At 68.6% G+C, this 910,345-nt stretch carries 861 protein-coding genes, 5 tRNA genes, 19 pseudogenes and 4 riboswitches (2 of these 889 only partly in view); of the genes and pseudogenes, 367 read left to right on the forward strand and 518 right to left on the reverse strand.

What is annotated here, in order from left to right; all coding sequences use genetic code 11:
* A protein-coding gene (guaA, locus tag AC0KTM_RS20250; protein ID WP_238956783.1) for a glutamine-hydrolyzing GMP synthase crosses the window boundary here: on the reverse strand, positions 1–445 show its beginning. The gene continues 1,160 nt to the left of window position 1, outside the view; 445 of the gene's 1,605 nt are visible here — the first part of the coding sequence; it begins with the start codon at positions 443–445; its stop codon lies off the left edge, out of view.
* A gap of 252 nt (positions 446–697) precedes the next feature.
* Between guaA and AC0KTM_RS20255 the strand changes: the two genes are divergently transcribed.
* The 3 genes and pseudogenes from AC0KTM_RS20255 (at position 698) to AC0KTM_RS20265 (ending at position 5,485) form a co-directional block, all read left to right on the forward strand.
* Complete coding sequence (locus AC0KTM_RS20255) at positions 698–2,287, forward strand: PPE family protein (RefSeq protein WP_238956784.1); 1,590 nt, start codon at positions 698–700, stop codon at positions 2,285–2,287.
* Between the two features lie 12 nt (positions 2,288–2,299).
* A pseudogene (locus tag AC0KTM_RS20260) lies at positions 2,300–3,122 on the forward strand (beta-phosphoglucomutase family hydrolase).
* Positions 3,119–5,485 (forward strand): glycoside hydrolase family 65 protein, encoded by a 2,367-nt coding sequence (locus tag AC0KTM_RS20265; RefSeq protein WP_238956785.1) that lies wholly within the window; start codon positions 3,119–3,121, stop codon positions 5,483–5,485. Before AC0KTM_RS20260 ends, AC0KTM_RS20265 begins: the two are co-directional and overlap by 4 nt.
* Here AC0KTM_RS20265 and AC0KTM_RS20270 read toward each other — a convergent pair.
* Complete coding sequence (locus AC0KTM_RS20270) at positions 5,479–6,054, reverse strand: TetR/AcrR family transcriptional regulator (protein WP_238956786.1); 576 nt, start codon at positions 6,052–6,054, stop codon at positions 5,479–5,481. The genes AC0KTM_RS20265 and AC0KTM_RS20270 overlap by 7 nt on opposite strands.
* A 61-nt stretch (positions 6,055–6,115) precedes the next feature.
* On the opposite strand from AC0KTM_RS20270, the gene AC0KTM_RS20275 reads away from it, so the two are divergent.
* Positions 6,116–7,018, forward strand: a complete 903-nt coding sequence (locus AC0KTM_RS20275) for a TauD/TfdA dioxygenase family protein (protein WP_472416504.1) — start codon at positions 6,116–6,118, stop codon at positions 7,016–7,018.
* On the opposite strand, the gene AC0KTM_RS20280 is transcribed toward AC0KTM_RS20275, so the two are convergent.
* Genes AC0KTM_RS20280 through guaB form a run of 3 tightly spaced genes read right to left on the reverse strand, consistent with a single transcriptional unit; the run spans position 7,015 to position 11,536 of the window.
* Positions 7,015–8,751, reverse strand: coding sequence for a GMC family oxidoreductase N-terminal domain-containing protein (locus AC0KTM_RS20280; RefSeq protein WP_238956788.1), 1,737 nt, complete (start codon positions 8,749–8,751; stop codon positions 7,015–7,017). The genes AC0KTM_RS20275 and AC0KTM_RS20280 overlap by 4 nt on opposite strands.
* A gap of 54 nt (positions 8,752–8,805) precedes the next feature.
* A complete protein-coding gene (locus AC0KTM_RS20285) occupies positions 8,806–9,933 on the reverse strand; it encodes a GuaB3 family IMP dehydrogenase-related protein (RefSeq protein WP_225330466.1) in 1,128 nt (375 codons plus the stop codon).
* A 7-nt stretch (positions 9,934–9,940) separates the two neighbouring features.
* Complete coding sequence (gene guaB, locus AC0KTM_RS20290) at positions 9,941–11,536, reverse strand: IMP dehydrogenase (protein WP_238956789.1); 1,596 nt, start codon at positions 11,534–11,536, stop codon at positions 9,941–9,943.
* Between the two features lie 218 nt (positions 11,537–11,754).
* Here guaB and AC0KTM_RS20295 point away from each other — a divergent pair, with 218 nt between their 5' ends.
* On the forward strand, positions 11,755–12,168 hold the full coding sequence (locus AC0KTM_RS20295; protein WP_007773416.1) for a DUF5319 domain-containing protein: 414 nt from the start codon (positions 11,755–11,757) through the stop codon (positions 12,166–12,168).
* Positions 12,169–12,182: 14 nt separating this feature from the next.
* On the opposite strand, the pseudogene AC0KTM_RS20300 reads toward AC0KTM_RS20295, so the two are convergent.
* The 3 genes and pseudogenes from AC0KTM_RS20300 to AC0KTM_RS20310 all read right to left on the reverse strand — a co-directional run.
* Positions 12,183–12,803: pseudogene (locus tag AC0KTM_RS20300) on the reverse strand (anti-sigma-D factor RsdA); the annotation flags it as partial.
* Positions 12,790–13,368: a sigma-70 family RNA polymerase sigma factor gene (locus AC0KTM_RS20305; RefSeq protein ID WP_472416506.1), complete on the reverse strand. Its 579-nt coding sequence runs from the start codon at positions 13,366–13,368 to the stop codon at positions 12,790–12,792. The pseudogene AC0KTM_RS20300 and the gene AC0KTM_RS20305, both read right to left, overlap by 14 nt.
* Before the next feature lie 90 nt (positions 13,369–13,458).
* Complete coding sequence (locus AC0KTM_RS20310; RefSeq protein WP_238956790.1) at positions 13,459–14,289, reverse strand: hypothetical protein; 831 nt, start codon at positions 14,287–14,289, stop codon at positions 13,459–13,461.
* A 363-nt stretch (positions 14,290–14,652) separates the two neighbouring features.
* Between AC0KTM_RS20310 and AC0KTM_RS20315 the strand changes: the two genes are divergently transcribed.
* Positions 14,653–14,955 (forward strand): WhiB family transcriptional regulator, encoded by a 303-nt coding sequence (locus AC0KTM_RS20315; protein ID WP_020823504.1) that lies wholly within the window; start codon positions 14,653–14,655, stop codon positions 14,953–14,955.
* 101 nt (positions 14,956–15,056) lie between these two features.
* Here AC0KTM_RS20315 and AC0KTM_RS20320 read toward each other — a convergent pair.
* A pseudogene (locus AC0KTM_RS20320) lies at positions 15,057–15,551 on the reverse strand (GreA/GreB family elongation factor); the annotation flags it as partial.
* Positions 15,552–16,051: 500 nt separating this feature from the next.
* On the opposite strand from AC0KTM_RS20320, the gene AC0KTM_RS20325 reads away from it, so the two are divergent.
* The 3 genes from AC0KTM_RS20325 to AC0KTM_RS20335 are packed head-to-tail and all read left to right on the forward strand — an operon-like array spanning position 16,052 to position 17,952.
* Entirely contained in the window at positions 16,052–16,780 is a 729-nt protein-coding gene (locus tag AC0KTM_RS20325) for a superoxide dismutase family protein (RefSeq protein ID WP_225330443.1), read from the forward strand.
* Positions 16,781–16,833: 53 nt separating this feature from the next.
* The gene (locus AC0KTM_RS20330; protein WP_225330442.1) at positions 16,834–17,247 is read left to right on the forward strand and encodes a hydrogenase; all 414 of its coding nucleotides are present in this window, start codon (positions 16,834–16,836) and stop codon (positions 17,245–17,247) included.
* Between the two features lie 54 nt (positions 17,248–17,301).
* The gene (locus AC0KTM_RS20335; protein ID WP_225330441.1) at positions 17,302–17,952 is read left to right on the forward strand and encodes a DUF1345 domain-containing protein; all 651 of its coding nucleotides are present in this window, start codon (positions 17,302–17,304) and stop codon (positions 17,950–17,952) included.
* A gap of 132 nt (positions 17,953–18,084) precedes the next feature.
* Here the strand turns inward: AC0KTM_RS20335 and AC0KTM_RS20340 are convergent, their stop codons facing one another.
* The 14 genes from AC0KTM_RS20340 to glmS all read right to left on the reverse strand — a co-directional run bounded on the left by AC0KTM_RS20340 (position 18,085) and on the right by glmS (position 32,596).
* Positions 18,085–18,657 carry a carboxymuconolactone decarboxylase family protein gene (locus AC0KTM_RS20340; RefSeq protein WP_238956791.1) on the reverse strand — a complete coding sequence of 191 codons (573 nt, stop codon included), beginning with the start codon at positions 18,655–18,657 and terminating at the stop codon, positions 18,085–18,087.
* Between the two features lie 88 nt (positions 18,658–18,745).
* The gene (gene groL / locus AC0KTM_RS20345; protein WP_238956792.1) at positions 18,746–20,362 is read right to left on the reverse strand and encodes a chaperonin GroEL; all 1,617 of its coding nucleotides are present in this window, start codon (positions 20,360–20,362) and stop codon (positions 18,746–18,748) included.
* A gap of 139 nt (positions 20,363–20,501) precedes the next feature.
* Positions 20,502–20,804, reverse strand: a complete 303-nt coding sequence (gene groES / locus AC0KTM_RS20350; RefSeq protein WP_007167930.1) for a co-chaperone GroES — start codon at positions 20,802–20,804, stop codon at positions 20,502–20,504.
* Positions 20,805–21,042: 238 nt separating this feature from the next.
* Complete coding sequence (tsaD, locus tag AC0KTM_RS20355; RefSeq protein WP_225330438.1) at positions 21,043–22,068, reverse strand: tRNA (adenosine(37)-N6)-threonylcarbamoyltransferase complex transferase subunit TsaD; 1,026 nt, start codon at positions 22,066–22,068, stop codon at positions 21,043–21,045.
* A complete protein-coding gene (rimI, locus tag AC0KTM_RS20360) occupies positions 22,065–22,532 on the reverse strand; it encodes a ribosomal protein S18-alanine N-acetyltransferase (protein WP_238956793.1) in 468 nt (155 codons plus the stop codon). The genes tsaD and rimI overlap by 4 nt, the downstream gene beginning before the upstream one ends.
* On the reverse strand, positions 22,529–23,155 hold the full coding sequence (gene tsaB, locus AC0KTM_RS20365; protein WP_225330436.1) for a tRNA (adenosine(37)-N6)-threonylcarbamoyltransferase complex dimerization subunit type 1 TsaB: 627 nt from the start codon (positions 23,153–23,155) through the stop codon (positions 22,529–22,531). The genes rimI and tsaB overlap by 4 nt, the downstream gene beginning before the upstream one ends.
* Positions 23,152–23,664, reverse strand: coding sequence for a tRNA (adenosine(37)-N6)-threonylcarbamoyltransferase complex ATPase subunit type 1 TsaE (gene tsaE / locus AC0KTM_RS20370; RefSeq protein WP_238956794.1), 513 nt, complete (start codon positions 23,662–23,664; stop codon positions 23,152–23,154). The genes tsaB and tsaE overlap by 4 nt, the downstream gene beginning before the upstream one ends.
* Positions 23,651–24,706 carry an alpha/beta fold hydrolase gene (locus AC0KTM_RS20375; RefSeq protein WP_225330444.1) on the reverse strand — a complete coding sequence of 352 codons (1,056 nt, stop codon included), beginning with the start codon at positions 24,704–24,706 and terminating at the stop codon, positions 23,651–23,653. Before AC0KTM_RS20375 ends, tsaE begins: the two co-directional genes overlap by 14 nt.
* A 52-nt stretch (positions 24,707–24,758) precedes the next feature.
* A complete protein-coding gene (alr, locus tag AC0KTM_RS20380; RefSeq protein WP_225330434.1) occupies positions 24,759–25,934 on the reverse strand; it encodes an alanine racemase in 1,176 nt (391 codons plus the stop codon).
* 103 nt (positions 25,935–26,037) lie between these two features.
* Positions 26,038–27,420, reverse strand: a complete 1,383-nt coding sequence (locus AC0KTM_RS20385) for a glutamate decarboxylase (RefSeq protein WP_225330433.1) — start codon at positions 27,418–27,420, stop codon at positions 26,038–26,040.
* A gap of 21 nt (positions 27,421–27,441) precedes the next feature.
* Positions 27,442–28,863: an NAD(P)H-hydrate dehydratase gene (locus tag AC0KTM_RS20390; RefSeq protein WP_225341276.1), complete on the reverse strand. Its 1,422-nt coding sequence runs from the start codon at positions 28,861–28,863 to the stop codon at positions 27,442–27,444.
* 66 nt (positions 28,864–28,929) lie between these two features.
* Positions 28,930–29,649 (reverse strand): rhomboid-like protein, encoded by a 720-nt coding sequence (locus AC0KTM_RS20395; protein ID WP_225330430.1) that lies wholly within the window; start codon positions 29,647–29,649, stop codon positions 28,930–28,932.
* A 65-nt stretch (positions 29,650–29,714) separates the two neighbouring features.
* Entirely contained in the window at positions 29,715–30,608 is an 894-nt protein-coding gene (locus AC0KTM_RS20400) for a DUF4436 domain-containing protein (protein ID WP_225330429.1), read from the reverse strand.
* 113 nt (positions 30,609–30,721) lie between these two features.
* The gene (gene glmS, locus AC0KTM_RS20405) at positions 30,722–32,596 is read right to left on the reverse strand and encodes a glutamine--fructose-6-phosphate transaminase (isomerizing) (RefSeq protein WP_238956797.1); all 1,875 of its coding nucleotides are present in this window, start codon (positions 32,594–32,596) and stop codon (positions 30,722–30,724) included.
* 443 nt (positions 32,597–33,039) lie between these two features.
* Between glmS and AC0KTM_RS20410 the strand changes: the two genes are divergently transcribed.
* Genes AC0KTM_RS20410 through AC0KTM_RS20425 form a run of 4 tightly spaced genes read left to right on the forward strand, consistent with a single transcriptional unit; the run spans position 33,040 to position 35,335 of the window.
* Positions 33,040–33,237 (forward strand): Rv1535 family protein, encoded by a 198-nt coding sequence (locus AC0KTM_RS20410; protein ID WP_225330427.1) that lies wholly within the window; start codon positions 33,040–33,042, stop codon positions 33,235–33,237.
* 43 nt (positions 33,238–33,280) lie between these two features.
* Positions 33,281–34,120 carry a dienelactone hydrolase family protein gene (locus AC0KTM_RS20415; RefSeq protein WP_225330426.1) on the forward strand — a complete coding sequence of 280 codons (840 nt, stop codon included), beginning with the start codon at positions 33,281–33,283 and terminating at the stop codon, positions 34,118–34,120.
* Positions 34,121–34,130: 10 nt separating this feature from the next.
* Positions 34,131–34,256: a hypothetical protein gene (locus AC0KTM_RS20420; protein WP_275254635.1), complete on the forward strand. Its 126-nt coding sequence runs from the start codon at positions 34,131–34,133 to the stop codon at positions 34,254–34,256.
* A gap of 38 nt (positions 34,257–34,294) precedes the next feature.
* Positions 34,295–35,335, forward strand: coding sequence for an LLM class F420-dependent oxidoreductase (locus AC0KTM_RS20425; RefSeq protein ID WP_225330425.1), 1,041 nt, complete (start codon positions 34,295–34,297; stop codon positions 35,333–35,335).
* A gap of 4 nt (positions 35,336–35,339) precedes the next feature.
* On the opposite strand, the gene AC0KTM_RS20430 is transcribed toward AC0KTM_RS20425, so the two are convergent.
* The 9 genes from AC0KTM_RS20430 to eccCa (AC0KTM_RS20470) all read right to left on the reverse strand — a co-directional run bounded on the left by AC0KTM_RS20430 (position 35,340) and on the right by eccCa (AC0KTM_RS20470) (position 45,444).
* The gene (locus AC0KTM_RS20430) at positions 35,340–36,734 is read right to left on the reverse strand and encodes a hypothetical protein (protein ID WP_225330424.1); all 1,395 of its coding nucleotides are present in this window, start codon (positions 36,732–36,734) and stop codon (positions 35,340–35,342) included.
* Positions 36,735–36,737: 3 nt separating this feature from the next.
* A complete protein-coding gene (locus AC0KTM_RS20435; protein WP_238956798.1) occupies positions 36,738–37,064 on the reverse strand; it encodes a type VII secretion target in 327 nt (108 codons plus the stop codon).
* 48 nt (positions 37,065–37,112) lie between these two features.
* Positions 37,113–38,447 (reverse strand): phosphoglucosamine mutase, encoded by a 1,335-nt coding sequence (gene glmM / locus AC0KTM_RS20440; protein WP_225330422.1) that lies wholly within the window; start codon positions 38,445–38,447, stop codon positions 37,113–37,115.
* A gap of 149 nt (positions 38,448–38,596) precedes the next feature.
* Entirely contained in the window at positions 38,597–39,052 is a 456-nt protein-coding gene (rpsI, locus tag AC0KTM_RS20445) for a 30S ribosomal protein S9 (RefSeq protein ID WP_225330432.1), read from the reverse strand.
* A gap of 80 nt (positions 39,053–39,132) precedes the next feature.
* Complete coding sequence (gene rplM / locus AC0KTM_RS20450; protein WP_008260230.1) at positions 39,133–39,576, reverse strand: 50S ribosomal protein L13; 444 nt, start codon at positions 39,574–39,576, stop codon at positions 39,133–39,135.
* Between the two features lie 262 nt (positions 39,577–39,838).
* The gene (locus AC0KTM_RS20455; protein WP_238957379.1) at positions 39,839–40,141 is read right to left on the reverse strand and encodes a WXG100 family type VII secretion target; all 303 of its coding nucleotides are present in this window, start codon (positions 40,139–40,141) and stop codon (positions 39,839–39,841) included.
* A gap of 9 nt (positions 40,142–40,150) precedes the next feature.
* Positions 40,151–40,468 (reverse strand): WXG100 family type VII secretion target, encoded by a 318-nt coding sequence (locus tag AC0KTM_RS20460; RefSeq protein ID WP_225330420.1) that lies wholly within the window; start codon positions 40,466–40,468, stop codon positions 40,151–40,153.
* A gap of 45 nt (positions 40,469–40,513) precedes the next feature.
* Positions 40,514–41,755 carry a type VII secretion-associated protein gene (locus AC0KTM_RS20465; protein ID WP_472416508.1) on the reverse strand — a complete coding sequence of 414 codons (1,242 nt, stop codon included), beginning with the start codon at positions 41,753–41,755 and terminating at the stop codon, positions 40,514–40,516.
* Positions 41,752–45,444: a type VII secretion protein EccCa gene (gene eccCa / locus AC0KTM_RS20470; RefSeq protein WP_472416510.1), complete on the reverse strand. Its 3,693-nt coding sequence runs from the start codon at positions 45,442–45,444 to the stop codon at positions 41,752–41,754. The genes AC0KTM_RS20465 and eccCa (AC0KTM_RS20470) overlap by 4 nt, the downstream gene beginning before the upstream one ends.
* 94 nt (positions 45,445–45,538) lie before the next feature.
* Between eccCa (AC0KTM_RS20470) and eccD (AC0KTM_RS20475) the strand changes: the two genes are divergently transcribed.
* Both eccD (AC0KTM_RS20475) and mycP (AC0KTM_RS20480) read left to right on the forward strand, forming a co-directional pair.
* Positions 45,539–46,942, forward strand: coding sequence for a type VII secretion integral membrane protein EccD (gene eccD, locus AC0KTM_RS20475; RefSeq protein ID WP_275254201.1), 1,404 nt, complete (start codon positions 45,539–45,541; stop codon positions 46,940–46,942).
* Positions 46,939–48,249, forward strand: coding sequence for a type VII secretion-associated serine protease mycosin (gene mycP / locus AC0KTM_RS20480; RefSeq protein WP_425326332.1), 1,311 nt, complete (start codon positions 46,939–46,941; stop codon positions 48,247–48,249). Before eccD (AC0KTM_RS20475) ends, mycP (AC0KTM_RS20480) begins: the two co-directional genes overlap by 4 nt.
* Here mycP (AC0KTM_RS20480) and eccB (AC0KTM_RS20485) read toward each other — a convergent pair.
* Positions 48,217–49,587, reverse strand: a complete 1,371-nt coding sequence (gene eccB / locus AC0KTM_RS20485; RefSeq protein WP_238956802.1) for a type VII secretion protein EccB — start codon at positions 49,585–49,587, stop codon at positions 48,217–48,219. The genes mycP (AC0KTM_RS20480) and eccB (AC0KTM_RS20485) overlap by 33 nt on opposite strands.
* Positions 49,588–49,707: 120 nt before the next feature.
* Here eccB (AC0KTM_RS20485) and AC0KTM_RS20490 point away from each other — a divergent pair, with 120 nt between their 5' ends.
* Positions 49,708–50,586 carry a cutinase family protein gene (locus AC0KTM_RS20490; RefSeq protein ID WP_225328705.1) on the forward strand — a complete coding sequence of 293 codons (879 nt, stop codon included), beginning with the start codon at positions 49,708–49,710 and terminating at the stop codon, positions 50,584–50,586.
* A 42-nt stretch (positions 50,587–50,628) separates the two neighbouring features.
* On the forward strand, positions 50,629–51,264 hold the full coding sequence (locus AC0KTM_RS20495; RefSeq protein ID WP_308193071.1) for a cutinase family protein: 636 nt from the start codon (positions 50,629–50,631) through the stop codon (positions 51,262–51,264).
* Here the strand turns inward: AC0KTM_RS20495 and truA are convergent.
* From truA to infA, 8 genes are all read right to left on the reverse strand, one after another.
* The gene (gene truA / locus AC0KTM_RS20500; RefSeq protein ID WP_238957382.1) at positions 51,261–52,112 is read right to left on the reverse strand and encodes a tRNA pseudouridine(38-40) synthase TruA; all 852 of its coding nucleotides are present in this window, start codon (positions 52,110–52,112) and stop codon (positions 51,261–51,263) included. The genes AC0KTM_RS20495 and truA overlap by 4 nt on opposite strands.
* The gene (gene rplQ, locus AC0KTM_RS20505; RefSeq protein WP_225328704.1) at positions 52,099–52,743 is read right to left on the reverse strand and encodes a 50S ribosomal protein L17; all 645 of its coding nucleotides are present in this window, start codon (positions 52,741–52,743) and stop codon (positions 52,099–52,101) included. The genes truA and rplQ overlap by 14 nt, the downstream gene beginning before the upstream one ends.
* Before the next feature lie 115 nt (positions 52,744–52,858).
* Positions 52,859–53,902 (reverse strand): DNA-directed RNA polymerase subunit alpha, encoded by a 1,044-nt coding sequence (locus tag AC0KTM_RS20510; RefSeq protein ID WP_008260253.1) that lies wholly within the window; start codon positions 53,900–53,902, stop codon positions 52,859–52,861.
* 75 nt (positions 53,903–53,977) lie between these two features.
* Positions 53,978–54,583 carry a 30S ribosomal protein S4 gene (gene rpsD / locus AC0KTM_RS20515; protein WP_067171969.1) on the reverse strand — a complete coding sequence of 202 codons (606 nt, stop codon included), beginning with the start codon at positions 54,581–54,583 and terminating at the stop codon, positions 53,978–53,980.
* A 9-nt stretch (positions 54,584–54,592) separates the two neighbouring features.
* Positions 54,593–55,009 carry a 30S ribosomal protein S11 gene (rpsK, locus tag AC0KTM_RS20520; protein ID WP_225328703.1) on the reverse strand — a complete coding sequence of 139 codons (417 nt, stop codon included), beginning with the start codon at positions 55,007–55,009 and terminating at the stop codon, positions 54,593–54,595.
* A 6-nt stretch (positions 55,010–55,015) separates the two neighbouring features.
* Positions 55,016–55,390: a 30S ribosomal protein S13 gene (gene rpsM / locus AC0KTM_RS20525; protein WP_066880444.1), complete on the reverse strand. Its 375-nt coding sequence runs from the start codon at positions 55,388–55,390 to the stop codon at positions 55,016–55,018.
* A 174-nt stretch (positions 55,391–55,564) separates the two neighbouring features.
* Positions 55,565–55,678 carry a 50S ribosomal protein L36 gene (rpmJ, locus tag AC0KTM_RS20530; protein ID WP_003879483.1) on the reverse strand — a complete coding sequence of 38 codons (114 nt, stop codon included), beginning with the start codon at positions 55,676–55,678 and terminating at the stop codon, positions 55,565–55,567.
* A gap of 50 nt (positions 55,679–55,728) precedes the next feature.
* On the reverse strand, positions 55,729–55,950 hold the full coding sequence (gene infA / locus AC0KTM_RS20535) for a translation initiation factor IF-1 (protein ID WP_003418601.1): 222 nt from the start codon (positions 55,948–55,950) through the stop codon (positions 55,729–55,731).
* A 305-nt stretch (positions 55,951–56,255) separates the two neighbouring features.
* Between infA and AC0KTM_RS20540 the strand changes: the two genes are divergently transcribed.
* From AC0KTM_RS20540 to AC0KTM_RS20580, 9 genes and pseudogenes are all read left to right on the forward strand, one after another.
* Positions 56,256–57,887: an NAD(P)/FAD-dependent oxidoreductase gene (locus AC0KTM_RS20540; RefSeq protein ID WP_225328711.1), complete on the forward strand. Its 1,632-nt coding sequence runs from the start codon at positions 56,256–56,258 to the stop codon at positions 57,885–57,887.
* Positions 57,888–57,895: 8 nt separating this feature from the next.
* Entirely contained in the window at positions 57,896–59,419 is a 1,524-nt protein-coding gene (locus tag AC0KTM_RS20545; RefSeq protein ID WP_472416512.1) for an ATP-binding protein, read from the forward strand.
* 36 nt (positions 59,420–59,455) lie between these two features.
* Positions 59,456–60,304: an LLM class F420-dependent oxidoreductase gene (locus AC0KTM_RS20550; RefSeq protein WP_472416514.1), complete on the forward strand. Its 849-nt coding sequence runs from the start codon at positions 59,456–59,458 to the stop codon at positions 60,302–60,304.
* 19 nt (positions 60,305–60,323) lie between these two features.
* Complete coding sequence (locus AC0KTM_RS20555) at positions 60,324–61,190, forward strand: LLM class F420-dependent oxidoreductase (protein ID WP_472416516.1); 867 nt, start codon at positions 60,324–60,326, stop codon at positions 61,188–61,190.
* Between the two features lie 27 nt (positions 61,191–61,217).
* Positions 61,218–62,213 carry a dTDP-glucose 4,6-dehydratase gene (gene rfbB, locus AC0KTM_RS20560; protein ID WP_472416518.1) on the forward strand — a complete coding sequence of 332 codons (996 nt, stop codon included), beginning with the start codon at positions 61,218–61,220 and terminating at the stop codon, positions 62,211–62,213.
* 1 nt (position 62,214) lies between these two features.
* Positions 62,215–62,832, forward strand: coding sequence for a dTDP-4-dehydrorhamnose 3,5-epimerase (gene rfbC, locus AC0KTM_RS20565; protein ID WP_472416520.1), 618 nt, complete (start codon positions 62,215–62,217; stop codon positions 62,830–62,832).
* A 240-nt stretch (positions 62,833–63,072) separates the two neighbouring features.
* On the forward strand, positions 63,073–64,194 hold the full coding sequence (locus AC0KTM_RS20570) for an acyltransferase family protein (RefSeq protein WP_472416522.1): 1,122 nt from the start codon (positions 63,073–63,075) through the stop codon (positions 64,192–64,194).
* A gap of 125 nt (positions 64,195–64,319) precedes the next feature.
* Positions 64,320–65,456 carry an acyltransferase family protein gene (locus AC0KTM_RS20575; RefSeq protein ID WP_225328697.1) on the forward strand — a complete coding sequence of 379 codons (1,137 nt, stop codon included), beginning with the start codon at positions 64,320–64,322 and terminating at the stop codon, positions 65,454–65,456.
* 58 nt (positions 65,457–65,514) lie between these two features.
* Positions 65,515–66,305: pseudogene (locus AC0KTM_RS20580) on the forward strand (acyltransferase family protein).
* Here the strand turns inward: AC0KTM_RS20580 and AC0KTM_RS20585 are convergent.
* The 6 genes from AC0KTM_RS20585 to AC0KTM_RS20610 are packed head-to-tail and all read right to left on the reverse strand — an operon-like array spanning position 66,226 to position 70,685.
* Complete coding sequence (locus tag AC0KTM_RS20585; protein WP_472416524.1) at positions 66,226–66,624, reverse strand: hypothetical protein; 399 nt, start codon at positions 66,622–66,624, stop codon at positions 66,226–66,228. The pseudogene AC0KTM_RS20580 and the gene AC0KTM_RS20585 overlap by 80 nt on opposite strands.
* A complete protein-coding gene (locus tag AC0KTM_RS20590; RefSeq protein WP_472416526.1) occupies positions 66,621–67,547 on the reverse strand; it encodes a metallophosphoesterase family protein in 927 nt (308 codons plus the stop codon). The genes AC0KTM_RS20585 and AC0KTM_RS20590 overlap by 4 nt, the downstream gene beginning before the upstream one ends.
* The gene (locus AC0KTM_RS20595; protein ID WP_472416528.1) at positions 67,544–67,948 is read right to left on the reverse strand and encodes a cupredoxin domain-containing protein; all 405 of its coding nucleotides are present in this window, start codon (positions 67,946–67,948) and stop codon (positions 67,544–67,546) included. Before AC0KTM_RS20595 ends, AC0KTM_RS20590 begins: the two co-directional genes overlap by 4 nt.
* Positions 67,949–67,971: 23 nt before the next feature.
* On the reverse strand, positions 67,972–68,670 hold the full coding sequence (locus AC0KTM_RS20600; protein ID WP_472416530.1) for a Rieske (2Fe-2S) protein: 699 nt from the start codon (positions 68,668–68,670) through the stop codon (positions 67,972–67,974).
* The gene (locus AC0KTM_RS20605) at positions 68,667–69,218 is read right to left on the reverse strand and encodes an RNA polymerase sigma factor (RefSeq protein ID WP_472416531.1); all 552 of its coding nucleotides are present in this window, start codon (positions 69,216–69,218) and stop codon (positions 68,667–68,669) included. Before AC0KTM_RS20605 ends, AC0KTM_RS20600 begins: the two co-directional genes overlap by 4 nt.
* Before the next feature lie 42 nt (positions 69,219–69,260).
* Positions 69,261–70,685, reverse strand: a complete 1,425-nt coding sequence (locus AC0KTM_RS20610; protein ID WP_472416533.1) for an NAD(P)/FAD-dependent oxidoreductase — start codon at positions 70,683–70,685, stop codon at positions 69,261–69,263.
* A 103-nt stretch (positions 70,686–70,788) separates the two neighbouring features.
* Between AC0KTM_RS20610 and AC0KTM_RS20615 the strand changes: the two genes are divergently transcribed.
* Genes AC0KTM_RS20615 through mmsB form a run of 3 tightly spaced genes read left to right on the forward strand, consistent with a single transcriptional unit; the run spans position 70,789 to position 74,378 of the window.
* Positions 70,789–72,309, forward strand: a complete 1,521-nt coding sequence (locus AC0KTM_RS20615) for a CoA-acylating methylmalonate-semialdehyde dehydrogenase (protein ID WP_472416535.1) — start codon at positions 70,789–70,791, stop codon at positions 72,307–72,309.
* A gap of 8 nt (positions 72,310–72,317) precedes the next feature.
* Positions 72,318–73,487: an acyl-CoA dehydrogenase family protein gene (locus tag AC0KTM_RS20620; protein WP_472416537.1), complete on the forward strand. Its 1,170-nt coding sequence runs from the start codon at positions 72,318–72,320 to the stop codon at positions 73,485–73,487.
* A 12-nt stretch (positions 73,488–73,499) separates the two neighbouring features.
* Positions 73,500–74,378, forward strand: coding sequence for a 3-hydroxyisobutyrate dehydrogenase (gene mmsB, locus AC0KTM_RS20625; protein ID WP_225328689.1), 879 nt, complete (start codon positions 73,500–73,502; stop codon positions 74,376–74,378).
* An 82-nt stretch (positions 74,379–74,460) separates the two neighbouring features.
* On the opposite strand, the gene AC0KTM_RS20630 is transcribed toward mmsB, so the two are convergent.
* From AC0KTM_RS20630 to AC0KTM_RS20650, 5 genes are read right to left on the reverse strand one after another with little or no spacing between them, the layout of a single operon-like run.
* Positions 74,461–74,967: a MarR family transcriptional regulator gene (locus tag AC0KTM_RS20630; RefSeq protein WP_064942621.1), complete on the reverse strand. Its 507-nt coding sequence runs from the start codon at positions 74,965–74,967 to the stop codon at positions 74,461–74,463.
* Positions 74,968–74,975: 8 nt separating this feature from the next.
* Positions 74,976–76,040, reverse strand: a complete 1,065-nt coding sequence (locus AC0KTM_RS20635) for a pyridoxal phosphate-dependent aminotransferase (RefSeq protein WP_472416539.1) — start codon at positions 76,038–76,040, stop codon at positions 74,976–74,978.
* A complete protein-coding gene (locus AC0KTM_RS20640) occupies positions 76,040–77,059 on the reverse strand; it encodes a 3-oxoacyl-ACP synthase III family protein (RefSeq protein WP_472416541.1) in 1,020 nt (339 codons plus the stop codon). The genes AC0KTM_RS20635 and AC0KTM_RS20640 overlap by 1 nt, the downstream gene beginning before the upstream one ends.
* A 7-nt stretch (positions 77,060–77,066) precedes the next feature.
* On the reverse strand, positions 77,067–77,714 hold the full coding sequence (locus AC0KTM_RS20645; protein WP_472416543.1) for an SRPBCC family protein: 648 nt from the start codon (positions 77,712–77,714) through the stop codon (positions 77,067–77,069).
* On the reverse strand, positions 77,695–79,473 hold the full coding sequence (locus AC0KTM_RS20650; protein WP_472416545.1) for a thiamine pyrophosphate-binding protein: 1,779 nt from the start codon (positions 79,471–79,473) through the stop codon (positions 77,695–77,697). Before AC0KTM_RS20650 ends, AC0KTM_RS20645 begins: the two co-directional genes overlap by 20 nt.
* 54 nt (positions 79,474–79,527) lie before the next feature.
* Here AC0KTM_RS20650 and AC0KTM_RS20655 point away from each other — a divergent pair.
* Both AC0KTM_RS20655 and AC0KTM_RS20660 read left to right on the forward strand, forming a co-directional pair.
* Positions 79,528–80,222, forward strand: a pseudogene (locus tag AC0KTM_RS20655) (ABC transporter ATP-binding protein).
* Positions 80,219–82,734, forward strand: a pseudogene (locus AC0KTM_RS20660) (FtsX-like permease family protein). Before AC0KTM_RS20655 ends, AC0KTM_RS20660 begins: the two co-directional pseudogenes overlap by 4 nt.
* Here AC0KTM_RS20660 and AC0KTM_RS20665 read toward each other — a convergent pair.
* The 8 genes from AC0KTM_RS20665 to secY all read right to left on the reverse strand — a co-directional run bounded on the left by AC0KTM_RS20665 (position 82,721) and on the right by secY (position 89,337).
* Positions 82,721–83,347, reverse strand: a complete 627-nt coding sequence (locus AC0KTM_RS20665) for a class I SAM-dependent methyltransferase (protein WP_472416547.1) — start codon at positions 83,345–83,347, stop codon at positions 82,721–82,723. The pseudogene AC0KTM_RS20660 and the gene AC0KTM_RS20665 overlap by 14 nt on opposite strands.
* Complete coding sequence (locus AC0KTM_RS20670; RefSeq protein WP_238957385.1) at positions 83,344–83,910, reverse strand: DUF4389 domain-containing protein; 567 nt, start codon at positions 83,908–83,910, stop codon at positions 83,344–83,346. Before AC0KTM_RS20670 ends, AC0KTM_RS20665 begins: the two co-directional genes overlap by 4 nt.
* Positions 83,911–83,933: 23 nt before the next feature.
* Positions 83,934–85,142, reverse strand: coding sequence for an FAD-dependent oxidoreductase (locus AC0KTM_RS20675; RefSeq protein ID WP_472416549.1), 1,209 nt, complete (start codon positions 85,140–85,142; stop codon positions 83,934–83,936).
* A gap of 14 nt (positions 85,143–85,156) precedes the next feature.
* Entirely contained in the window at positions 85,157–85,876 is a 720-nt protein-coding gene (locus AC0KTM_RS20680) for an anti-sigma factor family protein (protein WP_472416551.1), read from the reverse strand.
* A gap of 30 nt (positions 85,877–85,906) precedes the next feature.
* On the reverse strand, positions 85,907–86,452 hold the full coding sequence (locus tag AC0KTM_RS20685; RefSeq protein WP_225328679.1) for a sigma-70 family RNA polymerase sigma factor: 546 nt from the start codon (positions 86,450–86,452) through the stop codon (positions 85,907–85,909).
* A 211-nt stretch (positions 86,453–86,663) separates the two neighbouring features.
* Entirely contained in the window at positions 86,664–87,467 is an 804-nt protein-coding gene (gene map / locus AC0KTM_RS20690; protein ID WP_472416553.1) for a type I methionyl aminopeptidase, read from the reverse strand.
* Positions 87,468–87,469: 2 nt separating this feature from the next.
* The gene (locus tag AC0KTM_RS20695) at positions 87,470–88,015 is read right to left on the reverse strand and encodes an adenylate kinase (protein ID WP_225328677.1); all 546 of its coding nucleotides are present in this window, start codon (positions 88,013–88,015) and stop codon (positions 87,470–87,472) included.
* Positions 88,012–89,337 (reverse strand): preprotein translocase subunit SecY, encoded by a 1,326-nt coding sequence (gene secY, locus AC0KTM_RS20700; RefSeq protein WP_163712281.1) that lies wholly within the window; start codon positions 89,335–89,337, stop codon positions 88,012–88,014. The genes AC0KTM_RS20695 and secY overlap by 4 nt, the downstream gene beginning before the upstream one ends.
* 269 nt (positions 89,338–89,606) lie before the next feature.
* On the opposite strand from secY, the gene AC0KTM_RS20705 reads away from it, so the two are divergent.
* Positions 89,607–90,530 (forward strand): class I SAM-dependent methyltransferase, encoded by a 924-nt coding sequence (locus AC0KTM_RS20705; RefSeq protein WP_472416555.1) that lies wholly within the window; start codon positions 89,607–89,609, stop codon positions 90,528–90,530.
* Positions 90,531–90,544: 14 nt separating this feature from the next.
* Here the strand turns inward: AC0KTM_RS20705 and AC0KTM_RS20710 are convergent, their stop codons facing one another.
* A complete protein-coding gene (locus tag AC0KTM_RS20710; RefSeq protein WP_225328675.1) occupies positions 90,545–91,219 on the reverse strand; it encodes a GNAT family N-acetyltransferase in 675 nt (224 codons plus the stop codon).
* 110 nt (positions 91,220–91,329) lie between these two features.
* On the opposite strand from AC0KTM_RS20710, the gene AC0KTM_RS20715 reads away from it, so the two are divergent.
* Positions 91,330–92,412 carry an IS110 family RNA-guided transposase gene (locus AC0KTM_RS20715; RefSeq protein WP_238956818.1) on the forward strand — a complete coding sequence of 361 codons (1,083 nt, stop codon included), beginning with the start codon at positions 91,330–91,332 and terminating at the stop codon, positions 92,410–92,412.
* Positions 92,413–92,701: 289 nt separating this feature from the next.
* Here AC0KTM_RS20715 and AC0KTM_RS20720 read toward each other — a convergent pair whose 3' ends face one another.
* Entirely contained in the window at positions 92,702–94,072 is a 1,371-nt protein-coding gene (locus tag AC0KTM_RS20720; RefSeq protein ID WP_472416557.1) for a xylulokinase, read from the reverse strand.
* Positions 94,073–94,102: 30 nt separating this feature from the next.
* On the opposite strand from AC0KTM_RS20720, the gene AC0KTM_RS20725 reads away from it, so the two are divergent.
* Positions 94,103–95,083, forward strand: a complete 981-nt coding sequence (locus AC0KTM_RS20725; protein WP_472416559.1) for an NAD(P)-dependent oxidoreductase — start codon at positions 94,103–94,105, stop codon at positions 95,081–95,083.
* Positions 95,080–95,742 (forward strand): L-fuculose-phosphate aldolase, encoded by a 663-nt coding sequence (locus AC0KTM_RS20730; protein WP_225328671.1) that lies wholly within the window; start codon positions 95,080–95,082, stop codon positions 95,740–95,742. Before AC0KTM_RS20725 ends, AC0KTM_RS20730 begins: the two co-directional genes overlap by 4 nt.
* On the opposite strand, the gene AC0KTM_RS20735 is transcribed toward AC0KTM_RS20730, so the two are convergent.
* Complete coding sequence (locus AC0KTM_RS20735) at positions 95,739–96,971, reverse strand: zinc-dependent alcohol dehydrogenase (RefSeq protein WP_472416561.1); 1,233 nt, start codon at positions 96,969–96,971, stop codon at positions 95,739–95,741. The two genes, AC0KTM_RS20730 and AC0KTM_RS20735, sit on opposite strands and share 4 nt — an antisense overlap.
* Positions 96,968–97,744 carry an SDR family NAD(P)-dependent oxidoreductase gene (locus AC0KTM_RS20740; protein ID WP_472416563.1) on the reverse strand — a complete coding sequence of 259 codons (777 nt, stop codon included), beginning with the start codon at positions 97,742–97,744 and terminating at the stop codon, positions 96,968–96,970. The genes AC0KTM_RS20735 and AC0KTM_RS20740 overlap by 4 nt, the downstream gene beginning before the upstream one ends.
* A 97-nt stretch (positions 97,745–97,841) precedes the next feature.
* On the opposite strand from AC0KTM_RS20740, the gene AC0KTM_RS20745 reads away from it, so the two are divergent.
* From AC0KTM_RS20745 to AC0KTM_RS20755, 3 genes are read left to right on the forward strand one after another with little or no spacing between them, the layout of a single operon-like run.
* Positions 97,842–98,786 (forward strand): class I SAM-dependent methyltransferase, encoded by a 945-nt coding sequence (locus AC0KTM_RS20745; protein ID WP_225328668.1) that lies wholly within the window; start codon positions 97,842–97,844, stop codon positions 98,784–98,786.
* Positions 98,779–99,687 (forward strand): class I SAM-dependent methyltransferase, encoded by a 909-nt coding sequence (locus tag AC0KTM_RS20750; RefSeq protein ID WP_472416565.1) that lies wholly within the window; start codon positions 98,779–98,781, stop codon positions 99,685–99,687. The genes AC0KTM_RS20745 and AC0KTM_RS20750 overlap by 8 nt, the downstream gene beginning before the upstream one ends.
* A gap of 10 nt (positions 99,688–99,697) precedes the next feature.
* Positions 99,698–100,612 carry a class I SAM-dependent methyltransferase gene (locus tag AC0KTM_RS20755; protein WP_472416567.1) on the forward strand — a complete coding sequence of 305 codons (915 nt, stop codon included), beginning with the start codon at positions 99,698–99,700 and terminating at the stop codon, positions 100,610–100,612.
* 8 nt (positions 100,613–100,620) lie between these two features.
* On the opposite strand, the gene sppA is transcribed toward AC0KTM_RS20755, so the two are convergent.
* On the reverse strand, positions 100,621–102,420 hold the full coding sequence (sppA, locus tag AC0KTM_RS20760) for a signal peptide peptidase SppA (RefSeq protein ID WP_472416569.1): 1,800 nt from the start codon (positions 102,418–102,420) through the stop codon (positions 100,621–100,623).
* A gap of 38 nt (positions 102,421–102,458) precedes the next feature.
* Between sppA and AC0KTM_RS20765 the strand changes: the two genes are divergently transcribed.
* A complete protein-coding gene (locus AC0KTM_RS20765) occupies positions 102,459–103,397 on the forward strand; it encodes an LLM class flavin-dependent oxidoreductase (protein WP_472416571.1) in 939 nt (312 codons plus the stop codon).
* A gap of 11 nt (positions 103,398–103,408) precedes the next feature.
* On the opposite strand, the gene rplO is transcribed toward AC0KTM_RS20765, so the two are convergent.
* From rplO to mftA, 32 genes are all read right to left on the reverse strand, one after another.
* A complete protein-coding gene (gene rplO / locus AC0KTM_RS20770; protein ID WP_225328663.1) occupies positions 103,409–103,849 on the reverse strand; it encodes a 50S ribosomal protein L15 in 441 nt (146 codons plus the stop codon).
* Positions 103,846–104,064, reverse strand: a complete 219-nt coding sequence (gene rpmD / locus AC0KTM_RS20775) for a 50S ribosomal protein L30 (protein ID WP_225328662.1) — start codon at positions 104,062–104,064, stop codon at positions 103,846–103,848. The genes rplO and rpmD overlap by 4 nt, the downstream gene beginning before the upstream one ends.
* A complete protein-coding gene (rpsE, locus tag AC0KTM_RS20780; protein WP_225328661.1) occupies positions 104,061–104,741 on the reverse strand; it encodes a 30S ribosomal protein S5 in 681 nt (226 codons plus the stop codon). Before rpsE ends, rpmD begins: the two co-directional genes overlap by 4 nt.
* 37 nt (positions 104,742–104,778) lie before the next feature.
* Entirely contained in the window at positions 104,779–105,147 is a 369-nt protein-coding gene (rplR, locus tag AC0KTM_RS20785; RefSeq protein WP_008260609.1) for a 50S ribosomal protein L18, read from the reverse strand.
* Positions 105,148–105,188: 41 nt separating this feature from the next.
* Positions 105,189–105,728, reverse strand: coding sequence for a 50S ribosomal protein L6 (rplF, locus tag AC0KTM_RS20790; protein ID WP_008260611.1), 540 nt, complete (start codon positions 105,726–105,728; stop codon positions 105,189–105,191).
* 11 nt (positions 105,729–105,739) lie between these two features.
* On the reverse strand, positions 105,740–106,138 hold the full coding sequence (rpsH, locus tag AC0KTM_RS20795) for a 30S ribosomal protein S8 (RefSeq protein ID WP_008260619.1): 399 nt from the start codon (positions 106,136–106,138) through the stop codon (positions 105,740–105,742).
* A gap of 191 nt (positions 106,139–106,329) precedes the next feature.
* A complete protein-coding gene (locus tag AC0KTM_RS20800) occupies positions 106,330–106,515 on the reverse strand; it encodes a type Z 30S ribosomal protein S14 (RefSeq protein ID WP_003873499.1) in 186 nt (61 codons plus the stop codon).
* Between the two features lie 3 nt (positions 106,516–106,518).
* On the reverse strand, positions 106,519–107,082 hold the full coding sequence (gene rplE / locus AC0KTM_RS20805) for a 50S ribosomal protein L5 (protein WP_064937345.1): 564 nt from the start codon (positions 107,080–107,082) through the stop codon (positions 106,519–106,521).
* Positions 107,082–107,399 (reverse strand): 50S ribosomal protein L24, encoded by a 318-nt coding sequence (gene rplX, locus AC0KTM_RS20810; protein WP_008260626.1) that lies wholly within the window; start codon positions 107,397–107,399, stop codon positions 107,082–107,084. Before rplX ends, rplE begins: the two co-directional genes overlap by 1 nt.
* On the reverse strand, positions 107,400–107,768 hold the full coding sequence (gene rplN, locus AC0KTM_RS20815; RefSeq protein ID WP_003403649.1) for a 50S ribosomal protein L14: 369 nt from the start codon (positions 107,766–107,768) through the stop codon (positions 107,400–107,402).
* A gap of 229 nt (positions 107,769–107,997) precedes the next feature.
* Complete coding sequence (locus AC0KTM_RS20820; RefSeq protein WP_472416573.1) at positions 107,998–109,500, reverse strand: HNH endonuclease signature motif containing protein; 1,503 nt, start codon at positions 109,498–109,500, stop codon at positions 107,998–108,000.
* A 40-nt stretch (positions 109,501–109,540) separates the two neighbouring features.
* Positions 109,541–110,431, reverse strand: a complete 891-nt coding sequence (locus AC0KTM_RS20825) for a formylglycine-generating enzyme family protein (RefSeq protein WP_225330084.1) — start codon at positions 110,429–110,431, stop codon at positions 109,541–109,543.
* Positions 110,432–110,501: 70 nt separating this feature from the next.
* A complete protein-coding gene (locus AC0KTM_RS20830) occupies positions 110,502–112,862 on the reverse strand; it encodes an arylsulfatase (RefSeq protein ID WP_472416575.1) in 2,361 nt (786 codons plus the stop codon).
* A gap of 115 nt (positions 112,863–112,977) precedes the next feature.
* A complete protein-coding gene (rpsQ, locus tag AC0KTM_RS20835) occupies positions 112,978–113,325 on the reverse strand; it encodes a 30S ribosomal protein S17 (protein ID WP_225330082.1) in 348 nt (115 codons plus the stop codon).
* A complete protein-coding gene (rpmC, locus tag AC0KTM_RS20840) occupies positions 113,325–113,558 on the reverse strand; it encodes a 50S ribosomal protein L29 (RefSeq protein WP_008260802.1) in 234 nt (77 codons plus the stop codon). The genes rpsQ and rpmC overlap by 1 nt, the downstream gene beginning before the upstream one ends.
* On the reverse strand, positions 113,558–113,974 hold the full coding sequence (rplP, locus tag AC0KTM_RS20845) for a 50S ribosomal protein L16 (RefSeq protein ID WP_068073415.1): 417 nt from the start codon (positions 113,972–113,974) through the stop codon (positions 113,558–113,560). The genes rpmC and rplP overlap by 1 nt, the downstream gene beginning before the upstream one ends.
* A gap of 3 nt (positions 113,975–113,977) precedes the next feature.
* Complete coding sequence (gene rpsC, locus AC0KTM_RS20850; protein WP_225330081.1) at positions 113,978–114,811, reverse strand: 30S ribosomal protein S3; 834 nt, start codon at positions 114,809–114,811, stop codon at positions 113,978–113,980.
* Entirely contained in the window at positions 114,811–115,353 is a 543-nt protein-coding gene (rplV, locus tag AC0KTM_RS20855) for a 50S ribosomal protein L22 (RefSeq protein ID WP_225330080.1), read from the reverse strand. The genes rpsC and rplV overlap by 1 nt, the downstream gene beginning before the upstream one ends.
* A complete protein-coding gene (gene rpsS / locus AC0KTM_RS20860; RefSeq protein WP_009957090.1) occupies positions 115,350–115,631 on the reverse strand; it encodes a 30S ribosomal protein S19 in 282 nt (93 codons plus the stop codon). The genes rplV and rpsS overlap by 4 nt, the downstream gene beginning before the upstream one ends.
* 29 nt (positions 115,632–115,660) lie before the next feature.
* Positions 115,661–116,503 carry a 50S ribosomal protein L2 gene (gene rplB / locus AC0KTM_RS20865; protein WP_008260807.1) on the reverse strand — a complete coding sequence of 281 codons (843 nt, stop codon included), beginning with the start codon at positions 116,501–116,503 and terminating at the stop codon, positions 115,661–115,663.
* A gap of 28 nt (positions 116,504–116,531) precedes the next feature.
* The gene (rplW, locus tag AC0KTM_RS20870) at positions 116,532–116,834 is read right to left on the reverse strand and encodes a 50S ribosomal protein L23 (RefSeq protein WP_003873516.1); all 303 of its coding nucleotides are present in this window, start codon (positions 116,832–116,834) and stop codon (positions 116,532–116,534) included.
* Positions 116,834–117,505 (reverse strand): 50S ribosomal protein L4, encoded by a 672-nt coding sequence (gene rplD, locus AC0KTM_RS20875; RefSeq protein ID WP_225330079.1) that lies wholly within the window; start codon positions 117,503–117,505, stop codon positions 116,834–116,836. Before rplD ends, rplW begins: the two co-directional genes overlap by 1 nt.
* A complete protein-coding gene (gene rplC, locus AC0KTM_RS20880) occupies positions 117,505–118,158 on the reverse strand; it encodes a 50S ribosomal protein L3 (RefSeq protein ID WP_225330078.1) in 654 nt (217 codons plus the stop codon). The genes rplD and rplC overlap by 1 nt, the downstream gene beginning before the upstream one ends.
* 14 nt (positions 118,159–118,172) lie before the next feature.
* Positions 118,173–118,478 (reverse strand): 30S ribosomal protein S10, encoded by a 306-nt coding sequence (gene rpsJ / locus AC0KTM_RS20885; protein ID WP_003873519.1) that lies wholly within the window; start codon positions 118,476–118,478, stop codon positions 118,173–118,175.
* Positions 118,479–118,966: 488 nt separating this feature from the next.
* Positions 118,967–119,566, reverse strand: coding sequence for a TetR/AcrR family transcriptional regulator (locus AC0KTM_RS20890; protein ID WP_225330086.1), 600 nt, complete (start codon positions 119,564–119,566; stop codon positions 118,967–118,969).
* Positions 119,567–119,700: 134 nt separating this feature from the next.
* Positions 119,701–121,140 (reverse strand): mycofactocin dehydrogenase MftG, encoded by a 1,440-nt coding sequence (gene mftG, locus AC0KTM_RS20895; RefSeq protein WP_238956829.1) that lies wholly within the window; start codon positions 121,138–121,140, stop codon positions 119,701–119,703.
* A gap of 8 nt (positions 121,141–121,148) precedes the next feature.
* Positions 121,149–122,567 (reverse strand): mycofactocin biosynthesis glycosyltransferase MftF, encoded by a 1,419-nt coding sequence (mftF, locus tag AC0KTM_RS20900; RefSeq protein ID WP_238956830.1) that lies wholly within the window; start codon positions 122,565–122,567, stop codon positions 121,149–121,151.
* Entirely contained in the window at positions 122,564–123,295 is a 732-nt protein-coding gene (gene mftE / locus AC0KTM_RS20905) for a mycofactocin biosynthesis peptidyl-dipeptidase MftE (protein ID WP_472416577.1), read from the reverse strand. Before mftE ends, mftF begins: the two co-directional genes overlap by 4 nt.
* Positions 123,296–123,456: 161 nt before the next feature.
* Positions 123,457–124,644 carry a pre-mycofactocin synthase MftD gene (mftD, locus tag AC0KTM_RS20910; RefSeq protein ID WP_238957388.1) on the reverse strand — a complete coding sequence of 396 codons (1,188 nt, stop codon included), beginning with the start codon at positions 124,642–124,644 and terminating at the stop codon, positions 123,457–123,459.
* A gap of 2 nt (positions 124,645–124,646) precedes the next feature.
* A complete protein-coding gene (gene mftC, locus AC0KTM_RS20915; protein WP_238956832.1) occupies positions 124,647–125,858 on the reverse strand; it encodes a mycofactocin radical SAM maturase in 1,212 nt (403 codons plus the stop codon).
* Positions 125,855–126,196: a mycofactocin biosynthesis chaperone MftB gene (mftB, locus tag AC0KTM_RS20920; protein WP_238956833.1), complete on the reverse strand. Its 342-nt coding sequence runs from the start codon at positions 126,194–126,196 to the stop codon at positions 125,855–125,857. Before mftB ends, mftC begins: the two co-directional genes overlap by 4 nt.
* Complete coding sequence (mftA, locus tag AC0KTM_RS20925; RefSeq protein ID WP_007773607.1) at positions 126,181–126,270, reverse strand: mycofactocin precursor MftA; 90 nt, start codon at positions 126,268–126,270, stop codon at positions 126,181–126,183. The genes mftB and mftA overlap by 16 nt, the downstream gene beginning before the upstream one ends.
* Positions 126,271–126,372: 102 nt before the next feature.
* On the opposite strand from mftA, the gene mftR reads away from it, so the two are divergent.
* Together mftR and AC0KTM_RS20935 are read left to right on the forward strand one after the other, a co-directional pair.
* Entirely contained in the window at positions 126,373–126,966 is a 594-nt protein-coding gene (gene mftR / locus AC0KTM_RS20930; RefSeq protein WP_225330085.1) for a mycofactocin system transcriptional regulator, read from the forward strand.
* Positions 126,963–128,009 (forward strand): DUF2332 domain-containing protein, encoded by a 1,047-nt coding sequence (locus tag AC0KTM_RS20935; protein WP_238956834.1) that lies wholly within the window; start codon positions 126,963–126,965, stop codon positions 128,007–128,009. Before mftR ends, AC0KTM_RS20935 begins: the two co-directional genes overlap by 4 nt.
* Here the strand turns inward: AC0KTM_RS20935 and AC0KTM_RS20940 are convergent.
* Positions 128,006–128,866 carry an aldo/keto reductase gene (locus AC0KTM_RS20940; RefSeq protein WP_225330070.1) on the reverse strand — a complete coding sequence of 287 codons (861 nt, stop codon included), beginning with the start codon at positions 128,864–128,866 and terminating at the stop codon, positions 128,006–128,008. The genes AC0KTM_RS20935 and AC0KTM_RS20940 overlap by 4 nt on opposite strands.
* Before the next feature lie 538 nt (positions 128,867–129,404).
* Between AC0KTM_RS20940 and AC0KTM_RS20945 the strand changes: the two genes are divergently transcribed.
* On the forward strand, positions 129,405–130,232 hold the full coding sequence (locus AC0KTM_RS20945; protein WP_472416579.1) for an inositol monophosphatase family protein: 828 nt from the start codon (positions 129,405–129,407) through the stop codon (positions 130,230–130,232).
* 14 nt (positions 130,233–130,246) lie between these two features.
* Here the strand turns inward: AC0KTM_RS20945 and AC0KTM_RS20950 are convergent, their stop codons facing one another.
* From AC0KTM_RS20950 to AC0KTM_RS20990, 9 genes are all read right to left on the reverse strand, one after another.
* Positions 130,247–131,434, reverse strand: coding sequence for an FAD-dependent oxidoreductase (locus AC0KTM_RS20950; RefSeq protein ID WP_238956836.1), 1,188 nt, complete (start codon positions 131,432–131,434; stop codon positions 130,247–130,249).
* Positions 131,435–131,459: 25 nt separating this feature from the next.
* The gene (locus AC0KTM_RS20955; RefSeq protein WP_472416581.1) at positions 131,460–132,287 is read right to left on the reverse strand and encodes a mycofactocin-coupled SDR family oxidoreductase; all 828 of its coding nucleotides are present in this window, start codon (positions 132,285–132,287) and stop codon (positions 131,460–131,462) included.
* A gap of 91 nt (positions 132,288–132,378) precedes the next feature.
* Positions 132,379–133,209 (reverse strand): SHOCT domain-containing protein, encoded by an 831-nt coding sequence (locus tag AC0KTM_RS20960; RefSeq protein ID WP_238956838.1) that lies wholly within the window; start codon positions 133,207–133,209, stop codon positions 132,379–132,381.
* A 110-nt stretch (positions 133,210–133,319) separates the two neighbouring features.
* Entirely contained in the window at positions 133,320–134,078 is a 759-nt protein-coding gene (locus AC0KTM_RS20965) for a PE family protein (protein WP_275254205.1), read from the reverse strand.
* A 182-nt stretch (positions 134,079–134,260) separates the two neighbouring features.
* Positions 134,261–135,451 carry an elongation factor Tu gene (gene tuf, locus AC0KTM_RS20970; protein WP_083065829.1) on the reverse strand — a complete coding sequence of 397 codons (1,191 nt, stop codon included), beginning with the start codon at positions 135,449–135,451 and terminating at the stop codon, positions 134,261–134,263.
* 111 nt (positions 135,452–135,562) lie between these two features.
* A complete protein-coding gene (fusA, locus tag AC0KTM_RS20975) occupies positions 135,563–137,668 on the reverse strand; it encodes an elongation factor G (RefSeq protein ID WP_238956839.1) in 2,106 nt (701 codons plus the stop codon).
* 81 nt (positions 137,669–137,749) lie between these two features.
* Positions 137,750–138,220, reverse strand: coding sequence for a 30S ribosomal protein S7 (gene rpsG / locus AC0KTM_RS20980; RefSeq protein WP_008260850.1), 471 nt, complete (start codon positions 138,218–138,220; stop codon positions 137,750–137,752).
* Complete coding sequence (gene rpsL / locus AC0KTM_RS20985; RefSeq protein WP_007767794.1) at positions 138,220–138,594, reverse strand: 30S ribosomal protein S12; 375 nt, start codon at positions 138,592–138,594, stop codon at positions 138,220–138,222. The genes rpsG and rpsL overlap by 1 nt, the downstream gene beginning before the upstream one ends.
* Before the next feature lie 270 nt (positions 138,595–138,864).
* Positions 138,865–139,509, reverse strand: coding sequence for a TetR/AcrR family transcriptional regulator (locus tag AC0KTM_RS20990; protein ID WP_225328301.1), 645 nt, complete (start codon positions 139,507–139,509; stop codon positions 138,865–138,867).
* Positions 139,510–139,704: 195 nt separating this feature from the next.
* On the opposite strand from AC0KTM_RS20990, the gene AC0KTM_RS20995 reads away from it, so the two are divergent.
* Positions 139,705–140,082: a DUF3060 domain-containing protein gene (locus AC0KTM_RS20995; RefSeq protein ID WP_225328302.1), complete on the forward strand. Its 378-nt coding sequence runs from the start codon at positions 139,705–139,707 to the stop codon at positions 140,080–140,082.
* Between the two features lie 47 nt (positions 140,083–140,129).
* Entirely contained in the window at positions 140,130–140,618 is a 489-nt protein-coding gene (locus AC0KTM_RS21000; RefSeq protein ID WP_238956840.1) for a DUF3060 domain-containing protein, read from the forward strand.
* Positions 140,619–140,633: 15 nt separating this feature from the next.
* Here the strand turns inward: AC0KTM_RS21000 and AC0KTM_RS21005 are convergent, their stop codons facing one another.
* The 10 genes from AC0KTM_RS21005 to AC0KTM_RS21050 form a co-directional block, all read right to left on the reverse strand.
* On the reverse strand, positions 140,634–141,401 hold the full coding sequence (locus tag AC0KTM_RS21005; protein WP_238956841.1) for a crotonase/enoyl-CoA hydratase family protein: 768 nt from the start codon (positions 141,399–141,401) through the stop codon (positions 140,634–140,636).
* A complete protein-coding gene (locus AC0KTM_RS21010; RefSeq protein WP_238956842.1) occupies positions 141,398–142,117 on the reverse strand; it encodes a PaaX family transcriptional regulator C-terminal domain-containing protein in 720 nt (239 codons plus the stop codon). The genes AC0KTM_RS21005 and AC0KTM_RS21010 overlap by 4 nt, the downstream gene beginning before the upstream one ends.
* Positions 142,118–142,119: 2 nt before the next feature.
* Positions 142,120–143,058: a crotonase/enoyl-CoA hydratase family protein gene (locus AC0KTM_RS21015; RefSeq protein ID WP_238956843.1), complete on the reverse strand. Its 939-nt coding sequence runs from the start codon at positions 143,056–143,058 to the stop codon at positions 142,120–142,122.
* On the reverse strand, positions 143,055–144,683 hold the full coding sequence (locus AC0KTM_RS21020) for an acyl-CoA dehydrogenase family protein (protein ID WP_238956844.1): 1,629 nt from the start codon (positions 144,681–144,683) through the stop codon (positions 143,055–143,057). The genes AC0KTM_RS21015 and AC0KTM_RS21020 overlap by 4 nt, the downstream gene beginning before the upstream one ends.
* 47 nt (positions 144,684–144,730) lie before the next feature.
* Complete coding sequence (locus AC0KTM_RS21025) at positions 144,731–145,570, reverse strand: CE1 family esterase (protein ID WP_238956845.1); 840 nt, start codon at positions 145,568–145,570, stop codon at positions 144,731–144,733.
* Positions 145,571–145,597: 27 nt separating this feature from the next.
* Positions 145,598–146,353 carry a deoxyribonuclease IV gene (locus AC0KTM_RS21030; RefSeq protein WP_238956846.1) on the reverse strand — a complete coding sequence of 252 codons (756 nt, stop codon included), beginning with the start codon at positions 146,351–146,353 and terminating at the stop codon, positions 145,598–145,600.
* 138 nt (positions 146,354–146,491) lie between these two features.
* Entirely contained in the window at positions 146,492–150,442 is a 3,951-nt protein-coding gene (locus AC0KTM_RS21035) for a DNA-directed RNA polymerase subunit beta' (protein ID WP_225328310.1), read from the reverse strand.
* Positions 150,443–150,486: 44 nt separating this feature from the next.
* Positions 150,487–154,005: a DNA-directed RNA polymerase subunit beta gene (gene rpoB / locus AC0KTM_RS21040; RefSeq protein WP_238956848.1), complete on the reverse strand. Its 3,519-nt coding sequence runs from the start codon at positions 154,003–154,005 to the stop codon at positions 150,487–150,489.
* 405 nt (positions 154,006–154,410) lie between these two features.
* A complete protein-coding gene (locus tag AC0KTM_RS21045; protein WP_225328312.1) occupies positions 154,411–155,421 on the reverse strand; it encodes an ABC transporter ATP-binding protein in 1,011 nt (336 codons plus the stop codon).
* A gap of 171 nt (positions 155,422–155,592) precedes the next feature.
* Positions 155,593–157,095, reverse strand: coding sequence for a carotenoid oxygenase family protein (locus tag AC0KTM_RS21050; protein WP_472416583.1), 1,503 nt, complete (start codon positions 157,093–157,095; stop codon positions 155,593–155,595).
* Positions 157,096–157,157: 62 nt separating this feature from the next.
* On the opposite strand from AC0KTM_RS21050, the gene AC0KTM_RS21055 reads away from it, so the two are divergent.
* A complete protein-coding gene (locus AC0KTM_RS21055; protein ID WP_238956850.1) occupies positions 157,158–157,844 on the forward strand; it encodes a TetR/AcrR family transcriptional regulator in 687 nt (228 codons plus the stop codon).
* A 50-nt stretch (positions 157,845–157,894) separates the two neighbouring features.
* Here AC0KTM_RS21055 and rplL read toward each other — a convergent pair whose 3' ends face one another.
* From rplL to AC0KTM_RS21085, 6 genes are all read right to left on the reverse strand, one after another.
* Entirely contained in the window at positions 157,895–158,287 is a 393-nt protein-coding gene (gene rplL, locus AC0KTM_RS21060) for a 50S ribosomal protein L7/L12 (protein ID WP_008260886.1), read from the reverse strand.
* A gap of 44 nt (positions 158,288–158,331) precedes the next feature.
* Positions 158,332–158,949 carry a 50S ribosomal protein L10 gene (gene rplJ / locus AC0KTM_RS21065; protein ID WP_472416585.1) on the reverse strand — a complete coding sequence of 206 codons (618 nt, stop codon included), beginning with the start codon at positions 158,947–158,949 and terminating at the stop codon, positions 158,332–158,334.
* A 245-nt stretch (positions 158,950–159,194) separates the two neighbouring features.
* On the reverse strand, positions 159,195–159,647 hold the full coding sequence (locus tag AC0KTM_RS21070; protein WP_225328316.1) for an anthrone oxygenase family protein: 453 nt from the start codon (positions 159,645–159,647) through the stop codon (positions 159,195–159,197).
* 37 nt (positions 159,648–159,684) lie between these two features.
* Positions 159,685–160,605 (reverse strand): ROK family protein, encoded by a 921-nt coding sequence (locus AC0KTM_RS21075; RefSeq protein WP_225328317.1) that lies wholly within the window; start codon positions 160,603–160,605, stop codon positions 159,685–159,687.
* Between the two features lie 5 nt (positions 160,606–160,610).
* Positions 160,611–161,228, reverse strand: a complete 618-nt coding sequence (locus AC0KTM_RS21080; RefSeq protein WP_225328318.1) for a DUF7158 domain-containing protein — start codon at positions 161,226–161,228, stop codon at positions 160,611–160,613.
* Entirely contained in the window at positions 161,225–165,418 is a 4,194-nt protein-coding gene (locus AC0KTM_RS21085) for a glycoside hydrolase family 38 N-terminal domain-containing protein (RefSeq protein ID WP_472416587.1), read from the reverse strand. The genes AC0KTM_RS21080 and AC0KTM_RS21085 overlap by 4 nt, the downstream gene beginning before the upstream one ends.
* An 83-nt stretch (positions 165,419–165,501) precedes the next feature.
* Between AC0KTM_RS21085 and AC0KTM_RS21090 the strand changes: the two genes are divergently transcribed.
* From AC0KTM_RS21090 to AC0KTM_RS21125, 8 genes are all read left to right on the forward strand, one after another.
* A complete protein-coding gene (locus AC0KTM_RS21090) occupies positions 165,502–166,023 on the forward strand; it encodes a DinB family protein (RefSeq protein WP_225328320.1) in 522 nt (173 codons plus the stop codon).
* A 23-nt stretch (positions 166,024–166,046) separates the two neighbouring features.
* Entirely contained in the window at positions 166,047–166,631 is a 585-nt protein-coding gene (locus tag AC0KTM_RS21095) for a DinB family protein (RefSeq protein ID WP_225328359.1), read from the forward strand.
* Positions 166,632–166,671: 40 nt separating this feature from the next.
* Positions 166,672–168,018 (forward strand): ABC1 kinase family protein, encoded by a 1,347-nt coding sequence (locus AC0KTM_RS21100; protein ID WP_238956853.1) that lies wholly within the window; start codon positions 166,672–166,674, stop codon positions 168,016–168,018.
* Between the two features lie 67 nt (positions 168,019–168,085).
* A complete protein-coding gene (locus AC0KTM_RS21105; protein WP_255641914.1) occupies positions 168,086–168,934 on the forward strand; it encodes an alpha/beta fold hydrolase in 849 nt (282 codons plus the stop codon).
* Between the two features lie 88 nt (positions 168,935–169,022).
* Positions 169,023–169,883: a cyclopropane mycolic acid synthase family methyltransferase gene (locus AC0KTM_RS21110; RefSeq protein WP_225328323.1), complete on the forward strand. Its 861-nt coding sequence runs from the start codon at positions 169,023–169,025 to the stop codon at positions 169,881–169,883.
* A 163-nt stretch (positions 169,884–170,046) separates the two neighbouring features.
* On the forward strand, positions 170,047–170,943 hold the full coding sequence (gene mmaA4 / locus AC0KTM_RS21115) for a hydroxymycolate synthase MmaA4 (RefSeq protein ID WP_225328324.1): 897 nt from the start codon (positions 170,047–170,049) through the stop codon (positions 170,941–170,943).
* Positions 170,944–171,037: 94 nt separating this feature from the next.
* On the forward strand, positions 171,038–171,736 hold the full coding sequence (locus AC0KTM_RS21120; RefSeq protein ID WP_225328325.1) for a YciI family protein: 699 nt from the start codon (positions 171,038–171,040) through the stop codon (positions 171,734–171,736).
* A gap of 4 nt (positions 171,737–171,740) precedes the next feature.
* The gene (locus AC0KTM_RS21125) at positions 171,741–172,958 is read left to right on the forward strand and encodes an RNA polymerase sigma factor (RefSeq protein ID WP_238956854.1); all 1,218 of its coding nucleotides are present in this window, start codon (positions 171,741–171,743) and stop codon (positions 172,956–172,958) included.
* Between the two features lie 78 nt (positions 172,959–173,036).
* Here AC0KTM_RS21125 and rplA read toward each other — a convergent pair whose 3' ends face one another.
* The 12 genes from rplA to AC0KTM_RS21185 all read right to left on the reverse strand — a co-directional run bounded on the left by rplA (position 173,037) and on the right by AC0KTM_RS21185 (position 178,177).
* Complete coding sequence (rplA, locus tag AC0KTM_RS21130) at positions 173,037–173,744, reverse strand: 50S ribosomal protein L1 (RefSeq protein ID WP_472416589.1); 708 nt, start codon at positions 173,742–173,744, stop codon at positions 173,037–173,039.
* 73 nt (positions 173,745–173,817) lie between these two features.
* Positions 173,818–174,246, reverse strand: coding sequence for a 50S ribosomal protein L11 (rplK, locus tag AC0KTM_RS21135; RefSeq protein WP_007767860.1), 429 nt, complete (start codon positions 174,244–174,246; stop codon positions 173,818–173,820).
* 48 nt (positions 174,247–174,294) lie between these two features.
* Positions 174,295–175,119, reverse strand: a complete 825-nt coding sequence (gene nusG / locus AC0KTM_RS21140) for a transcription termination/antitermination protein NusG (RefSeq protein ID WP_225328328.1) — start codon at positions 175,117–175,119, stop codon at positions 174,295–174,297.
* A 60-nt stretch (positions 175,120–175,179) separates the two neighbouring features.
* Complete coding sequence (secE, locus tag AC0KTM_RS21145) at positions 175,180–175,647, reverse strand: preprotein translocase subunit SecE (RefSeq protein WP_225328329.1); 468 nt, start codon at positions 175,645–175,647, stop codon at positions 175,180–175,182.
* 160 nt (positions 175,648–175,807) lie between these two features.
* Positions 175,808–175,880: transfer RNA gene (locus tag AC0KTM_RS21150), tRNA-Trp, on the reverse strand.
* Positions 175,881–176,024: 144 nt separating this feature from the next.
* Positions 176,025–176,525, reverse strand: coding sequence for a (3R)-hydroxyacyl-ACP dehydratase subunit HadC (hadC, locus tag AC0KTM_RS21155; protein ID WP_238956857.1), 501 nt, complete (start codon positions 176,523–176,525; stop codon positions 176,025–176,027).
* A gap of 4 nt (positions 176,526–176,529) precedes the next feature.
* Positions 176,530–176,958 carry a (3R)-hydroxyacyl-ACP dehydratase subunit HadB gene (gene hadB, locus AC0KTM_RS21160; RefSeq protein ID WP_067170032.1) on the reverse strand — a complete coding sequence of 143 codons (429 nt, stop codon included), beginning with the start codon at positions 176,956–176,958 and terminating at the stop codon, positions 176,530–176,532.
* On the reverse strand, positions 176,945–177,424 hold the full coding sequence (gene hadA / locus AC0KTM_RS21165; RefSeq protein WP_472416591.1) for a (3R)-hydroxyacyl-ACP dehydratase subunit HadA: 480 nt from the start codon (positions 177,422–177,424) through the stop codon (positions 176,945–176,947). Before hadA ends, hadB begins: the two co-directional genes overlap by 14 nt.
* A gap of 48 nt (positions 177,425–177,472) precedes the next feature.
* Positions 177,473–177,640, reverse strand: a complete 168-nt coding sequence (gene rpmG / locus AC0KTM_RS21170; RefSeq protein ID WP_003898538.1) for a 50S ribosomal protein L33 — start codon at positions 177,638–177,640, stop codon at positions 177,473–177,475.
* 46 nt (positions 177,641–177,686) lie between these two features.
* Positions 177,687–177,760: transfer RNA gene (locus tag AC0KTM_RS21175), tRNA-Met, on the reverse strand.
* 53 nt (positions 177,761–177,813) lie between these two features.
* Positions 177,814–177,886: transfer RNA gene (locus AC0KTM_RS21180), tRNA-Thr, on the reverse strand.
* Positions 177,887–177,970: 84 nt separating this feature from the next.
* Positions 177,971–178,177, reverse strand: a complete 207-nt coding sequence (locus tag AC0KTM_RS21185; protein WP_225328332.1) for a type II toxin-antitoxin system VapB family antitoxin — start codon at positions 178,175–178,177, stop codon at positions 177,971–177,973.
* 134 nt (positions 178,178–178,311) lie between these two features.
* On the opposite strand from AC0KTM_RS21185, the gene AC0KTM_RS21190 reads away from it, so the two are divergent.
* The 5 genes and pseudogenes from AC0KTM_RS21190 to AC0KTM_RS21210 all read left to right on the forward strand — a co-directional run bounded on the left by AC0KTM_RS21190 (position 178,312) and on the right by AC0KTM_RS21210 (position 183,564).
* Positions 178,312–179,025: an MBL fold metallo-hydrolase gene (locus AC0KTM_RS21190; RefSeq protein WP_238956858.1), complete on the forward strand. Its 714-nt coding sequence runs from the start codon at positions 178,312–178,314 to the stop codon at positions 179,023–179,025.
* A gap of 58 nt (positions 179,026–179,083) precedes the next feature.
* Positions 179,084–179,922 (forward strand): annotated as a pseudogene (locus tag AC0KTM_RS21195) (hypothetical protein); the annotation flags it as partial.
* Between the two features lie 13 nt (positions 179,923–179,935).
* On the forward strand, positions 179,936–180,631 hold the full coding sequence (locus tag AC0KTM_RS21200) for a crotonase/enoyl-CoA hydratase family protein (RefSeq protein ID WP_238956859.1): 696 nt from the start codon (positions 179,936–179,938) through the stop codon (positions 180,629–180,631).
* Positions 180,632–180,691: 60 nt separating this feature from the next.
* On the forward strand, positions 180,692–183,088 hold the full coding sequence (locus tag AC0KTM_RS21205; RefSeq protein WP_472416593.1) for a molybdopterin oxidoreductase family protein: 2,397 nt from the start codon (positions 180,692–180,694) through the stop codon (positions 183,086–183,088).
* Entirely contained in the window at positions 183,085–183,564 is a 480-nt protein-coding gene (locus AC0KTM_RS21210; protein WP_225328336.1) for a hypothetical protein, read from the forward strand. Before AC0KTM_RS21205 ends, AC0KTM_RS21210 begins: the two co-directional genes overlap by 4 nt.
* Positions 183,565–183,654: 90 nt before the next feature.
* Here the strand turns inward: AC0KTM_RS21210 and AC0KTM_RS21215 are convergent, their stop codons facing one another.
* The 4 genes from AC0KTM_RS21215 to AC0KTM_RS21230 are packed head-to-tail and all read right to left on the reverse strand — an operon-like array spanning position 183,655 to position 186,472.
* The gene (locus AC0KTM_RS21215) at positions 183,655–184,680 is read right to left on the reverse strand and encodes a patatin-like phospholipase family protein (protein ID WP_238956861.1); all 1,026 of its coding nucleotides are present in this window, start codon (positions 184,678–184,680) and stop codon (positions 183,655–183,657) included.
* On the reverse strand, positions 184,681–185,136 hold the full coding sequence (cynS, locus tag AC0KTM_RS21220; RefSeq protein ID WP_472408530.1) for a cyanase: 456 nt from the start codon (positions 185,134–185,136) through the stop codon (positions 184,681–184,683).
* Between the two features lie 23 nt (positions 185,137–185,159).
* On the reverse strand, positions 185,160–185,909 hold the full coding sequence (locus AC0KTM_RS21225; protein ID WP_472416595.1) for a class I SAM-dependent methyltransferase: 750 nt from the start codon (positions 185,907–185,909) through the stop codon (positions 185,160–185,162).
* 47 nt (positions 185,910–185,956) lie between these two features.
* A complete protein-coding gene (locus AC0KTM_RS21230) occupies positions 185,957–186,472 on the reverse strand; it encodes a nitroreductase family protein (protein ID WP_225328340.1) in 516 nt (171 codons plus the stop codon).
* Positions 186,473–186,623: 151 nt separating this feature from the next.
* Here AC0KTM_RS21230 and AC0KTM_RS21235 point away from each other — a divergent pair, with 151 nt between their 5' ends.
* From AC0KTM_RS21235 to AC0KTM_RS21255, 5 genes are read left to right on the forward strand one after another with little or no spacing between them, the layout of a single operon-like run.
* The gene (locus tag AC0KTM_RS21235; protein WP_225328341.1) at positions 186,624–187,490 is read left to right on the forward strand and encodes a cyclopropane mycolic acid synthase family methyltransferase; all 867 of its coding nucleotides are present in this window, start codon (positions 186,624–186,626) and stop codon (positions 187,488–187,490) included.
* 40 nt (positions 187,491–187,530) lie between these two features.
* On the forward strand, positions 187,531–190,839 hold the full coding sequence (recC, locus tag AC0KTM_RS21240; RefSeq protein ID WP_472416597.1) for an exodeoxyribonuclease V subunit gamma: 3,309 nt from the start codon (positions 187,531–187,533) through the stop codon (positions 190,837–190,839).
* Positions 190,839–194,141, forward strand: coding sequence for an exodeoxyribonuclease V subunit beta (gene recB / locus AC0KTM_RS21245; RefSeq protein WP_472416599.1), 3,303 nt, complete (start codon positions 190,839–190,841; stop codon positions 194,139–194,141). Before recC ends, recB begins: the two co-directional genes overlap by 1 nt.
* On the forward strand, positions 194,138–195,859 hold the full coding sequence (recD, locus tag AC0KTM_RS21250) for an exodeoxyribonuclease V subunit alpha (protein WP_374109709.1): 1,722 nt from the start codon (positions 194,138–194,140) through the stop codon (positions 195,857–195,859). The genes recB and recD overlap by 4 nt, the downstream gene beginning before the upstream one ends.
* Positions 195,856–196,596: a TVP38/TMEM64 family protein gene (locus tag AC0KTM_RS21255; protein WP_225328344.1), complete on the forward strand. Its 741-nt coding sequence runs from the start codon at positions 195,856–195,858 to the stop codon at positions 196,594–196,596. The genes recD and AC0KTM_RS21255 overlap by 4 nt, the downstream gene beginning before the upstream one ends.
* Before the next feature lie 23 nt (positions 196,597–196,619).
* On the opposite strand, the gene AC0KTM_RS21260 is transcribed toward AC0KTM_RS21255, so the two are convergent.
* The 10 genes from AC0KTM_RS21260 to AC0KTM_RS21305 form a co-directional block, all read right to left on the reverse strand.
* The gene (locus AC0KTM_RS21260) at positions 196,620–198,170 is read right to left on the reverse strand and encodes an MCE family protein (RefSeq protein ID WP_472416601.1); all 1,551 of its coding nucleotides are present in this window, start codon (positions 198,168–198,170) and stop codon (positions 196,620–196,622) included.
* Between the two features lie 3 nt (positions 198,171–198,173).
* Positions 198,174–199,304 (reverse strand): virulence factor Mce family protein, encoded by a 1,131-nt coding sequence (locus tag AC0KTM_RS21265; protein WP_225328346.1) that lies wholly within the window; start codon positions 199,302–199,304, stop codon positions 198,174–198,176.
* Positions 199,305–199,345: 41 nt separating this feature from the next.
* Complete coding sequence (locus AC0KTM_RS21270) at positions 199,346–200,848, reverse strand: virulence factor Mce family protein (RefSeq protein ID WP_472416603.1); 1,503 nt, start codon at positions 200,846–200,848, stop codon at positions 199,346–199,348.
* On the reverse strand, positions 200,845–202,308 hold the full coding sequence (locus AC0KTM_RS21275) for a virulence factor Mce family protein (RefSeq protein WP_472416605.1): 1,464 nt from the start codon (positions 202,306–202,308) through the stop codon (positions 200,845–200,847). The genes AC0KTM_RS21270 and AC0KTM_RS21275 overlap by 4 nt, the downstream gene beginning before the upstream one ends.
* The gene (locus tag AC0KTM_RS21280; protein ID WP_472416607.1) at positions 202,305–203,336 is read right to left on the reverse strand and encodes an MCE family protein; all 1,032 of its coding nucleotides are present in this window, start codon (positions 203,334–203,336) and stop codon (positions 202,305–202,307) included. Before AC0KTM_RS21280 ends, AC0KTM_RS21275 begins: the two co-directional genes overlap by 4 nt.
* On the reverse strand, positions 203,333–204,556 hold the full coding sequence (locus AC0KTM_RS21285; RefSeq protein WP_472416609.1) for an MCE family protein: 1,224 nt from the start codon (positions 204,554–204,556) through the stop codon (positions 203,333–203,335). Before AC0KTM_RS21285 ends, AC0KTM_RS21280 begins: the two co-directional genes overlap by 4 nt.
* Before the next feature lie 5 nt (positions 204,557–204,561).
* Positions 204,562–205,431, reverse strand: a complete 870-nt coding sequence (locus tag AC0KTM_RS21290; RefSeq protein WP_225328351.1) for an ABC transporter permease — start codon at positions 205,429–205,431, stop codon at positions 204,562–204,564.
* Positions 205,431–206,228 (reverse strand): MlaE family ABC transporter permease, encoded by a 798-nt coding sequence (locus AC0KTM_RS21295; protein WP_238956872.1) that lies wholly within the window; start codon positions 206,226–206,228, stop codon positions 205,431–205,433. The genes AC0KTM_RS21290 and AC0KTM_RS21295 overlap by 1 nt, the downstream gene beginning before the upstream one ends.
* The gene (locus AC0KTM_RS21300; protein ID WP_238956873.1) at positions 206,225–206,947 is read right to left on the reverse strand and encodes a FadR/GntR family transcriptional regulator; all 723 of its coding nucleotides are present in this window, start codon (positions 206,945–206,947) and stop codon (positions 206,225–206,227) included. The genes AC0KTM_RS21295 and AC0KTM_RS21300 overlap by 4 nt, the downstream gene beginning before the upstream one ends.
* 82 nt (positions 206,948–207,029) lie before the next feature.
* The gene (locus AC0KTM_RS21305) at positions 207,030–207,986 is read right to left on the reverse strand and encodes a class I SAM-dependent methyltransferase (protein ID WP_472416611.1); all 957 of its coding nucleotides are present in this window, start codon (positions 207,984–207,986) and stop codon (positions 207,030–207,032) included.
* A gap of 143 nt (positions 207,987–208,129) precedes the next feature.
* On the opposite strand from AC0KTM_RS21305, the gene AC0KTM_RS21310 reads away from it, so the two are divergent.
* Positions 208,130–210,505, forward strand: coding sequence for a lysylphosphatidylglycerol synthase transmembrane domain-containing protein (locus tag AC0KTM_RS21310; protein ID WP_238956875.1), 2,376 nt, complete (start codon positions 208,130–208,132; stop codon positions 210,503–210,505).
* An 11-nt stretch (positions 210,506–210,516) separates the two neighbouring features.
* On the opposite strand, the gene AC0KTM_RS21315 is transcribed toward AC0KTM_RS21310, so the two are convergent.
* On the reverse strand, positions 210,517–213,162 hold the full coding sequence (locus AC0KTM_RS21315) for a GH92 family glycosyl hydrolase (protein ID WP_238956876.1): 2,646 nt from the start codon (positions 213,160–213,162) through the stop codon (positions 210,517–210,519).
* A 200-nt stretch (positions 213,163–213,362) separates the two neighbouring features.
* On the opposite strand from AC0KTM_RS21315, the gene lpqN reads away from it, so the two are divergent.
* On the forward strand, positions 213,363–214,031 hold the full coding sequence (lpqN, locus tag AC0KTM_RS21320; RefSeq protein WP_472416613.1) for an envelope biogenesis lipoprotein LpqN: 669 nt from the start codon (positions 213,363–213,365) through the stop codon (positions 214,029–214,031).
* A gap of 39 nt (positions 214,032–214,070) precedes the next feature.
* Positions 214,071–214,556 (forward strand): hypothetical protein, encoded by a 486-nt coding sequence (locus AC0KTM_RS21325; RefSeq protein WP_238956878.1) that lies wholly within the window; start codon positions 214,071–214,073, stop codon positions 214,554–214,556.
* Between the two features lie 4 nt (positions 214,557–214,560).
* Here the strand turns inward: AC0KTM_RS21325 and AC0KTM_RS21330 are convergent, their stop codons facing one another.
* The 3 genes from AC0KTM_RS21330 to galT form a co-directional block, all read right to left on the reverse strand.
* Positions 214,561–215,262 carry a PAS and ANTAR domain-containing protein gene (locus tag AC0KTM_RS21330; protein ID WP_225329406.1) on the reverse strand — a complete coding sequence of 234 codons (702 nt, stop codon included), beginning with the start codon at positions 215,260–215,262 and terminating at the stop codon, positions 214,561–214,563.
* 198 nt (positions 215,263–215,460) lie between these two features.
* Positions 215,461–216,552 carry a galactokinase gene (locus AC0KTM_RS21335; RefSeq protein WP_225329407.1) on the reverse strand — a complete coding sequence of 364 codons (1,092 nt, stop codon included), beginning with the start codon at positions 216,550–216,552 and terminating at the stop codon, positions 215,461–215,463.
* Positions 216,549–217,634: a galactose-1-phosphate uridylyltransferase gene (gene galT / locus AC0KTM_RS21340; protein WP_225329408.1), complete on the reverse strand. Its 1,086-nt coding sequence runs from the start codon at positions 217,632–217,634 to the stop codon at positions 216,549–216,551. Before galT ends, AC0KTM_RS21335 begins: the two co-directional genes overlap by 4 nt.
* 148 nt (positions 217,635–217,782) lie before the next feature.
* Here galT and AC0KTM_RS21345 point away from each other — a divergent pair, with 148 nt between their 5' ends.
* The 3 genes and pseudogenes from AC0KTM_RS21345 to AC0KTM_RS21355 all read left to right on the forward strand — a co-directional run bounded on the left by AC0KTM_RS21345 (position 217,783) and on the right by AC0KTM_RS21355 (position 222,509).
* Positions 217,783–220,008 carry an FUSC family protein gene (locus AC0KTM_RS21345; RefSeq protein ID WP_225329447.1) on the forward strand — a complete coding sequence of 742 codons (2,226 nt, stop codon included), beginning with the start codon at positions 217,783–217,785 and terminating at the stop codon, positions 220,006–220,008.
* Positions 220,009–220,091: 83 nt separating this feature from the next.
* Positions 220,092–221,342, forward strand: coding sequence for a cytochrome P450 (locus tag AC0KTM_RS21350; RefSeq protein WP_225329409.1), 1,251 nt, complete (start codon positions 220,092–220,094; stop codon positions 221,340–221,342).
* Positions 221,339–222,509, forward strand: a pseudogene (locus AC0KTM_RS21355) (FAD-binding domain). Before AC0KTM_RS21350 ends, AC0KTM_RS21355 begins: the two are co-directional and overlap by 4 nt.
* 7 nt (positions 222,510–222,516) lie before the next feature.
* On the opposite strand, the gene AC0KTM_RS21360 reads toward AC0KTM_RS21355, so the two are convergent.
* The gene (locus AC0KTM_RS21360) at positions 222,517–223,380 is read right to left on the reverse strand and encodes an alpha/beta fold hydrolase (RefSeq protein WP_225329410.1); all 864 of its coding nucleotides are present in this window, start codon (positions 223,378–223,380) and stop codon (positions 222,517–222,519) included.
* A 109-nt stretch (positions 223,381–223,489) separates the two neighbouring features.
* On the opposite strand from AC0KTM_RS21360, the gene AC0KTM_RS21365 reads away from it, so the two are divergent.
* A complete protein-coding gene (locus tag AC0KTM_RS21365) occupies positions 223,490–224,377 on the forward strand; it encodes an NYN domain-containing protein (protein WP_225329411.1) in 888 nt (295 codons plus the stop codon).
* 255 nt (positions 224,378–224,632) lie between these two features.
* Positions 224,633–225,952, forward strand: a complete 1,320-nt coding sequence (locus tag AC0KTM_RS21370) for a hypothetical protein (protein ID WP_472416616.1) — start codon at positions 224,633–224,635, stop codon at positions 225,950–225,952.
* Positions 225,953–225,963: 11 nt separating this feature from the next.
* On the opposite strand, the gene AC0KTM_RS21375 is transcribed toward AC0KTM_RS21370, so the two are convergent.
* On the reverse strand, positions 225,964–227,181 hold the full coding sequence (locus tag AC0KTM_RS21375) for an NRAMP family divalent metal transporter (protein ID WP_472416618.1): 1,218 nt from the start codon (positions 227,179–227,181) through the stop codon (positions 225,964–225,966).
* Positions 227,182–227,310: 129 nt separating this feature from the next.
* Between AC0KTM_RS21375 and AC0KTM_RS21380 the strand changes: the two genes are divergently transcribed.
* The gene (locus tag AC0KTM_RS21380) at positions 227,311–229,296 is read left to right on the forward strand and encodes a molybdopterin-containing oxidoreductase family protein (RefSeq protein ID WP_472416620.1); all 1,986 of its coding nucleotides are present in this window, start codon (positions 227,311–227,313) and stop codon (positions 229,294–229,296) included.
* Between the two features lie 91 nt (positions 229,297–229,387).
* Here AC0KTM_RS21380 and AC0KTM_RS21385 read toward each other — a convergent pair whose 3' ends face one another.
* Positions 229,388–229,594: a hypothetical protein gene (locus tag AC0KTM_RS21385; protein ID WP_225329415.1), complete on the reverse strand. Its 207-nt coding sequence runs from the start codon at positions 229,592–229,594 to the stop codon at positions 229,388–229,390.
* A 204-nt stretch (positions 229,595–229,798) separates the two neighbouring features.
* A tRNA-Tyr gene (locus AC0KTM_RS21390) sits at positions 229,799–229,882 on the reverse strand.
* Positions 229,883–229,951: 69 nt separating this feature from the next.
* Here AC0KTM_RS21390 and AC0KTM_RS21395 point away from each other — a divergent pair.
* The 4 genes from AC0KTM_RS21395 (at position 229,952) to AC0KTM_RS21410 (ending at position 234,965) form a co-directional block, all read left to right on the forward strand.
* Positions 229,952–230,443: a YajQ family cyclic di-GMP-binding protein gene (locus tag AC0KTM_RS21395; protein ID WP_472416622.1), complete on the forward strand. Its 492-nt coding sequence runs from the start codon at positions 229,952–229,954 to the stop codon at positions 230,441–230,443.
* A gap of 141 nt (positions 230,444–230,584) precedes the next feature.
* Positions 230,585–232,096, forward strand: coding sequence for a flavin-containing monooxygenase (locus AC0KTM_RS21400; protein WP_472416624.1), 1,512 nt, complete (start codon positions 230,585–230,587; stop codon positions 232,094–232,096).
* A 59-nt stretch (positions 232,097–232,155) separates the two neighbouring features.
* Positions 232,156–233,181: an NAD(P)H-dependent glycerol-3-phosphate dehydrogenase gene (locus tag AC0KTM_RS21405; RefSeq protein ID WP_225329418.1), complete on the forward strand. Its 1,026-nt coding sequence runs from the start codon at positions 232,156–232,158 to the stop codon at positions 233,179–233,181.
* 245 nt (positions 233,182–233,426) lie between these two features.
* The gene (locus tag AC0KTM_RS21410) at positions 233,427–234,965 is read left to right on the forward strand and encodes a SulP family inorganic anion transporter (RefSeq protein ID WP_225329419.1); all 1,539 of its coding nucleotides are present in this window, start codon (positions 233,427–233,429) and stop codon (positions 234,963–234,965) included.
* Positions 234,966–234,995: 30 nt separating this feature from the next.
* Here the strand turns inward: AC0KTM_RS21410 and AC0KTM_RS21415 are convergent, their stop codons facing one another.
* The 3 genes from AC0KTM_RS21415 to grcC1 all read right to left on the reverse strand — a co-directional run bounded on the left by AC0KTM_RS21415 (position 234,996) and on the right by grcC1 (position 237,303).
* The gene (locus AC0KTM_RS21415) at positions 234,996–235,256 is read right to left on the reverse strand and encodes a helix-turn-helix transcriptional regulator (protein ID WP_225329420.1); all 261 of its coding nucleotides are present in this window, start codon (positions 235,254–235,256) and stop codon (positions 234,996–234,998) included.
* A gap of 82 nt (positions 235,257–235,338) precedes the next feature.
* Positions 235,339–236,202, reverse strand: coding sequence for a zinc metalloprotease HtpX (gene htpX / locus AC0KTM_RS21420; protein WP_225329421.1), 864 nt, complete (start codon positions 236,200–236,202; stop codon positions 235,339–235,341).
* Positions 236,203–236,286: 84 nt separating this feature from the next.
* The gene (gene grcC1 / locus AC0KTM_RS21425) at positions 236,287–237,303 is read right to left on the reverse strand and encodes a nonaprenyl/(2E,6E)-farnesyl/geranylgeranyl diphosphat synthase (protein WP_225329422.1); all 1,017 of its coding nucleotides are present in this window, start codon (positions 237,301–237,303) and stop codon (positions 236,287–236,289) included.
* 22 nt (positions 237,304–237,325) lie between these two features.
* Here grcC1 and menJ point away from each other — a divergent pair, with 22 nt between their 5' ends.
* Both menJ and AC0KTM_RS21435 read left to right on the forward strand, forming a co-directional pair.
* Entirely contained in the window at positions 237,326–238,573 is a 1,248-nt protein-coding gene (menJ, locus tag AC0KTM_RS21430; protein ID WP_238956886.1) for a menaquinone reductase, read from the forward strand.
* 110 nt (positions 238,574–238,683) lie between these two features.
* Positions 238,684–239,097, forward strand: coding sequence for a DUF732 domain-containing protein (locus tag AC0KTM_RS21435; protein ID WP_225329423.1), 414 nt, complete (start codon positions 238,684–238,686; stop codon positions 239,095–239,097).
* 8 nt (positions 239,098–239,105) lie between these two features.
* Here AC0KTM_RS21435 and AC0KTM_RS21440 read toward each other — a convergent pair whose 3' ends face one another.
* Complete coding sequence (locus AC0KTM_RS21440; protein WP_225329424.1) at positions 239,106–239,798, reverse strand: demethylmenaquinone methyltransferase; 693 nt, start codon at positions 239,796–239,798, stop codon at positions 239,106–239,108.
* 55 nt (positions 239,799–239,853) lie between these two features.
* On the opposite strand from AC0KTM_RS21440, the gene AC0KTM_RS21445 reads away from it, so the two are divergent.
* Positions 239,854–240,678 (forward strand): SDR family oxidoreductase, encoded by an 825-nt coding sequence (locus AC0KTM_RS21445; RefSeq protein WP_238956887.1) that lies wholly within the window; start codon positions 239,854–239,856, stop codon positions 240,676–240,678.
* Between the two features lie 9 nt (positions 240,679–240,687).
* Here AC0KTM_RS21445 and AC0KTM_RS21450 read toward each other — a convergent pair whose 3' ends face one another.
* From AC0KTM_RS21450 to AC0KTM_RS21475, 6 genes are all read right to left on the reverse strand, one after another.
* Entirely contained in the window at positions 240,688–241,842 is a 1,155-nt protein-coding gene (locus tag AC0KTM_RS21450) for a glycosyltransferase family 4 protein (RefSeq protein ID WP_225329426.1), read from the reverse strand.
* Positions 241,843–241,893: 51 nt separating this feature from the next.
* Positions 241,894–242,418: a DUF3592 domain-containing protein gene (locus AC0KTM_RS21455; RefSeq protein WP_225329427.1), complete on the reverse strand. Its 525-nt coding sequence runs from the start codon at positions 242,416–242,418 to the stop codon at positions 241,894–241,896.
* Between the two features lie 11 nt (positions 242,419–242,429).
* Positions 242,430–244,079 carry a 2-succinyl-5-enolpyruvyl-6-hydroxy-3-cyclohexene-1-carboxylic-acid synthase gene (menD, locus tag AC0KTM_RS21460; RefSeq protein WP_238956888.1) on the reverse strand — a complete coding sequence of 550 codons (1,650 nt, stop codon included), beginning with the start codon at positions 244,077–244,079 and terminating at the stop codon, positions 242,430–242,432.
* 95 nt (positions 244,080–244,174) lie between these two features.
* Positions 244,175–244,960, reverse strand: coding sequence for an alpha/beta fold hydrolase (locus AC0KTM_RS21465; RefSeq protein ID WP_225329429.1), 786 nt, complete (start codon positions 244,958–244,960; stop codon positions 244,175–244,177).
* Positions 244,957–245,874 carry an o-succinylbenzoate synthase gene (locus AC0KTM_RS21470; protein WP_425326359.1) on the reverse strand — a complete coding sequence of 306 codons (918 nt, stop codon included), beginning with the start codon at positions 245,872–245,874 and terminating at the stop codon, positions 244,957–244,959. The genes AC0KTM_RS21465 and AC0KTM_RS21470 overlap by 4 nt, the downstream gene beginning before the upstream one ends.
* A 50-nt stretch (positions 245,875–245,924) precedes the next feature.
* Positions 245,925–247,529 carry an amidohydrolase gene (locus AC0KTM_RS21475; protein ID WP_238956890.1) on the reverse strand — a complete coding sequence of 535 codons (1,605 nt, stop codon included), beginning with the start codon at positions 247,527–247,529 and terminating at the stop codon, positions 245,925–245,927.
* Positions 247,530–247,811: 282 nt separating this feature from the next.
* Here AC0KTM_RS21475 and fadD8 point away from each other — a divergent pair, with 282 nt between their 5' ends.
* A complete protein-coding gene (fadD8, locus tag AC0KTM_RS21480) occupies positions 247,812–249,431 on the forward strand; it encodes a fatty-acid--CoA ligase FadD8 (RefSeq protein WP_374109685.1) in 1,620 nt (539 codons plus the stop codon).
* Between the two features lie 80 nt (positions 249,432–249,511).
* On the opposite strand, the gene AC0KTM_RS21485 is transcribed toward fadD8, so the two are convergent.
* Entirely contained in the window at positions 249,512–250,051 is a 540-nt protein-coding gene (locus tag AC0KTM_RS21485) for a TetR/AcrR family transcriptional regulator (protein ID WP_225329433.1), read from the reverse strand.
* Positions 250,052–250,135: 84 nt separating this feature from the next.
* On the opposite strand from AC0KTM_RS21485, the gene AC0KTM_RS21490 reads away from it, so the two are divergent.
* The 10 genes and pseudogenes from AC0KTM_RS21490 (at position 250,136) to AC0KTM_RS21535 (ending at position 258,362) form a co-directional block, all read left to right on the forward strand.
* A complete protein-coding gene (locus AC0KTM_RS21490; RefSeq protein WP_238956892.1) occupies positions 250,136–251,056 on the forward strand; it encodes an aldo/keto reductase in 921 nt (306 codons plus the stop codon).
* 11 nt (positions 251,057–251,067) lie between these two features.
* On the forward strand, positions 251,068–251,523 hold the full coding sequence (locus tag AC0KTM_RS21495) for a nitroreductase family deazaflavin-dependent oxidoreductase (protein WP_472416626.1): 456 nt from the start codon (positions 251,068–251,070) through the stop codon (positions 251,521–251,523).
* 13 nt (positions 251,524–251,536) lie between these two features.
* On the forward strand, positions 251,537–252,439 hold the full coding sequence (locus AC0KTM_RS21500; protein WP_225329436.1) for a 1,4-dihydroxy-2-naphthoyl-CoA synthase: 903 nt from the start codon (positions 251,537–251,539) through the stop codon (positions 252,437–252,439).
* Positions 252,440–252,468: 29 nt separating this feature from the next.
* Positions 252,469–253,365, forward strand: a complete 897-nt coding sequence (locus tag AC0KTM_RS21505; protein ID WP_225329437.1) for an SDR family oxidoreductase — start codon at positions 252,469–252,471, stop codon at positions 253,363–253,365.
* Between the two features lie 41 nt (positions 253,366–253,406).
* Positions 253,407–253,814 carry a VOC family protein gene (locus AC0KTM_RS21510; protein ID WP_238956894.1) on the forward strand — a complete coding sequence of 136 codons (408 nt, stop codon included), beginning with the start codon at positions 253,407–253,409 and terminating at the stop codon, positions 253,812–253,814.
* Between the two features lie 97 nt (positions 253,815–253,911).
* A pseudogene (locus tag AC0KTM_RS21515) lies at positions 253,912–255,136 on the forward strand (inorganic phosphate transporter).
* 13 nt (positions 255,137–255,149) lie between these two features.
* A complete protein-coding gene (locus tag AC0KTM_RS21520) occupies positions 255,150–255,461 on the forward strand; it encodes a hypothetical protein (RefSeq protein ID WP_225329440.1) in 312 nt (103 codons plus the stop codon).
* 68 nt (positions 255,462–255,529) lie between these two features.
* On the forward strand, positions 255,530–255,832 hold the full coding sequence (locus tag AC0KTM_RS21525; RefSeq protein WP_225329441.1) for a DUF3349 domain-containing protein: 303 nt from the start codon (positions 255,530–255,532) through the stop codon (positions 255,830–255,832).
* Positions 255,833–255,900: 68 nt separating this feature from the next.
* Positions 255,901–256,986 carry an o-succinylbenzoate--CoA ligase gene (menE, locus tag AC0KTM_RS21530; protein ID WP_238956895.1) on the forward strand — a complete coding sequence of 362 codons (1,086 nt, stop codon included), beginning with the start codon at positions 255,901–255,903 and terminating at the stop codon, positions 256,984–256,986.
* 11 nt (positions 256,987–256,997) lie between these two features.
* Positions 256,998–258,362, forward strand: coding sequence for a hypothetical protein (locus AC0KTM_RS21535; protein WP_425326336.1), 1,365 nt, complete (start codon positions 256,998–257,000; stop codon positions 258,360–258,362).
* Positions 258,363–258,368: 6 nt separating this feature from the next.
* Here the strand turns inward: AC0KTM_RS21535 and AC0KTM_RS21540 are convergent, their stop codons facing one another.
* The 3 genes from AC0KTM_RS21540 to AC0KTM_RS21550 are packed head-to-tail and all read right to left on the reverse strand — an operon-like array spanning position 258,369 to position 261,439.
* Positions 258,369–259,034, reverse strand: a complete 666-nt coding sequence (locus tag AC0KTM_RS21540; RefSeq protein WP_238956896.1) for a TIGR04282 family arsenosugar biosynthesis glycosyltransferase — start codon at positions 259,032–259,034, stop codon at positions 258,369–258,371.
* Complete coding sequence (locus AC0KTM_RS21545; RefSeq protein ID WP_225329444.1) at positions 259,031–259,693, reverse strand: glycosyltransferase family 2 protein; 663 nt, start codon at positions 259,691–259,693, stop codon at positions 259,031–259,033. Before AC0KTM_RS21545 ends, AC0KTM_RS21540 begins: the two co-directional genes overlap by 4 nt.
* 3 nt (positions 259,694–259,696) lie before the next feature.
* A complete protein-coding gene (locus AC0KTM_RS21550; protein WP_238956897.1) occupies positions 259,697–261,439 on the reverse strand; it encodes a DUF7159 family protein in 1,743 nt (580 codons plus the stop codon).
* Positions 261,440–261,747: 308 nt separating this feature from the next.
* Between AC0KTM_RS21550 and AC0KTM_RS21555 the strand changes: the two genes are divergently transcribed.
* Positions 261,748–263,433 carry a DUF7937 domain-containing protein gene (locus AC0KTM_RS21555; RefSeq protein WP_238956898.1) on the forward strand — a complete coding sequence of 562 codons (1,686 nt, stop codon included), beginning with the start codon at positions 261,748–261,750 and terminating at the stop codon, positions 263,431–263,433.
* 4 nt (positions 263,434–263,437) lie between these two features.
* On the opposite strand, the gene AC0KTM_RS21560 is transcribed toward AC0KTM_RS21555, so the two are convergent.
* Positions 263,438–264,466 carry an NAD-dependent epimerase/dehydratase family protein gene (locus AC0KTM_RS21560; RefSeq protein ID WP_238956899.1) on the reverse strand — a complete coding sequence of 343 codons (1,029 nt, stop codon included), beginning with the start codon at positions 264,464–264,466 and terminating at the stop codon, positions 263,438–263,440.
* Positions 264,463–265,239: an S-methyl-5'-thioadenosine phosphorylase gene (locus AC0KTM_RS21565; RefSeq protein ID WP_238956900.1), complete on the reverse strand. Its 777-nt coding sequence runs from the start codon at positions 265,237–265,239 to the stop codon at positions 264,463–264,465. The genes AC0KTM_RS21560 and AC0KTM_RS21565 overlap by 4 nt, the downstream gene beginning before the upstream one ends.
* Positions 265,240–265,323: 84 nt before the next feature.
* On the opposite strand from AC0KTM_RS21565, the gene AC0KTM_RS21570 reads away from it, so the two are divergent.
* Together AC0KTM_RS21570 and AC0KTM_RS21575 are read left to right on the forward strand one after the other, a co-directional pair.
* Entirely contained in the window at positions 265,324–266,196 is an 873-nt protein-coding gene (locus tag AC0KTM_RS21570; protein ID WP_238957394.1) for a 1,4-dihydroxy-2-naphthoate polyprenyltransferase, read from the forward strand.
* 82 nt (positions 266,197–266,278) lie between these two features.
* Positions 266,279–267,286 carry a beta-ketoacyl-ACP synthase III gene (locus tag AC0KTM_RS21575; protein WP_008261082.1) on the forward strand — a complete coding sequence of 336 codons (1,008 nt, stop codon included), beginning with the start codon at positions 266,279–266,281 and terminating at the stop codon, positions 267,284–267,286.
* A gap of 4 nt (positions 267,287–267,290) precedes the next feature.
* Here AC0KTM_RS21575 and AC0KTM_RS21580 read toward each other — a convergent pair whose 3' ends face one another.
* The gene (locus AC0KTM_RS21580) at positions 267,291–267,662 is read right to left on the reverse strand and encodes a DUF4229 domain-containing protein (RefSeq protein WP_225328818.1); all 372 of its coding nucleotides are present in this window, start codon (positions 267,660–267,662) and stop codon (positions 267,291–267,293) included.
* 46 nt (positions 267,663–267,708) lie between these two features.
* On the opposite strand from AC0KTM_RS21580, the gene AC0KTM_RS21585 reads away from it, so the two are divergent.
* The gene (locus AC0KTM_RS21585; RefSeq protein ID WP_225328817.1) at positions 267,709–267,870 is read left to right on the forward strand and encodes a hypothetical protein; all 162 of its coding nucleotides are present in this window, start codon (positions 267,709–267,711) and stop codon (positions 267,868–267,870) included.
* A gap of 19 nt (positions 267,871–267,889) precedes the next feature.
* On the opposite strand, the gene AC0KTM_RS21590 is transcribed toward AC0KTM_RS21585, so the two are convergent.
* The 7 genes from AC0KTM_RS21590 to hemL form a co-directional block, all read right to left on the reverse strand.
* Entirely contained in the window at positions 267,890–269,209 is a 1,320-nt protein-coding gene (locus tag AC0KTM_RS21590) for a MinD/ParA family ATP-binding protein (protein ID WP_238956901.1), read from the reverse strand.
* An 82-nt stretch (positions 269,210–269,291) separates the two neighbouring features.
* The gene (gene ccsB / locus AC0KTM_RS21595) at positions 269,292–270,269 is read right to left on the reverse strand and encodes a c-type cytochrome biogenesis protein CcsB (RefSeq protein WP_225328815.1); all 978 of its coding nucleotides are present in this window, start codon (positions 270,267–270,269) and stop codon (positions 269,292–269,294) included.
* Complete coding sequence (locus AC0KTM_RS21600; RefSeq protein WP_472417525.1) at positions 270,266–271,858, reverse strand: cytochrome c biogenesis protein ResB; 1,593 nt, start codon at positions 271,856–271,858, stop codon at positions 270,266–270,268. Before AC0KTM_RS21600 ends, ccsB begins: the two co-directional genes overlap by 4 nt.
* A gap of 59 nt (positions 271,859–271,917) precedes the next feature.
* A complete protein-coding gene (locus AC0KTM_RS21605) occupies positions 271,918–272,697 on the reverse strand; it encodes a cytochrome c biogenesis CcdA family protein (RefSeq protein WP_225328814.1) in 780 nt (259 codons plus the stop codon).
* Positions 272,694–273,278 (reverse strand): TlpA disulfide reductase family protein, encoded by a 585-nt coding sequence (locus AC0KTM_RS21610; RefSeq protein WP_472416628.1) that lies wholly within the window; start codon positions 273,276–273,278, stop codon positions 272,694–272,696. Before AC0KTM_RS21610 ends, AC0KTM_RS21605 begins: the two co-directional genes overlap by 4 nt.
* A 17-nt stretch (positions 273,279–273,295) precedes the next feature.
* Positions 273,296–273,904: a histidine phosphatase family protein gene (locus AC0KTM_RS21615; protein ID WP_225328812.1), complete on the reverse strand. Its 609-nt coding sequence runs from the start codon at positions 273,902–273,904 to the stop codon at positions 273,296–273,298.
* Positions 273,904–275,253, reverse strand: coding sequence for a glutamate-1-semialdehyde 2,1-aminomutase (gene hemL, locus AC0KTM_RS21620; protein WP_472416630.1), 1,350 nt, complete (start codon positions 275,251–275,253; stop codon positions 273,904–273,906). Before hemL ends, AC0KTM_RS21615 begins: the two co-directional genes overlap by 1 nt.
* A 104-nt stretch (positions 275,254–275,357) precedes the next feature.
* Here hemL and AC0KTM_RS21625 point away from each other — a divergent pair, with 104 nt between their 5' ends.
* From AC0KTM_RS21625 to car (AC0KTM_RS21640), 4 genes are all read left to right on the forward strand, one after another.
* Complete coding sequence (locus AC0KTM_RS21625) at positions 275,358–275,753, forward strand: nitroreductase family deazaflavin-dependent oxidoreductase (protein ID WP_472416632.1); 396 nt, start codon at positions 275,358–275,360, stop codon at positions 275,751–275,753.
* Positions 275,754–275,763: 10 nt separating this feature from the next.
* Positions 275,764–276,945: an enolase C-terminal domain-like protein gene (locus tag AC0KTM_RS21630; RefSeq protein ID WP_472416634.1), complete on the forward strand. Its 1,182-nt coding sequence runs from the start codon at positions 275,764–275,766 to the stop codon at positions 276,943–276,945.
* Positions 276,942–277,859: a ketopantoate reductase family protein gene (locus tag AC0KTM_RS21635; protein WP_472416636.1), complete on the forward strand. Its 918-nt coding sequence runs from the start codon at positions 276,942–276,944 to the stop codon at positions 277,857–277,859. Before AC0KTM_RS21630 ends, AC0KTM_RS21635 begins: the two co-directional genes overlap by 4 nt.
* Positions 277,860–277,930: 71 nt before the next feature.
* A complete protein-coding gene (gene car / locus AC0KTM_RS21640) occupies positions 277,931–281,497 on the forward strand; it encodes a carboxylic acid reductase (protein ID WP_472416638.1) in 3,567 nt (1,188 codons plus the stop codon).
* Positions 281,498–281,519: 22 nt separating this feature from the next.
* Here the strand turns inward: car (AC0KTM_RS21640) and AC0KTM_RS21645 are convergent, their stop codons facing one another.
* Together AC0KTM_RS21645 and AC0KTM_RS21650 are read right to left on the reverse strand one after the other, a co-directional pair.
* Positions 281,520–282,878 carry an amino acid permease gene (locus AC0KTM_RS21645; RefSeq protein ID WP_472416640.1) on the reverse strand — a complete coding sequence of 453 codons (1,359 nt, stop codon included), beginning with the start codon at positions 282,876–282,878 and terminating at the stop codon, positions 281,520–281,522.
* Positions 282,879–282,959: 81 nt separating this feature from the next.
* On the reverse strand, positions 282,960–283,556 hold the full coding sequence (locus AC0KTM_RS21650) for a TetR/AcrR family transcriptional regulator (RefSeq protein WP_472416642.1): 597 nt from the start codon (positions 283,554–283,556) through the stop codon (positions 282,960–282,962).
* Between the two features lie 74 nt (positions 283,557–283,630).
* Here AC0KTM_RS21650 and AC0KTM_RS21655 point away from each other — a divergent pair, with 74 nt between their 5' ends.
* Both AC0KTM_RS21655 and AC0KTM_RS21660 read left to right on the forward strand, forming a co-directional pair.
* Positions 283,631–285,043: an ABC1 kinase family protein gene (locus AC0KTM_RS21655; protein ID WP_472416644.1), complete on the forward strand. Its 1,413-nt coding sequence runs from the start codon at positions 283,631–283,633 to the stop codon at positions 285,041–285,043.
* 220 nt (positions 285,044–285,263) lie between these two features.
* On the forward strand, positions 285,264–286,217 hold the full coding sequence (locus AC0KTM_RS21660; RefSeq protein WP_472417527.1) for a cytochrome P450: 954 nt from the start codon (positions 285,264–285,266) through the stop codon (positions 286,215–286,217).
* Here AC0KTM_RS21660 and AC0KTM_RS21665 read toward each other — a convergent pair.
* Positions 286,214–287,566 carry an MFS transporter gene (locus tag AC0KTM_RS21665; protein WP_472416646.1) on the reverse strand — a complete coding sequence of 451 codons (1,353 nt, stop codon included), beginning with the start codon at positions 287,564–287,566 and terminating at the stop codon, positions 286,214–286,216. The genes AC0KTM_RS21660 and AC0KTM_RS21665 overlap by 4 nt on opposite strands.
* Positions 287,567–287,571: 5 nt before the next feature.
* On the reverse strand, positions 287,572–288,717 hold the full coding sequence (locus tag AC0KTM_RS21670; RefSeq protein WP_225328804.1) for an LLM class flavin-dependent oxidoreductase: 1,146 nt from the start codon (positions 288,715–288,717) through the stop codon (positions 287,572–287,574).
* 347 nt (positions 288,718–289,064) lie between these two features.
* Between AC0KTM_RS21670 and AC0KTM_RS21675 the strand changes: the two genes are divergently transcribed.
* From AC0KTM_RS21675 to AC0KTM_RS21685, 3 genes are all read left to right on the forward strand, one after another.
* The gene (locus tag AC0KTM_RS21675; RefSeq protein ID WP_255641572.1) at positions 289,065–289,928 is read left to right on the forward strand and encodes an alpha/beta hydrolase; all 864 of its coding nucleotides are present in this window, start codon (positions 289,065–289,067) and stop codon (positions 289,926–289,928) included.
* Positions 289,929–289,977: 49 nt separating this feature from the next.
* Positions 289,978–292,101, forward strand: a complete 2,124-nt coding sequence (locus AC0KTM_RS21680; protein WP_472417529.1) for an acyltransferase family protein — start codon at positions 289,978–289,980, stop codon at positions 292,099–292,101.
* 277 nt (positions 292,102–292,378) lie between these two features.
* Positions 292,379–295,699 carry a helix-turn-helix transcriptional regulator gene (locus AC0KTM_RS21685; protein ID WP_472417531.1) on the forward strand — a complete coding sequence of 1,107 codons (3,321 nt, stop codon included), beginning with the start codon at positions 292,379–292,381 and terminating at the stop codon, positions 295,697–295,699.
* Here AC0KTM_RS21685 and AC0KTM_RS21690 read toward each other — a convergent pair.
* On the reverse strand, positions 295,684–296,370 hold the full coding sequence (locus AC0KTM_RS21690; RefSeq protein WP_238956916.1) for an Rv0518 family GDSL lipase: 687 nt from the start codon (positions 296,368–296,370) through the stop codon (positions 295,684–295,686). The genes AC0KTM_RS21685 and AC0KTM_RS21690 overlap by 16 nt on opposite strands.
* 90 nt (positions 296,371–296,460) lie before the next feature.
* Positions 296,461–297,699 (reverse strand): acyltransferase family protein, encoded by a 1,239-nt coding sequence (locus AC0KTM_RS21695; protein WP_225328801.1) that lies wholly within the window; start codon positions 297,697–297,699, stop codon positions 296,461–296,463.
* Positions 297,700–298,055: 356 nt separating this feature from the next.
* On the opposite strand from AC0KTM_RS21695, the gene AC0KTM_RS21700 reads away from it, so the two are divergent.
* Positions 298,056–298,496 (forward strand): STAS domain-containing protein, encoded by a 441-nt coding sequence (locus AC0KTM_RS21700; protein ID WP_472416647.1) that lies wholly within the window; start codon positions 298,056–298,058, stop codon positions 298,494–298,496.
* Here AC0KTM_RS21700 and AC0KTM_RS21705 read toward each other — a convergent pair.
* From AC0KTM_RS21705 to AC0KTM_RS21735, 7 genes are all read right to left on the reverse strand, one after another.
* Complete coding sequence (locus AC0KTM_RS21705) at positions 298,480–298,740, reverse strand: hypothetical protein (protein WP_472416649.1); 261 nt, start codon at positions 298,738–298,740, stop codon at positions 298,480–298,482. The genes AC0KTM_RS21700 and AC0KTM_RS21705 overlap by 17 nt on opposite strands.
* Entirely contained in the window at positions 298,737–299,267 is a 531-nt protein-coding gene (locus tag AC0KTM_RS21710) for a DUF3093 domain-containing protein (RefSeq protein ID WP_472417533.1), read from the reverse strand. Before AC0KTM_RS21710 ends, AC0KTM_RS21705 begins: the two co-directional genes overlap by 4 nt.
* Before the next feature lie 55 nt (positions 299,268–299,322).
* Positions 299,323–300,303: a porphobilinogen synthase gene (hemB, locus tag AC0KTM_RS21715; protein ID WP_472416651.1), complete on the reverse strand. Its 981-nt coding sequence runs from the start codon at positions 300,301–300,303 to the stop codon at positions 299,323–299,325.
* Positions 300,303–301,961, reverse strand: a complete 1,659-nt coding sequence (locus AC0KTM_RS21720) for a bifunctional uroporphyrinogen-III C-methyltransferase/uroporphyrinogen-III synthase (RefSeq protein ID WP_225328797.1) — start codon at positions 301,959–301,961, stop codon at positions 300,303–300,305. Before AC0KTM_RS21720 ends, hemB begins: the two co-directional genes overlap by 1 nt.
* Positions 301,962–301,984: 23 nt before the next feature.
* Positions 301,985–302,932 (reverse strand): hydroxymethylbilane synthase, encoded by a 948-nt coding sequence (hemC, locus tag AC0KTM_RS21725; RefSeq protein WP_225328821.1) that lies wholly within the window; start codon positions 302,930–302,932, stop codon positions 301,985–301,987.
* Positions 302,933–302,945: 13 nt separating this feature from the next.
* Positions 302,946–304,316 carry a glutamyl-tRNA reductase gene (locus AC0KTM_RS21730; RefSeq protein WP_238956919.1) on the reverse strand — a complete coding sequence of 457 codons (1,371 nt, stop codon included), beginning with the start codon at positions 304,314–304,316 and terminating at the stop codon, positions 302,946–302,948.
* A gap of 115 nt (positions 304,317–304,431) precedes the next feature.
* On the reverse strand, positions 304,432–304,701 hold the full coding sequence (locus AC0KTM_RS21735; protein WP_225328795.1) for a glutaredoxin family protein: 270 nt from the start codon (positions 304,699–304,701) through the stop codon (positions 304,432–304,434).
* Positions 304,702–304,760: 59 nt separating this feature from the next.
* On the opposite strand from AC0KTM_RS21735, the gene AC0KTM_RS21740 reads away from it, so the two are divergent.
* The 8 genes from AC0KTM_RS21740 (at position 304,761) to AC0KTM_RS21775 (ending at position 312,241) form a co-directional block, all read left to right on the forward strand.
* Positions 304,761–305,069, forward strand: a complete 309-nt coding sequence (locus tag AC0KTM_RS21740; protein ID WP_472416653.1) for a WXG100 family type VII secretion target — start codon at positions 304,761–304,763, stop codon at positions 305,067–305,069.
* Complete coding sequence (locus AC0KTM_RS21745) at positions 305,062–305,352, forward strand: WXG100 family type VII secretion target (protein ID WP_225328793.1); 291 nt, start codon at positions 305,062–305,064, stop codon at positions 305,350–305,352. The genes AC0KTM_RS21740 and AC0KTM_RS21745 overlap by 8 nt, the downstream gene beginning before the upstream one ends.
* Before the next feature lie 4 nt (positions 305,353–305,356).
* Positions 305,357–307,939, forward strand: coding sequence for a TNT domain-containing protein (locus AC0KTM_RS21750; protein ID WP_472416655.1), 2,583 nt, complete (start codon positions 305,357–305,359; stop codon positions 307,937–307,939).
* Between the two features lie 108 nt (positions 307,940–308,047).
* Positions 308,048–308,578, forward strand: coding sequence for a hypothetical protein (locus AC0KTM_RS21755; protein ID WP_472416657.1), 531 nt, complete (start codon positions 308,048–308,050; stop codon positions 308,576–308,578).
* Positions 308,579–309,346: 768 nt separating this feature from the next.
* A complete protein-coding gene (locus AC0KTM_RS21760) occupies positions 309,347–309,562 on the forward strand; it encodes a hypothetical protein (protein ID WP_225328790.1) in 216 nt (71 codons plus the stop codon).
* Positions 309,563–309,839: 277 nt separating this feature from the next.
* Positions 309,840–310,748, forward strand: coding sequence for an HAD family hydrolase (locus AC0KTM_RS21765; protein WP_225328789.1), 909 nt, complete (start codon positions 309,840–309,842; stop codon positions 310,746–310,748).
* A 44-nt stretch (positions 310,749–310,792) separates the two neighbouring features.
* The gene (locus tag AC0KTM_RS21770) at positions 310,793–311,314 is read left to right on the forward strand and encodes an FAS1-like dehydratase domain-containing protein (protein WP_225328788.1); all 522 of its coding nucleotides are present in this window, start codon (positions 310,793–310,795) and stop codon (positions 311,312–311,314) included.
* Positions 311,315–312,241: a cyclopropane mycolic acid synthase family methyltransferase gene (locus tag AC0KTM_RS21775; RefSeq protein WP_225328787.1), complete on the forward strand. Its 927-nt coding sequence runs from the start codon at positions 311,315–311,317 to the stop codon at positions 312,239–312,241.
* Between the two features lie 82 nt (positions 312,242–312,323).
* On the opposite strand, the gene AC0KTM_RS21780 is transcribed toward AC0KTM_RS21775, so the two are convergent.
* The 9 genes from AC0KTM_RS21780 to AC0KTM_RS21820 form a co-directional block, all read right to left on the reverse strand.
* Positions 312,324–313,412, reverse strand: coding sequence for a lysophospholipid acyltransferase family protein (locus tag AC0KTM_RS21780; protein ID WP_225328786.1), 1,089 nt, complete (start codon positions 313,410–313,412; stop codon positions 312,324–312,326).
* On the reverse strand, positions 313,394–314,521 hold the full coding sequence (locus tag AC0KTM_RS21785; protein WP_225328785.1) for an SDR family oxidoreductase: 1,128 nt from the start codon (positions 314,519–314,521) through the stop codon (positions 313,394–313,396). The genes AC0KTM_RS21780 and AC0KTM_RS21785 overlap by 19 nt, the downstream gene beginning before the upstream one ends.
* A 107-nt stretch (positions 314,522–314,628) precedes the next feature.
* Complete coding sequence (locus AC0KTM_RS21790) at positions 314,629–314,730, reverse strand: 30S ribosomal protein bS22 (protein ID WP_003402602.1); 102 nt, start codon at positions 314,728–314,730, stop codon at positions 314,629–314,631.
* A 147-nt stretch (positions 314,731–314,877) separates the two neighbouring features.
* Entirely contained in the window at positions 314,878–315,135 is a 258-nt protein-coding gene (locus AC0KTM_RS21795; protein ID WP_067164836.1) for a cell division/environmental response transcriptional regulator, read from the reverse strand.
* A 139-nt stretch (positions 315,136–315,274) separates the two neighbouring features.
* The gene (gene proC / locus AC0KTM_RS21800) at positions 315,275–316,150 is read right to left on the reverse strand and encodes a pyrroline-5-carboxylate reductase (protein ID WP_225328784.1); all 876 of its coding nucleotides are present in this window, start codon (positions 316,148–316,150) and stop codon (positions 315,275–315,277) included.
* A gap of 27 nt (positions 316,151–316,177) precedes the next feature.
* Complete coding sequence (locus tag AC0KTM_RS21805; RefSeq protein ID WP_225328783.1) at positions 316,178–317,014, reverse strand: thioesterase family protein; 837 nt, start codon at positions 317,012–317,014, stop codon at positions 316,178–316,180.
* Between the two features lie 25 nt (positions 317,015–317,039).
* Complete coding sequence (locus tag AC0KTM_RS21810; protein WP_238956921.1) at positions 317,040–317,882, reverse strand: sugar phosphate isomerase/epimerase family protein; 843 nt, start codon at positions 317,880–317,882, stop codon at positions 317,040–317,042.
* 15 nt (positions 317,883–317,897) lie between these two features.
* Positions 317,898–318,860 carry a hypothetical protein gene (locus AC0KTM_RS21815; RefSeq protein WP_225328781.1) on the reverse strand — a complete coding sequence of 321 codons (963 nt, stop codon included), beginning with the start codon at positions 318,858–318,860 and terminating at the stop codon, positions 317,898–317,900.
* Positions 318,857–319,873, reverse strand: a complete 1,017-nt coding sequence (locus tag AC0KTM_RS21820; RefSeq protein ID WP_225328780.1) for a Ppx/GppA family phosphatase — start codon at positions 319,871–319,873, stop codon at positions 318,857–318,859. The genes AC0KTM_RS21815 and AC0KTM_RS21820 overlap by 4 nt, the downstream gene beginning before the upstream one ends.
* Before the next feature lie 119 nt (positions 319,874–319,992).
* Between AC0KTM_RS21820 and AC0KTM_RS21825 the strand changes: the two genes are divergently transcribed.
* Positions 319,993–320,796, forward strand: coding sequence for a DUF3109 family protein (locus AC0KTM_RS21825; protein ID WP_225328779.1), 804 nt, complete (start codon positions 319,993–319,995; stop codon positions 320,794–320,796).
* A gap of 3 nt (positions 320,797–320,799) precedes the next feature.
* Here AC0KTM_RS21825 and regX read toward each other — a convergent pair whose 3' ends face one another.
* The 6 genes from regX to AC0KTM_RS21855 all read right to left on the reverse strand — a co-directional run bounded on the left by regX (position 320,800) and on the right by AC0KTM_RS21855 (position 326,884).
* The gene (gene regX, locus AC0KTM_RS21830) at positions 320,800–321,483 is read right to left on the reverse strand and encodes a two-component sensory transduction protein RegX (protein ID WP_225328778.1); all 684 of its coding nucleotides are present in this window, start codon (positions 321,481–321,483) and stop codon (positions 320,800–320,802) included.
* An 87-nt stretch (positions 321,484–321,570) separates the two neighbouring features.
* On the reverse strand, positions 321,571–322,800 hold the full coding sequence (locus AC0KTM_RS21835; RefSeq protein ID WP_225328777.1) for a sensor histidine kinase: 1,230 nt from the start codon (positions 322,798–322,800) through the stop codon (positions 321,571–321,573).
* A 154-nt stretch (positions 322,801–322,954) separates the two neighbouring features.
* On the reverse strand, positions 322,955–323,704 hold the full coding sequence (locus tag AC0KTM_RS21840) for a phosphoglyceromutase (RefSeq protein WP_225328776.1): 750 nt from the start codon (positions 323,702–323,704) through the stop codon (positions 322,955–322,957).
* Positions 323,705–323,747: 43 nt separating this feature from the next.
* Positions 323,748–324,272, reverse strand: a complete 525-nt coding sequence (locus AC0KTM_RS21845) for a type III secretion system chaperone family protein (protein WP_225328775.1) — start codon at positions 324,270–324,272, stop codon at positions 323,748–323,750.
* The gene (gene mshA, locus AC0KTM_RS21850; RefSeq protein WP_238956922.1) at positions 324,269–325,543 is read right to left on the reverse strand and encodes a D-inositol-3-phosphate glycosyltransferase; all 1,275 of its coding nucleotides are present in this window, start codon (positions 325,541–325,543) and stop codon (positions 324,269–324,271) included. The genes AC0KTM_RS21845 and mshA overlap by 4 nt, the downstream gene beginning before the upstream one ends.
* Positions 325,544–325,597: 54 nt before the next feature.
* Entirely contained in the window at positions 325,598–326,884 is a 1,287-nt protein-coding gene (locus tag AC0KTM_RS21855) for an ROK family protein (RefSeq protein ID WP_225328428.1), read from the reverse strand.
* Between the two features lie 223 nt (positions 326,885–327,107).
* Between AC0KTM_RS21855 and AC0KTM_RS21860 the strand changes: the two genes are divergently transcribed.
* Positions 327,108–327,857 carry an SDR family oxidoreductase gene (locus tag AC0KTM_RS21860; RefSeq protein ID WP_238956923.1) on the forward strand — a complete coding sequence of 250 codons (750 nt, stop codon included), beginning with the start codon at positions 327,108–327,110 and terminating at the stop codon, positions 327,855–327,857.
* Here AC0KTM_RS21860 and AC0KTM_RS21865 read toward each other — a convergent pair.
* Positions 327,841–329,190 (reverse strand): L,D-transpeptidase, encoded by a 1,350-nt coding sequence (locus AC0KTM_RS21865; protein ID WP_425326361.1) that lies wholly within the window; start codon positions 329,188–329,190, stop codon positions 327,841–327,843. The genes AC0KTM_RS21860 and AC0KTM_RS21865 overlap by 17 nt on opposite strands.
* A gap of 56 nt (positions 329,191–329,246) precedes the next feature.
* Complete coding sequence (locus AC0KTM_RS21870) at positions 329,247–330,365, reverse strand: UDP-N-acetylmuramate dehydrogenase (protein ID WP_472416659.1); 1,119 nt, start codon at positions 330,363–330,365, stop codon at positions 329,247–329,249.
* A gap of 26 nt (positions 330,366–330,391) precedes the next feature.
* Here AC0KTM_RS21870 and AC0KTM_RS21875 point away from each other — a divergent pair, with 26 nt between their 5' ends.
* From AC0KTM_RS21875 to AC0KTM_RS21885, 3 genes are read left to right on the forward strand one after another with little or no spacing between them, the layout of a single operon-like run.
* Entirely contained in the window at positions 330,392–330,916 is a 525-nt protein-coding gene (locus tag AC0KTM_RS21875; RefSeq protein WP_472416661.1) for a DUF2505 domain-containing protein, read from the forward strand.
* 33 nt (positions 330,917–330,949) lie between these two features.
* Positions 330,950–331,777 (forward strand): carbon-nitrogen hydrolase family protein, encoded by an 828-nt coding sequence (locus tag AC0KTM_RS21880; RefSeq protein ID WP_225328365.1) that lies wholly within the window; start codon positions 330,950–330,952, stop codon positions 331,775–331,777.
* Entirely contained in the window at positions 331,774–332,829 is a 1,056-nt protein-coding gene (locus AC0KTM_RS21885; RefSeq protein ID WP_472416663.1) for an LmeA family phospholipid-binding protein, read from the forward strand. The genes AC0KTM_RS21880 and AC0KTM_RS21885 overlap by 4 nt, the downstream gene beginning before the upstream one ends.
* Positions 332,830–332,833: 4 nt before the next feature.
* On the opposite strand, the gene deoC is transcribed toward AC0KTM_RS21885, so the two are convergent.
* The 6 genes from deoC to AC0KTM_RS21915 form a co-directional block, all read right to left on the reverse strand.
* Positions 332,834–333,520, reverse strand: coding sequence for a deoxyribose-phosphate aldolase (gene deoC, locus AC0KTM_RS21890; protein ID WP_225328367.1), 687 nt, complete (start codon positions 333,518–333,520; stop codon positions 332,834–332,836).
* On the reverse strand, positions 333,517–333,966 hold the full coding sequence (locus AC0KTM_RS21895) for a DUF2599 domain-containing protein (protein WP_238956925.1): 450 nt from the start codon (positions 333,964–333,966) through the stop codon (positions 333,517–333,519). The genes deoC and AC0KTM_RS21895 overlap by 4 nt, the downstream gene beginning before the upstream one ends.
* Before the next feature lie 4 nt (positions 333,967–333,970).
* On the reverse strand, positions 333,971–334,258 hold the full coding sequence (locus AC0KTM_RS21900; RefSeq protein ID WP_008261234.1) for a DUF2516 family protein: 288 nt from the start codon (positions 334,256–334,258) through the stop codon (positions 333,971–333,973).
* A gap of 88 nt (positions 334,259–334,346) precedes the next feature.
* Positions 334,347–334,964 (reverse strand): heparin-binding hemagglutinin HbhA, encoded by a 618-nt coding sequence (gene hbhA, locus AC0KTM_RS21905; RefSeq protein ID WP_225328369.1) that lies wholly within the window; start codon positions 334,962–334,964, stop codon positions 334,347–334,349.
* 204 nt (positions 334,965–335,168) lie between these two features.
* Positions 335,169–335,585 carry a helix-turn-helix domain-containing protein gene (locus tag AC0KTM_RS21910; protein ID WP_225328370.1) on the reverse strand — a complete coding sequence of 139 codons (417 nt, stop codon included), beginning with the start codon at positions 335,583–335,585 and terminating at the stop codon, positions 335,169–335,171.
* Between the two features lie 82 nt (positions 335,586–335,667).
* Positions 335,668–337,050 carry a DUF445 domain-containing protein gene (locus AC0KTM_RS21915; protein ID WP_374109687.1) on the reverse strand — a complete coding sequence of 461 codons (1,383 nt, stop codon included), beginning with the start codon at positions 337,048–337,050 and terminating at the stop codon, positions 335,668–335,670.
* Between the two features lie 178 nt (positions 337,051–337,228).
* On the opposite strand from AC0KTM_RS21915, the gene AC0KTM_RS21920 reads away from it, so the two are divergent.
* Together AC0KTM_RS21920 and pcaA are read left to right on the forward strand one after the other, a co-directional pair.
* Positions 337,229–337,924 carry a TetR/AcrR family transcriptional regulator gene (locus AC0KTM_RS21920; RefSeq protein WP_238957399.1) on the forward strand — a complete coding sequence of 232 codons (696 nt, stop codon included), beginning with the start codon at positions 337,229–337,231 and terminating at the stop codon, positions 337,922–337,924.
* Positions 337,925–338,108: 184 nt separating this feature from the next.
* Positions 338,109–338,972 carry a cyclopropane mycolic acid synthase PcaA gene (gene pcaA, locus AC0KTM_RS21925; RefSeq protein WP_225328371.1) on the forward strand — a complete coding sequence of 288 codons (864 nt, stop codon included), beginning with the start codon at positions 338,109–338,111 and terminating at the stop codon, positions 338,970–338,972.
* Positions 338,973–339,032: 60 nt separating this feature from the next.
* On the opposite strand, the gene AC0KTM_RS21930 is transcribed toward pcaA, so the two are convergent.
* From AC0KTM_RS21930 to AC0KTM_RS21945, 4 genes are all read right to left on the reverse strand, one after another.
* Positions 339,033–339,893: a cyclopropane mycolic acid synthase family methyltransferase gene (locus AC0KTM_RS21930; RefSeq protein WP_225328372.1), complete on the reverse strand. Its 861-nt coding sequence runs from the start codon at positions 339,891–339,893 to the stop codon at positions 339,033–339,035.
* Positions 339,894–339,990: 97 nt separating this feature from the next.
* Entirely contained in the window at positions 339,991–340,854 is an 864-nt protein-coding gene (locus tag AC0KTM_RS21935; RefSeq protein WP_225328373.1) for a 3-hydroxybutyryl-CoA dehydrogenase, read from the reverse strand.
* A 241-nt stretch (positions 340,855–341,095) separates the two neighbouring features.
* Positions 341,096–342,382: an isocitrate lyase gene (aceA, locus tag AC0KTM_RS21940; RefSeq protein WP_202376737.1), complete on the reverse strand. Its 1,287-nt coding sequence runs from the start codon at positions 342,380–342,382 to the stop codon at positions 341,096–341,098.
* Between the two features lie 269 nt (positions 342,383–342,651).
* On the reverse strand, positions 342,652–343,449 hold the full coding sequence (locus AC0KTM_RS21945) for an acyl-[acyl-carrier-protein] thioesterase (protein ID WP_238956926.1): 798 nt from the start codon (positions 343,447–343,449) through the stop codon (positions 342,652–342,654).
* Positions 343,450–343,619: 170 nt separating this feature from the next.
* Between AC0KTM_RS21945 and ramB the strand changes: the two genes are divergently transcribed.
* Positions 343,620–345,035: an acetate metabolism transcriptional regulator RamB gene (gene ramB / locus AC0KTM_RS21950; protein WP_225328375.1), complete on the forward strand. Its 1,416-nt coding sequence runs from the start codon at positions 343,620–343,622 to the stop codon at positions 345,033–345,035.
* Positions 345,032–345,601: a carboxymuconolactone decarboxylase family protein gene (locus tag AC0KTM_RS21955; protein ID WP_225328376.1), complete on the forward strand. Its 570-nt coding sequence runs from the start codon at positions 345,032–345,034 to the stop codon at positions 345,599–345,601. Before ramB ends, AC0KTM_RS21955 begins: the two co-directional genes overlap by 4 nt.
* Here the strand turns inward: AC0KTM_RS21955 and AC0KTM_RS21960 are convergent.
* The 6 genes from AC0KTM_RS21960 to exaC are packed head-to-tail and all read right to left on the reverse strand — an operon-like array spanning position 345,596 to position 350,259.
* Complete coding sequence (locus tag AC0KTM_RS21960) at positions 345,596–345,877, reverse strand: hypothetical protein (protein ID WP_225328377.1); 282 nt, start codon at positions 345,875–345,877, stop codon at positions 345,596–345,598. The genes AC0KTM_RS21955 and AC0KTM_RS21960 overlap by 6 nt on opposite strands.
* Positions 345,878–345,884: 7 nt before the next feature.
* Positions 345,885–347,282, reverse strand: a complete 1,398-nt coding sequence (gene lpdA / locus AC0KTM_RS21965) for a dihydrolipoyl dehydrogenase (RefSeq protein ID WP_225328378.1) — start codon at positions 347,280–347,282, stop codon at positions 345,885–345,887.
* Positions 347,283–347,331: 49 nt separating this feature from the next.
* Positions 347,332–347,910 (reverse strand): hypothetical protein, encoded by a 579-nt coding sequence (locus AC0KTM_RS21970; protein WP_238956927.1) that lies wholly within the window; start codon positions 347,908–347,910, stop codon positions 347,332–347,334.
* The gene (locus tag AC0KTM_RS21975; protein WP_225328380.1) at positions 347,903–348,181 is read right to left on the reverse strand and encodes a putative holin; all 279 of its coding nucleotides are present in this window, start codon (positions 348,179–348,181) and stop codon (positions 347,903–347,905) included. Before AC0KTM_RS21975 ends, AC0KTM_RS21970 begins: the two co-directional genes overlap by 8 nt.
* A 19-nt stretch (positions 348,182–348,200) precedes the next feature.
* The gene (locus tag AC0KTM_RS21980) at positions 348,201–348,707 is read right to left on the reverse strand and encodes a DUF779 domain-containing protein (RefSeq protein WP_238956928.1); all 507 of its coding nucleotides are present in this window, start codon (positions 348,705–348,707) and stop codon (positions 348,201–348,203) included.
* A 28-nt stretch (positions 348,708–348,735) separates the two neighbouring features.
* Positions 348,736–350,259, reverse strand: a complete 1,524-nt coding sequence (exaC, locus tag AC0KTM_RS21985) for an acetaldehyde dehydrogenase ExaC (RefSeq protein WP_238956929.1) — start codon at positions 350,257–350,259, stop codon at positions 348,736–348,738.
* A gap of 66 nt (positions 350,260–350,325) precedes the next feature.
* Between exaC and AC0KTM_RS21990 the strand changes: the two genes are divergently transcribed.
* The 4 genes from AC0KTM_RS21990 (at position 350,326) to AC0KTM_RS22005 (ending at position 354,205) form a co-directional block, all read left to right on the forward strand.
* The gene (locus AC0KTM_RS21990) at positions 350,326–352,428 is read left to right on the forward strand and encodes a prolyl oligopeptidase family serine peptidase (RefSeq protein ID WP_238956930.1); all 2,103 of its coding nucleotides are present in this window, start codon (positions 350,326–350,328) and stop codon (positions 352,426–352,428) included.
* A gap of 10 nt (positions 352,429–352,438) precedes the next feature.
* On the forward strand, positions 352,439–352,765 hold the full coding sequence (locus AC0KTM_RS21995; RefSeq protein WP_225328384.1) for a macro domain-containing protein: 327 nt from the start codon (positions 352,439–352,441) through the stop codon (positions 352,763–352,765).
* Positions 352,766–352,767: 2 nt separating this feature from the next.
* Positions 352,768–353,673 (forward strand): crotonase/enoyl-CoA hydratase family protein, encoded by a 906-nt coding sequence (locus AC0KTM_RS22000; RefSeq protein ID WP_238956931.1) that lies wholly within the window; start codon positions 352,768–352,770, stop codon positions 353,671–353,673.
* A 79-nt stretch (positions 353,674–353,752) separates the two neighbouring features.
* A complete protein-coding gene (locus AC0KTM_RS22005) occupies positions 353,753–354,205 on the forward strand; it encodes a DUF5078 domain-containing protein (RefSeq protein ID WP_225328386.1) in 453 nt (150 codons plus the stop codon).
* Between the two features lie 105 nt (positions 354,206–354,310).
* Here AC0KTM_RS22005 and AC0KTM_RS22010 read toward each other — a convergent pair whose 3' ends face one another.
* From AC0KTM_RS22010 to AC0KTM_RS22020, 3 genes are all read right to left on the reverse strand, one after another.
* Entirely contained in the window at positions 354,311–357,241 is a 2,931-nt protein-coding gene (locus AC0KTM_RS22010) for an MMPL/RND family transporter (protein ID WP_225328387.1), read from the reverse strand.
* Positions 357,238–357,786 carry an MmpS family transport accessory protein gene (locus tag AC0KTM_RS22015; RefSeq protein ID WP_225328388.1) on the reverse strand — a complete coding sequence of 183 codons (549 nt, stop codon included), beginning with the start codon at positions 357,784–357,786 and terminating at the stop codon, positions 357,238–357,240. The genes AC0KTM_RS22010 and AC0KTM_RS22015 overlap by 4 nt, the downstream gene beginning before the upstream one ends.
* A gap of 76 nt (positions 357,787–357,862) precedes the next feature.
* Positions 357,863–358,549, reverse strand: a complete 687-nt coding sequence (locus AC0KTM_RS22020) for a TetR/AcrR family transcriptional regulator (protein WP_225328389.1) — start codon at positions 358,547–358,549, stop codon at positions 357,863–357,865.
* Between the two features lie 124 nt (positions 358,550–358,673).
* On the opposite strand from AC0KTM_RS22020, the gene AC0KTM_RS22025 reads away from it, so the two are divergent.
* A complete protein-coding gene (locus tag AC0KTM_RS22025) occupies positions 358,674–360,428 on the forward strand; it encodes a cytochrome c biogenesis protein CcdA (protein ID WP_238956932.1) in 1,755 nt (584 codons plus the stop codon).
* Between the two features lie 9 nt (positions 360,429–360,437).
* On the opposite strand, the gene AC0KTM_RS22030 is transcribed toward AC0KTM_RS22025, so the two are convergent.
* Genes AC0KTM_RS22030 through AC0KTM_RS22040 form a run of 3 tightly spaced genes read right to left on the reverse strand, consistent with a single transcriptional unit; the run spans position 360,438 to position 362,203 of the window.
* On the reverse strand, positions 360,438–361,292 hold the full coding sequence (locus AC0KTM_RS22030) for a hypothetical protein (RefSeq protein WP_238956933.1): 855 nt from the start codon (positions 361,290–361,292) through the stop codon (positions 360,438–360,440).
* Between the two features lie 10 nt (positions 361,293–361,302).
* Entirely contained in the window at positions 361,303–361,821 is a 519-nt protein-coding gene (locus AC0KTM_RS22035; RefSeq protein ID WP_225328392.1) for a mycothiol transferase, read from the reverse strand.
* Positions 361,822–361,831: 10 nt separating this feature from the next.
* Positions 361,832–362,203: a VOC family protein gene (locus tag AC0KTM_RS22040; protein WP_225328393.1), complete on the reverse strand. Its 372-nt coding sequence runs from the start codon at positions 362,201–362,203 to the stop codon at positions 361,832–361,834.
* Positions 362,204–362,250: 47 nt separating this feature from the next.
* On the opposite strand from AC0KTM_RS22040, the gene AC0KTM_RS22045 reads away from it, so the two are divergent.
* The 4 genes from AC0KTM_RS22045 to AC0KTM_RS22060 are packed head-to-tail and all read left to right on the forward strand — an operon-like array spanning position 362,251 to position 365,687.
* Positions 362,251–363,981, forward strand: coding sequence for an N-acyl-D-amino-acid deacylase family protein (locus AC0KTM_RS22045; protein WP_238956934.1), 1,731 nt, complete (start codon positions 362,251–362,253; stop codon positions 363,979–363,981).
* A gap of 39 nt (positions 363,982–364,020) precedes the next feature.
* Positions 364,021–364,665, forward strand: coding sequence for a PPE family protein (locus AC0KTM_RS22050; RefSeq protein ID WP_472408531.1), 645 nt, complete (start codon positions 364,021–364,023; stop codon positions 364,663–364,665).
* Between the two features lie 38 nt (positions 364,666–364,703).
* Positions 364,704–365,108: an FtsZ/tubulin family protein gene (locus tag AC0KTM_RS22055; protein WP_225328395.1), complete on the forward strand. Its 405-nt coding sequence runs from the start codon at positions 364,704–364,706 to the stop codon at positions 365,106–365,108.
* 18 nt (positions 365,109–365,126) lie between these two features.
* Complete coding sequence (locus AC0KTM_RS22060; RefSeq protein ID WP_238956935.1) at positions 365,127–365,687, forward strand: carboxymuconolactone decarboxylase family protein; 561 nt, start codon at positions 365,127–365,129, stop codon at positions 365,685–365,687.
* Here the strand turns inward: AC0KTM_RS22060 and AC0KTM_RS22065 are convergent.
* From AC0KTM_RS22065 to AC0KTM_RS22075, 3 genes are all read right to left on the reverse strand, one after another.
* Positions 365,676–366,500: an SDR family NAD(P)-dependent oxidoreductase gene (locus AC0KTM_RS22065; protein ID WP_238956936.1), complete on the reverse strand. Its 825-nt coding sequence runs from the start codon at positions 366,498–366,500 to the stop codon at positions 365,676–365,678. The genes AC0KTM_RS22060 and AC0KTM_RS22065 overlap by 12 nt on opposite strands.
* 147 nt (positions 366,501–366,647) lie before the next feature.
* Positions 366,648–368,273 (reverse strand): chaperonin GroEL, encoded by a 1,626-nt coding sequence (gene groL / locus AC0KTM_RS22070; protein WP_225328398.1) that lies wholly within the window; start codon positions 368,271–368,273, stop codon positions 366,648–366,650.
* Positions 368,274–368,506: 233 nt separating this feature from the next.
* A complete protein-coding gene (locus AC0KTM_RS22075; RefSeq protein WP_472416665.1) occupies positions 368,507–369,199 on the reverse strand; it encodes a M24 family metallopeptidase in 693 nt (230 codons plus the stop codon).
* A gap of 29 nt (positions 369,200–369,228) precedes the next feature.
* Here AC0KTM_RS22075 and AC0KTM_RS22080 point away from each other — a divergent pair, with 29 nt between their 5' ends.
* The 3 genes from AC0KTM_RS22080 to moeA are packed head-to-tail and all read left to right on the forward strand — an operon-like array spanning position 369,229 to position 371,917.
* Positions 369,229–369,720: a cupin domain-containing protein gene (locus AC0KTM_RS22080; RefSeq protein WP_472416667.1), complete on the forward strand. Its 492-nt coding sequence runs from the start codon at positions 369,229–369,231 to the stop codon at positions 369,718–369,720.
* 21 nt (positions 369,721–369,741) lie between these two features.
* A complete protein-coding gene (locus AC0KTM_RS22085; protein ID WP_472416668.1) occupies positions 369,742–370,692 on the forward strand; it encodes an SDR family NAD(P)-dependent oxidoreductase in 951 nt (316 codons plus the stop codon).
* A 19-nt stretch (positions 370,693–370,711) separates the two neighbouring features.
* Complete coding sequence (gene moeA / locus AC0KTM_RS22090; protein ID WP_472416670.1) at positions 370,712–371,917, forward strand: molybdopterin molybdotransferase MoeA; 1,206 nt, start codon at positions 370,712–370,714, stop codon at positions 371,915–371,917.
* Here moeA and AC0KTM_RS22095 read toward each other — a convergent pair.
* Positions 371,914–373,128 (reverse strand): MFS transporter, encoded by a 1,215-nt coding sequence (locus AC0KTM_RS22095; protein WP_472416672.1) that lies wholly within the window; start codon positions 373,126–373,128, stop codon positions 371,914–371,916. The two genes, moeA and AC0KTM_RS22095, sit on opposite strands and share 4 nt — an antisense overlap.
* Positions 373,129–373,193: 65 nt before the next feature.
* Between AC0KTM_RS22095 and AC0KTM_RS22100 the strand changes: the two genes are divergently transcribed.
* The 3 genes from AC0KTM_RS22100 to AC0KTM_RS22110 are packed head-to-tail and all read left to right on the forward strand — an operon-like array spanning position 373,194 to position 377,001.
* Positions 373,194–373,916, forward strand: coding sequence for a phosphatidylserine decarboxylase (locus tag AC0KTM_RS22100; protein ID WP_472416674.1), 723 nt, complete (start codon positions 373,194–373,196; stop codon positions 373,914–373,916).
* On the forward strand, positions 373,913–374,773 hold the full coding sequence (pssA, locus tag AC0KTM_RS22105; RefSeq protein ID WP_225328405.1) for a CDP-diacylglycerol--serine O-phosphatidyltransferase: 861 nt from the start codon (positions 373,913–373,915) through the stop codon (positions 374,771–374,773). Before AC0KTM_RS22100 ends, pssA begins: the two co-directional genes overlap by 4 nt.
* A gap of 56 nt (positions 374,774–374,829) precedes the next feature.
* The gene (locus AC0KTM_RS22110; protein ID WP_238957401.1) at positions 374,830–377,001 is read left to right on the forward strand and encodes an AAA family ATPase; all 2,172 of its coding nucleotides are present in this window, start codon (positions 374,830–374,832) and stop codon (positions 376,999–377,001) included.
* Here the strand turns inward: AC0KTM_RS22110 and AC0KTM_RS22115 are convergent.
* Positions 376,975–377,571: a TetR/AcrR family transcriptional regulator gene (locus AC0KTM_RS22115; RefSeq protein WP_238956942.1), complete on the reverse strand. Its 597-nt coding sequence runs from the start codon at positions 377,569–377,571 to the stop codon at positions 376,975–376,977. The two genes, AC0KTM_RS22110 and AC0KTM_RS22115, sit on opposite strands and share 27 nt — an antisense overlap.
* A gap of 21 nt (positions 377,572–377,592) precedes the next feature.
* On the opposite strand from AC0KTM_RS22115, the gene AC0KTM_RS22120 reads away from it, so the two are divergent.
* Positions 377,593–377,982 (forward strand): hypothetical protein, encoded by a 390-nt coding sequence (locus tag AC0KTM_RS22120; RefSeq protein WP_238956943.1) that lies wholly within the window; start codon positions 377,593–377,595, stop codon positions 377,980–377,982.
* A complete protein-coding gene (locus AC0KTM_RS22125; protein ID WP_238956944.1) occupies positions 377,979–378,542 on the forward strand; it encodes a hypothetical protein in 564 nt (187 codons plus the stop codon). Before AC0KTM_RS22120 ends, AC0KTM_RS22125 begins: the two co-directional genes overlap by 4 nt.
* On the opposite strand, the gene AC0KTM_RS22130 is transcribed toward AC0KTM_RS22125, so the two are convergent.
* Positions 378,484–379,860 carry a tetratricopeptide repeat protein gene (locus AC0KTM_RS22130; protein WP_238956945.1) on the reverse strand — a complete coding sequence of 459 codons (1,377 nt, stop codon included), beginning with the start codon at positions 379,858–379,860 and terminating at the stop codon, positions 378,484–378,486. The genes AC0KTM_RS22125 and AC0KTM_RS22130 overlap by 59 nt on opposite strands.
* A gap of 109 nt (positions 379,861–379,969) precedes the next feature.
* Here AC0KTM_RS22130 and AC0KTM_RS22135 point away from each other — a divergent pair, with 109 nt between their 5' ends.
* Positions 379,970–380,890: an SDR family NAD(P)-dependent oxidoreductase gene (locus AC0KTM_RS22135; RefSeq protein ID WP_238956946.1), complete on the forward strand. Its 921-nt coding sequence runs from the start codon at positions 379,970–379,972 to the stop codon at positions 380,888–380,890.
* Between the two features lie 5 nt (positions 380,891–380,895).
* Here AC0KTM_RS22135 and AC0KTM_RS22140 read toward each other — a convergent pair whose 3' ends face one another.
* The 7 genes from AC0KTM_RS22140 to AC0KTM_RS22170 all read right to left on the reverse strand — a co-directional run bounded on the left by AC0KTM_RS22140 (position 380,896) and on the right by AC0KTM_RS22170 (position 386,076).
* Positions 380,896–381,714: an enoyl-CoA hydratase-related protein gene (locus AC0KTM_RS22140; protein WP_238956947.1), complete on the reverse strand. Its 819-nt coding sequence runs from the start codon at positions 381,712–381,714 to the stop codon at positions 380,896–380,898.
* On the reverse strand, positions 381,711–382,733 hold the full coding sequence (locus AC0KTM_RS22145; protein WP_238956948.1) for a TIGR03617 family F420-dependent LLM class oxidoreductase: 1,023 nt from the start codon (positions 382,731–382,733) through the stop codon (positions 381,711–381,713). The genes AC0KTM_RS22140 and AC0KTM_RS22145 overlap by 4 nt, the downstream gene beginning before the upstream one ends.
* A gap of 22 nt (positions 382,734–382,755) precedes the next feature.
* Entirely contained in the window at positions 382,756–383,394 is a 639-nt protein-coding gene (locus AC0KTM_RS22150; protein WP_238956949.1) for an LON peptidase substrate-binding domain-containing protein, read from the reverse strand.
* A complete protein-coding gene (locus tag AC0KTM_RS22155; protein WP_238956950.1) occupies positions 383,394–384,524 on the reverse strand; it encodes a glutamate--cysteine ligase in 1,131 nt (376 codons plus the stop codon). Before AC0KTM_RS22155 ends, AC0KTM_RS22150 begins: the two co-directional genes overlap by 1 nt.
* Positions 384,514–385,197 carry a superoxide dismutase[Cu-Zn] gene (sodC, locus tag AC0KTM_RS22160; RefSeq protein WP_238956951.1) on the reverse strand — a complete coding sequence of 228 codons (684 nt, stop codon included), beginning with the start codon at positions 385,195–385,197 and terminating at the stop codon, positions 384,514–384,516. Before sodC ends, AC0KTM_RS22155 begins: the two co-directional genes overlap by 11 nt.
* 77 nt (positions 385,198–385,274) lie before the next feature.
* Positions 385,275–385,748, reverse strand: a complete 474-nt coding sequence (locus AC0KTM_RS22165; protein ID WP_238956952.1) for a LytR C-terminal domain-containing protein — start codon at positions 385,746–385,748, stop codon at positions 385,275–385,277.
* A gap of 19 nt (positions 385,749–385,767) precedes the next feature.
* A complete protein-coding gene (locus AC0KTM_RS22170) occupies positions 385,768–386,076 on the reverse strand; it encodes a DUF3263 domain-containing protein (RefSeq protein WP_007768412.1) in 309 nt (102 codons plus the stop codon).
* A 203-nt stretch (positions 386,077–386,279) separates the two neighbouring features.
* On the opposite strand from AC0KTM_RS22170, the gene AC0KTM_RS22175 reads away from it, so the two are divergent.
* The 5 genes from AC0KTM_RS22175 (at position 386,280) to AC0KTM_RS22195 (ending at position 393,741) form a co-directional block, all read left to right on the forward strand.
* Positions 386,280–386,873, forward strand: a complete 594-nt coding sequence (locus AC0KTM_RS22175; RefSeq protein WP_238956953.1) for a peptide deformylase — start codon at positions 386,280–386,282, stop codon at positions 386,871–386,873.
* The gene (locus AC0KTM_RS22180) at positions 386,873–387,769 is read left to right on the forward strand and encodes an N-acetylglutamate synthase, CG3035 family (RefSeq protein WP_238956954.1); all 897 of its coding nucleotides are present in this window, start codon (positions 386,873–386,875) and stop codon (positions 387,767–387,769) included. The genes AC0KTM_RS22175 and AC0KTM_RS22180 overlap by 1 nt, the downstream gene beginning before the upstream one ends.
* 100 nt (positions 387,770–387,869) lie before the next feature.
* Positions 387,870–388,676: an exodeoxyribonuclease III gene (locus AC0KTM_RS22185; RefSeq protein WP_225328433.1), complete on the forward strand. Its 807-nt coding sequence runs from the start codon at positions 387,870–387,872 to the stop codon at positions 388,674–388,676.
* A gap of 127 nt (positions 388,677–388,803) precedes the next feature.
* A complete protein-coding gene (locus AC0KTM_RS22190) occupies positions 388,804–389,277 on the forward strand; it encodes a hypothetical protein (RefSeq protein WP_225328434.1) in 474 nt (157 codons plus the stop codon).
* Positions 389,278–389,310: 33 nt separating this feature from the next.
* On the forward strand, positions 389,311–393,741 hold the full coding sequence (locus AC0KTM_RS22195; protein ID WP_238956955.1) for a cation-translocating P-type ATPase: 4,431 nt from the start codon (positions 389,311–389,313) through the stop codon (positions 393,739–393,741).
* Here the strand turns inward: AC0KTM_RS22195 and AC0KTM_RS22200 are convergent.
* Positions 393,722–393,799, reverse strand: a pseudogene (locus AC0KTM_RS22200) (hypothetical protein); the annotation flags it as partial. The gene AC0KTM_RS22195 and the pseudogene AC0KTM_RS22200 sit on opposite strands and share 20 nt — an antisense overlap.
* Positions 393,800–393,862: 63 nt before the next feature.
* Between AC0KTM_RS22200 and AC0KTM_RS22205 the strand changes: the two are divergent.
* Positions 393,863–394,138, forward strand: coding sequence for a hypothetical protein (locus AC0KTM_RS22205; protein WP_225328419.1), 276 nt, complete (start codon positions 393,863–393,865; stop codon positions 394,136–394,138).
* 48 nt (positions 394,139–394,186) lie between these two features.
* Here the strand turns inward: AC0KTM_RS22205 and AC0KTM_RS22210 are convergent, their stop codons facing one another.
* Positions 394,187–394,870 carry a PAS and ANTAR domain-containing protein gene (locus AC0KTM_RS22210; RefSeq protein WP_238956956.1) on the reverse strand — a complete coding sequence of 228 codons (684 nt, stop codon included), beginning with the start codon at positions 394,868–394,870 and terminating at the stop codon, positions 394,187–394,189.
* A 103-nt stretch (positions 394,871–394,973) separates the two neighbouring features.
* A riboswitch (TPP riboswitch) is annotated at positions 394,974–395,084 on the forward strand.
* Here AC0KTM_RS22210 and thiC point away from each other — a divergent pair.
* The 5 genes from thiC (at position 395,076) to AC0KTM_RS22235 (ending at position 399,744) form a co-directional block, all read left to right on the forward strand.
* Entirely contained in the window at positions 395,076–396,716 is a 1,641-nt protein-coding gene (gene thiC, locus AC0KTM_RS22215) for a phosphomethylpyrimidine synthase ThiC (protein WP_238956957.1), read from the forward strand. Its footprint overlaps the riboswitch before it by 9 nt.
* Before the next feature lie 190 nt (positions 396,717–396,906).
* Positions 396,907–397,734 (forward strand): bifunctional hydroxymethylpyrimidine kinase/phosphomethylpyrimidine kinase, encoded by an 828-nt coding sequence (gene thiD / locus AC0KTM_RS22220; RefSeq protein WP_238956958.1) that lies wholly within the window; start codon positions 396,907–396,909, stop codon positions 397,732–397,734.
* Positions 397,734–398,369 (forward strand): alpha/beta hydrolase family protein, encoded by a 636-nt coding sequence (locus tag AC0KTM_RS22225; protein ID WP_238956959.1) that lies wholly within the window; start codon positions 397,734–397,736, stop codon positions 398,367–398,369. The genes thiD and AC0KTM_RS22225 overlap by 1 nt, the downstream gene beginning before the upstream one ends.
* 46 nt (positions 398,370–398,415) lie before the next feature.
* Positions 398,416–398,850, forward strand: coding sequence for a MarR family winged helix-turn-helix transcriptional regulator (locus tag AC0KTM_RS22230; RefSeq protein ID WP_238956960.1), 435 nt, complete (start codon positions 398,416–398,418; stop codon positions 398,848–398,850).
* An 18-nt stretch (positions 398,851–398,868) separates the two neighbouring features.
* Complete coding sequence (locus AC0KTM_RS22235; RefSeq protein WP_238956961.1) at positions 398,869–399,744, forward strand: LLM class F420-dependent oxidoreductase; 876 nt, start codon at positions 398,869–398,871, stop codon at positions 399,742–399,744.
* Positions 399,745–399,760: 16 nt separating this feature from the next.
* Here AC0KTM_RS22235 and AC0KTM_RS22240 read toward each other — a convergent pair whose 3' ends face one another.
* The gene (locus AC0KTM_RS22240; protein WP_238956962.1) at positions 399,761–401,209 is read right to left on the reverse strand and encodes a neutral zinc metallopeptidase; all 1,449 of its coding nucleotides are present in this window, start codon (positions 401,207–401,209) and stop codon (positions 399,761–399,763) included.
* 216 nt (positions 401,210–401,425) lie between these two features.
* Here AC0KTM_RS22240 and AC0KTM_RS22245 point away from each other — a divergent pair, with 216 nt between their 5' ends.
* Entirely contained in the window at positions 401,426–402,715 is a 1,290-nt protein-coding gene (locus tag AC0KTM_RS22245; RefSeq protein ID WP_472416677.1) for an HNH endonuclease signature motif containing protein, read from the forward strand.
* A 105-nt stretch (positions 402,716–402,820) separates the two neighbouring features.
* On the opposite strand, the gene AC0KTM_RS22250 is transcribed toward AC0KTM_RS22245, so the two are convergent.
* The 4 genes from AC0KTM_RS22250 to AC0KTM_RS22265 are packed head-to-tail and all read right to left on the reverse strand — an operon-like array spanning position 402,821 to position 406,598.
* Complete coding sequence (locus AC0KTM_RS22250) at positions 402,821–404,293, reverse strand: M28 family peptidase (protein ID WP_238956964.1); 1,473 nt, start codon at positions 404,291–404,293, stop codon at positions 402,821–402,823.
* Positions 404,290–405,774 (reverse strand): M28 family metallopeptidase, encoded by a 1,485-nt coding sequence (locus AC0KTM_RS22255; RefSeq protein WP_472416679.1) that lies wholly within the window; start codon positions 405,772–405,774, stop codon positions 404,290–404,292. The genes AC0KTM_RS22250 and AC0KTM_RS22255 overlap by 4 nt, the downstream gene beginning before the upstream one ends.
* Before the next feature lie 53 nt (positions 405,775–405,827).
* Positions 405,828–406,253 (reverse strand): DUF2752 domain-containing protein, encoded by a 426-nt coding sequence (locus AC0KTM_RS22260; RefSeq protein WP_472416681.1) that lies wholly within the window; start codon positions 406,251–406,253, stop codon positions 405,828–405,830.
* Positions 406,254–406,268: 15 nt separating this feature from the next.
* Complete coding sequence (locus tag AC0KTM_RS22265; RefSeq protein ID WP_225328223.1) at positions 406,269–406,598, reverse strand: CD225/dispanin family protein; 330 nt, start codon at positions 406,596–406,598, stop codon at positions 406,269–406,271.
* A 337-nt stretch (positions 406,599–406,935) separates the two neighbouring features.
* Between AC0KTM_RS22265 and AC0KTM_RS22270 the strand changes: the two genes are divergently transcribed.
* The gene (locus tag AC0KTM_RS22270) at positions 406,936–407,466 is read left to right on the forward strand and encodes a serine/threonine protein kinase (RefSeq protein WP_225328224.1); all 531 of its coding nucleotides are present in this window, start codon (positions 406,936–406,938) and stop codon (positions 407,464–407,466) included.
* 60 nt (positions 407,467–407,526) lie between these two features.
* Positions 407,527–408,048, forward strand: a complete 522-nt coding sequence (locus AC0KTM_RS22275; protein WP_225328225.1) for a serine/threonine protein kinase — start codon at positions 407,527–407,529, stop codon at positions 408,046–408,048.
* Between the two features lie 3 nt (positions 408,049–408,051).
* Here AC0KTM_RS22275 and AC0KTM_RS22280 read toward each other — a convergent pair whose 3' ends face one another.
* Genes AC0KTM_RS22280 through thiO form a run of 4 tightly spaced genes read right to left on the reverse strand, consistent with a single transcriptional unit; the run spans position 408,052 to position 410,896 of the window.
* Positions 408,052–408,819 (reverse strand): SGNH/GDSL hydrolase family protein, encoded by a 768-nt coding sequence (locus tag AC0KTM_RS22280; RefSeq protein WP_238956967.1) that lies wholly within the window; start codon positions 408,817–408,819, stop codon positions 408,052–408,054.
* Positions 408,820–408,829: 10 nt separating this feature from the next.
* Positions 408,830–409,621, reverse strand: a complete 792-nt coding sequence (gene thiG / locus AC0KTM_RS22285) for a thiazole synthase (RefSeq protein ID WP_472416683.1) — start codon at positions 409,619–409,621, stop codon at positions 408,830–408,832.
* The gene (thiS, locus tag AC0KTM_RS22290) at positions 409,614–409,823 is read right to left on the reverse strand and encodes a sulfur carrier protein ThiS (RefSeq protein WP_225328228.1); all 210 of its coding nucleotides are present in this window, start codon (positions 409,821–409,823) and stop codon (positions 409,614–409,616) included. Before thiS ends, thiG begins: the two co-directional genes overlap by 8 nt.
* A 50-nt stretch (positions 409,824–409,873) precedes the next feature.
* The gene (gene thiO, locus AC0KTM_RS22295) at positions 409,874–410,896 is read right to left on the reverse strand and encodes a glycine oxidase ThiO (RefSeq protein ID WP_238957402.1); all 1,023 of its coding nucleotides are present in this window, start codon (positions 410,894–410,896) and stop codon (positions 409,874–409,876) included.
* 1 nt (position 410,897) lies between these two features.
* Positions 410,898–411,016: riboswitch (TPP riboswitch) on the reverse strand.
* Positions 411,017–411,064: 48 nt separating this feature from the next.
* Between thiO and thiE the strand changes: the two genes are divergently transcribed.
* Positions 411,065–411,736, forward strand: a complete 672-nt coding sequence (gene thiE / locus AC0KTM_RS22300; protein WP_425326362.1) for a thiamine phosphate synthase — start codon at positions 411,065–411,067, stop codon at positions 411,734–411,736.
* On the opposite strand, the gene AC0KTM_RS22305 is transcribed toward thiE, so the two are convergent.
* Positions 411,708–412,340, reverse strand: coding sequence for an NUDIX hydrolase (locus tag AC0KTM_RS22305; RefSeq protein WP_472416685.1), 633 nt, complete (start codon positions 412,338–412,340; stop codon positions 411,708–411,710). The genes thiE and AC0KTM_RS22305 overlap by 29 nt on opposite strands.
* A 153-nt stretch (positions 412,341–412,493) precedes the next feature.
* Between AC0KTM_RS22305 and glnX the strand changes: the two genes are divergently transcribed.
* Genes glnX through AC0KTM_RS22320 form a run of 3 tightly spaced genes read left to right on the forward strand, consistent with a single transcriptional unit; the run spans position 412,494 to position 417,087 of the window.
* Entirely contained in the window at positions 412,494–413,813 is a 1,320-nt protein-coding gene (gene glnX, locus AC0KTM_RS22310; protein WP_225328231.1) for a protein kinase G-activating protein GlnX, read from the forward strand.
* Complete coding sequence (locus AC0KTM_RS22315; RefSeq protein WP_225328232.1) at positions 413,813–414,799, forward strand: glutamate ABC transporter substrate-binding protein; 987 nt, start codon at positions 413,813–413,815, stop codon at positions 414,797–414,799. Before glnX ends, AC0KTM_RS22315 begins: the two co-directional genes overlap by 1 nt.
* Positions 414,799–417,087, forward strand: coding sequence for a serine/threonine-protein kinase PknG (locus AC0KTM_RS22320; RefSeq protein WP_238956971.1), 2,289 nt, complete (start codon positions 414,799–414,801; stop codon positions 417,085–417,087). The genes AC0KTM_RS22315 and AC0KTM_RS22320 overlap by 1 nt, the downstream gene beginning before the upstream one ends.
* A 110-nt stretch (positions 417,088–417,197) precedes the next feature.
* Here AC0KTM_RS22320 and AC0KTM_RS22325 read toward each other — a convergent pair.
* A pseudogene (locus tag AC0KTM_RS22325) lies at positions 417,198–417,338 on the reverse strand (hypothetical protein); the annotation flags it as partial.
* Between the two features lie 104 nt (positions 417,339–417,442).
* Between AC0KTM_RS22325 and AC0KTM_RS22330 the strand changes: the two are divergent.
* Together AC0KTM_RS22330 and AC0KTM_RS22335 are read left to right on the forward strand one after the other, a co-directional pair.
* Positions 417,443–418,759 carry a DUF1800 domain-containing protein gene (locus AC0KTM_RS22330; RefSeq protein ID WP_238956972.1) on the forward strand — a complete coding sequence of 439 codons (1,317 nt, stop codon included), beginning with the start codon at positions 417,443–417,445 and terminating at the stop codon, positions 418,757–418,759.
* Positions 418,760–418,772: 13 nt separating this feature from the next.
* Positions 418,773–419,957, forward strand: a complete 1,185-nt coding sequence (locus AC0KTM_RS22335; RefSeq protein WP_238956973.1) for a DUF1501 domain-containing protein — start codon at positions 418,773–418,775, stop codon at positions 419,955–419,957.
* On the opposite strand, the gene AC0KTM_RS22340 is transcribed toward AC0KTM_RS22335, so the two are convergent.
* Genes AC0KTM_RS22340 through fgd form a run of 3 tightly spaced genes read right to left on the reverse strand, consistent with a single transcriptional unit; the run spans position 419,946 to position 424,277 of the window.
* The gene (locus AC0KTM_RS22340; protein ID WP_472416687.1) at positions 419,946–421,106 is read right to left on the reverse strand and encodes an acetate kinase; all 1,161 of its coding nucleotides are present in this window, start codon (positions 421,104–421,106) and stop codon (positions 419,946–419,948) included. The two genes, AC0KTM_RS22335 and AC0KTM_RS22340, sit on opposite strands and share 12 nt — an antisense overlap.
* A complete protein-coding gene (gene pta, locus AC0KTM_RS22345; RefSeq protein ID WP_225328238.1) occupies positions 421,096–423,255 on the reverse strand; it encodes a phosphate acetyltransferase in 2,160 nt (719 codons plus the stop codon). The genes AC0KTM_RS22340 and pta overlap by 11 nt, the downstream gene beginning before the upstream one ends.
* 11 nt (positions 423,256–423,266) lie before the next feature.
* Positions 423,267–424,277 carry a glucose-6-phosphate dehydrogenase (coenzyme-F420) gene (gene fgd, locus AC0KTM_RS22350; RefSeq protein ID WP_225328239.1) on the reverse strand — a complete coding sequence of 337 codons (1,011 nt, stop codon included), beginning with the start codon at positions 424,275–424,277 and terminating at the stop codon, positions 423,267–423,269.
* 153 nt (positions 424,278–424,430) lie between these two features.
* Here fgd and AC0KTM_RS22355 point away from each other — a divergent pair, with 153 nt between their 5' ends.
* Positions 424,431–425,180 (forward strand): MBL fold metallo-hydrolase, encoded by a 750-nt coding sequence (locus tag AC0KTM_RS22355; protein WP_472416689.1) that lies wholly within the window; start codon positions 424,431–424,433, stop codon positions 425,178–425,180.
* Between the two features lie 178 nt (positions 425,181–425,358).
* Here the strand turns inward: AC0KTM_RS22355 and AC0KTM_RS22360 are convergent, their stop codons facing one another.
* From AC0KTM_RS22360 to AC0KTM_RS22370, 3 genes are read right to left on the reverse strand one after another with little or no spacing between them, the layout of a single operon-like run.
* Complete coding sequence (locus tag AC0KTM_RS22360) at positions 425,359–425,862, reverse strand: GNAT family N-acetyltransferase (RefSeq protein ID WP_472416691.1); 504 nt, start codon at positions 425,860–425,862, stop codon at positions 425,359–425,361.
* Positions 425,863–425,869: 7 nt separating this feature from the next.
* On the reverse strand, positions 425,870–426,751 hold the full coding sequence (locus tag AC0KTM_RS22365; RefSeq protein ID WP_472416693.1) for an SAM-dependent methyltransferase: 882 nt from the start codon (positions 426,749–426,751) through the stop codon (positions 425,870–425,872).
* A gap of 7 nt (positions 426,752–426,758) precedes the next feature.
* On the reverse strand, positions 426,759–427,130 hold the full coding sequence (locus AC0KTM_RS22370; RefSeq protein WP_225328243.1) for a DUF3054 domain-containing protein: 372 nt from the start codon (positions 427,128–427,130) through the stop codon (positions 426,759–426,761).
* 70 nt (positions 427,131–427,200) lie between these two features.
* Here AC0KTM_RS22370 and AC0KTM_RS22375 point away from each other — a divergent pair, with 70 nt between their 5' ends.
* The 6 genes from AC0KTM_RS22375 to AC0KTM_RS22400 all read left to right on the forward strand — a co-directional run bounded on the left by AC0KTM_RS22375 (position 427,201) and on the right by AC0KTM_RS22400 (position 433,817).
* Positions 427,201–427,944 (forward strand): SDR family NAD(P)-dependent oxidoreductase, encoded by a 744-nt coding sequence (locus AC0KTM_RS22375; protein WP_472416695.1) that lies wholly within the window; start codon positions 427,201–427,203, stop codon positions 427,942–427,944.
* Positions 427,945–427,960: 16 nt separating this feature from the next.
* Entirely contained in the window at positions 427,961–429,145 is a 1,185-nt protein-coding gene (locus tag AC0KTM_RS22380) for an acyl-CoA dehydrogenase (protein ID WP_225328245.1), read from the forward strand.
* The gene (locus tag AC0KTM_RS22385; protein WP_238956977.1) at positions 429,145–430,290 is read left to right on the forward strand and encodes an acyl-CoA dehydrogenase family protein; all 1,146 of its coding nucleotides are present in this window, start codon (positions 429,145–429,147) and stop codon (positions 430,288–430,290) included. Before AC0KTM_RS22380 ends, AC0KTM_RS22385 begins: the two co-directional genes overlap by 1 nt.
* Before the next feature lie 9 nt (positions 430,291–430,299).
* Positions 430,300–430,971, forward strand: coding sequence for a TetR/AcrR family transcriptional regulator (locus AC0KTM_RS22390; protein ID WP_225328247.1), 672 nt, complete (start codon positions 430,300–430,302; stop codon positions 430,969–430,971).
* A gap of 5 nt (positions 430,972–430,976) precedes the next feature.
* Positions 430,977–431,615 (forward strand): hypothetical protein, encoded by a 639-nt coding sequence (locus AC0KTM_RS22395; protein WP_225328248.1) that lies wholly within the window; start codon positions 430,977–430,979, stop codon positions 431,613–431,615.
* An 807-nt stretch (positions 431,616–432,422) separates the two neighbouring features.
* Positions 432,423–433,817: an NAD(P)/FAD-dependent oxidoreductase gene (locus AC0KTM_RS22400; RefSeq protein WP_225328249.1), complete on the forward strand. Its 1,395-nt coding sequence runs from the start codon at positions 432,423–432,425 to the stop codon at positions 433,815–433,817.
* Here AC0KTM_RS22400 and AC0KTM_RS22405 read toward each other — a convergent pair.
* The 6 genes from AC0KTM_RS22405 to AC0KTM_RS22430 all read right to left on the reverse strand — a co-directional run bounded on the left by AC0KTM_RS22405 (position 433,814) and on the right by AC0KTM_RS22430 (position 439,959).
* Entirely contained in the window at positions 433,814–435,040 is a 1,227-nt protein-coding gene (locus tag AC0KTM_RS22405) for an O-succinylhomoserine sulfhydrylase (protein ID WP_225328250.1), read from the reverse strand. The genes AC0KTM_RS22400 and AC0KTM_RS22405 overlap by 4 nt on opposite strands.
* Before the next feature lie 7 nt (positions 435,041–435,047).
* Entirely contained in the window at positions 435,048–435,485 is a 438-nt protein-coding gene (locus AC0KTM_RS22410) for a rhodanese-like domain-containing protein (RefSeq protein ID WP_225328251.1), read from the reverse strand.
* A gap of 118 nt (positions 435,486–435,603) precedes the next feature.
* Positions 435,604–436,809, reverse strand: coding sequence for a formate-dependent phosphoribosylglycinamide formyltransferase (purT, locus tag AC0KTM_RS22415; RefSeq protein ID WP_225328252.1), 1,206 nt, complete (start codon positions 436,807–436,809; stop codon positions 435,604–435,606).
* A gap of 61 nt (positions 436,810–436,870) precedes the next feature.
* Complete coding sequence (locus tag AC0KTM_RS22420) at positions 436,871–437,518, reverse strand: PaaI family thioesterase (protein WP_225328253.1); 648 nt, start codon at positions 437,516–437,518, stop codon at positions 436,871–436,873.
* Entirely contained in the window at positions 437,515–438,813 is a 1,299-nt protein-coding gene (locus tag AC0KTM_RS22425) for an adenylosuccinate synthase (protein WP_238956979.1), read from the reverse strand. The genes AC0KTM_RS22420 and AC0KTM_RS22425 overlap by 4 nt, the downstream gene beginning before the upstream one ends.
* Positions 438,814–439,044: 231 nt before the next feature.
* Complete coding sequence (locus AC0KTM_RS22430; protein WP_225328255.1) at positions 439,045–439,959, reverse strand: histidine phosphatase family protein; 915 nt, start codon at positions 439,957–439,959, stop codon at positions 439,045–439,047.
* Positions 439,960–440,244: 285 nt separating this feature from the next.
* Here AC0KTM_RS22430 and AC0KTM_RS22435 point away from each other — a divergent pair, with 285 nt between their 5' ends.
* Genes AC0KTM_RS22435 through AC0KTM_RS22445 form a run of 3 tightly spaced genes read left to right on the forward strand, consistent with a single transcriptional unit; the run spans position 440,245 to position 442,621 of the window.
* Positions 440,245–440,892, forward strand: a complete 648-nt coding sequence (locus AC0KTM_RS22435) for a peptidase M50 (protein ID WP_374109712.1) — start codon at positions 440,245–440,247, stop codon at positions 440,890–440,892.
* 9 nt (positions 440,893–440,901) lie between these two features.
* On the forward strand, positions 440,902–441,684 hold the full coding sequence (locus tag AC0KTM_RS22440; RefSeq protein ID WP_225328256.1) for a site-2 protease family protein: 783 nt from the start codon (positions 440,902–440,904) through the stop codon (positions 441,682–441,684).
* A gap of 40 nt (positions 441,685–441,724) precedes the next feature.
* A complete protein-coding gene (locus tag AC0KTM_RS22445) occupies positions 441,725–442,621 on the forward strand; it encodes a cation diffusion facilitator family transporter (protein ID WP_225328257.1) in 897 nt (298 codons plus the stop codon).
* A 4-nt stretch (positions 442,622–442,625) separates the two neighbouring features.
* Here the strand turns inward: AC0KTM_RS22445 and AC0KTM_RS22450 are convergent, their stop codons facing one another.
* Complete coding sequence (locus AC0KTM_RS22450) at positions 442,626–443,039, reverse strand: DUF3151 domain-containing protein (RefSeq protein WP_225328258.1); 414 nt, start codon at positions 443,037–443,039, stop codon at positions 442,626–442,628.
* A gap of 123 nt (positions 443,040–443,162) precedes the next feature.
* Here AC0KTM_RS22450 and AC0KTM_RS22455 point away from each other — a divergent pair, with 123 nt between their 5' ends.
* A complete protein-coding gene (locus AC0KTM_RS22455; RefSeq protein ID WP_225328259.1) occupies positions 443,163–444,056 on the forward strand; it encodes an Rv0361 family membrane protein in 894 nt (297 codons plus the stop codon).
* Positions 444,057–444,138: 82 nt separating this feature from the next.
* Here the strand turns inward: AC0KTM_RS22455 and fbaA are convergent, their stop codons facing one another.
* Positions 444,139–445,170 (reverse strand): class II fructose-bisphosphate aldolase, encoded by a 1,032-nt coding sequence (gene fbaA, locus AC0KTM_RS22460; RefSeq protein ID WP_238956984.1) that lies wholly within the window; start codon positions 445,168–445,170, stop codon positions 444,139–444,141.
* Positions 445,171–445,250: 80 nt separating this feature from the next.
* On the opposite strand from fbaA, the gene AC0KTM_RS22465 reads away from it, so the two are divergent.
* Complete coding sequence (locus tag AC0KTM_RS22465) at positions 445,251–445,943, forward strand: DedA family protein (RefSeq protein ID WP_225328261.1); 693 nt, start codon at positions 445,251–445,253, stop codon at positions 445,941–445,943.
* A 15-nt stretch (positions 445,944–445,958) separates the two neighbouring features.
* Here AC0KTM_RS22465 and AC0KTM_RS22470 read toward each other — a convergent pair whose 3' ends face one another.
* The 8 genes from AC0KTM_RS22470 to clpB all read right to left on the reverse strand — a co-directional run bounded on the left by AC0KTM_RS22470 (position 445,959) and on the right by clpB (position 455,213).
* Positions 445,959–447,308 (reverse strand): 3-oxoacid CoA-transferase, encoded by a 1,350-nt coding sequence (locus AC0KTM_RS22470; RefSeq protein WP_472416698.1) that lies wholly within the window; start codon positions 447,306–447,308, stop codon positions 445,959–445,961.
* A complete protein-coding gene (locus AC0KTM_RS22475) occupies positions 447,305–448,444 on the reverse strand; it encodes a glycoside hydrolase family 76 protein (RefSeq protein ID WP_225328262.1) in 1,140 nt (379 codons plus the stop codon). Before AC0KTM_RS22475 ends, AC0KTM_RS22470 begins: the two co-directional genes overlap by 4 nt.
* Before the next feature lie 160 nt (positions 448,445–448,604).
* Positions 448,605–449,252, reverse strand: a complete 648-nt coding sequence (locus AC0KTM_RS22480; protein ID WP_238956985.1) for a TrmH family RNA methyltransferase — start codon at positions 449,250–449,252, stop codon at positions 448,605–448,607.
* Positions 449,249–450,163, reverse strand: a complete 915-nt coding sequence (locus AC0KTM_RS22485) for a hypothetical protein (RefSeq protein ID WP_238956986.1) — start codon at positions 450,161–450,163, stop codon at positions 449,249–449,251. Before AC0KTM_RS22485 ends, AC0KTM_RS22480 begins: the two co-directional genes overlap by 4 nt.
* A 90-nt stretch (positions 450,164–450,253) precedes the next feature.
* On the reverse strand, positions 450,254–450,793 hold the full coding sequence (gene pyrE / locus AC0KTM_RS22490; protein WP_225328265.1) for an orotate phosphoribosyltransferase: 540 nt from the start codon (positions 450,791–450,793) through the stop codon (positions 450,254–450,256).
* A complete protein-coding gene (locus AC0KTM_RS22495) occupies positions 450,780–451,553 on the reverse strand; it encodes an SDR family NAD(P)-dependent oxidoreductase (RefSeq protein ID WP_225328266.1) in 774 nt (257 codons plus the stop codon). The genes pyrE and AC0KTM_RS22495 overlap by 14 nt, the downstream gene beginning before the upstream one ends.
* A 57-nt stretch (positions 451,554–451,610) precedes the next feature.
* A complete protein-coding gene (gene ttfA / locus AC0KTM_RS22500; RefSeq protein ID WP_472416700.1) occupies positions 451,611–452,489 on the reverse strand; it encodes a trehalose monomycolate transport factor TtfA in 879 nt (292 codons plus the stop codon).
* A gap of 177 nt (positions 452,490–452,666) precedes the next feature.
* Positions 452,667–455,213, reverse strand: coding sequence for an ATP-dependent chaperone ClpB (gene clpB / locus AC0KTM_RS22505; RefSeq protein WP_472416702.1), 2,547 nt, complete (start codon positions 455,211–455,213; stop codon positions 452,667–452,669).
* Between the two features lie 145 nt (positions 455,214–455,358).
* On the opposite strand from clpB, the pseudogene AC0KTM_RS22510 reads away from it, so the two are divergent.
* The 3 genes and pseudogenes from AC0KTM_RS22510 (at position 455,359) to AC0KTM_RS22520 (ending at position 457,946) form a co-directional block, all read left to right on the forward strand.
* Positions 455,359–455,809: pseudogene (locus AC0KTM_RS22510) on the forward strand (DUF3060 domain-containing protein).
* A gap of 32 nt (positions 455,810–455,841) precedes the next feature.
* Positions 455,842–457,032: an FAD-binding oxidoreductase gene (locus AC0KTM_RS22515; protein WP_472416704.1), complete on the forward strand. Its 1,191-nt coding sequence runs from the start codon at positions 455,842–455,844 to the stop codon at positions 457,030–457,032.
* A gap of 2 nt (positions 457,033–457,034) precedes the next feature.
* Positions 457,035–457,946: an aldose 1-epimerase gene (locus AC0KTM_RS22520; RefSeq protein WP_472416706.1), complete on the forward strand. Its 912-nt coding sequence runs from the start codon at positions 457,035–457,037 to the stop codon at positions 457,944–457,946.
* Positions 457,947–458,076: 130 nt separating this feature from the next.
* Here AC0KTM_RS22520 and AC0KTM_RS22525 read toward each other — a convergent pair whose 3' ends face one another.
* The 4 genes from AC0KTM_RS22525 to dnaK are packed head-to-tail and all read right to left on the reverse strand — an operon-like array spanning position 458,077 to position 462,197.
* A complete protein-coding gene (locus AC0KTM_RS22525; RefSeq protein ID WP_225328272.1) occupies positions 458,077–458,472 on the reverse strand; it encodes a heat shock protein transcriptional repressor HspR in 396 nt (131 codons plus the stop codon).
* The gene (dnaJ, locus tag AC0KTM_RS22530) at positions 458,472–459,650 is read right to left on the reverse strand and encodes a molecular chaperone DnaJ (protein ID WP_225328273.1); all 1,179 of its coding nucleotides are present in this window, start codon (positions 459,648–459,650) and stop codon (positions 458,472–458,474) included. Before dnaJ ends, AC0KTM_RS22525 begins: the two co-directional genes overlap by 1 nt.
* Before the next feature lie 43 nt (positions 459,651–459,693).
* Positions 459,694–460,335 (reverse strand): nucleotide exchange factor GrpE, encoded by a 642-nt coding sequence (gene grpE / locus AC0KTM_RS22535; protein ID WP_472416708.1) that lies wholly within the window; start codon positions 460,333–460,335, stop codon positions 459,694–459,696.
* Entirely contained in the window at positions 460,332–462,197 is a 1,866-nt protein-coding gene (dnaK, locus tag AC0KTM_RS22540; RefSeq protein WP_225328275.1) for a molecular chaperone DnaK, read from the reverse strand. The genes grpE and dnaK overlap by 4 nt, the downstream gene beginning before the upstream one ends.
* Positions 462,198–462,516: 319 nt before the next feature.
* Here dnaK and AC0KTM_RS22545 point away from each other — a divergent pair, with 319 nt between their 5' ends.
* The 5 genes from AC0KTM_RS22545 (at position 462,517) to AC0KTM_RS22565 (ending at position 466,605) form a co-directional block, all read left to right on the forward strand.
* Positions 462,517–463,104: a hypothetical protein gene (locus AC0KTM_RS22545; RefSeq protein WP_472416710.1), complete on the forward strand. Its 588-nt coding sequence runs from the start codon at positions 462,517–462,519 to the stop codon at positions 463,102–463,104.
* Positions 463,105–463,218: 114 nt separating this feature from the next.
* Positions 463,219–464,412, forward strand: coding sequence for a putative alpha/beta hydrolase (locus AC0KTM_RS22550; RefSeq protein WP_472416712.1), 1,194 nt, complete (start codon positions 463,219–463,221; stop codon positions 464,410–464,412).
* Positions 464,413–464,422: 10 nt separating this feature from the next.
* Entirely contained in the window at positions 464,423–464,965 is a 543-nt protein-coding gene (locus AC0KTM_RS22555; RefSeq protein WP_472416714.1) for an LpqN/LpqT family lipoprotein, read from the forward strand.
* Positions 464,965–465,696, forward strand: a complete 732-nt coding sequence (locus tag AC0KTM_RS22560) for a hypothetical protein (protein WP_472416716.1) — start codon at positions 464,965–464,967, stop codon at positions 465,694–465,696. Before AC0KTM_RS22555 ends, AC0KTM_RS22560 begins: the two co-directional genes overlap by 1 nt.
* A 180-nt stretch (positions 465,697–465,876) precedes the next feature.
* A complete protein-coding gene (locus AC0KTM_RS22565) occupies positions 465,877–466,605 on the forward strand; it encodes a hypothetical protein (RefSeq protein ID WP_472416718.1) in 729 nt (242 codons plus the stop codon).
* Positions 466,606–466,651: 46 nt separating this feature from the next.
* On the opposite strand, the gene AC0KTM_RS22570 is transcribed toward AC0KTM_RS22565, so the two are convergent.
* Positions 466,652–468,001, reverse strand: coding sequence for a sugar porter family MFS transporter (locus AC0KTM_RS22570; protein ID WP_472416720.1), 1,350 nt, complete (start codon positions 467,999–468,001; stop codon positions 466,652–466,654).
* Between the two features lie 740 nt (positions 468,002–468,741).
* On the opposite strand from AC0KTM_RS22570, the gene AC0KTM_RS22575 reads away from it, so the two are divergent.
* From AC0KTM_RS22575 to AC0KTM_RS22595, 5 genes are all read left to right on the forward strand, one after another.
* Positions 468,742–469,278 carry a hypothetical protein gene (locus AC0KTM_RS22575; RefSeq protein WP_225328282.1) on the forward strand — a complete coding sequence of 179 codons (537 nt, stop codon included), beginning with the start codon at positions 468,742–468,744 and terminating at the stop codon, positions 469,276–469,278.
* Between the two features lie 96 nt (positions 469,279–469,374).
* Entirely contained in the window at positions 469,375–471,069 is a 1,695-nt protein-coding gene (locus tag AC0KTM_RS22580; protein ID WP_472416722.1) for an Hsp70 family protein, read from the forward strand.
* 251 nt (positions 471,070–471,320) lie between these two features.
* Positions 471,321–474,338: a (Fe-S)-binding protein gene (locus AC0KTM_RS22585; protein WP_225328284.1), complete on the forward strand. Its 3,018-nt coding sequence runs from the start codon at positions 471,321–471,323 to the stop codon at positions 474,336–474,338.
* Between the two features lie 32 nt (positions 474,339–474,370).
* On the forward strand, positions 474,371–475,675 hold the full coding sequence (locus tag AC0KTM_RS22590; RefSeq protein ID WP_238957001.1) for a pyridoxal phosphate-dependent aminotransferase: 1,305 nt from the start codon (positions 474,371–474,373) through the stop codon (positions 475,673–475,675).
* Between the two features lie 32 nt (positions 475,676–475,707).
* Positions 475,708–476,973: a YibE/F family protein gene (locus AC0KTM_RS22595; RefSeq protein ID WP_472416724.1), complete on the forward strand. Its 1,266-nt coding sequence runs from the start codon at positions 475,708–475,710 to the stop codon at positions 476,971–476,973.
* Here the strand turns inward: AC0KTM_RS22595 and rfbA are convergent.
* The 9 genes from rfbA to AC0KTM_RS22640 all read right to left on the reverse strand — a co-directional run bounded on the left by rfbA (position 476,915) and on the right by AC0KTM_RS22640 (position 485,076).
* Positions 476,915–477,790, reverse strand: coding sequence for a glucose-1-phosphate thymidylyltransferase RfbA (gene rfbA, locus AC0KTM_RS22600; protein ID WP_225328287.1), 876 nt, complete (start codon positions 477,788–477,790; stop codon positions 476,915–476,917). The two genes, AC0KTM_RS22595 and rfbA, sit on opposite strands and share 59 nt — an antisense overlap.
* 16 nt (positions 477,791–477,806) lie before the next feature.
* Positions 477,807–478,181: a nuclear transport factor 2 family protein gene (locus AC0KTM_RS22605; RefSeq protein WP_225328288.1), complete on the reverse strand. Its 375-nt coding sequence runs from the start codon at positions 478,179–478,181 to the stop codon at positions 477,807–477,809.
* Positions 478,182–478,210: 29 nt separating this feature from the next.
* Positions 478,211–478,966 (reverse strand): maleylpyruvate isomerase family mycothiol-dependent enzyme, encoded by a 756-nt coding sequence (locus AC0KTM_RS22610; protein ID WP_225328289.1) that lies wholly within the window; start codon positions 478,964–478,966, stop codon positions 478,211–478,213.
* A 100-nt stretch (positions 478,967–479,066) separates the two neighbouring features.
* Positions 479,067–480,197, reverse strand: a complete 1,131-nt coding sequence (locus AC0KTM_RS22615; RefSeq protein ID WP_472417535.1) for a cytochrome P450 — start codon at positions 480,195–480,197, stop codon at positions 479,067–479,069.
* A gap of 118 nt (positions 480,198–480,315) precedes the next feature.
* Positions 480,316–481,152 carry an acyl-CoA thioesterase gene (locus AC0KTM_RS22620; RefSeq protein ID WP_238957405.1) on the reverse strand — a complete coding sequence of 279 codons (837 nt, stop codon included), beginning with the start codon at positions 481,150–481,152 and terminating at the stop codon, positions 480,316–480,318.
* 47 nt (positions 481,153–481,199) lie between these two features.
* The gene (locus AC0KTM_RS22625; RefSeq protein ID WP_238957005.1) at positions 481,200–482,570 is read right to left on the reverse strand and encodes a cytochrome P450; all 1,371 of its coding nucleotides are present in this window, start codon (positions 482,568–482,570) and stop codon (positions 481,200–481,202) included.
* A complete protein-coding gene (locus AC0KTM_RS22630; RefSeq protein ID WP_238957006.1) occupies positions 482,557–483,081 on the reverse strand; it encodes a VOC family protein in 525 nt (174 codons plus the stop codon). Before AC0KTM_RS22630 ends, AC0KTM_RS22625 begins: the two co-directional genes overlap by 14 nt.
* 50 nt (positions 483,082–483,131) lie before the next feature.
* Entirely contained in the window at positions 483,132–483,929 is a 798-nt protein-coding gene (locus AC0KTM_RS22635; protein ID WP_238957007.1) for an enoyl-CoA hydratase, read from the reverse strand.
* A gap of 40 nt (positions 483,930–483,969) precedes the next feature.
* Entirely contained in the window at positions 483,970–485,076 is a 1,107-nt protein-coding gene (locus AC0KTM_RS22640) for a Rieske 2Fe-2S domain-containing protein (protein WP_238957406.1), read from the reverse strand.
* A gap of 123 nt (positions 485,077–485,199) precedes the next feature.
* Here AC0KTM_RS22640 and AC0KTM_RS22645 point away from each other — a divergent pair, with 123 nt between their 5' ends.
* From AC0KTM_RS22645 to AC0KTM_RS22665, 5 genes are all read left to right on the forward strand, one after another.
* Complete coding sequence (locus AC0KTM_RS22645) at positions 485,200–486,192, forward strand: LysR family transcriptional regulator (protein ID WP_238957008.1); 993 nt, start codon at positions 485,200–485,202, stop codon at positions 486,190–486,192.
* 209 nt (positions 486,193–486,401) lie between these two features.
* Complete coding sequence (locus AC0KTM_RS22650; protein WP_238957009.1) at positions 486,402–487,589, forward strand: acyl-CoA dehydrogenase family protein; 1,188 nt, start codon at positions 486,402–486,404, stop codon at positions 487,587–487,589.
* A 51-nt stretch (positions 487,590–487,640) separates the two neighbouring features.
* Complete coding sequence (locus tag AC0KTM_RS22655) at positions 487,641–488,717, forward strand: acyl-CoA dehydrogenase family protein (RefSeq protein WP_472416727.1); 1,077 nt, start codon at positions 487,641–487,643, stop codon at positions 488,715–488,717.
* A gap of 256 nt (positions 488,718–488,973) precedes the next feature.
* Complete coding sequence (locus tag AC0KTM_RS22660) at positions 488,974–489,912, forward strand: hypothetical protein (RefSeq protein WP_238957011.1); 939 nt, start codon at positions 488,974–488,976, stop codon at positions 489,910–489,912.
* A 346-nt stretch (positions 489,913–490,258) separates the two neighbouring features.
* Complete coding sequence (locus AC0KTM_RS22665; protein WP_472416729.1) at positions 490,259–491,581, forward strand: MFS transporter; 1,323 nt, start codon at positions 490,259–490,261, stop codon at positions 491,579–491,581.
* A 17-nt stretch (positions 491,582–491,598) separates the two neighbouring features.
* Here the strand turns inward: AC0KTM_RS22665 and AC0KTM_RS22670 are convergent, their stop codons facing one another.
* The 7 genes from AC0KTM_RS22670 to AC0KTM_RS22700 all read right to left on the reverse strand — a co-directional run bounded on the left by AC0KTM_RS22670 (position 491,599) and on the right by AC0KTM_RS22700 (position 500,397).
* The gene (locus AC0KTM_RS22670) at positions 491,599–492,558 is read right to left on the reverse strand and encodes a TauD/TfdA dioxygenase family protein (protein WP_225328292.1); all 960 of its coding nucleotides are present in this window, start codon (positions 492,556–492,558) and stop codon (positions 491,599–491,601) included.
* Between the two features lie 120 nt (positions 492,559–492,678).
* Positions 492,679–494,004, reverse strand: coding sequence for a UDP-glucose dehydrogenase family protein (locus tag AC0KTM_RS22675; protein WP_238957014.1), 1,326 nt, complete (start codon positions 494,002–494,004; stop codon positions 492,679–492,681).
* 93 nt (positions 494,005–494,097) lie between these two features.
* Positions 494,098–495,561 carry a DUF7159 family protein gene (locus AC0KTM_RS22680; RefSeq protein ID WP_425326340.1) on the reverse strand — a complete coding sequence of 488 codons (1,464 nt, stop codon included), beginning with the start codon at positions 495,559–495,561 and terminating at the stop codon, positions 494,098–494,100.
* Positions 495,562–495,725: 164 nt separating this feature from the next.
* The gene (locus tag AC0KTM_RS22685) at positions 495,726–496,820 is read right to left on the reverse strand and encodes a DUF7159 family protein (RefSeq protein WP_225330003.1); all 1,095 of its coding nucleotides are present in this window, start codon (positions 496,818–496,820) and stop codon (positions 495,726–495,728) included.
* A gap of 170 nt (positions 496,821–496,990) precedes the next feature.
* Positions 496,991–499,111 (reverse strand): DUF7159 family protein, encoded by a 2,121-nt coding sequence (locus tag AC0KTM_RS22690; RefSeq protein WP_472416731.1) that lies wholly within the window; start codon positions 499,109–499,111, stop codon positions 496,991–496,993.
* A 48-nt stretch (positions 499,112–499,159) separates the two neighbouring features.
* Positions 499,160–499,732: a dCTP deaminase gene (gene dcd / locus AC0KTM_RS22695; protein WP_225330005.1), complete on the reverse strand. Its 573-nt coding sequence runs from the start codon at positions 499,730–499,732 to the stop codon at positions 499,160–499,162.
* Positions 499,733–499,761: 29 nt separating this feature from the next.
* A complete protein-coding gene (locus tag AC0KTM_RS22700; protein ID WP_238957016.1) occupies positions 499,762–500,397 on the reverse strand; it encodes a VldE C-terminal domain-containing protein in 636 nt (211 codons plus the stop codon).
* Positions 500,398–500,565: 168 nt separating this feature from the next.
* Here AC0KTM_RS22700 and AC0KTM_RS22705 point away from each other — a divergent pair.
* The 4 genes from AC0KTM_RS22705 (at position 500,566) to AC0KTM_RS22720 (ending at position 502,049) form a co-directional block, all read left to right on the forward strand.
* Positions 500,566–500,639 (forward strand) — tRNA-Gly (locus AC0KTM_RS22705).
* Positions 500,640–500,958: 319 nt separating this feature from the next.
* A complete protein-coding gene (locus AC0KTM_RS22710; protein WP_238957017.1) occupies positions 500,959–501,102 on the forward strand; it encodes a hypothetical protein in 144 nt (47 codons plus the stop codon).
* 101 nt (positions 501,103–501,203) lie between these two features.
* Positions 501,204–501,494 carry a hypothetical protein gene (locus tag AC0KTM_RS22715; protein ID WP_238957018.1) on the forward strand — a complete coding sequence of 97 codons (291 nt, stop codon included), beginning with the start codon at positions 501,204–501,206 and terminating at the stop codon, positions 501,492–501,494.
* 195 nt (positions 501,495–501,689) lie between these two features.
* Entirely contained in the window at positions 501,690–502,049 is a 360-nt protein-coding gene (locus AC0KTM_RS22720) for a hypothetical protein (protein ID WP_472416733.1), read from the forward strand.
* A gap of 254 nt (positions 502,050–502,303) precedes the next feature.
* Here the strand turns inward: AC0KTM_RS22720 and AC0KTM_RS22725 are convergent, their stop codons facing one another.
* The gene (locus AC0KTM_RS22725; protein WP_238957020.1) at positions 502,304–503,152 is read right to left on the reverse strand and encodes a hypothetical protein; all 849 of its coding nucleotides are present in this window, start codon (positions 503,150–503,152) and stop codon (positions 502,304–502,306) included.
* Complete coding sequence (locus tag AC0KTM_RS22730) at positions 503,149–504,207, reverse strand: hypothetical protein (RefSeq protein WP_238957021.1); 1,059 nt, start codon at positions 504,205–504,207, stop codon at positions 503,149–503,151. The genes AC0KTM_RS22725 and AC0KTM_RS22730 overlap by 4 nt, the downstream gene beginning before the upstream one ends.
* A gap of 438 nt (positions 504,208–504,645) precedes the next feature.
* On the opposite strand from AC0KTM_RS22730, the gene AC0KTM_RS22735 reads away from it, so the two are divergent.
* A complete protein-coding gene (locus AC0KTM_RS22735) occupies positions 504,646–504,963 on the forward strand; it encodes a WXG100 family type VII secretion target (RefSeq protein ID WP_238957022.1) in 318 nt (105 codons plus the stop codon).
* Positions 504,960–505,250: a WXG100 family type VII secretion target gene (locus tag AC0KTM_RS22740; protein ID WP_472416735.1), complete on the forward strand. Its 291-nt coding sequence runs from the start codon at positions 504,960–504,962 to the stop codon at positions 505,248–505,250. The genes AC0KTM_RS22735 and AC0KTM_RS22740 overlap by 4 nt, the downstream gene beginning before the upstream one ends.
* Before the next feature lie 92 nt (positions 505,251–505,342).
* Here AC0KTM_RS22740 and AC0KTM_RS22745 read toward each other — a convergent pair whose 3' ends face one another.
* The 3 genes from AC0KTM_RS22745 to AC0KTM_RS22755 are packed head-to-tail and all read right to left on the reverse strand — an operon-like array spanning position 505,343 to position 506,942.
* Positions 505,343–505,573, reverse strand: a complete 231-nt coding sequence (locus AC0KTM_RS22745) for a DUF4926 domain-containing protein (protein WP_238957024.1) — start codon at positions 505,571–505,573, stop codon at positions 505,343–505,345.
* A 14-nt stretch (positions 505,574–505,587) separates the two neighbouring features.
* Positions 505,588–506,001, reverse strand: coding sequence for a DUF6883 domain-containing protein (locus tag AC0KTM_RS22750; protein WP_238957025.1), 414 nt, complete (start codon positions 505,999–506,001; stop codon positions 505,588–505,590).
* A gap of 5 nt (positions 506,002–506,006) precedes the next feature.
* On the reverse strand, positions 506,007–506,942 hold the full coding sequence (locus AC0KTM_RS22755) for a WXG100-like domain-containing protein (RefSeq protein WP_472416737.1): 936 nt from the start codon (positions 506,940–506,942) through the stop codon (positions 506,007–506,009).
* A 562-nt stretch (positions 506,943–507,504) separates the two neighbouring features.
* Between AC0KTM_RS22755 and AC0KTM_RS22760 the strand changes: the two genes are divergently transcribed.
* Positions 507,505–508,311, forward strand: a complete 807-nt coding sequence (locus AC0KTM_RS22760; RefSeq protein WP_238957027.1) for a L,D-transpeptidase — start codon at positions 507,505–507,507, stop codon at positions 508,309–508,311.
* A 243-nt stretch (positions 508,312–508,554) separates the two neighbouring features.
* Here AC0KTM_RS22760 and AC0KTM_RS22765 read toward each other — a convergent pair whose 3' ends face one another.
* Entirely contained in the window at positions 508,555–509,052 is a 498-nt protein-coding gene (locus AC0KTM_RS22765) for a hypothetical protein (RefSeq protein ID WP_225330027.1), read from the reverse strand.
* Between the two features lie 392 nt (positions 509,053–509,444).
* On the opposite strand from AC0KTM_RS22765, the gene AC0KTM_RS22770 reads away from it, so the two are divergent.
* The 4 genes from AC0KTM_RS22770 (at position 509,445) to AC0KTM_RS22785 (ending at position 513,164) form a co-directional block, all read left to right on the forward strand.
* Positions 509,445–509,783, forward strand: a complete 339-nt coding sequence (locus AC0KTM_RS22770; protein WP_225330013.1) for a DUF732 domain-containing protein — start codon at positions 509,445–509,447, stop codon at positions 509,781–509,783.
* 152 nt (positions 509,784–509,935) lie between these two features.
* The gene (locus AC0KTM_RS22775; protein ID WP_225330014.1) at positions 509,936–510,280 is read left to right on the forward strand and encodes a DUF732 domain-containing protein; all 345 of its coding nucleotides are present in this window, start codon (positions 509,936–509,938) and stop codon (positions 510,278–510,280) included.
* A 44-nt stretch (positions 510,281–510,324) separates the two neighbouring features.
* Positions 510,325–511,728: a mannitol dehydrogenase family protein gene (locus tag AC0KTM_RS22780; protein WP_238957028.1), complete on the forward strand. Its 1,404-nt coding sequence runs from the start codon at positions 510,325–510,327 to the stop codon at positions 511,726–511,728.
* Positions 511,725–513,164: an FGGY family carbohydrate kinase gene (locus AC0KTM_RS22785; RefSeq protein ID WP_238957029.1), complete on the forward strand. Its 1,440-nt coding sequence runs from the start codon at positions 511,725–511,727 to the stop codon at positions 513,162–513,164. Before AC0KTM_RS22780 ends, AC0KTM_RS22785 begins: the two co-directional genes overlap by 4 nt.
* Here the strand turns inward: AC0KTM_RS22785 and AC0KTM_RS22790 are convergent.
* Positions 513,100–514,608: a bifunctional phosphatase PAP2/diacylglycerol kinase family protein gene (locus tag AC0KTM_RS22790; RefSeq protein ID WP_238957030.1), complete on the reverse strand. Its 1,509-nt coding sequence runs from the start codon at positions 514,606–514,608 to the stop codon at positions 513,100–513,102. The two genes, AC0KTM_RS22785 and AC0KTM_RS22790, sit on opposite strands and share 65 nt — an antisense overlap.
* Before the next feature lie 41 nt (positions 514,609–514,649).
* Here AC0KTM_RS22790 and AC0KTM_RS22795 point away from each other — a divergent pair, with 41 nt between their 5' ends.
* Positions 514,650–515,429: a hypothetical protein gene (locus AC0KTM_RS22795; protein ID WP_472416739.1), complete on the forward strand. Its 780-nt coding sequence runs from the start codon at positions 514,650–514,652 to the stop codon at positions 515,427–515,429.
* Here AC0KTM_RS22795 and AC0KTM_RS22800 read toward each other — a convergent pair.
* From AC0KTM_RS22800 to AC0KTM_RS22810, 3 genes are all read right to left on the reverse strand, one after another.
* Positions 515,417–516,088: a GAP family protein gene (locus tag AC0KTM_RS22800; RefSeq protein WP_472416741.1), complete on the reverse strand. Its 672-nt coding sequence runs from the start codon at positions 516,086–516,088 to the stop codon at positions 515,417–515,419. The two genes, AC0KTM_RS22795 and AC0KTM_RS22800, sit on opposite strands and share 13 nt — an antisense overlap.
* A 67-nt stretch (positions 516,089–516,155) precedes the next feature.
* Positions 516,156–516,830, reverse strand: a complete 675-nt coding sequence (locus AC0KTM_RS22805; RefSeq protein WP_225330019.1) for a GAP family protein — start codon at positions 516,828–516,830, stop codon at positions 516,156–516,158.
* Between the two features lie 30 nt (positions 516,831–516,860).
* Entirely contained in the window at positions 516,861–517,166 is a 306-nt protein-coding gene (locus tag AC0KTM_RS22810) for a hypothetical protein (RefSeq protein ID WP_225330020.1), read from the reverse strand.
* A gap of 73 nt (positions 517,167–517,239) precedes the next feature.
* Between AC0KTM_RS22810 and AC0KTM_RS22815 the strand changes: the two genes are divergently transcribed.
* Positions 517,240–518,775 (forward strand): glycosyltransferase family 39 protein, encoded by a 1,536-nt coding sequence (locus tag AC0KTM_RS22815; protein WP_472416743.1) that lies wholly within the window; start codon positions 517,240–517,242, stop codon positions 518,773–518,775.
* Between the two features lie 3 nt (positions 518,776–518,778).
* Here AC0KTM_RS22815 and AC0KTM_RS22820 read toward each other — a convergent pair whose 3' ends face one another.
* Both AC0KTM_RS22820 and AC0KTM_RS22825 read right to left on the reverse strand, forming a co-directional pair.
* Positions 518,779–519,606 (reverse strand): glycoside hydrolase family 16 protein, encoded by an 828-nt coding sequence (locus tag AC0KTM_RS22820; RefSeq protein ID WP_225330022.1) that lies wholly within the window; start codon positions 519,604–519,606, stop codon positions 518,779–518,781.
* 116 nt (positions 519,607–519,722) lie between these two features.
* Positions 519,723–520,742: an NADP-dependent oxidoreductase gene (locus AC0KTM_RS22825; RefSeq protein WP_225330023.1), complete on the reverse strand. Its 1,020-nt coding sequence runs from the start codon at positions 520,740–520,742 to the stop codon at positions 519,723–519,725.
* A 57-nt stretch (positions 520,743–520,799) separates the two neighbouring features.
* Between AC0KTM_RS22825 and AC0KTM_RS22830 the strand changes: the two genes are divergently transcribed.
* On the forward strand, positions 520,800–521,450 hold the full coding sequence (locus AC0KTM_RS22830; RefSeq protein ID WP_225330024.1) for a DUF3060 domain-containing protein: 651 nt from the start codon (positions 520,800–520,802) through the stop codon (positions 521,448–521,450).
* A gap of 14 nt (positions 521,451–521,464) precedes the next feature.
* Here the strand turns inward: AC0KTM_RS22830 and AC0KTM_RS22835 are convergent, their stop codons facing one another.
* From AC0KTM_RS22835 to AC0KTM_RS22850, 4 genes are all read right to left on the reverse strand, one after another.
* Entirely contained in the window at positions 521,465–521,851 is a 387-nt protein-coding gene (locus tag AC0KTM_RS22835; RefSeq protein WP_225330025.1) for a hypothetical protein, read from the reverse strand.
* 66 nt (positions 521,852–521,917) lie between these two features.
* Complete coding sequence (locus tag AC0KTM_RS22840; protein WP_225341304.1) at positions 521,918–523,306, reverse strand: DUF7159 family protein; 1,389 nt, start codon at positions 523,304–523,306, stop codon at positions 521,918–521,920.
* A 131-nt stretch (positions 523,307–523,437) separates the two neighbouring features.
* Entirely contained in the window at positions 523,438–525,423 is a 1,986-nt protein-coding gene (locus tag AC0KTM_RS22845) for an Hsp70 family protein (protein ID WP_225341305.1), read from the reverse strand.
* Between the two features lie 154 nt (positions 525,424–525,577).
* Positions 525,578–526,807, reverse strand: a complete 1,230-nt coding sequence (locus tag AC0KTM_RS22850; protein ID WP_225330324.1) for a hypothetical protein — start codon at positions 526,805–526,807, stop codon at positions 525,578–525,580.
* A gap of 38 nt (positions 526,808–526,845) precedes the next feature.
* Here AC0KTM_RS22850 and AC0KTM_RS22855 point away from each other — a divergent pair, with 38 nt between their 5' ends.
* Together AC0KTM_RS22855 and AC0KTM_RS22860 are read left to right on the forward strand one after the other, a co-directional pair.
* Entirely contained in the window at positions 526,846–527,478 is a 633-nt protein-coding gene (locus AC0KTM_RS22855) for a TetR/AcrR family transcriptional regulator (RefSeq protein WP_225330325.1), read from the forward strand.
* 40 nt (positions 527,479–527,518) lie between these two features.
* Entirely contained in the window at positions 527,519–528,013 is a 495-nt protein-coding gene (locus tag AC0KTM_RS22860) for a nuclear transport factor 2 family protein (protein WP_225330326.1), read from the forward strand.
* Between the two features lie 4 nt (positions 528,014–528,017).
* Here the strand turns inward: AC0KTM_RS22860 and AC0KTM_RS22865 are convergent, their stop codons facing one another.
* Both AC0KTM_RS22865 and AC0KTM_RS22870 read right to left on the reverse strand, forming a co-directional pair.
* Positions 528,018–528,677 carry a L,D-transpeptidase family protein gene (locus tag AC0KTM_RS22865; protein ID WP_225330327.1) on the reverse strand — a complete coding sequence of 220 codons (660 nt, stop codon included), beginning with the start codon at positions 528,675–528,677 and terminating at the stop codon, positions 528,018–528,020.
* A 98-nt stretch (positions 528,678–528,775) separates the two neighbouring features.
* The gene (locus tag AC0KTM_RS22870) at positions 528,776–529,420 is read right to left on the reverse strand and encodes a phosphatase PAP2 family protein (protein ID WP_472416745.1); all 645 of its coding nucleotides are present in this window, start codon (positions 529,418–529,420) and stop codon (positions 528,776–528,778) included.
* Positions 529,421–529,499: 79 nt separating this feature from the next.
* On the opposite strand from AC0KTM_RS22870, the gene AC0KTM_RS22875 reads away from it, so the two are divergent.
* Complete coding sequence (locus AC0KTM_RS22875; RefSeq protein WP_225330329.1) at positions 529,500–529,982, forward strand: hypothetical protein; 483 nt, start codon at positions 529,500–529,502, stop codon at positions 529,980–529,982.
* On the opposite strand, the gene AC0KTM_RS22880 is transcribed toward AC0KTM_RS22875, so the two are convergent.
* Positions 529,966–530,250: a hypothetical protein gene (locus AC0KTM_RS22880; RefSeq protein ID WP_225330330.1), complete on the reverse strand. Its 285-nt coding sequence runs from the start codon at positions 530,248–530,250 to the stop codon at positions 529,966–529,968. The two genes, AC0KTM_RS22875 and AC0KTM_RS22880, sit on opposite strands and share 17 nt — an antisense overlap.
* A gap of 49 nt (positions 530,251–530,299) precedes the next feature.
* On the opposite strand from AC0KTM_RS22880, the gene bluB reads away from it, so the two are divergent.
* Complete coding sequence (gene bluB / locus AC0KTM_RS22885; protein WP_225330331.1) at positions 530,300–530,968, forward strand: 5,6-dimethylbenzimidazole synthase; 669 nt, start codon at positions 530,300–530,302, stop codon at positions 530,966–530,968.
* 69 nt (positions 530,969–531,037) lie between these two features.
* The gene (locus AC0KTM_RS22890) at positions 531,038–532,468 is read left to right on the forward strand and encodes a sulfatase family protein (RefSeq protein ID WP_225330332.1); all 1,431 of its coding nucleotides are present in this window, start codon (positions 531,038–531,040) and stop codon (positions 532,466–532,468) included.
* Positions 532,469–532,496: 28 nt separating this feature from the next.
* On the opposite strand, the gene AC0KTM_RS22895 is transcribed toward AC0KTM_RS22890, so the two are convergent.
* The gene (locus tag AC0KTM_RS22895; RefSeq protein ID WP_472416747.1) at positions 532,497–533,276 is read right to left on the reverse strand and encodes a trans-aconitate 2-methyltransferase; all 780 of its coding nucleotides are present in this window, start codon (positions 533,274–533,276) and stop codon (positions 532,497–532,499) included.
* A 176-nt stretch (positions 533,277–533,452) separates the two neighbouring features.
* Here AC0KTM_RS22895 and AC0KTM_RS22900 point away from each other — a divergent pair, with 176 nt between their 5' ends.
* Positions 533,453–534,640 (forward strand): alpha/beta hydrolase family protein, encoded by a 1,188-nt coding sequence (locus AC0KTM_RS22900; protein ID WP_472417537.1) that lies wholly within the window; start codon positions 533,453–533,455, stop codon positions 534,638–534,640.
* On the opposite strand, the gene eccE is transcribed toward AC0KTM_RS22900, so the two are convergent.
* From eccE to mrf, 13 genes are all read right to left on the reverse strand, one after another.
* Complete coding sequence (gene eccE, locus AC0KTM_RS22905; protein WP_472416749.1) at positions 534,630–535,655, reverse strand: type VII secretion protein EccE; 1,026 nt, start codon at positions 535,653–535,655, stop codon at positions 534,630–534,632. The two genes, AC0KTM_RS22900 and eccE, sit on opposite strands and share 11 nt — an antisense overlap.
* Positions 535,652–537,070, reverse strand: coding sequence for a type VII secretion-associated serine protease mycosin (gene mycP / locus AC0KTM_RS22910; protein WP_472416751.1), 1,419 nt, complete (start codon positions 537,068–537,070; stop codon positions 535,652–535,654). The genes eccE and mycP (AC0KTM_RS22910) overlap by 4 nt, the downstream gene beginning before the upstream one ends.
* Entirely contained in the window at positions 537,067–538,491 is a 1,425-nt protein-coding gene (gene eccD, locus AC0KTM_RS22915) for a type VII secretion integral membrane protein EccD (RefSeq protein ID WP_225330338.1), read from the reverse strand. Before eccD (AC0KTM_RS22915) ends, mycP (AC0KTM_RS22910) begins: the two co-directional genes overlap by 4 nt.
* A 78-nt stretch (positions 538,492–538,569) precedes the next feature.
* Complete coding sequence (locus AC0KTM_RS22920; RefSeq protein ID WP_472416753.1) at positions 538,570–539,514, reverse strand: ESX secretion-associated protein EspG; 945 nt, start codon at positions 539,512–539,514, stop codon at positions 538,570–538,572.
* A gap of 20 nt (positions 539,515–539,534) precedes the next feature.
* On the reverse strand, positions 539,535–539,825 hold the full coding sequence (locus AC0KTM_RS22925; RefSeq protein WP_008261663.1) for a WXG100 family type VII secretion target: 291 nt from the start codon (positions 539,823–539,825) through the stop codon (positions 539,535–539,537).
* Between the two features lie 43 nt (positions 539,826–539,868).
* Positions 539,869–540,162: a type VII secretion system protein EsxG gene (gene esxG / locus AC0KTM_RS22930; protein WP_008261664.1), complete on the reverse strand. Its 294-nt coding sequence runs from the start codon at positions 540,160–540,162 to the stop codon at positions 539,869–539,871.
* Between the two features lie 64 nt (positions 540,163–540,226).
* Positions 540,227–541,717, reverse strand: a complete 1,491-nt coding sequence (locus AC0KTM_RS22935) for a PPE domain-containing protein (protein WP_472416755.1) — start codon at positions 541,715–541,717, stop codon at positions 540,227–540,229.
* A 2-nt stretch (positions 541,718–541,719) separates the two neighbouring features.
* Positions 541,720–542,028, reverse strand: a complete 309-nt coding sequence (locus AC0KTM_RS22940) for a PE family protein (protein ID WP_067165003.1) — start codon at positions 542,026–542,028, stop codon at positions 541,720–541,722.
* Between the two features lie 2 nt (positions 542,029–542,030).
* On the reverse strand, positions 542,031–546,008 hold the full coding sequence (gene eccCa / locus AC0KTM_RS22945) for a type VII secretion protein EccCa (RefSeq protein ID WP_472416757.1): 3,978 nt from the start codon (positions 546,006–546,008) through the stop codon (positions 542,031–542,033).
* Positions 546,005–547,624, reverse strand: coding sequence for a type VII secretion protein EccB (gene eccB, locus AC0KTM_RS22950; RefSeq protein WP_225330451.1), 1,620 nt, complete (start codon positions 547,622–547,624; stop codon positions 546,005–546,007). The genes eccCa (AC0KTM_RS22945) and eccB (AC0KTM_RS22950) overlap by 4 nt, the downstream gene beginning before the upstream one ends.
* Complete coding sequence (gene eccA3 / locus AC0KTM_RS22955; RefSeq protein ID WP_472416759.1) at positions 547,621–549,474, reverse strand: type VII secretion system ESX-3 AAA family ATPase EccA3; 1,854 nt, start codon at positions 549,472–549,474, stop codon at positions 547,621–547,623. Before eccA3 ends, eccB (AC0KTM_RS22950) begins: the two co-directional genes overlap by 4 nt.
* 522 nt (positions 549,475–549,996) lie before the next feature.
* Positions 549,997–550,902 (reverse strand): class I SAM-dependent methyltransferase, encoded by a 906-nt coding sequence (locus AC0KTM_RS22960; protein ID WP_225330449.1) that lies wholly within the window; start codon positions 550,900–550,902, stop codon positions 549,997–549,999.
* A gap of 209 nt (positions 550,903–551,111) precedes the next feature.
* Positions 551,112–552,311 carry a ribosome hibernation factor-recruiting GTPase MRF gene (gene mrf, locus AC0KTM_RS22965; RefSeq protein WP_238957039.1) on the reverse strand — a complete coding sequence of 400 codons (1,200 nt, stop codon included), beginning with the start codon at positions 552,309–552,311 and terminating at the stop codon, positions 551,112–551,114.
* Positions 552,312–552,416: 105 nt separating this feature from the next.
* On the opposite strand from mrf, the gene rpmB reads away from it, so the two are divergent.
* From rpmB to AC0KTM_RS22985, 4 genes are all read left to right on the forward strand, one after another.
* On the forward strand, positions 552,417–552,653 hold the full coding sequence (gene rpmB, locus AC0KTM_RS22970; protein WP_225330448.1) for a 50S ribosomal protein L28: 237 nt from the start codon (positions 552,417–552,419) through the stop codon (positions 552,651–552,653).
* Complete coding sequence (gene rpmG, locus AC0KTM_RS22975) at positions 552,653–552,817, forward strand: 50S ribosomal protein L33 (protein ID WP_225330447.1); 165 nt, start codon at positions 552,653–552,655, stop codon at positions 552,815–552,817. The genes rpmB and rpmG (AC0KTM_RS22975) overlap by 1 nt, the downstream gene beginning before the upstream one ends.
* 2 nt (positions 552,818–552,819) lie before the next feature.
* Complete coding sequence (gene rpsR, locus AC0KTM_RS22980) at positions 552,820–553,077, forward strand: 30S ribosomal protein S18 (RefSeq protein ID WP_225330446.1); 258 nt, start codon at positions 552,820–552,822, stop codon at positions 553,075–553,077.
* Positions 553,078–553,268: 191 nt separating this feature from the next.
* Positions 553,269–553,463: a hypothetical protein gene (locus tag AC0KTM_RS22985; RefSeq protein ID WP_225330445.1), complete on the forward strand. Its 195-nt coding sequence runs from the start codon at positions 553,269–553,271 to the stop codon at positions 553,461–553,463.
* A 23-nt stretch (positions 553,464–553,486) separates the two neighbouring features.
* Here the strand turns inward: AC0KTM_RS22985 and AC0KTM_RS22990 are convergent, their stop codons facing one another.
* Positions 553,487–555,079, reverse strand: a complete 1,593-nt coding sequence (locus tag AC0KTM_RS22990; RefSeq protein ID WP_472416761.1) for a PPE domain-containing protein — start codon at positions 555,077–555,079, stop codon at positions 553,487–553,489.
* A gap of 95 nt (positions 555,080–555,174) precedes the next feature.
* On the reverse strand, positions 555,175–556,083 hold the full coding sequence (locus AC0KTM_RS22995) for an oxygenase MpaB family protein (protein WP_225329381.1): 909 nt from the start codon (positions 556,081–556,083) through the stop codon (positions 555,175–555,177).
* A gap of 83 nt (positions 556,084–556,166) precedes the next feature.
* Between AC0KTM_RS22995 and AC0KTM_RS23000 the strand changes: the two genes are divergently transcribed.
* Positions 556,167–556,829: a TetR/AcrR family transcriptional regulator gene (locus tag AC0KTM_RS23000; protein ID WP_472416763.1), complete on the forward strand. Its 663-nt coding sequence runs from the start codon at positions 556,167–556,169 to the stop codon at positions 556,827–556,829.
* Between the two features lie 4 nt (positions 556,830–556,833).
* Here the strand turns inward: AC0KTM_RS23000 and AC0KTM_RS23005 are convergent, their stop codons facing one another.
* From AC0KTM_RS23005 to AC0KTM_RS23020, 4 genes are all read right to left on the reverse strand, one after another.
* Positions 556,834–558,189 (reverse strand): hypothetical protein, encoded by a 1,356-nt coding sequence (locus AC0KTM_RS23005; protein WP_472416765.1) that lies wholly within the window; start codon positions 558,187–558,189, stop codon positions 556,834–556,836.
* 2 nt (positions 558,190–558,191) lie between these two features.
* Positions 558,192–559,667 (reverse strand): condensation domain-containing protein, encoded by a 1,476-nt coding sequence (locus tag AC0KTM_RS23010; protein ID WP_472416767.1) that lies wholly within the window; start codon positions 559,665–559,667, stop codon positions 558,192–558,194.
* Between the two features lie 391 nt (positions 559,668–560,058).
* Complete coding sequence (locus tag AC0KTM_RS23015; RefSeq protein ID WP_225329377.1) at positions 560,059–560,607, reverse strand: hypothetical protein; 549 nt, start codon at positions 560,605–560,607, stop codon at positions 560,059–560,061.
* A gap of 35 nt (positions 560,608–560,642) precedes the next feature.
* Positions 560,643–561,224, reverse strand: coding sequence for a VOC family protein (locus tag AC0KTM_RS23020; protein WP_225329385.1), 582 nt, complete (start codon positions 561,222–561,224; stop codon positions 560,643–560,645).
* 96 nt (positions 561,225–561,320) lie between these two features.
* Between AC0KTM_RS23020 and AC0KTM_RS23025 the strand changes: the two genes are divergently transcribed.
* From AC0KTM_RS23025 to AC0KTM_RS23035, 3 genes are all read left to right on the forward strand, one after another.
* Positions 561,321–561,971 carry a TetR/AcrR family transcriptional regulator gene (locus AC0KTM_RS23025; protein WP_238957043.1) on the forward strand — a complete coding sequence of 217 codons (651 nt, stop codon included), beginning with the start codon at positions 561,321–561,323 and terminating at the stop codon, positions 561,969–561,971.
* A gap of 1 nt (position 561,972) precedes the next feature.
* A complete protein-coding gene (locus AC0KTM_RS23030) occupies positions 561,973–563,103 on the forward strand; it encodes an alpha/beta hydrolase (RefSeq protein WP_238957044.1) in 1,131 nt (376 codons plus the stop codon).
* A 92-nt stretch (positions 563,104–563,195) separates the two neighbouring features.
* Positions 563,196–565,406 carry an acyl-CoA dehydrogenase gene (locus tag AC0KTM_RS23035; protein WP_472416769.1) on the forward strand — a complete coding sequence of 737 codons (2,211 nt, stop codon included), beginning with the start codon at positions 563,196–563,198 and terminating at the stop codon, positions 565,404–565,406.
* A 125-nt stretch (positions 565,407–565,531) separates the two neighbouring features.
* On the opposite strand, the gene AC0KTM_RS23040 is transcribed toward AC0KTM_RS23035, so the two are convergent.
* Positions 565,532–565,840, reverse strand: coding sequence for a hypothetical protein (locus AC0KTM_RS23040; protein WP_238957046.1), 309 nt, complete (start codon positions 565,838–565,840; stop codon positions 565,532–565,534).
* A gap of 557 nt (positions 565,841–566,397) precedes the next feature.
* Here AC0KTM_RS23040 and AC0KTM_RS23045 point away from each other — a divergent pair.
* Positions 566,398–566,760 (forward strand): ATPase, encoded by a 363-nt coding sequence (locus AC0KTM_RS23045; protein ID WP_225329372.1) that lies wholly within the window; start codon positions 566,398–566,400, stop codon positions 566,758–566,760.
* 3 nt (positions 566,761–566,763) lie between these two features.
* On the opposite strand, the gene fadD2 is transcribed toward AC0KTM_RS23045, so the two are convergent.
* Positions 566,764–568,452: a long-chain-fatty-acid--CoA ligase FadD2 gene (gene fadD2, locus AC0KTM_RS23050; protein WP_225329371.1), complete on the reverse strand. Its 1,689-nt coding sequence runs from the start codon at positions 568,450–568,452 to the stop codon at positions 566,764–566,766.
* Positions 568,453–568,510: 58 nt separating this feature from the next.
* Here fadD2 and AC0KTM_RS23055 point away from each other — a divergent pair, with 58 nt between their 5' ends.
* Entirely contained in the window at positions 568,511–569,779 is a 1,269-nt protein-coding gene (locus tag AC0KTM_RS23055) for a DNA polymerase domain-containing protein (RefSeq protein ID WP_225329370.1), read from the forward strand.
* 2 nt (positions 569,780–569,781) lie between these two features.
* Here the strand turns inward: AC0KTM_RS23055 and AC0KTM_RS23060 are convergent, their stop codons facing one another.
* Entirely contained in the window at positions 569,782–571,173 is a 1,392-nt protein-coding gene (locus AC0KTM_RS23060) for an MFS transporter (protein ID WP_225329369.1), read from the reverse strand.
* Between the two features lie 227 nt (positions 571,174–571,400).
* On the opposite strand from AC0KTM_RS23060, the gene AC0KTM_RS23065 reads away from it, so the two are divergent.
* The 7 genes from AC0KTM_RS23065 (at position 571,401) to AC0KTM_RS23095 (ending at position 578,391) form a co-directional block, all read left to right on the forward strand.
* Positions 571,401–572,408, forward strand: a complete 1,008-nt coding sequence (locus AC0KTM_RS23065; RefSeq protein WP_225329368.1) for an ABC transporter substrate-binding protein — start codon at positions 571,401–571,403, stop codon at positions 572,406–572,408.
* A 105-nt stretch (positions 572,409–572,513) separates the two neighbouring features.
* Positions 572,514–573,188 (forward strand): 5-oxoprolinase subunit B family protein, encoded by a 675-nt coding sequence (locus AC0KTM_RS23070; RefSeq protein WP_225329367.1) that lies wholly within the window; start codon positions 572,514–572,516, stop codon positions 573,186–573,188.
* Positions 573,189–573,228: 40 nt separating this feature from the next.
* On the forward strand, positions 573,229–574,146 hold the full coding sequence (locus AC0KTM_RS23075; RefSeq protein ID WP_225329366.1) for a 5-oxoprolinase/urea amidolyase family protein: 918 nt from the start codon (positions 573,229–573,231) through the stop codon (positions 574,144–574,146).
* Positions 574,147–574,456: 310 nt separating this feature from the next.
* Positions 574,457–575,902 carry a nitrate/nitrite transporter gene (locus tag AC0KTM_RS23080; RefSeq protein WP_225329365.1) on the forward strand — a complete coding sequence of 482 codons (1,446 nt, stop codon included), beginning with the start codon at positions 574,457–574,459 and terminating at the stop codon, positions 575,900–575,902.
* An 89-nt stretch (positions 575,903–575,991) separates the two neighbouring features.
* Positions 575,992–577,143: a uroporphyrinogen-III synthase gene (locus tag AC0KTM_RS23085; protein WP_225329384.1), complete on the forward strand. Its 1,152-nt coding sequence runs from the start codon at positions 575,992–575,994 to the stop codon at positions 577,141–577,143.
* Positions 577,134–577,907, forward strand: a complete 774-nt coding sequence (locus AC0KTM_RS23090) for a sirohydrochlorin chelatase (protein WP_472416772.1) — start codon at positions 577,134–577,136, stop codon at positions 577,905–577,907. The genes AC0KTM_RS23085 and AC0KTM_RS23090 overlap by 10 nt, the downstream gene beginning before the upstream one ends.
* Positions 577,908–577,938: 31 nt before the next feature.
* On the forward strand, positions 577,939–578,391 hold the full coding sequence (locus AC0KTM_RS23095) for a TetR/AcrR family transcriptional regulator (protein WP_225329363.1): 453 nt from the start codon (positions 577,939–577,941) through the stop codon (positions 578,389–578,391).
* 12 nt (positions 578,392–578,403) lie between these two features.
* Here the strand turns inward: AC0KTM_RS23095 and nirD are convergent, their stop codons facing one another.
* Both nirD and nirB read right to left on the reverse strand, forming a co-directional pair.
* Positions 578,404–578,772, reverse strand: coding sequence for a nitrite reductase small subunit NirD (gene nirD, locus AC0KTM_RS23100; RefSeq protein ID WP_201407423.1), 369 nt, complete (start codon positions 578,770–578,772; stop codon positions 578,404–578,406).
* Positions 578,769–581,363, reverse strand: coding sequence for a nitrite reductase large subunit NirB (gene nirB / locus AC0KTM_RS23105; protein WP_472416774.1), 2,595 nt, complete (start codon positions 581,361–581,363; stop codon positions 578,769–578,771). Before nirB ends, nirD begins: the two co-directional genes overlap by 4 nt.
* Positions 581,364–581,590: 227 nt before the next feature.
* Here nirB and AC0KTM_RS23110 point away from each other — a divergent pair, with 227 nt between their 5' ends.
* Entirely contained in the window at positions 581,591–582,031 is a 441-nt protein-coding gene (locus tag AC0KTM_RS23110; RefSeq protein WP_238957056.1) for an Hsp20/alpha crystallin family protein, read from the forward strand.
* 66 nt (positions 582,032–582,097) lie between these two features.
* Here the strand turns inward: AC0KTM_RS23110 and AC0KTM_RS23115 are convergent, their stop codons facing one another.
* The gene (locus AC0KTM_RS23115; protein WP_238957057.1) at positions 582,098–582,859 is read right to left on the reverse strand and encodes an isocitrate lyase/PEP mutase family protein; all 762 of its coding nucleotides are present in this window, start codon (positions 582,857–582,859) and stop codon (positions 582,098–582,100) included.
* A 105-nt stretch (positions 582,860–582,964) separates the two neighbouring features.
* Here AC0KTM_RS23115 and AC0KTM_RS23120 point away from each other — a divergent pair, with 105 nt between their 5' ends.
* From AC0KTM_RS23120 to AC0KTM_RS23140, 5 genes are all read left to right on the forward strand, one after another.
* Entirely contained in the window at positions 582,965–583,279 is a 315-nt protein-coding gene (locus tag AC0KTM_RS23120) for a hypothetical protein (protein WP_225329359.1), read from the forward strand.
* Between the two features lie 94 nt (positions 583,280–583,373).
* Positions 583,374–584,201 (forward strand): hypothetical protein, encoded by an 828-nt coding sequence (locus tag AC0KTM_RS23125; protein ID WP_225329358.1) that lies wholly within the window; start codon positions 583,374–583,376, stop codon positions 584,199–584,201.
* Between the two features lie 47 nt (positions 584,202–584,248).
* Complete coding sequence (locus tag AC0KTM_RS23130) at positions 584,249–586,177, forward strand: fumarate reductase/succinate dehydrogenase flavoprotein subunit (RefSeq protein ID WP_472416776.1); 1,929 nt, start codon at positions 584,249–584,251, stop codon at positions 586,175–586,177.
* Positions 586,178–586,924 carry a succinate dehydrogenase/fumarate reductase iron-sulfur subunit gene (locus tag AC0KTM_RS23135; RefSeq protein WP_225329356.1) on the forward strand — a complete coding sequence of 249 codons (747 nt, stop codon included), beginning with the start codon at positions 586,178–586,180 and terminating at the stop codon, positions 586,922–586,924. It abuts the gene before it with no gap.
* 121 nt (positions 586,925–587,045) lie between these two features.
* Positions 587,046–587,210, forward strand: coding sequence for a hypothetical protein (locus AC0KTM_RS23140; protein ID WP_008261761.1), 165 nt, complete (start codon positions 587,046–587,048; stop codon positions 587,208–587,210).
* Positions 587,211–587,229: 19 nt separating this feature from the next.
* Here the strand turns inward: AC0KTM_RS23140 and AC0KTM_RS23145 are convergent, their stop codons facing one another.
* Positions 587,230–587,718 (reverse strand): flavin reductase family protein, encoded by a 489-nt coding sequence (locus AC0KTM_RS23145; RefSeq protein WP_225329355.1) that lies wholly within the window; start codon positions 587,716–587,718, stop codon positions 587,230–587,232.
* Between the two features lie 81 nt (positions 587,719–587,799).
* Positions 587,800–588,861, reverse strand: a complete 1,062-nt coding sequence (locus AC0KTM_RS23150; protein ID WP_472416778.1) for an isopenicillin N synthase family dioxygenase — start codon at positions 588,859–588,861, stop codon at positions 587,800–587,802.
* 160 nt (positions 588,862–589,021) lie between these two features.
* Here AC0KTM_RS23150 and AC0KTM_RS23155 point away from each other — a divergent pair, with 160 nt between their 5' ends.
* Entirely contained in the window at positions 589,022–590,857 is a 1,836-nt protein-coding gene (locus tag AC0KTM_RS23155) for an acyl-CoA dehydrogenase (protein ID WP_472416779.1), read from the forward strand.
* Positions 590,858–590,928: 71 nt separating this feature from the next.
* Here the strand turns inward: AC0KTM_RS23155 and AC0KTM_RS23160 are convergent, their stop codons facing one another.
* The gene (locus AC0KTM_RS23160; RefSeq protein ID WP_225329352.1) at positions 590,929–591,399 is read right to left on the reverse strand and encodes a MarR family winged helix-turn-helix transcriptional regulator; all 471 of its coding nucleotides are present in this window, start codon (positions 591,397–591,399) and stop codon (positions 590,929–590,931) included.
* Between the two features lie 61 nt (positions 591,400–591,460).
* Here AC0KTM_RS23160 and AC0KTM_RS23165 point away from each other — a divergent pair, with 61 nt between their 5' ends.
* Positions 591,461–591,829 (forward strand): VOC family protein, encoded by a 369-nt coding sequence (locus AC0KTM_RS23165; RefSeq protein WP_472416781.1) that lies wholly within the window; start codon positions 591,461–591,463, stop codon positions 591,827–591,829.
* Positions 591,830–592,115: 286 nt separating this feature from the next.
* On the opposite strand, the gene AC0KTM_RS23170 is transcribed toward AC0KTM_RS23165, so the two are convergent.
* Positions 592,116–593,462 carry an acetyl-CoA C-acetyltransferase gene (locus AC0KTM_RS23170; protein WP_472416783.1) on the reverse strand — a complete coding sequence of 449 codons (1,347 nt, stop codon included), beginning with the start codon at positions 593,460–593,462 and terminating at the stop codon, positions 592,116–592,118.
* 151 nt (positions 593,463–593,613) lie between these two features.
* Between AC0KTM_RS23170 and AC0KTM_RS23175 the strand changes: the two genes are divergently transcribed.
* Both AC0KTM_RS23175 and AC0KTM_RS23180 read left to right on the forward strand, forming a co-directional pair.
* A complete protein-coding gene (locus AC0KTM_RS23175) occupies positions 593,614–594,978 on the forward strand; it encodes a 3-oxoacyl-ACP reductase (protein WP_225329349.1) in 1,365 nt (454 codons plus the stop codon).
* A 16-nt stretch (positions 594,979–594,994) separates the two neighbouring features.
* Positions 594,995–595,837 carry a MaoC/PaaZ C-terminal domain-containing protein gene (locus AC0KTM_RS23180; RefSeq protein ID WP_225329348.1) on the forward strand — a complete coding sequence of 281 codons (843 nt, stop codon included), beginning with the start codon at positions 594,995–594,997 and terminating at the stop codon, positions 595,835–595,837.
* An 11-nt stretch (positions 595,838–595,848) separates the two neighbouring features.
* Here the strand turns inward: AC0KTM_RS23180 and AC0KTM_RS23185 are convergent, their stop codons facing one another.
* The 3 genes from AC0KTM_RS23185 to AC0KTM_RS23195 form a co-directional block, all read right to left on the reverse strand.
* Positions 595,849–597,102 (reverse strand): chloride channel protein, encoded by a 1,254-nt coding sequence (locus tag AC0KTM_RS23185; protein ID WP_472416784.1) that lies wholly within the window; start codon positions 597,100–597,102, stop codon positions 595,849–595,851.
* A 26-nt stretch (positions 597,103–597,128) separates the two neighbouring features.
* The gene (locus AC0KTM_RS23190) at positions 597,129–597,764 is read right to left on the reverse strand and encodes a TetR/AcrR family transcriptional regulator (protein ID WP_225329347.1); all 636 of its coding nucleotides are present in this window, start codon (positions 597,762–597,764) and stop codon (positions 597,129–597,131) included.
* A gap of 86 nt (positions 597,765–597,850) precedes the next feature.
* Positions 597,851–599,005, reverse strand: a complete 1,155-nt coding sequence (locus AC0KTM_RS23195; RefSeq protein WP_225329346.1) for a glycoside hydrolase family 3 N-terminal domain-containing protein — start codon at positions 599,003–599,005, stop codon at positions 597,851–597,853.
* A gap of 113 nt (positions 599,006–599,118) precedes the next feature.
* On the opposite strand from AC0KTM_RS23195, the gene AC0KTM_RS23200 reads away from it, so the two are divergent.
* From AC0KTM_RS23200 to AC0KTM_RS23235, 8 genes are all read left to right on the forward strand, one after another.
* Entirely contained in the window at positions 599,119–599,313 is a 195-nt protein-coding gene (locus tag AC0KTM_RS23200) for a DUF2613 domain-containing protein (protein WP_225329345.1), read from the forward strand.
* A gap of 89 nt (positions 599,314–599,402) precedes the next feature.
* Positions 599,403–599,576: a DUF2613 domain-containing protein gene (locus tag AC0KTM_RS23205; protein ID WP_007769006.1), complete on the forward strand. Its 174-nt coding sequence runs from the start codon at positions 599,403–599,405 to the stop codon at positions 599,574–599,576.
* Positions 599,577–599,628: 52 nt separating this feature from the next.
* Complete coding sequence (locus AC0KTM_RS23210; RefSeq protein ID WP_225341294.1) at positions 599,629–603,837, forward strand: alpha-(1->3)-arabinofuranosyltransferase; 4,209 nt, start codon at positions 599,629–599,631, stop codon at positions 603,835–603,837.
* A gap of 98 nt (positions 603,838–603,935) precedes the next feature.
* Positions 603,936–605,387 (forward strand): lipase maturation factor family protein, encoded by a 1,452-nt coding sequence (locus AC0KTM_RS23215; RefSeq protein ID WP_472416786.1) that lies wholly within the window; start codon positions 603,936–603,938, stop codon positions 605,385–605,387.
* Positions 605,388–605,587: 200 nt separating this feature from the next.
* The gene (locus tag AC0KTM_RS23220) at positions 605,588–606,592 is read left to right on the forward strand and encodes an ABC transporter substrate-binding protein (protein ID WP_225329806.1); all 1,005 of its coding nucleotides are present in this window, start codon (positions 605,588–605,590) and stop codon (positions 606,590–606,592) included.
* Between the two features lie 601 nt (positions 606,593–607,193).
* Positions 607,194–608,435, forward strand: coding sequence for a PPE family protein (locus tag AC0KTM_RS23225; protein ID WP_472416788.1), 1,242 nt, complete (start codon positions 607,194–607,196; stop codon positions 608,433–608,435).
* A gap of 14 nt (positions 608,436–608,449) precedes the next feature.
* A complete protein-coding gene (locus tag AC0KTM_RS23230; RefSeq protein WP_472416789.1) occupies positions 608,450–609,817 on the forward strand; it encodes a PPE family protein in 1,368 nt (455 codons plus the stop codon).
* Between the two features lie 32 nt (positions 609,818–609,849).
* Complete coding sequence (locus AC0KTM_RS23235; RefSeq protein ID WP_225329809.1) at positions 609,850–610,200, forward strand: DUF732 domain-containing protein; 351 nt, start codon at positions 609,850–609,852, stop codon at positions 610,198–610,200.
* Positions 610,201–610,223: 23 nt separating this feature from the next.
* Here the strand turns inward: AC0KTM_RS23235 and AC0KTM_RS23240 are convergent, their stop codons facing one another.
* Both AC0KTM_RS23240 and AC0KTM_RS23245 read right to left on the reverse strand, forming a co-directional pair.
* On the reverse strand, positions 610,224–611,378 hold the full coding sequence (locus tag AC0KTM_RS23240; protein ID WP_472416791.1) for an NAD-dependent formate dehydrogenase: 1,155 nt from the start codon (positions 611,376–611,378) through the stop codon (positions 610,224–610,226).
* Between the two features lie 109 nt (positions 611,379–611,487).
* On the reverse strand, positions 611,488–612,399 hold the full coding sequence (locus AC0KTM_RS23245; RefSeq protein WP_238957068.1) for a LysR family transcriptional regulator: 912 nt from the start codon (positions 612,397–612,399) through the stop codon (positions 611,488–611,490).
* Between the two features lie 88 nt (positions 612,400–612,487).
* Between AC0KTM_RS23245 and AC0KTM_RS23250 the strand changes: the two genes are divergently transcribed.
* Positions 612,488–612,700, forward strand: coding sequence for a hypervirulence associated TUDOR domain-containing protein (locus AC0KTM_RS23250; protein WP_238957069.1), 213 nt, complete (start codon positions 612,488–612,490; stop codon positions 612,698–612,700).
* A gap of 18 nt (positions 612,701–612,718) precedes the next feature.
* Positions 612,719–613,276: a DUF488 domain-containing protein gene (locus AC0KTM_RS23255; RefSeq protein ID WP_238957070.1), complete on the forward strand. Its 558-nt coding sequence runs from the start codon at positions 612,719–612,721 to the stop codon at positions 613,274–613,276.
* Positions 613,277–613,321: 45 nt separating this feature from the next.
* Here AC0KTM_RS23255 and AC0KTM_RS23260 read toward each other — a convergent pair whose 3' ends face one another.
* Positions 613,322–614,026: a helix-turn-helix transcriptional regulator gene (locus tag AC0KTM_RS23260; protein ID WP_238957071.1), complete on the reverse strand. Its 705-nt coding sequence runs from the start codon at positions 614,024–614,026 to the stop codon at positions 613,322–613,324.
* A 200-nt stretch (positions 614,027–614,226) separates the two neighbouring features.
* On the opposite strand from AC0KTM_RS23260, the gene AC0KTM_RS23265 reads away from it, so the two are divergent.
* A complete protein-coding gene (locus tag AC0KTM_RS23265) occupies positions 614,227–614,631 on the forward strand; it encodes a hypothetical protein (RefSeq protein WP_472416793.1) in 405 nt (134 codons plus the stop codon).
* Between the two features lie 16 nt (positions 614,632–614,647).
* Entirely contained in the window at positions 614,648–614,923 is a 276-nt protein-coding gene (locus tag AC0KTM_RS23270; protein WP_472416795.1) for a UsfY protein, read from the forward strand.
* A 48-nt stretch (positions 614,924–614,971) separates the two neighbouring features.
* Here the strand turns inward: AC0KTM_RS23270 and AC0KTM_RS23275 are convergent, their stop codons facing one another.
* Both AC0KTM_RS23275 and AC0KTM_RS23280 read right to left on the reverse strand, forming a co-directional pair.
* Complete coding sequence (locus AC0KTM_RS23275) at positions 614,972–615,445, reverse strand: DUF309 domain-containing protein (RefSeq protein WP_472416797.1); 474 nt, start codon at positions 615,443–615,445, stop codon at positions 614,972–614,974.
* A gap of 53 nt (positions 615,446–615,498) precedes the next feature.
* Positions 615,499–617,145 carry an acetolactate synthase large subunit gene (locus tag AC0KTM_RS23280; protein WP_238957075.1) on the reverse strand — a complete coding sequence of 549 codons (1,647 nt, stop codon included), beginning with the start codon at positions 617,143–617,145 and terminating at the stop codon, positions 615,499–615,501.
* A gap of 81 nt (positions 617,146–617,226) precedes the next feature.
* On the opposite strand from AC0KTM_RS23280, the gene AC0KTM_RS23285 reads away from it, so the two are divergent.
* The gene (locus AC0KTM_RS23285) at positions 617,227–618,603 is read left to right on the forward strand and encodes an NADP-dependent succinic semialdehyde dehydrogenase (protein WP_225329819.1); all 1,377 of its coding nucleotides are present in this window, start codon (positions 617,227–617,229) and stop codon (positions 618,601–618,603) included.
* Between the two features lie 96 nt (positions 618,604–618,699).
* On the opposite strand, the gene AC0KTM_RS23290 is transcribed toward AC0KTM_RS23285, so the two are convergent.
* The 5 genes from AC0KTM_RS23290 to AC0KTM_RS23310 form a co-directional block, all read right to left on the reverse strand.
* The gene (locus AC0KTM_RS23290; RefSeq protein WP_225329820.1) at positions 618,700–619,635 is read right to left on the reverse strand and encodes a R2-like ligand-binding oxidase; all 936 of its coding nucleotides are present in this window, start codon (positions 619,633–619,635) and stop codon (positions 618,700–618,702) included.
* A complete protein-coding gene (locus AC0KTM_RS23295) occupies positions 619,632–620,327 on the reverse strand; it encodes a TetR/AcrR family transcriptional regulator (protein ID WP_472417539.1) in 696 nt (231 codons plus the stop codon). The genes AC0KTM_RS23290 and AC0KTM_RS23295 overlap by 4 nt, the downstream gene beginning before the upstream one ends.
* Before the next feature lie 65 nt (positions 620,328–620,392).
* Positions 620,393–622,102 (reverse strand): acyl-CoA dehydrogenase, encoded by a 1,710-nt coding sequence (locus AC0KTM_RS23300; protein WP_472416799.1) that lies wholly within the window; start codon positions 622,100–622,102, stop codon positions 620,393–620,395.
* A 104-nt stretch (positions 622,103–622,206) separates the two neighbouring features.
* Entirely contained in the window at positions 622,207–624,066 is a 1,860-nt protein-coding gene (locus AC0KTM_RS23305; RefSeq protein ID WP_472416801.1) for a glycoside hydrolase family 15 protein, read from the reverse strand.
* The gene (locus AC0KTM_RS23310; RefSeq protein WP_472416802.1) at positions 624,063–624,998 is read right to left on the reverse strand and encodes a DUF5996 family protein; all 936 of its coding nucleotides are present in this window, start codon (positions 624,996–624,998) and stop codon (positions 624,063–624,065) included. The genes AC0KTM_RS23305 and AC0KTM_RS23310 overlap by 4 nt, the downstream gene beginning before the upstream one ends.
* A gap of 170 nt (positions 624,999–625,168) precedes the next feature.
* Between AC0KTM_RS23310 and AC0KTM_RS23315 the strand changes: the two genes are divergently transcribed.
* The 3 genes from AC0KTM_RS23315 to AC0KTM_RS23325 are packed head-to-tail and all read left to right on the forward strand — an operon-like array spanning position 625,169 to position 628,156.
* Positions 625,169–626,149 (forward strand): phosphotriesterase-related protein, encoded by a 981-nt coding sequence (locus AC0KTM_RS23315; RefSeq protein ID WP_225329824.1) that lies wholly within the window; start codon positions 625,169–625,171, stop codon positions 626,147–626,149.
* A complete protein-coding gene (locus AC0KTM_RS23320; protein WP_472416804.1) occupies positions 626,142–627,623 on the forward strand; it encodes an AMP-binding protein in 1,482 nt (493 codons plus the stop codon). The genes AC0KTM_RS23315 and AC0KTM_RS23320 overlap by 8 nt, the downstream gene beginning before the upstream one ends.
* Positions 627,624–627,679: 56 nt before the next feature.
* Positions 627,680–628,156 (forward strand): type III secretion system chaperone family protein, encoded by a 477-nt coding sequence (locus AC0KTM_RS23325; RefSeq protein WP_472416806.1) that lies wholly within the window; start codon positions 627,680–627,682, stop codon positions 628,154–628,156.
* A 199-nt stretch (positions 628,157–628,355) separates the two neighbouring features.
* Here the strand turns inward: AC0KTM_RS23325 and AC0KTM_RS23330 are convergent, their stop codons facing one another.
* The 3 genes and pseudogenes from AC0KTM_RS23330 to AC0KTM_RS23340 all read right to left on the reverse strand — a co-directional run.
* Positions 628,356–629,216, reverse strand: coding sequence for an LLM class flavin-dependent oxidoreductase (locus AC0KTM_RS23330; RefSeq protein WP_225329827.1), 861 nt, complete (start codon positions 629,214–629,216; stop codon positions 628,356–628,358).
* A gap of 13 nt (positions 629,217–629,229) precedes the next feature.
* Positions 629,230–629,778 carry an SDR family NAD(P)-dependent oxidoreductase gene (locus AC0KTM_RS23335; RefSeq protein WP_472416808.1) on the reverse strand — a complete coding sequence of 183 codons (549 nt, stop codon included), beginning with the start codon at positions 629,776–629,778 and terminating at the stop codon, positions 629,230–629,232.
* A gap of 113 nt (positions 629,779–629,891) precedes the next feature.
* A pseudogene (locus tag AC0KTM_RS23340) lies at positions 629,892–629,975 on the reverse strand (oxidoreductase); the annotation flags it as partial.
* Between the two features lie 99 nt (positions 629,976–630,074).
* Here AC0KTM_RS23340 and AC0KTM_RS23345 point away from each other — a divergent pair.
* Together AC0KTM_RS23345 and AC0KTM_RS23350 are read left to right on the forward strand one after the other, a co-directional pair.
* Positions 630,075–631,085 carry an Lrp/AsnC family transcriptional regulator gene (locus AC0KTM_RS23345; RefSeq protein WP_425326363.1) on the forward strand — a complete coding sequence of 337 codons (1,011 nt, stop codon included), beginning with the start codon at positions 630,075–630,077 and terminating at the stop codon, positions 631,083–631,085.
* A 334-nt stretch (positions 631,086–631,419) separates the two neighbouring features.
* Positions 631,420–632,442: a methyltransferase gene (locus tag AC0KTM_RS23350; protein ID WP_472416810.1), complete on the forward strand. Its 1,023-nt coding sequence runs from the start codon at positions 631,420–631,422 to the stop codon at positions 632,440–632,442.
* Between the two features lie 111 nt (positions 632,443–632,553).
* Here the strand turns inward: AC0KTM_RS23350 and AC0KTM_RS23355 are convergent, their stop codons facing one another.
* Positions 632,554–632,997: a hypothetical protein gene (locus tag AC0KTM_RS23355; RefSeq protein WP_238957085.1), complete on the reverse strand. Its 444-nt coding sequence runs from the start codon at positions 632,995–632,997 to the stop codon at positions 632,554–632,556.
* A 110-nt stretch (positions 632,998–633,107) separates the two neighbouring features.
* On the reverse strand, positions 633,108–634,280 hold the full coding sequence (locus tag AC0KTM_RS23360; RefSeq protein WP_238957086.1) for an acyltransferase family protein: 1,173 nt from the start codon (positions 634,278–634,280) through the stop codon (positions 633,108–633,110).
* A gap of 181 nt (positions 634,281–634,461) precedes the next feature.
* Here AC0KTM_RS23360 and pgfA point away from each other — a divergent pair, with 181 nt between their 5' ends.
* Positions 634,462–635,769, forward strand: a complete 1,308-nt coding sequence (pgfA, locus tag AC0KTM_RS23365; protein WP_225330644.1) for a cell envelope lipid trafficking protein PgfA — start codon at positions 634,462–634,464, stop codon at positions 635,767–635,769.
* 21 nt (positions 635,770–635,790) lie between these two features.
* Entirely contained in the window at positions 635,791–637,500 is a 1,710-nt protein-coding gene (locus AC0KTM_RS23370) for an MmpA family trehalose lipid delivery protein (protein WP_225341141.1), read from the forward strand.
* Here AC0KTM_RS23370 and AC0KTM_RS23375 read toward each other — a convergent pair.
* Genes AC0KTM_RS23375 through AC0KTM_RS23385 form a run of 3 tightly spaced genes read right to left on the reverse strand, consistent with a single transcriptional unit; the run spans position 637,480 to position 640,576 of the window.
* Positions 637,480–638,646: a glycosyltransferase family 4 protein gene (locus AC0KTM_RS23375; RefSeq protein WP_225330267.1), complete on the reverse strand. Its 1,167-nt coding sequence runs from the start codon at positions 638,644–638,646 to the stop codon at positions 637,480–637,482. The two genes, AC0KTM_RS23370 and AC0KTM_RS23375, sit on opposite strands and share 21 nt — an antisense overlap.
* Before the next feature lie 47 nt (positions 638,647–638,693).
* Positions 638,694–639,305 (reverse strand): DedA family protein, encoded by a 612-nt coding sequence (locus AC0KTM_RS23380; RefSeq protein WP_225330266.1) that lies wholly within the window; start codon positions 639,303–639,305, stop codon positions 638,694–638,696.
* 41 nt (positions 639,306–639,346) lie between these two features.
* Entirely contained in the window at positions 639,347–640,576 is a 1,230-nt protein-coding gene (locus tag AC0KTM_RS23385) for a TerC family protein (RefSeq protein ID WP_225330265.1), read from the reverse strand.
* A 115-nt stretch (positions 640,577–640,691) separates the two neighbouring features.
* Between AC0KTM_RS23385 and AC0KTM_RS23390 the strand changes: the two genes are divergently transcribed.
* From AC0KTM_RS23390 to AC0KTM_RS23400, 3 genes are all read left to right on the forward strand, one after another.
* The gene (locus AC0KTM_RS23390; protein ID WP_225330264.1) at positions 640,692–641,456 is read left to right on the forward strand and encodes a class I SAM-dependent methyltransferase; all 765 of its coding nucleotides are present in this window, start codon (positions 640,692–640,694) and stop codon (positions 641,454–641,456) included.
* Positions 641,457–641,562: 106 nt separating this feature from the next.
* Positions 641,563–643,032: an aldehyde dehydrogenase gene (locus tag AC0KTM_RS23395; RefSeq protein ID WP_225330263.1), complete on the forward strand. Its 1,470-nt coding sequence runs from the start codon at positions 641,563–641,565 to the stop codon at positions 643,030–643,032.
* A 421-nt stretch (positions 643,033–643,453) separates the two neighbouring features.
* On the forward strand, positions 643,454–644,134 hold the full coding sequence (locus AC0KTM_RS23400) for a TetR/AcrR family transcriptional regulator (RefSeq protein WP_472408533.1): 681 nt from the start codon (positions 643,454–643,456) through the stop codon (positions 644,132–644,134).
* Positions 644,135–644,137: 3 nt separating this feature from the next.
* Here the strand turns inward: AC0KTM_RS23400 and AC0KTM_RS23405 are convergent, their stop codons facing one another.
* The 3 genes from AC0KTM_RS23405 to AC0KTM_RS23415 form a co-directional block, all read right to left on the reverse strand.
* Positions 644,138–644,434: a hypothetical protein gene (locus AC0KTM_RS23405; protein ID WP_008261847.1), complete on the reverse strand. Its 297-nt coding sequence runs from the start codon at positions 644,432–644,434 to the stop codon at positions 644,138–644,140.
* Positions 644,435–644,454: 20 nt separating this feature from the next.
* Entirely contained in the window at positions 644,455–645,969 is a 1,515-nt protein-coding gene (locus AC0KTM_RS23410; protein WP_472416813.1) for a class I adenylate-forming enzyme family protein, read from the reverse strand.
* A gap of 210 nt (positions 645,970–646,179) precedes the next feature.
* Entirely contained in the window at positions 646,180–646,722 is a 543-nt protein-coding gene (locus AC0KTM_RS23415; protein WP_472416815.1) for a methyltransferase family protein, read from the reverse strand.
* A 98-nt stretch (positions 646,723–646,820) separates the two neighbouring features.
* Between AC0KTM_RS23415 and AC0KTM_RS23420 the strand changes: the two genes are divergently transcribed.
* Entirely contained in the window at positions 646,821–647,411 is a 591-nt protein-coding gene (locus AC0KTM_RS23420; protein WP_238957095.1) for a TetR/AcrR family transcriptional regulator, read from the forward strand.
* On the opposite strand, the gene AC0KTM_RS23425 is transcribed toward AC0KTM_RS23420, so the two are convergent.
* The 5 genes from AC0KTM_RS23425 to AC0KTM_RS23445 all read right to left on the reverse strand — a co-directional run bounded on the left by AC0KTM_RS23425 (position 647,408) and on the right by AC0KTM_RS23445 (position 652,756).
* Entirely contained in the window at positions 647,408–648,226 is an 819-nt protein-coding gene (locus AC0KTM_RS23425; protein ID WP_225330269.1) for a crotonase/enoyl-CoA hydratase family protein, read from the reverse strand. The two genes, AC0KTM_RS23420 and AC0KTM_RS23425, sit on opposite strands and share 4 nt — an antisense overlap.
* 83 nt (positions 648,227–648,309) lie before the next feature.
* Positions 648,310–649,719 (reverse strand): WS/DGAT/MGAT family O-acyltransferase, encoded by a 1,410-nt coding sequence (locus AC0KTM_RS23430; protein WP_225330258.1) that lies wholly within the window; start codon positions 649,717–649,719, stop codon positions 648,310–648,312.
* A gap of 44 nt (positions 649,720–649,763) precedes the next feature.
* Positions 649,764–650,969: an alpha/beta hydrolase gene (locus AC0KTM_RS23435; protein WP_225330257.1), complete on the reverse strand. Its 1,206-nt coding sequence runs from the start codon at positions 650,967–650,969 to the stop codon at positions 649,764–649,766.
* Between the two features lie 168 nt (positions 650,970–651,137).
* A complete protein-coding gene (locus tag AC0KTM_RS23440; RefSeq protein ID WP_225330256.1) occupies positions 651,138–651,800 on the reverse strand; it encodes a class I SAM-dependent methyltransferase in 663 nt (220 codons plus the stop codon).
* A 227-nt stretch (positions 651,801–652,027) separates the two neighbouring features.
* Positions 652,028–652,756, reverse strand: a complete 729-nt coding sequence (locus AC0KTM_RS23445; RefSeq protein WP_472417541.1) for an alpha/beta fold hydrolase — start codon at positions 652,754–652,756, stop codon at positions 652,028–652,030.
* Positions 652,757–652,909: 153 nt separating this feature from the next.
* Here AC0KTM_RS23445 and AC0KTM_RS23450 point away from each other — a divergent pair, with 153 nt between their 5' ends.
* A complete protein-coding gene (locus AC0KTM_RS23450; RefSeq protein WP_472416817.1) occupies positions 652,910–653,809 on the forward strand; it encodes an alpha/beta hydrolase in 900 nt (299 codons plus the stop codon).
* Positions 653,810–653,816: 7 nt separating this feature from the next.
* On the opposite strand, the gene AC0KTM_RS23455 is transcribed toward AC0KTM_RS23450, so the two are convergent.
* Genes AC0KTM_RS23455 through AC0KTM_RS23465 form a run of 3 tightly spaced genes read right to left on the reverse strand, consistent with a single transcriptional unit; the run spans position 653,817 to position 657,354 of the window.
* On the reverse strand, positions 653,817–655,130 hold the full coding sequence (locus AC0KTM_RS23455; protein ID WP_472416819.1) for an amidohydrolase family protein: 1,314 nt from the start codon (positions 655,128–655,130) through the stop codon (positions 653,817–653,819).
* Positions 655,124–656,314: a CoA transferase gene (locus tag AC0KTM_RS23460; protein WP_472416821.1), complete on the reverse strand. Its 1,191-nt coding sequence runs from the start codon at positions 656,312–656,314 to the stop codon at positions 655,124–655,126. The genes AC0KTM_RS23455 and AC0KTM_RS23460 overlap by 7 nt, the downstream gene beginning before the upstream one ends.
* Positions 656,315–656,337: 23 nt before the next feature.
* Positions 656,338–657,354: a MaoC family dehydratase gene (locus AC0KTM_RS23465; RefSeq protein WP_472416823.1), complete on the reverse strand. Its 1,017-nt coding sequence runs from the start codon at positions 657,352–657,354 to the stop codon at positions 656,338–656,340.
* Between the two features lie 132 nt (positions 657,355–657,486).
* Here AC0KTM_RS23465 and AC0KTM_RS23470 point away from each other — a divergent pair, with 132 nt between their 5' ends.
* On the forward strand, positions 657,487–658,632 hold the full coding sequence (locus AC0KTM_RS23470; protein ID WP_225330343.1) for an acyl-CoA dehydrogenase family protein: 1,146 nt from the start codon (positions 657,487–657,489) through the stop codon (positions 658,630–658,632).
* An 83-nt stretch (positions 658,633–658,715) separates the two neighbouring features.
* Positions 658,716–659,207 carry a CD225/dispanin family protein gene (locus AC0KTM_RS23475; RefSeq protein WP_472416825.1) on the forward strand — a complete coding sequence of 164 codons (492 nt, stop codon included), beginning with the start codon at positions 658,716–658,718 and terminating at the stop codon, positions 659,205–659,207.
* A gap of 25 nt (positions 659,208–659,232) precedes the next feature.
* On the opposite strand, the gene AC0KTM_RS23480 is transcribed toward AC0KTM_RS23475, so the two are convergent.
* Positions 659,233–660,174 carry an enoyl-CoA hydratase/isomerase family protein gene (locus AC0KTM_RS23480; RefSeq protein ID WP_238957102.1) on the reverse strand — a complete coding sequence of 314 codons (942 nt, stop codon included), beginning with the start codon at positions 660,172–660,174 and terminating at the stop codon, positions 659,233–659,235.
* 3 nt (positions 660,175–660,177) lie between these two features.
* On the reverse strand, positions 660,178–661,707 hold the full coding sequence (fadD4, locus tag AC0KTM_RS23485) for a fatty-acid--CoA ligase FadD4 (RefSeq protein ID WP_238957103.1): 1,530 nt from the start codon (positions 661,705–661,707) through the stop codon (positions 660,178–660,180).
* Between the two features lie 188 nt (positions 661,708–661,895).
* Between fadD4 and AC0KTM_RS23490 the strand changes: the two genes are divergently transcribed.
* Complete coding sequence (locus AC0KTM_RS23490; RefSeq protein WP_225330347.1) at positions 661,896–662,981, forward strand: GGDEF domain-containing protein; 1,086 nt, start codon at positions 661,896–661,898, stop codon at positions 662,979–662,981.
* Here the strand turns inward: AC0KTM_RS23490 and AC0KTM_RS23495 are convergent, their stop codons facing one another.
* From AC0KTM_RS23495 to AC0KTM_RS23505, 3 genes are all read right to left on the reverse strand, one after another.
* A complete protein-coding gene (locus tag AC0KTM_RS23495) occupies positions 662,982–664,808 on the reverse strand; it encodes a phosphoenolpyruvate carboxykinase (GTP) (RefSeq protein WP_472416827.1) in 1,827 nt (608 codons plus the stop codon).
* Positions 664,809–664,947: 139 nt separating this feature from the next.
* The gene (locus tag AC0KTM_RS23500; RefSeq protein ID WP_472417543.1) at positions 664,948–666,513 is read right to left on the reverse strand and encodes a hypothetical protein; all 1,566 of its coding nucleotides are present in this window, start codon (positions 666,511–666,513) and stop codon (positions 664,948–664,950) included.
* Positions 666,507–667,607 (reverse strand): hypothetical protein, encoded by a 1,101-nt coding sequence (locus AC0KTM_RS23505; protein WP_472416829.1) that lies wholly within the window; start codon positions 667,605–667,607, stop codon positions 666,507–666,509. Before AC0KTM_RS23505 ends, AC0KTM_RS23500 begins: the two co-directional genes overlap by 7 nt.
* Before the next feature lie 193 nt (positions 667,608–667,800).
* Here AC0KTM_RS23505 and trmB point away from each other — a divergent pair, with 193 nt between their 5' ends.
* Genes trmB through mmpL3 form a run of 3 tightly spaced genes read left to right on the forward strand, consistent with a single transcriptional unit; the run spans position 667,801 to position 672,234 of the window.
* Complete coding sequence (gene trmB, locus AC0KTM_RS23510) at positions 667,801–668,583, forward strand: tRNA (guanosine(46)-N7)-methyltransferase TrmB (RefSeq protein WP_225330353.1); 783 nt, start codon at positions 667,801–667,803, stop codon at positions 668,581–668,583.
* A 14-nt stretch (positions 668,584–668,597) separates the two neighbouring features.
* Complete coding sequence (locus AC0KTM_RS23515) at positions 668,598–669,320, forward strand: NYN domain-containing protein (RefSeq protein WP_472416831.1); 723 nt, start codon at positions 668,598–668,600, stop codon at positions 669,318–669,320.
* A gap of 58 nt (positions 669,321–669,378) precedes the next feature.
* Positions 669,379–672,234 (forward strand): trehalose monomycolate exporter MmpL3, encoded by a 2,856-nt coding sequence (gene mmpL3, locus AC0KTM_RS23520; protein ID WP_238957105.1) that lies wholly within the window; start codon positions 669,379–669,381, stop codon positions 672,232–672,234.
* 32 nt (positions 672,235–672,266) lie between these two features.
* Here mmpL3 and AC0KTM_RS23525 read toward each other — a convergent pair whose 3' ends face one another.
* Complete coding sequence (locus tag AC0KTM_RS23525) at positions 672,267–673,403, reverse strand: AI-2E family transporter (protein ID WP_472416833.1); 1,137 nt, start codon at positions 673,401–673,403, stop codon at positions 672,267–672,269.
* Positions 673,404–673,560: 157 nt separating this feature from the next.
* Here AC0KTM_RS23525 and AC0KTM_RS23530 point away from each other — a divergent pair, with 157 nt between their 5' ends.
* Positions 673,561–674,739 carry a lysylphosphatidylglycerol synthase transmembrane domain-containing protein gene (locus AC0KTM_RS23530; protein WP_472416834.1) on the forward strand — a complete coding sequence of 393 codons (1,179 nt, stop codon included), beginning with the start codon at positions 673,561–673,563 and terminating at the stop codon, positions 674,737–674,739.
* On the opposite strand, the gene AC0KTM_RS23535 is transcribed toward AC0KTM_RS23530, so the two are convergent.
* Entirely contained in the window at positions 674,736–675,284 is a 549-nt protein-coding gene (locus AC0KTM_RS23535; protein WP_225330402.1) for a hemophore, read from the reverse strand. The genes AC0KTM_RS23530 and AC0KTM_RS23535 overlap by 4 nt on opposite strands.
* Before the next feature lie 341 nt (positions 675,285–675,625).
* On the opposite strand from AC0KTM_RS23535, the gene AC0KTM_RS23540 reads away from it, so the two are divergent.
* Positions 675,626–678,691, forward strand: a complete 3,066-nt coding sequence (locus tag AC0KTM_RS23540; protein WP_225330401.1) for an MMPL family transporter — start codon at positions 675,626–675,628, stop codon at positions 678,689–678,691.
* Entirely contained in the window at positions 678,688–679,236 is a 549-nt protein-coding gene (locus AC0KTM_RS23545; protein WP_225330400.1) for a helix-turn-helix domain-containing protein, read from the forward strand. The genes AC0KTM_RS23540 and AC0KTM_RS23545 overlap by 4 nt, the downstream gene beginning before the upstream one ends.
* 1 nt (position 679,237) lies before the next feature.
* Here AC0KTM_RS23545 and AC0KTM_RS23550 read toward each other — a convergent pair whose 3' ends face one another.
* Both AC0KTM_RS23550 and AC0KTM_RS23555 read right to left on the reverse strand, forming a co-directional pair.
* On the reverse strand, positions 679,238–679,921 hold the full coding sequence (locus tag AC0KTM_RS23550; RefSeq protein WP_225330399.1) for a hypothetical protein: 684 nt from the start codon (positions 679,919–679,921) through the stop codon (positions 679,238–679,240).
* On the reverse strand, positions 679,918–680,556 hold the full coding sequence (locus tag AC0KTM_RS23555) for a hypothetical protein (protein ID WP_238957109.1): 639 nt from the start codon (positions 680,554–680,556) through the stop codon (positions 679,918–679,920). The genes AC0KTM_RS23550 and AC0KTM_RS23555 overlap by 4 nt, the downstream gene beginning before the upstream one ends.
* A gap of 41 nt (positions 680,557–680,597) precedes the next feature.
* Between AC0KTM_RS23555 and AC0KTM_RS23560 the strand changes: the two genes are divergently transcribed.
* The 3 genes from AC0KTM_RS23560 (at position 680,598) to AC0KTM_RS23570 (ending at position 683,912) form a co-directional block, all read left to right on the forward strand.
* Positions 680,598–682,583 carry a M13 family metallopeptidase gene (locus tag AC0KTM_RS23560; protein ID WP_238957110.1) on the forward strand — a complete coding sequence of 662 codons (1,986 nt, stop codon included), beginning with the start codon at positions 680,598–680,600 and terminating at the stop codon, positions 682,581–682,583.
* A gap of 146 nt (positions 682,584–682,729) precedes the next feature.
* Entirely contained in the window at positions 682,730–683,521 is a 792-nt protein-coding gene (locus tag AC0KTM_RS23565; RefSeq protein WP_238957111.1) for a DUF433 domain-containing protein, read from the forward strand.
* The gene (locus AC0KTM_RS23570; RefSeq protein ID WP_425326364.1) at positions 683,478–683,912 is read left to right on the forward strand and encodes a PIN-like domain-containing protein; all 435 of its coding nucleotides are present in this window, start codon (positions 683,478–683,480) and stop codon (positions 683,910–683,912) included. Before AC0KTM_RS23565 ends, AC0KTM_RS23570 begins: the two co-directional genes overlap by 44 nt.
* Here AC0KTM_RS23570 and AC0KTM_RS23575 read toward each other — a convergent pair.
* From AC0KTM_RS23575 to ricR, 5 genes are all read right to left on the reverse strand, one after another.
* On the reverse strand, positions 683,907–686,171 hold the full coding sequence (locus tag AC0KTM_RS23575) for a molybdopterin-dependent oxidoreductase (protein WP_238957112.1): 2,265 nt from the start codon (positions 686,169–686,171) through the stop codon (positions 683,907–683,909). The two genes, AC0KTM_RS23570 and AC0KTM_RS23575, sit on opposite strands and share 6 nt — an antisense overlap.
* Before the next feature lie 27 nt (positions 686,172–686,198).
* On the reverse strand, positions 686,199–686,771 hold the full coding sequence (locus tag AC0KTM_RS23580) for a TetR/AcrR family transcriptional regulator (RefSeq protein ID WP_238957113.1): 573 nt from the start codon (positions 686,769–686,771) through the stop codon (positions 686,199–686,201).
* A 144-nt stretch (positions 686,772–686,915) separates the two neighbouring features.
* Positions 686,916–687,947, reverse strand: coding sequence for a L,D-transpeptidase (locus AC0KTM_RS23585; RefSeq protein WP_238957114.1), 1,032 nt, complete (start codon positions 687,945–687,947; stop codon positions 686,916–686,918).
* 117 nt (positions 687,948–688,064) lie between these two features.
* Complete coding sequence (locus AC0KTM_RS23590; protein WP_225327304.1) at positions 688,065–689,309, reverse strand: MFS transporter; 1,245 nt, start codon at positions 689,307–689,309, stop codon at positions 688,065–688,067.
* Between the two features lie 118 nt (positions 689,310–689,427).
* On the reverse strand, positions 689,428–689,718 hold the full coding sequence (gene ricR, locus AC0KTM_RS23595) for a copper-sensing transcriptional repressor RicR (RefSeq protein ID WP_225327177.1): 291 nt from the start codon (positions 689,716–689,718) through the stop codon (positions 689,428–689,430).
* 111 nt (positions 689,719–689,829) lie between these two features.
* Here ricR and ilvD point away from each other — a divergent pair.
* A pseudogene (gene ilvD / locus AC0KTM_RS23600) lies at positions 689,830–691,661 on the forward strand (dihydroxy-acid dehydratase).
* Between the two features lie 64 nt (positions 691,662–691,725).
* On the opposite strand, the gene AC0KTM_RS23605 reads toward ilvD, so the two are convergent.
* Positions 691,726–692,166: an SPW repeat protein gene (locus AC0KTM_RS23605; RefSeq protein ID WP_225327179.1), complete on the reverse strand. Its 441-nt coding sequence runs from the start codon at positions 692,164–692,166 to the stop codon at positions 691,726–691,728.
* Between the two features lie 116 nt (positions 692,167–692,282).
* Between AC0KTM_RS23605 and AC0KTM_RS23610 the strand changes: the two genes are divergently transcribed.
* A complete protein-coding gene (locus AC0KTM_RS23610; protein WP_472416836.1) occupies positions 692,283–693,266 on the forward strand; it encodes a nitronate monooxygenase in 984 nt (327 codons plus the stop codon).
* Between the two features lie 2 nt (positions 693,267–693,268).
* Here AC0KTM_RS23610 and AC0KTM_RS23615 read toward each other — a convergent pair whose 3' ends face one another.
* Positions 693,269–693,925, reverse strand: a complete 657-nt coding sequence (locus AC0KTM_RS23615; RefSeq protein WP_472416838.1) for an O-methyltransferase — start codon at positions 693,923–693,925, stop codon at positions 693,269–693,271.
* A 156-nt stretch (positions 693,926–694,081) separates the two neighbouring features.
* On the opposite strand from AC0KTM_RS23615, the gene mymT reads away from it, so the two are divergent.
* Positions 694,082–694,228 (forward strand): copper-binding metallothionein MymT, encoded by a 147-nt coding sequence (mymT, locus tag AC0KTM_RS23620; RefSeq protein WP_472416840.1) that lies wholly within the window; start codon positions 694,082–694,084, stop codon positions 694,226–694,228.
* Positions 694,229–694,270: 42 nt separating this feature from the next.
* Here the strand turns inward: mymT and AC0KTM_RS23625 are convergent, their stop codons facing one another.
* From AC0KTM_RS23625 to AC0KTM_RS23640, 4 genes are all read right to left on the reverse strand, one after another.
* A complete protein-coding gene (locus AC0KTM_RS23625; RefSeq protein WP_472416842.1) occupies positions 694,271–696,388 on the reverse strand; it encodes a glycoside hydrolase family 3 protein in 2,118 nt (705 codons plus the stop codon).
* Positions 696,385–696,897: a TIGR04338 family metallohydrolase gene (locus AC0KTM_RS23630; protein WP_225327183.1), complete on the reverse strand. Its 513-nt coding sequence runs from the start codon at positions 696,895–696,897 to the stop codon at positions 696,385–696,387. The genes AC0KTM_RS23625 and AC0KTM_RS23630 overlap by 4 nt, the downstream gene beginning before the upstream one ends.
* Positions 696,894–697,643 carry a DUF2786 domain-containing protein gene (locus tag AC0KTM_RS23635; RefSeq protein ID WP_225327184.1) on the reverse strand — a complete coding sequence of 250 codons (750 nt, stop codon included), beginning with the start codon at positions 697,641–697,643 and terminating at the stop codon, positions 696,894–696,896. Before AC0KTM_RS23635 ends, AC0KTM_RS23630 begins: the two co-directional genes overlap by 4 nt.
* A 196-nt stretch (positions 697,644–697,839) precedes the next feature.
* Complete coding sequence (locus tag AC0KTM_RS23640; protein ID WP_472416845.1) at positions 697,840–698,673, reverse strand: alpha/beta hydrolase; 834 nt, start codon at positions 698,671–698,673, stop codon at positions 697,840–697,842.
* A 35-nt stretch (positions 698,674–698,708) separates the two neighbouring features.
* On the opposite strand from AC0KTM_RS23640, the gene AC0KTM_RS23645 reads away from it, so the two are divergent.
* Both AC0KTM_RS23645 and AC0KTM_RS23650 read left to right on the forward strand, forming a co-directional pair.
* On the forward strand, positions 698,709–699,761 hold the full coding sequence (locus tag AC0KTM_RS23645; protein ID WP_425326365.1) for a sigma-70 family RNA polymerase sigma factor: 1,053 nt from the start codon (positions 698,709–698,711) through the stop codon (positions 699,759–699,761).
* A gap of 10 nt (positions 699,762–699,771) precedes the next feature.
* Entirely contained in the window at positions 699,772–701,184 is a 1,413-nt protein-coding gene (locus tag AC0KTM_RS23650; RefSeq protein WP_225327186.1) for an alpha/beta hydrolase domain-containing protein, read from the forward strand.
* Positions 701,185–701,203: 19 nt separating this feature from the next.
* Here the strand turns inward: AC0KTM_RS23650 and AC0KTM_RS23655 are convergent, their stop codons facing one another.
* Positions 701,204–702,337 (reverse strand): NAD(P)H-dependent amine dehydrogenase family protein, encoded by a 1,134-nt coding sequence (locus tag AC0KTM_RS23655; RefSeq protein WP_472416847.1) that lies wholly within the window; start codon positions 702,335–702,337, stop codon positions 701,204–701,206.
* A gap of 74 nt (positions 702,338–702,411) precedes the next feature.
* Between AC0KTM_RS23655 and AC0KTM_RS23660 the strand changes: the two genes are divergently transcribed.
* From AC0KTM_RS23660 to AC0KTM_RS23675, 4 genes are all read left to right on the forward strand, one after another.
* On the forward strand, positions 702,412–703,290 hold the full coding sequence (locus AC0KTM_RS23660; protein ID WP_238957121.1) for a MarR family transcriptional regulator: 879 nt from the start codon (positions 702,412–702,414) through the stop codon (positions 703,288–703,290).
* Positions 703,291–703,314: 24 nt separating this feature from the next.
* Entirely contained in the window at positions 703,315–704,040 is a 726-nt protein-coding gene (locus tag AC0KTM_RS23665) for a pirin family protein (RefSeq protein WP_238957122.1), read from the forward strand.
* A gap of 57 nt (positions 704,041–704,097) precedes the next feature.
* Complete coding sequence (locus AC0KTM_RS23670; protein ID WP_238957123.1) at positions 704,098–705,543, forward strand: YhgE/Pip domain-containing protein; 1,446 nt, start codon at positions 704,098–704,100, stop codon at positions 705,541–705,543.
* Between the two features lie 79 nt (positions 705,544–705,622).
* Positions 705,623–706,732, forward strand: a complete 1,110-nt coding sequence (locus AC0KTM_RS23675) for a phosphodiester glycosidase family protein (protein WP_225327305.1) — start codon at positions 705,623–705,625, stop codon at positions 706,730–706,732.
* On the opposite strand, the gene AC0KTM_RS23680 is transcribed toward AC0KTM_RS23675, so the two are convergent.
* From AC0KTM_RS23680 to fadD5, 14 genes are all read right to left on the reverse strand, one after another.
* Positions 706,725–707,390, reverse strand: coding sequence for a YoaK family protein (locus tag AC0KTM_RS23680; RefSeq protein ID WP_225327306.1), 666 nt, complete (start codon positions 707,388–707,390; stop codon positions 706,725–706,727). The genes AC0KTM_RS23675 and AC0KTM_RS23680 overlap by 8 nt on opposite strands.
* Positions 707,391–707,462: 72 nt before the next feature.
* Entirely contained in the window at positions 707,463–708,170 is a 708-nt protein-coding gene (locus AC0KTM_RS23685) for a mammalian cell entry protein (protein WP_225327191.1), read from the reverse strand.
* On the reverse strand, positions 708,137–708,691 hold the full coding sequence (locus AC0KTM_RS23690) for a mammalian cell entry protein (protein ID WP_225327192.1): 555 nt from the start codon (positions 708,689–708,691) through the stop codon (positions 708,137–708,139). Before AC0KTM_RS23690 ends, AC0KTM_RS23685 begins: the two co-directional genes overlap by 34 nt.
* Positions 708,688–709,659 carry an RDD family protein gene (locus AC0KTM_RS23695; RefSeq protein ID WP_225327193.1) on the reverse strand — a complete coding sequence of 324 codons (972 nt, stop codon included), beginning with the start codon at positions 709,657–709,659 and terminating at the stop codon, positions 708,688–708,690. The genes AC0KTM_RS23690 and AC0KTM_RS23695 overlap by 4 nt, the downstream gene beginning before the upstream one ends.
* Positions 709,656–710,345, reverse strand: coding sequence for an Mce protein (locus AC0KTM_RS23700; protein WP_225327194.1), 690 nt, complete (start codon positions 710,343–710,345; stop codon positions 709,656–709,658). Before AC0KTM_RS23700 ends, AC0KTM_RS23695 begins: the two co-directional genes overlap by 4 nt.
* On the reverse strand, positions 710,315–711,865 hold the full coding sequence (locus tag AC0KTM_RS23705) for a virulence factor Mce family protein (RefSeq protein ID WP_225327195.1): 1,551 nt from the start codon (positions 711,863–711,865) through the stop codon (positions 710,315–710,317). The genes AC0KTM_RS23700 and AC0KTM_RS23705 overlap by 31 nt, the downstream gene beginning before the upstream one ends.
* Entirely contained in the window at positions 711,859–713,022 is a 1,164-nt protein-coding gene (locus tag AC0KTM_RS23710) for a virulence factor Mce family protein (protein WP_472417545.1), read from the reverse strand. Before AC0KTM_RS23710 ends, AC0KTM_RS23705 begins: the two co-directional genes overlap by 7 nt.
* Positions 713,023–713,039: 17 nt before the next feature.
* Entirely contained in the window at positions 713,040–714,656 is a 1,617-nt protein-coding gene (locus AC0KTM_RS23715; protein WP_225327196.1) for a virulence factor Mce family protein, read from the reverse strand.
* Positions 714,653–716,218, reverse strand: coding sequence for a virulence factor Mce family protein (locus tag AC0KTM_RS23720; protein WP_225327197.1), 1,566 nt, complete (start codon positions 716,216–716,218; stop codon positions 714,653–714,655). Before AC0KTM_RS23720 ends, AC0KTM_RS23715 begins: the two co-directional genes overlap by 4 nt.
* On the reverse strand, positions 716,215–717,255 hold the full coding sequence (locus AC0KTM_RS23725; RefSeq protein WP_225327198.1) for a virulence factor Mce family protein: 1,041 nt from the start codon (positions 717,253–717,255) through the stop codon (positions 716,215–716,217). The genes AC0KTM_RS23720 and AC0KTM_RS23725 overlap by 4 nt, the downstream gene beginning before the upstream one ends.
* On the reverse strand, positions 717,252–718,559 hold the full coding sequence (locus AC0KTM_RS23730; RefSeq protein WP_225327199.1) for an MCE family protein: 1,308 nt from the start codon (positions 718,557–718,559) through the stop codon (positions 717,252–717,254). The genes AC0KTM_RS23725 and AC0KTM_RS23730 overlap by 4 nt, the downstream gene beginning before the upstream one ends.
* A 5-nt stretch (positions 718,560–718,564) precedes the next feature.
* Positions 718,565–719,434: an MlaE family ABC transporter permease gene (locus AC0KTM_RS23735; protein WP_064938742.1), complete on the reverse strand. Its 870-nt coding sequence runs from the start codon at positions 719,432–719,434 to the stop codon at positions 718,565–718,567.
* A gap of 1 nt (position 719,435) precedes the next feature.
* Positions 719,436–720,251: an MlaE family ABC transporter permease gene (locus tag AC0KTM_RS23740; RefSeq protein ID WP_225327200.1), complete on the reverse strand. Its 816-nt coding sequence runs from the start codon at positions 720,249–720,251 to the stop codon at positions 719,436–719,438.
* A gap of 260 nt (positions 720,252–720,511) precedes the next feature.
* Positions 720,512–722,098 (reverse strand): fatty-acid--CoA ligase FadD5, encoded by a 1,587-nt coding sequence (gene fadD5 / locus AC0KTM_RS23745; protein WP_472416849.1) that lies wholly within the window; start codon positions 722,096–722,098, stop codon positions 720,512–720,514.
* Between the two features lie 184 nt (positions 722,099–722,282).
* Here fadD5 and AC0KTM_RS23750 point away from each other — a divergent pair, with 184 nt between their 5' ends.
* On the forward strand, positions 722,283–722,960 hold the full coding sequence (locus AC0KTM_RS23750; protein WP_225327308.1) for a GntR family transcriptional regulator: 678 nt from the start codon (positions 722,283–722,285) through the stop codon (positions 722,958–722,960).
* Between the two features lie 4 nt (positions 722,961–722,964).
* Here AC0KTM_RS23750 and AC0KTM_RS23755 read toward each other — a convergent pair whose 3' ends face one another.
* A complete protein-coding gene (locus AC0KTM_RS23755) occupies positions 722,965–723,405 on the reverse strand; it encodes an SRPBCC family protein (RefSeq protein ID WP_225327202.1) in 441 nt (146 codons plus the stop codon).
* A 58-nt stretch (positions 723,406–723,463) separates the two neighbouring features.
* Positions 723,464–723,940, reverse strand: coding sequence for an acyl-CoA thioesterase (locus tag AC0KTM_RS23760; RefSeq protein WP_472416851.1), 477 nt, complete (start codon positions 723,938–723,940; stop codon positions 723,464–723,466).
* Positions 723,941–723,954: 14 nt separating this feature from the next.
* On the opposite strand from AC0KTM_RS23760, the gene AC0KTM_RS23765 reads away from it, so the two are divergent.
* Positions 723,955–725,067, forward strand: a complete 1,113-nt coding sequence (locus tag AC0KTM_RS23765) for an alcohol dehydrogenase catalytic domain-containing protein (RefSeq protein WP_225327204.1) — start codon at positions 723,955–723,957, stop codon at positions 725,065–725,067.
* Here the strand turns inward: AC0KTM_RS23765 and AC0KTM_RS23770 are convergent.
* From AC0KTM_RS23770 to AC0KTM_RS23815, 10 genes and pseudogenes are all read right to left on the reverse strand, one after another.
* A complete protein-coding gene (locus tag AC0KTM_RS23770; protein WP_472416853.1) occupies positions 725,064–725,987 on the reverse strand; it encodes an alpha/beta hydrolase in 924 nt (307 codons plus the stop codon). The genes AC0KTM_RS23765 and AC0KTM_RS23770 overlap by 4 nt on opposite strands.
* Positions 725,984–727,504: a flavin-containing monooxygenase gene (locus AC0KTM_RS23775; protein WP_472416855.1), complete on the reverse strand. Its 1,521-nt coding sequence runs from the start codon at positions 727,502–727,504 to the stop codon at positions 725,984–725,986. Before AC0KTM_RS23775 ends, AC0KTM_RS23770 begins: the two co-directional genes overlap by 4 nt.
* Entirely contained in the window at positions 727,486–728,214 is a 729-nt protein-coding gene (locus tag AC0KTM_RS23780; RefSeq protein ID WP_472416857.1) for an SDR family NAD(P)-dependent oxidoreductase, read from the reverse strand. Before AC0KTM_RS23780 ends, AC0KTM_RS23775 begins: the two co-directional genes overlap by 19 nt.
* Positions 728,211–728,621 carry a nuclear transport factor 2 family protein gene (locus AC0KTM_RS23785; RefSeq protein ID WP_238957132.1) on the reverse strand — a complete coding sequence of 137 codons (411 nt, stop codon included), beginning with the start codon at positions 728,619–728,621 and terminating at the stop codon, positions 728,211–728,213. The genes AC0KTM_RS23780 and AC0KTM_RS23785 overlap by 4 nt, the downstream gene beginning before the upstream one ends.
* Positions 728,618–729,379 (reverse strand): HpcH/HpaI aldolase family protein, encoded by a 762-nt coding sequence (locus AC0KTM_RS23790; protein WP_238957133.1) that lies wholly within the window; start codon positions 729,377–729,379, stop codon positions 728,618–728,620. Before AC0KTM_RS23790 ends, AC0KTM_RS23785 begins: the two co-directional genes overlap by 4 nt.
* Positions 729,380–729,389: 10 nt before the next feature.
* Positions 729,390–730,358, reverse strand: coding sequence for a zinc-binding dehydrogenase (locus AC0KTM_RS23795; protein WP_472416859.1), 969 nt, complete (start codon positions 730,356–730,358; stop codon positions 729,390–729,392).
* Position 730,359: 1 nt separating this feature from the next.
* A pseudogene (locus AC0KTM_RS23800) lies at positions 730,360–731,580 on the reverse strand (cytochrome P450).
* A 17-nt stretch (positions 731,581–731,597) separates the two neighbouring features.
* Positions 731,598–732,302, reverse strand: coding sequence for an NIPSNAP family protein (locus AC0KTM_RS23805; RefSeq protein ID WP_225327212.1), 705 nt, complete (start codon positions 732,300–732,302; stop codon positions 731,598–731,600).
* A 4-nt stretch (positions 732,303–732,306) separates the two neighbouring features.
* Entirely contained in the window at positions 732,307–732,870 is a 564-nt protein-coding gene (locus tag AC0KTM_RS23810; protein WP_225327213.1) for a hypothetical protein, read from the reverse strand.
* A 158-nt stretch (positions 732,871–733,028) separates the two neighbouring features.
* On the reverse strand, positions 733,029–734,198 hold the full coding sequence (locus AC0KTM_RS23815) for a CaiB/BaiF CoA transferase family protein (RefSeq protein WP_225327214.1): 1,170 nt from the start codon (positions 734,196–734,198) through the stop codon (positions 733,029–733,031).
* Positions 734,199–734,274: 76 nt separating this feature from the next.
* Here AC0KTM_RS23815 and AC0KTM_RS23820 point away from each other — a divergent pair.
* The 3 genes and pseudogenes from AC0KTM_RS23820 to AC0KTM_RS23830 all read left to right on the forward strand — a co-directional run.
* Positions 734,275–734,589: pseudogene (locus tag AC0KTM_RS23820) on the forward strand (SDR family NAD(P)-dependent oxidoreductase); the annotation flags it as partial.
* 88 nt (positions 734,590–734,677) lie between these two features.
* Complete coding sequence (locus AC0KTM_RS23825) at positions 734,678–735,115, forward strand: SDR family NAD(P)-dependent oxidoreductase (protein WP_472416861.1); 438 nt, start codon at positions 734,678–734,680, stop codon at positions 735,113–735,115.
* Positions 735,116–735,234: 119 nt separating this feature from the next.
* The gene (locus tag AC0KTM_RS23830; RefSeq protein ID WP_225327216.1) at positions 735,235–735,918 is read left to right on the forward strand and encodes a DUF427 domain-containing protein; all 684 of its coding nucleotides are present in this window, start codon (positions 735,235–735,237) and stop codon (positions 735,916–735,918) included.
* 79 nt (positions 735,919–735,997) lie between these two features.
* On the opposite strand, the gene AC0KTM_RS23835 is transcribed toward AC0KTM_RS23830, so the two are convergent.
* From AC0KTM_RS23835 to AC0KTM_RS23845, 3 genes are read right to left on the reverse strand one after another with little or no spacing between them, the layout of a single operon-like run.
* Positions 735,998–737,173 (reverse strand): acyl-CoA dehydrogenase family protein, encoded by a 1,176-nt coding sequence (locus AC0KTM_RS23835; RefSeq protein ID WP_225327217.1) that lies wholly within the window; start codon positions 737,171–737,173, stop codon positions 735,998–736,000.
* Positions 737,174–738,094: an LLM class F420-dependent oxidoreductase gene (locus tag AC0KTM_RS23840; protein ID WP_225327218.1), complete on the reverse strand. Its 921-nt coding sequence runs from the start codon at positions 738,092–738,094 to the stop codon at positions 737,174–737,176.
* Between the two features lie 15 nt (positions 738,095–738,109).
* Entirely contained in the window at positions 738,110–739,000 is an 891-nt protein-coding gene (locus AC0KTM_RS23845; protein ID WP_225327219.1) for an acyl-CoA thioesterase, read from the reverse strand.
* 132 nt (positions 739,001–739,132) lie between these two features.
* Between AC0KTM_RS23845 and AC0KTM_RS23850 the strand changes: the two genes are divergently transcribed.
* From AC0KTM_RS23850 to AC0KTM_RS23865, 4 genes are all read left to right on the forward strand, one after another.
* The gene (locus tag AC0KTM_RS23850) at positions 739,133–739,609 is read left to right on the forward strand and encodes an SRPBCC family protein (protein ID WP_225327220.1); all 477 of its coding nucleotides are present in this window, start codon (positions 739,133–739,135) and stop codon (positions 739,607–739,609) included.
* Positions 739,610–739,681: 72 nt separating this feature from the next.
* Positions 739,682–740,509: an SMP-30/gluconolactonase/LRE family protein gene (locus AC0KTM_RS23855; protein WP_225327221.1), complete on the forward strand. Its 828-nt coding sequence runs from the start codon at positions 739,682–739,684 to the stop codon at positions 740,507–740,509.
* Positions 740,510–740,528: 19 nt separating this feature from the next.
* Positions 740,529–741,350, forward strand: a complete 822-nt coding sequence (locus AC0KTM_RS23860) for a thioesterase family protein (protein WP_225327222.1) — start codon at positions 740,529–740,531, stop codon at positions 741,348–741,350.
* A 15-nt stretch (positions 741,351–741,365) separates the two neighbouring features.
* The gene (locus AC0KTM_RS23865) at positions 741,366–741,914 is read left to right on the forward strand and encodes a TetR/AcrR family transcriptional regulator (protein WP_225327223.1); all 549 of its coding nucleotides are present in this window, start codon (positions 741,366–741,368) and stop codon (positions 741,912–741,914) included.
* Positions 741,915–741,988: 74 nt separating this feature from the next.
* Here the strand turns inward: AC0KTM_RS23865 and AC0KTM_RS23870 are convergent, their stop codons facing one another.
* Genes AC0KTM_RS23870 through AC0KTM_RS23880 form a run of 3 tightly spaced genes read right to left on the reverse strand, consistent with a single transcriptional unit; the run spans position 741,989 to position 745,209 of the window.
* Complete coding sequence (locus tag AC0KTM_RS23870) at positions 741,989–743,329, reverse strand: FAD-binding oxidoreductase (RefSeq protein ID WP_472416863.1); 1,341 nt, start codon at positions 743,327–743,329, stop codon at positions 741,989–741,991.
* 22 nt (positions 743,330–743,351) lie between these two features.
* Complete coding sequence (locus tag AC0KTM_RS23875) at positions 743,352–744,092, reverse strand: glucose 1-dehydrogenase (RefSeq protein ID WP_238957137.1); 741 nt, start codon at positions 744,090–744,092, stop codon at positions 743,352–743,354.
* A 16-nt stretch (positions 744,093–744,108) separates the two neighbouring features.
* Entirely contained in the window at positions 744,109–745,209 is a 1,101-nt protein-coding gene (locus AC0KTM_RS23880) for an NAD(P)H-dependent amine dehydrogenase family protein (RefSeq protein ID WP_225327226.1), read from the reverse strand.
* A 110-nt stretch (positions 745,210–745,319) separates the two neighbouring features.
* Between AC0KTM_RS23880 and AC0KTM_RS23885 the strand changes: the two genes are divergently transcribed.
* On the forward strand, positions 745,320–746,219 hold the full coding sequence (locus AC0KTM_RS23885; RefSeq protein WP_225327227.1) for an alpha/beta hydrolase: 900 nt from the start codon (positions 745,320–745,322) through the stop codon (positions 746,217–746,219).
* Here AC0KTM_RS23885 and AC0KTM_RS23890 read toward each other — a convergent pair.
* Positions 746,216–746,851 carry a TetR/AcrR family transcriptional regulator gene (locus tag AC0KTM_RS23890; protein WP_008262031.1) on the reverse strand — a complete coding sequence of 212 codons (636 nt, stop codon included), beginning with the start codon at positions 746,849–746,851 and terminating at the stop codon, positions 746,216–746,218. The two genes, AC0KTM_RS23885 and AC0KTM_RS23890, sit on opposite strands and share 4 nt — an antisense overlap.
* Positions 746,852–747,007: 156 nt before the next feature.
* Here AC0KTM_RS23890 and AC0KTM_RS23895 point away from each other — a divergent pair, with 156 nt between their 5' ends.
* On the forward strand, positions 747,008–747,133 hold the full coding sequence (locus tag AC0KTM_RS23895; protein WP_003874194.1) for a hypothetical protein: 126 nt from the start codon (positions 747,008–747,010) through the stop codon (positions 747,131–747,133).
* Between the two features lie 27 nt (positions 747,134–747,160).
* Here the strand turns inward: AC0KTM_RS23895 and AC0KTM_RS23900 are convergent, their stop codons facing one another.
* The 4 genes from AC0KTM_RS23900 to AC0KTM_RS23915 all read right to left on the reverse strand — a co-directional run bounded on the left by AC0KTM_RS23900 (position 747,161) and on the right by AC0KTM_RS23915 (position 750,729).
* On the reverse strand, positions 747,161–748,585 hold the full coding sequence (locus AC0KTM_RS23900) for an NAD(P)(+) transhydrogenase (Re/Si-specific) subunit beta (protein WP_238957140.1): 1,425 nt from the start codon (positions 748,583–748,585) through the stop codon (positions 747,161–747,163).
* Positions 748,582–748,911, reverse strand: coding sequence for an NAD(P) transhydrogenase subunit alpha part 2 (locus tag AC0KTM_RS23905; RefSeq protein WP_225327229.1), 330 nt, complete (start codon positions 748,909–748,911; stop codon positions 748,582–748,584). Before AC0KTM_RS23905 ends, AC0KTM_RS23900 begins: the two co-directional genes overlap by 4 nt.
* Positions 748,912–748,920: 9 nt before the next feature.
* Entirely contained in the window at positions 748,921–750,003 is a 1,083-nt protein-coding gene (locus AC0KTM_RS23910; RefSeq protein WP_238957141.1) for a Re/Si-specific NAD(P)(+) transhydrogenase subunit alpha, read from the reverse strand.
* Positions 750,004–750,267: 264 nt separating this feature from the next.
* The gene (locus tag AC0KTM_RS23915) at positions 750,268–750,729 is read right to left on the reverse strand and encodes a nuclear transport factor 2 family protein (RefSeq protein ID WP_225327231.1); all 462 of its coding nucleotides are present in this window, start codon (positions 750,727–750,729) and stop codon (positions 750,268–750,270) included.
* 134 nt (positions 750,730–750,863) lie between these two features.
* On the opposite strand from AC0KTM_RS23915, the gene AC0KTM_RS23920 reads away from it, so the two are divergent.
* Entirely contained in the window at positions 750,864–752,084 is a 1,221-nt protein-coding gene (locus tag AC0KTM_RS23920; RefSeq protein ID WP_472417547.1) for an acyl-CoA dehydrogenase family protein, read from the forward strand.
* Positions 752,077–752,907: a tyrosine-protein phosphatase gene (locus AC0KTM_RS23925; RefSeq protein ID WP_238957142.1), complete on the forward strand. Its 831-nt coding sequence runs from the start codon at positions 752,077–752,079 to the stop codon at positions 752,905–752,907. The genes AC0KTM_RS23920 and AC0KTM_RS23925 overlap by 8 nt, the downstream gene beginning before the upstream one ends.
* Positions 752,908–752,934: 27 nt before the next feature.
* On the opposite strand, the gene AC0KTM_RS23930 is transcribed toward AC0KTM_RS23925, so the two are convergent.
* The 9 genes from AC0KTM_RS23930 to AC0KTM_RS23970 all read right to left on the reverse strand — a co-directional run bounded on the left by AC0KTM_RS23930 (position 752,935) and on the right by AC0KTM_RS23970 (position 762,327).
* Entirely contained in the window at positions 752,935–753,798 is an 864-nt protein-coding gene (locus AC0KTM_RS23930; protein ID WP_225327233.1) for an SDR family oxidoreductase, read from the reverse strand.
* A gap of 57 nt (positions 753,799–753,855) precedes the next feature.
* Complete coding sequence (locus AC0KTM_RS23935; RefSeq protein WP_472416865.1) at positions 753,856–755,298, reverse strand: aldehyde dehydrogenase family protein; 1,443 nt, start codon at positions 755,296–755,298, stop codon at positions 753,856–753,858.
* Between the two features lie 108 nt (positions 755,299–755,406).
* Complete coding sequence (locus tag AC0KTM_RS23940) at positions 755,407–756,981, reverse strand: LCP family protein (protein ID WP_472416867.1); 1,575 nt, start codon at positions 756,979–756,981, stop codon at positions 755,407–755,409.
* 69 nt (positions 756,982–757,050) lie between these two features.
* Complete coding sequence (locus tag AC0KTM_RS23945; protein ID WP_225327236.1) at positions 757,051–758,001, reverse strand: class I SAM-dependent methyltransferase; 951 nt, start codon at positions 757,999–758,001, stop codon at positions 757,051–757,053.
* A 33-nt stretch (positions 758,002–758,034) separates the two neighbouring features.
* Positions 758,035–758,976, reverse strand: coding sequence for a class I SAM-dependent methyltransferase (locus AC0KTM_RS23950; protein WP_472416869.1), 942 nt, complete (start codon positions 758,974–758,976; stop codon positions 758,035–758,037).
* 75 nt (positions 758,977–759,051) lie between these two features.
* The gene (locus tag AC0KTM_RS23955; RefSeq protein WP_225327238.1) at positions 759,052–759,687 is read right to left on the reverse strand and encodes a TetR/AcrR family transcriptional regulator; all 636 of its coding nucleotides are present in this window, start codon (positions 759,685–759,687) and stop codon (positions 759,052–759,054) included.
* Between the two features lie 2 nt (positions 759,688–759,689).
* Entirely contained in the window at positions 759,690–760,673 is a 984-nt protein-coding gene (locus AC0KTM_RS23960) for a pirin family protein (protein WP_472416871.1), read from the reverse strand.
* 104 nt (positions 760,674–760,777) lie between these two features.
* The gene (locus AC0KTM_RS23965) at positions 760,778–761,326 is read right to left on the reverse strand and encodes a Dps family protein (protein ID WP_225327240.1); all 549 of its coding nucleotides are present in this window, start codon (positions 761,324–761,326) and stop codon (positions 760,778–760,780) included.
* Positions 761,327–761,415: 89 nt separating this feature from the next.
* Positions 761,416–762,327 carry a DNA-3-methyladenine glycosylase family protein gene (locus AC0KTM_RS23970; RefSeq protein ID WP_472416873.1) on the reverse strand — a complete coding sequence of 304 codons (912 nt, stop codon included), beginning with the start codon at positions 762,325–762,327 and terminating at the stop codon, positions 761,416–761,418.
* A 62-nt stretch (positions 762,328–762,389) separates the two neighbouring features.
* Here AC0KTM_RS23970 and AC0KTM_RS23975 point away from each other — a divergent pair, with 62 nt between their 5' ends.
* On the forward strand, positions 762,390–762,788 hold the full coding sequence (locus AC0KTM_RS23975) for a nuclear transport factor 2 family protein (RefSeq protein WP_472416875.1): 399 nt from the start codon (positions 762,390–762,392) through the stop codon (positions 762,786–762,788).
* Here the strand turns inward: AC0KTM_RS23975 and AC0KTM_RS23980 are convergent.
* The 4 genes from AC0KTM_RS23980 to AC0KTM_RS23995 all read right to left on the reverse strand — a co-directional run bounded on the left by AC0KTM_RS23980 (position 762,782) and on the right by AC0KTM_RS23995 (position 765,641).
* Positions 762,782–763,162, reverse strand: coding sequence for a DUF427 domain-containing protein (locus tag AC0KTM_RS23980; RefSeq protein ID WP_472416877.1), 381 nt, complete (start codon positions 763,160–763,162; stop codon positions 762,782–762,784). The genes AC0KTM_RS23975 and AC0KTM_RS23980 overlap by 7 nt on opposite strands.
* A 50-nt stretch (positions 763,163–763,212) precedes the next feature.
* Positions 763,213–764,040 carry a class I SAM-dependent methyltransferase gene (locus AC0KTM_RS23985; RefSeq protein WP_472417549.1) on the reverse strand — a complete coding sequence of 276 codons (828 nt, stop codon included), beginning with the start codon at positions 764,038–764,040 and terminating at the stop codon, positions 763,213–763,215.
* Positions 764,041–764,118: 78 nt separating this feature from the next.
* Positions 764,119–765,138 (reverse strand): NAD-dependent epimerase/dehydratase family protein, encoded by a 1,020-nt coding sequence (locus AC0KTM_RS23990; protein WP_225327243.1) that lies wholly within the window; start codon positions 765,136–765,138, stop codon positions 764,119–764,121.
* Positions 765,135–765,641 (reverse strand): nuclear transport factor 2 family protein, encoded by a 507-nt coding sequence (locus tag AC0KTM_RS23995; RefSeq protein ID WP_472416879.1) that lies wholly within the window; start codon positions 765,639–765,641, stop codon positions 765,135–765,137. Before AC0KTM_RS23995 ends, AC0KTM_RS23990 begins: the two co-directional genes overlap by 4 nt.
* A gap of 131 nt (positions 765,642–765,772) precedes the next feature.
* Here AC0KTM_RS23995 and msrA point away from each other — a divergent pair, with 131 nt between their 5' ends.
* Positions 765,773–766,288 (forward strand): peptide-methionine (S)-S-oxide reductase MsrA, encoded by a 516-nt coding sequence (gene msrA, locus AC0KTM_RS24000; protein ID WP_225327245.1) that lies wholly within the window; start codon positions 765,773–765,775, stop codon positions 766,286–766,288.
* A gap of 5 nt (positions 766,289–766,293) precedes the next feature.
* Here the strand turns inward: msrA and AC0KTM_RS24005 are convergent, their stop codons facing one another.
* Entirely contained in the window at positions 766,294–767,619 is a 1,326-nt protein-coding gene (locus tag AC0KTM_RS24005) for a cytochrome P450 (RefSeq protein ID WP_472416881.1), read from the reverse strand.
* Between the two features lie 141 nt (positions 767,620–767,760).
* Between AC0KTM_RS24005 and AC0KTM_RS24010 the strand changes: the two genes are divergently transcribed.
* Together AC0KTM_RS24010 and AC0KTM_RS24015 are read left to right on the forward strand one after the other, a co-directional pair.
* Positions 767,761–768,366, forward strand: coding sequence for a TetR/AcrR family transcriptional regulator (locus AC0KTM_RS24010; RefSeq protein ID WP_225327247.1), 606 nt, complete (start codon positions 767,761–767,763; stop codon positions 768,364–768,366).
* Between the two features lie 106 nt (positions 768,367–768,472).
* Positions 768,473–768,685: a TOBE domain-containing protein gene (locus tag AC0KTM_RS24015; protein WP_225327248.1), complete on the forward strand. Its 213-nt coding sequence runs from the start codon at positions 768,473–768,475 to the stop codon at positions 768,683–768,685.
* 25 nt (positions 768,686–768,710) lie between these two features.
* On the opposite strand, the gene AC0KTM_RS24020 is transcribed toward AC0KTM_RS24015, so the two are convergent.
* Positions 768,711–769,598, reverse strand: coding sequence for an alpha/beta fold hydrolase (locus AC0KTM_RS24020; protein ID WP_472416883.1), 888 nt, complete (start codon positions 769,596–769,598; stop codon positions 768,711–768,713).
* Between the two features lie 29 nt (positions 769,599–769,627).
* Positions 769,628–770,872, reverse strand: a complete 1,245-nt coding sequence (locus AC0KTM_RS24025) for a sulfotransferase family protein (protein WP_472416885.1) — start codon at positions 770,870–770,872, stop codon at positions 769,628–769,630.
* A gap of 28 nt (positions 770,873–770,900) precedes the next feature.
* Between AC0KTM_RS24025 and AC0KTM_RS24030 the strand changes: the two genes are divergently transcribed.
* Together AC0KTM_RS24030 and AC0KTM_RS24035 are read left to right on the forward strand one after the other, a co-directional pair.
* Positions 770,901–771,476, forward strand: a complete 576-nt coding sequence (locus AC0KTM_RS24030; protein WP_472416887.1) for a TetR/AcrR family transcriptional regulator — start codon at positions 770,901–770,903, stop codon at positions 771,474–771,476.
* Positions 771,473–772,585, forward strand: coding sequence for a DUF1214 domain-containing protein (locus AC0KTM_RS24035; protein ID WP_472416888.1), 1,113 nt, complete (start codon positions 771,473–771,475; stop codon positions 772,583–772,585). The genes AC0KTM_RS24030 and AC0KTM_RS24035 overlap by 4 nt, the downstream gene beginning before the upstream one ends.
* 68 nt (positions 772,586–772,653) lie before the next feature.
* Here the strand turns inward: AC0KTM_RS24035 and AC0KTM_RS24040 are convergent, their stop codons facing one another.
* From AC0KTM_RS24040 to AC0KTM_RS24055, 4 genes are all read right to left on the reverse strand, one after another.
* Positions 772,654–773,712, reverse strand: coding sequence for an LLM class flavin-dependent oxidoreductase (locus tag AC0KTM_RS24040; protein ID WP_238957156.1), 1,059 nt, complete (start codon positions 773,710–773,712; stop codon positions 772,654–772,656).
* A complete protein-coding gene (locus AC0KTM_RS24045) occupies positions 773,712–774,236 on the reverse strand; it encodes an SRPBCC family protein (RefSeq protein WP_238957157.1) in 525 nt (174 codons plus the stop codon). The genes AC0KTM_RS24040 and AC0KTM_RS24045 overlap by 1 nt, the downstream gene beginning before the upstream one ends.
* Positions 774,237–774,280: 44 nt before the next feature.
* On the reverse strand, positions 774,281–775,387 hold the full coding sequence (locus tag AC0KTM_RS24050; RefSeq protein WP_472416890.1) for a fatty acid desaturase family protein: 1,107 nt from the start codon (positions 775,385–775,387) through the stop codon (positions 774,281–774,283).
* Positions 775,388–775,481: 94 nt separating this feature from the next.
* Positions 775,482–776,576, reverse strand: coding sequence for a ferredoxin reductase (locus tag AC0KTM_RS24055; RefSeq protein ID WP_472416892.1), 1,095 nt, complete (start codon positions 776,574–776,576; stop codon positions 775,482–775,484).
* A gap of 70 nt (positions 776,577–776,646) precedes the next feature.
* Between AC0KTM_RS24055 and AC0KTM_RS24060 the strand changes: the two are divergent.
* Positions 776,647–777,368 (forward strand): annotated as a pseudogene (locus AC0KTM_RS24060) (TetR family transcriptional regulator).
* Positions 777,369–777,402: 34 nt separating this feature from the next.
* Here the strand turns inward: AC0KTM_RS24060 and AC0KTM_RS24065 are convergent.
* On the reverse strand, positions 777,403–777,756 hold the full coding sequence (locus AC0KTM_RS24065) for a hypothetical protein (protein ID WP_238957160.1): 354 nt from the start codon (positions 777,754–777,756) through the stop codon (positions 777,403–777,405).
* A gap of 29 nt (positions 777,757–777,785) precedes the next feature.
* The gene (locus tag AC0KTM_RS24070) at positions 777,786–778,400 is read right to left on the reverse strand and encodes a GNAT family N-acetyltransferase (RefSeq protein WP_472416894.1); all 615 of its coding nucleotides are present in this window, start codon (positions 778,398–778,400) and stop codon (positions 777,786–777,788) included.
* A gap of 54 nt (positions 778,401–778,454) precedes the next feature.
* Between AC0KTM_RS24070 and AC0KTM_RS24075 the strand changes: the two genes are divergently transcribed.
* Together AC0KTM_RS24075 and AC0KTM_RS24080 are read left to right on the forward strand one after the other, a co-directional pair.
* A complete protein-coding gene (locus AC0KTM_RS24075) occupies positions 778,455–779,552 on the forward strand; it encodes a F420-dependent hydroxymycolic acid dehydrogenase (RefSeq protein WP_472416896.1) in 1,098 nt (365 codons plus the stop codon).
* Positions 779,553–779,650: 98 nt separating this feature from the next.
* On the forward strand, positions 779,651–780,229 hold the full coding sequence (locus tag AC0KTM_RS24080) for a hemerythrin domain-containing protein (protein WP_225327261.1): 579 nt from the start codon (positions 779,651–779,653) through the stop codon (positions 780,227–780,229).
* A 20-nt stretch (positions 780,230–780,249) separates the two neighbouring features.
* On the opposite strand, the gene AC0KTM_RS24085 is transcribed toward AC0KTM_RS24080, so the two are convergent.
* The gene (locus tag AC0KTM_RS24085) at positions 780,250–781,146 is read right to left on the reverse strand and encodes a manganese catalase family protein (protein WP_225327262.1); all 897 of its coding nucleotides are present in this window, start codon (positions 781,144–781,146) and stop codon (positions 780,250–780,252) included.
* 164 nt (positions 781,147–781,310) lie between these two features.
* On the opposite strand from AC0KTM_RS24085, the gene AC0KTM_RS24090 reads away from it, so the two are divergent.
* Positions 781,311–782,009, forward strand: a complete 699-nt coding sequence (locus tag AC0KTM_RS24090; RefSeq protein ID WP_225327263.1) for a GAF and ANTAR domain-containing protein — start codon at positions 781,311–781,313, stop codon at positions 782,007–782,009.
* 80 nt (positions 782,010–782,089) lie between these two features.
* Positions 782,090–783,388 carry an acyl-CoA dehydrogenase family protein gene (locus AC0KTM_RS24095; protein ID WP_472417551.1) on the forward strand — a complete coding sequence of 433 codons (1,299 nt, stop codon included), beginning with the start codon at positions 782,090–782,092 and terminating at the stop codon, positions 783,386–783,388.
* 68 nt (positions 783,389–783,456) lie between these two features.
* Here the strand turns inward: AC0KTM_RS24095 and AC0KTM_RS24100 are convergent, their stop codons facing one another.
* Entirely contained in the window at positions 783,457–783,912 is a 456-nt protein-coding gene (locus AC0KTM_RS24100; RefSeq protein WP_238957163.1) for a MaoC family dehydratase, read from the reverse strand.
* A gap of 172 nt (positions 783,913–784,084) precedes the next feature.
* Between AC0KTM_RS24100 and AC0KTM_RS24105 the strand changes: the two genes are divergently transcribed.
* Entirely contained in the window at positions 784,085–784,258 is a 174-nt protein-coding gene (locus AC0KTM_RS24105; RefSeq protein WP_225327265.1) for a hypothetical protein, read from the forward strand.
* 11 nt (positions 784,259–784,269) lie between these two features.
* On the opposite strand, the gene AC0KTM_RS24110 is transcribed toward AC0KTM_RS24105, so the two are convergent.
* Complete coding sequence (locus AC0KTM_RS24110) at positions 784,270–784,671, reverse strand: DUF302 domain-containing protein (protein ID WP_225327266.1); 402 nt, start codon at positions 784,669–784,671, stop codon at positions 784,270–784,272.
* Positions 784,672–784,726: 55 nt separating this feature from the next.
* On the opposite strand from AC0KTM_RS24110, the gene AC0KTM_RS24115 reads away from it, so the two are divergent.
* From AC0KTM_RS24115 to ag85C, 5 genes are all read left to right on the forward strand, one after another.
* Complete coding sequence (locus tag AC0KTM_RS24115) at positions 784,727–785,224, forward strand: metallophosphoesterase family protein (RefSeq protein ID WP_225327267.1); 498 nt, start codon at positions 784,727–784,729, stop codon at positions 785,222–785,224.
* A gap of 57 nt (positions 785,225–785,281) precedes the next feature.
* On the forward strand, positions 785,282–785,743 hold the full coding sequence (locus AC0KTM_RS24120) for a MarR family winged helix-turn-helix transcriptional regulator (RefSeq protein WP_472416898.1): 462 nt from the start codon (positions 785,282–785,284) through the stop codon (positions 785,741–785,743).
* A complete protein-coding gene (locus AC0KTM_RS24125; RefSeq protein WP_238957165.1) occupies positions 785,740–786,573 on the forward strand; it encodes an ATP-binding cassette domain-containing protein in 834 nt (277 codons plus the stop codon). Before AC0KTM_RS24120 ends, AC0KTM_RS24125 begins: the two co-directional genes overlap by 4 nt.
* Entirely contained in the window at positions 786,563–787,381 is an 819-nt protein-coding gene (locus AC0KTM_RS24130) for an ABC transporter permease (RefSeq protein ID WP_225327270.1), read from the forward strand. The genes AC0KTM_RS24125 and AC0KTM_RS24130 overlap by 11 nt, the downstream gene beginning before the upstream one ends.
* Positions 787,382–787,616: 235 nt before the next feature.
* On the forward strand, positions 787,617–788,657 hold the full coding sequence (gene ag85C, locus AC0KTM_RS24135; protein ID WP_225327271.1) for a diacylglycerol acyltransferase/mycolyltransferase Ag85C: 1,041 nt from the start codon (positions 787,617–787,619) through the stop codon (positions 788,655–788,657).
* Between the two features lie 41 nt (positions 788,658–788,698).
* On the opposite strand, the gene AC0KTM_RS24140 is transcribed toward ag85C, so the two are convergent.
* The 4 genes from AC0KTM_RS24140 to AC0KTM_RS24155 all read right to left on the reverse strand — a co-directional run bounded on the left by AC0KTM_RS24140 (position 788,699) and on the right by AC0KTM_RS24155 (position 793,906).
* Complete coding sequence (locus tag AC0KTM_RS24140) at positions 788,699–789,403, reverse strand: YoaK family protein (RefSeq protein ID WP_225327272.1); 705 nt, start codon at positions 789,401–789,403, stop codon at positions 788,699–788,701.
* 148 nt (positions 789,404–789,551) lie between these two features.
* Positions 789,552–790,892, reverse strand: a complete 1,341-nt coding sequence (locus AC0KTM_RS24145; RefSeq protein ID WP_225327273.1) for a maltokinase N-terminal cap-like domain-containing protein — start codon at positions 790,890–790,892, stop codon at positions 789,552–789,554.
* Between the two features lie 49 nt (positions 790,893–790,941).
* The gene (gene treS, locus AC0KTM_RS24150; RefSeq protein ID WP_225327274.1) at positions 790,942–792,723 is read right to left on the reverse strand and encodes a maltose alpha-D-glucosyltransferase; all 1,782 of its coding nucleotides are present in this window, start codon (positions 792,721–792,723) and stop codon (positions 790,942–790,944) included.
* A 121-nt stretch (positions 792,724–792,844) separates the two neighbouring features.
* Positions 792,845–793,906 (reverse strand): S1C family serine protease, encoded by a 1,062-nt coding sequence (locus tag AC0KTM_RS24155; RefSeq protein WP_238957167.1) that lies wholly within the window; start codon positions 793,904–793,906, stop codon positions 792,845–792,847.
* A gap of 164 nt (positions 793,907–794,070) precedes the next feature.
* Between AC0KTM_RS24155 and AC0KTM_RS24160 the strand changes: the two genes are divergently transcribed.
* On the forward strand, positions 794,071–794,496 hold the full coding sequence (locus tag AC0KTM_RS24160; RefSeq protein ID WP_238957168.1) for a TIGR03668 family PPOX class F420-dependent oxidoreductase: 426 nt from the start codon (positions 794,071–794,073) through the stop codon (positions 794,494–794,496).
* A gap of 120 nt (positions 794,497–794,616) precedes the next feature.
* Complete coding sequence (locus tag AC0KTM_RS24165; RefSeq protein ID WP_238957169.1) at positions 794,617–796,788, forward strand: elongation factor G-like protein EF-G2; 2,172 nt, start codon at positions 794,617–794,619, stop codon at positions 796,786–796,788.
* A 5-nt stretch (positions 796,789–796,793) separates the two neighbouring features.
* Here the strand turns inward: AC0KTM_RS24165 and AC0KTM_RS24170 are convergent, their stop codons facing one another.
* Positions 796,794–798,380 carry a FadD7 family fatty acid--CoA ligase gene (locus tag AC0KTM_RS24170; RefSeq protein WP_238957170.1) on the reverse strand — a complete coding sequence of 529 codons (1,587 nt, stop codon included), beginning with the start codon at positions 798,378–798,380 and terminating at the stop codon, positions 796,794–796,796.
* A 254-nt stretch (positions 798,381–798,634) separates the two neighbouring features.
* Between AC0KTM_RS24170 and oxc the strand changes: the two genes are divergently transcribed.
* Positions 798,635–800,383, forward strand: a complete 1,749-nt coding sequence (gene oxc, locus AC0KTM_RS24175) for an oxalyl-CoA decarboxylase (protein ID WP_238957171.1) — start codon at positions 798,635–798,637, stop codon at positions 800,381–800,383.
* Here oxc and AC0KTM_RS24180 read toward each other — a convergent pair.
* The gene (locus tag AC0KTM_RS24180) at positions 800,367–801,299 is read right to left on the reverse strand and encodes a LysR family transcriptional regulator (protein ID WP_238957172.1); all 933 of its coding nucleotides are present in this window, start codon (positions 801,297–801,299) and stop codon (positions 800,367–800,369) included. The two genes, oxc and AC0KTM_RS24180, sit on opposite strands and share 17 nt — an antisense overlap.
* 417 nt (positions 801,300–801,716) lie before the next feature.
* Between AC0KTM_RS24180 and AC0KTM_RS24185 the strand changes: the two genes are divergently transcribed.
* Positions 801,717–802,472 (forward strand): L,D-transpeptidase, encoded by a 756-nt coding sequence (locus AC0KTM_RS24185; protein ID WP_225327281.1) that lies wholly within the window; start codon positions 801,717–801,719, stop codon positions 802,470–802,472.
* A gap of 109 nt (positions 802,473–802,581) precedes the next feature.
* Positions 802,582–806,166: a carboxylic acid reductase gene (car, locus tag AC0KTM_RS24190; protein WP_472416901.1), complete on the forward strand. Its 3,585-nt coding sequence runs from the start codon at positions 802,582–802,584 to the stop codon at positions 806,164–806,166.
* Between the two features lie 13 nt (positions 806,167–806,179).
* Here the strand turns inward: car (AC0KTM_RS24190) and AC0KTM_RS24195 are convergent, their stop codons facing one another.
* Positions 806,180–806,821 (reverse strand): hypothetical protein, encoded by a 642-nt coding sequence (locus AC0KTM_RS24195; RefSeq protein ID WP_425326342.1) that lies wholly within the window; start codon positions 806,819–806,821, stop codon positions 806,180–806,182.
* A 128-nt stretch (positions 806,822–806,949) separates the two neighbouring features.
* On the opposite strand from AC0KTM_RS24195, the gene AC0KTM_RS24200 reads away from it, so the two are divergent.
* Complete coding sequence (locus AC0KTM_RS24200) at positions 806,950–807,894, forward strand: NADP-dependent oxidoreductase (protein WP_238957174.1); 945 nt, start codon at positions 806,950–806,952, stop codon at positions 807,892–807,894.
* On the opposite strand, the gene AC0KTM_RS24205 is transcribed toward AC0KTM_RS24200, so the two are convergent.
* Both AC0KTM_RS24205 and AC0KTM_RS24210 read right to left on the reverse strand, forming a co-directional pair.
* Complete coding sequence (locus AC0KTM_RS24205; protein WP_225327284.1) at positions 807,886–809,688, reverse strand: NRAMP family divalent metal transporter; 1,803 nt, start codon at positions 809,686–809,688, stop codon at positions 807,886–807,888. The genes AC0KTM_RS24200 and AC0KTM_RS24205 overlap by 9 nt on opposite strands.
* A 71-nt stretch (positions 809,689–809,759) precedes the next feature.
* Complete coding sequence (locus AC0KTM_RS24210) at positions 809,760–809,975, reverse strand: hypothetical protein (RefSeq protein ID WP_225327318.1); 216 nt, start codon at positions 809,973–809,975, stop codon at positions 809,760–809,762.
* Positions 809,976–810,224: 249 nt separating this feature from the next.
* Positions 810,225–810,408: riboswitch (M-box (ykoK) riboswitch) on the reverse strand.
* Positions 810,409–810,684: 276 nt separating this feature from the next.
* On the opposite strand from AC0KTM_RS24210, the gene AC0KTM_RS24215 reads away from it, so the two are divergent.
* Positions 810,685–811,344, forward strand: coding sequence for an O-methyltransferase (locus tag AC0KTM_RS24215; protein ID WP_238957175.1), 660 nt, complete (start codon positions 810,685–810,687; stop codon positions 811,342–811,344).
* A gap of 19 nt (positions 811,345–811,363) precedes the next feature.
* Here the strand turns inward: AC0KTM_RS24215 and AC0KTM_RS24220 are convergent, their stop codons facing one another.
* The 8 genes from AC0KTM_RS24220 to AC0KTM_RS24255 all read right to left on the reverse strand — a co-directional run bounded on the left by AC0KTM_RS24220 (position 811,364) and on the right by AC0KTM_RS24255 (position 823,015).
* Positions 811,364–813,358 carry an acyltransferase family protein gene (locus AC0KTM_RS24220; RefSeq protein ID WP_225327286.1) on the reverse strand — a complete coding sequence of 665 codons (1,995 nt, stop codon included), beginning with the start codon at positions 813,356–813,358 and terminating at the stop codon, positions 811,364–811,366.
* Between the two features lie 233 nt (positions 813,359–813,591).
* Complete coding sequence (locus AC0KTM_RS24225; RefSeq protein ID WP_238957176.1) at positions 813,592–815,028, reverse strand: aldehyde dehydrogenase family protein; 1,437 nt, start codon at positions 815,026–815,028, stop codon at positions 813,592–813,594.
* A gap of 28 nt (positions 815,029–815,056) precedes the next feature.
* On the reverse strand, positions 815,057–816,769 hold the full coding sequence (locus AC0KTM_RS24230; protein WP_225327288.1) for a thiamine pyrophosphate-binding protein: 1,713 nt from the start codon (positions 816,767–816,769) through the stop codon (positions 815,057–815,059).
* Positions 816,766–817,965, reverse strand: coding sequence for a CaiB/BaiF CoA transferase family protein (locus tag AC0KTM_RS24235; RefSeq protein ID WP_238957419.1), 1,200 nt, complete (start codon positions 817,963–817,965; stop codon positions 816,766–816,768). Before AC0KTM_RS24235 ends, AC0KTM_RS24230 begins: the two co-directional genes overlap by 4 nt.
* 13 nt (positions 817,966–817,978) lie before the next feature.
* Positions 817,979–818,929, reverse strand: a complete 951-nt coding sequence (locus AC0KTM_RS24240) for an SDR family NAD(P)-dependent oxidoreductase (protein WP_238957177.1) — start codon at positions 818,927–818,929, stop codon at positions 817,979–817,981.
* A complete protein-coding gene (locus tag AC0KTM_RS24245) occupies positions 818,926–820,773 on the reverse strand; it encodes a flavin-containing monooxygenase (RefSeq protein ID WP_238957178.1) in 1,848 nt (615 codons plus the stop codon). Before AC0KTM_RS24245 ends, AC0KTM_RS24240 begins: the two co-directional genes overlap by 4 nt.
* Positions 820,770–822,170: an aromatic ring-hydroxylating oxygenase subunit alpha gene (locus tag AC0KTM_RS24250; protein ID WP_225327291.1), complete on the reverse strand. Its 1,401-nt coding sequence runs from the start codon at positions 822,168–822,170 to the stop codon at positions 820,770–820,772. The genes AC0KTM_RS24245 and AC0KTM_RS24250 overlap by 4 nt, the downstream gene beginning before the upstream one ends.
* Positions 822,170–823,015 (reverse strand): SDR family NAD(P)-dependent oxidoreductase, encoded by an 846-nt coding sequence (locus AC0KTM_RS24255; protein WP_225327292.1) that lies wholly within the window; start codon positions 823,013–823,015, stop codon positions 822,170–822,172. Before AC0KTM_RS24255 ends, AC0KTM_RS24250 begins: the two co-directional genes overlap by 1 nt.
* A gap of 195 nt (positions 823,016–823,210) precedes the next feature.
* Between AC0KTM_RS24255 and AC0KTM_RS24260 the strand changes: the two genes are divergently transcribed.
* The 6 genes from AC0KTM_RS24260 to AC0KTM_RS24285 are packed head-to-tail and all read left to right on the forward strand — an operon-like array spanning position 823,211 to position 830,650.
* On the forward strand, positions 823,211–824,827 hold the full coding sequence (locus AC0KTM_RS24260) for a Vgb family protein (RefSeq protein ID WP_225327293.1): 1,617 nt from the start codon (positions 823,211–823,213) through the stop codon (positions 824,825–824,827).
* Entirely contained in the window at positions 824,827–825,576 is a 750-nt protein-coding gene (locus AC0KTM_RS24265) for a GntR family transcriptional regulator (RefSeq protein ID WP_225327294.1), read from the forward strand. Before AC0KTM_RS24260 ends, AC0KTM_RS24265 begins: the two co-directional genes overlap by 1 nt.
* Positions 825,577–825,589: 13 nt before the next feature.
* Positions 825,590–827,197: an AMP-binding protein gene (locus tag AC0KTM_RS24270; RefSeq protein WP_238957420.1), complete on the forward strand. Its 1,608-nt coding sequence runs from the start codon at positions 825,590–825,592 to the stop codon at positions 827,195–827,197.
* Between the two features lie 2 nt (positions 827,198–827,199).
* A complete protein-coding gene (locus tag AC0KTM_RS24275; protein WP_238957180.1) occupies positions 827,200–827,982 on the forward strand; it encodes an SDR family NAD(P)-dependent oxidoreductase in 783 nt (260 codons plus the stop codon).
* Positions 827,979–829,496, forward strand: coding sequence for an acyl-CoA synthetase (locus AC0KTM_RS24280; RefSeq protein WP_472416903.1), 1,518 nt, complete (start codon positions 827,979–827,981; stop codon positions 829,494–829,496). The genes AC0KTM_RS24275 and AC0KTM_RS24280 overlap by 4 nt, the downstream gene beginning before the upstream one ends.
* Positions 829,497–829,510: 14 nt before the next feature.
* A complete protein-coding gene (locus tag AC0KTM_RS24285) occupies positions 829,511–830,650 on the forward strand; it encodes an NDMA-dependent alcohol dehydrogenase (RefSeq protein WP_225327316.1) in 1,140 nt (379 codons plus the stop codon).
* Here AC0KTM_RS24285 and AC0KTM_RS24290 read toward each other — a convergent pair.
* A complete protein-coding gene (locus AC0KTM_RS24290; RefSeq protein WP_472416905.1) occupies positions 830,631–831,125 on the reverse strand; it encodes an SRPBCC family protein in 495 nt (164 codons plus the stop codon). The two genes, AC0KTM_RS24285 and AC0KTM_RS24290, sit on opposite strands and share 20 nt — an antisense overlap.
* A gap of 66 nt (positions 831,126–831,191) precedes the next feature.
* On the opposite strand from AC0KTM_RS24290, the gene AC0KTM_RS24295 reads away from it, so the two are divergent.
* Positions 831,192–831,572 (forward strand): nuclear transport factor 2 family protein, encoded by a 381-nt coding sequence (locus tag AC0KTM_RS24295; protein ID WP_472417553.1) that lies wholly within the window; start codon positions 831,192–831,194, stop codon positions 831,570–831,572.
* A gap of 43 nt (positions 831,573–831,615) precedes the next feature.
* Positions 831,616–831,837, forward strand: a complete 222-nt coding sequence (locus AC0KTM_RS24300; protein ID WP_009957137.1) for a hypothetical protein — start codon at positions 831,616–831,618, stop codon at positions 831,835–831,837.
* A 95-nt stretch (positions 831,838–831,932) separates the two neighbouring features.
* Here the strand turns inward: AC0KTM_RS24300 and AC0KTM_RS24305 are convergent, their stop codons facing one another.
* Positions 831,933–832,667 (reverse strand): DUF899 domain-containing protein, encoded by a 735-nt coding sequence (locus tag AC0KTM_RS24305; RefSeq protein ID WP_472416907.1) that lies wholly within the window; start codon positions 832,665–832,667, stop codon positions 831,933–831,935.
* A gap of 29 nt (positions 832,668–832,696) precedes the next feature.
* Positions 832,697–833,464 carry an SDR family oxidoreductase gene (locus AC0KTM_RS24310; protein ID WP_225327299.1) on the reverse strand — a complete coding sequence of 256 codons (768 nt, stop codon included), beginning with the start codon at positions 833,462–833,464 and terminating at the stop codon, positions 832,697–832,699.
* 155 nt (positions 833,465–833,619) lie between these two features.
* Here AC0KTM_RS24310 and AC0KTM_RS24315 point away from each other — a divergent pair, with 155 nt between their 5' ends.
* Both AC0KTM_RS24315 and AC0KTM_RS24320 read left to right on the forward strand, forming a co-directional pair.
* Positions 833,620–834,576 (forward strand): sigma-70 family RNA polymerase sigma factor, encoded by a 957-nt coding sequence (locus tag AC0KTM_RS24315; RefSeq protein ID WP_238957182.1) that lies wholly within the window; start codon positions 833,620–833,622, stop codon positions 834,574–834,576.
* 161 nt (positions 834,577–834,737) lie between these two features.
* Positions 834,738–839,570, forward strand: coding sequence for a cation-translocating P-type ATPase (locus AC0KTM_RS24320; protein WP_225327301.1), 4,833 nt, complete (start codon positions 834,738–834,740; stop codon positions 839,568–839,570).
* Positions 839,571–839,632: 62 nt separating this feature from the next.
* Here the strand turns inward: AC0KTM_RS24320 and AC0KTM_RS24325 are convergent, their stop codons facing one another.
* The gene (locus AC0KTM_RS24325; RefSeq protein ID WP_472416909.1) at positions 839,633–841,204 is read right to left on the reverse strand and encodes an AMP-binding protein; all 1,572 of its coding nucleotides are present in this window, start codon (positions 841,202–841,204) and stop codon (positions 839,633–839,635) included.
* A complete protein-coding gene (locus AC0KTM_RS24330; protein WP_472416911.1) occupies positions 841,194–842,099 on the reverse strand; it encodes an SDR family NAD(P)-dependent oxidoreductase in 906 nt (301 codons plus the stop codon). Before AC0KTM_RS24330 ends, AC0KTM_RS24325 begins: the two co-directional genes overlap by 11 nt.
* A 268-nt stretch (positions 842,100–842,367) precedes the next feature.
* Here AC0KTM_RS24330 and AC0KTM_RS24335 point away from each other — a divergent pair, with 268 nt between their 5' ends.
* A complete protein-coding gene (locus AC0KTM_RS24335; protein ID WP_472416913.1) occupies positions 842,368–843,111 on the forward strand; it encodes a cutinase family protein in 744 nt (247 codons plus the stop codon).
* Between the two features lie 82 nt (positions 843,112–843,193).
* Here AC0KTM_RS24335 and AC0KTM_RS24340 read toward each other — a convergent pair whose 3' ends face one another.
* Both AC0KTM_RS24340 and AC0KTM_RS24345 read right to left on the reverse strand, forming a co-directional pair.
* Positions 843,194–843,958: an SDR family oxidoreductase gene (locus AC0KTM_RS24340; RefSeq protein WP_225327912.1), complete on the reverse strand. Its 765-nt coding sequence runs from the start codon at positions 843,956–843,958 to the stop codon at positions 843,194–843,196.
* 143 nt (positions 843,959–844,101) lie between these two features.
* A complete protein-coding gene (locus AC0KTM_RS24345; protein ID WP_238957186.1) occupies positions 844,102–845,076 on the reverse strand; it encodes an oxygenase MpaB family protein in 975 nt (324 codons plus the stop codon).
* Between the two features lie 196 nt (positions 845,077–845,272).
* Between AC0KTM_RS24345 and AC0KTM_RS24350 the strand changes: the two genes are divergently transcribed.
* Both AC0KTM_RS24350 and AC0KTM_RS24355 read left to right on the forward strand, forming a co-directional pair.
* Positions 845,273–845,866 carry a TetR/AcrR family transcriptional regulator gene (locus tag AC0KTM_RS24350; protein WP_238957187.1) on the forward strand — a complete coding sequence of 198 codons (594 nt, stop codon included), beginning with the start codon at positions 845,273–845,275 and terminating at the stop codon, positions 845,864–845,866.
* A gap of 118 nt (positions 845,867–845,984) precedes the next feature.
* Entirely contained in the window at positions 845,985–846,731 is a 747-nt protein-coding gene (locus AC0KTM_RS24355) for a class I SAM-dependent methyltransferase (protein WP_238957188.1), read from the forward strand.
* Between the two features lie 4 nt (positions 846,732–846,735).
* Here AC0KTM_RS24355 and AC0KTM_RS24360 read toward each other — a convergent pair whose 3' ends face one another.
* Together AC0KTM_RS24360 and AC0KTM_RS24365 are read right to left on the reverse strand one after the other, a co-directional pair.
* Positions 846,736–847,194 carry an SRPBCC family protein gene (locus AC0KTM_RS24360; protein ID WP_238957189.1) on the reverse strand — a complete coding sequence of 153 codons (459 nt, stop codon included), beginning with the start codon at positions 847,192–847,194 and terminating at the stop codon, positions 846,736–846,738.
* Positions 847,195–847,286: 92 nt separating this feature from the next.
* A pseudogene (locus tag AC0KTM_RS24365) lies at positions 847,287–847,983 on the reverse strand (SDR family oxidoreductase).
* Between the two features lie 85 nt (positions 847,984–848,068).
* Here AC0KTM_RS24365 and AC0KTM_RS24370 point away from each other — a divergent pair.
* A complete protein-coding gene (locus AC0KTM_RS24370) occupies positions 848,069–848,677 on the forward strand; it encodes a CGNR zinc finger domain-containing protein (protein ID WP_238957190.1) in 609 nt (202 codons plus the stop codon).
* Here the strand turns inward: AC0KTM_RS24370 and AC0KTM_RS24375 are convergent.
* From AC0KTM_RS24375 to AC0KTM_RS24385, 3 genes are all read right to left on the reverse strand, one after another.
* On the reverse strand, positions 848,657–849,268 hold the full coding sequence (locus AC0KTM_RS24375) for a class I SAM-dependent methyltransferase (protein ID WP_225327919.1): 612 nt from the start codon (positions 849,266–849,268) through the stop codon (positions 848,657–848,659). The two genes, AC0KTM_RS24370 and AC0KTM_RS24375, sit on opposite strands and share 21 nt — an antisense overlap.
* Positions 849,269–849,295: 27 nt before the next feature.
* Positions 849,296–849,460 (reverse strand): hypothetical protein, encoded by a 165-nt coding sequence (locus AC0KTM_RS24380; protein ID WP_225327920.1) that lies wholly within the window; start codon positions 849,458–849,460, stop codon positions 849,296–849,298.
* Positions 849,461–849,612: 152 nt separating this feature from the next.
* Positions 849,613–850,458 carry an SDR family oxidoreductase gene (locus AC0KTM_RS24385; RefSeq protein ID WP_225327921.1) on the reverse strand — a complete coding sequence of 282 codons (846 nt, stop codon included), beginning with the start codon at positions 850,456–850,458 and terminating at the stop codon, positions 849,613–849,615.
* 91 nt (positions 850,459–850,549) lie between these two features.
* Between AC0KTM_RS24385 and AC0KTM_RS24390 the strand changes: the two genes are divergently transcribed.
* Positions 850,550–851,164, forward strand: coding sequence for a PaaI family thioesterase (locus tag AC0KTM_RS24390; protein WP_238957191.1), 615 nt, complete (start codon positions 850,550–850,552; stop codon positions 851,162–851,164).
* 17 nt (positions 851,165–851,181) lie between these two features.
* Here AC0KTM_RS24390 and AC0KTM_RS24395 read toward each other — a convergent pair whose 3' ends face one another.
* Together AC0KTM_RS24395 and AC0KTM_RS24400 are read right to left on the reverse strand one after the other, a co-directional pair.
* Positions 851,182–851,946 carry a DUF2127 domain-containing protein gene (locus AC0KTM_RS24395; protein WP_238957192.1) on the reverse strand — a complete coding sequence of 255 codons (765 nt, stop codon included), beginning with the start codon at positions 851,944–851,946 and terminating at the stop codon, positions 851,182–851,184.
* Positions 851,947–852,048: 102 nt separating this feature from the next.
* Positions 852,049–852,897 (reverse strand): helix-turn-helix domain-containing protein, encoded by an 849-nt coding sequence (locus tag AC0KTM_RS24400; RefSeq protein WP_238957193.1) that lies wholly within the window; start codon positions 852,895–852,897, stop codon positions 852,049–852,051.
* 124 nt (positions 852,898–853,021) lie between these two features.
* On the opposite strand from AC0KTM_RS24400, the gene AC0KTM_RS24405 reads away from it, so the two are divergent.
* From AC0KTM_RS24405 to AC0KTM_RS24425, 5 genes are all read left to right on the forward strand, one after another.
* Positions 853,022–854,065 carry a zinc-binding dehydrogenase gene (locus AC0KTM_RS24405; protein ID WP_238957194.1) on the forward strand — a complete coding sequence of 348 codons (1,044 nt, stop codon included), beginning with the start codon at positions 853,022–853,024 and terminating at the stop codon, positions 854,063–854,065.
* Complete coding sequence (locus tag AC0KTM_RS24410) at positions 854,062–854,475, forward strand: nuclear transport factor 2 family protein (protein WP_472416915.1); 414 nt, start codon at positions 854,062–854,064, stop codon at positions 854,473–854,475. Before AC0KTM_RS24405 ends, AC0KTM_RS24410 begins: the two co-directional genes overlap by 4 nt.
* Complete coding sequence (locus tag AC0KTM_RS24415) at positions 854,476–855,294, forward strand: SDR family NAD(P)-dependent oxidoreductase (protein WP_238957196.1); 819 nt, start codon at positions 854,476–854,478, stop codon at positions 855,292–855,294. It begins immediately after the preceding gene.
* 244 nt (positions 855,295–855,538) lie between these two features.
* Positions 855,539–856,831 (forward strand): sodium/calcium exchanger protein, encoded by a 1,293-nt coding sequence (locus AC0KTM_RS24420; RefSeq protein WP_238957197.1) that lies wholly within the window; start codon positions 855,539–855,541, stop codon positions 856,829–856,831.
* 34 nt (positions 856,832–856,865) lie between these two features.
* Positions 856,866–857,717, forward strand: a complete 852-nt coding sequence (locus tag AC0KTM_RS24425; RefSeq protein WP_275254230.1) for an SDR family oxidoreductase — start codon at positions 856,866–856,868, stop codon at positions 857,715–857,717.
* A gap of 141 nt (positions 857,718–857,858) precedes the next feature.
* Here the strand turns inward: AC0KTM_RS24425 and AC0KTM_RS24430 are convergent, their stop codons facing one another.
* Positions 857,859–858,335 (reverse strand): YkgB family protein, encoded by a 477-nt coding sequence (locus AC0KTM_RS24430; RefSeq protein WP_238957198.1) that lies wholly within the window; start codon positions 858,333–858,335, stop codon positions 857,859–857,861.
* Between the two features lie 68 nt (positions 858,336–858,403).
* Entirely contained in the window at positions 858,404–859,009 is a 606-nt protein-coding gene (locus tag AC0KTM_RS24435; protein ID WP_238957422.1) for a TetR/AcrR family transcriptional regulator, read from the reverse strand.
* A 122-nt stretch (positions 859,010–859,131) separates the two neighbouring features.
* Between AC0KTM_RS24435 and AC0KTM_RS24440 the strand changes: the two genes are divergently transcribed.
* The gene (locus tag AC0KTM_RS24440) at positions 859,132–859,692 is read left to right on the forward strand and encodes a pyridoxamine 5'-phosphate oxidase family protein (protein WP_472416917.1); all 561 of its coding nucleotides are present in this window, start codon (positions 859,132–859,134) and stop codon (positions 859,690–859,692) included.
* Here AC0KTM_RS24440 and AC0KTM_RS24445 read toward each other — a convergent pair whose 3' ends face one another.
* Complete coding sequence (locus AC0KTM_RS24445; RefSeq protein ID WP_238957200.1) at positions 859,693–860,163, reverse strand: SRPBCC family protein; 471 nt, start codon at positions 860,161–860,163, stop codon at positions 859,693–859,695.
* 39 nt (positions 860,164–860,202) lie between these two features.
* Entirely contained in the window at positions 860,203–861,168 is a 966-nt protein-coding gene (locus AC0KTM_RS24450) for a LysR family transcriptional regulator (protein ID WP_238957201.1), read from the reverse strand.
* Positions 861,169–861,305: 137 nt separating this feature from the next.
* On the opposite strand from AC0KTM_RS24450, the gene AC0KTM_RS24455 reads away from it, so the two are divergent.
* The 11 genes from AC0KTM_RS24455 to AC0KTM_RS24505 all read left to right on the forward strand — a co-directional run bounded on the left by AC0KTM_RS24455 (position 861,306) and on the right by AC0KTM_RS24505 (position 873,197).
* Complete coding sequence (locus AC0KTM_RS24455; protein ID WP_238957423.1) at positions 861,306–862,181, forward strand: SDR family NAD(P)-dependent oxidoreductase; 876 nt, start codon at positions 861,306–861,308, stop codon at positions 862,179–862,181.
* Positions 862,182–862,225: 44 nt separating this feature from the next.
* The gene (locus AC0KTM_RS24460; RefSeq protein WP_238957424.1) at positions 862,226–863,386 is read left to right on the forward strand and encodes a sulfotransferase family protein; all 1,161 of its coding nucleotides are present in this window, start codon (positions 862,226–862,228) and stop codon (positions 863,384–863,386) included.
* Positions 863,376–864,440 (forward strand): hypothetical protein, encoded by a 1,065-nt coding sequence (locus AC0KTM_RS24465; protein WP_472416919.1) that lies wholly within the window; start codon positions 863,376–863,378, stop codon positions 864,438–864,440. Before AC0KTM_RS24460 ends, AC0KTM_RS24465 begins: the two co-directional genes overlap by 11 nt.
* Before the next feature lie 18 nt (positions 864,441–864,458).
* The gene (locus AC0KTM_RS24470) at positions 864,459–865,280 is read left to right on the forward strand and encodes a mycofactocin-coupled SDR family oxidoreductase (protein WP_472416920.1); all 822 of its coding nucleotides are present in this window, start codon (positions 864,459–864,461) and stop codon (positions 865,278–865,280) included.
* Positions 865,280–866,050, forward strand: a complete 771-nt coding sequence (locus tag AC0KTM_RS24475; RefSeq protein WP_472416922.1) for an SDR family NAD(P)-dependent oxidoreductase — start codon at positions 865,280–865,282, stop codon at positions 866,048–866,050. The genes AC0KTM_RS24470 and AC0KTM_RS24475 overlap by 1 nt, the downstream gene beginning before the upstream one ends.
* A gap of 65 nt (positions 866,051–866,115) precedes the next feature.
* Positions 866,116–866,328, forward strand: coding sequence for a heavy-metal-associated domain-containing protein (locus tag AC0KTM_RS24480; protein ID WP_225327936.1), 213 nt, complete (start codon positions 866,116–866,118; stop codon positions 866,326–866,328).
* On the forward strand, positions 866,325–868,286 hold the full coding sequence (locus AC0KTM_RS24485) for a heavy metal translocating P-type ATPase (protein ID WP_238957204.1): 1,962 nt from the start codon (positions 866,325–866,327) through the stop codon (positions 868,284–868,286). The genes AC0KTM_RS24480 and AC0KTM_RS24485 overlap by 4 nt, the downstream gene beginning before the upstream one ends.
* Positions 868,287–868,432: 146 nt before the next feature.
* Positions 868,433–869,836 carry an alpha/beta hydrolase gene (locus tag AC0KTM_RS24490; RefSeq protein WP_238957205.1) on the forward strand — a complete coding sequence of 468 codons (1,404 nt, stop codon included), beginning with the start codon at positions 868,433–868,435 and terminating at the stop codon, positions 869,834–869,836.
* A gap of 260 nt (positions 869,837–870,096) precedes the next feature.
* Positions 870,097–870,906, forward strand: coding sequence for a polysaccharide deacetylase family protein (locus tag AC0KTM_RS24495; protein WP_225327938.1), 810 nt, complete (start codon positions 870,097–870,099; stop codon positions 870,904–870,906).
* 338 nt (positions 870,907–871,244) lie between these two features.
* The gene (locus AC0KTM_RS24500) at positions 871,245–872,534 is read left to right on the forward strand and encodes a lipase family protein (RefSeq protein ID WP_225327939.1); all 1,290 of its coding nucleotides are present in this window, start codon (positions 871,245–871,247) and stop codon (positions 872,532–872,534) included.
* Positions 872,535–872,561: 27 nt separating this feature from the next.
* Positions 872,562–873,197 (forward strand): TetR/AcrR family transcriptional regulator, encoded by a 636-nt coding sequence (locus tag AC0KTM_RS24505; protein WP_275254627.1) that lies wholly within the window; start codon positions 872,562–872,564, stop codon positions 873,195–873,197.
* 7 nt (positions 873,198–873,204) lie between these two features.
* Here AC0KTM_RS24505 and AC0KTM_RS24510 read toward each other — a convergent pair whose 3' ends face one another.
* The gene (locus AC0KTM_RS24510) at positions 873,205–873,813 is read right to left on the reverse strand and encodes a TetR/AcrR family transcriptional regulator (protein WP_225327941.1); all 609 of its coding nucleotides are present in this window, start codon (positions 873,811–873,813) and stop codon (positions 873,205–873,207) included.
* Between the two features lie 67 nt (positions 873,814–873,880).
* Between AC0KTM_RS24510 and AC0KTM_RS24515 the strand changes: the two genes are divergently transcribed.
* The 3 genes from AC0KTM_RS24515 (at position 873,881) to fadD1 (ending at position 877,268) form a co-directional block, all read left to right on the forward strand.
* Positions 873,881–874,711 carry an alpha/beta fold hydrolase gene (locus AC0KTM_RS24515; protein ID WP_238957207.1) on the forward strand — a complete coding sequence of 277 codons (831 nt, stop codon included), beginning with the start codon at positions 873,881–873,883 and terminating at the stop codon, positions 874,709–874,711.
* Positions 874,712–874,788: 77 nt separating this feature from the next.
* Positions 874,789–875,550, forward strand: a complete 762-nt coding sequence (locus tag AC0KTM_RS24520; protein WP_238957208.1) for an SDR family NAD(P)-dependent oxidoreductase — start codon at positions 874,789–874,791, stop codon at positions 875,548–875,550.
* An 86-nt stretch (positions 875,551–875,636) separates the two neighbouring features.
* Positions 875,637–877,268: a fatty-acid--CoA ligase FadD1 gene (gene fadD1 / locus AC0KTM_RS24525; protein ID WP_472416924.1), complete on the forward strand. Its 1,632-nt coding sequence runs from the start codon at positions 875,637–875,639 to the stop codon at positions 877,266–877,268.
* Here fadD1 and AC0KTM_RS24530 read toward each other — a convergent pair.
* Genes AC0KTM_RS24530 through AC0KTM_RS24555 form a run of 6 tightly spaced genes read right to left on the reverse strand, consistent with a single transcriptional unit; the run spans position 877,210 to position 883,485 of the window.
* Positions 877,210–877,857 (reverse strand): PadR family transcriptional regulator, encoded by a 648-nt coding sequence (locus AC0KTM_RS24530; protein WP_238957210.1) that lies wholly within the window; start codon positions 877,855–877,857, stop codon positions 877,210–877,212. The two genes, fadD1 and AC0KTM_RS24530, sit on opposite strands and share 59 nt — an antisense overlap.
* On the reverse strand, positions 877,854–878,288 hold the full coding sequence (locus AC0KTM_RS24535; protein ID WP_238957211.1) for a Zn-ribbon domain-containing OB-fold protein: 435 nt from the start codon (positions 878,286–878,288) through the stop codon (positions 877,854–877,856). The genes AC0KTM_RS24530 and AC0KTM_RS24535 overlap by 4 nt, the downstream gene beginning before the upstream one ends.
* The gene (locus AC0KTM_RS24540; RefSeq protein ID WP_238957212.1) at positions 878,285–879,445 is read right to left on the reverse strand and encodes a thiolase family protein; all 1,161 of its coding nucleotides are present in this window, start codon (positions 879,443–879,445) and stop codon (positions 878,285–878,287) included. The genes AC0KTM_RS24535 and AC0KTM_RS24540 overlap by 4 nt, the downstream gene beginning before the upstream one ends.
* Positions 879,446–879,471: 26 nt before the next feature.
* Positions 879,472–879,804 (reverse strand): hypothetical protein, encoded by a 333-nt coding sequence (locus AC0KTM_RS24545; RefSeq protein WP_238957213.1) that lies wholly within the window; start codon positions 879,802–879,804, stop codon positions 879,472–879,474.
* A 1-nt stretch (position 879,805) separates the two neighbouring features.
* Positions 879,806–882,133, reverse strand: coding sequence for a CaiB/BaiF CoA-transferase family protein (locus AC0KTM_RS24550; protein ID WP_238957425.1), 2,328 nt, complete (start codon positions 882,131–882,133; stop codon positions 879,806–879,808).
* 2 nt (positions 882,134–882,135) lie between these two features.
* Positions 882,136–883,485, reverse strand: a complete 1,350-nt coding sequence (locus AC0KTM_RS24555) for an amidohydrolase family protein (RefSeq protein WP_238957214.1) — start codon at positions 883,483–883,485, stop codon at positions 882,136–882,138.
* 292 nt (positions 883,486–883,777) lie between these two features.
* Between AC0KTM_RS24555 and AC0KTM_RS24560 the strand changes: the two genes are divergently transcribed.
* A complete protein-coding gene (locus AC0KTM_RS24560; protein ID WP_238957215.1) occupies positions 883,778–884,755 on the forward strand; it encodes a LacI family DNA-binding transcriptional regulator in 978 nt (325 codons plus the stop codon).
* 3 nt (positions 884,756–884,758) lie between these two features.
* Here the strand turns inward: AC0KTM_RS24560 and AC0KTM_RS24565 are convergent, their stop codons facing one another.
* From AC0KTM_RS24565 to AC0KTM_RS24575, 3 genes are read right to left on the reverse strand one after another with little or no spacing between them, the layout of a single operon-like run.
* Positions 884,759–885,172, reverse strand: coding sequence for a Zn-ribbon domain-containing OB-fold protein (locus AC0KTM_RS24565; RefSeq protein WP_238957216.1), 414 nt, complete (start codon positions 885,170–885,172; stop codon positions 884,759–884,761).
* A gap of 6 nt (positions 885,173–885,178) precedes the next feature.
* Positions 885,179–886,387, reverse strand: a complete 1,209-nt coding sequence (locus tag AC0KTM_RS24570) for a thiolase family protein (protein WP_238957217.1) — start codon at positions 886,385–886,387, stop codon at positions 885,179–885,181.
* Positions 886,388–886,395: 8 nt separating this feature from the next.
* Positions 886,396–888,621, reverse strand: coding sequence for an acyl-CoA dehydrogenase (locus AC0KTM_RS24575; protein ID WP_472416926.1), 2,226 nt, complete (start codon positions 888,619–888,621; stop codon positions 886,396–886,398).
* A 157-nt stretch (positions 888,622–888,778) separates the two neighbouring features.
* On the opposite strand from AC0KTM_RS24575, the gene AC0KTM_RS24580 reads away from it, so the two are divergent.
* On the forward strand, positions 888,779–889,375 hold the full coding sequence (locus tag AC0KTM_RS24580; RefSeq protein ID WP_225327955.1) for a TetR/AcrR family transcriptional regulator: 597 nt from the start codon (positions 888,779–888,781) through the stop codon (positions 889,373–889,375).
* Between the two features lie 2 nt (positions 889,376–889,377).
* Positions 889,378–889,500 (forward strand): annotated as a pseudogene (locus AC0KTM_RS24585) (sulfotransferase family protein); the annotation flags it as partial.
* On the opposite strand, the gene AC0KTM_RS24590 reads toward AC0KTM_RS24585, so the two are convergent.
* Positions 889,452–890,033, reverse strand: coding sequence for an MFS transporter (locus AC0KTM_RS24590; RefSeq protein WP_308011549.1), 582 nt, complete (start codon positions 890,031–890,033; stop codon positions 889,452–889,454). The pseudogene AC0KTM_RS24585 and the gene AC0KTM_RS24590 sit on opposite strands and share 49 nt — an antisense overlap.
* Positions 890,017–890,097: riboswitch (Fluoride riboswitch) on the reverse strand. Its footprint overlaps the gene before it by 17 nt.
* Before the next feature lie 255 nt (positions 890,098–890,352).
* Between AC0KTM_RS24590 and AC0KTM_RS24595 the strand changes: the two genes are divergently transcribed.
* Positions 890,353–891,432 carry a DUF190 domain-containing protein gene (locus tag AC0KTM_RS24595; RefSeq protein ID WP_472416928.1) on the forward strand — a complete coding sequence of 360 codons (1,080 nt, stop codon included), beginning with the start codon at positions 890,353–890,355 and terminating at the stop codon, positions 891,430–891,432.
* Positions 891,433–891,454: 22 nt separating this feature from the next.
* Here AC0KTM_RS24595 and AC0KTM_RS24600 read toward each other — a convergent pair whose 3' ends face one another.
* Positions 891,455–892,348: a fructose bisphosphate aldolase gene (locus tag AC0KTM_RS24600; protein ID WP_225327958.1), complete on the reverse strand. Its 894-nt coding sequence runs from the start codon at positions 892,346–892,348 to the stop codon at positions 891,455–891,457.
* Between the two features lie 347 nt (positions 892,349–892,695).
* Between AC0KTM_RS24600 and AC0KTM_RS24605 the strand changes: the two genes are divergently transcribed.
* Entirely contained in the window at positions 892,696–893,073 is a 378-nt protein-coding gene (locus tag AC0KTM_RS24605) for an STAS domain-containing protein (protein WP_225327959.1), read from the forward strand.
* Between the two features lie 33 nt (positions 893,074–893,106).
* Positions 893,107–893,577 (forward strand): ATP-binding protein, encoded by a 471-nt coding sequence (locus AC0KTM_RS24610; RefSeq protein WP_225327991.1) that lies wholly within the window; start codon positions 893,107–893,109, stop codon positions 893,575–893,577.
* Positions 893,578–893,590: 13 nt separating this feature from the next.
* Here the strand turns inward: AC0KTM_RS24610 and AC0KTM_RS24615 are convergent, their stop codons facing one another.
* Both AC0KTM_RS24615 and AC0KTM_RS24620 read right to left on the reverse strand, forming a co-directional pair.
* A complete protein-coding gene (locus tag AC0KTM_RS24615; protein ID WP_225327960.1) occupies positions 893,591–894,670 on the reverse strand; it encodes a phosphotransferase family protein in 1,080 nt (359 codons plus the stop codon).
* Complete coding sequence (locus tag AC0KTM_RS24620; protein ID WP_225327961.1) at positions 894,667–895,803, reverse strand: Rv3169 family protein; 1,137 nt, start codon at positions 895,801–895,803, stop codon at positions 894,667–894,669. The genes AC0KTM_RS24615 and AC0KTM_RS24620 overlap by 4 nt, the downstream gene beginning before the upstream one ends.
* Before the next feature lie 121 nt (positions 895,804–895,924).
* On the opposite strand from AC0KTM_RS24620, the gene AC0KTM_RS24625 reads away from it, so the two are divergent.
* The 5 genes from AC0KTM_RS24625 (at position 895,925) to AC0KTM_RS24645 (ending at position 901,457) form a co-directional block, all read left to right on the forward strand.
* Positions 895,925–896,545 (forward strand): TetR/AcrR family transcriptional regulator, encoded by a 621-nt coding sequence (locus AC0KTM_RS24625; protein WP_225327962.1) that lies wholly within the window; start codon positions 895,925–895,927, stop codon positions 896,543–896,545.
* Between the two features lie 102 nt (positions 896,546–896,647).
* Positions 896,648–897,784 carry a phosphotransferase gene (locus AC0KTM_RS24630; RefSeq protein WP_472416930.1) on the forward strand — a complete coding sequence of 379 codons (1,137 nt, stop codon included), beginning with the start codon at positions 896,648–896,650 and terminating at the stop codon, positions 897,782–897,784.
* Between the two features lie 126 nt (positions 897,785–897,910).
* A complete protein-coding gene (locus AC0KTM_RS24635; protein WP_472416931.1) occupies positions 897,911–899,671 on the forward strand; it encodes an N-acyl-D-amino-acid deacylase family protein in 1,761 nt (586 codons plus the stop codon).
* Positions 899,672–899,683: 12 nt separating this feature from the next.
* Complete coding sequence (locus AC0KTM_RS24640; protein ID WP_225327965.1) at positions 899,684–901,012, forward strand: aromatic ring-hydroxylating oxygenase subunit alpha; 1,329 nt, start codon at positions 899,684–899,686, stop codon at positions 901,010–901,012.
* 184 nt (positions 901,013–901,196) lie between these two features.
* On the forward strand, positions 901,197–901,457 hold the full coding sequence (locus AC0KTM_RS24645; RefSeq protein ID WP_225327966.1) for a hypothetical protein: 261 nt from the start codon (positions 901,197–901,199) through the stop codon (positions 901,455–901,457).
* A gap of 5 nt (positions 901,458–901,462) precedes the next feature.
* Here the strand turns inward: AC0KTM_RS24645 and AC0KTM_RS24650 are convergent, their stop codons facing one another.
* Positions 901,463–902,119: a response regulator transcription factor gene (locus AC0KTM_RS24650; RefSeq protein ID WP_225327967.1), complete on the reverse strand. Its 657-nt coding sequence runs from the start codon at positions 902,117–902,119 to the stop codon at positions 901,463–901,465.
* A complete protein-coding gene (locus AC0KTM_RS24655) occupies positions 902,116–903,333 on the reverse strand; it encodes a sensor histidine kinase (protein WP_225327968.1) in 1,218 nt (405 codons plus the stop codon). Before AC0KTM_RS24655 ends, AC0KTM_RS24650 begins: the two co-directional genes overlap by 4 nt.
* Before the next feature lie 133 nt (positions 903,334–903,466).
* Here AC0KTM_RS24655 and AC0KTM_RS24660 point away from each other — a divergent pair, with 133 nt between their 5' ends.
* The gene (locus tag AC0KTM_RS24660) at positions 903,467–903,847 is read left to right on the forward strand and encodes a hypothetical protein (RefSeq protein WP_225327969.1); all 381 of its coding nucleotides are present in this window, start codon (positions 903,467–903,469) and stop codon (positions 903,845–903,847) included.
* Positions 903,840–906,695 (forward strand): MMPL/RND family transporter, encoded by a 2,856-nt coding sequence (locus AC0KTM_RS24665; RefSeq protein WP_238957219.1) that lies wholly within the window; start codon positions 903,840–903,842, stop codon positions 906,693–906,695. Before AC0KTM_RS24660 ends, AC0KTM_RS24665 begins: the two co-directional genes overlap by 8 nt.
* Here the strand turns inward: AC0KTM_RS24665 and eccCa (AC0KTM_RS24670) are convergent.
* Positions 906,676–910,345: the 3' portion of a type VII secretion protein EccCa gene (gene eccCa / locus AC0KTM_RS24670; RefSeq protein WP_238957220.1), read on the reverse strand. It continues 545 nt past the right edge of the window; 3,670 of the gene's 4,215 nt are visible here — the last part of the coding sequence; its start codon lies beyond the right edge, outside the window; its stop codon occupies positions 906,676–906,678. The two genes, AC0KTM_RS24665 and eccCa (AC0KTM_RS24670), sit on opposite strands and share 20 nt — an antisense overlap.

Here is a 910,345-nt window from a genome sequence, read left to right on the forward strand (position 1 = left end):
CCGCGTCGCCGTGGCTCATCCACACCGGCTGGACGCTGGGCAATCCCGAATGCAGTTCGCCGCCAAGGACTTTCAGTTCGGTCCGGCCGTATTCGCTGGTGCCGGTGTGGGCGACGGTCCCGCCCAGCGCCTGCGCCATGGCCTGAAACCCGTAACAGATGCCGAACACCGGCACCCCGAGATCGAACAGCGCCGGGTCGAGCTGAGGGGCACCGTCGGCGTAGACACTGGACGGCCCGCCGGAGAGCACCAGCGCCAGCGGGTCGCGGGCCTTGATGTCCTCGGCCGTGGCGGTGTGCGGGATGACCTCGGAGAAAACCCGGGCCTCGCGGACCCGGCGGGCGATCAGCTGCGCGTACTGCGCGCCGAAGTCCACGACGAGCACCGGTCGAGCCGGCGGTCCGGACGTACCCGATGTTTGCGCGTTTCCAGTGGATTCGGCCACGCAGGCGAGTCTAGTGGCCACCTGCGCCGGCCCCGCCCGAGAGGCCTCCCGCGGAAACGTGGTGCGCAACGCGCCGCTGCGGCGAATTTTATGCCTTTGATATGAGGGGGGCGGGCCCGTCTTGATAACGACAATCATTTTCAATTAACTGGTCGAGGATTCTGCAACCTCGCCCAGCCCAGGAGTTGCCCTGATGGCGTTGCCCGCCGCGATCCCCCCGCCGATCGCCGACCGCAGCGGGGGTGTCCGACGATGACCGCACCGATGTGGATGGCGTCCCCGCCGGAGGTGCACTCAGCGTTGCTGAGCAGTGGCCCGGGACCGGCGTCGCTGTTCGCCGCGGCGGCGGCGTGGAGTTCGATGGGCGCCGAATACGCCTCGGCGGCAGAAGAACTCAGCGCGCTGCTGACGTCGACGCAGGCCGGCGCGTGGCAGGGGCCCAGCGCCGAATCCTACGTTGCCGCGCATACCCCCTATCTGGCGTGGTTGACGCAGGCCAGCGCGCACAGCGCCGCGGCGGCCGCCCAGCACGAGACGGCGGGCACCGCCTACACCGCCGCGTTGGCGGCGATGCCGACCCTGCCCGAGCTGGCCACCAACCACGTCGTCCACGGCGCCCTGGTGGCGACGAATTTCTTTGGGATCAACACCATTCCGATCGCGGTCAACGAGGCCGACTATGCGCGGATGTGGGTCCAGGCCGCCGGCACGATGGCGACCTACGAAGCCGTCTCCACCGCGACGGTGGCGGCCATACCGCCGACGGACCCGGCGCCGCCCATCCTCAAGTCCGAGGCCACCGCCCAACACGACCACGAGGAGGACGACGACCACCACGACCACGAGCACGGATTCGACAGTCCGCTCAATCAGTTCATCGCTCAGATCCTGCGGCTGTTCGGCATCGACTGGGATCCGGTCGAGGGGACCCTCAACGGCTTGCCCTACGAGGCCTACACCAACCCCGGCGACGTGCACTGGTGGGTGGTTCGAGCCCTCGAGCTGTTTTCGGATTTTCAGCAATTTGGGGCGCTGTTGCAGGAAAACCCGGCGGCGGCCTTCGAGTTCATCACCAACCTCGTGCTGCTCGACTGGCCGACTCACCTGGCCCAGCTCGCCAGTTGGCTCCCGACGCAGCCCCAGTTGCTGCTGCTGCCGATGCTCGTCGCGGTGGCCCCCTTCGGGGCGCTGGGCGGTTTTGCGGGCCTGGCGGCGCTGACGCCCCCGGCTGCGCCCGCCGCGGTGCCGGCGGCCCCTCCCGCCGTCCCGTCCGGCCTGCCCGCGGCGCTGGTCACGCCGGCCATCGCCGCCCCCGCCCCGGCCGTCGCGCCGGCGCCGGCGCCGGCGCCCGCGCCCACGGTCAGCACGGTGGCCAGCCCGGCACCGCCCGCGCCGCCGGCCCCGGGCGCTGCCCCATTCGTGCCTCCCTACGCCCTCGCGCCTCCCGGCATCGGGTTCGGTTCCGGCATGAGTGCGGGCGCCGCCGCCGGCGCGAAAAGGAAGGCGCCCGAGCCTGATTCGGCCACGACCGTCGCCGCGGCGGCCGCACGGGAGGCGGCGCGGGCCCGGCGGCGCCGGCGGGCGCGGCAACGAGATCACGGCGACGAGTTCATGGACATGAACGTCGACGTCGATCCCGACTGGGACGAGCCGGCGACGACGGCGTCGCAACGCGGCGCCGCACCCCTGGGCTTCGCCGGCACGGCGCGCAAGCAACCCGTCGCCGCGGCCGGGCTGGCCACGATGGGCGGCGACGAATTCGGCGACGGACCCCGGATGCCGATGATCCCGGGCACCTGGACCCCGGACGACGGCAATGGGGCGCACCACAGCAAGGATTGAGGTCCCGGCGCAATACCCGGTCATCCCTGGCGACATGCACGTTGGCATGGTGGAGTAGATAGCGCCCAACCCCGATACCCGAGAGTGAGTACCCGTGCTGGGTCTGCCAGAGAAGGTGCGCGCCTGCCTGTTCGACCTCGACGGCGTGCTCACCGACACCGCCAGTGTGCACACCAAGGCCTGGAAGGCCATGTTCGACGCGTACCTGTCCGACCGGGCCAAGCGCACCGGCGACGAGTTCGTGCCCTTCGACGCGGCCGCGGACTACCGCGAATACGTGGACGGCAAGAAGCGCGAGGACGGGGTCCGGTCGTTTCTGGAAAGCCGTGGCATCGAGCTGCCCGACGGCAGCCCCGACGACCCCGATGACGCCGAGACGGTCTACGGCCTGGGTAACCGCAAGAACGACATGTTCCAGAAGGTCCTCAAGCAAGACGGCGTCAAGGTGTTCGACGGGTCGCGGCGCTACCTCGAGGCGGCGTCGGCCGCGGGCCTGGGCATCGCGGTCGTGTCGTCGAGCGCCAACACCCGCGACGTCCTCGAGGTCACCGGCCTGGATCGGTTCGTGCAGCAGCGGGTGGACGGCATCACCCTGCGCCAGGAGCACATCGCCGGCAAGCCGGCACCCGACTCCTACCTGCGGGGGGCGGAATTGCTCGACGTTTCCGCCGAGGAGGCGGCCGTGTTCGAAGACGCCTTGTCGGGAGTGGCGGCCGGCCGGGCCGGTAACTTCGGTTTCGTGATAGGTGTCGACCGAGTGGGCCAAGCCGAGGACTTACGCCGCAACGGCGCGGACGTGGTGGTCAGCGACCTCGCCGAGTTGCTGCAGTCATGATCACCGACGAAGCGTTTCCCGTTGACCCATGGCACGTTCGCGAAACCCAGCTTGACCTCAACCTGCTGGCCCAGTCGGAATCCCTGTTCACCCTGTCCAACGGGCACATCGGGCTGCGCGGCAACCTCGACGAGGGCGAGCCCTACGGCCTGCCGGGCACTTACCTGAACTCCTTCTACGAGATCCGGCCGCTGCCCTACGCCGAAGCCGGCTACGGCTACCCGGAAGCCGGCCAGACGCTCGTCGACGTCACCAACGGCAAGATCATCCGGTTGCTGGTCGAGGACGAGCCCTTCGACGTGCGCTACGGCGAACTGATCTCCCACGAGCGCGATCTCGACCTGCGCGCCGGAACGCTGAAAAGAACCGCGCACTGGCGCTCGCCCGCGGGCAAAGAGGTCAACGTGGTCTCCACCCGGCTCGTCTCCCTGCCGCACCGCGGCCTGGCCGCCATCGAGTACGTCGTGGAAGCGGTCGGCGATTTCGTGCGGGTCACGGTGCAGTCCGAACTGGTCACCAACGAGGACCAGCCCCAGACCTCCGGCGACCCGCGCGTGTCGGCCATCCTGGAGAACCCGCTCGAAGAGGTCGCCCACGAAAACACCGATACCGGAGCGGTTCTCATGCACCGCACCCGCAGCAGCGCGCTGATGATGGCCGCCGGCATGGATCACGAGGTCGAGGTGCCCGGCCGCGTCGAGGTCAGCACCGACGCGCGCGCCGACCTGGCCCGCACCACCGTGATCTGCGGGCTGCGCGAGGGACAGAAGCTGCGCATCGTCAAGTACCTGGCCTACGGCTGGTCGAGCATGCGCTCGCGTCCGGCGCTGCGCGACCAGGTCGCGGCCGCGCTGCATGGCGGCCGCTACAGCGGGTGGCAGGGCCTGCTGGATTCGCAACGGAAGTATCTGGACGATTTCTGGGATTGCGCGGACGTCGAGGTCGAGGGCGACCCCGAATCCCAGCAGGCGGTGCGCTTCGGGCTCTTCCACCTGCTGCAGGCCAGCGCCCGCGCCGAACGCCGCGCCATCGCCGCCAAGGGGCTCACCGGAACCGGCTATGACGGGCACGCCTTTTGGGACACGGAGGGTTACGTGCTGCCGGTCCTGACCTACACCGCGCCGCACACGGTGGCCGACGCGCTGCGGTGGCGGGCGTCCACCCTGGATCTGGCCAAGGAGCGGGCGGCCGAACTGGGCCTCGAGGGCGCCGCCTTCCCCTGGCGGACCATCCGGGGGCAGGAGTGCTCGGCGTACTGGCCGGCCGGCACGGCGGCCTGGCACATCAACGCCGACATCGCGATGGCCTTCGAGCGCTACCGGATCGTCACCGGGGACAACGACCTGGAGGCCGACTGCGGCCTGGAGGTGCTGGTCGAGACCGCCCGGCTCTGGCTCTCGCTCGGCCATCACGACCGGCACGGCGTCTGGCACCTCGACGGCGTCACCGGCCCCGACGAGTACACCGCGGTGGTCCGCGACAACGCCTTCACCAACCTGATGGCCGCGCACAACCTGCACACCGCCGCCGACGCCTGCAACCGCCATCCCGACGCGGCCAAGGCGCTGGGGGTCACCACCGAGGAGGCGGCGGCCTGGCGCGATGCCGCCGACGCCGCCCACATCCCCTTCGACGCCGGCCTGGGCGTCCATCAGCAGTGCGAGGGGTTCACCACCTACGCCGAATGGGACTTCGAGAAGAACACCACCTACCCGCTGCTGCTGCACGAGGCCTACGTGCGGCTCTACCCCGCGCAGGTGATCAAGCAGGCCGACCTGGTGCTGGCGATGCACTGGCAGAGCCACGCGTTCACCCCCGAACAGAAGGCCCGCAACGTCGACTACTACGAGCCGCGCATGGTGCGGGACTCGTCGCTGTCGGCCTGCACCCAGGCGGTGATGTGCGCCGAGGTCGGGCATATGGAGCTGGCGCACGACTACGCCTACGAGGCCGCGCTGATCGACCTGCGGGATCTGCACCACAACACCCGCGACGGTCTGCACATGGCCTCGCTCGCCGGCGCCTGGACCGCGCTGGTGGCCGGGTTCGGGGGCCTGCGCGACGACGAGGGCGTGCTGTCGCTGGATCCTGCTCTGCCGGACGGCATTTCGCGGTTGCGATTCCGGCTGCGGTGGCGCGACTTCCGGGTCACCATCGACGTCAACCACGTCGACGTCACGTACACGCTGCGCGACGGGCCCGGCGGTGAGCTGACCATCCGGCACGCCGGCGAGGACCTCGAGTTGAGCACCGAATCACCGACGACCGTCGCCGTGCGTATGCGCAAGCCGCACATGCCGCCGCCGCGCCAGCCACCGGGGCGCGAACCCATGCACCGGCGGGTGCTCTCCCGGCCTCACTGAGCGTCGGCGGGCCCGAGAATCCGCTCGACTTCGGCGCCCACCGCGGCGCGCAGTTCGGCGTCCGTCAGCTCCTCGATCCCGGTCGCCGAGCGCAGCACCGGCGCGAACAACCGCCAACCGAACTGCAGCGCAAGGGCATTGGCGACCGCGAGCCGCGCCTTGACCTCGTCGTCGTAGAGCGGCCGCACCCCGTCGAGCAGGGTCGCGATGTTGGGAAAGCGCTTCTGCAGTTGCCCCGCCGGATACCCGTCGAGCACGGTGCGGGCCATCACCCGCATCTGGCGGTCCAGGGACCGCTGCACCACGTCCGGGGGTGTGTCGGTCTCCAGCAGGGCGCTCAGGTCGGCGCCCAGGTGGTCGAGCACGGCGCCGACGAGTTGTTCCTTGGTGCCGAAGTGCCGGAACACCAGCCCGTGATTGACGCCTGCCCGCGCGGCGATGTCGCGGATGGACGTCGCGGCCGGGCCGCGCTCGGCGAACAGATCGGTGGCGGCCTCCAAGATCGCCGCGGCCACTTCCGCACGCCCCGTCGGCACTTTCCCGCGGCCCGTTGCGGAAGTTGTAGTCATCTGACTACACTACCAAATGTAGTCGATTGACTACACCCGTTTTGACTCGAGGAAGACGACCATGACAAGTCAGATAACCGTCACCAAGCTGGGAAGCCGCATCGGGGCCCGGGTCGACGGCGTGAGCCTCGGCGGCCAGCTGGACGACGGCGCGGTCGAGACGATCCGCCGGGCGCTGTTGACGCACAAGGTCATCTTCTTTCGCCACCAGCACCACCTCGACGACGCGCAGCAGCTCGACTTCGCCCGCCTGCTGGGCACTCCCATCGGCCACCCGGCCGCGTCCGCCCTGGCCGCCAAGCACATGCCGGTGATCACGCCGATCGACTCCGAGTACGGCAAGGCGACCCGCTGGCACACCGACGTCACGTTCGCCGCCAACTACCCGGCGGCCTCGATCCTGCGGGCGGTCACCCTGCCCAGCTATGGCGGCTCGACGCTGTGGGCCTCGACCGTGGCGGCCTACCAGCACCTGCCCGAGCCGCTGAAGCACCTGGCGGAAAACCTCTGGGCGCTGCACACCAACCGCCACGACTACGTGGCAGGCGAAGCGGTCATGTCGATGAACGACGCGCAGCGGGCGTTTCGGCAAGCCTTCGAGAAGCCGGACTTCCGCACCGAGCATCCCGTGGTGCGGGTGCACCCGGAGACCGGTGAACGCGCCCTGCTGGCCGGCGATTTCGTGCGCGGCTTCGTCGGCCTGGACAGCCACGAGTCGAACGTGCTGCTGGAGCTGCTGCAACGACGAATCACCATGCCGGAGAACACCGTTCGCTGGAGCTGGGCGCCGGGCGACGTCGCCATGTGGGACAACCGCGCGACCCAGCACCGGGCGATCGACGACTACGACGACCAACCCCGGCTCATGCACCGCATCACGTTGATGGGCGATGTGCCGGTCAACGTGCGCGGCGAGCGCAGCCGGGTGGTCAGCGGCACACCGCTCGAGGTGCTGGCGAGCTAACCCACCGAGCTGACCGGATCGACCGGTGACCAGCGCAGCGCGCCCGGGGCGAAGAGGGGCACCCGCGGATGCGCCGGCGCTATCGGGTCCAGCCGGCGATACGGCTCGCCCTGCGCCGGGCGCCGGTCGTTTTCGCCGTTGTTGGGCCACAGCGACGCGGCCCGCTCGGCCTGGGCGGTGATGGACAACGACGGGTTCACGCCCAGGTTCGCCGAGATGGCGGCCCCGTCCACCACAAAAAGCGTCGGGTAGCCGTAGACCCGGTGATAGGGGTCGATGACCCCGTGGTCGGCGTTGTCGCCGATCACCGCGCCGCCGAGGAAATGCGCGGTCAGCGGGATGTTGAACAGCTCGCCCCAGGTGCCGCCGGCCACGCCGTCGATCTTGGCGGCGATGCGGCGGGTGACCTCGTTGCCCACCGGAATCCACGTCGGGTTCGGCTCGCCGTGGCCCTGCTTGCTGGTGTACCAGCGGATGCCGAGCTTGCCACGTTTGGTGAAGGTGGTGATCGAGTTGTCCAGGTGCTGCATCACCAGCGCGATCATCGTGCGCTCGCTCCACTGGCGGGGATTGAGCAGCCGCAGCATGCCACGCGGATCCTCCCGGGCGGTGTCGAGCAACTGCTTCCAGCGGGGCACGTCGGTCCCTTCGGGCCCGGGCCCGTCGGTCATCAACGTCTGCAGTAGCCCCATCGCGTTGGAGCCCTTGCCGTAGCGGACCGGCTCGATGTGGGTGTCCGGCGTCGGGTGGATCGACGACGTGATCGCCACCCCGTGGGTCAGGTCCAGGTCCGGGGAGACCTCCAGGCGCCCGGCGCCGACGATGGACTCGGAGTTGGTGCGGGTCAGCACGCCGAGGCGCTTGGAGAGCCGGGGCAGCCGGCCCTCGTCGCGCATCTTGAACAGCAGGTGCTGGGTGCCCCACGTCCCGGCGGCCAGGATCAGGTGCCTGGCGGTGTAGGCGCGACGGTCGCGGCGCACCCAACTGCCGGTGCGCACCGTGCGGACCTCCCACAGCCCGTCGGGGCGCTGCTCGAATCGCTTCACCGTCGTCATCGGTATGACTTGCGCCCCACCCGATTCCGCGAGAGCGAGGTAGTTCTTCAGCAGGGTGTTCTTGGCGCCGTAGCGGCACCCGGTCATGCAGCAACCGCACTCCAGGCAGCCGGTGCGTTCGGGTCCCGCGCCGCCGAAGAAGGGGTCCGGCACGGTTTTGCCCGGCGCCTTGGTGCCGTCGGGACCGAAGAACACGCCGACCGGGGTCGGCACGAACGTGTTACCGCAGCCCATCTCGTCGGCGACCTGTTTGACGATGCGGTCGGCGTCGGTGAAGGTCGGGTTCTCGACCACGCCCAGCATCCGCCGCGCCTGGTCGTAGTGCGGCATCAGCTCGTCGCGCCAGTCGGTGATGTGCGCCCACTGCTGGTCCTTGAAGAACGGCTCCGGCGGCACATACAGCGTGTTGGCGTAGTTCAGCGAGCCGCCGCCCACCCCGGCGCCCGCCAGGATCATCACGTTGCGCAGCGGGTGGATGCGCTGGATGCCGTAGCAACCGAGCTTCGGCGCCCACAAGAACTTACGCAGGTCCCAGGACGTCTCGGCGAAATCCTCGTCGGCGAACCGGCGTCCGGCCTCGAGGACGCCGACGCGGTAGCCCTTTTCCGTCAGCCGCAACGCGCTGACGCTGCCCCCGAAACCCGAACCGATGATCAGGACGTCGTAATCCGGCTCCATCGCACCAGTATGGCCTTACCCGCCGGTAACAACCAACGAGCCTCTGTCGATGCGCTAGCTACCGACCGTCAGGCCGACCTTCTGGAACTCCTTGAGGTCGCAATAGCCGGCCTTGGCCATCGACCGGCGCAGGCCGCCGACCAGGTTGAGGGTGCCGAAGGGGTCGTCGGACGGCCCGTTGAGCACCTGTTGCAGCGGGGGGCGCTCACCGACGGCGATCTGCAGCAGCGCCCCGCGCGGCAACGACGGGTGCGCGGCCGCGGCGGGCCAGAACCATCCCTCGCCGAGCGCCTCGGCGGACTCGGCGAGCGGGGTGCCCAGCATCACGGCGTCGGCGCCGCAGGCGATCGCCTTCGCCAACTCCCCCGAGGCGTGGATGTCCCCGTCGGCCAGCACGTGCACATACCGGCCGCCGGTCTCGTCGAGGTACTCGCGGCGCGCGGCGGCGGCGTCGGCGATCGCGGTGGCCATCGGCACGCTGATGCCCAGCACCTCGTCGCTGGTGGTCACGCCCCGGGTGGAGCCGTAGCCGACGATCACGCCGGCGGCGCCGGTGCGCATCAGGTGCAGCGCGGTGCGGTGGTCCTGCACGCCGCCGGCGACCACCGGCACGTCGAGCTCGGAGATGAAGGTCTTGAGGTTCAGCGGTTCCCCATCGCTGGCCACTCTTTCAGCGGAAACGATGGTGCCCTGGATGACCAGCAGGTCGATGCCGGCCTGCAGCAACACCGGGGTGAGCGCCTGGGCGTTTTGCGGGCTGACCCGCACCGCGGTGGTGACGCCGGCCTCCCGGATGCGGGCGACGGCGGCGCCCAGCAGGTCCGGGTTCAGCGGCGCGGCATGGAATTCCTGCAGCAGCCGGATCGCCGCCGAGGGTTCGGGCTCCTTGCTGGCCGCCTCGACCAGCTGGGCGATCTTCGCCTCGACATCGGCGTGCCGGCCGATCAGCCCCTCGCCGTTGAGCACGCCCAGGCCGCCGAGGCGCCCCAACTCGATCGCGAACTCCGGCGACACCAGCGCATCGGTCGGATGCGCCAGCACCGGGATCTCGAACCGGTAGGCGTCGAGCTGCCAGGCGGTCGACACATCCTGCGACGAGCGGGTGCGCCGGGAGGGGACGATGCTGACTTCGCTCAGTTCATAGCTGCGACGGGCGATGCGGCCCATCCCGATCTCGACCATCTGGGCCTCAGCGCGCGTAGTAGTTGGGGGCTTCGACCGTCATCGCGACGTCGTGCGGGTGGCTTTCCCGCAGCCCGGCCGCCGTGATGCGGACGAACTGGGCCTGCTGCAGTTCCTCGATGGTCGACGAGCCGGTGTATCCCATCGCCGCGCGCAGACCGCCGGTCAGCTGGTGGATCACCGAGGACAGCGGGCCGCGGAACGGCACCCGGCCCTCGATCCCCTCCGGGACCAACTTGTCCTCGGAGAGCGCGTCGTCGGCGAAGTAGCGGTCCTTGGAGTAGGACTTTCCGCTCCCGGAGCCCCGGCCGGCCATGGCCGCCAGCGATCCCATGCCGCGGTAGCTCTTGAACTGCTTGCCGTTGACGAAGATCAGCTCGCCGGGCGCCTCGGCGGTGCCCGCGAGCAGCGAGCCCAGCATGGCGGTCGACGCCCCGGCGGCCAGCGCCTTGGCGATGTCGCCGGAGTACTGCAGGCCACCGTCGGCGATCACCGGCACCCCGGCCGGCCCGCAGGCGGCGACGGCTTCCAGGATCGCGGTGATCTGCGGCGCGCCGACGCCGGCCACCACCCGGGTGGTGCAGATCGACCCCGGTCCCACGCCCACCTTCACGGCGTCGGCGCCGGCGGCGACGAGCGCGGCGGCGGCCGAGCGGGTGGCGACGTTGCCGCCGATCACCTCCACGCGGTCGCCCGCCTCGGCCTTGAGTTTGCCGACCATGTCGAGCACCAGGCGGTTGTGCGCGTGCGCGGTGTCCACGATCAGCACGTCCACCCCGGCGTCGACCAGCATCATGGCGCGCACCCAGGCGTCGCCGCCGACGCCGACGGCGGCGCCGACCAGCAGCCGGCCGTCGCTGTCCTTGGTGGCCAGCGGGTGCTGTTCGGTCTTGACGAAGTCCTTGACGGTGATCAACCCGGTCAGCCGGCCGTGGCCGTCGACGATGGGCAGCTTCTCGATCTTGTGGCGCCGCAACAGGCCCAGCGCCGCGTCGGCGGACACGCCCTCCTGCGCGGTGATCAGCGGGGCCTTGGTCATCACCTCGGCGACCTTCTTGCTCTGGTCGACCTCGAAGCGCATGTCGCGGTTGGTGATGATGCCGACGAGGGAGCCCGCCTCGTCGACCACCGGCAGGCCGGAGATCCGGAACCGGGCGCACAGCGCGTCGACCTGGGCCAGCGTGTTGTCCGGGCGGCAGGTGACCGGATCGGTGACCATGCCGGCCTCGGAGCGCTTCACCATCTCGACCTGGCCGGCCTGTTCGGCGACCGGCAGGTTGCGGTGCAGCACACCCATGCCGCCGGCGCGCGCCATCGCGATCGCCATCCGCGACTCGGTGACGGTGTCCATCGCCGAGCTCACCAGCGGCACCTTGAGCCTGATCTTCTTGGTGAGCTGGCTGGAGGTGTCGGCCGTGGCGGGGACCACATCGGAGGCCGCGGGCAGCAACAGGACGTCGTCGAACGTCAGCCCCAGCATCGCGATCTTGTGCGGGTTGTCGCCGCCCGTGGGCACCGGGTCGTCGATCAGGCCACCGACCCGCACATACGGACTGCCGACGAGGTCAGAGCTTTCTTCCAGGTGGGACGTGCCACGGGTCATCAGTGGGGTCCTCCATACGATGCGGCGTGAGAAACCCATCCTATCGGCTCCCGTTCGCCGGGTGACGATGCGCGCCGGGACGGCGCGAGGAGGAAGCCGGCCGATCGGGCACAGCCTGGAGTTGGCTTGCTCGTGGCGCGCCGCGCGCCAACCGGAACAGAGAACGGCGGGTGGCTCCCTGCTGGCGTTATCGCGACCGGGCTGCGTAGGCTAGAGGCGTGCGCGACCACCTCCCACCGGGTTTGCCGCCCGATCCTTTCGCCGACGACCCCTGCGATCCGTCGGCGGCGCTGGAAGCCGTCGAGCCAGGACAGCCGCTCGATCAGCAAGAGCGGATGGCCGTCGAGGCGGATCTCGCCGATCTGGCGGTGTACGAAGCGTTGCTGGCGCACAAAGGTATTCGCGGGCTCGTGGTCTGCTGCGACGAGTGCCAGCAGGATCACTATCACGACTGGGACATGCTGCGCGCCAACCTGCTGCAGCTGTTGATCGACGGCACGGTGCGCCCGCACGAGCCCGCCTATGACCCCGAGCCGGACGCCTACGTCACGTGGGATTATTGCCGAGGCTACGCCGACGCCTCGCTCAACGAGGCGACGTCAGACGCCGACGGTTTCCACCGCCGTCACTGAGTCCCCACCCTTTAGGACGGCCCCGGCAACGGGATGGCCGCCTTCGGCGTGGCTGACGGCAGCGTGGCATCCGGGTTGCGCGATTCGACCTTGGCGTTCAACAGCTTCAGCTGGTTCATCAGGTCCTGCCTGACGGCGGGGTCGTCGATCGACTGCACCAGACTGCTCACGTCGGTCAGCTGATTTTTGGCCTGCTCCCACTCGCCGCGGTCGATCGATTCCTGCACCTTCGCCAGGTCGGCCTTGGCCGCCAGCATTTCCTGCTTTTCGTTGACCCGCGGTTGGTCGAAGAACATCGCGTGCAGCCCGTGCAGCGGGGTGCCGGGACGGGCCTCGACCACCATGGCCCCGAAGCCACTGAGCGCGATCAGCGCCGCGGCCACCGAGCCGACGGCGGTCAGTCCGCGGCGCCCCCGACGGCGCTCGGCCAGGCCGGTGCGCAACGCGTTGACGGCCTCCTCGGGCGTCACCAGCGCGCTGGCCGGGGGCCATCTCAGGTTGTCACGCCAGTCCTCGAGCATGGTGGTCAGCACGTCGACGTCTCGGTCCTCGACGATCACCGGCCGGCGCTGGGCCAGCGCATCGAGGAGCAGATCCGTGCGGGCGAATTCATCCAGTGAGTCAGGCACAGTCACCTGCCGCAATCATCTCGGACTTCAACCGCGACAAGGCGCGGTGCTGGGCAACTCGGACCGCCCCCGTGGTACTGCCGACCGCGGCCGCGGTCTCCTCGGCGGACAGGCCGACGACGACGCGCAGGATCAAGATCTCGCGCTGCTTGGCGGGCAGGATTTCGAGCAGCTCGCTCATCCGGCTCACCGAATCGGCTTCGATGGCAAGCTGTTCGGGCCCCGCGTCGGGCGACCAGCGTTCGGGAACCGATTCGGTGGGATAGGCGAGATCGCGACCGGCGGCCCGATGGGCGTCGGCGACCTTGTGGGCCGCGATGCCATACAGGAAAGCCAGAAAGGGGCGTCCGCGATCGCGATAGCGGGGCAGCGCCGTGATGGTCGCCAAGCACACCTCCTGCGCCACGTCATCCGCTGACAGGCCACCCCGCTCCGCGGTGCCGACGCGCGCCCGGCAATATCGCACGACGATCGGGCGGATGGTCTCCAGCACCTCCCTCAATGCACCGTGGTCTCCGATGACGGCCTTGGCAACCACAGCATCGAGACGTTCCCCTGCTGGAATTGTCATCGACGGTGATATCCCTAACGTTACGAACCGGACACATCGCGGGCCAACTGGGCTAACTAACGAACTGACAATAACGGGCGGGAGGCCGATTCAAGCGGAACGCCACGTTCCACCGGCGTGCCGCACCTGGCCTGCGCAGACATCGCGGATTTCGTGCAGTTGCCGTGCCGAAAAAGTGACACTTTCGATATCGATCAGCAAGCACGCCAACGCCCAACGAAGCGGGAGCAGACCCAACCGGCCGGTGGTCTGCAGCGCGGCGTCCGCGACCGCGCGGGCGCGCTCGATCTTTCCCGCGCTGCACAGGGCGGCGGCCAGCACCACCTCGCTTTTGACGTGGTGCCGCGCCGAGGGGACGGCCATGGCCGCCGCCAGCTCCACCGCCTCGCCGGCATGGCGGACGGCGGCGACGCCCTCGCCGCGGGCCATCGCGAGCTCGGCGGCCACCCACCGGCGGCGCACCGGGAGCCGCTCGGGCACGGCCGTTTTGGGGCCCGGGGATGACAGCAGCGGGTCGGCGCGCGCCAGCAGCGTCGCCGCGGCCGCGAAGCGCCCGACGCCCAGCGCGTCGGCCGCCAGCCCGATCAGGGCGTCGGCGCCCGCCTCGGGGTCGTCGCCGGCCAGCGCCAGGGCGCGCCCGTCCCAGCCGCGCGCCACGGTGTGCCAGCCGAGCTGGCGCAGGAACGATCCCTGCGTGCTCATGCCCAGCGAGGCCAGCCGTCCGGACGAGACACCGCGGCGCAGCACCGCGAGGTCGCGCTGCGCGGCGCCGTAGCGGCCCTGGCCCCCGGCCGCGACGGCGCGCAGCCACAATTGCGCGGGCGTCGTCGCCAACGGCAGCGGCCAGGCACCGGGCCGGTCTCCGAACGCGGCGTTCGCCAAGTGCCGCTCAATCGAGGAAGTGTGACGAGTTTCAATCACAATGATGTAGTAAACAGTTTGTGGTCTTCCTGTTACCGAACGGTTAATCACTATAGCGCATGGATAAATTCGGCCCGCCGCTCCTGCCGCCGCTGAGCTGGGGAATCTCCTTTCGGTCAACTGCCTGGTAGCGAGGCGTCGGCGTCGCAATTTCATTCGAGATGAACGCAAAGTTAATTTTGCCCCAAGGGATACATACTTTGCCGGGCTAAGTGGCTATTGACGGAAATTCACCGTCGCCCCTAACGTCTACGCATGACGGGTAGTCATCGGGGACTCCGCTCCACTTAATTTAAGTTGCACACAAATCGCTTTCGCGAACCTGACCTCCCTTGGCGGGCCGTGCAGAGAGGGAACGAACCAATGCCACAGCCGGAGCAGCTACCTGGACCCAACGCCGACATCTGGAATTGGCAACTGCAGGGCTTGTGCCGCGGCGTTGACTCAGCGGTGTTTTTCCACCCCGACGGCGAGCGCGGCCGCGCCCGCATGCAACGCGAGCAGCGCGCCAAGGAAATGTGCCGGCAGTGCCCGGTGATCCAGGAATGCCGTTCGCACGCCCTCGAAGTCGGTGAGCCCTACGGGGTTTGGGGTGGCCTGTCGGAATCCGAGCGCGACCTCCTCCTCAAGGGCGACATCGGCAGGGGCATCCGGCGCAGCGCCTGATTGGTCGAACCTGTTCGGCCACAATCGGATTGGCGGACCGAAGCGCCGCCCTCGCCTTCCCATCGGTGGATCTGTTTGTCCGGGACGCGTGACACATCGTGCCGCAAGACCACCTGTGGCCGACGGCTTTTCGCCACGTGCATCCCGTAGGGCAGGGCCTTCAGCAGCGTCACGAACCGCCCTGCCCCGTCGGGGATTGCGTAGAAGCGTCGTTCGCCGGGACGGGCGCCGGCGATGACGCGGCCCAGCGGGTACGCCATCGAGTAGGCCTTGAGGTCGGTGTCCTCGGGACAAGGCCTGCCGAGCAGAAACGTTTCGGTTTCGCCGGTGTCGTCGTAGCCGATGGTCAACACCATGCCCGCTTTGGCGACGGGGTCGAAGGCGGCCGCCTCGCCGACGACCACCGCGTTCGACAGCAGGCCCTCGATCTGGCAGATGCGCGCTTGTCGCACCGATTGGCGCGCACGGAGTTTCGGGTTGTCGTCCATGAGGTCGTCGGGAACTTCGACGCCGCGCCGCGAACGCAGGCCGGCGAGTTCGTCGTGCAATCGGGTGTAATCATGCGGCGTCATCCGGAGGGGTTGAATGGCGGTCATGGCGCGTGACGCCCTTTCGTGTCGAGGGGTTGTCCTTTCGTGTCGAGGGGTTGTCGCCAGGGGCGGGCGGTGCACCGCCCCTGACGACTCGGGTCGCCCTGGGGCGAAGTCTTCGTCGGCTGCTGATTCCATGCTCGCGTGCGCGGCCGCGAGCGGGCTTGCGCGAACCGGACAACGGCGCACCGCCTCGTTGTCGGGCCCCGACAACGTCATCGGCGCGATCCGTCGAATGAGCGATTCCCGGCCGCCGTCCGTGGCGCTCGTTCGTCACGGTCCTCGACGCCCACGCCAGCGAAGAGGAGCGCGACTTGTGCCCGGCCCCAATAGATTTGAGTGAGGAGATGCTCGAGCGCCTCGGAAACCGAATGGTCGAGCGCATCGCCCGGTTGCGTCAGTCGACGCTCAACAGGCTCCGCGTGCGCGGTCGCGCCGCCCTGCTGAGTTCGCTGTGAGCCGCGTGATACTCGTTTTGAAATCGGCGAATCGGGTAAGCACCGCCCATGAATAACGGTGTAGTCCTCGCGGCCGCGGCGCTTGCCGCGACCATCGCACCGCTGGCCGCCTGCGCGAACCAGCAGAGCAGCCAACCCAATACGTCGCCGCTGACCAGCCCGGCCCCCGGCACCGAGAGGCTGACCACCCAGCTCAAGACCGCCGACGGGAGCCCGGTCGCCAACGCCACCTTCGAGTTCGCGAACGGCTACGCGACGGTGACCGTGGAAGCCGGCCCCAATCAGGTGCTGAGCCCCGGTTTCCATGGGCTGCAAATCCACTCGGTCGGCAAGTGCGAGGGCGACTTCGACTCCGCGGGAAGCGTCTACCAGGCGGCGAACCACACGGGTTACCCCGCCAGCGGCGACCTGACCGCGCTGCAGGTGCGTTCCGACGGCTCGGCGAAGCTGGTCACCACCAGCAACTCGTTCACCGCCGCGGACCTGCGAAACAGCTCGGGCAGCGCGCTGATCCTGCACCAGAGCGCCGACAACTTGGGCAGCGGCCCCACCGCCGAGTCGAGCAAGCGCATCGCCTGCGGTGTGATCGCCGCGGCGTCGGCGACGACGACCTCGTCGACGACCAGCGTCACCACCAGCACCGCCACCGTCGTCGTGCCACCGCCGTCGACGAGCACCAGCACGAGCACCGTCACGGTCACCAGCACCCCGGCCACCACCTCCACGACGACCACGACCGTGACGACCCCGCCCAGCCTGCCGCCGGGCACCCGCTGACGCGCTGAGCCGAAACACCCGCGCCCCCGCGGCGGCCGGATTACCGTTCTGAGATGCAGACCGCGCTGTTCACCTTGGGCCTGGTGCTGTTCCTGCTCGGGCTGCTCACCGGGCTCGCCGCGCCCGCGATGAAGAACGCGCGCATGGCGCTGTCGAGCCACCTCGAGGCTTTGCTCAACGGCATGTTCCTCGTGTTGCTCGGTCTGCTCTGGCCACACGTCCACGTGCCCCACGCGTGGGGAATCGCGGCGGTCGCGCTGATCGTGTATGCCGGCTACGCGAACTGGTTGGCCACTCTGCTCGCGGCGGTGTGGGGCGCCGGTCGCAGATTCGCGCCCATCGCGGCGGGCGATCACCAGGCCTCGGCGGCCAAGGAAGGCGTTGTCAGCTTTCTGTTGATAACGCTGTCGCTGGCGGTCTTGGTCGGCGTGGTCATCGTCATCGTCGGGGTCATCGTCGGGCCATGACGACCGACGTCATCGCGGTACCGGATGGCCAGCGCTCGTGCTTAGGTCGGGATTGTGAAATCCCTCGCTGAGTTCTTTCGCGACACGGTCGCGGCTCGGATAGCGGTGGCGGCCGTGCTCGGAGTCGCCGTCGCCCTCGTGGTGGGCAACACGGTCGGCTGGCGATTCGCGCTGGCCGGCTGGATCGTGACCGCCGGAGTCTATGTGGTGTGGACGCGGCTGCTTCTCGGCGGAATGGATGCCGACCAAACCTGCAGATACGTGACGAAGGAGGACCCCACCCGCTGGGTCGCCGACGCGGTCATCGTGTCGGCCAGCGTCGCGAGCCTGGGCGGGGTCGGTTACGTGGTGGCCGCGGCGTCGCGCTCGGGCCCCGGCGCCGTGGAAGCCGCCGTCCTCGGCGTCCTGACCGTCGCGGCATCCTGGTTTGCCGTGCACACGCTGTTCACCGTGCACTACGCGCGGCTGTATTACTCGGACGAGCCGGGCGGAATCAACTTCCACGACCCGGAGCGACCCTGCTTTCGCGACTTCGCGTATGTGGCCTTCACCGTCGGCATGACCTATCAGGTGTCAGACACCGAGATCGGGTTGGCATCGATCAGGGCGACGGTGCTGCGCCAGGCGCTGCTGTCCTACCTGCTCGGCGCGGTCGTCCTGGCGGTCACCATCAACCTGATCGCGGGATTGGGTTCCAAGTTCTAAAGCGCGCCGCGGCGGCGAAATTGCGCCGACGGTGGGGCCTGTGCACGAAACCCGTTGGGATTTCGTACATTAGCCCCACGCTCGGCTCGTCGACCACCACCGTCTCGGTGGTGCCGGACCGCAGCCGCGTCCTCACCCGAGGGGCGAGGTGCGCTCGCCGATCTTGTCCGTTGTCTCCATGGGGACCCTGGTGCCGTTGAGGAACAGACTCAACATGCTGAACCAGCCGATGGTGGCAATGTATTTGCGTGTCGTCGTGATCCCGAACGTGTCGAGAAGGGCTTGCAGAGTCCGATCGGTGAGGGTGCCGGACTTGAGGAGCTCGTCGGTGGCCGCGATCAACAGCTGATAGTGAGCATCGAGGCTTTGCAGATCGCCATCCTCGGCGATCGTTTCGATTTCTGACGTCGTGAGGCCCGCGTTGCGGGCCATCTGTTCGTTCGCCTGCCACTCATACGGGCAGTTGAGCACCGAGGCCGCGCGCAGAATGATGACCTCGCGGTGCTTCGCGTCGATGTCGCGCTCACCGAAGACGGCATTCACCATGCCGGCGAGCGCCGGGAAGAAGTCTCCGGTGCCGCTCATCATCTTCATCACATTGAGCGCCGTATCGGGGTCATACCCGTCACCGGCCGCGCGGGCGATCTCGTCATCCTCGGGAAGCGGGACGACAACGGAATATTGATATGGCGTGGGCTTTCCCATGAGGTTGTCCTCTTCGGGTCGTTCCGACGTACGGACTTCGGAACGAAAATACCCCCGGGCGCTCGACCCGGGGGTATTCCGTTGCTACTCAGTGGTGGTGATGACCGTGGCCGTGGTCATCGGCTTCCTCGGCCGGCTTTTCGACGATCGCCGTCTCGGTGGTCAGCACCATCCGGGCCACCGACGCCGCGTTGAGCACCGCCGAGCGGGTGACCTTGACCGGGTCGATGACGCCGTCGGCGATCAAGTCACCGTAGGTGAGCTTGTCCGCGTTCAGCCCGTGCCCGTTGGGCAGCTCGGTCACCTTGTGCACCGCGACCGCGCCGTCGAGCCCGGCGTTGGTGGCGATCCAGTACAGCGGGGCCGCCAGCGCCTCGGAGAAGACGTCGACGCCGAGCGCCTGATCGCCGGACAGCGAGCCGCGCAGCTCCTGAAGCGCCTTGCGGGTCTGCAGCAGCGCCGAGCCGCCGCCCGCGACGATGCCCTCCTCGACGGCGGCCTTGGCGGCCGCGACGGCATCCTCGACGCTTTCCTTGCGTTCCTTGAGCGCGGTCTCGGTGGCGGCGCCCACCTGGATCACGGCGACGCCGCCGGCCAGCTTGGCCAGCCGCTCCTGCAGCTTCTCGCGGTCCCAGTCGGAGTCGGTGGACTCGATCTCGGCGCGCAGCTGCTTGATGCGGTTGGCCACCGCGTCCTTGGCGCCGCCGCCGTCGACGATGACGGTGTCGTCCTTGCTGACCACCACGCGCCGCGCCGAGCCCAGCACGTCCGTGCCGACCTCGCGCAGCAGCAGGCCGGCGTCGGGGTTGATCACCTGACCGCCCGTCACGATCGCCAGGTCCTCGAGGAACGCCTTGCGGCGGTCGCCGAAGAACGGCGCCTTGACCGCGACGGCCTTGAGCGTCTTGCGGATGGAGTTCACGACGAGGGTCGCGAGCGGCTCACCCTCGATGTCCTCGGCGATGATCAGCAGCGGCTTGCCCGATTCGGCGACCTTTTCCAGCATGGGCAGCAGGTCGGGCAGCGAGCTGATCTTGTCCTGGTGCAACAGGATCACCGGGTCGTCCAGCACGGCCTGCTGCGCGTCGAAGTCGGTGACGAAATATGCCGACAGGAAGCCCTTGTCGAACCCGACGCCCTCGGTGAACTCGAGCTCGGTGCTCAGCGTGGAGGATTCCTCGACGCTGACCACGCCGTCGGTGCCGACCTTGGTCATCGCCTCGCCGACGAGCTCACCGAGGAGCTGGTCGCGCGACGACACGGTCGCCACCTGGGCGATCGAGTCCTTGCCGGAGACCGGGGTGGCCGACGCCAGCAGCGCCTCGGACACCGCGTCGGCGGCCTTGGAAATTCCCGCCCCGAGTTCGATGGGATTGGCGCCGGCAGCAACGAGGCGCAGGCCACCCTTGACCAACGCCTGGGCCAGCACGGTGGCCGTGGTGGTGCCGTCGCCGGCGACGTCGTTGGTCTTGGTCGCCACCGACTTCACCAGCTGGGCGCCCAGGTTCTCGAACGGGTCTTCCAGGTCGATCTCACGCGCGACGGTGACGCCGTCGTTGGTGACCGCGGGACCGCCGAATGCCTTGGCCAGCACCACATGCCGGCCGCGGGGCCCCAATGTCACCCGTACCGCGTCGGCGAGCGTGTTCACGCCCGCCTCGATGGCGCGGCGCGCTGTTTCGTCGTACTCAATAATCTTGCTCATCAGTCTCCTTCCGTCCGGCGACGACGCACGACGGGAAACCGTCCTGCTGCGGAGCCGGGCAATTCAAACCAGCCAAAACGCATGCCGCCCCGGAAATCACCCGCGCGGACGCGGGGATCGCCGGGGCGGGACACGGTCCTTACTTGGAGACGACAGCCAGCACGTCGCGTGCCGACAGGATCAGGTACTCCTCGCCGTTGTACTTGATCTCGGTGCCGCCGTACTTGCTGTAGATGACGGTGTCGCCCTCCGAGACGTCCAGCGGGATGCGCTTCTCGCCGTCTTCGTCCCACCGGCCGGGGCCGACTGCGACGACGGTGCCTTCCTGCGGCTTCTCCTTGGCGGTGTCGGGAATGACCAGACCGGACGCGGTCGTGGTCTCGGCCTCGTTGGCCTGCACGAGAATCTTGTCCTCGAGTGGCTTGATGTTCACCTTCGCCACGATTGGAGCCCTCCAGTGTTTGGGTCGGGTCCGGGACGCGCCCGGACCGGAGTTGATGGCCGGTCCGGGGCTCGCCCGAACCTGCCGAATTATCAGGTGTTCGGCATTCGTCCAGGCCCGAGCGCCGTCGTCGCGGGTGCCGACACAGGGCTTGGCCGATTGCCACCTAGCACTCTATACACGGGAGTGCTAGCACTCAAGGGCACCCTGCTGCTTCCCGCATGTTCGCCGTCAGCGATCAGCTGACCTGCGCCTTCACCACCGGCAGGCCGGGGTCGCTAGGCGCGTCCAGCGGGGATTGCGGCGCCCCGGCCGCCACCAGATGCGCGGCGAAGGCGGCGATCATCGCCCCGTTGTCCGTGCACAGCCGCGGCCTGGGGATGCGCAGCGTCAGCCCGGCCGCCGCGCAGCGCTGCTCCGCCAGTTCCCGCAAGCGCGAATTCGCGGCCACTCCCCCCGCGATCAGCAGTGTCGAGACGCCGAGGTCCGTCGCGGCGCGCACGGCCTTGCGGGTCAGCACGTCGGCCACGGCCTCCTGGAAGCCAGCCGCGACATCGGCGTTCACCGCGTCCGGGTGGCTTTCCAGGTGCCGTGCCACGGCCGTCTTGAGGCCGGAGAAGCTGAACGCGTAGGGGTCGTCGCGCGGCCCGGTCATGCCGCGCGGGAAGGCGATCGCGTCGCGGTCACCGGTGCGGGCCAACTCGTCGAGCACCCTGCCGCCCGGGTAGCCCAGCCCCAGCAGCCGCGCCACCTTGTCGTAGGCCTCGCCGGCCGCGTCGTCGACGGTGCTGCCCAGCTCGACGATCGGCTCGCCGAGCGACCGCACATGCAACAGGTGGGTGTGGCCGCCCGAGACCAGCAGCGCCACGCACTCGGGCAGCGGCCCGTGCTCGTAGACGTCGGCGGCCAGGTGCCCGCCCAGATGGTTCACCGCATAGAACGGGACGTCCCATGCGGCCGAATAGGCTTTGGCCGCAGCGACTCCCACCAACAGGGCGCCGGCCAGCCCGGGCCCGATGGTGGCCGCGACGATGTCGGGCTTGTCCAGGCCGGCGGTCGACAGCGCGCGGCGCATGGCGGGCCCCAGCGCCTCCAGGTGTGCGCGGGAGGCGATCTCGGGGACCACGCCGCCGAACCGCACGTGTTCGTCGACGCTGGACGCCACCTCGTCAGCCAGCAGGGTGACGGTGCCGTCGGCGCCCAGCCGCGCGATGCCGACTCCCGTTTCGTCGCACGAGGTTTCGATGGCCAAGATGGTCGTCATGTGCGCCGCGCCTCCCTCCGCATGGTGTACGCGTCCGCGCCGCTGACGCGGTAGTAGCGGCGGCGCAGGCCGACCTGCTCGAACCCGACGCTGCGATACAGCCCGATGGCCGGCTCGTTGTCGGTGCGCACTTCCAGGTACACGACACCGCCGTCGGCGAACGTCAACAGCTCGTCGAGCAACCGGCGGCCGATGCCCTGCCCCTGGTAGGCGGGGTCCACGCCGAGGGTGTGGACCTCGTGCTCGAAGGGCGGCGTGCGGCCCAACCGTGAGATGCCGGCGTAGCCGACGAGCGTTTCGCCGACGCGCGCGCCCACGTAATGGTTGTGGGCGCTTGCCAATTCCCGGTTGAACGCCGCCGCGGGCCACGGGTCGTCGCCGTCGAAGAGCTGCGCCTCCAGCTCGGCGCAGCGCGGCGCGTCGGCCCGCGTCAACGCGCCGACGGTCACGGGCTCGGCGATCATTGCCGCGCCGCCAGGGGTTTGGCGTCGGGACGACGCAGGTACAGGGCAACCAGCGGAGCCGGGTCATCGGACCAATCCCCCACCGCGGCAACAAGTCCGGCCGGCGTCGGGTACGCGGGCTCGCACACCGGCAGGCCGAATATGGCCGCGTGTTCGGGCGAGCCGGCCACCGTCTGCGCGTTGCCGGGGTCGACGTCGGCGGGGGCATCAACCCCCGGCCCGCCGGTCCGTATGCCGTCGCGGTAGCGGGCCCAGTAGACCTCGCGCCGACGGGCGTCGGTGACCACCAGCGCGTCCCCGGTGGTTTGCACGCCGATGGCGTCCAGGCTGCACACGCCGTACACCGGGATGCCCAGCGCATGCCCGTAGGCGGCGGCGGTCGCCATCCCGGCCCGCAGACCGGTGAACGGCCCCGGGCCGCAGCCCACCACGACGGCGTCGAGGTCGGCCATCGTCAGCCCCGCATCCGCCAGGGCGGCAACCACATTCGGGGTGAGCCGTTCGGCGTGGGCCCGGGCGTCGACGGTGACCCGCTGCGCCGGCACGGACAGGTCCTCGCGCCGCACGATGCCGGCCGTCACCGCCGGGGTGGAGGTGTCGAGGGTCAGCACGAGGATGCTCATGAGTCCGCCCCGCTCGTGGCGCTGCCGGCCCTGGTGGCCCACCGCCAGGTCGCGATCCGCACGTCGGATCCGCTGATGCGCTCCAGCCGGATGTCCAGGTGCCGTTCCGCGAGGCGCTCGACCAGCCCTTCACCCCATTCCACCACGACGACAGCGTCGTCGAGATCGCTGTCCAAGTCCAGCGAATCGAGCTCCGCGAGCAGGTCGGCGCCTTGGTGGTCGGTGTGGTCGAGCAGCCGGTACATGTCGACGTGAATCATGGTCGGGGCGCCAGGCCGCCGCGGCGGGTGCACCCGCGCCAACACGTAGGACGGCGAGGTGATCGGGCCGTCGACGTCCATCGCCGCCGCAATCCCCTTGGCCAGCACCGTCTTTCCCGCGCCGAGCGGACCGGAGAGCACCACCACGTCACCCGCCCGCAGCCGCTCACCGAGCCGGGCCCCCAACGCGATCGTGTCCTCGACGCGCTCACAGGTCGCGATGCCCTCACCGCCATCACATTGACCCACGGCGCCGCAGCCTTTCTCGTATCCGCCGCAGCCTCAGCGCCGCCTTGGTCGGGGTGGCGCGCCTGACCAGCCGCACCAGGCCGCCGTTGATGGCTTCCGGCTTGTCCAGCAGCGCCAGGTGACTCGCGCCGACGACGATGACCAGCTCGGACTGCGGCAGGCCGGCGGCCATCTTTCGCGAATACTCGTCCGGGGTGAGCAGGTCGTGGTCGCCGCAGGCGATCAGGGTGGGGATCCGCAGCAGTGTCCACAGCCCGGCGGTTTCGTCATGTTCTTCCAACGCGTCCAGGAATCCCACCATGGTGGGTATGGGCGTGCTGTTCATCATCCGCTGCGAGAACGCGTCCAGGCTCCGGCTGACCTGCAGGTCGCTGTAGGAGGCGGCCCGCAGCACCGGGCCGATCAGCGAGCGGGATACGTTGCGGCCGCGATGCATCAGGTTCGGCGCGGACCGCGCGGCGACCCGGACCGCTTCCAGCGCAGGGTTTTTCAGGATCTCACCCAGTGGGGACCGCGCGACCCCTTCGGCCGCCGAGGAAATCAGCGCGGCGCCCACGATTCGGCGCCCGTACTCTTCGGGGAACTGGCGCGCGTGCGACAACACCGTCATGCCGCCCATCGAGTGGCCCACCAACACGATCATTCCGCGCGGCACCACCGCGTTCAGCACGGTTTGCAGATCCTTGCCGAGTTGGGTCAGCGTGTAGGTCTCGGGCGCGGCCTCGCCGGATCGGCCGTGCCCACGCTGATCGTAGAAGACCATCCGCACGTCGGGGCCCAACTGCTCGGGCAGCCGGGTCCGCTGAAAGTGGAAGGCGCCCATCTGCAGGCAGAATCCGTGCACGAACACCAGGGTCAACGGCGCGTCGGCCGGGCCGGCTTCGCGGACCGCGAGCGGCACGCCGTCGGGCGTGGTCACCACCAGGCTGTGGTCGTCCTCGAGCCTGTTGAAATCCTCATGGGCGTAAGGATCTTCGACCGTGGCGCGCTGGGTGATCGACCGGCGGGCCGAGGCTCCGATGATGGTGGCGATGGCCGTCAGCCCCGCACCCCCCGCAAGCCATGCCCTGCCCTTGTAGCGCTTGCGGGATCCCTCAGGGCGCAACGGTGTGCGCCTCGCGGTAGGTCCTGGTGATCCGGCCGCGGGGGCTGGTCACCACTTCGTAGTGGATGGTGCCGAGCAGATCGGCCCAGTCCTGTGCGGTGGGTTCGCCATTGCGACCGGGCCCGAACAGGATCGCCTCGTCGCCCTCGGCGACATCGGTGGGGCCGGGGCCCAGGTCGACGACGAATTGATCCATGCAGATCCGTCCGACCCCCGGTCGGCGCCGGCCGTTGATCAACACCTCCAGCCGGTTGCCCAGGGACCGGAAGATGCCGTCGGCGTAGCCGACCGGCAGCAGCGCCAGGGTGGTGTCGCGCTGCGCGGTCCAGGTGTGCCCGTAGGACACGCTCTCGCCCGCCCGTATCGATTTCACCAGTGCCACAGGGCATTTCACCGTCATGGCCGGGATCAGACCCATGTCGCCGAGCTCGGGCACCGGGCTCAGCCCGTATACCGCGATGCCGGGGCGCACCATGTCGAAGGCCAGGTCGGGACGCGACATCGTGGCCGACGAGTTCGACAGGTGCGCCACCTCGTAGCGCACCCCCTCATCGCGCGCCTGGGCCAGCATGTCGGTAAACCGTTGGGCCTGAAGGTCATTGACCGGGTTGGCGGGTTGATCGGCGTACACCATGTGGGACATCAGCCCGCGCAGCACGACGGCGTCCTCGGCGACGGCGCGGCGCAGCGCGGTCAGCATCGACCGATAGTGCGCCGGCGGTACGCCATTGCGATTCAGCCCGGTGTCGACCTTGACGGTCACCGTCGCGGTCCGGCCGGTGCGGCGCACCGCGTCCAGCAGCTCGTCGAGCTGGCGCTCCGACGACACGGCGATCTGGATGTCGGCCAGCAGCGCGGGCCCGAAGTCGACGCCGGGCGGGTGCAGCCAGGCCAGCACCGGCGCGGTGACGCCGTCGGCGCGCAGCGCCAATGCCTCGTCGACGGTGGCGACACCCAACTCGGCGGCCCCCGCGGCCAGCGCGGCGCGTGCCGTCCGGCCGGCCCCGTGGCCGTAACCGTCGGCCTTGACGACGGCCATCACCTGCGCGCCGCCGGCCTGCTCGCACAGCAGCCGCACGTTGTGCTCGATCGCGCCCAGGTCGACCAGGGCCTCGGCGAGGAGGCCCGGTGTCAGGGATATCGGCGCAGCGGCCCGCCCGGTCATGGCCGCCATTGTCCCAGAACCGCGCAGCACGCCGCCGAGCGTAAACTTGTCGGCGCGATTTCGGCGTGATCGGCGCCACAACTCGACGCTCGGCGCGGCGGCCTCAGTGCGCGAAGTGCTGATCCGCGTAGTGGCCGCCGGGCCTGAGCTTGTCCAGCGAGCTGAGCGTCGAGACGGCATCGTCGTGCAGCGCCCGGGCCAGGTCGGCCGAGAGCCCCTCGCGCACCACGATGCGCAGCACCGAGACATTGGTGGCATTGTCCGGCATGGTGTAGGCGGGCACCTGCCAGCCGTAGGTCCGCAGCTCGTGGGAGACATCGAACTCGGTGTAGCCGCGGTCCTTGGACAGCCGAAAGGCGACCACAGGGATCGCGGAGCCGTCGGAGACCAGTTCGCAGTGCTCGCTGACCCGCAGCTGCTCCCCCAGCCAGCGCGCCGTCCCGGACAGCGCCTGCATGACCTTGGTGTAGCCCTCCCGACCGAGCCGCAGGAAGTTGTAGTACTGGCCGACCACCTGGTTTCCGGGGCGCGAGAAGTTCAGGGTGAAGGTCGGCATGTCGCCGCCGAGATAGTTGACCCGAAACACCAGGTCGTCGGGCAGGTATTCTTTGCTGCGCCACACCACGAACCCGACGCCGGGATAGGTCAGCCCGTACTTGTGGCCGCTGACGTTGATCGACACCACCCGGGGCAGCCGGAAATCCCACTTGAGCTCGGGGTGCAGGAACGGCACCACGAACCCGCCGCTGGCGGCGTCGACGTGCACCGGGACGTCCACACCGCCGCCGGCCGCCACCTTGTCCAGCGCGCCGCAGATGTCGGCGACGGGCTCCAGCTCACCGGTGTAGGTGGTGCCCAGGATCGCCACCACGCCGATGGTGTTCTCGTCGACGGCGTCGACCACCTGTTCCGGGGTAATGACGTAGCGCCCCTCCTCCATCGGCAGGTAGCGGGGCTCGACGTCGAAGTAGCGGCAGAACTTCTCCCAGACGACCTGGACGTTGGACCCCATCACCAGGTTCGGGGTGCGGCCCTTCCAGTCTTTGCCGATCTTCTGGCGCCAGCGCCACTTCATCGCCAGGCCGCCCAGCATCACCGCCTCGCTGGAGCCGATCGTGGACACCCCGCACGCGCTGTAGGGGTCGGCGTCGTTCAGGCCGTCGGCGTGGAACAGGTCGGCCACCATGCACACGCAGCGCTGCTCGATGGCCGCGGTCGCCGGGTACTCGTCCTTGTCGATCATGTTCTTGTCGAACGTCTCGGCCATCAGCTTCCCGGCCTCGGGGTCCATCCAGGTGGTGACGAAGGTGGCCAGGTTCAGCCGCGAGCTCCCGTCGAGCATCAGCTCGTCGTGGATGAAGCGGTAGGCGGCGTCGGGGTCCATCGATTCGTCGGGCATCCGCAGCGCCGGGACCGGGGCCGTGAACAGCCGGCCGGTGTAGGCGGGGGCGATGGAGTGCGCGGGCAGTGAAGGGTGTTGTGGCACTGGGGAATCCTCTCGATAGGTCTACAGGGCGGCCAGGGCGGCTCGGATGTGCGGCACCATGCGTGACGCGGAGGTGGGCGCGTCGCCGGGGCCCGGGTCGGCGGCCGAGCGCGCCGCCGCGTCGGCGTGGACGAAGGCCGCCGCCGCGGCCGCCTCGCCCGGCGGCAGGCCCGCCGCCAGCAGCGCGCCGATCATGCCGGACAACACGTCGCCGGAGCCGGCGGTGGCCGCCCACGACTGCCCGGCCGGACTGAGATAGACCGGACCGCCCGGATCGGCGACGACCGTGACGTTCCCCTTGAGCAGCACCGTGGCGCCGAACGCCTCGGCCAGCTTGCGGCACGCACCCACCCGGTCATCCCCGGGGGGACTACCCGCTAGGCGCGCGAATTCACCGGCGTGCGGAGTCAGCACCGTCGGCGCGGTGCGATCGGCCACCAACTGGGGATGGGCCGCCAGGATCGTCAGGCCGTCGGCGTCCACGATCACCGGCAGGTCGCTTTCGAGCGCGAACCACAGCGCCGCCGCCCCGGCGTCGTCGGTGCCCAACCCCGGCCCGACCACCCAGGACTGCACCCGCCCCGCCGACCCGGGGCTGGGCGAGGCGATCACCTCAGGCCAGTGCGCGAGCACCTCGCGGTGCGCGCTGCCGGCGTAGCGGACCATCCCGGAGGTCGCCGCGACCGCGGCGCCGGTGCACAGCACGGCGGCGCCCGGATACGTCGACGAGCCGGCCATCACGCCCGTGACGCCCTGCGTGTACTTGTCGTCGTGGGGACCCGGCACCGGCCAGCGTGCCGCCACGTCGGCGGCCTCGAAGCCCAGCACGTCCGTGTCCGGCAGGTCCAGGCCGATGTCGATCAACCGCACCCGCCCGCAGTCGCCGAGCGCGTGCACGGGTTTGAGCCCGCCGAAGGTGACGGTCAGCACGGCGCGCACCGCGGGACCGCTGGTGGTCCCGGTCGCCGCGTCGACGCCACTGGGGATGTCGACGGCGACCACGGGGATCCTCGCGTCATCGACGGCGGCGAACACCTCGGCCGCGGCGGGCCGCAGGGCTCCGGAGCCGGAGATGCCCACCACCCCGTCGATGACGAGATCGGTTGCGGGCGAGACACTTTCGACGATCCGGCCGCCCGCCCTGCGGAACGCCGCCAGCCCCTTGCGGTGCGTGCGCTCCGGGTTGAGCAGGATCGCGTCGGCGGCCGCGCCGCGACACCGCACGAAGGTGGCCGCCCACAGCGCGTCGCCGCCGTTGTCTCCGGAGCCGACGACCGCGCAGACCCGCCGCCCGGCCACCCCGCCGGTGCGGGCCGCCAACTCGCCGACGATCTCGGTGGCCAGCCCGTAGGCGGCGCGCCGCATCAGGGCGCCGTCAGGCAGGCTGGCCAGCAGCGGCGCCTCGGCCTGGCGGATCGCATCTACGGAGTAGTAATGCCGCATCAGAGCCAGATTACGTGTCGCCATCGCGGGGGCTTGGCGCCCACCAGCTTTCGCTGCGGCCCGACATCAGCCGGGGTCCGCCGGGGGGATGCTGCGGCGCGCCATGGCCTTGAGGCGCGCGGGACTCAGTTGCCGGCTGCGTTTGGAGCGTGTGCGGGTCATCGGGTAGAAGCACAGGCCGATGAGGATCGAGGCGAAATGCCCGATCGCGGTGAAGTCCAGCTCGACGCGGTCCATGGTGATCAACGGGAAACCGAAGATGACGAACAGCACCCCGAGATAGCCCCAGCGCCAGGGCCTCGCGATGTGGTAGGCCAGCACGGCCATCACGCCGACCAGGAAATAGCTGACCCCGATGTCGCGCGCGTGCACGAGCCGTTGCGACGCATCGCGTTCCTCGATCGCGAAGTAGAGGATGCCCTCGCTGATGTAGGTGGCGAGGATGTGAGAGCTCAAACCCACAGTGAGCCAGCGCAGCTGGCCGAGCCAATGTTCGGCCGGCGCGAGAAACAGGGTGAACAGCAGCAGGTAGGGCTCGAAGTTCTTCCCGTCAATCCACAGCAGGCTGGAGAACAATACGTCGAGCGGGTTTTTGCCCAACTCGTGAATGTTGGTGGAGCGGTGCAGCAATACCGAATGCAACTGGCGGCCGGTGAGGTGGTTCTGGATGATCGTCGTGACCATCAGCACCAACAGCCAGCCGTAGGTCAGCGGCGCAGTGCTGACGAAATGCCACACCGTCAGCGTCATGCTGCGCACTCGTGCCCGAACCGATGCATGCGCCACGACATCAACCTTCGCACGCGGGGCGCCGCGCCCGTACGACTTCGGCGGCTAACACGCCGCCGCCCTCAGCTACTCGACGGTGCGGGCTCCGCGGGCGCCGGCGCCGCAGCGAGCACCGGCGGATTGAGATGTCGCCACCAGCAACCGATGTAGAGCACCATCGAGACCGCCAACGCGAGCAGGACCCAGATCACGACGGTGATGTCGACCCAGCTGCCGAAGGGTGGTGAGCCGGGTAGCGCGTTTCTCAGCGGCACCACCGCGAACAGCATCGCCGCGTACCACGTCGTCATCGGCGGCTGGAACGGCCGCCGGTCCCGCGCGGTCTGAATCGCAACGAACAGAGCCAGACTGGCGATCGTGATCAGCACGCCGAGGATGACGATCGCGAACGCCGCGGTGCTCAGCGACCGCCGCACGTGCAGCCGGTACGGGCCGTCCGCCTGGGACCTGGTCGCGGTGAGTTGCCACCCCGAGAGGTGGTCGATGAAGGTGACGGGCACGTGGTCGGGCGCCCGGTCGGTATCGGGGCCGTAGAAGATCTCGACTTCGATCAGCCCCGAGCGGTATTGGTCGAAGGGCCAGCGCTCGATCTGACCGGCGATGGTCAGCGGGATCGCCATGAGCCCGGGAAGCATGCCCTTGGTCCAGGTGTGCCGCGACGGCATCGCCGAGGATCTGACCCGAAGGCTGAGATCCTCCTTGAGGTGGTGGGTTTTCGGATCCAGCAACGCCGATCCGGGATTGAAGGCGAGGTTGACGGCGAGCACGCTGTTGTTCGACTGCATCTCTTCCACGTTGATCGTCGCCGACGGCTGGTCGCTGCTCACCACCGGGGTTGATCCATCCAGTCGCCGGACCGTATCGCTTTGGGCGTACGTCAAAATCGACCCGGCGTAGACCGCGAGGACGAGCACGACAACACCTACGACGCCGAATCTGATGCCGCCCGATCGCATACTTCCTCCCGCACGGACGCAGCCTCGACCTCCTGGCCGAAAGGCTTTCCCAGGGCAATGTAATGGATCGACCGCGGGTCCGTCGCCGATACGCGCGAAGCGGTGCGAGCTACCTACTCGACGGTGACGGACTTGGCCAGGTTGCGCGGTTTGTCCACGTCATAACCGCGCGCCTGGGCCACGGACGCGGCGAACACCTGAAGCGGGATCGTCGACAGCAGGGGCTGCAGAAGCGTTGACACGGAGGGGATTTCGATCAAGTGGTCGGCGTAGGGCCGCACGGTGTCATCGCCTTCTTCGGCGATCACGATGGTGATCGCCCCGCGGGCCTGGATTTCGCGGATGTTGGACAGCAGCTTGGCGTGCAGCACCGCGGACCCCTTGGGGGACGGCATGACGACGATGACGGGCAGATCGTCCTCGATCAGCGCGATGGGGCCGTGCTTGAGTTCGCCGGCGGCGAATCCCTCGGCGTGCATGTACGCCAATTCCTTGAGTTTGAGCGCGCCTTCCAGTGCCACCGGGTAGCCGACGTGGCGACCCAGGAACAGCACCGTCGGCGACTGGGCGAATTGATAGGCCAACGCGGCCACCGGCTTGATCGTCGCGAGGACCCGCGCGACGAGGTCCGGCATGGCCTCCAGCTCGTGGTATTCCCGCGCGACCTCGTCGGGGTACTTGGTGCCACGGGCCTGCGCCAGCGCCAGGCCGACGAGATAGTTGGCGGTGATCTGCGCCAGGAACGTCTTCGTCGACGCCACCCCGATCTCCGGGCCGGCGCGGGTATAGAGCACCGCGTCGCACTCGCGCGGAATCTGTGAGCCGTTGGTGTTGCAGATGGCCAACACCTTGGCCTTCTGCTCCTTGGCGTGGCGCACGGCTTCGAGCGTGTCGGCGGTCTCGCCGGACTGCGAGATGGCGACCACCAGGGTGCTGCGGTCCAAAACCGGGTCACGGTAACGGAATTCGCTGGACAGCTCCACCTCGACCGGCAGCCGCGTCCAGTGCTCGATCGCGTATTTCGCCAGCAGCCCGGAGTGATACGCGGTGCCGCAGGCCACCACGAACACCTTGTCGATCTCGCGGAGTTCCTGATCGCTCAGACGCTGCTCGTCGAGGACGATCCGGCCGTCCACGAAATGGCCCAGCAGGGTGTCGGCGACGGCTGCGGGCTGCTCGGCGATCTCCTTGAGCATGAAGTACTCGTAGCCACCCTTTTCGGCGGCGGCCAGATCCCAATCGATGTGGAACTCGCGGTATGCCCCGGGCCCCAGGTCGTCGTTGCCGTCGAAGTCGGTGATCCGGTAGCCGTTCGCGGTGATCACGACGGCCTGGTCCTGGCCGAGTTCGATGGCGTTGCGGGTGTGCGGGATGAAGGCCGCCACGTCGGAGCCGACGAACATCTCGCCGTCGCCGATGCCGAGCACCAGCGGGGTGGAGCGACGGGCGGCGACGATGGTGCCGGGGTCGTCGGCGTTGGCGAACACCAGCGTGAAGTGGCCGTCGAGGCGGCGCAGCACCGCGAGCACCGACGCGGGGAAATCGCCGGCGGTCTCGCCGTGGCGGTAGGCCTGCGCCACCAGGTGCACCGCGACCTCGGTGTCGGTGTCGCTGGCGAACTCCACGCCCTGGGCCTCGAGCTCGTGGCGCAGGTTCGCGTAATTCTCGATGATGCCGTTGTGGACCACCGCGACCTTGCCGGCGGCGTCGCAGTGGGGGTGCGCGTTGCGGTCGGTGGGGCGCCCGTGGGTGGCCCACCGGGTGTGGCCCAGGCCGGTGGTGCCGGTCAGGGACGACGGCGGCATCTGGGCGACCGCGTCTTCCAGGTTGGCCAGCCGGCCGGCGCGGCGGCTCACGGTCAGGGTGCCGTCACCGTTCGCCAGCGCGATGCCCGACGAGTCGTACCCGCGGTACTCCATCCGGCGCAGCGCGGCCATGACGACGTCACAGGCGGGCCGCTGCCCGACATAGCCGACGATTCCGCACATTCTGACCAGGGTAGTGCAGGCGGGACACCGAACCCGCAATCCGGCGCCATGGTTAGGCCGCCCACCTGCGCCGAAAGGGACGCGGGCACCGCTACTGGGACGGCCTGAAGTGGACGTCCCGGACCAACCTGCCCAGCCCCCCGCCATTCACGTCACCGTCATCACCGCCGGGAATTCTTTCACCTGATGTGCGCGCGACGTTTTTGTTCACGTCATCGCCGCCGCGATGAACACCCCTAGTATTCGAATTGTCAGCAAAGATCGTCACCGACCGAAGGACGAGCTGCGTGAGGCCTGCCCGGACGCTCTGGCTACCTCGATTTCCCGTTATCGCCGACGCATGAATTCCGTCGTCGATGGTTGTTCACCGGGAATTGTGCAGCGGGTCGCATTGAAATGCGTACTTGCTCCGACCGACCACCATGCGCCATGGGGAGGCAATCATGACCGCAGTTCGGTACGACGATGTGACGCCCGCCCCGCTGGCGCCGGCGTCCCGACAAGCCACCAAGCCGCGCCGGCAGCCGTCGACGGGCTCCGGAAACGCCTTGATGGACATGACCACCCACGTGCTCACCGCCACGCTGCACCAGCTCTACGCGGCGCTGTGGCGGGCGGGGGTCATCGAGGTCACGGCCTAGTCATCTTCGCGGGCGTGCGATTGTGATGCGCTAACGTCGACGCGTGGCCCGCATCCGCAAGCTTGTCGCCGCTCTGCACCGCCGCGGTCCGCACCGGGTTTTGCGGGGTGACCTGGCTTTTGCCGGTCTGCCGGGAGTGGTGTACACCCCGGAGGAGGGCCTGAATCTGCCCGGGGTGGCGTTCGGCCACGATTGGCTCGCCGGCGCCGCGCGGTATTCGAACCTGCTCGAGCACCTGGCGTCGTGGGGCATCGTGGCCGGCGCTCCGGACACCCAGCGGGGCGTGGCCCCGTCGGTGCTGAACTTCGCCTTCGATCTCGGCACCGCCCTGGACATCGTGTCGGGTGTGCGCCTCGGGCCGGGCAAGATCAGCGTGCATCCCGCCAAGCTGGGCGTGGTCGGTCACGGTTTCGGCGGCTCGGCCGCGGTATTCGCCGCCGCCGGAATGCCCGCCAAGCCCGCGGCGGTGGCGGCGCTTTTCCCCAGCGTCACCAGCCCGCCGGCCCAGCAGCCGGCCGCGACGCTGAAGGTGCCGGGAGTGATCTTCACCGCGCCGGGCGACCGGGCGACGCTGATTTCCAACGCGCTGGCGCTTGCCGAGGCGTGGGAGCCGGCGACGCTGCGCATCGTCAGCAAGGCCGAGCCCGGTGGGCTGGTCGAGCGCCGGCGGCTGGCCACGGTGCTCGGCCTGCCCGGCCCGCACCGGCGCACCCAGCGGTCGGTTCGGGCGCTGCTGACCGGATACCTGCTCTACACCCTCGGCGGCGACAAAAAGTATCGCGAGTTCGCCGACCCGGACGTGCAGCTGCCCGGGACGGATGCCCTCGATCCCGAGGCCGAGGCAATTCCGCTGGAAGAAAAGATCGTCGCCCTGCTGAAGTGACGGGTAGTTCGTGGCAAGCGCGCACGCGCTGTACGCCCGCTGGATCGCCGAAGTCTGGCACGGACGGTTAGTCTCGTGCACCGGCAACGACATCCGCCTGGCCGCCGAGTACTGGACGGGTACTTCGGCGGGCTGAGCGTCCGGGCCCGCGCGGGCGCGTGGTAAGTGTCATGGATGCGAATCGGGATCGCTCTCAATTATTCGAGCGGCTTTCACGAGGCCGTGGACCGCGTCGTCGAACTCGAGAAGTCCGGCATCGAGGTTGCGGTGGTGGCCGAGGCGTATTCGTTCGACGCCATCAGCCAGCTGGGATACCTGGCCGCCAAGACCAACACCGTCGAACTGGCGTCGGGGGTCCTTCCCCTCTACATCCGCACGCCGTCGCTGCTGGCGATGACGGCCGCGGGGCTGGATTTCGTGTCCGACGGGCGATTCCGCCTCGGCATCGGCACCTCCGGGCCGCAGGTGATCGAGGGCTTTCACGGGGTTCCGTTCGACGCCCCGCTGGGCCGTACCCGCGAGATCGTGGAGATCTGCCGCAAGGTGTGGCGCCGCGAACGCGTGCAGTACGCCGGCAAGCACTACCAGTTACCGCTGCCCGCCGACCGCGGAACGGGTTTGGGCAAGCCGCTACAACTCATCAATCATCCTGTGCGCGAACGTATTCCAATCAGCATCGCCGCGCTGGGCCCCAAGAATGTCGAGCTCACCGCCGAGATCGCCGAGGGTTGGCAGCCGGTCTTCTATCTTCCGGAGAAGGCCGCGTGGATCTGGGGTGAGGCGCTGGCCGCCGGCGCCGCCAAGCGTGATCCCGCGCTGGGTCCGCTCGACGTCATGGTGCACGCGTCGCTGGCCATCGGGGACGACGTCGACGAGCGGCTGGCCTGGGTCAAGCCGCAGCTCGGGCTCTACATCGGTGGGATGGGCGCCAAAGGCCGCAATTTCTACCACAATCTGGCGACGCGCTACGGGTACGGCGAGGTCGCGGATCGGATCCAGGAGCTGTATCTGTCCGGCCGCAAGCAGGAGGCCATCGACGCCGTGCCCGACGAGCTGGTGCGGGGGATGTCGCTGATCGGCCCGCCCGGGTATGTGGCCGAGCGCATGGCCGCCTTCGCCGAAGCCGGGGTGACCACGCTGTTGTTGAGCCCGCAGGCCACCGACCGCGACGAGTCCCTGCGCTTCGTCGAGGAAGCCCTGCGGCTGCAGCCCTGAGCCGTCATTGCCCGGCCTGCGGAAGCTGGTCCGCGGCAATCTCGCACGGCGTCGACCCCTCGCCCGCGGGGGGCGCGGGATCGGCGGCGGGCGCGGCCGCGGGCGCCGGCTCAACCGGAGGCTCGGCCGGTGTCTCGGCCGGTGTCGGGTCGGCCGGCGGCGCCTCGACCGGTTGGGCTTGCTGATCGGGCCCAGTGGCCTCGGGTTGGCCCGCGTCGCCGACGGGTTGCGCCGGGTCGGCCCCCTCGGGTTCGGCGGCGGCTTCGTCCTCGGCGACGTCGCCGGTGTCCTCGGCGTTGACGGGATCCTCGGCGTGAAAAGGGTTCTCGTCAAAGGCGTTTCCGCCCGGCGAATCGCCGAACACGTCCGCCCCGTCGCCCGCCGACCCGAGCAGATCGCCCATCGCATCGACGATCCTGCCGGCCAGCCCGAGAAGCCCGCCGCCGCCCCCGCTGCCGAGCCCACCACCGAGCCCACCGCCACCGAGCCCACTACCGAGCCCACTACCGAGCCCGCCCAGGTCGCCCAAAGCCCCGGCGGGCACCCCCGACGCCCCACCGAGTCCGCTTCCCCAGTCCGGTGGCGGCACCGGCGGCACCGGCGTGGGGGCGACCGGCGCCGGCGCCGCAGCCGCCACCGTCGCCGCCGGGTCATCCAGCCGCGGTGGCACAGCTGCCACCGGCGGGGCGAGTTGCGCCGGGACAACGCTCGTCCCGAGATCGCCGGGAAACTCGAACCGCGCCGCCGGGGCGGCGGCCGCCTTGTCGATCACCATTGCGTAGGACGTCTGGACCCCGTCCGAGGTGGAGCGCATCGCGTTCAGCCAGTCGTCACGAATGTCGTTGTCCACGTAGGGAATCACCTGCCGGCGCACCACATCCTCGGCGCCCCGCGGGTCCGCGGCCGCGACCGTGGCGGCGGCGGCCAGCCAGGCCGGCCGCTGCGTCTGTGCGCGGTCGTCGACGGCGATGGCCGTCGCCACTTTCGAATCGATCAGATGCCACAGGTTGTCGCGCAGCGACTCGCACCGCTGGGCCGCCGCGCGCAGTTCGGCGGCGACCGCGTCCGCGGTGTCGCAATGCCGCTGCAACAGCTGCACCGCGGCGTCCCCGCCCGCGCCCGTCCACGCCGCGGCCAGCTCGGCCACCTGGGCGCGCTGCATGCGCAGCGCTTCGGAGGCCACCACGCCGGCCGCCCGCAGCTCGGCGCAGTCACGGTCGAGCGCGCGCAGGTCGAGTCCGTCCTCGCTCGCATACCATTCGCGGATCTGCGCGGGATGCGCTGTCAGGTCGGGATGTTGGTACCCGAGCGCGTGGCAGGCCTGCACGTAGGTCTGGGTGTGCTCGACGGCGACCCGGCCCTCGGCGAGGCGCGCGTCCACATCCAACCGGTCGGCCACGAGCTACGCGATCCGCGCGGCGGCATACAGTTCGGCGTCGGCGTAGCGCTCGGCGCTGGACCGCAGGGCGGCGGCGATCTCGGTGGACGCGCGCGACCACTGCGACACCTGCTCCGTCAGGCGCCCCAACTCGGCGCGCAGCGCGTCGCCGCGCGCGGCGTGCGCCCGCCCGGCGCAGGCGCCGCTGAAAGCCAGCCTGGCAAGGTGATCGCTGACCGCGCGGTCGAGAAATTCCGCCGCCATGGCGAATTGGTTAGCGACCCGGTGCGTGGCCGACGCGTCGATCTGGGTGCTGGCGGCGACAGGCCGTGTTCCCCCAACGAATTTCATGCCTAATCCGACGCCGGTAGGCGCGTCGGGGTTCCGGGCGTCGCGGGATCAGTGCGCGGCGCTGACCGCTTCGGCGACCCGGGTGGCGATCCGCGCAGCGATGTCCTCCTCGGGGGCCTCCACCATCACGCGGATCATGGGCTCGGTTCCCGACGGGCGCAACAGGATTCGGCCGGTATCGCCCAGCTCGGCCTCGGCCTGCCCGACGGCGGACCGCACCGCCGGCGCCGCGGCGGCCGTGGCCTTGTCGGCGACCGTGACGTTGATCAACACCTGCGGCAGCGTCTGCATCGCCGAGGCCAGGTCGGCCAGCGACGAGCCGGTCTGCGCCATCCGGTTCATCAGCCGCAGCCCGGTGACGATGCCGTCCCCGGTCGAGCCCAGCGCGGGCATCACGATGTGCCCGGATTGCTCGCCGCCGAGGCTGTAGTCGCCGGCCCGCAGCTCTTCCACGACGTAGCGATCCCCAACGCCGGTGGTGCGCACCGTGATTCCGGCCGAGCGCATGGCCAGATGCAACCCCAGGTTGCTCATCACGGTGGTCACCAACGTCCTGGAGGCCAGTTCGTCGGCCTCGTGCATGGCCAGCGCGAGCACCACCATGATGTGGTCGCCGTCGACGAGATTGCCGTCGGCGTCGATGGCCAGGCACCGGTCGGCGTCCCCGTCGTGCGCCAGGCCCAGGTCGGCGCGGTGCGCGACGACCGCCGAGCGCAGCGAATCCAGGTGCGTGGAGCCGCAGTTGTCGTTGATGTTGAGACCGTTGGGGTCGGCGTTGATCGCGATCACCCGCGCGCCGGCCGCGCGGTAGGCGCGTGGGGCCACCGCCGACGCCGCGCCGTGGGCGCAGTCCACCACCACGGTCAACCCGTCGAGCCGCAGCGTGCTGGCCTTGCTCAGGTGACGCAGGTAGCGGTCGGCCGCGTCCTCGGCGTCGAGGACCCGGCCGATCCCGGCGCCGACCGGGCGCAGCCCCGGTTCCCCGACCAAGGCTTCGATCCGGTCCTCGGTGCCGTCGTCGAGCTTGCGGCCGCCGGGCCCGAAGATCTTGATGCCGTTGTCGGGCATCGGGTTGTGCGAGGCGGAGATCATCACCCCGAAGTCGGCGTCGTAGGCGCCGGTCAGGTAGGCCACCGCGGGGGTGGGCAGCACCCCGACCCGCAGCGCGTCGACCCCCTGGCTGGTCAGCCCGGCGATCACCGCGGCCTCCAGCATTTCGCCGCTGGCCCGCGGATCGCGGCCGATCACCGCCACCCGGCGGCCCGGCGCCGCCGCGCTCGCCAGCTGCCGCGCGGCCGCGGAACCCAGCGCCAGCGCCAGCTCGGCGGTCAACTCGCGATTGGCGACCCCACGGACACCGTCGGTGCCGAATAGTCGACCCATGCGAACAAACCTCTCACAGTTGTCGGGCTAGCACCTAACGTGCCCGTTCCTTTGTGGCCGAAACCGGGCGCGGGTGGGTGCAGACACGCCGCAACCGGCCACAACTTGTGGAGCACGATGCCAAGTTGTGGCCGGAAAGCGACCGCTGATCAGCGCTTGCTGTACTGAGGCGCCTTGCGGGCCTTCTTCAGGCCGTACTTCTTGCGCTCGGTGGCGCGCGGGTCACGGGTGAGGAAGCCGGCCTTCTTCAGTGCGGGACGGTCGTCCGGCGAGGCCACGATGAGCGCCCGCGCGATGCCCAGGCGCAGCGCGCCGGCCTGCCCCGAGGGGCCGCCGCCGTGCAGGTGGGCATAGATGTCGAAGCTCTCCACCCGGTCCACGGTGACCAGCGGGGCCTTGATGAGCTGCTGGTGCACCTTGTTGGGGAAGTAGCCCTCCAGGCTGCGGCCATTCAGGTTGAACTTGCCGGTGCCGGGCACCAGGCGCACCCGCACCACGGCCTCCTTGCGGCGGCCGACGGTCTGGATGGGCCGCTCGAACACGTAGGACTCGGCGGGCGCGGCGACCGCGGCGGTCTCCGACGCCTCAACCGGCGCTTCGGTCACCTCGGCGACGGCCACTGTTTCCTCTGCGGTCTCGGGGTTGTCCGGGTTTTCTGGGTTCTCCAGGGCCTCGGTCGTTTCGGTCACTGGGCCACCTGCTTGATCTCGTACGGAACGGGCTGCTGTGCGACGTGGGGGTGCGTCGGGCCGGCGTAGACGTGCAGCTTGCGCGCGATCTGCCGGGCGAGCTTGTTCTTGGGCAGCATGCCGACGATCGCGTCCTCCACGACACGGTCGGGGTGCTTGGCCATCAGCTCGCGAATGGTGCGGCTGCTCAGACCGCCGGGATACCCCGAGTGGCGGTACGCCAGCTTCTTGTCCAGCTTCTGGCCGCTGAAGGCGACCTTGTCGGCGTTGATGACGATGACGAAGTCACCGCCGTCGACGTTGGGGGTGAACGTCGGCTTGTGCTTGCCGCGCAGCAGGTTGGCTGCCGCGACGGCAAGGCGGCCAAGCACCACGTCCGTGGCGTCGATGACGTGCCACGACCTCGTGGTGTCACCCGCCTTTGGCGTGTACGTAGGCACAGCGCTTACCACTCTTTCTCTGCGAGCCTCTGTTCCGAGGCTGTGGATCCCGGTGTGACCGGGTGCCGGTCAGGCGTTCGCGGCGGGGGCTGGTCTCGGCGACCGACGTTGACCCGAGGCCCTGGCGTACCGCACGCCAACGGAGCAGCTTACCGACCGCCATCCCCGCAGGTCAAAATGACTGTGTGGTCCCGACGGCTCTCCCCCGTCAGGACCACACAGTCTCACGCGCGGCGCGAACCGCGCGGTGTCTCCTCGGCCGCTACCGCGACCACACGCCGGCCGCCCGGCGGTCGGCATTGGCCACCTCGTCCGCGCCGTCGCGGACCGCATTTCCGAGCTCGACCAGCATCTCGTTCAGCGCGGTCGCCGACTGGTGCCATTTCAGCTGCTCAGCCTGGTAGGCGGCGGCCGCTTCGCTGGTCCACAGCTGCTGCAGCGGCGCGATGCGTGCTCTGAGCTCGTCGAGCGCGGCATTGAAACGGGCCGACGTCGAGTGAATCTCCTGGCGGACCGAGTACTCGATTTCACCGAAGTTGTAGGACAACACCGAATCCACGGGGATCCTCTTTCCTCACAGGTTTCCGCCGGCGGCGGCGATGCGGTCGGCATGGCTCTGGCCGGCCTCCTGCAGGGTGGCCGCGTTGTGCCGAATGGTGTCGGCGATGGCGTGCAGGGCGTGGTAGAGCCGCACCGACTCCGCGTTCCAGCGATCGATCACGCCTTTGAAGCGAGTGGCCGCGAGCCCGCCCCACGCCGACGACGGCACGCCGCTCATCCGGCCGATGAACGCCTGCAGCATCGCCCTGATTTCCTCGTTGCGGGCGTCGGTGGTGCCCGCCACCGACCGCATCAGGTCGAGGTCGGTGCTCAGTGGGTTTGGTGCAGCCATACCCATTACGACCGCGACGGGGCTCGTTCGGTTCCACGAAATTTGTCATCCGATCGCGTGGACGGATCTGACCGCCTGCTCGCAGGCATCGCGGACGGCGCCCTCGTCGCCCGGCCGGCTCTGACATCCGACGCTGATTCGCACGGGGCCGTCCAGCAGCACCGTCCAGCGCACGTGATGACCCGCGCGGACCTCGCGGTAGGTCACCGCCGGCCGGCCGGCGCTGGTGCCCGACGGGTTGAAGTCGACAAACAGCCCGGCGGGCTCGGCGTCGATCGCGCGTTTGAGCCGTTCGGCGGTGCCGCTCAGCGTCTCCGCGGCCACCGGCGACTGGGTGATGTGCAGCGCGACCTCGGGGTCCGCCGGAGACGTGACCTGCACCCGCGCCGAGCCCGGCCCGGTGACCACCCGTCGCGTCGGCCACGTCGCCGGCACCGACAGCGCCACCCGGCCTTCCACCAAATACGTTGTGGACGCGGCGTCGACCCGCTTCGGGGGCGCCTCGCCGGGCCGGCTCGGCGACATCGCGGCCGGCGCCGCCGCGGCGACGACGATGGCGGCGGCACCCAGTCCGCCCAGCGTCCGCACGCGCGATGGGCGGGCGGTGGCGCGTGCGGCGGAGCCCGGCCCCGGCGGTGCCGAGCGTGCCGGGAAGGCCGCCCGCGCCAGCCGGGTGAGCCGAAGGTCGTTGATTTGCAGAACATCTCGGGTTGTCCCGCCGCTTCCGCGTACCGCGTCGGCGATCAACGCCGCCAGTGCCGACGCCCCGGCGACCGTGCTCGGCGTGTCGATCACCACGGCCGCGGGGGCCGCGTCGGCGATGACATCCGCGACGGCTTCGGCGACGGCTTGCGGGTCGGCGTTGCGCGGCACGGCGGTCACCTCCGTCGCCGTGATCACCACGAACCGCTCGGTGATCTCAACCGTCACCGGTCGTTGCGCGCGAAATGCCTGCGCCAGCAACCACGATCGCGGGCGCGTGCGCACCTCACCGGCCACCCTGGCGGCGGCCGCGGTCAGCACACCCACGCGCGAGGAGGACCACCAGGACGGGCGCACGACGACCATACCGTCGGACGATGTGCAGCTTGCCGACCGCAGCGCGGCTTCCCACAGCGCATCGACGGTTATCGGCCGCTCCCCCACCAGCGCGACGCGGTCGTCGATCGCGTCGAGGGCCGATCGAATGGCGTCGGCCATCTCGCCCTCGTCGATTGTTCCTGTACCGCAACATAATCGGCGGACGGTGCCCGGCCCGGCTTCGATGACGGGACGGTGTTCGATCACGGTGGGCTCCAGGCCACCTGGACGAGGTCCTCGTCGCCGTTAGGGCCGGTCAGGATGCCGCGGCCCGGTGGCAATGGCACCGGCAGCGTGGGGCCGAACGGCGGGCCCTCGGCGGGAGAACCGCTCATCATCAGGGACAGGCAACCGAGGTCACGCAGGGCCGCGAGCACCGGCTCGAACATCGCGCGCTCGGCTCCCCCGCCGCGCCGGGCGACGACAAGATGCAATCCCAAATCTTGTGCATAGGGCAGGAATTCGACGATCGGCGCCAGCCCATTGCCCGCCGGGGAGGCGACCAGGTCGTAGTCGTCGACCACGACATACAGGTCCGGCCCACACCACCACGAGCCGGTGCGCAACTGGGCCTGGCTCGCGTCGGGCGGCGGCATTCGTGCGCGCAGAAGATCGAGCAGGTCGGGCAGCGCCGCGGCCAACGCGGCCGGCGACATCGCGTACCCGCGGAGATGGTCCGACTCGACGACCCCGAGCAGCGCGCGCCGGAAGTCGACGATCAGCAGTTGAGCTTGCGCGGCGGTCTTCGTCCGGACAAGCTCCCGGCACAAGGTCCGCAGCGCCGCGGTCTTCCCGCAGTCACTGTCGCCGGCGATCACCAGATGCGGCTTCTCGACGAAATCGATTGTCACCGGCCGCAGGTCGCGCTCCCGAACGCCGAGCAACACCCGGGCACATAGCTCGGTTCCCGCCCCACGCACCAAGGCCTCACGATCTACGCGATCGGGCAAGAGCGGTATCGGCGGCGCCACCGAGTCACCGGCGGGCACCTCGGCGACAGGCGTTGCGATCACCATGTGCAGCCCGTCACGGGACAGGCCACGGCCAGGGCTGTCGTGCGGGACGTGCGCAGCGGCCTTGCGGTCCAGTTCGGAGTCGGCGGGATCGCCGAGCCGTAACTCGACACGGGTGCCGAGCTGATCCCGCAGCGACGGCCTGACGTCGGCCCAGCGCGACGCCGTCAAGACCACGTGCACACCGAACGAAAGCCCGTGGGACGCCAGGGCAGTGATCGAAGCCTCCAGCGTCTCGAATTCCTGGCGCACGGTTGCCCAGCCGTCGATGACGAGAAAGACGTCGCCGAACGGATCATCGATCGCGCCGCCCGACGTGGTGCGCCGCCGGCGATAGTCGGCGATCGAGGCGATCGCGTGCGCACCGAACGTGGTCTCGCGCCGTCGCACGACCGACTCGCATTCGGCGACGATCCGCCCGACGAGCCGCGGCTCGGCCCTGCCGGCGACCGCGCCAACGTGCGGCAGCGTCCGCGCCGACGACAGCGTCCCGCCGCCGAAATCCAGGCAGTAGAACTGCACTTCGCTCGGGTCATGCGTGGCCGCGAGGGCGGTGATGAGCGTCCGCAACGCCGTCGACTTGCCCGATTGCGGTCCGCCGACGATCGCCACGTTGCCCGCGGCGCCGGACAAATCGATCATCAGTGGCGTGCGGCGCTGCTCGTAGGGGCGGTCGACCAGGCCGACGGGCACGGCGGTCAGGCCGGCGGCCGCGGGTACCGCGCCGCCGAGCAGGGTGCGCAGCTCCGGAGGCCGCCCCAGCGGGGGCAGCCACACCCGGTGCGCGGGCGGCCCATGCCCGCGCAGCCGGTCCAGGACCGCACGCGAAATGGCCGGTGCGGATGTCGCGCTCGCCTCCGGGGTGCGACGGACCGCTCCGGTGACCCGGGTGGTGAACACCTGGACCGGGCGCGCGGGCGCGGCGGGCGCACCCGGTGGAGCGTCCGTCGGCAGCGGTCCCGACACCGAGGCGGCCTGAAAGCGAACCGGTTCGGCGCCGCTGATCCGCAAGAAGCCGGCACCGGGCGCGGTGGGCAGTTCGTAGGCGTCGAGATTGCCCAGCACCGTGCGGGATTCGGCGGCGGACAGGGTCTTCAGGCACAGCCGGTACGAGAGGTGGGCGTCGAGCCCGCGCAGCCGACCCTCATCGAGGCGCTGGCTGGCCAGCAGTAGGTGCAGCCCCAGGGATCGGCCCAGACGGCCGATCGCCACGAACGTATCGGCGAAATCAGGTTGCTGGCTGAGCAATTCGGAGAACTCGTCGACGATGATGAACAGCGCGGGCAGGGCCGGCAGCGCGGCCGGCGGGTCACCTGCCCGGCGCGCGCGTTCATAGGCCTCGACGCTGACGCAGCCCGCTGTCCGCAGCAGTTGCTGGCGACGGTTCATCTCACCGGCCAGGGCGTCGCGCATGCGGCTTACCAGCGGCGCGTCGTCGGCAAGGTTGGTGATCACGGCGGCCACGTGCGGCGCTCGCGCATAGTCGAGAAATGTTGCGCCACCTTTGAAGTCGATGAGCAAAAGGTTGAGTTCTTGCGGCGAGTTGCGGACCATCATGCCCAGCGCGATGGTGCGCAGCAGCTCCGACTTGCCCGACCCGGTGGCGCCGATGCAGAGTCCGTGCGGGCCCATCCCGTTCTCGGCCGGCTCTTTGATATCCAGCTCGAGGGGAGCGCCCTGCACGGTGGTTCCGATGGGGACGCGAAGCCGGTCGCCGCGTCCCCGGCGGCGCCAGAGCGTCGCCGGGTCGAAGCGTTGCGGATCGTGCAGGCCGACCAATCCGGGCCAACCGGGATCACCGCCCCCTACGCTCCCCCGATGCCCGGCCAGTCGGAGGGCGCACACCAGCGCGTCGACGGGCTCCATCCGATCGGGGCACGAAATGGGTGCCGACTCGTCGGACCGCCGGATCGCCAGCGGCGCACCGTCATGGCCGGCGCCGATCGCGATCGTGGTGGCGCCGATGATCGCGGCGGCGTCCCCGGCCAGTTCGGTGACCACCACCACCCGTGCCGCCCGCACGCCCGCGAGGGCCCGCTGCGCCTGCACGGCGCTCGAATAGACCATCCGCACCGGACCCGCCGCGTCGTCCTGGCCGGGATGTGCGTTGTGCGGCAACCATTTCAGCCATTCCCAGTGCGCGCGATGCGGATCGCTGATCGCTGCGGCGATCCGCACCTGATCGGGCGCATGCAACACGGCGAGCTGGCAGATCATCGCCCGTAGCAACCCGCGCGCGGCGCTCGCCTCGCCGTCGATCGTCACAAGCGACTCGTCACGCAAGGCGATCGTCACCGGCCCGACGATCGTCGAATATGCGCGCAGGAAACGACGCAACGCCGTCTCGGTGACCGGATCGCGAAGCTCCTCGGCGGGAAGCTCCGGCGCCACCAAGCGGCGCGCGAGGGGCTGCGTCCCCATGCCCACCCGCACGAGGCAGAAATCCGCGTCGCCCGGTCTGCGCTGCCACATGCGAGCGCCGCCGACCAACGTCCACAGCGTGTCGGGATGGGGATGGCTTCGAATGGACGAGGCGCGCTGCGTCGTAGCGACCGCGGACACGGATTGGCTCAGCTGATCCAGGTATCCGAGATACCGTCCGCGATCGGCATCGATGCCACCGCCGCGCCGGCGGGCACGGCCGGTCAGTCCGGACGCCAGCGCCGAAACCAGCATCATCAGCGGAAACGCCAGAAACATCGGCTGACGGGCCATGGCCGTCCCCGACGCGAACGCCGCCGCCATGATGCCCATGCTCGCCACGGACAGCGCAGCCGGCAGCAGGCGGGGCAGCAGGCCAGGCGCCGCCGGCGGCTGCAGGTCCGGTGGAGCCTCGACCACAATCGGCGGCCGTTGCACCGCGGGCACCGAAACCTGGGTCATCTCATCGCCTCCAGTTCGACGACGGTAAGGAGCACCGAAAACGGCGACAAGTCACCTGTGGACAGCCGGATACCGGGGCCGTCGAAACCCGGCTATGTTCCCCAGGATCCGACCGAAGGGTTCGTCATTGGCTGCATCCGAAACCGGGCTGTGCCGTGTCCGCGTCCATTGGGGCACCACCGTCGCCGATCTGGCGCTGCCCGCCGGAGTTCCTGTCGCGGTGTTGATTCCGTCGGTCGTCGACGCCCTCGAGGTTCGTCACCCCGACCGGGAGGCGGTGCGCTACGAGTTGTCGATCCCCGGCGCACCCGCACTGGTCCCGTCGATGACCTTGGCGCAGAACCGCATCGGCGATGGCGCGGTCCTGGTGCTGAGCCGGCCCGACGCGCCGCTGCCCGCACCTCGTTACCTCGATGTCGCGCAGGCCGTGTCGGACACGCTAGCGGGGGACGCCGGGACGCGCAGCGATGACGGGGACCGGCGAGCCGCCCGGCTCGCCGGCGCGGCGGCGGCCGTCTTGCTGACCGCGGTGGGCGGGGGGACCTTGGTGCGAACCGCCTTCAGCGCCAACCACACCCGAGACAGTCGCGCAACGGTCGCCGTTTTGGCATGTGCCGTCCTCGTCGGGCTGGGGCTAGCGGCGATCACGCATCGGGCCTATCGAGATCCGATCGCCGGACTGGCGCTGAGCGTGATCGCCACCGAGTTCGCGGCGGTGGCCGGGTTTGTGGCAGTGCCCGGCGCTCCAAGCGTTTCCCACGTATTGCTGGCCGCGGCGGCGGCGGGCGTCACCTCCGTGCTGGCGATGCGGTTGTCGGGCTGTGGTGTCGTCGCGTTGACGGCGACCGCGTGCTTCGCGGCGGTCATCGCCGCGGCGGCGCTGGCGGGTGCGATCACCGGCGCGCCTTGCCATGTCATCGCTTCGGCGGCGGGGGCGGTATCCCTCGGGCTGCTCGGGGCGGCACCGCGCGTATCCATCGCGCTGGCGCGGCTATCGCCCCGATGGGCGACGCCGGACGTCGTCGACCCTAGCGACGCGTGGGTGCCCGAGCAAGCGCTTAGCGCCGACCGGTGGTTGGTGAGCCTGTATGCCGGGCTGTCGTCAGCCGCCGGTGCCGGCGCGGTCGTCACCGTGCTCGCCGGTGCACCGCGCCTGTCCTGCTTGGCGTTCGGGACCGCCACTGCCGCGCTGTTGCTGCTGCGCTCCCGGTCCGGCGAACGCGCAAGGATGCTGGGCTTCGCTGCCGGTGGACTCGTAACCGCGGCAACGATATTCGCTGTCACCGCCCTGCGCTTCCAGCTGCACGGTCCGAAGCTCGCTGCGGCAACGGCGCTGGTCGCCGCCGCGATGTACCTCGGCTTCGCCGCAAAACCAACCTCGCCCGTCGTGCTCCGATGCGTCGAAATGCTGGAGTGGCTGGCGTGGGCGGCACTGGTCCCGCTGGCGTGTTGGATAGGCGGACTCTACGGCGCGGTCCGGGGATTGAATCTCCCGTGAGGTCCTCGCACGTCGGGCGCGTGCTGGCGGTGTCGGCGCTGGCGATGCTCCCCGCGTTCGGAACGCCACCGGCGCAGGCGGTTTCGCCCCCCGGCGTCGACGACAAGTGGTTGCCCAAGCCCACCTTGCCGGCGCCGCCACGGCCGACGGTGCAGCGCGAGGTCTGCGCGGCGCTGACCGTCGATTCGGCGCCGGGCCGCAACCAGCCGCCGGGGGCGTTCGACCTTTCGGACGTGTGGCACCTCACCCGCGGCGCCGGACAACGGATCGCGGTCGTCGACACCGGAATCGCGCGGCACCGACGGCTGCCCGGCGTGGTGCCCGGCGGCGACTACGTGTCCACCGGCGACGGCACCCAGGACTGCGACGCGCACGGCACGCTGGTGGCCGGAATCATCGCGGCCACAGCCGATTCCAAGTCCGATGGCTTCAGCGGGATCGCGCCGGAAGCCACCTTGATCAGCATCCGGCAGTCCAGCGCGAAGTTCGCGCCCGCTAGCGACCGGTCCCGCGCCGGGGTGGGTGACGTCGACACCATGGCGAAAGCGGTTCGGACCGCCGCGGATCTCGGCGCGTCGGTGATCAACATTTCCTCGGTTGCGTGCGTGCCGGTGGCCGCCGCACTCGACGACCGTGCGCTGGGTGCCGCGCTGGCCTACGCCGTCGATGTCAAAAATGCCGTCGTCGTCGCGGCGGCGGGGAATACCGGCGGCGGCGCGCAGTGCCCGCCGCAGCGGCCGGATGCGACCTGGCAGACCATCACGGTCGTGGTCAGTCCCGCGTGGTACGACGACTATGTGCTGACCGTCGGCTCGGTGAATGCCGACGGAGCACCGTCGGCCTTCAGCCTCGCCGGCCCGTGGGTCGATGTCGCCGCGCCCGGCGAGGCGGTGACCTCCCTCACGCCCGATCCGGTGTCGGGCACGAGTTACGCCGCCCCGGTGGTGAGCGGTCTGGCCGCGCTGATTCGGAGCCGCTTCCCGGCATTGACCGCGCGCCAGGTGATGCAGCGCATCGAGTCGACGGCGCATCATCCGCCCGCCGGATGGGATCCGCTCGTCGGCAACGGCACCATCGATCCGCTCGCCGCGGTCAGCACCGGGACGGGCGCGCCGGCCAATGCCCATAAGCCGCCGACCGCGCCGCCGCTCGCGGGGTCGCCGGCGACGACCCCACCGCGCGATACCCGCGCCCGGGACACCGCGGTGCGCGGGGCCGCGATCTGCCTCGCCGCGCTGGCGGTCGCCCTGGCCGCCGGCGCGGCCAGGGGTCGGCTACGGGGAACCCGCGACGTCGCGGGCGATTGAGGCGCCGCGTCTGCTCAGCTCCGGTCCAGCCGGCAGCAGCGTGAGAACCGGCCAGGGCGCCGCGGTCGCCTCGGCGAGGCCGAGGGCGTGCGCGGCGTCGTCGTCGCGGATGGCGAATCGCACCCCGGTGTCGACGATGAGGTACCGGGTCCCGGAGTTGTCACCCGCCCGCACGTAGGCGCTGCGCCCGGGCGGCACGGACACGTTGTCCAGCGCGGGGCCGGGGCCGTCGGCCTGCGCCAGCGTCACCGTCGCCTGACCGGGCGGCACCGGTGGCCGGTTCCCCGCCAGCAAAGCCGCCCCCGCTCGCCCGCCCTCCCAGCTGGCGCATATCGTGCCGGCGGACTCGGGCAGCGTCGGCGCCCGGTCGGGGAAACCGGCGACGGGCAACTCGGCCGCGACGGGAGCGGCCCGGATCGCCTCGGGCGCGACGGTGACGGGATTGACCATCCCCTGGGAGCCGCCGAAGCGCATCAAGTCGGCCGCCACCTGGCCGATCCGCTGCACGCCGGCGACCAGCACCGCGTAATACTCGTCACCGTCGGCGCGTGTGACGCGCAGCACACTGCCGACGCGAAATCCCGGCAGCCCGGGCGCGGCGCCGCCCAGGCCGCGGATCCGGGGGGCCGAGATCGGCGGCGCCTCGGGGACAGCGTTCAGCAACGCTTGCGAGACGAGTTGAGGCGCGCGGCCCTCGAGCCGCAGCGCGCGCACGACCGCGGCATCGGCCAGGTCCACGATGGCCCGGTGCCCGTCGTAGAGCAGGTAGGCCGGCGAACCCGAGGCGGGAGCCACCAGGACGGCCTGCCCGGACGGCAAGCGGGCGGCTGCGTTGCCGGCGACGTGGCCGACGATGACCGTCGTGCTGCTGGCACCGGCGCTATCACAAATCGAGAAGGCCAGGTCCTGCGCGGACAGCGGCCTGCCGACGAATTGCGGTGCGCCCGGAATGCCCAGCAGCGGACCGCGTTTACCGCCCTCCAGATCGGCCTGGCGCACCGGCTGCGGGGTGGCGGCCGTCCCCGCGATGAGCCGCGCGGACGCCAAATTCGGCACCGGATGCCAGACGTCGTTCACTCGAACGAACAGCGCACCCGACTCCCGGGCCATCACGACCTGCGCCCGATCGAGCGCAACGTGCGGTCTCAGCAAACCCAGAAGCGCGGAGCCGGCCAGCGCCAGGGCCGTCAGCACACCGCCGGCTGCCAGCGATGTCGACGCCATCCGCGGTCGCGGGCCGCCCACAGACATCGTCTCGCCCAGCAACGCGCATTCGAGGCGGCGCAGCAGATACCGGTGAGCGCTGACGCGCAGCCACATGGTCGGCTGACGCGGCACTGATCCCCCCACCCTGCGTAATCCGTTGGGCTCACGGTAGGCCGCCGATCGGCCGCGTCGCAGCGCTTATCCACAGGTCGCAGGAGTTTCGCCGCGGCGGAAATTGGGTAAAATTGCCCGGTGAAAACTCACCGCGCCGCTCGCCTCATCGGCTTGGGCGCTTCCGCCCTGGTCACCGCCGCAGGCCTGCTCGCCACGCCGGTCGCGCTCCCGGTGGCCTCCGCCGATGACTGCCCGGACGTCGAGGTCATCTTCGCCCGCGGCACCAACGAGCCCCCCGGCCTGGGCCGGGTCGGCGATGCCTTCGTGGACTCGCTGCGCCAGCAGACCAACTTGAACATCCTGCCGTACGGGGTGAACTACGCCGCCAGCAAGCTGCAGCTGCACGGCGGTGACGGCGCCAACGACACCATCGATCGCGTGAAGAAGAGCGTGGAGAAGTGCCCGAGCACCAAGATCGTGCTCGGCGGCTACTCGCAGGGCGCGTCGGTGATGGACATCGTGGCCGGCGTCCCCATCGGCGGCATCAACTGGGGCAGCTCGCTGCCGCCGCAGTACGCCAACAACATCGCGGCCGTCGCCACCTTCGGCGACGTGGCCGACCGCGCCGGCGGCACGCTGCCCAGCCAGAGCGCGCTGCTGGGCTCCAAGGCCATCGACTTGTGCAACCCCAACGACCCGATCTGCCACGCCGGCCCCGGCAACGAGTGGAGCGGGCACACCGAGGGCTATGTGCCCGTCTACACCACCCAGGCCGCGGCGTTCGTCGCGTCCAAGCTCGTGGGCGCCGGCCAGTCGGTGCCCGGCTACGGCCCGTCCTTCCCGGGCGCCGGCCCGCAGGTCCCGGGCCAGCCCGGATACGGCCAGCAGACTCCGGTGTACGGGCAGACCCCGCCCGGGTCGGGCCCCTCGATCCACGGCGGCACCGGCACCGCCCCGGCCCCCGCACCGCTGGCGCCCGGGCCGGCCACGACCGTACCGCAAGCACCTCTCGTCTAAATCGTTACCGGCGGGTTATCAACGCGCGCTTAACATCTCTGTGTGAGGCTTATCCCTTTAGGGCTGGGCGTCGGATTGCTCGCGGGGGCAGCGTTATTGGTTGCCCCGCAATTGGTTCCCCGCGCATCGGCGTCCTGCCCCGGCGTAGAAGTGGTCTTTGCCCGCGGAACGGATGAGGCGCCCGGTGTCGGGAAGGTGGGCGGGGCGTTCGTCAGCTCGTTGCGCGAGCAGACCCGCAAAAGCGTTGGCGCATATGGCGTGAACTACCCGGCCGACAAAGACTTCCTGGCCGCCGCGGACGGCGCCAATGACGCCAGCAGCCACATCCAGCGCATGGCGGTGAACTGCCCCAACACCAAGCTGGTGCTGGGCGGATACTCGCAGGGCGCCGCCGTCATCGACATCGTCACGGCCGCACCGGTGTCCGGCCTCGGGTTTCGCAAGCCGCTGCCGCCCGCGGCCGCCGATCACGTCGCCGCCGTCGCCCTCTTCGGGAATCCGTCGGGCCGGGCGGGCAACCTGATGAGCGCGCTGAGCCCCAATTTCGACGGCAAGACCATCGACCTGTGCAACCCGGGCGACCCGATCTGTTCGGGCGGCCTGCGGTGGGCGTCGCATCTGAGCTACGTGCCCGGACTGACCAACAAGGCCGCGAGTTTCGCCGCGGCGAGGGTCTAGTGCGAGCGCACGTCCCTGGTGATGAGGTTGCGCGCGGCCAGCTGGTCATCGGGCGGGTAGTCGACGCCGACCAGCGTCAGCCCGTGCGCCGGGGCGGTCGCGTAGTCGCTGGATCGTGCTGTGGCGCCGAGCAGTTCGCGGCACCAGGAGACGGGACGCCGGTGTTCGCCGACCGCCAGCAGCGCTCCGACCAGTGAGCGCACCATCGACCAGCAGAACGCGTCGGCGCTGACCCGCGCGGTGATCGAGTCACCGTCGCGCGTCCACTCCAGCCGCTGCAGGTCGCGGATGGTGGTGGCGTTCTCGCGGTGCCGGCAGAACGCGGCGAAGTCGTGCAATCCCAACAGGTCCCGCGAGGCGGCGGTCATCGCCTCGACGTCCAGGGGGCGCGGCCAGGCGGTGACGTAGCGGGCCTGCTGCGGCTGCACGCCCCACGGCGCCGTCGACAGCCGGTACACATAGTGACGTCGCAGCGCGGAGAACCGGGCGTCGAAACCCGCGGGGGCGCGGGCGATCTCGATCACCCGGACGTCGGTGGGCAAGAAGCGGCCCAGCCGGCGCAGCAACGGCAGAAACTCGGCCTCACCGGCGTGTGGCGTACGCGAATACGCGTTCGGCAGCGCCGCGGCCGGCACATCGACGTGGGCCACCTGCCCGGTGGCGTGGACCCCCGCATCCGTGCGACCCGCCGCGCGCAGCCGCACCGGCGTGCGAAAGACGGTCGTCAGCGCCTCGTCGAGAACCCCGGCCACGGTACGCTGGCCGGTCTGAGCTGCCCAGCCTGCGAAACCTGTTCCGTCGTAGGCGATATCGAGCCGCAGACGGACGTCCTCGCTAACTCTCGTCAGCCTCGTCGTTCGCCTTCTCGGCGGCCTCGGCTTCGGCTCTTGCGGCGACGGCCTTGTCGGCCTTGTCTTCGGCTTCGGCCTGGGCCTTGGTCGGCTCGTCGGAGGCCTCTTGGGCGTTGGTTTCCTCGGCCTCGGCCGTGGCTTCCCCGGCCGTCGGGCCGACGGCTTCCTCCGGCTCGACGGCCGCCTGAGGCGCCGCCGCTGCCGCGACAGGAGCGTCAGTCTTCTTGGAGGCCTTCGCCCGCCGAGCCCGATCGGCCTCGGAGGTGACCGTCTTCTCCCGCACCAACTCGATCACGGCCATGGGCGCGTTGTCGCCCTTGCGCGGCTCGACCTTGATGATCCGCGTGTAGCCGCCGTTGCGGTCGGCGAAGAACGGCCCGATCTCCTCGAAGAGGGTGTGCACCACGTCCTTGTCGCGGATCTTCTTCAGAACCTCTCGACGGTTGTGCAGCGCACCCTTTTTCGCGTGCGTGATCAGCTTTTCCGCATACGGCCGCAGCGCACGCGCCTTGGGCTCGGTCGTCTTGATCCGGCCGTGCTCGAACAGCGACGTCGCCAGGTTGGCCAGAAGCGCCTTCTGGTGCGATGACGACCCGCCGAGGCGAGGACCCTTGGTGGGCTTGGGCATTGCGACTTCTCCTAATTGGGGCCGGTCCCCGTATCAGGTAGGACCGGGACGGCTTCTGTTATCGGTGTCCGGTTCCTCAGCGGCCGCCGCACGGCCGCATCGTCACCGGACGGCCTTACAGCTGTTCGGTTTCCGCGTAGTCCTGGTCGTCGTAGGCGGCCTCGGTGGACCAGGTGCCCGTGGCGACGTCGTAGCCCGCGACCTGCGAGGGGTCGAAGCTCGCCGGGCTGTCCTTGAGCGACAGGCCCAGCTGGTGCAGCTTGACCTTCACCTCGTCGATGGACTTCTGACCGAAGTTGCGGATGTCCAGCAGGTCGGACTCGGTGCGCGACACCAGCTCGCCGACGGTGTGCACACCCTCGCGCTTGAGGCAGTTGTAGGACCGCACCGTCAGGTCCAGGTCGTCGATCGGCAGCGCGAACGACGCGATGTGGTCGGCCTCCGCCGGCGACGGCCCGATCTCGATGCCCTCGGCCTCGACGTTGAGTTCGCGTGCCAGACCGAACAATTCGACCAGGGTCTTACCCGCCGACGCCAGCGCATCGCGGGGATTGATCGAGCTCTTGGTCTCGACGTCGAGGATCAGCTTGTCGAAGTCGGTGCGCTGCTCGACACGGGTGGCGTCCACCTTGTAGGTGACCTTGAGCACCGGCGAGTAGATGGAATCGACTGGGATGCGGCCGATTTCGGCGCCCGATGCCCGGTTCTGAACGGCCGGCACGTAGCCACGGCCACGCTCGACGACCAGCTCGACCTCGAGCTTGCCCTTGTCGTTCAGCGTCGCGATGTGCAGGTCGGGGTTGTGCACCGTCACGCCGGCCGGGGGCACGATGTCGCCCGCGGTGACCTCACCCGGGCCCTGCTTGCGCAGGTACATCGTGACGGGCTCGTCCTCCTCGGAGGACACCACCAGGCTCTTGAGGTTCAAGATGATGGCGGTGACGTCTTCTTTGACGCCGGGCACAGTGGTGAACTCGTGCAGCACGCCGTCGATGCGGATGCTGGTGACGGCCGCGCCCGGAATCGAGGACAGCAGCGTCCGCCGCAGCGAATTGCCCAGGGTGTAACCGAATCCCGGCTCCAGCGGCTCGATGACGAACTGGGAGCGGTTGTCGGTGAGGACTTCCTCCGACAGTGTGGGTCGCTGAGAGATCAGCATGGTGTTCTTCTTCTCCTTCTCGGCACCCGCTATTTGATGCCGTTAGGTTTTCGGGCCGGCCGGCCCGAAAGTCACTTACTTCGAGTAGAACTCGACGATGAGCTGCTCGGTGAGCGGCACGTCGATCTGGGCCCGCTCGGGCAGCTGGTGGACGAGGATGCGCTGACGCTCCCCCACGACCTGCAGCCAGCTCGGGATCGGCCGGTCGCCCGCCGTCTCCCGCGCGATCTGGAACGGCACGGTGTTCAGCGAGGAGTCCCGCACGTCGATGATGTCGTACTGCGACACCCGGTAGCTGGGGACGTTCACGTGCACGCCGTTGACGCTGAAGTGGCCGTGGCTGACCAGCTGGCGGGCCATCCGGCGGGTACGCGCCAGCCCGGCGCGGTACACGACGTTGTCGAGCCGGCTTTCCAGGATCCGCAGCAGCTCTTCACCGGTCTTGCCGGATTGCCGCACGGCCTCTTCGTAGTAGCGACGGAACTGCTTTTCCATCACGCCATAGGTGAAGCGGGCCTTCTGCTTCTCCTGCAGCTGCAGCAGGTATTCGCTTTCCTTGATCCGCGCGCGGCCGTGCTGGCCGGGCGGGTAGGGACGCTTCTCGAACGCCTGGTCGCCACCGACGAGGTCGGTGCGCAGCCGGCGCGACTTGCGGGTGATGGGTCCGGTGTAACGAGCCATGAGTATCTCCTAGACCCTTCTGCGCTTCGGGGGGCGAACGCCGTTGTGCGGCTGGGGGGTGACGTCGGAGATCGCGCCGACCTCCAGACCGGCGGCCTGCAGCGACCGGATCGCCGTCTCCCGGCCCGAGCCCGGGCCCTTGACGAACACGTCGACCTTCTTGACGCCGTGCTCCTGCGCCTTGCGCGCGGCGTTCTCGGCGGCCAGCTGCGCGGCGAACGGCGTCGACTTCCGCGAGCCCTTGAACCCGACGTGGCCCGACGACGCCCAGGCGATGACGTTGCCCTGCAGGTCGGTGATCGTCACGATCGTGTTGTTGAAGGTGCTCTTGATGTGCGCCGCGCCGTGCGGGACGTTCTTCTTTTCCCGGCGACGGGTCTTCTGCCCCTTCTTGGGGGCGGACGCTGCCTTCTTGGCTGGTGGCATGGCTGATTACCTGGCCTTCTTCTTGCCGGCGATGGTGCGCTTGGGCCCCTTGCGGGTGCGCGCGTTGGTCTTGGTCCGCTGGCCGCGCACCGGCAGGCCACGGCGGTGCCGCAGGCCCTGGTAGCAGCCGATCTCGATCTTGCGGCGGATGTCGGCCTGGACCTCGCGGCGCAGGTCACCCTCCACCTTCAGGTTGGCTTCGATGTAGTCACGCAGGTGGGTCAGCTGGTCGTCGGTGAGGTCCCTGGTGCGCAGGTTCCTGTCGATCCCCGTCGCTTCCAGAATCTCGTTCGAACGGGTCCGGCCGACGCCGAAAATGTAAGTCAGCGCGATCTCCATCCGCTTGTCACGCGGCAGATCGACGCCTACTAGTCGAGCCATAGGTGGCGTTTCCTCTTTTTCTAGGCGGAGGTCTGATCCCAGTCCGTTCCCGATCTATCCGGGGCCCGGCCTCCGTCCGGGCGTGAGTGAGCGACGTATTCGCTCAGTGGTACTGGGAGGTCTGCATTCAGTTGTGGTGTTGGTAGCGCGGGGCACCTCAACGGCGCGGCGGCATCAGCCCTGACGCTGCTTGTGGCGCGGATCGGAGCAGATCACCATGACCCGCCCGTGCCGACGGATCACCCTGCACTTGTCACAGATTGGCTTGACGCTCGGGTTCACCTTCACGGCTGTTCGATCCTGTTCTGTCTATTCGTAGGTTGTTCTGATCGGGCTTGTTACTTGTACCGGTACACGATGCGGCCCCGGGACAGGTCGTAGGGAGACAACTCCACCACCACCCGGTCCTCCGGCAGGATGCGGATGTAGTGCTGCCGCATTTTGCCGCTGATGTGGGCAAGCACCTTGTGACCGTTCTCCAGCTCAATGCGAAACATCGCATTGGGCAGCGGCTCGACCACGCGGCCTTCGACCTCGATGGCGCCGTCTTTCTTGGCCATAACTAGTTAAGAATCCTCGTCATTTAGTCTCGTTGTCGTCTGCGCCCAGACCGGCGCGACATGGCACACCGACTTGCAACGTGAGCCGGTGACAGGACATTCCTAGGACTGGACACACAAAAAGTCGGCGCGGAGGTCGCACCGTCGTTCCACGATACCTGGTCATCGGCCACCACCAAAATCGCTGTGGGTGGAACGCGGGGCCGCCCGCTCGACCTCCCACACGCCCGCTGACGAGCGCATACTTAACGCCAGTGAATACACCCGCACGCCCCGCAGACACCGCACCGCAGCGCAAGCCCGTCATGCTCACCGTCGACGACGATCCGTCGGTTTCGCGGGCCGTCGCGCGCGATCTGCGTCGCCACTACGGCGAGGACCACCGGATCGTGCGCGCGGAGTCGGGGCCCGACGCGCTCGGCACCCTCAAGGAGCTCAAACTGCGCGGCGAGACGGTGGCGCTGCTCATCGCGGACTACCGGATGCCGCAGATGAGCGGCATCGAGTTCCTCGAGCAGGCGATGGACCTGTATCCGGCGGCGCGCCGGGTGCTGCTCACCGCCTACGCCGACACCCACGCGGCCATCGATGCGATCAACGTCGTCGACCTGGACCACTACCTGCTCAAACCGTGGGACCCGCCGGAGGAGAAGTTCTACCCCGTCATCGACGGGCTGCTGGACGCCTGGCGGGCCGCGCCCGAGCACCCCATCCCGCACACCAAGGTGATCGGGCACCGCTGGTCGGCGCGGTCCTGGCAGGTGCGCGACTTCCTGGCCCGCAACGGCCTCTACTACAGCTGGTTCATGGCCGACGAGCCCGCCGGCGAGCGGCTGCTGGGCGCCGCCGGCGAGGACGGCCTGCGGCTGCCGGTGGTCGTCACCCAGCGCGGCGACACCCTCGTCGAGCCCACCGACGCGCAGCTGGCCGAGACCCTGGGCCTGACCACCACACCGTCGCAGGAGTTCTACGACCTGATCGTGGTCGGCGGCGGGCCCGCGGGCCTGGCCGCCGCCGTGTACGGCGCCTCCGAGGGGCTGCGCACCGTGCTCATCGAGCACACCGCGACGGGCGGTCAGGCCGGGCAGAGCTCGCGCATCGAGAACTACCTGGGCTTCCCGGACGGGGTTTCGGGCGGCCAGCTGGCAGACCGGGCCCGCCGGCAGGCCGAAAAGTTCGGCGCCGAACTGATCACCGCCCGCAAGGCCACCGCCCTCGAGGTGAACGGGTCCAAGCGCACCGTGCGCCTCGCCGACGGCGGCTCGATCGACGCGCACGCGGTCATCCTGGCCACCGGCGTCGCCTATCGCCAGCTGGACGCCGAGGGATGCGCGGAGCTGACCGGCTGCGGCGTCCACTACGGGGCGGCGGTCTCCATCGCCTCGGAGTGCGAAGGCGAAGAGGTCTACGTGATCGGCGGGGCCAACTCGGCCGGGCAGGCCGCCATGTACCTGTCGCGGACGGCCAAGTCGGTCAACATCGTGGTGCGCGCGCCCTCGCTGGAGGCGTCGATGTCCCACTACCTGATCCAGCAGATCGAGGCCAACCCCAAGATCAACGTGCTGACCTGCACCGAGGTGCAGCGCGCCACCGGCGACGGCCACCTCGAGCAGCTGAGCCTGGTCAACAACCGGACCGGCGAAACCGAGGACGTCACCTGCGGCCGGATGTTCATCTTCATCGGGGCCGCCCCGCGCACCGACTGGCTGGACGGCGTGCTGGCGCGCGACGACCACGGCTTCATCCTGACCGGCCCGGACCTGCGCAACGTGTGCGGCTGGACGCTGGACCGTCCGCCGCACCACCTGGAGACCAGCGTGCCGGGGGTGTTCGCCACCGGCGACGTCCGCTCGACGTCGGCCAAGCGGGTCGCGGCCGCCGTCGGTGAAGGGTCGATGGCCGTGATGCTGGTCCACCGCTACCTGGCCGAGAGCTAGGAGGGGCGATGGCCGGCGCCGAATCCATCAAGGTCCCCTGCGAGCCCGACGAGCTGCGCAGCCTGTTTTTGTTCGAGGCGCTCACCGACGAGCAGCTTGCGGTGTTGTGCGCGGCGGGCCACATCGAAAACTACGAACCGGGCCCGATCTGCGTCGAGGGCGAACCCGCCACCTGCTTCTACGTGCTGATCGAGGGCGAGCTGATGATGTCCAAGCTCTCCGGCGGCCAGGACATCGAAACCAACCGCACCTCGCAGCGCGGCGTGTACTGCGGGGCCTGGCGGGCGTTCACCGGCGGGAAGCAGAAGAGTTACGACGCCTCGGTGCACGTCACCCGGCCGTCGCGGTTCTTCGTGATGGACGCGCCGGTCTTCGCCCGGTTCATGAAGGACCAGTTCCCGATGGCCGTCCACCTGCTCGACGGCATCGCCGTCGGCACCGACCGGACCCGCCGGATCATCGACAACCGGGAGAAGCTGTTGGCGCTGGGCCGGTTGTCGGCCGGGCTGACCCATCAGCTCAACAACCCGGCGGCGGCGATCGCGCGGGCCGCGTCGGATCTGCGCGAACGGGTGGCCAGCATGCGGCACAAGCTGGCGATGCTCGCCGACGGCACCGTCTCCCCCGAGGCGCTCAGCGCCCTGGTGCGGCTGCAGGAGAGGGTCGCCGAGCAGGTCGCCAAGTCCGCCTCGCAGCATTTGAGCGCGCTCGAGACCTCCGACCGCGAGGACGCCGTCGGCGACTGGCTCGAAGAGCACGGCATCGACGGCGGCTGGGACATCGCGCCGACGTTCGTGGAGGGCGGCATCGACACCGATTGGCTGGAGCGGATCTCCGCGGTGAGCGAGGAGCTCGCGTCGACATCGGCGGAGCAGGCGATCCGATGGATCAACTACACCATCGAGAGCGAGCTGCTGATGAATCAGATTCTGGAAGCCAGCAAACGGATTTCGGCGCTGGTCGCCGACGCCAAGCAGTATTCGCAGATGGATCGGGCCCCGTTCCAGGTGACCAACGTGCACGATCTGCTGCGCAGCACGCTGGTGATGTTCGCCGACCGGTTGACCAAGGACGGGGCCGCCAGAAACTCACACGCCGTCACCGTGGTCAAGGATTTCGACCAGTCGCTTCCCGAAATCCCGTGCTATCCGGGCGATCTCAACCAGGTGTGGACCAACATCATCGACAACGCGATCGCCGCGATGCGCGACACCGGCGGCACTCTGACCATCCGCACCTGCCGGGAAGGCGACAGCCTGGCCCGCATCGAGATCTGCGACACCGGGTCCGGCATCCCCGAGGACGTGCGCGAGCACATCTTCGAGCCGTTCTTCACCACCAAACCCTTCGGCGAAGGCACCGGGTTGGGCCTGGACCTGGCGTTCAACATCGTCGTCAAGAAGCACCGCGGGGACCTCCGGGTGGAATCGGCGCCCGGCGACACCCGATTCATCGTGCTGCTGCCGCTGGAGCCGCCCGCCGCCGGCGTCGCCGTCGCCGACCTCGATGAGGACATCGCAGCGCCGGAATAGTGGAATAGGGCCGCACCGCGCCCGGTTGGGAACACCATGACCGATGCACCAAGCAAGCCCGATCTCGGCCGGTTCGGATCGTTCGGACGCGGCGTCACACCCCAGCAGGCCAAGGACATCGAGGCGCTGGGCTACGGGGCCGTCTGGGTCGGCGGTTCGCCGCCCGCCGAGCTGGCCTGGGTCGAACCCCTCCTGGAAGCGACGACGACGCTGCAGGTGGGCACCGGCATCGTCAACATCTGGACCGCAGCCGCCAAGCCGGTGGCCGAATCCTTCCACCGCATCGAGGCGGCCTACCCGGGACGCTTCCTGCTCGGCATCGGCGTCGGCCATCCCGAGGCCCACACCGAGTACCGCAAGCCCTACGACGCCCTGGCGGACTATCTGAAGCAGCTCGATGACTACGGGGTGCCCGCCAACCGCCGGGTCGTCGCCGCGCTCGGCCCGCGCGTCCTCAAGTTGTCCGCGGAGCGCTCCGCCGGGGCGCACCCCTACCTGACCACGCCGGAACACACCGCGCGGGCCCGCGAGATCATCGGCCCGTCGGCTTTCCTCGCCCCCGAGCACAAGGCGATTCTGACCACCGACGCCGAGAAGGCCCGGGCGGTCGGCCGCAAGGCGCTCGACGTCTATTTCAATCTCGCCAACTACCGAAACAACTGGAAGCGGCTGGGTTTCGGCGAGGACGAGGTCACCCGGCCGGGCAGCGACCGGCTGGTGGACGCGGTCGTGGCCTATGGCACCGCGGACCAGATCGCGGCGCGGCTCTCCGAACATCTCGAGGCCGGCGCCGATCACGTCCCCGTGCAGGTCCTGACGAAGGATGAAAACCTCGTCTCGGCGCTGGCCGAACTGGCGGGGCCACTGGGATTGAATCCGTCCTGACCACTCGCAGGGGAGCTGAATGACCGAGGGAGTTTCGCTCAAGCCCGACCTGGGCCAGCTCGGCGTGTGGCTGCCGACCAGATCCATCGCCCCCGAGCTGGCCGCGGGGATCGAATCGCTGGGCTACGGCGCCGCCTGGATCGGCGGCTCGCCGGATGCGGGCCTGTCCTGGGCCGATCCGGCGCTGGCGCGGACGACGTCGCTGCGCCTGGCCACCGGAATCGTCAACATCTGGTCGGCGCCGGCCCCGGCGGTCGCCGAGGCGTTCCACCGCATCGAAACCGGCCACCCGGGAAGGTTTTTGCTCGGCGTCGGCGTCGGCCACCCCGAGCACACCCAGGAGTACGTCAAGCCGTACGACGCCCTGGTCTCCTATCTCGACGAGCTCGACGCGGCCCTGGTGCCGACCAGCCGTCGGGTGGTCGCTGCCCTCGGGCCGCGGGTGCTGCGCCTCGCCGCGCAGCGCAGCGCGGGCGCGCACCCCTACCTGACCACCCCGGAGCACACGGCCAAGGCGCGCGAATTGCTCGGCGGGGCAGTGTTTTTGGCGCCCGAGCACAAGGTGGTGCTGAGCACGGACGCCGAGCGCGCCCGCGAGGTCGGCCGCCAGACCGTCGAGCATTACCTGGGCCTGAGCAACTACGTGAACAATTGGCTGCGGCTGGGGTTCACCGAGGCCGACGTGCGCGCGCCCGGCAGCGACAGGCTGATCGACGCGGTGGTCGCCCACGGCACCCCCGAGGCGATCGCGGCCCGGCTGCGCGAGCATCTGGACGCCGGAGCCGACCACGTGGCCATCCAGGTTCTGGGCGGCTATTCCGAAGAAACGCTGCTACCTGCGCTGACCGAATTGGCCGGCGCTCTGGGGCTAACTGCCACAAACTGACCGATCGGCTCGGTTAGGGTTTGGGGCATGCGGTTACTGGTCACCGGCGGCGCTGGTTTCATCGGCGGCAATTTCGTGCACAGCACCGTTCGCGAGCATCCCGAGGACTCCGTGACCGTGCTCGATGCCCTGACCTACGCGGGCCGGCGCGAGTCGCTGGCCGGCGTCGAGGACGCCATCGAGTTGGTCGTCGGCGACATCACCGACGCCGACCTGGTGTCGCGGCTGGTCGCCGAATCCGACGCCGTGGTGCATTTCGCCGCGGAGAGCCACGTCGACAATGCGCTCGAGGGCCCGGAGCCGTTCCTGCACACCAATGTGGTCGGCACCTTCACCATCCTCGAAGCGGTGCGACGTTACGGTGTGCGGCTGCACCACATCTCGACCGACGAGGTCTACGGCGACCTGGAGCTCGACGACCCCCAGCGGTTCACCGAGGCGACGCCGTACAACCCGTCCAGCCCGTATTCGGCGACCAAGGCCGCCGCCGACATGCTGGTGCGGGCCTGGGTGCGGTCGTACGGGGTGCGCGCGACGATCTCGAACTGCTCCAACAACTACGGGCCGTATCAGCACGTCGAGAAGTTCATTCCGCGACAGATCACCAACGTGCTCACCGGGCGGCGGCCCAAGCTGTACGGCGCCGGCGCCAACGTCCGCGACTGGATCCACGTCGACGACCACAACAGCGCGGTGCGGCGCATCCTCGAAAAGGGCGAGATCGGTCGCACGTATTTGATCAGCTCCGAGGGCGAGCGCGACAACCTGACCGTCTTGCGGACGCTGCTGCAGATGATGGGCCGCGAACCCGACGATTTCGACCACGTCACCGATCGCGCCGGCCACGACCTGCGCTACGCCATCGACCCGTCGACGCTGTACGACGAATTGTGTTGGGCGCCAAAGCATACCGATTTCGAGGAGGGGCTGCGTGAGACCATCGACTGGTATCGCGCGAACGAATCGTGGTGGCGTCCGTTGAAAGACGCCTCGGAAGCCCGCTACGAAGAGCGTGGGCAGTGACGTGAAAGTTCGCGAACTGAAGATCCCCGGGGCCTGGGAGATCACCCCCGCCGTTCATGGCGATTCGCGCGGCCATTTCTTCGAATGGCTCACCGACAAGGGATTCAGCTCCTTCGCCGGTCACCGGCTGGACGTCCGGCAGGCCAATTGCTCGGTGTCATCGGCGGGCGTACTGCGCGGACTGCATTTCGCCGAGGTACCGCCGAGCCAGGCCAAGTACGTGACCTGCGTGCGCGGCGCGGTATTCGACGTCGTCGTCGACATCCGGGTGGGCTCACCGACATTCGGACAGTGGGACTCGGTGCTGCTCGACGACACCGAGCACAGGACGATTTACCTCTCCGAAGGCCTCGGACACGGATTCCTGGCATTGCAAGACGATTCGACGGTGATGTATCTGTGCTCGGCGGAATACAACCCGCAACGCGAACACACGATTTGCGCAACCGATCCGGCGCTGGGAATCGATTGGCCACTGGTGGGCGGCGCACCGCCGAACCTGTCCGACCGCGATGCCGCGGCCCCCAGCTTCGACGAAGTGCGCGCCTCCGGCCTGCTTCCCACCTGGGAGGAGACGCAGGCGTTCATCGACGGTTTGCGGACGAAGCCCACGAATTGACGCGGGTGATCGGCGCCGCCCATTGCGGCGACGTGCGTTATCCCGCACCATTCTTCGTGCTCGCGGCGCGTGAAATTGTTTTCGCCGGCTGACCTGCCTATTAGACGTATATCTATTAACGTTTCCATTGCGTCCGCCGAATTGGACCGGTGCCGTAAAGCGGCAATGTTCGGCGTTCCGTGGCGCTAGGATTGCGCCGATGATGCCGAGGACGCCCTGTTTGATTGGCGGGAGCCGCCGATGAAGCTTGGGCAGGTGTTCGATCCGCGAAGCAATGCGCTCAACGCGTGGCGGTTGGCGCTCGCGGGCGAGGTCATCTTTTGGCACACCTACCCGATCCGGGGTCATCTCCCTTCGGTGCGGGCCGTTCTGCAGCTGCTGCTCTGCGTCGGCGTGGACGGGTTCTTCGCGATCTCGGGCTTTCTCATCACGGCAAGCTGGATCAGTAACCCGCGGCTGCGCGCGTACCTGGCCGCCCGCGCCCTTCGCATCCTGCCCGGCTTCTACGTCTGCATGATCGTGACCGCGTTCGTCTTCGCCCCGCTGAGCGTGGCGATCCAGGGCGGATCGGCGGCCAGGCTGCTGTTCTCGTTCGCCCCGTTCGAATACGTCCTGAAGAACATCGCGGTGATGTGGCTCAAGCCCGACGTCGGCGGCACCCCGCACGACATTCCCAACGCGGGTATCTGGAACGCCTCGCTGTGGTCGTTGTTCTGGGAAGTGATGTGCTATCTGGTCGTTGCCCTCATCGGTGTGGCCGGACTCGCCAACCGCCGGTGGGTTTCCCCGACGATTCTGGTGGTGGCGGCGATCGGGGCGTCGATGATGCCGCCCGTCACCTTCCCCGAGGTGTTCAATCGGCCGACCGGCAACGTGGGAGCCGTCATCATCTTCCTGGCGTGCCGCGCCGCGATCATGTTCGCGGCGGGAGCGCTGCTGTATCAATGGCGCGATGTCATTCCCGCGCGGTGGTCGCTGGTCGCGGTGAGCGTGGTCATCGTGCTGCTGGCCGGACAGCTGCCGGATTACCGGGTGGTCGCCGCCGTCCCCCTGGCGTACGCCGTCGTCGTCTCCGGCTCCCTGCTGCACCACAAGCGCTTGAGATTACGCACGGACGTGTCCTACGGCATGTACATCTATGCGTACCCGACGCAACAGCTTTTGGCCGTCCTCGGCTTGCTCAGCCTCAATCCGGTCGTGTTCTGTCTCGCCGTGGCGGCGGCGACCCTGCCGCTGGCCGCGGCGAGCTGGTTCCTCGTCGAAAAGCCGGCGAGGTCGCTGAAGGCGCGGCTCAAACGAAAAGCTGCGGGTGCCCCCGAAGCAGCGATGGTGCTGCCGCCGGAGGCCACGGGCGCCGCGTGAGTTCGGTCGCTACAGCCCACGGACTCACGTGACGGCTCCACCGGCTTTACCGGTTGTCACCGACCACCGACCTCTGGCCGATACGATGGCGCCGTGGCGCGTGGCGTAACGAGGGCCGGAGGCAGATGAAGCTCGGACAGGTATTCGATCCGCGAAGGAACGCGCTCAACGCGCTTCGGCTGGCGCTGGCGGCCGAGGTGATGCTGTTTCATTCGTGGCCGATCACGGGACACATGCCCCCGAAGTCGACTCTGCAGCTTTTCTTCTCGGTGGGTGTGGACGGGTTTTTCGCGATCTCCGGCTTCCTGATCACCCGGAGTTGGCTCACCGACCCGCGCCTGCGTGACTACCTCACCGCCCGCGCCCTTCGCATTCTGCCCGGTTTCTATGTCTGCCTGATCGTGACCGCGTTCGTTTTCGCCCCGCTCAGTATGGCGATTCAAGGCGGGTCGGCCGCCAAGCTGCTGGGGTCCGCCGCGCCGCTCGAGTACGTCCTGAAAAACAGTGCGATCGCCTACCTGCAGCCGACGATCGACGGAACACTGCACGATCTACCTGGTGGAAATACCTGGAACGGCTCGATGTGGTCGTTGGTCTGGGAATTGCTGTGCTACTTGTTCGTTGCCGCTATCGGCCTGGCGGGACTGGGCAATCGTCGCTGGGTATCGCCGGCGGTTTTGGCGGTGGCGACACTGGGAGCGTTGGTCTTGCCGCCCCTGACATTTCCCGGGATATGGACCATTCCGCAGCTTGCCGTGCGCGCGGCCATCATGTTTTCGGCCGGAGCCGTCATGTACCAATGGCGAGACGTGATCCCCGCCCGATGGTCGCTCGTCGCGGTCTGCGTCGTCATCGTGGCGGCGGCCGGGTTCTTGCCCGACTACCGGGTGGTCGGCGCCCTGCCGCTCGCCTACGCCGTCGTCGTCTCGGGCTCCTTGCTCAAGAGCGAACGGTTGAGGCTGCGCACCGACCTGTCCTACGGCGTCTATATCTACGCATTCCCGACCCAGCAATTGCTGGCCGTCTGTGGTCTCGCGACGCGTTTGTATCCGCCTCTGTTCTTTGTCGTCTCGGTGGTGGCCACGCTGCCGCTGGCCGCGGCGAGCTGGTTCCTCATCGAGAAGCCCTCGATGTCCCTGAAACGGCGCCTTCGGCGCAAGTGGTCCGCCCCGGTCGCGTCCAGCGCCGACGAAGCCCTCCCCGTCAGCACGGCCGATGTCATGGCCGAGGGGCCGGCTCCGGAGGCCCCGGGCAACGCCTGACCCGATAGCGATCGGTATCCCGTTCGATGCCGCGGGGTGAAACGATAGGCGGAGGCCAATGACCCTCGGGCAAGTATTCGATGCGCGATGTAACGCGCTGAATGCGTGGCGGCTGCTGCTGGCTGCCGAGGTGATGCTCTGGCACTGCTGCCCGTCACGGATCGCTTGCCGCCCGCAGCGACACTGCAACTTCTCTTCTCGATAGGGGTAAACGGGTTCTTCGCGATCTCGGGATTCCTCATCACCAGGAGTTGGCTCGACGACCCGCACATACGTGACTACCTGACCGCCCGCGCCCTGCGCATCCTGCCCGGCTACTACGTCTGCCTGATCATGACGGCGTTCGTCTTCGCCCCGCTCAGCGTGGCGATCCAGGGCGGTTCGGTGAGCAAGCTCGTGTCTTCCGGCGCGCCGCTCGAATACGTCCTGAAAAACATCGGGGTGGCTTACGTCCATCTCGATATCGGCGGAACACCAAGGGGTGTACCACATTCCGGGCTCTGGAACGGTTCGCTGTGGTCCCTGGTCGCCGCTCTCCCGCTGGCCTACGCGATCATCGCGTCCGGCTCCCTGCTCAAGGACCGCCGCCTGGTGCTGCGCACCGACTTGTCCTACGGCGTCTACATCTACGCGTTCCCGACCCAGCAGCTGCTGGCCGTGTGCGGGCTCGCACGTCTGCAGCCGATGGTGCTGTTCGTCGTCGCCGCGGTGGCCACGCTGCCGCTGGCCGCGGCAAGCTGGTTCCTCATCGAAAAGCCGTCGATGGCACTCAAGCGCCGGCTGAAAGAGAAGTGGTCGGTCTCCGCCGAAGCCGGAGGCGACGGTCCGTCCACCACAGCGCCAGGGTGAACAGCTCAGCGACGGTGCTGATCGCCGCGTAAGGCGACGGCTCCCAGCCCGTTTCGGCGAAGCCGCAAAGCCCCACGGTCCGCGACAGCGCGAAGGCGACCAGGGATCCGGCGGCCATTGCGGCACCGGCCCAGCGCAGCCACCCGGGACCGCCGGCCGCAATCAGCAGGGCGAGCGCCGACGAGACAGTGGCCTGCATCAGGAATCCGGCGCCGATGGTCGGAATGTGTTGGTAGCCATGGACATACAGGTAGGCGTGGGCGCCGGCGCTGATGGCCAACGATGCGGCGAGGGCGAGGCGGACAATGAGGCCGATCACTGCAACGTCCGCTCTTTCAGTGCCAGAGCGGTCTCCCCCCTGGCGTAGCTGACCTCGCGGATCCCCAACGCGTGTCGCAGCTTGCCGGCCGGCAGCGTCACCGGCTTGGGCGCCGGTCCGTCACCGGGGCGCGGCAGCGGGTAGGCGGTGGTCGTCCCGCTGTGAAAAGTCACATTGTCTTCCGTTTTGGAAAACAGCTGGTGGACATGGCCGTTGAGGCACGTGACGGAGGCGAACCGGCGAAGGTAACTCAGCGCCTGGACGGCATCGTCGGTGCCCCAGCCCCATTGCGGGTACATCGCGAACAGGGGGACGTGGCTGAACACGATGATCGGAGTATCACTCGAGAGACGGGCGACGTCCTTCTTGACGAACTCCAACTGATCCACCCCCAGATGACCGAGCTTGCGCAGGTTCAACGTGTTGACCAGCGCGATCAAGTGCACACCGGCGACGTCGAGGCTGTACCAACCGTCACCAACCGTGCCCGCGCCGAAGGCGTTTCGGTACTTCTGTCCCGCGTCGTCGACGGAGTCGTGCTCGCCGGGGACGGTGAACACGTGCGGCGTCCTCAGGTCACTCATCATCTGCTTGGCCTGGTCGAACTGTTCGGGGCTGGAAAGGTGCGTGAGGTCGCCGGTGTGGATGACGAAATCCGGTGTGTAGCCGAGGTTGTTGACCTTGTCGATCGCTTCGCTGAAGGTAGCGGCGACGCCCGGATTGGGCGCACCGGTGAAACCGAGATGGCTGTCGCTGATTTGAGCGAAGCGCAGTGTGGGCTGGATGTGCGGGCGCACAGCTGCCGCTTCCCCGGCGACGTGCGAGATGACCTCGCCCCCGGCCACGGTCAACCCGACCGCCGCCCCGAACCACGCCGTATGCCGCAGCAGCTGGCGCCGGGTCATGGCATCCTCGCGGGTCATGCCGTCACTACCACGGTGCCGCGCATCATCGGGTGAATCGAGCAGACATAATCGAAAGTCCCAGGAGCGGAGAAGGTATGGGTGAAGGTGGCTCCCGTTCCCATGCCGGGTGAGTGAAACGAGCCGTCACTGGCGGCCACCGTATGGGGTTCCTCGTCGCGGTTGGTCCACGTGACGGTGGTCCCGACGGGCACCGTCAGGGTGGGCGGTGCGAATGCGAAGCCGTCGATCGTGACCTGGTTGGCACCCGCGGGCGGCAGCGGCGCGGTGATCGACATCTCGGTGGTGGGCGCGGGGATGGTCGCCGCGGGCCGCGACCGGCCACAACCGGCAGACAACAGCACACCCGCGGCCAGCGCGGCCACCCAAAGCCTTCGAGGCATGGCGATATCCATGCCCACAGATAGGGCGGCGGGTTACACCATCAGGCCGGGCGCACCGGGGCGAACACCTCGATCACCCCGTCGACCTCACGAACCATCAGCTCGGGCAACGGCTTTGGCGCGATCGGCAACTGGTGGGTGAGCACCTGACCGCTGGGCGAGAAAGACGTGGTGTGGCAGGGGCAGCGCAACGTGTCATCCGGCGCGTCGAACCACAGCTTGCACCCTTGATGGGTGCACACCCCCGAGATCGCTTGCACCTTGCCGTCGATGCGCCGGACGAATCCGGTCACCGAACCCAGATCGAAGGCGTGCATGACCCCGTCGGGCACGTCCGAGCTCGCCGCGACGCGCTGCCAGCTTCCGTCGTTGGGGGTGAGTTGACCGGCCGCGCTATCCGGGGCACGCGGTTGCCCGTGTCGGGAGGCGGTCACGGCGCGATCGAGGGAAACCGCCGCAACCGCGGCCGTGGCCGCGGCCGAGGTTCCGACGATGACCTGGCGGCGCGTGCTGGCCCGCCCGGGCGTCGTTTCCGTTGGCGTGCCTGACATCTGCTCGCCGATGCGGCGGTGCAGATCGGAGAGGAATTCGGGGCGGGGCGCGTCGTCCCCGCCGCGGGCGGCCCGCAGCTCGATGGCCGTGCGGAGCTGCGCCGCCTCGAAGTCGTCGGGCGCGAACGGCCTGGGCCGGCGCCCCCGCAACAGATCGTCGACATAGCGTCGCAGGCCTCGCGCATTCATTGCTTGCCCCCGTCGTTGACCTGCGCCGCCAGCCGCAGGGCGCGGTGCTGGAGCACTTTGGCGTTGGGCACGCTGATTCCGAGTTCCGCGGCGGACTCCTTGATCGAATTGCCGTGCAGAAAGCGCGATTCCAATATCTGGCGATAGCGTTCCGGCAGGCTGTCCAGGACGCGGGCCACGCGCTGCGGCGCGGTGCTGATCGCCTCCTCGCTGTCGGCTGGTTGTTCGATGTCCTCGATCGAGGTTATCTCCCGTCCCAGGGTCTCGCGCCAGTGTGCGGCCAGGACCGTCCTGGCCGTGGTCCGCAGGTAGGCGCGAATTTCGGCCACGCTCACGGTCAGGCGCAGCGGACGCAGCGCGGCGAGGAACACCTCGGCGGTGAGGTCTTCGGCGTCGGTCCGGTTGCCGACGCGCGCGAACAGCGTGCGGTACACCCACCCGACGTTGTCGGAGTACACGGCTTCCCAGTCCGGGTAGCCGGCCTCATGGCCACGGCCGGGTACCGCGCGCAGGGGTCGCGGCCCGACGGGCTCGTTTCTTGCCGCCACATGCCTCCTTCACCCGATAAATACCGGCTCGGGTTACACGGGTCAGCGCGCGGCCAGCGCGGCTTCGGTGGCCATCAACTGGTCGAGCTTGGTGGCGGTGGCGGAAAAGACGGATTTGGCGATGCCCAGGATCCGCTCGCGGACCCGCGGCTTCGCCGACGCCGACGGCAGCAGGTGGCCGATCAGGTGACCGAAGAGGTCGAGACGCGCTGTCGACAACCACGACATCAGGTCCGGGTCGTCGAACCAGCGCAGCTGGTTGCTGTAATCGGCCAAGGCCAGCCGTAACCAGTCGACGTCGGTGTCCGGATGCGGCAGGGGCACGCAGAGCTCGTTTTTCAGCGAGTCGTCGCGGTACGCGGCCTCGACGTGAGCGATCAGCGCGGCGCTGAAGATCTGTTGGCAGCCGCGCACGCTTTGCAGGGTGATGCGACCGGGATCGAAAATTGGTGTGGCGGTCCGCTTTTCGGCGCCGTCGGCGGTGCAGTCGAGGTAGAGCTCGCGGCCGCTGACCGCCACGGCGCCCCGGTCGAGGACCATCTTGTCGGCCTCGATGGACAGCAGGTGGCCCATGCGCACCACGTCGGTGATCCGTCGCAGCTGCTCGAGTTCGAGCCGGGTGACGGTGGCGCAGCGGTACATCGCGGGACGGATCGCCGGATCGATCCGCAGCAGCACGCCGGCCTCCTCGAGGCGGGCGAACAGATCCGGCACCGACGCGGCGTCGTTGATGGCGCGCAGCTGCGCGGTGAAGCTGGCCTTGATCTTCTCGGCGAACGACGCACCGGGCTGCATGGTCTCGCGGTCCAACAGCCAGGAATCGCGGGGCATGATCCAGGTGAGCCGGTCGGGCTCGACGCCGTGGCCCAGTAGCCATAGGCAGGTGTCGATGCCGGTCTTGCCCGCCCCGACGATGACGTAGCGCTCGTAGGCGCCGCGCCGGGGCAGGTCGCCGGGCGGGACGCAGTCGACGCCGGGTGCGACCCGATAGGGCGGCGGGCGCATCGCGGGGACGGTGACCCGCATGTACGTGGCGTCGACGATGCGGCGCGCCACCCGGACGGTGTAGCCGGCGCCGGCGAGCGTGCGGAACCGGCCGTCCCCGAGGTATTCGCTCATCGGGAAGTAGCTGACCCGCCCGGTCGGCAGCAGCCGCCCTCGCATGATGTGGTCGTAGTAGGCGCAGATCTCGCCGGCGGTCGCCAGTTCGTAAAGGCCCTGGTTCCAACCAACTTGGTCGATGGTGTCGGCGCCCAGCGGCAGCGAGTTGACGCCGTAGAACGCCGAGGGCTGGTGCAGCCGCACGAACGGGTAGGCCATGGTCCAGTGCCCGCCGGGCGCGTGGTTGCGGTCCACCACCACGACGCGGGCCTCCGCCGCTGAGGCCTCGGTGACCAGCGCGTCGATGAACGCCATGGCCATGGCGCCCGCCCCGACCACCAGGTAGTCGGCCTCGATGGTGTGCATACCGCTGTCAGGCTAGCCCGCCACCCGCCTTGCCAAGGCCCGAACCGGGTTACTAGGATATGCAAGTATCCGCTTAAGCGCGTCAAACACATCCGAGGGCCCCATGACCACACAGATTCCCCACTTCATCGACGGTCGGCGCACCGCCGGCCAGTCCGGCCGCACCGCCGACGTCTTCGACCCCAGCACCGGGGGCGTCCAGGCGCAGGTGCCGATGGCCGGCCAGGCCGACATCGACGCCGCGGTGGCCTCGGCTCTCGAGGCCCAAAAAGGTTGGGCCGCAACGAATCCGCAGCGCCGCGCGCGGGTGATGATGCGATTCATCGAGCTGATCAACAAACACAACGACGAGCTGGCCGAGCTGCTGTCGCGCGAGCACGGCAAGACCCTGGCCGACGCCAAGGGCGACATCCAGCGCGGCATCGAGGTCATCGAGTTCTCCATCGGCATCCCGCACCTGCTCAAGGGCGAGTACAGCGAGGGCGCCGGACCGGGCATCGACGTCTACTCGCTGCGCCAGCCGCTCGGCGTGGTCGCGGGCATCACCCCGTTCAACTTCCCGGCCATGATCCCGCTGTGGAAGGCCGGCCCGGCGCTGGCCTGCGGCAACGCGTTCGTGCTCAAGCCCAGCGAGCGCGACCCGTCGGTGCCGGTGCGCCTCGCCGAACTCTTCGTCGAGGCGGGCCTGCCGCCGGGCGTGTTCCAGGTCGTGCACGGCGACAAGGAGGCCGTCGACGCGATCCTGAACCACCCCGACATCCAGGCGGTCGGGTTCGTCGGCAGCTCCGACATCGCCCAGTACATCTACGCCGGGGCCGCGGCCACCGGTAAGCGCTCGCAGTGCTTCGGCGGCGCCAAGAACCACATGATCGTGATGCCCGATGCCGACCTGGACCAGGCCGTCGACGCGCTGATCGGCGCCGGGTACGGCAGCGCCGGCGAGCGCTGCATGGCGATCAGCGTCGCGGTCCCGGTCGGCGAGCAGACTGCGGACCGGCTGCGGGCCCGCCTCATCGAGCGGATCAACAACCTGCGCGTGGGCCACAGCCTGGACCCCAAGGCCGACTACGGCCCGCTGGTGACCGAGGCCGCGGTGGCGCGGGTGCGCGACTACATCGGCCAGGGTGTCGACGCGGGCGCCGAACTGGTCATCGACGGTCGCGAACGCGCCAGCGACGACCTGACTTTCGGTGACGCCAACCTCGAGGGCGGGTTCTTCATCGGGCCGACGCTGTTCGACCACGTCACCCCGGACATGTCGATCTACACCGACGAGATCTTCGGGCCGGTGCTGTGCATCGTGCGCGCCCACGACTACGAGGAGGCCCTGCGGCTGCCGTCCGAGCACGAGTACGGCAACGGCGTGGCCATCTTCACCCGCGACGGCGACGCCGCCCGCGACTTCGTCTCCCGCGTGCAGGTCGGCATGGTCGGTGTCAACGTGCCGATCCCGGTGCCGGTGGCCTACCACACCTTCGGCGGCTGGAAGCGCTCCGGCTTCGGCGACCTCAACCAGCACGGGCCGTCGTCGATCCTCTTCTACACCAAGACCAAGACGGTGACGTCGCGGTGGCCGTCCGGCATCAAGGACGGCGCCGAATTCGTCATTCCCACAATGGATTAGGGTCGCGCATGTTTACCCTTGACGACGACGAACGGGTGATCACCGAGACGGCGGCCGCGTTCGCCGCCAAGCGCCTGGCCCCGTACGCCCTGGAATGGGATGCGGCCAAACACTTTCCGACCGACGTGCTGCGCGAATCGGCCGAGCTCGGCATGGCCGCGATCTACTGCCGCGACGACGTCGGCGGCAGCGGGCTGCGCCGGCTCGACGGGGTCCGCATCTTCGAGCAGCTGGCCATCGCCGACCCCACCACCGCCGCGTTCCTGTCGATCCACAACATGTGCGCGTGGATGATCGACACGTTCGGCACCGCCGAACAGCGCAAGGAGTGGGTCCCGCGGCTGGCGTCGATGGACGTCATCGCCAGCTACTGCCTCACCGAGCCGGGCGCCGGCTCGGACGCCAGCGCGTTGAGCACCCGTGCGGTCAAGGAGGGCTCGGACTATGTGCTCGACGGCGTCAAACAGTTCATCTCGGGCGCGGGCGCGTCGGACGTCTACGTGGTGATGGCCAGGACCGGCAGCGAGGGCCCGCGCGGCATCTCGGCGTTCGTCGTCGAAAAGGGAACTCCCGGGCTGAGTTTCGGTGCGCTGGAGGAGAAGATGGGCTGGCACGCCCAGCCAACCGCGCAGGTGATCCTGGAGGGGGTTCGGGTGCCCGCCGAGGCGATGCTGGGCGGCGCAGACGGCGAGGGCGCCGGATTCGGCATCGCGATGAACGGCCTCAACGGCGGCCGGCTCAACATCGCCGCGTGTTCGCTCGGCGGCGCCCAGGCCGCCGCCGACAAGGCCGGAGCCTATGTTCGCGATCGGCAGGCGTTCGGCAAGTCCCTGCTCGACGAACCGACCATCCGGTTCACCCTGGCCGACATGGCGACCGGCCTCGAGACGTCGCGAATGATGTTGTGGCGGGCGGCCAATGCGCTGGACACCGGCGACCCCGACAAGGTCGAGTTGTGCGCGATGGCCAAGCGCTACGTCACTGACACCTGCTTCGAGGTCGCCGACAAGGCTTTGCAGCTGCACGGCGGCTACGGCTACCTGCGCGAGTATGGTCTGGAAAAGATCGTGCGCGACCTGCGGGTGCACCGAATCCTGGAAGGCACCAACGAAATCATGCGAGTGGTCATCGGTCGGGCAGAAGCCGCACGGTTCAGAGCTTCTCCAGCAACCGCATAGAAGGGTCTTCAGATGACCGAGCACTTGACCGTGGCTTTCCTGGGGTTGGGCCACATGGGCGGGCCCATGGCGTCGAACCTCGTTGCGGCCAACCATGCGGTGCGCGGCTTCGATCCGGTGCCCGCCGCGCTGTCGGCGGCGGCCGCGGCCGGCGTCGCCGGCTTCGACAGCGCCGGTGACGCGGTGGCCGGGGCGGACGTCGTCATCACCATGCTGCCCAACGGCGAGTCGGTGAAACGCTGCTACGCGGAGATTTTGCCCGCGGCGCGACCCGGTGCGCTGTTCATCGACAGCTCCACGATCTCGGTCGACGATGCCCGCGAGGTGCATGCGCTGGCGGAATCGCGCGGTGTTGCCCAGCTGGACGCGCCCGTCTCGGGCGGGGTGAAGGGCGCGGTCGCGGGGACGCTGGCGTTCATGGTGGGCGGTGACGAGGCGGCCCTGCAACGGGCGCGGCCGGTGCTGGAACCCATGGCGGGCAAGATCATCCACTGCGGGGCGGCCGGGGCCGGGCAGGCCGCCAAGGTGTGCAACAACATGGTGCTGGCGGTGCAGCAGATCGCGATCGGCGAGGCGTTCGTCCTGGCCGAAAAGCTCGGGCTGTCGGCGCAGTCCCTGTTCGACGTGATCACCGGCGCGACCGGGAACTGCTGGGCCGTGCACACCAATTGCCCTGTGCCGGGCCCGGTCCCGACGTCGCCGGCCAACGACGACTTCAAGCCGGGGTTTGCGACCGCGCTGATGAACAAGGACCTTCACCTGGCGATGGACGCGGTGTCCTCCACCGGTTCGGCCGCCCCGCTGGGCCGCCACGCCGCCGAGATCTATGCGAAATTCGCTGCCGATCACGGCGACAAGGACTTCAGCGCGATCATCGAGACGCTGCGTTGACGGTGCGCCGAACGTCGACTTGTGGTGGGAAATAAGCCGATTCGCCGCAACAACTCCACGTTCGGCGCGCTGGAAGACGAGCTCAGAAGTCGCCGGCGTTGCGGCGCAGCGTCTCGATGGACGACGCGAGGTCCTGCGACTCGGCGTCGGACATCCCGAGATCGGCGAACACCTGCTTGTTGAGCGTGACGGTGGCGTCCTCGACCGTGGAGCGGCCCAGGTCGGTGATCTGCACCAACGTGGTGCGCCCGTCGGTGGGATGCGGAACCCGCTGCACCAGCCCGTCGGCCTCCAGCCGGCGGATGGCGTGGGTCACGCTGGTGACATGGACCTGCAGGCGGTCGGAGGCCTTGGTGATGGGGAGCGCCCCGGACCGGCTGAACGCGAGCAGCCGCAGCAATTCGTACCGGGAGAAGCTCAGGTCGTAGGGCCGCAGCGCCGTCTCCACGCGGGCCAGCAGGATCTGGTGCGCGCGCATCACCGACGTCACCGCGACCATGCCCGGCGCCACGTCACCCCACCCGGCGCGCTCCCAGTTGGCCCGCGCCGCGGCGATCGGATCACGTTTGTCGGGTCGTGAGTCGGCCACGCCCCTTCTTACCGCACTTGGAGCCCGAGCGTGGCCATTCCCAGCGCCGACAGCACCGCCGTCGTCGATGCCCGGCCGCCCACGGTGATCCGCGCCGCACCGTCCGGGTAATACCGCACCCGGGGAGCATCGTCGCCGAAAACCTCGCGCCACGGCGGATACCGCCCACCCGGTTCGGAGGGCAGATACATGAAATTCGCATGCGCGTCGGGCGTGTATATCCCCAGTGCGCTCAGGCGCATCCGGAGGTACCGGCGTTCGGCGGTGATCATCCGGATCCGCCGCAGCAGTTCGCCTTCCGCATCGTACGACGCCGCGACCGCGAGCAAGCCGGTGATGGCGATGCCGAACGGCACCTGCTGGGTCCACAGCGTCGGCGCCAGCTCGCGGGACGCCACCGCATAACCGATCCGCAGCCCCGCCAGGCCGTAGGCCTTGGAAAAGGTCCGCACCACCACCACGTTGGGGAAACGCGTGACCAATGCCGCGACGTCGAATCGGTGCTCGGCAGCGGTGAACTCGATATAGGCCTCGTCGAGCAGCACGACGGTGTCGCGCGGCACCCGGCGGAGGAACCGGAAAACGGCGGCCGCGGGCTCCAGCGTGCCGGTCGGATTGTGCGGCCGGCACACCACCACCGCGCGGGCGGTGGCGGCCGCGTCGGCCAGCGCGTCGAGGTCGTTGTGGCCGTGTGCGTCCAGCGCAACGAGCGACGAGTTCAGCCGTGCCAGTTGCGCGACGATCGGATAACCGTCGAACGTCGGCGACGCCATCACGATCGTGTCGCCCGGCACGGTCAGCGCCTGCAGCGCTTGCAACACGACGCCCGTCGCCCCGGCGCCCAGCACCACCCGGTCGGCGGGCACGCCGATATGGTCGGCGATCAAGCCGCGCAACCGCTCCGGCAGGAACTCCGGATACCGGTTCGCCGCGGAAACCGACCGAATCAACGCCGAACGTACCGCCGGTAGCGGTGGAAACGGATTCTCGTTGAGCGACAAGGCGAACGGATCCACCGCGTCGGGCAGACCATCGCAGATCGGGCCAACGACCGCGGCCGGGGCGGCGTGCATCAGCCTCGCCCGCCCCAGCGCACCGCGGCGGCGCCGGCGAAGTCGCCGGCATGCGCGAAGGCCGCCATCATGACCACGTCCCCGGCGCCCAGCTGGCCGTCGGCGATCGCGCGGTCCAGATTGATCGGGATCCCCGCACCGAACAGGTTGCCGCACTCGTCGAAGGTGTCCCGATGGCGTTGCGGGGGCAACTCGAGCGCGTCACGCCAATTGCGCAGAAACACCCTGTTCGGCTGGTTGGTGACCAGCAGGTCGATGTCCTTGGCGGCCAACCCGATTCGGTCGCAGACCGCCAGCGCCACTTCCGGAACCTGCCGGTTGCCGCGGGCCAGCACCTTGGTGACCTTGCTCTCGGTGAAACCGATGCTGCCCTCGCCGGGGCCGGCCTGCCACCACTTGCGCGGCGGGTCGTAGGACAGCGTCATTTCGCCGGCATACTCACCGTAGGTGCGGCATTCGACGTCCAGGATGGGCGACTGTTCGCTCAGGGCGACCAGTCCCACCGCGGCCCCGTCGCCGGGGACCGCCGACTGCGCCTTGCGGCGGATGGTCGGTTGATCGAAGAATTGCCCGGCCGCGTTCTGTGCGATGGCGATGAGGGCGGTGCGCCCCTCGCCGGCCGACAACAAGGTACGGGCCACGTTGAGCGCCAACACGAATGCGGCGCAGCCGCCGTTGTTCAGGTCGAGCACCCAGGACGGCCGCATGCCCAGCCGATGCGCGATGCTGCCACCTTGGCCGTAGAACGCCATGTCGGGCACCTGAGTGTGGGTGATCAGCACATCGGCGCCTTCGACGACGTCGTGGCCGTGCCGTTCGATCAGGCCGTGGGCGGCACGTTCGATCATGTCGACGGAGCTCTCGTCCGCGCCGACGTGATGGCGAAACTTCGGGGCGCGGAACATCACGTTGTCGCGCAGGTCGTCGGATTCGGCGAATCGCGCGTAGTAGTCGGCGGGGATCGGGTCGCCCGGCAGATACGTGGAAACGTCGATCAGGCTGACGCTCGGCTTACCCATGGTCTGCTCATCTCATCCATAGCGGCGTCACCGGCAGGCGGTTGCGGTGGCGGTACTCGGCGATCGCCTTGAGGTTGCGCAACTCCAGCAGGTGGCCGGCGGCGAACATGTCCCAGAAGTCGCCGACCCAGACGGGCCGGGCAGCCGGAGCGGTCTCCGGGTACGGGTTGTGGTCGTAGAACGGGTGATGGCAATTCGTCCACAGCACAACCGATCCCGGCTTGTCGAGGACGGCCTGGGCGTCGACGACACGCATCAGGTAGATCATCCACAGATGCTTGCCCTGATCCCAGGCGCAGTGATAGTCCACGGTCCGCGCCTGCGCGTTGACGACGGTGCGCGTGTAGATCTCGGTTTCCGAGCCGAGCCTGTCGTGCGCCAGCCATAATCCGGGTTCGTCGGTGGGGGTGAACCCGCGCAGGCTGTACGTCCACTCCTCCAGGCTGCGGGTGTCGGCCATGTACTCGTACAACTCGTCGGGTGGGCAGTCGACGTAGTCGTTGACGGTGCAGTACTGCCCAAAGACCTGGTCGTGCGGGTACACCGACCGCATCATGTCCATGATGATCGGCGTGGCCTTCTCCCTGGGGCTGGTTTCGATGCGGGTGACCCCATCGATGAGGTCGGGGATATCTTCAAGCGCTGGCAGCGACATCGGTGCGGTTCTCCTTAGCAAGTGAAATCTGGTCCACGGCGGCACCTTTGGCGGGCGCGGCGGTGAGAAACGGTGCGAACGGCGGGATCTCGTCGGCGGCGCACTCGACGCTGACCACGGCCGGACCGTCGATGTCGAGCGCCGCGCCCATGGCCGCGGCGAACCCGTCGACGTCGCTGGCGTCCACCGCCGCCAGGCCCGGGAACATGGTCGCCAGACCGGCGCCCAGCCGGCTGGGACGAAACCGGTTGTAGCTGTAGAGGTCGCCGTAGAACAGCTGCTCGCGGGTCACGCACATGGCGTGCGCGTTGTTGTTGAACAGCACGAACGTCATCGGTAGCCGGTACTGCACGGCCGTGTGCACCTCCATGCCGTGCATGAAGAACGCCCCGTCGCCGGCGATCACCACGGTGCGGCCGGCGGGCCGGCCAGTGTTGGCGCGCCCCAACGTCATTCCGATCCCGGCGCCGAAGCTGTAGCCCATGCCGCCCATGCCGAGCGCGACGGCGAACCTACCACCGCAACGCACCGGGAGGTAGTGGATCGCCGCGGCGCCGGTGTTGCCGGCGTCCACCACGATGTCGGACCCGTCGGGCACGACATCGTCCAGCACCGCCATGGCGTCGCGGTACCGCACGCCCGGCCCGGAGAAGGGCGGGGGCTTCAATTCGGTGCGCCGCAACGTGCCCGGCACCCGCACCTTGGCGGGCCGTCCCGGACCGGACAGCGCCTGGATCAGCATGCGCAGCGAGCCGCGCAGGTCGTCGGTGTGCACGTGCGGGCATGGAACATACGGCGGCGCCGACCCGAGCGAGACCGTCGGCACCGCCGCCAGAGCGTCGTCCAGCCCGGTGCGCGCGGTGACCGACAGGCGCGTGCCCACGACCAGGCACACGGCGCTGCCGGCCACCGCTTCAGCCACACCCGGGTGACCCATGACGCCGGTCACCCCGAGCGCGGACGACGATCCGAGACCGGGTGTGCCGGCGACGTCTTTGGCGTCGGGCACGGTGGCCACCCGCGCCCGCAACACCGCGCGAAGGGCTTCGAGCTCGACGCGGGCGTCGTCGCGGGCGACCTGCTCGCCGACGATGATGGTCACCGGGCCGCTGGCGTCGCGCAGCATTTCGGCGATCGAGTCCGGGTTGCCGATGGGACGCAGGGCATCGACCGGCCTCCCGTTCTGGCCGCATTCCAGAGTCGCCTGCTGAATGTCCTTGGGCAGCAACAATACCGCCGGTCCCCCGGCACGCGCCGCCGCGATGGCCCGGGGCAGCAGCGAGACGATGTCACCCGGCGCGAGCAGCCGCTCGCAGAACACCGACACCGCCGAGAACAACGCCTCGGCGTTCAGCGATCCGTTTGCGCCGCTGGTGTCCTGGAAGCTGCCGCGGCCGTCCATCGTGCTGGCCGGCTGGCCGACCAACGCCAGCACCGGAACCCGGCTCGCCAGCGACTCGCCCAGACCCGCAACGAGGTTCAGCGCGCCCCCACCCGAGGTCGCGGCCACCACGCCCACGCCGGCCCCGCTACGGCTGTACCCGTCGGCCATGGTGGCCGCGGAGAACTCGTGCTTGGCCAGCACCGCGTCGATGTCGGGGCAAAAGTGCGCCGCGTCGTACACGTCCTCGATGTTGGCGCCGTCCACACCGAAGATGTGATCGACTCCGATCGCCGCGAGGTGCCCGACGATGTGGTCGACCACCCGGCACCTGCCAAGCAGGCCTGAAGAAACGAGGTAGCCCCCCGGTCGGTTCATCGTCGTCTACGCCCGGTACATGAACCGTTCACCGGCGGTCATCGTGATGTCTGAATGACCATCGAACTTCGCAACGTGATGCGCCGGTACCGGGTCGGCGGTCAAACGGTGCGGGCACTCGACGGCGTCAGCCTGCGGCTGGCGGACGAGCAGTTCGTGTCGGTCGTCGGGCCCTCCGGGGCGGGCAAGAGCACGTTGCTGCACCTGCTCGGCGCTTTGGATTCCCCCGATTCCGGGTCGATCGCTTCGACGGTGAGGAGATCGCCCGCCTCGGCGACGAACAGCAGTCGCGGTTCCGCCATCAGCGGGTGGGTTTCATCTTTCAGTTCTTCAACCTGTTGCCGACGCTGTCGGCCTGGGAGAACGTGGCGATCCCCAAGCTGCTCGATGGAGTCCGGCTGGGCCGGGCCAAGCCGGATGCCATCCGGCTGCTGGACCGGGTCGGGCTCGGCAACCGAACCCGGCACCGGCCGGCGGAACTGTCCGGCGGCCAAATGCAGCGGGTCGCGGTGGCGCGCGCCTTGATGATGAATCCGCCGCTGATCCTCGCCGACGAGCCGACCGGAAACCTGGACTCGGCGACGGGCGCGTCCATTTTGGCGCTGCTGGCCGAGGTGGCGCACGAGGACGGTGGGGGCCGGCTAGTCGTGATGGTGACCCACAACGCCGACGCGGCCGCGGCCACCGACCGGGTGATCACGCTGCAGGACGGTCGGGTCGGTTCGGACGTCATGGCGGTCGCGGGGTGAAACCCGGGGCGCGGCGCGGCTTTACGATCACCGCTACGGCGAGCAGGCTGCGCGTGTTCAGCCTGCGTGAGCTGGCCGTGCATCGGCGCCGCACGCTCGCGTCGATCGCCGTAATGGCGGTCTCGGCAACGTATTTGGTGGCGATCTTCGGCATCTTCGGGTCGATCACCGGATCGGTCGGCCGGCTGGCCGACGGGATCGCCGGCGTCGCCGCGCTCGAGGTGTCCGGCATCACCGACGCCGGATTCCCCGACTCGATACTGGCCGACGTGGCCGCCGTACCCGGCGTCGCCACCGCCGCGCCGATGATCCGGACGTCGGCGTCCACGCCGTCGGGGCCGGTGCTGCTGCTGGGCGCCGACGCCAGCACCGCCGCCTTGGGCGGTGCCCTCAAAGACGTGGTCGCCCGGCCCGTGCAGGCGCTGTCCTCGACGCCGTCCGGCGTTCAGGTCGGTCCCCGTGTCGGCTACGCGAAAGGCCAGGCGTTTCAACTGGGTTCGGCCTCGGTCACGGTCACCGACGTGCTCGCGGGCAAGCGATACGCGGACCTCAATGGCGGGCACTACGTGCTTGCGCCACTTGCCTTGGCGCAGAACGCCACCGGCCGCACCGGCCAACTCGACTCGATACTGATCACCACGAAGCCGGGCGCTGACCTCGGCGCCGTCCGCTCCGCGGTCACCGCGGCCGTGCATGGCCGTGCGATCGTCGCGGCCCCGAGCTTTCGGGCGGCCAGGGCCGGCGACGGCGTCAAGCTGATGAACTACATGGCCCTGCTGGGCGCCGCGGTCGCACTGGTGGTCGGCGCGTTTTTGATCTACACCACGATGACGATGGCGATCACCGCGCGCCGGCCGGTCATCTCGATGTTGCGCGCGATCGGCGGCCGGCGCGCCACCATCGTCGGCGACATGCTGGCGGAGGCGGCGATTTCGGCCTGATCGGCGGAGCCATCGGGTCCGGCACGGGAATTGTGGCGGGCCACATCGCGATTGGCCGATTGCCCCCGGCGATGACGCAAGGTCTCGAAGCCCGCGTGCAGTATTGGCTGCCCGGCTATGCGATACCGCTGGCGGTCGCGGCGACGGCGCTCACCAGCGTGGCGGCCTCGGCGATGGCGGCACGGCAGGTGTACAAGGTCTCGCCGATCGAGGCGCTGGCGCCGGTCGGGGCCTCGGCGGCCGACAGTGTGCCCCGATGGCTGCGCATCGCGAGCGGGCTTGGCGCCGCAGCGGTGTTCGCGGCCTCGACATTGGTCGTCACCGGCCAGCGCGGCAGCTACGCCGTCGTCGCGATGGCCGCGGTGTTGGGCGCCGAGATCGCCCTGGGCTTCGCGCTCACCGCGCCCCTCGTCAAAGCCGCGGCGGCGACGGCGCGCCTGTTCGGATCGTCAGGGGCGCTGGCGGCGGCGACGATCCAGCGTGCGCCGCGCCGGGTGTGGGCGACCGTGATGACCGTGCTCATCGGGGTGCTCACCACCATCGTGATCACGGGCACGAACGCCGACATGATCCGATCCGCGCGGGACATCTTTGCACCGGTCACCGATACCGACGTGTGGGTGAGCGCGGACCCGCCCGACAGCTACCCCACCGACGTTCTGCCACAGGGGCTTTCCGCGAAGGTCGCCGCTGCGCCCGGCGTGGCACGGGTGACCGAGGGCGCATTCGGCTTCGCCGTCGTCGGGGGCACCCGCGTCCTGCTCGACGGGTTTTCCACCGGCAGCCACGATGCGCTTTTCCGTGCGCTCGACGAACGCGTGCGCGCCGAGGTGCTCGCCGGCCGCGGCGTGGTGCTCACGCAGAACCTGGGCACCATCCTGCACGTCCGGGCCGGCGAGCAACTGCGGCTGCAAACGCCGCACGGCCCGCGGTCGGTGGCCGTGCTGGCCCTGGTGCCGTTCTTCTCGACCGTGATCGGCACCGTCGGAATCGACCTCGATCACATGCGGGCCTGGTTCGACCGCCCGGCGGCGACGACGCTGCAAATCGCCGCCGCCCCAGGGGTGGATCGACAGCGACTGCTGGCCAGCGTCCGCGAGGCGGCACCGGCCCCCAACCACGTGTACGACGGTCCCACCGCGCTGGCGGGGCTGCAGGCCCCGCTGCATCAGAGCATGTTCATCGCCAACGCGGTGTGGGTCATCGTCGTGGCGGTGGCCGCAGTCGCGCTGCTCAACACCCTGACGCTCTCGGTGACCGAACGACGCCGCGAGATCGGCGTGCTGCGCGCCATGGGATCCAGCAGGCGGTTCGCGTTGCGGATGGTGCTGGCCGAGGCGGCCGGAATCGGCGTCGTCGGCGGCGTTTTGGGGCTGGCGCTCGGTCTGACCGACCAGTGGTTGTTCAGCCGCATCAGCGGGGACATCATGAATTTCGAAGTCGGCTTTCACCTGAGCCCGCTGTCGCTTGCCTTCACGCTCGGGGCGCTGGCGATCAGCCTGCTCGGCTCGGTGCCACCGGCGCGGCGCGCGGCGCGCCTGTCCATCATCGAGGCGGTCAGCGTCGAGTGATGGTGGCGTATCCCTGCAGATGGGGTTTGCACGGGAACGGCACCGGCGTCCGCGGAATGCTGCGCAGCGCGGCGGTGTCGAATCCGGCCGCGGCGATGGCCTCGAGGGTGCGCCGGTTCGGCTCGCAACCGCCGGCCAGCCACGACCACGGCCTGGCGATCAGGTCCTGGAGCCGGCCCGTCGCGCCGTCACCGCGCACGTGCTCGAGGACCACGAGCCTGCCCCCGGGCACCAGCACCCGCCGGATCTCGCCGAGGGTTGCGGCCACATCGTCGACCGAGCACAACACGAGCCCGACGTGGACGGAATCGAAAGAATTGTCCGGGAAGGGAATCGACTCACCCTTGCCCTCGACGAGGTCGACCGCGATGCCGCGGCGCCCGGCGAGCCCGGCGGCCATCCGCCGGAAGGGCGCCTGGGGTTCCACGGCGGCGACCGACGTCACCGTGTCGGGCAGAAACATCAAGTCGGTGCCCGGCCCCAGTCCGAGCATCAACAGCCGGCCGGTCGCGTTGCTCAGCGCCGCCCGTCGGTACCGGTGGTAGAAGAGCCGGTCGAAAACCGGCTGGCCGAATCGGTACACGTAGGCGAACACCACATTTCGGAGGGTCATCGTCCGCCCAAATCCATTCGGAACGGCGGATATTCGTCGCGCATCAACGACACGTACACCGCCACCCGGTATCGCCAGCGAACCATGCCCATCAGCAGATCGAACATGCCCTGCGGGATCGTCCCGGTGAACAACAGCGTCAGCGCGGCGACGACACACAGCACCTGCAGCGGGGCCTCCATCGACCAGCACAGCAGAATCTGAGGGATCGCGAGCAGCCACTTCACCAGCACCGCCCCGTTTTTCAGCCGCTCGGGATAGTCGACCGCGAGATCACCGGGATAGTCGGGCCGCGACGCCAGCGTGAAAGGCGGGTACCTGTCGGTGCTGTTCATCGGGAAGCGGTAGTTCATCACCCGCCACGACCAGCGCAGCACGCCGACGTTGAAATCGAAGAGGGGCCGTGGATATCGCCCGGTGCACAAGATGGCCACGCCGGCGGCCACCGTCGTGAACGGATATGTCAGGTAGAGCAGTATCAGTATCGGGTAGTGCGGCACGGCCAGCACGCACCACTTCACCAGCCAGAGCCAGCGGGAGGGCGCGTCGAAATCGCCTCGCACTCTTACGGAATCGGCCGGGCTGTTCACGGGCTTGACGGGACCGTCGCCGCTACCCCCAAGTTTCGGCTGATTTCAGCGGACATCCGGCGGTGACTCGTGAGGCGCAGAAACGTCGTCAGCGCGCGGGCCTGCAGCCGGTCGGAGATCAGCGCGGCCGGTCGCAGCACGAACTCACCATGCGACACCGGCAGCGACGCCACCCAGGACACGGCCATGACTTTGCGCCGACGGGTCCTCTCATACCACCGCAGCGCCGCCGAGACATCGGCGCCGCCGTTGGTCCCGCTGCGAAAATCCCTGAGCGCCTTGCATAAAACCATCGTGTCGAGCAGCGCCTGGTTGGTCCCCTGCGCCAGGGTGGGCGGCATCGCGTGCGCGGCGTCGCCGAGCAACGTCACCGGGCCGTGGCCCGGGCCCGGAATCGGATGGCGGAAATGCGGGAACGGCGAGCCGGCCAAGTCGTCGTCGCTCAATGTCGTGAGCACCCGGTCGACCGAGTCGGACCATCCGGCGAAATCGCTGCGGATCATTTCGATCGGGCGTGGCGGCCTGACGAAGTCATGCGACCACGGCAGGTCGAACCACCACTGCACCTCCGACCCGCCGGCGGGCCACAGGCCGAGGTTTCCGCGCGCACCGATGATCATGAGTGCGGCATCGGAATCCGCGATCTCCGGGGCAGTGGCCAGGCCCTGCCAGCTGCACCAGCCGGTCGGCTTCGCGTCTTGCGCGCCAACGTAATTGCGCACCATCGAGTGCAGACCGTCGGCACCGATCACCACGTCCGCATCCGCCACCGTGCCGTCGCCGAACTCCACGCTGACGCCGACATCCGTACTGCTCACCGCGATCACCCGCGAGCCGCACCGAATGCGCTCGGCGTCAAACCCGTCGAGAAGGCGTTCCAGCAATACTCGGCGCGGAACCATCCGCACGGGCGCGCCCAGCCGCCGCACCATCGCGGTCACGTCGAGCGTGGCGAGCGGGCGACCCCGTGACGTCACGGCCCGCACGGTGGCCAGCAGCCGACCGGCGCCGTCCATGTCGACACCCAGCTGGTTGAGTACGGTCTCGCCGTTGGACCAGATTGTCACCGCACCGCCGGCCGCCCGCACGTCGGGCCGCCGCTCGAAGACGGTGACGTCATGTCCGTCCCTCATCAAGCCGCGGGCAACGGAGATGCCGGCCACGCCGGCGCCCACCACCAGCACCCGAAGCGGACGCCCGAACACGCTGGCTCCGATCTCTACAGCGAACGCTGCAACAACACCTTGCCGCTGTCGGCGGCGACCACTTGCACGGCGGCGATCTGGTCGACCGGGGTCGAGATCGCTCCCGCGGGCGTCGCGGTGTGGCCGGGCACGGCCACCCATGTCGCCAGCCGGGTTTGGCTGCCGTCGCGACCCACCACGACCATCGCCAACGTGTCATGGTGCGCGTTCAGCGGGGCCAGGCACACGCACCGCAGCGTGATGGACGTCCCCCAGTGCTGGCCGCTGACCTGGACGCTGGAGGTCAGCAGCGAGGTGCCCACCTGCGCCATCGGCTGGGCCGACACGGTCACCTGCTGGGCCGGAGTCGACGACCACGCCTGCAGGCCGACGAACACCCCGATCGCCAGCAGCGCGGCCGCGGCGGCGGAGGCCACCCAGGTCACCACCCGGGTGCGGCGCCGGCGCCACCGCACCGCGGCCAGCAACGACGGCAGCAACTCCTCGGACATCTCCGGCGCCGGGCCGGACTCGTCGATCGCGGCCACGTCGTCGCGGTCCAGTTGCGACAGCAGGGCCGGCACACCACTGAGGTCGGCGACCGCCGCCCGGCAGGCCGGGCAGTGCGCCATGTGCGTCTCGAATTCGCGGCGTTGCGCGGCCGACAGCGATCCCAGCACGTATGCGGCATCCCACATCGCGTAGCGGTCTTCGGGAGGGCCGATATCGGCCACCGGCGTGTTCATTTCATCCATGTCCTTCACCCCTCAAGCATTCGGAGCCCCTCATCGGGTAACTCCAAGTTCCTGCAGAGTGAGTCGCAACGCCCGCACCGCATAGTGTAGTCGCGACTTCACCGTTCCCTCGGCGATGCCGAGGTCTGCAGCGATCTGTGTGGTGGTCCAACCGCGGTAGTAGGACCGTTCGATCACGGCGCGGTGATCGGCGGACAGCTGGGCCATCGCGTCCGCGATCAGCAACCGGTCCAGCGCCGCGTTGACCTCGTCCGGCGTGGACTGTTCGGGCGCCCCCGAGACGTCGGTCGAACCGACGACGTTGCGGAACCGCGCGCTGCGCCGATCGTCGATGATCATGTTGCGGGCGACGGTGAACAACCACGCCCGCGCCGAGCGTTCGGTGTCCCCGACGACCTCGGGATGCTGCCACGCCCGCAGCAGCGTCTCCTGGACCACATCCTCGGACTGGCTCGTGTCCCCCGTCAGGCGCAGCGCGTATCGCCACAGAACCGCGGCGTGTTCGTCGTAGAGCGCCTTCATCAGAGCGGCTTCGGCAGCCGCTGACGCACCCCGAATGCCAGCCACACGAGCCACTCGATCACCTCCTGCCGACTAAACGAGCCGACCAGGCGCTGGGTTCAACGGCCGCGACCCGCCGCGCCCGGCTTCGCCGCGCTTGCGATCGCGGCGAGGTTCAACGGCCGCGACCCGCCGCGCCCGGCTTCGCCGCGCTTGCGATCGCGGCGAGGTTCAACGGCCGCGACCCGCCGCGCCCGGCTTCGCCGCGCTTGCGATCGCGGCTCGTTCAGGCTCCCAGCGTCAGGACGCGCGGCCCGGACTCGGTGACCGCGACGGTGTGCTCCCAGTGGGCCGCGCGCGAGCCGTCGGTGGTGACGACCGTCCACTGGTCGTCGAGCACCGCAGTCTTGCCGGTTCCGAGGGTCAGCATCGGTTCGATGGCCAGCACCGACCCGGGGGCCAGCAGCGGCCCGCGCCCGGGTGAACCCTCGTTGGGCAGGAACGGGTCCATGTGCATCTGCCGGCCGATGCCGTGGCCGCCGTAGCCCTCGACGATCCCGAAGGCCCGCGAGTGGCGGGCCTCGGCCGCGTGCGTGCCCATCTCGATGGCGTGCGAGACGTCGGTCAACCGGTTGCCGGGCACCATCGCCGCGATCCCGGCCTCCAGCGATTCCTTGGTGGCCTGCGACAGCGCTTCGTCGGCCGCATCCAGGATCCCGATCCCGAAGGTGATCGCGGCGTCGCCGTGCCAGCCGTCCAGCACGGCGCCGCAGTCGATCGATACCAGGTCACCGGGCGCCAAAACCTCTGCGGCCGAGGGGATTCCGTGGACCACCCGCTCGTTGACCGACGCGCAGATCGACGCGGGATAGCCGTGATAGCCCAGGAACGACGGCACCGCTCCGGCGTCCCGGATCACCGATTCGGCGATCTCGTCCAGGCTCAGTGTCGACACTCCCGAAACCGCGGCGGCCCGGACGGCCTGCAGCGCGGCCGCCACGACCGCCCCCGCCGCGGCCATCGCGTCGAGTTCGCCGGCGCTGCGCTGCGGCACCACCTTGCGACTCCGCAGCCGCGCCAGCGGGGTCATTGTTACTTGCCCAGCGCCTGCAGCGCGCGGGCGAACACTTCGTCCATGGTGCCGATGGCGTCGACGGTCTTGAGCTCGTCGCGGTAGTAGTCCAGCAGCGGCGCGGTCTCGTCCCGGTAGACCTTCATCCGGTTCAGGATGACGTCGTCGGTGTCGTCGGCGCGGCCACGCGACTTGAGTCGCGCCAGCAGCTCGTCCTGGGAGACCCGAAACTCCAGCACCGCGTCGATGTCGGTGCCGCGGCGTTCGAGCATCTCGTGCAGCGCCTTGGCCTGCTGCAGCGACCGCGGAAACCCGTCCAGGATGAAGCCGTTGGCCGCGTCCGGATCGCTCAACCGGTCCTCGACGAGCTGGTTGGTCAGCTCCGAGGGCACCAGGTCACCGGCGTCCAGGTAGCGCTTGGCCTCCAGGCCGAGTTTGGTGCCGTTTTCGATGTTGCTGCGGAACAGCTCACCGGTGGAGATCTGCGGGATCCCCAGCTTCTCGGAGAGCTTCTGCGCCTGCGTTCCCTTGCCCGCTCCCGGCGGCCCCAGCAAAACCACTCTCACTTGAGGAACCCTTCATAGTTGCGCTGCATGAGCTGGCTCTCGATCTGCTTGACCGTATCCAAGCCCACGCCAATCATGATCAAAACCGCGGTGCCGCCGAACGGCAGATTCTGAACCGCCCCGCCATTGCCGATCTGCAAGAACAGGTTGGGTAGCACCGAGATCGCGCCGAGGTAGATCGAGCCCGGCAGGGTGATCCGGCTCAGCACGAACCGCAGGTAATCGGCGGTCGGCTTGCCCGGCCGGATGCCGGGGATGAACCCGCCGAACTTCTTCATCTCGTCGGCGCGCTCGTCGGGATTGAAGGTGATCGACACGTAGAAGTACGTGAAGAAGATGATCAGCCCGAAATAGATGCCGATGTAGACCGGGTCGCTGGGGTCGGACAGATAGCTGCCGACGAACTTGTCCCACCAGCTGTTGCCGACACCGCCGCTACCGCTGCGGATCAGCTGGGTGATCAGGTGCGGGATATAGATGAGCGAGGACGCGAAGATCACCGGGATAACACCGGCCTGGTTGACCTTGAGCGGCAGATACGTCGAGGTGCCGCCGTACATCCGCCGGCCGACCATGCGCTTGGCGTACTGCACCGGGATGCGGCGCTGGCCCTGCTCGACGAACACCACGCCGACGATGATGATCAGCGCGGCGACGAGCACAGCGGTGAAGATCATCCCGCCGCGGCTGTCCAGGATGGTTTTGCCCTCGGCCGGGATGCGGGCCGCGATGCCGACGAAGATCAGCAGCGACATGCCGTTACCGATGCCGCGCTCGGTGATCAGCTCACCCATCCACATCACCAGCGCCGCGCCGCCGGTCATCACCAACACGATGACGACCAGCGTCAAGATGCTCTGGTCGGCGATGATGTCCAGGGAGCAGCCCTGCAGCAGCCCCCCGTTGGCGGCCAGCGCCACGATGCTGGTGGCCTGCAGGACGGCCAGCGCGATCGCCAGGTAGCGGGTGTACTGCGTCATCTTGGCCTGGCCGGACTGGCCTTCCTTGCGCAGCTCCTCGAACCGCGGGATGACCACCGTGAGCAACTGCACGATGATGCTGGCGGTGATGTACGGCATCACCCCCACCGCGAACACGGTGAGTTTGAGCAGCGCGCCGCCGGAGAACAGGTTGATCAGCGAGTAGATCTGTCCGGCCGCGCCGCCGCTGGCCTCTTTGATGCACTGCTGGACGTTCGGATAGTTGACGCCCGGGGACGGCAGCGCGGCGCCGACCCGGTACAAGACGACGATGCCAAGCGTGAAGAGGATCTTCCGTCTCAGGTCGACTGTCCGCAGCGATGAGATGAAAGCGGAAAGCAACTCTTCCTCCTGCGCAGCCGGGGGTTTCCTGCATCACGCGCCCAACTCCCGCAGGCCAGGACGTACGGCGTCGCGCGTCGAACCGTGTACGAGACTAACAGCTGGTCCGGTCAGGTCCGGTCAGGGCCTTTCCCGCGGCCGCTGGAAATGCTCCGACCGGGCATCGGTTGCGACGGCCGCGGGGCGCAGGAAAAAGCACAGCAACCCGTCAGGCGATGGGCGTAGAGTGCGTCTGGCTCGTTGCACTTGCTAAGTAACTCGGGAGCAGTATGACACGCACTGACCAAGACAGCTGGGACTTGGCCTCGAGCGTCGGCGCCACGGCCACGATGGTCGCCGCGGCCCGCGCGCTGGCCAGCGGGGGGACCAATCCGATCATCAACGACCCGTTTGCCGCGCCGTTGGTGCGGGCGGTCGGCCTGGATTTCTTCCGCCGCCTGGTCGACGGTGAGGTCACCGAGTCCGAGGCCGACGAGGCGTCCGGAGGCGGCGCGAAGGACCTGGCGCTGGAGACCGATTCGATGGCGGTGCGCACCCGCTTCTTCGACGACTTCTTCCTCAATGCCGCCCGCGACGGGATCCGCCAGTCGGTGATCCTGGCCGCCGGCCTCGACGCTCGCGCCTACCGGCTGGGCTGGCCGCCCGGCAGCGTGGTGTACGAGGTCGATCAGCCCAAGGTCGTCGAGTTCAAGAGCGCGACCCTGGCCAGCCTGGGCGCCTCCCCGTCCGCCGGCCGGCGGACCGTCAGCGTCGACCTGCGCGAGGACTGGCCGGCGGCGTTGCGCGGCAGCGGTTTTGACGCGACCCGACCGACGGCGTGGAGCGCCGAGGGCCTGCTGATGTACCTGCCGCCCGACGCGCAGGACCGGCTCTTCGACAACATCACGGCGCTCAGCGCGCCCGGGAGCAAGCTGGCCACCGAATATCACCCCGACAACGGGACGGCGATGTCGCAACGCGCGCGGGAGTTCAACGACAGGTGGGCCAGAGTCGGCTGCGACATCGACCTTTCGGGGCTGTTCTTCGACGGCGAGCGCAGCAACGTCGTCGACTATCTCACCGGCCGCGGGTGGCAGGTGACCACCCGGCCGCGCCGGGACCTGTTCGGCGACTACGGCCTGAAATTTCCCGACGACGATGAGACGGCGCAGCACCCCAACATCGTTTCGGTCACCGCGACATTGGGCTCGTAACCGCGATCCCGCGCCTAGCGCTCGGCGGGGGGTTTGGCCGCGGGCGCGCGCACGACCATCGGGACCGCGGGAAAACACCACGCCATCTCCGACCGCGACTTGCGCAGCGCGGCGGTGCCGTAGCCCCGCTTGCGGTAATCGGGGTGAATCCAGATCCGCACGTTGACCTCGCCGCGGACCAGCTCGCCGAACACCATGCCGACCTTCTGGCCCGAGTCGACGGCCACGAACCACGCGGCCTCCTCGTCGTCGACGCGTCCTAAGGCCGCGCGGATCTCGTCGTCCACGTTGCCCGCCGGCCCACCGGAGCCGTCGCCGGCCGCGCCGATCTCCTCGGTGCGCACGGCGAAGATGTCGCGGTCGGTCGCGGCGGAGAAGGGCCGCAGCTCCAGGGTCTCCCCCGAGCTCGCCGGGCGCTCGCCCAGGGTGAAGCTCAGCTGCTTGTTCAGGTCTTCGAGTTCGGCGAGGATCTTGCGCCGCGAGTCGATGGTGAGCTGATCGAACGACATGCCCATCACCGCCTCGGCGGCCAGGTGGGACGTGTCGAGCAACCGGACGATCGCCTCGACCGCGGCCGCCCTGTTCTCTGATTCCACGATGGCGTCGGCGATTTCGTGCCGCCGCTCCACGGCTTTCGACAGGGCGTCGGCGATTTCTCGGCGGGTGGCTTTGCGGTCGTGGTCGGTCATTGCACCAGCCTAGACGGTATGGGTGGGCTGGGGCCTCGCTCAAATGTGATCGTGGGTTGCCGTCAGGAAGTGGGTCCTGGCCGGTAGAGCCACAGATTTGGGAGGCCCCAGTGATACGTCAGCGTACGAGTGTTGGCTTGGATGTGCACGCACGATCGGTGTTCGGGTGTGCGTTGGATGGTGAGACCGGCGAGGTGATCGAGCGCCGGATGACTCCGCACCACGGGGAGATCCTCGAGTGGGCTCGGTCGTTGCCGGGGCCGGTCAATGCGGTGTATGAGGCGGGACCGACGGGATTTGGGTTGGCGCGGGCTTTGCTCGCGGCCGGGATCGACTGCCAGGTGTTGGCGCCCTCGAAGCTGATCCGGCCCGCTGGCGATCGGGTCAAGACCGATGCGCGTGATGCGCGGCACTTGGCCCGGCTCCTTCATCTGGGCGAAGTGGTGTCCGTGGCGATTCCCTCGCCGGCCCAAGAGTCTGCCCGAGATCTGGTCCGTGCTCGCGAGGATTGCCGCGGCGATCTGATGAGCGCGCGCCACCGGATATCGAAACTGCTTCTGCGGCAAGGGATTGTCTACCACGGCGGTGAAGCCTGGACGAGTAAACACGAACAATGGTTACGTCAACAGCAGTTCGGCAATGTCGGCCAGCAGGCGGCGTTTGACGCCGCATTCGATGCGATGCTGGCCACCGTTGATCGCCGCGACAGGCTCGATCACGCGATCGCCGAGATGGCCGCCGACTCGGAGTTCACCGGCGTCGCCGGCCGCCTGCAGTGCCTGCGAGGAATCTCCACACTGACTGCATTCGGTTTGGCCGTCGAGATTGGTGACTGGACCCGCTTCACAGGCCGTACGATCGGCGCCTACGTCGGCCTGGTCCCTACGGAGTATTCCTCTGGCGATACACGCGCTCAGGGCGGGCTGACCAAGACCGGCAATGGTCATGTCCGTCGATTGCTGATCGAGTCGGCTTGGCACCACCGCAAGCCCTATCGGCCCAGCCAACGTCTGCGACGCCGCTGGGCGACGGCCACACCTGCCCTGCGGGCGCGCAGTCAGGCCGCCAATCGACGCCTGCATACCCGCTGGGTCCGCTTCGATCAGCGTCACAAACGGCCAGTGATCGCCAACGCCGCGATCGCTCGTGAACTGGCCGGCTGGTGCTGGTCGGTGGCCGTTCTCGACGGCTAAGTAACCACAATTGTCCCGACAGAGACGACGCAGGCAAAGCGTTTGACTGAGCGACACGCGTCAGTTCTATGAGGAGATACATTGCAGCACAACGCATCTACCCTCGACCCTAGACCAGCGAACCGCTCATGCCGAAAGTCCCGTCCTGCGGTAACCAACCCGCGCATATCAGACTGACCCAGCGTCGACACGACGCCGCGTCAAACTCTATCGGGCCAACGAAGCGGCGGCCGCGACGACGGTCGTGGCCGCCGCTTCACCCTGCCACTTGACAAAGCAGCACCCCATATCAGAACGGCGGTGGTGCCACCGCGCTACACCGGCGGTCTGCCAGCTGCAGGAACCGCTGGTAGCGGTCCTCGACGGCGGCCGCCCAGGCGGGGTCGGGCTCGACGATGCGCTCGGTGCGCACCCACCGGGCCGCATCGGCGATCGTCGTCTCCAGGCCGGCCGCCATGCGCGCCAGGAAGGCCGCCCCCAGCGCGGCCCCCTCCGCCACCGCGGACACCTCGACGGGGCGCCGGGTGGCGTCGGCGATGGCCTGCAGCCACGGCCCGACCCGGGTGCCACCGCCGGTCGCGACGAGGCGCGACACCGGCGCGGCGGACAGTTCGATCAGCTGGCGCACCACGAAGCCCGACGCCTCGTAGGCGGCCCGCCGCACCGCGGCGGCGTCGTGGGTCAGGTCCAGCGCCTCGAGCACGCCGCGGCGGTCCGGGTCGTGGAACGGGCTGCGCTCACCCCGCAGGTAGGGCGCCCACACCGGGATGCGGCCGGGTTCGACGGCCGTCGGGTCCGCTTGTGCCACAACGCGATCCACCCAGCCGAGGAACAGCCCGCCGGCGTTGCTCGCCCCGCCGATCTGACTTTTGCCGGGCGTGGTGTGGGGAATGGTCCACAGGCCGGGCATCTGCCGGGCCTCGGAAATGGTCGTCCACACGATCAGCGTGGTGCCGCACATCACCAGCACGTCGCCGTCGCGGTCGGCGCCGGCCACGATCTGTTCGCACAGCGCGTCGATGGCGCCGGTGGCCAGCGCGGCGCCGGTGCCGCGCACCTGCCCGACGACGGCTCCCATGCTTTCCACCCGCGGCAGCTGCTCGGCGCGCGCGCCCCGCTCGGCGCACGCGGCGGGGTCCCAGCCGGTCCCGTCGAACAAGGGGAACGCCGTGGCGGCGGTGGCGATGTCGATCACGGCCTGGCCCGCCAGCGCGTGGTTGGCCACCGCCGGCGCGGGCCAGTAGCCGGCGGCCTCGGGCGCCTGGGCGGCGGTCCAGCGCAAGAACTCGGCGGCCTCGCCCAGCGCGGGCAGCGGCTGTGCTTGTGGGCCCGGGCCGCCGGGGGTACGGCCCCGGCCGTCGCCGTACAGCAGCCCCGGCGTGATCGGCGTGCCCGCGGCGTCGACGGCGGTCATCGACGGCACCATCGCCGAGACGGCCACCGCCGCGGCATCGGTCCGGTGGGCCAGTTCGTTCAGGGCCGCCGACGGCCCCCGCCGCCACGCCTCGTCGGCGTCGTGCTCGAGCCGGTCGGCCGCCGGGACCCGCAGCTCGTGGGGAATGCGCACCCGCGCCGTCACGTTGCCGTCGGCGTCGGCGGCTATCGCCTTGACCGCGGTGCTGCCGACGTCGATGCCGATTGTGACGTCTTTGCGTGACACGCGCGTCACCGTACGCCAGCATTGGCACTCGTGACGTCTAAACCGCGCGCCTTGGTCACGGCGCCGCTGCGGGGGCCGGGCTTCGCCAAGCTCCGGGAGCTGGCCGACGTGATCTATGACCCCTGGATCGAACAGACCCCGCTGCGCATCTACAGCGCCGAGCAGCTGGCCGAACGGATCGCGAGCGAGGGCGCCGAAATCGTGGTGGTGGAAAGCGATTCGGTGCGCGGCCCGGTGTTCGCCCAGGGGTTGCGCGCGATCGCCTCCACCCGCGGCGACCCCAACAACGTCGACGTCGCCGGGGCCACCGCTGCCGGTATCCCGGTGCTGAACACCCCGGCCCGCAACGCCGACGCCGTCGCCGAGATGACGGTGGCCCTGCTGCTGGCCGCCACCCGCCACGTGCTGCCGGCGGACGCGGATGTGCGCAGCGGCAACATCTTTCGCGACGGCAGCATCCCCTATCAGCGTTTCCGCGGCGGCGAGATCGCGGGACTCACCGCGGGGCTGGTGGGCCTGGGGGCCGTCGGCCGCGCCACGCAGTGGCGGCTGTCCGGGCTGGGCCTACGGGTCATCGCGCACGACCCGTACAACCCCGACGCGCGCCACGGCCTCGACGAGCTGCTGGGCGAGGCCGACATCGTGTCCCTGCACGCGCCGGTCACCGACGACACCGCCGGCATGATCGGCGCCGCCCAGTTCGCGGCCATGCGCGACGGCGTGGTCTTCCTCAACACCGCGCGCGCCCAGCTGCACGACACCGACGCGCTCGTCGACGCCCTGGTCGCGGGCAAGGTGGCCGCCGCGGGCCTGGATCACTTCGTCGGCGAATGGCTGCCGGCCGACCATCCACTGGTGGGGATGGCAAACGTCGTGCTGACACCGCACATCGGCGGCGCCACCTGGAACACCGAGGCCCGGCAGGCGCAGATGGTGGCCGACGACCTCGAAGCGCTGTTGAGCGGCGACGCGCCCGCCCATATCGTCAACCCGGAGGTGCTGAGGCGATGACGTCCGTGAAATGCGTCGACAATGCGGAGACCGCGGTGCTGGACGCGGCCAAGGACATGCTGCGCCGGGGCCTGGTGGAGGGCACCGCAGGCAACATCTCGGCGCGCCGCGCCGACGGCAACATCGTCATCACCCCGTCGTCGGTGGACTACCGCGACATGCAGCTTGACGACCTCGTGCTGGTCGACCCCGGCGGCTCCGTGCTGCAGGCGGCCGAGGGCCGGTCGCCGTCCTCGGAGATGCAGCTGCACCTGGCCTGCTACCGGGCCTTCGACGACATCGGCAGCGTCATTCACAGTCATCCGGTGTGGGCCACCATGTTCGCCATCGCCCACGAGCCGATCCCGGCCTGCATCGACGAGTTCGCGGTGTACTGCGGCGGGGACGTCCGGTGCACCGAATACGCCGCGTCCGGGACCCCCGACGTCGGGACCAACGCGGTCTCCGCACTCGAGGGCCGCGCCGCCGCGCTGATCGCCAACCACGGGCTGGTGGCCGTCGGACCCCGGCCGGACAAGGTCCTGCACGTCACCGCGCTGGTGGAGCGTACCGCCCAAATCGTTTGGGGCGCACGCGCTCTCGGCGGTCCGGTGCCGATCCCCGAGGACGTCAACCGCAACTTCGCCGCGGTCTACGGCTATCTGCGCGCCAACGCCTAGCGCTGATCGATCCCGACCTTCACCGCGCCGCTCTCGCCCTGATCGGCGATCGCCAAAAACGCGTCGCGCCAACGCTCTAACGCGAAGGTGTGGGTGAGCATCGGGCGCAGGTCGATGCGTCCGGCGCCGGCCAGGTCGAGGTAGTGGGCGATGGCGTGCTTGCGCTGCCCGTCGACCTCCTCGACGCCGAAGGCGTTCGAGCCCACCAGGGAGATCTCTTTGAAGTAGAGCGGGCTGTCCTCCCAGCGGCCGGGCGCGTGGACGCCGGCCTTCACCAGGGTCCCTCGCGAGCGCAGGACCCGGACGCCCACCTCGAAGGTCTCGGGCTTGCCGACCGTGTCGTAGACGACATCGACCGCGCCGGGGTGGGCCATCGGCAGACCCAGCAGCGGCCGGCGCAACCGACCGCCGCCCCACGCCACGAGCTCTTCGATGAGGTCCGAACGCGGCTCGTGCGCAAGGACTTTGGCGGCGCCGAACCGGCGCGCCAACTCGGCCTGGGCGCCGAAGCGGGCCACCACGGCAACGGCCACACCGGGATACAGCGCCCGCAGGATCGCCACCGCGCACAACCCCAGCGAACCGGCCCCGTACACCAGCACCGAGCCCGTGTCGGGCGGCGGGTGGCGGGTGATCGCGTGCAGGGACACCGAGAACGGGTCGGCGAACACCGCCATCTCGTCGGGAATCGAGTCCGGCACGGCGAACAGCATGCCGTCGTGGGCGGGCATCAATTCGGCGTAGCCGCCCGTCACGTCGGCCGAGACGCCGGTGTGGATGCCGGGCTTGATGTCGCCGTCGGTGAAGCTCCAGCACAGGCTGTAGTCGCCGGCCTCGCACGCCGGGCAGGGCGGCGCGATGCCGCGCGGCCCGCAGGACAGCCACGGGTTGAGAACCACCCGCTGCCCCACCTGCAGGCCGCGCGCCCTCGGGCCCAGCGCCACGACGTCGGCGACCACCTCGTGGCCCATGACTTGCGGGAACGAACAGAACGCGGACATGGCGTTGTCGGCGTCACCTTCGCCGAAGTCCATCAGGATCTGCTTGGAATCCGACCCGCAGATGCCGGTCAGCCGCGGCCGGGTGAGCACCCAATCCCCGTGCGGCAGACGCGGATCCGGCACCTCGCGCAGCGCGGTCGGAGTGCGGGCGAGATTCTGGGTCAGCGCGTTGGCGCGCTCGGGGACCTCGAAGGGCTCCGGCGGCACGCCGTAGACCAGTGCCCTCATGGCGCAGCCATCCCGGCCGCTCCGGCGATGAACGCGTCGAGGTCGGCGTTCTTGGCGTCGACGACCGCCTTCAGGTCGGGAAGGTAGTGCTCGAACTTCTCGTCGCCCAGGGCCGCGATGATCCCGTCGGCCACCTCCTCGGCGGCGACCTTGGGCCCCCGGTAGAGGGGTTCCTCGCTGCCCGGGTGATCCCAGATCTCGGTGTCCACCGGGCCCGGCTCGATCAGCTTCACCGAGATCGCGGAACCGTGCAGGTCCACGGCCATCGCCTCGCTCCACCCACATAGCGCGAATTTGCTTGCGCAGTAGGCGCTTTCGTGGATTATTCCGAGCCGGCCGCCCACGCTGGACACGTTGACGATCATGCCCGTGCCGCGCTCGCGCATCCGCGGCAACAGGGCCAGCGTCAGGCGCACCGGGGCGAAGAAGTTGACCCGCATGACGTCTTCGACCTCGTCGGGATCGAGCGCGGTGACCGGCCGCCGCTTCGGGGTGGCCGCGTTGTTGATCAGCACGTCGATGCCGCCGAGCTCGGCCCAGGCGGCCGCCGCCAGGTCGCGCAGCGCGGAGGCCTCAGCCAGGTCGGCCACCCACATCGCCGACCCCGGGGCGGCGCGGCGGCAGTCGGCCAGGACCTCGGCCAGCCGATCCCGGCGGCGCGCGATCAGCCCGACCACCGCGCCCCCGCCGGCCAGCCGCCGGGCCAGGGCCGCGCCCAATCCCGACGAGGCGCCCGTGATCAACACCCGCTTGCCCGCCGGCTCGTACGCCATCAGTAAAGGTTGCCGCGAATCCCGGGAAGCGTACAGTGGGGGAAGCTTGTTATATCGGCTAAGTATTAGATTGACTACCTCCGATAGGGGCACAACCATGACTTCCACCAGGTACGAGGGCGACACCTGGGACCTCGCCTCCAGCGTCGGCGTGACCGCCACCATGGTCGCGGCGGCCCGCGCGATGGCGACCCGCGCCGAGCGCCCGCTGATCAACGACCCGTTCGCCGAGCCGCTGGTCAAGTTGGTCGGGGTCGACCTGCTCTCCCGGCTGGCGAGCGGCGAGCTCGACCCGGCCGAGCTGAACGACGTCCACGACGGCACTGTGGGATCGGCCGGGGCGATGTCGCGGATGGCCGACAACATGGCCGTGCGCACCAAGTTCTTCGACGAGTTCTTTCTGGACGCCACGAACGGCGGGATCAAGCAGGCGGTGATTTTGGCCTCCGGGCTGGACGCGCGCGCCTACCGCCTCGCCTGGCCGGCCGGGACGGTGGTCTACGAGGTGGACCAGCCGCAGGTCATCGAATTCAAGACCCGCTCGCTGGCCGAGCTGGGCGCCGCCCCCACCGCCGAGCGGCGCGTGGTGGCCATCGACCTGCGCGACGACTGGCCCGCGGCGCTGAAAGATGCCGGATTCGACCCGGCCCAGCCGACGGCGTGGAGCGCCGAGGGCCTGCTCGGCTACCTGCCGCCGGACGCCCAGGATCGCCTGTTGGACACCATCACCGAGCTGTCCGCGCCGGGCAGCCGGCTGGCCACCGAGAGCGCGCCCAACCCGCAGCCCGGCGACGACGAGAAGCTCAAGGAGCGCATGCAGGCGATCTCCGAACGCTGGCGTGCGCACGGCTTCGACCTCGACATGGCGGGACTGGTCTACTTCGGCGAGCGCAACGAGGCGGCTCCCTACCTGGCCGCTCACGGGTGGCGCCTGAACAGCGCCAGCATCCGGGATCTGTTCGCCGCCAACGGGCTTGACCCGCTCAGCGACGACGACATGCGGATGGGCGAGATGCTCTACACGAGCGGCACCTATGAGTGAGGGGCGCGCCGAGGGCGACAGCTGGGGACCGGCACACAGCGTGGGGGCGACGGCAACCATGGTCGCCGCCTCCCGCGCGGTGGCGTCGAAGGGACCCGATGCGCTGCTCGACGATCCGCTGGCCGAGCCGTTGGTCCGCGCCGTCGGGCTGGATCCCTTCATCCGGATCATCGACGGCGAGATCGACTTCGAGGACGATCCGCTGTTCAACCGCAGGGCCCGGGCCGAGCAGATCACGGTGCGCACCAGGTTTTTCGACGACTTCTTCCTGGACGCGACGAACGCGGGCATCAGGCAGGCGGTGATCCTGGCTTCCGGCCTGGACACCAGGGCCTACCGCCTGCGGTGGCCGGCGGGCACGGTGGTCTACGAGATCGACCAGCCCGACGTCATCGCCTTCAAGACCGACACGCTGGCCGGCCTCGGCGCCGCCCCCACCGCGCAGCGCCGCACGATCAGCATCGACCTGCGCGACGACTGGCCGGCGGCCTTGCGCGAGGGCGGTTTTGACGTCACCCAACCGACCGCGTGGAGCGCCGAGGGGCTGCTGCCCTACCTGCCGCCCGAAGCCCAGGACCGGCTGTTCGACAACATCACCGCGCTGTCCGCGCCGGGCAGCCGGGCGGCGACCGAACACGTGCCCGACCCCAACGCGTTCTCCGACGAGCGCCTGCGCCGCATCTCCGAGCGGTGGCAGCGCTTCGGCTTCAACCTGAACGCGGCCGACCTGTTCTACCGGGGCGAGCGCAACGTCGTCGTCGACTACCTGAACGGCCACGGCTGGCAGGTGAGCGTGCATCCCGCCCGGGAGCTGTACGCCCGCAACGGGTTTGAGTATCCCGAAGACGAGATGGCGGCCACCTTCGGCGACCTGAGCTACGTCGCCGCGACGCTCAAGTAAGGTTCTTTGCATGCCACGCACTCACGACGACAACTGGGATCTGGCGTCCAGCGTCGGCGCCACCGCGACCATGGTCGCGGCCGGGCGCGCGATGGCGACGAAGGATCCGCGGGGTTTGATCAACGATCCGTTCGCCGAACCACTGGTGCGCGCGGTCGGCGTGGATTTCTTCACCAAGATGATGGACGGCGTGCTCGACATCGATGCGATCGAGAACGCTTCGACGGTGCGGATTCAGGCGATGATCGACGGAATGACGGTGCGCACCAAGTACTTCGACGACTACTTCATGGACGCCGTCGGCACCGGGGTGCGTCAGGTGGTGATCCTGGCTTCCGGCCTGGACGCGCGCGCCTACCGGTTGCCGTGGCCGGACGGCACGGTGGTCTACGAGATCGACCAGCCGCAGGTGATCGAGTTCAAGACGACGACGCTGGCCAGCATCGGCGCCGAACCGGCCGCCGATCGGCGCACCGTCGGCATCGACCTGCGGGCGGACTGGCCCACCGCGCTGAAGGACGCCGGCTTCGATACGGCGGCACCGACGGCGTGGTTGGCCGAGGGCCTGCTGATCTACCTGCCGCCGGACGCCCAGGACCGGCTGTTCGACAACATCACCGCGCTCAGCGCGCCCGGCAGCACCATTGCCACCGAATTCGTGCCCGGCATCGTGGATTTCGACGCCGAGAAGGTGCGGGAGATGTCCGGCTCGTTGCGGGACCACGGCGTCGACATCGACATGGCGTCACTGGTCTACGCCGGCGAACGCAACCACGTCGTCGACTACCTGTCGAGCACCGGGTGGCGGGCCGAGGGCGTCACCCGCACCGAGCTCTTCCAGCGCGGCGGCTTCGACGTGCCCGCCCCGGAGAACGACGACCCGCTCGGTGAAATCGTCTTCATCAGCGGCAAGCTCGCCGGCTAGCTGAAACCCTAGAGCCGCCAGGGCCCCACCCACAAAGCGTTGGCGCCGCTGAAGGACCGATCGACGTTGTCCACGATGCCGCCGATGGTGCGGCCCAGCAGCGCGCCCAGCGCGTCGGGCAGCGACGCGGCGGCCGGTTGCGAGGAGGCCCGGGGGCGAAGCATGTCCAGCAGCGAGCCGCCCGGGTAGGTGACGATGCGCACGTCGGCGTCCTCGTCCAGTCCGGCAAGGATTTTCGCGCGACGCAGCGCTGTTCGGAACCCGCCCAATTCGTCGACCAGGCCCCGCTCCAGCGCGTCGGCGCCGGTCCAGACCCGGCCCCGCGCCACCCGGTCGACGGCATCTCTGGTCAGGTTGCGGCCGTCGGCGACGCGCTCCACGAAGTCGGCGTAGAGCAGGTCGGCCTCGGCCTCCCGGTGGGCGCGCTGCTCCGGCGTGAACGGTGTGTCGATCGCCCAGGCGTCGGCATTGGCGTTGGTGCGCACGGTGTCCGAGCCGACGCCCAACCGCCCCAGCAGATCACGGATCACCAGCTTGCCGGTGAGCACGCCGATCGACCCGGTGATCGTCGCCGGGCTGGCGACGATCACGTCGGCCGCCACGGCGATGTAGTAGCCGCCCGAGGCGGCGACCGCCCCCATCGAGGCCACCACCGGCTTGCCGCGCTTGCGGGCCCGTTTCACCTCGCGCCACAGGGTTTCCGACGCGGTGACCGAGCCGCCGGGGCTGTTGACCCGCACCACGATCGCGGACACCGAATCGTCGGCGGCGGCTTCCCGCAGCGCGGGCGCGATGGTGTCGCTGCCGACGGTGGAGGAGCCGAACGGCAGGAACTGGGGTCCCCCACGCCCGTCGACGATCGTGCCGTCGACGTTGATGACGGCGACCGTCGGCTTGGGCCGGCGACCCGGTACCGACGGCACCGGCGGGATCAACCGCGGCCGGGCCGCACCGGCGTAGCGCGACAGATAGAGCCGGGGTGGCTCGTCCTCGTCGGGATCGTCTCCTGAATGGTCTTGCTGCCCAACCAGTTCCGTGATTCGGGCGTAGGCCTCGTCACGGAATCCGATCCGGTCGATCAGCCCCGAGGACACGGCCTCCTCACGCAACAGCGGCGCGCGGTCGGCCAACGCGTCGAGCACCGTCGGGTCGAGCTTGCGTGATTGCGCGACCGCCTGCCACACCTGTTCGCGGATGCTCTCGAGCATCCGGGTGACGGCCTCCCGGTGGGCCTCGGTGAAGCCGTGCTCGGTGAAACGGTTTGCCGCCGACTTGTATTCGCCGCGCGCGACGACTTCGGCTTCGATGCCGGCCTTGTCGAACGCGTCGCGCAAAAAGGTGGCGTTGCTGGCGAAGCCGATCAGCGCGACGCTTCCCGCGGGCTGCATCCAGACCTCGCCGAAGGCCGAGGCCAGGTAGTACCCGAGCGTGCCCGGGTAGGTCTCGGCCCAGGCCAGTGACGGCTTGGCGGCGGTGAACGCGACGATGGCCTCACGCAGCTCCTGCACCGCGGCCGACGGCGATGCCGTCAGTTGGACGCGGGCGATCAGCCCGGCGACCCGCGGATCCTCGGCCGCCCGGTAGATCGCGGACACCGTGTCGCGCAGCGATACCTGTCGGCTCCCCCCGCTGATCATCGCCAGCGGGTCGAAGCCCGTCGTCTCCGGCGGCACCGAGCGCAGATCCAATTCGAGCACGCAGCCGTTGGGGACGCCGTGATGACGGGCGGTGTCGACCCGGTCGGCCAGCGCGCGGAGGTCGTCCGCCCCTTTTGACAAGCCGGGTATCGAGGGCAGGAAAGCGAACATGCCTGCAGACTACCGAGCGGCCACCGTACGGTGGTCCGGTGAGGTTTTCCATCGCCATTCCGCAGTTCGACTACGACGGTTCCGGCGGGGCTTTCGACGCGGCGGGCCTGCGGTCCTTCCTCACCCGCGCCGAGGAGCTCGGCTTCGAGGGCGGCTGGGTGCTCGAACAGATCATCGGACCAGCGCCGCTGCTGGCCCCGCTCGAGCTGCTGGCCTATTGCGCCGCCTGCACCGAGCGGCTGCGCCTGGGCGTCGGCGTGCTGGTGACGTCGCTGCACGAGCCGCTGCAGTTGGCCTCGGCGATCACGGCCGTCGACCGACTCAGCCACGGCCGCCTCGACGTGGGTGTCGCGCCCGGTGGCGGTCGGCGGAAATTCGCCGCCTTCGGCGTGGACAAGGACACCTTCATCTCGTATTTCACCGAGGGGCTGGAGCTGATGAAGGCCGCCTGGTCCGACGAGCCCCGGGTGACGTTCCACGGCCGGTTCCGCGAGGTCGACGACCTGCCCATTGCGCCCAAGCCGGTGCAGCGGCCGCACCCGCCGATCTGGTTCGGGGGCCTGGCCCCCAAAGCGCTGGCCCGCGCCGTGCGGCACGGCGATTCGTTTCTGGGCGCCGGCTCGTCGACCACCGAGGCGTTCGCCGGGGCCGTTGGCGTCGTGCGGCGCGAGCTCGACGCGCAGCGTAAGGACGCCGCCGGGTTCACCATCGCCAAGCGGGTCTACCTGACGGTTGACGACGACGCCAGCAGGGCCCGGGAGCGTGTGCTCGCCGGGCTGGACCGCATTTACGGGCGGATGCCGGGCGTGCAGGACGTGCCGGTATCGGGCACGCCCGACGACGTGGCCCGCGGGCTGCGTGAGGTCATCGACGCCGGGGCGCAGATGCTGTTACTGAATCCCGTCGGCACCGGGGTCGGCGAGAACCGCGAGCAGATGGAACGCCTTGCCGCGGAAGTGATTCCGCGGCTGACGTAGTTGCGCGAGGCCTACAGCTCGGTGGCGGAACCGCCGGCGGCGGTGATCTTCTCGCGTGCGCTGCCGCTGAACTTGTGCGCGGTCACCTCGACCTTGACGGTCAGCTTGCCGTCGCCGAGCACCTTGACCAGAGAGTTCTTGCGAACGGCGCCCTTGGCCACCAGCTCGTCCACGCCGATCGAACCACCCTGCGGGAAAAGCCGATTGAGGTCGCCGACGTTGACGATCTCGTACTCGGTGCGGAACCGGTTGCGGAACCCCTTGAGCTTGGGCAGCCGCATGTGGATCGGCATCTGTCCACCCTCGAAGGTGGCCGGCACGTTCTTGCGCGCCTTGGTGCCCTTGGTGCCGCGGCCGGCGGTCTTGCCCTTGGAGCCTTCACCGCGACCGACGCGGGTGCGGGCCGTCTTCGACCCGCGCGCGGGCTTGAGATCGTGCAGCTTGATCGTCATTTCTTGCTACCTCCGGTGCCGGCGGCCTTCGCCTCGGCCGGCTCCACCTCGACGAGGTGGCTGACCACCGCGATCAGGCCGCGGGTCTGTGGGTTGTCCTCGCGGATCACCGAGTGGCGGATCCGTCGCAGGCCCAGGGTGCGCAGGGACTCACGCTGCTTCCAGCGGGCCCCGATGGTGCTGCGCACCTGGGTGATCTTCAGTTGACTGCTCATGGTTGGGTCCCCGAAATCTGCGCCTCACGTGCCGCGGCACTGGCCAGCGCTTCGCTTTCCCGTCGCGCCTTGAGCATGCCGGCCGGGGCAACGTCCTCGATGGGCAGGCCGCGACGAGCCGCGACCTCCTCGGGGCGCTGCAGCAGCTTGAGCGCGGCGACGGTCGCGTGCACCACGTTGATGGCGTTGTCGCTGCCCAGCGACTTGGCCAGGATGTCGTGCACGCCAGCGCATTCCAGCACGGCGCGGGCCGCGCCGCCGGCGATCACACCGGTACCCGGGCTGGCCGGGCGCAGCAGCACCACTCCGGCGGCCGCCTCACCCTGCACCGGGTGCGTGATGGTCCCGCGGATCAGCGGCACCCGGAAGAAGCCCTTACGGGCCTCCTCGACGCCCTTGGCGATGGCGGCGGGGACTTCCTTGGCCTTGCCGTAGCCGACCCCGACCATGCCGTTGCCGTCACCGACGATCACCAGCGCGGTGAAGCTGAATCGCCGGCCGCCCTTGACCACCTTGGAGACGCGGTTGATCGCGACGACCCGCTCCAGGTAGTTGCTCTTGTCGCCGTCGCGGTCGCGGCCACGACCGCCCTCGCCGCGCCGACCGCGGCTGTCGCGGTCACCGCGCGAGTCACGGCTGTCGCCGGCGCCTTGTCCGCCGGCCGGCTGCTCCGCCATTATGCGGTCCTTCCAGTCGTGTACACGTTCTCAGTCATCAGAATTGCAATCCGTTCTCGCGTGCGGCATCGGCCAGCGCCGCGATCCGTCCGCCGTAGGTGTATCCGCCACGGTCGAAGACCACACTGTCGATGCCGGCGGCCTTGGCGCGCTCGGCGATCAGCTGGCCCACCCGCACGCTGCGGGCTTTCTTGTCCCCCTGCAGGCTGCGCACGTCGTCCTCGATCGACGACGCGGCGGCCACGGTGGTCCCGTTCTCGTCGTTGACCAGTTGCACGTGAATGTGTCGCGCGGACCTGTTGACCACCAGCCGGGGACGCTGCGGCGTGCCCTCGATCTTCTTGCGCAGCCGGGCGTGCCTGCGCAGCCGAGAGACGCGCCGGGTCGCGGATACGCTCTGCCCCACCGGCTTTCGCGCGGCGGTGCCAGCTTGTGATTGCGCCATGATTACTTACCTGTCTTTCCGACCTTGCGGCGGATCTGCTCACCCTCGTAGCGCACGCCCTTGCCCTTGTACGGGTCGGGGCGACGCAGACGGCGGATGTTCGCCGAGATCTGGCCGACCTTCTGCTTGTCGATCCCGGTGATGGTGAACTTCGTCGGCGACTGCACGGCGAACGTGATGCCGTCCGGCGCCTCGATCACCACGGGGTGGCTGTAGCCCAGCGCGAACTCGAGGTTGGAGCCCTTGAGCTGCACGCGGTAACCGACGCCGAAGATCTCCATCTTGGTGGTGTAGCCCTGCGTCACGCCGGTGACCAGGTTGGACACCAGGGTGCGCGAGAGCCCGTGCAGCGAGCGGTTGCGCCGCTCGTCGTTGGGGCGGGTGACCACGATCGCGCCATCGTCGTTGCGCGCCACGGTGATCGGCTCGGCCACGGTCAAATCCAGGGTGCCCTTGGGCCCCTTCACCGAGACCTTCTGGCCATCGATCGTTACGTCGACTCCGGCGGGAACCGGAACCGGTTGCTTACCAATACGCGACATCTCTTACCCCCTCACCACACGTACGCGAGGACTTCGCCGCCCACGCCCTGCCGGGCTGCCTGGCGGTCGGTGAGCAGACCCGAGGACGTGGAGATGATCGCCACACCCAGGCCGCCGAGCACGCGCGGCAGATTGGTGGATTTCGCGTACACCCGCAGACCGGGCTTGGACACGCGGCGCAAACCGGCGATGCTGCGCTCCCGGCTCGGCCCGTACTTGAGCTGAACGATCAGCGACTTGCCGACCCGAGCATCCTCGGTGCGGTAGTCGCTGATGTAGCCCTCGCTCTTGAGGATCTGGGCGATGTTGGCCTTGAGCTTCGAGTGCGGCAACGTCACCTCGTCGTGATACGCCGAATTGGCGTTGCGCAGACGTGTCAAGAAGTCTGCGATCGGGTCCGTCATAGTCATCGAGCGCCACTCCTCTTCATCGCTGCGCTCTGCATCGTCGCTGTCGCAGTCATCGAGCGCCACTCCTCTTCATCGCTGCGCTCTGCATCGTCGATGTCGCAGTCATGACAGTGTCTGTCACCTTCCTCGCGGTGGTTCCCGGTCCGGGCCTGTCGCGCACTTTTTCTGAGTTGGTCTGGGGGTTTCGGCTGTTACCAGCTGCTCTTTTGCACGCCGGGCAGCTCGCCCGCATGCGCCATCTCGCGCAGGCAGATCCTGCACAGGCCGAATTTGCGGAAGACCGCGCGGGGCCGGCCGCACTTGTTGCAGCGCGTGTAGCCGCGGACCGCGAACTTCGGCTTGCGTGCGGCCTTGTTGACCAGTGCCTTCTTTGCCATCGCTTAGTTCTCCTTGAAGGGAAAGCCGAGGGCCCGCAACAGCGCCCGTCCTTCTTCGTCGGTCGTCGCCGAGGTGACGACGTTGATGTCCATGCCGCGGACCCGGTCGATCTTGTCCACGTCGATCTCGTGGAACACCGACTGCTCGGCCAGCCCGAACGTGTAGTTGCCGACACCGTCGAACTGCTTGGGCGAAAGGCCGCGGAAGTCGCGGATACGGGGCAGCGCGATCGAGGTGAGACGGTCGAGGAACTCCCACATCCGGTCCCCGCGCAGGGTGACCCGCGCGCCGATCGGCATGCCCTCACGCAGTTTGAACTGCGCGATGGACTTGCGGGCGCGACGGATCTCGGGCCGTTGCCCTGTGATCAGCGCCAGGTCGCTGACGGCGCCATTGATCAGCTTGGCGTCCCGCGCGGCGTCGCCGACACCCATGTTGACGACGACCTTGGTCACCGTCGGGATCTGCATGACGTTGCCGTAGCCGAATTCCTTGTGCAACGCATCGCGAATCTCGTTGCGGTAGCGCTCTTTCAGGCGCGGCTGCGCTTTTTCTGCAGTAGTCATCAGATGTCCTTGCCGTTGCGCTTGGAGATGCGGACGCGCTTGCCGGTCTCCTCGTCGACCCGGTAGCCGACACGGGTGGGCTTGCCGTCCGAGTCGACCACCATCACGTTGGAGGCGTCGATCGGGGCTTCCTGGGTGACGATTCCGCCCGACTGGGCTCCGCGCTGGTTGGTCGAAATCGCGGTGTGCTTCTTGATCGCGTTGACACCCTCGACCAGCACCCGGTTGCGCTCGGGGTAGACCTTCAGCACCTTGCCCTTGGCGCCCTTGTCCTTACCCGCGATCACCAGGACGGTGTCGTCCTTTTTGACCTTCATCTACAAAACCTCCGGAGCCAGCGAGATGATCTTCATGAATCGCTTCTCGCGCAGTTCGCGGCCGACCGGCCCGAAGATGCGCGTCCCGCGCGGGTCGTTGTCGGGCTTGATGATCACCGCGGCGTTCTCGTCGAATTTGATGTAGCTGCCGTCGGGACGCCGGCGCTCCTTGACCGTGCGCACCACGACGGCCTTGACGACATCCCCACGCTTGACGTTGCCGCCGGGGATGGCGTCCTTGACGGTGGCGACGATGACATCGCCGATGCCGGCGTAGCGTCGCGACGAACCGCCCAGCACACGGATGCACAAGATCTCCTTGGCGCCGGTGTTGTCGGCGACCTTCAGCCGCGATTCCTGCTGAATCACTCGATCTCCTGACCTGGTTGCGTGTGCACGACAGGAGACCCACCTGAGTGGGCATTCGGCGGGCATGACCCACCAAAAAACCTGACGTGCGCGGTCTTTGTCACCGAAAGGCACGCGGGGCCGATTCGCACCGGCCGAGGTCTGCCCAAGGCAACCCCTAGAGTCTAGGGGACGACCAGCTCAGAGCCAAATTCTGCCAGGACGCGATGCAGATGAGGAGATTGCGCACCTAAAACGGTGGCGGATCGTCGTCGGGACCGTAGACGGCGGGCCAGGAGCAGGTCGCCGACGGGGGCCGCCGGGCCAACCGCGCGTCGCGGTTGTGTTTGCGTTCGGTGGCGATGCGGGTGGCGCGGTCTTGGGTGCGGGTGCGGCGGCGTTGGGGCATCATCGCGGCACGGTCGGCGCAGGGTTGGGGTCTTGGCGCCGGGGCGGGCAGTTCGGCGGTGGGTGCGCACAGGCTGGGAAACAGCAGGGCGCTGCCCGGGGTGCTCACATAAGTGCGCCCGGCCGGGGAGGTGAAGATCAGCGTGCCGTCGGGCAGTTGCTGGTCGCGCCAGCCCCAAAACGTTTTCACCAAATGATGCGTCCGGCACAAAGCCTTGAGGTTCGACGCATGCGTGGGCCCACCGGCGGAGTACGGGATCGTATGGTCCACATCGCAGGCGGTGGCCGGGCGATCACAACCGGGCCAGCGACAGGTCAGATCCCGACACCGCACGAAATCGGCCAACGCCTTCGAGGGCACATACCCCGGCTCCGGGGCCGCATCGCCGGGATGGGTCAGCGGCACCAGCCGGGCCGAGGCCGCCAACTCCGCAACCACCTCGGGTGGGATCAATCCCTCGCCACCGATCTCGACACCCGGCGTGGATGCGCGACCCTGCAGCACAGCGTGCGCGCCGATCACATGGATCACCACCGGGCCCGCGGCCCGACCCCCCGCCGCACAATCCGGGCGACCGCAGCGACACCCCAACCGATCGGCGTCGGCGGCCAACGCCCCCAACGCATCAGCACGGCGCTGCTCACGGGTGCGCGGGTCATGTACACACACCGTGGCCGCCAACCCATCCAACCGTTTGTCCAGGGCATGGGCGTCCGCGGCGTACAGGGTGGCTTCCACATGCGCCAGCCCGTCGCCCATGTCGGCCATCCACACCTCGCGGCCGGCCGCACGCTCCTGGCGCCGGCGCACCGCATCGACGTCCGCGCGCGCGACCACCTTGTCGACCGCCGCGGCCAGCCGGCCCTGACTCAACGACGGCCACCGACCCACACAGCCCGCCAACGCCGCGTCCACCGCCCCCAGCACCTCGGGGTCGGTGATCAGATCGGTGCGGAACACGATCGTCTGAAACATCCGGTAATCGATATCCCCGGCGGCAAACACCGCCCCCACCTTCGGCAACCGCTCCCGCATCGCCCGCGCATAGCGGACCCGACTCGCCGCCAGGCCCTGGCCGATCCGCAACTGCGCGCCCACCTCCGCGGCCACCGCCGCCTCGGTATCCACCGCCCAGCCCTCGGTCTCCGCACAGCGCGAGAGCCGATAGGCAAACAACTCCCCGATCGCCACCAACTGCGCCGCCGCCGCCCGATTCTCCACCCGCCCCGCCACACCGATCCACTCCAGCAGCGCCACCGACTCCCGGGTCGACGACGGATAACACCGCTCGATCAGCTCATCAAACTCGGCGATCACCGCACGCCGCCGCGCCTCATCGAACATGTGTTCGAGTATGCCACGAGGGTCCGACAACCCACCCGACCTAGGCTGACGGCGAATCCGCCACGCAGCGAAACCCGATGTGGGTGGTCGCGGAGTCCTGCGATTGCGGCGACCGGGCCGCCGGCCGATATCGGTGGCAGTACTCCGGCGCGCACAGGTGGCTGCCGCCCTTCAACGCCTGGCTGACGGACGGATCGGCGCGGCCCGCCGGGGTACAGCAGGCCTTCGGCGGCGAATCGAGCCGGTGATGCGGGGAGAACTCGGTGGCGGTCCATTCCCAGACGTTGCCGATCATGTCGACGAGGCCGAACGCATTGGGCGCAAACGTGCCGACCGGCGAGGTCCCCACCCAGCCGAGCGCCCCGTCATTGCGGTAGGGGAAGCTGCCCTGCCAGGTGTTGGCCATCAGCCGGCCATCGCGGGTGGGCTCCTCACCCCACGAGTACGTCGTCGTCGTCCCAGCGCGGGCCGCGTACTCCCACTCGGCCTCGGTCGGCAGCCGCCGCCCCGCCCAGCGCGCGTAGGCGGCCGCGTCGGGATAGGCGACCTGCACCACCGGATGATCGCCGCGGTCCGCCACGTCGCTGTCGGGGCCGAACGGATGACGCCAGCTCGCGCCCGGCACCCACTGCCACCACTGTCGCCAGTCACGCAGGTCCACCGGCCCCGGCGTCGGTCGGAAAACCATTGCGCCCGGGCACAGATCGTCGGGATCCGCCCCGGGGTACAGCGCCGGGTCGATCGGTTGCTCGGCCACCGTCACATACCCGGTGGCGTCGACGAATTCGGCGAACTGCGCATTGGTCACCGGGTGCCGTTCCACCGCGAGGGCACCCACCGTGACGCTATGGATCGGCGCCTCTTCGGGGTAAAAGCTAGTCGAGCCCATGCGGAATGACCCGCCGGGGAGGTCGACCAGTTCGCTCAGCACCAGTCCAGGGTAGGACGAACTCTGTTCGACTGACCCGGGCATCGCCGGCGCGCGCCTCGCGCGGCCGCCGTCAGTCGCGCGAAAAGGCAAGCGCGATCTCGGTTTCCATGTCCCGATAGGGGCGGCCGGACAGGTCGACGGTGACCTGGGCGATGGTCCCGCCGGTGAACGCGAACGGCACCTTGAAGCGACTGGAGACACCAGATCCGCCGTTACGACCGACCGTGATGCCGGCACCGGCCAGCCCGAAGGTGCCGGGATGGGTGGTCACCCCGGCGAGCGTGCCGACGACCTCGTCGTCGATGAACAGCGTCAGGTCACCGAGCGGCGTATGACTGTTTTCGACCGTGCCGGTGCGCGAATAGCTGGCGCCGAACAGATGCCTGCCCAACGGCACGGCCCGCGCCGAGGAGACCTCCTGCTGGCGCTCGCCCAGGAAGTTGTACACGTAATGCAGCCGCCCGTCCTGGATGAACAACACATGCCCACCGTGCGCGCCGCCCTGCTTGAACAGCACACCCTCGGCGCCGGTGGTATCGATGGTCACCTCGGCCAGCACCGAGAACGACCGGCCGCGGATTTCGGCGGCGGCGCCGATGCTCACATCCGCGCAATCGGGATAGTAGATGTAGCTGACCCGGTCGCCGACCAGATACGGTCGCGACCGCCCCAGGGTCTCCAGAATGTTGAAATCCGACAGCGGCAGCCCGTTGTACTTGGCGGCTTCCGAGAACCACAACGCCTTGAGTTCTTCGAGTTTTTCCGGCTTTTCGTCCGCGAGGTCGTGGCATTGGCTGCGGTCGGCCTCGATGTGGAACAGTTCCCAGCGGTCGGCGTCGAAATGCGACCAGCCGGCCGGTGTGGCCGCATGCACGGTGTTGGCGAACCAGCCCTCGTGCCAGATCCCTCGGGTACCCAGCATGGTGTAGAACTGGGTGCTCTTGCCGGTGGTGGCTTTCGGATCGGCAAGGGCCGCTTTGAAACTCACGCCGTCCAGGGGTTTCTGGGGTATACCCTTGACGGTTTGCGGCGGCGCCAGACCGAGCAGGTCGTAGACCGTCGGCGTGATATCGCAGACGTTGACGTAGTTGTCGCGGACCTCGCCGTGCGCGGCAATCCCGTTGGGCCAGGAGATGATTGCGCTGTCGGCGATACCGCCCTCGTGGGAGGCGTACCGCTTGTAGAGCTTGTAGGGCGTGTTGAACGCCATCGCCCACCCGATCGGGTAGTGGTTGTAGGTCTGCGGGCCGCCGAGATGCTCGAACAGCTTCATGCTTTCTTCGACCGTGTCGATGTAGCCGTTGAAGAACTTGCCCTCGTTGACCGAACCGTTCGGGCCGCCCTCGCCGCTGGCGCCGTTGTCGGAAATCACCACGATGATGGTGTTGTCGAGCTGACCGGAATCCTCGAGATAGTCCAGGATCCGGCCGATCTGGGCGTCGGTGTAGCTCAGGAACCCGGCGAACACCTCGGCCATCCGGGAAAACAGCTTCTTCTCGTCGTCGGCCAGCGAGTCCCAGGGCCGCACCGTGTCCTGCAGGGGCCACGGCTCGCCGCCGGGCCCCTTCACGTCGAGATACGGGTTGACCGGCGACAATTCGGTGTCCGGCGGCACGATTCCCATCGACTTCTGCCGCTCCAGCACGATCTCGCGGTAGCGCTCGTAGCCCATGTCGAAGCGGCCGGCGTAGCGGTCGGCCCATTCTTTGAAGACGTGATGCGGCGCGTGCCCGGCGCCGGGGCACACGTAGGAGAACCAAGGCTTCTCGGGCGCAATCACTTTGGCATCGCGGATGAATTCGATCGTCTTGTCGGCGAGGTCCTTCGAAAGGTGGTAGCCGTCCTCCGGGGCTGCCGGCGGGCTCACCGGGTGGTTGTCGTACACCAGGTCTGGATACCACTGGTCGGTCTCGCCGCCCAGAAACCCGTAGAACCGCTCGAAGCCCCGCGCGATCGGCCAGTGCCGCTTCGTCGACGCCAGGTTCGATTCTTCCAGCGGCGTCAGGTGCCACTTGCCCACGCAGTAGGTGTTGTATCCCTGTTCGGCGAGAGCCTCGGACAGCAGGGCCGTGTCGAACGGGATGCGGCCGTTGGCGTTGGGGAAGCCCTCGGTGAACTCTTCGATGGTGGCCATGCCCACGGTCGTGGCGTTGCGCCCGGTGAGCAGCGACGCCCGGGTCGGTGAACACAGCGCGGTGGTGTGAAACTGCGAAAGCCGGATGCCACGCTCGGCGATACGCGACATGGCGGGCATCTCGACCAAGCCGCCGAAGCAGTCCCAGGTCGCAATGCCCGTGTCATCCCAGACCAGATAAAGGACGTTCGGTGCGTTCTGCGGCGCGGTCGGCGCGGCATACGGGCCCCAATCCGGTTCGGAATCCCGGATATCGAGCTCGATCTTGCCTTGGAAGCCTCGCGAGTCAGTGGACATGCGCCGAGCGTAACGTGGCCGCGAACTTTCCGCGTTTTTTCGCAGTGGCGTTACATTCGGCAAGCAAAACGCCCGAGACGATCACGTCCCGGGCGTTTCGACGTCGCTCCAGGCCTTACTTCGCCTTTTCCAGAATTTCGACGAGCCGCCAGCGCTTGGTCGCCGACGTCGGGCGCGTTTCCATCAGCGAGACGCGGTCGCCGATCCCGGCGGCGCTGTTCTCGTCGTGCGCCTTGACCTTCTTGGTGGTCCGGATGATCTTGCCGTACAGCGGGTGACGCACGCGGTCTTCCAGTTCGACCACGATGGTCTTCTGCATCTTGTCGCTGACCACGTAACCGATGCGCACCTTGCGCCGGCCGCGCACCTTCGGGTTGGCCGGAGTGTTCTTGGGGCCCTTATCCTTCGACGCGGCTTGGGCTGCGGCGGCCTTCTTGGGGGCGGCCTTCTTGGCTTCTGCCATCACGATTCCTTACCATCGGGCCCGGAAGCCAGGCCCAGTTCTCGTTCGCGCAGCACGGTGTAGACGCGCGCGATCTCCTGACGCACGGTGCGGAGCCGGCGGTTGTTGGTGAGCTGGCCGGTCGCCATTTGGAAGCGCAGGTTGAACAGCTCTTCCTTGGACTCGCGCAACCGCTCGGTCAGCTCCTCGTCGGTGAGCTCGCGCAGTTCGCCCGGCGAAATTCCCACTGCCATCAGAACTGTTCCTCTCGAGTCACGATGCGAGCCTTGATCGGCAACTTGTGGATCGCGCGGGTGAGCGCGGCGCGGGCGATCTGCTCGTTGGGGTAGCTCAGCTCGAACAGCACCCGGCCCGGCTTGACGTTGACCACCCACCACTCCGGCGAACCCTTACCCGAACCCATCCGGGTTTCCGCGGGCTTCTTGGTCAGCGGGCGGTCGGGGAACACGTTGATCCACACCTTGCCGCCACGCTTGATGTGCCGGTTGATGGCGATACGAGCGGACTCGATCTGCCGGTTGGTGACGTAGGCGTGCTCCAGAGCCTGGATGCCGTAGTCACCGAAGTTCACCGCCGTGCCGCCGCTGGCGATGCCGCGCTGGCGGGGGTGGTGCTGCTTGCGGTGTTTAACTCTGCGTGGAATCAACATGATTCAGCTCTCCGTGCTTTGCGGTTCTGCAGCGGGTGCGGCGGCCGCGGCGCTTGCAGCGCCCTCTTCGGCACTGGCTGCCCGGCCGGCCTCCGTGCTGGTGGCCGTGGTGCCCGACGCGCCACTGCGGCGCGGGCGGGTGCCCGACGGACGTTCGCGGCGGGAACGCTCGGCGCCCGCGGGAGCGGCGGCGGCCAATTCGCGCTTGCCACCGACGATGTCGCCCTTGTAAATCCACACCTTCACACCGATCCGGCCGAAGGTGGTCTTGGCCTCGTACAAGCCGTAGTCGATGTCGGCGCGCAGCGTGTGCAGCGGCACCCGGCCCTCGCGGTAGAACTCCGAGCGGCTCATCTCGGCGCCGCCGAGACGGCCGGAGCACTGCACCCGGATGCCCTTGACGTTGGGCTGGCGCATCGCCGACTGGATGGCCTTGCGCATCGCCCGACGGAACGCGACCCGGTTGCTCAGCTGCTCGGCGACGCCCTGCGCCACCAATTGTGCTTGCGACTCAGGGTTTCTGACTTCGAGGATGTTGAGCTGCACCTGCTTGCCGGTCAGCTTCTCCAGGTCGGCACGGATCCGGTCGGCTTCGGTGCCGCGACGGCCGATGACGATGCCCGGACGCGCGGTGTGGATGTCCACCCGGACGCGGTCGCGGGTGCGCTCGATCTCCACGTCGGCGATCCCGGCCCGCTCCAGGCCCGTCGACAGCAGCCGGCGGATCGCGACGTCTTCCTTGACGTAGTCCGAGTACTGCTTGTCGGCGTACCAGCGTGACTTCCAGTCGGTCGTGATGCCCAGCCGGAAGCCGTGCGGATTGATCTTCTGGCCCACTAGTCTGAGCCTCCCTTCGCGTCAGAGGTCTCAGACGTCTTGGCTTCGGCTTTCGGTGCGGCCTTCTTCGCGGGCGCCTTTGCCGCGGTCTTCTTGGCGGGCGCCTTGGTGGCCGGCGCCTTCTTGGCGGCGGCCTTGCTGGCCTCGGCGCGACGGGCCCGGGTCGACTTCGCCGACCGCTGGTCCTTCGCCGGGCGGCTCTCCACCACGACCGTGATGTGGCTGGTGCGCTTGCGAATCCGGAACGCGCGGCCCTGGGCGCGCGGGCGGATGCGCTTGGCTGTCGGGCCCTCGTCGGCGTAGACGGTGGCGACCACCAGGGTCGACGGGTCCAGCCCGTTGTTGTTCTGCGCGTTGGCGGCGGCGCTGGCGATCACCTTGGCCACCGGCTCACTGGCGGCCTGCGGCGCCCAGCGCAAGATGTCCAGCGCGTCGGTCACCGAGCGGCCGCGCACCAGGTCGATCACCCGACGCGCCTTCCTCGGCGACACCCGCACGAAGCGTGCTTTGGCCACCGCCGACGGAAATTCAGTTGTGGTCATCGCCGTTTGGCCTTCCGGTCGTCCTTGATGTGTCCCTTGAAGGTGCGAGTGGGCGCGAATTCACCAAGCTTGTGACCGACCATCGACTCGGTGACGAACACCGGGACGTGCTTGCGTCCGTCGTGGACCGCGAAGGTGTGGCCGATGAAGTCAGGAATGATCGTCGAACGGCGCGACCATGTCTTGATCACCTGTTTGGTGTTCTTCTCGTTCTGCGCGTCCACCTTTTTGAGCAGGTGGCCGTCGACGAACGGGCCCTTCTTCAGGCTGCGTGGCATGTGCTGACTACTCCTGGTCCTGGGCTTCCTCAGCGACCGTGCTTCTTGCCGGTACGCCGGCGTCGCACGATGAGCTTGTTGCTGGCCTTATTGGGATGGCGGGTGCGGCCCTCGGGCTTGCCCCACGGGCTCACCGGGTGGCGACCACCGGAGGTCTTGCCCTCACCACCACCGTGCGGGTGATCCACCGGGTTCATGACCACACCACGGACCGAAGGGCGCTTGCCCTTCCACCGCATGCGGCCGGCCTTGCCCCAGTTGATGTTCGCCTGCTCGGCGTTGCCCACCTCGCCGACGGTGGCGCGGCAGCGCACGTCGACGCGGCGGATCTCACCGCTGGGCATACGCAGCGACGCGTAGGTGCCCTCCTTACCGAGCAACTGAATGCTCGCGCCGGCCGACCGCGCCAGCTTGGCGCCACCGCCCGGCCGCAGTTCCACGGCGTGGATCACGGTACCGGCCGGGATATTGCGCAACGGCAAGTTGTTGCCCGGCTTGATGTCCGCGTTCGGACCCGTCTCCACCACGTCGCCTTGCGAAAGTCCCTGCGGCGCAATGATGTAGCGCTTCTCGCCGTCCAGGAAGTGCAGCAACGCGATGTTGGCGGTGCGGTTGGGGTCGTATTCGATGTGGGCGACCTTGGCGTTGACGCCGTCCTTGTCGTTGCGACGGAAGTCGATCACCCGGTAGGCGCGCTTGTGGCCGCCACCCTTGTGGCGGGTGGTGATGCGGCCGTGCGCGTTACGCCCGCCGTGACCGTGCAGCGGCCGTACCAACGACTTCTCCGGGGTGGAACGAGTGACCTCGGAGAAGTCGGACACGCTTGCGCCGCGACGGCCTGGGCTCGTCGGCTTGTACTTACGAATTGCCATGTCTAATCAGGTCTTCCTCTCGCGGCGGCTAGGCCGGTGCCCCGAACAGATCGATCGGCTTGCTACCCGGCGCCAGCGTGACGATGGCCCGCTTGGTGCTCTTGCGCTTGCCGAATCCGGTCCTGGTGCGCTTCCGCTTACCCTGCCTGTTTGCGGTGTTCACCGATGCGACCTTGACGGAGAAGATCTTCTCGATGGCGATCTTGATCTGCGTCTTGTTCGAATCGGGGTGCACCACGAACGTGTACACGTTGTCATCGAGGAGCGAATAGGACTTCTCCGAGATGACCGGGGCCAGAATGATGTCGCGGGGGTCAGTGACGGTCGCCATCAGGCCGAAACCTCCTCGGGGGTACCGGTGTTGGCGCTGATGTAGGCGTTGAGGGCCTCCACGCTGAACACCACGTCGTCGGAGCGAAGCACGTCATAGGTGTTGAGCTGGCCGGGCGTCAGAATGTGCACACCGGGCAGGTTGCGCACGCTCTTGGCGCCGGCTTCGTCGCTGCGTCCGATCACGACCAGCACCTGCTTGCGGTCGGTCAGCGTGCTCAAGAACGCCTTGGCGTCCTTTGTCGACGGGGTTTGGCCCGCGACAATTTCGGTGATCGCGTGGATGCGCCCGTTGCGCGCCCGGTCGGACAGCGCACCGCGCAATGCCGCGGCGATCATCTTCTTGGGCGTGCGCTGGCTGTAGTCACGCGGCTTGGGGCCGTGCACGACGCCACCACCGGTGAACTGCGGGGCCCGCGTGGAACCCTGCCGGGCGCGGCCGGTTCCCTTCTGCCGGTACGGCTTGCGGCCACCGCCACTGACGTCGCCGCGCGTCTTGGTCGAGTGCGTGCCCTGGCGCGCCGCCGCGCGCTGCGCGGTGACGACCTGGTGCATCAGCGCGATATTGGCCGGGGCGTCGAACAATTCGGCCGGCAACTCGATCGAGCCGTCGACCTTGCCGGCCGGTGTCTTGACGTCGATCTTGAGCGTCTTGGAACCTTGTGCTGCCATCACTTCTCACCTCGTTTGACCGCGCTGCGGACCACCACGAGTCCACCGGTGCGGCCGGGGACCGCACCCTTGATCAGCAGCACGCCGTTCTCGGTATCGACCTTGTGCACCAACAGGTTTTGGACGGTCACCCGGTCGTTACCCATCCGGCCCGCCATCCGGGTGCCCTTGAACACGCGGGCGGGGGTGGCGCAACCACCGATGGAACCCGGGCGACGGTGCACCGCCTGGGCGCCGTGACTGGCGCCCTGACCACGGAAGCCGTGGCGCTTCATGGTGCCGGCGAAGCCCTTTCCCTTGGAGGTGCCGGTCACGTCGACGTAACTGCCGTCGCTGAAGATCTCGGCCGTCAGCTCCTGGCCGACCTGGTATTCGGCGGCCGCGTCCGGGTTGTCCAGCCGCAGCTCGGCCAGAAACCGGCGCGGGTTGACGCCCGCGGCCGCGTACTGACCGGTCACCGGCTTGTTGACCTTGCGCGGACTGATCTCGCCGTACGCCAGCTGCACGGCGCTGTAGCCGTCCTGCTCCGGCGTGCGGATGCGGGTCACCACGTTCGGCCCGGCCTTGACGACCGTCACCGGCACAATCCTGTTGTTCTCGTCGAATACCTGCGTCATGCCCAGCTTGGTACCGAGAATGCCCTTACGCGCCATTGCTCTGTAACTCCCTACTGGATATTGACGTCGACACTGGCCGGAAGGTCGATGCGCATCAGCGCGTCAACCGTCTTCGGCGTCGGGTCGAGGATGTCGATCAGCCGCTTGTGCGTGCGCATCTCGAAGTGCTCCCGCGAGTCCTTGTACTTGTGCGGTGAGCGGATGACGCAATACACATTCTTCTCGGTCGGCAGCGGCACCGGCCCTACGACGCTGGCACCCGTGCGGACGACGGTCTCGACGATCTTGCGCGCCGACGCGTCGATAGCCTCGTGGTCGTAGGCCTTAAGCCTGATGCGGATCTTCTGTCCCGCCACGCTTCTCCTACCCTCGCTCCCGTTGAGCCCCGTTACCCGGGCTCAAATAATCCATGTCCTCAGTGCCACCGGCGCGCCGATCGGGCCGGCCGTTGTTGGCCGATCGAGCGTTGCGCCGGATAGTGCGCCGCTGTTTACCTGTCGTGGTCCACCGGCCCCCGCGGTCGGGTGTGTCACCCTCCCACAGCCTCGGCGCGCCGATTTCACGATCGAAATTCGTCGCTCTCAAAGGATGGGACCGGACGCGCCCGTTTGGACGCTGGTCGTATGCCCGACCAGGCGCAAACCCGGCTCAAGGCAACCTGAACAGTATGCCCTAGATCGGGGCCCGAGCAAAATTCGGGCAGGATCTCGGGCCGAATCCCCCGCACCCGCCCCGGCCGGGGTCACGACGCGGCGCTAACGCGCAGTTCAGAGGCCCACAGGTGGCCGATGCCAAGGCCGAGACCAGTGCCCATGAGCACACCGGACCACGTTCGTGGGTGGTCTCAAGCACCCGCCTGTTCTGTGTTCGCCACGTCAGCCCGATTGGCCTGGACATGCAGGAAGCCGTCGACCGCCGCCAGCGCGCATTCGCGGTAGTCGAAATCGGGCAGGGTGGACAGGCGGCCGAGCACCAGCGGGCCGATGAGCAGGGCGATCGCCCGGGATCGGTCCACCTCGCCCAACTCGGCGGCCTCCGGGCTGTCGAAGATCGCGTCGAACGGCTCCGCGTACTGCTGCGCGATCCGCTCGCGCAGGGTGGTGATCGCCGCGCTGTCGGCGTTGCCGCTGCGCCGGGGTTCGGGCAGCCCCTCCAGGTCACGCCCCAGCGCCAGCCAGGACATGGCCGTCATGACGGTGGGCGCGTGGGCCACGGATTCGGCCTGGGCCAGCACCACCGCGACCAGGCGGTCACGCAACGACCCCTCGGCCGGCGGGGTCGGGGACGCCGGTATCAGGCTGTTGAAAGCCGCTGCCAGCAAGTCGTTTCCGCTCGGGAAGTGGCGGTACAGCGTCGCCCGTGCCACGTTGGCGGTGCGGGTGACCGCGTCGACCGTCACCGCGCTGGGGCCCCCGGCGCGCAGCAGCGTGACGGCGGCGTCCAGCAGCCTAGCCCGCGACCTCGCTGGGCGCGGATCGGTCGTCCCCGCGGTAATGGCGACCACCTCCTGTCTGAGAGCGAGACTATCGGGTCGAAACCCCCGGTGTCTGCCGCCGCCGGAGCGATCGCCGCCGGGCGTCACCGAACGAATTCCGCGGCCCGGTGCCCGATCATCACGATCGTGGCGTGCGGACCGCGGCTGGTGATCGCGGGCAGGATCGAGCCGTCGATCACCCACAGGTTGTCGATGCCGTGGACCCGGCACCGGGGGTCGACGACGGCCCGCGGGTCCCCGTCGACGCCCATCGGCGCGGTGCCGCACAGGTGTTGCGACGTAGACCAGACGGCTGACGCGGAACCGATTGCACTGCCCGCCAATTCGCGGGCCAATTCGCTGCCCCGGCGCAGGGCGGCGACGTCGCCGGGCTCGCTGTCGTAGCGGTGCTCGATGCGCGGCTCCGCGTCGGGATCGGCCGAGACCAGCGTGATGCGGCCCCGCGCGCGTGGTTGCATGAGCGCCACCCCGATGTGCGGCCAGTCGGCGTGCCCGGCGGTGCCGTCGCCGGTCATCGCCACGAATCCACCGGTGTACGGCCTGATCTCGAGGCCGTCGGCCGTGCTGAGCACCACCTCGAGCACCGGCCGCCCGGGGGCCACCGTCCAGTCGGTGGGCAGGACCCACTCGGCGTGATCGCTGAACGAAGCCCCGACCGGCAGCGCCGCGACCACCGGCACCCCGGCGGCGGCCAGCATGCCGGCTTCGCCGATGCCCGAGAGCATGAGGAGATGCGCGGTTTCGATGGCGCCGCCGCACAAGACGATCCGGTCGGCCGTGAACGTGGCGTGGCCGTGCGCCCCGATCGCGTCCACCCCCACCGCGACGGTCCCGTCGAAACGCAACCGCGCCACCCGGGTCCGCGCGTGCAGGCGCAGGTTCGGCCGGCTCAGCGCCGGGATCAGGTACCCGGCGCCGGAACCCCGGCGCACACCGTCGACGATATTGAGCGGGACGGCGCCTATCCCGGAAACCGGCTCCGCCGCAACGTCATTGAGGTCAGCGATCCAGCCGAATCCCGCGCTCTCCGCGGCGGTGATGAAACGCTGTGTGGTGCCGGTCATTTCGTGGGTGCGACGCACGAGAATGGGGCCGCTGTCGCCGTGGGCGGGACCGTCGAAGTCCAGGTCGGTCTCGATGGCGCGGAAGCTGTCCAGCACGTCGGACCATCCCCAGCCCGGCAGGCCGAGGCGGTCGAAGTCGCGGGGCAACCCGCGGCAGAAGTAGCCGCCGTTGATCGCTCCCGATCCGCCCACCGTGGCCCCGCGCACGATGGGGTGCTGCCGCGCGGGTTCCTCGGTCAGACGGGTCTGATAGCGCCGGACCAGCGGGCTGCCGACGCCGATCGGCAACTGCAGACCGTTGGCGGTCCGCGCGAGCAGGCCCGGATCGTCGAGGGCGGGGCCCGCCTCGAGGACGGTCACCGTGCGGCCAGGATCGGCGGAAAGGCGTTCCGCGACAACCGATCCAGCGCTGCCGGCGCCGACGATCAACACATCGCTGTGCGAGACGGCTGCGGTCAAGGCGCTGGCTAACTCCGGATCTGGGGCTTCAGGGCTCGCACGTTGCGCTCCCGCAGCACACCCCACCACAACCCGAGCCCGTACGCCAGGTCGTCGACGCGCTTGAGCACCAGGTAGGTCGGCAGCCCGATCGGTTCGACGTCATCGCCGATGGCGTCGCGGCGGCGGAGCCAGTCGGCCACCCCGTCCATGACGGCCGCGACCACCACCACCCGCCGGAAATGCCGCGACATGGTCGCGGCCACCAACGCCAGCGGCCAGTAGTGCCGGCACAGCGCCGACGCCAGCTGCAGCGCCGCCGACCACAGGCCACGGCCCGCGATCGTCACCACATCGGTCATCGACGTCTCCGCGCTGCGCATCGCCCGCGCGATCCGCCGACCCGTCAGGACGGCCAGCAGGATGGACGCCAGCCGCGACAGCGTGGACCCGAACGCCATCAGGATCCACGTGGTCAGCGCCCAGCCGGAGATCACCACCGGCGCCGTCTTGTCCGGGTGGCGCACCGACAGCGGGGCCGCCGAGCCGCCGTAAAACGCTTTGCGCGCAAGCCAATCCCGTAGTTCGGTGCGGTGGTCGTGGGCGACCAGCGCGATCGGCTCGTAACGCAGCCGGGCACCCGACTCGATCAGCCGCCAGCACAGGTCGACGTCCTCGCCGGACTGCAACGTCTCGTCGAACCCGCCGACCTCCCGGATGGCCGAGCACCGGCAGATGATCGCCGCGCTCGGGACGTAGGACACGGTGCTGTGGGGCAACACCGGGGCTTCGCGCTCACCGAGGTCCAGCGAGGAGTGCACCGCCTCGTAGCGGGCCACCACGTTCTCGCTGTGCGACAGGCCGACGATCCGCGGGGCCACCAGGCCGACGGTCGGGTCGCAGAAGTGACCGAGCAGGGCTTCCAGCCAGCCCCGGCGCGGCGCCACGTCGGAATCCAGGAACGCCACGAAGTCCGTCCGGCAGGCCGCCAGCCCGCTGTTGCGGGCCGCCCCCGGGCCCTTGCTGCGGTGGTGGCGCAACACCTCGATGTCGCAGTGCGCGCCGACGAAGTCTTCGGGCTCGACGGGGCGGGACGAGCCGTCGTCCACCACGACGACACGCAGACCGCGCAGCGCGCTCACCAGGCGCCGCACGCCAGAAAGGTTGTTGCGCACCGGGATTACCACGGTGACGTCGTGGTGCGACGGGCCGCCCGCGGGCCGGGGGTGCGCCACCGTGGCGTCCAGCAGGGTGCGGGCGAGCTGGGCGCTGACGTCGTCGCGCACCTTGAGCCGGCCGTCGCAGAGCAAGTCCTGGGCGGCCGGCGCCAGCTTCAGCAGCCGGGTCGGCGAACCGCCCAGCAGGGCCGAGCCGTCGCCGAGCACCCGCACGCGGCGGTCGACCTGGACGGCGAAGCCGTCGGGCAGCCGCGTCGCCGACGCGGTCATGCCAGCATCCCGTCCGGCCCCGGCCCCCACCGGGCGACGCGACGAACACACTCGTCGACCATCCCGGCGACGATGCGCTCACCCTCGGCGGCGGTGGCGGTGGTCGGGTCGCCCAGCACGCCGACCGGGCTGACCGCCGCGACTCCCCCGCGGCGCATCGAACCGAGCAACTCGGGCAACGGTGCGGTGTTTCCGGCCAGCCACCGGTCGGTCCGCACATCGGCCGGCGAGACATGCAGCAACACCGATGTTTCGGTATGCCCGGCGTGCGCGTCGGCGCCGGGGGCCACACAGGGGCACCATCCCGCGTCGCGGCCCTCGGCGCGCAGCCTGGCCACCGCGGCGTCCAGCGCGGCGACGTTGCCGCCGTGGCCGTTGACGAAGACCAGGCGCCGGGCCCACGTGGCCGCCGACCTGCCGTACTCGACCAGCAGCAGCGTCAACGCCTCGGTGCCGAGCGAAATCGTCCCGGCGAAGCTCTGGTGCTCGCCGCTCGCGCCGTAGGCGATGGCCGGCGCCACCAGCCACTCGTCGCCGAGGCGGGCTCGGGCGCCGCGGGCGACCGCCGTCGCGATCCGGGTATCGGTGTCCAGCGGCAGGTGTGGACCGTGCTGCTCGGTCGACCCCAGCGGAACCATGACCGACGGCGCGATGCCGGACAGCTGGCTCGACGTCGCAGTTCCAAGTTCGCCGAGTACGGGCACTCGGTGATGGTAGGACGAATTCACCTGGCGTGCACCAATTGTTGAAGCCTGAAAATAAGTTTTTTTCCACACCGTTCATCGGTCATTCGAATTGTCGGCTCGTTCGTCACGGTTACCCCGCCAGTACCACGATTTCCGTGGCCGTCAAATATCCGACAAAGCCGCCCGGGATAGCCCGACTTGCGTTATTCGCCGGCCGACGGCACGCCCAGCGCCCGGGCGAAACCGGGCGGCACCAGGATGTCACCGGGCCCGAGGTCGTGAATCGAGGAATGTCCCAGACCCATCAGGGCCGAGTCGATGCCGCCGCGCAAGATGTCGAGGACGTTCTCCACGCCCGGTTGGCCGGCCGCGGCCAGGCCCCACAGGTACGCCCGGCCGATCATCACGGCGCGCGCCCCCAGCGCCACGGCCTTCACGACATCGCTGCCGCGCCGGACGCCGCCGTCGAGCAGCACCTCGACCTGATCGCCGACGGCCGCGGCGATCGCGGGCAGGGCGCGAATCGAGGCCGGGGTGCCGTCCAGGTTGTTGCCTCCGTGATTGGACACCGAGATCGCCGAAACCCCCGCATCCACAGCCCTTTTGGCGTCATCGACACGGATCACGCCCTTGAGCATGAACGGGCCGCCCCACAGTTCGCGAAGCCAGGCGATGTCTTCCCAGGTCGGCGGTGGCGTGCCCATCCACTCGCCGTAGGCCGCGAAGAACGGGGGCCCAGGCTCGCCACGGCGGCCCTGGTTGGGCACCCGCAGCTCCGGCGGCCGCATGGTCTTCGCCCACTGCAAGAACCACCGCGGTTTGGTGATGACCTCCGGGCTCATCTTGAGGATGGTCTTGAGGTCCATCTTCTCCGGGATCGAGGGGCTGCCCCAATCCCGGCCGTGCGAGAAGCTCCAGTCGGTGGTGACGATCAGCCCCGCCGCGCCGGCCGCCCGGGCGCGCTCGACCCGCGCGGCGATCGCGTCACGGTCGCCCAGCCAGTACACCTGGAAGAACAACTTGGGGTTGGCCGCGATGACCTCTTCGATCGGCTTGCTGGCGAACGAGGACAGCCCCATGGCGGTGCCGCGGGCGGCGGCGGCCCGCGCGACCGCCACCTCGCCGTCGGGGTGCACGGCCTGCACGCCGGTCGGGGAGATCAGGACCGGCATCGAAATGTCCTGTCCCATAACGCTGGTCGACATGTCGCGCTTTGCGGGTGCGCCGACCACGTGGGGGGCGAAACCGAGTTCACCGAAGGCTTCGACGTTGTCGGAGACGGTGATTCCCTTTTCGCTGGCCGAAATCAACGACGAATAGGCCGATTTCGGCAACCGGCGCTTGGCCCGCTGCTGCGCGATGGCGACCGTTTCAAACCATTTCTCGGCCATTGTCACACCGGGCTTTCATTGCACAGGCGCGCCGGTGGCGCCGCCGGCGTGATCGTCGGTGGCCGCAGCGACAGCGTGAGCGGCACCGGCTGGCGGATGCGCTTGCCGCGGGAGTGGTCGGCGCGGGGGCGCGGGGTCTCGCGGTCGTGCGCCAGCGCCGACGCGCTGTGTCCCTGGACGCATTCGGGGTCCGGCCCGTCCAGCGGCAGGCCGGTGAAGAACTTGGCGGCCATGCAGCCGCCCCGGCAGCTGTCGTAGTGCCCGCAGCTGCCGCACGCGCCCGCCGACTGCGGCTCGCGCAGCTCGCGGAACAGCGGGGCGTTCTTCCACACGTTGTCAAAACCACCGTCCGACAACACGTTTCCGGCCAGGAAGCGGTCATGGATGGCGAACGGGCAGGCGTACACGTCGCCGACCGGGTCGATCAGGCATACGACGCGGCCAGCGCCGCACATGTTCAGGCCGGCCAGCGCACCGGATTGGCCGAGCGGGGCCAGGTGAAAGAAGGAGTCGCCGGTGAGCACCCGCTCCCCCTTGGCGACCAGCCAGTCATACAGCTGGACCTGCTGGTCGGCGGTCGGGTGCAGCTCTTCCCAGACGTCGGCGCCGCGCCCGGACGGGCGCAGCCGGGTGATCCGCAGCGTGGCACCGTAACGGCTTGCCAGCGCGGCGAACTCGTCGAGCTGGTCGACGTTGTGCCGGGTGACGACCACGGAGATCTTGGCGTCTTTGAAGCCGGCGTTGGCCAGATTCTCCAGCGCCCGCACCGCCATGTCGAACGACCCGGGCCCGCGCACGGCGTCGTTGACCTCGGCGGTGGCGCCGTCCAGCGAGATCTGCACGTCGACGTAGTCGCTGGCCGCCAACCGCGCGGCGACCTCGGGCGTGATCCGGACGCCGTTGGTGGAGAACTTGACGCCGACGTGGTGGGCGGTCGCGTAGTCGACGAGTTCCCAAAAGTCCGGGCGCACAGTGGGTTCCCCACCACCGATGTTGACGTAGAACACCTGCATGCGTTCCAGCTCGTCGATGATCTCCATGCACTGACGGGTGGACAGCTCGCGCGGATCCCGCTTGCCCGACGACGAGAGGCAGTGCACGCAGGCCAGGTTGCAGGCGTAGGTGAGCTCCCAGGTGAGGCAGATGGGCGCGTCGAGCCCGTGCTCGAATTGCTCGATCAGCCGCGGTACGGCCGCTTGGGGCGGTGCGGTCATTGATGGTCCTCTCGGGGCACCAGCATCTTGGAGTCGACGAGCACACCCAACGCGTGCAGGTAGGGACCCTGCGCGGCGTCGTCGACGCCCGCCGCGCGACAGGCGGAGCGGACGTCGGGGTGGTCGGCCAGCGACTGCACCACCGTGAGGATGGTGCGGTTCTTCAGGAATGACAGCTTGCGGGTGCCGAAGTGATAGAGCAGCGCGCCGAACGGTTCGGGCCGCACCGCCACCTGCGGGTGCAGTCGCCAGCCGCGATCAGGATCGAACACGGTGTCGCCGGCGGGGCGAGCCGTGTGAGCCTGCGCGGGCGCAGGCACGGTCAGTAGACCCCGCACATGCCGTCGATGGATACCTCTTCGACCAGGGTCTCGGTGACGAGTTGGGTGTCGGTTTCGGTCTCGTGGTCCACGGGGCCTTGCCTTTCGTCGGGTCTTGACAACGATGGGGTCTGAGTCACACTCGCCGCCAGAATATGGCATCGAGTGCCGAAATGGAAGGGCGGGGTCTGAAGATGCCGCAGCCGCGGGTGGGCAGGCGCCGCTCGACCACGCCCGCCCACATCACCGATGTGGCCATCGACCTGTTCACCGCCCGCGGTTTCGCCGACGTGAGCGTCGACGACGTCGCCCACGCCGCCGGCATCTCCCGCCGCACGCTCTTTCGCTATTACGCGTCCAAGAACGCCATCCCGTGGGGCGATTTCGACACTCACCTCGCCCACCTCCGGGACCTGCTCGACAACGTGGATTCCCGGGTGGGCCTGGGCGATGCGCTGCGCGCAGCGTTGTTGGCGTTCAACACCTTTGACGAATCCGAGACCGCCCGCCACCGCCAGCGCATGCGGGTGATCCTGCAAACCGCTGAGCTGCAGGCCTATTCGATGACGATGTACGCCGGCTGGCGCGAGGTGATCGCCGGGTTCGTGGCCCGCCGTTGTGATTGCAAGACAACCGATCTGCTTCCGCAGACCGCCGCCTGGACGATGCTGGGCGTGGCGCTGTCGGCCTACGAGCACTGGCTGAGCGATGAATCCGTCCCGCTGCCGGTGGCCCTGGGCAATGCCTTTGACGTGGTCGGCGCCGGGTTGAACGAGCTGGACAGTTGAGCGTCGAGCACCTGGCGCACACGCTGCGAGCCCAGGGCAGGTTCTGCGCCTCGTCGGGCTCCGCGATGTACGGCGACCTGTTCGAGCTGGTGGCCGCCGACGTCGAAGCCGGCGGCGTGTTCGCGAGCATCTTGTCCGGGCACCGCGACGCCCCCTCGCGCGACGCGGTGCCCCTTCGGCTGCTCGGCGGGCTGCACCGGCTGGTGCTCGACGGACGGGCGGCGCACCTGCGGCGCTGGTATCCCAGCACCGGCGGGACCTGGAACGCCGGATCGGCCTGGCCCGAAATCCGCGACACCGCGACCGGTCACACCGACGCGCTGCGCGCGGCGTTGGATCAACCACCGCAGACCAACGAGGTGGGCCGGTCGGCCGCACTGATCGGCGGATTGCTGCACATCAATCAATTCGGTTTGCCCATCCGGCTTTTCGAGATCGGATCCAGTGCGGGGCTGAACTTGCGAGCGGACCATTACCGCTACCGGTTCGCCGGGGGCCAGTGGGGCCCGCCCGACTCGCCGGTGGCGATCGATGACGCGTGGCGCGGCGCGCTGCCGCCCGGGCGCGACGTGCGCATCGTCGAGCGGCACGGGTACGACATCGCGCCCGTCGATGTCGGCGACACCGACGGAGAGATGACCGTGCTGAGCTACGTCTGGCCCGACCAGGGCGCCCGGCTTGCCCGGCTGCGCGGGGCCATCGAGGTTGCCCGACGGGTCCCGGCCCCGCTCGAGCGCCAGACGGCGGCCAGCGCGGCCGCCGGCCTTCGGCTGGCCGACGGCGCGCTGACCGTCCTGTGGCATTCCATCACCTGGCAATACCTGTCGGCCGACGAACGCGACGCGGTGCGCGCTCACGTGAACTCGCTGGCCGCGCAGGCGGATACGCGTTCACCGTTCGCCCACCTCGCGATGGAGCCCGCACGCTCCGGCCCCGGCACCCCGATCCGATTCGAGGTGCGGGCCCGCAGCTGGCCGGGCGGCGAGCCGCGCGTTCTGGGCGAATGCCACCCGCACGGCCCGCCGGTGCACTGGCGGTCCTAGGTCCCCATGAAGGTCATCGGATCGTGCAGCACCCGGGTGCCGTCATGCAATCCGTCGATGGCCTCCATGTGCTCGGGCTCCAGGGTGAAGTCGAACACGTCCAGGTTCTGGGCGACGCGCTCGGGCTTGGACGACCGCGAGACGACCACGTTGTCCAATTGCAGGTTCCAGCGGACCAGCACCTGCGCCGGCGTGCGGCCGTACTCGGCGGCGATGGCCGTCACGGTCGGATCCTCGAGCATTTTGCCGACGCCCAGCGGGCTGTAGGACTGCGTCGTGACGTCGTGCTGGGCGTGCGCCTGGCGCAGATCGGCCTGGTTGAGGCGCGGGTGCAGCTCGACCTGGTTCACGGCGGGCACCTCGGCCGTCTCCTCGATGACGTTCGTCAGCAGTTCCTCGGTGAAGTTGCAGACGCCGATCGAGCGGACGTGCCCCTCGTCGCGGGCGACCTTCATGCCCTCGAAGCTCTCCACATACTTGCCCAGCTTCGGCGCCGGCCAGTGGATCAGGTACAGGTCGAGGTAATCCAGCCCAAGACGGTCCAAGCTCTCCTTGCACGACTCCTGGGCACTCTGGAAGCCCTGCCTCGACGTGCCCAGCTTGGTGGCGACGAACAACTCCTCACGCGGGATGCCCGACGCGGCTATCGCACGCCCGACGGCTTCTTCGTTTCCGTAGGAGGCAGCGGTGTCGATGAGGCGGCAGCCAGCCTCCAGGGCCGCGAGTACCGAGCTTTCCGTCTCCACATCGGACAACTTGGCTACTCCCAAGCCAAGTACGGGCATCTTCGCCTCGTCGTTGAGAGCGACGGTCGGAATCGCGCTGGAAGCGCTGTATATCTCATCAATCACTGTCACTTGTCAATCACCTGCCTGCCAAGTTTGGGTGCTGGGTTATCTGGATTAGAACGATTCAGTGGCAGCGGTTAAGCCGAGCGGTTTAACGCCAACCCATTGCAGTGCAAAGGTTCCCAACATCGTTCGCTTGGAGACAGTAACGGAGCACGGCAAGCGATGCACCAAAAGCGGCGATCCAGGGCGTCTCAGCAAAAAATCTGCGGCATCCGAGTTTCGTTTTTCCAGCGCAATAGGTTTCGCAGCGGCGCGCTGGCAATTTTGTGACACCTGCTACAGCCCCGACTCGGTTCCCACGCCCGGGCGTCTCAAAACCTTTCTGGCGAGTGATGTGCATCACCATCGAATTCGGCTGTGCCCCATGCCCAATTCGCGCCAAAGTCCCAGGAGGACGGGGTGCGCCGGCGAAAACATCGGTGGTCTCGGTGTTTTCGATCGACATTTGTCGTCGGCGGGTGCGTGTGACGCGAAATCGCTTACCCCTTATGATCGAAAAGCGCCGAACGCACGCCAACACCGGAAGCGAGGCAAATCCTTCCCCATGAAGACAATGCAAGAGCTTTTCGAAATTGCCTGGCAAGCAACACAAATCGGTGCCGCCACGCTGAAGAAATCACAGCCGAGTTCGGTGCAGCACAAAGGCGACCGTGACCTGGTCACCGACATCGACCTCGCGATCCAGCGCGACATCGCCGACTACCTGGCCCAAACCACACCTGACATCGCGTTACTGGCCGAAGAGTCCGAGCAACAGCCGGACATCGAGACTTCCGAGTGGCTCTGGGTGCTCGACCCCATCGACGGGACCTCGAACTTCGTCCACGGGCTGCCGTTGTGCGCGGTGTCGCTGGCCCTGCTGCGGGGCGGGCGCACCGTGGTCGCCGTCACCCACGCTCCCCTGCTCGGCAAGACCTACCACGCCATCGAGGGCAAGGGCGCGTTCCTCAACGGGCAGCGGATCAACGCCAGCGCCGCCGACAGCCTCAGCGGGGCCATCGTGTCCCTCGGCGACTACGCCGTCGGCCACGACGCCGGCAGGCTGAACGAGCACCGGCTGGCGCTCACCGCCGAGCTGGTGCCGCGCGTCGAGCGCATCCGCATGATCGGGGCGGCGACCCTGGACCTCGCGTTCGTCGCCGAGGGCGCCCTGGACGCCTGCGTGATGATGTCCAACAAGCCCTGGGACACCGCCGCGGGGACGCTGATCGCCCGCGAAGCGGGCGCGCGGCTCACCGACGCGCAGGGCAATCCCCACACCCACAAGTCCGCGTCGACCGTCATCAGCGCGCCGGGCATCGCCGAGCAACTCGCGACGGTCATCCGGAACACCGAGAACACCGGCGACCGCTACGCGGCCGCCGTCGGCTAGTCAAAAGGCGCGGCTCAGCCCAGTATTTCCGAAATGGGGACGGCCGCAGCGATTTTGGCGCGGACCTTCATGACCTTGCCGGGCATCCCGCCGCCGACCACGCCGACCAGGGCCCCGTCGCGTTCGTAGTAGGCCAGGAACTTGCGGCCGTCGTCCTCGACGACGTGGACGACGTCGTCGGCCTCCGGCTCGCCGAGGCACTGGATCTTGACGTCGTATTGGTCGCTCCAGAAGTAGGGGACGACCACCACCGGGGGCACATCCTGTCCCAGCATCGCGGGCACCACGGCGCGGGCCTGATCGGCGACATTGCTCCAATGTTCCACGCGCCCTTGGTGTCCCGTCGTGTCACGCCACGACGCGACATCGCCGAGCGCCCACACGTTCGGCGCGCTGGTGCGTCCGGCCTCGTCGCAGATGACGCCGTTGTCGACGGTGACGCCGCTGCCCTCGAGCCATTCGGTCGCCGGCCGCGACCCGATGCCGATCACCACCAGGTCGGCCGCCAATTCGGTGCCGTCGGTCAACACGACCGCTTCGACATGCGTGTCACCGCGCACCTCCGCCACGCCGACGCCGAGCCGGACGTCGACGCCCTCGGCGCGGTGCAGCCGGGCCACCAGCTCGCCGATCTGCTCGCCGAGCACCGCGGCCAGCGGAGTGGGCTGGGGCTCCACCAGCACCACGTCCACCCCCAGGCTGCGCAGGCTGGCCGCCACCTCGCAGCCGATGAAACCGGCCCCGATGACGACGGCGCGCTGGGCCGAGGACGCGTGCTCGCGCAGCGCCAGGCTCTCGTCGAACGACCGCAGCACCCGGATGCCCTCGAGGTCGGGGATCGCCGGGATGCGTCGCGGGACCAGCCCGGTGGCGATGACGAGTTCGTCGTAGCGCAGCGTCGTTCCGTCGGCGAGCGTCACCGTCTGCGCCGCGGTGTCCAGGCTTTTCGCGGCCGACCCCAGGCGCAGGGTGACGTCGTTCTCGTCGTACCACTCGCGCGGTTTGAGCGCGGTGTCGTCGACCTCTTTGCGCAGCACCTCTTTGGACAGCGGCGGGCGGTCATACGGCAGGTGCACCTCGTCGCTGACGAGCGTGATGGGCCCGGAATACTCCGATTTGCGCAGCTGCTCGGCGGTGCGCGCGGCGGCCAATCCGCCGCCGACGATCACGATTCCGTTGGTGGCGCTTTCGTCACTACTCACGTGGAGTTCTTAGCACGATGGCCGGTCAGTACTTTAGGGCACCCTTATCCACGGGGATCTGCGTGCCGGTGAGTGTGCCCGACCCGTCGCCGGCGAGCCACGCCACGACGTCGGCGACTTCGTCGGCGGTCATGAAGCCGTTGGGCTGCACCGGCATTGGGGGGAAGCTATGCACGAAGCTGGGATGGGCGGCGAAGATCTCCATCATCGCTTCGGGCTCGATCATCGGGGTTTCGACCGAGTACGGATGGATCGAGTTGACCCGGATCCCATATTCGCCGAGCTCCATCGCGAGGGTGTTGGTGAGCGCGGTGAGCCCGTGTTTGCTGGCCGAGTAGTGGCCGTTGCCCGGTGTGGCCTTGAGTCCCGCCGACGAGCTGACCACCACGATGGAACCGCCGTTGCCCGCCTCGATCATCGCGGGCACGGTGGCGCGCAGCGTGCGCCAGGTGCCGGTCAGGTTGACGCCGATCACCGCGTCCCACTGCTCGTCGGTGAGCTCCCAAATGCGGCCCCAGCTCAGCACTCCGGCGTTGGCGACCACGATGTCGAGCCGGCCGAACTGTTCCATCCCGTCGGCCACCAACTGCCGCAGCGCGGCGTCGTCGCGCACGTCGAGGACGCGGGTCAGGATCTTGCGTCCCTGCCCCTCCACCAGGCGCGCGGTCTCGTCGAGGTCCTCGCGGGTGGCGGGCGGGTAGGTCACGCTGGCGGACGCCGGCGCGCAGATGTCGAGCGCGATGATGTCGGCGCCCTCGGCGGCCAGCCGCACCGCGTGCGACCGTCCCTGGCCGCGGGCGGCCCCGGTGATGAATGCCACCCGCCCGTGCAGTGATCCGGCCTGTCCAGCCACGTGTAACCCTTTCGACCGCCAATAGACCAAGCCAGGCTAGCAGCGCAATTGAAACGTGTTCTAATTCACCCGCCGGCCCGGCGGACGAGCCTCAGATTTCGGCGATGATCTGTGCGCGCCGGCTGTTGTATTCCTCGTCGGTGAGCGCGCCGCTGGCGCGCAGATCGTTCAGCTCCTGCAGCCGCGCGGCGATCGAGGGTTCGGGCGGCGTGACGACCGCCGACGGCGCACCCGCCGCCGCCGGTTGGGCGGCCGGCGCCTGCTGTTCGGCGGCCCGGCGCACCACCGCCTGGATCTGCCCGCGCAGCGCCGGGTTCGACCGGATGTCGACCATCCGGTTCAGCGGAATGTTGTTGGCCTTGAGGATCTGCAGGATCTCCATCAGCGGGCCCGCCTGGCCGCTCAGGTCGTAGGTCCGGTTGTCCTCGGCCACCGTGAACTGCGCGGGCATCAGCCCGTTGACCAATGCGCTTCGCTCCCAGTCGATCCGGTATTCGTTGGTGGTCGGGTTGACCAGCACCACCACCTTGCGGGCGTTGAGGTTGCCCAGCCGGGTGACGCTGGCGATCACGCGGTCTTCGCTGTCGAACGGCAGCAGGCCGGGGCCGGCGATGTGCAGGTGCACCTTGACGACCTGCTGGTTGTTGACCCACGTGCCCGTTTCGGTGATGCCGGTGATCTGGGCGAGCGCCAGCACGCCGCTCTGCTCGAGCGCGGCCGCCTTCGCCGACGACTTGGCGCCGTAGTTCGCCAGCGCGAGCGCGATCAACACGTCGGCCACGGTGATGAGCAGGCCGACGTAGAACATCCACTGCAGCAGGTTGTCGAGCCCCATGACGAAGTACACGACCAAGAAAATCGGCCCGACGAGGCCTCCGCACAGCAAAACGACCAACTGTGCCTTCAGGTAGCGCGCTAACACTTGCCCCTCCTCGGCTTGCTGGGGATTTGTGTCAGATTAGCGCCCGGGGTCTCACCGCGAACGCGATACGCGCAAACCGGTTTCGGTCGTCTACCGGCGGGCCGCCGCCATCACGTGAGCTGCTCGGGCGGGACGATCGGCACCCGGCGCACCGGCGGCGCCGCCGACTGTGACGCCGCGGTGGAGTGCGGCGCCGGGGAATGCGGCGCCGTGCGCGGCGACACCGGCAGCGTCGTGGCCGGGGAGGCCTGCGGCGCCACCTCGGGTTGCATCGGCGCGGCGGCCGTGCCGGCCGGTGCCGACGCCGCGGGCGGGACGGTGCTCGGGGAACCGGCCGGTGCGTAGGCCGGCGTCGCCACGCGCGCCGGCCCGGCCGGTGCGGTGGCCGAGGCCAACGTCGCCGAACCCACCGGCGCCGCGGCGACCGGTGTGCCGGCCGGTACCGGTGCGGCGGCCGCGGGGGCCACCGCCGCCGCCAGGGGCCCCGCGGGCGCGGTCGGGGCGGAGGCACCCATGGCGCCGGCCGTCATCGTCGGCACCTGCGCGGCCATCGACGCGGGCCCCGCCGCGGTCTGCAGCGGCGTCGCGTTCGCCGCCTCGGCGGCGGCGTACTGCATCGCGCCGCCGTTCATCAGCTGCACGAACTGGCTGTGGAACGCGGCCGCCTGGGCGCTGAGCGCCTGATAGACCTGGGAGTGGGCGTCGAACAGGGCGGCGATACTCGCCGACACCTCGTCGGCGCCCGGGGCGAGCACCGCCGACGTCGGCCCCATCGCCGCCGTGTTGGCGGAGGTGATCGTCGTCCCGATGCTGGCCAGGTCCGTCGCGGCAGCCGCGACGAATTCGGGAGTCGCTTGAACGAACGACATCGGCACCTCCCCGCCACGCCTCACGGTCACCGAGAACTATGCCGAAATCCTAGTGCAGGGCGCGCGGCGTGCGCACCATTTCCGCGCCGGTCGGGCCCGACGATGCGCACAGCGGACAAAGCCCGGATTGCCGAGTTGGCAATCCGGGCTTTGAACTGACTCAGTACTGACTCAGTAGCGAACTACTTGATGATCTTGACGACCCGGCCGGCGCCGACGGTGCGGCCACCCTCGCGGATCGCGAACCGCAGACCGTCGTCCATGGCGACGGGCTGGATCAGCTTCACCGAGATGTTGGTGTTGTCGCCGGGCATCACCATCTCGGTGCCCTCCGGCAGCGTCACCACACCGGTCACGTCGGTGGTGCGGAAGTAGAACTGCGGACGGTAGTTGTTGAAGAACGGCGTGTGCCGGCCGCCCTCGTCCTTGGACAGGATGTAGACCTGGCCCTCGAACTCGGTGTGCGGCGTGGTGGTGCCGGGCTTGGTCACGACCTGGCCGCGCTCGACGTCCTCACGCTTGATACCACGCAGCAGCAGTCCGACGTTGTCACCGGCCTGACCCTGGTCGAGCAGCTTGCGGAACATCTCCACACCGGTGACCGTGGTCTTGGTGCTGGTCGGGCGGATGCCGACGATCTCGACTTCCTCGTTCACGTTGATCACACCGCGCTCGACACGACCGGTGACCACGGTGCCACGCCCGGTGATGGTGAAGACGTCCTCCACCGGCATCAGGAACGGCTTCTCGGTCTCGCGGACCGGGTCCGGGATCGACTCGTCGACGGCCTCCATCAGCTGCTCGACGGACTCCACCCACTTGGCGTCGCCCTCGAGCGCCTTCAGCGCGGAGACCCGCACCACCGGGGCGTCCTCGTCGAACTCCTGGGCGGCCAGCAGCTCGCGGACCTCCATCTCGACGAGCTCGAGCAGCTCCTCGTCGTCGACCATGTCGGCCTTGTTCAGGGCGACCAGGATGTAGGGCACGCCGACCTGGCGGGCGAGCAGCACGTGCTCACGCGTCTGCGGCATCGGCCCGTCGGTGGCGGCGACCACCAGGATCGCGCCGTCCATCTGGGCCGCACCGGTGATCATGTTCTTGATGTAGTCGGCGTGACCCGGGGCGTCGACGTGCGCGTAGTGACGCTTGTCGGTCTGGTACTCCACGTGGGAGATGTTGATGGTGATACCGCGCTGACGCTCCTCGGGCGCGTTGTCGATCTGGTCGAACGCGCGGGACTCGTTCAGGTCCGGGAACTTGTCGTGCAGAACCTTGGTGATAGCCGCGGTCAGCGTGGTCTTGCCGTGGTCAACGTGACCGATGGTCCCGATGTTGACGTGCGGCTTCGTCCGCTCGAACTTCGCCTTCGCCACTTCTGTGTCCTCCTGGACTAGTTGGTGCTTGTTAAAGCAGTGTTGGTGTTTTCAGTTGTGCCGCGCCCAAGGCATTCCAATGACCCGGCAAGATTACTCCGTCGCCGATGTTTACTGGCCCGTCGCCTTCGCGATGATCTCCTTTGACACGTTCGCCGGCACTTCGGCGTACGAGTCGAAGACCATGGAGTAGTTCGCCCGGCCTTGGGTCTTGGACCGCAGGTCGCCGACGTAGCCGAACATCTCCGACAGCGGCACATGCGCTTTGACGACGCGCGCACCGCTCCGCTCCTCCATGGCCTGGATCTGGCCACGGCGGGAGTTCAGGTCGCCGATCACGTCGCCCATGTAGTCCTCGGGCGTGGTGACCTCGACGGCCATGATCGGTTCCAGGATGACTGGCTGGGCTTGCGCCGCAGCCTTTTTCAGCACCTGCGAACCGGCGATCTTGAAGGCCATCTCCGACGAGTCGACCTCGTGGAAGGCCCCGTCCAGCAGGGTGACCTTCAAGTTGACCAGCGGGTAGCCGGCCAGCACGCCGTATTGCATGGCGTCCTGCGCACCGGCGTCCACCGACGGGATGTACTCGCGCGGGATGCGCCCACCGGTGACCTTGTTCTCGAACTCGTAGGTCGCGCCGTCCTCGCCGTGGAACGGCTCGAGGCTGATCAGCACCTTGGCGAACTGGCCGGAACCACCGGTCTGCTTCTTGTGGGTGAACTCGACCTTTTCCACCGTCCGCTTGATGGTCTCCTTGTAGGCGACCTGCGGCTTGCCGACGTTGGCCTCGACCTTGAACTCGCGGCGCATCCGGTCCACCAGGATGTCCAGGTGCAACTCGCCCATCCCACCGATCACGGTCTGGCCGGTCTCCGCGTCCTGGTGGACCTTGAAGGTCGGGTCCTCCTCGGCGAGCTTCTGGATCGACAGGCTCAGCTTCTCCTGGTCGCTCTTGGTCTTGGGCTCGATGGCCACCTCGATCACCGGGTCGGGGAAGGTCATCGATTCCAGCACGACCTGCTGGTTCGGGTCGCTCAGGGTGTCACCGGTGGTGGTGTCCTTGAGCCCGATCACCGCGTAGATGTGACCCGCCGAGGCCGTCTCCACCGGGTTCTCCTTGTTGGAGTGCATCTGGAACAGCTTGCCCAGCCGCTCCTTCTTGCCCTTGGTGGCGTTGATGACCTGGCTGCCGGAGTCGACCTTGCCGGAGTACACCCGGACGTAGGTCAGCTTGCCGAAGAACGGGTGCGTGGCGACCTTGAACGCCAGCGCGGAGAACGGCTCGTCGGTCGACGGCTTGCGGGTGACCTCTTCGTCCTCCTTGCCCGGCGCGTGGCCGACGGCCGGCGGCACGTCCAACGGCGAGGGCAGGTAGTCGATGACGGCGTCCAGCATGGGCTGCACGCCCTTGTTCTTGAACGCGCTGCCGCACAACACCGGGTAGGCCTCCGAGCTGATGGTCAGCTTGCGGATGGCGCCCTTGATCTCCTCGACCGTGAGTTCCTCGCCGCCGAGGTACTTCTCCAGCAGCGCCTCGTCGGTCTCGGCGACCGCCTCGAGCAGCTTGGTGCGGTACTCCTCGACCTTCTCGGACAATTCGGCCGGGATGTCGATGGTGTCGTAGGTTTCGCCCAGCTTCGTCTCGCCGCGCCACACCTTGGCGTTCATCTCGACCAGGTCGACGATGCCCTCGAAGTCGCCCTCGGAGCCGACGGGCAGCTGAATCGGGATGACGTTGGCGCCGAGGCGCTCCTCCATGGTGCGGACGGAGAAGTAGAAGTCGGCCCCGATCTTGTCCATCTTGTTGACGAAGCAGATGCGCGGGACGTCGTACTTGTCGGCCTGCCGCCAGACCTGTTCGGACTGCGGCTCGACGCCCTCCTTGCCGTCGAACACGGCGACGGCGCCATCGAGAACACGGAGCGAGCGCTCGACTTCCACGGTGAAGTCGACGTGCCCGGGGGTGTCGATGATGTTGATCTGGTTGTCTTTCCAGAAACAGGTGGTGGCCGCGGAGGTGATAGTGATCCCCCGCTCCTGCTCCTGCTCCATCCAGTCCATGGTGGCGGCGCCGTCGTGCACCTCACCGATCTTGTAGCTGATACCGGTGTAGTAGAGGATGCGCTCGGTCGTCGTCGTCTTGCCGGCGTCGATGTGCGCCATGATGCCGATGTTGCGGACCTTGGTGAGGTCGGTCAGCACGTCCTTCTGTGCCACAGAAGTCTTCCCACTCTTTCGATTGCTTAGTTGCTGTCGTTCGCGGTCAGGCCAGCGCCCCGGCGCGCGGGCCGCAGAGACCTACCAGCGGTAGTGCGCGAAGGCGCGGTTGGCCTCGGCCATCTTGTGGGTGTCCTCGCGTCGCTTGACGGCGGCCCCCAGACCGTTGCTGGCATCCAGGATCTCGTTTGCCAGGCGCTCGACCATGGTCTTCTCCCGGCGTTGCCGCGAGAAGCTGACGAGCCAGCGCAGCGCCAGCGTGGTGGACCGATCCGGACGCACCTCGACCGGCACCTGGTAGGTGGCACCACCGACGCGGCGGCTGCGCACCTCCAGGGCGGGCTTGACGTTGTCGAGAGCACGCTTGAGCGTGATCACGGGATCGGTGCCCGTCTTGTCCCGAGCTTGTTCGAGCGCACCATAAACAATGCGCTCGGCGAGCGATTTCTTCCCCTGCAGCAGGACTTTGTTCACCAGCTGGGTGACCAGCTGCGACCCGTAGACCGGGTCATTGACCAACGGGCGCTTCGGCGCGGGCCCCTTGCGCGGCATCAGCTCTTCTCCTTCTTGGCGCCGTAACGGCTGCGAGCCTGCTTGCGGTTCTTGACGCCCTGGGTGTCGAGCGAACCGCGGATGATCTTGTACCGGACACCGGGCAGGTCCTTCACCCGGCCACCACGCACCAGCACCATCGAGTGCTCCTGCAGGTTGTGCCCTTCGCCGGGGATGTAGGCCGTCACCTCAACCTGGCTCGTCAGCTTCACGCGGGCGACCTTCCGAAGCGCGGAGTTCGGCTTCTTCGGAGTGGTGGTGTACACGCGGGTGCACACGCCACGGCGCTGCGGGCTGCCCTTGAGGGCCGCGGTCTTGACCTTGGCGACCTTGTCCCGGCGACCCTTGCGGACCAGCTGCTGAATGGTTGGCATCTACCGGCTTTCTCTGTTCGTGTTCGGCATACTTCTGGCGTCTTCAAGTCTGTGTACTGCAGTTATGTCCGTCCGCGTCACCCCGCGGCCGGGTGTGTCGCATGCGCTGCGCACCGGACTTGAGTCCGATGCATCGTGGACACGCGAATTCGCCCGGCATTCACTTCCTTACGGTTAGGCGCCGTAAGCCGCCAGGCACGAGGAACCACAATACCCGCCGCCCGTCTTGCAGGTCAAAGCGGCGGACCTGCTCGCACCGCGGTGGGGCAGCTAGCCCCTGGCGCCGTCGGGGGCGGTGCGCCGTTCCAGGCCCGCCGCCAGGCGCAGCACCATGTCGGAGAACAGCGCGTCGGTATCGATGTCGTCCATGACACCGGTCATCTCGAGCAACACGAATCCGTGCATCGCGGACCAGAACTCCAGCGCCGCATGGAAGGCTTCGGCGCCGTCGAGACCGTAGGAGGACAGCACGGCGATCACCGGTGCGGCCGCGCCGCGGGTCGCCGCCGCGTACTCGGCGTCTTCTCCACCCAGCGGCATCCGGGTGAAGGCCGAGTAGCGACCCGGGTGATGGTGGGCATAGCTGCGGTACGCGCCCGCCATGACGAGCACCGCGTCGTCGCGGGCGCGGCCCTCGCCCACCCGGTTGAGCATCGTGATGATGTCGTCGATCACCCGAATCCGCACCGAGCGGCGCAAGTCCTCCAGGCTGTCCACGTGGTTGTACAGCGACGGCCCCTTGGTGCCCAGCTGCGTAGCGAGCGCGTTGATGGTCAGGGCGTCCCAGCCCTCGCGATCCAGGAACGTCAGCGCGCCGTCGATGATCCCTTCCCGGCTGAGCTTGGTCGGGCGCGAACCGGGCCGTCCCGCGCGTTGGCGCCCGGCCGCCGACGGCGATTCCGGTTGAGCTGCCATGGCGGTCGCCCTTCGATCGCGGGAACGGGTTGCGGTTAACTAATGACTCTAGTTGACGCCCGTTCAGACATTAATCTCCCGGAGGGGCATGAGCGTCCGGCAAAGGAAGATAAAACCTGCCATCGGGCAGGCAAATGCACGTAATGTCATGCTTGGCTCATTCGAGCCGACGTCCCGTCCAAAAGGGGGCCCGCAGTGAAGTGGACAACTGTCGCCGGGTCGCTGGCCACCTGCGCCATCGCCGTCCTCGCCGGCTTCGTTGCCACGCCGGGGCTTGCGCAGGCCAAGAACGGCGACACCCATGTCATCGGGGAGGACATGGAGCAGACGGTCGACTGCAACGACGCCACGCTGTTGGTCAACGGCACGTTCCTCACCGTGACCGCGCTGGGCAACTGCTACGCCGTGACGGTGATGGGTTCGTCGAATGTGGTTATCGCCGACTCGGTTTCGCATGACATCACGGTGTACGGCCACGACCAGACCGTGCTCTACAAGGGCGGTCAGCCGGCCCTGTGGGACCGCGGCCGCGAATTGGGCATGACCAACCGGCTCCAGCAGGTGCCGGGCTGAGGCACCACACCGACCGGGATCAAACAACGAGAGGGAAACGAAAAGCGATGCGTGTCCATACCTTCGAGCACCGCCGCCGACTGGCCGCATTCGCCTTGGCGCCGGCCGCCGCGGCCCTGATGCTGGCCGGCTGCAGTTCGACCGCCAACCCGCCGGCCGGCTCCTCCACCACGACCACCACGAAGAGCAGCCCGACGACGAGTGCCGGTGCCGCGCCGACGACGGGATCGAGCGGGGCGAGCACCACCGCGTCCATCGAGATCGGGAACACGGTGAACTACGGGTCGATGGGCACCACCACCAACCTCGACTGCGCCAGCGGGAAATCGCTGAACGTGGCCGGTTCGGACAACACACTGACCGTCACGGGCACCTGCGCGACGGCGAACATCGGCGGCACCAACAACAAGATCACGTTCGACAAGGTCGAGACGCGCATCACCGTGCTCGGGATGAACAACACCATCACCTACAAAGACGGTGATCCCAAGGTCGACAACCTCGGCTCGGGCAACACGATCAACAAGGGCAGCTGACCGGCCGAGTTGCCCTCAATCGGCGGACGCGCCGTGCCGTCCCGCGCCCGCGGCGAACCGCCCGGCCCCCTCGTTCGCCTCCGCGGCCACCCGGGAGATGCTGGCGAACTCGAAATCGAGCGCCTCGGATTCCGTTGCCCCCCATTGGTGTAGCGCCGAGAGCCGATCCGAGCGCAGGCACTGCTGCGGCAACGCCGCCAGTCGCGCCGCCAATTCCTCTGCGGCCGGGCGTGATTGGCCCTTGGGGACCACACGATTAGCCAGGCCGATGGCCTGGGCTTCGTCGGCGGACACGGCGCGACCGGTGAGGATCATGTCCATCGCGCGGCTGTGGCCGATCAGCCTCGGCAACCGCACGGTTCCCCCGTCGATCAAGGGGACGCCCCAGCGCCGGCAGAACACCCCGAACACGGCGTCCTCCTCGACCACCCGCAGATCACACCAGATGGCCAGCTCGAGACCGCCGGCGACGGCGTAGCCGCTGACCGCGGCGATGACGGGCTTGGACAGCACCATCCGCGTCGGCCCCATCGGGCCCGGGCCCGTCCGGTGCACGGCGTTGGCCTCGGGTGTTCCGAAAGCCTTCAAATCGGCTCCGGCGCAAAAGGTTCCGCCGTCACCCCACAGTACCGCCACCGACGCCGTGTCATCGCGGTCGAACTCCTCGAAGGCCGCGTACAGCGCGGCCGCCGTCGGGCCGTTGACCGCGTTACGCGCCCCCGGCCGGTCGATGATCACCGTGGTCACCTGGCCGTTGCGCTCGACGCGCACCGGATCGCTCATCTCGCCTCCGCACCTAGTGGTTCGCGCCGCTGCAGCAGCTCAGCGGCGAAGTCGTGGTAGGCCGCCCGCAGCCGGGCCCCGGGCCAGTCGGCCGGCAGCAGTTCGTCGGGCAGGACCGGGTCGGTGAGCAGGTGCCGGACCGTCGCCGCGGCCACCACGAATCGGCCGGGAATGTCCGGCGCGGCGGCCATTTCGTCGAGCAACCGGTGCCCGACCTGCGCCCAGCCGGGCAGGTCCCACAGCCGCGCGGCCAGCTCGGCGGGGTCACCGTCGCGCGCCCACAGCACCCGGACCCTGGCCGTGACGTCGGGGCCGAGCTGCGCGTCGATGTTGTCCGGACGCATCCACACCCCCTCGCGCAACTCTCCGAAGCGCTTGTCGTGCATGGCCGTTCGCAGCGCGGCGCGGGTGCGGGCGTCGTCTCCCACGCTGGTCACGATGAGCGTGATCCACTCCCCGCGCCAGGGCCGCACGCGCGGGTCGATGGCATCGTCCTGGCGCCGCTGGCGGGCGAGCAGTCGATCCGAGAGCCGGTAGCCGTCGGCGTTGCGGACCAGGTCGCCCGCACCGACCATCCGGGTCAGCGCCACTCGCAGCGTCGACTCCTTGATGCCGAAATCGGAAGTGAGCCTGACCAATTCGCTGGCGCGGGCGTGCGCCGGGTGGGCGCCGAGCAACACGCTGAGCACCACCGACCGGGCCGTCATGTCCGGCATGGCTACACTCCGGACGCCCGGCGGCCGTGGTCGCCGAACGGTTCGTCGCGATGCCGCACCGCCTCGCGGAATCCGTGCTCGACCGCGTCGGCGACGAACGCGTGGCCCTCGGGCGTGTGCCGGGCGACGCCGTCGAACACCGTGCTGACCATCCTGCTGGTGGCCACACCCTGTTGCAGCAGAGCGGAATTCAGTGCGAGCTTGACCATGATCAGCTGGTTGACCGGCACCGCGGCGATCCGCTCGACCAGCCGCTCGGTACGCTCGTCGAGGTCCGCGGGATCCGGTGCCTCGACCGCCCATCCCCACTCGGCGGCCTGGGCGCCGGTGATGCAATCGCCGGTGAACAGCAGCCGTTTGGCGCGCTGATCGCCGAGGCGGTGCGCCCACAGTCCGGCGGCCGGCACGCCCCACACCCGGGTCGGCGGGTACCCGATCTTGGCGTCGGCGGCGGCGATCACCTGGTCGGCATGCAGCGCGATGTCGGTGCCCCCGGCCACGCAGTACCCGTGGATCTTGACCACCGTGGGCTTGTCGGCGTGCATCAGGCTGGAAAAGCCCCGCACGAAGCGGCTCATCATCTGGTAGTCGATCATCGGGTCCCACGGCTGATCCGCCAGATGGTTGACCGCCTGGGTCTTTCCGTCCAGCACGGTACCCGCGTACGCGCCGGTGCCGCCGGCCGATCCCGTGCGGTCGGCGTAGGCGCTCAGGTCGAATCCGGCGCAGAACCCCTCGCCGCGACCGGACACCAAGATGACATGGACGTGGGGGTCGAGATCGGCCCGCTCGACCAGCGCCGAGAGTTCCAGCGGCGTGTCCGCGACGATCGCGTTGCCCTTGTCGGGCCGGTTGAACGTGATGCGCGCAACCCGATCGGTGACCTCATAGGTCATCGTCTTGAGGTTGTCGAAGTCGACCGGCCTGATCGCGTGCGTCATCCCTTTACTAGAGCACGCTCGAGGATCGGCGCGAGGTCGAGCCCGTCCGGCATGGTGCCGAACGCGCCGCCCCACCGGCGGTCGAGCCGGGTCGTCAGGAATGCCTCGGCGACGGCCGGGTGCCCGTGGCGCACCAGCAGCGAGCCCTGCAGCGCCAGGCAGATGTCCTCGGCGACCTTGCGGCCGCGGTAGGCGATGGTCTCCAGGTCGGCCAGGTCGGCGCGCAGCCGCCCGACATGGTTGCCCAGGCGCGGGTCCTGACCCGCGCTCTCGGCGATCTCGTCGAACAGCACGTCGACGCATTCGGGGCGAGTCGCCATGGCGCGCAACGTATCCAGCGCGCTGACGTTGCCCGAGCCCTCCCAGATGCCCATCAGCGGCGCCTCCCGGTACAGCCGCGGCATGCCGGAGTCCTCGACGTAGCCGTTGCCGCCCAGGCATTCCAGCGCCTCGGCGGCGTGCGGGGTGGAGCGCTTGCACACCCAGTACTTGCTGGCGGCCAGTCCGATTCGGCGCAGCAGCGCCTCGGTCTCGTCGCCGCGCACGGCCCTGTCGGTGGCGCCGGCCATCCGCATCGCGACCATGGTGGCCGCCTCGGCCTCGACGGCCAGGTCGGCCAGCACGTTGCGCATCAGCGGCTGGTCAATGAGGTAGGCGCCGAAGGCCTTTCGGTGCTGGGCATGGTAGATGGCGCGGGTCAGACCGGTGCGCATGCTGGTGGCGCTGCCCAGGGTGCAGTCCAGCCGGGTGAGGTTGACCATCTCGATGATGGTCGGCACACCGCGGCCCTCCTCCCCCACCAGCCAGGCGATCGCGCCGTCGTATTCGACCTCGCTGGACGCGTTGGCGTGGTTGCCCAGTTTGTCCTTGAGCCGCTGCAAGAACATCCGGTTGCGGGTGCCGTCGGGCAGCACGCGCGGCAGCATGAAGCACGAAAGCCCTTGTGGTGCCTGCGCGAGCACCAGGAAGATGTCGCACATCGGCGCCGAGGTGAACCACTTGTGGCCGGTCAGGCTGTAGGTCCCGTCGGCGTTCGGGGTGGCCTGGGTGGTGCCGGCGCGCACGTCGGAGCCGCCCTGCTTCTCGGTCATCGACATGCCCGCGGTGATGCCCGGTTTGCTGGTGGCCGGCTTGAGGTCCGGGTCGTATTCGCGGGTAGTCAGCAACGGCTCGTAGATACTGGCCAGCTCGGGGTTGTAGCGCAGCGCGGGCACCACGGCATACGTCATCGAGATCGGACAGATGTGCCCCGGCTCGACCGTCCACACCGAGGTCTTGGCGGCCCGGACGACGTGCGCGCCGGGCCGATCGTCGGCCCAGGGCGCGGCGTGCATACCGTGGGAGATCGCCGCGCGCATCAGTTCGTGGTACGCCGGGTCGTATTCGACCTCGTCGACGCGGTGGCCGTTGCGGTCGTGGGTGTGCAGGATGGGCCGGTTGCGGTCGGCGAGCTCGCCCCATCGCTGCGCTTCGCGGCTGGCCGACAGCGCGCCGACCTCGTTCACCTCGTCCAGGCCCCACTCGCCGCCCTCGCGGATCAGGGCCTCGGTGAGCACCGCCGAAGTGGCGGGGTTGTGGTCCTCCAGGGGCGGGACCTGGTTGGTGACGACGTGGGTATCCGACATGCCACCAATGTTACATTTTTCCGACAGTCGCACAAGAGGTGTAATGATCAGCGGGGGTGGGCGGCGAAGAAGTCCCACAGCTCTCGCGTCGCGAAGTCCGGCCACTCGTGGTCGCCCCGGTCCACCGTGACGAGCACGACTCCGCGCCCCTCGGCGCACCCCGCGGTCGACGTGGTAATCAGGCCGTCGGTGGCGGTGGATGGGGCGCCGCACTGATCGACGTTGCGCCAGAACGCATTCACGTTCGGCACCGGCGGTCCGTTGATCACGCTGTACCCCGGCCCGCCGCCGTAGGGCACCAGCTGATCGGCCGTGCCGTGAATGTGCATGACCGACATCGGACGCGGCGACCGGCACGCGTTCAGCTGCGTGCCCGCGACCGGGCCGATCGCCGCGAAGATCTCGGTGGTGCACGCCAGCGTGTAGGACATGATGCCGCCGTTGCTCATGCCGGTGGCGTAGACCTTGGCGGTGTCGATGCCGACGTTCTTGGCGACGTCAGCGACGGCCGCCCTGATGAAACCGACGTCGTCGACGCCCTCGCGTCCAGACCGGCCGCAGCAGGTCTGCCCGTCGACGTTCCAGGCGTGGTCGAGGCCATCCGGGTAGGCGACGACGAACTTGCCCGCATCGGCCAATCCGTCCCACCGGTAGTCTCTTTCGGCTTCCCTGGCGCTGCCCGACACGCCGTGCATCATGACCACCAGCGGGGCCGAGTCCGGCACTCCCGCGGGCTTGTACAGCCGATAGCTGCGATCGAGATCGCCGACCTTGAGGTGGTGGACGCTGGTGCCGGTGACGAAGCCCGACGGCAGGTGGGCGAATCCCGGGAAGCAGCCCGCGACCACCAGGACAACACCCAAGATCGCGGGCAGGCGGCGCAGCATGGATCAAAGGTAAACGCCGGCCCGCCCTCAGCCGCTTGTTTTCTCGCGCAGGAACGCGATGTCGTCCTTGCGGCCCTCGTCGGCGGTTTCGCAGATGACCGGCGCGCCGGCGGCCTTGACCACCGCGGCGAGCAGTTCGGGATCGATCTGCCCGGTGCCGAAGTTGGCGTGCCGGTCGGCGCCCGAGCCCGCCGCGTCCCTGGAGTCGTTGCAGTGCACCAGGTCGATGCGGCCGGTCAGCGCCTTGATCCGGTCGACCGCGTCGATCAGCTGCTCGCCCGCGGCCCAGGCGTGACAGGTGTCCAGGCAGAAGCCAATTCCCTTGTCGCCGATGTGATCCCACAGCCGGCCGATGGTGTCGAAGTGGCGGGCCATCGCGTGGTCGCCGCCGGCGGTGTTCTCCAGGTAGACCTGCACGTCGGTTTCCAGGTAGTCCAGGGCCTTGACCCACCGCTCGAAGCCGGCGTCCATGTCGTTGTCGTCGGCGTGGCCGCCGTGCACGATCACCGCCGTCGCGTTGATCGCCGCGGCCGCGTCGCAGGTGTCCTGCAGAATCTTGCGCGACGGGATGCGGATGCGGTTGTTGGCCGACGCCACGTTGATCAGGTACGGCGCGTGGACATAGAGCGGAATAGTCGACGCCTTCAGCGCCTCGGCGTCGTCACGCGGCTTGGGCTTCTTCCAGCTTTGCGGGTTGCCGAGGAAGAACTGCACCACGTCGGCGCCGTCAGCCTGCGCGGCGGCCAGCGGGTCGTCTTGGTGGACATGCGAACCGATGAGCACGGTGGCCAGTGTAGTGAGGGGTGACGACGCCGGCGAGAGTACGGCTGGCCGCACACTCGAGTCCGAAGGTGAAGCTAGCCGCACACTCGTCGCAACGAAAAAGCCCCGGGCGAAACCCGGGGCTTTTTCGTCGTCGGACTAGCGGTAGTCGCTGTAGCCGTAGTCGTCCAGCGGCACCGCGGCGCCGGTGGCCTGGCCGAAGTCCGGGCTGTAGTACTGATCCTCGTAGGACGGGATCGTGTACGCGGCGGCCCGGGCCTCCTCGGTCGGCTGCACCTGGATGTTGCGGTAGCGGTTGATGCCGGTACCGGCCGGGATCAGCTTTCCGATGATCACGTTCTCCTTCAGACCGTTGAGCTTGTCGCTGCGGCAGTTGATCGCCGCATCGGTCAGCACTCGCGTGGTCTCCTGGAACGACGCCGCCGACAGCCACGAGTCGGTGGCCAGCGACGCCTTCGTGATGCCCATCAGCACCGGACGGCCGGCGGCGGGTTCGCCGCCCTCGGCCACCACCCGGCGGTTCTCCGCCTCGAACTCCGCACGGTCGATCAGCGAGCCGGGCAGGAACTCCGTCGAGCCCGAATCGATGATGGTGACGCGGCGCAGCATCTGGCGGACGATCACCTCGATGTGCTTGTCGTGGATCGACACACCCTGCGCGCGGTAGACCTCCTGGACCTCGCGGACCAGGTGGATCTGCACCTCGCGGGGGCCCTGCACGCGCAGCACCTCGTGCGGGTCGGCCGAGCCTTCCATCAGCTGCTGGCCCACCTCGACGTGGTCGTTGTCGGAGAGCACCCGCTCGGAACCGTCTTCGTGCTTGAACACCCGCAGCCGCTGCCGCTTGGAGAGCTTGTCGTACACGACCTCCTCGCTCCCGTCGTCGGGAACGATGGTGATCTTGTAGAAGCGCTCACCTTCCTCGAGGCGGACCCGCCCGGTGACGTCGGCGATCGGCGCCTTACCGCGCGGGATGCGGGCCTCGAACAGCTCCTGCACCCGGGGCAGACCGCCGGTGATGTCCTCACCGACACCACCCTGGTGGAACGTCCGCATGGTCAGCTGGGTGCCGGGCTCACCGATGGACTGGGCCGCGACGATACCGACGGCCTCGCCGATGTCGACCAGCTTTCCGGTGGCCATGGACCGCCCGTAACAGGTCGCGCACACCCCGGTGCCGGTGGTGCACGTCAGCACCGAGCGCACCTTGATCTGCGTGATACCCGCGGCCAGCAGGGCCTCGATCGACGGGTCACCCAGGTCCTCACCGCGCGCCACGACCACGTTGCCCGCCTCGTCGACCGCGTCGGCGCCCAAAGTCCGTGCGTACGCCGAGGTTTCGATGTACGGGTCGCGGATCAGGGTGCCGTCGGGCTGGCGCTCGGCCAGCTCGACGATGATGCCGCGCTCGGTCTCGCAGTCGTGCTCGCGGACGATGACGTCCTGGCTCACGTCCACCAGACGACGGGTCAGGTACCCGGAGTCGGCGGTACGCAACGCGGTGTCCGCCAAGCCCTTTCGGGCGCCGTGGGTGTTGATGAAGTACTCCAGCACGGTCAGGCCCTCGCGGAACGACGACTTGACCGGACGCGGGATGAACTCACCCTTCGGGTTGGTCACCAGACCCTTCATGCCGGCCAGCGTTCGGGTCTGGGTGAAGTTACCCGTGGCGCCCGAGTCGACGATCGTGATGATCGGGTTGTCGGCCGGGTAGTGCTCACGCAGCGCCTGACCGACCTCGTCGGTGGCTTCCTTCCAGATCTCCACCAGCGCCTCGTTGCGCTCGTCGTGGTTCAAAGCACCACGCTGGAACTGCTTTTCGACCTTTTCGGCCCGCTCCTCGTACTGGTCGAGGATCTCCTTCTTGCGCGGCGGCACGAGCACGTCGGCCATCGACACGGTGACGCCGCTGCGGGTCGCCCAGTAGAAGCCGGCGTCCTTGAGCTTGTCCACGGTCTGCGCGACCACGATCATCGGGTAGCGCTCGGCCAGGTCGTTGATGATCGCGGCCTGCACCTTCTTGTGCATCTGCTTGTTCACGAACGGATAGCCCACCGGCAGCAGCTCGTTGAACAGCACCCGGCCCAACGTGGTCTCGGCCATCCAGGCGTCCCCCGGCTGCCAGCCGTTGGCGCCGAACAGCTCGGCCTCGATCTCGGCGGGCGGGCGCAGCTGGGTCAGCCGCACCTTGATCTTGGCCCGCACCGACAGCACGCCGCGGTCGGAAGCCATGATCGCCTCGGCCGGCGAGGAGTACACCCCGACCTCGGGCTCATCCTTGGCGGCCGCCTTGTATTCGCCCAAGGCAGCGTCGACCTCGGTGGTCAGGTAGTACAGACCGGTCACCATGTCCAGACGCGGCATGGCCAGCGGACGGCCCGACGCGGGCGACAGGATGTTGTTACTCGACAGCATCAGGATGCGGGCCTCGGCCTGCGCCTCGGCGGACAGCGGCAGGTGCACCGCCATCTGGTCACCGTCGAAGTCGGCGTTGAACGCCTCACACACCAGCGGGTGCAGCTGAATTGCCTTGCCTTCCACCAGCATTGGCTCGAAGGCCTGGATGCCCAGCCGGTGCAGGGTGGGGGCGCGGTTCAGCAGCACCGGGTGCTCGGCGATGACCTCTTCGAGGACATCCCACACCTGGGGACGCTGACGCTCCACCATGCGCTTGGCGCTCTTGATGTTCTGCGCGTGGTTGAGGTCAACCAGCCGCTTCATCACGAACGGCTTGAACAGCTCCAGCGCCATCAGCTTGGGCAGACCGCACTGGTGCAGCTTGAGCTGCGGACCGACCACGATGACCGAACGGCCCGAGTAGTCGACGCGCTTACCGAGCAGGTTCTGCCGGAACCGGCCCTGCTTACCCTTGAGCAGATCTGACAGCGACTTCAGCGGGCGGTTACCCGGCCCGGTGACCGGGCGGCCGCGACGGCCGTTGTCGAACAACGCGTCCACGGACTCCTGCAACATCCGCTTCTCGTTGTTGACGATGATCTCGGGCGCGCCGAGGTCGATCAGCCTCTTGAGGCGGTTGTTCCGGTTGATCACGCGGCGGTACAGGTCGTTGAGGTCGCTGGTGGCGAACCGGCCACCGTCGAGCTGAACCATCGGGCGCAGTTCCGGCGGGATCACCGGGACCGCGTCGAGCACCATGCCCATCGGGGAGTTGCCCGACTGCTGGAAGGCGGCGACCACCTTGAGCCGCTTGAGGGCGCGAAGTTTCTTCTGCCCCTTGCCGTTCCGGATGACGTCACGCAGGATCTCGGCCTCGGCGTCGATGTCGAAGTTCTCGATCAGCTTCTGGATCGACTCCGCACCCATGGCGCCGGTGAAGTACTCGCCGAAGCGGTCGATCAGCTCGCGGTAGAGGTTCTCGTCGACGATCAGCTGCTTGGGGGCCAGCTTGGTGAAGGTCGTCCAGATCTCCTCGAGCCGGTCCAGCTCACGCTGGGCCCGGTCGCGCAGCTGACGCATCTCGCGCTCGCCACCGTCCCGAACCTTCCGCCTTGCGTCCGCTTTCGCGCCCTCGGCCTCCAGCTCGGCCAGGTCGGCCTCGAGCTTTTGGGCGCGGGCCTCCAGGTCGGCGTCGCGCTGGTCCTCAATGGCCTTGCGCTCCACCATCATTTCGGCCTCGAGCGTCGAGAGCTCGTTGTGGCGCATCTCCTCGTCGACCGAGGTGATGACGTAGGCGGCGAAGTAGATGATCTTCTCGAGATCCTTCGGCGCCAGGTCGAGCAGGTACCCCAGCCGCGACGGCACGCCCTTGAAGTACCAGATGTGCGTGACGGGCGCGGCCAGCTCGATGTGGCCCATCCGCTCGCGACGCACCTTGGCGCGGGTCACCTCGACGCCGCAGCGCTCACAGATGATGCCCTTGAACCGGACCCGCTTGTACTTGCCGCAGTAGCACTCCCAGTCGCGAGTCGGTCCGAAGATCTTCTCGCAGAACAGGCCGTCCTTCTCGGGCTTCAGCGTGCGGTAGTTGATCGTCTCCGGCTTCTTGACCTCGCCGTAAGACCATTGCCTGATGTCCTCCGCGGTGGCCAGACCGATTCGGAGTTCATCGAAGAAGTTGACGTCGAGCACGTAACTCCCTTTCCCCTTGCGGGTTTAGTAACTGAAAACGTTTGTTAGGCGAGGTCCTCAACGGACGCAGATTCGTTGCGGGACAAGTTGATTCCCAGGTTCGCCGCGGCCCGTTCGAGGTCCTCGTCCTCGCCTTCGCGCAACTCGATCGCCGCGCCGTCCGAGGAGAGCACCTCCACGTTGAGGCACAGCGACTGCAGTTCCTTGAGCAACACCTTGAAGGATTCGGGGATGCCCGGCTCCGGGATGTTCTCGCCCTTGACGATCGCCTCGTACACCTTGACCCGGCCGACGGTGTCGTCGGACTTGATGGTCAACAGCTCCTGCAGCGTGTACGCCGCGCCGTAGGCCTGCATGGCCCAGCACTCCATCTCACCGAAGCGCTGGCCACCGAACTGCGCCTTACCGCCCAGCGGCTGCTGGGTGATCATCGAGTACGGGCCGGTGGAGCGGGCGTGGATCTTGTCGTCCACCAGGTGGTGCAGCTTCATGATGTACATGTAGCCGACGGTCACCGGGTACGGGAACGGCTCGCCGCTGCGGCCGTCGAACAGCACCGACTTGCCGTCGCCGTCCACCATGACCTCGCCGTCGCGGTTGGGCAGCGTGCAGGACAGCATGCCCTGCAGCTCCTCCTCCTTGGCGCCGTCGAACACCGGCGTCGACACGATCTGATCCGGCTGCGCGTGCCGCAGCTCCTCGGGCAGGTTCACCGCCCAGTCGGGTGAACCGTCGATGTTCCAGCCGGACTTGGCGACCCAACCGAGGTGGGTCTCCAGGATCTGGCCGATGTTCATCCGTCGCGGCACCCCGTGGGTGTTCAGGATGATGTCCACCGGCGTGCCGTCCGGCAGGAACGGCATGTCCTCCTGCGGCAGGATCTTGCCGATCACGCCCTTGTTGCCGTGCCGTCCGGCCAGCTTGTCGCCGTCGGAGATCTTCCGCTTCTGGGCCACGTAGACGCGCACCAGCTCGTTGACACCGGCCGGCAGCTCGTCGTCGTCCTCGCGGGAGAACACCCGGATGCCGATGACCTTCCCGGACTCGCCGTGCGGCACCTTGAGCGAGGTGTCGCGGACCTCGCGGGCCTTCTCACCGAAGATCGCCCGCAGCAGCCGCTCCTCCGGCGTCAGCTCGGTTTCACCCTTCGGGGTCACCTTGCCGACCAGGATGTCGCCGTCGCGAACCTCGGCACCGATGCGCACGATGCCGCGCTCGTCGAGGTCGGCCAGCACCTCGTCGGAGACGTTCGGGATGTCCCGGGTGATCTCCTCGGCGCCCAGCTTGGTGTCGCGGGCGTCGATCTCGTGTTCCTCGATGTGGATCGAGGTGAGCACGTCCTCCTCGACCAGCCGGTTGGAGAGGATGATCGCGTCCTCGTAGTTGTGGCCCTCCCACGGCATGATCGCCACGAGCAGGTTCTTGCCCAGCGCCATCTCGCCGTTCTCGGTGCAGGGACCGTCGGCGATCACCTGGCCGGCCTCGACGCGGTCACCCGCGTCGACGATCGGCGACTGGTTGGCGCAGGTGCCGTGGTTGGACCGCTCGAACTTGCGCATCCGGTAGGTGTGGCGGGTGCCGTCGTCGGCCATCACGGTGATGTAGTCGGCGGAGACCTCCTCGATCACCCCGGCCTTCTCCGCGACGACGACATCGCCGGCGTCGATCGCCGCGCGCAGCTCCATGCCGGTGCCCACCAGCGGCGCCTCGCTGCGCACCAGCGGAACCGCCTGGCGCTGCATGTTGGCGCCCATCAGGGCACGGTTGGCGTCGTCGTGCTCGAGGAACGGGATCATCGCGGTGGCCACCGACACCATCTGGCGCGGCGACACGTCCATGTAGTCCACCTCGGACGACGGCACGTACTCGACCTCGCCCGCCTTCCGGCGGACCAGGACGCGCGACTCCTCGAACCGGCCCTTGCCGTCGATCGGCGAGTTCGCCTGCGCCACGACGTGGCGGTCCTCCTCGTCGGCCGTCAGGTAGTGGATCTCGTCGGTGACCACACCGTCGACCACCTTGCGGTACGGGGTCTCGATGAAGCCGAACGGGTTCACCCGCGCGTACACCGACAGCGAGCCGATCAGACCGATGTTGGGACCCTCCGGGGTCTCGATCGGGCACATGCGGCCGTAGTGCGACGGGTGGACGTCACGGACCTCCAGGCCGGCGCGCTCACGGGACAGACCGCCGGGGCCCAGCGCCGAGAGGCGGCGCTTGTGGGTCAGCCCGGACAGCGGGTTGTTCTGGTCCATGAACTGGCTCAGCTGGCTGGTGCCGAAGAACTCCTTGATCGCGGCGACGACCGGCCGGATGTTAATCAGCGTCTGCGGCGTGATGGCCTCGACGTCCTGCGTGGTCATCCGCTCGCGGACGACGCGCTCCATCCGCGACATGCCGACCCGGATCTGGTTCTGGATCAGCTCACCGACGGTGCGCAGGCGGCGGTTACCGAAGTGGTCGATGTCGTCGGTCTCCACCGGCACCTCGATGCCGCCGGGGACGGTCATCGTCGGCTGACCCTCGTGCAGGCGCACCAGGTATTCGATGGTCGCGACGACGTCTTCCTCGGTCAGCGTCGAGCTGGTGATCGGCTCGCCGGCGTGCAGGCCGAGCTTCTTGTTGACCTTGTAGCGGCCGACACGGGCCAGGTCGTAGCGCTTCTCCTTGAAGAACAGGTTCTCCAGCAGGGTCTGCGCGGACTCCTTGGTCGGCGGCTCGCCCGGACGCAGCTTGCGGTAGATGTCCAGCAGCGCCTCGTCGGTGCCGGCGGTGTTGTCCTTCTCCAGCGTCGACATCATGATCTCGGAGAAGCCGAAGCGCTCGGTGATCTGCTCGTTGCTCCAGCCCAGCGCCTTGAGCAGCACGGTGACCGGCTGGCGGCGCTTGCGGTCGATGCGCACGCCGACGGTGTCGCGCTTGTCGACGTCGAACTCGAGCCACGCGCCGCGGCTGGGGATCACCTTGACGCTGTGCAGCAGCTTCTCGGTCGACTTGTCGATGGTCTCGTCGAAGTACACACCGGGCGAGCGGACCAGCTGGCTGACCACGACGCGCTCGGTGCCGTTGATGATGAAGGTGCCCTTCTCGGTCATCATCGGGAAGTCACCCATGAACACCGTCTGGCTCTTGATCTCGCCGGTGTTGTTGTTGATGAACTCGGCCGTGACGAACAGCGGGGCCGCGTACGTCATGTCCTTGTCTTTGCACTCGTCGACCGGGGCCTTGACCTCGTCGAAGCGCGGGTCGGAGAACGACAGCGACATCGAGCCGGAGAAGTCCTCGATGGGCGAGAGCTCCAAGAGCACCTCTTCCAGGCCGCCCACCGGGGTGACCCCCGGCTTGCCCCCGTCACGGGCGGCGGCGGCCTCACGCCAGCGCGGCGCGCCGATCAACCACTCGAAGGAGTCGATCTGCACGTCAAGCAGGCCCGGAACCTCGAGGGGCTCGCGGAGCTTGGCGAAGGAAACTCGGTTAGGCGCTCCGGGCACGGAGCCGTTCGACGAACTTCCGTTAGAGGAATTTTGTGGGCGATCCGTCTTGCTCTGGCGGAAATCAGCCAAGATGCATCCTTCCAGCACCTCGTGCGACTCACGAAGGCCGGGACCACCGGCCAGCTCGCCGCGAAATTGTGTCGGTTCGGCCGGCGAACGATCTGTCCGGGTCTCACGCGCAACTAAAGAACTAAGCCACGTAAGGGGGCTCAGGCTTAGACCACGGTGTCAGGTGGCGGGTGAGGTGGGCAGGAGGTAGCCAGCGCAACGTCCAACAATAGCGCAGGACTGCGCATTCCTCAACTTCCCAGCCCTGGGGGTCCAAGGACATCGGCGCTGGCTGGCGATCTCGACTTCCCTCGGACAGTTCAGGTACATGCTGCCCAACAGACTGGCTCGTTTGGAGCCCGTCGTCAAGAGGGCGGGCCGGGAGTGTTACGCGGAGTTAGCGCGGAACCCGCCGGCGCGGGCGCCCTAGCCGCCGAACTCGTTCGCGCGGAACCTGTGAGTGCCCTCGAGGTCGTCGAGGATGGCCGCCTGAGCGTTCTTGGGCAGCGTGTGCAGGATCTCGCGCACCCGGGCCTGGCGCCGCGCGACGGCCTTGCGCTCGGGCATCCCCGGTGTCGCGACGATCTGCGGCGGCACACCCTCGATCTCCTCGACACCGCCGGCGTGGTGACCGGCGTCGATCATCGCCTGCTCTTCGGCCATGGTCGCCTCGTCCTTTTCCTCGGACATGCCGATCGGCCCGATGCGGCGCCCGTTGAGGAACTGCCGCACGACCGGCTCGTCGCTGGTCAGCAGCACCTCGCGCGGGCCGAACATGACCAGCTTGCGGCGAAACAGCATGCCCATGTTGTCCGGCACGGTGCGGGCGATGTTGATGTTGTGCGTCACGATCAACACCGTGGCGTCGATCTGGGCGTTGATGTCGAGGATCAGCTGGCTCAGGTAGGCGGTACGAACCGGGTCCAGACCGGAGTCGGGCTCGTCGCACAGGATGATCTGCGGGTCCATCACCAGCGCGCGGGCCAGGCTGGCGCGCTTGCGCATACCGCCGGAGATCTCACCGGGGAACTTCTTCTCGTCGCCGCCGAGCCCGACCAGGGTCAGCTTCTCCATGACGATGTCACGGATCTCGCCTTCCTTCTTCTTGGTGTGCTCGCGCAGCGGGAAGGCCGCGTTGTCGAAGAGGTTCATCGAACCGAACAGCGCGCCGTCCTGGAACATCACGCCGAACAGCGTGCGGATCTCGTAGAGCTCCTTGGCCGAACACTGCAGGATGTCCGTGCCGTCGATGACGACCGAGCCGCGCTCCGGGCGCAACAGCCCGATCAATGACTTCAGGAAAACCGATTTGCCGGTACCCGACGGTCCCAGCAGGACGCTGACCTCCCCGGCGGGGATTTCCAACGTCACGTCTTCCCAGATTCTCGAGGAACCGAAGGACTTGGTAAGTCCATTCACCTCGATTGCGACGCCCATGGGAAATCCTTCCGTCGACACTCGTGCCTGCCACCTGCCCTTTTGTGTGGCATGAGTCACTGTAGCGCACTGCTGCCACACGGCATCAGGGTTGCGGAACACAGCGGGGAAAAATTGGCCTTCCCGAGATCAGGCGGAAGCCCCCATGGCGCAACTTATTTGACGCACGTGTTAGCCAGCGGGCGCCCAATTGCCGTGGAATCCCATCGGCACCCGCTGCGGCAGATGCACGGTGGCGACGTGCTCGAGCGTCTGCGCGTCCAGTAACACCAGCTGCCCTTCGGCGCGGTCGCGGTGATACCCGAAGCCCATCAGGACGCCGTCGTCCTCGGCGCGCGCCGCGGGGCCGGGCACAAAACACATCTCGCCCAACAAAAGTCCGGCATCGAGGGGGGCCGTGGTGCTGGAGCCGCTCGCGTAGTCGTGCTTGTACACGGCGGTGGACATCTCGGATTCCCCGCCCGACAGGTACCCGCCGTCGGTCCCGATGGTGTAGCCGAACCGGTGCCGCCCGCCCAGCAAGCTCTGGTTGATCCGCGGGAACTCCTGCGGGCGCTCGTCGCGGCGTTCGCTGGTCACCGCCCCGGTGGCCAGGTTGACGGTCCAGCGGTCCAGCGTCGGCCGGCTGTCGCCGGGACCGCGCAGGTCACGGTCGAACATCCGCGAGTAGCGCACCACGTCGAGCACCAAAACCTCTGCCCCGCCGCGCATCTCGGAGTAGGCGTTGAGCGGGTGGTAGACGTAGCAGGGCTCGATGTCGAACCAGCGCACGTCGCGGTTACCGCCCTCTCGCGGCATCACCCCGATGCGCGCCGGGTAGTTGTCATCCCACCGGTAGGGCATCCGATTGATCGGCTGCCGATTCCGATTGATCGCCATCGTCATCGGGCTGGGCAGCCGCACGCGCCCGATGAGCGACTGCATCACCAGCCGGGCCGGCAAACTCAGCCAGCGGGGCACGTTCGCCGGCATCACCTGGATGGCGTCGAACGTGACCGGCAGGTCGTAGATCACCACGTACTTGTCGGTCAGCGAGAAGTCGTGCATCATCGGCGACCCGCCCACCTCGATGTCGACGGTGCGCCGGGCCCGGCCCTGGGTATCGATGACCGAGTACTGCACCGTGCGCCCGCGGGTGAACGAGTAGGACACCGCGTGCAATTCGCCGGTCCGCGGGTCGGCGTGCGGGTGGGCGGTGTATCCGCCGAACAGGCCTCCGTCGAAGTCGCAGGGCCCCTCGGTGTCCAGCTCGTCGGTCAGGCGGTAATTCGCCCCGCCGCCCTCGACGAGCGCGAGCGTGTGTCCGGCGTGGCTGAGCACATTGGTGTTGGGGCCGACGGAGAGCATGCCCGCCCGCGGGTCCAGCCCGGCGGGCGCGGGCTCGCCGAGAGCGGCGCAGACGTGGGCGGTGCGCACCCACCGGTTGCGGTACCAGCGGGCCTCGCCCCCGCGCAGCGCCACCCCGTGCACCATGCCGTCGCCGCTGAACCAGTGGTAGACCGCCGGGTCCACCTCGGCAACCGGGTTCGGCCCGTTGCGCAGGTAGCGCCCGTCGAGGTATTCGGGGATGCACCCGGTGACCTCGAGGTCGGTGGCGGTGACCTCCGCGCTCACCGGCGCCAGGACGTCTTCGAGGTAGGGATTGGCGGGCTTGGCGGTTGTCGTGGTCGCCATGGCTGAACTCCTATAACATTGTTATTTCAGCGTTATTGGCACCGTACGCCCCCGATGAGAAGATGGCAACGATGACTTCAGACGTTCAGCGCAGCGTTCGCCAGGACATGCTGTTCGCGGCGGTCGACCTGCTGCACGAACACGGCCCCGACGCGCTGCAGACCCGCAAGGTGGCCGGCGCCGCGGGCACCTCGACGATGGCGCTGTACACGCACTTCGGCGGGATGGGTGGGCTGATCGCGGAGGTGGCCGAGGAGGGCCTGCGGCAGTTCGACGCCGCGCTGGCCGCACCCGAGACCGGCGACCCGGTCGCCGACCTGTTCGTCATCGGCGCCGCCTACCGGCGCTACGCGATCAAGCGCCCGCACATGTACCGGCTGATGTTCGGCAGCACCAGCGCGCACGGCATCAACGCGCCCGCCCACAACGTCCTGACGCTGACGATCGGCGAGATCGAGCGCGGCTACCCCAGTTTCGCGCACGTCGTGCGCGCGGTGCACCGATGCGTGCAGGCCGGGCGCATCGGTGCCGGCGCGGCCGATGACGACGCGGCGGTGGTGGCGATAGCCGCCCAGTTCTGGGCGTCGATCCACGGCTTCGTCATGCTGGAGCTGGCCGGCTATTACGGCCAGGACAGCTCGGCCGTCGTCCCGGTGCTGGGTTCGATGACGTCGAACCTGCTTGTGGCCCTTGGGGATGCACCCGAGCGGGTGGCGCGCTCGCTGCAGACGGCGAGGGACGCCCACTGAGCACACGAAACCCCCGGGGTGGTGACCCCGGGGGTTTACGCGCGCCTGACTTACTTGACGGTGACGGTGGCGCCGGCGGCCTCGAGCTTGGTCTTGGCCTCGTCGGCGGCCTCCTTGGCGACCTTCTCCAGCAGCGGCTTGGGCGCGCCGTCGACCAGGTCCTTGGCCTCCTTGAGGCCCAAGCCGGAGACGATCTCGCGGACCACCTTGATGACGCCGATCTTCTTGTCGCCGGCGGACTCGAGGATCACGTCGAATTCCGACTGCTCCTCGGCGGCCTCGGCGGGCGCACCACCGGCGGCCGGGCCGGCCGCGGCAACGGCGACCGGGGCGGCCGCGGTGACCTCGAAGGTCTCCTCGAACTTCTTGACGAAGTCCGAGAGCTCCAGCAGCGTCATTTCCTTGAACGCGTCGAGCAGGTCGTCAGTAGACATCTTTGCCATGGGTGTGGGTCCTTCCTTGTTTTTCCAGGTTCCGGGTTGGGTTTTTATTCGGCTTCGGCCGGGGTTTCCGCAGCCTCAGCGGGTGCTTCGGAGGCTGCTTCCGGGGCGGGCTCCGCGGCGGCGGGCTCGGCGGAAGCTGCTGGTCCCTCTGCGGTTTTCTTCTCTTGCAACGCGGCCGCGAGCCGGGCGACCTGCGACGCCGGGGCGTTGAACAGCCCGGCCGCCTTGGCGAGGTTGCCCTTCATCGCGCCGGCCAGCTTGGCCAGCAGCACCTCGCGCGACTCGAGGTCGGCGATGCGCTCGACTTCGGCGACGGTCAGCGCGCGGCCGTCCATGTAGCCGCCCTTGATGACCAGCGCCTTGTGCTCCTTGGCGAAGGTCTTGATGGCCTTGGCGGCGTCGACCGGCTCGCCGGTGATGAACGCGATGGCCGTCGGGCCGGCGAAGAGTTCGTCGAGGCCGTCGACCCCGGCTTCCGAAGCAGCCCGCTTGACCAGCGTGTTCTTGGCCACCGAGTAGGTGGCCGACGCGCCCAGCGAGCGCCGCAGCTCGGCCAGATTGGCGACCGTCAGACCGCGGTACTCGGTGACCAGGGCCGCGGTCGATTCCTTGAACTGCTCGGCGATGTCCGCGACGGCGGTGGCCTTGTCAGCCCTGGCCATGCCTACCTCCTGAAGTGAAGTCATGCGACGTGTCGTCTCGATTCCCCGAAAAACGACGAACGCCCCGGCGCAGGAAGCGGCCGGGGCGTACAAACACGCCGGCGCGAGCCGGCGCTGATGCCTCGTCCTCCTGCGTGGGCCGCCGGGATACTCCCGGACCTTCAACCGATTGCTCGGTGACCGACGGTCTTCGGTGGAACGGCTAACACAATAGCGTGGCCTGCGCGGTCAGCCAAAACGGCGACTCAGCCGCCGGCTCGGGTGACGCCGAGGGCCAGCAGGACGAACACCGCCACCAGCAGGGCCACCCGCAGCCGGTGCAGCCGATCCCACCGGGCCGCGAGGTCGCGCGAGAGCTCACCGGTGGCCGGCCATTTGGCGATGCGGTTGTTGATCGGCAGCAGCAGGATGACCGTCAGCAGGACGACCAACGCCATCAGGCCGCCGGCGACGCCGTACAGCCAGTCGCGCGACGCGCCCCGCTCCTTGATGGCGAGCGCCGCCAACAGCAACAGGCTCAGCGCGTACCAGAACGGCATCGTCGTGCCCAGCGCCCGGGCGGCGCCGCCGCGGGCCGCCCGGAAGGCGTCGTCGGGCAGCCGCGCGATGAGCGGGTTGAAGAACACCGCGACCGCCAGCTCCACGCCCACCAACAGGCCGGTGATCACGACCGCGAGCGCGTCGATGCTGTGGTTCATGCCAGTCAGCGTAAGGAGCCGCCTCCGGCGGCCTGCGTCAGCCGAGGGCCGCGAGCCGGGCCGCGCCGATCAGACCGGCCGCACCGCCCAGCTCGCCGGGCACCACACGCAGCCCGGACAGGAAGCCCAGCCCGGCGTAGTCGGCCAGCTTCGCCCGCAGCGGGTCGAAGAGCAGCGACCCGGATTTGGACACCCCTCCCCCGATCACGACGAGGTCCAGATCGCAGACCGCGCCGACCGAGGCGATCATCGCGGCGAGCGCGTTCGCCGATCGGCGAAAGGCCCGCTGGGCCAACGGGTCTCCGGCCGCCGCCGCGGCGGCCAGGTCCCTGGCGCCCGCGCCGGGCGGCGCCGCCCACCCGTTATCCCGCGCCCAGCGCACCATCCACGGCCCGGACGCCACCGTCTCCACGCAGCCGCGGCCGCCGCAGGCGCACGGCGGCCCGTCCAGTTCGACCACGATGTGCCCGACGTGACCGGCGTTGCCGGTGCGCCCGGCGTAGGGGACGCCGTCGAGCACCAGGCCGCCGCCCACCCCGGTGGAGACCACCATGCCCAGCAGGAATCGGGCGTCGGGACCCGCGCTGCGGCCCGCGCCGATCCAGTGCTCCCCCAACGCCATGCACAGGCCGTCGCCGCCCAGCACCACCGGCACCCCGGGCACCGCGGCGGCGACCCTGTCGCGCAGCGGGAAACGGTCCCAGCCCGCGATGTTGATCGGGCTGACCGACCCGGTGTGCAGGTCGATCGGCCCGGCCGAGCCGATGCCGACGGCGGTGATCGGGCCCTCGGCGGCCCGCACCGCGTCGGCGATCATCGCCTCGACGACGGCCCACACGTCGCCGGCGGCGGCCGCGGCCGGGGTGGGGCGGATCGCGGTGTACATCAGCGCGCCGCCCGAATCGGCCAGTGCGGCCGCGATTTTGGTGCCGCCGATGTCCAGACAGAGGGTGGCCATGGCGCTCAGTGCCGGTGGGTGTTGTCGGGTTGGCGCGGGTCGCCGGGATGCTCGTAGCCCGGCGCGAGCCGCACCAGCTCGGCGCGGCGCGCGTGCAGCCACAGCCGGAAGGCGCGCCGCCGCGCGGCGCCGCGCAGATGCTCGGCGATCACCGGCCGCACCTCGTCCAGCGGTGGAGCGACCGACACCGTTGTGCGCCAGCCGTTTTCACCCTGCGCGGCCGCGGCGAACCGCAGCGGGTTGCGGGCGTGATAGGCGGCCACCTCGTCGTCGGTGACGGTCACCGCGGCGGTGACGTCGGCGAACAGAGCCCGGGCGAGCGGATCGGCCAGCACGGCCGCGGCGACGCTGCCGATCTCCAGCCGCGCGGTCACGTCGGGCAGCAGCTCCGCCTCGGGGGGCGCTGCGCGCGAGCTCAGCCCGCGCGCGGCCGCCTCGGCGGCGACCACCCGTTCGGTCACGATGAGCTGGGTCAGCCAGCGCCGCAGTTGGCGGCCCTCGCTGGTGCCGGCGGTCGGCAGCGCGCCCGCCCCCCGCGCGGCCCGCAGCCGCGTTTCGGCCGCGTCGATCTCGCCGGACGACACGGGGATGCCGGCGACGGTCGCGATCGGGTGCCCGCTCATGTCACCGTCACCCGCGCCGCGGGCGAGTAGACCAGCCGCCCGGCGCAGCCGATGCGCACCAGCGCCCACCACTCGCCGGGTTCCAGCCAGGCCGGCGGGGCCACTCGGAAGCCGAGGTCGACGGTGCCGCGGGCGGGCAGGACCGCGCCGATCGCGGCGGGGCCCATCCATTCCCACGTGCCCCAGGGGCTGATCAGGTGCGCCTCGAGCGCCAGGTCGGCCCGGGCGTGGGTGCCGACGGTGACGGTCAGGTCGCCCGCTTCGCCCGGCCGCAGCGTGACCTCGGTGGGCCCGTCGGCAAGGTAGACCAGCTCGCCGGGGTCCACCGGTGCGCCGCCCACCGCGACCACGCACACGTCCTCGACCCCCTGCCGCCAGGCGGCGGGGATCTCCTCCCCGGTGAGGCGCAACTCGGCCCGGACCGGGTAGAGGCCCGGTTCCGCCCCCGGCGGGATCGACACCACCACGTCGGCCTCCAGGTGGCCGCCGCTGCCCAGGGTGAAGGGCAGCTCGGCGGGCGCGGCCGACCAGCCGTCGGGGCACGCGAGCACAACCCCGCCGCGCAGCGTGGCGTCGCTGCAGTCGCTGACCGCGGTGACGCGCAGCGCCACCTCGCCGCCGGGCTGCGCGTTGACCAGCGGCGGGTGCAGGTGGGCGACCGCCGGCAGGCCGCCGAGCGGTGCCGGGCCCCGGTTGTGCAGCCAATAACGGGCGTAGAGCGGCTGGGCGGCCTCGGCGTCCGGCGCCAGCGCCGCGGGGCCCGACGGCGTCGCGGGCAGCTCGATCCGGGCCAGCACGGTCGCCACCTGGTAGCCGTGCAGGTCGACCGAATCCAGCCGCTCGGCGGGAGTCTCGAGAAGATCGGCGCGCCGCAGGTCGCCGAACGCCGCGACGTCCGAGCCGAGGACCACGCGCGCGCCCGCCCCGGTCGTTTCCACCAACCGCAGGGCGACCGCGTTCGGGTCGAGCGGCGCGGCGCTGCCCGCGGTCAACGGGTTGCCGGCCGCCTTGAGGGCAGCCAGGTGGACCGAGTCGGCGGGCTCGACGCGCAGCAGTGCACCCGCGGGCGGCAGCGCACCGGGCCGCCGGCCCCCGGCGACGGCGAGCAGCGGCTGCGAGAACTGCGCGCTGCGGGTGGGGATGTCCGCGCGCCGCCAGTCGCCGTCGCCGCTGACCAGCGCGTAGTCGAAGTCGTGGGTCCAGTGCTGCAGCTGGAAGTTGGAGCCGTCCGGCGCGGTGCGGCGCGGGTCGTCGATCCAGATGCCCGACGGCCAGCCGGTGCACGAGCGCATCAGAGCGGTGTGCAGGGTGCCCTCGGTGTCGACGGCGAAGCTGGGCACCCCCCGGTTGAGCAGGGCGACGGTGCGGTCGTCGAACGCGTCGGTTCCCGACGCGGGCTGCTGCGCGACGACGATCTCGGCATCGCCGAGGTCCTCGGCCAGCGCGGCGATCTCGGCCCGCAGGTCCTCCTCGTCGCGGCCGTCGATCACCAGCACCGGCAGCGCCCCCAGCGGACGGAGGTCGGCGCCCGGCACCCACACCGCGGCCAGCGGCGCCTCGGCCGGCACCCACACCCGCGCCCGGCCGGTCGCCGCCAGCTGGCGGTCCAGCTCTTTGGCGTACACCGGATCGGCGTGGTCCAGCACCGCGGCGGCGAAGGCGTTGCGGACCGGGCCGCCCAGCGCGATCCGCACGTCGGGCAGGTTGGAATCCACCGCGAGGTGGCCGTAGCGCGGCTTATCCGCGGCGCTGCAGGTGGCCGTGACTCCGGCGCGGACCAGCGCCACCATCAACTCGCGCGCCAGCGGCCCGGACACCGTCTCCGCCGGCGACACCACCTCGGCGACCGAGATCGCCCGCGCGCCGGCCCCCGACACCCGGACCCGGGCCGCCGAGGACAGGCCGAACCAGCCGTACGCCGGGTTGTCCAACGTCCAGAGGTGCCGGGCGGCGTCCACGGCGCGCGACCCGTCGTGCAGCAGGGCGAAACCCCGGCCGACGACGGCGTCGCCCACGTCGCTGACCGGCATGGCGCCCGGCACCGGGCACGGCCAGCGCAGCCGCACCAGCTGATCGGCGCCGGTGAAGTCGTCGATCGTGGTGCGGCAGTCGACCCGCGCGACGCCGCGCCACAGCGTCAGGGTCTGGGTGTAACGCAGCAGCGTGCCGATCCGGCCGCGCACCACCACCCGCTGACCGAGGGGCCCGTGAAAGGCCTGCACCCGCGCCGGCGCTTCCGACGAGCACACCACCGGGCCCTTGGGCAGCAGATGCCACGGGCCCTCGCCCTGCGTCGGGTGCGACGGGTATTCCTCGTAGACGGCGAGCTCGTTGCCGACCCGCCCGTCGGCGATCAGCTCGCGGTCCCCCTGGCCGGACAAGCCGATCAGCGACGCGACCGCCCCGCCGCGGGCCGCGTCGACCTCGACCCGGTAGTGCTCGTTGGCGATCACCGCTCCCGGCACCGGCTCCCAGCCGGGCGCCCGGTTGTCGGTGGGAACCAGCCGGTAGGCCCGCCAGCCCAGCGACCCGACGTCGCGGGCCAGCCAGCTGACCGAGCTCCCGTCGTGCTCGACCAGGGCGGGCACCTCGGCGCCGTCGGCGTCCAGCACCCGCACGCCCGCGCGCAGCGGCGGATCGACCCGGGCGGTGACGACGTCGGTGCGCCGGTGGGCCAGCGGGTTCCACACGACGACGTCGCCGTCGATCGCCCCGGACAAAAGCGCCAGCGACGTGTCCCGGGCCGCGCGGCCCAGCTCCCACGCGTCGCGCCAGCCGGTCAACAGGTCGAGGTAGACCTGGTCGGATTCCGAGCCGGTAATCGCGTCGTGGTGCGCGCCGTAGGCCAGCTGCACCCACGCCTTGGCCAAGGCCGCATGCGGGTAGTCGGCGCCGGTCATCAGCGCCGCGAAGACCGCGAACCGCTCGGCCGCCACCACGGCGTGCTCGGCGGCCCGGTTGGCTTGTTTGGTGTCGATGTAGGACACGTCCTTGCCCGTGTAGATCGGGTTCATGTCCCGGGTCTGCGGCGACGGTTCTCGAGGCGCGCCGCGCCCGTGCGCCAGCTCGGCGCGCACCGCCGCGAAGAACTCGCGCGGCAGCGCGCACACGAATCGCGGCCAGGTGTAGCGGGCCGCCCAGTCGCGATGGATCGCGGTGACCCACGTGTTGGGCGGCGTGTAGTCGGTGCCGACGGGCAGCAGCACGTTGCGGGTCAGCGCCACCGTTTTGAGCTGATCGAACAACTCGTAGGTGGCGTCGGAGGCCTCACTGAGCGACGCGGCGGAGTCCATCCACCAGCCGGCCGAATAATGCGCGGGCATGTAGTGGGTGAGCAGGCCGCGGCCCGACGGGGAGATCCACTCGAACTCGCTGCAGAACTGCATGCCGCCCAGGCCGCCGTCGCTGTGCGCCGGACCCCACTGGTGATGCGGTCCCCGGGCCCACGAACTCGACGTCAGGCCGGCGTCGGCGGCCAGCCCCGGGAACTGCGGGTCGTGGCCGAACACGTCCAGCTGCCACGCGGTCGCCGGGTCAGCACCCAGGACGTGGCGCTGAAAACCCGTGCCGTGCACCAGGTTTCGGATGGTTGTTTCCGGGCTGGTGAGGTTGGTGTTGGGTTCGTTGTAGGTGCCGCCCATCACCTCGACGCGGCCCTGCGCGATGAACCGGCGCAGGTCGGCGCGGTCCTCGGGCCGGGTGTCCCAATACGGCTTGAGGTAATCCACCTCGGCGAGCACGAACTTGTACTCGGGCTCCCGGCGCGCCATCTCCAGATGGGCGTGCACGAGTCCGAAGCCGTTGGTCTGCCGGGCACGCCCTGGCGGGTCCTCGGTCCATTCGCTGGTGTAGGCGCCCTGGGTGTTCCACCACACCGGGTCGTAGTGGAAATGACTGACCATGAACATGGTCCAGCCGGGCTCGGCGACCGTGAAGTCGAACGGCAGGTGCGCGCGGCCGGCGTGCACCCGCGCCGACCGGCGTTCGCCGACGACCGGGCGGTCCACGGTGACCGGGACCTCGACGAGCCCGTCGCCGATATCGGCGACCGCCTCCCCGCTCAGGCCGTCCCCGTCGATGCGGACCCGCGTCGGCTCGCGCACCCCGGCGACGGTGACGCGCGCCAGCTGCAGCGGGTCTTCCGGCGGCCCGACGAAAAGCTCCGTGGACTCCGCCGAAACCAGCTGCATCCCCGCACTTTACGGCGGCGCGGCGAACCGAGAAACCCGTCGCCTGACCACGAACCTGTCCCATTGGTGGAAAGCTCGGTGCCATGGCGGATCTGACCACCCAACTGGCCGACCAGCTCGACTGGCACTGGCGCAACCAGTTGCGCCCTCGCCTGGGCGGCATGACCGACGACGAGTACTTCTGGCAGCCGGTGCCCCACTGCTGGACCGTGCACCCGGACGGGTCGATCGACTTCGCGTTCCCGGCGCCCAGCCCGGCGCCGTTCACCACGATCGCGTGGCGCATGGCGCACGTCATTGTCGGTGTGTTCGCGATGCGTGCCCATCATCATTTCGGTGGACCGTCCGCCGATTACCAGAGTTGGAACTACGCCACCACCGCCGCCACCGCCCTGCGGCAACTGGACGAGACGTACGCGGTGTGGATCAACGGTGTACGGTCGCTGTCCGCCGCCGACCTGACCCGCCGCTGCGGCGCGGCCGAAGGGCCGTACGCCGACTACCCGCTGAGCGAGCTGGACTTGCACATCAATCGGGAAGCGATCCACCATGGCGCCGAAATCGCTTGTCTGCGCGACCTTTACGTTCACAACAGGATGGATTGACAATGCCCGCCCTCGCCCCGCCGGTGGCCGACGAACGCAGCGCCCTGCGCGAATTCCTCGCGTTCCACCAGAGCGCGTATTTCGCCGTGTCGTACGGCCTCACCGACGAACAGGCCCGCTCGACGCCCTCGGTCAGCGCGCTGTCGATCGGCGGGCTGGTCAAGCACGCCACCGGGATGCAGCGCAGCTGGATGGCGCGCGTCGCCGCCGCGCCGGACGCGCCGCCGAAAGACACCCGCCCGTTCGAGCAGATCAGCAAGGAGTTCGCCGACCAGCACGTGATGCGGGCCGACGAGACGCTGGACGGGCTGCTGCGCGCCTTCGAGGCCCAGAACGCGGAATCGCTTCGGCTGGTCGAGACCGCGGACCTCGATGCCGCGGTGCCCGTCCCGCGGGACATCCCGTGGTTCCCCAAGGACCAGCGGGCCTGGTCGGTGCGCTGGGTGATCCTGCACGTGATCAACGAGCTGGCCCGGCACGCCGGGCATGCCGACATCATCCGGGAGGCGATCGACGGCGCCACCATGTACGAGCTGATCGCCGGGCTCGAAGGCTGGGCGATCCAGGGGTGGGTGCAGCCGTGGCGGGGTGGGGATCGCCCCCGGTAGAGATTGGGACTTGCCAGCACCGGTTTGGCAGACTGCTGGAATGAGCTCTACCAAACATCGAGAGGTGGCCAAGCTCGACCGGGTGCCGTTGCCGGTCGAAGCGGCCCGGGTAGCGGTGACCGGTTGGCAGGTCACCCGCTCCGCCGCTCGCATCGTCACCAAGCTGCCGGGCAGGGGCCCGTGGCAGCAGAAGGTGATCAAGCAACTCCCCCAGACCTTCGCCGACCTGGGACCGACGTACGTCAAGTTCGGGCAGATCATCGCGTCGAGCCCGGGCGCGTTCGGCGAGTCGCTGTCCCGGGAGTTCCGCGGCCTGCTGGACCGGGTGCCCCCCGCCGACTCCGGCGAGGTACACAAGCTGTTCATCGAGGAGCTCGGCGCCGACCCGTCCGAACTGTTCGCCAGCTGGGACGAGGAGCCGTTCGCGTCGGCCTCCATCGCCCAGGTGCACTACGCGACCCTGCACAGCGGCGAGGAGGTCGTCGTCAAGATCCAGCGGCCGGGCATCCGCCGCCGGGTCGCCGCCGACCTGCAGATCCTCAAACGCTTCGCCCAGGCCGTCGAGGTGGCCAAGCTGGGCCGGCGGCTGTCCGCGCAGGACGTCGTCGCCGACTTCTCGGACAACCTGGCCGAGGAGCTCAATTTCCGGCTGGAGGCGCAGTCGATGGAGGCGTGGGTGTCGCACCTGCACACCTCCCCGCTGGGCCGCAACATCCGGGTGCCGCAGGTGTATTGGGACTTCACCAGCGACCGGGTGCTGACGATGGAGCGGGTGTCGGGCATCCGCATCGACGACGTCGCCGCCATCCGCAAGGCCGGTTTCGACGGCGTCGAGCTGGTGAAGGCGCTGCTGTTCTCGCTATTCGAAGGCGGGCTGAGGCACGGGCTGTTCCACGGCGACCTGCACGCGGGCAACCTCTATGTGGACGACCAGGGCCGCATCGTGTTCTTCGACTTCGGCATCATGGGCCGCATCGATCCCCGGACCCGCTGGCTGCTGCGCGAATTGGTGTACGCGCTGCTGGTCAAGAAGGACCACGCCGCGGCGGGCAAGATCGTGGTGCTGATGGGCGCGGTCGGCACCATGAAGCCCGAAGCCGAGGCCGCCAAGGACCTGGAAAAGTTCGCCACCCCGCTGACCATGCAGACGCTGGGCGACATGTCGTATGCCGACATCGGCCGGCAGCTGTCCGCCCTGGCCGACGCCTACGACGTCAAGCTGCCCCGCGAGCTGGTGCTGATCGGCAAACAGTTCCTCTACGTCGAGCGCTACATGAAGCTGCTGGCGCCGAAATGGCAAATGATGTCGGATCCGCAATTGACCGGGTATTTCGCGAACTTCATGGTCGAAGTCAGCCGCGAACACTCCTCCGACGTCGAGGTTTAGGAGCGCCGCGGTGCAGGTGCGCACGGGATACGCCCTATCAGGCGACCTGAAGCTGTACTACGAGGACATGGGCGACGTCGACGACCCGCCCGTCCTGCTGATCATGGGACTGGGAGCCCAGCTGGTGTTGTGGCGCACCGCGTTCTGCGAAAAGCTGGTCGACCGGGGTCTGCGCGTCATCCGGTACGACAACCGCGACGTCGGCCTGTCCAGCAAGACCCGGTACGGCAGCTCGGGGCAGCCGCTGGCCACGCGGTTGGCCCGGTCCTGGCTGGGCCTGCCCAGCAACGCGGTCTACAAGCTCGAGGACATGGCCGACGACGCCGCGGCCGTGCTCGATCACCTGGGCATCGAGCGCGCCCACGTCGTCGGCGCGTCGATGGGCGGCATGATCGCCCAGATCTTCGCCGCGCGCTTCCGCGAGCGGACCCGAACCCTGGCGATCATCTTCTCCAGCAACAACGCGGCCCTGCTGCCGCCGCCGGCGCCGCGCGCGTTGCTGGCGCTGCTGAAAGGGCCGCCGCCGGACTCGCCGCGGGAGGTGATCATCGACAACGCGGTGCGCGTCGGCAAGATCATCGGAAGCCCGCGCTACCGGGTGCCCGACGAACAGGCCCGCGCCGAGGCCGCCGAGGGGTACGACCGCAACTACTACCCGCAGGGCGTGGCGCGGCACTTCGCCGCCGTGCTGGGCAGCGGGAGCCTGCGGCGCTACAACCGGGGCACCGTCGCTCCCACCGTGGTGATCCACGGCCGGGCGGACAAGTTGATGCGGCCCTTCGGGGGCCGCGCGGTGGCCCGCGCCATCGACGGCGCCCGATTGGTGTTATTCGACGGGATGGGTCATGATCTGCCACAGCAGTTGTGGGACCAGGTGGTCGGCGTGCTGACAAACAATTTCGCTAGGGCGTGCTGAGCCAAAAAGCATTCTGCCGAAACGTTTCCCCGCATTTTCAGTCCAAGGCGGCGGGTTGTACGGTTGTCGAAGGAGGATGGGTGTAGCGATGGTCAAGCTGGAGCCGTATTACGAAGAGTCGCAGGCGACCTACGACATTTCGGACGACTTCTTCGCGTTGTTCCTCGACCCCAACATGGTGTACACCTGCGCCTATTTCAAAGACGATGACATGACGCTGGCCGAGGCGCAGCTGGCCAAGCTGGACCTGGGGCTGGACAAGCTGAACCTGGAGCCGGGCATGACGGTGCTCGACGTCGGGTGCGGCTGGGGTGGGGCCGTGGTCCGGGCGCTGGAGAAATACGACGTGAATGTCATCGGCATCACGCTCAGCCGCAACCACTACGCGCGCACCAAGGCCAGGCTGGCCGAGATCCCGACGACGCGGCGGGCCGAGGCCCGGCTGCAGGGGTGGGAAGAGTTCGACGAGCACGTCGACCGGATCATCAGCTTCGAGGCCTTCGACGCGTTCAAAAAGGAACGCTGGCCCGCGTTCTGGGACTGGGCCTACGAAACCCTCCCCAACGACAGCCGGATGCTGATGCACAGCATCTTCACCTACCCGCAATCGCACTGGAAAGAAGTCGGCATCAAAATCACGATGTCGGACCTGCGTTTCCTGCACTTCCTCGGCAAGGAAATCTTTCCCGGCGGGCAGATGTGCGGCGAAGCCGACATCGTCGACCTTTCGCGAGCCAGCGGGTTCACCCTCGAGCAGGCGCAATACCTGCAGCCGCACTACGCCCGGACGCTGGACACGTGGGCGGCCAACCTCGAGGCCAATCGCGAGCGCGCGATCGCCCTGCAGTCCCAAGAGGTCTACGACCGGTTCATGCGCTACCTGACGGGCTGCGCGAACCTCTTCCGCAAAGGGATCTCCAACGTGGCCCAGTACACGCTCACCAAGTAGCGTCGGCGGAAAGTAGAGTTTGGCTGCGCGGTCGGGCCCGCGACGCGCGCTCGCACCCTTAGGAGACGATGCCTCGCCGTTGGGTATCGTTGCTGCTCAACCGGACGCCTCGATGCGCGCGCAACCAGGGGCAGCGAACGTCATCCAGGAGAACAGGACGAAAATGGCTGAGCAACCGACTGGCCCGACGAAGACGCGGACGCGCTCGGAAGACATTCAGGCGCATTACGACGTCTCCGACGAGTTCTTCGGCCTGTTCCAGGATCCGTCGCGGATCTACAGTTGCGCCTACTTCGAGCGCGACGACATGACCCTGGAAGAGGCCCAGTACGCGAAGATCGACCTCAACCTCGACAAGCTTGACCTCAAGCCCGGCATGACCCTGCTCGACATCGGCTGCGGGTGGGGCAGCACCATGAAGCGCGCCGTCGAGCGGTTCGACGTCAACGTCATCGGCCTGACGCTGTCCAAGAACCAGCACGCCCGCGCCGAGGCGTTGCTCGGGTCCATCGACACCGGTCGCTCGCGGGAGGTGCGGCTGCAGAACTGGGAGGACTTCTCCGAGCCGGTCGACCGCATCGTGTCGATCGAGGCCTTCGAGCACTTCGGCCACGAGAACTACGACGACTTCTTCAAGCGGACCTACGAGATCATGCCCGCCGACGGCCGCATGACCGTCCAGAGCAGCGTCAGCTACCACCCGTACGACCTGGCCGCGCGGGGCAAGAAGCTGAGCTTCGAGACGGCGCGGTTCATCAAGTTCATCGTCACCGAGATCTTCCCCGGCGGCCGGCTGCCCTCCACCCAGATGATGGTCGATCACGGCGAGAAGGCCGGTTTCGTTGTGCCCGAACCTCTTTCGTTGCGGCCGCACTACATCAAGACCCTGCACATCTGGGGTGACACGCTCGAGTCGAACCGGGACAAGGCCATCGAGGTCACTTCCGAAGAGGTCTACAACCGCTACATCAAATACCTGCGCGGCTGCGAGCACTACTTCACCGAGGAGATGCTCGACGTCAGCCTGGTGACCTACCTCAAGCCCGGCGCGGCCGCCTGAATTCCGCGGCGCCTGTCGGATCGGCGCTGCGCGGTTCGTCGAGTAGGTAGAGAGTGGAGCAGACGGCTTCGCTCACTTACCGGAGGTGACGACCATGCAGTACTTCGCCTTGTTGATCAGCAAGGAGCAGGACCGTACGCCCGACGATGCCGCCGCCGCGATGGCGGCATTCGAGACCTTTCACGCCAAGGCCGGGCCGGCGATCAAGGCCGGTGACGCGCTGGCGCCCGCCGCGGCCGCAGTGGCCATCACCGGCGGTCCCGACGCGCCGACGGTCACCGACGGCCCCTTCGCCGAGGCCGCCGAGGTGGCATGCGGCTATTACATCTTCGAAGCCGAAAACCTCGACGAGGCGCTTGCGCTGGCGCGCGACGTCCCGGTCGCCGCGTTCGGGGCGGTGGAGCTGTGGCCGGTGGTCCACGCGGTCGAGCCGTCCCGCGCGCTCACCGGCAACGACTGGCTCGCACTGCTGCTGGAGCCCCCCGAATCCGCGCACACACCGGGCACCCCGGAGTGGGAGGCGGTGGCGGCCAAGCACGTCGATCTGCACGCCGCCGCCGGCGATCACGTGATCGGCGGCGCCGCGCTGCACGACCGGACCACGGCGACGACCGTGCGGGTGCGCGACGGCGAGGTCCTCATCACCGACGGGCCGTACGCGGAGGGCGCCGAAATCGCCACCGGGATCTACCTGTTGAGCGCCGCCGACCGTGACGAGGCCGTCAAGATCGGCTCGATGATCCCCGCCTCGGCAGTGCACCTGCGCCAGCTGGCGGGGGTCTCCGGCCTGTAGGCAGATGGCCGACCTGGACGGCGTCTTCCGCCGGGAGTGGGGCCCGGCCGTGGCCGCGCTCGCGCGGTGGTCGGGTGACCTCACCGTCGCCGAGGACGCCGTCCAGGAGGCCTGCGCCGAAGCGCTGCGCACCTGGCCGCGCGACGGGGTACCCGTCAACCCGGGCGGTTGGCTGGTGACCGTCGGCCGTAACCGCGCCCGCGATCGCCTGCGCCGCGAATCCGTGCGCCCCGGAAAGGAATTGGCCGCCGTGCTGGACGACATCAGGGCACGCACCGAGCACACCGACCCGCATCCGGTTCGCGATGACGAGTTGCGGATGATGTTCACCTGCGCGCACCCGGCGCTGGACCGGCAATCGCAACTGGCGCTGACGCTGCGGCTGGTGTCCGGCCTGACCGTCGTCGAAATCGCCCGCGCTCTGTTGCAGACCGAGGCGGCGATCGGCCAGCGAATCACGCGCGCCAAGAACAAGGTTCGGCACGCCAACATCCCGCTGCGCGTCCCGCCCGCCGAGCTGCTGCCCGAGCGCACCCCGCACGTGCTGGGTTGCGTGTATTCGGTGTTCACCGAGGGCTACTGGTCGACCGCGGGCCCGTCGGCCATCCGTGACGACCTGTGCGACGAAGGGATCCGGCTGGGCGGCGAGCTGTGCGCGCTGCTGCCCTCCGAGCCGGAGGCGCACGCGCTGTCCGCCCTGATGCTGCTGCACGATTCGCGACGCGCGACCCGGGTGGACGGGTCCGGGATGCTGGTGCCGCTCGAGGATCAGGACCGCCGCCGGTGGGACCGCGCCCGCATCGCCCGCGGGCTCGAGCGGTTGCGGCGGGCCCAGGGTTCGACGGGCGCCTATCTGCCCCAGGCGGTGATCGCCGCCCTGCATGCCACGGCCCCGTCCTGGGAGCACACGGACTGGAGCGCCATCTGCTCGGCCTATGACCGGCTGTGGCAGATCACCGGTTCGCCGGTGGTGGCCGCCAATCGCGCGCTGGCGATCGGGTTTCGCGACGGTCCCGACGCCGGGCTGGCGGCCCTGGACGCCGTGGCGGGCGATCCGCGGCTCGCCCGCTCGAACCTCGTCGCGACCGTGCGCGCCGACCTGTTGCGCCGCGCGGGCCGACCGGCCGATGCGCTCACCTGGTACCGAACGGCGTTGGAGTCCAACGGGTCTGAGCCGGGCCGGGCGTTCCTGCGTCGCCGCATCGCCGAGTGCGGGGGCTGACGCTCACCCGCGAGCAGACGCAGAATCGCACCGCCGGGGCGATTATTGTGCGATTCTGCGTCTGCTCGCGAGAAAAACTCAGGCCTCGGAGAAGTTGCGGGTGACCGCCGGGTCCACCGGAATGCCCGGGCCCGTCGTCGTCGACACCGTGATCTTCTTCAGGTAGCGGCCCTTCGACGCGGACGGCTTGAGCCGCAGCACCTCGTCGAGCGCGGCGCCGTAGTTCTCGGCCAGGGACTTCTCGTCGAAGGAGGCCTTGCCGATGACGAAGTGCAGGTTGGCCTGCTTGTCGATGCGGAAGTTGATCTTGCCGCCCTTGATGTCGGCCACGGCCTTGGCGACGTCGGGGGTGACGGTGCCGGTCTTGGGGTTCGGCATCAGGCCGCGCGGGCCGAGCACCCGCGCGATGCGACCGACCTTGGCCATCTGGTCCGGGGTCGCGATCGCGGCGTCGAATTCCAGCCAGCCGCCCTGGATCTTCTCGATCAGGTCGTCGCTGCCGACGATATCGGCGCCGGCGGCCTGCGCCTGCTCGGCCTTGTCGCCGACCGCGAACACCGCGACCCGGGCGGTCTTGCCGGTGCCGTGCGGCAGGTTCACCGTGCCGCGGACCATCTGGTCCGCCTTGCGCGGGTCGACGCCCAGCCGGATCGCCACCTCGACGGTGGCGTCCTGCTTGCTCGACGACGTTTCCTTGGCGAGCTTGGCCGCCTCCAGCGGGGAGTACAGGCTGTTGCGGTCCACCTTCTCGGCGGCGGCGCGGTATGCCTTGCTGTTCTTGCTCATTGATTCATCCAATCTGGTGTTGGGTCGTGGTTACCGGGCCGAAGCCAGCCCTCCCACGGGGTGATGCGGGGTACTACTCGACGGTGATGCCCATCGACCGGGCGGTGCCGGCGATGATCTTGGCGGCCGCGTCGATGTCGTTGGCGTTCAGGTCGGCCTTCTTGGTCTCGGCGATCTCCTTGACCTGATCCCAGCTGACCTTGGCGACCTTGGTCTTGTGCGGCTCGGCCGAGCCCTTGCCGACACCGGCGGCCTTGAGCAACAGCTTGGCGGCGGGCGGGGTCTTGAGCGCGAAGGTGAAGCTGCGGTCCTCGTAGACCGTGATCTCGACCGGGATGACCTGACCGCGCTGGTTCTCCGTGGCGGCGTTGTACGCCTTGCAGAACTCCATGATGTTGACGCCGTGCTGACCGAGCGCGGGCCCGACCGGCGGCGCCGGGTTGGCCTGCCCCGCCTGGATCTGAAGCTTGATCAGCCCGACGACTTTCTTCTTCGGGGCCATGAGATGTTGTTCGTTCCTTCCTGGTTTGTGCCCGGCGGATGCGCCGGTTTAGAGCTTGGAGACTTGGCTGAAGGTCAGTTCGACCGGCGTTTCGCGGCCGAAGATCGACACCAGCACCTTGAGCTTCTGCTGCTCGCCGTTGACCTCGCTGATCGTGGCGGGCAGCGTCGCGAACGGCCCGTCCATGACCGTCACCGATTCGCCGACCTCGTAGTCGACCTCGATGGTCGGACGTTCCAGCCCGCCGGCCTCGGCGGCGGTGGCGGTGGCCGCCGCGCCCTTGGCGGCCTTCTTCGTCGCGCCGCGCGGCAGCAGGAACTTGACCACGTCGTCGAGCGTCAGGGCCGACGGTCGCGAGGTCGCCCCGACGAACCCGGTGACCCCGGGGGTGTTGCGCACCGCGGCCCAGGAGTCGTCGGTCAAGTCCATGCGCACCAGGATGTAGCCGGGCAGCACCTTGCGATTGACCTGTTTGCGCTGGCCGTTCTTGATCTCGGTGACCTCTTCGGTGGGCACCTCCACCTGGAAGATGTAGTCCCCGACGTCGAGGTTCTGCACACGCGTTTCGAGGTTGGCTTTGACCTTGTTCTCGTATCCCGCGTAGGAGTGGATGACATACCAGTCGCCGGGCTTGCTGCGCAGTTCCGCCTTGAGCGCGACGGCCGGGTCGGCCTCTTCGGCCGGCTCGTCGGGCGCCCCGGCGGTGTCGGTGGTCTCGTCCGTGGTCGCGTCGGTGGCCCCGGAATCCGCCGAGGTGGCCGCGTCGCCCGAAACCTCAGCAGCCGCGGAAGCCTCGGCGGCTTCGGAGGCTTCGGTGGTCTCTTTCAGGTCGACCGCGTCACCCGCGGACGGGTCACCGTCGAAGGTAGTCACGGTGTGAGTCCTCTCTGTCACTTTGAAGGCGGCGTCACTTTTGAAAGCGGCGTCGCTCGCTCAGCCGAACACCAACAGCACCAGCTTGGTCAGGCCGAAATCCGCCAGGCCGACCAGCGCCACCATGAAGGCCAGGAAGGCCAGCACGACGGAGGTGTACGTGAGCATCTGCTTGCGGTTGGGCCAGATGACCTTCCGCATCTCCGCAACGACCTGCTTGAGGTAGTTGTAGACGAACACGAACGGGTTGGCCCGACTGTCCGCGGACTTCTTCAGCTTGGCCGCTTTCTTGGCCCCGCCGGACTTGGAGGCGCCCTTCTTGGCCTTTTCCTTGCCGGAGACCTCGAGTTCGTCCGGCGACCCGGCGTCGGCGTCCTCGCCGGCGTCGGCCGCCTTCTGGCGGGACCGCTTACCGGTTGGGCGCTGTGGCCGCGCCACCACCGCCGTCCGGACGCCGCTCGCGCGGCCGTCCGTGGTGTCAGTGCCGTCGCTTGCGGCGTCGTTGGCAACGTCGCCTTCGTCGCTCACCGCACGCTCCTTTGTTTGCTAGTACCCCGAGAGCCGTCCCATCGGTGGCGGCACGTCTTCCAGTGTCCACCATGGCACAGTCCTGGTGTCCGGTTCCTCCTCAGGCCGCGGGCCTGCGTCGTCACCAGACGCTCGAATCCGGTGTCCCGTCCGTCTTCAGCAGGGGCGACAGGACTTGAACCTGCAACCTGCGGTTTTGGAGACCGCTGCTCTGCCAGTTGAGCTACGCCCCTTCGCGGTTGGCAGGCCAACCTGCGCTTACCTACCGGGGCTTACATGACACGCGCGCCTTCCGATTGCTCGACTCACGGAAAGCGCGCTGGTGCTGGGAAAACCCCGAGGTCCGAGTGTACATCGGACGAGGAGTCAGATACTAATTACGCCGTTCTGACGACCTGGCCGGAGTCCGGATCCCAGCGCAGGTTCGCGGAGTTGTCGGCGTACTGACCCATCAGCGTGGTGTATGCCTCCAGGACCACCTCGTCGTGCTCGTTGGTGCAGATGTTCTTGGTGACGACGATGTCGGCGCCGAACCGCTCGTCCACCGAAACGATGTCCATGCGGGCCCACAGCTTGTCGCCGGCCTTGATCGGCTTGGTGAACACGAACCGCTGATCGACCTGGACGATCACCAGCGTCTCCATGCCGATGTCGACGTGCCGGAAGAAATCCAGCTGAACCAGCTTGGCGAAGATGGTCCCGAAGGTCAGCGGCGCGACGATCGCGTCGTGGCCGAGATCGGCGGCGGCGTCTTCGTCGTAGTGGGCCGGGTGACGGTTTTTGATGGCCAGCGCGAACTGACGGAGTTGTTCCCGCCCCACGACGAAGTAGTCAGGGTAGCGCCAGATCATCCCCCTGATGTCTGTCTTGAGCGCCATGGGCCTACGCGAGTGTCGCGGACGCGATCGCCCTGCCGAAGATCTTCTTGCCGCCGGTGGTGGCCGTGAGCGCGATGGTCACTGACTTGGTCTCCGGGTCCGCCGACTTCACCCGGCCGCTGAAGACCAGCTCGGCGCCCTTGCCGTCGTTGGGCACCGGCACCACGGCGGTGAACCGCACGTTGTACTCGGTCACCGCGCCGGGGTCACCGATCCAGGCGGTGACGTAGCCGCCGCCGATGCCCATGGTCAGCATGCCGTGCGCGATCGCGGTGTCCAGGCCGACGACCTTGGCCATTTCGTCGTCCCAGTGGATGGGGTTCAAGTCGCCAGATACGCCCGCGTAATTGACCAGATCCTGCCGGGTCAGCGGGTAGGTCTTCTCCGGAAGCTGGTCACCCACCTTCACGGAGCTGAACTCACGCAGTGGCATCAGTAAATCCCTCTTCTCCATCTTCGCCGGCACGGCCCGCCAGGGTCGTGTAGGTCTCTTGCACGACGTCACCGGCAGCGTTGGTGATGACATTCTTGGTGACGATGATCTGGGTGCCGTGCGACACGCGCACCGAGTCCACGTAGACGTCGCAGTAGAGCTTGTCCCCGGCGACGAGTGGCGCGAAGAATTTCAGGACCTGGTCGACCTGAACGATCTGGGCGTCCTGGACGGCGACGTTGGCGTGCTTGAAGAACGCCGTCTGCGCCATGTAGCCGAACACGCAGACGAAGGTCAGGGGGGCCGGCAGCCCCTTGTAGCCGAGTTCGGCCGCCGCCTTTTCCTCGAAAAACGCCGGGTCGTCGTGTTTCACGGCGACCGCGTACTCGCGGATCTTCTCCCGCTCTACCTCGTAATGATCGGGGTAGCGGTAGTGCATCCCGACGATGCTTTCGGTTAACGCCACGATTCTTAAACTACCTAGTCAGTCGGAATAAACGCTGGCGGGGCGCCGCTAGCGTGTCTCCCGATGCGCCTGGTGCTTACCGCAGTTGGGGCAGAACTTCTTCAGCTCCAGTCGGTCCGGGTCGTTCCGGCGGTTTTTCTTGGTGATGTAGTTGCGGTGCTTGCACACCTCGCATGCCAAGGTGATCTTCGGCCGTACGTCGGTACTGGACGCCATGACGGTTCTCTCTCGATTCTTGAAAAGATCTGGTGCTGTTCTGTTGTAGCGATGGCCGGACTCGAACCGGCGACCTAACGATTATGAGTCGTTCGCTCTAACCGACTGAGCTACATCGCCTCTGGCCACCCCGTTTTGGGGTCGGGGCCGCCACGCCTGCTCGGCGTCCGCCGAGCCCCCTAACGGAATCGAACCGTTGACCTTTTCCTTACCATGGAAACGCTCTACCGACTGAGCTAAGGGGGCCGTTCACCCGAAGCGATCAGTCGCGCGGGCCTAAAAGAGGGTACAACCTGGCTCGCAACGGCACCAAACCACGAGTACCGCAGCTCACCCGCTCTCGCCGGAGCGGCGGGGCTGCCACGCGTTGAGGTCGCTGAACTCGTCGTACTCGGCGTCCTCTTCGGCGGCAGCGCCCTCACGAAGCAGGGTGCGCAACGCGAGATTGACTGCCTCGCGCGCGTCGGCGACACGGAAACGTTGGATCGCCTCATCGACCAGATCGAGGTCGACCTCGATCTCGACCTTCTTCTTCATGCGCCAACCATACCCACTGGAAACGAGCCCAACCCGGTGCTCAGAAGCGGTGTCGCACCGAAGCCGGGCGGCGCGAACGAAGCGGCGGCGGACTACCCGCGGGCCCGCCGCGATCCGCGTCCTAGTCTGGTCACGTGTCAGATGACCGGCTGTACTTCCGTCAACTGCTCTCCGGCCGCGACTTCGCCGCCGGCGACATGTTCGCGACGCAGATGCGCAACTTCGCGTACCTGATCGGCGACCGGCAAACCGGGGATTGCGTGGTCGTCGACCCGGCCTACGCCGCCGGTGACCTGCTCGACACGCTCGAGGCCGACGGCATGCGCCTGTCCGGGGTGCTGGTGACCCACCACCACCCCGACCACGTGGGCGGATCGATGATGGGCTTCTCGCTGCAGGGCCTGGCCGAACTGCTGGAACGGGCACCCGTGCCGGTGCACGTCAATACCCATGAGGCGCTGTGGGTTTCGCGCGTCACCGGGATCGGTCTGGGCGACCTGACCGCGCACGAGAACCACGACAAGGTCAGCATCGGCGACATCGAGATCGAGTTGCTGCACACCCCCGGCCACACCCCGGGCAGCCAGTGTTTTCTGCTCGACGGCCGCCTGGTCGCCGGTGACACGTTGTTCTTGGAGGGCTGCGGGCGCACCGACTTCCCCGGCGGCGACTCCGACGAGATGTACCGCAGCCTGCAGCGGCTCGCGACCCTTCCCGGTGACCCGACGGTGTTTCCGGGGCATTGGTATTCGGCTGAGCCCAGTGCCGCGCTGTCGGACGTCAAGCGGTCCAACTATGTGTACCGGGCGGCAGACCTTGACCAATGGCGAATGCTGATGGGTGGCTGATCGCTCGATGGTGACCATTCGGCGTCCTGCCCTGTGATATAAGCGGAGGGTGTATGCCATGGGTTGGATCCAGGACAGCTGGCATGGGGTCACGCACGTCGGGTCCAGCACCTGGATAGCGTGGGCAGCGTGGGCGGCGATCGCCCTCGCCGTCGTCACCCTGGTCTTCACCAACCGCCAGATCAGCCGCAATCGCCGCGCGGCGGCGGAGCAAACCCGCCCGCACGTCGGGGTGTTCATGGAACCGCATCCCGCCGACTGGCACGTGATCGAGCTCGTGGTCCGCAATTTCGGCCAGACCGCCGCCTATGACATCGAGTTCTCGTTCGTCAATCCCCCGACGGTGGCCGAATACGAAAGCGCCACCGACGGCTACGCCGACGTCGTCGAACTGCGTCTGCCCCGTGAGCTGCCCGTGCTGGCGCCCGGCCAGGAATGGCGCCTGGTGTGGGACTCGGCGCTCGACCGCGCCGAAATCGGCAGCGGCATCGAATCGCGTTTCACCGGGACCGTCAGCTACTACGACCGCCCCGCCCAGCCGCGGCGGCGACTCTGGCAACGCGAGCGTTCGCCGCTGCACACCGAGGTGGTGCTGGACTGGGACGCCCTGCCACCCGTGCAGCGCATCGAGTTGATGACCACCCATGACCTCGCCAAGCGGGAGAAGGAAAAGCTGGAGCTGCTGCGCGGCCTGCTGACCTATTTCCACTACGCCAGCAAGGAGACCCGGCCCGAGGTCTTCCGCAGCGAGATCGAACGGATCAACGCCGCGGTTCGGGAAACCCAAGACCGATGGCGCACCCGCCAACTCGACGAACCCACCGATGTGAGCCTGCGCTGGAGTAACGCCGAAGACGATCTGGGCAGACACCACAACCAGTCCGCCTGACGGCGAGGAGCAGGAGCACCCATGACCGCCCCGGTCCACTACAGCACCAAGGACTCCATCGCCGTCATCAGGATGGACGACGGCAAGGTCAACGCGCTGGGCCCGACCATGCAGCAGGCCCTGGGCGACGCGATCGACCAGGCGGAGCGGGACAACGCCGGGGCGCTGGTGATCACCGGCAATGAGCGGGTGTTCAGCGGCGGCTTCGACCTGAAGATTCTCACCTCCGGCGAGGTGCAGCCCGCGATCGACATGCTGCGGGGCGGGTTCGAGTTGGCCTACCGGCTCCTGTCGTTTCCGAAGCCGGTGGTGATGGCGTGCACCGGCCACGCGATCGCGATGGGGGCGTTCCTGTTGTCGGCGGGCGATCACCGGGTGGCCGCCCACGCCTACAACATCCAGGCCAACGAGGTCGCGATCGGGATGGTCATCCCCTACGCCGCGCTGGAGATCATGAAGCTGCGGCTGACGCCGTCGGGGTATCAGCAGGCCGCGGGGTTGGCCAAGACGTTTTTCGGTGAAACCGCCCTTGCCGCAGGCTTTATCGATGAGATCGTGCTGCCCGAGATGGTGCTGGACCGCGCCGAGGAAGCCGCCACCGAATTCGCCGGCCTCAATCAGCGCGCGCATGCCGCCACCAAGTTGCGCACTCGCGCCGACGCCCTGGCCGCCATCCGCGCCGGAATCGACGGGATCGAAGCCGAATTCGGGCTCTGAGCCGCTGAGCGCGCCGGGCCCAGGTGGTTTCGCGGCCCGCTGCCGGGGAAGTCCTGGCCTGTGGCTATTGATCGCATCGCGGACCCCTGGGGCACGCGCACCCCATATGAGCCGGGCACCCGATGGCCGGACCGAGTCGACACCTACCTGGCCGACGGGATCACCGCCGAGTCGGTGGATCGCTGGGTGCAATCGGCGGCGGTGCTGCACTCCAACGGCGACGGTCTGGACATCGCCGTCAAGGACGGCCGGATCGTGGGCGTGCGCGGGCGCGCCGTCGACCGGGTCAACCATGGCCGGCTCGACCCCAAGGATTTGTTCGGCTGGCAGGCCAACGCCTCCGCCGACCGGCTCACCACCCCGATGATCAGGGAGCACGGCGAGCTCAAGCCGTGCGACTGGGACACCGCGATGCGGCGGATCGTCGACCGCAGCAAGCGGCTGCTCGACGGCTACGGCCCCAGCTCGATCGGCTTCTACACCTCCGGGCAGTTGTTCCTCGAGGCCTACTACACGCAGGGCGCCATCGCGCACGGGGCGATCGGCACCAACCACGTCGACGGCAACACCCGGCTGTGCACCGCGACGGCGGCCGAGGCGCTGAAGGAATCGTTCGGCTGCGACGGCCAGCCGGGGTCCTACACCGATGTCGACCATGCCGACGTCATCGCGTTGTTCGGGCACAACGTCGCCGAGACGCAGACCGTGCTGTGGGCGCGGATGCTGGACCGGCTGGACGGCGGCGCGCCGCCGGCGATCGTCTGCGTCGACCCGCGGCTGACGCCGGTCGCCCGGCGCGCCACCGTCCACCTGGCGCCGTTGCCGGGCACCAACGTCGCGTTGATGAACGGGCTGCTGCACGAGATCGTCGGCAACGGCTGGATCGACCAGGACTACATCGACTCGCACACAGTGGGTTTCGACGAGCTGCGCGGCCGCGTCGAAGGGTTCGGACCCGAGCGGGTCGCCGAGATCTGCGGCGTGCCCGCCGAGGACATCCGGCATGCCGCCCGGCTGCTGGGCACGGCGCAGCGGCTGCTGTCCACCGTGCTGCAGGGCTTCTACCAGTCGCACCAGGCCACCGCGGCGGCCGTGCAGGTCAACAACATTCACCTGGTGCGCGGCATGCTCGGCAAGCCCGGCTGCGGCGTGCTGCAGATGAACGGGCAGCCGACGGCGGAGAACACCCGCGAATGCGGCGCCGACGGGGATCTGGCCGGTTTCCGCAACTGGTCCAACGACTCTCACGTCGCCGAGTTGGCCGAGTTGTGGAACCTCGAGCCCCTGCAGATTCCGCACTACGCCCCGCCCACGCACGCCATGCAGATGTTCCGCTTCGCCGAGGAGGGGACGCTGCGGATGTTGTGGGTCACCGCCACCAATCCTCTGGTGTCGCTGCCGGAGCTGGCCCGCATCCGCGACATCTTCTCCCAGGAGCGACTCTTCCTCGTCGTGCAGGACATCTTCCTGACCGAAACCGCCGCGCTGGCCGACGTCGTGTTGCCCGCCGCGGCGTGGGCCGAGAAGACCGGCACGTTCACCAATGCCGACCGCACCGTGCACCTGTCCGAAAAGGCGGTCGAGGCACCGGGTTCCGCGCGCTCGGACCTCGACATCTTCCTGGACTACGCGCGCCGGATGGACTTCCGCGACAAGGACGGTCAACCCTTCCCGCCCTGGACCGATGCCGAGTCGGCGTTCGAGGCGTGGAAGAAATGCAGCGCGGGCCGGCCGTGCGACTACACCGGCTTGAGTTACGAGAAGCTGCGCGGCGGCAGCGGCATCCAATGGCCCTGCAACGCCGAACATCCCGACGGCACCGAACGGCTCTACGCCGACGCGAAGTTCTGGGCGAAACCCGACTATTGCGAGGCGTACGGCAAGGACCTGATCACGGGCGCCCCGCTGCAGCCCGACGAATACCGCTCGATGAACCCCTACGGCAGGGCGATCATCAAGGCGGCCGAATACGTCCCTCCCCATGAGCCGACCAGCCCGGAGTTCCCGTTCGCGTTGATCACCGGCCGCACCGTCTACCACTTCCACACCCGCACGAAAACCGCACGGGCACAGCAACTTCAGCAGGCCGCACCCGAGGTGTGGGTCGAGGTGTCGCCGGGCGACGCGCGCCGGCTGGGCATCGCGGAGGGTGAGCTGGTCGAGGTGAGCACGCCGCGCGGCTGCGTCATGGGCCCCGCGCGCATCTGCGGCATCCGCGACGGCGTGCTGTTCGTGCCCTTCCATTACGGCTACTGGGACACCGGAGCAGGCGGTCATCACCGGGCCGGTAACGAGCTCACGATGACCGATTGGGATCCGGTGTCCAAGCAGCCGATCTACAAGACGGCCGCCGCCCGGCTGCGGAAAAGCCGGGTGCGGCGAGTAGGTGGGAACGGCGCCGCTGCCGCGCCGCCCGCGGCGGTTGCCGAAGCCCTGCCGATGGGGGGTCAGGCGTGAAGCTCAAAATGGCGCTGCGCGAACTGCACCGCTCCGAACGCAAACTGGCCCACGAACTCAACGTGGTCGCCGCGCGACACCACAGCGACCAGGACGTCTGCCACCTGGCGCAGGACCTGGCCGGGTGGTCACGCCATCACCTCGCCGAACTGGCGCAGCACGGCCGCCATTACGGCCTGCACCTGTCCGCCGATCCCCGCACCGGCGCGATCACGGGTTTTTGGCAATCCCGGCTCAGCGGGCTGCTGCGGCACCGGCCGGAGCCGGGCCTGGTGCTGCTCGCCGACCTGCGCCGGATTCACCGGCTGTCGGCGGGGGTGTCGCTGGATTGGGAGCTGCTGGCCCAGGGCGCCCAGGCGGCCAAGGATTCCGAACTGCTGGGCCTGGCCTCGCGCTGTCATCCCGAGACCCTGCGCCAGATGCGCTGGGCCAACGCGATGCTCAAAGAGCTTTCGCCGCAAGTGTTGATGAACTGAAACGGCGAACGCGGTGGCCACCATCAGCGGCCACCGCGTTCGTCTCGCCTCCTCGCCGCCAGTCTGGCACGTGCGCGCCGAGCCGTCACTTCACCCGGCGGGGCGACGGTTTACCCGGAACCGGTCCAGATATGCCGGCCAGTCCCACGTCGACAGGAACGCCTGCGCCGCGGCATAGCCGCTCTGGTACAGCTCTTCGAGGCGGCCCCTCGAGATGTCGAAGTCGAGCACGCCGACATCGGTCGATTCGACCGGGATCGCGCGCGCCGCGACCCACGGTTGGCTGAGATGGGTCTGGTCGTGGCCGGCCAGCATGGTGGTGACCAGGCTTTCCAGCAACGCCGTCTGTTCGAAGAAGCGCAACGGTTTCAGCGCCGGCATCACGGCGCCGATGCCTTCGGTGAGCCTCGGCAGGACCGTGACCCCGAACGTCGGCCAGCGCGGCGCCCTGCCGTCGGGCCGGTCGAAGGTGTCGATGGGGAAATTCGACAGCACGCCGCCGTCGACGAGGGTGGACGTCGTGCCGTCGGCGCCGGTGAGCTTGAGCGGGCGGTAAAAGAACGGAATCGCCATCGAGGCGCGCACCGCGTCGGCCACCGGCTGCTCGTCGGGGTCCAGGCCGTAGAGCCGTCGATAGTCCCACGGGAACCGCACCAGCTGGGCCGCGGTCAGGTCGGCGACGGTGACCACCAGCTTGTCGCGCCGCCCGTCGAGCAGGCCGTCGTCGTCGAGGTGCAGATCGCCGAAGCAGGTGACCCCGAAGTTCTTCAACTCGCTGCGAATCCAGTCGTGGGCCACGTCGCCGCGGTACATGCTCGAATCGGTGACCAGCCCCCAGGCCGCCCCGAGGTAGGGGACGGGCCCGGCGTCGCGCCACTTACGCAGGGGGACCGAGAAGGCGAGCTCCTTGACCTGCGCGCCGGTCAGTTGACCGTCGTTGGAGCCGGCCGCCAGGATCGCCGCGACCACCGAACCGGCCGAGACGCCGGACACCCGTTTGATCGAATACCCGGCATCCATCAGCGCGACGATCGCGCCCACCAGACCGATGAATTTGACGCCCCCGCCGGAAAGCACGAGATCAACGGGCTTCGGGTCGTCTGCCTCGGGTCCCATCTATTGCTCCGACGAAACCCATTGGTAGGGAAGGAATTTCCCGTCGAACGTGACCACGACGCGGTCACCGGACGGGTGCGACATCTTCTGCACGTCGACGCTGAAGTTGATCGCGCTCATGATCCCGTCGCCGAACTGTTCGGCAATCAGCTCCTTGAGGGCGCCGCCGTACACCTGCAGCGCCTCGTAGAAGCGGTAGACGGTCGGGTCGGTCGGCACCGAGGTGGGCAGGCCACCCCGCATGGGCGCCGCGGCCAGCACGGGCACCGCCGACTCGTCGAGGCCGAGCATCTCGGCCAGGACCTTGGCCTGCTCGACCGGGATCGGGTGCTGTCCGAGCAGCGCCGCCGTGGTCCACACCACCGGCCTGTCGACGGCGTCGGCCAGCTGTTGCCACGTCAGCCCCTTCGCCAGGCGCGCGACGACGATCTGTTCGGTGAGTTCGCTTCTCGTCATGGGTCCCAGCATGCACGCCGCCGTCAGCCCGGTTTGGTCGCGGTGACCAGCGGCGTGGAGAACCACGGGCCGCCGTACCACATCCGCCAGCCGAGGTTGCGCCGCCGCACATTGCGCCAGCCCAGTTCGCGCAGCCGCTCGGCGTGCTGACGCGTCTCCCACAGGTCCGCGATCGCGAGCCGGCCGCCCGGCCGCAGCACGCGCACGGCTTCGTCGAGCGCCTGTCGCCGGCCGGCGTGGCCGTCGATGTTGTGGATGGCCAGGTTGCTCACGACCACATCGACGCTCTCGTCGGCCAGCGGCAGCGCGGTGATGTCGGCGGTGTGCACCTCGACGCGATCGGCGACGCCTTCGGCGACCGCGTTGGCCAGCGTGGCCTGCCGCGAGTTGTCCGTCTGGTCCGCCTGCCACAGATCGACACCGATCGCGCGGCCCCGCGGCAACCGCTTGGCCGCGGCCAGCAGCACCGCGCCACGCCCACACCCGAGGTCGAGCACCGTCTCGTCGCCGGCGAGCCGCAGATCGCGCAGAACCCGGTCCCACACAACGAATTTCCCGGACCGCGTCGCGTACATGTACAGGAGCGCGTTCCCCGCGATGCCGGCGCTCGACGCCGCGGCCAGCGCCGCCCTGAGCCGCTTCCCGCGCGCCCAGCTGATCCCCGCCCACACGGCCAGGGCGGCGGCCTGGGCGCCGATGCCTATCGCCTGGGTTCGTGCCGAGACTTTGTGAAAGGACCCGTCGACCCCGTAATCGCCCTGATGGTCATGCACGCCCCTCAGCTTACGACTGAGCAAGTCGCCGAGGGTTTTTCACGCTCTCACCACCGGCCGCGATGCACGACCTCGGAAAACGGCCGGCGATTCGGGGTGCGGATCGGGCGCAGCGGACGATCGGCGGGATAGCCCACCCCGAGCAGGAAAGCCACCAGGTGATCGTCGGGAACGCCCAGGATGGCGCGTGCTTTCTCCTGATCCCCCACCGACGAGTGACCGGTCCCGATCCCCAGGTCCGTGGCCGCGATCATCATCGCCATGGTGGCCTGGCCGATGTCGTAGTTGTCGGTGACCACCCGGCGCTCGTCGGGCGGCACCGGCGCCACGATCGCGATCGCGGCCGGCGCCGCCGCGATGTGGCCGGCGCCCCGCCAGACCGTGGACAGCTCCTGCAGCTGGGCGCGGTCGGTGACGATGACGAAGTCCCAGGGCTGACGGTTTTTGGCCGACGGCGCGCGCCAGCCGGCTTCGGCGATCCGGGTGAGGTCCTCGTCGGTGATCGCGCGCGGCTGATACTCGCGCACGTTGCGCCGCGCACAGATCGCGTCCCAAGCGTCCATCTGATCCCCTCCCGGTCGGCTGTTTTCCCCAGTATCGACGACGCTCGCCGAAGTTTGCGCACGGCCAAATCGGGAAAATCCTGGTGAACCACCCGGGCCTGCCGCTCGTGAACAACCGAATGCCCCCAAGTCAGAAAGGCGGGTAGCCGCCGTGGCAGACAACCTGACGCCGCACTTCGAAGAGGTCCAAGCCCACTACGACCTGTCGGACGACTTCTTCCGGTTGTTCCTCGACCCGACCATGACCTACAGCTGCGCATATTGGGACCGCGGCCGAGATATCACGCTGGAAGAGGCGCAGCTGCGCAAGATGGACCTCTCGCTGGGCAAGCTGGGACTGCGGCCGGGGATGACGCTGCTGGACGTGGGCTGCGGCTGGGGCGGCACCATGCGCCGCGCGATCGAGAAGTACGACGTCGACGTCATCGGGTTGACGCTGTCGGCCCACCAGGCCGCCCACGTGCAGAAGCTTTTCGACGCGATGGACACCGAACGCAGCAGGCGGGTACTGCTGCACGGCTGGGAGGAGTTCGACGAGCCGGTGGACCGGATCGTCTCCATCGGCGCCTTCGAGCACTTCGGGTACGACCGCTATGACGACTTCTTCGCGATGGCGCACCGCGTCCTGCCCGACGACGGGGTGATGCTGCTGCACACCATCACCATGCTGACCCCGCAGCAGATCGTCGAGCGCGGCCTGCCGATGACCGAGGAGCAGACCAGCTTCAACCAGTTCATCGCCACCGAGATCTTCCCCGGCGGCCAGTTGCCGGCGATCGAGATCGTCGAGTTCCACGCGTCGAAGATGGGTTTCAACCTGAAACGCCGGCAGTCGCTGCAGCTGCATTACGCCCGGACCCTCGACCACTGGGCCGAGGCGCTGCAGGCCCACCACAGCGAGGCCGTCGCGATCCAGTCCGAAGAGGTCTACCAGCGCTACATGCGCTACCTGACCGGGTGCGCCGACGCGTTCCGCACGGGCTACATCGACGTCAACCAGTTCACGCTGGCGAAGTAGGCGCCCGGCCCCGAGCGCCGGGGTTTATCGTGACAGCGCAATGCCGCTTCATCTGCACCGCGCCGAGCGCACCGATCTGTTGGCCGACGGCCTCGGCGCTCTGCTGGCCGATCCCCCGGCCGACCCGTTCGCCGCCGAGCTCGTCGTGGTCCCGGCGCGCGGGGTGGAGCGCTGGCTCAGCCAGCGGCTGTCGCATGTGCTCGGTGGCGCGCGCGGCGGCGGGGTTTCCGGCGGGGTGTGCGCCGGGGTTTCCTTCCGCAGTCCTGGCTCGCTGATCGCCGAAATCGCCGGCACCGCCGACGACGATCCGTGGTCGCCGGAGGCCATGGTGTGGCCCCTGCTGGAGGCGATCGATCACTCGCTGGACGAACCGTGGTGCCGCACGCTGGCAACCCATCTCGGTCACTTCCACACCGGCGCGGAGGCCGAGCTGCGCCGGGGCCGGCGCTACGAGGTGGCGCGCCGGTTGGCCGGGCTGTTCGCCTCCTACGCGCGGCAGCGCCCGCAACTGCTGATCGACTGGTCCGACGGCGGCCCCGGCGACCTCGACGAGGACCTGCGCTGGCAGCCGGAGCTGTGGCGGGCGCTGGTGTCGCGCGTCGCGGCCGATCCACCGCACATTCGCCACGCCAAGACCCTCGCGCGGCTGTCCGCGGCGCCCAGCGACCTGCCCGCGCGGCTGTCGCTGTTCGGGCACACCCGGCTGTCCCGCACCGACTCCGAGCTGCTGGCCGCCCTGGCCATCCACCACGAGCTGCACCTGTGGCTGCCGCACCCCAGCGACCGGCTCTGGCGCGCGCTGGCCGGCACGCGCGGGCCGATCCCCCGCCGCGAGGACACCAGCCACCGCGCCGTGAACCATCCGCTGCTCGCCACCCTGGGGCGGGACCTGCGCGAGCTGCAGCGCGGCCTGCCGGCGGACCCGCAGACCGACGAGTACCTGGCCGGGGAAGCGCGCCCGGACACGCTGCTCGGCTGGGTCCAGTCCGACATCGCCGCCAACGCCGTCCGACCGCAAGGCCGCTCGCTGGCCGTCGACGACCGATCGGTGCAGATCCACAACTGCCACGGCCCGGCCCGCCAGGTCGATGTGCTGCGCGAGGTGCTGCTCGGCCTGTTGGCCGACGACCCGACGCTCGAACCGCGCGACATCCTGGTGATGTGCCCGGACATCGAAACCTACGCGCCGCTGATCGTGGCCGACTTCGGCCTCGGCGACGTGGTGCACGGCGCGCACCCCGCCCACCAGCTCCGGGTGCGGCTGGCGGATCGCTCACTGATCCAGACCAATCCGCTGCTGGCTGTGGCCGCCCAACTGCTGGGGCTCGCCGGTGGCAGGGTGACCGCCAGCGAGGTGCTCAACCTGGCGCAGGCCGCGCCGGTGCGCGCCCGGTTCGGCTTCACCGACGACGATCTGGAGGCCATCACCCGCTGGGTGCGGCAGGCCAACATCCGGTGGGGACTCGACCAGGAGCATCGGCGGCCCTACCACGTCGACTTCGTGCACAACACATGGCGTTTCGGCATCGACCGGATATTGGCCGGCGTCGCGATGTCCGACGACTCGAACGCCTGGATCGACTCCACCCTGCCGCTCGACGACGTGAGCAGCAATCGCGTGCCCTTGGCCGGCCAGTTCGCCGAATTCGTCGCCCGGCTTCGGCACGTGGTCGACTCCCTCACCGGCACACGGACATTGACCGAGTGGCTGGCCACCCTCGCCGAGGCCACCACGCTGTTGACGCGGGTGCACGAGTCCGAGGAATGGCAGGCCGGTCAGGTGCGGCGGGAGTTCGCCGCCGTCCTGGGACAGGCCGGGCCACGAGGCGACACGGTGCTGCGGCTGCCCGACATTCGCGCGCTGCTGACCCGGCACCTGGCCGGGCGCCCGACGCGGGCCAACTTCCGCACCGGCACCCTCACGGTGTGCACCATGGTGCCGATGCGCTCGGTCCCCCACCGGGTGGTGTGCCTGGTCGGCCTGGACGACGGGCTGTTCCCGCGTCTCGGCGTCGCCGACGGGGACGACGCGCTGGCCCGGTGCCCGATGACCGGAGAGCGCGACATCCGTTCGGAGGACCGGCAATTGCTGCTCGACGCGATCGGCGCCGCCACCGAGAAACTGGTGATCACCTACACCGGCGCCAACGAATATTCGGGGCAGCCGCGCCCGCCCGCCGTGCCGCTGGCCGAATTGCTGGATACCCTCGACACCACCACGCCGGAGACGGTGCGCCACCGCGTCGCCGTCGAGCATCCCTTGCAGCCGTTCGACATTCGCAACGTCATCCCCGGCGAACTGGTGCCGGGGGTGCCGTTCAGTTTCGACCCCACGGTGCTGCGGGCGGCGCGGGCGGCCGCCGGCGAACACACCGAGCAACCCAGGTTCATCGCGGCGCCGCTGCCGCCCCCGCCGGCGGACGACGTCAACCTCGCCGACCTCGTCGGCTTCTTCAAAGACCCGGTGAAGGGCTTCTTCCGCGCCCTGGAATTCACGCTGCCCTACGACGTCGACGGTGTCCAGGACGCCATGCCGGTCGACATCAACGGCCTCGAAGAATGGACCGTCGGCGACCGGATGCTGGGCGACATCCTGCGCGGGATGAGCCCCGACGACGCGCGGCAAGCCGAGTGGCGCCGCGGCACACTGCCGCCGGGCCAGCTGGGATGGCGCAAGGTCACCGAGATCCGCGACCAGGCCGCGACGCTGGCGATCGAGGCGATCCGGCATCGGCAAGGCCGCCGCCAGGCCGGGGCCACCGCCTACGACGTCGACATCGACCTGGGCGCCGGGCGGCGACTCACCGGCACGGTGTCGCCGGTCTATGACGATGCGTTGGTCTCGGTGACCTATTCAAGGCTGGACGGCAAACACCTGCTCGAGTCGTGGATTCCGTTGCTGGCGTTGACCGCTCACGACCCCGGCCGCGACTGGTCGGCGGTGTGCATCGGCCGCATGCGCCGCGGCACCAGCATCCGGGTCGAGGGGCTGGGGCCGCCGGGCGCCGATCCCGTCGAGGTGCTGCGCGAGTTGGTGACGATCTACGACGCGGGACGACGAGAACCGATTCCGTTGCCCATCAAGACATCCTATGCGTGGGCGGCCGCCCGCCACGGCGGCGACGACCCGGCGGCCGAGGCGCGGCGGCGGTGGAAGTCCGGCGACCGCTTCCCCGGCGAGGACCAGGCGCCGGCGCACGTACGGGCGTGGGGACGCGGCGCTCAACTGGAAGACCTGATGCAGCCGGTGCGGCCGGGCGAGGAGTGCGACGGCGAGGACAACCGGCTCGGCGCCTACGCGGCCCGGCTGTGGCTGCCGATGCTGCGCGCGGAACGGAAGCTCATCTGATGGAACGCTTCGACCTGTTGGGCCCGCTGCCGGCCGAGCGCTCCACCACCGTGCTGGAGGCCAGCGCGGGCACCGGCAAGACGTTCGCGTTGGCCGGCCTGGTGACGCGGTACCTCGCCGACGGCGCGGCCAGCCTGGATCAGATGCTGCTCATCACGTTCGGCCGCGCCGCCAGCCAGGAGCTGAGGGAACGTGTCCGCTGCCAAATCGTCGATGCGGTAAGGGCTTTCGCCGACCCGTCGACGGTCGGCGACAACCAGCTGGTGGCGTACCTGCTGGACGGCACCGCCGATCAGGTCGAGGCGCGCCGGCAGCGCCTCCGCGACGCGCTGGCCGGCTTCGACGCGGCGACCATCGCCACCACCCACCAGTTTTGCCAGCTGGTGCTGCGCTCGCTCGGGGTGGCCGGCGACACCGCCGCGAGCGTGACCCTGCTCGACAACCTCGACGATCTGGTGACCGAGATCGTCGACGACTTGTACCTGGCGCACTTCGGGCAGGAACGCGACGACCCGGCGCTGCATTACTCCGAGGCGCTGCGGCTGGCCCGCGAGGTGGTCAACAACCCGTCGACCCAGCTGCGGCCGCGCGACCCGGACCCCGATTCGCGGGCCGCCGTCAGCCTCCGCTTCGCCAATGACGTTCTGGCCGAGCTCGATACGCGCAAGCGCCGCCTCGGCGTCCTCGGCTACGACGACCTGCTGACCCGGCTGGCCGAGGCGCTGGCCGCCGACGGCTCCCCCGCCCGGCTGCGTATGCATCAGCGTTGGCCGATCGTCATGGTCGACGAGTTCCAGGACACCGACCCGGTGCAATGGCAGGTGATCGACCGCGCGTTCAGCGGGCGCTCCACCGTGATCCTGATCGGCGACCCCAAACAGGCGATCTATGCGTTCCGCGGGGGCGACATCGTGACCTACCTGCGGGCGGCGGCGACGGCCGGCCGGCGCATGACGCTGGACACCAACTGGCGCAGCGATTCCGCGCTGGTGGCGCGGCTACAGGTGGTACTGCGCGGCGCCCAGCTCGGTGATCCCGCGATCGTGGTGCACGACGTCGGCGCGCGGCACCGGGGCCATCGGCTCGCCGGCGCGCCCCGCAACGATCCGTTTCGGCTACGGGTCGTGTCGCGAAAGACCCTGGGTCGCCGCGGCATTCAGAACCTGCCCATCGACGAGTTGCGGGAACACATCGGCGCCGACCTCGCCGCCGACATCCGCGCCCTGCTCGCCGCCGGCGCCACGTTCGACGGTAAACCCCTGCAGGCCCGCGACATCGCCGTCATCGTGGAACGGCACCGGGACGCGCACGCCTGCTTCGAGGCCTTGTGCGCCGCGGGCGTTCCCGCGGTCTACACCGGCAACACCGACGTGTTCACCTCCGAGGCCGCCGAGGACTGGTTATGCCTGCTGGAGGCCTTCGACCAACCGCACCGGCCCGGCATGGTGCGCGCCGCCGCGGCGACGATGTTCTTCGGCGAGACGGCCCAGACGCTGGCGGCCGGCGGGGACGCCCTCACGGACCGGATCGCAAAAACGCTGCGGGAGTGGGCCGGTCACGCGCGCGAACGCGGCGTCGCCGCCATCTTCGAAGCCGCCCAGCTGCTCGGGATGCGGGACCGCGTGCTCGGCTGGCGCGGCGGCGAGCGGCACATGACCGACTTGGCGCACGTCACCCAGCTGCTGCAGGAGGTCGCGCACCGCGAGCATTACAGCCTGCCGGCGCTGCGCGACTGGCTGCGCCGGCAACGCGACGAGCGCGGCGGCGCCCCCGAACGCAACCGCCGGCTCGACAGCGACGCCGCCGCCGTCCAGATCATGACCGTCTTCGTCAGCAAGGGCCTGCAATACCCGATCGTGTACCTGCCGTTCGCGTTCAACCGCAACACCCAGGACAGCGATGTGGTGCTGTTCCACGACGAGGACGGCACGCGTTGCCTGCACGTCGGCGGCAAGGACAGCCCCGACTTCAAAACCGTTGAGCGGCTGGGCCGTAAAGAGGACGCCAGCGATGACAGCAGGCTGACCTACGTCGCGTTGACCCGGGCGCAGACCCAGGTGGTGGCGTGGTGGTCACCGGCGTACAACGAACCCAACGGCGGCCTGTCGCGGCTGCTGCGCGGCCGACGGCCCGGCGATCCGGTCGTTCCGGACCGATGTGAACCCGCGAAGGTCTCCGACGACGACGCCCTGGCCCGGTTGCGCGAGTGGGAGACCGCCGGCGGGCCGGTCATCGAGGACTCGGTGGTGGCGCCCGCCCCGTCGCTGCCGCCGGCGCCGGTGCCCAGGCACCTGGACAGCCGCCACTTCCACCGTGCCATCGACACCACCTGGCGGCGCACCTCCTATTCCGGCCTGATCCGGCTGGCTCAGGCCAGCGGGGTCAGCAGCGAACCCGACGTCGCCGGACTCGACGACGAGGTCGGCGACATCCCGTTGACCTCCCCGGTCGCCGGGCCGGACGTGCCCTCGCCGATGGCGGACCTTCCGGCGGGCGCGACGTTCGGCTCCCTGGTGCACGCCGTGCTGGAGACGGCCGACCCTTTCGCCGCGGACCTGGCCGCCGAGCTGGAGGCGCACATCCGGGAGCATTCGGCGTGGTGGCCGGTCGCCGCGGCGCCCGAGGAGCTGGCGTCCGCGATGGTGCCGATGCACGACACACCGCTGGGGCCCCTGGCGGGTGGGCTGACGCTGCGCCACATCGGGCTGTCGGATCGGTTGCGGGAACTGGACTTCGAGCTACCCCTGGCCGGCGGCGACCGGCCGTCGGCGGGACCGCAGGCCCGGCTGGCGGATCTGGCGCCGCTGTTGCGCGAGCACCTGCCGGCCGACGATCCGCTGGCCTCCTATGCCGATCGGCTGACGGACCCCGCGCTCGGTGACCAAGCGTTGCGCGGGTACCTCACCGGCTCGATCGACGCGGTGCTCCGCGTTCCCGACGGCGCGGGGCACCGCTTCGTGGTGGTGGACTACAAGACCAACCGGCTCGGGGATCCGGAGCGGCCGCTGACGGCCGCCGATTATGACCGGCCACGGATGGCGGAGGCGATGCTGCATTCGGACTATCCGCTGCAGGCGCTGCTGTACTGCGCGGTGCTGCACCGGTTCTTGCGTTGGCGGGTAGGCGATTACGACCCGGGCCGGCACCTCGGTGGTGTCCTGTACCTGTTCGTGCGCGGCATGTGCGGCGCGGACACCCCGGTGCTCGACGGGCACCCGGCCGGCGTCTTCAGTTTGCGCCCGCCGCCGTCGTTGATCACGGCCCTGTCGGACCTGCTCGACGCCCGGGCGGTGCCCGCGTGACGGTGGAGGTGATGTACGCGACCGGGTTGCTGCGCACGTTCAGCGACGCCGGTGTGTTCGAGGCCGCGGATATCCATGTGGCGCAACGGCTCACCGCGCTGACCGGTGAATCCGACGAGCGGGTGGCGCTGGCGGTCGCGCTGGTAGTGCGCGCGCTGCGGGGCGGTTCGGTGTGCGTGGATCTGCGCGCGGCGCCCGCACAGGTCGGCGAGGCCGACCTGCCGTGGCCCAGCGCCGACGACTGGCTGGCGGCGGTGCGGGCCAGCGCGTTGCTGGGGCCGCCGCCGGTGCTGCGGTTCTTCGGCGATCTGCTGTACTTCGACCGGTATTGGCTCGAGGAGGAGCAGGTGTGCACCGACCTGCTGGCCCTTTCGGCCGCCCCCGTATCCGTCGAATCATCAAGCTATGACCGGCTTTTCGGCCCCGGGTTCGAAGAGCAGCGGGCGGCCGCCGAAATCGCGGTGTCGCAGGCGGTGACCGTGCTGACCGGCGGCCCCGGCACCGGGAAGACCACGACGATCGCCCGGCTGCTCGCGCTGCTGGTCGAGCACGCCGAGCGGGCCGGCCTGTCGCGACCCCGGATCGCGCTGGCGGCGCCGACCGGCAAGGCGGCCGCCCGGCTGGCCGAGGCGGTGGCCGCGGGAGCCGAAGGGCTCGGCGCGGTGGACCGGGCGCGCCTGGCCGGCCTGCCGGGGACCACGCTGCACCGGCTGCTGGGTCCCCGGCCCGATACGTCGGTGCGGTTCAGGCACAATCGCGCCAATCGGCTGCCGCACGACGTCGTCGTGGTCGACGAGACGTCGATGGTCTCGTTGACGATGATGGCCCGGCTGGCCGAGGCGGTGCGGCCGGATTCCCGGCTGATTCTGGTCGGCGACCCGGACCAGTTGGCGTCGGTGGAGGCGGGCGCCGTGCTGGCCGACCTGGTGGACGGGCTGGCCGCCCGCGACGACGTGCGGGTCGCCGCGCTGCGCACGCCGCACCGATTCGGCACGTCGATCGGCGCGCTGGCCGAAGCGATCCGGGTCGGCGACGCGGACCGGGTGGTGGAGCTGCTCGCGGCCGGCGGTGAGCATGTCGAGTGGGTGGATTCACCGCGCCCGGCCGACCGGCTGCGCGAGGTGCTGGTCGCGCACGCGCTGCGGCTACGGTCGGCCGCGCTGCTGGGCGCGACCCACGAGGCGTTGGCCACGCTCGACGAACACCGGCTACTGTGCGCCCACCGGGAGGGGCCGTACGGGGCGGCGCACTGGAACACGCTGGTGCAGAAGTGGATTGCCGAGGCGACCGGACAGCCGGCGTGGTCGCAGTGGTACGCCGGGCGCCCGCTGCTGGTGACGGCGAACGACTACGGGCTGCGGCTCTACAACGGCGACACCGGGGTGGCGGTCGCCGGCGCGGAGGGCCTGCGGGCGGTCATCGCCGGCGCGGCCGGGCCGCTAGACTTCGCGACCAGCCGCCTCGGCGAGGTGGAGACGATGCACGCCATGACCATCCACAAGAGTCAGGGCAGCCAGGCCGATGAGGTGACCGTGTTGATACCGCCGGAGGATTCGCGGCTACTGACGCGGGAACTGTTCTACACGGCCGTGACCCGGGCGCAGACCAGGGTGCGGGTGGTGGGGCCCGAGGCCTCGGTGCGCGCGGCGATCGAGCGCCGGGCGATGCGGGCCACCGGATTGCGGCAGCGGCTGCGGGCCGACGCCGCCGCGACGTGACCGCCGGCGGGGACGACGGCGACGGTCCCGCCCCCACAACGCAACCCGTGTCGCGGCGCGGCCCCCTCGTGCGGCTCGCCGTGTTCGCGGCGTTTCTGGCCGTGGTGTTCTATCTGGTGGCCGTCGCGCACGTCATCGACATCGAGGAGATCCGGCGGGTGGTGTCGGCCACCGGGCCGGCGGCCCCGCTGACCTACGTCGTGGTCTCGGCCGTGGCCGGCGCGCTGTTCGTGCCGGGCTCGATCCTCGCCGCGGGCAGCGGGTTGTTGTTCGGTCCGCTACTGGGCGTGTTCGTGACGCTGGGCGCGACGGTGGGCACGGCGATCGTGGCGAGTTTCGCCGGCCGCCGGGCGGGCCGCGACAGCGCCCGCGCGCTGCTGGGCGCGCGGCGGGCCGACCGCGTCGACGCCCTGATCGGGCGCCGCGGACTGTGGGCGGTCGTCGGGCAGCGGTTCGTCCCCGGGATCTCGGATGCGCTGGCCTCGTACGCGTTCGGGGCGTTCGGAGTCCCGTTGTGGCAGATGGCCGTTGGCGCGTTCATCGGTTCGGTTCCGCGGGCATTCGTCTATACCGCGCTGGGCGCCTCGATCGGCAACCGGTCGTCGCCGCTGGCGTACGCGGCGATCGCGGTGTGGTGCGTGAGCGCCATCGTCGGCGCGTTCGCCGCGCATCGCGGGTACCGGAAATGGCGTGGGCACGGCCGCGAGCGCGACCACGCCTCGCGCCCGGATTCGTAACACCGGAACGCGCTCGCCGGTTTTCAGCGAGCCGGGCCCAGCATCGTCTTCCACCCCTCGTCGCCGACATTGGCCGAATTCGCAACGGAATAGACCACGCCGTCGGGACCCACGACTTTGCCGCTGCGCACGTCGTAAAGCGCCGTGGGCAGCGCGCTCGGCGTGTAGGTGCACGGGTTCGGCTGCTGCCCGTTGCACCAGACGGTGCCCGATCTCGGCCGCTGCAGCGGATCGCTGATCGGCGGCGGCGTGCCCGGCAGCCGATCCGCTGGCAAGGGGTTGAGGCCGTTGTTGACCGACGGCGCCGGAATCACCTGACCCGGTTTCACCGGTTGGTCACAACGCGCGCTGGGCGCGGGGCAGGTGAGGATCTGATCGGGGTCGCCGTACCAGGGGTTGGTGCCGAGCGGCGCATAGGGTTCGGGGCTGCGGCACTCGCGCGGGGTCGCCGCCCGTTTACCGGGCCGGTCCACGCAGGGGTAATTGCGCGCTCCGCGAACCACATTCGTCGCGTCCATCGGAATCTTGCAGTAGGTGCCCGCCGGCAGCGGCGCGGTGCCGGTATCCGCCGGCGACCGCCACTCCGATGCCGACAGGAAGCCGGTGAGGCACGGCGGCGGCTGGTTGAGTGAGATGGCGCCGACGCCGAGGGCGGCCTGGCCGGGAGACTGCGCAGTCACCGACTGGGCGATCGCGCCCGACTGCGGCAAGAACACCAGCGCCTGCTCAACACCGTTGTGGTAGCGCTTGAGCATGTCGATCACGACCTCGAGATTGGCCAGCGTCTGCGGCAACGACTCCCGCACGTCACCGAAGGTGGTGTTCACCTGCGCGGCCGTCGGCGCCGCGTTGGCCAGAATGCTTCGCACCGCCTGATCGTGCTGCGCGGTCTGCGCGGCCAGCGTGTTCAGATTGGCAGCCCAACGGCCGATCGTGTCAGCCGAATCGGCCTGGCTGTCGATGATGGGCGCCGAGCGTTCGATGATGTCGTCGACATCGTCGACGCTGCCGCGGAAGTCGTGGGCGATCGCCTGGGTGGCGTCCACCAGCCGTCGCAGCGACGGCCCCAGCCCCCCGAGGGCCTGCGACGTCTCGTAGAGCAGTGAGGCGATCTTGTCCTTCGGCAGCACCGCCAGCCCACGGTTGGCGGCATCGAGCGCGGGACCGATCTGGCTGGGAACCGTGCTCTTGCTGATCGTCTGACCATTGGCCAGGTACGGGCCCCGGTTGGCGCTCGATACCAGGTCGATGTATTGCTCCCCCACCGCCGAGACCGAATGCACGTTGGCCGAAGCGTCGGCCGGTATCTGGTAGCCGTTCTCGATGCTCATCGTGGCGCGCGCGCCGCGCTCGGTCGGTGCGACGCCGGTGACCTTGCCGATGGTGATCCCCCGGTAGGTGACGTTGGCCGTTCGATACAGGCCCCCCGACTGCGGCAATTCGGCATACAGGGTGTACCGGCCGACACCGGCCAGGCTCGGTATCCGCAGGTAGTACCAGCCGAGAATTACCACCGCGGCCACCGCCACCGCCGTCAGGAGCGCCAGCTGGGTTTTGATCAAGCGGGGCAACATCTTTCATTCGCCCCTTTCGACCAGCGGCCCACCCGGGGCGTCGTTGGGGTTCGGCGTATAGCGGACGTCCGGGATCATGGTGTCCGGGTCCCGTCCCCACGACTGCTCGAGCGCCCGCAGCGCCCCGGACAGTCCGGTGCCGGTCAGCATCGTGTTGTCGATGGTGGAAAGCGTCAGGTCGAGCGCGGCGGAGACGTTGACGTAGTCGCCGCGGATCACCTGGGCGACGTCGTCGATGTTGAACGGCGCGGTGAGGCCCAATTTCAGCGCGCCGGCCAGGAACGGGGAGGCCAGGACGAGTTGGCCGAGCGGCCGCTGCAGCGACCGTAGGCTGCGGTGCAGGTTGGGCCTGGCGTCGGTCAAGGCGCGGTCGGCGGCGCTGCTGAACCGCCCCAGGGATTCGGTGGCGTTGGCGAACAGTTCGCGGGTGTCGGCGAAATGCTGGATCAGCGGCGGGATGTCGGTCAGGACCCGGTCCAGCGTGTCCTTCCGGTTCGCGAAGATGGTCAGGAGTTGGTTGGTCGAATCGATCGCGCGGGTGAGGTCGTCACGCTGGCGGTTCAGTTCGGTGATGAAAGTGTCCAATCGACCGAGGAATTCGCGGATCTGATCGGCGTGCCCATCGAGGACCTTGACGATCTCGGTTTGGATCGCGTCGAGGTTCGCGATGCCGCCGCCATTGAGGATCACCGCGACGCTCGCCAGCGTTCGTTCGACGGTCGGGTAGGCCGAGGAATTCCTCAGGGGAATGGTGTCGCCGCTCTTCAATTGCTGAGCGGACGGGTTTTTCGGCGCGGCCAGTTCGACGTGCTGGGTGCCCAGCAGACTGGTCTGGCCGATCCTGGCGGTCGCATTCGCGGGGAGCTTCACGCCGGGATCGAGGTCCAGCCGCAGGGTGGCGATCCAGTTCTTCAGGGTGATCGCACGCACCGTGCCGACCCAGACGTCGGCGACCCGCACCCGGCTATTGGTGTTCAGCGCCAGCGTGTCCGGCATCTGTACGTAAATCGTCACATGGTCGCCGCCGGTGCCGCGGCCGATCGGTAGCGGCACGTCGGCGATGCCGCGCCAATTGCAGGACGTCAACATCGCCGCCAGCAGGCAGACGAGGCCGCGGCGGCCAGCTCCGACCATGGCTCGCCGCAGTGGTGTTTTCGTCGGCTTGCCGTTCGCGTTCACTGGCCGGGCCCCGGCTGTGCCGGCCGCGGAAACCACGGCGGGGGTGCGGGATTCGACTCGTCGTAGGCGTTCGGCGGTCCCGGCGCGGTGGCCCCCGCCGGCGGGGGCGCGGCGATGTCCTGACCGCCCATGAGCTCGGTCAGCGATTCGGGGGTGAGCATGCCGGCGGTGGCCGGCTGGACGTGCGTGCCCTGCATCCCTGGCGCGACCACCCAGCCCGGCTCGTGGTTGCCGTGCGAAAAGGGTGTGTCGCGCGAGAAGATCCCCGGGACGGTGGTGTCCTTGTATCCGGGCGGGGGGCGCAGTCGCTCTTCGGAATACGCCACCTCCTTGGGCAGGGTGGCCGCCGAGTTGAACAAGTTCAAGCTGGCCGGCGGGTAGTTGAATTTGATGGCGTCGAGCACCGGCGCCAGATACTGCGCGCACAGCTCGGCCGAGTCCTGATAACCCAGCCGGCTGCCGGCCTGAATGGCGCTGCAGATGAAATGAACGGGGTTGGCGAAGTTGGGGAACACGAACAGGCCCACCAGCGAGCTGTGTGCGGGTTCGTAGAGGTTGTTGAAGTTGCCCGCAAAGGTGGGCAGCACGTGCAAGGCGGTTTCCAGGCCATCCCGCGGCTCGGGTTGCAGGATCGTGGTGGTCACGTCGGCGAGGTTGTCGACATCATGGGTCAGCGTTGCCCCGTTGTCGCTCACGAACTTTCGCGCGGCGTCGAGCACGTCGTCGAGATGGGTGATGGTGTCGCCGACGTCGTGGTCGGACTTGGTGAACCAGTCGGTGAACTGGGCCAGGTTGTCGTTGAGCGCGACGAACTGTTGCTTGTGCTGGTAGAGCGCGGTGACGAACTGGGCCAGGCTTTTGGTGATCGCGACGAAGTCGCCCCGGCCCTCGTTGAGCGCGGTCAGCGCCTGCGACAGGCTGTTCAGGGTGTCGTTGACCTGCCTGCCCTTGCCGGCCAGGTTGTCCGCGGCCGATTCGATGACATCGCCGAACGGCCCCGCCGGCTGCTGGGGTGTGGGCCCGAGCTGCCGCAGGATGCCGTTGATGGAGTCCCGCAGCTGATCCCACTCGACGGGCACCTGGGTGCGCTCGATCGGGATGACCTCGCCGTCGGTCAGCACCGGGCCGCCGGTGTAGGGCGGTGACAACTGGATGGTGCGCGAGGCCACCAGGCTGGGGTTGAGAATCACGGCGGTGGCCTTGGCGGGCACCTTGTATTTGTTGTTGTAGTGCAACGTGACTCGCATCTTGTCGCCGGCCGGCTCGATCTTGTCGATCGAACCGACCCGCACGCCCATGATCTGAACCCTGTCGCCCGGGTACAGCGCCAGGGTCTCGGAAAAGTACGCGACGACAGTGGTGGTGGTCAGCTTCCGGTAGAGCTGAACCCCGGCGGCGGCGGCGACGAGGACGAAGATCGCCGCCAACGCCGCGCTGATCACGACCCGGGCAGACAGTCGGGGCAATCGCAGGCTGCGGATGTCGAAGATGGTGCTCACCGGTCGCTACCTCCCGTCCCGCCGGGCGCGACGGACGGCGCCGGGTTCAGGTTCTCGGTGCGCGATCCCGGTGGGGCGTGCGCGGGAAGCGGCACCGGGGTGCCGGGAACGTCCGGCGGCGCCTCACCCGGGCGGCCCGCGGACGGGATGCCGGGGCCCGGCGGGGGGCCGTAAGGGTTTGGCTGCGATGGCCCGACGTCCAGTGGCGCCGGAAAGCCGCCGGGGGCCGGGCCGAACGGGCCGTGCTCGGAAGCCGCGCAGGGCAACGGATTTCCGGGCCGGGGCGGGTTATCGGCCGCGGGGGTGTACGAACACGGCGATCCCGGCGGCACGGCCGGCCCCGGATGCTCCGGGGTGCCCTCCAGCACCGGCGGCGCCGGCGGCGGTGCGCCGTTGGGAAATCGGGTTCCGTTGGGGTCGGGCCAGCGGAACTCCGGCAACCCGGCGCTGCGCCAGAAGTTCTCCGGGTCGATGCCCCGCTTCTTGAACGCCGCGTCGACCCACGGCTGAAGGACTTGGTAGGGCAGCAGATTCGCCACGATCGCCTTGAAGAACGGCCCGGACGCGACCGCCTCGGTCAGGGAGGCGGTGTATCGGCTGACCAGCACGAGCACGTCGGACAGCTCCTTTTTGCGTTTGACCAACTCGTCGCTGACCGTGCCCAACTGCTGTAACACGTGGTGCGCGTTGGGGTTTTCCTTGATGAATCCGGACACCTGGGTGGACACCGCCGACACGTTGCTCAGCAGAACGCTCAGCGCCTGGCTGCGCTCGCGGAACGCGGAAAGCAGCGTGTTGGCGTTGACCAGCAGCCCGTCGACCTGTTGGCTGCGGTCGCCGATGACGCGAGTGATCTTGTCGGCGTTCGCCAGTAACTGCTTGATCTGGTCGTCCCGATTCCCGATGGTGCCCGAGAACTTGGCCACGCCGTCGAGGGCGGCCTTCAGGTGCGGCGCGGTCTGATCGAACGTCTCGGACAACACGTTCAGCGACCGCTTGACGACGTCGATGTTCCAGTCCGTCGCCGCCTTCGTGACATCGACGAACGCGTCGTAGATCTGATAGGGCGTCGTGGTCTGGGCCGAGGGGATGATCCCGTTGGGCCGGAGCGGATCCGAGCCGCGGGGCTGTATCGCCATGTTTTTGCGCCCGAGGAAGGTGTCGGTGCGGATCGCGGCGCGGCTTTGCGCCCCGATCGTCTTGCCGGGCATCGAAAAGCCAACCAGGACACGGTCGCCGCGGATCTCCAGCGAGCGCACCAATCCGACGTTCACCCCGGCGATTTCCACCTTGTCGCCGGGGCTGATGCCACCGGTGTCTACGAATTGGGCGTAGTAGGTCGGCGTGGCGAACAGCATCGGCACGCTGGTGAAGCTCTGTCCCACACCGACGACGAGCAGCGTCACCAGCGTGCCCATCAGACCGACGCGGGTGCGGTTGAACTCGGTCAGCGTCCTCATTGCGGCGTGCACCTCCCGGTCGGCTGCCCGAAGAGTTTGACCGTGCGTACCGGACCGCCGGGCTGTAACCCGTTGACCTTGACCGAGATGTCACACAGGTAGAAGTTGTAGAAGTCGCCGTAAATGCCGCCGGCGCGGCCGATCACGCGGAACGCGTTCGGCAGCTTGGCCAGCACGTCGTCGACCGTCGGCAGGTCGTTGATGAGCGATTGCTCGATGCCCTCGAGGTGTCCGAGCGTGTCGTGCAGCACCGGCCGTTCGTCGCGGAGCAGATCCGCCACGGTTCCCGCCGCGTCGCTGATGTGTGCCGCCGCCGCGGCCAGCGGATCGGCCCTGTTCTTCAATCCCGTGATGAGCAGTTCCAATTTGTCGACCGTTCGGTCGAATTCCTTCTCGTGCTTGACGGTGGTGGCCAGCACGGTATTCAGGTTGTTGATGACCTCACCGATCGCCTTGTCGCGGTCGGCCAGCGCCCCCGTCAGTGCGGCGGTCTGGTCGAGGATGTCGTTGATGGTCGCGCCCTGCCCACCGAACACGGTGATGATCGACTGGGCGATGCTGTTGACCTTGTTCGGATCCAAAGCCTTGAAAAGCGGGCGGAATCCTCCGATCAGCGCGTCGAGATCCAGTGCCGGCTGGGTGCGCTCGAGCGGGATCATGCCACCCGGGGGCAGCCGTTGGCCGCTGTTGCCGTGTTTGAGCTCCAGGTAGCGGTCGCCGATCAGGTTGAGGTAGCGGATCGACGCGGTCGTCGCCCGGTCCAGTGGCAGCGTGCGATCCACGTTGAACTCCACCAACACCCGCGTGTCCCGGTCGGTCAGCGTCACCTTGGAGACCTTGCCGACCTCGACCCCCGACGCGCGCACGAATTGCCCCGCCCGCAATCCGCTCGCGTCGGTGAAGGCCGCGACGTATCCGGTGGTGCGATCGAATCGCACCTGGCCGAACACGATGATGATCATCACGGTGAACATCGCCAGCACCAACCAGAAGATGCCGAGTTTGACTGCCGTATGAGTGGTCTTCATGGGTTGATCGTGTTCTCCCCGTATTGGCGTCCCCAGACGTATTCGGTGGCCAGCGGCTGACCGATCTCGAAGTGGTTGTAGGGCGCGACGCTGGCGCCGGTGTCCATGACCAGGTACGGGGCGGGCCAGAGTTCTCGGGTGATCTTCTGCCAGCAGCCGGGCCGCCCGCCCGGGCCCCCGCGGGCGTTCACCCGCGGCAGGTTGTCGGGATACACGTAGGGATTGGGCGCACCGATGATGGACCCGGCGGCCGCCAACGAATAGCCGTTGCCGCCGGCCGCTTTCGCGACTTCCGGGGCGGCGTCGTGGAAGTTGCGGACCATGCAGAACAGTTCGGGGCTGTAGGTGTCGAGGAGGTCGGCGGTGGGCACCAGATCGGCGGCGCCGCGCGCGAGATACGGCCCGCCCCTGGCGAAGATGTCTTCGCCGTTGTGCCCGACGCCCACCGCCGCCAACAGCGCGGCGTCCAGGTCCCCCTGTTGCCGGGTCAGGGTGCGCGCGGTGGTCACCGCGTTGCGCAGAAAGTCGAACAGGTCGGGTGAGGCCCTGGTGTATGCGTCGGCCAGGTCCGCCAACCGCCGCACGTCATGGCGGATCTGGGGCATCCGTGGATTCAACTGCGCCAGAATGGCATTCCCGTTGACGATGGATTCACCGAACCTGCCTCCCAGCCCGTCCAGCGCCTGCGCCAGCGCGGACAGCGTCGCGTTCAGCTCGATCGGATTCACTTTCTCGGCTATCGAGGTGACCGTCTCGAACAACGTGTTGAATTCGGTGGTCACCGACCGCGCGTCGATCACGTCCTGCGGTGAGATGCGTCGCCCGGCGGCCTTTTCCGGTGCGATCGGCGATGTCAGTGACACGTACTTGTTGCCGAACAGGGTGGCCGCCTCGATGGTGGCCACCACGTTCGCCGGAATCAGGTCGATGGAGCGTGGATCCACGTCCAATGTCAGCTTGGCCGCCGGCGCGTCGTCGCGCTCGATCTCGGAGATGGCGGCCACCCGGCCGATCTCGACGCCGTTGTAGGTGACTTTGGATCCCGGCTCCATCACCAGGCCCGCCCGCGTGGCGACCATCGTGAGCTCGGTCTTGGGTGTGAACTCCCCCCGAAACTGCAGATATACCAGTAGCAAGACCAGCCCGCAGACCACGAGCAGGATCACGCCCTCGACGTACACCCACGCGCGTCGGCGATTCCGCGGCATCGGCGTCGTCATGGCGGCTACACCGTGAGATTGAAGTTCGGGTCGACGCCGTAGAGCGCCAACTGCGCGAGCAGGACCACGACCACCACCGAGACCAGTGAGAACCGCATCGAACGGCCAACGGCCTGGCCGACGCCCACCGGGCCGCCGCTGGCGGTATAGCCGTAGTAGCAGTGGGTGATCATCACGACCACCGCGATGATGACGACCTCGACAACCGACCAGCCCACGTCTTCGGGTCGCAGGAACGTGCGGAAGTAATGCTCGTAGGTACCGTTCGACTGGCCGTAGAACACCGTCGTGACGATCTGGCCCGAGGTGAACGCCATGTCGAGGGCAAGGGCGTACAGCGGCGTGATGACCGCCAGCCCACCCAGGATCCGGGTGGAGACCAGAAACGAAATCGATTTGATGCCCATGACTTCCAGCGCGTCGATCTCCTCGCTGATCCGCATGGCGCCCAGCTGCGCGGTGGCGCCGGCGCCGACCGTCGCGGCCAGCGTGACACCGGCGACGATCGGCGCGGCGACGCGCGTATTGGCCAGTGCGGCAAAGAACCCGGTGAACGCCTCGACCCCGATGTTGCCCAGCGACGCGAAGCCCTGGATGGCGATCAGCGAGCCACCGGACAGGGTCACGAACCCGATGATCGCGACCGTGCCGCCGACGACGGCCATCGCACCGGTGCCCATGCCGATCTCGGCGATGAGCCGCAGCGTCTCGCGCCGGTACCGGCGCAACGCCCAGCCGATCTGCCCGACGCTGATCCGGGCGAACCTGGCGAAAACCCCGATCCGCCAAAGCCTTCGGGCCGCGCCGCCGCCAAAGCGGTCGAGGCCGGCGGCCGTCCGCGGGTAGCGGGCGCGCAGCACGACCGTCGCGGCCATCAGCGCCCGGTCCCGAACCGCACGCCGATCGTGGTCAGCACCACGTTGACCGCGAACAACGCGATCACGCACAACACCAGCGTCTCGTTGACGGCGGTGCCGACACCTTTGGGGCCGCCCTTCGTGGTCAGGCCGCGGTAACAGCCGACCAGGCCGGCGATCGTTCCGAACGTGGCCGACTTGACCACCGAAATGATCACCTCGGGCAAGCCGGTGACCAAGGTGAGGGTGCCGACGTAGGCCCCGGCCGAGATGTGTTGGATGAAAACGCCGAACACGAATCCGCCGACCAGGCCGATGGTGATCACCGCGCCGTTGAGCAGCGTCGCCACGATGGTCGCGGCGACCACGCGGGGCACCACCAGCCGGTGAATCGGGTCGATGCCGAGCACTTCCATCGCGTCGATCTCCTCGCGGATGGTGCGCGCGCCCAGGTCCGCACAGATCGCGGTGGATCCCGCGCCCGCGATCACGAGCACGGTGGTCAGCGGCCCCAGCTGCGTGACCGCGCCCAGTGCCGCGCCGGCGCCCGAGATGTCGGCGGCACCGAACTCCGCCAGCAAGATGTTGAGCGTGAAGATGATCAACACGGTCAGCGGGATCGCGACCGCCAGGGTCGGCAACAACGAGACGCTGGTGATGAACCAGCCCTGCTCGATCGTCTCCCGCCACTGGAAGGGCCGACGAAACAGCGCCTTGCCGGCCAGCACGCAGGTCCGGAAGAAGCCGCCGACCGCGTCGACGCCGGGCTGAATCTGACCGCGCAGATAGGTGGTGATCACGGTGTGGCTGCTCACCGCGGCTCCCCCCGGCGGTCGAGCGCGGCCGTCATCGTGGCATTGGCGAGCTCGAGGACGTCGTGGGCGGCCTTCCGCGCCGCGGCGGCATCGCCGCCGCAGATGGCGCCGGCCAGTTTCCGGTACGCGTCCGCACGGTTGACCTCGGGGGTCATCGCGGTCGCCAGGGCGGCCAGCGCGCGCTCATAGGCGGCACGAAAGGCGTTGTACATCAACCGGAATACGATCGAACCGGAGCTGTCGACCAGATGATCCCAGAACGCGAGCGTGTCGAGTTGCCACTCGACCGGGTCCGCGCGGACCTCGAGGCCCGCCAGCGAATCCTCGAGCAGCGCGACCAGTTCGGGCCCGTGTTGTTCGGCTGCCAGCTCGGCGACCTTCGGTCCGATACGCAGCCGGGCCTCGAGAATGCTGCGGAAGACGACCGGGTCGAGTTCGCCGTTGCGAAACAGCAACTGGGGCAGCAGATCAAGGCCGGCGTGCCGCCGGAAATCGCGCACGGTGGTGACGCCGCCCTGGCGCACCTCGACCAGGCTGGCCGCCGAGAGCCGCTTGAGCGCCTCGCGGACGGCGGGCCGGGACACGCCGAAAACCTCCGCCAGCCGGCGCTCGCTGGGCAACGCAGCGCCCGGCCGCATCTCGCCGCTCAGCACATCGGTTGCGATCTGGTCGAAAACCGCTTCAGGCACCGATCTGCGAATTACCGGCTGCAGCGCCATGCGGCCAGTGTGGCGGGCCGAAAGCCAGTCAGGTGGTCAGACCACCGGCGTGTCGCGAATCTTGCAGATCTTTCCGGGGCGGCTAACGCGTGGTCCGCTGCGCGGCCACAAACAGATTGCCCGGCACGTAGTCCCGCACCTCCTTGGCCGCCGCTCGGCCGTAGCCGGCCATCAACTCGTCGGACGGTGTCACCGTCACGTCCCAGCCATGACGGCCGAACCACTCGCCGACGTCCTCGCGCTCCTCGAAGTACCACAGCTCGTCGGTCCTCGGCACCTGCCGGTCGGGATCGACCTCGGCCATCAGCGCTTGGATCCGGTCCATCCGCTCCCGGCGCCGCGCGCGAAGCTGCGGGTCGAGGAACTTGGGACCGAGCGCCTCCACGGCGACCCGGCTGCCGGGGGCGGTGAGTCCCTGAACGCGGTCGAACAGCAGCTCCTGCGCGGCCGCCGGCAGATAAGGCATCAGCCCCTCGGCCGACCACACGCTGGGCGCGCTGGCGTCAAAACCCGCCTGCCGCAACGCCTCCGGCCAATCCTGGCGCAGGTCCACCGCAACAGGGACGCGGCGACAGGTGGGCTGCGCGCCGTGCTCGGCGAGCGTCGACGCCTTGAAGTCCAGCACCCGGGGCTGGTCGAGCTCGTAGACCGTCGTCCCCGCCGGCCAGGGCAACCGCCACGACCGCGCGTCCAGGCCGGCGGCCAGGATCACCGCCTGCCGGATGCCGGCGCCGGTCGCTTGAGTCGCATCGAGGAAGAAGTTGTCGAAAAACGCCGTGCGCGAGGCCATGTAGCCGACCATCGACTGCATCTGCAGCGGCAGACTCGGTTCGGCTTCGACGACCGCGTCAGGTAGTTGCCCCGCCGAATGCCAGTTCCACACGCCGTCGCCGGCGGCATCGAGGAAAACCTGGGCGAACGGATCGCTGATCAACGGGTTCTCTCCGCGGGTCTCGGCGGCGCGGGCCGCGGCCACACCGAGCGCGGTCGCCCCCACGCTCTCGGTGATCTCCCAGCTGTCGTTGTCGGTCCTGGCCACGCGCACGTCCTTCCCACTTCGCTAGCACGGCTACCTACCCGACCCTACGCGCGGCGGATGAGTGGGAGCTGTCCCCGAGTCCGGTATTCGGTTACCTTGTCGGCGAGCCCATCGGCAGGGCGAATCCGAAGGATCGTTGATACATGCGAGTTGACGGGCGCGACATCCCCGTTTCCGGCAGCCTGCTGCAGCCACTGACCCGGCGGACCAACGACATCCTGCGGCTGGCCCTGGCCGCGCTCTTTCTGGCGCTGGTGATCACGGGTTCGGTGATCACCCGCCCGCAGTGGATCGCGCTGGAGAAATCCATCTCGCAGATCGTCGGTGTCTTGTCGCCCACCCAATCCGATGTGGTGTACCTGGTGTACGGGCTGGCGATCGTGGCGCTGCCGTTCATGATCCTCATCGGCCTGATCGTCGCCGGGCAGTGGAAACTGCTGGGTGCCTACGCGACCGCGGGGCTGAGCGCGATCGTGCTGTTGTCGATCAGCGGCACCGGCCTGGCGGCGCCCCGATGGCACTTCGACGTCCACGACCGGCTGACCACGCTGCCGGCGCAGTTGCTCGACGACCCCCGCTGGATCGGGATGCTGGCGGCGGTGCTGACGGTGTCGGGCCCCTGGCTGCCGGCGCGCTGGCGGCACTGGTGGTGGGCCCTGCTGCTGGCCTTCGTGCCCATCCACCTCGTGATCAGCGCGGTCGTTCCGGCGCGGTCGCTGGTCGGCCTGGCGGTCGGGTGGGTGGTCGGCGCGCTGGTGGTGCTGGTCGTGGGCACCCCCGCGCTCGAGGTGCCGCTCGACACCGCGGTGCGCGCGATGGCCAAAGCCGGCTTCGTCGTCTCGCGGCTCACCGTGGTGCGGCCGGCCGGGCGCGGCCCGCTCATCCTTTCGGCCGACGGCGACGATTCCGGCCGCACGGCGCTGATCGAGTTGTACGGCCCGCACCAACGCAGCGGCGGCGCGCTGCGCCAGCTGTGGGGAAAGCTGAAGCTGCGCGACACCGAGACCGCCCCGCTGGTGACGTCCATGCGCCGCGCGGTGGAGCATCGCGCGTTGATGGCGATCGCCGTCGGTGACGCCGGCGTGGCCAACACCGCGACGGTCGCCCTCGCCCCGCTGGACCGGGGATGGATGCTGCACTCGCACAAGCCTGCTCGCGGCACGCCGATCGACCGCTGCGCGACGGCGACGCCCGTTCGCCGGCTGTGGGAATCACTGCGGATCCTCAACGACCGTCAGATCGCCCACGGCGACCTGCGCAGCCAGCACATCACGGTCGACGACGGCGCGGTGTTGTTCGGCAGCTTCGGCAGCGCCGAGTACGGCGCGACCGATGCCCAGCTTCAGTCGGATATCGCGCAGCTGCTGGTGACCACGTCGGCGCTGTATGACCCGAAGTCCGCGGTGCGCGCCGCGATCGACGTGTTCGGCGCGGACACCATTTTGTCGGCGTCCCGCCGGCTCACCAAAGTCGCTGTGCCGAGGTTCATTCGGCGCTCGGTGCCGGACGCCGGCACCCTCATCTCGGAGGCGCGCGCGGAGGTGAAGCGCCAAACCGGCGCCGATCAGATCAAGCCGCAAACCATCACGCGGTTCACCCGCAGCCAGATGATCCAGCTGGTGCTCTTCGGTGCGCTGGTCTATGTCGCGTATCCCTTCATCAGCACGGCACCGACGTTCTTCTCCGAGCTGAAGACGGCGAACTGGTCGTGGGCGCTGCTGGGTTTGCTGGTGTCGGCGCTCACCTACGTCGGCGCGGCCGCCGCGCTGTGGGCCTGCGCGGACGGCATGGTGAACTTCTGGACACTGTCAATCGCGCAGGTGGCCAACACTTTTGCCGCGACCACCACGCCCGCCGGGGTCGGCGGCCTGGCGCTGTCGACGCGGTTCCTGCAGAAGAGCGGCCTGTCGGCGATGCGGGCGACCGCGGCGGTGGCGCTACAGCAGTCGGTGCAGGTGATCGCGCATCTCGCGCTGCTGGTCGTGTTCAGCGCCGCCGCGGGCGCCTCGATGAATCTGCGGCATTTCGTGCCGAGCGCGACCCTGCTGTATCTGATCGCGGGTGTGGCGCTGGGCATCATCGGCACCTTCTTGTTCGTGCCCACGCTGCGCAAATGGCTGTCCACCGAGGTGCGCCCGAAGCTGAACGAGGTGGTCGGCGACCTGGTGAAGCTCGCCCGCGAGCCGCGGCGGCTGGCCCTGATCCTGCTGGGGTGCGCCGGCACCACCCTCGGCGCGGCGCTCGCGCTGTGGGCCAGCATCGAAGCTTTCGGCGGGGGCACGACATTCGTGGCCGTCACCGTGGTCACCATGGTCGGTGGGACGCTGGCCTCGGCCGCCCCGACCCCCGGCGGCGTCGGCGCCGTCGAGGCGGCGCTGATCGGTGGCCTGGCCGCCTTCGGCGTGCCCGCGGCCATCGGTGTGCCGTCGGTGCTGCTGTATCGGGTGCTGACCTGTTGGCTACCGGTATTCGTCGGGTGGCCGGTGATGCGATGGTTGACCAATAACGAGATGATCTGAGAGATCCCGCTTCAGGAGTTGCCGGATCCGGCCTGCGTGACCACGAAAACCGTTGATCTGCGCGCGTTTTGGCCCACTGTGGTGGTCAGATACACCAGGTGGTAGTCCTCGGGCACCGACTGCGCCACCGTGATCGGGACGGACACCGCGGCCGATCCCCCGTCGCCGAATCGGCCGGGCGTGGGCGCCACGGTGATCCCGGCATCGGACGACGTGCCGGAGACCGTGTAGCCGTCAGGGACGTCGGGGCCGTCGATCATCCGTTGCGCGTCGAGGGTGACCGTGCCGGTGTGCCCGGGCGCGATCGTCACGACGGGTTGGGCGACGTTGACGGTCAACGCCGAACTGCCCGCCCCGAACGACGGTGGCGCGTCCGCTTCGCCTGTGCCCCAACGCTTGTCGGGGTAGGCGGCGAGTGAGAACGCCAGCGAGGCGCCGGTCGTGATGGCCGACTCCGGCAGTGACGTGTGCTCGGTGGGCTGTCCGTCGATCTTCAGGCCGCTGATGTAGGTGAGGTGGTGCGGCCCCGACGCACCGGGGGCGGAGATCCGGAGGAATTTGTTTGCCGGCAGCGCGATGTCGATTCGATCGAACAGCGGTGCGGCCACGGTGAGGATCGGCGTGCCCGGGCTGGCCGGGTACAGGCCCAGCGCCGCCCACACGTACCAGGCGGCCAGCGCGCCCAGGTCGTCGTTGCCGGGTTCCCCGTCGGCGGTCGGCGCGAAGAGCCCACGCACCCGATCGACCGTGCGCTGGGTCTTCCACGGTTGACCGATGTAGTTGTACAGCCATGGCACACCGAAACTCGGCTCGTTGCCCGCCCACAGGTAGGGCTGGTTGGGGCCGACGTTGAGCTTCTCGGTGAAGCGATCGAGCCGGTCCGCCACGGCCGCGCGGCCGCCCAGCGCGGCCACCAGGCCCGCGACGTTTTGCGGCACCGACCAGACGTACTGCTCGGCGTTGCCCTCGTCGTACCCGACCTGACCGAAGTTGTCCGGGGACACCACGACCGCGGGGCCGGGGCGGAAGAACCCGCTCCAGCTGCGGGGCACCACCGACCGGGTGGTGGGATTGAACAGGTTCTGCCAATACTGCGAGCGATTCCGGAAATCCGCGGCGGTCGCGGCGTCCCCGAGTGAGTCGGCGAATCGGGAGATGGTGAAGTCGTCGATCGACCACTCCAGCGTGATCGAGGCGTCGGCGATCCAGCCGTTGCGGCCGAATTCCAGGGTGAACGGCGCGTAACCGAACCGCAGGTACGTGTCGATGCCCGGCCGCTCCACGTAACCGGCCAGCCCCACCCCGCCCTTGGTCGCCCCGTCCACCATGTAGCGCAACGCCGCGCGCACGTCGAAGTCCTTGGCCCCGAACGTGTTCAGGTTGACGATGAACGGCACCACGCTGTCCCCGGTCATCTCGCCGGTCGCGGCATTGGCGAACGCCCAGCGCGGCAGCGAGCCGCTCTGCTGTGCGTCGTTCACCAGCGATTGCGCCATGTCGCTGGCCCGGCCCGGAAACAGCAACGCCTGCAACGCCGCCAGGCACCGGTAGGTGTCCCAGTCGGAGAAGTTGGCGTACTGCGTGTGGCCCGCGGCCACGGTGCGGATGGCGCCGTCGAACCCGACGTAGCGCCCGTCGGCGTCGTTGAAGGTGTTGGGGTGCAACAGGGATCGGTACAGGGCGGTGTAGAAGGTCGTCAGATCGTCGCCGTTGCGGCCGGCCACCGTGATGCGGGACAGGGCGGCGTTCCATTCCCGCGAGGCCGCGGCGCGCACCTCGTCGAAGCCGGCCGCGTCCTCGGCCGCCAGGTTCGCCCGCGCCCCCTCGATGCCGACATAGGAGATCGCGGTCCGCACCTCGAGCACCGAGCCGGCCGGGAACTCCACGTAGCCGCCGCTGTAGGGCGCGTTCGCGCTGCGGGACCCGGCATAGACCGTGGCGCCGTCCCAGGACCCGTACGCGGTGAACGGCCGGCTGAACTTCATGGCGAAATACACCGTGTAGGCGTTCGGCTTGTCGCAGAACCCACCGCTGGTGGCCCACCCGGTGATGGTGGTGTTGTCCTCGCCGATCTGGATGGTCGCGCGGGAGTTGCCCGCCAGCGACGAGCCCGAGCGCACCTGCAGCAGGGCGGGGCGGCCGTTGCGCGGGTAGCTGAATCGCCCGACGCCCGTGTGCGCGGTGGCGGTCAGCTCGGCTTTCACCCCGCTCTCGGGGAACCGCACCGTGTAGTAGCCGGGCACACCCTGCTCGGTGTCGTCGTGGGCGATCGTCTCCCAGGCGTTCCAGGGCTGCGGGCCGACGCCACCGGTGACCGGAAGCATCGAGATATCCCCGAACGCAGCGCATCCCACCGACGCGTGGGTCATGCTGAACCCGGTCGAGCGCGGGTTGTCGTAGTTGTAGCCGGCGTAGTTGCCGACGGTGTCCGGCGAGTACTGCACCATCCCGAACGGCACGGTGGCGCCGGGGAAGTTGTTGATCTCGCCGACCGTCTCGCCGCCCGTGCCGGTGCCGATGAGCGTCGCGACGTGATCGACCGGATTCGCCACGAAGACGGGCGGGCCGTCATACCCCTTCGGCGGGGCCGCCGCGATGAAGGTCATGAAGACGGCCGACGCCGCGATGACCGCAATCAGCGCCCTTCGTGACCGCATAGAAGTCTCTTACTCCGATGACGACCGTTCAGCGGTGCATTGCGGGGGCGTTTCCGCCATGAATTGACTGACGAGCGGCCGGCGCGGCACGGGCAGCAAAATGTCTAAAAGATACCGGCAAACTTGCGGCACATTTCGGCTACTGTCATCCAGCGTGGCTGGCGATGGTATCGGCCCAATTCTCGGGAAAGCTTGGATAAATGAAACGCTTGCCCCTAGCAACCATCTCCTTGGCGCTGAGTTTTGCGCTTGTCGGTTGCGGCCACGACCACAAATCTGCTGACAAAACGACTGCGTCGACATCCACTTCCTCGGGGACCTCGTCGCAGACCAGCGCGGCACCGGCGGCGAAAGCCAACTACACGATCGCCGACTACGTCAAGGACAACAACATCTCGCAGACGCCCGTCCACCACGGCGATCCCGGTCCGAACGTCGACCTGCCGGTGCCCCCGGGCTGGCAACTCACCCAAGACTCCGGCACCTCGTATGGCGGCATCGTGCAAAGCCAGCCCGCCAATCCCTCCGATCCGCCCACCATCGCGACACTGTTCTCCAAGCTCACCGGCAACGTCGACCAGGCGAAGGTCCTCCAATACGCCCCGGGCGAGGTGCAGAATCTGCCCGGATACCAAGGCCAGGGTGGTGCTGGTTCCGCGTCCACGCTCGGCGGTTTCCAGGCCTGGCAGCTCGGCGGTACCTACCAAGAGGACGCCAACACCCGCGTCAGGGCGCAGAAAACGGTGGTGATCCCCGCCCAGGGGGCGGTCTATGTGCTCCTGCTCAAAGCCGATGGCCTTCAGAGCGATCAAGCCTCGTTGATCGACGCCGCCATGGTCATCGACGAAAAGACCACCATCACCGGCTGAGAAGTAGGCGGCGGCCCCGCGGGGCTCTACGGTAAACGCATGGCAGAGCAGTCATATGCGGTCGATGCCGGGCATCCACCGTCGGCGCTATTGCGTCTGATTAACCCGGTGATGGGGTTTTTGCTGCGCAGCCCCTTCGCCGGCGCGGCGCGCAAGCAATTCATGGTGCTGAGTTTCACCGGGCGCAAGACGGGACGTCCGTATTCAATTCCGTTGAGCGCGCACCTGATTGACGGCCAGCTTTACGCGCTGACCAGCGCGCCGTGGAAGCAGAACTTCCGCGACGGCGGCCCCGCCCACGTGGTGTACGACGGTGAGACGACCGCGATGCGCGGCGAGCTCATCCGCGACCGGGCCGTCGTTTCCGATCTCTTGGTGCGCGCCGCCGAGTCGTATGGCGTGGCGCGCGCGCAGCGCGTGATCGGATTGAAGTTCCGCGATCACCGCATGCCGACCCGCGACGAGTTCGCCGAGGCGGTCGACCGGCTCCACCTGGGGGCGGTCCGGCTGAGCGCGGCCGGCTAGCCGCTCAGCCGGTGGCGTCACCGGGATGACGATCGCCGCCGGGCGCCCGCAGGTGCGCGGCGCGCAGACACCGGTCGAAGCGCGAACGCGCGGTGATGACTTCCTTGCCCAGCGCCGTGAAGTCGTCGGCGATGCGTTGGGCGAGCAGCCCGAGCTTCGTGTTTTTCGATTGGGACAGCGTTTTGAGCATGGTGAAGGCGGCGTCCTCGTCTATGCCGTAGACCAGCATCAGCATCCCTTTGGTGCGGTCGATGACGCCGCGGCGCCCGGTGATCTCGGCGACCTTGGCGCTGATGGATTCCTCGCGGGTGCGGGTGGGCGGCGGCGTGACTTCGAGGTAGAAGCCGTGTGTCCCGACGACCTCGTCGTTGTCGTCGCAGAATCGGTCCCCCACCACGATGACGTGGTGGATGAGGCCGCGGGTGTCCACGATGCGATGCCGCACGCTGAACGCCTGACGACGCCTGATCATGTCGTTGATGCCGTCGACCACCTGGGGGCGGTCGGCCGGATGTTTGTGCGACAGCACCAGCTCGGTGGTCGGTGTCACGGTGCCCGGTTCGTACCCGTGCATGCGCTGGACCTGGTCGGACCATACCCAGCGGTGACCCTCGAAATAGAAGCGGAACCAGCCCACGCGCTGCGGGGTGGCGCCGGCCAAAGCGCGCTCGATCGCTGCCGCCTGGCTGTCTAATTCCCAAGCCACGGTGGTCGTTTCGCGTCGACGGCAAGTGGGCGGGCGGCAGCGGCCGTCGGCGATCCCGGATGGGTCGCTGACGCCCGGACGGGAAAGTCGGCACTGCACGCGCAGGAGTGGGCTACCCCCATGGCCGAGAGGTTACAGTTTCTGACCGGTGGTCACCGCGGAATCGAAAAATTGCCGGGCGAGTAAGTTTTGGCTCGCTCACTCGGCCAAACCCGCGCCGGCGGCCGCCCGGGTCCGGGTGACGATGGGTGGTTCGAAGCCGGCGTCGACCACGGCGCGCCGCACCGACTCGCCGACCGATTCGGCGTGCTCGATCGGCACCAGCGCGATCACACAGCCTCCGAATCCGCCGCCGGTCATCCGCGCCCCCAGCGCACCCGCGCGCACCGCGGCATCCGCGATCAGGTCGATGCGTTCGGTGGTGATGTCGAAGTCCTCGCGCATGGAGGCGTGTGAGGCGGTGAAGATCCGCCCCGCTTCGGGATAGTTCGAATCATTCAGCGCGGCAACGCAATCGATGACCCGCCGGTTTTCGGTGAGCACGTGACGGGCGCGACGGGCGTCGACCGGGTCACGCACGGCGGCCAGGTCGGCTGACGCGCGATCGCCCACCTCGCGCAGCGACGAGGCCCCCAGATCGGCGGCCGCGCGCTCGCACGACTGCCGGCGCGCCGCGTAGTCGCCGCCGGCATGGCTGTGACGCTCGCGGGAGTCGATGAGCAGCAGCGCCACGCCGGCGGCGTCGGGGTCGAAAGCCACCGGCGTGACTTCGAGGGCGGCGAAGTCGATCAGCACCGCCGTCGCCGGCCGGCCGAACAGCGACGCCAGCTGGTCGAGCAAACCCGTTGGGGCGCCGACATACTCGTTCTCGGCCCGCTGGGCGAGCCGGGCCTGTTCCTTGCGGTCGATGCGCACCCCCGCGGCCGAGGCGATCGCCCCCAGCGCCGCGCATTCCAGCGCCGCCGAGGAGGACAGGCCCGAGCCCATTTCCACGTCGCTGGTGATCGACATCGTGCCGCCGGGCACCGGGTGATTCGCCTGGCGCAGTGCCCACATCACCCCGGCCACATACGCCGCCCAGCCGGTCACCTCCCCGGGGGCGGTGCCGATCGCGATGCGCACCGGGGCGTCCGCGCGGTCACTGGTCACGGTGATCGCGTCGCCGGGGCCGGGCGTGAAGGTCGCCACCGTGCGCTGCGGCAGGGCGATCGGCAGCGAGAAACCCAGGTTGTAGTCGGTGTGCTCGCCGATCAGGTTGATCCGTCCCGGCGCGCCGTACCGCACCGTCACTGCAATTCCCGTAACCGCCGGGCCACGCTTTCGGGGGTGACGTCGCCGATGAAGGCGTCCATCGCCGATTCCGAGGCCGCCAGGTATTTGAGCTTGGTGGCGCTGCGCCGGATGGACATCAGTTCGACGTGGAAGTATCCGTCCGCCTGGTCCCCGGCGCCGGAATACTGGTGCAGCGCCGAAATGTAGGGCAGCGGGGTCGAATACATCCGGTCGAAGCGCCGCAGTACGTCGAGATAGACGGCCACGAACCCGTCCAGCTCGTGCTCGTCGAGGCCTAACACGTTGGGCACGAACCGGTTCGGGTAGATGTGCACCTCGACCGGCCAGCGCGCCGCGAACGGCACGAACGCGGTGAACACGTCGTTGCGCGCGACGATGCGACCACCGTCTGCGACCTCACGGGCCAGTAGGTCGCCGAACAGGTTGCTGCCGTGCCGTTTTCGGTGTGCGCGCGCCTGCTCCAGCATGGCGGCCGTCCGCGGTGTCAGATAGGGATAGCCGTAGATCTGGCCGTGCGGATGGGTCAGCGTGACGCCGATCTCCTCGCCGCGGTTCTCGAAGCAGAACACCTGCTCGATGCCCGGTGCGGCCATCAGGTCGGCCGTGCGGTGGCGCCACGCGTCGACCACCAGCCGCGCGTGCGCCGGCGTCAACGCGGCGAACGAGCCAGTGTGGTCGGCGGAAAAGCAGATCACCTCGCAGCGGCCAGGCGCCGGGGCCGATACGAAGCCGTCGGCGTCGCCGGGGTCGGGAAGCGGCGTCGCGGCGCCGGACAGGCTGGGAAAGCGGTTCTCGAACACGACGACGTCGTAGTCGGGGGCGGGCACCTCGCTGGTCAGCCCGGTCGGGCCCGGGCACAGGGGGCACGCCTCCGGCGGCGGTTTGTAGGTGCGGTCCTGGCGCAGGGCCGCGATGATCACCCATTGGCCGGTGGTCCGGTCGAACCGCAATTGCGACTGTTCGGCTGTGCGCGGCGGCAGGGGCCGGCGGTCCTCGACCGGCGCCGGACGATGCCCGGGCAACGAGAAGAACAGCAGGTCACGGCCGTCAGCCAGCTTCGCTCGCGTCGGCCCCGTCACGATGTCGAAGACTAGCGTGGTCAGGTATGTATCCCGGCGAGCAGACACAGAATCGCATGCAAGATGGCATGAGAGTGCGATTCTGCGTCTGCTCGCGGATATGAGGGGGTCCCCGATAACTGTCCTGTACGAACGCGCCCGCAACTGGGTGATCGGCTCCGATCCTGGCTTGCTTCGGCTGCGGATGGCGACTCGGACAACGGCCGCGCTGGGCCTTTCACTGCTGGTCCTTTTCGTCCTCACCAGGGCGACGGGACAACCCCTGACCGTCGCGCTGCTGGGCGTCGTCATCACGATGGTCGCGTCGCGATCCGTTAACGAGCCCGACCCCCGCCAGCAACGAATCACCATGGCGCTGTTGCCCGTCCCCGCCGCGGTGGCCATCACCGCCGCCGCGCTGCTGGCCCCGCACGTGGTGGCCAGCGACGCCGTCTTCGTGGCGATCGTGTTCACCGCGGCCTACATCCGCCGCTTCGGGGCGCGTGGCAGGGCCCTGGGGATGGTCGCGTTCATGTCGTACTTCTTCACGCTGTATCTGCGGGCCCGCGTCTCGGAGCTGCCCTGGATGATCGGCGCGGTCGCGGTGGGAACGGTGTGCACCTACGTGATGACCGCCTACGTGCTGCCCGACCGGCCCGAGCGGGTGCTGCGCGCGACCATCCGGGCGCTGCGGGCGCGGATGGCGATCGTCATCGACACCACCGCCGAGGCGGTGCGCACGGGCCGCCTCGACGAACGGCGGCGGCGCCGCATGCGGGCGCGCACCATCCGGCTCAACGAGACCGCCCTGCTGGTGCAAACCCAGGTCGAGGACAAAGCCGATCCCGGCGCGCTGTGGCCCGGCGTCACCGTCGAACAGCTGGCCCCGTGGCTGCTGGACGCCGAGCTGGCCATCGAATGGGTCGCCACCGCCGGTCGGCGGGCGGCCGCCGTGGCGGGCGAGGCCCCGGAATCCATCCCGCTGCCCATCCGGGTCGCGCTCGTCGACGCGCTCTCCCAGCTGGCGCGGGCGATCCGCCTGCCCGAACCCGAGGGGCTGCGGCGGGCCGCCGGCCGCGCGCAACGGCTGCTGGACGAGCGGCCCGGCGCCGCTGAAGCCGCGGCCGACGACGACCCGGGCGCCACCGCCGTCCGCCGCCTCGCCCTGGCGATCATCAACGCCGCGGGGGCGACGTCCGACGTGCGGGCGATCGTCGATCGGATGGCCGCCGGCGCCCCCCTCGACGACGCCGGCGGCGAGCGCCCGGCGGCGGCCGAGCGCGCCGTGCCGGAGGACCCCGCCGACGAAGTCCGTCCCGCCGGGCTGCTGCCGACCACCCGGCAGGCCATCCAGGTCTCCGTTGCCGCCTCGCTGGCCATCGTCACCGGCGAGCTGGTCTCGCCGGCGCGGTGGTATTGGGCGGTGATCGCGGCGTTCGTGATCTTCGCCGGCACCAACTCGTGGGGCGAGACCCTGACCAAGGGCTGGCAACGCCTACTCGGCACCCTGCTCGGCGTGCCCGCCGGCGTGCTGGTGGCCACGCTGCTGACCGGACACGAAATCGTCGCTCTCGGCGGCATTTTCGTGTGCCTGTTCTGCGCCTTCTATTTCATGACGGTGACCTACAGCCTGATGACCTTCTGGATCACCACGATGCTGGCGCTGCTGTACGGGTTGCTCGGCCAGTTCTCCTTCGGCGTGCTGATGCTGCGGATCGAAGAGACCGCGATCGGCGCCCTCATCGGGGCGACGGTGGCCGTCGTCGTGTTGCCGACGAACACCCGAACCGCGATCCGCGCCGACACCCGCGCCTTCCTGACGAGCCTGGCGGCGCTGATCGAGGTCTGCACTGCCACCATGTGCGGGGAGGACGCCGGCGCCAGCCCGTCCGAGCGGGCGCGTCAGGTCGATCGAGATCTTCAGCAGTTCCGGGTCACCGCCAAGCCGCTGTTGGCGGGGGTCGCCGGACTCGCGGGCCGGCGCAGCATCCGCCGCGCCCTGGGCATCTTCACCGCGTGCGACCAATACGGCCGCAGCCTGGCACGCAGCAGCGAGCAGTATCGGGCCCCGGTCGGGTCGCCGCTCGCGTCGAAGCGGGCCGAGGCGTTTTCGGCGGCCGCCGCCCAGACGCGGCGCAACATCGAGGCGTTGCAGGAGGCCATCGAGGGTGGTCACGCCCCGACCCTGGTCTCGGCGGCCGACGATCTCGACGCCGCGGAGACCCTGGCCCGGCACGAGGACGGCGACGGTCACGGCGGCGAATCCGGGCCCGACACCCGGCGATTCCTCACCGCGGTGCACGCGCTCCGCCAGATCGAGCGGGCCGTCATCACCGCGGCCACCAATCTCGGTGGCCGCGAACGTGTCCAGGCGGCCAGCCTCGCGTCGCGCTGACGCCTTTGCTACCGATCGCGCGCGCACGCGGCTACCATCTTGCTAACCGCCGCGGTCCGTAGCCACAGCCGAGGAGAAATCCCATGGCCACACCGAACCTTCCGCCGGGCTTTGATTTCACCGATCCCGACATCTACGCCCAGCGGTTGCCGGTGCAGGAGTTCGCCGAACTGCGCGCCACCGAACCGGTCTGGTGGAACGAGCAGGCGCCGGATCAGGGCGGGTTCGGTGACGGCGGCTACTGGGTGGTGACCAAGCACCGCGACATTCGCGACGTCTCACTGCGCAGCGACGTGTTCTCGTCGGCCGCCAAGTCGATCGTGCCGCGTTACCGGGAAGACTTGGCGGCCGGGCAGATTGAGGCGGGCCGGGCGTCGATGATCATGATGGACGACCCCGAGCACAGCCGGTTGCGCAAGATCGTGTCGCGGGCGTTCACGCCGCGCGCGGTCGAGCGGCTGCGCGCCGAACTGTCCGAGCGGGCCCGGCGCATCGTCGCCGAGGCCGCCGCGGCGGGGTCGGGCGACTTCGTCCGCCAGGTGGCCTGCGAGTTGCCGCTGCAGGCGATCTCGGCCCTGCTCGGGGTTCCGCATGAGGACTACGACAAGCTGTTCGACTGGACCAACAACATGATCGGCAGCGACGACCCGGAGTTCGCCGGCAACGACGCGCTGACCTCGGCGGGCGAATTGATGTGGTACGCCATGCAATTGGCGGCCCACAAGGCCGAGGAACCCTCCGAGGACATCGTCACTACGCTGATCCGCGCCGATGCCGAGGGCCAGCGCCTGTCGGAGGCCGAGTTCGGCATGTTCGTGGTGACGCTGGCCGTCGCCGGAAACGAGACGACCCGCAACTCGATCACGCAGGGAATGATGGCCTTCACCGACTATCCGGACCAGTGGGAGGTGTTCAAGGCGCAGCGGCCCAGGACCGCGGCCGACGAGATAATCCGTTGGGCCACACCGATCACCGCGTTTCAGCGCACCGCGCGCGAGGACACCGAGCTCGGTGGCGTGGCCATCAAAAAGGGCCAGCGGGTGGTGCTGTTCTACCGCTCGGCCAACTTCGACGAAGAGGTCTTCGACGACCCGTTCACCTTCGATGTCCTGCGCAGCCCCAACCCGCACCTCGGTTTCGGCGGCACCGGGGCGCACTACTGCATCGGCGCCAATCTGGCCCGCATGACGATCGACCTGATGTTCAACGCGCTCGCCGATCGGCTGCCCGACCTGGCCCCGCTGGAAAACCCGGAGCGCCTGCGGTCGTCGTTCATCAACGGCATCAAGCACTGGCACGTCGACTACCAAGGTAGCCGCCCCGTCGCGTCATGAGAGTCGCCATCAGCGGTGCCGGCGTGGCCGGGGCGGCGCTCGCCCACTGGCTGCACCGCACCGGCCACACGCCGACGCTGATCGAGCAGGCAGGCCCCACGGTTTCGCACCGGCGGCTACATGATCGATTTCTGGGGCGTCGGCTACCAGGTGGCCCAGCGGATGGGCATCGAAGGGCAGCTCCGCGCCGCCGGGTACGAGATGGAACGGCTGCGTTCGGTCGGCCCGCGCGGCGAGATCAAGGCCGACGTGGACGTGGACGTCTTTCGCCGGCTCCTGGGCGCCGACTTCACCAGCCTGCCGCGGGGCGATCTGGCCGCCGCGATCTACGCCACCATCGAGGACAAGGTCGAGACCATCTTCGGCGACAGCATCGCCACCGTCGACGAGCACGGTGACGGTGTCCGACTCACCCTCGAGGGCGGCGGCGCGCGCGAATTCGACCTGCTGATCGGCGCCGACGGGCTGCACTCCAACGTGCGGCGCCTGGTCTTCGGGCCCGAGCGGGAATTCGAGCGCTACCTGGGCTGCAAGGTCGCGGCCTGCGTGGTCGACGGCTACCGGCCGCGCGACGAGCTGGCCTACGTCACCTACGCCACACCCGGGCGGCAGCTGGCGCGTTTCGCGCTGCGCGACGATCGCACCACGTTCTTGTTCATCTTCCGCGCCGACCACGGCGACGCCGGTCTTGCGCCAAAACAGCAGCTGCGCAACACCTTTGACGGCTGCGGCTGGGAAGCCGACGATATGCTGGCCGCGCTCGACGACGTTGATGAGCTCTACTTCGACGTTGTCAGCCAGATCCACATGAACCGCTGGTCGCGGGGGCGGGTGCTGCTCATCGGGGATGCGGCCGGATGCATTTCGCTGCTCGGCGGTGAGGGCACCGGCCTGGCGATCACCGAGGCCTACGTGCTGGCCGGCGAACTCGCGCGCGCCGGGGGTGACCATCGCCGCGCGTTCGACGCCTACGAGACGCGGCTGCGTCCCTTCATCGAGAGTAAGCAGGCCGGCGCGGCGCGGTTCATCGGGTTCTTCGCCACCCGGACCCGATTCGGGCTGTGGTTCCGCAACCTCGCGCTGCGCACCATGAATTTCTCCCCGATGACAAGGCTTCTCGCGGCCGACGTGCGCGACGACTTCGCGCTGCCCGACTACGGCATCTAGCGACCGATCACACGCTCGGCTGCCGACTTTCGGTGTCGCGGCGCTCGCCCGTGGCGATGAAGTCCTCGATCAGCTCCACCACCTGGTCCGGCGCCTCCACCTGCGCGAAATGACCGACGTCGGGCAGGATTTCGAGCCTGGCGTCGGTACGAGCCTCGTGCGCGGCGTACGCGTGATCGACGGGAATGATGCCGTCGCGCTCCCCCCAGATCGCCATGACCGGCAAGTCCTCACGCAGCGAGAGTCTGTTGAGCGCGCTGACCGCCTGGCCCCGGTAGTCGACCACCGACCTCAGCGTTCGCAGGAACGACTGCCGCGTCTGGCCATCGGACAACGACGAGTAGGCGCTCCACATCTCGGCCCCGCGCGGCGACTGGATGCCGGCGCTTCTCAGCAAGGACCTGAGCTTGTTGCCGACGGACAGGACGGGCGTGGGCGCGATGATCGGCAACACCAGCTCCGCCCCGGGGGCCGAGAGCAGCCGCAGCACCCATCCCACGTCGGGACCGAGGCCGCCGCTGCTGATCAGGATCAACCGCTCGGCGTAGTCGGGATGCTGATAGACGAACTGCATGGCGACACCGCCGCCGAGCGAATGTCCGACCACGGTGGCCTGGCTGACACCGAGTTCGTCGAGGAAATCACGAAGCCAGACCGCAAACGCGCCCAGCGAGTAGTCGGTGCGGGGCTTCGCGGACTGGCCGTGGCCCAGCAGGTCGGGCGCGACGATCCGGAACTTCTTCGACAGCCGCGGTATCACGGATCGCCAGGTCTCCGAACTCCCCGCCATGCCGTGGATCAGCAGCAACACTTCGCCGTCACCCTCGTCCCGATAGGCGACGCGATCACCGTGCAGGTCCAGGAACTTCATCGCACAGGTCTACCCGCTCCGGTCCCGTTCATCGCAGAGTCGAGCCAAATCGTGACGAAAAACGCGTGCGACGCGGCCTGTGCGGGACGACTCGGCAATGATCTAGTGCATGACCGAACCGGTTGCAGCCCGCGTGGCCGTCTACCTCGACTTCGACAACATCGTGATCTCGCGGTACGACCAGATTCACGGGCGGAATTCGTTTCAGAAGGACAAGGCCAAGGGCCTCGAGCAGCATTCCGATCGGTTGGAGCGGGCGACGGTCGACGTCGGAGCCATCCTCGACTTCGCGTCGTCGTTCGGCACCCTGGTCCTCACCCGCGCCTACGCGGACTGGTCGGCGGACATCAACGCCGGGTACCGCGGCCAGCTGGTGGCCCGCGCGGTCGACCTGGTGCAGCTGTTTCCTGCGGCGGCCTACGGCAAAAACGGCGCCGACATCCGGCTGGCCGTCGACGCCGTCGAGGACATGTTCCGGCTGCCCGACCTGACCCACGTGGTGATCGTGGCCGGCGACTCCGACTACATCCCGCTGGCCCAGCGCTGCAAGAGGCTGGGCCGGTACGTGGTGGGCATCGGGGTGGCCGGCGCGTCGAGCCGGGCGCTGGCGGCCGCGTGCGAGGAGTTCGTGGTGTACGACGCGTTGCCGGGGGTCCCCGCCCTCGACCGCGAGCCGGCGCTCGCCGGCGCCGACCCGCCGAAGCGGCGCGGCGGGCGCACCAAGGCGGCGCAGGCCGAGGAGCCGGAGCCGCCCGACGCGCAAGCCGCCGCCACCGCGCTGCTGACGCGCGCGCTGCAGATCGGCCTGGAGAAAGACGACGTCGACTGGCTGCACAACTCCGCGGTGAAGGCCCAGATGCGGCGCATGGATCCGTCGTTCAGCGAAAAGTCTTTGGGTTTCCGGTCATTTAGCGATTTCCTGCGTTCGCGCTCCGACGTGGTCGAGCTGGACGAGACGTCGACGACGCGGATGGTGCGGCTGCGCGCGCAGGACTGAGCGGCGCCGCCCCGCGTCGCGGCAGCCGATGCTCAGACGCTCCGGGCGTCGAGTGTGCGCTCAGGGATTCGCGTGTGAATCCACGGCGTTGACTGTGCGCCCAGGGCGACGACACGCCGAGCGCGGCCACCGTGGCTTCACAGCGAAAGCCGTAGTTTCACACCGAACGCCAGGGCTTCACACCGCCGCCAAGTCGCGGTGGCGTCGGGCCGGCTTTACGCTCCTGGGGTTACACGAACTTCACGGGGGTTTTCGATGCGTGCAACCTGGGGCCCGGCGGTCGCGGCGGTCGCCTGCCTGGCCCTGCCGTCCTGTTCGGAAACCGTGTCGGCGCCCCCGCTGACCCCCACCTCGCCGACGGCGGCGTCGAAGACCAGCACCCGTGCGGGACCCGCCCCGATCACGGGCCCGCTGGAAAAGGACTGGAAAACCTACGACGGCACGGCGTATTTCGGTTGCCCGCAGACTTTTTCGGCCGGCAAATCCGCGCTCGACGACATCCGGCCGAAGATCTTCGACCCGAAGACGGGGCAGTACGTCGCGCCGGCCATCCCCACGATCCCCGCCGGGGAGAACCTCACCGGCGCCATGTGCGCGCTGACCGGCGCCGACGCCGACTTGAAGGTCGTCTACGTCGTCACGACCGTCGCGCCGGCCCGGGCCCCGGCACCCGAAACCTCAAGGACCACCGCGTATTCCTACGACCGGTCGTCGGGCCGGCAGGTCGCCACCAAAGAACTCCAGCCGCCGAGGCCCGGCCTGACGTTGACCGCGCCGAAGGAATGGGGACTGGCCCCGACCGCCTCGGGCGTGGCGTGGGTGAACGCCTTCACCGACGGGCACGCCGCCGCGTCGCCGCCGCGGACCGTGGTCCTGTCCGGCGCCGATCTGTCGATGGTGTGGGACGACCCCCAGCCCGCCCGGGTATGGCAGGACGTCCTTGCGTTTCAACGCAACACCGAGCCTGCCAAGTCCTCGGGAGCCGAGCTGCGCCGCCCCAACGGGGAGGCGATCTATCAGGACAACGACGTGCAATCCGTGGACGCCGAATTGCGCGACGGCCCCGACAAACTGGTGAAGCTCACCAGCCGGGATTCGCACAACCCCCCGGCGGTGTCGACGATGTTCTACGACCTCAACGCCAAGTCCCTGATCAGGATCGGCGATTCGGATCGGATTTCCGGCGGGGGGCTGAACGCGGTCTTGTCCGACGGGAAACTGTTTGTCGACGGGCACAATTCGGACGATTCCTCGTTCGGCTTCGGAGTATGGAACCTGCGCAGCCAAGAGTGGGACTTCCTCAAGAGCCGGGACGACGCCAAGAAGCTGTCGATTTCGAGGCTGGCGTTCTTCGAAGACCACCTGTACCTCACCGGCACCGGCGGGACGTTCTCGGTAATCGCCCTGCCCGCAACGGATCCCGTCTCGTCCGGCTGGTCGACACGCCCCTTCGAGCGGATATCCGGGTGGACGCTGGTGTGCCGCGGCGAGACCGCACCGTCGTCCAACGGCGAGTGCAAGGAGATCGTCATGGTGCAAGACCGGGACGGCCACTACCCCGGGCCCTGGTTCTGAGTTCGGCGTGCTCAGAACCAGCCGAGCGCCTGCGGAACCATGTACAGGCCGAAGCCGATGGTCACGAAGCACAGCGCGCGGGTGACGTATTTGTGCAGCCCGCGCATGCGCCACTGCTCGGGCAGCGCCCGGGCTTCCAGCGCCAGCAACAGGCCCAGCACGATCGGCAGCAGCAACGCGTTCATGACCTCGACGTCCACGGCCAGATTGACCAAATCGACGCTGGCCAGCACCAGCACCGCGCCCACGATGTGGGCCAGCGAGTACGTGATGTAGAACTTGGCGGTGGCGCGGTTGGGCCGCTCGTTGAGCGTGTGTTTCCAGCCGAACACCTCCGAGAGTCCCCACGCGCCCGCGAGCGAGGCGACGATCGCGGCCACCAGTGCCGCGCCGAGCATGCCCAGGCCGAACAGCACCGTGCCGCCCACACGGCCGAGGTAGGGGGTGAGTGACTGGGCGATCTGGCCGACGGTCTCCAGTTCCGCGCCGCCGCCGTGTTTTCCAATCGTGGAGGCCATGGTGACCACCACCGCGATCATGATCAGCTGCGTCAGCACCGCTCCGAAGGCGGTGTCGTAACGGGCCTGCCGAATCGTGTTCTCCGACAAGCGCTTATCGACCACCGCGCCCTGCTGGTAGAAGATCATCCACGGCATGATGACCGCGCCGACGTTGGCCGCGACCAGAAGCAGGTATGACGAGTTGCCCAGCGGCATCGACGACAGGCCGTCCACGAGTGCTTTCGGGTCGGGCCGGGCCATGACCATCGCCACCAGGAACGCCAGTTCGGCCGCGCCGACGACCAGGCCGATGCGCTCGACGCGCCGGTAGCTGCCGGTCAGGGCCAGCGCCAGCAGCGCGACGGTCGCGACCGGAATGCTCACCCACCGCGAGACGCCGAACAGTTCACCCACCCCGGCCACCCCGGCGAACTCCGTCAGCAACGCCCCGATCGCCGAGGCGAACAAGGTGAACGCCGACAGCCACGCCCAGCCGCGACCGAACCGCTCCCGGGTCAGCGAGCCGTGGCCGCGCCCGGTGACGATGCCCAGTCGCACGGTCATTTCCTGCACGACGTAGAGCACGGGCATCAGGATCAGCTGCGGCAGCACCATCCGGTAGCCGCGCCGGATTGCGACCCACCGCAGCCAGCGGCCGCGCGTACGCAGCGGTACCGACGGCCGATCCTCGAATTCGTCCGCCACCGGGTGCGTGGTCGTATCGGCCACCCGTGGGATCCTAGCTAAGGGTCGCCTTACCAGGGGCGTTTGGCCGGAGAGCGCCATTGGCCAAAAATGCGCTGCCATTCTCGAAAATGCGATAGGCCTTCTCGAATTGCGAGAGTACGTTTCCGAGGTATGCAAACGGTGCGTAGCTTCTGCCGCGTCTGCACCTCCGTCTGCGGCATCCTCGTCGACGTCGACGGCGACGAGGTGATCCGCGTGCGCGGCGATCAGGACCATCCCTTCTCGCGCGGCTACACCTGCCCCAAGGGCCGGGCCCTGCCGCTGCTGCACCACCACCCCGACCGGCTCGAGCGCCCCAGGATGCGGGTGGACGGCCGGCTGTGCGACACCACCTGGGACGCTTGCCTGGACGACCTGGGCACGCGGCTGAAGGACATCATCGACCGGCATGGGCCCGAGTCGGTCGCGTTCTACTTCTCCACCATGGAAAGCGCCGGCTTCCGCATGGCCGAGGCCCTGCACGCCGCGATCGGCACCCCGGCCAAGTTCAGCCCGCTGACCATCGACGGCACCGCCAAACCCCTGGTCTCGGATCTGGTCGGCGGATTCATGGGGCTCTCCGGCCGGACCGACCTGGACAACGCCGACTTCCTGATGCTCGTCGGCGTCAATCCCGTTGTGTCGCACGGGCATGCGATCTCGATGCCCAATCCCACCGGCACGGTGCGCGAGATCGCGCGGCGCGGGCAGGTGTGGGTGATCGATCCGCGCCGCACCGAGACCGCCCGGCTGGCGACCGGCCATCTGGCACCGCGCCCCAGCACCGACCACGCGGTGCTCGCCTATCTGGTGCGCGAGATCCTGCGCGACGGAATGAAATCCGACGTCCCCGTGCAGGGCATCGACGAGCTGGCGCTCGCGGTCGAGCCGTTCACGCTCGAACACACCGCGAAGCTCGCCGATGTCGCCGAAGCCGATCTGTCCCGGTTGTGCGCCGGGGTGCGCGCCGCCAAGTGCGTCGCGGTCGAAACGGGCACCGGTGTCACGATGACCGCCGAGCGCGCCAACGTCACGCAGTGGCTCGCGTGGGTGCTGATGATCCTCACCGGCGCGATGAACCGGCCCGGCGGGACGTGGTTTCATCCCGGATTCGCGTACCAGCTCGAGACTTTCGGCGAGTTTTTGCCCGTCACACCGATCGAGGGATCCTTCGGCCCGGGACCGCGCAGCCGCCCCGAGGCGCGGGCGTTCATCAACGAGTGGCCCTGCGCGGCGCTGCCCGACGAGATCGCCGCCGGCAACATCCGCGCCCTGATCAACGTCGGCGGCAGCCTGGTCACCAGCTTCCCGGAGACCGGCAAGCTGGTGCCCGCCCTGCAGCAGCTCGAGCTGTTCGCCACCACCGAGATCATCAACAACGAGACCACCGAGCTGGCCACCCACGTCCTGCCCACCAAAGATCCGTTGGAACGCCCCGACATCACCATCCACGACATCCTGAGTTCGCATGTGTCCGTCCAATACAGCCCGGCCGTCGTCGAGCCGGTCGGCGAACGGCGCTCGATGTGGTGGGTGTTCGCCGAACTCGGCCGCCGGCTCGGCTACGAGCTCGGCAATCTCGGGGACCCCGAGACCAGCACCGACGACGACGTGCTCGCCGTCCTATTGGCCGGCGCCCGAACGGGTTTCGACGAGGTGGCGGCCGTGGGGTGGGCCGAGGCCCCGCGCGAGCTGCCGGCGCCGTGGGTCGACGAGCACGTCGCGCGGATGGGCGGCTGGCGGCTGGCGCCACCGCTGCTGGTGGACCAGCTCGCGGCCCTGGAACCGCCCGCGCCGCTGGTGATGGTGCCGCGCCGGCAGCGCCGAAAGCTCAACGGGCAGCTCGATTTTCTCGGCGAGGCCCCCGAGATCCTCATCCATCCCCAGGACGGCGCCGATGCGGGAGTCGCCAACGGGCAGAAGGTGACGGTCCGCAGCGCGAACGGCGAACTGACCGGCATCGCGAAAGTCGACGACTCCATTCGCCGTGGGGCGGTGTCGATCCCGCACGGCCACCACGTCGCCAACGTCAACCACCTGACCAGCAAGGACGACATCGACGTGGTGACCGGCATGGTGCGCTACTCGGGGATACCCGTCAGCTTGCATCCGGCCTGAAACGCGCACTCCCCGTAGGGCAAAGGACACCCTCCCGGTCGATGGGTTGGAGGAGTCGAACCGAGAGGGTGCCTGCTTTTTCGGGCGCCAGCTACGTGGCGCCCGCGTCGCCCTGCACGACGAACCAGAGGCGGTCAGCGAAACTGATGTCATCGGCCAGCCGCTCGGCCAGCTGGGTCGCGCGAGCCTGGCGGACACCGGACAGCCCGGTCGCGGCCGACAGGATCGATTGGCGGGCGGCGGCGAGCGCGGTGCGACAGTCGCGGAGCGCGGCGAGGGTATCGGGAGAAATGGTCATGCTCGCCCCCCTGGTGACGCTGTGCTGGAGGAGTTCCCCCCGGAAATGCCCGCGAACCGGGCTTCACCGAATTGTTACAACAGTTCTCGTAGAAATTGCGCACGTGTCGCACAACGGGCAACGATCCGACCCAGCAACCGGCGGAGTGAGGAGGCGGGCATCCCGGACCGGACCGAAGCAACGCGCCTCGACCAGGAAAAGCCTTGGTGGCAGGTACAGGATTCGAACCTGTGAAGCTTTCGCGACGGATTTACAGTCCGCTCCCATTGGCCGCTCGGGCAACCTGCCGCCAGACAGGTTACAACGAGCGAGTAGACAAAGCACAAACGCCTATCACCGGATGAAGGGACGGAATGCATGGCGGACTCATCGTTCGACATCGTCAGCAAAGTGGATCGCCAGGAGGTCGACAACGCGCTCAACCAGGCCGCCAAGGAGCTGGCCACCCGGTTCGACTTCCGCGGCACCGACACGACGATCGCCTGGAAGGGCGACGAGGCTATCGAGCTGACGTCGTCCACCGAGGAACGCGTCAAGGCGGCCGTCGACGTCTTCAACGAGAAGCTGATCCGCCGCGACATCTCCATGAAGGCCTTCGACGCCGGCGAGCCGCAGGCCTCGGGCAAGACCTACAAGGTCGGCGGGACCCTCAAGCAGGGCATCAGCAGCGAGAACGCCAAGAAGATCACCAAGCTGATCCGCGACGACGGCCCCAAGTCCGTCAAGACCCAGATCCAGGGCGACGAGATCCGCGTCAGCAGCAAAAAGCGTGACGATCTGCAGGCCGTTCAAGCGCTGCTCAAGCAGGCCGACCTGGACGTGGCGCTGCAGTTCGTCAACTACCGGTAACCCCCGGGGCGCGACCGTAACGGCACGGCGATTTCCCACGCGTTTTTTCGCGGTGACGTTACGCTCGCGGTCGTTACTAGCCCGACCAACCGGTGGGTCTCTACGCTAGTGACGAGTCCCACAATTTGAGCGAGGTTCACGATGACCGTGACTCCCCAGGAGGCCGCCGGCCACGGCGCGACCGAGGCCGACTACTCCGACGTCATCATCGTCGGCGCCGGCATCTCCGGCATCGACGCGGCCTACCGGATCAGCGAACGCAATCCCCAGCTGACGTACACCGTGCTGGAGCGGCGCGCGCAGATCGGCGGGACGTGGGACCTGTTCCGCTACCCCGGGGTGCGCTCGGACAGCAGCATCTTCACGCTGTCCTTCCCGTTCGAGCCGTGGACCCGCGAAGAGGGCGTGGCTGACGGCGTGCACATCCGCGAGTACCTGGCCGCCACCGCGCGCAAGTACGGCATCGACCGCCACATCCGGTTCAACACCCACGTGCGCTCGGCGGACTGGGACTCGGCGACCGACACGTGGACGGTCACCGTCGAGCAGGACGGGGAGCGCAGGCTCTACCGCGGTCGCTTCCTGTTCTTCGGCAGCGGCTACTACAACTACGACGAGGGCTACACCCCCGAGTTCCCGGGCATCGAGGAGTTCAAGGGCACGGTGGTGCACCCCCAGCACTGGCCCGAGGACCTGGATTACACCGGGAAGAAGGTGGTGGTGATCGGCAGCGGCGCGACCGCGGTGACGCTGCTGCCGTCGCTGTCGGACCGCGCCGCCCGGGTGACCATGTTGCAGCGCTCGCCCACCTATCTCATCTCGGCGTCCAAGTACGGCACGGTGGCCGCCGTCGCTCGAAAAGTGCTGCCGCGCAGGCCCGCTCATCTCGTCATCCGCATGTACAGCGCACTCACCGAGGCGGTGTTCTTCGCGTTGTCCCGCAAGGCGCCGGGGTTCGTGCGGTGGCTGCTGCGGCGCAAGGCGATCAACAGCCTGCCGGCAGGCTACGACGTCGACGTCCACTTCAAGCCGCGATACAACCCGTGGGACCAGCGGATGTGCCTGATCCCCGACGCCGACCTCTACGAGGCCATCAGCGCCGGACGCGCCGACGTGGTCACCGACCACATCGACCATTTCGACGCGACCGGCATCGCGCTCAAATCCGGCGGGCACCTCGACGCCGACGTCATCGTCACCGCCACCGGCCTGCAGCTGCAGGCGCTCGGCGGGGCGACGATCAGCCTGGACGGCAACGAGATCAAGACCAGCGACCGCTTCGTCTACAAAGCGCACATGCTCGAGGACGTGCCCAACCTGTTCTGGTGTGTGGGCTACACCAACGCGTCGTGGACGCTGCGGGCCGACATCACCGCCCGGGCGACGGCAAAACTCATGGAGCACATGGCCTCTCACGGCTACACGCGCGCCGCCCCGCACCGCGGCAACGAGCCGATGACCGAGAAGCCGTCGTGGGACATCAACGCCGGCTACGTGCTGCGCTCGGTGCACGCGCTGCCCAAGTCGGGCACCAAGCGGCCGTGGAACGTGCGGCAGAACTATCTCGCCGACGCCATCGACTACCGCTTCGACCGCATCGAAGAGGCCATGGTGTTCGGCCGCGTCGCCGACCGCACCGCGCTGGCCGGCTAGCCGCACCGGAGTTCGTGAACTGCTTCTCAATCGCAGATGTCCGCAATACGCTGATCGCCATGGCATCTGAGAAGCGCGAACCCAGAGTCGTTGTCCTCGGTGGCGGTTCCTGGGGCACCACCGTGGCCTCAATCTGCGCGCGCCGCGGGCCGACGCTGCAGTGGGTGCGCTCCGAGGAGACCGCCGCCGACATCAACGAGAACCACCGCAACAGCCGCTACCTCGGCAACGACGTCATGCTCAGCGACACCCTGCGCGCCACCACCGACTTCGCCGAGGCGGCGAACTCGGCCGACGTCGTCGTCATGGGCGTGCCCTCGCACGGCTTCCGCGGGGTGCTCACCGAGCTGGCCAGGGAGCTGCGGCCGTGGGTGCCGGTGGTGTCGCTGGTCAAAGGGCTCGAGCAGGGCACCAACATGCGGATGTCCCAGATCGTCGAGGAGGTGCTGCCGGGACACCCCGCGGGCATCCTGGCCGGGCCGAACATCGCGCGCGAGGTGGCCGAGGGTTACGCCGCCGCCGCGGTGCTGGCCATGCCCGACCAGCATCTGGCGACGCGGCTGTCCGGACTGTTCCGCACCCGGCGCTTCCGCGTGTACACGACCGACGACGTCATCGGCGCGGAGATGGCGGGGGCCCTGAAGAACGTGTTCGCCATCGCCGTCGGCATGGGGTATTCGCTGGGCATCGGCGAAAACACGCGCGCGCTGGTGATCGCCCGCGCGTTGCGGGAAATGACCAAACTCGGCGTCGCGGTGGGCGGGCAGCCCGACACCTTCCCGGGGCTGGCTGGGCTGGGCGACCTGATCGTCACCTGTACCAGCCAGCGCAGCCGCAACCGTCACGTCGGTGAACAGCTGGGGGCGGGCAAGCCGATCGACGAGATCATCGCCTCGATGAACCAGGTCGCCGAGGGGGTCAAGGCCGCCAGCGTGATCATGGAGTTTGCCAACGAGTTCGGCCTCACCATGCCGATCGCCCGCGAAGTCGACGCCGTGATCAACCACGGCTCGTCGGTCGAGGAGGCCTACCGCGGCCTGATCGCCGAGGTGCCCGGCCACGAGGTGCACGGCGCGGGCTTCTGAGCTGGGCGCGCCCGGCTGGCCAAATTCAAATCTTTGCGTTCTCTATGGGCCGGTCACGTCGGCTTGACCCCTGTTTGCCAGCAAAATACCGTCAGACCAGGTAGTCAGTGGTTTTCCGGGTGCGATCCTGCGGGTCATCCGGTTGTAATCTGCTGCACGCCAACAGGTTACGAAGACGTAACCGACCGCAGGATGGGGCCGATATCGGAACATCCCCCGCAAACTTCCGACGAGGGACGGGACCGATGCAAGACATTGAACGGGCGGTCGATCGGGCCCCCACCGCGTCCCGCGCCGACCGGTTGCGCGGCATCATCCGGCATGACCTGCCCTCCTCGCTGGTGGTCTTCCTGGTCGCGCTCCCGCTGTCGCTGGGGATCGCGATCGCTTCGGGCGCCCCGGTGCTCGCCGGGCTGATCGCCGCGATCGTCGGGGGCATCGTCGTCGGCAGCCTGGGTGGGTCACCGCTGCAAGTCAGCGGCCCCGCGGCCGGGCTGACCGTCATCGTCGCCGGCCTCGTTTCCGAGTTCGGTTGGGGCATCACGTGTTTGATCACCGTCGCCGCCGGAACCCTGCAGGTCCTGCTGGGGCTCAGCCGCGTGGCGCGCGCCGCGCTGGCGATTTCGCCGGTCGTCGTGCACGCCATGCTGGCCGGCATCGGCATCACGATCGCCCTGCAGCAGGCGCACGTGTTGCTGGGCGGAAAGTCCAAGAGCACGGCCTGGCACAACCTGATCGGCCTGCCGGGGCAGATCGTCGGTGCGCACCGGCCCGGCGTGATCCTGGGCGTACTGGTCATCGTCATCCTGGTCGCCTGGCGGTGGGTGCCCGCCACGGCGCGCCGCGTTCCGGGTCCCCTGGTCGCCATCGTGGCGGTCACGGTGATCTCGGTGATCTTCCCGTTTCACGTGCGCCGGATCGACCTCGAGGGGTCACCGCTGGACGCGCTGCGGCTGCCCGACCTTCCCCACGGCAACTGGGGCGCGTTCGCCGTCGGGGTGATCACCGTCGCGCTCATCGCCAGCGTCGAGAGCCTGCTGTCAGCGGTGTCGGTCGACCGGATGCACAACGGGCCACGCACCGACTTCAACCGCGAGCTGGTGGGGCAGGGCGCCGCCAACATCATCTCGGGGACGGTCGGCGGGCTGCCGATCACCGGGGTCATCGTCCGCAGCTCCACAAATGTCAACGCGGGCGCCAAATCCCGGGCGTCCTCGATCATGCACGGTGTCTGGATCCTGCTGTTCACCATCCCGTTCGCCGGCCTGGTCGAAGAGATCCCCACCGCCGCGCTCGCCGGCCTGCTCATCGTCATCGGCATGCAGCTGCTGAAGCCGGCCCACATCGAAACCGCAACGAAGCACGGCGATCTCGCGGTGTACGTGGTGACGGCCGTGAGCGTCATCTTTCTCAACCTGCTGCACGGCGTGCTCATCGGGCTGGCACTGGCCATCGCGCTGACCGGATGGCGGGTGATCCGGGCCAAGATCGAGGCCGAGGCGGTCGACGACGAATGGCGGGTGGTCATCGAGGGTGCGGCCTGCACCTTCCTGGCGCTCCCGCGACTGACGCGGATGCTGACGTCGGTTCCGCAGGGCGCGACGGCGACGGTGGTCATCTCGGTGCACTACCTCGATCACGCTGCGCACCAAGCGATTACCGATTGGCAGCGCCAGCACGAGGCGACGGGCGGGACGGTTCACATCCGGGGTGGGGTCGAGACGGGTCGGCGCGACACGCCGCCACCGATGGTCGAGGCCCAAAGCCCCGGGGCCGCCGCGTAATTGCGCCGGGCGCCGTCCGCGCAGGGTCGGTCAGTCGACGTCGATCCTGATGTGCAGCCGCTTGCCGCACACCTCCGCCAGGCGCTGCAGCACGTCCACGCGCGGGACCTCGTCCCCGCTCTCCCACGCGGCGACCTCCGCCCGGGTGGTGCCGAGTGCCTGCGCCAGTTGGTCCTGGTTCATATCGGCACCGGCACGTGTTTCGAAAATCAGGTCGGGCAGGTTCAGCGCCAGCCCGGCTTCGTGAATATCGATCGAATGAGAGTCCGACATCGCAATCACCGCTTTCATTAACGGCAGCCCAAGGACTACAGCTACATCCGATGTTACGTGCGGTTCGGGCGGTGTGCACGCGGCGTTGCGCCGCCGTTTGCTACCGCCCGGCCATCTGCTCGAGCCGGCGGATGCGGTCCTCGATCGGGGGGTGCGTCGAAAACAGCGACCCGATCCGCTCGCCGGCCCGAAATGGGCTGGCGATCATCAGGTGTGCCTGACTGGCAAGCTGGGGCTCGGGCGGCAGCGGGGCCGCCTGGACCCCGCCGGAGATCTTGCGCAGGGCCGACGCCAGCGCCAGCGGGTCACCGGTCAACACCGCGCCCGATTCGTCCGCCTGGTATTCGCGCGACCGGGACACCGCCAGGCGCACGACCGTCGCCGCGATCGGGCCCAGCAACGAAACCAGCAGCAGCGCAAAGGGATTTTCGCCATCGCGGTTGTTACCGCCGAACATGCCGGCGAACATCGCCATGTTGGCGAGCGCGGTGATGACCGACGCCATCGCGCCGGCGACGCACGAGATCAGGATGTCGCGGTTGTAGACGTGCGAAAGTTCGTGTCCCAGCACGGCACGCAGCTCGCGCTCGGTGAGGATGTCCAAAATGCCGGTGGTGCAACACACCGCGGCGTTGCGCGGGTTGCGGCCGGTCGCAAACGCGTTGGGCGCGTTGGTGTCGCTGATGTACAGCCGGGGCATCGGCTGGTGTGCGGCCGTGGCCAGCTCGCGGACGATCCGGTACATCGCCGGCGCCTGCAGCTCGGAGACCGGCTGCGCATGCATGGCCCGCAGCGCCAGTTTGTCGCTGTTGTAGTACGTGTAGACGTTCATGCCGATGGCGAACAGCACCGCGAGGAACATCGCGGTCTTGCCGAACAGCGAGCCCACGAACACGATCAACGCGGACATGCCGACCAACAGGGCGAAGGTCTTGAACCTGTTGGCATGCGGATGCCAGGTCATCGATGTCCTCCTAGGACATTCCGGAGCACTCGTTCATTGTCGACTATTGAACGCCCGAGACGGCCCGGGGAGTTCCGCGACGCGCTAGCCGTGCCGGCTGATGGTGTAGTCGACCAGCGTCTGCAGCGCGCGCCGGCCGGCCACGTCGGGCAGCAGCGCCAGCTCCTGGTGTGCCTGCGCCGCGTAATCCTGCAGCGACCGCTTGGCCTTGGCCATGCCCGGCGACGCCCGCAGCAGCGCCAGCGCCTCGGCCACCGCCTCGTCGTCGTCGATGGGCCCGACCAGCAGCTCGCGCAGCCGCGCCGCGTCGGGACCGGGTTCGCGCAGCGCGTAAACCATCGGCAGGGTGTGCACGCCCTCGCGCACGTCGGTGCCGGGCAGTTTGCCGGACTCGTGGGAGTCGCTGTCGATGTCGATGATGTCGTCGGAAATCTGGAAGGCGGTGCCCACGATGCCGCCGAGGCGGCTCAGCCGCTCCACCTGGTCGGCGTCGGCGCCCGAGAACATCGCGCCGAACCGGCCCGCCGCGGCGATCAGGCACGCGGTCTTCTCGTACACCACCTTCAGGTAGTGCTCGATCGGGTCCGCCCCTTCGGCCGCCCCGGTCAGGCCGCGGGTCTCGCGCATCTGCCCGGTGACCAGCTGGGCGAACGTCTCGGCGATGAGCCGCACCGCCTCGGGCCCCAGCCGGGAGACCAGCCGCGACGCGGTGGCGAACAGATAGTCGCCGGCGAGGATCGCGACGTTGTTGCCCCAGCGCACGTTCGCGGTGGGGGTGCCGCGGCGCACCTCGGCCTCGTCCATCACGTCGTCGTGATACAGCGTGGCCAGGTGCACCAGTTCGATCACAGCGCCGGCGATCGTCACGTCCGCGGCGTCGGGATGGGGCCCGAGCTGTGCCGACAGCACGGTGAACAGCGGCCGGAACCGCTTGCCGCCGGCCTTGAACAGGTGGGTCAGCGACTCGGTCATGATCTCGTCGGCGCTGCGCAACTCGGTGTCCATGAGCTGCTCGATCCGCCCGACACCGTCGCGCACCGTCGCCGCGAAGGCCGCGTCACCGAGATCAACGCCCGCCACCACCGTCGCCGGAGTATTCACGGGACCAAACATACTGGTGTGCATGAAGACGGGAGCGACCCGAGCCCACGTGGTGGTCGTCGGCGCCGGACCCGCCGGTTCGGCGGCGGCGGCGTGGGCCGCGCGCGCGGGCAACGAGGTCCTGGTCATCGATTCGGCGAGCTTTCCCCGCGACAAGGCCTGCGGCGACGGGCTGACCCCGCGCGCGGTCGCCGAGCTGGAGCGCCTGGGGCTCGGGGACTGGCTGGACACCCGCATCCGGCACCGGGGGCTGCGGATGAGCGGGTTCGGCGGCGAGCTGGAAATCGACTGGCCCGGCCCGTCCTTCCCGTCGACCGGCAGCGCGGTGGCCCGCGTCGAGCTGGACGACCGGATCCGCAAAGTCGCCGAGGACTCCGGGGCGCGGATGCTGCTCGGAACCAAAGCCGTTGGCGTGCAACATGACTCATCCGGCCGGGTGACCTCGGTGACACTGGCCGACGGCACCGAGGTCGGGTGCCGCCAGTTGATCGTGGCCGACGGCGCCCGGTCGTCGCTGGGGCGCAAGCTGGGCCGACGGTGGCACCAGGAGACGGTGTACGGCGTCGCCGCCCGGGGGTATCTGAGCACGCCGCGCGCCGATGATCCCTGGCTGACCTCGCATCTGGAACTGCGCGGACCCGACGGCCCCAAGGACAAAGTGCTGCCCGGCTACGGCTGGATTTTCCCGCTCGGCAACGGCGAGGTGAACATCGGCGTCGGGGCCTTGTCGACGTCGAAGCGGCCCGCGGATCTGGCGCTGCGGCCGCTGATCGATTACTACACCGACCTGCGCCGCGACGAGTGGGGCTTTGTCGGCCCGCCCCGGGCGGTGTCGTCGGCGCTGCTGCCGATGGGCGGCGCGGTGTCCGGGGTGGCCGGCGCCAACTGGATGCTGATCGGCGATGCCGCGGCGTGCGTGAACCCGCTCAACGGCGAAGGCATCGACTACGGACTGGAGACGGGCCGGCTGGCCTCTGAAATGCTCGCGCTGCTGGATGGCCGCGACCTGTCGCAGGTGTGGCCGTCCCTGCTGCGGCAGCACTACGGTCGTGGCTTCTCGGTGGCGCGCCGGCTGGCGCTGCTGCTGACCTTTCAGCGGTTCCTGCCCGCGACCGGGCCGCTCGCGATGCGCTCGACGGCGCTGATGACCATCGCCGTGAGGGTGATGGCCAACCTGGTCACCGACGAGGACGCGGACTGGGTGGCGCGCGCCTGGCGCGGCGGTGGCCGGCTGTCGCGGCTGATCGACCGCCGCACACCGTTCAGCTGAGCGGCGGCCGCATCGCCGCTGGTCGGCGGGCACGGCGGCGCTGCTGGGGCGCTCGATCGGCGCTCGCCGTTTGTCGGCGCGCCGGGAACCGGGCGTGTATAGTCCAGCTAATGAAGGGAACGATGCTGGCTACTATCGGTGCCGCTGCCGCTGCCGTTGCTGCTTTCACGCTGGGCGCGCCGGCGCAGCTCTCCGCGCCGGCGCAGGCGGATCCGCCGCCGACGGCGCCGTACCCGACCCCGCGGACGCCGTCGCCCCCGAGCGACTACGACGCGCCGTTCAAGAACACCGTCAACGGCTTCGGCATCTACCAGCCGCAGGACCAGCTGGCGTGGCTGGGCAAGATCACCTGCGATCGGATTGATCACGGCGTCGACCACGACGCGCACCAGTCCGCGACGTTCATCCAGCGCAACCTGCCGCGCGGCACCACCGAGGGCCAGTCGCTGCAGTTCCTCGGCGCGGCGGTCGACCACTACTGCCCGGAGCACGTCGACGTCGTCCAAGCGGCGGGCAATCACTAGCACCGCCTCTAGCGCGGGGGCAGGTACCCCGCGTGCAGGGCGACGATGCCGCCCGTCAGGTTGCGCCACCGCACCCCCACCCAGCCGGCCTGGGTCAGCTGCTGCGCCAATCCCTCCTGATCGGGCCACGCCCTGATCGACTCCGCCAGGTACACGTAGGCCTCGGGGTTGCTCGACACCGCCCGCGCCACCCGCGGCAGCGCCCGCATCAGGTACTCCTTGTAGACGGTTGCGAACGGACCGTTGGTGGGCGTGGAGAACTCGCACACCACCAGCCGGCCGCCCGGACGCGTGACGCGCGCCATCTCGCGCAGCGCGGCCTGGGTGTCGACGACGTTGCGCAACCCGAAACTGATTGTGACAGCATCGAATACGTCGTCGGCGAACGGCAGCCTGGTGGCGTCGCCGGCGACCTTCGGCACATCGCGGGCCGCCCCCGCGGCCAGCATGCCGACCGAGAAGTCGGCGGCCACACACCATGCCCCGGATTTCTTCAGCTCAACGGTCGATACCGCGGTGCCCGCGGCGAGGTCCAGCACCCGCTGGCCCGGCCCGATCTCCAGCGCCGCCCGGGTGGCCTTGCGCCAGTACCGGTCCTGGCCCATCGACAGCACGGTGTTGGTCAGGTCGTAGCGCCGGGCGACGCCGTCGAACATCGACGCGACGTCGCGGGGGTCCTTGTCCAACTCGGCGCGGCTCACCACACGGACGGTACCCCTTGGGAATTACGCGGCGACAGTAGCGTTGCAACTCTGCGTGACTGACAAAGTGTGGTTTATCACCGGTACATCGCGCGGTTTCGGACGGGCGTGGGCGATCGCGGCGCTGGAGCGGGGCGACAGGGTTGCCGCCACGGCGCGCGATACGGCGTCGCTGGACGACCTGGCGCGCAAGTACGGCGACGCGCTGTTGCCGATTCGTCTGGACGTCACCGACCGCGACGCGGACTTTGCGGCGGTCAAGCAGGCGCACGACCACTTCGGTCGGCTCGACATCGTGGTGAACAACGCGGGCTACGGGCAGTTCGGGTTCGTCGAGGAACTCTCCGAGCGGGACGCCCGCGACCAGTTGGAGACCAATGTCTTTGGCGCGCTGTGGATCACCCAGGCCGCGCTGCCCTACCTGCGCGAGCAGGGCAGCGGCCACATCATCCAGGTGTCCTCGATCGGGGGCATCACCGCGTTCCCGTTGGTCGGCATCTACCACGCGTCGAAGTGGGCGCTGGAAGGCTTTTCACAGGCGCTGGCCCAGGAGGTCGCCCCGTTCGGCGTGCACGTCACGCTGATCGAGCCGGGCGGCTTCGACACCGACTGGGCCGGCCCCTCGGCCAGGCACGCCGAGCCGCTGCCGCCCTATGACGACATTCGCGCCGCCGTTGATGCCGAACGCAGCCGGCGGTGGGCCAGCCCAGGTGACCCGGCCGCCTCGGCGGCCGCGCTACTGAAGGTGGTCGACGCCGAAAAGCCGCCGCTGCGCGTCTTTTTCGGATCCTCCCCCCTGGAGACGGCCAAGGCCGACTACGAGAGCCGGCTTCGTAATTGGGAGGAATGGCAGCCGGTCGCCGAGCTGGCGCAGGGCTGATCGCGCCGGTCACTCCCCCTGCGCGTACCGCCGCGCGAACAACCGGCGCCGCTCGAACGGCGAGAGCACGGCCTCGTAGTGGCCGAGCAGCTCGTCGCAGATGACCGGCCAGCTGCGGCCGACCACGCTGCGCCGGGCGGCCGGCGCGTAGCGCGCCCGTTCGGCGATCAGGTGCGCGACGGCCTCGGGCAGCCGCGCCTCGAACTCGTTGACCCCCAACAGCAGACCCGTCCGCCAGGGTGTAACGAGGTCGCGTGGGCCGCCGGCGTCGGGGGCGATGACCGGCAACCCCGACGCCAGCGCTTCTTGCACGACCTGACAAAACGTCTCGTGCTCACCGGGATGCACGAACACGTCCATGCTGGCGTACGCCGCGGCGAGCTCGTCGCCGTAGAGCGCACCCGTGAAAACCGCTGTCGGCATTGCCGATTGCAGCTTGGCGCGGTCGACGCCGTCGCCCACGATGACGAGCTGGACCGCGCCGCCGGCGGCCAGCCCGGCGAGCCGCTCGACATGCTTCTCGGGCGCGAGCCGGCCCACGAACCCGACGACGGGCTTGCCGTGCGGCGACCACCGTCGCCGCAGCGCCTCGTCGCGCGCCGACGGCGCGAACCGCAGCACGTCGACGCCGCGCGCCCACCGGTGTACCCGCGGGAAGCGGTGGGCGACAAGCGCTTCCATCGTCACGCTGGACGGGGCAAGGGTGCGGTCGGCGAGGCCGTGCAGGTGCCGGAACCACGCCCACGCGGCCCGTGCAGTCATCGGGATGCCATAGCTCGCCGCGAAACCCGGGACGTCGGTTTGGTACACCGCGACCGTCGGCACCCGCAGCCACCGCGCCGCGCGCACCCCGCCATAACCCAGCAGCGCCGGCGACGCCAGATGCACGACGTGCGGGTCGAATCCGCGCAGGACGCTCACCAGCCGGGGTGTCGGCACGCCCAGCGGCAGCGTGGTCACCTTCGGGAACATGCGTGACGGCACCCGGTGGACGCGGATGCCGTCGTGGATGCGCTCCGCCCGGGGTTCGCCGGGAGGCGTGTCGGGGGCGATGACGAGGGCCTCGTGGCCCGTGCGGCGCAGGTGCTCGAGCACCCGGATCACCGAGTTGCTGACACCGTTGACTTCCGGCAGGAAAGATTCCGCGACGATGGCAACGCGCACCTCACCACCGTGTCAGCGCCGCCTGTCGACAAGGTTGCCTGCGGGCATCCGTCACGCGAAATTTGCAGGTTCGGCGCTTGCGGCGCGGCGATCCAGCCACTTGTCCAGCAGCGCCAGCAGCGCCAGCAGCGCCGCCGCCCCCAGCCAGCCCACCACCGCGATCGATCCGGCCGGGATGATCGCCAGGCCGGCGTTGCGATGCTGCACGCGGACCAGGTTGGGGTCGTTCTTGTTGTACTCCACGTAGATCCGCATCCCGGTGGCCAGGTGGGACGGGTAGAGCACACCGAGTTCGGGACGGTAGGTGACCCGCTCGGGGGTGACGAATTCGATGGTGGAGCGGCGCGGCCCGGCGCTGAGCACCTCCGCCTGCGCGACGCCCATGTTGTGGCTGATCGCCAGGTCGTTGCGCCACGCGCCGGCCACCAGAAGCACCGACTGCAGCGTGACCAGGCCGGCGACGATCAGCACCGCGATCCGGGCCCACCGCAACGCGACCTTGGCACGGGTTTTCGGAGGTTCGTCACTGCGTCCGTGAATCAGTATGTGCAGCAGAACCTTTGGGGATCTCGCCATCTATGCGCGCCTCACAGCGCCGCCTTGATGGCGGCGTGCAGCTGCCGCAGCGAGGAGCGGTCCGCCTTGACTTCCAGCACCCGCATCCCGGCGCCGGGTTCGTCGAGCGCGGCGTGCAATTCGTCGACCTCGATCTGCCGGCTCTCCACGTGATACGCGCGGCACAACGCCCCCACGTCGACGTCGTGCGGTGTTCCGAACACCCGCGACGACACGTCGGAGAACCGCGGGTCGCCCTGCTCGAGCAGTTCGAAGATGCCGCCGCCGTTGTCGTTGGAGACCACGATGGTCAGGTGGCGTGGGGTGGGTTCGGTGGGGCCGATCAGCAGCCCGGAGCTGTCGTGCACGAAGGTCAGATCGCCGATCAGCGCGACGGTCCGCGCCGGGCTGTCCGGGTCGCCCTCGCGTTCGTGGGCGAGCGCCGCCCCGATCGCGGTGGAGACGGTGCCGTCGATGCCGGCGACCCCGCGGTTGGAGCGCACCCGGATGCCGTGGGTGTCCAGGCCGACCAGCGCCGCGTCGCGGACCGGGTTGGACGCCCCGAGCACCAGCTGGTCGCCGGGCCGCAGCGCGTCGGCCACCGCCGCCGCGACGTGCAGGCCGGTGGTCAGGGGGTGCGCCGCGAGCTGGCCGCGCACCGCGTCGTTGGCGTGCCGGTTCGTCTCCGCGCAGCGGTGCAGCCACGCCGGGTTCGGCGCCCCGGTGGTGACCGCCCGCGTGCCCGTGGCCTGCGAGTTTCCCGAGACGTCGGGCCAGCGGGGGCCGGTGGTCAGCGCGTACACCGGCACCAGGGGGTCGGCCAGTAGCGCCGACACCGGGCGGTGCAGGGTGGGGCGGCCGAGCATGATCACCTGCTTGGGCCGCAGCAACGGAAGCGCCAGCGGGTGCAGCGGGTTCTCCGGCGGCGGAGCGGTCGGTTCGGCCACGGTGGGCAGCTCGGCGAGGGCGGGGTGGGCGCCGGCGCCGTGGCCGGCGATGACGACCGTGTCGGGCGTGAGGTCGATTTCGAGCGGCTGGTCGAAGCTGACCGGCGGGGTGTAGGTCCACGGCCGCCCGCCCGGGCGGCCCTGCGGCATCACCGCGCCGCGCGGTTCGGGATCCGGCACCAGGGGTTCGCGCAGGGGGATGTCGAACTGGACGGGGCCGGCGTTGGCGGTGCGAGACCCGGTGGCGGCCGCCAGGACCCGGCAGGTGGCCGAGCGCCAGGTGGCGTTGTGCGCGTCCAGCCGTTCGGGGGCGTCCTCGGCGAGGCCGAGGCTGATGGTGGCGCGGACCTGGGTGCCGAAGTAGCCCAGCTGCTCCATGGTCTGGTTGGCCCCGGTGCCCAGCAGTTCGTAGGGCCGGTTGGCCGACAGCACGATCAGCGGGACCCGGGCATAGTTGGCCTCCACCACGGCCGGGCCCAGGTTGGCGACGGCGGTGCCGGACGTCATGGCGACGCACACCGGCGCGCCGGCGGCGATCGCCAGGCCGATGGCCAGGTAGCCGGCGGTGCGCTCGTCGATGCGGACGTGCAGGCGGATCCGGCCGGACCGGTCGGCGTCCTGCAGCGCGAAGGCGAGCGGGGCGTTGCGCGAACCCGGGCACAGCACCACGTCGCGGACACCGCCGCGAATCAGCTCGTCAACGACGACGCGAGCCTGAGTCGTCGAGGGGTTCACTCCTACAGGGTGTCACAGCCCGCCGATCGCACGCCGAGCGTGGAGTGGTTGCGGCGGATCGCCGTGATCTCGCGCAACAAGTCGACGCTGGGCTGCTAGCGGGGCTCGGCGAAGAACTTGAGCATGGCGGCGTTGACGGCGTCGGGCCGTTCGAAGAACCCGAGGTGCCCGGTGTCGGGTATTTGCATGTAGCGGCCGTTGGGCAGCGCGTCGGCGACCTCCCGGCCCAGATACGGCGGCGTCAGGACGTCGTCGGAGAAGCCGATCACCAGCACCGGCGTCGCGATGCTGCGGTAGGCCGACAACCGGCTGGTGTAGGGCGCGACATCCAGCTGGGCGCGCATGCCCGGGGTGGACTTGACGGGCCAGGTGGAAAACATGGCGATCCAGTCGGCGACCGCGGTGTCGTCGTTGAGCGTCTTGCGGGAAAAGTTTTCCAGCAGGCGGATTTTCGCCTCGTAGGCGGCCGGCAGTGCGACGCCGGCGTCGGACAGCTCGGCCTCGGCGTCGCGGAAGAACTGTCGCGCACGGTCCATGCGGCCGCGGGTGCCCATCAGGACCGCCGCGCTCACCAGATCGGGCCGGGTGAGCATGAGTTCCTGGGTGATGAAGGCGCCCATCGACATTCCGACGATGCGGGCGGGGGCCGCGTTCAGCCCTTCGATCAGCGCCACGGTGTCGGCGACCATGGTTTGCGTCGAGAAGCCCTCGGCGTTCTCCGTGGCGCCGATCCCGCGGTTGTCGAAGGTGATGACGCGGTATCCGGCCGCCAGGAAAGCGGGGACTTGATAGGGGTGCCAGGTCCGTCCGGCGCCGCCGTGGCCGGCGATAAAGACCACGGGCTCACCGGAGCCGCGGTCGTCGTAAGCCAGGTTGATCACCCGGACGACGGTACAAGCAGCCGATGGCACGCCTTGACCCGGTCGATCCACCACTGCCGCCGCTCGGGCGGTGCCGCCAGCGTGCGCAGCCGCGCCGGATCCGGCGTCACCGGGCCGACGGCCAGGTTCCCGTCGACGGGTGCGGCGGTCTCGGCGACGTCCTCGACGAACAGCCCGCCGGTGCCCAGCCCGCAGGCGTGCCGCAGCCGCGGCAGGGCCGCGGCGGCGGTCAGCCCGGCGGCGATCCCGACCGCGGAGTCCAGCGCGCTGGAGACCACGACGGGGATGTCGATCTGGTCGGCGATGGCGAGCATGGCCGAAATCCCGCCCAGCGGAGCGACTTTGAGCACCGCGATGTCGGCGGCGCCGGCGCGGACCACGGCCAGCGGGTCGTCGGCCTTGCGGATGCTTTCGTCGGCGGCGATCGGCACGTCGACGCGGCGCCGCAGCTCGGCGAGTTCGCCGACCGTCGCGCAGGGCTGTTCGAGGTACTCCAGCGGGCCGTCGGCGGTCAACGCTCCAGCCGCCTCGGCCGCCTGCTCGACGCTCCAGCCGCCGTTGGCGTCCACCCGCACGGTCGCCACCAGGTCGCGCACCGCGTTGACCCGGGCGACGTCGTCGGCCAGCGTCTGGCCGGGCTCGGCGACCTTCACCTTGGCCGTCCCGGCGCCGGGAAAGCGGGCCAGCACCTCGCCCACCTGCGCGGCCGGCACGGCCGGCACCGTGGCGTTGATCGGGATGCGCTCCCGTCGTACCGGCGGCGGCTGCCGGTAGGCGGCCTCGATGCCGGAGGCCAGCCAGTGCGCGGCCTCGGGCGGCTGGTATTCGAGGAAAGCCCCGAACTCCCCCCAACCGGCCGGGCCCTCGATCAGCGCGACTTCGCGGGTGGTGATTCCGCGGAACCGCACCCGCATGGGCAGCGCCACCACGTGCAGGCGGTCCAGCAGATCCTCGAGGGGCGGCCTCACGCGCTGTAGACCTGGCGGCCCGCCAGATACGTCGCCCGCACGTCGAGGTCGGCGATGCGCTCGGGCGGCACCATGCGCGGGTCGGCCGAGAGCACGACCAGGTCGGCGTACTTGCCGACCTCCAGCGAGCCGATCACGTCGTCGGAGAACAGCTGCCACGCGGCGTCGATGGTCTGGGCGCGGATGGCCTGCTCGACCGTCAGCCGCTCCTCGGGCCCGAGCACCCGGCCGCTGGGCGCCGTCCGGGTCACGGCCACGCTGATGTTGCGCAGCGGCTCCTCGGGCGTGACCGGCGGGTCGTTGTGCAGCGAGATCCGCATCCCGGTGGCCACCGCGGATCCCGCTGGCATCCAACGGGTTCCGCGCTCCTCGCCGAACAGGCCGTCGACGATGACGTCGCCCCAGTAGTGGATCTGGTCGACGAAGATGCTGCAGGTGACGCCGAGGTCGTGGGCGCGCCGCAGCTGCTCGGGCCGGATGGCGCCGACGTGCTCGAGCCGCAGCCGGTGATCGTCGCGCGGATGGCGTTGCAGGGCCTCCTCGTAGACGTCGAGGATGGTGTCGACGCCGGCGTCGCCCTGCACGTGGCAGGCCATCGGCCAGCCGAGCGGGAAGTAGGCGCCGACGATCTCGTGCAGCTGCTCTTTCGTGTAGTTGGCGCAGCCGCACGAACCCGGTGCGACGCCGATGATGCGGGTGGCCTCGGTGTCCAGGTAGGGGAACGAGAGGTCGATGTTGCCGATCCAGGGCGAGCCGTCGACCCAGATCTTGATGCCGACCTGGCGGAGCATGTCGTCGCCCTGCCCTGGGGTGGCGTCGGTGGACATCTGCGGGTTGGAGATCTCGTAGGTCCGCAGCCGCACCGTCAGCCGCGCGCGTAACTCTTCGACCAGTGGCCGGAACCCGGGGTCGAACGCCATCTCCGAACAGGTGGTCAGCCCGGCGCGGTTGAGCCGGGCACACTCGGCGAGCAGCATCCGCGGGTAGTCGGCGAAGTCGATGACCCCGCCCAGCAGCGGGAACACCGCGCCGGTCTCCTCGGCCGTGCCGTCGAGTTCACCGTTGGCGTCGCGGCCATACTTGGCGCCCTTGGGGTCCGGGGTGTCGCGGTTCAGTCCGTGCAGCTGGGCGGCGGTCGAATTGAAATACGCCTTGTGCCCGGAGTTGTGCATGATCACCAGCGGGCCGTCGGGCGCGATGCCGTCGAGCCAGCTCAGCGTCGGTTCCGGAAGACCGTTCTGCAGCAGCGGATCCCAGCCGTTGAGGTAGGCGCCGTCGGATCCGCGCCGCGCGACCTCGGAGCGCACCGCGGCGACGACGTCGTCGGCGCCGCGCATGGTGACCGGTCGGATGTCGACCAGACGGTCCGACAACGCGACCGCCTCCATCAGCGGATGGCCGTGGGCCTCAACGAATCCCGGCATGACGCAGCCGTCACCGACGTCGACGGTCTCGGTGTCGGGCCCGATGGCGTCGGCGACCTCGGCACGAGTCCCGACGGCGACGATCCGGCCGTCGGCCACCGCGAGCGCCTCGGCGGTGGGCCGGGCCTCGTCGACGGTCAGGATGGTTCCGGTCACGACGAGATCTGCCTGCCCCATGGGGAGCGATCCTAGTGGCGATCGCGAGAGCGGCGGAGCCGATCGAAGCGGGTCGGCACACAGTTAGACCTAGTGGCGATCGCGAGAGCGGCGGAGCCGATCGAAGCGGGTCGGCGCGGGTCAGGCCTAGTGGCGATCGCGAGAGCGGCGGAGCCGATCGAAGCGGGTCGGCACGGGTCAGGCCTAGATCCGCGGGGTGATCGAGGGCGCGGCAGACCCAAATTGCAACACGTTCTAGTCTTGCTCATTGAGTCGCGTCCGCGACGATGGCAGAGCGAAGCGATGAGGAGGAGCGGCGCCATGACGGACGAGCTGCTGCGCAACCCGACCCATAACGGCCACCTGCTCGTGGGCGCCCTCAAGCGCCACAAGAACAAGCCGGTGCTGTTCCTCGGCGACACCACGCTGACCGGTGGTCAGATGGCCGAGCGGATCAGCCAGTACATCCAGGCGTTCGAGGCGCTGGGCGCGGGCACCGGTGTCGCGGTCGGCCTGCTGTCGCTCAACCGTCCCGAGGTGCTGCTGATCATCGGCGCCGGCCAGACCCGCGGCTACCGGCGCACCGCCCTGCACCCGCTGGGCTCGCTGGACGACCACGCGTACGTGCTCAACGATGCCGGCATCAGCTCGCTGATCATCGATCCCAACCCGATGTTCGTCGAGCGTGCGCTGGCCCTGCTGGAGAAGGTGCCGGGGCTCAGGCAGATCCTGACGATCGGCCCGGTGCCCGAGGCTTTGAACGGGGTGGCGGTCGACCTGGCGGCCGAGGCGGCCAAGTACGACCCGCAGCCGCTGGCAGCCGCGGACCTGCCGCCGGATCAGGTCATCGGCCTGACCTACACCGGCGGCACCACCGGCAAGCCCAAGGGCGTGATGGGCACCGCGCAGTCGATCTCGTCGATGACCCAGATCCAGCTCTCGGAGTGGGAGTGGCCGGAGGAGCCGCGGTTCTTGATGATCACGCCGCTGTCGCACGCCGGCGCGGCGTATTTCCTGCCCACCCTGATCAAGGGCGGCGAGATGCACGTGCTGCCCAAATTCGACCCGGCCGATGTGCTGAAAACCATTGAAGAAAAGCGCATTACGGCAACCTTCCTGGTGCCGTCGATGCTGTATGCGTTGATGGATCACCCGGATTCGCACACCCGCGACCTGTCGTCGCTGCAGACCGTCTATTACGGGGCCTCGGCGATCAACCCGGTGCGGCTGGCCGAGGCGATCCGGCGGTTCGGCAAGATCTTCGCCCAGAACTACGGGCAGTCCGAGGCGCCGATGGCGATCACCTACCTGGCCAAGAACGAGCACGACGAGAAGCGGCTCACCTCCTGCGGGCGCCCGACGCTGTTCGCGCGGGTCGCGCTGCTCGGCGAGGACGGCAAGCCGGTTCCGCAGGGCGAGCCGGGCGAAATCTGTGTCAGCGGACCGCTTTTGGCCGGCGGCTACTGGAACCTGCCGGAGGCGACGGCCGAGACGTTCAAGGACGGCTGGTTGCACACCGGCGACATGGCCCGCGAGGACGAGGACGGCTTCTACTTCATCGTCGACCGGGTAAAGGACATGATCGTCACCGGTGGCTTCAACGTGTTCCCCCGCGAGGTCGAGGACGTGGTCGCCGAGCACCCGGCGATCGCCCAGGTGTGCGTGGTCGGCGCGCCGGACGAGAAGTGGGGCGAGGCCGTCACCGCGGTGGTGGTGCTGCGCGCCGACGCGCCCCGCGACGACGCGGCGATCGAGAAGATGACCGCCGAGATCCAGGCCGCGGTCAAGGACCGCAAGGGCTCGGTGCAGTCGCCTAAGCGCGTGGTGCTGGCCGACTCGCTGCCGCTGACCGGGCTGGGCAAGCCGGACAAGAAGGCCGTCCGCGCGCAGTTCTGGGAGGGCGCCGAGCGCTCCGTGGGCTAGAGGCTCGCCCAACGTGCGGCCGGCCGCACACTCGAGGCCGAACGTGAAGCTGGCCGCACGCTCGGCGGGCAGTCGGCAAGCTAGGCCGTCACCCCGGCCACCAGCAGGTCGAGCATGCGGCCGGTCTGCTCCGGTGAACCGCTGGCCACGAAGATGCCGATGAGGCTGGACACCACATCGTCGGCGCGCACGTCGGCGCGCAGGCTGCCGTCGTCGGCGCCGGCCCGCAACAGCGAAGCGACGGCGCCGACGATGCTGTCGCGAGTCTGGCTCGGCTCCATGGCGCCGGAGTCGAAGATCGCGTGCAGGGACTCGGCCATGCCGCGCTTGGCGGCCACGAAGCCCGCGTAACGGTCCATCCAGCGCCGCAACGCGGTCTTGGGCGGATGCCGCTCGAGCAGCCGCTCGGCGGCCGCGGCCACCTCGGCGAGCTCGGCGCGGTAGATCGCCTCGACCAGCGCCTCGCGGTTCGGGAAATGGCGGTAGAGCGTGCCGATCCCCACCCCCGCGTCGCGGGCGATGGACTCGAGCGACACCGAGCCGCCGTGCTCGGTGAATGCCGCGGTGGCCGCCTCCAGCAGCCGTTCGCGATTGCGGCGCGCATCCGATCTTCCGACCAAAGCGGAGGCTCCTCCGGTTCTGCTACTCTGACGAAAGCGGAGGACCCTCCGCATTCTCCAGTCTCTCACGATCAAGGGAGCACCATGACAGACCAACCCCGGCCCGGCGGCATCGGCACTCTCGGCACGGCGGACGTCGCCCGGATGGGCTACGGCGCCATGCAACTGTTCGAGGCGTCCCCGCAGGACGCGGCCGCCGTGCTGCGGCGCGCGATCGAACTCGGCGTCAACCACATCGACACCGCGTCGTTCTACGGCCCCGGCGAGGTGGACCGCCGGATCCGCGCGGCGCTGGCGCCCTACCCGGACGACCTCGTCATCGTCAGCAAGGTCGGCGCCCGCTATACCGGCGACCAACCCATTCCGCTGGCCGCCGCCCAGAAGCCGGCCGAGCTGCGCGCCGCCGTGGAAGACGACCTGCGCCAACTCGGTCTGGACCGGATTCCGGTGGTCAACCTGCGCCGGCTCGATCTCGGTCCGGGACTGGCCGCCGAGGGCGACCAGGTCGTCGACCTCGATGACCAACTCGCCGAGATGATCGCCCTGCGCGACGAGGGCAAGATCGGCGGGATCGGGATCAGCGCCGTGCCGCTCGAGGTGGTGCAGCGCGCGCTGCCCGCCGGAATCGTCTGCGTGCAGAACGCCTACAGCCTGCTGGACCGCTCGCAAGAAGCGACGCTCGAGCTGTGCAAGGCCGAGGGCATCGCGTGGGTGCCGTACTTCCCGCTCGGTTCGGCCTTCCCGGGATTCCCGAAGGTCGGCGACGATCCGGTGGTGGCCGGCATCGCCGGGGAGTTGGGCGTCACCGGCGCCCAGGTCGGGTTGGCCTGGATCCTGGCGCACGCGCCGAACACGTTGCTGATCCCCGGCACCCGGTCGATCACCCACCTCGAGGAGAACCTCGGCGCGGCCGACGTGTCCCTGGACGCCGACGCGCTGGCACGGCTCGACGCCGTGGGCGCGACGGAGCCCCAGCCTCATGGCGTCGAGCCCTTCCAGAGGTAACGTCGCTGCCTATGGGAAGCGCCAACCGTGTCCGGCCGCCGTGGTGGCTGAAGCCGGCCAACAAGGTCTTCATCGGAATGTCTCGGCTGGGAATGCGTTTCGGCGGTGAGAGTCCGGTCGTCTTGACCGTGCCCGGCCGCACCTCCGGCGCCGCGCGGTCGACCCCGGTGACCCCGATGACCCTCGACGGCGAGCGGTACGTCGTCGCCGGATTCCCCGGCGCCGACTGGGTGGCCAACGTGCGGGCGGCAGGCGAGGCGACGATCGCCCGCGGCCGGCACGTCGAGCGGGTGCGGATGGCCGAGTTGTCCCCCGAGGACGCGCGGCCCGTCCTGCGGGCCTTCCCCACCGAGGTGCCCACCGGCGTCGGTTTCATGAAGCGGGCCGGCCTGGTCACCGACGGGCGCCCCGAAGAGTTCGAGGCGCTGGCCGGCCGCTGCGCCGTGTTCCGCCTGGACCCGGCATAGGAGTTCAAAACCCTTGAGCGACAACCCCTTTGATGCGCAGGCGTGGCGTCCCGTCAACGGCTTCGACGACCTGACCGACATCACCTACCACCGGCACGTCGACGACGCGACGGTGCGGGTGGCGTTCAACCGGCCCGAGGTGCGCAACGCGTTCCGGCCGCACACCGTCGACGAGCTCTACCGGGTGCTCGACCACGCCCGGATGTCCCCCGACGTGGGCGTGGTGTTGCTGACCGGCAACGGCCCCTCCCCCAAGGACGGCGGCTGGGCGTTCTGCTCCGGCGGGGATCAGCGCATCCGCGGGCGCAGCGGCTACCAGTACGCCAGCGGCGAGACCGCCGACACCGTCGACCCCGCCCGCGCAGGCCGGCTGCACATCCTCGAGGTGCAGCGGCTGATCCGGTTCATGCCCAAGGTGGTCATCTGCCTGGTCAACGGGTGGGCGGCTGGCGGCGGGCACAGCCTGCACGTGGTCTGCGACCTCACCCTGGCCAGCCGCGAGCACGCCCGGTTCAAGCAGACCGACGCCGACGTGGGCAGCTTCGACGGCGGCTACGGCAGCGCGTATCTGGCCCGCCAGGTGGGCCAGAAGTTCGCCCGCGAGGTCTTCTTTCTCGGCCGGGTCTACACCGCCGAGCAGATGCATCACATGGGCGCGGTCAACGCCGTCGTCGACCATGCGGAGCTGGAGTCGGAAGCGATCCAGTGGGCGCGCGAGATCAACGCCAAATCCCCTCAGGCGCAACGCATGCTGAAGTTCGCGTTCAACCTGCTCGACGACGGCCTGGTGGGCCAGCAGCTGTTCGCGGGCGAGGCCACCCGGCTGGCGTACATGACCGACGAGGCCGTCGAGGGCCGCGACGCCTTCTTAGAAAAGCGGGACCCCGACTGGAGCCGGTTTCCCCGGTACTTCTGAGGCCGCCCGCCCGCCTAGACTCGCGTCCCGTGAGTAAGAGTCCGCTACGCCGGTTCGCCGACCAGCTGGTGCTGGCCACCATGCGACCGCCCATGGCCCCGCAGGTGCTGGTCAACCGGCCGCTGATCAAGCCGATCGACCTGGCGGGCAAGCGCATCGTGCTCACCGGGGCGTCGTCGGGGATCGGCGAGGCCGCGGCCGAGCAGTTCGCCCGCGAGGGCGCCACGGTGGTGGTCGTCGCCCGGCGCCAGGAGCTGCTGGACGCGCTGGCCGCGCGGATCACCGCGGCCGGCGGTGAGGCCACGGCGATCGCGTGCGACGTCTCGGACATGGACGCCGTCGACGCGCTCGTCGCCGACGTCGAGAAGCGGCTCGGCGGCGTCGACATCCTGATCAACAACGCCGGCCGCTCCATCCGCCGGCCGCTGGCCGAGTCGCTGGAACGCTGGCACGACGTCGAACGCACCATGGTGCTCAACTACTACGCGCCGTTGCGGCTGATTCGCGGCCTGGCGCCGGGGATGATCGAGCGCGGCGACGGCCACATCATCAACGTCTCGACGTGGGGGGTGCTCTCGGAGGCCTCACCGCTGTTCTCGGTGTACAACGCGTCGAAGGCGGCGCTGTCGACGGTGAGCCGGGTCGTCGAAACCGAGTGGGGCGAGCGGGGTGTGCACTCCACGACGCTGTACTACCCGCTGGTGGCCACCCCGATGATCGCGCCGACGAAGGCCTACGAGGGCATGCCGGCGCTGACGCCGGAGGAGGCCGGCGAGTGGATGATCACCGCCGCCCGCACCCGGCCGGTGCGCATCGCACCGCGGATGGCGATCGCGGCCAAGGCGCTGGACACCTTCGGCCCCCGCTGGGTCAACGCCATGCTGCAACGCCAGCGAATCCAGCCCAATCGCACGGGCGACAGCTGAGCCGACCGGGCTCGATCAGGCTGTGTGATAGACACGAGGCTATGGAGATCCTGGCCAGCCGGATGCTGCTCCGGCCGGCGGACTATCAGCAGTCGCTGGCCTTCTACCGCGACCAGATCGGCCTGGCGATAGCCCGTGAATACGGCGGCGGCACAGTATTTTTCGCGGGGCAGTCGCTGCTGGAGCTGGCCGGATACGGCTCCCCGGACCACTCCCGCGGCCCGTTCCCCGGCGCGCTGTGGCTGCAGGTCCGCGACCTCGAGGCGACCCAGGCCGAGCTGCGCGGTCGCGGCGTGTCGATCGCCCGCGAGGCACGCCAGGAACCCTGGGGCCTGCACGAGATGCACGTGCTCGACCCCGACGGGATCACGCTCATTTTCCTTCAGATCCCCGCGGACCACCCGCTGCGCCGCGACACCCGAGGTGAACGGCAGGGAAACGTCGGTTAACTGAGAGGTAACATCTGGCGACGACTCAAGGTCAACCCGCGTTTCAGGTCATGCCGCATTCGACAATGGATTGCCCCTACCACCAGAATCAGGCCCTGTGAACATCCAATTGTTCCTCTTGATCATCGTCGTAATCACGGCACTGGCTTTCGATTTCACCAACGGCTTCCACGACACGGGCAACGCGATGGCGACCTCCATCGCCAGTGGAGCGCTCAAGCCCAAAACGGCGGTTCTGCTCTCGGCGGTACTGAATCTGGTGGGCGCGTTCATGTCCACCGCGGTGGCCGCGACGATCGCCAAGGGCCTCATCGACGCCAACATCGTGACGCTGGAACTCGTGTTCGCCGGCCTGGTCGGCGGCGTCGTCTGGAACCTGCTGACCTGGCTCCTCGGTATCCCCTCGAGTTCGTCGCACGCCTTGATTGGCGGCATCGTCGGCGCCACGATCGCCGCCGTCGGCGCGCACGGGGTGATCTGGAAGGGCGTGATCTCCAAGGCCATCATCCCGGCCGTCGTGTCGGCGATTTTGGCGATCGCGATCGGCGCGGTCGCCACCTGGCTGGTCTACCGGATCACCCGCGGCGTCCCGAAGGCGCGCACCGAAGCGGGCTTCCGGCGCGGCCAGATCGGGTCGGCGTCGCTCGTCTCGCTGGCGCACGGCACCAACGACGCCCAGAAGACGATGGGCATCATCTTCCTGGCGCTGATCTCCTACGGCTCGGTCAGCAAGACCGCCACCATGCCGCCGCTGTGGGTCATCGTCAGCTGCGCGCTGGCGATGGCGACCGGCACCTACCTCGGCGGGTGGCGCATCATCCGCACCCTGGGCAAGGGCCTGGTCGAGATCCAGTCGCCGCAGGGCATGGCCGCCGAGTCCTCCTCGGCCGCGGTGATCCTGCTGTCGGCCCACTTCGGCTACGCGCTGTCGACCACTCAGGTGTGCACCGGCTCGGTGCTGGGCAGCGGGCTGGGCAAGCCCGGCGGCGAGGTCCGCTGGGGCGTCGCCGGCCGCATGGGGGTCGCCTGGCTGGTCACCCTCCCGCTGGCCGGGCTGGTCGGCGCCTTCACCTACGAGATCGTGCACCTGATCGGCGGCTACCCCGGCGCGATCGTCGGTTTCGCGCTGCTGGTCGCGGTCTCGGCCACCATCTACATCCGGTCGCGCAAGGTCAAGGTCGACCACCACAACGTCAACGCCGAATGGAAGGGCGATCTGACCAGCGGGCTGGACACGGCCGACGACCGGCGCCCGCCCACCCACACCGGGCCCCCGTTCGGCGACATGTCCACCCGGTACGACTCCGACGACCCGTCGCTGAAAGCGAACGCCTCATGAGCCACATCGGCGACTGGTTCAACTACCAGGCCAGCCTGAAGATTCTGCTCTTCGCCATGCTGGCCGGCGCCGCCCTGCCGGGGTTGTTCGCCCTCGGGATCCGGCTGCAGTCCGCGGGTGCCGGCGACATCAATCTGGACGGCGCCAGCAACGGCTCGGCCCCGAGGCGCAACCCGATGCTGACCGCACTGGCGTGGACCATCTACGCGCTGGTCATCGCGGTGATCGTGCTGGCCTTGCTCTACATTGCCCGGGACTTCATCGCCCATCACACTGGCTATCCGCTACTCGGAGCGAAACCCAAGTAGCATCGTTCAATGCCCACCGAGTTGCCCACCGAGTTGGCGAACCGGACGCCGGGGAGAGCTGTATCCGCGTGAATGGATTTCTCAATTCCATCGTTTCGTGGCTCCGCGCGGGTTACCCCGACGGCGTGCCACCCACCGACACGTTCCCGGTGCTCGCGCTGCTGGCCCGCCGGTTGTCCAACGGCGAAGCCAAGGCCGTGGCTTGCGAGCTGGTTCGGCGCGGCGAGTTCGACGACGTCGACATCGGCGTGCTGATCACCCAGATCACCGACGAGCTGCCCTCGCCCGAGGACGTCGAGCGGGTGCGGGTGCGGTTGGCGGCCCAGGGCTGGCCGTTCGACGACGCCGACCAGGCCGGGGACCCCGCATAGCCGTACTGCGCGCGCTGCACGTCCCGCCGGGCTCGGCGGTCGGGACGCTGGTACCCGCCTTGGAAGGCGTGCTGGAGGGACGCGACCCCGCGCTGGTGGCCGTCGGTGACGACCGCGAGTCGGAAGCGCTGCGGGCGGGGCTGCGGGTCGGGGAGGCGATCGACGACGACGTCGCCTTGGTGGCGGCCACGTCGGGAACCACCGGCACCCCGAAGGGCGCCCTGCTGACCGCCGCCGCGCTGCGGGCCAGCGCCGCGGCCACCCACGACCGTCTCGGCGGGCCGGGCAGCTGGCTGCTCGCCTTGCCGCCACACCACATCGCCGGGGTGCAGGTGCTGGTCCGCAGCCTGCTCGCCGGAACGACGCCGGTCGAGGTGGACGTCTCCGCAGGATTTGATGTCGCCGAATTGCCCAGGGCCATCGGCGCTTTGGGCCCCGGCCGGCGATACACCTCGCTGGTCGCCGCGCAGTTGGCCAAGGCGCTCACCGACCCGGCGTCCGCGGCGGCCCTCGCCGAACTGGACGCCGTGCTGCTCGGCGGCGGGCCCGCCCCGCGACCGGTCCTGGACGCCGCGGCCGCGGCCGGCATCACCGTGGTGCGCACCTACGGCATGAGCGAGACCGCCGGCGGGTGCGTGTACGACGGCGTCCCGCTCGCCGGGGTGCGGCTGAAGGTGGCCGACGGGCGCATCGTCATCGGCGGCGCGACGGTGGCCAAGGGCTACCGCAATCCCGTCGACCCGGACCCGTTCGCCGAGCCCGGCTGGTTCGCGACCGGCGACCTCGGCGCCCTCGACGGCGCGGGCGTGCTGACCGTCCTGGGCCGCGCCGACGACGCGATCAGCACCGGCGGGCTGACCGTGCTGCCGCAACCCGTCGAGGCGGCGCTGTGCCGCCACCCCGCCGTGAGCGAGTGCGCGGTGTTCGGGCTGCCCGACGAACGCCTGGGGCAACGGGTGGTCGCCGCGATCGTGCTGAAGGACGGCTGCGTGCCGCCGACCCTGGACGCGCTGCGCGCCCACGTGACACGCACCCTGGACGCCACCGCCGCGCCGCGCGAGGTGCACTTGGTCGACGCGCTGCCGCGCCGCGGCATCGGCAAGGTCGACCGCGCGGCGTTGGTGCGCCGCTTCGCCGGCGCGAGCGATCAATAGGCTGTGCGTCCGTGAGGCTCGCTCGACGGGAGGCAGTGCGGGACGCCGTCGCGGCCGTGGCCGGGGCGGCGCTGGTGGCGGCGGCGTTCCTGCTGCCGCGGATGAACCCGGGGGTGCGGCCGCGCCTCGACGTCGGGCGGGAACAGTTCGCCACCCACGCCGGCGCCGCGCCGATCTTCGGCGAATGGCTGATCCACGCCGGCTGGGGAACCGGCCCGGCCATCGCCCTGGCCGTCGCCGCCGTCGCGTGGGGACCGATTCTGGCGCAACGGCTTTCGTGGCGCGCGTTGACGCTGGGCAGCTGGGCGCTCGCCGGCGGGTGGGCGTTCGCGCTGGCGATGATCGACGGCTGGCAGCGCGGCTTCGCCGGCCGGCTGACCACCCGCGACGAATACCTGTCGCAGGTGCCGGGCATCACCGACATTCCAGCCACACTGCGCACGTTCGCCAGCCGGATCGTGGACTACCAACCGCATTCGTGGACCACCCACGTGTCGGGGCATCCGCCCGGCGCGTTGCTGACGTTCGTCTGGCTGGACCGCATGGGTTTGCACGGCGGCGCCTGGGCCGGGCTGCTGTGCCTGCTGGTCGGCTCCAGCGCCGCCGCCGCGGTGGTGATCGCGGTGCGCGCGCTGGCGGACGAGGCGACCGCGCGGCGGGCCGCCCCGTTCGTGGCGCTGGCACCGACGGCGATCTGGGTGGCCGTCTCCGCCGACGGATACTTCGCCGGGGTGGCCGCGTGGGGTATCGCGCTCCTGGCCGTGGCGGTGCACCGCCCGGTCCGGTTCCCCGCCCTGACCGCCGCGGCCGCCGGGCTGCTGCTGGGCTGGGGCGTGTTCTGCAACTACGGCCTGATGCTGATGGGCCTGCCGGCGGCGGCGGTGTTGGCCTCCGCGGCGGACTGGAGGGCGATCCTGCGGGCGCTCGGCCCGGCGGCCCTGGCCGCGATCGGGGTGGCGGTGGCCTTCGCCGTCGCGGGGTTCTACTGGTTCGACGGCTATCACCTTGTGCAGCAACGCTATTGGCAGGGCATCGCCAAGGACCGGCCTTTTCAGTATTGGAGCTGGGCCAACCTGGCGTGCGTGGTCTGCGCGATCGGCTTGGGCGGTGTCGCCGGCCTCGGGCGGGTGTTCGACGGGGACGCCATCCGTCGCCGCTCCGGGTTTCACCTGGTGCTGTTGGGCGTGCTGGCCGCGATAGTGTGCGCGGACCTGAGCATGCTCAGCAAGGCCGAGGTGGAACGCATCTGGCTGCCGTTCACCATCTGGCTCACCGCGGCCGCCGCGCTGCTGCCGGTCCGGTCGCACCGGATCTGGCTGGCGCTCAACGCCGTCGGCGCCGTGGCGCTCAACACGATCATCTTGACGAACTGGTAGGGGCGGTTACAGCCCGGCCGCGCGGGTGACCCGCGCGAAGCGGCTGTCGGGCCCGCAGGCCTCGCGCACCGCCGCGACATCGTCGACGATGTCGACGTCCGCCAGCATCTGCACCGTCGCGGCGTCAATACCGTTGTTGCGCAATGCCTTCAGCGTCAGCTCCCCGGTGTCGGGCGTCGACATCGGAACGGTGCGCAGGCATTGGGCCATCGCCGGGGCGCCCACGCCCAGCACCCACCAACCGCCGTCGCGGGCCGGCCCGAGCACGGCCGGGACCTCGAGCAGCCGGCGCGCGCAGCCGGTCAACAACTCGGCGGTGACCTGGGGAGTGTCCATCCCGATCTGCAGCACCGGCAGGCCGTCCGACGACGCGTCGGCGTGCGCGTTGGCGAGCCTTGCGGCGAAATCGTCGCCGCGCTGGGCGATCACGGTGAAGGACGCCAGTCGTCGCCGGATGTCGGCGGCGCTCGCGGCGCGGTCCAGGTCGCCGGTGAGCGCGACAACCCGCGCCGCCACCGGCGCGGCGGCCACCGCGTCCAGCGTGTCGAGCAATGCGGCGGCGGCGATCTCGGCGGCCACCCGGTCCCCGACGCTCGCCGCGAGCCGCGTCTTGGCCCGGCCCGGCTCGGGCGCTTTGGCGACCACCAGCAGGGTCACCGGCAGGGCGGTCACGAGATCACCTTCCAGAAGTCGAGGATCGCGGTGATGCTGCCGCGCAGCGATCCGCTGACCTTCGACTTGCCGCCCGTGCGCGGGCCGTAGCTGACGTCGAGTTCGACGACGCGCCAGCCGGCGGCCGCGGCGCGCACCAAGAGTTCCAGCGGATAACCCGATCGGCGGTCGGCGACGCCCAGCCCCAACAGCGCCTCGCGCCGGGCGACCCGCATGGGCGCGACGTCGTGCACCGGCAGGCCATGGCGGGTGCGCAGCCGCCAGCTCATGACGACGGTGCCCACGCGGGCCACCCACGGCCAGTGCAGCCCGGGCACCGGCCGGCGCCGGCCGGTCACCAGGTCGGCGCCCTGCTCGAGCGCGGCGACCAGCCGTGGCAGGTCGCCGCCGTCCATCGAGCCGTCGGCGTCGATGACCGCCACGATCGGGGTCGTCGCGGCCACGACGCCCGCGTGCACGGCCGAGCCGTACCCGGCCCGCGGTTCGGTGACGACCCGGGCGCCGTGGCGCGCGGCGACCCCGGCGGTGTCGTCCGTGCTGTTGTTGTCGACCACCAGCGCCCGGTATCCGGCCGGGATGGCGGCCAGCACGGCCGGCAGCGACTCCTCCTCGTTGAGGCAGGGCAGGACCACCGTGACCAGGTCGCCGGTGTCAGGCACGCGTCAGAACCCGCGGCGGGGGCGGGGTTCCTGCGGGAACAGCGGCTGCTGCGAGTGCGTCGGCGGTGCGGTCTGCTGGGTGTGCGTCTGCACCGGCGGTTGGGTGGTTGCCTTGGTGCTCGGCGGCGCGTACGTGGTCGTCGGAGGCGAATACGTCGTCGTCGGGGGCGAATACGTCGTCGTCGGGGGCGAATACGTCGTCGTCGGGGGCGAGTACGTGGTGGTCGGGGGCGAGTAGGTGGTGGTGGGCGGTTCGTACGTCGTCGTCGGAGGCGAATACGTCGTCGTCGGAGGCGAATACGTGGTCGTCGGAGGCTGGGACGGCGTGGTGGTCGGCGGCGTGTAGGGCGTCGTCGGGTTATACGGCGGGTTGTAGGGCGGTTGCCACCCCGGGATCGGAATGGGAATCGGAATGGGAACCGGCACAATGGGATTCGGGCGCGGCGCCCAACCCGGATCGGGGTTGGGCACGACACCGGGGTTGCTCGGCGCCTCGGGAACCGGAGCGACCTGCGGGCCCCCTCCGGACGGGGGCGCCACGTGCTCGGGAGCCGGGACGGTGCCGCCCTGGAACCCGGCGTTGGGCGCCTCGGCCGGCGGCGGGGGCAGCGGCGCCTGCTGCTGGCTCGGCAGGATCGGCATGAACTTGCCCGGAGTGCCGTTCTGCACACCCACCACCGGCTGCCGGCTGGCGGTCGGTTCAACGGCGACGGCGATCGCGGTGGCCAGCGACGCCAATCCGATGACCGCGAAGGCGATCACGGCGTTGCCGATCACCAGCGATCGCCGCGACAGCTTGGTCGGCGCGGCCTCATCGACATCGGCGTCCTCGCCGAAGTCCTCGCCGAAGTCGTAGTCGTCGAATTCGGGGTCGTACTCGTCCATCTCGCCCGGATAGACCCCGCCCTCGTCGGCCATCGAATACGCAAGCTGCGGCTCCTCGGCGTCCGGCGCGGGCACGACCGTCGTCTCATCCCCGGTGAGGCCCGCCGCGGGGGCCATCGCGGTGGCATCCCCGACCGCGGGCGCCATCGCGGTGGCGTCACCGGTCAGGCCGACCGCCGGCGCCATGGCCGTCGCGTCCCCCGCGGACGCCGCCGCCGCGGCGATCGCGGCGCCGCGCGCGAGCGCGAACGTGGGGTCCTCGGCGACCTGCACCCGCATGGTGGACGCGTCGCGCAATTCGTCGGCGACGCGGTTGAGGTCGGGCGAGGCGCCCATCAGATACACCTCGCCCGGCGCATCGGGATGCGTGCCGAGGTTCGCCATCATCGTCTGGAACGCGGCGGTGGCGTCTGGGCCCGCGGCGCCGGTCAGCGGCTGGCTGGCCAACACGGTCGGCGGCGCGTCGGGATCGCCGGTGTCCGGGCCGACCACCGACAGGGTGGCAGTCGCGTCGTCCATCACCAGCGCGGCGCCGGGCCGCCCGGCCGCGCGCATCAGGGCGGCCACCGCCTGCGACTCGGAGAGCACCGCGACGTTGTGCACGCCGGAATCCTCCAGCGCCCGCCGCAACTGGTCGGCCCGGGGATCGTCGGACCAGCACAGCCGGGTGCCGACCAGCCGGTGGTTCTCGTCGGCCAACAAGCGATTGGTGCCGACCACGGTCTCGGTGAGCGTGTCGAGCGGATTGTCCGCGAGATCGATGACGGATTGGTCGATCACGTCGGTGCCCTGGGCGCCCGGCCCTAGGAGCGCCAAGCGGGCGACGGGACCGGTGACCGCGACCCCCAAAACCACGTCCATCCCGCTTCTCCTTCACCCTGGCCACCCCGCGGCCAGCAATGTCCCGGCATCATTACACTTGCGATACCGTCGGCAGTGTCAGTCATTCGGCGACAAGGTTCGCCTACTAGCGCAGCGTAACCAGCTTTTCGAATGACAGGACGGTCGCCGCGGAATCGCCTCCGCGCCGCGGCCGGTCCCCGCCACCGCCACGGCAGCCGAACGGAGAATATGTTCGCAAGCGAGCAGTGCAGGCGGCTCGGCAGGGTATTCCCCCGCCGGACACCGGCAACTGCGCCGAAATTGGTTGTCCTTGAATCCCGGGGGGCATGGTGAGCCAGAGCAGCGACGACACGCCAACCGGCCCCATCGGGGCCCGGGCCCAGCAGGCGCCCGCGCCCCGCATCATCCGCCCGCACGCCACGGGCGCCACGGCGCCCGCCGCCGGGGGGACGGGACGGCGCCGGGCCATCGTCAGCGACGCGACCGCGGCGGTGCTGCTGGTCGTCGCCGTGTTCCTGCCCTGGAATCTGTACTTCGGCGTCGGGATTCCCGACAGCAATCCGGCCCTGTTCGCGCTGCTGCTCGCCGTCACGGTGCTGGCCGTCGCCGCCCTCGCGGTGGCCGGGTCGTGGAGGTCGTCCGGCGCGCGGCCCGGGGCGCGGCTTCGGCTGGCGCTCAACGTCCCCTATCTGCTGCTGGTGCTCGGATTCGTCGTGTTCGACGCGTACGAGACCGTGCGGTTCGGGGGCACGGTCACCGTGCCAGGTGGCGTGGGGCCGGGGGCGTGGGTCGGCGTCGCCGGCGCGTTGTTGAGTGCCCAAGCGGTGCCGGCGGTCCCGGCGGGTGACGAGTACACCGGTTGGCACCGGTCCGCCCGGATCATCGGCGCGGTGTCGATGCTCGCGGCGGTGCTCAGCTTCGGTTTCAACCTGTACTGGCGGGTGCGCTACGCGCTGCAAAGCACCAGCGGCGCGGCCGAATTCGGCAAGCAGAACGTCGCGGTGATCGCCACCGCGGTGGTGTACGGGGTGGTGGCGCTGGTCGCGGTCCTGGTCGCCTCGAGGTGGCTGCTGCAGCGCACCCGCGCGAGCCGGCTGACCACCGTCGCGCTCGGCGCGTCGACGTTAATCGCGGGGATTCTGGTGTGGATCCTGCCCGCCGGTCGCGACCTCGACGCGTTCCACGGCATCGCGCAGAACACCTCGACCGCCGGCGTCGGGTTCGAGGGCTACCTGGCGTGGGCCGCCGGCGCGGCCATCTTCGCGCCGCGGGCCCTGTTCGGTCAGCGAAACCCGTCGCCGACGGAGGAATCCGCGTGGCGCGCGGCGACCCGAAACGGCTTGCTGCTCATCGCCGTTTGGGCCGTGGGGTCGATCGCGATGCGGCTCACCGACCTCGTTGTCGGCATCGTCCTGAACTATCCGTTCTCCCGGTACGACAGCGTCGTGCTGGCCGTCTTCGATCTGGTGACCGCGGCCCTGGCGATCTGGCTGCGCCGCAGCCTGGCCAACCTCTCCGCGCGACTGGTCACGTCGCTGTGCGGGCTGGTCGTCGCCCTCAGCGTCGCCCGCGTGATCGTCGGCGTCGCGCTGGCGCCGCGGTTCGCGGAATCGCCCAATTCGCCTGCGCGGCACCCGGTCTACGGCAACGATCTCGCCCAGCAGATCACCAGCACCTTCGACGTGACGCTGTGCGGCCTGGCGCTGGGCATCCTGGCGGCCGCCGTCGTGGCCGGGCAACTGCGCGGGCGACGGCTGGCTCGCCGCGCCGCCCGCAGGCGCGCGGCCGACGCCAATGCGGCGGCACCGACGACCCGGGTGCGGGTGGGCCAGGCCGCCGCGCCGTCGGCCGCGGCCACTACCCGCATCCCCACCGGGGGCCCCGAGAGCGACCCGCCCACCGCGGAGATACCGCCGCTGGCCGGCTCGCCCAGGATCTTTCGCGGCGACGACTCCGGCACGCGGCAGATACCGGTTCCGAAGCCGCAGATCTACCGCCCGCCGCAGGCGTAGCGGTTCAGCGCAGCGGCGCGAACGCGAATTCGCGTAACCCGTCGCGCGGTAGGACGGCCGCGCGAAACCCCAGCACCTCGGCGGCCCGGGACGGGTCGGCGACGATGTGGCGCACGTCGCCGCTGCGGTACTGGCCGGTGATCACCGGGGACAGCGAACCGCCCCGCGCCTCGCACAGCGCGGCGGCCACCTCCAAGATCGAAATGGGTTGCCCCGAGCAGACATTGGCCGCGAGAAAACCCTCGTCATGTTGCAGCGCCGCGACGTTGGCGGCGGCCACGTCATCGACGTGCACGAAGTCGCGCATCTGACCGCCGTCCTCGAAAACCCTTGGCGGATCGCCCTTTTCCAGCGATGACCGGAAGATCGCCGCCACCCCCGAATACGGGGTGTCGCGGGGCATGCCGGGGCCGTAGACGTTGTGGTAGCGCAGCGCCACCACCGAGCCGCCGGTGGCCTCCGACCAGGCCAGCGCGTAATGCTCCTGCGCGGTCTTGCTGGCCGCGTACAGGCTGCGCGGCCGCAGGCAGGCGTCTTCGCCGACGAGGCGCCAGGCCAGCTCCCCCCCGCCGACCGGGCACCGGTGCTCGAAGGTCCCGGCGTCGAGGTCCGCGCGCCGCCGCGGCAGCGGCTCCACGCGTCCGTGCCGCTGGCAGTGATAACTCCCCTGCCCGTACACCACCATCGACGACGCCAGCACCAGGCGCCGCACCCCGGCGGCGAACATCTGCGCCAGCAGCACCGTGGTGGCCAGATCGTTGTGGCCGCCGTAGGCGGGCGCATCGGCGGCGTCCACCCCCGCGCCCACCATCGCCGCCTGATGACACACCACGTCCACGCCGTCCAGCAGCGGGGCCAGCGCGTCGGCGTCGCGCACGTCGACCCGGTGACATCCCTTCGGCAGCACCGGATTTGGGCCGTGCGCGGCGGGCAGCAGAATATCGACGGCGACGACGTCGTGGCCGGCGGCGCGCAGCGCGGCGCCCACCCGCGAGCCGATGAACCCGGCCGCGCCGGTCAACAGCACCCTCACGGCAGCTCGATGGGCAGCGTCACGCCGGTGTGCGGCAGGCAGTGCGTGCAGGTGCGGTCGGCGGCGACCCGGCCGATGGCCGCGCGCACCAGCGCCTTGAAGGGTCCGATGTTGCGTTCGAATTCGGCGAACACGTCGACGGTCCGCACGCCCTCCCCGGCGCTCACGCCGGCGTCCAGGTCTGTGACCAAAGCGATTGCCGCGTAACAGATTTCGAGCTCCCGGGCGAGCACCGCCTCCGGGTATCCGGTCATGTTCACCAGCGCGAACCCGGCCGAGGCGAACCACCGGCTTTCGGCGCGGGTGGAAAAGCGCGGGCCCTGGATCACCACCATGGTGCCGCCGTCGACCACGTCGGGGACCTCGGTGACCGCGCCGCGCAGCGTCGGGCAGTACGGATCGGCGAAGTCGACGTGGATGCCGCCGGAGTCGAAATAGGTGTCGGCGCGGCCCCGGGTGCGATCGACCAGCTGATCGGGCACCACGATGGAGCCCGGGCCGAGTTCGGGTTTGAGGCTGCCGACCGCGCACGGCGCGAGCACCCGCCGCACGCCGAGTTTGCGCAGGGCCCACATGTTGGCCCGGTACGGCACGGTGTGCGCGGAGAATTCGTGCTTGGCGCCGTGACGGGGCAGGAACGCGACGTCGTGTCCCTCGACGGCGCCGACGGTGACCGGGGCGCTGGGCGCTCCGTAGGGGGTGTCGACCGTGACGTCCTCGGCGTCGGATCCGAAGAAGGTGTAAAAGCCGCTGCCGCCGATGACTCCGAGCATCCGACCATTGTGGGCCATGACGTCGGCGTGACCGCGGGTGCGGGGCGCGCGGCCGCGCGGCCCGCACCCTGGCAGGATGGCGTTGTGGCCAATCTCGGGCAATGGGTTTCCGGTGCGCGGCCGCGGACGTTGCCCAACGCGGTGGCGCCGGTCGTCGCCGGCACCGGCGCCGCGGCCTGGCTGGGATCCGCGGTGTGGTGGAAGGCGCTGCTGGCGCTGGCCGTCGCGCTCGCACTGACCGTTGGCGTCAACTACGCCAACGACTACTCCGACGGCATCCGCGGCACCGATGACGACCGGGCCGGCCCGGTGCGCCTGGTCGGCTCCCGGCTCGCGGCCCCGCGCGCGGTGCTGGGCGCCGCCGTCGCGAGCCTGACGATCGGGGCGCTCGCCGGGTTAGCGCTGGCGCTGTGCAGCGCGCCGTGGCTGATCGCGGTCGGCGCCGCCTGCATCGCCGGGGCGTGGCTGTACACCGGCGGCTCGAAACCCTACGGCTACGCCGGTTTTGGCGAGGTCGCGGTGTTCCTGTTCTTCGGCCTCGTCGCCGTGCTCGGCACCCAGTACACGCAGGCGCTGCGGGTGGACTGGGTGGGCCTGCTGCTGGCGGTGTCGATCGGGGCGCTGTCCTCGTCGGTGCTGGTGGCCAACAACCTGCGCGACATCCCCACCGACGCGCGGTCGGGCAAGGTCACCCTCGCGGTGCGGTTGGGCGATGCCCGCACCCGCATCCTGTATCAGGCGCTGCTGGGCACCGCCGCAGTGCTGACCCTGGTGCTCGTGGTGGCCACGCCGTGGTGCGCCGTGGGGCTGGTGGCCACGCCCCTGGCCCTGCGCGCCATGGCCCCGGTGCGATCCGGCCGCGGCGGCCCGGAGCTGATCCCGGTGCTGCGCGATACCGGCCTGGCGATGGTGGTGTGGGCGATCGCGGTGGCGGCGGCGCTGGCTATGGGTACCTAGAGTGCGAGCAGACGTAAAGGCACCCGAAAACCGCGCTTTTGCGGTACTTTTGCGTCTGCCCCGGGGATAGCGAAGGACCGCAATGAAGCAGATTTCCGCGACCAGCGGGCCCACCAACATCGGCTTGCTCAGCGTCGGGTCATACCGCCCCGAACGCGTGGTGACAAACGACGAGCTCTGCGAAAACATCGACTCCTCCGACGAGTGGATCTATTCGCGCACCGGGATCAAGACGCGCCGGTTCGCCGCGCGCGACGAATCCGCCGCCTCGATGGCGACCGAGGCCGGGCGGGAGGCGATCGCCAAGGCGTCCCTCGAGGCGTCCGACATCGACTGCGTCATCGTGGCCACCAGCACCCATCTCCTGCAGACCCCCGCATGCGCCCCCGCGGTCGCGGCGGCGTTGGGCGCCACCGGGGTGCCCGCCTTCGACATCTCGGCGGGCTGCGCCGGGTTCGGGTACGCGCTGGGCGTCGCGGCCGACATGATCCGCGGTGGGACCGCCGCCAGGGTGCTGGTCCTGGGCTCGGAGAAGCTGTCCCCCACGATCGACATGCAAGACCGGAGCAACTGCTTCATCTTCGCCGACGGCGCGGCCGGCGTGGTGGTGGGCGAGACGCCCACGCAGGGCATCGGGCCGACCGTCTGGGGTAGTGACGGCAACCAGGCCAGCGCCATCCGCCAGGACATCGACTGGCTCGACTACCTGGAGAATCCCACCGGCCCGCGCCCCTTCCTGCGGCTCGAGGGCAGCGCGGTCTTCCGCTGGGCGGCTTTCGAGATGGGCAAGGTCGGCCAGCAGGCCATGGACGCGGCGGGGATCCGGCCCGACGAGATCGACGTCTTCGTGCCGCACCAGGCCAACAGCCGAATCAACGAGATTTTGGCCAAGAGCCTCGAGTTGCGGCCGGACGCGGTGATCGCCAACGACATCGAGCACACCGGCAACACCTCGGCGGCGTCCATCCCGTTGGCCATGGCCGAGGTGCTGGCGACCGGGGCCGCCAAGGCCGGCGACCTGGCCCTGCTGATCGGTTACGGCGCCGGCCTGAGCTATGCCGCCCAGGTCGTCCGGCTGCCCAACGGCTGACCCGTCACCCGTCGTCGCGCGGCTCGTCGGGCGTTGCGTCCCCGTGCAGCCGGGCCTGCAGCAGCTCGCGCTCCCGTCGGCGCCGTTCACCGGCGACCGCCAGCGCCGCGGTGGCGCGTCGGCGCAGCGGCCCGAACACCCAGATGCCCAACGGCATCGCGATGACCAGGGCGAACAGCGCCGCCACCACGAGGGGGAATTGCGTGATGCCCGCCAGCCGCGCGACGCCGTAGATCACGGCGGTGAGCACGACCGCCAGCAGCAACCGCGCCGCCATGTATGCCAAAACGGGGACGACGACGTGGTTCTCGGCGCTCTCGCCGCCGCCGTCGTTGCCCGGGCCCCCAGTGCTGTTGTCGCTACCTTCTTGTGACACAGCCAAAGCCTACGGCGCGGGTATATTCGCCCGAAGGAGGTGTTGTGTGCTCTACCTGCTGCTCGTCGTGATTTTGGGAACGCTGATCTACGTCGGATGGCGTGCGGCGCGGTCCCAGGCCAATCGACCGAAGACCCGCGTCATCGGGCCCGACGACGATCCGGATTTCCTGCGGCGGTTGGGCCACGGCGACAACAACCCGCGCTAGCTCAGATGGCGGCGGCCCGCTAGCCCAGGACGCCCGGGTTGCGCTGGTCGCCGGGGAAGCCGTCGGCGACGATCGCGGCCAGCTCGGTGAGCGCCTCGCGGGTCGGACGCCGCAACCGCTCCAGGTCGATCTCGGCGCCCTCCTCCAGGTGCGGGTCGAACGGCACCAGCTGGACCGCGCGGCAGCGCCGGGAGAAGTGGTCGATCACCTTGTTCATGTCGACCTTGCCGGGGCGCGGGCGCACCCCGTTGATCACCGCGATCGAATTGCGGACCAGGTCTTCGTGGCCGTGGGCGTCCAGCCAGTCCAGCGTGGCCGACGCGCTGCGCGCGCCGTCGATGGAGGCCGAGCTGACCACGACCAGGGCGTCGGCCTTGTCCAGCACCGACTTCATCACCGAGTGCAACAGGCCGGGGCCGCAGTCGGTGAGCACCAGGCCGTAGAACCGTTCCAGGATGTCCAGGATCCGCGCGTAGTCCTCGGCGCTGAACGCCTCCGAGATGGCGGGGTCCGTCTCCGACGCGAGCACCTCCAGACCGCTGGGCCCCTTCGAGGTGTAGCGGCGCACGTCGCTGTAGCGCTCGATGGTTCCGGCGTCGTGCAGCAGCTGACGCACGGTCGCGGCCGTCTCCAGCGGGATCTTCTGGCTCAGCGTGCCGCGGTCGGGGTTGGCGTCCACGGCCACCACCCGGTCACCGCGGATGGAGGCGAAGGTGGCGCCCAGCGTCGCGGCGATCGTTGTCTTGCCGACGCCGCCCTTCAGCGACAGGAACGCCACCCGATACGAGCCCCGCAACGGCCGGTTCACCTGGGCGACCAGGTTGTTGTAGCGGCTGGCGCGGGGGCTTTCGCCCAGGTTGATCAGCCCGCCGGAGGCCTTGTACAGCAGCAGGCGCCACCCGTCGGACGGCGGCGGCTGGACGGGCCGCAGCAGCATGCCGGTGGACAGCTCCGGGTACGGCGTGTGCGGGAGGTGCTCGGGGCGCTGCGGCGCCCCCTGCATCTGGGTGGGCGGAGCGTCGGGCCCGGCGTAATAGGCGCCGTAGGCCGTCGGGTCGACGCGCGGGATGCCGGTGACCGGGGTGGAGTCCCACGGCGGCATGGCGCCGGGCCGGGGCGCCGTCGGCGGGGCCGCCTCCTGGTGGTGCTCGGGGCCGGGGACGCGGCGTTCGGTGCGGAATCCGGTGAAGGCGCGAGTCGGGGCGTCGGCACCCGGGCCGCCCGACTCCGACGGCGGTTGGGCCGCGTCCTGCTGGCCGGCCGCCGGTGACGTCTGTGGGGGAATTTGCGTGGTTGGTTGGTCGGGCGCCCCCACGCCCGCCGTTGGATGCTCGGACACTGCATTCCCCCTTGTTGTGCGCTTGGTTGTGCGCTATTCCGTTGTGTGCGCTGGTCGGGGCGCCTGTTCGGCTAGTTCGGTCTCACCCCACGCCCGCATAAGAATGCAGGCCGACAGTCACCAGATTAACGAAGAACAAATTGAAGACCATCGCCACGAACCCCGCGACGTTGATCCAGGCGGCCTTGCGGTCCCGCCACCCGGCGGTCGACCTGGCGTGCAGGTAGGCGGCGTAAATCACCCACGCGACGAAGGACACGGTCTCTTTGGGGTCCCAGCCCCAATACCTGCCCCAGGCTTCCTCGGCCCAGATGGCCCCGAAGATGACACCGAAGCCGAACACCGGGAACGCGAAGATCGTGGTGCGGTAGGCAATGCGGTCCAGGGTTTCCGCGTCCGGGAAGCGCCGCACCAGCCGGGCCGGAGCGCTGTCGGTGTCGGGATCACCGAGCCGCGAGGTGCGCAGCAGGAACAGGATGCTGGCGATCCCGGCGACCAGGAACACGCCGGATCCCAGGCTGACCACCGACACGTGGATGGGCAGCCAGTAGGACTGCAGCGCGGGCATCACCGGCGCGGCGTTGGTGTAGAGCCAGCGTCCGGACACCGTGAGCAGGATCAGCACCGGCAGCAGCAGAAAGACCCACAGCGGGCGGTATTGGGGGCGGCGTAGCACGACCGCCCCGGCGATCAACCCGCACAGGCAGGTCAGGTTGATGAATTCGTACATGTTGCCCCACGGCACCCGCACCGTGGCCAGGCCGCGCAGCACCAGGCAGGCCAGCAGCAGGCCGGTGCCCAGGTACACCACGGACAACCCGGCGCGCCCGACGCGCTCGTCGAGCGGGCGCTGGGTGGTCTGTTCGACCACGCCGGGGGTGGCGGAGTCGGCGCTGACCGCGCCGGCCAGCACCCGGTCGCGCTGGTCGGCTCGGCGCCCGCCGGCGTACGCCAGCTCGAAGGCCAGCAGCAGCAGCGCGATGACGAGCGCGACGACGGCCGACGTGAACGCCCAGTCGGAGTAGCGCGCCAGCTCGATGTTGACGTGCAGCGTGTTCATGTGACGTCCACCTGAGAACTCCTTTGGGACGCGGGGGGCGTCTCGGCGCGGCCGGCCTCCAGTCCGTCCAGCAACCGCTCGGTCAATCGCTCGAACTCGTCGCCCCACCCGGAGTTGTCGGTGCGCGCCAGCCCGCCCAGCTCGACGTTCACCGTACCGGGTGCCCCGCCGGCGTCGGGCGTCAGACGGACCCACACCCGGCGGCGGCGCACCAGCAGCGACACCAGCAGGCCGCCCATCATGGTGATCGCGAAGACGAGCACCCAGGTCTGGCCCGGGTCGTGGGAAACCTGGAGGTTGACGAACGGGACGGCGCCGACGAAGCGGATCTCGGTGCCCGCCGCCGGCCCCTGGTCGATCCGGACCGCCTGGCCCGCGCGCAGGTTGACCCGCTTCTCCTTGGTCAGCCGGCCCTGCTCGATCAGCCGGGGATCCAGGGTGAACAGCGACTGGGGGCGTCCGGTGTCCAGGCCGGTGTCGCCGCGGTAGATGTCGACGGCCACCGCGGGCGCGTCCAGGGCCGGGAACCGCGACGACAGCAACGTGCCGTCCAGCTGCTCGGTCGGCGCCAGCAGGCCCTGGATGGCGATCTGGTGCTGGCGGCGCTCGGTCGCGTTGGGGTAGGTGCCGGCCGGCGGATCGATGCGCGCCACGCCCGACGAGAGCAGGGTCTGCGGATTGTCGGGCCGCCACTGCACGGTCGACATGCGGACCTGACCGTCCGGGAACGTGACGCTGAAGGTGGGCGCGTAGCCGTGCCCCTGCAGGTACACGCGGTCACCGCCGAGCCGCAGCGGATGGTTGACCTCCAGCCGGTAATGCCGCCAGCTGTTGGCGGACAGGTCGGTGCCGGACTGGTAGGCGATGTTCGCGGCGAACGACGTGGCCTGCCCCGACGGCAGGTAGTGCGCGACGAAGTCGTCGACGCGGATGCACAGCGGGTGCAGCGAGGTGCCGTCGACGGTGTTGCCGGCCCGGAACGAGTCGAACGCGGCCGGCGAGGCGGAACAGAAGCCGGGGCCGGCGTCGGCGATGACGATCACGTTGCCCTCGTAGCCGAACAGCTTGCCGACGGCCACCGCGACCAGCAGGCCCAGCAGCGAGAAGTGGAAGACGATGTTGCCGAATTCGCGGAGGTAGCCCTTTTCCGCCGACACCTCCACGACGTCCGACGCCGCGCCGTCTTCGTGGCGGATGGCGGTGCGCCAGCCGCGCAGCCGTCCGGCGATCGCGTTCGCCAGGGTATTGAGCTCCTCGGCGCCGGCCTGGATCCGGCGGCTGGCGTGCTTGGGCAGCCGGGCCAGGTTGCGCGGGGCGGCGACGGGGGTGGACCGCAGGCTGCGGGCGTGCTCGACCATCCGCGGGGTGAGGCAGCCGACCAGGGACACGAACAGCAGCACATAAATGGCGGTGAACCAGAAGCTGGAGAACACGCTGAAGGCCTGCAACCGGTCCAGCCAGGGCCCGATCACCGGGTGCGCCTTCAGGTAGTCGTCGACCTTGCCGGCGTTGAGGCTGCGCTGCGGCAACAGCGCGCCGGGGATCGCGCCGAGCGCGAGCAGGAACAGCAGCACCAGCGCGGTGCCCATCGAGGTCAGCGCGCGCCACGTGTTGCGCGCTTTCTGCGCGAGCAGCTCTACGGGCGCGCTCAAATCGGGAGCCTCACGTCGGACACGAACGCGTCGCGCAGCCAGGAGACGAAGTCGTTCCACACCCCGGTGATCAGCAGGGCGCCGACCGTGATCAGCAGCATGCCGCCGAACACCTGGATGGCCCGGGTGTGGCGGCGCAGCCAGCCCAGGCCCGCCACCGCGCCGGCCGAGCCGAATGCCAACAGCACGAACGGGATTCCCAGGCCCAGGCAGTACGCGATCACCAACACGATGCCGCGCGCCACGCTGGCGCCGTCGGTGGCCGAGGCGACGGTGATCACGCCGGCCAGCGTCGGCCCCAGGCACGGTGTCCAGCCCAACGCAAAGACCGCGCCCAGCACCGGGGCCCCGGCGACCGTGGTCAGCTGCCGCGGGCTGAACCGGGCCTGGCGTTGCAGGGCCGGGATGAGCCCGACGAACACCAGCCCCATCACGATGGTCAGCACGCCGCCGGCCCGCTGCAGCAGCAGCTGGTTGGTGATCAGCGTGGTCGTCATGCCGAGGACGGCGACGGTGCCGAGGGTGAACACCGTGGTGAACCCGGCGACGAACAGCGCCGCCGACCCGGCGACCCGCCACCGCGCCCCCGGCGGGGGTTTGAGCGCCCCCGGGGGCGGCTGTTCGTCCACGCCGACGACCGCGGCCAGATACGACAGGTAGCCGGGAACCAGCGGCACCACGCACGGCGACGCGAACGACACCAGCCCGGCCAGCAGGCACGCGCCGAGCGCCACCAAAAGCGGCCCGGCGGCGGCGAGCTGGGTGAAGCCGGTCATTCGCGGGCCATCCGCTGCACCACGGGCTGTAGGTCGGACGCCAGCATCTCGCGCAAGAAGACCGCCGCGACGCGGTGCTGGCGGTCCAGGACCAGCGTGGACGGGATCACGGTGGTGGGGTATCTGCCGCCGAACGCGATCAGGGTGCGCATGGCCGGGTCGTAGATCGACGGGAACGTGACCTGGCGGTCGTCGACGAAGTCCAGCGCCGCCTGCCGGTTGTTGTCGCGGACGTCGATGCCCAGAAACGACACCCCGGCGCCACGGGTGGCGTCATACACCTGCTGGAGCTGGGTGACCTCGGCGCGGCACGGTCCGCACCACTGCCCCCAGATGTTGATGACCACGACCCGGCCGGCGAAGATCGGATCGTCCAGCGACATGGTGTGCGCGGGGTCGGCCAGGTCGGGGCCCGACAGCGGGCCGGGGCGGCCGCGGCTGGACGGCGGGTCGTAGTAGATGTCGGTCTTGCCGCCGGGCGAGACGAATTCGAAGGTGCCGCCCTGGGCGACCGCGTCGTGGCCGGAGGAACAGCCGGCGAGCAGGCCGGAAACCAGGGCCGCCAGCGCGGCCCCGGTCATCGCCAGCCCTCGTATGTTCAAGGGGCCGCCGGCTCGGAGTACTCGACGCCGGCCAGCCGGTCGCCGTCGTAGACCAGGGTGGTCACCGACGCGAGGCCGCATTGCCGCCGCCGCGGGTCGTGCCACAGCCGCTGACCGGTCAGGTGCAGGCGCAGCGTCCACACCGGCAGCTGGTGGCTGACGCACACCACCTCGTGGCCGGTGCCGCGGGCGCGGGCCTTGTCCACCGCCGTCTCCATCCGGGCCGCGATCTCGGTGTAGGGCTCGCCCCAGGACGGCCGGAACGGGTTGCGCAGCTGCCACCACACCCGCGGGTCGCGCCAGGCGCCGTCGCCGGGGCTGACGCGGCGGCCCTGGAAGAAGTTGGCGGACTCGATCAGGTCCGGGTCGCTGTCGACGGGAAGGCCGTGCTCGGCGGCGATGGGCGCGGCCGTTTCCTGGGCGCGCTGCAGGGGCGAGGCGATCACCGCGACGATGTCGCGGTGAGCGAGCGCGTCGGCCACCGCGGCGGCCTGCGCCCGGCCCGCGTCGGACAGGTGAAACCCGGGCAGGCGCCCGTAGAGGATGCCGCTCGGGTTGTACACCTCGCCGTGCCGCACGACGTGCACCCGGGTTTGCTCGGCCATCAGGATTTCCCCTCCTCGGCTTCGGCGGCGGCCCGCGCCGCGGCCGGCAGGGACCCGGCGATCCGGTCGAAGGCGTCGTCGTCCAGCGCGGTCGAGACGAACCACGCCTCGAAGGCGCTGCACGGCGGGTAGACGCCCGCGTCCAGCAGCGCGTGAAAGAACGGTGGATAACGCCAGGTCTGGCTGGCCCGCGCGGACGCGAAGTCCGTGATCGGCGTGTCCGAGAAGAACACGCTGAGCATGTTGCCGGCCCGCGGAATCTGGTGCGCCACACCGGCCTTCGTCAACGCCTCGGAGAACAGCCCGGCCAGGCGGTCGGCGTTGGCGTCCAGCGTCGCGTAGGCGGCGGCGTCGGCGTTGCGCAGCGTCGCCAGCCCGGCGGCCATCGCGACCGGGTTCCCCGACAGGGTGCCGGCCTGATAGACCGGACCCAGCGGCGCCAGCCGCTCCATCACCTCGGCCCGCCCGCCGAAGGCGGCGGCCGGCAACCCGCCGCTCATCACCTTGCCGAAGGTGAACAGGTCGGCATCGACGGGATCGATTCCATACCAACCACTTCGGCTGACCCGGAAGCCCGTCATCACCTCGTCGATGATCAGCAGCGCGCCGTGTTCGGCGGTGATCGTCCGCAGCGCCGCGTTGTAGCCGGCCGCGGGGGGCACCACCCCCATGTTGCCGGGGCTGGCTTCGGTGATCACGGCGGCGATCTGGTCGCCGAACCGGGCGAAGGTCTGGTGTACGGCGTCGATGTCGTTGTAGGGCAACACGATGGTGTCGGCCGCCGTCGCCCCGGTGACGCCCGGTGAGGACGGCAGCCCCAGCGTGGCCACCCCGGAGCCGGCGTCGGCGAGCAGCGCGTCGACATGGCCGTGGTAGCAGCCGGAGAACTTGATGACCTTGGCCCGGCCGGTGAAGCCGCGGGCCAGCCGCACCGCGCTCATGGTGGCCTCGGTGCCGGAGTTGACCAGCCGGATCCGCTCGACCGGGGCCACCCGCGCGATCATCTCGGCGGCCAGTTCGCTCTCGGCCGGGGTGGGCGCCCCGAACGACAGGCCCGAGGCGGCGGCCTTGGCGACGGCGTCGACCACGGCGGGGTGGGCGTGGCCCAGGATCATCGGGCCCCACGAGCAGACCAGGTCCACGTAGCGGTTGCCGTCGGCGTCGGCCAGCCAGCACCCGCGTGCCTGGGTAATGAACGGCGGTGTCCCGCCGACCGCCGTGAACGCTCGCACGGGAGAGTTGACGCCGCCGGGGATGACGGCGCAGGCATCCTCGAACAGCCGCGCCGACACCGCCGTGGCCCGGGGGCTTCCGGTGGCGTGCGCGGTCGCCCGATCACTGCTTCCCATGACGACCAGTGTCCCAGCCTTCGCGGGCCGTCCAACTACAGGGTGTAGCAGGACGGGAACTCTCGGGGTTGTCCTGGCCCCAGGCGTGCGAGTTGGATGGGAGGATGCAACTCCCCCAAGGACTTGCCCGGTTCAACCGTCATGTCACCAACCCGATTCAGCGGATGTGGGCCGGTTGGCTCCCGTCCTTCGGCATCGTCGAGCATGTCGGGCGGCGCTCGGGCAAGCCGTACCGCACACCCGTGAACGTCTTCCGCACCGAGGTCGACGGCAAACCCGGGGTGGCGATCCTGCTGACGTATGGCCCCGACCGGGATTGGCTGAAGAATCTGTCCGCGGCGGGCGGCGGCCGGCTGCGCAGCCGGGGCAAAACCATCGGCATCGCCGATCCGCGGGTGGTCTCCAAGGCCGAGGCGGCGGCCCACCTCACGCCCGCGGCGCGACGGGTTTTCGCCAGGCTGCCGTTCGAGCAGGCGGTATTGCTCACCCGGACGTCCTGACCGCCGGGTGATGCGGATCGCGGCGATCGTCGAGCGGGCGGTCGGCCTCGACAGCGGGCGGCGCGGCGGGCCCGCCAACGCGATGGTCAACTTCTCGCACCACACCGTCTCCTTGGTCGCGCTGATCACCGACGTGATCCGGCACGGGCGACCCGTGGCGGGCGTGGCTTTCAACTCGATCGGGCGGTTTGCGCAGAGCGGGATCCTGCGCGACCGGATGATTCCGCGGGTGCTCGCCGCGCCCCCCGACGCGCTGCTGGATGCGTCCGGGTTCCTCGACCCGGCCGCGGTGGTGGCGTGCGCGCTGACCGACGAGAAACCCGGCGGTCATGGGGACCGGGCGGCCGCGGCGGGCGCGCTGGAACTGGCGTGCTGGGACCTGAACGCCAAACTGCGCGACGAGCCCGCCTGCGTGACCATCGCCCGCCACGCCGGGCGGGACCCCGCGCCGGACGTGCCGGTGTATGCCGCCGGCGGCTACTACTACACCCGGGGCGGCGCCGATCAGCTGCGCCGCGAAATGCGCGGGTACCTCGACCTCGGCTATGACGCGGTCAAGATGAAGATCGGCGGCGCCCCGCTGGGCGAGGACCTGGCGCGGATCGAGGCCGTCGTCGACACCGTCGGCGACGGCGGACGGGTCGCGGTCGACGCGAACGGCCGCTTCGACCGGCAGGGGGCCACCCGCTGGGCGGCCGCGTTGGCCCCCTACGGCCTGCGCTGGTACGAGGAGCCGGGCGATCCGTTGGATTACGCGCTGCACCACGCGGTGGCGGACTGCTACGACGGCGCGGTGGCCACCGGCGAAAACCTGTTCTCGGTGCCGGACGTGACAAATCTGGTGCGCTACGGGGGCATGCGGCCGAATCGTGATGTCTTCCAGATGGATCCGGGCCTGAGCTATGGGCTGGGCGAGTACCTGCGGATGCTCGGCGTCCTGGAAGCCCATGGTTTCGATCGCCGCTTCGCGTTTCCGCACGGCGGGCACCTGATCAACCTGCACGTCGCCGCCGGGCTCGGCCTGGGCGGATGTGAGGCTTACCCGGGAGTGTTCGCGCCGTTCGGCGGCTATTCCGAGGCCTGCGTGGTTTCGGGGGGCCGGATCGCGCCGACGGACGCGGCCGGGTTCGGGCTCGAGGAGAAGGCGGGCCTGGCCGAACTGATCGCGGAGCTGACCGGAGGGTGCGGATGAAGATCGCGGTAATCGGTTGCGGGGCAATGGGTTCCATTTACGCCGCCAGGCTGGCGACCGCGGGTAACGACGTGCTGGCCATCGACCGCCACGAGCCCAGCATCGAACGGATCAGCCGCGACGGCCTGCGGGTCACCGGCCCGGGCTACGACCGAGTGGTGCCGCTGCGGGCGAGCACCACCGCGCCCGACGAGCCGATGGATCTGGTCGTGCTGGCGGTCAAGGCGGCCGACGTGACAGTCGGTGCGCGCCAAGCCCTTCCGATGCTGGGCCCGGCCACGCCGGTGCTGACCATCCAGAACGGATTGGGGTCGGCGGAGACGGTCGCGGGCATCGTCGGCGCCGAGCGGGTCGCCGTCGGGATCGCCAGCGGGTTCGGGGCGTCCCGGGTGGCCCCCGGCCGCGTGCATCACAACGCCATGAAAGCCATGCGCTTCGGCGCCTACTCGTCACTGCCACACGCGACGGTCGAGGCGATCGCGAGGGCCTGGACCGACGCCGGATTCGACGCCGCCGCGGTCACCGACATCGCCGCCATGCAGTGGGAGAAGCTCATCTGCAACGCCGCCTACAGCGCGCCGTGCGCGCTGACCGGCATGACCGTCGGCCAGGTGATGGACGACCCGGAGATGGGTCCGGTCAGCCAGGCCGCCGCGACCGAAGCGTGGACCGTCGCCCGCGCGTCCGGCATCGCGGTCGCCGTCACCGACCCCGTCGCCCACGCTCGCGCCTTCGGCGCGCAGATGCCCGACGCCAAACCGTCGGCGCTGCTGGACCACGAGGCCCGCCGCGTCAGCGAGATCGACGTCATCAACGGCGCGGTGCCACGCCAAGGCACCCGCGTCGGCGTGTCGGCGCCGGTGAACGCGACGCTGACCGCCCTGATCAAGTCGATCGAACGGCGGTGGGGCTGACCGGCCTCCGCTAGAACGGGCCAGGGCGGGTATACGGCACCGGCATGCGCCGCGATGAGAGGAAGCCGCCGATGACCGACACCATCACCGACTCGGGCCGCGAGCAGCGTCTGACCGAGCGCGTCGAACAGCTGTACGCCAACGACCCGCAGTTTCGGGCCGCCGCGCCCTCGCCGGAAGTGACCGAAGCCGCGCACCGCGCGGGACTGCGGCTGGCCGAGGTCGTCGACATCTACCTGAGCGGCTATGCCGACCGGCCCGCGCTCGGCCAGCGCGCCTGCGAGGTGGTGCGCGATCCGGCGACCGGGCGCGCGGCGACGACCCTGCTGTCCGGATTCGAGACCATCACCTACCGCGAACTGGGTGACCGGGTCGCGGCGCTGGCCGCCGCGTGGCGCTCCAGCCTGCCCGGCGGCTTGCGCCCGGGCGACTTCGTCGGCGTCTTGGGCTTCACCAGCATTGACTACGTCGTGCACTACCTGGCGTGCATCCGGCTGGGCGCGGTGTTCGTGCCGCTGCAGACCAGTTCGACGGCAGCCCAACTCGCCCCGATCGTCGCCGAGACGGCGCCACGCATCCTGGCCGTCAGCGTCGAGTCCCTGGGCACCGCAGTCGATGTCGTCCTCGAGGCACCGTCGGTCCAGCGGCTGGTGGTGTTCGATCACACCAGCGACGACGACGAACAGCGGGACCGCTACGACGACGCCCGCGCGCGCCTGCGCGAGGCCGGGCACCGCGCCGAGATGGTGTCGCTTTCCGCCGAGCTCTCGTCGGGTCGCAGCCTCCCGGCACCTGAGGCGTCCGTTCCGAGCGCGGGCGAAAACCCGCTGGCCACATTGATTTACACCTCCGGCAGCACCGGCACCCCGAAAGGGGCGATGTACACCGCAGACATGATGACCCGGATCTGGCAGCGTCCGCACAGCCCCTCGGTGGATATCGGCCGGGTGGTGCCGGCGATCCACCTGCAATACATGCCGCTGTCGCACGTGTACGGGCTGGAGTGGCTGATCGCCACCCTGTCCTCCGGCGGCATCGGCTACTTCGCCGCCAAAAGCGACATGTCCACCCTTTTCGATGACATCGGCTTGGTGCGGCCCACCGCCTTGAACCTCGTGCCCCGGGTGTGCGACATGTTCTTTCGCCGCTACCGCAAAGAGCTCGACCAACGAGCCGGCGACGACCTCACCGCCGAACAGCGCGACGACGAGGTGAAAGCCGAACTGCGGCAAGACTTCATCGGCGGGCGGGTCGTTTCGGCGATGTGCGGCAGCGCGCCGCTGTCCAAGCAGATGCACGCCTTCATGGAGTCGCTGCTCGACGTCACGGTGGCCGACGGCTACGGCGCCACCGAGACCGGCGGCGGCATCATGCGCAGCGGCAGGATCAGGCGCCCACCGGTGACGGACTACAAACTCGTCGACGTCCCCGAGCTGGGCTACCTCACCACCGACAAGCCGTACCCGCGCGGCGAGCTACATCTGAAGGCCAGCAACGTGATTCCGGGGTATTTCAAGCACCCGGAGCTCTCGGAGCAGATCTTCGACGACGAGGGGTTCTACAAGACCGGCGACATCATGGCCGAGCTGGGACCCGACCACCTGATGTATCTGGACCGCAGCAACAACGTCATCAAACTCTCGCAGGGTGAGTTCGTCGCCGTCTCCCAGTTGGAGGCCACCTTCTCGACCAGCCCCTACATCCGGCAGATTTTCCTGTACGGCAGCAGCGAGCAACCGTTCCTGCTCGCGGTGATCGTGCCGAACGCCGACGCCATCGGCGGCGGGGATGCGCACGCGCTGATCGCGGACTCGCTGCAACAGATCGCCGCCGACTCCCACCTACACCCGTATGAGATTCCGCGCGACTTCCTGCTGGAGTCCGAGCGTTTCACCCGGGACAACGGCCTGCTGTCCGGGGTGGGAAAGCTGCTGCGTCCGGCCCTCAAGGCCCGTTACGGTGAGCGCCTGGACGCCATGTACGACGAGATCGAGGCCAGCCACGGCAACCAGCTCGACGAGCTGCGCTCCGCGAGCCGCGACCTGCCCACCATCGACACGGTGCGGCGGGCGGCCGCCGCAACCCTGGGCCTGCCGGCGGACGCTGCGCTGCGCGGCGATGCGAAGTTCATTGAGCTGGGCGGAGATTCGCTGTCCGCGTTCTCCTTCGCCACGCTGCTGTCGGAGATCTTCCACATCGACGTGCCCGTGCAGACCATCGTCAGCCCGACGGCGACCCTGGCCACCGTCGCGAACTACGTCGACGGCGAACGGACGTCGGAATCGACACGGCCGACCTTCGCCTCGGTGCACGGCCGCGGTGCCACCGTGGCCCGCGCCGCGGACCTGACGCTGGACAAGTTCATCGACGACGACACGTTGGCCGCCGCACCACGCCTTCCGGCGCCGGCCGGCGCCGTCAACACCGTGCTGCTGACCGGGGCCAACGGCTACCTCGGGCGCTTCCTGTGCCTGGATTGGCTCGAGCGCCTGGCGCAGACGGGGGGAACGGTGATCTGTCTGGCCCGCGGGGCGGACCGGACGGCCGGGCGTCAGCGCATCGAGGCGGCGATCGACAGCGGCGACGCCGAATTGTCACAGCGTTTCCGGCAATTGGCCGACCAGCATCTGCAGGTGCTCGTCGGTGACGTGGGCGCGGGCAACCTCGGGCTCGACACCCCCACCTACGAGCGCCTCGCGCAATCGGTGGACCTCGTCGTGCATTCGGCCGCCCTGGTCAACCATGTGCTGCCCTACAGCCAGCTGTTCGGCCCGAACGTGGTGGGCACCGCCGAGATCGTCAAGCTGGCAATCAGCAAGCGGCTCAAGCCGATCAACTACATCTCCACCGTCGCGGTGACGACCCTGCCGGATGGCAGCTTCATCGGCGAGGATGCCGACGTGCGTTCGGCCAGCCCGTCGCGGTCCCTCGACGAGTCGTATGCCAGCGGGTACGCGACCAGCAAGTGGGCGGGCGAGGTGCTGCTGCGCGAGGCCCACGACTTGTGCGGGGTGCCGGTGGCGGTCTTCCGTTCCGACATGATCCTGGCGCACAGCCACTTCGCCGGTCAGCTGAACGTGCCGGACATGTTCACCCGTCTGATCTTGAGCCTGGTGGCCACCGGGATCGCGCCGCGCTCCTTCTATCAGCTTGACGCGTCCGGCAACCCGCAGCGCGCCCATTACGACGGGCTGCCGGCCGATTTCACCGCGGAGGCCATCACCACGCTGGGCGCGAGCGCCCGCCGGGGCTACCACACCTACAACGTGCTCAACACCCATGACGACGGCGTCTCGTTGGACACCTTCGTAGACTGGCTCATCGCCGACGGGCACAAGATCGAACGGGTCGACGACTACGACGAGTGGCTGGCCAGATTCACCGCGGCGATGAAGTCGCTTCCGGACAACCAACGGAAGAGTTCCCTGCTGCCGCTGATGAACGCCTACGCCAAGCCGGGCCAGCCGACTCACGGCACCGGCATGCCCGCCGAAAAGTTCCGTGCGGCAGTGCAATCCGCGGGCATCGGCGCCACCCGCGACGTTCCGCACGTGACGGAGGCGTTGATCGACAAATACGTCACCGATCTGCAGCGCCTGGGTCTGCTGCGGACCCGCGCCGGAGCGCACGCCGGATGAGGGATCGCCCGCCGGTGTGTGCTCAGTCGCCGGTAGCGACACCGGCGCGGCCGCGCAGCCGGGCGACGAAGTAGAACGCGACCACCACCGCCCAGGACAGCAGGCTGAGCCACAGCTGACTGCGCGCCGCGCGATCGAACGCCATCTGCACCAGCACCGCGGTGATTCCGGTCAGGGTGAGGATCGACAGCACCGGGAAAAACCACATCTTCACCGTCAGTCTTTCGGCAGGCGTGCGGCGGCGCAGGATGATCTGCGACAGCGCGATCAGCCAGTAGACGAACAAGATGACGGCGCCAGATGAGTTGAGCAGGAACAGGAATACCGTGTGCGGCGCGACCCACGCCATGAGGACGCACCCGAATCCGACGGCCGACGAGCACAGGATCGAGAGGTCCGGGACGCCGCGCCCGCTCAGCTTGACCAACCGCATCGGCGCCTCGCCCCGCTCGGCGAGCACGAACAGCATGCGCGACGCCGTGTAAAGCCCGGAGTTCAAGCACGACAGCACCGCGGTGAGCACGACAGCGTTCATCACCTGATCCGCTCCGGGCAGGCCCATGTGCTTGAGCGCGGCCACGTACGGCGAGGCGCCGCGCTGCACGGAGTCCCACGGCAGGATCACGACGAGCAGAAAGACCGAGCCGACGAAGAAGATGCCGATGCGCGCCACGACCGACCTGGTCGCCTTTTGGACCGCGAGCTCGGGGTCGCGGCTTTCCGCCGCGGCGACGGTGACGATCTCGGCTCCCACCATGGAGAAGATCACCACCACGATGGCGGCGAACACCGCGCCCACGCCGTGCGGAAAGAATCCGCCGTGTGCATGCAGGTTGGCCAGGCCCCCGTGATGGCCCGGCATCAGCCCCAGGACATACGCCGCTCCGGTGGCGAGGAAAACCGCGATCGCCGCGACTTTGATTCCGGCGAACCAGAATTCGAACTCCCCGAAGGACGAGACCGAGAACAGGTTGGTCGCGGTCATCAACACCATCAGGCCCAGCGACAGCACCCACAGGGGCGCGTGAAACCAGTAGGTGAGGACCCTTCCGCCGGCGACCGCCTCAAAGCCCACCACGATCACCCAGAAGTACCAATACAGCCAGGCGACCGAAAACCCCGCCCAGCGGCCCAGGGCGGTGGCAGCGTAGTCGGCGAACGATCCGGTCGACGGGTTCGCGGCCGCCATCTCACCCAGCATCCGCATGACCAGGACGACGAGCAGACCGCACAGGGCGTAGGTGAGGAATGCGGCCGGTCCGGTGTCCTTGATCACCACGCCCGATCCCACGAACAAGCCGGCACCGATCACGCCGCCGAGGGCGATCATGCTCAGTTGCCGCTGCGACAGCCCTTGGCGCAGTTGCGAAGTGCTGGCCATGGCGAGCCACCTCCTGCGCGCATCCCGGTGTTGGTTATCAACCACAGCACATCGGGCGCGGGGACACCAGCCGGGGCGCGATCAGAGCGCTTCGATGCGTCCGGCGAGCAACGCCGTCCATTCCGCGAGATACCGGTCGTCCGCTACGCGGCCCTCCGGCTGGTGAAACAGTCTGGATGGCAAGCGCGCTCCGAGGATGCCGTTGACGCCGAGCGCGGCCAGCACTGCGCAGTCTTCTTGGGTCAGCGTCGGCGCCCAGGCGGCGATCCAGTCGGCCAGTTCCGCATTGAGCCCGTCGATGAGCGCGGCATAGGCGGTGTCGAGTCGGGCCGATTGGCCGGCAGGTGTGCGGGCCGCGATCTGGAGCAGTTGGATTTCTTCGTCGACCACGCTGAGCAGGTAACGGCCCAATACGGTCAGTTCGGCGCGCAGGTCACCCAGCCCGGCGAACAACGAGCGGATGTCGCGCATTGCGCTGCGACGGTCCAATTGCCGGTCGATGCCCGCGTCGAGCAGAGCGTCCTTGGATTTGAAATGGCGGTACAGCGCTCCCGATCCCGGCGCCAGCCCGGCCGCGGCTTCGATCTGCGACACGCTGGTCGCCTCAAATCCCTTGGCGCCGAACAGCCGCATCGCTTCGACGACCAGCCGTTCCCGGGTACGCGCCGGTGCAGTCATTGACCTCTCCAAAGTGATCACTTACATTTAGCAAGATACTACTTTACTACGGGCCTAGGCCGCGGGAGGACTGGATGTCGCAGCACGACGGCTCCGTGCCACGCGGCCGCATCAGGCGCACCATGCCGCTGGCCGGCTTCACCGCCCGTGCGGCCGGTGGGCGGCTGGTGGCCGGGTTACGGGAAAAGGCCGGTGACGATTGCGCGGTCGAACGATTCCACGAGCGCACGGCCGAGCGTTATGCCGAACTGCTGGGCCACTCCAAGGGCGTGCTGATGAAGGCCGGCCAGATTCTGTCCATGGTCGACGCACGGGCGCTGGGCACCGGAGGCTATTGGCCGTATCAAAAGGCCTTGGCCCGGCTGCAAGCCGATGCACCGCCGATGCATGCCACGCTGGTCAGAAAAGTCCTGCACGACGAACTGGGTTCTGCTGTCCGGCATTTCGCCGAGTTCTCCGAGGAGCCGATGGCCGCCGCTTCGGTCGGTCAGGTGCACCGCGCAGTGCTGCGGGACGGCCGCGAGGTCGTCGTGAAGATTCAATATCCCGGTGTGGCTCAGGCGATCCGAGACGACCTGGCCAATACTGAGCTTGTCGCCACGTTTATGCGGTTTGTGGTTGCGGCGTCGGGAATGAAGGTCGACATCCGGGCCCTCGCGCGCGAAGCGTCAGCGCGGATTGCCGAAGAGGTTGACTACCGTCACGAAGCCGACATGATCACCGCCTTCAGTGAGCTGTATCGCGGTCACCCGTTCATCCGAGTCCCCGACGTCGTATCCGAAGCATCCGGTGACCGCGTGCTGACGATGACCTATCTCGACGGATGGGACTACCCGACGGCGCAACAGGCCGACCAAGACCTCAAAAACACCTGGGCCGAGGTGATGACAAGATTTATGAACGGCAACTTCCGGCACGCCAACTTGGTGCACGCCGATCCGCATCCTGGGAATTACCGATTCAACCGCGACGGTACCGTCGGCTTTCTCGACTACGGTTGCGCATCGATCTTCCCCGAAACGCAGCGCTGGCTATGGGTTTCGTTTCTGCGCACTGCGGTCGAGGAGCGGACGAGGAACAGCCACGAATTGCTGACCAAACTGCGCTTTATCACTCCTGAGACAAGTCTGACTGACGACGAACTGAGGGAATGGATCTCGTACACGAACTATCCGATGACCCAAGCGCAACCGGTTACGTTCACGTCCGATGCCGTCGCGCGGGTCGTCGGCGGATTTTTCGACGTTCGCGACCGCGATCACCCGGTCGCAAAGATCGCTGTGCCGCCAGAACATGTTTTCACTTCTCGGATCGTTCTCGCCTTCAACAGTGTCGCCGCGGGCTTGCAAGCGACTCTGCCCATCCGGGCCATCTTTGACGACATGGACGGTGTGACCGAACCCATCACCGAACTGGGCAAGCTGCACCACGCCTGGGTCCGCGAGCGCGGTCTACCCGGAGCATTGGACCACCATGACCACCCCTGACACCCAAGCCACCGCACGCCTACCGTGGGCTCCCGCCGACCCTTACCCGTTCTACGAAGCATGCCGCCGCGAAGGGGATGTGATCTGGAACGACACCGCCGCAGCATGGCTTGTCCTCGGCTACCATCCCGCGCGGCAGATCCTCGGCGGAACAGGCTGGACCAGCGACCCGCTGGCGAACTCGAACGCCCCGCTCGGCACCTTGGCCGCCGATCCAGACATGCTGCGACGCAACATGTTGTTCGCTGACGGCGCGAGCCATGACCGGCTACGCGGCGCGGTTCGCGACGTCTTCACCCGATCATTCATCACCGGACTCCAAGAGGGTGTCGATGCCATCGCCGCCCAGACGATCGACCTTCTTCCCGCCAGAGAAGACTTCGACTTCATGGCCCGGATCGCGTTGCCGTTGCCCATCGCGATCGCGGCGGCGTGGCTGGGACTGGACGTTGACTCGACGCGACTGCTACGTGCGGAGTCGCCGGCGATCAGCCGAATGTTGGGCGATTTCAACGATGTCGATGCCGTCGAATCGGGAACCGCCGCCCTCGCGACCCTGCTGACCGAATTCCTTCCGCTGGCCGCCGACCGTCGCCGCCATCCCGGCGACGACCTGTTGAGTTTCATCAGCGCCGAACCCAACCTAGAGCTCGACGACGTCGTCATCACCGCGATCGTGATCGCCATAGCCGGCCACGAAACTACCGCAAACCTATTGGGCTCGGCCATGGTTCGGCTCCTGACTCCCACTGCGGACGGCGTTAGACCGATCGACACCATCGACTCTGTCAACGACGTCCTTGTCACGGAGCTGCTACGCCTCGAGGGTCCGGTGCAGGCCGTCACACGCACCGCCACCCAGGACCACATCATCGACAACATCGCGGTTCGCGCGGGCGAACCGGCGCTCGTCGTGCTCGCCGCCGCCAATCGAGACCCGGTCGTCTACAACGAGGCCAACCAATTCCAGGCCGACCGGCGAGGGCCGGCGCCACTCGCCTTCGGCTACGGCGCGCACTATTGCGTCGGTGCAGCACTTGCGCGACTTGAGATGGTCATCGCGTTACGACACATCCTGGCGCGCCGGCCCGAGCTGTGCGGGGCGCCGATTTGGCGGGACAACCCGGCCATCCGCGGACCCCAAACACTCCGCTGCGTTTTCAGCGTCCGTTAAAGATACAAGTCGCGCTCGCGGATCAGCGCGGTGGCGATCACGCTAATGACCGCTGTCGCAACCAAATACCCGCACGCCAGCCACGGCGCCCCGCCGAGGGCGGCGATCAACGCCGTCAGGATCATCGGGGTGACCCCGGACGCGTAGATTCCCGAGACCTGGTAGACGAACGACAGGCCCGTGTAGCGGGTGTTCGTGGGGTACAGCGCGGAGTACAGCGTGCCCTGCGCCCCGTAGAAAAGGGCGTGCACGACGCCGAAGACGATGATCATCGCCAGGCCGAACCACAGCAGCTTCCTGGTGCCGAACAGTGCGAACGCGGGGAAGGCCGTCAGGCCGTAGCAGGCGATGCCCACCAGGTACACCCGTCGCGCACCGAAGCGCTCGGTCAATCGTCCCGAAATCGGCAGCAGCACAGCCATCAACAACGCGGCGATGGTCACGGCGACCAGGACCGAGACCCGATTCAGTCCCAGCGCTCCCGTCGCGTAGCTGATCGCGAAGACGCCCCAGGTGTTGAACGCCGAGCCTTCCGCCCACCGCGACAGCAACCCGAGCAGCGTGTTGCGCCGCGAGCGGGGCTCGCGCACGATGTCGCGGATCGGCACGGTGGACGCGGCCTGCAAATCTTGCAGCTCCCGGAATGCGGGAGTCTCGTCGACCCGCAACCGCACCACGATGCCGATCACGACCAACAACAGACTCAGCATGAAGCCGATGCGCCAGCCGTACGCGAGGAATCGGCTCGGCCCCAACACAATCTGCAAGAACGCGAAGATGCCCGTGCCCATGGCCAGCCCGAGCGCCAGCCCGACTTGTGGGACGGCACCATAGCGGCCGCGCCGGTCGTCGGGGCTGTGTTCGACGGCCAACAGCACCGCGCCGCCCCACTCGCCGCCGAGCGCGAAACCCTGCAGCACGCGCAACACCAGCAGCAGCACCGGCGCCCACGCCCCGATCTGCGCGGCGGTCGGCAACAGCCCGATCAACGCCGTCGCGCCGCCCATGATGAGCATGGTCAACGCCAGGCTGCGCTTGCGACCGATCTTGTCACCGATGTGACCGAACACCACGCCCCCGATGGGCCGCATGACAAAGCCGACGGCGAAGGTCGCGAACGCCAATAGCGTTCCCACCAAGGAACTTTCATTCGGAAAGAACACCTTATTGAAGACCAGTCCGGCCGCGGTGGCATACAGGAAGAAGTCGTACCACTCGACCGTGGTCCCCAACAGGCTCGCCGCGACGACGATGCGCAACCGCCGGCGCTGCTGCTCGGAGCTTTCACCGACTGGATACGCGTCGGCTGACGCGGCGGCGGGTGGCGCCGCGGGCAACGTGGCTGCCATGACCCTCAGTGCGCCGACGCGACCGCGAAGGGTGTCGCCCCGGACGGGTGCGTCTGGCGGTTGGGGTGGCGCCACAATCCCATCCGCTCCAGAATCGGCAATACGCCCTCGCCGAACCAGTAGGCCTCTTCCAGATGCGGATAACCCGACAGGATGAAGTGGGTGATCCCCAATTTGGCGTATTCGGCCAGCCGCTCGGCGACCTCGGCGTGCGACCCGACCAGGGCGGTGCCGGCTCCCCCACGCACCAGGCCCACGCCGGCCCACAGGTTCGGCGCGACCAGCAACTTGCTGCTGTCACCGCCGTGCAGCTCCCGCATGCGGCGCTGGCCCTCGGATTCGCTGCGCGCCAAGCTGTCCTGGACCCGTGCGATGTCGGCCGGGTCGATCGCCGCCAGCAATCGGTCGGCCTCCGCCCACGCTTCGGCGGACGTATCACGGCTGATCACGTGAATCCGTAAGCCGTATCGGAGAATTCGACCGGCGTCGACAGCCAGCCCACGGACCCAGTCCAGCTTTTCGGCGACCGCCGGGAGCGGCTCGCCCCAGGTGAGATATACGTCGGAGTGCTTGGCCGCGACCGGCCCCGCGGCCGCCGACGACCCGCCGAAGAACACCCGCGGTATCGGGTTGGGCGGGTTGTTCAGTTGCGCGCCTTCGACCCGGATGTGCTCGCCGGAAAAGGTGACCGGCTCGTTGGAGGTCCACAGTTGCCGCACCACATGCAAGAACTCGGCGGTGCGGGCGTAGCGCGCCTCTTTGTCCAGGAAGTCCCCGTGGGCCCGCTGCTCGTGTGGTTCGCCACCGGTGACGACATTGAGCAGCAGCCGTCCGTCCGAGTGTCGCTGGAAGGTCCCGGCCATCTGGGCCGCCAGGGTGGGACTGAGCAGCCCGGGCCGAAACGCGACCAGAAATTTCAGGGTCTCGGTCGATTCGACCAGCATCGCCGTCGTCAACCACGCGTCCTCACACCACAATCCGGTGGGGGTGAGGACCGCCTCGAACCCGTTGTCTTCGGCGGCCGTACAGATCTGGTGCAGATACCGCAGCGTGGCGGGCCGGTCGCCGGACATCGACGTGCCGTGCCCGCCCGCGACCAGATTCCGCGAATCGCCGTAGGTCGGCAGAAACCAATGAAACGCGAGACTCACGTCACAATCCTCTTTCGCCCCTGTGCACAGAAAGCTCCATCCTTCGCAATCCACGGCCGTCGGGCGAGGGTTGAAACCTTCGAGATTGCATTCCCGGCACGGGGGTCTGCCGCTGCGCCAGAAGGCAATACGATCGCAATGTTTCCGGTGGTGGCAAGCCTTCGTCGCCACCGCTACGATGTGAGCCGACGCCGCAACCCGGCGCGAAGGGTGACCGCGCCGGATCAAGGCCCGACGCCCGTAAAGATCACCGCATCGTGACCGAAAGGTCACGCCAGATCACACAATGCTTCCAATACGGCGTGGCTCGGCGGGTAATCCCCGCTCCGGGCGGCATCATTGCGATCATGCCTGACCTCACACGCCGGGCGGTGCTCCGGATGGGCGCCGGTGCCAGCCTCGGAGCCGCCGGCGTGTACGCGTTCAGCTCGCTGCTGGCCGCCGAGACGTCGCAGGCCGCGACGCTGCCGCAAGCTCCCGCCCCGTTCGAGCCGCCGACGGCGGGCAGCGCCCTGCCGAACAGACTCACCGGGTCGTTCGTGTCGGCCGCCCGTGGGGGGATCAAGACCAACTACGTGATCGCCATGCCGCCCGGCCAGAGCAAGATGTTGCGTCCGGTGATCGCGCTGCACGGTGTGGACGGCGACGCCAACCAGATGATCGACATGGGCGTGCCCGACGGGCTGGCCCGGCTGGCCAAGGAGGGCAAGCCGCCGTTCGCGGTCGTCGGCGTCGACGGCGGCAACACCTACTGGCACAAAAGGACTTCCGGCGAGGACTCGGGCGCGATGGTGCTCGACGAGCTGCTGCCCATGCTGTCCACGATGGGTTTCGACACGTCCCGGGTCGGCTTCATGGGCTGGTCGATGGGCGGATACGGGGCGCTTCGTCTGGGCGCCAAGTTGGGCCCGTCCCGGACCGCCGGAATCTGCGCCATCAGCCCGGCCCTGTACACGTCGTACGCGACGAGCGCCCCCGGCGCATTCGACAGCAACGAGGACTTCGTGCAGAACAGCGTGATGGGTTTACCGGCGCTGAATTCCATTCCGCTGCGCGTGGATTGCGGCAATTTCGACCGCTTCTATTTCGCCACAAAGCAATTCGTCTACCAGTTGAAGACGCCACCGGCGGGCAGCTTCTCGCTCGGCGGCCACGACGTCGCCTACTGGCGCAGCCAACTACCCGGCGAACTGGCCTGGATGGCGACCTGAGCCAACGATGACACTTCGGGAGGAATCAGTCGCCGGCAGCCCACACCGCGTGGGGCGGCGGACTTCCCGAAGGGGATTCCGGCCCGACATCGAAGGACTGCGCGCCGTCGCGGTGATCGCCGTCGTGCTCTACCACGCCGGCATCCCCGGGGTCAGCGGCGGCTACATCGGGGTGGACGTCTTTTTCGTCATCTCCGGCTTCCTCATCACCGGGCTGCTCTTTCGGGAAGCGGCCACCACGAATACCGTGGCGCTGGGCCGGTTTTACGGTGCGCGCGCCCGACGGCTGCTGCCGGCCGCGGCCATCGTCGGCACCGTCACCGCGATCGCCGCCGCCGCGGTGCTGCCGCCGCTGCAGGCCCGCAGCGTGTTCCTCGACGGCATCGCCAGCGCGCTGTACGTCGGCAACTACCGATTCGCCCTGCACGGCACCGACTACCTGACCACCGACGCGCCGTCGCCGTTCCAGCACTATTGGTCGCTGGGCGTTGAGGAGCAGTTCTACCTGGTGTGGCCGATGCTGATCATCGCCACCGCGTGGTTGGCACGGCGCCTCCCGCTCCTGCGCGGCACCGCGAAGCGCGCGGCGCCGTACGCGGCGGTCCTCGCGGTGGTGGCCGCCGCGTCGCTGACGGCCGGCGCGCTGTGGACCCACACGTCGCCGTCGTGGGCGTTCTTCTCGCTGCCGACCCGGGCCTGGGAACTGGCGGCCGGCGGCCTGGTGGCGCTGTCGATCGAGCAGTGGCGCCGCTTGTCGCTGCTGACCGCGTCGATCGTCGGCTGGGGCGGTGTGGCGTTGATCCTGCTGACCTGCACCCAACTCAACGCCCACACCCCCTACCCCGGAACCGAGGCGATGCTGCCCGTGCTGGGCACCGCGCTGATCATCGGCGGCGGCGCCGTCACCGGCGGACTCGGGCCCGGCCGGCTGCTGTGCCGCCCCGCGATGCGCGCCATCGGCCGAATCTCCTACTCGTGGTACCTGTGGCACTGGCCGGTGCTGCTGCTGATGCCGGCGCTGCTCGGCGAGCCGGCGGGGCTACCGGCCCGGCTGAGCGCGACGGCCGTGTCCGCCGGACTGGCCGTCATCACCCTGCATCTGGTGGAAAACCCCGGCCGCTTCGCCGCCGCCCTGCGCCGATCGGCGAAAGTCAGCCTGGTCGTGGCGGGGGGCGCCAGCGCCGCCACCGCGTGCGCATGCATGCTGCTGCTCAACGTGATCCCCGCGCCCGTGGGCCATGGGGTTGCGGCGCCGCGGGCCAACATCGTCGCGGCGCCCCCGGCCGGCGTCCCCGCCGTCAGCCCGCAGGAAGCCGCGGTCCGTCAGGCCTTCGACCAGGCGCACGTCATCCTCGCGGGGGCCGCCGTCCTGCGCGCCGTCCCGTCGAACCTCGACCCGCCGCTGGACAAGGCGCCGGCCGACAAGGCCGCGGTGTTCGTCAACGGCTGTGTGCGGTCCTGGCGTGACGTCGGCCAAAGCGAATGCGCGACCGGTGACACCGGCTCGCCGACGACCGTGGCCCTGATCGGCGACTCGCACGCCGCCATGTGGAACCCCGCGTTCGAGCAGCTCGCCGAGCAACGGCACTGGCGGCTGGAGACGCTGGCCAAGGTGACCTGCCCGCTGCAGGACCTGCACATCATGAGCCCGTATCTGGGCCGCGAGTACACCGAATGCGAACAGTGGCGCGCCCAGATCATGGCCCGGATGAACGCCGAACACCCGCGGCTGGTGGTGCTGGACATGAGTCGGCGCTACGGCGGGGACTTCGGCTTCACCTCCTACGACCCGGCGTGGATCGACACCCTGGGACGCACCGTGGCGCAATTGCGCGGCACCGGCGCCACCGTCCTGGTGCTGGGGCCCGCCGCCGATCCGCATTCGTCCGGGCCGACCTGCCTGTCCGCGCACCTCGATGACGCAACCGCTTGTGCGCCAACGCGATCCGCGGCCGTCAACGACGACGGGATCGCCGCCGAGCGCGACGCGACCGTCGGCAACGGCGGGCACTACGCCGACCTGACCGACCTGTTCTGCGCCCCCGACCGCTGCCCGCTGATCGTCGGCAACACCCTGGTGTTCCGCGATGACAACCACGTGACGACCGAGTACGCGCGGCTGCTGGCGCCCGTGATGGGTGTGCTGGTGGACCGCGCCGTGGCGGACGGGTGAACGGCAATGAACTACTCGCGGCGGACGAACGTCAGATCAGTGAAGGGTTCTTGGAGGTTTTAGATGATGTCTCCACTGCTGCTGGTCTGCATCGCAGTCGCTGCGCCCTTCGCCGGAGTCGGCCTGCTCCACCTGCAGGATCGCCTGGAGCGGTGGGACTACGAGCGCCACGCGGAAGACTAGAACGCCCGTAGCAAAGTAACGTTGCGGGTAAATCGGCATGGATCAGGTCGAGTTCTACGCGTTTGTGCTGATGTTTTGCACCCCTCACGCCCGCATGCTGGCTAACATGATCAGCATTGATCCGCCGGCGGACATGCCGCTGCTGAACTGGAGCGAGCTGAGCGTGAGCGAGCTGCCCACTGGAACCGTGACGTTGCTGCTCGCCGACGTCGAGGGCTCGACGCGATTGTGGGAAACCCAGTCCGACACGATGACAACCGCGCTGGAACAGCTCAACCACACCGTGAACGATCTGGTCGCCAGCTACGGCGGCGTGCGGCCCGTCGAACAGGGTGAGGGCGACAGCTTCGTGGTCGCGTTCGCGCGCGCCAGCGACGCCGTCGCGTGCGCACTGGAGTTGCAGCTAACCGTGCAGCCGCCGATCCGCATCCGCATCGGCCTGCACACCGGGGAGATCCAACTGCGCGACGCCGGCAACTACGCCGGGCCCACCATCAACCGGACCGCACGGCTGCGCGACCTCGCCCACGGGGGGCAGACCGTGCTGTCCGGCGCGACCGAGCCGTTGGTGATCGACCGACTACCCCCCGATGCCTGGCTGACCGAGCTGGGCGAGCACCCACTGCGGGATCTGCCGCGGCCAGAACGGGTCGTACAACTCAACCATCCCGGTCTGCGCAACGACTTCCCCCCGTTGCGATCGGCGAATGACGTTGCCAGTTCCCGTCTTCCGAGCCAGTTGACCACCTTCGTCGGCCGCAGCACCCAGATCAGTGACATCGGGCAGATCTTGCGGGCCAACAGGCTGGTGACCCTGACCGGGGCGGGCGGTGTCGGAAAGACACGGCTGGCGGTACAGGTCGCCGACCTGATCGCCGGCGAGTTCGACTGCGGCGCTTGGTTTGTCGATCTTGCCCCGGTGACCAATCCCCTCGTCGTACCCGTGACGGTGGCGCGGACCTTGGGGCTGCCCGACCAGCCGGGCCGCTCCACCATGGAGACGCTGTCGAGGTTCGTCCGCAACCGAAAGATGTTGCTGATCCTCGATAATTGCGAGCACCTGCTCGATGCCAGCGCGGCCCTGGCCATCGCCCTCCTCGATGCTGGCCCGGATGTCACCGTGCTAGCGACCAGCCGGGAGCCGATCGGCATCGCCGGAGAACTGACGTGGCGCGTGCCGTCGCTGTCGGTGGATGGTGAAGCCGTCGATCTGTTCGTCGACCGGGCCCGACGTACGCGTCCGGATTTCCGTCTCACCGAAGATAATTCGGCCGCGATCGTTGAGATCTGCCGGCGTCTGGACGGCATGCCGCTGGCGATCGAGCTCGCCGCGGCGCGTATCCGCACGCTGTCGCTGTCCCAGATCGTCGACGGGCTGCATCACAACTTTCGCCTGCTCGCCGGAGGCGCGCGCACCGCGGTCCGCCGTCAACAGACGCTGCGCGCCTCCATCGACTGGTCGCACGCCATGCTCACCGAGCCCGAGCGCATCCTGTTTCGCCGCCTGGCCGTGTTCATGGGCGGCTTCGATCTCGATGCCGCCCACGCGGTGGGCGCCGACGCGGACGTCGAGCACTTTCAGCTCGTCGATCAGCTCGGACTGCTCGTCGACAAATCGCTGATCGTCACCGAGGAAGTCGACGGCATGATGCGCTACCGCCTGCTGGAGACCGTCCGTCAGTACGGTTTGGAAAAGCTGGCGGAGTCGGGCGAAGCCGAGGCGGTGCGGACCCGGCACCGCGACCACTACACCGCGGCCGCCGTGGCGCTGGCGTCGCAGACGCGCGGCGACGGCACGCCGTTGGTCCCCTGGGCCGAACTCGAGATGGACAACCTGCGGGCGGCGCACGGGTGGAGTTGCGACGCCGGCGAGTTCGGGCCGGCGCTGCGGTTGGTGTCGGCGCTGCAGCGGCTATGGGTGTCGCGCGGACGGTTCCGCGAGGGCGTGGCCGGGTTCGCCGCCGTGTTCGACGACGAGCGCTACCGCGACGCGGACGTCGCCGCCGAGGTCTGGATACGGGCGGTCGCCGACGCCGGACTACTGGGTGTCTGGTTCTCCGTCCCGTTCAGCCTGCAACGAGCGGAGGAGGCACTGGCCTCGGCGCGCGCACTCGGCGACCAAGCGCTCGTCGCACATTGCCTGATCACCTGCGGCATGCTGGCGGTCAACAACACCGAGCTGGCAGAACCGTATCTCGCCGAGGGCGTACACCTGGCTCGTGCCTCGAAAGATGCTGCGGCGCTTTGCCACCTGCGCGCCTATCAGAGTTTCGCCGAGGGCGTCGCCGGAAATCCCATCGCTGGGCAGGCGGCCGGCGAGGAGGGGCGTATCCTCGCCGACGCGCTCGGCGAGAGCTTCATGTCGCGGTATAGCCGCACGTTCCTAGGGAGTGCACTAGCAGTACAGGGCAAGCTGGCCGAGGCGCTCCTCGTATTCCGTTCGCTGGTCGAAGAGGCGCGCGCCGCGGCGGACCGCCCAATGGAGACCTTCGGTCTCATCACGATGGCGCAGGCCCTCGCGTACACCGATCCTGGCGCGGCGCGCGCGGCGGCCGAAGCCGGCCTGGAGATTGGCGCCACCCTGGGCGGTTTTCATGAGGACTCGACCTACGTCTCCCTGGCCATTGCCGCACTGGCCGCCGGCGACGCCGCCGCCGCCAAACAGGCCTGCGACGCCGCGTGGCGGCACACGTACCCGCTGAAGGAGCTGTTGACCCGGAGCACGGTGCCGATGGCCGAGGCCGCCATGGGATGCGGCGATCTGGTTGGCGCCCGCCGCTGGGCCGACGATGCCATCGCGGTCGTTCCCGGGAGTTTTCGCGCGTGGGCGCTTCTCGCACGAGGGCGGGTCGCCATTGCCCAGGGTGAGCCGCAGCGGGCCGAACGCGACCTGCACGACGCGATCGAGGTCGCCGAGCGCACCGGCGGGCACCTGCGCCTGCCTGAAGCACTCGAATGCCTCGCCGCCCTGGCCGCCGACACCAACGCCGAGCATGCCGCGCGGCTCCTCGGCGCCGCCGAGGGCATGCGGCAGCGCCATCGCGAAATACGGCTCAGAGTGTTTCAAGCGGATTACGATGCTTCGCTGGCTGCTATACGAGAAGCATTGGGGCAGGAGGAGTTTGAATCCGCCTGGTCCGAGGGCAACGCCCTGTCCACCCCGGAGGCCATCGCCTACACGCAGCGCGGCCGCGGCACGCGCGGTCGCCCAGCCAGCGGATGGGAGTCGCTCACGCCGACCGAGCGCGACGTCGTCCGGCTCGTCAGCGAAGGGTTGCCCAACAGGGACATTGCGACGCGGCTGTTCGTCTCACCACGCACCGTGCAGACCCACCTGACGCACGTCTACGCCAAACTCGCCGTGTCATCGCGGGTCCAGCTCGCCCGGGAGGCGGCCCGTCACGTCGAGAGCTGAGTACGGATGAGCGGTGCGATCTTGTCCGCCATGTACTGATGCCCCGCGTCGTTCGGGTGCACGCCGTCGGGGCCGATCAGGTCGGGCCTGCCGACGAACCAGTGTTCGGCGATCGGGTCGATGAACGTCGCCCCGGCGGCCCCTGCCGCACCGCCGAGGATGTCGCGAATCAGGAACATCGACGGCGGAACGTCGGCGGTCGGCCACGGCGGCCCGATCACCAGCAAACGCGCGGCCGGGGCGAATCGGCGCGCCAGATCCAAAGCGGCGTGGGTCTTTTCGGTCAGCAGCAGAGGATCGATATCCTGGTCGTTGCGGGAGCCGAAGAACACCACCAGCGCGTCATCGGGGTGGACGGCCCTGGCGGTCAGGTCCTCGAAGGTACTGCCGTGGTCGCCGGGCGCGGCGTAACCGGCGCGGCCCTCGGCCGCCACATCGGCCGAAACCCGCGAACCCCGCGCGCCGAGCGTCTGCCACGCCCGCGACGGCCATGACCGCGCGCCCAGGCCGCCTTCATCGGTGCCGGTGGTGTACGAATCCCCGATGACTGCCAGGTGATTGAGCCGGAAGTCCAGCGTCAGCGTCTCGTAAGTGCGCACCTGCGGCGGGTATGCGATGCCCACGCCCCCCAGAAAACTCACCCCAATGAGAAAGGTGGCCAGACGACTCACTCTTACCTCCACTGTCAACGGCATGGTCGGGTGCCGCCATGTACTCATCGAATACTGCCCGCGAATCACGGCCGGGCGCAAAAGCAGCCATCACACCGCGCGGACCGAAATCGCTTCCAGCGGACGGTCGATCGGATGCGGCTTGCCGTTCGTTGACTCACCGGGATCACTTCTCGCGTTCACGGCCCTGACATCGACCATCTTGCGCATCCAACGGCGGGCGGGCTCTTCGACGCCGTGATACAACACGATCGACAGGACCACGGCAATCGCGAGCAGGCCGATGACGTTCCATTTCCACGGGTTGTCCTGCGTTGCGAGCTCGAATTGTTCCACGGCCCAACCCCAGGACGTGTGCACCAATTCGTGAACCATGTACAGGCAGAACGAGATCTGACCGCCGTACACCATCGCCCGCGTCGACAACACCCTCGGTAGGCTCCCCAGGCCGACGGCCAGGGAGATCACCAGCGGAACGAACAACACGTCGACGACGCCGCCGCTGTCGTTTTCCACCACGCCGGATATCGGGTGTGCGCCAAACCAATACAGGACGCCCACCATGGCGGCCAGCAGAAGCAGGGAGATGTACCCCGCGACGCGGCGGCCACGGTCGGTCAGCCGCAGTCTGCGCACGGCGGCACAGGCCAGGGCACCCGCGGTGAACTGCGTGACGATCCGCGGCAGCCAGCTCCACGGCGTGTAGAAGTGGCCGCTGGCCAGCAGCATCACCACGGGGGGCAGCGACGCCGCGAACGCCAGCACCATCAGGCTGCGCGCCCGCGTCGCCTGCTTCATCCGCAACAGCACCAACACCAGCAGGGCGAAGAGGACGTACGCCAGCCATTCCGCACTGATCGACCAGGCCGGCCCGTCCCAACTCGAGTCATCGAAGAACGGCACAAACCACAACTGCACCAACAGGATCTGGCGCACGTAGCTGATCGCGGTGAGCGAAGCGGCGTCCGGCGAGGGCACGTGACCGACATGCAAGGTGAAGATCACCCACAGGGCGGCCAGGTGCAACGTGACCAGATACACCGGCCATACCCGGGCCAGCCGCAGCCACAGGAAGTGCAGGGTCGCGCGGGTCGACCAGGACCGGCCCATCCGGTCGAGATAGTTGTACGTCAGGACGAATCCACTGAGGATGAAGAAGAGGTCGACGCCCTGGGCGCCGCAATTGAGCACGGGGGCCAGCGCATCGCGGAAGTCGGGCGACGCATCCCCGAGCATCGGCCGGAAGTGAAAGAGCACCACCCAGACCGCGGCGACGATACGGAGTCCCGTCAGGGCCTTGATTTCGCCCCGGATCTCTCCGCCCCGCACGCTGCTCTTCCCGTCTGGATCCTGCCGTTCCGTTCTGCCGCTATCGGCTGAGGCGGGCGATCTCGCCATTTCGCAAGCCCCCCGACTGGCAACCGGCAGCCATGGCAGCCTAGCAGCGCAATCGCCGGCATGCGTGGACGGTTGTGGTGTGGCACACGGCCTTCAGCGCCGCCCGGAGCGCCCACGGCGAATTTCGGAGGTTTGCTCCGCCCGGAAACCTCATTCGCTTCTTAGCAAAGAGTTAGGCGTGGCTACCGGTCTCCTTAGGCTTGCGGCCTAGTGTTTAAGGCGGCTTTGGTGAGCGGGGAGGCGCCCTCCAAGGCCGGCGCGAGCGGTACGGAGAGTGAGGGGTCCTCATGACGAGCGCAGGCACCGGGAGTCGCCAGGACAACTGCGTCTTTGAGTGCGAGGGCGCTCAGGTGCGCGCGCACTATCGGCACCTGGCGACCGTGGTGCATATTCGCGGCGAAATCAATGACGCGAATGTCGACCGCGTCAGTCACCACATTCGGCGTTTCACGCTCGGGGAAAACCCTTTGGTACTCGACGTCGCCGATCTCAGCCAGTTTGCTGAGGCCGCTATCTCGCTCTTATACGCGTTCGACGCCGATTGTCGCGCCGCCGGCGTTGATTGGACGCTGGTGGCCAGCTCGGCGGTCACCGAGGTGCTCGAAGACACCGGTCACGACGTCAGCTTCCCGCTGATGCGCTCTGTTCAGGAGGCGCTGCGCGATCGGGCCGACGCGATCAGGATCCGCCGCCGGATGGCGTTGCCGCTGGTCAGGAAGACGCCGTAGCGCCCGAACGGGCACGCCGCAGCCTGGCTGCTCCGACGACCGCCAGCACGCCGGCGCACGTCAACAACACCAGCGTCAGCAGCAACAGCTGCGGGTCGTAAACCACCGACGTGGTGAAGGGCTGCCCCTCGGCGATGGGCGCGACGGCCACGGTGTGATGCGAGCGCGTCCAGCTGATTCCCGAGCCCGCCAGGGCGGCAACCGCCACGACGAGCTCGACCACCGCCCGGTAGCTGGCGATCATTGCGCGGGCCCGGCCTGGTCATCGGGGAGGTCGTCCCGTTCGTCGTCGATGACATCGGTCCCGGTGGGCTCCACCCGCTCTTGGACCAGGGGCGTCAGGGCCGCCCGCAGCTGACGATGACGACGCGCCCACGCCTGGGCGGTGCGGCCGTTGGTGAGCTTGAGGCCGATACCGATCCGCCCGCGCGGCACCCCGACCAGCTCGCCGAGCGCCCGCGCCGACTGCCACCGCGCCAGCTCCTTGCCGGAGGCTTCGTGGTTCTCGGGCTCGGGATAGACCCTGACGATTTCGCGCACCAAGATCGTCTCAGTGCCCTGGCGCAGGGCGTCTTCGGTCAGCTCGACCGAGACGTGGATCCGCGCCGCCTTCACCTGCAACCCCACGAAGGCCGACACCAAGACCAAGAAGATCGCGGGGACCACGAACGACACCTTGGCACCGCTCCAGATTTCGATCAGGACCATGGCACCCGCCGCGGCGGGGCCGGACGCCACCCACCACCAACTGGCCCCGGGTTCGTAGAACAACGGCTTCGGTTGGGTGTCGCTTCTAGTCGTCTCTGATGTCAAAGCAAGCCCCGTCTCACGAAAGCCACCCTGCCGCATCCGCGGCCCAATAGGTGAGAACGATATCGGCTCCGGCGCGGCGGATGCTCGTCAATGATTCCAGGGCCGCGGCGCGCTCGTCGATCCAATTGTTCGCGGCGGCAGCGCAAATCATCGCGTACTCCCCCGACACCTGGTAGGCGGCCACCGGCACCGGCGAAATCGAGGCCGCCGCGGACACTACGTCCAGATAACCCAATGCCGGCTTCACCATCACGATGTCGGCGCCCTCGTCCAGATCGAGCCGTATTTCGCGGAGCGCCTCGCGGGAATTGCCAGGCTCCTGCTGATAGGTGCGCCGGTCTCCGGACAGGCTGGAACTGACCGCCTCGCGGAACGGGCCGTAGAAGGCCGAGGCGAACTTGGCGGCATAGGCCAGGATCGCCACGTCGGTGTGGCCGGCGGCATCCAGCCCGTCGCGAATCGCGCCGACCTGACCATCCATCATCCCGCTCGGACCCACCACATGAGCGCCCGATTCCGCTTGCGCCACAGCAAGTTTCACGTAGCGCGCCACAGTCGCGTCGTTGTCGACCCGGCCGCGGTCGTCGAGGACGCCGCAGTGGCCGTGGTCGGTGAACTCGTCCAGGCAGGTGTCGGCCATCAACACGGTGGCCTCGCCGAGGTCCTTGGCCAAGTCGCGCAGGGCGACGTTGAGGACGCCGTCGGGGGCGGTACCGGCCGACCCCACCGAGTCCTTGTCCTCGTCGCGCGGCACCCCGAACAGCATCAGCCCGCCCACCCCGGCGGCGACGGCACTGGCGGCCGCGCTGCGCAACGAGTCGCGGGTGTGTTGCACCACCCCCGGCATGGAGGCGATCGGCCGGGGTTCGTCGATGCCGTCGGCGACGAACATCGGCAGCACCAAATGCCTTGGCTCCAGGGACGTTTGCGCGACCAAACGGCGCAACGCCGGGGTTGAGCGGAGCCGACGCGGACGCTGCCGCGGGTAGGACACTAGCGCCTGCGGCTCTTTTTGCGCGGCGGTGGGAGCGCGCCCTCGGCGCGCAACCGCGCGGCGTGTTCGGCCAAAGCGTCGACCAGCGGACCGACCGCGGCCGTCTCGGGCTGGACATCCACCCGCAGCCCGAACTCGGCGGCGGTCTCGGCGGTCTTGGGACCGATGCAGGCGATGATCGTCCGCGCGTGCGGCTTGCCGGCGATACCGACCAGGTTGCGCACCGTGGAGCTGGACGTAAAGCACACCGCGTCGAACCCGCCGGTCTTGATCATTTCCCGCGTCTCCGCCGGCGGCGGTGCGGCCCGCACCGTCCGGTAGGCGGTGACATCCTCGATCTCCCAACCGCGTTCGCGCAGACCCTCGGCCAGCGTCTCGGTGGCGATGTCCGCCCGCGGCAGCAAGACCCGGTTGACCGGATCGAAAACGCTGTCGTAGGGCGGGAAGTCGTCGAGCAGACCGAGCGAGGATTGCTCGCCGGCCGGCACCAGCTCGGGGCTGATCCCGAACGCCCGGACCCGGTCGGCGGTCGACTCGCCCACGCAGGCGATCTTCACCCCGGAGAACGCGCGTGCGTCCAGACCGAACTCGCCGAACTTCTCCCACACCGCGCGCACCGCGTTGGTGGAGGTGAACACCACCCACTGGAATCGGCCGTCGACCAATCCCTTGACGGCCCGCTCCATCTGCGCGGGGCTGCGTGGCGGCTCGACGGCGATGGTCGGCACCTCGATCGGCAGCGCCCCATAGGACGTCAGCCGCTCGCTCATCTCGCCGGCCTGGTCCTTGGTGCGGGGCACCAACACGGTCCAGCCGTACAGGGCGCGGCTCTCCCACCAGTTCAGCTTCGCCCGGCTGGACACCGTCTTGCCGATGGTCACCACCAGCGGACCGGTCAGCGGACCCGCCGGGTCGGTGCCGCCCAGCACGGCCGAGTCGGTCAGCCCGTGCAGCGTCGTCTCGATGGAACGCTGCTGGCAGGTGGTGCCCTGGGCGGTCACCACGCACGGCGTGTTCTCGGCGAGCTCATGGTCGATCAGGGTGCGCGCCGCGTCGGCCAGATGCGACGACGTGGCCTGCAGAATCAGCGGTCCGGGCGCCGCGGCCAACGCGTCCCAATCCACCTGCGGGTCACGCACGTCGGCCACCGTGTGCGACGAGCCCAGCGGCAGCCCCGCATACGTCGGGACGGCGTTGGCGGGCGCCAGGCCCGGCACGATCTCGATGTGCAGGTGGCTCCGGGCGATCGCGTTGACCTCGGTGATGACGGCGTCGACCGTCAGCGGGTCACCGGCCACCAGCCGCACCACGTCGACGCCCGTCCGCGCCTCGTGGGTCAACGTCTTGGCAACCTCGGCGGGGTCACCCAGCGCCGGGCGGATGTCGGGGCCGCCGGAGATCACCGCCGCCTGCGTCTGGCCTTGGTCGGCGCCGTCGCCGTTGGAGGCGGCCGGGTCGGCGGGGGCCGGGCCGGACACCGGCGGCAGGTCTTTGCCGATCAACGCCAGCACCGGCTCGGGCACGTCAGGGTCGGTGAACACCAGAGCGGCGTTCGTCAGCACCGTGGCGGCCCGGGCCGTCAACAGTCCGGGATCACCGGGGCCGGAGCCCACGTACGTGATGCGGCCGGGTGTCGGCTTACGCCCTCGCGTCGTCATTGTCGCTCCCACGTAACTCGCACTTAATTTCCTCGCGTCGGGTCTTCCCGCGCCCCGCGCATCAGCTCTCGGGCACCTAGCTCGAACAACTCCGCGGCGACCGAAAGCCCGAGCTCTCGTGCCCGACCGGGAGTGCCGATGCCGGATGCGCGGATCACGTCGGACCCGTCCAGCGCCGCCACGCAACCACGCAGCGACAGCTCTTCGAAGATCCGGCCTTCCTCATCGATGGACTCGACCACTTCAGCGATCGCGCCCACCGGTGCGGAGCAGCCGGCCTCCAGTTCGGCCAACAGGGCTCGCTCCGCGGTGACCGACGCACGCGTGTCGGCGTCGTCCAACTCCGCCAGCACTGCCGCCAACCGGCTGTCACCGGCGCGGCATTCGACGGCGAGCGCGCCCTGAGCCGGTGCTGGCAACATCTGCACCGGCTCTAGCGTCTCGGTGACGTCATCGAGGCGCCCAATTCGGGCCAGGCCCGCCCGGGCCACCACGATCGCGTCAAGATCACCACTGCTTACCCTGTTCAACCTGGTATCTAGGTTGCCTCGTAGGGGGCGGATTTCCAAACCGAGACCCAGTGCTCTAAGCTGTGCCGCCCGCCGCGGCGAGGAGGTGCCCACCAGCGAACCCGGTGGCAACTCCCCGAGCACCAGCCCGTCCCGGGCTACCACCGCGTCACGGGGGTCGTTGCGCACGGGTATGGCCGCCACAGCAAACCTCGGATCGTCGGCCGTCGGCAGGTCCTTATGGGAGTGCACCGCGGCGTCCACGCGGCCCTCGTCCATGGCCTCGCGCAGGGCGGTGGTGAAGACACCCACTCCGAGGGATTCGATGGGCCCCGACGACCGGTCCCCGGCGGTGGTGATGGTCACCAGTTCCGCCGGGTGCCCCAAAGCGATGAGGGCGTCTCTGACGATCCCGGCCTGGGTGGTGGCCAGCAGGCTGCCCCGGGTGCCTATCCGGATCACGTTCGCCAATCGGTTACTCGGCCGGTTGCTGCGGTGTGCCCGCGTCGAAACCGTTTGCGATGACTGGCAATTCGCCCGCGGCGACGGCGTCGACGGCGGTCTGGTCGAGTTCGAAAAGCTCGCGCAACGCCTCGGCGTAGCTGTCGCCGCCGGGGGCGCTGGCGAGCTGCTTGATGCGCACCGTCGGCGCGTGCAGCAGCTTGTCCACCACCCGCCGCACGGTGCGCGCGACCTCTTCACGCTGCGCGCTGGCGAGCCCGGGAAGCCGGTTGTCCAGGCGCAGGAGCTCCGCTTCGACCACATCGGCGGCGCGCTGGCGCAGCGCCGTGACCGTCGGCGTGACTTCGGCCATCCGCTGTCCGGCCAGGTAGGCGGCAACCTCGGTGGCCACGATGGTGCGGGCGGCGTTGACGTCGGCCGCGGCCGCGTGGGCCGAGGGCTCATGCTGGACGCGGTCCACATCGACGACCCACACGCCGGGCAGCCCGGCCACCGCCGGGTCGACGTCGCGCGGCATGCCCAAGTCGCAGATCACCAGCGGGTCGGTGGTCTCGTCTCGGTTCGCGGCGGCGAGCGCGTGGTGCACGTCGGCCAGGGAGACCACCGGGCTCACCGCCCCGGTACAACTGACGACGACGTCGGCACCCGCCAGGACGTCGGTGAGCCGTTCCAGCGGCAGCGCGTCGGCCCGCACACCGGTTTCGCGGATCTTGCGGACCAGGCGCTGCGCCCGCGACAGCGACCGGTTGAGCACGTGGACCTGGGCGATGCCGGCGCGGGACAGGTGCGCCGCGGCCAGGGCGCCCATCGCCCCGGCGCCGACCAGCACGGCGGTGCGCCCCGACAGCCCACCCAGCCGGCGTTCGGCCATGTTCAGGGCGACCGACACCACCGAGGCGCCGGCCGCGTCGATCGCGGTCTCGGAGTGCACCCGCTTGCCGACCGACAGCGCCCGCTGGGCCAGCTCGTGCAGGACCCGGCCGACCGTGCGGTTCGTCTCGGCGGTGGCGTACGCGCGACGCACCTGACCGAGCACCTGCTGCTCGCCGATCACCGCCGAATCCAGGCCGCTGGCCACGGCGAACAGGTGCTCGACGGCGGCCTCGCTGTATCGGACGTAGGCGTATTTGGTGATGTCGGTCATCGACATCCCGGAATGTTCCGACAGCACCTGCCCGATCACCGCGAGCCCGCCGTGGAACGCGTCCACCACGGCATAGACCTCGACCCGGTTGCATGTCGACAGCACCATCGCCTCGGTCACCAGCGGCGACTGCAACACCCGGTCGACGATCTTGCCTTGATCGGACTCGTCGATGCTGAGTTGTTCCAGGACGGAGACCGGCGCACTGCGGTGCGAAACCCCGAAGAGCAAGACGCTCACGGCAGCATCACCTGGCCAGCTCCCTTGCATCCTCCAGTAACTGAACTGCTGTCCACGGTAAACGTTTATCAGCTGGGCTACCAAATAATTGCCCGGCGCCCAGCCGGCCGCCCTGTCAGCGGGCGAGATCCGCGCGCAACCGGGGCTCGTCAAGCTCCCAGTAGCTGTGTTCGCGGCCGTCGAGCAGGACCACCGGCAGCCGGTCACCGAACTCGGCCCGCAGCGCGGGGTTGCCCTCCGCGGCCGCGGCGTCGACGTCAGTCGTCGCCAGATCGAAGCCCAGTTCACCGGCCAAAACGACCAGCCGGGCGTGGAGGCGCTCGCAGATGGTGCACCCGTCGCGGGTCAACAACTCCACCTGCGGCCGGCCGGGCGCTTGGGTCATGGGCATCAGTGTGTCATTAGCGACTTGTGGGGCCGCCTACCAGGAGTTATGTTCCGGCTATGGCCGACAACACGGTGCGGGTCGATCCGGTGGTGATGCAGGGCGCCGCCGTCTCCCTGAGCGGTGCGGCCGAGCATCTTTCGGCTCAACTGTCGCAGCTCGACGATCAGATCGGCCAGATGTTGGGCGGTTGGCAGGGCGCGGCCGGGGGTGCCTACGCCTCGGCGTGGGAGCTGTGGCACAAGGGCGCGCGCGAGGTCGAGCTCGGGTTGTCGATGCTGGCGCATCTGGTGGGCCAGGCCGGCGGGGCGTATCAGAGCAACGAGACCGGGTCCGCCCAGGCGGAGCGGGCGGTGCGCGATGGCTGAGGCGTTTCGGGTGGATCCGCAGGCGTTGGCCGACGCGGTGCAGCGGATGGCGGCGTTTCAACGGTATGCCGAAGACATGATCGCCGAAATCGATTCTCGCGTAACGCGTTTGCACGCGACATGGTCGGGAGATGCCGCCGCGGCCCACGCCGAGGCGCATCAGCACTGGGTGCGCGGTGAGGCGATGATGCGCGAGGCGCTGGCGCAGCTCGAGAAGGTCGCCACGACCGCGCACGGCAACTACACCGGCGCGATGTCGACGAATCTCGGTATGTGGTCGTGACTGCATGGCGCCGCTGGCGTGTGACCCGACTGCCCTAGATCGCGCCGGCGCGACGGTACTTTCCACCGGTGTCTCGTTGGGATCGGTGATCTCGACGTTGACCACGGCGCTCGCCGGCAGTGCGGGCATGGCCGGTGACGATCCGGTCGGTGCGTCGCTGGGCCGCGCTTACAACGGTGCGGCGGCCAAGGTGATCGAGGCGATGACCAGTACCCGCAATGGGCTGTGCAGCATCGGCGACGGCGTGCGGATGTCGGCCCACAACTATGCGCTGGCCGAGGCGATGTCGGATGTGACGGGCCGCGCCGGCGGCTTGCCGACGCCGCCGGTGACCGCGCCGCTGGCCGCGGCGTCTCATCCGCCGTCGGCCGTGGGTGCCGGCAGCGGCGCCCCGGCGGGCTGGAGCTGGGTCGCGCCGTATATCGGAATGATCTGGCCCACTGGCGATTCGGCGAAGTTGCGCGCGGCCGCGGCGGCGTGGACGACTGCGGGCGTCAACTTTATGACGACCGAGATCGCGGCCGGTGGCGGCACGATGGCTGCCATTGCCGCGCAGCAGATTCCCGAGGCCGCCGCCATCAACAAAGCGTTGGCTGATGCGTCTGGCGCCACCAACAGCGTTGCGCGGCAATGCCAAACGATCGCCGCGCAGCTCAACAGCTACGCGGCCAAGATCGACCAGGTCCACGCGGCGATCCTGGATCTGCTGTCCCGCATTTGTGATCCGCTGACCGGGATCAAAGAGGTGTGGGATCTGCTGACCGATGAAGACGAAGACGAGATCAAGAGGATCGCCGACGACATCAAAACAGTGGTCAACAGCTTTTCCCATGAAGCCGAAACGCTGGGCGGCCAGATCGAGGCCACCATGTCAGCGGCCGCCACCGCGGCAGAAGATATGGCCCACTGGGCGGGTAAGGAGTGGGACCACTTTTTGCACGGGACGCCGGTCGGCAGGGCACTCAACCAGGTCGGCCAGACCCTCAAAGGCGTCGGCATCGAGGGCTACGACTTTCTCGAGCAGCTCGCGAAGTTCAGCCCGAACCGGCTTCAGACCGATCCGATCGGTTACGCCAAAGACGTGTACGGCATGGCCTCCGGGGCCGCGCCACTGGTCGGCTTGGGCCCCGACGGTGGGCCCGGAGTCGCCGACTCGTGGAAAGCGCTCGGAAAGGACGTCACCCACTGGGACGAGTGGGGCAAAAACCCGGCCGAGGCTCTCGGAAAATCGCTCTTCGATGTGGCAACGCTGGCCTTGCCGGGCGGACCACTTTCCAAGGTGGGCAAAGCGGGCAGCCGGGCGGCCGATGTGTTGAAGGGTTTGAAGAAGCCGCCCGAGATTCCCAAGCCTCCGTCGATCAAGCCGCCGGAGGTGAAACCGCCGGAGGTGAAACCGCCGGAGGTCAAACCGCCGGAGGTCAAACCGCCGGAGGTCAAGCCGCCGGAACCAGGCCATCCCGCGCCAGCTCCTTCGGGCAAGCCGGCACCGGGCCCCGCCGACGGCCCCCTGCCGCACAGCCCCACCGAATCCAAGCCGCCGGTCGGCGGGACACCTCACAGCGGCGAACCGAAACCGATTGCGGTCCCACCAGAATCGGGGGGCAAGCCACCGGTATCGGCCCCCGCAGAAGCCACACCATCGCCCCATCCGCAGCCGCACGAGCCTGCCACGCGGGTACCACCCACGGTGCCGCCAGCGGCCGCGCCCGCCGCTTCAACCCCGGCAGCCTCGATGCCGGCGGCCTCGGCTCCTTCGATGCCATCGATGCCGTCTTTGCCGGAGCCGCCGTCGGTTCCCTCTGTCCCCGCGGGCAGCCTCCCCGCCGAAACGCCTCCCGGCCTCGGCGAGGTGCCTCACGGCGGGGAGCCTCCTGCCCATCCGCCCGAACCGCCTGGCGGCGGTTCACACCCGCCCGGCGAAGGTGGCGGACCACACCAACCTGGTGATGGCGGAGGGCCACACCCGCCCGGGGACGGCGGAGGGCCACATCAACCTGGGGACGGCCATACAACCGGCGACGGTAACGGGTCGCACGACCCACACCCAGGCGATGACGGCAATTCACCCGGTGACCACCATTATGGCGACGGCAGCGACATTGGTCCGCCCAAGGCGAGGGACGTTTTCCCCGATGCAAAAGAATTCGGCGAACTCTCCGAACACCAATATCGAGAACTTTTTGAAGACGAAAACGGCAACCTCAGATATCCGGACGTCAATGATCCGGAAAAGCCCTACGCTATTCCGGGGACCGTCCGAGACCTTACTCCCTCAGAAATTGCATCGTTGCATGGAAAATGGCTAGACCGCATTGGCAGTCCGACCGGAAACTGGCTGGCTTTCGAAGGGGCCCCGTATGAGGGGCGTTCGTTGCCTCACACTAGCCTTGAGAAGTTGTATCACGCTTACAAAGTTGACGCGTCAGTGGGTCTTCCGGCAGGTTGGAAAATCGAGTTTTCTAAAACAGCGCCGTGGTTTGGCCACCCAGGCGGTGAGCCTCAGCTTCTTTTAGTGGCGCCAGAAGGCGCGGAGGCTAGTGTCCAAGAGCTTGTCGACACCGGATTTTTAAATGAATACCATCACTAGTGGGAGCAAAAAATGACCAATTGTCATATCAACCTTAGCGCGTTCCCCCCAGTGCTACACCGAATTATTAAGTCATGGTACTCATGGCAGGAGATCTACCTTCGCAAAATGGGCAAACCTCTGCCGGAAGGTGACTTCACCGCTGAAAGGCACAACCAGCACCTGGACTGGGGAACAAGGCCCCCGACGATGAGCGACGCCACGAGCCTTTGCTTCCTTGATGATTACGAACTTGCCTACTATATCCTCATTGACGAGAATCAATGCTATATCGACAAGCAGTCTCGCGGCTCGCGTAAACGTTACTGGATGTTTCGCCGATTCGAGGACGCCGAGAAGTATGCGCTCTTTTTAATTAGCCAAGCAGCGCGACCAGGAAGATACAGCGATTCCCCAAGCTATCGTTGGTACCAAGAAGGCTTGGACCCGAGGACAACTCTCACCAAACCCGATCCTGTAAGTTATCCCGGTCGGGTGAGTATTACCGTAGACCACGAACCGACCGACAGAGGATGGATGCCCGAACACGATGCGGTCGCAGCATCACATCTGATCGTCCTCAGTTTCGAAGAACTTGATGAAACCCTTCGCCAGGGGATTCCACCTGACTGGTTTAGCTGGGACATCACCGGCGCTTGAAGGCACTCATCTCCCTTAACAAGCAAAGGCCTGCCGCCGTCCCGACTTGTGACATGCAGCCGTCCTCAGATGAATTTTCTATTAGAACCCCTGGCCTGCCAACGTTTATGGCGCCTGTCGCGGAATCTAGGTCGCACCGGCTGAAAAAGAAACATCTGTATCCGGTTGAGACTCTTCAGCTGAGGTGCAGGTCCTCCTGCAATCGTTCGATGATCGACCGGCACGTCCCAAGAGCATGCCAGGACAGCACCACTCCTCACGTTCTAGCTCGTGACAACGGTGCCGGCTGGAACCCATGCGACTCAACGCCCGCGCCCGGGACACGTCAACGCCCCCACGCCATCTGCCCGATAAGGTCGGGTATCGGGCACCCACTGGGTCGCCAGGCAGCGCAGCGATCTCGGAGTCGGGCGATGGCTTCCACTGGCCGGTCAACGCGGGCCACTCCGGTTACAGTGACTCGGAGTCGCCGGCCGCAGACGCCAGCATGGCCCGCCATCGAGGCAAGCCGGAAGACGCCGCCACACAGGGGCCGCCCGCAGCTCCCGACCTACGTCAGGCCGCCGCCTGTTTCGACGTGCACGACACGTGGCGCAGAGCTCCTCGGCGTGCATTTCAGCCACGTGCTGGCCTCGCGTAACTACTTCACCTACCGACATCCTCGGATTCTTCTATCGCCAAGCCGAGTTTCGGCGCTCGGGCAGTTAGGACGTTTCAACGCCGACTATCTGTTCCGCGCGCACCTTCTCGTCATGACGGGAGTTCCCAATGAGCAAAAAGATTGCCGGTAAGACTTTTTCGACGCCAGAAGAAGCTGGCGTTACCGCGCCAACGGCAGAAGAATTAGCGCGCGCAAGGAAGGGCTTCGATGAATTTCAGGCCAGAGTCGACGCGGTTGCGTCCGAAGACCGCAAAACAGACGTCTCGCCGAAATTTTGGGATGACACATCCGGTACCGAGTTCGATCCCGACAAGAAAGCTTAGGCTCGTTTCCTGAACCGACGCCCACGGACAAGTCTTATCGCGCCCCGACCAAATGGGCCCGCCGAGCCACGAGTGTGACGCTGCAGTCACACTCGGCGTCGAACGTGACTGCAGCGTCACGTTCGGCAGCCGGCAGCCCGAGGCATCAGCCCGGCAGCCGGACAGCCGGGTAGCCGACGACCCAGCCATACCCGCCCCCTCGTCATCTGCCCGATAGGGTTGTGTATCGGGCACCCGCTGGGTCACCAGGCAACACAGCGATCTAGGAGGTTGGGCGATGACTTCCTTTGACCCGGTCAACGCAGACCACACCGGCTACGTCGACCTGGAGTCGCTGGGCGCGGACGCCAGCGCGGCCCGCGCGATCGAGGGCATGCAGGAAGCCGCCGCCAGCCAGGACCGTCCGCAACCCCCGATCGACCTCACCGCCGCCGCCTTCTTCGATGTCGACAACACCCTGGTGCAGGGCTCCTCGGCGGTGCACTTCGGCCGTGGGTTAGCCACGCGCAACTACTTCACCTATCGCGATGTCCTCGGATTCATCTACGCCCAGGCCAAGTTTCAGGTCCTCGGCAAGGAGAACAGCAACGACGTCGCCGCGGGCCGGCGCAAGGCGCTCGCCTTCATCGAGGGCAGGTCGGTCGAGCAGCTGGTGGCCTTGGGCGAGGAGATCTACGACGAGATCATCGCCGACAAGATCTGGCCCGGCACCCGCGAGCTGACGCAAATGCATCTGGACGCCGGCCAGCAGGTGTGGCTGATCACCGCCACCCCCTACGAGCTCGCCGCGACCATCGCGCGACGCCTCGGCCTGACCGGCGCGCTGGGCACCGTCGCGGAATCGGTCGACGGGGTCTTCACCGGCAGGCTGGTCGGTGACATCCTGCACGGCGCCGGCAAGGCGCACGCGGTGCGCTCGCTGGCAATTCGCGAGGGGCTCAACCTGAAACGCTGCACCGCCTACTCCGACAGCTACAACGATGTGCCCATGCTGTCGCTGGTGGGGACCGCGGTCGCCATCAATCCCGACGCCCGCCTGCGCGCCCTGGCCCGGGAGCGCGGATGGGAGATTCGCGACTTCCGCACCGCCCGCAAGGCGGCGCGGATCGGGGTGCCGTCGGCGTTGGCGCTGGGCGCGGCCGGGGGTGCGCTGGCCGCGGTGGCCTCTCGGCGGCAATCACGCTGATAGGCTGCGCCGCTGAGACATCTTCGAGCGGAGAGCACAGCGGCATGACAGTCCCCAAAGAAGCCGAAGGACTTATCGGCAGCCATTACCGCGCACCGGACTACTTCGAGGTCGGTCGCGAAAAGATCCGTGAGTTCGCCCAGGCGATCAAAGACGACCACCCGGCGCATTTCGACGAGAATGAATCCCGGAAGGCGGGGTACACCGAGATGGTGGCGCCGCTGACGTTCCTCGCGATTGCCGGGCGCCGCGTGCAGTTGGAGATCTTCACCAAGTTCAGCATCCCCATCAACATCGCCAGGGTCATCCACCGCGACCAGAAGTTCAAGTTCTACCGCCCGATCCTGGCTCACGATAGGCTTTACTTCGACACCTACCTAGACTCGGTCATTGAGTCCCACGGCACCGTGCTGGCGGAGATCCGCAGCGAAGTGACCGATGCCGATGGAAAGCCGATCGTCACCAGCGTTGTCACAATGCTGGGGGAAGCCGCAAACCAGGCCGACACCGAAGCAACCGCCGCGGCAGTTGCATCAATATCCGCAGGAAAGATAGGGGCGTCGTAAATGTCACCACAGGGGGAAACGGGAACGCAGCTGCATCCGCCGGTCGAGGCCGTGCGATCCCACTACGACAAGTCGAACGAATTCTTCAAGCTGTGGCTTGACCCCTCGATGACGTACAGCTGTGGCTACTTTGACGAGAATCCCGATCCGCAGAATCTGACCAAGACGCTGGAAGAGGCGCAGTACGCCAAGCGCAAGCTCGCTCTGGACAAGCTGAACCTCGAGCCCGGCATGACGCTGCTCGACATCGGCAGCGGCTGGGGCTCGACGATGCGGCACGCGGTGGCCGAATACGACGTCAACGTGATCGGGTTGACGCTGAGCGAGAACCAGTACGCCCACTGCGTCGCCGAGTTCGAAAAGATGGACAGCCCCCGCCGTAAAGAGGTGCGGATCCAGGGCTGGGAGGAATTCCCCGGCGACGTGCCGATCGACCGGATCGTGTCGCTGGGCGCGTTCGAGCACTTCGCCGACGGCGCCGGTGACGCCGGGTACGAGCGCTACGCCACCTTCTTCAAGAAGTACTACGACCTGCTGCCCGACGACGGCCGCATGCTGCTGCACTCGATCGTGGTCCCCAGCCGCGAAGAGGGCAACGCGATGGGGTTGAAGGTCAACATGACCCTGCTCCGGTTCATCAGCTTCATCTTGAAGGAGATCTACCCGGGCGGAAAGTTGCCCCAGGTCGACCTGGTCGACAGGTACGCGACGGACGCGGGTTTCAAGATCGAGCGGCACCACTTCATCGGCAAGAACTACGTGCCGACGCTGACCGCCTGGGGCGATGCGCTCGAGGCGCACAAGGAAGAGGCGATTGCCCTGAAGGGGCAGGAGACCTACGACATCTACTTGAAGTACTTGCGGGGCTGCTCGGACCTGTTCCGCGACGGCTACACGAACGTCTGCCAGTTCACCATGGTGAAGTAGCCGACGTCTTCAAAGGTCAACGCCACCACGGATTTCCGTGGTGGCGTTTCCTTTTGGCCCCCGCGGCTCAGCGGGAAAAGGCTCAGCCGAAGAAGATGTTGCGACGGCCGGCCAGCAACCGGTACAGCGTCTGCTGGATGGTCTCGCGCACCTGATCGGTCAGCTCGAAGGTGACCATCGGGTCGTCGGCGTCGGAGGCCGCATAGTCGTCGGTGTAAATCGGCTCACCGAACGCGATGTGCCATTTCGACGGCAGCGGCACCAGGCCCACGGGCCCGGCCAACGGGAACAGCGGCGTGATCGGGAAGTACGGCAGCCCGAACAGCCGCGCCAGCAGCTTGACGTCCGTCAGCATCGGGTAGATCTCTTCGGACCCGATGATCGAGCAGGGGATGATCGGCGCCTTGGTCCGCAGCGCGGCGGTGACGAACCCGCCGCGGCCGAACCGCTGCAGCCGGTAGCGGTCCTCGAACCGCTTCCCCAGCCCCTTGTAGCCCTCCGGGAACACGGCGGTGAGCTCGCCGGCGGCGAGCAGTCGGTGCGCGTCCGTCGTGCAGGCCATGGTGTGGCCGGCCTTGCGGGCCGCCTCGCCCACCACGGGCAGGTCGAACACCATGTCGGCGGCGAGCAGCCGCAGCTCACGATGCGCGCGATGCTCGTCGTGCACCGCCACCGACAACATCAACCCGTCGAACGGCAACACCCCGGCGTGATTGGCGACCACCAACGCGGCGCCGTCGGCGGGCAGGTTCTCGATCCCGCTCACCTCGACCCGGAACCAGGACCGGAAGAACAGCCGCAGCAGCGGCCGGACGATCGCGCTGTTGAAGTGCGGATCGAAGCCGAACTCGTCGACACTGTAGTCACCCGTCAGCCGCTGGCGCAGGAATCCGGCGACCGACGCGACGCGCTGCGCCAGCTCATTCAGCGGCGCCTCGCCGGACGATGCCCCCGTGGCACGGCGGTGCTCGTCGATTTCGCGAACCACCGCGGCGATCTGCTCCGCCGACGCGCGGCCGCTCGGATCGGTCAACAACGACGGGTGCTGGCGGGCTGACTCTGCTCGTTGATCGGCTCTCCGGCGCGCTGCTACCCGGCCCCGATTCGTATGCAGTGGAATGACATTCGCTCTGGTTTCACCCGCCACGATACCTACCTGACCCCACCCCACGGAATTGGATTTCGGCTACCCCAGCGCTGGGCTAGAGATATGGCGCGACCTTCCAAGGAGCGTACCCGATCTGGGTCGATTATGGGAGTCAGGCCTCGGCCGCGAACGTAGTCGTCGAAGGCCTCCGCCGTCGTCCATTTCGGCTGGTAGTTGAGTTCTGAGCGCATCCGGCTGGTGTCCATGACGCGGCCGTAACTCAAATAATCAAACTGATCGCGGCTGATCTCGTTGTAGCGGTTGGCGCGGCGCAGCGAATCCAGCGCCCAAACGCCGAAACCCGGTACGGGCAAAGGGATCCGGCCCGCCCGACGGATCGCCTGCGACAGCATGATGATGCCGTCGGCGCCGATGTTGAACGTGCCCGCCTTGCCGGCCATGGCCGCGCGCTCGAGCGCACCGAGGGCGTCCTGCTCGTGCAGCAACTGCAGCCGGGCGCCGCGGCCGAACATCGTCGGCACCAAAGGCCCGGCGAGATAACGCGACAACGTCGTGTCCATCGCCGGACCGATCATGTTGGCCAGCCGCAAGATCGTCACGGCGATGTCGGGCCGGCGCCGCCCCAATCCGCGCGCATAGGCTTCGATGTCGAGGCTGTCCTTGGCGAAACCGTCGCGGAAGGGCCGACGGCTGGTGCTGTCCTCGGTGAACATCACAGGATCGTGGGCGCTCGAGCCGTACACCTCCGACGTCGACTTGAGCACCACGCGGCGCACCGAGGGGGCCTTTTGACAGGCCGCGAACAGCTGCATCGCGCCCATCACGTTGATCTCTTTGAGCGCCGCGGTGCCGCCGGAGCGCGGCGCGTACGACGCGGCCGCCGCGTGCACCACCGTGTCGACGTCGCCGTTGCGAATCACCTTGGCAATAAAGGGATTACGGATGTCAGCGCGGACGAACTCGGCGCGTCCCATGCGGCGCAGCATGTCTTTGCTGGGGGCGATCGCGTCCACCGCGATGACGCCTTTGATCATCGGGTTCTGCGCGAGCCGAGCCGTCAGGTAGCCGCCCAGAAACCGGCAGGCACCGGTGACCAGCACGATTTTGGGGTAATGCGCCGCATTGCCGGAGGTGTCGTCCGGCCCGGTGTTCTCCCCATTCGACGCATCCACCCGAACAGCCTAGCCGTCGGCGAGACGGCCGCACTATGGCGCGTTGCGACCAGTTAGGGCCTTTTTACGGTGGCCTTATGACGGCCTTAGGAAGGCCGCAGCGGGGGTTACTTGCCGAGTTTTCTGCGCTGCACCCGGGTGCGACGCAGCAGCTTGCGGTGCTTCTTCTTCGACATACGCTTGCGCCGCTTCTTGATTACTGAACCCATGAACTCCGCTATCTAGACCGAGACCTGCTTCAAAGATTGGACCCGGTCACTTTACCCAGCCGGACGCACCCAACGCCAAACCGGCGTCGCCTGATCGGCGCGCAACCGCGAAGCCAGCAGCCGCCCGAAAGCGGCCACCGGTTCGGGTCAGCCGGCGTCGAAGTAGGACGTCTCGAGCATGTCGTGGACGGCCTTGGCGTGCACCCGGAAGGACCGGCCCACCCGAACCGCGGGCAGTTCACCGTTGTGCACCAACCGGTAGACCGTCATCTTGGACACCCGCATCAACGCCGCCACCTCGGCGACGGTGAGGAATTGCGTCCTGCCCTGCTGGCCATCGACGGAACTGGTATCCCGTGGCTTACCTGCAGAATCTCGCGTTGATGGCCCATTCGTAGACGTCATCGCAACCCAATCGTGTCAGGCACGCGCATGCCAGCGGCTTCCCCTCCGCTGGCACCCACACGTGCTTACAAAGAGGAGAATAGCGGGACTGATGGGGTTACTGGTACTGGTGGGGGACAATCAGTTCAAAAAACTTGGATTACTCTGATGTAATTCTTAGCTGCTCAGAGCGCATTTTCGCGGCCTGAACCGCCGCGTCGACGGCCGCTCGCAGGCCTCCCCGTTCCAGCTCGCGCAGCGCCGCCGCCGTGGTCCCGCCGGGCGAGGTCACCGTCGCCCGCAGCTGCGTCGCGGTGGCGTCCACCCGCATGCCGGGCGCCTCGAGCTCGCCGAGCCGACGGTCGGCGTCCATCCGTTCCAGCAGCATCGCCGCCGCGCCGGCCATGGTCTGCGCGGTCAAGTCGCCGGCCACCTCGCGGCTCAGGCCCGCCGCGACGCCGGCGTCGATGAGGGCCTCGACCATCAGGAAGAAATACGCCGGACCGGAGCCCGACAGCGCCGTGACGGCGTCCATTTGGCCCTCGGGAACGTTCAGCACCCCGCCCACGGAGTCGAACAGGGCCGAGACGCCCTCCAGCTGCGGCGGGGTGACGAACCTGCCCTTGGCCAGGGCCGTGACCCCCGCGCCCACCAGCGCCGCCGTATTCGGCATGGCCCGCACCACCGGGGTCCCGGCCGGGAGTTTGGATTCGAAGTAGGCGATGGTGACGCCGGCCGCGACCGTGACGAACACCTGCTCGGCGGTATCGCTCTCCGCCGCGCCGGCCGCCCGCGCGACCTCCGACATCACCGACTCGATGTCGGCGGGCTTCACCGCGACCACGACGAACGACGCGTTTTCCACCGCCTCGGCCACCGAGGTGATCAGCACCGAATAGGTATCGGCCAGATACTTGGCACGCTCGGGCACCCGCTCGACCACCACCAGGTCCTTGACCTGCCGGCCGGCGCGCAGCAGACCCGACAGCAGTGCCTCCCCGATGCTGCCGCCACCGATGATCGCGATTCTTGCCATGCCCGACAGCATCGCAGACACCGGCCGCTAGCGAGCGGCAGGGACCAACGCCAGCTGGCGGGCCTGCACCACCAGGCGCCCCAGGCTGTCGACGACCGTGTGGTCCTCGTCGAACCAGTCGTGCCCGATCTCGGTGCAGGTCGCGATGATGCGCAGCCACCCGTCGGCCGGCAACCCCCGCAGAAAGGCCGTGAGCTGGATGGTGGGCGCCCAGCCGGTGCGGTCCACCGCGAAGGTCACCGGCGCCGACAAATCGCCGCACATGAGCGCAAACAGCGCGTCCGGGGCCACGCCGCGGGGGCGCGCCCACATCTGGATCACCGGCGGGCGCCCGTCGTCGCGGACCTGCATGGTCGACAACACCGGCCGCACATCGCAGCCCTCGCCCAGGTGCACCAGGCCGGCCAGCGGATGCCCGGGGCCGATCGGCTCGATGTCGTCGGGCGGTTCGGGCGCCATCAGGTCCAGCACCGGGTTGGCCGACAGCAGCGGCTTCACGGCGCCGTCGGGAGGGTAATGCTCGGGCTCGCCGAGGTTGACCACGGCGTGCACCGCGGTGCGGTCACCCTGGGTGAGCTCGACGTCCACGACGCTGATCCGGCGGCCGCGCTTGCGGATCGACGTGACCAACTGCACCGGCCCCGGATCGGGCGCCCACAGGAAGCTCGCCGACACTGCGACCGGCTGCAGGACCGGCCCGGCCGACGGCCCGCCGCAGGCGGTGCGCGCGGCGTTGGCGCACAGGGCCAGCATCGCGCCGCCGTGCACCTTGGGACCGATGGTCCAGCGCTTGTCGAGCTCTCCTTCGTAGACGCCGGAACCGGCCTCCCGCAACGACATTGCGGTGGTGAATAACGCGCTCATGGACTTTCGCGGGTCTCCTGAATGATCAGCGCAGCAGATGCGTGCGGGCGAACTGCAGCGACTCGGCGAGCATGGCTTCGCGCTCATTGGCCGAACGCGCGCCGGACGTCGACACCTCCAGGATGACGTGCCCGGCGAAATGGCTGGCGGCCAGCATCTGGCACAGCTCGACGGTGGGTTGTGTGCCGCGTCCCGGCACCAGATGCTCGTCGGCGGGCAGCCCGTTGCCGTCGCACAGGTGCAGATGCACCAGCCCCGCCCCCATCCGCTGCGCCATGTCCAGGGAATCGGTGCCTGCGGTCGCGGTGTGGGACAGGTCCAGCGTGTAGTGGGCGTGGTTGCCGTCGAGCGGGTCGTAGGAGGGCGCGAACGCGGAAATCGCCGCACCGGGGCCGCCGCCGCGCCGGCGCATCCGTTCCAGCGACTGACCGGCCCCAAAAAGCCGGTCCGCCCGGAACGGGAACATGTTCTCGACCGCGACCATCACGTCGCTCGACGCTTCCAGTTTGGCCACCTGGTCGCTGAACCCCTCGGCGTAGCGCCGCTGCCAGCGAAACGGCGGATGCACGACGACGGTCTGCGCGCCCAGCTGTTCGGCGACGCGCACGCTGCGGTCCAGCTTGGGGATCGGATTGGGACCCCACACCCGTTGCGAGATCAGCAGGCACGGCGCGTGCACCGACAACACGGGGACGCGATAGCGCCGGGACAGCTTCTTGACGGCCGCGACGTCCTGGCTCGCCGACTCGGCCCAGACCATCAGCTCGACGCCGTCATACCCCAGCCGGGCCGCGTACTCGAACGCGGCCTCGGCCCGCAACGGGTACACCGAAGCCGTGGAGAGGCCGACTTTGATGGCTGGGCGCACTGGCTGTGGGCGCCGCTAGCCCGACTGCAACGACAGCGCCAGCGGCCCCAGGGTGATCAGCGCACCCACCGCGACCGCGATCAACGTGCTGGCGATGTCCTCGGTCTTGCGGACCACCCGCACCCCCACCACCAGGCCGAGGATGACCAGCACCGAGAGCACCAACGCCACGATGCTGTTCCAGCGCCACAGCTGGTCGAAGGCCACGAACAACCCGCCGCCGAATGCGACCGCCAGGATCGACTGGAGCACCACCACGGCGCCCCGCCACAGCGAGTCGAGCCTGCCCGGCGCCGGGTGAGCGTCCGCGCCCTCGACGTGCCCGTCTTCGCCCTCGAGGTGCTCCTCGTCGCCGAGCAGTCCGGCGGTCAGCGACCCCGCGCCGGCGGCGTCCTCGTCCTCCTCCAACGAGCCCGAGGATTGCAGGTAGGAGCGCACGTAGGCGGAGTCCTCCAGCGCGGGTTCGGCTTCGCGGACGTCGGAGTCCATCACGTCGACGGGGATGTCGGCGTAGTGGTCCATCGGGTCAAAGCTCATGTCCTCGGCGCCAGAGGGTTCGCCGGGCTTGACGGTCCCGTTGGCCAACGGCCGGGGGTATTCGCTGCGCTCGGGGCCCGGCGTCCGCTTGGGCTGCGGCGGCGACTTGGGCCAGCGCGGCTCGGGCTCGGACCAGTAGGCGGTCTTGGGCTTGTCTTCGGTCACCGGCTCGACGACGCCGTTCTCGGTGTCGTCGGCGGGTTCGGCGGGTTGGGCGGCCTCGATCGTGTCGGTGGCGCCGTGTTCGACGTCGTCGTCGTCACTCACCACGGGGATTTCGCCGGTGAGCTCGGCGACGGTCACCGCGTCGCTGTCACCGCGGCGACGGCGGCGCCGACGGGTGACCGCCGGGGCGCCGATGGTTCCGTTTCTGGCCAGCAATTCGGCCACCGAGATCGGCCGAGTGCCCGGGCTTTCGGTCTCGGAGTGCGGTCCGGTCATGGTTTGTCGCCTCTCGATCGGTGCTGATTCCGATCAACTACCTGACCTCCAGCATTACGCACCGACGGGCCCATGAGGGCAGTTCCGTCGGCTTCACTGTCGAGTTTGCGCAGAATGAGACCTTCCCGTAATGCCCACGGGCAAATATCCACCACTTCAATCGACAGCGCTCGCATGCTCGCCTCCGCCACCAGCGCACCCGCCACAATCTGCGGGGCGCGCTCGGCGCTCACTCCTTCCAGTTCCGCCCGGTCAGCGGTCGTCATCCTAGAGATGAAAGATATGAGTTGCCTGAGGCCGTTTGCTGTCAGCGTCCTCTTGACCCGCGGCCCGGCCCCCGACGGGGCCGCGCCGGTGAGCCGCGCGAGCGAGCGGAACGTCTTCGACGTCGCCACCGCCAGGTCGGGACTGCCGGCATCGAGGATCTTCGCGCTGGCTTCCGCGAGCTCGGCGTCCAGCCAATCCCGCAGCATCGCCACCCGGCGCCGCCCGGGTGGGTCGTCGGGCAGCCATTCGCGGGTCAGCCGGCCGGCGCCCAGCGGCAGCGACATCGCGACCTCGGGCTCCTCGTCCAGGCCGCTGGACATCTCCAGCGAACCGCCACCGATGTCGAGGTTGATGATCCGTCCCGCGCTCCAGCCGTACCAGCGCCGCACCGCCAAGAAGGTCAGCCGCGACTCGTCGACACCGGTCAGCACCCGCAACTCGACGCCGGTCTCCTTGCGCACCCGGCTCAGCACGTCCTCGGAGTTGCCGGCGTCCCGGACCGCCGAGGTGGCGAAGGCCATCAGCTCCTCGCAGCCCGAACTGTCGGCGATCTTGGCGAATTCGTCGATGGTGGAGATCAGCTTTTCGGCGCCACGTTTGGTGATCTTGCCGGCGCTGTCGGTGGCCTCGGCCAGCCGCAGGGTGGCCTTCGTCGAACTCATCGGCGTCGGATGACCGCCCCGGTGGGCATCGACCACCAGGAGATGCACCGTGTTGCTGCCCACGTCGAGAACGCCCAATCGCACGTAGACAACCTAACCGGGCCTGGCCGCCGGGCTCTTGCGCGACCCGGTTAACCCACCGTGATCACGGCCATACGGGCCGCGAGTGTCAGCGGCTCGGCTGCGCCGAAATGTGGTCTAACGTGGACTCCGTGGCGAATTCGCACCCGGAACCGGTAGCGCCGGGCCAAGAGGTCGAACTGGATTTCGCCCGCGAATGGGTGGAGTTCTACGACCCCGACAACCCCGAGCATCTGATCGCCGCCGACCTGACCTGGCTGCTCTCGCGGTGGACGTGCGTGTTCGGCACTCCGGCCTGCCGGGGCACGGTGGAGGGCCGCCCGGACGACGGGTGCTGCTCGCACGGCGCATTCCTGTCCGACGACGACGACCGCGCCCGCCTGGACGACGCGGTGAAAAAGCTGACCGCCGCCGACTGGCAGTACCGCGAAAAAGGCTTGGGCCGCAAGGGATATCTGGAGCTCGACGAGCACGAGGGCCAACCGCAGTACCGCACCCGCAAGCACAAGGATGCGTGCATCTTCCTGAACCGCCCCGGTTTCGCGGGCGGGGTCGGCTGCGCGCTGCACAGCAAGGCGCTCAAGCTCGGTGTGCCGCCGCTGACCATGAAGCCGGATGTCTGCTGGCAGTTGCCGATCCGCCGCAGCCAGGAGTGGGTGACCCGGCCCGACGGCACCGAGATCCTCAAGACCTGGGTCACCGAATACGACCGCCGCGGCTGGGGTTCCGGGGGCGCCGACCTGCACTGGTACTGTACCGGCGACCCGGCCGCTCACGTCGGCGCCAAGCAGGTGTGGGAAAGCCTGGCCGACGAACTCACCGAGCTGCTGGGCAGCAAGGCCTACGCGGAGCTGGCCGCAATGTGCAAGCGCCGCAGCAAGTTAGGGCTTATCGCGGTGCACCCGGCGACTCGCATCGCCGAGTAGCCGCTAGCCTTCCAGCTTGTAGCCCAGGCCCCGCACCGTCACCAGGTGCACCGGGTTGGCCGGGTCGGCTTCGATCTTGGACCGCAGGCGCTTGACGTGGACGTCGAGCGTCTTGGTGTCGCCGACGTAGTCCGCACCCCACACCCGATCGATCAGCTGCCCGCGGGTCAGCACCCGGCCGCTGTTGCGCATCAGGTACTCGAGCAAGTCGAATTCCTTGAGCGGCAAGGTGATCGCGTCACCGTTGACCGACACGACGTGGCGTTCGACATCCATCCGCACCGGGCCGGACTCGAGCACGCCGTCGCTGATCTCGGACTCGTCGTCGCCGCCGCGGCGTAGCACCGCCCGGATCCGCGCGATCAGCTCACGCGCCGAATAGGGCTTGGTCACATAGTCATCCGCGCCCAACTCGAGACCGACGACCTTGTCGATCTCACTGTCGCGGGCGGTCACCATGATCACCGGCACGCTGGAACGCGCGCGCAGCTGCTTGCAGACGTCGGTGCCCGACATTCCGGGCAGCATGAGGTCGAGCAGCACGATGTCGGCGCCGGCTCGGTCGAACTCGGCGAGCGCCGCCGACCCGTCGGTCACCACGGTGGCCTCGAAGCCCTCCTTGCGGAGCAGGAACGCCAGCGGATCGGCCAGCGACTCCTCGTCCTCCACGATCAGCACACTGGTCATGAGCGCGATTCCTCCTCATCGCTACGCTCTGCATCGTCATACGCGCGGGTCATGAGCGCAACTCCTCGGCATCGTCGTACGCGCGGGTCATCGACTTAGTTCTTCCTCTCTTTGGGACCGGTCGGGCCGCACGTCGCGGCCCTGCGGTTGCTCGGATTCGCCCTCGTCTCGAGTTGACGGCTTGGCCGCCGGAATGGACAGGGTGAATGTCGATCCGGTTCCCGGCTTGCTCCACACGCCGATGGTGCCGTTGTGGTTGGCCGCGACGTGTTTGACGATCGCCAGGCCCAGGCCGCTGCCGCCGGTGGCCCGTGAGCGGGCCTTGTCGCCCCGGAAGAACCGCTCGAAGACCCGCTCCTGGTCTTCCAGGGCGATCCCGATCCCGCGATCCGTGACGGCGATCTCGACGTTCTCGCCGCGGCGGCGACGGCTGATCGACACCGGCGAACCCGGCGGCGAATAGGCGATCGCGTTGGAGACCAGGTTGGCCAGCGCGGTGATCAACAGCGTTTCGTCGCCGAGCACCCGCAAACCGCTGGGAGAGTCGGTGCGGACCGCGATGTTGGTGTTGTCGGCCGCCACCTTGTGGCGCGAAATCGCTTCGCTCACAACCCTGTCCACGTTGACCTCGACGACGTCGGGCAGCGGCTCGGCGCCTTGGAGCCGGGACAGCTCGATCAGCTCGGCGACCATGTCCCCCAGGCGGTTGGCTTCGACGAGCACCTTCTCGGCGAACCTTCGCACGGTTTCGGAGTCGTCGGCCGAGGCGAGCAGGGCCTCGGCGAGCAGGGCCATCGCACCCACCGGGGTCTTGAGCTCGTGGCTGACATTGGCCACGAAGTCGCGCCGGGTAGCTTCCATCCGCGCATAGTCGGACTGGTCGTGGGCGAAGACCACGGCGAACCGGCGGTCCTCTTCGCTGAGCAACCGGGCCTGCCCGTGCACCGACAGCCCGGACCGGCCGCCCGCCCGTTTCGCCGGCTGCAGGTCGAACTCGACGTCGACACCGGTCAGCGCCTGCTGCGCCGCCTCCCAGGCCTGGTCATCGAGCTGGCGGTCGCGCACCAGGCCCAGCTCCTTGGCCCGATTGTTGAGGTAGACGACGTCGCGATGGACGTCCACCACCGCCGCGCCCACCGGCATCAGCGACACGATGCATTCCAGCATCTGCCCGACGGTGATCCCGGTCCACTCGGTGCTCGCCCGCTGGCGGCGCTGCACCGCGCGCGGAGACAGCCGGGCCCCGACCGCCACACCTGCGGCCAGTGCCAGCACGGACAACACCCCGGCGAGCAACAGCGCCGAGAACACAGTCACATAGCAAATCCTACAAATCTTCCTGAACGCTGCCCTAGCAGAACGAGGCCAAAATCGGACAAGTCACACCTTGCGTCACAGGTGTTCCGCTCCCGTTCACGTGGTGTTTGGCTAACGGGGCGTTCGCGCGCCATATCGCGCCGGGGCGCAAACCTCAGCCGCGGCCCTGGCCGGCGACCGCGGCGGCACCGGCGGCGGCCGCTTCGGGGTCCAGATAGGTGCCGCCGGGCACCACCGGCCGCAGGTCGGCGTCCAGGTCGTAGCGCAGCGGGATGCCGGTCGGGATGTTCAGGCCCACGATGTCGTCGTCGGACATCTGATCGAGGTGCTTGACCAGGGCCCGCAGCGAGTTGCCGTGCGCGACGATCAGCACCGTCTTGCCGCTGCGCAGGTCCGGGACGATGACGTCGGTGAAATACGGCAGGAAGCGGACAACCACGTCGGCGAGGCACTCGGTCAGCGGCCCGCCGCCGATGTCGGCGTACCGGGGATCGGCGTCCTGGCTGTAGGTGCTGCCCTGCTCGATCGGCGGGGGCGGCGTGTCGTAGCTGCGTCGCCAGGCCATGAACTGGTCGTCGCCGTAGCGCGCCTTGGTCTCGGCCTTGTCCAGGCCCTGCAGCGCCCCGTAATGGCGTTCGTTGAGCCGCCAGGTGCGCCGCACCGGAATCCACAGCCGGTCGGCGGCGTCCAGCGCCAGGTGCGCGGTGGAGATGGCCCGGCGCAGCAGCGACGTGTAGAGGATGTCGGGCAACAGGTTGTGCTCGGCGAGCAGCTCGCCGCTGCGCACCGCCTCGGTGCGGCCCTTGTCGGTCAGCCCGACGTCCACCCAGCCGGTAAACAGGTTCAGCGAATTCCATTCGCTCTCGCCGTGGCGGAGCAGCACCAGCGTGGCAGAGTCACCCATGCCGGTTAGTCTCTCACGCACTCATCGAGCCGCGCCGAGCGTACTAATCCGGGTCGTCTTCGTCGTCTTCGTCGATCAGGTGGGCGAAGGCCTGCAGGTTCTTCAGCGACTCGCCGCGCGACACCCGCCACTCCCACTCTTTCTGGATCGACGAGCGAAAACCCAACTCCAGCAACGTATTAAAGTCCGAGTCCACCGCTTCGAGCACCTGGCCGAGCACCCGGTCGATCTCGTCGGCGTCCACCGACGGCAGCGACATGCGGCCCACCAGGTAGATGTCGCCGACGTTGTCCAGCGTGTAGGCGACGCCGTAGAGCCGGCGATTGCGCTTGAGCAGGAATCGGTAGACGCCCTCGTGGTTCTCGTCGGGCTTGCGGCACACGAAGGCCTCGACCCGCACCGAATGCTCGCCGACGCTCAAGATGGTGTTGGTCTTGAGCTTGCGCTCGCCGGGCAGTTCCACCACCAAGCCGGGCGGACCGCCATGTGCGCCAGCGTGTTTCGAGTAGTTCAGCCCGCTGGCCCGCAGGGCATCCTCGATCACCCGGGTTACGGTGGAGGAACTCATGCGCCCACCCCGCGGCGCTCGGCGGTGTACTCGCCGATCGCGCGGCGATAGCTGGCCAGCAGCGCATCGGTGGTGTGGTCCCAGGAGAAGGTGGCCGCGTGGGCGGCGGCCGCGCGGCCCATCTCCGCGGCCTGCTCCGCCGGCCTGCGCAGCAGGCCGTCCAGCGCGGCCGCCCAGCGGTCGACGTCGTGCCCGGCGACCAGCGTGCCGGTGATCCCGTCGCGCACGGCCACCGGCAGCCCGCCGACCGCGGCCGCCGCCACCGGGGTGCCGCAGGCCTGCGCCTCGAGGGCGACCAGGCCGAACGACTCCGAATAGCTCGGCACCGCAACGACATCGGCGGCCTGGAACAACGTGGCCAGGTTCGGCCGGGACTGCGGGGGCAGGAAGGTCACCCGCGCGGTGATGCCCAGCTCGTCGGCCAGCCGGGCCAATCCGTCCGGGGAAGCCAGGCCGCTGCCCGACGGCCCGCCCGCGACCACGATCCGCGCCCCCGGCAGTTTCGCGGCGGCACGCAACACGATGTCGGGCGCCTTCAGCGGCTGGATCCGGCCGACGAACGCCACGATGCATTCGTCGGGCGGCAGGCCCAGCGCGGCCCGGGCGGCCCGGCGATCGCCGGGCCGGAACACGTCGAGGTCCACCCCGGGATGGACGACGTCGATCCGCGCCGGGTCGGCGTGGTGAATCGAGATCAGTTGCCTGGCCTCGTCGTCGGTGTTGACGATCAGGCGGTCCGCCTCGTCGACCACCTGCTGCTCCCCCACCGTGCGCAGCGGCGGCTCGGGCGAGTCCCCCTCGGCCAACGCCGCGTTCTTGACCGCGGCCAGGGTGTGCGCGGTGTGCACCAGCGGCACCGCCCAGCGGTCGCGGGCCAGCCAGCCCACCTGCCCGGACAGCCAATAGTGCGAGTGCACGATGTCGTAGTAGCCCGGCTCATGGGATGCCTCGGCGCGCAACACCCCCGCCGCGAACGCGCACAGCTGGGTGGGCAGGTCGTATTTGTCCAGCCCCTCGAACGGCCCCGCCACCACGTTGCGGACCAGCACCCCGGGCGCCACCCGCGCCACCGGCGGGTCGGCGGACGCGGTCGCCCGGGTGAAGATCTCCACCTCGATGCCCCGCCGCGCCAGGTGCAACGCGGTCTGCAGCACGTAGACGTTCATGCCGCCCGCGTCGCCGGTGCCGGGCTGGGCCAGTGGGGAGGTGTGGACCGCCAACACTGCAACGCGGCGCGGTTCGTTCAGCCGGAAAACGTCATCGTGCCGCACCCTGTCATCTTTACAGGACGGCTCGCCGGCGGCCGCACCCGCGCAGGACACGCGTCAGGCGGGCGACTCGTCCCGGGTGACGTCGTGCAACCGGGCGTCCAGCGCCCCGGCCCGCCGCATCGCACCCAGCGGGTCGGCGTACAGCCCGGACAGCGACACGGTCCCCGCACCGGCCTCCTGCACCCGGTTACCGAAGGCGGTGACGCGGATGTCGCGCGGCCCCAACACCGAGCGTGCGGCGAACGCCGCCTCCACCTGCTCCATCGCTTCGGGGTACTCCGTGAACGCCTGGCCACCGACCACCAGTTCGTCGGGGTTGAGCATGTCGCGCAGCAACGCCACCGCCTCGCCGAGCACCCGGCCCCGCTCGGCGAGCAGATCCTTGGCCTGCTGGTTGCCGGCGCGCGCCACCCGCAACAGGTCGGCGATGCCGGTGGCGGGCCCGTTGCCGCGGTTCGCGGGGGCGAACGGCAGGACGCGCTGCTGGCGGGCGGCGGCCACCACGGCTTCGTCGCTGACGGTGGATTCCAGCTGTCCGGTGCCGCCGAGCAGCTCGGAGTGGGCGGGCAGGCTCGCGATGGTGCCCGGCCCGCTGGACGGGCAGTGCACCCGCCCGCCGATCACCAGCGCGTAGCCCACGGTCTCGCGGGCGTAGACGTACAAGCTCGTCGGCGAGCTGGGCAGGAATCGCCGCATGCCCAGCAGCAGCTCGGCCCCGGCCATGGCGTCCACGTGCGAAGCCACCGAGACCGGCAGGCCCAGCGCGTCGGCCAGCACCTGTCCGACCGGCGCCTGCCGCCAGCCCAGCCGCGGGTGGTCGACCTGGCCGGTGGCGCCGTCGACGGTGCCGCCGATGGCGACCCCGACCCACAGCGGCCGCCGCCGATGCCAGCGCCGCAGGTACCGCCGGGCGCTGTCGGCCAGCGACGCCAGCGCGGGCCCGGCCGGGTTGCGCGGCGTCGGGGTCTCGACGGTGTCGAGGGTGCGGCCGAACAGGTCGGTGGCGACGATGCTGGTGGTGCGCGCACCGATGTGGATGCCCAGCGTCACGAACGGCTCGTGGTTGACCTCCACCGGCACGCGCGGGCGGCCGATCGCGCCGGAGACGGCCAGGTCGGCGCGCTCCCGCAGCAGGCCGGCCTCCAGCAGGGCGATGACCTGACGGTTGACCGTCGCGATGCTCAGCGAGGTGACGCCGGCGATGACGTCACGGCCGACTGGGCCGCGCAGCCGCACGGCCCGGAAGACGGAGGCCGCCGCCGAGTCGGGGATGTGCAACGCCGGCGGCACAATTTGCCGGCGCACCACGCGGTGGCCCTTTTGGCCGGAGTGGCCGGCGATGCGACTGGGCGAAAGATGGGTATGGGTAAGGATATTGGTGGGCACGAGCGTCCTTTGTCCGAATTTTGCTGGCCGTCTTGGCCACACCTGGCATGGGGTCAGGGGCGGCAAAGTGCGCAGCAACAACACGCACCCGCCGCGCACAGACACGCGGCGGTTGTGATGTTGGACAGGGCGCTGTGAAGCACACGGAAAATTTAGCACGTTCACTAAGGTTGTTTCGATGGTTAAAACTGGCAGGAATGAACGCGTCGCGGTGATCACGGGAGCCAGCTCCGGGATCGGGGCGGCGACCGCCCGCACCCTGGCTGCACAGGGCTTTCACGTCGTCGCGGTGGCGCGCCGGGCGGACCGGATCCGCGACCTGGCCGAGGAGATCGGCGGCACCGCGATTGTGGCCGATGTCACAGACGACGCCGCCGTCGACGCGCTGGCGGGCAAATTGAGCCGCGTCGACGTGCTGGTCAACAACGCCGGCGGCGCCCGCGGACTGGAACCCGTCAGCGATTCCGACCTCGAACACTGGCGGTGGATGTGGGAGACCAACGTGATCGGCACGCTGCGCGTCACCCGCGCGTTGCTGCCGAAGCTGATCGAATCCGGAGACGGGCTGATCGTCACCGTCACTTCCGTTGCGGCGCTTGAGGTTTACGACGGCGGTGCCGGCTACACGGCGGCCAAACACGGCCAGGGCGCGCTGCACCGCACCCTGCGGGGCGAACTACTGGGCAAACCGGTGCGGCTGACCGAGATCGCCCCGGGGGCCGTCGAAACGGAATTCTCGCTGGTGCGCTTCGACGGCGACCAACAGCGCGCGGACGCCGTCTACACCGGCATCACCCCGTTGGTGGCGGCCGATGTGGCCGAAGTGATCGGATTCGTCGCCTCGCGGCCCGCCCACGTCGACTTGGACCTGATCGTGATGAAGCCGCGCGACCAGGCGTCGGCCAGCCGCTTTAACCGCCGGAGGTAGCCGGGCCGGTGGTGGCGGGTGTCGTCGTGGTCGGGGTGCCCGACAGGGTCGGCGCGTTGGACGGCGTCACCGGGGCGGTGACCGGGATCTGCGTTGACGGCGGACGGGCGCTGGGCGGGGGCAACGCCGACATGGACACCCAGGTGTCCCAGTCCACGGCCCAGTCCCAGATGTCGCCGTCGGAGTAGGACAGCTGGATCGTGCTACCGGTCACTTCGACAGGGTCGCCGTAGATCGCCGACTGGTAGTACTGCTCGGCGTCGCTCGTGGACAGGTTGATGCAGCCGTTGGTGACGTTCGAATTGCCTTGTGCGCCAGAGCTTGCCGGGTTTGCGTGGATGAACTCGCCGTTGTTGGAGATCCGCACCGCCCAGCGTTCGTGGATGTGGTTGTAGCCCGCCGCCGGGTTGGACATGTAGAAGTCGGCGTACTTCTCGCTGACCACGTGGATGCCGTTGCGGGTGACGTTGCGCGCCTTGTCGGCCTCGCCGTAGCTGCACGGGAAATCCATGATGACGCCCTCGTCGCGGACCACCTGGATGCGGTGCGACGAGACCTCGGCCTTGACCACCTGCCGGCGGCCGATCTGGATGTTCAGCGAGATGTCCTCGGCGCCGTACGCGCTGTCGCCGAACGGCAGGCCGTACAGCTTGGCCTCGACGTTGACCGTGGTGCCCGCGGGGTAGTACTCGCGGGTGCGCCAGTGCGCGCGGGCGCCCTGCGCCTCGTCGGGCAGCCACGCCCAGCTGCCCTCGACGGGCGGATTGGTGGTGACGGTGAGCGCCTTTTCGACGGCGGCCTTGTCGGTGATCGGGGCGTCGAACTGCAGGATGATCGGCGCCGCGACGCCCACGGTCTGGCCGTCGGCCAGCTGGAACGCCCCACCGATCTTCTTGCTGGGCGACACCGTGGTGAACTTGCCCGCGACCGGAACGGCCTTGCCGTCGTGCCCGACGGCCGAGCCGCTCCACGTGTAGGTCATGTCATAGCCCAGGGGTTCGGAGGTCGTGTAGACGGTCCGGTCGTGGTTGAACGCGCCGGCGACGGCCTTGCCCGACGAATTCGACAGCGTGACGTGCTGGAACCACCCGTCGCTCACCTGGACGCTGACCGGGGCGATCGGCACCACGTTCTGGGTGGCGTCTGCGGGCTGGTACTTCAGCTGCAGCGAAGGCTGCTCTTTCTTCTCGGCTCGCTTCGCGGTCGTGCCACTGCATGCGGCCAGCGCATTGGGGGCGAGCACGCCGAGCCCGAGGGTCGCCAAAGCCACGCGCCGGTTGAACGGCCGCGGGGCACGGGACGGGGTCACGAAAATCAAAGATACCGGGGAAATCCGCCAACCCGCCCGCGACAAATCGGGGTCCGGCACGCGTCGGCAAAATTTTACGGCTACAGCCTGCACCCCAGCAGGACGGGCTCCGGGATCAGTGTGACACCAAACACAGCGCGAACGCCGTCGCGGATGACGCGGGCCAGCGCGATCACGTCGTCGGCGCTGGCGCCGCCCCGGTTGGTCAGCGCCAACGCGTGCTTGGTGGACAGCCGGCAGGGCGCTTCGCGGCCGCCCGGGCCCGGCTCCGGATAGCCCTTGGCGAAGCCGGCGCGCTCGACCAGCCAGCCGGCGGCCAGCTTGACGCCGCCGGGAGCCGGGTAGTTCGGGACGGGCCCGTCGACGGTGGCGGCCAGCCGCTCGTAGACGTCGGGGGCGACGACCGGATTGGTGAAGAACGAACCCACGCTCCAGGTGTCGTGATCGGCCGCATCGAGCACCATGCCCTTGCGCGCCCGCAGGGCCAGCACCGCCTCGCGCACCGCCCGCGGGTCGGCACGCTCGCCGCTGCCCGCGTTCAGCGCGGCCGCCAGCTCCCCGTAGCGCAGCGGCGCGCTGCGCCCCCACGCGTCCAGCGCGAACTCCACTTCCAGTACGACAGAAGGGATTTCGAACCCGCTGGCACCCCCGCGTTTGAACACGCTGGTGCGGTAGCCGAAGCCCAGCTCGCCGCCCGGCACCCAGCGCACCTCGCCGCTGCCACGATCGAGCACCCGGACCCGCGTGATGGTGTCGGACACTTCCGCACCGTAGGCCCCGACGTTCTGCACCGGGGTGGCCCCGGCCGAGCCCGGGATGCCGGACAGGCATTCCAGCCCGCCGAGGCCGTGCTCGATGGCGGTGACCACGACGTCGTCCCACACCGCGCCCGCCTGGGCGCGGACCAGGTTGCCGTCGACGGTGATGCCGTCGTTGGCCAGCCGCACGGCGGGCAGGTCCGCGCACGTGTCGGAGATCACCAGGTTGGAGCCGCCGGCGAACACCAGCACCGGGCCGCCTCGTCCGGCGCGCGTCTCGGCGTCCAGGTGCCCCAGCGCGGCGACGACCTGGTCGCTGTTCGTGCACGTGACGAGGCGCCGCGCGACCGGTCCGACCCGCAGGGTCGTCAGCGGCGCCAGCGGCACCGATTCGGCCACCGACGCGCCGGCGAACACCGAACCGGCACCGCTGGATTTCATGGCCCGTAACGGTAGCCTGACCTGCTATGCCGCGTTCATTCGACTTGTCGGCCGACTACGACGGCAGCGTTGACGAGGTGCACCGGGCCTTCACCGATGCGAACTACTGGCGGGCCAGGCTGGCCGAATCCGGGGTCGATGTCGCCACGCTGGAGTCGATGCGGGTCGGCGGGGAGTCCGGTGACGACGACACCGTCGAGGTCGTCACGCTGCAGGTGATCCGCAGCGACAAGCTGCCGGGGATGGTCACGCAGTTGCACAGCGGCGACCTGCGCATCCGGCGCGAGGAGACGTGGGGGCCGGTGACCGACGGCGCCGCGGCGGGGTCGGTCGTGGGCTCGATCGTGGGTGCGCCGGTGAATCTGGAGGGCACCGCCGTCCTGGAGCCGATCGGAGGGACCGGCGGCACCCGGCTGACGTTTCGGGCCACCGTGCAGGTGCGTGTCCCGATCATCGGCGGCAAGTTGGAGAACATCATCGGCGCCCGCCTGGCCGAACTGATCGCCGCCGAACAGCGCTTCACCACGGAGTGGATCGCCAAAACGGCCTGAGCCCCCGGGTCGTCACGCTTTAAGCTGGCCCTCATGAGAATCGCCCTGGCGCAGATCCTCAGCGGCACCGACCCCGCAGCAAACCTGCAGCTGGTGCGCGAATACAGCCTTCGGGCCGCCGACGCGGGCGCGAAGCTGGTGGTGTTCCCGGAGGCCACCATGTGCCGGTTCGGCGTCCCGCTGGGCCCGGTCGCCGAGCCTGTCGACGGCCCCTGGGCCGACGGTGTGCGGCGCATCGCGGACGAATCTCAGATCACCGTCGTCGCCGGCATGTTCACCCCGGCCGGCGACGGGCGGGTGAAAAACACGCTGCTCGCGGCGGCCCCCGGCCTGCCGGGCGCCCACTACGACAAGATCCACCTCTACGACGCGTTCGGCTTCACCGAATCGCGGACGGTCGCGCCGGGACACGAGCCGGTGGTGATCACGGTCGACGGCGTCGGGGTCGGGTTGACCGTTTGCTACGACATCCGTTTCCCGGAGCTCTACACCGAGTTGGCCCGCCGCGGCGCCCAGGTGATCGCCGTCTGCGCGTCCTGGGGCGCGGGCCCGGGCAAACTCGACCAGTGGACGCTGCTGGCCCGCGCCCGCGCGCTCGACTCGATGAGCTACGTCGCCGCCGCCGGTCAGGCGGACCCCGGTGCCGCGCAGGCGGAATCCGGATCGGGCGCACCGACCGGGGTCGGAGGCAGCCTGGTCGTTTCGCCGCTGGGCGAGGTCATCGCGTCGGCCGGCGCGGACCCGCAGCTCGTGGTGGCCGACGTCGACGTCGACAGGGTCGCCGAGGCGCGCAAAGCCGTCGCGGTCCTCAGCAACCGCTCGGCCTTTGCTCAGATTGATAGGGCAGAATCAGTACGGTGACGAACCCACAAGGACCCCCGAACCCGGACCCGTCGAAGTGGGCCCGTCGCTCCAACCAGGGACCGTTCGGCCAGCCCCCCACGGAACGGCCGACCGAGCGGATCAGCACCGGCGGCCCAGGTCAGATGCGGCCGCCACCGCCACCACCGCCGCCCACTCAGGCTCCCCCGCCGGGTCAGACCGAGCGATTCGGGACGCCCCAGCCGAACATGCAGCAACGCGGCTACCCGCCGCCGCCCACGCCGCCCACCGGACCGACGGAGCGGCTGGCCACTCAGCCCGGCGATGACGCCACCCCGGAGAAGAAGAAGCGCCGCTTCGGCCGTGACCCTGTCTCCGTGCTGCTGATCTTCATCATCGTGTTCGCGCTGATCATCGCCGGGCTCATCGGGGCCGAGCTGTACGTGCGCCACGTCGCGGACACCAAGGTCGCCCAAGCGGTGGCTTGCGAGGTCAAGGACCAGGCGACCGCGTCCTTCGGGGTGACGCCGCTGATGCTGTGGCAGCAGGCGACCAAGCACTACACCAACATCTCTGTGCAGACCGCCGGCAACAACATCCGCGACGCCAAGGGCATGAAGCTCTCGATCAACATCAACGACGTGCGGCTCAAGGACACGGCCAACTCGAAGGGCACCATCGGCTCACTGGACGCCACCATCAGCTGGACCAGTGACGGCATCAAGGAGTCGGTGCAGAGCGCGATCCCGGTGCTGGGCCCGTTCGTCACCAACACCGTGACCACCCGTCCCGCCGACGGCACCATCGAGCTGAAGGGCATGTTGGACAACATCACCGCCAAGCCGGTGGTGGAGGGCACCGGGCTGAAGCTGCAGATCGTCAGTTTCAACGCGCTCGGCTTCACGATGCCCAAGGAATCCGTGCAGTCGACGCTCGACGACTTCACCTCGAACCTGACCAAGAACTACCCGCTGGGCATCCGCGCCGACAGCGTGCAGGTCACCGACAAGGGTGTGACCAGCCACTTCTCGACGCGGAACGCCAGCATCCCCACCGGCAACAACAACGATCCCTGCTTCGCCAACCTCTGACGGTTCAGTCCCTTCGGCCGAGCCCGTCGAGCACTGTCCGGGTGCCCGAGAGGCCCAGCCGGGTCGCGCCGGCATCCAGCATCGCGAGCGCGTCCGCGGCGGTGCGGATGCCGCCGCTGGCCTTCACGCCCAGCCGGCCACCGACCGTGTCGGCCATCAGGGCGACCGCCCGCACAGAGGCGCCCCCGGTCGGGTGAAACCCGGTCGAGGTCTTGACGAAGTCGGCGCCGGCGTCTTCGGCGGCGCGGCACACCTGCGTCAGCGTGCGCTCGTCGGCCATCGCCAGCAACGCTGACGATTCCACGATCACCTTGAGCACGGCGCCGCCGACGGCGTTCCGCACGGCCGCGATGTCGGAGCGCACCGCGTCGACGTCGCCCGCCAGCGCCGCGCCGACGTCGATGACCAGGTCGACTTCGCAGGCGCCGGACGCCACGGCCAGGGCGGCCTCGTGGGCCTTGACCGCCGAAACATGCTTGCCCGACGGAAATCCCGCCACGCTGGCCACCCGCACGCCGGGGACGGCGTGCACCGCGACGGGAACCATGGGCGGCGAGACGCAGACCGCGTACACGCCCAGTTCGGCCGCCTCGGCGACCAGGGCGGTCACGTCGGCGGCGGTGGCTTCGGGTTTGAGCAGGGTGTGGTCGACGTAGGCCGCCAACTGTGCCCGGGTGGGGTGGCTGATCATCCGAACGATTCTTCCCGACCGCCCGGATTGCAGTCGGAGGCAACCATTTCCGCGTCGTCGACGACCGGGCGCCACGGCTCCAGGTTCCAGCTGGTCTTGCCGGGCCGAGCCAGTTCGGCGAACTGCCAGTGGCACAGGAACTGGGCCTGCATCCCGGGAGTGTCGGCATCGGGCGCCAGGGCGAGCACCTCGGCCCAGGCCTCGTCGGCCCACGCCGGGGACGCGGGGGTGCGGGAGGCGGCCCGGCCGGCCGCCGACGGGAAGACCCGCAGGCTGCTGCGGCCCTGCCACTGCGCCCACTCGGTGCGCTCGACAAAGGGCGGCGACAGCGCGGGCGGGTTCGGCCCCCCGGTGCCGGGGTCGGGATCGGGCGCGGCGATCGCGTGCGGTGTCGGGCAGCACACGGCGACGAGCGCGGCGGTCGCCGCCGTCAGCAGCACCCTCATCGCGCTAGCGCGACTTGCCCTGTATTTCCAGGAGTTTGGGCCGCACGTCGACCAGGTAGACACCGGCCGCGCAGGCCGCGATCGCCATGCCGAGCACGCCGAAGACGAAGCCCAGGATCGATGTCAGGGCGACGGCGCCGGCCAGGATCAGCAACCACACGGGCTTGGTCAGCTTGTCGGCGGCGGTATAGGCGTCGGGTCGCTGCAGCGCGGCATGCACGAACGCGTAGATCGCCGTGACCAAGACGGCGATCTGCAAAACCAGCATGACGGTACCCACGAGGTGGTTCACGCCTTCAAGCGTAGGCGGGCACCGTCGAAAACGTCGACTCCGAGTCACCCGGAGGCGACTCGGAGCCGAACGTCGTGCGAGTGTCGTACTACTTCTGGGTGACCTTCTTGGCCGCCGCCTTCTTGGCGGGAGCCTTCTTGGCCGGAGCCTTCTTGGCGGGGGCCTTCTTCGCGGGCGCCTTGCCGACGGCCTTCTGGGCCTTCTTGGCGGTCGCTTCGGCCTTGCCGGGCAGCTCGATGCCGACCAGCTTGGCGGCGCGCTCGCCGACGGCGCGGGTCTGCGACGCGACGGTGCCCAGCGCCTCCTGGGTCAGCTCGACGGCCTGGTCGACGTAGCCCTCGGCACGCGCCGAGGCGTCCTCGAACGCCGTCTGGCTGCGCAGCCGCTGCAGGGCCGCCTCGCCGCGCTCGACGAGTTCGTTGTACCGGCTGGTCGCCGCCTCGAGGTAGCCCTCGGCGGCTTTGCGCAGCTCTTCGGTGGTGAATTTGTCGCGCAGCTCGGTGAACTGCTCGGGCAGGTCCTCCTGAAGCTTGGTCAGGCGAGCGCGACGCTCTTCGACCCGGGTGCGGGTCTCGACGCGGGTCTCTTCGGCGCGCTCCCGCAGGCTGGCGATCAGGTCGTTAACCGTGGCCAGGGCCAGGTCGGCCGCGCCCAGGGCGGCGAGCAAAGGGGCCCGCAAGTCTTCGATGTTGGTGTTTTCCGCCATGGTTTTTCCTTTCATGGAGTTGTTGGCTTTGGCGTTTTGTTGTCAGGTGTCTGGTCGGAAAGCTAGGTGCAAACGTCTCCTTCGCAACTGGGGCCGCCAGAACCCGGGGTAGTCGTCCAGCGCTGAGCTGGAATCGGTAGATCCCTCCGTGTGGGGTAACCCCGGCGGCCGGTCGTCTATACATCACCAACCCGAAGCGCCTGTTCACTCGGTGTCGGGTTCGGTCGGACACTCCTCATCGGTGGATTCGTTTTGCTGGGTGAACGATGCGTAGATGTCGAGCAGGATCTGCTTTTGGCGCTCGGTGATCGCAGTGTCGGTGACGATCGCGTCCCGCACCTGACTCTTGTCGGTGGGTTCGAGGATCCCGGCGCGCACGTAGAGAACCTCGGCAGAAACCCGTAGGGCCTTCGCGATCTGGTTCAGGACGTCGGCGGAGGGTTTACGCAATCCACGCTCCACCTGGCTCAAATATGGATTGCTGACCCCGGACTTCTCGGCGAGCTGGCGCACCGAAACCTGCGCGAGTTCACGCTGGCTGCGGATGAAGCTGCCGATGTCAGAGGCCATGTCGGAGGCAGCGTTGGACACCTTGGCGGAGAGCTTCTCCTCGGGTGACATGGCGTGCTCCTGGTCGGGCGGTCGATCTTGACGCCACCAGGGTACAACAAGTGCTTGCTATTGCAAGCACTTGTTAGCACTGCTAGAAAAGCAGCTGCGCGACGGCGTAGATGACCAGGCCCGCCAACGAGCCGACCACCGTTCCGTTGATCCGGATGAATTGCAGGTCACGGCCCACGTGCAGTTCGATGCGCCGGCTGGCCTCCTCGGCGTCCCAGCGTTCGATGGTGTCGGTGATGATCGCTGTGATCTCCACCCCATATTGCGAGACCAGGTGCTGGGCCGCCCGAACGAGCCAGTTGTCGACCTTGTCGCGCAGGTCGACGTCGTCGCGCAGCGACTCCCCGATGCGGACGACCGTGTCGGCGATCCGCGTGCGCAGCGTGCTGGACGGGTCGTCCACACCCTCGAGCACCAGTCGTTTCAGCGTCGTCCACGCGGTCGCGGCGGCGTTGGCGATCTCGTCGCGCGCCATGAGCTGCTCCTTGATGGCGTCGGCACGCGCGATGGTGTCCGGGTCGTGCTGCAGGTCGTCGGCGAATTCGAACAGGAAACGGGTCGCCGACCGGCGCAGTTCGTGCTCGGGGTTGCGGCGCACCTTGTCGGTGAAGTCCATCAGCTCGCGGTGGATGCGATCGCCCACGAGGTGGTCGACGAAGCGCGGCGACCAGGTCGGCGAGTCACGCTCGACCACCCGCTGGATGACCTCGCCCGCGTTCAGCGACCACTGAAAGGCCCGGTCGGCCAGCAACTGGATCAGCGCCTCCTGCCGGTTCTCGGCCAGCAGGGTCGCCAGCACCCGGCCGACGGGCGGGCCCCATTGGGGTTCGGCGATGCGGCGCACGATCATCCGGTCGATCACCTGCTGGACGTCTTCGTCGCGCAGCAGCTCGACCAGCACGCGCAGCACCGTGGCCGTCTCGCTCGCCACCCGCTCGGCATGGGCGGCTTCCGACAGCCATTTCCCGAGCCGCCCGGACACCTCGGCGTCGCGCAGCTTGGTTTCCACCACCTCGGCCGACAGGAAGTTCTCCCGCACGAACGCGCCCAGACCCTCGCCCAGCTGGTCTTTCTTGCGTTTGATGATCGCGGTGTGCGGGATGGGTATGCCCAGCGGGTGCCTGAAGAGCGCGGTCACGGCGAACCAGTCCGCCAGCGCGCCCACCATCCCGGCCTCCGCGGCGGCACCGACGTAACCGACCCAGACGCCCACGCCGGCGTGCGCCTGGGCCCACCGGCAGGCGAGGAACACGCCGGTGGCGCCGATGAGGAAGCTCAGCGCCACCATCTTCATCCGGCGCAGCGCCACCCGTCGCTGCGCGTCGGCCTCTCGATCGGCGCCCGCGAAGGATTCGGCAAAAGAGGTGCGACCCCGGCCCCCGGCCGTCAACGGCGTCGCCGAAGGGGGCCTCGCCGTCGGCGGGCCGGACGCGTCGCCTCGCACCGAGGCTCTGTGTGCCACCACTTCATCATCTATGTTCCCGGCGATTGGTGTGACGACACTGGTTGCAGCCCCGACTTCGAGGCCACTTCACGCCCGGCCAGGACCACAAACCGGCCCGCCCACGCCGTAGTATCAAGGGCGTCTAGGGAATGGGAAATCGGCGATAGTGACAGAGCAAATCACGGTTGCGCACGCCAAAATGGATGGGCGCAAGCGGCGCTGGCATCAGCACAAGGTGGAGCGTCGTAACGAACTCGTTGACGGCACGATCGACGCGATCCGCCGGCTGGGCGGAACGCTGAGCATGGATGAGATCGCGGCAGAGATCGGCGTCTCCAAGACGGTGCTCTACCGCTACTTCGTCGACAAGAACGACCTCACCACCGCGGTGATGATGCGGTTCACCCAGACGACCCTGATTCCCAATATGGCTGCGGCGCTGACGTCCAACCTGGACGGCTTCGACCTGACCCGCGAGGTCATCCGGGTGTACGTCGAAACCGTCGCGAACGAACCGGAGCCGTACCGCTTCGTGATGGCCAACAGTTCCGCCAGCAAGAGCAAGGTCATCGCCGACTCCGAGCGGATCATCGCCCGCATGCTCGCGGTGTTGATGCGCCGTCGCATGCAGCAGGCGGGCATGGATACCGGCGGCGCGGAGCCCTGGGCCTTCCTGATCGTCGGCGGCGTGCAGCTGGCCACCCACTCCTGGATGTCCTATCCGCGGATGAGTCGCGACGAGCTGATCGACTACCTGACGATGCTGAGCTGGAATGCGCTGAAAGGGATCGTCGAGGTCGGCGGATCGCTGGAAAAGTTCCGCGAAGAGCCGCACCCGTCGCCCATCGTCCCGCCCCGGGACCCCGACGACGGGCTCGGGCTCCCAGGCGTTTAAGGCCTGGCGGCGCCGCCGGCGGTTTTCGGAATCGCGCCCGCTTATGTGAGGCTGGCACGCGCCCCGGGGTCTACGACTTCATCAGATTCAGGCGCTAGCATGCAGGAGAGCGTCGGGGGACGAAGCGGGGTATCTGTTCGGCCGTTCGGCCCTGCCCCCCGCAACAAGAAAGGCCCATGACGACATGTCTGTGCAGCTCACGCCGCATTTCGGAAACGTGCAAGCCCATTATGACTTGTCTGACGATTTCTTCCGCCTATTCCTGGACCCCACCCAGACCTACAGCTGCGCCTACTTCGAACGCGACGACATGACCCTGGAAGAGGCGCAGCTCGCCAAGATCGATCTGGCGCTGGGCAAGCTGAAGCTCGAGCCCGGGATGACGCTGCTGGACATCGGTTGCGGCTGGGGTGCCACCATGCGGCGGGCCATCGAGCGCTACGACGTCAACGTCGTGGGCCTGACGCTGTCGGAGAACCAGGCCGAGCACGTGCAGAAGTCCTTCGACCAGATGGACACCACCCGCACCCGTCGGGTGCTGCTGGAGGGCTGGGAGAAGTTCCACGAGCCGGTGGACCGCATCGTCTCGATCGGCGCGTTCGAGCACTTCGGCCGCCAGCGCTACGGGCGCTTCTTCAAGATGGCCTACAACGCGCTGCCGCCCGGCGGAATCATGTTGCTGCACACCATCGTTCGGCCGTCCTTCAAGGATGCGCGGGCGAAGGGTCTGAACCTGACCCGCGAGATCGTCGAGTTCTCGAAATTCATCCTGGCCGAGATCTTCCCGGGGGGCTGGCTCCCGACGCCGCAGACCGTCGGCGAGTACGGGGTCACCGTGGGTTTCGAGCTCACCCGCGTCCAGTCGCTGCGGCTGCACTACGCGAGGACGCTGGACCTGTGGGCCGCGGCGCTCGAGGCGAATCGGGAGCAGGCGCTCGCCATCCAGTCCCAAGAGGTTTACGACCGGTATATGAAGTACCTGACCGGCTGCGCCGAGCTGTTCCGCGACGGGTACACCGACGTCAATCAGTTCACGATGGAGAAGTAACCCGATCGACGGAAACAATCAGCCCCGAACGGATCGCCGTTCGGGGCTGACTTGACTGTCCTATTTGACCAACGTGAATTGCCCCACGTTGCTGATGCCCTTGCGGAAGAAATTCTCGCACCCGGTCAGATAGTGCATGTATTTGTCGTAGACCTCTTGGGACTGGATGGCGATCGCCTTGTCCTTGTTGGCTTCCAGATTGGCCGCCCAGATGTTGAGGGTCCGCGCGTAATGCTGCTGCAGCAACTGCACCCGCTCGACCGAAAAGCCCGCCGCCTCGCCGAACTTGAAAATGTCTTCCTGCGCCGGCAGCTGCCCGCCGGGGAAGATCTCCTGGCCGATGAATCGCGCGAATCGAATATCGCTCATCGTCAACGTGACGCCGAGCTCGGGATATTGCTGCCACTGATACATCAGAATCGTGTGCAAAAGCATCCGGCCGTCGTCGGGAAGGACGTCGTAGGCGATGTCGAAAAATGCGGGATAGCGTTCCATTTTGAACGCCTCGAAGGCGCCGATCGTCACGATCCGGTCGACCTTGTCCTCGAACTCTTCCCAGCCCTGCAGGCGCACCTCGATGTTGCGGTCCGTCGGCAATCCGGACAGCAATTTTTTGCTGTACTCGAATTGGTTGCGGCTCAGCGTGATTCCGATGACGTTGACGTCGTATTTCTCGACGGCCCGTTTGAGCGCGCCGCCCCAACCGCAGCCGATGTCCAGCAGCGTCATCCCGGGCTCGAGGTTCAGCTTTCCCAGCGCCAAGTCGAATTTTGCAATCTGGGCCTCTTCGAGGGTCATGTCGTCGCGCTCGAAGTAGGCGCACGTGTAGCCCATGGTGGGGTCGAGAAACAATGCGAAAAATTCGTCCGAGACGTCGTAGATTGACTGCGACTCCTCGTAATACGGCTCGAGCCTCGTCATCCTCGGTACATACCTTTCGTCCTATTCAACGCGAGCATATTAGCCGACGGTTAGCAGCAGGCAGTGTCAGCCACCTCGCGGTATGCCATCGGATCGGTCAGTACCGGTAAAAGCCCTGACCCGTTTTCTTGCCCAGCCGGCCGGCCTCCACCATCCGCAGCAACAGCGGCGGCGGCCCATAGTGCGGCTCCTTGAACTCCTCGAACATCTTGTCGGCGATCAGTTTCAAGGTGTCCAGGCCGACCAGGTCGGACAGGCGCAACGGGCCCATCGGGTGTGACAGTCCGGCCACCACGGCTTTGTCCACGTCTTCGACGGTGGCGAAGCCAGCCTCCACCATACGGATCGCCGACAGCAGGTACGGCACCAGCAAGGCGTTCACCACGAATCCCGACCGGTCCGAGCAGCGCACCACCTGCTTGCCCAGGACCGCGCTCGCGAATTCCTCGGTGCGGGCGGCGGCGGCTTCGTCGGTGACCAGCGTGCTGACCAGCTCGACCAGCGGCAGCACCGGGACCGGGTTGAAAAAGTGCAGACCCAGCACGCGTTGCGGGTTCTTGGTGGCCGCGGCGATCTTCATGATCGGGATGCTCGAGGTGTTGGACGCCAGCACCGCGTCGGGATCGGTGATCACCCGGTCGAGTTCGGCGAAAACCTGCGCCTTGACGGCGTCGTCTTCGATGATCGCTTCGATGACCAGTTGACGGTCGGCGAGGTCCTTCAGGTCTGTGGTGAAGGTGAGCTTGCTCAGCGCGCGGTCGCGTTCGCGCTCGGTGACCTTGCCGGCGCTGACGCCGCGCTCGAGCGACTTGACGATGCGGTTGCGTCCCGCCGTGATGAGGGCCTCGGTGGTCTCGAACACCGTCACGTCGACGTCGGCGCGGACCGAAACCTCGGCGATGCCGGACCCCATCTGGCCGGCCCCGACTACCCCTACTCGCTGAATCGCTGCGTCACTCACTGAATTCTCTCCGGTTCTCTGCGGTGAACGTATCGCATTGCACCGCAATAGGCCCCGCCCAGGATTGGCTGGGCGGGGCCTACGCTACTTCATCTCATTCTCGGTACGACGAGCGTGTACTCAGCGCGAAAATTCGGCCGAATTCTCGCCACAGGTGCACGCTCGGCGCTTGCGGGCCGCTCAATCTCAGTGACTCGAGCCGTCGGTTTCACTTCGTCCTCGCGGCATGCGCCGCTCAATCTCAGTGAAACTGGCCCTCTTCGGTGGAGCCGGTCAGCGCGGTGGTCGACGAGGTCGGGTCGACCGTGGTGGCGATGCGGTCGAAGTAACCGGCACCCACCTCGCGCTGGTGCTTGGTCGCGGTGTAGCCACGCTCCTCGGCGGCGAACTCGCGCTCCTGCAGCTCGACGTAGGCGCTCATCTGGTTGCGGGCGTAGCCGTAGGCCAGATCGAACATCGAGTAGTTCAGGGCGTGGAAGCCGGCCAGCGTGATGAACTGGAACTTGAATCCCATTGCGCCAAGCTCCTTTTGGAACTTCGCGATGGTGGAGTCGTCAAGGTGCTTCTTCCAGTTGAACGACGGCGAGCAGTTGTAGGCCAGCATCTGGTCGGGGAACTCGGACTTGACGCCCTCGGCGAACTTGGCGGCCAGCTCGAGATCCGGAGTACCGGTCTCCATCCAGATCAGGTCGGAGTACGGCGCATACGCCTTGGCCCGCGCGATGCAGGGCTCCAGGCCGTTGCGGACCCGGTAGAAGCCCTCCTTGGTGCGCTCACCGGTGATGAACGGCTGGTCGCGCTCGTCGACGTCGGAGGTGATCAGCGTGGCCGCCTCGGCGTCGGTCCGGGCGATGACGACGGTCGGAACGTCGCACACGTCGGCGGCCAGTCGGGCCGAGGTCAGGGTGCGGATGTGCTGCTGGGTCGGGATCAGCACCTTGCCGCCCAGGTGACCACACTTCTTCTCCGAAGCCAGCTGGTCCTCCCAGTGCGAGCCCGCGACACCGGCCGCGATCATGGCCTTCTGCAGCTCGTAGACGTTGAGCGCGCCACCGAAACCGGCCTCACCGTCGGCGACGATGGGCGCCAGCCAGTTCTTCACCGAGGTGTCGCCCTCGACCTTGGCGATCTCGTCGGCGCGCAGCAGCGCGTTGTTGATCCGGCGGACCACCTGCGGCACCGAGTTGGCCGGGTAGAGGCTCTGGTCGGGGTAGGTGTGCCCGGACAGGTTCGCGTCACCGGCGACCTGCCAACCGGACAGGTAGATGGCCTTGAGGCCGGCACGCACCTGCTGGACGGCCATGTTGCCGGTCAGCGCGCCGAGGGCGTTGATGTATTCGAGATCGTGGAGCTGCTCCCACAGCACCTCGGCGCCGCGGCGGGCCAGGGTGGCCTCCTCGACGACGGTGCCCTGCAGGGCGACGACGTCCTTGGCGCTGTAGGTGCGGGTGACATCCTTCCACCGCGGGTTGGTGTCCCAGTCCTTCTGGATCTGTTCGGCGCTCTTGGGGGTGCCAACGACAGACATTGGGCATGCTCCTTCACGATCTTCACTACTGAGTTGCTGAACGCCTCACCGGCGGTAGCTAGTGGCTCAACTTCACTGGTGTGCTAACTCGAAGATGGCACAGCTCAAGGGGGGCGGTCCACCCGTTTAAGTTGCCAATTTCAGTAACGGGAACGCGTGAATTTGCGAAGCTTGCTAAGTTGCTAACTAACTTAACCGTTTCAGAAGCTACCCGTCAGTAACCCCAAAGCCGCAGGTCACCGCGCAATTTAACCGGGACGCTTGTCCCGTTAGCGAGCAAAGATCGCGGCGACGGCTTTCGTCTCGTCACCGACGGCGTATGTGAGCGTTGTAACAGCGCGGTCGGCCAGGCCGGGACCGAATTGCTCGGTGGATCCGGCGGGGTGAACGTGCGAAATGATCTCCAGCTTGTCGCCCAGCGCCACCGGCGCCTCGTGCTCGATCGTGATGCGCAACGGCGCCCGCATCAGCTCGGTGTGCGAGGCCAGGTAGTCCTCGACCACGCTCCAGTACACCGAGTTGTTCATGTGGTCGAACAGGTCGATGTCGGTGACCCGGACGGGAAACTCGTGGATCTCGGTCGCGTCGTCCCGGCCGCCCGGCTTCAGATAGGACCTCCACCGCAACCGATCCACCGACGTCGTCTTGTGCAGGCCCGCCAGGAAGTCGTCGGCGATGCGCGAGGGCATCTGGGTTTCCCGGTTGATGTTGATCCAGAAGGCCTCGGACTCGATGAGCCCGCTGCTGCGCTTGCCGTCGATGCGGACCCGCATCTCGCACCACCGATTGGAGGTGCCCGAGCACCACCTGCGCATCCGCAGCATGTCGCTGAACTCGACCGGCCGGATCAGGTCGATCATGGTGCGCCGGACGATCCACAGCGGATGGGTCTCCTCGAAACCCATCTCGCGCAGCTGGTCCTGGCCGATGTCCTGGATGTGGCGGCACGCGGCGTCCAGCCGCAACCGGCCCGTGCGGTCGATATCGCCGACCCGCAACGGCCACTGGCGGTCGAAAACGTCAGGGTGACCGTCGGGCACCGGCATCAGTTGTTTATCCAGGCTCACGGCCACACTCCCCGCTGTTCCCCGTTTATTCCTCGGGGTTACCCCAGGTTAAGGCCCAGGGTCCCGGTCGAATAATGCCAACGAGGCGCGGCGAACACCAATCGCGACGCGCCAGGCCGGCTGCCAACTCTGCGAACCATGTCTTCACAAGGCCCGGTAACCTCGGTGAAGTGTCCAAGACGTTCGTCGGCTCGCGGGTCCGCCAGCTGCGCAACGAGCGCGGGTTTTCCCAGGCCGCGCTGGCTCAGATGCTGGAGATTTCCCCCAGCTACCTCAATCAGATCGAGCATGACGTTCGCCCGCTGACGGTGGCCGTGCTGCTGCGCATCAGCGAGGTGTTCGGGGTGGACGCCACGTTCTTCTCGTCGCAGGACGACACCCGGCTGGTCGCCGAGCTGCGCGAGGTCACCATGGACCGGGACCTGGACATCGACGTCGACCCGACCGAGGTCGCCGAGATGGTCAGCGCTCATCCCGGGTTGGCGCGGGCGGTGGTCAACCTGCACCGCCGCTACCGGATCACCACGGCGCAGCTGGCGGCCGCCACCGAGGAGCGGTACTCCGACGGCAGCGGCAGCGGGTCGATCACCATGCCGCACGAGGAAGTGCGCGACTACTTCTACCAACGGCAGAACTACCTGCACGAGCTGGACACCGCCGCCGAGGACCTCACCATCAAAATGCGGTTGCACCACGGCGATCTGGCCCGGGAGTTGACCCGCCGGCTCACCGAGGTACACGGGGTGCACATCAACCGGCGCATCGATCTCGGCGACACCGTGCTGCACCGCTACGACCCCGCCACCAAGACCCTGGAAATCAGCAACCACCTCTCGCTGGGGCAGCAGGTGTTCAAGATGGCCGCCGAACTGGCCTATCTCGAGTTCGGTGATCTGATCGATGACCTGGTCGCGCAGGGCAAGTTCACCAGCGACGAGTCGCACACGCTGGCCCGGCTCGGTCTGGCCAACTACTTCGCCGCGGCCGCCGTGCTCCCCTACCGCCAATTCCACGACGTCGCAGAGAATTTCCGCTATGACGTCGAGCGGTTGTCCTCGTTCTACTCGATCAGCTACGAGACCATCGCGCACCGGCTCTCGACGATGCAGCGCCCGTCAATGCGCGGGGTGCCGTTCTCGTTCGTCCGGGTCGACCGCGCCGGAAACATGTCAAAACGCCAGTCCGCCACCGGTTTTCACTTCTCCTCCAGCGGCGGCACCTGCCCGCTGTGGAACGTCTACGAGACGTTCGCCAACCCGGGCAAGATCCTGGTCCAGATCGCCCAGATGCCCGACGGCCGCAACTACATGTGGGTGGCCCGCACCGTGGAACGCCGCGCGGCCCGGTATGGTCAGCCCGGTAAGACCTTCGCGATCGGCTTGGGCTGCGAGCTTCGCCACGCGCACCGGCTCGTCTACTCGGAAGGACTCGACTTGTCGGGGGAAATCTCCACACCGATCGGCGCGGGCTGCCGGGTCTGCGAACGCGACAACTGCCCGCAGCGCGCCTTCCCGGCGCTCGGACGCGCGCTCGACCTCGACGAGCATCGCAGCACCGTGTCCCCCTACCTGGTGACGCAACCGTGAGCCACCCACCCGCCGAGGGCCGCATCCCGCCGGGACGATTCCGCCAACTGGGACCGATCAACTGGGTGATCGCGAAGCTGGGCGCGCGCACCGTGCGCGCCCCGGAGATGCACCTGTTCACCACCCTGGGCCAGCGCCAGTTGCTGTTCTGGACGTGGCTGGCCTACGGGGGCCGGCTGCTGCGCGGCAAGCTCCCGACCGTCGACACCGAGTTGGTGATCCTGCGGGTCGGGCACCTGCGGGGGTGCGAATACGAACTGCAGCACCATCGCCGGATGGCGCGGGCGGCCGGGCTGGACGCGGACGTGCAGGCCGCGATCTTCGCGTGGCCCGAGCGGCTGGACCCGGTCGAGGGGCGCCTGACCGTGCGTCAGCAGGCGCTGCTGGCGGCGACGGACGAGTTCGTCAAGGACCGGGCCGTCACCGACGCCACCTGGCGCCAGCTGGCGACCCACCTGGATCGGCGGCAGCTCATCGAATTCTGCTTGCTGGCAAGCCAATACGACGGGCTCGCCGCGACAATGGCCACGCTCGAGATTCCGTTGGACAATCCGCGCGAGCTATAGGTAGACGTCGGCGAGGATAGCCAGCGTCAGGACCACGGGAAGCACCGGCAGCGCGAAGGCGAACGCGGCCCGGGCCCGCCTCCCGCGCCGGCGCTGCCAGACGCCCCAGATGCCGGCGCCGATTCCCAGCACCACCGATGCGAGCAGCACCAGCGGGCCCCACTGGCCCGCCGTCGCGTTGTCCCCGGTCGAAATGCCCAGCAACCACACGACATAACCGGTCGCCAGGCCACCGAGGGCGCCCGCGATCGTCTGAGGCGTGACGGTGCGAATCATGCGCGACTCAGAAATTGATCATGTGTCCGGTCAGGCCGTGGAAGCATTCCTGCAGCGCCTCGGACATGGTCGGGTGGGTGTGCACGTTGCGGGCCAGCTCGGTGGCGGTCAGATCCCACTTCTGCGCCAGCGTCAGCTCCGGCAGCAGCTCGGAGACGTCGTGGCCCACCAGGTGTCCGCCCAGCAGCTCACCGTATTTGGAGTCGGCGATCAGCTTGACGAACCCGCTGGGGTCGCCCACACCGTGGGCCTTGGCGTTCGCGGTGAACGGGAACTTCGCCACCACCACGTCGTAGCCTTCGTCGCGGGCCTGCTCCTCGGTGAGGCCGAAGCTGGCGACGTTGGGCTGGCAGAACGTCGCGCGCGGCATCATCCGGTAGTCGCCGAGCGCCAAAGTCTCTGCGCCGGCGATGGTTTCGGCCGCCACCACGCCCTGGGCCTCGGCCACGTGGGCCAGCTGCAGCTTGCCGGTGACGTCGCCGATGGCGTAGATGTGCTCGATGTTGGTGCGCATGTAGTCGGTGATGCCGATGGCCTTGCGGTCGGTCAGCGCGACCCCGGCCGCCTCCAGGCCGAAGCCCTCGACGTTGGGCGCAAACCCGATGGCCTGCAACACCTTCGCGGCCTTGAGCTCTTGGGTGTTGCCGTCCTTGCTGACGACCACCGTCACTTCGGCACCGTTGTCGGAGATCGACTCGACCTTGGTTCCGGTGAGGATCTTGACGCCCAGCTTCTTGAACTGCTTCTCGATTTCCTTGGACACCTCGGCGTCCTCGTTGGGCAGCGCGCGCGGCAGGAACTCCACGATGGTCACCTCGACGCCGTAGTTGCGCAGCACGTAGCCGAACTCCATGCCGATGGCACCGGCGCCGGCGATAACGATCGACTCCGGCAGCTCGCGGGACAGGATCTGCTCTTCGTAGGTGACCACGTTGGCCGACAGCGAGGTGCCCGGAACCAGCCGGGTGCTGCTGCCGGTCGCGATGATGGCGTTGTCGAACGTGACGGTCTCGGTGCCGCCGTCGTTGAGCTCGACCGACATGGTGTTGGCGTCGGTGAACCGGCCGTAGCCGTGAATCTCGGTGATCTTGTTCTTCTTCATCAGGAAGTGCACGCCGGCGACGCGGCCCTCGGCCACCTTGCGGCTGCGGTCGAAGGCGACCCCGTAGTCGAAGGTCGCCTCGCCGCTGATGCCAAAGGTCTTGGCCTCTTTGGTGAAGATGTGCGCGAGCTCGGCATTGCGCAGCAGCGCCTTGGACGGAATGCAGCCGACGTTGAGGCAGACCCCACCCCAGTACTTCGGCTCGACAACCGCGGTGGAAAGCCCCAGTTGTGCGGCGCGAATGGCCGCGACATATCCGCCTGGACCGGCCCCGAGGACGACGACGTCATAGTGAGAAGTCACGAGCCCACCCTAGTGGGCCAGGGCCCCTGGTGGCCGCCCGGGCGAGGCCTCAATAGGGAATGACGCCGACGAGACAGTGGCCCACTCGCTCGCAGTAGTAATAGCCGTACAACGGCGCCGCGCCGGCCACGGCGGCGAACGGCCCGGACAGCACCGCCACCGACAGCGCCGAAACCAGTGGCCTGCCGTGCACCATCGCGAGCATCACGGCGCCGACCACGCACAGCGACACGTAGACCAGCACCGCGAACAGCGCCGGGGTCTTGTCGACCGAGTTGTACCACCACGAGAACAGACCCAGCCCGACCACGGCCGCGGCGGCCCAGACACCGAGGAGCAGCAGGGCCAACTTCCACCACTTGACGTAGAGGTAGCGACCGGGGACGGTCACCGACTGCACCGGGCCGACGGGCCCCGCGGGAACCTCGGGTTCGGGCTCCTCGGACTCGGGTTCGGTTGCGGCGGGCCGCCCGCCGGTGTCCTCGGCCTCCTCGTCGGAGTCGGAGTCGGAATCGAAGTCGGGGACCCACGATTGCGTGCCGGTGTCCTCGGCCTGGTCGTCATCGTCGGAGAAGTCCGGCACGAAGGCCTCGGTCCCGGGGCTCGCCGCGTCCTTGTCGTCAGGCACCGGCGGTCACCCGCAACGCGACGAGCACACCGAACCAGCCCGGCGCCACCGCCAGGATGAACGCCCCCAGTGCGGTGACCCAGCGGCGCCCGGAAAACAGGATCATCGTCAGCCCGACGACGCCGGGGACGCCGACCACCGACGCGATCGCGATGTCCGGGCGGACGCTGGCGTGGACCACCACGGTGTACGCCACGCACGCCAGTGCCCCGACCGCGCTTCCGATCAGCATGGCGCCGGCCAGTAACCAGGGACGGGGCAGGGGAATCACTTTCTCGACTGTACTGCGGTTACCGAGGCTCAGGGCATGTCTGCGCGCCCGCGTCGGCCACCACCGGACCCCGTGTCGCAGGGCGTTCACCACGCTCGTAACCCGCGCCCGTGATGACCGGCACGCCGGCCAAAGACGCCTGTTCTGCTGCCGTGAAAACGCGACCGCGGGACAGGAACCGGACGCCGTCGGGCGCCTCGAGACTGAACCCGCCACCGCGACCGGGCACCACGTCGATCACCAACTGGGTGTGCTTGTCGCGATAGTGGGCGGCGTATTGCGGGCCCGAAATCCACACCGGCACCCCGTCGGACCCGACGTCGAGCACGCCCAGCAGGACGTCGCGATCGCCGACGAGGAAGTCGCCGAGCGGATAACACATCGGCGACGACCCGTCGCAGCAGCCGCCGGACTGGTGAAACATCACCGGCCCGTGCGCCGCCTGCAGCCGCGTGAGCACCTCGGCGGCCGGGGCGGTGATGGCCACTCCTGGTGGCGCGAGACCCTTGGCGCCGCTCCTCCTCATCGCTTCGCTCTGCATCGTCGCCGGCGCGTCAGAAGAACCCTTGCGCCTTTTCGGAGTAGGACACCAGCATGTTCTTGGTCTGCTGGTAGTGGTCGAGCATCATCTTGTGGTTCTCCCGGCCGATGCCGGACTGCTTGTAGCCGCCGAACGCCGCGTGGGCGGGATAGACGTGGTAGCAGTTCACCCACACCCGGCCGGCCTGGATGTCGCGGCCGGCCCGGTAGGCGGTGTTGCCGTCGCGGCTCCACACCCCCGCGCCCAGGCCGTAGAGGGTGTCGTTGGCGATCGAGATGGCGTCGTCGTAATCGGAGAACGACGTCACCGCCACCACCGGCCCGAAGATCTCCTCCTGGAAGACGCGCATCGTGTTATCGCCGCCCAGGATCGTGGGTTGCATGTAGAAGCCGCCGGACAGGTCACCGCCGAGCTCGGCGCGCTCGCCGCCGGTGATCACCTTGGCGCCCTCGTCCTTGCCGATTTCGATGTAGGACAACACCTTTTCGAGCTGGTCGTTGGACGCCTGCGATCCCAGCATGGTCTCGGAGTCCAGCGGGTCGCCCTGCCGGACCGCCTTGGTGCGGATCGCGGCCAGCTCCAGGAATTCGTCGTAGATGTCGGCCTGGACCAGGCTGCGCGACGGGCAGGTGCACACCTCGCCCTGGTTGAGGGCGAACATCGTGAAGCCCTCCAGCGCCTTGTCCTGATAGTCGTCGGCCTTGGCCATCACGTCGGCGAAGAAGATGTTGGGGCTCTTGCCCCCGAGTTCCAGGGTGACCGGGATCAGGTTCTGCGACGCGTACTGCATGATCAGTCGCCCGGTGGTGGTCTCGCCGGTGAACGCGATCTTGGCGATCCGGTTGCTCGACGCCAGCGGCTTGCCGGCCTCGGCGCCGAACCCGCTGACGACGTTGATCACCCCGGGCGGCAGCAGGTCGCCGATCAGCGACATCAGGTAGAGCACCGAAACCGGTGTCTGCTCAGCGGGTTTGAGCACCACCGCGTTGCCCGCCGCCAGCGCGGGCGCCAGTTTCCAGGCACCCATCAGGATGGGGAAGTTCCACGGGATGATCTGCCCGACCACGCCGAGCGGCTCGTGGAAGTGGTAGGCGACGGTGTCGTCGTCGATCTGGCTCAGCGAGCCCTCCTGCGCGCGCAGCGCCGCGGCGAAATACCGGAAGTGGTCGGCCGCCAAGGGAATGTCGGCGGCCAGCGCCTCGCGGATCGGCTTGCCGTTGTCCCAGACCTCGGCCACCGCCAGCGCGGCGGTGTGTTCGTCGATGCGGTCGGCGATCTTGTTCAGGATCGCGGCCCGCTCGGCCGGCGCCGTCTTGCCCCACGCCGGCGCGGCCGCGTGGGCGGCGTCGAGCGCCTTGTCGACGTCGGCCTCATCCGAGCGGGCGACCTCGCAGAACGTCTGGCCGGTGACCGGTGTCGGGTTCTCGAAGTAGCGCCCCCGCGCCGGCGGAACCCACTGCCCCCCGATGAAGTTCTCGTAGCGAGACTCATACGACATCAACGCCCCGGCAGAACCTGGACGTGCGAAAACAGTCATCTGCTCTCACTCCTCATTCGGCTGTGTAATACACCTCACAGTACCGCCGCGGCCACAATGGCTTCCATGGCTTCCATCACGCCGCAAGCGCGCACCGACCCGCAAGACGGCCAAGACCCCTACCTCTGGCTCGAGGACGTCACCGGTGACGACGCGCTGGATTGGGTGCGCGCGCGCAACGAGCCGACGCTCGCGCGCTTCCGCGACACCGATTTCGAGCGGATGCGCACCGAGGCGCTCGAGGTGCTCGACACCGACGCCCGCATCCCCTACGTGGTGCGCCGCGGCGAGTACCTCTACAACTTCTGGCGCGACGCCGCCAACCCCCGCGGGCTGTGGCGGCGCACCACGCTGGACAGTTACCGCACCGACGCCCCCGAGTGGGACGTGCTGATCGACGTCGACGAACTGGGCCGGGCCGACGGCGAGAAATGGGTGTGGGCCGGCGCCGCCGTCATCTACCCCGAGTACACCCGGGCGCTGATCAGCCTCTCCCGCGGCGGTTCGGACGCCTCCATCGTGCGCGAATTCGATATGCTGACAAGGGAATTCGTGAAAGACGGCTTCGACCTGCCGGAAGCCAAGTCGCAGGTCAGCTGGGAGGATCCCGACACCGTCCTGGTCGGCACCGACTTCGGCGCAGACAGCCTCACCGAGTCCGGCTATCCGCGGGTGGTCAAGCGGTGGCGCCGAGGCACGCCCCTGGCCGAGGCCGAAACCGTCTTCGAGGGCGCCCGTTCCGACGTGAACGTGGCGGCCAGCGCCAGCCGGATTCCCGGTTTCGAACGCACCCTGATCGGCCGGGCCCTGGACTTCTGGAACGAAGAGCTCTACGAGCTGCGCGGCCCGGAACTCATCCGCATCGACACCCCCACCGACGCCAGCGTCAGCCTGCACCGCGAATGGCTGCTGGTCGAGTTGCGCAGTGACTGGTTCTTCGGCGACACGACCTATCGCGCCGGATCGCTGCTGGCCGCCGACTACGAGGAATTCCTCGCCGGCACAGCGCAATTGCAAGTCGTCTTCGAACCCGACGAGCACACCGCGCTCAACCACTACGCGTGGACCCGCGACCGGCTGTTGATCGTCTCGCTCCTCGACGTGGCCAGCCGCGTCGAGATCGCCACGCCGCCATCGCGTGACGACCCGCTGCGCCCGGCTCCGCCGCGCTTGCGATCGTCACGGGGGGGCTGGCGCCGCGAACCGGTGGCCGGGATTCCCGCCGCCACCAACACCGTCGTCGTCTCCGCCGACGACACCGGCGACGAGTTCTTCCTGGATTCCAGCGGATTCGACTCTCCGTCCCGGCTGATGCGGGGCACCGACGACGGGGCCCTCGAGCCGCTCAAGTCCGCCCCGGCGTTCTTCGACGCCGAAAACATCTCCGTGGCACAGCATTTCGTGAAGTCGCAGGACGGCACGCCGATCCCCTACTTCGTGGTGCGGCCCGGCGGCCCGGCGTCCGATGCGCCGGCGCCCACCCTGCTCTACGGCTACGGCGGATTCGAATCGTCGAACACTCCCGGTTACAGCGGCGTGCTCGGCAGGCTGTGGCTGGCCCGCGGCGGCACGTACGTGCTGGCCAACATCCGCGGCGGCGGCGAATACGGTCCCGGCTGGCACACCCAGGCGATACGCGAGGGGCGGCACAAGGTTGCCGAGGACTTCGCCGCCGTGGCAACCGATTTGGTGGACCGCGGCATCACCACGGTCGAGCAGCTCGGGGCGCAGGGCGGCAGCAACGGCGGCCTGCTGATGGGCATCATGCTGACCCGGTACCCGGAGAAATTCGGCGCGCTGGTGTGCAGCGTGCCGCTGCTGGACATGAAGCGCTATCACCTGTTGCTCGCCGGCGCCTCGTGGGTGGCCGAATACGGGGACCCGGACAATCCCGACGACTGGGAGTTCATCGCCGAATACTCGCCGTACCAAAACATTTCGGCGACGCGCCGGTACCCGCCGGTGCTGATCACCACGTCGACCCGCGATGACCGGGTGCACCCGGGCCACGCCCGCAAGATGACGGCGGCGCTCGAGGCGGCGGGCCAGCCGGTGTTCTACTACGAGAACATCGAGGGCGGCCACGCCGGCGCCGCCGACAACGAGCAGGTCGCGTTCAAGTCGGCGCTGACCTACTCGTTCCTGTGGCAAATGCTCGCGCGGCCATAGGATCGTCGACGTGTCAGCGATCCAACGCATCGAACTCACCCTGCTGGCGACGGGACTGATCTTCATCCTGGCCTCGGCGGCGCAGGCGCGGTACCGCTTCGTAAAGCATCGCCGCGCCGGCCGGAGGTTTTACTGGGCGACCGCGATCATCGGCATCGTCTGCTTCGCGATCGGGACCGGTCAGCTGTGGCCCAACGGCGTCGTCGTGGCGGCGATCTTCTCGGCCATCGTCGCGTTCTCGGCCTACCTCACCACCCCGTACCTGAAGATCGGCGGGCGGATCTACGCCTCCTCGCCGGAAAACCGCGAGGCCGACCCGCCCACCGAGGAGGGCTAGCGATGCCCGACTTCGAGACAGTCCTGTACAAGGCGGACGGCCCGGTCGCCACCATCACGCTGAACCGGCCCGAGCAGCTGAACACGATCGTGCCGCCCATGCCCGACGAGATCGAGGCCGCCGTCGGCCTGGCCGAGCGGGACCCGTCCGTCAAGGTCATCGTGCTGCGCGGGGCGGGCCGGGCGTTTTCCGGCGGCTACGACTTCGGCGGCGGATTCCAGCACTGGGGCGAGTCCATGATGAGCGACGGGAAATGGGACCCCGGCAAGGACTTCGCGATGGTCAGCTCCCGCGAGACCGGACCGACGCAAAAGTTCATGGCCATCTGGCGGGCGTCAAAACTGGTGATCGCCCAGGTGCACGGCTGGTGCGTGGGCGGGGCCAGCGACTACGCGCTGTGCGCCGATCTCGTCATCGCCAGCGAGGACGCCGTGATCGGCACCCCCTACAGCAGGATGTGGGGCGCGTACCTGACCGGGATGTGGCTCTACCGGCTGAGCCTGGCCAAGGTGAAGTGGCACTCGCTGACCGGCCGGCCCCTGACCGGCGTGCAGGCCGCCGAGATCGAGTTGATCAACGAGGCGGTGCCCTTCGAGCGCCTCGAAGCGCGGGTGGCCGAGATCGCCGCCGAGCTGGCGCAGATCCCCTTGTCGCAGCTGCAGGCGCAGAAGCTGATCGTCAACCAGGCCTACGAGAACATGGGCCTGGCCTCTACCCAGACGCTCGGCGGCATCCTCGACGGCCTGATGCGCAATACGCCCGAGGCCCTGGGCTTCATCAAGGCCGCCGAGACAGAGGGCGTGCGGGCCGCCGTCGCGCGCCGCGACGGCCCGTTCGGGGACTACAGCCAGGCCCCGCCGGAGCTGCGGCCAGACCCCTCGCACGTCATCGTCCCTGATCGGGACTGATACTGAGCCAGGCTAGGGATCCGCTGGCAGTGAGCTGGGAAATATCCGCGTCGGGCCAAAAAGTGCTACCGTAACGGCTATGTCTCGGCTGAGTACTGGCCTGCGTGCAGGCGCCGCGTTCCTTGCTCTGGGTGTTACCGCTGCGATCTTCCCGTCGACCGCGGTAGCCGACTCCACGGAGGATTTCCCGATCCCCCGCCGAATGATCAACACCACGTGCGACGCCGAGCAGATCCTGGCGGCAACCCGGGACACCAGCCCGGTGTACTACCAGCGCTACATGATCGACTTCAACAACCACCCCAACGTGAACCAGGCCGCCATCGACAAGGCCCACTGGTTCTACGCGTTGTCACCGGCGGACCGCCGGAACTACTCCGAGAACTTCTATGCGCCACAGTCCGATCCGCTGTGGCTGGCCTGGCCCAACCACATGAAGATCTTCTGGAACAACAAGGGCGTGGTCGCCAAGGCCACCGACATCTGCAACACATACCCGCCCGGCGACATGTCGGTGTGGAACTGGTCGTAATCCACATGGCCGCCTGACGGCCCGCGAGACTGCAACTGCCGACGCGTTTCCCACGAGGAAGGCGTCGGCAGTTACATTTTCGCGAAATGTGAACCGGCGGCCCCGTCAGCGCGGCTGTACCAGTCCGCCCGCCGGGTGCTCCTCGACGTCGTTGAGGATCAGCTCGCGCACGGCACGACGCGGCCCGTACGGGCGCAGCATGGTGCTGGCCGGCCGTGGCCGCACGTGCTGCGGCCACCAGAACCAACGCCCGAGCAGGGTGGCCAGCGACGGTGTCATGAACGACCGCACGATCAAGGTGTCGAACAGGAGACCCAGCGCGATCGTCGTACCCACCTGGGCCATCACCAGCAGCGGGCTGAACATGAACGTGGCCATGGTGGCGGCGAACACCAGGCCGGCGGAGGTCACCACCGAGCCCGAACCGGCCATCGCGCGGATCGTCCCGGTTTTGAGCCCGGCGTGGATTTCCTCTTTGAACCGCGATATCAGCAGCAGGTTGTAGTCCGAGCCGACCGCCAGCAGCAGGATGACCGCCATCGCCAGCACCATCCAGTGCAATTTCATACCCAGGATGTACTGCCATAAGAGCACGGAGAGTCCGAATGAGGCGCCCAGCGACAGCAACACCGTCCCGACGATCACGACGGCCGCCACGACGCTTCGGGTGATCACCAGCATGATGACGAAAATCAAAGTGGCCGCGGCGATTCCGGCGATCAGCAGGTCGATGTCGGAGCCGTCGTGCATGTCCTTGTACGTCGCGGCGGTGCCGCCGAGGTAAACCTTGGCGCCCTCCCAGGGCGTGCCCTTGATCGCCTCGTGCACGGCCTGCTTGATCGGCTCGATGTGGTTGATGCCTTCCGGAGTCGCCGGGTCGCCTTCATGGGAGATGATCAGCCGGACGGCGTGCCCGTTCGGCGAGATGAACTGTTTGAGACCCCGCGCGAAATCCGGGCTCTTGAACGCCTCCGGCGGAAGGTAGAACGTGTCGTCGTTCTTCGCTTTGTCGAAGGCGTCGCCCTGCGCGGTGGCGTTGTCGGACTGCGCTTTCGCCTGTTCGTTTAGACCCTGGGTGATCGCATAGTTCGACATGATGGTGTCGAGGTTGCGCTGCTGGCTCTCGATCTGCGGCGGTATCAGCGCCACCAGCTTGGGCTGAATCTTGTCCAGCTTGTCGAGGTTCGCGCTCAGGTTCACGATGTTCTGGGCCACCTGGTCGATGCCGTCGAGCGCGTTGAAAACCGACCGGAGTGCCCAGCACGCCGGGATGTCGTAACAGTGCTTCTCCCAGTAGAAGTAGCTGCGGATCGGCCGGAGGAAGTCGTCGAAGTTGGCGATGTCGTCGCGCAACCTCTCGGTGATCTCCACGGTTTCTTTGGTGAGCTTGGTGGTCTCGTGTGTCGTGTTGCTGAGATCCTGGGTCACCTGCATCTGCTCATGCAGCGTCGCCATCGTCTTGTGCAGCTCGTCCGCCTGCTTGAGCAGATTGTTCGCCTGCTCCTCTTGGTAGTGCTGGGTCTGGATCCGCCCCGCGGCCTGCGCGCCCATCTGGAAACCGAGGGTGCTGTGGTCGAGCGGCGTGCCCAACGGCCGGGTGATGGTCTGCACCCTGCCGATACCGGGGATGTGGAAGACCGCCTTGGCGACCTTGTCCAGGACGATGAAGTCGGCCGGGTTACGCAGGTCGTGATCGGTCTCGATCATCAACAGCTCCGGATTGAGCCGAGCCTGGTCGAAGTGCCGGTCCGCGGCGGCATAACCGACATTGGCCGGGGTGTCCGCCGGCAAAAAGTGGCGGTTGTCGTAGTCCGTCTTGTAACCGGGCAGGGCGAGCAGACCCACCAACGCGACCGCGATGGTCACCGCGAGTACCGGTGCGGGCCAGCGGACGACCGCGGTGCCCATCCGACGCCAGCCCCGGGTCTGCAGGCTGCGCTTCGGGTCCATGAGCTTGAAGAACGACGCCACCGTCAGTATCGCCGGAGCCAGCGTCAACGCCGCGAGCACCGCGACCAGCATGCCGACCGCGCACGGCACCCCCAGCGACTGGAAGTACGGCAGCCGGGTGAAGCTCAGGCAGTACATCGCGCCGGCGATGGTCAGCCCCGATCCCAGCACGACATGCGCGGTGCTGTGGAACATGGTGTAGAACGCCTGTTCGCGGGTCTCGCCCAGACCGCGGGCCTCGTGATAGCGGCCGACCACGAAGATCGCGTAATCCGTCCCGGCGGCGATCGCCATCAGCACCAGCATGTTGTTGGCGAACGTCGACAGCCCCATGACGCCGTAGTTACCGAGCGTCGCGACGACACCGCGGGCCGCTGCCAGCTCGATGAACACCATGGCCAGCATGATCAGCACGGTGCTCACCGACCGGTACACGAACAGCAGCATCAGGATGATCACCAGGAAGGTGACGAGCGTGACCTTCGCGACGCCCTTCTCACCCGCGTGGGACTGATCGGCGAACAGCGGACCCGCGCCGGTGACATATGCCTTGATTCCCGGCGGCGCGGGCACCGAGTCCACGATCTTGCGGAGGGCCGCGGCGGACTCGTTCGCCAGCCCGCCGCCCATGTTGCCGGCGAGGTAAACCTGGACGTACGCGGCCTTTTGATCGTGGCTCTGGGAACCCGCCGCCGTCAGCGGATCACTCCAGAAATCCTGGACGTGCTGAACGTGTTTCTTGTCCTGCTCGATGCGCCTGACGATCTCGTCGTAGTAGCGGTGCGCGTCGGCCCCGAGTGGCTTGTCGCCCTCCAGCAAGATCATGGCGGAGTTGTCGGAGTTGAACTCTTTGAACGTCGATCCCACGCGCATCATCGACTGAAAGGATGCCGCGTCAGTCGGACTCATCGACACCGAGTGGGTTTTGGCGACGACCTCCAGCTGCGGGGCCACGGTGTTGGTGACGAACACGATGCCCAACCACACCAGGACGATCGGCAGGGCCAGCCGATGGATCATTCGCGGCAGGAACGGCGGGATCAGCGGCTGATCGACGCGCGGCGGAACCTCGCCCGGCTCGCTCATGCGGACTTGTCCAGGCAATAGACGAAGGCGTTCACGGTTTGGTTGGGATCTGAGCGGTTCGGAGTCTTGATGACGTCACCGCTCCCGTCGTGCTTGTTCACCACGAACTGGCAGGCGATCCAACTGCCGTCTCCTTGCGCCACCAGGTTTGCCGGGATGCCGGGTTTCGTTGAACTCAATACTTTGCTCCACGGCAAGGGCACGTTGAGGGCCTGCTGCGGATGGGAGTTTTCGTCGAGGTAGTTGATGGTTGCCGTGCTGCCCGGTGGGCCCCAGACCTGCAGCGTGATCGTCTTGGCGTTGAACTCGTCGAGGACCTCGCCCGAGGTGCCACCACCGAACGAACCGCGGTGAACGCCGAAGATGCCGTGCAATCGGTATACGACGAATCCCGACAGCGCGACGACAGCCGCGATCGTGAGGACCAGCCAGAAACGCGCCAAGAGCCCCTGTTTCCTGCCGCGCTGCGGAGCGACCTCTTTGCCCTCCCCGCCGGCGGAGCCCTGCTGCTGGAGCGGCTCCGTCCTTGACTCAGTCGTCGTCACTGGGCGCTCCAAGTCCTTCCCGTGTTCACCGGTTGCAGTTCGCCAAGCCACAGCGCTACCGGCCCCCTTCCTGAGTTCATGAGGCTTCCGCGATGAGCCCGATGCACGTGGCGGTCAGCAGGCGCGTCAGCGCGGTCGCAAAGTCCAGATTCCACTCCGGCGGAGCCACTTCCGGCTCCTCGGCGTAGACGTCGGTGAGATCGGCCGGTGGGTTCGCCACCTGCCACAGGGTGGCCGCCAGCGAGTACGCGGCCAGCAGGATGTCGAGCGACCCCGACCGCCCGAGTTCGGGCAGCGCCCTCTCGATGGAATCGGCGAGCGAGCGCGTGGCGGCGGTGCTGATGCGCTTGACCTCGATGACCCGCTCCGCGTCCACCTCGTGTTCCAGGTGCAGGTGCAGGTTGGCCAGCAGGTCGCAGAACAGCGGATCGTCGGCCAGGGCCTCGGCCAGCGTCCCGGCGATGTGCGACGGCGAGGAGGCGCCGGGCCGAGCCAGCTTGTCCGACACGGTATTCGACCATCGCACCCAGCCCTCGGCGGACAGGTGCAGCAGAACTTCCTTGTGCGAGCTGAAGTAGCGGCGCACCGCCGAATAGTGAATCCCGGCGCGGCTGGCGACCGCGGTGAGGGTGACCGACGCGACGCCCGTCTCCATCGCCAGCGAGCGTGCGGCTTCCACGAGGGCCTCCGCACGTTGGCGCTTCTTTTCCTCGGTGCGGGCGCGCTGGAATGTTAGTTGCGCCACCGGCCGAGCGTAACGCACGTTGTGTGATTTGTATAACGCACGTTGCGTGATTTGTGCGACGTCACTCTCGCCGGCGGCGCAAACGGGTAAAGGTGGAACCATGCTCACCGTCCGGCGCCCTTCGCGTCCTTGGAAGTAGCGCGTGCAGACCATCGCCCTGATCGGGTTTCTCGGCGGGCTGATCACCGGCATCTCGCCGTGCATCCTGCCGGTGCTCCCGGTGATTCTGCTGTCGAGTGCGGGCAGTAGCGGAGCCAGCAGACGAGCAGGTGCCCGCCGCGTGAGTTCCGTGGCCCGCCCGTATCTGGTGATCGCGGGGCTGGTGTGCAGTTTCAGCCTGGCCACGCTGCTCGGCTCCGCGCTACTGACGGCGCTGCACCTGCCGCAGGACGCGATTCGGTGGGCCGCCCTGGTGGTGTTGACCCTGATCGGCCTGGGCCTGATTTTCCCGCCGGTCCAACACCTGATCGAGCGGCCGTTCGCCTACCTCCCGCAGCGCCAAATCGGCGCCAACGCAGACGGTTTCGGGCTTGGCCTGACGTTGGGCGCGCTCTACGTGCCGTGCGCGGGTCCGGTGCTGGCGGCGATCGTGGTCGCGGGCGGAACGTCGTCGATCGGGCCCGGCGCGCTGGTGTTGACGGCGACGTTCGCCCTGGGAAATGCCTTGCCGCTGTTGGCCTTCGCGCTGGCGGGGCGTCGCGTCGCCGAGCGCGTCGCCGCGTTCCGCCGACGGCAGCGCGTGATTCAGATCGCCGGCGGGATCGCGATGATCGTGCTGGCCATGGCGCTGGTGTTCAACCTGCCGGCGATGCTGCAGCGCGTCGTCCCCGACTACACGACGGCGATGCAGAACAAGCTGGGAGCCAACGACATCGGGCGCAGCCTGAACCCCACCCCCACACAGCGGCCGAACCACGGCAGCGGGCTGCAGCTGAGCCCGCCCAGCACCACCGTCGACGGCGCCCTGAGTGACTGCTCCAGCGGCTCCGCCGAGCTGCAGCAGTGCGGGCCGGCGCCCGCCCTGACCGGCGTCACCGGGTGGCTCAACACCCCGGACGGCAAACCGCCGGGCCCCGCCGAAGTGCGCGGCAAGGTCGTATTGATCGACTTCTGGGCCTACTCGTGCATCAACTGCCAGCGCGCGATCCCACACGTAATCGATTGGTACAACAGGTATCGCGACAGCGGACTGCTCGTCATCGGGGTGCACACCCCCGAGTACGCGTTCGAGCGGGTTCCCCAGAACGTGGCCAGCGGCGCCGCCGACCTGCACATCCCCTACCCCATCGCCCTGGACAACGACTACGCGACGTGGAACAGCTACCAGAACCTGTACTGGCCGGCCGAATACCTGATCGACGCGGACGGGCAAGTGCGGCATACCAAATTCGGCGAGGGCGACTACGACGGCACCGAAAGACTGATCCGGCAGCTGCTCGTCGACGCCCACCCCGGCGCCCCGCTACCCGCACCGGCGAATTCGGCCGACACCACCCCGCAAACCCGGCTCACGCCCGAGACCTACCTCGGCGTCGACAGGACCGGAAACTACGGTGGCAGCGGGGATTACAAGTCCGGCGCCGTCACGCTGAGCTTCCCGCCGACCCTGGCCGACGACAAGTTCGCCCTGCGCGGCCGCTGGGCCCTGGACGACCAGGGCGCCACCGCCGAGGGCGAGGACTGCGCCATCCGGCTGAACTACACCGCGAAAAATGTCTACGCCGTCGTCGGCGGCACCGGCACCATCGCCGTGACGCGTGATGGCAAGACCACCACGACGACGATCGGCGGGGCACCCACCCTGCATCAGATCGTCGCCGACGACGGCGCGCACCGCGACCAGCTGGACATGCGGGTCAGCAAGGGCCTGCAGGTCTTCTCGTTCACGTTCGGGTAGCCGGGCGGCTCAGGATTTCTTCCAGAGGCTGCCCAGCATCGCGACGAGCATGCCCAGTCCCACCAGGGCGGCGCCCGCCAGCAACGTGACGTTGAGCCATTGGTGCAGACCGGCTTCGGCGTGTCCGACCATCACCTCGGCGACGCGCCGGATGTCGCCGGTGGTGCGGTTGAGCGCCTTGTCGATGTAGCGGCCGGCGACCTCAAGGCCGGCCCAGCCGGCCGCGCCGACGAGCAGGGCGGAAACCCCCAAGCTGCTCAGCGCCTTGCCGCGGCGGCGCGCAGCGGCCAGCGTGAGCAACGCGCACACGCCACACAACGCCGCCGCCCCCACGCTCACCCACGGGCCCCAGGTGGACAGTCCGCTCAGCCGCCCCTCGCGCATCGCTCGCGGCGCCGAAATCGTCAGCGGGACAGTCAGTTTCGCGGGAACGGTCACGTTGTATTGGTTCAGCAGCGGGCGGATCGAGTCATCCCTGAGCATCAGGGCCACGTCGACCGCCCATTGATTGCCGTCCCCGCCGGCCCCCGGGTCGCCGAACAGCCAACCGTGCGCCGCGCGGTTGGCCTGGGCGAACAGTGGCGGAAACGCCGGCCCGGCGGTGAAAGCGCTGGTGGCATCGTGCACGTCGGAACCGTCGACGGGATAGCGGCCCCCGCCGCGCTCGGCGGCCAGAGCCATTGCCCGCGTGGTCAGTTCGGCCGCCATGGCGGACTGCAGGGCCGGATCGGCCGCCGCCCCGCGCGCCATCGCGGCGTAGCCGTCGGCGTCGACGACATGCAGCTGGGTCCACGCCGCGGGGATCGTCACCGCCAGCGCGAGCGTGGTGATGAGCCACAACAGCACGCTCGCCGCGCATCGCACGCCTGCGAATCTACGCAATCCCCCGCACGTACGCGGCCTGCCCGAGATGCTGGGCGCAGTCGTCGATGATGCTCACCAGGCGCGCGCTCGCCGTCACCGGCGGATCCCAGTTGGTGTCCACGACGCGGGCCAACTCCTCGGCGGTCATGCCGGCGATGTAGTTGCACGTGAACTCGTGCACCGCGTGGTAGTAGCCGGACAGCAGGTCCGCGGGCGCCTTCACCTTGGCCACGTCGTCGGGCGAATGCCCGTAGCCCATGTCGTTCCGCGGCAGGTCGAGTCCGAACCGGTCCACCCAGCCGTCGCGCAGCCACACCTGCTCGACGCCGGCCACGTCGGCGAGCTGGATGTCCTGCACCCGCGCGCTGTGCCAGAGCAGCCAGGCGATGCTGTTGGCGTCCGGGGTCGGACGATAAGACGACACCTCCTCGGTCAGCCCGTCGGTGATCTCGTCGACGTGCTCGATCAACCGGGTGAACGCGTCGCGCAGGAGGACTCGGATTACGGCGGCATCGTCGGTGCTGGCCATACTCGCGACACTACGGGAGCGCCCCGTGGAAGACAGCCTCGACGTTGTTGCCGTCCGGGTCGCGCACGAACGCGCCGAAATAGCCGGGGTGGTATTCGGGCCACAGGCGCGGCGCGTGCAGCGGCTCGGCGCCCACCTCGACCGCCACCCGATAAAACTCGCGCACCGCGTCCTCGTCGGCGGCCTCGAACGCGAGGTGAACCTCCCGATTGGGGCCGGCCAGAGCGCCCGAGATCCAGAAGGTCGGTTTTCCCGCGCGCCCGTATCCGATGGCAGGGCCGACATCCAGCTGCCGCGAGAAGCCCAGCGTCCCCAGCACCGCGTCGTAGAACCGCTGCGATTTCGCGTAGTCGGCGCAGTTGATGCCCACGTGGTCGATCATGGGGAAGATCCTGGCACGACCCGCCGACACGGTCGTAGATTGTTTGAATGACTTACGACCTCATCATCCGCAACGGCACCATCGTCGACGGGCTGGGGGGCGAGCCGTACGTGGGGGACGTGGCGGTGGCCGACAACGTCATCAAGGCGGTCGGCTCCCTGAACGGGGCCACGGGCGAGCGGGAGATCGACGCCACCGGGCTGCTGGTCACGCCCGGCTTCGTCGACCTGCACACCCACTACGACGGCCAGTCCATCTGGTCGGAGCGGCTCACCCCGTCGTCCGCGCACGGGGTGACGACGGTGGTGATGGGCAACTGCGGGGTCGGCTTCGCCCCGTGCCGCCAGGCCGACCACAACGTCCTCGTCGACGTGATGGCCGGTGTCGAAGACATCCCCGGCGTGGTGATGACCGACGGCCTGCCGTGGACGTGGGAGACCTTCCCCGAATACCTGGACGCGCTCGACGCGGGCAGGCGCGACATCGATGTGGCCGCGTACCTGCCGCACTCGCCGCTGCGCGTGTACGTGATGGGGCAGCGCGGCGCCGACCGCGAACCGGCCACCGAGGACGACCTGGCCAAGATGAGGGCGCTCGCCAAGGAGGCGATCGAGGCCGGCGCGCTGGGCTTCGCGTCGTCGCGGTTGACCATCCACAAGACCGAAAGCGGTTCGCCCATACCGAGTTACGACGCCGCCCGCGAGGAGATCGAGGAGATCGCCCGCGGCGTCGTGGACGGCGGCGGCGGCCTGCTGCAGTTCGTCCCCGACATCCCGGCCGGCGGCTACCAGCCCGTGCTGCAGACGGTGTTCGATGTCGCCGAGGACGTCGGTCTGCCGCTCACCTTCACCCTGGTCGTCGGCAACTCCGGCGACCCGACGTGGCCGGACGCCATCACCATGATCGAGAAGGCCAACGCCGCCGGCGGTGATATCACCGCGCAGCTGTTGCCGCGTCCCATCGGGTTGATCATCGGGCTGCAATTGTCGGCGAACCCGTTCGTGCTCTACCCCAGCTATCGCGAGATCGCGCACCTGCCGCTGGCAGAGCGGGTCGCGCAGATGCGCAAGCCCGAGGTCCGCGCCCGCATCCTGGCCGACAAGCCCGGCCAGGGTCACCCGATCCTGTACGTCGCCCAGATGTGGGACTGGATCTACCCTCTCGGCGAGGACCCCGACTACGAGCCCGACCCGTCGACCAGCATCGGGGCCCGCGCCCGCGCCAAGGGGGTGGAGCCGATGGAGGAGGCCTACGACCGGCTGCTCGACGACGAGGGCCGGGCCATGCTGCTGGTCGCGACCAGCAACCTGCAGGGCAACTCGCTGGACACCGTCGGGGAGTTGCTGCACCGCGACGACGTGGTGCTGGGCCTCGGCGACGGCGGCGCGCACTACGGCATGATCTGCGACGCCAGCTACTCGACGTACTTCCTGACGCACTGGGCGCGGGACCGCAAGTCCGGGCGGTTCACGGTGCCCGAGGCGATTCGCGAACTCACCTCGGTGCCGGCGCGCGTCGCCGGGCTGAGTGATCGCGGCCGTATCGCCGTGGGCTACAAGGCCGATCTCAACGTCATCGACCACGCCGCCCTGCGCCTGCACAAGCCGGTCCTCAGCTACGACCTGCCCGCCGGCGGGCGGCGCCTGGACCAGACCGCGGACGGGTACGTCGCCACGATCGTGTCCGGGGAAATCATCGCTGAACACGGCGTGCCCACCGCGGCGCGTCCGGGCAAGTTGGTGCGCGGCCGTCAGCCCAGTCCGGCGCCCTTGCAATAACGCCACCAAAAGTGGCATATACCAGCTAAGTTGGGTCCCGTGACGAACCCGCATTTTGCGTGGTTGCCGCCGGAAGTCAACTCGGCACTAATTTTCTCCGGTCCTGGTCCCGGGCCGCTGCTTGCTGCCGCGGCGGCGTGGGACGGGCTGGCCGAGGAGCTGGCGTCGTCGGCGTCGTCGTTTTCTTCGGTGACGTCAGATCTGGCCAGCGGGTCATGGCAGGGCGCGTCATCGGCCGCCATGATGACCGTGGCCAGCCAGTATGTGAGTTGGCTTTCCGCGGCGGCCGCGCAGGCGGAAGAGGTGTCCCACCAGGCCTCGGCCATCGCGACCGCGTTCGAGGTGGCGCTCGCGGCCACGGTGCAGCCCGCGGTGGTGGCGGCCAACCGGGCCTTGGTGTCGGCGTTGGCGGCCAACAATCATCTGGGCCAGAACACCCCGGCGATCGCCGACATCGAGGCGGCCTACGACCAGATGTGGGCCTCGGACGTCGCGGCGATGTTCGGGTATCACGCCGACGCGTCGGCCGCCGTGGCCAAGTTGCCGCCCTGGAACGAGGTGCTGCAAAACCTCGGCTTCTCCAACACCAGCACCGCCGTCACGCGCCCGGCCACGTCCGGCGCCGTCGCCCGCGGCTACACGTCGCGCATCGCCGGCTTCCTCACGCCGCCGGCGCCGCAGTAGGGCGGGGCCGCACCGGTTCGCGCCTATCCTGGAACATCATGCGTAGCAAGAAGAAGGTAGATTTCGCGGCGCTGGCCGACGCGCTCCCCGATTACCCGTACGCGTACCTGATCACGGTCGACGATGACTACCGCTCGCACACCGTGACGGTCGAACCCGAGTTGCGCGGCGAGACCCTCGAGGTCGGTCTCATCGGCGGCCGCACGCAGCAGAACCTGGCCCGGCGCCGCGACGTCACCCTGCTGTGGCCCCCCGCCGAGCCCGGCGGCTACTCGCTGATCGTCGACGGCGCGGCCGAGGTGTCCGGTGAAAACCGAGCCGGCGACGCCGTCCGGCTCACGGTCGCGCCCACGCGCGCGCTGCTGCACCGCGACGCCGACTCCCCCGATGCGGCCAAGGGCTGCCTGCACGACTGCGTCGTGTTCTCGCTGCCATCGGCCTGACGTCGTACAGTCTCATCCGTGAGCCGCATCGCACCCCTCGCCCCGCCGTGGAGCGAAGAGGACGCCGCCGGCATCAACAGCTGGGGCCACCCGGACCGCACCTACGAGCCGCTGCTGTTGGTGCGTTGCCTGCAGCGCCATCCGGCGCTGGCCTCCCGGCTCCGCAAGCTTGGCGAATCCCTTTACACCGCAGCGCTTTTGCCGCCCCGGACGCGGACGATCGCCATCCTTCGCATCTGCGCGCTGCTGCGCTGCGCCTACGAGTGGGGCGGCCAGGCCGCCTTCTGGGGTCCGATCGCCGGTGTCAGCGACGACGAGTGCGACGCGCTGGTATTGGCAGGCCCCGATGACCCGCGGTGGGGCGCGGCCGAGCGGACGCTGATCGCGGCCGTGGACGAGTGCGAGCGCACCGGCTCGTGGTCGGAGGAGACGTGGGAAGCGCTGGGCGGCTTTCTCGATGACGAGCAGCGGATCGAATTGCTCACGGCCGTCGGCTGGTACCGCACGATCTGCACGCTGTGCAATGCGCTCGCCCTTCCGGTGGAGGGCTGGATGCGGCGCTGGCCGCTAGCCGACTGAGCGGTCCCTGCGCAGGCTCGGATGCTGGTTCTTCAAGAGCGGCAACAACATTCGCCGCGGCATGAACTGAAACAGGCGGGTGCTGATCTGGCTCGGCAGCCCGGGGATCACGGTTCCGCGGTCGTGGTCCAGCGCGTCGATTCCGGCGCGGGCCACCTCACGCGACGGCTTCCACATGAACTTCGGGAACGCGTCCGCGAAGTCCCGCTCGTCCATGCCGGCGCTCTTCACGAATTCGGTGCGCACCGGCCCCGGGCACAGCACCGCGACGGTGACGCCGGTGCCGGCGAGTTCGCCGCGCAGCCCCTGGGTGTAGTTGTTGACGAACGCCTTGGTGGCCGCGTACCCGACCTGTCCCGGGAAGGGTTGGTAGCCCGCAGTGGAGCCAACGTTGAGGATCGCGCCGCGGCCGCGCAGCACCATCTGCTGGACCGCCCGGGTCGTCAGGTCGATGACGGCCTCGACATTGACCCGCACCTGCGCGATCTCGTCGGCGACGGGAATTTTCGTCACCGAGCCCATGGTGCCGATGCCGGCGTTGTTGACCAGGATGTCGACGGTCAGCCCGCGGCGCGCGACCTCGTCGAACAGGTCGGCGCGGGCGGTAACGTCCGCGACGTCGCAGGCGATCACCTCGACACGGACGCGGCCGGCGAGTTCGTCGGCCAAGGTCCGCAGCCGCTCCTCGCGGCGGGCGACGAGCGTCACGCCGTGGCCGCGGTCGGCCAGCTCGCGCGCGATGTCGGCGCCGATGCCCGACGAGGCGCCGGTCACGACGGCGGTGCTGGTGGGTGAGGGAGTCGGAAGCGCCACGCGTTCACCCTAGAGCGCCGAGTGTGAAGCCTGCGCGCCGAGCGTGAAACCAGGGCGGAAAGATCGCGAAATTCCCGCCGTGAGTTCACGCTCGGCGCGCACGAAAAAGCCCGGCCCCCAACGGGACCGGGCTTCTTCGTTGACTTCTTAGAAGTCCATACCGCCCATGCCACCGGTCGGGTCGCCGGCAGGTGCGGCGGCCTTCTCCGGCTTGTCAGCGACGACGGCCTCGGTGGTCAGGAACAGGCCCGCGATGGACGCCGCGTTCTGCAGCGCCGAACGGGTCACCTTCACCGGGTCGGCGACGCCGGCCTTGAGCAGGTCCTCGTACTCACCGGTGGCGGCGTTCAGGCCGGTACCGGGGGGCGAGTTGCGGACCTTCTCGGCCACCACGCCAGGCTCCAGACCACCGTTGAAGGCGATCTGCTTCAGCGGAGCCTCGAGCGCCACGCGGACGATGTTGGCGCCGGTCGCCTCGTCACCGGTGAGCTTCAGCTCGTCCAGCGACGGGGTGGCGTGCAGCAGGGCCACGCCACCACCGGCGACGATGCCCTCCTCGACGGCCGCCTTGGCGTTGCGCACGGCGTCCTCGATGCGGTGCTTGCGCTCCTTGAGCTCGACCTCGGTCGCGGCCCCGGCCTTGATCACCGCAACACCGCCGGCCAGCTTGGCCAGGCGCTCCTGCAGCTTCTCGCGGTCGTAGTCGGAGTCGCTGTTCTCGATCTCGCTGCGGATCTGGGCCACCCGGCCGGCGATGGCGTCGGAGTCACCGGCGCCCTCGACGATGGTGGTCTCGTCCTTGGTGACGACGACCTTGCGGGCCTTACCCAGCAGGGCGACGTCGGCGCTCTCCAGCGACAGGCCGACCTCTTCGCTGATGACCTGACCACCGGTGAGGATGGCCATGTCCTGCAGCATCGCCTTGCGGCGGTCACCGAAGCCGGGGGCCTTGACGGCCACCGACTTGAAGGTGCCGCGGATCTTGTTGACGACCAGGGTGCTCAGAGCCTCGCCCTCGACGTCCTCGGCGATGATCAGCAGCGGCTTGCCGGCCTGGATGACCTTCTCCAGCAGCGGGAGCAGGTCCTTGACGGTCGACACCTTGGAGCTGACCAGCAGGATGAAGGGGTCCTCGAGGACCGCTTCCTGACGCTCGGCGTCGGTGACGAAGTAGCCCGAGATGTAGCCCTTGTCGAACCGCATGCCCTCGGTGAGCTCGAGCTGCAGGCCGAAGGTGTTGGACTCCTCGACGGTGATGACGCCCTCGTTGCCGACCTTGTCCATCGCCTCGGCGATCAGGTCACCGATCGACTGGTCGCCCGCCGAAATCGCCGCGGTGGCAGCGATCTGGTCCTTGGTCTCGACCTCCTTGGCCGACTTGAGCAGGGTCTCGGTGACCTTCTCGACGGCCTTCTCGATGCCGCGCTTGAGACCCAGCGGGTTGGCGCCGGCGGCGACGTTACGCAGGCCCTCGCGGACCAACGCCTGCGCCAGCACCGTGGCCGTCGTCGTGCCGTCACCGGCAACGTCGTCGGTCTTCTTGGCGACTTCCTTGACCAGCTCGGCGCCGATCTTCTCGTACGGGTCCTCCAGCTCGATCTCCTTGGCGATGGACACACCATCGTTGGTGATCGTGGGGGCACCCCACTTCTTCTCCAGGACGACGTTGCGACCCTTGGGGCCCAACGTCACCTTTACCGCGTCGGCGAGGGCGTTGAGCCCCCGCTCGAGGCCGCGACGGGCCTCTTCGTCGTACGCAATTGTCTTGGCCATTGCGAAGTGATTCCTCCGAAATATGGGGTGACACACGGGGCGACCGTTTGTCGGGTCGCCCCATTGGACGCTGTGGCCGGGTGCAGTGCCCGCGACGGACGGCTCTGGGTGTCCCCGCTGACGCGGCCCAGGCCTCACCGTCCCGACCTAGCACTCACTGGTCGCGAGTGCCAAGTCATTCTTAGCACTCGCCTATGCCGAGTGCAAGAAGAAGGCCCGAGGAAGCGGCCCGCTCAGGGCAGGTCGAGCAGCTGCTCGTAGAAGCCGCCGAAGCCGCGCGGGCGGTCGACGAGATGGATCTCGAGAATCCAGTGGCAGACGCGGCCGCGCGGGTCGGTGCGGCGCATCCGCTTGTCCGAGCCGGGCATGATGTACCACTCGATGCCGGGGCCGGCGATCTTCTTGTGCGGGAACTCCCCCACCAGGTGACCGGCGATGCGGCTGGCCCATTCGAAGCCCTCCGCGCGGGCCACCCCCACGACGACGTCGAACAGCTCGGCGCCGGTGACGTCGGGATGGCCGGCGAAGTAGTCGCGCCCGGCCTGCCACACCCGGGGCAGCGCATCGCGGACGGCCTTTTTGTGCGGGTCGTCGCCCAGCAGGAAGGTCCGGCCGAAGTCGGCCTCCCACTCCTCGAAGATGGGCCCCAGGTCCAGGAAGACGATGTCGTCGTCGACGATCAGCCTGTCCGGCGGACGCTCGTGGAACGGTTGCAGCGTGTTCTCCCCGGCGCGCACGATCCGCCGATGCCAGTGCCGGGTCACGCCGAACATCTCTCCGGCGAGATCGTGGATCTCGTCGGAGAGCTGCTTCTCCCCGATCCCGGGGCGGATCATGGCCCGCCGCTCGATCTCGTCGAACAGTTGCGCCGCCTTGCACTCGGCGTCCAGCAGCCGTTGCACGCGCACTTCTTCTGCGGCCTCCATTACGGCGATGCTATGCGCACACTGGAACCATGTCCCTCGTCGTGCCGCCCTACCCGCCGGCCCGCTACACCCAGCAAGAGCCGGAGATCAGCGCCTGGCTCAAGCGCGCCGATCAGCCTCCCGACTACGAGACCTCCGGGGTCGCCTACCACTACCTGGCCAACCAACGAGACACCGCCGGCGACTACGGGCTGTACCGGGTCGACATCGCCCCGGCCGGCGGCGGACCCCCGGCCCATTTCCACCGGGCCATGTCGGAGGCCTTCTTCGTGCTCTCCGGGACGATGAAGCTCTACGACGGCACCGAGTGGACCGACGGCCACCAGGGCGACTTCCTCTACGTCCCGCCCGGCGGCGTCCACGGCTTCCGCAACGAGGCCGACGAGCCGGCGTCGATCCTCATGCTGTTCGCGCCCGGTGCTCCCCGCGAGGCCTACTTCGAAGGGTTCGCGGCGCTGGCCGATATGACCGACGAGGAACGCCGGGAGTGGTTCGTCCGCCACGACAACTACTGGGTCTGACTCGTGAGTATGTTTTGGGCCATGGCTTCCAACGACAAAGACAACCGCGCCTGGTCGGAGGGTGACGTCCCGGATCAGAGCGGCCGCGTCGTCGTCATCACCGGCGCCAACACCGGCATCGGGTACGAGGCGGCCGCCGTGCTGGCCCACCGCGGCGCCCACGTCGTGCTCGCGGTGCGCAACCTCGAGAAGGGCAACGCGGCCCTGTCGCGCATCGTCGCCGCCGAGGGCCAAGGCGACCGGAAAGTCGATGTCACGCTGCAGCAGCTGGATCTGACGTCGCTGGACGCGGTGCGGTCGGCCGCCGACGCGCTGCGCGCGGCCTACCCGCGCATCGACCTGCTGATCAACAACGCGGGCGTGATGTGGACGCCCAAGCAGGTCACCGCGGACGGATTCGAATTGCAGTTCGGCACCAACCATCTGGGCCACTTCGCGCTGACCGGGTTGCTGCTCGACCACCTGCTCGCCGTGCCGGACTCGCGGGTGGTGACCATCAGCAGCATGGGTCACCGGCTGCGGGCCGCGATCCACTTCGACGACCTGCAGTGGGAGCGCCGGTACGACCGGATCGCCGCGTACGGGCAATCCAAGCTGGCCAACCTGCTGTTCACCTACGAGCTGCAGCGCCGGCTGGCGGCTACGCCCGACGCGAAGACCATCGCCGTCGCCGCGCACCCCGGCGGCTCCAACACCGAGCTGACCCGCAACCTGCCGGCGATCTTGCGGCCCGCCGCGGCGGCGCTGGGCCCGGTGCTGTTCCAAAGCGCGGCCATGGGTGCGCTGCCGACGCTGCGGGCCGCCACCGATCCTGCCGTCCAGGGCGGACAGTACTTCGGCCCCGACGGCTTCCTCGAGCAGCGAGGCCACCCGAAGCTCGTCAGGTCCAGCGCCCAGTCCCACGACGCGGAACTGCAACGCCGGCTGTGGGCCGTCTCCGAAGAACTCACCGGCGTCAGCTTCCCGATCTGACGCGCGGATAATGGCCCCGATGCGATCAGTCGCGGAACATCAGCGTGTTGTCACCGATTTGATCCGTTCCCGGACGCCGGCTTCGGTCGCGCTGGCCGACGCCCAGGGTCTGGTGCTGGCCGAGGACGTGGTCGCCCAGTTGGCGCTGCCGGTCTTCGACAACTCCGCGATGGACGGGTACGCGGTGCGCGCCGAGGACACGTCGTCCGCCACGCCGGAAAACCCGGTGGTGTTGCCGGTCGCCGAGGACATTCCGGCCGGGCGCACCGACGAACTGACGCTGCAACCCGGTACGGCGCACCGGATCATGACGGGCGCCCCGCTGCCGGCGGGGGCGACGGCGATCGTCCCGGTCGAGGCCACCGACGGCGGGGTGGACGTCGTGTCGATCCGCGAACCCCGCGAGGCCGGCAAGCACATCCGGCGGGCGGGTGAGGACGTCGCCCCCGGCACCACCGTGTTGCGTCGGGGCCAGGTCGTGACGCCGGCCGTGCTCGGGTTGGCCGCGGCGCTGGGGATCGCGGAGTTGCCGGTGATCCCGCGCCAGCGGGTGCTGGTGATCTCGACCGGATCGGAGCTGGTGACGCCGGGCACCGCGCTGCGGCCGGGGCAGATCTACGAGTCCAACTCGATCATGCTGGCAGGGGCGGTTCGGGACGCGGGCGCCGAACTAGTCGCCGTCGCGACCGCCGAAGACGATGTGGCCCAATTCAGTTCGATCATCGACCGGTACGCGGCCGACTCCGACCTGATCATCACCAGCGGCGGCGTCAGCGCCGGCGCCTACGAGGTGGTCAAGGACGCCTTCGGGCGCGAGGGCGACCAGGGCGTGGAATTCGTCAAGGTGGCCATGCAGCCCGGCATGCCGCAGGGCGTGGGCCGGGTGGCCGGCGCGACGATCGTCACGCTGCCCGGCAACCCGGTCAGCGCGCTGGTGTCCTTCGAGGTGTTCATCCGGCCCGCGCTGCGCACGGCGATGGGCCTGCCGGACCCGGAACGCCCGCACCGGTCCGCCGTCCTCGCCGAGTCGCTGACCTCGCCGCGCGGCAAGCGGCAGTTCCGGCGCGCGGTGCTCAGCGACGACGCCAGCTCGGTCACCAGTTACGGCCCGCCGGCATCGCACCACCTGCGCTGGCTGGCGTCGGCGAACGGGCTGCTCGACATCCCCGAAGACGTCGTCGAGGTGCCCGAGGGAACCCGGCTGCAGGTCTGGGATCTGCGCTAGCCGGCGGGTGTGGCCACGTCCCGGTGGAATTCGTCGGCCTTGTCGAACGCCGGGGTGTAGCGGATCGCGATGGCCACGATCGACATCATCACCGGGATGGCGACCAGCGCCGCCGACAGCCCCACCCAGCCGGACAGGTGACCGATCAACGGCGGGCCGAGCAGGTAGCCCAGCCAACCGGTCGCCGCCACGATGGCGATCGCCGATCCCGCTTCGCTCGCGCCGTAAGCCGCGCTGAACGCGGTGGGCACCAGCAGCGCCACCCCGACGCCCAACGCGGCGAAACCCAGCACGCTCACGCCGGCGTTGGCGGTCGCCAGCGTCACGCCCATGCCCGCGACGGCCACCAGCGCCAGGGCCGGCAGCAGCCGGCGACTGGGCACCCGCGCGTGCAGCCGGGGCGCGCCGAACCGGGTGATCACCATCGTCAACGTGTAGGCCGCGTAGCTCAACGCGGCGACGCTCGGGCCGGCACCGACGACGTTGCGCAGGTAGTTGGCCGACCAGTCGGTGGCCGCACCCTCGCACAGAAACGACGCGAACGAGACCGCGGCCAGGATCGCGACCGTCGGCGTCATCCAGGCCCGCCCGCCCCGGGTACGCCCCGGCGACGCCCCGGCGTCATCGGCCGCATCGGGCATCAGGCGACGGGTGAGCGCCCCCACCGCGACCAGCACGACCGCCCCGAGGACCGTCAGCTGCGCGGTCAGCCCGATGCCCGCGCCGACGCAGGCCGCGCCGACCACCGCCCCCACCAGCGTCCCGACGCTCCACATGCCGTGAAACCGCGCCATGATCGGCGCCCGCGCGGCCCGTTCGACCGTCGCGGCCTGGGTGTTCATCGCGACGTCCAGCGCCCCCTGGAACGTCCCCCACAACGCCAGCGCCCCGAACAGCGCGGGACCGGACCGGGCCAGCCCCACCGTCGTCCCCGCGGCCGCATAGCCGGCGACCATGACCGGGATCAGCCGGTGGCTGCCCCAGCGGCGCAGCGCCCAGTGGCTTGCCAGCGTGGCCACGACCGATCCCAGCGGCGCGCCGAACAGCGCCGTTCCCAGCGCCGCGTCGGACAGTCCCAGCTCGGCCTTGACCCGCGGAATGTGGGCGGCCCACGACGAAAACACCAGACCGTGGGCGATGAATGCGGCGGTGACACCGCGTTTCGCCCGACGCACCGGCGTCGCCCACCGGTCGGCACTGTGCGGTTGCATGTCGAAGGTCAACGTTCCCTCTGCGGGCGTCCACGAATCAACCGCGGGCTCCGTAAGATGGCCGCGTGGCACGACGCCCCCGCACTATCGGCCCCACCGCTTCGGACCCGGGCTTCAGCCCCCAACACGCGCTGGAGCTGGTGCGCTCCGCCATTCCGCCGGTGCACCCGGCCGGGCGCCCGTTCATCGGCGCCGGGCTGGCGCTGGCCCTGGCCGGCCGCCGTCACCGCTGGGTGCGACGGGCGGGCCTGCTGGCGGCGGGCGCCTGCGCGGGGTTCTTCCGCCACCCCTCACGGGTGCCGCCCACCCGGCCCGGGGCCGTCGTCGCCCCCGCCGACGGCGAGATCTGCGTGATCGACTTCGCCACGCCGCCCGCGGAACTGAGCATGGGCGGCACCGCGCTACCGCGCATCAGCATCTTCCTTTCGCTGCTGGACGCCCATGTGCAGCGCGCACCGGTCAGTGGCGAGGTGGTCGCCGTGCAGCACCGGCCGGGCCGCTTCGGGTCGGCCGACTTGGCCGCCGCCAGCACCGAAAACGAACGCACCAGCCTGCGCATCCGCACCCCGAGTGGGGCCGACGTGGTCGCGGTGCAGGTCGCCGGGCTGCTGGCCCGGCGGATCATCTGCGACGCACACGTCGGGGACAAGGTGTCGATCGGCGACACCTACGGGCTGATCCGGTTCGGCTCCCGACTCGACACCTACCTGCCGGCGGGCTCCGAACCGCTGGTGAAAGTCGGCCAGCGCGCGATCGCCGGCGAGACCGTGTTGGCCGAGCTGCCATGATCAGCAAGCCGCGCGGACGGGCGGTCAATCTGCAGATCCTGCCCAGCGCGATGACGGTGCTGTCGGTGTGCGCGGGATTGACCTCGATCCGGTTCGCCCTCGAACACCAGCCCAAGGCCGCGATGGCGCTGATCGCGGCGGCGGCCATCCTGGACGGCCTGGACGGGCGGGTGGCCCGCATCCTGGACGCCCAGTCGCGGATGGGCGAGGAGATCGACTCGCTGGCCGACGCGGTGAACTTCGGCGTGACCCCCGCGATCGTGCTCTACGTGACGCTGCTGACCAACTCGCCGGCCGGCTGGGTGGTGATCCTGCTCTACGCCGTCTGCGTCGTGTTGCGGCTGGCGCGGTTCAACGCGCTGCAGGACGACGGCAGCCAGCCCGCCTACACGCACGAATTCTTCGTCGGCATGCCCGCGCCGGCCGGGGCGATCTCGATGATCGGCCTGATCGGGCTCAAGCTGCAGTTCGGTGACGGCTGGTGGACCTCGCCGCTGTTCCTGTGCATCTGGATCACCGGGACCTCGATCCTGATGGTCAGCAAGATCCCGATGCGCAAGATGCACGCGGTCGCGGTGCCGCCGAGTTGGGCCGCCCCACTGCTGGCGATCCTGGCGATCTGCGCAGCGGCGGCGGTGCTGGCGCCCTACGTGTTGATCTGGGTGATCATCATCGCCTACCTGTGCCACGTGCCGTTCGCCATCCGCAACCAGCGCTGGCTGGCCGCCCACCCCGAGGCATGGGACGACGAACCCAAGCAGCGTCGCGCCGCGCGCCGCGCGATCCGCCGGGCGCAGCCCAACCGCCGGTCGGTGGCGCGGCTGGGCCTGCGCAAGCCGGGCAGGCGCGTGCCGTGACGGCCGGCGGCTCCGGCGACGATGCGGGCCGCTCCGGGCCGCTGAGGAGCGGAGCCATCAATCCCGCGTCCCGTCAGCTCACCTTGACGGCTCGGCTGAACACCTCGGCCGTCGACTCCCGTCGCGGCGTCGTCCGGTTGCATCCGAGTGCCGTTGCCGCACTGGGGATTCGGGAATGGGACGCCGTTTCGCTGATCGGCTCGCGGACCACGGCGGCGGTCGCGGGCCTCGCCGGCCCGGACACGCCGTTCGGCACGGCGCTGCTCGACGACGTGACGCTGTCGAACGCGGGGCTGCGGGAGGGGTCCGCGGTGGTCGTCGGCGCGGTCACGGTCTACGGCGCGCGATCGGTGACGCTGTCCGGCTCGACGCTGGCCACCCAGTCGATCACGCCGGTCACGCTGCGCCAGGCCCTGCTCGGCAAGGTCGTCATGGTGGGCGACGCCGTGTCGCTGCTGCCCCGCGACCTGGGACCCGGCACGTCCACCTCGGCCGCCACCCGGGCGCTGGCCACCGCCGTGGGCATCAGCTGGACCTCGGAGCTGTTGACCGTCACCGGTGTCGACCCCGCGGGGCCGGTCAGCGTGCAGCCCAACTCGCTGGTCACCTGGGGCGCCGGCGATGTCGCGGCCGGCGCGATGACGTCGTCGCGGATCTCGGTCGAAGTCGCCCGGCCGGAGATGGTCGTCGAGGAACTCAAAGGCACCCAGCCGCAGGCCGCCAAGCTCGTCGAATGGCTCAAGCTCGCGCTCGACGAACCGCACCTGCTCAAGACTTTGGGCGCCGGCACCAACCTCGGCGTGCTGGTGTCGGGCCCCGCCGGCGTGGGCAAGGTGACCCTGGTCCGCGCGGTCTGCGGCGACCGCAGGCTGGTCACGCTGGACGGCCCGGAGGCCGGCGCGCTGGCCGCCGAAGAACGGCTCAAGGCGGTGGCCTCCGCGGTGCAGACGGTGCGCGACGGCGGCGGCGTCCTGCTGATCACCGACGTCGACGCCCTCCTGCCGGCCGCCGCCGACCCGGTGGCCTCGTTGATCCTGGGCGAGCTGCGTACCGCGGTGGCCAGCGAGGGCGTCGCCCTGATCGCCACCTCCGCGCGGCCCGACCAGCTCGATGCCCGGCTCCGGGCCCCCGACCTGTGTGACCGCGAGCTGGGCCTGCCGCTGCCCGACGCCGCCACCCGCAAAGCGCTGCTGGAATCGCTGCTCAAAAACGTCCCCGCCAGCGACCTGGATCTCGACGAGATCGCCTCACGCACACCGGGTTTCGTCGTCGCCGACCTGGCCGCGCTGGTGCGGGAGGCGGCGCTGCGCGCGGCGTCGCGGGCCAGCGCCGACGGCCGTCCCCCCGAGCTCAACCAGGAGGACCTGGTCGGCGCGCTGACCGTCATCAGGCCGCTGTCCCGCTCGGGCAGCGAGGAAGTGAGCGTCGGCGACATCACCCTCGACGACGTCGGCGACATGGCCGAGGCCCGGCAAGCGCTGACCGAGGCCGTGTTGTGGCCGCTGCAGCATCCCGACACCTTCGCCCGGCTGGGCGTCGACCCGCCGCGCGGGGTGCTGCTGTACGGGCCGCCCGGCTGCGGCAAGACCTTCGTCGTGCGCGCGCTGGCCAGCACCGGGCAGCTGTCCGTGCACGCCGTCAAGGGCTCCGAGCTGATGGACAAGTGGGTGGGCAGTTCGGAAAAGGCTGTGCGCGAGCTGTTTCGGCGCGCCCGGGACTCGGCGCCCTCGCTGGTCTTCCTCGACGAGGTCGACGCGCTGGCGCCGCGGCGCGGGCAGAGCTTCGACTCGGGCGTCACCGATCGGGTGGTGGCCGCGCTGCTGACCGAGCTCGACGGCGTCGATCCGCTGCGCGACGTCGTCGTCCTGGGCGCCACCAACCGGCCGGATCTCATCGACCCCGCGCTGTTGCGCCCGGGCCGGCTCGAGCGGCTGGTCTTTGTCGAACCGCCCGACGCGGAGGCCCGCCGCGAAATCCTGCGCACCGCAGGCAAATCGGTTCCGCTGAGCGCCGACGTCGACCTCGACGAGGTGGCCGCCCGGCTCGACGGCTACAGCGCCGCCGATTGCGTGGCGCTGCTGCGGGAGGCCGCACTGACCGCCATGCGCCGATCCATCGACGCCACCGACGTGACGGCGGCCGACCTCGCGGCCGCGTGCGAAACCGTCCGTCCCTCTTTGGATCCCGCGCAGGTCGAGTCGCTAAGGGGTTTCGCCAAAGCTCTTTAGCACCGCCAACGCCGAGGCCGCGACGTCCTTTTCGAGCCACGACGGCATCGGATCGTCATGGGCGTGGCGCCGCACCACCGCGTAGGGCAGGTCGGCGACCGCGCGCGCGACGGCGTCGACGGAACGCGGCCTGGCGTTCCCGTACAGCTGCCGGGCCAACGCCGCGATCCGCTCGGTCAGCGGGGCGTTCATCGCGGCAAGCGTCTGCCGGAAGGCCGCGTCGGGTTCGTCGTCGAGCAGGTCGCCCGGCCGGATCGTCAACAACAGCCGGGCATCCTCGGGCAGGGCGCGCGCGAAGCCGACGGCGGCCACCGCCATCGCCACGGCAGTGTCTGCCGGCGTCTCCCCGTCGGCGGCCAGCGCCCGGGCCTGGAAGCGTTCCAGCGCGCGCAGCCACGCCGCCGTCAGGATGCCGTCGCGGTTCCCGAACCGGTGATACAGCGTGCCCGCCGGCGCACCACTGGTTTTCGCGATCGCGGCCACGCTGGCCGCGCGCGGTCCGCCGCCGAGCACCAGCGCCCGGGCGGCGTCGAGGATCACATCGGTTTCATGCTTCCGCGGAGGCGCCATGATCTAGTACAGTCCTTCTATATGGAACGGTTACCCTATATCGACGAGCATGCCATAACGATCGACGCACACCGCGCAGACACGTGGTCGGCGCTGCTGCGGGTGATGTGCCGCGACCCGCAGGACCCGACGACCGTGCCGGTCGGCTTCGTCCTGGACGAAGCGCGCGCACCGGCGCGGTTCGCACTGAAGGGCCGCCACTGGTTCGCGGTCTACCGGTGGGTGTTCGAGCTGGACGAGCTCGACGGACGCACCCGGCTGCGCGCGGCGACCTGGGCGGCCTTCCCGGGCATTTACGGGAAGGCGTATCGGGCGCTCGTCATCGGCACCGGCGCGCACCGCGTCGTCGTGCGGCGCACGCTGAAACGCATTGCGGCGAAGGCCAGTTCACGCAGGGCGTCGGTCCCGTGACACCGGGCCTGGCGTGGGGGGTCAGGCCCGGGGAGCGAACGACACCACTGCCCTGCGACGGTCTCCTGCCCTCGGCCGGCGTCCGGGCGGACCGCGCGATCAGCATCGCCGCGCCACCGTCGATCGTGTTCGGTTGGTTGTGCCAGTTGCGTGTGGCGCCGTACAGCTACGACAGCCTGGATAATCTCGGCCGCCGCAGCCCACGCCGACGCGACCCGGAGCTGACGCGCCTCGAAGTCGGGCAGCGATTCATGACCATCTTTGTGTTGCGGTCGTTTCTCGGCGGCCGGCAGATCACGTTGCGGTCCAAGGGTGTCGCCGTCACGTATGCGATCCGGCCCGACGGGGCGGGCTCGCGGCTGCATGCGCGCGTGTTGTTCGCCGGGCCTCGGCTGTTCGCTCACGCCCTGGCGCTGGGGGACCTGGTGATGATGCGCAAGCAGTTGCTCACCCTGAAGTCACTGTCCGAGACCGAAGCTGACCGCCGCCGGTTTCCCTCTCTCACACCAGCGCGCTCCCATCCCAGAACGGGCTCAACCCGCTCCAGACGCGGTTGGTGATGTGGGAGTCGAGGGTCCGCGTCGCATCGATGAGTGGGTGGTCCTCGCCGAGCACACGAACACCGTCATCGATGAGCTTTCGGGTACGCGCGGCGGCCGGGTCGAATTCGTGGCCGTTCCATAGCCACCAGGCGAGGTAGTACCTCCATTGCAAGGTTTCGATGTGATCGTTCCCCAGCGTGCGGGCGCTGCGGGCGAGCGCCCGTTTCACTTCCACCGCGTGTTCCATGAGGTCTTCGCGCTCCGAGCGTTGTTCGTCGGCGTCTTCGGCGACTTTGGCCAGGGCGTCGTCGTCGAGATTGCCCGGGTTCATCCAGTCCCGGCCGGGCACGACATCGATGTCGCGGTCTTCGGATTCGGCGTCGACGAACAGATCGAAAGCAATGTTGCGCGTCTCGTTGACGCTGTCTTCCCATTCGGCGCGGGCTGCTCCGAGTTTTTCGCCGGCACCCGTTGCCATTGGATGCTGTTCACCGAGAACACGCACGAGATCCTCAGCCAGGACCTCCCATTCGGAAATTCGCTCGATTTCGTTGGCCGTCTCCGGCGTCCATGCAGCGCGGTTGTAGCGGGCGATCAGCGTGTGCTCGTGGTCGTGACCGAGCGTGTTTTGCAGGGCGACGATCAGCGCATCGAACTCGTTGAGGGTGTGAGCGTTGATACCCTCGGCCTCACCCAGCCACGTCAGCCGCGACAGTTGCGCGGCCAGGGTGTGGGGATGGTGTTCGCCGAGCAGTCGCCGGCGGTAGCCGACGACAATCAGCGCGTCGGTGCTGGCCCCGAAGGGGTCCCCGAGGTCGTGGCGGGCCAGGGCCACCCCGTAGGCGGCGGACAAGGCTAATTCGTTACGGGGGCCGAAGACCCGTGTCTCGGCACCGCATAACTGCACCCAGCGCAGCAGCCGACCGGCGGGATCACCGCCGGCATCCTCGGCCGTGGCCAATGTGTGGGTAGCCCATAACGTGTCCGCGTGCTCGACGCCGAGTACCCGCGTCATCACCGGGACGAGCTCGCGCAGCTCATCGACGCTGCCCTCGTCCCCGCGGTGGTAGCGCCAGATCGCGACCAGCCCCGCCACGCCAAGGGTGGAGGGATGTTCGTCTCCGAGTGTTTCGCGCCTGACGGCCAGTACCTGGCTCGCGTCGTGGACGGCACCGAGGCTGTCCCCGGCCGTCCAGCGCGCCGACGCCAGCGCGAGCAGCGCGGTCAGGGTTGACTCGTGATGGGGCCCGAATGTGGCAAGCGCCGAGCGCCATTCCGTGTTGGCGCGTACCACGGGATCGCCCGCGTCGGCGGGTTGATCTGGGCCGTCAGTCATGTGCACTCCTTTTCGTCATGCCAGTCTCCGGCTCCCGTGCCCGCGCCGCCAGTCACCGGCGGTTAAGATTTTGCAGCCGCGAACAAGCCACGGCGATAGGTTGGTCCGCATGACCGAGCGTCCAACGGCCCTGCAGATCGTCGAGGGAATCGACCTGTCCGGCAAGACATGTGTGATCACCGGGGCGTCGTCGGGGCTGGGCCGCGAGTCGGCGCGGGCGCTGGCCGCCGCGGGGGCACACGTCATCCTGGCCGCCCGCAACCCCGACGCGCTGGCGGAGACCGCCCGGTGGATCGCGGCCGAGGTTCCGGCCGCCCGGACGTCGACGGTCTCGCTCGACCTCACCGACCTGTCCAGCGTGCGTGCGGCGGCCAGCGCGATCGCCGACATCACGCCGATCGTCGACGTGTTGATGAACAACGCCGGCGTCATGTTCACGCCATTTGGCCGGACCCGGGACGGCTTCGAACTGCAAATCGGGACAAATCATTTCGGGCATTTCGAGCTCACCCGGCTGCTCGTCCCCCGCCTTGCCGCCGCCGACGGCGCCCGGGTGGTGATCCTGTCCTCCGGCGGCCACGTGATGGGTGACGTCGACGTCGACGACCCCAACTGGGAGCGTCGCGAATACGACAAGTTCGCCGCCTACGGCGCCTCCAAGACGGCGAACGTCCTGCACGCGGTCGAAGCCGACCGGCGCCTGCGCGACGCGGGAATCCGCGCCTACGCCGTGCATCCGGGCACCGTGGCCACCTCGCTCGCGCGGTACATGTCGCGCGCGGACTTCTCGCGGCTGCGCCGCCTCGTCGCCGAAACCAGCCGCGAACCCTCCGACGGCTTCCTCGATTTCGTCATGCCCGAACACGGCGCGGCGACGCAGGTGTGGGCCGCGGTCAGCCCCGAGCTGGCCGGGCGGGGCGGCCTCTACCTGGAAGACTGCGGGATCGGGGAGGCCGCGCCGCATGCCCGCGACGGGCGGCGCGCGGCCCAACTGTGGGGACTCTCCGAAAGACTTTGCGCCACACGGTGACTCGGTCACGGATCGGGAAGCGGCAACCAATCCCGCGACAGCCGCGCGGTGAAATTCGGTGGGCGGCGCTCCAGGAAGGCGGCGACACCCTCGCCGGCGTCGGCGCCGCCCATCACCCGTTCGTGCAACCGGGTTTCCAGCGCGGCGACCTGCCGCGGTGTGTAGTGATGGATCGCGCTGTCCCACAGCAGGCGTTTACACAGCGCGGCCGACATCGGCGCCACGTTGACCGCGATGTCGCGGGCCACCGTCAGCGCGTGCTCGAGCACCCGCTCGGCGGGCAGGGCCCGCGTGGCGACCCCGAGCGTCACGGCCTCGGCCCCGCCGAACGTCCGCCCGGTGAGCAGGATGTCGGCGGCCACCCCCAGGGTGGTCAGCTGGGTGAGCGTCCAGTGCGCCATGCAGTCGGGGATCACGCCCCGGCGGACCTGCACCACACCGTATTTGGCGTCCTCGGCGACGACGCGAATGTCGGCCTGCAACGCGATCGTCAGCCCGATTCCGATGGCGTGCCCGTTGACCGCGGCGATCACCGGCTTACGCAATTCGAACGCGGCCGGGGTGATCGGCGACGCCGAGAACGTGCCGTCGGCGGCGGGCGCGTCAAACGGGCTTGCGGCGGTGGAAAAGTCCGCGCCGGCGCAGAAAGCGCGTCCCGCTCCGGTCACCACGATGGCCCGCACGTCGTCGTCGCCGTCGCAATCCCGATAAGCCCGGCTCAGCAGCGCGCCCATCTCGGCGGTGTAGGCGTTGAGATGATCGGGCCGGTTGAGCGTGAGTATCGCCACGCCCGAGTCGATTTCGACCGTCAGGTCATCGCTCATGGCAGGGCCGGCGCCCGCTGCACGGCGCCGATCAGGTCGGCGATGTCGGCGTCGCGCGGGGTGTAGCCGGGGAAGTAGCAGCACACCTCCCCGGCGTGCCGGCCGAACCGCGCGGCGATCTGTTGTGCGCATTCCTCGGGCGTGCCGACGATCCCGATCCGGGCCACCATTTCGTCGCTGATCAGCCGGCGCATCTCGGCGAAGCGGCCCTGCTTGGACAGCGCGTTGAGCTCCGGCTGGACGTCGGCCCAGCCCTCGACCTGCAGCACGGGCAGGTAGGCCGGCGTCGACCCGTAGAACGCGATGAGGGTCGCCACCCCGTTGACCGCGGCCGCCAGATCGGCCTCGTCGCGGCCGACGGCGACCATGGCCTGGGCGATGATGGTGAACTCGCCGGACTCCCGCCCCGAACGGCGCAGCCCCTCGCCGATCGCGGGAACGGTGCGTTCGGCGAAGTGGCGGGCGCTGTTGAACGGCATCATTAACAGACCGTCGGCGACCTCGGCCGCGGTGCGGGTCATCACCGGGCCCAGCGCGCCCAGCAGCACCGGCGGCGGGCCGAACGGGTTGGGGCCGGGGTTGAAGTTCGGCGCCATCACGGTGTGCGTGTAGAACTCGCCACGAAAGTCCAAGCGGCCCTGGCCTTCCCAGGCGTCGAAGATGGCCTTGATCGCCGCAATGGCCTCGGCCATCCGGGCCGCGGGACTGTCCCACTTACTGCCGTAACGCTTTTCGATGTGCACCTTGATCTGTGAGCCGAGGCCGAGGCGGAACCGCCCGCCGCTGTAGCACTGCAGATCGTAGGCGGCGTGCGCCAGGTGCAACGGGCTGCGCGGCGGGGCGATCGCCACGTTCGTCATCAGGTCCAGGCCGGTCGCGCCGGCGGCGAGGAGCAGCGGGAAGAAGACATCGTGCTGGCCTTCGAACGTGAACAGGCCATCCGCACCCGTCGCGGCGATGTCGGCGGCGCTTGCCGCCGCGCCCGCCGGTGAACCGTCCACCTGGAGGTGAACCTTCATCGTATGCTCCTGTCGCGCAGTATTATTCGGAGAGCTGAAACTCGACCACCTCGGCGATCGCGTCGACAGCTTCGCGCAGCGCGGCGAGGCGTTCGGCGGCCGTCGGGGCCGCGAGCACCGTGTAGCGGTCGGCCGTGCCGATCGGGATGCGCGAGGCCAACGCGAACAGGCGCTCCCCCGCCGGGCGCCCCGCGCGCTGACCCAACAGCACCTCGCGACCCGGCAGGGTGATCCCGCGCGCCTGCGCGATCCGCTCGAACAAGGCCACCGCGCGGTCTTCGACGTCGAGCAGTTGGGCCGGCGAAACCTCGGGCCCCGGTTCGTCGGGCCACGGCGTGATCCGCGCCCGCGGGTAGGGATCGTCGGGCAGCCATTCGCGCACCCGGATCCGGTCCCCGGTCCGGCAATGCAGCGCGTACCGGCCCGCGCCCTGGTCGACGCATTCGGTGATCCGCGACATCACGCCGACGTCGCAACGCGCATCACCGCCGCCCACCTCGCGCCCCCGCGAGATCAGCACCACCCCGAACGGGTCGCCGGTTGCCATGCAGTGCCGCACCAGCGCGCCGTAGCGGGGCTCGAAGATCCGCAGCGGCAGCTCCTGGTCGGGCAACAGCGCCGACTCGAGCGGAAACATCGCCAGCTCAACGGGTTCCGTCATCAGATCTCCAGCTCGGACACCAACGCGTCGACGACCGCGCGCAGGTCGCCGTCGTGTTCCTCGGCCACCCGGCGCTGCCGCTGGTAGGAGGCGCCCTGCCGGGGGATCTCCGCCACCGCGGTCAGCTCGTCGACGCAGTTCAACTTCTTCGCGACCGGCTCCAGCCGGGTCAGCACGTCATCGAGATCCTCGGTGACCAACCGCTCGTTGCTGTCGGCGTCCAGGATGATCACCGCGTCCAGGCCGTAGCGCGCCGCGCGCCACTTGTTCTCCTGGTTGTGCCACGGCGGCATGCTGGGCAACGACTCGTCGGCTTCGAGCCTGCGGTCCAAATCGACCACCAGGCAATGGGTTAGCGCGACCAGCGCGCCCAGCTCCCGCAGGTTGGACACGCCGTCGCAGATCCGCATCTCGATGGTGCCCAGGTGCGGGGAAGGCCTGATGTCCCAACGGACTTCGTCGACGTGGTCGATGATGCCGGTCTTCTTCTGGTCGTAGACGAACCCCTCGAACTCCGACCAGGTCTGGAACTGGAACGGCAGCCCGGCGGTGGGCAGCTGCTGAAACATCATGGCCCGGTTGCTGGCGTAGCCGGTGTCCACGCCGGTCCACCACGGTGAGGACGCCGACAGCGCCAACAGGTGCGGGTAGTAGTTCAGCAGCGACGTCATGATCGGCATCACCTTGTTCGGCGAGGAAATCCCGACGTGCACGTGCACACCCCAGATCAGCATCTGCCGTCCCCACCACTGGGTGCGCTTGATCAGCTCGGCATAGCGCGCGCCGGCGGTGAGCTTCTGGGTGGTCCACTGCGCGAACGGATGTGCGCCGGCGCAGAACAGCTCCATGCCCCGATCCCGCACGATGCGGCGCGCGGGGCCGAGGGTTTGGCGCAGGTCTTCCATCGCCTCGCCGGCGGACTGGCAGATGCCGGTGACCACTTCGACGGTGTTGCGTAGCAATTCCTTGTGCACGCGCGGGTTTTCGCCGATCTCGGCGATCACCGCGGTGGCCTCGTTGCTCAGGTCGCGGGTCTGCGCGTCGACGAGCGCGAACTCCCACTCCACCCCGATGGTCGGCCGCGACGACCGGGCGAAATCGATGCGCGCGTCACGCCTTCTAGCCGGCACCGATGACACCGCAGGCCACCCGCTTGCCGGCGTCACCGGTGCTCATCGTCATGTCGTCCGGGCCCGGTGTTCCGTTGGTCTGGTTGTAGCGCTCCGCCGGGATGTTGGCGAAGTTGTCCGCGCCGGCGTGAATGATGATCACGGTCTTCTGCCCGGTGAGCAGGTCCTCCATGGCGAACGCGTCGGTGGTGGTCACCAATGTCCCGGAGCCGTCCTTGCGGACCTGCAGCGAGGTCAGGTCTCCGCTGGCGGGTTCGGCGGCGTGTCCGGGAACCTGGAAGTGGCCACCCGCGGACAGGAAGTCCCCGGGCGCACCGCCGTTCGGGGCGACGGAGTTGGGCTCACACTTGCCCACCTTGTGGATGTGCACGCCGTGAAAGCCGGGCGCGAGCACACCGTTGGCGGTCGTCTCGATGGTGACCGTCGCGTAGCCGTTGTTGAATTCGAATTTCGCGATCGCGACCTGGGTGCCGTCCGGCGCCTTCAGATGCGTGGTGACGGTCGGCACCTCCGCGGGCCTGGCCTCCGCGCCTTTGGCGCCCGACGGCGACGGCGACCCGGTCCAGATCGCGGGCGTGGTGCCCGGAACCGACGCGGCGTGCTCGGGCGACGAACAGGCACCCAGCAGCGCGACACATCCGGCCAGAACCAGAGGGGGAGGCAGCTTCGGCATAGCCAGCAGCCTAGCCCGGTGACGATGCGAGCCGGAACGGCTCGCTGAGGAGGCGGGCAATCAAACCCGGCGCGTACTCAGCCCGCGACGAGGACGATGACACCCGGCGGCTCTGAGCTCAGCGCGGGAATTCGCGGTTCGACGGGCGCGCCCAGGTTCTTGCCGACCGCGTCGGCGGTGGCGCGCTCGTCGTCGGCGTCGGTGTAGTAGACCGTGGTGGACGAGACGTCGGGCACGGCCATGTTGTCGACCTTGGTGACCTTGAATCCGGCGGACGTCAGCTGGTCTCGGGTGCGCGCGGCGACGCCCTCTTTCGAGGAGATGTTGTAGACCTGCACGTCGGCCTGGGCGGCCGCCGGCTTGCTGCTCGTCGACGTGGCGGACGTGGTGGCGGTCGAACTGGGTACCGGCGACGCCGAATCGTCGTCAGAGCTCCCGGAGGTGCCGAGGGCCTGCCAACCGAGCAGCAGGAAAATGACGCCGAGGAACAACAGCACCATCACCATCGCCCGGAGGGGCAGCCCAGTGGAGTCGGGAACTCGTTCTTTCATCGAGCCCTACTGTAACGAGTCAGGTCACCTCGAAGCCGAGACGCCGCGCCGCACGTGCCTTCTGCCTGCTGGCGCGCAGCCGGCGCAGCCGTTTCACCAGCATCGGGTCGGCCGCCAGCGCCTCAGGCCGGTCCACGAGCGCGTTGAGCACCTGGTAGTACCGCGTCGCCGACATCGAGAACAACTCCTTGATGGCGTCTTCCTTCACACCGGCGAACTTCCACCACTGGCGTTCGAAGGCCAGGATGTCGTGCTCGCGGCGGGTAAGGCCATCGGCGATCTCAGAATCGTCCCCCGATCGATTTGCCCGCGCCATGGCGCTGTCCATATTGATTCCCCTGGACCCTTTCGGCGAATTCCGAACTGCTCGAATGACTTGACTTAGCTAAGCGCGTCTTTCGGCGAATATTGAAACACGCCCCAAACCCTCAAGCCGTCATCCAGACCCGCGAGTCGGCCGATTGACCGAATTGCCCACCCCCGAAGATCGGCGGCTGAACAGCCCACGGGCGTGCGGTAGCTTAGCCGACCATGGCAGTCGTTCCGATCCGCATTGTGGGAGATCCCGTCCTGCATACCCCGACGAAACCGGTGCCCGTCGCTGCCGACGGTTCGCTGCCCGCGGAGCTGTCCGCGTTGATCGCCGACCTGTACGACACCATGGACGCCGCGCACGGGGTGGGGCTGGCGGCCAACCAGATCGGGGTCGGCTTGCGGGTCTTCGTCTACGACTGCGCCGACGAACGAGGGCGCACCGAGCGCCGGCGCGGCGTCGTCGTCAACCCGGTCCTGGAAACCTCCGAAGTACCCGAGACCATGCCCGACCCGGATAACGACGACGAGGGCTGCCTGTCCGTCCCCGGCGAGTCCTTTCCCACCGGCCGGGCCAAGTGGGCCCGGGTCACCGGGCTCGACGCCGACGGCAGCCCGGTCACCCTCGAGGGCAACGACCTGTTCGCCCGGATGCTGCAACACGAGACCGGGCACCTGGACGGGTTCCTGTACCTGGACCGCCTCGTCGGCCGGCACGCCCGCAGCGCGAAACGGGCCGTCAAATCCCACAACTGGGGCGTTCCCGGCCTCTCCTGGATGCCCGGCGAGGGACCGGACCCGTTCGGCCACTGATGATCTCGTGGCCGGCCCTGGGTACCCGGGTGATGGTTCGTTACCGGCGCGCGCAGGGGTCGGTGCCGCCGTTGACCGACGCGGTGGGACACCTGCTGGCGGTCGACCCGGTGGTGCGGCTGCGGACGAAAACGGGTGCGGTCGTCGAATGTTCGCCCGCCGATGTGGTCATGCTGCGGGTGCTGACCTTCGCCCCGGTGCGCACCTCGGATATCCGGGCGCTCGAGCACGCGGCGGCCATGGCCTGGCCCGGCGTCGAGCACGCCTGGCTTCAGGGGTGGCTGCTGCGGGCAGGCCCCCCAACCGGCAAGGGCACCGAACTCACCGCCAATTCGGCGGTGCCGCTGGACCTTTCGGCCCGCCTGAGTTCCGTGCCCGCGATCGTGGACTGGTATGAGCGCCGCGGCCTGTCACCGCGACTGGCCATACCCGATCGCCTGTTGTCGGTGCCGACCGGTTCGACGGGTGAGCAGCCCGAGAGCGTCCTGGTGCGCGACGTGTCCGACCTGGCGGCGCGCGAACCCGACGCGTCCGTCGCCCTGTCGGCGCGCCCGGACGACGCCTGGCTGCGGGCATACGGGCGCGACGTCGACGTCGACGTGCTCACCGCGATCAGCGACGGCGAACTCATGTTCGGGACCCTGGACGGCGCGGCGGTCGCGCGTGCCGCGATGACCGATGCGCCCGACGGCGCGCGCTGGGTCGGGCTGTCGGCGATCCGCGGCGACGACGACCGGGCCGCAACGGCCGTGTGCGAAGCGCTGCTGGTGTGGGGCGCCGGTCGCGGCGCGACGCGCGGCTACGTCGCCGTCCCCGACGCCGAGGCCGACACCGGGTGGCTGGGTTTCCGGTTGCACCATCACCGCCGCTACTTCCCGGTCCGACGGGGCACCTGAGATACCGTCTGATCCCATGCCCGATGCGGTTGATGACGGCGACCTGGTCGATGGCGGCGACCCGCTGCGCCCGGCTTCGCCGCCCTTGCGATCGCCGCGCCTGCGGCTTGCCACCTGGAACGTGAATTCGATCCGCTCCCGCCTGCCCCGCGTCGTCGACTGGCTGGCCCGCGCCGACGTCGACGTGCTGGCCATGCAGGAGACCAAATGCTCCGACAGCCAGTTCCCGACCCTGCCGTTCTTCGAACTCGGCTACGAGGTCGCCCATGTCGGTTTCAACCAGTGGAACGGCGTGGCGATCGTCTCACGCGTCGGCCTCGACGACGTGCAGATCGGATTCGACGGCCAGCCGACCTGGAGCGGCAAGCCGGAGGTCGCCGCCGTCGCGGAGGCCCGCGCCCTCGCCGCCACCTGCGGCGGCGTGCGGCTGTGGAGCCTCTACGTTCCCAACGGCCGCGCGCTGGGCGATCCCCACTACGCCTATAAGCTCGATTGGCTTGCTGCCCTGCGTGATTCGGCGCAACGGTGGCTACGCGACGATCCCGCCGCCGCGATCGCGCTGGCCGGCGACTGGAATATCGCCCCGCAGGACGACGACGTGTGGAGCATGGAGTTCTATGCCGGCGCCACCCACGTCTCCGCGCCGGAGCGCCGCGCGTTCAACGCCATCGTCGAGGCGCAATTCACCGACGTCGTACGGCCTTTCGCGCCGGGGCCCGGCGTCTACACGTATTGGGACTACACCCGGCTACGATTCCCGAAGCGGCAGGGCATGCGCATCGACTTCATCCTGGGCTCACCGGCATTGGCGAGTCGCGTGACCGACGCGCGGATCGACCGCGAGGAACGCAAGGGAAAAGCCGCGAGCGATCACGCGCCCGTGCTCGTCGATGTGCGCGTCGACTGACGCTGCGACCCGGCGTAGGCTAACTGGCAGCGCAATTCCGTAGATCCCCTCTACTGTGCGATCCACGGTATACATGAAAACAGCGAACGCGAATTGCATGAATACGAAATTGGGCCAGGGAGTCAACATGGGTGTCGTCGACGGAGCGGTTCGCAGCGTGGGGCGAACACTGAATCGTGCGGCATCGGTCACCACCTCCACCGCCGGCGCGGTCGGCGGCGCGGCGGTGAACGGTGTCGTCGGCGGCATCAAGGGCGCCGCGGACGGCATTCAGCAGGGCATCAGCAAGGGCAGCAAATCGACGACGGCCGCCGCGGTGGGCCTGGGAGCGCTCGGCGCCATCGGCCTGATCGAGTGGCCGGTGCTGCTGGCGGTCGGCGGCGGCGCGCTGGTGTTGCAGCGCATCGCCCGCCAACAGAAGGAGTCGGCCCCGCCGGCCAGGGCAAAGCTGACGACGGTGCCGACCAAGCCCGAACCCGCGCCCCAGACGCAAAAATCGCCGCCGCAAAAGGCCCCCACCAAACGGGCGGCCGCCAGAAAACCGGCCAAGAAGGCCACCGGCCGCCGCGCCGGCAGCGCCACGCTGCGCAGCACCAACTGACACGGAATCCTTACTGAACTCTTGAGTATCACAATGTCTCTGCGACGGTCGTTGCCGTCGCGAATGATTTCTGCGGGCCTACAGGCGACAACCGGACTGGCGCGAGCCGGCATCGAAACCGGTATCGAAGTCGCGACGATCCCCTTGCGCGAGGGAGCCAAGGTGCTCTCCGGCGAACTCTCCCGCGCCACGTTGCGCCGGCATTGCTGGCGCGGCAACGGCCGCGCGTGGATCGAAGTGCGCGGCCTGTCCGGCGCGCCCGACGGCCGACTCGGCCCGGCCGTGCTCGAGGCGATCCTGGCCCATCCCGGCGTGGCTTCAGCAAAGCTGAATCATCCCCTGTCGCGGGTGGTCGTGGACCTCGACGACCCGGACACTTCGCTGAGCGACCTCTGCCGCATCGTCGAGGAATCCGAAAACCGTTGTGCGCCAACATACGACGCCGACCAAACCGTGACAACGTCGGCGAGCCTGCCAGGCGACGGCCTGGTGCTGGCGACCAGGGCGCTCACCGTGGCCGCCAATGCCGCCGGGTTGGGCGTGGCGCTCTTCGGCCGGGCGACGCGGTTGCCCCGGCTGCCGGTCACCATCGCCGCGAGCATCACGTTCTTCGACTATCAGCCCTGGCTGCGCCGCCGGCTCGAAGACCGGATCGGCGGCCCCGCCACCGACACCGTGATGACGCTGGTTCAGGCGACCAGTCAGACGCTTTCCCAGTCGCCGACGTCGCTGTCGCTGGGGCTGACGATGCAGTCGCTGAAGGTCGCCGAGTGCCGTGCCGAGGCGCGAGCGTGGGAGCAGCATGAACCCGAGCTGGCGCGCCACGCCGACCAACCGCTGACCCCCCGGTCGCCGCGGCCGCAGCCGTCGAGGGGCATGGAACGTGCTCCCAATCGTTTCGCCCTCCTCCAGGCGCTCAGCGCCGGCGCGATCGGCGCCGGCACCCGCAACCTGAACATGGCCGCCACCGCGGTGCAGGTGACCACCCCCAAAGCCAACCGGACCACCCCCGAGGCGTTCGCGGCGACGCTGGGCCGCGGCCTGGCCGAGCGACACTCGGTGTTGCCGTTGCGGCCGGAAAGCCTGCGCCGGCTGAACAAGGTCGACACGATCGTCATCGACCCCCGCGTGTTGTGTACCGACACGTTGCGGGTGGCCCGCATCCGCGGCGCGGACGACAGCGAGCTGCCCGCGGCGTGGAGTCGCGCCCAGCTCATGCTGGAGAACAGCGGCCTGCGCCCCGGCTGGCGCAAGGTGCCCGGGATTTCGGGCAGGCGGCCCGACGCGCCGGTCGAGGCGTTGTTCCTGCCCGCCCACGATCCGCTGGCCTCAGCCGTGGTCGGCGAGGCCAACCGCGCCGGGGCGCAACTGGTGTCGGTCGACCACGAGTCGCTCGACGAGTTGCGACCGGCGTTCGACGACGTCCGGCCGCTGAAGAGCGGGACCGACAAATCCATCGACGACGCGCTGGCCGCCGCGGTGGGCGACCTGCAGGAGGCCGGCCGCACGGTGGCCGTGCTGTCATCGTCTGCGGCACAAGCCATTTCGTTGGCACACCTGGCGCTGGGCGTGCTGCCCGCGCGCGGCGGCGCCCCGCTGTGGAACGCCGATCTGCTGTTGCCGGACCTGGCGGCCGTCTGGCGGGTGGTGCACGCGCTGCCCGCGGCCAACGCCGCGATCCAGCGCGGCATCGGGATTTCGGCGGGCGCGACCGCGATGGGGTCGCTGTTCATGATCCCGGGTGTGCGGGGCAACCTCGGATCCGAAACGGTGAACGTCGGCGCGGCGGCCGGTCTGCTCTCGGGGTATCTGCTCGCCCGCGGGGTCCTGGGCGCGGACACCCCGCGGCCGGCGGCCACGCACGAATGGCATGCGATGTCGGTCGAGCAGGTCCGAAACACCTTGCCCGCGCAGGATTCCGCGCCGCCCGTCCCGACGGAGCGAGACACCCCCGCCGCCCTGCGGCTGGCGGAGACGCCCGCGCAGGCGGTCTGGCAGCTCGCCAAGGCGGTGCGCGCCGAATTGTCCGACCCGCTGACGCCGGTGATGGCGCTCGGCTCGGCGGCCAGCGCGGTGCTCGGCTCGCCGGTCGATGCGATGTTGGTCGGGACCGTGTTGACCGGAAACTCGATACTGGCCGCCGCGCAGCGGCTGCGCGCCGAGAAGCGGTTGAGTTACCTACTGGCCCAACAGACTCCGCCCGCCCGAAAGGTCGTCACCGGCCCGGACGGCGCGCGGACGTACACGCTCGTCGACGCCGCGCGACTGCGGCCCGGCGACGTCATCGAGGTGCGCACCCATGAGGTGGTGCCCGCCGACGCCCGCGTCATCGAAGAGGTCGACGTCGAGGTCGACGAGTCGAGCCTCACCGGCGAATCGCTGTCGGTGGAAAAGCAGGTCGAGGCGACGCCCGGGGCGCCGCTCGCCGAGCGGCGCTGCATGGTGTTCGCCGGGACCACCGTGGTGGCGGGCACCGCGGTGGCGCTGGTGACCGCGGTCGGGCCCGACACCCAGCAGCGCCGCGCCGCCGACCTCATCTCGGGCGAGCTGTCCTCCGACATCGGCCTGCAGCACCAACTCGGCCAGCTCACCACCAAGGCACTTCCGGTGAGCATCACCGGCGGCGCGCTGGTCGGTGCGCTCGGGCTGTTGCGCCGCCTCCCCCTGCAGCACGCGGTGGGCAGCGCCATCGCCATCGCGGTCGCCGCGGTTCCCGAGGGAATGCCGCTGGTGGCCACGCTGGCCCAGGCGTCGTCGGCGCGACGGCTGACGAAATTCGGTGCGCTGGTGCGGGTTCCGCGCTCGGTGGAGGCGCTCGGCCGCATCGAGGTGGTGTGCTTCGACAAGACCGGGACGCTCAGCGAAAACCGCCTCCGCGTCTCGCAGGTCCATCCCGCGGCCGGGTACTCGCGCGAGGAGGTGCTGCGCTGCGCCGTGCACGCCGCACCGGTGACGAACGGCGCCACCCAGGTGCACGCCACCGATGTCGCCATCGTCGAGGCCGGTGCGGACGTCGACGGCTCGCCGTCCACACCGCCGACCGCGCACCTGCCGTTCCGCTCCGGCAGGTCGTTCTCCGCCTCGGTGACCGGCACCGAGCTGACCGTCAAGGGCGCGCCCGAAGTGGTCCTGGCCGCCTGCGGGGAGAGCGGCGCGATGGAAGGCACGGTCGCCGAACTCGCCGCCGGCGGCCTGCGCGTCATCGCGGTGGCGCGCCGCGAGCTGACCGCCCAACAGGCCCGGGCGATCGCGGAAAACCCCGATGACATCGCCGAGTACTGCACCAGCGGGCTGACGTTGACCGGCTTCCTCGGCCTGTCCGACACCCCGCGCGCCGAGGCCGCGAAATTGCTCGCCGACCTCGGCGGCCTCGGGGTGGGCGTGAAGCTGATCACCGGTGACCATCCGATCACCGCCAAGGCCATCGCCGCCGAGCTGGGGCTCAACGTGACCGCCGATCAGGTCATCAGCGGCGCCGAATGGGAGGCCTTGTCGCGCAAGGACCAGGAGCGCGTCGCGGCGGAGCGGGTGATCTTCGCCCGCATGACGCCGGAGAACAAGGTTCAGGTTGTCCAAGCGCTCGAGAACGCGGACGTGCGGACGGCGATGGTCGGCGACGGGGCCAACGACGCGGCCGCCATCCGGGCCGCCACGGTCGGCATCGGCGTGGTCGCCCATGGCAGCGATCCGGCGCACCTGGTCGCCGACGTGGTGCTGGTCGACGGCCGGATCGACGCGCTCATGGAGGCCATCCGGGAAGGCCACCAGCTGTGGCGGCGGGTGCAGGCGGCGGTGTCGGTGCTGCTCGGCGGCAACGCCGGCGAGGTGATCTTCGCGATCATCGGCAGCGCGATCACCGGCACGTCGCCCCTGAACACGCGCCAGCTGCTGCTGGTCAACACGATGACCGACGCGCTGCCGGCCGCCGCGCTCGCGGTCAGTAAGCCCAGCGGCCCGATCGACCCGCGGTTGCGCGGCGCGGATCAGGCCGCGTTGTGGCAGGCGGTCGCCATTCGCGGCGTCACCACGGCGGCGGCGACGACGGCCGCGTGGGCGATGGCGGGCCTGACCGGTCCGCTGAGTAGTCCGCAACGCGCCTCGACCGTCGCGCTGGTCGCGCTGGTGGGGACCGAACTGGGCCAGACGCTGGTCGAGTCTCAGGCCCCGCTGGTGGTGCTCACCGCGCTCGGTTCGCTCGGGCTGGTGGGGGTCCTGATCAGCACGCCGGGCGTCAGCCAGCTGCTCGGGTGTACGCCGCTCGGACCGTTCGGCTGGGCCCAGGGCCTGGGCGCCGCCGCGGTGGCGACGGTCGCGACCGGCGTGCTGTCGCGTGCGCTGACGGGTCCGGACAAATCAGACCCCGAGCCGCCGGCGGATCTCGCCGAGCCTCCCGCTCAGGGTTTCGAATCTCGACCACCCCGACGCGCCACAACAGCGCATAGAGTTCCAGTAACGGCACCCTGAGCACCGAAGCAATCGACGAAACTAGCGGATCGCCCCCGGTGTCGGTCATCGTCGACATAGGTCCGACGTTGTACGCGCGAACCGGCGAGGCGGGAAACCCTTCGTTACTGAAAGGCAAATGATGGCGGAAAAGAAGTCGCGGCGCGAGACGTCCCAGCGCGATGCGGTGGACAAGATCCGCGAGGGCGAAACCTTTGTGGTGAACCTGCCGGCGATCGGCCAGGTGGAGATCCCCCGGCCCGAGCAGCTGGCCTACTTCGGGGGGCTGGCCGCCCTGGCGGCCCTCGAACTCATCGACTGGCCGGTGGCCGTGGTGATCGCCGCCGGACACCTGCTGGCGAGCAATCACCACAACAAGCTCCTCGAGGAGCTCGGCGAGGCGATGGAGGAGGTCTAGCCTCGTAACGCCGCCGACAAGTTCGTGCCTTTCGCCGACGTCGAGATCCTAGTCAGCGGGCTCGGGCGAAATCCTTTCGTGCACGGTCAGCAGCAAATGATCGAACTGGCTTTGCATCGCGCCCGGCGGCGCCGGCAGGGTGGCCATCTCGTCGAGCAGCTGCTTGGCCAGCGCACGCAGTTTCACGTTGGTGTCTTGCGAGCGCCACTGCAGCACGCGGAAGGCCTGTTGCGCGCTGATCCGGTAGACGGACATCAGCACGCCTTTGGCCTGTTCGATGGCCGCGCGGCTCTCGACCAGATCCGGCAGCGCCTCGTCGAGCACCTCTTGCCGGGCCTCGTCGAGCGTGTCGGTGAGGTCGATGTAATAGCCCTCGGTGCCCAGCACGGCGCCCGACTCGTCCACCATGCGGTCGGCGACGACGATCGCGTCGTGCACCGTGCCCGCGGTGTCGAGGAATCGGTGCCGGCTCGAGAACGACCCTTCCGACCGCAGGGCGTAGTCCAGCAACTCCTGGACATGCGCGCGGTCCTCGGGATGCTTGTGCGACAACAACAGTTGAGTCGTCGGCTCCACGTCCTGCGGTTCATAGCCGTGCATGCGGGCCACCTCGTCGGACCATTCCCAGCGTTGGCCCACGAACCAGAACCGGAAGGTGCCGATATTCAGGTATTCGCCCGGCCCACCGGATCGCGCGCCCTCGCCGTTGGTGGACGGCTCTCCAGCTTGCACGTTTGCATCCTTCCACTCGGGGACGTCCTCGGCTACCGCCCCGGAAGAAGGGCCGTCGCCCTGCCATGCGGTCCGGGGTGGGGGTAACGTCGCGTGCGGACCCATCCATCAACGCGGGAGCGCATGCCGAGTGCGCTGAGAGGACGGCTCGGGGCCGTCGACCGTACGAACCTGACCGGGTAATGCCGGCGTAGGGAGATGAAAAATGACCGAGACCCTATCGGGAACCGCTGCACCGTCCGTGACCACCGGCCCGATTGCGGGCAGCCACAAGATCTATCGCGATGTGGCCGGCGGACGGGTTCCGTTCCGCCGGGTGGACCTGTCCAATGGCGATCACTTCGATCTTTACGACACTTCGGGCCCCTACACCGATCCGGACGCGACGATCGACCTGACGGCCGGGCTGCCGGCGCGGCCGGGGGTGGTGCGCGATCGCGGCACCCAGTCGCAGCGCGCCCGTGCGGGCGAGATCACCGCGGAGATGGCGTTCATCGCCGCGCGCGAGGGCATGCCCGCCGAGTTGGTGCGCGACGAGGTCGCCCGAGGGCGCGCGGTGATCCCGGCCAACCACAACCACCCCGAGATCGAGCCGATGATCATCGGCAAGGCGTTTGCGACCAAGGTCAACGCGAACATCGGCAACTCGGCGGTGACGTCGTCGATCGCCGAGGAGGTCGACAAGATGGTGTGGGCGACCCGGTGGGGCGCGGACACCATCATGGACCTGTCCACCGGCAAGAACATCCACGAAACCCGCGAGTGGATCATGCGCAACTCGCCGGTGCCCGTCGGCACCGTGCCGATCTACCAGGCGCTGGAAAAGGTCAAGGGCGACCCGACCGAGCTGACGTGGGAGATCTACCGCGACACCGTGATCGAGCAGTGCGAGCAGGGTGTGGACTACATGACCGTGCACGCCGGTGTGCTGCTGCGCTACGTGCCGCTGACCGCCAAGCGTGTCACCGGCATCGTGTCCCGCGGCGGCTCGATCATGGCGGCATGGTGCCTGGCTCATCACCGGGAATCGTTCCTGTACACCAACTTCGACGAACTCTGCGAGATCTTCGCCCGCTACGACGTCACGTTCTCCCTTGGCGACGGGCTGCGGCCGGGCTCGATCGCCGACGCCAACGACGCCGCGCAGTTCGCCGAGCTGCGCACCCTCGGCGAGCTGACCAAGATCGCGAAATCCCATGGCGTGCAAGTGATGATCGAGGGCCCGGGCCATGTCCCGATGCACAAGATCGTCGAGAACGTGCGGCTGGAAGAGGAGTGGTGCGAGGAGGCCCCGTTCTACACGCTGGGCCCGCTGGCCACCGACATCGCGCCGGCCTACGACCACATCACCTCGGCGATCGGCGCGGCCATCATCGCCCAGGCCGGCACCGCGATGCTGTGCTACGTGACGCCCAAGGAGCACCTGGGCCTGCCGGACCGCAAGGACGTCAAGGACGGGGTGATCGCCTACAAGATCGCCGCGCACGCCGGCGATCTGGCCAAGGGACACCCGCACGCCCAGGAGCGCGACAACGCCCTGAGCACGGCGCGCTTCGAGTTCCGCTGGAACGACCAGTTCGCCCTGTCACTGGATCCCGACACCGCGCGGGAATACCACGACGAGACGCTGCCCGCCGAACCCGCCAAGACCGCGCACTTCTGCTCGATGTGCGGGCCGAAGTTCTGCTCGATGCGCATCACCCAGGACGTCCGCGACTACGCCGCCAAGCACGGCCTGGACAGCGAGGAAGCGATCGAGGCGGCCGTGTCCGAGGGCATGGCGGAGAAGTCTCGCGAGTTCGCGGAGCACGGCAACCGGGTGTATCTGCCGCTGGCACAGCAGTGACCGCAACCGCGGACGCGGCGATCGCAAGCGCGGCGGTGGCGATCGCAAGCGCGGCGAAGCCGGGCGCAGCGGGTCGCCGCCAACTGGCACAGCCGGGCGCAGCGGGTCGCCGCCAACTGGCACAGCCGGGCGCAGCGGGTCGCCACCAACTGGCACAGCCGGGCGCAGCGGGTCGCCACCATCCAGAACAGTGAGTTTCCTGCCGCTGCCCGCGCCGGGCACGACACCCCTGCGGGTGTTGTCGATCGCCGGGTCGGACTCCGGGGGCGGCGCGGGCATCCAAGCCGATATGCGCACCATGGCGCTGTTGGGTGTGCATGCTTGCGTCGCCGTGACCGCGGTGACCGTGCAGAACACCGTGGGAGTCAAGAGCTTTCACGAGATTCCCGATGACGTCGTCGCCGGCCAGATCGAGGCGGTGGTCGGCGACATCGGCATCCAGGCCGCCAAGACCGGGATGCTCGCGTCGCCACGCATCATCGACACCGTCGCCACCGCCTGGCGCCGGCTCGGACTGACCGTCCCGCTCGTCGTCGACCCGGTGGCGGCCTCCATGCACGGCGACGCGCTCATGGCGCCGGCGGCCCTGGATTCGCTTCGGAATCAATTGTTTCCGTTGGCCACGCTGGTGACGCCGAACCTCGACGAGGTAAGGCTGCTGGTGGACATCGACGTCGTGGACCCGGCGTCGCAGCGGGTGGCGGCCAAGGCCCTGCATGCGCTCGGCCCGCGGTGGGTGTTGGTCAAGGGCGGCCACCTGCGCTCGTCGGACCGCAGCTGTGACCTGCTCTATGACGGCACCTCCTATCACGAGTTCGACGCGGAGCGGATCGCGACCGGCAACGACCACGGCGGCGGGGACACACTGGCCAGCGCGGCGGCTTGCGCACTCGCGCACGGCCTCACCGTGCCGGAAGCGGTCGGTTTCGGGAAGCGGTGGGTCACGGAATCTCTGCGTGCCTCCTATCCCCTGGGCCACGGCCACGGCCCCGTCTCGCCGCTGTTTAGGCTGTCATGATGGCTCGCCCCCTCGATCAGATCGCGGGCATCGCGCACGAACCGGACGATGCAAGTCGCCCAGAAGGGGTCGTGGTTCTGACCCACGGCGCCGGTGGTAACCGGGATTCTCCACTGCTGCAACAGGTTTGCGACGAATGGGCCCAACGGGGCTGGCTGGCGGTGCGCTATAACCTGCCCTACCGGCGCCGGCGCCCCACCGGCCCGCCATCCGGGTCGGCCGCCACCGATCGCGCCGGCATCGTCGAGGCGATCACGATGTGCCGCGACCTCGCCCCCGGGCCGCTGATCGCCGGCGGGCATTCCTACGGCGGCCGGCAGACATCCATGGTGGTTGCCGCCGGCGAGGCCCCGGTGGACGTGCTGACGCTGTTCTCCTACCCGCTGCACCCGCCCGGCAAGCCGGAGCGCCTGCGCACCGAGCATCTGCCTGACATCACGGTGCCGACGGTGTTCACCCACGGAACCTCGGATCCCTTCGGCACGCCCGACGAGCTGCGCACCGCGGCCGCGCTGATCGGCGGAACGACCGCCGTCGTCGAGATCGCCAGCGCCCGACACGATCTGCGGTCCAAGACGCTGAACGTCCCGGCCCTGGCCGTCGATGCCGCGCTACAGCTGCTCGGACGGGAATAGACAGTCCGAACTGGACAGTTTTGACTGTCTAATTTAGAGTGGTGCCGTGGATGGCATCAGCGACTCCGCGGCAGCGGCGGCACGCGATATCCGGGTGGTGTTCAGCCGGCTGCGGCGCCGGCTGAAGGACGTCGCGGTCGACGGTTTGACACCGTCGCAGACGGCGGTGCTCACGCGGCTTTGGAAGGAGGGGCCGTCGTCGGCCAGCGCATTGGCCGGCGCGGAACAGGTGCGTCCCCAGTCGATGGCCACCATCCTGGCCGGATTGGGGCAGCGGGGGCTCATCGAACGCTCCCCGGACCCGAATGATGGTCGGCGACAGGTGGTCTCGCTGACCCCGGCGGGGAGAAAGCGCGCCGAGAGCGACCGTCGGGCCCGGGAGGAATGGCTGGCCCGGACCATCCAGGAGCGCTACACCGAGGCGGAGCGGCGCGTCATCGTCGACGCGCTGTCGCTACTCGAGCGCTTGACCGAACACTGAGAAAGGGGCGTCATCGCAATGGAATTGGGATTGCACTTCATCGACTTTCTACCCGGAGACCCGGCGCGACTGGGCCCGACGCTGGCCGACGCGGCCAAGGCCGCCGAGCAGGGCGGCGCCACGTTGTTCACCCTGGCCGATCACTTCTTCCAAATGGAACAGCTTGGCCCCGCCCAGGACCCGTACCTCGAGGGCTACACGTCGCTGGGGTTCTTGGCCGCCCAGACCGCCACCATCGACCTGACCCTGCTGGTCACCGGGGTCACCTACCGCCACCCGGGCGTGTTGGCCAAAACGGTCACCACCCTGGACGTGTTGTCGCAAGGCCGATCGATGCTGGGGCTGGGTGCGGCCTGGTACGAGCGTGAGCACACCGCGCTGGGCATTCCGTATCCGCCGCTGAGCGCGCGCTTCGAAATGCTCGAGGAGACGTTGCAGATCTGTCGGCAGATGTGGAGTGACGACGACGGCCCGTATGAAGGCGCCCACTATCGCCTGGCCGAGACGATCTGTGTGCCGCAACCGATTCGGCGTCCCCCGATCCTGATCGGCGGGGACGGCGAGAAGAAGACGCTTCGCCTGGTCGCGCAGTATGCCGACATCTGGAACAGCATGTCGAATGACGTCGAGGAGCTCGAGCACAAGATCGACGTGTTGCACCGGCACTGCGACGCGGTGGGCAGGAACCCCGCCGACATTCGCAAGACGTCCGGCGGTCTCGCGACGACGGACCCGTTCGAGAACATCGACGAGTACCTGAAGACCGTGGAACGCTACGCCAGGCTCGGTGTGGACATGATCAATGTCGGCCCGCTGCCGGGCAATCCGGACCCGGTCGGGTTCGTCCGACGCCTGGGTGACGAGGTGATTCCCCGGCTGGCCGAAATAGGCTGATCCGCGGGGTCTTTCGTTATCCCGGATAACGAGAGTAACATGCGTCCGCGTTGCCGGTCACGCCACCACGGAACGCGGCAATGCGGGTGAAGCCGGCGGGGACGCTGGTGCCGTCCGCGTCGCTGGCCACCAGGTGATTGGTGAGCAGCCCGGCGACCGCTTCGTCGAGATCGCCGGCGGTGAGCTGCAATTGGTTGTGCGAGGGCAGCTCGATGGGTTCGGCCATCTTGCGGTGCGCCACGCCGGTCAGGCATGCGGTGCGCAGCGCGGTCCACGGGCTCTGCATCGGCAGGCCGCGCTCATGCTGCACCGCCAGTGCGTATCTCGACATCACGAGGGACAGGGCCGTGTCGTCGCCTTGCGGCAGGGACTGCTCGCTCTCGTCGGCGACCCTGCCCATGACGGCGAGCTTGGGCAGGTCGACCGCGATGGTGTTGGTGCCCGGACAGTAGGAGGCCGGCGGGGTGGGTTTGGCGTCCGGGCAATTCGCGGGCTGGTAGGTCAGCACCGGCGGATTGGCCGGGCCGAAGATCTTTCCCAGCAGTTCCATCAGGGTCGACAGGGTGTCCTGGTTGATCGGGACCTCGCCGGTCTCCGGCGTTCCGGTGGTGGAGTCGACCCGCAAGGCGTTCGGCAGATCGCCGCGGCGCTGCTCGATTTCCCGGCGGTCGATGGCCGCACACGCCGAGGCGCCGTTGATGAAACCCATTTGGAAGGCGCTGATCCGGTCCAGGGCCGAGCCGTGGGCGTCGTCGTTGTCGGTCTCGCTGTCCATGACCGGGTCGCGCGTGGTGATGATGCCCGCCAGCACGTGGTCGAGCCCGTCGGCGGTGCTCAGCGTGAAGCGCGGCGACTTGCCGTCGGCGACCCAGAACAGATAGACGCCGGCGAAGCAGTCGGCCTGCTGTTCGTGGACGATGGTCGGGTCCCGTCTGGTCACCAGCTTGGCCATCTGCTGCAGCGCGTGCCCGAATTCGTGTGCGAGCACTCCGGTGACGGACATGTCGCCGAAGTACTTTTGCGCGACGGGCATGAACACGCCGCGGTCCCAGGCGATCAGGTGGCAGCGCGACGTGTAGAAGGCGTTGACGAGTTTGTACGTGTCGTTGTGGCACACGATCGGGCTGCTCGGGTCGTTGGAGTCGTAGGACACCACCTTGCTGACGGGAACGAACTTGCCCTTCAGCGATTGGCTGTACGCCGACTGCCAATAGTCCTCGATGTCGTTGACCGAGAGCAGCGCCAACCTGTCGATGGGTCCGTTGTCGGTGTTGAGCACCTTGCCCGTGGGTCTGGGCGCGTTCGAACGAATCCCGCTGGGCCCGTTGGTCGCGGGCAACCCGCCAACCAGGTAGGGGTCGTTGAGCATCGACAGCCCGCGCCCGTCGACAAACGTTGTGCAGCCGGCCACCACGAGCACCGCCGCCGCCCAGACCAGTGCCGACCTGAGCGCATGGCTATTCATGACCAACCTCATCCCGACCGGCGACACGGCAGCACCAAGGGGACTCATTCTAAGGTGCCGTCCGGCCGCGGCTGCGCGAGAAAAGCGGTGGCTCGCCGTCGCCTTCGCCCCGGGGGTCCGCATGCGTTACCTGCGCGGCTAACCGTGTTTGGCGGTGGTGGCGGCGTTGGGATCGGGTCGCCCGAACTTGTCGGTGGTGGCTGCGATGATGAGGTCATGTTGTCGACCGCATGCGCTGACGCCGGGGTGGTCACTGCGAGTGACCGTCTTGAGGTGTTGTTCGGAGAGTTGGCGGAGTTGAGCGGTCAGCGCAATGCGATTGATGGGCGCATTGTGGAGATCGTCGCCGAGATCGATCGTGACCAATTGTGTGGTGTGACCGGGGCGCGGTCGGTGCCGGCGTTGGTGGCCTGGAAGCTGGGCTGCTCGTCGGCAAACGCGCACACGCTCAGCGCCATTGCGGGCAGGCTGCAGGAGTTTCCGCGCTGTGTTCAGGGTCTGCGGGAGGGTCGGTTGTCGGCCGATCAGGTCGGGGTGATCGCCGCACGCGCGGGCGAGGGATCTGATGAGCATTACGCGCAGCTGGCCGCGGTCGCCACGGTCGGCCAGCTGCGTACGGCGGTCAAGCTGGAGCCGCGACTCGAACCTGAACCTCGGTCCGAGTCCGAGTCCGAGTCCGAGTCCGAACCACGGCCCGCCCCCGAGCGCGAGCGTTCGATCACCGCGACCGCCACTGAGTGGGGCGCCTGTTATCGGATCATGCTGGGCCACTTGGATGCCGCGAAGTTCGATGCCGCGTTGGCCTCGCATCGTGAGGCGCTGATCGCCGAGTGGAAACACGACCACGGCGAGGAGGCGGGCGGTTCGGATCAGCGGCCGCCGTTGCCGAGCACGGTCGAGGCGTTGATGCGCCTGGTCGAGGCCGGGTGGGACGCCGAGGCCACCCGCCGGCCCCACGGGCAGCACACCACCGTGGTGGCCCACCTCGACGTCGAGCGGCGCGTGGCGGCCCTGCATTTGGGTCCGCTGCCCGATGCCGAACGGCGCTTCCTGACCTGTGATGCCACCTGTGAGGTGTGGTTTGAGCGTGAGGGGCGGGTTATTGGTGCCGGGCGGGCGACGCGGGTGATCAACCGGCGGCTTCGCCGCGCGCTGGAATACCGCGACCGCACGTGCGCGGTGCCTGGCTGTGGGGCCACCCGGGGCTTGCACGCCCATCACATCTGGCACTGGGAAGACGGAGGCCCCACGGAGTTGGCCAACCTGGTGCTGGTCTGCCCGTACCATCACCGGTTGCATCATCGGGGTGTTATCACCATCACCGGACCCGCCGACGCCCTGACCGTGACCGACGACACCGGCCGAATCCTGAGCCCGGGATCACTGGCGCGCCCACCCACCGGGCCCCCACCCGCGGTGGCGCCGTGTCCGGGACCGACCGGCGAGCGCGCCGACTGGTGGTGGTATGACCCCTTCCAACCCCAACCACCACCGACAAACAACTAGCTCGGTTCGTGGTACTGCCGCCGATCAAACACTTTGCAGCATAGAGGAATTCGATGCATGCCAGCACACTCTCGGGGTCTGGGTTGTGCCGACGGGAAACCGCCACTACGGCATCCGGGTGCGATGCCTCTTGTCGTGTGAGGGCACGCCGTTGACCCCGCCGATGGACTCGGCGTAGCTGCCGACCGCGAACCCGACGCCAGAACCCATGATCCCCAAGGCTTCCCGGTTGATGTTGTCGACGGTGTCGCGCGGGCTCTGGAAGTTCGGATCGAACGGCAGGCCCGCCTGGCCGCCCCACAACCGTGCCTGCACGGTGGTTTTCAGCTGCGAGGAACCGGTCGTCAGGCCCCCGATCGGCACGCCCGCAACCATGAAGGGGTGATAGTCGGCCCGGGAATTCAGCGGCATGTCCGCGGGGCGCTTGCCGGCCAGGTTCAGATAGCCGGCCAGAGTGCGCTCGATGCCCGCTGAGCCTTCGGGGACATCCGCGGCGAAGACGCCGGGCCCGGGCGGGCCGGATTGGTCGCCGTCGTCGGTGAAGAAGCCGGCGTTGGGCGACCCCAGCGCGGTGAAATTCAGATAGAGCGCGATGTCGTTGAGCTGATCACGGCCCATGCCGAACACGTAATCCATGACCCCGTTGAGCCCCTCGGATTCGGCGCCCCAGAACACGAACCGCACCGCGTTGTTCACCGGGGCCAGCGGGCCCAGCTGGCGCGCCGCCTCCAGCACCGCGGCCACCCCGGAGCCGTCGTCGTTGATGCCGGGTCCGGCGCGCGAACCGTCGAGCTGCGCACCCACCACGACGACCTCGTGGGGCGACCCGGACTTGGTCTGTGCCACGACATTTCGGGATGTAATCTTGGTGTTGACGGCATCCAGCACCAAGCGGATCGGCGCGGTCGCACCGGTCAGTGCGGCGGCACCGTTGGGGTTGACGACGGCGACCGGAACGGTCAGTTGCTTGAAGTAACCGGGGCTGAACAACGTGGGCGGAGCTCCGCGCCCGTTGGGGGCGCTCAGCACGATCAGCGCGCTCGCCCCCTTGGCCAGCGCGCTGTTCTGTTTGTCGACCACCGAGCAGCGGGTGTCGTCGACGACGGCGATCGCGCCCTTGGGCACCGCGGCCGGGTAGTCGTGGGCCGCGCAACCCGACGGCTGGGACGGCCGGATCGGTTGCCCCGTCAGGCCGCCGGGCGGTGTCTGGACCAGCAGCGAGGCCTGGTCGACGGGATAGGTGCGGCCCGCGACGATCAGTGACGGCTTACCCATAGACACGGTGTACAGCCGATCGAATTGCGGCGTCTGTACGTCAAAACCCTTGTCGCGCAACGCCTTGGCCACGTAATCCACGCTGGCGTCGAAGCCCGGCGTGCCGTCGGCACGGTTGCCGCCGTGGGCGTTGGCGATGTCCTGCAGGGCGCGCAGGTGGGTGACCATGCCGTCGACGGTGATCTTCTTGGCCAGGCCGTGCCCGAGATCGGGTGTCGCGGTGGGCGAGCCGGGCCGCGCCGGCGAGCACCCGGCCACCAGCGCCGTGATCAGCAACAGCGTTGCGCACAGGCGGGAACTCATGACTTGGTGAGGACGTGCCGGGTGCGGTCCTCCATGGCGGGGACACCGTTGTGTCCGCTGAGGTCTTGAGCGTAGAGCCCGACCGCGTAGGCCACCCCGCTGCCGTTGATTCCCAGCGCGGTGCGGTCGATGTGATCGAGAGTGTCGCCCTTTTGGTGGTAGTTGGGGTCGAACGGTTGGTCGGCGGTCCCGCCCCACAGCTTCGCCTGGTCCGCGGACATCTTCCCCTCGGCGCCCGAGAACAGGCCGCCGGCGGGGATGCCCGCCAGGGTGAATCCGTCGTAGTCGGACCGGCCGTCAAAGGAGGTGTCCTGTGCGGTCTTGCCGGCCGACTTCAGGTAGGCGGCCAGCGTGCGCTCGATGCCGGCCGAACCTTCGGGGACCACCGGGCGGCCGCGGGCGTCCATGGGCAGCGATTGGTCCCCGTCGTAGGTGAAATAGCCGGGGTTCGGCGACGCCAGCATGTCGAAGTTGAGGTACAGCGCAATGTTTTTGAGCGCGGCCAAGTCCAGCGACTCGACGTAGTTCCGCGACCCGATGAGCCCGAGTTCTTCCGCACCCCAGAAGCCGAATCGCAGCCTGTTGTGCACGGCGGGCGAACTGCCCAGCTGCACAGCGGTTTCCAGCACCGCGGCCACTCCCGATCCGTTGTCGTTGATCCCCGGACCCTCCGGGACGCTATCCAGGTGCGCCCCCGCCATCACCACGTTGGCGTCCGAACCGGTTTTGGTCTGCGCGATCACATTGCGGGCCTTGAAACTTTGCGCGCTGGCATCGAGCTTGATGGTGGTGGGCCCCGGCTGGCCGCGCAATTGCGCCCCGGTGGACTTCGTCACGCTGAGCACCGGGATCTTCACCTCGGTGGTCGGGCCGAGCGTGCCGCCCATCTGCTCCTCGTCGACATTGTCGGCGATGATCATCGCCACGGCCCCGCGCTGCGCCGCGACGTCCTCCTTCTGCGCGAACGGGCAGGTGCCGCGATCGACGAGCACCACCGCGCCCCGCACCGGGAGATCGCCGTAGTCGGAGGCCGCGCACCCCAAGGTGTTCGCCGGCGCGGCGACCAGCGGCCCGCTCACCCCGCCCGGCGGGGTCCCCAGGCTGAAGTCCAGCGCGCGCGCCTCCACCGGCTTGCCGGCGACGGTCATCTCCGGCTTCTCGGCGTGGAACACCCGCGCCGAAAACTCGGGCGTTTGCACGTCAAATCCCTTGTCGCGCAGGGTTTTCACCACGTAGTCGACGCTGGCGTCGTAACCTGGGGTCCCCACTGCCCGGGTGCCGTTGCTGGCATTGGCAATGTCTTGCAGCTTGGACAGGTGGGCCATCATCGCATCGGTCGTCACCTTGCCGCGCAACGCGGACGCGAACTCGTCCGCGCCCGTCGGCTGCTCCGAGCCGGACCGCTGCGAGCAACCGGTTGAGAATGCGGTCAGGGCGATCACGGCGAGCGCCGCCGGCAACGTCGTGAGTTTTTTCACCATCGCGCCCCAGGTTAGACCGCGGGCCAAGCGGGCGGGATCAGGACACGTCGGGATCAGACATACAGCGCTGTGAAGGGCGCAAAGGGGATGTTGCGCACCACGAACCATGCCAGGACCAATGACAGTGTGACGAGGGCGGCCCAGCGGCGGTGTTGCCAACTGCGGGCCCGCCGCCCCACCACGTGCCCGTAGGTCCAGGCCAGGTACGCCCACACCAACAGCACGACCGCCGCCAGGCCCAGAGCGTTGTACCTGGCGGCCGCCAACACGTTGCCGTGCATGAGGGAATACAGCATGCGCAGGCTGCCGCATCCGGGACAGTCGATCCCCAACAACGCCTTGGTGGGGCATACCGGCAGCGGGCCGTTCGGGGTGGTCGGGTCACCCGCCCAGATGGCGGCGCACATCAACGTCGCGGATGCGGCCACCACCAGTGGTGCACCCAGGCCCGCGTGCGCCGCCCCCCGGCGGGTCACCATCTCGAGACCCTCGCTTTAGTACATCGCGGCAAGCGCCGCGTTGGTGTCCGTGTTCAGCGCGCCGACCGACATCAAGATGACGTAGATGATGCCGACGACGACACCGATGGCCGCCGACCAGATCGCCCATTTCTTGGCGCTCTCGGCCGATGCCTGCGCCTCGGCGTAGCGACCCTGCGCCCACAACCCGTTGACCTGGCTGGATTTGACGATCGCCACGATCCCGAACGGAAGACAGCAGAACAGCGTCACCAAAATCGACCACACCAGATAGTTATTCGGCGCTTGGGCGGCCGGCTGCTGCGGCGGGTACCCGGGAGGCGGCGGGGGCGGCGGTTGTGTCATGGATTCTCCAGTCAAGGGAAGTTAGCTGGCGTAAAGCGGTGCTAACCATACCCGCTCATCCCCGCGTCGGCACTAGCAATGAAAAAATCTGATCCGGGCTACGGTTGTGGCGCCGCATCGACGGCTCCGCCATATCGGCGCGAAGGCCCGATTAACGCCCGGTCTCAACGTCATTCGATATCCGCCGCGGCGAAATGCGCGCCGCCACCGTTGCCCTGGGCCTTTGCGGCCGATAACCGGAAACGATGCCCAGACAGACAATTGCCGCCGGAACGTGTTGCATTACCACGACATAGCCCTACTATCCGTGTTAGCAACGGCCGTTAAGGAGCCATTCATGTCTGATTTCAGCAACGCGCTGAAGGCGGCGATGGCGACGGCGTTCACGGGCTTGTTCGCGTTAGCGGGCAGCGTCGCGGCGGCCGCGGACCCGGCCGGCACCGGCAACCCGTCGGACATCAACACACTGGCGGCCACGCTGTCGAAGGGCTACGGCCTGAACAACTGCACCGCCCAGAACATCGACCGCGGCAGGCAGTTGGCCGTATTGGCGTGCGGACAGAGCCCCGACCCGAAAGGACCGGCACAGGCCAAGTACGTCCTGTTCACCAGCGCCGACAACCTGGCCACCGCGTTTCGGGCGACCATCAAGGAGGACGTCCTGAGGCCGTGCGGGGACGCCAACCAGTCGCCGTCCAGCTGGCACAAGGACGGTTCGGGCGCCAGCGCCGGGCAGGCGGCGTGCGGCACGTACCAAAACGCCGCCGAGATCATCTGGACGACGGACGCCAAAAACACACTGAGCTACCTGCGCGCGTCCAACACCGACGTCAACGCGCTCTACCAGTGGTGGCGCGCCAACGGTTGACAATCTTCTTGGGGGGCAAGGGGTTTCTGCACTAACCACCAACAACCGCAGGGAGTCAACATGTCACATCTGATCACCGCGCTGCGAGCTATGTCGGCCGCAGCTTTCACAGGCGGTTTGGTTCTCGCAGGCAGCGCCACCGCGGTCGCCGAACCCAATACCGGTAGCGCGACGGACATGAACACGCTGGCCGCTTCGCTGTCGAAGGGCTACGGCCTGAACAACTGCAAGCCGCAAGAGCTCACCGAAACCGGTGAACTCGCCGAACTCCTGTGCGGGCAGAGCCCCGACGCGGGCGGTCCCGGTTCCGGTGTCTACGCGCTGTTCTCCAACAGCACGAACCTGGGCTCGGCCTTCAGTTCCACCATCAAGGACGTGTCCCTGGCCGCGTGCGGGGACGCCGGGCAGTCACCGGGAACGTGGAAGCAGAACGGCCAGACCGGCGGCCAGATCGCCTGCGGCACTTACAAGAACTACGCGACGTTGACCTGGACCACCGACGCCAAGAACGTGCTGGGTCACCTGACCGCGGCCAACGCCGACGTCAACGCGCTCTACCAGTGGTGGCGCACGAACGGCTGACGTTTACAGTTGAGCCGCAATCAAATCCGCTACCGCGCACATCCCGGCGGGGTTCGGGTGCAACGGTGCGGGGCGACCCGGTAGCGGAACACCGTAACGCGCCGGCAGCGTCGTCCAGGGCTCTGCCGACCAGGCGTGGTGCTCGCGGCTGGCCGCGGCGGCGTGGATGATTCCGCAGCCGGTCGCCGCGGCGGCGTCGGCCGTCATCCTTTCCAGCGTGTCGGCGACGTGCCGGCCCAGGTCGGCGTCGGCGGGCGACAACGGTGGAGCCGGCGCGCCCGCGGGCGGCAGCATCGTCAGGTAGTCGACGAAAAAGATCCGCGCGCCGGCGGATCGCTGACGCACCGCGCGGCCGACAGCACACAGCGATTCGAACACCGCGTCAAGGGCCTGATTTCGCGCGTCGGTGTCGAGCAGTTCGCGGATGCGGTCGCCCAGCAGCGGCACGCGACGCAGCGGGCGCGGCAGCGAGGCCGCCATCAACAGCGGTACGTAGCCGACGTCGTTGCCGCCGATGGTGACGGTGACCAGACTCTCCGAGCCGTCCAGCGCGTCGATTTGCGGCGGCGCGCCGCGTTGACGCTCGGCGAGGACGTTCGCGGTGGTCGCACCGGAGAAGGTCACGTCGACCAGGTCGTAGTCGTATCGCCCGGCGATCAGGTGCGCATAGTTGCGCGCGGAGCGGCCCGACCACCGCGGGGCTCGCGCGGCGCGCGGCCGGATGCCCGGACCGGCAGCCATCGAACTGCCCAGCGCGACATAGCGTTTCATCGGCTCAGGCTCAATTGCGCGGCTCCTCAGCGGCCCGCATCGTCGCCGTGCCAGGGCTCGAGGCCTGCGCCCAGAACCGCTTCGGGATCCGCCCGGCCCGCCGGGCCAGATAGCCGGCGGTGACGGCGGCCGACATCGCGGCGGCCATCGCGGCGGGATCGGCGGCGCGGGTCACCGCGGAAGCCAACAGCACGGCGTCGCAACCCAATTCCATGGCCAGCGCGGCGTCGCTGGCGGTGCCGATGCCGGCGTCGAGCACCACCGGAACATGGGCCCCGACGACGATCATCTCGATGTTGTGCGGATTGGTGATGCCCAGCCCGGTCCCGATCGGCGAGCCCAGCGGCATGACCGCCGCGCATCCGGCGTCCTCGAGCCGGCGCGCCAGCACCGGGTCATCGTTGGTGTAGGGCAGGACGACGAACCCGTCGTCGACCAATTGCTCTGCGGCCCGCACCAATTCGATCGCATCGGGCAGCAGGGTGCGCTCGTCGGCGATCACTTCGAGCTTGATCCAGTTGGTGTTCAACGCCTCGCGCGCCAGCTGCGCGCTGAGCACCGCCTCGGCGGCGCCGCGGCATCCCGCGGTGTTGGGCAGCGGCGTGATGCCCAGCCGGTTGAGCAGATCGAGCAATCCGGTGCCACCCTCGGCGTCCACCCGGCGGATCGCGACGGTGGTCAGTTCCGTACCCGACGCGACCAGCGCCTCTTCCAGCACCGCCAGGTTGCTCGCTCCCCCGGTCCCCATGATGAGCCGCGAGGCGAAGCTGCGGTCCGCGATCGTCAGTTTCGAGTCAGCCACCTTGCACCGCCGTCACCACCTCGAGCCGCACGGGAGCGCCGGGAAGCTCCGAAAGCTCTGTCGCCCAGCGCGATCGCGGCAGCACGGCGTCGTCCATCGCCACGGCGATGCCGCGCTCGCCGAAGCCCAGGGAGTCGAGCAGCGCGGACACCGTGGTGTGCGGGTCGACGTCGACCTCTTTCTCGTTGACCAGTACGATCATTGCGCCGCTCCTCCTCATCGCTTCGCTCTGCATCGTCGCAACGCGGACCATCATTGCGCCGCTGCTACCGGGGCCAGTTCGGAAACGATCTGTTCTGCCGTCCAGGGTGCCAGCAGGAACCCCGACCGGCCGTGGCCCGCCGCGACCAGCGTGCGCGCGTCCAGGCGATGCACCAGCGGCAGATTGTCGGGTGTCATCGGGCGCAGCCCGGCGCCGCACTCGGCCAGCTCGTATTCGCCCAGGGCCGGCAGCACCGCGCAGGCGTCGTCGAGGAGGTCACGCACCCCCGAGACGACCGGGGCGGTGTCGCGCCCGTGTTCGTATTGGGTGGCGCCGACCACGACCCCGTCCGCGCGCGGCACCAGGTAGACCTGCCGCCCGTGCACGCGGGCGCGAATGACCCGCCGCGGCAACGGCATACAGCCCTTCCTCCACCGCAGCCGCAACACCTCGCCCTTGACCGGGCGCACCGGCAGCCCGGGCCACAACGCCGGTGCGTCGATGCCGTTGGCGATCACCACCGCGTCGGCCTCGACCGCCGACAGGTCGTGCACCGGCGGCGCCCACCGCACCCCGAGACGCTCGCACTCCGTCTCCAGCGCGTCGAGCACCGCCCGGTTGTCGACGGCCAGCTCGGTGGGCGCCCGAAAGCCGTGCCGGATGCCCTGCGCCAGTAGGGGTTCCACGTCGCGGGCGGCCGACTCCCAGACCACGGGATGCCCCTGCGCGGACAACCAGTCCGCGACCGTGCGCAGGTCGGCGGCGTCGGCGCGGTCGACGGCCACCACCAGCGACTCGCGAGCGGTGACCACCCCCGCCGGCAGGCCGTCGAGGAAACCGCCCTCGCGCCACAGCCGCAGGGATTCCAGGCCCAGCCGCAACAACCGCTCTTCACCGGGCCAGCCTTCGCTGTGCGGCGCCAGCATGCCGCCGGCAACCCAGGATGCGCCCCGCTCCCCGCTGCGGTGCACCCGCACCGACCAGCCGGCCTGCGCGGCGCGGCGCGCCACCGCCAGCCCGATGACGCCGCCGCCGATGACGGCCAGCGACCCCAGCGGTGGCCCGGAGGGCATCCCGGTCATTGTCGAGCCTCCCTTCGCCGGCATGATCCGGATCAGGTGTGACGGTAAGGGCAGGTCCTCGCGGCTGTGCCCACTCTCAGCCCCGCTCCCGGGACTCCCGTGTCTGGTGGTTCTTCGCGCTCCACGCTAGCGCGCTAGCGTCTCGGTGTGCAGCGTCCCGTGGATAGCCGACCCTCCGCTCTGGCCACCGCGCGGCTGTACCTGTGCACCGACGCGCGCCGCGAGCGCGGCGATCTGGCCGAGTTCGCCGACGCCGCGCTGGCCGGCGGGGTGGACATCATCCAGCTGCGCGACAAGGGATCCGTCGGCGAGCAGCGGTTCGGGCCGCTCGAGGCGCGCGAGGAGCTGGCCGCGTGCCAGATCCTGGCCGACGCCGCCCGTAGGCACGGCGCCCTGTTCGCGGTCAACGACCGCGCCGACATCGCCCGCGCGGCCGGCGCCGACGTGCTGCACCTCGGACAGGGCGACCTGCCGCTGGACGTCGCCCGCGACATCGTCGGGCCGGACGTGCTGCTCGGGCTGTCCAGCCACAGCGTCGCGCAGGCGACCGCGGCGGCAACCAGCGAAGCGGACTACTTCTGCGTCGGCCCCTGCTGGCCGACGCCCACCAAGCCGGACCGCGAGGCCCCGGGCCTGGGACTGGTCCGCGCCGCCGCCGAGCTCGGGACCGGCAAGCCGTGGTTCGCGATCGGCGGCATCGACGCGCAGCGGCTGCCCGAGGTGATCGACTCCGGGGCCCGCCGCGTCGTGGTGGTGCGCGCGATCACCGCGGCCCCCGACCCGAGGGCGGCGGCGCGGCGGCTCAGTTCGGCGCTGGCAGCAGCGAGCTGATCCGGCGGCTCAGCTGCGACGGCGCTTGGTCGGCGTCACCGGGCATGCACCACAAGAAGACGCCGTCCTCGACCTCGATCGTGCGGGGCAGATACTGCCGGCGTTCGTCGCCGTGGCCCAGCGGCAACAGCGCCGGCGCGGTGCGCAGCCGTTGCCAGCTGGCCGCGAAGCCCGGGTGCAGCGGCAGGTCGGCCACCTCGTCCTCGGCGACCCAGCGCATCTCCGCGCTCTCCCGGTTGGGCACGGTGTGCAGCAACTCGTCGGCGTCGGCGACGACGGTGGTGTAGCTCCATCGGGTGCCGCCGATCCCGGCGACCTCGGCGGTGACCAGCGTCGCGCGCACGTTGAGCCGCTCGGCGAGCAGCCCGGCCTCCTCGTTCGCTTCGCGGACCGCCGTCTGCTCGGGCGTTTCGTGGCTGTCCCGGGCCCCGCCCGGCAACCCCCACGTCCCGCCCTGATGGCTCCACACCGCGCGGTGTTGCAGCAGCACCGCGGGCATGCCGTCGGGCCGCGGGGCGCGCAGCAGCAGACCGGCGGCGCCGTACCGGCCCCAATAATGGGCGCCGCGCTCCGAGATCACCCAGCCGTCGCCGTCGCCCTGCACGGATCAAGGATAGGCAGACTTGGTTCTCGGCGGTCTTCGGCGCGTCGGCAATTGCGTCGGCCTCCACCCATCCACCCGAACATGCTCTTAGACTTCGCTTATAGAGGTCCGTGCAGCGAAATCCAGTGGCCAAGAGATGAGGGCTGATCAGACGTGACGGTTGAGCTGGCGCACCCGTCGACCGAGCCGCAGGGATCGCGGTCACCGGCCGAACCAGCCCACCCACGCTGGTGGTTCATCTCGACGACGCCGGGCCGCATCCTGACCATCGGCATCGTCCTGGCGGCCCTCGGCGGGATCAGCGCCTTCGCCACCTCGACCACCATCAACCACCGGCAACAGGTGCTCACCACGGTGCTCAACCACACCGAGCCGCTGTCGTTCGCCGCCGGCCGGCTCTACACCACCCTGTCGGTGGCCGACGCCGCGGCCGCCACCGCGTTCATCGCCGAAGCCGAACCGCCGCCGGTGCGGCAGCGCTACGAGCAGGCCATCACCGACGCGGCCGTGGCCGTGACCAGGGCGTCCAGCGGGCTCACCGACGAGCCGCAGGTGCAGCTCCTGGGCCGGATCAACGCCCAGCTGGCCGTCTACACCGGCCTGATCGAAATCGCGCGAACCAACAACCGGGCGGGCAACCCGGTCGGCTCGTCGTACCTGTCGGAGGCATCGGGGCTGATGCAGTCGACGATCCTGCCCGACGCGGCACGGCTTTACCGGGCCACCTCGGAGCGGGTGGACGTGGAAACCACCGCGTCGACCCAGATCCCGGCGCCGGTGATCATGGTCGTCGGCGCCACCGTGGTCTTCGGCGCGTTCTCCCATCGCTGGCTGGCCCGGCGCACCCGGCGCCGCATCAACCCCGGCCTGGTCGTGGGCGCGCTCGCTATTCTCGTCATGGTGGTATGGGTCGGGACTGCGCTAACCATCTCTACGACGGCCAGTCGTAGCGCGAAGGACACCGCCGCGGAGTCCCTCAAGACCGTCACCAACGTCGCGATTACCGCCCAGCAGGCGCGCGCCGACGAGACGCTGTCGCTGATCCGCCGCGGGGACGAAGAGAAGCGCAAGCAGTCGTTCTATCAGCGCATCGATTCGATGCACCGCCAGCTCGACCAGTACATGTCCCGCAGCGACGCCGTAGACAAACCCGACCTGGAAGGCGCCGACCAGTTGCTGCTGCGCTGGCGGCAGGCCAACGACCGGATCACCTCGTACATCTCGGTGGGTAACTACCGCGCCGCCACCCAGGTCGCGCTGGGCAGCAGCGAGGAGGATTCCACCCCGGCTTTCGACAAACTGGAAGACGAGCTGGTCAAGGCCATGGACCAGGGCCGCATCCACCTGCGCAACGACGTGATCAACGCGCGCAGCGGGCTGTCCGGCGCCCAGGTGGGCGGCGTGGTGCTCAGCCTCGGGGCGGCCATCGCGGTGGCGCTGGGCCTGTGGCCGCGGCTGAAAGAGTATCGATAATGACCCGCCTGCCTCTGCTGCGCCGGGCGCGCACCGTGGCCGCCACGGTGGCGGTAGCGGTCGCGGCGGCGGGCTGCGGGCATACGGAATCGCTGCACGTGGCCAGCGTCCCGACGCTGCCGCCGCCCACCCCGGTCGGCATGGAGCAACTGCCGCCGCAGCCACCGCTGCCGCCCGACGGCCCCCATCAGGACTGCGACCTGACGGCCAGCCTGCGGCCCTTCCCCACCAAGGCCGAGGCCGACGCCGCCGTCGCCGACATCCGCGCGCGGGGCAGGCTGATCGTCGGGCTCGACATCGGCAGCAACCTGTTCAGCTTCCGCGACCCGATCACCGGCGAGATCACCGGCTTCGACGTCGACATGGCCGGCGAGATCGCCCGCGACATCTTCGGCGCCCCGTCCCACGTCGAGTACCGGATCCTGTCGTCGGACGAGCGCGTCACCGCCCTGCAACGCGGCGAGGTCGACATCGTGGTCAAGACCATGACGATCACCTGCGACCGGCGCAAGCTGGTCAACTTCTCCACCGTCTACCTCGACGCAAACCAGCGCATCCTCACCCCGCGCGACTCGTCGATCGTCAAGGTGAGCGACCTGTCCGGCAAACGCGTGTGCGTGGCCAAGGGCACCACCTCGCTGCATCGCATCCGGCAGATCGACCCGCCGCCGGTGGTGGTGTCGGTGGTCAACTGGGCCGACTGCCTGGTCGCGATGCAGCAGCGCGAGATCGACGCCGTCAGCACCGACGACTCGATCCTGGCCGGGCTGGTCGAAGAGGACCCCTACCTGCACATCGTCGGGCCCAACATGGCCACCCAGCCCTACGGCATCGGCATCAACCTGAACAACACCCCCCTGGTGCGGTTCGTCAACGGGACCCTGGAAAGGATCCGCCGCGACGGCACGTGGAACACGTTGTACCGCAAGTGGTTGACCGTGCTGGGCCCCGCGCCGGCCCCGCCCACACCGAGGTATCTGGACTGATGGCCGAGCCGGATAAGCAGTCCGAGCAGCCGGAACCCGGCTCTGGAGACGTGGACGACGTGAACCCCGGCACCCAGCCGGCGGACGTCCAGACCGGCGCCTCGACGGGGCGGCTGCAGGCCACGCAGGCGCTGTTTCGGCCCGACTTCGACGATGACGACGACGACTTTCCGCACATCTCGCTGGGCGCCCTGGACACCGACACCGGCGACCGCATGACGGTGGCGACGCGGTCGCTGCCGGCGGTCCGACAGCTCGGCGGTGGGCTCGTCGAGATTCCACGGGGACGCGACATCGACCCGCGCGAAGCGCTGATGACCAACCCGGTGGTCCCCGAGTCCAAGCGCTTCTGCTGGAACTGCGGGAAGCCGGTGGGCCGGTCCAGCAAGAAGAGCAAGGGCACGTCGGAGGGTTGGTGCCCGGCCTGCGGCAGCCCGTATTCGTTTCTGCCGCAACTCAATCCGGGGGACATCGTCGCCGGCCAGTACGAGGTCAAGGGTTGCATCGCGCACGGCGGGCTGGGCTGGGTGTATCTGGCCGTCGACAAAAACGTCAACGACCGGCCGGTCGTGCTCAAAGGCCTGGTCCACTCCGGCGATGCGGAGGCGCAGGCGATCGCGATGGCCGAACGGCAGTTTCTGGCCGAGGTCGTCCACCCGCAGATCGTGCAGATCTTCAACTTCGTCGAACACAAGGACCAGCACGGCAATCCGGTCGGCTACATCGTCATGGAGTACGTCGGCGGGCAGTCGCTCAAGCACGGGAAGGGCGAGAAGCTTCCCGTCGCCGAGGCCATCGCCTACCTGCTGGAAATCCTGCCCGCGCTGAGCTATCTGCACTCCATCGGCCTGGTCTACAACGACCTGAAGCCGGAGAACATCATGCTCACCGAGGAGCAGCTCAAGCTGATCGACCTGGGCGCGGTGTCGCGGATCAATTCGTTCGGATACCTTTATGGCACACCGGGTTTCCAGGCTCCGGAGATCGTGCGGACCGGCCCGACGGTCGCCACCGACATCTACACGGTGGGGCGCACGCTGGCGGCGCTCACGCTCAACCTGCGCACCCGCAACGGCCGCTACGTCGACGGCCTGCCCGAGCACGACCCGGTGCTGAGCACCTACGACTCGTTCCACCGGTTGCTGCGCCGCGCCACCGATCCCGACCCGCGCCGGCGGTTCGCCAACACCGAGGAGATGTCCGCGCAGTTGATCGGCGTGCTGCGCGAAGTCGTCGCCCACGACAGCGGGGTGCCCCGGCCCGGCCTGTCGACGATCTTTTCGCCCAGCCGCTCGACGTTCGGGGTGGACCTGCTGGTCGCGCACACCGACGTCTACCTGGACGGGCAGGTCCATTCGGAGAAGCTGACGGCCCGCGAAATCGTCACCGCGCTGCAAGTGCCGCTGGTCGATCCGGCCGACGTCGCCGCATCGGTGCTACAGGCGACGGTGTTGTCGCAGCCGGTGCAGACTCTGGACTCGTTGCGCGCGGCCCGGCACGGGACCCTGGACGCCGACGGTGCCGAGCTGTCCGAGTCGGTCGAGCTGCCGATGATGGAGGTGCGCGCGCTGCTGGATCTCGGCGACGTCGCCAAGGCCACCCGCAAGCTCGACGACCTGGCCGCGCGGGTCGGCTGGCAATGGCGGCTGGTGTGGTACAAGGCCGTCGCCGAGTTGCTCACCGGCGATTACGATTCGTCCACAACGCATTTCACCGAGGTACTGGATACCTTCCCGGGCGAGCTGGCGCCCAAGCTGGCGTTGGCCGCCACCGCCGAGTTGGCCGGCGACGCCGACGAGCACAAGTACTACGAGACGGTGTGGAAGACCAACGACGGCGTGATCTCGGCGGCGTTCGGGTTGGCCAGATCGCTGTCCGCCCAAGGTGATCGGGCCGCCGCGGTGCGCACGCTGGACGAGGTGCCGGCCACGTCGCGCCACTTCACCACCGCGCGCCTGACCAGCGCGGTGACGCTGTTGTCCGGCCGGACCAAGAGCGAGATCACCGAAGAGGACATTAGGGACGCGGCGCGGCGGGTGGAGGCGCTGCCGCCCACCGAGCCCCGCGTGCTGCAGATCCGCGCGCTGGTGCTGGGCTGCGCGATGGACTGGCTGGAGGACAACAAGGCCAGCACCAATCACATCCTGGGCTTCCCGTTCACCGAGCACGGGCTGCGGCTGGGCGTCGAGGCGGCGCTGCGCAATCTGGCCCGCGTCGCACCCACGCAGCGGCACCGCTACGAGCTGGTCGACATGGCCAACCGGGTGCGGCCGACCAGCACGTTCTGAGCTGTTGCACGCCTTACGGTGTCGAGAGTGAAACCTGGGCGTTGAGTGTGAAACCTGGGCTTTCGGCGTGAACACTGGGCGACGACACGCCGACAAACCTCGCCGTGGGCTCACACGCAAAGCCCAAGATTCACAGTCGATTTCGCCAGCGCCTCTCGCACCCGGCGGATGATACTGGCCGGGCGGTCCTCCGCGACGACGCGGACGACGACCCAGCCCCTCTCCTCGAGCATCTCCATGCGCTGAATGTCTCCTCATGCCGCGCACCATCACACGTCGACCGCGAGCCATGCGCTCGGCTATTCACAGCCCGGATTCACAGCGAGAACATAGGTATATGCCGCACAGTTGACACATGGCAGGCCAGTCCACGGCGTGGGTCAGTACGGCCCGCATGCTGCGCCGGGCCGGGTTCGGGGTGACAGGGCCCGAGGTCGACGCGGCCGTAGCGCGGGACTGGTCCGGCTACGTGGACGCGCTGCTGGGCGCCGATCCCGACGTCGACCCCGGCGCGGTTGCCACCCCGATGCCCAGCCTGCCGACGCCCAGCCCGCCCGGTAAGCGCGCCACCCCGGCCGCCCACAAGCAGTACAACCAGCAGGTGTCGGAACAGCTGGGCGTGCTGTCGAATTGGTGGGTGCGGCGCATGGTCGCCGTGCGACAGCCGCTCCACGAGAAGCTAACCCTGCTGTGGCACAACCACTTCGCCACCTCGGCGCAGAAGGTGCGGGTAGCGGCATACATGGCCGCGCAGAATCACAAATTGCGCACCGGATCGTTGGGCGATTTCCGCACCCTGGCCTACGGGATGCTGACCGACGCCGCGATGCTGCGCTGGCTCGACGCACAAAGCAGCACCGCCGGGGCACCCAACGAAAACCTTGCCCGCGAATTCATGGAGCTGTTCGCGTTGGGACACGGCAACGGCTACACCGAAAGCGACGTGCGCAACGGCGCGCGGGCCCTGACGGGATGGGTGATCGGCGTCGGGGGTGACACCTCGATGGTCCCCAAACGTCATGACGGGACCGCCAAGACGCTGTTCGGGCAAACCCGCAACTTCGACGCCGCCGGGTTCTGCGACATTGTGCTGGCGCAACCCAGATCGGCGGAATACATCGCGGGACGTCTGTGGCAGCAATTGGCGTCCGACGATCCAGCGCCACGCCAGGTGCTCGACCGGCTGGTCGGCGCCTACGGCCCCAACCGCGACCTGCGCGCGCTGACCCGCGCGATCCTGACCGACACCGCGTTCACCGGCAGCCGTGCCGCGGTCGTCAATACCCCTACCGAGTGGCTCATCGGCGTGATCCGGGCGCTGCGCGTGCCGGTCGACAATCCCAAGCGTCTCAAGATGATCGACGCGACGTTGCGTACGCTGGGTCAACGACCGTTCTACCCGCCCAGCGTCGGCGGCTGGCCCAGCGGCCAGGTGTGGCTTTCCACCGCCAGTGCTGGGGCCAGGCTGCGCGCGGCGGCAGAGCTGGCACACGCCGGCGACCTCTCAAGCGTCGAGGGAACCCCCGCCGGTGACCGCATCGATGCGGTCGGCTACCTGATCGGCGTCGGCGCCTGGTCGGACCGCACCGCCCAGGCGCTGCGACCGCTGGTGCGCCAACCGCCGCAGTTGGTCGCGGCCGCCGTCAACACTCCCGAATACTTGACGTCGTAGGGGATCAGCAGCCATGGCCGAGATGAACCGTCGCAGATTCCTGATCGCCAGCGCGGGTGTGGGGGCGGCGGGGTTGCTGTCGGGAACGGTGGCGGTCAGTTGGCCCGACCTGATGCGCGCCGCCTCCGACCGGCCGCTGGCCGAAGGAAGCGGCGTCCTGGTGATCGCCACGCTCTACGGCGGCAACGACGGGATCAACACCCTGATCCCCTACGCGGACAACGCCTACCACGACGCCCGTCCCGAACTCGCCTATTCCCCCGGCGATGTCTTGCACCTCGACGCGCAGCTGGGCCTCAATCCGGCTCTGAAGAACATGGCCGGTCTGTGGAACCAGCGGCACCTCGCCGTTGTGCGCGGCGCCGGCTACCCGAAGCCCGACCACAGCCACTTTCGCTCCATGGACATCTGGCAGACGGCGTCACCCGCCGAGCCGGTTTCGACCGGCTGGATCGGCCGCTGGCTCGACGCCACCGGCGATGACCCGTTGCGTGCGGTCAACATCGGGGCGGTCCTGCCACCACTGGCCATCGGCGCAAAGTGCACAGCGGCAGCGCTTTCGCCGAACGGGGCGCCGGCCGAGGCGGAGAGATTCGACGGGATCATGACCGCGCTGGGTAACGACGACCCCGATGACACTCCCGCGATGGCCGCGGTGTGCAAGGCCTACCGTGCGGCGCACACCGCCAACACAACCTTCGCGTCGGTCAAACCTGCTATCACGGAACGCAATTCACTGGCCACTCAGCTGAGCATGGTTGCCCAGGCCATCAAGGCCCGCGTCCCGACGCGGGTGTATACGGTGCAGTTGGGCGGCTTCGACACCCATGCCGGCGAACGTGGGACCCAGCAACGGTTACTGCAGACATTCGACGAGGCGGTGGCCGCGTTCATTCAGGAGATGGCCGGACGAGACGTGGTCCTGATGGCGTATTCGGAGTTCGGGCGTCGAGTGCGTGCCAATGCGTCCCAAGGCACCGATCACGGTACGGCGGGGCCCGTTTTCATCGCGGGTGCGCCCGTGAAGGGCGGCTTCTACGGCGAGGAGCCCAGCCTCACCGACCTCGACAACGGAGACCTGAAGTACACCACCGATTTTCGTGACATCTACTTCGAGCTGCTGGCGCAAACCGTCAAAACCGATCCCACACCCTCGGTCGGCACGGGACGAAAGAGCCTGGGATTCTTATCCGTCTAGCACGTTCACGCAGTCGCGGGCGATGGCCAGCTCCTCGTTGGTCGGGATCACCAGCACGGTGATCGGTGAATCGTCGGCGGAGATCTGTCGTGCACCCTTGCCCCCGCCGAGGTTCCGCCGCTCGTCGAGCACGATGCCCAGCTCCTCCATGCCCGCGACCGCGTCCCGCCGCACGGCCGCGTCGTTCTCGCCGATCCCGGCGGTGAAGCTGATGACATCGGTGTGCCCCAGCACCGCCAGGTAGGCGCCGACGTATTTGCGCAGCCGGTGCGTGAACACGCTATACGCCAATTGCGCTGACTCGTCGCGGGATTCGATCATTGCCCGCAACCGGCGAAAGTCACGCTCGCCGGACAGACCCCACACCCCGGACCGCTGGTTGAGCATCGTCTCGATGTCGTCGACGCCCAACTGCGCCGTGTGGCACAGGTAGCTGACGACGCTGGGATCGATGTCGCCACTGCGGGTGCCCATCACCAGCCCCTCCAGCGGGGTGAGACCCATCGAGGTGTCGAGCGGCCGGGTGCCGGCGATCGCCGACGCCGAGCAGCCGTTACCCAGATGCAGCACAATCTGTTTCAGGTCGCCGACCGATCGGTCCAGGAAGGCGGCGGCCTGCTCGCTGACGTAGCGGTGCGAGGTGCCGTGGAACCCGTACCGGCGGATCTGATACCGCTGCGCCAGTTCGCGGTCGATGGCGTAGGTCGCCGCCGCGGGCGGCAGGTCGTGGAAGAAGCCGGTGTCGAAGACCGCGATGTGCGGTATGTCGGGCAGCAACTTTCGCGCGACCTCGATTCCCGTGAGCGCGGACGGATTGTGCAGCGGCGCCAGGTCCGACAGATCCTTGAGCCTCGCGATCACCGCGTCGTCGAGCGGCGTCGGCTCGTAGAAGGCGTTGCCGCCGTGCACTACTCGATGGCCCACCGCGACGACGCCGGATGTCTTCAGGTCGATGCCGTCGTCGGCCAGCGTGTCGAACGCGCGGCGCAGCGCGGCGTCGTGGTCGGGAACCGGCGACCCCGCCTCTCCGATGCGCTCCACGAGGCCGGTCGAGCGGGCAGCGCCCGAATCGGGATCGACCAGTTGAAACTTCAGAGACGACGAGCCGGAGTTGATCACCAGCACGAGGCGCGCGCTGCTACTTCCCATGGGGGCCGCCCTGCGCCTGAATCGCGGTGATGGCAACGGTGTTCACGATGTCTTCCACCAGAGCGCCCCGCGACAGGTCGTTCACCGGCTTGCGCAGGCCCTGCAACACGGGGCCGATGGCCAGCGCGCCGGCGCTGCGCTGCACCGCCTTGTAGGTGTTGTTACCGGTGTTGAGGTCGGGGAAGATCAGCACCGTGGCGCGCCCGGCCACGGGCGAGTCGCGCAGTTTGGTGGCCGCGACCGACGGTTCGATCGCAGCGTCGTACTGGATGGGGCCCTCGACCGGCAGGCCGGGATTCCGCTCTCGCACCAATTGTGTTGCCGCCCTGACCTTGTCGACGTCGGCCCCGGTGCCGGAGTCACCGGTCGAGTAGGACAGCATCGCAACCCGGGGCTCGATGCCGAACTGCGCGGCGGTGCGCGCCGACGAGATCGCGATGTCGGCCAGCTGCTCCGGCGTCGGGTTGGGGATGATCGCGCAGTCGCCGTAGGCCAGGACACGATCGGGCAGGCACATCAAGAAGATGCTGGACACCGTGGAGACGTCCGGGACGGTCTTGATGATCTCGAATGCGGGTCGCACCGTGTGCGCGGTGGTGTGCGCGGCACCGGACACCATGCCGTCGACCATGCCGTTGTGCACCATCATGGTGCCGAAATACGTCGTGTCGCGCATGATCTCGCGGGCCTGTTCGACGGTGACGCCCTTCGCCTTGCGCAACTGCGCGTACTGGTTGGCGAACTCGTCACGCAACTGGCTGGCACGCGGATCGATCACCGTTACGTCGGCCAGATCCACCCCGAGTTCGCCCGAGCGCTGGCGGATTTGGGCCTCGTCGCCCAGGATGGTCACGTCGGCGACGCGGCGCTGCAGCACCCGCCCGGCGGACCGCAGGATACGGTCGTCGTCGCCTTCGGGCAGCACGATGTGCTTGCGATCCGAACGCGCCTGCAGCGTCAGCTGATGGATGAACATCTGCGGGGTGGTCACCGTGGGGATCGGAATGGCAAGCTGCGCCAGCAGATCGGTGATGTCGACGTGGCCGTCCATCAACTCGAGCGCGGTGTCGATCTTGCGCTGCGACGTCGCCGTGACCCTGCCCCGGGCGGAGGCCGCCGCGCTGGCGGTGTCGTAGGTGCCCAGCCTCGTGGCGACGATGGGCAGCCGCAGTCGCAGCCCGGCGACCAGGGCCGCGATGGACGGGTGCAACTCGAAACCGCCGTTGAGGACGATGCACGACAGGGACGGAAAGCCCTCCGCGGCATGCGCGCTGGCGACGGCGAGCACCACGTCGGAGCGGTCGCCGGGGGTGATGACCGCCATGCCGTCGCGCAGCCGTTCCAGGACGTGGTCGGCGGTCATCCCGGCGACCATCACCTCGGTGACCTCGCGCTCCCGCAGCGACTCTTCGCCGCTGACCGGCGTCCCGCTCACCGCGCTCTGAAGTTCGGCCACCGTCGGCGCCGACAGCAGCGGTTCGTCGGGCAGCACATAGCTGCGCAGGGACGACGGGCGCAGCGCCTCGTCCAATCTCTTTCGGATGGCGTCCAACTCGGCCGGTTCGCAGCGGTTGGCCACCACCGCCGCGGTGTGCGCGTGCTGGGCGTCGAGCTCGGCCAGGCAGACCTTGACGACGTCGGCCACCTCACCGGCGCTCCGACCCTTGCCGCTGACCGTCAGCAGCAGCGGCGCGCCGAGGTTGACCGCGATGCGCGCGTTGGTGGACAGCTCCGCGGGCCGGATCGCCTGTCCCAGTTCGGAATAATCGCTGCCGACGATCACCACCACGTCGCACTGCTCGGCGACGGCGTGGTAGGCGTCGACGATGGCGGCGATCGCCGCGTCACCGTCCGCGTGCAGCTGCTGGTACGTGACGCCGACGCACTGCTCGTAGGACAGGCCCGCCGTGGTGCGCGACAGCAGCAGTTCCAGGATGTAATCCCGATCTTCCACGGCCTGCGGCGACCCGCTGCGCCCGGCTTCGCCGGGCTGGCGATCGCCGCTGTCGGAGCGTGTAATGGGCCGGAACACACCGACTTTCGCGACCGTCGCGGTCAGCCGGTGCAGCAGCCCCAGCGCGATCGTCGACTTTCCGGTCTCCGGCTCGGGCGCGGCGATGTAGATTGCCGTTGCGGCGCCCGAGACCACTCGCCCGCCCCTCAGGCCAGCCGCCGCAGCCGCGGCGCCAGGTCCTTCTCGAAGAGGTCCAGGAACCGGCGCTGGTCGTGACCGGGGGCGTGGAACACCAGGTGGTTGAGGCCCCACTTCACGTACTGGCCGACCTTTTCGACCGCCTCGTCGGGATCCGAGGCCACGATCCAGCGCTTGGCGACCTGCTCGATCGGCAGCGCGTCGGCGGCCTTCTCCATTTCGATCGGGTCGTCGATGCTGTGCTTCTGCTCTGCGGTCAGCGACAGCGGCGCCCAGAATCGGGTGTTCTCCAGCGCCAGTTCGGGATCGGGATCATACGAGATCTTGATCTCGATCATCCTGTCGATGTCGTCGACGTTGCGGTCGTTGATCGCCGCACCCTCCTTGACCGCAGGGATCAGCTTGTCCTTGTACAGCTCCTCGCCCTTGCCGGAGGTGCAGATGAAGCCGTCGCCGGCCCGTCCGGCGTATTTGGCGACCGCCGGGCCCCCGGCCGCGACGTAGATGGGGACCCCGCCCTCGGGCACGTCGTAGATCGAGGCGCCCTTGAGCCGGTAGTACTCGCCGTCGAAGTCGACGCGGTCGCCGCACCACAGCTCGCGCATCAACCGCACCGACTCGCGCAGCCGGGCGAACCGCTCCTTGAACTCCGGCCAGTCACCCTCGTATCCGGTGGCGATCTCGTTCAGCGCCTCGCCGGTGCCGACCCCGAGAAAGATGCGGTCCGGGTACAGGCAGGCCATGGTGGCGAAGGCCTGCGCGATGACGGCCGGGTTGTAGCGGAAGGTCGGGGTGAGCACGGAAGTGCCCAGCGTGATCCGCTTGGTGCGTTCGCCGACCGCGGTCATCCAGGCCAGCGAGAACGGCGCGTGCCCGCCCTCGTGCCGCCACGGCTGGAAATGGTCACTGACCGTTGCGCTGTCCATGCCGTGACCTTCGGCGGCGACGGCAAGCTCGACGAGCTCGCGCGGGGCAAATTGTTCGGCGGACGCTTTGTATCCGAGTTTCAGTTCAGCCACTCGTTCTTTCTACTCCTGTGCAGATGGTCGCGACCCGCCGCGCCCGGCTACGCCGCGCTCGCGATCGCTCGGGCCTGACGGTCGCGACCCGCCGCGCCCGGCTACGCCGCGCTCGCGATCGCTCGGGGCAACGACGCTTCTACACTCGCGGGCATGGGACCGGCGCCAACTCTTGTTCAAGTCACCGACACGGTGCACCTCGCGCGGGGCGAGGCCGTCAACTGGACGATCGTCGCCGACGGCACCGGCGTGATGCTGATCGACGCCGGCTATCCCGGGGACCGCCACGACGTGCTGGCGTCGCTGCGGGAGCTGGGCCACGACGCCGGCGACGTGCGTGCCATCCTGCTCACCCACGCCCACATCGACCACCTGGGGTCGGCGATCTGGTTCGCCAACGACTACGGCACCGACGTGTATTGCCACGCCGAAGAGGTGGGTCACGCCAAGCGCGAATACCTGGAGCAGGCCTCGGTTTTCGATGTGGCCCTGCGTATTTGGCGGCCCCGCTGGGCCGCGTGGGGGCTGCACGTGGTGCGCAACGGCGGCCTGATCCGCGACGGCATCCCGTCGACCCGGCCGCTGACCGGCGACGTGGCCGCCGGGCTGCCGGGCCATCCGATGGCCGTTTTCACCCCGGGGCACACCAGCGGGCATTGCTCGTATGTGGTCGACGGCGTGCTGGTCAGCGGCGACGCGCTGATCACCGGCCACCCCCTGCTCAAGCACGACGGGCCGCAGCTGTTGCCGGAGGTGTTCAGCCACAGCCAGCAGAATTCGCTGCGCAGCCTGGATGCGTTGGCCCTGCTCGACACCGAGGTGTTGCTGCCGGGGCACGGCGACGTGTGGCGCGGGCCGATTCGCGAGGCGACGGCTCGGGCCATCTCGCTGGCCGGCGGATGATGACCTCGGGCCAGATCATCGCCACACCAACCCCACTGGTCCCGTCACGGGATCCGATGTGTGAACCCCAAACGCGCTAGCGCATGCGCTATCAAAATTGAAAGCCCCCTATGCCCTGAGATCCGTTGTGACGGTTGCTAACTCGATAGCTCCGGTCTGAGCGTCGGCGACGGGGTGGTCACGTCAGCCACTTCTCGAAGGCGATCGGGATGAACGGCCCCCAGGACGGCAGCGGGTCGGGGACCACCCGGGTATAGCCCGTCGCGTCGTAGAGCGCCTCGGCCTCGGGCTGCCGGTTGCCGGTGATCAAGTAGAGCCGCCGGTACCCGCGGGCCAGCGTCTCGGCCTCCAGCGCGGCGAGCAACGCGCGCGCATAGCCGCGGCGCCGGTGGGCGGCGTCGGTCCAGATCCGCTTGAGCTCGGCGGTGTGGGCGTCGTAGCGGCGAAACGCGCCGCCGGCCACGGGCACGCCGCGCAGGACGCCGATCAGCAACCCGCCGTCCGGCGGCGCCAACTCGGCCTCGGGCACGGGCAGCCAGGACAGATGCGTGCTCGGGGTGCCGCCGTAGCGCTCCGCGTACTCGACGGCCAGCTCGGCCAGCAGCGGTTGGGCCAGCGGGTCATCGTGGGTGGCCGAGACGAATCGCAGCCGGCCGTCGGGGACAATGGGTTCCGGCATCATCGAAAGCTCAAACGCGTGTCGCCGTGACGTATTCCGGGATGAACTCCGCGTCGCCGCGCCCCGTGCGCCGCCGCCTGCCCAGCCCCAGGGTGCGCAGCAAGTCGGCGATGTCGCGCCCGCGTGTCTCCCAGCCGTGGGCCGCCAGATACTCAGGGACATAGTGGTATTCGCCCGGATAAGTCAGGCTGGCCAGGTCGACGTCGAGGCCGCGCCGCCGCCAGCCGTCCACGAAGGCGCGCTCGGCCCCCAGCTGCAACGGATTCCAGGTGGGCATGTGATCGGCGGCCAACCGGCTGCCCGGGGCGCTCGCCGCGGTGACCCCGTGCAGCAACCGGCTCTGCTCGTGGGGTGGCAGGTACCCGACGAGCAACTGCTCGGCGACCCACACCGTGGGCTGGGCGGCGTCAAAACCCACCCGCCGCAAGGCCGCCGGCCAATCGTGGCGCAGGTCGATGCCGACCGCGCACCGGTTGGTGGCCAGGGTGGCGTCCAGCCCGCGCAGCACGTCGGACTTGAAGTCGAGCACCTGCGGCCGATCGATCTCGTAGACCGTCGTCCCCCGGGGCCACCACAGCCGATAGGGCCGGGTGTCCAGTCCCGACGCCAGGATCACCACCTGGCGGATGCCCGCCCTGCCCGCGTCGGCAAGGAATTCGTCCACAAAACGGGTGTGCGCCGCCAACGCGTCCATCAGCGCCGTCATCGCCGGGTCGTCGCCGTCGTCGGCCGCGAAGGTGTGGTCCTTGATCGCCCGGGTGAGGTACTCGATCCCGACGGCGCACAGCAACGGCTCGGCGAACGGATCGTTCAGCAGCCCCTTGTCGGTGGCCACGGCCCGCGCGGCGGCGCCGAACGTCGCGGTCACCTCCACGTCGGCCGTCGGTGCCATCGCGCGCTCAGACGTCGGAGCGGCGCCGCAGGGTCAGCCCGACGGCCACTCGCCAGCCCAGCAACAACAGCGCGGTGACCGTCGTCGCCACCACGACGAAACTGGCGGCCACGCCCGCAGACGTCGCCTTGCGCAGCACCATGCCGACGACCACGGTCGACAACCAGACCACGACCCCGGTTGGCGCCACGGCGGTGGGCCGCCGCCAGCCGCGCGCGGCCAGCCACCCGATGGCGGTGCCGGTGAGAAACGGCCACGCCGTCGCGGCGACGCCGGTGACGTTGAGCCCTTCGTCGTGGCTGCGGCGCCCCAGGGCGCAGAACACCAGCACGCCGACGACGTCGACGGCGAGCCAGCCCAGCCACCGGAGCCTAAGCATGCAGCGAGACTACCGGGCAGGGCCGAAGATCCTTGACCCGACGGCCGCGGTGAACCTAGATTCGTCAGCAATGAATACTCATTCACCAGGCCTCGCGGTGGTGACCGGCGCCGGCTCCGGCATCGGCAGAGCGATCGCGCTGGGACTGGCCGCCCGGGGCGACCGCGTCGTCGCCGCCGACCTCGACCAGGCGGCGGCCTCGGCCACCGCCGAGGAACACCCCGAGAAGATCACCGCGCTGCCAGTGGACGTGGCCGACCCGGCGCAAGTCAACGCGCTGCGCGATCGCATCCACGCCGACCTCGGCGTGCCCAACGTCGTCGTCAACGCCGCCGGATGGGACCGCACCGACCAATTCCTCAACGCCACAGCGGAATTCGCGCAGAAGGTGGTCGCGATCAACTACCTGGGGCCCGTGCATGTCTGCTCGGCGTTCCTGCCGGGGATGATCGAGACGCACGGCGGCGGGCGCGTGGTCAACCTGGCCAGCGACGCCGGCCGAGTGGGCAGCGCGGGCGAGAGCATCTACGCCGGCGCCAAGGGCGGGGTGATCGCGCTGACCAAGTCGCTGGCCCGCGAGATGGCGCGTCACCAGATCACGGTCAACTGCGTGTGCCCGGGACCGACCGACACGCCGCTGTTTCACGCGCAGCCCGAGAAACTGAAGGAGGCGCTGGTCAAGGCGATCCCGTTTCGGCGGCTGGCCCGGCCCGACGAGGTCGCCGCGCCGGTGCTGTTCTTCGCGTCGGAAGCCGCCTCGTTCATCACCGGACAGGTGATCAGCGTCAGCGGCGGTTTGACGATGGCCGGCTAGTGGCAGGCTGACGTCTATGAGCACCAAGACGCCACCCGCCTTCGACCGCTACGACCCCCTGGGCCTGGACGCCTCCCTGTCCGACGACGAGCGCGCCGTGCGCGACACCGTCCGGGACTTCTGCGCCGAGCACGTCCTCCCCCACGTCGCGGAGTGGTTCGAGATCGGCGACCTGCCGGTCCGCGAGCTGGCCAAGGGGTTCGGCCAGCTGGGCCTGCTGGGCATGCACCTGCACGGGTACGGCTGCGGCGGGGCCTCCGCCGTGCACTACGGGCTGGCCTGCGTGGAGCTCGAGGCCGCCGACTCCGGCCTTCGGTCGATGGTCTCGGTGCAGGGGTCGCTGGCGATGTTCGCGATCTGGAATTTCGGGTCCGAGGAGCAGAAGCAGGAATGGCTGCCGGGCATGGCCACCGGCGAGCTGCTCGGCTGCTTCGGGCTGACCGAGCCCGACGTCGGATCCGACCCCGCCGCGATGAAAACCCGTGCGCGACGGGATGGTTCGGATTGGGTGCTCAACGGCCGCAAGCTGTGGATCACCAACGGCTCGGTCGCCGACGTCGCGGTCGTGTGGGCCAACACCGACGACGGCATACGCGGTTTCATCGTGCCCACCCGCACCGCGGGCTTCACCGCCAACACCATTCACCACAAGCTGTCGCTGCGGGCCTCGATCACCAGCGAGCTGGTGCTCGACGACGTGCGGTTGCCCGCCGAGGCGATGCTGCCCGAGGCCAAGGGGCTGCGCGGGCCGCTGTCGTGTCTGTCCGAGGCCCGCTACGGAATCATCTGGGGCTCGATGGGGGCGGCGCGCTCGGCCTGGCAGGCCGCCCTCGACTACGCCACGCAGCGCACCCAGTTCGGCCGCCCGATCGCCGGATTCCAGTTGACCCAGGCGAAACTCGTCGACATGGCCGTCGAGCTGCACAAGGGCCAACTGCTGTCGCTGCACCTCGGCCGCCTCAAGGACAGCGTGGGCCTGCGTCCCGAGCAGGTCAGCTTCGGCAAGCTCAACAACACCCGGGAGGCGATCGAGATCTGCCGGACCGCCCGAACCATCCTGGGCGGCAACGGGATATCGCTGGAATACCCCGTGATCCGGCACATGGTCAACCTGGAATCGGTGCTGACCTATGAGGGCACACCGGAGATGCACCAGCTCGTCCTCGGCCAGGCGTTCACCGGCAGCGACGCCTTCCGCTGATGAGCCGCCTGACCTACACGCACGAGCATCACCAGTTCCGGGAACTGGTACGCGATTTCGTGCAGCAGGCGGTCGCGCCCAACCACGAGAGCTGGGAACGCGACGGCCAGTGGGACCGCTCGCTGTTCACCGAGGCGGGCAAGCTTGGGCTGCTGGGCTTTTCGGTGCCCGAGCATCTCGGCGGCCCGGGCGTGGACGACTTCCGCTACAACGCGATCGTGCTCGACGAGTTGCAGCGCGCCGGGGCGGCCGCCGAGGCCATCGCGTTCACGCTGCAAAACGACGTGGTGCTGCCCTATCTCACCGATTTGACGACCCCCGAGCAGCAACAGCGCTGGCTGCCCGGCGTGGTCACCGGCGAGACGGTGCTCGGCATCGGGATGACCGAGCCCGGAACCGGCAGCGACCTGGCCGGGATCCGCACGACCGCGGTGCGAGACGGCGACGACTACGTCGTCAACGGCGCCAAGACGTTCATCTCCAACGGTCAGGTCGGGGACCTGTTCGTCATCGCCGCGCGCACCTCGCCGGATCGCCATCAGGGACTGTCACTTCTGGTGGTCGACGCCGACACCCCGGGCTTCTCCCGCGGCCGCAACCTGGAGAAGATCGGCCTGCACGCCCAGGACACCAGCGAGCTCACCTTCACCGATATGCGGGTGCCGAAAGAAAACCTGCTCGAATCAGAGGGCCGCGGCTTCTATCAGTTGATGAAGAACCTGCCCCAGGAGCGGCTCGCGCTCGGCGTGGGGGCGGTGGCCGCCGCGGAAGCGATCCTGGCCGGAACCCTCGACTACGTCCGTGACCGCAAGGCCTTCGGATCACCGATCGCGAGCTTCCAGCACAGCCAATTCGTGCTCGCCGAGCTGGCGACCGAAATCGACATCGCCCGAACGTATCTCGACGACTGCCTTGCCGAGCACCTCGAGGGTGAGCTGACGGCGGCCCGCGCCGCCCGGCTGAAATGGTGGACGACCGACCTCCAGGTGCGCACCGCCGACCGCTGCCTGCAACTGCACGGCGGGTACGGCTACATGCGCGAATACAGCGTGGCGCGCGCGTTCGTCGACGCCCGCATCCAAACCATCTACGGCGGCACCAACGAGATCATGAAGACGATCATCGCCAAGGACCTGGGCCTCTAGGGGCAGCCGATGGCCACCGACATCGCCGACTACAGCGCCCTTCCCGCCGAGGAGGCGGTGCGCGCCGCCCGCGTCAGCTCGCGGCGCCGCCAGGTGCTCGATGCCGCGGTCAAGGTCATGGGCAGGACCGGGTTTCACCAGATGTCCATGCAGGATCTGGCCGCCGAGGCCGAGGTCAGCGTCGGCCTGCTCTACAAGTACTTCGGCGGCAAGGAGGACCTGCTGCTCGCCACGATCGTGCGCATCCTCGACGTGTTCCGCGATCAGCTTTCGCCGGTCATCGACGCCGCCGGCGATGACGTCGTGGACCAGTTGACCGCGGGGATCCGCCGCTACATCCAGATCGTCGACGAGAACCTCGACGGCGTGGTGCTGACCTACCGGGAGAGCCGAACCCTCGGAGCGCCCGGGCGCACCCAGATCAAGGACCTCGAAATCGCCACGGCCGCACCGCTGCGCGCGGTGATCGAGGCCGGCATCGCCGAGGGCGTCTTCCGCGGGGTCGATGTCGACCTCACCGTGTTCGACATCATGCTGCTCGCGCACGGCTGGGCGCTGAAGCATTGGCACTTCGGGCCGATCTACACCGTCGACGAATACATCGCGTTGCAGATCCGCCACGTGCTGGGCGGATTGATCGCCGACGACCGCCGCGCCGACTACGCGCACGTGCTGAAATGAGGGGCATGGGGATCACCGCACGCCGAGTCCGCGGCATGGTCGCGCTGTTGGCCCTGGGGGCCGTTGCCGGTCTGCCGGCGGCGGGCGCCGACCCGGCCGCGGGGCTGCCCCCGATGACGTCCAGCGGCAGTGGGCCGATCATCGGCGGGGGCTCCGCCGCGGCGCAGGGAATCGCGCAGCAGCTCTTTAGCTTTGGCAATCCTAACGTCGTGCAGGAGGTCGACGGCTCGGACGCGGCGCAGTTCATCACGTCCGCCGCGGGCGCCGCCAACCAGCGACTCGCGGCGCCCTTCTCGCTGCTGCGCCGGGCGTTGGCATGCCAGACCGACAATTCCGGATCGGGGGCGGGGTTCGGGGCGCGCGCCTACCGACGCAACGACGGGCAGTGGGGAGGAGCGATGCTGGTCGCGGCCAAGAGCGCGACGCCGAGCCTCGACACCCTGGTCGGCTGCGTGAAGACCAACTGGCGACGGACAGCGGCCGGCGGCGAAACGGCCATGTGCAACAACGGCTGGACCACGCCGACGTCCTACGAGAGCCGCCGCGGCGAGACCTATTACATCCTGCTCGCCGGCACCGCCGCCGACTTCTGCAGCGACCTCAACGCCAAGTACAAGAGCGACGCCAGCGGGTGGCCGTTCTAACGGCCGCGATGCCCTCTTACCCGTCGCTGAAACAAATTGCCATCCCGATGGTTTCGCCGCGCGTCGGGCGGCGCGAGCTCGGGACGTATTTGAATTCATATCCAATTTGCGCAGCCGCGTCGGCGAGCGGCGGGTAAATAGCGATCCAATATAGCCGCGACATGGGCCCCGCGCAGGATAATTCCCATTCACCGGGCCACCGGATTTTGCTGAATTTTGTTCTCGGCCAAGCGGTCGCATCACAGCGGGGTTCATCGGTCATCCGTTTGACGAATTGGTCGGAAATATTCGCGAAATCGCTTATCTGCGAGCGATTGACGCCGTAAGCTCGCGGACATCGGGCCTCAGAATGTCGTCTCCCAGACGTAGGGGTTTCTCATGTCACGTCGTACTAGCAAAATCGTCGTCGCCGTGGTGCTGGCTTTCGCAGCGCCAATGACCTCGGCGTGCACGGTTCCGATCGTTATCGATTGTGGACCCGGTTTGACCTGCACCGGATAGCGGCAGACCGAACGGGCCCCGAGCTCAATTCGGGGCCCTCCACTCACATCACGCCTCGCGTAGCGAGGAGCGCACGGTGATCGGCCGGGGCCGCAGCATGCCCTGATGCGCGCCGCGGCCCCGGCCGGGATCCTTTACCACACACGCCCTTTCGGGCTTCGCGGAGCGTACGGCGCTGAGACTGACTTGGTCACAGGCGTTTTCGACTCCTCCGCTCCTTCTGCTGCCCTGGTGGCCCTGATGCGTTGCGCATCGGTCTGCAGATCGGCCTCGCCTTTCCTGGGCGCGGCGTCGTACGGTGGAGGCATGTCGCGCCATCGTGTGGTCATCATCGGAAGCGGTTTCGGCGGACTGACGGCGGCCAAGGCGCTCAAACGCGCCCCCAGGGGAAGTGAAGTCGAGGTCACCGTGATCTCGAAAACGACCACGCACCTCTTCCAGCCGCTGCTGTACCAGGTGGCCACGGGCATCCTGTCCGAGGGCGACATCGCGCCGACCACCAGGCTGATCCTGCGCCGCCAGAAAAACGTCCGGGTGCTGTGGGGGGAAGTCTCGGCCATCGACCTCACCGCCAAGACGGTCACATCCCACCTGATGGGCATGGAGACGGTGACGCCCTACGACAGCCTGATCGTGGCCGCCGGCGCACAGCAGTCCTACTTCGGCCACGACGAGTACGCCGCGTTCGCGCCCGGGATGAAGAGCATCGACGACGCCCTGGAACTGCGCGGCCGCATTCTCGGCGCATTCGAGGCCGCCGAGGTCGCCATCGACCCGGCCGAACGCCAACGCCGGCTGACCTTCGTGGTGGTCGGGGCCGGGCCCACCGGTGTCGAGCTGGCGGGCGAGATCGTTCAGCTGGCCGAGCGGACCCTGGCCGGCGCGTTCCGGACGATCACCCCCAGCGAATGCCGCGTCATCCTGCTCGACGCGGCGCCCGCGGTGTTGCCGCCGATGGGTACCAAGCTGGGCCTCAAGGCGCAACGGCGGCTGGAGAAGATGGATGTCGAGGTCCAGCTCAACGCGATGGTGACCGCGGTCGACTACATGGGCATCACGGTCAAGGAGAAGGACGGCGGCGAGCGCCGCATCGAGTGCGCGTGCAAGGTGTGGGCGGCCGGCGTGCAGGCCAGCTCGCTGGGCGCGATGCTCGCCGAACAGTCCGACGGAACCGAAACCGACCGCGCCGGAAGGGTGATCGTCGAGCCCGACCTCACCGTCAAGGGCCACCCGTACGTGTTCGTCGTCGGTGACCTGATGTCGGTGCCCGGCGTCCCCGGGATGGCGCAGGGCGCGATCCAGGGAGCGAAGTACGCCGCCACCGTCATCAAGCACGCGGTCAAGGGCGACGACAATCCGGCCGAGCGCACGCCGTTCCGGTACGTGAACAAGGGCAGCATGGCGCTCATCTCCCGCTACAGCGCGGTCGCGCAGGTCGGCAAGGTCGAATTTGCCGGATTCTTCGCCTGGCTGGCCTGGCTGGTGCTGCACCTGTACTACCTCATCGGCCACCGGAACCGACTCGCCGCCATGTTCGCCTGGGGGATCTCGTTCCTGGGCCGCACCCGCGGCCAGATGGCCATCACCAGCCAGATGATCTACGCCCGCCCGCTGGTGAACTGGGTGGAGCAGCAGGCCGCGGAAGGAACGCTCGCGGCGGCCGAACGCGCCGAGACGGCCGAGCAGAAGGCGGCCGGTTAGCTCAAGGCCCGATCGATGTCGGCGATCAGGTCCTCGGTGCCTTCCAGCCCGACGGAGATGCGCACCACGCCGTCACCGAGCCCGATCGCCGCGCGGCCCTCCGGGCCCATCGCGCGGTGAGTGGTGGTCGCGGGGTGTGTGACAAGGGATTTGGCGTCGCCGAGATTGTTGGAGATGTCGATCAGCGTCAACTTGTCCAGCACCTCGAAGGCCCGCCGTTTGGCCGCACTTTCCGGGCAGTCGAGCGCGAAGGTGATCACCGTCCCGCCGCCCGACATCTGGCGCTTGGCCAGGTCGTATTGCGGGTGTGAGGACAGATAGGGGTAACGGACCCAACTCACCGCCGGATGGGTCTCGAGGAATTCGGCGATCCGGTACGCCGAGGAATTGCTGTGCTCGACCCGGATAGCCATCGTCTCAAGGCCTTTCAGCAACACCCAGGCGTTGAACGCGCTCATCGCCGGGCCGGTGTGCCGCATCAGTTTCTGCACCGGGCCGTCGATGTACTCCTTGTCGCCGAGGATGGCCCCGCCCAGCACCCGGCCCTGGCCGTCGATGTGCTTGGTGCCCGAGTACACCACCACGTCGACACCGAGCGGGACGCCCTGCTGCAGCAGCGGTGTGGCGAAAACGTTGTCCAACACCACCTTTGCGCCCGCGGCGTGGGCGAGCTCGGTCACCGCGGCGATGTCCACCAGCGACTGCATCGGATTCGACGGTGTCTCGAAGAACACCGCCGTGGTGGGTACCGACAACGCCTGCTCCCACTGGGCCAGGTCGTCGCCGTCGACGAAGACGGTTTCGACACCCCAGCGCGGCAGGATCTCGTTGCACACCACGAAACACGACCCGAACAGGCTGCGCGACGCGACCAACCGGTCCCCCGCGCCCAGCAGCGCCCCCAGCGACGTGAACACCGCCGCCATGCCGCTGGCGGTGGCGAACGCCGCCGGTGCCCCCTCGAGCAGGCGCAGCCGCTCCTCGAACATCGTCACGGTCGGGTTGCCGTACCGCGAGTAGACGAAGCGGTCGACCTCACCGGTGAACGACTGCTCGGCGACCGCCGCGGACTCGTAGACGTAGCCCGACGTCAGGTACAGCGCCTCGGCGGTCTCGTCGAACCCCGAACGCAGCAGCCCACCACGTACGCCGATGGTCGCCTGGCTGACGTCTTCGGGCAGCGGTGTGGGTGTGCGGACCGAGCCGTGGTCGGCGGGCGTCATGCCTGGATCAACCTTGCTTCCAAGGCAATCCGATCGCCCGCCACCCCGACTCGCCGCGGTGTCCGTTGGCGTCGAGCTGGCCTTCGAAGCCGTCCAGGATGTTGTAGGCCGGGGTGATGCCCAGCTCGGTCGCCACCTCGGCGGCGCCGATGGATCGGTTTCCCGAGCGGCACAGGAACAGCACCGGGCGGTCCGCGTCGGCGGCGGCGAGCACCTGCTCGCGCAGCTGGTCGGCGAAATTCGCGTTGGGCCTGCCGTCGGACGAATTCCATTCGAGGAACAGCACCTCGCGGCCGAGGCTGGACAGATCGGGCACCCCGACGAATCGCCATTCGGCGTCGGTGCGCACGTCGACCAGCACGGCGTCCGGATTGTCGCTGAGCAGTTTCCATGCCTCCAGCGGCGAGATGTCGCCCGCGTAGGAGTGTCCGCGCTCTGTGCTCATGCTCGTATTCCCTCGTCCTTCGTACGCATCGTCAGCCACCCCGGCGAGATTGCCCCCTGCCCGCGGCGATACCTGACCTGCGATCGTATCGAGACCGCCGCCGCGCGCATCTCGGGGCTCAGCCGCCTGAGCCCGGGGCGGCCAGCCTTTCCGCGGCCTGACCGGCGCGCTCGCGTGCGGCCGTCACCTCCGGCGCCGTCGCCAAGGCCCGGAACCCGCGCCCGGAGACGCGCAGGTCGCTCTCCGGCACGCTCAGCGCGCCGACCAACGCGGCGGGGTCACGGGAATCGGCCGGGGCCGCGACGCGGGCGGCGGCCGGCGACACCATCATGGTGTCCACCGGCAGTCCCAGGATGGTGCGGGCCTGCAGCTCGAACGCCGAAAGGCGCTGGCTGCGCAGGGTCACCCAGGCGCTGTCGGCCGGGTGCGACGTGACGTCGGCGAAGTACACCTCGTCGCCGTTGACCATCAATTCGACCCCGAACACGCCGCGCCCGCCCAGCGCCTTGACGATCCGCGCGGCGATCGACCTCGCGGCGTCCGTCGCGGCCGCGCTCATCTTCTGGGGCTGCCAGGATTCCAGGACCTGTCCGGCGGATCCGCGATGCCCGATGGGTGAGCAGAATTCGATCGCCGGCCCCGACGGGCCTTCGCTGCGCACCGCCAGGAGGGTCACGTAGAACTCGACCTCGACCACGGTTTCGGCCAGCACCCGGGCGGCGGGCTGGTCGCCCACCGCGCGATGCCAGGCGGGAGCGATGTCCTCGCGACGTGCCGCCACCGACTGTCGCTGCCCGGTCGGCCCGGCCGCCGGCTTGACCAGCAACGGATACCCCGCGTGCGCGCCGACCGCCTCGAGTTCGGCCAGCGACCCGACGAACCAGAACGGCGCGGTGGGCAGCCCCAGCTCGTCGGCGGCCAGCCGGCGCAGCCCTTCGCGGTCGGCGGTGAGCCGCACGGCGCGGGCGCTGGGCACCAGCCGGCTGCGGTTGCCGTCGAGCCCGTCGAGGGCCCTGGTGGCGACCGCGTCGGTGGTGGTGACGACGAGGTCGGGGTGCAGCCGCCCGATCGTCTGCGCCAGCTCGTCGGCGTCGGACATGTCGAACACCAGCGCCTGGTCGGCGACCCCGTGCGCGGGGGCGTGGGGGTGCCGGTCGGCGGCGATCACGCGGGCCCCGAGGCGTCCCAGGGCGATCGCCAGCTCCCGGCTGATCTCGTCCGATCCCAGCAGCAGCACCGTCGGGCGTGCGTCGGCGGGGGCTTGCGGGGGCACGACGAGCGCCGTCGTTTCGTCGTCTCGTCCGTCCGTCTCGCCGTCAGTCACGGCTCAAGGATAGGTCGGGGCGAAGGGTGCGAGGCCGTGCTCGCGCTTGACTAGGGCTGATTCAGGGCTGGCCGGGAAGCAGCCGCACCATCAGACCGTTGCCCTCGGCCAACACGGTCTGGTCGCCGTCGACCAATTCGGCGGAGACGAACGCCTTGCGGCCCTCGGTGCCGGTGACCCGGCCACGCACCAGCAACGGGACGTCGATCGGGGTGACCTTGCGGTAGTCGACGTGCAGGAACGCCGTGCGGCTGATGGGCCGGTTGGCGGCATGGGAGATCATGCCGAACATGTGGTCGAACAGCAGCGGCAGCACCCCGCCGTGCACCGCGTGGTTGCCGCCGACGTGGAACCGGCTGAAGTGACCGGTCATTTCGACACCCTCGGGGTCGTACCGCGTCAGGACCCACGGCGGCAGCAGCAGGCTGCCCATGCCGGGCAGGTCGGGGGTGCGGCCCGCGGGCGCCTGGCCCTCGACCTCGGCCTCAAACGGCCCCAGCAGCTCGGTCAGCGCCGCGACTCGATCCGCGGCGTCATCCCAGACATCGTCACCCGGGTCGGCCGACACGGCGAGGTCCTGCAGCCGGCGCATCGAGGCGACGAACCGGGCGAAGCCGGGGCCGGGGCTGGCCGGGCCGTACTCCGGGAAGCCGCCGTGGTGTTCGTATTCGGGATCGAGGTCAATCGGGTTGGCTTCCGCATCCGTCACGGGCGGGCCGCCAGGACGTCGCGGCGCACAATCGTCTGTTCGCGGCCGGGGCCCACCCCGATGCACGAAACATGAGCTCCCGCAAGCTCTTCGAGGCGAAGCACGTAGTCGCGCGCCTTGGCCGGCAGGTCGTCGAACTCCCGGGCGTGCGAGATGTCCTCCCACCAGCCGGGCAGCTCCTCGTAGATCGGCTCGGCGCGGCCGAGGTCGCTTTGGGTCATCGGCATCTCGTGGATGCGGGACCCGTCGATCCGGTAGCCGACGCACACCGGAACGGTCTCCAGGCTGGACAGCACGTCGAGCTTGGTCAAAAAGTAGTCGGTGATGCCGTTGACCCGGGTGGCGTAGCGGGCGATGACGGCGTCGAACCAGCCGCATCGCCGGCGCCGGCCGGTGGTGACGCCGAATTCGCCCCCGGTCTTGGACAGGTATTCGCCGTTCTCGTCGAACAGCTCGGTGGGGAACGGGCCGGAGCCCACGCGGGTCGTATAGGCCTTGAGGATCCCCAACACCGTGGTGATCCGGGTGGGCCCGATCCCCGAACCGACCGCCGCCCCGCCCGCCGTCGGATTCGACGACGTCACATAGGGATACGTGCCGTGGTCGACGTCGAGCAGGGTGCCCTGCGAGCCCTCCAGCAACACGGTTTCGCCGGACTCCAGCGCGGTGTTGAGCAGCAGCCGGGTATCGGCGATGCGGTGGGCGAAACCCTGCGCCTGCTCCAACAGGGCCTCGACCACCTGGTGCGGGTCGAGCGCCTTGCGGTTGTAGATCTTGACCAAGATCTGGTTCTTCAGTTCCAGCGCGGCCTCGACCTTGTGGGTCAACACCTCCCGGTCGAGCACGTCGGCGACGCGGATTCCGATCCGGGCGATCTTGTCCTGGTAGCAGGGCCCGATGCCGCGGCCGGTGGTGCCGATCTTCTTGTTGCCCATGTAGCGCTCGGTGACCTTGTCGATGGCCACGTGGTAGGGCAACAGCAGGTGCGCGTCGGCGGAGATCAGCAGCCTGGAGGTGTCGACACCGCGGTCTTCGAGGCCTTTGAGCTCGTCGAGCAGCACCGCGGGGTCGATCACCACGCCGTTGCCGATGACGTTGGTGACGCCGGGCGTGAGCACCCCCGACGGGATCAGGTGCAGGGCGAAGTTCTCCCCGCTCGGCAGGACGACGGTGTGCCCGGCGTTGTTGCCCCCCTGGTAGCGCACCACCCACTGAACCCGCCCGCCGAGCAGGTCGGTGGCCTTACCTTTGCCCTCGTCGCCCCACTGGGCGCCGATGAGGACGATTGCCGGCATGAGTTTGCTCCCGCCTGCTTACTGTGGTTCTGCTGGCAAGACGCCAGATCTTGCACCGCTGCAACGGTTTTCGGCATCGCCGGCGGGCTGGTAGTGCCGTCGGGTGACGGCGCCTCGGTTAGCCGCGTCGGGACCGTGCGCGTTGCTCCACGCGTCTTTGCTTGCCGCGCTCACGTGGCGATCCTAAACGTCGGGTAACGACGGCCTTGCCGCAAGGCCCGTGTGCGGTGGTCAGGGGCTTGCCGTCGACGCCGGCTTCGCCGCGCACACGCCGTTGCGGGTCGGCGCGTCCAGCATCAGGCAGAGGCCGTTCGTGTCGCGGTTGGGCCGTTTGGCCGCCCAACCGGACCACGCCGGTTTGCCGTTCCAGCTGACCAGCGTCCAGCCATCGTGGGGATTGCCCTGGATCTCGACGATGCCGGTGTTGGGCAGCGGGTCGAAAAGCAGGAGCAACTGTTCGGGGTTTCTGACGCTCGTCATCGTCCCGATACCGATGTCGAATTCGCTGGAGAACGCGACCTCTCTGATCCTGCCGTCGGACGCGCGGACCGGGTTGGCCAGCGCGCTGTCGTACATCGTTCCGAGCATGTCGTTGAAGCGGCCGACGTTGGTCGCGGCGTTGCCGTAGACCGTTTGCAGCGCGCCGTTGAAACGCTTGTGGAACTCGTACCCGTTCGGGTCGGCGGAGCCGGGAGCCAGCATCGGGACGATGCGCAGCCCGAGCAGCCACGCGACGGGGGCCAGCAGGTATGCCAGCCCGGCGAGGCTGATCTGCGGCATGCCGTTGAAAACGCCGGCGTCGATCTCATTGAGCCCGGGCAGCACCTGCACGTTGGTTCCCAACGCGGCGGCCAAGGGCGCCGCGGTCTGCTGCGTCCTGACCAACTGCGACGCGAAGATCGCGGCCACCGGGCCCTTCGTCACAAGCACGTTGGCGACGTTTTGCGCCTGTTGTTGGCCGAGCGCGGTGAGCGAAGCCCCGGGCACCGCCGTGTCGATCAGTTTCTCCGCGTTGGCCACCGACTGCCCGTGGCGCACCAAGTCGATCACGATCGATTCGTCGGCCGAGGCCCTCGCCGATCCGAGGCACAGCAGGATGGCCGAAAGCAGCACGGCGCCAACGCGGCAGAGGTACGTCGTCAGCAACGGAGGCGGGTAGGGCCGGCGCCACACGCGAACGGCGCGGGGCGCGAGGCTGAGAAGATGGCGGTGAGTCGGCGAATGGTCGTTCTCCGTTCTCTCAACCACTCGTTGGCGGGATTCCGCGCAACAACGGCTGTTTGGCAGGAGTAAAGTATCCGGTTGTTTCCTGGCGGCGCGGCAACAACTTTCGCAGTCCGACACCATGTTGTGACTGTGTCGTTATGGCCCATTGATCGGACCAGAGCCGTTGGAAGTCAAAAAGATTGGGCGATCTTGATTGGATAGCTTGTGACGCAAGACGATCGGGCCGCCACGGTTCTGCTGTTCGCCCAAGGCCGAACCCACGGCCCGTTGCGGAGCGTGCGCGTCCACCGGGTCGCCGGCGAGCCCGATATCGACGCCGCGATAGGCGCCTCCCGGCGGCTGATCGTGGTGGGCGCCGATGCCGACCTGGCCGCCGTGCTGACCCGGCTGCTGCGCGCGGAGCGGCTCGACGTCGAGGTGGCCTACGTGGCGCGCCGGCGCACCCGGGCCACGCGGATCTATCGCCTGCCCACCGGGCGTCGGGCGGCGCGCCGGGCCGTCCGCGGTTCCGCGCAGCGGGTGACCCTGATCCGCGACGAGACCGGCTCGGTGATCGTCGGGCGCGCGGCCTGGCTGCCGCCGGATGGTGAGCCGGTCATCCACGGCGAGGCGGTCGTCGACGACACCACGTTGTTCGACGGCGACGCCGCCGCCGTGTACGTCGAGCCGACGCTCGCCATGCCCGGCCTGCGGGCCACGCTCAAGGGCGGCTGGCGCCGGTGGGTCACCGGCCGCGCGGCCCAACTCGGCAGCACGGGCGTCGTCGTGGCGCGCGACGGGGTCCCCGCGCCCCGCCCCGGCCGCCGCTCGGCGTTCTACCGCAACATCGAGGGCTGGCTGCTGGTCCGATAGTTTCGTCGGGTGAGCTTCCCCGCCCCGCAACGCGAATCGGTACGGCCCAGCCCGATCTTTTTGGCGCTGCTCGGGTTGACGGCGGTCGGCGGCGCGCTGGCCTGGCAGGCCGGGTACACCGCGCGGCCGCTGGCCTATGTCGGGGTGTTCATCTTCGTGATCGCCGGCTGGCTGGTGTCGCTGTGCCTACACGAATTCGGGCACGCGCTGACCGCGTGGCGATTCGGCGACCACGATGCGGCCGTGCGCGGGTACCTGACGCTGGACCCGCGCCGCTACACGCATCCGGCGCTGTCGCTCGTGCTGCCGTTGGTGATCGTCGCGCTGGGCGGCATCGGCCTGCCCGGGGCGGCGGTCTACGTGCGGACGTGGTTCATGACGCCGGCCCGTCGCACGATGGTCAGCCTGGCCGGCCCCGCGGTCAACCTCGTGCTGGCGGCGCTGCTGCTGGCGCTGACCCGGTTGTTCTTCGACCCGACGCACGTGGTGCTGTGGGCCGCAGTGGCGTTCCTGGGCTTCCTTCAGCTCACCGCGGTCGTGCTGAACCTGCTGCCCATCCCGGGGCTGGACGGCTACGACGCCCTGGAACCGCATCTGAGCCCCCAGACACAGCACGCGCTGGCGCCGGCCAAGCAGTGGGGCTTCGTCATCCTGCTGTTTCTGCTCCTGGCGCCGGTGCTCAACCACTGGTTCTTCGGGGTCGTGTTGTCGTTGTTCGACCTGTCCGGTGTGCCGGAGGTGTTGGTGAGCTGGGGCAACGGCCTGACCCGCTTCTGGAGCCGCTGGTTCTGACCCTTGCCATATATGCGTCGTCACGCATATATTCCGGGGCATGGGCGCCGGCCACAACCACACCCCGACCGGGACGGACGACTCTCGGCTGATCCCGCGCATGGTCATGGCCGCCGCCATTCTGGCCGCCTTCTTCGTCGTGGAGCTGGCCACCTCGTTGCTGATCAACTCGATCGCGCTGCTGGCCGACGCCGGCCACATGCTGACCGACGTCGTCGCCGTCTTCATGGGGCTGGCCGCCGTCACGCTGGCCCGGCGCGGCAGCTCGTCACCGGCGCGCACGTACGGCTGGCATCGCGCCGAGGTATTCACCGCCGTCGCCAACGCGGGGCTGCTGATCGGGGTGGCGACGTTCATCCTCTACGAGGCCGTCCAGCGGCTCAGCGAGGCGCCCGCCATCCCCGGCGCGCCGATGATCGTCGTCGCGCTGGCCGGGCTGGCCGCCAACTTCGCCGTCGCGCTGCTGCTGCGATCCCACTCCTCGGGGAGCCTGGCGGTCAGAGGCGCCTACATGGAGGTCATCGCCGACACCGTGGGCAGCCTGGGCGTGCTGATCGCCGGCGTGGTCACCGTGACGACGCACTGGCCCTACGCCGACGTCGTGGTCGCCGTGCTGGTCGCGCTGTGGGTGCTGCCCCGGGCGATCGCGCTCGCGCGCGACGCGCTGCGGATCCTTTCCGAATCGTCGCCGACCCACATCGACGTCGAGGAGCTGCGCCGCGCGCTCGGCGCCGTGGACGGTGTGACCGGGGTGCACGACCTGCACGTGTGGACGCTGTCGCCCGGCAAAGACATGTGCACGGCCCACCTGACCAGCACCGGGGACCCCGCCCAGGTTCTGCATGACGCGCGGGCGGTGTTATCGGCCCGCGGGCTGGAGCACGCCACGGTCCAGATCGACTGCCCCGACGACACCGATTGCTCGGAAAGCTTTTAAAGCGTTACAGCCCAAGCGCCTTGCGCGCCTCGGGGTCGCAATCGTCGAGCAGGTCCAGGCACCGCGCGTACTCGTCGGTTTCGCCGATCGTGTCGGCGGCGCGCGCCAGCGCGGCCACACATCGCAGGAAGCCGCGGTTCGGCTCGTGCGAATACGGGACGGGGCCGAAGCCCTTCCAGCCGTTTCTGCGCAGCTGGTCCAGGCCGCGGTGATAGCCGGTGCGCGCGTACGCGTACGCGGTGATGGCCTGGTCGTCGGCCAGGGCCTGCTCGGCAAGCGCCGCCCAGGCCACCGAGGCCGTCGGATGCGCGGCGGCGACGATGCCCGGCTTCTCACCGGCCAGCAGTTCCGCCTCGGTGTCGGGGTCTTCGGGCAGCAGGATCGGGTCGGGCCCCAGAAGATCCTTCATCGGCGTCATGGCTCTATTCTGCAGCTCGCCCGTTTTGCCCGCAGGACGCACCTCGGCCATCGCCCCGGGCCCGGGCCTCGGTCGCTAAGCTCTGCAACTACCCCACTCGACAGCGGGAGGACAGTAGTACTCATGCCCAACCCATCCGAGCCCGACCGCGGCGGCGCGCCGAAACGGCCCGGGTTCGACCCACGCGAGTCCCGCAGCGAACCGAACGACGAGTGGGGGGCCGAATCCGGCCGTGAAACCGGCACCGAAACCGGCTTTGAGACCGACGACGCCACCGAGAGCGTGCCCCTGGTCCCCAACGACGCCGAGACCGAGACCGTGGTGATCAACAAACCCGATCCGCACAGCGGTCCCCAGGAAGTGCCCGACGCACCCCAGCGCGAACGTCGCTTCACCGCGCCGGGCTTCGACGCCAAAGAAACCACGATCATCTCCACCACCCCGGAACCCGCCACCGAGGTCTTCGCCACGGCGCCGGGACCGGACGGCACCGCGCAGTTCGGCGGCCCACCCAAAGCCGCTGTCCCGCAATCCATCCCACCCCGGCTCGGCGCCAAGCTACGCACGTCCAGGCAATTCAACTGGGGCTGGATACTGGCGATCGTCGTGATCGTGCTGGCGCTGGCGGCGATCGCGATCCTGGGCACGGTGTTGCTCACCCGCGGCAAGCACAACGGCGTTTCGCAGGAAGACCAGGTCCGGCACACCATCGGCAACTTCGACGTCGCGATTCAGCGGGGCGATCTGACCACGCTGCGCACCATCACCTGCGGCACCACCCGCGACGGCTACGCGGATTACGACGAACGCGCGTGGGACGAAACGTACCGGCGCGTCTCGGCGGCCAAGCAGTATCCGGTGATCGCCAGCATCGACCAGGTCGTCGTCAACGGCCAGCACGCCGAGGCCAACGTCACCACGTTCATGGCCTACGACCCGCAGGTGCGCTCCACCCGCAGCCTGGATCTGCAGTACCGCGACGACCAGTGGAAGATCTGCCAGTCCGCCAGCGGCTAGCCCGCCCCTGCCCGCCGAACGTGGAGTTGTTGTGCGAAATGGGGCGGCGGTTTCCAGCCCCAGAAGTCGACGCTCGACGGGGTTAGGTGATCGACTTTCCGGCGCAGTGCAGGTCGGTGCACGCCTGCACCACCCGCTCGGACATCGACGCCTCGGCCTTCTTGAGGTAGCTGCGGGGGTCGTAGGCCTTCTTGGCGCCGACGTCGCCGTCGACCTTGAGCACGCCGTCGTAGTTGTTGAACATGTGGCCGGCGATCGGGCGGGTGAATGCGTACTGCGTGTCGGTGTCGACGTTCATCTTGACCACGCCGTAGCGCAGCGCCTCCTCGATCTCCGACTTCTCCGAACCCGAGCCGCCGTGGAAGACGAAGTCGAACGGCTTGGCGTCCGCCGACAGGCCGAGCTTGGCGGCCGCCACCTTCTGGCCCTGGGCCAGGATGTCGGGGCGCAGCTTGACGTTGCCGGGCTTGTAGACGCCGTGGACGTTGCCGAACGTGGCGGCCAGCAGATACGTGCCGTGCTCGCCGTGGCCCAGCGCGTCGATGGTCTTCTCGAAGTCCTCCGGCGTGGTGTAGAGCTTGTCGTTGATCTCGTTGGCGACGCCGTCCTCTTCCCCGCCCACCACGCCGATCTCGATCTCGAGGATGATCTTGGCGGCCGACGCCTCCGTGAGCAGTTGCTGTGCGATCGCCAGGTTCTCGTCGATCGGCACCGCCGAACCGTCCCACATGTGTGATCCGAACAACGGCTCGCCGCCTCCGCTCACCCGCTCCGCCGAGATCGCCAGCAGCGGGCGGACGTAGGTGTCCAGCTTGTCCTTGGGGCAATGGTCGGTGTGGAGCGCGACGTTGATCGGGTACCTGGCCGCGATGGACCGGGTGAACTCGGCCAGTGCCACCGCACCGGCGACCATGTCCTTGACCCCCAGGCCGGACGCGAATTCGGCACCGCCGGTGGAGAATTGGATGATTCCGTCGCTGCCCGCGTCGGCGAAGCCCTTGAGGGCCGCGTTCACCGTCTCCGATGAGGTGCAGTTGATCGCGGGGAAGGCGTACGAGTGCTCCTTGGCGCGGCGCAGCATCTCGGCGTAGACCTCGGGCGTGGCGATGGGCATGGCAACTCCCTTCTGCCTGGTCCACTCAGTATCGTCCAGGTCGGCGGGCGGCTCACCCCGGGCCGGTATGTTGATGGATCATGAGCACCGCCGTGACGGCCCTGCCCGCCATCCTCGACCCGTTGTACTGGTTGGGCGCCGACGGCGTCTTCGGGTCGGCGGTGCTGCCCGGGATTCTGGTCATCGTCTTCATCGAGACCGGGCTGCTGTTTCCGCTGTTGCCCGGCGAGTCGCTGCTGTTCACCGGTGGCCTGCTGGCCGCACATCCGCATCCACCGGTCAGTATCTGGGTGTTGGCGCCCTGCGTCGCCACGGTCGCGGTGCTGGGCGATCAGACCGGGTATTTCATCGGGCGGCGGATCGGGCCCGCGCTGTTCAAGAAGGAAGATTCCCGGTTCTTCAAGAAGCACTACGTGACCGAGTCACACGCGTTCTTCGAGAAGTACGGGCCCTGGGCGATCATCCTGGCCCGGTTCGCGCCGTTCGTGCGGACGTTCGTCCCGGTGATCGCCGGGGTGTCCTACATGCGCTATCCGCTGTTCTTGGGGTTCGACATCGTCGGCGGCATCGCCTGGGGCGGGGGCGCGACGCTCGCGGGCTATTTCCTGGGCAACGTGCCGTTCGTGCACCACAACCTGGAAAAGATCATCCTGGCGATCCTGTTCGTGTCCATGATCCCGGCGTTCATCGCGGCCTGGCGCGGGTATCGGGGCCGGCGCCGTGCGACGGAGACGGCCGCCCCCGAACCCGAGCGGCAGCCGGCCTCCGAGTAGGCGGCCCCGCGCGGGTCAGACCGCGACGGTGAAATCGCAGCCGGTCTTGGCGCGGACTTCCTCGACCGTCACCCCGGGGTGCAGTTCGGTGAGCACCAGACCCTGGCCCGGCTCGACGTCGAAGACGCACAGGTTGGTGATGATCATGTCGACCACGCCCTTGCCGGTCAGGGGCAGCGTGCATTGCTTGAGGATTTTCGGGCTGCCGTCTTTCGCGGTGTGGTCCATGACGACGATCACCCGCTTGACGCCGGACACGAGATCCATTGCGCCGCCGGGTCCTTTGACCATCTTGCCCGGCACCATCCAGTTGGCCAGGTCGCCGTTCTCGGCCACCTCGAGCCCGCCGAGGATGGACAGGTCGATGTGGCCGCCGCGGATCATCGCAAACGAGTCGGCGCTGCTGAAGAAGCTGGACCCGGGCAGGCTCGTGATGGTCTGCTTGCCCGCGTTGATGAGATCGGGGTCCACGCTGTCCTCACTCGGGTAGGCCCCGATGCCGAGCAGGCCGTTCTCCGACTGCAGCGTGACGTTGATGTTGTCGGGAATGAAGTTGGCCACCAACGTCGGGATGCCGATGCCCAGGTTCACGTAGTAGCCGTCGCGCAATTCGCGGGCGGCGCGCTGGGCCATGAGCTCGCGAATGGGGCTGTCGTTCTTCAGGGCGGCGCCGCCGCTCGTGGTGCGGAACTCGATGCGCTTCTCGTAGCCGGTTCCCACGATGATGCGGTCCACGTAGATGCCGGGGGTGTGGACCAGGTCCGGATCGAGCTCGCCGACCTCGACCAGCTCCTCGACCTCGGCCACCGTCACCGCGGCGCAGGTGGCGATCATCGGGTTGAAGTTGCGCGCGGTCTTGCGGTAGATGAGGTTGCCGGCCGTGTCGCCCTTCCACGCCTTGACGAGCGCCACGTCCGCCCGGATGCCTTCCTCCAGAACGTATTCCGTGCCGTCGAAGACCCGGGTGTCCTTGCCCTCGGCGAGATTGGTGCCGTAGCCCGTGCGCGTATAGAACCCGGGAATCCCCGCGCCGCCGGCGCGCAGCTTCTCCGCCAACGTGCCCTGCGGCGTGAGCGCGAGGTCCAGCTCGCCGGCGAGCACCTGGCGCTCGAACTCCTTGTTCTCGCCGACGTAGGAGGCGATCACCTTCTTCACCTGCCTGCCCTTGAGCAGCAGGCCCATGCCGAAATCGTCTACGCCGGCGTTGTTTCCGACGATGGTGAGGTCCTTGATGCCGCTGTCCACCAGGGCCCGGATCAGCTTCTCCGGAATGCCGCACAGGCCGAAGCCGCCGGCGGCGATGGTGATGCCGTCCTTCAGCAGGCCGTGCAGCGCCGACTCCGCGTCGGGGTGGACTTTCTTCACAGGGCGCTCCTGTCCTCGTGCGACGATTCGGCGGTGACGTTACAGGCGGCCTCCATGAGCATCCACCCCGATAGCTGCACCGACAGGTCCCGCTCGGCAACCTCGGAGGCCATCACCGCGCCCTCGACGAACTCCGCCTGTTTGCCACCCGCGGTGGGTACCTGGGCGTCGCGGTCCCAGAACGGACCGAACACCGGCAGCCCGTCCACCGTCTGGCGGTAGTCCCACGCCGACTTCGCGCTAGCCAGCACGATCCGGCGGGCGGTGTCGCGGGCCACCACGTCCTCCGGCGAATCCCCGGGCAGCGCGGTCGCCACCAGCGCCAGGTATCGGGCGGTCACGCCGGCGAACAGGCCGCCGTCGCCGCCGCCGGCGCCGGCCAGCACGCCCGCGGGCGCCATGTGCTCGTGCACGGCCGCCACCAGCCGATGCACGCGGGCGGCGTGCCGCGCCCGGACCTCCGCCCCGGTGCGGGCGGCCAGCTCGGTCTCCAGCCCCAGCACCACACCCTGGCAGTAGGTGTACTGCGCGCGCACCAGCGAACCGGCCTTGATGCCGTCGAACACCAGGTGCGTCTCCGGGTCGATCAGCGTCGCCTCGATCCAATTCGCGATCTGCTCGGCACGTTTCAGGTGATCGGAGTACCGGGCGAGGAAGATGCCCGCGGGGCCGTTGGCCGGGGCGTTGAAGAACTTGTCCTGCTTGCGCCAGGGGATGCCGCCGCCGTCCTCGGGCGCCCACGCCCTGAGGAATTGGTTGGCGAGCTTGGGCAAGGCTTTTCGGCGCTCGACGCCGGCGATGCGGGCGGCGCGTTCGAGCGCGAGCGCCAGCCAGGCCATGTCGTCGTAGTAGTTGTTGATCCACGAGAAGTTGTTGCGTAGCCGATGCGAGCGGACCTGCCGGTTGATCTCGGCGTGCCGGTGCGGCTGCGGGTCACGCGCCTCGGCGTCGACGAGGCAGTCCAGCAGGTGCGCCTGCCACCAGTAGTGCCAGGTCCCGAACAACCGGTCCTTGCGCTGCGCGGGCCAGGCCACCACGCCCAGCTGGGTCGCGGGCAGTCCCCACAGCCGCCTCAGGTGTCGTTGTGTGACAGCGGCTTCGGAGCTGGCCGCCCGGTTGGCCCATAGCTGATCCATACCTGCCGATCCTGCCCCATGCGTGTGAGCGTGCGGTCAGGGCGTCGAGTGTGAACGCAGGGCTTTCGGTGTGCACAGGCGGCGGCGACACGCCGGGCTCGGCCCCCGTCAGCGCTCACTCAAAGCCGCCAGTTCACACTCAACGCGCCGCGCCGGGCCGTCACCAGGCGCGGGACAGGTCGGCGTGCTGCTCGACCCAGGCGTGCATCGCGATCCCGGCGGCGACGCCCGCGTTGATGCTGCGCGTCGAGCCGAACTGCGCGATCGCCACCGTCAGCGTCGCGCCGGTTCGGGTGTCGTCGGTGATGCCGGGCCCCTCTTGACCGAACACCAGCAGGCACTCGCGGGGCAGCGCGGTCTCCTCGAGCCGCGCCGCGCCCGGGACGTTGTCGACGGCGACCACGGTCAAACCGGCGTCGCCCGCGAAGGCGAGCAACTCGGCGGTGCTGTCGTGGTGGCACAACCGCTGATAGCGGTCGGTGACCATGGCGCCGCGGCGATTCCACCGTCGTCGCCCCACGATGTGCACGGTATGCACGGCGAAGGCGTTGGCGGTGCGCACCACCGAACCGATGTTGGCGTCGTGACCGAAGTTCTCGATCGCCACGTGCAGGGGATGCCGGCGCGCGTCGATGTCGGCGATGATCGCTTCCCGCGTCCAGTACCGGTAGGCGTCGACGACATTGCGGGTGTCGCCCTCGCGCAACAGGATTGGGTCATACCGCGGATCGTCGGGTGGTTCGCCCGGCCACGGCCCGACGCCGGCGGGCGGGGTCGCGGACCATTCGGTGGGCCCGGGTCCGCTCATCGCTGCGTCCATACGCCGGCGTGCGTGCCATCGATGGCCAGCGTCGCGTAGAGCAGCGCGTCGTTGATCTCGCCCTGGGTGCACAGCGACGCGTCGACGTGCACCGCGTCCAGGGACGCGTCGGGCAGGATCAGCACCGACGACCCGTACGTCGCGCAGGCGGGATTGAGTCCCGGGGCGGGCAGCGTCGGCGAGGCCAGCAGCATCATCGGGCCGCCGCGCTTGGCGGACTCGTCGCGATAGCGGGCCGCGAGGGCGGTGGCTTCCAACCCGAGCAGCATGTAGCCGTTGCCGGTGAACGCCCCCGGATCACCCAGCTGCGCCTTGGTCACCGGCTTGCCGTCGGCCCGCCACGCCGTCAGGCTGGCGGTCTTGACCGCCAAACCTCCGCTGTCGTTGGGGTTGGTCGGCAGGAGGCCGACCGGGAAGGCGACCGGGTAGGCCGACGAGCTGTTCGGGATCCGGTCGCGCGGCGAGTAGCTGTAGACGCCGCGGACCTGACTTCGATCCTTCAGCGGCCCCAGACAAACCGTGCCGGTGAGCCGGTCGCGCGGCGCCGACAGCGGCGCGGGAATGTCGCGCACATTGGTGGTCTTCGCTTGGAAGGATTTGTCGCAGCTGCCCAGCCCGTCGGCCTCCATGGGGTGGGCCAGCGCGCCGTACAGGCCGAAGCGGATGTCCTCGGGCTTGGCGTGCGGGTCCTTGGCCGAGGCCGGACTCGCGTCGACGTCCACCAGCACGTAGTCGCCGTCCCAGCGCAGGTTCGACACGGACATGTTCCAGCCCAGCAGCGCCAGCGATTCGCCGAGCCGCGCGCCCTGAGCGCCGTAGGGCCGCACGGCGGGGTTGCTCGATGAGCAGCCGGTGAGGCAGAGGGTCAGGCACGCGGCTATCGCAAGGACGGTGCGCATGGGTCAGCGGCTCGGGGTCTCACCAGAACGCATCGGCCACGCCGGGGACCGCTGTGGCGTGCGAGACGGTCGTTGCATACGAGCCGGCAACTAGCTCAGCCCCAGCTCGGCCAGGCCCAGCACGCTCCGGTACGGCAACCCCTCGGCCTCGATGGCCTCGGCGGCGCCGGTGGCGCGGTCCACGACGGTGGCCACCCCCAGCACGTCGCCGCCGGCCTCCTGCACGGCGCGCACCGCGGTGAGCGCCGAATTGCCGGTGGTGCTGGTGTCCTCGACCACCAGCACCCGCCTGCCCGAGACCTCGGACCCTTCGATAAGTCGTTGCAGCCCATGGGTTTTCGCGGACTTGCGCACGACGAACGCGTCGATCGGGCGGCCCGGCGCGTGCATGATGGCCGTGGCCACCGGGTCGGCGCCCAGGGTCAGGCCGCCGACCACCGCGTAGTCCCAGTCGCTGGTCAGGTCCCGCATCAGCTTGCCGATCAATGCCGACGCGCGGTGGTGCAGGGTGGCCCGGCGCAGGTCGACGTAGTAGTCGGCCTCCTTGCCGGACGACAGCGTGACCCGGCCGTGCACCACCGCCAGGCGGCGCACCAGTTCGGCCAGCTCCTCGCGCTCAGGTTCGGCCACGGCCACCACCGACTCGTTTGGTGACCGCCCGCATCAGGGTCCGCGGGATCATCCGCTCGGCGGCGATGATCGCCTTGTACTGCAGGCCCGGAATGCTGATCACCTTGCCGCGGGCGATATCGGCGAGGCTCTGGCTGACCACGTCGTCGACCTCGAGCCACATGAACGACGGCGACTTGGACATGTCGATCCCGGCGCGGGCGTGAAATTCGGTGCGCACGTAGCCCGGACACACGGCGTGCACCGAAACCCCGGTGCCCTGCAGGCCGACGGACAAGCCCTCGCTGAACGAGATCACCCACGCCTTGGACGCCGAATACGTCGAGCCCCGCCCCGGCACCAGGCCGGCGATGCTGGCGATGTTGATGACCGTGCCGGCGCCGGCGTCGAGCATGGCGGGCAGCGCCGCGCGGGTCAGGTGCATGACCGCGGTGACGTTGACGTCGAGTTGGGACTGCAGCAGCGCGGGGTCGGTGGACCAGAAGTCGCCGGAGGTGGCGAAGCCGGCGTTGTTCACCAGCACGCGGACCCCGGCGGCGAGGCGATCGCACACCCGTTGCCGGTCAGCCGCGTCGCCCAGGTCGGCGGGAAGGACCTCGACATTGCCGACGGTGTCTTTCAACTCATCGGCGAGTCTCGTCAACCGTTCGGCGTCGCGGGCGACCAGCACCAGGTCGTAGCCGTCGCGGGCGAAGCGTCGCGCGTATCCGGCGCCGATCCCGGAGGTCGGCCCGGAGATCAGGGCGACGGGGCGAGGCATGAGCGACATCTTAATGACGGCGGCGCCACCGGCCCCCGGGCTACCCGAGGCGAGGCGTCAGCGCTGATAGTTGCTGGCCTGGTGGCCGTTGCGCGCGGTCGGCGGGGGGCGGCGCAGGGTATCGGGGCGCGCCTCCGGCCGTGGCTGGTCGCGGCGCACCGGCTCGGCCTGGCGGCGGCCGGGCGCGACGTCGGGGCCGAGCAGGCCGGCCACATCCTGCTGCGCGCGCCGGGGCGGCAACTCGGCGCGGCCCGCCGGGGCCAACGGGCGGCTCGGCGACGCGTTGCGCGGTCCCGCCGGGGTCCCGGCCTCCTGCGTCGTCTCCTCCGGCAGCGGCGGCAGCACGCGCAGCAGGTCGTTGAACTGCCGCACGGTGCGCAGGCCCTCGTCCCACTGGGTGCGGGTGCTGGTGATCGGCATGGCGACCAGCGTCCAGTTCTGCTCGTTCCACATGATCTCGGCGGAGTCCGGTGCGGTGTGGGCGAAGGTGACCATGCGGCGGTCACACGCGCGGCGGGCGGCGTCCAGGTTGGTGGAGTACACCATCCGCGGCCCGATCGCGCCCAGCAGCCAAATGTCGCTCTCCCGTGGCTCTTTGAGCCCCTTGAGCCGCAGGTCCACCACGACGTTGGTGCCCACCTTGCGGTGCAGCGCGATCACCGTGGCGACTTCCTCGAGGTCGAAGATGTACACCGCCTCGCCGCGGATCTGGCCCAGCACCACGTTCTGGGCGGCCACGTCACCCACCGTCGACATCACGCCGCGCTTCCACCGCTTGAGGATGTCGGTCGATTCACGCTCGTAGTCGAATCCGTGCGACCGCGCCCACGACTTACGGCGTCTGCTGCGCCCGCGCCGACGATCGATGTCGACGTACAGCAGCACCCCCGCGCCGACAAAGCACAGCGCGGAGAGCGTGAACCAGAGGGGGACCATCCAAAACAGGGTATCTGCTATTGGCCCGGAACACAGAAGGCGACCAGGTCACAACCCAATCAAGGTTTGCTGCGCCCCCTGGTGCGCCTTGCGCCGAGGCGCCTTTGCGCCGAGCAGACGCAGAATCGCACGCACGGCGCGTCGCCGGTGCGATTCTGCGTCTGCTCGCGGGGCGATTTAGCCCAGGATCAGCGCGTCGCCGTCCGGGCTGACGTTGACCGGAACGGTGTCGCCGTCGTGCACGTCGCCGGCCAACAACAGCTTGGCCAGCTGGTCGCCGATGGCCTGCTGCACCAGCCGGCGCAGCGGCCGCGCGCCGTAGACCGGGTCGAATCCCCGATGCGCCAGCCACTGCTTGGCCGGCAGCGACACCTCGAGGGTGAGGCGGCGCTGCGCCAGCCGCTTCTGCAGCTGCGCCAACTGGATGTCGACGATGGCCACCAGCTCACCGGGCTCCAGGCCGTGGAAGATGATGACGTCGTCGAGCCGGTTGATGAACTCCGGCTTGAACGCCGAGCGCACCGCGGCCATCACCTGCTCCTCGGTGCCACCCGATCCCAGGTTGGACGTCAGGATCAGGATGGTGTTGCGGAAGTCGACCGTGCGGCCCTGCCCGTCGGTGAGGCGGCCCTCGTCGAGCACCTGCAACAGCACGTCGAACACGTCCGGGTGCGCCTTCTCGATCTCGTCGAACAGGATCACCGTGTACGGACGCCGCCGCACCGCCTCGGTCAGCTGACCGCCCTGGTCGTAGCCGATGTAGCCGGGAGGGGCACCGACCAGGCGGGCCACCGAGTGCTTCTCGCCGTACTCGCTCATGTCGATGCGGACCATCGCCCGCTCATCGTCGAACAGGAAGTCGGCCAGCGCCTTGGCCAGCTCGGTCTTACCGACACCGGTGGGGCCGAGGAACATGAACGATCCCGTCGGCCGGTTGGGGTCGGCGACACCGGCGCGGGCCCGGCGCACCGCGTCGGACACCGCCGTCACCGCCTTACGCTGCCCGATGACGCGCTTGCCCAGCTCGTCTTCCATGCGCAGCAGCTTCGCGGTCTCGCCCTCGAGCATCCGTCCGGCCGGGATGCCGGTCCACGCCGACACCACGTCGGCGATGTCGTCGGGGCCAACCTCCTCCTTGAGCATCACGTTCTCGCGGGCCTCGGCCTGCGGAAGCGCGGCGTCGAGTTTCTTCTCGACCTCGGGGATGCGACCGTAGCGCAGCTCGGCGGCCTTGGCCAGGTCGCCGTCGCGCTCGGCGCGCTCGGACTCCCCGCGCAGCGCTTCGAGCTGTTCCTTGAGCTCGCGCACGACGTCGATCGCGTTCTTCTCGTTCTGCCAGCGGGTGGTGAGCTCGGCCAGCTTCTCCTTCTGGTCGGCCAACTCGGAGCGCAGCTTCTCCAGCCGCTCCTTAGACGCCTCGTCCTCCTCCTTGGCCAGCGCCATCTCCTCGATCTCGAGGCGGCGCACCAGGCGCTCGACCTCGTCGATCTCGACGGGCCGCGAGTCGATCTCCATCTTCAGCCGGCTGGCGGCCTCGTCGACCAGGTCGATGGCCTTGTCCGGCAGGAAGCGCGCGGTGATGTAGCGGTCGGACAGCGTCGCCGCGGCCACCAGGGCCGAGTCGGTGATGCGCACACCGTGGTGCACCTCGTAGCGGTCCTTCAGCCCGCGCAGGATGCCGACGGTGTCCTCCACCGACGGCTCGCCGACCAGCACCTGCTGGAAGCGGCGCTCCAGCGCGGCGTCCTTCTCGATGTACTTGCGGTACTCGTCGAGCGTGGTGGCGCCGACCAGGCGCAGCTCGCCGCGGGCCAGCATCGGCTTGATCATGTTGCCGGCGTCCATCGCCCCCTCGCCGGTCGCGCCGGCGCCGACGATGGTGTGCAACTCGTCGATGAAGGTGATGATCTGCCCGGCGGAGTTCTTGATGTCGTCGAGGACGGCCTTCAGCCGCTCCTCGAACTCGCCGCGGTACTTCGCGCCCGCGACCATCGAGCCGAGGTCCAGGCTGATGACGGTCTTGTCGCGCAGGCTCTCCGGCACGTCGCCGGCGACGATGCGCTGGGCCAGGCCCTCCACGATCGCGGTCTTGCCGACGCCGGGCTCGCCGATCAGCACGGGGTTGTTCTTGGTGCGCCGGCTCAGCACCTGCACGACGCGGCGAATCTCGTTGTCGCGGCCGATGACCGGGTCGAGCTTGCCCTCGCGGGCGCGCGCGGTCAGGTCGGTGGAGTACTTCTCCAGCGCCTGGTAGGTGGCCTCGGGGTCGGCGCTGGTGACCCGGGCGCTGCCGCGGACCTTGACGAATGCCTCCCGCAGGGCCTGCGGCGACGCGCCGTGCCCCGTGAGCAGCTTGGCGACCTCGGAGTCGCCGGTGGCCAGGCCGACCATCAGGTGTTCGGTGGAGACGTATTCGTCGTCCATCTCGGTGGCCAGTTGCTGCGCGGTGGTGATGGCGGCCAGCGACTCGCGCGAAAGCTGCGGCTGCGAGCTGGCGCCGCTGGCCTGCGGCAGCCGCTCGAGCAGGCGCTCGGCTTCGGCGCGGATGGCGGCGGGCTCGACGCCCACGGCCTGAAGCAGCGGCGCGGCGATGCCGTCCGCCTGGGTCAGCAACGCCATCAGCAGGTGGGCGGGCCGGATCTCGGGGTTCCCGGCGGCCGAGGCCGCCTGCAGCGCCGACGTCAGCGCGGCCTGGGTCTTGGTGGTCGGGTTGAAAGAGTCCACGACGCCTCCATTCGGGTCGAAAGGGAGCTGGCAAAAATGCTTGTCTGCTTGTTCAACGTCGTCAATCTTGAGTCTGTTCCGCTCAACTCTACCGAGTTTTGAGGGACACGCCCTACGGGGTACCCCCCTAGCGATGACGCAGACGATGCAGCACCCCGACCAGGCCGAGCTCGAACCCGCCGGAGCCCCGCGCCGGGGTAGGGGCTTATGGCCGGCCGCCCTCGCGGCCGGGCTGGCGCTCGCGGGCCTTATCTCAGTCGGCCTGCACACCGACCTCGCCGGCGGCAGCGCGTCGACCGCGGTTCCCGAGTCCGGCACGCTGCAGGTCAGCGGCGCCCGCACCACGAAGACGCTGCCCTGCCACGCGGGCTATCTGTCGGTGAGCGGAAAAGACAACACGATCACCCTCACCGGGCACTGCACCAGCGTCACGGTCTCCGGCAGCGGCAACCGTGTCGCGGTCGACAGCACGGACGCGGTCAGCTCATCCGGAACCGGCGGTCAGCTCATCCGGAACCGGCAACGTCGTTGTCTACCACTGGGGTTCGCCCACGATCGTCAACGCCGGGTCCGCCAGCGTCGTCCGGCAAGGCTGAATACACGGAGGTCGAGCCTAGAATCGGGCTCCGTGAGCCTCGAGGACGTCCAAGCGCTGCGCGTGCTGCGCGACGCCTTCGAACCCGACCGCGCGGGCCACTCGGGCTCCCAGGGTGATTCCGGTGACCTCGTGCACCGCTTCTACACCCATTGGTTCGCCCTCGACGCCTCGGTGCGCGATCTTTTCCCCCCCGAAATGAGCGCCCAGCGCGCCGCTTTCGGCCATGCCCTGCACTGGGTGTACGGCGAACTGGTCGCGCGGCGCGCACAGGAGCCGGTGACGTTTTTGGCCCAGCTCGGGCGGGACCATCGCAAATACGGTGTGCTGCCGCACCATTACGAGACCCTGGGTCGCGCGTTGTTGGCGACGCTGCGCTCCCATCTGGGTACGGCCTGGACCGTCGCCGTCGACGACGCGGCCAGGCAGTCGCTGAACCTGATCACCGGCGTCATGAGCGGCGCGGCCGACGCCGAGGAGGGGCCCGCCTGGTGGGACGGCACGGTCATCGAGCACCTGCGGGTGTCGCGGGATCTGGCGGTCGTTCGGCTGCAGCTCGATCAGCCGATGCACTACCACCCCGGGCAATACGTCAACGCCCATGTGCCGCAATGCCCGCGCCGCTGGCGGTATCTGAGCCCCGCCATTCCGGCCGATCCCGGCGGCGGCATCGAGTTCCACGTGCGCCTGGTGCCCGGCGGCCTGGTCAGCACCGCGATCGTCAACGAAACCCGGCCCGGCGACCGGTGGCGGCTGTCCAGCCCGCACGGCGGCCTGGGCGTCGATCGAGAGGGCGGCGACGTGCTGATGGTCGCCGGCAGCACGGGTCTGGCGCCGTTGCGGGCGCTCATCATGGACCTGTCCCGGTACGCGGTCAATCCGCGGATACATCTGTTCTTCGGCGCGCGCTACCGCTGCGAACTCTACGACCTGCCCACCCTGTGGCAGGTCGCGTCGCACAATCCGTGGCTGTCGGTCTCGCCGGTCTCGGAGTACAGTGCCGACCCGGCGTGGGCCGCCGACTATCCCGACGTCACCCCGCCGCGGGGCCTGCACGTGCACCAGACCGGCCGGCTGCCCGACGTGGTGACCAAGTACGGCGGCTGGGGCGACCGGCAAATCCTGATCTGCGGCGGGCCGGCGATGGTCAGCGCCACCAAGTCCGCCCTGATCGCCAAAGGCGCTCCGCCCGAACGCATTCAGCACGACCCGCTCTGGAGGTAGCCATGCACGTCGTCACCCTGCGCGACGCTTCGTCGCCGCTGGTCGCGCAGTTCGTTCCCGGCGCGGGGATGATCGGCACGTCGCTGCGCGACGCCGGCGTGGAGCTGCTCGGCCAGCGCCGGGGCCTGGACGCCTACATCACCGACGGCAAGACGATGGGGATCCCGATCCTGTATCCGTGGGCAAATCGGTTGGGCGAGAACACCTATACGGCTCAGGGCGCGACAGTGGACCTGACGCCGGGCGAGAACGGGGTGCGCGCCGACCCCAACGGGTTGCCCATCCACGGCGTCCTGGCCGCCTATCCCGGCTGGCGGGTGACGGACGAAAGCGCCGACGAGCTGACCGCGCAGGTGGATTTCGGTGCGGATCCGCAACTGCTGGCCAGCTTCCCGTATCCGCATCTGTTGACGGTGACCGCGCGACTGGCCGACCGGACGCTGACGGTGCGGACCACCGTCGCCGCCACCGGCGACGCGGCGGTGCCGCTGTGCTTCGGCTTCCATCCCTACCTGCAGCTGCCGGGCGTCCCCCGCGGCGACTGGATCATCGAGACGCCCGCGCTGCGCCACCTCGGCCTCGACGACCAGGGGCTGCCCACCGGCGATTCCCAGCCGCAACCGGCGCGAGAAGAGGCGTTGCGCGACAAGACCTTTGACGACGCCTACGACCAGGTGGCCGAGGGTGCGGTGTTCGCGGTGTCCGGGGGCGGGCGCCGCATCGAGGTGCATTTCGAGCGGGGCTATCCGGCCGCGCAGATCTTCGCACCGCCGGTCGACGATCCCGACAAGGCCATCGTGTGCTTCGAGCCGATGGCCGCGCCGGCCGATGCGCTGCGCCGCGGCGGCTATCGCTGCGCGTCGCCGGGTGAGCCTGCGGTGACGCAGTTTTCGCTCCGGGTGCGATCACAGTGACCACTCTCGTCACTGCAGTCGCTGTCTGATGACCACTAGGTGAATGCGAAAAGCGCTAGCACATGCGCTAGCGCTTTTGCGAACTTTGTATGCCTCCGGAGACGGGAACCCTTGCGGCGCAAGTGAAGAATTAGCGTCCCCGGCGCGGCTGCCACACCACCAGCGCGGTGCTCTTGGGCACCACCGCCAGGTCCCGGCGCTGGCTGGCGCGCGTCTGCGCCAACTCCTCGCTCAGCTCTTTGATCCGCGCCTGCAGCGCCTCGACCTGGTTGGTCAGCTCGATGATCCGCTTGATGCCGGCGAGGTTGACCCCCTCGTCCTGCGAGAGCCGTTGCACCTCACGCAGCAGGTCGACGTCGTGCTCCGAATAGCGGCGTCCCCCACCGGAAGTGCGGCGCGGGCTGACCAGGCCGAGGCGGTCGTAGGTGCGCAGCGTTTGCGCGTGCATGCCGGCCAGCTCGGCGGCGACCGAGATCAGGAAGGTTCGGGCATCCTCATTTCTTGAATTACTCGAGCCCTTGGCCATCAGCGATTACCCGCCCATCCGGCCCGTGGGTCAAAGCCACTGGAACGCTCCGCGGCGGCATACGCCTCGAGCGCTTCCTGTGCCGCGCCCTCCAGATTCGGTGGCACGGCGACCTTGACGGTGACCAGCAGGTCCCCGTTGCCGCCGCTGCGCTTGGGCACGCCGCGTCCGCGGACCCGCAGGATGCGGCCGTCGGAAGTGCCCTTGGGCACCCTGACACCGACTTTTCCGTCCAGCGTGGGCACCGAAATGGTTGAGCCCAAAGCCAATTCGGTGAAGCTGACGGGAACCGTGACGGTCAGGTCGTCGCCGTCGCGCCCGAACACCTTGTCCGGCCGCACATGCACCGTCACGTACAGGTCGCCCGACGGCGCGCCGCGCAGGCCGGCTTCACCCTGGCCGGGCAGCCGGATGCGCTGTCCGTCCTCGACGCCGGGCGGGATGCGCACGTTGATGGTGCGGGTCCGCGTGGTGACCCCGGTGCCCTTGCACTCCTCGCAGGGGTGCTCGATGATCGAGCCGCTGCCCCGGCAATCGGTGCAGGGTTCGGAGAAACCGAACGCGCCCTGATTGCGGTTGACCACGCCGGAGCCGTTGCACGTGGGACACACCTTCGGGCTGGTGCCCGGCCGAGCCCCGCTGCCATGGCAGTTGGTGCACGGCGCCGGGCTGGTCAGCCGGAGCGGCATCGCCACACCCTTGGCGGCCTCGACGAAATTCAGCTGGGTCTCGGTCTCGAGGTCGTTGCCGCGGCGCGGCCGGCTGGGACGGGCGCCGGCGCCGCGCCCGAACAATCCGCCGAACAGGTCGCCGATGTTGGTGCCGCCGCTGCGGCCGGCGGCATCGAACAGATCGTTGAGGTTGAATTCCGCCCCATCGCCGCCGACGTTGAAGCCACCGAAGCCGCCGGTATCGAACCGGCGCCCGCCAAAACCGCCGCCGGCGAACAGCCTTCGGGTTTCGTCGTATTCCTTGCGCTTGGCCGGATCGGACAACACGTTGTGCGCCTCCGACACCGCTTTGAATCGTTCACCGGCGGCGGGATTGTCCGGGTTGGCGTCCGGATGCAGATCGCGCGCCAACTTGCGGTAGGCGCGCTTGATCTCTTCGGGGCTGGCGTCAGAGGAGACGCCCAGCTCCTTGTAGAAGTCTTTTTCGACCCATTCACGCTGGGCCATGTCGCGTCACCTCCTCACCTTTCTGTTGTGCTGATTGTGTGGGCTAGTCACCGGATGTGCCGGCGTTATCGTCCGATTCCACCGGCGCGGTTTCGTCGGACTCACCGGTCGCGGCCGATTCGTCGCCATCGTCGGCGACCGTGTCGACGACACCGACCATGGCGTGGCGCAGGATTTGATCGCCGAGCTTGTAGCCCTGCCGCATGACGGTGCCGATCACCGGGCGGGAGCCATCGCCCTCGTGCTGAACGGCCTCGTGCAGCACCGGGTCGAAGTCCTCGCCCTCCTCGCCGAACGCCGTCAGGCCGAGCCCGGTCAGCGCGCCCTCCAGCTTGTCGGCGACCGCCTTCAGCGGGCCCGACTCGAGGTCGCCGTGCTTGCGCGCCCGGTCGAGATCGTCGAGCACGCCCAGCAATTGGTTCACGACGACGGCCTTGGCCCGGTCCGCCGCGGCCTGCTGGTCGCGCAGCGCCCGCTTGCGGTAGTTGGCGAAGTCGGCCTGCACGCGTTGCAGATCGGCGGTCAGCTCGGCGAGTTTGCCCTCGCCCTGGACCGCCGGCTCGTCGGCCGGCGCCGTCCCTCCCGGCGTATCGCCGGGAGGGACCTGCCGTACTTCACCGGTCTCAGGATCGATCCGCCGCTTGTCGGTGACGGTCACCTGTTCCTGTGGATTTCCTTCTGTCACTTGGACTCCCGGTCATCGTCGACCACCTCCGCGTCCACGACGTCGTCAGCGGAACCCGCTGAACCCGACGCCCCGCCGGTCGCGTCGGCCTGCTCGCCCGAGGCCTGGGTGGCCTCGTAGATCGCCTGCCCGAGCGCCTGCGACTCCTGGCCCAGCTTCTCCATCGCCGACTTGATCGCGGCGATGTCGGTGCCACCCAGGGCCGTCTTGGCCTCGGCGATCGCGGCATCGACCTTGGTCAGCGTGTCCTCGGGAACCTTCGACCCGCCCTCGGCTTCGCGCTGGTCCTTGACGAACTTCTCCGTCTGGTAGACCAGCGATTCCGCCTGGTTGCGGACGTCGGCTTCCTCGCGACGCTGGCGGTCCTCCTCGGCGTGCGCCTCGGCGTCCTTGATCATCCGGTCGATCTCCTCCTTGGAAAGGCCGGAGCCCTCCTGGATTTTGATCGTGTTCTCCTTGCCGGTGCCCTTGTCCTTGGCCGTGACGTGCACGATGCCGTTGGCGTCGATGTCGAAGGTGACCTCGATCTGCGGGACGCCGCGCGGGGCCGGCGGGATGCCGGTCAGCTCGAACGAGCCGAGCAGCTTGTTGTGCGAAGCGATTTCGCGCTCACCCTGGTACACCTGGATCTGCACCGACGGCTGGTTGTCATCGGCCGTGGTGAAGGTCTCCGACCGCTTGGTCGGGATCGTGGTGTTGCGCTCGATGAGCTTGGTCATCACGCCACCCTTGGTCTCGATACCCAAGCTCAGCGGCGTAACGTCAAGCAGCAGAACGTCTTTCACCTCACCCTTGAGGACACCCGCCTGCAGCGCGGCACCCACGGCAACAACCTCGTCGGGGTTGACGCCCTTGTTGGGCTCCTTGCCGCCGGTGAGCTCCTTGACCAGCTCGGTCACCGCGGGCATCCGGGTGGAACCACCCACCAGCACGACGTGGTCGATCTCGGACACCGAGATGCCGGCGTCCTTGATCACGGACTGGAAAGGCTGACGGGTGCGGTCCAGCAGATCCTGTGTGATGCGCTGGAATTCGGCGCGCGTGAGCTGTTCGTCGAGGAACAGCGGGTTCTTGTCCGCGTCCACGGTGATGTAGGGCAGGTTGATCGACGTGCTCTGCGAACTCGAGAGCTCGATCTTGGCCTTCTCCGCGGCCTCACGCAGCCGCTGCATCGCCATCTTGTCCTTGGTCAGGTCAATTCCGCTGGTGCCCTTGAACTTGTCGACCAGCCACTCGACGACGCGGTCATCCCAGTCGTCCCCACCGAGGTGGTTGTCACCGCTGGTGGCGCGGACCTCGACCACGCCCTCACCGATCTCGAGCAGCGAGACGTCGAACGTGCCGCCACCGAGGTCGAAGACCAGGATGGTCTGTTCCTTCTCGCCCTTGTCCAGGCCGTAAGCCAGTGCGGCCGCGGTCGGCTCGTTGACGATGCGCAGCACGTTCAGGCCGGCGATCTGGCCGGCTTCCTTGGTCGCCTGACGCTGGGCGTCGTTGAAGTACGCCGGCACGGTGACGACCGCGTCGGTGACGTCCTCACCCAGGTACGCCTCGGCGTCACGCTTCAGCTTCATCAGCACGCGGGCGCTGATCTCCTGGGCGGTGTATTTCTTGTCATCGATCTCGATGGACCAGTCGGTGCCCATGTGCCGCTTGACCGAACGAATGGTGCGGTCGACGTTGGTGACCGCCTGGTTCTTGGCGGGCTGGCCGACGAGCACCTCGCCGTTGCGCGCGAACGCGACGATGGACGGGGTGGTCCGCGAGCCCTCGGAGTTGGCGACGACGACGGGGTCACCGCCCTCGAGGACTGCGACGACGGAGTTGGTGGTCCCGAGGTCGATACCGACCGCACGAGCCATAGTGATTCCTCCTGATTGTGTAGAGCCTGTTTGGTGCCACTATGCTGAGTGAACCCCGCTCAAGCCTGCCCCTGGGGCGATCGGCTGTCAACCTGGGTCTTGAGTCTGGTTCACTCAACTTGTCGAACATGTTAACGGCCCGATGTCGCGTGTTGTTCCCGGGGTCAGCGGTGGCGGCGCACGGTCGCCGCGCGGAGTCGGTCACGCGGCGATAAAACTTCACCATCGGCGCCGCATCGATAGTCGCTCGAGTGCAGCGACTATCGGCGGTGGGTGAGTAACCTGAGTGCCGCCATTCGAATCGTCTGGGGAGCGGCGGGTGCGGTTATCGGATAATGCGCGGCGAAGCCTGGCCGGTGGTTCGCTGCTGCTCGTAGCGCTGTTCGCCGGGTCGGTGTCGGGTTGCAGCTCCGTCATCGGCGGGCGGCCGGTGGCCTCGCCCGGGGCGGGTCCCAGCGAGCCGTCCTTCCCCACGCCCCGATCCACGCCGCCGTCGCCGTCGGTCACCGCCGCGCCCGCTCCGGGGGCCCCGGGCGCGCCGACGGGCCCCACGAATCCGGCCGGCGCCATCCCGCTGCCGCCCGACCAGAATGGCTACGTCTTCATCGAGACCAAATCCGGCGTGACGCGCTGCCAGATCAACAAGGACACCGTCGGCTGCGAGGCGCCCTTCACCAACTCCCCGCTGCAGGATGGTGAGCACGCCAACGGCGTCAGCATCACCACCGGCGGCAAGGTGCAGTGGGTGCTGGGCAACCTGGGGGCCATCCCGACCGTCAAGATCGATTACCAGACCTATGCGGCGCAGGGCTGGACGATCATCGCCAATGCCGACGGCACCCGCTTCACCAACGACCAGACCAAGCACGGCATGTTCGTCAGCATCGAGAAGGTCAACACGTTCTAGGCGCTAACCTTGTCGGCAGCGCGGCGGGGTGGGCATCGGTCTGCCGCGTGATGTCGCCGACCAGCTACCGGTGCTCGCTCAGGCCCGGTCTAACCAAGAAGACCCCACGACTCCATGCAACTCCGCTACATCAGCGTCGCGGCGCTGATCGCTGAAGCCGGTGGTGATCCGTGGGCTGTCAATCGGAGCCTGCAGGCCGGTAGCCCGTTTCAGATTTCTCAGCTGGCGGAGGCGTTTCTCAAGGCGGGCCGATGCACTGCCGAGGCCAGCAATGCGTTCGACCAAGCCCGTAGCCGCTTCGACGCTGCCTGGAACCATCAGAATGGGGATTCCCCTATCACCGGCTCCGACGAAGTACAGCGGGTCACGAAAACCCTTGGGGCGCAGTCCTTGCAGCTACCCAAGATCGGTGCGGACCTGGAAAACATCGCTGCCAACCTGGCCGAGGCGCAAAAGACCGCGGCCGGACAGATCGCGGCGTTAGAAGGTCAGTTGCAGCAGCTGGACGGCTTCATCGGGCAAGCGGTGGAGATGGAAAAAGATCCCACCCTCACCGCGGAAGATCGACACGCGCTGGATGCGTTTATCAGCGGTCGCGAAGACGACGCGATCCGCGACACCAAAGCCGCGCTGGGCCAGCTGCAATCGACCCGGGACGGCTACGCCAACTCGTTTCAGAACGCAATGGGGACCCTGCACGCGGACGGCTATGACCTCACAGCCCCCCAGGCCGGACCCGACCAGGGATCGGCCGAGCAGCCCGGCGCGGGGCCCGCGTTGGCCCCGACGAAGGGGGAGGTGCTGACCGGGGCTGCGGGCGCGATCGCCGGTGGTACCGCCGACGGTGTGCGTGGGGCGACGACCAGATTGATCGCCGAGTCCCCGGGCACGGGTCCCGGCAAGGCTGATCCGGGCTTGTTGCGGTGGTTCGAGGACCCGAAGATCGGCGGCATCGAGCTGAAGGGGTTCTCCCCCGTGGGCGGGGTGGTCGCTGCGGCCAGCGCGGTACCCGCCGTCATGTCCGACATCCATGACGGCAACTCGGTTTCCGAGGCCGTCACCCGGGAGGGCGTCGGAACCGTATTAGGGCTGGGTTTGGGCGCGTTAGCAGGAGACGCGGCAGCTGGGGCAGCGATCGGTTCGGTCGTTCCTGGGGCAGGGACGGCCCTTGGCCTGGTGGTGGGCGCCGGCGTGGGCGCAGTCGCCGCCTGGGGTGGATCGAAGGTGGTCGGAGAACTCTGGCATCCGGTCGCGGATGCGGTCGGGAGTGTGGTGCACGGTGTGGAATCGGTTTTCGGTTTCGGGTAGGTCGGCGACGATGCGATTTGATGAGTTCATAGAGAAGCACGGCGTTGCTGTATCCCCGGTCGACCGATTCGCCGGGCTTGTCGTGGAGGTCGGGGTACCACGGGGTTGGGAACCGTTCGATTCCGCAGTTGGGGCCCGGGTATGGGTTTGTCGCGCCGACCCGTGCATCGACACATTCGGCGCTAACGCGGTGTTGACGATGCATCGTGTCGAGACCGCCCTGGACCCCGCGGACGTTTTCGCGATGCTGGTCGAGCAGCAGCTGCAGACGACGCCGAAATGTTATGAGGTGCGCCGGGAACTCGGCCCCGCAGCTGAATCCATCGGAATTCAGGGGTTGCTGGCGATGCAGATTACCCATGAGCTCGGCACCATCGACAGTGTGTCACGATCGCGGATCATCTCGGCTGAACAGGAGACGCTGATTGCGCAACTCACGGTGACCGCCCTACATGATTCACCGGTAGAGCGGGAAAATGTCTGGCTGTCTGTACAAATGGGTGCCGCGCCGGCTGGTCCGGCTCCCGTGACCACGACGCGCGACCGTCACTGATGGTCGACGACGAGACAAGCGGCCGGTGGGGGCGGAGACTGCGCTACACCTTTGGCGCCGCTCTATTCCTGCTTGCGGCGGTAGCGATGTCGGTCGGCGTGCAGTGGTACCTGTCCCTGATCGCATTTTGCGCGGCACTCATGTTCATCCTCGGAAGACGCCGAATTTTTCGGCCGGGAGTCACCCGGGCTGGCGAAGAGATTATTTGTAGATACATCCCGTGGTACGAGGGGAATGTGTACGTCTTGAACGTGCTGATCCCTTTGCTAGCTGTCGCCGGTATCAGCGCGGGGTGTGCACCCGGCAATCCGGCATGGCTTCGGTTTACCGGGATCCTTCTGCTGGTTCTGACGCCACTCTTCGTTTCCAGCGCTGTACGTATGTGGCGCCGGTGCCTTCTGCGTATTTCGCCCTCGGCGTTGACCGTGCGTCTGACTGCGCCCAAAGAGGAGTTGACCGAAATCAGGCGTGAGTGTGTCGTGTCGATCGAGCCCAAGGTCGTCCCGAATGGAAGGAGCGGCCAGTCGTTGCAAGTCGCAATTGCCTACCGGGCAGCAGATTTGGGCAATGATCCGACCAAGACACTGCTGCTCGGTCTGCAGTTGACCGTTCAGCCGATTAACCTTCTTAATGCACTCGTGGCCTGGAAGGACGGCGCCCACGACAACCCCAGCGAGCTGCTGGACCGGGTCGAACGGATTCTCCGCGGCCATTCCACCGTTGGCGTGTGACGCGTCGCGCATCGGCATCATCGACAGCGAGTCGGCATCACAGATAATCACGGCTGAATGGGAGACGCTGATCGCGCGACTGACAGCGACCGCGCTATACGATCCACCGCTGGAGTGGGCGCCTAACTGGTTATCCGCGTGCCATTACTCCCCGCTAATCGCAACACGAGAGGGGCACTGATGGTCGGCGGCGGAGAAAAAGCCCGTTGGTGGCGCGTGCTGCGCTATTCCTTCGTCGGCGCGCTGTGCCTATTGGCGGTCATCGACGCGCTGGTCGGAGCTAGTTGGTCTCTCGCTGTCGGCGTGGCTGTGGTCGGCGGCATCATCCTCCTCGGTCAGCGCCGGATTTTTCGCGCCGCGGTCAGCCGCGCCGGTGACGAGATCGTCTGCCGCTACATTCCCTGGTACGAGGGTAACGCATACGGCACGACGCTGCTGCTCCCGCTGATGGCACTCGCCATGGTCGATTTGGGGTCCAGGCCCGGCAACCCGGCGTGGCTGCGGTACGGCGGATTTTTCCTTCTAGGTGTGACCGCACTGACCGTGTGGGGCGTCGTTCGCATGTGGCGACGTTGCCTTCTCTGCATCACCCCGTCGGCGTTGACCGTGCGGTTGGTCGACCGTGGGAGCGAGCTGACCGAAATCCGGCGCGAGCTGGTTGAATCGATCGAACTCAGGCTCATCGCGCAGGCGCGCCTTCAATCGTTGCAAGTCGCTATCACTTACCGACCCATGGAGGTCGGTAGCGACACCACCAAGACAGTGCTGCTCGGCCTGCGACTGACCGTTCAGCCGGTCAACCTGTTCAACGCCCTCGTGGCCTGGAAAGACGGCGCCCACGACCACTCGAGCGAACTGCTGGACCGGATCGAACGGATCCTGCGAGGCCAGCCAACGGCCGGCGTGTGACCGCGCTGCACGTCAGCCCGAAAAGCCTGCCGCGCAAGCGCATTCGTCACTGTGCGAAGTCTGACGGTCGGAATTTCCCCTCGGCCAGGTTCTTTTCGATTTCCTCCAGGCTTTTACCGGTGAGGTCGGGCATGCGGAAGAATACGAAGATCCACGCCGCCACGTTGAACAACGCGTAGAGCCACATCGAGGGCCCGACCCCGATCGCATTGATGAGCGACAGCAGCGTCAGCGTGATGAGTAGGTTGGTCCCCCACAGCGTCGCCGAATGCACGGCGGTGCCCTCCGGTCGCACCGCCAGCGGATAGGTCTCCGAGCCGGTCAGCCATCCCATCAGCTGCAGGCCGCCCGCATTGAACACCATGAAGGCGATCAGGCAGATCATGATGTAGGCGATGACATCGTGACCGCTGTCGGCGGTGACGAAAATCAGCCCGAGCGCGAAAAGGCTGATCGCCGCGCCCGGCACCATGATGAGGGTGAGCCGGCGCCGGCCGACCCGGTCAATAATGGCCAACCCCACTAGCTGGGCGATCACGTACGTCGCACCCAACGCCAGCGACACCAGCAGAGCCACGGACCGGTACACGCCGTCGTCGGTCAGGATGGTCGGCGCATAGTAGATGATCATCTCGATGCCGCTGAGCTGGGTGAACACCGCGATGCCGCAACCCAGGACCAGGGCCGGACGCACCCAGGCGTCGCGCAGCCCGCTCCACCCGCGGGTGCTGGCCTTGCGTTCCATGCGCGCGAGTTCGGTCGCTTCGTCCAGCTCGGCACCCACGTCGTAGCCGTCGGGCCGGACCCGCTCCAACACGGCTCGTGCAGCGTTTCGCTCACCTTGCTTGACCAGCCAGCGCGGACTTTCCGGGAGGCGCAACAACAGCCACAGCATGACCGCGGCGGGTACGCACGCGATTCCGGTCGGGCCCCGCCAGGAGACCGAGTCAAAGACCCCGATGAGGTTAGCGGCGAGGATGCCCACCCCGATGGCAATTTGGAAGCAGAGCACCAACCGCCCTCGGTAAGCCGACGGCGAGAGCTCAGCGACATACATCGGGGCCGTCTGGGTCGCCCCGCCGACGGCGAAGCCCAGGACCAGCCTTCCCAGCGACAACACAAAGACATCCGGCGCGTCGGCGCACCACAGCGCGCCGACGATGAACACCACCGCCAGCATCAACAGTGTGCCGCGCCGGCCGAACCGGTCGGAAAGCCAGCTGCACGCCAAGGCCCCGACGATGGCGCCGAGCAGGATGCTGGCGGCGACCACCTGCTTCCAGGCCGCGGTGAGGTTGAACTCCTCGGTGAGCTGCAATAGGGCCCAGGAGATGACACCGGTGTTGTAGCCGTAGAGCATCCCCGAGATCGCCGAGACGAGCGCAATGACGACCACGGCGCTCGTCAGTTGCTTTCCCGCCTCCGCGCCGGCGCCAACTGCACTGTGCGAGGCTTCCTCGTGGGCCCCATCCGTGCACTTTGCCGGTTCAGTCCCATTGGGCAAGTCCGCCACGCGACGGCGCTGGCTCGCCACCGTCGGGGCGTCATCGCCGGCTTCTGACCACCATTCGCGGTCTGTCGAATCGGCGGCCACTAGCAGAGCCGATCGTGGTAGCGGAGACAACGAACCCGGGGCTGAGGGGCGGGCCGGCCGGGCATCGTGATCGCCTCCCTACCCTGCGCTCGGATTGCATGGTCGCTCGCCGCGGTGTCAGGGCCCGATGTCATACCGGGCGTCGCTGCTGTGACGGCGGGTACGTGTTGGTCGCCGGCACGGTCAAGGTGTTCGCGTATCCAGCGATTCCGCGCGGCTTACTCGCTGGCCTGCCCAGGCCCGGGAGGCGCCGCGCTTGATGCGGGATTGCCGTTCGACTTCCACATCGATTCGGGAAAAGACACTGTCACGAATATCTTTGTAAGTCAAAAACGAGGTGCTGATCGAATTACGCTGTACTGCAATATCATTCGGCCGGAAATGGTGTTGCGGGTGTGTTGAGCGCCACAGCCTAGCGGTTGGCTCCGGACCTGAGTGCACGCTCTCTGTGAGCAACCGCACCCGTCCTTCTGAGCGACGCGACCGACCCGTCAGGGGTTGGCATCAGCAGACTGGCAGGTGCGGTAAGTACCATCGGTGCCGTGGCATCCAACGGTCCACGCGATGACTTCCACAACCGGCCGACGCAGCAAGCCGATTTCGGCATGAGCGAGCCGCCGACCGGCGAAGTCGCGCCACCGAACTTCCCGCCCCAGCCGCCGCACGGCTTCGAGCAGCCCCACGGCTTCGACCCGTTCGACCAGCAGCCCGAGACCACGCCCTGGTATCGCAAGCCCGCGATGCTCATCGCCTGGCTGATCTCCGTCGTCATCCTGATCGCCCTTATTGTGTTCGGCATCATCGAGCTCATTCACGGCGACCAGAACGTCAACCACCTCCCCAAGTCGACGACGAGCACCACCTCGGCGACAACGACGACGACGTCGACCACGACGACCACCACCGAGCCCAGCAGCAGCGCGGAAGAACAGCCGCCGGCCCAGGAGCCGACGCAGCAGCAGCCCACCAGACAACAAACGCAGCAGCCCACCCATCGCCACCATCTGCCGCAGCTGCCGCCGGTGATCACCATTCCGCAGGTGCCGACGGTCATCACCGTGCCGCCGGGCCTGCGTTAACCAGTCGGCGGCAGGCCGATCACGCTCGGCGACGCGGCGCCTCCGGCGCCCTAGACTCGCTGCAATCCACGGGACAACTGACACAGGGGTGCGGACATGAGCCAGTCGCTCGGGCTATCGATCGGGGTGGCCAACCTGGTGGCGGCCCGCGCCGGCAGCGCTCCGGTCACCCGCAGCTCGGTGCTGACCCTGTTCGAGCAGCGGCCCACCGAAGTTGGCCTGCCGGAAGAAAATCCAAACCTGACCGCGCCCGGCCTGGTGCTGCGCGGGTTCGTCGAGCGGGTTGGCGACCGGGCTCCGTTGGTGGCGGCCGACGGCACCAAGTACCTCGGCGCGGCGCTGACGGTCGAGGCGATCGAGGCGATGGCCCGCACGGTCGGCTATGGGACACCGATCAGCATCGCGGTCCCCGCCTACTGGTCCGACGAACAGTTCGCGGCGCTGCGCGAGGAGTTCTTCGCCCAGTCGGAACTCGCGCGCGGCGGGGTGGCGCCGATGCTGGTTTCCGACGCGACGGCCGCGGTTGCGGCGCTGCGCGGCACGCCGGGATTTCCCACCGACGGCGTCATCGCGCTGTGCGACTTCGGCGCCGGCGGCATCACCGTCACGGTGATGAACGCCCACGCCGGCTTTGCGCCCGTCGGCCCCGCCGTGCGGCACACCGAGTTCTCCGGCGACGCGATCGATCAGCTCATCGTCGACCACCTGCTGGCCGCCGATGTCAGCACCGCCGTCCTGGGCGGCACCGCGCGGATGGGGTCACAGACCCGCCTACTCGCCGCCTGCCGGCGCGCCAAGGAGCAACTGTCGACGGCCGCCGTGAGCGCCGTCGCGGGCCCCTCCGGGGAGACCGCCGAGCTGACCCGCACCGAGTTCGAGCAACTGATCTCCCCGCCGCTGGACCGGTTTGTCACCTCTTTGCAAGACACGTTGCAGCGCAACCAGATTCCGCACGCCAACCTGCGCGCCGTGGCGATCGTTGGCGGCGGCGCGAGCATCCCGCTGATCACCGCGCGGTTGTCGCAGCGCTTCGGGGTACCGGTCCGCAGCGCGGCCCAGCCGGCGTCGCTCGCCGCCGTCGGCGCGGCCGCGCTCGGTGCGCAGTACGCAGCGGGGGGCGCTGAAACCGCCGCGGCCGCCGCGGTGGAGACGCCGACCGAAATGGTCGGCACCGCGGGGGTCGGCGTGACCCAGGCCGCGTGGGCCGCCCAGGCCACCGATGTCGATGACGCCCTGGCCTGGTCGCAGGACGCCGACTCCGACTCCGACTCCGACGAGCCGGTGCCCTATACGGGTCGCGACGCCACCGGCGAATACGCCAGCGAAGCACGGGAATTCGAGTATCCCGAGCAGGGCGGGCTGCCCTGGTACAAGCGCACCGCGCTGGTGTTGACCGTGGCCGGGGCGGTGGTGGCGGTGCTGGTGGCCGCGGCACTGGCGATCGGCCTGTTGATGACGAAGTCCACCCCGGCCCCTCCGAAGACGCCGCCCAGCCAACCGCCGCCACCGCAGACGGTGACCATCACCGGGCCGAACGACAGCACCACGGTCACCGTGGTTCCGGCCCCGCCGCCACCGTCCAGCGAGGCGCCGGCCACCACGACCACCACGACACCGCCGCCGGAGCCGTCGACCACCACAACGACGACGCCCCCGCCGACCATCACCACGACGACCACCACCGCGCCACCCACCACGACATCGCAGGCGACCACCACCAGCGCGGCGCCGACGACGACCACGCGGGTACGGCCCTTGCCGCCGATCTTCCAGCCCCCATTCGGGCGCTGACGCGAACGATTGCGGACCGGCCGGAAAAGGGCCACGGAAAAGGGTTATTTAACGAAATTTGGTGGCGCTGGTCACTCGGACAAACGTCACATCCGGCGGGTAGGTATCAACTAGCAGGCCAGAGGTGCCGACGACGCCCAAGTTAGGGCAGCCTTTCTCGCGCCGAAAGCCGCGAAGATGTAACTATGAGCGGGGCTTAAGCAGGCAAATAAAGCACAGGCCGAATTATCTATGCATTGGGGAGACCTTCTGTGACAACGCAGATGCTCATCAGGCTGGTCGTGGGCATGGGCATGACGCTGGTCGTGGCCGCGCTCGCCGGACGACGGGTCCTGTGGCTGTTCAAGCTGATCACGTCCGGCAAGCCGTCCCCGGGGCACACCGACGAACCCGGCAAACGAATCTGGGCCGAGCTCTCCGAGGTCTTCGGGCAGCGCAAGCTGTTGAAGTGGTCGATCCCCGGCCTGGCGCACTTCTTCACCATGTGGGGCTTCTTCATCCTGCTCACGGTGTACATCGAGGCCTACGGTCTGCTCTTCCAGGACAACTTCCACATCCCGTTCATCGGGCGGTGGGACGCGCTGGGGTTCCTGCAGGACTTTTTCGCGACCGCCGTCTTCCTGGGCATCGTCACCTTCGCCATCATCCGTTTGATGCGCAGCCCGAAGGAGATCGGCCGCTCGTCCCGGTTCTACGGCTCCCACACCGGCGGTGCCTGGCTGGTGCTGTTCATGATCTTCAACGTCGTCTTCACCTACGTGTTCGTGCGCGGAGCGGCGGTCAACAACGGCACGCTGCCCTACGGCAACGGCGCCTTCCTGTCGCAACTGTTCGGCGTCATCCTGCGTCCGCTGGGCCAGCCCGCCAACGAGATCATCGAAACGACGGCCCTGCTGCTGCACATCGCGGTCATGCTGGCGTTCCTGATCATCGTGCTGCACTCCAAGCACATGCACATCTTCACGGCGCCGATCAACGTCATCTTCAAGCGGCTGCCCGACGGGCTCGGCCCGCTGCTGCCGCTGGAATACGACGGCAAGCCGATCGACTTCGAAAACCCGCCCGACGACGCGACATTCGGGCGCGGCAAGGTCGAGGACTTCAGCTGGAAGGCCATGCTGGACTTCGCCACCTGTACCGAGTGTGGCCGCTGCCAGTCGCAGTGCCCGGCGTGGAACACCGGCAAGCCGCTGTCGCCCAAGCTCGTCATCATGGACCTGCGCGACCACTGGATGGCCAAGGCGCCCTACATCCTGGGTGACAAGGAGAGCCCGCTGGAGAGCACGCCGGCGGGCGGGCTCGGCGAGGAGCTGTCCGGCGAAGAGCACGCCGAGGCCCACCACGTTCCCGAGTCGGGCTTCGGCCGCGTCATGGGCTCCGGCCCGGAGCAGGCCACCCGCCCGCTCGTCGGCACCGAGGAGCAGGGCGGTGTCATCGACCCCGACGTGCTGTGGTCCTGCGTGTCCTGCGGCGCCTGCGTCGAGCAGTGCCCGGTGGACATCGAGCACGTCGACCACATCATCGACATGCGCCGCTACCAGGTGATGATGGAGTCCGAGTTCCCCTCGGAACTGTCGGTGCTGTTCAAGAACCTGGAAACCAAGGGCAATCCGTGGGGACAGAACGCGTCGGACCGCACCAACTGGATCGACGAGGTCGACTTCGACGTGCCGGTCTACGGCGAGGACGTCGACAGCTTCGACGGCTACGAGTACCTGTTCTGGGTCGGTTGCGCCGGCGCCTACGACGACAAGGCCAAGAAGACCACCAAGGCCGTCGCCGAGCTGCTGGCCATCGCCGGGGTGAAGTACCTGGTGCTGGGAACCGGCGAGTCCTGCAACGGCGACTCCGCGCGCCGCTCGGGAAACGAGTTCCTGTTCCAGCAGCTGGCGCAGCAGGCCGTCGAAACCCTCGACGGGCTGTTCGAAGGCACCGAGACCGTCGACCGCAAGATCGTGGTCACCTGCCCGCACTGCTTCAACACCCTGGGCCGCGAGTACCGCCAGCTCGGCGCGAACTACTCGGTGCTGCACCACACCCAGCTGCTCAACCGGCTGGTCCGGGACAACAAGCTGGTCCCGGTGACCCCGGTGTCCCAGGACATCACCTACCACGACCCCTGCTATTTGGGCCGGCACAACAAGGTCTACGAGGCGCCGCGTGAGCTGATCGGGACCTCCGGGGCGAACCTGACCGAGATGCCGCGGCACGCCGAGCGCAGCTTCTGCTGCGGCGCCGGTGGCGCGCGGATGTGGATGGAAGAGCACATCGGCAAGCGGATCAACCACGAACGCGTCGACGAGGCGCTGGCCACCGGGGCCGCCACCATCGCCACCGCGTGCCCGTTCTGCCGCGTGATGGTCACCGACGGCGTCAACGACCGGCAGGAGGAGGCCGGGCGCTCCGGCGTCGAGGTGCTCGACGTCGCGCAGATCCTGCTCGCGTCACTGGAGTACGACAAGGCGACGTTGCCCGAAAAGGGCACGGCCGCCAAGGAAGCCGAGCAGCGGGCGGCCCAGGCGCCCAAGGCGGCGACGGCCACGGCGACCGCTCCCGTCGAGGAGGCCGAGGAGGCGCCCGCCGAGGCGGCCCCGAAGTCCGAGGCCGCGGCCGCGCCGGCCGCGCCCGTCAAGGGGCTGGGCATCGCCGGCGGCGCCAAGAGGCCGGGCGCGAAGAAAGCCGCACCCGCCGCAGAAGGCGCGGAAGGCAAGGCCGAGGCGGCCGCGCCGGCCGCGCCCGTCAAGGGGCTGGGCATCGCCGGCGGCGCAAAGCGGCCCGGCGCGAAGAAGGCGGCACCGGCCAAGGCCGAGGCACCAGCCGAGGCGGCCGCCGAGGCCGAGACCGAAGCCAAGGCTCCCGCCGCACCCGTGAAGGGGCTGGGGCTGGCCGCCGGCGCAAAGCGGCCCGGCGCGAAGAAGGCGGCACCCGCCAAGGCCGAGGCCCCCAAGGCCGAGGCACCAAAGGCGGAGGCTCCCAAGGCCGAGGCCGAAGCGCCGGCCGAAGCCGAACCCGAGGCCAAGGCCCCCGCCGCGCCGGTGAAGGGCCTGGGCATCGCCGCGGGCGCCAAGCGACCCGGCGCGAAGAAGGCGGCCCCGAAGGCCGAGGCGCCGAAAGCAGAAGCCGAGCCCGCCGAACAGGCACAGGCCGACGCCGAGCCGGCACCGAAACCGGAGCCCGCAAAGCAGAGCGACGGCGACGATGCACCGGCTCAGCCGCCGGTGAAAGGGCTGGGCATCGCCCGCGGGGCGCGTCCGCCGGGCAAGCGCTGACCTGGGATTTTTACGCTTGACAGCAAATTTCAGTGGACAGTGATGGCACCATTGGTGATGTGACCACCCACCAGCTGCCTCACCAGCTGCCACCGCACCCGCCGGGTCATCACCGGCAGCAGCGGAGTTTCGCGCAGTCGTCGAAGCTTCAGGACGTCCTGTACGAGATCCGCGGCCCGGTACATCAGCAGGCCGCGCGGCTCGAGGCCGAGGGTCATCGCATCCTCAAGCTCAACATCGGCAACCCGGCGCCGTTCGGCTTCGAGGCGCCCGACGTGATCATGCGCGACATGATCCAGGCCCTCCCCTACGCCCAGGGCTACTCCGACTCGCAGGGCATCCTGCCCGCGCGCCGGGCGGTGGTCACCCGCTACGAGCTGGTCGACGGATTCCCCCGCTTCGACGTCGACGACGTCTACCTGGGCAACGGGGTGTCCGAGCTGATCACGATGACGCTGCAGGCCCTGCTCGACAACGGCGACGAGGTGCTGATCCCGTCGCCCGACTACCCGCTGTGGACGGCGTCGACCTCGCTGGCGGGCGGCACGCCGGTGCACTACCTGTGCGACGAGACGCAGGGCTGGCAGCCGGACATCGCCGACATGGAGTCGAAGATCACCGACCGCACCAAGGCGCTGGTGGTGATCAACCCGAACAATCCGACCGGCGCGGTCTACACCAGCGAAGTCCTCACCCAGATCGTCGAACTGGCGCGCAAACACGAGCTGCTGCTGCTCGCCGACGAGATCTACGACAAGATCCTCTACGGCGACGCCAAGCACATCAACCTGGCCTCGCTGGCGCCGGACATGTTGTGCCTGACCTTCAACGGGCTGTCGAAGGCGTACCGGGTGGCCGGGTATCGGGCCGGCTGGCTGGCCATCACCGGGCCCAAGGACCACGCGGGCAGCTTCATCGAGGGAATCAACCTGCTCGCCAACATGCGGCTGTGCCCCAACGTCCCGGCCCAGCACGCGATCCAGGTCGCCCTGGGCGGCTACCAGAGCATCGACGACCTGGTGCTGCCCGGCGGCCGCCTGCTCGAGCAGCGCGACGTCGCCTGGACCAAGCTCAACGAGATTCCGGGGGTGTCCTGCGTCAAGCCGGACGGCGCGCTCTACGCCTTCCCGCGGCTGGATCCCGAGGTCTACGACATCGACGACGACGAGCAACTCGTCCTCGATTTGCTGCTGCAGGAGAAGATTCTGGTCACCCAGGGCACCGGCTTCAATTGGCCCGCACCGGATCACCTGCGCATCGTGACGCTGCCGTGGGCCCGCGATCTGGCGGCCGCGATCGAGCGGCTGGGCAACTTCCTCGTCGGCTATCGCCAGTAAGCGCCCAGGAAACCGCCTCTACGCTCGACCGGGTGACGCACTCCCACTCGCACAGCATGCCGCCAGGCCCGTCCGGCATTGATCCGTTGCCCGCCAGGGTCGTCGTCGGGCTGCTGGTCGCGATCGGTGTGGCGGTGGCCGTCGGCGCGATCCTGTTGTGGCCCAGCCGTCAGCGCGTCGACATTCCGATGCCGCTGCAGAGCGCGTCCGGTGGCGCCGTGAGCACGCAGGCCGGGCACGTGCTGTCCAGCGGGTTGGGTGACTGCGGCAGCCCGTCGGTCAGCCAGGTCCTCACCGGCCCGCCCCAGCCCGCCGCGCCGGGCGCCGGACGCTGCGTGTTGACCCAGGTCGCCGTCGATTCCGGACCGAACGCGGGGGCCACCACGCTGCTGGAATCCTCCCCCGGCCCCGGCCAGCCGAAATTCGCGGTGGGCGACCGCATTCGGGTCGTACGGCAGGTCGACGACCAGGGCGCCACCAGCTACGCGTTCTACGACTTCGAACGGGGTTGGGCGCTGGTCGGTTTGGCGATCGCGTTCGCCGTGGTGATCGTGGCCGTCGCGCGCTGGCGCGGGCTCCTCGCGCTGGTGGGCATCCTGGTCGCGTTCGTGGTGCTGGTCATGTTCCTGCTGCCCGCCCTGCGGGACGGCGCGCCCGCGGTGCCGGTGGCGCTGGTGGCATCGGCGGCGATCCTCTACGCGGTCATCTACCTGGCCCACGGCGTCAGCCTGCGGACCAGCGCAGCGCTGCTGGGCACCCTCTCGGCGCTGCTGCTCGCCGCCGGATTATCTTGGGCGGCAATCCAATTAGCGCATCTGACCGGGCTCTCGGACGAACAGAACACCACCGTCAGCGCCTACCTGGGCAACGTGTCGATCGGCGGACTGCTGCTGGCCGGCTTCATCATCGGATCGCTGGGCGTGCTCAACGATGTCACCGTGACCCAAGCCTCGACGGTCTTCGAGCTCGCCCGCCTCGGCGGCTCGCGGCGGGCGATCTTCGTAGGCGCCCTGCGGGTGGGGCGCGATCACATCGCCAGCACCGTCTACACGCTGGTGCTGGCCTATGCCGGCAGTTCGCTGCCGCTGCTGTTGCTGTTCAGCGTCGCCAACCGCTCGCTGACCGACGTGCTGACCGGTGAGAGCGTGGCCATCGAGATCGCCCGCTCGGCGGTGGGCGGGATGGCGTTGGCGCTGTCGGTGCCGCTGACGACGGGCATCGCGGCGGTGCTGGCCAAACCTAGTGAAATCGGCTCCGCTCCAACAGATTCAACAGATAGGAGCCATACCCCGACTTGAGCAGGCTGTGCGCGCGCTCGGCCAGCTGCTCGTCGGTGATCCAGCCCTGCTGCCACGCCACCTCCTCGGGCACGCTGACCTTGAGGCCCTGCCGTCGTTCCAGCGTGCGGACGAAGTCGCTGGCATCCAGCAGCGAGTCGAACGTGCCCGTGTCCAGCCAGGCCGTTCCGCGGGCCATCACCTCGACCGAGAGCCGGCCCCGGTTGAGATAGATCTGATTGACCTCGGTGATCTCGTACTCGCCGCGCGCCGATTTCTTGAGCCCCTTGGCGATTTCGATCACGTCGTTGTCATAGAAGTACAAACCCGGCACCGCGTAATTGGATTTCGGCGTCTGGGGTTTCTCCTCCAACGACAGCGCCAGGCCGTCGTCGCTGAACTCGACCACACCGTAGGCCGACGGATTGGCTACCCAGTAGGCGAAAACAGCTCCCCCGCTGATGGTTTGGAAGCGCTTCAAGCTGGTACCCAGCCCGGGACCGTAGAAGATGTTGTCTCCCAACACCAAAGCCACCGACTCGTTGCCGATGTGGCCGGCGCCCAGGACGAACGCCTGGGCCAGACCGTCGGGCCGGTCCTGTGTCACGTAGCTGATGTTGACGCCGAATTGCGAGCCGTCGCCCAGGAGTCGCTGAAATCCGGGCGCGTCATGCGGGGTGGTGATGACCAGGATGTCGCGGATCCCGGCCATCATCAGGGTGGACAGCGGGTAGTAGACCATCGGTTTGTCGTAGACCGGCAGCAACTGCTTGCTGATGCCCGTGGTGATCGGATGCAGGCGGGTGCCCGACCCGCCGGCCAAGATGATTCCGCGCATGGGTGGCTCCTGGTGCCTAGTCGACGGCGTCGGATTCGGTGAGCTCGGTGGCCGCCAACGCCGACGCCAGGCTGTCGTGCCGGAACACGGAGGTGACGTGGTCGCGCACCACCCGGAACGTCAACGCGGTGCCCGTTTCAGCTCCCGGATCGCCGGGGCTACTGGGTTTCAGTTCGACGGCCACGACGCCGTCGTGCACATACATCCGGCCGAGCTCGGTGGCCGGCCGGTGCGCGGCGGCCCAGTTGCGCAGCGCCTCGTGGCCCTGCGCGGCCCCGTGCGCGTCGCCCATCTCGATGTCGTCGCTGGACAGGGACGCCAAGGTCTCGATGTCCGCGGCGTTGAGGGCGTCGTGCCATGCCAGGACGGTGGCGATCTCCGATGTGGTCATGGTGTGCAAATTACCGTGCGGCGCCGCGGCTAGAGCGGCGTACGGTCCAACCAGCGCTGCCACACGGCTTCGTCGCCGAAGAGTTGGACGCCCGTGTCGGCGAGCGGGCGCCGGCGCAGGATCGCCAGCAGCAGCTCGGTGGCGCCGCCGCGCAGTGCGGCGGTGCCTTTGCCGTGCTCGTGGGACCAGCTGATCCGCCCCTGTTCGACGGCGGCCGTCCACTCCCCGGCCTCGCCGAGGCCGGGATCGGTGGCGTGCAGGTGCAGGGTGGTCCCGTCCTCGAGCGGCAGCGGCGCCCCCTGGCCGCCCGCCTGGATGGCGACCCGCTCCAGCCATTCGCTGATCCCGTCGGCCGCGATGGCGGGTTCGAGCGTGAAATCGCTGCCCAGCGCGATCGCGGCGTCGGCGCGGTGCACGGCCACCTCGTGCAGCCGGCGCCGGATCCACCAGTTTGCCGGGCGCGGGCCGAGGAACGTCCATACCGGTGTTTCCACCCCGGTCAGCTCCACCGCGTCGACCAGCCGCTGAGCGCCGCCGTGGAGCCAGGAGATCGCGTCGGCGGGGTCGGGCGGCGGCTTGCCGCCCTCCACCGTGCGGGGGTCGAGGTAGGTGTCGAGCCGGTCGCGCACGATCTGGGCCGCCCAGCGGTCCCCGCGCCCGACGTGGCGGAACAGTTGCCGCAGCGTCCAGTCGGGGCAGGTGGGTACCGGTGTGGACTCGTCGACACCGTCGAACAGCTCCGCGAAAGCCCGGTTCTCGTCGAGGAATGCGCCGGCATAGTCCACGCCGGTCAGGCTACTCGTTCCGATCCGCAAGTACGGCGGAGACGCTGTTCATCGGACACGTCTTGGGTTCGACATTGCATGAGGCCGACATCGCTCCATATCACCCGACGAAAACCGGCATCGCGTCCCACCCACGCACTGTTGATGTGGGAGACATAGTCGCTCCGCCATAATCGATTTCCCAGTTGGGGAATCGCTTGAGGATCTCTTCCAAGGCGATACGCCCCTCGAGTCTCGCCAACGCCGAACCTAGGCAGTAATGGGTGCCGACGCTGAATGTCAGGTGTTGTCGCGCCTTCCGGGTGATGTCGAAGACGTCGCCGTTCGGCGGGAACTGGCGGTGATCTCGATTGGCCGCACCGATCAGCATCATCATCACACTGCCCTCCGGAACCACTTGGCCGTGACATTCGACGTCTCGGGTGACGTAGCGGGCAACGTGCGGCGCCGGCGGCTCGAACCGCAGCAACTCTTCAACCGCATCAGGGATTAGTTCCGGATGTTTCGCCAGCTGCCGCCGTTGATCGGGGTGCTCCGCGAGCACCTTGCCTGCCCATCCGATCAGCCGGGTGGTGGTTTCGTTGCCAGCGCCGGCCACTGTGTTGAGGTAGATCAGCAGCTCGTTTCTGGTGAGCCGACGTGATATGCCGTTTTCGTCTTCGAACTCGACATTGAGCAAGTCCGTCATGATGTCGTCCGACGGATGGTCCTTGCGCCAGTCGATGTAGGCCTCGAACAGATCGTTGCCGACTAGCCCGTCTTCGGCAGCCGCCATTGGCTTGCCGGCGTCGGTGCGCATCTGGGCGTTGGTGTAGTCGCGGATCTTCTCCTGATCCGGCTCGGGGATGCCGAGCAGTTCGCTGATGACTTGCATGGGCATCACCGCGCCGAGGTCGGTGACGAAGTCGAAGCGCCCCGTGCCGACCAGTGGGTCGAGATGCTGTGCGCAGAATCCGCGAATCTTGGGCTCGAGCGCATTGATCTTGCGCGGGGTGAACATCCTTGCCAGCAGTCTGCGGTGGATATCGTGGATGGGCGGAACCTCGAAAAGCAGTGCACCCGAAGGAATCTCGATATTCGCTTTGATCAATTCGAGTATTGCGCCGCGCGCTGAACTGAATGTCGTGTGATCGACCAGCCCGTGGTTGACGTCGGCGAAGCGGCTCACAGCGTAGAAGTCGTGTGTCGAGTTGTAGTACAGCGGCACCTCGTCACGCAGTCGCGCAAACATCGGGTACGGGTCGACGTTCAGTTCCACGTCATAGGGATCGAAATAGGCCTCTTGCGTCGCCGATGTCACCCGCGCTCCTCTCTCATCTTCCTCACTGCGCTTGCTTCAACACGACTGCTCACAGTCGACTGTTCGACGTGGCTCCCGAACCGTTTGTCCGCACCGGCCTGATGAGCGCTTCCTGGCTGAACGAGGCAATAAGGTGGTTTTCGTCGGTGTGCACGGTGCCACGCACATAGGACATCCCGGCGCCGGCGTATGTGCTTTCGTGCGAGTAAAGGTTCCACCCATCGCACCTCACCGGTTCGTGAAAAACGATCGCGGTCGTCATAGGTGCGGTCGACAGCGTCGTATGCGCTTGGCTCATCCCAACCCCGGGGTGTGGTCGCATACTCGTTGCGATGCCCAGGTATCCAGTGAAGTTGGCGATCAACGCTTTGCGTAGTTCGTCGCGGTGGGGCGCCTCGTCATAACAAACCCACGCGCGAATCTCCGGTGGCCCCACTTCCCATGGATCGAACGCGTCGTCGATACCGACCAGGCGCACTTGCCTTCCCTTCATCGGCATCGGGCAGACGCTGGACCGCCCCGGCGGTGCCACAGTGGGACAACGGATCTGGTGGCGGATCAGATCTCGGGCAGGCGTGTCGGCCAGGATCGTGATCACCATGCAGCGACGTCCATTTTGGCTAGCTGTCACAACCGCCGTACCGGTCGTTGTCCCATCGGATACCACGTCGATGTGCAAGCGGACCGGCTCCCCCACCGTCACTACGCGCGAGAAGACCGCCTGCGCTGACCTGATCGTTTTATCGGGGAGCCGTTTGGCTACCGCGACGATCGCCTGCCCGACGATTTGGGCGCCCTCGACGACGCGACGTCCTCCGGTGTCCAGCGCGCCTGTGTCACCGAGCGCGCTACCGTCGGCGTCGAGGGTGACGTCCAGCAACCTCATCAACTCGTCGACCGATGGTCCAACTGCCTCAGACTTATTACGGGCGATCATTCTTTTGAGCATTCAGGCGTGCGGGTTCGTGTCACAGGCACCTCGACTGTCTCCTTCAGTTCGTTGATCGGCCGCGCCAGCTCCCGCTCATCGCAGAGCCTTTGCAGAGCTTCGAGAGTTTCGTCGAGCCCCGCTCCCACTCGAGGTGCGGGCGCGAACGTGGCGGGCAGGCTGCGCATGCCTTGTATGTTGCCGATCGTCTCGTAATGGATGGTGCGCTCTCCATCGCAGCGGAAGTCCGGCATGCGATCCAGCACCGCGCTCAGCATCGACTTGAAGACTGCGCGGGCCACATTCGAGCCGATGCATCGATGCACCCCAAGCCCAAAGCTGAAATGACGGTTACCTTTCCGCTCAAGGAGAAGCCTGTTCGGGCTCTCGAATACGGCTGGATCGCGATTGGCCATTGCCCACGACAGCCACAGGCGTTCTCCCTCGCGAAACTGAGTACCGAGCATCGAAACATCGGCGGCGAAAGTGCGGCCATCTCCCGGAGCCGGAGTGAAGAAGCGTAGGAACTCTTCCGTTGCACTGTCCAGCAAGGTTGCCCGCTCTCGGCTGAGTCGCTCACGTTCGCCGGGGTGCTGCGAGAGCCACTCCAACGCATGCGCGGTGAGAGCGGTTGTGGTGTCGAAGCCACCGCCGATCAGCAGACCGAGGTTGCCCATGATTTCCATTGGAGGAGCTGGCTCGCCGTCAATACGCAACTGCAGCAGAGCATTCACCAAGCCGGGCCGAGGGCTTTGTCGGATGTCTTCCATGGTTGACAGCAGATCGGCGCCCATGGCTCGGTGCATCGCGATAACGCGATCGATGTCCGGTGAGTTTTCGGGTGTGTACACCGCGGCGTGAACCGGCTCGCTGTACAGCGCCCACTTCTTCAGCGGGATGCCCATCATTGCCAGCGTGAGGACGGCAGGCACCACGTTGGCCAGGTCATCGACGAAATCGATCCGGCCGGCTTCTATCTTGTCGTCAATGGCGGCGCGAACAACCTCGTCGATGAAGGGAACCCAACGGTTCACCGCCGCCGGTGACAAGTACGGGTTCAGTGCCGCTCTATAAACGCGGTGTTCGGGGTCGTCCATTTCTAGCAGACCGCCGCGAATGTTCGCCCGCTTGGCGGTCGGAATTGTGATTCCCCGGTAGCCGTTTCGTTCACCGGTGATGTCATGGTCATTGGAGACGTGCGGCGACCTGGCAAGTTCGAAGACTTCAGCGCTGCCTGCGGCGACCCAGTGGCCGCCATACGTGTCAGTCCACGCCATGGGGCATCTACTGTGCATTTCTTCGGTTATCGCCTCGAATTCGAGCCGGTATTCCGGTGTGTGCCGGTCGAAATGGAAGCGCCGCTCAGTCTTGGTCATCGTGATGTCCTTGTCTGACGTGTGGGCAATAGAGGTGAGCGGAGTGATGATCACTCGCTACCGCCTCAACCACTTCAGTGAAAAAGCCGAAGTCGGGCACCGTGTCATAGATGGCTATGCGTTGTCCGGGCGGGTTCAGCTCGCACGCGAGCTCGTAGTCATTTTTCGCGTATTGCACGCTGAGCGTGTCGAATTCGCTCGTCCTGAGGGAAAGCAAGGTGAACCCGGACAAGGGGTTTCCGTAAATGTCGGCAAGGTCCTTGAAGACGCTCCGTCGTGGTGTGTAGTCGCAGATCAGTCTGATGCCGGGCGAATCAGTGCACGCGGTGTAGGCCTCGAAGTCGAGGTGCGCCGGTTGTTCCCGGTAGATGCAAGGCAGCTGGATGCGAGGATGGTGTTCGAACGGACCGACCCCGTACACGCGCGACCATCGGGCCATCGCTTCGGCAGCGTCGTCCACAACGAATCCGATCCAGAAGTGGCTCGCCGCCAAGGGTTTCAGGCTGCGCATCGGTCAGAAATCACAGCAGGCAGGCCGGTTATCATGACGATTCACGACCGTCATTTGCTGGCCACAGCGCTTTTCATGCCGTCCAGCCCCGCTAGGACGGGCCACCCCGACACCGACAGCGCATGCCCGTGACCGAGACTGTGCGCGTCGAATACGGCTTGTACCGAGTTTGTGAATCCCTGCAGATCGAGTGTCTGATTCACCGCGCGCTTGGCCATTCTCAGAGCGAAGGCGTCCTGCTGCGCGATATGGGCTGCCAGTTGGCGAACCGAGTTGTCGAGTTCATCGCGGGGGACGACCTGATTGACCATGCCGACTCGCAGCGCTTCCTCGGCGGTAACCGGACGCCCGGTGAAGAGCACCTCTTTCGCGAGCCGGGCGCCGAACTCCCAGGTGTGGCCGTGGTACTCAACTCCCCCAACACCCATCGCGACGACTGGGTCTGAGAACTTGGCATCGTCAGCCGCGACGATCAGGTCGCAAGGCCAGGCGAGCATGAGACCGCCGGCGATGCATCGGCCCTGCACCGCCGCGATCGACGGCTTAGCGATGTTGCGCCAACGAAGCGAGTATCCGACATAGGCTTTTGATTCGTAGTCGTAGAGGTCGGCAAGCACAATCTTGTCGGTGGAATCGGCTCCCGCCTTCAGATCGTGGCCCGCCGAGAAGTGCTTGCCGTTAGAGCGCAACACGATGACTTTGACTTCATTGTCATCTGCGGCCGCGGTCCAGAGTTCGTCTAGACGCTGCAGCAGTTCCGCATTCTGCGCGTTGGCAACCTCGGGGCGGTTCAGACTGATTGTGGCGATCGCATCCGAAACGTGGTACTGCACAATCTCGTTGGTCACAGGGTTTCCTCAGTGGTCGTGGACAGTTGAAAGGTCTGCATCAAACGCCTATTTCCACGGTGAATCCCGGGACGCCGCGCACGTGGTGCATACCCGAGACCGGTCGGAGAATCTCCTGAGCCTTTTCCCTCGGGTTGAAGAACTGGCTGTACCACGTCCGTCCCGCGCGAAACGGCCCGTCCGTGGGCATTTGCATGATCTTGGTCGCCGCTTTCTTGTTGGCCCACACTTCGCCATCCTGAGTACCGAGACCGTAAGCGAACCCTCGATTGATTCCGGCCAGCAATTCCTCAGCCTGATCGTCGGTGATTCCGTCCGGGCGCTTGACCAGTGCGCACTGCCACAGTCTGGCCGTGCCATCGTCGACCGGTGTGGTGGCGATGAGCTGCACGGCGTTGAGCTCAACGAACCGAGCGAGATTGAGTCCTGGCCCGACGTAACCATTTTCGGTGGTGATGTGAACAGCATCGTCTGCGGCATCGCGCTCGAAGTTATCCACTCCATCCGACGATTCGGCGATGAGGCTCTGACGTTGTCGATAGACGACGCCGTCGACTTCGTTCTCGTAGAGTCGGGCGCCGCCGCCATGCAGATAAGCGAGATGCGCATAATCGGAGTTGTTGTCGAAGACTTCGATGGGGTGGCAGGGAAGATCGGCCAGGTGGTCAGCACCGTTCCATCGCATCCACTCGGCATCGTCCCACTCGGGGATGTCGGGGATGTCGAAGTCGGGCTCCAGCCCCTCCGGATCGTTCCAGCAGAAGACAATCCCGTACCGCTCCTGCACCGGCCAACTGCGGACACGCGCAAGTCGAGGAATCGTCCCGTCGAAATACGGTATGTCAGTGCACTTTCCGTCCGGCCCATACGCCCAGCCGTGAAACGGACAGCGGATCGCGTCACCGTCGACGTGACGACCCGAAGTGACCGTATAGGAGTGCTGACTGCGCGCGAGATGCGTTCCCATGTGGGCGCAGTAAGCACCGAGCATGGCGGTCACTCCGCTTTCACCGCGGAAGAGGACTACATCTTCGCCGAAGAAATGCGCACTAGTCGGCTTATTCGTGATCGCAGCACTCTCGGCCACCATGAACCATCCGCGGGGGAAGGTGAACTCGCCGAGCTTGTACTCCGCACTGCCCGCCATCGTCGTCAACTCCGTTCGCCTGATCCCGATCGGTATGCCCCGTGAGCCTAAGACCGGTCGTGACCTGCGAACCAATAGAATCTTGCGGCCGCGGCTATACCGCGGTGATATACCTGGGTCCATATGGACATGCACCGGCTTCGGTACTTTCTGCGGATCGCCGACGAAGGTTCGCTGACCCGCGCCAGTGAAGTGCTCGGCATCGCGCAGCCGGCGTTGAGTCGTCAAATCCGCTTGCTCGAAGCCGCGCTCGGTGTACAACTCTTCGCTCGTAATCCGCGAGGAATGCAGCTCACGGAGGAAGGCGAACAACTCCGTTCCGCGATTGCCGGGCCGTTGGGACAACTGGAACTCGCCATGCAGAACGTGGGCTCACCGCTCGCTCAGATCGGTGGTGGTGTCGTCCTGGGCATGCCCGAACACACAGCCCAGGTTCTAGCCGGCCCTTTACTTGGTCGCCTTGTGGAGGTCTTCCCGAAGGTTCAGGTCACAACGGTCGTCCAAGATTCACGGCAATTGGTCGATCACATGCTTCTCGGCGATGTCGACATCGCGGTCATCAACGGGACAGGACCCGATGAACGCCTCTTCACAACTGAGCTCCTCGTGGAGAATCTCTGCCTGGTCGGCGGACCGGACTCCGATCTGAGTGCTGACACCCCGTGCGTCTTCCGCGATCTGGGGCGCCGACCTTTGACACTTCCGCGGTCTGAACCCGGGCTGCGGAGCCTGGTGGAGAAGACCGCGCTGACTCAGCAGGTGTCTGTCGACGTACGCTTCGAAACAGATTCGGTTCTGGTGCAAAGGGACGTCATCGGCCGCGGGCTCGCGTACGGAATCCTGCCATTGTCGGCTATCGCGCAAGACGTAGCCGCGGGTCGTCTGCGCTACGCGCCGCTTCACGAGCCCACCATGTCTGACCATCTATTCATCGCCGTGCGACCCCAACTCGTTCTCCCCCGCTCCTTCGTCTTCGAGTTCGGCTCGACGATCTGGCAGGTGGCGACGCGACTCGTCGATGCGGGCGATTGGCCGGCGACGCTGATACAGACACCGCGCGACTGGGCCGCCCAGCAGGCAGGAGGGTCTGGTTCTGGCGACGGTGCTCATCCATAAGACGCCGGTATGGCGAGCTGACCAAAATTGTATTGGTCTGAGACTGCCGCCCGTCCTTACGCTCAAGCACACCTGAATGCGAAGTCGGCGCGCCCGCCCATCCCAGTGTGCGAAGGCGAGTCGCGCCCACTCGGATCGCGTGCAGATCGGCGAGCACCTGTCGTGATCGCCAGCCGGGCCAATGAAGCATACGAAGGGACAGGCACAGCATGGACTTCGCGCGGGTGCGGCTGAATGACGACGATGCCGCGTTTCAGCAAGAAGTCCGAACGACACTTGCTGATCTAGTCACCGACGATGTTCAGCGACGGAATCGGGCTACCGGCGACAACCTCGACATCGACGTCCACCTCGCGCTCGGCGCCAAGGGGTGGCTCGCCGGTGAAGTGCAGCCGCAATCCGAAGGTGGATTCACCCCCATCCGCCAAAGGATCTATGAGCTCGAGACTTACCGCGCACGCATGCCCTACTTCCATTGGAGCATAACGAAGATGGTTGTGCAGCAGGTACAACGGTTCGCTTCACCGTCGTTGAAGGAGGAGGTTCTTCCCGGAGTTCTCTCCGGCAAAGTCCGGCTCTGCCTGGGCTACACCGAGCCCGAGGGCGGTTCAGACGTAGCGACATGCAAGACCAGAGCAATTCGTGACGGCGACTCCTGGATCATCAACGGCGCGAAGATGTTCACCACCGGCGCCCACAACTCTCAATACGTGTTCTTGGTGACGAACACAGATCCGTCTGCGCCGAAACATCGAAGTCTTACCATGTTCCTGGTCCCTCTGAGTACACCGGGAATCGAAATCCAAGGCCTGCGCACGGTCGACGGTGATCGAACGAATATCGTTTACTACAGCGATGTTTGCGTCAGTGACAGGTATCGCATCGGCGAGGTCAACGGGGGCTGGACGGTCCTGCGAGCCGCGCTCGACGAAGAACACAAATTCGACGTAGGCGATGCGGACCAAGTCGGACTTCGCTCCGTGGCCGGCATGGCCGAACACATCGAGCCAGCGGCAGGAGCCATCGAACGCCTAGCGGCCGCGGCTCCGAACAAGGACACCGGTCGCCGCCCAATCGATAACGAGGTCGTCAAGTACCGCCTCGGACGCAGCTTCGCGCAGATCGAAGCAGCGCTCAGCACCCCGGACCATTTCGGGCGCGTGGCAGTCGGTTACACGTTGCGTGACGTGTCGACTGATCTGATGGACGTGTCGGGTGTTGCAGGCACATTGCCAGTCGACACCGACGGGGCACCCTGCGACGGCACGGCCGAGCATCTGTATCGGCTGGCCGGCCCGACCGGAATCTACGGCGGCACTCTCGAGGTCTACCTCAACATGATCGCTGAACACTCTCTGGGACTGGGCAAACCGAGCTACGCCAGGCCGTCTGCCTAGCTGACTCGGCCGTTTTGACCGGCCGACGATTCATAGTCGTGAGGAGCAACGATGGACCGCTACGAACTGCGGCGGCTCGACTACGGTCTGACGCGCGACCAGCGTGACCTACAGGCGGCGTACCGCGACTTCTTCACCACCCACTGCCCGATCGATACAGTGCGGGCGTCCGAATCGACCGGATTCGACAAGAGCCTGTGGGAACGGCTCTGCGCAACCGGAGCGACAACAATGGCTGCTCCGATTGACGTTGACGGCGACGGTGCCACGATGGTTGATCTCGTCCTCGTTGCCGAAGAACTCGGCCGGGCACTGGCTCCCGTGCCCTGGATCGATCACGTCTGCGCCACCAGACTACTGGCACGCCTCGGTGTCCTTGAGGTAGACGATCCCGGAACAGCTGAGTTCATCAATGGCATTCGAATCGCCGCCTTGGACCCACAGCTGGAGGACCTCGGCGCGCGGCGCTTGATTCCGTCCGGAACGATTGCCGATCACATCATCGTCCGTCGCGGAGCTGAGATTGTGCACGTGACCTATGACAACCGTCCCCCATTGGTCGAGAACATCGGATGCTTGCCCATGGCATGGATCGATGTGTCAGCGGCCAGCACATCCAACGTCGTGGGCAGCGGTGCTCAGGCCATCGCCGAGTACTCGCGTGCGCTCGATGAATGGCGATTGCTGACCGCGGCGGCGCTGGCCGGTCTCGTCGAACAGTCCATGATGCTTGCAGCGGAGTTCGCTAAGAGTCGCTTCACGTTTGGTGTTCCCATCGCCAGTCTGCAAGGCATTTCCCACCCGCTTGCCCGGGCTGCCGTCATGGTTCAGGGAGGCCGCAATCTCACCCGCCGCGCCGCATGGTTCCACGAGTACGAGCCGGATGAGCGACCCGAATTGGCGCCTGCGGCATTCCACTTCATGGCTGAAGGCGCCACGACAGCGGCTTCTTCGGCCGCGCACGTGCAGGGTGGACTTGGGATAACCGTCGAAGCGCCTTCGGCCGCTTATTATCTACGCGCCCGGGGGTGGGCTTTAGCCGCGGGTGATCCTGCCGCTACGGCCACGCAGGTCATCGACCGCATTTCAGCACGCCAACTGCGAGCGCGAACTCCCAATGGGCCGTAAACGGAAAGTTGTTGGGGCTTGACGGCGGCGAGTTCGAAGTCGTCAACCGTGAGCAGCTCGCTTCGGTGCCGCATCCGAAATTGTTTGGTGCGCATCTCAGAACCCAGCGGTATCGGATTGAGCGAGTGCGTGACCCGATGCTTGGCGCAAGGCAATTCAGGAAGGCGTTCCAACAGGATCGATCACCGATCATGGGCGACCGGCCTGCAACTCTTCGCGCGCCTCTCAGCCAGCTGAACTACGAAGGAGATGTCAGATGTACGACCTGCTGTGCAACGCTGAGGTTTTCGTCGATGACGTCGCCGTCGCCGAACGAGTATTCGTCGACGCGCTCGGCTTCCCCGAGCCACGAGCCGCGTGGGGCAATAACGAACCAGGCAGCGGCTTCACCTACCTGTTCGCAAGGGTTCATCCGTCGCTGTTGGTGTCTCCCACACGAATTGAAGCGATGGCTGTTGCACCCCTCGACGCAGACCGAGACCCGTTGACGACGCTGCCATTCCTACCGAAGCTGCTTGCCGCTCAGGGCCATCGGCCGTGGAAGACACATGCCAATGAGATTGCAACCTCAGACATACAACATGTCGCCCGGCGCCTACGGGATAAGGAATGTCCGTTCTATGAGATGCCGGGAATCTTCACGCGACTCTGGATCGGGTGGACGGAGGACGACCCGGGGGCGTACCAACCCTCCGTTGACGGAGGGCTGTTCCTCGAGTTCATAGAGACGTCGGCCTTGGGTAAGGACGACCAACTGTGGGAGCCACGACCGGATCCCGATCTGCCACCTGGAGCCATGATCCGGGTGCTGCGGCGAAGCTGGATCACCGAGGACCTTTCCCTGACCGTGAAAGCGTTGGAGCGGAACTTTGGCCTCCTGCCCACGACAGGACCGGTGCTCGATGAATCCCTTGCGGCGCGCCACGCAACCTATCGTTTCCGCCATCCACGAAGCGCAGAGCTGCAACTACTAGAACCGATCGCATCGGGTGAATTGCGGGAATCCCTCGACACGTGGGGGCCGGGATCCTGGGCCATCCGAATCGGCGTCAACGATGTTGCGGGCAAAGCGGAGGATCTCAGGCGCCGCGGAACACCCTTCGACGTTCGATCGACCGGCCATAGTCCAGAAGTTCTGCGCGTTGACACCGGAAAGTGGGATGTGCCGGGCATATTCGAGTTCGCCCGGGTGTAAAAGACTCGCGTTAAGACACCGCAGCGGCGATCTAACATCTTCGCGTCGCTCCACCCGCGAACTTGTGTGTGACAACAACATACTCATACGCCCGGCAGGTGATCGGCGCCAGGAGTACGTGAAAGAAAGCCGATGCAGTACCGCCCTCGCGGTCCCCGGAAATTGGGTTCTGCCACGTAAGCACTTGCCTTCAAGCTGATTTCAACCGTCGTCAATCGCGCCCGATGACGCTGAACTGGGCAGGGGCGCCGGACGGTCGTACTCGCCGCGATGCCCCACTCGCGCCGGTCATTTCGTTGCCGGCGCGGGTGCGCGGATCTGACCGGCCGACCATTCGGAGACCTCGATGACGATCGCAGAGCAGGAAAGCACCCGGGCGGCGACCCTGCCCGACGAGGCGGTGCCCGTCCCCGGCATGCGCCGGGTGGCGCTGGCCAGTCTCGCCGGCAGCGTGCTGGAGTGGTACGACTTCTTCCTCTACGGCTTCGCGGCCACCCTGGTCTTCGGTCCACTGTTCTTCCCGCGCGCCTCAGCCACGGCCGGAGTGCTTGCCGCACTTGGCACTTTCGCGGTGGGGTTCGTCGCGCGCCCCCTGGGCGGGGTCGTCTTCGGGCACCTGGGCGACCGCCTCGGACGCAAGAAGATGCTGGTGGCAACGCTTTTGATCATGGGTATCCCGTCGTTTCTGATCGGATTGCTGCCCAGCTACGGCGCGATAGGGTGGTCGGCGCCCGCGCTGCTGGTGCTGTTGCGGTTTCTGCAGGGAGTGGGGCTCGGCGGCGAATGGGCCGGCGCGGTCCTGGTGGTCACCGAGACCAGCCCGCCCCACCGCAGCGGTTTCTGGGGATCGCTGGTGCAGACCGGGGCGACCCTCGGCCAGGGGTTGGCCACCGGGTCGCTGTTCATCCTGGCGTCTGTGCTGAGCGAGCACAGTTTCGTGACCTGGGGTTGGCGGGTGCCGTTCCTGTTCGGGATCGCGCTGAGCGTCGTCGGCCTGTTCATCCGGCTGCGGGTGATGGAATCGCCGGAGTTCACCGCGCTGCACCGCAGCGGCGAATTGTCGCGTTTCCCGTTGCGCGAGGCCGTTCGTCGGCACGGTCGCACCATGCTGGTCTGCTTCGGGGTCTATTTGGGCGGCGTGACCGTCCCGTTCTTCGTCGAGACCGTCTTCCTCACCGGCTACGGCACCAAAAGCCTTGCCCTGCCGGCCTCGTCGGTGCTGCTCGGCATCTCCGCCGTGCATGTCACCGTGTTCTGGGTGCTGACACTGCTGGGCGGCTGGCTCGCCGATCGGGTCGGCGCGCCAAGGGTCGTCCGCGCGGGCCTACTCGGATTACTCGTGTTGCCGACGGCGGGGCTGCTGGCCGTTCTCTCCGCCTCCTCGACGGTGACGGCGCTGCTGATCACCGAGACCTTGATCGGCGCGCCGATGTGGGTCGTCTCGGGCGCTTTACCCAAATACCTCGCCGAATCCTTCCCGGCGCGGGTGCGCTACACCGGGATGTCGTTGTCCGGCCAGAGTTCCACCATCATCGGCGGGCTCGTCCCGTTGTTGCTGACCTCGGTGGTCGCACACGTGGGCGGGGCGTTGTGGCCGGTGGCGGTGACCACCACAGCGGTGGCGGCGTTCGGGCTGCTCGGCCTGCTGTGGTCGCACCGGGCCGCTTGAGGTTGCCCACTTCCCTGTCAGGCGGCCCCGAAGAACTGGCCCTCCAACGGCTCCGATGGGCGCCCGTCCGGGCCGACCGGGATGTCGCCGACCAGTGTGATCCGATGCAGCACGCGCTCGTGATCGAGGTGTTCGAAGTCGCGCGGCGCGAGATGCAACGTGGCCCGATTGTCCCAGAACGCAACGCTTCCCGGCTCCCACTTGAATCGAACCGAATACTCCGGGCGGGAGATCTGCTCGAACAACAGATCCAGGATGTGACGACTCTCCCGCGGGGACAGGTCAACGATCTCCTTGGTGAAGAACTGATTGACGTAGACCACGCGCTCGTTGGTCTCGGGGTGCACCCGAACCACCGGATGGATGGCCGCCAACGGCTTGCCCCGAACCAGTTCACCGATCTTCTCGGCGCTGCGTTCGAAGGCCAGCGTCGCGCCGAACCGGTGCTCGGCGCGAAGCCCGTCGATGAACCCACGCACCAGTGGCGAAAGACCTTGGTAGACAGCGGCGACATTGGTGAACAGCGTGTCGCCGCCATAGGGCGGCACCACTTCGGCGCGCAGAATCGAATGCGACGGTGGATTGATCAGCGGCGTCACGTCGGCATGCCAGTTCGGGCCGTTCCGATTCTCCTTGTGCCGGTACTCGGATCCGTACCGGCGGTCATAGGCGGCCGGCGACACCGTGTGAATCTGCGGGAAACCCGCAGGGGCGGAGTCGCCTTCGTACGGGTGAGCGGGAGTGACGTCACCGAATTGCGCGCCGAACGCGACCTGCGCCGCGTGGTCCAGCTGTTGGTCGCGGAAGAACACGACCTTCCATTTGTGCAAGGCCGTGCGGATGACATCCTTGTCCGAGTCGCTCAACGGTGCGGAGATGTCCACACCGTCGATCAGGGCTCCGGTCCACCCGGACAGGGGGATGACCTCGATGCCGGTTTCGGTGGAAGCGGTCGTGGTCGGATCGGTCGTCGTCAAGGCGCGTAATTCCCATCAATAGTGAAAACACCTACGGTGTCGGACTTTTGAGGGTAACGATGATCCGATCCCTGGAGAGCGGTTGGAATCGGACTGACGGAAAGCCCCGCTCTTGCGTCCCTACGGTCGCGGCGCGCCGAGCCGGTAGACCCGCCAGCCCGCCCGCTGCCAGCGGGCCACGTCCAGGCAGTTGCGACCGTCGACGATGACGCGGGCCCGCACCCCGCCGGCCAAGTCGTCGGGATCGAGCTCGACGAATTGCCGCCACTCGGTGAGCACCAGCACGGCATCCGCGCGCTCGCAGGCCTCTTCGACCGAGACCGCATAGTTCAGCGTCGGGAACAGGCGCTGCGCGTTGTCCAGCGCCTTGGGGTCGTAGACGTTGACCGCGGCGCCGTTGAGCTGCAGTTGCCCCGCGACGTTGAGCGCGGGCGAGTCGCGCACGTCGTCGGATTCGGGTTTGAACGCCGCGCCCAGCACCGCGACGTTGGCGCCCAGCAGCGACCCGCCGCAGGCCGCGCTGGCCAGTTCCACCATCCGGGTGCGGCGGCGCATGTTGATGCTGTCCACCTCGCGCAGGAACGTCAGCGCCTGGTCGGCGCCCAGTTCGCCGGCGCGCGCCATGAATGCCCGGATGTCCTTGGGCAGGCAGCCGCCGCCGAAACCCAAACCGGCGTTGAGGAATTGGCGTCCGATCCGCGGGTCGTAACCGAGCGCATCTGCCAGCAGGCTGACGTCGGCGCCGGCCGCCTCGCACACCTCGGAGATGGCGTTGATGAACGAAATCTTCGTCGCCAGAAAGGCATTGGCCGAGACTTTGACCAGCTCCGCGGTTTGCAGATCTGTCACCAGGAACGGCACGCCCGCGTCCAGCAGCGGCCCGTACAGCTCACGAACGGCGGCCTCGGCGCGCGCCGAATCCTGGTGGATCCCAAGCACAATCCGGTCCGGGCGCAGGGTGTCCTGTACGGCATAGCCTTCGCGCAGGAACTCCGGATTCCAGGCGATTTCGACGTCGACGCCGCGGGGCGCCAGCGCGGCCGCGCGCTGGTGCAACTCGGCCGCGGTGCCCACCGGAACCGTCGATTTGCCCACCAGCACCGCCGAACTGGTCAACCGGGGCACCAACTCGTCGATCACGGCATAGACATGGCGCAGGTCGGCGCCGTATTCGCCCTTCTTCTGCGGTGTGCCCACGCCCAGGAAGTGCAGGTCGGCGAAGTCGGCGGCCGCGTCGTAGTCGGTGGTGAACCGCAGACGGCCCGCAGCCAGGTTCTCGTTCAACAGCTTTCGCAAGCCTGGCTCGTAAAAGGGGATGTCACCCCCGGCGAGCTTGGCCACCTTGCCCGGGTCGATGTCGATCCCGAGGACGTCGTGTCCCAGTGCCGCCATCCCGACTGCGTGGGTGGCACCGAGGTATCCCGTGCCGAACACGGTGCATCGCATACCACTGGTGTAAGCGACCCCGATGAGCGAACTGCATCCCCGGGCTAAGCGGGAGACAAACGGCAGATGACGGGTAGCCGCTGCGCCGACGGATTAAATCCCGGGGATGCCCGGAATGTTGATGCGTGGGCCACCACCGCCGAATCCGCCGTGACCGTGGCCGCCGCCGAAGCCGCCGCGCGGGCCGCCGGGGAAGCCGCCGCCGTCGTGGTCCCCATGGCCTCCGCCGCCGTGACCGGGGCCCCACCCGCCGCCGGGCGGACCACCGATGCCCGGGATGGGCAGCGGGATCGGTACGGGAACGGGTGCCACTGGCGGCGGAGCGGGCGGCGGGGCCGCCGGCACGGGGATTGGAGCGGGCGCGGGGGCCACCGGCGCGGGCGCCGGGGCGGCCGGGGCCGGGGCCTCTGGGGCGGGGGCCGGGGCCTCCGGGGCGGGGGCCGGGGCCTCCGGGGCGGGCGCGGGAGCCGCGGGCGCCTGGACAGGAGCCGGGGCCGGGGCCGCGGGTGCCGGAGCGGGCCGGGTGGGCGCCACCACGACGTTCTCATTCGGGCTGGGCCGCACGTTCGCCGTCGGGCGGATGGCGATGGCCAATGAGACGACCAGCGCCACCACGCCGATGACGAAGACCGCCGCCACCGCGCTTCCGACCAGCTTGAAGTTGCGCCCGCGGTAGTCCGCGCCGACCAGCTCGGTCGCGGCGGTCTGCGAGCCGGTGAAGAACTCGTCGGGGTCGTCGGGCACGGCGCTGTACGCGAGGGCATCCACCCCCGCGTCACCGGGCGCGTCGAAGTAGCCGGGTGCCACGGCGAGCGGATTGATCGCACCCGTGCCGGGATCCTGCGCGTACGCCAGGGCGGCGGTGGACGACGCGAACAGCGGCGCATGCGCCGATGCCAGGGCAGCGCCGCGGGCCAGGGCTGTGTCCGGTTCCTCGGCCGCGGTCAACGGCAGGGTGGTCGCCGCCTCCAGCGCGGGCTTGATCAGCGGGATATCGATGCCGGAGCCGACGACGAACACGGCGTCCGGGCGGCTTTCCATGTTCTCCGCGCCGGAGACCAGGCGGGTCAGCTCGGCCACGGCGGCCTCGTCGTCTTCGGGGAGGACCTGGCGCCGGACGTCGGCGATGGATCCGTCGGCGCTGTCGACGACTGCCAGCGTCGCGGTGTCGGGCTCGATGTACAACAGCGCGGTCTGCGCGTAGTTGGTCCGGTGGCCGACCGCTTGGGCCAGCGCGGCCGCGGCCAGGAAGGCCGAGACCAGCATCACATTTTCGACCTTGTGGGCGGCGAGCTTGTCGCGCAGCGCGGCGGCCTCGACGGGGTCGGTGAACGTCACCCCGGTCGACGCCAGTTGGTAACCACCCTCCGCTGCACCCTGACGCGTCCCCAAGATTGCGGAGACTACCTGGTCGGAGGCGGTTGCGGTTGCTGCGTCAGCGGCCGCCGGGACTTCGAAATTGTCTTCATCGACGGTGGCCCCGTCGCCGTTTTCCCCCTCGACCAGCACCATCCGGACCGCGGTCGGCGCCATCGACACACCAAGTACGGTGTCCAAAGCTCCTCCAATAGTCGGTTGCTAGCCCATTCCCGGTGAGGACGTCGCCGTCGCACGAGATGATGGCGCGCGACGTCGCTGAGTCCCCTCCGTATTCCCCTTGTAACCCGATTTTACGCGTGATCGGCGGTCTGGGGGTGGGCCGGAACCCGCCCGGGACCGGACTACGGGACCGGAATTTGGGGCCCCAAATGGCGGTGCAGCCAGTCGTCCCAGTGTTCGTGGTCGCCGGAATGCGGCGAGGGCGGCGCGGGCGTCTCGGGCGTCGCCGGTGCAGGGGCCGACGGCGGGGGTGACGGTGCCGGCGGTCCGGCGTTCGGGGGCGGTGGGCCCTTCGGCGCGACGACGGTCGTGCTGACATCCGGTGCTTGGTCCGCGTCCGGACCGCTACCGAAGACCAGCGCCAGCGCCAACGCCACGAAGCCGGTGACGAAAATGATCATCACGCCGACGACCGCGGCCGCCGGTTTTCGGCTGCGGCGCTCGCGGGACGAGGTGTCGCGCGCGTCGACGTCACGGGCGGACCCGGCCGCCGCGGTCGAGGAAATCCGCGCGGAAGGCATCGTGATCGTCCGCGGCGCCCCCAGACGCGCGTTGGCCGCGGCCAGCGAGGCGCCGCGGGCCAGGGCCATCTCGGGTTCCTCGGGCGTGGTCACCGAGAGTGACGTCGCGGCCTCGAGCGTTGGCTTGATCAACGGGATGTCCACGTCCGAGCCGACCAGGAGCACTCCGTCCGGTCGCGCCCTCATCGATTCGGCACCCGAGACCATCGCGGTCAGCTTCGCCAGCGCGACGTCATCGCGGCCGGGCAGTGGGTGCCGATGCACGTCGGTGACCGCCCCGTTGGAGGTGTCGACGACCGCGAGGGTCGCGCTGGTGGGTTCGACGAGCAGCAACGCGGTGCGGGCCCAGTTGGTCGCGCTGCCCATCGCCTGTGCCAGCGCCGCGGCGGCCATCACCGCCGAGACCAGCGTCACGTCCTCAATCCTGCGCGCCGCCAACACATCTCGCAGCGCCGCCGCCTTGACCGGATCGGTCCAGCTCACCCCGCTCGATTTGAGCTGGTAACCGCCCTGGGCCGCACTGTTCCGGGTGCCGAGAATGGCCGCGACGATGTGATCGGCGGCGGCGGCAGGGGTCGTGTCGCCGACGACGTCGAAGCCGTCCTGATCGACGGTCACCCCGCCGGCGGCCGCACCTTCGACGAGGACCATGCGGACTGTCTCAGGTGCCATCGACACACCGAGTACGACCTCCACCGCTCCTCCAAATCGCCCGACGGTTGGTTGCTGTGCCGCGCCAGAACAGCTGTACCGGCGCCGCTTGGGGGTTCGCGACGCCACCCTAGCGTGCTGCGTGATCGGTGGCCGTGGTTGCCGAAGCCATGTCGTAGGCGCCGCTTGGCGTCGGGAGGTTCGACGAACCGAGGTTATTTGTGGCCGCCGCCACCGCCGCCGTGACCGCCGCCAAAGCCGCCGCCACCGCCGTGACCGCCACCGAAACCGCCCAATCCGCCGCCGCTGTGGCCGCCGCCGAAGCCGCCACCGGGGGCTGGTGCGTGACCGCCGCCAAGTCCGCCGCCGCTGTGACCGCCGCCGAAGCCGCCTAAGCCGCCTAAGCCGCCGCCCGGGTTAGGAGCATGGCCGCCACCGAGTCCGCCGCCGGGGGCAGGGGCGTGCCCGCCTCCGAGCCCACCCGGTCCGCCCGCGCCGGGCGTCGGGATGTGGCCGCCACCCGAACCGGGCGTCGGAACGTGGCCACCACCCGAACCGCCCGAGCCAGGCGTCGGAACGTGGCCACCACCGGAACCACCCGAACCGGGCGTTGGAACGTGGCCGCCACCCGAACCGCCCGAGCCAGGCGTCGGAACGTGGCCACCACCGGAACCACCCGAACCGGGCGTCGGAACGTGGCCGCCACCGGAACCACCCGAGCCAGGCGTCGGCACGTGGCCGCCGCCGGAACCACCCGAGCCCGGCGTCGGCACATGCCCACCACCCGAACCACCCGAACCCGGCGTCGGCACATGCCCGCCGCCGGAGTTACCGGGAGCGCCCGGCTTGGGCGGGGTGCCTTCACCGGGAGGCGTTTGGTGCGGCGGCGACTGCGGAACGGTGCCGCCGGCCTTCGGCGGCGTCGGCGGCTGAGGGACACGCACCGGCGGTTGGGGCAGCACCGGTTGAGGGATCGACAGACGCGGCGGGGCCTCGAACAGCGGAGGCCTCACCACCGGGTTGGGAACCGGGATGCGGACCGGCACCGGAACCGGAACCGGCGGAACCACGACAGGAACAGGAATCACCGGCGGGGCCGCCGGAACGGGCGGGGCTTCCGGCGGCGGAGCCGCGGGCAACGGCACGGCGACCGGCGGGTTCAAGGGCTTGGGTGCCGCCACCGGCGCCGGCAGGCTGATCTTCGGCTCCGGCGCGGACGCCTGCACCGGCGCCGGCGCTTGCTCGGTGGGAACGATGAGGTGCTGGTTCGGCGTGGGCTGCAACGCGACGGTTCCTGTCGTGCGGATGCCGATCGCCAGCGCGATCTCGAGCGCCAACACCGCGCTGATGGCGGCGACGGCCAGCCCGCTCCCGATCAGCAAGGCCGGCCGCCGCTGCGGCTGGCTCTCTTCGGGAAGGAAAAGCCTTTCAATGACCACGGTCGGCGAGTCGGCGTCGTCATCCCCCACCGCGCTGTAGGCGAGTTCGTCGTCGGCCTCGGGACCGAAGGGAACATAGAGGTATTCGGGCAGGGAGTGCTGGTCGACCGCGCCGGTACCGGGGTCCTGCGCATAGGCCAGCGCGGCGGTCGAGGAGGCAAACAGCGGCGCGTTCGCCGACGCCAGCGCCGCCCCGCGGGCCAGCGCCGTGTCCTCGGCCACACTCACGTCAAGCACCGTCGTCGACTCCAGGGCCGGCTTCAATTGGGCGACGTCGACGCCCGAGCCGACCACGAACAGGCCGCCCGGCACCAGTTCCAGCTTCTCCAGCGAGGCGACCATCGCGCCGAGTTGCTCGGCGGCGGCGCCGTAGGACTCGGCGTGGATCCGCTGCTTGTAGACATCCGGGATCGAGCCGTCGGACGTCTCGACCACCGCCAGGGTCGCGGTATCGGGCTCCACCAGGAGCACCGCGGTGCGTTCGTAACCCATTGCGCCGCCGACGTTTTGCGCCAGCGCCGCCGCAGCAAGAAACGCCGAGACCAGCATCACGTTGTCGAGCCGGTGAGCGGTCAGCGCGTCGCGCAGAGCCGCCGCTTGGAATTGATCGGTCCACGTCACCCCGATGGACGACAGCTCGAGGCCGGCATCGGCGGCGCCCTCGCGGGTACCCAAGATGGCCGAGATCACTCGATCGGGCGCGCTCGCGGTCGCTGCGTCGTCGGCGGCGGTAACGTCGATCGCGTCCTCTTCAACCGTGGCGCCGTCGGCGTATTCGCCTTGCAGGACAACCATTTGGATCGACGACGGTGCCATCGACACCCCGAGCACGATATCCAAAACAAACCCCTCCAAAGGCATTGCGGTGGACCACGGCCAGGCGGAGGTAAAAACCATGGCTAACTAAGTATCGCGCAGAACGGGGGCGAGCGGGCCCCGCAGAACCTATGTAGACGATATGAAGTTCTGATAGGAGCGCGACGGCGTGGGTCCTCGCTGGCCCTGGTACTTCGAACCCACTCGCGAACTGCCGTAAGGATGTTCGGCCGGGCTGGTCAACCGCAAAATGCACAGCTGGCCGATCTTCATGCCCGGCCACAGCGTGATCGGCAGGTTCGCGACGTTGGACAGTTCGAGGGTGATGTGACCGCTGAAGCCGGGATCGATGAAACCGGCGGTCGAGTGCGTCAGCAGGCCGAGACGGCCCAGGGACGACTTGCCCTCCAGCCGTCCCGCGAGGTCCTCGGGCAAGGTGATGAGCTCCAGCGTCGAGCCGAGCACGAACTCGCCGGGATGCAGCACGAACGGCTCCCCCTCAACGGGTTCGACCAAGCTGGTCAGCTCGTCCTGTTGCTTGGCCGGGTCGATGTGGGTGTAGCGGGTGTTGTTGAACACCCGGAACATGCAGTCGAGGCGCACGTCGATGCTGGACGGCTGCACCAGGGCGTCGTCGAAGGGGTCGATACCCAACCGCCCGGCGCTGATTTCGGCCCTGAGGTCGCGATCGGAGAGCAGCACGCGACGAGCCTATCTGCTGCGCAGCGGGTTCAGCGGAGATAGACCTCGTCGCCGGTCGGATATCCGCCGCCGGTGGTCGTGACGTGCACGTGGTCGTAGTGGCCCAGCCGGCTGGCCTGCGCTCCGCCGGGGGTGTAGTAGACGCCGCGCCAGATCGCATCCTGGATCCCGAACCGGGCGGCGTTCTGCATCACGTAGGCGACGATCGAGTTGCCCAGCGCGATGCCCTCGGCGCTGTCGGGGTTGGGGATCATGACGTCGAGCGCCAACCCGCGGGGATGCCAGGGCAGCGAATCCGGCCGCACCCCACCGATCTCGTGGATCTGGGGGAACTCCGCGCTGATGCTGCGCTCGACCAAGATCGTGCGGACCTGGAGGCCCTGCTCCGGCGCGACGCCGGCGGGCAGGAAGCGCGATCGCGTGTGGTAGCGCGATGCCGCGGCGGGCTCGCCGTCGACCAGCGCTTTAGCGGGCCGCTTCGACGCGGCTGTCACGATTTGCACGCAACAGGGGGCGGGCTCGCTGATAACGGGTTTGGCCTGGTTGTGGGGCGCAGATGGATGCACGTCGGCGGACACCGCGAAGAACACCGCCGCGGGGGCGAGCACTGCTGCCAGGGCCACCGACGGTTTACGTCGCTTCCTGGCTAATTCGTGTCGACCCACCCGGAGCACATTACGTTGCGATAACGAAATAATAAATCTGAGCGTTATGAGAATAGTTAGATACGCGTCTTAGATTTCGCGGCTGCGCTCTTAATCGGGAGGGGGAGGTCAGGCCCCCGCTCGGGCGAGCGCGACCACCGGCGGATGCTAGCCTGCTGAGGCGACTGTGCCGATGTAGTTCAATGGCAGAACATCAGCTTCCCAAGCTGAATACGCGGGTTCGATTCCCGTCATCGGCTCCACTGTGACCAGGTCAGACCCCACCAGTTTCATCGCCTCGACAACTACGTCGACGCAATGATGTCGTTCAACGCCTGGCTGACAACTCGTGATCGTCTTACGCGCAACCGCTCGAACTGATCACCTCCCCCGGTCCGCCCAAGGCTGTGCGCTACGCCTGGCTTCGCGGCGCGAGATTTGCCACAACGTCAAAACATAATATGAATACTCGTCTAACCTATAGAAGTTGGTTTGCCACGAGCAGGGCGTGGACGTGGCCGGCTTTGCATTCCTCGATTTCGAACCACCGGGTTCGATGCCAATCACTACGACCGTGTGGTCATGATCGGTTCGCTCACCCGCAGGACGCGCCTTCTGATCGCCGCCGATTCCGACTCGACGAGTGGCAAGGCCAAAAAGGCGCGCGAATACGGAATCCCCATCATCAACGAAGACGCCCTCGGTCGGCTGCTTGGGTGCAGCTGATGTCGGGGCCGCCTATGCGCCGATGAATGCTGAGATAGTCGAGGGTCTCGAGATGGTGTACTGCGCGCGACTTCGACGCCTGGCAAGGCCTTGGAGGACCAGTGAAGGAAATCGCTGAATGGTGGCCGCTACTGCATGAGCAGATCCGTCGCGTCTTAGTGAACGGGATCTGGATGCCGATATCCGAGTTCGCGCAATCCGAAATCGAGCGCCTCGGTGGGCCCGGGCCGCATGATGCGTTCTGGGACGTTCGTGACGGTGAACGGTACCTGCCGCACCTAGCAGTGCAGTGGATCATAGAGACGGCCGACTTCAAGAAGTTCGTGGAGGCGCCGAGGCCCGACCCGCGGGCTGCCTACTTCCGTCGCGGCTGGCCGCACCGCGAACCGTAATCGCCTGCGAGGCTTGCCCTCATGGATGTGGGCGACGAACAGATCGACCGTGTGCGTTTCTACGGTCCGTCGGAGCGAGTACGGCCTCGTTGGCATCGAGAAGCGCAAGCAGTCGATTCGCGTCGATGTCGAATTTCTCGATGGCACGAAGTCCGGGCGCCGCGAGAATGTACCCGGCTCGCGACTGCATGGCCCGTGGAGCACCGTTCAGGTCTTCGACGAGTTGCGCGCGAACTGGCAGCACATGTCGAGTGGTTCGAGAATGCCGGTGAGCTCGAGCTGTCCGCGGCCCGCACGCTGTTGGTCGCCGAATATGTCACCGCAGCGAATCCGGTGCCTTTGCTCGATGCCGTTATGGCCGAGGAGGCTGAATCGCGGCAAGACTGCAAACGCGGACGGGAGCGTGACGCGTACGACGGTTTGGGTAAGCAGTTGACTTCGCCTGAAGACGAGTTCGCGTGGTACCGCAAGCGCATACGGCCCAAGCACGAATTGGTTCGTGCGTGGTGCGGGCACCGCTCAGTGACCTTCGTTGAGCGGCTGCTTGCCGGCTGAGGCTGAGGCACAGCGTCTTGACGTCCTGGTAGCGACTCTGGTTGGCCTTCTTCGAAAGGACGACGTCCACGCAGCTGATGCGTATGCGTGAGCACCACGAGGAGCGGATACGGCCGGAGACGATCCGTCCGCTGATAGACCGACCCTTGGCGCCTTGGGAGCTGCCAGTGCGCGAAGTGCCGGTGCGTCGCGGTCATTGGTGGTGAACACAGGCGAGACTCCGGGCGCACGAGAGGCAGGTACCGGAAGCTGGCTTAGAGGTTGGCTGCCGTCAGGAAGGTCCGGACCACGGCGACTGCCTCTTGGCGAAGACGTGCTGCCTCATCTGCGTCGCCGTCTTCGGCGAGAAAACCTGCGTACGCGTGCGGGCCGTCATTATCGACTGCGGAAAACCTTTCTGCGAGCAGGCGCAATGCGTCTCGTACCTGCGCGTCTGCATGGATTGCGCTCTGCGCCGCGGCATGGCCCGCGTCCTCCGGACCGTCCCCGAAATTCAGTAAGCAGTACACGAGATCGTATGAGTCCTTGTTTTCATGGCGGTCCTGAAAGGCCAGAATCTTGAGGACCGTATAAGCGAGGATATTGGCCACACGCACAGACACCCGTGACCGTCCACCATCATCAAGTCGATCTGCTTCAATTTCGCGTTCGATGTAGTCCCTGGTGACTAGTTGCGCCCCACGCACGTTGAAGGCGCCGAGTCCTGATCCAGTGCCCTGCTTCGGTCTGAAGATCCTGCCTGCCTCGACTTGGTCAGTCTCGCAAAGGAATTCCACGATGATGGTGGCGCCCTGCACGTCTTTGGACCAGCGGAACGAGTTCTGCGCCTTGAAGCCAGCCTTCTTTAGGTTGTTCTCAAGCGTCCGGTACGCCTCATCGCTTTCGTCCTCGACCGCGAGACCGATTACAAGGTCGACGTCCGTCGTACCGACGTGGGGGCGGGCCCCCTCGGGAAGGCTGCCGACAATGTAGCGGGGCGCGAGCCCACCGGCGAGGTAGACGCGTTTGCTCCACGGACCGATGTCGCCCAGTAGTGTCACGAGCGCCCGTTCACAACGCGCTGTCGTCTCTTCGTCGTAATCGCTTTGGTGCTGCCTGCTCAAAAGCCGATCACCTCGTCACGGAGTCGGTCGGCCTGCTCTCGTCCGCGCCGCGGATCTTTGCGCAGGTCGAGGTATAGCCGGAACGGATTGGCAGTCCAAACATCGTCAACGGTGGAGCGGAAAACAAGCGGTGCGTCCGCGGCCTCCTGTCGTAGTAGCACGTTGTGTCCTTCTTGAACGACCTCGGCGTCCACTGCTCCCGCAGCTGCGTCGAGGGCAATGGCTTGCGTTATCCAGATGTCCACGACTGGAACAGATGTGACAAATGGCGCTAGGCGCGCCGCGCCGGCTGGCCCAGTGACTGCGTGAGTGATATCAGCCGCTTCGAGCAAGGCACTAAGGGTTTTAGCGTGAGCGCGCGCGTCGCGCGCGAGGCGGAACGCACGAACCTGATTTACACGGCGATCGTGCATCTCTTCGGCCCAGAGGTCGAGCAGGGCGGTGGGGTTCGAGACGCGACGGATGCGCTTAGGGCCAGTGCCTTCGACTTGAATGAGACTGTCCCGTTCTAGGCGCGACAGTACGCGGTGCGCCAGGCCGGCCGAGATGTCGGCCTCGGCGGCCAAATCGTTTACTTGCCAGCAGCGTTGCGGCTCACGCAAGAGGGCTTGCGCGGCAACACCTGCCTTACCGGTGAGCTTGACCGGCGGCTCGCTCTGCTTGTCGCGTGTCGCATGCGATGCGCGCCCTTCGGTCCACAGAAAAATCCCGGGAAGGTCAACGCGCATGTTGCCTTCCGCATCGATCAAGGCGATACCAGCGTCCTGCAGGAGCCGACGGGCCTCCTCGGTCGTCGTCCGGGCAACCAGCAGGAGATGCGTCGCTGCGGGCAGTGTGCGGGCGTGATCGATCAGGGCGCGCGCATCGGCGGCGTTGATCGTGCGCTGCGCTTTCAGCTCAACGATGTGGGACACATCGCCCGCGCGCAGTACGACGTCAGCCCGTCGGTCACCGCCCAGCCTTGCCTCCGCAGTCACCCCAGGGATGTCTCGAAGTATGTTGAGGGCGGTCCTCTCCAGAGGACCTGCAATATTCACGATTTGCGGCATATTCACAACGGCTGTGAATATAGCACATTTTGTGAATGTACCTGGATCGCTATCGGGCTCCGTTGCAGCTCCCGCCGTCACGACGTTGTCACAACCGAGCCAAACTGAACCGTACGCCGGCAGACTTCTGCGAATGCTTTGCGCATGTCAGCAACGTCTACAGATCTGTGCGGGACCGCCTCGAACGTCCCGAATCGACTTCCCAAGCTGAATACGCGGGTTCGATTCCCGTCATCGGCCCCACATTGAGCTGCGGTGCGGCCTTTACGTGCGACCCTTTGGTGGGGGTGACCCCCGATGCCAGATGTGCAACCACTGCGTTTAGCGCGGCCGCATCGCCAACATTGACCCCCGGTACAGTCGCCGATCGTGCATCGCGGGATCGGTGAGTTGTATGGCAGGCCACGAGTCGCTTAGGTGTATCCAAGCAGCGGAAGGGGTCTCATGGCTGGCGAACTGACGATGAGGTTGGAAGCAATGGCGTCCGCCGCACAGATTCTGACGAACCAAGCCGATGACCTACACGCCGAACTCGAGAGCATCACTCGTGACTGGAGCGATTTGTCCTCGACATGGCGGGGCGTTGCCGCATCGGCTTTCCAGCCACCGTGGGACGAGTGGCACCAAGGAGCAACGGCCGTCGCAAGGCTCTTGTCTGAACACTCACAGCTGTTGCTGCGCTCACTGGACCTCATGCTCGATCACGAGACGGTCGCCGCCAAAGCATTCGCGGCGCTAGCCGTAAAGGATCCAACACTGTGAGCCGCCGGTACACGGTTGATTCAGCGACCTTGCTGCATTTCGCCGACAGGCTGGCGAAGTTTAATGCGCAAGCAGAGCAGATTGCGACCGCCGTGGACGAATGCGTAGCCGAGTTGCACGGCGCCTGGCTGGGGCAGGGCGCCGAGGCTGAGCATGAATATCACCAAAGGTGGGTAGCAGCGGACAAGCAGATGCGCGAAGGCCTTGCCGAATTACGCGAGAACGCTGAAATGGCGCATCGCAATTATATCGGTGTAGCCCAACACAATACGGCCATGTGGCCATGACCCTGGCAGAGCAGACTTGAAGCAAAATTAGCGGCCGGGCCCTCGATCAGGACCAAGACGGCTCCGCGGTTTAACCGAGCAGGTCAGGTCACCTACCCATCTTGAGCCGGACGCCACACCACTTCCAAGTCATCTTCGGTGAGTGTCACCAAGGCTTGGGTGATGCCGTCGGCATCTGAAAATTCCACTTCATATGCCGGCGGGAGCTTGCTATCCGAATCCGTCGTGTAGTCCATGACGACGGTCCCGCGTGAACCTACGGGAAGGTTGTGTTCCGGCAGAGGCCGCAGCAACTTAATCACGTCGTACTCTTGGGGTTTCATGGCCTGACGTCCCCTCATTTGCTAGTAGGAATCGCAGTCACCAAGCGGACGACACCATCATCTCTACATATCCAAGCGAACGTAACATCGATGATCTTTCCGTTTGCTCCCGTAATGGATATTACTTGGTTGTATTTGGTGCCATACTGCGTGATGCCAGTTTCAACAGCTTTGTTTGGATCAAAGACGATTTGCTTAGCAAGGTCGGATTCATTCTGTCGTGTGAAACCTAACGCTTGTTCGAACCACTTCGCCTTCGGCCCCCCTGCTTCGTGATCTGGATTAAGCAGGTACCTCTCAAGTTTGTCCCTGACGCTTTCTTGCGAGAGCTTTGCTGCCTGCGCCCCATCAATCGCGCCGGCGCCGCCGCCCCGTCCTGCCGTCTCAGCGGCGAAGATCGTGGAACGCGCCGCGAGAAGAGGGCCCAATTCAGCTATGGAGCGAGCAGCAGCGCCGAGTGCGCTGACGGTAGGCAGAGATGACAGTTCGGCCGCGACCCGAAAAGCTCGGATAACCTCGCGATGCGGGCCCCGGTGGCGACCAACCTACTGACATCGACCACCTTTGACACTGCTTCACTGGCTCCAGCGGCGAAAGGAATCAGCACCGCTGCGAGAACTTCTGTAACCGCGACTGTGGCTCCCAGCACTTCCATCTCGTGAATGATCTTGTGATGGGCGTCGTCGATCGCTGATGCATAGTCATCGCAAGCTGTGGCCGCAGTACCGCAACCGTCAGCAGCAGAGTTCATCGCGTCCCGCGTTTGGTTGCAATTCGCGATGGCGGCTGGGATTTCGGGCGATTTTTGATTGGCCAAATGTGGTGTCGAACTGTTTGCTAAGAACGCCGCTGCGCGGAAACTCGCCGCCGCACTGCGCCACGCCTGGGCGGCATTGTGCAACTGGTCTTGATGACCATTAGGCCAGAGTTCCCCCTGCACGTATGCCTGGATGGTATGCCACCATGCAGGAACATCGCCGTGACCACCTTCTGCCGACGGGATTTCAGGCTCCAAGAAGATGGGAATTTTCGGGGGAGGAACGGCGGGCGGAGTCTGATTGTTCAGCGCGGATCGCTGATCGGCGTTTTCATGATTGACCGCAGTCGCGTACAGAAGGTCGGTGACCTGCCCCGCGGCGTTAACGACGGCAGAAGCACATTCCATGAGTCCGGCGGCACCGTCGCGGCCGCCAGATAGCGGATCATATTTTGCCGCCCACGCATGCGCGCCGTTGTCGGTTCCAGCCATCCCGGCCGAGCCTTGGAGCACGCCTGCAAGACGGGTAACCGCGGCAGCCACCTCTTCGTGAACTTGCCGCCAGCCGTCGCCAACTTGCTTGATTACGCGTGGATCAACGTCTTGGGTCACGGTCGCATCTCGGTGTTTCCTCGACTGCGTCAATGCCGTTGCGTTGCACCGCGTCTGCAGCCGTTCGCAACTACATCACGTCCCCGCGGGCGCCCGGTCGCAAATGCGGTCTATATGGGCAGACGTCTTGACGCCGCCGCACCAGTTACCGCCACGCCCAACCTTCAATTGACGCGCCCGCTCGCATTGACGTCGAGATCACCCACCGTTACTCCTGCAACTGATTGACGTGCCGCGCTGCCGTTAAGCCAGCGTCAAGACAAGAACACTAGTGCGGACGAAGCGCGCTGAAAATTCACCAACCATCCGTGAGAAGTCCCATACCGGCGGTGAGCGCTCGGCCTGTCGTGGTCGCAACCCGAGCTCGCGGTCGCCGCCTTCGAAGGCTGGCGTTCCCAGGTGTCTAGTCACGGACCCGCAAGCCACATCGCCGGACCAAACGTGCCGTAGCCAAAATGTGACCGACGCGTGGCCAAATATCCACGTGCCCTTGCGCTTTCGCAGGTCAGACGCCATTTATCATCCCTATTGCAACTATGTCAGTTAAAAGGGAAATGGGGCCATGCGGACGGGTGTTCGGTGTGTTCTTGCGTTCGTCGGGGTCGCCACAAGCGTGGTCGTGGCGCCGACGGGCGTAAGCCTGGCGGCGGCCAACCAGTCGCATGGGCCTGCCATCGCGTCGGTTTCACCGGCGCGCGGCGAAGTGGTGGGTGTCGCGCACCCCGTGGTGGTGACGTTCCGCGCACCGGTTGCCGACCGACGGGCGGCCGAGCGGGCCGTCGAGGTCAAGTCAACGCCCGCGATGACCGGCAAGTTCGAGTGGCTCGACAACAAGGTCGTCCAATGGGTGCCGGACCGATACTGGCCGGCGCACAGCACAATTGCGCTGACGGTGGGCCAGGCGACCTCGGAGATCAAGACGGGTCCCGCCGTCATCGGGGTGGCGAGCATCTCGCAGCACACGTTCACCGTGAGTATCGACGGAGCCGAGGCGGGACCGCCGACCCAACTCCCGGCGCCGCATCACCGGCCGCACTTCGGGGAGCAGGGCGTGATGCCGGCCTCGCTGGGCAGGCCGGAATACGCGACGCCGGTCGGCTCGTACACCGTTCTCTCGAAAGAGCCTGCGGTGACCATGGATTCGAGCAGCGTCGGCATTCCCGTCGACGATCCCAACGGCTACCTGCTCACGGTCAATTACGCCGTCCGCATCACCAGCCGCGGCCTGTTCGTGCATTCGGCCCCCTGGGCCGTCCCCTCCCTGGGCCTCGAGAACGTCAGCCACGGCTGCATCAGCCTGAGCCCCGAGGACGCCGAGTGGTACTACAACCACGTCAACGTCGGCGACCCGGTGATCGTCCAGGAATAGCGCCTCGGTCACACCGGCCTGCCTCGAGCGTGGGGCTAGGTACGAATTCCTTTCATCGTTCGTCCATACCCCACACGCTCGGTGAGCCACTAGCAGCGGCCGCGCAAACGAAGCTCCGCACCCACTTGCAGGACGGGTGCGGAGCTTCGATTCTGTTGGCAGAACGGGCTTTTGACGACGGACACGCAACGGAACGGGCCCGCTGGTAGGAAACCAGCGGGCCCGCCTAAACCGGAAAGAGCGTCAGCTCGACGGCCCGGGGCGAATCGGCTGACCGGACGTCGGCCCGCCGGTGGGCGCCGGACCGGTCGGCGCGTCCTTCACCCCGGCCATGTCGATGATCGGAGCGGCCGCCTCCAAGGGAGCACCCGCCACCGGCCCGCCCAGGGCAATCAGCGGCGCACCGGCGGGCACCACCGGCACCGGCGGCACGACCGGCACGGGCGGCGCGAGCGGCAATGGCGGCACGATCGGCACGGGAGCACCGAGCGGCACAGGTCCGGGCACGGCCATGGGCACGCCGGACATGTCAGTGAGCGGCGCCGCGCACATGTCCGCCGGTGCGCCCGCGGCCACGGGGCCTCCGGCGGCCGGCGCCGCATCGCCCGCTTGCCCCTGGATGCACGCGTGGCCGCCCGTTATCAGCGGGGCGGCCGCCGCGTCGGGGCTCAACGCTATAGCTGCTCCGCACAACCCAGCGCCGGCAACTACTTTCATGTTGAACCGATCGACGATCGCCATCAGCGCCAACTCTCCTTTATTCACGCTCAGCTACTCCCGCAATCAATCAGTGCAGCAGGCCCGCCTAGCCGTACCGAGGCCGTCCTTTTCACGACCGGGCCAATTGTCAGCAGCCGACACGCGACACGAGCCACGCCGCACCGCGCCGTTTCCAAATGGTGACGTCACAACGCTGTCACGAATCGGAACACCGTCGGCAGGCATCGCTGACCTGCGCCGACACGCGTGCGTTCTGGGGCTTCGCCCGGGTCGGCCGCGGACTTCGAATCCCGCGGACTTTATTTACCCGCAGGTCATTCACAGGGAAATTTTGATGCACAAAGTCTGTCCAGGAGGTTACATAGAAGTGAACACCGTGAGAGCAACTGTTGACAGACGGAGGGGATGGGCATATGGCAACACGTCGTCTAGCTGGCGGTTTGGTCGCCTCAGCGCTGTTCGGCGCCCCACTTCTCGCCGGCCTCGTCTGGGCCAGCCCCGCGCAGGCCGACGCGGCCAGCTTTCTCAGTGACATGCACAAGGACGGGATCCACGCGGTGACCGGTGGTGACGCCGCGCTCTTGCAGGCGGGCCTGAACATCTGCCAGCAAATCTCCTGGGGCGCCCCGCCCGCCCAGCTCGAGGGCCTGGCGCTGCAGCGCTCCGACGAACGGCAGGGCACAGGGGGGCTCAGTCCTCAGCAGGCCGACGACATCGTCGTCTTCGCCATGCGTGACCTGTGCCCGAGCTAGTCACGCTGAGCTGAGTTCTCGCGCTCCGCGCGCCCGGCCGCGCGGCCAATCTTCGCCGACTATTCATCCTCCGGATTTTCTGCACGGCGGATCATGCACTTTTGTGTAAAGGTGCATCATCGCATCGCGCAGAGACACAAGGAGAAGGTTGGATGGCGGCACGCAGGCGGTACGGCCGGTTGATCGGCGCGGCGCTGACGGCGGGCCCACTTCTGATCCAAGGGATTGTCTGGGCCGGCCCGGCGCGGGCCGACCAGGCCGCCTTTCTCAACGACCTGCACAACGCCGGGATCCACGCCGTCGACGGCGGCGACGACGCGCTGTTGCGGATGGGCGCGGATCTCTGTCAACAGCTTTCGTGGGGCGCTTCCCCGCAGCAGCTGGAGCTGCTGGCCCTGCAGCGCTCCGATGCCGACCAGGGCTCCGGCGGGATCAACGGCCGGCAGGCCGCGGACGTGGTGATCTTCGCCCTGCGCGACCTGTGCCCCAACGCCTAGCAATGAGCTAGTCGCGGCGGAGTCCGCGCTAAGGTGACACTTGAGTGAAGCTGAACGCACGGAACCTGACCGGTCTCGACATCCCCGTCCCGACCTATGACCGCAGCCAAATCGGCATCGGCATAGCGCATTTCGGCGTCGGCGGCTTTCATCGCGCCCACCAGGCCTCCTACATCGACCGTCTGCTCAACGCCGGGCTCGCGCGGGATTGGGGCATCTGCGGTGTGGGCGTGCTGCCGGGTGACCGACAGATGCGCGACGCGCTGCGCAACCAGGACCATCTCTATACGCTGATCCTCGAACACGCCGACGGCACCCGAGAACCCCGCGTCATCGGCTCCATCGTCGACTTCCGTTATGCGCCTGAGGATCCCGATTCGGTCATCGAGCTGCTCGCCGATCCGGCGGTCCGGATCATCTCGCTCACCATCACCGAGGGCGGTTACCAGCCGCCCCTGAGCGCCGTGTTCGGGTTGGTGGCCCAGGCGTGCGAGCGGCGCCGAACGCGCGGCCTGCCCTCGCCGACCATCGTGTCCTGCGACAACATCGTCGGGAACGGGGACGTGGCCCGGCGCGCGTTCACGTCCTACGCGGAGCGGGTCAATCCCGAACTCGCGCAATGGATGCGCGAGAACACGAGATTCCCCAACTCGATGGTCGACCGGATCACGCCGGTGACCACCGCCGACGTGGTGGAGCGGCTGGACTCCGAATTCGGCGTGCGCGACGCGCGGCCCGTCGTGGCCGAGCCGTTCGCCATGTGGGCGATCGAGGACGACTTCGCCGACGGGCGCCCGCCCTTGGGCCGGGCCGGTGTGCAGCTCGTCGACGACGTGGCTCCGTACGAGGCGATGAAGCTGCGGCTGCTCAACGCCGGCCATCAGGGCCTGTGCTATTTCGGGTACCTGGCCGGATACCGGCTGGTGCACGAGGCCGCCCAGGATCCGGTGATCGCCGAATTCCTTGACCGCTACCTGGATTCGGAGGCGATGCCGACGCTGACACGCATCCCGGGTCTGGCCGAGTTCCGCGACCAGCTCCTCCCCCGCTTCGCCAACGCTTACGTGCGCGACACGATCGCCCGGCTGTGCGCCGACTCTTCGGACCGCATCCCGAAATGGCTGCTGCCGGTCGTGCACGACAATCTGCGCTCCGGCGGCCCGGTGCGGCTCTCGGCGGCGATCGTCGCGAGCTGGGCGCGGTATGCCGAGGGCGTCGACGAGCAGGGCCGACCGATCGAGGTGACCGACCGGCTGGCCGACTCGTTGGTGCCGCTCGCCCGTTCGCAACGCGACGACCCGGACGCATTCCTGGCCAACCGCTCGCTGTTCGGTGACCTCATCGACGCGCCGCGCTTCCGCGAGGCCTACCTGTGGGCACTGGACTGCCTGCACCGGCGCGGCGCGCACGCCACGCTGCGTGCGCTGATCGGGGAGGACGCGCCGTGACGCTGGTCGCCGGGATCGACTCGTCGACCCAGTCCTGCAAGGTGCTGGTGTGTGACGCCGCCACCGGCGCGGTGGTCCGCGAGGGACAGGCCGGCCACCCGGACGGGACCGAAATCGATCCGGCCGCATGGGAATCCGCCGCCCGAGAGGCCATCGCGGCCGCGGGGGGGCTCGACGGCGTCGACGCGCTGTCCGTCGGCGCGCAGCAGCACGGCATGGTGTGCCTGGACGAAGCCGGGCGGGTGGTGCGACCCGCGCTGCTGTGGAACGACGTCCGCTCGGCCGACGCCGCGCACACACTCGTGCGCGAGCTGGGCGGACCGCGCGCCTGGGCCCAAGCCGTGGGCGTCGTGCCGCTGGCCGCGATCACCGTGGCCAAGTTGCGCTGGCTCGCCGACCGCGAGCCGCGGAACGCGGACCGCACCGCGGCGGTCTGCCTGCCCCACGACTGGCTGACGTGGCGGCTGCGCGGTGACACCGACATCGCGGCGCTGACCACCGATCGCAGCGACGCCAGCGGCACCGGCTACTACGACGCCGCAACCGGCGCCTACCGCGTGGACCTGCTGGAGCTGGCGCTGCGCGGCCGCCGTCCGCAGCTGCCCGCCGTGCTGAGCCCGTCGGCCGGAACCATCGGTGGCGCAACCACATTCGGGGCCGGCCTCGGCGACAACGCCGCCGCGGCGCTGGGGCTCGGCGCCGAAGAGGGCGACGTGATCGTCTCGATCGGCACCTCGGGGGTGGTGGCCGCCGTCGCCGCGGATCCGGTCCGCGACGACGCGCGCTACGTCGCCGGATTCGCCGACGGCACCGGGCGCTACCTTCCGCTGGTGTGCACGCTCAACGGCGCGCGGGTCCTGGACGCCGCGGCCGCGATGCTGCGGGTCGACCACGACGAGCTGTCCCGGCTCGCGCTGTCGGCGCCGCCGGGCAGCGAGGGTCTGGTCATGGTTCCCTACCTGGAGGGCGAGCGAACACCCAACCGGCCCAACGCAACCGGGGCGCTGCACGGCCTGCGGGTGTCCAATGCGACCCCGGCGAACCTGGCCAGGGCCGCGGTGGAGGGGCTGCTGTGCTCGCTCGCCGACGGCGTCGCGCATCTGGCCGCGCGCGGCGTCGTCGCGCGCCGCATCCTGCTGGTGGGCGGCGGCGCCCAGTCCAGGGCGCTGCGCGAGATTGCGCCGGCGGTGTTCGGCATGCCGGTGCTGGCGCCCGCGCCCGCGCAGTACGTCGCGGCGGGAGCGGCGCGGCAGGCGGCCTGGGCGTTGAGCGGCTCGGCCCGGCCACCAGCGTGGGATCCGCCGCCGACGCGCGAATACACCGCCGGCCCCTCGCCGGAGGTGGCGGCGCGCTACGCGCGGGTGCGCGACCTCACCGAGGGGGCCGCACGTCGGGAAGCGGACGAAACACCGGAAGGATCCGGTATTTCGCGGTGAAGCGGGCCTGGTCGTATTTGTCGCCGACCTCGCCGTCGCGCGCAACGGCCGTGGGGCCGTCTACCGCGCTGAAGCTGAATTCGGGCACCTGCAGCTCGTGGTAGAGCGGGCTGCGTTCCAGCCGGCCCAGCGCCAGCGCGGTCAGGATCCGGGTCCTGGCCCACGGCCGGCCCGCTTCGAGGATGCGCACATCGATGAGGCCGTCGTCCATGCGGGTCCGCCGCGCGGGCGCGAACCCGGTGGGCAGGTACAGCGAATTGCCCAGGAAGAACAGCGAAGTCAGCAGCGTCTTGTTGTCGTAACAGATGCGCACCGGCTCTTCCTTGCGCAGCGTCCGCAGCATCGCGTAAAGACCGGCCAGCGGCTTGCCGATGCGTTTCTCGAGTTTTTCGCGCCGCCGCACGAACGCCGGGTAGGCGCCGATGCTGGCGGTGTTGAGCACCATCTGAGAGTCGTTGAGGCACACCAGGTCCACGTATGCCACGGTGCCGCGCCGGATCGCGCCGACGGTCTTGGCCACGGTGTCGCAGCCGATGTCCTTGGCGAAGTGGTTGAACGTGCCGGCGGGGAAGACCGCCAGCGGAAGCCCGGCGTCGATGGCCACCCCGGCGGCGGCCGCCACGGTGCCGTCGCCGCCGCCCACCGCGAGCACCTCGGCGCCGGCGGCCGCGCCGCGCAAGACCTCCACGGGGTCGTCGTCGGGACCCAGTTCGCGGATGTCGACCTTCGGCAGCTCGGCGCGCACCTCGTCGACGACGCGGGCCCCGGTGCCGCTGCCCGACTCCGGGTTGATGACGAGGACCACCCCGGCGCCGTCGGGCCGCGGCGGCGCCTCGACGCGCAGCGGTTCCGTTCGCGGGAGCGCGGTTTCGACGATCGGCGGCACGAGCCGGCCACCGAGCACGGCCAGGCCGGACCCGATCCCGAATCCGGCGATGACGTCGCCCGGGTAGTGCGCGCCGGTCGCCACCCGCGACAGGCCCACCAGGCCGGCCAGCAGCGCCAGCCCGAAGCCCAGCGGCGGGTTCTCCAGGCCCACCCCGACGGCGAACGCGGCCGCGCTGGCCGAATGCCCCGACGGCAGTGAATTCGACGTCGGGCGGCGGCGAACCTGCCGGACCAGGGGCACCAGGTCGTAGCCGGGGCGTGGGCGCCGCCGGATGCGCTTGGCGAACTGGTTGGTGACCAGGCTGGTGGCGGCCAGCGTCACCAGCCCGCGGGTGGCGCCGCGCTGCGCGCTTTGCCTGCCCGTGGCGAGCAGGGCCGCGCCGATGGCCAACCACAGCTTGGAATGGTCGGCCGCGCGGGTCAGCCGCGGCATGACCGTGTCCAGCAGCGGGGTGTCCGTCTCGGCGATCGCGTCGAACAGTTCGCGATCCAGCGTGCCGAGTCCTCGGGTGATCTGTTTGATGCCGCGCGCGCGTCGCCAGGGCCGCCTGTTCATTCGCTCCACCCTAACCATGGGCGACAATCGACCGGAAAGACATGGACGCACAGGGCTATTGCACGAGATGGCGGGAGAACGCCGAACGCCGCGGCGTGCCCCCGCACGCGGTCGCCGAGATCGCCCGCCGTCACGACGTCACGCGCGCCAGCTTCGCGGTCCTCGCGAGGATGCAAGAGATCGAGGACCCGGCCGGCCAATCCTTCTTCCTGCTGCCGCCCGGCGCCCGCGGGGGCGACGCCCGCACGGCGGCGCTGATGACCTACGTCCTCAACGCCGGCACCGACTACGGCGCGCCGGGCACGCGGCCCACCGACTTCCCGGCCACCCCCCACTGCGCCGCCGAGGTGACGCGAATCCGCCTGCGGCAGCAGGCAAACCGCTGGAGCTACACCCGCGACGTCCCCTTCGTGCACCGCAACGGGGGTCGCCTGGTCACCACACCCAACGGCATGCTGATGGGGCTGGGCGGCAACTGGATCCAGCGGCTGTTCAGCCAGCGGGGCGGCACCACCTGGGGCGACATCTTCATGGTGAACCTGGGCCGTCTCAGCGACCCGGCTGAGCAGTTGCGCCGGATCGTCGCCTCCGGGCACACCTGGTGCCTCGACGGCGACGGCGACGGCGCGCCGCGCTGCACCCGCCTGGATCTGGACCGGGTGCTGCACCACGAAGAACGGCACGCGCAGCAATGGGCGGACCGCGGCTACCTGGGCATGCTCGCCGGCTACGGCCGAGAGCTGTTCCGCGAGTTGGCCTTTGGGGCGGCCAACAGGCTCGAAGCCGACGCCGGCCTGGCCGACGGCGGCTACAGGGCGTGAAGCCCGTGGTAGAGCACCATCGCGCCGATCACCACCAAGACGGCCGCGAGCAGGGCGGCGTTGTTGCGGTCCATCCAGTCCTTGAGGCGCGCCAGCGTGTCGTCGAGGCGGCTGCCGGCGGCCACGTAGGCCAGGATCGGGATCGCGACGCTCGACGCCGCGATGGCGACGAAGAACGCGGCGGCCGCCCAGTCGCCGGTGGCGCCGAGCCCGCTGGTGCCGATGCCCAATCCGGCCGGGACGCAGATGAGTGCCACGTCCGGGCGCACCAGGGCCAGCACCGCGCCGGTGATCCCGGCGCGGGCCGGGGTGATGTTGGCGAACGAGCGCATCCACGCCGGCGACTCGGCCTGCTCGTGTCGGCGAAGCCACCGGAAGATACCGAACGCGATCAGCGCCGCGCCCAGCACCACCCGCAGCCACGACGACCACCGCGGCGGCTCCTTGTCCAAGCCGCCGAGCAGGCCGGAGGCCGCGACCGCCAGCGCCGTCAGCGCGGCCAGGCTGAGCAGCCAACCACCCAGAAACGCCAGGCTGCTCGGCCGCGGCCGGGGCGCCTGCAGCACCAGGACCGCCGGGATGACCGTCAGCGGCGACAGCGAGATGACCGCTCCGAGCGGGACCAGCCCGGTCAGCACGGTGCCCCAGCTTCCTGCCATGGGCGGCATCCTCCCATTGCCGCGCCGAAGTGACGCCGAAACGCGCCGGAGTGGGCCGAACGCGGGGTCAGACCAGCGCGCGAATCCCGTTGTAGAGCACGATCAACCCGATCAGAAACAGGATCACGGCGAGCATCGCGTCGTGGTTGGCTTCCATCCAGGCCTTGAGGCGTTCCAGGGTTCCCTCGAAGCGGTCACCGGAGCCGGCGTAGGCCAGGATCGGGATGGCCACCGTCGACGCGGCGACGACGACGAAGATCGCGGCGGCGACCACCTCGCCGCCGGCGCTCAGGCTGCTGTTGCCGACGGCCAAACCCGCCGCCGCGCACAGGATGAGCACCTCGGGCCGCAGCGGCACCAGGACCGCCCCCACCACCCCGGCGCGCGCCGGGGAGAGCGTGGAAAACGACCGCATCCAGCGCGGCATGCTGCGGTTGCGGTGCCGGGTGAACCAGTGGAACGCCGCCAACGCGAGCAGCGCCACCCCGAAGGCCAGGCGCACCCAGGACGCCCATTTCGGCGGGGTCGCGTGGAAACCGCTGAGCGCCTCCGAGCCGGCGACGAACGCCGCGGTGAAGGCGACCAGCCCCACCAGCCAGCCGCCGAGGAAGGCGAGACTGGCCGGGCGCGGCCGGGGCGCGTGCAGCACCAGCACCGCGGGGATGACCGTGATCGGTGACAGCGCGATGACGGCCGCCAACGCGACGAGCTTGCTCAGGACCGAGGCCCAACTTGCGTCCACGGGCAGCAATCATCGCATTGCGCGGTGCGGTCAGGCTTTGCGGCGCAGCGTCCAGGCCGGCACCCAGTGCGTCACGGTTTTGCGCTGCGATCCGTAGGCGACGGGATAGGTGACCAGGCCCCACCAGTCGCCCTGCTCGCACAGGGCCCAGCAGCTCAGCCACCCCTCGACGACCTTGTGCAGTTGCAGGCCGTTGGGCTGATAGCGGCCCGAGCGGTGCGGCTCGCGCGGGAAGAGCACCGTCAGGTCGACCAGCACGGCGATGGGCGGGCGGACCACCCGAAACGGGCTACGGACCGGTTGTCCGTTGTACCCGATCGAGGCGAGCGGTCCCATCGATCGATCATACGTTCGAATCGAAGGGCCGAGCCGGCCGATCGCGCCGGTCCGGTTCTGGCACCATAGCGGTGTGTTCAGCCCCGGCGTGCTTGGCGGCCGCCGACCGGCCGCAGTGGCCGCGCTGGACCCGCTGCTCGTCGCGGCGCTGGCCGTCGCGGTGAGCATGGCCGGGGCCGCCCGGCCCTCGTTCTGGTACGACGAGGCCGCGACCGTCTCGGCCTCCTACAGCCGTTCGCTGGCCCAGATGTGGCACATGCTGGGCAATGTCGATGCCGTCCACGGCCTGTACTACCTGCTCATGCACGGGTGGTTTCAGGTCTTTCCGCCCACCGAGTTCTGGTCCCGCGCGCCCAGTGGCCTGGCGGTGGGGGGCGCGGCCGCCGGCGTCGTCGTGCTGGGCAAGCAGTTCTCGACGCGGACCGCCGCGGTGACCTCCGGGGTGTTCTGCGCGATCCTGCCCCGGGCCACCTGGGCGGGCATCGAGGCGCGCCCCTATGCCATGTCGATGATGGCCGCGGTGTGGCTGACCGTCCTGCTCGTGCGCGCCGCGCGCCGCGACTCCTGGTGGCTGTGGCTGTCTTACGGTGTCGCGCTGGCGTTCTCGATCGTGCTCGACGCATACCTCGCGCTACTGCTGGCGGCGTACGGCGTCTTCGTCGGTGCCTTCCATCGCGGCCGAACCGTGTTGGCGCGCTTCGCCATTGCCTCGGCCGCGGCGGTGGGCGCCCTGGTGCCGTTCCTGCTGACGGTCGCCGGTCAGGCGCACCAGATCAGCTGGGTGGCCCCGATCGGTCACCGCACCATCGAAGACGTGGTGATGCAACAGTATTTCGAGCGAAGCCCGCCGTTCGCCATCCTGTCGGCGCTGTTGATCTGCGCGGCGATTGTGTTGTGGCTCAGCGGGTCCGCGCAGTTGGCGCCGTCGGAGCGGCAGCTCTTGGTGCTCGCGGCGGGATGGCTTGCCCTCCCCACCGCCGCGATCGTGACCTATTCGGCGCTGGTGCACTCGATCTACACGCCGCGCTACCTGTGCTTCACCGCGCCGGCGATGGCGCTGGTTCTGGGCGTCTGCGCTGGCGCGGTGGCCGCCAGGCCCTGGGTCACCGCCGCGCTGGTCGGTCTGTTCGCCGTGGCGGCGGCGCCGAATTACGTTCGGGCGCAGCGTAACCCGTACGCCAAATACGGGATGGACTACAGCCAGGTGGCCGACCTGATCACCGCGCAGGCGGCGCCGGGCGATTGCCTGCTGGTCAACGACACGGTGACGTTCATGCCGGCACCCATGCGCCCGCTGCTGGCGGCGCGCCCGGACGCCTATCGCAAGCTGGTCGACCTGACGCTGTGGCAACGCGCGACCGACCGCAACGACGTCTTCGACACCAACCTCATCCCCGAGGTCGTCGCCACGCCGCTCAGCCACTGCGGGGTCGTCTGGATCATCACCCAGGCCGACCCGTCACAGCCGGCGCACGAGCGGGGCGCGGCGCTGCCGCCCGGTCCCCGCTACGGGCCGACCCCGGCGTTCGCGGTGCCGCACGACCTGGGCTTCCGGCTGGTCGAGCGGTGGCAGTTCAACCTGGTTCAGGTGCTCAAAGCCACGAAATGACCGCTACCAGATGCGCAGGTAGTCCACCAGCATGGACGACGGGAAGACACCCGCGGCGGGGTCACCGGCGCCCACCCCGCCGACGGCGAGCGTGAACATCGGCGTCATCCAGTAGCCTGGGTTGTTGAACGGCCACCGGAAGTCGTCGGGGGCGCCGCCGGCGACGTGGATGGGCTTGTTGGGCACCCTGTAGTACTGCGCCCCGTCCCGGAAGAACTCGAATCCCTCTTCGCCCCAATGCATTCGCCACGTGTGCCAGTTGCCGTCGACCAGACCGGGAATCGACCTGCCCTCCCAGGTTTTCCCGTTGGACGCCGCGTGGACCGTGGTGCCGGGGGCCCAGTCGCCGTTGCCGTACCACTCGAAGATGTCGACCTCGCCGTCGGGCAGCGGATCCTCGTTGACACCCCAGAACGACGGCCACAGGCCGGGGAACAAGCAGTCCAGCTTGATCCGCGCCTCCCAGGTCTGGTTGATCACGCTGCGGAAGTTGCCGCGCAGCTTGCCGCTGTAGTAGGTGTTGCTCATCAGATCGTGGGTGGCGCACAGGACGAGGTTGGAATTGCCGTCCTGGTACACGTTTTGGCGATCGTCGCGGTAGATCCCCTCCACGGGCGGGAACACGTCGTCCTGCCAGGTCTGAATCGTCCACTTGCCCGGATCGGGCGCCGAGCCCGCGGGCCCGTCGAACTCGTCGGCGAAGATGTAGGACCCGCCGCCGGCCGACGGCGGCGCCTGCGGCGCCGACGGGGTGGCCCAGGCGCCCGGCAAGCGCATCGCAGCCCCCAGCATGCCGAGCCCCGACATCAACATCATGCTGCGACGATCCATCTACAAACCACCCATCGTTGAAAGCCGGCTCGTCAAACCCGGCGCGATCTCCCCAGGCAACTCTCGCAAACGGTGTTATAACACCACGCGGTGGGGGTGCGCCGCATCCTGCGGCCTCAACACGCGCCGGGTTCGCTGATTTTGACCAGCGTCTTGCCGACGTTGACGCCGGTGAACAGGCCGTTGAGGGCGTCGACACACGACTCGATGCCCTCAAAGATGGTCTGCCGGTGGTGAAGTCGGCCCTGCGCCTCCCAGCCCCGCAGCGCGGCGAACGCCTCGTCGAAGCGGCCCCACTGATCCAGCGCGTTGAAGCCCTGCATGAGCGCGGTCTTCGAGAGCAGGTTCACATAGTTCGCCGGCCCCGGATGCTCCCCGGTCAGGTAGCTGGAGATGACGCCGCACAGCACCACGCGCGCGCGGGAGGCCAGCCGGCCCAGCACGGCGTCGAGGATGGGCCCGCCCACGTTGTCGAAGTAGACGTCGACCCGTTGCGGGCAATGCTTTTTGAGCGCCGCGACGATGTCGTCGTTCTTGTAGTCGATGCACGCGTCAAACCCGAAGTCCTCCACCACCGCCCGGCATTTCTCGGGGCCGCCCGCGATGCCCACCACCCGGGCGCCGGCGATCTTGGCGATTTGGCCGGCCACCGACCCGGTGGCCCCCGCGGCCGCCGACACCACGACCGTCTCCCCGGGCTGCGGTCGGCCGATGTCGGTCATCCCGAAGTAGGCGGTGGCGCCGGTCGGCCCGTACACCGACATGATCGCCAGCTGATCGTCCTCGCCCGGGATCGGCGTGCTGAACAGGTCGTCGCGGATGATCACGTATTCCTGAAACCCGGTCAGCGTGGTGACGACGTCGCCGACGGCGAACGCGTCACAACGCGACGCGACCACCTCGCCGATGCCGGCCGCGCGGATGACCTCACCGAGCTGCACCGGCGGGAGGTAGCTGGGCTGGTCGTCGAGCCAGGTGCGGGCGGCGGCGTCGATGCCGACGTACGTGGTGCGCAGCAGCGCCTCCCCCTCGGCGGGCTCGGGCGCTTCCGCGGTGACCATCTCCGTGTCGTCCGGCCGGACCAGCCCGGACGGGCGGCGACGCAACAACACCTGGCGGTTCGGCAAATTGGGCACGATCCCCAAAACTACCGAACGGGCCGAAAGCACAGAAGCGAATGGCATATTCAATGCATGGCAGCAAACGATGACCCGGAAGAGCGGATCCGGGAACTCGAGCGCCCGCTCGCCGAGTCGGCGTGGGCCTCAGAGCGGGGCAGCGCCCAGCCCGCCGGCCAGGCTCATCCGCCGCCAGCCCCGGGCGCCCCGCCAGCGTGGTCCTACGGCGGACCCATTCCCGGATCGCCCCCGCCGAGCCCGTCGGGCAACCGCGTGTGGTGGATCCTCGGCACCGTCGTCGTGATCGGCGTGATCGCGCTCGCGGGCGGCATCGCGGCCTTTGCCGCACACCAGATTTCCGGGGTGAAGTCGTTCATCACCTCGTCGCCGAGCGTCGCGACGAGTCCCGCCCCGTCGGCCTCGCGGCGAGCAGCGCCGTCGACCCCATCCACTCCGCCGCGGGGCACCCAGCTCAGCGTCGCCGGCATCAACGAGAACCGGACCATCGCCTGCAAGGACAACATCGTCAGCGTCAGCGGCGTTTCCAACACCGTGACGATCACCGGGCATTGCGCCAGCCTGTCGGTCTCCGGCGTGCAGAACGCGATCACCATCGAGGCCGTCGAGGCGATCACCGCGTCAGGCTTCAACAACAAGGTGACCTACCGCTCGGGCACGCCGAAGATCAGCAACTCCGGCGACTCGAACGTCGTCACCCAGGGCTGAGCCGAAAACGACTGCTACGCAGGCTCTTCGGAATCGTCGTCGAGGACGCTGACCGCGATGCCATAGGGCAGGAAACGCACCTTGCGTTTCGGGTCGAGGTTGTCCTTGTTCGCGCGCAACGCGTCGAGTTCGGTCGCATAGACCTGTTCGACGTGCGCGCCGCCGTCGGCGTCGACGGTGTAGATGGCCCACACGCCCTCACCGGCCTCGCCCGCGGTCTCGGGCGCGGGGCGGGGGCGCCGTGAGAAGTCCTCGAAAATCGTCGACCAGCCCGACCGGGCCCCGGGGGCCGCGACGAACCTGCTGACGCGCTCGAACACGTCGCGCAGCCCTTCGCTGCCTTCGCGGATCATGCGATCGAATTCCTCGGGGTCGAATCCGAACCCACCGTGCTCGCCCATCCGACCTCCTCGCCAGCGCGTGCCGTCATTGCCAGTGTGCGCTCAACTCCCCGCCGGTGCCACGTGCTAGGGGCCCGGGGGCGGCGCCGGCGGGGTGATCGGGATCGGCACCGTGACGAACGGGAAGTGCAGGTACATGGTCACAGGCGGTGCGGCCGGCGGCGGCGGTGCGGCCGGCGGCGGCGGTGCGGCTGGCGGGGGTGCGGGGGCCGGGGCGGCGGGCGGGGGCGCCGCCTGCTCGACCGGTTGCGGCACGTACTGCGGTGTCTGCCGGGCCGGGGCGCGGCGGACCGGTGCGGGGGGCGCCGACGTGGCCGTGGTCTGCGGCGCCGGTTGCTGCGCGATGGGGGCGGGCGCGGGCGCGGGGGCGGCCACCTCCGCGGTGGGCGCGGGCGCCGGCGGGGACGTGCTCGGGGCGGGCAGCTGCGCCTGCGGCGGCGTGCTCGGCGGTGCGGCCGGCAGCTGGACGGCGGGCGTGGCGGCGCTGACGCCCGAGTGGCGGCCCTGACCCGTCGGCTGATCCGCCGTCAGCGTCACCAGCACGACGCCGGCGATGACGGCGGCGATGCCGGCCAGGGCGCCGCCGGCCAGCAGCATCGCGCGGCTGCGGCGTGGGGGCTTCTCCTCTTCGTCGGCTTCGTCGGCCAGGGCGCTGTAGGCGCGGAAACCGGTGCCCGTGCCGGCATCGCCCCACACGTCGAGGTAGCCGGGGCTGACCGCCGGCGGGCTGAATTCCCCGGTGCCCGGGTCCAGCGCGTAGGCCAGGGCCGCCGTCGACGACGCGAACAGCGGCGCGTTCGCCGACGCCAGCGCGGCCCCGCGGGCCAGCGCCATGTCCGGCTCCTCGGGGCCCGTCACACGCAGCGAGGTGGCCGCCTCGATCGCGGACTTCAGCGAAACGATGTCGGCTCCGCAGCCGACGATGAACACGCCGTCCGCCCCGGACCCGCCCGCATCAAGGCCGGCGACCATCGTCGCCAACTCTGCGGCCACCGCTGCGCCGTCGGCCGCGCTGATCCGGCGTCGGTGCAGATCGACGATGGAACCGTCGCCGACCTCGACCACGGCCAGCGTCGCGCTTGCGGGCTCGACGAACAGCATCGCGATGCGCTCGTAGGCGAGGGCATAACCGACCGTCTGCGCCAGCGCGGCCGCCGCCAGCAACGGCGCGACCAGCATCACGTTGCCGAGGTCGCTGGCGTTGATCGCCTCGCGCAGCGCGGCGACGTCGGCGGGGTTCGTCCAGGTGACCCCGGTGGAGCTCAGCCGGTGGCCGCCCTCGAACACTCCTTCGCGGGTGCCGCTGAGCGCGTCGATCACCCGACCGACCGCATCGCCGGCGGCGCCAACCTCGAACTCTTCTTGCTCGACGGTCACACCGTCGGCGTCTTGGCCTTCGATCGCTACCAGGCGGACCGTCCTGGGAGCCATCGACACCCCAAGCACAATGTCCACGTAACGCCTCCAAGGTCTTTCGAACGCCCCCTCGACGAGGGCATGACGGGAAACCCCGTCCGAACTTGGTGACACAAACGTTACCCGCCCGGGCGTGACCGCGCAGACGGACTGCCTAAGCAGGAAGGACGCTAATAACCCGGGCCGAAGTAGGGATTCTGGGAGCTCCCCGGATACTGCGGATACTCGTTCCCCGGATACGGCTGATACTGCGGATACTCGTTCGACGGGTATTGCGGGTACTGCGGGTATTGCGGAGTCGCGGGAGCCTGCTTCTGCGGAACCTGGATCGGTATCGGCACCGGCAGCAGCGGGACGTGGATCCACTCCGTCGTCATCGGCACCGTCGTCGTGGTGCTGGTGGTGACCGGCGCCTCACTCGTGACAGGCGGCGGCGGTGTCGTCGTGGCCGTCGGTGGGGGCGGCACCGTGGTGGTGACCGTCGGCTGCGGCGGCGCGGTCGTCGTCGGCGGCGCCGTGTGCCGCGGGGTGTAGACCGGCGCCGGCGGCGCGGTGGTCACCACGACCGGAGGCGGTGGCGGTGGCGACGGCGGCGGGGGCGGCGGTTCGGGCGGCGGCGCCGGACTGGGGATGGGTTGCGCACTCGGCGGCGGGGGCGGCGGCACCGCGGTGGGCGGCGGGGCGGCCGGAGGTGGCGCCGCGGGCTTGACCGACGGCGCCGCCGGTGGCGCGACCGAGGGCGCGGGCGGGGCCTGACGGTTTTCGATCCCGGTCAGCGTGTAGGCCACGCCGCCGACGGCGGTCATGGCGACCACCGCCGACATCCCGATGATCAACTGGGAGAACCGAAGGCGCCGCCACGGCCGGCGTTCCCGGGGTGGGTCGATGACGTTGAGCCGCATCGACCAGCCGGCCGGACCGTCCTCGTCGTAGGTTTCGCCGCCGAATCGCATCCGCAGGTCGCCGGGGTCGTCGGTCTGCGACCACGCCAGCTCGCGATCCGTGAGCGCCTCGTCGTCGATCACCAGCACATCGCCGGCGCCGAGGTCCACGACGTCGCCGGCGGCGTCGGCCGCCGCGAGCAGCCCGATCGATGTGCGGGTCCGCAGATCCAGCTCCTCCCCGCGGGAAGCCAGGATCAGCGCCCCGGAGGCCGCCGCGAAAGCCGGTTGCGACGGGGTCAGGATCGGCGTGCGTCCGTGCATCGAAAGCCGTTCGGTCACAAGCGGAATGCGCGCGCCGCCGCCGACCGTGACCACCGCCACGAGGTCCGACCAGTTCTTGCGGTAGCGCACCAGCATGTCGTCGAAGGCATAGATGAAGCCGGTCAGCCGATCCTGGATCAGCTCTTCGAGGTCATCCTGCGTCACCGTCAGGCTGCAACTGCGCCCGCCCAGCTCGGCGACGATGTCGGTGGCCATCTCGACCGACAGCCGCTCCTTGGCCGCGCGGCACTGTTCCCTGAGTTCGCCGAGCTGGCCGACGCCGGCGGTGCTGCCCGGGTCCAGGCCGCTGCCGTGGCCCAGCTCCTCGAAGGCGCGCAGCTGCAACTCCTGGTCGATCTCCTCTCCGGACAACGCGGCGTACCGCATTGTGGCGCTGACGAGTTCGAAGTCACCGGCGACGTTCACCAGCGTGGCCGACGTGCCGCTGCCGCCGAAGTCGAGCAGTCCGACCACGCCCTCGTCGGGCAGGCCGAGCTCGGATTTCACCGCGGTCAACGACGCGATCGCATCCGAGACCAGGCAGGGCGCCATCCCGCTTCGGACGAAACCCACATGGGTGCGCAAGGCGTCGCGCAGCGACTGCACCGTGCTGGGTTTCCAATGCGCGGGAACGGCGATGGAGATCTCCGAAGACGCCGCATCCGCGCCGGCGGCGAGCACCATCGCGTCCAGGGCCTCCACCGTCAACAGCTCCGGGTCATGCGCAGAACCGTCGGGCGAGACCAGCGCGACCGAATCCCCGATGCGCTCGATGAAGTTCTTCATCGGCACGCCCGGCTCGGCTAGCGGCGGATTCTCTTCGGGCACACCAATTTTCGGTGCACAGTGCGGATAAAGGGTGAGCACGCACCGGCGGCTAACCGGTGGGCTTCCATTACGCGCAGCGACCAGGTTCGTGGTCCCGATCGACAACCCAAGTGGGTCGTACATAGAGCGAAAACCTTCGTCTATAGGGGTCGGTGGCCAGCGTTAACCATAGCCTCGGACACGCCCAAAGCCGATGCTTCGCAATGTCATTGGTATCCGCTCGATGCGGTTGCGACACCGAAGCGGTACCGAAAACCCCTTGACAAGAAGCCTTTTGTTACAACACGGTCAGCGGCAGCGAACGCCTGGGCTCGAACTGGAAGGTCGTTCCGCCGCTGACCCTGACCACCGAAACCTCTGGCAGTTCCTCGGTAGGCGAGTCGGTTTCGACCAGTTCCGCCGTCCAGTCGGTGGCCGTTCCGCTAACTCGAACCTCGACGCGCGGTTCCACCGCGGTGGCGATCGCCTGCAGCGGCTGCGTGGATTTCGGCGAGCACAGCGAGATCCAGGAGCGGTCGTCATGGGCCGGCGACGGGCGGACGTGCAGCCGGTTGGACTCCGCCTCGGCGACAACGTAGCCCGCGGGGTTCAGCAGCGGGTGCAACTCGAGCACGCGGCGCACGCCGTCGATCCCGCCCGGAAGCTTCAGCGCGCGGTGGATGCGTTCGGCGGCCACGCCCGCGATGCCGATCAGGCCGCGGGTACACACGCCGACGGCTTCCTCGTCGTTGGCGGCACGCGCGGCCACCGCGATCGCGAACGACAGGTACAGCAGGTGCATCTGCAGGCACACCTCATCGGCCATCCGGACCAGCGCCGAATGGGAGAAGGCGGCGAAGTCGAAATCGGACAGCAACGGACCCGAGTAATCCGCCTGCCCCTCGTCCGAGCGATCGATGGGATCGAGTTCCCATGTCGCGGCGCGGGTTTGGCTGACGATGTCCAGGGCCGGGATGGCCTGTGCCTCGGGGTAGGACTCGTCGATGATGACGGTCCACGCGCAGTGCGGATGCCGGTCCGCCGGCGTTCGCGGTGGCCGGTGGATGGGGCGTACCTGCGCGCGCGGGTTGGTCGCGATCGCGGTGGCGTCGAAGGTCGGGTCCTCGATGGTGTGGCACATCCCGAACACGTACTGTTCGCCCATCGGCTCCACGTCGAGCAGGGCGCCGCAGTGGTCGAGCTGGAATTCGCCGTGCCACCGGTCGTGGACGGTGTAGCGGAAGTCCATGAATTGCGGTGGCGCGCCGATATCGAGCTGCAGGCCCTTGAAAATCGTTGGCACGTCGTTGCCCTCGTAGTTCAGCGCTTTCTGCATGCGCCTGGTGTAGATCGGGCTGGCGCCCGCCCATTCCTCGATGGCGATCTGCACCATCTCGTCGCGACCGAACGAGGAAATGCACCAGGCCATCCCGGACCGGTCGATCAGCTGTCCGATCAGCAGCAGTTCGGGAACCAGAACGACGAGCTCGTCGCGGGACAATTGCGCGTATCGCGAGGGGCTGCTCACGCCCCAAAAATAGACTTGGCTATGTTATAAAGTCAACAATGCCCATTGTTGCTGGCCAGACGCCCGGTCGCCCCGTCGGCCCCACCCGGCGAACCACCGCGCCCCGCAAGCGCGGCGATGACACCCGGGCGAAGATCATCGAGGAGACGGTCCGCTGCATCGTGGAGGAGGGATTCTCCGCCGCCACGGCCAAGCACGTCGCCGAACGCGCGGGCGTGACGTGGGGGGTGATCCAGTACCACTTCGGGGACCGCAACGGCCTGCTGATGGCCGTGGTGGACGACGGGGTGGCCCGGCTGGTGGACAGCCTGTCGTCGGCCGACGTCAGCGAGCTACCGCTGCGGAGGCGCATCGAGGTCGTCGTCGACACCGCCTGGAGCTGCTACAGCAGCCCGACGTCGATGGCCGCCTTCGAAATCCTGCGCGAGACGCGCGGCGGCCCCGACCCGTCGTCGCGGCGACACCTGCTCGACATGAACACCGCGATCGGCCAACTGGGGCGGTTGATCACCACCGAGCCCGCGCATGCCGGTGTGGCCGAAGTCATTTGGGCCACGCTGCGCGGTGTGGTGCTGGCGCAGATGGTCACCGGCACCGCCGTCGATTGGAGCCTGGAGCGGCGGGCCCTCATCGACATGGTCACCACCTACCTCGCCGACCGCGACACTTGACCCGCCGGCTCTTCGATGCGAAAGCGAACGGCTCACCAGCGTGTGCTGCAATGACGGGATGACCCTCGACGATCTGGCCGATATCGAAGCGATCAAGCAAGTCAAATACCGGTATCTGCGCGCGCTGGACACCAAGCATTGGGATGACTTCGCCGACACCCTGGCTGAGGACATCAAGGCCGATTACGGGCCCTCGATCGGCAACGAGCTGCACTTCACCAATCGCGCCGACTTGGTGGAGTACATGCGGACGTCGCTGCCGGCGAACGTCATCACCGAACACCGGGTGACGCATCCGGACATCACCGTCACCGGCGACACCGCCACGGGCAGTTGGTATCTGCAGGACCGGGTGATGGTCGCCGATCTCAACTTCATGTTGATCGGGGCGGCCTTCTACCGCGACACCTACCGCCGCACGGATGCCGGCTGGAAGATCAGCGGCACCGGCTACGACCGAACCTATGACGCCACAATGTCTTTGGAGGGCATGAACTTCACGCTCAAGCCCGGTCGCGCGGTCGCCACCGACTGAGGCGCTACTTCGTGATGGCGATGACCGCGCCGGGCCGCAGCCATTTCATGATCGACACCAGCTGAGCGTCGTCGACGGCCACGCATCCCTCGGTGGGTTTGCCGTCGGTGGTGTGGAAGAAGAACGCCGCACCCCCGCCCGGTGTCTTGTTCTTGTTGACACCCATCACGACCGCGTGCTTGTACTGCGGGATTTGCAGGTTCTCGCTTTCGGCGGTGTTGAACGGGCACTGGGCCTTCTGGCACACCTGCATCGAGTTGAACGTGGCGCTGTGGTCGTCGCCGCTCCACCAATAGTTGGGCCCGGACACCTGTGTGTAGGGCAGCCCGGTGCCGGGGTTCGGCGCGGTGCCGAAGGCGGAGTCCAGGGTGTAGACGCCCATCGGGGTGGCCGGAACGCCGCTCTTGGCCTGCGGCGCCATCCCCGCCGAGCCGACGTGGGTGGGGATGCCGGAACGCAGCGACTGCCAGCCGGTGCCGGTGCGCTGGAAGATCTCCATCGCCGCGTTCGAGCCGCCGGTGCTGACCACCGAAACCACCTGTGTCGCATTGCCGACCGCGTTCGCGAACCAGGGAGCGCCGGCGGCCGCGCTGATCGGCGCGAGCACCACCGAGGCGAATATCACGCACGCCGCAGCGCACAGTGACGTGAGCAGTCGGTGCATGCACTCCATCGTCCGACCCGCGCGTCCTTAGGGTCAAGTAAAGCTTTAGCCGCAGTTAGGTCACCACGCCGTGACCAAATGCCCACCGCGACAGGGCTTTAGCTCGAGCGGTCGGGAGCCGGGGGACGAAAAACCCAGAGGCACACCAAAAAATACAGGTATCCCAGCGACCAGCCGGCCAGCACGTCGGACGGGTAATGCACGTTCAGCGCCACCCGCGAGACGCCGACCGCCGGCAGCGCCACCGCCACCGCGGCGACCGCGACGCGGCGCGTCGCGCGGTTCATCATCGGCAGCGCGAATGACAGCATCGCGAGTAGCCCGGCGGTCGCTTCGAGCGCATGATTGGACGGAAACGAGGTGCCGGCCGCCGCGACCAGCATGGTCGGCGGCCGTGGGCGGTTGGCCAGCGCCTTGGCCGCCGCCGTCGCGAACTCGTTGCACGGCGCGCACGCGAGCAACAGCACCAGCGCGGCCCGCAGGCGGCGCATCACCAGGGCGCACACCGTCGCCGCGATCCCCAGCACCGCCAGCGCACCCGGGCCCAGCACGAACGACACCGATTCGGCGAACCGCAGCCACGACGGGTGCTTGATCGCGAGCGCGCGCGCCGCGTCCAGCAGCGACCAGTCCACGCGGTACAGCCACGTCCACTGCTGGCGGTAGCCCACCCACATGAGCGCGTAGACCGCCGCGGCCAGCGCGGCGATCCCGGCGGCCAGCGGCGTCCTCGGGCGGATCATCACCCACCGATACCAGCACGGCCGCGGCGCCGGCCATGCGCCCGCCCCACGGAGCCGCGCGCGCAGTCATACTGGCGGTATGGCCGTCTTTGTCCGCAGATTGTTCGGCATCGGCAAGCTGCCCGACGAGCTGCACGCCCAGGTCGAATCGGAAGGCCTTACCTACCTTGCCGATTACGTCGCGGTGACCCGGCGATTCAGCGGCACCATCCCCGGGGTGCGGTTGCCGCACGGCGTCGCGAGCTACACGGGGTCGGTGGCGTTCACCTCGGAGCGGGTGCTGGCGACGCTGTCCATGCTGCCGCGGCTGGCCGGGCCGACGGTCAACGTGTGCTGGAACGCGCCGCAGACCGGTGCGGCGAAGGTGGAGATCTCGTCGACCGGCCTGCAGGTCGACGTCGATGTCTCCCGGGTCGACGAAAAATTCAGCGGCGAGTTGTCGCTGCACTACAAGGTCGCGATCCCGGCCGAGGTCCTCGACCGCCTGCCGCGCCGGTCGTTGGCGTTCGACATGCCGCCGGAGTACGTGTTCCGGGCGGTCGGAGTTACCTATAGTCCCTGATCGTGATCCGCGGCCACGGCGGCTGCCGCAGCACCGCCAGGCTGCCGATCACCGCGGCCAGCAGGCCGGTGAGCACCCCGATCAGCGCGAGGCGATTCCCGTCCACGGCCGGCGTCCAGGAGGCCTGGCCGTTGCGGACGGCGAAGACCCCCAGCGGTTTGGCCACCACGATGACGGTGGTGCCGTCGGGGGTCTGATAGGGCTCGCCATAGGTGCGGCCGGCGGCGGGATCGGCGGCGAGCTGCTCGAGTACATCGGACGGCTTCACGGGGACACTCCCTTCAGGACACGGTCCACGCTAATGCGGATTTCCTACGATGGCTGATGTGACCGATGAGGCATTCAGCCCGCAGGAGCGGCGGGCCGTCTATCGCGTCATCGCGGAGCGCCGTGACATGCGCCGGTTCGTTCCCGGCGCGGCGGTGGACGAGGAGGTGCTGGCGCGCCTGCTGGAGGCCGCGCACGCGGCGCCCAGCGTGGGGCTGATGCAGCCGTGGCGGTTCATCCGGATCACCGACCCGGCGCTGCGGCGCCGGATCCACGCACTCGTCGACGAGGAACGCCCGCGCACCGCTGCCGCGCTGGGCGAGCGGGCCGACGAATTCCTGGCGCTCAAGGTGGAGGGCATCCTCGATTGCGCCGAACTTTTCGTGGTGGCGCTGGGCGACGACCGTGACAAGCACGTGTTCGGGCGGCGGACCCTGCCGCAGATGGACCTGGCGTCGGTGTCGTGCGCCATCCAGAATCTGTGGCTGGCAGCGCGTTCCGAAGGCCTCGGCATGGGTTGGGTGTCGCTGTTCGATCCGCGGCGGCTGGCCTCGCTGCTGGACATGCCGGACGGCGCGGAGCCGGTGGCCATCCTGTGCCTGGGGCCGGTGCCCGCATTCCCCGACCGGCCGGCGCTCGAACTGGACGGCTGGGCGGTGGCGCGGCCGCTGTCGGAGTTCGTCTGCGAGAACCGATGGGGCCGCCTCCCGTCACCCTGACTCGCCGACGCGGCGGGGATCGTCGCAGGCCGTTGCGGTATCGTCGCCGGTCGCAAGGCAAGGTGAGAGGTGACGCAATTGACGCCGGGCGAAGCCGCGGACAGCAAGGACGACCCGCGCCGCAAGGACAACGTGCTGATCGTGCACTGGCACGACCTGGGGCGCTACCTCGGCGCCTACGGCCACCCGGACGTATCGAGCCCGCGAATGGACCGCCTTGCGGCCGAGGGCATCCTGTTCACCCGGGCGCACGCCACCGCGCCGCTGTGCTCGCCGTCGCGCGGATCGCTGTTCACCGGGCGTTATCCGCAATCCAACGGCCTGATCGGTCTGGCCCACCACGGCTGGGAATACCGCAGCGGAATCCGGACCCTCCCCCAGATCCTGTCCGAATCGGGTTGGTATTCGGCGCTTTTCGGTATGCAACACGAGACCTCCTACCCGAAGCGGCTGGGGTTCGACGAGTTCGACGTGTCGAACTCCTACTGTGACTACGTCGCCGACAAGGCCGACGAGTGGCTGCGGCAAAGCGCCGACGGCCTTGTGGGACAACCCTTTCTGTTGACCGCCGGCTTTTTCGAGACACACCGCCCCTACCCCGAGGACCGATACTCCCCGGCGAACAGCGCCGACGTCGACCTGCCCGACTACCTGCCCGACACCCCCCAGGTGCGCGGCGACCTGGCCGCCTTCTACGGGGCCATCAGCGCGGCCGACGCCGCCGTCGGGCGGTTGCTGGACACGCTGGCGGACACCGGGTTGGACGCCACCACCTGGGTGGTGTTCTTCACCGATCACGGACCGGCGTTCCCCCGGGCGAAATCCACGCTGTACGACGCCGGGACCGGCATCGGCATGATCATCCGCCCGCCCACCAACCGGTCCGTGCCACCGCGCGTCTACGACGAACTGTTCAGCGCCGTCGACCTGGTGCCAACGCTGTTGGGGCTGTTGGGAATCGACGCCCCGGCCGACGTCGACGGTGTGTCACACGCGGGCGTGCTGCTGGAGCCGGACCCGCCCACCGCGCCGGTGCGCGACGAGGTGTACACGATGAAGACCTACCACGACTCGTTCGATCCGATTCGCGCGATTCGCACCAAGGACTACAGCTACATCGAGAATTACGCGTCGCGCCCGCTGCTGGATCTGCCCTGGGACATCGAGGAAAGCCCGTCCGGGGTGGTCGTGGCGCCGCTCGTCACCGCGCCGCGGCCCGAGCGCGAACTCTACGATCTGCGCGCCGATCCCACCGAAACCACCAACCTGCTGGCCGACGACGGCGCGGACGTCGACGACGTCGCGGCCAATCTCGCCGTCCTGCTGCATGATTGGCGTCAGCGCACCGGTGACGTCATCCCCTCGGAGTTCGCCGGAACCCGCATCGCCGCGCGGTACACCGAGACGTACCTGCAGATTCATCACGGCACCAAGCCGACCCCACGGTCGGCCATCGCCGCGGACCGGGGCATCGAAGAAGGCGGGCCCGCGCAGCGATAGTCGCCGCTCGTCCGATGGTGGCGACCCGCTACGCGCGGCCCGCTCCGCCCACCACGGCGACGACGAACACCCGCCGGAACGGGAAGATCGTCGTCCCGTCGGACCGCGGCGGATAGGCGTCGGACAGCAGCGGAATCAGCTCCTCGCGGAACTGCTCCCAGGTGTCGCCGTCGAGCCGCTCGCGCACCGGGACCAGCGCCGTGCCGGTGATCCATTCCAGCACCGGGTGCTCGCCGGTCAGCTGATGCAGATAGGTGGTCTCCCAGACGTCGACCCTGCATCCCGCGTCGAGCAGCAAGTTGGCGTAGTGCGCGGGCGGCTGAACCACCGCGCCGACGCGAAAAGGTATGTCGCGCAGCAATTTCGCGTACGGCTCGCGGCGGGCCAGCGCCCGCACCGCCGCGTACGACGGGGACTCGAAGTTGCCCGGCATCTGCACCCCGATCCACGATCCGGGCGCCAGCTCCCCCGCCCACCGCAGCAGCAGGTCGGCATGCTCGGGCACCCAGTGCAGCGCCGCGTTGCTGACCACCACGTCGGTGTCCGGTTGGGGCTTCCAGTCGCGCAGGTCGCCGGTGACGGCGTCGATGCCGCGTTCCTTGGCGGCGGCCACCATCTCCGGGGAGCTGTCCACCGCCTCGATCACCGCGTCCGGCCAGCGCCGGCCCAGGTACTTCGTCAGGTGCCCGGGCCCGCAGCCGAGATCGACGACGCGGCGCGCCTGCTCGGCGCCCACCCGCGACAGCAGATCGTAGAACGGCCGGCCGCGGTGGTCGGCAAAGGCCAGGTAGACGTCCGGGTCCCACATGTCGGTCCTCCTGATCAACGCGTCGTCGCTAGCCGGCTGATAGCAAACCGTATTACTCCTATGGTGCCCCTGCACCACCGCGGTGGTCCCGGGAAAAGACCGTAGCGACGGAAACCGGTGAAACGCCCTGGAAGCGCGAGCCCGCCCGGCTACCATCGGCGTTCGTGGCGCCCGACATGGATCCGATCGACCCGCCCATTCCCGTTCCCGACGTTCCCGGCGCCGATGTGCCGGCCGGCGCCGGCGGATTACCCCCCCACTCGGCGTTGTCGCCCCGTCAGCGAATGGTAGTCGAGGCATCGGCCCTCGGCGATCTGGCCCTGCGCACCTGGGTGGCCTCGTTGCTCACCACCACGGTGGCGCCGTTCGTGGTCGCGGGCGCCCTGCGGCAACCCGACACCGCGACCGAGCGGAGCAACCTCGACTTCTACGCCGAGCTGGGCGCGGCGGGAGATCCCGCGCAGTCCTTTCCGCCGCCCACGGAGTTGCCGCGGGTGACCTCGCGGCGGGCCAGCCCGCTGGCGGAGTGGGTCGCGCGCGGCACGGTCGACAACATCGCGTTCCCCAGCAGCTTCACCGCGATCAACCCCGCGATGCGTGCGCGTTGGAGCGCGTGGGGGTCCAACAACACGGTGCGCGCGCAGCATTGGCGCCACGACGACGGACCGCGGCCCACGCTGTGCGTGATCCACGGCTTCATGGGGTCGTGGTATCTGGCCAACGGTCGGTTCTTTTCGTTGCCCTGGTACTACCGGGCGGGCTACGACGTGCTGATGTTTACGTTGCCGTTTCACGGCAAGCGGGCCGAAAAGTTCTCACCCTTCAGCGGTTTCGGCTATTTCGCCGGCGGGCTCAGCGGCTTCGCCGAGGCGATGGCCCAGGCCGTGCACGACTTTCGTTCCATCATCGACTATTTGCGCCACACCGGTGTCGACCGGATCGCGCTCACCGGCATCTCGCTGGGCGGCTACACCTCGGCGCTGGTGGCCTCGGCCGACGATCGGCTCGACGCCGTCATCCCCAACTGCCCCGTCGTCACTCCCGCGACCCTGTTCGAAGAATGGTTCCCGGCCAACAAGCTGGTCCGGGTGGGCCTGCGCCTCTCCGATATCAGCCACGAGCAGTTGGGTGCCGGTCTGGCCTACCACTGCCCGCTCAACTACCGGCCGCTGGTCGGCCGGGACCGCCGGATGATCATCACCGGCCTCGGCGACCGGATGGCGCCGCCGGACCATGCCGTCAAGCTCTGGCACCACTGGGATCACTGTGCGCTGCACTGGTTTCCGGGCAGCCACGTGATGCACGTGAGCCAGCTGGACTACCTGCGCCGGATGACCGAGTTCCTGCAGGAGGTCATGTTCTAGCGGCCTCGAGGGTGTCGGTGGTCTCGGTGACTTCCGCGGTACCCGCCGACGACGCCCGATGGGCCCCGCCGACCAGGGTGGGCCAGTGCAGCCGGGTGAGCAGGTCGGCGGGCGCGGGCGTGTGCCCGTCCAGCCGCGTCGTGGACAGCAGGTCCAGCGCGGTCAGTGCGGGCAGGTGGTTTCCGCGCTGCGGGGTGAGCCCGTCCAGCGGCGCCTTGCGGTCCGGCGGGGTGTCGGTCTGGAAGGCGCACGCCACGGCGACGGTGGGGTGGTCCTTGTCACCGGCGATCTCCAGCGCCGTGCAGGTCTCGCGCGCAGAATGCGACCGGATGGCGTCCAGCGTCTCCGGCAAGGCCTCGTCCACCCGGATCTCGTATGCCGCAATGTAATCCGACGCGCCGCGCTGCACCCCGCGCCATCTCTCACGGGGGTTGGACGTCAGCAGCCGGGGGACGTCGTCGGGTGCGACGGCGGTGGCTTCCCATCCGGTCTCCCGGAGGTGGTCGGCCAGCCGCCGCGCCGCGACCTGAGCGGTCTCCTGCAACGGGATCCGCGGCGAGCGGGCCCGCAGCGCGGCGAGGTTCTCCGGCGCCGACACGGTGAGCCCGATCCAGGTCTCGCGCCGCGAGGCGTCGGAGGCGTTGTCCCGGCTGGTGATCCGGATCTTGTCGGCCCGGATGCCGTAGCGGTCCAGGTAGCCGGCGATCAGCGGCAGCGGCAGCACATCGGAGTCGCCCTCCGGTGCGACCCGGACCAGGACGGTGGTCGCCGTGGCCGGCGGCTCCGGCGTGAACGCATTGCGACGCCCGATGATCGCCAGGCGGCGGCGCGCCAGGGTGGTGAGATACAGACCGCCCCACGCGCCGAACAGCACGATCACGACGGCCGCCGCGATGCCGAGCAGCCAGTAGTCCCGGGGCGATCGCCACGGGTAGGCCATCACCGCAGGAACAATGGCCAAGAGCGCCAACGTGATTCGCCCGCTCCCGGGGGTCGGTATCGAAATCTTGCTCACGGGGTGGGGTCCTTTCGACGGCGTGCGGCGATGGTGGTGACCGCGCCGGCCACGGCGACCAGCACGGCCAGCACGGCGGTGCCGGCCACCGCGACGGTCCGCGGTGTGGTGTTCTCGGGCGCCGGCGCCGGGGGCAGGGCGACCTGCTTCGCCGCCGCCCCGCTCGGCTGATCGCCGGCGGGCAATTGCCAGGTCAACGCGGCCACCGGGTCCACGCTGCCGGCGCCCACCACGTTGGACGGGTCGCGGGCGCCGTTGTGCGCGGTCGCGGTGATGCGGTGCGTCACGGCGGTGGCGGACAGGTCGGGATACTTGCTGCGCACCAGCGCGGCGACGCCGGCGACGTAGCCGGCCGCGTAGCTGGTGCCCTTGAGGGCGACCAGTTGCTGATGGTCGTCGGGCAGGCCGTTGGCGAGGCCCGCGCCGTCACCGTTGCCGACCGACACGATGCGTTCGCCCGGCGCCGCGACGCCCACCCAGGGGCCCGCGACGGTGAATTTCGACGGCTGGCCCTCCGGGGTCAGCGACGCCACCGACAGCACGTACGGCTGCCACAACGACGGGATGGACACCGAGGTGACGCCGGCCCAGTTGCGTGGATCGTTCGGACGGCTCAGGTCGGTGAGCGGATTGGATTCGCAGGACGTCCCACCGGCGAACGATCCGGTCGGCCCGCTGTTGCCCGCGGCGGCCACGATCACGGCGTCCTTGTCCACGGCCGCGTAGCGCACGGCGGCGCCGAGGGCGGCCTGGTCGACGGGGCGGTCGACGGGCAGGCAGGTGGCCGAGCCGACGTCGATCACCCGGGCGCCGAGGTCGGCCGCGTGCACGATGGCCCGGGCGAGGGTCGCGACCTCGGACGACACCCGAGCCATCAGCGGATCGCCGCCCGGCGTGCGGGGGGAGAACCTGGCCGACGACGTCCTGATCGACACCACGCGCGCCGCGGGGGCCACGCCCGAGAACCCGTCGTCAGCCGAGGGCTGGCCGGCGATGATCCCGGCGACCAGCGTTCCGTGTCCGTCGCAGTCGGTCAGGCCGTCGGTGGTCTCGACGAAGTCGCCGCCCGGTTCGACATTGGGCAGCCGTGGGCCCGGCCGCACCCCGGTGTCGAGCACCGCGACCAGCTGGCCGTCGCCGCGCGAAAACTGCCATGCCGCCGGCAGATTCAGCGCGGACTGGCTCGGCGTGGGGGCGCCCGGATCGCTGCCCGGAATGACGCCGGACGTGACGCAGGGTCCGCGCTGCTCCATCGGCTGCACGGGCCCCGCCGCCCCGCTCGGCGGGGGGACGCCGGGATCGACCGTCGGCGGGCTGATCGCGAAAGCCGGCGGACTCGTCCACGTCGCGGTGGCCGGCAACAGGGCCAACGCCGCCGCGAGGCAGGCTGCTGGATATTGCCGCGGCCGAATCATCGATTGAGCACCAGGCTGAACAGCCCGACCACAAACGCCATGACGGGGATCAGCGAGGCATCGAGTCCGGCCGCGGCGAAGCCCACCAGCCGTCGCACGGGAAGCGAATAGCTCTCCGGCTCAGCGATACCCGGGTTCAGCGCCAGCACGATCCACACCGCCACGAGCGCCAGCAGCACCAGCGCCGCACCGAGGGCGGCGCCGTAGCGTCCCGTCGCCGTGTAGATCACCAGCAGCACGCCGGCGGTCAGATAGGGCTGGGCGAGCAGCCACGCCTTGCACGCCGCCGAGTCCCACACCCGGGCGCGCAGCACCGACGCCGCGGCGGTCGCGCCCACCACGTACCAGCCCGCGCCGCTCAGGGTCTCCGGGCGCAGCGCGATCGCCACCGAGCCCAGGACAGTGAGCAGCACCGCGGCGGCGATGAAGCCGCTCTGGTGGGCGTCGCTGATCCGCACGCGGCGGGGCAGGTCCTCGAGCACCTGCAGCGACGGCGCCGACGGCGTGGGATCCCCGGGCGCCGGAATGACCGGCAGCGGGAAGCGCGCCCACAGCGCGGACAGCTGCGCCGCTTCGATGGTGACCAGCAGCGCGGCCACGATCAGACCGCAGCCGATCGCGACCAGCTTGACGTGCCACAGCAATTCGGCCCCCGCGGCCAGCAGCACCGCCGCGCCCAGCACCGCGGTCGCGGTGAAGAATCCGGCGATGCGCTCGCGCTGCGCGCTGGGCACCATCAAGGCGATCAGCGACCACGCGGTGACACCGGCCGCGGCCAGCATCACCTGCGCAGGGCCGAACCTGCCCGGCACCGCCAGCACCAGCGCGGCGCCGATGGGCACCAGCGCGGCGATCGACAGGGCCATTCCGGTGCGCGCCGAGCGCGCCGTGGCCAGCAGGCCGACGATCGCGGTCAGGGCCGCGACCGCGCTGACCGCAACCACCCCGGACAGTGCGCCGGTGGCGACGCGATAGGTGACCGACAGGCCGGTCGCCAGGAAGGCCACGGCGATCGCCGCGGCCAGCGCGCCGCGCTGGATATGCGTTGTGCCCCAAGGCCGCAGCCGAGAGGTGGAGAAAATCATGGCGGCGTCGGCGATGTCCTCGACGATGCCGGGCGCGGCCGGGCCGACCGGCACCGGCTGCAGCGCCAGCAGGTCACCGTCGACGACTCCGACCGTGTCCAGGCTCGCGTCCAGGCTGAACGGCGCGCCGCCGATGGGCGCCAGGCTCAGTTGGGTGGCACCACCGATCTCGGCGGCGCCGCGTGAGCCGGAGCCGTCTTCCGCGTCGCCGTTCGCGGTGGCCGGAACCACCAATCGCTGGACCGCGGGCAGGATTTCGCGCAGCGGCAGCTCGGCAGGTAGGGCCATTTCCGTCAACCTGCTGTCCGCGAGGATTGCCACGCGGACGATCGGCATGACGGTTCCGGACGTCACCGGACCCTCGAAGAATGTTGCGGCCGTTCCTGGGACATCGTGCTCTCTTCTCTATTTCTTTCAGTGGTGGACGGACAGTGTTGACGGGGAGAAATCTCGCGTTGAAGGCGAAAAATCTCGCGTTGAAGCGGAAAAGTCTCGTGCTAACCGGTGTTCGGCGAACCATCCGGCATCTGGCAGCTGGGCGGTCAGTTGTTCGATCGCGACGGCGATCGCGAACGGGGTGCCCGGCGCGAAGGTCGAAACCCACTCGCCGTCGAACGCGCGGGACGGGCTGACCAGGACCCGGCCCTCGCTTGTGTCCACGATGCTCATCCCCACCTCGGTGGTCGAGTGCCGGCCGTCGCGGTGGCAGCCGGCGACGATCTCGACGTAGCTTCGCGACCCGTTGAACACCGACTCCACCACCGGCCGCGCCGATTGCGGAATACCAAGGTAGTCAAGGACTTCGGCGAGCGGAGCACCGGAACGCAGACGCTCGTCGGCGCGGGCGCCCACCCGGGTCGGCATGCTGAACTCGTCGAACCGCGCCGGTTGCCGCTGGGCCAGCCCGACACAGAGGACCGGAACCAGTGCGCGCGGGTCATCGATGTCCATCGCGGTGAACGTGATCAGCTGCGCGCTGCGCAACGCCACCACCGTCGTCGACGGCCGCCCGCCGGCCCCGGCGCGCTGCGCGACGATGCCGCGCAGCAGCTCGCCCGCGCCACCGGCCGCACCGGTGTCGTTGGCGGGGGGGACGTAACGCAGGTCGAGCCACCGCTCGGGGAAGCACACCACCTTGATCCACTCGGCGACGGCGGGGTTGATGAGTCCGGCTTCTGATACCAGGCCCATCTGGGTGAGCTCCGCCCTCTGACGGTCGAGGAACGCGTTGCGTTCCGCGGCGTCACGATAGGGGCAGGTGATTGCCAATACCCACGGGAAGCTTCCCGCCCCAATCGTTTCCGCGATGAACCACGCGTGATCGACCGTCAGCTCGACGGCGTTGGGAGCTGGTTCCATCAGGCTCGTTCAGCCACGAACTAGCCGCCCCACTTGGCGGCTTCGGCCTGGTCGCGGGCCAGCATCGACATGGTGTTGGCCTCGTGGGTGCTGGCCATCGACTGGTATGCGCGCACCAGGCTTTCCATGGCCTGGTTCCACTGGGCCTGCCACACCTGGTAGGTCATACCGGTATCACCTTGCCAGGCGTTGGACAGCGTGGCCTGCTCGGCGGAGATGTCGGCGCCGAGCCCCTGCATCGTGCCGGCGTAGCCCGACATGTCGGCGGCGTGGCTCAACATCGCCGGGTAGTTGTACATGATTTGCGACATCACAAGTCCTTTCGCGGGTTGGTGGCGTCTAAAAGCGGCGGTGTCAGAACGCGGTGTAACCGGAGGCGGCCGCCGCGTCCGCGGCCACATAGGTGCCGGCGGCGTCGCCGAGGTTGGCCTGGGCGATATCCAGCAGCGTGTTGACCCGCGCGGCTACCTCCACGAACCGTGCGTGCGCGGCCTGGAACGCCGCCGAGGACTCGCCCTGGTGGAAAGCCTGGGCCGACATCGCTTCCTGCTCGGCCTGGCTGATCGTGCTGCGCAGCAGCGCGGCCTTGGCGCTGAACGCCGATTGCGAGGCAACCAACTGCGGGATATGAGCGTCCAACATACTCATGGTGATTCCTTTCTATTGCGTCCGTTGGGGTTTGGAGTAGTTCACCCGGATGTGGCTGACTGCCTTATCCCCCCTTCCCCGGTTCGGTTGGGCCCGTTCCGTTGACGGCTTCCTGCCCCCACGTGCCGGGCACCATTGGCATCCGTGGGCCGCCGCCGAAGTCATCGTCGGCCAGCTTGGTCAATCCCGCCGCCTGAAACGCCTTGTGTCGCTGCTTGGTTCCGGCGAATCCGAGCGCCCCGGCCCCCTGCGCGGACGCGACGGCCGCGGCGAGCTCCTCCTCGTCGCCGTAGTCCGGCGGCACACCGAAATCGGATTCCATATCCGCGAACTCGTCGGCGTGGTCGTGCAGCGCGGCCCGCCGCCGGCGCCGCGCTCGCGCCTCGGCGCGCGCCGGCGCCGCCGCGCCGGCCGCCGGGATCGTCGCCGCGGGCGCCTTGGCCCCGCCGCGGCCGCCCAGGGTGGGACCGACGCCGGTTTCCGGGTCAGCGCCGTAGGCGACCACGTAGGCGAAGCTTCCGGCCGGCGCCGCCGGCGCCGGGGCGGCGGGCGCGCCGGTGCCGGCCGCGACCGTCGTGGCCGGGGTCGCGGCGGGAGTCGCCACCGTCGGCGCCAGGGCGACCGCCGGCAGCATGGACGGCTTGTTCGATGCCAGCACGGGCGCCACGGCGGCCGGGGCCGCCGCCTCCGGCGCGGCCTCGGCGGGCGTGGCGAGCAAGGAACTGAGGCCGATGCCCAGCAGGAGCGGAATCAGGAACGGCGCGGTCAGGATCGCGCCCCAGGTCGGCCAGCCGACGGCGTTGAAGAACACCTGGTAGGCGACGAAGAACAGCAGCGGTCCGTTGGCCGCCAGGAATGCCGGCAGGTTCGAGAAGAAGTCCTGCAGCATCTGCTGGATGTTCTGGAAGAAGTCCTGCAGGAACTTCGACAACTGCTGGATGAAGTTCTGCCACCAGTCCCCGGTGTTCTGCGCGGCGTTGGACGTGAGGTTGTTGGTCTCGCTCCCGGGATTGACGATGGTCGGCGCGGCCATGGTGCGCGGTGCCGCAGCCAGCGCCGAGCCCGAGACGGCCTGGTAGGTGCCCATGGTGGTGGCCGCCTGGACCCACATCCGCGCGTAGTCGGCCTCGTTGACCGCGATCGGAATCGTGTTGATGCCAAAGAAATTCGTCCCCACCAGCACCCCGTGGACGGCGTGGTTGGTGGCGAGCTCGGCCAGCGTCGGCATGGCCGCCAACGCGGCCGTGTACGCCGTCGCCGCGACCTCCTGTTGCGCCGCGGCACCCGCGCTGTCGGCGCTGGCCTGCTGCAGCCATGCCAGGTACGGCAGGTGGGCCGCCACATACTGCTCGGCGCTCGGCCCTTCCCACGCCCCCGCCTGTGCCTCCCCCAACAAGGCACTGAGTTCGCCGGCCGCCGTGGCGTATTGGGCGCTGAGCGAGGTCCACGCACCGGCGGCCGCCAACAGCGGCCCCGGTCCCGGACCGGCGCTCAGCAACGCCGAATGCACCTCTGGTGGCGACGCCATCCAGATGGGGCCGAAGGGGGCGGTCATCGTCAGGCGCCCGCGATCCCGAACGTCGCAGCGGCCGCGGTGTCGCCCGCGAGATAGCTTGCGCCGGCCTCCCCGACGCCGAGCCCGGCGCGGCCCAGCTCTTCGACGCCCTGGGCCGCCATGGCCGAGTGCTCCTGGCCCTGAGCGCTGAACCCCACAGCCGTCTGCAGCGACACCGGATCGACCGCCGGCGGCACCACCGCCGTGATCGCCGGGGCCGCCGCCGCGTGCGCGGCCGCCAGCCGTGCCGTCAGCGCCTCCACCGCGGCGCTGGTGGCGGCCAGACCTTCGGGAACCACTCGCAGCGTCATCTCTACTCCTCCCGTTGCGCTTCACTTGCCATTACGGTTTCCCCGATCAAGGGGTTGATCAATTGCACGTACGTCGGACCATCGCTGTCGCCCAACAGGATCGCCCGTCCGGCCGGCAACCGGCCGAACCGTTGACCGCGGATCTTGCCGCTGTCTTGCGGGTTGCCCGCGAGCATCAACGTGGTCGCCTGCAGGTCGTTGAAGCGGCGCAGCAGCGGGTTCGTCATCAACGCGTGCCCCGACCCGGTGGCCCGCGCGGTGACGATCACCCGGATCCCCAAATCGGCTGCCTGCGAGAGCAACCCGAGCAGCGGACTCCACGGGCGCTGCCCGACGTAGGGGCCACTCATCGCCGGCGAATCCGGTATCTGGTCCACGTCGTCGATGATCAGGTAGTGGGTCTGGCCCGCAAACGTCCACCGCGACAGTTCGGCCGGTGACATGCCGGCCGGTGGCCGGCGCGACTCGATGAGGTTGGCCAGCCCCAACATCGCCGGGATGATGCGGTCGATGTTGGCGGTGTACTCGTTGTCGGCGAACAACGGTTCGTCGACGAGGTGCAACCGCCGATCCAGCACCGTGAAGGCCACCTGATCCGGCGTCGAGTGTTCGCGGACCGTGCGAATGAGGTGGCGCAGCAGCGTCGTCTTCCCCGACTTGCTGTCACCGAACACCATCAGCAGCGGGTTGTCGGCGAAGTCGACCACCACCGGCGCGAGATCCTCCTCGCGCTGGCCGATGACCACCTGTTCCGGCCCGCGGTAGAGCGACCCGACGGCATCCGGGGCGAGATTGGTGGGCAGCAGCCGCACCGGCGGCGCCGCCATGCCCGGGTAGCGGTCGTTGATGGCGGCGACCTGGTCCAGCTCCGGGGCGGCGAACAGGAAATGTTCTGCGGCCATGGTCAATCCGCGGCCCGGCTGGTCGTGCGGCACCGCCTCGGCGGGCCGGCGCAGGGCGCCGACCACCCGCACATTGCTGTCCCGCGGATCGTGCAGCTTGAGCTCGAGCCGCAACCCGAGGCCGTCCCGCATCGACAGCGGCACCTCCAGCCAGCTGGGCGTGGTGACGACGACGTGGATGCCGTACGCCAGCCCGATGTTGACCAGCTCGGTGACCTTGGCCAGCAACGGGTTTCGCGTGTTGAACTGGTCGGTGTTGTCACGGCCGAACGCGTAGAGGTTGTCGATGAGCAGGAACACCTCGCCGAACCCGTCGTCGGGGACCCCACCGCGGGAGTCCCGGAACGCCTCGCGGCGCTGCCGCGACAACAGCAGCTGCTCGAGCTCCCCGAAGGTGCGCCGGATCCGTTCGGGCTCCAGGGCCGAGGCGACGCTGCCGACGTGCGCCAGGCCCTCCAGCGCGCGCAGCTTGCCGCCGCCGTAGTCCAGGCAGTAGAACGTGACCTCGCGCGGCGAGTGCAGGCTGGCCGCCGACAACATGAACGTCTGCAGCGCAGTCGACTTCCCCGACTTGGGGCCACCGTGGATGACCATGTTTCCGGCCGACGACGCGGCATCGAATATCAGTGGGTCGCGGCGCATCTCGAACGGCTTGTCGATCTCGCCCAGCGGCCACCGCCACTGCCGCGGCGGCACGCCGGCCCGGGCCAGCATCGCGGTCACCGGGATCGGCTCGTCCAGCGGCGGCAGCCACAACTTCGGCGCGCGCGGACCGTAACCGGCCAGCTGGTCGCCGATGGTGGCGATGAGCTTGCGCGGCGGCCCGGTCAGTTCGACCTCGTCGGGGCTGGTGATCACGGTGTCCTGATCGGGCTCGACCCGCCCGGCGGTGAACACCTTGGGCTCCGGGATGGACGGCACCACCAGCGATTTGGCCTTCTGCGGCGGATCGTAGATGCCGTCGACATAGGTGCTGCGGAACTTGATCGGGGTCGCGCCCGGCGCGGGCACCAAGAAGCCCACGCCCTTGTGCTCCTTGCCGGATTCGATGTGATAGGCGTCCTCCACGCCGATGATCTGGCGGGACACGCTGGGGCTGGCCACCTTCAACCCGATGCGGTAGGAGGTGTTCTTGTCGATGTCCTTGATCTTTCCGACATCCAGCGTCTGCGACGCGAACAGGATGTGGATGCGGAACGAACGGCCTTTGCGGGCAACGTAATCGAACAGCTCCGCGTACTCCGGGTGGTCGGCCAGCATCAACGTGAACTCGTCGGCCACCACGAACAGCGTCGGGATCGGCGCCAGGTCGTGCCCCGCCGCGATGGCGTTCTCGTACTCGACCACCGAGTTGAAGGCGCTGCCCTGCACCCGGCGGCCGGCCTCACGCAGCAGCGTCTCCCGGCGGGCCACCTCGCCGCGCAGCGTGTCGGCGAACCGGTCGGCCAGCGACTTCTTTTCGGCCATGTTGGAGATCACCGCGACAACCTGCGGGAAATGGCGGAAGCTGTCGGCCCCGGCCTCACCCTTGAAGTCGGCGTAGATGACGATCAACCGGTCCGCCGAGTGAGTCGTCAACAGCGACAACAGGATCGACATCAGGGTCTGGGACTTACCCGACCCCGTCATACCGATCATCAGACCGTGCGGGCCCATCCCGCCCTCGGCCTCGTCCTTGAGGTCGAACATCAGCGGCTCACCGGTGGCGGTGACCCCGATCGGGACGCGCAGCTCGTCCTCGCGGCGCCGGGGCGCCCACAGCGTCGGCACATCCAGTTGCGACGCGTCCGGGATGCCCAGCATCGTGGTGAACGTGGCGCCGCGGGTGGCCGCCGAGCGCAACCCCGTGTGGGACGGGTTGGAGTCCCACCGCGACAGCTGGCGCGCCAGGTGGGCGGCCTCGTCGGCGCCCAGCTGGTCGGCGTCGTCGATGTAGGGCTGCCAGCCGCCGGTCTGCCAGCGCTCGAGGGAGCAGCCTCGGCCGCCGCCGCTGATGCGCAGGATCGGCTTCTCCGGGTCCGAATACTGCTCGCGGTGCGGGGCGATGGCGCCGCGGTGCACCACGGTGACACCCGCCCGGCCCATCGCCAGGGTCGAGGCGTTCAGGTCGTAGTCCGGGTCGTCGACGACGATCAGCAGGTGCCGCAGCGCGTCGGCGGGTTCGCCGGTGAACGCCGGGCGGTCGACGAGCGCGGACCCCAGCTTGACGACCAGTTCGTCGGCGTTGGTGGCCATGAAGCGGGCCGGCCCGACGCCGTCGAGCTCACCGGGAATGTCGATGTGCGGCAGCCACTTCAGCCACGACCAGTCCGCTCCCTCGAGATCGGGAGTGACCAGCGCGACCCCGAGCACCGTCGGGTCGTGCCAGGTGACCGCCTGAGCGACCCAGGCCCGCATCGCCGAGCGCGCCTGGTCTTCGGGGCCGAGCACGGTGATCCTCGAGACCTTGGCCAGGTCGATTCCGGTCGGCACGTCACGCACCGTGCGGTGGGTCTCGAGCAGGCTGCGTAATGCGCTGTGCGACACCGGCTCCAGGTCGATCTCGTCCGCGGTGTCGTTGACCCGCAGCGCGGTCGCCAGGGGCACGTGGTGCCGCCCGGCCCGCAGCACCAGGAAGTCGGGATCGTGCGGGTCGCGCTCCCACTGACGGCGCGTTCCGGGCACGGCGGCCAGCGCCGCGGGTTCCGGGTGGGACCACTGCGCGGCGGCGCGCTGCGCGGCGGCCTGGGTACGGATGTTGTCCCGGACCACAGACAGGTAGCGCAGGTAGTCGGCGCGCTCGGCGTCGACCTCCTCGGTGCGCGTCTTGTTGTCGTTGCCGCGGTACATCGCCGTCGCGGCGAGCAACAGCACGAACGGGAAGAACAGGGTCTGCGGGGAGATCAACCGCATCCCGGTCGCGAACAGGGCGACGATCATGCCGACGATCAGGATCACCAGCACGTACGGCATCGCCCGGCGCAGGAACGACGGCGGAATCACCCGGGGCAACTCGGGCGGCGCCTCGATGGCGATGGTGCCCTTGCGGGTCACCGGCGGCGCCAGCCGGCGGCGCGCTTCGAAGATCAGTCGGCTCATCGGGGGGCTCCCTCGGCTTCCCTAGCAGCAGCGGTGACGCGGCCGGGCTTCTGGTCGGGCGTCAGCCCGTCGTGTGCCAGCAGCGCGTCGGCGCGCGATAACGTCGGGCCGCTCGCGAACAGCGACAACATCGACCACGGAATGGGGACCGGCGGCCCGGTAAGGCCAAGGGCCTCAACGGTTTTGCCCTGCCCGGCGGCCGGGTGCTCCGCCTCGTTGTCGATGCCGTAGCGGACACCGGTGTCAGAGACCCAGAACAGCGACCCGGCGCCCGGCGAGTTCGGCCCGCCGCCGACGGTCTGGGTGAAGTATCCGTATCCCGGCGCCAGGGCGACGCGGGCGGCGGTGGTCGGCGCGCCGCCGCCCACCAGGTCGACGGTGCGTATCGATTCGGCCACCGGCAGGGCCGAGCCGGACAGCAGGTTCACCGAGCTGCTGGCGGCACCGGCGGGCTTGCTCCAATACGCGCACGAGACCGGCGATTTGGCGGCGTCCACCAGGCCCACCTGCTGGTCCGGGTACCGCGTGGTGTCCAGCATCCGCGACACCGGCAGCTTGGCCACCGCATCGGCGCCCAGCCGCGGGGGTTGGTCCAGCCCATAGGAATTCGTGTTGCGCAGGATCGCGGCGAGCACCGGCGAGATCTGCTGCAGGCCGTCGGGCAGCACCGCGTAGTAGCGCGGCGCACCCGAGGAGCTCTGATCCAGGGTGTAGGACACCACCACCGCGCCGATCGGTGCGGTGGTGGTAAAGGGCGCCGGCGCACCGGCGTTCGGGATGCCGGGCGCGGTCAACGACGGCGCCTCGGGTATCGCGTTGAACAGGCCCAGGGCGATGGGGCGGGGCGCGGGGATGTCAGAGTTGCCCTGTCCCAAGCCAAGTGCGTTGGTGATCGCATGGTCGGTCAGGTTGATTTGACTGCGCTTGCCCTCCCACAGCAACCAGGTGGTGCCGTCGCGCTCGGCGAGCAGTGCCTGGCGCGGCGCGAGCGTGGCGGCGCGGGCGCCGCTGCTGTCGGGCCGGCCCGCGATCACCGTGACGCCGGTGCTGTGGGCGGCGTGCCCGCCGGGCTCGCTGACCGCGTCGCACACCGTCCAGTTCGCGTCGGCCGACGGGTTTTGCACCATCCGTTCCGGCGCGCCGGGGATGCCGATCAGGTTGCCGCGCGGAAACCGGTCCAGCTCACTGCTTTTCACCATGGTGGGGTCCACCGGCCGGCCCGTGATCAGCCGCGCCGAGGTCAGGTTGAGCACCGGATGCAGGTCCTCACCGACACGGACATACAGCGCGGCGGTTGACCGGTCGGCGAGCACGGCGTTGGTGCCCGCCGTCCCGCTGGGCCGGATGAGCGAGAACACGAAGCAACCGGCCAGGCCGGTGATCAGAAGGACGGCGCCCATCGCCACCGCGCGCGACTGGGTGCGCAGGGGGTCGACGAGCATCCTGGTGTCGTGCAACGCAATACCGGAGGCGATCCGGCGCATCACGAATCGCCAGCCGCTGACCTGATGCCGGGTGACGAAGCCGCGGCGGTACTCGACCTGGTCGGGGTTGTCGTTGACCGGGGTGCGAGAGGTGAACGAACGGCGTTCGTCGGGTTGATGGTTGGACGTCATGCCGGCACCGACAGCCCGAGGCCGCGCAGCAGCGGCTCAACCGACCTTGCGACGTCGTCGTCGGTGATCGTCATCAATTCCTCGTCACTGAATTCGCCGGTTCCGGCGTGTTCCGAATGGTCGAGCCGGAACTCTCGTTCTTCTTCGGAGCGTTCGACGATGTTTCGGACGAATCGACCGTTACCGGCGATGTCCAAGTTGCGTCGTGAGATTCCGTTGGCGTCGGGGGTCGAGTCGGTCGCCAAGTTCGTGAACAGCTCCTCCATGTGGTCGAGCGCGGCCTTTTCGAAGATGCTGTCGCGCTGCTCGGCCATCTTGTTCGCGATCTCGACGAGTTCCGACGGTGCGTAGGAAGGGAAGTCGATGTTGCGGGTGAACCGGGAACGCAGGCCCTCGTTGGTGTCCAGGAATTTGTCCAGGTCGGCGCGGTACCCGGCGATGATGACCACCAGGCGGTCGCGGTCGTTCTCCATCCGCGCCAGCAGGGTGTCGATGGCCACCAGCCCGAAGTCGTTCTTGGCGCCGGTGGCGACCAGTGCGTAGGCCTCGTCGAGGAACAGCACGCCGTCGAGCGCGCTGTCGATGATCGCGTTGGTCTTGGCCTCGGTCTCGCCGATGTGCTGGCCGATGAGGTCGGCGCGGTGCACCTCGCGGATGTTCTCCCGCTTCAAAAGCCCGAGGCCGCAATAGATTTTGGCGACCACGCGGGCGATGGTGGTCTTACCGGTTCCGGGTGGGCCGGCGAAGACCAGGTGGTGGGCGCGCTGCGCGACCGCGAGTCCGCGCTGCTTGCGGACCAGCTCCATGGCGACCGAGCTCTTCAGCCGCGACACCTGGTTCTTGACCTCTTCGAGGCCGATGAATTCGGCGAGCTGGCGTTCGGCCTCGTGCAGCAGCACGGCCTTGCGTTCGTGGGCGGCGGGATCGACGAAATCCTCGGCGCTGGGCTCGGTTTCGGGGTTCCACGGATCGATGCGGGCCTCGATGCGGGCCGCCGTCGTGGTCACGATGCCGAAACTGGTGTCGGTCAGGGCCTGTTCGACCTGTTCGTTCTCGGGGTGGGCCGCGTACAGGTCCTGCAGCACTTCGCTCGCCGAGTCCTCGTCGACGTGCGCGCGCAGCACCAGCGCTTTGGCCAGCGCGCCATCGACGGCCGCCACCGCGACCGGTCCGTCGGGCTCCTCCAGATAGGACAGCGCCGGGGCGAACATGCCCAGCCGGGCCAGCGCGGTGCCGAGGGCGATTTTGGCCGCGTGCGAGAACGCCTCGTCGAGATCCGTGTCGTTGACGATCGGGGTCAGCAGCTTGACGACGTCCGACCAGCGCTCGGCGCGGTAGTTGATGACGACGGACACCCAGCGGGCCTCGCGCCAGTTCGGGCGCTCGGCGCTCAGGCCGGCGACGATGGCGTCGGCGTCAGCAAACCGTCCCGCCGTGGCGAGCGAGGCCGCGTAGGCGAGGTGGAAATCGTCGGGAGTGGTGGCGCGAAACTGTAGATACAGTCCGGTGTCGTAGCGGAAGCCCAGCGAGTCGGGCGCCAGATCGACCTGGCGCTGCAGCACGCCCGCGGTGGCCGCGGTGCGCGACACCGCCTCGAGCACTCGCAGCGACGCATCCCCGGCGGCCGCCAGCCCCGTCCACGCGTCGCATTGGTCGTGGGCGATGCGCGTCAGCGCGGTGAAACCCGAGCGGGCCGCGGCCAGGTCGGCCGGCCGCTGGCGCTGGTAGACGACGATGCCCAGCGCGCGGCAGCACGTGGCGAACCGGCTGACGACGTCGCCGTCAACGCGCGTGTCGACCCGCGGATTGACGGGCTGAACTGTGAGCATGCCGGTGTCACCGTGTTCCACGGCCGCGTCTTTTCATGTATGTAGTCTCCCCTAACCTGACCCGCCTGAAGTTAGCATTGCATAAGCTAACTGTCGAGGCGTTTGGGCCTGTCCGACTCACCACTGCACTGCCCTTCTTCTACCGCCGATGGGGGCGTTCCGGAGAGGGTTTAGCCGCATTTTCGGCATACTCACAGCCGCACGTCGTGCGGCCTCACAGCAAGGCCTCACCTTACTGAAAATCATTTTCATTATCAATCCCGGCCCGCAAGCTCGGCGCCCGCCGGCCCCGCCGAGCGGATCAGGGACGACGCCGTCCGCACCGGCGTGGTCATGGCGACGACTCCTCGACGATCGGGTGGTGCTCGTCGATCGCCTCGACCGCGCGGCCGGTGGGACGATCACGCAGCCACTAGTCGGCTGGCGAACCGGAAAAGTTCCGCCGTCGATCGCGCCTCCGGGCGAACTCACCGGGCCGTCGTGAGGGCCAACAAAAAAGACCGGCCGCGAATCGTCGTTCGCGACCGGTCTTCGTTTCGGCGGCTAGGCCCGGACGGCGCTCACCAAGGTGTTACGCGCGATCATCGGGCCGGCTTCGGTCTCCGGTCCGGGCACCGGGCGGCCGACCTCGCGAAGGTAATCGGCCAACGGTGTCCCGACCGCGGTCCAGCCTCGGTTGCCGAACCATTCGGTGGCGGGCGCGCACTGCTCGTTGTAGACCAGCTGGAAGAACACGCGCTGATCGCCCTGGGCGGTGGCGGCCCGTTCTTCCGCGACGGCGGTCTCGAAGTCCTCGGGCTTCATCGGGGCGCCGTCCTCCACGGCGACGTGGCTGCCGTGGCTCGCGAGCCCGTCGATACCAGTGAACAGCTGCTCCTGAGCGCTCGCCGGGAGATAGATCAGTAGGCCCTCGGCGATCCACGCCGACGGTTTGGCCGGGTCGAAGCCGCTGTCGCGCAGGGCCTGCGGCCAGTCCTCGCGCAGATCGATGGCGATCTCGCGGCGCTCGGCGCGCGGCTGGGCGCCGACGCCGGCCAGCACCTCACGCTTGAAGTCGAGCACCTGCGGCTGGTCGAGCTCGAAGATCGTGGTCGCGGCCGGCCAGTCCAGGCGGTAGGCGCGCGAGTCCAGGCCGGCCGCCAGGACGACCACCTGTCGCACGCCCGCGTCGGCGGCGCGCCGGAAGTAGTTGTCGAAGTACCGGGTGCGGGCGCCCTGGAAGTTGACGAAGTTTTCGCCGAAGTCGGCGGTCTTCAGCTGATGGTCGGGATCCTTGCCGTCGAGGACGTCGGCGGCGTTGCCGCCGACGGCGCGGCAGAAGATCTCCGCGTACGGATCCACGGCCAGCGGGTCGGGCTTTTGCGCCTCCAACGCCCGCGCCGTTGCCACGAACAACGCGGTCGAGCCCACGCTCGTGGTGATGTCCCAGGTATCGCCTTCGCTTCGCACTCAGCCCACAGTACGCCGCCGCGACGCGGTCCTTTTCCGCTGGCGCGCAACGGTAGTGGCGCGCCTCGGCGTGGCGTCGGCTACGGGCGGCCGTAGCGGCGGTGGAATATCTGCCCTTGTCCGGCGCGGTCGACGCCGCGGCGGCCGCCCGGTTCGGAACGGGTGCGGGTCCGCGGCGACCTCGACGACGGCGGGATGAACGCCGGGCTTCAGGACGGGTCCGTGCCTTGCTGGGTGTGCCGCGCCGCGTTGTCGGCGGCTTCGGTCAATTCCGCGCACGGATCCTCGTGCCAGTCGCCGAACGGGTCGTCGTAGGCGATCCAGTCGCACTGGTGCCGCATCTCCTCCTCGGTGAGCAGCGCGCCGTGCAGCGCGTCGAGAATCTCGTCGGTGCTGGCACCGCACGCGAGGATGACCATCGCGGTATGCCGGTCGCCGTGCCGGTCGTCCCAGCCGAGGGCGGCCAGCGCGCGTCGCTCCGCGTCGACGCCGTCGCGCTGCGGTCCGTTCATCGCCGCCAGCCACTTGCCGGCCGAGCTGACCCGCAGCCCCGCGCCCGCCGATTCCAGCCACATCGCGCGGTCGGGGTTGCTGGCCAGCCAGAGCCGCCCCCGGGTCCTGATCACGCCGTCGAGCAACAGGTCCAGGCAGGCGTGCAGGCGCTGCGGATGGAAGGGGCGGCGGGCATTGAACTCCACCAGGCTGATCGGCCCGCGCGACTCCAGCGGCGGTTGTCCGGCCAGCAGCGGACCGTGCGGGTCGTCGCTGCGGCCGCGGCGCGCGTCGCGGTACAGATTGTTCAGCGCGTCCTCGATGCCGACCGCCCCGACGCGAACGTGTGCGCGCGGACACAGGCGGCGCAGCACGGCCGCCACGAACGGGTTGGCGTGGTCGAGCACGACGACATCGGCGAACTCGGCCTGCCCGATCACCGCCTGGGCCCGAGTGCGCCCGTCTTCGAGCTCGTCCTCCCCCAGTGCCTGGCCCAGCCAGGCCGCCGAATCGACGCAGGTCACCACCGCGGCGATCGCCACGTCCAGGGCCGCGGGCCCGTCGACGTACCCCGGCGCGACGCGCACCCGAACGTGCTTGATGGCCAAGCAGATTGGTTCGGGTTCCAGCCAGGGCGCCAGGTGCACCACGATCCGGTCGACGTCGGCGCGGCGGTGCAGCTGGCGCAGCAGCACCAACAGGTCGTTGCGGATGGTGCACGAGACGCAGCCGTGCGCGAGTTCCAGTCCGTTCTCGGTGCTGGTCAGGACGCCGTCGGACAGCGTCGCCGTCGTGCGGCGCACCACGTGACCGTCGAATCGGTGCTCCACGACCAGCGTTCCCGGGGTGCGCAGCAGCGCCCCGGTGACCGAGTCGGTGCCCTGCTGGCCGGCGACGAGGATGACGGGCGTCCGCATCGTCCTCCTTATTGATAATCGTTTTCATCTAGGCCGTTCCTACGGTACCGTCCGTGCTGAACCTTGTCGAAAATGATTTTCAATAAGCGAATCAGGAGGTGCACGGTGTCCGCCCATTGCCAGGTGACCGGCCGGCGGCCGGGTTTCGGTAACGCGGTGTCGCATTCCCATCGCCGAACCGCTCGGCGCTTCGACCCCAACATCCAGCGCAAGACGTACTACCTGCCGTCGGAGAACCGCCGGATTCGTCTTCGGGTCAGCGCCAAGGGCATCAAAGTCATCGACCGCGACGGGATCGAGGCCGTCGTCGCGCGGTTACGCCGCCAAGGACAGCGAATCTGATGGCGCGCAACGGGATTCGCATCCTGGTCAAACTGCGCTCCACGGCGGGAACCGGCTACACCTACATCACCCGCAAGAACCGGCGCAACGATCCCGACCGCGTGGTGTTGCGCAAATACGACCCCGTCATCCGCCGCCACGTCGACTTTCGCGAGGAGCGCTGACCATGGCCAAAGTCGCGCGCCGGGCCACCCCGACGGGCGGCCGCTCGCCCAAGAGGAATCTGCTCGAGAGCCTCGGGGTTCCCGTCGTGGACTACAAGGACACCGCGACGCTGCGGGTGTTCATCTCCGAACGCGGCAAGATCCGTTCCCGCCAGGTGACCGGCCTGTCCATCCAACAACAACGACAGGTCGCGACGGCCGTCAAAAACGCCCGCGAAATGGCGCTACTGCCCTACCCCGGACGGCACACGGCGCGTTGACGTCCCCACACCGCGGCACCGACCGCCCGTTCACCGTAATCGTCTGTGCCACATGCGCCGTCGACGATCGACTGTCGGTCATCGACGAATCGCGTCCCGCCATCCGGCGCTGCCCGCATTCCATGTTGATCTCGGCCGCCTGCATGCTCGGACCGCTCACCTGTGCCTCTCGGCCGAGCGGTGGGGGCGTCATGGCCCTGGTCCAGCCCTGCACGAACGATCGAGTGGCCAGCGGCCCGGCCCAGTGGATAGGTCCCATCGCCGACAGCGATGCGGCCGCGGCGCTGCGCGACTGGCTGGTGCGCGGGGAGTGGGAAAACATCCCCGTCCCAAGGCAACTCGATCGGCATCAGCGTTGGTCGCGTGACTCGCGTGGACGCAACTGACCCGAACGTACCGCTCCCCTCGGCTAGCCGTCCTGGCCGGGCGCCTCGTCGGTGCCCCACGTGCCCGGCATCATCGGTGCCGTTGGGCCGCCGCCGAATTCGTCCCCGGCCAGCCTGGTCAGCCGGGCTGCCGCGGCGACCGCCTCACGCTCCGCGGTTCCCGCGAATCCCAGTGCGCCGGCACCCCGATCGGACGCCGACGCCTCGTGCCCCGGGGGCGGCCCGGCCCAATCGGGATCGACGTCGACGTTCATGTCCATGAACTCGTCGCCATAGCCGCGATCCGCCGCGCGCCGGCGCCGGCGGGCCCGCGCCGTTTTGCGCGTGCGTGCGGCCGCGGCGGCCGCGGCGGCGGCGCTATCCGGTTCCGGCGCTTTCCTTTTGGCGCTCGAGCTGGCGCTCGAGCTCATCCCCGAGCCCGTCCCCATGCCCGGAGGGCCGATGACGTAGGGAGGGAAGAGCCCCGCTGCCGCCGGCGCCGGTGCCGGCGCCGCAGGGGCGGTGGCCACCGTGGTCGCCGTGGGGGCGGGCGCCGGCGCCGGGGCCGAGGCGGGAGCCGCGGCCGGCGCGACGGGGGTGGGGGCCATGGCAATGGCGGGCGGGATGCTGGGCGTCGGCGCCGGCGGCGGTGCCGCGACCGCCGCCGGGACGACCGCGGGCTGCGGTATGGCGGCCAGACCGGCCAGCCCGGCGAAGCCACCGACGGCGCCGAGGGGGGCGGCCGCGAGCAGCAGTGCGGGGGCCAACAACTCGGGCTGGCTGATGAAAATCTCGAGGATGTGCGTCGGCCAGTCGAACAGGATGAGTTGCACCAGGTACTGGAAGGCCAACGCCGGGTTGTGCACCAGGTAGTAGCCGAACTGCTCGAAATCCTCGAGCAGTTCCAGGGCGCGCACCACCCAGAAGATGGGTTGCCCGGCGTTCGTGTAGGCGTCGTAGGGCAGGCCGTTGACCGTGCCCTCGGACGGGTCCCAGTTGATGCCCAAGTTCTTCAGGATGTTCGCGATGAAGTCATTGAACGGATTGTCGATCTTGGGGTCATGGTCGACGTCGCCCGAATCATCGCCGGAGGCATCGGATTTCACGATCGGCGGCGCAGGATCGGCCTGCGGTGTGGCGGCGACGGCCGCGGTGGACACGGCCTGGTAGGTGGACATCGTGGTGGCCGCCTGGGTCCACATCCGCGCGTAGTCGGCCTCGTTGACCGCGATCGGAACCGTGTTGATGCCAAAGAAATTCGTCGCCACCAGCGCCCCGTGGACAACGTGGTTGGTGGCGAGTTCCGGCAGCGTCGGCATGGCCGCCAGGGCCGCGGTGTAGGCGGTCGCGGCCGCCTCGTGCTGCGTCGCGGCGGCGGCGCTGTCGGCGCTGGATTTCGTCAGCCAGGCCAGATAGGGGGCGTGCGCGGCCACATAGGACTCCGCGCTGGGCCCCTCCCACGCCCCCGCCTGAGCCCCCGCCAGCACGGTGCTCAATTGTTCTGCCGCGGAAGCGTATTCGGTGCTCAGCTCGGACCACGCGCCGGCGGCCGCCAGCAGCGGCGCGGGTCCGGGGCCGCTGCTGAGCAGCGCGGAATGCACTTCGGGCGGCGAGGCCATGAAGATCGGCGCCGTCATAGGTACTCCTCGGGCTGGAGGGTTTACCAGACCGGGGAGAGCTTAATGAATATGATTGTCGTTATCAACTTGGCGGGTGGCCCCGCCGCGGGCCGCTACACCAGCGGTCGCCCCTTCTTGATCCTGCGATCCAGGTCGTGCAGCAAGACGTTGAACGGGAACTGCCGGATGAACCGCGGCAGATACCGGTTCACCGTGGCCAACACGGCGATCAGCCGGTCGAAGCGCCGCTGCTTGGTCGCGTCCCACGGCAGGCGCATCTCGTCGCGGAACCGTTGCGGCAGGAAGCCCGTCGTGATCATCAGCGCGAAGCCCTCGGAGAGGCGCTGGACGGGGCCGGGCAGCTTCACGCCCCGAATGCGGTTGGCGGCGATCGGGTACAGGTACTCCCGCACGGCGTCGTCGATGTGCACCTTGGCCAGCGACTCTTCCCAGTAACGGTCGAACGCCGCCCTGTCGGCCGGCCACATCTTCGGTGGCACCTGCAACGTCGTGGCCAGCGTCATCCCCTCGCGGTAGTGGCGCTCGGCGTCCTCGCCGTCGAGCTCACCGATGAACATCCGGTAGATGTCCAGCCCGCCCTTGTACAGACACGCCCCCACCCAGAGCTGCAGCGCGGGATCGAAGGCGTTGTAGGACACCGGGCTTTCCGGTGTCGAGTAAACCTGCGCATGCGCCTTGTTCACCGCCCGGCGGAAGGCGGCCTTCTGGGCGTCGCTGCCGTTGGTCGCCACCGCCAGGTAGGTGAACGTGGTGCGGGCCCGCTTGAACGGGTGCAGGTCGACCCGGCCGCTTTCGACGCGGCTCTCCATGACGCCATAGCCGACGCCGGGCTGCGCCAGTTGCATGATCACGTTCGCCGGGCCGGCCAGCAGGGCGACGCCCATCAGACCCTCGTCGATGCCCAGCGCCCGCCCGCGCCTGCGCCGCTGGGGACGCGGCGGATCGGTGGCCCCGCGCTCGACGTGCCCGATCGGTGCCTGCACCGGCTGCTGAATCGCCATTCGTCAGAATCCTCCCGCAACGCGGCCGCTAATGTGCGAACGCTTGTTTCCTGATATTGTCGCGCGGCGACGTTAGTGTCAAGATGGTCCGCATGAGCGAGACGTCCAGCACGCGGCCGTATCGCGGGGTCGAGGCCGCCGAGCGCCTGGCCGGCCGCCGCAACCGGCTACTGGCCGCGGGCCTTGACCTGCTCGGCGATCAGCGGCCGGACATCTCGGCGGTCACCGTCCGCGGCGTGTGCCGCCGCGCCGGGCTGGCGGCCCGGTACTTCTACGAGAGCTTCACCGACAAGGACGAATTCGTCTCCTGCGTTTTCGACTGGGTGGTCGCCGAGCTGGCCGCCACCACGCAGGCCGCGGTCGCCACGGTGCCGGCCGACGAGCAGACCCGCGCGGGCACCGCCAACATCGTGCGGACCATCACCGACGACGCCCGCGTGGGCCGCCTGCTGTTCAGCATGCAACTGGCCGATCCCGTGGTGGTGCGCAAACGCGCCGAGTCCAGCGCCCTGTTCGCGATGTTGTCCGGCCAGCACGTCGGCAACGCGCTGCGGGTACCGGCAAACGCTCGCATCAAGGCCGCCGCGCACTTCGTGGTCGGCGGGGTCGGGCAGACCATCAGCGCCTGGCTGGCCGGTGATGTCCGGCTCGAACCCGGCGAACTCGTCGATCACCTCGCCGCGCTGCTCGACGAGCTCGCCGAGCCAAACCTGTACCGGCTCACCGAAACACGCGCCGAGGCCTAGCGGCTCACACGGGGCAGGCCGCCTGCCAGCCCGTCGTGGCGGTCAGCGAAAAGTCGCTCAGCGTCTCTGAAAGCGCTCGCCGCAGAGCCTCGTTCGAATTGCGGCGGCCCAATTCGTAGGCGAGGACCGAGATGAAGACCCGGTCGTGGATCCGCCCGGACAGCAACGCCAGCGCCCCGTTGGTGCGGTGCATCGTCGCGGTGGTCACGCCCGGATACACCGACTTCATGGCGAAATAGTCGGCGTCCGTGCCGTCCGGCCGGTTGGCGGCCGGGTCGAGCGGGCCGAGATTGGACGACACCACGGTGGCCGCGCCGCCGGTGACCACGCTGAGCAACCGGCGGAACACCGGCTTCGGGATCAGGGGGACGAGGGGCAGCAGCGCCCACCGCTCGTCGGGCACGTCGTGGTGGCGAACCAGCGCCTGCTTTATCGCGGCGCGAATCTCGCGCAGGTCCGTGGTGATCGCCGCGGGGGCCAGCGTGACGTCGACGTTCGTGACGGCGTTGGCGCGCGTGTCGCCGGGGGTGCGTTCGTTGACGGGCATGCCCACGTTGACCGAGCCGTCGGGAGCCACCCGCCCCACCCGCCGGGCGAGGTGGGCAGCCAACCCGGCGAGCAGCGCGTTGCTGGTGCCGCCCAAGGCGTTTGCGCGCGCATCCCAGTCGACGGCGCTGACGAAGATCGTCTCCATCGGGAGGGTGATGCGGTCCTGCGGCGCGGCGGGCCGCGCGGGCCGCTTCCCGCGTGGCGGGGCGACGGCCGCCGTACCGTCGCGGCCCTGCCGGAGCATTCGGGCCGCGGCGCCGAGGGCGCGGCCGACATCGAGCGTGTCGTGCGCGGTTTGGCGTGCGTCCTCGCGCAGGGCTTGCCACCGCCACCGGGATCGCGCGGCGGGCCAGCGGGTCTCGTCGCCGCGTCCGTGAGCCGCGTCGGCCAAGGCCTCGCACAGCCCGACGCCGTCGGTGAGGCAGTGCGTGGTGACCAGGCTCACCACCGCGCCGCCGTCGGTCAGCGGCAGCATCGCCAGGTGCCAGCCGGGGCCGCGTTCGGCGTCCGGCCGCTTGTCGGCTTGCTCGTCCAGCCACGCGTCGATCTCCCCGCGCGCCCGCGCCGGCGCGACGATCTCCAGGGCGGAGCACTCACCGGTCGCCACCCAGCGATGACGGCCAAACGGCAAGGCGGACCGCTCGACCCGCCGCGACAGCCGCCCCCTGCCGAGGTGGTGGTGGAACTCACGCAGCCCGCCGACGTCGACGGAGCGGTCGTACAGCCAGACGCACTGCAGCAGGCTGGTCGCTCCCGTCGCCCGCTCACCGAGGAAGAGGGTTTGGTCGGCCAGGTCCAACACGTTGCTCATCGCTACGCCGCTTCGTGATCGTCCGTGTCCGGCGCCGGCGCGAAGGACTCGTCCGGTTTCACCTGGGGCGCAACCACAACCGGCTCCTCGGCGGTGGGCCTGGCGACGCGTGCGAACACCCGGATCAGCGTGGCGATGTAGTGGAGCACCGACTCCCGGGCAATCGCGTTGTCCGGGAAGGACATCGTCACCGTGGTGTTCGCGGCCTGGCGGTTGATCCACATGTTCACCCCGCCGTGGGACAGGCTGTCACCGTAGGTGCCGAACTTCGTCTCCGCCCACAACCCGTTGAGGGGTATCTTGCGGAAGTCGAGGAACGACAACATCATCGGCAGCTGGGTGGGCAGCTTGATACCCAGTTCGTCCGGTGTGGCCAGCTCCAGCACCCGCTCGACCGGCACATCGGCGAGGCGCTGAGCGTCGTCGAACGACTTCTGCGCCGTCCGGGCCGCCTGGGCGAACGTTTCGCCGGCGGTGGGCACGGTGATCGGAATCAGGCTGGCGAACCACCCCACGGTCATCGAGTCGACGCCCGGTGTCCGGGTGTCTTTGGCCGTGAATCCGTGATAGGTCTTCTTGCCGATCAATTCGTGCTCGGCCAGGCCCGTGCAGGCCAGCACTCCCCCGATGAAACGGGCACCGGCCGCCACGCAGGCGGCGTCGAACGACTCGGTGTCGGCCGCACCCATCAGCTCGACCGTCAGCAGGTCGCCTTTCGTGCTGGCCCACGTGTCACCAAGGGGCAGCGGGAAACTCGGCCAGTCGCCGTCGGTGTTGCGGGAGAACTCGATCCAGTCCTTGATCTCGGGCGACGACAGCGTCAATGCCGCCGCCTTCTCGCGTTGGCGCGCAACGTAGTCGCGGTAACTCCGGATCTCCGGTATCCCGGCGGGCTGGTGGCCGGTCCGCGCGAGTTCCTGATACATCAGGTGGACGTCGAGGAAGATGAGGGCGGCGGACAACCCGTCGATGTGCAAATGGTCGACGCTGGCATAGAACGTGAAATAGTCGGCGTGCTGGACGATTCCGTACGTGAAGCAGCCCCATTCGAGGGTGTCCGGGGTCGTGGTCAAGGCGTGGGCGCGGACCTGCTCCGCGGTCTTGTGCCCGAGCGCCACGGGTACGAACTCGATCGCTGCGGGATTGTCGATCACCCGGCGCACGAAGGTGCCGTTGTCGTATTCGAACCAGTTGTGATAGGTGTCCTGGCGGCGCACGTGGGCGTTGACCGTCGCCGTCATTGCGAGAATGTCGCAGGTGCCGGGGATGTCCCACGCGACGATCATCAGCCGGGGCAGCTGCCGGTTCATGGCCCTGCCTTGGTGGGAGGCCCAGAGGTGTTGATTCTGTTGATAACTCGGCGCCAGGTCGCTTCGCCGCGCGGCGCGGGCCGCTTCCCGTGCGGCGGGCGCGGCCATCCACATGGTGACCGGGCCGTGCGGCGGGTGCCATTCATTGATATTTCCGAGTGCGACCATTTCCTCGAGTCCTTGTGCTGTGAGACGACGACGTGTGCGGGGCGGTCTGGGGGTGCTGGAAGTACGGTTGGCGCTTGGCTTTTCGAGGATCGTCGATGTGTGTCGCGCTTGGCATTTTCCGACGGTTGGCTTTACTACCCCGCCGCTCATACCCCCTGTGTGGCTGGTGTGGACGCTAGCTGACGCGGGCGAAGATTTCGCGGTTTTGTCAAGACTCGAATTCCGCCGCGAGATCGCCGGCGGTGCAGTAATCTTTTCTCCTCCGACGGCCGCGGCGACGCCCGGCAGGGTCAATTCGCGACGATTTGTCGCCGATTCGACTCTCTACGTCCGCAACTCGGGATACAGTTGTTCGGCCCTCGAGCCTCGCTCGGGCCAAACCCTTACGGCCTCAGGGGAACAGCGGCAGATCCCATAGCCTCATGCCGGGACGCAGCAGCCACAAGCGCATCATCGTGAGCCGCATGATGCGCATAGCGCTGAAGATCATGAAGACCGCCAACGGCACCTCGATGAGCAGCGCGGTGATCACCGACAGCCACACGTCCTTGGGCCCGGCGGTCATGAGGTCGAACCACGCGTCACAGATCAGCAGCACCCCGGTGGTGAACGCGGCGAGCACCAGCAGCTGACGACGCAGATACCCGAGCGCGGCGGTGGTCAGCATGAAGGCGACCAGCAGCACGTCGAATCCGATCCAGGTGACCGGCCAGTTGTGGGCGACGTACTTCTCGGGCAGCGTCACGGCCAAATACCCCAGCCACGGAACCATCGCGATGGCGCCGCCGATCATCAAACTCAGCCGGACGCGCCGCACCCGGGCCAGGAAGTCAGGGTCGATGACGTCGCCCAGGGGCCGCTCCAACCGGGAGATGAGGTCGCGCCGCTGCCCGGGTGTCAGGGCCGCGATCTGTTCGTCGGTCAAAATGCCGTCGGTCATACCTCGCATCCTCCGGCTCGCTCGCAGCGGCGCGCTCAGCGGCCGGCGCCCACCGGGGGGCGGCGGTCCGCCGCGGTCCTGGGCACGGCCTTCGCGTCGCCGCTTTCGAATTCCTTCACCCAACAGGCGAACTCAAGGGTAATGCCGTCGGGGTCCTGGAAGTAGAACGAGCGCACGTAGACGCCGGGATGCACGGTCGCCGAGACCTGCATGGGGCTTTCGTCGTGGTTGAGCACCGGGCCGACCCGCACCCCTTTGTCCTTGAGTCGCTGGCGGTAGGCGTCGAACTTCTCGGCCGGCACGTGGAAGGCCAGGTGGTTCATCGTGCTGACCGCGCTGGTGATGTCGCCGATGCCCGGGATGGCGCCGGGCGACGAAATGCCCGGCACCCGGTCGGGGGCGTCGGCGAACCAGAAGAAGGCGACGCAGTCGCCGTTGCCGGCGTCGAAGAAGAAGTGCTGGCCCGCCCCGCCGGGCAGATCGAGCGATTTGATCAGCGGCATGCCGAGGATGTTGCTGTAGAAGTCCACGGTTTCGGCCATGTCCGAACACACCAGGGCGACGTGGTTGATCCCGCCGAGTTCGAATTCCGTGTTGGTGTTGTGCGGCTTGATCATCGTGCGGCTCCCCTCGGTTCCCGGCTCGACGAGCCTGGCCAAGATCCGAATCTGAATCTAACATCAGATTTAGTTTTGGCCCAGGGAGGTGCGCAGGTGTCTACCGCGCCATCCCCTGCTGACCGGCGCGGGCCGCCCGCGGAGCTGCCCACGCATCGCGGCAGGCGGACGCAGGCCGCGATCGATCTGGCCGCCCGGACGGTGATCGCACGCAAAGGTGTCCTGGCCACGACCATCGCCGACATCGCGGCGGAGGCCGGCCGCTCGGCGGCGTCCTTTTACAACTACTACGAATCCAAAGAGGCGATGGTGCGCCAGTGGGCGCTGCGCTTCCGCGACGAGGCCAACCAGCGCGCGCTGTCGGTGACCCAACACGGGTTGACCGATCGTGAGCGTGCCTACGGGGCGGCCGCGGCGCACTGGAACACCTACCGCAACCGGCTCGCCGAGGTGATCAGCGTGTCACAGCTGGCGATGATCAACGACGACTTCGCCCAGTACTGGGCCGAAATCTGCTCGATACCAATATCTTTCATCGCCGAATCGGTCCGCCGCGCGCAGGCCGAGGGCCGTTGCCGCGACGACGACCCGCAGCTGATCGCCGAGGCGATCGTGGCGATGTTCAACCAGTTCTGCTACATCCAGCTCGGTTCGGCACGTTCCGGCGAACCCGACGACCAGGCCTGCATCCAAACCTTGGCCAACATCTATTACCGGGCCATCTACGCCGATCAGGGGGACCGCTGAATTGACTCGTCGTACCGGTGCCGGAGTTATCCGTGAGTTCGTGGGACTGCCGTCGCGCACGGCCGGGCGCGCCGGCGCCGGCGGGCACCCGTGCCAGGGGCTGTATCACCGGGGGGTGGGACGCAAACCCAAGGTGGCGATGATCGCCACGCACTACCAAATCGACTTCTCCGAACACTATCTCGCCGACTACATGGCCACTCGCGGCATCGGATTTCTCGGCTGGAACACCAGGTTCCGCGGCTTCGAGAGCAGCTTTCTGCTCGACCACGCGCTGGTGGACATCGGCGTCGGGGTGCGCTGGCTGCGCGAGGTTCAGGGAGTGGAAACCGTTGTGCTACTGGGAAATTCGGGCGGCGGTTCGTTGATGGCCGCCTACCAGTCGCAGGCCATCGAGCCCAACGTGACGCCGCTGGACGGCATGCGCCCGGCGGCCGGGGTGACCGAGCTGCCGCCCGCCGACGGCTATGTGGCCACCGCCGCCCATCCCGGGCGGCCGGACGTGCTCACCGCCTGGATGGACGCCGCCGTCGTCGACGAGAACGATCCCGTCGCCACCGACGCCGACCTCGACCTGTTCAACGAGCGCAACGGCCCGCCCTACGCCCCGGAATTCCTCGCCCGGTACCGCAGCGCGCAGGTCGCGCGCAACCACGCCATCACCGACTGGGCCGAACGGGAGCTCAAACGCGTTCGCGCGGCAGGGTTTTCCGATCGCCCGTTTTCGGTGATGCGCACCTGGGCCGACCCCCGCATGGTCGATGCCGGCATCGAGCCGACCAAACGGCAGCCCAACATGTGCTACGCGGGCGTCCCGGTCAAGGCGAACCGCTCGGCGCACGGCATCGCGGCGGCCTGCACGCTGCGCAACTGGCTGGGCATGTGGAGCCTGCGGGTGGCCCAAACCCGGGCCGAACCGCACCTGGCCCGGATCAGCTGTCCGGCCCTGGTGATCAACGCCGAGGCCGACACCGGCGTGTTTCCCTCTGACGCGCAACGCATCTTCGACGCCCTCGCCGCCACCGACAAAACCCAGGCGTCGGTGGACACCGATCACTACTTCACCACCCCGGGGGCCCGCACCGAGCAGGCCGACACCATCGCCGGATGGATCGGCAAGCGGTGGCGCTGAGAATTCTGGCCCGTCTCGTCAACCAACCGACTGGTTGTTAGCTTGGAAGGTACTTGGCCGACACGGCGTCCTGCAGCAACGGAAGGCGACCAATGCCGATCGCGATAAATCCCGAGCACCAAGAACTGGCCGATTCAGTGCGTTCGCTGGTGGCGCGCATCGCGCCGTCCGAGACGCTGCACGAGGCGATGGAGACGCCGCTGGACAAGCTGGTCAACCCGCCGCCGTACTGGCAGGCCGCGGCCGAGCAGGGCCTGCAGGGGGTGCACCTGGCCGAATCCGTCGGCGGGCAGGGCTTCGGCATCCTCGAGTTGGCCATCGTGCTCGCGGAATTCGGTCACGGGGCGGTGCCGGGCCCCTTCGTGCCGTCGGCGATCGCCAGCGCGTTGATCTCCGCCCACGACCCGGATGCGAAGGTGCTCGCCGAGCTGGCATCCGGCGCCGAGATCGCCGCCTACGGCCTGAATTGCTGCGCGCTGACCGCCACCCGGCAGGGTAATTCGCTGGTGATCCGCGGCGAACTGCGCGCGGTCCCCACCGCTGCGCAGGCCTCGCTGCTGGTGCTCCCCGTCGCGATCGACAGCGGCGAGGCGTGGGTGGTGTTGCGCGCCGACCAACTCGAGATCGAGCCGGTGAAAAGCCTGGACCCGTTGCGACCCATCGCCGACGTGCGCGCCAACGCCGTCGAGGTCGGCGACGACGTCGTCTTGACGAACCTGAGCATGGGCACCGCGCACGCGCTGATGACGACGCTGCTGTCCGCCGAAGCCATCGGCGTGGCGCGCTGGGCCACCGACACCGCGTCGGACTACGCCAAGATCCGGGAGCAGTTCGGCAGGCCGATCGGCCAGTTCCAGGCCATCAAGCACAAGTGCGCCGAGATGATCGCCGACACCGAGCGGGCCACCGCGGCGGTGTGGGATGCCGCCCGCGCGATCGACGAGGCCCGCGAAAACCGGTGGGACACCGCCGGTTCCCATGTCGAGTTCGCCGCCGCCGTGGCGGCGACACTGGCGCCGGCGGCCGCTCAACGGTGCGCGCAGGACTGCATCCAGGTGCACGGCGGGATCGGCTTCACCTGGGAGCACGACGCAGGCGTGTACTACCGCCGGGCGCTGATGCTGGCGGCCTCCTTCGGCAGCAGCTCGGACTACCCGCAGAAGGTCGTCGACACCGCGACCACCACCGGCATGCGCGCGGTGGACATCGACCTCGATCCCGAGACCGAGAAGCTGCGGGCGGAGATCCGGGCCGAAGTGGCGGCCCTCAAGGAGATCGAGCGCGACCAGCGCAAGGTCGCCATCGCCGAGGGCGGCTGGGTGTTGCCGTATCTGCCCAGGCCGTGGGGCCGGGCCGCCGGGCCGGTGGAGCAGATCATCATCGCCCAGGAATTCGCCTCCGGGCGCGTCAAGCGGCCCCAGACCGGCATCGCCACCTGGATCGTCCCGTCGATCGTGGCGTTCGGCACCGACGAGCAAAAGCAGCGGTTCCTGCCGCCGACCTTCCGCGGCGAAATGCTCTGGTGTCAGCTGTTTTCCGAGCCGGGCGCCGGTTCGGATCTGGCCAGCCTGACCACCAAGGCCACCCGGACCGACGGGGGGTGGCGCATCACCGGGCAGAAGATCTGGACCACCGCGGCGCAGTTCTCACAGTGGGGCGCGCTGCTCGCGCGGACGGACCCCAGCGCGCCGAAACACAGTGGCATCACGTACTTCCTGTTGGACATGAAGAGCGAGGGCGTCGACGTCAAGCCGCTGCGCGAGCTCACCGGCAACGCGATGTTCAATACCGTCTACATCGACGACGTCTTCGTGCCCGACGAATGCGTGCTCGGCGAGGTGAACCGGGGCTGGGAGGTCAGCCGCAACACCCTCACCGCGGAGCGGGTGTCGATCGGCAGCAGCGAGGCGAACTTCCTGGCCACGCTGTCGCAGTTTGTCGAGTTCGTTCGTGACGGGCAGTTCGATCAGGTCGCGCGGCACCGCGCCGGTCAGTTGATCGCCGAGGGTCATGCGGCCAAGGTCCTGAACCTGCGCTCCACGCTGCTGACCCTGGCCGGCGGGGACGCGATGCCGTCGGCGGCGATCTCCAAGCTGCTGTCGATGCGCACCGGGCAGGGTTACGCCGAATTCGCGGTCTCCTCGTTCGGCACCGACGCCGCGGTCGGCGACACCGACCAACTGCCCGGCAAATGGGGCGAGTACCTGCTGGCCAGCCGCGCGACCACCATCTACGGCGGCACGTCCGAGGTGCAGCTGAACATCATCGCCGAACGTTTGTTGGGACTCCCGCGCGATCCGTAAACCGGACGCAGAAAGGGCCATGCCGACCTGACTGAGTCAGGCCGGCATGGATCCCCCCATACGCGGGCCGCCCATCCCGAGGGTTGGCGTGTCGGCGATGGCCGGCTACCGCGCGGAGATGGTGGTCACCACCACCAGTTCCACCAGTGCTGGGGCTTCCAGTAGCCGGGCCCGTGACCCCAGCCGTGGTTCCAGCCACCGTGCCCCCAATTGCCATGTCCCCGACCATCATGGCCGCCCCATCCGCGACCGCCGGGGCGGTCGGGAATGAAGCCCGGTCCGCTCTGCGGCCCGGCACTGGCGAAGCTTGTGGAGGGACTCGGGCCGGGGGCGGCCTGAGCCACGGGGGCGCCGCCGAACAGCAGCGCGCCCGCCACGGCCCCGGCGCTGACAACACCTACGGCCGCGCCGCGTAACGATGGTGACGAGATCATCGAGGGCGCTCCTTCCAAAGACTTGATATCGATGCTTAAAACGCTAACCGGACATTTCCAAGCAAACAAGCGAATTCGGCATATTTTCGGTGTGAATTGCGCAACATTCATTCGGAATTGGCGCAATCTAAGGCACGGTTTATCAATGCGCGTCTCCGCGATTCATTTATCCGCGAATACTGAGACGCGGCCGGGAATCAGCGGTATCTCTGCAGCTAATAGCCGATTTACTGATCTACTGACAGCGATCAACGTATTTACTGAAGTCTGAATTTGCACATTCGCAGATGCACTGATTTGTCTCGGAATGCCGTCACCACGAATGGAGGCTAATGCAACGCCACCCGACGCCTTTTGCCTGTGCAGCTATCTTAGGGAATTTGCCCTTGCGCCTGCATTCGGAGGCCGGCGACCGCTCGCAAATCCGCCGGCGTCCCACCGGGCCGTCCGCGGCCCGGCGACGCGACTTAGGGTGGCGTCGGTGAGAGAATCAGTATTGACACAGAGGCGACGAGCGCTGATTTACTGATTTCGCACTCACGGAGGAAGACACCGAAGTGAACTTCAAGCCCAGTCCCAACGGACCCAGCGCCGGCTCCTTTCGCGCCCCCAACTCGGCCGCCGGCCCCACCGGAGACGCCGCGCCGACCGAGCGCCTGAGTCTCGGGCAGCAGCGCGGCCAGCGCGTCGCCGGCCAGCCATCGGCCAACCAACCGGGCCGCACCCAGCGGACCCGCCGGACCGTCGACCTGGCGGCGGCCACCCACCGGGCCCTCGACATTTGGCAGCGCGAAGCGGCCGATCGGCTGGGCGTCGCCCGCGTGACCGGACAAGAGGTGCTCACCGCGCTGATCGACCAGCTCCTGGTCGACCCGAAGCTGACGGCCCAGATCACCCGGGCCATCAAAGAGCGCCGCTGAGGCTTAGTCGATCTCCATTTCGCGCAGCTCGCGCTTGAGGATCTTGCCCGTGGGGTTGCGCGGCAGTTCGTCGAGGAAGACGACCTCACGCGGCACCTTGTAGCGGGCCAGGTGATCGCGCACGTAGTGCTTGACGGTGTCCTCGTCGAGGTCGGCGCCGTCCTTCTTCACCACGAACGCGCGCAGGCGGTGGCCCCACTCCTTGTCGTCGACGCCGATCGCGGTGGCCTCCACGACGTCCGGGTGCCCGGTGATGAGGTCCTCGACCTCGGCCGGGAAGACGTTCTCACCGCCGGAGACGATCATCTCGTCGTCGCGCCCGCTGATGTAGAGCAGGCCGTTCTCGTCGAAATAGCCGACGTCGCCCGAGGACAGCAGGCCGTCGATGATCTGCTTCTTTCCCCCGCCGGTGTAGCCCTCGAACGGGAAGGCGTTGCCGACGAAGATGCGGCCGACCTCGCCCTGCGGCAGCTCCTTGCCGTTGTCGTCGTAGATCTTGACGCGCACGCCCTTGACGACCGGCCCGACGGTCGACGAGTTGTACTGCAGGTGCTTGGGCTCGGCGATGGTCGCGAAGGCGATCTCGGTCGAGCCGTACATGTTGTAGATCACCGGGCCGAGGTCCTTGAGTGAGCGTTCCGCCAGGTCGGCCCCCAGTGCCGATCCCGACACGAACACGATCTTCAGGCTGGACAGGTCGGGCTTGGAGTCCATCTTCTCGACCGCTTCGAGGATGCGCGACAACATGACCGGGACGACGACCATCGCGGTCACCTTGTACTTCTCGATGTCCTGCAGCACCAGCGGCGGCTTGAACTTGCGGCGCAACACCAGCGTCGAGCCCAGGAACATCGCGATCGTGCCGTGCAGATAACCCAGCGCGTGGAACATCGGCGCCGGCAGCGACGTCACCTCGCCGGCCTTGAACGGGACGTGCGACAGGATTCCGCCGACCGGCGCCAGGGTCGGCGGGGTGCTGCGGTTCGCGCCCTTGGGGGTGCCCGTGGTCCCGCTGGTCAGGATGATGATCGAGGCGTGCCTGGCCGATTTGGGGGCGGGATCCTTGCTGCTGCGCTCGATCAGGTCGGCCAGCGTCTCGTCGGTGCTGCCGGACGGCTCGTCGCTATCCGGGTTGGTCCCCAGCGCCCGCAGTTTGCCCAGCTCCGGCGAGGCTTTGCTGACGGCCTTGGTGTATTCGTCGTCGTAGATGATCAGCTTGGCGCCCTCGCGCTCGGACACCTCTTTGATCTGGGGGCCGGAGAATTCGCTGTTGAGCAGGATGATGCGGGCGCCGACCCGCGCGGCGCCGTAGTTGGCGATCAGGAACCAGCGAGTGTTGCGGGCCAGGATGGCGATGCCGTCGCCGCCCTTGACGCCCATGTCGATCAGTCCGTTGGCCACCGCGTGCGCCGCCTCGTCGAGTGCGCGGTAGGAGAATTCGCCCTCTTCGTCGATGCACGCCGGGCGGTCGGGATGGCGCCTCGCGTTGAGGGAGGGCAGCATGCCGAACTCGCCCCACTTGTAGATGTCGGCGGCCATCGCGGCGTAGTTCTGCGGCGGCTCGATGCGGAACGCGCCCGATTCGAAGATCTTGCGCACGTAGTGCAGTTCGGCGGAGCCCCGCTCGACGTACTGGTGGAGTTTTGCTACGGCTTTAGAGGCCTGACCGGGGAGGCCGAGGAGGTTAGGCATGGAATCCACCATATGTGACGTCCGTCTCAGCACGGCCAGAAAATTCTGGCGAATTAACATGAACCGCATGACCCGTCCGGTTTTGCTGGAGGTGGCCGGGCGCGAGGTCACCGTCACCCATCCGGACAAGGTCGTGTTCCCCCGCGCGGACGGCGACAAAACCTCAGGCCCGTACACCAAGCTCGACCTGGTCCGCTATTACCTGTCCGTGGCCGACGGCGCGCTGCGTGGCGTGGCCGGGCGCCCCATGATCCTGAAACGCTTCGTCAAGGGCATCTCGGAAGAGGCGGTGTTCCAGAAACGCGCCCCGGCGAAACGGCCGGACTGGGTCGACGTCGCCGAACTCCGTTACGCGCGAGGCACTTCCGCGGCGGAGGCGGTCATCCACGACCCCGCCGGGCTGGCCTGGGCGGTAAACCTGGGCTGCGTCGACCTGAATCCGCACCCGGTGCTCGCCGACGACCTCGATCACCCCGACGAACTGCGCGTCGACCTGGATCCGATGCCCGGGGTCTCCTGGCGGCGCATCGTGGATGTCGCGCTGGTGGCCCGCGAGGTGCTCGAGGATTACGGCCTGACCGCGTGGCCGAAGACGTCGGGGTCGCGCGGCTTCCACATCTACGCCCGCATCGCCCGCCGGTGGGAGTTCCGCCAGGTGCGGCTGGCCGCGCAGACCGTCGCCCGGGAGGTGGAGCGGCGCGTGCCCGAGGCGGCGACCAGCCGCTGGTGGAAGGAAGAACGCGAGGGCGTGTTCGTCGACTTCAACCAGAACGCGAAGGACCGCACGGTCGCGTCGGCCTATTCGGTGCGGGCGACCCCCGACGCCCGGGTCTCGACGCCGCTGCACTGGGACGAGGTCGCCGGCTGCCGGCCCGAGGCGTTCACCATCGATACCGTGCCCGGCCGGTTCGCCGAAATCGGTGACCCGTGGGAGGGAATGGATGATGCCGTCGGCGAGCTCGATCGGCTGCTGGTGCTGGCCGAGGAGATGGGGCCCCCCGAGCGGGCGCCCAGGGGGTCGGGCACGCGCCACAAGGGCACCGGCGGCCGGCGCCAATCCTCGATGCCGCTGATCGAGATCGCCCGCACCAAGACCAAGGACGAGGCGATGGCGGCGCTGGACACCTGGCGCGACCGCTATCCGGCGGTGGCCGCACGGCTGCAGCCCGCCGACGTCCTCGTCGACGGCATGCGCGGGCCCAGCTCGATCTGGTACCGGATCCGGATCAACCTCCAGCACGTTCCGCAGGACCAGCGGCCCCCGCAGGAAGAACTGATCGCCGACTACAGCCCTTGGGAGGGTTATGGCGGCAAGCAGCGGCCGTAGAACTACACCCCCACCCGCGTGACCGGGTTGTGCTTGCGCAGGTAGCAGTACCAGGTGACGCCCAGCAGGGCGAGGAAGAACGCGATGTAGAAGCGCAGCGCCGGCTCGATGCTGCCGAACTCCGACTTCGACCAGGCGTAGGCCAGCGGCACGATGAAGCCGCCGAAGGCGCCCACCGCCGAGATGACGCCCAACGCGCCGGCGGCCTGGCGGCGCATCTGCACCATGGTGTCGGGATCGCCGCCGGCCAGCTCGCCCTTGATCTTGAAGATCCGCGAAATCATCCGGTAGGTCGAACCGTTGCCGATGCCGGTGGCGACGAACAAGAACATGAAGCTGGCGAAGAACATCGGCAGGTTGACCGCCCGCACCGACCACAGCGCGGCCGCCGCCCCGAGGGCGAGCAGCGCGAAGCTGACGGCGGTGATGCGCGCCCCGCCGATCCGGTCGGCCAGCTTGCCGCCCAAGGGCCGGATCACCGATCCGATGCCGGCCCCGAGGAAGGCCCAGGTCAGCGCGATGTCACCGCGGCCGAACACCGTCTTGAGCAGGGTCGGGAAGGCGGCCGAGTAGCCGATGAAGGACCCGAACGTGCCGACGTAGAGCAGCGACATGACCCAGGTGTCGGGATGGCGCAGCGATTGCCACACCGGCTTCACGTCGGCCTTCGCCTCGGTGAGGTTGTTCATGAACAGGAACGCGCAGACGGCCGCCACGACGGCCAACGGCACGTAGAAGAGTCCCGCGCGTGACAGGGCCACCCCGCCGCCGGCGATGACGATCGGCGGGATGATCTTCTGCACCACGGCGACGCCGACGTTGCCGCCGGCCGCGTTCAGGCCCAGCGCCCAGCCCTTGTCCTTTTCCGGATAGAAGAAGGAGATGTTGGCCATCGACGAGGCGAAGTTGCCGCCGCCGAAGCCGGCGGTCGCCGCGATCGCCACCAAGGCCGCGAACGGGATGCCGGGATGGCTCACCGCCCAGGCCAGCAGCAGGCACGGGATCAGCAGCAGCGCCGCCGAGATGGTCGTCCAGTTTCGGCCACCGAAGACCGGGACCGCGAAGGTGTACGGGAGCCGCAGGACGGCCCCGACGCCGCTGGGGATGGCGACCAGGCACAGCGCCTGGCTGGGGGTCAGGGCCCAGCCGGACGGGGCGGGCAAACCGTGCGCGCCCGCGGTCATCTGCACCACGACGATGCTCCACAACATCCACACGCTGAACCCGACGTGCTCGGCGAAGATCGAGAAGATCAGGTTGCGGCGGGCGATCGGCTTGCCGGTCGCCTCCCAGAACTCCGGATCTTCGGGTCGCCAGTCGTCGATCCAGTGCCGTCCGGTGTGACGCTCGCGCGTCGGCGCGGGCTGCGATGCCGGGTCGAGGGTCGTGGTCATCTGGTGGGACTCCCTTGTGGGTTAGGCGCGGGCGGTGACCACCTGACGCTAAAGACGCACTGTTACCGGTCCGGGTGTGCACAGTTACGTGGGCGATACGCAGAAATCGCAACGGCCGGGGACGGTTTGTCAGAACTCCGCAACGCGAGGCCCGCGCGCGGCGCCGATGCCGGGCCTCAGCAGCGCGGCGGTGCCTTCGCGCGGGCGGAACGCGATACTCTCACGCGATGCGACAGGGATGGAATCGACGGGGATTCTTGCAGCTCGCAGGGGCTTCCGGCGTCGCCGCGATCGCCGGCTCCTCGGCGCTGTCGGCGGCATGCTCGTCAGGCCGGCCCCCGCCGGGGGGCGGCGGGCCGGGATCGGTGACCCTGACCCACCTGTTCGGCGAGACCGTCGTCAAAGAACCCCCCAAGCGCGTGGTCAGCGCCGGCTACACCGAGCAGGACGACCTGCTTGCCGTCGGTGTGGTGCCGATCGCGGTGACCAACTGGTTCGGTGACCAGCCGTTCGCGGTCTGGCCGTGGGCCGCGCCCAAGCTCGGCGGCGCGCGGCCGGTGGTATTGAACCTGGACAACGGCATCCCGGTCGACCAGATCGCGGGCCTGAAACCGGACCTGATCGTGGCCGTCAACGCCGGCCTGGACGCCGACACCTATCAGAAGCTGTCCGCGATCGCCCCGACCGTGGCCCAATCCGACGGGGACGCCTTCTTCGAGCCGTGGAAAGAGCAGGCCGCGGCCGTCGGACAGGCGGTGTTCCAGGCGGACCAGATGAAGACGTTGGTCGACGGCGTCGACCAGAAGTTCACCGACGTCGGCAAAAAGAACCCGCAGTGGACCGGCAAGAAGGCGCTGCTGATGCGCGGCGCGCTGTCGCAGGGGACCGTCGTCGCGACCATGGCGGGCTGGCGCACGGACTTCCTGAATCAGATGGGGCTGGTCATCGCCGACAGCATCAAACCGTTCGGCGCCGACCAGCGCGCCGTCATCCCGCGCGATCACATCAAGTCGGTGCTCGATTCGGCCGACGTGGTGATCTGGACGACCCGGAACCCCGACGATCAGAAGGCCCTGCTGGCCGACCCCGAGGTGGCCGGGTCGCTGACCACCGCGCAGAACCGCCACATCTTCACCACCGCGGAACTCGCCGGCGCGATCGCCTTCGCGTCACCGCTGAGCTACCCCCTGGTCGCCGACCAATTGCCCCCGCTGCTCACCAAAATCCTGGGCTAGCCGCATCCCGGCTGTTTGAGCGTTTGCTAAGGCAGTTCTGGCAGTGCTCGAAAATCCCGTCGCCGCCCCTCGCACGAGCGCCGACCCCGGGGTTACCGTCGAGTAATGAGCGTGACGGACCTTAGCGGCGACCTGGCCCACGACCTGCCGACCGAGCTGGCCGGCAACACCGTCCTGGACTACGGTGATCGCGCGCTGATGGTGCAATGTGGAAGTAACGCAGAGGTTTTGGCGTGGGCGGCCGCGCTGCGCTCCGAGCCGATGCCGGGCGTGATCGACGTCGTGCCGGCGGCCCGCACCGTGCTGGTCAAGCTGGACGGCCCCCGCCGCCAGGGTGTCATCCGCCGGCGGCTGCGCACGATGCGCGTCACCGGCGCGCAGCCGGCCCCGTCCGAGCGCCGCGCCGACGTGGTGATCGACGTGGTCTACGACGGCCCCGACCTCGCCGAGGTGGCCGGCCACACCGGGCTGACCATCCCCCAGGTGATCGACGCCCACACCGCCACCCTGTGGCGGGTCGGATTCAGCGGATTCGCACCCGGTTTCGCGTATCTGGTCGACGGCGACCCACGACTGCGGGTGCCCCGGCGCCCCGAGCCGCGGACCGCCGTGCCGGCCGGTTCCGTCGCCCTCGCCGGCGAATTCAGCGCGGTCTACCCGCGCCGGTCACCGGGCGGTTGGCAACTCATCGGCCACACCGACGCGGTCCTGTGGGATCTGCAACGCCCCGACCCGGCGCTGCTGATGCAGGGCATGTGGGTTCAGTTCCGGGCCGTCTGAGGCGAAGCGGGTCGACACCATTACCGCAAAGGAGGCAACCGTGGCAGTCCTGGAGATCCTCCGCACCGGACCGCTCGCCGTCGTCGAAGACCTCGGCCGGCCGGGACTGGCGCACCTCGGCGTCAGCCGTTCCGGGGCCGCCGACCGGCGCGCGCACACACTGGCCAACCGGCTGGTGGCCAACCCCGACGACCGCGCCACCGTGGAGGTGACGTTCGGCGGATTCGCGGCCAGGGTCCGGGGCAGCGACGTCGACATCGCGGTGACGGGCGCCGACACCGATCCGACCGTCGACGGAATCAAGTTCGGCACCAACAGCATTCAGCACGTGCGCGACGGCCAGGTGATCTCCCTGGGCGCCCCGCGGGCGGGGCTGCGAAGCTACCTTGCGGTCCGCGGCGGGATCTGCGTGGAGCCGGTGCTGGGCTCGCGCAGCTACGACGTCATGTCGGCCATCGGGCCGTCGCCACTGCGGGCCGGGGACCGGCTCCCGATCGGCGAGCACACCGCGGACTACCCCGAGTTGGACCAGGCGCCGGTGGCGGCCATCACCGACACCGTCGTCGAACTCTCCGTGGTGCCCGGACCCCGCGACGACTGGTTCCTCGACCCCGACGCGCTGGTGCGCACCGCTTGGGTGGCATCCGATCGCAGCGACCGGGTGGGCATGCGATTGGTCGGCCGCCCCCTGCAATGCCGCCACCCGGACCGGCAGCTGCCCAGCGAGGGTGCCACCCGCGGCGCAATCCAGGTGCCGCCCAACGGTTTACCGGTGATCCTTGGCCCGGACCACCCCGTCACCGGTGGCTATCCAGTGGTGGGCGTGGTGATCGACGAGGACGTCGACAAGATCGCCCAGGTGCGGCCCGGCCAGTCGGTGCGACTGCACTGGGCGCGGCCGCGGACTCCCGTCGGCGCCATGGCCGGCGCCGCCGTCGCGAGTTGGCCCTTCGGCTAACGCAATTCCGGCGGCCTCGCGGGGCGATCGACTGTAGGACAGCTCACATCGACCCGCGTACCGGTGTGAGATCACTTGGCGGCGATCGGTATTCGCCCACGGGCGGCCCGCTGTCGTGTGGCCGGCTCGCCCTACAGGGACTTACCAGATAACTGGTAATCAACTAACAGCCGATATCGGCCGGTTCCGGTTGACCCGCTCGCGTCCTAGATGTGAGCATCGGATTCTACGGCGGGGCATGCCCCTTCATGCGGGGCGCCCACACGCGTCGCCGGCCAACCCCGAACTGCTTGCGAGGAGAGGGATCGGTATGCACGCACGCGTCGCGTCCATATGCCAACGCGCCCAAGCGTTTTCGGCGGGCCGCAATCACCGCGTCGCGGACTGGAATCCGGAAGACGCGGCGGCCTGGGAGGCCGGCAACGACAGGATCGCCCGGCGCAATCTGCTCGGCACCATCGTCGGTGACCACGTGGCCTTCTCGATCTGGACGCTGTGGCCCGTCATGGCGCTGTTCATGCCCGGGGCCGTCTACGGCTTCTCCGCCGGCGACAAGCTGCTGCTGGGCGCGGTGGCCACCCTGGTCGGTGGTTGCGCCCGGATCCCCTACACCCTGGGCATCGCCGCCTTCGGCGGTCGCAATTGGACGACGTTTTCGGCCTTCGTGCTGGTGATCCCGACGGCGGGCACGATCGCGTTGCTGGCCAATCCCGGTCTGCCGCTGGGGCTTTTCGTGCTGTGCGCCGCGCTGACCGGCCTCGGCGGCGGCAACTACGCGGCGTCGCTGGCCAACGTCAACGCCTTCTACCCCCAGCGGCTCAAGGGCGCCGCGCTGGCGATCAACGCCGGCGTCGCCAACCTCGGCGTCGCCGTGATCCAGCTGGCCGGCCTGGTGGCGCTGGCCACCGCCGGGCACCAGGCCCCGTACTGGGTGTGCGCGATCTATCTGGTGTTCCTGGTCGTCGCGGGGATCGCGGCGGCGTTGTTCATGGACAACATCCACCACGGCACCCAGCTGAGCACCATGCGCTCGATCCTGTTCGAGCGCGACACCCACGTGATCTCGCTGCTCTACATCGCCACCTTCGGCTCCTGGATCGGCTTCTCCTTCGCCTTCGGCCAGGTGATGCAGGTCCACTTCCTGGAGAGCGGGGAAAGCGCCAAGCACGCCGCACTGCACGCCGCGCAGGTGGCATTCGTCGGCCCCCTGCTGGGCTCCTTGGCGCGCATCTATGGTGGCCGGCTGGCCGACCGCGTCGGCGGCAGCCGCGTCACGCTGGGCGTCCTCGCCGGGATGACGCTGGCGGCCGCTCTGTTGGTCACCTTCAGCGCCCTCGAGGACCACCACGCCGTGGCGCGCTCCGTCGGCCTGGTCGGCTGCGTCGCCGGCTTCATGGTGCTGTTCATCCTGTCCGGCATGGGAAACGGGTCGGTGTTCAAGTTGATTCCGACGGTCTATGAGGCGCGCAGTCGCGGGCTGGACATGAGCGAAGACGACCGACGTCATTGGGCGCGCGCGCAGTCGGGATCGCTGATCGGCATCTGCTCCGCGGTGGGCGCGCTCGGCGGCGTGGGAATCAACCTGGCGCTGCGGCAGTCCTACCTGAGCACCGGCACCGAGACGGCGGCGTACTGGGTGTTTTTGGCGTCCTACGTCGGCGCGGCGATCATGACCTGGATGGTCTACGTCCGGCGTCCCGTCACGGCCCCGGGCCGCTGGGATGCGCGACAGGAAGCCGAGGTCGCGCATGTGTGAGCGGACTCGCAACACGGGCAATGACCCAGCAATTGCTCGGTAACGCAACCGAAACGTCGCAGGCATACACACTTCATATGGCCCCCCAACTGGCCCCACCAGACTCCGCGCCGCTGACCGGCTACCGGATCGCCGTGACGTCGGCGAACCGGGCCGAAGAGCTGTGCGCGTTGCTGCGCCGCAACGGCGCGGAGGTCTCCAGCGCCGCGGCCATCAATCTCATCGCGCTGCCCGAAGACGAAGAACTGCACCGCCACACCGAAGCGGTGATCGCCCAGCCGCCCGATATCTTGGTGGCGCACACCGGCATCGGCTTTCGCGGCTGGGTCGCCGCGGCCGACGGCTGGGGCCTGGCCACCCAGCTGCTGGCGGCGCTGTCGCGAGCGCGGATCGTGGCCCGCGGGCCGAAGGCGACGGGCGCGTTGCGCGCCGCAGGCCTGCACGAGGAGTGGTCCCCCAAGTCCGAATCGTCCCGCGAGGTCCTGCGATACCTGCTCGAATCGAATGTCGCCGGCAAGCGGGTCGCCGTCCAGCTGCACGGCGCGGCCGACGCTTGGGACCCGTTCCCGGAATTCCTCAACGGATTGCGGTCCGCGGGAGCCCAGGTGGTCCCCATCCACGTATACCGCTGGAAGCCAACGCCGGCCGGCGGCGGCTTCGACCAACTCGTCGCCGCGATCGCCCGGCGACAGTTCGACGCGGTGACCTTCACCTCGGCACCAGCCGGCGCGGCGCTGCTCGAGCGCAGCCGCGAGTTGGGCGTCGAAGACCAACTGCTGCAAGCACTTCGCAGCGACGTGCATGCGATGTGCGTGGGCCCGGTCACCGCGCAACCGTTGATCCGCGCGGGGATCCCCACATCGTCGCCCGAACGAATGCGCTTGGGGGCGTTGGCCCGTCACATCGCCCAGGAGCTCCCGTCCCTGCGGTCGTGCACCATCCGCGCGGCCGGTCACGAGCTGGAGATCCGCGGGACCTGCGTGCTGGTCGACGGTTCGCCGCGGTCCCTGTCGGGATCGGGGATGGCGACGCTGCGGGCGCTGGCGGACCGTCCCGGCGACGTCGTCGCGCGCAACGACCTGCTGCGGGTACTTCCCGGCAACAGCAACGACCCCCACGCCGTCGATACGGCCGTGCTGCGGCTGCGAACGGCGCTGGGCGACAAGAACATCGTCGCGACGGTGGTCAAGCGTGGCTACCGGCTCGCGATCGACCATCCGGACGAATCCCCATGGCACTGATCCTGGCGGCACACGGCACCCGCAGGCCCGGCGGCGTGGCGATGATCGAAACCCTTGCGGCGCAAGTGGGTACGCTCGTCGGAGACACGGTCGACGTCGCGTTCGTGGACGTGGTGGGGCCCACCCCCAGCGAGGTGCTGTCCGCAGCGAAGACCGCCGGCCGGCCGGCGATCGTGGTGCCGGCATTCCTGTCGCGCGGCTATCACGTCCGGGCGGACCTGCCCGCCCACGTCGCGATCAGCGGCCATCCGAGCGTGACCGTCACCCCCGCGCTGGGCCCGAGCGGCCAGATCGCGCGGATCGTGGGCGACCAGCTGCTGAAATGCGGTTGGCGGCCCGGTGATTCGGTGATTCTGGCGGCGGCGGGCACCTCGGATGACAAGGCCCGGTCGGACCTGCACACCACCGCGACGCTGGTGTCGGCGCTCACCGGATCACGGGTGAGTCTGGCGTTCGCGGCCACCGGCGATCCGCAACTGCACGAGGCGGTGGAACGGGGCATGGTCCGGGCTCGCCGCCACGGTGGACGCGTCGTGGTCGCCTCCTACCTGTTGGCCGACGGCCTGTTCCAACAACGGCTGCACGGCTGCGGCGCCGATCTGGTCAGTCAACCGCTGGGCACCCATCCCGGCCTGGCGCGCCTGATCGCGAACCGATTCCGCCGCGCACTGCCGCCCGCCCTCGCCGCCACCGCCCGGCATGCGTCGCGCCGATCGGGCCCCCACCAAATCAGCCACGCGCGCGCGTTGCGGCCAATTCCTTGATCTTTGGGCGCGAACCGGCGATCCTGGCACCATGCCCCGTCGCGAAGAGCCGTCGCGTGGGCTCCTTGACCCGGTCGCCAAGGTGCTGCGGTTGCCGTTCGGCACACCGGAATTCATCGACCGGATCGTCACCGGAGGGGTCAACCAGGTTGGCCGGCGGACCCTGGCGATGCTGATCACCACCTGGGATGCCGCCGGGGGCGGGCCGTTCGCGGCCAGCGCGGTCGCGTCCACGGGGATGGCCAAGACCGCCGAAATCGTCCAAAGCAATTTCGTCGGCCCGGTGTTCGGCCCGCTGCTGAAAATCCTGGGCGCCGACAAGGCCGCCACGCGGGCCTCGCTGTGCGCCTCCCAGCTCGTGGGCCTGGGCATCATGCGCTACGGCATCCGCTCCGAGCCGCTGCACTCGATGTCGGTGGACGCGCTCGTCGACGCGATCGGCCCGACGATGCAGCGCTACCTGGTCGGCGACATCACGCGGTGAGCGGCCGTGCGCTCAGGCCGCCCGCGCCTGGTCGTCGCGCCCGATCTGGACGAGGCCGTCGGCGGTGATCCGCACCGGGTACACCGGCACCGAAACGGTCGGATCGTCCAGGCAGGAACCGTCTTCGAGCGAAAACGCCTGCTTCAATATCGGCGACTGAACCGTGACGCAGCCCCCGCGGTCGCCGACGATCCCGCGCGACAGCACGGCCGCCCCGGAGAACGGGTCGACGTTACCCACCGCATGCACCGACCCGTCGTCGAGCCGGAACAGGGCGGCCTGGGAACCGTCGTCGAGCAGCACACCGACGCCGCGACCCGGAATGAGGTGGTCGTAGGAGCAGGCGCTGGTCCACACGGCAATGTCGTTGAGAAGCGTCATGATACCTTCCTCGTTCCTTCGGAGTTGTCCTCGCGGACCGTCGGCATACCAATGGACACAGGGATTTTGCGCCCGGCGTGCTCCGTGAATGTCACCGTCGAATCGACGGCGTCGGGGGCGTTGACGAACGACACGAAGCGTGACAGCTTGTCCGGATCGTCGAGCACCCCCTTCCATTCGCACTTGTAGTTCTGCACATGCCGCTCCATTGCGGCCTCGAATTCTTCTGCCAGGCCCAGCGAGTCCTCGCAGACGACCTCGCGCACGTGATCCAGGCCGCCGTCGAGCGACTCGACCCACGGCGCGGTGCGCTGCAGCCGGTCGGCCGTCCGGATGTAATACATGACGAACCGATCGACGTACCGGACCAGCGTCTCGGTGTCGAGATCGCTGGCCAGCAGCTGCGCGTGCTTGGGGGTCATCCCGCCGTTGCCGCCGACGTAGAGGTTCCAGCCCTTTTCGGTGGCGATGACACCCACGTCCTTGGAGCGGGCCTCGGCGCACTCCCGCGCGCAACCCGAGACACCCATTTTGATCTTGTGCGGCGCGCGCAGCCCCCGGTACCGCAGTTCGAGGTCGATGGCCAACTGCACCGAATCCTGCTGCCCGTAACGGCACCAGTCGGTGCCCACACAGCTCTTCACCGTGCGCAGCGCCTTGCCGTACGCGTGGCCGGATTCCATGCCGCCGTCGACCAGGCGCTTCCAGATCTCCGGCAGTTGGTCCACCCGCGCGCCGAACAGGTCGATGCGCTGGCCGCCGGTGATCTTGGTGTAAAGGCCGAAGTCCTGGGCGATCTGGCCGATCAGGATCAGGTGCTCGGGCTTGATGTCGCCGCCGGGGACCCGGGGCACCACCGAATAGCTGCCGTTCTTCTGGATGTTGGCCAAAAAGTGGTCGTTGGAATCCTGCAGCGAGGCCTGTTCGCCCTCCAGGATGTGGTCCGAGCCCGTGGACGCCAGGATCGAGGCGACCACGGGTTTGCAGATGTCGCAACCCTTTCCGCGGCCGAAGCGCTCGAGCAGCCCGGAGAAGGTGCGCAGCTCGGTGGCGGAGATGATCTCGAAAAGCTCGGCGCGCGACTGGCTGAAGTGCTCGCACAACGCCTTGGACTGCTCGACGCCCTCGGCTTCCAGCAGCTGCTTGAGCAGCGGCACGCACGACCCGCACGACGTGCCGGCCGAGGTGCACGACTTCAGCGAGGGAACGTCGGCGCAGCCGTCGGCGATCGCGCATTTCAGATCGCCCTTGGTGACGTTGTTGCACGAGCAGATCTGCGCCGAATCCGGCAGCGCCCCAATGCCCAACGCCTCACCGCCACCGGATTGCGCCGGCGCGATCAGCGCGAGCGGGTCCCCGGGGAGCTCGCTGCCGACCATCGGCCGCAGCACTCCATAGGACGAGGCGTCGCCGACCAGTACGCCCCCGAGCAAGGTCTTGGCGTCGTCGGAGAGCACCAGCTTCGCGTACGTCCGGTTGACCGCGTCGTTGATGGCGACCTCGAGGCAGTTCTCGGTGACACCCATCGCGTCACCAAAACTGGCGACGTCGACGCCCAGCAGTTTGAGCTTGGTGGACAGGTCCGCCTCGCCGAATTCCGCGACCCCGTCCAGCAGGCGATCGGCCACCACCTCGGCGGAGGTGTAGCCAGGACCCACCAGTCCATAGCACCGGCCGTCGATCGCGGCGACCTCCCCGATCGCGAAGATGTCGGGATCGCTTGTGCGGCAGGACACGTCGGTGAGCACCCCGCCACGCTCGGCGCGCGTCAGACCGGCGGCGACCGCCAGCTCGTCGCGCGGGCGGATGCCCGCGGCGAAGATCACCAGGCCGGCGTCGACTTCCTGGCCGTCGGTCAGGCGCACCCGCACCGACGTGGACCCGTCCGGGTGGTCGACGGATTCGATGGACTCGGTGCCCGTGCCGACGTGGACGGAGATGCCCAGGTCGCCGATCATCCGGGCCAGCAGCGCCCCACCGGCCTCGTCGATCTGCTGGGCCATCAGCCGCGGCATCATCTCGATGACGTGGGTCCGCAACCCGAACTGGCGCAGCGCATTTGCGGCCTCCAGGCCGAGCAGGCCGCCGCCGATGACCACGCCCGCGGTCGCGTGCGAGGTTTCCGCCGCGCGCTGGGCATCGGCGCGGATGGCGTCGAGGTCGTCGAGCGTGCGGTACACGTGGCAGGCGGGCAGATCGTGGCCGGGCACCGGCGGCACGAACGCGTAGGAGCCGGTCGCCAGGACCAGGGCGTCGTAGTCGTGGCGCTGGCCGTCGGCGGTGAGTACTGACTTTGCCGCGCGGTCGATTTCGGTGACCCGCTGGTTCAACACCAGCCGGACCAGGTCGTCACCGTCGTACTCGTTGCCGGGCAGTGCGAGCAGCTTGCGGTCCCAGCTGTCGGTGTAGGAGGTCAGCCCCACGCGGTCATAGGCCGCGTCGGTCTCCTCGGCGAAAACCGTGATGCGCCAACGGCCCTCGGTGTCGCGGGCGCGGAGCGCCTCGACGAACCGGTGGCCCACCATGCCATGTCCGACTACGATGATGTGACGCGGCGCACAGCTTGCGCGCGAAATCCCGTCTGCAGACATGGCTTTGAGAGTAACGGCCAGAAATTACGTCTTTTTCGCGCAATGTGACAGTCCTATGACGAGGATCTCACAACTCACAGGGACGACTGTGATTGATCGTTCGCTGCCGGCGAACGGCCAGCTGGAACTTAAGCGTGGTCGACTCATGTTTCTACTAGTAGCCGGTCGTCGGAGCGCCGGTCACAGGAATCTCACAACGAAGATCAAGGAATTGGAAGGGAAGCACCATGAGCAACCTCGCACTGTGGTCGCGACCGGCCTGGGACACCGACCGGTGGTTGCGCGACTTTTTCGGCCCCGCCGCCGCAGCGGACTGGAACAACCCGGTGAGCAGCGGTTTCAAGCCCGCCGCCGAGATCGTCAAGGACGGTGACGACGCGATCGTACGGGTCGAGCTTCCGGGCGTGGACGTCGACCGGGACGTGAACGTCGAGGTCGACCGCGGTCGCCTGGTCATCCACGGCGAGCACCGCGACGAACATTCGGAGGAGAAGGAGGGTCGCACGCTTCGCGAGATCCGGTACGGCTCGTTCCGCCGGTCGTTCCAGCTGCCGGCCCACGTCACCGGCGACGCCATCACGGCGTCCTATGACGCCGGGGTGCTCACCGTGCGGGTCACCGGTGCTTATGCCGGGAACCAGGCGCAGCGCATCTCGATCACCAAGTAAGGCGCCGACACGACGCAAAGGCCCCCGCACGCACCGCGTATCGGGGGCCTTTGTGTCTGCTGGGCGTCAGCCCCAGCGGGCGAGCAGCTCGTTGGCCCGGCCCGTCAGCGCGGCCTGCAGGAAGGGACCGAAGCTGATCCGCGCCACGCCCAGCGGACCGAAGGACGCCGGGTCGTCCTGGTCGGGCAGCGCGATCGCGTTGACCGGCAACGCCAATTCCGCCGTCAGGCGCCGCAACGTGTCGGGGTGGTGGCGACCGACCGGGTAGAGAACGTCGGCGCCGGCGGCAGCCGCCTGATTCAGCCGCGCCACGGCGCGGTCGACGCGGTCGGACTCCTCGCCGTCTTGGCGCAGGAACAGATCGGTCCGGGCGTTGATGACCACATGCACTCCGGCCGCGTCGGCGGCCGATCGCAGCGCGCCGACCAGTTCGGCGTGCTCGTCGGCGGACCGCAGCCGCTTGCCCTCCGAGTGCACGGTGTCCTCGATGTTCAGCCCGACGGCCCCGACGCTCAGCAGCCCCTCGATCAGCCGGTCCGCCGGGAGCCCGTAGCCGGATTCGATGTCCACCGACACCGGCACGTCCACCGCCGCGGTGATCTGCGCGACGCGGGCCAGGACGTCGTCGAACGACATGCCCTCGTTGTCGGGTTTGCCGATGGAGTCCGCCACCGGGTGGCTGCCCACGGTGAGTGCGGCGAACCCGGCGCCGGCGGCCAGCCGCGCCGACCAGGCGTCCCACACGGTTGGCAGGATCACCGGGTTGCCCGGCCGGTGCAGCGTCAACAGGGTGGCGGCGCGTTCGGCCGGCGTGGTGGGGCCCGTCATCAGTGTTTGCTCCCTTGGCGTCGGAGCTCAATGGTCTGACGTTCGGCTGTGCCGTGGATAGTATTGAGTGCGAACTGTGATCCGAAACACTGCCGAGGAGATCCCTTGAGGAGCACACCGAGCGCGACTGACACGACCGAATTCGCCGAACTGCACGACCTGATCGGCGGCCTTCGGCGGTGCGTGAGCTCCCTGCGGTCGCGATACGGCGACAGCCCCGCGATGCGCCGCATCATCATCGACGCGGACCGCATCCTGTCCGACGTCGACTTGCTCGATACCGACGTGTCCGAGTTGGACCTCGCGGGCGCCACCGTGCAGCAGTCCGGCGAGAAGATCGTCATTCCCGACACCCAGTACGACAGCGAATTCTGGCGTGACGTCGACGACGAGGGCGTCGGCGGTCACAACAGGTCCTGAACAACCCGAACACCCCGACCCATGCCCCCCGCGGGAGGGGGGCTTGCATCTGTGTACCCTTCGACAGACAGCCCGTTCGAAGAGGAACAACTAGATGAGCGCACCTACGGCGAACCGTCCTGCGTCCGGTGTCTTTTCACCCACGCGCGCCCGTATCCAGCAACGGACCCTACGCACCGACCGGTGGTGGATGTCGCCGCTGAGGATCGACCTCGGCTTCGCCGCATTCGTCATCTACGCGACGGCCCGGGCGTTCCAGCAGAATTACTTCTTCGTCCCCAAGTACCACTACCTGACGCCGTTCTACTCGCCGTGCGTCAGCAAGGGTTGCGGTGAGGCCGGCGACATCTGGCCGCAGTTCCTGCCGGACGTGTGGTGGCTGCCGTACGCGGCGTTGTCGCTGCCGTTCCTGCTGCTGTTCCGGTTGACCTGCTACTACTACCGTGGCGCCTACTACCGCACGGTGTGGCAGTCGCCCACCGCGTGCGCGGTGGCCGAGCCGCGCGTGCACTACAGCGGCGAGACCAAGTTCCCGCTGATCATCCAGAACACCCACCGGTACTTCTTCTATATCGCCTGCCTCATCTCGATCGTCAACAGCTACGACGCGATCGTCGCGTTCCATTCCGACAGCGGGCCGGGCGGATTCGGCTTCGGCCTGGGCAACCTGATCCTGCTGGGCAACGTCATCATGCTGTGGGTCTACACGCTGTCCTGCCACTCGTGCCGGCACGTCACCGGCGGTCGGCTCAAGCACTTCTCCAAAAACCCTGTGCGGTACTGGATCTGGACGCAGGTCAGCGCCATCAACACCCGGCACAAGCAATTCGCCTGGATCACGCTGGGCACCCTGATGCTCACCGATTTCTACATCGCACTGGTCGCCAGCGGCGCCATCAGCGACCTGAGATTTGTTGGCTGAAAAGCCATTTGACTCACAAAATCAGAACTTAGCTAGCGAGGGTTTTCATGGTTGATGTCGAGCGGCATGCCTACGACGTAGTCGTCATCGGCGCCGGCGGCGCGGGATTGCGTGCGGTCATCGAAGCGCGTGAACGCGGCCTGCGGGTCGCGGTGGTGTGCAAGTCCCTGTTCGGCAAGGCCCACACGGTGATGGCCGAGGGTGGGTGCGCGGCCTCGATGGGCAACACCAACCCGAAGGACAACTGGAAGACCCACTTCGGCGACACGATGCGCGGTGGGAAGTTCCTCAACAACTGGCGCATGGCCGAACTGCACGCCAAGGAGGCCCCGGACCGCGTCTGGGAGCTGGAAACCTATGGCGCGCTGTTCGATCGCCTCAAGGACGGCAAGATCAGCCAGCGCAACTTCGGCGGTCACACCTACCCGCGGCTGGCGCACGTCGGTGACCGCACCGGCCTGGAGCTGATCCGCACCATGCAGCAGAAGATCGTCTCGCTGCAGCAGGAGGATTACGCCGAACTCGGCGACTACGAGGCCCGGATCCGGGTGTTCGCCGAGACCACGATCACCGAGCTGATCAAGGACGGCGACGCGATCGCCGGAGCGTTCGGCTACATCCGCGAAAGCGGCAACTTCATCCTGTTCGAGGCGCCCGCGGTGGTGTTGGCCACCGGCGGCATCGGCAAGTCGTTCAAGGTCACCTCGAACTCCTGGGAGTACACCGGTGACGGTCACGCTCTGGCCCTGCGGGCGGGCGCGTCGCTGATCAACATGGAGTTCGTCCAGTTCCACCCGACCGGCATGGTGTGGCCGCCGAGTGTGAAGGGGATCCTGGTCACCGAGGGCGTCCGCGGTGACGGCGGGGTGCTCAAGAACTCCGACGGCAAGCGGTTCATGTTCGACTACATCCCGTCGGTGTTCAAGGGGCAATACGCCGAGTCCGAGCAAGAGGCCGACCAGTGGCTCAAGGACAACGACTCGGCCCGCCGCACGCCTGACCTGCTGCCCCGCGACGAGGTCGCGCGCGCGATCAACTCCGAGGTCAAGGCCGGCCGGGGCAGCCCGCACGGCGGCGTCTTCCTCGACATCGCGTCTCGGCTGACGCCGGCGGAGATCAACCGCCGCCTGCCCTCGATGTACCACCAGTTCAAAGAGCTGGCCGGGGTCGACATCACCAAGGAGCCGATGGAAGTCGGGCCGACCTGCCACTACGTGATGGGCGGCGTCGAGGTCGACGCCGACACCGGCGCGGCCACCGTGCCCGGGCTCTTCGCGGCCGGCGAATGCTCCGGCGGCATGCACGGCTCGAACCGGCTGGGCGGCAACTCGCTGTCGGACCTGCTGGTGTTCGGCCGGCGCGCCGGCCTGGGCGCCGCCGACTACGTGCGGGCGCTGAGCAGCCGCCCGACGATCGGGGACGGCGCCGTCGACGCGGCGGCGAAGCGGGCGCTGTCCCCCTTCGAGGCGCCGGCCGACGGCGGCCCCGCCGAGAACCCCTACACCCTGCAGCTGGAGCTGCAGCAGTCCATGAACGACCTGGTCGGCATCATCCGCAACGCCGACGAGGTCTCCGAGGCCCTGGCCCGGCTCGACAAGCTGCGGGAGCGCTTCAAGAACCTCCATGTGGAGGGGCAGCGCCGCTACAACCCGGGCTGGAACCTGGCCATCGACCTGCGCAACATGCTGCTGGTCAGCGAATGCGTCGCCAAGGCCGCGCTGCAGCGCACCGAGAGCCGCGGCGGGCACACCCGCGACGACCACCCGTCGATGGACTCGTCGTGGCGCAAGCTGTTGCTGGTCTGCGAGGCGGCCGGCGGCGACGAGGTGATCCCCGACATCACCATCACGAAGAAAGAGCAGACGCCGATGCGGCCCGATCTGCTGGAACTGTTCGACATCGCCGAGCTGGAGAAGTACTACACCGACGAGGAACTCGCCGGGCATCCAGGGCGGACACCCAGGACGGAGAAGTAAATGACCTACAACGCGACGATGCGGGTGTGGCGCGGCGACGACGCCAACGGTGCGTTGCAGGACTTCACCGTCGAGGTCAACGAGGGTGAGGTCGTCCTCGACATCATCCACCGCCTGCAGCAGACCCAGACGCCCGACCTGGCGGTCCGGTGGAACTGCAAGGCGGGCAAGTGCGGCTCGTGCTCCGCGGAGATCAACGGCTACCCGCGGCTGCTCTGCATGACCCGGATGTCGACCTTCGCCGAGGACGAGGTCGTCACCGTCACCCCGCTGCGGACGTTCCCCGTGATCCGGGACCTGGTCACCGACGTCTCGTTCAACTACGAGAAGGCCCGCGAGATCCCGTCTTTCGCGCCGCCCAAGGACCTGCAACCCGGCGAGTACCGGATGGCACAGGCGGACGTCCAGCGCTCGCAGGAGTTCCGCAAGTGCATCGAGTGCTTCCTGTGCCAGAACGTGTGCCACGTGGTCCGCGACCACGAGGAGAACAAGAAGGCGTTCGCCGGCCCCCGCTTCCTGATGCGGATCGCCGAGCTGGAGATGCACCCGCTGGACACCCGCGACCGGCGCAAGGAAGCCCAGGAAGAGCACGGCCTGGGCTACTGCAACATCACCAAGTGCTGCACCGAGGTCTGCCCGGAGAACATCAAGATCACCGACAACGCGCTGATCCCGATGAAAGAGCGCGTCGCCGACCGCAAATACGACCCGGTGGTGTGGCTCGGTAACAAGCTGTTCCGTCGCTGAGCGCGCGCCGCGCGCACCCGCCCGGTTTGCGGGGTTAGGCCGCCGCGGTACCCGGGTAACCAACCTGCATCCTGTCGGGCCGTCCGGCGACGGCCGTGTACCACGACCGGAAAGGCAGCTCATGGAACCCAGGCGAGAAACCGCCAGCATCAACAACATTCGGACCGCGATTCGGCAATTGTCGGTGCGTGCCCAGCTCGCGCAGAAGGAAGGGCGGCACAACGACGCCGCCGAACTCGAAAGCCGCATCCAAGGTTTCCGGGAAGAGCTGAGCCACCGCCCCTAGCGCGCGGCCGGACGCCGGTTCAGGCGCCCAGGCGGCGGAAACTGCTCCGGTGGAACACGATGGGCGCCACCTCGGCGTCCACGGTCACCTCGCTGACCCGCAACACGACGATGGTGTGATCGCCGGCGGGAATGAGTTGTTCGATCGCGCTTTCCAGCCACAGGGCGGTGCCCTTGATGAAGACCGCACCGGTGGGCCGGGACACGGTCTCGAGGCCGGCGAACCTGTCGCCGGTCTTGGCGGCCAGCGTGCGGGCGGCCTCGTCGTGGGCCTCGCCGAGCACGCTGATGCCCAGCATGGGCAGGTCCTTGAGTTTGGGCCACGTCGTGGAGGTGTTCTGCACGCAGAACGACACCAACGGCGGGTCCAGCGAGACGGGCACAAAGGTGCTGGCGGCCAGGCCTTCCCGGGTTCCGTTCACCTCGGCGGCGATGGCCACCACGCCAGACGGGAAATGACCGAAGGCCTCACGAAGTGACGACGCTGTCAGCTTGTTGTTCGAGTTCACCGGACTTTTTCGCCCCTAGAGCGCCAGACGTATTTTCGGGCTCGACCCTACCCGGCGGACGTCGCCCCGGCGCGGCCACCCTTACCCGTTTTCTAAGCGTTCTGCCGAATACCCGTGCGCGGAAGCGACATCGGGGTGCGAGCGCAGCCGGCTCTTCCAGGCATTGCGACCGTAGACCGAGAAGATGGGGTCGTCGGGATCCTGGGACGGCGTCCAATCCGTTCCGGCGCTCGCCTCGAGTTCTCGGGACAGCGAGAGCACGGGTATCCGGGCGTCGAGGCGCGGGTTGAAGAAGTAGGGCACCGAGATCCGGTCGGGTGCCGGGCCCTGCAGGTTGACCCGGTGCTCGGTGGCCCGCAGGTAGCCGCGCGTCGCCGCCTCCAGCAGCTCACCGATGTTGACGATGAACGCCCCGTCGCGCGGGGGCACGTCGATCCAGTTGCCATCGCTCGTCCGCCGCACCTGCAGGCCCCGGCTGCCCGGCTCGGCCAGCAGCAGCGTGAGCACCCCGGCGTCCCGATGCGCGCCCACGCCCTGGGGGCCGGCCGCGCGCCCCGGGTAGCGGATGAGCTTGATCAGCGTGGCCGGGGTTTCGGCGAAGGCCGGGTCGAAGACGCCGGCCGGGCTGCCCAGCGCGGCCGCCCAGTGCCGCAGCAGGGTGCGGGCCACCGCGGACAGCGCGGCGTCCCACTCCTCGACGATTCCGGGCAGCTCCGGCAGCGCGGCCGGCCACTGGTTGGGCCCCTGCAGCCACCGGTAGTCGGACTTTCCCAGCCCGCCGATCGGCGGGCGCTGCGGCCCGATGTCGATCTGCTCGCGCCAATCCACCTGACCGCGGGTCACCTCGCCGCCCAGGCGGGTGTAGCCGCGGAAGTGCGGGCTGCGCACCATGGCGACGGCGTCCTTGTCCTCCTGCGGCAGCGCGAAGAGCCGGCGCGCGGCCCCGAGCACCCGCGTCACCAATTCCGGTGGGACCCCATGACCGGTCAGATAGAAGAACCCGACCCGGTGGCCGGCCTCGCGCAGGCCGTCCCGCAACCGCCTCGGGTCGGCCCGCAGGTCCACGACGGGCACCGCAGTGACGGCCCGCACACCGGACGCGCCGACCCCGTCGCCGCAGGTAGAACGGGTTTGCGACGGCATCGGCGCGCCCTTCCCAACCGGTTGGTTAATTAGGTAATGAAATCTAGCTCACATCCGCTTGCATCCCACTGACGCTAACGATATTTTAGGTGTTGTTACTGGTGGGTAACTTAGACCTAGTACCCAACCACAAGTGGCATTCTCAACGAGGAGGACCGTAGTGAGCCACTACAAGAGCAACGTCCGCGACCAGGCGTTCAACCTGTTCGAGGTATTGGGCGTTGACAAGGCCTTGGGCCAGGGCGAATTCAGCGACCTGGACGTCGACACGGCCCGCGAAATGTTGAACGAAATGAGCCGGCTGGCCGAGGGGCCGATCGCCGACTCGTTCGTCGAGGGCGACCGCAACCCGCCGGTTTTCGACCCGAAGACGCACTCGGTGACGCTGCCGGAATCCTTCAAGAAGTCCGTCCACGCCGTCATCGAGGCCGGGTGGGACAAGGTCGGCATCGACGAGGCCCTCGGCGGCGTGGCCATGCCCAAGTCGCTGCTGTGGGCGCTGCACGAGCACATCCTGGGCGCCAACCCCGCCGTCTGGATGTACGCCGGTGGCGCGGGCTTCGCCAACATCCTGTACCACCTCGGCACCGAGGAGCAGAAGAAGTGGGCCGTCCTGGCCGCCGAGCGCGGCTGGGGTTCGACCATGGTGCTCACCGAGCCGGACGCCGGCTCCGACGTCGGCGCCGGGCGGACCAAGGCCGTCAAGCAGGACGACGGATCCTGGCACATCGACGGTGTGAAGCGATTCATCACCTCCGCCGACTCCGATGACCTGTTCGAGAACATCTTCCACCTGGTGCTGGCGCGCCCCGAGGGCGCCGGACCCGGCACCAAGGGGCTGTCGCTGTTCTTCGTGCCCAAATTCCTGTTCGACTTCGAGACCGGTGAGCTGGGCGAGCGTAACGGCGTGTTCGTCACCAACGTCGAGCACAAGATGGGCCTGAAGGTGTCGGCGACGTGTGAGCTGAGCTTCGGCCAGCACGACGTTCCCGCCAAGGGCTGGCTGGTCGGCGAGGTGCACAACGGCATCGCGCAGATGTTCGACGTGATCGAGCAGGCTCGCATGATGGTGGGCACCAAGGCCATCGCGACCCTGTCGACGGGCTACCTGAACGCGTTGGAGTACGCGAAGTCTCGCGTCCAGGGCGCGGACATGACCCAGATGACCGACAAGACCGCACCGCGCGTGACCATCACGCACCACCCGGACGTGCGCCGGTCGCTGATGACCCAGAAGGCCTACGCCGAGGGTCTGCGCGCGCTGTACCTGTTCACGTCGACCTATCAGGACTCGGCGGTGGCCGAGGCCCTGCACGGGGTGGACGCGGAGCTGGCCGTCAAGGTCAACGACCTGATGCTGCCGGTGGTCAAGGGTGTCGGCTCGGAGCAGGCCTACGCCAAGCTGACCGAGAGCCTGCAGACGTTCGGTGGGTCCGGCTTCCTGCAGGACTACCCGATCGAGCAGTACATCCGGGACGCCAAGATCGACTCGCTCTACGAGGGCACCACCGCCATCCAGGCGCAGGACTTCTTCTTCCGCAAGATCGTCCGCGACAAGGGTGTGGCGCTGGCCCACGTGTCCGAGCAGATCCAGACGTTCGTCGACAGCGAGTCCGGCAACGGGCGGCTGAAGACCGAACGCGAGCATCTGGCCAAGGCCCTGACCGACGTGCAGGCGATGGCGGCCTCGCTGACCGGCTACCTGATGGCCGCGCAGGAGGACGTGACCAGCCTGTACAAGGTGGGTCTGGGTTCGGTGCGCTTCCTGATGAGCGTCGGTGACCTGGTCATCGGCTGGTTGTTGCAGCGTCAGGCGGCGGTGGCCGTGGCGGCGCTCGACGCCGGCGCCACCGGTGACGACAAGGCCTTCTACGAGGGCAAGGTCGCGGTGGCATCGTTCTTCGCGAAGAACTTCCTGCCGATGCTGACCAGCACCCGCGAGGTCATCGAGACGCTGGACAACGACATCATGGAGCTCGACGAGGCCGCCTTCTAGGCCTTCGAAGGACGCACAAATCCCCCGCTTCGCGTGCGAAGCGGGGGATTTTTGTGCGCCGGCGAGGGGTTTTATCGTTCGGGTGCACTCCTACCCGGGCCATCGCGCAGGGAACGGGTCATGCTGTGCAGGATCCGGAAAGCGTCTGACCGCTCGGCCTCGGTCAGGCCGGCCAGCATTCTGACCTCGACGGACCGGACCGCCTTGCTGGCTTTCTCCAGGCTCTGTCGGCCACGCGGCGTGAGGCGCGTGGGAAGAACCTTCCCGACGGGTGCCTCCGCGGGCCGGGCCACGTGGCCGTCTCGCTCCAGGGCCTGAAGGAGCACGTTCATCGACTGCCGTGTCACGAACGCGCCCCGCGCCAGCTCGGAGTTCGACAAACCCGGCCGTTGCGCGAGCAACTCGAGGCAGGAGTAGTGCGTCACGCTCATCCCGAGCGGGCGCAGCACCTCCTCCATGGCCGCGCGCAGCGCACTCGACGCCTCTTTCAGCGCGTAGCCCAGGGACGTATCCAGGTCTACGCCGACACCCTCTTGACTCATGTCAGTATTCTGACATACGTTACTATGTCAGAATACTGACACGAATCGAAGGAGCAGCGTCATGCCCGCCACCGGCCCCGACTTCATCTCCCTGCAAGCGCGCGACCTCGACGCATCGCAGGCGTTCTACGAGCAGTACCTCGGCCTCGTCCGCTCGCCGGCCGGACCTCGGCACGCCGTTGTATTCGAAACGAAGCCAATCGCGTTCGCACTCCGCGAGGTCGCCCCGGGCACCGACCTCGCATCCATGGCTCAGCCCGGCATCGGCGCCGCGATCTGGGTGCACGCCACCGACGTCCAGAACATCCACGATGCTCTCGTCGCCGACGGCCACACCATCGTCTCCGCACCGATCGACGGCCCCTTCGGCCGGACATTCACCTTCGCCGACCCCGACGGCTACCACGTCACCCTCCACGACCGCACCTGATCGGCCGAACGCGACCGGGCGATCACCGCAATGCCCAATACCGCGGTTACATCGGAGGAGTCGGTCCGTCGAAGCAACCAAAAAGGCCGCCGCTGGATCCCCTCACTCCAGCGGCGGCCCTTTTCGGACGCCCGTCGGTAATGGCTGACAGGCGGTCGTTCCGGAGGATGCCCCGTATTGCCGTCGGGGTCGGGGGGTCAGACCACAACACGGGGCTATCCGGGGTCACGGATACCCGTCGCCTCTGATCGCTAACCCGATGTGACCCATCTCATGGGCCCGAAGGTCAGGCTTCCAGGATCGCGGCCACTCCCTGGCCGCCCGCCGCGCAGATCGAGACCAGCGCGCGCACGGGCTTGCCCGTGCCCTTCTGCTCGGCTTTGCGTTGCGCGAGCTGCTTGGCGGCCTGGGCCAGGATCCGCCCGCCGGTGGCGGCGAACGGGTGGCCGGCGGCCAGCGAGGAACCGTTGACGTTGAGCTTGGTCCGGTCGATCGAGCCCAGCGCGGCGTCCAGCCCCAGCCGCCCCTTGCAGTACTCCTCGGATTCCCAGGCCTGCAGGTGGCACAGCACCACCGACGCGAACGCCTCGTGGATCTCGTAGAAGTCGAAGTCCTGCAGGGCCAGGCCGTTGCGGGCGAGCAGCCGCGGCACCGCGTACGTCGGGGCCATGAGCAGGCCGTCGCGCCCGTTGACGTAGTCGACCGCCGCCGTCTCCGAGTCCACCAGGTAGGCCAGCGGCGTCAGCGAGTGGGCCTCCGCCCACTCGTCGGTGCCCAGCAGCGCGACCGACGCGCCGTCGGTCAGCGGGGTCGAGTTCCCGGCCGTCATCGTCGCGTCGCCGGCCTTCACGCCGAACACCGGCCGCAGCTTGGCCAGCTTCTCCGCCGACGAGTCCGGCCGCAGGTTGTCGTCGCGGTACAGCCCCAAAAACGGCGTGACGAGGTCGTCGAAGAAGCCACGGTCGTAGGCGGCCGCCATGTTGCGGTGGCTGGCCGCGGCCAGCTCGTCCTGGGCGACGCGCGCGATGCCCATCTGCTTGGCGGTGATCGCCTGGTGCTCCCCCATGGACAGCCCGGTGCGCGGTTCGCTGTTGACCGGGATCTCGACGCCCAGGGTCGCGGGCAGCGTGCCCACCAGCTTCAGCCGTTGGACGTTGGACTTGGCGCGGCGCAACTTGAGTAGGGTGCGGCGCAGGTTGTCGCCGAGGCCGATCGGCGCGTCGGAGGTGGTGTCCACCCCGCCGGCGGCGGCCACCTCGTAGCGGCCGGCCGCGATGCCGTCGGCGGCGGCGATCGCCGCCTGCAGCCCGGTGCCGCAGGCCTGCTGCAGGTCGAACGCGGGCGTGTACGACGCCAGCTGCGAGCCGAGCACGCATTCGCGCGTCAGGTTGAAGTCCCGGCTGTGCTTGAGCACGGCGCCACCGACCACCACCCCGAGCCGCTCGCCGGCCAACCCGAAGCGATCGACGAGCCCGCCCAGCGCGGCGGTGAACATGTCCTGGTTGGAAGCCTCGGCGTAGGCGCCGTCGGATCGGGCGAACGGAATGCGGTTGCCGCCCAGGATGGCGACGCGTCGCCGCTCGGAGCTGCGCTGAGCAGCCGGTGTACTTACCTCAGAACTTGCAGGGGCCACTGTCTTCTCCGTGCTCGTGCGGTCTATCGGTTTGGGATTCGCCCGTCTGGGGCCATACTACCCACTGTTCTTACTCTGCAGTAAGTTCGTCCTCGATACGGTTGTGCTGTAGGCATACCCCGACTTCGCAAGAACATGGAAGGTAGCTCCGGTGGCTCCCAAGGTCTCGTCCGATCTGTTCTCTCAGATCGTCAACTCCGGTCCTGGTTCGTTTCTCGCCAAGCAGCTCGGTGTTCCCCAACCCGAGACGCTGCGCCGCTACCGCGTCGGTGATCCGCCGCTGTCCGGGGCGCTGCTGATCGGCGGGGAGGGCAGAGTCGTCGAGCCGTTGCGCGCGGCACTGGACGCCGATTACGACCTGGTGGGCAACAACCTGGGCGGGCGCTGGGCCGACAAGTTCGGCGGGCTGGTCTTCGACGCCACCGGCATCACCACGCCCGAAGGGCTCAAGGGGTTGTACGAGTTCTTCACCCCGCTGCTGCGCAACCTGGGCCATTCCGCGCGCGTGGCGGTGGTCGGCACCACGCCCGACGGCGCCGCCAGCCCGCACGAGCGGATCGCGCAGCGCGCGCTGGAGGGCTTCACCCGCTCGCTGGGCAAGGAGCTGCGCAACGGCACCACGGTGGCGCTGGTGTATCTGTCGCCGGACGCCAAACCCGCTGCGACGGGCCTGGAGTCGACGATGCGGTTCATCCTGTCGGCCAAGTCGGCGTACGTCGACGGCCAGGTCTTCTACGTCGGGGAGGCGGACTCCACCCCGCCGGGCGACTGGGAGCGGCCGCTGGACGGCAAGGTCGCGATCGTGACGGGCGCGGCCCGCGGCATCGGTGCGACGATCGCCGAGGTGTTCGCCCGCGACGGCGCGCGCGTCGTCGCGATCGACGTCGAATCGGCCGCCGAGGCGCTGGCCGAAACGGCCAGCCGGGTCGGGGGCACCGCGCTGTGGCTCGACGTCACCGCCCCCGATGCCGTCGACAAGATCACCGAGCACCTGCGCGAGCATCACGGCGGCCGCGCGGACGTCTTGGTCAACAACGCCGGGATCACCCGCGACAAGCTGCTGGCCAACATGGACGACGCGCGCTGGGATGCCGTCCTGGCCGTCAATCTGCTTGCCCCGCTGCGCCTTACCGAGGGGCTGGTGGGCAACGGCAGCATCGGCGAGGGCGGCCGGGTGGTCGGCCTGTCGTCGATGGCGGGCATCGCGGGCAACCGCGGCCAGACCAACTACGCCACCACCAAGGCGGGGATGATCGGACTGACCCAGGCGTTGGCGCCGGAGCTCTACGACAAGGGCATCACCATCAACGCCGTCGCACCGGGATTCATCGAAACCCAGATGACGGCCGCCATCCCGCTGGCCACCCGCGAGGTCGGCCGCCGGATGAACTCGCTGCTGCAGGGCGGCCAGCCGGTGGATGTCGCGGAGGCCATCGCCTACTTCGCCAGCCCGGCCTCGAACGCGGTGACCGGCAACGTCATTCGCGTCTGCGGCCAGGCCATGCTGGGCGCCTGAACGTCAGGAGAAAGTGATGAACCAGCCAAGCGGCCTGAAGAACATGCTGCGCGCGGCCGCCGGGGCCCTGCCGGTGGTGTCCCGCGGCAGCGGGGTGCCCACCCGCACCGTCACCATCGAGGAACTGCCCATCGACCGCACGAACGTGGCCGAGTACGCGGCGGTCACCGGCCTGCGCTACGGCAACTGCGTGCCGCTGACCTACCCCTTCGCGTTGGCCTTTCCGGCGCTGATGTCGCTGGTGACCGGGTTCGACTTTCCGTTTGCCGCAATGGGATCGGTGCACACCGAAAACCACATCACCCAGTACCGCCCGATCGCGGTCACCGACACCGTCGGCGTGCACGTGCACGCCGAGAACCTGCGCGAGCACCGCAAGGGCCTGCTGGTCGACTTGGTGACCGATGTCAGCGTCGGCAACGACACCGCGTGGCATCAGGTGACGACGTTCCTGCACCAGCAACGCACCAGCCTGTCCGACGAACCCAAACCGCCCCCACAGAAGCAGCCCAAGCTGGCGCCACCGCCCACCGTGCTGCGCATCAGCCCGGGCCTCATCCGTCGCTACGCCGTCGTCGGGGGCGATCACAACCCGATCCACACCAACCCGATCGCGGCCAAGCTGTTCGGATTTCCCACCGTGATCGCGCACGGAATGTTCAGCGCCGCGGCCGTATTGGCCAACGTCGAAGCCGCGATTCCCGACGCGGTGCGGTACTCGGTGCGCTTCGGCAAGCCAATGGTGCTGCCCGCGACGGCCGGTCTCTACATCGACGAACACGACGGCGGCTGGGACCTTTCGCTGCGCAACGTCGCCAAGGGTTACCCCCACCTGACCGGCACGGTCCGGCCGCTGTAGCGCGATCGCCACTAGCCCGCGTGCGTTGAACCGCGCCCGCAGGCAAGCACTTTCAGCGCATGGGCGGCGGTCGCGGTCAGCAGGAACAGCGCGAACAGCCACAGCGGCGGCCGGGCGAGTTCCCAGACGAAGATCGCCGCCCAGATCGGTGAGCCCTGGGTCACCGCGAGCACGCCTGCGGCCCCGGCCAGCGACACCGCGGGCACGTGCAAGTGCGTCCCGCTCGCCCAGTTGATCGCCAGCACCAGCGCCGCCCCTGCGGCCGCGCCGGTCGCCAGCGACGGCGTCAGCAGTCCGCCCGCACCCCCGGCGCGCAGGAACAGCGCTGTCAGAAGGGGTTTCAGCGCCAGGATCGCCAGCGCCGACGCCAAGGTCATGCCGCTGGCCAGGCTGACCGTCAGGATGCTGCGGCCGTTGCCGGGTAGCTCCGGCCACCAATGCGAGCAGACTCCCATCACCAGGCCGGCCCCCGCCAGCGCCGGGATCAGCACCCAACTCCGCAACGGGCGCGCCGGCCGCGCCGCGGCCATCAACCGGTTGAAGCCCCAACCCACCGCGAAAGTCACCGGCGCCAACAACAATCCGTGCGCGGTCAACAGGTAGGTCGACTCTTCCATCGGCCACTGCAGGTTGGGTTGATCACGCGTGACGGCCGAGCCGACGGCGACCGCCAAGCCGGAGGACAGGAACGCCGCGCCCACCGCGCGCGGCTCCCAGGTGCCGAGCAAGATCCGGACCGAGAACAGCGCCCCGGCCAACGGAACCGCATACACCGCGCCCAGCCCCGCCCCCGCCGCGCAGGCCAGCAGGACCTCGTGGTCGCGCGGGGAGAGGCGCTTGAGCCATCCGGTTCCCAAATCGCCTAGGGCCGCGGCGAATTGGCGTGGCGCCCCTTCCCGCCCGAGCGATGCGCCCGATCCGACGAGCAGCACCTGCAGCAGGGCGTCGACGCTCCAGGACAGCCGCGGCACGCGTTCGTGGCGGGCGATGGTTTCCGCCAGCGGCGGCACGTCCGTCCGGCGCCGCAGCAGCCACCACCCGAGCCCGGCCAACCCGGCGCCGATCATCGGGCCGACCACGCGGCGTACCGGGCTGCTGGCGGCGACCCCGGCCAGCAGCGCGCCGAAGCTGTAGTGATAGGTGGCGTGCTGAGCGGCCCGCAGCACGAACGTCGTCGCCAATCCGGCAACGCCGGCCAGCAAGCCGACGATGATCACCGCGCAAAAGAAGTCGAGGTTGCCGCGCTCCGTGCGGGGGACGGGCATTCGGGCCACCTGACGACGAAGGAGGTCTAGTCGCCGGCGGAGTCCGGCTGGGACCGGGCCGCGTCCCGCTCCTCGGGGGAGCCCTTGAGGCCGTACCAGAACAGGTCGATCATCAGCTCGGCCGCCTCGTCGACGTCGATGTCGCCGGTGGACAGCCGATTGGCCACCGCCTCGCCCGCGCCCACCAGCGCCACGGCCATCATCTCGTGCTCGCGGTCCGGCCGCGGGGTGCGGCTGCCGGCCTGCACCAGCCCCGCCACCAGGTCGATGATCTGCTCGCGCCCTTCACGCACCATGTGGGCGAATGCCTGCGAGCTGGTGGCCTGGGTGTACATCACGATCCAGGACGCCCGGTTGGCGTCGATGTAGCGCATGAACGACACGATGGTGTTGCGCAGCATGTCATTCGGGCTCTGCCCGAAGTCCATGTCGGCGCGCACCACGTCGATGAACCGGCTCATCTCCCGGTTCAGGCAGGCGCCGAACAGGTCCTCCTTGGAGCCGTAATACAGGTACAGCATGGGCTTGGAGATCTGCGCCTGGGCGGCGATGGCGTCCATCGAGGTCTCGTGGTAGCCGTTGACCGAGAACATCTGCACCGCGGCGTCGAGCATCTGCTGCTCACGGACGGCGCGCGGTAACCGCTTGGTACCACCCGCCATCGCTCGCCTCTCTAGCCCGTCTATCTGACTCAAGAGTAAGCAATGCGGGCGGGCCGCACAGCCGTTAATGCCAACGGCGGCGCCCGCTAGTGCCCGCAGGTCGGGCTCGGGCCCTTCATCGTCGCCACCCGCACCAGCGCCTCGTCCACCCGTTGTGCCGGCAATTCGCCTGAGGCGACGGCCTTTTGCAGCCGGTCCAGGACCGCCGGCACCTCGTCGGTGGTGACCCACAGCGCGATGTCGACGCCGGCCAACAGGGTGCGCAGCACCGCCTCCGAGACCCCGTACCGTTCGGAGATGGCGGCCATGCTGGACAGGTCGTCGCTGAACACCGGGCCGGTGAACGGCGGGCCCTTGTAGCCGACGCCGTTGCGCAGCAACTGCACCGCCTCGGGGCTCAGGCTGGCCGGGACGTCGCCGGTGAGTTCCGGAACCTGCAGGTGGCCCACCATCACCGCGACCGGCGACGCCGCCACCAGCGACCGGTAGGGCACCAGGTCGCTGGTTTGCAGGGCGCTCAGCGGCGGCGTGACCACACCGCCGGTGTGCGAATCACCCGAGCCGTGCCCGTGGCCGGGGAAATGCTTGAGCACCGGCAGCAGCCCGGCGTCGCGAAGACCCTGCGCGTAGGCCCCGGCGTAGTCCGTCACCTTCTGCGGGTCCGCGCTGAACGAACGGTTGCCGATGACGGCGTCGTCGTCCTCGTCGCTCACGTCGACCACCGGAGCGAAGTCGACGGTGATGCCCAGGTCGTGCATCTTGCGGCCGCGGTCGGCCGCCAGGTCGTGGACCTGCTGGACGGTCTGCGTCTGCGCCAGCTCCCGCGCCGACGGGGAGGTCCCGATCAGGGTCTTCAGCCGCGACACCCGGCCACCCTCTTCGTCGACGCTGACGGCCAGCGGCAGCGGTCCCGCCTTGGCGCTGATGTCCGCCAACGGCCCCTGGAAGATCGCCAAGTCCGTCCAGCTGCCGATGAAGATCCCGCCGACGTGGTAGCCGTTGACGACGGCCCGGGCGTCGTCGGCGTTCTTCACCCCGACCATCAGCAGTTGGGCCAGCTTGTCGCGGAGGCCCAGCGTGGCCGGCACCGCCGACGGGTCGGCGCACACCGGCGGGGCCGGCGCGGCCGCCGGCTTGCTCGACGTCGACGGGTGAGCGGATGGGTGCGCGGGGTGGTGGGCGCAGCCGGCCACCAGCGCCGACGCGGCCGCGAGCACAGCGAAGGTGCGCGAAAATGCCATCGGGCCATGTTTTCACGGGGCGTTGCGTCCCCGGCCCCAGGGGGCAGCAGCGGTACGTTGCTGATCAAGGGGGAGGTCACCAGGCGCATGTTGCCGGGCAGGGAGGAGCGGCGATGAGCGGTTTCACGGTGGCGGCCGCGGCCAGCATCGCGGTGGGTTTGTCCATCGGGGTCGCCACGACGGTCGGCATCACGCTGGCGGTGGCCGACGACACCGCCGTCGGAGTGCAGGCGCCGCCGCGCCCGGCCCTGCCCTATCAGGTGCAATACGGCGACCGCTGTATCCACGGACACTGCCTGCACTGGTGACGAGCGGTCCGAGTGACCGACCGCTTCTGCTAGGTTGGCGCTAGGTTGAAGTCACGACCGCAAGCCCCGCAAGAACCCAGGAGCCGTCGATGAACCGGATCGTTGCGCCCGCCGCAGCGAGCGTTGTGGTGGGCCTGTTGCTCGGCGCGGCCGCGATCTTCGGGATCACGTTGATGGTCCAGCAAGACACGAAGCCGCCACTCCCCGGGGGCGATCCGCAGTCGTCAGTGCTCAACCGGGTCGAGTACGGCAACCGTAGCTAACCGGTCGACGACGGGGACCGCAGCGCCGGTCTCGTGCTCGACGGCCGGACCCCTGTCGCGCCGCTGGCTGTGGCTGGTCGCCGCGATCGCGCTGGCGCTGTCGTTCGCGCAATCGCCGGGGCGGATCTCCCCCGACACGAAACTCGACCTGACCGCCAACCCCCTGCGCTTTTTGGCGCGCGCGACCAACCTGTGGAACAGCGAGCTGCCGTTCGGGCAGGCGCAGAATCAGGCCTACGGCTACCTGTTTCCGCACGGCACCTTTTTCCTGATCGGTCACGCGCTGAGCGTGCCCGGCTGGATCACCCAGCGGCTGTGGTGGGCGCTGCTGCTCACGGTCGGCTTCTGGGGGCTGATGCGCGTCGCCGAGGCGCTGGGAATTGGCAGCCCGGGGTCACGGGTGATCGCCGCGACGGCGTTCGCGCTGTCGCCGCGGGTGCTGACCACCCTCGGATCGATCTCGTCGGAAACGTTGCCGATGATGCTGGCGCCCTGGGTGTTGCTGCCCACGATCCTCGCGTTGCGGGCGTCGACGGATCGGTCCGTGCGAGCACTGGCGGCGCGGGCGGGCCTGGCCGTCGCGCTGATGGGCGCGGTCAACGCCATCGCGACCCTGGCCGGCTGTCTGCCCGCGGTGATCTGGTGGGCATGCCACCGACCGAACCGGCGGTGGTGGCGGTACACCGGGTGGTGGCTGCTGTCGCTGCTGCTGGCCACGCTGTGGTGGGTGGTGGCGCTGGTGATGCTGCGCGCCATCAGCCCGCCGTTCCTGGACTTCATCGAATCCTCCGGCGTGACAACGCAATGGTCGTCGCTGACCGAGATGCTGCGCGGGACCGACAGCTGGACGCCGTACGTGGCGCCGAACGCCACCGCGGGCGCTCCGCTGGTGACCGGGTCGGCGGCCATCCTGGGCACCTGCCTGGTCGCGGCAGCCGGGCTGGCGGGGCTGGCCTCCGCCGCCATGCCGGCGCGCGGCCGCCTGGTCACGATGCTGTTGGTCGGGGTGGTCTTGATGGCCGTCGGCTACAGCGGCGGGCTGGGCTCGCCGGTGGCGCACGCGGTGCAGGCCTTCCTGGACGCCGGCGGCGCCCCGCTGCGCAACGTGCACAAGCTGGGGTCGGTGGTCGGGATCCCGGTGGCGCTGGGCATCGCCGCGCTGCTGGGCCGGATACCGCTACCGGGCAGCGCCCCGGCGCCGGTGTGGCTGCGCGCGTTCGCCCACCCGGAGCGGGACAAACGCGTGGCGACCGCGATGGTGGTCCTGACGGCGTTGATGGTCAGCACGTCGCTGGCGTGGACCGGTCGGCTGGCGCCACCGGGCACGTTCACCGCCATCCCGCCGTATTGGCACGACGCCGCCGACTGGCTCACCGAGCACAACACGGGCGCGCCCACACCCGGGCGGGTGCTCGTCGTCCCGGGTGCGCCGTTCGCCACTCAGGTGTGGGGCACCAGCCACGACGAGCCGCTGCAGGTGCTGGGCAGCAGCCCGTGGGGGGTGCGGGATTCGATCCCGCTGACCCCGCCGCAGACCATCCGGGCGCTGGATTCGGTGCAGCGCCTGTTCGCCGCCGGCCGGCCCTCGGCGGGTCTGGCCGATACCCTTGCGCGCCAAGGCATTTCCTATCTGGTGGTGCGCAATGACCTGGATCCCGACACGTCGCGCTCGGCGCGCCCCATCCTGGTGCACCGCGCCGTGGACGGATCGCCGGGGCTGCGGAAGGTGGCGCAGTTCGGCGCCCCGGTGGGGCCCGGCACGCTGGCCGGCTTCGTCGCGGACAGCGGGTTGCGGCCGCGCTATCCGGCGGTCGAGATCTACCGCGTTGGCGGCGACGGCGATTTCAACGACCCCGCCACGCCCTATCTCGTCGACGCCGACCGGCTGGCCCGGGTCGACGGCGGACCGGAAGTGCTGCTGCGCCTTGACGAACGGCGGCGGCTGCTGGGTCAGCCGCCGCTGGGCCCGGCGCTGATGACCGCCGACGCGCGCGCCGCCGGGCTGCCGTTGCCGCCGGCAGCCGGCGTGACCGTCACCGACACCCCGGTAGCCCGGGAGACGGATTACGGTCGGGTAGACCAACATTCGTCGGCGATCCGCGCCCCCGGGGACGCGCGGCACACCTACAACCGGGTGCCGGACTATCCCGTGCCCGGCGCCGAGCCGGTGGCCGGCGCCTGGGCGGGCGGGCGGATCACGGTGTCGAGCTCGTCGTCGGATTCCACCGCGATGCCCGACGTCGCGCCGGCGACCTCCCCGGCCGCCGCGATCGACGGGGACTCCGCGACCGCCTGGGTGTCCAACTCGCTGCAGGCCGCCGTCGGCCAGTGGATGCAGATCGATTTCGACCACCCGGTGACCAACGCGGCAATCACGTTGACGCCCAGCGCAACCGCCGTCGGCGCCCAGGTCCGCCGCATCCTGATCGAAACCGCCACCGGCAGCACCACGCTGCGGTTCGACGAGCCGGGCAAGCCGCTCGCCGCGGCGCTCCCCTACGGCGAAACGCCGTGGGTGCGGATCACCGCCGCGGGCACCGACGACGGGTCCGCCGGAGTGCAATTCGGCATCACCGACCTGACGATCACCCAGTACGACGCGTCCGGGTTCGCCCACCAGGTCGACCTGCGGCACACGGTGCGGGTGCCGGGACCGCCGCCCGGCGCGCCGATCACGGGGTGGGACCTGGGATCGGAACTGCTCGGCAGGCCGGGCTGCGCCCCGGCGCCCGACAGCGTGCGTTGCGCGCCGTCGATGGCGCTGACCCCGGAGGAGCCGGTCAACTTCAGCCGGACGCTGACCGTGCCGGCGCCGCTGACGGTGACCCCGACGGTGTGGGTGCGGCCCCGGCAGGGCCCAAAGCTGGCCGCGCTGATCGCCGAACCCAATACCACTGTCGCCCACGGTGATTCGGATGCGGTGGACGTGCTGGGCTCGGCCTACGCGGCCACCGACGGCGACCCGGCCACCGCCTGGACGGCGCCGCAGCGGGTGGTGCAGCACAAGACGCCACCGACCTTGACGCTGACCCTGCCTCGGCCCACCGAGGTCACCGGGTTGCGGCTGGTTCCCAGTCGGGCGGCCCTGCCCGTGCACCCGACGATGGTGGCCGTCAACCTGGGTGACGGCCCACAAGTCGCGGTGGTCAAGGCTGATTCGGACGCGGCGCAGACGCTCGCGCTGAAGCCCCGGGTGACCGACACCGTGACCATCAGCCTGCTGGACTGGGACGACGTCATCGACCGCAACGCGTTGGGCTTCGACCAGCTCAAGCCGCCCGGGCTGGCCGAGGTGGCCGCGCTCGGGGCCGACGGCACCCCGATCGCGCCGGCCGATCCCGCCCGCAACCGCGGCCGGGAGGTCACCGTCGGATGCGATCGCGGCCCGGTCATCGCGGTCGCGGGCCGGTTCGTGCACACCGCGATCCACACCACCGTCGGGGCGATCCTCGATGATCAGCCCCTGGCGGCGGTGCCTTGCGACCGCGACCCGATCGCGCTGCCCGCCGGCCAGCAGGAGCTGTTGATCAGCCCGGGTGCCCAGTTCGTCGTCGATGGGGCCGAACTGTCGACCCCGGCGGCCACCGAAAGCGCACGGACCGAACGTCTTTCGTCCTGGCGGGCGTGGGGACCGGACCGGCGCGAGGTCCAGGCGCCCCCGTCGGCCACCGCCCGGGTCCTGGTCATCCCGGAAAGCATCAACCCCGGCTGGGTGGCGCGCACCGGCACCGGGGCCCGGCTGACGCCGATCGCCGTCAACGGTTGGCAGCAGGGCTGGGTGGTTCCCGCGGGCGACCCGGGCACCATCACGCTGACGTTCGCCGCCAACCCGCTCTACCGCGCGGGCCTCGCCGTGGGGCTGGCCTTGTTGCCGCTGCTGGCGCTGCTGGCGTTCTGGCGCACCAGAAGAACCGACGCCGACGCGGCCGCGCAACCGTGGCGGCCCGGGGCCTGGGCGGCGGTCGCGGCGGTGGCGGCCGCGGCGGTGATCGCCGGCGCCGGCGGTGGCGCGGTGATGGCCGCCGCCCTGGGTCTGCGGTACGCGGTGCGCGGCCGGCGCTGGGAGCGTCTCGCGCTGGTGGGCAGCGCCGGCGGGTTGATCGGAGCCGGGGCGGCATTGTCGCGGCAGCCCTGGCGCTCGGTGGACGGTTATGCGGGCCATTCGGCGAATATCCAACTGCTGGCCTTGGTTTCGCTTGCGGTGCTCACCGCCTCGGTGATCGCGTTGCCCGACAGGGCGCGTGGACCGGCCGACGAATAGTGCCGAATAGTTTTGGCGGGTAGTGGCTATCCCGTTTATCGGCTGATTGACTGGATATGCGGGTCGGTGTAGCGGCCACCGATCGAGGAGCGAGCGCCATGAGCTGGTTTTCCGCACCCGAATATTGGGTGGGCAGACTGGTGCTCGAGCGCGGCGCCGCGGCGATCTATCTGTTGGCGTTCGTCGCCGCCGCCGCGCAATTCCGTGCGCTCATCGGCGAACACGGGATGCTGCCCATTCCGCGGTTTGTGGCGGCGCAGTCGTTTTGGCGCACGCCGAGCATCTTTCACCTGCGTTATTCCGATCGGCTGTTCGCGACGGTCGCCTGGTTCGGCGCGGCGCTGTCGGCTGCCGTCGTAGTCGGGGCGGCCGATGCGGTGCCGCTGTGGGCCGCGATGGCGATGTGGCTGACGCTGTGGGTGCTCTACCTCTCGATCGTCAATGTCGGGCAGACGTGGTACTCGTTCGGTTGGGAGTCGCTGCTTCTCGAGACCGGGTTCCTGATGATCTTTCTCGGCAACCACGACGTGGCGCCCCCGGTGCTGACGCTGTGGATGGTCCGATTGCTGTTGTTCCGAGTCGAATTCGGTGCGGGCCTGATCAAGATGCGCGGCGATCCGTGCTGGCGCGATCTGACGTGTCTGTACTACCACCATGAGACGCAGCCCATGCCCGGGCCGCTCAGCTGGTTTTTCCACCATCTGCCCAAGCCGCTGCACCGGATCGAGGTGGCGGGCAACCATTTCGCCCAGCTGATCGTGCCGTTCGGATTATTCGCGCCGCAGCCGGTGGCCGGCGTGGCCGCGACGATCATCGTCATCACCCAGTTGTGGTTGGTGGCGTCGGGCAATTTCGCCTGGCTCAACTGGGTGACGATACTGTTGGCGTGCAGCGCGATCGACGACGCGTCGGTCGTGCGGCTGCTGCCCGGGGAGCTGGTCCCGGCACACCCGGGTTGGGCGCCGACGCCACCGTGGTTCATCGGGCTGGTCGTGGCCGTCTCGGCCGCGGTGTTGTTCATGAGCTACTGGCCGGTGGCGAACATGTTGTCGTCGCGTCAGCGAATGAACATGTCCTTCAATTCATTTCACTTGGTGAACACCTACGGGGCGTTCGGCAGCATCGGGCGCATCCGCCGGGAGGTGGTGATCGAGGGCACCGAGGACGCCCACCTGACCGACCAGACCGTCTGGCGCGAATACGAATTCAAGGGCAAGCCGGGCGGGCTGCGCCGGCTGCCGCGCCAGTGGGCCCCCTATCACCTGCGGCTGGACTGGCTGATGTGGTTCGCCGCGATCTCGCCGGGCTACGCGCAGCCCTGGCTGCGGCCGTTCCTGCAGCGGCTGCTGCGCAACGACCGGCCGACCCTACGTCTGTTGCGCCACAACCCCTTCCCCGATGCGCCGGCCCGGTACGTGCGCGCCCAGCTCTACCAGTACCGCTTCACCACCGGAGCCGAGCTGCGCCGCGACCGGGCGTGGTGGCATCGCGCGCTGGTGGGTGGCTATGTGCCGCCCATGGCGCTGTCGACACCGACCACCACCAATTGAGGGCCAGTCGGCCAGGACGCAACGCATCACTACGTAAAACCGTCGTCTAGGCGTGGTTCCGTTCACCGCAATTCAAACCCTTGTTAGCCCAACCGATCTGCCATAGCCTCGCCTTCCACAGCGCTGCGGCGCCGCCGGGCCGACCCCCGGTGCCGCACCGAACTGCGAAGCCAGCTCGGTGTCCGAATCTGAGGAGCTCAATGTCGACACGACGCCGTACCGCGCTACTGCTGGCTGCCATCGCTCTGCTGCTGCCGGCGTGCGTTACCCGCCAACAGGCCGCCGGCCCCAGCGCGGAGCCGGACCGGGTTCCGCTGTCACAGCTGGCCGACCTGACGCTCAAGGTCGGCGACCAAAAGAGCGTCGGCACCGAAGCCATGCTGCGGGCCGCCGGCGAGCTCCGGGACCTTCCTTATCGGATTGACTTCTCCACCTTCTCATCCGGACCGCCGATGATCGAGGCCGCCACCGCCGGCAAGATCGATTTCGCAATCACCGGTGACACCCCGCCAATTTTCGGCGCCGTCGCCAACGCCCGCATCAAGGTGGTGTCCGCATTCGACGGCGGGGGGCCCGGCGATCAGATTCTGGTTCACGCCGATTCGCCTATTAGCTCCGTCACCGACCTGCGCGGCAAAACCATCGCCCTGGCCAAGGGCAGTTCGGCGCACGCCAATGTGCTTGATCAGCTGGACAAGACCGGCCTCAAACCCACCGATGTCCACCTGGTGTTCCTGCAACCAGCCGACGCCCTGTCGGGATTTCGCAACGGCCAGGTCGACGCCTGGGCCGTGTGGGATCCCTACACCGCGCAGGCCGAACAGCAACTCCCGGTGCGGGGCCTGGTCGCACGCAAGCACAAGTACTCGTTCGGGATCGCCTCCGACCAAACGCTGGCCGACGCCAAACGGAACACCGCGCTGGCCGATCTGCTGGCGCGATACGCCAGAGCCGCGGTCTGGGCGCGCGAGCACCCGCCGGAGTGGGCCGCTCAGTATGCCGAGTCGGCCGGCATCGACCCCGCCGTCGCCGCCGTCGCGCAGGGACGCACCCTACGACAGCCGATCCCGCTCGACGACACCGTGATTGACGCCGAGCAGCGCCTCACCGATCTGTTGGCGGCGGCGGGCCAGATTCAGTCCGCACCGCGATTCGGCAACTGGGTGGATCATCGCTTCACCGCCACCGCCGCAGAAACTCACTGACTCCCGTGAGATAGGACCTCTGACCACGAAGTCAGACCGCTCCGCGCGGTAGGGCCGACGCATTGGTGGTCGGACGGTTGGACGCCGACGCGGACGGCTTCGGCACCGGAGGACTTGGGGCGAAACAACGTTCGCGGTCATCGCCGCGCCGATGCGTGAGCGCGCGACGCCGTGTTGCCAATGGTCTTGGTCAAGCGTGCACGGATGACTGGGCTCGGCGCGGGACCGCGAATTTTGGGTGGCGAGATTTTTATTGGGGAAACCGCGTTGCCGGCGCATGTTTGCTTCGTGTTGATTGCGTTTTCACTCCGGGACGTGTACGAATTCGTCCGAGGTAGACGGGGCTATCGAGGTCTTGCTCGCCGAACTGCGGCGTTGCCGGCCTTGCCCATTCGAACGCGGTAATGGCGCGGCGTCAGCCGACGTTGCCACAAGTCTCGTCGGATTTTGCTGGCTAGTCTTCTGAACACCCGAGCACTCAAGCATCTGGCATCCCCTGGTGGATGTTGGCCGAAGTTGCTCAATGTTGTTGAAGATCAACCTTATCGGCAAGGACAAACGCGGAGCCTGCGGTGATCGCAGCCGAAGGCGGAGGAACCAGATGGAATTCGGAGCGTTACCTCCGGAGATCAACTCCGGCAGGATCTACTCAGGTCCCGGGCCGGCACCGTTGTTGGCCGCTGCGGCCGGCTGGGACGGATTAGCGGCCGAATTACGCGCCACGGCAGCGTCTTACGGATCTGTCGTCGCGGAGCTGAGAACCGCATGGAATGGGCCCTCGTCGGCGTCGATGGCGGCCGCGGCCGCACCGTACATGGCGTGGCTGATCAGCAGCGCCGCGCAGGCCGAGCAGTCGGCAAGTCAGGCGAAGGCGGCGGCGGGCGCTTATGAGGCCGTCTTCGCGGCCACGGTGCCGCCGCCGGTGATCGCGGCCAACCGGGCGTTGTTGGCGTCACTGGTCGCGACCAATATCTTGGGCCAAAACACCCCGGCGATCGCGGCCACCGAGGCCCAGTACGCCGAGATGTGGGCCCAAGACGCGGCCGCGATGTATGGCTATGCGGGTTCCTCGGCGGTCGCGGCCCAGCTGGTCCCGTTCACCGCGCCGCCGTCGACCACCGACAGCGGTGGGGAAACGAACCAGGCGGCCGCGGTCGCCTCGGCGGCCCAGTCGTCGGCGAGCTCCCACGTGGAAACCGCGCTCTCCCAGGCGGTCTCGCAGGCTCCCGCCGCGGCGACGGCGACGACGTCGCCGGGAATCTCGCTCGGTCTTGGGGAAGCCACGGGGGGGCTGAAGAGTTTCAACAGCTTCCTCAGCACCCTTACCGGGCCTTACTCGCCACTCGGGGTCGCAGACGCGGGGAAGGGTTTTTATCAGCTTGCGCTCAACACCAAGGCGATGGGCGGCAACGTTCAAAGTGTCGACCCCACACTGCATCCCAAGGGTCTGCACGGGGTTTTGGCGCCGTTGCTGCACAGCGAACTGCTGACCGGATCCACCTCGTTGCAGGCGCCGGGTGCGGGAACGGTGTCTGCGGCGGTGGGCCGTGCCGGTGTCGTGGGGTCGTTGTCGGTTCCCGCGAACTGGGCCTCGGCCGCGCCGGCGATCAGGACCCTGGCAGCCGAGTTGCCCGAGACGATGCTGGATGCCGCGCCGGCGATGACGGTGAATCCCGGGCAGGGTTTGTTCGGGCCCACCGCCTTGTCGAGCCTGGCCGGACGCGCGGTCGGGGGTACCGCCACCCGCACCGTCGCGCGACCAGTCCGGGTGCCCGGTGCGGTGGCTGTTGATGACATCGCCACCACCTCCACGGTCATCGTGATCCCGCCGAACGCGAAATAAGGAAAGGCACGGCCATGGTTTTCGCCGATTTCGCAGCGCTGCCACCCGAGGTCATCTCCACCCAGCTCTACGCCGGCCCCGGCGCAGCACCCATGCTGGCCGCCGCTGCCGCGTGGGGAGCACTCGCCGCCGAATTACATTCCACCGCATCCTCATACGGCGCGGTGATCTCCGAACTCACCACCGAGTGGCAGGGCCCGTCCTCGACCTCCATGGCAGCCGCGGCCGCACCCTATGTGGGCTGGATCTCGACCACCGCGGGCCTGGCCGAGCAGACCGCCGCCCACGCCCAAGCCGCCGCCACCGCCTATGAGGCCGCGCTGGCCTGCGTCGTCCCCCCGGCGCTGATCGCCGCCAACCGCACCCAGCTCGCAGGCCTGCAGGCAACCAACCTGTTGGGGCAAAACGGCGCGGCGATCGCGGCCACCGAAGCCCAATACGCCCAGATGTGGTCCCAAAACGTCACCGCGATGTTCGGCTACGCCAGCTCCTCGCAGGCCGCCGGGGAGCTGACCCCCTTCGAGCAGGCACCCGCTGTCAGCAAGGACACCGGGACGGCGCAGGCAACCACCACAGCCGCCGCGGCCTCGAGCACCTCGTCGTCGTGGATGCAACAACTGCAGGACTACATCAACTCACTGACCACCGGATACACCCAATCATGGCAGCAGCTGATCGAAGGCATGACCGGCAGCAAGGAGATCGCGCCGCTATGGGAGGCGCTGTTTTCCAGCGTCAAGGGCATCGGCGGGCAGGCCACCTGGACCAACGTCGTCGGCGCCAGCGGCGGGCTGGGCGTCTCGGAATGGAAGGGCGCCTTCGTCTATGCCCCCTGGAGCGCCGGCATGCCCAAAGCATCGTTGGGTGCCGGTCTGGCCTCACCCGCAGGTCTTGGCGCCGGCATCCCGGTGCGGCCCGTGTCCGCGGTGCTGGGCAGCGCACCCACCGTGGGAAAGCTGTCGGTGCCCTCGAGCTGGGCCAGCGCCGCCCCCGCCATCCGGCTGGCCTCCACCGCCCTACCGGCCACCACCACCACCGCCGCGGCCGCCGCGGCCGGTTTTCCCGCCGAGCTGGTCAACGACGCCACCCTGGGCAGCCTGGCCGGCGGCGCACTGGGCGGGCCCGCCGCCCGCATCATCAACACCACCACCGCCATCCACACCCGTGCGATCACCGGCCAACGCCGCACCCAACCAGTCAAACTCGACCGCATCATCGCCCAACTACAACAAATGCCCGACCAGGTACAGCACTGGAACGTCGACGAAGCCGGCCTCGACGACCTGGTCGCCCAACTACGAACCACACCCGGCGTGCACGCCGTGCACGTCAACGACGAACCCGCACCCGCGGCCGCACAACCCGAACCCCAGCTCGGCTAACCACCACCTTGCAACGCACCGAAGGAGGCTTCATGAAATGGCTGCTCGCGCTGCTCGGCGTATCGATAGGCATCACCATCGCGGCACCGGCACACGCCACCCCCGGCGAAGACGAGCCGCCCGCCGATGACAACAACGGATCCTTCCTGTCCGACCTGCACACCGTCGGCATCAGCTTCAAAGATCCCAGCCAAGCCGTCGCCGCGGGAAAATCCGTGTGCGCCATGATCACCCGCGGCGTATCCGGACTACAACTCCTCACCGACATCCGCGACAACAACCCCGCCCTGACCACCAGCGGCGCCGCCCAATTCGCCACCATATCGGCCAAAGCCTACTGCCCAGGACAACTCGAAGAAAGCAAGGGCAAAGGCGGGGGCTGAGCGCCAACTGCAGATGCCCGCGACTACTTCTGGTAGGACAGCGCCCCGGTGCCCGCGAGCTTGCCGCCCTCGACGATCAGGTACTCCGGACGGATGGGCGTGCCGGCGAACCAGCTTTCCAGGATCTCCCGGGTGCCGGCCGCGTAGCGCGCCTGCGCCGACAGGGTTGTCCCCGAAACATGCGGCGTCATCGCGTTATTCGGCATCGTCCGCCACGGATGGTCGGCCGGTGGGGGCTGCGGAAACCACACGTCGCCGGCGTAGCCCCCGAGCTGCCCGCTGCGCAGCGCGTCGGCGATCGCTTCCGGGACGGTCTCCTCGGCGCGGGCGGTGTTGACGATGTAGGAGCCGCGCCGCATCGTCGAGATCAGCTTCTCGTCGAACATCGCGCGGGTGTCCGCGTACAGCGGCGAGTGGATCGAGACCACGTCGACCGCCCGCACCAGCTCCTGCACCGTCGGATGGAACGTCACGTTCAGTTCCTTCTCGACGTCCGGCGCCAGCCGGCGGGTGTCGGTGTAGTGCAGGTTGACGTCGAACGGCGCCAGTCGGCGCAGCACCGCACGCCCGATCCGTCCGGCGGCGATCACGCCCACGTCCATGCCCTCGAGGTCATAGGCACGCTCGACGCAATCGGCGATGTTCCAGCCGCCTTCGGCGGCCCACCGGTGTGACGGGACGAAATTGCGTACCAGCGCCAGGATCTGCATCACCGCGTGCTCGGCGACGCTGATGCTGTTGCTGTAGGTCACCTCGGCCACGGTGATGCCGCGCTCCTTCGCCGCATCCAGGTCCACGTGGTCCGAGCCGATGCCGGCGGTCAACGCCAGCCTGAGCTTGGGCGCCTTGGCAATGCGCTCCTTGGTCAGGTAGGCCGGCCAAAATGGTTGCGAGATCACGATTTCGGCGTCGGGCAATGCGCGTTCGAACTCCGAGTCGGGGCCGTCCTTATCGGATGTCACCACCAGTTCGTGCCCCGCGTCTTCGAAGAACTTGCGCAGGCCGAGGGCGCCCGACACGCAGCCGAGGAGCTCACCGGGGGTGAAGTCGATCTTCGACGGGGTCGGCACGGTGCTGCCGTCGGGGTAGCCGTGGATCGTCGGGATGCTGTCCCGCGCGTAGGCTGGCGGGTATCCGTCGACGGGGTCGGGGTAGAGCACCATCACACACTTGGCCATTGAATTCTCCTTAACTGGCGATCAACCCCAGTCTCTCGGCGCGGCCACGGGCTGTCCAAGACGCGATTCCGACCGGCTGATAGGCGGCGCCGATCAACGGAGGCGGCGGCTAGGGCTGCTCGGAGAGCGTGGCGCCGATGCGGGCCCCGCGCGCGGTCCGTCGCAGCGCGCGGGCCAGCAACGAGCCCGGCTCGGCCCGGTTGGTGACCAGCGCGATCAGCGAGGTGACCGAGGGCCGCCGCAGCCGCAGCACTTGTGCGCCGGCGGGGACGCCCAGGGTGTGAATCCACGGTTGCGGCACGATGCTCGCCCACCGGCCCGTGCGCACGTGCGCGAATAACGCTGCCACGGAGTCGGTTTCCAGCTGCGGCGTCACCTGGAGGTCGTGGGTGGCCAACGCGTCGTCGATGACCCGGCGCCCACGCATGCCCTGGGTCAGCAGACATAGCGGCAGCTGCACGGCGTCCGACCACGCGATGGTGTCCGATTCGCCGCCCAGCAGGTCCGCGGCGGCGATGAGCACCGGCTGTTCGTGGTAGAGCGGGGTGACCAGCAGGTCGGCCGTGTCCTGTTGGTCCGGATAGAGGATGCCGGCGTCCAATTCGAACTTGCGGACCCGTTCCACAATGCCGGCCGAACGCAGATTGACCTCGAGCCGGACCCGCACCAGCGGATGCGCGGCACAGAACGGATCCGTAAGCAGCGCAACGGTGGTCGAGGCCGCCGGGACCACCCCGAGCCGCAGCTCACCGGTCAGCCCGGCCTGCAACGCGGTCACCTCCCGCTTGAGCGCGTCGCGGTCCGCGAGGATGCGCCGCGCCCAGGGCACCAGCCGTTCGCCCTCGGGGGTGAGGCCTTCGAACCGCTGCCCCCGCCGCACCAGCGGGACGTTGAGTTCGGATTCGAGCTTGCGGATGGCCTCCGACAGCGCGGGCTGCGACACGTAGCACGCCCGCGCGGCACGCGCGAAGTGGCGCTCTTGCGCGAGCGCGACGAAGTACTCCAGCTGACGAAACAGCATGCGCCCATTCGACCACGTGGACGGTTACTCGTCGTCGTGGTGGGGGAACCCACGGAACCAACCGCAACGCACGCAAAGGAGGCGCACGGTGGCGAAACACTTCGAGGTCGGCGACCACGTCCGATGGAACTCGGAAGCGGGTCACGTCAGCGGCATCATCGTCAAGAAGCACACCAGCGACACCGAGTACAAAGGCCACAAGCGGCACTGCACGAAAGATGACCCGCAATACGAGATCAGAAGCGACAAAACCGACCACGTCGCGATGCACAAGGGCGACGCCCTGGAGAAGATCGACTAGGACGAGCGCGACGCAATCATGAGCGACGAGGGCGAGATCTGGACCATCGGACACTGGACGTGCCCGGTGCCGACCTTCTTGGAACCCCTGGATGACGCCCGCATCGACCTGCTCGTCGACGTGCGTGCCCAGCCCGGCTCGCGCCGAAACCCCCAGTTCGGAAGTGCGGAGATGTCGCGCTGGCTCCACGACGCCGGCATCGGCTACCTCCACCTTCCCGAGCTCGGGGGGCGGCGCCGTCGGCAAAGCGTCGATCCCGCCATCAACGCGGGCTGGGAAAACGCGAGCTTCAAGAACTACGCCGACTACACCCTCACCGACGAATACCAGCGCGTACTCGCCGAACTGGTCACCCTCGCCCGCGCTAACCGGGTGGCGATCATGTGCGGCGAACCCATGCCGTGGCGATGCCATCGACAATTGATCGCGAACAGCCTTGTCGCCCAAGGCTGGACGGTATGGCACCTCATCAGCGGATCCGCCCCGCGCCAGCATCGGCTCGGCCAATGGGGCGCCACACCCGTCGTCGACGAGCACAACCGCGTGACGTACCCCGCCGACGCCGACAATTCCTGAACGGCGCACTGACACAACGGGTTTGGCACTCCGCGGCGCCGTGAGCTAGTCAGCGCTTGGCGCGACCACGACACAACACCGGCCCGGGGTCGGTTGCAGCCGGGCATCCAGGCAATGCGGGGTCATCGCGTCCACCATCCCGTTGATCAGCGCGTGATTCATGCCGCAGGCCAATTCGGTCTGTTCCTGAGCCAGCGCATGGAATGGGCAGTTGACCAGATACACGCCGTCGTCGTCGTGACCCGGTTCATAGCCATACTCTCGCAACAACCGTGCCACAAACTTGAGCGCCGCGCGCACGCCGGCCGGCGGCCGTCGGGCAGCGCTGAGCGCGCGATCCGCGATGCTGCGGCCGTAGTCGTGGGCGTTGCGGTGCAACACCTCCACGACGGGCGCCCCGCTCTGCTGGGATTGGACGATGGCCTGACCCATCAGCCGCCCGGCCAACTCGTACTGACGTTGCGGCAAACTGACGGCGATGTCGCGGCGGACACGTCGATACAGCTTCGAGGTGCGCCCCGCTCCGGGGCCAGTCCGGCCCGTCAACCGGGCGTAGTCACATTCCAGCAGGCCCTCGGCCGTCAGCCGGTCCAGATGAAACTTCGCCTGATGCCGGGCAATTCCCACCACTTCGGCCGCCTGATCACGGCTCACCGGTCCGGGCTGCGAACACACAAACTGATACAGCTCGTAGCGCACCGGGTCGGCGAGGGCGCCGATCCCGGCGGCATCGCGTTGCAGTTGGTCCATCGCGCCTACTTCTCGATCACAACAGCCTTGACGTTACAGCCAATGGTTTCTAAAGTTTAATTACTTATCTGTTAGTTTTCAGGAGCCGCCATGGTCACCTTGCCCACCAGCGCCGCCCGCATCAAACACTGTGACGATCAGGCTACCCGCGCGCATCGCCGGCCACGATGCGATATCGCCCTAGGAAAGCCTTCGGTGTCGTGAAGCACTTCGTGCTCCGAACCGCCGCGCGGTCGGCCACGTGGACAGTCGGTTTGGCGTTGGCGGCCAGGACTGTTCCCCACGTCGTGCTGACGGCATCGGGCCTCATCGTCGCCGTGGTGTTTTTCTCGATCACACAGACCACCCTGTCGGTGAAGATCTTGAAACTGCCTCGTGGATATGCGTCGCTGCTGCTGGGATGCACCGGCCTGACCCTGACCCTGTGCGCGATGAGCCTTGCATCGGTGTCGACGCACGGACTGCGCATCTACGGCGGCGCGTCCTGGCTCGCCGCGACGGTCATGGTCTGGCTCGTGACGACGATCGGCGCGATCCTGCTGTTCGACGTCTACCTTCCGCGTGATATCGGCTCCCCCAAAGCCGCCGAGTCACTAGGGAATTGACCGACGAAAGGGAGCCATGGGAGACACACACCACGATCCGACGGATCGACACCGGACCGCACATCCTCGCGCCGGGCTCACCATGAAAGAGAACTTCTTTTGGCCCGGGTTCATGCTGCTGGGCGTGGCATTGTCCGGCATTATCGCGAGCTTGGCGGTCGCCGCCTACCACCATTACGAATGGCTCACCACGATGGCGATCATCGCGCTACTCGCCACCGTCGCCGCAACCTTGTGGTTCGTGGTGGAACTTCGGCGGGTCACCCTCTTGGAGGATCAACAAGACTGGTAATGGGGACGCGCTACCGCGGGCACCAATCCTGTTGGAATAGTGGGTATTTCAAACCACCAGGCGGGGCCGCAGCCGCGCCGGGGCGATATCTACCCCGGCGGCAAGGTCGGCGATCAGCGCGTCGGCGAAGTCCACCAGCCCGGCGGCATCAATGGCGTGCGGCGACGGCCGATCCCCCTGCGCAAGATGGGCGGAGGCGCGGCTAAGCAACGTGGTTGCACCCTTGCGGTTGCCCCGCTGGGCGTGGGTGATCCCCACCGCGAGCTGCGTCAGGCCTTGCCACAGTGCCTGCTCGTCGGCCGGACCGTTCTTCCAGGCGGCCTCGAGCACCTCGTGAGCGTTGAATGCGAGGCCTCGGTCCAGTAGATCCTGGGCATAGGCGAGCGTCTCGGCCGGCGCCAGCACCAGGTCGTCCGGAACGCGCGGCACGCCGTCGCTGCCCGGCGGAAGTGGCCGGCCCAGGGCGTCGCGCGGTCGGGCGCTTCGTGGCCGACCCGATTCGTCGCGATCACGCTCGGTCATCTATCCATCATCTCAAGCGGCTCGGCGGTCCGATCGCGCAATGGTTTTGAGGATTACAGGGTTTCGTCCAGCTCGCCGAGCCGGTCGGTCAGCCGCAGGTTCTCCGAGTAGTCGACCGGGCAGCTGATCAACGAGACGCCCTCGTCGTCGAGCGCGGCGCGCAACGTCGGCAGCAGCTCGTCGGCATGAGAGATCCGATATCCCTTGGCGCCGAAGCTTTCCGCGTAATTCACCACGTCCGGGTTGTTGAATTTCACGTAGTAGTGCGCCCCGAGTTCGAGATCCATCTTCCATTCGATGAGGCCGTACCCGCCGTCCTCCCAGATCAGCACCACCAGCGGTATCCGCTCCCGGACGGCCGTCTCGATCTCCTGCGAGTTCATCAAGAAGGCGCCATCGCCGACGACGGCCAACACCTTGGACTCCGGCTGTGCCAGCTTGACACCCAGCGCCCCCGGGAGGGCGAAGCTCATGGTGGACAAGCCATTCGAGATCAGGCAGGTGTTCTTCTCGTACGTCGGGTAGAGCCGGGCCATCCACATCTTGGTGGCGCCGGTGTCGACCAGGACGACGTCGCTGCGGCCCAGCGCCGCGCGGGTGTCGGCGACCACCCGCGCCGGCGCCAGCGGGTAGCGCGAATCCTGTTGCCCCCGGGCGAATTCCTCCGCGAGCAGCCCCGACCCGGGCACGTCGGCGGCATGGCTGAAGGTGTGACCGGAGAGCGCGTCGGTGAGCGCGTTCAGCGAATCGCTGATGTCCCCGATGATCCCCACGTCGACCGAGTAGTGCGCGTCGACCTCGGCGGGGAACCGGTGAATATGGATGATCTTCTTGTCGCCCTGCGGGTTGATCCGGACCGGGTCGAATTCCTGCAACTCGTAGCCGACGGCGATGACGACGTCGGCGTTGTCGAACCCGAAGTTGACGTAGTCGTGCCGCATGAAGCCCAGCGTGCCGATGCTGTTGTGGTGGTCGTCGGGCATGACGCCCTTGCCGTGGAAGGTGTTGGCCACCTGGATGCCGAACTCGTCGGAGAAGCGCACCAGGGCTTTGGTGGCGTCGGCGCGCGCGGCGCCGTGCCCGGCCAGCACCACCGGGCGCTTGGCGTTGCGCAGGATTGCGACGGCGCGCTCCACCTGGCGGGGCGCCGGAGCGTCGGGGCGCACGACGTTGCGCGGCAACGGCCCCAGGTCGTAATCCTTCTCGTCGGCGTCGATGTGCTCGGGCACCGCGAGATAGACGGCGGCCGGACGTTCGGACTCGGACAGCTTGAACGCCTTACGCACCATCTCGGGGATGGCGCGCGGGGTCGGGATGCCCGCCGCCCACCGGGTGATCGGGGCGAACATCGACACCAGGTCGACGTACTGGTGCGACTCCTTGAACTCCCGGTCGTGGCCCACCTGCGCGGAGATGGCGACCAGCGGGGTGCTGTTGGTGGTGGCGTCGGCGACACCGAGCTGCATGTTGATCGCGCCGGGCCCCAGGGTGGCCGACACCACCGCCGCCCGGCCGGTGACCCGCCCGTACATCTCGGCCATGAAGGACGCGGCCTGCTCGTGCCGGGTGAGCACGTAGCGGATGCTGGAGGACGCCAGCGCCTGCACGAAGCGGATGTTCTCCTCGCCGGGCACCCCGAACACAACGGAAACACCCTCGTTTTCCAGGCACTTGACGATCAGCTCAGCGGCTTTGCTCATCCGACACCTCCCTTAGGGGAACGATAGTGGCAGGCTAGATGTTGGACTTTTCAGCTACTCATCCGATGAAGGAGGGCCAGCGTGCCCATCGCCACCATTAACCCGGCCACCGGCGAGACGGTGAAGACCTTCACCCCGGCCACCGACCAAGAAGTCGATGCCGCGATCGCCCGTGCCTACGAACGCTTCCTCGACTACCGCCACAACACCACGTTTGCCCAGCGCGCCGGGTGGGCAAACGCCACCGCCGACCTGCTGGAAGCCGAAGCCGACGAAGTCGCCGCCATGATGACGCTGGAGATGGGTAAAACCCTGAAATCGGCCAAGGCCGAGGTGTTGAAGTGCGCCAAGGGGTTTCGCTACTACGCCGAGCACGCCGAGCAGCTGCTCGCCGACGAGCCGGCCGACGCCGAGGCGGTGGGCGCGAAGAAGGCCTACATCCGTTATCAACCGCTCGGCGTGGTGCTGGCCGTGATGCCGTGGAACTTCCCGCTCTGGCAGGCCGTGCGGTTCGCCGCGCCGGCGCTGATGGCCGGCAACGTCGGGATCCTCAAGCACGCCTCCAACGTCCCGCAGAGCGCGCTGTACCTTTCCGACGTCATCACCCGCGGCGGCTTCCCCGAGGGCTGCTTCCAGACCCTGTTGGTCTCCTCCAGCGCCGTCGAGCGCATCCTGCGCGATCCGCGCGTCGCGGCGGCCACCCTGACCGGTAGCGAGCCGGCCGGCCAGTCGGTGGCGGCCATCGCCGGCGACGAGATCAAACCGACGGTGCTCGAGCTCGGCGGCAGCGACCCGTTCATCGTGATGCCCTCGGCGGACCTGGACGAGGCCGCCAAGACCGCGGTCACCGCCCGGGTGCAGAACAACGGCCAATCCTGCATCGCCGCAAAGCGGTTCATCGTCCACACCGACATCTACGACAAGTTCGTCGACAAGTTCACCGAGCGCATGCAGGCGCTCACCGTCGGCGACCCGACCGACCCCGACACCGACGTGGGCCCGCTGGCCACCGAGTCGGGCCGCGACGAGATCGCCAAGCAGGTCGACGACGCCGCCGCCGCGGGCGCCACCATCCGCCTCGGCGGCAAGCCCATCGACGGGCCGGGCTGGTTCTACCCGCCGACGGTGGTCACCGACATCACCAAGGACATGGCCCTCTACACCGAAGAGGTGTTCGGCCCCGTCGCGTCGATGTACCGGGCGGCCGACATCGACGAGGCCATCGAGATCGCCAACGCCACCACGTTCGGCCTGGGATCCAACGCCTGGACCAACGACGAGGCCGAGCAGCAGCGCTTCATCGACGACATCGAGGCCGGCCAGGTCTTCATCAACGGGATGACGGTGTCCTACCCCGAGCTGGGCTTCGGCGGCGTCAAACGATCCGGCTACGGACGCGAGCTCGCGGGCCTGGGCATCCGCGCGTTCGTCAACGCCAAGACCGTCTGGGTCGGCTAGGCGAGGCCCGGACGCCGCTGGCTTGCCGAGCAGACGCAGAATCGCACAAACTCGGCCTTCGGCCTGCGATTCTGCGTCCGCTCGCGCAGGCGAGTACTAGACACTGGCCAGCGCCTTCTCGTCCTCGTCGGCGAACGTGTCCTCGAGCTGCAGCGGCGAGTAGTCCAGGTCGATCTCGGCGAGCGGCCGGCCGCGGGCGCTGGAGATGGTGCCGAACCGTCGCATCCCCTTGTCGGAGGCGTAGGCCATGAACTCGTCCACCGACAGGCCGAAGGGCATCGGGTCGTAGAGCGCGAAGCCCTCCTCGATCAGCCGCAGCCCGAGCGGCATCAGTTCGTTCATGCGCGTTTCGAAGACGCCCCAGTTGGCGTCGTCGGCGGCCACGTGGCGACGGCAGGTGAAGGTGCCCCACGCCATGTGGCGGCGCTCGTCGTCGCCGATGCGCCGCACCAGCTCCTGCATGCCGGGCAGGATGCCGCGCTCCACGCAGATCTTGTGCCAGCCGAAGTAGCCGGTCAGCGCCAGCATGCCTTCGACCATGTGGTTGTAGGTGACCGACGCCCGCACCTGGGCGGCCGGCGACGGATCGAGCGTCAGCGCGTTCAGGCACTCGGGCAGCTCCTCGTAGAAGATCGTCCGGTAGGTCGGGACGTCGTCGAGGAAGTAGTGCAGGTCCTCGGTGACGCCGACGGCGTCGAGCCACATGCGGAACACCGCGACGTGCTTGGCTTCCTCGAAGGCGAACTGCGTCAGATACATCTCGTCGCCCAGCCGGCCTTCGGCGCGCATCGCGGCCATGAACGGCTGGATGTCCTGGGTCACCGATTCCTCGCCGGCGATGAACTCGGCGCACAGCCGGGTCGCATAGCTGCGTTCGTCGTCGGTGAGCCGTTCCCAGTCCTCGCGGTCGCGGGAGAAGTCGATGTCGGCCGGATTCCAGAATTTCGCGTTGCCTCCCGCAAACAGCTTGAGGGGCAAGCTATCCCAGTTGAGGCCGCCCTCGGCCATCGAGGCGATTCGGGTGCGATTCATGTGACCTCCTCAGGTCGTTTTGGGGCGGAGCCGACCGGCGGGGTTTTTGGCGCGGCCGCGAACGCGGCCGCCAGCACCGCGACGAGACGGCGCACCGCCAGCGCCGGCTGCTCGGGGGTGGGCTCGTCGAGGCCGAGGATCGGATCCAACCCGCGCATGTAGGGCGCCAGCGCCAGGTGCGGAAAGATCAACAGCAGCAACGACAACAGCGCGTCGGTGTCCGACTCGGCGCGCAGGTCGCCGCGTACGTGCGCGTCGCGGACCAGCGGGCGCATCACTTCCAGGTAGTGGCGGTGGATGACGTTCTGCACGCTGACGCGGGCCTCGGTGTCGACTTCCAGGGTCGCCGCGGCGTGCAGCGCGCGCTCGTGCGGGTGGTCGGCGAAGTAGGCCACCCAGGCGTCGAGCCAGTCGGTCAGGAACTCGAAGAACGGCCGGCTCGGGTCTAGTTCGCGGATGCGGCCTTCCATGTAGGCCCGCACCCGCTGGCTGGCGATGTCGGCGATGAACGCGTACAGGTCGCGCTTGTCGGCGAAGTACTGGAAAAGGCTGCCCTTGGCGACCCCCGCGCGGCGCGCGATGACGTTGAGGCTGCCGCGGGAGAAGCCGTGCGCCCCGAATTCCGCCTCCGCGGCCTCGATGATCGCGGCGCGTCGAGCCGGGTCGACGCGCGCCCAGGTGACCGTCGGCAATGGCGCCTCCTCGATCGAATGACCACTGGTCATCCTACTGTGAGGAACGTCACAGTCAAGGGGGGCTAGGGGCGCATCCGGTAGGCGCCGCTGAGCGGAAGGACGTGCTCCTTCCAAATCTGGTCGTAGCGCGCGGGGTCGTGCGCCGGGCGGCGGATCATCCGCAGCGCGTAGCGCGCCTGCGCGTCCGTCGTGGCGGGCTTGTCGCTCAGCTCCACGGCGTAGGCGTTGAAGTCGCGGACCAGCACGGCGAAGATCTCGTCGAGCAGGCCCTCGTCGACGCCCGACAGCCCGGCCTCCTCGAGGATGAGCTGCGCGTAGGGCACCGTGGCGAACAATTGGCCGACGGCGAACGCGAAGTCGATGTCCTTCTGCTGCACCGCATCCGGGGTGGCGCTGGCCAGCATCTCGGCCAGCACGTCGATCTGTGCGCGCAGCAGCGCGACGTTGGGCAGGTGACCGAAGCTCTCGAACGGCGCGCGCCAGTCGTGGAAGCGCACCTTGCCCAGGCCGCCGGTCGCCCCCTGCGCGAACAGGAAGGTGTCGTCGGCCGCGTCGTCGCGGCGGCCGATCAACGGCAGCGCGTCGTTGGGGGCGAACAGGAAGTTGGGCATGAACTTGCCCAGCAGCCCGATGTTGATGTGGACGGTGCCCTCCAGCCGGGGCAGCAGGCCGATCTCGCGGGCCATGGCCTCGAAGATGGTGTCCTTCTCCACGCCCTTGGCGGCGATCACGTCCCACAGCGCGGTGATGACGCGCTCGCCCTCGCTGGTGATCTTCGCCTTGGTCAGCGGGCTGTAGAGCAGGTAGCGGCGGTCGGTGGCCGAGGCGCTGCGCATGTAGTCGCAGGCCCGGGTGGCGACCAGCCGCATCGCGACCAGCCGCGCGTAGGCGTCGGTGAGCAGCCGTCGCACGTGGGTGAAGTCGGTGACGACGGTGCCGTACAGGATGCGGTTGGACGCGTGGGTGACCGCCTCGTACATCGCGTGGGTACACATGCCGACCGCGCCCCAGCCGAGGTTGTACTTGCAGACGTTGACGGTGTTCAGCGCGGCGTGGAAGGCCTCGGGGCCGCGGTGCAGGATGTCGGCCTCGGTCACCGGGTAGTCGCGCAGCGCGTAGTTGGCGACGTAGTTCTGCGAGTTCACCACGTTCTTGATCAGGTGATAGCGCTCGTGCTGGGAGTCGGCGGCGAAGAACACGTACTCGGCGTCGTTCTTCGACGCGTCGGCGAACTTGCCGAACGTGGAAACCATCCGGGCCACGTTGGCGTTGCCGATGTAGTACTTCTCCCCATTGGCGACCCAGCCCCCGTCCGAGGGCGTCAGGTTCATGTCGGTCTGGTAGACGTCGGCGCCGTGCGTCTGCTCCGACAAGCCGAACGCGAACACCTCACCGGCCTCGAGCAACCCCGCGGCCTTGCGCTTGGCGTCGGAGTTGGCGCTCATCCAGATCGGGCCCAGGCCCAGCGCGGTGACCTGGAACGGGTACCAGTAGTTCAGCCCGTAGAAGCCGACGATCTCGGCGAACGCACTGATCCGGTAGGTGTCCCAGCGGCAATCGGGGGCGCCGTAGGCCGACGGCGTCAGCAGCGACGCGAAGATGCGCTCCCGGCCGATGTGATCCAAATACTCGGAGTACCAGACCCGTTCGTGGTCGTCGGACTTCAACCGGGCCTTGCCCCGGGACTCGAAGAAATCCACGGTCGCCGCCATGATCTCTGCCGAGCGGCGGTCCGGGTACTGGCGTTGCAGGTGATTGGGATTGAGCAACATGGCGGGACTCCCAGCGGTTCTCGACGCAGACGAGGGTGACGGTACTGCAAACCCGCGGCCGCCGGGGGACTTGTGCGCCTGCCCGCGCCCGAGCCGGCGGGCCCTCACGCCTCAGGGGGTGTTGAAGCCGCCGTTTCCGCCTGGGCGATGGCCCAGGCCGCGTTCACCAACCCGATATGACTGAACGCCTGCGGGAAGTTGCCCAGCAACTCGCCGCTGGCGGGATCGACCTCTTCGGCAAGCAGCCCGACGTCATTGCGAAAGCCCGCGGCACGCTCGAATACCTCACGCGCCCGGTCGATTTGGCCCGCGGCCGCCAAGGCCTGCGCCAACCAGAATGTGCACAGCAGAAAGGTGCCTTCACGCCCGGTGAGACCGTCGGCGTTGGTGTCAAGGTCGGTGCGGTAGCGGTAGACCAAGCCGCGGGAGTCGGTGAGCCGGTCGGCGATGGTGTCGATGGTGGCCAGCACGCGCGGGTCGTCCGCGGGGAGGAAACCGACCAGCGGAATCATCAGCGCCGAAGCGTCGAGGCGGTCGCTGCCGAACGCTTGGGTAAACGAATTGACGTCGTCGCTCCACCCTCGAGCGAGGATCTGCTCGCGGATCTCGTCGGCGGTCTTTTGCCAGCCCTCCACCCGGTCGCCGGCACGGAGGCGCTCGGCCATGGCGATGGCCCGGTCGAGCGCGACCCAGCACATCAGCTTGGAATAGAGGAAGTGCTGCGGAGAGCCACGCACCTCCCAGATCCCCGAATCGGGTTCTGTCCATCGCCGCGCCGCGGCGTCGGCGCAGGCGATGAGGAAGTCCCGCCCGCTGGTGGCCCGCGGGCTGTCCGGATCGAGCTGCTCGATGAGCCGGTGCGCCGCGCCGAGCAGCTCGCCATAGACGTCGATTTGCCGTTGTTTCCACGCGTCGTTGCCCACTCGCACCGGGCGGCTGTCGCGCCAGCCGCTGAGATGACCGAGCTCGCGTTCGGACAGGTCGTGTTCGCCGCCGACGCCGAACATGATCTGCAATTGTTCGTCCGCACGTAGTTGCCCTGCAGAGCTGACCGCGAGGTAGTCGAAGAACTCCTCCGCTTCGTCGGGACAGGCGGCTACCCACAGTGCCTCCAGAGTGAGGCTGGCATCGCGGACCCAGGCATAGCGGTAATCCCAGTTGCGTTGCCCCCCAACCTCTTCCGGAAGTGAGGTGGTCGGCGCGGCCACGACCGCCCAGGTCGGCTGATAGGTCAGCGCCTGCAGGACCCGTCCACTGTGGTGCACGAGGTCGCTCCACGGCCCGTCGTAGCTCTGGTGGGTCTGCGACCACGACCGCCACGCGTCGATCGTCGCCTCGAGCGCCCCCTCGAGGTCGCCCGCCGAGACGGGTACCGGGAGCGGCTCAGAGGTGGTGCGGTGCAGGAGGCCGAGGGCGGTCCGCTCACCTTCATGCAGCAGGAACCGTCCGGACACAGCCGAGTCGGCGGCGTCGAGCGGCGTCGGGCAGCACAGGCGCAGGACGTCGGCGCCGCCGCGCACCATGACCCCGCCCTCGGCCGACGACATCAGCGGCGTGACCACTCCGTACTCCGGGCGCGGCGCGAACTCGACGGCCACCTCGACCTCGCCCGCCGTGCAGACCAAGGAGCGCACCAGCATTCGGGGCGCCGCGGCGCCTAGTCGATGGGGGTCGCTCGCGGCGCCGGTCGCCAGGGCATCGCGCAGCACCAGAGTGCCGCCGGCAGTGGTGAAAGTCGTCTCCAACACCATCGTGGTGTCCAGGTAGCGACGGCTGGTCTCGGCGTTCGGGTCGGCCGGCCCCACCACGAAACACCCGGCGTCATCGTCGAGCAGTCGCCCGAACACCGATGGTGAGTCAAACCGCGGCATGCACAGCCAGTCGACCGATCCGCCGCGACTGACCAGCGCGGCGGTATGACGATCCGAGAGCAGCGCATAGTCCGCGATCGGCGTGGTGCTCACGGGCTCTGCCACCGGTCGGGATCGCCCTCCAAGGCACCGCGATCCCAGCGGCCGAGGTCCGCGGCGGCCGCGTAAGTCGTTTGCAGGAACCGCAGTAAATCACCGTCGGGGTCCTCGGCGGTGCGCACCGCCTCGTAGGGCAAGACGAATTCTCCGTGGTCTTCACTGAAGTGCGCCGCCGCAGGCGCGATCGGGTAATCGGCGAAGCCGTCCGGTTGCGGGTAGGCGTAGGAATAGAAGGCGCCTTCCTCGCCGCCGCCGGGCCAGAAGCCACAGCTGCTCAACTCGTGTGAATAACCCTCGACCATCACCCAGTCGCCGCAGTTGGGTGCGCCGCCGGGGTGTTTGGGTGCCGGCCTCCCGGAAAATCGGGTGCATGCCAGATCCATTGCCCCCCAAAAGAAATGCACAGGGCTCACCTTGCCGACGAACGACGCGCGGAACTGACTGATCACCCGGTTCGCCTGCAGGAGCTGCTGCCAGAACCGACGCGCGGCGTCGGGGTCATAGGATGCGTGCTGATAGTCGTCGGCGAACCGGATGGCCGGATCCACCTCGTTGGGGCTGGCGTTGATGCGTGTCGCGACCCCCAAATCGTCCAAGGCCGACATGGTTTCGTCGTAGAACTCCGCCACCGGTTTGGCCGTCAACGGCACGGATCCTTGCCCCCCGTCGCTGTGACGGATCCGCAGCACGCTGTCGATGACGTCGAATTCCATATCGAACACCCCGGTTTCGTGGGGTATCGCGCCCGTGGTCAATCCACACGGGCTCACGTACAGCGTTACCTGCCACCAGTGGTTGACCATCGGCATGCGGACCATGCGGATCTTGCCGACGATCTGCGTCCACATGTGCAGGGTTTCGCGGGTTGGCGTCCAGTCGTCGACCCGTAGCGACGGCCACCGATCGGTCCCGGTCGCGGCGTCCATGTCGGCTCCTCTCGTAAACGGCTCAGTCCGCGGGTACCCGCCGCGGTGGCCCCGCTACCAGAACGGGAGACGCGCCATACCCACTGGTACGGCCGGTGTACGAAAGATGCGCAAAGGTAACGTCCTCGAACTCGTCGAATTCAGGTCGCTGGAGCTCTAGCATCGGATGCGTGTCGCGACTGAATACCGCACGTGGATCGATCGATACCGGCGACCTCGGCGTCACGCTCATGCATGAGCACGTCTTCATCATGACCACCGAGATCGCCGAGAACTATCCCGAAGCCTGGGGCGACGAGGAACGGCGGGTGGCCGACGCCATCGACAGGCTCAACGAGCTCAAGTCCCGCGGCGTGGACACCATCGTCGACCTCACCGTGATCGGCCTGGGCCGCTACATCCCGCGGATCGCCCGGGTCGCGGCGGCGACCGAGCTGAATATCGTTGTGGCGACCGGGCTTTACACCTACAACGACGTGCCCTTCCGGTTCCACTACGAGGGCCCAGGCGGGATGCTGGGCGGCCCCGAGATCATGACCGAGATGTTCGTCCGCGACATCGAGCAGGGTATCGCCGACACCGGCATCAAGGCCGGAATCCTCAAGTGCGCCACCGACGAGCCCGGCATCACCCCCGGCGTCGAGCGGGTGCTGCGCGCCGTCGCCCAGGCGCACAAACGCACCGGGGTGCCGATCTCCACGCACACCCATGCCGGCCTGCGGCGCGGCCTCGAGCAGCAACGCATCTTCGAGGAGGAGGGCGTCGACCTGACCCGGGTGGTCATCGGGCATTCCGGCGACAGCACCGACATCGGCTATCTCGAAGAGCTCATCGCCGCCGGTTCGTATTTGGGCATGGACCGGTTCGGCCTCGACGTGATCTCGCCGTTCGAGGAGCGGGTGAGGATCGTGGCGGAGATGTGCGAGCGCGGGCACGCCGACAGGATGGTGCTCTCCCACGACGCCAACTGCTACTTCGACGCGCTCCCCGAAGAGCTGGTGCCGCAGATGGCCCCGAACTGGCATTACCTGCACATCCACAACGACGTCATCCCCGCGCTCAAGGAGCGCGGCGTCACCGACGAGCAGCTGCACACCATGCTGGTCGACAACCCGCGCCGCATCTTCGAGCGTCAGGGCGGTTATGAGTGAGCCGGCCCCGCCGATCGGCACCCAGATTTCGCAGCTTGCCCAACTCGCTCCCGACGAGCCGGCCGTCACCTGCGACGGCCTGACCCTGACCCGCGCCGAGCTCGACCGCTCGACGAATCGGTTGGCCCGGGCCTACGCCGAGCGCGGCGTGGGTATCGGCGACTACGTGACCATGGTGCTGCCGAACTCGGTCGAGTGGATCCAGGCCGCCGTGGCCTGCTGGAAGCTGGGCGCGGTCCCGCAGCCGCTGTCCGCGCGCCTGCCGGCCGCCGAGTTGGCGGGCCTGCTCGAATTGCGGCCGCCGGCCCTGTTGGTCGGGCGTGAGCATCACGAATTCCCTAGCGTTCCAATCGGTTTCACCCCCGACGACACGTTGTCGGACGGCCCGCTGCCGGAAGCGGTGTCACCGGTGTGGAAGGCGATGGGATCCGGGGGCAGTACCGGGCGCCCCAAGCTGATCGAATCCGGCGGCGACAGCCGCATACCCCCGCTGATCGGCTATCCGCTGGGCGCGCAGGAGGGCGACACCACGTTGGTGCCGGTGCCGCTGAGCCACAACACCGGCTTCACCACCGCCACCATCGCGCTGCTGATGCGCCATCACCTGGTGCTGATGAGCCGGTTCGACCCGGTTCAGTTCCTCCGGCTGATCACCGATCACCGCGTCACGTTCCTGACCACGGTGCCGACGATCATGCAGCGGACGCTGCCGGTCTATCACGCCGACCCCGGCTCCTACGACCTCTCGTCGCTGCGGCGGTTCTGGCACCTGGGGGCGCCGTGCCCGCCGGCCATCAAGCAGGCGTGGATCGACCTGCTGGGCGCGGAAAAGGTCTGGGAACTCTACGGCGGCACCGAATTACAAGCGCTGACCTTCATCTCCGGTGACCAGTGGCTGGCGCACCGCGGTTCGGTGGGCGTGGTGGTCGCCGGGGAGATGAAGGTGCTCGACGACGACGGCAACCCGTGCCCGCCCGGCGTGGTCGGCGAAATCTACATGCGGCCCGGGCCCGACAGCGCGCCCACCTACCGCTACGTCGGCGCGACGGCGAAAAGCCGCGACGGCTGGGACTCGCTGGGCGACCTCGGCTACTTCGACGACGACGGCTTCCTGTACCTGTCGGACCGGCGGGTCGACATGTTCACCGTCGGCGGCCGCAACGTCTACCCCGCCGAGATCGAGAACGCGCTGTCGGCGCACCCGGACGTGTTGTCCTGTCTGGTCGTCGGCGTCCCGCACGGGGATCTGGGCCAGGTGCCCTACGCCCTGGTGCACACGGCCGGCGGCGCCGCACTGGATTCCGCTGGCGTGCAGGCGTTCCTGCGCGAACACCTGGCCGCTTACAAGGTGCCGCCCGCCCCCGACTTCGTCGAATTCGTCGACACCCCGCTGCGCGACGACGCCGGCAAGGCCCGCCGGTCGGCGGTGCGGGACCAGATCCTGCAGCGGCTGGAGACCGCCGAGGCCGGCTGACCCGCCACCGTTCGCGCGCCAAGAATTCTCCAAGCCCCAGGCGCCATCGTGACGTCATGCAGATCGAGCCATTGAGCACCGAGCTGATCGAGCGCTACCTCACGTCGCGCGGGCTGCGATTTTTCCGCAGCGACGACGGCGAGGAGTTCCTGGTGCTCTCCAGCTACGAGCGCGGCAAGTTGCACGTGATCCTGCGGATCAACGGTTTACGGCGCGACCTGTTGGAGATCTCCATCAGCCCCGCGGCGTACTACCCGGCCGGCGAACGCCCGCGCCTGATGGAACTGGTCAACGACTGGAACCGGGACACCCACTGGCCCAAGGCGTTTGTGCGCGAGACCGCGCGGCCCGACCACGTCAGCGTCGTCGGCGAGAACGCCTACCTGCTCAGTGACGGCATCCACTTCGAAGCGCTGGGTCACCTCGTCAAATCCGCCGTCGAGTACGGGGCGGATCTGTTCGCCAAGATCGAGCAGACTGTCCGCCTGCCGTCCGCGGACGCGCTCGAAGAGTGGATGGACCGCACCGGCTAGGACACGCGATCGCGTGAGGCGGTGACAGCAGCGGCGGAGACGCCTGCGGGAAAATTGTCCAGACGTGCAGATCGGGTGTGTTTCAGAGCTATCGGTGGCGTTGGATGAATCCGGAGCCCGGACAGCAGCAGTACGGGCGGGTCGGCCGGATCCCCATGTGTCTGGTGGTAGAGCGAAATGCCCTGTGTATCAACAACGGTCATCGCAGCACCGCTTCTGCAAGGCGGTCGACCTGCGCGATATCGGCGACGCAGGGGTGGAACACCAGGCCGTCGAAGCCCAGGTTGCGGTAGGCGCGCACGGTCTCGGCCGCCTCGTCGCCGGAGGTGAGCATGTCAGCGACGTTGAGCGCGGCGTACTCGGGTTTGAAGCCGTAGTAGTTCTGCAGGTGGGCACGGCCGGCTGCGACGGTGCCGGCGTCTCCGAGGGCGAAGTTGACACTGGCCTGCAACCGCGGGCGGCCAACCCGCCCCGCCTCTGCCCACGCCGCGCGCACCCGGTCGGCGAGCACGGACTGGTTGGGGTAATCGCGCAGCGCTCCGGCGGACCAGCCGTCACCGATCGTCGCCGCACGGCGGATCGTCGCGTCTACCCGTCCGCCGAACAGGATCGGAACGCGCACCTGTGCTGCGCTGAGTGCCCTGTCCCCCGTCACGGCCTTGGCCCCACACGCGTCGCGCAACACTGCCACGGTCTCGTCGAGAATGCGCCCGCGGCGTCGATAGTCCACGCCGGCAGCCGTGTAGTCGTCGGGCCTGCTCCCGATACCCAGGCCGAGGGTGAGTCGGCCTCCGGAGGCATCGGCGAGAGACGTGACTTGTTTGGCCAACAGCGCCGCGGGATACAGCGGGGCGAGCAGCACATTGGTCAACAAGTCGATCTGGGAGGTCGCGCCCGCGGCCACTGAGAGCGCGACGATCGAGTCCTGGCTTTCGTAGACCAACCGGTCGATCGCGGCCACCCCGCCGAAGCCGCGCTCCTCGGCGTGGCGGGCCCACTGTGCGGTCAAATGACCGGGCGCGTGGGCGATATGGCTGGGCAGTCCGATTGTTATCTGCATGTTCAGTACTCCTCTAGGGGTTTACGGCGTCGAAGACGTCGTCGTAGCGGCCGTCGTGGGCGGCGCAGCGCACCTGCTTAGCGGCGTCGACGACGATCTCGGCAGCGTCGGGTTCACCGCGCAACAGCGAAACTGCTTCGGCGACACAGGAATCCAATGTCATCGCAGTAGCACTGCGGTTTTGGCCGGCCAGCATGTCGGTGTCGACTTGCGGCGGGATGATCTCGATCACCTGAACCGGGGTTCCGCGCAATTGCCGGCGCAGCGACTCGGTGTAGGCGTGCAGACCGGCTTTGGTTGCCGAGTAAGTCGGTGCGGCCGCTTTGGGCACGAATGCCAGGGCGGACGTGACGTTGACGATGGCGGGATTCGGTTGCCCGAGCAGTCTGGGTAGTAGCGCCGCGGTGAGCCGCATCGGTCCGAGCAGGTTGACCGCCACCGTGGTTGCGGCGATCTCGGCCAGGTTTGCCTCGCCGGCCAGCAGGTCCTCGGCGTGCATGACGCCCGCGTTGTTGACCAGGACGTTGAGCCCGGGGTGGCGATCGGCAAGTTCGGCGGCCAACCGCGCGATGCTGTCGGGACTGGCCAGATCAAGGAGTAGTCGACGCCCGGGTTGGCGTCGGCGACGGCCTGCAGCGAGTCGCCGCGGCGCCCGGCGATCACGACCTGATTGCCCGCTTGATGCAGAGCCTCGGCCAGCCCGCGACCGATTCCGCTGCCGCCGCCGGTGATCAGCATCGTGTTGTCCGTCAGGTTCATGGGCTCCAGGCTGGCAGCGCCGGCCCCGGAACATCATCTGTTCTGCCGATATCGTTGAGAAATCCTCATCTGCGCCAGCCAGGACGGATACTTCTCGTCGTGAGAGACGATTTGGACGCACAGATTCTTGATGCCCTGCAGCTTGCGCCCCGCGTGTCTTTTCGGCGCATCGCCGCCGTGGTCGGGGCCTCTGAGCAAACGGTTGCCCGGCGCTATCACCGACTGCGCCGCAACGGCGTGGTTCGCGTTGTCGGGCTGGAAAACCGCTGGGTAGACCGCGAAGCGAGCTGGGTGTGCCGGTTGCGGTCCGCGCCCGACCGGATACCACAGCTGGCCGACGCGCTGGTGCGCCGCCCGGACGTCTCTCACGCCAACGTGCTGGCGGGATGGACCGATTTGGTGTGCGTCGTGCGCGCGCCGCTCGGCGACAGCCGCGAGGATGTTCTGCTGCAGCTACTGCCGCGAACCGCCTCGATCATCGACATCAGCATCGATCTGCTGCTTCATTCGTTCGGGCAACCCGCCACGGCGCGGTGGACCGGCTACGGCCGCAGACTTTCCGATCAGCAAGCTGAACAGATCTTGGCCGAGCGCACCGATCAGCCGCGCAGCGATCAACGTTCCCTGCCCTCCGCCGAGGATCGCCCGATCCTGGAGGCGCTCGCCGAGGACGGCCGGGCACCGCAGGCGAAGCTCGCCGCACGGACTGGCTGGTCGGTGGCACGAGTGAGCCGGCGGATCGCGGCGCTGGAAGCATCCGGAGCATTGCTCTACGACGTCGACGTGTTACCCGAGCGGCTCGGCCACCAGCTCAGCGCCATGCTGTGGCTGACGTTGGCGCCCAAGGACCTGCACCGCGTCGGCGAGCGTATCGCCGCGCATGACCAGATCGCCTTCGCGGGCGCCACGAGTGGATCCAAAAACCTGATGGCCATTGCCATTTGCCGAGACGCCCAAGACCTCTATCGGTACCTCAGCGAGCAACTCGGACAGATCGAGGAGGTCATGGGTTACGAGGTCAACATCCGCACGCAGCGCCTCAAGCAGCACGGATCACTCGTGGCGCACGGACGGCTCATCAATCCCCTTCCCGGCCGCACGACACGCTGAGTTGGGGATTCGATCCGCACCAACGGAACTCAGTGCCTGCGATTGCGGCAGACGCTCGTTGCAACTAGGTGGTGAGGTCAACGCGCGGATCGGTCTCTTGCTCGAGGGTCCATCGCGACCGGTCGTTTGCAATAGACCAGAAATTGTCACCGGCCCCTGGGTTTCTGGGATGCGAGCAGATCGAGCGCGCGAAAATCCTCGAGAAGGAATACTTGTTCCTTCGAATCCTGTAATCACCGGGTATTGGAGAACGATGCCGCCAAAGTCACCGACATCAACCCCGAAATTGCCGCCCGCCCGGGTGGCTCGCGCGGTCGAACGAGTCCGTCATCACGTGGGGCGGCTACACCAGCGGCTGGCGCCTCCCCCGATCACGGTCATCGATCTCATCTTCGGAGCCTTTCTGTCGCAGGCCATCTCGGCGTCCGCGCAACTGGGTATCGCCGACGCGCTGGCTGCGGGCCCGTTGACCAAGGAGGAGCTGGCGGGCCGCATCGGGGCCGACCCGGACAGCGTGGCGCGGCTGATGCGGTTGCTGATCAGCCGCGGCGTGTTCCGCAGGCGCCGCGACGGCCGTTTCGCGCTCAACGCGCTGGCCGATACGTTGCGCACCGATTCGCCGATCTCGACGCGTGGGGCCGCCCTGCTTTTCGGCTCGCCCCAGCACCGGGCGAACTGGACGCGGCTGGCCGACGCGGTGCGCACCGGAGAGCCGAACCCGCCGAAGGTGTTCGGAAAGGACTTCTTCGACTATCTCCGTGACGACCCCGAGTTCGCGGAGATCTTCAACAACGCCATGACCTCCACGTCGTCGGTGCTGGAGGCGGCGGTGGTCGCCGCCTACGACTTCACCCCATTCGGTGTCATCGCCGATATCGGTGGCGGCCACGGTCGGTTGCTCTCGTCGATTCTCGCCGCCGCCCCCGGTGCGCGCGGCGTGCTGTTCGACCTCCCGGAGGCAGTCGAGGGAGCGCCGCCTGTGTTAGCCGCGCACGGTGTCGCCGAGCGAGTCACCATGACGGGCGGGTCGTTCTTCGAAAGCGTGCCGGCCGCTGACGCCTATGTGATGAAGAACGTCATCCACGACTGGCCCGATGACAAGGCCATCGCGATCCTCGGCACCATCAAAGCCGCGGCGCCTCCGGGCGCGAAGCTGCTGCTGCTGGAGATGGTCGTCCCCGATCACGACCGCGAATTCCTCGGCCACTACGCCGATTTGGAGATGCTGGTGCTGGCGGGCGCACTGGAACGCGGCCTCAAGCAGTGGACCGACCTACTCCGGCGGGGCGGCTTCCGGCTGCAGCGCGTGGTGCAGACGGCAGGGCCGCTCTGCGTGATCGAAGCCGTGCCCGCCTAGTGGTGTCCGCCTAGTGGTGTGTCATGCCAATAGCAAACTCATTGTGCGACAGACTTGTTGTGTGAGTGCAGCATTCACACCAGCAGACGTTTACGTGGTCGCTGATGGACGTCAGGCCGCCAACCCGTCGTAGACCTTCTTGTAGTACGACGACAGCAAGCGTGGTCCGACGAACCGCATCATCGCTACAGCGATCATGCCGGTCAGATTCGTTGAGGTCTGTTCCCACACGCCGTGCACGGAACTGCCACCCTCGGGCCTGGGCGTGGCTTCGAGCGTCATGAAGCTGCCCGGCGCCTGCGCATCGCCTTCGACGACCGTCAGTGTGACTGAATTCGGCTTCGCCCAGTCGTAATGCCATCTGGCCGACACCTTCGGAAAGTCTTGGCCCTCGCGGACGTCGGCCTCGGTCTCGCCGACGTGATACACCTCGAACGCCTTGGCCGACAATGCCGGCCAGCGGTGCGGCCGGTTGGGCGAGAAATCGGTCATCAGTTCGATGACCTCATTGGGCGTTGCCGTTGTCACGAAGTCGAATTCGAATCTTGTGCGCACCCGGACGAACGTATCAGCATGCTACCGCCGGTGAACCTGATCCTCGATGCCACAGGGCAGCGACGTTCCACCCGTTCGCGCGCGCTGGAACGGTGGATGGACCGCACCGGCTAGGGTGCGATCGCGTCCGCCTCCGCGTCGACGGCCTGGGCCGCTTCGGCCGGCCTTTCGCGTTTCTCCCAGCGCCGCAAGGCTTCTCGGCAGGGCGACTCGACCAACGCGTAGCTGACCGCGGCGATCGCAAACCCGAAGATCAACGTCAGCACCAACACCGTCGGCATGTTGCCGGTGAACGGGAACGTCCCGACGACCGGGAACACCATGGCCAGCGCGGCCAGGTGCCAGATGAACAGGCCGTAGGACCAGCGGCCCAGGGTGACCATGGCGGTCGTCCCCAAGATCCGGTGCGGCGTGTCCGGCCGGTCCAGCACCAGCGGCGCGACCAACGCGAAGGCGACCAGCGCGCCCATCGCCGTCTTCACCGCGAACTGGGCGGGCGTGCCGGGCACCAGGCCTTCCGGCCCGGCCAGCGGCGACGCCGCGACCAAGTAGGCCGCCGCCGCGACGACGGCCATCACCAGCCGGCGGCGGGCGATGCGGTGCGGGAACCCGACGCCGCTGTGCACCCACTCGGCCAGCAGCATGCCCGCCGCGAACCAGGAGAAGAACGCCGGCGGCCAGTTGAGCGGGTTGACGCCCTCGGCCGCGAGGCCCGGCACCCAGCCCCACGCCCAGCTCAGCGCCCCCAGCCCGGCGATCGCCGGCACCCGCGCGCGCACCGGAAGGCGGCGGGCCAGCAGCGCGAGAACCGGCAACGCCAGATAGAAGCTGACCTCCACGGAAAGGCTCCACATCTGGGTCAGCCCGCCGGTCAGCGTGAGCGGCACATAGATCTGGGTGAGCGTCAGGTTGGCCAGCCACACCGTCAGGCTGGCGTGGTCGGCGTCGGGCAACAGGGTCAGAATCACCACGACCGCCACCACATACGCGGGCATGATGCGCACGACCCTGGACCGCAGATAGTGACCGGTGCGGGGACGGTCACCCAGATCCCTTGCCGCCCCGGCGTGCCCGCGCCACAACAGGAAACCCGACAGCGCGAAGAACACCGCGACGGCGAGGTCGAAACGGCCGAACAGCCGGCCGGAGGCGCCGCTGGAGTGCCCGGTCTGGAAGGCGACGTGGGTGACCACCACGCCCATCGCCGCGCAGGCACGCATGCCCTCCACCGCCGGCAGGAAGCTGCGCACCCCACCCACCCGCTGGTCGCCGCTCACCACCACAGTGTGCCTGTGCTGGGTTGCCCGACGAATGGGTACACCCGAAGGACCGCCCGCACGAGCATCAGGTTCGTAAGCCGCCGCCTTACATTCTGCTGTTAGGGTCAAACGAGTTTGCCCGGCTGCTCGCTCGGGTCGGGTCGCGGCTGAGAAAACCAAGGGATCATGAGGAGGGCACAGCGACGTGAACCGAGCAGTCATGTTGCGGTTCGCCGCATGCGGGATCATCGGACTCGGAGCCGCCCTGCTGATCGCCGCGCTGCTGTTGTCGACGTACACCACCAGCAGGATCACCAAGGTCCCCCTGGACCTCGACGCCACGCTGGTCGGTGACGGCACCGGGACGGCGCTGGACTCCGCATCGCTGTCCACCGACCACGTCGTCGTCAACCAGAACGTGCCGCTGGTCTCCCAGCAGCAGATCAGCGTCGAATCGCCCGCCAACGCCGACGTGGTCACGCTGCAGGTCGGAAGTTCGTTGCGGCGCACGGACAAGCAGAAGGACAGCGGGCTGCTGCTGGCGCTCGTCGACACCGTCACGCTCAACCGCAAGACCGCGCTGGCCGTCTCCGACGACACCCACACCGGCGGTTCGGTCCAGAAGCCGCGCGCCGTCAACGACGAGAACCCGCCCACGGCGATGCCGCTGCGGCACGACGGGCTGTCGTACCGGTTCCCGTTCCACACCGAGAAGAAGACCTATCCCTATTTCGATCCGATCGCGCAGAAGCCGTTCGACGTCAACTACGACACCGAGGAAGACGTCAACGGGCTGACCACCTACAAGTTCACCCAGAACATCGGCTACAACGGCGACGGCAAGCTGGTGGCCCCGGTCGCGTACCCGTCGCTGCTGGCCGGCAACGAGGACGCCAAGCAGACCACGTCGGCGTCGATGTGGGGCGTCCAGGGCGCCGACCCGAACGAACAGATCACCATGACCCGCTACTACGCGGCGCAGCGCACGTTCTGGGTGGACCCGGTGTCGGGCACCATCGTCAAGCAGGCCGAGCACGCCGACCACTACTTCGCCCGGGACCCGCTCAAGCCGGAGCTCACGCTGGCCGACTACAAGGTCACCTCGAACGAGGACACCGTCGAATCCCAGGTCAACGCCGCCCGCGACGAGCGCGACCGGCTGGCGCTGTGGTCGCGGGTGCTGCCGATCACGTTCACCGCGGTCGGCCTGATCGCGCTGGTCGGTGGGGGGCTGCTGGCCTCCTTCAGCCTGCGCAGCGAGAGCGCGCTCACCGACCCCGGGTTGGATCGGGGTGACCAGGACTTCTTCGGCCGCAGCGGCCTCGAGGAACCGGTGCCCGGCGCCGAGGCCGAGACCGAGAAGCTGCCCACCCAGCGTCCCGATCTGCGCGAGGAGTCCGGCGCAGACCCGCCCGGCTCGCCCGGGGCCGCCCGACCGTCCGGCCCGGACGAGCCCACCACCGAGGCGCGGCCCACCGAGTCGAATCCGCCCGCCCCGCACGACCGCGAATAGCCCGGCGCGGATGCGTTGACCGTGCGCTGGACCCGGCCGGGGTACGCACTGGTCCTGGCGCTGCTGGTGGTCGGGCCGCTGCTGGCCCCGGGATACCTGCTGCTGCGTGACGCGGTGTCGACGCCGCGGTCGTACCTCTCCGATACCGCCCTGGGATTGACGTCGGCGCCGCGCGCCACCCCTCAGGATTTCGCGGTGGCGCTCGCCTCGCACCTGGTCGACGGCGGCGTCGTGGTCAAGGCGCTGCTGGTGTTGGGGCTGTGGCTGGCGGGCTGGGGCGCGGCCCGGCTCGTCGACGTGGCGCTGCCGGGGGCGGGCGCGCCCGGCCAGTTCGTCGCCACCACCCTGGCGATCTGGAATCCCTATGTCGCAGAACGACTTCTGCAGGGCCATTGGAGCCTGCTGGTCGGCTACGGCTGCCTGCCCTGGGTGGCGACGGCCATGCTCACGTTGCGCGCGGGATCCGGCTCGTTCTTCGGGCTGGCCTTCTGGACCGCGCTGGCCGGGCTGACCCCGACCGGGCTGCTGTTGGCCGCGACGGTGGCGCTGGTCTGCGCGCTGGTTCCCGGTACCGGCCGGCCGCGCCGGTGGTGCGCCGCGGTGGCGGTGGGCGCCGCCCTGGTGGCGGCGCTGCCGTGGCTGGTCGCGTCGGTGCTGGGTGCGTCGCTGACCGCTCACTCGGCGGCGAACCGGCTGGGGGTCGAGGCGTTCGCGCCGCGTGCCGAGCCCGGGCTCGGCACACTCGCCAGCCTGGCCAGCCTCGGCGGGATCTGGAACGGCGACGCCGTACCCGCTTCGCGCGCCACGCTTTTCGCGGTGTCCTCAGCCGTGGTGCTGCTCGGCATCGTGGCGCTGGGCCTGCCGACGGCCGCCCGCCGTCCGGTGGCGGTCCCGCTGCTCGTGCTGGCCGCGGTGTCGGTGCTGGTTCCGGCGGCGCTGGCCACCGGGCCGGGTCTACACCTGCTGGGCGCGGTCGTCGACGCCGTGCCCGGGTTCGGTGTGCTGCGCGACGGGCAGAAGTGGGTGGCGCTGGCGGTGCCCGGCTACGCCCTGGCGGGCGCCGGCGCGGTGGTGACGGTGCGCAGGTGGGTGCCACTCGCGACGGACGTGGTGACGGCGCTGGTCTGCTGCGTGGCGCTGCTGCTGGCGCTGCCCGACCTGGCCTGGGGCGTGTGGGGCAAGGTGTCGCCGGTGCACTACCCGCGCGGCTGGGCCGCCGTCGCCGCGACGATCAACGCCCGGCCGGCCGCGGTCGCGGTGTTGCCGGCCGGGACGATGCGGCTCTTCTTTTGGTCGGGCGCCGCGCCGGTCCTGGATCCGCTGCCCCGCTGGCTGCGCGCCGAGGTGCTGAGCAGCGGCGACCTGGTGATCTCGGGGACCACCATCGCGGGCGAGGGTGCGCGCGCCCGGGCCGTGCAGGAGCTGATGTTGACCGGGCCCGATCCGTCGGCGCTGGCGGCGGCGGGCGTGGGATGGCTGGTGGTGGAGTCGGACAGCGCCGGCGACATGGGGGCGGCCGCGCGCACCCTCGGCGCGCTGCCGCCGGTCTACCGGGACGACGCGATCGCGCTCTACCGCGTCGGCGGGCAGAGCGCCGGGGTGCCCGCCGATCGCCGGGCGGCGACGATCGTCGCCCACCTCGCGTGGCTGGCGCTGCTGGTCGCGGGCGCCGCGGGCGCGGGGATCGGCGCGTGGCGGCGCCGCGCCCGGTCAGCCCCGGCCGGTGACTAGGCCGTGGACCGTGCGGCCGGAGTGCACCGCGTCCAGCACGCCGCGCATCGCGTCGGCGCTTTGCGCCCAGGAGAATTCACCGCTGCGGGTGTGCGCCTTGGTGCCGAGTTGGTCGCGCAGCACCGGATCGGCGAGCAGTTCCTCGAGCCGGTCCACCAGCTCGGCGTGGGTGTCGACCAATACACCGGTCACCTCGTCGACGATCGAGTCCGACAGGCCGCCCGAGGACCGGTACCCGATGGTCGGCACCCCATGCTGGGCCGCCTCGACGACCGCCAGCCCCCAGCCCTCCTTGCGCGAGGGCAGCACGTGCACCCAAGCCCCTTGCAGCACATGGTGTTTCGTCACGTCGTCGACGTGACCATGGAATGTCACGGCGGCGCAGATGCCGAGCCGTTGTGCGTGTTCGACGAGCCGCTCGCGCCACCAGCCGTCGCCGACGATGTCGAGATGCAGGCCCGGTGTCCGCGGCAGCAGCGCCGCGACCGCTTCCAGCGCGTCCTCGATCTGCTTGTGCGGCACCAGCCGCGACAGCACGACCACCCGCGGCGCGGCCGCGCGCGGACCCGACAACGATTGGGCGGGCGCCTGATCCAGGCCGTTGCGCACCACCGCGATCTGCGTGCCGTTGACGCCCAGGGTGACCAGGTCGCGCGCGGAGGGCAGCGACACCGTCACGTACTGGTTGCGCCGGTTCACCCGGGGCGACAGCGTCGACTCGACGAACCAGCCGAGCCGGCCGAGCACCGGGCCGGCCACCGGCCACTGCTGGCGGTGGCAGTGGTGTACCAGCACCACCACGCGACGGCCGTAGACCAGCCGCGCCAAGAAGGGCAGGCCGTTCTGGGTGTCGACGACCACGTCGGGCCGCACCTTCCGCAGCGGGCCCACGCCGAGCCGGGCCGCCGCCATCGCCAGCAACGCCCAGACGTACACCGAGTAGCGGCCACCGGCGCGGTCGATCCGCACGCCGTCGACGACTTCGCGGCGCGCCGCGCCCCGATAGCGGGCGGTACGCAGCGTGACGTCGATCCCCGAGGCGGCCAGCTGCGCACCGATGCGCTGCAGATAGGCTTCGCTGCCGCCGCCCTGCGGGTGCCCGGTATCGCGCCAGCACAGCAGCAGGACCGAGCACAGAGCAGACATTAGTGGTCAAGCCTAATGGGAATCGGCCGGCGCGCCATGCGGGACCGTTAGCGCCGCACCCGCCCTTGCGTGCGGGCCCGGCGGCGGATCCATCGGATCAGTTCGATCACTCCGGCCAGCGCCAGCGCCGTGCCGAACGCCACCGCGAACGCCGCGACCGTGTTGTCGGCGAAGGCGTTGCCGCCGATGTAGCCGATCAGCGTGTTGAGCGTCGCCCACACGACGGCACCGATCGCGTCGAACACCACGAACTGGCGATAGGGAAAGTCCAGCACGCCGCAGGCGATGGTGGTGGCCGTGCGGCCCCCGGGCAGGAACCGGGCCACGATCACCAGCGGGCCGCCGTGGCGGTCCAGTTCCCGGTGTGCCCAGTCCAGGCTGCGCTGTCCCTTCTCGCCGCGGGTGATCCAGCGGCGGGCGAAATCGTCGGCCGAGTGACCGATCGCGTACGCGAGGTTGTCGCCGACGAACGCGCCGATGGCCGCCATGGCGATCACCCAGCCCAGCAGCATCGAGCCGTTGGCCGCGAGGATTCCCCCGGTGAGCAGCGCCGTCTCGCTCGGCAACAGGGGAAGGATGGCGTCGAAAGTGCAGGAGGCCAGGATCAGCGGATATGCCCACCACGAGTGGCCGAGCGCGTCAAGCAGGGAGTCGAACACTAGAGCGCAACACTACACAGCGCGGGCCGGCGCTCAGGCTCTCAGGAGGTCAGGCCCATCCTGACGAACGGCTCGGCCTCGCCCCGGCCGACGGCTTCGTCGTGCTTGGCGGCCGCGCGGTCGAACAGGTCGATCAGCGCGGGCTCGTCGCGGACCAGCTGGCGGTACTTGGGGCCGAGCGCGAGGATCTGATCGCGCTCGTCCAGCAGCTTGCGGAAGATGCGTTCGCGTTCGCCCGCGTCGTGGGTGTATTCGGAGTCGAGGTAGGCCGTCGCGTGGCGCCGGGCGCCGGCAATCGCCGTCCGGGCCTTGCCCATGGGGCTCAGTAGCGAGGCGACGACGGTGACGACCAGGACACCGACGATCACGGCCAGCGACAGGTAGGTGCTGATCTCGACGAGCGAGACCGGCTCGCCGTCGTTGATGAACGGGACGTTGTTCTCGTGCAGGGCATGCAAGATCAGCTTGACACCGATGAAGCCGAGGATCGCCGCGAGGCCATAGGACAGGTAGACGAGCCGGTCCAGCAGGCCCTCTATGAGGAAGTACAGCTGGCGCAGGCCCAGCAGCGAGAAGGCCGTGGCGGTGAACACGATGTAGACGTTCTGGGTGAGGCCGAAGATCGCCGGGATCGAGTCGAGCGCGAAGAACATGTCCGTGCCGCCGATGGCGACCATGACCAGCAGCATCGGCGTCATCGCGCGCCGGCCGTCCACCGTCGTGAACAATTTGTCGCCGTCGTAGTGCTCGGAGGTGTGCAGGACCTTCTTCGCGATCCGGATGACCACGTTGTCGGCCTTGCGGGATTCCTCGCGCTCGTCGGGCCGCAGGACGCCACCGGCCGCGACCAGCAGGATCAGCCCGAACAGGTAGAAGACCCACGCGAACGTGTTGATCAGCGTGGCGCCGAGAAAGATGAAGCCGGTCCGGGCGATCAGCGAGAAGACGATCCCGAACAGCAGCACCTTCTGCTGATCCTCGCGCGGGACCCGGAAGCTGGCCATGATCATCAGGAAGACGAACAGGTTGTCGACCGAGAGCGCCTTCTCGGTGACGTACCCGGCGAAGTATTCCGGGCCCTCCTCGTGGCCGCCGAACGCGAGCAGGCCGACGCCGAACAGCAGCGCGATGCCGACGTAGGCGAGCGACCAGAGCGCGGCCTCCCGCAGCGTCGGGGCGTGCGCCTTGCGCACATGGAAGAAGAAGTCGAAGGCCAGCAGCCCGACGATGCCCAAGACGGTCAGGGCCCACACCCAATCGGGAACATCCATTCGCTGCCTGAGCCACCTTCGTCGGAGCCATGAGCCATCGTGAGTCTGCGTCGTCGTCGCTTTCGTACCCTCTTTGCCGCCACAGTATGTGTGCCCCCGGCCGTAGGGTTGGCCGGTGGCCGTGACCGACCTCTTCGCGCGCCGGGCGACGCTGGCCCGCTCGGTGCGGCTGCTGTCGCAGTTTCGCTACGAGCGGTCGGATCCGGCCCGCTTCTACGGCGCGCTGGCCGCCGACACCGCCGCGATGGTGAGTGACCTGTGGCGGGAGGCCCACGCGGACTCCCCCGCCGGCCGCACGCTGCTCGACGTCGGCGGCGGCCCGGGCTACTTCGCGGCGGCCTTCGCCGACGCCGGGGTCCGCTACATCGGGGTCGAGCCCGACCCGGGCGAGATGCACGCGGGCGGACCCGCCGTCGCGGCGGCGGGAAGCTTCGTGCGGGCGTCGGGCATGGCGCTGCCGTTCGCCGACGATTCGGTGGATATCTGCCTGTCGTCCAACGTCGCCGAACACGTGCCGCGGCCCTGGCAACTCGGCGCCGAGATGCTGCGGGTGACCCGGCCCGGCGGGCTGGCCGTGCTGTCCTACACGGTCTGGCTGGGGCCGTTCGGCGGCCACGAGATGGGCCTGACCCACTACCTGGGCGGCGAGCGCGCCGCGGCGCGCTACGCCCGCAAGCACGGCCGTCCCGCCAAAAACAACTACGGGTCGTCGTTGTTCGAGGTGTCGGCGGCCGACGGCCTGACGTGGGCCGCGAGCACCGGCGCCGCCGTGGCCGCATTTCCCCGCTACCACCCGCGATGGGCGTGGTGGCTGACGGGCGTGCCGGTGCTGCGCGAGTTCTTGGTGAGCAATCTCGTGCTGGTCCTGCAACCCCAATAGTGAAACGTGTTCTCGTTTTGCGCCGGCTTGGGTAGGGTGGCGCCATGCCCGCCGACGACGATGACAGGGCAGTGCGATCTGAAACAAGCAGGAGGAGTGGCGGAACATGGCCGACGCTAAGACCGAATACGACAAGCTTTTCATCGGCGGCAAGTGGACGGAACCGTCGACCTTCGAGGTGATCGAGGTGACCTGTCCGGCCACCGGCGAGTACGTCGGCAAGACGCCGCTGGCCGCCGCGGCCGACGTCGACGCCGCCGTCGCCGCGGCCCGCGCCGCGTTCGACAACGGCCCCTGGCCGACCACACCGCCGAAGGAGCGCGCGGCCGTGATCGCCAACGCGCTCAAGGTGATGGAGGAGCGCAAGGACCTGTTCACCCAGCTGCTGGCGGCCGAGACCGGCCAGCCGCCGATGGGCGTCGAAACGATGCACTGGATGAGCTCGATCGGGGCGCTGAACTTCTTCGCCGGCCCCGCGGTCGACCAGGTCAAGTGGAAAGAGGTCCGCACCGGCGGCTATGGGCAGAGCATCGTTCACCGCGAGCCGATCGGCGTGGTGGGCGCGATCGTCGCCTGGAACGTGCCGCTGTTTTTGGCCGTCAACAAGCTGGGCCCCGCGCTGCTGGCCGGCTGCACGGTGGTACTCAAGCCCGCCGCCGAAACACCGCTGAGCGCAAACGCTTTGGCGGAGGCCTTCGCCGAGGCGGGGCTGCCCGAGGGCGTGCTGTCGGTGGTGCCCGGCGGGATCGAGACCGGACAGGCGCTGACCTCCAACCCGGACGTCGACATCTTCTCCTTCACCGGCAGCTCGGCGGTCGGCAAGGAGATCGGCCGTCGCGCCGCCGACATGCTCAAGCCGTGCACCCTGGAGCTGGGCGGGAAATCGGCGGCCATCGTCCTCGACGACGTCGACCTGGCTTCGGCGATCCCGATGCTGGTGTTCTCGGGAATCATGAACACCGGCCAGGCCTGCGTGGCCCAGACCCGCATCCTGGCCCCACGCTCGCGGTACGACGAAATCGTGGACGCGGTAAGCACTTTCGTGCAGGCTCTGCCGGTGGGCCTGCCGTCGGACCCGGCCGCCCAGATCGGTTCACTGATCTCGGAGAAGCAGCGGGCCCGGGTCGAGGGCTACATCGCCAAGGGCATCGAGGAGGGCGCCCGGCTGGTGTGCGGCGGCGGCCGTCCCGAGGGCCTGGATAGCGGCTTCTTCGTGCAGCCCACGGTGTTCGCCGACGTCGACAACAAGATGACGATCGCCCAGGAGGAGATCTTCGGCCCGGTGCTGAGCATCATTCCCTACGACACCGAGGAGGACGCGATCAAGATCGCCAACGACTCGGTGTACGGGCTGGCCGGCAGCGTGTGGACCGCCGACGTGCAGCGCGGCATCGAGGTGTCGGAGAAGATCCGCACCGGGACGTACGCGATCAACTGGTATGCGTTCGACCCGTGCTGCCCGTTCGGGGGCTACAAGAACTCCGGCATCGGCCGCGAGAACGGGCCCGAGGGCGTCGAGCACTTCACCCAGCAGAAGAGCGTGCTGATGCCGATGGGCCACACGATCGAAAGCTAGGTCTGGCACGCGTCGAACGTGCACTCCGGGCGGGAAATCGTCCGATTTTTCGCCGTGAGTGCATGTTCGGCGTTTGGGGGCCGCCACGGCGGCCCGGCCAGCCATCCGGCCTATCGACTATGCGATAGAGCATAATTTCGGCCGGTTTTCGGAACCGCAGGTGCGGACCGCGGCGCCGACGCGCCGTATTTGTGCGGCGTGCGTCACATTTCCCCTGAGAAATTGCTTAATTTACGGATGTCTTATATGGTTCTTAGCATAATCAAGGGCCGCACACAGGCCGGGAGAACACCATGTGGATCATTGAGCTCAACGTCGCCGGCTATCAATTCACCCGCGAGATGCCAGAATTGCGGCGCCGGACATTCCGATTCAGCCCGCGTCATATGCACTGGCCGGCGCTGCGCCACTCGCACGCTGCATGACGCCAGCCCCCGGAGGTACGACAGTGCCGACTATCGGTGACGCCACCAAGCAGCACGCCCCGCCGAAGCGCGGGGACACGCGGACAAAGATGCTGGCCAGCGCGGCCGAGGTGATGCGCGAGCGCGGCGCCGCGGGCGTGACGATCGACGCGGTGCTCGCCCGCAGCGGCGCCCCGCGCGGCTCGGTGTACTACCACTTTCCCGACGGGCGCAATCAGATCCTGACCGAAGCGCTGCGCTACTCGGGCGACTCCATCACCGCCATGATCGACGACGCCGCCGGCCGCGGCGCCCGGGCGTTGTTGGCCGAGTTCGTCGGATTTTGGGAGCGGCTGCTCACCGACGGCGGCTTCACCGCCGGGTGCCCGGTGGTGGCGGCGGCGATCGGCTGTTCCGACGAGGACGGTCCCAAGCTGTCCACCGAAGCCGGTGCCATCCTGGGCCGCTGGTGCACCGCCCTCACCCGCGCGTTCGTCAACGACGGCTTTGACGACGCCGACGCCGAGTCGCTGGCCGTGATGTCGATTGCCGCGCTGGAGGGCGCTGTCCTGCTCTCCCGCTCCACCCGCAACGCGGGCCCGCTACACCAAGTGGGTGAGCAGCTCGAATTCCTGATCAAGGCAAAGGAATTCGTCCTCCGGAACAAAATTCCGGCCAAGCATGACGACTCGCAGTGACGTTCAGTCGCTCGCGGGTAACGGCTTGACCTCTTTGAGGTGCAGCGCGGTCTGCCCGATGCTCAGGCTCCCGGCGCCGGGCTTGGTCACCAGCACCTCGGCGCCGGATTCGTCCACGTAGCGCTTGCCCATGACCGTGCCGTCGGAAAACGCCGGGTCCAGTTCGCCCGAGCGCTCGGCGCCCACCGGCACCATCGGCGCACCGCCACACCGCAGGTCGTCGAGGCTGTCCGCACTTCTGACGACGATCACCTGGGTGTCGCATACCTGGCTGGCGAGACGAGTTCCGTTCTTGATCATTGATTTCCGTCCTTGATCGCTTACTGCTGGGCCGGCGCGGAGCGCAATTCCGTAAGGGTCTGGATGATCTCCCGCCGCAACACCTTGCCGGTGGCGGTGGTGGGCAGCTCGTCGCGAAACACTACCTCGTCGGGGGTGCGTGATCCGCGCAAACTCTTGCGGACGAATTCGCGCAGTTCCGCGGGGTCGGGGTCGACGCCGGGCGCCGGCACCACCACCGCGACGATCGCCTGGCCCCACTGCGGATCCTCGACACCGACCACGGCGACGTCCCGGACGTGGGGGTGCTCGACGAGGACCTCTTCGAGCTCGGCGGGCGCGATGTTCTCGCCGCCGCGGATGATGGTGTCGTCGCTGCGCCCGCCGATGAACAGGTAGCCCTCGTCGTCGAGCATGGCGATGTCCTTGGTCGGGAACCAGCCGTTCTCGTCGAGCACCGAGCCGATCCCGGTGTAGCGGCCCGAGACCTGCTCGCCCCGCACGTACAGCTCACCGGTCTCGCCCGGCGGCAGCACATTGCCGGCCTCGTCGCGGATCTGCAGCTCGATGCCCGCGACCGCCTGCCCGACCGACCCCAGCCGCCGCGCGCCCTCGGCCGTCGACGCCGCCAGCGCCGCGCGATGGTCGTCGGGAGTCAGGACCGCGATCGTCGAGCTGGTCTCGGTCAGGCCGTAGGCGTTGACGAAGCCCACGTCGGGCAGCAGCTCGAGGGCCCGCCGCACCAGCGGCAACCCGACCTTGGAGCCGCCGTAGGCGAGGTTGCGCAGCGACGGCAGCTCGATGGGCGCCCCGTCGTTGTCCAGCACGGTGATGATCCGGTCGAGCATGGTCGGCACCACCGTCGCGGTGGTCACGTGCTCGGCGTTGATCAACCGAACCCATTCCTGCGCATCGAAATTGGGCAGGTACACCATCTTTCGGCCGGCATACAGGTTTGACAGCGCGGCGCTGACCCCGGCGATGTGATACGGCGGCACGCAGATCAGGGCGGCGTCGGTGTCGGAGGCCGCCCCGAACTCCACCGTCCCGGTGACGTAACTGGTCAGGTTGTTGTGCGAGAGCTCGACGGCCTTGGGCTGCGAGGTGGTGCCCGAGGTGAACAGCACGATCGCGACGGAGTCCGGGTCGGGGAACTCCGCAGCCGGCTCGGCCGTGCGGGCGGCCTCGAGGAAGTCGTCGGACACCATCACCCGGTCCGACACATCGCCGATCATCTCCCGGTACCGGGCGTCGACGACCACCAACGGCTCGGGCAGCCGCTCGATCAGCGCCTGGATGCCCTCGGCGGAGAGCCGGTAATTGATCGGGGTGAAGGCCACCCCGGCGCGCGCCGCGGCGAAGATCAGTACCGGCAGCATCGCGCCGCCGGTACCGACATAGGCAACGTGCTTGGCATTCGACCCGGCGATCACCCCCGCGCCGCCGTCGGCGAGATCGCTGAGCTGTTGTGTTGTCAGCCGCAGGTCTCCGGACAACACCGCCGTGCGCTCGGCGTCGCCCGATGCGGCCATCTCGAGCAGCAGCGAAATGCTCATCCTCGATCTTTCTGGATTCCCGGCCCTTTACAAATCTCGTCTGCAGTGTAACTCAGCCGGGTTGCCCCCCGATGTCGAGCGTCCCGCGCGGCCGGCGCCCTGGTCACGGCGGGTCCCTCGGCGCCGACGACATGGCCGGTTGAGCGCTCGTCGGTGAGGGGTGGGACGGGAAACCCGAGTGCGATCGGTGCCGGGCGCTCCGCGACGGCCTCAGCAACGAGCGGGCGGATCCCAGGCCGAGACCCGCGGGAACCAGCGCGGCACGTTGCTCCGGTAGTCCACGTATTCGCCGCCATAGCGCTCGGCGAGATGGGGCTCCTCCCAGAACCGAATGGCGATCGCCTGGAACGTGAAGAAGGTTGTGAGCCAAAGCAATAGCGGGCCCGACGCGATGATGGCCGCCTCGCCGAGCAGGATGCACAGTACGCCGGTGATCATCGGGTTCCGCACGTGCCGGTAGGGACCTCGCACCACCAGATGGACCGGCTCGCCCATCACGTTGCCCAGCCCGAGCGTGCCCTCGCCCACCCGGTCAAACAGCACGTTGGTCCAGATCATCAGGGCCACACCGGCGGCGATCAGTATGCAGCCGAGTGTGATCAGACCGATCGTCGGCGCCGCACCCAGGTGCGGCGCGCGCACGCCTGTCGGGCCGACGATCAGGGCCGGCACCACGAGCGTCACCGTCGCCGGGAACAGCAGGACCGACATCAGGTGTCGCCACCACAGGCGTCGCCGCGTCCTCGTCACCATGGGAGACCTCCTCTATCGAATACTTCAACCTCCGTTCAAGAACTAACGTACGCCGCACGACGGCATTCGCCAACGCTTGTTGAAGTATTGTGGTGCGCATGCCAGCTGCGCGGCGCGCCGGCCGGTGGCGCACCGGTCAAGTGAACAGACAGCGCATCATCGACGCCGCGCGCGAACGCTTCATGCGCGACGGGTACGAGCGGGCCACCGTCCGCGCGATCGCGGCCGACGCCGGTGTGGACGTCGCGATGGTCTACTACTTTTTCGGCAACAAGGAAGGCCTGTTCACCGCGTCCACGCTGACCGGTCCCGAGCACCCCTTGCACCAGCTGGCCACGCTGCTCGACGAGGGGACCGAACGGATCGGCGAGAGGCTGGTGCGGCGCTTCCTCGAGCACTGGGAGCAAGGCGCCGTCTTCGAGCCGTTCCTGACGCTGTGGCGCTCGGCGGCGATCCACCCCGAGGCGCGAAAGGTGTTGCACGACAGCCTCGCCGGGCCGATCGCCAAGCGGGTCGCGGCGGAATTCGGGGTGGCCGATGCCGAGCTACGGGTCGAGCTGGTGGCCAGCCACCTGGCCGGGCTCGCTTTCGCGCGTTACCAGCTGAAGATAGAGCCACTCGCGTCGAGCACCGTCGAGGACCTGGTCGGCTGGCTGGGGCCGACGCTGCAGCGCTATCTGACCGATTAGGTGCCCGTCCACTTGGGCGGGCGCTTCTCGGCGAAGGCGATGGCGCCCTCCTTGGCGTCGTTGGAGGAGAACACCGGTGCCAGCAGCTTGTTCTGCTCGGCGAACATGGTCTCGGGGCTCCAGCCGCGGGACTCGACGATGATCTGCTTGGTGGCGGCCACCGCCAGCGGCCCGTTCGCCGCGATCTTCTCCGCCAGCTCGATCGCCGCATCCAGCGCCGACCCGGGGTCCGCGAGGACGTTGACCATCCCCAGCGCGTGCGCCCGCTCCGCGCTCAGGTTCTCACCCGTCAGCGCCAGTTCCATGGCGATCGCGGAGGGGATGCGCTGCGGCAGCCGCAGCAGCCCGCCGCCCCCGGCGACCAAGCCGCGCTTGACTTCCGGGATGCCGAACGCCGAGTCCTTCGAGGCCACGATCAGGTCGGTCGCCAACGCCAGTTCGGTGCCGCCGGCCAGCGCGTAGCCCTCGACCGCCGCGATCAACGGTTTGACCGGCGGGCGCTCGGTGAAGCCCATCCCGCGGCCCTCGACGATGGGCAGCTCGCCCCGGGCGAAGGCCTTGAGATCCATGCCCGCGCAGAACGAGCCGCCCGCGCCGGTGAGGATGCCCACCGACAGGCCGGGTTCGCCGTCGAGCCGGTCGACGGCGGCGGCCAGGCCGTTGGCCACCGCGGAGTTGACCGCGTTCTTGGCCTTCGGCCGATTGATCGTGATGATGAGGATCCGGTCCCGCTGTTCGACCAGGACTTCGGGTTCGTTGGCCTCTTCGCTCACGGTGCTCCCTTGTTCGTCACGGTGCTGACTTGTCGGACCGATGGTAACGGTCGACGGGAACGGCGTTAACGTGCCGGCGAGATTCGGGTTACCGCCGGGCGCGGTCACCGACCGGGCCGGGCCGGTCAGGCCGGTGCCATCGCGGCTTCGACGGTGGTGAGCTTCTCCGAAAACCCTGCGGCCCTGCGTATTTCGATGAAGTCGTCGACCATGGCGTCGGTCACCTCGTGCGGATCCTTGCACGTGGCCCCGTCGGCGAGCACCGAGATGTTGAGCTGATCGACATAACTCCACACGGTGATGTTGAGCCCACTGCCGGCCGTCAACGGGCCCACCGAATAGATCTCGGTGACGAGCGCCCCGCCGACCCGGCCGCGCTCCCGCGGCCCCGGGACGTTGGAGATGTTCAGGTTCAGGATCCTGTTGTGGCCGTCGCGGCCGGACGCCCACCGGAAGAACGCCTGGGTGGGTCCGGGCGGCATGTAGGCCGCCCACCGGCTGACCAACTCCGGTCCCATCAGCTGATTGCTTTCCTTGGCGGCGATGGCGTTCTCGTGGGCGCACCGCACCCGCTCGAGCGGATCGTCGGAATCGGTCGGTAGGCCCACCAGCACGCCGGTGAAACGGTTGCCGGAGATCCGCTCGGGTGAGAAGTCGAAACTCATTGGCACCGACGCCAGCAACGGTTCGGCCTTGCCGTCGTAGCGCAACAGCAGGGTGCGCAACGCGCCCGTCGCCATGGCCAGGACCATGTCGTTGATGGTCGCCCCGAGCCGCTTGCCGGTCTCCTTGACGTCGGCCAGAGCCAGTGTGGCGGTGGCGAACCGGCGCTCCGGCGTGATCTTGTGGTTCATGAACGTCGGCGGCGGCTCGAACGGTCGCGTCAATTCCGGGGAGAATTTGCGCGCGCTGCGGCGCACCCGGCCCAAACCCTGTGCGGTGTAGCGGATGGTGTGCGGCAGCCGCCCGACGTGGCGGACGTGGTCGGCGAACGCCGAGGCCATGAGCTGTCGCGTGGTCGGGGGCGGGTCGCACATGTACGGTCCGCCCTCCGGGCACGGCTGCAGGTCCATGCCGCGGGCCAACAAATTCGCCGACGCGACGCCGTCGGCGAGCGCGTGGTGAATTTTGCCGACCACCGCAATCCTGTTGTTGGCCAACCCTTCCACGAAGTACATCTCCCAGAGCGGGCGGCTGCGATCGAGCGGGGTGCTGGCGATTTGCCCGATGGCCTCGTCCAGCTCGCGGCGACCCCCGGGCGGCGCCACCTGCCACGGGCGAATGTGATAGTCGAGGTCGACCTCGCAGTTCTCCCGCCACATCGGGTGGTGGAAGTTGAGCGGGACCTCGATGAGCTGGTAGCAGAACGGATCGAGCTTGTTCAGCCGGCCGGCGATGACTTGCCGGAACGCGTCGACGTCCAGGGAACGCCGATCGGCGTCCAGTTCGATGACGGCGGCCTTGATGGTGTGCATGTGCACGTTCGGCGTTTCGCTGTACAGCAGCACCGAGTCCCAGCCGCTAAGCCTCTTCACCGCCACCCCTTACCCATAGAGGGACAATACTCAGCGGCGCCGGGTCAGATAACCTCTTTTGCCCCGATCCGTGTCTTGGCGCGATAAACCTGGTTGAGGAACAGCGAGGCGACGTGCGCGGCCGCGCCGGCCCGCTCGCCGTCGATGAGGTCGTATCCATGGCCCGCGCCCGGCAGCTCCAGGTAGCCGACCGTCGAATGCGACACCGTCCTCAGCCGTTCGACGAAGCTGCGCGCCTGCTCGACGGGGATGACGCTGTCCTTGCTGCCGTGAATCACCAGGAAGGGCGGCGCATTACGGTGCACCCGGGCGATCGGCGAGGCGGCCCGGAAAACCTCGGGGTGACGGGCGATCGATTTCCTGACCACCACCCGCTCCAGGAAGTCGACGAACCGCTCCCGCTCCGGCGTCGAGCGGTCCTCCCAGTCGTAGCGGCCATAGATTCCGACGACCGCGTCCACCGACGTGTCCGCACCCTCGGGCAGCTTCGCCTGGTACTGCGGGTCATCGGCGGTCAGGCCGGCCAGCGCGCACAGGTGGCCGCCGGCCGAACACCCCGCTATCGCAACGAAATTGCGGTCACCGCCGAACTTGTCGACGTTGGCGCGCGCCCACGCGATGGCGGTTTTGACGTCGACGATGTGGCGCGGCCAGCGGTGGTGCGGCGCGACGCGGTAGTCGACCGCCAGGCACACCCACCCCTGCTCGGCCAGCCGTGACATCAGCGCGGACCCCTGACCCATGCACTTGCCATGCACCCAGGCGCCGCCGGGCAGGAAGATCAGGACCGGCGCGGGCTGGGCGGGCAAGTCGGCGCGACGCCAGACGTCGAGGACCTGCGCGGGGTGGTCCCCGTAGTGGACGCCGCGGCGATACAGGTGGCGGCGCTGCCGCAGGCCCTCCCAGATCGGCGGGGTCCGTTCGGCCGCCGGCCAATCCATTTCGAGATCCGCCGCCGACACGACGCCCCGCAGCGCAGCGAGGGAGACCTGCTGCGTGCTCTCCCGGTCCCGGCGCCGCGCGTCGTTGATCCCCGGGGTGAACCAGTCCTTGGTCGCCGCGGAAATCGCCGCCGGCGCGTGCCTGGCACCCCAGACGCCCATGGCGGTCATCGCGGCCAGCGGCTCGAGGTGTTTGCCGACCACCGGCAGCGAGGCCCCGGCCTCGCTCAGCGCCAGCGCATAGTCGGCGGGCCCGGCCCGCAGCAACCATTTCACCCACGGTGTGATGCCAGGTCGGTTCGCCGTCATGTCGGGAACTGTACCCCCGGGTAGGTCGGCGAAACTGATGTTTACGTAGAACCGGCTATGGTTGCGATTTCGCTTTGCCCGGCGGGGTCGCTGAATGGGTTATTGACCCTGTCTGGAATGCATTTGGCGGTTCGCTGCGCGCGGCGGATTTAGCTGCGTGCGACACGCTCAGACCGCCGCCAGGCTGGCGATCACCCGGTCGCCGATCAGGCGGACGCCGGTCAGCGTCAGCCCCACCTGCGCGGCCAGCGCCGCGGCGCTGTCCACCCCGACGGTGGCCCAGCGAAACCAGGGCCCGACCTCGCACGACGACTCGAGGCGGACCCAGCGCGACCGGATGCCGATGGTCTCGGCTTCGAATTCGGCGATGCACCGGCCGCCGCGGGCCAACAGCTCGAATGCGCGCCCGAGAATGCGCAGCGGGTCCCCGCCCAGGCCGACGTTGCCGTCGACCAGTAGGACCGTCTGCCACAAGCCCGTTCCGGGCAGCTCCTCGAACACGTCCCCCAACAGGGCCGGCGCACCGCCGCGACCCGCCAGCTGGATCGCGGTCGCGGACCGGTCGATGCCGAGCGCGGGGATGCCCCGCTGGATCAGCCTCGCCACCAACCGCCCCGGACCGCAGCCCAGCTCGATGGTCGGCCCGGTGCACATCTGCGTGACGGCTTCGTCGAAAACCTCGTCGACGGCGTCATCGGCTACGCCGGAGCCGTTCGGGGGACATCGCACGCCCAGCCAGCGGTGCGCCGGCAGCGGCCGCAGTTCGCCGTCGTCATGACGGATCCAACATCGCTCCCCGCCGAGCGCCCGATCGTAAAGCTGCCCCAGCATGTCTCGCCCCTCGCGTCGCGGCCGATCGGGCGGCCTGCAGACGCTCGGCCCCAGGCGGGACGTTGCGAACACGAGCCGACAACCCCAACAAGCTGACGGCAAGCACGTTCGCCAGCATTGCACCGATACCCCGATCGCGGCCCGGTTAATCCACAGCGTTGTGGGCCCTGCGCGGACCCGTTAGGGCTACGTCGCAGCGCGTGTTTCGGTTCGATAAATGTGTCGCGTCACCCGAACAGAAACGACTCCAGCAGCGCGTTCACCCGGGCGGGGTGCTCCAGCGCCGCGAGGTGCGCGACCCCGTCCAGCACGGCGAAGGACGCGGTGGGGATCGACTCGGCCATGGCCCGGGTTTCGGCCACCGGGAAGGTGGCGTCCTCCGCGCCGGCGACCACCAGCACCGGCGCGGTGACGCGCCCCAGCAGGGCGTGCTGGTCGGGCCGGGCCGACACGACGCTGCGCACCGCCCAGCGCACCGAATCGGTGTTCACCGCAGTCACGTTCGCCCGCACGGTCTCGACCACATCCGGGCGGGTGCGCAGCGTGGTCGGCCCCAGGAAGGCGCGGATGCTCGGGCCCGTCAGCGGCGGCCGGATGCCGCCGAGCATTTGCGCCAGCCACAGCATGGCGGCGTACTGAACCTTTTGCGCGACACCGGCTTTGGAGGCCGTGCAATTCATCAGCACGGCGCGGTCGACCCGGTCGGGGTGCAGGGCGGCGAAGGTGCCGCCGATCATCCCGCCCCAGGAATTGCCGACGAAGTGGGCCCGGTCGATGCCGAGCCCGTCCAGCAGGTCGACGACGCAACGCGCGCAGTCGGGAAAGCTGAACGGCCCGCTCAGCGGTGTGCTGCCGCCGTGGCCGGGCGGGTCGATGAGCACCAGGCGATGGCTGTCGCCGAAGCGTTCGGCCTGACCGGCCCACAGCTCGCCCGTCATCAGCAGGCTGGGCCACATCAGGACCGCGGGCCCGGCCCCGTCGCTCACCTGGACCCGAAGCGTCCCGAGGGCCGTGTCGACGAATCGCGTCGCGAGCTGGGGCACGCTGCCTCCCGGTGTCTGATCACTGATAGCTGTCCCTTGATTTTCCCCGTCGGTGATACTGGATCGGTGACGAACGACGCTGTTCATCCTGACCTGCAAAGACTCGCCCGCTTCGCCCCTCGGCGACTCGTCGGCCCCCGCACCCTGCCCGTCATGCGGAAAGCGATGGCCTGGCGGTCACGCCTGGGCAAGCCCGTCCGCGACGTCGAGGTGATCACCCTGGAGTCGGGTGCCGGGGTTCGGCTGTTCCGGCCCGCGGGCGTCAGCGAGCCGACGCCCGCGCTGTTGTGGATCCATGGCGGCGGATACGTGATCGGCGACGCCCGGCAGGACGACCGGTTGTGCAGCGGGTTCAGCAGGCGCCTCGGCATCACCGTCGCGTCGGTGGAATATCGTCTGGCGCCCGAACATCCGTATCCCGCACCGCTGGAAGACTGCTACGCGGCGCTGAGCTGGCTCGCCGGCCTGCCGTCGGTGGACCGGTACCGGGTTGCCATCGGCGGCGCCAGCGCCGGCGGTGGACTCGCCGCGGCCCTGGCGCTGCTGGCCCGCGACCGCGCCGAGGTGAGCCCCTCGTTCCAGCTGCTGACCTATCCCATGCTCGACGACCGCAGTTCGGCCACCGCGCCCAGCGCGAACTACCGCCTCTGGGACAACCGCAGCAACCGATTCGGCTGGGACGCCTACCTGGGCAACGCGGACCCGCAGGTCGCCGTGCCGGCGCGGCGCGAGGACCTCAGCGGCCTGCCGCCGGCGTGGATCGGTGTGGGCACCCACGACCTGTTCCACGACGAGGACTTGGCCTACGCCGAACGCCTCAAGGCCGCCGGGGTGCCGTGCCAGGTCGAGATCGTTCCCGGCGCCTTCCACGGATTCGACCTGATCGCACCGAAACTTCAAGTGTCGCAACAGTTCTTCGCCAGCCAATGCGACATCCTGCGCGCGGCGCTCGCGCCGGCGTCCTGATCGCCGGTCACATCGCGAAGTACACCAGCTCGCCGCCGATGACGGTGGCGGCCACCATGCCGGCGTCGAGTTCCGCCAGCGCCGTCGCCGGCGGCTCACTGAGCACGCACAGGTCGCCCGGCTGCCCGGCGCGCACGGCGCGCGCCCGGTCCGGCTGATCCGCCCGGCCCAGAAACATCGTCAAAGCCGTTGACGGCGAGACACATTCGCCGGCGCCCAGAACGGCGCCGCTCGGTGTGGTGCGGTGCACCGCGGCACGCATCGCCGTCCACGGGTCGCCATGGCCGAACGGCATGTCGGTGGACAGCGCGACCGGCACGCCCGCGTCGCGCAGCGCCGCGACGCGCCACAGCTGATCGTGCTCGGCGGCGGGCACCTCGGCGAGGTACTGATCGCCGCGCTCGGCGACGAAGTTGGGCTGGGTGACGACGGTGACCCCGAGCTCGACGAGATCGGCCACGTTGTCGTCGGGCACCACCGCGGCGTGTTCGATGCGGTCCCGCGGGTGGCCACCGGCCGCGCGCAGGGCCGCGATGGTCACCACCAGCTGGGCGGCGGTCACGCAGTGCACGGCCACCGGTAGCCCCGTGTTGTGCTGCCGGGCAATCCATTCCGTGAGGCCGTCGAGGTCGAGGCGGTCGTCGTGCAGGATCTTCTTGCCCGGGGACAGGAAGCTGACCCGTGGCCGGAACTCGCCGCGGCCGTGCGCCGCCGAGAGCGAGGCCCTGTCGTCGGCGTTGAGGTCGGGGGTGGCATCGGTGACGCCGGTGACGCCGGTCGCCGTGATGCGGCGGCTGAGTTCGGCCAGGTCGGTTTCGCGCCGGTCGAGGGCCTGCGACCAGCCGTCGTCGGCGCTGCGCAGTCGGCCGTCGGGGTGTTCGGCCAGGCCGACCCGGCCCAGCGCCTCGGAGTTGAGGATCCACAGCGCACCGCTGCGGTGCTGGATGCGCACGGGAACGCTGCGGACCATCGCGTCCAGCGCGGTCCGGTCGAGTTCTCCGGCGACCGAATCGTGGTAACCGACAGCGCGAATCCACCCGTCGGGCCCGGGCGTGGCGTTCGCCAATAACTGGGTGAGCTCGGCTTCGCTGCTGACCCCGGGCGGCCCGACGAAAAACGAATCGAGCGCCGAAGCCGCCGAGCGCAGGTGCACGTGGTGGTCGTGCAGCCCGGGCAGCACGGTTCCGCCGCCCGCGTAGAGCACACCCTCCCCCGCCCGGGGCGTCAGGCCCTCACCCGAGGGCGCCATCTCCTCGATCTGCGTGCCCACCCGGATGTCGGTCACGGTCCCATCCAGCAGGGTGGCCTGCCGAATCAGCATGACAGGCAACGCCTTTGGCCGACCAGCCGGCGCACCGCCCCGTTGTCGGCGCCCAGCCCGGACGCCGGTGGGGACGCCGGCGGAGCCGACGGCGGGGACACCGTCGCGGGCGAAACCGACGACCCGGTCGGCAGCCCCGCGTAGGTCGCGGCGACCGACGCCATGGACAGCCGGATCAACTCGCCCCCGCCACGCGCCAGGGACTCGGCCACCGCCAGGGCGGCCTGTAGCCCGGTCAGCGGGTCGGCGATGGCGTCGCCGCAGAACACCGGCCCCTCGTCGCTGGTCCCCACCAGGCCGCCGCCCACCGCGGCGTCGTCCCCGAATCCCGGCCTGCGGCCGTCATAGGCGGTGATTTGCAACCAGATTTGGCCCGGCCGCGGTGCGACGTCGTCCGGTCCGAGGCCCCGGCGCGCCAGCCCGGCCGGACGGGAGCCCTCGATGACGACGTCGCTGACGGTGAGGAGCTCGCGCAGTTCGTCGGTCTGGCTGTCGAAATCGAGTCCATAGCAGAGCTTTTCGTGGTTCATCCAGTCGAAAAAGGATTGGTCTCCGGCGCGGGTGCCGTCCGGGCGGCGCGGGCTTTCCACCTTGACGACCGTCGCCCCGGCGCGGGCCAGCAGCTGGCCGCACAGCGGGCCCGCCCACATCGACGACAGGTCGGCCACCAGCAGGCCGCGCGGCGCGCGCGCGGGCGCCGGCGGCCCGATTCGGCGCGTGCGGGGCGGCGCGGCCGTCACCTCGCCCAGGCCCGCCGCCGGGATGTCGAGCAGCGCCGCCCGCTCGACGATTTCGGGGACCGCACGGGCGGCGACCCACCGTTGCAGCTGCGGCCACGGGTCGACGGCCACCTCGTCGGCCTGCAGCAGCGCGGGGACGGCGGCGAGGTCGTCGGCGCGCGAGAGGGTGAGCGCGCACCAGCCGTCCCGCGCCGCGAGCAGGCGGGTGGCGCCGCCGGGCGACACCCGGCCGGCGCGGGTCAGGCCCCGCAGGGCGGCCCGCCCGGTCAGCAGCCCGGCCGCGTCGACCTGCACGCCCCAGCGGCCGCCGATGGCCGCCGCCACCTCCTGCGCGCGGGGCAGCACACGGGCCCGGGAGAAGTCGGCGGGGCCGTCGGGCAGGCCCGTCAGGTAGGCCAGCCCACTGCTTCCCCAGGTGGTCGCCGCCGAGCTCACGCCCCCCATTGTGCTCGTGGCACGCATCGTCGTTAGAACTGCAGCGCGCGGAACCGCCAGTCCAGCACCGGCCGGTCCGGGCCCTCCTCCGCCTCGCCAACCGCATACACCAGCGACCGCAGCCCGAGCACTCCCCCGTGCTCGGTCGGTTCGGCAAATTCGATGTGCAGCTCGCTGTAGAGCGTGTCACCCTCGTGCACGGGGCCGGTGTGATCGCACGACTGCCAGCCCAGCACGGTGACCAGGTTGGGCAGCAGCCTGCAGGCCTGCGCGAGCGCCAGCCCGATGGTATGCCCGCCGTACACCAGCCGGCGTCCGCCGACCCGCGAATCATGGTGGGTCGCAGCGATATTGAGGGTGAGCCGGGCGAGTTCGGGGGCGCCGGTGACGACGTCGGCGGTGCTGTGCAGCACCGAGCCCGCCTGGTCGGGGTCGAAGTGCGGCCCGGGCACCTTGGTGCGGAAAACCGCGGCGTCCCACTGGGCGGTCGGATCGTGGGCCGGGGCGGGCACGTCGGCGCCGATGGTGGACAGGTCGTCGTGCGGTGCGTTGTCGGGATCGAAATCCGGACTGGCGGGCAGCATGCCGCAGCGGTAGAAGTCGAGCACCAACTGGTCGGCCTGGTCGATCGTGATCATCCGCAGCGCCGCCAAGCCCGTTGGGGCGCGGCCCGGCTTGGGTGAATTGGCCCGCAGCCCAACCACTTCGGTGCGGGTATAGAGGGAATCGCCGATGACCGGGAACCGGTGAAACACCAGGCCGCGATAGAACAGGTTGGCCTTGACCCGCTGCGTCGCCAGCGTCGACTGGCCGATCGCCACGTCGCACACCAGCGCCGGGTGCGCCAGCGGCGCGGGCAGCCCCGTCACGGCCCCACACAGATCGGCGTCGAGCGCCAGGCGCAGCCGGTCCCCGACGATCGCCTGGTGCGCGCCCGCCAAGCCGGACGACAGCGTCATCGACGGCGCCCAGTCGAACACCTGCCCCACCGAGAGGTCGTCGAAGTACGGTCCACCCTCGCGAATCCGCGCATACCCGTCACTAGTCACAACGCCACATGCTGGCAGGCTGTGGAATCGAGGGTCAATCCGGATCAGGCCCCAACGTCGACTTGTGGTGCCGATTCTTGAGGTTTTGCCGACCAAGTCGACGTTCGGCGCGAATCGTTGAGGTGCTGACAGGTGAATGACGAAGAGGACATGCTGGTCGCTACGGTGCGGGCGTTCATCGACCGCGAGGTCAAGCCGAGCGTGCGCGAGGCCGAACACGCCAATGCCTATCCCGAGGCGTGGATCGAGCAGATGAAGCGGATCGGCATCTACGGGCTGGCCGTGCCCGAGGAGTACGGCGGTTCGCCGGTGTCGATGCCGTGCTACGTGCGGGTCACCGAGGAATTGGCGCGTGGCTGGATGAGCCTGGCCGGCGCGATGGGCGGGCACACCGTGGTCGCCAAGCTGTTGACGCTGTTCGGCACCGAGGAGCAGAAGCGGTCCTACCTGCCGCGGATGGCCAGCGGGGAGGTGCGCGCCACGATGGCGTTGACCGAGCCGGGCGGCGGCTCGGACCTGCAGAACATGGCGACCACCGCGCGCAGCGACGGTGCCGGCGCTCTGGTGATCAACGGGTCCAAGACCTGGATCAGCAACGCCCGCCGCTCCGGGCTGATCGCGCTGTTGTGCAAGACCGACCCGAACGCCACGCCGCGCCACACCGGCATCTCGATCGTGCTCGTCGAGCACGGGCCGGGCCTGACGGTGTCGCGGGATCTGCCCAAGCTGGGCTACAAGGGCGTGGAGTCCTGCGAGCTGTCCTTCGACGATTTCCGGGTGCCGCAAACGGCGATACTGGGTGGCGTTGCGGGCGAAGGCTTTTCACAGATGATGAAGGGGCTCGAAACGGGGCGCATCCAGGTGGCCGCCCGCGCCCTGGGCGTGGCCACGGCCGCGCTCGAGGATGCGCTGGCCTACGCCCAGCAGCGGGAAAGCTTCGGGCGGCCGATCTGGCAGCACCAGTCGGTGGGCAATTACCTGGCCGACATGGCGACCAAACTCACCGCGGCGCGCCAGCTCACCCGTTACGCCGCCGAGCGCTACGACAGCGGTGAACGCTGCGACATGGAAGCCGGGATGGCGAAACTGTTCGCGTCCGAGGTGGCGATGGAGATCGCGCTGAACGCGGTGCGAATCCACGGCGGCTACGGCTATTCCACCGAATACGACGTGGAACGCTACTTCCGGGACGCGCCGCTGATGATCGTCGGCGAAGGCACCAACGAGATCCAACGCAATGTGATCGCCCGGCAACTGGTGACGCGGGGCGGGATCTGACCCGGGCTCGTCAATCGCGCGGCCGCAGAATGACGTTTGGGAGTATATTTGCCTGACTTCGAACCAAGGGAAAGGCAGCCGCCATGAGTTATCCTCCCGCGCCGCCCGGCGGTTCGCCAGAATGGCCGGGTCAACAACCGGAATGGCAAGGCCAGCAACCGGAATGGCAAGGCCAGCAACCGGAATGGCAGGGCCAGCCGCCGGGGTATCCGCCGCAGCAGCCGCCGGCGTGGCCGGGCCAGCCGCCCGCGGGATGGCCGGCGCCGCAGCCGGGCTGGCAGGGCCAGCCGGAACCCGAGAACTATCTGGTCTGGGCGATCCTGTGCACGGTGCTGTGCTGTTTGCCGTTGGGGATCGTCTCGATTGTGTACTCCAACAAGGTCTCCGGGCTGTGGGCGCAGGGCCGCTACGCCGAGGCGCAGGAGGCCGCCAACAACGCCAAGAAGTGGGCCATCATCGGCGCCATCGTGGGCGTCGTCGCCGCGGTGATCTTCGTGCTCATCTACGTCGTCGCCGGGGTGCTTGTCGTCTCCCACCTGCCCTCGACGACCACGACCACGTATTCGGGCTTCTGACGTCAAACGGGGGGCGTCGAGGTTGCTAGGTCTCGTCCACCAACCCCCAGGCCAGCGCGGTCTCGGCGTCGACGGTGTGGCCGGACAGCACGAGATACGCTGTGCGCCAACGCCCGATCCGGCGGGTGACGCTGACGGTGCCGCCGGCGCCGGGGATCAGCCCGAGCGCCAATTCGGGTAGCCCGAACACCGCGTCGCCGCGGGCGGTGACCCACCCGCAGAACGCGGCCATCTCCAGCCCGCTGCCCATCACCCGGCCGTGCACCTCGGCCCGGCACGCCCGGCCCAGCCGCGCGGTCAGCGCGTCGAGCGCCAGGGCGGGGCTGTGCCGGGTGCGGGCCAGGTGGGCGCTCGCCGGATCGGCGAAGGTGCCGAATTCGGCGAGGTCTCCACCGCTGCAGAACGATGGACCGTTGCCGCTCAACACGATGCCGGTCACCGAGGGATCCAGCTGCGCGACAGCCAGCGCCTCCAACAGCGCGGCGCGCGCATCCGTGGAGAACGCGTTGTGGCGTTGCGGCCGATTGAAGGCGATGCGCACGATGTCGCCGTCGCGGTGCGCCCGCACCGGGTCGGCGATGTCGGGCATGCGGACCGGGCCGCGGTCCTGCAGCCACCGCGCGAACTCCGGGCCGGACTGCAGCGTCGAATACCCCAGCGACTCGGTCACCACCCCGGCCAGCGTCGGGCCGCCGGGGTCCACCGCGCGCAACACGTCGTCACAGATCCCGCTGGCGTGCGGCCATCGCTCGCAGCGTTCGGTCAGCTCACCCAGCGCATCGGGCACGGAATCGACGGTGACGACCCGGCGGTCGGCGCAGGCGTCCTCGGTCAGCGTGAAAGTCGCTGCGTCAAGCCAGGTTCCGGACCGCGCGATGTCGGCCGCCGAGCCGGCGGCGACGATCACGCCGGGCGGCGAGCCCGGGCCGCCCTCCGGCGCGTTCGACAGGTCGACCACCCGCAGCATCGGTTACACCGAGTACTTCTCGATCAGCCCGTTCTTGTAAAGCTTGCCGGTGTCGGTGCGCGGCAGCTGCGCTTCGAAGGCGATCGATCGCGGACATTTGTAGTGCGCCAGGCGATCCCGCAGCCAGTCGAGCAGCTCATCGCCGAACGCGTCGGTGGCATCCGCTGGGTCGACGGTCTGCACGACCGCCATGACGCGCTGGCCCATCTCGTCGTCGGGAACACCGAACACCGCCGCGTCCATCACCTTGGGGTGGGTGACCAGAAGGTTCTCGGCTTCTTGCGGGTAGATGTTCACCCCGCCGGAGATGATCATGTGGTGGCGCCGGTCGGTCAGGTACAGGTAGCCCTCGTCGTCGAGATAGCCGATGTCGCCGACGGTGGCCCAGCCGTGCTTGGAGCGCGACGACGCGGTTTTCGTTGGGTCGTTGAGGTATTCGAACGAATACCCACCCTCGAAGTAGATCTCGCCGGCCTGGCCGGGCGGCAGCTCGTTGCCGTTCTCGTCGAGGATGTGCACCGCACCACCCATGGGCTTGCCGACCGAACCCGGGTGCGCCAGCCAATCCTCGGCGGTGATCAGCGTGGACCCGTGCGCCTCCGAGGAGGCGTAGTACTCGTCGATGATCGGCCCCCACCAGTCGATCATCTGCTTCTTGATCTCCACCGGGCACGGCGCCGCCGCGTGCATCACCCGCTGCAGGCTGCCCAGGTCGTACGAATGACGAACGTTCTCAGGCAGTTTCAGCATCCGGGTGAACATCGCCGGCACAAACTGGCCGTGGGTGACCCGGTGGCGCTGGATGGCATCCAGGCAGCCTTGCGCGTCGAACTTCTCCATCACCACGGTGGTGATGCCGCCCGCCTGCGCGCTCATCGACCACACCGAGGGCGCCGTGTGGTACAGCGGCGCGGGGCTGAGGTAGACCGAATCGGGCGTCATCCAGAAACCGACCAGCGCCGACATCATGCCGGGCGCCTCGGCCGGGGGGACGTGCGGCAACTCGCGCTTGATGCCCTTGGGCCGGCCGGTGGTTCCCGACGAGTACTGCAGCAGGTCGCCCTCGATTTCGTCGTCGATCGGGGTATCAGGTTGGCCGGCAACGCATTCCGGGTAACACTCCCAGCCCGGCAGGCCATCGTCTTCGTTCTCGGCGGCGATCAGCAACAGTTCCGGCAGCCCGCGCGGCAGGTGCTCGGCGAGGCCGGCGCAGGTCTCGCGCAGCGCGGCCGAGCCGATGATCGCCTTGGCGGCGCTGTTGTCGACGATGTAGGCGGCCTCCGCCGCGGTCAGGTGGGTGTTGATGGGCACGTAGTACAAACCGCTGCGGCGAGCGGCCCACATCACCGCGTGGATGTGCTCGTTGTTCTCCATCAGGATGGCGACCGTGTCACCCTCGCGCAGACCCGCCTGGCGGAACCGGTGCGCCAGGCGATTGGCGCGGGCCTCGAGGTCATCGAAGGTGATGACCGTCCCGGACGGGTACAGGATGACAGCAGGTTTGTCGGCGCCGAGATACGGGCGGATCTGCATGCGCAGACTGTACCGCCGCCAAACTTGACGGGTGTTAAGTGGTGGGTGGGCCCGGGACTTTCTGCGTCAATCCCGGCGCGCGGCGCGCGTCGACAGCCATAATGCAGTCAAGTAGACCGCCGTGGGCCCTGGTACCCGACCTTGGTGAGCAACGCGGCGGGATGCGCCACTGTCGCACGGAGGTGCGCATGACCGCCGGGCAAGAATCGGAGCCTGCCGCATCCACTTTCGCCGTTTCCGACTATGTCGACGGCATGGAGCGGCTCGTGCACGCCATTCAGGAGCTGTCGCTGGCGCGTAGCCTGCCCGACCTGCAGCGCATCGTCCGCTCCTCGGCGCGCGAGCTCACCGGCTGCGACGGCGCGACGTTCGTGCTCCGCGACAACGACAGCTGCTATTACGCCGACGAGGACGCGATCGCCCCGCTGTGGAAGGGCAGCCGCTTCCCCATCAGGTCCTGCATCAGCGGCTGGGCGATGCTCAACCGCGACGCGGCCGTGATCCCCGACATCTACGGCGACCCGCGCATCCCGCACGCCCTGTACCGCCCCACCTTCGTCAAGAGCCTGGTCATGGTGCCGATCCGCAAGCTCGAACCGATCGGCGCGATCGGCAACTACTGGGCCAACCCGCATCACCCGTCCGACCAAGAGGTCCACCTGCTGCAGGCTTTGGCGGATTCGACGTCGATCGCGATGGAGAACGTGCAGGTCTACTCCGAGCTGGAACGGCGGGTGCGCGACCGCACCGCCGCGCTCGAGGACGCCAACGAGGAGATCCGCCGGCTGTCGGTCACCGACGAGCTGACCGGGTTGAACAATCGACGCGGCTTCTACCTACTGGCCGAGCAGAAACTTCGCGGGTCGCACCACCTCGGCCACAACTGCGTGCTCGCGTTCCTCGACGTCGACGGGCTCAAGAAAGTCAACGACGAGCTCGGCCACGACACGGGCGACCGCCTCATCAAGGATGTCGCCCGGGTGCTGCGCACCATCCGGCGCGAGTCCGACATCCTCGCCCGCATCGGCGGCGACGAATTCTGTGTGATGGTCACCGAAAGCGCCGGCGACACCCCGTCGCTCGAAGAGCGGCTCGCGCTCGCGTTCGAGAATTTCAACGCGACCATCGACCGGCCCTACCGTCTCTCGGCCAGCATCGGCTTCGTGCGGGCGCCGGTTTCCGACGGCGCGAACGTGGGCGAACTGCTCGCCCGCGCCGACAAGCTGATGTACGCGCAGAAGAAGGCCAGCCCCAATTCGCGGCTGGCGGGCTGATCAGCCCGCTTCGGACAGCCGCTGCTTGAGCGCCTCGAACTCGTCGCGGACGCCGGTCGGCAGCTTCTCGCCGACGAACTCGAACCACTCCTCGATCTGCGGCAGTTCCTCGCGCCACTCGGCGGCGTTGACCGCCAGCGCCTGGGCCACCTCGTCGCTGCTGGCGTCGAGCCCGTCCAGGTCGAGGTCCTCGGCCTTCGGCACGATGCCGATCGGGGTGTCCTGGCCGCCGGCCTTGTGCTCGATGCGGTCGACGATCCACTTGAGCACCCGGCTGTTCTCGCCGAAGCCCGGCCACAGGAAGCCGCCGTCCTCGCCGCGACGGAACCAGTTGACGAAGAACACCTTCGGCATCTTGGACTCGTCGGCGTTCTTGCCCAGGTCGAGCCAGTGCTGGAAGTAGTCACCGACGTGGTACCCCAGGAACGGCAGCATGGCCATCGGGTCGCGGCGGACGGTGCCCACCTTGCCCTCGGCGGCGGCGGTCTGCTCGCTACCCATGGTGGCGCCCATGAACACGCCGTGCTGCCAGTCGCGCGCCTGCGTCACCAGCGGGACGGTCGTCTTGCGGCGGGCGCCGAACAGGATGCCCGAGATCGGCACGCCCTGCGGGTCGTCCCACTCCGGCGCCAGGATCGGGCACTGCGACATCGGCGTGCAGTAGCGCGAGTTCGGGTGGGCGGCCTTCTCGTCGGAGTCGGGCGTCCAGTCGCGGCCCTTCCAGTCGATCAGGTGCTGCGGGTCGCCCTCCAGGCCCTCCCACCACACGTCGTTGTCGTCGGTGAGCGCGACGTTGGTGAAGACGGTGTTGCCGGCCTCGATGGTGCGCATGGCGTTGGGGTTGGACTTCCAGTTGGTGCCCGGCGCGACGCCGAAGAAACCGAACTCGGGGTTGACCGCGTACAGCCGGCCGTCCTTGCCGAACCGCATCCAGGCGATGTCGTCGCCGAGCGTCTCGGCGCGCCAGCCCGGGATGGTCGGCTGCAGCATCGCCAGGTTGGTCTTGCCGCACGCCGACGGGAACGCCGCGGCGAAGTAGTACGCCTTGTTCTCCGGGGAGATGAGCTTGAGGATCAGCATGTGCTCGGCGAGCCAGCCCTCGTCGTGGGCCATGGCCGAGGCGATCCGCAGCGAGTAGCACTTCTTGCCCAGCAGGGCGTTACCGCCGTAGCCCGAGCCGTAGCTCATGATCTCGCGGGTCTCCGGGAAGTGGGTGATGTACTTGGTGTCGTTGCACGGCCACGGCACGTCCTGTTGGCCCTCGTCCAGGGGCGCCCCCACCGAGTGCAGCGCCTTGACGAAGAACCCGTCGTCGCCCATCTTCTCCAGCGCGGCCTTGCCCATCCGGGTCATCACCTTCATCGAGATGACGACGTACTCGGAGTCGGTGATCTCCACACCCAGCTTCGGGTCGTCGGCGCCCAGCGGACCCATGCAGAACGGCACCACCCACATGGTCCGGCCACGCATGCAGCCCCGGTACAGGTCGGTCATGATGGACCGCATCTCGGACGGGTCCATCCAGTTGTTGGTCGGCCCGGCACCGCTCTCCTGCTCGGTGCAGATGAATGTCCGCGACTCCACCCGCGCCACGTCGGACGGGTCGGACAGCGCCAGGTAGGAGTTGGGGTGCTTCTTCTCGTTGAGCTTCTTCAGGGTGCCGGCCTCGACCAGTTGCCCGGCCAGCCGGTTGAACTCCTCGTCGGAGCCGTCGGCGAACACCACCCGGTCGGGCTGGGTGAGCTCGGCAACCTCCTGCACCCATGACAGCAGGCCCTGGTGATTCGTGGGTGCTATGTCCAAACCGGGAATGGTCGCTGAGGTCATCGAACTCTCCTGGATTCGTTGCGTATCGGGCTCGTGTTGCTCGGTATGCCGTCGCCCACATAATTAAGGACTTGGTGGCGTTAACTACAGGTTATCGTGAGGAACTTGTCGGGGAAGTCTCGGGCAGGTATAAGCCTTCTCACAACAACGATTCAGAAGCTCCCGACGGGTTGCCATCTTCGCTCCTCGAAGCGGGTTTTTCGGTTTCGTCACCACCGGCATCTTCGGCAGGACTTTCAGCCGGTTGTATACCCGGTTCTCCGAGTTCTGCACGCACCGCCCGCAGCGCCGCGGCGACCGCCGGCATCTCCCGATCCCGCGCGGCCGCAGCCCGCGCGGCGGCCAGCGCGTGCTCGCGCAGTTCGGTGTCGATGACGCCGACGGCGGCCGACGCCTGCGCGTTCTCGGCCTCGTCGTGGGCCAGCAACGCTTTGCTCAGCACCGACTCGGCGACCAGCACGCGGGTGGCGACCAGTTCCTCGACCACCGACCGCAGCGACGACGTCGCGTCGCCCGCCCAGCGGTCCAGCAGCGCCCGGTCGTGCAGCAGCCCGCGCAGGTTGATCACCAGAAAGGTGAGCCCCACCGAGATCGCCACGCACGCCACGGCCGCGACGACGGCGAGCCCGGGGTTGAGCCGCGAGACCACGCCGCTCATCAGCCGGCTCAGCGTGAGCGCCACCCCCAGCCCGAAGCCGACGCCCAGCAGGATCATCAGCCAGGTTTCCTGCCGCCGCGACTTCAGCGGCGGCGCCGAGACGTCCACCTGCGGGAGCTTCTCGACCGACGGCAGGTCCATCGGCACACCCACCACCTGCGCGACGTCGGCCAACTGCGCGTCCGTGCCGTCGTTGACCTCGGCCACCACCTCGTCGAGGCGGGCGCGCGTGTGCGCCTCGAACCCGGACATGTCGCCCCGCGACAATCCCGCCGCGTGCTCCTGCAGCTCGGTGCGCGCCGTCGCGCACTGGTTACGCGCGGAGTGCGACAGCTGCACCCGAGCCTGCTGGATCTGACCGCGCAGCGTGATGGTGCGTTCGCTCTTCGCCTGCCGCCGCTGCTGCAACGCCGTGCTGCGTTCTTCGCGCAGCGCCTCGACCCGCGCGCGGCGACCCGATCCCTCGACGTCGCGGTCGAACCGCCGCTTGACCGTTTGTAGGCGAGATTCCCACGCCCGCAACCTGTTTCGCCGGGCGAGGTCGGGGTCATCGAGTTGCGCCGCGACGGCGTCGACGAGGTCGTCGACGTCAGGCTCACCGACGTCGGGCAGGGCCGCCGCGCCCACCCACGGCACCCGGCCGAAGCGCGGCGCGTGCGCGGCCAGCGCGTCGCGGTTGGCGGCGACGACCTCACGCCAGTTGCGATGCACGTCGATCTTGGACACCACCCCGACCACCGCGTCGGTGTGCTCGGTCGCGGCGTCGAGCAGTGCGCAGTCGGAGGCCGTCAGGTGGGCCGCCGCGGACACGACGAACACCACCGTCACCGGGACCTCGCCGGGTCCCAGGTCCGTCGACTCCACGAACTTGTGCTGCGGAAGGCGCCCTTGCAGCGCCGTGGCCACCGCGCTCACCCCGGCCATCCACGGGCCGGTCACCAGCACCACGTCACAACGCTGAACGGCCGGCGGATCCAGATCCGGCGCCGCCGCGGCCACCAACGCGTCCACCCCTGCGACGGGATCGTTGCCCTCGCCGCTCACCAGGATTCCCCCGGCAGTGACGCGCAGGCCTGCGACCACAGCCGCAGCGATCCGCGGGCGATGTCCGCGCCGCAGGCGCGGTGCAGCTCGCTCGCCGAGGCGCGGCTGTAGCGCTGCCACCGCACGGCGCGCGGCAGGTGCGCGGACGGGTCGCGGTCCACGCCGGCCGACTCGGGGCCGCCCGGATCCAGCCCGGCCGCCTCGGCCAGGTCCACCGCGGCCGCCATCCGGGCGACCACCGTGTCGTCGCGGGACAGGAACCCGCCGATCTGCTCGCCGAGCTCGCCCCCGCCGGCGGCCAGCGCCTCCAATTCCGCGACGGCCCCGAGCACCCGCTGGTAGCGCACCTCGGCGCCGAGCGCCCCGACCTTGGCCAGGACGGCGTCGACGCCGCTCATCCGGCGCAGCAGGGCGCGGACCTGCGCCCGGGACCTGCCCTGGCGCAGCGCGGCCACCGCCAGCGCGGTGCCGAACATCTCGAGGGTGTCCAGCAGGCGCTGACGCACGCCGGTGAGCACCGGGCCGTCCGCCGCCAGGAAGTCGGCGAACGAACCGTCCAGGCACGCGGCGGCCCCGGGGTGCGTGGCAAGCGCGTGTAGCGCCGCCCACAGCGGGTTGTCCTCGGCGTCGTCCAGCGCGTCGAGCGCGTCCCCGAGCAGGCCGATCATCGGCTCCATGGGCACGCCGATCAGCGCCGACAGGTCGGCGCACCGCGCCCGGGCGGCCGCGATCGGCCCGTCACCGCGCCGGCCCGACAGATCGGCCTTGTTCAGCACCGCCACCACCGGGTGCCCGGCGGCCGCGATGGCATGGGCGTCTTCGGGCTTGACCACCTCCGCGACCACATAGACGACCACGTCGGCGCCGCGGTCGGGCGCCGCCGCGCTCACCTGGAGGTCCGTCGCGATCCCCGACGCGCCTCCCGCCCGGTCCAGCGCGCGGGCCACCGTGCGGCGGCCGACCCCCCGGCGGCCGCGGACCACCACGCGCAGGGGTGCGGCGGTTCGCCGGGCGATCGCCGTCACCCGCGGGTCGACGAGCCCGTCGGCAAACCGCGCCAGCTCCTCGACGAAAATCTGGTGTCCTTGTCCCCTCATATCCCGCCTGTTCGGTCCGAATGACCCGATCGCCCCGTCGGCGTCGCCGCTACCGCGTGCAGCGCCGGCGCCGGGCGGCCCCACCGAATGGTGGCATCCACGTCGCCAAGAAGCGAGCCACCGTTAATCAGTTACCAGTTGAAGGCAACTGTTGGGTATCAATCCGGACCAGGGGCGGCTACATCCAAGGTTTATAGGCCACCATGGACAAATGCATGCGCAGCGCGGGGTGGCGATGTCTGCCGACACGCCGATCGGGGAATCGGCCCGCCCCGACCAGCGCTACCTCCCCGCGACGGCGTTCCGGTCGCGACGGTCCGCCCTGTCCGACGCCCAGCGCCAGACGTGGGAGCGGCGCTGGCCCGAACTCGGCCTGTCGGTGGGCGCCCCCGCGGACGGAACCGGCGGCGAAGAGCCGCCGCTGGACACCCGCTCGTGGTTCGGACGCCAGGCGCCCCTGGTGCTCGAAATCGGTTGCGGCAGCGGCACATCGACGCTGGCGATGGCCAAGGACGAGCCCGGCGTCGATGTGGTCGCGGTGGAGATCTACCGGCGGGGGCTGGCGCAGTTGCTGTGCGCGATCGACCGCGACGCGGTGACCAACATCCGGCTGATCCGCGGCAACGCGCTCGACGTGCTGCAGCGGCTCATCACCCCGGCGTCGCTGACCGGGGTGCGCGTCTTCTTCCCCGATCCGTGGCCCAAGGCGCGGCACCACAAGCGCCGGTTCCTGCAGCCCGGCACGATTGGCTTGATAGCCGACCGGCTACTCCCTGGTGGTGTCCTGCACGTTGCGACGGACCACGCCGGCTATGCCGAACACATCGCCGAAGTCGGCGCGGGCGAGTCCCGGCTGCGCCGGGCCGACCCCGACAGCCGGCTGCCGATCTCGACCGTTCGCCCGACCACCAAGTACGAGACGAAAGCCCAAGAAGCGGGCAGCGCCGTCACCGAGTTCGTTTGGCTTAGACGATGAATAGGCGATGAGCTATGAGCCTGACTGAAACCTCCACCGCCGGAGCAGATCCCGTCGCGCCGCCGGCGGTGCTGTCCGCCGATGACGTGGGGACCCTGGGCGGCTTTTCGCCTTCGGGCGGGCGCGTCTTGCTGGTCTGGGACGCCCCCAACCTCGACATGGGCCTGGGCTCGATCCTGGGTCGGCGCCCGACGGCGTTGGAACGCCCGCGGTTCGACGCCCTGGGACGCTGGCTGCTGGCGCGGACGGCCGAGGTCAGCGCCGAACGCCCGGGCGTGGTCGTCGAACCCGAGGCCACCGTGTTCACCAACATCGCGCCGGGCAGCGCCGACGTCGTCCGGCCCTGGGTGGACGCCCTTCGTAACGTGGGGTTCGCGGTGTTCGCCAAGCCGAAGATCGACGAGGACAGCGACGTCGACCGCGACATGCTGGCCCACATCGAACTGCGGCGCAGCGAGGGGCTGGCGGCCGTGGTGGTGGCTTCGGCCGACGGCCAAGCGTTTCGCGAACCGCTCGAGGAGATCGCCCGAACCGGCATCAGCGTCCAAGTGATCGGATTTCGCGAACATGCGAGTTGGGCGCTAGCGTCGGATACCTTGGACTTCGTTGACCTGGAGGACATCGCCGGCGTCTTCCGGGAACCATTGCCGCGGATCGGCCTAGATTCGCTGCCTGACCAGGGTGCGTGGCTGCAGCCGTTCCGGCCGCTGTCAGCGCTGTTGACCGCGCGTGTGTGACACTGAAAAACCAGTGCGCGGGTCGCTGCAGACTAAGTCGATCCAGTAAGGAGCTTGCGTGTTCGCCTGGTGGGGTCGAACTGTGTACCGATATCGGTACATCGTGATCGGGGTCACGGTAGCTCTGTGTCTGCTCGGCGGCGTTTTCGGAATCAGCCTGGGCAAGCATGTTACACAGAGCGGCTTCTACGACGACGGCAGTCAATCCGTCAAGGCGTCGGTGCTGGGCGACCAGACCTACGGCCGGGACCGCACCAGCCACGTGGTGGCCACGTTCACCGCCCCCAGCGGGAAGACGGTCGACGACCAGGCGTGGCGGGACAAGATCGTCGCCGGCCTCAACAAGTTCAAGACCGACCATCCCGACCAGGTCGTCGGCTGGGCCGGCTGGCTGGCGGCACCCGAGAGCACCAACCCGGTCATCAAGGGGATGGTGAGCGAGGACAAGAAGCACACCTTCGTGTCCATCCCGCTCAAGGGCGACGACGACGACACCATCCTCAACAATTACAAGGACATCGCGCCGGATCTGCAGAAGCTCGACGGCGGCACGGTGCAGCTGGCCGGCCTCGAGCCGATCGCCAACGCCTTGACCGGCACCATCGCCACCGACCAGCGCCGCATGGAGGTGCTGGCGCTGCCGTTGGTGACGGTCGTGCTGTTCCTGGTGTTCGGGGGCGCGGTCGCCGCCGGCCTGCCGGCCATCGTCGGCGGGCTGAGCATCGCGGGCTCGTTGGGCATCCTGCGCCTCGTCGCCGTGTTCGGGCCGGTGCACTTCTTCGCCCAGCCGGTGGTCTCGCTGATCGGCCTGGGTATCGCCATCGACTACGGGCTGTTCGTGGTGAGCAGGTTCCGGGAGGAGATAGCCGAGGGCTACGACACCGAGGCCGCGGTGCGGCGCACGGTGATGACGGCCGGTCGCACCGTGACGTTCTCGGCGGTGCTGATCATCGCGTCGAGCGCCAGCCTGCTGGTGCTGCCGCAGGGCTTCGTGCATTCGCTGACCTACGCGATCTTCGCCGCGGTGGGGCTCGCGGCGCTGCTGTCGATCACGTTCCTGCCCGCGTGCCTGGGCATCCTCGGCCGCCACGTCGACGCGCTGGGGGTGCGGACCGCGTTCCGGGTGCCGTTCCTGCGCAACTGGAAGTATTCGCGCGCCTACCTGAACTGGCTGGCCGACCGGCTGCAGAAGACGAAGACCCGCGAAGAGGTCGAGGCCGGCTTCTGGGGCAAGCTGGTGAACTGGGTGATGAAGCGGCCGTTGGCGTTCGCCATCCCGATCGCGGTCGGCATGATCTTGTTGGTCATCCCGCTGAGCAACCTGTCGTTCGGCGGCATGAGCGAGAAGTACCTGCCGCCGGACAACCCCGTGCGCCAGGCGCAGGAGCATTTCGACAAGCTCTTCCCGGGGTACCGGACCGAGCAGCTGACGGTGGTGATCCAGAGCGACAACCACAGCAAGGTCACCGATCAGCAGGTCGCCGACATCCGCAACAGGATCTCCTCGATCGGCGGGTTCACCGACAAGACGTGGGAGGAACGGGCCTGCCCGACCATCGCCGGCAATCCCTGCGTGGCCGGCCCGAACGGGACGACGGTGCCCAAGGACGGCTCGGTGCGGGTGATCCAGAACGGCCTGGCCAACCGCAATGACGCCGCCAAGAAGATCACCGAACTGCGCTCGGTGAACCCCCCGAAGGGGCTGAACCTGTACGTCGGCGGCACCCCGGCGCTGGAACAGGACAGCATCCACAGCCTGGCCGAGAACGGGCCGTTGATGCTGGTGTTGCTGCTCAGCGCCACGCTGCTGCTGATGTTCCTGGCGTTCGGATCGGTGGTGTTGCCGATCAAGGCGGTGCTGATGAGCGCGCTCACCCTGGGATCCACCCTGGGGATCCTGACGTGGATCTTCGTCGACGGGCACCTGTCGGGCGTGCTGAACTTCACGCCGACTCCGCTGATGGTGGTGCTGATCGCGCTGGTCGTCGCCGTCGGTTTCGGTCTGGCCACCGACTACGAGGTGTTCCTGGTGTCGCGCATGGTCGAGGCCCGCGAACGGGGCATGTCGACCGCCGAGGCCATCCGGATCGGCACCGCGACCACCGGGCGGCTGATCACGGCCGCCGCGCTGGTGCTGGCCGTGGTCGCCGGCTCGTTCGTGTTCTCCGACCTGGTGTTGATGAAGTATCTGGCCTTCGGTCTGATGGCGGCGCTGCTGCTGGACGCGACCGTCGTCCGGATGTTCCTGGTGCCGTCGGTGATGAAGTTGCTCGGCGACGACTGCTGGTGGGCGCCGCGCTGGGCCCGGCGCCTGCAGAACAAGATCGGGCTGGGCGAGATCGATCTGCCCGACGAGCGCAAGCGGCCGACGCTCAACGGTCGGCCCGCGCGGCCGCCGGTGGCGGCCAGCCTGGTCGCCGCGACGCCGCGCCCGCCGCACGACCCCACCCACCCCGCCCCGCTGGAGCCGTCGCGACCGGCGCGTCCCGCGGCGGCCGGTCCGCCGGAGCCCAGGCCCGCCCAGGACCCGTCCTCGCGGGCGGACGACAGCGTGGACACCACCCGCATCCCGGCCCGGCCCGGCCAGCCGACCGAGGCCAAGACCACCCGCTTCTCCGCGCAGGGCGCCCCCGCCCGAGAGCGGCCGGCCGACCCGCGCCCCGCGACCAAGCCCGCACCGCAGGGCCCGCAGGCGCCGCAGCGCCCCCCGTCGTCGGCGGCGCCGCCGTCCGGCGATCAGACCCGGGCCATCCCCGTGCCCGGCCACCATTCCGACGACCCCGACGGCACCGCCGCCGGCGAGGCCGCGAACCCCCGCGGCCAGGGCGAGAACGGCGACCCCGCGCGGCAGCGGCGCCGCTCCGGCGGCGGGCTGTCCGCCGCGGATCTGCTGCGCCGCGAGGGACGGTTATAGGAAAGCCCCCCGACATATCCTGACGGTCGGTATCAGCCGGGTTTGTCCGGTTCGGCCTGCAGGATGGCGTTCTTCTCGTCCGCCTCCTCGGTCTGCTTTTCGGCTTCCGCCTCGGGGTTGGGCGCCAGCAACACCTGGAACGCGTTGTTGAGGAACGCGACCGTCGGGACGGCCAGCAGGGCGCCGACGATCCCGGCGAGGACGCCGCCGGTGGAGATGGCCAGCACCACGGCGAGCGGGTGAATCGAGACCGCGCGGCCCATCACCAGCGGCTGCAGCAGGTGGGCCTCCATCTGGTTGACCGCGATCAGCACCCCCAGCGTGATGAGCGCGTACACAATGCCCTTGGCCAACAGGGCGACCACCACGGCCAGCAGGCCCGAAACCAGCGCACCGATCAGCGGGATGAAGGCGCCCAGGAACACCAGCGAGGCCAGCGGCAGCGCGAGCGGGATCCCCATGATCGCCAAGCCCGTGCCCACCCCGGCCGCGTCGGTCAGGGCCACCAGAAAGGTGGCCCGCACGTACCCGATCAGCGACCCGTACCCGGCGTTGCCGGCCTCGTGCACCCGGTCGCGGACGTCGGACGGGATGATCTGCACCACGTAGCGCCAGATGTTGCGCCCGCCGTAGAGAAAGAAGATCAGCGTGAACAGCACCAGCACCGCCGCCGTGACCAGCTCCGTGACGGTGGCCGCGGTGGACAGCGCGCCGCTGGTCAGCTTGGCCTGATTCTTGTGCAGCGCCTCGATGGCGGCGTTGCCCGCGCTGTCGATCTGTTCGCTGCGCAAATGCGCCGGCCCGTTGATCAGCCATCGGCGGGTCGACTCGATGCTCTGCGTCACCTGTTCGGTCAGGCCGGGCAGGCCGTCGATGAACTGCAGGATGACGAACGCCAGGATGCCGCCCAGGATCGCGAAGCCGCCCAGCAGCACCAGCGCCACCGCGCCGCCGCGGGGCAGGCCCCGCCGATCCAGCCAGTCGACCACCGGCACCAGCAACGCGCTCAGCAGCAGCGCCACCAGCACCGGGACGACGATGATTTCGAGCTTCTTGACCACCCACAACAGGGCGACCGCGGCGGCCAGGATGACGAGCAAACGCCACGCCCAGGCTGCGGTCTTGCGTACTAGGGGTTCAACCGACGCATCGTCGACGTTTGCTGACATTTGGCCAGCCTATCGGTCGCGGCGCCGACCCGAACCCGTTCGGAAGGTCCCGCCCGTCGGCCGCAACCGTCGGAGCCGGCACGATCCGGTTACGACGGCGACACAGTCGGCGGCGCGCAGCGATCGCCGCGCCACCTGCACCGTTACCCTAAATCACGTGCCGTACGACGCACCCGCCCGCAATCTCGACTTCCCGCGCGAACAAACCCCGCGCGGGAAGTACTGGTGGGTGCGCTGGGTCATCCTCGGGATGGTTGCCATCGTGCTTGCCGTCGAGGTTTCCCTGGGCTGGGATCAGCTGGCCAAAGCCTGGATGAGCCTGTACGAGGCGAACTGGTGGTGGTTGCTCGCCTCCGTTGTCGCGGCGGCCGCGTCGATGCACAGCTTTGCTCAGATCCAGCGCACCCTGCTCAAGTCGGCCGGCGTGCACGTCAAGCAGCTGCGCTCGGAGGCCGCGTTCTATGCCGCCAACTCGCTGAGCACCACGCTGCCCGGCGGGCCCGTGCTGTCGGCGACGTTCCTGTTCCGGCAGCAGCGGCTCTGGGGCGCCTCGACCGTGGTGGCGTCGTGGCAGCTGGTGATGTCGGGCGTGCTGCAGGCGGTGGGATTGGCGTTGCTCGGGTTGGGCGGCGCCTTCCTGCTGGGCGCGAAGAACAACCCGTTCTCGTTGCTGTTCACGCTCGGCGGTTTCGTCGCCCTGCTGCTGCTGGCGCAGGCCGTCGCGTCGCGGCCGGAGCTGATCGAAGGCATCGGCAGCCGGGTCCTGGCCTGGGTCAACTCGGTGCGCGGCAAGCCGGCCGACACCGGCCTGGACAAGTGGCGCGAGACGCTGATGCAGCTCGAATCGGTGAGCCTGGGCCGGCGCGACCTGGGCGTGGCGTTCGGGTGGTCGATGTTCAACTGGGTGGCCGACGTCGCCTGCCTCGGCTTCGCCGCCTACGCCGCCGGGGACCACGCGTCGGTGGCCGGGCTGACCGTCGCCTACGCCGCGGCCCGCGCGGTCGGCACCATCCCGTTGATGCCCGGCGGGCTGCTGGTCGTCGAGGCGGTGCTGGTTCCGGGGCTGGTCTCGAGTGGGATGTCGCTGTCGAGCGCGATCTCGGCCATGCTGATCTACCGGCTGATCAGCTGGCTACTCATCGCCGCGGTCGGCTGGGTGGTGTTCTTCTTCGTGTTCCGCACCGAGAACGTCGCCGACTCCGACGACGACCCGATCACGGGTCCGCTGCCGATCGTGCAGCAGCCGAGCGCCGCTTCCGCCGACCCGACCCAGGCCGCCCTGCAGGGGCCGCTGCCGCCGGATCGGAGTCCGGAAACCGAGGGGCGGGACAGCTAGCCGACGGTGTTGCCGCGCGGCGGGCCCGAGAGCGGGTTGGTGGCACCGGGAGACGCGGGCTGCGGCGCGGCGGGCGGGGCGCCCGTTCCGCCCAGCGGCGAAGCGCCCGCGGGGTTACCGGGCAGCGCGGGGAGCGCACCGGCCGCGCCCTGCGCCTGCTGCATCATGCCCATCATCTGGGGGATCGAGATCGGCAGCTTGCACTGCAGCGACAGGTTGGTCAACGGCTGCGCGATCGACGTCATGTCGCCGGCGACCTTGGGGTTGGCGTCGAAGTAGGACTTCAGCCCGTTCAACGACTGCGGCCCCGCCTGCTGCTGCAGCATCGAGGTCATCGTCTGGTTGGTCTCCGGGTGCGAATCCAGGTAGTCACCCACCGACTTGGACACCGAGCCGATGGTGCGGGCGACCTCGCTGGCCGCGCACGGGTCGTTGGCGCCGGTCGCCGGCGGCCCGGCGAGCACCGCGACGGCGGCGCCGGGCACGGTGGCGGCGATCAGCCCCGCGAGGATTCTGCGACGCCGTCCAGCGCTGCCTGTCGTCATGGATAACTCCTTATTGTTTGCGCGGCCCCGCCAAGATCGGCGCCGCGCAAACGGCTGCAAGAGACGGCCCCACTGATCCCTGGGCACCCCGTAATCCCCCGGGGCCCCGCCAGGCCAATCGACATCCTGCCATCGCGATATCAGCGCTGCCAGCCGAGAACCGCTCGTGTGACCGAAGTCCCGCTTGATCACCAGTTCACAACGACTTCGCAGCGTCTCCGCAACGACGCTGTCATCGCAGCTCAGGAACTAGATAAGCCCACATATAGCACAGCATGCTGCGGTATCCTCGCCTGCACGCGTCACGCGAGAACCGGGGAGCGAGAAAAATCCAGCAGTTAATGATGCGCCTCAGCCGCAGCCTGCGTAAGTACCGCTGGTTGGTCTTCACAGGCTGGTTGCTGGCATTGGTTCCGGCGGTCTACCTGGCGCTGACGCAATCCGGCAACCTCACCGGCGGCGGTTTCGACGTGGCCGGTTCCCAGTCGCTGGCGGTCCACGACCAGCTCGAGGAGCTCTACCACGACCAGGGCGGATCGTCGCTGGCGCTGGTGGCCGCGCCCCGCGCCGACGCCAGCTACCAGGACATGAGCGAGGCGGTCACACAGCTGCGTCGACTCGCCGCCGAGGTCCCGGGAACCGCGGAGATCCCCAATCCCACCCAGCGGCCGCCGCAACCCGACCGGCCGTACGTGCTGTCGGTGCGGCTGGATTCCCGCAACACCAGCGATGTCGCCAAAAAGCTCCGCACGAAGGTCGGCATCAAGGGCGACCAGCCCGGCCAGACCGCCAACGGCCGGGTGCGGCTGTACGTCATCGGGCAGGGCGCGCTGAGCGCGGCCGCGGCCGCCAACACCAAGCACGACATCGCCGCCGCGGAACGGTGGAACCTCCCGGTCATCCTGATCGTGCTGCTCGCCGTGTTCGGGTCGCTGGCCGCCGCCGCGATCCCGCTGGCGCTGGGCGTGTGCACGGTCGTGGTGACGATGGGCCTCGTTTACCTGCTGTCCGCGTACACCACCATGTCGGTGTTCGTGACCTCGACGGTGTCGATGTTCGGGATCGCGCTGGCCGTGGACTATTCGCTGTTTATCTTGATGCGCTTCCGGGAGGAACTGCGGACCGGGCGCCAGCCCCGCGAGGCCGTCGACGCCGCGATGGCCACCTCGGGCCTGGCCGTGGTGTTGTCCGGGGCGACCGTCATCGCGTCCCTCACCGGGATCTACGTCATCAACACCCCGGCGCTGAAATCGATGGCCACCGGCGCGATCCTGGCCGTCGCGGTCGCGATGTTGACGTCGACCACCCTGACGCCGGCGGCGCTGGCGACGTTCGGCCGGGCGGCCGCCAAGCGGTCGGGCTTCCTGCACTGGTCGCGCCGGCCCGAGAGCACCCAGTCGCGGTTCTGGAACCGGTGGATCGGATGGGTGATGCGCCGGCCGTGGATGTCCGCGCTGGCGGCGTCGCTGGTGCTGCTCGTGATGGCCGCGCCCGCGGCGTCAATGGTGTTGGGCAACAGCCTGTTACGCCAATTCGACTCGTCCCACGAGATCCGCGCCGGGGTCGGCGCGGCCGCCCAGGCGCTCGGTCCGGGCGCGCTGGGCCCGATCCGGGTGCTGATCGAGTTTCCCGACGGCGGGGCGGCCTCGCCCGAACACAGCCACACCATCGGCGCCGTCCGCCAGCGGATGACGCAGGCACCCAACATCGTCTCGGTGTCGCCGCCCCAATACGCCGAGGACAACGGCAGCGCGCTGCTGTCCGCGGTGTTGTCGGTGGACCCCGAGGACATGCGGGCCCGCGAAACCGTGGGGTGGCTGCGCGCGCAGCTCCCCACGGTCCCCGAGGTGGGGACGGCGCGCGTGGACGTCGGCGGCCCGACCGCGCTGATCAAAGACTTCGACGACCAGGTGTCGGCGACCGAACCGCTGGTGCTGGGCTTCGTCGCGCTGATCGCGTTCGTGATGCTGCTGGTGTCCATCCACTCGGTGTTCTTGGCGCTCAAGGGCGTCCTGATGACGTTGCTGTCGGTGGCGGCCGCCTACGGCAGCCTGGTGATGGTCTTCCAGTGGGGGTGGCTGAAGGATCTCGGCTTCGCCCAGATCAGTTCGATCGACAGCACCGTTCCCCCGCTGGTGCTGGCGATGACCTTCGGGTTGTCGATGGACTACGAGATCTTCCTCCTCACCCGCATCCGCGAACGGTTCCTGCATTCGGGTAACACCCGCGACGCGGTGGCCTACGGCGTGAGCACCAGCGCCCGCACCATCACCAGCGCGGCGCTGATCATGATCGCGGTGTTCGTCGGGTTCGCGTTCGCCGGCATGCCGCTGGTGGCCGAGATCGGGGTGGCCTGCGCGGTGGCGATCGCCGTGGACGCCACCGTGGTGCGCCTGGTCATGGTTCCGGCGTTGATGGCGATGTTCGCCCAGTGGAACTGGTGGCTGCCGCCGTGGCTGTCCCGCGTGCTTCCGTCGGTCGACTTCGACCGACCGCTGCCGGAGGTCGACCTCGGCGACGTCGTGGTCATCCCCGACGACATCTCGGCGCTGGTGGCGCCCAACGCGGACCTGAAGATGGTGCTCAAGTCCGCCGCCAAGCTCAAGCACCTGGCGCCCGACGCCATCTGCGTGACCGATCCGCTGGCCTTCAGCGGCTGCGGGCGCGCCGCCGGTCAGCCCTCGTCGGGCCCCGACGAGGAGCGGACCCGCGGCCTGGGGCCCGGGCAGATCCCCCACCAGGTCGCGCTGGGCGAGGAGAAGGTCGCCGTCGGGGTGGCCGCGGGCGAGAAGAAGACCGGCACCAACGGGCATGCCAACGGGTCTTCGGGAGCCAAGAAGCTGGTCGGGGGGCTGGCCTCACGCAATGGGCGCAATGGGATCGCCAAAGCCATCTCCGGGTCGGACCGGCCCGTTCATCCGGTGACGCTGTGGCGGGGCCGGCTGTCGGTCGCGATCGACGCGCTCGAGACGGACCCGGACGCCGCGTCGGCGGGGGCCGCCGACCGACCGAGATACGCGCGGCGCAGCCCGGTGGAGACCACCAACGTGCAACTGCCCACCGGCGACCGGTTGCTGGTCCCGACCGGGGCCGAGACCCTGCGGCTCAAGGGCTACCTCATCATGTGCCGTAACAGTCGCCGCGATTATGCCGACTTTGCAGACATGGTGGATTCGTTGGAACCCGAGACCGCCGCGGTGGTGCTGGCCGGAATGGACAGGTATTACTGTTGTGAATCGTCCAGGCGGCAATGGATCGCCACCCAGTTGGTCCGTCGACTCGCCGATCCCGATCCGTGCGACTACCCGGATGACCAGGGGTCGGAAGCCGACGCGAACGCGGACTGGGAGGGGATCAGGGAGCGCTGCCTGTCCGTGGCGGTCGCGATGCTGGAGGAGGCGAGGTGACGTTGGCACCCGACCGACGCACCCCACCGCCGCCCCGCCGGCCGGCCCCGCAACAGCGCAACCGCGGTAATGGGCCGTCCGAGGCGCCGTCCGGATCCCTTCCGGACCTCGACCAGCCGGTGGAGTTCTGGCCGACCTCCGCCATCCGTTCCGCGCTGCAGGGCGGTGACATCGCCACCTGGAAGCGCATCGCCGGCGCGTTGAAGCGTGACCCGTACGGGCGCACCGCCCGCCAGGTCGAGGAGGTCGTCGACGGCACCCGCCCCTACGGCATCGCCAAGGCGCTGTGGGAGGTGCTCGAGCGCGCCCGCGCCCACCTGGACGCCAACGAGCGCGCCGAGGTGGCGCGCCACGTGCGGCTGCTGGTCGACCGCTCGGGGCTCGCGCAGCGGGAATTCGCCTCCCGCATCGGCGTCAGCGCCGAGGAACTGGGCGGCTATCTCGACGGCAGCACCAGCCCGACGGCCGCGCTGATGATCCGGATCCGCCGATTGTCGGATCGGTTCGTCAAGGTGAAGTCCGGCCGCTCGGCCGAATCCAACTGAGCTACCGGATCGGCAGCACGTCGGCGACCAGCCAGTCGCTGCCGCGCTTGGTCAGCGTCACCCGCAGGGCCGGCGCCGCCTGACTGGGCGGCTGGCCCGGAACATTCTGGGTCACCCGCAGGACCACCGCCACGCTGGCGGCCGACGGCCCGAGGGCCTCGACGCCCGCCGAGACCGTGGCGGCTTGGGCGGTGACGTTGTGCCGGCCCAGCTCGGCGCTGGACTTGGTGTACTGCTCCTTGAACGCGGCGGCGTGCTCGGGGACGACCATGGCCGTGGCCCGGTCGATGGAACCGGTCGGCGCCGTCGGGCTGTACGACGCCATGGCCTCGGCCATGTCGGTGGCGATCCGCACGACCTTGCGGGAGTCGTCGGTGAAGTCGCGGTCCGCCTTCGTCCAGTGCGTGTAGCCGGTCGCGACGGCCGCCGCCAGGGCGGCCGTGCACAGCAGGACCACCGCCAACCGCAGCCCCGGTGCGTCGTCGTCGGTGCCGAGGCTGACCGAATCGCGGCGCAGCAGCCAGAAATTGATCAGCACCCCCTCGACGATCAGCAGGGCCAGCACCGAGCAGGCCGAGACCCACCACAGCGGCCAGCCGAGCACCACCCCGATGGCCAGCAACGCGGCGATCGCGGCCAGCGGGGCCAGGATGTCGAATGCGAAGAGTCGCCAGATGTTTCTCATCGGATCGAACTCAGTCCGGAGATCATCAGCTTGCCGTCCACGTCGGAGACCTGCAGCCGCAGGTTCCAGTGCACGGTCTGCGGCTTGGCGCCGACGTTTTCGCTGACCGACGTGGCCACCAGCATCACCGAGTCGCTACGGCTCGCGAACGGCGGCAACTTGGTCGTGACTGATTCCGATCCCGGGGGCCTGCCGGCGCCGGGCTGAGCGTCCAGTTCATGGTGCACGGTTTCGATCGCCACCGCCTCGATCCGCCCGGCGCTCTTGGACTGCAGCTTCTCTACCACGGCCCGGTAGGGCTGCACGGCGGCGTCGAAGTAGGTGTTGAGTTCCCCGACCGTGCCGTCGTGCAGCCGCTGCAGGCTGGCGTCGACGTTGCCGCTGTTCATGTTGATCAGCACGTTCGTCCACCCGGCGGCGGTCTGCATGACGCGGCTCAGATAGCCGCGTTCGGCGACCTGGTCGCGGTGGCCCGACCAGATGAGGACGCCGAGCACGACCGCGGCCACCGACAGCACGCCGAGAACCGTTGACGCGACGCCGTAGTGGGAGAAGACCGCCGCGCCACCGGATTCGGCGTCGACGTCAACGGAATCTTCTTCGGCAGGTGGCTCGGTGCGCTCGCCCTCGGACATGGCCCGATCGTTGCACCCGGCAAAGATGGAAGGATGGCGGGGTGACGAATACGGCGCTCCGCTCGGGCATCGACCTGAGCTACGTAGACGACAGCATCCGCCCCCAAGACGACCTGTTCGGTCACGTCAACGGCCGCTGGCTGGCCGAATACGAGATCCCGGCGGACCGGGCCACCGACGGTGCCTTCCGGCAGCTGTACGACCGCGCCGAGGAACAGGTGCGGGACCTGATCGTCGAGGCCAGCGAGCAGCGTTCGGCCGGCGACGCCGACGCGCAGCGCATCGGCGACCTGTATGCGAGCTTCCTCGACGAGGAGACCGTCGAGCGCCGCGGCGTGCGGCCGCTGCTCGACGAGCTGGCGGTGATCGGCGACGCCGCCGACGCCGACGCGCTGGCCGCCGCCCTCGGCGCCCTGCAGCGCACCGGGGTGGGCGGCGGTGTCGCGCTCTATGTGGACACCGACGCCAAGAACTCGGCCCGTTACCTGGTGCACTTCACCCAGTCCGGGCTCGGGTTGCCCGACGAGTCCTACTACCGCGAGGAGCAGCACGCCGAGCTGCTCGAGGCCTACCCCGGGCACATCGCGCGGATGTTCGGCCTGGTGTTCGGCGGGGACCCGGAAGGCCACATCCGGACCGCCGAGCGCATCGTCGCGTTGGAGACCCGGCTGGCCGAGGCGCACTGGGATGTGGTCAAGCGCCGCGATGCCGACCTCACCTACAACCTGCGCACGTTCGCGGAGTTGCGCGAGGAGTCGGTCGGCTTCGACTGGGACACGTGGGCCGCCGCGCTCGGCGCCAAGGTCGAGTCGCTCGCGGAAATCGTTGTGCGCCAACCCGATTACGTTCGGTCGTTCGCCGAGTTGTGGCGCAACGAAGACATCGAGGTGTGGAGGAGCTGGGCCCGGTGGCGGGTGATCCGCGCCCGGGCTCCCTGGCTGACCGACGAGCTGGTGGCGGCGGACTTCGACTTCTACGGCCGCCGGCTGACCGGCACCGAGCAGATCCGGGACCGGTGGAAGCGGGCGGTCTCGCTGGTCGAGAGCCTGATGGGCGATGCCGTCGGAAAGCTTTACGTGCAGCGGCATTTCCCGCCCGGCGCGAAGGCCCGCATCGACGAGCTGGTGGCCAACTTGCAGGCGGCCTACCGGATCAGCATCAACGACCTGGAGTGGATGACGCCGCAGACCCGGGAGCGGGCGCTGGCCAAGCTGGACAAGTTCACCGCCAAGGTCGGCTACCCGGCGAAGTGGCGGGACTACTCCACCCTGGTGATCGACCGCAGCGACCTCTACGGCAACTATCAGCGCGGGTACGCCGTCAACCACGACCGCGAGCTGGCCAAGCTCGGCGGGCCGGTGGACAAGGACGAGTGGTTCATGACCCCGCAGACGGTCAACGCGTACTACAACCCCGGCATGAACGAAATCGTCTTCCCGGCAGCCATTTTGCAGCCACCGTTCTTCGACGCCGAGGCCGACGACGCCGCCAACTACGGCGGCATCGGCGCGGTGATCGGGCACGAGATCGGCCACGGGTTCGACGACCAGGGCGCCAAGTACGACGGCGACGGAAACCTGATCGACTGGTGGACCGACGCCGACCGCACCGAATTCGGCTCCCGCACAAAGGCCCTCATCGAGCAGTACGACACGTACACCCCGCGCGAGTTGGCGAGCGGCCACCACGTGAACGGCGCGTTCACTGTCGGAGAGAACATCGGAGACCTGGGCGGGCTGTCGATCGCGCTGCTGGCCTACCAGTTGTCGCTGAACGGCCGGCCCGCTCCCGTGATCGACGGCCTGACCGGTGTGCAGCGCGTGTTCTACGGCTGGGCGCAGGTGTGGCGCACCAAATCCCGTGACGCCGAAGCGATCCGGCGCCTGGCGGTGGATCCGCACTCGCCGCCGGAATTCCGCTGCAACGGCGTGCTGCGCAACATGGACGCCTTCTACGACGCCTTCGACGGCGCCGATAACGGCTCGCTGTTCTTGGAGCCGGAACGCCGGGTCAAGATCTGGAACTGAGGCCCACCCGGGCGGCGCCAGCTGTCGTGACAAGGCCTCCGAAGAAGGACTAGAGGGACCGCGGGTAAGCAACGGAGAAGTTGCAGCTGAAAACCGATTGACTTGCGACGAGTAAATCGTCAGTACCTTCTGCGACAATCACCATTATGACGGCCAACGAATTCGCACCAGAGTTCCGCCGCGCAATCATGAACCTAACCGACGCGGCACGTTATCTGGCTATAAGCCAGCAGACCTTCCACCGTTGGGCCAGGGGATACCCCAGAGGGGAGCCTCTGCTTCATCTCGCCGATCGCCCCAGCGACTCAGACGCGTTTTCTGACGTCCGCGGAGGCAAAGTCGTCGGCACCGTAAAGCCCAGGCATCCTGTAGGCGGCTCCGCCAAAAGTGACAGCAATCGTGCCGGACTCACTGGCCGTCGAGTCGCGTCCGTCAGCTTCATAACGCTGACCGAGGCGTATGTCCTTGAGGCCCTCCGTACTGCTGGCGTCCAAGTTCGGAAGATTCGTCCAGCCCTGAGTGTGCTTCAGCGTGAGTTCGGCACTGAATACGCCCTCACGGCTCCAAACCTCGCCACCGATGGAATAGACGTTCTATGGGACTTTTCGAAAACGCCAGGCGGACGAGGGCTCATCGAAGCCCGCACGGGTCAAACGGTGATCAGGGCGATCGTCGAGGACTACCTCACTTACATATCGCGCGAAGACAACGGGCAACCCACGCGGCTCAGACTGCAGAGCTGCGAACCCTCCAAGGTGATCGTTGATCCTCAGTACGGGTTCGGTCAACCCCGATTTGGAGCGTCAGGCGCTCGCATGATCGATGTAGCTGCGATGCTTAAGGCTGGAGAAACCGCCGAGACTGTCGCTGACGAGTTCGGAATTTCAGTCCATGATGTTGGAACCGCCGCCCGCATCCTCTTGGGCCGCGCCGCCTGAGTTCTACATCGACGAAGGGCTGGCGGGGAAGAGCCTCCGCCGGTTCTTTGAAGATCTGGGCTATGTCGTACATACGCCGTGGAGCGTGTTCGGATCACGACATGAGGCCCAAGGGACGCCAGATGCGATCTGGTTGGCGCGATGTGGCGAAGAGCGTTGGGCCGCCATTGCTAAGGACACGAAGATTCTCGAACGGCCAGACGAGCTTGACGCGCTCCTGAAGGCGAGGGTGCACATCTTCTATTACCCCGGCAACGCTACGCGAGCAGAGCTGCTTTCGATCGCTGCAGCAACACTGGCTGACGTGTGCGCTATGGCATCTCTGGTTGGTGGGGGCGCGTGGCGGGTACGTGGCGGAGCTAGACCACATCTTCAACGAATCGACCTATAGGTTTTGGTGGGCTAATCTCTCTCGATCAGCGGCCTCGATGCGGGCGGGCACGTGCTTGTGCCACGGCGTTCCCGCGTAGGGATCGCGCCACCCGGACGAGGTGAGCGCGTTCGGGGCCACGCCGGGAACGACGGTGTGACCGTCGTCGTCGATGTAGTCGAGCCCAAAGCCGTTGGGCAGGGCGGCATGTCCGGCGAGCATGGTCTCGGTGATCTCGACGGTGGCCTCGGCGGTGCCGGCCGCGGTGCTGATGCGGGCCCGGCATCCGTCGACCAGCCCCAGGGCCTGGGCGTCTTCGACGCTCACCCGCAGCGCGCCGTCGGCGTCGCGTTTGCGCCAGGACGGGTCCCGGAAGATGTCGTTGGCGGTGTAGGCGCGCCGCTCCCCCACCGACAGCACGATCGGGAAATCCGGGGTGGTCAGCTCGGCCGGGGTGCGGGCCAGCGCCCTCAATTCGTCGAGCAGCGGCGGGATTTCCAGCGCGATCTTGTGGTCGGAGTGGCTGATCAACGCGAAGTCGTCCTCGTAGTTGTGGGCGGTGAACGTCACCCCCGACGGGTTGTCCAGGATCGCGTCGAACAGCGCGTTGCCGTCGGCGTGACCGGCGCGCCGCACCGCGTCGGGATAGTTCATCGCGGTCTTCTGGGCCAGGCCCCAGAGCGCGGCCGCGCCGCGCAGACCCTCCGGCAGCGTGGGTCCGAGCGTCTCGTAGAGCACATACGGAAGCAGCTGGGCCACAGTCGGATTGGTGGCCACCGCGATGAGGAAGGCCTCGGCATATGCCCGCCGACCCCGCTGAGCGGCGTCGCGCAGCGGCCGCAGGTCCGCGTCGTCGACCACGCCGAGCGCCCGCACCAGCCGGGCCCAGATCTCGGGCTCGGGCAGCGTTCCCGGCAACGGCGCCAGCAGCGGACGGCGCAGTTGGAACGTGTTGTGCGGAAACTCCAGGTTGAAGAAGGTGGCTTCCGGTTTCTCGAATTGGGACGCGGCCGGCAGCACGTAATGGGCGAGCCTGGCGGTCTCGGTCATCGCGACGTCGATGACCACCATCAGTTCCAGCGCCTCGAAGGCCTCGCGGCAGGCGGTCGAATCGGCCAGCGAGTGAGCGGGATTGCTGCTCTCCACGATCATGGCCCGGAAGCGGTCCGGGTGGTCGGTCAGGATTTCCTCGGGAATCACGTTGCTGGGCACCAACCCGGAGATGATGGGGGCGCCGGTGACCGGTGTGCGGCCGGAGAACTGGCCGAACAGCGGCGCGAACGACGAATGCAGGTGCTGGCCGCCCCGTTTCGCGAAGTTACCGGTGAGCACCCACAGCAGCTTGTTCAGGTAGGAGCACAGCGTGCTGTTGGGCGCCTGCTGCACGCCGAGATCTTCGAAGACCGACACGCTCGCGGCGGCGCCGATGCGCCGGGCCGCCGCGCGCAGCAGTTCCTCGTCGACCCCGCAATGTTGCGCGTAGTCGGCCACCGCAACCTCGCGCAACGCGTCGCGGACGGTGTCGGCCCCGTGCACGTGCTCGGCGAGAAACGTCTCGTCGCACAGGTTTTCCTGGACGAGGACGGCCGCCAGCGCCGCCAGGCACCACGCGTCGGTGCCGGGTCGCACCCGCAGATGGAAGTCGGACATCTTGGCGGTGTCGGTGACGACGGGGTCGATGACGATCATCGACCGGGCCGGATCCTTGGCGATCTCGTTCAGCACCACCCGGGCGCGCGGAAAGCTCTGCGACATCCACGGGTTCTTGCCGACGAACACCGCCACCTCGGCGTGCTCGAACTCGCCCCGGGTGTGGCCGCCGTACAACTGCCCGTCGACCCAGGCCTCGCCGGTCTTCTCCTGCGCCAACGCATTCGAACGGTAGCGGGAGCCCAGCGCTTTCAGGAAGGTGCCGCTGTACGCCCCACCCAGATGGTTGCCCTGCCCGCCGCCGCCGTAGTAGAAGATCTTGTCCCCGCCGTAGGCATCGCGAATGTGCTTGAACCCCTCGGCGATCTCCACGATCGCGGTGTCCCAGTCGATTTCCTCGTAGCTGCCGTCGGCGCGGCGGCGCAGCGGAGAGGTCAGCCGGGTGCGGCTGTTCTGATAGTGGTCCAGCCGCAACGCCTTGTTGCAGGTGTAGCCCTGCGACGCCGGGTGCGCCTTGTCCCCGCGGATGCGGGCCAGCCGGCGATCGTCGACCTGAACGACGATGCCGCAGTTGCATTCACACAGGATGCAGGCGCTGGATTGCCATTCACCGGTCTCGTTTGTGGTCACTGCGGGACATCCTCTCCGGTCACCTGATTACGACGACGTGGCCGACAGCAGCTCGCGCACCTGGCGGCGGACGACGTCCAGGGGCATCAGGTCGCGGCGCACCCGTGCCAGCACGATCGCGCCCTCGAGCGCGGTGGTGGCCAGGACCGCCAATTCGCCTGCGCGCTCCCGGGTTATCCCGTCGGCGATGAAGCGCTGCGCGATCAGGTCGGTCCAGCGGTCGAACACCGCCGCCGCGCGCTCGACCACCGGCGCCATGCGCTCGGCGTCCGCCGGCTCGCCCGCCTCCACGGACACGGCCACGATGGGGCAGCCGGCGCGGAAGTCGCTGTCGAGCAGCTGGCGGCGGTACTTGTCGATCAGGGTGTCGATCAGCTCGGGGCCGCTCTCGGCCTCGGCGATGATCGCGGCGACGTGGTCGCCGGCGTAGTCCACCGCCTCGCAGAGCAGTTGCGTGCGGCCGCCCGGGAAGTAGTGATAGGCCGATCCGCGCGGCGCCCCGCTGTGCTCGAGGACGTCGGAGATGGCGGTGGCGTGCGCGCCGCGCTCCCTGATCAGCAGCGCGGCCGACGTCACCATCCGTTCGCGTGGTCCGCGCATCGCCGCTCCTCAGGCCGCGTTATATATGATGCTATACATAATCGCCGGCCCCGCGGAAGACCCCGCGGCGAGGTGAGGGCGAGAAGACGCAGAATCGCCCGATTTCACGTGGAAATGGGCGATTCTGCGTCTGCTCGCGGAGAGCTAGTTCATCCAGTCGGCGGAGCCGTCGTTCTTCTTGTAGCTGCCGCCGGTGGAGTTCTTCACGATGATCGGGTCTCCCGCGCCGAAGTTGTCGAAAAACCACTTCGCGTTGGAGGGGCTGATGTTGATGCAGCCGTGGCTGACGTCGCGCTTGCCCTGGTCGTCCACCGACCACGGGGCGCTGTGCACGTAGTCGCCGACGTTGTCGAAGCGGACCGCGTCCTCCACCGTCACCTTGTAGCCGTAGGTCGAGTTGACCGGGACCCCGTAGGTGGACGAATCCATCACCACCGACGGCTTCTTGTCCTGCACGTAGTAGGTGCCGTTGGGGGTCTGGTGGTTGCCGGACGTCATGCCCATCGACATCGGGATCGTCTTCTCCACCGTGCCGTTGCGGGTGACGGTCAACTGATGGGTGGCGTCGTCGGCCGTGGCCACCAGCGTGTCCCCGGTTCGGAAGCTCGACACGGTGCCCCCGGCGTCGACGGTCACCGCGGTGTGGGCGGGCCAGAAGCTCAATGGCCGCCAGCGCAGCTGCGTGGGGGTCATCCAGTAGAACTTGCCCGGGACCGCGGGCACCGACGAGACGTGGACCGCGCCTTCCGCGGCGCCGGCGTCGTCGACGCGTCCCGGGAAGTTGATGATGATCGGCTGGGCGACGCCCACGGTCGACCCGCCCGCGGGAAGGATCTTCGGCGGCCCGAACGGCGCCGTCCCGGTGAACGGGGTGGGGTTCTGGCCGGCGGCCGAGGCCGCGGCGGGTTCCGCCATCGGGGGAACCCAGGGCGGCGCCGCCGCCGGGTCGGGCGGGGGCGGGGGCGCCAGCGGGTCGGGCGGGGGTGGCGGCGCGAAGGGATCCGGCGGGCCGGGCGGGGCGGCGACGGCGCCCGGGTCAGCGGGAGCCGGGTCCGGGTCGGCCAGCGCCGGGGCCGCGCTCAGCACCAGTGCCAGGGTCATGACGGCGCCGCAGCCGGTGACGTTCAGAGCGGCGAAGAGACCCTTGAAAGTCCAGGCCCTCGTCCAGCCCGACATATGCATACCTCCACTCGTGTACTCGACACAGTCTGGCATAGGGCGCGCGCCGTCGATCGTCGCCGGCGGCCGCCGGCGGCCCCGATGGCTCCCGGAACACGCCTCTGACCTGGGCGGTTATGAATCGCGTGAGCTTGTCGGCCGCGGCTGCGGGACGTCCAGCATCCGCCGGTTGGCCGCGATGCCGACCAGCGCGACCGCCATCAGGATCGCCGAAGCGATCAGCATCATCGTGACGCTGTGCTCGTAGAGCAGCCCACCCGCCAGCGAGCCGGCCATGATGCCGACCTGAAACGCCGTCACGTACAGCCCCGACGCGCCGTCGGGGTCGTCGGCCCCGTTGCGCATGGCGGCGGATTGCATCATCGGCGATACGGCGGTGGCCATGGCCCCCCACAGCACGATGGCGGCGGTGCCGATCAGCGCGGTCGTCGCGCCGGACCGGCCGCCGAACGCCAGCGCGGTCAGCACCACGAAGGCGGCCGTCAGGCCCGTCATGCACAGGATGACGGCGGACTTGGGCCGGTGGTCCAGCGGCCGCGCCACCAGCGGCACCGACAGCAGGCCGGCCAGCCCGTAGGCGGCCAGCACCCACGCCAGGTTCGGCCCGCGCACGCCGAGGACGTTGCGGATGAGCTCGACGATGAACGTGTAGGAGACGAAATGGCCGGTGACCGCGATCATCGCCAGCACGCTCACGGTGATCAGCCGTCCGTTGCGGTGGTGGCGGGACCGGGGCCCGACGTGGGCGAGCTGGTCGTCGGTGAGCACCATCTCCGGCAGCATCACCCGGGCGGCGATCGTGACGAGCGCGGCCGCGACGGTGACGCACACGACGGCCAGGCGCCAGCCCCACATCAAGCTCAGGGCCGCGGTCAGCGGGCTGCCCACGACCAGCGCCAGGCTGGTGCCGACGTAGATCGACATGGTGGCGCGCCCGGCGTGGCTGGGCGGCACCAGCCGGATCGCGATCGGCGCGATGACCGACCACAGCAGGCCGTGCGTGACCGCGCAGAGCACCCGCCCGGCGGCCAGCACCGCGAAGTTGGGCGCCAGCGCCGAGATCAGCTGCGAGGCGGTCAGGCAGGTCAGGCTCGCGACCAGCACGCGGCGGCGGGGCAGGTGCGCGGTCCAGCGCACCAGCGGGATCGTCGTCAGGGCCGCCACCAGGGCGTACCAGGACAGCAGGGTGCCCACCAGGACCAAGCTGACGTTGAGGTTGCGGGCGATCGCCGGCAGCGCGCCCACCGGCAGGATCTCGGCGGTGACATAGGTGAAGGCCGCGGCCGCGAGGATGGCGAGCTGAGCCGCGATCCGTGGCGTCCACGTTCGCGCGGCTGTGTTGGCGGTTTCGGCAGTCATCACAGTCATCGGTTGGGTGTGCGCAATCGGCTGAGCAACGTCGCCGAGGTCGCGCTCCCCTACCGTACGCACACCGACTGCCGGTTCCTCCAACTTGGCGTGGCAACACGCCCTGCGATCAGGAGCGCACCAGGCGGGCGATCGCGGCGGAGGCCTCGGTGAGCTTGGTGTCGGCCTCGTCGCCGCCCTCGGCCACGGCGCGGGTGACGCAGTGGCTCAGGTGCTCGTCGAGCAAATTCAGCGCGACCGAACGCAGCGCGCTGTTGACGGCGCTGATCTGGGTCAGGACGTCAATGCAGTACTTGTCTTCCTCGATCATGCGGGCGATCCCCCGCACCTGGCCCTCGATGCGCCGCAGCCGCTTGGCGTAATTGTCCTTCTGCTGCGAGTACCCGTGTTCGTCGGTCATGTTCGTTTCACCCCTGCCGTTACGCCTGCCGTGCCGCCACGTCCACCTTATACCCCGGCGGGGTATTACCCCGGGAACGGGCATCGCGACTGGCCAGCGCATACTTGAACAATGCCCACCACCGATTCGGCTCGGACCGCCGACATCAAGCCGCGTAGTCGTGACGTCACCGACGGCCTGGAGAAGGCCGCCGCCCGTGGCATGCTGCGGGCCGTAGGCATGGGAGACGAGGACTTCGCCAAGCCGCAGATCGGCGTCGCGTCGTCCTGGAACGAGATCACGCCGTGCAACCTCTCGCTCGACCGGCTCGCCAAGGCCGTCAAGGAGGGGGTGTTCTCCGCCGGCGGCTACCCCCTCGAGTTCGGCACCATCTCGGTGTCCGACGGCATCTCGATGGGCCACGAGGGGATGCACTTCTCGCTGGTGTCGCGCGAGGTGATCGCCGACAGCGTCGAGACGGTGATGCAGGCCGAACGCCTCGACGGCTCGGTGCTGCTGGCCGGCTGCGACAAGTCGCTGCCCGGGATGCTGATGGCCGCCGCGCGGCTGGACCTGGCCTCGGTGTTCCTCTACGCCGGTTCGATCCTGCCCGGGGTCGCCAAGCTCTCCGACGGCAGCGAGCGCGAGGTCACCATCATCGACGCGTTCGAGGCGGTGGGGGCCTGCGCCCGCGGGCTGATGCCGCGCGAGGACGTCGACGCCATCGAGCGTGCGATCTGTCCCGGCGAGGGCGCCTGCGGCGGCATGTACACCGCCAACACGATGGCCAGCGCGGCCGAGGCGCTCGGGATGTCGTTGCCCGGCAGCGCGGCGCCGCCGGCGACCGATCGCCGCCGCGACGGGTTCGCGCGGCGCAGCGGTGCGGCCGTCGTCGAACTGCTGCGGCGCGGGATCACCGCCCGCGACATCCTCACCAAGGAGGCGTTCGAGAACGCGATCGCGGTGGTGATGGCGTTCGGCGGTTCCACCAACGCGGTGCTGCACCTGCTGGCCATCGCCCACGAGGCCGACGTCGCGCTGACGCTCGACGATTTCAGCCGCACGATCCGCACCTGGCCGACGTCGTTCGAGAACGCGATCGCGGTGGTGATGGCGTTCGGCGGTTCCACCAACGCGGTGCTGCACCTGCTGGCCGTCCCACGCTCGACGATTTCAGCCGCATCGGGTCGAAGGTTCCGCACCTGGCCGACGTCAAGCCGTTCGGCCGCCACGTCATGTCCCACGTCGACCACATCGGCGGTGTGCCGGTGATGATGAAGGCGTTGCTGGATGCCGGCCTGCTGCACGGCGATTGCTTGACGGTGACCGGTGCGACCCTGGCCGAGAACCTGGCCGAGATCGCCCCGCCCGACCCGGACGGCAAGGTGCTGCGGGCCCTGAGCGATCCCATTCACCCCACCGGGGGAATCACCATCCTGCGCGGCTCACTGGCGCCCGAGGGCGCGGTGGTCAAGTCGGCCGGCTTCGATTCCGACGTGTTCGAAGGCACCGCAAGGGTTTTCGACGGCGAGCGCGCCGCGCTGGACGCCCTGGAGGACGGCACCATCACCAAGGGCGACGCGGTGGTGATCCGCTACGAAGGGCCGAAGGGCGGCCCCGGCATGCGGGAAATGCTCGCCATCACCGGTGCGATCAAGGGCGCCGGCCTCGGCAAGGACGTGCTGTTGCTGACCGACGGCCGGTTCTCCGGCGGGACGACCGGCCTGTGCGTCGGCCACATCGCCCCCGAGGCGGTGGACGCCGGGCCGATCGCGTTTCTGCGCGACGGCGACCGCATCCGCCTGGACGTCGCCAATCATGTCCTCGACGTGCTCACCGATCCCGCCGAATTCGATTCTCGCCGAACGGGTTTCACGCCGCCGCCGCCGCGCTACAAGACCGGGGTGCTGGCCAAGTACGTCAAGCTGGTCAGCTCGGCCGCGATCGGCGCAGTCTGCGGTTGATCTCCGCCTGACCGGATCGTCCGGCCAGGCGGCGAATCGACTTGTGGCCTAACCGAGTTCGGGACTAGGCGTGGGTGCCCGTGGCGCGCGTGCGCATGCCGAAGTAGGTGGCGTTGAGGCCCAAGAAGGTCAACAACGCACCCGCGACGACATTCGACCAGGTCATGCCGGTGGTCAGCACGACGTCCGGCACGATCCACGTCGACACGATGACCCACACGCCGAGCACCGGCAGCGTCCACGTCATGCCGTGCGCACGATCCAGCGCCGTCGCGCACCCGTACGCCAGGAACGCCACCGCGATCCCTGCGATCAGGTCAGACGTGGCAAGCGTCCTCGTCGCGCTGAATCCCACGATCCACGGTGACGCGGCCACGTACAGACCGGTCAGCAGAGCCAGGCCGAAGGTGAAATGCGCACTCATCGACTCGGCGACGCGCTCGTAGCGGGCGCGCAGCGCCAACAAATCGGGGTGGTGATCGATTGATGAATGGACTGTACTCATTTTGTGACCTTTCTGTTATGCAGCAAGCCTTTTGAGCTGGGCTGCACCCATCCATCTGACGTCAAGATTACGCTCGATCGCTGTCCAATTCGAGGAACCGCGTAGCGTCTTCAGGCATGGACATCGCGGACCGACTGCGGCTCGATTGCCCGGTGGGGCAGGCCGGCATGGGCGGCGGGCTGGCGGGGGCGAGCCTGGCGGCCGCCGTTGCCAACGCGGGCGGGCTCGGCACCCTGGGCATCGACACGCCGCGCCGGCTGCGCGCCTCGATCGACCGGGTGCGCGAGCAGGCGCCGGGTCGCGCCGTCGCGGTAAACCTGTTGCTGCCCTTTGTGCATCGCCACCACGTCGCGGTGTGCGTCGATGCCCGCGTGGACGTCGTCGTGTTGGCGTTCGGAGAGAAACGCGGCCTCGTCGAGCACCTGCGGGACGCCGGGATCTTCGTCTTTGTGATGGTCGGCACCGAGGCGCAGGCGCGCGCCGCAATCGCCTCGGGCGCCGACGGTTTGATCGCGCAGGGGCGCGAGGCCGGCGGGCACCTCGTCGGGACCGTGCCCGCCCTGGATTTTTTGCCGCACGCCCTGCGCGCGGCCGGGGGCCGGCCGGTGTTTTTGGCCGGCGGCATCGCCACGGCCGCCGACACTCGCGCCGCGCTGGACGGCGGCGCCGACGGCGTGATCGCAGGCACGCGATTCCTGTTGACGCACGAGGCCAATGCGAGCCGCGAGTATCAGCGGCGAATCCTTCGGGCGGACAGGACGATCGAGACAAACCTGTTCGGGCTGAGCTGGCCGCTACGGCACCGCGTGGTGCCCAACGCGGCCACCCACCGGTGGTGTCGGCCCGACGGGCGGGCCAAGGCTGTGCCGGCGGCCCTCAACGCGGCCAGCCGTCCCCTGTCGGCGCTGGGCTATTTCGATGCGGGCGCACTGATGCGCCTGCAGTCGCCGGCCCTTCCGTTCTTCACGCCGCTGGCACCGGTGGCCGGTGTGCCCGATTCGTGGCTGGACGGCGCGGCCCTGTACGCCGGTGAAACCGCCCTGCGGATCGGCGAACTCACCTCCGCCGGGCAAGCGGTTGCCGACCTGTGCCCGCGCTGAGGCTACTGCACCAGCGCCAAGGCGAAGCCGTCCCAGTGCTTGGCCCCCACCGTCTGGATCACCGCGGTGTCAAGCCGCGGGTGCTCGCCCATCGCCTGTAGCGTCTCGCGGGTCGCCCGCACCCGGGCGTCGTCGGAATCCGGCCGCAGAATCTGACCGTCGCGAATCACGTTGTCCACCACCACGACTGCGCCGGGACGGGCCAATCGGACGGCCCACTGAAGGTACGCAAGGTTGTTCTCCTTGTCGGCGTCGATGAAGATCAGATCGAAGGGTCCGGTCACCGTCGGCAGCGTGTCCAGCGCCGCGCCGACGAGCACCTCGACTCGATCGGCGACGTCGGCGCGCTCCAGGTTGCCCCGCGCCACCTCGGCGTGCTTCGGCTCGTATTCCAGCGTCACCACCCGGCCCTGCGGCCCGGCGCCGCGCGCCAGCCAGATGGTGCTGAAGCCACCCAGGGTGCCGATCTCGAGGATGCGCCGCGCGCCGATGGCGCCGGCGAGCAGGCTCAAGAACTTTCCCTGCTGCACCGAGACCGCGATCGGCGGTAACCCGGCCGCGTTGCTGGCCTCGAGCGCGGCGGTCAAGGACGGGTCGTCGCCAACCACCGTGCTGTCCAGGAATGCGTCGACGTCGTGGGGGGTCGGTTTCTCGCTCATGGCGTCAACGCTAGCGGCGCCCACCCGGCCCTTGCACGACGGCCGGCCCGCCACGGGCCCGTCGCCGCCGTTCACCATATACCCATGGGGGGTATATGGTGAAAGTGCGGCCGAACCGCGCCGCACAAGTCACACCAGGAGAAAAGGGTGAATCAAATGGCAACTTACGAAGCCGGGACCCTGCTGACGTGCGGTCACGAACGCTGCGGCTGCCGTGTCCGCATCGAGGTCCCCTGCCACTGCTCGGGTGCGGGCGAGGGGTACCGCTGCACGTGCGGCGACGCGCTGACCCCCGTCGAGTAACGCGCCGGCACGGCCGTGCGTTCGGGCGTCAGCCCGCGTGAGTCATCGCCCGAACGCACGGCCGGTCAGCGCCACCGCGGCCGACAGACGCATGGCCGACGCCGAAATGCCCACCGCCGCCGTGTAAACGCCCGGCTCGATCCGCCAGCTTCCGGCGCTGCCGTCGTAGCGGGCGAGCAGACGCGGATCGGCCTCGATCCGCACCCGGCAGGTGTCGCCCGGGTCGAGCTCGACCCGCTCGAATCCCAGCAACCGCAGGCACGGTCCGCCGGGGACAGCCGTCACATACAGCTGCGGCACTTCCGCCCCGGCCCGATCGCCGGCATTGACGACGCTGAACGTGGCGGTGATGGTCTCACCGCCGGTGAGCACCAGGTCACGGTAGTCAAACCTGGTGTAGGACAGGCCATGACCGAAGGCGAACATCGGCTGGTGGCCGTTGCCCGCGTACCAGCGGTAGCCGACATCGGCGCCCTCGAAGTACGCGATCGTGCTCGCCGTCCCCCACGGTTCGCCGGAGCCGGGTAGCCGCGGGCGAGGCGTCTGGTCCAGATCGACCGGAAAGGTGATCGGTAACCGGCCCGACGGGTTCACCCGCCCGGTGAGGATCTCGGCGATCGCCCGGGCGCCGGCCTGACCCGGATACCACGCCTGCACAACGGCATTCACCGCGTCGCGCCACGGCATGCTCACCGGGTTGCCGGTCTCGAGCACTACCACGGTATTGGGGTTGGCCGCCGCCACGGCCGCGATCATCTCGTCCTGGCCCCACGGCAGCGACAGGTCGGCGAGGTCGTAGCCCTCCCCTTCGGGGCGCACCGCGAACACGATCGCGATGTCGACTTGCTGCGCCGCCCGCGCCGCCTCGGCCGGGCTGATGCCGGGATCAAACTCAATCTGGGCCTGCGGCAGCTGTTTTCGCAACTCCTGCAACGGCGACGACGGCAGCAGGTACAGATTGCGCAGCCCGGCCTCCAGTCCCGCGCCGCCGATCGGGACCACGCCCGCGTAGCCGCCCTGGGGAACGACGGTGCTCGAACCATAACCGGCGGGCACACCCAGGTGCGCGTAACCACCGATGACGGCGATGCGCAGGCCCGACTCGGGCGCCACCGGGAGCGCCCCCCGGTTGGTCAGCAGCACGGCCCCCTGCCGCGCTATGCGCAGCGCAACCTCGTTGTGTGCGGCCATATCCGGGGCCGGACCCGGTTCGGAGCGGTCGATGCCGACGGCGAACATGGACCTCAGGATCCGTCGGACCATGTCCGACAGGCGCCCCTTGGGCAGCCTGCCGTCGGTGTACGCGTCGCGCAGCGGCGCACCGAAGGCCTCGGCCTGCCACAGCAGCGCGTCGATCTGGGCCCCGCACTCCTGGTCGAGACCGCCCAGCGCGCATTCCCAGCTCGGCGTGGCGCCCCAATCGGACATGACCCAGCCGCGATAGGCCCAGGCGCCCTTGAGCACCTCGTTGATCAAAACATCGTTTGCCGCGGCGTAGACGCCGTTGATCTTGTTGTATGCGGTCATCACGGCGCCGGGTTGCGCCCGCTCGATCGCGATCTCGAAGGCCAGCAGGTCGGATTCGCGGTGCGCGTCGGGATCGATGACCGCGTCCAGGAAGTGCCGGTTGGTCTCGTTGCAGTTCAGCGAGTAGTGCTTCACGGTCGAGATGACGCCGTGGCGCTGGATGCCGTCGATCGACTCCGCGATCATCGCGGCGGTCAAAAGCGGGTCCTCGGAAAGGTATTCGAAGTTGCGGCCGTTGCGCGGATCGCGCGCGAGGTTCATCGCCCCGGCGAGCTGCACGTTGATTCCGCGGCTGCGCGCCTCCCGGCCGATCACGTCGCCGGCGGACCGGGCCAGCGCCGGATCGAAGCTGGCGGCCAGCGCCAGCCCGGCGGGCAGCGCGGTGGCCGTGTCGCCCGGACGGTAGCCGGGGTTGGTGATGCCCAGGCCGGCATCGCTCATCCGCAGCGGCGGCACCCCGAGGCGGGGGACCCCGGGCACGTACCCCGCGCTCATCGGCGTGTCCGCCGGGATGCGCTCGTCGCGCACCGGCCACATGTCACCGGCCCCCATCACCGAGACCAGCAGCGAGAACCGCTCGTCGTCGGTCATCTGGGCTTCGATCTCGCGCGCCCGATCGTCGGGATCTCTCACCGCACACCCTCTTTGGCGTAGACGACGCGCAGCACATGCCCCAGTTCGGGTCCCATCACCAGCTCCGTCAACTCACAGATCGTCGCAACGAACTCGAGGCCGTGCGGCGGCTCGGCCTGGCACAAATGATGCGCCACTTCGTGCAGGATCACCAGCTCACGCAGCGCCCAGTCGGCGGTGTCACGGTCGGGGACCGCGATAATGCCTGCGCCGTCGTGGTTTTCGTAGTGCGCAGCGGTGGCGGCCCGCCGCGGCCGGACCCGCAACGGCGCCACCCCCGGCCATCGCTGCCGCACCGCCGGCAGCGCCAGCACGTCGTCCACGTAGCGCTGGGCGGAGGCCACCGAGCCGAACCGGCCTTCGGGCGGCAGCGTCAACTGCGTGCCGAAGAAGTCCACCGCGGGTGAGCCGTGCTGGGCCGCACGGTCAAACAGCGTGCGGACGAACTCCTCGGCCGCATACACCCTGGACCGTTGAGAATCCCGTCGCGGGGAATTCCCGGCAGTCATCCGCTCAGCGCGCTCCGCGCCCCCGGGAGTTCGGGGCTGTTGCCGAGCCGCGCTCGCTTCCCGGCCCGATCGCCGGCGCGCCGCGCCGCCGAGGAATACCCGGCCGACGCCCGGCTGGCCTGCCAGGTGCCGCGCGCCTTCGACGCGCCGCGGTAGTAGTCCACGAGCTCAACCTCCTTGTCCCGCAAGGCGATTGCGGTTCCCGGCGCACGCCGCCGGTCCCTGGTGGCTTCCCGCCGGGCCTCGTCGCGGGCCTCGGCCAGCCGCTGCCCGACGCGCGCCCCGAAGGCCAGCTGAAAGTTGAGCCGGGCGGTGATCGTCGGCGTGGGACGATGCGCACCCGAGGACAGGTAGGCGTCCGACGCGCGCACCATTTGCACGACCAGGCTGGCATACAGCGCGTGGCTGGCGTCGATGTCCTCGGCGAACCCGTAGGCGTAGACGAACGTCGAATTCGATGCGACGTCGCATCGAACGTCGTTGGCGGCGGCGATCAGCACGAAGAGCTGAACATACGTCCGTAACCCCTTGGCGCCCGCCGCGCCGATCGTGATGGTGCGCTGCGTCGGGGCCTGCGCGGCCGAACGCTGGGCCGAATGGGAGCGCGCCACCGCAAGGTCGATGGACGCGGCCGTCGCGAGCCGCTGCGCGGCCGACATGAACGCGTCGGCCTCGTGGGTGTTATCGGTTCCTTCGGCCTGACGCAGCAGTGCGGCGATGCGCGCCAGCATCTTGTCGTCGGTCATCGGCGCCGCTCCTCCTCATCGCTTCGCTCTGCATCGTCACCGGCGCGGGTCATCGGCGCCGCTCCTCCTCATCGCTTCGCTCTGCATCGTCACCGGCGCGGGTCATCGGCGCCGCTCCTCCCCATCGCCTCGCTCTGCATCGTCACCGGCGCGAGTCATTGGCGCCAAGGTACGGGAGCGCTCCGACATTCTTGCCTCACAGCCGAGCGGTGATCCAGGAGACGACATCGTCGAGTACCTGCTCGCGCTCGGGCTCGTTGAAGACCTCGTGATACAGGCCGGGATACACCTTGAGCTCGACGTCCGTGGACCCCACGCATTCCACCAGGCGGTGGCTGCCGGCGACGGGAATCAACCGGTCCTCGGAGCCGTGCACCACCAGCAGCGGCGCGGTCAGGGCCGGCGCCCGCTGCGGCATCGTCTCACCGACCTGCAGCAACGCGCGGCCGATGCCGGCCGTCACCTTGCCGTGGTATACCAGCGGGTCGCTCTTGTAGGCGGCCACCACCGCGGGATCGCGCGAGATGGCGTCGACGTCGAGGTCCTGCGCGGGCAGCCCGGGCACGATGGCGCCGAGCACCTTGGCGGCCAGGGCCAGCAGCGGCGATACCTGGTCCTGGGCCGCCACCGCGGGTCCCGACAGCACCATCAGGTCGTAGTTGTCCGGGCGTTCGACGCCGTAGGCGAAGACGATGCCCCCGCCCATGCTGTGGCCCAGCACGACGCGCTTGAGGCCGTGGTATTCCCGGGTGGCGATCCCGACCAGGGTGTCGAAGTCGGTGGTGTACTCGTGAATGTCGCGCACCACCGCCCGTTTGCCGCCGGAGCGGCCGTGTCCGCGATGATCCAGCGCGTAGGTGACCAGGCCCGCCTCGCCGAAGCGCCGGGCGACGTGGTCGTAGCGGCGGGCGTACTCGCCGAGGCCGTGCGACAGCACCAGGACCGCCCGCGGTGCCGTGTCGGGGGTCCAGACGTCGTAGACGATGCGCACACCGCCGAATCCGTCGAAACTGCGTTCGGTGCGGTTCATCGGGTGGTCCTAGTCATTGAGGTGCAGCGTAGTGGCTGGGATGCGGGCCGGGGTTGCGGACACTGCGTAGGCTCATCCGCGTGAGCCTTCTCGCGCAAAACTCCGAAGGCGACTCGGTGCTGGGGACCGATTTCTCGGCGCAGGCCGAGCCGTATCGCCGCGAGCTGCTCGCCCACTGCTATCGGATGACCGGGTCCTTGCACGACGCCGAGGATCTGGTGCAGGAGACGTTGCTGCGGGCCTGGAAGTCCTACGACCGTTTCGAAGGAAAGTCCTCGCTGCGGACGTGGCTGCACCGCATCGCCACCAACACCTGCCTGAGCGCGCTGGAGGGCAAAGGGCGCAGGGCGTTGCCGGTGGGCCTGGGCGCCCCCAGCTCGGACCCGACCGCCGAGCTGGTGGAGCGCCGTGAAGTGCCCTGGCTGGAGCCACTACCGACGTTGACCGATGACCCGGCGGACCCGTCGGTGGTCGTCGGGTCGCGGGAGTCGGTGCGGCTGGCGTTTGTGGCTGCGCTGCAATACCTTCCGCCGCGACAACGGGCCGTGCTGCTCCTGCGCGACGTGCTGCAGTGGCGCTCCGCCGAGGTCGCCGAGGCGGTCGGTACCACCACGACCGCCGTCAACAGCCTGCTGCAGCGGGCCCGGTCGCAGCTGGACGCCGTCGGACCCAGCGCCAATGATCAACTGGCGCCGCCGGATTCGCCGGAGGCCCAAGACCTGCTGGCCCGCTACATCGCCGCATTCGAAACCTACGACATCGACCGCCTGGTGGAGATGTTCACCGCGGAGGCGATCTGGGAAATGCCGCCGTACGCGGGCTGGTATCGGGGCGTGACGGACATCGTCACGCTCATCCGTCAGCAATGCCCGGCCGAGGCGAGCGGAGACATGCGACTGCTACCGCTGGTCGCCAACGGTCAGCTCGCCGCGGCGATGTACATGCGCGCCGGCGACGAACATGTCCGCTTCCAGTTGCACGTGCTGGATGTGCACGGCGAGAAGGTGTCTCACGTGGTGGCGTTCCTCGATGACACGTTGTTCACGAAGTTCGGGCTACCCAGTTCGCTGTCCGCGGGTCACAGGTAAGAAGGTTGCGATGACGAGTTCCACCGCCCAGGTCACGGCCGCGCCCGGCAAGCCGCTGCTGCTGCTGAGCGCCTATGACCTCGCCGACGTGGGCTATCGCGTCGAGGAGTTCTTCGTTTCCGCGACGGCCTCGTCCTATACCGCGGTGACCGAGCTGGGACCGGACGGCCGCTGGGACGTCACACCCTCGGGCTCAGCCGATTACACGACGCGCATCGTGGTGTTGACCCCGTCGGATCCGACTCGGTTTAACGGAACAGTACTGGTCGAATGGCTCAACGTCAGCGGCGGCATCGACGCTCCCGCGGTATGGATGATGGCGCATCGCGAAATCGTCCGCGCCGGTTACGCCTATGTCGGGGTCTCGGCTCAGCGGGTGGGGGTCGAGGGCGGCGACAGCCTGCTCGGCGCCGACATGTCGCTGAAAAGCCAGGATCCGCAACGGTATGCGCCCCTGCACCACCCGGGCGACGCCTTCTCCTACGACATCTTCTCGCAAATCGGTTGCCTGCTCAAAAGCGCCGAACGCCATGCGCTCGTGCGGGATCTGCCCGTGCGGCGCGTCATTGCGCTGGGCGAATCGCAGTCGGCGATGTTCCTGACGACCTACATCAATGCGATCGACCCGTTGGCCCGCAGCTACGACGGGTTCCTTGTCCATTCCCGTTTCGGCCCGGCCGCCCCGCTCGACGGTACCTCGATCTTCGCGGAAGCCGAGGAGCCGCAAGGGGTTGGGTTCCGGCCGGAACTGCGCGTCCCGCTGCTGACGGTCATCACCGAAACCGACGTCTTCGGCGGAGCCCGGCAGGGCTACTACTTCGCGCGGCAGCCCGACAACCAATACCTGCGGGTCTGGGAGATCGCCGGCGCCGCCCATGCCGACAACTACACCATCCAGGCCGCGTTCATCGACAGCGGCTCGGCGCCGCTCGAGGCCATCGCCGCCGCCTACGCGCCGACCAACATGCTGATGGGCCAGCAGTTGGCGCACTGCATCAACTTCGGTCCGCAACACCACTATGTGGTGCAGGCCGCGCTCGCCGCGCTCAACACCTGGGTCGCCGGCGGCGGGCCGCCGCCCAGCGCCGAGCCCCTCGAGGTTCGCGAAACCGAAGGGCCACAACCGGTTCTGGACGGCAATGGCCTCACCCGGGGCGGCCTTCGGACCCCCTGGGTGGACGTGCCGGTCGCCCGGACGTCGGGCCTGGGCGGCGACGAGAGCATCATGTCGATGATTTTCGGCTCCGGCGAGCTTTTCGACGCCACTACGCTGCGCCGGCTCTATCCCGGCGGAAGCACGGAATACCTGGAACGCTTCACCGCCGCGCTCGACGCGGCGATCCGCTCTGGATTCATCCTGCCGGCAGACCGCGCCGAGATCCTGGAACTCGCCGCCGCGACGTATCCCGGCGACCGGTCTTAGGCGAGGCCCGATTGCCGGGCTAGAACAGCCGGCTGTCCGGCGGCGGGCCGGGCACCGGACGCACCAGGCCGGCGCCGGTGATCAGCGGCAGGTCCAGCGCGCAGAGCAACCCGGGCGGGGCCGCGCACACCGCGGGGATGGCATTGACCATCCGCGAGGAGCCGGCGATGCGCGCCCCCAGGTCGTGGTCGTGGTCTTCGGCCATCTCGAATTCGCACCGCATGCTCGGGGAACCCTCGATCTCCACGCGGTACAACCCCCGACCGGACGCCATGCCGTAACCGAGGTCCTTGGGCGGGATGCAGATGTGCGGCTGGGGCCAGTCCGGGGCGATGTCGTCGCGCATGCGCGTCACGTGGTCGAGGACGAAAGTCGGTTTTCCGCCGACGAAACCGGTCAGCGTCGAGCGCATGGCCGCGATCGTTCCGGCCGCGATGTGCCCCGTCGGCGTGTCGAACGATTCGTCGGCGGGGATCCGCTCGTTGGCCTCCTCGATGTTGTCGATCTTGACCCCCAGCCCGGCGGCGAGCTGGTGCAACACGGGGCCCCAGCCGAACGTGAACACCCCGGGCGTCGCCGCGAACGCCGGATACTCCGGCGGTTGGCCGAACCCGAGGATCTCGTACACGGCGGAGCGGTCCGGGTAGGTCGCGTAGTTGAACATCTCCGTCACCCGCACCGATTCGATCACCCGGGAGACACCGGTAAGCACCAGCGGCAGAACGTCATTGGCGAACCCGGAGTCGATGCCGGTGGTGAAGAACGACACCCCACCGTCGATCGCGGCCTGGCGCAGCGGCTCGGTGAACGCGGAGTCGACCGCGTCGGGAAAGACGAGTGGCACCACCGAACACGACACCACGTTCTTTCCCGCCCGCAGAATCGACACCATGTCCTCGACCGCCTCCAGCGGCCGCAGGTTCGCGCCGGCGGCGTACACCACCGCGTCGGCGTCGCCGGCGAGCATGGCCGCCGGATCCTGGGTGGCCACCACGCCCACGGGCGCGATGCCACACAGCTCCCCGGCATCGCGGCCGGCCTTGGCGTCGCTGTGCACCACGACGTCGACCAGTTGGAGCTCCGGATGGTCGATCACCCCCCGCAGGGCGACCACGCCCATGGAACCGGGTCCCCACACTCCCACCTTCAGCACGACGATCTCCTAATATTAGGACGTATATCCTTGCATTTTGGACGGATCGTAGGGAGGCGGCGGTGGATACGTCAATGGCGGAGACGCGCGGCGAAGCGCGCGCCAAATCACCGCCCACCGCGCGGGTGATGGATGTCCTTGCGGCCCTGGCGAAGTCACCGAACGGACTGACATCGGCCGAGCTGGCGAAGAGGTGCGCGATCAGCACCTCGACGTGCGCCCTCGTGCTGGCCGAGTTGGAACGGCGCGCCTGGGTGGCGCGGCGCGGAAATCGGCGCTACGTCCTGGGCAGCGGGCTGTTCGGGCTGGTGCACGGGCTGCGCGAGCAGTTTCCCCTGCTGGACCGCGGGCGTGACGCGCTGCGCTTCCTGCACGACACGCTCGGCGCGGGCTGCTCCATGTCGAAGATCGGCGCTCGGCACCTGACCACCGTCGACACGGTCGGCCACGGCACCGACGGCGAACACGCTGTAGGGCAGCGCTTCCCCATCGACCCGCCATTCGGTCTGGTCGCCATGGCCTGGCGCGACGACGATTTCATCCGGGCCTGGCTGCATCGCGTGACGCCCCGCCTCACCCGCGCCGAAATCGCGCAGCACCAACGGGTACTGGCCGATATCCGCGCCCGCGGCTATGGCGCCTGGCGCTTCGACGACACCCACCAGTCGCTGCACAGTCGGCTGGCCGAGCTGTTGGCCTCGCTGGAGCCGACGGCGCACGTCACCCGACAGCTCACCACGCTGATGACGATGGTGACCCTGCAGTCGGTCACCGACATCCTCGAAACAGACTTGGCCACCGCCGAATTCGTCGTACTGCCGATCTTCGCCCCCGATGGACAGCCGGAGTACCAGATCGAGATCCACCTTGGCCACGCCACCGGGTTGACTTTGCCCGAACTCGACGCCGCGCTCCGGCATGCCCAGGGGCTGCTCACCGCCGCGGTCGGCTGACCCGACCGGGATTACGCTGGGACCATGTCCGCCACCACGGAGATCCGGCGCGCGGCCGATCGGGCCGTCACCACCACACCCTGGTTGACCTCCCGGCACTCGTTCTCCTTCGGCGACCACTACGATCCCGACAACACCCATTACGGGCTGCTGCTCGTCAACAACGACGACATCGTCGCCCCGGGAACGGGATTCGACACACACCCGCACCGGGACATGGAAATCGTGACCTGGGTGCTGCGAGGCGAACTATCCCATCACGACTCCACCGGAAACCGCGGAGTCATCTATCCCGGACTGGCGCAACGCATGTCGGCCGGTCGCGGCATCCTGCACTCCGAACGCAACGACTCCGCCAGCGAGCCGGTGCATTTCGTGCAGATGTGGGTGGTGCCCGACGAATCCGGCATCGACCCGAGCTACCAACAGCACGAGATCGACCCGAAAATGTTGGACGACAACCTTGTGACGATCGCCTCAGGCATGCGCGCCCAGGACGCCGCCATCACCCTGCACAACCGCAACGCCGCGCTGCACGCCGCCCGGCTGCGGGCCGGGGCGGCCGTGCACCTCCCAGTGGCGCCTTACCTGCATCTTTTCCTGGCCCGCGGCCGGGTCAGCATCGAAGGGATCGGGGAGTTGGGCGTGGGCGACGCCGTGCGCTTGGCCGACGCCGACGGCCGGCGCGCGGCTGCGAGCGAGCCCTCCGAACTGCTGATCTGGGAGATGCACGCGAAGCTGGGCGACTGAGCCCATAGAGGGCCGGCGACGCAGCCCATAGAGTGGGCACGACAGACAGGAGTCGGCATGCCTCACTCGCACGCGCAGCACGCGGCACCCAACCCCAACCGAAACATCAAGGCGATCCGCACCGCGCGATTCTGGGGGGCGCCCCTGGTCATCACGTTGGCGCTGATGTCGGCGCTGTGCGCGCTCTACCTCGGCGGCATCTTGAACCCGAGCACCAACCTGCACCATTTCCCCATCGCGGTGGTGAACGAGGACGCGGGCCCCGGCGGCGCGCAGATCACCGACCGGCTGGTGAATGGGTTGGACAAGAACAAGTTCGACGTCCGGGTGCTCTCCCGCGGCGAGGCCAAACATCAACTGGACACCGGCCTGGTGTACGGCTCGGTGGTGATACCGCCCAGCTTCTCGTCCAGGCTGCGGGACTTCGCGACCAGCGCGGTGGTGCCCGCCCGCGCCGAACGGCCGTCGATCACCGTCTCCACCAACCCGCGGGCCGGCACACTGGGCGCGAGCATCGCCGGCCAAACCCTCAGCACGGCCATGGGCATGGCCAACGGCATAGCGGGACAACGGGTTATGGCGGAGGTGGCCGCGCAGACCGGCGGCGCGCCCCTTCCCGGCGCGGCCCAGGTGGGGCTGGCCGCCCCCATCGAGATCCAATCGGTCGTCTACAACCCGCTGCCCAACGGCACCGGCAACGGTTTGTCCGCCTTCTATTACGCGCTGCTGCTACTGCTGGCCGGATTCACCGGCAGCATCGTGGTCAGCACGCTGGTGGACGCGCTACTCGGCTATGTGCCGGCCGAATTCGGCCCGGTGTATCGGTTCGCCGAGCAGGTCAGGATCTCCAGATTCCAGACGCTGCTGCTCAAGTGGGCGATGATGGTGTTACTCGGGCTGCTCACCTCGGCGGCGTACCTGTGGATCGCCGACGCGCTGGGCATGCCCATCGATCTCAGTTGGCAACTCTGGGCGTTCGGCGTGTTCGCGATCGCCGCGGTGGGCATCACGTCCAGTTCCCTGCTCTCGGTGCTCGGCACGGCGGGGATGCTGGTCAGCATGCTCATCTTCGTGATCCTCGGCTTGCCGTCGGCCGGAGCCACGGTGCCGCTGGAGGCGACGCCGTCCTTCTTCCGCTGGCTGGCCGAATTCGAGCCGATGCACCAGGTTTTCCTGGGCGCTCGGTCGCTGCTGTACTTCGGTGGCCGCGGGGATGCGGGCCTGACCCAGGCGCTGACCATGACGTCGGTGGGCCTCGTCATCGGGCTGCTGCTCGGCGGCATCGTCACGCACCTGTACGACCGCAAGGGCTTTCACCGGATTCAGGGTGCGGCCGCGTTCGCGGTCGCCCAGGAGCACCAGGCTCAACACAAGGCCCGCCGCGGCAAGCCGGCGGGGCCGGCGGCTGCCGAGCCGGCCGTCACCGAGCCGGCCGTCGACTCAGCCACGCCGGCCGACCCAGCCGAGCCGTCCCAGCCCGAAAGTTCCAGCGAGCAAACGTAATTCGCGCGTGGCCCAAGCGTCATCGGCCCGTGATCTTTGTTGACAGTGTGACTTATGAGGCTGATGATGTCTCTGTTGCATCCAGATCATGGCCGAAAGGGCTATCGTGCTGACCCGACGCGCCAGCTTCCGCCGGCTGGCGGCGTGCTGCACCGCCCTCGTCGCCTGCTTCACGCTGGCGGTCACCTCCGGGCAGCCGCTGGCGCGAGCCGCTGACGGCCGCGATCTGCTCGCCAACGCGATCGGCAGCACCCGCGGTTCCTACCTGGTCTACAACTTCGGCGCCGGTCACCCCGCGCCGATGCTCAACGCGGGCGGCAGCTGGTATGAGATGAACAACGGCGGCCATCTGATGATCATCAAGAACGCGGCCGGGCGGCTCTCACCGCATCTGCTCGTCGACACGCACCAGGGCGACCAGGCCCGCTGCGAAAACAATCCGGGCGCCCGCACCGGCGAGGGCCTGTGGCAGGCCTCGGAGCTCTACACCCCGCTGCAGGCATGGCAACGCATGGGCCAGCCGACGATCGCGATCAACGCCAACTTCTTCGACGTGCGCGGGCAAAAGGCCGGCTCGTGGCGCCAGACCGGCTGCAGTTCACCGTTGGGCGCCTTCGTGGACAACACCAATGGCCGGGGCCGCGCCAACCAGGCCGTCACCGGCACACTCGCCTATCCCGGCAAGCAGGGTCTGTCCGGCGGCGGCGAGAACTGGAGCGCGCTGACGACGATGATCCTGCCGTCCGGCGGCGCGCCGTACGTGGTGTGGCCCAGGACGAAAAAGGACTACGACGCCGCCACCCCCGTCGTCCAGGACCTGCTCAGCAAGAACGAGAGGTTCGTGGCGGTGTCGGGAATCGGGCTGTTGGCGCCCGGCAACACCGGACAGCTGAACGACGGCGGGCCCAGCGCGGCGCGAACGGCGCTGGCCTACGCGAGGCAAAAGGACGAGATGTACATCTTCGAGGGCGGCAGCTACACCCCGGACAACATGCAGGACCTGTTCCGCGGGCTGGGCAGCGACAACGCGGTGCTGCTCGACGGCGGCGGCTCCTCGGCGATCGTGCTGCGCCGTGACACCGGCGGCATGTGGGCCGGCGCCGGCTCACCGAGGGGATCGTGCGACACCCGACAGGTGCTCTGCGACTCCCACGAGCGGGCGCTGCCGAGCTGGATGGCCTTCAACTAGCTACCGCCGCAGCGTTTTTCGTTGCAGCGGGACCGAATCTGAAGATCAGCAGGCTCGCCGCGATCACCGCCGCTGCCAGCACGAACACCGGAGCAACCGTGAACCTCGACATCGTCGCGCCGACGAACGCTCCGGCGCACATGGTGGCGACGACGCCGATGCGCAGCCGTTGGCGCTCGCCCGTACCGCCGGCCAGCCGGCTGTCCAGGCCGAGGCTGACGATCGTCGACGTCAGCACGGTGGTGGAGAGTTCCTGGATGCCGAACTGGCGCGCGCTCGAGTGTTGCAACCCGAACGTCACGGCGAGGATGCCGATCATGATGAGCGTCGAATTGCGTTGGTAGCGCAGCACTCCCGTGCCGGCCAGGATCGACAACGCCACCAGCAGGACGATTTCGGTGGCCAGCACCGTGGTGATCCACGTCCGCGTCCGTTCACCGAAATGCCGGACCAGCCGCCCGCTGAGCACGGTGGTGCACACGAACGTCGGCAGGGCGACCACGACGGCGGTCAGGTCGATGCTGGTCCTCGGCGCCAGCCAGAAACCGAGGAAGATCACGTTGCCGGTCATGTTGGCGACGAACACGTGGCCGAGCACCAGGATACTGATCGAGTCGGCCAATCCCGTCGCAAACGTCAGCAACAGCAGCGCCGCCACTGTCGATCGTGGTGATACCGGTGAGGTAACCGCCATGGGGTGCAGTCTATTTCGGTGCGGCCCGGTGCAGCGTTACGTTTTCGGTGTGAGATCCAGCGAGGTGATCGTCGTCATCCTGGTCACCAGCCAGTGGCTCTTCGATCGCTTCATGAACAGCCGGTAGGACAGGTATTTCAACGACGGCACGTTCTTGGTCAGCGGGCTGGTGGACGTCGTGTTGGTGTAGATGATCACCACGGCGTTGCTGTCATCGAGCGATTCGACCGCCGCGCCGGTGACGTCGGTGTGGTTGGTGATCTTGGCCTGCTTGTTCGGCGCCACGATGGCGTCGACGAATTTGCGGTACTGCGCCGCGAAATCACCACTGAGATAAGCGGATGCGCGGTCGGCGAGGGTGTCCATGTTTTCCGGGGTGTAGGTCCACAGGGTGGTGATCGCGTTGGCCGCGGTCCGCGCGACGTTGAGTTTCGTTTCGGCGACGGCCCGGTCGGCCAGGTACGGCTGCACCATCGCGCCGGCGAATCCGGCGGAGCCGACGAACAGCACGGCGGTGACCAGCGCGACGATCGCCCACGCCTTGCCCGCCAGCCGTCGCTTGCGCTTGGTGGCCGGCGGGGTGTCGGTGGCCTCGGCGGCTTCGTCGGTGGCCTCGGTGGCCTCGGTGGCCTCGGCGTCGGCGTCCTCCGGTGCCGCAACGGTCGCCTCGGTCGCCTCGTCGTCGGGGGCCTCCGGGGCCTGCGCGGCAGTCAGATCACCTGCTGCAGGTTGCTGATCTTCCACTGGTTACCTTCCTGCGTCGCGGTTGCCGCCCAACGATTGGCATTTTCCAATACCTGTTTCTCATCCGGTGATTTCGTGGTGATGGCCGTGGCCACCATGACATTGGCGCTGCCATCGTCATTCCATCGCTCCAGGCCGGCACCGAGCACGCTGCCCGTGGCCGGTTCGGCCCGGGCGACCTGGAGCAGGATCTCGTTGGCGTTCTTCTCGTACTGCTTGGCGAAATCGCCGGTCGCCTGGGCGAGTACCCGGTTCACGTAGTCGTTGGCGTGAAACGGATCGATGGAGGTGAACTGGGTCATGAAGCCGGTCACGTAGGTGAGCACCTCGCGGTCCCGGGACGCGGCGCGCACCCGGGATTCGTGCGAAACCCACACCAGCGCGCAGACACCGATCGCCGCCACCATCAGCACCGCCGCGACCGTGCTGGCCAGCGGCACCAACCATCCTCGCTGGGGCGGCACCGGGCGCTCGACCAGCAAGGGACGCTCACCCGGCGCGAACTTGCGGCGCGGGCTCATTTGCCGTTCCCGGGCGGTTTCGGCTTGGACAGCACGGTGAGATCGTCGACGCGCCAAGCGTTTCCGCCATCCTTGGCGAAGCTCACCCGCACGGTTGCGCTGATGTAGCGCACCTCGGGTGCCGCGCCGCGCCGACCCTGCATGAACAGCAGCATCGTCGCGCGGTTCGCGGCGGCCGATTCGATCGAACTGTTGGTCACCCAGTACTCGTTGATGACCGGGGTGCCCTTGCGCACCAGGTCCTGCTGGGCCGCCAGCTGGCCGCGGTATTTGTCGGTGGCCAGCGACTGCGCCCGGGTGAAGTCGTCCTGCAGCGACTTGGGGTCATAGGTCAGCATCTGGGCCACGATTTTTGGCCCCTGCGTGGCGATCTGGGCGCGGGTTTGATCGCTCGCCCGCTCCTGGGCGTACACCACGCCGTAGCTCGTCGCGGCACCGCCCAGGCATACCACCGTCGCGCCCAACACCGCGGCCGCGGCCCAGCGCCGGATGTCGGGCGGCGTCCGGTCCGGGTGCAGGCGGCGCACCTCGGTGCGGGCCACCATGTCGGCGAACGTGCGGCGGCGCGAATCCCACAGCGGCCACAGCCATCCCACCACCGATGCGGTGTCGAGCAGGTGGGCGACGTCACGAAGCAGCAGCGTCCACGGACCCGGGGCCGCACCGCCGCGACGCGTCACGGCGATGCCGGCCACCGCGCGGCCCAGGCTCCACCCGGTGATGGTCGGCAGCAGGAGACGGTTGACCAGCACCAGCAACACGACGGCCGCGAGCACGGAAACGCATGTCCACCACCACACGCCGCGCGCCGGCACCGTGAACGACACCAACACCAGCGTCGCCACAGCCGCCACGCCGGGCAGCACGTCGACAGCGAAGGCGCCGACGCGAGAATGCCAGGGCGCCAAGGCTTCCCGCGGTGGCTCGGGGACGTCCGTGGGTGCAGTCTGTTCGACCACCACCGTCACTTCGTCACCTGGTCGAGTTTGGAGATCTTGTATTGCCCCTCGGCGAAGGCCATCTTCACCCGCAGGCGGTAGCCGGCCTCGTTCTGATTCTGATCGCTGGCCACCTTGACGCGAAGCGCGACGAGGATGTCGATCGAACCGTCGGGGTTGTTGCGCTCGACCGCCGCGCGCACATCCGACACCTGGACGTGGATGTTCGCGGCCTGGTACGCCTGGATGAGCATGGTGGTGTACAGCAGCGCCTGCGTGCGGAAAGCGTCTGTGCCACAGTCGATGATCTTCTGCTCAGCCGCGGTCATCGCGTTGGTGTCCGGCGCCTGCGTCGCCGTGACGCATTCCACCGCCGCCTTGAGCGCGGTGGCATCGTTGCGGGCGATCACCTGGCTGTCGTGGTGATAACGCAGCGCAAGGTAACCCCCCGCACCGATCGCACCGGCGCACAGCACCAGCACCACGGCGATGGCGGCCAGCCACCCACGCCCCACCCGAGACGGGCCGCGCGGCACGGCCGCACCGGGCGCACTGGGTTCCCCGGATTCCACCGGATCCTCGGTGTCACCCTGCGGATCGGCTTGCTCGGCTCCGCTCTCGGGTGCCGTCGAATCCTCGTCCTTGTCTTCGGGGCTCAACGAATCGTCGTCCGTGTCGATGGGGTTCAGCCGGCTGGTGCCAGCATCTCCTTCCATCCATCGTCTCCTGTTCGGCTCGAGTTCTCGACGGAGTATTTAACCCCGTCTGGCCCCACCAGTTCACCGCTTTGGGGACTGTAGACCGCCGTGGGAGGCCCACCGGGGGTGTAGACACAGGGGTTGGGTTGCTGGCCGTTGCACTGCACCGTACCCGACCCCGGCCGCGACAATGGATCGCTGGTCGGCGGGGGCGTTCCCGCCACCCGGTCCGAGGGCGCGGGGTTCAGCCCGTTGTTGATCGAGGGCGCCGGGATCACCATGCCGGGCTTGACGGGCTGGTCACAGCGCGCGGACGGCGCCGGGCAGGTCAGGGTCTGGTTGGGGTCGCCGTACCAGGGGTTGGTGCCCGCCGGGACGTACGGTTTGGGGTCGCGGCATTCGCGCGGGGTCGCCGCCCGTTTGCCCGGGATGTCGGTGCAGGGGATGTTGCGCGACCCGCGCACGCTGTTGGCCGGGGTCTCCATCGGGATCTTGCAGTAGGTGCCCGTCGGCAGCGGCTGGATGCTGGTGTCCGCCGGGGACCGCCACTCCGAGGCCGGGATGAAGCCGGTCAGGCACGGCGGCGGCTGGTTGATCGACAGCGCCAGGTCGAGCGCGGCCATGTTCGGGAACGGCGCGGCCACGGTCTGGGCGATCGACGCGCCCTGCGGAAGGAACACCAGGACCTGCTCGACGCCGGTGTGGTAGCGCTTGAGCAGGTCGATGACGACCTCGAGATTGGCCAGCGTCTGCGGCAGCGAATCCCGCACGCCGCTGAAGACCTCGTTGACCTGATCGGCCGTCGGCGCGGCCTGGCGCAGCAGGCTTTTCAGGTGCTGGTCCTGCTGCGCGGACTGGGCGCCCAACCTGTTCAGGTTGCGTGCCCAGCGCTCGATGTTGTCGCGCGATTTGACCTGGCTGTCCAGCACCGGGCCGGAGTTCTCGATGATGTCGTTGACGTCGGTGATCTGGGTCTTGAAGTCGCCGACGATCGCCTGGGTGGAGTCGACCAAGCGCTGCAGGGCGGGCCCCAGCCCGCCGACGGATTGCGCGGTCTCGTCGAGCAGTTGCCCGATCTTCTCCTTGGGCAGCACCGACAGGCCGCGGTTCGCCGTGTCCAGCGCCGGCCCGATCTCGGCGGGCACCGTGCCCTTGGTGATGGTCTGCCCCGACGACAGGTACTTGCCGGGGTTTCCGGTCGAGGTGAGGTCCAGGTATTGCTCACCGACGGCCGAGACCGAGTGCACGTTGGCGGTCGCGTCGATCGGGATCTTGTAGTGGCTGTCGATGCTCATGGTCGCCTGGGCGCCGTGCTCGGTCGGCTCGACGTCGGTGACCTTGCCGATGGTGATGCCGCGATAGGTGACATTGGCCGTCGGATACAGCCCGCCCGACGCGGGCAGGTCGGCCTTGAGCGTGTAGCGGCCGATGCCCATCAGGCTCGGGATCTGCAGGTAGTACACCCCGAGCACGAGCAGCGAGATGACGGTCAGGATCCCGAAGGCGATCAGCTGGCGTCGGATGAAGGGAGTCAGCAATTCCTGTCCCCCCTTTCCACCAGAGGTCCGCCCGGCGCGTCGTTCGGGTTCGGCGTGTAACGCACGTCGGGGATCATCGTCTCGGGGTCACGCCCGAACGACTGCTCGAGCGCCCGCAGGGCTCCCGACAATCCGGTCCCGGTCAGGAACGCGTTGTCGACGGCGCTGTAGGTCAGATCCAGCGTCAGCGAGATGTTGATGTAGTCGCCGCGAAAGATCTTCGGCACCGTGTCGATGTCGAACGGCTGGGTGAGGATCAGCTTCAGCGCGCCGATCAGGTACGGCGAGGCCTTGCCCAGCTCCTTGAGCGGGCATTGCAGCGCCTGCAGGTCGGTGTGCAGCGGCCCCCGCGCCTCCGACAGGTACTGGTCGGCGGCCTGGCTGAGCCGTCCCACCGAATCGACGGCGTTGATCAGCAGGTTCTGGGTGTCGGAGAAGTGCTTGATCAGCGGCGGGATGTCGGTGAGCACCCGGTCCAGGACGTCCGCCCGCCCGCCGACGTAGGTCAGCAGCCGGTTGGTGGAGTCGATGGCGTGGGTGATGTCGTCGCGCTGCGCGTTGAGCTGGGTGGTGAAGGTGTCCAGCTTGCCGAGCAGGGCCCGGATCGCCTCGCCGCGGCCGTTGAAGATGTTGTAGATCTCGTTCTGCAGCACCTCCAGGTTGGGGATGCCGCCGCCGCGCAGGATCAGCGACAGGCTGGCCAGCGTCTGCTCGGTGGTGGGATACGACGACGAGTTCTTCAGCGGGATGGTGTCGCCGTCCTTGAGCAGTTCGGGCGACGGGTTCGGCGGTGAGGCGAGCTCGACGTGCTGCGAACCCAGCAGAGAGGTCTGGCCGATCTTGGCGGTGGCGTTCTTGGGCAGCTTGGTGTGCTTGTCCAGGCCCAGCGTCAGGGTGGCCACCCAGTTCTTCAGGTTGATGGCCTTGATCGAGCCGACGAACACGTCGGCCACCATCACCTTGCTGTTGCCGTTGATCGCCAGGGTGTCGGGCACCTGCACATAGATGGTCATCGATCCCGCCCCGCTGCCGGGGCCGCCCGGAATCGAGACGTTGGAGATGCCCTTCCAGCCGCACGAGCTCAGCACCATCGCGGCCACCAGCAGCACCAGGGCCTGCCATCCCCGGTGGCGGATCCGCTGCCCAATCGCCGGCAGACGGTTCGTCGCAGCCCTCACTGGCCACCTCCGAAGTCAGCCGGCGACGCCGGGCCGCCCGCGTTCGGTGCGGGGGCGGCCACCGGTGCCGGTGTCGGCGCCACGGGACCCGGGGCGACGCCCGGCCCGGGAGGTGGCGGCGGTATCGGAACCTGCGGCGGGTTTTGGCCGATCACTGGCGCGATCGGATTTTCGTCGTAGGCGTTCGGCGGACCCGGCGGGGTCTGCAGGTTCGATTGGACGGGTTCGATGTTGGGGCCACCCATCAGCTCTTCCAGCGACTCCGGGGTCATCAGGCCCGCGGTGATGGGCCCGACCTGCTGGCCCTGCATGCCCGGGGCGACGATCCAGCCGGGCTGGGTGTTGCGGTGCGAGGTCGGGGTGTCCGGCACCCAGATGCCCGGGACGGTCGTGTCCTTGTATCCGTTGGGCGGCTGCAGCCGCGGCTCGGAGTAGGCCACCTGCTTGGGCAGCGTCTCGGCCGTGCTGAACAGGTTCAGGCCGAAGGGCGGGTAGTTGAACTTGATCGCGTCGAGGATCGGCGCCAGATATTGCGCGCACAGTTCGGCCGACTCCTGATAACCCAGCCGGCTGCCGGCCTGGATCGCGCTGCAGATGAACTGCATCGGGTTCGCGAAGTTGGTGATCGACGGGATGGCGACCACCGATCCGTGCGACGGGTGATAGATCTGGTTGATGTTCGCCGCGGCCGTCGGCAGCACGTGCAGCGCGGTCTCCAAACCGTTCAGCGGGTCCGGTTGCAGCAGCGTGTTCGTCACGGTCGCCAGGTTGTTGACGTCGTAGGTCAGCACCCCGGCGTTCTTGTCGAGCCACGGGCGCACTTCGGTGAGCAGGCTGTCGAACTGCTGGATCGCGTTGGACAGGTCGGTGTCGTTGTGCGCGAGCCGGGTGGTGAAATCGGCCAGGTTCTGGTTGAGGGCGACGAACTGCGCGTCGTCTTGATGCAGCGCGTTGACGAACAGCGCCAGGCTGCGCACCACCGCGAAGAAGTCGCCGCGGCCCTCGTTCAGGGCGGTCAACGCCTGCGACAGGTTGCTCAGCGTGGTGTTGAACTGCTTGCCCTTGCCGGCCAGCCCGTTGGCGAACGACTCGATGACCTCACCGAACGGGCCCTTGGGCTGCTCGGGGGTGGGTCCCAGTTTCGAGATGATGTTGGTGATGCTGTTGCGCAGCTGGTCCCATTCGACCGGGACCTGGGTGCGCTCTTCGGGGATGACCGCGTTGTCGGCCAGCACCGGGCCACCCTTGTACGGCGGCTCCAGCTGGATGGCGCGCGAGGCCACCAGGGTGGGGTTGAGGATCACCGCGGACGCGTTGGCCGGCACCCGGTACTTGTTCTCGTAGTGGAACGTGACCTTCATCTTGTCGCCGGTGGGCTCGATCTTGTCGATCGCGCCGACCCGCAGGCCCATGATCTGGACCTTGTCCCCGGGGTACAGGGCGTTGGCCGCCGGGAAGTAGGCGACCACGGTGTTGTTGGTGAGCTTCTCGTACAGCCGCCAGCCGACGTAGCCGACGACGAGGGCGAGCACGATCACCAGGGACCCGATGATGATGGACGCCCGGGACAGCTTCGGGAGCCGAATGTTGCGGATGTCAAAGATGGTGCTCAATTCTGGCTACCTCCCCCCGCTGCGCCACTGCCTCCGGCTCCGCCGGGGTTGATGAACGGTGCCGGCAACTGGTTGCCCGGCCCGGGCGGTGCCGGCGGACCCGGCGGCAGTCCCGGCGCGAACGTCGACGGCGGCGGCACCGGTCCGGCCGGCGCGAGGTTCTCGGTGCGCGCACCCGGGGGCGCCTGCGTCGGCAACGGGACGGGCGTTCCCGGCACGTCCGGCGGCGGGTCGCCCGGCCGTCCCGCGATATTGATGCCCGGCGTGGGTGGCAGACCGGCGGGGTTCGGCGGCGACGTCATCACGTCGACCGGAGCCGGGAAGCCCGGCCCACCGAACGGCCCGGACACCGCACCCGCACAGGGCAGCGGGTTGTCGGGCCGCGGCAGCCCGTCGGCCGCCGGCGTGTACGAGCACGGCGATCCCGGTGGGACGGCCGGGCCCGGGTGATCGGGCGTGCCCTCGAGCACCGGGGGCGCCGGCGGCGGCGCGCCGTTGGGGAACCGGGTGCCGTTGGGGTCGGGGAACCGGTATGCCGGCAGACCCGCGCTGCGCCAGAAGTCCTCCGGATCGATGCCGCGCTTCTTGAACGCCGCATCGACCCACGGCTGGGAAATCTGGTATAGGGCCAGGTTGTGCAGGACGACCTTGAAGAACGGTCCCGACGCGATGGCCTCGTTCAGGGACGGCAGGAACTTACCGACCTCGGTGAGCCCGTTGGCCAGGTCGTCCTTGCGCTGCACCAGGATGTCGCTGACCGTGCGCAGCTGCTCGAGCACGTGGTTCAGGTTCGGGTTGTCGTTGATCAGGCCCTTGACCTGTTCGGAGAACGCCGCGACGTTGGCCAGCAGGGCGTTGATGGCGCGGCCGCGCTCGTTGAAGGCGGCCAGCAGGGTTTTCGCGTTGACCAACGCGCGGTCGACCTGGTCGCTGCGATCACCCAGGACGCCGGCCACCTGGTTGGCCTGGGCGAGCAGATGCTTGACCTGCTCGTCGCGCTTGCCGATCGTCTCGGAGAACTTGGCCACGCCGTCGAGCGCCGGGCTCAGGTGCGGGTAGGTCTGGTCGATGGTTTCCGACAGCACGTGCAGCGACTGCTTGACGGTGTCGATGTCCCAGCCCTGGGCGGCCTTGGTGACGTCGAAGAAGGCGTCGTAGATCTGATACGGCGTGGTGCTTTGGCCCAGCGGCAGGGACTGGCCGGGGCGCAACGACTGGTTTCCGCGGGTCTCGACGTCGAGGATCTTCTTGCCCAGGATGGTGTCGGTCTTGATCGCCAGCCGGCTCTCGGTGCCGATGGTGTTGGTGCCGACGGAGAACTTCAGCCGGATGTGGTCGCCGTCGATCTTGAGGCCCTCCACCTTGCCGACGTCCAGGCCGGCGATGCGGACTTTGTCGCCGGTGTTGATGCCGCCGGAGTCGGTGAACTGGCCGTAGTAGCTGGGCCGGGCGAACAGCATCGGGACGCTGGTGAAGCTTTGGCCGACGCCGATCACCAGCACCGTCACGACGATGCCCATCAGCCCGATGCGGACCCTGTTGGGGGGTTCCAGTGTTCTCATTGCGGCGTGCACCTACCCGTCGGCTGCTGGAACAACCGGACCGTGCGGACCGGGCCGCCGGCCTGCAGACCGTTGATCTTGAGGGTGATGTCGCAGGCGTAGAAGTTCACGAAGTCCCCGTAGGAGCCGATGGCGCGTCCGATCATGTTCAACGCGCCCGGCACCTTCTTCAGGTAGTCCTGCAGTTGGTCTTGCTGGTCGATCAGCGGCTGCTGGACGGCGTCGAGGTAGTTCAGGGTCTTGTGCAGCAGGCCACGGTCCTCGGCGAGCAGGTCGGCGACGGTGCCGGCGGCGTTGCTGATGTGCGCGGTCCCGCCCGCCAGCTGGTCGCCGTGGTTCTTGAGGCCGGTGATCAACACCTCAAGCTTGTCGACGGTCTGGTCGAACTGTTGCCGGTGCCGGACCGTCGTGTCCAAGACGATGTTCAGGTTCTTGATGACGTCGCCGATCGCCTGGTCGCGCTCCCCGAGCTGGCTGGTCAGCTGCGCGGTTTGGTCGAGGATGTCGTTGATGGTGCCGCCCTGGCCCTGGAACACGGTGACCAGCGCGGTCGCGATGGTGTTGACCTTGTGCGGGTCGAGCGCCCGGAACAGCGGTTTGAAACCGCCGATCAGGGCGTCGAGGTCGAGCGCCGGCGTGGTCCGCGACAGGGGGATGAACCCGCCGGGCGGCAGGACCTTGTCCGCGCCCTCGCCCTGACCGCGCTTGATCTCCAGGTAGCGGTTCCCGATCAGGTCGAGGTAGCGGATCTGGGCGGTCGTCGACTGGTACAGCGGGATGGAGCGGTCGACGTTGAATTTCACCCGGGCGCGCTTGCCGCCGTCGACCAGCTCCACCTTGTCGACCTTGCCGACCTCGACGCCCGAGGCGCGGACGAACTGGCCCGCGCGCAGGCCGCTGACGTTGGCGAACTCCGCCGAATACCCGCTGGTGCGGTCGAAGCGCATCTGACCGAACACCACGAAGATCATCGCGGTGAAGATCAACAGCACCACCGAGAAGATGCTGAGCCTGGTAATGGTTCCGGAGATTTTCATGGGTTGATCGTGTTATCCCCTACCTGGCGGCCCCAGACGTACTCGATCGCGTACGGCGATCCGGTGTCCAGGTGGTTGTACGGCGCGAGGCTGTTGCCGGAGTCCATGACCAGCTCCGGTGCGGGCCACAGATCGTGAGTGAGCGGCTGCCAGCAACCGGGGGCGCCGCCGGGGCCGCCGCGGGCGTTCACGCGCGGCAGGTTCTCGGGCCAGACGTAGGGGTTGGGTGCGCCGCCGACCAAACCGGCCGTGGCGCCGAGTCCCAGCGTCAGCGCGGCGACGGCGACCAACGAGAGCGGGTTGGCGATCAGCCCCAGCCCGGACAGCGCCTGGGTGTGGCTGTTGAGCGAGTAGCCGTTGCCGCCCAGGAACGAGGCGGCCTTGGGCTCGATGTCGTGGTAGTTGCGAAGCGTGCAGAACAGCTCGGGGCTGTAGGTGTCGAGCAGCTGGGCCGTCGGCACCAGATCGGCGGCGCCGCGGGCGAGGTACGGTCCGCCCTTGGTGAACAGGTCCGCCCCGGTGTTGCCGAACCCGGCCGCCGACAACAACGCCTGATCCAAATCCTTTTGCTGCGCGTTGAATGTGCGCGAGGTGACGACCGCGTTGTTCAAGAAGTCGAACAGATCCGGCGACGCGTCCGCATACGTGTCCCCCAACGCCGCCAACTGCTGAATATCCTTGCGCGCCTGCGGCATCCGCGGGTTCACATCGTCGAGCAGCGCGTTGGCGTTCACCACCGACTGGCCGAACTTGTCCCCCAGCCCGGCCAATGACTGCGCCGCCGCGCTCAACGTCAAATTCAGCTTGACCGGATCGACCTTCTGCGCGATCGAGGTGATCGTCTGAAACAGCGTGTTGATCTCGGTGGTCACCGAACGCGCGTCGAGCACGGTGTGCGACGAGATCTTCTGCGGCGACGGGTTGGCCGGGGTCGTCAGCGACACGTACTTGCCCCCGAAGACCGTCGTCGCCTTGATATCGGCATTCACATTCGACGGGATCAGCTTGAGGTACCGCGGATAGACCTCCAGGGTGAACTTCGCCGCCGGCTTCCCGTCGCGCACGGTCTCCGCGATGCTGCCGACCCGGCCGATCTCCACCCCGTTGTAGGTGACCTTCGACCCCGGATCCATCACCAGGCCGGCCCGGGCGGCCAGCATCGTCAGGTTGGTCTTGGGGGTGAAGTCGCCGCGGAACTGCCCGTAGACGAACCCGAGGACCAGCGCTGCGATCACCAGCGCCGCCAACCCGACCCACTTGTAGGGCGGGGTCCGCTGGGCGTTGGTCTGGATCGGCGCTGACATGGCGGTTACACCGTGAGCGCGAAGTTGGGGTTGACGCCATAGAGCGCCAACGCGGCGGCCAACACGACAACCTGCACCGACACCAGCGAGAAGCGCATCGATCGGCCGACGGCCTCACCCACGCCGACCGGCCCGCCGCCGGCGTTGTAGCCGTAGAAGCAGTGGGTGATCATGACGACCGCGGTGATGATGATGGCTTCCAAGAACGACCAGAAGACGTCGTCGGGGCGCAGGAACGTCCGGAAGTAGTGCTCGTAGGTGCCGTTGGATTGTCCGTAGAGCACGGTCGTGGTGATCTGCGGCGACAGGAACGACATGATCATCGCCAGCGCGTAGAGCGGGATGATCACCACCAGCCCGGCCATGATCCGGGTGGTCGCCAGGAACGAAATCGACTTGATGCCCATCACTTCCAGCGCGTCGATCTCCTCGCTGATGCGCATCGCGCCCAGCTCGGCCGTCGCGCCGGCGCCGACCGTGGCCGCCATGGCGATGCCGGTGACGACGGGCGCGGCGATGCGCACGTTGATCAGCGCGGCGAAGAACCCGGTGAACGCCTCGACGCCGATGTTGCCCAACGAGGCGAACCCCTGGATCGCGACCAGGGAGCTACCGGACAAGGTCACGAAGCCGACGATGGCGACGGTGCCGCCGATGACGGCCATCGCGCCGGTGCCCATGCCGATCTGGGCGATCAGCCGCAGGGTTTCCTTGCGGTAGTTGCGCAGCGCGTGCGGGATGTGCGCCAGGGCGACCCCACCGAACCACGCCATCTGGCCGATGTCGTCGAGCCCGCGCGCCGCGGCGAGGCCGTAGCGGTTGAGATTCTCTGCCGCCCGCGGGAAGCGGGAGCGAAAGACGGTGGTCGTTGACATGTCAGTGCCCCGTCCCGAATCGCACGCCGATCGTGGTCAGCACGACGTTGACCGCGTAGAGCGCGACGACGCAGAGCACGACGGTCTCGTTGACGGCGGTGCCCAGGCCCTTGGATCCGCCGCGCACCGTAAGCCCGCGGAAGCAGCCGACCAGTCCGGCGATCAGGCCGAAGACCGCGGCCTTGACCGTCGCGATGACGACCTCCGGCAGGCCGGTGATGGTGGTCAGGGTGGCCAGGTACGCGCCGCCCGACACGTTCTGCAGATAGACGCCGAACAGATAGCCGCCGACCAGGCCGACGGTGATCACCAGGCCGTTGAGCAGGGTGGCGACCAGGGTCGCGGCGATCACCCGGGGCACCACCAGCCGGTGGATCGGATCGATGCCGAGCACCTCCATGGCGTCGATCTCTTCGCGGATGGTGCGCGCGCCCAGGTCGGCGCAGATCGCGGTCGAGCCGGCGCCGGCGACCACCAGCACCGTGGTCAGCGGGCCGAGCTGGGTGACCGCGCCGATGGCCGCGCCGGCACCGGACAGGTCGGCGGCGCCGAACTGCGCCAGCAAGACGTTGAGGGTGAAGATCAGCAGCACGGTCAGCGGGATCGAGACCATGATGGTCGGCAAGAACGCCACCCGCATGATGAACCAGCACTGCAGGATGAATTCGCGCCACTGGAAGGGCCAGCGGAACAGGGCTTTCCCGGTGAGCACGCACATCCGGAAGAACCCGCCGACAAGCTCCAGCGGGGTTTGCAGTTGATCGCGCACATAGCCGACCAAGTAGGGGCCCCGTCGACTAGTCGACGTCGAAGTCACCGCTGCCCCCTCTGGCCGTCACCGCGCGCCGTCCGACGCCGCGGCGGAACATATAGCACGCCCCCTCCTCGCCCCGACTCAACGTCTGTGACCATCGGCTCCCTACTGGCAAGTAGTAACGGAGACCACAGGAATGTACCCGATGGCCAAGCACGTGTGAACCGCATCTGCACAATTAACCCTTCGCCAACGACTGGCAAACGTTACAGCTCCTGCCACATTTCCTCTCTGGTCCTAAAACCTCTTGCCCTAGAATGGATTTAGTCGATTTTTGCGGCTCCGTAACGGATCCGTAGCTCAGTTTTGAGCACCTTGCCGGCTGGGTTGCGCGGTAGCGCGTCGACGATCTCGAGGGCCTTCGGGTGCTTGTAGCGCGCGAGCCGCTCGGTCAGGAACTCGTCCAGCTCGTCGAGCCCTAGCCTGTCCCCCGCCACCGCGGCGACCGCGATCGGCACCTCGCCCCATTTGTCGTGGGCGCGGCCGATGACGGCGACTTCGACGATGGCGGGGTGGCTGGCCAGGACGTTCTCCACCTCGGCGCAGTAGATGTTCTCGCCGCCGGAGATGATCATGTCCTTCTTGCGGTCGACCACCCACACGTAGCCGTCGGCGTCCATCCGGACCAGGTCGCCGGAGTGGAACCAGCCGCCGGCGAACGCCTCCGCCGTCGCCTCCGGGTTGTTCCAGTAGCCGCTCATCAAAGTTGGTGCGCGATAAACGATTTCACCGACCTCGCCGATGGGCACGTCGTTCATGTTCTCGTCGACGACCCGGGCGGCCACCGTCGGGATCACCTTGCCCACCGAGCCGCGCTTACGGATGGCGTCCTCGCCGAGCAGCATGCAGGTGACCGGCGACATCTCCGTCTGGCCGAACGCGGCCAGGATCTGGGCGCCGGGGAACGTCGCCGACATCTCGCGCAGCAGGGCGTCGGGCGCCGGCGCGGCGCCCCACGAGATCACCCGCAGTTTCAGGTCGCGCGGGCGCGCCTTTTGCTCGGCGCAGACCGCCTGCCACTGCGCGGGGACCAGAAAAATCCCGGTGACCTTTTCTGCGGCAAGCACGTCGAGGAGTTGCCCGGGCTCGAACGCGCCGAGCGGGTAGATGACCGTGGGGATGCCGAGCAGCACCCCGGTCAGCATGTTGCCGATGCCGGCGATGTGGAAGAAGGGCACCCCGATGAACCCGACATCGCTGTTGATGTCGGCGCCGTTGGTGTACAACCCGGTCATCGTCTGGCCGGTCAGGTTGGTGTGGGTGAGCACGGCGCCCTTGGGGCGGCCGGTGGTGCCCGAGGTGTACATGATCAGCGCCGGCGAGTCGTTCGGGATGTCGACGGGTTGGTGCGACTCCCCGGTCTCGTTGACGAGGTCTTCGTAACCCAGCACGTTGTCGTCGGTCGCGCCGCCCGCAACCACGATGGTGCCGAGCAGCGACTCGATGTCGCGCACGCCGGTGGCCACCGGGGCGAGCACCGATTCGGTGATGATCACGCGCGCTTCGCAATCCTCGACCAGGAAAGCGATTTCGGCCGCGGTCAGGCGGAAGTTCAGCGGCACGGCGATGGCACCGAGCATGTTGATGGCCAGCACCGACTCGACGAACTCGGTGCGGTTGAGCATCAGGATCATGACCCGGTCGCCGAAGCCGACACCCCGGCGGCTCAGCGCGTCGGCCAGCGCGGCCACCCGGCCGCGCAGTTCGCCCCACGTCAGGGTCTTGCCCAGGAACCGCAGCGCCGTCGCCTCCGGCTGCATCAGCGCGTGCCGCTCCAGTTGATTGACCCAGTTCTGCCGCCGGGACAGGTACGGCTGCTGTGTCAGATGGTCTGCCAATTGCGCGGTCAAACTCCACACTTCCCTTCACTCGCGCACCGCTTGCGCCAGGTTGATATTTGATAAAACATAGTGTTGTGTGGGTCACACTATGGCTTTGACGGTCCACTGACAAGTCCTCGACAAGCCGCATTTACAACTCGAACCCCGTCCCGCCACGTCACTGAAAGTCCTGGCAGACCCCGTGAACGCACCGATGTCCATGCAGCCGAGGAGCCGGCGGCCGCTGCGGCGGGCTCAGCTGTCCGACGAGGTGGCAGGCCATCTGCGGGCGTCGATCATGTCCGGCGCGCTGCGCCCGGGGACGTTCATCCGCCTCGACGAGACCGCGGCCCAGCTCGGCGTCAGCGTCACCCCGGTGCGGGAAGCCCTACTGAAATTGCGCGGTGAGGGCATGGTGCAGCTGGAGCCGCACCGCGGTCACGTCGTGCTGCCGCTCACCCGCCAAGACATCGAGGACATCTTCTGGCTGCAGGCCTCGATCGCCAAGGAGCTGGCGGCCGCGGCCACCGACCACATCACCGACGCCGAGATCGACGAGCTGGACCGCATCAACGATTCGCTCGCCGCGGCGGTCGGGTCCGGCGACGCGGAGACCATCGCGGGCATCGAGTTCGCGTTTCACCGGGTCTTCAACCAGGCCAGCGGCCGCATCAAGCTGGCGTGGTTCCTGCTCAACGCCGCCCGCTACATGCCGGTGCTGGTGTACGCCGCCGATCCGCACTGGGGCAAGGCCGCCGTCGACAACCACCGGAAGCTGATCGCCGCGCTGCGCCACCGTGACACCGCCGCGGTGATCGAGCACACCGTGTGGCAGTTCACCGACGCGGCGGCCCGGCTCACCGAGATGCGCGACCGCACGGGAATCTTCTGACCCGCTAGGTCGCGGCCAGCTGCTCGGCGCGCTGCTTGAGGCTCTCGGCGAGGTGGTCGAGGACGTTGTTGAGCAGTTGCTTGACCATCGGCGCCGGGACCGGCATCGACGTCTCGACGTCCAGATCCACGGTCAGCAGGCTGGAGGCGCCCATCGCCACCACGGAGAACAGCTGCTCCTGCTTGGTGAACAGGTCGCCCTGCTGCAGGACGGTCTGGATCTGGTTTTCCCCCGGGTAGTACACGGCCTGGATGAACATGCTCTGCATGCCTTGGTAATCGGTGTCGAGCCGCAGCTGGCTGGGCCGCCCGTCGTCATAGCGGGCCAGCACCCAGAGACCCTTGATCTCCTCGTTCCACTGCGGGTAGGCCTCGAAGTCGCCGACGATCTTCATGATCAACGCGGCGTCGGCGCCGATTTCGACGGTCTTGCTCAACACTGGCATGCGCGCAGCATATCGGGGTGTGCGAAAACCCCAGCGCAGGGCGGTATCTGGGCCAGGGCTAGGCCGATTCGCCGACGCTGGCCGTCGACAGCAGGGTCCGGATGGGGTCGGGAATCGGGACGGACTTGCGGGTGACGCGGTCGACGTAGACGTGCACCCAGTGTCCCAGCGCGGTGATCGGCCGCGTTTCACCTTCCCCCGTCTCGAACACGCCCAGCCGGTAGGTGACGCTGCTGCGGCCCAGCCGGGTCACGGCCAGACCCACCGCGAGGTTCTGGGGGAAATGCAGTTCGGCGAAGTAGCGGCAGCCCGACTCGGCGACGATGCCCAGCGCCGGTGTGGTGATCGGGTCCAGCCCGGTGCTGGTGTTGATCCAGGCGTTGATCGCGGTGTCGAACAACTGGTAGTAGACGGCGTTGTTGAGGTGGCCGAACATGTCGTTGTCGGCCCACCGCGTCCCGACGGGCCACAGCACCGGGAAGTCGTTGCTGGTCAACCCGTCCGGGGCGGGGGGAACTACTGGAGCCGACGCCATGGTTGTATTCCAGCATGTCCGGAATTCGGGGCGCGGTACTGGAGCACATCGGGGCGGCCCGGCCCTACGCCCAGTCGCGGCCCATCAGCGTCACCGACGTCGACCTCGCGCCCCCGGGGCGCGACGAGGTCCTGGTCCGCGTCGAGGCGGCCGGCATCTGCCACTCCGACCTGTCGGTGGTCGACGGCAACCGGGTGCGCCCGGTGCCGATGCTGCTCGGGCACGAGGCTGCCGGCATCGTCGAGCGGGTCGGCGACGGCGTCGGCGATGTGGCCGTCGGCCAGCGGGTGGTGCTGGTGTTCCTGCCACGCTGCGGCCATTGCGCGGCGTGCGCGACCGAGGGGCTGACGCCGTGTGAACCGGGCAGCGCCGCCAACGGCGCCGGCACCCTGCTGGGCGGTGACATTCGGCTCAGCCGCGCCGGCCGGCCGGTGTATCACCACCTCGGGGTCTCGGGTTTCGCGACGCATGCGGTCGTCAATCGGGCGAGCGCGGTCGCGGTGCCGCCCGACGTGCCGGCCGATGTCGCCGCTCTTTTGGGGTGCGCGGTGCTGACCGGCGGCGGGGCGGTGCTCAACGTGGGGCATCCGCGGCCGGGGCAGACGGTCGCCGTGGTCGGGCTGGGCGGCGTCGGGATGGCGGCGCTGCTCACCGCGCTGACCTATGACGACGTGCGCGTCGTCGCCGTCGACCAGTTGCCCGACAAGTTGACCGCCGCCCGCGGCCTGGGCGCGCACGAGGCGTACACGCCGCAGCAGGCCGCCGACGCGCGGGTGAAGGCCGCCGTGGTCGTCGAGGCGGTCGGCCATCCCGCCGCGCTGGAGACCGCGATCGCCTTGACCGCGCCGGGCGGGCGCACCATCACCGTCGGCCTGCCGCCACCGACCGCCCGGATCACGGTGTCCCCGTTGGGTTTTGTGGCCGAGGGCCGCTCGCTGATCGGCAGCTATCTGGGCTCGGCGGTGCCCAGCCGGGACATTCCCCGGTTCGTCGAGCTGTGGCGCTCGGGCCGGCTGCCGGTGCAATCGCTGGTGTCGTCGACGATCGGGCTGGACGACATCAACGAGGCGATGGACCATCTGGCCGACGGCACCGCGGTGCGCCAGCTCATCCGATTCGACGGTTAGTCGCCGTGCAGCGCGCTGGACACGGCGCTGCCTTGCAGCGCGAACAAGTGTTGCGAGCCCGACCATTCCGGCAGCAGTGAATCGAATCCGTGGCAGGCGCGCCCGAACACGTGCAGCTCGGCCGAGACTCCGGCGCGCAGGAGCCGCAGCGCGTAGTCGATGGCCTCGTCCCGGAACGGGTCGATCTCGGCGCAGCTGATCAAAGCCGGTGGCAGACGGGCGAATTCGGTCCTCCGCGCGGGCACCGCGGCCCCCGACGCGGTTTCGGGGCCCAGGTAGTAGCGCCACATCAGGTCGGCGCCCTCGCCGTCGAACGCCGGGCTGGTGCGGAATTCCGCCTTGGACGGGGTGGCCCGGTCGTCGAGTACCGGCTGGTGCAGGAGCTGGAACACCACCGGCGGCAACGCCCCGTCGGCGGCGGCGTGCGCCAGGCAGGCGGCCAGGGCGGCGCCGGCGCTGCTGCCCGCGACGGCCAGCCGTGCCGGATCCACTCCGAGCGCGGCCGCGTCGCCGACCACCCAGCGCAGCACGGCGCTCGCGTCCTCGAGCGCGGCCGGATAGGGGTGCTCCGGTGCCAGCCGGTAGTCCACCGACACCACCGTGCAGCGGCCGCGCCGGGCGAGTTCCACACACTGGCGGTGATCGGTGTCCAGGTTGCCCAGCGCGAATCCGCCGGCGTGGCAATAGACGACGACGGGTGCCGGGGTGGGTCCGCCGCGGTAGATGCGCACCGGGACACCGCCCGCGTTGTCCTCGACGATGCGGACGTCGCGGGCGTCGGTCTGCTGGGCGCTGACGCGGCGGCGTTCGTTGAACGGTTCACGGGTCAATTGGATTGCGGCAGGCGAGAAGTCGGTGCGCTCGGTCGCGATCGCGCGCAGCGCCGGGTCGAGTCGATCGGCGCCGTCGAGCTCCGTCATCGGGTTCCCGCCTCGGGCGCGGCGACCGGCGACGCGGTGGTGGTGGCGGGCGGCTCGAACCGGAAGTCGGCCGGTCTGAACCGGCGCGTCATCCCCCAGAAGGTTCGCGCGCTGCGCGGCCATTGGGTGACCACCCGTCCGTTGGGAGCGCGGAAGTAGTTGCTGCACTGGGTGGTCCAGACGGTGCCCTCCATCCATCGGTCGATCTTGTCGACGAAGTCGGCGAGCGCCGCGAGACGCACCGCGACGTAGCGCCTGCGGTGGCGGCGCAGGTGCCGAAGCGCCCGCACGATGTAGCGCGCCTGGGCTTCGAGGATGAAGACGACGCTGTTGGAGCCGACGTTGGTGTTCGGCCCGTACAGCATGAAGAAGTTGGGGAATTCCGGCACGGCCATGCCCAGGTAGGCGTGCGCGCCGTCGCGCCAGACCTGCCGCAGCGTGATGCCGTGTTCGCCGACAACGTCCAGATCCCCGAGATAGTCGGCGGCGGCGTAGCCGGTGGCGCAGACCACCAGGTCGACCTCGCGTTCGGTGCCGTCTTCGGTGACCAGGGACCGGGCACGCAGGTAGCGCGCCGGGCTGGTCACCACCTCGACGTTGGGCCGGGTCAGCGCGGGCAGGTAATCCGAGGAGAACACCAGCCGCTTGCAGCCCATCGGATGGTCCGGCGTGAGCTTGCGGCGCAATTCCTCGTCGTCGACGGTCTTTTCGAGTAGCTGCAGGGCGAGAGCGGTGAATTGCTCGGTCTTTTCGCTGCCGTGCTCGATCACCGAGATGTTGGATTCGCTGCGCAGCCACAGCCGGGTCCGGTAGATCTTCTTGACCAACGGGAGGTGCGCGAAGGCCCAGCGTTCCCGCCGCGTGTAGTGCCGGTCGGGCTTGGGCAGGATCCAGGTGGGCGATCGTTGCACCGAATACACCGTGTCGGCCACTTTGGCCAGTTCGGGGATCAGCTGGGAGGCGGTGGATCCGGTGCCCAGCACCGCGATTCTCTTGCCTTGCAGCGGGATCGAGTGGTCCCAGCGCGACGAGTGCATCACGGTTCCGGTGAAGGGTTCTTCTTCGATGAGGTCGGGCATCAGCGGCCGGGTGAACAGGCCCACGGCCGAGACGACCACGTTGAAGTGATGCTGTTCGCCGGCCGCGGTGGTCAGGCACCACAGCTGGGTGTCGGGATCCCATTGTGCGGAGCGGATTTCGGTGCGCAGTTTCAGGTGGGGCCGCAGACCGTGCTTGTCGGCGCTGCGCTGGAAGTAGTCCAGGATTTCGGGTTGTCCCGACCACAGCCGTGACCAGTGGGCGTTGAGGTCGAAGGAGAACGAGTAGAGGTGCGACTTGACGTCGCAGGCCAGTCCCGGGTAGGTGTTGATCCGCCAGGTGCCCCCGACGCCGTCTTCGCGGTCGAAGATGGTGAAGTCGCCAAACCCGGCGCGCGACAGCATGATTCTTAGCGCCAGGCCGCCGGGGCCGGCACCGATGATGCCGACCGACAGGTCGCTCATCGGATCTGCAGGCATTGACCACCGTCGATGATGAGCTCGGAGCCGGTGATGAACGACGCCTCGCCGGAGACCAGGAAGGCCACGGCGTCGGCGACCTCGTCGGGCCGGCCTATCCGCCCGGACATCGATGCCTCGGCCAGCCGGGCCTGGGTGGTCTCGTCGAGCATCGAGGTGGCGATGGGCCCGGGGAACACGGCGTTGACCCGGATGCCGGAGGGGGCGAGTTCGGCCGCGGCGGTTTGGGTCAGGCCGCGCAGCGCCCACTTCGACGAGCCGTAGGCGCTGTGCTGGGGGAACGGGCGGATCGCGCCGGTGCTGCAGATGTTGACGATGGACGCGTCGGGGGCCGCGCGCAGGTGTGCCAGCGCCGCGCGTATGCCGAGGAAGGCGCCCAAACAGTTGACCCGCCGCGAGTTTTCGAATCCTTCGGCCGTCTCCTCGGTCAGCGGAGCCCGGTGCAGCACGCCGGCGCAGTTGACCAGGGTGCTCAGCGACCCGAACCGGTCGACGACCTGTTCGATGGCCGAGGCCCACTGCGGTTCCGAGGTGACGTCGAGCTCCACCGCGATCAGGTGCTCGTCGCCCGATTCGCGCGCCGCGGCGGCGAGTTGATCGGTCCGCAGATCGCAGGCGGCCACCGAAAAGCCTTTGGCGCGTAGTCGTTCGGCGATGGCCCGGCCCTGCCCGCCGGCCGCGCCGGTCACGAGTGCGACGCGTGGGTTCATGCGGGCGCGTCCTCGGGGCTGTCGGCCAGTCCGCCGCGGGTGATGAAGTTGCACCGGCGCCGCGCGAAGCGCCACCGCCCGTCAACGCGCGTCAGCTCGTCGTCGTAGAGGGCGGGCCGCAGCTGCAGGTCGCCGGCCCGGACGAACAGCACCTGCGATCTGGCGGTGGCGCGCTCACCGTCGACCGCGATGTGCGAGACGCCGGTCAGATGCAGGCCGTGCGCCGCGTCGCGGAACATGCCGGCGATGCCGTCATGGCCTGCGAAAGTCTTGCCGTAGACCAGGAATTCGCCGTCGGGGGCGAACAGCTGGACGCAGCCGTCGACATCGCCGGCATCGAGTGCGAGGGCGTAGCCGGCGATCAGGTCGCGGATCGCGGCATCGTCGTCCGGCGGGCGGGCGGTCATTGCGTCGCCTCACGCAGGTGTTCGGCGGCCCCGCGCCGCAGCGCCTGGGACTCGGCGGCCAGGGTGATCATGCGGAAACCCAACCGCGCCATGGCCTGGCCCGTCGTGCCGTCGCCGGCGTGGATGCCGGTGACCAGGCCGGCGTCCGAGGCCGCCCGGTGGATGCGCGTGATCGCGTCGAGCACTTCGGGTTGCCGGGTCGCCCCGAGGACGCCGGCGCCCATCGAGATGGCGAGATCGGCGGGGCCGACGTAGATTCCGGTCAGGCCGTCGACGGCGCAGATCTTCCGGATGTCCGCCAGCGCCGCGGCGGTCTCGATCATCGCGAACACGCCGACCCGGGATTCGTGGGCGGCGGGGTCGTGTCCGAGGCTGGCGCGCAGTGGGCCGAAGCTGCGCACCCCCGCCGGCGGGTAGCGGGTGGCGGCCACGGCCGCGGCGGCCTGGTCGGCGGATTCGATCATCGCGATGACGACGGCGTCGGCGCCGGCGTCGGCCACCCGCCCGATCGGTGCGGCCTCGGCGTTGGGCAGGCGCACCACGGTGCCCAGGGGCAGGTGTTCGGTGCGGCGCAGCATGCGGGCGATGTCGGCGTCGTCGAGATAGCCGTGCTGGGCGTCGAATCCGACGTAATCGTAACCGGCGCGGGCGAACTCCTCGGGTCCCAGCCACGTCGGGCCGGTGACCCAGCCGCCGAAGATCGCGGGCTTGTTCCTCCTCAGCGCCAGCTGCAGATTGCTCGGCGAAGCGTCCGTCACGGTCGGCCCCTCACCCGGCGATCGCGATCTTGATGCGGTCGGCGACCGGTCGGCAGGCCAGCTCGAACGCGTCCTGCACCTCGTCGATGCCGAAGGTGTGGGTGAGGTAGGCGCCGAGCAGCCAGGGGTGCTCGGCGGTGAACTTGCTCGCGAGCTCCAGCATCCGCCGCCGGTCAAGCGTCACACCGGATTTCAGCGTGAGGTTGTTGCGCAGCATGGCCCGCATGCTGATCGGATACATGTCGTCGTCGGCGACGCCGAAATAGAAGACGGTGCCGCCGGGGGCGGTGGCGTCGATGGCGTGCGTGAGGGTGGCGACCTGGTGGCCGACCGCCTCGATGACGACGTCGGCGCGGTCCCCGGGCTCGAGCTGGCTCGCCCAGCGGTCGCTGGTGGCGCGCACCGGGTCGTCGACGCCGAATGCCCTTGCCAGATCACGGCGGTCGATGGGGTCGACCCCGGTGACGCGCCGCGCGCCGGCCGCCTTGGCGACGTAGGAGAACAGCAGGCCGATCGATCCCTGGCCGATGATCGCGACGTGCCGGCCGGCCAAATCGCCGAGCTGCTCGCAGGCGTAGAGCACACAGGCCAACGGTTGCAGGCCGATGGCCTGCGCCGGCGTCAGCGCCGGGTCGTAGGGCGCCAGCCCGTCGCCGTTGCTCACGATGCGTTCCATCATGCCGTCGAACCCGGACGCCCAGCCGACGACGAGGTCCCGGGGACGGTGCGCGGGGTGCCGGCTGGCGATCACCTCGCCGGCCACCTCGTGGATGGGGAAGCCGTCCTTCTCGGGGCCGCTGCGCCCGTCGTCACCGGGGATTCGGCCCCTGGCACCGCGAAACGCGGGCAGATCGCTGCCGCAGACGCCGGCGGCGAGGAACCGCAGCAGCACCTGCCCGTCGGTCAGGGAGTCGGGTGTCGCGTCCGCGATCGTCGTCCGCTCGAACTGATACGGGGCGATGAGCCGGTAGGACCACACGTCAGACCTCCACCGGGATGTTGTTCCAACCCCATTGGAAGCTGGACGGCAACCGGGTGGCGGCTTCGGCTCGGATCGCGTAGTCGGGCACCCGGCGCAGCCATTCCTGCAGCAGCACAGCCATTTCCAGCCTCGCCAGGTGGTATCCGATGCAGAAGTGCTGGCCACGGCCGAACGCCAGCGAGCGGCGGATGGGCCGGTCCCAGATGAATTCGTCGGGCTCGGGGTACTCCCGCTCGTCGCGGCTGGCCGAGGCGAGCAGGGTGATGACGCGCTGGCCGGGGCTGATCGTCCGACCGTGAATGTCGAAGGGCTTGCGCGCCGTTCGCGCGAACTACTGCGCCGGCGCGCAGTACCGGATCATCTCCTCACGCGCGACGGGCACGTTGCTTGCGGGATCGGCGCGGACGGCGACCAGCTGGTCGGGGCGTTGGGTGAGCTCCCACAGCCCGTGGGCGACGATCTTGGGCACCGTCTCGGTGCCCCCGATGAAGATGCACAGCATCTGGGTGGCGACTTCCATGTCGTCGAGCGCGCTGCCGTCGGGCAGGTGATAGCCGAGCAGGCCGTCGACCACGTCGAGCGGCGGCCCGGACTGGTCGGCGCGGCGGCGGGCGACCGCGGGGAGCAGGAATTCGAAGTAGTTCGGGCGCGCCTGCCCGGTGTCCACGCCGACGCCGGGCTGGGCGAGGCTGCCGGCGTTGACCGCGGCGAGGACTTGCGGCGCGAGATCGGTGGGAATGCCCAGCAGTTCGCAGACAATGGCGGCGACCACGACACCGCCGTAGTCCTGGGTCAGGTCGAACGAGCCGCGCGGCAGCAGCAGGTCGAGGCGTTCGTTGGCCAGCTCCCGGATCCTGCCCTCGAGGTCGGTGACCGAACGCGGCCGAAACGGCCGGGAGTGCGTGCGCCGGATCTCGCCGTACAGGTCGGCGTCGAACATGGCGTGGAACGGCAGCGGGTGCAGCGGCGGGTCGTCGACCGGTCCGGAGTTGTGTTGCGCCAGAACCGATGCCGCCGGCAGCGTGCCCTCCGAGGCGACGAACGTGCCGTTGTTGACTTCCAAAACTTTCCAGATGTCCTCGAAACGCGACAGCGCGAAGGTGTCCCACTGCGGCATGTAGTACACCGGGTGGTGGTCGCGCAGGATTCGGTAGTAGGGCAACGGGTTTGCCATCACCGCGGCGTCGAAGGGGTCGTAGCTGAAGTCGGTGTCGTTCATCGGTCCTTGGCGCTCGGTCACTGCAGCGGCGAGGGCGGTAGGGCCTGCAGGATGGAATCTTCCCAGCCGTCCCGCAACGCCGGGGCCACGCTCATCCAGGTGACGATCTCGGCGGGTGGGCTCTCCTTCCACGAGGGGTAGTGCTCGGCGAAGCAGTCCCATCCCCCGTCCAGCGCCCAGTAGTGGATGACCTCGTTGAAGCGGAAGGTCGTGGTGAACGAGCCGAGCCAGCGTTTTCCGGTGCGTTCCGACCACGGCACGTAGAGCCGCTCCAGCTCCCGGATGTAGTCGTCCTGGCGGCCCGGCTTGGTCTGCATGATCTCCTGAATCACCAGCGGCGCAGTGAAATTGGCCTCACGCAGCTGGGCGAGCGTCCGGTTGCTGGGTCCGGCGTACATGATGCGGCCCTCGCCCGAGGCGCCGAGGTCGGCCAGGAACGCCGACCATTTGCCGGCGGCCGCCTCGTGACTGCCGCCGCGGGCCTGCGCGGCGCCGATCCTGGCGTAGTCGGCGAACCCGTCGATCTCCCAGATGACCGTCACCTGCGGCCAGTGGCCGTTGTACGGGGTGGATTCCCAGATCGCGAACAGCCGGGCGCCGAGTTGTTCCATCATCGGCTGGTAAGTGTCGGCGAAGATGTCGGTGAACCGGTCGCTTCGCCCGGATCCCAGCGAGATCGTCTCGTGCAGGTAGAGCAACGCGTGTTTGTAGTACTTCTTCATGGGCCTAGTCGAGCCGGATCAGGTCGGAGTCGGCCCCCGAACCCACGTCGCACAGCAGCGTCTCGGTGGGCGCGACCGTGGCGTCCGAAATGCCCGCCGCCGCAAGCGCATAGCCTTTGAACGTGCGCGCCGCCCCGCTGAGCAGGTGCTGGGCGCGGGTCGTCGCACGATGCACTCCCAGCGGCCACCCGTCGCCCCACAGGGCGACCTCCGTCAGCCGGTTGTCCAGCGATTCGAGGACCGCGTCGCGCACCCGCGCGTCGGCGGTGAACGCGTCGGCGCTGACGGCGAGGCTGGTCGAGCCCGACCCCAGGGCGGCCAGGGATGACTCGAGGTCCGATACCCGCACCCCCAGGATCCGCAGCGCTCGGGTGTCGCGGCCCTGCGGGAGGAGCACGGTCACCTCCCAGCCGGCCATCGCCCGGTCGTAGAGCCAACCCCCGGCCGATTGCACGACGTCGACGGCGCTGGCGGCGACCACGTCCAGTCGATAGCGCAGGCCCTCACCGTTGGGGTGGGGTGCTTCCCCGGCGCTGCTCTTGCTGATCTCGAACGTTGGAGCGACCATCGATCCATTCCTCACACGGCCCCAACGACTCCGTTGGCGGGCCTCACGCGCTTGTCATGGGCTTTCTCAAGGGCTGGAGCCGCTTCACGCGTCGGGTGAAGCGACTCACCGCACAGCGTGACACTTCTGGCGAAATTTGTAAAGGTCCCGGCGGGCCGTCACGAACCGCGGCGCGCCTCGAGGTCGGCCAGGACTTCCTCGGTGTGCTGCCCGAGTTCTGGTGCCGCAGAACGCGGCGCCCAGGGGGTGCCGTGAAAATCCGCCGGCGTGGCCACCATCGGCACGGCCGCGTCCCCGTCGGGCACGTCGACGATGCCGCCCGCGGCGTGGAACTGCTCGTCGGCCACGACGTCCTCGAGCGTGTTGACCGGTGACCAGAAGAAATCCGGTTCGCCGGCGAAGACCTGCGCCCATTCGTCGAGGGGGCGCGTCGCAAAAATCTCGTCCAGCGCGACGATCAGCGCCGCCGAGTTGACCGCGCGGGAGCGGGCATCGGCGAACCGCGGGTCGTCGCGCCATTCGGGCCGACCCACGGCACGGCACAGCGCCGGCCAGTGCCGCTCGGCCTCCAGGCCGACGATCCAAAACCGCCGCCCGTCTTGGGCGGCGTAGTTGTTCATGCACGGGTTGCCCATCGATTCGCGTTGCCCGATCGCGATCGGCTGGCCGCTCATCAGATAGGTGTTCAGGTCGAAGCTCACGGTGTAGGCGCCCTGCCGGTACAGCGAGGTGGTCACCAATTGGCCCGCCCCGGTGCGTTCGCGCGCCAGCAGTGCCGCGCACACGGCCGCGGCCATCGTCATCCCGGCGGAGTGGTCCCCCATCCCGCCGCGCTGAAACGGGGGCGTCTCGCCGGGCCGGGTGAGCAGGTGGGCGACCCCGGCCCGGGCCCAGAACGCGGCCACGTCGAAGGCGGCGCGATCGGCGTCCGGCCCGTTGTCGCCGTATCCGGTGATGAGCCCGTAGACCAGGCGGGGATTGGCCGCCGACACCGGCTCGAAGTCCAGCCCCAGGCGTTGCAGCGCGCCGGGTCGCACGTTGGTCAGGAAAACGTCTGCGCCGGCGAGCAATTCGAACGCGGTGGCGCGGCCCGCGTCGGTGCCGAGATCGAGGACCACGCTGCGCTTGGAGCGGTTGTCCATTTCGAACGGCGGGTTGAGGCCTATGTCGCAGCCGAGCATGCGGCCGAACGTGCGCGCCGGATCACCCGTCGGCGGTTCGATCTTGATCACGTCGGCGCCCCAGTCCGCCAGGATGCCGCCGGCGGCCGGTCCGGCCACCCACACCCCGAGCTCGACGACCTTGACGCCTTCCACCGGTCCCGCCATGGCTACGTTCCTACTCCCTGCTCCCGCCGCCCGTTGCCACCGGGTCAGCCGGTTCGCCGTCGTGATCTGCCCATCGATGATTCTGGGCCGGCCCTCGTATCGGAATACCTGCGGGCATCGCGCAACGACGGGCCGCGGCAAGCCCGCCCAATACGACACCGTTCAACGAAAGGAGAGCATCGTGGTCACAATCTCAGGCAGGGCGGTGCTGATCACCGGGGGCAATCGAGGCATCGGCAGCGCGCTCGTCACCGAGGCCTTGCACCGTGGGGCGCGACGGGTGTATGTCGGCACCCGGAAGGCGTTGGCCGACAACGACGATTCCCGCGTGACACCGCTGGCCCTGGACATCACCGACCCCGCGCAGATTCGACGCGCCGTGGAAGGGGTCGACTCCCTCGATGTCCTGATCAACAATGCCGGCCTGGCGGTTTACGACGACCTCAGCGCCGCCTCCGCACTCCGAACGCATTCTCGCGGTGAATCTGCTCGGAACGTACGACGTGATTCAGGCTTTCCTGCCGATGTTGACCCGATCCGCGGGATCGATCGTCAACAATCTGTCGGTGAACGCCCTGGCGCCGCTGCCGCTGATCCCGGCCTACTCGATCTCCAAGGCTGCCGCGTTCTCCCTCACGCAATCGCTGCGTGTCATCTTGGCCGGGCGGGGCGTGCGGGTTCATGCGGTGCTGACCGGACCCGTCGACACCGACATGACCCGAGGCCTCGACATCCCCAAGGCCTCAACGCAATCCGTGGCGCAAGGCATCTTCGACGGGCTGGAGAACGGCGACGACGAGATCTTTCCCGACCCGATGTCACGTTCGTTGGCACAAAGCTGGCAGGGGGGCGTCGCCAAGCAGCTCGAGCAGCAGTACGCGGCGCTGCTCGCACACGAAGATCCGGTCAGATCCTGACTCTCACCCGGTCGACTCCCATCGGGCGCATACGCTAACCGGGGCTGTCGCAGCGAAGCCGGTGTGCACCACAATGGCCTACGCGGGAGTACACGATTCGTTGCAACCGGGAGGAACAGATGACTCTGGTGGCCGGGCGCGGTCCGCTCAGCAGCGATCCGGCGGGGCGCTTCTCGCCGGCGATACCGGACGGGCCTGAAGGGATCGTGTACGTCGAGCCGCATCCGCGGCGCGTCCAGGCGGTCAAGGACGGGCGGCTGGTGATCGACACCGAGCGGGCGCTGCTGGTGCACCGGCGGGGGCGCCCACTGGGCTACGTCTTCGCGGCCGACGAGGTCGGTGACCTGCCGAGTGAGCCGGAGCCGGAGGCACCGGGCTTCGTTCAGGTTCCCTGGGACGCGGTCGACGCGTGGTTCGAGGAGGGGCGCAAACTCGTCCACTACCCGCCCAATCCCTATCACCGCGTGGACTGCCGTGCGACGCAACGACGCCTGCGCGTCCGCGTCGGCGCGACCACGCTGGTCGACACGGACGACACGATGATCCTCTTCGAGACCGCGCTCGAGCCGAGGTTGTATGTCGACCCCGCACACGTGCGGACGGATCTGCTGCGGCAATCCGAGACGTCGAGTTACTGCAACTACAAAGGCTTTGCGACGTATTGGTCGTTCGTCTCGGGCGAGAATGTCGTCGAGGACGTCGCCTGGTGTTATCCGGACCCGCCGCCGGAAAGCCTGCCGATCAAGGGATTTCTCAGCTTCGACCACGCCCGCGCCGACGTGCTGGCCGAGCTCCCGCGGTAGCCCGCTGGGTCTCGCGAGACTGTAACTGGCAACGCGTTCCCCGGGTGCCACCGTCGGTGGTTGCAGTCTCGCGGCACGATCAGCGGCCGTAACTGGGACGCCCGAGCCCCAGCTCGTGCTGGGCGATCATGTTGCGGAACACCTCCATGGTGCCGCCGTAGATCCCGGCCGGCACGCCGTGCCGGAAGATGAACTCGATGGCACCATTATCGGCGGAACCCGTTGTGTCGGTGGGCAATGCCGATGCGGTCCCGAGCAAGTCCATCAATTCCTGGGAGACCTCGCGCATGGTCTGGATGAGCCCGACCCGCCCGTACATTCCGGGAGTCGACATGGCCGCCTCGATGCGGGCCATGGCGCGCCCGAGCCGGTATTTCGTCGCCTCGTCGTCGATCGGGCGCCGTCCGCTCGCGTCGGGTGTGGCCAGGATGGCGGCGACCCCGTCGGCCGCCTCGGCCATCAGGTGGCCGTGCTCGGAGAGCATCGAAATGTTCTGCAGGCCATGGTCTTCGATATCGGTGATGCCATGCTCGGCGTCGAGGGCGAAGCGCATCACCGTCCAGCCGGCGTTGACCTCGCCGATCCGGTAGAGGTCGTCGACCCGCACGTCGCTGTAGTACACGATGTTGGTGCGGTCGCCGTCGATGGTGCGGATGCCCTGGATTTCGATGCCCTGCGAATCCAGCGGCACCAGAAACATGGTCAGGTTCTTGTGTTTCGGGCCCTGCGGGTCGGTGTTGGTGAGCAGGAAGACGTACTTGGCGTTCTGCGCGTTCGAGGTGAACATCTTGGAGCCGTTGATGATCCACGCGTCACCGTCGCGCACCGCGCGGGTCTTGCAGGTGGCGACGTCGGAGCCGCCCTCGGGCTCGGTGTAGCCCAGGCACAGCCGGATCTCACCGGACAGCACGCCCGGCAGCACCGCATCAACGAGTTCGGGTGCGCCGAACCGCTGCACCAACCGCGCGACGACCGCCGTGGTGCCCCAGTGGAACCACGGGGCGTGGGCGCGACCGATCTCGAGGTGGAAGATCCGGCGGCGCACCGGATTGAAGCCGCCTTCGGACTCCAGCTTCCAGTCGGATGCGAGATAACCCGCTTCGCTCAGCGCCAAATGGACCGGCTCACTGAAGTTCTCACCGGTCTCACGATCGCGCCGCCGTACCTCGTCGGTGACGTGTTCGGCGATGAACCCCCGGAACCGATCGTAGAAATCCTGGTCCTCGGGCGAGAGCGCTACGCGGGAGAAGTCCATTCAGGCCGCGTCGATCACGAGGGTGCGGAAACGGTCCAGGGTCTCGAGCGCGTGCGTCATGCTGTCGCCGGGCAGGTGCACGCTGACCCAGGTCACCCCCAGCTTCGCCAGCTCGTCCAGGCCGTCCAGGTACGCGTCGGCGTTGAACGCGTCGTCGGCGGGACTGCCACCCTCGAAGTTGGTGAACGTGATGTCGATCGCCGACCAATCCCGGCCCGCCGCATCGCATCTACGCCGCAGGTCCTCGATACCCTCGGTGAGTTTCTGCACCGAGTCGATGGTGGCCGTGCCCGCGGTCTGCGCCAACTGGGGCGGGGCGGGAAACGGGCACCAGCCGTCGCCGTACTGCGCCACCCGCTGGCGCGATGCGGTGGTGTTGCCGCCGATCCAGATCGGCGGGTGGGGGCTGCTGACGGGCCGGGGATGCGCGGTGATGCCGCGGGCGCTGAAATGCTTTCCCTCGAAGGAGATGTCGTCTCCGGTCCAGACGGCCCGGATCACCTGCAGCGCCTCCTCGAACAGCTCGGCGCGCTCGTCGTAGCTGACGCCCAGCGCCGCGAACTCACGCTTGAGGTAGCCCACGCCCACCGCGAGCGTGAAGCGACCGCCGGACAGCAGGTCGAGGGTGGCGCCGGACTTGGCCACCACGAACGGGTTTCGGTAGGGCAGCACCACGATGTTGGGGATCAGCCGCAGGGTCGACGTGGTGGCGGCGGCGAAACCCAGTGCGACGAAAGGGTCTAGCGCGTCATGCCCGCCCGCGTCGAGCCACCGCTGTGACGGCGCGGGGTGGTCGGTGAAGCCGAATCCGTGGATGCCGGCCGCCTCGGTGGCCGCGGCCACCTTGCCGATGCCGTCCCCACTCACCAATTCCGGGTTGTAGGGATGGCTGTGCATCGGGTGGGTGATGGTGAAGCGCATCTGACTTTCCAGCCGTCAGAAGCGGGCGCGGGAATCGATCGCGGTGTCGCTGGTCCGCAGCGGGCGGATCAGCGCCTCCTGGGAAAACGACGCCAGCAGCTCCCCCTCCTCGGCGTGCACGGCGCCGCGCACGTAGGACATGCCCGCGCCGACCTGGGTGCTCTCGTGGGTGTAGAGCAGCCACCCGCTCCAGCGCACCGGCTCGTGGAAGGCGACCGAGATGCTCATCGGCGCGGTCGACACGGTCAGGTGCGCCTGCGCGGTGCCGATGCCTTCGTGCGCGCGCATGGTGGTGGAGATCCCCAGGTGGCCGGTGAAGTACGCCAGCAGCGCCTTGGCCAGGTCGTCGCGCTGCGGGATGGGGTCGTAGTGCAGCCACGCGTAGAGCTCCGGCGGGCCGACCTCGTCGGGGCTGTTGACGTCGACGACGTCAACCAGGCGCAGCTCGCGGCCGACCATCGGCATCGGGGAGGGGTTGGCGTCGGCCGGCGCGGCCACGTCGGGGCGCGGCAGGTGGTGACGGATGACATCGGCGGTCGGGACGTCGGCCAGCACCGTGATGCTCAGGCAGCGCCGGCCGTTCTGGTGCACGGCGACGACGGCGGTGGCGGTGGACCGGCCCTCGGCGACGACGTCGAGGATCAGCTCGATCGGCGGGCCGACGGTCACGGCGCGGGAGAACACCGCGTGCGCCGAGCGCACCGACTTGTCCGGGAATCGTTTGGCCGCGGCGACAATCGCCTGGGCGAGCACCTGGGTGCCCTCCACCACTTGGCGTTCGTCGCCGACGGCGATGCCGGTCTCGCCGGTGAACCGATCCTGCCCGTCGGCCTGCACGTCAAACAGATCCAGCAGGCCTTGCACCGTCCACTCGGTCTGCTGAGATTCCTCGGAAGCTTTCGTCAAATCCGCTCCACCTCTCGCGCTTGCAGCTCAGGGCTCAGCGTGACACTTTGAGTAGGATTTGTAAAGCTTGGCTAACAAGACCGCGGCCCGGCGGATTGGCCCGCCAACGGAAAGCACAGGGAGGCAACGCCATTGGGCATCGTGACCACCACGTCGGAGACCGCGTTCACGCAGTCCGCCGAGACCGTGTACGACTTCGTCACCGACCCGCGGAACTGGACGAGGACCTACCCCGGCAGCGCGCACATCGGGAAATTGCCGGAGCTTCCGCTGAAGGTGGGTGACACCTGGGAGGAAGCGGGACCCGACGGCGACCGGATCTTCACCTGGCAGCTGGCCGCCGCCGTGCGGCCGAGCCTGTTCGTGTTCACCTCGATCGGCCGCCTGGGCCACGACCGCGACGGGAACGGCGGGATGGAGGGCCGGATCACCGTGTCGTACCACTTCACCCGGCCCGGCCAGGACGTCACGCTGTTCTCCCGGACCATGACGATCGAGGCGTACAAGCATGCGCCCCTGCCCGATCAGCTCTTCCTCCAGGCCAACCCGGCGAAGATCGACGCCTACCACGAGGCCGTCGCAACCGAACTCGCCCGATCGGCAGATTGACACCGGCACCCGCGGTGCGTGACACTTTTTCGGTGTTTTGTAAAGCGGAAGGTCGGCCAAAGGCATGAGCGGATGATCCCCGAGCCGCTGGCCAACGGGTTCTGCTTCGGCGAGGGGCCGCGCTGGTTCGAGGGCCTGCTGTGGTTCTCCGACATGCTAGGCGAAGCGGTCCACACCTCGACCATGGGGGGCTCGCTGACCACGCTGCCCCTGCCCGGGCACTCGCCGTCGGGCCTGGGTTTCCGTCCCGACGGCTCGCTGCTGATCGCCTCGACCGAGGACCGGCGGGTGCTGCGCTATGACGGCGAAACCGTCGTCACCATCGCCGATCTCTCCGATGTGGCGCCGGCCAGCCTCGGCGACATGGTCATCGACGACGTGGGCCGCGCCTACATCGGATGCCAGGCGCGCCACGAAGGCGTCATCATCCGCCTCGACCCCGACGACAGCGCCACCGTCGTCGCCTCGGACCTCGACTTCCCCAACGGAATGGCGATCACCCCGGACCGCAAGACGCTGATCGTCGCCGAATCGACGGGCCGGCGGCTGAGCGCGTTTTCCCTCGGTGGCCCCGACGACCCAGGAGGGCTGACCGACCGGCGGATCTTCGCCGACGGCCTGGACGGGCCACCCGACGGCATCGCGCTGGACGCCGAGGGCGGCGTGTGGGCGTCGATGACGCTGGCCCATCAGTTCGAACGCATCGTGGCCGGCGGCGACGTGACCGACCGCATCGACATGGGGGATCGCGTCGCCATCGCCTGCGCGCTCGGCGGCCCGCAGCGCCGCACCCTGTTCCTGCTGTCGAGCACCGACGCCTATCCCCAGCGCCTGGTCGGCACCCGGCTTTCGCGGCTGGACGCCGTCACGGTGCCCACTCCCGGCGCCGGCCTGCCCTGACACCCCGAAGAGGTTGACGATGACCGACGCCTACTACGAGCTGATCGACCCGGCCGACGCGCCGGGCGAGAAGTTCCGGGCGACCGACCTGGCGCGCGGCACCTGGTCGGCGGCGATCCAGCACGGCGGTCCAGTGTCGGGGCTGCTGGTGCGGGCGCTGGAACGCTGCGAGCAGCGCGACGACACCCGCCTGTCCCGGGTCGTCATCGACCTGCTGGGCGGGGTGCCGGCCGAGGGCGACCTGTGGGTCCGCTCGCAGGTGCAGCGTCCCGGCAAGCAGATCGAACTCGTCAGCGCCGAGATGCTGGCCCCGGGCCCCGACGGCGCCCCGCGGCCGGTGGCGCGCGCCAGCGGCTGGCGGTTGCAGCACCAGGACACCCAAGAACTGACGCACGCGGCGGCTCCCCCACCCCGACCGAGAGCCGAGGCCCACGACCGCAACCTCAAGGCCAAGGACTGGGACCGCAACTACGTGCACAGCCTGCAGTGGCTGTGGCTGACCGAGCCGCTGAGCGAAGGCCCCGGCGAATCGTGGATCAACCCGACCGTCGACCTGGTCAACGGCGAGTCCATGACCCAGCTGGAACGGCTGTTCGCGGTCGCCGACTGCGCCAACGGCATCGGCAGCAAGCTGGACATCACCAAGTGGACATTCCTCAACACCGATCTGGCCGTCCACGTGTTTCGTGTCCCCGACGGTGATTGGATCGGGATCAGGGCGGAAACCAGTTACGGGCCGGACGGGATCGGAACGACGATCGGCACATTGTTCGACGAACAGGGCGCGGTCGGCGCCATCCAGCAGTCGGTGCTGGTGCGCCGGCGCCCGCCTCGGGCCTAACGTGGAGGCGAAATCATGAGCCAGCCGGTCCGGACGACGACGATCGCCGACACTGACACCTCGACCCGCCAGCGCATCCTGGCGGCCACCGCCGAGGTGCTCGGCCGCAACGGCAAAACCAAGCTCAGCCTGTCCGACGTGGCCACCCAGGCGGGCGTCTCCCGCCCGACGCTGTACCGCTGGTTCGCGTCCAAAGAAGAGTTGCTGTCGGCGTTTTCGGCCTACGAGCGACAGATCTTCGAAAGCGGCCTGGTCAAGGCCACCGCGGGCCTGAAGGGCGTGGACAAGCTCGACGCCGTGCTGCGATTCATCGTCGAATACCAGCATTCGTACTCCGGTGTGCGCATGGTCGACGTCGAGCCCGAGCACACCATCGCCCAGTTCTCCTGGGTCATCCCGCAGATGCGCGAGGGCCTGCAACGGCACCTCCCCGGACCCAACTCCGCGGTGAAGGCGGCGACGGTGATCCGGATTGCGATCTCGCACTACATCGTGCGCAGCGACGACGCCGACCAGTTCCTGGCGCAGCTGCGCCACGCGGTGGGCATCAAGGGTTCGTCCTAGCCCCGCGAAACTGTAACTGGCAACGCGTTTCCCGAGTGACGGCGTCGGTAACGACAGTCTCGCGAAGGCGGTGATCAGTCGAACAGCACCGCGGCGTTCAGATAACCGGTCGGGTCGAGCGCGGCCTTGAGGGTGCGCATCGCGGCGATGTCGGCGGGCTCGCGTGACATGGCGAGGTAGGGCCGCTTGCGGGTGCCGACGCCGTGCTCGGAGCTGACGTTGCCGCCGGACCGCGCGATGAGGTCCATCATCGGCTCGTAGAGGTGCTGCTCTTGCTCGCCCGGGCAACGCAACACGTTGAGGTGCAGGTTGCCCTCGCCGATGTGACCGAACAGCACCGGTAGCGCCTCGGGGGCGTGGGTATTCACCAAATCGACTGCGTGTCTTTCGAATTCGCCGATCGCCGACAGCGGCAGCGACACGTCGAACTTCAGCGGCGGCCCGTACACGCCGAGCACCTCGGCGAGTGATTCGCGCACCTGCCACAACCGTTGCTGCGCAGCAGGATCCACGCCCACCGCCGGTTCGCCGCACATGGGCACGTTCTCGAGCAGGCCGGCGAGGCGCTCGGTCTGGTCATGGTCTGCGGCCAACTCGACCAGCAGCAGCCAGTCCCCGGTGACCGGCGAACCCACGCCGCGATGCTCGCGGGTCAGCGCGGCGGCCCGGCCGTCGATCAACTCGAGGGCCGCGATGCCGTCCACGTCGCGGAAGACGCGGCCGGCGGCCACCAGCGCGTCGAGGTCGGCGAACCCGCAGATGGCCGTCACCCGGTGCGGGGGGATGGCGTGCAGCCGCAGGTCCAGCGAGGTGATGACGCCGAGCGTGCCCTCGGCGCCCACGAACAGCGCCGGAAGGTCGTAGCCGGTGTTGTCGCGGCGCACCCGGCTATGCCGGCGCAGCAGTGAGCCGTCGGGCAGCGCGACCTGCACGCCGATGACCTGCTCGCCCATGTTGCCGTACCGGACGGTGCGCAGGCCGCCGGCGTTGGTCGACGCCATGCCGCCGACGGTCGCGGTGTCGCGGGCGGACAGGTCCACGCCGAACACCAGACGGGCTCCGGCCGCGGCCTGCTGCACGGCGGCCAGGGTGGCCCCGGCGCCGACCTCGATGCGGCTCTCGACGGTGTCGACGTCCCCGATGGCGTGCAGCCGTTCGGTGGACAACAACACGTCGTCGTGCTCGGGGACGGTGCCGGCCACCAGCGAGGTCCGGCCCCCCTGCACCGTCACATGCGCGCCGGCGTCGCGGCACACCCGCAGCACCTCGGCGACCTGCTCCGCCGAGCCCGGCCGCACCAGGGCGCTCGCCCGCCCGCGGTAACGGCCGGTGTGGTCGACGCTGCGCGCGGCCAGCACGTCGGGGTCGGTGACGACGTGGCTCGGCCCGACCAGGCTCGCCAGACTGCGCAGCATGCTCGCGGTTATAGCACCCGCTCTAGAAGTCCTTGTGGTTGACGTCGGTGACCAGGCCGCCGTCCATCACGTACTCGCTGCCGGTGGAGTAGGACGACTCGTCGCTGGCCAGGAACAGCACGAACGTCGCGACTTCCCGGACCTCCCCCGGGCGCCCGAGCGGAATGGTTACCATGTCGTCGGGCAGGTGCTTCGTCATCGGGGTGCGGATGAACCCCGGGTGCACGGAGTTGACCCGGATGTTGTGCGGCGCCAGCTCCAGGGCCGCCGACTTGGCCAAGCCGCGCACGCCCCACTTCGACGCGACATAGGGGTGCACCATGGGTGCCCCGCGCAGGCCCTCGATGGACGACACGTTGATGATCGAGCCGCCCCCGGCCGCGATCATCGGCTCGACGGCCACCCGCATGCCCAGGAACGTCCCGGTCAGGTTGACGTCAATCACCTTCTGCCACTTGGCAAGATCGAAGCTCTTCAGTGGGCCGAGCGCGACGGTCCCGGCGTTGTTGACCAACACGTTGAGCTTGCCGAACTCGCCGACCGCGGTGGCGACGGCGGCGTCCCACTGGTCGGGCTGGGTGACGTCGAGGTGCACGTAGCGCGCGGATTCTCCGATCTCGTCGGCCAAGGCCTTGCCCTGGTCGTCGAGGATGTCGCCGATGACAACCTTGGCGCCCTCCTCGACGAGCAGGCGCGCGTCCTCGGCGCCCATCCCACCGGCGGCGCCACTGATCAGTGCAACTTTTCCGTCAACGCGACCCACCTGGGTCTCCTTTCGATTAAGTGGTCACCAAAGTGCTTGGTGCGTAAAGGCCTTTTCCGGTGACCAGCGGTAGATCGAGCGTGGTCCGGATGCCGGGCGGCGCCGCGATCACCGCCGGGATGGCGTTGACGACGCGACCCGCCGCGCCGGCGATCGCGGCGTGGTTGTGGTCGCCCTTGCGGCTGCTCGGAATGATGTCGACCGCATACGAGGGCTCGCCGGTGATCTCGACGCGGTACGAGCCGTCGCCCGCGGCGGGCTGGGGCAGGTCGGGGCGCAGGTCCGGCCGCAGCCGGGTGACGTGCTCGATGACGACGGCGGGGTGGCCCTTGACCATGCCGCGAATCTCGAACTGCAGCACGGCCACGGTCCCCTTCGCGACGTGGCCGACCGCGATGTCGAAGTCCTCCGGCGCCGGCTCGCGCTGGTAGGACTCGGTGATCTCGTCGACCTCGATGCCCAACCCGGCCGCCAGCTGACGGATGGCGGTACCCCAGGCGATGCTGAGGATGCCCGGCTGCAGCAGCATCGGGATCTCGTCCATGGGTTTGGCGAAGCCCATGTAGTCCATGACCTCGGTCCCGTTGTACGAGGCGTAGTCGTGAATCTCCATGCAACGCACCTGCTCGATGCGCTGACAGGTGCCCGCGAGCGCGAACGGTATCAGGTCGTTGGCGAATCCCGGGTCGACGCCGCTGATGAAGATGCTCGAATTGCCTTGTTTGGCAGCGTCTTCCACGCGGGCGATGTACTTGTCGGGCATCACGCCCCACGGGTACTGCAGCAGGCCCGGCGAGGACCCGACGACGTTGATGCCGGCGGCCAGGATGCGCATGACGTCGGCCATCGCCTCGGGCAGCCGGGTGTCGCCCATCGCGCAGTAGACGACGCACTCGGGCTTGGCGGCGATGATGGCGTCCAGGTCATCCACGGCGGCGACGCCGGTGACCACCCCTGTGTCCAGGCCGACGCCGCACAGCTCCCCGGCGTCCTTGCCCACCTTTTCCGGGGTGGAGACGCAGACCCCGGTCAGTTCGAACTGCGGGTTGGTGATCAGTTCGGCGAGGGCCAGCCCACCGACATTGCCGGTGCCGACGTGCGCGACGCGGATCGCCATGACAGTCTCCGTCCGTTGAGCGCCCAAAACGTTTCTAGACACTAGTCCATTAAATTGGGCGCGCATACCTGCGGACCGCTCCTGGACCGCGGGGGCAGAATCAATCCCTGATGACACAGCGCGAAGACATTCGGTTCCCGTCCGGCGACGACCTGATCAGCGCCTGGCTCTACCGGCCGCCGGGCGACGGGCCGGCGCCGCTGCTGGTGATGGCGCACGGCCTGGGCGGCGTGCGGAGCATGCGCCTGGACGCCTACGCCGAACGCTTCAGCGCGGCCGGCTACGCCTGCCTGGTGTTCGACTACCGCAACTTCGGCGACAGCGGGGGCCGGCCGCGTCAGGTCCTCGACGTCGGCATGCAGCTCGCCGACTGGGCCGCGGCCGTCGACTACGCCCGCACCGTCCCGGGAGTCGACCCCGACCGAATCGCATTGTGGGGCACCTCTTTCGGCGGCGGTCACGTGATCGCCACGGCGGCGCGGCTGCCGGGCATCGCCGCGGCCGTCGCGCAGTGTCCCTTCACCGACGGCCTCGCGTCGGCGCGCACGATCTCCAACCCGTTGATCACCGCGCGCATCACCGCGCGGGCGGCGCGCGACGTGCTCGCGAGCAAACGGGGCAGGCCACCGGTGATGGTCGCAACGGCGGGCCCGCCCGGCGAGGTCGCGTTGATGAACACGCCCGACGCGTACGCGGGCTACCTGCGGCTGGTGCCCGACGGCGTCGACTTACCCAATGAGGTCGCCGCCCGAATCGCGTTGCAGGTCTTCACCTATCGCCCGGGACGCCTGACGCCGAAGATCACCTGCCCGATCCTGTTCTGCGTCTGCGAGGCCGACTCGGTAGCTCCCGCGGCGGCAACACTGCGCCACGCGGCGAAAGCGCCCCGCGGCGAGGTCAAGCTGTATCCCGAGGGCCATTTCGCGATCTACGTCGACGACGCGTTCGAGCGTGTGGTCGCCGACCAGCTCGCGTTCCTCGACAAGCACCTGAAAGGCGCGCGGCCCTAAGGGCCCAGGGGCGACGTCGTGCGGATCGCCTCGTCGCGGATCAGTCCGCGCAGCAGCGCCGTGCTGAACTCCGCCGCGATCTCCTTGGCGGAGCGCCGCCCGCTGGGCCGCAGCCAGCGATAACTGCCCAGCGTCATGCCGATGTAGCCGAGCGCCAGCACGTGCGAGTCGCACTGGTAGAACTCGCCGCTGGCGATCCCGCGGTCGATCAGGCCGTGCACGTGGTGGTAGACCTGCGCTTCCTTCTCGCGCACCTCGGCGACCTGCTCGCTGGTGAACCACTCGGTGATGTAGGGCTGCTCCTGGAAGTACACGGCGGCGCGCTCGGGATCGCTGGCGATGCCGGTGAGCAACCGGACGGTGTACTGGTAGAGCGCCTCGCGCGCCGTCCAGGACGGGTCGTCGTGCACGGCGGCCAGCGTGCCCTCGGCGGCCTGGCGGTAGATGTCGAACAGGATCAGCGACTTGCTGGCGTAATAGTGATAGACGGTCGCCTTGTTCAGGCCGATCACGTCGGCCACATCGTCCATCCGGGTGCCGTGATAGCCGCGCGCCGCGAACAGCTTGGTGGCGACGGCCAGCAGCTCCTCGCGCCGCGTTTGCCCATTGGGTGTGACGCTGTCGGTGGGCATCTGTTCTCACTATCGTCGGTACGGGCAGGCCAGACCCGGTTCGGCCAAGAATAACTATCAATCAACTGGTTGGACAGTTTAAGCAAAAACGCCGGTGTCACGTCGACGGGCATGCGACTAGACTCCTCATCGAACGAGATTCGAGAGGTGGGACCGATGGATCCGAGCCCGGATTACGACGGAAGCGACGAGATCGAGTTCTTCATGCGGTACCTCACCTGGGGTTTGCGCGGCGTCACCGACGGCAACGGATACCCGCCGCCGGCCTACCCGCCCGTCTAGAGCACCCAGGCCGCAGGCGTCGCCGAGCTACAGCGCCTTGAGTTCCTCGGCGACCTCGGTCACCGATTTCTTCGCGTCGCCGAACAGCATGCTGGTGCCCTCGCCGTAGAACAGCGGGTTGTCGATGCCCGCGAACCCGGAGTTCATCGACCGCTTCAGCACGATCACCGACTTGGCCTTGTCGACGTTGAGGATCGGCATGCCATAGATCGGGCTGGACGCGTCGTTGCGGGCCGCCGGGTTGGTGACGTCGTTGGCGCCGATGACGATCGCGACGTCGGTGCGCGCGAACTCGTCGTTGATGTCGTCCATGTCCTTCATGGCGTCGTAGTCGACCTCGGCCTCGGCCAGCAACACGTTCATGTGCCCGGGCATCCGGCCGGCGACCGGGTGGATGGCGTACTTGACCTCCACGCCCTTGTCTTCCAGCAGGGCCGCCATGTCCTTCACCGCGTGCTGCGCCTGCGCGACGGCCAGGCCGTAGCCGGGCACCACGATCACCTGGTTGGCGTAGGCCATCTGGATCGCGGCGTCCGCGGCCGAGGTGGCCTTGACGGTCTTGTCTCCCCCACCGTCGCCGCTGGGAGCCACCCCGCCGCCGCCGAAGCCGCCGGCGACGATCGCGGGGATCGAGCGGTTCATGGCCTTGGCCATCAAGTTGGTCAGGATCGAGCCGGAGGCGCCGACGATCATGCCCGCGACGATCATCGCGGTGTTGTTCAGCGCCAAACCGGCGGCCGCGGCCGACAGCCCCGTCATCGCGTTGAGCAGCGAGATGACCACCGGCATGTCGGCACCGCCGATGGGCAGCACCACCATCAGGCCGAGCACGCCCGCCGCGGCGAGCAGCCCGATCATCCACCACAGCGATGCTCCGCCGGTGCCGGGATGGGCGTGCACGCCGATCACGACCGCGGCGACGACCGCGGCGACCAGCAGCAGCAGGTTGACGGGCTGCTGCGCGCGGCCGAAACCGATCGGTGAGCCCGAGATGATCTCCTGCAGCTTGCCGAACGCGATGATCGATCCCCAGAACGAGATCGAGCCGATGATCGCGGCGAACAACGACGCCACCACGATGTGCACGGTCGGCGACTCACCGTGCTGGAAAGCCGAAAACCCGGTCGTCTCAATGAATTCCGAGAGCGCGATCAGCGCGACGGTGCCACCGCCGACGCCGTTGAAGAACGCCACCAGCTGCGGCATCGCCGTCATCTTGGTGTAGCGCGCCGGCGGAACACCGAGCACCACGCCCACCACCAGACCGGCGATGATCAGCACCCATTGGTCGGTGTGACGGATCTTGACCAGGGTCGCCGCCACCGCGATCGCCATACCCACCGCGGCGATCAGGTTGCCCCGCACCGCCGTCTTGGGCCCGGTCAGGCCCATCAGGCCGTAGATGAAGAGGGCGAAAGAAATGATGTACAGGCCGATTACCACGTAGTTCATTTGGCGGCCGGCTCCTCAGTCGCGGCGGGTACCGGTTTCTTCTTGCCCTTGAACATGCCCAGCATCCGGTCGGTGACGATGAACCCGCCGATGACGTTCAGGGTGCCGAACACGACGGCGACGAACAGGATGATCTGCACCGCCAGCGACGGGTGCTCGACCGAACCGAACACCACCAGCGCGCCCAGCACCACGATGCCGTGAATGGCGTTGGTGCCCGACATCAGCGGCGTGTGCAGCGTGTTGGGCACCTTGGAGATGACCGCGAACCCGACGAACCCGGACAGCACCAGGATCGCCACGTTGGCCAACAGTTCGTCGTACATGTAGTCCTCTCAGTCCCGCGTCACACAGGAGTCCGCGATGACCTCGTCGTCGAAGTCCGGCGCCAGCTTTCCGTCGGTGAGCAGCAAGTCCAGCAGCGCGGTGATGTTCTTGCTGTAGAGCTCGGAGGCGTGCTCGGGCATCGTCGCCGGCAGGTTCAGCGGCGAGGCGATCGTGACGTCGTGCTTGACGACCGTCTTGCCGGGTTCGGTGAGCTCGCAGTTGCCGCCGGTCTCGCCGGCCAGGTCCACCACGACGCTGCCGGGCTTCATCGCCTCCACGGCCGCGGCGGTCACCAGGCGCGGCGCCGGCCGGCCCGGGACCAGCGCCGTGGTGATCACGACGTCGAAACCGCTGATGGCCTTCTCCAAGGCCTGCTGCTGTTGCGCGCGCTCGTCGTCGGTGAGCTCGCGGGCGTATCCGCCCTCGCCGGCCGCGTCGATCCCGATGTCGAGCCATTGCGCGCCCACCGAGCGCACCTGGTCGGCCACCTCGGGCCGCACGTCGTAGCCGGTGGTGCGCGCGCCGAGCCGCTTGGCCGTCGCCAGTGCCTGCAGCCCGGCCACGCCGACGCCGAGCACCAGCACGGTGGCAGGCTTCACCGTCCCGGCCGCCGTCGTCAGCATCGGGAAGAACCGGGTCGACTCCGAGGCCGCCAGCAGCACGGCCTTGTAGCCGGCCACGTTGCCCTGCGACGACAGCGCGTCCATCGCCTGCGCCCGCGAGATCCGCGGGATGGCCTCCAGCGCGAACGCCTGCACACCGGCCGCCTTCAGCGCCCCGATCGAGTTCTCGGCGTTGCGCGGCGCGAGGAAGCCGATCAGCGTTTGCCCGCTGCGCAGCTTGCCGACCTCGTCCGCGGTCGGCGGCGCGACCTTGACCACGACATCGGCGGCCCACGCGTCCCCGATGGTGGCGCCGGCCTCGGTGTAGAGCGCGTCGGGAAGTAGCGCGCGTTCGCCCGCGCCGGACTCGACGACGACCGCGACGCCGCTGCCCACCAGCGACGCCACCGCCTTGGGCACCAGCGCGACCCGCCGCTCGTCGGCCCCGGACTCGGAGACCACTCCTACCGTCGTCTGCGCATTTGTCATGGCGCGTACATCTACTTCCCGTACTTTTCTGTACTGTCCGTACTGTTCCTGCCGATGGGCGTGGCGCTGGCTCGGCCGCGCGCTTCGCTACCTTAACCAGGTTTCACCGTGGATGGGTGATCGGCTCTGGGCCACCCGACGCGGGATACCCCGCCCGCGGGCGATCGACTCCCGGTCGATGGTTCGCCGTCCCACCGCGATGCAGTAGCGGTCACACCGTTGTGACGCCACAAGGGGTCGTTGTTGCCCCGCCCGTCGCAACGGCTACCAGAGCGGGATGTCGTGGCCGCGTTCGGAGGACGGGCGGGGCCCGAAGTAGCGCCGCTGCGACTCGTCGATCGCCACGTCGTTGATGCTGGCTTCGCGGCGGGCCATCAGTCCCGTCTCGGTGAACTCCCACAGCTCGTTGCCGTAGCTGCGATACCACTGGCCGGCGTCGTCGTGGCATTCGTATTGGAAGCGCACCGCGATGCGGTTGCCGTGGAAGTCCCAAAGGACCTTGCGCAGCGCGTAATCGAGTTCGCGCTGCCACTTGCGGGTCAAGAACGCGACGATCTCGTCGCGACCCACGATGTGTTCGCCGCGGTTTCGCCACCGCGAATCGACCGTGTAGGCCAGGCTGACGCCCTGCGGGTCGCGGGTGTTCCAGGCATCCTCGGCCGCCTGCACCTTCGCGATCGCGGTCTCCCGCGTGAACGGCGGGAACGGGGGACGGGATTCGGTCACGGCCCTATCCTGCACGACCCTATCCTGCGCGAGCAGCCACAGAATCGCACTAATCCGCACTGCAGCATGCGATTTTGCGTCTGCTCGCGCTGTCCAATAGCACGTGACCTATCGTGACGGGCATGGACTTCGCGATGTCGGCCAAGGCCAGCGACTACCACAAGCGGCTGACCGATTTCATGACCGAGTATGTGTTCCCGGCCGAGGCCGACTACGACAAGTACCGTCACGAAGCCGGCCCGGGCGACCACACCGTTCCGCCCGTCGTCGAGGAACTCAAGATCAAGGCCAAGCAACAGGGCCTGTGGAACCTGTTCCTGCCGGCCGAGTCGGGCCTGACCAACCTCGAATACGCGCCGCTGGCCGAGATCACCGGCTGGAGCCTGGAGATCGCCCCCGAGGCGCTCAACTGCGCAGCGCCCGACACCGGCAACATGGAGACGCTGCACCTGTTCGCCACCGAGGAACAGCGCAAGCGGTGGCTCGAGCCGTTGCTGGCCGGCGAGATCCGCAGCGCCTTTTCCATGACCGAGCCAGCGGTCGCCAGCAGCGACGCCCGCAACATCGAGACCTCGATCGTGCGCGACGGCGGCGACTACGTGATCAACGGCCGCAAGTGGTGGACGTCGGGCGCGGCCGACCCGCGCTGCAAGATCCTGATCGTCATGGGCCGCACCAACCCCGAAGCGGCCAGCCACCAGCAGCAGTCGATGGTGCTGGTGCCGATGGACACGCCGGGCGTGACGGTGGTGCGCTCCACCCCGGTCTTCGGCTGGCAGGACCAGCACGGCCACTGCGAGATCACTTACGACAACGTGCGTGTGCCCGTCACCAATCTGCTCGGCGAAGAGGGCGGCGGCTTCGCGATCGCCCAGGCCCGGCTGGGACCGGGCCGCATCCACCACTGCATGCGTGCGCTCGGCGGCGCCGAGCGCGCCCTGGCCCTGATGTCCGATCGGGCCCAAAAGCGTGTGGCGTTCGGCCGCCCGCTCGCCGAGCAGGGCGTGGTTCGGGAGTCAATTGCGAAGTCCCGCAACGAAATCGATCAGGCACGGCTGCTGTGCGAGAAGGCGGCGTGGACCATCGACCAGCACGGCAACAAGGCCGCGCATCTGCTGGTCTCGCAGATCAAGGCGGTGGCGCCGCAGGTGGCCTGCGATGTCATCGACCGCGCCATCCAGGTGCACGGGGCGGCCGGTGTCAGCGACGACACCGTGCTGGCCCGCCTGTACGGCTGGCACCGCGCCATGCGGATCTTCGACGGCCCGGACGAGGTGCACATGCGGACCATCGCGCGCGCCGAGCTCGGCCGGGAGAAGTCGGCGCTCGCCGCGGCGGTCACCGCGCATGACTGAGGCGCTGCGAGAACTGTCGGGCGCGTGGAACTTTCGTGACGTCGCCGACGGGGCGTCCGCGCTGCGCCCCGGGCGGCTGTTCCGCTCCGGCGAACTGAGCGGGCTCGACGACGACGGCCGCGCGACGCTGAGCCGGCTGGGCATCACCGACGTCGCCGACCTGCGGGCGGCCCGCGAGGTCGCCCGGCGCGGGCCGGGGCTGGTTCCCGACGGCGTCGAGGTGCACCTGTTGCCCTTCCCCGATCTCGGCGAGCAGGACGCCGGGACCGACGATGCGGCGCCGCACGAACACGCCTTCCAGCGGCTGCTCACCGGCGAGGGCGCCGAGGAATCGGAGCAGTCGATCAACGACGCCGCCACCCGCTACATGATTGACGAATACCGGCAATTCCCCACGCGCAACGGCGCGCAGCGGGCGCTGCACCGCGTCATCACGCTGCTGGCCGCCGGGCATTCGGTGCTGACGCACTGCTTCGCCGGCAAGGACCGCACCGGCTTCGTGGTGGCGACGGTGCTCGAGGCGATCGGCATCGACCGCGACACCATCCTGGCCGACTTCCTGCGGAGCAACGACGCGGCGCCCGCGCTGCGGGCGCAGATCTCGGCGATGATCGCGCAGCGCCAGGACACCGAGCTGACCCCGGAGGTGGTGACCTGGACCGAAGCCCGGCTGTCCGACGGCGTGCTCGGGGTCCGGGAGGTCTACCTGGCCGCCGCGCGCCAAACCATCGACGAGGAATTCGGGTCGCTGGACGCCTATTTGCGCGCCGCGAGCGTCAGCGAGTCAGACGTGGAGCGCCTGCGCGAAGCGCTGCTCGCCTGACCCGCCGACCACTCGGGGACGCCGGACTCAGCCCAGCTTGAAGCTGGCCTGCTGGGCGGCGGACAGGTCGGTGATCTGGCCCCACTTGGCGGCGATGTCCTCGACCGACGGCACGCTGTCGAAGGTGATGCCGTCGTTCTGGAACAGCGCGGTGCGCTGGACCTTGCCGCCGCCAACGATGAACACCGAGTCGGTGTCAGTCAGCTCCTCGGTCATCAGGTAGGCCACCACCGGGGCGACGTACTCCGGGGTGAGCTTCTCGAAGACCTCCGGCGGCAGGATGTCCTGCGTCATCCGGGTGGCGGCGATCGGCGCGACCGCGTTGGTCTTGATGTTGTACTTGGCGCCCTCCTGGGCCAGCGTGTTGATCAGGCCGACCAGCCCGAGCTTCGCCGCGCCGTAGTTGGCCTGGCCGAAGTTTCCGAACAGCCCGCTGGTGGAGGTGGCGACGACGACCCGGCCGAAGCTCTGCTCGCGGAAGTGCGGCCACGCGGCGCGGATGATGTTGTACCCGCCGTAGAGGTGCACCTTGAGCACGGCGTCCCAGTTTTCGAAGGACATCTTGTGGAACGTGCCGTCGCGCAGAATGCCCGCGTTGCTGACCACGCCGTCGACCTTGCCGAATTCGTCGAGCGCGGTCTTGACCATGTTCTCGGCGCCCTCGGATTCGGCGACGCTGTCGTAGTTGGCGACCGCCCGGCCGCCGGCGTCCTTGATCTCCTTGACCACCTCGTCGGCCATGTTGTGGCCGGCGCCGGTGCCGTCGCGGGCGCCGCCGAGATCGTTGACCACGACGCTGGCGCCCTCCTTGGCGAGGGTCAGGGCGTACTCACGGCCCAGTCCCCCACCGGCTCCGGTGACGATGACGACGCGATCCTGCACTCCGGGCATAAGGTTCCTCTCTGCTGTGAAAAACTCTGTCTGGCAACTGGTTCGGCGAACGCCGGGTCAGAACATCCGGCGGGCCATCTTGAAGGCCCGCTCGGTGTATGGAGGGTAGATGAAGCTCGACAGGTCGGGGCGGGTGGGCTTGGTCAACACCGCCTTGCGGTGGCTGAACTCGTCGAAGCCCCACTTGCCGTGGTAGGCGCCCATGCCCGATGCGCCGACCCCACCGAAGGGCAGCTTGGCCGTCGACACCTGGAAGGCGACGTGGTTGACCAGCATGCCGCCGGCCGGCACCTCCTTGATCACCCGCTCGCGGGTCTCGCGCCGTTTGGTGAACAGGTACGCCGACAGCGGCTTGGGTCGTGAGTTCACGAAACGTATTGCCTCGTCCAGGTTTTGGACGGTGATCACGGGTAGCACCGGGCCGAAGATCTCGTTCTGCATCAGCGGACCGTCCGGGTCGGGGTCGACCACCACGGCGGGCTGGATGCGCAACTTCGACGCGTCGCAGGCCCCGCCGACGGTGACCGTGCCGTCGGATCCGGAAAGGTAGCCGCTGATCCGGTCGAACTGCCGCTGGTTGATCACCCGCATGCCGTCCGGCTTGTCGGCGGTGAACTTCGTGATGGCGGCGCCGATCTTGTTCACCAGTTCGTCGCGAATCGTGGCGTCGGCCAACACGTAATCCGGTGCGACGCAGGTCTGTCCGGCGTTGAGCAGCTTCATCCAGGCGATCCGCTTGGCCGCCACGTCCACGTCGGCGTCGGCCGCGACGATCACCGGGCTCTTGCCACCGAGTTCGAGGGTGCAGGGGGTCAGGTGCGGCGCCGCGCCCTCGTAGACCTTGCGGCCGATCTCGGTGCCGCCGGTGAACATCACCCGGTCCAGGCCCTGGGCGATGAGCTCCTGGCTCGTGGCGCCGTCACCCTCGATCACGGCGATGGCGTCGTTGTCGAGGTACTTGGGCACCAGCTCGGCCATCACGCGCGAGGACGCGGCCGCGATCTCGGACGGCTTGAGGATCACGGTGTTCCCGGCGGCGATCGCTCCGACGGCGGGACCCAGCGTGAGGTAGAAGGGGTAGTTCCAGGCGCCGATGATCAGCACGGTGCCGTAGGGCTCGTATTCCACCCAGCCGCGGCCGGGCAGCTGCGGCAGTTCCAGCAGTTGATACTTGCGCCGCGTCCACTTGCGCACCCGCTTGGCCGCGTACTTGGCCTCGCCGGCGGTGGTGGCGATGTCGGCGATGTAGGCCTCAAAGGGGCTGCGATCCAGGTCTTCGGCGAGCGCGTCGGCCAGCGCCGCCTCGTTCTCCTCCATCAGCTTCACCAATTGCAGCAACTGCGTCTTGCGCCAGTCGATGTCGCGGGTGCGTCCGGTGGCGAAGGTCTGGCGGAGCCGGGCGACCGTGGCGGGGATGTCGGCCGTGGCGGTCCCGTTCGTGGAGTCCTTGGAGAGCGTCTTGGATGGTGATGTCTGCGATGCAACCGATTCGGTGGTCATCGTTGTCCTTCCCGAGCAGAGTCCCGCCGCGTGGCGGCCGCTCATCGGTGATAACCGCGATACTAACCATCCGGTTGGGAGAGCAGTAGAATGGATCGGGCGCGCGGGTTACTTGACGCAGGGCACGCTCGAGGCCGTCATCTGGCTGAGGTCGGTCGGCGCCGGGGCGCGGTCGCCGCTGCCGGTGGCGGCGACGGCACTCACCTGCCCGGACGCCGGCGCGTCGCCGGCCGCGCCGGGATGCGCCCCGGAATGGGAGAGGTAGTCCGCCGCGGGAAACCGCGTTCCCACGGTCAGCCGGACGGTGCCTGCGGCCACGGAGCTTTCCGCGGCCGCGGGCACGTGCAGTTCCTCGGCGAGCACCCGCGCGCCCGCGTCGGCCCCGGGGCCGTATTCGATCGTGCTGTCGTCGGCCGGGGCGGCGGCGGTCGTGGCGCTGCCCCGGGTGAAGCCGCGGCCGGCGAAGGCCTCCTCGAGGGCGGCGGCGAGTCCGTCGCGTGAGGCGGCGTTGACGACGTCGAGGATGACGGGTTCGGCCAGCGCGGCCGGCGGCTGGCCGGTCGGCGACGCGGCGTCGAGCGCGGCGGGCGCGTCCGACATGAAGCGCTCGTTGAGGATGCGCCGGATGGCCGCAAGGTCGACGAGGTTGATGTCGGAGCCGTTCGCGTCCGTGCCGAAGCCGGAGATCGGCAGGGTGTACAGGGACAGCGGCCGCCCGCTCAGCCGCGAGGCCCGCGAGGCGAACTGCACGAGGTCGAGCCCGGCGTCGACGGCGACGTTGTCCCGGGCGACCTCGAGCATTTTGCGCAGCCCGCTCACGCTGGACAACGCGCCCCCGCTGCGGGCCGCCTCGACCAACGACACCAGGAAGGCCTGCTGGCGCCGCGTCCGGTCGAAATCGGTGAACGAGCCGTCGTTTTCGTCGCGCCGCTGCCGCACGAAGGCCATGGCCTCCGCCGCATCGATGCGCTGCACGCCCTGGTGGAAGTCCGCACCCGAATAGCTGTCACGCGTATCGCCGTTGAGGCACACCGTGATTGGCTCCACGGCCTTGGCGATCTGGTAGAAGGCGCCCAGCGTGACCTCGACGAAGTGGTCGACCGAGATGCCCAGGAAGTCGCTGACGGCGCCGATTTCGGCCTTGCGGCCGGCCTCGCGGGCGGTCTGCTCGCGGGCGGCCAGATCGGTCGACCCCGCGCCCGTGTTCCCGGCGGCCTGCGCGTTCAACGACTGCTGATAGGCCAGCCCGTAGGCCTGCTTGATCTTGCCCGTGCAGACCGAGCCCGGGCAGCCCGGCAGCTCGGCGTAGTCGTCGCGGGGAATCGACACCGCGGTCACCGGCCCGTCACGGTCCGAAATGTGCACCACGATAAGGACATTGGCGTTGTAACCGCCCGAGGTTTCGTCGCCGGCGTGCAGCGCGTCGTAGATCTCCTGCGGCAGCGGCCGGCCGTTCTGGTCGAGCCGGCTGTCCAGGCCCATCAGCAGGATGTTCTGGTTGTCGCCGAGCGAGGCCGCCCCATTCGGCAGCGCATGGGAGATGATGATCCTGCCCAGGGCGGTGTGGTAGCCCGTCCAGCCGATGCCGGTGATGGCCATGACGAACGCCGAAGCGATGCCGGCGACGAGCCGGCCCTTCAACACCACCCAGCGGGGTGATCGCTGCGCTGCGCCGCCGCCCATAATGAGTCATCATTGTCCCCGATGACCTGGCGAAATCCGGGTAACCACGGCCGCGAACGGCGCGGGTCGTTACAGGCGCTCGGCGATCACGAAGTCGGAGAAGGCGTCCTTGTCGTCGTCGAGCTCGGGGCTTTGCACCCCGCGGTTCAGGCGGTGCATCTCGTCGATCGAGTTCTGCGCCGTCGCGCGCCAGCCGTGGGCGTTGAGCCAGTCGGCGAGGTTCGCGCGGTGCTCGTCGCGGTACATCAGCTCGCCGACGTCGACGGTCTCCTCCAGGCCGAGCTCGTCGGCCACCTTCTTGAACCGTTCCCGCATCTGCTGGCGCCGCTCCTCGGCGTGCATCGGTGCGGTTTCGGCGGAGACCCGGCTGCCCGCCGGACTGAGCTCGCCGATCTGCGTGAACAACTTGTCCTGCGCCTCGGCGGGCAGGTACATCAGCAATCCCTCGGCCAGCCAGGCGGTCGGCCGCGACGGGTCGAAACCCGCGGCGCGCAGCGCGGCCGGCCAGTCCTCCCGCAGGTCGATCGCCACCTCGCGGCGATCGGCGGACGGCGTAGCGCCGCTTTCGGCCAGCGTGGTGGTTTTGTAGTCCAGCACCTGGGGCTGGTCGATCTCGTAGACCGTGGTGCCGGCCGGCCAGTCGAGGCGGTACGCCCGCGAGTCCAGCCCGGACGCGAGGATCACCACCTGCCGGATCCCGGTGCCAGAGGCTTTAGTGGCGTCGGCGAAGTACTCGTCGAAGAAGTGGGTCCGCACGGCCTGGTAGCCGCGCATGTGCTGGATCCGGGCGGCGGATTCTTCATCGATGGCTTCGATCTTGGCCACGACTTCCGGGTCGAGCATGGCTTCCCACAGGACCTCGGCACCGGCGTTGTTGACGAGCAGCCGGGCGTAGGGGTCGCGGATCAGCGCGTCGGGCTGCTCGGTCTCGATGGCCCGGGCGGCGGCCACCATGACCGCGGTGGTGCCGACGCTGCTCTTGATGTCCCAGGTGTCGTCGTGGGTGCGCAGTGAGCTCATGCATTAACTCCTTGGGTCTTGGGCAGGCGAAGGTCAGGAGGTGGTCCCGCCGAGACGCGCCCGCAGCAACGTGCTGCGCACCGCCTCGTCGGAAAGGTCGTCGGGTACCGCGCGGCCGAGTCGGGCCATCTCGTCGCGGTTGTCCACGGCGTGCACGTGCCAGCCGTGGTCGGTCAGCCACGCGGCCGCATCCGAGCGGTCCGGTTCGTGGTAGGTCAGCGCCTGGACGTTGACGTCGAGGCCGAGCCGCTCACGCATCCGCAACCAGCGCTGCGAGTTGCTCCGCGAGTTGATGCCGAACACCTCGATCGCGACCTGGCTGCCGGGCGCGCTGAGCGCGGTGAACATCTCGAACAGCCGGTCCTGGGCGTCGCTGGGCAGGTACGGCAGCAGCCCCTCGGCCAGCCAGGCGGTCGGTTGCGTGCGGTCGAATCCGGCGGCGGTCAGGGCCGCGGGCCAGTCGTCACGCAGATCCACCGCGACGGGATGGCGGATGGCGGTGGGCACGGCGCCGTGCTGCCGCAGGATTCCGGTTTTGTACTCCAGCACCTTGGGCTGGTCGATCTCGTAGACCGTGGTGCCGGTGGGCCAGTTCAGCCGGTAGGCCCTCGAGTCCAGCCCGGCGGCCAGGATCACCGCCTGCCGGATTCCGGAACGCACCGCGCCGTCGAAGTACTCGTCGAAGAAGTGGGTGCGCACGGCCTGGTAGTCGATGCCGGTTCGATGCGCGCGCCGCCCGTGCTGATCGTCGTCGAGCCAGGACAGCTCCGGGTCTGCCAGCCGCGCCCACGCCGGCCCGGCCGACGACACCAGCAGGCGGGCGAACTCGTCACGAATCAGTGGATCGGGCCCGGCGGTCTCCGCCGCGCGCGACGCGGCGACGCCCAGGGCGGTGGCGCCGACGAGTTCGGTGATGGACCAGCTGTCGCCGGCAGACCGCACCGAGGGCGGCATCGAGGCATCCAGATCAGTCATATCCCGACCATGGTACCGGGATAAGTTAGTTAGCCTATACGCTTTGTGCGCAACTTCACTGCGCCTCGAAGCGCGTTAGTCCTCGCGCCTCTGGAACGCGCCTTCCAGCAGTCGGCGCATCACCCCGGTGAGCGCGAGCAGGGTGTCCGGGCTCTCGACGTAGCCCGCGTACACCCCCACCCCGCACACCAGCACGAGCAGGGCCTCGGCCAGCACCTTCGCCTCGACATCGGCGACGATTTCACCACGCTCGATCGCGTCATTGATGACGCGCAGCAGGAATTCTCGACTGATTCGTACTGAATCGTTATCGGTTCCCGTCAAATCCGGATGCCGCTGCGATTCGAGCACACCGCTGATTAGAAACGCGGACCCGGCCGGGTTCTTCCAATTGGCTCTGGTCGCTTCGGAGATGAATGCGGTCAACTGTGCCACCAGCGTGGTCTCACGTTCGGCCTTTTTGATGCCGGCCCCGATGACGAATTCGTTCGTTTCGTTAAGTACTTCCCGATACAACGCCCGCTTGCTCGAAAAGTAATGGTTGATCGCCGGGCGGGTGAGGTCGGCGCGCGCCGCGATGGCCTGGAACGTCGCGCCGTCGTAGCCGCGTTCGCTGAACACCAAACGAGCAGCTTGGATGATTCGCTGCCGCGTCTCGTCCGCCTTCGCTGCCGGCGGACGGCCCGGCCTGCGATTCCCCCGTGGAAGCATTGCTAGAGTGTGCCACCGCCATGGTGAGGCATTAGCGCATTTGGCGGAATAGTGCCAAATTTTCCGGCCTGGTAGTCCTCGAGCGCCTCGATCAATTCCGCGCGGGTGTTCATCACGAAAGGCCCGTAGTGGAATACCGGCTCGCGAATGGGCCGTCCGCCCAGAACCAGCACATCAATTGCGGTTGCGTCGGCCGAATCCCGGACTCGCTGCGCGCCCACGGTGATCCGGTCGCCGGGCCCCAGGACCGCCAGCTGCCCCTGGTGGATCGGGTGGGCGACCGGGCCGACGTAGCCGCTGCCCGACAACACGTACACGAGCGCGTTGAAGTCGCGCCGCCACGGGATGTTGAGCCGGGCCCCGTTCTCGACGGTCGCGTGCGCGAGCGTGATCGGCGTGTGCGTGACGCCGGGGCCGCGGTGGCCGTCGATCTCGCCGGCGATGATGCGGATCAGGGCTCCGCCGTCGTCGGACGCGAGCAACGCGGCGTCAACACCCTCGATCGCCTGGTAGCGCGGCGGCGCGAACTTGTCTTTCTTCGGCAGGTTCACCCACAGCTGGACGCCGTGAAAGAGGCCCCCGCTGTCGACGAGTTCGGCCGGCGGCGTCTCGATGTGCAGGATGCCCGAACCGGCGGTCATCCACTGCGTCGCCCCGTCGGTGATCAGGCCGCCGCCCCCGTGGGAGTCCTGGTGGGCGAATTTCCCGTCGAGCATGTAGGTCACGGTTTCGAAGCCGCGGTGGGGATGCCAGTCGGTGCCCCTGGGTTCGCCCGGCTGGTAGTTGACCTCGCCCAGCTGGTCCATGTGCACGAAGGGATCCAGGGCGGCGCTGCCGACCCCGGCGAAGGCCCGGACGACCGGGAACCCCTCGCCCTCATACCCGCGCGGACCGGTGGTGATCGATCGCACCGGCCGCTCGGTGTCGGCGGGACCGGGCGCACGGACCCGCGGCAATGTCAGCGTGTTGGCCGTAACTGCAGGCATCTGACCTCCTCGTATCGTGGATACCCGGTATAACCGGACTGCGGTCCATTTATTCCCGAGGCGGTCGGCGCCGCGCCCACGCGCGATTTATCCGAACGGAAGCGTCAGGATTTGCTGCGCGCGCTCTTGGCGGCGGACTTTTCGGTGCTCTTGCCCGCGTGCGCCAGCTGGCCGCCGGCGCTTTCCAGGTGCGCCCGGACGAACCACTGGAACTTCTCCAGCTGCCCCGCCTGGCCGATCAGCATGTCCTGGGTCACCTGGTCGAGTTCATCTGTCTCGTCGATGTATTGGCGAATGTCTTCGATCACGCCGTTGTAGACGAGGTCCAGCGCGGCCAGGTGGGCCTGGACGGTGTCGCGGCCAACCGAATAGTCGTCCCACGAGCGGTCCTTGATGATGGCACCCGGCGTGCCCTGCGGCGAAGAACCCAGGGCGGCAATGCGTTCGGCGACATCGTCGGCGAACGCGCGCACCGCATCCACCTGCGGGTCGATCATCTCGTGCACCCCGATGAAGTTCGGACCCACCACGTTCCAGTGAATGTGCTTGAGCGTCAGGTGAAGATCGTTGTAGGTGCTCAGTTGCTTTTGCAGCAGTTCGGTGAGCCGTGCCGCCTGCTTGTCGGTCAATCCCGGAATTGTGAACTGAGTCATCGCGTGTTTCCTAGCTTCCTTCCATGGGGTTCTCACACAGTTACTTGCCGTGTTGGGTACCCGATGGCGACGCCGAAAAACGCGGCGGATCACAGCGAGTGGATTTGCTGCACCGGCAGCCGCGGCCCCCGGCGCGGCTCGTATGCCAATCCGCTGGCTTCGAGCAGCCGGACCACGCGCTGGCGGTGCGGCCGCATCGGCTCCAGCAAGTCGAGCATTCCCGCGTCGTCGACGGGCTCACCCAGCAGTGTCCAGCCGATCATCTTCGGGATGTGGTAGTCGCCCACCGACACGGCGTCGGCGTCGCCGAAGGCCCGTTGCGCGGTCTCGGCGGCGGTCCATTCCCCCACCCCCGGCAGCGACATCAACGCCTCGCGCGCCTGCGCCGCCGGCCGAGACGTCAACCGCTCCAGCGAGGCGGCCCGCCGCGCGCAGGTCACCACGGTTTGCGCCCGCCTCGGGTCGACGTTGGCGCGATGAAACTCCCATGACGGGATCGTTCGCCACTGCTGCGCCGACGGCAGCACCCGCATCCCCTCCGGCGCCGGCCCCGGCGCGGGTGTCCCGTACTTGGTCACCAGCACACGCCAGGAGCGAAACGCGTCGGCGCCGGGCACCCGCTGCTCGATGATCGCCGGGATCAGCGCCTCCAGCACCAGCCCGGTGCGGCCCAGCCGCAGGTGCGGAACCCGTCGGTGCGCGGCGGCGACCGTCGGATGCCGCGGCACGAAGTCCGACGCGTCGTCCTCGAGACCCAGCAGGGCGGGCAGCATTTCGACGAACTCCGGCGCGCCGCTGCCCCACGCCACACAGTGCGCGGCGTTGGGGGCCGCCCGGGTGATGCGGGCCGTGACGGGGCCGGTGGCCAGCAGGCTGGTCCGCCAGATCGAGCCGTCCCCGGGCGCCCGGAAGCACGGATCCGCGGGGCCACGGCGAAGCGGCGACAGCGTGTGCCCGAAGCTGGCGGCGCCGGGGAACACGACCGTGCGCGTGCTCTTCACCTGATGACTCCCCGACTGCTCGATTGACCGTGAACTCCGTCCCCAGTCAGTATTGCGGTGTGATGACGCCGTTCGATGACCCTCAGGGCGAACTGGCCTGGATGTTCCTGCAGAGCACCAGCGACGGCGGCGATCTGGACGAGGGCTTCGCGCTGCTCAGCGACGACTTCACGTATTGGACGCTGTACACGCGTACGCCGTGCGACAAGGACACCTTCCGGCGCGCGATCGAGCGGCGCAAGCAAGACGTCGAGCTGGTCATCGACTTGGTGCGCTGCGTCAACGAGGGAGAGACCGTGGTGGTGGAGGCGCACGCCGCCGGCACGACGGCCGACGGCGCCGCCTACGACAGCCCGTTCGTGTGCATCTTCGACACCCGCGACGGGCTGATCGTCTCGATGCGCGTCTACAGCGACACCCGGGCGGTGGCGTCCGCGCTTCCGGGTTGGGTTCCCTACTGAGGCGAGACGCTGATGTCGGCCTTGTCGGGGTAGAACGCGACATGCCCGGCGATCGCGGCGACCGCGGGATAGGGCTGCTCGTAGGTCCAGATCACGTCGTCGACGGTGTCCCCGGCCGCGGTGGTCACGCTGTAGTAGCTGGCGTCGCCCTTGAACGGGCAGTACGTGCTGGTGTCGGTGCGGGTGAGCCGCTCCTGGACCACGTCGGCGACCGGAATGTATTGCACCGCAGGGATTGTCGCTTCGCGTAGTTCCAGCGCGGCGGTGGTGTCGGCCACCAGCTCGCCGTTGACGCGGACCTGCACCCGGCCCTTCGTGGGTTCGATGGTGATCGGGTGCCCCGCGCTGGGCTCGAGGACTTGCCGGTGGGCCATGATCGATACCTCCTACAGACGCCTATGGGGCTTGCAACGCCCGGCCGCCGTCAACCCTTCCCGTCCGGCGGGCCGAATGCGTAGCGATGGTACTGGGACATGTTCGCGGCGGCGGGGATCAGCGACATCACCCTTCCCAGGAGTCGGGATGAGCGTGGCAATCGTGCGAAGGTGTCCGACTCGAACCAGCGCTCGCAGGCCAGCAGCCGCACCGCCGGTACGGCCGCGATGATGTCGTCGGGCCCGTTGATCGCCCACCGCAGCGTGGATCCCGACCGTCGCACCACGGTGTTGAGCCATTGCGACTTGATCCCGAGCCAGTTGAACACGTCGAACTGCAGCTCACCCGAGCCGAACCGATCGACCACCCGGCGCAGCAACGCGGTGCCGTCCTGCTCGGTCAGGTACATGGTCAGCCCCTCCCCGATCATCAGCGTGGGTCGGTCGGTGGGGATTTCGCTCAGCCACGACGGGTCGGTGACCGAGGCGGCGATCACGCGATAGTGATCGCGGCTCGGGTAGAGCTGGGCGCGCAGCGCCGCGACCTCGGGGTAGTCGACGTCGTACCACTGCACGTCCGGACCCGGCTGCACGCGGAAGAACCGGCTGTCCAGTCCGCAGCCCACGTGCAGGACGACCGAGCGCGGGTGCGCCGCAAGGAATTTGCGCGCCCACTCGTCGAAGTGGGCCGAACGGGTAGTGACCGACGGCGCCCGCCGGGCGGTGATGGTCGTCTTCTTCCAGTCGTAGTCGATGCGATCGACGATCTCCTTCGCGTACCGATCACCCAGGATCGGCTTGTCGAAGTCGGCGTCCAGCGCCTTGGCGTAGAACGTCGCCAGCATGGTCTGGGGAGCCCCGGTGAGATCGACGGACACTCGCTCGGTACTCACCCGCTCGAGGCTAGTCCCACGCCCAGCGCCGCGCCGCGTCCTGAACAGCGGTCGGCGTGGTGTTCAGCGGGGAGTCGCGCTCTTACCCTTGGCATTTCGCATGGCTGCCCAGAATCGGGCCGCCTCGCGGATGGATTCCTCGACCGGGCGTGGCTGCCAGCCCAATTCGCGGACGGCCTTGCTGTGGTCGACGGGCGCCTCGGCGCGCATCATGCGCACCGATGCGAGGCTGAGCTCGGCGTCCTTGCCGGTGAGCCGGGCCCGCAGGCTGCCCAGCGCGCCGAGGGCGTACAGCACCGGAACGGAGATGGAACGTCGCGGCGGCGGCACGCCGGCCTCGTCGGCCGCGATCCGCACCACCTCGGTCAGCGCGATCATTCGCTCGGAGATCAGGTAACGCTGCCCGATGCGGCCGCGCTCGGCGGCCAACAGCATGGCCTGGGCGGCGTCGGTGACGCCGACGACTTCCAATTGGATGCCGTCCATGGTGAAGGGCAGCTTGCCGAAGACGGCGCCGGCGATGAACGCGCCGTGCGGGGTGCGGCCCCAGTCGCCGCTGCCGTAGGTCGTCGACACGCACATCGCCACCGCGGGCAGCCCGGATTCGGCCACGTAGCGCATCACCAGGTTCTCGGCCTGGACCCGGGACTGGACGTAGTCCGACAACCCGCGGGTGGCGACGACGTCGTCCTCGGTCGCCACGTGCCCGCGCCGCCGGCCGACCGTCGCGTAGGTGCTGGTGAAGACGAACCGGCGCAGGCCGGGTTGCGCGACGGCCACGTCGAGAACGTTGCGCAGCCCCTCAACGTTGGTGCGAAACAGCGGCGAGGTGTCGCGCAGCCAGGCGCGGGTGTCGACGACGCAGTAGTAGACGTCGTCGACCCCGTCCATGGCCTGCTGCAGCACGGCGGTGTCGAACACGTCACCGTGAAACCGGGTGAGTTCGAGGTCGTCGATGGACCGGGTGTTGGCGTTCTCGCGCACCATGGCCCGCACTTCATGACCCTTGGCGACCAGCTGGCGCGTGACGTGCGAACCGAGAAAGCCGTTGGCGCCGATGACGAGTTTGGGCCTACCGGTCACTGGGCCCCTCCGTACTGGTCCATGAACCGGGCGGCGTCCTCGTCGAGGGTGCCGAGTTCCTGCGCCTTGCGACACCACTTCAACGTGGCCTGCACGAAGCGCAGCGGGTTGTAGATGTCTTCCTGCTGACGCCACAGGCCATCGCCGGCGTAGGTGATGATCGAGATGTTGGTCGCGCCGATTACGGTGCCGTCGCCGGGATCGCGCATCGGGTTGTTGAGCTCCATGATGATGCGCCCCGTGGGCTCGTCGATCACCGACCACAGCGACGGGAACGCGACCATGTGGCTGCCCGGGAAGCTGCCCATCGTCCTGCTGATCCACTCGCGGACTTCGTCGCGGCCATGCATGGTGCCCGCCGCGTGTTCGATGTACAAGACGTCGGGTGTGTAGTGCTGGACCCACGCGTCCCAGTCGTGCGACCGCGCCGCCGCATCGACGGTCGCTTCGAATTGCTGGAACGCGGCGGCCAGTTCGCTCCGGGAGAACTTCGGCGTGCTCACGCCCAAAACTAGAACACGTTCTACCGCAGTTTGTCGAGAGCTTGACCTCGGCCGCGTGACCCTCGGAAAGAGATCAGGATAATCGGAAGCGAGATTGCGACCATGCGGTGCGAGCGAAGCGAGGCAATGACATGACCGATACCCAAAAAGCGATCCTCGCCGGCGGGTGCTTCTGGGGAATGCAGGAACTCATCCGCAAGCAGCCCGGAGTCGTCTCGACGCGGGTCGGCTACACCGGCGGTGACGTCCCCAACGCGACCTATCGCAACCACGGCACCCACGCCGAAGCCATCGAGATCTTCTACGACCCAGCGGAGACCGATTACCGGACGATGCTGGAGTTCTTCTTCCAGATCCACGACCCGACAACGAAGAACCGCCAGGGCAACGACCTGGGGATGAGTTACCGGTCGGCGATCTTCTACCTGGACGAGGAGCAGAAGCGGATCGCGCTGGACACCATCGCCGACGTCGAGGCGTCCGGCCTGTGGCCGGGCAAGGTGGTGACCGAGGTCAGCCCCGCCGGCGACTTCTGGGAAGCCGAGCCCGAACACCAGGACTACCTGCAGCACTATCCGAACGGATACACCTGCCACTTCATCCGCCCGGGCTGGAAGCTGCCGCGGCGTGCGTCAGCCAGCCAATAGGCGGATCAGCGCCGGCGCACCGTAATCCGGCCGCCGTCCTTCGGGGTGAACGCCACTCCGCGGCAATGCCACCGCTCACCGGGCGCGTCGGTTGTCTCAATTGTCAAGTGGCGCAACACCGTCCGTAGCACGACATCCATTTCCATATTGGCAAACGCCGCCCCTACGCAGCGGCGGGTCCCGCCGCCGAACGGAATCCACGACAGCGCCGACGGCTTCGTGTCGATGAAGCGTTGCGGGTCGAACCGCCGAGGATCGGGGAACACATCGGGGTTGTCGTGTATCTGCGCGATACCGACGATGATCGAATGGCCGCGCGGGATCGCCCATTCGCCGAGCTGGTAGGCATCGGGGTACACGTGGCGACCGGCGAAGTCGATGACGGTCCTGGCCCGTTGAACCTCGAGGATCGTCGCTTGGCGCAGCTCGTTGCCGCCTTCACCGGCCCCGTCGGCCTCCTCGACCAGCCTCGCCAATAGCTCGGGGTGCCGGCTGATCCGCTCGAACGCCCATGCCAGCGTTGACGCGGTGGTCTCGTGCCCGGCGGCCAGCAGGGCCAGGAGCTCGTCGCCAATGTCCTTGTGCGACATCGCGGAACCGTCGTCATAGGTGCTGCGTAATAGCAGCGCCAGCACGTCGGTCCGCTCGGCGAAATCCGGGTCGGCCCGCTCCGCGGCGATCAGCTTCTCGATGACGATGTCGTATTGGCGCCGCCACTTGTCCAACCTGCCCCAGGGGCCGAACCGTGGATAGCGCTTCGGCTTCGGCAGCGCCGCAAGGCGTGAGCCCAGGGTGACCCACGGCGGGATGAGCCGGCGCAGCTCGTCGAGTTCGGCCCCCTCGGCGCCGAACACCGCGCGCAGGATGGCGTTCAGCGTGATCCGCATCATCGGCGGCAACGTCGCGAATGACCTGCCCTCCGGCCAGCCGGCCATCTCGCGCAGCGTCTCTTCCTCGATGATGCTCTCGTAATTTTTCATGCTCTTGCCGTGAAACGGCGGCGCCAACAGCCGCCGCCGGCGGCGATGGTCGTCGCCCTCGAGTCCGAATACCGAGCCGGGACCGAACAGCCTGCTCAGATTGGGCTGGATGTTGCCGAGTTCGTCTGGGCTGGTGGTGAAGATCTGCTTGGCCAGCTGTGGATCACTGACCATGATGACGCGCCCCCACATCGGCAGCCGCAGCGTGAAGACGTTGCCGTAGCGGCGTGACAGGCGTCGCATCATCATCCGTCGCGACACGGCAAAGCCGATGCCCTGCAACAGCTTCGGGCTTCGGACCGCAGGGGGCAAGTGGACCGTTGCCGGTGGGACGGTGGCTACTTCACTCATGGCGTCATTGCTCCCCACATCTGCTGGTCCGGATTTGGTACCGCGATGTACCACAGACCTTTCGAAGTACGGTACTCTGCAGTACCAGAGCTGACAAGATGCGTTTCGCACCGAAAGGGGGCGCCGACCGTGACTTCAGCAATGACAGCAACGGTTGGCGACCCCGCTCTCGGCGACGTCGATCCATTCCGACTCCGGCTGCTCGACGGCTTGGCCACGTCGATCGCCGAACGCGGCTTCCGCGCCAGCACCGTCGCCGATGTCGTCCGTCACGCGCGCACGTCCAAGCGCACCTTCTACGACCACTTCGCGGGCAAGGAAGAGTGCTTCCTCGAGCTCTTGGCCGTCGACATCGAGAAGCTGGGCGCGAAGATCGCGGCGTCGGTCGATCCCGACGCCGATTGGCACGTGCAGATCCGGCAGGCGGTCGAGGCCTATGTCGGATACATCGAGGCCCGCCCGGCCATCACGTTGAGCTGGATTCGTGAATTGCCGTCGCTGGGTGCGGCCGCCCGCCCGGTCCAGCGCCGCGGGTTGCAGCTGTTGACCAGCCTGCTCATCGACCTCAGCGCCAGTCCCGGATTCCGCCGCGCGAAGCTGCCGCCGTTGACCGCGCCGCTGGCCGTGATCCTGCTGGGGGGCCTGCGGGAGCTGACCGCACTTGCGGTCGAAGACGGAAAACCGGTCCGAGAAATCGTGGAACCGGCCGTGGATGCGTCCGTAGCCCTGCTCGGCCCGCGGCATTGAGCTCGTCCGGCCGCGTAACGCGAGGTGTCGCAAGCCATTCCGGGCCCGGCCGAGCGGGGCTAGGCTCACCGCAGACCCCACCCGTTCTGACGTGGAGGATTCTGCGATGCGGCTCTCGACTCGAAACCAGCTCCGGGGAAAGATCACCGAGGTCGAACTCGGCACCGTGATGGCCGTGGTGAAGGTGACGCTCGACGGGGGCGATCAGGTCGTCACGTCGTCGGTCACCAAGGACGCCGCGACCGACCTCGGGCTCAAGGTGGGGCAGCCGGCGACCGTGTTCATCAAGTCGACCGAAGTCACCATCGGCGTCGACTAGGCGCGCCGAAAAGCCCTCACCCGCCTTACTTTTCGGCGAGGAAGGCGCGGACCCGATCCAGCACCAGGTCGGGCCGCTGGTCGACGATCCAATGGCCGACCCCTTCGACCAGTTCGACCTCGAAATCCTTGATGTGGTCGGCGTATCCCTCGGTCAGGTCCGCCGTGATCACCGGATCCTCGGTGCCCGTCAGCCAGCGAACGGGGACGTCGACGCGGGCGTTGTCGTACTCGCCGCGCAGCCAGCTCAGCATCTCCCTGGTCTGAAACGACCGATACCACCGCGAGCCCGCCTCGGCGTGGCCGGGTTGTTGCATGCACTCGACGTAGAGCCGCACGTCCTCCTCCGGCAGCGTGTAGCCACCGCCGACCCATGACCCCAGCAGGCGCAGAAACCGGGAGTTCGGCGCGCTGATCACCCGCGGGCCGATGATCGGCAACGAGATTGGGATCTGGTACCAGAACCGCCAGACATTGCGCAGCGTCGCCGGGGAGCGCTTCACGAACGGCGCCGAGGTGTTCACCCCGAAAAAGCCGGTCACCCTTTCCGGGTGGCGCAGCATCATGATGAAGGCGGCCGGCCCGCCCCAGTCGTGGGCCACCAGCTTGACCGTCGCGACGCCCAACCGATCCAGCACCCCGGCCAGATCGTCGGCCATCTCGTCCTTGCGGTAACTGGAGCGCGGCGCCGAACTCCAGCCCGAGCCGCGCAGGTCCGGACACAACACCCGGTAGCCGTCGGCGGCCAGCGGCCCGATCAGCTCGCGCCACTCCCACCAGTTCTGCGGAAAGCCGTGCACCAGCATCACCACCGGCCCGCTCGCCGGGCCCGCGTCCGCGACATGGATCGTCACGCCGTCTCCGAGATCGACGTACCTGTGTTCGACACCGCGCAGCGCGGGCATAGTGACCATGAGTTGAGAACGTAGCGGCTCGAAAAGGCTTAGGCCAGAAACCGCTCGACGTACGGCGCGAAGCGCTCCCGCAGGTTGTCCTCGTTCAGCCCGAACATCTCGAAGGACGTTTCGACGTTGCCCAGCCGCCCGCGCCGGTGGCCCGCCAGGTAGCCGGTGATCGCGTCGCGCGCCTCCTCGGTGAACGGCTCGCCGGCCAGCGCGTAGACCCGCTCGGCGACGCCGGCTTCGTCGGCCATGAATTCGTCGAACCGGATGTCGACCGAGCGGTCCGGGCCGATGGTGTCGCGGTCGCGCACCAGGGCGCTGAGCATCTGATCGAGGCGGTCGATCCAGGAGTTGGCGATCTGCTCCACCGGCACCGGCGAGCGGTGCATGCGCGCGGAATAGGTGATCATCGCGATCATCGACAGCGCCACCGGCACGGGATCGCGGTGGGTGAACACGACGATGCTGTCGGGGAACACCCGATCCAGCACCGGCACCTGTTCGAGGTGCTGGGGCGACTTGAGCAACCAGCGCCGCCCCCCGCGCAGAAACTGCATCGCCCGCAGCTGGGTGGCCAGGTATTCGTAGTGCGGCGTCTGGTCGTGGGACTGGTAGTACTCACGCCAGCGCGGCACATCGGCGAGCGTCTCCAGCAGCATCGTGGACACGTCGTTGGCCAGCAGCTGGATCTCCTCGTGGACGTGGTCGGTGGTCATTTCGTGCATGAGCGCGAAATGGGGCATCACCATGTTGATCACCCCGACCGCGACGTCCATCCGGGTCCGCCGCGGATCCGGTTGCACGCCAACCTCATTCGGCATCGGAAACGGCTCGTTGCTTTCCCAGTACGGCATGGTGCGGAAGGTGGGTGGCGCCGCCAGCAGGTTGTGCAGGTGCGTGGTGCCGGTGCGGGGCAGCCCGGCGATCACCACGGGCGAGATCAGTTCGATGTCGTTGATCTCGGGATGGCGCCTCAGCAGGTCGGCCAACAACAGCCGGTTCTTGAGGATCTGCAGCAGTTGCCCATAGAAGTTGACCGCACCGGCGCCGTGCAGCCCGTCGATCTCGCGCAGCGCGGCGAGGTAGACGTCGAGGCGTTCCCGGTAGTCGTCGGGCCCGAAATCGTGCAGCCCGGTGTCCTCGCTGGCCTTGGCGTGCACGGCGTCGGCGTCCAGCGGGCACTCCGGGGCCATCGCGGTCATCATGTCGAGGATCTGCTGACCCTCGGCGCTGAATCGGGGCGTGGCCAGGTCATCGAGGGAAACGGAGCGAACGGCATCGGTCACGGCGACTTATGTTACTCTCAGTTTCGTAATGGATGGTGATTTTGGCCGGCCCCGCGATCCGCGTATCGACGCCGCGGTGTTACGCGCGACGGTTGAACTGCTCGCCGAGACGGGCTACCCGGGGCTGTTGGTCTCCGCCATCGCCGAGCGGGCCGGCACCAGCAAGCCCGCGATCTACCGCCGCTGGCCCAGCAAGGCGCATCTGGTGCACGAGGCGGTGTTCCCGATCGGCGCCGGCACCGCGATCCCCGACACCGGTTCGACGTCCGACGGTCTGCGCGAGATGGTGCGCCGCACAATGGTTTTCCTCACCACGCCATCGGCCCGGGCGGCCCTGCCGGGCCTGATCGGCGAGATGGCCACGGATCCGAGCCTGCACTCGGCGCTGCTGGAGCGCTTCGCCGGCGTCATCGGCGGCGGGCTCGCCGACTGGCTCGCGGCGGCGGCGGCGCGTGGTGAGGTGCGCTTGGAGGTGACCGCCGCCGAACTGGCCGAGACCATCGCCGGCATCACGCTGGTCGCCCTGCTCACCCGCGCCACCGAGCTCGATGACGCGTGGGTCGATCGCACGACAACACTGCTCCTGAAAGGAATCAGCGCATGACGCACGAATCGACGGCCGCGTGGCAGGAACTGCTGAATACCCTTGGCGGCCTTGATCGCTCGTTTTTGGAGGGCGACCGCGCCGTCGCCGACGACCGGCACATCGCCGACGGCTACCGCATGCTCGCCACCACGTTGGGCGTCGCGCTGGACACCTACCTGTTCCCCGAACCCGATCGGCCGCAATTCGTCGCGGTGAACACGCCGTTTCGCCGCGACCGCCGCTGGGGTGGGGACAACACCGACGCGTACTACTACATATGCCCGGTCGATCCGGCGCGTCGCTACCGCATCAGCGGGAACAAGGGTGACAGCGTTTACTTTTCGGTCACCGCCTACAACGAACCGACGCTCGGGGCGTGGTCGGACCGGGTCGTCGCGATCGTCCGCGACAGCGACCTCGACATCGACACCGACGGCAACTTCTCCTTCGAATTCCCCCCGACGGCCGACGCCGCCGTGTTGATGACCCGCGACTACCAGGCCGATCCCCTGACCGGACGCCCGGTCGTCTGGCAGATCGAGGCCCTGGACGAGCCGGCACCGATCCGGCACGGTGACGCGGAAACCGCGGTGCGGCTGCGCGCGGTCGCGACCTGGCTGCAGACCATGTTCGCCATCGTGCCGCTGGCCGTCGGAAACCGGGTCGACGACACCCACGCCCTCGGGCACGAAACCGCCCACGCCGCAAACGCGTTCGCCGACCCCTACCAGGTGCCGGACGCCAACTTCGGCTGGTCGGCGCGCGACGCCTGCTACTCCTACGGCAGTTTCGTGCTCGACGAGGACGAGGCGCTGGTGATCACGCATCGGCCGCCGGCGTGCAGGTTCTGGAACATGGTGGTGTGGAACCAGTTCATGGCCACCTACGCGGCCTCGGAGGGCCCCGACGCGCGCTGCTCGATCAACGGTCACAGCGCCGTCGCCAACAGTGACGGCTCGGTGACCATCGTCTTGTCCGGCGCCAAGACCGCGCACCCGAATTCCCTGACCACGCTGGGCTATCCGCGCGGCAACCTGGCCTTCCGGTGGTTCCTCGCCGACGGGGTGCCGCAGCGCCCGGAGGTGGAGCTCGTCAAGGCCGTCGACGCGCCGACGGCGGCCAGCTGATCCGCCGAACGTGTCATGAGGGCGAAGAAACCGCGAAAAACTCGCCGCCAGTGCACGTTCGGCGGCCGTCAAGAAGCCGGCGTCTGCCGGACCAGCTCGATCGCGCGGCCCAGCGTCTCCAGCTTGGCGTCCAGGGTGTCGCCCGCGGGATAGAGCCGCACGGTGTTCACGCCGGCATCGCGCCACACCGCGAGGCGCGCGGACACCATCTTCTCGGTCCCGATGAGCGTGGTCGCCAGCACCATCTCGTCGGTCACCAGGGAGGCCGCGCCGTCCCGGTCGCCGCGCTGCCAGCGCTCGCGCACCTCGGCGGCGACGTCGGCCCAGCCCTGCCGGCTGTAGGCCCGGTTGTAGAAGTTCGTGCTCGACGATCCCATGCCGCCGAGGCTGAACGCGAGCTCTTTCTTGCGGCCCGCGACCATGCCGCGCAACTCGTCTTCGTCTGCGGCGAAGGCGACTTCGGCTCCCTGGCAGACGTCGATGTCGGCACGGGTGCGCCCGGCCGCCGCCAGGCCGTCGTCAAGGTGGCGGAAGTAGGCGCCCTCGGCGCCTTCCGGGACAAAGCTGGTGCCCAGCCACCCGTCGGCGACCCGTCCGGTCAACCGCAGCATCGCCGGTGACAGCGTGGCCAAGTAGATCGGGATGGCGTGTTCCGGCCGCACCGACAACCGCATCGGCACCGCCTCGCCGCCGGGGCGGGGAAGCTCGAATTCCCTACCGGTGTAAGAGATCTTTCCGCCCGCGAACGCCTGCCTGACGATGTCGATGGTTTCGGTGGTGCGCGCCAGCGGCCGGTCGAACGAGACGCCGTGCAGGCCCTCGATCACCTGCGGGCCCGAGGCGCCCAACCCGAGCAGGAACCGTCCGTTCGACAGATTGGACAGCGTGATCGCGGTCTGGGCGACCAGGACCGGCGAGCGGGTGCCGAGCTGAATCACGCCGGACCCCAGCAGCATCCGCTCGGTGCGCGCGGCGAGGTAGCCCAGCGCCGACGGCGCGTCCGTGCCCCACGCCTCGGCCACCCAACACACATCGAGGCCCAGCTTCTCGGCCTCGACCGCGAGCGCCACGACCTGCCCGGCGTCGTTCCCGGTGCCGGAGAACTCCACCGTGGTGGCGGTCCGCATCACCGCACTCCGTGCTCGGCCAGCCGTTTGATCGAGGCCAGGGTCTTTCCGATCGCGGCCTCGAACTCCCGCATCCGCACGAACACGATTTTCTGTTCCTTGTCGGGCATCGAGTCGATCGCGCTCGACAACCCCGAGCGTCCCGGCCCCATCTGCGTCCAGTAGTTCAGGGTCGTGCCGCCGTCGCGGGGTGCCAACCGGAATCTCCAGGTCGCGGCGGGGTTATCGGGATCGCCTACGGCCCAGGCGAATTCGCGTGGCGGATCGCACGCGACGATCTGGGACGTGGTGCTCCATCGGCCGAACGCCTCGTGCTCGTTGTGTCCGACGAAGCGGGCGCCGACCCGCGGGCCGTCCGATCCCTCGGCCCACTCCACGGCCTTGAGTTCGTTGCTGACCGCGGGCATCAGCGCGATATCGCAGACCAGGCCCCAGACCCGCTCCGGATCCGCGTCGATCCACGTCGAGGCCTCCACCGTCGGGGTGTCCGCGTAGCGCGCGCCGGTCCATTCCACGGACCTCATTGTCCCCCTCGCCCGGCGCAAGGCAATGCGTGGACGGCCCCGAGTTACGCGGCGACCGGCTCGCGATCGGCGGGCTCGTCGGCACCGGCCTTGGGGAGCCAGCTGTCCGGGAAGGTCAGCCTGACGATCTTGCGGACGACCGTGCCGAATTGCCGCAGCAGCGGACCGCGGTTGTACGGGATGCCGTAGCGCTCGCAGATCCGCTGCACCTCGGGCGCGATCTCGGCGTAGCGGCGGGCCGGCATGTCCGGGAACAGGTGGTGCTCGATCTGGTGGGAGAGGTTGCCGGACAGCAGGTGAAATAGCCGGCCGCCGGTGAGGTTCGCCGAGCCGAGCACCTGGCGGAAGTACCACATGCCGCGCGACTCGTCCCTGGTTTCCTCGACGGTGAATTCCTGTGTGCCATCCGGGAAGTGGCCGCAGAAGATGATCATGTACGACCACACGTTGCGCATCAGGTTGGCCGTGAGGTTGCCGGTGAAGACGAACGGCGCGAACGGCCCGGCCAGCAGCGGGAAGGCGACGTAGTCCTTGAGGGTCTGCCGACGGGTCTTCTTCCAGATCGCCCGCAGCACCTCGCGCTTGTCCGCGAGACGGATTTCGCCGGAACGGATGCGCTCGGTTTCCAGTTCGTGCAGCGCGACGCCGTACTGGAACAACACCATCAGCAGGAAGGCGTAGATCGGGTTGCCGAGGAAGTACGGCTGCCAGCGCTGGTCCTCGCTCATCCGCAGGATCCCGTAGCCGATGTCGCGGTCCATGCCCACGATGTTGGTGTGGGTGTGGTGCATGTAGTTGTGCGAGTGGCGCCATTGATCGGCCGGGCACGCGGTGTCCCACTCGAAGGTGCGGCCGGAGATCGCCGGGTCGCGCATCCAGTCGTACTGGCCGTGCATGATGTTGTGGCCGATCTCCATGTTGTCCAGGATTTTGGCGATGCCGAGCATGCCGGTGCCCAGCAGCCAGGCCGGCGGCAGGAACAACAGCACCCGCCCGCCGACTTCCAGCGCGCGCTGGGCCTTGATGACGCGGCGGATGTAGTCGGCGTCCTTTTCGCCGAGGTCCGCCATCACGCGCTCTTTGATGGCGTCGAGCTCGCGGCCGAATGCGTCGGCCTGCTCGGGTGTCAGGGCGATCTTGTTCTGTGTCATGGCATTTCCTCCGGATTCCGCCGCGACTGTGAATCTCTCGACGCGACACGCCGTGCGGCCGTCGCGTATTTCACATTCGCGAGCTTGGTTGCTGTTAAAGGGACAGGTCCACGTCACCGACCGGAACGGACACGCAGATCTGCACGTCCTCATCGGGTGCGGTCGAGACCGCGCCGGTGACCAGGTTGCGCACGGTGCCGGCGGTTTTGCGCCGCGTGCAGGTGTGGCAGATGCCCATCCGGCACCCGTTTTCCGGAAAGAGGCCCGCGGATTCGGCCTGCTCCAGCAGCGGGCGCCCGTCGTCGACGATGTCAACCCCGCTGTCGGAGAACGTGACTCGCCCTCCGGAAGGGTTTGCCGGCGTGTCGAGCGCCGGCGGGACGAAGCTTTCGGTGTACACGGTGTCGCAGTGCTCCCGCACGGCCTCGATCAAAGCCGTTGGACCGCAGACGAATACCGCGTCGGGTGCGGGCATCGCGGCGGCCAGGTGTTCCGGGCCGAAGCGTCCGGTCAGGTCGCCGCCGTCGGTGCGGGTGTAGCCGTGCAGTACCCGCACCGAGGGCATGGCGGCGAGCTCGTCGCGGTAGCAGGCCTCGGCGGGGGTGCGGGCGTAGTGGACGAAGGCGATCTCGCCGGGATGGCCCTGGGCGACCAGGGTGCGCAGCATCGCCATCACCGGGGTGATCCCGCTGCCCCCGGAGACGAACAGGATCCGCCGGGGCCGCGCCGCGGGCAGGGTGAAGTCGCCGCCGGCGCCGGCCAGACCCACCACCATGCCGCGACGGGCGTGTTCGTACAGATGGTTCGAGACCAGGCCTCCCTCGTGCCGGCCGATGGTCAGCTCGAGGGTGGCCGCCCCTTCGACGTTGGCCGGGGAATAGCAGCGGGTGTGCCGGCGCCCGTCGATCTCGACGGTCAGGTTGACGTACTGGCCGGCCCGGACAGTGTGGGCGGACAGGAAGCTGTCGTTGGGAGCCAGGGTGAGCGTGACGCTGCGGGGTGTGGTCCGGCGCACGTCGGTCACCCTGGCGCGGGCTTCGCCCAGTGTCCAGGTTGGTGCCACGAGTTCGGTGTAACGGTCGACGCCGTGCGGCCCGGTCAGCAGGTCTACGAGCTCTGAACCCAACACGCGTTGCCGAAACGTCCGCGCGAGGACCCGGCCGGAAGCTTGAGCGGTTTGAGTGAACATATGTACACCGTGCGGCCACAACCGCCAGGTCGTCAAGGGTTTACTGGCCCGATGTGGTAGGCTTCACATAGTGAACAGCCGTACTCCTAGCTCACGGGCGCGCGGCTCCGGACGCGAACGCTCGCGGGAAAGTCAGTCGCGCGAGGAGCGCAAGGAGGCGACGCGGCGCGCCATCATCGCCGCGGCGCTCAAGCTCGCGGGAAAGTCATCGCCGCGGCGCTCATCGCCGCGGCGCTCAAGCTATTGCAGGACCGCAGCTTTTCCAGCCTGAGCCTGCGCGAGGTGACCCGCGAGGTCGGGATCGTGCCGGCGGCGTTTTACCGCCACTTCGAGTCGATGGAGGCACTCGGCCTGGTCCTGATCGACGAGTCGTTTCGCAGCCTGCGCGACACCCTGCGCGACGCGCGCGCCGGCAAGCTCGACCCGAACCGGGTGATCGAGTCGTCCGTCGAGATCCTGGTCGCCAGCGTCGCCGACAGGCGCGAACACTGGCGGCTCATCGGCCGCGAGCGCAACAGCGGCCTGTCCGTGCTGCGCTACGCCATTCGCACCGAGATCCGGCTGATCACCTCCGAGCTGGCCACCGACCTGGCGCGTTTCCCGGGGTTGAACAAGTGGACCACCGAGGATCTCAACGTGCTGGCGACCCTGTTCGTCAACGCCATGATCGTCATCGCGGAGGCCATCGAGGATTCGCAGAGCATCGAGGCGACCGAGGACATCCGCCGGCTCGCCGTCAAGCAGTTGAGGATGATCGCGACCGGCATCGCCGGGTGGCAGAGCACTCCCTGATCACGTCGGCTGCAGTAAACAGGCGAGCACTGATTTACTCATCGACCACGTCGTAGAGCGAGTCGCCGTCTTCGGGGGTGCCGTCGATCTGGCCGCGCTGCGCGCGCCGCGGACCGTCGTCGACCGGCTCGACGGCATCGGGCACGTCGGGCTCTTCGGCGGCCAGTCGATCGTCGAGGGATTCGCCCTCTCGTTCTTCCCTCGCCGTCACGCCGAAGCGGTTGGCCTCGCTCCAGCCCTCGGGGGGATCGACGACGATGTCGCCGTCGTCGTTGCGCAGTTCGTCCGAGTCGGTACCTTCGCTCGCGTTCAGGGTGTCGCCCGGACCACCCTCTTCGGGAAAGTCGGCGGGATCTACCAGATCGTCGGCTTGGGGGTTATCGCTCATGCCGAACGGTTGCCCGCCGCATCGGGTGACTAAACGCGGGCCCGCGGTGCCCGCCACATGGCCCACATCTTCGGGCCGTCGTCCGGCAGCACGATCTCGCGGGTGACCGCGAAGCCGAAACGTTCGTAATACGGGACGTTTTCGAGTTTGGTCGACTCGAGGTACGCCGGACAGTATTCCGCGTCGCAGCGGTCCAGCCGCGACCGCATCAGGGCTTGACCGAACCCCTGACCGCGGACCGCCGGATCGCTGCCGATGACAGCCAGATACCAGTGCGGTTCCTCGGGGTGGACGCTCTTCATCAATTCCTGGACCGCGCGCCCGCGCATCGAGCGCAGACCGAACACCCGGAGGAACGTGGGCGTCATCGCCAGCTGCGCACCGGGCGTCTCCTGCCACTGATCGGGCGGATCCCACAGCGCCGCAGCGCCGATACCGGAGTCGGCGGCGGCCACCTCCACGCCGCCGCGCGCCAGATGGTGGTGGTGGGTCATCGTCGCGAACAGCCGGGTCAGCTGCGCGGTGCGCTTGTCCTGGTCGGGCATCAGCCAGATCATCACCGGGTCGTCGTAGAACGCGCGGGCCAGGGTGCGCGACAGCTCGCGGACGTCGGCCTTCCGCGCCGGGCGGACGTGGGGGGTCATCCACGACAGGCTAGTGGGTGTGTGAGGCGATGCGGGGCGGGTATGCGAACCCGCGTGACCGGCATCTCTCGGCGAGCGTTCGGGCGGGCGGCTGCCGGCGCGGGCATGCTCGGCTCCGTCGGCCTGTCGGGCGGCTGCGCGAAACCGGGCGCCGGCCGCGGCAAGTCCACCGGCCCGCCACCGCCGCAGGGCAAGGGCGTGGGGTTCGTGCTTTCCCACGAGCAGTTCCGCACCGACCGGCTGGTGGCACAGGCCCAGGCGGCCGAAGAGGCCGGCTTTCACTACGTGTGGGCCAGCGACCACATTCAGCCGTGGCAGGACAACGAAGGCCATTCGATGTTCCCGTGGCTCACGCTGGCGCTGGTCGGCAGCGCCACCAGCCGGATCTCGTTCGGCACCGGAGTGACCTGCCCCACCTACCGCTACCACCCCGCCACGGTGGCTCAGGCCTTCGCCTCCCTGGCAATCCTCAACCCGGGCAGGGTGTTTCTGGGAGTCGGCACCGGCGAGCGACTCAACGAACAAGCCACCACCAACGCCTACGGCAACTACGCCGAGCGCCATGACCGGCTCGCCGAGGCGATCGACCTGATCCGCCGGTTGTGGAGCGGATCGCGAATCTCCTTCTCCAGCCGGTACTTTCAGACGAACTCGTTGAAGCTCTACGACGTGCCGGCCACACCGCCGCCGATCTTCGTGGCGGCCGGCGGCCCGAAGAGCGCGAAACTGGCCGGGCAGTACGGGGACGGTTGGATCACCCAGGCCGACGACGTGACGAACCCAAAACTGTTGGCGGCCTTCGGTGCCGGAGCGCGGGCCGCCGGGCGCGACATGGCCACATTGGGGAAACGCGCCGAATTGTTCGCGGTCGTCGGCGACAGTGCCGCGGCGGCCCGCGCCGCGGTGCTGTGGCGTTTCACGGCCGGTGCCGTCGACCAGCCCAATCCCGTAGAGATCCAGCGCGCGGCCCAGTCCAACCCCATCGACAAGGTGTTGGCCGGCTGGACCATCGGCACCGACCCGGCCCCCCACATCAGCGCCGTGCAGCGGGTGCTCGACGCCGGCGCCGTCCCCTTCCTGCACTTTGCCCAAGACGATCCGATCGCCGCCATCGACTTCTACCGCACCGACGTCCTGCCGAAGTTGCGCTGAACGAACGTCGGGCCCCTAGCGATTCAAAGCTGTTTCGAAGCCCCCGGCCCGGGTATCCGCACGCAACTTCGAGGGACAGCCCAATTGGAAGGCAAGGCATGGACGCAATCACTTTTCTTCGTCAGGACCACAAAAGCGTGCTCGGTCTGTTGGAGACGCTCGACGGGGCGCCGTCAGGCTCCGGCGCGCAGGCGAGCGGCTTGGAAACGATGGTGAACAACCTCATCATCGCCGAGTCCCAGCACGAAGCGATCGAGGAACAGTTCTTTTGGCCGGCGGTGCGCGACGCGATCGGCGATGGACTCGTCGACAAGGCGATCGAGCAGGAGCAGGCCGGAAAGAAGCTGCTGCAACGTCTCGAGGACGGCAAGCCCGGTGAGCCGGATTACCACGAGGCACTGCAGGAATTCGTCAAGGCGGGCCGCGAACACATCGCCTACGAACAAAACGAGGTGTGGCCGGAGGTCGAAACCGTGCTCAGCCGTGCGGATTTGGAAAAGATCGGCGAAAAGCTAGAGCAGGCAAAGAAGATCGCTCCGACGCGGCCGCACCCGGATACGCCGCCGAACCCCACCGTGCTGAAAACGATGGGGGTGGGAGCGGCGATCGTCGACCACGTCCGGGACGCGTTGACCGGCCGCGGCGAGGACAATCCGCCGGACCCGCAGATGCACTGACGCGGCAACGACGGTGGCAATTAACCTGTGGGCGTGTGCTGTTCGTGGGTGAACGGCTTCTCGGCCTCGACGGCCGGCGAGCCCTCGGGGTTTTGTTGTGCTCCCGTGTTCTTCCGGGTCTTGCCGCCGAGCCACTGTTCCTCGGGCTTTTCCACGTACTGCCATTTCATGCCCTCGGGCCATGGTCCTTGCCCCTGGTTCCACGGCCCGCGGGTGGGTTTGCCACCCCCGCTGGACATGTTGAACGCCACGTTTTGGAAACGTGGGTCGCCCGGCAGCGCTCCGGGCGGGAAATTCACCGGCAGCTCGTTGAGCGCCGCGGTGAACTGCTGATAGTGCGCGACCTCGCGGGTCATCAGAAAGGTCAGGGTGTCCTGCACACCGGGGTCGTCGGTGAACTGCTTGAGGTACTCGTAGACAACCTTGGCCCGGGTTTCGGCGGCCAAGTTGTTGCGCAGGTCCACCGTCGGGTCGCCGTTGGCATCGATGAACGCTCCGGTCCAGTTGTTGCCCGCGGAGTCCTTGACGTCCGGCCCGCCGCCGCTGAGCACCAGGAACAGCGGGTTGACCGCCACCTGGTTGATGATGCTGTCCCGGCCGTCGCCGCTGGCCACCGCCGGCATCCAATCGCATTTCTCATTGGCAATCTTGAGATTGTCGTTGAGCCCGTCGAGCAGCATGGTGATCATCGATCCGACCATCTCGAGGTGGCTGAGCTCCTCGGTCGCGATATCCATGAACAGGTCATACATCTTCGGGTTCTTCTGGCGCAGCACAAACGCCTGGGTGAAGTACTGCAGCGCCGCGGTGAGTTCGCCGTTGGCGCCGCCGAACTGTTCCATCAGCAGCGACGCGAAGCGAGGGTCGGGCCGGTCGACCCGTACCTCGAATTGAAGATCTTTGTTGTGCACAAACACTGGGGCCTCCCTGGGGGATCGAGATCTGGCTGGTCGACGCCGGATACCCGGGGCCTATGACGCCAAACTGAGGGCACCGCAACTTCCCGGCCCCCGGCCGTCGAGCAGGGGCCGACGATTGCCGGGGTTACGCGTCGGGAAGACATCGTGGAGAATGCGCCCGTATGGACTCTTTGGACCCGGCCTCGAAGCACGGGTTAGCCGTACGCATTGCCGAACTCGCCCGCGAGATCGCCACCCCACGCTCGCTCGATGACGTCCTCGCCGACGTGACCACCGCCGCGGTCGAGCTGATACCGGCCACCGATATCGCGGGAGTGCTGCTGCTCAAGGCCGGTGGGGAGTTCGAATCGGTCGCGGACACCCACAGCCTGGTGGCGCAGCTCGACAAATTGCAGCACGAATTCTCCGAGGGCCCCTGCCACGACGCCGCCCTGAAAGAAACGATCGTGCGCAGCGACGACCTCCGCGACGAACCGCGCTGGCCCAAGTACGCCCCGGCGGCCGTCGAGCACGGGGTGCTGAGCAGCCTGTCGTTCAAGCTGTACACCGCCGAGCGCACCGCCGGTGCCCTGAACCTGTTCAGCTTCCGGCCCAAAGTGTGGGACACCGAAGCGGAGACCATCGGGTCGGTGTTCGCCGCGCATGCCGCCTCGGCGATCATGGCCGGGCGCCACGGACAGCAGATGCAATCCGCCCTGTCATCGCGCGACCGAATCGGACAGGCCAAGGGCATCATCATGGAGCGCTACGGCGTCGACGACGTACGCGCCTTCGAGTTGCTGCGCCGGCTGTCTCAGGAGAGCCAGACCAAGCTCACCGACGTCGCCCAACGCGTGATCGACACCCGCGGCGAGACCTGATCGTCGTCCGCCCCGCTCTAGGATGGGGTGGCTTCAGCAACGAGTCCGGCGCGGTGCGGCGCCGGGGAATGGTGGCCACGGTGTGGGACTTCGAAACTGACCCCGAATACCAGGCGAAGCTGGACTGGGTCGAAAAGTTCATGGCCGAGGAGCTGGAACCGCTCGACCTGGTCGCGCTGGACCCCTACGACAAAAAGAACGCCGAGATGATGGCCGTCCTGCGGCCCTTGCAGCAGCAGGTGAAGGACCAGGGGCTGTGGGCCGCACACCTGCGCCCCGAGTTGGGCGGCCAGGGCTTCGGTCAGGTCAAACTGGCGCTGCTCAACGAGATCCTCGGGCGATCCCGTTGGGCCCCATCGGTATTCGGCTGTCAGGCGCCGGACTCCGGCAACGCCGAGATCCTCGCGCTGTTCGGCACCGACGAGCAGAAGGCCCGCTATCTGCAGCCGCTGCTGGACGGCGAAATCACCTCCTGCTATTCGATGACCGAACCGCAGGGCGGCTCCGACCCGGGACAGTTCGTCACCGCGGCCACCCGCGACGGCGACTACTGGGTCATCAACGGCGAAAAGTGGTTCTCCACCAACGCCAAACACGCGTCGTTCTTCATCGTCATGGCGGTCACCAACGCCGAAGCCCGCACCTACGACAAGATGTCGCTGTTCATCGTTCCGGCCGAGACGCCGGGCATCGAGATCGTGCGCAATGTGGGCGTGGGATTAGAAAGGGGAGCATCGTCTGCCAGCCACGCCTACGTCCGCTACCACGACGTGCGGGTGCCCGCCGATCACGTGCTCGGCGGCGAGGGGCAGGCGTTCATGATCGCGCAGACCAGGCTCGGCGGGGGGCGGATTCACCACGCGATGCGCACAATAGCGTTGGCGCGCAGCGCCTTCGACATGATGTGTGAACGGGCGGTGTCCCGCAAAACCCGGCACGGGCGGCTCGCCGATTTCCAGATGACCCAGGAGAAGATCGCCGACAGCTGGATCCAGATCGAGCAGTTCCGGCTGCTGGTGCTGCGCACCGCGTGGCTGATCGACAAGCACCACGACTACCAGAAGGTGCGGCGCGATATCGCGGCGGTGAAGGTCGCCATGCCGCAGGTGCTCCACGACGTCGCGCAGCGGGCCATGCACCTGCACGGTGCGCTCGGCGTCTCCGACGAGATGCCGTTCGTCAAGATGATGGTCGCCGCCGAGTCGCTGGGCATCGCCGACGGCGCCACCGAGCTGCACAAGATGACGGTGGCCCGCCGCACCCTGCGCGAATACGAGCCCGTGACAACGCCTTTCCCGTCGGCGCATATCCCCACCCGGCGGGCCGAAGCCCAGGCGCGGCTGGCCGAACGCCTGGAACGCGCGGTCGCCGAATTCTGACGCCGAACGTCGACTTGTTGTGCGGAGAAGCCGGTTTCACCGCAACAGGTCGACGTTCGACGCGCGTTTCAGGCGACGAAGCGGACGACGCTCTCGGCCACGCACGCCGGCCTGGCCGACCCCTCGATCTCGACGGTGGTCGAGAGGGTCGCCTGCACGGCGCCGTTGCCCACGTCGTCGACGCTGACCAACGAACTCTGCGCGCGCACCCGCGAGCCGACCGGAACCGGCGCGGGGAAACGAACCTTGTTGAGCCCGTAGTTGATTGCGAGCTTGATGCCGTTGACGGTGTAGATCTGGTGCTGCAGCTGCGGCAGCAGCGCCAGGGTCATGAAACCGTGGGCGATGGTTTTGCCGAACGGGCCGGACGCGGCTCGCTCCGGGTCGACGTGGATCCACTGGTGATCGCCGGTCGCGTCGGCGAACAGGTTGACGTCTTCCTGGGTGATGGTGACCCAGTCACTGTGACCCAGGGCCTCTCCCGCGGCTGCGGTGAGGTCGGCGACTGATTCGAAGGTGCGCATGGCGTGTTCTCCTTGGTTTCGGCTGCTAACAATAGCGACATCGTGGCGCGGCAGCCGACCGGGCGGCGATCCCCGCGCGTTCCCCGTTTCGCGCGGGCTGTCGGGGGAACCCGACTGTGAGCAGCCGCCGCGCGAAGTCTTCGATGCCGCGGGCTTCAGAAAGGGAATTACCATGCCAGATCGCAAGGGCCACAAGGCCGAGGACGACGTGGAACCCGACACCCACCAGGCTCGGTCCCGCGCGGCCGCGGGCGAAGAAGACGGTTCGTATGTGGGTGCCGCGGGCTCCGATGACTCCTTCGATGCCGGCGAAACGGGCGCCGAAGCCCGCAATGAGCGCGGCTGACCACGCGTCCGCTACCCGAGTGCGCCGATCGCCGCTTGCAGCCTGGCCGTGGCCTGATCCGCGACCTCCTGCAACGCCCCCGCCTCGCCGGTCACGTTGACCATCAGCTGGGGATCCATGGCCTCGATCAACACCGCATCGCCGTCACCGGCGGGGTCGGAGCGCACCACCACGTTGCACGGCAATAACTGTCCGATCTGGCGGTCGATGCCCAGCGCGCGATGCGCCAGCGCGGGGTTGCAGGCGCCCAGGATGAGATAGTTCTCCATCTCCTCGCCGAGCTTCTGCTTCAGCGTGGCCTTCACGTCGATCGTCGTCAGCACTCCGAAACCCTGGTCGGCTAGTGCCTTTGTGGTCCGCTCCACCGCGTCCTCGAACGAGGTGTGCAGCGTCGTGCTCAATCGCGATGTCATGTGATTCCTCCTCTTTCAGCCGTGGACTACCCAGAATTTCGCTCACAATGGGTCCGTGAGGCTGCTGCTGATCGCCGACACCCATATCCCCAAGCGCGCCCGCGACCTGCCCGCACCGGTGTGGGACGAGGTGGCCGGGGCCGACGTCGTCATCCACGCCGGCGACTGGATAGCGCCGGAATTTCTCGACCGCCTCGACAGCAGGGCGGCCAGGCTGGTGGGGTGCTGGGGTAACAACGACGGCCCGGAACTGCGGGCCCGGCTCCCCGAGCGCGCGGACGTGACCCTGGGGGGTGTGCGGTTCACGGTCACCCACGAGACCGGCGCCGCGGCCGGGCGCGAGGCCCGCATGTCACGGCTGTACCCGGGCACCGAGGTGTTGGTGTTCGGGCACAGCCACATCCCCTGGGACAGCACCACCGGGACCGGATTGCGCCTGCTCAATCCGGGATCGCCCACGGATCGGCGGCGCCAGCCGTTCTGCACGTACATGATCGCCGAGGTCGACGGCGGCGCCGTGACCGAGGTCGCCCTGCATCGCCTGCCCAGGTAGCGGGTACATACCGTCCGCGGAGCTTCCCCACATAAATAGCTCGGCTACAGAGGTATCATGGCGGAAGTGAAGTCACGCACCGATGTCGCCGCCGACCTGTTCGGCGTGGTCGGCCGGTTCCGGCGGCAACTGCGCCGGTCGGCCGGGCGCGCGTTCGATTCGCCGCGGCTCTCCGAATCGCAGTCCGAGCTGCTGTGGCTGGTCGGGCGGCGTCCGGGGATCTCGGTCGGCGCCGCCGCCGCCGAGCTCGGGCTGGTCCCCAATACCGCCTCGACCCTGGTCACCAAGCTGGTGTCCGACGGGCTGCTTTGCCGCACCGCCGGGGACAGCGACCGACGGGTGTGCCAGCTTCAGCTCGCCGAGCCTGCCCAGCAGCTCCTGGACGCGTCCCGCGCCGCGCGCCGAGACCTGCTATCCGAGCTGCTCGACGAACTCGACGGCGACGAAATCGAGTCCTTGACAAAGGGATTGGAGGTCCTCGACATGATGACCCGAATGCTTCAGGAGCGGCGACCATGAGCGCGGCACTGCCGATGGCCATCGACGCCCGGCACCTGACCTACCGCTACGGCCAGTTCACCGCCGTCGATGACGTGACATTGCACGTCCGGCCCGGCGAAACCATGGGCCTGCTGGGGCCCAATGGCGCCGGGAAGACGACCATGGTCCGGATGCTGACCACGTTGGCGCCGGTGCAGCAGGGTGAGCTGCACATCTTCGGCATGGACGCGCGCCGCCATACCACCGACATCAGAAGCAATATCGGCTATGTGCCGCAACAGCTTTCGATCGAGCCCGCCTTGACCGGCCGGCAGAACGTGGAGTGGTTCGCGCGGTTGTACGGCGTGCCGCGCGCCGAGCGCTCCGATCGCGTCGAGCAGGCGCTGGTCGCCATGGACCTGGTGGACGTGGCCGAGCGGATGGCGTCGGCCTACTCCGGCGGCATGGTCCGCCGTCTCGAGGTGGCGCAGGCGCTGGTCAACCGCCCGTCGCTGCTGGTGCTGGACGAACCGACCGTGGGACTGGATCCCATCGCGCGCGACGGCGTGTGGTCGCAGGTGCGAAAGATGCAGGCGCAGTTCGGCATGACGGTCCTGCTGACCACCCACTACATGGAAGAAGCCGACGCGCTGTGCGACCGGGTGGCGCTGATGCACCACGGCGCGCTCCGCGCCGTCGGCGCGCCCGATGAACTGAAAGCCCGGATATCCAAGGGGTCGTCGGGCGCCACGCTCGAGGATGTGTTCCGCCATTACGCGGCAACGGGTTTGGACGACGAGGCGGAATCGCCGGAGGAATCCATCCGTGACATCCGTTCCAGCAGAAAGGTGGCGCGCCGTGTCGGTTGAGCGTGCGACGGCCGGAACACTGCTGCGTGCGCCGCGCGGATGGCAGCGGGTCGGCGCGCTGTCCAGCCGCATCGGGGCCTTCGCGATCGTCGAGTTGCAGAAGCTGCAACACGACCGGACCGAACTCGTCACCCGGATGGTGCAGCCGGCGCTGTGGCTGCTGATTTTCGGTACCACCTTCAGCCACTTGCACGTGATCGCCACCGGTTCGGTGTCGTATCTGGCGTTCCTGGCGCCCGGCATCATCGCCCAGTCGGCGCTGTTCATCTCCATTTTCTATGGGATACAGATCATTTGGGACCGCGACGCCGGCGTGCTCGCCAAACTCATGGTGACGCCCGCCCCGGCTTCGGCGCTGATCACCGGCAAGGCGTTCGCGGCCGGCGTGCGTTCGGTGGCCCAGGTCGTCGGCGTGCTGGCGCTGGCGTACCTGATGCGTGTCGGCCTGACGATCAATCCTCTGCGGATCGTGGCGGCGATGGGCGTCGTCATGCTCGGCGCCGCGTTCTTCGCCTGCCTGTCGATGACGCTGGCCGGCCTGGTGCGCAACCGCGATCGCCTGATGGGGATCGGGCAAGCGATCACGATGCCCTTGTTCTTCGCCTCCAACGCGCTGTACCCCGTTGACGTGATGCCGGCGTGGCTGCGCGCGCTGAGCAAGGTCAACCCGGTCAGTTACGAGGTCGACGTGCTGCGGGCACTACTGATCGGAACTCCCTTCAATCCGGTCGGCATCGTCGTGCTGGTGATCGCAGCGGTGCTCGGAATCGCCGCGGCGTCAACGCTTTTGCGTCGCCTGGTCGCCTAGGGCGCCGGCGCGCGTGATAGCGGATGCGCTGTTACCCCGCAAGATGCCGGCATGGTTCCGAGAGTCGATCGTGACCCGAATGTGATGATTTCTGGCCGACTCCCAATCGTTAGCCAACCGCGATCTGTCGCTGCGGCCGCGACAACCGATTCCGGCCCACTTCCTGTGTTTCACTCCCCGAGAACAGATTCCACCGCATGGTGCGGCAGATGAAAGTTGGGATGGGTAGAGAGCTATGTCGTTCATCGAAAAGGTGCGAAAGTTGCGTGGCGCGGGGGCGAACATGCCGCGCCGGCTGGCGATCGCGGCCATGGGGGCCTCCCTGCTGTCCGGTCTCGTCGCCGCCACCGGAGGCGTCCCCGCCGCGAGCGCCTTCTCCAAGCCGGGGCTCCCGGTCGAATACCTCGAGGTTCCGTCGCCGTCGATGGGCCGCAACATCAAAGTCCAGTTCCAGCCGGGCGGCGCGCACGCCGTGTACCTGCTGGACGGCCTGCGCGCGCAGGACGACTACAACGGTTGGGACATCAACACGCCCGCCTTCGAAGAGTTCTATCAGTCCGGCCTGTCGGTGATCATGCCGGTCGGCGGCCAGTCCAGCTTCTACAGCAACTGGTACCAGCCGTCGTCGGGCAACGGGCAGAACTACACCTACAAGTGGGAGACGTTCCTGACCCAGGAAATGCCGCTGTGGATGCAGGCCAACAAGCAGATCTCCCCCGCGGGCAACGCCGCGGTGGGGCTGTCGATGTCGGGTGGCTCGGCGCTGATCCTGGCCGCCTACTACCCGCAACAGTTCCCCTACGCCGCCGCGTTGTCGGGCTTCCTGAACCCGTCCGAGGGTTGGTGGCCCACCCTGATCGGTCTGGCGATGAACGACGCGGGCGGTTACAACGCCAACAGCATGTGGGGTCCGTCCACCGACCCGGCGTGGAAGCGCAACGACCCGATGGTCCAGATTCCGCGGCTGGTCGCCAACAACACCCGCATCTGGATTTACTGCGGTAACGGCGCTCCCAGCGACCTGGGCGGCGACAACATGCCGGCCAAGTTCTTAGAAGGGCTCACGCTGCGCACCAACGAGCAGTTCCAGAACAACTATGCGGCCGCGGGCGGGCGCAACGGCGTGTTCAACTTCCCGGCCAACGGCACACACTCCTGGCCCTACTGGAACCAGCAGCTGATGGCCATGAAGCCCGACATGCAGCAGGTCCTGCTGGCCAGCAACACCACCGCGCCACCGGCGCAACCGGCACAGCCGGCACAACCCGCCACCTAGAACCCGACGAACCAGCATCGGCAGTAGCGCACCGGTCAGCGCTACTGCCGATGCTCTTTCTCACCCGCTTCGAGCAGGGCGCGCCGATCGGAGTGGAAGTACGTGTAGCCGGTGGTCAGGGCGCACACGACCGTGGCCACCACCAGCATCCACGTGCCGTTGACGAACAGGCTGATGAAGCCGCCGACGGTTGCGCCCACCACGAAGCTGGCGAACAGCAGAAAATAGCCCAGCCATTCCGCCGCCGTCCCACCGGCGATGTGGCGTTCGATGCCCTGGCCCATCTTGACCAGCGTCCCGGTCACGTAGCTGAGCGAGACCGACACCTCGCCGTCCTTGACGAACGATGTGTTCAGGGCCCCAATGCCGAAGGCCACCAACATGATCGGCGCGAAATCGAGCAGATTCTCTTCCCAGCCCTCGTCGATCACGTCCACCATGGTGGCCGCCGCCAGGCTGAACGTCGTCAGCACCGTCGGCCCGTGCGGGTGCGCCACCCAGAAATGCCGCCGGCACACCGAGGCGATCACGACGCCGGAGACAAAGCACACGATCAACACGCCCGCCGTCACCGACAGCAACACGTCGCCGCGGAAATACCCGAGCATGGCCCGCTGGGCGTTGCCCGTCATGAACGTCACGAAGTAGCCGGCGGAATGGGTGAAGGCCGTCGCTCCCAGGATCCCCGCCAGCACCGCCAGCACCCATGACAACCGTGACTCGCTGTTGTTGATCTCGTTCGGCACACCGACATGGTTCCAGACGGCAGCACTGCGCGCAGCGCGGAGCAGATGGCGGCGACCCGCTGCGCCCGGCTACGCCGCGCTTGCGATCGCCGCTACGCAGATGGCGGCGACCCGCTGCGCCCGGCTACGCCGCGCTTGCGATCGCCGCTCAGACGCCGGTCAGGCGCGCGATGGAGCGCAACGGGATCGGCAGCCAGCCGGGCCGGTGTCGCGCCTCGTAGCCGGCCTCGTACACGGCCTTGTCCAGCTCGTAGGCCGCCAGCAGCTGCGCCGAATCGCGGGGGTCGATCCCGGAAGCCGCCGCGTAGCCGTCGCAGAACGCGGTGCGGTTGCGATCGACCCATTCGCGGGCCCGGGCCGCCAACTGCTTGTCGTCGGCCTGGTCCACCAACGGCCCGTAGGCGGCGTACTCGAATGACCGCAGGACGCCGGCCACGTCGCGCAGCGGCGAATCGGGCGCGCGGCGCTCCTCAAGCGGCTGCCCCGGTTCGCCCTCGAAGTCGATGAGCAACCAGCTCTCCGGGGTGCGCAGCACCTGGCCCAGGTGCAGGTCGCCGTGGATGCGCTGCACGGTGATCGTCTCGGCTTCCAGCTTGCCGAATCGCTCGTCGATGGTCGCCGCCCACTTCCCGAGCTCGGGAACCAGGGCGACGGTCGACGACAGCCGCGCCAGCACGTTCTCCACCGGGAAGACCCCCTGCGCGGTGCCGAGGGTCTCCGCCAGGGTGGCGTGCACCGATGCCACGGCTTCGCCGAGGCGGAAGGACTCGCCGGCGAAGTCGCCGCCGACCTCGTACGCGTACAGATCGGCCTCGGCGAACAGGTCGCGCACGCTGGCGCTGGCCATCGCCCAGCCTTCCGCGGCGTTGGCGGCGAACTCGGTCACCATGCCCAGCGGCCACGTCTCGTCGCCGGGGCCCGTCATCTCGTAGGTGCCCAGCAGCCGGGCGACGTGCGGGTTGCCCGCGCGGCCCAGCACGCGGTTGAGCTCGATGTCGGGGTTGATGCCGCTGCTGACGCGGCGGAACACCTTGAAGATCGCGTCCCGGTCGAAGATGACGCTCGTGTTGGACTGCTCGGCGTCGGACACGTGCGCCATCGCCTCCAGCGGCAGCTCGACGTCGGGCTCCTTGGCGAATCTCACCTCGACGCCCGAGGCGCCGCGCACGGCCGACGAGTCGAGGAGGGACAGCAGGAACTGCGGCGCCTCGGCGTCGTACATCGCGTCGAAACCGGTCCGGTCGTCGGCGGCGCCGATGGTGGCGACGTTGCTGTACTCGGAGACCGGGCCGGCATCCCACTGCACGATCACCTGGTAGCGGTCGCGAGAACCGTCGGCGTAGGAGGCGTCGACGAGAACAAGGTCAAGGTCGTCGCGCAGCGGTACGACAACGCTCGGCTCGGCGCCGGACAGTTCGCGGTTGCGCCCGGCGTACCAACGTTGCTGTGGAAGCCACTCGGACCAGGGCAATTTCTCCGGGGAAGTCATGGGCGCCGCTCCTCTTTCTTGCCTGGATTGACGCCGGCGCGAGTGATCGTCATGCATCCTCCTCGCATCCGGTCAGCCGGAACCAATAGAACCCGTGTCCCGGCAGCGTCAGCAGATAGGGCAGGTGACCGATGCGCGGAAACTCCACGTGCCCGGTCAGCTCGACCGGCGTGCAACCGCTCCAATGCTGCAGATTCAGTTCGATCGGCTGCGGGAACCGCGACAGGTTGTTGACGCACAGCACGGTGTCGCCGGCTTCGTCTCCAGCGGCCACCTGCCGCAGGAACGCCAGCACCGACGGGTTCGAGCCGCCCAGTTCTTCGAAACTCCCGATGGCGAAGGCCTCGTGGCGGCGCCGCACGGCCAGCATCGTGCGGGTGAAGTTGAGCAGCGATGTGGAGGTGTCCCGCTGGGCCTCCACGTTGACCGCCTGATAGCCGTAGACGGAGTCCTGGCTGGGCGGCAGGTACAACCGGCCGGGGTTGGCCTTGGAGAAGCCGGCGTTGCGGTCCGGTGTCCACTGCATCGGGGTGCGCACCCCGTCGCGGTCTCCCAACCAGATCACGTCGCCCATGCCGATCTCGTCACCGTAGTACAGGACCGGCGAGCCGGGCAGCGACAGCAGCAGCGCGGTGAACAGCTCGATCTGGTTGCGGTCGTTGTCCAGCAGCGGCGCCAGGCGGCGGCGGATGCCGACGTTCGCCTTCATCCGCGGATCCTTGGCGTACTCGGAGTACATGTAGTCGCGCTCTTCGTCGGTGACCATTTCCAGCGTCAACTCGTCGTGGTTGCGTAGGAAGATCCCCCACTGGGCCATGTCGGGGATCTCGGGCGTCTGGGCCAGGATCTCCGAAATCGGGAACCGCGACTCCCGGCGGACCGCCATGAAGATGCGCGGCATCAGCGGGAAGTGAAACGCCATGTGGCATTCGTCGCCGCCGGTGCTGGGCTCGCCGAAGTACTCGACGACGTCGGCCGGCCACTGGTTGGCCTCGGCCAGCAGCACCCGCCCCGGGAATTCGTCGTCGATGACCTTGCGGACGCGCTTGAGGAAGGCGTGCGTCTCCGGCAGGTTCTCGCAGTTGGTGCCCTCCCGTTCGAACAGGTAGGGCACCGCGTCGAGCCGGAACCCGTCGATGCCGAGGCCGAGCCAGAACCGGAGCACGTCGATCATGGCTTCCTGCACCGCCGGGTTTTCGTAGTTCAGGTCCGGCTGGTGCGAGAAGAACCGGTGCCAGTAGAACTGCTTTCGCACCGGGTCGAAGGTCCAGTTGGACTCCTCGGTGTCGATGAAGATGATCCGGGCGTCGGTGTAGCGCTCGCTGGTGTCGCTCCACACGTAGTAGTCGCCGTAGGGGCCGTCGGGGTCGTGGCGCGACTCCTGAAACCAGGGATGCGAATCCGATGTGTGGTTCATCACAAGGTCGGTGATCACGCGGATGCCCCGCTCGTGCGCGGCGTTGAGCAGCGCGACGAAATCCTCGACCGTCCCGAACTCGGGCAGCACCTTGTAGAAGTCCCGGATGTCATAGCCGCCGTCGCGCAGGGGCGAGTCGTAGAACGGGGGCAGCCAGATGCAGTCGATGCCCAGCCACTGCAGGTAGTCCAGTTGCCCCAGCAGTCCGCGCAGGTCACCGGCGCCGTCGGCGTTGGCGTCGAAGAACGCGCGGACCAGCACCTCGTAGAACACGGCGTGCTTGAACCAGGTCGGGTCGGTGGGTAGCGCGGCGGCGTTGTTGAAGTCATCGGAGTCGGGGTGCTCGACCACGCCGTCCTGGACGTGACTGCCCCCTTCGGGATGGTGCTCGACAGCTTCTCTTGCGTCGTTCATCAAATCCACGATGCCACGGGTACCCGAGGCGCGACATTCGGAATCACGCCCACACGTCGGTGACGAATCACGCCCGGTGGCAAACGAATTGGCCACCGGGCGGATCTTGTCGCCGGGTATGTCAGGCCGGCGGCCCCTCCGCCAGCGTGATGTTCGCGGTGCGGTCGGCGCCGTCGGTGGAGCGGTAATGCACCGCGATCGTGTCCCCGGGGTGGTGCGGGACGAGCACCTCGGTCATGGACGTCGCCCCGGTGATCGCGACGTTGTCCACGCCGGTGATGACGTCGCCGGCGGCGATCCCGGCGGCCCCGGCGGGACCGGCGTTGACCACGCGCTGCACCCGGGCGCCGTTGCCGTTGTTGTCCATCACGCCCAGCCCCAGGAATGCGGTGGGGCCGATGTGCACGGTGTTGGAGCCGGCGCCGGACCTGATCTGGTTGGCGACGCCCATCGCGCGGCCGATGGGAATGGCGAAGCCCTGCCCGCCGGACATCTTGTAGCTGTCGGTGGCGGCGGTGTCGACGCCGATCACCTGCCCGGCGTTGTTCACCATGGGCCCACCGGAGTCGCCCGGCCTGATCGGCGCGTCGGCCTGGATCAGGCCGCCCAGGTTCTCCTGCGCACCGGTCAGCGTGTCGGTCGCCGAGACGCTCTGGTTGAGCGCGACGACCTTGCCGGTGACCGCGCTGGGCGTTCCGCCCTGGCCGCCGGCATTCCCCAGCGCGACGATCGGCTGGCCCACCGTGGCCTCGCCACCGATCGCGGCGGTCGGAAGCCCGGCGGCCCCGCGAAGCTGCAGCACCGCGATGTCTTGCGTCCGGTCGTAGCCGACCACGTCGACCGCATACGTCTGCCCGTTGCCGACGTCGAAGGCGCTGATGTCGGTGGCCCCCGAGATCACGTGGTTGTTGGTCAGCACGACGCCGTTCGGGTCGATCACGATGCCGGTGCCGGCGCCGACCGCGTTGTTGTAGCCGAACTTGGTGTCGATGTTGACCACTTGAGGCCCCACCTGACCGACCATCGCCGACGGGTCCAGCGGCAGGGCGGGCGGCGACGCCGTCGCCGGCGCGGCGGCTATCCCGAGGCCGATACCGGCGTCCAGACCGAGGCCGAGTCCGACCACGGCCAGCACTCTGACGACGCTTGACCCCCAGACCGAGCGGCGGTGCGATTTGCCCATCGGTGTCACCCTCCTGCTTCGCCGTAACCAACAAACTGTCCCAGCCTCAGGCTCCGGGCGGCACAATTTTGTGTACATAACCGTAATGCAGGTAGCTATGCGCGGCATGTGCCAGGTTCTCGCGGCCGCTGCCCTCACGCGCTGTGCGCACCTAAGCTGACGCGGTGGGCGAATTCGACCCCCGGGCCAGGTTCACCGAGTCCCCGGTGGCGCGGTTGGGCACCGTGACGCCGGGCGGAGGACCGCACCTGGTGCCGGTGGTCTTCGCGGTCGACGCCGACCCGGCCGGCGACCAGGACGTGGTGTACACCGCGGTCGACGCGAAACCGAAAACGACGCGGCGGCTGCGCCGGCTGGCCAACATCGACGCCAACCCCCGGGTGAGCCTGCTGGTGGACCACTACTGCGACGATTGGACGCGGTTGTGGTGGGTTCGGGTCGACGGGGTCGCCACCATTCACAACGACGGCCAGGTCCTGGAGTTCGGGCGCCGGCTGCTACGCGCGAAATACCCTCAGTACCAATCGATTTCGCTGGACGGTCCGGTCATCGCCGTCGCCGTGCAGCGGTGGTCCAGCTGGCACCACTGATCGGCAGCGCACGCGATCTGGCCCGACGGTCTTGTGGTCGACGGAAGTTGGGTGAATGGTAGCTAGATAGGTGCTAGCTAGGTCAGCGACGGCGCGCCCCGGGCAACCTGGAGGAAAGTCATGGCGGACAAGACAAATACTTCCCAAGGCGCGGGGAGCGCTCCTACCGCCACCGGTCCGGGCGAGATTCGCAACGTGGTTCTGGTGGGACCGTCGGGGGGCGGCAAAACCACCCTCGTCGAAGCGCTGTTGGTCGCCGCCGGCGTGTTGACCCGCAGCGGCTCGGTGGCCGACGGCAGCACGGTCTGCGACTACGACGAGGCCGAGATTCGGCAGCAACGGTCGGTCGGCGTCGCCGTGGCGTCCCTGTCGCACGGCGGCGTGAAGGTCAACCTGGTCGACACACCCGGCTACTTGGACTTCGTCGGGGAACTGCGGGCCGGGTTGCGGGCCGCCGATTGCGCGCTGTTCGTGATCGCGGCCAACGAGGGCGTCGACGAGCCCACCAAGTCGCTGTGGCAGGAATGCAACCAGGTCGGCATGCCCCGCGCCGTGGTCATCACCAAGCTCGACCACACCCGCGCGAACTATCAGGAGGCGCTCGCCGCGGCGCAGAATGCTTTCGGCGACAAGGTTTTACCGCTTTACCTGCCAACCGGGCTGCCCTCCTGCCACGGCCTGATCGGTCTGCTGTCGCAGGCGCGCTACGAGTACGCCGACGGCAAGCGAGCCGTGCAGGCACCGGACCCGGCGGACGCCGAGCGGATCGAGGAAGCGCGCGGCGCCCTGATCGAAGGAATCATCGAGGAGTCCGAGGACGAGTCGCTGATGGAGCGGTATCTGGGCGGTGAGTCCATCGACGAATCCGTCCTCATCGCCGACCTGGAGCGGGCCGTCGCCCGGGGGTCGTTCTTCCCGGTGATCCCGGTCTGCAGCACCACCGGCGTGGGCACGTACGAGTTGCTGGAGGTCGCCACCCGCGGATTCCCCTCGCCGATGGAACACCCGCTGCCGGAAGTCTTTACGCAAGTCGGAGCGCCGCGCACCGGCCTGACGTGCGACACGGACGCTCCGTTGCTCGCGGAGGTGGTGAAGACGACGTCGGACCCCTACGTGGGCAGGGTCAGCCTGGTCCGGGTGTTCTCCGGGACCATCAGGCCCGACACGACGATTCATGTGTCGGGCCATTTTTCGTCGTTCTTCGGCACCAGTCCCGAAGGGAGTCAAGGCAATAGCCACGCGCACCCCGATCACGACGAGGACGAGCGCGTCGGCGTGCTGTCCTTCCCGCTGGGCAAGCAGCAGCGCCCGGCCACGGCCGTGGTGGCCGGTGACATCTGCGCGATCGGCAAGCTGAGCCGCGCCGAGACGGGCGACACCCTTTCGGACAAGTCGGAGCCGCTGGTGCTGAAGCCCTGGACCATGCCCGAGCCCCTGCTGCCGGTCGCGATCGCGGCCCACGCCAAGACCGACGAGGACAAGCTGTCGGTGGGGCTGGGCCGGTTGGCCGCCGAGGACCCGACACTGCGGATCGAGCAGAACCAGGAGACCCACCAGGTGGTGCTGTGGTGCATGGGCGAGTCCCACGCCGGTGTGGTCCTCGACGCGCTGGCCAATCGGTACGGCGTCACCGTGGACACCGTGGAACTGCGCATCCCGCTGCGAGAGACCTTCGGCGGCAAGGCGAAAGGCCATGGCCGCCACGTCAAGCAGTCCGGCGGGCACGGCCAGTACGCGGTGTGCGACATCGAGGTGGAGCCGCTGCCGGAGGGCTCGGGATTCGAGTTCGTGGACAAGGTGGTCGGCGGGGCGGTGCCGCGGCAGTTCATTCCGAGCGTGGAGAAAGGTGTGCGCGCCCAGATGGAGAAGGGGGTGCATGCGGGCTACCCGGTGGTCGACATCCGCGTCACCCTGCTCGACGGCAAGGCGCACAGCGTCGACTCGTCCGACTTCGCGTTCCAGATGGCCGGCTCGCTGGCGCTGCGGGAGGCCGCGGCCGCGACGAAGGTGGCGCTGCTCGAGCCCATCGACGAGATCTCGGTGCTGGTGCCCGACGATTTCGTCGGCGCGGTGATGGGCGATCTGTCCAGTCGGCGCGGCCGGGTCCTCGGCTCCGACACCGCGGGCAACGAACGCACCGTGGTCAAGGCCGAGGTGCCCCAGGTGGAACTGACCCGCTACGCCATCGACCTGCGGTCACTGGCGCACGGCGCCGCCTCGTTCACCCGGTCGTTCGCCCGCTACGAGCCCATGCCGGAATCCGCCGCGGCCCGGGTGAACGCCGGCGTCTGAGCGGTTCAGGCCCCGCGACCGAACTGTGCGGTAACGGCCCGACGGTCCAGCGAGCCCTTGGCGGTGTGCGGCAACTCCGCCGCCTGCTGGAAGTCGGCCGGAACCTCGAAGGGCGCCAACCGGTCACGGCAGAACGACGCCAACTCGTCGGCCGTCGGCGCGGCCGATCCGCGGGGGACGATCACCGCGGCCACGGTCTCGCCGTACAGCGTGTCCGGCCTGCCGAACACGGCCACCTCGAGGACGTCGGGGTGGCTGGCCAGCACCGCCTCGACCCGCTCCGGGGAGATCTTCTCCCCGCCCCGGTTGATGAGTTCCTTGATGCGGCCGCGGATCACGAGGTCGCCGGCCGGCGACAGGGTGCCCAGATCGCCGGTGTGTAACCACCCGCGCGTGAAGTTGGCGTCGGTGATCGACGGGTCGCCCAGATAGCCCCGCACCACCGTGGGGCCGTGCAGCCAGACCTCGCCGACCGTCTCGGCGGGCAGCGACTGACCGTCGGGCCCGACGATACGGATTTGCGGCCCGGTCGAGCGGCCGACGAGACCCGGTGTGGCGCCAGGGTTTTCGCTGTGCCCGGCGCCTTCGACGGCCGTGGTGGCCACTTGGTGGGTCGCCTCGGTCATCCCGAATGCGCACACCACCGGGGCCGAGAACGTGTCCTGCAAGGCCTGCGCCGTCTCGGCGGTCAGCGGCGCGCTGCAGCTGCGGATGAACCGCAGGGCGCCGGCGCCGGCGGGTCCCTCGGTTCGGTCGCGTTCCAGCAGGATCTGATGGATCGTCGGGACCGCCGTGTACCAGGTGGCCCTGACGGCCTCGATGTCGTCCCAGAACGTGTGCGCCGAGAAGCGTCCACCCGCGGGCAGCAACACCGATCCCCCGGACGCCAGGGTGGCCAGCAGCGCGGCGAGCAGACCGTGCCCGTGGTAGAGGGGCATCACCGCGACCGTCGAATCCCGTTCCCCCAGGGCGTATCCGGCGACGATGGCCGTGACCGAGCCGGCGATGTTGTCGCGCGTCCAGGGAACCATCTTGGGCATGCCGGTGGTGCCGCCGGTGAACATGATCATGGCGTCGTCGTCGCGCAGGCCCTGCGGCGTCGAAACGTCGCGCTCGGGTGCGGCGCGGACGTCCAGGCTGATGGCCGGCGCGGCGTCGTCGGGTCTGACGCGCACCGCGATGGGCCAGGCCGGCGGTCCTGCCTCGCCGGGGTCCCCGAGTCGGTCGATGAGCACCGCCCGCGCGCCCACCGCCTCGCTGCGGGCGCGCTGCTCGCTGTCCGGCAGGGCCGGATCGAGCGGAACCACAACGAGATCCGCCCGCGACGCCGCCAGCAGCCCGAGGACGAATTCGGCGTTGCTGCCGGCGCGCAGCGCGACCCGGTCACCCGCCGCCAGGCCCGCGGCCTTCAGCTGTGCGGCCAGATCGTCGACCAGCCGGGTCAGGTCGCGGTAGCTGACCGGTCTGCGCTCGGCGGTGACGACCAGCGCGCACGCCTGCGGCGCCCGCCGCGCCGCCGCGGCGACCAGGTCGGCGATGCGCGGGCCCGCAGCCCCCGTGACCTCACCGCCGGTTGTCGAATCGGACCCCATCGCCGCGCTCCTTCCCCACTTCTGCCGTCCTCTTCCCGTCGAGGCCACCCTGCCCGGCGGCCTTCTCACCCGTCCAATACCGATTCGCTCACGACCGATAACCGTGGGCTATCGAACAGCAATAGCGGCCGGCTGAGCTGCGGCGATAGACGACGTCAATCGTCGGATAGCGTCTTCGACTTGGACACGTGCCGGGCGCCGGGGCCACAGTGATGGCTAGGCCAGTCCGCCCGCCCGCACCCGAGGAGTCGCACATGTCCACCGTTTCGGCGTCGGGAAGCGACGCGCCGGGATCGACCCGCGTGGTCGACGGCTTTCATCTCGTGGTGGAGGCGCTGAAGGCCAACGACATCGAGAACCTCTACGGCCTCGTCGGCATCCCGATCACCGACCTGGCCCGGACCGCGCAGGCGTCGGGCATGCGCTACATCGGCTTTCGGCAGGAGGCCTCGGCCGGCAACGCCGCCGCGGCCGCCGGATTCCTGACCCGCCGCCCCGGGGTGTGCCTCACGACGTCCGGGCCCGGCTTCCTCAACGCTTTGCCCGCGCTGGCGAACGCCACGACGAACTGCTTCCCGATGATCCAGATCTCCGGCTCGAGCAATCGCGCGCTGGTGGATCTGCAGCGCGGCGACTACCAGGATCTCGACCAGCTCAGCGCCGCAAGGCCGTTCGCGAAGGCGGCTTACCGGATCAACCGGATCGAGGACATCGGTCGCGGCGTCGCGCGCGCCATTCGCACCGCGGTCTCCGGGCGTCCCGGCGGTGTCTACCTGGATATCCCCGGCGACGTCCTGGGCCAGGCGCTTCAGGCCTCGTCCGCCGCCGGGACGATTTGGCGGGTCGTCGACCCCGCGCCCCGTCAGCTGCCGGCGCCCGACGCGGTGGATCGCGCACTGGGGCTGCTGGCCCAGGCGCGACGGCCGCTGATCGTGCTCGGTAAGGGCGCGGCATACGCCCAGGCGGACAACGAGATTCGGCGGTTCGTCGAGGCCACCGGGATTCCGTTCCTGCCGATGTCCATGGCCAAGGGTCTGTTGCCGGATTCCCACCCGCAGTCCGCGGCGACCGCGCGGTCGCTGGCGATCGCCCGCGCCGACGCCGTCCTGCTGATCGGCGCCCGGTTGAATTGGCTTCTGGGCCACGGGGAGTCGCCGCAATGGTCCGCAGACACCAAATTCGCGCAGGTCGACATCGAGCCGACCGAATTCGACAGCAACCAGCCGATCTCCGCGCCGCTGGTCGGCGACATCGGTTCGGTGATGTCGGCGCTGTGTGACGCCGTGGCCGCCCAACCGATCGCCGCGCCGGCGGAATGGACCGGTGAGCTGGCCGACCGCAAGGCACGCAACGACGCCAAGATGCGCGAGCGCCTGGCCGACGACCCACACCCGATGCGGTTTTACAACGCCCTCGGCGCGATTCGCGCTGTGCTGCAGGACAACCGCGACGTGTACGTCGTCAACGAGGGCGCCAATGCGCTCGATTTGGCCCGCAACGTCGTCGACATGGAATCGCCGCGGCACCGGCTCGACACGGGAACCTGGGGCGTGATGGGGATCGGCATGGGCTATGCCATCGCCGCCGCCGTCGAGACCGGCGGGCCGGTCGTCGCGATCGAGGGTGACAGCGCATTCGGCTTCAGCGGCATGGAGATCGAGACCATCTGCCGCTACCGGCTGCCGGTGACCGTCGTCATCCTCAACAACGGCGGCGTCTATCGCGGAGACGAGGCCGCGCCCGCCGCCGCCGCGCACCCCTTGGACCCGGCCCCCACCGTGCTGAACGCCCGGGCGCGCCACGAACTGATCGCGGAGGCCTTCGGCGGCAAGGGTTATCACGTCGCCACGCCCGGTGAGCTGCGCGCGGCGCTGTCCGAGGCGATCGGCTCCGGGGCGCCGTCGGTCATCGACTGCGAGCTCGACCCGGCGGCCGGTGTGGAAAGCGGACATCTGGCCAACCGGAACCCGGCGCGCGCGGCCGCGGTCAGCGGCGGCGGGTGACGCCCAGGAGCTGGGCGTCGAAGAACTCGTTGAGCGCCAGCCCCGCGGCCGATGCCGCCAGCGCACGCGCGATCGGCGAGCCGGGTCCGCTCGAACTGGTCGCCAACACGACGTCGGCTTTGAGCACCGGATCCACCATTTCCACCGCCCGGATCTCCGGGCCCAGCGGCGAGGTCCACAGCCACGTGTGCGGCACGATGGATGCCCAATTTCCGGCGGAGGCTTGAGCGAATAGTGAAGCGACCGAGTCGGTTTCCACCTGTGGGCTGACGGTGATGCCGTGATCGGCGAACGCCTTGTCGATGATCTGGCGGTCGCGCATGTCGGGGGTGAGCAACGCCAACGGCAGCTGCGCGGCCTGGGCCCAGGTCATCGTCGTCGCAGCGGCTCCCAACATCTCCGCGGGTGCGAGCAGCACGTAGCGCTCCTGGTACAGCGGAACCAGGTTCACGTCGTGAGCCTCGTCGGGCGCCGCGTGCACGATGGCGGCGTCGAGTTCGAATTCGCGCAGGCGTCGGTAGAGTTCGGTCGCCGCCAGCCGGGACAGGATCTGCACCTTCACCAGCGGATGCGCCGAGCAGAACGCCGAGAGCACCAGCGACGCGGTCGTCGACGCGGTCGGCACGGTGCCCAGCCGAAGCGCCCCGGTGATGCCCGAGCGCACGGCGTCGACCTCCGCCTTGAAGGCGTCGTGCTCGGCGAGAATCCGCCTGGCCCACACCACCAACCGCTCCCCCTCCGGGGTGAGGCCCTCGAAGCTGTGGCCGCGGTTGATCAGCGTGACGTTCAGCTCCCGCTCTAGCTTGGCGATCGCGGCGGAGAGCGCGGGCTGGGAGACGAAGCATTTCTCGGCCGCCCGGGCGAAGTGGCGCTCGGAGGCGACCGCAACGAAGTACTCCAGCTGACGGAAGAGCACCCGCACTCCTCGGGGTTCGCTCGGGCTTGGGACGCCGATCTCGCTGAGGCTAACGCGCCGTTGACCTGCGCGCCAAGCCTGCGCCCGCCGCAACGATCCCGGCACTTTCGGAAGCGCCGGCACCTGCGCGATCGCGTCTGCGGATGATCCCATCGCCTGCACACAGCGCTCGTGCGGATCCTGGCGCCCGCCTTCGACGAGAACCTCAGTGTCAGTGGCACTTTCGCGCGCGTGCTGCCCGCCGGCAATGGATGAACGGCGTCGCCGGCTCCGCCGCCGACCGAATCGAACTCAATCGGTGTTCGCCTCGTTACCGCGGCGGCCGCCCGAGCTGTCATTGTTTGCTGAAACCGGTGATTCGTGGGTAACCCGTAGAATGTCCGTGTGTTGATCGCACCATCTCGAAGGGTGGACGCTATGCGTCGAGGTGTTCGTTATCTATTTGTTATGGTCGCGATCACGGTCATGGGCCTGGTGGGATCGGCGGCCCGTGGCAGCGCCGCCGTGCCGACGCCGCACCCCACGCCCGAGGTCGCCTCGATTTTGCCCGCTGACGGCGCCGTGGTCGGTGTGGCGCACCCCGTCGTGGTCACGTTCACCGCACCGGTGGCCGATCGCGCCGCCGTCGAGCGGTCGATCCACGTGACGTCGCCGAGCGGCACACCGGGGCACTTCGAGTGGGTCCGGAACACGGTCGTGCAGTGGGTTCCCAACCAGTATTGGCCCCCGCACACGCACGTCTCGGTGGGCGTGCAGGCCCTGACGACCGGCTTCGACACCGGTGACGCGCTCCTCGGTGTCGCCAGCATCTCCAAGCACACCTTCACCGTCAGCAGGGACGGAGAGGTGCTGCGCACCATGCCCGCGTCGATGGGCAAGCCCAGCAGGCCCACCCCGATCGGCAGCTTCACGGCGCTGGAAAAGCAGCGCAGCGTGGTGATGGACTCGCGCACCATCGGCATTCCGCTCAGCTCCCCCGAGGGGTACAAGATCACCGCCCAGTACGCCGTACGGGTCACCTGGAGCGGCGTCTACGTGCACTCGGCCCCGTGGTCGGTCGATTCGCAGGGCTATGCCAACGTCAGCCACGGGTGCATCAACCTCAGCCCCGACAACGCCTCGTGGTACTTCAACCAGGTCAACGTCGGCGACCCCATCCAGGTCGTGGCCTGAGCGTCACCCGCCGGTCCCCACGTGTGACGGTCGTCACACGCGTTGAACGGAAGACCCGCCCGCCGCGGTGAGTTCTCGGTAGACGAGGGATCTGAACGAGAGGCGGGCCATGACCGGTGAGGCGCAGCGCACGAAAGTTAGCTCTAGAGGCCCGATCAGCCCGGCGCGGGAGCGGGTAGCCGAACGGATCCGCGAGTTGGCCGCCAACGACGCACAATTCCGCGACGCCGAACCCGATCTTTCGCTCCAGCGGGCGGCGCGCCAACCGGGCCTCCGGCTGCCCCAGATCCTGGAGCTGTTCGTCGAGGGCTACGCCGATCGGCCCGCACTGGGCTGGCGGGCACGGACATCGAGCACCGATCCGGCGACCGGGCGGACCACCGCGGAGTTGCTCCCCCGGTTCGACACCATGACCTACCGCGAGCTGTGGGCCAACGTTCGCGCGATCGCCGGCGCATGGCGGCACGACGCCGCGAACCCCGTGTCGCCCGGGGACTTCGTCGCGACAGTCGGTTTCGCCAGCGCGGAATACCTGACCCTCGATCTGGTCTGCGCCTACCTCGGATTGGTTGCCGTTCCGCTGCAACACAACACCACCGCCTCACGGTTGCGCCCGATCGTCGATGAGGTCGAGCCATCGATACTGGCCGCCGGCGTCGGTTATCTCGACCTTGCCGTCGAAGCGGCGTCGGGAAGCTCATCGTTGCGGCGCCTTGTGGTCTTCGACTACCAGCCCGAGGTCGACGAGCAACGCGAAGCGCTGCAACGGGCCCGGGAGAAGCTGGCGGCCGCGGGCATGGCGGTGACCATCGAGACCTTCGACGAGATCGTCGAACGCGGCCGCGCCCTACCGCCCGAGCCCATGTACACCGGTGACACCGATCAGCGGCTGGCCATGATCATGTACACCTCGGGTAGCACCGGATTACCCAAGGGCGCCATGTACACCGAGCAGATGCTGTGCAAGGTGTGGACCAACGAGCTGATGCCCGATTTCGCGGACACGCCCGTGTTCAACGTCAACTTCATGCCGCTGAATCACCTCGGCGGCCGGATACCGCTGTCGACGGCGTTCCAGGCCGGCGGCACCAGTTACTTCGTCCCGGAAAGCGACCTGTCCACGTTGTTCGACGACTGGAACCTGGTGCGCCCCACCGAGATGGGTCTGGTGCCCCGGGTGGCGGAAATGCTCTACCAGCGCTACCAGAGCGCCGTCGATCGACTCGTGGCGGCGGGCGCCGATACCGGCTCCGCCGAGGCCCGCGCGCGGGCCGAGCTGCGTGAGCAGGTCCTCGGCGGCCGCATCGTGACCGCCTTTTGCGGGACGGCGCCGCTCGCCGCGGAGATGCGCGCCTTCATCGAAACAAGTTTGGACGTCCACGTTCTCGACGGCTACGGGCTGACCGAGGTAGGAATGGTGACCAAGGACGGGCGCATGACCCGTCCCCCGGTGCTCGACTACAAGCTCGTCGACGTTCCCGAACTGGGCTATTTTCACACCGACAAGCCTTATCCCCGTGGCGAATTGCTGGTGAAGTCGCTGACCGCCACGCCGGGATATTTCAAACGGCCGGACGTCACCGCCAATGCGTTCGATCCCGACGGCTACTACCGCACCGGCGATGTGATGGCCGAGCTGGAACCCGACCGGCTGGCCTACGTCGACCGCCGCAACAACGTGTTGAAGTTGGCGCAGGGCGAATTCGTCGCCGTCGCCCGCCTGGAGGCCGTGTTCGCCAGCGCGCCGCTGGTCCGCCAGATCTTCGTCTACGGCAACAGCGAACGCCCCTATCTGCTGGCCGTCGTCGTGCCGACCGTCGACGCCGCGGAGCGATTCGCCGGGGATCCCGACGGCCTCAAGGCCGCGCTCGCCGAATCCCTGCGCCAGTCGGCGCAACTCGCCGAGCTGCAGTCCTACGAGGTGCCGGTCGACTTTGTTGTCGAGACCGAGCCCTTCAGCGAGGACAACGGCCTGCTGTCGGGCGTCGGCAAGCTGCTACGGCCGAAACTCAAAGAGCACTACGCCGATCGGCTCGAACAGCTCTACGCCGACCTGGCCGAAAACCGCGTCACCGAGTTGCGTGCGCTGCGCGAGGGGGCGGACGAGCACCCCGTGATCTTCACCCTCACTCGGGCCGCCGAGGCGCTGCTGGGTGTGGCCGGCGGCCCGCCCGAGCCCGACGCACTCTTCATCGAACTCGGTGGCGATTCCCTGTCGGCGTTGACCTTTTCCAACCTCTTGCGTGACATCTTCGCCGTCGACGTGCCCGTGGGAATGATCACCGGGCCCGCGACCAACCTGGGTCTGATCGCGGAATATGTTGAGAGCGAACGTAAATCGGCGTCGCGGCGGCCCACGTTCGCGACGGTGCACGGCCGGGGCGCCGTCGAGGTCCGCGCGGCGGAGCTCACGTTGGACAAGTTCATCGACGCGAACACCCTGGCCGAGGCACCGGCGCTGCCGCGCGCGGCCGGGACACCGCATACGGTCCTGCTGACCGGCGCCAACGGCTACCTCGGCCGCTTCTTGGCCCTGGAATGGCTCGAGCGGCTCGCCGAGACCGGCGGGACGCTCATCTCCATCATCCGCGCCACGGACGCCGCGGCGGCAGTCAAGCGGCTGGAGGCGGTTTTCGACAGCGGGGACCCGCAGTTGCTGGAGCGGTTCCGCTCGCTGGCCGCCGAACACCTGGAGGTCATCGTCGGTGATATCGGTGAGCCGAATCTCGGCCTGGACCAAGCGACTTGGCAGCGCCTCGCGCAGAGCGTGGATCTGATCGTCCACCCGGCCGCGCTCGTCAACCACGTGCTGCCGTATGACCAACTGTTCGGCCCGAACGTCGCCGGCACCGCCGAGTTGATCCGGCTGGCGATCACGACGCGAATCAAGCCGGTCACGTACCTGTCGACGGTCGCGATGGCCATGACGGTCGATCCCGGCGCGTTCGCCGAGGACGGCGACATCCGCGCCGACAGCGCGGTACGCCCGATCGACGACACCTACGCGAACGGCTACGCGAACAGCAAGTGGGCCGGCGAGGTGTTGCTGCGGGAGGCGCACGACCTGTGCGGATTGCCGGTCACCGTCTTCCGGTCCGACATGATCCTGGCGCACAGCCGGTATGCCGGGCAGCTGAACGTGCCAGATGCGTTCACCCGCTTGGTATTCAGCCTGCTGACCACCGGCATCGCGCCGTCGTCGTTCTATCGGCCCGACGAGCAGGGAAACCGGGCGGTGGCCCACTACGACGGGCTGCCCGCCGACTTCGTGGCCGAAGCGGTCACCACGCTCGGCGAACAGATGGCGGCCGAGGATGCCGATGTTGCCGGTGCGTACCGCTCCTATGACGTGATGAATCCGCACGACGACGGCGTTTCCCTGGACGTGTTCGTCGACTGGTTGATCGCCGCCGGGCACGATATCCGGCGCATCGAGGACTACGACGAATGGCTGGGCCGGTTCACCACGGCGCTTCGCGCGTTACCGGACAAGCAGCGCCAGCATTCGGTGTTGCCGTTGCTGGACGCCTACCGGGAGCCCGAGACGCCACTGCGTGGTGCGCCCGCCCCCACCGACGTCTTCCGCCATGCGGTGCGGACGGCCAAAATCGGTGCGGACGAGGACATTCCGCATCTGTCGGCGGAGTTGATCGACAAGTATGTCGCGGACCTGCGCTTGCTGGGTTTGGTGTAGCCCCCATGCTGTCCTAGCCGGGCAATCCCCTCTTGATCGCTTCGTCTTGCTTGCGCGCGATGTCGAGGGCCGCGGCCGGGTCGAACGGGTCGTTGGGTGCGCTGTCGAATTCCAGGGTGACGAGCGCCTTGCCTTCGGTGAACAGCAGGACCGTCATGGCTTGGGAGTTGTCGGGTGAGGCCCCCGAAATCGCTGAGCCGTTGGCGCCCACGGCGAGGGGCCGCCAGTCGCCGACCACCTTGCCGGCGTAATCGCTTTTGCTGCCGGCCAGTTCGGCCGCTGCGGCCGAGGGATCGGCGGTCACCACAATGGTGTCCCACAGGCGGCGGCCGCTGTCGGCGTTGGCGAACAGCTGCGCGACCCCCGGCGCGTTGTTGGGGTTGAGCATCGGCGACTGGGGCGCGGTGAGCCCCAAGCCCACGTCGCTCGGCTTGATCAGCAGAAAGCCGTAATCGGTGGGTTGGCCCGGCGGCGGCCCGGTGACCGCGCTCGAGCCGGTCGGGGACGCGGACGGGCTCGACTCCGTCACTGAGGGCGACGAGGATTCGTCCGCACCGCCGCAGCCCGCGCTCGCGGCGCCGACCGCGACGATCGCGGTCATGGCGGTCACGTGCCGCAAGGCCCCGCCCGCCACGCCGATTCGAGCAACCCCCACGCATGTCCCTTCCACACGTCATCCGTGTTCGAGTTGTTACGAACATATGCCCAACGGGCCGGCGATGGGTAGCTCTTTGCGTGCCTATGCTGGCGTGGGTAGGGGTGTCTTCGCGTGAGGAGATCGGCATGACCGCTGCAACGGCGCGCGCCGTACGGTTCGACCGCTACGGGGGCCGTGAGGTGTTGTACGTGGCGGACATCGACATGCCCACGCCCGAGCCGGGTGAGGTCGTCGTCGAGGTTCGCGCGGCCGGGATCAACCCCGGCGAGGCCGGCATCCGGGTCGGGGCGATGCACGAGAGGTTCCCGGCCACCTTTCCCTCCGGGGAGGGCAGCGATCTCGCCGGCGTCGTGACGGCGGTGGCGCCCGGGGTCACCGAGTTTGCGGTCGGCGACGAGGTCTTGGGTTTCAGCCTGCGCCGCTCCAGCCACGCGACCCACGTCGCCGTTCCGGTGGGCCAGTTGATCCGCAAACCTCCTCAACTCGGTTGGGAGGCAGCGGGTTCGCTCTACGTGGCGGGCGTGACGGCGTACGCGGCGGTGCGTGCGGTTGCGCCCCAACCGGGTGAGACGGTCGCCGTGTCGGCCGCCGCCGGCGGGGTGGGCAGCCTGGTGGTGCAGCTTCTGGTGCTCCGCGAGGCGCGCGTCCTCGGCATCGCGGGCCCCGGCAACGCCGACTGGCTGCGCGCGCACGGCGTCGTCCCGATCGCCTACGGTGACGGGCTCGCCGAGCGGCTGCGCGACGCGGCGCCGGACGGAATCGACGCGTTCATCGATCTGTTCGGCCCGGACTACGTCCAGCTCGCCATGGACCTCGGCGTGGCGCCGCAGCGGATCGACACCATCATCGCCTTCCAGAAGGCCGACGAGGTGGGCGCCAAGACCGAGGGCAGCATGGACGCCTCGACACCCGAAGTGCTCGCCGAAATGGCCGGCCTGATCGTCTCCGGCGCCATCGAGTTCGACGTCGCCGCAACCTATCCGCTGGACCGGGTCGCCGACGCGTTCGCCGAACTCGAGCAACGGCACACCCACGGGAAAATCGTTCTGCTGCCTACCGGCTCACAATGACGAGACCGGCTCGATGACCCCGGCCTGCACGATTTTGATGATGACGAACGCGACGGCCACCACGAGATAGCCGCGCAGCGTGAGCAACCCCGCCCGGCGCGACGGCGACATCGCCGGCCTGTCGAGCAGGGCCAGGTTCGGGGTTTGCCAGCCGGCCCGGTCCTGGCGGCGCACGGCCCGCCGTTCGGCGCGGGTGAGCGATGCGGCGTCGTCGAGTTCGTCGACCTGCTCGGGGTCGAGACCACCTCCGAGGGTGCGCACGATGGCTTCCGCCTCGGCCAGGCTGCGATGCCGCCGGCCGACGATGATCATCACCGCACCGCCGACGATGCCGATCACGGCGCCGACACCGAGCCCGATCTCGATGGTGGCCGTGGACAGGTCCGGGAAGAACGTCGTCGCCGTCAACGCCAGCGACAACAGCACCAGGCACCACACGATGCTCCACGCAATGATGTTCTGCCGCACCGTGTTCACCCACGGCCCCAGCACCGCGCGGTCATTGCACAGCAAGACCAGAAAGACGGTCGCCGAGGGGAGCAGCACGCCGGCGAGCGCCTGCACGCCCTGGGTCACCAGCCCCAGGATGTGGTCGGGGCTGAACGAGACGGCCGCCGACACCGCGAGCAGCGCCGCGTAGCCACCGTAGAACACCGGCGCCTCGCTGATCTTCCAATGCAACGAGTGCCGCTTGCCCATGGCGTCACCGACGGCATAGGTGGTCGCCAGGCCGACGGCGTTGGCGCCGATCAGCGACGCGTCGAGCAGGATGATCGCAAACAGCGCCCCCACCGTGCCGCCCAGATGCCGGGACAACCCGGCGGCGACGGCGCCCGCGTCGGTGAAGTGGCCGGCATCGGCGGTGCCCGCCAATCCGAACGCCGTCACCGCCATCAGCGCCGTCGCCCCGACCATGACCACGACGATCCCGATCACCAAATCGGCTCGCCCGTAAGGGATCCAGCGCGCGGTGATGCGCTTGTCGACCACGTTGGACTGCTGGAAGAACAGCTGCCACGGCGCGACGGTCGTTCCCACGATCGCGACCACCAGCAGCAGCACGGTCGAGTTCAGCCCACCGGGGAATTGCGGAATCAGGCCGGCCGCAGTCGCTTTCGGGGCCGGGTGCGCCAGCAGCACCATCGGGATGATCAGCACGTTGACGGCGATCAGCAGGAACATCAACCGCTCCCAGCGGCGAAACGACCCCCCGGCCACGACGGCGAACAGCAGCACCGCGGCGGCCGGGACGGCGACGAACTTCGGGCAGCCCAGGAAACCGAGAGCCAGTGACACACCGATGAATTCGGTGACGATTGTCAGGGCGTTCAAGACCAACAGGTCACCGACGCTGAAGGCGCCCCAGAACTTTCCGAACCGTTCGAAGATCAAGCGCGCGTGACCCACCCGGGCGACGGCGCCCAGCCGCAGCACCATTTCCTGGTTCACGTACAGCACCGGAATCATCAGTGCCAGCGTCCACAGCAGGCCCATCCCGTAGTCCTGGCCGGCCTGGGCGTAGGTCGCGACGCCACCGGCGTCGTTGTCGCCGACCATCACGATCAGGCCGGGACCGCTGATGACCGCCAGTGTCTTCAGCCGCCGCCAGCGGCCGTTCGTGGTGCCCCCGGTGCCGTCGCGCCCGATGCGGCCGAACGCGCCGACGATGTCGCCGACGTGCGCGGTGTCCAGCACCGTCGGCCCCTGCTCCTCGGCGTGCGGGGTCTCCACCGCGGCGGCCGAACGGCCGAAAATAAGGCTGCGGCGGCCGCCGCGGGTGTGGATCGAAGTCATCTGATCCTCGCTGTACGAATCGTTCTCACCTCGCGGTGAGGAATGCGGATGCGCCCGATGCGGGGAACGGATCACCAGTGGTTGTCGGGGCGGCCCGACACGTGTCCGCCCAGCGAGGCGGTGACCACGGCGATCGGCATCCGCGAAACGTACAGGTTGGCCCGCTCCTGGGGGGTCAGGTTGGCCCGCAGGTGCAACTTGTCGGCCAGCAACCGGCCCGCGCGCAGCATCGACCGGCCGCGTCCCCTGGGGGCGGCGGAAAAACGGTGCGTAACAACAAAAGCCATGATCTTCTCCTGCCAGAGGTCCGATCGGCGTCGACACCGTCCGTGGAACGTGTCAGCCGCGCAGGACCGGAAGGAAGGTCAGGCGGCGGAAGGAATGCCGGAGCCGGATCGGGACAAAACGAATTTTGGATGCGGACTATCGCCGGGACTCATCTCGCCCTCACCTCCTCACGGCCGGGACACACGCGGGTGTCATCACATTCACCTGAACGAGAGAGGCACGAATGACCGACGGCACCAACGCCGCCGGTCGCACCCCTCTCGTCGGAGCTTCGGCACTGCACGGCGTATCCGGACGGAGCCGATGGTCGTCCAGAAGCCACTTGGGCTCAACCCTTGGGTCCGGGAAGAGCTGTCCTGACCCGGGGCGTCTCTCGACGTTCGGGGTCAGTGGCCTGTATCCATGCAGACGCCTCACCTACCGAGGTGCTTGCGGAGTCCATAGTGGCACCGCGGCCCGGGCTCGTCAAACTCATTTGCGCTGAGCGTGGCGCCGCCGTCGCGCCCCCAGCGCCCACCCGGGCTGCCTCGGTTCGATTGCCCGCTCCTCACTCGCGCCGTTCCGGCGCTCACCGTCGCCGCCCTCGGTTCGATCGCCCGCTCCTCACTCGCGCCGTTCCGGCGCTCACCGTCGCCGGGCCCGGTTCGATCGCCCGCTCCTCACTCGCGCCGTTCCGGCGCTCACCGTCGCCGGGCTACGCTCGGCGACATGACCACAACCCTGCAGGATCCGCGGGTCGCATCGGCGCTCGACCGCATGTACGCCGAGTCGAAGAACCAGATGTCGCTCTTGCGCGAGCGGCGTGGCACCTTCGATCAGCCGATGACCGCCCAGGAGCGCGCCGACGCGATGAGCGAGTTCTACATCCCGGTGACGCCCGAAGCCGGCCGGCTGCTGTATTCGCTGGTCCGCGCCACCCGCCCGGCGACCGTCGTCGAATTCGGGATGTCGTTCGGGATTTCCGCCGTTCACCTGGCCGCCGCGGTGCGTGACAACGGGAGCGGCCGGGTGGTGACCACCGAGCTCAGCGCCACCAAGATCGCCGCCGCGAAGCAGACCTTCGCCGAGACGGGCTTGGACGATGTGATCACGATCCTGGAGGGCGACGCCTTGAGCACGCTGGAAAGCCTGGACGGGGCGATCGATTTTCTGCTGCTCGACGGTTGGAAAGACTTGTACCTGCCCGTGATCGAGCTGCTCGAGCCCCGCCTGTCCACGGGTGCGTTGGTCATCGCCGACAACGCCAGCTCGGCCGACATGGCCCCGTATCTCGACCGGGTGCGCGACCAGGACAACGGCTACGTCAGCTTCAACTTCCAGGTTCGCGACAGCGACAGCATGGAGATCAGCTGCCGCACAGGCACTTAGGAGAATTGCCTGCGCGGCGCTACCGCAGCGATTCCTCGAGCCACGGCGTCAGCCACTTCACCCCTTCCGGGGTCAGGTGCACACCGTCGCTGCGCACCTTGATGCCGTCGACCTTGGCGGTGTAGACGCCGTCGGGGCACAGCTTCTTGTTCAGGTCGAGGATCGCGACGTTCGGGTGATGGCTGACGGTCTTGCGCAACATGGTGTTCCACAGGTTGACCCGGTCCGGCTGGTCCTCGGGATACAGCCGGCCGTCCGGCTTCTCACCGCCGCGGCTGTACGGCACGGTCGCGACCACCACCCGCACACCGGTGGAACCGGCGATAGTCAGCGCCCGCTCGAGTTCGCCGTTGAGGTAGGCGTCGAAGGTCGGGTCGCCGATGTGGGTCCACTGGCCCTCGTTGACGCGATCCACGGTTTCCCAGCGGCCGATGATCAGCAGCGCGACATCGGGCTGGTCCTGGCTGACCTGCCTCGCCCATCGAATCGGCCAGCCGTCGCACTCGGATCGCTGCTCCAGCGTCTGACCCACATACCGGTACGGCGTGCCGCGCACCAGGCTGCACCCGATGACGGTGTGGTCGAGGAAGGCGAATCCCGGCGTCGGCGGGAGGTAGTGCATCCACGTCCACCCGATCGAATCACCGAACACCGAGACGGTGAACGGCCGATTGGGATCCCGGGGCCGGCTTTCTCCCGGCGGCGACGGCGAGACCGCCGCGACCGCCGAGACACCGGGCGGCAGGCCCACCTCACGCAGTCCCGGCCCGGTTCCCACCGGAACCACCAACAGCGTCACCGCCGCGGCGCTGGCCACGGTCGCCGCCGCCAACGGCAGCAGCGGCACCCGCGAAGGGCGCCAGCGCCGGATGGGCTGCTCGAGCACCCAATACGACGCCGCGGCCACCGCCACCGTGGCGGCGCACCGCGCGGCGAACAGCGGCAGCCCGGCCCACCCGGTGCGTTCGCCGTTGAGCGCCAAGAAGATCGGCCAGTGCCACAGGTAGATGCCATACGAGATGGTCCCGAGCCACACCAGCGGCGGCAACGCGAGCGCGCGGGCGACGACGCCGCGCTGCTCCAGGCCGACCGGGGCGATGACGAGGACGGCCGCGATCGCGACGCCGATCAGCAGGCCGTGGCGGAATTCGCCGCTGGCGCCGGTGGCGTAGTGGGTCGCCGCCGCCAGCCCCGCCACACCCAGCAGCGGCAGGATCCGGGCGGCGCGCCGCGCCCACCGGGTGCGGATCATGCACCAGCCGCGGTTCATCGACTGCCAGTCCCGTACCAGCAGGGCGGCGGCCGCCGCACCGACCAGCAGCGCCTGCGCGCGGGTGTCGGTGCCGAAGTAGATCCGGTCGCGGGTGCCGTCGGAGGCCATGACGATGGCGAGCGCCGCGGACGCCAGCGTCCCGAGGGTGGCGATGACAAACGTCGCGAAGCGCACCCCGCCGACGGTGGCCCGGGTGAAGCGGCGCCTCGCGCGTGCGGCCAGCGCCAGCGCGACCGCGATCAGCAGCAGCGGCCAGACGAAGTAGTACTGCTCCTCCACCCCGAGCGACCAGGTGTGCTGCAGCGGCGACGGCGGCGCCCCCTGGGTGAAGTAGTCGGTCTTCTGGGCGACGAACCGCCAGTTCGCCATCCACACGAACGCCGCGATGGCGTCGTCGCGCAGGCCGGTGAGCGACCGCTCGGGTAGCAGCTGCCGGGCCGCCGCCACGGTGAGCACCATCAACACCAGCGCCGGCAGCAGCCGCCGCGCGCGCCGGATCCAGAAGCCGGTGAGCTCGATGCGGCCGGTGCGTCCCAGCTCGTCGAGCAGCAGCGAGGTGATCAGGAATCCGCTGAGAACGAAGAAGACGTCGACGCCGATGAATCCGCCGCTGACGCCGGGGATTCCTCCGTGCCCGATGAGCACCAGCGCGACGGCGATCGCGCGCAGGCCGTCGAGCGCCGGGATTCCGCTGCGCCGCTCGGGGCGGTCCCAGACGGCCAGCCGGCCAACCCGGCGCACGGGGGCGACCCATCGGGGCCGACTACGACGAGCCGGTGCGGGGTGAGACCCGCCCGGCTCGGTGCTCGCCGTCAACGCGCCGTGACTACCATCCCGCCCGGCGCCATGGTTGATGCCGATACGTCGCTGCCCCTCCTCGTGAACGGAGCCAGCTTAAGGGTGGACGCGCGGGATTCCGCGGAGGACACGCAACGGTTTTCGGCCGTGGTGCGTTCGGATTTCGGTGCGGCGGGCTATCGGGCGGCCTTGTCGGGCGCGTAGCCGAGGGTGCTCTTGACCTCCAGGTATTCGTGGAAGCCGAACTCGCTCCATTCGCGGCCATTGCCGCTGCGCTTGTAGCCGCCGAACGGCGCGTTCATGTCGAATGCGTGGTTGATCGTCACCCATCCCGCGCGGATCCTGCGGGCAACTTCGCGTGCCGTGTCGAGGTCGGCCCCGGAGACATAGCCGGCGAGACCGTACTCGGTGTCGTTGGCGATCTCGACGGCCTGGTCGAGGTCGTCATAGCCGAGGATGCACAGCACCGGCCCGAAGATCTCCTCGCGCGCGATCGTCATGTCGTTGGTGACGTGCGCGAAAACGGTCGGCTTGACGTAGTACCCCGTGTCCAGCCCCGCCGGCCGGCCCGGGCCGCCCGCGACCACGGTCGCGCCCTCGTCGATGCCCTGCTGAATCAGGCGCTGCACCTTCTCGAACTGCGTCTTCGACGCCACCGGCCCGATCGCCGTCGCGTCGCCGGGGGTGCCCACCTGGACCTGCTCGGCTACCTCACGCGCGAGGTTAATCGCCTCGGCCATCCGTGAATTCGGCACCAGCATGCGCGACGGCGCGTTACAGCTCTGCCCCGAGTTGGGCATCATGTTGGCGACACCGGCCCGCACGCCGTCGGCGAAGCCACCGTCGTCGAGGACGATGTTGGGGCTCTTCCCGCCGAGCTCCTGGGTCACCCGCTTCACCGTGGGGGCGGCGTTCTTGGCGACCTCGATGCCGGCGCGCGTGGACCCGGTGAACGACACCATGTCGATGTCGGGGTGGCTCGCCAGGGCCGCGCCGACGCCCGGGCCGTCGCCGTTGACCAGGTTGAACACCCCGGCCGGCACGCCGGCGGCGGCCAGGATCTCGGTGAAGATGTAGGGCGAATAAGGCGCGACCTCAGAGGGTTTCAGCACGACGGTGCAGCCGGTCGCCAGCGCCGGGTACACCTTGACGGCGACCTGGTTGATCGGCCAGTTCCACGGCGTGATCAAGCCGCAGACACCGATCGGCTCCTTGGCGATCAGGGTCTCCCCTTTGTGTTCGGAGAACGGGAAGTTCTTCAGCACGTCGATGGCCGTCGTGAGGTGGCCGATGCCGAGGAAGACCTGCGGGCCCGCGGCCAGTGAGGGCGGCGCGCCGATCTCCTCGGTGACCGCCTCGGCGAGATCGTCCGCGCGCTTCTGGTATTCGGCGAGGATGGCCTGCAACAAGTCCAGGCGCTGTTCCCGGGTGCTCTGCGACCAGCCGGCAAAGGCGCGCCGGGCGGCCTGAACCGCCACGTCGACGTCGGCCGCCGATCCCAACGAGATCTTTCCGGAAACCTGCTCGGTCGCCGGGTTTTCCACCTCGAAGGCGTTGGGCCGCACCGGGTCGACCCACTGTCCGTCGATGTAGAACTTCAGGTATTCGCGCATAGCTTGCACTCTTCCTTAGTTGCGACGCTTACTGGGTGCCTTCTGCGTACCAGGTGCGGAATCGGTCGTACTTGGGCATCTCCTCGGAGTTGGCCTTCGGGTCGATGCACACATGCACCACACCGACCTTGCCGCTGGCGTAGGCGCGCGCGATGGCCGGTCCGATCTCGGATTCCTTCTCGACGAACTCGCCGTGGCAGCCGAAGCCCTCCGCGATCTTGTCCATCCGGACGTCCTTGCTCCAGTGCACGCCGGGCTGCGGTGAGGGCTGCTCAAACGTGCGCTTGTAGACGCCCACTTCCAGGCCCCACTGGTGGTCGACGCCCACCACGCACACCAGCGGAAGATGCTGCCGCGCAGCCGTTTCCAGCTCGGCGATGTGGAAGAGGAAAGCCGAGTCGCTGGTCAGCAGCATGACGGGGCGCTTGCCGCCCTCGGCGACGGATGCCCCGACCGCGTAGGGCAGGCCGGTGCCGAGGTGGCCGAAGTTCTGGTTCCAGATCACGTCGCGCGGTTTGGCCTGCGAGTAGGTCCACTGAAAGATGACGGTCGCGCCGCCGTCGCGGACCATGATGGCGTCGTCGAGTTCGTTGAACGCCTTGGTGGCCTCGACGACGTAGCGCGCTGGGTGAATCGGCGAACGACCCGACGGCGCAGTCTCGGCGAGCTGAGCGAGCTCCTCGGCGTCGGCCTTGACCAACTTCTCGAGTTTGGCCGACGGGGTGCGCGGCGTGTCGCGGAGCGCGTCGACGAGCTGCGGCACGACGCCGCGCAGATCGCCCACCAGCGGCACGTCGAACTGGCGGTTGACGCCGATGGCGGCCGGGTCCTGCTCGACGTACACCCATTTGCGGTTCGCATCGTTGCCCGCCCAATGCTGGGTCCGGCCGTAGTGCATCGGCTCACCGAGTTCGGTCCCCAGCGCGACGCACAGGTCGGATTCCTCGACGGCCTCGTTGGCGGCCGGCGAGAACAAGTAGGGGAATGTCCGCTCCTGCAGACCCGGGATGTACGACGTACCCCCGGAGGTCTGGATGACAGGGCAGGCCATCAACTCGGCGAGCTCCTTCACCGCCGGACCGGTGCGCGACGTGTGCACGCCGTGGCCCACCAACAGAATCGGGCTCTTCGCTTCGCGAATCAGCTTCGCGGCCTTGGCGATCTCCGGGGCCCCCGCGCCCTGGTTGACGAGGCGATACCGATGGGGCGGCAGCGGATCGGCCACGTCGAGCTCTTCGAGGATGACGTGCGACGGGTATTCGACGTAGGCCGGGCCGGGGGTGCCGGACATGGCCTGGCGGATCGCCTCGTGGATGATCTCGTCGGTCTGATCGGCGTACTCGATGGACGCGCTGTACTTGACGGACGGGGCGAAAAGCGGCTCCTGGCGGACGAATTGGATGCGTCCGCGCCGGACCCGGCGTTCGGTGATGCGGGCGCGCTGGCCGCCGAGGAAGATCACCGGCGAGTTCTCCACGAGTGCGCACTGGATCGCTCCGGCCATGTTGGCCATGCCCGGGCCGAGCGTGCCGATGCACAGGCCGGGCTTGCCGGTCATCCGCGACGCCGCCTCGGCCATGAAGCCCGCGCTCAGTTCATGATGCGGCGCGACCACGGACCACCCGCGCGCGTCGGCCTCGGCGAACATGTGCACGAAGTTCGGGTCAGGGATCCCGAAGATCGTGTTCACGCCCTCGGCCTCGAACAGGTCGAGGATGCGCTTGTACACCGGCACGGTCATCGTTGAAGTTCCTTTCCGTCGCGAGCAGACGCAAAATCGTGCTCTGGCGGTGTGTTTCGTGCGATTCTGTGTCTGCTCGCGCTGATTTCGGCGAGCACTTCGGAGGTGTGGGCGCCGAGTTCGGGCGCCGGGCCCGCGACGCGGCCGGGCGTCTGGGAGAACCAGGTGGGTACGCCCGGGAAGCGCACCGGTCCGTGCGGGGTGTCCACGGTCTCGAACATGCCGACCGCGTTGAGATGCGGATCGTCGAACAGCGCGCCCGGCGTGTTCAGCGGCGCGGCGGGTATCTCGAGTTCGCGCAGAAGCTTCAACCACTCCGCGGTGGAACGCTCTTTCATCGTCTCGGCCACCAGCCCGTAGACGGTGTCGATCTCGCGGGCACGCTGTTCCAGCGTCGCGTACAGCTCGCTGGCCCAGGGCGGCCGCACGGCGTTCATGAAGGCGTTCCAGTGCTTGTCGTTGTAGATCAGCGCGGCGATGTGGCCGTCGCTGGTGCGGTACGGGCGGCGGTTGGGGGCCACGGTGCGCGGATACACCGCGGGCCCCAGCGGGGGATCGAACAGGGCGCCGTTGGCATGCTCGACGAGCATGAACGACGCCATGGTCTCGAACATGGCGACCTCGACCTCTTGTCCCTGCCCGGTGCGCTCGCGGTGGAACAACGCCATGGTGGTGGCGTACAGCGCCGTCAGTCCGGCGATCTTGTCGGCCATGATGGTGCCGACGTAGTCGGCCTCGCCGGTCAATTGCTGTTGCACCGCCGGGAGGCCGCATTCGGCCTGGATCGTGTCGTCGTAAGCGGGGCGATCGCGATCGGGTCCGCGTCGCCCGTATCCGTAGCAATTGGTGTAGACGACTTGGGGATTGATCGCGGCGACGTCGTCGTAGCCGAAGCCGAGCTTGGCGATCGCCTTGGCGCGCATCGAGTGGATGAACACGTCGGCGGTCTCGACCAGCGCGCGTAGCGCCCGCGTTCCGGCGTCGGTCTGCAGGTCCAGCACGATGCTGCGCTTGCCGCGGTTGACGTTGACGAACACCCCGCTCATGCCCGGCGCCGGGCCCACCGAGATGTAGCGGGTGTTATCGCCTTGGGGCGGTTCGACTTTGATCACGTCGGCGCCCATGTCGGCCATGATCTGGGTGCAGTAGGGCCCCATCACCATCGCGGTGAGATCGATCACGCGCAGGCCGGCCATCGGGCCCGAGGGGCTAGCCATGGAGCGCTCCTTGATCGTTTGACCTCTGCGCCAGCTCGAAGCTGTAGCGGATGTGCTGGTCGTGTCCATCCGGGACGACCGGGAAGATCGTCGGCGCCTCGACGTAGCGGATCGCGTCCAGATGGTTGCCGACGTCCTCGATCGTCCACGATGACCGGCACACGCCGGGGCTCTCCGCGACGACCGCTCGGGCCACGCGGCCCGCCAGCGCGATGAACAGTTCGCCGGTCACCGAGCAGGACTCGTGCGCGAGCCAGCCCACCACGGGCGCAACGAGTTCCGGTCCCATCGGCGGGTAGGCGGTCGTGTCGATGCCTTCCGCCATGCGCGTCACCGCCGCCGGCACGATCACGTTGCAGCGCACGCCCTCGGCGGCGCCCTCGAGCGCGGCGACGTTGGACAACCCGATCACACCCGCCTTGGCGGCCGCGTAGTTCGCCACGTCGTGGTTTCCGTACAGCCCGCCGATCGACGACGTCAGCACGATGCGGCCGTAGCCCGCGCCGCACATCAGCGGAAACGCCGGGCGCACAACGTTGAACGCGCCGCGCAGGTGTACGTCGAGCACGGCGTCGAAGTCCTCGTAGCTCATCTCCTTCAGGGAGGCTCGACGGACGTTGCCGGCGTTGTGCACCAGGATGTCGATGCGGCCATAGTGCTCGAGCGCGGTCGCGATGATCGCGGCGCCGCCGTCGGCGGTCGCGACCGACGCGCTGCACGCGACGGCCTGTCCCCCGGCCGCGGTGATCTCGGCGACGACCTGCTCGGCGGGACCGGCGTCGACCCCGTCGCCGTCGAGGGCGCCGCCGACGTCGTTGACGACCACCTGCGCCCCGCGTGCGGCCAGCAGTTGCGCGTAGGCGCGACCCAAGCCGCGGCCGGCTCCGGTCACCACGGCGACGCGGTCGTCGAATCGTAATTGCGCTGCAGGGATTTCGGTCAAGCGCCGAGCACCAACCCGTCCAGGTCGCCCTTGCCCCGCCACGCCCGCAGCAGGTCCTCGAAGGCGTAAAAGCCGGGGCCGTACGGTTCGCCCAGGTGTGACCGGATGCCCTCTCCCCCGCCGCCGCCTTCGTTGTTGTAGTAGCCGGGCGTGCACTGGGCGTCGAACGCCGAATTGTCCACCGCGGTTTCCCGGATCGTCGCGCACCACTGCTCCTGCGCCGCCGCGCTGGGCTCCACGGTGGTCGCCCCCCGCTTCAACGCCTCGGCGATGATGAAGGCGATGTGCTCACCCTGCAGCTCGTAGTTGGCGGCGATATTGGCGGAGATGCCGACCTGGGTGAAACCGGTATAGAACTGGTTCGGGAATCCGCGGCTGGTCATCCCGTGCAGCGTCTTGTAGCCGTCGCGCCAGTAGTCGAACAGCGACAGCCCGTCGCGTCCCTCGATCGTCTCCATGGAATAGCGCCGGCTGATCTCGGTGGTGATCTCGAAGCCGCTGGCATAAATGATGCAGTCGACCTCGTACTCGACGCCGCCCGCGACCAAGCCCTTTTCGGTGATCCGTTCCACGCCTTTGGAATCGGAGACGTCGACGAGGGTGACGTTGGGGCGGTTGAACATCGGCAGGTACTCGTCGTTGGACAGCGGCCGCTTGCACAGGAACCGGTAGTAGGGCTTGAGCGCCTCGGCGGTCTGCGCGTCCTCGACGATCACGTCGATGCGGCGGCGCAGCCGCTCCATCAACCTGTAATCCTCTTCTTCGCGGATCGCCATGAACTGCTCGGGGGTCATCGACGCGGGGTCGGCCAGCGCGAGCACCCGGGCCGCGGTGTTGCGCCCGAGCTCGGTCCAGAAGTCGCACACCAGATCCGGCTGACCCAGCGCCATGCCTTCGAACGTCCAGGAGTGGAAGTTGCGTTGCCGTTCGCGCTGCCAGCCCGGCTGCAACGACTTTGCCCACTCCGGGTCGGTTGGTGCGTTGTTGCGTTCGTCGACGGTCGAAGGGGTGCGCTGAAAGACGTAGAGGTGCTGGGCGTCTCGGGCCAGGAACGGGACGATCTGGATCGCGGTGGCGCCGGTGCCGATCACGGCGACCCGCTTGTCGGCGAGCCTGTGCAGGTTGCCGCCGCTGTCCCCGCCGGTGTAGTCGTAGTCCCATCGCGACGAGTGGAACGCGTGGCCCTTGAAGTCCTTGATCCCCGGAATGCCGGGCAATTTCGGCCGGTGGAAGGGTCCCGACGCCAGCACCACGAACCGGGCGCGGATGTCGTCGTCCCGGTTGGTTCCGATCCGCCACCGCTTGATCTCCTCGTCCCAGCGCAGGTCGCGCACCTGGGTGGAGAAGATCGCCGAATCGTAGAGGCCGAAGTGTTTGCCGATGTTGCGGCAGTGCTGGTAGATCTCGGCACCGTCGGCGAACTTCTTCGACGGCATGAAGTCGAGCTCTTCGAGAAGCGGGATGTAGCAGTAGGATTCGTTGTCGCATTGGATGCCCGGATACCGATTCCAGTACCAGACGCCGCCGAAGTCGCCCCCGAGCTCGATCACGCGTACGTCGTCGACGCCCGCCTTCTTCAGATGGGCCGCCGACAGCAGGCCCCCGAAGCCACCGCCCAGGACCGCGACGTCGATATCCTCGCAAATCGGGTCGCGCGGCGTGGCCGGGGTGTAGGGATCGACCTCGTAGTAGCCGGCGAAATCGTCTTCCAACTCGATGTACTGCTTGGAACCTTCTTTGCGCAGCCGCTTTTCGCGCTCCAGGCGGTACTTCTCGCGCAGCGCGGCGATGTCGACGTCATCGGGCGTCTGGGTGGGCCCGCAGTTGTCCAGGTGCATGGTCATGCCGATGGGGACTCCTTGTGCGAAAGTTCCTGGGGCTCACCGACGCCCATGTATCTCGACAGTTGGTAGTGCAGGTTGACCGTGCTGCGTTCGCGGTACGGATTGGGCTTGGTGCCGCCGAAGCCGAGCGACTTCATGCCCTGTTGCACGGCGGCCATGTTGGAGAAGTCCTGCGGCAGGACCGACCGCCACCGGGGGTCGCCGACCGGCGTGTACTCCCACTCGGTCTGGGGCTCTTGGCCTTTCGGGTACAGCTCGAAGACCGACACCTCGAAGAGGCACTTGTCGGGGTTGTAGCTGGGGTGCGGCCGCGCGCCGTAGCACAGCGCGCTGGTCAGGCCCTGCCCGATCTGGAAGTTCGGAAAGATCTGCCACGCGGTGCCGGCCTGCCCGAGGATGTCGGCGGGAATCGTCGGCCACACCACGCCACGGGCCTCGTCGTCGCGGCGCGCCGACGCCAGCCAGTGCTCGAGGACCTTGTCGGCCGGCGTCCCCTCGGGCAGCTCGTCGACGAGTCGCTTGGCGGCGTTCACCAGCGTCTGGGTGGTGGTGGCGTTGGTTTCCTCCATCGTGTACACCTGCATCTCCGCGGTGGACACCCGCGGGTCGGCGCCGATGCCGAGGCGGATCTTGGACTTGGTGGCCTCCATGTCCTCTGGAGCGTCGTAGCCGATGTTGCTATGTCTGCCTTGGGCTTTCGCCCACCCCTTGAACTCGCCGAACTTGTTGAACTCGGGATGCGTGGTGTAGACGTGGTAGGTCTCGTTGAAGGCCTCCAGCGCGACCTTCCAGTTGCAGTCGAAGGACAGCCACTTGCGCCATTTGTAGCGCATGTTTTCCAGGCCGAACGGGTCGAGGATCTTCGCGGCGGGGAACAGGTAATCGGCCAGCGGCTCGCAATCGGGGTCCATGTTGATCCACAGCCAGCCGCCCCACGTGTCGACCCGGACCGGTCGAAGGTGGGTGTTGTCCGGGGTGAGCGCGTCCTGCCAGTCCTGTTGCTCGCGGATGTGGGTGCACGCCCCGTCCAGGCCATAGGTCCAGCCGTGAAAGCCGCAGACGAACGACTTTCGGGTGCGCGCGCAGGCGTTCTTGGCGCCCTCGGGGGTGTCGATCAGCCGGCGGCCGCGGTGCATGCACACGTTGTGGTGCGCGTGGAATTCGTTGCTGCCGGTGCGCACCACGATGATCGAGTCGTCGAGGATGTCGTAGGTCAGGTAGCTGCCCACCTCGGGCAATTCCTCGACGCGGCCGACCTGTTGCCAGACCCGGCGCCACAGCCTGTCGCGCTCGGCGCGGGCGTAGTCCTCGGAGATGTATGCCTCGACACCGATCGTCATCGGCGTCGAGAGTTCCTCGACCCCAGCGGAGTTCGTGCCCTTGGCCAGATCGGTCATCACATCCTCCTGATCGCCGCGCGGAAGGATTCGTCTTTGAGAAAAAGCGACGTGTTGTCGGCGCCGAGGTGGCTCCATTTGAGGTCCAGCCCGCCGTCGACGAGCAGCGTCTGGCCGGTGATGTAGCTCGACATCTCCGAGAGCAGGAAGAGGATGGCGCCGGCCTGTTCCTCGGGCCGCCCACGGCGACCCATCGCGATCGCCTGCCGGTCCCGGTCGGGGTCTTCGTCGACGTAGGTGCGCGAGGCCGCCGTCTCGGTGACGCCGGGCGCCACGGCGTTCACCCGGATCCCCGCCGTCGCCAACTCGAGGGCCATCGTGCGGGTCATCGCCGTGATCGCGGCCTTGGCGGTTCCATAGGCGATGTGAAACGGCGCGGTGTTCATGCCGCTGATCGACGAGATCGACACGATCGATCCCGGCCGCTGCCGCGCGACGAGCTCGGCCGCCACGGCCTGGCTCATGAAGAATGCCGTTTCGAGGTTGTCGGCGAAGATCTTGCGCCAGTCGTCGCGTGCCACCCGGGTCGACGGCATCCACGTCGACGGCTCGGCGCCGCCGGCGACATTGACCAGCCCGTACAACTCTCCGTCGGCGCGGCGCGCGCGGTCGATCACCGCGGCGATGCCCTCGTCGGTGGACGCATCGGCCGCGACGGGCACCACGGCCAGGCCGTGGGCGGCCAGCGGGGCGACGTGCTCGTCGAGGTTTTCCTTCGATCGGCTCACCGCGATCACCGTGGCCCCGGCGCGGGCGGCCATCGCCGCGACGGTCGTGCCGATGCCGCCACCGCCGGCGCCGGAAACCACCACGATGCGGCCGTCCAGTCTGAGGAAGTCCTCCATTACCTGCTTCCGTCCACCGCGCACACATCGTGATCTGTCCGGACAAAATACGGCATTCTGTCCATTGGAGAACACTATTCCGACCCGTGGACTTCGCTGTCAAGATCGGCCCGGGACACTTCGGCGGCTATTGTCTGGACTACGAGGAATTGATAACGTCCAGCCCAACCGGCTGACGGAAGGACCTCGGCGAGCATGTCCATTTCAAGGGCCATCTCCACGCAGCCCTCGCGGTACCCAGCCCCAGACGCAATCGACGTCGCGCCGGGCTGGCAGCTCGAGCGGGTCACCGCGCCCAGCCGGCTGTTCGGTGCCAACGGGCTGCGCACCGGCCCGGACGGCCGCATCTACATCGCGCAGGTGACCGGCAGTCAGGTCAGCGCGCTGGACCACCGCACCGGGGAACTGGTCACCGCCAGCCCCAGGGGCGGCGACATCGTGGCGCCCGACGACGTCGCGTTCGACCCCGGCGGCAACCTGTACGCGACCGAGGTGATGGACGGGCGGGTCAGCGTGCGCGAGCCCAGCGGCCGGACGCGAGTGCTGCGCGACGACGTGCCGTCGGCCAACGGCATCACGTTCCATGGCGGTCGGTTGTTCATCGGTGAATGCCGCGAGGGCGGGCGCCTGCTGGAATTCGACCTGACGGGCGGCCCACCACGGGTGCTCTTGGAAAACGTGCCTTCACCGAACGCGATGGAGGTCGGCCCCGACGGCCTGCTGTACTTCCCGGTGATGGGCGCCAACGAGATCTGGCGCGTCGACCCCGATGGCGGCGAGCCGCAATGTGTCGCAGGCGATCTCGGCGTACCCGACTCCGTCAAGTTCGACGCTCAGGGCTACCTCGTGTCGACACAGGTGGCCAGCGGGCAGGTGCTGCGCATCGATCCCCGCAGCGGCGAACGGAGCCTGCTCGCCCAGCTGAATCCGGGGCTGGACAACTGCACCTTCGTCGGCGACCGGCTGTTCGTCTCCAACTTCACCGGCGAGATCACCCAGATATCCCCCGACGGCACAACGGAATCCGTGTTGCCGGGCGGACTCAACTGGCCGCTGGACCTGGCGGTCGGCGATGACGGGCAGCTCTACATCGCCGACGGCACGTACTTCTACGTCGCCCTGCCCGACGGGTCCTTGCACACCGCCGGGATGTTGTTCAGTCCCGGCTATCCCGGATTCCTGCGCGGCGTCGCCGCGAGCGGGCCCGGCGAGTTCGTCGTCACGACATCAGGCGGCCAGGTCGCCCGCTACCGGCCCGACGCCAGCGAAAGCGAGGTGCTGGCGGACGGTTTCGACCAGCTTTACGGGGTGGCGGTGAGCCCCGGCGCCGTGGTGGTCGCGGAGTTGGGCACCGGGCGGGTGCTGTCGCTGCGGTCGGGGGGTATCGACGTGCTGGCGACCGATCTGCGCGAGCCGGTCGGCGTCGCGATCGATGCCGACGGGGCCGCCCTGGTGGCGGAGGCCGGCGCGGGGCGGGTGGTCAGGCTGGACGGGTCGAGGGCCGACATCGTCGTCGCCGACCTTCAACGGCCGCAAGGCATTCTGGCCCGCGGCGGTGTGCTCTACGTGGTCGACGCCGGCGCCAAGGAGTTGATCGCGTTCGATCTCGCCAGCCGCGCGCGCCGGACGATCGCGTCCGGTCTGCCGGTCGGGCCCCCGCCGGGCGTGACGCCCAAGCCGCTGCGTGGCATGCCGCCGTTTTCCGGGCCACAGGGCCCGTTCGCCGGCATCACCGCCGCGGCCGATGGAACGCTGTACGTCTCGGCCGACGGTGAGGGCAGCGTGCTGGCCCTGCGCCCCACGGGGCGCTGATGTCCCAGGCCATCGCGGGCGACCACCGCTACCTGCAGATCGCACGCACGCTGCGCAAGGAGATCGTCGACGGCGTCTACCCGGTGGGATCACAGCTGCCGACCGAGCACCAACTGTGTGAGCGCTTTGCGGTGAGCCGCTACACCGTTCGCGAGGCGCTGCGCCGGCTGCGGGAGGACAACCTGGTCGCCTCCCGGCCGCGGGCGGGCACCCGGGTGGTGCCCCGCCCGGCGTCGAGTTCCTATGCCCAGGACGCGATGTCGATCGACGACCTGCTCGCGTTCGCTGCCGGCGCGCAGTTGACCATCGAATCCAACGAGATGGTGACGATCGACGAGGACCTCGCCGCCCGGACCGGACTCGAGCCCGGCACCCAGTGGCTCTCGGTGCGCGGCTACCGGCAGGCCGATGGGGCGTCGGAGCCGATGTGCCGAACGGAGTACTACATCAGCCGCAGTTTCGCCGCGGTCGGCAGGCTGCTGCAACGCCATGCCGGCCCGATTTTCCCGTTGATCGAGGATCTGTTCGGCGTGAGCGTCTCCCAGCTGCACCAGGAGATCGCGGCCGTCCTGCTGTCCCCGGAGCTGGCCGACGGCCTCGGCGTGGAAGCGGGAACGGCCGCGCTGCAGATGCGGCGCACCTACACGACCTCCGACGGGGAGGTGGCCCAGGTGACGATCAATACCCACCTGTCGTCGAGGTTTCGGTACGCGATGACGATGCGGCGCGTCACCGGTCAGGCCGGTTGAGTTGATCGCCCCGGTGCGCCACGACGCGGCGCAAGCGTCAGAGGCTTATCGGCGCGGATTGTGGGTGCACACCACGCTGGCCGATTCGCTGCGGACGGCAGCAGAGGCCTCGCCGCAACGAACGGTGGTCGTGGACAAGGATGTTCGGCTGGACTGCGCCACCCTGCATGCACAGGCCGGCGCGCTGGCGGGGGCGCTGCTGGCGCGCATGCCCACCGGCAGCGTCGTGTCGTTTATGCTGCCGAACTGGCACGAGACCGCCGTCATCTATTTGGCCGCAACGCTGGCCGGCATGGTGGTGAACCCGATCCTGCCGTCACTGCGCGACCACGACCTGCGTTTTATCCTCGAAGACGCCGGCACGGCAATGATTTTCGTCCCGCACCGGTACGGCGGCCACGACTACGGGGCGATGCTCGAACGGGTGACGGCCGCGATGGAGGCCGCGCCCGAGGTCGTGGTGCTTCGCGAAACCGGGCACGCCGGTGCGCACACCCGCTATCCGGACCTGCTGGGCCAGGCGCCGGAGGCCGCGACGCTTCCGGCGCTCGATCCCGATGCCGTGCGGATGATCCTGTACACATCCGGGACCACGAGCCGGCCGAAAGGCGTCCTGCACACGCACAATTCGCTGCACGCGCTCATCCGCCAGCTCCGCGAGCACTGGAGCATCGATCCGGGCGACACGTTCCTGGTCCCCTCCCCGGTCGCCCATATCGGCGGCTCGATCTATGCCTTCGAATGCCCGCTGCTGCTGGGCACGACCGCGGTGCTGATGGACCGGTGGGACCCGGGGGAGGCGGTCGCCCTGATGAACACCGAACGGTGCACCCACATGGCGGGGGCCACGCCGTTTCTGCAGCAGCTGCTCTCGGCCGCCGAGCGCGTCGGCACCCGCCTGCCCGACCTGAAGGTGTTCATCTGCGGCGGCGCATCCGTGTCGCCGTCGCTGATCCGGCGCGCCGCAGAGTATTTCGAACGCGCGGTCATCACCCGGGTATACGGCTGCACGGAGGTTCCCGTCGCGACCGTCGGCGCGCCCCGGCCGGACGAAGCCGACCGCGCCGCGGACACCGACGGCAGGGCCGGCATCGCGGAGATCAAGCTCGTCGCCCACGAAGCCGCTCCCGCCGGTGACGGCGAGATCTGTGTGCGCGGCCCGCAGATGCTGGTGGGTTACCGCCATCCCGAAGACGGAGCCGATTCCTTCGATGCCGCAGGGTTTTTCCGCACCGGGGATCTCGGGCGGTGGGTCTCGGCCGGCTCCGAAAACCGGTACCTCGTCGTGACGGGGCGGGCCAAGGACGTCATCATCCGCAGCGGCGAGAACATTTCCGCGAAGGAGGTCGAGGATTTGCTCGCCGATCATCCCGGCATCGCCGAGATCGCGGTCGTGGGGCTGCCGGACGAGCGCACCGGCGAACGGGCTTGCGCGGTGATCGTCCCCGCGGGCGCGGAGAGCCCGGACGTCGCGAGCCTGCTGGCGCTGCTGGTGAGCAAGGGCGTCGCCAAGTTCAAGGCGCCCGAACAGGTCGTGATCTGGGATGCCCTGCCAAAGAACGAGGCGGGCAAGGTTCTCAAGCATCGGATCCGGGCCACGCTGACCCGGGGCGGAAGCTAAGGATGGGTGAGATGCAGGTCGCAATCGTCACGGGCGCAAGCAGCGGCATCGGTCTGGGCTGCGCCACGAAACTCGCCGAGATGGGCATGGCGGTCCTCGGCACGGGCCGCGACCAGGACCGGCTGGCCGAGCTGCACGAGGCCGTCGGCGATCCGGATCGCGTGGCGACGCTTGCCGTCGACCTGACCGGCGACGACGCGCCGCGCCGCATCGTGGACCTCGCCGTGCAGCGGTGGGGCCACATCGACTTCCTGATCAACAACGCCGGGGTGGGCAGCCCCAAGCCGCTGCACGAGACCGACGACGAGACCCTGGACTACTTCCTGGGTTTGATGCTGCGGGCCCCGTTTCGGCTCGCGCGGGATGTGCTGCCCCACATGGGACCCGGTTCGGCGATCATCAACGTGACATCGACGTTCGCGGTCGTCGGCGGCCTGCGGGGCGGGGCCTACTCCGCGGCCAAGGGCGGGCTGACCGCACTGACCACCCACATCGCCTGCCAGTATGGCGCGTCCGGCATCCGATGCAACGCCGTCGCGCCCGGGGTGACGGTCACGCCGATGGTCGAGAAGCGCTTGGAGGACGAGCGATTCCGCAAGATCAACACCGAGATGACACCGCATCAGCGGCTGGGCCGCATCGACGACATCGCCAGCACTGTCGCCTTCTTGTGCTCGCCGGGCGGAAGTTTCATCAACGGCCAAACGATCGTCGTCGACGGCGGATGGAGCTCGACGAAGTATCTGTCGGAGTTCGCCTTGTCCTCGCAGTGGATCGAGCGATGAACCTGTTTGCGATGCTCGACCAGGCGGCGAGGCGGTTCCCCGATCGCGGCGCGCTGTATCACGGGACCCGGCGCCTGTGCACCTGGATCGAGTTGCGGGACCGGGCATTACGACTGGCCGCGTCGATCCGGCAACAGCACGGGACCGGTGCTCGCATCGCGATCGCGACCCACAACCGGCCCGAGATCATCGAGTTGATGTTCGCGATCTGGGCCGCCGAGTGCGTCGTCGTCCCCGTCAACTACAAGCTGCATCCGCGCGAGATGGCGCAGATCCTCGACGATGCGGGCGCTTCGCGGGTGTTCGCCTCTGCCGAGCTCGGCGCGGAACTGGCATCGGTGACCACGACGCCGACGGAATCCCTTGATTCCGAAGCCTATTCACGGCGATTCGACGCCGCCCCGTCGGCGCCCCCGCGCACCGACCCGTCGGCGCTGGCGTGGCTTTTCTACACCAGCGGAACCATCGGCCGCTCGAAGGGCGCGATGCTGTCGCACCGCAACCTGACGGCGATGACCGTCGCCCACCTCGCCGACATCGACGACCCCGACGAGGGCTGCAGCCTCCTGCACGCGGCGCCGATGTCTCACGGCTCCGGGCTCTACGTCCTGCCGTACGTGCTGCGCGCCGCGCGCCAGGTGGTGCCCTCCTCGGGAGCGTTCGATCCCGACGAGTTCCTCGATCTGTGCGAACACCATCCGGCCGGCAGCGCATTTCTGGCCCCGACGATGGTGCAGCGCCTGGTGGATACGGGCCGCACCCGCCCCGCCAACCTCAAGACGATCGTCTACGGCGGCGGCCCGATGTATGTCGAGGGCCTGCGCAACGCGATCGCGGCGTTCGGCCCGATCTTCGCGCAGATCTACGGGCAGGGCGAGTCGCCCATGACCATCACCGGGCTGCGCCGCGCCGATCACAATTCCGACGACGACGCCATCCTGGGATCGGTCGGCCATGCGCGGTCGGGGATGGACGTCGCGGTGCTGGGCACCGGCGGCGACCCGGCGCCCGTCGGCGAGATCGGCGAAATCGTGTGCCGCGGCGACGCGGTCATGTCCGGCTACTGGCGCGATCCCGCCGCGACCCGCGCCACCCTCAAAGACGGCTGGCTCTACACCGGCGACATGGGTTCGTTCGACGATCGCGGCTTCCTGACGCTGCGCGATCGGTCGAAGGACGTCGTCATCAGCGGCGGCAGCAACATCTACCCGCGCGAGGTGGAGGAGGTCCTGCTCGAGCACCCCGGGGTCGCGGAGGTATGCGTGGTCGGCGTCCCCGACGCCGAGTGGGGCGAGATCGTGGTCGCATTCGTCGTCGGCACAAGCGATTCCGTCGACCCCGCGGCGCTCGACGCGCATCTGCTGGCGCGCATCGCCCGCTTCAAGCGGCCCAAGCGCTACGAATTCGTCGACGAGCTACCGAAAAACAGCTACGGCAAGGTGCTCAAGCGGGAACTGCGGGCCAGCTTGGCGCGGCGCCGGGAATTCCATGAGACATCGAGGAGGTCGCAATGAAGTGTCGCGCCGCTGTGATCCGCGGGGTGGGCCGGGACTGGGAGATCCGCGAGATCGAACTCGATCCGCCCCGCGGCGGCGAGGTCCTGGTACGGATGGCGGTTGCCGGGATCTGCCACTCCGACGACCATCTGTTCACCGGCGATGTGGTGCCGACCCCCGAGGCGCTGGCCGCGAGCGGGCAGCCCGCGCCGGACTGGTTCCCGCTGCTCGGCGGTCACGAGGGCGCCGGTGTCGTCGAGGAGGTCGGGCCGGGCGTGACGTCGGTGCGCCCCGGAGATCACGTGGCGCTCTCCTTCATTCCCGCGTGCGGCAGTTGCCGGTTCTGCGTGAACGGCCAGAGCTACATCTGCGACATCGGCGCGAGCCTGTTCGTGCGGGAGATGCCCACCGACGGCACGTGCCGCCGCCACCTCGGTGACGAAAACCTCTTGGCCTATGGGCAACTCGGCACGTTCGCCGAATACGCGGTGCTCTCGGAGCGCTCCGTCATCAAGATCGACGACGCGATCCCGTTCCATGCCGCCTCGCTGGTGTCGTGCGGGGTCAGCACCGGCTGGGGTTCCGCGACCATCTCGGCGGGCACCGAACCCGGCGACACCGTCGTCGTCATCGGCGCCGGCGGCGTCGGGATGAACGCCCTGCAAGGTGCGCGTGCCGTCGGAGCGAAATACGTCGTCGCGGTGGATCCCGTTGAGTCCAAGCGTGATTCGGCCAAGATCTTCGGCGCCACGCACACCGCCGCCTCCGCCGAGGAGGCGATACCGCTGGTCAAAGAGATCACCGCCGGCCTGATGGCCGACCGCGTCGTCGTGTGCCCCGGCGTGGTGCACGTGGACCTGCTTCCGTTGGCGATGACGCTGCTTCGCAAAGGCGGGATCTGCGTGCTCACCGGGATAACCCCGTTCACCGAGCCCCCGGTTCCGTTGGTGCTGCAGGAGATGACGCTGTCGGCCAAACAGCTCAGGGGAGCGCTCTACGGCGGGATGAATCCACGCACCAGCGTGCCGATGCTGTTGTCGTTGTATCAGGCCGGCGCGGTGAAACTCGACGAGTTGGTCACCCGCCACTACCGGCTCGACGAAATCAACGAGGCGTTCGTGGATCTGCGCGAGGGCCGCAACATTCGCGGCGTCATCGACTTCGGGGTGTGACTTCGAAATGCCGCCGAATCCCGGCCAGCATCTCGGCGTGCGCCTTGACCGCCTCGCGGATCGTCACCCCGGCCAGCAGCCGCGGCGCGGAGATCCGGATGCGCTCGGTGACCCGGGTGCCGCCGTCGTCGGGCTCGAAACTCACCGTGCCGCGTAACCGCACCCCGGGTGACTGATCCGCCTCGGTCAGCACGTCGCCGCTCGCGGGCACTCGCAGCCTGGCGTGATAAGCGGTGCGGATAGTGAACGGCCCCACGGTGATTCGATCGACCACCCGATAGCTCTGCTGATAGCCCTCCGGGGTGTCGCTGCGGGACAACGTTTCCACGGACACGATCAGCGGGTGCACGAGCCTGATGTTGTCCAGGTCTACGTAGAAGCCGCGCACCGCATCGGGCGGCGCGGGCACGCGCTCGGACAGCCTCCGGTCGGCGTGCACGAACAACAACGCCCGGGCCCGCGCATGTAACGCCACGGCGACATCCTGTCAGTTTTTTCGCCGTGGCGTTACGCTCGGCGCAGTGCCAGGAGCGGAGGCATGATGGGCGACGCGGCGAAAGGTCACGTGGTCGAGCGTTACCTCGACTGCCTGACCGCTCACGACTGGGACGGCCTGGCCGGCACCCTCGCCGACGACGGCCTCACCCGTGAGGGGCCGTTCTGCGATCTCATCGAGGGCAAGGCGAACTACCTCGCCTACCTGCGCAAGATAATCACCGATCTGCACGGCCACCGGCTCGACGTGCAGCGAGTGTCACATGTGGACGCCCGGCTGTGCTACGTCGAGTTGACCGAGGCGTTCGAGTTCGACGGTGTGGCCCGGCGGTGGCCCGAATGCCTCCTCTTCGAGCGCGACGACGACGGATTGATCGCTCACGTCAGCGTGTTCTTCAAGCAGCGCCAGGACGCCGCCGCCATGTAGCGGTCTATTCCCTCGCTTGCGGAATTGACCTAACGTGTCATGGATGGAGGCAGATGGAACTCCGGAGTCGGTGCCGGTCGAGAAATTGCACTCGGGCGACCCGATCACCGATTGTGGTCAGCGGTACATAGTTCTCGAATCGAAGGCGCTCAGCGACTGCGTGGTCCTCGAGCTCGAATCCCGAGTGGATCACCAGCTCCAGGTCATCGAGAAGTCGTTCCCCACCGGCTACCAGGTCGGCAGGGCGAATCACCGAATTTTATAGCCGAAGAATTCTCGGCGGAAACACATGCGCGAGTAGCCGTTCGACGGCTACCGCGCATTCATGTTTTCTGGGCAGCCCCAAACAGCCTGCGCCGCTTAGCTCTTCGGTGGCCGGATGTCGTTGGGATCGTTCGGGTCGGGGTCGCCGAACCAGCGTGACGGCTCGTGCTCGCCGTACGCGTCGTGCCAGTCCCACCACTCGTAGGGAGCGGTCTGCGGGTAGCCCTCGGGCGAATCCTCCCAGGTTTCCTGGCGTCCCAGCGCGGTCATATCCAGGAAGCTCCACGTGGTCCCCAGCGCCTCGTCGCCGCGGTTGTTGATGAAGTAGGTGCGAAACACCCGATCGCCGTCACGGATGAAGGCGTTGGTGCCGTGCCATTCGTCCACGCCGAAGTCGGCGTCGAAACCGTCGGTCATCGTGTACCAGGGCATCTTCCAGTCCATCCGCGCCTTGAGGCGCTCGATGTCGGGCTGCGGTGCCCGCGAGACGAACACCAGCGTGGTGTCGCGGGCGTTCAGGTGGGCCAGGTTGCCGACGTGGTCGGCCATCATCGAGCAGCCGCGGCAGCCGTGCTCGGGCCAGCCGTCGATGTCGGGCCCGTAGAAGGCCCGGTAGACCACCAGCTGACGCCTGCACTGAAAGAGGCCCGGCAGGTTGACTTTGCCCTCGGGCCCCTCGAACTCGTAGTCGGCGTCCACGGCCATCCACGGCATCCGGCGCCGCAGGGCCGCGAGCGCGTCACGGGCCCGGGTGAGTTCCTTCTCCTTTTCCAGCAGTTGTTGATGCGCGCTCGCCCACTCGTGGGTCGACACGATCGGGGGTGTGTTCATCGCGGTACGCCTTTGCGGTGTCGGGTGTTTCAGGTCAGCGGCGCGAGGCCGGCGGAGGTGAGCAGGTAGGCGTCGTGGTCCGGGACGGCGGTGGCGATCTCGAGCACCGACTTGCCGACCTGTTCGGCGGTGAGCGTGGGCCCGGCGGCCTGCAAGAAGCTGTCGACGTCGACGCCCTGTCGCTCGGCGTAGGCGGCGACGCCGGCCGCGCCCAGGCCGGTGGCCGGGGTCAACCGCGGCAGCACGGCGGTGAAGTCGATCCCCAGCCCGGCGCGTTGCGATTCGAGGGCGGCATAGCCGGTGAGGAACCGGACCGTCGCCTTCGCGCCGGCATAGCCGCCGGACAGTGGTGATCCGGCCAGGGCGGCGCCGCTGGACATCACGATCACCGAGCTGCCCGGCGCCAGCGGGCGCCGCAGCGCGTGACGAACCCAGTGAAACGCCTGCGCGACGTCGGAGTTCCAGTTGTCACTGAACGACTCCCAGGTCTGATCCTGCAGCGGCGCCATCCGCGGCGCGGCCCCGGCGCACAGCACCAGGGTGCGCGGCCGGTACCGGTCGACGAGCCGGCCGGCCGTCATCGGATCGGCCGCGTCGGCCACCACCGGGGTGAACGCGTCGCCCAGCTGGGCGTGCACCTCCTCGAGTTGTGATCGGGTGCGCGCGACGCCGACGACTTCGGCGCCGGCCGTCGCGAACGCGGCGGCGATCGCGCGGCCGAATCCGCGGCCGGCCCCGGTCACGATCGCGGTGCTGCCGACGAACCCGTCGGCGGAGGGGTTCGGTGTCTGGTTCATGTCGTGCTCGCTTCCTCACGTGGACTGCGGCCGTGCCGCGACTTCACTAATTGAGATACGGCGCGGCGGCCGGGTTCATCGCCGGCGGACCGATGAATTTCGGCGGCCGGATGTCTCTACAGGAGTAGGTTCTTCACCCACCGAAAGGAGAGGCCGTGCCGGCGCAGGAGGAGTTCGTCGAGCGGGCGGCGCCATTTCGTGCCGAGCTGATCGCGCATTGCTACCGCATGCTGGGCTCGGTGCACGACGCCGAAGACCTCGTCCAGGAGACGTATCTCCGGGGCTGGCGCGGCTATCAGGCGTTCGAGGAACGCGCGGCGTTGAAGACCTGGCTGTACCGGATCGCGACGACCGCCTGTCTGCGCGCGCTGGAGAACCGCGCCCGCCGCGTGCTGCCGACCGGGCTGGGCGACGGCTCGATCGACCCGGACACCGATCTCGACGCGACGGCCGGCGCGCACCTGTGGCTCGAACCCATCCCGGACGCCATGCTCTTCAAGAGCCCCGAAGAGGACGTCACCGCGAAGCAGAGCGTGCGGCTGGCCGTGATGACCGCCCTTCAGGAACTGCCGGCGCGCCAGCGCGCGGTGCTGATCCTGCGAGACGTCGTGCAATTCAGCGCCGCCGAGGTTGCCGAGCTTCTGGAAACCACGCCCGCCGCGGTCAACAGTTCGCTGCAGCGCGCCCGGGCCCACCTCGCCGAGCTGTCCCCCAGCGAGGACGGCATCACCGAGCCCGACGACGCCCGGCGCCGCGAATTGCTCGACCGGTATTGCGCCGCATTCGAAAACGCGGACATGGCGGCGCTGACCGCGCTGCTGCAGGCGGACGTCAAACTCGAAATGCCGCCTCTGCCAGTGTGGTTCGCCGGACGGGACACGGTGCTGAAGTTCCTTGCCGGGCGCGCGCTGGCCCGGCCGGGCGATCTTGTGATGATCCCGACCGCCGCCAACGCGCAACCCGCCGTCGCCGAGTACCGCCGCGCCGCCGATCACGTGTTGCGGGCCCATTCCATCCACGTCTTGACCCCCGGTGCCGCCGGGGTCGCCGGCATCACCGTCTTCCTCGACCCCGGCCTGTTCACCGCGTTTGGTTTGTCGTCAACCCGGTAATGTTTCTGCCAGGGACGTGATCGCAGCCCTTGCCATCTAGGGAAGCCCGACCTGCATCGCCAGGGGTGTCGGCGCAGGCTTTACCTTCCCGCCCCACGTGTGGACAGCTCCTTCACACGCCAGGATCATTAGGCGCGGGAGACGTAATTGAAGGGTGACGAGTGAAGATTCCCGGCGTTTCCAGTGTCGTCGCTGGTGTGGCCGGCGGCGCCGCGCAGGTGGTCCGGGCCGGCGTATCGACCGCGGCGGGGGCCGCCGGCGCGCTGCAGACGTTGACCAACCCGGTCGCCGAGCTCGCCGGCCCCGTCATCCAATCGGTGGCTCAAACCACGGGCCGAGCAATCGGGTTGGACACTTCCACCGACGGCGCCGCCCCCCCGATCCTGCCGCCGGTGCGCTGGCACAGCGGGCGACGAGTGCACCTGGACCTGGACCCGTTGCTGCCGTTCCCCCGCTGGGGCGAGTACGCGCCCGCCGTCGAGGAGCCGGTGCGCAGAATCCCGGGCGTGGCCGAGGCGCACGTCGAGGGCGCGTTGGGCCGGTTGGTGGTCGAACTGTCCGACGGCGCGGACCACGACGCCGTCTTGGACGAGGTGCGGTCGACGGTCGCGTCCATCGCCGCCGACATCACCTGGTCGAAGTCGGAGGCGGCGACGCCTTCCGCGCCCTTCGCCGACCCGGGCAACCCGCTGGCGATTCTGGTGCCCCTCACCGCGGCGGCACTGGATCTGGTCGCGATGGGCGCCGCGGTGACCGGATGGGTGACCCGGCTGCCCGCGGCGCCGCAAACCACCCGGGCCGCGGCCGCGCTCATCAACCATCAACCGCGCATGGTCTCGATCCTCGAGGAGCGGCTGGGCCGAGTGGGCACCGACATCGCGCTGGCCGCCACTACGGCCGCCGCCCACGGCCTGACCCAGTCGTTCGGCACGCCGATGCTCGACCTGACCCAGCGCACCCTGCAGGTCTCCGAGGCGGCGGCGCACCGCCGGGTGTGGCGGGACCGGGAACCCCACCTGGCCTCGCCCCAACGGCCGCAGGCCCCGGTGGTCCCGGTCATCTCGTCCGCCAAGTCGGAGGTGCCCCGGCACAGCTGGGCGGCCGCGGCGGCCGGGGAGGCTTCGCACGTCGTGGTCGGGGGAACCATCGACGCGGCGATGGACAAGGCGAAGGGCTCGATGGCCGGGCCGGTGGAGAGCTACGTCGATTCCGCGGCGAACGGCTCGTTGATCGCCGCGGTGAGCGCGCTGGTGGCCGGCGGCGGCACCGACGACGCGGCCGCGGCCATCGAGGCCGGGGTGCCGCGGGCCGCGCACATGGGCCGACAGGCGTTCGCCGCAATTTTGGGTCGCGGGCTCGCCAATTCCGGGCAGCTGGTTCTCGACCCGGGCGCGCTGCGCCGCCTGGATCGGGTGAAGGTGGTCGTCATCGACGGCGCCGCCCTGCGCGGCGACCACCGCGCCGTCCTGCATGTTCGTGGCGACGCGCCCGGCTGGGACGATGACCGGGTCTACGAGGTCGCCGACGCGCTGCTGCACGGCGAACAGGCGCCCGAGCCCGACCCCGACGAGCTGCCGGCGACCGGCGCGCGACTGAAATGGGTTCGGACCCAAGGGCCTTCGGCCACGCCCGCGCAGGGCCTGGAAACCGCCGACCTGATGGTCGACGGCGAATGCGTCGGCAGTGTCGACGTGGGCTGGGAGGTCGACCCGTACGCGATTCCGCTCTTCCAGACCGCGCACCGCACGGGCGCCCGGGTGGTCCTTCGCCACGTCGCCGGCACCGAAGACCTCACCGCCAGCGTCGGCGCGACGCACCCGCCCGGCACCCCGCTGTTGAACGTGGTCCGTGAGCTGCGGGCCGATCGGGGGCCGGTGCTGTTGATCACCGCGCTGCACCGGGACTTCGCGTCGACCGACACCCTGGCCGCGCTCGCGATCGCCGATGTCGGTGTGGCGCTTGATGACCCGCGCGCCGCCACGGCGTGGACCGCGGACATCATCACCGGCACCGACCTCGCGGACGCGGTGCGGATCCTCTCGGCGATCCCGGTCGCCCGGTCGGCCAGCGAATCGGCGGTGCACCTGGCCCAGGGCGGCACCACGCTGGCCGGGCTGCTGCTGGTCACCGGTGAGCAAGAAAAAACCACCACCCCGGTGAGCTTTCGGCGCTGGCTCAACCCGGTCAACGCCGCCGCGGCCACGGCCCTAGTGGCGGGAACGTTCTCGGCGACCCGGGTGCTCCGGCTGCCCGACCCGACTCCCCAACCGCTGACCGCCTGGCACGCGCTGGATCCCGAGATCGTCTACTCGCGGCTGGCCGGCGGCGCGCGGCCGCTGGCCGTCGAGACCGAACCATCGTGGCGACGCCGTCTCGACGACCTGTCCTACAGCCCGGGCCTGGCGCCCCTGCGCAAGCCGCTGCACAACGTGGCCCGGCTGGCGTCGGCCACCCGGACCGAGCTCGCCGATCCGCTGACCCCCATCCTGGCCGTCGGGGCGGCCGCGTCGGCGATCGTCGGCAGCAACATCGACGCGCTCCTGGTCGCGGGTGTCATGACCGTCAACGCGATAACCGGTGGGGCGCAACGGCTGCGGGCCGAATCCGCGGCCGCCGAACTGTTCGCCGAGCAGGACCAGTTGGTGCGCCGGGTGGTCGTCCCCGCGGTCGCGACGACGCGCCGCCGGCTCGAAGCCGCCAAGCACGCCACCCGCACGGCGACGGTGTCCGCGAAGTCATTGCGGCCCGGCGACGTCATCGATCTGGCCGCGCCCGAAGTGGTGCCGGCCGACGCCCGCCTGCTGGTGGCCGATGACCTCGAGGTCGACGAGTCCCTGCTCACCGGCGAGTCGCTGCCCGTGGACAAACAGGTGGACCCCGTCGCCGTCAACGACCCCGACCGGGCCAGCATGCTCTTCGAGGGCAGCACCATCGTGGCCGGCCACGCCCGGGCGATCGTCGTGGCCACCGGGGTCGGGACCGCAGCGCACCGCGCGATTTCGGCGGTCGCCGACGTCGAAACGGCGGCCGGAATCCAAGCGCGGCTGCGGGAACTGACCAGCAAGGTGCTGCCGCTGACGCTGGCCGGAGGCGCGACGGTGTCGGCGTTGGCGCTGCTGCGCCGCGCCCCGCTGCGTCAGGCGGTGGCCGACGGCGTCGCGATCGCGGTGGCCGCGGTGCCGGAGGGGCTGCCCCTGGTGGCCACCCTCTCCCAGCTCTCGGCCGCCCAGCGGCTGACGGCCCGCGGCGCGCTGGTCCGTGCGCCGCGCACCATCGAAGCGTTGGGCCGCGTCGACACCATCTGTTTCGACAAGACCGGCACGCTCACCGAGAACCGGCTGCGCGTGGTGTGCGCCGTGCCGGTCGGGGTCGACCCGCACGAACCGCTCCCCCAACTGACCGATCCGCAGTCGGCGGGGCTGTTGCGGGCCGCCGCGCGGGCGTCCGCCCAGCCGCAGGACGGCCAGGGCCACGCCCACGCCACCGACGAGGCGATCCTCACCGCCGCGAATTCGCTGAACGGCCATGGCGATGCGGATTGGACGATGATCGCGGAGGTGCCCTTCGAGTCCAGTCGCGGCTTCGCCGCCGCGATCGGCGCCCTGGGCCACTCCAACGGGCATCCCGCGGACGCGCCGGTGCTGATCCTCAAGGGGGCTCCCGAGGTCATCCTGCCGCGGTGCCGGTTCGCCGACCCGCAGGCCGACCACGAGCGGGCCGAGACGGTCGTCCGCGGTCTGGCCGAACAGGGCTTGCGGGTGCTCGCGGTGGCGCAGCGCGGTTGGAAACACGAGACCGACGACGAGGACACCGATGCCGACGCCGTGGACGCCGCGGCGGAGGACCTCGAACTGCTCGGCTACGTCGGCTTGGCGGACACCGCCCGGGCGTCGGCGCGCCCGCTGATCGAAGCGCTGACGGACGCCGACCGCGAGGTCGTGCTGATCACCGGCGACCACCCCATCACCGCACGGGCGATCGCCCGGCAGCTGGGCTTGCCCGCGGACGCGCGGGTGATCACCGGCGCCGAACTCGCCGGCCTCGACGAGGACGCGTGCGCCAAGATGGTCGCCGATGTGCAGGTCTTCGCTCGCGTCAGCCCGGAGCAGAAGGTGCAGATCGTGGCCGCGCTGCAGCGCTGCGGGCGGGTGACCGCGATGGTCGGCGACGGCGCCAACGACGCCGCGGCGATCCGGATGGCCGACGTGGGGATCGGGGTGAGCGGGCGCGGTTCGTCGGCCGCCCGCGGGGCCGCGGACATCGTCTTGACCGACGAGGACCTGGGCGTGCTGATGGACGCCCTGGTCGAGGGCCGCAGCATGTGGGCGGGCGTCCGGGACGCCGTCACGATTCTGGTCGGCGGCAACGTGGGTGAGGTGCTGTTCACCATCATCGGCACCGCCTTCGGCGCCGGCCGCGCGCCGGTGGGCACCCGCCAGCTGCTGCTGGTCAACCTGCTCACCGACATGTTCCCCGCGCTCGCGGTCGCGGTCACGTCGCAGTACGTCGAACCCGACGAATCCGAGTACGAATCCGCCGAAGAGGCCGAGGAGGCGCGCCGCCAGCACCGGCGCGCGGTGCTGACCGGGCCCACGCCCTCCCTCGACGCCCCGCTGATGCGGCAGATCGTCACCCGCGGCGCGGTGACCGCGGCCGGGGCGACGGCGGCCTGGGCCATCGGGCGGTGGACGCCGGGCACCGAACGCCGCACGGCGACAATGGGTTTGACCGCATTGGTCACGACGCAGCTGGCGCAGACGCTGCTCACCCGCCGGCACAGCCCGCTGGTGGTGGCGACCGCGCTGGGCAGCGCCGGCGTGCTGGTCGGCATCGTGCAGACCCCGGTGCTCAGCCAGTTCTTCGGGTGCACACCGCTGGGGCCGGTCGCCTGGTCGGGGGTGTTGGGTTCCACCGCGGGCGCCACTGTGATCTCGGCGCTGGCACCCAACTGGCTGGCCAAGCAGGTCGAGGCGTTGGAGCCCGGCGGGGACTGATCTTCAGTCCGGCGACGGCGAGCGCCGTGTAGCGGCGCGAGTGAGGAGCCGGACAATCGTGTTCAGCCGGACAGCTCCCTGCGCAGCACCTTGCCGGTCGGGTTGCGCGGGATGCTGTCCACGACGTGGATGTCGCGGGGCTGTTCGAAGCGCGACACGCGGCTCTTCAAATACTCCCGGAGCGCTGGCACGTCGATGTCGCTGCCCGGCTGCGCCACCACGAACGCCGCCAGCCGCTGGCCGAACCGCTCGTCGGGAACGCCGATGACCACGTTGTCGGCGATGGCGGGGTGGCGGGCGAGCGCGTTTTCGACCGCCCGCGGATAGACGTTCTCTCCGCCGGAGATGATCATGTCGTCTTCGCGGCCGACGATGAACAGGCGCCCCGCGTTGTCCAGGTAGCCCATGTCGCCGGTGCTCGTCATGCCGTCGACGACGGCTTTCGCTTCCCCGGCGCCGTCGGTATAGCCCTTGCCGGCCAGGTCACCCCCGACGAAGATGCGTCCGATCACCCGCGGCCCCACCGGGCAATCGCTCTTGTTGAGGATCCGCACGGGGCAGCCCGCGACCGGCCTGCCCACGGTTTCGGGAGCCTCACGAAGGTCCGCCGGCGTCGCCAAAGAACCGATGCCGACCTCGGTGGAGCCGTAGCCGTTGTAGAGGATGTCTCCGTAGGTGTCCATGAACCGCTGCCCCAGCGTGGGGTCGAGGCGGTCCCCGCTGGACATCACCACGCGCAGGTGCGGCACCGGGTTTCGCGCCCGCACCCGCTCGGGCAGGTCGAGGATGCGCGCGAGCACGACCGGCACCGCGGTGAAGGCGCCGGCGCGGTGCAGCGACGCCTGGGCGAGCGCGGCTTCGGCGTCGAACTGACGATGCGTGAGCACCGTGCCGCCGAGGGCGACCGTCAGCATCAGCATGCCCAGCCCCAGCCCGTGAAACATCGGCATTGCCACCGAGATTCGCGAGCCGGTACGCAGCCGGGTGCGGTCGAGGATCGTCACCCAGACCCCGACCGCGGACCGCAGCTCCGGTGCGCGCGGCACCCCTTTGGGTTTGCCGGTCGTGCCCGACGTCAGCAGCACGATCCGGCCCGGCCCCGCCACCCGCGGTCGCCGGGCGCCCTCCTCGGCGGTGACCGTCGCCGGGTCGACCGTGACGACGGATTCGTCGGCGGCCCGGATCCGCTCGGCGAATTCGTTGTCGGCGACCATCGTTGAGATGCGGTGTGCCTGCACGGCGGCCGCCAGCGCGTCGCTGCGGAACTCCGTACTGACGGGGACGACGTCGGCGCCCAGCAGCGCGGCGGCGAATACACCCGCGACGAAACCGCGCCCGTTGCGGCACATCACCCCGACCGCCCGCCCGGGGGCAACGCCATCGCCGGACAACCGCCGCGCCAGCGACTCGGTTTCTCGTTGCAGTTGGCGATAGCTCAGGGCGCCGTCATCGTCGACGATTGCCGTCCGGTCGGGCCAGCGTGCCGCGGTGACCGCCAGCAGCGTGTAGGGGTTGGTGCCGCCCCGGCGCGCCTCGCGAAGCAGCCGCAGGCCCGCCAGCGGCGAGGGCACAGTGAGCAGGCCGGAGTGCACCAGGGCACGGACGGCGGTGGTGGCCACGTGGTCATTGGTCACGGGCGGCCCCGTCGGAATCGGCGAGGAAGCGGCGATGCCACAGCCGGGCGGCGTAGTCGGCCGGCGCGGCCAGCAGCACCGAGGCCAACTCGGCCGGCAGCATCCAGGGCGGTTCGAGGGTGCGGGGCCGCTCGATGAGCGCTTTGGCGATGGCGTCGGCGGCTTGATCGGGTGACAGGGCCGGGAGCCGGCCCAGCAGGGGCGTGGGCGCGATCATGCGGGTACGGACCAGCGCGAAGTAGACGGTGGTGACATCGACGCCGTCGGCGTGTAGCTCCGGAGCCACGCTGCGCAGCCAGCGGTCGAACGCCCCCTTCGATGCCTGATAGGCACCCCATTGCGGACCCGGCACCACGCGCACGCCGACGCTGGACACGTTCACGATGTGCCCGCTGCCGTTGTCGCGCATGGCCGGCAAGACCCCCAACAGCAGCCGGACGGGCCCCAGGTAGTTGATGTCGATGGTGCGCTGGAAGTCATCCGGCCGGTCGTACTGGTGGTGCAGCGAGCGGCGCAGCGACTTGCCGGCGTTGCTCACCACGATGTCGAGCGGTCCGTGCTCTTCGGTGATCTGCTTGGTCAGGCCGCTCACCGCGGATGCGTCGGTGAGGTCGGTCGGGTAGGCGACCGCGTGCCCGCCGCCGGCGTTGATCGACGCCGTCAGGTCGCAGAGCCTTTCCTCGGACCGGGCGACCACCAGCACGGTCGCGCCGGCGGCGGCCAGGGTGCGCGCGGTCGCCTCGCCGATGCCGTATGAGGCGCCGGTCACCAAGGCGGTCTTGCCGGCGGCGACGGCGCGCAGCTTGTCGGGATCCGGCACCCGCGCCGGATTGGCCACGTGGTCTCCCGCCTTGGTGAAGACCGCGTTCAGGGCCTGCGCTAGTGCGTTCAACATCGCTGCCGCATCCACTCGAGCCGCTTGCCGGGGTGCGGCTGTTGCTCAACCGTGTCCCGGCCCGTAACTACCTGTAGCAGACCACATTGCGGTCCGGGACCGCGCTTCGGCCCGGCCGCGACGGCCGGGTGGGCGGCGTCCATGCCGGATGAGCGCCGCGCACAACCGATCTCACTGCGCCCGCATCAGCGGCGGTTCTTTTATGAGAACACAGTAATTTCGGCGTTTCCTCTGTTTAAGGCGCGTGTCGAATGGGCACAATTGCGGCATGTTTGCGCGTCGCATTGTTCGTTCTCTTGGTCCAGCAGTAGTCATCGCAGCATCGGGGATGGCCGCCTCGGCCGTCTCCGGTTCCCTCATCCCCACCGCCGCGGCCCAATGTCCCGACGTGCAAGTGGTCTTCGCCCGCGGCACCGGCGAAGAACCCGGCGTCGGCCCCACCGGACAAGCCTTCGTCGACGCCCTGCACCAACGCGTCGGCGACCGCTCCTTTGACGTCTACCCCGTCAACTACCCCGCCACCGACCAATGGGACACCGGCATCGACGGCATCCGCGACGCCGGCGCCCACGTCAATTCCATGGCCCACGACTGCCCCAACACCAAAATGGTCCTCGGCGGCTACTCCCAAGGCGCAGCCGTCATGGGCTTTGTCACCTCCGCCGCCGTGCCCGAAGGCATCGACCCCGCCACCGTCCCCAAACCGCTCGACCCCGCGGTCGCCAACCACGTCTCCTCGGTCGTGCTCTTCGGCATGCCCAACGTGCGCGCCATGAACTTTTTAGGCGAACCGCCCGTCGTCATCGGCCCGATGTACCAAGACAAAACCCTCAAAGTCTGCGCCGTCGAAGACCCCGTCTGCTCAGACGGCATGAACTTCGCCGCCCACAACACCTACGCCGACGACGGCTCCATCATCGACAAAGGCGTCGCCTTCGCCTCCAGCCACCTCGGCACGGGCGGGGCCGGCGCGATGTCGGTCGCGTCGCCGCACGGCGGTTTCGGAGAGTGAGCGGCTAACCCGCTGAAGGGGCTTTATTGCCCTGTGTCACACCGGATTTCGTCTGTCGGCCCGCGGCGTTCGGAAAGCGGCCCTAGCTGCCGAACAGGGCGGTGATCGTCTCGTTGAACCGCGGATAGATGTCGTCGTAGGTGCCGTCACGCTCGGCATAGCGGAACATCTTGACGCGCTCCACCACGATCTCGTTGGCCTGTGGCTGCGTCTGCAACAGCGTCATCGTCTCGGTGATGTATTCGTCGAGCGGCATCGCCCGGGGGTCGAATCCCCGCTCGCCCTGCAAGGCGGTGCGCACGTGCGGCGGAATGATCTCGATCACCTGGACGGAGCTGTCGCGCAGCTGGAAGCGCAGCGATTCGGTGTAGGAGTGCAGCGCCGCCTTGGAGGCGCAGTAGGTCGGGGTGAGCGCGCTGGGCATGAACGCCAGGCCGGACGTGACGTTGAGGATCGTGGCGTGCGGCTTGCGCAGCAGCGCCGGAAGCAGGGACGAGGTCAGCCGCATGGGGCCCAGCAGATTGATGGCAACGGACTGCTCGGCCAGGCCGACATTGCCACTGGTGAGATCCTCGACCCGCTGAATGCCGGCGTTGTTGATCAGCACATTGAGGTCCGGGTAGTGGTCGGTCACCTCGGTGGCGAATCGCCGGATGTCGGCGGCATCACCTTGATCGAGCGACAGGGTCTGGATACCCGGGTTGGCCTCCGCGACGGCCCGTAGCTGGTCGCTGCGCCGGGCGGCGATGATCACCTGGTTGCCCAGGCGGTGGAACGATTCGGCCAGGCCGCGGCCGATTCCGCTGCCACCGCCGGTGACCAGCACGGTATTGCCCGTCATCTGCATCGCGGTTCTCCTTCGGATTCGCTCCGGCCCACCCGACCGACGTAGCGGAATGCCCCATTGGGAAGCCGGCTAACCACGATGCCCTATACACCCGCGTGGTGTCACGGCCGGTGCCCTGCGAGGGCGGGCCGCGGGAGGCCCGACTATGCCGTGGCGGCCCGGTTGTGCAGGCGACGCGGGTCGACGCCGGCGCGGGCCCACGCCTCGGCCGCCCAGGGCGTGTAGAGCGCCTTGACGGGCAGCCGGTTGATCAGCGGGTTGAGCGCCCGGATGAACGCGGCGAGCCGCTGGAATCGCTTCTCTTTCTTGGCATCCCACTGCAGCTGGCACACCTCGCGCATCTGGGGCGGCAGCGTTCCGACGACCACCAGGCGGGTGTAGGCGTTCAGCGGCGCCGACACCACGTTCCAGATCGGCTTGGGCATCCAGCGCGGGCCCGGGATGCCTTTGCGGATGTAGCCGGTGCCGTACAGCACGGTCTTGTGCGGGACGAACCGGTCGAGCATCTCGTCCCAGTAGGCCAGGAAGTCGTCGTAGGTCTGTGGCTGTCCGCGGTCGCTGACGCCGTAGAGGCTGTACCAGACCTTGCCCTCGTTGAAGATCTGCTCCTTCTCGGCGTGTGACAGCCGACGGATGAACGTGTCCGTGTTGTAGATGACCTGGTCGACGAAGCTGGCGTGCGCCCAGTAGAACAGCTCGGGGTTCAACGCGTGATACCTCGAGCCGTCACTGATGGTGCCCTTGATCGCCTTGTGGAAGTCGCGCACCTTTCGGCCCCATTCGTGGGGGTCGTCGGAGTAGACGGTGTTCATCAGGGGAGGCGCGGTCCGCTTGGCCCGCCCGAGTGTGTCGCTGAAGATCACGGAGTGATCCAGCACGCCCTGCGCGAGCTGCTCGATGCAGTTCTCGACCCCGGCGGTGCGCTGGAACCCGAAGAGCTGGGTTCGGTTGTCCCCATAGAACTTCCAGATCAACGAGTCGGGCCCCAGCCGCGGCGAGGTGTCGTCGCCGGCCGACCAGTCGGGCCCGTCGGTGGGCATCGGCACGGCCTCGCGCACGCCGCTGTCGAAACGCGATCCCGCGCTCACCGCGGCGAGCTGGTCGTTCTGCGCGGTCATGCCCACCTCCTCGTGGCTCGCGCGCCGCGCCCGACCCGCGAAGCGTTGTGAACCAGTGACACAAAGTCGTATCTTTGTTTCAGTAGCCTAGCAACCGCCCGGTGGCATTGCACGTCGCCGTCCGTCCCGCACCGCTTTCGTGCCGCCGAGAAGTCGGCGATGAACCATGCCGGGAGTTGATACGATGCCGCGAATCATGCAGTCCGAACCGGGCTCTGCTTCCGCCGAGGCGCTCACCGATCTCGATCGCACCATCCTGGACACCGCACGCGGCGTGTTCGAGACCTACGGCGTGCGCCGTGCCAATATCGACGACGTCGCCGCCCGCGCCGGCGTCAGCCGCAGCACCATCTACCGCCGTTTTCCGACCAAGGAGAACCTGTTCGGGCATGTGGTGCGGCGCGAGGCCGAACTCTTCTTCAGCACGCTGGATCAGGCGACGGCCGGGCGCAATCCACAGGAGGCGGTCATCGAGGCCTTCGCACTCGGGGTGCGCCTGGTGCAGGACTCGCCGCTGTACTCGCGGATCGCCGAAAGCGAACCCGAACTGTTCGGCATGTTCTCCCGCTCGCACGTCTTCCCGATCCGCCAGTTCGCCGACGGGATCGCCCATACCCTGCGGCGGTGCGGCGCTGACATGACCGAGGCCGACCTGGACAACATCGCCGACATCCTGCTTCGCGTCGCCCTCGGCATCATCGTGTTTCCCACCGACCGGCTCGACACCTCGGACCCGGCGGCGGTGCGCGACTACGCCGCCCGCTACCTGGTTCCGATCATCTGCCGCTAGCCGGGTGGGTCACGCGCCCCGGCGTAGGCTGCGGACGGGGGACTCACCAGCATCGAATCTGCGCGGCTTGCCCTCTAATTTCTGGCGTCCAGCTCGGCACTTGCCCGAAGGAGTTCGCATGACCGACGTGCACACCTCGCTGCCTCCCGCGCTCCGGCGAGCGCTGGATCTGCTCATCGACCCGCCGGCCGATCCCGACGTGAGCCACGGGTATCTCGACCTGCTCGGCACCGGCTCGGCGCCCGACGACGCCGTCGGGAAAAACACCGGCCCGATCCAGGCCGCGTGGGCGTCACCGATGGGGTCGTTGCTCTACGACAACGCCCAGGCCTTTGCCCGTCAGTGGATCAGCGCCTGGCAACTGCCGCTCGAGTGGTTGAAAATCCCGCAGGGCGGTGTCGCGCTGGACGTCGGCTCGGGTCCGGGCAACGTCACCGCATCGCTGGCGCGCGCCGCCGGACCGGAGGGGCTGGCCCTCGGCGTCGATATCTCCGAGCCGATGCTGGCGCGTGCCGTGCGCAACGAAGCCGGCCCGCAGGTAGGCTTCATCAAGGCGGACGCGCAGCAACTTCCGCTGCGGGACAACGTTTTCGATGCCGCCGTGTCCACGGCGGTGCTGCAACTGGTTCCCGACCCGAAAGCCGCGCTCACCGAGATCGCGCGCGTGCTGAGGCCCGGCGGCAGGCTGGCCGTCATGGTCCCCACCGCCGGACGCCTGGCCCGGTATTGGCGGATGCTGCCGAACGTCGGGGCGCACGCGTTCGACGACGACGAGATCGGCGACATCTTGGAAGACAACGGATTTGCCAGCGTGCGGGTCAAGAACCTCGGCACGTTCCAGTGGGTTCGCGCCAAGAAAGGCTGACCCGTTAGTCGTCGCTCTGCGCCAGCACGGCGAGCCGGTCCATCGACTCGCGCAGCATGTCCGCCGTCGTCGCCCGGGCGCGCTCGAGCCGGGTGGTGTCGGTCAGCGCCGTCCAGTCGTAGGTGTGGGTCACCGTGGTGAGTTCGGCGTTGACCGGGCTGAGCTCCCAGCGCCACAGGTGACCGGGCGGCTGCTTTCCGGGTTCGGCTGGGCGCCAAGCGATTTTGCTGCCCTCGACGAACTCGGTGACGTGGTTTTCGCGCACCGCACCGATGGTCAGCGTCGTCTTGAACACGTCGCCCACCTGATGGACACGTTGGCCGGGAGGAGACGACGCCAGATTGTTGTTGCCGTCCCAGCTCGGCTGGCGCGACGGGTCGGCGATCAGTTCGAAGATCCGCGCGGCACTGGCCGCGATCACGCGGGTGGCGGTCACGATGCGTTCGGCTTCGGTATCGGACATACCGCTATCCAAACACGTAGGGCCGCCCACCGCGTGGCCACTTTGAGCCGAGGGCAGTCCGCCCTTGCAGAGACCTGCGCGCCTCTACGCATTCACGGCATCCGGGGCAGCGCCTCGACCGGTCCGGACAGCGCAGCCTTGACGTAGCGGGTGTCGTCGTCGGCCAGCACCTCGGCGTCGTCCCGCTCGATGCCGTCGACGATCGCGCGCGCCACGTCGCGCGGGTCGTTCTTACGTGCGTCGAAGCCGGAGGTCATCTCGGTGTCGGTGAAGCTGCGGTGCGCGGCGACGACCAGGGTGCCCTGCTTTTCGAGTTCGATGCGCAGCGAATTCGTGGTCGACCACAGTGCCGCCTTGGAGTCGCCGTACCCGCCGGATCCGGGCATCCAGGACAAGATCGAGGTGACGTCGACCCGTGCGCCGCCGCCGTTGCCGGCGAGGACCGGTGCGAACGCCTTGGCCACGCGGAGCGCGCCGAAGTAGTTCGTCTCGAAGACCGCTCGCACCTCTTCGATGTCGCTGTCGAGCAGGGACCGGGCTCCGAGGACACCCGCATTGTTGATGACGATGTCGGCGTCCGCCGCCCTGGCCGCCAGCGCGGCGACCGAATCCGGGTTGGTGACGTCCAATTCGGCGCTGACCACGCGAGAATCCTGACTGGGCTGCGGCGCCCGGGCCGTGGCGTAGACCTTGGCGGCACCCCGTTCCAACAACTCCGCCACGATGTTCCTTGCCGAGACCGCGCTGTCCGCCGGTGACCACCACCGTCGACCCCTTGACGTTGACCATGACCCTGCTCCCTTGACTTAGGCAAACGCATTTTGCTTGCGTCACGGTAATTGTCGTCGGAGACATAGCCAAGTAGAATTAGCCTATGTCTTTGTCGTGGACTGCGTCACAGCGATATGGCTGCGCCGCGGCACCCGGGGGCCTCGCCCTGGTTCAGGACTTCCTCAACACGAGGGCCATCGACGGGTACGGACCGGATCTGCTGGCCGACACCAAGCCGGCCGTCCGGTGGACGGCGGGCGCGGTGCGCGCTTGGGCGGCCGTGCGCGGCATCCCCGCCGACCCACCGACGCTCAACGGGGCGGATCTGGTCAAGCTGCGCGCCCTGCGGGACGCCATCGCGAAACTTGTTGCCGGAGAACCGGCGAGCGGGCGGGCCACCGACGCCGTCGCCGCGTCCTTCGCGTTGTCCGACGCGGGTGAGGTGCGGCTCGAGCCCAACGGCAGCGGTTGGCGTTGGCTGGCCTCGGCCCTGTGGGGCGAGATCTTGTTGAGCCAGCAGGCCGGCACCTGGCGACGGATCAAGCAGTGCCACAACCACCGGTGCGGCTCGACGTTCTACGACCGCTCGAAGAACAACAGCGGGGTCTGGCATGACGTCAAGACCTGCGGCAACGCCGTCAATCTGCGGGCGTCGCGGGCGCGCCGGCGCGAACGCGAACGGGCCGCGAATTCAGCGGTTTCGCCAGAGTAGGCGGTATCGGTAGTAAAGGCCCCGGCGGATGACGGCTCCGGGTAGGACCTCGCCGGCGACGCGCCGGATCTCGTCGAGACCCTCCCGGGGATCGGCGACGGCCACGCCGATGTCGCGGATCTCCCGATGCAGCAATCCCCCGGCGCGGGCCGCCGGCAGACACAGGCCGGCCCACATCCAGTCGGCAACGCTCTTGTTGGCGGACAGCCCGACGACGGCCAATTGCCCTGCGGGCCGCAGCATTTGACGCGCCTTGTGCAGCGCATCCCGCAGCGGCAGGTGATGCAGGCTGGCCACGAAGGTGATGAGGTCGTAGCGGCGCTCGGCCTCATCGAGGTCCTCGAATCGCACATGTTCGGCCGCCGCGTTGCCGACGGGCTGCAATCGTTGCGCGGCGCGCCACACCGACATCGGGTCGGCATCGATGCCGACGACGCTGCGTGACACCGCGGCCAACCGCTGAACCAGCAGCCCTTCCCCGCAGCCGACGTCGAGGACATCACCGCGACGCCGCGCGGCGATGCCGACCAGCCAAGGGTGATAGGCGGAGTTGTGATTCCAGTACTCGTCGTGCTTCGCGTATTCAGGCACCGTTGGCCCAGTCTGCCCGACGCGGCGTCAGCAGCGTTCGACGCCCCTGGGCATGATGCGCGGGCCGGTGGCCGCCGGGCGGCGCTTGCTTCCGAGGACCGCGTACAGCGCGTCGCAGGCGCGCGCCTTCAGCGGGGCGACCACGTCGAGGTTGGCAGAGCCCTGGCTGACCCAGGACGGAAGTGCGGTCACAGTTGATCCTTTGCTTTTTCGGCCGTGCGCCGATTCATTCAATTGCACCACAGCCGTTTTGCGGGGACGCCGCGCCGAGGTGAACGCCGCGAAAAGCCGTGTGTGGGATAGCACACATTCCCGGCGCAACGAAAGGCACGTAACAGCAGGGTTTATTGAAAGCGCCTGAACCGGCGCAGGTACCCGAACAGTTGGCGTGCGGGCACCGCCTTCGGCCAGTCGTCAGGGCGAAAGTACGCGTCGGTGCCGCCGTCAACGAATATGACGGCGCCGCATAAGAAATCGGCGGCGTCCGACAGCATGAAGCACATCCAGTCGGCCATGTGTCCCGCGTCGCCGAACCCGCCGACCGGAACCGGGAACGACCGAACGGCCTTGGCCTGCCGTCGATCCGACAACTGTTCGGCTAAAAGCGGTGTCATGATCGCACCGGGCGCAAGGGCGTTCAGGCGCACGCCCGATCCTGCCCATTCGGGCAGCACCGCATGCCGCCGCACCCAACGGCTGACAGCGATTTTCGAGGCCCCGTACATCATGGACGGCGCCGCCGGTCCGAACAGCCGCACCGACCGCAACGCCTTGCCGGCGTCGTGGCCCAGCAGCGCCTTGACGGCCCGGCGCGGCACCACGGGCATGGTGGTCGACGAATTGCTGGCGACCACAACGACTTTGGCGCGCCCGGCGGTGCTCAGTGCGCCCCTCCAGGCGATCAGTAACTCGACGACCCCGAAATAGTTGACCTGGGCGATCTGGCGAACGCGGTCCGGGGCCGGGCTGGGGCCCAGACCGGCCGCCAGCACGGCACCGTCCAGCCTGCCGCCCGATGCGTCCAGGACGCGCTCGGCGGCCTCGTTACGCCCGTGTGGCGTCGACAAATCGGCGACGATGTCGGCGTCCTTGATGTCGACACCGATGACGGTGTGTCCGCCGTCCCGGAGGCGCTGCGCGGTCTCGCGCCCCATCCCCGAAGCCGACCCGGTGATCGCATAGGTTCCCATTGACTCCTCCGTCCCAGGGCAGTATGCCCGGCCGGTCGGATGCTCCGAGGGGCGCCGCCCGGTGGGTGGGCACCTGAGTTAAGTTGCCAAGATGCATGACCAAACGCCCTGCGTCGATTTCAGCCGGCTCGAGTCGGTCTACGCGCCGCTCGCCGAATCGCTCCGCCGGCTCATCGACGTCAGCATCCGCACCGAGGCCGGCCCCGCGGCGGTGGCGGCAGCCACAGCCAAGATCGACAGTGCCGCAGCGGAATTGAGCGAGGCGCTGAAGGCCGGTCCGTTCGGCGTACACCGGAATCCCGATGGACAGACCATCGCGTGGGGCAACGCGGTGGTCGGCCTGCGCAACCCGATCGCACCACCGCTGGTCATCCATCACGAGCCCGACGGACTGGTGTGGTCGGAGTTCGTCCTGGGCGCCGCCTACGAAGGCCCGCCCGACACCGTGCACGGCGGCGTGTGCGCGCTGGTGCTCGACCACGTGCTCGGCGCGACCGCGCACCAGCCCGACAGGCCCGCCTTCACCGGCACACTCACCCTGCGATACCGGCGCCCCACCGCGCTGGGACGGCCACTGCGGGCCCAGGCTCATGTCGAGCGCGTCGAGGGCGTCAAGACATTCGCCGTCGGTCACCTCGCCGACGAGCACGGCGTCACCGTGGAAGCCGAGGGCATCTTCATTCATCCCAGGCGGGCCGCGGAATAGCGAACGGGGCCGCGGGCTCAGGTCCTCGTCGCGGCCCGCTCGACGTCGAGCAGCTGCTCGCCACGTCGTTCCTCGTCGTAGGCCTTACGCCCGCCGCGCAGACCGAACAGGCGTTTGGAGACCAGCAGGTAGATCACCGCGGCCACGTTGATGGTGAACGTCACCAGCCGCGTCATCGTGATCCCCTTGGCCAGATCGTGGATCTCGAGCGGCAGGAAGACCGAGGTGGCGATCACCGCGAAGTATTCGCCCCAGCGTTTCAGCAGCCACAGGCCGACGCCTTCGACGACCTCCAGCAGTGCATAGCCCGCCAGCATCATCGTCAGCAGCGCCAGGGTGGACGGCTTGGCGGCCAGCGCCTTTTCCAGCTCGTGCACGATGGTCATCTGGTCGACCTTGAAGCCTGCGGCGCGGAAAATCGGCAGGTCCCGGTCGAGGGTGGCCTGAATGGCGCCCCGCGCTCCGCGAAACTTCCACACCGCGTAGGCCGCCAGCACGATCACCACCGCCCGGAACAAGCGTTCGACCGCCAGGGCGCGAATGATGATGGCCTGGCGTAATGCCTTGCCGCGCATGATCATCGGCGCGTCTTCGGCATGGCCGCGTCCGTGCGGCGGGCCGACGGTGAATTCACCGCACCGCAAGCAGCGCCATACCTCGCCCAGCCCGGTGTTTCCGCTCAGGCGCTGCGCGAGCGCGTGCTCGTCGGGCGCATAGGTGACGTGTCCCGCGAGCGCGCAGGTAACCAGCTCCCAGCGATTGAGACCGCGTTCTTTGGGCATGGCCGATCATCGACTGCGGGTGCCCGGGCGCGCAAGGGGGCGCGCACATGGGCGTCAGAAGCGCGGCCTTATCTGCCATGCCTTTTCGCCTCCGAGGCGGGGCTACCCCGCTGGTGGTGGCGAGCCGCTCAGTGCCGTCGTCTCGTCGGTCAGATGTTCGCCGATGTCCCGGATCTGCCGCGCGCTCAGCGGGCACAGCGGGTGCACGGCCACCATCAGGGACACACGGCGCCGGTCATCGAAAACCGGTGCGGCGATGGTCGCCACGGGTTGCTTCCGGCGTCCGGGGTTGTCGTCGGACAGGAAGCCGATCGTGGTGAACTCGGCAAGCAGCTGGTCCATGATGTGACGCACCGGCGTCGGCATCTCGCTGCTGTCCAACGTCCCGACCACCTGGACGGCCTGCGCGAGTGCCGGCGTCGTCCAGTCGATGTCGAATCCCCGCTCCCGCGTGTGCGCGAGGACCTGTTGCAGGCGCTGCGTGCGATCGGCGTTGCTGCCCGCGCCGCGGCGGATCCAGGCGCGTTGTTCCTCGTCGGTGTCCCAGGCCGCCATCGCGACGCCGAAGGGCGGCGCGTACGGGATGCGGTCGCCCGGTATTCCCGACGGCTGGGTGGCGGGCTCGCCCTCAAAGGCGGTGACCACCAGGGAGTCGCCGAACTTCTCGACCACCGAACAGGCGTAGCCGACCTCACGGGACAGGCGCAGCGCCGCCGCGCGCGCCGCATGGGCGAGCGGTCGCGCGGTGTCCGTGCGCGCGGCCACCACGGTGAGCGCGGGCCCCAGGGCGAACGTCTTGGCGATCGGATCGCGACTGGCCCACCCGCGGTCGCACAACGTCTTGAGGATGGCGTGCGCGGTCGCCTGCGTGAGATCCAGCTCGCGCACGACGTCGGAGAACCGCAGCCGCGCGTTTCCGGACCGCGCCAGGAGCTCGACGACATCGAGCACCCGCGCGGTCGGCGCTGAGGTCGATCCGCGAATCGCTTGACTCCTTCGCTCCCGGATTTTTACAGTTGTACGAACATTCGAGATTCTATATCGATTATTCGAGAAAGTTAACGCATTGCGCGCAGTGGTGTTGCGAAACGGTCGGCTGCAGGTCCGCGAGACGCCGGACCCCGAGCCCGGCCAGGGCGAGTTGTTGCTGCGCACGTTGAGCACCGCGATCTGCGCCTCCGACGTGCACTTCATGGACCACCCGGAACTCGCCATCGACGACTCGACCGGCCGTTCGCTCTATGACACCGAACGCGACATCGTGCTCGGTCACGAATTCGTGGGTGAGGTCATCGGGCATGGCCCCGGTTGCACCGACCAGTTCGCCGCCGGCACGCGCGTGACGGCCATGCCGGTGCGCCTGGTCGACGGCGGGGCGGGCGGAATGCGCATAATCGGCCAGCATCCCGAAGCGCAGGGCAGTTTCGGTGAGCTGCTGGTGGTTTCGGAGGTCGCGGCCAAGCCAGTCCCCGGTGACGTGTCCAGCGACGCCGTCGCGTTGACCGACGCGTTCGCCGTCGGCGAGTTCTACGTGCGGTCGGCGGCTCCGCGACAGGGGGAGGTCGCGATCGTCATCGGCGCGGGGGCGATCGGACTTTCCGCCGTCGCCGCCCTGGCCGCCCGCGGCGTCGAGCCCATCATCGTGGCGGACTACAAGTCCGACCGGCGTGAGTTGGCCCGCGACCGCTTCGGCGCGCATGTTCTCGTCGATCCCGCCCAGAAGTCCCCGTTCGTCGCGTTCAACGAGGTCCGCGCGCAGCGCGGATTGCCCGGGCCGGCCGTTGTTTTCGAATGCGTCGGCGCCCCGGGGTTGATCCAGAATCTGGTCGAGTCCGCCGAGATGGGCACCCGAATCTATTGTGCGGGTGGCTGGTACACCGGCGACACCCTCGACATCACCACCGCCACCCGCCAGGGCGTGACCATTCAGTTCGGCGGCGGGCCGCACCCGCAGGACTGGTACGGCACGCTCGACGCGATCGCGGCGGGGCGGCTGGACCCGTTACCGAGCGTCGGCAAGATCATCGGCCTCGACGAGGTACCCGACGCCCTCGAGTTGGCCCGCAGGTCCGACGGTCCGCCCCGGATCATCGTCCGTCCGAATGGAGATCGCCCGTGAGCGAAAGAGAAGACCGGCAAGACATTTCGGACCTGCTGGTGCGCTATGCCACCGGCATCGACCGGCGCGACTGGCCGCTGTTTCGCACCGTGTTCACCAACGACTGCGAACTCGATTACGGCGAGATCGGCCGCTGGAATGGTGTGGACGAAGTCACCGACTTCATGGACAAGACGCACGCGATGGCGGGTCATACCCTGCACCGGCTGTCCAACCAGGTCATCACGGTCGACGGCGAGAAAGCCTCCGCCCGAACCTATGTCGACGCGGTGATCATGTTCGGCGACAACCAAGCCGGCGTAAACGCATGGGGTTTCTACGACGACGAGATCGTGCGTACCGCCGAGGGATGGCGCATTGCGCGTCGCCGGTTCACGCAGGTGCGCGTCGCTACGTTCGGGGCCCAGTAGATGACGTTCGCGACGAAGTACGGGCCGTGGGCGCTGGTGGCCGGCGCGTCCGACGGCGTGGGTGCGGCGTTCGCCGAAGGACTGGCCGAACGCGGGGTCAACGTTGTCCTGCTCGCGCGCCGGCAAAGCGTCCTCGATAGCGTCGCGGCCGACATCGAGAACAAGACGTCGGCCCAAACCCGCACTGTCGCCATCGATCTCGCGCAACCCGGCGCCGCGGCGACGATCGCCGCCGCCACCGGCGACCTGGAGATCGGGATGCTCGTCTACTGCGCGGGCGCGGACCCGAATTTCACACCGTTCCTTGCCAATTCGATCGAGGCCGCCGAGGCGATGGTGCAGCGCAACTGCATGGTGCCCATGCAGCTGTGCCACCACTTCGCGCCCGCGATGGTCCAGCGAGGCAGCGGCGGCATCGTCCTCTTCGGCTCGGGTGCCGGGCTGGCCGGTGGGCCCAACATGGCCGCCTACGGCGCGTCCAAGGCTTTCGACATGGTCTTCGCCGAGGCGTTGTGGTCCGAATTGCACACCAACGGCGTCGACGTCCTGGGCCTCATCCTGGGCAAGACGAATACACCCGCGCTGCGCGCGCTCGAATACAGCCGCGGCCAGATCGGCTCGCCCGACGAGGCGCCGTCGGACGCGGCGGCCGTGTCCGACGTGATCGCCGAGGCCTTCGAGAACCTGGGCAACGGCCCGACCCTGATGGTCGGCGACACGATGCGCGCCGCCGCGCAGTTGCTGGGGTCGCTGAGCCGCAACCAGGCCGTCGAGCTTTTCGCCCAGGCCGCCGCCGCGGCCATGGGCCCGGACGACTAGCGGAACCCGAACCGTTCGCTGCGCGTCATACTAATCGTGGCGAGGTTTGCCAAAGTTCGAAATCAGGGCAGCCTAACTTTTGCGTTCATAGCCCCCTGGTCAGCAAATATGGGCTTGGGCGAGTCGCCGACTTTGCCCACCCACCGCGTTGCTGACGGTGTGCGTGCCGGGTAGCTTGGGTAATCAGTTCGTCACGGCAACCGAGCCGAAGTACCCACCACCCCGATCGCCGCTCCCGCGAAGGATGACGATGCTCGCCATAGACAGGCCCGCGGCCGACGTCACGCTGACGGCACAGTGGCGGCGCCGCACCCTGACCCGTTCGGGGCTGATCACCGGCGCATTCGTCGCCCCGGCCGTCGTCATCCGGGTCGCGGGCCTGCACGTCGGAGCGGTGCCCGCCCTGCTGATCTTCGGGGCCGCGGTAGTGGCGGCCAGCTTTTTGCTGGCGTGGGCCGCCGAGGCCGCCCAGATCGACGTGTCCGGCGGCCTGGCGACGGCGCTGCTCGCGTTGATCGCGGTCCTGCCCGAATACGCCGTCGACCTCTACTACGCCTTTGTCTCCGGCCACAATGCCGAATACACGCAGTACGCCGCCGCCAACATGACCGGGTCCAACCGACTCCTGATGGGACTGGGTTGGCCGGTCGTGGTTCTGGTCAGCATCGTGGTGGCGCGCAAGTCCGGATCCGGCAAAACCAGCGGCCTGACGCTGGAGCCAGCAAACCGTGTCGAACTGGGATTCCTGTTGATCGCCGGCGTCATCGCGTTCGCGGTGCCGGCGAGCGGAGAGATTCATCTCGGGCTCGGGTTGGCGTTGCTGGCCTGGTTCGGGTTCTACCTCTACAAGCTCGGCCACGGCGAAGTCGAGGAGCCCGACCTGATCGGCACCGCCGCCGCGCTCGGCGAACTGCCCGACCGCCGCAGGCGCATCGCCGTGGTCGGCCTCTTCGTTGCCTCGGGCGCGGTGATTCTGCTGTGCGCCAAGCCGTTTGCCGACAACCTGGTGGCCGCGGGTACCGAACTGGGCGTCAACCGATTCCTGCTGGTCCAGTGGCTGGCGCCGCTGGCGTCGGAGGCCCCGGAGTTCATCATCGCGACCATTTTCGCCACCCGGGGCAAGGGCACGGCGGCCATCGCCACGCTGATCTCCTCCAAGGTCAACCAGTGGACCCTGCTGATCGGCTCGCTGCCGATCTCCCACCTGCTCGGTGGCGGCGGGTTCTCCCTGCACCTCGACTCGCGCCAGGTGGAGGAAATGCTGCTCACGGCGACCCAGACGATGATGGGCGTGGCGCTGATCCTGGCGCTGCGTTTCCACCGCGGCGCGGCGTTGGCGCTGCTGGGATTGTTCGTCGTGCAGTTCCCGATCGTCTCGACGCAGGGCCGGCTGCTGCTCTGCGGCGTCTACACGGCGGTCGCCGTCGTCGCGCTGATCCGCTACCGGCGCCACCTGCCCGCCACCATCCGGGCGCCGTTCTTCGGGACCGCCGTCCGCCACAGCGGCCAACCGTTACATCCGGTGCACGACCCGTAACGCCGGACGATCACGTGCCGTATACGGTCCAGGTATGAATCGAGTGTCCGTAATCACCGGCGGCGCGGGTGGCATGGGCCTGGCCACCGCGAAAATCGTCGGGCGCGACCACACCGTGGTGCTCTGCGACGTCCGGCAGGACCGGCTGACGACCGCCGCCGCCACGCTGCAAGACCTCGGGATCGCTCCCACTGTCGTGAACTGTGACGTCACCGACCGGCGCGCCGTCGCGGACCTGCTCGGCGCCGCGGCCGACCTCGGGACCCTCGTCTCCGTCATTCACGCCGCGGGCGTGAGCCCGAGCATGGGACCCGCCGACTACGTCATGCGGACCAATGCGGTCGGCACCGTCAACGTCGACGAGGAGTTCTACGCGCTCGCCGGCGAGGGCGCGGTGATCGTCAACGTGGCCTCGATGGCGGCGCACATGCTGCCCGCGGAAATCATTCCGACAGGCCAATTTCCGCTGGCACTGAACGACGGCCCCGACACTAGTGCCTTCATGGACGCCATGATGACCGCCTGCGAGATCGCCCCCGAGGAAGCGCGGTCGGGTCTCGCGTACGCCCTGAGCAAGAGCTTCGTGAAGTGGTACAGCCAGTCACAGGCGGAACGATTCAACGCGCGCGGACTGCGCATTGTCTCGGTGTCCCCGGGTTCGATCGACACCGAGATGGGCAGGCTCGAGGAGCAGGCGGGAGCGGGCGCGATGGTGGCCGACGCCGCCGTTCCGCGGTGGGGCAAGCCGGAGGAAATGGCGGAGTTGCTCGCCTTTTGCGCCAGCGAGAAGGCCGGCTATCTCACCGGCACCGACATCCTCAACGACGGCGGGGTGATCGCCTCGATGACCGAGCGGGCCAGGGCGTCAGCGGCCAGCTCAGCATGAAGATGAGTGCGCACACCGTGTTTCACCATCGGGCGGGTGTGCGTCATTCCGCGGTCGCGTGCCGCCGCGGTGGATCCACTCTCGGTATAGGCCCATCGGATGACGGGGTTCGGGTTCCTCGCGGTGGCCACGACTATATGGTCAGTCGCTGCAGGCGGGATATGCCCGTGCGGTGGCGGCGCCCACGGTCAGCGAATCGCCCAGCGTCCACACGGCAACCCCGAGCAGTACCAGATCCTTGAGCAGAAACTGGCCGGGCAGCGCCGAGAGCACCGGAATCCCGTGGGCATGGGTCGCGACGACGCCGGGGGTGGTGAACAGGAAACTGACCGTGCCCAGGAACAGCACCACCGCCAGCGCGCTGCCCGCCGCCGAAACCCGGGGCCACCATGGCCGCAGCGCGATGAGAAGGGCCGCAACGATTTCCATCGTTCCGAGCGCCCGCGCGACGAGGGTGACGCTGAAGACGTCGTAGAGCCAGCTCATCAAGGGGCTGTGTTCGATGAGCACGCGCGATTCCATCTTCACGTACTTGCCCACTCCGATCCACGCCAACACAAAGACCAGGCCGTAGCGGCTTAGGAGTTGGCCCCCTCGGCTCAGCGTGCGATCGATCATCGAGGAATGTCCTTTCGGCGGCGAAACGCGGTCGTCCACCCAAGCCACGGTTCGCGCCGCGAAACCGTTCACTCGCGCAGTCGTTCGAGCCCGGAGACGATGAGCCGCAACCCAAAAGCGAATTCGTCGGCCAGCGGAACGGGGAGGTCGTCGGCGACGGTGACGGTCGCGGGATAGCGTGACGGATCGAGCCGGTGAAACGCCGCCGAGAGTTCCGCTTGCTCACCGGCCGTCGTTGCGGACAGTTGGATCGCGAAACCCAGCACGTAACGGGCCAGCGTGGCGTAGGCGTGAGCCGCGACCGCCGGCGCAAAGCCGTTGTTGAGCAGGACAGCCAGGCACCGCTCGCGATTGGCCAACGCGCTCGGTCCCGTCGGCGTGTATTCGATCAGCAGCGGTGCGACATTGCCATGCCTGCGCAGCGCATCGAACATGTGTTGCGCCAACGTGATACACGCCCGCTGCCACGGTAAAGCGGCCAACGCCCGCGCGTCCGGGTCGACTTCACCGAGTATGTGGTCGATCACCTGGGACACCAATTCGGATCGACTGGAGAAGTGACGGTACAGCGTGGCGGTGCCCGATTCCAGGCGCTGGGCCAGCGACCGCATCGACAGTGCGTCGGCCCCCTGCTCGTCGAGGAGTTCGACGGCCGCACGCAGGATGCGGTCCATCGGGAGGGCCGGGCGGCCGCGGGACCGGTGCGGCGTGCGGTTGACATCGTCGGACATTACGGAGACACTGTATCCGTAATTATTGTGCGGTTCAACCCCCTTGACAGCAAGGAAAATTCGTCATGCTCCTCCCCTTGGCGGCGGAACCGTTCGTCGCTCCGACCGACCGCGACATGCTTCCCTCCGAGCGACGCGAGTTCGTGCGCACCCACCGCACGTGCGTGTTCGGCTACCGTCGCCGTAACGACGGCCCCGCCATGTCGGTCGTGTACTACATCCCCACCGACGCCGACGAATTGCTCGTCTCCACGATGGCCGGCAGGGGTAAGGCCCGCATCGTCGAACGCGACGGCAAAGTGAGCCTGTGCGTGCTCGACGAGCGGTGGCCGTTCGCCTACCTGCAGGTCTACGCCGACGCCACCGTGGTCGAAGACCGGGATCTGGCGGTCGACGTGATGATGGCGGTTGGTGGCCGAATGTCCGGCCAGCCACTCGGTGACGAGGCGCGCCCGGACATCGAGGCGATGTGCGAACGCGAGAACCGCGTCGTCATCCGCTGCCGGCCCTACTCCACCTACGCGACGCCCCCGCGCCATCTGCACCGCAACGACCAGGCCTCGGAACTGAGCCATTGGGTGTCCGGCGTGATGCCTTGGGACGCAGCCGATCCGGTGGCGGGCTGATCAGCCCGCGTAGCGATCCCGCAGTTTGGTCAGCGTCGCCTCGATGCCCGAGGCGTTCGCCTTGGCGAAGCCCATCCGCTCGTAGTACTTCAGTTTGTTCTTCAGCGCACCGGCATCGCGGTAGTCGAACGTCTCGGTGACCTGCGTCAGGGTTGGTGACAGCGCCTCGAATTCCCACCGCCAGCGGTGACCCAGCGGGTGACGCCATTCGACCACCTCGTTGGGCGTCAGGGCGGTGATCGTGCTGGTGATGCGGTAGGGCAGGCCGAACATCTTCATGTGCGTCGAAAACTTCGAGCCCTCAAGGAGTTGCGCGGGCATGGTGATGTTGTCGCGCACCGTGCCCGACCCGTCGAGTTCGTGGTGACGCCGAGGATCAGCGACCATGGCGTACAGCTCGGCGGCGGGGGCGGCGACTTCGACCCTGCGGCTCACCTGGCGGGGTCCCCGGTCGACAACGGTGACGGTCATTTGCGAATCTCCTTCCGCTATCCGGCAGCGTAATCCCGTCTAGCTCTGCGGCTCGGGAATGTTGGGATCCCACACCGGCGACGGCTCGAAACGCGCCGGCCAGAAGCCGGATTTGGTCAACCGTGCGACCTCTTCGCGCAACACGATCCCGATCTTCGCCGCGAATTCGCGGGGCAGTTCCAGCGCCGCGGTGGCAGCCACGCCGAGCTGTTGGTTGAGCTGGGGTTCGCAGATCGACGTCCACCGCAGCCGTCCCGCCTCCACCTCGGCGCCGCACGCCGCCATCGGCAGCACCGCATAGCCGAGTCCAGCCTCGACCAGATGCTTGGACACCTCCACCGAATCGGTCGAAAAGCGGGCCGTGAGGGCAACTTTGAGCCGAAGCGCGGTGTTCTCCAAGGTGTTTCGAATGCCGGTCTGTGCGCTGGGCATGACCAGCGGCAGCTTGGCGAGGTCGGTGAAGCGCATCGGGTTGGCGGGCGAGAGCTCCGACGCGGGTCCCCCGACCAGCACGAGGTCCTCGATCACCAGGTGCCGGAAGAAGAGCCGGTCGTCGGCGACCGGGTTGATCACCGCCAAGTCGATCGCCCCCTTGAGCAGGCGCTGCACCAGGTCGTCGGTTTCGGCGACGGCGATGTGGAAATGAACGTTGGGGAACGCGGCTCCCAGGCTCGCCGCCAGCGGTGCGGTCAAAACGCCGGCGGCCGTGGGCACCATGCCGAAGAGCAGCCCACGCTCGATGCGCGCCAACGGTGATGCCGCGTACCGGACCGCCAGCTCCAGCTGACGCAGCGGTGCGGCGGTGGAGGAGCGCAGCCGTTCGCCCTCCTCGGTGAGACGCACCCCGCGCCGCGTCCGCTCGAACAGCGTGATGCCCAGGTCCTCCTCCAGCAGCCGGATCTGGCGGCTGAGCGCGGGCTGGGCGATGCCCAGCACCGCGGCCGCGCGGGTGATCGAGCCTTCCTCCGCGATCCGCAGGAAGTACTTGAGCCGGTGGGTGTCCATCGTCCATCTCTATCAGGCATACAAATTCGGCATGATTGATTTCCCGAATCGGTATTACCTCCTGGCCATGAAGCCGCCATATCGTCAGCCAGGTGGGGCGGCGATGCCGTTCCGGTCTGGCTGAGGAAAGGTCGATGATGACGGTTCAGGACCAACAGGATTGGGTGCAGCTGCTCGGGCTGGATCGGTTGCCCGAGCACATTGTCGGCAAGCGCGTCACCGACCTGATGGACCTGACCGGCAAGAAGGCTTTCGTCACGGGCGCCGGCGGCGACGGCCTGGGGCAGGCGACCGCCAACCGGCTGGCCGGCTGCGGCGCCGATGTCGCGCTGATCGGCCGCACCTTCGAGAAGGTCGAACGCCGCGCCAAGGAGGTCGAACAGCGCTGGGGCGTGCGGGCCATCCCCGTCGGGGCCGACATGTCCGACTGGGACCAGGTGCACGACGCGGTCGACGAGGCCCACGACGAACTCGGCGGGCTCGACATCATGGTGAACAACCCGGTGATGGTGGCCGCGGGCCCTTTTGAGAAGCAGACCAAGCAAGACATCGATTACACGGTGCTGGGCTCCCTGACCATGATGATGTACGGCGCGCACGCTGCTCTGCAGCACATGCTCGACCAGGGCTCGGGCAAGATCATCAACATCGGGTCGGTCGGCGGACGCATCCAGCAGCGCGGCCTGGTGGTCTACAACGCATGCAAGGCCGGCGTCATCGGGTTCACCCGGAACCTCGCCCACGAGGTCGCGCCGCGCGGTGTCAATGTATTGGGCGTGGCGCCGGGCATCATGATCAACCCGCAGCTGCGCCAGTACCTGCTCGATCCGCAGGACGACCAACAACGCGCCGGCCGCGGCGCCATCCAGGAAGCGATCACGCACCAGGTCCAGCTGGGGCGCGCGTCGTTGCCCGAAGAGGCCGCCAACATGGTCGCGTTCCTGGCGTCCGAGGCGGCCGATTACCTGTGCGGGCAAACCATCGACGTTGCCGGCGGCCAGTGGATGGGTTGAGCTCTGCCGCAGCCACTTTCACCAAGGACGCCAAGGAGATTGCCGTGCTGACACCCGGTGAGGCGATGGAGGAGGCCGCGGCGCGGACCGGACTCACCGACTTCGGCGACGACTCCTTCATCGAAGGCCTGACCGTCCTGCTGTCGGCATTGCGGGACGAGTCGCACCTGAACGAGCGCGGGGAAACCTTTCTCCGCCAACGCATCGCGGGCTACCTGGCGCAGCGGCTGCAGGTCGAGGACTGGTTTCGGCGGCACCCGGAGATCGGCGACGTGCCCATCCGCGAGCCGCTGGTCGGCCTGGGCCTGCCCCGCACCGGATCCACCGCCCTGTCGCTGCTGCTGGCCCAGGATCCCGACGTGCGGTACCTGCGCCGGTGGGAGTCGACGCAACCGTGCCCGCCGCCCTCGACGGTGCACGGCGTCGATCCCCGCGTCCCGCCCGACCAGGGTGAGATGGTCGGGACCCGCCGCCACGTCCCCGGTGACACGCACGGCCCCATGGAGTGCCACGAGCTGATGGCGCTCGATTTCAAGTCGCACATCTTCCAGTCGTTCGCCGAAATCCCCTCGTATTCAACGTGGCTGGTGGAGCGCGCCGACCTCACCCCGACCTTTCGCTATCAGCGGCGGGTGATGCAGCTGCTGCAGTGGGGCGAACCGGAGCGGCGGTGGCGGTTGAAGTGCCCGTCCCACGTGTTGTGGCTCGACGCCCTGGACGCGGCGTTCCCGGACGCGCGATTCGTGATGACCCATCGCGACCCCACCGACGTCCTGTTGTCGGTGGTCGACCTGTACGCCGACATCATCGGGTCGTTCAACACCCGAATCGACCGCCGGTACATCGGTCGACTCAACGTCGAGCATTGGTCACTCGGCATGGAGCGCGCCCTGCAGTTCCGCGCGGCCGGCGCGGACGATCGGTTCTACGACATCGACTTTCGCGCCATGCAGGCCAACCCGATCGGCGAGGTCGCCCGCCTGTACGCATGGCTGGGCGCCCCCGTGTCCGACGAGTTCGAGGCCCGCATGCACAGTTGGTGGGAGCACGCCGCTGCCGAGCGCGAGCCGAGCTCGCACGCCGACCCGGTGGAGTTCGGCATCGATCTCGACGAGGTTCGGCCCCGGTTCGCGCGCTATGTGGACAGCGCACGGCGATGGACGCGGCATCCAAACGTAAGGAGTGAGAAGAACAATGGCGGTTGATCTCACCGGCGGCATCGACCCGTCGCGAGAGTACGTGCTGGCGCAGCGCCCCGAGGATCCGGAGATGCGTGACTCGGTCAGCTTCTGGGTGGTCGACGACCGCGGACAGATCGGCCTGCCGCGTGTCGGAATCGAGGCGGTGGGCGCCAATTGGGACTCCCACGACATCCAGATCAATGCGGCGTTTCCCGACGGGCGCGTCTACCGGCTGCGCACCAACGGGCCCTCGCTGCCCACCCGCGGCGCCGACGGGCGGCCCACGGTGCTCGGTGCCGGCGGCCTGGCCTTTCAGTGCGTCGACCCCTTCGATACCTGGACGATGTCCTACGACGGGCCGGCCGTGCAGACTTCGTCGGCCGATCTGGTCGACGGCAAGAAGGACGGCCCGTCGGTGGACATCGGCTTTCACGTCGAGGCGAAGATGGCGGTGCCCCCGTGGGTCCAGGGGGCGCTGCAGGCCGATGCCGACGCGCAGCTCAGAACGACCGCGGTCGGCGAGATCATGGGCGGGCCGAGGTATGAGCAATTGTTCACCGCCACAGGGGAATTCCGGGTGGGCGGCGAGCGCAACGCCTTCACCGGGAGCGGCCTGCGAATCCGCCGTACCGGGGTGCGCAAGCTCGCCGGTTTCTGGTGCCACTGCTGGCAGTCGGCCGTGTTCGGCAGCGGCCGCGCCTTCGGCTACATCGCCTACCCGCCGCGTGCGGACGGCGAGCCGACCTTCAATGAAGGGTTCGTCTTCACCGGCGACGGCGGCCTGGTTCCGGCGCGGGCGGTGCGGGCGCCGTGGCTGACGCGCCTGCGACCACTCGGCGAGGATGCCTCGCTGGTACTGGAGACCGCCGACGGGCTGGTCGAAATCACCGGCGAGACAGTGTTTTCCACGCACGACGTGCACCACAACGACGACATGTACTCCATGCACGCCCTCAAACAGGAGATGGCCGACTTCCCCGCCGTCCAGCAGGCCGGCGTGCGCTACCGATGGGACGGCGAAGAAACGTACGGCATGCTGGAACGCTCCAACCCGCTCGACAAGATCGCGCGCGACTGAAGGGAACCCACACCAGACATGAGCCAGCCACTCTCGGGAAAGGTCGCGCTGATCACCGGCGCCGCGCGCGGACAGGGCCGGGCACACGCCGTGCGCCTTTCGGCCGACGGCGCCGACATCATCGCGATCGATCTCGCCGGGCCGCTGCCGCCGAGCGTCCCCTACGACTCGCCGACGCCCGACGATCTGGCCGAAACCGCGCGGCTGGTGAGCGCGAACGGCCGGCGGATCGTGACCGCCGAAGCCGACATCCGCGACCTGGACGCGCTGGCGGCCGCGGTGGATGAGGCGGTCGGCGAGCTGGGCCGGCTCGACGTCATCGTCGCCAACGCCGGGATCTGCAGCCCCGCACCCTGGGATCGGATCACGGCGCAGGATTTCCGAGACACCATCGACACCAACGTGATTGGCACCTGGAACACCGTGATGGCGGGGGTGCGGCACATCATCGACGGCGGCCGCGGCGGTTCGATCATCCTGATCGGTTCGGCGGCGGGCATCAAGATGCAGTCGTTCATGATCCATTACACCGCAACCAAACACGCCGTCGTGGGGATGGCGCGGGCGTTCGCCGCCGAGCTCGGCCGGTACAACATTCGCGTCAACAGCCTCAACCCGGGCGCGGTCGCCACCCCGATGGGCACGGGCCGGATGCGGGAAGCGTTGCAAGCCGCCGCCGACGACTACCCGCACCTGCGGGGCATGCACAAACCGCTTCTGCCCGAGGGCATTGCGCAGCCGGAGGACATCGCCGACGCCGTGGCCTGGCTGGCCTCCGATCAATCCAGATTGGTGACCGCAACCCAGGTTTCGGTCGACATCGGTGTCGGGTACGTGTGATGCGCGGCCTTGCCGGCAAGACATTCGTGGTCGCCGGGGGCGCCACCGGGATCGGTGCGGCCACCGCCGAACGCCTCGGCTCCGAAGGCGCTCGGGTTGCCATCGGCGACAACAACATCGCGGGTGCCACCGCCACCGCCGAACGGATCGAGTCGGCCGGCGGCCGGGCGATCGCCGTCGAGTTCGACCTCGCCGACGAACGATCCGTGCGGCGCCTCGTCGAGACGACGCTGCAAGAGTTCGGGGCCATCGACGGCCTGCACAACGTGGGCGCCGATCTGTCCGAGGAAAACCTCGGACGCGACACCACGATCCTCGATACCGAGATGGACGTCTGGCAGCGCACGCTCGACGTCAACCTGCTCGGGTATGTCCGCACGATCCGCGCCGTCCTGCCGCACCTGCTCGCCCGGGGTGGGGGCAGCATCGTGAACACCTCGTCCGGCGCCGCCCTGGGCAGCGACCCCCTGCACGTCGCCTATGGCGCCTCGAAGGCCGCGGTGAACCACCTGACCCGGCACGTGGCCGTCAATTGGGGCAAACACAACATCCGCAGCAACGGCGTCATGCCGGGCCTGGTGATGGGCGAAACCCAGGAGCGGCAGAACGACGTCGCGCTGCAGCAGGCCTTCCTGACGTTCGGCAAGACGAGCCGGCTGGGCAGGCCGGACGATCTCGCGGCGATCACCGCGTTCCTGCTGTCCGACGACGCCGCGTGGATCACCGGCCAGGTGTGGTACATCGGCGGCGGGTCACACCTGCGCCAGTAGCCCGAACCCCCGGGCAGGCACAATGGTGGGGTCAAGACGGCAGCGGGGTATCGAGAAGGAGCGGCATGCCCACCAGCGAATATCGGGTGAGCGGGATGAGTTGCGCGCACTGCGAGGCCGCCGTGCAGAGCGAGGTCACCCGAATCCCCGGCGTCGAGGGCGTGACGGTCAGCGCCGACACCGGCCGGCTCGTCGTCACGAGCGCGCTGCCCATCGATGCGGACGTCGTGCTCGGCGCGGTCGACGAGGCCGGCTTTGAGGCCGTCCTGGTCGCATGAGCACGCCCCCACGGCACATCGACGAGGGCGCCCTGCCCGCCGACGACGCGTCGGCCGCCACCACACCCCCCATCGAGCTTGAGATCACGGGGATGACCTGCGCTTCCTGCGCGGCCCGGATCGAAAAGAAACTCAACAAGCTCGACGGCGTCGCCGCCACCGTCAACTACGCGACCGAGAAGGCCGCCGTCAGCGCCCCCGCCGGGTACGACCCGCGGATGCTGATCGCCGAGGTCGAAAAGGCCGGCTACGCGGCCGCCGTGGCGCGACGCTCGCCGGAGCGCGATCCCGAGCTGGCGTCGCTGCGCCGACGTGTGATCACCGCCGCCGTGCTGGCCGTCCCGGTGATCGCCATGGCCATGGTTCCCGCGTGGCAGTTTCCTCACTGGCACTGGGCATCACTGGCGTTGACGGCTCCGGTCGTGCTGTGGTGCGGGCTGCCCTTCCACGCGGCCGCCTGGACCAACGTCAAACGCGGCGTCGCCACGATGGACACCCTGGTCTCGATCGGGACCCTGGCCGCGTTCCTCTGGTCGCTCTACGCGCTGTTTCTGGGGACGGCCGCCCAGCCGGGTATGCAGCACGACTTCGAGCTGACCGTCGGGCGCGACGACGCCCCGTGCCACGTCTACTTCGAGGTGGCCGCCGGCGTGACCCTGTTCGTCCTGGCCGGGCGGTACTTCGAGAAGCGGGCCAAGCGGTCGGCCGGGGACGCGCTGCGGGCGCTGGTGGCACTGGGCGCCAAGGACGTCGGGGTATTGCGTGGTGGCAGCGAGACCCGGCTGCCGATCGAGCGGCTGGCGGTCGGCGACGAGTTCGTCGTGCGTCCCGGCGAAAGGATCGCGACCGACGGGATCGTCGTCGCGGGTTCCTCGGCCGTCGATGCCGCCATGCTGACCGGCGAGTCCGTCCCCGTCGAGGTCGGCGAGGGTGACCCCGTCACCGGCGGCACCGTCAACGCCGGGGGCCGGCTTGTCGTCCGCGCCACCGGGATTGGCGACGATACCCAGCTGGCGCAGTTGGTCAAGCTCGTCGAACAGGCCCAATCCGGCAAGGCGCGGGTGCAGCGCCTGGCGGACCGCGTCTCCGGCGTGTTCGTTCCCGTCGTCCTGGCGCTCGCGGCGGCGACCCTCGGCGGTTGGCTCGCGGCGGGCTTCTCGCCCACCACCGCGCTGACGGCGGCCGTCGCGGTGCTGATCATCGCCTGCCCGTGCGCGATGGGGCTGGCGACTCCGACCGCCCTGTTGGTCGGCACCGGCCGGGCGGCTCAGCTCGGCGTCCTGATCCAGGGACCCGAAGTGCTGGAGTCCACCCGCAGGATCGACACGATCGTGCTCGACAAGACCGGCACGGTCACCACCGGCCGGATGACCCTGGTCGATGTGATCGACGGGTCGGGAACCGACCGCGCGACGCTGTTGCGGTACGCCGGGGGCCTGGAAGCCGCCTCCGAACACCCCATCGCGCAAGCCATCGCCCGGGCCGCCGCGGCGCAACTCGGCGCGCTCCCCGCGCCCGCGGACTTCGCGGGCGTCCACGGCATGGGCGTGCACGGCACGGTCGACGGTCATGCCGTCGTCGTCGGGCGCGCGAGCCTGCTGACCGAGCGCGGTCTGCGCCTCGACGGCCGCGCTCGACGCGGCCAAGGCGCCGCCGCCGACCTGGGTCTGGCCATGGGCACCGGCACCGATGTCGCGATCGAGGCCGCCGACCTGACCGTGATCCGCGACGACCTGCGTGCGGCCGTGGACGCGATCCGGCTCTCGCGGCGGACGCTGGCCACCATCAAGGCGAACCTGGTGTGGGCGTTCGGCTACAACCTCGCCGCGATCCCCGTCGCCGCGCTCGGCATGCTCAACCCGATGCTGGCCGGCGCCGCCATGGCACTGTCCAGCGTTCTCGTGGTCGGGAACAGCCTGCGGCTGCGCTCGTTCACCAGCGTCATCACCGACGCGTGAACCGCGCCGAACGTTGGGCCGGCGGGTCGCGGTCGTATGCGATAGTGGGTCCGGCCGCCGTCTGCCGAGACCCCGACCGGCCCCCGGACAATCACGACAATCACCGCACCCTCGCGCAGCGATCGATCTAGCAAAGGTCACGACCGTTGGAGCAGTTCTTCGGGCAACTGTCCCTGCTGCATGGCTGGTTTCCGCCCGCCGTTCAGGGCCTGGCGTTACTCGTGCTGATCGTCGCGATCCAATGGCGCGCGCGAAGCTGGCTCAAGCGAGTGCTGCCGGTGGCGTTGATCGCGGCCGTCGCGGCGACGGTGCTGTCGCGCTGGTACATCACTTCGCTCGGCGTGGCCGGGGACCCGGCACCGACGACGCTGTGGTTGTGGATCGCGATGAGCGGCCTGGCCGCCGCCGTGTTCCTGGTGGGCTGGCGGGGTGTGCGCTGGTGGCGCCGCGGGCTGGCGGTGGTGTCGATTCCGCTGTGCGTCCTGTGCGCGGGCATGGCGCTGAATGGCTGGGTCGGCTACTTCCCCACGGTGCTTGCCGCGTGGAACCAACTGACCTCGGTGCCGTTGCCCGACCAGATCGACCGGTTGCGGGTCACCGAAATGCAGATCGCGGGAACGAGGCCGACCAAGGGCGTCGTGGTGCCGGTCGACATCGACTCCTCGGCCTCCCACTTCGCCCACCGGCGGGAATTGGTCTACCTGCCTCCGGCGTGGTTCAACAGCAATCCCCCGCCTCGGCTGCCGGCCGTCATGATGATCAGCTCGGCCTTCAACACTCCGGCCGACTGGCTGGGCCCCGGCGGCGCCTTCACCGCCATCGACAGCTTCGCCGCCGCGCATCACGGGTTCTCGCCGGTGCTGGTGTTCGTGGATCCGACCGGGTCGTTCGACAACGACACCGAGTGCGTCAACGGTCCCCGCGGCAACGCCGCCGACCACCTGGCCAAGGACGTCATCCCGTTCACGGTGTCGAACTTCGGCGTCAGCGCGGATCGCACCAACTGGGGCGTCGCCGGCTGGTCGATGGGCGGTACCTGCGCCGTCGACCTGGCCGTCATGCATCCGGAGCTGTTCAGCGCATTCGTGGACATCGCGGGCGACCGCGGCCCCAACGTCGGGTCCAAGGACCAGTCCGTCGCCCGGTTGTTCGGCGGCGATCAGGCCGCGTGGGCCGCCTTCGACCCGGTCACCGTCATGACCAAGCACGGTCACTACACCGGCTTGTCCGGATGGTTCGACGTGCCCGTCTCCTCGGGACCCCACAACGTCGCCGAGCAAGACCCTTCCCCTCTCACACCCACCCTCGCCGCGTCCAGCACCGATTCCGCCGCCAATCCCGAGGGCCAGGACGCCGCCGCGAAGTCGCTGTGCTCGGTCGGCGCCGCGCATGGCATCTCCTGTGCGGTGCTCACCCAGGAGGGTAGGCACGACTGGCCGTTTGCCGCCCAGGCGTTTGCCACCGCCCTGCCGTGGCTGGCGTCCACCCTCGGAACTCCCGGTACCGAACCCGTGCCATTGCCGCAACGCGGCGCCGGGGAACCGCATTGATTCCCGCTGGTCGGTTCGCTCAAGCGGCCGCAATGGCCGCCGTCGAGAATTCACAGCTGACCCTCCCGTAACGCAGCCGACCAATCGGGTCTCCGAATGGTACGGTTCGCTGCTGTGGCCTCGGTGTTCTCCACTCACGGCGGTTCCTACGGGGACGCGCTTGTTACGCAACGCGCCACAATCCGTTTCCGAATCGCCGGGCCGAATTCGTCTTTTCTGCGCCCGCGCTTCCCCGTGATCGACGTCGTCCCGTCGCAGCCATGAACCGCCGCCAATTCCTTGGATCGCTTGCCGCGTCGGTGGTCGCCGGCGTCGGGACGGCGCGGCTCATCGTCGACCCGCAGCCGCGCACGTTCGCCCAGACACCGGGCGTCGACATACCAACCTCCGGCCCGGCCGCCCCACAGGCCCTGCTGCCGCCCCCGCCGCTCAGCGCCCGCATCCCACTGCCCGGTGGGGGCGCGTTGATGAAGATCCCGGGCGAAGGTGACCTGCTCGCGCTGACCGTCGACGACGGGGTGAACAGCGAAGTGGTGCGCGCCTACACGCAGTTCGCCAAGGACACCGGCGTGCGGCTGACGTATTTCGTCAACGGGGTCTACGACTCGTGGACCGAAAACTCCGAGCTGCTTCGGCCGTTGGTCGACAGCGGGCAGATCCAGCTCGGCAACCACACCTGGTCACATCCGGACCTGACCACACTGACCAAAGAGCAAGTCGCCGAACAGCTCACCCGTAATGACGCGTTCTTGAAGAAGACGTATGGCATTGGCGCGAAACCCTATTGGCGCCCGCCCTATGCCAAGCGCAACGCCGCCGTGGATGCCGTGGCCGCCGACCTCGGTTACAAGGTCCCCACCCTGTGGTCGGGTTCGCTCTCGGATTCGACGTTGATCACCGAGGACTACATCGTGCAGATGGCCGATCAGTACTTCACGCCGCAGGCCATCGTCATCGGGCACCTCAACCATCTGCCGGTGACGCACGTCTATCCGCAGCTCGTCGACATCATCCGCGACCGGAACCTTCGCACCGTCACGCTCAACGACGTGTTCCTCAAGACGCCCTGACGACGGCCGTGGGGCGCGGTGTCGTTGCCCACCAACGTCTTCAGCGTCTCGCGCGGCTCCGCTTGCCCAGGATCCGCCGCCATCGCTTCTCCAAGGCGATTGCGCCGGAACGCATTACCCGCAAGGCGCTCCGTCAGTCGATGATCCGGGCGCGCGCGTCGACGGGCCGGGCGCCCTCGGCGGAAAAGGTCGCCGAAATTGCGGCACCCTCGACGGCGCTCCACGCCGCCGACACATCGGCAATTCTTCACCCAGAATCATCGTTAGCCGGCAACCAATCTCTAAAAAATTAGAGATTGCTCTTCCGCTGGCGGGCGGTCCATTGTTACCGTTCCGTAATGCATCGGGCCGGGGGAGTTTTAACAGTACTGCTGATAATTGCTTCGGCACTGGTGGGAGCCGGAATTGCGCGGGCCGACGGCGGGGACGAGCCGCAGTACGCGGACTTTTACGCCGCGCCGGATCCGCTGCCGCCCGGCCGGCCCGGCGACCTGATCCGCACCGAGCCGTCGCGGTTGGTCCTCGAGCCGTCGGGCCAGCTGGGCGCGATCATGGCGACCGGCACGCGAATCATGTACCGCAGCACCGACACCCGGGGTAACCCCATCGCGGTGACGGGCACCTACTTCGAGCCCTACAACGACTGGCCCGGCGGCGGCCCGCGCCCGTTGATCAGTTACGCACCGGGCACCCAGGGCCAGGGCAATCAGTGTGCGCCGTCACGAATGTTCAACCAGGGCATCCACTATTCGGGTGGCTGGGACATCATGTTCAACTACGAGGAACTGTTCGTCGCCACCATGGTCGCGCGTGGGTTCGCCATTGTGATGACCGACTACGAGGGCCTGGGCACCGCGTCGATGCACACGTATGTGGGCCGGGTGGCCGAGGGACAGGCCGTGCTCGATGCCGCCCGCGCGGCCATGCGCCTGCCCGGCACGTCATTGGATCCGCATGGGCCCGTGGCGTTTTGGGGCTACTCGCAGGGCGGCGGCGCGACCGCGTCGGCGGCCGAACTCGCCTCGCAATACGCGCCCGACCTTCACATCGTGGGCACCTACGCCGGGGCGCCGCCCGCCAACCTCAAGGAACTACTGCCCTACGCCGACGGCAGCGCCCTAGTCGGCGTCGTCGGATACGCCCTCAACAGCGTGATGGCCGCCTATCCGGAATTCGCCGACATCATTCGTTCCAAGATGACCCCGCGCGGGCTCGCGATGCTGGAGTCGGTCTCGCGCCAGTGCGTCGGACAGACCTTGCTGGACTTCATGTTTCGCCACATACAGCCCTACTTCACCGAGGACATCAACCAATTGGTGAACGAGGAGCCGTTCAACAGCCTGTTCGAGGCGCAGCGACTCGGGCGCTACAAACCCAACGCGCCGGTGCTGATCGACAGCAACCGCTACGACCCGCTGGTGCCGTGGACCGCGGCCAATCAACTCGGACGCGACTGGTGTGCCCAGGACGCCGACGTCGAATTCCGCACCAACGAAGAGCCCCCCTTCCTCAACAAGCTCGTCATCAACCACGCGCTGCCGATGCTGGTCGACGGCGAACCGGCGATGCAATGGATCGCCGCCCGCTTCAACGGGGAGACCACCACGCCGAACTGCGGTCAGTTCTAACGCGCGGCCAAGGCTGGCGCCGATAAACTGGGGCGTATCGCTGCACGCAGAAAGCACAACGCGCCTGAGCGGCGCCGCGAACTCGCCGACGCCGCGATCGAATTGCTGGGCAGCAACGGCGTGCACGGTGTCAGTCACCCGAAGGTCGACGACCACGCCGGCGTGCCGGCCGGCACCACATCGTTCTACTTCAGGACCCGCAAGGCGCTGGTGCACGCCATGGCCACCCGCCTGGCCGAACTCGACGTCGCCGACTTTTCGATGATGGCCGAACTGGCCGAGGATCACGCCACCCAGTTCACCGGCACCGCCGGCCTGGCCCGCATCGTCATGTACGTCAACAGCGAACCCTGGCTCACCCGCGCCAAGGCGCGCTACGAGCTGGCGCTGCTCGCGGGCCGGGACCCGGAACTGGCCGCGGCCCTTAGTGAGTCGGCGGACCGGCTCTACGCCCTGGCCCGCGACGTCGTCACCCAATGGCACCCCGACGGCAGCGCGCCGGATCCGGCGTTGGTCGACGACCAGGCCACCGCCACCCTGGCCTTCATCAACGGGATCATGCTGACCTTTGTCGCGGGGCAGCCGGCCGTCAATGACCCCGAACGTCTCGACCGGCTCATCCAGGGCGTCATCGCCGGCGTCGCGCACGTTCGCGGTGACTGACTCCTCGTCAGCGCGCGTCGAACATACCGTCGATGAGGCGGTGCAGCACCTCCCGGGTCTCTCGGCGGGAACGGTCCGGGTCCTCGGCGGTGGCGATGACCATCGCGGCCTCGTCGAGCGCGCCGATCAGCACGTGGGCCAGCGGCCGCACCGGTTGCTCGGCCAACTCGCCGGCCCGGATCGCCTCGGTGAGCAGCTGCTCGGTCATGCCCAGGCTGTACCGCTGCGCGACGTCGCGGAATCCCGCCCAGCCGAGCACGCTCGGCGCGTCCAGCAGGATCAGTTGCCGCACTTCGGGATCGGCGGACACCTCGAGCCACGCATCGACCGCGGCGCGGACCGCGCCCGTCGGCGTCGCCGCCCCCGATTCGGCGACCACCACGGCCATCCGCGCCATCACATCCTGCTCGACGACCTCGACGACTTCACGGAATAGCGTTGCCTTGTCGGCGAATTGGTGATACATCGCGCCGCGGGTGACCCCGGCGGCCGACGCGATCTCGGGCGTACCCACCTCCGCGTATCCCCGCAGGCCCCAGAGTTTGCGGGCAGCCGCGATCAACGCCTCGCGGGTCGCCGCGGAGCGCTCCTCCTGGGTGCGTCTCTTGCTTTCCATACAACCTGTTGGTAACTTACGAACAGACAGCCTGTTTGTAAGTGTATCTCTCACGTAGGAGCCTCATATGTCGACGATCGACATTAGTGCCGGAACCATTCATTACGAAGCAACCGGACCCGAAAACGGCAGGCCCGTGGTCTTCGTGCACGGGTACATGATGGGAGGTCAGCTGTGGCGCCAGGTCAGCGAACGGCTGGCCGCCCGCGGATTGCGGTGCATCGCCCCGACCTGGCCGCTGGGCGCGCACCCGGAACCGCTGCGTCGCGGCGCCGATCGAACCATCACCGGGGTCGCCGGCATGGTCGCCGAGGTGCTGGCCGCGCTCGACCTCGAGGACGTGGTGCTGGTCGGCAACGACACCGGCGGCGTCGTCACCCAATTGGTGGCCGTGCACCACCGCGAGCGGCTGGGTGCGCTGGTGCTCACGAGTTGCGATGCGTTCGAACACTTTCCGCCGCCGATCCTCAAGCCGGTGATCGTGGCGGCCAAGTCGAAGACGACGTTCCGGGCCGTCGCCCAGGCCATGCGGGTGCCGACGGTGCGCAAGCGGGCGTTCAACGGCCTGGCGCACCGCAACATCGATGACCTCACCGAACAGTGGGTGCGCCCGGCGTTCTCGCTGCCGGCGGTCGCCGAGGACCTGCGCCAGTTCACCCTTTCCATGCGCACCGAGATCACGACGACGGTGGCGACGCGGTTGTACGACTTCGACAGGCCGACCCTCATCGCGTGGTCGGCCGACGACGTGTTCTTCGAGCAGGAGGACGGCGCCCGGCTGGCCGCGACCATTCCCAACGCCCGCCTCGAGGTGATCGCCGGGGCCCGGACCTTCTCCATGGTCGATCAGCCCGACCGCCTCGCCGAGCTGCTGTCGACGGTCGCGGTGCGCGCGTAACGTCTTCTGCCTCGCGGCCGTAACGCCACGGCGGAAATTCGAAAGCGATATTTCGCCGTGGCGTTACGCTCGCGGGCATGAAAAATGTCCTGCAAGGCCGGCGGATCCTCGTGACCGGCGCCGCCACCGGCATCGGCGCGGCCGCGGTCGAGGTCCTGACCGGCGCGGGCGCCGAGGTCGCCGCGACCTATCACAAGACGCCGCCGCCGGAAGGCCTCGCCGCCAAGTGGTTCCAGTGCGACGCGCGTGATCCCGACGCCGTTTCGGCCACGGTCACCGCGGCGGCGCAACACCTGGGCGGACTCGACGTGCTGGTGAACGCCGTCGGGCTCTGGCAAGCGGGCATCCCCGGCTACATCGGCGCCGACGAGATCTCGTTCCTGTTGGACACCAACGTCAAGGCGACCGTCCTCACCAACCAGGCCGCCCATGCCGTGATGAAGGAGCAAGACCCCAAGGGCGGCCGCATCATCAACTTCGGCTCGTCGGAAGCCGTTATGGGCAGCCCGATCTCGGCCGTCTACGCCGCCACCAAGGGCGCGGTCCAGGCGTGGACGCGCAGTGCCGCCAAGGCCTGGGCCGCCGACAACATCACCGTCAACGCTTTGGCCCCGGCCGTGCAGACGCCGGGCGCCGACCGGCTCCGGGACTTCCTCGGCCCCGACGCCGCCGCCCTGATCGACCAGCAGATGAAGATGATGATCCCGCTGGGCGGCGCGCTGGGGGAACCCGCCCGCGACCTCGGGCCGATGCTGGTCTTCCTGGCCGGGCCCGGCTCGGGGTTCATCACGGGGCAACTGCTGGCGGTCGACGGCGGCCTGATGATGGTGGGCGGATAGGCGGCGCGCCGCTCGCCGCGGGACCGCTACTATAAGACGGACCGTCTCGTCTCGTAGGGTAGGCAGAGTGAGGGTGAATCGGACCGATGGCTGACGACACGATTCAAGCGCTGCTGCGCAAGCGCCTATCCGACCCGTCGATCGCGGTGAAATACGGTGACACGCAATGGAGTTGGCAGCAGTACTTGGAGGGCTCGACGGCGCGGGCCGCCGCCCTGCTGGCCGCTGCCGATCCGACACGGCCGGCGCACGTCGGCGCCCTGCTGGGAAACACGCCCGAGATGCTGAGCCAGATGGCCGCGGCCGGGCTCGGCGGCTACGTCCTGTGCGGCCTGAACACCACCCGGCGCGGTGACGCGCTGGCCGCCGACATCCGCCGCGCCGACTGCCAGTTCGTGGTGACCGACGCCGAACACCGCCCGCTCCTGGACGGCCTGGACCTGCCCGACACGCGCATCCTCGACACCTCGACGCCGCAATGGGCCGAGTTCGTCGATACCGCCGGCGAGCTGTCCCCTCATCGGCAGGTCACCGCGATGGACGCCTTCATGATGATCTTCACGTCGGGAACGAGCGGAAACCCCAAGGCGGTGCAGGTATCTCACTTCATGGCCACGGTCGCCGGACTCAGCCTGGCCGAGCGATTCACCCTCACCGAGCAAGACACCTGTTACGTGTCGATGCCGCTGTTTCACTCCAACGCGGTGGTCGCGGGGTGGGCGCCCGCGGTGTGCTCCGGCGCCGCGATCGTGCCGGCGAAGTTCTCGGCGAGCAACTTCCTCGACGACATCCGTCGCCACGGCGCCACCTACATGAACTACGTCGGCAAGCCGTTGGCCTACATCCTGGCCACCGCCGAACGCGACGACGACGCCGACAATCCGCTGCGGGTGGCGTTCGGCAACGAGGCCAACGACAAGGACATCGAGGAGTTCGCGCGCCGCTTCGGCGTGCAGGTCGAGGACGGCTTCGGGTCGACCGAGAACGCCGTCATCGTGATCCGCGAACCCGGCACGCCGAAGGGCTCGATCGGCCGGGGCGCCGACGGCGTGGCGATCTACAACAGCGACACCGTCACCGAATGCGCGACCGCACGGTTCGACGCCGACGGGGCCCTCGTCAACGCCGACGAAGCGGTGGGCGAGCTGGTGAACACGGCGGGCTCGGGCTTCTTCACCGGCTACTACAACGACCCGGACGCCAACGCCGAGCGCATGCGCCACGGCATGTACTGGTCCGGCGACCTGGCGTACCGCGACGCCGACGGCTGGATCTACCTGGCCGGCCGCACAACCGACTGGATGCGGGTCGACGGCGAGAACCTGGCCGCCGCGCCCATCGAGCGGATCCTGTTGCGCCACAGCGCGATCAGCCGGGCCGCGGTCTACGCCGTCGCGGACGGCCATGTCGGCGACCAGGTGATGGCGGCCATCGTGCTCAACGACGGCCACACGCTGGCGCCCGACGACTTCGAAACGTTCCTGAACGCGCAGCCCGACCTGTCCCCCAAGGCCCGGCCGCGCTACGTGCGCATCGCGACCGACCTGCCCAGCACCGCCACCCACAAGGTGCTCAAGCGGCAGTTGATCGCCCAGGGACCCGCCGTCGGCGAGGGAGAAGTGTTGTGGGAGCGCGAATCCCGTGGGACGGCCTATGCGGTCAGCGGCTCCGCGGTGCCCGGCGGCGGATCTGCCCCTTCGACCGTCGCACCCGTTTGACCGGATCGCGGCTTGTGCCGGCGGCGATCTCGTCGCGCAACTGGGAGATGTTGGAGATCTCCGCGTAGAGCCCCCGGATCGCGTAGTCCAGGACGGCGAAGGAGTACCGCTGTTCGGGGTCGTCGGTGATGCCGAGCTCGTGGGAGCGCTGCCGCGACCACAGCGCCTCGTCGAGCCGGGCCCGGGTCGCGTCGAGGTGCCGGTCCAGGGTGTCCAGGACGTGTTCGGGGTCCTCGCCGCGGGCCAGCCAGGTCTTGAGGATGACGGGGTGTTTGATGACCACTTGGTCCTGACCGGGGAAGTGCTGCACCCAGCGGCGCAGCGCGTCCAGCCCGGCCTCGGTGGTCTCGTACAGGGTGATGGCGCGCTTGCCGGATTGGGCGCCGATCTCGCTGACCATTCCCCGGGCCAGCAGCCGGGTCAGTTCGCGCCGCACGTGGCTGACCGACGGCGACCAGTAGAAGTGGCCGACGGACAGTTCGGCGCGCATCTTGATCTCACCGGCGGTGAGTTGCTCGTCGTTGGCCGCCAGCACGCCCAGGACCAGGTAGGCGGTGACCGGAAGTCCGTTGCTGGTACGGGGACTCACGAACTGTCGGTCCCTTCTGCGGTGAAGTACGGAAGCGTCACGTCGGAGCCGACGTCGTGAAATTGCACCCGCACGCGCAGGCCGACCTCGACGTCCTCCGGCGGCACCCCGACGACGTTGGTCAGCATCTGAAAGCCCTCGTCGAGCGTGACGATCGCCGGCGCATACGGCGGTTCGAACTCCGCGGTCACCGGCCGATAAACCACCGTCCAGCTGTAGATCTCGCCACGCCCGCTGCCGTGGCGCCAGTCGATGTCCTCCGAAAGGCATTGGCGGCAGTGCTCGGTCGGCGGGAAGTTCGCCAGGCCGCACGCCCGGCACCGCTGGTAGCGCAGCTGATTGGCCCGGCATCCCTCCCAGAACGGCACGCTGACATGGCTGCTCGCGTGGGGCACGGGACCGGTTTGGGGTCGCAATGGGTCAGAAGTCACCGTGGCTCGTCTCCCAGAAGCAGCACCGTCGTGAACAATGCCCCCGCTCCCCCGTTGCTACACAACGCGATACGCGCATCGGGGACCTGAAGATCACCGGCCTGGCCGCGCAACTGCTGAACGGCTCGGATCGCGCGCTGCATCATCTGCGGGTTGGAGCCCGCGTGGCTGAACGACATGGTTCCCCCGTCGGTGGTGATCGGATGGCTGCCGTCGATGGCGATGTGGCCATCGGCGACGAACGGACCACCCTCGCCGTCGCCGCAGAAGCCGAAAGCCTCGAGCTGACGGATGATTTCGAAGGAGAACGGGTCGTAGAGTTCCAGCACGTCGACGTCATCGCGGCGTAGCCCGGCGTGGCTGAACGCGCACTCGGCAGCGCGCCGGCCCACCACACCGTTCACGTGATCGCCGCGCCGCCCGGCGAGGTCGTACGCCGGTGGGTGCTGGTAGGATGGCCCGTGAAAGTCCGCGCCGCTGCCCAGGACGTAGATGGGTTGGCTCTTGACGTCGACGGCGCCGACGTTGGCCACGACGAGCGCGCAGCCGCCTTCGGAGGTGGTCGCGCAGTCCAGGAGATGGAACGGGTCCGCGATGGGCCGCGATGCGGTGATGTCCTCGGACGCGAACGGGCCGCGTTGGTAGTAGACGGCTTCGGGGTTGCGTGACCCGTTGTTGCGGATGGTCGCCGCGACGATCGAAAGTTGCTCGCGCGTCGTGCCGTAGACGTGCATGTGACGCCGCGCGATGAGTGCGAACTCGGCGGTGGTGAACATGCCCCAGGGCGCGACGAACTCGTTCTCGGGCCGGGTCCACGGCGCGGTGGCCTCGTGGTCGCGGTACTCGCCGGCTTGGGCGGCGACCAGCACCACCACGTCGGCCATGCCGTGCTCGATCGCGGTGACCGCCTCGGTGATCATGCCGACCCCGAAAGCCAGGCCCTGCCAGGCCGGGCCCAGACGCAGGTCGTAGATCAACGAGGTCGACTGCGGGCTCGCGCTGATGCCGTCGACGTCGTCGAGGGTCAGGCCGGCATCGTCGAGCGCGCCCAGGATCGCCTTGATCGCCAGGCCGCGCGACGTTTCGCCGTCGAGTCGCCGCCCCTGCCGGGTGTTGTGCACTCCGACAATCGCCGCGGTGCGCTTCGTCGCACTCACCGATGTCCCATTCCTTTTACCGCCGTTCAGTTTTCGTCCGCGACGACGCCCAAGTAGGTGCCCCTGACCTCGTATCGTCTCCCGTCGCGGGTGATGGTGCCGATCGTCGTCGCGGGTCCGGCGGTGCGCCCGGTGCCAGCCACGTCCACGACGTCGATCCGCACGTCCACCGGTCGCGCCGTCTGCGGGTCGGTGATCTCGACGACCATCGCCACCGCGTGTTCGTCCTCGTCCCACTCGACGCTGGTGATGCGATGGCGGGCGGTCAGCTCCATCACCACGGAGTCCTGGCGCACCAAGAAGCGCACCGGCGCGCACAGCTCCCCGGCGCGGGGCGGCACGCACAGGCTGACCGCCATCTCACAGGCCCGCCGGCCGGTCGCTGATGGTCCCCGAGCGCCGCAAGTCGGCCAGGTCCTCTTCGCCGCGTCCGAGGATGTCGGTGAGCACCTCGTCGGTGTGCTGGCCGTAGAGCGGCGCTGCTCGCCGGATCCAGCGCCTCGGCCGGTCCAGGAACGCGAAAGGCATTCCGGTGCACAGGAAAGAGCCCGCGACGGGATGGTCGACCGTCTCCCAGAAGCCGCGTGCGTGCAGGTGCGGATCGGTGAGCAGCGCCGCGGCCGGGGTGACGCGCGCGGCGGCCACCCCGGCGGCGCGCAGCGCGTCGACCGCTTGGGTCACCGAGCGCGTCGCGGCCCAGGCGGAGATCAGTTTGTCGATGTCGTCGGCCCGCTCGTCCCAGCCGGTGAGCTCCGGCTGGTTGAGGAGGCCGGCCAGTGACGCGCGCGCGGCGTCGTCCATCGCGGCGAGCGCGACCCAGTCGTCGTCGCCGCGGCAGCGGTACACGCCCTGGGGGGCCGCGCCGGGTCCACGGTTTCCGTTGCGCCGCAAGGAGATCCCGTTGCGGGAATATTCGACCAGCATTTCGGCGGCCACGTTGAGCGCGGCCTCGACCATGGTCGATTCGACCTGCATGCCGGCGCCCTCGCGGTCGCGGATCGCCAGTGCGGCCACGGCGGCGAAGGCGGCGTGTAGGCCGGCGATCGGGTCGCACACACCGCGCGGGATCACCGGTGGGCCGTCGGCGTGGCCGGTCATCCACGCCATGCCGGTGGCCTGCTCCATCGTCTGCGCGAAGCCGACACGATCGCGCCACGGGCCATCGAGGCCGAAGGCGGGCATCCGCACCATGATGGCGTGCGGGTTGGCCGCGCGGACCGCGTCCCATTCCAGGCCGAAGTTCGCCATCACGCGGGGCGAGAAGTTCTCGATGACGAGATCGCTGGCGGCGATGAGGTCCAGCGCGACGGAACGCCCGGCGTCCGTGCCCAGATCGACGCTGATCCCGCGCTTGTTGTTGTTGCTGCACAGGAAGACTGGGCCCCACTCCCACCATTGCTCCCAGTCGGGCGGGCGGCCCGCGGAAAACCGCATGCCGTCGGGCCGCCGGACGCCCTCGATCTTGATCACGTCGGCGCCCAGGGCTCCTAGCAGTTGCGTGGCGACCGGGCCCGCCCAGAACGCGGTGAAGTCGGTGATGCGCACGTCGGACAGCGGCAGGGCGTCGGGGACGGTGCCGCGGGGCGGCTCGGGTCTCGGAGGCCAGTGCAGCCTTGCGTTGTCGGCACCGAGCGCCGGTGGCTGCCCGGGTGGCCTGGTCGCCATCGCCTCGCTGCGATACGGCACCCGCGGCGCCAGCACCCCGTCCCGCGATTCGACGAACACTTCGCGTTCCACGAAGTGGTCCACTTTGGGCAGCATCTCGGGAGACGCGATGGGGGCCACCGGAATCCGGAACGCCACGGCGAGGTCGACGATCTCCTGGGTGGTGCGGCTGCGCGTCCATGCGGTGACCATGCCCAGGAACTCGTCGCGCCGCTCGACCCGTCCGGCAAACGATGCCAGCTCGGCGTCGTCGACGAGATCTGCGCGGTCGATCATCACCAGGAAATCTTGGAACTGCTGCGCGGTGATGGTGCAGAAGCCGACCATGCCATCGGCGGTGGGCACGATCGACGGCAGTTCCAGACTGCGTTCGTGCAGCAGCGAATCGGCGCCCAGCACGCTGGCCGACATCGCGGACAGGCCACCCATGGCGATCACCATGGCTTCGTACGTCGAGACGTCGATGACCTGGCCGCGGCCGCTGCGTGCGGCGTGCCGGGCCGTGGCCGCACCCGCCGCCGCGGCGAACGTGCCCGCCAGCCATTCGCCGAGCCGGCCGCCGGCCTGTACCGGCTCGTCGCCCGGCCAGCCTCGTCCGGCGATCGATCCGCATAACGCCTGCAGGATGAATTCGTTGGCCACCACGTGGTCGTCGACGTAGGGACCATCGGTGCCGAACGGTGTCACGGCCACCACCACCGCCGACGCGGCGGTGTGCGCGGTGATGCCGTCGAGGGTCCAGCCGTCGGTCAGGTCGGTGAGCACGATGTCGGCGCCGGCCAGCAGCGACGTGACCTCGGCCTGGCCGTGATTGACCACCGACTTCTTGCCGGCGGCCAGATATCCGAACAGCGCCCCGGACGGCCTGCCCGCCGACCAGCGGCGCAGCGAATCACCCTGTGGGGATTCAATTTTCACCACCTCGGCGCCGGCGTCGGCGAACATCTTGCCGCAGTAGGACACCGCCAGACCGTTGCACAGCTCCAGCACGCGCCAATCCGCAAACGGCGCCGCACCCGCCACGTTCAATTACCCAGGGTGGTGGCGCGCCCGGCGATGCCGACCACCTCCGCCGTCACGGGCGCGGTGGCTCCGGCCTGCAGGGCGAACTGGGTCATCCGGGTCCACGCGTCCCGGTCGCGTTGGCTGGCCCGGCGGCCGACGTGGGTGACCACGTCGACATCGGTGGCCTGCGCGCGCAGCCCGCCGGCCCGCGCCTGCTCTTTCGGGATGTGCCGGAACGGGTCGAATGAGTATGCGGCCATGGCGTTTTCGTGGGTGATCTTGTCGATGACCCGGTCGTCGAGGTGGCCCATGGTGGCGATGACGTCCTCGGGTGCGAACGGCCAGTTGCTGTCGGAGTGTGGGAAGTCGGACTCCCAGCACAGCATGTCCTCGTTGAACCAACCCATGTTCTGTACGCCCACCTTGTCGCTGATGAAGCAGGTGTAGAAGTGCCGCTTGAACACATCGGTGGGACCACTGTAGCCGGGCGGGAACGTCGCCAGCGTCCACCCCGAATGGCGGTTGTACACGTGCTCGGCGCGCCAGAGAAAGTAGGGTATCCAGCCCACGTCGCCCTCGGTGAGCGAGAACTTCAATTGCGGGAAGTCCGCCCAGAATTCGGCCCAGATCAGTTCGGTGAAGGTGAACATGCTCATCATCGACGACGCCGTCATCTGCACGCTGGGCGGCGCGTCCGTCGACACCTGCGGAGAGCGTGAGGCGGAGCCGACGTGAGTGCACAGCACGGTCTTGTTCTCGCACGCGGCCTCGAAAAGCGGATACCAGTACTTGGTGTGAATGCTGGGCATCTGCAACGCCTCCGGATTCTCCGAGAACGTCACCGCGTGACAACCCTTGTCGGCCAGGCGTTTGACTTCCTTGGCGGCCTCGGCCACATCGAATAGCGGCAGGATGCCGCACGGGATGAACCGGCCCGGATAAGCCCCGCACCATTCGTCGACGTGCCAGTCGTTGTAGGCCTTGATCATCACCAGATTCACCTCGCGGTCGGGACCCTGGTTGAGGACCTGGCCGGAGAATCCGGTGAAATTCGGAAAGTTCAACCCTGCCAGCTGGCCGCCGGCGTTCATGTCGCGGATCCGCTCGTCGACGTTGAAGCAGCCGGGCCGCATCTCGTCGTAGCGCGAGGCGTCGATGTTGTACATCTCGCGGGGCTTGCCGGCCACGGCGTTCAGGCCCATGTTTCGGCCGCGGACCTCGCCGTAGTACCACTGCTGGATGCCGTCGGGTTCCAGGACCACCCGCGGGGCGCGGTCCTTGTACTTGGCGGGAACGTGCGCGTCGAACATGTCGGCCGGCTCGGCGATGTGATCGTCCACGCTGATCAGGATCAGATCGTCCTTGTCCATGCCGCGCTCCTCGGTCGACTTATAGCGACTAGTAGATAATGGTGTTCGTCACAGTGTCAACCGCCCGCGACGCGCTTGACGGGGTGGGCCCCGCCAGCGGCTTTCACTGCATGGCAACGGCGCACGCGCGCCGACGTGCGTCCCGTCCAGGCCCCGGGCGCTCGGCTCAACGCGTCCGAAGACCATGGACTAATAGTCCACACAAAGCAGCGCCACCGCACGGCATCCTGCGGTGCCGACGGGTGTCGCATGCCACCATGGGGCATGACCGGGCGCGGAAGGTAAACGGAAGTTGAGCACCAACAAGGCGGCGCGTCCGACCACCGCGGACGTGGCCCGGTTGGCCAGCGTGTCGACCGCCACGGTCAGCTATGTGCTGAACAACGCGCAGGGCCGCCGGATCTCCCCCGAAACCCGCGACGCCGTCTACCGCGCGGCCAAACTGCTGGGTTATCGGCCCAACCTCGCCGCCCGCAATCTCGCGCGCGGCAAAAGCGGTGTGGTGCTCTACGTGGTGCCGCACGTGGCGGTGGGCGAGATGCCGATGCAGGCCGGCAGCCGCATGACCACAGCACTGGCACGCCAAGGGTTGCTGCAGGTACAGATTTTCGAGACCGACGACGACCATCATGTCGTCGATGCGATCGCAAACCTGGACCCCGTCGCGATCACCAGCCTGTTTCCGCTGAGTCCGGCCGCCCGCGAGGCGGTGGCCCAGGCCGGCATCCCGCACATCGAGATCGGGACCCTGCCCGCACTCAACAACCCGCACCTTTCGGTCGGCGAGATGCGCGTCGCGCACCTCATCGAGCGGGGCCATCGGCGAATCGCCTTCGCCTACACCGGGATCGACCGATGGAAACCATTGGGCGACTACTGGTTCGAAGGGGTTTCGCGGGCCGCGCAGGCGCGCGGCCTCCCGCCCGTGCGAGTCGACCATGTCACCCTCGACAACGCCGCCGACGTCGTCACCGGATGGGTGGGCGACGGCGTAACCGCCGTCTGCGCCCAAAGCGACGAGATAGCTTGCCTCGTGCTCTACGGCATCCACCAAGCGCGGCTGCGCTGTCCCAGCGACCTCGCGGTGATGGGCGTCGACGCCAGCCCCATGGGCATGGTCAGCACCCCGCCGCTGACCACCGTTCAATTCGATCCCTGCGCGGTAGCCGACGCCGCGCTTGCCGCCGTCTTCGATCGGCTGGGGCAACCCGCCCCGCCCTCCCCCGAGCTGACTGACATCGCCCACCTCGTGGTGCGGGCGTCGACCTGAGCGTCAGTCGGCCGGCGCGTAACGCAGCAGCGTGACGTCGTGTTCCGGGTAGTCGCAAAACACCGGTTTCACCCGCATCCCCACCCGGAGGTCGGCCGGGTCCACGTTGACCATCTCAGTGGAAAACCTTGGCCCCTCGTCCCATTCGACGATGGCGAGCAGCTGCGGCACGGCATCGGCGAAGTGCGGGCTGACCGGCCGGTGGGCCACGGTGTAGGAGTACAGCGTCCCCATCCCGGAGATCTCGCGCCATTCCAGGTCGTCGGCCAGGGTGCGCGGCGCGCGCACCCGCGGATAGAACACATACGCCTGCAGCGACGGCGAATACTGGATGACGATGCGGTGCTGCGCGAGCGCGTCCCAAAACGGCGCGCTGGTCGGGGTTTTGACGGGCATCGGCCGCTCGAAGCTGGTCATGGGTGATCAGTCCCCCTCGAGGATGAGCGTGGTCTGCTCTGACAGGATCCCGCCGTTGCCGGACACGAAGGCGCGGTGGCAGTCGGCGACCTGCGCCGCCCCGGCGCGGCCCATGATCTGGCGGGTGGCGTCGCAGACGTGATGCATGCCGCCGGCCAAACCCGCCTGGCCGAAGCCCAATTGGCCGCCGGCGGTATTGAGCGGGAAGTCGCCGCGGAAGGTGAGGTCGTGGCCGGCGACGAATTCCATCCCCTTGCCCTTCTCGCAGAAACCGGCATCCTCGAGCGAGAGCAGCACGGTGATGGTGTAGCAGTCGTAGATCGAGACCATGTCCATCTGGTCCCGGGTCAGGCCCGTCATGGCGAACGCCGTGTCGGCGGCGGCGGCGATCGGGGTATGCAGCAGGTCCTCGGCGTAGGTCGGCGTCTTGAACGGCACGTGTTCGCCAAATCCCTTGATCCACACCGGTCGATTGCGTGAGCGCTTGGCGAGGTCCGCGTTGGCGACCACGACGGCGGCGCCCCCCACGCACGGCATGACGATCTCCAGCATGTGCAGCGGGTCGGCGATGACCGGGCTGGCCAGGACGTCATCGACGGTCAGCGGCTTGTCCTTCCAGATCGCGCCTTCGGTGTGGTTGGCGTTGGTGCGCTGGTCGACGACGATCTTGGCCATCGCCCGCTCGTCGTAGCCATAGACCGCCGCATAGCGTTGGGCCACCTGGCCATACGGGCCGTTCTGGCCGAGGTTTCCGTACGGGATCTCGAATTCGGCCTGGGGAGAGCCGTATTGGTTGCTCGACGACCCGAAATACAATGCGTCGCCGAGCGATCTGGGTTTCATCGGTGACATCGGGGTGATGTACCGGGCGGGCAGCGCGCACAGCACCGCGTCGCAGATGCCGAGCTCGACGGCGGCGGCGGCCCGCCACACCATGGCCGCGGCGCTGGCGCCGCCCAGGTCCACGTGTTCGGCGAACCTCGCTCCCACCCCGAGGTATTCGGCGATGGTGGAGGGGACGAAGATCTCCGACTCGGCCAGGTGTGACGCCACGATGCCGTCGACGACGTCGAAAGGCAGCCCCGCATCGGCGAGTGCGGCGGCGCCGAGTTCCGCCCATTGTTCGATGACGAAGGGGGCGGGTGACGCCTTGGTCATGCGTTCGGATGGAAGTTCGACGTACCCGACGATCGCGGCCTCGCCACGTAATCCCATGAGCTGTCCTACTTTCGGGGTAGTCCGAGGATCATTTGGGCGATGATGTTGAGCTGAATCTCCCTGGTCCCCCCGCCGATGAGCTCGGCCGGCAGATGCAGATACGGTTCCACGACCGCGCTGTCGGCGTCGTCGACCATCGCGACCTGCCCGGTGAGCTGCAGCGTGGCCTGGAAGGTGCGCCGCAGCAGCACATTCATCGCGACCTTGGCGATGCTGGACGCCGGGCCGGACGCCTGCCCGTCGAGTAGCCGAATGGTTTCCCGCACCCCGAGCGCCCTGATCGCGTTGGTGTAGGCGTCGAGCTCGCCGAGCGCACGCAACGCGTCGTCGCGGTCGGGACCGGGTTGCGCGGCGAGCCGGCGCAGTGCGACGGCGCGGTCGAACTTGACGTATCCGCCGATGGCCGAACGCTCTTCGGCCATCGTGGCGATCGCCAGGTTCCAGCCGTCGGTCGGGCCACCCAGCAGCATCTCGTCCGGAACAAAGACGTCATTGAGGAACACCTCGTTGAAGTGTGCCTGCCCGGTCGCCGTCTTGATCGGCTGGATCTCCACCCCGGGGGAGCGCATGTCGAGGATGAAGTAGCCGATCCCGCGGTGCTTGCTGGCTTCGGGGTCGGTGCGCGCGAGTAGCGCACCCAGGTCGGCGTATTGGGCCAACGACGTCCAGATCTTGTGGCCGTTGATCCGCCAGCCGCCATCGACCTTGGTCGCGCGGGTGGCCAGCGACGCGAGGTCGGAGCCGGCTCCCGGCTCGCTGAACAGCTGGCACCACAGGATGTCGCCGCGCTGCGTCGCCGGGATGAGCCGCTCCTGCAGGTCTTTTGGCGCGGCGGCCAACACCGAGGGCAGGATCCATTCGGCGATGTTCAGCGAGGGCCGAACAAGCGCGGGCCGCTTGGCGAACTCCTCGTCGATGATCAGCTGTTTCAACGGATCCGCATCGACCCCCCACGGCGCCGGCCAGTGCGGCGCCATGAGGCCGGCGTCGGCGATCAACGTGCGTTGCGGCCCGGTGGCGAGGTGCTCATAATCGCCGTGCGGTGCGGGCTTATCGTTGCGCAACTGCAGGGCCGCATCGAGCTTCTCGGCCACCCAGGATCGGAATTCGGGTTCCGCGCCACCGAGATTCACCGACATGTCGCGCGTCTGGGTGCAGGTGAGCTCCCCGAGCCGGCGCGCCCAGCGATTCGCCGGACCGATCGATCCCGCCAAGCTGATGGCCCGCCGCCAGTACAGGTGCACGTCGTGTTCCCAGGTGAAGCCGATGGCGCCGAGCATCGTCAACGCGTCGAGCACCAGATCCGGGGCCGGCGAGATGGCGATCACGGCCGCGCCGGCGGCGGCCATCCGGTGCTGGTCGAGTGCTTCGTCGACGGCGCGCACCGCGTCCCAGGCCGCCGCGGTGGCCAACTCGCTGTTGACCAACAGCATTGCCGCACTGTGCTGTAACGCCTGGAAGGTACCGATCACCTTGCCGAATTGTTCGCGGCTGCGCAGGTGGGCGGTAGCGGCCTGCACACACCACTGGACGATGCCGGCCGTCACGCTGGCGACGAATCCCACGAGCACGCAGCGTGCGCGCTCGGGGTCGATGCCGGTGAGCATCTCGGCTTCCGTCGCGGTGTAGTCGTCGAGGCGCACGATCCCTGCATCGCCGACCAGGTCCGTGCCCGAGACGGGTTCGACTGTCACCGTGGGCTTTTGGGTGTCGACCGGCACCCAGACGACGTCGCCGTCCCGGGTCCGCGCGCCGACGAGGATGATCCGCGCCGCGCACACGCCCGTGGTGACCTCCGACGCGCCGCCGAGAACCCACCGCCCGTCCTCGGCCCGCGCGTGCAGGTCGCCGTCACCCGGAAGCACCACGGCGGCGGTGACCCCGGCCGCAAGGTCACGCACCAGTGATTGCGCGCCCGGTGTCGGATCGGCGAGCAACGCGACCGCACCGGCGGCCACCGTCGGCAGCAGCGGACCGGGCAACAGCGACTTACCCGCCGACTCCAGCACGCATGCGGCGTCGATCAGCCGTCCGCCCTGGCCGCCGAGGTCCTCCGGGAGGTGCACGGCATGAAACCCGTTGGCGACCAGCGCATCCCACCATGCGGGGAGGCGGCCCGCCGCGAGCTCATCGAAGCTGTCGCGCGTCGCGGCGATGGGCGCATTCCGGGCGGCGAACTGCTCGACGGCGTCGCAAAGGTCCTGTTGTTCCGGGCTCAGTCCCAGGGTCATGAGGGCGGCCGCAAAGTGACTGACGTTGGCCGCACTGACTGCTACCCTTCCGGCTCCTATTGCGAGTCTGACAAGACGGACCGTCTCGTCTTGTGGCAGACTACCGGGGGTAGTCAGGATATGTAAAGCTGGCCTGCGCAGCAGTGAGGACCACCAGATGCCAAGCGATCTCACCGAGGTGGGCACGCCGGCGAACTCGCCCCGGCGTCGCAGCGAGAAGTCCCGCACGGCGATCGTCACCGCCACGCGCGAACTGCTCCTCGAGCGCGGGTTCGACGGTCTGACCATCGAGGCGGTCGCCGCCCGCGCCGGCGTGGGCAAGCAGACGATCTACCGCTGGTGGCCCACCCGTCCCGCGCTGGTCGCCGACGTCATGCTGGAAGACGCCGACAGGCTGCTCGCGTCGGTCAGCCACAGCGGCGATCTGGCGGCCGATCTCGTGGCGTGGGTCGGCAAGCTGTTCACCAGCCTGACGACACCGCGGGGCTCGGCCATGCTGCGCACCCTGACCGTCGCCTGCATGGAACACGAGGACACCGCCGTCAAACTGCGCGCGGGATTCAGTGCGCCGCTGCACGATAGCGTGCGGGCCCGGTTGCTCGCCGACGGCATCGACGAGGCGACCGCCGAATCGGCCGCGGACGCCATCGTCGGCGGCGTGGTGTATCCGATCCTGTCGGGCGCGCAGCCCTACTCCCGGCGGCGGGCGGAACGGACCACCCGGCTCATCGTGGAAGCACTCATCGGCGGCTGACGGAGCCGCGGCCCGGCACCGAGCAGAAGATGCGCGAATTCCTCGCCTCCCATCCCTCCGACGGCGGGCACAGCCGCTACAGCTGGTCGGACACCGGGCCCAGGTTGTCACCCGCGCGCTCCAGGCCGAACGCTCGGCCGTGGGCCGAGGTCGGCGTGAGGGATGCCAGCAACGCGTCGCGCGAGGGTGACCGCAACCCACGCGACGCCCATGCCAGCGCACGCAACACTCCCGCCTGCCACACCATGGCCGCGAGCCCGATGGCGCCCGTGGCAAGGGCGGTGCCGAGGTAGCCACCGGATGCGGTGCGTGCGCGCTTACGCGGATCGTTGGCCAACGGCCCGCCCACGAGCTGCATCACGCCGACCAGCGCGTCGCTGAAGCCGTCGATGATGCCCAGGGCCGCCGCGGAGCCGTGCAACGTGCTGGTCAGGAAGGTCGGCAGCAGCGCGGTCGTGATTTCGTGGCCGGAGTCGGAGAAGAAGCTCGTCGCGCCGACGGCGCCGACGCCCGGCGTCAACCAGCGTTCGTCGGCGCTCGCGCGGGTCATTGGAGCTTGCGGCCGGAGAAATCGACGTGCGGGCCTGCCTCGCTGCGGGCGAGCCGGTTGTCGACACCGCTGATGGGCATGGCTCCACTTTCGATCGGTAGGAGCCATCAACCCGTGTGGGCGGTTCGGATGCTGAACGTCATCCCGGCGGAGATCCATCGCCGCGACGCCCAGCGTAGCCTCCGGTGCCCAGTTAGAACGACTCAACCGCGCGAATCCCACATCCCGCTCGCCGAAACGCCCGAAACATCAGAGGCATAACGGTTCTCCTGAATCCCGATCACCCAGGAACCGTTCGCGAGTCCCACCGCGGTTGTCGATTGCGTCCCCGCTCCGGGGCGTAGTATCTGGGCAATGATGGGACCGGGCGATGTCCCCGTCGATGGCGACATGAAAGCTCTTGTGTACCAATACTTGAGGTGCGGCGGTGGATGACGACTGCCTGAAGCTCACCACCTATCTCGCGGAGCGCCGGCGGACCGGCGATGGTTTTGTCTCCGACGTGCTGCTCGGTCTCTACGAGCAGCACCGCATTGCTACTAGCGTGGTGCTGCGCGGAATCAGCGGCTTCGGCACCATGCGCCACTTTCGCACAGATCAGTCGTTGACGCTGTCCGAAGATCCGCCCGTCGTGATCGTCGCGGTCGACACCAGAACGAAGATGGAGCCCCTGCTCGACCCCGTGCTGACGATCAAACAACGCGGCCTCGTCACCTTGGAGCGTGCGCGGCTCCTGCAAGACGACATCGGTTCCCCGCAACTACCCGATGACCCGGGCGACGCCGTCAAATTGACGATCTATGTTGGCCGCAAGCAACGCGTCAACGGGGCGCCGGCCTACATCGCGCTCTGCGATTTGATGCATCGGCGCGGCCTCGCCGGCGCCGCGGTGCTGTTGGGCGTGGACGGTGTCGCGCACGGAGAACGCCAGCGCGCCAACTTCTTTGGCCGCAACGCTGACGTTCCGATGATGATCCTCGTCGTCGGCTCCGGCGAGCGCATCGGCCGGGTGTTGCCGGAACTCGCCGGGCTGCTGCGCACGCCCATATTCACCCTGGAACGCGTCCGCGTCTGCAAGCGCGACGGCGAACTCCTGGAACGGCCGCACGCCCTGCCCGGGGTCGACGAACACGGCCTGCCGCTGTGGCAGAAGTTGACGATCTACACCTCCGAATCGGCGCACCACGGCGGCGTGCCGATTCACCGGGCCATCGTGCAGCGGCTGCGCCAGGCCAAAACCGCGGACGGCGCCACCGTCCTGCGCGGTGTGTGGGGTTTTCACGGCGATCACCCGCCCCATGGAGACAAGCTGTTCTCGCTGACTCGCCGGGTGCCCGTGGTCACCATCGTGATCGACACCCCGGCCAGCATCGCCGAATCCTTCGACGTCATCGACGAATTGACCAGTCGCGAGGGCTTGGTCACCAGCGAGATGGTGCCCGCGCTGGTGTCCGACGAAGGCGACAGCGGGCAGGGCCCGCCGCGCATGGCCCGGCACCGCTACTAGCGGGTCGCCGCCATCGGGATAGTCAGCCCGCGATCGAGGCGTCGTAGATCGACTGGATCGCCTTGTCCAGCGTGGTGTTGAACTGCTCGTCGGACTGGTCGACGGAGAGCCCCTCGGTGAGCGCGCGGCTGAAGCTGGCGATCAGGCCGGTGTTCTTGGCCAGCAGCTCGTTGGCCTCCTCGCGCGAGTAGCCACCGGAGAGCGCGACCACCCGCATCACCTTCGGGTGTTCGATCAGCGGACGGTAGTAGTTGGCCTCGGTGGGCAGGCTCAGCTTGAGCATCACGCGCTGCCCGTCGGGCACGCCGGCGAGCTGCTTGGTGATCTCGTCGCGCAGGATGCTCTCGGCCTCGGCCTTGTCCGAGATCGAGATGGTGACCTCGGGCTCGATGATCGGCACCAGCCCGTGCGAGAGAACCTGGCGGGCGACCTCGAATTGCTGGGCGACCACGGCGGCGATGCCCTCGGCATTGGCGCCGCCGATCACCGACCGTTCCTTGGTGCCGAACACGCCCTTGCCCACGGCCCGCTCCAGCAGTTCGTCGAGCCCCGGCATCGGCTTCATCAGCTGGACGTCGTCGGCCGCGTCCGCGAGCCCCTTGTCGATCTTGAGGATCGGCACCACACCCTTGGTCTCCCACAGGTAGGTGGTCGACGGCTTGCCCTCGATCTCGCGGTCCATGGTCTGTTCGAACAGGATCGCCGCCAGCACCCGCTCACCGGTGAACGACGGGGCGGTGATGATCCGCGAACGCATCTCGTGGATGAGGTCGAACATCTCCTTGTCGGAGGAGTACGCGCTGTCCTGGATGCCGTACAGGCGCAGCGCCTTGGGCGTCGAGCCGCCGCTCTGGTCGAGCGCCGCGATGAACCCCTTGCCCGACGTCATCCGGTCCGCTTGCTGCTGGTTCGACATTGAACTCTTCACTCCCTCGTAATGGGCGCACCCGGCCGGGGAGGCCGCCGCGCTCAAGCCTGAATCGTGCCGATCATATTCGGCCAGCCCCAACCGGAGCAGACAGGCCGTCGCGGACCGCCCGCGCGGCGGGAATCGTGCAGCATTTTGAGGCGGGATCGCCGCGTGTCCTACCATTGACCAAACACTTGTAGCTGTATCTGCACTTAGCAGCGCAGATCGACGGGGTGGATCTCCCCCGTGGGCAAGCGTGTTCCCGAGGGGTTGAATCAGCAGCCCCCGGATTTGGCAGTGGCTGTACGAGAGCTAGCGGTGTCCCGCACGGGACCGAATGTGAGTGATGGACCATGGGCGAACAATCCGGCGATGTCGTCGATCCAACCGCTTTTGAAGTGGGCAAACACCAGGTAGATCAGGCGGTCGTGCTCACCGTCTCGGGCGAAGTGGACATGCTGAGCGCCCCACACCTGGCCGACGCCATCCAGACCGCGCTGGCCACCAAACCCGCGGCGCTCATCGTCGATCTGTCCAAGGTCGGTTTCCTGGCCTCGGCGGGAATGACCGTGCTGGTGACCGCGAAAGCAGAGGTCGAACCGCCGACGAAGTTCGCGGTCGTCGCCAACGGCTCGGCCACGAGCAGGCCGATCAAGCTGATGGGGATTGACAGCGTGCTCGCGCTGTACAGCAGCCTCGACGGCGCGCTGAGCGGTCTCGCCGGGGAATGAGCCTCGACTAGCGTGCGGACACACCTGGGGACGATGGGTCGCTCTGATCAGCCTCATCACGCGTCGAACGTCGATGACCGCACCCTGTTCGTGCGCACGCGCGTGGCGGCCGACGCGCGCAGCGCCGCCCGGGCCCGCGCCGAGTTCGCAGCGTGGCTGAGCCGGTATTTCACGCTGTGTGACGACCGCTTCAGCGATCTGCTCCTGGCGGTGAACGAAGCGATCGCCAATGCTGCGGAGTTCGCTTACGTCGACGCGACGCAGCGCGGGACGGTCGACATCAGAGCGGCCTACGACGGCGCCGCCGACACCCTCGCCATGACCGTCGATGATCGCGGCCGGTGGCGGCAGAAGATGCCGGCGCAGCGCCACCGGCAGATGCGTGGCCGCGGCATCCCGTTGATGGAGGCGCTCGCCGACGAAGCGGCCATCGACCGCACTCCGCAGGGCACCCGCGTCACCTTGACCTGGGCCAACCTGACCCGGTCCGCCTGCAACGCCTGAACGCCCGCGCCGCCTACCCGGCCAGCACCTGCGCAAGGCGGTCTTCGCGCGCCAGCACCGGCCCGTCGTCGACGGGCTCGTCGATTCCCAGCTCGGTGAGCCCGGCCTTGGTCAGCAACGAGGTCCCGTAGGCGGCGAGCGCGAGCTTTTGATCGTCGCTGTGGCCGTCCTCGACGAGCATCGCGCCGATGAGGCAGATGACGGCCATCTTGTAGGCGTTGAACGCCCGGTACCAGGGCCGGTTGGCGACCTTGATCCCACTGGCCGACTCGTAGTGCGCCAGCAGGGCATCGATGGCCGGGGCCGCGGGATGGCTGTTGATCCCGACGGGCTGCATCCACAGCATCTCGAGCCAGCCGATGTCGGTGAGCGGGTCGCCGATGGTCGTCATCTCCCAATCGAAGACGGCGCTCACCTCACCGGCGATGAAGGCGAAGTTGCCCGGCTTCGCGTCGCCGTGCACGAGCGTGACCCTCGGGCACGGGTCGGGCTTGCCGGCGAGCAGGGCCCGATGGAGGCGCTCCAGCGCGGGCAGGCGGCCGCGCTTGACCCGGTTCATCTCCGCGGCCCAGTGGCCCAGTTCGCGGTCCAGGTGGTTGGCGCCGTCGTCCAGGGCGTGCAGCCCGGTGCGGGAGAGGTCGACGGCGTGGATGGCGGCCAGTTGTTCGACCAGGCTCCGGCACATCCGGACCACCGTGTCGTCGGCGGCGCCGGCCGGCGGCTCCATTTCGTACACCTCGCCGGCGACCCGCTCCATCACGAAGAACGGCCGACCGAGCACCTCGCCGGTCGGTTCGAGCCACAGCGCCGGCGGGACCCGGACCGGCGTCTCGGCCAACGCGCGCAGGATCGCGAACTGGCGGGCGAGGTCGTAGGGCTCCAGCAGCGCGGGCGGCCGGGGTCGCAGCCGCAACACCACGTCTCGCCGGTCGTCCTGGCCGGCGCGCCGGGTGACGACGCGCAGCGTCATCATCTCGGCCGAGTGCCCGAAGCTCACCCGATCGATGCCCTCGAGGCGGAGGTCATCGGCATCGGGCACCTGGGCGCGCACCCAATCGCCCAGCCGCCGTTCCAGATCGGCCCCCAGCGTCACCGCCGAGCCCCTTCGCCGTCTTTCTGCAAGCGATCGACCGGGGTCTTGTCCTGGGTGAACGCGGACATGTCCATCGCCGTCCAGTTGGGGTAGCGGGTATAGCCCTGGCCTCCCAGCAGCAATTCGAAGATGCCCCAACCGGTGTCGCCGTCGCGCTCGAATCGCATCAGCTGGTCGAGCGCCATCGATTTGCTCTCGGTCTCGGACAGCTGCTCGGGATGGCTGCTGTCCCAGGCGAAGTGGATGAAGTAGGCGCCGCCGCCCAGGTCTTCGTATTGGCAGTGCGCCATCGGCAGCCCGTAGTAGGCGTTGACGTGCTGGTGGGGCGCCTCGGCGATGACACGATGGGCCCGTCCGTCTTCGTCGGTGAACACGAGCACCGCGCGGGTGGGTCGCTTGCGGGCGCCGTCGAATTCGACGTCGTGCTCGATCTTGACGAATCGTTTCGACAGCCTCCCATCCGCGTAGGTGATGCCCCCGTCGACGTAATGCACTGTGCCGTCAGCAGATTCGATGATCCACGCTTCGATGGCATGGTCGTCGAACCCGGCGTCGAGCCACAACCAGAAGTCGATCTTGTCCGAGACCCGCACGCCGAAGGTGCGGTCGCGGCCGCCGTGAAAGCCGTCGACGCTGATGCGTTCGCCGTCGATCGTCACCCAGCCGCTCCATCGCCCGGGTTCTTTCATGTGGTACATGTCGGCCAACATCTGACCGTCCTTGCCGCGCACCTTCATGGGCAACAGCTCCCACATCGGGGCGCTGGGTTCGTAGTAGAGCTCCCACTCGATTCCGGAGTTGTTGGGTTCGACGTCCAGTCGCCACTTCTTGAGCGGCTCGATGCAGGTCCAGCGCATCGGTCCGGCGCTCAGGTCATCGCGGTCCCCGCCGGTGACGGGCCGCCCGGACAGCAGGTCCCAGTGCCGGCCGTCGGCGAGGCTGACCTTGACGTAGCCCAATCCGCTGCCGGTGTTGGGGTTGTTGCCGTAGCCGCTGGCCAGCAGCATGGTGCCGTCCGGTGATGCGGCGAAGAAGTAACACCGATCCGACCACGTCGGATCGGTGTTGTGCACCTGGTCGAACGTGCTCGGCAGCTGGTGGGTGAACGATTCGTCCGCGGCGGAATACGCCATCAATCGGCCTTTCTGGCTATGTTTATCGTTGCGCTGCAACATGTTTCGTCGGAGGATTCCCGCCCGCCCGGATCGGCATCCGATACCGAAGCCGCACAACGCATCCCGTAACATCGCCGCCATGGAACCGAGCCGGCGGTGGGGCGACGATCGCGCGATCCTCGATGACGAGGAGGCCCGTAGACGGATCCTGGAGGCCGCCGGCCGCTGCATCGTCCGGCGCGGCAACACCCAGTTCCGCATGGGCGAAGTCGCCGACGAGGCCGGGGTGTCGCGCTCGACGGTGTACCGCTACTTTCGGGGCCGCGACGATGTCCTGCTGGGCCTGATGCTGGCGCGTATCGACACCGCGCTCGACGAGCTGGTGCGCTCGCTGCCCGCGCCCGACGACCCCGTGCGATCGGTGCCCGAGATGGTGCTGGCGCGCGTGGAATCGGTGGACGGCAACCCGCTGAACGAAGCACTGTTCGCGGCCGAGAGCACCGCGGTGGCCTCGGCGCTCGAGAAGGGGTCCGAACCGATCGTCGAGCTCCTGCTGCGGCATTACGGCCCGTTGCTCGACCGCTGGAAAGCGGCGGGGCTGCTCTACCCCGATGTCGATTTCCGGTCGATCGTCCAGTGGTTGCACAGCGCGACCCTGTTTCTGCTGGCGCCCTCGTGGCGCTACCGCCCCGCGGCCGACAAACGCGAATTCGTCGAACAGCTCGTGGTGAGGGCCCTGGTTCCACAGATCAGACAATAATCGTCTATTGTCTGATGTCCAGACGTTCGATTGGTTTTCTCCGACGGCGTTGGTGTCGCTGACGCGGCAGCGGGGTCGGGCTGAAAACCGGGGTGGATGGATATGAAAAATCTTGTGGGACAAGCCTTCTCCTTCGCCGGCTTGGCCGCGCACCTGGGCCGGGGCGCGGGCCGGGTGGTGGCCGATGCGGTGGTGGGTGGCCGGTTCGGCTTGCCGCGGACGGTCGAAGAGATCGATCCCGCGGTCCTTTCCCGGGTCATCGGAACCACCGTCCGGTCGGTCCGCGTGCTGAGCAGGGACGCGGGCACCTCCTCGCGGGCCCGGCTGGTGCTGACCGGCAAGGACGTCCCGGAGTCGGTGTTCGTCAAGGTCGCGGCGAAGACCGCCGCCACCCGCCTGATGGGTGAGCTCGGCCGGCTCGGGCACACCGAGGTGCGCTTCTACCGCGAGCTCGCGCCCCAGGTCATCGGCGTCCCCTACTGCTACGGCGCGGCGTTCGACCCGTGGGCGGGCCGGTACCTGCTGGTGCTGGAGGATCTGCCGGCCGAGTCGTGCGAGTTCCCTGACACCTTGCACCCGCTGTCGGCCGACCAGGCCGGTCTCATCGTCGAGCTGTTGGCCGAGCTGCACGCCACGTTCTGGGGGCGGCTGCCGCGCGACGGGCGCGGGCCGCTGGGCTGGCTGTACACGCCGTCCGGCGACGTGACGTCGTTGCTGACCGGCTCGCTGATGCACAACTCGATCAAGCGGCTTGCCGAGCGCACCACGATCCCGGTGGAAAAGGGCGGCTTCATCGCCGACAACTACCGCGCCGTGGCCGCGCTCATCGACGCTCCCCCACACACCGTCATGCACGGCGACGCCCATCCCGGCAACATGTACTTCCACGGCGGCAAGGCCGGGCTGCTGGACTGGCAGGCGGTGCGACGCGGGCACCCCACCCGCGAGCTCGCCTACACGCTGATCACCAGCCTGACCCCGGAGGACCGGCGGGCCAGCCAACGCGACCTCCTCGACGACTACCGGCGGGCGCTGGTGGCGGCCGGCGGCCCCGAGCTGGACCGCGACGACCTGTGGCTGCGGTTCCGCCAGGGCGCGCTGTACGCCTATGTCGCCGCGCTGATCACCACCGGGATGGGGGGAATGCAGGTCGAAGAGATCGCCATGGAAGGCCTGCGCCGCGGCGTCGCCGCGCTCGACGACCTCGAGACCGTCGCCGCCCTGAAGAGTTCTCTGTAAGGCTCGCGAATTCGGCTGAAGCTATTGCCTTCCCCGCGCCACGAGTTACGCTACCTACCGTAGCGAAATGCTGTGCGCCTTCCGCTCAGCCCTCCGAGACAGCCCGCGGCGGCGAAGAGGAGTCTCATGTTCGACCTGAAGATCACCGGTGGAACCATCGTCGACGGCACGGGCGCCGAGCGCTACCGCGCCGACGTCGGCATCAAGGACGGCAAGATCGTCGACGTCGTCCGCCGCTCCGCCGACGGCCCCGAGATGGGCGGGGAGGCGGCCGAAACCATCGACGCCACAGGGCATGTGGTGGCCCCCGGCTTCGTCGACATCCACACCCACTACGACGGCCAGGTGACCTGGGACGGCTTGCTGGAGCCGTCCAGCGGCCACGGCGTCACCACGATCGTGACCGGCAACTGCGGCGTCGGCTTCGCGCCGGTGCGCCCGGGCACCGAGCAGTGGCTGATCGAGCTGATGGAGGGCGTCGAGGACATCCCCGGCACCGCGCTGACCGAGGGCATCACCTGGGGCTGGGAGACCTACCCGGAGTACCTCGACGCGGTCGGCAAGCAGAAGTTCTCCGTCGACGTGGGCAGCCAGGTGGCCCACGGCGCCATCCGCGCCTACGCGATGGGCGAACGAGGCGCGCGCAACGAACCCGCCACCCCGGACGACATCGAGGCCATGGGCCGGCTGGTTCGCGAGGCGATTGAAGCCGGCGCGCTGGGCTTCTCGACGTCACGCACGATGGGGCACCGCGCGATGGACGGCGAACCGGTTCCCGGCACGTTCGCCGCGGAGGAAGAACTGTTCGGCCTGGGCCGCGCCATGGCGGCCGGCGGCCAGGCGGTGTTCGAGCTGGCCCCGCAGGGCGCCGCGGGCGAAGACATCATCGGCCCCAAAAAAGAGCTGGAGTGGATGCGGCGCCTCAGCGGCGAGATCGACCGCCCGGTGTCGTTCGCGCTGATCCAGGTGGACGCCGACCCGAACTTGTGGCGCGAGATGCTGGACCTGTCCGCGGACGCACACGCCGCGGGCGCCCGCCTGTATCCGCAGATCGCGGCGCGCCCGTTCGGCATGATGATCGGCTTCCAGGGCCATCACGGCTTCAGCCACCGCCCCACCTACCGCCGGTTGAAGGCCGAGTGCGGCCGCGAGGAGCTCGCGCAGCGGCTCGCCGATCCCGCGGTGAAGGCGGCGATCCTGTCCGAGGACGACCTGCCCGTGGACCCGACCCTGTTGTTCGACGGCATGTTCGCGTTGGTGCAGCACTCGCTCGGACGGCTCTACTCCCTGGGTAACCCTCCCGACTACGAGCCGACGCCCGACCGCACCGTCGCGGCGATCGCCCAGGCCCGCGGCGAGGATCCGTTGTCCACGCTGTACGACCTCATGCTCGAGTCCAACGCGACCAACATGCTGATGCTGCCGCTGTTCAACTACGCCGACGGAAACTGCGACGCGATCCGCGAGATGATGCTGCATCCCGCCGGCGTGCTCGGGCTGTCCGACGGCGGCGCGCACTGCGGGATGATCTGCGACGCTTCGTATCCGACGTTCCTGCTGACGCACTGGGCGCGGGATCGCAAGCGGGGCGAGAAGCTGTCGCTGGAATACGTGATTCGCAAGCAGTCCCGCGACACCGCCCACCTGTTCGGCCTCACCGACCGCGGCACCATCGAGCCCGGCAAGAAGGCCGACATCAACGTCATCGACATGGATGCGCTGAGGCTGCACCCGGCGGCGATGGCCTTCGACCTGCCGGCCGGGGGAAACCGGATCCTGCAGGGCGCCAGCGGATATGCGGCGACCATCGTCAGCGGGACCGTGACCCGTCGCAACGACGTCGACACCGGGGCCAGGCCCGGACGCCTGGTCCGCGGAGCGCGCTGAGAGCTCCGCCCGATGGCAACGGCGCGCACCCGCTCGCACGTCGACGAGGATGCGATCGGCACCCCGCCGGAGAACCCGACGCTGGTGCCGGCCGAGCGTTACTACTCCCCCGCCTTCGCCGCCCTCGAGGCGGAGCGGATGTGGCCGAGGGTGTGGCAGCTGGCGTGCATGGTCGACCACGTCGCGGAGCCCGGCGACTATTTCGAATACCGCTGCGGGCCGTACGGGGTGCTGATCGTCCGTGACGACGACGGGGAGCTCCGCGCGTTCCAGAACGTGTGCCGGCATCGCGGCAATTCGTTGTGCACCGGCTCGGGTTCGGGCCTGCGCGAACTCAAGTGCGGCTATCACGGGTGGACCTGGGACCTGGCCGGCGCGCTGAAACGGGTGCCGAACCGCAAGGGCTTCGGCGGGCTGCGCATGTCCGACTTCCCACTGATACCGGCCCGCGTCGCGACGTGGGCGGGACTCGTCTTCGTCAACCTCGACCCGGGCGCGATGCCCCTGATCGAGTACCTGGAGGCGGTGCCCGACGACATCGCCTGGTGCCATCTGGAGGACTTCCGCTGCTACGCCACGCTCACCGTCGACGTCGACGCCAACTGGAAAACGATCGCGGACGGCTACAGCGAGACCTATCACATCCAGACCCTGCACCCCGAACTGCTGCGTTGCGTCGACGATATCCATGCGCCGCAACGGATTTGGGGTCACACAGGTAAGTCGGATCAGCCCTACGGCGTGCCGAGCCCGCGCTTGGGCGGCGCGCTGAGCGACGAAGAAGTGTGGGACGCCTACGTCTACACCCAGGGCGCGCTGATGGGCGCGGCCGAGGGCACGCCCTTCCCGGCCGACGAACGACGCCCCGGACAGACGGTGGCCGAACTGATCGCCGAGCGAACCCGGGCCTTCGCCGCGGGCCGTGGCGTCGATCTCAACTGGGCTGACACCGACCGAATGACCCGACTGCACCAGTACAACGTGTTCCCCAACATGACCTTGTTAGCCAACGCCGACCACCTCACCGTCATGTGTTCGCGACCGGGCGCCTCCCCCGACAAAGGCGAGCTGGTGATGTTCTTGATGACCCGGATGCCGCCGGGCGCGCCGCGCACCAAGCCGACCGATGTGCGGATGGCCGCCGAGGCGGCCGAGCCGGGCATCGTGCTCACCCAGGACATCGCGGTGCTCCCCGGCCTGCAGCGCGGCATGCACCAGCCCGGCTTCACGCATCTGGTTTTGTCCAGCGAGGAACGTCGCGTGATCAACATGCACCGCAACCTGGAGCGCTACCTCGACCTGCCCGCGTCGCAGCAAATGAGCGGCGGCGCGGCGAAATGACCTCTCGCAACATAGTTCGTGTACACACGGCCAAAGTGGCCCCGGGCGATTTAGAATCCGGCTTGTGATGACCCCGTCTTACCCCTGGGGGGACGATCGAGGGCAACTTTCGCGCCAACTACGGCTGCCGTATCACACGCTCCGCCGACGGCGGGCGCGCCGTCTGTGCCACAGTTTCGAGCGGGTGGGTGTTCGGACGGCACCGGAGCGGCTGCGCGAAATGGTGGCGGGCGCGCCGCTGGCCGCTCACGAATTGATCAACGTGAATTTCGCGCTGATCGCGATTCAGCTCGACCGCGAGTCTCGCGCGGCGCGATACAAGCGGCTCAAACAACGCGGTACCCGTTCGCTGATGTTCGCGGGCCTGGTCATGGTGGTGCTGAACTTCCTCGTGTGCATGGCCTACGTGCTGCTGAACCTCGCCGAGCAGTCGGCGCCGCTGTAGCACCCTCAGCGCGGGGCGACGATGCCGTTGTCGTACGCATACACGATCGCGGCCGCGCGATCGCGCAAGTCGAGCTTGCCGAAGATCCGCCCGATGTGGCTCTTGACGGTCACGCCGGAAATGCAGAGTTCGCCGGCGATCTCGGTATTGGACAGGCCCTGGCCGATCAATGTCAGGACGTCGAGCTCGCGGGTCGTCAGCTCGGCGATCGCGGTGCCGCGCGGGCCGGGGGCCGCCTTGCGGTACGTGGTGAGCACCCGCGAGGTCACCGCGGGATCCAGGTAGCTGTCTCCGCGGGCGACCGCGCGCACCGCGCGGATCAGCTCTTCGGCGGAGGAGTCTTTGAGCACGAAGCCGGCCGCTCCGGCGCGCAGCGCCCCGGACAACAGCTCGTCCTCGTTGAAGGTGGTGAGCGCGAGCACCGGCGGCCTGCCGCCCAGCCGGCGGGTCGCCTCGATGCCGTCGACGCGGCGCATCCGCAGATCCATCACGACGACGTCGGGTCGATGCTCGGCCACCGCGGCGGGCACCTCGTCGCCGTCGGCGCACTCCGCGACGATGACGAAACCGTCCTTGCGGCGCAGGATTCGGCGCAGCCCCGAGCGCACCAGGTCTTGGTCGTCGACGAGCAGCACGGCGATCTCGGGCCCCGGGTCGGTCACAGCTTGCACCACCGCGGGCGCCAGCTGGTGTCGCCGTCGTGCAGCGGTATCTCGGCGCGCACCGACCACCCGTCCGGGGTCGGGCCGACGTCGAGGGCGCCGCCGAGCAGGTCGACGCGCTGGCGCATGCCGCGCAGGCCGCGCCCCTCCGCCGATCTCGCGGCCACCACCGCGGCCGGGAGCAGATTGCTGACCGCGAGCCGGGCCGACGCCGGCGAAATGTCGAGCACCACACTGGCTTTCGATTCGGGCGCGTGCTTGGCGATGTTGGCCAGCGACTCCTGGGTGATGCGGTAGAGCCCGAGACCCACCGCGGCCGACACGTGATCGGTGGGTCCCTCGACGCACAGCGTGACGGCCAGGCCCGCTTGCTGAAAGCCCGCGACGAGCGCCGGGACGTCGTCGATGCCGGGTTCGGGCGTGGTCTGCGCCGTTTTGGTCGGCCAGTTGTCGAGCAGCCCGACGGTACGGCGGATGTCGGCCATCGCCTGCCGGCCCAGCTTCTCGGCCTGCTCCAGCGCATCGACAGCGTCGTCGACGTCGCGATCCTGCTGCAGCGCGCGGCGCGCACCGGTCACATGCAACAGGGTGATGCTGAGCGAATGCGCGATGACGTCGTGCACTTCGCGCGCGATGCGCCGGCGTTCGTCGGCGGCGGCGTGCGCGGCCAACAAATTCTGCGCCTCGATTTGTTCGGCCAGCAGCAGCCGCTGGGCGCGCATCACGTAACCGAGCAGCCACGCCACCGCGACGAAACCCAGGTACAACGCGATCGCGTCGAGGCGGTGCAGCGCCGACGCCGTGAGCAACAGCGCGGCCGCCGACACCGCGGCCAGCAAGCCGCCCAGCACCGAGGCCAACGTCGCGACCGACAACACCATCAGCACCAACAGCGCCGGTGCGAAATCGGCCTGTATGGGCGTCGACGTGCCGAAGAGCGTCAGCGCGGTGGCCGCCGACCAGGTCGCCCACAACGGCCACGGCGTGATTTTCATATTGAAGACGAAGAACGCCAGCTCGGTTGACAGGGCCAGGGCGAACGCGGCCAGCGACACGGGCAGGTCGGCCGCGGGCCGCTGCAGCGTCCCGATCACACCGCCGAGCACGAGGCTGACGTCGACGGCGATCAGCGACGTCCACGTGATGCCGACGGGAAGCAGCTCGCTGCGTCGGCGAAGCTGCTCCCGCACGTGATCCGCTGCGGCGCGCAACATTGTCCAATCCTAGAAGAGCTGAGCGCCCCGTCACATCCTGCTGGGGTCGGCACCCGTCTCCGCCCGTGGTAGGAGACAAAGACTGCACTTCGGCACGACGCGCGGCCGGCGGCCGGATTCCTAACGTCGAGTCATGACATGGACACTGCTGCACGACCGCATGGCCTTCATGGCCGAGGTGATCAAAGCCGCCGAGACGGATCCGCAGGCGGCACTCGCGTTGATCGACAACTCATCCGAGGTGTCCGAGCTGTTCGGCGACGAGGAAGGCTTGATGCTGTCGCTCGGCCAGCGTTGGATCACCATGCTGGTGGCCAAGCTGGACCAGGCGGCCTACGAGGGCGCGTCGGCCGAACAGGTGCGGGCCGATCTCGAGGCCGCCGAACCCGGCCTGCACGCGCTGGTGAGGATCGGCTCGCGCCGGTCGGTCCGGGTGCGGTCGCTGTCTCGCGGCGAACACGTGGCCGTCGGCCTCTTCGGCGGCCCGACCGGCGATCGGCAGACCGTTGCATGACCGAGCGGGAATGCTTGCGCGACTGACCGGCCGGTACGCGGTCCTGATCGTCGGCCTGTGGGTGCTGGCGGCGGCCACCGCCAATCTGGCGGTCCCGCAACTGGAGCGAGTCGTCGACACCCACGCCCGGTCCTTCATGCCACCCGAGGCGCCGAGCGCGGTGGCCGCCGCCCGGGCGGCCCAGCTGTTCAACGAGACTCCCAGCAACAACTTCGTTTACGTTGTGCTGGAACGAAATCAGCGGCTGACACCGAGTGACCGCCAGTTCTATGACGCGCTGACGACGACGCTCGGTTCCGATCACCGTCACGTGTATGCGGTGACCGATCTCTGGTCGCAACCCGCGGCGGCCGCCGGCGCGCAGAGCTCGGACGGTCGGGCCGTCAGTGTGATGGTGCGGCTCGCCGGAATGCTCGGCACCTCCCAGGCGCGCGATTCGGTGAACTCCGTGCGCGCCGCCATCCAGACGCTTTCGCCGCCGGCCGGCCTGGAAGTCCATGTCACGGGTCCCGGCGCCACGATCGTCGACGAGTTCTCCGCGATCGACCGGCAGATGCTCGGAATCACCGCCGCCACCATCGGTCTCATCCTGCTGTTGTTGCTGATCGTGTACCGCTCGCCGGTCGCCGCCGCGATTCCCCTGATATCGGTCGGCCTCGCCCTGGCACTGGCCCGCGCCATCGTCGCGGCGCTCGGTCAGGCCAACGTGATTGAGGTGTCGCTGTTTTCAGTGGCTCTCATGGCAGCCATGACGCTGGGCGCCGGCACCGACTACGCGATCTTCCTGGTGGGGCGCTATCACGAAGGCCGCCGCCGCGGCGTCGCGCCGGGGCAGGCGCTGACGCAGGCCTACCGTTCCATCGCGCCGGTCGTGATCGGTTCGGCGCTGACCGTGTCGGTGGCACTGGCATGCCTGGTGTTCGCGCAGGTGGGCTCGTTCCGCAGCGCCGGATTGCCCTGCGCCATCGGCATTCTGGCGACTATGGTGGCCGCGCTGACCCTGACACCGGCGCTGATGGGACTGGCCGTGCGACGGGGATATCTCGAACCGCGGCCGTCGAGGACGGCGCGGCGCTGGCGCCGGGTCGGCACCGCCGTGGCGCGCTGGCCCGGGCCGATCCTGGTGGCCGCGCTGGGGTTGACCGTGCTGGTCGCGCTGCCGGTGGCCGGGATGCGCGTCGGGTTCAACGAGCCCGCCGCCACGCCATCGTCCACCGACTCCAACCGCGGCTATGCCAGCGCCGACCGGCATTTCGCCGCGAACGCGCTGTTGCCCGACGTCGTCGCGATCCAGGCGGATCACGACTTGCGCAACCCGGCCGGGCTGATCGCGATCGAGCGGATCACCCGCCACATCATGGCCGTCCCGGGAGTGCGTGCGGTCCAGTCCGCCAGCCGCCCCGATGGCAAGGTGCCCGAACAAGCGACGCTCAGCTATCAGGCGGGTGTGCTCGGCCGTCAATTCGGCGACACCATGGATTCGCTGACCCGGCGTCTGCAGCGGGTCTCCGAATTGGACGGAGCGTTGGCGCAGACACAGGCTGCGGTCGATGGTCTGGGCAACGGGTTGCGGGGCGGCAGTGCGGGGTTGGCCGACATGTCCGGCGCCGCCGACGACATGCGCGCCGGCATGGACGGATTGCAGCGCAATGTCACGACGGTGTCGGGCTATCTCGACCCCCTGCGCGACTTCGTCGGGCGGACTCCCGACTGCGCCGCCAATCCGATCTGCTCGACGGTGGATCGGGTGCTGCAACCCGTCGACAGCCTGGTGCAGACCTCCGCGCGACTCGATGCCGGCGCGACGAAACTGACCAGCGGCTCGAGCACCGCCGCCGCGGCGATGGCCGGCTTGCCGCAAAGCGTGTCGGCGATGAAAGGGGCGTTGGGACAAGCACGTTCGGCCACCCATGACCTGCTCGCGCTCACCGATACGCTCGGGCCGCAGATGCGCCAGTTGACCGACTACATGAACGAGATCGCCACGCAATTCCGGGGCAGCGCTGCGGCGGATTTCTATATGCCACAACGGGCGCTGACCGATCCCCGGTACACCGCCGTGCTGGGCCACCTGATCTCCGAGAACGGGCGTGCCGCTTACCTTTTGGTCTACGGCGACGGCTCCGAGTGGGGGGCGGACGGCGCCAAGCGCGCCGACCAGGTGCGGGCCGCCATCAAGGAGGCCACCAAGGAGGGCACGCTGACCCCGACGGAGGTCGACCTCGCCGGCGTCGGCCCGGTGACCGCGGATCTGCAGCGCTTCGTCGCCAGTGATGCCACGCTGTTGGCGGGCGCCGCACTGGTCCTCATCTTCTTGATCGTCACGGCCATGTTGCGCAGTCCGGTCGCGGGGCTGGTCGTCGTCGGAACCGTGGTCACCTCCTACGCATCGGCCATTGGCGCCAGTGTGCTGATCTGGCAGCACCTTCTCCATCAGGACCTGCACTGGGCCGTGGGACCCTTCGCGTTCATCGCGCTGATCGCCGTCGGCGCAGACTACAACCTGTTGCTCGCATTGCGGATCAAACAGGAAGCGGCGGCGGGCCTCAAGACGGGAATCATCCGGGCCTTCGGCGGCACCGGCGGAGTGGTCACCGTCGCCGGCATCGTCTTCGGGCTGACCATGCTGGCGCTGCTGACCAGCAGCGTGCTCAGCGTCGCGCAGATCGGCACGACCGTCGCGGTCGGGCTGCTGCTGGACACCCTGGTGGTGCGGGCATTCATCGTGCCGTCCATCGTGGCCCTGCTGGGCCGGTGGTTCTGGTGGCCGAGTCCGCTCCCCCGACGCGCCGTGGCCCAGGCGGTGAAAACGCCTGAGCCACAGCCGCTTACTGCGGCGGGGGTGTGAACGACGACGGCAGCCCGACCAGCACCCCCTCGACGTCGCCGTCGGCGCTCACCAGCAGACCACGCCCCGGCGGGAGCGCCTGGGCGCGAACGTTGCGGTTGATCCGGTTCTGTGGGTCGTTATCCATATAGAGCTGGGCCACTTTCGCCGAGTTCTGGAACCTGATCCACGGATCCATTTGCAGCGTCGCCCAGTTCGCGCTGTTGCGGGTGGTGAAGACGTGCAGGCCGATCTGGCGGGCGCGTTCCATCAGCTTCCACAACGCCGCTCCCACTGGCGGCTTGGGCGGGTAGCTCTGATCGGGGCGCAGGTCTCCGATGTCGTCGATGAGCACGAAGTGCCGCGCACCCTCCCACGGCTTGAGCGCGCGCAGTTCCTCCTGGCTCAGGCCCTTGGGCGGCAGCCGGGGCAGCAGGATCTGCTGAGCCAGTGCGGTGATCACCTCGTCGATCTCGTCCTGGTCGTAGGCGTAGGCGCGCACGTAGCCCGGCCCGTGCAGATCGCGCAGGCCGTGCGGGGCGGTCTTGGGGTCGATCAGGGTCAGCTGGGCTTCGTCGGGGCTGAAGCGGTTCATGATCGCCTCGCCAATTGAAACCAGCGACAAGGTTTTTCCGCAGCCCTGCCGGCCCAGGATCATCACGCCCGGGCTTTCGCGCAGCTTGATCGGGACCGGCCCCAGTTCGTGGCGTTCGCCGATGGCAAACGAGATCGACAGGTCGTCGCCTGTCGGGTGGGCGGCCTCGTATTCCAGGATCGCCTTGAGTTCCACCCGCTGCGGCAGTCGCTGCAGGGTTGCGTGCTTGGTCACGCCGGCGACGTCCGCGATGCGGGCACCGACGTCGACGATGCTGACAATCGCCCCGGTGGCCGGGTCGGTCAGCGCCGGCACACCGACCCGCAGCTCGTGCAAGCTGTCCGTCAGCCCGAAACCGGGGCGGCTCAGCGTCCGACGGGCCGCGTCCCGCGACTCCAGCGACGAGTGCCCCATCTGGCTCTCGCTCGGGTCGGCCAACCGCAATTGGATTCGCGCCGTGGCGTTTTGCAGCAGGCTCTGCCGTTGCCCGTGAATCCAGCCGCCGGCGCTGCACATCACGTGCACCCCGTATTCGGGACCGCGGCTGCTCAGCGAGATGATGCGGTCTCCCAGGACGGTGTCCTTCGAATACAGGTCGTCGTAGTCGTCCACCACCACGAAGACATCGCCGAACGGATCATTGGCGTCGGTGCCGCCCAGGCCGTCGCTCCCGGGCCCGAAGCGGCGCTCGCGGAATCCGTCGAGGTCGATCTTGAGCCGCCGGAACGAATCTTCGCGGGCATCGATCAATGCGTCCATGCTGCTCAAGATGCGTTCGATGCCCTCGGCGTCCTTGGGCGACACGATGTCGGTGACGTGCGGCAGCGATGCGGCCTGGGCGAGGGTCGCCCCGCCGATGCAAAAGAACGTGACGCGCGCGGGGCTGTACATCGTTGCGGCCGAACACATCAGCGTCATCAAGGTGGTCGTCTTTCCGCGCTGCTTGGCGCCGACCACGATCACGTTGCTGCGCAGCGCGTCGACCGCGTGCACGATCTGCTTTGACTCTTCGGGGATGTCCATGACACCCACCGGGAACATCAGGCCCGGGTTGCTCCCGTAGTCGACGTGCCACGGCTTGCCCCGATACCCGGCGACCAGGGCGTCGATGGGCTCGGGCTCTTCCAGCGGCTCCAGCCAGGGCCGGCGCGGGGCGCGGTGCGGCACGCTCCGCAGCGACTCTCGCAGCACGTCCACGACCTTCTTCCGCTTGAAACCGTCGTCGTAGTACAGGAATTCGTCGGGCTCGGCGTCGACGGCGGCGGCCGCTTCCAATGCCGTGGCATCCGCGGCGTCCAACGGCTGGAACTGCCAGTTGTAGAGCCGGGGCTTGGTCAGGGTCATGTCGACCGTCTCCGCGACTTCCTTGGTCTTCGGCACCACGAACGGTGCGGACAGGTAGAAGCAGCGGAACGGCTCCAGATCGCGCGGCCCCACCTTCAGCAGGCCGAAGCCGTTCTCCTTCGACGGCAGGTGGTAGGCGGCGTCCGAGCCGATCACCTCGCGGCTGTCGTCGCCGGACTCGGCGCGCAGCGCGATCCGAAAGGCGATGTTGGACTTGACCTTCTGCAGCGAGGACAGGTCCAGGCGCTGGCCGCCCAACATGAAGAACACGTTGGCGCCGCGGCCTTCCTGGCCGATGTGGATGATGAGGTTGATCCACTTCTCGTGGTTGGCGAACAGCTCCAGATACTCGTCGACGATGACGAGCAACACCGGCACCGGGGGCAGGTCGCGCCCGGCGAGCCGGATCTCCTCGTAGTCGTTGGCGTCGCGTGCGCCGACCGAGGTGAAAAGCTCGTAGCGCTGTTTGATCTCACCGTCGATGACCCGGCGCATCCGCTCGGCGAGGTGGCGTTCGTCCTTGCCGAGGTTGGACAGCGCGGCCACTACGTGCGGGATGCCGAGGATGTCCTGGGCCGCCGACTCGAACTTCATGTCGACGAAGATGACGTTGAACGTCTCCGGCGAGTGCGTCAGCGCGATGCCGTAGACCAGCGACAAGAAGAACTCCGACTTGCCCGAGCCGCTGGTGCCGATGACCACGGAGTGGAACCCGAAGCCGCCGAAGTCCTTGGCGCGGATGGTGATGTTCTGCAGCTCGCCGTTGGGCTTGGCCCCGACCGGGACCTCGCACCAGCGCTCGTCGCCGCGGCCGCGCCGCTCCGCCCATAGCCGGTCGACGTCCAGCTCGCGCGGGTCGCTGATGCCCAGCGCGCGCAGCAATTCGGTTGCACCGCTGACGGAATCGGCGATCTCGCTGCGGCTGGTCGGTGACCAGCGGGCCATCGCCCGCGCGTAGCGGTAGGCGCGGTGCACCGAAAGCTGGTCGGCGTGGGCGAAGAACTTGTTGCGCACGCGCAGCAGGGGGGCCGGGCGGCCGTCCTCCCCGTCGGAGTCCGAGCCGTTCCGGTGCAGGGCGACTTCGCCGTTGACCGAGCCGTTGGGTGAGCTGTGCCGCTCGCTGAGCTCGAATACCTGGTCGGTGGCGAAGCCCACGCCGGTGCCGACGCGTGAGGCGATGCGCAGCAGGGTGATTCCGGCCTTGCCGACCTGGCCGACGACGCTCTCCCAGGCATCGGGGCTGCCCGTGTTGTCGTCGACGATCACGAGGTGCGGGCCCAAATCGACGGTGTCCGTGCCGGTTTCCAGGGCCGATCCCATGGCGGTGGGGCTGGCCGCGGCCAGCGGCGTCCAGGCGCCGCGCTTGCCCTTCATGTGCAGCTCGGCGCCCAGGGTCTCTTCGAGTTCCTCCGGTGTGGCGAAGACCAGGCGCCGAAAGCCGCACGCGTCGAACAGTTCGTCGTGCAGGTTGTGCGGCAGCCACACGATCCATGACCAAACCTCGGGGTTGCGCGTCACCACCATCAGCTTGACGTCGCGCGGGTTGTGGAACACGGCCAGCGAGCACAGCGCCGAGCGCATCAGTGAGCGCAGCCGGTCCAGATCCTCGCCCACGAAGCTGAATCCCGGCGCCGACCGCAGGTTCACCACCTTGGCGATGTCGCGAATCTTGCGCTGCTCCAAGATGAAATCGCGCAGTGCCTGCCCGGTGACGGGTTCGAGCTCCTCGTCG

The organism is Mycobacterium sp. NTMscope_Eco_3 (genome assembly GCF_976985685.1).

Coding starts and splice junctions, on each gene's coding strand:
- AC0KTM_RS20990 (WP_225328301.1), bottom strand. CDS start 139,509: ATGGCAGCTCAACCGGAATCGCCGTCGGCGGCCGGGCGCCAACGCGCG.
- AC0KTM_RS22340 (WP_472416687.1), bottom strand. CDS start 421,106: ATGGGAAGTAGCAGCGCGCGCCTCGTGCTGGTGATCAACTCCGGCTCG.
- AC0KTM_RS21520 (WP_225329440.1), top strand. CDS start 255,150: ATGAGCCACATCGGCGACTGGTTCAACTACCAGGCCAGCCTGAAGATT.
- AC0KTM_RS21990 (WP_238956930.1), top strand. CDS start 350,326: ATGGCTTCCATCACGCCGCAAGCGCGCACCGACCCGCAAGACGGCCAA.
- AC0KTM_RS23735 (WP_064938742.1), bottom strand. CDS start 719,434: ATGTCAACGACCACCGTCTTTCGCTCCCGCTTCCCGCGGGCGGCAGAG.
- AC0KTM_RS23815 (WP_225327214.1), bottom strand. CDS start 734,198: ATGGCGGGACCGGTGGAAGGCGTCAAGGTCGTCGAGCTCGGGGTGTGG.
- AC0KTM_RS22170 (WP_007768412.1), bottom strand. CDS start 386,076: ATGGACAGCGCCATGGCGCGGGCAAATCGATCGGGGGACGATTCTGAG.
- AC0KTM_RS23490 (WP_225330347.1), top strand. CDS start 661,896: ATGACCGCCGGGCAAGAATCGGAGCCTGCCGCATCCACTTTCGCCGTT.
- AC0KTM_RS23405 (WP_008261847.1), bottom strand. CDS start 644,434: ATGATCAAGAACGGAACTCGTCTCGCCAGCCAGGTATGCGACACCCAG.
- AC0KTM_RS23275 (WP_472416797.1), bottom strand. CDS start 615,445: ATGACCGAGCGTGATCGCGACGAATCGGGTCGGCCACGAAGCGCCCGA.
- AC0KTM_RS24120 (WP_472416898.1), top strand. CDS start 785,282: ATGGCGGAAGTGAAGTCACGCACCGATGTCGCCGCCGACCTGTTCGGC.
- AC0KTM_RS23035 (WP_472416769.1), top strand. CDS start 563,196: ATGCCGATCGCGATAAATCCCGAGCACCAAGAACTGGCCGATTCAGTG.
- AC0KTM_RS23000 (WP_472416763.1), top strand. CDS start 556,167: ATGGTCCGCATGAGCGAGACGTCCAGCACGCGGCCGTATCGCGGGGTC.
- AC0KTM_RS24590 (WP_308011549.1), bottom strand. CDS start 890,033: ATGGCTCCTACCGATCGAAAGTGGAGCCATGCCCATCAGCGGTGTCGA.
- AC0KTM_RS24215 (WP_238957175.1), top strand. CDS start 810,685: ATGACCACAACCCTGCAGGATCCGCGGGTCGCATCGGCGCTCGACCGC.
- AC0KTM_RS23640 (WP_472416845.1), bottom strand. CDS start 698,673: ATGAACCGCACCGAACGCAGTTTCGACGGATTCGGCGGTGTGCGCATC.
- AC0KTM_RS20650 (WP_472416545.1), bottom strand. CDS start 79,473: ATGAACCGACCGGGGGGCTACCTCGTTTCTTCAGGCCTGCTTGGCAGG.
- AC0KTM_RS22180 (WP_238956954.1), top strand. CDS start 386,873: ATGATCTCGTGGCCGGCCCTGGGTACCCGGGTGATGGTTCGTTACCGG.
- AC0KTM_RS21085 (WP_472416587.1), bottom strand. CDS start 165,418: ATGCAGCTGGTTTCGGCGGAGTCCACGGAGCTTTTCGTCGGGCCGCCG.
- AC0KTM_RS24125 (WP_238957165.1), top strand. CDS start 785,740: ATGAGCGCGGCACTGCCGATGGCCATCGACGCCCGGCACCTGACCTAC.
- AC0KTM_RS24435 (WP_238957422.1), bottom strand. CDS start 859,009: ATGGACCGCATCCTGCGTGCGGCCGTCGAACTCCTCGACGAGCAGGGG.
- AC0KTM_RS23885 (WP_225327227.1), top strand. CDS start 745,320: ATGACACAGCGCGAAGACATTCGGTTCCCGTCCGGCGACGACCTGATC.
- AC0KTM_RS23160 (WP_225329352.1), bottom strand. CDS start 591,399: ATGAGTCAAGAGGGTGTCGGCGTAGACCTGGATACGTCCCTGGGCTAC.
- AC0KTM_RS24415 (WP_238957196.1), top strand. CDS start 854,476: ATGACGTTCGCGACGAAGTACGGGCCGTGGGCGCTGGTGGCCGGCGCG.
- rplQ (WP_225328704.1), bottom strand. CDS start 52,743: ATGCCCAAGCCCACCAAGGGTCCTCGCCTCGGCGGGTCGTCATCGCAC.
- AC0KTM_RS24485 (WP_238957204.1), top strand. CDS start 866,325: ATGAGCACGCCCCCACGGCACATCGACGAGGGCGCCCTGCCCGCCGAC.
- alr (WP_225330434.1), bottom strand. CDS start 25,934: ATGACCGGGCGGGCCGCTGCGCCGATATCCCTGACACCGGGCCTCCTC.
- AC0KTM_RS21455 (WP_225329427.1), bottom strand. CDS start 242,418: ATGGCGAGATCCCCAAAGGTTCTGCTGCACATACTGATTCACGGACGC.
- AC0KTM_RS24350 (WP_238957187.1), top strand. CDS start 845,273: ATGCAGTCCGAACCGGGCTCTGCTTCCGCCGAGGCGCTCACCGATCTC.
- AC0KTM_RS21385 (WP_225329415.1), bottom strand. CDS start 229,594: ATGACCATTTCTCCCGATACCCTCGCCGCGCTCCGCGACTGTCGCACC.
- AC0KTM_RS23810 (WP_225327213.1), bottom strand. CDS start 732,870: ATGGTCGCTCCAACGTTCGAGATCAGCAAGAGCAGCGCCGGGGAAGCA.
- AC0KTM_RS22650 (WP_238957009.1), top strand. CDS start 486,402: ATGGACTTCGCGCGGGTGCGGCTGAATGACGACGATGCCGCGTTTCAG.
- AC0KTM_RS23720 (WP_225327197.1), bottom strand. CDS start 716,218: ATGAGAACACTGGAACCCCCCAACAGGGTCCGCATCGGGCTGATGGGC.
- AC0KTM_RS23180 (WP_225329348.1), top strand. CDS start 594,995: ATGAACCAGCCAAGCGGCCTGAAGAACATGCTGCGCGCGGCCGCCGGG.
- AC0KTM_RS21055 (WP_238956850.1), top strand. CDS start 157,158: ATGGCAACGATGACTTCAGACGTTCAGCGCAGCGTTCGCCAGGACATG.
- AC0KTM_RS23495 (WP_472416827.1), bottom strand. CDS start 664,808: ATGACCTCAGCGACCATTCCCGGTTTGGACATAGCACCCACGAATCAC.
- AC0KTM_RS20830 (WP_472416575.1), bottom strand. CDS start 112,862: ATGTCCACTGACTCGCGAGGCTTCCAAGGCAAGATCGAGCTCGATATC.
- AC0KTM_RS20640 (WP_472416541.1), bottom strand. CDS start 77,059: ATGGGTAAGCCGAGCGTCAGCCTGATCGACGTTTCCACGTATCTGCCG.
- recC (WP_472416597.1), top strand. CDS start 187,531: ATGCCGCTTCATCTGCACCGCGCCGAGCGCACCGATCTGTTGGCCGAC.
- AC0KTM_RS22245 (WP_472416677.1), top strand. CDS start 401,426: ATGTTGTCGACCGCATGCGCTGACGCCGGGGTGGTCACTGCGAGTGAC.
- msrA (WP_225327245.1), top strand. CDS start 765,773: ATGACCGATACCCAAAAAGCGATCCTCGCCGGCGGGTGCTTCTGGGGA.
- rpmG (WP_003898538.1), bottom strand. CDS start 177,640: ATGGCGTCCAGTACCGACGTACGGCCGAAGATCACCTTGGCATGCGAG.
- AC0KTM_RS22560 (WP_472416716.1), top strand. CDS start 464,965: ATGGTCGACGACGAGACAAGCGGCCGGTGGGGGCGGAGACTGCGCTAC.
- AC0KTM_RS21005 (WP_238956841.1), bottom strand. CDS start 141,401: ATGAGCGATCCGGTGCGCGTCGAGCGCAACGGCCAGGTGACCACGGTG.
- AC0KTM_RS24455 (WP_238957423.1), top strand. CDS start 861,306: ATGACGGTTCAGGACCAACAGGATTGGGTGCAGCTGCTCGGGCTGGAT.
- AC0KTM_RS20620 (WP_472416537.1), top strand. CDS start 72,318: ATGTTTACCCTTGACGACGACGAACGGGTGATCACCGAGACGGCGGCC.
- esxG (WP_008261664.1), bottom strand. CDS start 540,162: ATGAGTATGTTGGACGCTCATATCCCGCAGTTGGTTGCCTCGCAATCG.
- AC0KTM_RS23940 (WP_472416867.1), bottom strand. CDS start 756,981: ATGGGCGGCGGCGCAGCGCAGCGATCACCCCGCTGGGTGGTGTTGAAG.
- AC0KTM_RS21285 (WP_472416609.1), bottom strand. CDS start 204,556: ATGACGACGCCGATGCCGCGGAATCGCCGACGCGCGTGGGTGTACGTC.
- AC0KTM_RS21605 (WP_225328814.1), bottom strand. CDS start 272,697: ATGACCGGCTTCACCCAGCTCGCCGCCGCCGGGCCGCTTTTGGTGGCG.
- AC0KTM_RS20575 (WP_225328697.1), top strand. CDS start 64,320: ATGAAGCTCGGACAGGTATTCGATCCGCGAAGGAACGCGCTCAACGCG.
- infA (WP_003418601.1), bottom strand. CDS start 55,950: ATGGCCAAGAAAGACGGCGCCATCGAGGTCGAAGGCCGCGTGGTCGAG.
- mymT (WP_472416840.1), top strand. CDS start 694,082: ATGGCAACTTACGAAGCCGGGACCCTGCTGACGTGCGGTCACGAACGC.
- AC0KTM_RS22520 (WP_472416706.1), top strand. CDS start 457,035: ATGCACGTCGTCACCCTGCGCGACGCTTCGTCGCCGCTGGTCGCGCAG.
- AC0KTM_RS22330 (WP_238956972.1), top strand. CDS start 417,443: ATGGCAGGCCAGTCCACGGCGTGGGTCAGTACGGCCCGCATGCTGCGC.
- AC0KTM_RS21790 (WP_003402602.1), bottom strand. CDS start 314,730: ATGGGTTCAGTAATCAAGAAGCGGCGCAAGCGTATGTCGAAGAAGAAG.
- AC0KTM_RS23445 (WP_472417541.1), bottom strand. CDS start 652,756: ATGTGGCCCAGCCTGCTGATGACGGGCGAGCTGTGGGCCGGTCAGGCC.
- AC0KTM_RS23580 (WP_238957113.1), bottom strand. CDS start 686,771: ATGCGCGGACCACGCGAACGGATGGTGACGTCGGCCGCGCTGCTGATC.
- AC0KTM_RS23605 (WP_225327179.1), bottom strand. CDS start 692,166: ATGAGTACAGTCCATTCATCAATCGATCACCACCCCGATTTGTTGGCG.
- AC0KTM_RS21200 (WP_238956859.1), top strand. CDS start 179,936: ATGACCGCCCCGGTCCACTACAGCACCAAGGACTCCATCGCCGTCATC.
- AC0KTM_RS24620 (WP_225327961.1), bottom strand. CDS start 895,803: ATGGCGTATTCCGCCGCGGACGAATCGTTCACCCACCAGCTGCCGAGC.
- AC0KTM_RS22925 (WP_008261663.1), bottom strand. CDS start 539,825: ATGTCGCAAATCATGTACAACTACCCGGCGATGTTGAGCCACGCCGCC.
- AC0KTM_RS23020 (WP_225329385.1), bottom strand. CDS start 561,224: ATGATCAAGCCGCACAACACCAACACGGAATTCGAACTCGGCGGGATC.
- AC0KTM_RS22055 (WP_225328395.1), top strand. CDS start 364,704: ATGCGTAGCAAGAAGAAGGTAGATTTCGCGGCGCTGGCCGACGCGCTC.
- AC0KTM_RS24105 (WP_225327265.1), top strand. CDS start 784,085: ATGCCAGATCGCAAGGGCCACAAGGCCGAGGACGACGTGGAACCCGAC.
- rimI (WP_238956793.1), bottom strand. CDS start 22,532: ATGATCGCCGAGCCCGTGACCGTCGGCGCGTTGACGCGGGCCGACGCG.
- AC0KTM_RS21675 (WP_255641572.1), top strand. CDS start 289,065: ATGCCTGACCTCACACGCCGGGCGGTGCTCCGGATGGGCGCCGGTGCC.
- AC0KTM_RS24390 (WP_238957191.1), top strand. CDS start 850,550: ATGCATGACCAAACGCCCTGCGTCGATTTCAGCCGGCTCGAGTCGGTC.
- AC0KTM_RS22360 (WP_472416691.1), bottom strand. CDS start 425,862: ATGATGCCGGAACCCATTGTCCCCGACGGCCGGCTGCGATTCGTCTCG.
- AC0KTM_RS22760 (WP_238957027.1), top strand. CDS start 507,505: ATGCGGACGGGTGTTCGGTGTGTTCTTGCGTTCGTCGGGGTCGCCACA.
- AC0KTM_RS21000 (WP_238956840.1), top strand. CDS start 140,130: ATGCGTGTCCATACCTTCGAGCACCGCCGCCGACTGGCCGCATTCGCC.
- AC0KTM_RS20305 (WP_472416506.1), bottom strand. CDS start 13,368: ATGACAATTCCAGCAGGGGAACGTCTCGATGCTGTGGTTGCCAAGGCC.
- AC0KTM_RS20285 (WP_225330466.1), bottom strand. CDS start 9,933: ATGGTCGAGATCGGGATGGGCCGCATCGCCCGTCGCAGCTATGAACTG.
- rfbB (WP_472416518.1), top strand. CDS start 61,218: ATGCGGTTACTGGTCACCGGCGGCGCTGGTTTCATCGGCGGCAATTTC.
- AC0KTM_RS21750 (WP_472416655.1), top strand. CDS start 305,357: ATGGCGCCGCTGGCGTGTGACCCGACTGCCCTAGATCGCGCCGGCGCG.
- regX (WP_225328778.1), bottom strand. CDS start 321,483: ATGACCAGTGTGCTGATCGTGGAGGACGAGGAGTCGCTGGCCGATCCG.
- AC0KTM_RS22555 (WP_472416714.1), top strand. CDS start 464,423: ATGCGATTTGATGAGTTCATAGAGAAGCACGGCGTTGCTGTATCCCCG.
- AC0KTM_RS22525 (WP_225328272.1), bottom strand. CDS start 458,472: ATGGCCAAGGGCTCGAGTAATTCAAGAAATGAGGATGCCCGAACCTTC.
- AC0KTM_RS24100 (WP_238957163.1), bottom strand. CDS start 783,912: ATGCGCACCTTCGAATCAGTCGCCGACCTCACCGCAGCCGCGGGAGAG.
- AC0KTM_RS23570 (WP_425326364.1), top strand. CDS start 683,478: ATGTTGGAACCGCCGCCCGCATCCTCTTGGGCCGCGCCGCCTGAGTTC.
- mftR (WP_225330085.1), top strand. CDS start 126,373: ATGCCGCAGCCGCGGGTGGGCAGGCGCCGCTCGACCACGCCCGCCCAC.
- rpmC (WP_008260802.1), bottom strand. CDS start 113,558: ATGGCAGTGGGAATTTCGCCGGGCGAACTGCGCGAGCTCACCGACGAG.
- AC0KTM_RS20730 (WP_225328671.1), top strand. CDS start 95,080: ATGACGTCCGTGAAATGCGTCGACAATGCGGAGACCGCGGTGCTGGAC.
- AC0KTM_RS22625 (WP_238957005.1), bottom strand. CDS start 482,570: ATGACCAAGACTGAGCGGCGCTTCCATTTCGACCGGCACACACCGGAA.
- AC0KTM_RS23440 (WP_225330256.1), bottom strand. CDS start 651,800: ATGCTGGGGCAGCTTTACGATCGGGCGCTCGGCGGGGAGCGATGTTGG.
- AC0KTM_RS24510 (WP_225327941.1), bottom strand. CDS start 873,813: ATGGAAAGCAAGAGACGCACCCAGGAGGAGCGCTCCGCGGCGACCCGC.
- AC0KTM_RS22465 (WP_225328261.1), top strand. CDS start 445,251: ATGAGCACCGCCGTGACGGCCCTGCCCGCCATCCTCGACCCGTTGTAC.
- ccsB (WP_225328815.1), bottom strand. CDS start 270,269: ATGAACACGCTGCACGTCAACATCGAGCTGGCGCGCTACTCCGACTGG.
- AC0KTM_RS24020 (WP_472416883.1), bottom strand. CDS start 769,598: ATGGTCACTATGCCCGCGCTGCGCGGTGTCGAACACAGGTACGTCGAT.
- AC0KTM_RS22395 (WP_225328248.1), top strand. CDS start 430,977: ATGGGGATCACCGCACGCCGAGTCCGCGGCATGGTCGCGCTGTTGGCC.
- AC0KTM_RS24465 (WP_472416919.1), top strand. CDS start 863,376: ATGGCGGTTGATCTCACCGGCGGCATCGACCCGTCGCGAGAGTACGTG.
- AC0KTM_RS21550 (WP_238956897.1), bottom strand. CDS start 261,439: ATGGACGTGGTTTTGGGGGTCGCGGTCACCGGTCCCGTCGCCCGCTTG.
- AC0KTM_RS24300 (WP_009957137.1), top strand. CDS start 831,616: ATGGAGGCAGATGGAACTCCGGAGTCGGTGCCGGTCGAGAAATTGCAC.
- AC0KTM_RS23950 (WP_472416869.1), bottom strand. CDS start 758,976: ATGACTGATCTGGATGCCTCGATGCCGCCCTCGGTGCGGTCTGCCGGC.
- glmM (WP_225330422.1), bottom strand. CDS start 38,447: ATGGGTCGACTATTCGGCACCGACGGTGTCCGTGGGGTCGCCAATCGC.
- AC0KTM_RS22370 (WP_225328243.1), bottom strand. CDS start 427,130: ATGCTTAGGCTCCGGTGGCTGGGCTGGCTCGCCGTCGACGTCGTCGGC.
- AC0KTM_RS24235 (WP_238957419.1), bottom strand. CDS start 817,965: ATGGCCGGCCTGCGCGTGATCGATCTCACCGCGATGGTGATGGGGCCC.
- htpX (WP_225329421.1), bottom strand. CDS start 236,202: ATGACCTGGCATCCGCATGCCAACAGGTTCAAGACCTTCGCCCTGTTG.
- recB (WP_472416599.1), top strand. CDS start 190,839: ATGGAACGCTTCGACCTGTTGGGCCCGCTGCCGGCCGAGCGCTCCACC.
- eccCa (WP_472416510.1), bottom strand. CDS start 45,444: ATGACCCAGGTTTCGGTGCCCGCGGTGCAACGGCCGCCGATTGTGGTC.
- AC0KTM_RS23200 (WP_225329345.1), top strand. CDS start 599,119: ATGAGCGGTTTCACGGTGGCGGCCGCGGCCAGCATCGCGGTGGGTTTG.
- AC0KTM_RS20750 (WP_472416565.1), top strand. CDS start 98,779: ATGAGTGAGGGGCGCGCCGAGGGCGACAGCTGGGGACCGGCACACAGC.
- AC0KTM_RS24045 (WP_238957157.1), bottom strand. CDS start 774,236: ATGAGGTCCGTGGAATGGACCGGCGCGCGCTACGCGGACACCCCGACG.
- AC0KTM_RS21960 (WP_225328377.1), bottom strand. CDS start 345,877: ATGATTCGCACCGTCACGCCTCAGACGATCGCGGGCGCCCTCGGTGGC.
- AC0KTM_RS24440 (WP_472416917.1), top strand. CDS start 859,132: ATGCTCCTCCCCTTGGCGGCGGAACCGTTCGTCGCTCCGACCGACCGC.
- AC0KTM_RS21495 (WP_472416626.1), top strand. CDS start 251,068: ATGGGAAGCGCCAACCGTGTCCGGCCGCCGTGGTGGCTGAAGCCGGCC.
- AC0KTM_RS24515 (WP_238957207.1), top strand. CDS start 873,881: ATGTCGACGATCGACATTAGTGCCGGAACCATTCATTACGAAGCAACC.
- AC0KTM_RS23725 (WP_225327198.1), bottom strand. CDS start 717,255: ATGAAAATCTCCGGAACCATTACCAGGCTCAGCATCTTCTCGGTGGTG.
- AC0KTM_RS22120 (WP_238956943.1), top strand. CDS start 377,593: ATGGAACGGTTACCCTATATCGACGAGCATGCCATAACGATCGACGCA.
- mycP (WP_472416751.1), bottom strand. CDS start 537,070: ATGATTCGGCCGCGGCAATATCCAGCAGCCTGCCTCGCGGCGGCGTTG.
- AC0KTM_RS23880 (WP_225327226.1), bottom strand. CDS start 745,209: ATGGCGATCCGCGTCGCGCACGTCGGCACCGGCAATGTCGGTGGGCTG.
- AC0KTM_RS23870 (WP_472416863.1), bottom strand. CDS start 743,329: ATGCTGCGCAGTCTGGCGAGCCTGGTCGGGCCGAGCCACGTCGTCACC.
- AC0KTM_RS23460 (WP_472416821.1), bottom strand. CDS start 656,314: ATGGGGGGCGTGAGCTCGGCGGCGACCACCTGGGGAAGCAGTGGGCTG.
- eccCa (WP_472416757.1), bottom strand. CDS start 546,008: ATGAGCCGACTGATCTTCGAAGCGCGCCGCCGGCTGGCGCCGCCGGTG.
- AC0KTM_RS20435 (WP_238956798.1), bottom strand. CDS start 37,064: ATGAAATTCGTTGGGGGAACACGGCCTGTCGCCGCCAGCACCCAGATC.
- rplP (WP_068073415.1), bottom strand. CDS start 113,974: ATGTTGATTCCACGCAGAGTTAAACACCGCAAGCAGCACCACCCCCGC.
- AC0KTM_RS23330 (WP_225329827.1), bottom strand. CDS start 629,216: ATGCAGATAACAATCGGACTGCCCAGCCATATCGCCCACGCGCCCGGT.
- AC0KTM_RS23215 (WP_472416786.1), top strand. CDS start 603,936: ATGAGCTGGTTTTCCGCACCCGAATATTGGGTGGGCAGACTGGTGCTC.
- AC0KTM_RS24210 (WP_225327318.1), bottom strand. CDS start 809,975: ATGGCTTTTGTTGTTACGCACCGTTTTTCCGCCGCCCCCAGGGGACGC.
- AC0KTM_RS23960 (WP_472416871.1), bottom strand. CDS start 760,673: ATGCCTGCAGTTACGGCCAACACGCTGACATTGCCGCGGGTCCGTGCG.
- treS (WP_225327274.1), bottom strand. CDS start 792,723: ATGAACGACGCAAGAGAAGCTGTCGAGCACCATCCCGAAGGGGGCAGT.
- AC0KTM_RS22565 (WP_472416718.1), top strand. CDS start 465,877: ATGGTCGGCGGCGGAGAAAAAGCCCGTTGGTGGCGCGTGCTGCGCTAT.
- AC0KTM_RS24445 (WP_238957200.1), bottom strand. CDS start 860,163: ATGACCGTCACCGTTGTCGACCGGGGACCCCGCCAGGTGAGCCGCAGG.
- AC0KTM_RS22735 (WP_238957022.1), top strand. CDS start 504,646: ATGGCTGGCGAACTGACGATGAGGTTGGAAGCAATGGCGTCCGCCGCA.
- hemL (WP_472416630.1), bottom strand. CDS start 275,253: ATGGGAAGCAGTGATCGGGCGACCGCGCACGCCACCGGAAGCCCCCGG.
- AC0KTM_RS24310 (WP_225327299.1), bottom strand. CDS start 833,464: ATGAACCAGACACCGAACCCCTCCGCCGACGGGTTCGTCGGCAGCACC.
- AC0KTM_RS21845 (WP_225328775.1), bottom strand. CDS start 324,272: ATGAGTTCCTCCACCGTAACCCGGGTGATCGAGGATGCCCTGCGGGCC.
- AC0KTM_RS24260 (WP_225327293.1), top strand. CDS start 823,211: ATGTCCATTTCAAGGGCCATCTCCACGCAGCCCTCGCGGTACCCAGCC.
- AC0KTM_RS23125 (WP_225329358.1), top strand. CDS start 583,374: ATGAGCGCACCTACGGCGAACCGTCCTGCGTCCGGTGTCTTTTCACCC.
- AC0KTM_RS22080 (WP_472416667.1), top strand. CDS start 369,229: ATGTCCCTCGTCGTGCCGCCCTACCCGCCGGCCCGCTACACCCAGCAA.
- AC0KTM_RS23660 (WP_238957121.1), top strand. CDS start 702,412: ATGGCGGAGACGCGCGGCGAAGCGCGCGCCAAATCACCGCCCACCGCG.
- AC0KTM_RS21435 (WP_225329423.1), top strand. CDS start 238,684: ATGAAGGGAACGATGCTGGCTACTATCGGTGCCGCTGCCGCTGCCGTT.
- AC0KTM_RS20570 (WP_472416522.1), top strand. CDS start 63,073: ATGAAGCTTGGGCAGGTGTTCGATCCGCGAAGCAATGCGCTCAACGCG.
- AC0KTM_RS21475 (WP_238956890.1), bottom strand. CDS start 247,529: ATGGGGCAGGCAGATCTCGTCGTGACCGGAACCATCCTGACCGTCGAC.
- tsaB (WP_225330436.1), bottom strand. CDS start 23,155: ATGAGCATCCTCGTGCTGACCCTCGACACCTCCACCCCGGCGGTGACG.
- AC0KTM_RS23700 (WP_225327194.1), bottom strand. CDS start 710,345: ATGGAAGGAGATGCTGGCACCAGCCGGCTGAACCCCATCGACACGGAC.
- rpsG (WP_008260850.1), bottom strand. CDS start 138,220: ATGCCGCGCAAGGGGCCCGCGCCGAAGCGCCCGTTGGTCAATGACCCG.
- AC0KTM_RS21110 (WP_225328323.1), top strand. CDS start 169,023: ATGGTCAAGCTGGAGCCGTATTACGAAGAGTCGCAGGCGACCTACGAC.
- car (WP_472416901.1), top strand. CDS start 802,582: ATGACCGGTGAGGCGCAGCGCACGAAAGTTAGCTCTAGAGGCCCGATC.
- AC0KTM_RS22615 (WP_472417535.1), bottom strand. CDS start 480,197: ATGTTTGCGCGACTGCGTGACGAGGTGCCGCTGTACTACAACTCGACA.
- AC0KTM_RS22410 (WP_225328251.1), bottom strand. CDS start 435,485: ATGAGCACAGAGCGCGGACACTCCTACGCGGGCGACATCTCGCCGCTG.
- AC0KTM_RS23240 (WP_472416791.1), bottom strand. CDS start 611,378: ATGGCCAAGTGTGTGATGGTGCTCTACCCCGACCCCGTCGACGGATAC.
- AC0KTM_RS23290 (WP_225329820.1), bottom strand. CDS start 619,635: ATGAATCGCACCCGAATCGCCTCGATGGCCGAGGGCGGCCTCAACTGG.
- AC0KTM_RS23110 (WP_238957056.1), top strand. CDS start 581,591: ATGAGCAACCTCGCACTGTGGTCGCGACCGGCCTGGGACACCGACCGG.
- rplO (WP_225328663.1), bottom strand. CDS start 103,849: ATGACGATCAAGCTGCACGATCTCAAGCCCGCGCGCGGGTCGAAGACG.
- dnaJ (WP_225328273.1), bottom strand. CDS start 459,650: ATGGCCCAGCGTGAATGGGTCGAAAAAGACTTCTACAAGGAGCTGGGC.
- AC0KTM_RS24570 (WP_238957217.1), bottom strand. CDS start 886,387: ATGGGATTACGTGGCGAGGCCGCGATCGTCGGGTACGTCGAACTTCCA.
- AC0KTM_RS22275 (WP_225328225.1), top strand. CDS start 407,527: ATGTCACATCTGATCACCGCGCTGCGAGCTATGTCGGCCGCAGCTTTC.
- groL (WP_238956792.1), bottom strand. CDS start 20,362: ATGAGCAAGATTATTGAGTACGACGAAACAGCGCGCCGCGCCATCGAG.
- AC0KTM_RS23770 (WP_472416853.1), bottom strand. CDS start 725,987: ATGACGGAGCTCGACGGCGCCGATCGACTCGACCCGGCGCTGCGCGCG.
- AC0KTM_RS20615 (WP_472416535.1), top strand. CDS start 70,789: ATGACCACACAGATTCCCCACTTCATCGACGGTCGGCGCACCGCCGGC.
- AC0KTM_RS20755 (WP_472416567.1), top strand. CDS start 99,698: ATGCCACGCACTCACGACGACAACTGGGATCTGGCGTCCAGCGTCGGC.
- AC0KTM_RS21300 (WP_238956873.1), bottom strand. CDS start 206,947: ATGGCGCTGCAGCCGGTAATTCGCAGATCGGTGCCTGAAGCGGTTTTC.
- rfbA (WP_225328287.1), bottom strand. CDS start 477,790: ATGCGCGGAATCATCTTGGCCGGCGGGTCGGGCACCCGCCTGCATCCG.
- AC0KTM_RS21930 (WP_225328372.1), bottom strand. CDS start 339,893: ATGACGAGGCTCGAGCCGTATTACGAGGAGTCGCAGTCAATCTACGAC.
- AC0KTM_RS22480 (WP_238956985.1), bottom strand. CDS start 449,252: ATGAGCGGACCCGGGCCCACCGAATGGTCCGCGACCCCGCCCGCCGGC.
- AC0KTM_RS21815 (WP_225328781.1), bottom strand. CDS start 318,860: ATGACCGGACCGCACTCCGAGACCGAAAGCCCGGGCACTCGGCCGATC.
- AC0KTM_RS22335 (WP_238956973.1), top strand. CDS start 418,773: ATGGCCGAGATGAACCGTCGCAGATTCCTGATCGCCAGCGCGGGTGTG.
- AC0KTM_RS23455 (WP_472416819.1), bottom strand. CDS start 655,130: ATGCTGATTCGGCAGGCCACCCTGCTGGATGGGACCGTGACCGACATC.
- AC0KTM_RS23945 (WP_225327236.1), bottom strand. CDS start 758,001: ATGAGCTCACTGCGCACCCACGACGACACCTGGGACATCAAGAGCAGC.
- AC0KTM_RS22865 (WP_225330327.1), bottom strand. CDS start 528,677: ATGCACCGACTGCTCACGTCACTGTGCGCTGCGGCGTGCGTGATATTC.
- AC0KTM_RS23130 (WP_472416776.1), top strand. CDS start 584,249: ATGGTTGATGTCGAGCGGCATGCCTACGACGTAGTCGTCATCGGCGCC.
- exaC (WP_238956929.1), bottom strand. CDS start 350,259: ATGACTGTTTTCGCACGTCCAGGTTCTGCCGGGGCGTTGATGTCGTAT.
- AC0KTM_RS22645 (WP_238957008.1), top strand. CDS start 485,200: ATGGACATGCACCGGCTTCGGTACTTTCTGCGGATCGCCGACGAAGGT.
- AC0KTM_RS22830 (WP_225330024.1), top strand. CDS start 520,800: ATGGCAGCAAACGATGACCCGGAAGAGCGGATCCGGGAACTCGAGCGC.
- AC0KTM_RS22675 (WP_238957014.1), bottom strand. CDS start 494,004: ATGCGATGCACCGTGTTCGGCACGGGATACCTCGGTGCCACCCACGCA.
- AC0KTM_RS21010 (WP_238956842.1), bottom strand. CDS start 142,117: ATGCCGGACATGACGGCCCGGTCGGTGGTGCTCAGCGTGTTGCTCGGC.
- AC0KTM_RS23165 (WP_472416781.1), top strand. CDS start 591,461: ATGCCCGCCACCGGCCCCGACTTCATCTCCCTGCAAGCGCGCGACCTC.
- AC0KTM_RS24495 (WP_225327938.1), top strand. CDS start 870,097: ATGAACCGCCGCCAATTCCTTGGATCGCTTGCCGCGTCGGTGGTCGCC.
- AC0KTM_RS21880 (WP_225328365.1), top strand. CDS start 330,950: ATGAGAATCGCCCTGGCGCAGATCCTCAGCGGCACCGACCCCGCAGCA.
- AC0KTM_RS24080 (WP_225327261.1), top strand. CDS start 779,651: ATGGACGCAATCACTTTTCTTCGTCAGGACCACAAAAGCGTGCTCGGT.
- lpqN (WP_472416613.1), top strand. CDS start 213,363: ATGAAACGCTTGCCCCTAGCAACCATCTCCTTGGCGCTGAGTTTTGCG.
- bluB (WP_225330331.1), top strand. CDS start 530,300: ATGGCTGATGTGACCGATGAGGCATTCAGCCCGCAGGAGCGGCGGGCC.
- AC0KTM_RS24245 (WP_238957178.1), bottom strand. CDS start 820,773: ATGACCATGCACCTGGACAACTGCGGGCCCACCCAGACGCCCGATGAC.
- rplK (WP_007767860.1), bottom strand. CDS start 174,246: ATGGCCCCGAAGAAGAAAGTCGTCGGGCTGATCAAGCTTCAGATCCAG.
- AC0KTM_RS22195 (WP_238956955.1), top strand. CDS start 389,311: ATGTCTCTGCGACGGTCGTTGCCGTCGCGAATGATTTCTGCGGGCCTA.
- AC0KTM_RS20270 (WP_238956786.1), bottom strand. CDS start 6,054: ATGACTACAACTTCCGCAACGGGCCGCGGGAAAGTGCCGACGGGGCGT.
- AC0KTM_RS24600 (WP_225327958.1), bottom strand. CDS start 892,348: ATGTCGAACCAGCAGCAAGCGGACCGGATGACGTCGGGCAAGGGGTTC.
- AC0KTM_RS22190 (WP_225328434.1), top strand. CDS start 388,804: ATGGGTGTCGTCGACGGAGCGGTTCGCAGCGTGGGGCGAACACTGAAT.
- mrf (WP_238957039.1), bottom strand. CDS start 552,311: ATGCGGACGCCCGTCATCCTCGTCGCCGGCCAGCAGGGCACCGACTCG.
- AC0KTM_RS22630 (WP_238957006.1), bottom strand. CDS start 483,081: ATGCGCAGCCTGAAACCCTTGGCGGCGAGCCACTTCTGGATCGGATTC.
- AC0KTM_RS22040 (WP_225328393.1), bottom strand. CDS start 362,203: ATGATCGACCACGTGGGCATCAACTGCGCCGACTACGCGAAATCGCAG.
- AC0KTM_RS22605 (WP_225328288.1), bottom strand. CDS start 478,181: ATGACCACATCGGAGATCGCCACCGTCCTGGCATGGCACGACGCCCTC.
- AC0KTM_RS22790 (WP_238957030.1), bottom strand. CDS start 514,608: ATGAACAGGCGGCCCTGGCGACGCGCGCGCGGCATCAAACAGATCACC.
- AC0KTM_RS20665 (WP_472416547.1), bottom strand. CDS start 83,347: ATGACCCTCCGAAATGTGGTGTTCGCCTACGTGTACCGATTCGGCCAG.
- AC0KTM_RS23515 (WP_472416831.1), top strand. CDS start 668,598: ATGAGCCTGACTGAAACCTCCACCGCCGGAGCAGATCCCGTCGCGCCG.
- AC0KTM_RS23235 (WP_225329809.1), top strand. CDS start 609,850: ATGAAATGGCTGCTCGCGCTGCTCGGCGTATCGATAGGCATCACCATC.
- AC0KTM_RS23665 (WP_238957122.1), top strand. CDS start 703,315: ATGTCCGCCACCACGGAGATCCGGCGCGCGGCCGATCGGGCCGTCACC.
- rpsL (WP_007767794.1), bottom strand. CDS start 138,594: ATGCCAACCATTCAGCAGCTGGTCCGCAAGGGTCGCCGGGACAAGGTC.
- AC0KTM_RS22240 (WP_238956962.1), bottom strand. CDS start 401,209: ATGAATAGCCATGCGCTCAGGTCGGCACTGGTCTGGGCGGCGGCGGTG.
- pssA (WP_225328405.1), top strand. CDS start 373,913: ATGATCAGCAAGCCGCGCGGACGGGCGGTCAATCTGCAGATCCTGCCC.
- AC0KTM_RS24165 (WP_238957169.1), top strand. CDS start 794,617: ATGGCGGACAAGACAAATACTTCCCAAGGCGCGGGGAGCGCTCCTACC.
- AC0KTM_RS22035 (WP_225328392.1), bottom strand. CDS start 361,821: ATGGCCAGCACCGACGATGCCGCCGTAATCCGAGTCCTCCTGCGCGAC.
- AC0KTM_RS23635 (WP_225327184.1), bottom strand. CDS start 697,643: ATGACCGACGACAAGATGCTGGCGCGCATCGCCGCACTGCTGCGTCAG.
- AC0KTM_RS21050 (WP_472416583.1), bottom strand. CDS start 157,095: ATGGCGACCACGACAACCGCCAAGCCCGCCAATCCCTACCTCGAAGAC.
- AC0KTM_RS21645 (WP_472416640.1), bottom strand. CDS start 282,878: ATGGCCAGCACTTCGCAACTGCGCCAAGGGCTGTCGCAGCGGCAACTG.
- AC0KTM_RS22205 (WP_225328419.1), top strand. CDS start 393,863: ATGGCGGAAAAGAAGTCGCGGCGCGAGACGTCCCAGCGCGATGCGGTG.
- AC0KTM_RS21185 (WP_225328332.1), bottom strand. CDS start 178,177: ATGAAGAAGAAGGTCGAGATCGAGGTCGACCTCGATCTGGTCGATGAG.
- AC0KTM_RS23065 (WP_225329368.1), top strand. CDS start 571,401: ATGCGACAGGGATGGAATCGACGGGGATTCTTGCAGCTCGCAGGGGCT.
- mftD (WP_238957388.1), bottom strand. CDS start 124,644: ATGGCCGAGAAATGGTTTGAAACGGTCGCCATCGCGCAGCAGCGGGCC.
- AC0KTM_RS24065 (WP_238957160.1), bottom strand. CDS start 777,756: ATGAGCGATAACCCCCAAGCCGACGATCTGGTAGATCCCGCCGACTTT.
- AC0KTM_RS24250 (WP_225327291.1), bottom strand. CDS start 822,170: ATGACCGATCTGGCCAAGGGCACGAACTCCGCTGGGGTCGAGGAACTC.
- AC0KTM_RS21470 (WP_425326359.1), bottom strand. CDS start 245,874: ATGCGGGTGCGGTTCCGCGGAATCACCACCCGCGAAGTCGCGCTGATC.
- AC0KTM_RS20545 (WP_472416512.1), top strand. CDS start 57,896: ATGGCCGGCGCCGAATCCATCAAGGTCCCCTGCGAGCCCGACGAGCTG.
- thiS (WP_225328228.1), bottom strand. CDS start 409,823: ATGATCGTACTGGTCAACGAGAAAGAGGTCGACGTCGACCCGCACACC.
- mmsB (WP_225328689.1), top strand. CDS start 73,500: ATGACCGAGCACTTGACCGTGGCTTTCCTGGGGTTGGGCCACATGGGC.
- fbaA (WP_238956984.1), bottom strand. CDS start 445,170: ATGCCCATCGCCACGCCCGAGGTCTACGCCGAGATGCTGCGCCGCGCC.
- AC0KTM_RS21325 (WP_238956878.1), top strand. CDS start 214,071: ATGGCAGAGCAGTCATATGCGGTCGATGCCGGGCATCCACCGTCGGCG.
- fadD1 (WP_472416924.1), top strand. CDS start 875,637: ATGGCTGACGACACGATTCAAGCGCTGCTGCGCAAGCGCCTATCCGAC.
- AC0KTM_RS24010 (WP_225327247.1), top strand. CDS start 767,761: ATGACAGCAACGGTTGGCGACCCCGCTCTCGGCGACGTCGATCCATTC.
- AC0KTM_RS24145 (WP_225327273.1), bottom strand. CDS start 790,892: ATGACTTCCCCGGAGAAATTGCCCTGGTCCGAGTGGCTTCCACAGCAA.
- AC0KTM_RS24630 (WP_472416930.1), top strand. CDS start 896,648: ATGAAAAATCTTGTGGGACAAGCCTTCTCCTTCGCCGGCTTGGCCGCG.
- AC0KTM_RS21405 (WP_225329418.1), top strand. CDS start 232,156: ATGGCATCTGAGAAGCGCGAACCCAGAGTCGTTGTCCTCGGTGGCGGT.
- hadB (WP_067170032.1), bottom strand. CDS start 176,958: ATGCCACTGCGTGAGTTCAGCTCCGTGAAGGTGGGTGACCAGCTTCCG.
- AC0KTM_RS24035 (WP_472416888.1), top strand. CDS start 771,473: ATGACGCACGAATCGACGGCCGCGTGGCAGGAACTGCTGAATACCCTT.
- AC0KTM_RS23565 (WP_238957111.1), top strand. CDS start 682,730: ATGACGGCCAACGAATTCGCACCAGAGTTCCGCCGCGCAATCATGAAC.
- AC0KTM_RS21765 (WP_225328789.1), top strand. CDS start 309,840: ATGACTTCCTTTGACCCGGTCAACGCAGACCACACCGGCTACGTCGAC.
- AC0KTM_RS24110 (WP_225327266.1), bottom strand. CDS start 784,671: ATGACATCGCGATTGAGCACGACGCTGCACACCTCGTTCGAGGACGCG.
- AC0KTM_RS21125 (WP_238956854.1), top strand. CDS start 171,741: ATGGCCGACCTGGACGGCGTCTTCCGCCGGGAGTGGGGCCCGGCCGTG.
- AC0KTM_RS23505 (WP_472416829.1), bottom strand. CDS start 667,607: ATGAGGGGACAAGGACACCAGATTTTCGTCGAGGAGCTGGCGCGGTTT.
- rpsM (WP_066880444.1), bottom strand. CDS start 55,390: ATGGCTCGACTAGTAGGCGTCGATCTGCCGCGTGACAAGCGGATGGAG.
- rplF (WP_008260611.1), bottom strand. CDS start 105,728: ATGTCGCGTATTGGTAAGCAACCGGTTCCGGTTCCCGCCGGAGTCGAC.
- AC0KTM_RS22855 (WP_225330325.1), top strand. CDS start 526,846: ATGCCCATTGTTGCTGGCCAGACGCCCGGTCGCCCCGTCGGCCCCACC.
- AC0KTM_RS20510 (WP_008260253.1), bottom strand. CDS start 53,902: ATGCTGATCTCTCAGCGACCCACACTGTCGGAGGAAGTCCTCACCGAC.
- AC0KTM_RS23115 (WP_238957057.1), bottom strand. CDS start 582,859: ATGACGGGCCCCACCACGCCGGCCGAACGCGCCGCCACCCTGTTGACG.
- AC0KTM_RS24450 (WP_238957201.1), bottom strand. CDS start 861,168: ATGGACACCCACCGGCTCAAGTACTTCCTGCGGATCGCGGAGGAAGGC.
- cynS (WP_472408530.1), bottom strand. CDS start 185,136: ATGACGAGAAGCGAACTCACCGAACAGATCGTCGTCGCGCGCCTGGCG.
- AC0KTM_RS22920 (WP_472416753.1), bottom strand. CDS start 539,514: ATGGAACCAGCTCCCAACGCCGTCGAGCTGACGGTCGATCACGCGTGG.
- AC0KTM_RS21655 (WP_472416644.1), top strand. CDS start 283,631: ATGTCGCAGCACGACGGCTCCGTGCCACGCGGCCGCATCAGGCGCACC.
- rpsH (WP_008260619.1), bottom strand. CDS start 106,138: ATGACTATGACGGACCCGATCGCAGACTTCTTGACACGTCTGCGCAAC.
- AC0KTM_RS24575 (WP_472416926.1), bottom strand. CDS start 888,621: ATGACCCTGGGACTGAGCCCGGAACAACAGGACCTTTGCGACGCCGTC.
- AC0KTM_RS23935 (WP_472416865.1), bottom strand. CDS start 755,298: ATGACCACCGAATCGGTTGCATCGCAGACATCACCATCCAAGACGCTC.
- AC0KTM_RS23930 (WP_225327233.1), bottom strand. CDS start 753,798: ATGCCCGGAGTGCAGGATCGCGTCGTCATCGTCACCGGAGCCGGTGGG.
- AC0KTM_RS21350 (WP_225329409.1), top strand. CDS start 220,092: ATGGCCACACCGAACCTTCCGCCGGGCTTTGATTTCACCGATCCCGAC.
- AC0KTM_RS24040 (WP_238957156.1), bottom strand. CDS start 773,712: ATGCGGACCGCCACCACGGTGGAGTTCTCCGGCACCGGGAACGACGCC.
- AC0KTM_RS22425 (WP_238956979.1), bottom strand. CDS start 438,813: ATGCCGGCAATCGTCCTCATCGGCGCCCAGTGGGGCGACGAGGGCAAA.
- AC0KTM_RS23550 (WP_225330399.1), bottom strand. CDS start 679,921: ATGAGAAACATCTGGCGACTCTTCGCATTCGACATCCTGGCCCCGCTG.
- AC0KTM_RS22445 (WP_225328257.1), top strand. CDS start 441,725: ATGGGCGCCGGCCACAACCACACCCCGACCGGGACGGACGACTCTCGG.
- AC0KTM_RS24395 (WP_238957192.1), bottom strand. CDS start 851,946: ATGCCCAAAGAACGCGGTCTCAATCGCTGGGAGCTGGTTACCTGCGCG.
- AC0KTM_RS20710 (WP_225328675.1), bottom strand. CDS start 91,219: ATGACCGACCACGACCGCAAAGCCACCCGCCGAGAAATCGCCGACGCC.
- AC0KTM_RS22355 (WP_472416689.1), top strand. CDS start 424,431: ATGGGACCGGCGCCAACTCTTGTTCAAGTCACCGACACGGTGCACCTC.
- AC0KTM_RS24280 (WP_472416903.1), top strand. CDS start 827,979: ATGAACCTGTTTGCGATGCTCGACCAGGCGGCGAGGCGGTTCCCCGAT.
- nirD (WP_201407423.1), bottom strand. CDS start 578,772: ATGACGCTTCTCAACGACATTGCCGTGTGGACCAGCGCCTGCTCCTAC.
- AC0KTM_RS23320 (WP_472416804.1), top strand. CDS start 626,142: ATGAGTGAGCCGGCCCCGCCGATCGGCACCCAGATTTCGCAGCTTGCC.
- AC0KTM_RS24030 (WP_472416887.1), top strand. CDS start 770,901: ATGGATGGTGATTTTGGCCGGCCCCGCGATCCGCGTATCGACGCCGCG.
- AC0KTM_RS20400 (WP_225330429.1), bottom strand. CDS start 30,608: ATGCGATCGGGCGGCATCAGATTCGGCGTCGTAGGTGTTGTCGTGCTC.
- rplD (WP_225330079.1), bottom strand. CDS start 117,505: ATGGCAGCACAAGGTTCCAAGACGCTCAAGATCGACGTCAAGACACCG.
- ttfA (WP_472416700.1), bottom strand. CDS start 452,489: ATGGTCCCCCTCTGGTTCACGCTCTCCGCGCTGTGCTTTGTCGGCGCG.
- AC0KTM_RS20800 (WP_003873499.1), bottom strand. CDS start 106,515: ATGGCAAAGAAGGCACTGGTCAACAAGGCCGCACGCAAGCCGAAGTTC.
- AC0KTM_RS22145 (WP_238956948.1), bottom strand. CDS start 382,733: ATGAAGGTTCACCTCCAGGTGGACGGTTCACCGGCGGGCGCGGCGGCA.
- AC0KTM_RS24345 (WP_238957186.1), bottom strand. CDS start 845,076: ATGACCGCGCAGAACGACCAGCTCGCCGCGGTGAGCGCGGGATCGCGT.
- AC0KTM_RS24335 (WP_472416913.1), top strand. CDS start 842,368: ATGTTTGCGCGTCGCATTGTTCGTTCTCTTGGTCCAGCAGTAGTCATC.
- AC0KTM_RS23610 (WP_472416836.1), top strand. CDS start 692,283: ATGGACATCGCGGACCGACTGCGGCTCGATTGCCCGGTGGGGCAGGCC.
- ricR (WP_225327177.1), bottom strand. CDS start 689,718: ATGACCGACGAACACGGGTACTCGCAGCAGAAGGACAATTACGCCAAG.
- AC0KTM_RS23525 (WP_472416833.1), bottom strand. CDS start 673,403: ATGTCAGCAAACGTCGACGATGCGTCGGTTGAACCCCTAGTACGCAAG.
- AC0KTM_RS24625 (WP_225327962.1), top strand. CDS start 895,925: ATGGAACCGAGCCGGCGGTGGGGCGACGATCGCGCGATCCTCGATGAC.
- AC0KTM_RS24640 (WP_225327965.1), top strand. CDS start 899,684: ATGGCAACGGCGCGCACCCGCTCGCACGTCGACGAGGATGCGATCGGC.
- AC0KTM_RS24155 (WP_238957167.1), bottom strand. CDS start 793,906: ATGGGCAAATCGCACCGCCGCTCGGTCTGGGGGTCAAGCGTCGTCAGA.
- AC0KTM_RS24340 (WP_225327912.1), bottom strand. CDS start 843,958: ATGCAGATGACGGGCAATACCGTGCTGGTCACCGGCGGTGGCAGCGGA.
- AC0KTM_RS22270 (WP_225328224.1), top strand. CDS start 406,936: ATGTCTGATTTCAGCAACGCGCTGAAGGCGGCGATGGCGACGGCGTTC.
- AC0KTM_RS21840 (WP_225328776.1), bottom strand. CDS start 323,704: ATGGGTGACTCTGCCACGCTGGTGCTGCTCCGCCACGGCGAGAGCGAA.
- AC0KTM_RS21510 (WP_238956894.1), top strand. CDS start 253,407: ATGGAGATCCTGGCCAGCCGGATGCTGCTCCGGCCGGCGGACTATCAG.
- AC0KTM_RS24230 (WP_225327288.1), bottom strand. CDS start 816,769: ATGACCGTGCCGGTGTACAAGCGCATCCTCGACCTGTTCGAGGCCGAG.
- AC0KTM_RS21660 (WP_472417527.1), top strand. CDS start 285,264: ATGCTGCGACGCAACATGTTGTTCGCTGACGGCGCGAGCCATGACCGG.
- AC0KTM_RS20590 (WP_472416526.1), bottom strand. CDS start 67,547: ATGACCCGCGAGGATGCCATGACCCGGCGCCAGCTGCTGCGGCATACG.
- AC0KTM_RS22620 (WP_238957405.1), bottom strand. CDS start 481,152: ATGAGGTTGCTGGACGTCACCCTCGACGCCGACGGTAGCGCGCTCGGT.
- AC0KTM_RS21100 (WP_238956853.1), top strand. CDS start 166,672: ATGAGCTCTACCAAACATCGAGAGGTGGCCAAGCTCGACCGGGTGCCG.
- AC0KTM_RS23730 (WP_225327199.1), bottom strand. CDS start 718,559: ATGTCAGCGCCGATCCAGACCAACGCCCAGCGGACCCCGCCCTACAAG.
- AC0KTM_RS21230 (WP_225328340.1), bottom strand. CDS start 186,472: ATGGACGCTTGGGACGCGATCTGTGCGCGGCGCAACGTGCGCGAGTAT.
- AC0KTM_RS24185 (WP_225327281.1), top strand. CDS start 801,717: ATGCGTCGAGGTGTTCGTTATCTATTTGTTATGGTCGCGATCACGGTC.
- AC0KTM_RS21370 (WP_472416616.1), top strand. CDS start 224,633: ATGCGTGCAACCTGGGGCCCGGCGGTCGCGGCGGTCGCCTGCCTGGCC.
- AC0KTM_RS22765 (WP_225330027.1), bottom strand. CDS start 509,052: ATGGCGATCGTCGATCGGTTCAACATGAAAGTAGTTGCCGGCGCTGGG.
- AC0KTM_RS23760 (WP_472416851.1), bottom strand. CDS start 723,940: ATGGCGTCGGCTCCAGTAGTTCCCCCCGCCCCGGACGGGTTGACCAGC.
- AC0KTM_RS21360 (WP_225329410.1), bottom strand. CDS start 223,380: ATGAAGTTCCTGGACCTGCACGGTGATCGCGTCGCCTATCGGGACGAG.
- AC0KTM_RS24225 (WP_238957176.1), bottom strand. CDS start 815,028: ATGCGCGAATACCTGAAGTTCTACATCGACGGACAGTGGGTCGACCCG.
- AC0KTM_RS21740 (WP_472416653.1), top strand. CDS start 304,761: ATGGCCGACAACACGGTGCGGGTCGATCCGGTGGTGATGCAGGGCGCC.
- AC0KTM_RS21260 (WP_472416601.1), bottom strand. CDS start 198,170: ATGTTGCCCCGCTTGATCAAAACCCAGCTGGCGCTCCTGACGGCGGTG.
- AC0KTM_RS22875 (WP_225330329.1), top strand. CDS start 529,500: ATGGCCGTCTTTGTCCGCAGATTGTTCGGCATCGGCAAGCTGCCCGAC.
- AC0KTM_RS20425 (WP_225330425.1), top strand. CDS start 34,295: ATGCGAATCGGGATCGCTCTCAATTATTCGAGCGGCTTTCACGAGGCC.
- fadD8 (WP_374109685.1), top strand. CDS start 247,812: ATGAGGAGGAGCGGCGCCATGACGGACGAGCTGCTGCGCAACCCGACC.
- eccB (WP_225330451.1), bottom strand. CDS start 547,624: ATGACGTCCAACCATCAACCCGACGAACGCCGTTCGTTCACCTCTCGC.
- AC0KTM_RS24635 (WP_472416931.1), top strand. CDS start 897,911: ATGTTCGACCTGAAGATCACCGGTGGAACCATCGTCGACGGCACGGGC.
- AC0KTM_RS22255 (WP_472416679.1), bottom strand. CDS start 405,774: ATGGTGAAAAAACTCACGACGTTGCCGGCGGCGCTCGCCGTGATCGCC.
- AC0KTM_RS21265 (WP_225328346.1), bottom strand. CDS start 199,304: ATGGTCGGAGCTGGCCGCCGCGGCCTCGTCTGCCTGCTGGCGGCGATG.
- AC0KTM_RS22265 (WP_225328223.1), bottom strand. CDS start 406,598: ATGACACAACCGCCGCCCCCGCCGCCTCCCGGGTACCCGCCGCAGCAG.
- rplB (WP_008260807.1), bottom strand. CDS start 116,503: ATGGCAATTCGTAAGTACAAGCCGACGAGCCCAGGCCGTCGCGGCGCA.
- AC0KTM_RS23400 (WP_472408533.1), top strand. CDS start 643,454: ATGACGCCAGCCCCCGGAGGTACGACAGTGCCGACTATCGGTGACGCC.
- AC0KTM_RS21720 (WP_225328797.1), bottom strand. CDS start 301,961: ATGACGACGCGAGGGCGTAAGCCGACACCCGGCCGCATCACGTACGTG.
- AC0KTM_RS23775 (WP_472416855.1), bottom strand. CDS start 727,504: ATGCCTGCAGATCCGATGAGCGACCTGTCGGTCGGCATCATCGGTGCC.
- AC0KTM_RS22900 (WP_472417537.1), top strand. CDS start 533,453: ATGGATCCGATCGACCCGCCCATTCCCGTTCCCGACGTTCCCGGCGCC.
- AC0KTM_RS22550 (WP_472416712.1), top strand. CDS start 463,219: ATGCAACTCCGCTACATCAGCGTCGCGGCGCTGATCGCTGAAGCCGGT.
- AC0KTM_RS23435 (WP_225330257.1), bottom strand. CDS start 650,969: ATGACGGCGAACCGACCTGGCATCACACCGTGGGTGAAATGGTTGCTG.
- AC0KTM_RS22940 (WP_067165003.1), bottom strand. CDS start 542,028: ATGACGCTGCGAGTGGTTCCCGAAGGTCTGGCCGCCACCAGCGCCGCG.
- AC0KTM_RS23420 (WP_238957095.1), top strand. CDS start 646,821: ATGCCAGCTGCGCGGCGCGCCGGCCGGTGGCGCACCGGTCAAGTGAAC.
- AC0KTM_RS20325 (WP_225330443.1), top strand. CDS start 16,052: ATGAATAACGGTGTAGTCCTCGCGGCCGCGGCGCTTGCCGCGACCATC.
- AC0KTM_RS21415 (WP_225329420.1), bottom strand. CDS start 235,256: ATGAAAGCGGTGATTGCGATGTCGGACTCTCATTCGATCGATATTCAC.
- AC0KTM_RS23055 (WP_225329370.1), top strand. CDS start 568,511: ATGAACCGCATGACCCGTCCGGTTTTGCTGGAGGTGGCCGGGCGCGAG.
- AC0KTM_RS21610 (WP_472416628.1), bottom strand. CDS start 273,278: ATGACCGGGGCCGCGCTGGCGGCCCTGGTTTCCGGCCTGCTCGCCGGC.
- guaB (WP_238956789.1), bottom strand. CDS start 11,536: ATGACCCGTGGCACGTCCCACCTGGAAGAAAGCTCTGACCTCGTCGGC.
- AC0KTM_RS21080 (WP_225328318.1), bottom strand. CDS start 161,228: ATGAGCGGGCACCCGATCGCGACCGTCGCCGGCATCCCCGTGTCGTCC.
- AC0KTM_RS21380 (WP_472416620.1), top strand. CDS start 227,311: ATGCAAACGGTGCGTAGCTTCTGCCGCGTCTGCACCTCCGTCTGCGGC.
- AC0KTM_RS24655 (WP_225327968.1), bottom strand. CDS start 903,333: ATGTTGCGCGCCGCAGCGGATCACGTGCGGGAGCAGCTTCGCCGACGC.
- AC0KTM_RS22795 (WP_472416739.1), top strand. CDS start 514,650: ATGGACGCACAGGGCTATTGCACGAGATGGCGGGAGAACGCCGAACGC.
- AC0KTM_RS20740 (WP_472416563.1), bottom strand. CDS start 97,744: ATGGCGTACGAGCCGGCGGGCAAGCGGGTGTTGATCACGGGCGCCTCG.
- AC0KTM_RS23005 (WP_472416765.1), bottom strand. CDS start 558,189: ATGAGCAACGTGTTGGACCTGGCCGACCAAACCCTCTTCCTCGGTGAG.
- sppA (WP_472416569.1), bottom strand. CDS start 102,420: ATGTTCGCTTTCCTGCCCTCGATACCCGGCTTGTCAAAAGGGGCGGAC.
- AC0KTM_RS21490 (WP_238956892.1), top strand. CDS start 250,136: ATGACAGACCAACCCCGGCCCGGCGGCATCGGCACTCTCGGCACGGCG.
- AC0KTM_RS22235 (WP_238956961.1), top strand. CDS start 398,869: ATGGAATTGGGATTGCACTTCATCGACTTTCTACCCGGAGACCCGGCG.
- AC0KTM_RS21565 (WP_238956900.1), bottom strand. CDS start 265,239: ATGCTCGGAGTCATCGGCGGCAGCGGCTTTTACACCTTCTTCGGATCC.
- AC0KTM_RS23280 (WP_238957075.1), bottom strand. CDS start 617,145: ATGAGCAAAGCCGCTGAGCTGATCGTCAAGTGCCTGGAAAACGAGGGT.
- AC0KTM_RS24420 (WP_238957197.1), top strand. CDS start 855,539: ATGACGATGCTCGCCATAGACAGGCCCGCGGCCGACGTCACGCTGACG.
- rplJ (WP_472416585.1), bottom strand. CDS start 158,949: ATGGCCAGGGCTGACAAGGCCACCGCCGTCGCGGACATCGCCGAGCAG.
- AC0KTM_RS24430 (WP_238957198.1), bottom strand. CDS start 858,335: ATGATCGATCGCACGCTGAGCCGAGGGGGCCAACTCCTAAGCCGCTAC.
- AC0KTM_RS23475 (WP_472416825.1), top strand. CDS start 658,716: ATGAGTTATCCTCCCGCGCCGCCCGGCGGTTCGCCAGAATGGCCGGGT.
- AC0KTM_RS23220 (WP_225329806.1), top strand. CDS start 605,588: ATGTCGACACGACGCCGTACCGCGCTACTGCTGGCTGCCATCGCTCTG.
- AC0KTM_RS24255 (WP_225327292.1), bottom strand. CDS start 823,015: ATGGAGGACTTCCTCAGACTGGACGGCCGCATCGTGGTGGTTTCCGGC.
- AC0KTM_RS23615 (WP_472416838.1), bottom strand. CDS start 693,925: ATGAGCGAGAAACCGACCCCCCACGACGTCGACGCATTCCTGGACAGC.
- AC0KTM_RS24200 (WP_238957174.1), top strand. CDS start 806,950: ATGACCGCTGCAACGGCGCGCGCCGTACGGTTCGACCGCTACGGGGGC.
- rplW (WP_003873516.1), bottom strand. CDS start 116,834: ATGGCGACCGTCACTGACCCCCGCGACATCATTCTGGCCCCGGTCATC.
- AC0KTM_RS22280 (WP_238956967.1), bottom strand. CDS start 408,819: ATGAAACGCTATGTCGCGCTGGGCAGTTCGATGGCTGCCGGTCCGGGC.
- AC0KTM_RS22260 (WP_472416681.1), bottom strand. CDS start 406,253: ATGGTGACCCGCCGGGGGGCGGCGCACGCGGGCCTGGGTGCACCACTG.
- AC0KTM_RS23805 (WP_225327212.1), bottom strand. CDS start 732,302: ATGAAGAAGTACTACAAACACGCGTTGCTCTACCTGCACGAGACGATC.
- AC0KTM_RS20255 (WP_238956784.1), top strand. CDS start 698: ATGACCGCACCGATGTGGATGGCGTCCCCGCCGGAGGTGCACTCAGCG.
- eccD (WP_225330338.1), bottom strand. CDS start 538,491: ATGCCGATCGTCCGCGTGGCAATCCTCGCGGACAGCAGGTTGACGGAA.
- AC0KTM_RS23590 (WP_225327304.1), bottom strand. CDS start 689,309: ATGACTGCCGAAACCGCCAACACAGCCGCGCGAACGTGGACGCCACGG.
- AC0KTM_RS23910 (WP_238957141.1), bottom strand. CDS start 750,003: ATGACAAATGCGCAGACGACGGTAGGAGTGGTCTCCGAGTCCGGGGCC.
- glmS (WP_238956797.1), bottom strand. CDS start 32,596: ATGTGCGGAATCGTCGGCTATGTCGGGCAGCGGCCCGCCTGTGACGTC.
- moeA (WP_472416670.1), top strand. CDS start 370,712: ATGCGATCAGTCGCGGAACATCAGCGTGTTGTCACCGATTTGATCCGT.
- rplA (WP_472416589.1), bottom strand. CDS start 173,744: ATGAGCAAGAACAGCAAGGCATACCGCGCCGCCGCCGAGAAGGTGGAC.
- AC0KTM_RS22390 (WP_225328247.1), top strand. CDS start 430,300: ATGGCCACCGACATCGCCGACTACAGCGCCCTTCCCGCCGAGGAGGCG.
- AC0KTM_RS20460 (WP_225330420.1), bottom strand. CDS start 40,468: ATGGCTGCACCAAACCCACTGAGCACCGACCTCGACCTGATGCGGTCG.
- AC0KTM_RS22115 (WP_238956942.1), bottom strand. CDS start 377,571: ATGGCGCCTCCGCGGAAGCATGAAACCGATGTGATCCTCGACGCCGCC.
- AC0KTM_RS22375 (WP_472416695.1), top strand. CDS start 427,201: ATGAATACTCATTCACCAGGCCTCGCGGTGGTGACCGGCGCCGGCTCC.
- AC0KTM_RS24545 (WP_238957213.1), bottom strand. CDS start 879,804: ATGGCGGTCAGCCTGTGCGTGCCGCCCCGCGCCGGGGAGCTGTGCGCG.
- AC0KTM_RS23980 (WP_472416877.1), bottom strand. CDS start 763,162: ATGGCCCACCGGCAAGTCCTCGAGCCCAGCGCGGGGCACCCGATCACC.
- AC0KTM_RS24370 (WP_238957190.1), top strand. CDS start 848,069: ATGTCTTTGTCGTGGACTGCGTCACAGCGATATGGCTGCGCCGCGGCA.
- map (WP_472416553.1), bottom strand. CDS start 87,467: ATGACCCCGCTGGCGCGGCTGCGGAGTCGCAAGGTGGTGCCGCAGCGC.
- AC0KTM_RS22640 (WP_238957406.1), bottom strand. CDS start 485,076: ATGGCGGGCAGTGCGGAGTACAAGCTCGGCGAGTTCACCTTCCCCCGC.
- AC0KTM_RS22365 (WP_472416693.1), bottom strand. CDS start 426,751: ATGGCACCGACGGCCGACGTGGAGGTGACCGCGACGTTCGGCGCCGCC.
- AC0KTM_RS24610 (WP_225327991.1), top strand. CDS start 893,107: ATGGGTCGCTCTGATCAGCCTCATCACGCGTCGAACGTCGATGACCGC.
- proC (WP_225328784.1), bottom strand. CDS start 316,150: ATGGCAAGAATCGCGATCATCGGTGGCGGCAGCATCGGGGAGGCACTG.
- AC0KTM_RS23920 (WP_472417547.1), top strand. CDS start 750,864: ATGTCGGCCAAGGCCAGCGACTACCACAAGCGGCTGACCGATTTCATG.
- AC0KTM_RS22095 (WP_472416672.1), bottom strand. CDS start 373,128: ATGCAACCGCACAGTGCCGACCGGTGGGCGACGCCGGTGCGTCGGGCG.
- AC0KTM_RS24605 (WP_225327959.1), top strand. CDS start 892,696: ATGGGCGAACAATCCGGCGATGTCGTCGATCCAACCGCTTTTGAAGTG.
- AC0KTM_RS20330 (WP_225330442.1), top strand. CDS start 16,834: ATGCAGACCGCGCTGTTCACCTTGGGCCTGGTGCTGTTCCTGCTCGGG.
- AC0KTM_RS21635 (WP_472416636.1), top strand. CDS start 276,942: ATGAAGATCGCGGTAATCGGTTGCGGGGCAATGGGTTCCATTTACGCC.
- AC0KTM_RS23080 (WP_225329365.1), top strand. CDS start 574,457: ATGCACGCACGCGTCGCGTCCATATGCCAACGCGCCCAAGCGTTTTCG.
- AC0KTM_RS20275 (WP_472416504.1), top strand. CDS start 6,116: ATGACAAGTCAGATAACCGTCACCAAGCTGGGAAGCCGCATCGGGGCC.
- AC0KTM_RS20280 (WP_238956788.1), bottom strand. CDS start 8,751: ATGGAGCCGGATTACGACGTCCTGATCATCGGTTCGGGTTTCGGGGGC.
- AC0KTM_RS21275 (WP_472416605.1), bottom strand. CDS start 202,308: ATGAGGACGCTGACCGAGTTCAACCGCACCCGCGTCGGTCTGATGGGC.
- rpsD (WP_067171969.1), bottom strand. CDS start 54,583: ATGGCTCGTTACACCGGACCCATCACCCGCAAGTCGCGCCGGCTGCGC.
- AC0KTM_RS22320 (WP_238956971.1), top strand. CDS start 414,799: ATGGCCGAGCCGGATAAGCAGTCCGAGCAGCCGGAACCCGGCTCTGGA.
- AC0KTM_RS21795 (WP_067164836.1), bottom strand. CDS start 315,135: ATGACGTCTACGAATGGGCCATCAACGCGAGATTCTGCAGGTAAGCCA.
- pcaA (WP_225328371.1), top strand. CDS start 338,109: ATGTCTGTGCAGCTCACGCCGCATTTCGGAAACGTGCAAGCCCATTAT.
- eccD (WP_275254201.1), top strand. CDS start 45,539: ATGTTCCCCAGGATCCGACCGAAGGGTTCGTCATTGGCTGCATCCGAA.
- AC0KTM_RS21760 (WP_225328790.1), top strand. CDS start 309,347: ATGAGCAAAAAGATTGCCGGTAAGACTTTTTCGACGCCAGAAGAAGCT.
- AC0KTM_RS22045 (WP_238956934.1), top strand. CDS start 362,251: ATGACTTACGACCTCATCATCCGCAACGGCACCATCGTCGACGGGCTG.
- groL (WP_225328398.1), bottom strand. CDS start 368,273: ATGGCCAAGACAATTGCGTACGACGAAGAGGCCCGTCGCGGCCTCGAG.
- AC0KTM_RS23890 (WP_008262031.1), bottom strand. CDS start 746,851: ATGCCCACCGACAGCGTCACACCCAATGGGCAAACGCGGCGCGAGGAG.
- AC0KTM_RS23965 (WP_225327240.1), bottom strand. CDS start 761,326: ATGACTCAGTTCACAATTCCGGGATTGACCGACAAGCAGGCGGCACGG.
- AC0KTM_RS22380 (WP_225328245.1), top strand. CDS start 427,961: ATGAGCACCAAGACGCCACCCGCCTTCGACCGCTACGACCCCCTGGGC.
- AC0KTM_RS20390 (WP_225341276.1), bottom strand. CDS start 28,863: ATGCGGCATTACTACTCCGTAGATGCGATCCGCCAGGCCGAGGCGCCG.
- AC0KTM_RS22385 (WP_238956977.1), top strand. CDS start 429,145: ATGAGCCGCCTGACCTACACGCACGAGCATCACCAGTTCCGGGAACTG.
- AC0KTM_RS22165 (WP_238956952.1), bottom strand. CDS start 385,748: ATGAAAGAACGAGTTCCCGACTCCACTGGGCTGCCCCTCCGGGCGATG.
- AC0KTM_RS22485 (WP_238956986.1), bottom strand. CDS start 450,163: ATGCGCACCGTCCTTGCGATAGCCGCGTGCCTGACCCTCTGCCTCACC.
- AC0KTM_RS23785 (WP_238957132.1), bottom strand. CDS start 728,621: ATGACCGCCCGCCCGCCGGACGACGATGCCGCGATCCGCGACCTGATC.
- AC0KTM_RS20600 (WP_472416530.1), bottom strand. CDS start 68,670: ATGAATGCGCGAGGCCTGCGACGCTATGTCGACGATCTGTTGCGGGGG.
- AC0KTM_RS20540 (WP_225328711.1), top strand. CDS start 56,256: ATGCTCACCGTCGACGACGATCCGTCGGTTTCGCGGGCCGTCGCGCGC.
- AC0KTM_RS23010 (WP_472416767.1), bottom strand. CDS start 559,667: ATGGTCGCACTCGGAAATATCAATGAATGGCACCCGCCGCACGGCCCG.
- AC0KTM_RS21705 (WP_472416649.1), bottom strand. CDS start 298,740: ATGATCGCCAGCTACCGGGCGGTGGTCGAGCTCGTCGTGGCGGTTGCC.
- AC0KTM_RS21575 (WP_008261082.1), top strand. CDS start 266,279: ATGAAGCAGATTTCCGCGACCAGCGGGCCCACCAACATCGGCTTGCTC.
- AC0KTM_RS23260 (WP_238957071.1), bottom strand. CDS start 614,026: ATGGACCAACTGCAACGCGATGCCGCCGGGATCGGCGCCCTCGCCGAC.
- AC0KTM_RS24050 (WP_472416890.1), bottom strand. CDS start 775,387: ATGACACAGAACAAGATCGCCCTGACACCCGAGCAGGCCGACGCATTC.
- AC0KTM_RS21650 (WP_472416642.1), bottom strand. CDS start 283,556: ATGACTGCACCGGCGCGTACCCGGGAACGGCTGGTCGTCGAAGCGATG.
- AC0KTM_RS23650 (WP_225327186.1), top strand. CDS start 699,772: ATGACGAGTTCCACCGCCCAGGTCACGGCCGCGCCCGGCAAGCCGCTG.
- AC0KTM_RS22845 (WP_225341305.1), bottom strand. CDS start 525,423: ATGTACGACCCACTTGGGTTGTCGATCGGGACCACGAACCTGGTCGCT.
- AC0KTM_RS21075 (WP_225328317.1), bottom strand. CDS start 160,605: ATGGCCACCCTCTGTCTGGACATCGGCGGCACCAAAATCGCGGCCGCA.
- AC0KTM_RS23975 (WP_472416875.1), top strand. CDS start 762,390: ATGACGCCGTTCGATGACCCTCAGGGCGAACTGGCCTGGATGTTCCTG.
- rpsQ (WP_225330082.1), bottom strand. CDS start 113,325: ATGGCAGAAGCCAAGAAGGCCGCCCCCAAGAAGGCCGCCGCAGCCCAA.
- AC0KTM_RS21615 (WP_225328812.1), bottom strand. CDS start 273,904: ATGGCCGAGCAAACCCGGGTGCACGTCGTGCGGCACGGCGAGGTGTAC.
- thiO (WP_238957402.1), bottom strand. CDS start 410,896: ATGCCCTCCGGGCCACCGCTGGGGTCGCTGGCCGTCATCGGCGGCGGC.
- AC0KTM_RS23015 (WP_225329377.1), bottom strand. CDS start 560,607: ATGACCGACGGCATTTTGACCGACGAACAGATCGCGGCCCTGACACCC.
- AC0KTM_RS22225 (WP_238956959.1), top strand. CDS start 397,734: ATGGCTCGCCCCCTCGATCAGATCGCGGGCATCGCGCACGAACCGGAC.
- AC0KTM_RS23540 (WP_225330401.1), top strand. CDS start 675,626: ATGATGCGCCTCAGCCGCAGCCTGCGTAAGTACCGCTGGTTGGTCTTC.
- rpsK (WP_225328703.1), bottom strand. CDS start 55,009: ATGCCACCAGCCAAGAAGGCAGCGTCCGCCCCCAAGAAGGGGCAGAAG.
- AC0KTM_RS24090 (WP_225327263.1), top strand. CDS start 781,311: ATGGACTCTTTGGACCCGGCCTCGAAGCACGGGTTAGCCGTACGCATT.
- AC0KTM_RS24425 (WP_275254230.1), top strand. CDS start 856,866: ATGAATCGAGTGTCCGTAATCACCGGCGGCGCGGGTGGCATGGGCCTG.
- AC0KTM_RS23095 (WP_225329363.1), top strand. CDS start 577,939: ATGCCCCGTCGCGAAGAGCCGTCGCGTGGGCTCCTTGACCCGGTCGCC.
- AC0KTM_RS21090 (WP_225328320.1), top strand. CDS start 165,502: ATGGCGGATCTGACCACCCAACTGGCCGACCAGCTCGACTGGCACTGG.
- AC0KTM_RS21625 (WP_472416632.1), top strand. CDS start 275,358: ATGCAACTCCCCCAAGGACTTGCCCGGTTCAACCGTCATGTCACCAAC.
- AC0KTM_RS21600 (WP_472417525.1), bottom strand. CDS start 271,858: ATGGGCACCGCGCTGGTGCTGCTGTTCCTGCTCGCGCTCGGCGCGATC.
- dnaK (WP_225328275.1), bottom strand. CDS start 462,197: ATGGCTCGTGCGGTCGGTATCGACCTCGGGACCACCAACTCCGTCGTC.
- AC0KTM_RS21775 (WP_225328787.1), top strand. CDS start 311,315: ATGTCACCACAGGGGGAAACGGGAACGCAGCTGCATCCGCCGGTCGAG.
- AC0KTM_RS23205 (WP_007769006.1), top strand. CDS start 599,403: ATGAACCGGATCGTTGCGCCCGCCGCAGCGAGCGTTGTGGTGGGCCTG.
- AC0KTM_RS22135 (WP_238956946.1), top strand. CDS start 379,970: ATGACCGAGCGTCCAACGGCCCTGCAGATCGTCGAGGGAATCGACCTG.
- AC0KTM_RS21860 (WP_238956923.1), top strand. CDS start 327,108: ATGGTTAAAACTGGCAGGAATGAACGCGTCGCGGTGATCACGGGAGCC.
- AC0KTM_RS23140 (WP_008261761.1), top strand. CDS start 587,046: ATGGAACCCAGGCGAGAAACCGCCAGCATCAACAACATTCGGACCGCG.
- mmaA4 (WP_225328324.1), top strand. CDS start 170,047: ATGGCTGAGCAACCGACTGGCCCGACGAAGACGCGGACGCGCTCGGAA.
- AC0KTM_RS23900 (WP_238957140.1), bottom strand. CDS start 748,585: ATGAACTACGTGGTAATCGGCCTGTACATCATTTCTTTCGCCCTCTTC.
- AC0KTM_RS22665 (WP_472416729.1), top strand. CDS start 490,259: ATGACGATCGCAGAGCAGGAAAGCACCCGGGCGGCGACCCTGCCCGAC.
- AC0KTM_RS21045 (WP_225328312.1), bottom strand. CDS start 155,421: ATGGGCGTCGCAATCGAGGTGAATGGACTTACCAAGTCCTTCGGTTCC.
- AC0KTM_RS24660 (WP_225327969.1), top strand. CDS start 903,467: ATGACATGGACACTGCTGCACGACCGCATGGCCTTCATGGCCGAGGTG.
- AC0KTM_RS23855 (WP_225327221.1), top strand. CDS start 739,682: ATGATCCCCGAGCCGCTGGCCAACGGGTTCTGCTTCGGCGAGGGGCCG.
- AC0KTM_RS24005 (WP_472416881.1), bottom strand. CDS start 767,619: ATGAGTGAAGTAGCCACCGTCCCACCGGCAACGGTCCACTTGCCCCCT.
- AC0KTM_RS20610 (WP_472416533.1), bottom strand. CDS start 70,685: ATGCACACCATCGAGGCCGACTACCTGGTGGTCGGGGCGGGCGCCATG.
- AC0KTM_RS22800 (WP_472416741.1), bottom strand. CDS start 516,088: ATGGCAGGAAGCTGGGGCACCGTGCTGACCGGGCTGGTCCCGCTCGGA.
- AC0KTM_RS24355 (WP_238957188.1), top strand. CDS start 845,985: ATGACCGACGTGCACACCTCGCTGCCTCCCGCGCTCCGGCGAGCGCTG.
- AC0KTM_RS22710 (WP_238957017.1), top strand. CDS start 500,959: ATGATCGGTTCGCTCACCCGCAGGACGCGCCTTCTGATCGCCGCCGAT.
- thiC (WP_238956957.1), top strand. CDS start 395,076: ATGACCGAGACCCTATCGGGAACCGCTGCACCGTCCGTGACCACCGGC.
- AC0KTM_RS21020 (WP_238956844.1), bottom strand. CDS start 144,683: ATGTCGGATACCCACGTCGTCACCAACCAGGTCCCGCCCCTGGAGGAC.
- AC0KTM_RS22690 (WP_472416731.1), bottom strand. CDS start 499,111: ATGGTTTTTACCTCCGCCTGGCCGTGGTCCACCGCAATGCCTTTGGAG.
- AC0KTM_RS23670 (WP_238957123.1), top strand. CDS start 704,098: ATGCCTCACTCGCACGCGCAGCACGCGGCACCCAACCCCAACCGAAAC.
- deoC (WP_225328367.1), bottom strand. CDS start 333,520: ATGATCAGCCACCCCACCCGGGCACAGTTGGCGGCCTACGTCGACCAC.
- AC0KTM_RS22745 (WP_238957024.1), bottom strand. CDS start 505,573: ATGAAACCCCAAGAGTACGACGTGATTAAGTTGCTGCGGCCTCTGCCG.
- AC0KTM_RS23840 (WP_225327218.1), bottom strand. CDS start 738,094: ATGCGCTTCACCATCACCCACCCGATGCACAGCCATCCCTACAACCCG.
- AC0KTM_RS23535 (WP_225330402.1), bottom strand. CDS start 675,284: ATGACGACAGGCAGCGCTGGACGGCGTCGCAGAATCCTCGCGGGGCTG.
- AC0KTM_RS23225 (WP_472416788.1), top strand. CDS start 607,194: ATGGAATTCGGAGCGTTACCTCCGGAGATCAACTCCGGCAGGATCTAC.
- AC0KTM_RS22810 (WP_225330020.1), bottom strand. CDS start 517,166: ATGGGACCGCTCGCCTCGATCGGGTACAACGGACAACCGGTCCGTAGC.
- AC0KTM_RS23905 (WP_225327229.1), bottom strand. CDS start 748,911: ATGTACGACGAACTGTTGGCCAACGTGGCGATCCTGGTGCTGTCCGGG.
- AC0KTM_RS21315 (WP_238956876.1), bottom strand. CDS start 213,162: ATGCGGTCACGAAGGGCGCTGATTGCGGTCATCGCGGCGTCGGCCGTC.
- AC0KTM_RS21555 (WP_238956898.1), top strand. CDS start 261,748: ATGGTGAGCCAGAGCAGCGACGACACGCCAACCGGCCCCATCGGGGCC.
- AC0KTM_RS21735 (WP_225328795.1), bottom strand. CDS start 304,701: ATGACCCAAGCGCCCGGCCGGCCGCAGGTGGAGTTGTTGACCCGCGAC.
- AC0KTM_RS21400 (WP_472416624.1), top strand. CDS start 230,585: ATGACCGTGACTCCCCAGGAGGCCGCCGGCCACGGCGCGACCGAGGCC.
- AC0KTM_RS23415 (WP_472416815.1), bottom strand. CDS start 646,722: ATGGTGACGAGGACGCGGCGACGCCTGTGGTGGCGACACCTGATGTCG.
- oxc (WP_238957171.1), top strand. CDS start 798,635: ATGTCCACCGTTTCGGCGTCGGGAAGCGACGCGCCGGGATCGACCCGC.
- AC0KTM_RS20555 (WP_472416516.1), top strand. CDS start 60,324: ATGACCGAGGGAGTTTCGCTCAAGCCCGACCTGGGCCAGCTCGGCGTG.
- AC0KTM_RS20410 (WP_225330427.1), top strand. CDS start 33,040: ATGACCGCAGTTCGGTACGACGATGTGACGCCCGCCCCGCTGGCGCCG.
- AC0KTM_RS22935 (WP_472416755.1), bottom strand. CDS start 541,717: ATGACCGCCCCCTTCGGCCCCATCTGGATGGCGTCGCCACCAGAGGTG.
- AC0KTM_RS23690 (WP_225327192.1), bottom strand. CDS start 708,691: ATGAGCCCGCGCCGCAAGTTCGCGCCGGGTGAGCGTCCCTTGCTGGTC.
- AC0KTM_RS23630 (WP_225327183.1), bottom strand. CDS start 696,897: ATGACTGCCGGGAATTCCCCGCGACGGGATTCTCAACGGTCCAGGGTG.
- AC0KTM_RS20965 (WP_275254205.1), bottom strand. CDS start 134,078: ATGTCGTTCGTTCAAGCGACTCCCGAATTCGTCGCGGCTGCCGCGACG.
- AC0KTM_RS23270 (WP_472416795.1), top strand. CDS start 614,648: ATGGGAGACACACACCACGATCCGACGGATCGACACCGGACCGCACAT.
- AC0KTM_RS24330 (WP_472416911.1), bottom strand. CDS start 842,099: ATGTTGAACGCACTAGCGCAGGCCCTGAACGCGGTCTTCACCAAGGCG.
- AC0KTM_RS24170 (WP_238957170.1), bottom strand. CDS start 798,380: ATGGGGTCCGATTCGACAACCGGCGGTGAGGTCACGGGGGCTGCGGGC.
- AC0KTM_RS23195 (WP_225329346.1), bottom strand. CDS start 599,005: ATGGCATTTTCGCGCACCTTCGCTGTGCTCGCGGCCGCGTCGGCGCTG.
- AC0KTM_RS20820 (WP_472416573.1), bottom strand. CDS start 109,500: ATGTTCGATGAGGCGCGGCGGCGTGCGGTGATCGCCGAGTTTGATGAG.
- AC0KTM_RS22130 (WP_238956945.1), bottom strand. CDS start 379,860: ATGACTGACGGCCCAGATCAACCCGCCGACGCGGGCGATCCCGTGGTA.
- AC0KTM_RS21980 (WP_238956928.1), bottom strand. CDS start 348,707: ATGAGGAGGAGCGGCGCCAAGGGTCTCGCGCCACCAGGAGTGGCCATC.
- AC0KTM_RS21910 (WP_225328370.1), bottom strand. CDS start 335,585: ATGTCACCCGAGGAGAAGCTCTCCGCCAAGGTGTCCAACGCTGCCTCC.
- AC0KTM_RS23070 (WP_225329367.1), top strand. CDS start 572,514: ATGAGCGTGACGGACCTTAGCGGCGACCTGGCCCACGACCTGCCGACC.
- AC0KTM_RS24205 (WP_225327284.1), bottom strand. CDS start 809,688: ATGACTTCGATCCACACCCGCGGCGGCCGCCGCAGCCTTATTTTCGGC.
- AC0KTM_RS20945 (WP_472416579.1), top strand. CDS start 129,405: ATGAAGACAATGCAAGAGCTTTTCGAAATTGCCTGGCAAGCAACACAA.
- AC0KTM_RS21015 (WP_238956843.1), bottom strand. CDS start 143,058: ATGACGCACGCGATCAGGCCGGTCGACTTCGACAACCTCAAGACGATG.
- AC0KTM_RS22250 (WP_238956964.1), bottom strand. CDS start 404,293: ATGAGTTCCCGCCTGTGCGCAACGCTGTTGCTGATCACGGCGCTGGTG.
- hadC (WP_238956857.1), bottom strand. CDS start 176,525: ATGGCGCTCAAGACAGACATCAGGGGGATGATCTGGCGCTACCCTGAC.
- AC0KTM_RS23830 (WP_225327216.1), top strand. CDS start 735,235: ATGACTCTGGTGGCCGGGCGCGGTCCGCTCAGCAGCGATCCGGCGGGG.
- AC0KTM_RS23895 (WP_003874194.1), top strand. CDS start 747,008: ATGGATCCGAGCCCGGATTACGACGGAAGCGACGAGATCGAGTTCTTC.
- sodC (WP_238956951.1), bottom strand. CDS start 385,197: ATGCCGAAGCTGCCTCCCCCTCTGGTTCTGGCCGGATGTGTCGCGCTG.
- menJ (WP_238956886.1), top strand. CDS start 237,326: ATGAAGACGGGAGCGACCCGAGCCCACGTGGTGGTCGTCGGCGCCGGA.
- AC0KTM_RS21700 (WP_472416647.1), top strand. CDS start 298,056: ATGACGAGCGCAGGCACCGGGAGTCGCCAGGACAACTGCGTCTTTGAG.
- mftC (WP_238956832.1), bottom strand. CDS start 125,858: ATGACCGCACCGCCCCAAGCGGCCGTACCGCGGCTGATCGAGCAATTC.
- car (WP_472416638.1), top strand. CDS start 277,931: ATGACCGACACCATCACCGACTCGGGCCGCGAGCAGCGTCTGACCGAG.
- AC0KTM_RS22455 (WP_225328259.1), top strand. CDS start 443,163: ATGCCCAACCCATCCGAGCCCGACCGCGGCGGCGCGCCGAAACGGCCC.
- fadD2 (WP_225329371.1), bottom strand. CDS start 568,452: ATGCCTAACCTCCTCGGCCTCCCCGGTCAGGCCTCTAAAGCCGTAGCA.
- rpmG (WP_225330447.1), top strand. CDS start 552,653: ATGGCGCGCAACGGGATTCGCATCCTGGTCAAACTGCGCTCCACGGCG.
- AC0KTM_RS23755 (WP_225327202.1), bottom strand. CDS start 723,405: ATGCCAGTGTTGAGCAAGACCGTCGAAATCGGCGCCGACGCCGCGTTG.
- AC0KTM_RS22770 (WP_225330013.1), top strand. CDS start 509,445: ATGGCAACACGTCGTCTAGCTGGCGGTTTGGTCGCCTCAGCGCTGTTC.
- AC0KTM_RS23925 (WP_238957142.1), top strand. CDS start 752,077: ATGACTGAGGCGCTGCGAGAACTGTCGGGCGCGTGGAACTTTCGTGAC.
- AC0KTM_RS23325 (WP_472416806.1), top strand. CDS start 627,680: ATGCAGATCGAGCCATTGAGCACCGAGCTGATCGAGCGCTACCTCACG.
- AC0KTM_RS23090 (WP_472416772.1), top strand. CDS start 577,134: ATGGCACTGATCCTGGCGGCACACGGCACCCGCAGGCCCGGCGGCGTG.
- AC0KTM_RS21280 (WP_472416607.1), bottom strand. CDS start 203,336: ATGAAGACCACTCATACGGCAGTCAAACTCGGCATCTTCTGGTTGGTG.
- rplX (WP_008260626.1), bottom strand. CDS start 107,399: ATGAAGGTCAAAAAGGACGACACCGTCCTGGTGATCGCGGGTAAGGAC.
- AC0KTM_RS22835 (WP_225330025.1), bottom strand. CDS start 521,851: ATGGGCGAGCACGGTGGGTTCGGATTCGACCCCGAGGAATTCGATCGC.
- AC0KTM_RS20550 (WP_472416514.1), top strand. CDS start 59,456: ATGACCGATGCACCAAGCAAGCCCGATCTCGGCCGGTTCGGATCGTTC.
- AC0KTM_RS23245 (WP_238957068.1), bottom strand. CDS start 612,399: ATGCTGTTTCGTCAGCTGGAGTACTTCGTCGCGCTCGCGCAAGAGCGC.
- AC0KTM_RS24470 (WP_472416920.1), top strand. CDS start 864,459: ATGAGCCAGCCACTCTCGGGAAAGGTCGCGCTGATCACCGGCGCCGCG.
- rpsE (WP_225328661.1), bottom strand. CDS start 104,741: ATGGCGGAGCAGCCGGCCGGCGGACAAGGCGCCGGCGACAGCCGTGAC.
- AC0KTM_RS21105 (WP_255641914.1), top strand. CDS start 168,086: ATGGGCGACGTCGACGACCCGCCCGTCCTGCTGATCATGGGACTGGGA.
- AC0KTM_RS23780 (WP_472416857.1), bottom strand. CDS start 728,214: ATGAACCCACGCGTCGCACTCGTGACCGGCGCGGCCGGCGGGCAGGGC.
- AC0KTM_RS20340 (WP_238956791.1), bottom strand. CDS start 18,657: ATGGGAAAGCCCACGCCATATCAATATTCCGTTGTCGTCCCGCTTCCC.
- AC0KTM_RS24265 (WP_225327294.1), top strand. CDS start 824,827: ATGTCCCAGGCCATCGCGGGCGACCACCGCTACCTGCAGATCGCACGC.
- AC0KTM_RS24360 (WP_238957189.1), bottom strand. CDS start 847,194: ATGTCCGATACCGAAGCCGAACGCATCGTGACCGCCACCCGCGTGATC.
- AC0KTM_RS22655 (WP_472416727.1), top strand. CDS start 487,641: ATGGACCGCTACGAACTGCGGCGGCTCGACTACGGTCTGACGCGCGAC.
- AC0KTM_RS22895 (WP_472416747.1), bottom strand. CDS start 533,276: ATGTGGGACCCGGACGTCTACCTGGCCTTTGCCGACCACCGCGGCCGG.
- ag85C (WP_225327271.1), top strand. CDS start 787,617: ATGTCGTTCATCGAAAAGGTGCGAAAGTTGCGTGGCGCGGGGGCGAAC.
- AC0KTM_RS23385 (WP_225330265.1), bottom strand. CDS start 640,576: ATGGATGTTCCCGATTGGGTGTGGGCCCTGACCGTCTTGGGCATCGTC.
- AC0KTM_RS22150 (WP_238956949.1), bottom strand. CDS start 383,394: ATGACGGAACCCGTTGAGCTGGCGATGTTTCCGCTCGAGTCGGCGCTG.
- AC0KTM_RS21290 (WP_225328351.1), bottom strand. CDS start 205,431: ATGGCCGCGACGGTCGTGCTGCGCGCCCGCTACCCGCGGACGGCCGCC.
- AC0KTM_RS23585 (WP_238957114.1), bottom strand. CDS start 687,947: ATGTCGGGCTGGACGAGGGCCTGGACTTTCAAGGGTCTCTTCGCCGCT.
- AC0KTM_RS22495 (WP_225328266.1), bottom strand. CDS start 451,553: ATGCCTCGCCCCGTCGCCCTGATCTCCGGGCCGACCTCCGGGATCGGC.
- AC0KTM_RS21870 (WP_472416659.1), bottom strand. CDS start 330,365: ATGAAATCCAGCGGTGCCGGTTCGGTGTTCGCCGGCGCGTCGGTGGCC.
- AC0KTM_RS21070 (WP_225328316.1), bottom strand. CDS start 159,647: ATGAACCACAGCATCGACGCGCTCGCGGTCGTGATCACCGGCCTGTTG.
- AC0KTM_RS21630 (WP_472416634.1), top strand. CDS start 275,764: ATGCGGATCGCGGCGATCGTCGAGCGGGCGGTCGGCCTCGACAGCGGG.
- AC0KTM_RS23135 (WP_225329356.1), top strand. CDS start 586,178: ATGACCTACAACGCGACGATGCGGGTGTGGCGCGGCGACGACGCCAAC.
- AC0KTM_RS23150 (WP_472416778.1), bottom strand. CDS start 588,861: ATGCCGTCGCAAACCCGTTCTACCTGCGGCGACGGGGTCGGCGCGTCC.
- nirB (WP_472416774.1), bottom strand. CDS start 581,363: ATGTCTGCAGACGGGATTTCGCGCGCAAGCTGTGCGCCGCGTCACATC.
- AC0KTM_RS21395 (WP_472416622.1), top strand. CDS start 229,952: ATGGCGGACTCATCGTTCGACATCGTCAGCAAAGTGGATCGCCAGGAG.
- AC0KTM_RS20745 (WP_225328668.1), top strand. CDS start 97,842: ATGACTTCCACCAGGTACGAGGGCGACACCTGGGACCTCGCCTCCAGC.
- rplC (WP_225330078.1), bottom strand. CDS start 118,158: ATGGCGCGTAAGGGCATTCTCGGTACCAAGCTGGGCATGACGCAGGTA.
- AC0KTM_RS23865 (WP_225327223.1), top strand. CDS start 741,366: ATGAGCCAGCCGGTCCGGACGACGACGATCGCCGACACTGACACCTCG.
- rpsR (WP_225330446.1), top strand. CDS start 552,820: ATGGCCAAAGTCGCGCGCCGGGCCACCCCGACGGGCGGCCGCTCGCCC.
- AC0KTM_RS24015 (WP_225327248.1), top strand. CDS start 768,473: ATGCGGCTCTCGACTCGAAACCAGCTCCGGGGAAAGATCACCGAGGTC.
- AC0KTM_RS22995 (WP_225329381.1), bottom strand. CDS start 556,083: ATGGCGATTCAGCAGCCGGTGCAGGCACCGATCGGGCACGTCGAGCGC.
- AC0KTM_RS20705 (WP_472416555.1), top strand. CDS start 89,607: ATGACACGCACTGACCAAGACAGCTGGGACTTGGCCTCGAGCGTCGGC.
- AC0KTM_RS23480 (WP_238957102.1), bottom strand. CDS start 660,174: ATGCTGCGGGTGGTCGACCTGTCGAACGCGCCGGAGGGCGGCCCGGGC.
- rplV (WP_225330080.1), bottom strand. CDS start 115,353: ATGACCACAACTGAATTTCCGTCGGCGGTGGCCAAAGCACGCTTCGTG.
- AC0KTM_RS23310 (WP_472416802.1), bottom strand. CDS start 624,998: ATGGACGCCGCGACCGGGACCGATCGGTGGCCGTCGCTACGGGTCGAC.
- AC0KTM_RS21755 (WP_472416657.1), top strand. CDS start 308,048: ATGGGCAAACCTCTGCCGGAAGGTGACTTCACCGCTGAAAGGCACAAC.
- AC0KTM_RS21365 (WP_225329411.1), top strand. CDS start 223,490: ATGACCGAACCGGTTGCAGCCCGCGTGGCCGTCTACCTCGACTTCGAC.
- AC0KTM_RS21665 (WP_472416646.1), bottom strand. CDS start 287,566: ATGGCAGCCACGTTGCCCGCGGCGCCACCCGCCGCCGCGTCAGCCGAC.
- AC0KTM_RS21875 (WP_472416661.1), top strand. CDS start 330,392: ATGCCGCGTTCATTCGACTTGTCGGCCGACTACGACGGCAGCGTTGAC.
- AC0KTM_RS23835 (WP_225327217.1), bottom strand. CDS start 737,173: ATGGACTTCTCCCGCGTAGCGCTCTCGCCCGAGGACCAGGATTTCTAC.
- AC0KTM_RS23255 (WP_238957070.1), top strand. CDS start 612,719: ATGAGCGACGAGGGCGAGATCTGGACCATCGGACACTGGACGTGCCCG.
- AC0KTM_RS20315 (WP_020823504.1), top strand. CDS start 14,653: ATGCCACAGCCGGAGCAGCTACCTGGACCCAACGCCGACATCTGGAAT.
- AC0KTM_RS21025 (WP_238956845.1), bottom strand. CDS start 145,570: ATGCTGCGCCGCCTGCCCGCGATCTTGGGTGTTGTCCTGGTGGTCGCG.
- AC0KTM_RS20635 (WP_472416539.1), bottom strand. CDS start 76,040: ATGCACGCCGCCCCGGCCGCGGTCGTTGGCCCGATCTGCGATGGTCTG.
- AC0KTM_RS22085 (WP_472416668.1), top strand. CDS start 369,742: ATGGCTTCCAACGACAAAGACAACCGCGCCTGGTCGGAGGGTGACGTC.
- AC0KTM_RS23060 (WP_225329369.1), bottom strand. CDS start 571,173: ATGACCACGACCCTCGACCCGGCATCGCAGCCCGCGCCGACGCGCGAG.
- AC0KTM_RS24275 (WP_238957180.1), top strand. CDS start 827,200: ATGGGTGAGATGCAGGTCGCAATCGTCACGGGCGCAAGCAGCGGCATC.
- AC0KTM_RS24555 (WP_238957214.1), bottom strand. CDS start 883,485: ATGGACAAGGACGATCTGATCCTGATCAGCGTGGACGATCACATCGCC.
- AC0KTM_RS24580 (WP_225327955.1), top strand. CDS start 888,779: ATGCCAAGCGATCTCACCGAGGTGGGCACGCCGGCGAACTCGCCCCGG.
- AC0KTM_RS21895 (WP_238956925.1), bottom strand. CDS start 333,966: ATGAGGGTGCTGCTGACGGCGGCGACCGCCGCGCTCGTCGCCGTGTGC.
- mftF (WP_238956830.1), bottom strand. CDS start 122,567: ATGACCGCGTCGGCGACGCGGCTGCCCGACGGCTTCGCCGTCCAGGTC.
- rpmD (WP_225328662.1), bottom strand. CDS start 104,064: ATGAGCAGTCAACTGAAGATCACCCAGGTGCGCAGCACCATCGGGGCC.
- AC0KTM_RS20265 (WP_238956785.1), top strand. CDS start 3,119: ATGATCACCGACGAAGCGTTTCCCGTTGACCCATGGCACGTTCGCGAA.
- hbhA (WP_225328369.1), bottom strand. CDS start 334,964: ATGGCGGAAAACACCAACATCGAAGACTTGCGGGCCCCTTTGCTCGCC.
- AC0KTM_RS22000 (WP_238956931.1), top strand. CDS start 352,768: ATGCCCGACTTCGAGACAGTCCTGTACAAGGCGGACGGCCCGGTCGCC.
- tsaD (WP_225330438.1), bottom strand. CDS start 22,068: ATGACGACCATCTTGGCCATCGAAACCTCGTGCGACGAAACGGGAGTC.
- AC0KTM_RS21770 (WP_225328788.1), top strand. CDS start 310,793: ATGACAGTCCCCAAAGAAGCCGAAGGACTTATCGGCAGCCATTACCGC.
- AC0KTM_RS22580 (WP_472416722.1), top strand. CDS start 469,375: ATGAGCCAGTCGCTCGGGCTATCGATCGGGGTGGCCAACCTGGTGGCG.
- AC0KTM_RS21410 (WP_225329419.1), top strand. CDS start 233,427: ATGCAAGACATTGAACGGGCGGTCGATCGGGCCCCCACCGCGTCCCGC.
- AC0KTM_RS23185 (WP_472416784.1), bottom strand. CDS start 597,102: ATGCCCGTCCCCCGCACGGAGCGCGGCAACCTCGACTTCTTTTGCGCG.
- AC0KTM_RS22775 (WP_225330014.1), top strand. CDS start 509,936: ATGGCGGCACGCAGGCGGTACGGCCGGTTGATCGGCGCGGCGCTGACG.
- AC0KTM_RS22005 (WP_225328386.1), top strand. CDS start 353,753: ATGTCTCGGCTGAGTACTGGCCTGCGTGCAGGCGCCGCGTTCCTTGCT.
- AC0KTM_RS23955 (WP_225327238.1), bottom strand. CDS start 759,687: ATGCTTCCACGGGGGAATCGCAGGCCGGGCCGTCCGCCGGCAGCGAAG.
- AC0KTM_RS24295 (WP_472417553.1), top strand. CDS start 831,192: ATGGGCGACGCGGCGAAAGGTCACGTGGTCGAGCGTTACCTCGACTGC.
- AC0KTM_RS22820 (WP_225330022.1), bottom strand. CDS start 519,606: ATGGATCGTCGCAGCATGATGTTGATGTCGGGGCTCGGCATGCTGGGG.
- AC0KTM_RS22990 (WP_472416761.1), bottom strand. CDS start 555,079: ATGACGGCGCCGATCTTCATGGCCTCGCCGCCCGAAGTGCATTCCGCG.
- AC0KTM_RS23765 (WP_225327204.1), top strand. CDS start 723,955: ATGTCCGGAATTCGGGGCGCGGTACTGGAGCACATCGGGGCGGCCCGG.
- AC0KTM_RS21120 (WP_225328325.1), top strand. CDS start 171,038: ATGCAGTACTTCGCCTTGTTGATCAGCAAGGAGCAGGACCGTACGCCC.
- AC0KTM_RS23750 (WP_225327308.1), top strand. CDS start 722,283: ATGTCCATGCAGCCGAGGAGCCGGCGGCCGCTGCGGCGGGCTCAGCTG.
- AC0KTM_RS20735 (WP_472416561.1), bottom strand. CDS start 96,971: ATGAGGGCACTGGTCTACGGCGTGCCGCCGGAGCCCTTCGAGGTCCCC.
- AC0KTM_RS21685 (WP_472417531.1), top strand. CDS start 292,379: ATGCTGGCTAACATGATCAGCATTGATCCGCCGGCGGACATGCCGCTG.
- AC0KTM_RS24520 (WP_238957208.1), top strand. CDS start 874,789: ATGAAAAATGTCCTGCAAGGCCGGCGGATCCTCGTGACCGGCGCCGCC.
- aceA (WP_202376737.1), bottom strand. CDS start 342,382: ATGTCTGTCGTTGGCACCCCCAAGAGCGCCGAACAGATCCAGAAGGAC.
- rpsS (WP_009957090.1), bottom strand. CDS start 115,631: ATGCCACGCAGCCTGAAGAAGGGCCCGTTCGTCGACGGCCACCTGCTC.
- AC0KTM_RS23410 (WP_472416813.1), bottom strand. CDS start 645,969: ATGAGCATTTCGCTGCTGCTCGAGATGGCCGCATCGGGCGACGCCGAG.
- AC0KTM_RS20680 (WP_472416551.1), bottom strand. CDS start 85,876: ATGGATGAAATGAACACGCCGGTGGCCGATATCGGCCCTCCCGAAGAC.
- AC0KTM_RS21215 (WP_238956861.1), bottom strand. CDS start 184,680: ATGGGACCCGAGGCAGACGACCCGAAGCCCGTTGATCTCGTGCTTTCC.
- rplL (WP_008260886.1), bottom strand. CDS start 158,287: ATGGCAAAGATGTCTACTGACGACCTGCTCGACGCGTTCAAGGAAATG.
- AC0KTM_RS23300 (WP_472416799.1), bottom strand. CDS start 622,102: ATGTTGCTCAATCCCAATCACCTGCAACGCCAGTACCCGGACCGCCGC.
- AC0KTM_RS23860 (WP_225327222.1), top strand. CDS start 740,529: ATGACCGACGCCTACTACGAGCTGATCGACCCGGCCGACGCGCCGGGC.
- AC0KTM_RS22400 (WP_225328249.1), top strand. CDS start 432,423: ATGTCGCGCCATCGTGTGGTCATCATCGGAAGCGGTTTCGGCGGACTG.
- AC0KTM_RS24305 (WP_472416907.1), bottom strand. CDS start 832,667: ATGAACACACCCCCGATCGTGTCGACCCACGAGTGGGCGAGCGCGCAT.
- AC0KTM_RS22660 (WP_238957011.1), top strand. CDS start 488,974: ATGTACGACCTGCTGTGCAACGCTGAGGTTTTCGTCGATGACGTCGCC.
- AC0KTM_RS22315 (WP_225328232.1), top strand. CDS start 413,813: ATGACCCGCCTGCCTCTGCTGCGCCGGGCGCGCACCGTGGCCGCCACG.
- AC0KTM_RS23040 (WP_238957046.1), bottom strand. CDS start 565,840: ATGATCTCGTCACCATCGTTACGCGGCGCGGCCGTAGGTGTTGTCAGC.
- AC0KTM_RS24475 (WP_472416922.1), top strand. CDS start 865,280: ATGCGCGGCCTTGCCGGCAAGACATTCGTGGTCGCCGGGGGCGCCACC.
- fadD4 (WP_238957103.1), bottom strand. CDS start 661,707: ATGCAGATCCGCCCGTATCTCGGCGCCGACAAACCTGCTGTCATCCTG.
- AC0KTM_RS23230 (WP_472416789.1), top strand. CDS start 608,450: ATGGTTTTCGCCGATTTCGCAGCGCTGCCACCCGAGGTCATCTCCACC.
- AC0KTM_RS22075 (WP_472416665.1), bottom strand. CDS start 369,199: ATGGAGGCCGCAGAAGAAGTGCGCGTGCAACGGCTGCTGGACGCCGAG.
- AC0KTM_RS24480 (WP_225327936.1), top strand. CDS start 866,116: ATGCCCACCAGCGAATATCGGGTGAGCGGGATGAGTTGCGCGCACTGC.
- AC0KTM_RS20645 (WP_472416543.1), bottom strand. CDS start 77,714: ATGTCGCTGCCAGCGCTTGAAGATATCCCCGACCTCATCGATGGGGTC.
- AC0KTM_RS22175 (WP_238956953.1), top strand. CDS start 386,280: ATGGCAGTCGTTCCGATCCGCATTGTGGGAGATCCCGTCCTGCATACC.
- AC0KTM_RS22010 (WP_225328387.1), bottom strand. CDS start 357,241: ATGAGCGAGCCGGGCGAGGTTCCGCCGCGCGTCGATCAGCCGCTGATC.
- AC0KTM_RS21745 (WP_225328793.1), top strand. CDS start 305,062: ATGGCTGAGGCGTTTCGGGTGGATCCGCAGGCGTTGGCCGACGCGGTG.
- AC0KTM_RS23555 (WP_238957109.1), bottom strand. CDS start 680,556: ATGTCCGAGGGCGAGCGCACCGAGCCACCTGCCGAAGAAGATTCCGTT.
- AC0KTM_RS24565 (WP_238957216.1), bottom strand. CDS start 885,172: ATGACCAGCTTCGAGCGGCCGATGCCCGTCAAAACCCCGACCAGCGCG.
- AC0KTM_RS22475 (WP_225328262.1), bottom strand. CDS start 448,444: ATGGATCAGCTATGGGCCAACCGGGCGGCCAGCTCCGAAGCCGCTGTC.
- AC0KTM_RS21920 (WP_238957399.1), top strand. CDS start 337,229: ATGGATGGGCGCAAGCGGCGCTGGCATCAGCACAAGGTGGAGCGTCGT.
- rplE (WP_064937345.1), bottom strand. CDS start 107,082: ATGACTACTGCAGAAAAAGCGCAGCCGCGCCTGAAAGAGCGCTACCGC.
- AC0KTM_RS22405 (WP_225328250.1), bottom strand. CDS start 435,040: ATGACGCCCGCCGACCACGGCTCGGTCCGCACACCCACACCGCTGCCC.
- AC0KTM_RS21310 (WP_238956875.1), top strand. CDS start 208,130: ATGCGAGTTGACGGGCGCGACATCCCCGTTTCCGGCAGCCTGCTGCAG.
- AC0KTM_RS23395 (WP_225330263.1), top strand. CDS start 641,563: ATGGCCGACGCTAAGACCGAATACGACAAGCTTTTCATCGGCGGCAAG.
- AC0KTM_RS24055 (WP_472416892.1), bottom strand. CDS start 776,576: ATGTTCACTCAAACCGCTCAAGCTTCCGGCCGGGTCCTCGCGCGGACG.
- AC0KTM_RS24070 (WP_472416894.1), bottom strand. CDS start 778,400: ATGACCCCCCACGTCCGCCCGGCGCGGAAGGCCGACGTCCGCGAGCTG.
- AC0KTM_RS23190 (WP_225329347.1), bottom strand. CDS start 597,764: ATGGCGGGTGGTACCAAGCGGTTACCGCGCGCCGTCCGTGAGCAGCAG.
- AC0KTM_RS24500 (WP_225327939.1), top strand. CDS start 871,245: ATGCATCGGGCCGGGGGAGTTTTAACAGTACTGCTGATAATTGCTTCG.
- AC0KTM_RS22985 (WP_225330445.1), top strand. CDS start 553,269: ATGGCCCTGGTCCAGCCCTGCACGAACGATCGAGTGGCCAGCGGCCCG.
- AC0KTM_RS21805 (WP_225328783.1), bottom strand. CDS start 317,014: ATGAGCGCGTTATTCACCACCGCAATGTCGTTGCGGGAGGCCGGTTCC.
- AC0KTM_RS23375 (WP_225330267.1), bottom strand. CDS start 638,646: ATGTCTGCTCTGTGCTCGGTCCTGCTGCTGTGCTGGCGCGATACCGGG.
- AC0KTM_RS22140 (WP_238956947.1), bottom strand. CDS start 381,714: ATGAGCGATGACCTGACGGTCGAAATCGACTCGGGCGTGGCGATACTC.
- AC0KTM_RS22870 (WP_472416745.1), bottom strand. CDS start 529,420: ATGATCCGCCCGAGGACGCCGCTGGCCGCCGGGATCGCCGCGCTGGCC.
- AC0KTM_RS22450 (WP_225328258.1), bottom strand. CDS start 443,039: ATGACGCCGATGAAGGATCTTCTGGGGCCCGACCCGATCCTGCTGCCC.
- AC0KTM_RS24385 (WP_225327921.1), bottom strand. CDS start 850,458: ATGGGAACCTATGCGATCACCGGGTCGGCTTCGGGGATGGGGCGCGAG.